The sequence below is a fragment of the Micromonospora halotolerans genome (assembly GCF_032108445.1).
GTDB lineage: Bacteria > Actinomycetota > Actinomycetes > Mycobacteriales > Micromonosporaceae > Micromonospora > Micromonospora halotolerans.
On the sequence record NZ_CP134876.1, the window covers coordinates 1196320 to 2108339 of the forward strand.

The 912020-nt window shown below is 73.0% G+C and carries 861 protein-coding genes, 6 tRNA genes, 1 other RNA gene, 9 pseudogenes and 2 riboswitches (2 of these 879 only partly in view); of the genes and pseudogenes, 366 read left to right on the forward strand and 511 right to left on the reverse strand.

The annotated features are described in order from the left end of the window. The 3 genes from RMN56_RS05525 to RMN56_RS05535 form a co-directional block, all read right to left on the reverse strand. Positions 1-39 carry the 5' portion of a DUF2017 domain-containing protein gene (locus tag RMN56_RS05525; protein ID WP_313722746.1) on the reverse strand. Its footprint begins 465 nt before the window's first position, so the window shows 39 of its 504 coding nt (coding positions 1-39); the start codon lies at positions 37-39; its stop codon lies off the left edge, out of view. After that, positions 36-326, reverse strand: coding sequence for an ATP-dependent Clp protease adapter ClpS (gene clpS, locus RMN56_RS05530; RefSeq protein ID WP_091201734.1), 291 nt, complete (start codon positions 324-326; stop codon positions 36-38). Before clpS ends, RMN56_RS05525 begins: the two co-directional genes overlap by 4 nt. 115 nt (positions 327-441) lie before the next feature. Continuing rightward, entirely contained in the window at positions 442-2007 is a 1566-nt protein-coding gene (locus tag RMN56_RS05535) for a hypothetical protein (protein WP_313722747.1), read from the reverse strand. 198 nt (positions 2008-2205) lie between these two features. Here RMN56_RS05535 and RMN56_RS05540 point away from each other — a divergent pair, with 198 nt between their 5' ends. The 4 genes from RMN56_RS05540 (at position 2206) to RMN56_RS05555 (ending at position 8050) form a co-directional block, all read left to right on the forward strand. Beyond that, positions 2206-4884: a LuxR C-terminal-related transcriptional regulator gene (locus RMN56_RS05540; protein WP_313722748.1), complete on the forward strand. Its 2679-nt coding sequence runs from the start codon at positions 2206-2208 to the stop codon at positions 4882-4884. Between the two features lie 16 nt (positions 4885-4900). Further along, positions 4901-6187 (forward strand): nicotinate phosphoribosyltransferase, encoded by a 1287-nt coding sequence (locus RMN56_RS05545; RefSeq protein ID WP_313722749.1) that lies wholly within the window; start codon positions 4901-4903, stop codon positions 6185-6187. A 10-nt stretch (positions 6188-6197) separates the two neighbouring features. After that, a complete protein-coding gene (locus tag RMN56_RS05550) occupies positions 6198-6779 on the forward strand; it encodes an isochorismatase family protein (protein WP_313722750.1) in 582 nt (193 codons plus the stop codon). A gap of 65 nt (positions 6780-6844) precedes the next feature. Next, the gene (locus RMN56_RS05555) at positions 6845-8050 is read left to right on the forward strand and encodes an MFS transporter (RefSeq protein WP_313722751.1); all 1206 of its coding nucleotides are present in this window, start codon (positions 6845-6847) and stop codon (positions 8048-8050) included. 371 nt (positions 8051-8421) lie between these two features. Here RMN56_RS05555 and ctaD read toward each other — a convergent pair whose 3' ends face one another. Beyond that, positions 8422-10179, reverse strand: a complete 1758-nt coding sequence (ctaD, locus tag RMN56_RS05560) for an aa3-type cytochrome oxidase subunit I (RefSeq protein ID WP_313722752.1) — start codon at positions 10177-10179, stop codon at positions 8422-8424. A gap of 127 nt (positions 10180-10306) precedes the next feature. Continuing rightward, positions 10307-11413 carry an FAD-dependent monooxygenase gene (locus RMN56_RS05565; protein WP_313722753.1) on the reverse strand — a complete coding sequence of 369 codons (1107 nt, stop codon included), beginning with the start codon at positions 11411-11413 and terminating at the stop codon, positions 10307-10309. Positions 11414-11733: 320 nt separating this feature from the next. Here RMN56_RS05565 and RMN56_RS05570 point away from each other — a divergent pair, with 320 nt between their 5' ends. Next, on the forward strand, positions 11734-12882 hold the full coding sequence (locus RMN56_RS05570) for a glycoside hydrolase family 12 protein (protein WP_313722754.1): 1149 nt from the start codon (positions 11734-11736) through the stop codon (positions 12880-12882). 46 nt (positions 12883-12928) lie between these two features. Here RMN56_RS05570 and RMN56_RS05575 read toward each other — a convergent pair whose 3' ends face one another. Beyond that, positions 12929-13714: an aldo/keto reductase gene (locus RMN56_RS05575; RefSeq protein ID WP_313722755.1), complete on the reverse strand. Its 786-nt coding sequence runs from the start codon at positions 13712-13714 to the stop codon at positions 12929-12931. A 118-nt stretch (positions 13715-13832) separates the two neighbouring features. Between RMN56_RS05575 and RMN56_RS05580 the strand changes: the two genes are divergently transcribed. Then, positions 13833-14867, forward strand: a complete 1035-nt coding sequence (locus tag RMN56_RS05580; protein ID WP_313722756.1) for a DNA polymerase ligase N-terminal domain-containing protein — start codon at positions 13833-13835, stop codon at positions 14865-14867. Between the two features lie 8 nt (positions 14868-14875). After that, positions 14876-16063 carry a threonine synthase gene (locus RMN56_RS05585; protein ID WP_313722757.1) on the forward strand — a complete coding sequence of 396 codons (1188 nt, stop codon included), beginning with the start codon at positions 14876-14878 and terminating at the stop codon, positions 16061-16063. 40 nt (positions 16064-16103) lie between these two features. Here the strand turns inward: RMN56_RS05585 and RMN56_RS05590 are convergent, their stop codons facing one another. The 4 genes from RMN56_RS05590 to RMN56_RS05605 all read right to left on the reverse strand — a co-directional run bounded on the left by RMN56_RS05590 (position 16104) and on the right by RMN56_RS05605 (position 19461). Continuing rightward, positions 16104-17471, reverse strand: coding sequence for a pectate lyase (locus RMN56_RS05590; RefSeq protein ID WP_313722758.1), 1368 nt, complete (start codon positions 17469-17471; stop codon positions 16104-16106). Between the two features lie 264 nt (positions 17472-17735). Next, complete coding sequence (locus RMN56_RS05595) at positions 17736-18128, reverse strand: cupin domain-containing protein (RefSeq protein ID WP_151463249.1); 393 nt, start codon at positions 18126-18128, stop codon at positions 17736-17738. A 330-nt stretch (positions 18129-18458) separates the two neighbouring features. Next, positions 18459-18863, reverse strand: coding sequence for a hypothetical protein (locus RMN56_RS05600; protein WP_313722759.1), 405 nt, complete (start codon positions 18861-18863; stop codon positions 18459-18461). 124 nt (positions 18864-18987) lie between these two features. Continuing rightward, on the reverse strand, positions 18988-19461 hold the full coding sequence (locus RMN56_RS05605; RefSeq protein ID WP_313722760.1) for a septum formation initiator: 474 nt from the start codon (positions 19459-19461) through the stop codon (positions 18988-18990). 103 nt (positions 19462-19564) lie between these two features. Between RMN56_RS05605 and RMN56_RS05610 the strand changes: the two genes are divergently transcribed. From RMN56_RS05610 to RMN56_RS05625, 4 genes are all read left to right on the forward strand, one after another. After that, positions 19565-20257 (forward strand): response regulator transcription factor, encoded by a 693-nt coding sequence (locus RMN56_RS05610; protein WP_313722761.1) that lies wholly within the window; start codon positions 19565-19567, stop codon positions 20255-20257. Further along, on the forward strand, positions 20254-21528 hold the full coding sequence (locus tag RMN56_RS05615; protein ID WP_313722762.1) for a HAMP domain-containing sensor histidine kinase: 1275 nt from the start codon (positions 20254-20256) through the stop codon (positions 21526-21528). The genes RMN56_RS05610 and RMN56_RS05615 overlap by 4 nt, the downstream gene beginning before the upstream one ends. Positions 21529-21607: 79 nt before the next feature. Further along, positions 21608-22171, forward strand: coding sequence for a PepSY domain-containing protein (locus RMN56_RS05620; RefSeq protein WP_313722763.1), 564 nt, complete (start codon positions 21608-21610; stop codon positions 22169-22171). A 132-nt stretch (positions 22172-22303) separates the two neighbouring features. Next, positions 22304-23407 (forward strand): beta family protein, encoded by a 1104-nt coding sequence (locus RMN56_RS05625; protein WP_313722764.1) that lies wholly within the window; start codon positions 22304-22306, stop codon positions 23405-23407. Position 23408: 1 nt separating this feature from the next. On the opposite strand, the gene RMN56_RS05630 is transcribed toward RMN56_RS05625, so the two are convergent. Beyond that, on the reverse strand, positions 23409-23690 hold the full coding sequence (locus RMN56_RS05630; RefSeq protein ID WP_313722765.1) for an iron-sulfur cluster biosynthesis family protein: 282 nt from the start codon (positions 23688-23690) through the stop codon (positions 23409-23411). 310 nt (positions 23691-24000) lie between these two features. Here RMN56_RS05630 and dacB point away from each other — a divergent pair, with 310 nt between their 5' ends. After that, the gene (gene dacB / locus RMN56_RS05635; RefSeq protein WP_313722766.1) at positions 24001-25584 is read left to right on the forward strand and encodes a D-alanyl-D-alanine carboxypeptidase/D-alanyl-D-alanine endopeptidase; all 1584 of its coding nucleotides are present in this window, start codon (positions 24001-24003) and stop codon (positions 25582-25584) included. Positions 25585-25589: 5 nt separating this feature from the next. Here the strand turns inward: dacB and RMN56_RS05640 are convergent, their stop codons facing one another. The 6 genes from RMN56_RS05640 to RMN56_RS05665 form a co-directional block, all read right to left on the reverse strand. Beyond that, on the reverse strand, positions 25590-25901 hold the full coding sequence (locus tag RMN56_RS05640; RefSeq protein WP_313722767.1) for a hypothetical protein: 312 nt from the start codon (positions 25899-25901) through the stop codon (positions 25590-25592). A gap of 122 nt (positions 25902-26023) precedes the next feature. Further along, positions 26024-26461, reverse strand: a complete 438-nt coding sequence (locus tag RMN56_RS05645) for a nitroreductase family deazaflavin-dependent oxidoreductase (protein ID WP_313722768.1) — start codon at positions 26459-26461, stop codon at positions 26024-26026. A 79-nt stretch (positions 26462-26540) separates the two neighbouring features. After that, complete coding sequence (locus RMN56_RS05650) at positions 26541-27434, reverse strand: hypothetical protein (protein ID WP_313722769.1); 894 nt, start codon at positions 27432-27434, stop codon at positions 26541-26543. A 105-nt stretch (positions 27435-27539) separates the two neighbouring features. Next, on the reverse strand, positions 27540-28649 hold the full coding sequence (locus RMN56_RS05655; protein WP_313722770.1) for a hypothetical protein: 1110 nt from the start codon (positions 28647-28649) through the stop codon (positions 27540-27542). Positions 28650-28870: 221 nt separating this feature from the next. Next, positions 28871-29224: a pyridoxamine 5'-phosphate oxidase family protein gene (locus RMN56_RS05660; protein WP_313722771.1), complete on the reverse strand. Its 354-nt coding sequence runs from the start codon at positions 29222-29224 to the stop codon at positions 28871-28873. A 52-nt stretch (positions 29225-29276) separates the two neighbouring features. Further along, positions 29277-29870: a pentapeptide repeat-containing protein gene (locus RMN56_RS05665; RefSeq protein WP_313722772.1), complete on the reverse strand. Its 594-nt coding sequence runs from the start codon at positions 29868-29870 to the stop codon at positions 29277-29279. Between the two features lie 66 nt (positions 29871-29936). On the opposite strand from RMN56_RS05665, the gene RMN56_RS05670 reads away from it, so the two are divergent. Then, the gene (locus RMN56_RS05670; protein WP_313722773.1) at positions 29937-31169 is read left to right on the forward strand and encodes a serine hydrolase domain-containing protein; all 1233 of its coding nucleotides are present in this window, start codon (positions 29937-29939) and stop codon (positions 31167-31169) included. Between the two features lie 68 nt (positions 31170-31237). After that, on the forward strand, positions 31238-31879 hold the full coding sequence (locus RMN56_RS05675) for an NAD(P)-dependent oxidoreductase (protein WP_313722774.1): 642 nt from the start codon (positions 31238-31240) through the stop codon (positions 31877-31879). Positions 31880-31881: 2 nt separating this feature from the next. On the opposite strand, the gene RMN56_RS05680 is transcribed toward RMN56_RS05675, so the two are convergent. Then, positions 31882-32346 (reverse strand): PPOX class F420-dependent oxidoreductase, encoded by a 465-nt coding sequence (locus tag RMN56_RS05680; RefSeq protein ID WP_313722775.1) that lies wholly within the window; start codon positions 32344-32346, stop codon positions 31882-31884. A 32-nt stretch (positions 32347-32378) separates the two neighbouring features. Continuing rightward, the gene (locus RMN56_RS05685) at positions 32379-33020 is read right to left on the reverse strand and encodes a DUF6642 family protein (RefSeq protein WP_313722776.1); all 642 of its coding nucleotides are present in this window, start codon (positions 33018-33020) and stop codon (positions 32379-32381) included. A gap of 289 nt (positions 33021-33309) precedes the next feature. Here RMN56_RS05685 and RMN56_RS05690 point away from each other — a divergent pair, with 289 nt between their 5' ends. Then, complete coding sequence (locus tag RMN56_RS05690) at positions 33310-34086, forward strand: D-Ala-D-Ala carboxypeptidase family metallohydrolase (protein ID WP_313722777.1); 777 nt, start codon at positions 33310-33312, stop codon at positions 34084-34086. Positions 34087-34158: 72 nt separating this feature from the next. Here RMN56_RS05690 and RMN56_RS05695 read toward each other — a convergent pair whose 3' ends face one another. From RMN56_RS05695 to RMN56_RS05705, 3 genes are all read right to left on the reverse strand, one after another. Next, a complete protein-coding gene (locus RMN56_RS05695) occupies positions 34159-34611 on the reverse strand; it encodes a hypothetical protein (RefSeq protein WP_313722778.1) in 453 nt (150 codons plus the stop codon). Between the two features lie 104 nt (positions 34612-34715). Further along, the gene (locus RMN56_RS05700; RefSeq protein WP_313722779.1) at positions 34716-35393 is read right to left on the reverse strand and encodes a response regulator; all 678 of its coding nucleotides are present in this window, start codon (positions 35391-35393) and stop codon (positions 34716-34718) included. Continuing rightward, positions 35390-36628 carry a sensor histidine kinase gene (locus RMN56_RS05705; protein ID WP_313722780.1) on the reverse strand — a complete coding sequence of 413 codons (1239 nt, stop codon included), beginning with the start codon at positions 36626-36628 and terminating at the stop codon, positions 35390-35392. Before RMN56_RS05705 ends, RMN56_RS05700 begins: the two co-directional genes overlap by 4 nt. A 133-nt stretch (positions 36629-36761) precedes the next feature. Between RMN56_RS05705 and RMN56_RS05710 the strand changes: the two genes are divergently transcribed. The 5 genes from RMN56_RS05710 (at position 36762) to RMN56_RS05730 (ending at position 40328) form a co-directional block, all read left to right on the forward strand. Continuing rightward, a complete protein-coding gene (locus tag RMN56_RS05710; protein ID WP_313722781.1) occupies positions 36762-37661 on the forward strand; it encodes an ABC transporter ATP-binding protein in 900 nt (299 codons plus the stop codon). Continuing rightward, entirely contained in the window at positions 37658-38440 is a 783-nt protein-coding gene (locus tag RMN56_RS05715) for an ABC transporter permease (protein ID WP_313722782.1), read from the forward strand. The genes RMN56_RS05710 and RMN56_RS05715 overlap by 4 nt, the downstream gene beginning before the upstream one ends. 2 nt (positions 38441-38442) lie before the next feature. Next, entirely contained in the window at positions 38443-39162 is a 720-nt protein-coding gene (locus RMN56_RS05720; protein ID WP_313722783.1) for a YqeB family protein, read from the forward strand. A 36-nt stretch (positions 39163-39198) separates the two neighbouring features. Further along, positions 39199-39762: an SOUL family heme-binding protein gene (locus RMN56_RS05725; RefSeq protein WP_313722784.1), complete on the forward strand. Its 564-nt coding sequence runs from the start codon at positions 39199-39201 to the stop codon at positions 39760-39762. A gap of 71 nt (positions 39763-39833) precedes the next feature. Next, a complete protein-coding gene (locus RMN56_RS05730) occupies positions 39834-40328 on the forward strand; it encodes a hypothetical protein (protein WP_313722785.1) in 495 nt (164 codons plus the stop codon). 96 nt (positions 40329-40424) lie between these two features. On the opposite strand, the gene RMN56_RS05735 is transcribed toward RMN56_RS05730, so the two are convergent. Further along, positions 40425-42554: a hypothetical protein gene (locus RMN56_RS05735; protein ID WP_313722786.1), complete on the reverse strand. Its 2130-nt coding sequence runs from the start codon at positions 42552-42554 to the stop codon at positions 40425-40427. Between the two features lie 322 nt (positions 42555-42876). On the opposite strand from RMN56_RS05735, the gene RMN56_RS05740 reads away from it, so the two are divergent. Genes RMN56_RS05740 through RMN56_RS05750 form a run of 4 tightly spaced genes read left to right on the forward strand, consistent with a single transcriptional unit; the run spans position 42877 to position 44669 of the window. After that, positions 42877-43473 carry a hypothetical protein gene (locus RMN56_RS05740; protein ID WP_313722787.1) on the forward strand — a complete coding sequence of 199 codons (597 nt, stop codon included), beginning with the start codon at positions 42877-42879 and terminating at the stop codon, positions 43471-43473. Between the two features lie 26 nt (positions 43474-43499). Next, on the forward strand, positions 43500-43715 hold the full coding sequence (locus RMN56_RS05745; protein WP_313722788.1) for a hypothetical protein: 216 nt from the start codon (positions 43500-43502) through the stop codon (positions 43713-43715). Then, a complete protein-coding gene (locus tag RMN56_RS32610) occupies positions 43615-44115 on the forward strand; it encodes a zinc ribbon domain-containing protein (protein ID WP_376787278.1) in 501 nt (166 codons plus the stop codon). Before RMN56_RS05745 ends, RMN56_RS32610 begins: the two co-directional genes overlap by 101 nt. Before the next feature lie 14 nt (positions 44116-44129). Further along, a complete protein-coding gene (locus RMN56_RS05750; protein ID WP_313722789.1) occupies positions 44130-44669 on the forward strand; it encodes a DUF1697 domain-containing protein in 540 nt (179 codons plus the stop codon). Between the two features lie 45 nt (positions 44670-44714). Here the strand turns inward: RMN56_RS05750 and RMN56_RS05755 are convergent, their stop codons facing one another. Next, complete coding sequence (locus RMN56_RS05755) at positions 44715-45695, reverse strand: MBL fold metallo-hydrolase (RefSeq protein WP_313722790.1); 981 nt, start codon at positions 45693-45695, stop codon at positions 44715-44717. 155 nt (positions 45696-45850) lie between these two features. Then, positions 45851-46732, reverse strand: coding sequence for a serine hydrolase (locus tag RMN56_RS05760; protein WP_313722791.1), 882 nt, complete (start codon positions 46730-46732; stop codon positions 45851-45853). A 48-nt stretch (positions 46733-46780) separates the two neighbouring features. On the opposite strand from RMN56_RS05760, the gene RMN56_RS05765 reads away from it, so the two are divergent. Together RMN56_RS05765 and RMN56_RS05770 are read left to right on the forward strand one after the other, a co-directional pair. Next, positions 46781-47755 (forward strand): LysR family transcriptional regulator, encoded by a 975-nt coding sequence (locus RMN56_RS05765; RefSeq protein WP_313722792.1) that lies wholly within the window; start codon positions 46781-46783, stop codon positions 47753-47755. 141 nt (positions 47756-47896) lie between these two features. Then, positions 47897-48751: an aldo/keto reductase gene (locus RMN56_RS05770; protein ID WP_313722793.1), complete on the forward strand. Its 855-nt coding sequence runs from the start codon at positions 47897-47899 to the stop codon at positions 48749-48751. Positions 48752-48797: 46 nt separating this feature from the next. Here the strand turns inward: RMN56_RS05770 and RMN56_RS05775 are convergent, their stop codons facing one another. Beyond that, positions 48798-49634, reverse strand: coding sequence for a helix-turn-helix transcriptional regulator (locus tag RMN56_RS05775; RefSeq protein ID WP_313722794.1), 837 nt, complete (start codon positions 49632-49634; stop codon positions 48798-48800). A 103-nt stretch (positions 49635-49737) separates the two neighbouring features. Here RMN56_RS05775 and RMN56_RS05780 point away from each other — a divergent pair, with 103 nt between their 5' ends. Together RMN56_RS05780 and RMN56_RS05785 are read left to right on the forward strand one after the other, a co-directional pair. After that, the gene (locus tag RMN56_RS05780; RefSeq protein ID WP_313722795.1) at positions 49738-50487 is read left to right on the forward strand and encodes an SDR family oxidoreductase; all 750 of its coding nucleotides are present in this window, start codon (positions 49738-49740) and stop codon (positions 50485-50487) included. A 63-nt stretch (positions 50488-50550) separates the two neighbouring features. Continuing rightward, positions 50551-51534, forward strand: a complete 984-nt coding sequence (locus RMN56_RS05785) for an aldo/keto reductase (protein ID WP_313722796.1) — start codon at positions 50551-50553, stop codon at positions 51532-51534. A 52-nt stretch (positions 51535-51586) separates the two neighbouring features. Here the strand turns inward: RMN56_RS05785 and RMN56_RS05790 are convergent, their stop codons facing one another. Together RMN56_RS05790 and RMN56_RS05795 are read right to left on the reverse strand one after the other, a co-directional pair. Further along, complete coding sequence (locus tag RMN56_RS05790; RefSeq protein WP_313722797.1) at positions 51587-53131, reverse strand: hypothetical protein; 1545 nt, start codon at positions 53129-53131, stop codon at positions 51587-51589. Positions 53132-53315: 184 nt separating this feature from the next. Further along, on the reverse strand, positions 53316-53822 hold the full coding sequence (locus RMN56_RS05795; RefSeq protein WP_313722798.1) for a GNAT family N-acetyltransferase: 507 nt from the start codon (positions 53820-53822) through the stop codon (positions 53316-53318). A gap of 131 nt (positions 53823-53953) precedes the next feature. Between RMN56_RS05795 and RMN56_RS05800 the strand changes: the two genes are divergently transcribed. Genes RMN56_RS05800 through RMN56_RS05810 form a run of 3 tightly spaced genes read left to right on the forward strand, consistent with a single transcriptional unit; the run spans position 53954 to position 56396 of the window. Then, a complete protein-coding gene (locus RMN56_RS05800) occupies positions 53954-54508 on the forward strand; it encodes an NADPH-dependent FMN reductase (protein ID WP_313722799.1) in 555 nt (184 codons plus the stop codon). Positions 54509-54531: 23 nt separating this feature from the next. Further along, positions 54532-55545, forward strand: coding sequence for an ATP-binding cassette domain-containing protein (locus RMN56_RS05805; RefSeq protein ID WP_313722800.1), 1014 nt, complete (start codon positions 54532-54534; stop codon positions 55543-55545). Continuing rightward, positions 55542-56396, forward strand: a complete 855-nt coding sequence (locus RMN56_RS05810) for an ABC transporter permease (RefSeq protein WP_313722801.1) — start codon at positions 55542-55544, stop codon at positions 56394-56396. The genes RMN56_RS05805 and RMN56_RS05810 overlap by 4 nt, the downstream gene beginning before the upstream one ends. 56 nt (positions 56397-56452) lie before the next feature. Here the strand turns inward: RMN56_RS05810 and RMN56_RS05815 are convergent, their stop codons facing one another. After that, a complete protein-coding gene (locus RMN56_RS05815) occupies positions 56453-57451 on the reverse strand; it encodes a hypothetical protein (RefSeq protein ID WP_313722802.1) in 999 nt (332 codons plus the stop codon). Positions 57452-57558: 107 nt separating this feature from the next. Next, complete coding sequence (locus RMN56_RS05820; protein ID WP_313722803.1) at positions 57559-60918, reverse strand: ATP-binding protein; 3360 nt, start codon at positions 60916-60918, stop codon at positions 57559-57561. Positions 60919-61156: 238 nt separating this feature from the next. Here RMN56_RS05820 and RMN56_RS05825 point away from each other — a divergent pair, with 238 nt between their 5' ends. Both RMN56_RS05825 and RMN56_RS05830 read left to right on the forward strand, forming a co-directional pair. Beyond that, a complete protein-coding gene (locus tag RMN56_RS05825) occupies positions 61157-61378 on the forward strand; it encodes a hypothetical protein (RefSeq protein ID WP_313722804.1) in 222 nt (73 codons plus the stop codon). A gap of 1 nt (position 61379) precedes the next feature. After that, on the forward strand, positions 61380-61700 hold the full coding sequence (locus tag RMN56_RS05830) for a GYD domain-containing protein (protein ID WP_313722805.1): 321 nt from the start codon (positions 61380-61382) through the stop codon (positions 61698-61700). Between the two features lie 3 nt (positions 61701-61703). Here RMN56_RS05830 and RMN56_RS05835 read toward each other — a convergent pair whose 3' ends face one another. The 5 genes from RMN56_RS05835 to RMN56_RS05855 form a co-directional block, all read right to left on the reverse strand. Beyond that, a complete protein-coding gene (locus RMN56_RS05835; protein WP_313722806.1) occupies positions 61704-62108 on the reverse strand; it encodes a hypothetical protein in 405 nt (134 codons plus the stop codon). Further along, the gene (locus tag RMN56_RS05840; RefSeq protein WP_313722807.1) at positions 62105-62365 is read right to left on the reverse strand and encodes a hypothetical protein; all 261 of its coding nucleotides are present in this window, start codon (positions 62363-62365) and stop codon (positions 62105-62107) included. Before RMN56_RS05840 ends, RMN56_RS05835 begins: the two co-directional genes overlap by 4 nt. Before the next feature lie 13 nt (positions 62366-62378). Then, the gene (locus tag RMN56_RS05845) at positions 62379-63086 is read right to left on the reverse strand and encodes a hypothetical protein (protein WP_313722808.1); all 708 of its coding nucleotides are present in this window, start codon (positions 63084-63086) and stop codon (positions 62379-62381) included. Between the two features lie 168 nt (positions 63087-63254). Beyond that, positions 63255-64505, reverse strand: coding sequence for a sensor histidine kinase (locus RMN56_RS05850; protein ID WP_313722809.1), 1251 nt, complete (start codon positions 64503-64505; stop codon positions 63255-63257). Next, on the reverse strand, positions 64502-65158 hold the full coding sequence (locus RMN56_RS05855) for a response regulator transcription factor (RefSeq protein ID WP_192579705.1): 657 nt from the start codon (positions 65156-65158) through the stop codon (positions 64502-64504). Before RMN56_RS05855 ends, RMN56_RS05850 begins: the two co-directional genes overlap by 4 nt. Before the next feature lie 132 nt (positions 65159-65290). On the opposite strand from RMN56_RS05855, the gene RMN56_RS05860 reads away from it, so the two are divergent. From RMN56_RS05860 to RMN56_RS05875, 4 genes are all read left to right on the forward strand, one after another. Next, complete coding sequence (locus RMN56_RS05860; RefSeq protein WP_313722810.1) at positions 65291-65845, forward strand: hypothetical protein; 555 nt, start codon at positions 65291-65293, stop codon at positions 65843-65845. 263 nt (positions 65846-66108) lie between these two features. Continuing rightward, positions 66109-67161 (forward strand): peptidoglycan-binding protein, encoded by a 1053-nt coding sequence (locus RMN56_RS05865; RefSeq protein WP_376787308.1) that lies wholly within the window; start codon positions 66109-66111, stop codon positions 67159-67161. Continuing rightward, positions 67158-67853 carry an ABC transporter ATP-binding protein gene (locus RMN56_RS05870; protein WP_313722812.1) on the forward strand — a complete coding sequence of 232 codons (696 nt, stop codon included), beginning with the start codon at positions 67158-67160 and terminating at the stop codon, positions 67851-67853. The genes RMN56_RS05865 and RMN56_RS05870 overlap by 4 nt, the downstream gene beginning before the upstream one ends. Next, positions 67850-69058 carry an ABC transporter permease gene (locus tag RMN56_RS05875; protein ID WP_313722813.1) on the forward strand — a complete coding sequence of 403 codons (1209 nt, stop codon included), beginning with the start codon at positions 67850-67852 and terminating at the stop codon, positions 69056-69058. The genes RMN56_RS05870 and RMN56_RS05875 overlap by 4 nt, the downstream gene beginning before the upstream one ends. An 81-nt stretch (positions 69059-69139) precedes the next feature. Here RMN56_RS05875 and RMN56_RS05880 read toward each other — a convergent pair whose 3' ends face one another. Beyond that, positions 69140-69985, reverse strand: coding sequence for a helix-turn-helix transcriptional regulator (locus RMN56_RS05880; RefSeq protein ID WP_313722814.1), 846 nt, complete (start codon positions 69983-69985; stop codon positions 69140-69142). Between the two features lie 100 nt (positions 69986-70085). Here RMN56_RS05880 and RMN56_RS05885 point away from each other — a divergent pair, with 100 nt between their 5' ends. Beyond that, complete coding sequence (locus RMN56_RS05885; protein ID WP_313722815.1) at positions 70086-70850, forward strand: SDR family oxidoreductase; 765 nt, start codon at positions 70086-70088, stop codon at positions 70848-70850. 78 nt (positions 70851-70928) lie between these two features. Here RMN56_RS05885 and RMN56_RS05890 read toward each other — a convergent pair whose 3' ends face one another. Next, positions 70929-73319: a pentapeptide repeat-containing protein gene (locus RMN56_RS05890; protein ID WP_313722816.1), complete on the reverse strand. Its 2391-nt coding sequence runs from the start codon at positions 73317-73319 to the stop codon at positions 70929-70931. Further along, positions 73316-74974, reverse strand: a complete 1659-nt coding sequence (locus RMN56_RS05895) for a nuclease-related domain-containing DEAD/DEAH box helicase (protein WP_313722817.1) — start codon at positions 74972-74974, stop codon at positions 73316-73318. The genes RMN56_RS05890 and RMN56_RS05895 overlap by 4 nt, the downstream gene beginning before the upstream one ends. Before the next feature lie 216 nt (positions 74975-75190). On the opposite strand from RMN56_RS05895, the gene RMN56_RS05900 reads away from it, so the two are divergent. Both RMN56_RS05900 and RMN56_RS05905 read left to right on the forward strand, forming a co-directional pair. Beyond that, a complete protein-coding gene (locus tag RMN56_RS05900; protein ID WP_313722818.1) occupies positions 75191-76648 on the forward strand; it encodes an NYN domain-containing protein in 1458 nt (485 codons plus the stop codon). 8 nt (positions 76649-76656) lie between these two features. After that, a complete protein-coding gene (locus RMN56_RS05905) occupies positions 76657-77451 on the forward strand; it encodes a hypothetical protein (protein WP_313722819.1) in 795 nt (264 codons plus the stop codon). A gap of 246 nt (positions 77452-77697) precedes the next feature. On the opposite strand, the gene RMN56_RS05910 is transcribed toward RMN56_RS05905, so the two are convergent. Both RMN56_RS05910 and RMN56_RS05915 read right to left on the reverse strand, forming a co-directional pair. Continuing rightward, entirely contained in the window at positions 77698-79020 is a 1323-nt protein-coding gene (locus RMN56_RS05910) for an AAA family ATPase (protein WP_313722820.1), read from the reverse strand. A gap of 67 nt (positions 79021-79087) precedes the next feature. Further along, positions 79088-79729, reverse strand: a complete 642-nt coding sequence (locus RMN56_RS05915; RefSeq protein ID WP_313722821.1) for an 8-oxoguanine DNA glycosylase OGG fold protein — start codon at positions 79727-79729, stop codon at positions 79088-79090. A gap of 262 nt (positions 79730-79991) precedes the next feature. On the opposite strand from RMN56_RS05915, the gene RMN56_RS05920 reads away from it, so the two are divergent. The 3 genes from RMN56_RS05920 to RMN56_RS05930 all read left to right on the forward strand — a co-directional run bounded on the left by RMN56_RS05920 (position 79992) and on the right by RMN56_RS05930 (position 82319). Then, positions 79992-80744 carry a hypothetical protein gene (locus RMN56_RS05920; protein ID WP_313722822.1) on the forward strand — a complete coding sequence of 251 codons (753 nt, stop codon included), beginning with the start codon at positions 79992-79994 and terminating at the stop codon, positions 80742-80744. A gap of 98 nt (positions 80745-80842) precedes the next feature. Beyond that, positions 80843-81208, forward strand: a complete 366-nt coding sequence (locus RMN56_RS05925; protein ID WP_313722823.1) for a VOC family protein — start codon at positions 80843-80845, stop codon at positions 81206-81208. 184 nt (positions 81209-81392) lie between these two features. After that, a complete protein-coding gene (locus tag RMN56_RS05930) occupies positions 81393-82319 on the forward strand; it encodes an NAD-dependent epimerase/dehydratase family protein (protein ID WP_313722824.1) in 927 nt (308 codons plus the stop codon). Between the two features lie 44 nt (positions 82320-82363). Here RMN56_RS05930 and RMN56_RS05935 read toward each other — a convergent pair whose 3' ends face one another. Then, the gene (locus tag RMN56_RS05935; protein WP_313722825.1) at positions 82364-83227 is read right to left on the reverse strand and encodes an aldo/keto reductase family oxidoreductase; all 864 of its coding nucleotides are present in this window, start codon (positions 83225-83227) and stop codon (positions 82364-82366) included. A 178-nt stretch (positions 83228-83405) separates the two neighbouring features. On the opposite strand from RMN56_RS05935, the gene RMN56_RS05940 reads away from it, so the two are divergent. Then, positions 83406-83738: a YciI family protein gene (locus RMN56_RS05940; RefSeq protein WP_313722826.1), complete on the forward strand. Its 333-nt coding sequence runs from the start codon at positions 83406-83408 to the stop codon at positions 83736-83738. 7 nt (positions 83739-83745) lie between these two features. Then, positions 83746-83853, forward strand: coding sequence for a VOC family protein (locus RMN56_RS32615; RefSeq protein ID WP_376787279.1), 108 nt, complete (start codon positions 83746-83748; stop codon positions 83851-83853). Positions 83854-83863: 10 nt separating this feature from the next. Here RMN56_RS32615 and RMN56_RS05945 read toward each other — a convergent pair whose 3' ends face one another. From RMN56_RS05945 to RMN56_RS05965, 5 genes are all read right to left on the reverse strand, one after another. Beyond that, positions 83864-84412 carry a TFIIB-type zinc ribbon-containing protein gene (locus tag RMN56_RS05945; protein ID WP_313722827.1) on the reverse strand — a complete coding sequence of 183 codons (549 nt, stop codon included), beginning with the start codon at positions 84410-84412 and terminating at the stop codon, positions 83864-83866. A 127-nt stretch (positions 84413-84539) separates the two neighbouring features. After that, positions 84540-85454: a DMT family transporter gene (locus tag RMN56_RS05950; protein WP_313722828.1), complete on the reverse strand. Its 915-nt coding sequence runs from the start codon at positions 85452-85454 to the stop codon at positions 84540-84542. A 389-nt stretch (positions 85455-85843) separates the two neighbouring features. Beyond that, positions 85844-88186 carry an acylase gene (locus RMN56_RS05955; protein WP_313722829.1) on the reverse strand — a complete coding sequence of 781 codons (2343 nt, stop codon included), beginning with the start codon at positions 88184-88186 and terminating at the stop codon, positions 85844-85846. A gap of 173 nt (positions 88187-88359) precedes the next feature. Next, a complete protein-coding gene (locus tag RMN56_RS05960) occupies positions 88360-89178 on the reverse strand; it encodes a hypothetical protein (protein WP_313722830.1) in 819 nt (272 codons plus the stop codon). Next, positions 89175-90530 (reverse strand): YncE family protein, encoded by a 1356-nt coding sequence (locus tag RMN56_RS05965; RefSeq protein ID WP_313722831.1) that lies wholly within the window; start codon positions 90528-90530, stop codon positions 89175-89177. The genes RMN56_RS05960 and RMN56_RS05965 overlap by 4 nt, the downstream gene beginning before the upstream one ends. Before the next feature lie 836 nt (positions 90531-91366). On the opposite strand from RMN56_RS05965, the gene RMN56_RS05970 reads away from it, so the two are divergent. Both RMN56_RS05970 and RMN56_RS05975 read left to right on the forward strand, forming a co-directional pair. Further along, positions 91367-92233 carry a DUF2637 domain-containing protein gene (locus tag RMN56_RS05970; RefSeq protein ID WP_313722832.1) on the forward strand — a complete coding sequence of 289 codons (867 nt, stop codon included), beginning with the start codon at positions 91367-91369 and terminating at the stop codon, positions 92231-92233. A 453-nt stretch (positions 92234-92686) separates the two neighbouring features. Further along, on the forward strand, positions 92687-93625 hold the full coding sequence (locus RMN56_RS05975; RefSeq protein WP_313722833.1) for a replication-relaxation family protein: 939 nt from the start codon (positions 92687-92689) through the stop codon (positions 93623-93625). Between the two features lie 126 nt (positions 93626-93751). Here RMN56_RS05975 and RMN56_RS05980 read toward each other — a convergent pair whose 3' ends face one another. Genes RMN56_RS05980 through RMN56_RS05990 form a run of 3 tightly spaced genes read right to left on the reverse strand, consistent with a single transcriptional unit; the run spans position 93752 to position 95378 of the window. Further along, positions 93752-94006: a hypothetical protein gene (locus RMN56_RS05980; RefSeq protein WP_313722834.1), complete on the reverse strand. Its 255-nt coding sequence runs from the start codon at positions 94004-94006 to the stop codon at positions 93752-93754. Further along, a complete protein-coding gene (locus RMN56_RS05985; RefSeq protein WP_313722835.1) occupies positions 94003-95160 on the reverse strand; it encodes an FAD-binding oxidoreductase in 1158 nt (385 codons plus the stop codon). Before RMN56_RS05985 ends, RMN56_RS05980 begins: the two co-directional genes overlap by 4 nt. Then, the gene (locus RMN56_RS05990; protein ID WP_313722836.1) at positions 95157-95378 is read right to left on the reverse strand and encodes a hypothetical protein; all 222 of its coding nucleotides are present in this window, start codon (positions 95376-95378) and stop codon (positions 95157-95159) included. Before RMN56_RS05990 ends, RMN56_RS05985 begins: the two co-directional genes overlap by 4 nt. A gap of 249 nt (positions 95379-95627) precedes the next feature. Here RMN56_RS05990 and RMN56_RS05995 point away from each other — a divergent pair, with 249 nt between their 5' ends. From RMN56_RS05995 to dbpB (RMN56_RS06035), 9 genes are all read left to right on the forward strand, one after another. Then, a complete protein-coding gene (locus RMN56_RS05995) occupies positions 95628-96866 on the forward strand; it encodes a helix-turn-helix transcriptional regulator (RefSeq protein WP_313722837.1) in 1239 nt (412 codons plus the stop codon). A gap of 11 nt (positions 96867-96877) precedes the next feature. Then, a complete protein-coding gene (locus tag RMN56_RS06000; protein ID WP_313722838.1) occupies positions 96878-97357 on the forward strand; it encodes a flavoprotein in 480 nt (159 codons plus the stop codon). Positions 97358-97590: 233 nt separating this feature from the next. Then, positions 97591-98292 carry a 7-cyano-7-deazaguanine synthase QueC gene (gene queC / locus RMN56_RS06005; protein ID WP_313722839.1) on the forward strand — a complete coding sequence of 234 codons (702 nt, stop codon included), beginning with the start codon at positions 97591-97593 and terminating at the stop codon, positions 98290-98292. Continuing rightward, on the forward strand, positions 98289-98936 hold the full coding sequence (gene queE, locus RMN56_RS06010) for a 7-carboxy-7-deazaguanine synthase (protein ID WP_313722840.1): 648 nt from the start codon (positions 98289-98291) through the stop codon (positions 98934-98936). Before queC ends, queE begins: the two co-directional genes overlap by 4 nt. Further along, complete coding sequence (queD, locus tag RMN56_RS06015; RefSeq protein ID WP_313722841.1) at positions 98936-99295, forward strand: 6-carboxytetrahydropterin synthase QueD; 360 nt, start codon at positions 98936-98938, stop codon at positions 99293-99295. Before queE ends, queD begins: the two co-directional genes overlap by 1 nt. Then, positions 99292-100296, forward strand: a complete 1005-nt coding sequence (locus tag RMN56_RS06020; protein ID WP_313722842.1) for a hypothetical protein — start codon at positions 99292-99294, stop codon at positions 100294-100296. Before queD ends, RMN56_RS06020 begins: the two co-directional genes overlap by 4 nt. Beyond that, complete coding sequence (gene dbpB, locus RMN56_RS06025; RefSeq protein WP_313722843.1) at positions 100296-101438, forward strand: DGQHR domain-containing protein DpdB; 1143 nt, start codon at positions 100296-100298, stop codon at positions 101436-101438. Before RMN56_RS06020 ends, dbpB (RMN56_RS06025) begins: the two co-directional genes overlap by 1 nt. Then, positions 101435-102676: a tRNA-guanine transglycosylase DpdA gene (gene dpdA / locus RMN56_RS06030; protein WP_313722844.1), complete on the forward strand. Its 1242-nt coding sequence runs from the start codon at positions 101435-101437 to the stop codon at positions 102674-102676. The genes dbpB (RMN56_RS06025) and dpdA overlap by 4 nt, the downstream gene beginning before the upstream one ends. Then, positions 102660-103859, forward strand: a complete 1200-nt coding sequence (dbpB, locus tag RMN56_RS06035) for a DGQHR domain-containing protein DpdB (protein WP_313722845.1) — start codon at positions 102660-102662, stop codon at positions 103857-103859. The genes dpdA and dbpB (RMN56_RS06035) overlap by 17 nt, the downstream gene beginning before the upstream one ends. A 39-nt stretch (positions 103860-103898) precedes the next feature. Here dbpB (RMN56_RS06035) and RMN56_RS32910 read toward each other — a convergent pair. The 10 genes and pseudogenes from RMN56_RS32910 to RMN56_RS06075 all read right to left on the reverse strand — a co-directional run. Then, positions 103899-104189, reverse strand: a pseudogene (locus RMN56_RS32910) (hypothetical protein); the annotation flags it as partial. A 441-nt stretch (positions 104190-104630) separates the two neighbouring features. Beyond that, on the reverse strand, positions 104631-106835 hold the full coding sequence (dpdD, locus tag RMN56_RS06040) for a protein DpdD (protein ID WP_313722846.1): 2205 nt from the start codon (positions 106833-106835) through the stop codon (positions 104631-104633). Continuing rightward, positions 106835-107350: a phospholipase D-like domain-containing protein DpdK gene (gene dpdK, locus RMN56_RS32620; protein WP_376787280.1), complete on the reverse strand. Its 516-nt coding sequence runs from the start codon at positions 107348-107350 to the stop codon at positions 106835-106837. The genes dpdD and dpdK overlap by 1 nt, the downstream gene beginning before the upstream one ends. Then, positions 107347-111849: a protein DpdJ gene (gene dpdJ / locus RMN56_RS06045; protein WP_313722847.1), complete on the reverse strand. Its 4503-nt coding sequence runs from the start codon at positions 111847-111849 to the stop codon at positions 107347-107349. The genes dpdK and dpdJ overlap by 4 nt, the downstream gene beginning before the upstream one ends. 2 nt (positions 111850-111851) lie before the next feature. Further along, complete coding sequence (locus RMN56_RS06050) at positions 111852-112568, reverse strand: hypothetical protein (RefSeq protein ID WP_313722848.1); 717 nt, start codon at positions 112566-112568, stop codon at positions 111852-111854. Beyond that, positions 112565-115594, reverse strand: a complete 3030-nt coding sequence (gene dpdH, locus RMN56_RS06055; RefSeq protein WP_313722849.1) for a protein DpdH — start codon at positions 115592-115594, stop codon at positions 112565-112567. The genes RMN56_RS06050 and dpdH overlap by 4 nt, the downstream gene beginning before the upstream one ends. Further along, positions 115591-116526 carry a protein DpdG gene (dpdG, locus tag RMN56_RS06060; RefSeq protein ID WP_313722850.1) on the reverse strand — a complete coding sequence of 312 codons (936 nt, stop codon included), beginning with the start codon at positions 116524-116526 and terminating at the stop codon, positions 115591-115593. The genes dpdH and dpdG overlap by 4 nt, the downstream gene beginning before the upstream one ends. Further along, positions 116526-119108: a protein DpdF gene (gene dpdF / locus RMN56_RS06065; protein WP_313724656.1), complete on the reverse strand. Its 2583-nt coding sequence runs from the start codon at positions 119106-119108 to the stop codon at positions 116526-116528. Before dpdF ends, dpdG begins: the two co-directional genes overlap by 1 nt. A gap of 29 nt (positions 119109-119137) precedes the next feature. Beyond that, complete coding sequence (dpdE, locus tag RMN56_RS06070; RefSeq protein ID WP_313722851.1) at positions 119138-122851, reverse strand: protein DpdE; 3714 nt, start codon at positions 122849-122851, stop codon at positions 119138-119140. Next, positions 122842-123318, reverse strand: a complete 477-nt coding sequence (locus tag RMN56_RS06075; protein WP_313722852.1) for a hypothetical protein — start codon at positions 123316-123318, stop codon at positions 122842-122844. The genes dpdE and RMN56_RS06075 overlap by 10 nt, the downstream gene beginning before the upstream one ends. A gap of 729 nt (positions 123319-124047) precedes the next feature. Here RMN56_RS06075 and RMN56_RS06080 point away from each other — a divergent pair. Together RMN56_RS06080 and RMN56_RS06085 are read left to right on the forward strand one after the other, a co-directional pair. Continuing rightward, a pseudogene (locus RMN56_RS06080) lies at positions 124048-124239 on the forward strand (phosphorothioated DNA-binding restriction endonuclease); the annotation flags it as partial. A 126-nt stretch (positions 124240-124365) separates the two neighbouring features. Beyond that, entirely contained in the window at positions 124366-124614 is a 249-nt protein-coding gene (locus RMN56_RS06085; protein ID WP_313722854.1) for a YDG/SRA domain-containing protein, read from the forward strand. Here RMN56_RS06085 and RMN56_RS06090 read toward each other — a convergent pair. Next, positions 124567-125565, reverse strand: coding sequence for an IS481 family transposase (locus tag RMN56_RS06090; protein ID WP_313722855.1), 999 nt, complete (start codon positions 125563-125565; stop codon positions 124567-124569). The genes RMN56_RS06085 and RMN56_RS06090 overlap by 48 nt on opposite strands. A 156-nt stretch (positions 125566-125721) precedes the next feature. Here RMN56_RS06090 and RMN56_RS06095 point away from each other — a divergent pair, with 156 nt between their 5' ends. Next, positions 125722-126276 (forward strand): YDG/SRA domain-containing protein, encoded by a 555-nt coding sequence (locus tag RMN56_RS06095; RefSeq protein WP_313722856.1) that lies wholly within the window; start codon positions 125722-125724, stop codon positions 126274-126276. Between the two features lie 238 nt (positions 126277-126514). On the opposite strand, the gene RMN56_RS06100 is transcribed toward RMN56_RS06095, so the two are convergent. From RMN56_RS06100 to RMN56_RS32625, 5 genes and pseudogenes are all read right to left on the reverse strand, one after another. Next, positions 126515-128956: a M14 family zinc carboxypeptidase gene (locus RMN56_RS06100; RefSeq protein ID WP_313722857.1), complete on the reverse strand. Its 2442-nt coding sequence runs from the start codon at positions 128954-128956 to the stop codon at positions 126515-126517. 246 nt (positions 128957-129202) lie between these two features. Further along, positions 129203-130093 carry a hypothetical protein gene (locus tag RMN56_RS06105; protein WP_313722858.1) on the reverse strand — a complete coding sequence of 297 codons (891 nt, stop codon included), beginning with the start codon at positions 130091-130093 and terminating at the stop codon, positions 129203-129205. A gap of 120 nt (positions 130094-130213) precedes the next feature. Then, a complete protein-coding gene (locus RMN56_RS06110) occupies positions 130214-132367 on the reverse strand; it encodes an MMPL family transporter (protein ID WP_313722859.1) in 2154 nt (717 codons plus the stop codon). 154 nt (positions 132368-132521) lie between these two features. Further along, complete coding sequence (locus RMN56_RS06115) at positions 132522-133112, reverse strand: hypothetical protein (protein WP_313722860.1); 591 nt, start codon at positions 133110-133112, stop codon at positions 132522-132524. Between the two features lie 244 nt (positions 133113-133356). Further along, positions 133357-134340, reverse strand: a pseudogene (locus tag RMN56_RS32625) (L-histidine N(alpha)-methyltransferase); the annotation flags it as partial. Between the two features lie 154 nt (positions 134341-134494). Here RMN56_RS32625 and RMN56_RS06125 point away from each other — a divergent pair. Then, positions 134495-134848, forward strand: coding sequence for a nitroreductase/quinone reductase family protein (locus RMN56_RS06125; RefSeq protein WP_313722862.1), 354 nt, complete (start codon positions 134495-134497; stop codon positions 134846-134848). Positions 134849-134930: 82 nt separating this feature from the next. Here the strand turns inward: RMN56_RS06125 and RMN56_RS06130 are convergent, their stop codons facing one another. The 4 genes from RMN56_RS06130 to RMN56_RS06145 form a co-directional block, all read right to left on the reverse strand. Then, the gene (locus tag RMN56_RS06130) at positions 134931-141119 is read right to left on the reverse strand and encodes a S8 family serine peptidase (protein WP_313722863.1); all 6189 of its coding nucleotides are present in this window, start codon (positions 141117-141119) and stop codon (positions 134931-134933) included. 14 nt (positions 141120-141133) lie between these two features. Next, a complete protein-coding gene (locus RMN56_RS06135) occupies positions 141134-141295 on the reverse strand; it encodes a hypothetical protein (RefSeq protein WP_313722864.1) in 162 nt (53 codons plus the stop codon). Between the two features lie 80 nt (positions 141296-141375). After that, entirely contained in the window at positions 141376-144330 is a 2955-nt protein-coding gene (locus tag RMN56_RS06140) for an ATP-binding protein (protein ID WP_313722865.1), read from the reverse strand. Between the two features lie 52 nt (positions 144331-144382). After that, entirely contained in the window at positions 144383-147025 is a 2643-nt protein-coding gene (locus tag RMN56_RS06145) for a helix-turn-helix transcriptional regulator (RefSeq protein ID WP_313722866.1), read from the reverse strand. 292 nt (positions 147026-147317) lie between these two features. On the opposite strand from RMN56_RS06145, the gene RMN56_RS06150 reads away from it, so the two are divergent. From RMN56_RS06150 to RMN56_RS06160, 3 genes are all read left to right on the forward strand, one after another. Continuing rightward, positions 147318-147830 carry a hypothetical protein gene (locus tag RMN56_RS06150; RefSeq protein WP_313722867.1) on the forward strand — a complete coding sequence of 171 codons (513 nt, stop codon included), beginning with the start codon at positions 147318-147320 and terminating at the stop codon, positions 147828-147830. A gap of 34 nt (positions 147831-147864) precedes the next feature. Further along, entirely contained in the window at positions 147865-148419 is a 555-nt protein-coding gene (locus tag RMN56_RS06155) for a DUF3558 family protein (protein ID WP_313722868.1), read from the forward strand. Positions 148420-148498: 79 nt separating this feature from the next. Next, positions 148499-150022, forward strand: a complete 1524-nt coding sequence (locus RMN56_RS06160; RefSeq protein WP_313722869.1) for a hypothetical protein — start codon at positions 148499-148501, stop codon at positions 150020-150022. A 123-nt stretch (positions 150023-150145) separates the two neighbouring features. Here the strand turns inward: RMN56_RS06160 and RMN56_RS06165 are convergent, their stop codons facing one another. From RMN56_RS06165 to RMN56_RS06195, 7 genes are all read right to left on the reverse strand, one after another. Then, positions 150146-152392 carry an FtsX-like permease family protein gene (locus RMN56_RS06165; protein ID WP_313722870.1) on the reverse strand — a complete coding sequence of 749 codons (2247 nt, stop codon included), beginning with the start codon at positions 152390-152392 and terminating at the stop codon, positions 150146-150148. After that, positions 152389-153060 (reverse strand): ABC transporter ATP-binding protein, encoded by a 672-nt coding sequence (locus RMN56_RS06170; protein ID WP_313722871.1) that lies wholly within the window; start codon positions 153058-153060, stop codon positions 152389-152391. Before RMN56_RS06170 ends, RMN56_RS06165 begins: the two co-directional genes overlap by 4 nt. After that, positions 153057-153581, reverse strand: a complete 525-nt coding sequence (locus RMN56_RS06175) for a PadR family transcriptional regulator (protein ID WP_313722872.1) — start codon at positions 153579-153581, stop codon at positions 153057-153059. Before RMN56_RS06175 ends, RMN56_RS06170 begins: the two co-directional genes overlap by 4 nt. A gap of 41 nt (positions 153582-153622) precedes the next feature. Beyond that, positions 153623-154396 carry a PPOX class F420-dependent oxidoreductase gene (locus tag RMN56_RS06180; protein WP_313722873.1) on the reverse strand — a complete coding sequence of 258 codons (774 nt, stop codon included), beginning with the start codon at positions 154394-154396 and terminating at the stop codon, positions 153623-153625. A 56-nt stretch (positions 154397-154452) separates the two neighbouring features. Next, positions 154453-154824, reverse strand: coding sequence for a YciI family protein (locus tag RMN56_RS06185; RefSeq protein WP_262281714.1), 372 nt, complete (start codon positions 154822-154824; stop codon positions 154453-154455). A 1-nt stretch (position 154825) separates the two neighbouring features. Further along, a complete protein-coding gene (locus RMN56_RS06190) occupies positions 154826-155476 on the reverse strand; it encodes a DUF998 domain-containing protein (RefSeq protein ID WP_313722874.1) in 651 nt (216 codons plus the stop codon). 77 nt (positions 155477-155553) lie between these two features. After that, the gene (locus RMN56_RS06195) at positions 155554-156801 is read right to left on the reverse strand and encodes an RNA polymerase sigma factor (protein ID WP_313722875.1); all 1248 of its coding nucleotides are present in this window, start codon (positions 156799-156801) and stop codon (positions 155554-155556) included. Positions 156802-156958: 157 nt separating this feature from the next. Here RMN56_RS06195 and RMN56_RS06200 point away from each other — a divergent pair, with 157 nt between their 5' ends. The 3 genes from RMN56_RS06200 to RMN56_RS06210 are packed head-to-tail and all read left to right on the forward strand — an operon-like array spanning position 156959 to position 159068. Beyond that, a complete protein-coding gene (locus RMN56_RS06200) occupies positions 156959-157327 on the forward strand; it encodes a VOC family protein (protein ID WP_313722876.1) in 369 nt (122 codons plus the stop codon). Between the two features lie 45 nt (positions 157328-157372). Beyond that, positions 157373-158308 (forward strand): alpha/beta fold hydrolase, encoded by a 936-nt coding sequence (locus RMN56_RS06205; protein WP_313722877.1) that lies wholly within the window; start codon positions 157373-157375, stop codon positions 158306-158308. Positions 158309-158333: 25 nt separating this feature from the next. Continuing rightward, on the forward strand, positions 158334-159068 hold the full coding sequence (locus tag RMN56_RS06210) for a YqjF family protein (protein WP_313722878.1): 735 nt from the start codon (positions 158334-158336) through the stop codon (positions 159066-159068). Positions 159069-159072: 4 nt separating this feature from the next. Here RMN56_RS06210 and yidD read toward each other — a convergent pair whose 3' ends face one another. Continuing rightward, positions 159073-159435 (reverse strand): membrane protein insertion efficiency factor YidD, encoded by a 363-nt coding sequence (yidD, locus tag RMN56_RS06215; RefSeq protein ID WP_313722879.1) that lies wholly within the window; start codon positions 159433-159435, stop codon positions 159073-159075. 126 nt (positions 159436-159561) lie between these two features. Between yidD and RMN56_RS06220 the strand changes: the two genes are divergently transcribed. Further along, positions 159562-160443: an AraC family transcriptional regulator gene (locus RMN56_RS06220; RefSeq protein ID WP_313722880.1), complete on the forward strand. Its 882-nt coding sequence runs from the start codon at positions 159562-159564 to the stop codon at positions 160441-160443. Here the strand turns inward: RMN56_RS06220 and RMN56_RS06225 are convergent. Next, positions 160413-161582 carry an aminoglycoside phosphotransferase family protein gene (locus RMN56_RS06225; RefSeq protein WP_313722881.1) on the reverse strand — a complete coding sequence of 390 codons (1170 nt, stop codon included), beginning with the start codon at positions 161580-161582 and terminating at the stop codon, positions 160413-160415. The two genes, RMN56_RS06220 and RMN56_RS06225, sit on opposite strands and share 31 nt — an antisense overlap. Before the next feature lie 109 nt (positions 161583-161691). Between RMN56_RS06225 and RMN56_RS06230 the strand changes: the two genes are divergently transcribed. Beyond that, a complete protein-coding gene (locus tag RMN56_RS06230; RefSeq protein WP_313722882.1) occupies positions 161692-162273 on the forward strand; it encodes a hypothetical protein in 582 nt (193 codons plus the stop codon). Positions 162274-162300: 27 nt separating this feature from the next. On the opposite strand, the gene RMN56_RS06235 is transcribed toward RMN56_RS06230, so the two are convergent. From RMN56_RS06235 to RMN56_RS06245, 3 genes are all read right to left on the reverse strand, one after another. Further along, entirely contained in the window at positions 162301-163470 is a 1170-nt protein-coding gene (locus tag RMN56_RS06235) for a hypothetical protein (RefSeq protein WP_313722883.1), read from the reverse strand. A gap of 148 nt (positions 163471-163618) precedes the next feature. Further along, entirely contained in the window at positions 163619-164719 is a 1101-nt protein-coding gene (locus RMN56_RS06240; RefSeq protein WP_313722884.1) for a hypothetical protein, read from the reverse strand. Positions 164720-164758: 39 nt separating this feature from the next. Continuing rightward, complete coding sequence (locus tag RMN56_RS06245) at positions 164759-169411, reverse strand: DUF6531 domain-containing protein (protein WP_313722885.1); 4653 nt, start codon at positions 169409-169411, stop codon at positions 164759-164761. Between the two features lie 361 nt (positions 169412-169772). Between RMN56_RS06245 and RMN56_RS06250 the strand changes: the two genes are divergently transcribed. Continuing rightward, a complete protein-coding gene (locus RMN56_RS06250; RefSeq protein ID WP_313722886.1) occupies positions 169773-171314 on the forward strand; it encodes a gluconokinase in 1542 nt (513 codons plus the stop codon). A 46-nt stretch (positions 171315-171360) separates the two neighbouring features. Continuing rightward, a complete protein-coding gene (locus tag RMN56_RS06255; RefSeq protein WP_313722887.1) occupies positions 171361-172878 on the forward strand; it encodes a GntT/GntP/DsdX family permease in 1518 nt (505 codons plus the stop codon). A gap of 61 nt (positions 172879-172939) precedes the next feature. Here the strand turns inward: RMN56_RS06255 and RMN56_RS06260 are convergent, their stop codons facing one another. From RMN56_RS06260 to RMN56_RS06280, 5 genes are all read right to left on the reverse strand, one after another. Then, positions 172940-173224: a putative quinol monooxygenase gene (locus RMN56_RS06260; protein ID WP_313722888.1), complete on the reverse strand. Its 285-nt coding sequence runs from the start codon at positions 173222-173224 to the stop codon at positions 172940-172942. Positions 173225-173277: 53 nt separating this feature from the next. After that, positions 173278-174036 carry a MerR family transcriptional regulator gene (locus RMN56_RS06265; protein WP_254332191.1) on the reverse strand — a complete coding sequence of 253 codons (759 nt, stop codon included), beginning with the start codon at positions 174034-174036 and terminating at the stop codon, positions 173278-173280. Positions 174037-174189: 153 nt separating this feature from the next. After that, complete coding sequence (locus RMN56_RS06270; protein ID WP_313722889.1) at positions 174190-174822, reverse strand: hypothetical protein; 633 nt, start codon at positions 174820-174822, stop codon at positions 174190-174192. Between the two features lie 128 nt (positions 174823-174950). Next, entirely contained in the window at positions 174951-177215 is a 2265-nt protein-coding gene (locus tag RMN56_RS06275) for a putative bifunctional diguanylate cyclase/phosphodiesterase (protein ID WP_313722890.1), read from the reverse strand. A 150-nt stretch (positions 177216-177365) separates the two neighbouring features. Continuing rightward, positions 177366-177884, reverse strand: a complete 519-nt coding sequence (locus RMN56_RS06280) for an ArsR/SmtB family transcription factor (RefSeq protein WP_313722891.1) — start codon at positions 177882-177884, stop codon at positions 177366-177368. Between the two features lie 56 nt (positions 177885-177940). Between RMN56_RS06280 and RMN56_RS06285 the strand changes: the two genes are divergently transcribed. Continuing rightward, positions 177941-178894 carry a S41 family peptidase gene (locus tag RMN56_RS06285; protein WP_313722892.1) on the forward strand — a complete coding sequence of 318 codons (954 nt, stop codon included), beginning with the start codon at positions 177941-177943 and terminating at the stop codon, positions 178892-178894. A gap of 13 nt (positions 178895-178907) precedes the next feature. Here RMN56_RS06285 and RMN56_RS06290 read toward each other — a convergent pair whose 3' ends face one another. The 3 genes from RMN56_RS06290 to RMN56_RS06300 form a co-directional block, all read right to left on the reverse strand. After that, complete coding sequence (locus RMN56_RS06290) at positions 178908-180407, reverse strand: hypothetical protein (protein WP_313722893.1); 1500 nt, start codon at positions 180405-180407, stop codon at positions 178908-178910. Between the two features lie 31 nt (positions 180408-180438). Continuing rightward, the gene (locus RMN56_RS06295) at positions 180439-181518 is read right to left on the reverse strand and encodes a hypothetical protein (protein ID WP_313722894.1); all 1080 of its coding nucleotides are present in this window, start codon (positions 181516-181518) and stop codon (positions 180439-180441) included. Positions 181519-181788: 270 nt separating this feature from the next. Next, positions 181789-182022, reverse strand: a complete 234-nt coding sequence (locus RMN56_RS06300; RefSeq protein WP_313722895.1) for a zinc-ribbon domain-containing protein — start codon at positions 182020-182022, stop codon at positions 181789-181791. Positions 182023-182141: 119 nt separating this feature from the next. On the opposite strand from RMN56_RS06300, the gene RMN56_RS06305 reads away from it, so the two are divergent. Together RMN56_RS06305 and RMN56_RS06310 are read left to right on the forward strand one after the other, a co-directional pair. After that, positions 182142-182471 carry a YciI family protein gene (locus tag RMN56_RS06305; RefSeq protein ID WP_313722896.1) on the forward strand — a complete coding sequence of 110 codons (330 nt, stop codon included), beginning with the start codon at positions 182142-182144 and terminating at the stop codon, positions 182469-182471. Between the two features lie 5 nt (positions 182472-182476). After that, complete coding sequence (locus RMN56_RS06310) at positions 182477-183679, forward strand: RNA polymerase sigma factor (protein WP_313722897.1); 1203 nt, start codon at positions 182477-182479, stop codon at positions 183677-183679. Positions 183680-183744: 65 nt separating this feature from the next. Here RMN56_RS06310 and RMN56_RS06315 read toward each other — a convergent pair whose 3' ends face one another. From RMN56_RS06315 to RMN56_RS06340, 6 genes are all read right to left on the reverse strand, one after another. Next, positions 183745-184596 carry an SRPBCC family protein gene (locus tag RMN56_RS06315; RefSeq protein WP_313722898.1) on the reverse strand — a complete coding sequence of 284 codons (852 nt, stop codon included), beginning with the start codon at positions 184594-184596 and terminating at the stop codon, positions 183745-183747. Next, positions 184589-185149 (reverse strand): helix-turn-helix domain-containing protein, encoded by a 561-nt coding sequence (locus RMN56_RS06320; protein WP_313722899.1) that lies wholly within the window; start codon positions 185147-185149, stop codon positions 184589-184591. The genes RMN56_RS06315 and RMN56_RS06320 overlap by 8 nt, the downstream gene beginning before the upstream one ends. Positions 185150-185233: 84 nt before the next feature. Beyond that, a complete protein-coding gene (locus tag RMN56_RS06325) occupies positions 185234-186169 on the reverse strand; it encodes a hypothetical protein (protein WP_313722900.1) in 936 nt (311 codons plus the stop codon). After that, the gene (locus RMN56_RS06330; RefSeq protein WP_313722901.1) at positions 186166-186687 is read right to left on the reverse strand and encodes a SigE family RNA polymerase sigma factor; all 522 of its coding nucleotides are present in this window, start codon (positions 186685-186687) and stop codon (positions 186166-186168) included. Before RMN56_RS06330 ends, RMN56_RS06325 begins: the two co-directional genes overlap by 4 nt. Before the next feature lie 122 nt (positions 186688-186809). Further along, complete coding sequence (locus RMN56_RS06335; RefSeq protein WP_313722902.1) at positions 186810-188153, reverse strand: class I SAM-dependent methyltransferase; 1344 nt, start codon at positions 188151-188153, stop codon at positions 186810-186812. Then, positions 188150-189535, reverse strand: a complete 1386-nt coding sequence (locus tag RMN56_RS06340) for an FAD-binding oxidoreductase (protein WP_313722903.1) — start codon at positions 189533-189535, stop codon at positions 188150-188152. Before RMN56_RS06340 ends, RMN56_RS06335 begins: the two co-directional genes overlap by 4 nt. A gap of 93 nt (positions 189536-189628) precedes the next feature. Here RMN56_RS06340 and RMN56_RS06345 point away from each other — a divergent pair, with 93 nt between their 5' ends. From RMN56_RS06345 to RMN56_RS06355, 3 genes are read left to right on the forward strand one after another with little or no spacing between them, the layout of a single operon-like run. After that, positions 189629-190099 carry an aminoacyl-tRNA deacylase gene (locus RMN56_RS06345; protein WP_313722904.1) on the forward strand — a complete coding sequence of 157 codons (471 nt, stop codon included), beginning with the start codon at positions 189629-189631 and terminating at the stop codon, positions 190097-190099. Positions 190100-190139: 40 nt separating this feature from the next. Beyond that, positions 190140-190424: a DUF427 domain-containing protein gene (locus RMN56_RS06350; RefSeq protein WP_313722905.1), complete on the forward strand. Its 285-nt coding sequence runs from the start codon at positions 190140-190142 to the stop codon at positions 190422-190424. A 58-nt stretch (positions 190425-190482) separates the two neighbouring features. Beyond that, positions 190483-191202, forward strand: a complete 720-nt coding sequence (locus RMN56_RS06355) for an RICIN domain-containing protein (RefSeq protein ID WP_313722906.1) — start codon at positions 190483-190485, stop codon at positions 191200-191202. Positions 191203-191206: 4 nt separating this feature from the next. Here the strand turns inward: RMN56_RS06355 and RMN56_RS06360 are convergent, their stop codons facing one another. Beyond that, entirely contained in the window at positions 191207-192502 is a 1296-nt protein-coding gene (locus RMN56_RS06360) for an MFS transporter (protein WP_313722907.1), read from the reverse strand. Positions 192503-192572: 70 nt separating this feature from the next. Between RMN56_RS06360 and RMN56_RS06365 the strand changes: the two genes are divergently transcribed. Further along, entirely contained in the window at positions 192573-193544 is a 972-nt protein-coding gene (locus RMN56_RS06365; protein ID WP_313722908.1) for a GlxA family transcriptional regulator, read from the forward strand. Between the two features lie 75 nt (positions 193545-193619). Here RMN56_RS06365 and RMN56_RS06370 read toward each other — a convergent pair whose 3' ends face one another. The 9 genes from RMN56_RS06370 to RMN56_RS06410 form a co-directional block, all read right to left on the reverse strand. Continuing rightward, positions 193620-194096, reverse strand: coding sequence for a hypothetical protein (locus RMN56_RS06370; protein WP_313724657.1), 477 nt, complete (start codon positions 194094-194096; stop codon positions 193620-193622). Positions 194097-194275: 179 nt separating this feature from the next. Then, positions 194276-194824, reverse strand: coding sequence for a hypothetical protein (locus tag RMN56_RS06375; protein ID WP_313722909.1), 549 nt, complete (start codon positions 194822-194824; stop codon positions 194276-194278). 878 nt (positions 194825-195702) lie between these two features. After that, entirely contained in the window at positions 195703-197655 is a 1953-nt protein-coding gene (locus RMN56_RS06380; protein ID WP_313722910.1) for a VWA domain-containing protein, read from the reverse strand. Positions 197656-197657: 2 nt separating this feature from the next. Next, complete coding sequence (locus RMN56_RS06385) at positions 197658-199094, reverse strand: magnesium chelatase ATPase subunit I (protein ID WP_313722911.1); 1437 nt, start codon at positions 199092-199094, stop codon at positions 197658-197660. A gap of 58 nt (positions 199095-199152) precedes the next feature. After that, positions 199153-200247 carry a hypothetical protein gene (locus RMN56_RS06390; protein ID WP_313722912.1) on the reverse strand — a complete coding sequence of 365 codons (1095 nt, stop codon included), beginning with the start codon at positions 200245-200247 and terminating at the stop codon, positions 199153-199155. Between the two features lie 75 nt (positions 200248-200322). Further along, entirely contained in the window at positions 200323-200976 is a 654-nt protein-coding gene (locus RMN56_RS06395; protein ID WP_313722913.1) for a response regulator, read from the reverse strand. Then, a complete protein-coding gene (locus tag RMN56_RS06400) occupies positions 200973-202223 on the reverse strand; it encodes a sensor histidine kinase (protein WP_313722914.1) in 1251 nt (416 codons plus the stop codon). Before RMN56_RS06400 ends, RMN56_RS06395 begins: the two co-directional genes overlap by 4 nt. Before the next feature lie 57 nt (positions 202224-202280). After that, positions 202281-202778 (reverse strand): hemerythrin domain-containing protein, encoded by a 498-nt coding sequence (locus tag RMN56_RS06405; RefSeq protein WP_154230147.1) that lies wholly within the window; start codon positions 202776-202778, stop codon positions 202281-202283. Between the two features lie 5 nt (positions 202779-202783). Then, positions 202784-203752 carry an aldo/keto reductase gene (locus tag RMN56_RS06410; RefSeq protein WP_313722915.1) on the reverse strand — a complete coding sequence of 323 codons (969 nt, stop codon included), beginning with the start codon at positions 203750-203752 and terminating at the stop codon, positions 202784-202786. A gap of 97 nt (positions 203753-203849) precedes the next feature. On the opposite strand from RMN56_RS06410, the gene mgrA reads away from it, so the two are divergent. Next, the gene (gene mgrA / locus RMN56_RS06415; RefSeq protein WP_313722916.1) at positions 203850-204839 is read left to right on the forward strand and encodes an L-glyceraldehyde 3-phosphate reductase; all 990 of its coding nucleotides are present in this window, start codon (positions 203850-203852) and stop codon (positions 204837-204839) included. Between the two features lie 10 nt (positions 204840-204849). On the opposite strand, the gene RMN56_RS06420 is transcribed toward mgrA, so the two are convergent. Then, positions 204850-205773, reverse strand: coding sequence for a lytic polysaccharide monooxygenase auxiliary activity family 9 protein (locus RMN56_RS06420; protein ID WP_313722917.1), 924 nt, complete (start codon positions 205771-205773; stop codon positions 204850-204852). Between the two features lie 173 nt (positions 205774-205946). On the opposite strand from RMN56_RS06420, the gene RMN56_RS06425 reads away from it, so the two are divergent. Beyond that, positions 205947-208208 (forward strand): DUF4153 domain-containing protein, encoded by a 2262-nt coding sequence (locus tag RMN56_RS06425; protein ID WP_313722918.1) that lies wholly within the window; start codon positions 205947-205949, stop codon positions 208206-208208. Between the two features lie 18 nt (positions 208209-208226). Here RMN56_RS06425 and RMN56_RS06430 read toward each other — a convergent pair whose 3' ends face one another. From RMN56_RS06430 to RMN56_RS06445, 4 genes are all read right to left on the reverse strand, one after another. Further along, entirely contained in the window at positions 208227-208568 is a 342-nt protein-coding gene (locus RMN56_RS06430) for a VOC family protein (RefSeq protein WP_313722919.1), read from the reverse strand. Positions 208569-208657: 89 nt separating this feature from the next. Then, complete coding sequence (locus tag RMN56_RS06435) at positions 208658-209305, reverse strand: dihydrofolate reductase family protein (protein WP_313722920.1); 648 nt, start codon at positions 209303-209305, stop codon at positions 208658-208660. A 161-nt stretch (positions 209306-209466) separates the two neighbouring features. Next, a tRNA-Ala gene (locus RMN56_RS06440) sits at positions 209467-209539 on the reverse strand. 89 nt (positions 209540-209628) lie between these two features. Continuing rightward, complete coding sequence (locus tag RMN56_RS06445; protein WP_091259972.1) at positions 209629-210219, reverse strand: YqgE/AlgH family protein; 591 nt, start codon at positions 210217-210219, stop codon at positions 209629-209631. A gap of 131 nt (positions 210220-210350) precedes the next feature. On the opposite strand from RMN56_RS06445, the gene RMN56_RS06450 reads away from it, so the two are divergent. Both RMN56_RS06450 and mdlC read left to right on the forward strand, forming a co-directional pair. After that, positions 210351-211154: an S-methyl-5'-thioadenosine phosphorylase gene (locus tag RMN56_RS06450; RefSeq protein WP_313722921.1), complete on the forward strand. Its 804-nt coding sequence runs from the start codon at positions 210351-210353 to the stop codon at positions 211152-211154. A 109-nt stretch (positions 211155-211263) separates the two neighbouring features. Continuing rightward, positions 211264-212859, forward strand: a complete 1596-nt coding sequence (gene mdlC, locus RMN56_RS06455) for a benzoylformate decarboxylase (RefSeq protein WP_313722922.1) — start codon at positions 211264-211266, stop codon at positions 212857-212859. Between the two features lie 3 nt (positions 212860-212862). On the opposite strand, the gene RMN56_RS06460 is transcribed toward mdlC, so the two are convergent. The 10 genes from RMN56_RS06460 to pruA all read right to left on the reverse strand — a co-directional run bounded on the left by RMN56_RS06460 (position 212863) and on the right by pruA (position 221569). Further along, positions 212863-213840 (reverse strand): hypothetical protein, encoded by a 978-nt coding sequence (locus RMN56_RS06460; RefSeq protein WP_313722923.1) that lies wholly within the window; start codon positions 213838-213840, stop codon positions 212863-212865. Between the two features lie 39 nt (positions 213841-213879). Continuing rightward, positions 213880-214332, reverse strand: coding sequence for a hypothetical protein (locus RMN56_RS06465; RefSeq protein WP_313722924.1), 453 nt, complete (start codon positions 214330-214332; stop codon positions 213880-213882). A gap of 117 nt (positions 214333-214449) precedes the next feature. After that, positions 214450-215112 carry a hypothetical protein gene (locus tag RMN56_RS06470; RefSeq protein WP_313722925.1) on the reverse strand — a complete coding sequence of 221 codons (663 nt, stop codon included), beginning with the start codon at positions 215110-215112 and terminating at the stop codon, positions 214450-214452. Between the two features lie 82 nt (positions 215113-215194). Further along, positions 215195-215570: a transfer-messenger RNA gene (gene ssrA, locus RMN56_RS06475) on the reverse strand. A 106-nt stretch (positions 215571-215676) separates the two neighbouring features. After that, positions 215677-216156: an SsrA-binding protein SmpB gene (smpB, locus tag RMN56_RS06480; protein ID WP_154230133.1), complete on the reverse strand. Its 480-nt coding sequence runs from the start codon at positions 216154-216156 to the stop codon at positions 215677-215679. Between the two features lie 130 nt (positions 216157-216286). Then, positions 216287-217162 carry a permease-like cell division protein FtsX gene (ftsX, locus tag RMN56_RS06485; protein ID WP_313722926.1) on the reverse strand — a complete coding sequence of 292 codons (876 nt, stop codon included), beginning with the start codon at positions 217160-217162 and terminating at the stop codon, positions 216287-216289. A gap of 65 nt (positions 217163-217227) precedes the next feature. Next, positions 217228-217908, reverse strand: a complete 681-nt coding sequence (ftsE, locus tag RMN56_RS06490) for a cell division ATP-binding protein FtsE (protein ID WP_262286553.1) — start codon at positions 217906-217908, stop codon at positions 217228-217230. 118 nt (positions 217909-218026) lie between these two features. Then, positions 218027-219148 carry a peptide chain release factor 2 gene (gene prfB, locus RMN56_RS06495; RefSeq protein WP_313722927.1) on the reverse strand — a complete coding sequence of 374 codons (1122 nt, stop codon included), beginning with the start codon at positions 219146-219148 and terminating at the stop codon, positions 218027-218029. 100 nt (positions 219149-219248) lie between these two features. After that, positions 219249-219764 (reverse strand): PadR family transcriptional regulator, encoded by a 516-nt coding sequence (locus tag RMN56_RS06500; protein ID WP_107078404.1) that lies wholly within the window; start codon positions 219762-219764, stop codon positions 219249-219251. A 176-nt stretch (positions 219765-219940) separates the two neighbouring features. After that, positions 219941-221569, reverse strand: coding sequence for an L-glutamate gamma-semialdehyde dehydrogenase (gene pruA / locus RMN56_RS06505; protein WP_313722928.1), 1629 nt, complete (start codon positions 221567-221569; stop codon positions 219941-219943). Positions 221570-221986: 417 nt separating this feature from the next. Between pruA and RMN56_RS06510 the strand changes: the two genes are divergently transcribed. Next, positions 221987-223012 carry a hypothetical protein gene (locus RMN56_RS06510; protein WP_313724658.1) on the forward strand — a complete coding sequence of 342 codons (1026 nt, stop codon included), beginning with the start codon at positions 221987-221989 and terminating at the stop codon, positions 223010-223012. A 12-nt stretch (positions 223013-223024) separates the two neighbouring features. Here RMN56_RS06510 and RMN56_RS06515 read toward each other — a convergent pair whose 3' ends face one another. After that, positions 223025-223534 (reverse strand): DUF6912 family protein, encoded by a 510-nt coding sequence (locus tag RMN56_RS06515; RefSeq protein WP_262286557.1) that lies wholly within the window; start codon positions 223532-223534, stop codon positions 223025-223027. A gap of 208 nt (positions 223535-223742) precedes the next feature. Between RMN56_RS06515 and RMN56_RS06520 the strand changes: the two genes are divergently transcribed. Then, positions 223743-223970, forward strand: coding sequence for a helix-turn-helix transcriptional regulator (locus RMN56_RS06520; protein WP_262286558.1), 228 nt, complete (start codon positions 223743-223745; stop codon positions 223968-223970). Positions 223971-224072: 102 nt separating this feature from the next. Further along, positions 224073-224696 carry an Rv3235 family protein gene (locus tag RMN56_RS06525; protein ID WP_313722929.1) on the forward strand — a complete coding sequence of 208 codons (624 nt, stop codon included), beginning with the start codon at positions 224073-224075 and terminating at the stop codon, positions 224694-224696. Between the two features lie 74 nt (positions 224697-224770). Here the strand turns inward: RMN56_RS06525 and secA are convergent, their stop codons facing one another. Beyond that, positions 224771-227674, reverse strand: coding sequence for a preprotein translocase subunit SecA (gene secA / locus RMN56_RS06530; protein ID WP_313722930.1), 2904 nt, complete (start codon positions 227672-227674; stop codon positions 224771-224773). A 161-nt stretch (positions 227675-227835) separates the two neighbouring features. Between secA and RMN56_RS06535 the strand changes: the two genes are divergently transcribed. Both RMN56_RS06535 and RMN56_RS06540 read left to right on the forward strand, forming a co-directional pair. Beyond that, positions 227836-229002, forward strand: coding sequence for a GNAT family N-acetyltransferase (locus RMN56_RS06535; RefSeq protein ID WP_313722931.1), 1167 nt, complete (start codon positions 227836-227838; stop codon positions 229000-229002). After that, positions 228999-230105: a GNAT family N-acetyltransferase gene (locus tag RMN56_RS06540; protein WP_313722932.1), complete on the forward strand. Its 1107-nt coding sequence runs from the start codon at positions 228999-229001 to the stop codon at positions 230103-230105. Before RMN56_RS06535 ends, RMN56_RS06540 begins: the two co-directional genes overlap by 4 nt. Positions 230106-230166: 61 nt before the next feature. On the opposite strand, the gene hpf is transcribed toward RMN56_RS06540, so the two are convergent. The 5 genes from hpf to mtrA all read right to left on the reverse strand — a co-directional run bounded on the left by hpf (position 230167) and on the right by mtrA (position 236022). Next, positions 230167-230817: a ribosome hibernation-promoting factor, HPF/YfiA family gene (gene hpf, locus RMN56_RS06545; RefSeq protein ID WP_313722933.1), complete on the reverse strand. Its 651-nt coding sequence runs from the start codon at positions 230815-230817 to the stop codon at positions 230167-230169. A 251-nt stretch (positions 230818-231068) separates the two neighbouring features. Next, entirely contained in the window at positions 231069-231764 is a 696-nt protein-coding gene (locus RMN56_RS06550) for a ComF family protein (RefSeq protein ID WP_313722934.1), read from the reverse strand. A 7-nt stretch (positions 231765-231771) separates the two neighbouring features. Continuing rightward, positions 231772-233571 (reverse strand): LpqB family beta-propeller domain-containing protein, encoded by a 1800-nt coding sequence (locus RMN56_RS06555; RefSeq protein ID WP_313722935.1) that lies wholly within the window; start codon positions 233569-233571, stop codon positions 231772-231774. After that, positions 233568-235286 (reverse strand): MtrAB system histidine kinase MtrB, encoded by a 1719-nt coding sequence (mtrB, locus tag RMN56_RS06560; RefSeq protein ID WP_376787309.1) that lies wholly within the window; start codon positions 235284-235286, stop codon positions 233568-233570. The genes RMN56_RS06555 and mtrB overlap by 4 nt, the downstream gene beginning before the upstream one ends. 46 nt (positions 235287-235332) lie before the next feature. After that, positions 235333-236022: an MtrAB system response regulator MtrA gene (gene mtrA / locus RMN56_RS06565; protein WP_046564340.1), complete on the reverse strand. Its 690-nt coding sequence runs from the start codon at positions 236020-236022 to the stop codon at positions 235333-235335. 200 nt (positions 236023-236222) lie between these two features. On the opposite strand from mtrA, the gene RMN56_RS06570 reads away from it, so the two are divergent. From RMN56_RS06570 to RMN56_RS06590, 5 genes are all read left to right on the forward strand, one after another. Further along, positions 236223-237056, forward strand: coding sequence for a hypothetical protein (locus RMN56_RS06570; protein ID WP_313722936.1), 834 nt, complete (start codon positions 236223-236225; stop codon positions 237054-237056). Further along, positions 237053-237685 (forward strand): DUF4129 domain-containing protein, encoded by a 633-nt coding sequence (locus RMN56_RS06575; RefSeq protein WP_313722937.1) that lies wholly within the window; start codon positions 237053-237055, stop codon positions 237683-237685. Before RMN56_RS06570 ends, RMN56_RS06575 begins: the two co-directional genes overlap by 4 nt. Before the next feature lie 62 nt (positions 237686-237747). Continuing rightward, on the forward strand, positions 237748-238971 hold the full coding sequence (locus RMN56_RS06580) for a DUF4350 domain-containing protein (protein WP_313722938.1): 1224 nt from the start codon (positions 237748-237750) through the stop codon (positions 238969-238971). 11 nt (positions 238972-238982) lie between these two features. Further along, complete coding sequence (locus tag RMN56_RS06585; protein WP_376787310.1) at positions 238983-239957, forward strand: AAA family ATPase; 975 nt, start codon at positions 238983-238985, stop codon at positions 239955-239957. Further along, on the forward strand, positions 239954-241264 hold the full coding sequence (locus RMN56_RS06590; protein ID WP_313722940.1) for a DUF58 domain-containing protein: 1311 nt from the start codon (positions 239954-239956) through the stop codon (positions 241262-241264). Before RMN56_RS06585 ends, RMN56_RS06590 begins: the two co-directional genes overlap by 4 nt. On the opposite strand, the gene RMN56_RS06595 is transcribed toward RMN56_RS06590, so the two are convergent. Beyond that, positions 241242-242195: a stage II sporulation protein M gene (locus RMN56_RS06595; protein WP_313722941.1), complete on the reverse strand. Its 954-nt coding sequence runs from the start codon at positions 242193-242195 to the stop codon at positions 241242-241244. The two genes, RMN56_RS06590 and RMN56_RS06595, sit on opposite strands and share 23 nt — an antisense overlap. A gap of 41 nt (positions 242196-242236) precedes the next feature. Between RMN56_RS06595 and RMN56_RS06600 the strand changes: the two genes are divergently transcribed. Then, complete coding sequence (locus RMN56_RS06600) at positions 242237-243205, forward strand: RDD family protein (RefSeq protein WP_313722942.1); 969 nt, start codon at positions 242237-242239, stop codon at positions 243203-243205. Between the two features lie 5 nt (positions 243206-243210). On the opposite strand, the gene efeB is transcribed toward RMN56_RS06600, so the two are convergent. The 15 genes from efeB to RMN56_RS06675 form a co-directional block, all read right to left on the reverse strand. After that, positions 243211-244512, reverse strand: coding sequence for an iron uptake transporter deferrochelatase/peroxidase subunit (gene efeB / locus RMN56_RS06605; protein WP_313722943.1), 1302 nt, complete (start codon positions 244510-244512; stop codon positions 243211-243213). Positions 244513-244535: 23 nt separating this feature from the next. Then, positions 244536-245666 (reverse strand): iron uptake system protein EfeO, encoded by a 1131-nt coding sequence (gene efeO / locus RMN56_RS06610; protein ID WP_313722944.1) that lies wholly within the window; start codon positions 245664-245666, stop codon positions 244536-244538. 28 nt (positions 245667-245694) lie between these two features. Continuing rightward, the gene (gene efeU, locus RMN56_RS06615) at positions 245695-246645 is read right to left on the reverse strand and encodes an iron uptake transporter permease EfeU (protein ID WP_313722945.1); all 951 of its coding nucleotides are present in this window, start codon (positions 246643-246645) and stop codon (positions 245695-245697) included. 211 nt (positions 246646-246856) lie between these two features. Beyond that, a complete protein-coding gene (ahcY, locus tag RMN56_RS06620) occupies positions 246857-248356 on the reverse strand; it encodes an adenosylhomocysteinase (protein ID WP_313722946.1) in 1500 nt (499 codons plus the stop codon). A 297-nt stretch (positions 248357-248653) separates the two neighbouring features. After that, positions 248654-249805 (reverse strand): mannose-6-phosphate isomerase, class I, encoded by a 1152-nt coding sequence (gene manA / locus RMN56_RS06625; protein ID WP_313722947.1) that lies wholly within the window; start codon positions 249803-249805, stop codon positions 248654-248656. 2 nt (positions 249806-249807) lie between these two features. Continuing rightward, positions 249808-250821, reverse strand: a complete 1014-nt coding sequence (locus RMN56_RS06630) for a cation diffusion facilitator family transporter (protein ID WP_313722948.1) — start codon at positions 250819-250821, stop codon at positions 249808-249810. A 28-nt stretch (positions 250822-250849) separates the two neighbouring features. Beyond that, complete coding sequence (locus tag RMN56_RS06635) at positions 250850-252046, reverse strand: SIS domain-containing protein (RefSeq protein WP_313722949.1); 1197 nt, start codon at positions 252044-252046, stop codon at positions 250850-250852. Further along, the gene (locus RMN56_RS06640; RefSeq protein WP_313722950.1) at positions 252043-252252 is read right to left on the reverse strand and encodes a Trm112 family protein; all 210 of its coding nucleotides are present in this window, start codon (positions 252250-252252) and stop codon (positions 252043-252045) included. The genes RMN56_RS06635 and RMN56_RS06640 overlap by 4 nt, the downstream gene beginning before the upstream one ends. A 178-nt stretch (positions 252253-252430) precedes the next feature. After that, the gene (locus RMN56_RS06645) at positions 252431-253408 is read right to left on the reverse strand and encodes a hypothetical protein (protein WP_313722951.1); all 978 of its coding nucleotides are present in this window, start codon (positions 253406-253408) and stop codon (positions 252431-252433) included. Between the two features lie 255 nt (positions 253409-253663). Continuing rightward, positions 253664-254443, reverse strand: coding sequence for a deoxyribonuclease V (gene nfi, locus RMN56_RS06650; protein ID WP_313722952.1), 780 nt, complete (start codon positions 254441-254443; stop codon positions 253664-253666). 144 nt (positions 254444-254587) lie between these two features. Beyond that, complete coding sequence (locus RMN56_RS06655) at positions 254588-255166, reverse strand: DinB family protein (RefSeq protein WP_313722953.1); 579 nt, start codon at positions 255164-255166, stop codon at positions 254588-254590. A 53-nt stretch (positions 255167-255219) separates the two neighbouring features. After that, positions 255220-255606: a hypothetical protein gene (locus RMN56_RS06660; protein ID WP_313722954.1), complete on the reverse strand. Its 387-nt coding sequence runs from the start codon at positions 255604-255606 to the stop codon at positions 255220-255222. Positions 255607-255659: 53 nt separating this feature from the next. Continuing rightward, positions 255660-259952, reverse strand: coding sequence for a toxin glutamine deamidase domain-containing protein (locus RMN56_RS06665; RefSeq protein ID WP_313724660.1), 4293 nt, complete (start codon positions 259950-259952; stop codon positions 255660-255662). A 24-nt stretch (positions 259953-259976) separates the two neighbouring features. Continuing rightward, the gene (locus tag RMN56_RS06670) at positions 259977-260333 is read right to left on the reverse strand and encodes a hypothetical protein (RefSeq protein ID WP_313722955.1); all 357 of its coding nucleotides are present in this window, start codon (positions 260331-260333) and stop codon (positions 259977-259979) included. A 4-nt stretch (positions 260334-260337) separates the two neighbouring features. After that, positions 260338-260751 (reverse strand): YbaB/EbfC family nucleoid-associated protein, encoded by a 414-nt coding sequence (locus tag RMN56_RS06675; protein ID WP_313722956.1) that lies wholly within the window; start codon positions 260749-260751, stop codon positions 260338-260340. Between the two features lie 80 nt (positions 260752-260831). On the opposite strand from RMN56_RS06675, the gene RMN56_RS06680 reads away from it, so the two are divergent. Next, positions 260832-262064 carry an SUKH-3 domain-containing protein gene (locus tag RMN56_RS06680; RefSeq protein ID WP_313722957.1) on the forward strand — a complete coding sequence of 411 codons (1233 nt, stop codon included), beginning with the start codon at positions 260832-260834 and terminating at the stop codon, positions 262062-262064. A 4-nt stretch (positions 262065-262068) separates the two neighbouring features. On the opposite strand, the gene RMN56_RS06685 is transcribed toward RMN56_RS06680, so the two are convergent. After that, positions 262069-263508: an aldehyde dehydrogenase family protein gene (locus tag RMN56_RS06685; RefSeq protein ID WP_313722958.1), complete on the reverse strand. Its 1440-nt coding sequence runs from the start codon at positions 263506-263508 to the stop codon at positions 262069-262071. Between the two features lie 141 nt (positions 263509-263649). On the opposite strand from RMN56_RS06685, the gene RMN56_RS06690 reads away from it, so the two are divergent. Both RMN56_RS06690 and gabT read left to right on the forward strand, forming a co-directional pair. Beyond that, a complete protein-coding gene (locus RMN56_RS06690) occupies positions 263650-265086 on the forward strand; it encodes a gamma-aminobutyraldehyde dehydrogenase (RefSeq protein WP_313722959.1) in 1437 nt (478 codons plus the stop codon). Between the two features lie 3 nt (positions 265087-265089). Next, the gene (gene gabT / locus RMN56_RS06695) at positions 265090-266358 is read left to right on the forward strand and encodes a 4-aminobutyrate--2-oxoglutarate transaminase (protein ID WP_313722960.1); all 1269 of its coding nucleotides are present in this window, start codon (positions 265090-265092) and stop codon (positions 266356-266358) included. A gap of 78 nt (positions 266359-266436) precedes the next feature. Here gabT and RMN56_RS06700 read toward each other — a convergent pair whose 3' ends face one another. Further along, on the reverse strand, positions 266437-266874 hold the full coding sequence (locus tag RMN56_RS06700; protein WP_313722961.1) for a hypothetical protein: 438 nt from the start codon (positions 266872-266874) through the stop codon (positions 266437-266439). A 104-nt stretch (positions 266875-266978) separates the two neighbouring features. Between RMN56_RS06700 and RMN56_RS06705 the strand changes: the two genes are divergently transcribed. Genes RMN56_RS06705 through RMN56_RS06715 form a run of 3 tightly spaced genes read left to right on the forward strand, consistent with a single transcriptional unit; the run spans position 266979 to position 269271 of the window. Beyond that, the gene (locus RMN56_RS06705; protein WP_313722962.1) at positions 266979-267383 is read left to right on the forward strand and encodes a GntR family transcriptional regulator; all 405 of its coding nucleotides are present in this window, start codon (positions 266979-266981) and stop codon (positions 267381-267383) included. A gap of 11 nt (positions 267384-267394) precedes the next feature. Further along, positions 267395-268285 carry an ABC transporter ATP-binding protein gene (locus RMN56_RS06710; protein WP_313724661.1) on the forward strand — a complete coding sequence of 297 codons (891 nt, stop codon included), beginning with the start codon at positions 267395-267397 and terminating at the stop codon, positions 268283-268285. After that, on the forward strand, positions 268282-269271 hold the full coding sequence (locus RMN56_RS06715; protein ID WP_313722963.1) for an ABC transporter permease: 990 nt from the start codon (positions 268282-268284) through the stop codon (positions 269269-269271). Before RMN56_RS06710 ends, RMN56_RS06715 begins: the two co-directional genes overlap by 4 nt. A 70-nt stretch (positions 269272-269341) precedes the next feature. On the opposite strand, the gene RMN56_RS06720 is transcribed toward RMN56_RS06715, so the two are convergent. The 7 genes from RMN56_RS06720 to RMN56_RS06750 all read right to left on the reverse strand — a co-directional run bounded on the left by RMN56_RS06720 (position 269342) and on the right by RMN56_RS06750 (position 276835). Next, entirely contained in the window at positions 269342-270025 is a 684-nt protein-coding gene (locus RMN56_RS06720) for a hypothetical protein (RefSeq protein ID WP_313722964.1), read from the reverse strand. Positions 270026-270106: 81 nt separating this feature from the next. Next, positions 270107-270742 (reverse strand): M15 family metallopeptidase, encoded by a 636-nt coding sequence (locus tag RMN56_RS06725; protein WP_313722965.1) that lies wholly within the window; start codon positions 270740-270742, stop codon positions 270107-270109. Next, complete coding sequence (locus RMN56_RS06730) at positions 270739-271875, reverse strand: D-alanine--D-alanine ligase family protein (protein WP_313722966.1); 1137 nt, start codon at positions 271873-271875, stop codon at positions 270739-270741. The genes RMN56_RS06725 and RMN56_RS06730 overlap by 4 nt, the downstream gene beginning before the upstream one ends. Beyond that, complete coding sequence (locus tag RMN56_RS06735) at positions 271872-273977, reverse strand: pyridoxal-phosphate dependent enzyme (protein ID WP_313722967.1); 2106 nt, start codon at positions 273975-273977, stop codon at positions 271872-271874. Before RMN56_RS06735 ends, RMN56_RS06730 begins: the two co-directional genes overlap by 4 nt. 98 nt (positions 273978-274075) lie before the next feature. Continuing rightward, the gene (locus tag RMN56_RS06740; protein WP_313722968.1) at positions 274076-275128 is read right to left on the reverse strand and encodes a sensor histidine kinase; all 1053 of its coding nucleotides are present in this window, start codon (positions 275126-275128) and stop codon (positions 274076-274078) included. Next, positions 275125-275790, reverse strand: a complete 666-nt coding sequence (locus RMN56_RS06745; RefSeq protein WP_313722969.1) for a response regulator transcription factor — start codon at positions 275788-275790, stop codon at positions 275125-275127. The genes RMN56_RS06740 and RMN56_RS06745 overlap by 4 nt, the downstream gene beginning before the upstream one ends. Positions 275791-275974: 184 nt before the next feature. Next, on the reverse strand, positions 275975-276835 hold the full coding sequence (locus tag RMN56_RS06750; RefSeq protein WP_313722970.1) for an SCO6745 family protein: 861 nt from the start codon (positions 276833-276835) through the stop codon (positions 275975-275977). Between the two features lie 130 nt (positions 276836-276965). Here RMN56_RS06750 and RMN56_RS06755 point away from each other — a divergent pair, with 130 nt between their 5' ends. From RMN56_RS06755 to RMN56_RS06770, 4 genes are all read left to right on the forward strand, one after another. Next, positions 276966-278246, forward strand: a complete 1281-nt coding sequence (locus RMN56_RS06755; protein WP_313722971.1) for a GAF domain-containing protein — start codon at positions 276966-276968, stop codon at positions 278244-278246. A gap of 40 nt (positions 278247-278286) precedes the next feature. After that, positions 278287-279792 carry an aldehyde dehydrogenase gene (gene adh / locus RMN56_RS06760; protein WP_313722972.1) on the forward strand — a complete coding sequence of 502 codons (1506 nt, stop codon included), beginning with the start codon at positions 278287-278289 and terminating at the stop codon, positions 279790-279792. Next, the gene (locus RMN56_RS06765; protein WP_262286605.1) at positions 279792-280139 is read left to right on the forward strand and encodes a DUF779 domain-containing protein; all 348 of its coding nucleotides are present in this window, start codon (positions 279792-279794) and stop codon (positions 280137-280139) included. The genes adh and RMN56_RS06765 overlap by 1 nt, the downstream gene beginning before the upstream one ends. Before the next feature lie 99 nt (positions 280140-280238). Further along, complete coding sequence (locus RMN56_RS06770; protein WP_313722973.1) at positions 280239-280682, forward strand: hypothetical protein; 444 nt, start codon at positions 280239-280241, stop codon at positions 280680-280682. Positions 280683-280685: 3 nt separating this feature from the next. Here RMN56_RS06770 and speB read toward each other — a convergent pair whose 3' ends face one another. The 7 genes from speB to RMN56_RS06805 are packed head-to-tail and all read right to left on the reverse strand — an operon-like array spanning position 280686 to position 288478. Further along, the gene (gene speB / locus RMN56_RS06775) at positions 280686-281699 is read right to left on the reverse strand and encodes an agmatinase (RefSeq protein WP_313722974.1); all 1014 of its coding nucleotides are present in this window, start codon (positions 281697-281699) and stop codon (positions 280686-280688) included. Then, positions 281696-282898 carry a saccharopine dehydrogenase family protein gene (locus RMN56_RS06780; RefSeq protein ID WP_313722975.1) on the reverse strand — a complete coding sequence of 401 codons (1203 nt, stop codon included), beginning with the start codon at positions 282896-282898 and terminating at the stop codon, positions 281696-281698. Before RMN56_RS06780 ends, speB begins: the two co-directional genes overlap by 4 nt. Beyond that, positions 282898-284319 carry an NAD(P)/FAD-dependent oxidoreductase gene (locus RMN56_RS06785; protein WP_313722976.1) on the reverse strand — a complete coding sequence of 474 codons (1422 nt, stop codon included), beginning with the start codon at positions 284317-284319 and terminating at the stop codon, positions 282898-282900. Before RMN56_RS06785 ends, RMN56_RS06780 begins: the two co-directional genes overlap by 1 nt. Next, positions 284316-285152, reverse strand: coding sequence for an ABC transporter permease (locus tag RMN56_RS06790; RefSeq protein ID WP_313722977.1), 837 nt, complete (start codon positions 285150-285152; stop codon positions 284316-284318). The genes RMN56_RS06785 and RMN56_RS06790 overlap by 4 nt, the downstream gene beginning before the upstream one ends. 58 nt (positions 285153-285210) lie before the next feature. After that, positions 285211-286122, reverse strand: coding sequence for an ABC transporter permease (locus tag RMN56_RS06795; RefSeq protein WP_313722978.1), 912 nt, complete (start codon positions 286120-286122; stop codon positions 285211-285213). Then, positions 286119-287288, reverse strand: coding sequence for an ABC transporter ATP-binding protein (locus RMN56_RS06800; RefSeq protein ID WP_313722979.1), 1170 nt, complete (start codon positions 287286-287288; stop codon positions 286119-286121). The genes RMN56_RS06795 and RMN56_RS06800 overlap by 4 nt, the downstream gene beginning before the upstream one ends. 5 nt (positions 287289-287293) lie before the next feature. Continuing rightward, the gene (locus RMN56_RS06805; protein WP_313722980.1) at positions 287294-288478 is read right to left on the reverse strand and encodes an ABC transporter substrate-binding protein; all 1185 of its coding nucleotides are present in this window, start codon (positions 288476-288478) and stop codon (positions 287294-287296) included. A 208-nt stretch (positions 288479-288686) separates the two neighbouring features. Here RMN56_RS06805 and RMN56_RS06810 point away from each other — a divergent pair, with 208 nt between their 5' ends. From RMN56_RS06810 to RMN56_RS06825, 4 genes are all read left to right on the forward strand, one after another. Continuing rightward, entirely contained in the window at positions 288687-289199 is a 513-nt protein-coding gene (locus RMN56_RS06810) for an Lrp/AsnC family transcriptional regulator (RefSeq protein ID WP_151464013.1), read from the forward strand. Positions 289200-289347: 148 nt separating this feature from the next. Next, positions 289348-290694: an aspartate aminotransferase family protein gene (locus RMN56_RS06815; RefSeq protein ID WP_313722981.1), complete on the forward strand. Its 1347-nt coding sequence runs from the start codon at positions 289348-289350 to the stop codon at positions 290692-290694. Then, a complete protein-coding gene (locus RMN56_RS06820; RefSeq protein WP_313722982.1) occupies positions 290679-291416 on the forward strand; it encodes a pyridoxamine 5'-phosphate oxidase family protein in 738 nt (245 codons plus the stop codon). The genes RMN56_RS06815 and RMN56_RS06820 overlap by 16 nt, the downstream gene beginning before the upstream one ends. After that, positions 291416-292792 (forward strand): NAD(P)/FAD-dependent oxidoreductase, encoded by a 1377-nt coding sequence (locus RMN56_RS06825; protein WP_313722983.1) that lies wholly within the window; start codon positions 291416-291418, stop codon positions 292790-292792. The genes RMN56_RS06820 and RMN56_RS06825 overlap by 1 nt, the downstream gene beginning before the upstream one ends. Positions 292793-292918: 126 nt before the next feature. On the opposite strand, the gene RMN56_RS06830 is transcribed toward RMN56_RS06825, so the two are convergent. After that, positions 292919-293290, reverse strand: a complete 372-nt coding sequence (locus RMN56_RS06830) for a DUF3499 domain-containing protein (RefSeq protein ID WP_313722984.1) — start codon at positions 293288-293290, stop codon at positions 292919-292921. 153 nt (positions 293291-293443) lie between these two features. Between RMN56_RS06830 and RMN56_RS06835 the strand changes: the two genes are divergently transcribed. Beyond that, positions 293444-293893: a metallopeptidase family protein gene (locus RMN56_RS06835; protein WP_091260118.1), complete on the forward strand. Its 450-nt coding sequence runs from the start codon at positions 293444-293446 to the stop codon at positions 293891-293893. Positions 293894-293995: 102 nt separating this feature from the next. On the opposite strand, the gene RMN56_RS06840 is transcribed toward RMN56_RS06835, so the two are convergent. From RMN56_RS06840 to RMN56_RS06865, 6 genes are all read right to left on the reverse strand, one after another. Then, positions 293996-294256: a WhiB family transcriptional regulator gene (locus RMN56_RS06840; protein WP_013284161.1), complete on the reverse strand. Its 261-nt coding sequence runs from the start codon at positions 294254-294256 to the stop codon at positions 293996-293998. A 492-nt stretch (positions 294257-294748) separates the two neighbouring features. Then, positions 294749-295090 (reverse strand): phospholipase, encoded by a 342-nt coding sequence (locus RMN56_RS06845; RefSeq protein ID WP_313722985.1) that lies wholly within the window; start codon positions 295088-295090, stop codon positions 294749-294751. Positions 295091-295103: 13 nt separating this feature from the next. Next, positions 295104-296501 (reverse strand): DUF4331 domain-containing protein, encoded by a 1398-nt coding sequence (locus RMN56_RS06850; RefSeq protein WP_313722986.1) that lies wholly within the window; start codon positions 296499-296501, stop codon positions 295104-295106. Positions 296502-296592: 91 nt separating this feature from the next. Then, a complete protein-coding gene (locus RMN56_RS06855) occupies positions 296593-296874 on the reverse strand; it encodes a hypothetical protein (RefSeq protein ID WP_313722987.1) in 282 nt (93 codons plus the stop codon). Between the two features lie 153 nt (positions 296875-297027). Next, positions 297028-299535 carry a bifunctional FO biosynthesis protein CofGH gene (locus tag RMN56_RS06860; RefSeq protein ID WP_313722988.1) on the reverse strand — a complete coding sequence of 836 codons (2508 nt, stop codon included), beginning with the start codon at positions 299533-299535 and terminating at the stop codon, positions 297028-297030. Between the two features lie 77 nt (positions 299536-299612). Next, on the reverse strand, positions 299613-300551 hold the full coding sequence (locus tag RMN56_RS06865; RefSeq protein WP_313722989.1) for a hypothetical protein: 939 nt from the start codon (positions 300549-300551) through the stop codon (positions 299613-299615). 99 nt (positions 300552-300650) lie between these two features. Between RMN56_RS06865 and cofD the strand changes: the two genes are divergently transcribed. Both cofD and RMN56_RS06875 read left to right on the forward strand, forming a co-directional pair. Beyond that, a complete protein-coding gene (cofD, locus tag RMN56_RS06870) occupies positions 300651-301598 on the forward strand; it encodes a 2-phospho-L-lactate transferase (protein WP_313722990.1) in 948 nt (315 codons plus the stop codon). Beyond that, on the forward strand, positions 301595-302680 hold the full coding sequence (locus tag RMN56_RS06875; protein WP_313722991.1) for a coenzyme F420-0:L-glutamate ligase: 1086 nt from the start codon (positions 301595-301597) through the stop codon (positions 302678-302680). Before cofD ends, RMN56_RS06875 begins: the two co-directional genes overlap by 4 nt. 17 nt (positions 302681-302697) lie before the next feature. Here RMN56_RS06875 and RMN56_RS06880 read toward each other — a convergent pair whose 3' ends face one another. Further along, positions 302698-303702: an ArsR/SmtB family transcription factor gene (locus RMN56_RS06880; RefSeq protein WP_313722992.1), complete on the reverse strand. Its 1005-nt coding sequence runs from the start codon at positions 303700-303702 to the stop codon at positions 302698-302700. A gap of 250 nt (positions 303703-303952) precedes the next feature. Then, positions 303953-305026: a hypothetical protein gene (locus RMN56_RS06885; RefSeq protein WP_313722993.1), complete on the reverse strand. Its 1074-nt coding sequence runs from the start codon at positions 305024-305026 to the stop codon at positions 303953-303955. A gap of 39 nt (positions 305027-305065) precedes the next feature. Between RMN56_RS06885 and RMN56_RS06890 the strand changes: the two genes are divergently transcribed. Continuing rightward, the gene (locus RMN56_RS06890) at positions 305066-305638 is read left to right on the forward strand and encodes an NUDIX hydrolase (RefSeq protein ID WP_313722994.1); all 573 of its coding nucleotides are present in this window, start codon (positions 305066-305068) and stop codon (positions 305636-305638) included. 12 nt (positions 305639-305650) lie between these two features. Here RMN56_RS06890 and RMN56_RS06895 read toward each other — a convergent pair whose 3' ends face one another. Continuing rightward, positions 305651-306742 carry a mannose-1-phosphate guanylyltransferase gene (locus RMN56_RS06895; protein ID WP_313722995.1) on the reverse strand — a complete coding sequence of 364 codons (1092 nt, stop codon included), beginning with the start codon at positions 306740-306742 and terminating at the stop codon, positions 305651-305653. A 63-nt stretch (positions 306743-306805) separates the two neighbouring features. Next, on the reverse strand, positions 306806-307951 hold the full coding sequence (locus RMN56_RS06900) for a glycosyltransferase family 4 protein (protein WP_313722996.1): 1146 nt from the start codon (positions 307949-307951) through the stop codon (positions 306806-306808). 151 nt (positions 307952-308102) lie between these two features. On the opposite strand from RMN56_RS06900, the gene RMN56_RS06905 reads away from it, so the two are divergent. Continuing rightward, a complete protein-coding gene (locus RMN56_RS06905; RefSeq protein WP_313722997.1) occupies positions 308103-308792 on the forward strand; it encodes a TIGR03089 family protein in 690 nt (229 codons plus the stop codon). Between the two features lie 6 nt (positions 308793-308798). On the opposite strand, the gene RMN56_RS06910 is transcribed toward RMN56_RS06905, so the two are convergent. Together RMN56_RS06910 and RMN56_RS06915 are read right to left on the reverse strand one after the other, a co-directional pair. Next, a complete protein-coding gene (locus RMN56_RS06910) occupies positions 308799-310787 on the reverse strand; it encodes an acetoacetate--CoA ligase (RefSeq protein ID WP_313722998.1) in 1989 nt (662 codons plus the stop codon). A 202-nt stretch (positions 310788-310989) separates the two neighbouring features. Next, the gene (locus RMN56_RS06915; protein WP_313722999.1) at positions 310990-311505 is read right to left on the reverse strand and encodes an acyl-CoA thioesterase; all 516 of its coding nucleotides are present in this window, start codon (positions 311503-311505) and stop codon (positions 310990-310992) included. Between the two features lie 23 nt (positions 311506-311528). Here RMN56_RS06915 and RMN56_RS06920 point away from each other — a divergent pair, with 23 nt between their 5' ends. Next, a complete protein-coding gene (locus tag RMN56_RS06920) occupies positions 311529-312185 on the forward strand; it encodes a hypothetical protein (protein WP_313723000.1) in 657 nt (218 codons plus the stop codon). Between the two features lie 55 nt (positions 312186-312240). Here the strand turns inward: RMN56_RS06920 and RMN56_RS06925 are convergent, their stop codons facing one another. After that, complete coding sequence (locus RMN56_RS06925; protein WP_313723001.1) at positions 312241-313404, reverse strand: acyl-CoA dehydrogenase family protein; 1164 nt, start codon at positions 313402-313404, stop codon at positions 312241-312243. 249 nt (positions 313405-313653) lie between these two features. Between RMN56_RS06925 and RMN56_RS06930 the strand changes: the two genes are divergently transcribed. Both RMN56_RS06930 and RMN56_RS06935 read left to right on the forward strand, forming a co-directional pair. Then, a complete protein-coding gene (locus RMN56_RS06930) occupies positions 313654-315081 on the forward strand; it encodes a UDP-glucose dehydrogenase family protein (RefSeq protein ID WP_313723002.1) in 1428 nt (475 codons plus the stop codon). A gap of 162 nt (positions 315082-315243) precedes the next feature. After that, positions 315244-320154 carry an SCO7613 C-terminal domain-containing membrane protein gene (locus RMN56_RS06935; protein ID WP_313723003.1) on the forward strand — a complete coding sequence of 1637 codons (4911 nt, stop codon included), beginning with the start codon at positions 315244-315246 and terminating at the stop codon, positions 320152-320154. Between the two features lie 414 nt (positions 320155-320568). Here the strand turns inward: RMN56_RS06935 and purE are convergent, their stop codons facing one another. Beyond that, positions 320569-321060, reverse strand: a complete 492-nt coding sequence (purE, locus tag RMN56_RS06940) for a 5-(carboxyamino)imidazole ribonucleotide mutase (RefSeq protein ID WP_313723004.1) — start codon at positions 321058-321060, stop codon at positions 320569-320571. After that, a complete protein-coding gene (locus RMN56_RS06945; protein ID WP_313723005.1) occupies positions 321057-322217 on the reverse strand; it encodes a 5-(carboxyamino)imidazole ribonucleotide synthase in 1161 nt (386 codons plus the stop codon). The genes purE and RMN56_RS06945 overlap by 4 nt, the downstream gene beginning before the upstream one ends. Before the next feature lie 89 nt (positions 322218-322306). On the opposite strand from RMN56_RS06945, the gene RMN56_RS06950 reads away from it, so the two are divergent. Beyond that, positions 322307-322957 carry a pyridoxine/pyridoxamine 5'-phosphate oxidase gene (locus tag RMN56_RS06950; RefSeq protein WP_313723006.1) on the forward strand — a complete coding sequence of 217 codons (651 nt, stop codon included), beginning with the start codon at positions 322307-322309 and terminating at the stop codon, positions 322955-322957. A 44-nt stretch (positions 322958-323001) separates the two neighbouring features. Here RMN56_RS06950 and RMN56_RS06955 read toward each other — a convergent pair whose 3' ends face one another. Beyond that, the gene (locus RMN56_RS06955) at positions 323002-323478 is read right to left on the reverse strand and encodes a hypothetical protein (protein ID WP_313723007.1); all 477 of its coding nucleotides are present in this window, start codon (positions 323476-323478) and stop codon (positions 323002-323004) included. 102 nt (positions 323479-323580) lie between these two features. Here RMN56_RS06955 and RMN56_RS06960 point away from each other — a divergent pair, with 102 nt between their 5' ends. Next, positions 323581-324141: a PadR family transcriptional regulator gene (locus tag RMN56_RS06960; protein ID WP_313723008.1), complete on the forward strand. Its 561-nt coding sequence runs from the start codon at positions 323581-323583 to the stop codon at positions 324139-324141. Here RMN56_RS06960 and RMN56_RS06965 read toward each other — a convergent pair. Both RMN56_RS06965 and RMN56_RS06970 read right to left on the reverse strand, forming a co-directional pair. Further along, positions 324134-326170: a thioredoxin domain-containing protein gene (locus RMN56_RS06965; RefSeq protein ID WP_313723009.1), complete on the reverse strand. Its 2037-nt coding sequence runs from the start codon at positions 326168-326170 to the stop codon at positions 324134-324136. The genes RMN56_RS06960 and RMN56_RS06965 overlap by 8 nt on opposite strands. A gap of 85 nt (positions 326171-326255) precedes the next feature. After that, the gene (locus RMN56_RS06970; protein WP_313723010.1) at positions 326256-327149 is read right to left on the reverse strand and encodes a hypothetical protein; all 894 of its coding nucleotides are present in this window, start codon (positions 327147-327149) and stop codon (positions 326256-326258) included. A 212-nt stretch (positions 327150-327361) separates the two neighbouring features. Here RMN56_RS06970 and RMN56_RS06975 point away from each other — a divergent pair, with 212 nt between their 5' ends. Next, positions 327362-328387 carry a phosphatidylinositol-specific phospholipase C domain-containing protein gene (locus RMN56_RS06975; RefSeq protein ID WP_313723011.1) on the forward strand — a complete coding sequence of 342 codons (1026 nt, stop codon included), beginning with the start codon at positions 327362-327364 and terminating at the stop codon, positions 328385-328387. A 57-nt stretch (positions 328388-328444) separates the two neighbouring features. On the opposite strand, the gene RMN56_RS06980 is transcribed toward RMN56_RS06975, so the two are convergent. From RMN56_RS06980 to mca, 3 genes are all read right to left on the reverse strand, one after another. Then, entirely contained in the window at positions 328445-330940 is a 2496-nt protein-coding gene (locus RMN56_RS06980; RefSeq protein ID WP_313724662.1) for a putative bifunctional diguanylate cyclase/phosphodiesterase, read from the reverse strand. A 216-nt stretch (positions 330941-331156) separates the two neighbouring features. After that, the gene (locus RMN56_RS06985; protein ID WP_313723012.1) at positions 331157-331450 is read right to left on the reverse strand and encodes a hypothetical protein; all 294 of its coding nucleotides are present in this window, start codon (positions 331448-331450) and stop codon (positions 331157-331159) included. A 48-nt stretch (positions 331451-331498) separates the two neighbouring features. Further along, positions 331499-332380, reverse strand: coding sequence for a mycothiol conjugate amidase Mca (mca, locus tag RMN56_RS06990; RefSeq protein WP_313723013.1), 882 nt, complete (start codon positions 332378-332380; stop codon positions 331499-331501). A 203-nt stretch (positions 332381-332583) separates the two neighbouring features. Here mca and RMN56_RS06995 point away from each other — a divergent pair, with 203 nt between their 5' ends. Then, a complete protein-coding gene (locus tag RMN56_RS06995; protein ID WP_262287043.1) occupies positions 332584-333018 on the forward strand; it encodes a DUF4307 domain-containing protein in 435 nt (144 codons plus the stop codon). Between the two features lie 148 nt (positions 333019-333166). Then, positions 333167-333667 (forward strand): transcription elongation factor GreA, encoded by a 501-nt coding sequence (gene greA, locus RMN56_RS07000; protein WP_313723014.1) that lies wholly within the window; start codon positions 333167-333169, stop codon positions 333665-333667. A 130-nt stretch (positions 333668-333797) separates the two neighbouring features. Here greA and ilvA read toward each other — a convergent pair whose 3' ends face one another. The 4 genes from ilvA to RMN56_RS07020 are packed head-to-tail and all read right to left on the reverse strand — an operon-like array spanning position 333798 to position 338572. Continuing rightward, the gene (gene ilvA, locus RMN56_RS07005) at positions 333798-335018 is read right to left on the reverse strand and encodes a threonine ammonia-lyase (RefSeq protein ID WP_313723015.1); all 1221 of its coding nucleotides are present in this window, start codon (positions 335016-335018) and stop codon (positions 333798-333800) included. After that, positions 335015-335989 carry a DUF4328 domain-containing protein gene (locus RMN56_RS07010; protein WP_313723016.1) on the reverse strand — a complete coding sequence of 325 codons (975 nt, stop codon included), beginning with the start codon at positions 335987-335989 and terminating at the stop codon, positions 335015-335017. The genes ilvA and RMN56_RS07010 overlap by 4 nt, the downstream gene beginning before the upstream one ends. Positions 335990-336000: 11 nt before the next feature. Further along, on the reverse strand, positions 336001-337413 hold the full coding sequence (locus RMN56_RS07015; RefSeq protein WP_313723017.1) for an amidase: 1413 nt from the start codon (positions 337411-337413) through the stop codon (positions 336001-336003). Positions 337414-337429: 16 nt separating this feature from the next. Continuing rightward, positions 337430-338572 carry a cystathionine gamma-synthase gene (locus tag RMN56_RS07020; protein WP_313723018.1) on the reverse strand — a complete coding sequence of 381 codons (1143 nt, stop codon included), beginning with the start codon at positions 338570-338572 and terminating at the stop codon, positions 337430-337432. A gap of 96 nt (positions 338573-338668) precedes the next feature. Here RMN56_RS07020 and RMN56_RS07025 point away from each other — a divergent pair, with 96 nt between their 5' ends. From RMN56_RS07025 to RMN56_RS07075, 11 genes are all read left to right on the forward strand, one after another. Further along, positions 338669-338995 carry a hypothetical protein gene (locus RMN56_RS07025; protein ID WP_313723019.1) on the forward strand — a complete coding sequence of 109 codons (327 nt, stop codon included), beginning with the start codon at positions 338669-338671 and terminating at the stop codon, positions 338993-338995. A gap of 2 nt (positions 338996-338997) precedes the next feature. After that, complete coding sequence (locus tag RMN56_RS07030) at positions 338998-339333, forward strand: nucleotidyl transferase AbiEii/AbiGii toxin family protein (protein ID WP_313723020.1); 336 nt, start codon at positions 338998-339000, stop codon at positions 339331-339333. Next, positions 339264-339692 carry a nucleotidyl transferase AbiEii/AbiGii toxin family protein gene (locus RMN56_RS07035; RefSeq protein ID WP_313723021.1) on the forward strand — a complete coding sequence of 143 codons (429 nt, stop codon included), beginning with the start codon at positions 339264-339266 and terminating at the stop codon, positions 339690-339692. The genes RMN56_RS07030 and RMN56_RS07035 overlap by 70 nt, the downstream gene beginning before the upstream one ends. Before the next feature lie 126 nt (positions 339693-339818). Beyond that, entirely contained in the window at positions 339819-340232 is a 414-nt protein-coding gene (locus RMN56_RS07040; protein WP_313723022.1) for an HIT family protein, read from the forward strand. 76 nt (positions 340233-340308) lie between these two features. After that, entirely contained in the window at positions 340309-340971 is a 663-nt protein-coding gene (gene msrA / locus RMN56_RS07045; RefSeq protein WP_313723023.1) for a peptide-methionine (S)-S-oxide reductase MsrA, read from the forward strand. Positions 340972-341175: 204 nt separating this feature from the next. Beyond that, positions 341176-342960, forward strand: coding sequence for an N-acetylglutaminylglutamine amidotransferase (locus tag RMN56_RS07050; protein WP_313723024.1), 1785 nt, complete (start codon positions 341176-341178; stop codon positions 342958-342960). A 2-nt stretch (positions 342961-342962) separates the two neighbouring features. Beyond that, on the forward strand, positions 342963-344789 hold the full coding sequence (ngg, locus tag RMN56_RS07055) for an N-acetylglutaminylglutamine synthetase (protein WP_313723025.1): 1827 nt from the start codon (positions 342963-342965) through the stop codon (positions 344787-344789). Next, positions 344786-345961 (forward strand): osmoprotectant NAGGN system M42 family peptidase, encoded by a 1176-nt coding sequence (locus tag RMN56_RS07060; protein WP_313723026.1) that lies wholly within the window; start codon positions 344786-344788, stop codon positions 345959-345961. The genes ngg and RMN56_RS07060 overlap by 4 nt, the downstream gene beginning before the upstream one ends. A gap of 339 nt (positions 345962-346300) precedes the next feature. Beyond that, positions 346301-347230 carry a ribonuclease Z gene (locus RMN56_RS07065; protein WP_313723027.1) on the forward strand — a complete coding sequence of 310 codons (930 nt, stop codon included), beginning with the start codon at positions 346301-346303 and terminating at the stop codon, positions 347228-347230. Next, on the forward strand, positions 347227-347736 hold the full coding sequence (locus RMN56_RS07070) for a GNAT family N-acetyltransferase (RefSeq protein WP_313723028.1): 510 nt from the start codon (positions 347227-347229) through the stop codon (positions 347734-347736). The genes RMN56_RS07065 and RMN56_RS07070 overlap by 4 nt, the downstream gene beginning before the upstream one ends. 117 nt (positions 347737-347853) lie before the next feature. Next, the gene (locus tag RMN56_RS07075) at positions 347854-348804 is read left to right on the forward strand and encodes a S1C family serine protease (RefSeq protein WP_313723029.1); all 951 of its coding nucleotides are present in this window, start codon (positions 347854-347856) and stop codon (positions 348802-348804) included. Between the two features lie 70 nt (positions 348805-348874). Here RMN56_RS07075 and RMN56_RS07080 read toward each other — a convergent pair whose 3' ends face one another. Further along, positions 348875-350245, reverse strand: coding sequence for a cystathionine beta-synthase (locus RMN56_RS07080; RefSeq protein WP_313723030.1), 1371 nt, complete (start codon positions 350243-350245; stop codon positions 348875-348877). A 76-nt stretch (positions 350246-350321) separates the two neighbouring features. Beyond that, entirely contained in the window at positions 350322-350678 is a 357-nt protein-coding gene (locus RMN56_RS07085; RefSeq protein WP_262287057.1) for a YkvA family protein, read from the reverse strand. A 140-nt stretch (positions 350679-350818) separates the two neighbouring features. Here RMN56_RS07085 and RMN56_RS07090 point away from each other — a divergent pair, with 140 nt between their 5' ends. From RMN56_RS07090 to RMN56_RS07105, 4 genes are all read left to right on the forward strand, one after another. Then, complete coding sequence (locus RMN56_RS07090) at positions 350819-351865, forward strand: SGNH/GDSL hydrolase family protein (RefSeq protein ID WP_313723031.1); 1047 nt, start codon at positions 350819-350821, stop codon at positions 351863-351865. A 111-nt stretch (positions 351866-351976) separates the two neighbouring features. Then, a complete protein-coding gene (locus tag RMN56_RS07095; protein ID WP_262287059.1) occupies positions 351977-352777 on the forward strand; it encodes an SGNH/GDSL hydrolase family protein in 801 nt (266 codons plus the stop codon). Between the two features lie 71 nt (positions 352778-352848). Then, entirely contained in the window at positions 352849-354111 is a 1263-nt protein-coding gene (locus RMN56_RS07100; RefSeq protein WP_313723032.1) for an acetyl-CoA C-acetyltransferase, read from the forward strand. A gap of 40 nt (positions 354112-354151) precedes the next feature. Beyond that, the gene (locus RMN56_RS07105) at positions 354152-355621 is read left to right on the forward strand and encodes a CYTH and CHAD domain-containing protein (protein ID WP_313723033.1); all 1470 of its coding nucleotides are present in this window, start codon (positions 354152-354154) and stop codon (positions 355619-355621) included. Positions 355622-355628: 7 nt separating this feature from the next. Here RMN56_RS07105 and RMN56_RS07110 read toward each other — a convergent pair whose 3' ends face one another. From RMN56_RS07110 to RMN56_RS07125, 4 genes are all read right to left on the reverse strand, one after another. After that, complete coding sequence (locus RMN56_RS07110) at positions 355629-355949, reverse strand: hypothetical protein (RefSeq protein ID WP_313723034.1); 321 nt, start codon at positions 355947-355949, stop codon at positions 355629-355631. A 128-nt stretch (positions 355950-356077) separates the two neighbouring features. After that, complete coding sequence (locus tag RMN56_RS07115) at positions 356078-356836, reverse strand: Bax inhibitor-1/YccA family protein (RefSeq protein WP_313723035.1); 759 nt, start codon at positions 356834-356836, stop codon at positions 356078-356080. A gap of 127 nt (positions 356837-356963) precedes the next feature. Continuing rightward, positions 356964-357806 (reverse strand): Bax inhibitor-1/YccA family protein, encoded by an 843-nt coding sequence (locus RMN56_RS07120; RefSeq protein WP_313723036.1) that lies wholly within the window; start codon positions 357804-357806, stop codon positions 356964-356966. A gap of 105 nt (positions 357807-357911) precedes the next feature. Next, positions 357912-357995: transfer RNA gene (locus RMN56_RS07125), tRNA-Leu, on the reverse strand. 90 nt (positions 357996-358085) lie between these two features. Between RMN56_RS07125 and RMN56_RS07130 the strand changes: the two genes are divergently transcribed. Further along, positions 358086-359927 (forward strand): hypothetical protein, encoded by a 1842-nt coding sequence (locus RMN56_RS07130; protein WP_376787282.1) that lies wholly within the window; start codon positions 358086-358088, stop codon positions 359925-359927. Between the two features lie 54 nt (positions 359928-359981). Here RMN56_RS07130 and RMN56_RS07135 read toward each other — a convergent pair whose 3' ends face one another. The 10 genes from RMN56_RS07135 to RMN56_RS07180 form a co-directional block, all read right to left on the reverse strand. Continuing rightward, positions 359982-361313, reverse strand: a complete 1332-nt coding sequence (locus tag RMN56_RS07135) for an NAD(P)/FAD-dependent oxidoreductase (RefSeq protein ID WP_313723038.1) — start codon at positions 361311-361313, stop codon at positions 359982-359984. A gap of 102 nt (positions 361314-361415) precedes the next feature. Next, entirely contained in the window at positions 361416-361988 is a 573-nt protein-coding gene (locus tag RMN56_RS07140; RefSeq protein WP_313723039.1) for a hypothetical protein, read from the reverse strand. A 55-nt stretch (positions 361989-362043) separates the two neighbouring features. Continuing rightward, complete coding sequence (locus RMN56_RS07145; protein WP_313723040.1) at positions 362044-363408, reverse strand: DUF58 domain-containing protein; 1365 nt, start codon at positions 363406-363408, stop codon at positions 362044-362046. Next, the gene (locus RMN56_RS07150) at positions 363408-364415 is read right to left on the reverse strand and encodes an AAA family ATPase (RefSeq protein WP_313723041.1); all 1008 of its coding nucleotides are present in this window, start codon (positions 364413-364415) and stop codon (positions 363408-363410) included. The genes RMN56_RS07145 and RMN56_RS07150 overlap by 1 nt, the downstream gene beginning before the upstream one ends. Further along, complete coding sequence (locus RMN56_RS07155; RefSeq protein ID WP_313723042.1) at positions 364415-364996, reverse strand: hypothetical protein; 582 nt, start codon at positions 364994-364996, stop codon at positions 364415-364417. Before RMN56_RS07155 ends, RMN56_RS07150 begins: the two co-directional genes overlap by 1 nt. Next, positions 364993-365730, reverse strand: coding sequence for a DUF4129 domain-containing protein (locus RMN56_RS07160; protein ID WP_313723043.1), 738 nt, complete (start codon positions 365728-365730; stop codon positions 364993-364995). The genes RMN56_RS07155 and RMN56_RS07160 overlap by 4 nt, the downstream gene beginning before the upstream one ends. A 20-nt stretch (positions 365731-365750) precedes the next feature. Continuing rightward, complete coding sequence (locus tag RMN56_RS07165; protein WP_313724663.1) at positions 365751-366464, reverse strand: uracil-DNA glycosylase; 714 nt, start codon at positions 366462-366464, stop codon at positions 365751-365753. Between the two features lie 19 nt (positions 366465-366483). Continuing rightward, complete coding sequence (locus tag RMN56_RS07170) at positions 366484-367170, reverse strand: dienelactone hydrolase family protein (protein WP_313723044.1); 687 nt, start codon at positions 367168-367170, stop codon at positions 366484-366486. A 244-nt stretch (positions 367171-367414) separates the two neighbouring features. Continuing rightward, positions 367415-368455 carry an HAAS signaling domain-containing protein gene (locus tag RMN56_RS07175; RefSeq protein ID WP_313723045.1) on the reverse strand — a complete coding sequence of 347 codons (1041 nt, stop codon included), beginning with the start codon at positions 368453-368455 and terminating at the stop codon, positions 367415-367417. Next, positions 368452-368784 carry a PadR family transcriptional regulator gene (locus RMN56_RS07180; protein ID WP_091313871.1) on the reverse strand — a complete coding sequence of 111 codons (333 nt, stop codon included), beginning with the start codon at positions 368782-368784 and terminating at the stop codon, positions 368452-368454. Before RMN56_RS07180 ends, RMN56_RS07175 begins: the two co-directional genes overlap by 4 nt. A gap of 65 nt (positions 368785-368849) precedes the next feature. On the opposite strand from RMN56_RS07180, the gene RMN56_RS07185 reads away from it, so the two are divergent. Together RMN56_RS07185 and RMN56_RS07190 are read left to right on the forward strand one after the other, a co-directional pair. Beyond that, positions 368850-369479: a LysE family translocator gene (locus tag RMN56_RS07185; protein WP_313723046.1), complete on the forward strand. Its 630-nt coding sequence runs from the start codon at positions 368850-368852 to the stop codon at positions 369477-369479. Between the two features lie 75 nt (positions 369480-369554). Further along, positions 369555-370262 (forward strand): hypothetical protein, encoded by a 708-nt coding sequence (locus RMN56_RS07190; protein WP_313723047.1) that lies wholly within the window; start codon positions 369555-369557, stop codon positions 370260-370262. Between the two features lie 52 nt (positions 370263-370314). Here the strand turns inward: RMN56_RS07190 and RMN56_RS07195 are convergent, their stop codons facing one another. The 7 genes from RMN56_RS07195 to eno all read right to left on the reverse strand — a co-directional run bounded on the left by RMN56_RS07195 (position 370315) and on the right by eno (position 375075). After that, positions 370315-370665, reverse strand: a complete 351-nt coding sequence (locus tag RMN56_RS07195) for a VOC family protein (RefSeq protein WP_313723048.1) — start codon at positions 370663-370665, stop codon at positions 370315-370317. Between the two features lie 54 nt (positions 370666-370719). Further along, complete coding sequence (locus tag RMN56_RS07200; protein ID WP_313723049.1) at positions 370720-370983, reverse strand: hypothetical protein; 264 nt, start codon at positions 370981-370983, stop codon at positions 370720-370722. 11 nt (positions 370984-370994) lie between these two features. Next, positions 370995-371924 (reverse strand): Ppx/GppA phosphatase family protein, encoded by a 930-nt coding sequence (locus RMN56_RS07205; RefSeq protein WP_313724664.1) that lies wholly within the window; start codon positions 371922-371924, stop codon positions 370995-370997. Positions 371925-372031: 107 nt separating this feature from the next. Continuing rightward, entirely contained in the window at positions 372032-372544 is a 513-nt protein-coding gene (locus tag RMN56_RS07210) for an amino-acid N-acetyltransferase (protein ID WP_313723050.1), read from the reverse strand. A 1-nt stretch (position 372545) separates the two neighbouring features. Then, positions 372546-373103, reverse strand: coding sequence for a DUF501 domain-containing protein (locus RMN56_RS07215; protein WP_313723051.1), 558 nt, complete (start codon positions 373101-373103; stop codon positions 372546-372548). Between the two features lie 23 nt (positions 373104-373126). Next, positions 373127-373762: an FtsB family cell division protein gene (locus tag RMN56_RS07220; RefSeq protein ID WP_313723052.1), complete on the reverse strand. Its 636-nt coding sequence runs from the start codon at positions 373760-373762 to the stop codon at positions 373127-373129. Between the two features lie 29 nt (positions 373763-373791). Next, complete coding sequence (eno, locus tag RMN56_RS07225) at positions 373792-375075, reverse strand: phosphopyruvate hydratase (protein ID WP_313723053.1); 1284 nt, start codon at positions 375073-375075, stop codon at positions 373792-373794. A gap of 268 nt (positions 375076-375343) precedes the next feature. Between eno and RMN56_RS07230 the strand changes: the two genes are divergently transcribed. Both RMN56_RS07230 and RMN56_RS07235 read left to right on the forward strand, forming a co-directional pair. Beyond that, complete coding sequence (locus RMN56_RS07230; protein ID WP_313723054.1) at positions 375344-376036, forward strand: hypothetical protein; 693 nt, start codon at positions 375344-375346, stop codon at positions 376034-376036. Beyond that, positions 376033-376965, forward strand: coding sequence for an NAD(+) diphosphatase (locus RMN56_RS07235; RefSeq protein WP_313723055.1), 933 nt, complete (start codon positions 376033-376035; stop codon positions 376963-376965). The genes RMN56_RS07230 and RMN56_RS07235 overlap by 4 nt, the downstream gene beginning before the upstream one ends. A 45-nt stretch (positions 376966-377010) precedes the next feature. Here the strand turns inward: RMN56_RS07235 and RMN56_RS07240 are convergent, their stop codons facing one another. From RMN56_RS07240 to mfd, 4 genes are all read right to left on the reverse strand, one after another. Beyond that, positions 377011-378630 (reverse strand): DUF885 domain-containing protein, encoded by a 1620-nt coding sequence (locus tag RMN56_RS07240; RefSeq protein ID WP_313723056.1) that lies wholly within the window; start codon positions 378628-378630, stop codon positions 377011-377013. A gap of 93 nt (positions 378631-378723) precedes the next feature. Continuing rightward, a complete protein-coding gene (locus RMN56_RS07245; RefSeq protein WP_313723057.1) occupies positions 378724-379719 on the reverse strand; it encodes a nucleoside triphosphate pyrophosphohydrolase in 996 nt (331 codons plus the stop codon). A 2-nt stretch (positions 379720-379721) separates the two neighbouring features. Further along, entirely contained in the window at positions 379722-380522 is an 801-nt protein-coding gene (locus RMN56_RS07250) for a hypothetical protein (protein WP_313723058.1), read from the reverse strand. A 95-nt stretch (positions 380523-380617) separates the two neighbouring features. Continuing rightward, entirely contained in the window at positions 380618-384274 is a 3657-nt protein-coding gene (gene mfd, locus RMN56_RS07255) for a transcription-repair coupling factor (protein ID WP_313723059.1), read from the reverse strand. A gap of 164 nt (positions 384275-384438) precedes the next feature. Here mfd and RMN56_RS07260 point away from each other — a divergent pair, with 164 nt between their 5' ends. Beyond that, complete coding sequence (locus RMN56_RS07260) at positions 384439-385347, forward strand: cyclase family protein (RefSeq protein ID WP_313723060.1); 909 nt, start codon at positions 384439-384441, stop codon at positions 385345-385347. A 129-nt stretch (positions 385348-385476) separates the two neighbouring features. On the opposite strand, the gene RMN56_RS07265 is transcribed toward RMN56_RS07260, so the two are convergent. Then, complete coding sequence (locus RMN56_RS07265) at positions 385477-385983, reverse strand: hypothetical protein (RefSeq protein WP_313723061.1); 507 nt, start codon at positions 385981-385983, stop codon at positions 385477-385479. 62 nt (positions 385984-386045) lie between these two features. Further along, on the reverse strand, positions 386046-387086 hold the full coding sequence (locus tag RMN56_RS07270) for a S66 family peptidase (protein WP_313723062.1): 1041 nt from the start codon (positions 387084-387086) through the stop codon (positions 386046-386048). 84 nt (positions 387087-387170) lie between these two features. Between RMN56_RS07270 and RMN56_RS07275 the strand changes: the two genes are divergently transcribed. Both RMN56_RS07275 and ppc read left to right on the forward strand, forming a co-directional pair. After that, on the forward strand, positions 387171-388220 hold the full coding sequence (locus tag RMN56_RS07275) for a hypothetical protein (RefSeq protein WP_313723063.1): 1050 nt from the start codon (positions 387171-387173) through the stop codon (positions 388218-388220). A 124-nt stretch (positions 388221-388344) separates the two neighbouring features. Next, positions 388345-391131 carry a phosphoenolpyruvate carboxylase gene (gene ppc, locus RMN56_RS07280; RefSeq protein WP_313723064.1) on the forward strand — a complete coding sequence of 929 codons (2787 nt, stop codon included), beginning with the start codon at positions 388345-388347 and terminating at the stop codon, positions 391129-391131. A 60-nt stretch (positions 391132-391191) separates the two neighbouring features. On the opposite strand, the gene RMN56_RS07285 is transcribed toward ppc, so the two are convergent. Further along, positions 391192-392058: a hypothetical protein gene (locus tag RMN56_RS07285; RefSeq protein WP_313723065.1), complete on the reverse strand. Its 867-nt coding sequence runs from the start codon at positions 392056-392058 to the stop codon at positions 391192-391194. Positions 392059-392113: 55 nt separating this feature from the next. Here RMN56_RS07285 and RMN56_RS07290 point away from each other — a divergent pair, with 55 nt between their 5' ends. Further along, a complete protein-coding gene (locus RMN56_RS07290; RefSeq protein ID WP_313724665.1) occupies positions 392114-393292 on the forward strand; it encodes a DNA recombination protein RmuC in 1179 nt (392 codons plus the stop codon). A gap of 147 nt (positions 393293-393439) precedes the next feature. Beyond that, positions 393440-396748: a S8 family serine peptidase gene (locus RMN56_RS07295; protein WP_313723066.1), complete on the forward strand. Its 3309-nt coding sequence runs from the start codon at positions 393440-393442 to the stop codon at positions 396746-396748. 66 nt (positions 396749-396814) lie between these two features. Here RMN56_RS07295 and RMN56_RS07300 read toward each other — a convergent pair whose 3' ends face one another. Next, positions 396815-397288 carry a hypothetical protein gene (locus tag RMN56_RS07300; RefSeq protein ID WP_313723067.1) on the reverse strand — a complete coding sequence of 158 codons (474 nt, stop codon included), beginning with the start codon at positions 397286-397288 and terminating at the stop codon, positions 396815-396817. Between the two features lie 41 nt (positions 397289-397329). Continuing rightward, positions 397330-398316, reverse strand: coding sequence for a 4-hydroxy-3-methylbut-2-enyl diphosphate reductase (locus RMN56_RS07305; RefSeq protein ID WP_313723068.1), 987 nt, complete (start codon positions 398314-398316; stop codon positions 397330-397332). Positions 398317-398447: 131 nt separating this feature from the next. Here RMN56_RS07305 and xseA point away from each other — a divergent pair, with 131 nt between their 5' ends. After that, entirely contained in the window at positions 398448-399662 is a 1215-nt protein-coding gene (gene xseA / locus RMN56_RS07310) for an exodeoxyribonuclease VII large subunit (protein ID WP_313723069.1), read from the forward strand. 14 nt (positions 399663-399676) lie between these two features. Next, entirely contained in the window at positions 399677-399889 is a 213-nt protein-coding gene (locus tag RMN56_RS07315; RefSeq protein ID WP_262287098.1) for an exodeoxyribonuclease VII small subunit, read from the forward strand. A 35-nt stretch (positions 399890-399924) separates the two neighbouring features. On the opposite strand, the gene RMN56_RS07320 is transcribed toward RMN56_RS07315, so the two are convergent. Then, positions 399925-400764, reverse strand: coding sequence for a hypothetical protein (locus RMN56_RS07320; protein WP_313723070.1), 840 nt, complete (start codon positions 400762-400764; stop codon positions 399925-399927). Between the two features lie 204 nt (positions 400765-400968). After that, positions 400969-401664: a DUF4245 domain-containing protein gene (locus tag RMN56_RS07325; protein ID WP_313723071.1), complete on the reverse strand. Its 696-nt coding sequence runs from the start codon at positions 401662-401664 to the stop codon at positions 400969-400971. A 159-nt stretch (positions 401665-401823) separates the two neighbouring features. On the opposite strand from RMN56_RS07325, the gene glpX reads away from it, so the two are divergent. Beyond that, positions 401824-402855 carry a class II fructose-bisphosphatase gene (glpX, locus tag RMN56_RS07330; protein ID WP_189192910.1) on the forward strand — a complete coding sequence of 344 codons (1032 nt, stop codon included), beginning with the start codon at positions 401824-401826 and terminating at the stop codon, positions 402853-402855. Continuing rightward, positions 402852-403853 carry a DMT family transporter gene (locus RMN56_RS07335; RefSeq protein WP_313723072.1) on the forward strand — a complete coding sequence of 334 codons (1002 nt, stop codon included), beginning with the start codon at positions 402852-402854 and terminating at the stop codon, positions 403851-403853. Before glpX ends, RMN56_RS07335 begins: the two co-directional genes overlap by 4 nt. Here the strand turns inward: RMN56_RS07335 and RMN56_RS07340 are convergent. Beyond that, a complete protein-coding gene (locus RMN56_RS07340) occupies positions 403822-404739 on the reverse strand; it encodes an NAD-dependent epimerase/dehydratase family protein (RefSeq protein WP_313723073.1) in 918 nt (305 codons plus the stop codon). The genes RMN56_RS07335 and RMN56_RS07340 overlap by 32 nt on opposite strands. 136 nt (positions 404740-404875) lie before the next feature. Here RMN56_RS07340 and RMN56_RS07345 point away from each other — a divergent pair, with 136 nt between their 5' ends. Further along, positions 404876-405568, forward strand: a complete 693-nt coding sequence (locus RMN56_RS07345) for a TetR/AcrR family transcriptional regulator (protein ID WP_313723074.1) — start codon at positions 404876-404878, stop codon at positions 405566-405568. A gap of 19 nt (positions 405569-405587) precedes the next feature. Here RMN56_RS07345 and RMN56_RS07350 read toward each other — a convergent pair whose 3' ends face one another. The 6 genes from RMN56_RS07350 to RMN56_RS07375 all read right to left on the reverse strand — a co-directional run bounded on the left by RMN56_RS07350 (position 405588) and on the right by RMN56_RS07375 (position 410907). After that, the gene (locus RMN56_RS07350) at positions 405588-406556 is read right to left on the reverse strand and encodes an NAD(P)/FAD-dependent oxidoreductase (RefSeq protein WP_313723075.1); all 969 of its coding nucleotides are present in this window, start codon (positions 406554-406556) and stop codon (positions 405588-405590) included. A gap of 103 nt (positions 406557-406659) precedes the next feature. Next, on the reverse strand, positions 406660-407319 hold the full coding sequence (locus tag RMN56_RS07355) for a rhomboid family intramembrane serine protease (protein WP_262287105.1): 660 nt from the start codon (positions 407317-407319) through the stop codon (positions 406660-406662). 100 nt (positions 407320-407419) lie between these two features. Next, complete coding sequence (locus tag RMN56_RS07360; protein WP_313723076.1) at positions 407420-408100, reverse strand: aggregation-promoting factor C-terminal-like domain-containing protein; 681 nt, start codon at positions 408098-408100, stop codon at positions 407420-407422. 278 nt (positions 408101-408378) lie between these two features. Next, entirely contained in the window at positions 408379-409791 is a 1413-nt protein-coding gene (phoH2, locus tag RMN56_RS07365) for an RNA 5'-3' helicase PhoH2 (RefSeq protein WP_313723077.1), read from the reverse strand. A gap of 343 nt (positions 409792-410134) precedes the next feature. Continuing rightward, the gene (locus RMN56_RS07370) at positions 410135-410569 is read right to left on the reverse strand and encodes a hypothetical protein (protein WP_313723078.1); all 435 of its coding nucleotides are present in this window, start codon (positions 410567-410569) and stop codon (positions 410135-410137) included. After that, the gene (locus RMN56_RS07375) at positions 410566-410907 is read right to left on the reverse strand and encodes a hypothetical protein (protein WP_107078638.1); all 342 of its coding nucleotides are present in this window, start codon (positions 410905-410907) and stop codon (positions 410566-410568) included. The genes RMN56_RS07370 and RMN56_RS07375 overlap by 4 nt, the downstream gene beginning before the upstream one ends. 264 nt (positions 410908-411171) lie before the next feature. On the opposite strand from RMN56_RS07375, the gene RMN56_RS07380 reads away from it, so the two are divergent. From RMN56_RS07380 to otsB, 3 genes are all read left to right on the forward strand, one after another. Continuing rightward, positions 411172-411612 carry an XRE family transcriptional regulator gene (locus RMN56_RS07380; protein ID WP_313723079.1) on the forward strand — a complete coding sequence of 147 codons (441 nt, stop codon included), beginning with the start codon at positions 411172-411174 and terminating at the stop codon, positions 411610-411612. Positions 411613-411775: 163 nt separating this feature from the next. Next, positions 411776-412129 (forward strand): hypothetical protein, encoded by a 354-nt coding sequence (locus RMN56_RS07385; RefSeq protein WP_091314007.1) that lies wholly within the window; start codon positions 411776-411778, stop codon positions 412127-412129. Between the two features lie 70 nt (positions 412130-412199). Then, positions 412200-413024 carry a trehalose-phosphatase gene (gene otsB, locus RMN56_RS07390; protein WP_313723080.1) on the forward strand — a complete coding sequence of 275 codons (825 nt, stop codon included), beginning with the start codon at positions 412200-412202 and terminating at the stop codon, positions 413022-413024. A 59-nt stretch (positions 413025-413083) separates the two neighbouring features. Here otsB and RMN56_RS07395 read toward each other — a convergent pair whose 3' ends face one another. From RMN56_RS07395 to RMN56_RS07410, 4 genes are all read right to left on the reverse strand, one after another. Then, complete coding sequence (locus tag RMN56_RS07395; protein ID WP_313723081.1) at positions 413084-413854, reverse strand: isoprenyl transferase; 771 nt, start codon at positions 413852-413854, stop codon at positions 413084-413086. 111 nt (positions 413855-413965) lie between these two features. After that, entirely contained in the window at positions 413966-415192 is a 1227-nt protein-coding gene (locus tag RMN56_RS07400; protein ID WP_313723082.1) for a geranylgeranyl reductase family protein, read from the reverse strand. Between the two features lie 59 nt (positions 415193-415251). Next, entirely contained in the window at positions 415252-416106 is an 855-nt protein-coding gene (locus RMN56_RS07405; RefSeq protein ID WP_313723083.1) for a hypothetical protein, read from the reverse strand. 39 nt (positions 416107-416145) lie between these two features. Then, positions 416146-417987: a phosphoenolpyruvate carboxykinase (GTP) gene (locus tag RMN56_RS07410; RefSeq protein WP_313723084.1), complete on the reverse strand. Its 1842-nt coding sequence runs from the start codon at positions 417985-417987 to the stop codon at positions 416146-416148. Positions 417988-418492: 505 nt separating this feature from the next. Between RMN56_RS07410 and RMN56_RS07415 the strand changes: the two genes are divergently transcribed. Next, complete coding sequence (locus RMN56_RS07415; protein ID WP_313724666.1) at positions 418493-419029, forward strand: GtrA family protein; 537 nt, start codon at positions 418493-418495, stop codon at positions 419027-419029. Between the two features lie 63 nt (positions 419030-419092). Then, on the forward strand, positions 419093-419797 hold the full coding sequence (locus RMN56_RS07420) for a GtrA family protein (RefSeq protein WP_313723085.1): 705 nt from the start codon (positions 419093-419095) through the stop codon (positions 419795-419797). 52 nt (positions 419798-419849) lie between these two features. On the opposite strand, the gene RMN56_RS07425 is transcribed toward RMN56_RS07420, so the two are convergent. Next, complete coding sequence (locus tag RMN56_RS07425) at positions 419850-420422, reverse strand: PH domain-containing protein (RefSeq protein WP_313723086.1); 573 nt, start codon at positions 420420-420422, stop codon at positions 419850-419852. Between the two features lie 129 nt (positions 420423-420551). Further along, positions 420552-421427, reverse strand: a complete 876-nt coding sequence (locus tag RMN56_RS07430; protein ID WP_313723087.1) for a biotin--[acetyl-CoA-carboxylase] ligase — start codon at positions 421425-421427, stop codon at positions 420552-420554. Between the two features lie 96 nt (positions 421428-421523). Between RMN56_RS07430 and RMN56_RS07435 the strand changes: the two genes are divergently transcribed. Then, positions 421524-423107 carry an acyl-CoA carboxylase subunit beta gene (locus RMN56_RS07435; protein WP_313723088.1) on the forward strand — a complete coding sequence of 528 codons (1584 nt, stop codon included), beginning with the start codon at positions 421524-421526 and terminating at the stop codon, positions 423105-423107. Between the two features lie 52 nt (positions 423108-423159). On the opposite strand, the gene RMN56_RS07440 is transcribed toward RMN56_RS07435, so the two are convergent. From RMN56_RS07440 to RMN56_RS07455, 4 genes are all read right to left on the reverse strand, one after another. Further along, positions 423160-424044, reverse strand: a complete 885-nt coding sequence (locus RMN56_RS07440; protein WP_313723089.1) for a hypothetical protein — start codon at positions 424042-424044, stop codon at positions 423160-423162. Further along, positions 424037-424537 (reverse strand): SigE family RNA polymerase sigma factor, encoded by a 501-nt coding sequence (locus RMN56_RS07445; protein WP_313723090.1) that lies wholly within the window; start codon positions 424535-424537, stop codon positions 424037-424039. Before RMN56_RS07445 ends, RMN56_RS07440 begins: the two co-directional genes overlap by 8 nt. A gap of 63 nt (positions 424538-424600) precedes the next feature. Further along, positions 424601-425584: a ketopantoate reductase family protein gene (locus tag RMN56_RS07450; RefSeq protein ID WP_313723091.1), complete on the reverse strand. Its 984-nt coding sequence runs from the start codon at positions 425582-425584 to the stop codon at positions 424601-424603. A gap of 146 nt (positions 425585-425730) precedes the next feature. Then, the gene (locus tag RMN56_RS07455; protein ID WP_313723092.1) at positions 425731-426474 is read right to left on the reverse strand and encodes a M50 family metallopeptidase; all 744 of its coding nucleotides are present in this window, start codon (positions 426472-426474) and stop codon (positions 425731-425733) included. Positions 426475-426638: 164 nt separating this feature from the next. On the opposite strand from RMN56_RS07455, the gene RMN56_RS07460 reads away from it, so the two are divergent. Next, a complete protein-coding gene (locus RMN56_RS07460) occupies positions 426639-427391 on the forward strand; it encodes a GH25 family lysozyme (RefSeq protein WP_262287336.1) in 753 nt (250 codons plus the stop codon). Positions 427392-427488: 97 nt separating this feature from the next. On the opposite strand, the gene RMN56_RS07465 is transcribed toward RMN56_RS07460, so the two are convergent. After that, positions 427489-427719, reverse strand: coding sequence for a hypothetical protein (locus RMN56_RS07465; RefSeq protein WP_313723093.1), 231 nt, complete (start codon positions 427717-427719; stop codon positions 427489-427491). Positions 427720-427807: 88 nt separating this feature from the next. Beyond that, complete coding sequence (locus RMN56_RS07470) at positions 427808-429802, reverse strand: serine/threonine-protein kinase (protein ID WP_313723094.1); 1995 nt, start codon at positions 429800-429802, stop codon at positions 427808-427810. Between the two features lie 91 nt (positions 429803-429893). On the opposite strand from RMN56_RS07470, the gene RMN56_RS07475 reads away from it, so the two are divergent. The 6 genes from RMN56_RS07475 (at position 429894) to RMN56_RS07495 (ending at position 434501) form a co-directional block, all read left to right on the forward strand. Next, positions 429894-430106 (forward strand): acyl-CoA carboxylase subunit epsilon, encoded by a 213-nt coding sequence (locus RMN56_RS07475; RefSeq protein WP_313723095.1) that lies wholly within the window; start codon positions 429894-429896, stop codon positions 430104-430106. Positions 430107-430206: 100 nt separating this feature from the next. Continuing rightward, positions 430207-430659, forward strand: coding sequence for a hypothetical protein (locus tag RMN56_RS07480; RefSeq protein WP_313723096.1), 453 nt, complete (start codon positions 430207-430209; stop codon positions 430657-430659). Beyond that, positions 430656-432056, forward strand: coding sequence for a hypothetical protein (locus RMN56_RS32630; RefSeq protein WP_376787283.1), 1401 nt, complete (start codon positions 430656-430658; stop codon positions 432054-432056). The genes RMN56_RS07480 and RMN56_RS32630 overlap by 4 nt, the downstream gene beginning before the upstream one ends. 35 nt (positions 432057-432091) lie before the next feature. Further along, the gene (locus RMN56_RS07485) at positions 432092-433171 is read left to right on the forward strand and encodes a S8 family serine peptidase (protein ID WP_376787311.1); all 1080 of its coding nucleotides are present in this window, start codon (positions 432092-432094) and stop codon (positions 433169-433171) included. Between the two features lie 10 nt (positions 433172-433181). Then, complete coding sequence (locus RMN56_RS07490) at positions 433182-433838, forward strand: Maf family protein (protein WP_313723097.1); 657 nt, start codon at positions 433182-433184, stop codon at positions 433836-433838. Between the two features lie 9 nt (positions 433839-433847). Then, positions 433848-434501 (forward strand): O-methyltransferase, encoded by a 654-nt coding sequence (locus RMN56_RS07495; protein WP_313723098.1) that lies wholly within the window; start codon positions 433848-433850, stop codon positions 434499-434501. Positions 434502-434523: 22 nt separating this feature from the next. Here the strand turns inward: RMN56_RS07495 and RMN56_RS07500 are convergent, their stop codons facing one another. From RMN56_RS07500 to RMN56_RS07515, 4 genes are all read right to left on the reverse strand, one after another. Beyond that, positions 434524-435819, reverse strand: coding sequence for an MFS transporter (locus RMN56_RS07500; RefSeq protein WP_313723099.1), 1296 nt, complete (start codon positions 435817-435819; stop codon positions 434524-434526). A gap of 64 nt (positions 435820-435883) precedes the next feature. Further along, positions 435884-436639 (reverse strand): ABC transporter permease, encoded by a 756-nt coding sequence (locus RMN56_RS07505; RefSeq protein ID WP_313723100.1) that lies wholly within the window; start codon positions 436637-436639, stop codon positions 435884-435886. Positions 436640-436656: 17 nt separating this feature from the next. Then, positions 436657-437616: an ATP-binding cassette domain-containing protein gene (locus tag RMN56_RS07510; protein ID WP_313723101.1), complete on the reverse strand. Its 960-nt coding sequence runs from the start codon at positions 437614-437616 to the stop codon at positions 436657-436659. Positions 437617-437737: 121 nt separating this feature from the next. After that, positions 437738-438340, reverse strand: coding sequence for a PadR family transcriptional regulator (locus RMN56_RS07515; RefSeq protein WP_313724668.1), 603 nt, complete (start codon positions 438338-438340; stop codon positions 437738-437740). Between the two features lie 131 nt (positions 438341-438471). On the opposite strand from RMN56_RS07515, the gene RMN56_RS07520 reads away from it, so the two are divergent. Further along, on the forward strand, positions 438472-440223 hold the full coding sequence (locus RMN56_RS07520) for an acetyl/propionyl/methylcrotonyl-CoA carboxylase subunit alpha (protein WP_313723102.1): 1752 nt from the start codon (positions 438472-438474) through the stop codon (positions 440221-440223). An 82-nt stretch (positions 440224-440305) separates the two neighbouring features. Then, positions 440306-441745: a GuaB1 family IMP dehydrogenase-related protein gene (locus tag RMN56_RS07525; RefSeq protein ID WP_313723103.1), complete on the forward strand. Its 1440-nt coding sequence runs from the start codon at positions 440306-440308 to the stop codon at positions 441743-441745. Between the two features lie 45 nt (positions 441746-441790). On the opposite strand, the gene RMN56_RS07530 is transcribed toward RMN56_RS07525, so the two are convergent. Continuing rightward, complete coding sequence (locus tag RMN56_RS07530) at positions 441791-442339, reverse strand: TetR/AcrR family transcriptional regulator (protein WP_313723104.1); 549 nt, start codon at positions 442337-442339, stop codon at positions 441791-441793. Positions 442340-442452: 113 nt separating this feature from the next. On the opposite strand from RMN56_RS07530, the gene RMN56_RS07535 reads away from it, so the two are divergent. From RMN56_RS07535 to RMN56_RS07545, 3 genes are all read left to right on the forward strand, one after another. Continuing rightward, positions 442453-442974, forward strand: coding sequence for a MarR family winged helix-turn-helix transcriptional regulator (locus RMN56_RS07535; RefSeq protein ID WP_313724669.1), 522 nt, complete (start codon positions 442453-442455; stop codon positions 442972-442974). Further along, positions 442968-444701 carry an ABC transporter ATP-binding protein gene (locus RMN56_RS07540; RefSeq protein WP_313723105.1) on the forward strand — a complete coding sequence of 578 codons (1734 nt, stop codon included), beginning with the start codon at positions 442968-442970 and terminating at the stop codon, positions 444699-444701. The genes RMN56_RS07535 and RMN56_RS07540 overlap by 7 nt, the downstream gene beginning before the upstream one ends. Before the next feature lie 104 nt (positions 444702-444805). Continuing rightward, positions 444806-446833, forward strand: coding sequence for an ABC transporter ATP-binding protein (locus RMN56_RS07545; protein WP_313724670.1), 2028 nt, complete (start codon positions 444806-444808; stop codon positions 446831-446833). 46 nt (positions 446834-446879) lie between these two features. Here RMN56_RS07545 and thrS read toward each other — a convergent pair whose 3' ends face one another. Beyond that, entirely contained in the window at positions 446880-448097 is a 1218-nt protein-coding gene (thrS, locus tag RMN56_RS07550) for a threonine--tRNA ligase (protein WP_313723106.1), read from the reverse strand. 523 nt (positions 448098-448620) lie between these two features. Here thrS and RMN56_RS07555 point away from each other — a divergent pair. The 3 genes from RMN56_RS07555 to RMN56_RS07565 all read left to right on the forward strand — a co-directional run bounded on the left by RMN56_RS07555 (position 448621) and on the right by RMN56_RS07565 (position 450403). Beyond that, positions 448621-449292: a DedA family protein gene (locus RMN56_RS07555; RefSeq protein WP_313723107.1), complete on the forward strand. Its 672-nt coding sequence runs from the start codon at positions 448621-448623 to the stop codon at positions 449290-449292. Beyond that, a complete protein-coding gene (locus RMN56_RS07560) occupies positions 449289-449621 on the forward strand; it encodes a helix-turn-helix domain-containing protein (protein WP_313723108.1) in 333 nt (110 codons plus the stop codon). Before RMN56_RS07555 ends, RMN56_RS07560 begins: the two co-directional genes overlap by 4 nt. Before the next feature lie 98 nt (positions 449622-449719). Continuing rightward, positions 449720-450403, forward strand: coding sequence for a DUF998 domain-containing protein (locus tag RMN56_RS07565; RefSeq protein ID WP_313723109.1), 684 nt, complete (start codon positions 449720-449722; stop codon positions 450401-450403). Here the strand turns inward: RMN56_RS07565 and RMN56_RS07570 are convergent. Beyond that, positions 450381-451784, reverse strand: coding sequence for an NAD(P)H-quinone dehydrogenase (locus tag RMN56_RS07570; RefSeq protein WP_313723110.1), 1404 nt, complete (start codon positions 451782-451784; stop codon positions 450381-450383). The genes RMN56_RS07565 and RMN56_RS07570 overlap by 23 nt on opposite strands. Positions 451785-451949: 165 nt before the next feature. Here RMN56_RS07570 and RMN56_RS07575 point away from each other — a divergent pair, with 165 nt between their 5' ends. Further along, complete coding sequence (locus tag RMN56_RS07575; RefSeq protein WP_313723111.1) at positions 451950-452405, forward strand: gamma-glutamylcyclotransferase; 456 nt, start codon at positions 451950-451952, stop codon at positions 452403-452405. Positions 452406-452477: 72 nt separating this feature from the next. On the opposite strand, the gene RMN56_RS07580 is transcribed toward RMN56_RS07575, so the two are convergent. Genes RMN56_RS07580 through RMN56_RS07595 form a run of 4 tightly spaced genes read right to left on the reverse strand, consistent with a single transcriptional unit; the run spans position 452478 to position 455844 of the window. Then, the gene (locus RMN56_RS07580; protein WP_313723112.1) at positions 452478-453440 is read right to left on the reverse strand and encodes a GNAT family N-acetyltransferase; all 963 of its coding nucleotides are present in this window, start codon (positions 453438-453440) and stop codon (positions 452478-452480) included. Between the two features lie 42 nt (positions 453441-453482). Beyond that, positions 453483-454223: an SCO6745 family protein gene (locus tag RMN56_RS07585; protein ID WP_313723113.1), complete on the reverse strand. Its 741-nt coding sequence runs from the start codon at positions 454221-454223 to the stop codon at positions 453483-453485. Between the two features lie 43 nt (positions 454224-454266). After that, positions 454267-455208: a hypothetical protein gene (locus tag RMN56_RS07590; RefSeq protein ID WP_313723114.1), complete on the reverse strand. Its 942-nt coding sequence runs from the start codon at positions 455206-455208 to the stop codon at positions 454267-454269. 6 nt (positions 455209-455214) lie between these two features. After that, the gene (locus RMN56_RS07595) at positions 455215-455844 is read right to left on the reverse strand and encodes an MBL fold metallo-hydrolase (RefSeq protein ID WP_313723115.1); all 630 of its coding nucleotides are present in this window, start codon (positions 455842-455844) and stop codon (positions 455215-455217) included. A gap of 122 nt (positions 455845-455966) precedes the next feature. On the opposite strand from RMN56_RS07595, the gene RMN56_RS07600 reads away from it, so the two are divergent. Next, positions 455967-456929: a DUF4349 domain-containing protein gene (locus tag RMN56_RS07600; protein WP_313723116.1), complete on the forward strand. Its 963-nt coding sequence runs from the start codon at positions 455967-455969 to the stop codon at positions 456927-456929. On the opposite strand, the gene RMN56_RS07605 is transcribed toward RMN56_RS07600, so the two are convergent. Together RMN56_RS07605 and RMN56_RS07610 are read right to left on the reverse strand one after the other, a co-directional pair. Then, positions 456886-458145 (reverse strand): amidohydrolase, encoded by a 1260-nt coding sequence (locus RMN56_RS07605; protein ID WP_313723117.1) that lies wholly within the window; start codon positions 458143-458145, stop codon positions 456886-456888. The two genes, RMN56_RS07600 and RMN56_RS07605, sit on opposite strands and share 44 nt — an antisense overlap. Before the next feature lie 640 nt (positions 458146-458785). Continuing rightward, on the reverse strand, positions 458786-460369 hold the full coding sequence (locus tag RMN56_RS07610; protein WP_313723118.1) for an acyl-CoA mutase large subunit family protein: 1584 nt from the start codon (positions 460367-460369) through the stop codon (positions 458786-458788). Positions 460370-460572: 203 nt separating this feature from the next. Between RMN56_RS07610 and RMN56_RS07615 the strand changes: the two genes are divergently transcribed. Together RMN56_RS07615 and RMN56_RS07620 are read left to right on the forward strand one after the other, a co-directional pair. Then, on the forward strand, positions 460573-462609 hold the full coding sequence (locus RMN56_RS07615) for a serine/threonine-protein kinase (protein WP_313723119.1): 2037 nt from the start codon (positions 460573-460575) through the stop codon (positions 462607-462609). A 49-nt stretch (positions 462610-462658) separates the two neighbouring features. Then, a complete protein-coding gene (locus tag RMN56_RS07620) occupies positions 462659-464323 on the forward strand; it encodes a phospho-sugar mutase (protein ID WP_313723120.1) in 1665 nt (554 codons plus the stop codon). Between the two features lie 85 nt (positions 464324-464408). On the opposite strand, the gene RMN56_RS07625 is transcribed toward RMN56_RS07620, so the two are convergent. Both RMN56_RS07625 and upp read right to left on the reverse strand, forming a co-directional pair. After that, entirely contained in the window at positions 464409-465083 is a 675-nt protein-coding gene (locus RMN56_RS07625; RefSeq protein WP_313723121.1) for a GOLPH3/VPS74 family protein, read from the reverse strand. 98 nt (positions 465084-465181) lie between these two features. After that, on the reverse strand, positions 465182-465814 hold the full coding sequence (gene upp / locus RMN56_RS07630) for a uracil phosphoribosyltransferase (RefSeq protein ID WP_313723122.1): 633 nt from the start codon (positions 465812-465814) through the stop codon (positions 465182-465184). A 136-nt stretch (positions 465815-465950) separates the two neighbouring features. On the opposite strand from upp, the gene deoC reads away from it, so the two are divergent. The 10 genes from deoC to RMN56_RS07680 all read left to right on the forward strand — a co-directional run bounded on the left by deoC (position 465951) and on the right by RMN56_RS07680 (position 477371). Further along, positions 465951-466910 carry a deoxyribose-phosphate aldolase gene (gene deoC, locus RMN56_RS07635; RefSeq protein WP_313723123.1) on the forward strand — a complete coding sequence of 320 codons (960 nt, stop codon included), beginning with the start codon at positions 465951-465953 and terminating at the stop codon, positions 466908-466910. An 8-nt stretch (positions 466911-466918) separates the two neighbouring features. Then, positions 466919-468349, forward strand: a complete 1431-nt coding sequence (locus RMN56_RS07640; protein ID WP_313724671.1) for an aldehyde dehydrogenase family protein — start codon at positions 466919-466921, stop codon at positions 468347-468349. After that, positions 468342-469166: an aldehyde dehydrogenase family protein gene (locus RMN56_RS07645; protein WP_313723124.1), complete on the forward strand. Its 825-nt coding sequence runs from the start codon at positions 468342-468344 to the stop codon at positions 469164-469166. Before RMN56_RS07640 ends, RMN56_RS07645 begins: the two co-directional genes overlap by 8 nt. 32 nt (positions 469167-469198) lie before the next feature. Then, positions 469199-469627, forward strand: coding sequence for a BlaI/MecI/CopY family transcriptional regulator (locus RMN56_RS07650; RefSeq protein ID WP_091260462.1), 429 nt, complete (start codon positions 469199-469201; stop codon positions 469625-469627). 10 nt (positions 469628-469637) lie between these two features. Next, a complete protein-coding gene (locus tag RMN56_RS07655) occupies positions 469638-470543 on the forward strand; it encodes a M56 family metallopeptidase (RefSeq protein ID WP_313723125.1) in 906 nt (301 codons plus the stop codon). A 100-nt stretch (positions 470544-470643) separates the two neighbouring features. Continuing rightward, positions 470644-471891, forward strand: coding sequence for a cytochrome ubiquinol oxidase subunit I (locus tag RMN56_RS07660; protein ID WP_313723126.1), 1248 nt, complete (start codon positions 470644-470646; stop codon positions 471889-471891). Between the two features lie 11 nt (positions 471892-471902). Then, positions 471903-472910: a cytochrome d ubiquinol oxidase subunit II gene (locus tag RMN56_RS07665; RefSeq protein WP_313723127.1), complete on the forward strand. Its 1008-nt coding sequence runs from the start codon at positions 471903-471905 to the stop codon at positions 472908-472910. Next, on the forward strand, positions 472907-474583 hold the full coding sequence (gene cydD, locus RMN56_RS07670) for a thiol reductant ABC exporter subunit CydD (protein WP_313723128.1): 1677 nt from the start codon (positions 472907-472909) through the stop codon (positions 474581-474583). The genes RMN56_RS07665 and cydD overlap by 4 nt, the downstream gene beginning before the upstream one ends. After that, positions 474580-476622 carry a thiol reductant ABC exporter subunit CydC gene (cydC, locus tag RMN56_RS07675; RefSeq protein ID WP_313723129.1) on the forward strand — a complete coding sequence of 681 codons (2043 nt, stop codon included), beginning with the start codon at positions 474580-474582 and terminating at the stop codon, positions 476620-476622. The genes cydD and cydC overlap by 4 nt, the downstream gene beginning before the upstream one ends. A 59-nt stretch (positions 476623-476681) precedes the next feature. Then, on the forward strand, positions 476682-477371 hold the full coding sequence (locus RMN56_RS07680; protein ID WP_313723130.1) for a permease prefix domain 1-containing protein: 690 nt from the start codon (positions 476682-476684) through the stop codon (positions 477369-477371). A gap of 27 nt (positions 477372-477398) precedes the next feature. Here RMN56_RS07680 and RMN56_RS07685 read toward each other — a convergent pair whose 3' ends face one another. Continuing rightward, complete coding sequence (locus tag RMN56_RS07685; protein WP_313723131.1) at positions 477399-477740, reverse strand: PadR family transcriptional regulator; 342 nt, start codon at positions 477738-477740, stop codon at positions 477399-477401. Positions 477741-477887: 147 nt separating this feature from the next. Between RMN56_RS07685 and RMN56_RS07690 the strand changes: the two genes are divergently transcribed. The 3 genes from RMN56_RS07690 to RMN56_RS07700 all read left to right on the forward strand — a co-directional run bounded on the left by RMN56_RS07690 (position 477888) and on the right by RMN56_RS07700 (position 482649). Beyond that, entirely contained in the window at positions 477888-478877 is a 990-nt protein-coding gene (locus tag RMN56_RS07690) for a SatS C-terminal domain-containing protein (RefSeq protein ID WP_313723132.1), read from the forward strand. A gap of 40 nt (positions 478878-478917) precedes the next feature. Next, entirely contained in the window at positions 478918-481290 is a 2373-nt protein-coding gene (locus RMN56_RS07695) for a transposase (protein ID WP_313723133.1), read from the forward strand. 135 nt (positions 481291-481425) lie between these two features. Next, entirely contained in the window at positions 481426-482649 is a 1224-nt protein-coding gene (locus RMN56_RS07700) for an ABC transporter substrate-binding protein (protein WP_313723134.1), read from the forward strand. A gap of 119 nt (positions 482650-482768) precedes the next feature. Here RMN56_RS07700 and RMN56_RS07705 read toward each other — a convergent pair whose 3' ends face one another. The 4 genes from RMN56_RS07705 to RMN56_RS07720 all read right to left on the reverse strand — a co-directional run bounded on the left by RMN56_RS07705 (position 482769) and on the right by RMN56_RS07720 (position 487857). Continuing rightward, positions 482769-483362 carry a GTP-binding protein gene (locus RMN56_RS07705; protein ID WP_091260490.1) on the reverse strand — a complete coding sequence of 198 codons (594 nt, stop codon included), beginning with the start codon at positions 483360-483362 and terminating at the stop codon, positions 482769-482771. A gap of 1 nt (position 483363) precedes the next feature. Next, a complete protein-coding gene (locus tag RMN56_RS07710) occupies positions 483364-483741 on the reverse strand; it encodes a DUF742 domain-containing protein (RefSeq protein WP_091261430.1) in 378 nt (125 codons plus the stop codon). A gap of 100 nt (positions 483742-483841) precedes the next feature. Beyond that, positions 483842-484246 carry a roadblock/LC7 domain-containing protein gene (locus RMN56_RS07715; RefSeq protein WP_089011242.1) on the reverse strand — a complete coding sequence of 135 codons (405 nt, stop codon included), beginning with the start codon at positions 484244-484246 and terminating at the stop codon, positions 483842-483844. Further along, a complete protein-coding gene (locus tag RMN56_RS07720) occupies positions 484243-487857 on the reverse strand; it encodes a sensor histidine kinase (protein ID WP_313723135.1) in 3615 nt (1204 codons plus the stop codon). Before RMN56_RS07720 ends, RMN56_RS07715 begins: the two co-directional genes overlap by 4 nt. 342 nt (positions 487858-488199) lie before the next feature. Between RMN56_RS07720 and RMN56_RS07725 the strand changes: the two genes are divergently transcribed. Then, the gene (locus tag RMN56_RS07725; RefSeq protein ID WP_313723136.1) at positions 488200-488655 is read left to right on the forward strand and encodes an ATP-binding protein; all 456 of its coding nucleotides are present in this window, start codon (positions 488200-488202) and stop codon (positions 488653-488655) included. Here RMN56_RS07725 and RMN56_RS07730 read toward each other — a convergent pair whose 3' ends face one another. From RMN56_RS07730 to yczE, 4 genes are read right to left on the reverse strand one after another with little or no spacing between them, the layout of a single operon-like run. Continuing rightward, positions 488656-489729, reverse strand: a complete 1074-nt coding sequence (locus RMN56_RS07730; protein WP_262287134.1) for an adenosine deaminase — start codon at positions 489727-489729, stop codon at positions 488656-488658. A gap of 51 nt (positions 489730-489780) precedes the next feature. Continuing rightward, complete coding sequence (locus RMN56_RS07735) at positions 489781-490194, reverse strand: PPOX class F420-dependent oxidoreductase (protein ID WP_313723137.1); 414 nt, start codon at positions 490192-490194, stop codon at positions 489781-489783. Further along, complete coding sequence (locus RMN56_RS07740) at positions 490191-490763, reverse strand: NADPH-dependent FMN reductase (RefSeq protein WP_313723138.1); 573 nt, start codon at positions 490761-490763, stop codon at positions 490191-490193. Before RMN56_RS07740 ends, RMN56_RS07735 begins: the two co-directional genes overlap by 4 nt. Further along, positions 490751-491380 (reverse strand): membrane protein YczE, encoded by a 630-nt coding sequence (yczE, locus tag RMN56_RS07745; RefSeq protein WP_313723139.1) that lies wholly within the window; start codon positions 491378-491380, stop codon positions 490751-490753. The genes RMN56_RS07740 and yczE overlap by 13 nt, the downstream gene beginning before the upstream one ends. Before the next feature lie 56 nt (positions 491381-491436). On the opposite strand from yczE, the gene RMN56_RS07750 reads away from it, so the two are divergent. Further along, on the forward strand, positions 491437-491910 hold the full coding sequence (locus RMN56_RS07750) for a MarR family winged helix-turn-helix transcriptional regulator (protein WP_313723140.1): 474 nt from the start codon (positions 491437-491439) through the stop codon (positions 491908-491910). Positions 491911-491912: 2 nt separating this feature from the next. After that, positions 491913-492851 (forward strand): putative RNA methyltransferase, encoded by a 939-nt coding sequence (locus tag RMN56_RS07755; protein ID WP_313723141.1) that lies wholly within the window; start codon positions 491913-491915, stop codon positions 492849-492851. 7 nt (positions 492852-492858) lie between these two features. Here the strand turns inward: RMN56_RS07755 and RMN56_RS07760 are convergent, their stop codons facing one another. The 9 genes from RMN56_RS07760 to RMN56_RS07800 all read right to left on the reverse strand — a co-directional run bounded on the left by RMN56_RS07760 (position 492859) and on the right by RMN56_RS07800 (position 502928). Then, positions 492859-493539, reverse strand: coding sequence for a DUF4272 domain-containing protein (locus tag RMN56_RS07760; protein ID WP_262287139.1), 681 nt, complete (start codon positions 493537-493539; stop codon positions 492859-492861). A gap of 101 nt (positions 493540-493640) precedes the next feature. Further along, positions 493641-494921, reverse strand: coding sequence for a thymidine phosphorylase (locus RMN56_RS07765; protein WP_313723142.1), 1281 nt, complete (start codon positions 494919-494921; stop codon positions 493641-493643). 41 nt (positions 494922-494962) lie between these two features. Further along, positions 494963-495670: a cytidine deaminase gene (locus tag RMN56_RS07770; protein ID WP_313724672.1), complete on the reverse strand. Its 708-nt coding sequence runs from the start codon at positions 495668-495670 to the stop codon at positions 494963-494965. 105 nt (positions 495671-495775) lie between these two features. Then, positions 495776-497053 carry an ABC transporter permease gene (locus tag RMN56_RS07775; RefSeq protein ID WP_313723143.1) on the reverse strand — a complete coding sequence of 426 codons (1278 nt, stop codon included), beginning with the start codon at positions 497051-497053 and terminating at the stop codon, positions 495776-495778. A 4-nt stretch (positions 497054-497057) separates the two neighbouring features. Next, positions 497058-498416, reverse strand: a complete 1359-nt coding sequence (locus RMN56_RS07780; protein WP_313723144.1) for an ABC transporter permease — start codon at positions 498414-498416, stop codon at positions 497058-497060. Further along, entirely contained in the window at positions 498413-499966 is a 1554-nt protein-coding gene (locus RMN56_RS07785; protein ID WP_313724673.1) for an ABC transporter ATP-binding protein, read from the reverse strand. The genes RMN56_RS07780 and RMN56_RS07785 overlap by 4 nt, the downstream gene beginning before the upstream one ends. 207 nt (positions 499967-500173) lie before the next feature. Further along, positions 500174-501244: a BMP family lipoprotein gene (locus RMN56_RS07790; protein WP_313724674.1), complete on the reverse strand. Its 1071-nt coding sequence runs from the start codon at positions 501242-501244 to the stop codon at positions 500174-500176. A 277-nt stretch (positions 501245-501521) separates the two neighbouring features. Beyond that, positions 501522-501863: a hypothetical protein gene (locus tag RMN56_RS07795; protein ID WP_151463159.1), complete on the reverse strand. Its 342-nt coding sequence runs from the start codon at positions 501861-501863 to the stop codon at positions 501522-501524. 57 nt (positions 501864-501920) lie between these two features. Continuing rightward, the gene (locus tag RMN56_RS07800) at positions 501921-502928 is read right to left on the reverse strand and encodes a hypothetical protein (RefSeq protein WP_313723145.1); all 1008 of its coding nucleotides are present in this window, start codon (positions 502926-502928) and stop codon (positions 501921-501923) included. Positions 502929-503026: 98 nt separating this feature from the next. On the opposite strand from RMN56_RS07800, the gene RMN56_RS07805 reads away from it, so the two are divergent. Further along, a complete protein-coding gene (locus tag RMN56_RS07805; RefSeq protein ID WP_313723146.1) occupies positions 503027-503650 on the forward strand; it encodes a TetR/AcrR family transcriptional regulator in 624 nt (207 codons plus the stop codon). 82 nt (positions 503651-503732) lie between these two features. Here the strand turns inward: RMN56_RS07805 and RMN56_RS07810 are convergent, their stop codons facing one another. The 4 genes from RMN56_RS07810 to RMN56_RS07825 form a co-directional block, all read right to left on the reverse strand. Further along, positions 503733-505544 (reverse strand): glycoside hydrolase family 13 protein, encoded by a 1812-nt coding sequence (locus RMN56_RS07810; RefSeq protein WP_313723147.1) that lies wholly within the window; start codon positions 505542-505544, stop codon positions 503733-503735. Positions 505545-505734: 190 nt separating this feature from the next. Then, a complete protein-coding gene (locus tag RMN56_RS07815; RefSeq protein WP_313724675.1) occupies positions 505735-506628 on the reverse strand; it encodes a sugar ABC transporter permease in 894 nt (297 codons plus the stop codon). Positions 506629-506633: 5 nt separating this feature from the next. Further along, complete coding sequence (locus RMN56_RS07820) at positions 506634-508274, reverse strand: ABC transporter permease subunit (protein WP_313723148.1); 1641 nt, start codon at positions 508272-508274, stop codon at positions 506634-506636. Beyond that, on the reverse strand, positions 508274-509524 hold the full coding sequence (locus RMN56_RS07825) for a sugar ABC transporter substrate-binding protein (protein ID WP_313723149.1): 1251 nt from the start codon (positions 509522-509524) through the stop codon (positions 508274-508276). The genes RMN56_RS07820 and RMN56_RS07825 overlap by 1 nt, the downstream gene beginning before the upstream one ends. Before the next feature lie 198 nt (positions 509525-509722). On the opposite strand from RMN56_RS07825, the gene RMN56_RS07830 reads away from it, so the two are divergent. The 3 genes from RMN56_RS07830 (at position 509723) to RMN56_RS07840 (ending at position 513068) form a co-directional block, all read left to right on the forward strand. Further along, positions 509723-510799, forward strand: a complete 1077-nt coding sequence (locus tag RMN56_RS07830; protein WP_313723150.1) for a LacI family DNA-binding transcriptional regulator — start codon at positions 509723-509725, stop codon at positions 510797-510799. Positions 510800-510908: 109 nt separating this feature from the next. Then, complete coding sequence (locus RMN56_RS07835; protein ID WP_313723151.1) at positions 510909-512543, forward strand: glycoside hydrolase family 13 protein; 1635 nt, start codon at positions 510909-510911, stop codon at positions 512541-512543. 162 nt (positions 512544-512705) lie between these two features. Continuing rightward, the gene (locus RMN56_RS07840; RefSeq protein WP_313723152.1) at positions 512706-513068 is read left to right on the forward strand and encodes a VOC family protein; all 363 of its coding nucleotides are present in this window, start codon (positions 512706-512708) and stop codon (positions 513066-513068) included. A gap of 4 nt (positions 513069-513072) precedes the next feature. Here the strand turns inward: RMN56_RS07840 and RMN56_RS07845 are convergent, their stop codons facing one another. From RMN56_RS07845 to RMN56_RS07870, 6 genes are all read right to left on the reverse strand, one after another. Further along, entirely contained in the window at positions 513073-513510 is a 438-nt protein-coding gene (locus RMN56_RS07845) for a hypothetical protein (protein WP_313723153.1), read from the reverse strand. A 74-nt stretch (positions 513511-513584) separates the two neighbouring features. Continuing rightward, on the reverse strand, positions 513585-513959 hold the full coding sequence (locus tag RMN56_RS07850; protein WP_313723154.1) for a GntR family transcriptional regulator: 375 nt from the start codon (positions 513957-513959) through the stop codon (positions 513585-513587). Continuing rightward, complete coding sequence (locus RMN56_RS07855) at positions 513956-514891, reverse strand: YihY/virulence factor BrkB family protein (protein ID WP_313723155.1); 936 nt, start codon at positions 514889-514891, stop codon at positions 513956-513958. Before RMN56_RS07855 ends, RMN56_RS07850 begins: the two co-directional genes overlap by 4 nt. A 57-nt stretch (positions 514892-514948) precedes the next feature. After that, positions 514949-515506, reverse strand: a complete 558-nt coding sequence (locus RMN56_RS07860) for a 2'-5' RNA ligase family protein (protein WP_313723156.1) — start codon at positions 515504-515506, stop codon at positions 514949-514951. Positions 515507-515547: 41 nt separating this feature from the next. Next, the gene (gene trpS, locus RMN56_RS07865; protein WP_313723157.1) at positions 515548-516573 is read right to left on the reverse strand and encodes a tryptophan--tRNA ligase; all 1026 of its coding nucleotides are present in this window, start codon (positions 516571-516573) and stop codon (positions 515548-515550) included. 33 nt (positions 516574-516606) lie between these two features. Then, positions 516607-517632, reverse strand: a complete 1026-nt coding sequence (locus RMN56_RS07870) for a hemolysin family protein (RefSeq protein ID WP_313723158.1) — start codon at positions 517630-517632, stop codon at positions 516607-516609. Between the two features lie 229 nt (positions 517633-517861). On the opposite strand from RMN56_RS07870, the gene galE reads away from it, so the two are divergent. Both galE and galK read left to right on the forward strand, forming a co-directional pair. Beyond that, complete coding sequence (gene galE, locus RMN56_RS07875) at positions 517862-518791, forward strand: UDP-glucose 4-epimerase GalE (protein ID WP_313724676.1); 930 nt, start codon at positions 517862-517864, stop codon at positions 518789-518791. Next, the gene (gene galK, locus RMN56_RS07880) at positions 518788-519948 is read left to right on the forward strand and encodes a galactokinase (protein WP_313723159.1); all 1161 of its coding nucleotides are present in this window, start codon (positions 518788-518790) and stop codon (positions 519946-519948) included. The genes galE and galK overlap by 4 nt, the downstream gene beginning before the upstream one ends. A 64-nt stretch (positions 519949-520012) precedes the next feature. Here the strand turns inward: galK and cysN are convergent, their stop codons facing one another. From cysN to RMN56_RS07925, 9 genes and pseudogenes are all read right to left on the reverse strand, one after another. After that, positions 520013-521314: a sulfate adenylyltransferase subunit CysN gene (gene cysN / locus RMN56_RS07885; RefSeq protein ID WP_313723160.1), complete on the reverse strand. Its 1302-nt coding sequence runs from the start codon at positions 521312-521314 to the stop codon at positions 520013-520015. Then, positions 521314-522225 (reverse strand): sulfate adenylyltransferase subunit CysD, encoded by a 912-nt coding sequence (cysD, locus tag RMN56_RS07890; protein WP_313723161.1) that lies wholly within the window; start codon positions 522223-522225, stop codon positions 521314-521316. The genes cysN and cysD overlap by 1 nt, the downstream gene beginning before the upstream one ends. An 80-nt stretch (positions 522226-522305) precedes the next feature. Next, a complete protein-coding gene (locus RMN56_RS07895) occupies positions 522306-523139 on the reverse strand; it encodes an inositol monophosphatase family protein (protein ID WP_313723162.1) in 834 nt (277 codons plus the stop codon). A 92-nt stretch (positions 523140-523231) separates the two neighbouring features. Beyond that, positions 523232-523822, reverse strand: a complete 591-nt coding sequence (gene pth / locus RMN56_RS07900) for an aminoacyl-tRNA hydrolase (RefSeq protein WP_262287163.1) — start codon at positions 523820-523822, stop codon at positions 523232-523234. A gap of 97 nt (positions 523823-523919) precedes the next feature. Beyond that, positions 523920-524612, reverse strand: coding sequence for a 50S ribosomal protein L25/general stress protein Ctc (locus RMN56_RS07905; RefSeq protein WP_313723163.1), 693 nt, complete (start codon positions 524610-524612; stop codon positions 523920-523922). Positions 524613-524909: 297 nt separating this feature from the next. Beyond that, on the reverse strand, positions 524910-525890 hold the full coding sequence (locus RMN56_RS07910; protein WP_262287165.1) for a ribose-phosphate diphosphokinase: 981 nt from the start codon (positions 525888-525890) through the stop codon (positions 524910-524912). Between the two features lie 52 nt (positions 525891-525942). Next, a pseudogene (gene glmU, locus RMN56_RS07915) lies at positions 525943-527469 on the reverse strand (bifunctional UDP-N-acetylglucosamine diphosphorylase/glucosamine-1-phosphate N-acetyltransferase GlmU). Positions 527470-527572: 103 nt separating this feature from the next. Beyond that, positions 527573-527644: transfer RNA gene (locus RMN56_RS07920), tRNA-Gln, on the reverse strand. A gap of 15 nt (positions 527645-527659) precedes the next feature. Further along, positions 527660-528529, reverse strand: coding sequence for a helix-turn-helix domain-containing protein (locus RMN56_RS07925; RefSeq protein WP_313723164.1), 870 nt, complete (start codon positions 528527-528529; stop codon positions 527660-527662). 121 nt (positions 528530-528650) lie between these two features. Here RMN56_RS07925 and RMN56_RS07930 point away from each other — a divergent pair, with 121 nt between their 5' ends. Together RMN56_RS07930 and RMN56_RS07935 are read left to right on the forward strand one after the other, a co-directional pair. Beyond that, entirely contained in the window at positions 528651-529622 is a 972-nt protein-coding gene (locus tag RMN56_RS07930) for an acyl-CoA desaturase (RefSeq protein ID WP_313723165.1), read from the forward strand. 41 nt (positions 529623-529663) lie between these two features. Then, positions 529664-530347 (forward strand): TetR family transcriptional regulator, encoded by a 684-nt coding sequence (locus RMN56_RS07935; protein WP_313723167.1) that lies wholly within the window; start codon positions 529664-529666, stop codon positions 530345-530347. Between the two features lie 7 nt (positions 530348-530354). Here the strand turns inward: RMN56_RS07935 and RMN56_RS07940 are convergent, their stop codons facing one another. The 6 genes from RMN56_RS07940 to RMN56_RS07965 form a co-directional block, all read right to left on the reverse strand. Beyond that, positions 530355-530828, reverse strand: a complete 474-nt coding sequence (locus tag RMN56_RS07940; protein ID WP_313723168.1) for a DUF4383 domain-containing protein — start codon at positions 530826-530828, stop codon at positions 530355-530357. Between the two features lie 115 nt (positions 530829-530943). Continuing rightward, on the reverse strand, positions 530944-531399 hold the full coding sequence (locus tag RMN56_RS07945) for a DUF4383 domain-containing protein (RefSeq protein WP_313723170.1): 456 nt from the start codon (positions 531397-531399) through the stop codon (positions 530944-530946). Positions 531400-531494: 95 nt separating this feature from the next. After that, positions 531495-533294 (reverse strand): ABC-F family ATP-binding cassette domain-containing protein, encoded by a 1800-nt coding sequence (locus RMN56_RS07950; RefSeq protein ID WP_313723171.1) that lies wholly within the window; start codon positions 533292-533294, stop codon positions 531495-531497. Between the two features lie 80 nt (positions 533295-533374). Then, entirely contained in the window at positions 533375-534328 is a 954-nt protein-coding gene (locus RMN56_RS07955) for a 4-(cytidine 5'-diphospho)-2-C-methyl-D-erythritol kinase (RefSeq protein WP_313723172.1), read from the reverse strand. A gap of 83 nt (positions 534329-534411) precedes the next feature. Beyond that, entirely contained in the window at positions 534412-535281 is an 870-nt protein-coding gene (gene rsmA, locus RMN56_RS07960; RefSeq protein ID WP_313723173.1) for a 16S rRNA (adenine(1518)-N(6)/adenine(1519)-N(6))-dimethyltransferase RsmA, read from the reverse strand. Positions 535282-535294: 13 nt separating this feature from the next. Continuing rightward, positions 535295-536191 carry a TatD family hydrolase gene (locus RMN56_RS07965; RefSeq protein ID WP_313723174.1) on the reverse strand — a complete coding sequence of 299 codons (897 nt, stop codon included), beginning with the start codon at positions 536189-536191 and terminating at the stop codon, positions 535295-535297. Positions 536192-536272: 81 nt separating this feature from the next. Here RMN56_RS07965 and RMN56_RS07970 point away from each other — a divergent pair, with 81 nt between their 5' ends. Both RMN56_RS07970 and RMN56_RS07975 read left to right on the forward strand, forming a co-directional pair. Next, positions 536273-537511 (forward strand): hypothetical protein, encoded by a 1239-nt coding sequence (locus RMN56_RS07970; RefSeq protein WP_313723176.1) that lies wholly within the window; start codon positions 536273-536275, stop codon positions 537509-537511. 60 nt (positions 537512-537571) lie between these two features. After that, on the forward strand, positions 537572-538423 hold the full coding sequence (locus tag RMN56_RS07975) for an alpha/beta fold hydrolase (RefSeq protein ID WP_313723177.1): 852 nt from the start codon (positions 537572-537574) through the stop codon (positions 538421-538423). A 56-nt stretch (positions 538424-538479) separates the two neighbouring features. On the opposite strand, the gene metG is transcribed toward RMN56_RS07975, so the two are convergent. Beyond that, positions 538480-540282: a methionine--tRNA ligase gene (metG, locus tag RMN56_RS07980; RefSeq protein ID WP_313723178.1), complete on the reverse strand. Its 1803-nt coding sequence runs from the start codon at positions 540280-540282 to the stop codon at positions 538480-538482. A 239-nt stretch (positions 540283-540521) separates the two neighbouring features. Between metG and RMN56_RS07985 the strand changes: the two genes are divergently transcribed. After that, positions 540522-541286, forward strand: a complete 765-nt coding sequence (locus tag RMN56_RS07985; RefSeq protein ID WP_313723179.1) for a hypothetical protein — start codon at positions 540522-540524, stop codon at positions 541284-541286. Positions 541287-541331: 45 nt separating this feature from the next. Here the strand turns inward: RMN56_RS07985 and rsmI are convergent, their stop codons facing one another. Next, a complete protein-coding gene (rsmI, locus tag RMN56_RS07990) occupies positions 541332-542171 on the reverse strand; it encodes a 16S rRNA (cytidine(1402)-2'-O)-methyltransferase (RefSeq protein ID WP_376787312.1) in 840 nt (279 codons plus the stop codon). A gap of 92 nt (positions 542172-542263) precedes the next feature. On the opposite strand from rsmI, the gene RMN56_RS07995 reads away from it, so the two are divergent. From RMN56_RS07995 to RMN56_RS08005, 3 genes are all read left to right on the forward strand, one after another. Beyond that, the gene (locus RMN56_RS07995; RefSeq protein ID WP_376787284.1) at positions 542264-543964 is read left to right on the forward strand and encodes a dolichyl-phosphate-mannose--protein mannosyltransferase; all 1701 of its coding nucleotides are present in this window, start codon (positions 542264-542266) and stop codon (positions 543962-543964) included. Positions 543965-544364: 400 nt separating this feature from the next. Further along, complete coding sequence (locus RMN56_RS08000) at positions 544365-545645, forward strand: VWA domain-containing protein (protein ID WP_313723181.1); 1281 nt, start codon at positions 544365-544367, stop codon at positions 545643-545645. 2 nt (positions 545646-545647) lie between these two features. Further along, a complete protein-coding gene (locus RMN56_RS08005; RefSeq protein WP_313723182.1) occupies positions 545648-546424 on the forward strand; it encodes a peptidase in 777 nt (258 codons plus the stop codon). Positions 546425-546478: 54 nt separating this feature from the next. Here the strand turns inward: RMN56_RS08005 and RMN56_RS08010 are convergent, their stop codons facing one another. Continuing rightward, positions 546479-546697, reverse strand: a complete 219-nt coding sequence (locus tag RMN56_RS08010; RefSeq protein WP_313723183.1) for a hypothetical protein — start codon at positions 546695-546697, stop codon at positions 546479-546481. Positions 546698-546896: 199 nt separating this feature from the next. Here RMN56_RS08010 and RMN56_RS08015 point away from each other — a divergent pair. The 5 genes and pseudogenes from RMN56_RS08015 to RMN56_RS08035 all read left to right on the forward strand — a co-directional run. Further along, a pseudogene (locus tag RMN56_RS08015) lies at positions 546897-547082 on the forward strand (4-phosphopantetheinyl transferase); the annotation flags it as partial. A gap of 75 nt (positions 547083-547157) precedes the next feature. After that, entirely contained in the window at positions 547158-548240 is a 1083-nt protein-coding gene (locus RMN56_RS08020; RefSeq protein ID WP_313723184.1) for a DUF4352 domain-containing protein, read from the forward strand. A gap of 70 nt (positions 548241-548310) precedes the next feature. Then, positions 548311-548697: a DUF8817 family protein gene (locus RMN56_RS32915; RefSeq protein WP_512699745.1), complete on the forward strand. Its 387-nt coding sequence runs from the start codon at positions 548311-548313 to the stop codon at positions 548695-548697. Between the two features lie 106 nt (positions 548698-548803). Then, positions 548804-548995 (forward strand): general stress protein CsbD, encoded by a 192-nt coding sequence (locus tag RMN56_RS08030; protein WP_313723186.1) that lies wholly within the window; start codon positions 548804-548806, stop codon positions 548993-548995. A gap of 427 nt (positions 548996-549422) precedes the next feature. Beyond that, complete coding sequence (locus tag RMN56_RS08035; protein ID WP_313723187.1) at positions 549423-550226, forward strand: G5 domain-containing protein; 804 nt, start codon at positions 549423-549425, stop codon at positions 550224-550226. 103 nt (positions 550227-550329) lie between these two features. On the opposite strand, the gene RMN56_RS08040 is transcribed toward RMN56_RS08035, so the two are convergent. Continuing rightward, on the reverse strand, positions 550330-551484 hold the full coding sequence (locus RMN56_RS08040) for a low temperature requirement protein A (protein ID WP_313723188.1): 1155 nt from the start codon (positions 551482-551484) through the stop codon (positions 550330-550332). A 162-nt stretch (positions 551485-551646) separates the two neighbouring features. On the opposite strand from RMN56_RS08040, the gene RMN56_RS08045 reads away from it, so the two are divergent. Continuing rightward, complete coding sequence (locus tag RMN56_RS08045; protein ID WP_313723189.1) at positions 551647-552111, forward strand: DUF1579 family protein; 465 nt, start codon at positions 551647-551649, stop codon at positions 552109-552111. A 17-nt stretch (positions 552112-552128) separates the two neighbouring features. On the opposite strand, the gene RMN56_RS08050 is transcribed toward RMN56_RS08045, so the two are convergent. Further along, a complete protein-coding gene (locus RMN56_RS08050; protein ID WP_313723190.1) occupies positions 552129-552485 on the reverse strand; it encodes a VOC family protein in 357 nt (118 codons plus the stop codon). A 454-nt stretch (positions 552486-552939) separates the two neighbouring features. Here RMN56_RS08050 and RMN56_RS08055 point away from each other — a divergent pair, with 454 nt between their 5' ends. Continuing rightward, positions 552940-554022, forward strand: a complete 1083-nt coding sequence (locus RMN56_RS08055) for an acyltransferase family protein (protein ID WP_313723191.1) — start codon at positions 552940-552942, stop codon at positions 554020-554022. A gap of 281 nt (positions 554023-554303) precedes the next feature. Then, positions 554304-554687 carry a hypothetical protein gene (locus RMN56_RS08060; protein ID WP_313723192.1) on the forward strand — a complete coding sequence of 128 codons (384 nt, stop codon included), beginning with the start codon at positions 554304-554306 and terminating at the stop codon, positions 554685-554687. Here RMN56_RS08060 and RMN56_RS08065 read toward each other — a convergent pair. From RMN56_RS08065 to RMN56_RS08095, 7 genes are all read right to left on the reverse strand, one after another. Next, positions 554669-554742, reverse strand: a tRNA-Ala gene (locus RMN56_RS08065). The two genes, RMN56_RS08060 and RMN56_RS08065, sit on opposite strands and share 19 nt — an antisense overlap. 187 nt (positions 554743-554929) lie before the next feature. Next, on the reverse strand, positions 554930-555481 hold the full coding sequence (locus RMN56_RS08070; protein ID WP_313723193.1) for a dihydrofolate reductase family protein: 552 nt from the start codon (positions 555479-555481) through the stop codon (positions 554930-554932). 95 nt (positions 555482-555576) lie between these two features. Beyond that, on the reverse strand, positions 555577-556359 hold the full coding sequence (sepX, locus tag RMN56_RS08075; protein ID WP_313723194.1) for a divisome protein SepX/GlpR: 783 nt from the start codon (positions 556357-556359) through the stop codon (positions 555577-555579). Between the two features lie 178 nt (positions 556360-556537). Beyond that, positions 556538-557146, reverse strand: a complete 609-nt coding sequence (locus RMN56_RS08080; RefSeq protein ID WP_313724678.1) for a GNAT family N-acetyltransferase — start codon at positions 557144-557146, stop codon at positions 556538-556540. Between the two features lie 88 nt (positions 557147-557234). Beyond that, on the reverse strand, positions 557235-558548 hold the full coding sequence (locus RMN56_RS08085) for a molybdopterin molybdotransferase MoeA (protein WP_313723195.1): 1314 nt from the start codon (positions 558546-558548) through the stop codon (positions 557235-557237). After that, positions 558545-559540: a UTP--glucose-1-phosphate uridylyltransferase gene (locus tag RMN56_RS08090; RefSeq protein WP_313723196.1), complete on the reverse strand. Its 996-nt coding sequence runs from the start codon at positions 559538-559540 to the stop codon at positions 558545-558547. Before RMN56_RS08090 ends, RMN56_RS08085 begins: the two co-directional genes overlap by 4 nt. 9 nt (positions 559541-559549) lie before the next feature. Then, the gene (locus RMN56_RS08095; RefSeq protein ID WP_313723197.1) at positions 559550-561799 is read right to left on the reverse strand and encodes a diguanylate cyclase; all 2250 of its coding nucleotides are present in this window, start codon (positions 561797-561799) and stop codon (positions 559550-559552) included. 83 nt (positions 561800-561882) lie between these two features. On the opposite strand from RMN56_RS08095, the gene RMN56_RS08100 reads away from it, so the two are divergent. The 3 genes from RMN56_RS08100 (at position 561883) to RMN56_RS08110 (ending at position 563707) form a co-directional block, all read left to right on the forward strand. Then, positions 561883-562530, forward strand: a complete 648-nt coding sequence (locus RMN56_RS08100; RefSeq protein WP_313723198.1) for a 5-formyltetrahydrofolate cyclo-ligase — start codon at positions 561883-561885, stop codon at positions 562528-562530. Positions 562531-562592: 62 nt separating this feature from the next. Continuing rightward, positions 562593-562946: an FmdB family zinc ribbon protein gene (locus RMN56_RS08105; RefSeq protein WP_313723199.1), complete on the forward strand. Its 354-nt coding sequence runs from the start codon at positions 562593-562595 to the stop codon at positions 562944-562946. Positions 562947-563152: 206 nt separating this feature from the next. Beyond that, on the forward strand, positions 563153-563707 hold the full coding sequence (locus RMN56_RS08110) for a flagellar biosynthesis protein FlgA (RefSeq protein ID WP_313723200.1): 555 nt from the start codon (positions 563153-563155) through the stop codon (positions 563705-563707). Positions 563708-563716: 9 nt separating this feature from the next. On the opposite strand, the gene RMN56_RS08115 is transcribed toward RMN56_RS08110, so the two are convergent. Beyond that, on the reverse strand, positions 563717-563902 hold the full coding sequence (locus tag RMN56_RS08115) for a hypothetical protein (RefSeq protein WP_262286940.1): 186 nt from the start codon (positions 563900-563902) through the stop codon (positions 563717-563719). A gap of 110 nt (positions 563903-564012) precedes the next feature. On the opposite strand from RMN56_RS08115, the gene RMN56_RS08120 reads away from it, so the two are divergent. After that, entirely contained in the window at positions 564013-564600 is a 588-nt protein-coding gene (locus tag RMN56_RS08120) for a hypothetical protein (protein WP_313723201.1), read from the forward strand. 42 nt (positions 564601-564642) lie between these two features. On the opposite strand, the gene RMN56_RS08125 is transcribed toward RMN56_RS08120, so the two are convergent. Further along, a complete protein-coding gene (locus RMN56_RS08125) occupies positions 564643-565125 on the reverse strand; it encodes a DUF2231 domain-containing protein (protein WP_313723202.1) in 483 nt (160 codons plus the stop codon). Positions 565126-565299: 174 nt separating this feature from the next. Here RMN56_RS08125 and RMN56_RS08130 point away from each other — a divergent pair, with 174 nt between their 5' ends. Both RMN56_RS08130 and RMN56_RS08135 read left to right on the forward strand, forming a co-directional pair. Then, on the forward strand, positions 565300-565728 hold the full coding sequence (locus RMN56_RS08130; RefSeq protein ID WP_313723204.1) for a Fur family transcriptional regulator: 429 nt from the start codon (positions 565300-565302) through the stop codon (positions 565726-565728). 67 nt (positions 565729-565795) lie between these two features. Next, entirely contained in the window at positions 565796-566647 is an 852-nt protein-coding gene (locus tag RMN56_RS08135; RefSeq protein WP_313723205.1) for an oxygenase MpaB family protein, read from the forward strand. A gap of 9 nt (positions 566648-566656) precedes the next feature. On the opposite strand, the gene RMN56_RS08140 is transcribed toward RMN56_RS08135, so the two are convergent. From RMN56_RS08140 to RMN56_RS08190, 11 genes are all read right to left on the reverse strand, one after another. Continuing rightward, positions 566657-567502 (reverse strand): RecB family exonuclease, encoded by an 846-nt coding sequence (locus RMN56_RS08140; RefSeq protein ID WP_313724679.1) that lies wholly within the window; start codon positions 567500-567502, stop codon positions 566657-566659. A gap of 132 nt (positions 567503-567634) precedes the next feature. Beyond that, positions 567635-568249, reverse strand: coding sequence for a MarC family protein (locus RMN56_RS08145; RefSeq protein WP_313723206.1), 615 nt, complete (start codon positions 568247-568249; stop codon positions 567635-567637). Positions 568250-568280: 31 nt separating this feature from the next. Further along, positions 568281-569147: a PHP domain-containing protein gene (locus RMN56_RS08150; protein ID WP_313723207.1), complete on the reverse strand. Its 867-nt coding sequence runs from the start codon at positions 569145-569147 to the stop codon at positions 568281-568283. A gap of 30 nt (positions 569148-569177) precedes the next feature. Next, positions 569178-570386 carry a hypothetical protein gene (locus RMN56_RS08155; protein ID WP_313723208.1) on the reverse strand — a complete coding sequence of 403 codons (1209 nt, stop codon included), beginning with the start codon at positions 570384-570386 and terminating at the stop codon, positions 569178-569180. Positions 570387-570442: 56 nt separating this feature from the next. Further along, positions 570443-571105 carry a SigE family RNA polymerase sigma factor gene (locus RMN56_RS08160; RefSeq protein ID WP_313723209.1) on the reverse strand — a complete coding sequence of 221 codons (663 nt, stop codon included), beginning with the start codon at positions 571103-571105 and terminating at the stop codon, positions 570443-570445. A 102-nt stretch (positions 571106-571207) separates the two neighbouring features. Further along, a complete protein-coding gene (locus tag RMN56_RS08165; RefSeq protein WP_313723210.1) occupies positions 571208-572083 on the reverse strand; it encodes a PH domain-containing protein in 876 nt (291 codons plus the stop codon). A gap of 6 nt (positions 572084-572089) precedes the next feature. Further along, a complete protein-coding gene (locus tag RMN56_RS08170) occupies positions 572090-572248 on the reverse strand; it encodes a hypothetical protein (RefSeq protein ID WP_167544553.1) in 159 nt (52 codons plus the stop codon). A gap of 118 nt (positions 572249-572366) precedes the next feature. After that, positions 572367-573065, reverse strand: a complete 699-nt coding sequence (locus RMN56_RS08175) for a DUF6758 family protein (protein ID WP_313723212.1) — start codon at positions 573063-573065, stop codon at positions 572367-572369. A gap of 53 nt (positions 573066-573118) precedes the next feature. After that, a complete protein-coding gene (locus RMN56_RS08180; RefSeq protein WP_313723213.1) occupies positions 573119-573742 on the reverse strand; it encodes a TrmH family RNA methyltransferase in 624 nt (207 codons plus the stop codon). Positions 573743-573795: 53 nt separating this feature from the next. Continuing rightward, entirely contained in the window at positions 573796-574287 is a 492-nt protein-coding gene (locus tag RMN56_RS08185; RefSeq protein ID WP_313723214.1) for a hypothetical protein, read from the reverse strand. Positions 574288-574381: 94 nt separating this feature from the next. Next, positions 574382-574897, reverse strand: coding sequence for a MaoC family dehydratase (locus RMN56_RS08190; RefSeq protein ID WP_091314480.1), 516 nt, complete (start codon positions 574895-574897; stop codon positions 574382-574384). A 547-nt stretch (positions 574898-575444) separates the two neighbouring features. Here RMN56_RS08190 and trxA (RMN56_RS08195) point away from each other — a divergent pair. From trxA (RMN56_RS08195) to RMN56_RS08205, 3 genes are all read left to right on the forward strand, one after another. After that, positions 575445-575813, forward strand: a complete 369-nt coding sequence (gene trxA, locus RMN56_RS08195; protein ID WP_313723216.1) for a thioredoxin — start codon at positions 575445-575447, stop codon at positions 575811-575813. A 170-nt stretch (positions 575814-575983) separates the two neighbouring features. Then, positions 575984-576424, forward strand: a complete 441-nt coding sequence (locus RMN56_RS08200; protein ID WP_313723217.1) for a hypothetical protein — start codon at positions 575984-575986, stop codon at positions 576422-576424. Beyond that, positions 576421-577323 (forward strand): HTTM domain-containing protein, encoded by a 903-nt coding sequence (locus RMN56_RS08205; RefSeq protein WP_313723218.1) that lies wholly within the window; start codon positions 576421-576423, stop codon positions 577321-577323. The genes RMN56_RS08200 and RMN56_RS08205 overlap by 4 nt, the downstream gene beginning before the upstream one ends. On the opposite strand, the gene RMN56_RS08210 is transcribed toward RMN56_RS08205, so the two are convergent. From RMN56_RS08210 to RMN56_RS08220, 3 genes are all read right to left on the reverse strand, one after another. Further along, positions 577237-578703 carry a dynamin family protein gene (locus RMN56_RS08210; RefSeq protein WP_313723219.1) on the reverse strand — a complete coding sequence of 489 codons (1467 nt, stop codon included), beginning with the start codon at positions 578701-578703 and terminating at the stop codon, positions 577237-577239. The genes RMN56_RS08205 and RMN56_RS08210 overlap by 87 nt on opposite strands. Next, positions 578700-580559, reverse strand: a complete 1860-nt coding sequence (locus RMN56_RS08215; protein ID WP_313723220.1) for a dynamin family protein — start codon at positions 580557-580559, stop codon at positions 578700-578702. The genes RMN56_RS08210 and RMN56_RS08215 overlap by 4 nt, the downstream gene beginning before the upstream one ends. Before the next feature lie 100 nt (positions 580560-580659). Further along, positions 580660-581574, reverse strand: a complete 915-nt coding sequence (locus RMN56_RS08220; RefSeq protein WP_313723221.1) for an IniB N-terminal domain-containing protein — start codon at positions 581572-581574, stop codon at positions 580660-580662. 287 nt (positions 581575-581861) lie between these two features. Here RMN56_RS08220 and RMN56_RS08225 point away from each other — a divergent pair, with 287 nt between their 5' ends. From RMN56_RS08225 to RMN56_RS08250, 6 genes are all read left to right on the forward strand, one after another. Continuing rightward, the gene (locus RMN56_RS08225; protein WP_313723222.1) at positions 581862-583127 is read left to right on the forward strand and encodes an Hsp70 family protein; all 1266 of its coding nucleotides are present in this window, start codon (positions 581862-581864) and stop codon (positions 583125-583127) included. 5 nt (positions 583128-583132) lie between these two features. Continuing rightward, the gene (locus tag RMN56_RS08230; protein ID WP_313723223.1) at positions 583133-585682 is read left to right on the forward strand and encodes a helix-turn-helix transcriptional regulator; all 2550 of its coding nucleotides are present in this window, start codon (positions 583133-583135) and stop codon (positions 585680-585682) included. Further along, complete coding sequence (locus RMN56_RS08235; protein WP_313723224.1) at positions 585679-587604, forward strand: sensor histidine kinase; 1926 nt, start codon at positions 585679-585681, stop codon at positions 587602-587604. Before RMN56_RS08230 ends, RMN56_RS08235 begins: the two co-directional genes overlap by 4 nt. Beyond that, complete coding sequence (locus RMN56_RS08240) at positions 587605-588051, forward strand: roadblock/LC7 domain-containing protein (protein WP_313723225.1); 447 nt, start codon at positions 587605-587607, stop codon at positions 588049-588051. It abuts the gene before it with no gap. Next, complete coding sequence (locus RMN56_RS08245; protein ID WP_313723227.1) at positions 588029-588409, forward strand: DUF742 domain-containing protein; 381 nt, start codon at positions 588029-588031, stop codon at positions 588407-588409. The genes RMN56_RS08240 and RMN56_RS08245 overlap by 23 nt, the downstream gene beginning before the upstream one ends. Before the next feature lie 69 nt (positions 588410-588478). After that, the gene (locus tag RMN56_RS08250; RefSeq protein ID WP_313723228.1) at positions 588479-589225 is read left to right on the forward strand and encodes a cellulose binding domain-containing protein; all 747 of its coding nucleotides are present in this window, start codon (positions 588479-588481) and stop codon (positions 589223-589225) included. A gap of 16 nt (positions 589226-589241) precedes the next feature. Here RMN56_RS08250 and RMN56_RS08255 read toward each other — a convergent pair whose 3' ends face one another. Beyond that, positions 589242-589622, reverse strand: a complete 381-nt coding sequence (locus RMN56_RS08255; protein ID WP_313723230.1) for a thiol-disulfide oxidoreductase DCC family protein — start codon at positions 589620-589622, stop codon at positions 589242-589244. A 92-nt stretch (positions 589623-589714) separates the two neighbouring features. On the opposite strand from RMN56_RS08255, the gene RMN56_RS08260 reads away from it, so the two are divergent. Both RMN56_RS08260 and RMN56_RS08265 read left to right on the forward strand, forming a co-directional pair. Next, entirely contained in the window at positions 589715-591751 is a 2037-nt protein-coding gene (locus RMN56_RS08260) for an intein-containing Rv2578c family radical SAM protein (protein WP_313724680.1), read from the forward strand. Positions 591752-591795: 44 nt separating this feature from the next. Continuing rightward, entirely contained in the window at positions 591796-592203 is a 408-nt protein-coding gene (locus RMN56_RS08265) for a CoA-binding protein (protein ID WP_313723231.1), read from the forward strand. On the opposite strand, the gene RMN56_RS08270 is transcribed toward RMN56_RS08265, so the two are convergent. Continuing rightward, on the reverse strand, positions 592163-592816 hold the full coding sequence (locus RMN56_RS08270) for a TetR/AcrR family transcriptional regulator (protein WP_313723232.1): 654 nt from the start codon (positions 592814-592816) through the stop codon (positions 592163-592165). The two genes, RMN56_RS08265 and RMN56_RS08270, sit on opposite strands and share 41 nt — an antisense overlap. Before the next feature lie 89 nt (positions 592817-592905). Between RMN56_RS08270 and RMN56_RS08275 the strand changes: the two genes are divergently transcribed. Beyond that, positions 592906-593589 carry a hypothetical protein gene (locus tag RMN56_RS08275; RefSeq protein ID WP_313723233.1) on the forward strand — a complete coding sequence of 228 codons (684 nt, stop codon included), beginning with the start codon at positions 592906-592908 and terminating at the stop codon, positions 593587-593589. A 53-nt stretch (positions 593590-593642) separates the two neighbouring features. Here RMN56_RS08275 and RMN56_RS08280 read toward each other — a convergent pair whose 3' ends face one another. Further along, on the reverse strand, positions 593643-594839 hold the full coding sequence (locus RMN56_RS08280; protein WP_154229816.1) for an acyl-CoA dehydrogenase family protein: 1197 nt from the start codon (positions 594837-594839) through the stop codon (positions 593643-593645). 180 nt (positions 594840-595019) lie between these two features. Between RMN56_RS08280 and RMN56_RS08285 the strand changes: the two genes are divergently transcribed. Then, a complete protein-coding gene (locus RMN56_RS08285; protein WP_313723235.1) occupies positions 595020-595454 on the forward strand; it encodes a DUF4190 domain-containing protein in 435 nt (144 codons plus the stop codon). 20 nt (positions 595455-595474) lie between these two features. Here the strand turns inward: RMN56_RS08285 and RMN56_RS08290 are convergent, their stop codons facing one another. Beyond that, positions 595475-596365, reverse strand: a complete 891-nt coding sequence (locus RMN56_RS08290; protein WP_151463936.1) for an SDR family NAD(P)-dependent oxidoreductase — start codon at positions 596363-596365, stop codon at positions 595475-595477. Positions 596366-596479: 114 nt separating this feature from the next. On the opposite strand from RMN56_RS08290, the gene RMN56_RS08295 reads away from it, so the two are divergent. Continuing rightward, positions 596480-597043 carry a DUF4190 domain-containing protein gene (locus RMN56_RS08295; protein ID WP_313723236.1) on the forward strand — a complete coding sequence of 188 codons (564 nt, stop codon included), beginning with the start codon at positions 596480-596482 and terminating at the stop codon, positions 597041-597043. Positions 597044-597099: 56 nt separating this feature from the next. Here the strand turns inward: RMN56_RS08295 and RMN56_RS08300 are convergent, their stop codons facing one another. Next, positions 597100-598056, reverse strand: a complete 957-nt coding sequence (locus RMN56_RS08300) for an HpcH/HpaI aldolase/citrate lyase family protein (protein WP_313723237.1) — start codon at positions 598054-598056, stop codon at positions 597100-597102. A 126-nt stretch (positions 598057-598182) separates the two neighbouring features. Here RMN56_RS08300 and RMN56_RS08305 point away from each other — a divergent pair, with 126 nt between their 5' ends. Both RMN56_RS08305 and RMN56_RS08310 read left to right on the forward strand, forming a co-directional pair. Continuing rightward, the gene (locus RMN56_RS08305) at positions 598183-599007 is read left to right on the forward strand and encodes an SDR family NAD(P)-dependent oxidoreductase (protein ID WP_313723239.1); all 825 of its coding nucleotides are present in this window, start codon (positions 598183-598185) and stop codon (positions 599005-599007) included. 49 nt (positions 599008-599056) lie between these two features. After that, positions 599057-599773 (forward strand): GNAT family N-acetyltransferase, encoded by a 717-nt coding sequence (locus RMN56_RS08310; protein ID WP_313723240.1) that lies wholly within the window; start codon positions 599057-599059, stop codon positions 599771-599773. 3 nt (positions 599774-599776) lie between these two features. Here the strand turns inward: RMN56_RS08310 and RMN56_RS08315 are convergent, their stop codons facing one another. Together RMN56_RS08315 and RMN56_RS08320 are read right to left on the reverse strand one after the other, a co-directional pair. Further along, the gene (locus RMN56_RS08315) at positions 599777-601930 is read right to left on the reverse strand and encodes an APC family permease (protein ID WP_313723242.1); all 2154 of its coding nucleotides are present in this window, start codon (positions 601928-601930) and stop codon (positions 599777-599779) included. A 71-nt stretch (positions 601931-602001) separates the two neighbouring features. Then, positions 602002-602958 carry a DMT family transporter gene (locus RMN56_RS08320; protein ID WP_313723243.1) on the reverse strand — a complete coding sequence of 319 codons (957 nt, stop codon included), beginning with the start codon at positions 602956-602958 and terminating at the stop codon, positions 602002-602004. A 102-nt stretch (positions 602959-603060) separates the two neighbouring features. Here RMN56_RS08320 and RMN56_RS08325 point away from each other — a divergent pair, with 102 nt between their 5' ends. Further along, a complete protein-coding gene (locus tag RMN56_RS08325) occupies positions 603061-603756 on the forward strand; it encodes an HAD family hydrolase (protein ID WP_313723244.1) in 696 nt (231 codons plus the stop codon). 10 nt (positions 603757-603766) lie between these two features. Here RMN56_RS08325 and RMN56_RS08330 read toward each other — a convergent pair whose 3' ends face one another. Together RMN56_RS08330 and RMN56_RS08335 are read right to left on the reverse strand one after the other, a co-directional pair. Further along, positions 603767-604279 (reverse strand): hypothetical protein, encoded by a 513-nt coding sequence (locus RMN56_RS08330; RefSeq protein ID WP_313723245.1) that lies wholly within the window; start codon positions 604277-604279, stop codon positions 603767-603769. A gap of 28 nt (positions 604280-604307) precedes the next feature. Next, on the reverse strand, positions 604308-605177 hold the full coding sequence (locus tag RMN56_RS08335) for a PhzF family protein (RefSeq protein WP_313723246.1): 870 nt from the start codon (positions 605175-605177) through the stop codon (positions 604308-604310). A gap of 33 nt (positions 605178-605210) precedes the next feature. Between RMN56_RS08335 and RMN56_RS08340 the strand changes: the two genes are divergently transcribed. The 3 genes from RMN56_RS08340 (at position 605211) to RMN56_RS08350 (ending at position 608414) form a co-directional block, all read left to right on the forward strand. Next, positions 605211-606497 carry a magnesium transporter MgtE N-terminal domain-containing protein gene (locus RMN56_RS08340; RefSeq protein WP_313723248.1) on the forward strand — a complete coding sequence of 429 codons (1287 nt, stop codon included), beginning with the start codon at positions 605211-605213 and terminating at the stop codon, positions 606495-606497. After that, positions 606490-607095, forward strand: coding sequence for a DUF1003 domain-containing protein (locus RMN56_RS08345; RefSeq protein WP_313723249.1), 606 nt, complete (start codon positions 606490-606492; stop codon positions 607093-607095). The genes RMN56_RS08340 and RMN56_RS08345 overlap by 8 nt, the downstream gene beginning before the upstream one ends. A gap of 170 nt (positions 607096-607265) precedes the next feature. Then, positions 607266-608414: a P-loop NTPase gene (locus RMN56_RS08350; RefSeq protein ID WP_313723250.1), complete on the forward strand. Its 1149-nt coding sequence runs from the start codon at positions 607266-607268 to the stop codon at positions 608412-608414. Between the two features lie 77 nt (positions 608415-608491). Here the strand turns inward: RMN56_RS08350 and RMN56_RS08355 are convergent, their stop codons facing one another. Together RMN56_RS08355 and RMN56_RS08360 are read right to left on the reverse strand one after the other, a co-directional pair. Continuing rightward, positions 608492-608926, reverse strand: coding sequence for a twin-arginine translocase TatA/TatE family subunit (locus RMN56_RS08355; RefSeq protein ID WP_313723251.1), 435 nt, complete (start codon positions 608924-608926; stop codon positions 608492-608494). A 72-nt stretch (positions 608927-608998) separates the two neighbouring features. Next, a complete protein-coding gene (locus RMN56_RS08360) occupies positions 608999-610306 on the reverse strand; it encodes a S1C family serine protease (protein ID WP_313724681.1) in 1308 nt (435 codons plus the stop codon). 247 nt (positions 610307-610553) lie between these two features. Here RMN56_RS08360 and RMN56_RS08365 point away from each other — a divergent pair, with 247 nt between their 5' ends. Next, a complete protein-coding gene (locus RMN56_RS08365; RefSeq protein ID WP_313723252.1) occupies positions 610554-611165 on the forward strand; it encodes an O-methyltransferase in 612 nt (203 codons plus the stop codon). Between the two features lie 13 nt (positions 611166-611178). Here the strand turns inward: RMN56_RS08365 and RMN56_RS08370 are convergent, their stop codons facing one another. Continuing rightward, positions 611179-612639, reverse strand: a complete 1461-nt coding sequence (locus tag RMN56_RS08370) for a leucyl aminopeptidase family protein (protein WP_313723253.1) — start codon at positions 612637-612639, stop codon at positions 611179-611181. Between the two features lie 144 nt (positions 612640-612783). Continuing rightward, positions 612784-612951 (reverse strand): DUF3117 domain-containing protein, encoded by a 168-nt coding sequence (locus RMN56_RS08375; protein WP_013283866.1) that lies wholly within the window; start codon positions 612949-612951, stop codon positions 612784-612786. Between the two features lie 190 nt (positions 612952-613141). Here RMN56_RS08375 and RMN56_RS08380 point away from each other — a divergent pair, with 190 nt between their 5' ends. After that, positions 613142-613960, forward strand: a complete 819-nt coding sequence (locus tag RMN56_RS08380; protein WP_313723255.1) for a PaaX family transcriptional regulator — start codon at positions 613142-613144, stop codon at positions 613958-613960. Positions 613961-613964: 4 nt separating this feature from the next. Continuing rightward, positions 613965-614756: an enoyl-CoA hydratase/isomerase family protein gene (locus RMN56_RS08385; protein WP_313723256.1), complete on the forward strand. Its 792-nt coding sequence runs from the start codon at positions 613965-613967 to the stop codon at positions 614754-614756. A 12-nt stretch (positions 614757-614768) separates the two neighbouring features. On the opposite strand, the gene RMN56_RS08390 is transcribed toward RMN56_RS08385, so the two are convergent. From RMN56_RS08390 to RMN56_RS08405, 4 genes are read right to left on the reverse strand one after another with little or no spacing between them, the layout of a single operon-like run. Continuing rightward, positions 614769-615392, reverse strand: a complete 624-nt coding sequence (locus RMN56_RS08390) for a hypothetical protein (RefSeq protein ID WP_313723257.1) — start codon at positions 615390-615392, stop codon at positions 614769-614771. A 54-nt stretch (positions 615393-615446) separates the two neighbouring features. Next, positions 615447-616031, reverse strand: a complete 585-nt coding sequence (locus RMN56_RS08395) for a DNA-3-methyladenine glycosylase I (RefSeq protein WP_313723258.1) — start codon at positions 616029-616031, stop codon at positions 615447-615449. Positions 616032-616077: 46 nt separating this feature from the next. Further along, on the reverse strand, positions 616078-616575 hold the full coding sequence (locus tag RMN56_RS08400; protein WP_313723259.1) for an SRPBCC family protein: 498 nt from the start codon (positions 616573-616575) through the stop codon (positions 616078-616080). Continuing rightward, complete coding sequence (locus tag RMN56_RS08405; protein ID WP_313723260.1) at positions 616572-617291, reverse strand: DivIVA domain-containing protein; 720 nt, start codon at positions 617289-617291, stop codon at positions 616572-616574. Before RMN56_RS08405 ends, RMN56_RS08400 begins: the two co-directional genes overlap by 4 nt. Before the next feature lie 176 nt (positions 617292-617467). Here RMN56_RS08405 and folP point away from each other — a divergent pair, with 176 nt between their 5' ends. Next, entirely contained in the window at positions 617468-618337 is an 870-nt protein-coding gene (folP, locus tag RMN56_RS08410) for a dihydropteroate synthase (RefSeq protein WP_313723261.1), read from the forward strand. 6 nt (positions 618338-618343) lie between these two features. Here folP and ndhC read toward each other — a convergent pair whose 3' ends face one another. Then, on the reverse strand, positions 618344-618721 hold the full coding sequence (gene ndhC / locus RMN56_RS08415) for an NADH-quinone oxidoreductase subunit A (protein ID WP_151465237.1): 378 nt from the start codon (positions 618719-618721) through the stop codon (positions 618344-618346). A gap of 129 nt (positions 618722-618850) precedes the next feature. On the opposite strand from ndhC, the gene RMN56_RS08420 reads away from it, so the two are divergent. The 3 genes from RMN56_RS08420 to RMN56_RS08430 all read left to right on the forward strand — a co-directional run bounded on the left by RMN56_RS08420 (position 618851) and on the right by RMN56_RS08430 (position 623449). Beyond that, positions 618851-620287: a hypothetical protein gene (locus RMN56_RS08420; protein WP_313723262.1), complete on the forward strand. Its 1437-nt coding sequence runs from the start codon at positions 618851-618853 to the stop codon at positions 620285-620287. Positions 620288-620574: 287 nt separating this feature from the next. After that, entirely contained in the window at positions 620575-622422 is a 1848-nt protein-coding gene (locus RMN56_RS08425; RefSeq protein ID WP_313723263.1) for a 2-oxoacid:acceptor oxidoreductase subunit alpha, read from the forward strand. Further along, positions 622415-623449 (forward strand): 2-oxoacid:ferredoxin oxidoreductase subunit beta, encoded by a 1035-nt coding sequence (locus RMN56_RS08430; protein ID WP_313723264.1) that lies wholly within the window; start codon positions 622415-622417, stop codon positions 623447-623449. The genes RMN56_RS08425 and RMN56_RS08430 overlap by 8 nt, the downstream gene beginning before the upstream one ends. 70 nt (positions 623450-623519) lie before the next feature. Here RMN56_RS08430 and RMN56_RS08435 read toward each other — a convergent pair whose 3' ends face one another. Continuing rightward, a complete protein-coding gene (locus tag RMN56_RS08435) occupies positions 623520-624167 on the reverse strand; it encodes an FMN-dependent NADH-azoreductase (protein ID WP_313723265.1) in 648 nt (215 codons plus the stop codon). Positions 624168-624251: 84 nt separating this feature from the next. On the opposite strand from RMN56_RS08435, the gene RMN56_RS08440 reads away from it, so the two are divergent. Further along, on the forward strand, positions 624252-624734 hold the full coding sequence (locus RMN56_RS08440; RefSeq protein ID WP_313723267.1) for a MarR family winged helix-turn-helix transcriptional regulator: 483 nt from the start codon (positions 624252-624254) through the stop codon (positions 624732-624734). A gap of 24 nt (positions 624735-624758) precedes the next feature. On the opposite strand, the gene RMN56_RS08445 is transcribed toward RMN56_RS08440, so the two are convergent. Next, positions 624759-625769 carry a potassium channel family protein gene (locus tag RMN56_RS08445; protein WP_313723268.1) on the reverse strand — a complete coding sequence of 337 codons (1011 nt, stop codon included), beginning with the start codon at positions 625767-625769 and terminating at the stop codon, positions 624759-624761. A gap of 448 nt (positions 625770-626217) precedes the next feature. On the opposite strand from RMN56_RS08445, the gene RMN56_RS08450 reads away from it, so the two are divergent. The 3 genes from RMN56_RS08450 (at position 626218) to RMN56_RS08460 (ending at position 628563) form a co-directional block, all read left to right on the forward strand. Then, positions 626218-627153 carry a hypothetical protein gene (locus RMN56_RS08450; protein ID WP_313723269.1) on the forward strand — a complete coding sequence of 312 codons (936 nt, stop codon included), beginning with the start codon at positions 626218-626220 and terminating at the stop codon, positions 627151-627153. A gap of 107 nt (positions 627154-627260) precedes the next feature. Beyond that, entirely contained in the window at positions 627261-627833 is a 573-nt protein-coding gene (locus RMN56_RS08455) for a helix-turn-helix domain-containing protein (protein WP_313723271.1), read from the forward strand. A gap of 136 nt (positions 627834-627969) precedes the next feature. After that, the gene (locus tag RMN56_RS08460; protein WP_262287003.1) at positions 627970-628563 is read left to right on the forward strand and encodes a ClpP family protease; all 594 of its coding nucleotides are present in this window, start codon (positions 627970-627972) and stop codon (positions 628561-628563) included. A 66-nt stretch (positions 628564-628629) separates the two neighbouring features. Here the strand turns inward: RMN56_RS08460 and RMN56_RS08465 are convergent, their stop codons facing one another. The 3 genes from RMN56_RS08465 to RMN56_RS08475 all read right to left on the reverse strand — a co-directional run bounded on the left by RMN56_RS08465 (position 628630) and on the right by RMN56_RS08475 (position 632015). Further along, on the reverse strand, positions 628630-629508 hold the full coding sequence (locus RMN56_RS08465; protein ID WP_313723272.1) for a trypsin-like serine protease: 879 nt from the start codon (positions 629506-629508) through the stop codon (positions 628630-628632). Positions 629509-629762: 254 nt separating this feature from the next. Beyond that, entirely contained in the window at positions 629763-631562 is a 1800-nt protein-coding gene (locus RMN56_RS08470) for a pectate lyase-like domain-containing protein (protein WP_313723273.1), read from the reverse strand. A gap of 96 nt (positions 631563-631658) precedes the next feature. Further along, entirely contained in the window at positions 631659-632015 is a 357-nt protein-coding gene (locus RMN56_RS08475) for a winged helix-turn-helix transcriptional regulator (protein ID WP_313723274.1), read from the reverse strand. A 122-nt stretch (positions 632016-632137) separates the two neighbouring features. Here RMN56_RS08475 and RMN56_RS08480 point away from each other — a divergent pair, with 122 nt between their 5' ends. Continuing rightward, the gene (locus tag RMN56_RS08480; protein WP_313723275.1) at positions 632138-632983 is read left to right on the forward strand and encodes an SDR family oxidoreductase; all 846 of its coding nucleotides are present in this window, start codon (positions 632138-632140) and stop codon (positions 632981-632983) included. A 40-nt stretch (positions 632984-633023) separates the two neighbouring features. On the opposite strand, the gene RMN56_RS08485 is transcribed toward RMN56_RS08480, so the two are convergent. After that, entirely contained in the window at positions 633024-633800 is a 777-nt protein-coding gene (locus RMN56_RS08485; RefSeq protein ID WP_313723277.1) for an HAD-IIB family hydrolase, read from the reverse strand. A gap of 242 nt (positions 633801-634042) precedes the next feature. On the opposite strand from RMN56_RS08485, the gene RMN56_RS08490 reads away from it, so the two are divergent. Beyond that, positions 634043-634780 carry a class I SAM-dependent methyltransferase gene (locus tag RMN56_RS08490; RefSeq protein WP_313723278.1) on the forward strand — a complete coding sequence of 246 codons (738 nt, stop codon included), beginning with the start codon at positions 634043-634045 and terminating at the stop codon, positions 634778-634780. Between the two features lie 433 nt (positions 634781-635213). Here the strand turns inward: RMN56_RS08490 and RMN56_RS08495 are convergent, their stop codons facing one another. Continuing rightward, on the reverse strand, positions 635214-635630 hold the full coding sequence (locus RMN56_RS08495; RefSeq protein ID WP_313723279.1) for an ester cyclase: 417 nt from the start codon (positions 635628-635630) through the stop codon (positions 635214-635216). A 353-nt stretch (positions 635631-635983) separates the two neighbouring features. Then, entirely contained in the window at positions 635984-636292 is a 309-nt protein-coding gene (locus RMN56_RS08500) for a hypothetical protein (protein WP_313723280.1), read from the reverse strand. Between the two features lie 118 nt (positions 636293-636410). Here RMN56_RS08500 and RMN56_RS08505 point away from each other — a divergent pair, with 118 nt between their 5' ends. Further along, complete coding sequence (locus tag RMN56_RS08505) at positions 636411-636845, forward strand: site-specific integrase (protein WP_313723281.1); 435 nt, start codon at positions 636411-636413, stop codon at positions 636843-636845. A gap of 21 nt (positions 636846-636866) precedes the next feature. On the opposite strand, the gene RMN56_RS08510 is transcribed toward RMN56_RS08505, so the two are convergent. From RMN56_RS08510 to RMN56_RS08520, 3 genes are all read right to left on the reverse strand, one after another. Then, a tRNA-Arg gene (locus tag RMN56_RS08510) sits at positions 636867-636942 on the reverse strand. 434 nt (positions 636943-637376) lie between these two features. Beyond that, positions 637377-638633, reverse strand: coding sequence for a YbfB/YjiJ family MFS transporter (locus RMN56_RS08515; protein ID WP_313723282.1), 1257 nt, complete (start codon positions 638631-638633; stop codon positions 637377-637379). Then, positions 638630-639475, reverse strand: a complete 846-nt coding sequence (locus RMN56_RS08520; RefSeq protein WP_313723283.1) for an alpha/beta hydrolase family protein — start codon at positions 639473-639475, stop codon at positions 638630-638632. The genes RMN56_RS08515 and RMN56_RS08520 overlap by 4 nt, the downstream gene beginning before the upstream one ends. Before the next feature lie 76 nt (positions 639476-639551). On the opposite strand from RMN56_RS08520, the gene RMN56_RS08525 reads away from it, so the two are divergent. The 7 genes from RMN56_RS08525 to RMN56_RS08555 all read left to right on the forward strand — a co-directional run bounded on the left by RMN56_RS08525 (position 639552) and on the right by RMN56_RS08555 (position 646583). Next, positions 639552-640151 carry a TetR/AcrR family transcriptional regulator gene (locus tag RMN56_RS08525; RefSeq protein WP_313723284.1) on the forward strand — a complete coding sequence of 200 codons (600 nt, stop codon included), beginning with the start codon at positions 639552-639554 and terminating at the stop codon, positions 640149-640151. A 16-nt stretch (positions 640152-640167) separates the two neighbouring features. Further along, on the forward strand, positions 640168-641088 hold the full coding sequence (locus RMN56_RS08530) for an alpha/beta fold hydrolase (RefSeq protein ID WP_313723285.1): 921 nt from the start codon (positions 640168-640170) through the stop codon (positions 641086-641088). Positions 641089-641186: 98 nt separating this feature from the next. Then, positions 641187-642044, forward strand: coding sequence for a hypothetical protein (locus RMN56_RS08535; protein ID WP_313723286.1), 858 nt, complete (start codon positions 641187-641189; stop codon positions 642042-642044). A 156-nt stretch (positions 642045-642200) separates the two neighbouring features. Beyond that, positions 642201-643493, forward strand: coding sequence for a GAF domain-containing protein (locus RMN56_RS08540; protein WP_313723288.1), 1293 nt, complete (start codon positions 642201-642203; stop codon positions 643491-643493). Between the two features lie 207 nt (positions 643494-643700). Beyond that, on the forward strand, positions 643701-644663 hold the full coding sequence (locus RMN56_RS08545) for a hypothetical protein (RefSeq protein ID WP_313723289.1): 963 nt from the start codon (positions 643701-643703) through the stop codon (positions 644661-644663). A 279-nt stretch (positions 644664-644942) separates the two neighbouring features. Then, entirely contained in the window at positions 644943-645593 is a 651-nt protein-coding gene (locus RMN56_RS08550) for a hypothetical protein (protein WP_313723290.1), read from the forward strand. 162 nt (positions 645594-645755) lie between these two features. Then, on the forward strand, positions 645756-646583 hold the full coding sequence (locus RMN56_RS08555; RefSeq protein ID WP_313723291.1) for an HAD family hydrolase: 828 nt from the start codon (positions 645756-645758) through the stop codon (positions 646581-646583). Positions 646584-646619: 36 nt separating this feature from the next. On the opposite strand, the gene RMN56_RS08560 is transcribed toward RMN56_RS08555, so the two are convergent. The 4 genes from RMN56_RS08560 to RMN56_RS08575 all read right to left on the reverse strand — a co-directional run bounded on the left by RMN56_RS08560 (position 646620) and on the right by RMN56_RS08575 (position 649481). Then, complete coding sequence (locus tag RMN56_RS08560; RefSeq protein ID WP_313723293.1) at positions 646620-647339, reverse strand: GAF and ANTAR domain-containing protein; 720 nt, start codon at positions 647337-647339, stop codon at positions 646620-646622. 183 nt (positions 647340-647522) lie between these two features. Then, positions 647523-648188 (reverse strand): hypothetical protein, encoded by a 666-nt coding sequence (locus RMN56_RS08565; RefSeq protein ID WP_313723294.1) that lies wholly within the window; start codon positions 648186-648188, stop codon positions 647523-647525. Between the two features lie 49 nt (positions 648189-648237). Beyond that, on the reverse strand, positions 648238-649311 hold the full coding sequence (locus RMN56_RS08570) for a fatty acid desaturase family protein (RefSeq protein ID WP_313723295.1): 1074 nt from the start codon (positions 649309-649311) through the stop codon (positions 648238-648240). Then, positions 649308-649481 carry a hypothetical protein gene (locus RMN56_RS08575; protein WP_313723296.1) on the reverse strand — a complete coding sequence of 58 codons (174 nt, stop codon included), beginning with the start codon at positions 649479-649481 and terminating at the stop codon, positions 649308-649310. The genes RMN56_RS08570 and RMN56_RS08575 overlap by 4 nt, the downstream gene beginning before the upstream one ends. A gap of 521 nt (positions 649482-650002) precedes the next feature. Here RMN56_RS08575 and RMN56_RS08580 point away from each other — a divergent pair. The 4 genes from RMN56_RS08580 (at position 650003) to RMN56_RS08595 (ending at position 652400) form a co-directional block, all read left to right on the forward strand. Beyond that, positions 650003-650320, forward strand: a complete 318-nt coding sequence (locus tag RMN56_RS08580; RefSeq protein ID WP_313723297.1) for a LapA family protein — start codon at positions 650003-650005, stop codon at positions 650318-650320. A 3-nt stretch (positions 650321-650323) separates the two neighbouring features. After that, positions 650324-650884, forward strand: coding sequence for a DUF5994 family protein (locus tag RMN56_RS08585; protein WP_313723298.1), 561 nt, complete (start codon positions 650324-650326; stop codon positions 650882-650884). A gap of 162 nt (positions 650885-651046) precedes the next feature. Further along, complete coding sequence (locus RMN56_RS08590) at positions 651047-652228, forward strand: low temperature requirement protein A (protein ID WP_313723299.1); 1182 nt, start codon at positions 651047-651049, stop codon at positions 652226-652228. 37 nt (positions 652229-652265) lie between these two features. Beyond that, positions 652266-652400 (forward strand): hypothetical protein, encoded by a 135-nt coding sequence (locus RMN56_RS08595; protein ID WP_313723300.1) that lies wholly within the window; start codon positions 652266-652268, stop codon positions 652398-652400. 34 nt (positions 652401-652434) lie between these two features. Here RMN56_RS08595 and RMN56_RS08600 read toward each other — a convergent pair whose 3' ends face one another. The 4 genes from RMN56_RS08600 to RMN56_RS08615 all read right to left on the reverse strand — a co-directional run bounded on the left by RMN56_RS08600 (position 652435) and on the right by RMN56_RS08615 (position 655608). Beyond that, the gene (locus RMN56_RS08600) at positions 652435-653301 is read right to left on the reverse strand and encodes a MauE/DoxX family redox-associated membrane protein (RefSeq protein ID WP_313723301.1); all 867 of its coding nucleotides are present in this window, start codon (positions 653299-653301) and stop codon (positions 652435-652437) included. Between the two features lie 126 nt (positions 653302-653427). Continuing rightward, positions 653428-654024 carry a cell wall protein gene (locus RMN56_RS08605; protein ID WP_107078617.1) on the reverse strand — a complete coding sequence of 199 codons (597 nt, stop codon included), beginning with the start codon at positions 654022-654024 and terminating at the stop codon, positions 653428-653430. 16 nt (positions 654025-654040) lie between these two features. Further along, entirely contained in the window at positions 654041-654451 is a 411-nt protein-coding gene (locus RMN56_RS08610) for an RlpA-like double-psi beta-barrel domain-containing protein (protein ID WP_262287428.1), read from the reverse strand. A gap of 128 nt (positions 654452-654579) precedes the next feature. Further along, positions 654580-655608: a DUF4331 family protein gene (locus RMN56_RS08615; RefSeq protein WP_313723304.1), complete on the reverse strand. Its 1029-nt coding sequence runs from the start codon at positions 655606-655608 to the stop codon at positions 654580-654582. A gap of 277 nt (positions 655609-655885) precedes the next feature. On the opposite strand from RMN56_RS08615, the gene RMN56_RS08620 reads away from it, so the two are divergent. Together RMN56_RS08620 and RMN56_RS08625 are read left to right on the forward strand one after the other, a co-directional pair. Beyond that, positions 655886-657100, forward strand: a complete 1215-nt coding sequence (locus RMN56_RS08620; protein WP_313723305.1) for an MFS transporter — start codon at positions 655886-655888, stop codon at positions 657098-657100. Next, positions 657097-658257: a low temperature requirement protein A gene (locus RMN56_RS08625; RefSeq protein ID WP_313723306.1), complete on the forward strand. Its 1161-nt coding sequence runs from the start codon at positions 657097-657099 to the stop codon at positions 658255-658257. Before RMN56_RS08620 ends, RMN56_RS08625 begins: the two co-directional genes overlap by 4 nt. Here the strand turns inward: RMN56_RS08625 and RMN56_RS08630 are convergent. After that, the gene (locus RMN56_RS08630; protein WP_313723307.1) at positions 658224-659339 is read right to left on the reverse strand and encodes a magnesium and cobalt transport protein CorA; all 1116 of its coding nucleotides are present in this window, start codon (positions 659337-659339) and stop codon (positions 658224-658226) included. The two genes, RMN56_RS08625 and RMN56_RS08630, sit on opposite strands and share 34 nt — an antisense overlap. A gap of 270 nt (positions 659340-659609) precedes the next feature. Here RMN56_RS08630 and RMN56_RS08635 point away from each other — a divergent pair, with 270 nt between their 5' ends. Together RMN56_RS08635 and RMN56_RS08640 are read left to right on the forward strand one after the other, a co-directional pair. Then, positions 659610-660071: an STAS domain-containing protein gene (locus RMN56_RS08635; RefSeq protein ID WP_313723308.1), complete on the forward strand. Its 462-nt coding sequence runs from the start codon at positions 659610-659612 to the stop codon at positions 660069-660071. Between the two features lie 221 nt (positions 660072-660292). Beyond that, positions 660293-661003 carry a GAF and ANTAR domain-containing protein gene (locus tag RMN56_RS08640; RefSeq protein WP_313723309.1) on the forward strand — a complete coding sequence of 237 codons (711 nt, stop codon included), beginning with the start codon at positions 660293-660295 and terminating at the stop codon, positions 661001-661003. 14 nt (positions 661004-661017) lie between these two features. Here RMN56_RS08640 and RMN56_RS08645 read toward each other — a convergent pair whose 3' ends face one another. After that, entirely contained in the window at positions 661018-661233 is a 216-nt protein-coding gene (locus tag RMN56_RS08645; protein WP_229791389.1) for a hypothetical protein, read from the reverse strand. 113 nt (positions 661234-661346) lie between these two features. On the opposite strand from RMN56_RS08645, the gene RMN56_RS08650 reads away from it, so the two are divergent. The 3 genes from RMN56_RS08650 (at position 661347) to RMN56_RS08660 (ending at position 663490) form a co-directional block, all read left to right on the forward strand. After that, positions 661347-662096 carry an Fpg/Nei family DNA glycosylase gene (locus RMN56_RS08650; RefSeq protein ID WP_313723310.1) on the forward strand — a complete coding sequence of 250 codons (750 nt, stop codon included), beginning with the start codon at positions 661347-661349 and terminating at the stop codon, positions 662094-662096. A 129-nt stretch (positions 662097-662225) separates the two neighbouring features. After that, positions 662226-662981 carry an SAM-dependent methyltransferase gene (locus RMN56_RS08655; protein ID WP_313723311.1) on the forward strand — a complete coding sequence of 252 codons (756 nt, stop codon included), beginning with the start codon at positions 662226-662228 and terminating at the stop codon, positions 662979-662981. 83 nt (positions 662982-663064) lie between these two features. Further along, positions 663065-663490, forward strand: a complete 426-nt coding sequence (locus RMN56_RS08660) for an ATP-binding protein (RefSeq protein ID WP_313723312.1) — start codon at positions 663065-663067, stop codon at positions 663488-663490. Positions 663491-663589: 99 nt separating this feature from the next. Here the strand turns inward: RMN56_RS08660 and RMN56_RS08665 are convergent, their stop codons facing one another. Together RMN56_RS08665 and RMN56_RS08670 are read right to left on the reverse strand one after the other, a co-directional pair. Continuing rightward, positions 663590-664570, reverse strand: a complete 981-nt coding sequence (locus tag RMN56_RS08665; RefSeq protein ID WP_313724682.1) for an aldo/keto reductase — start codon at positions 664568-664570, stop codon at positions 663590-663592. 41 nt (positions 664571-664611) lie between these two features. Further along, positions 664612-665364 (reverse strand): DUF3152 domain-containing protein, encoded by a 753-nt coding sequence (locus tag RMN56_RS08670; protein ID WP_376787313.1) that lies wholly within the window; start codon positions 665362-665364, stop codon positions 664612-664614. A gap of 239 nt (positions 665365-665603) precedes the next feature. Here RMN56_RS08670 and RMN56_RS08675 point away from each other — a divergent pair, with 239 nt between their 5' ends. From RMN56_RS08675 to RMN56_RS08685, 3 genes are all read left to right on the forward strand, one after another. Beyond that, positions 665604-666797 carry a DUF2786 domain-containing protein gene (locus RMN56_RS08675; RefSeq protein WP_313723314.1) on the forward strand — a complete coding sequence of 398 codons (1194 nt, stop codon included), beginning with the start codon at positions 665604-665606 and terminating at the stop codon, positions 666795-666797. Positions 666798-666900: 103 nt separating this feature from the next. Next, positions 666901-667263: a YciI family protein gene (locus RMN56_RS08680; protein ID WP_313724683.1), complete on the forward strand. Its 363-nt coding sequence runs from the start codon at positions 666901-666903 to the stop codon at positions 667261-667263. Next, positions 667260-668504 (forward strand): RNA polymerase sigma factor, encoded by a 1245-nt coding sequence (locus RMN56_RS08685; RefSeq protein ID WP_313723315.1) that lies wholly within the window; start codon positions 667260-667262, stop codon positions 668502-668504. The genes RMN56_RS08680 and RMN56_RS08685 overlap by 4 nt, the downstream gene beginning before the upstream one ends. Before the next feature lie 3 nt (positions 668505-668507). On the opposite strand, the gene RMN56_RS08690 is transcribed toward RMN56_RS08685, so the two are convergent. The 9 genes from RMN56_RS08690 to RMN56_RS08730 form a co-directional block, all read right to left on the reverse strand. Then, the gene (locus RMN56_RS08690; RefSeq protein WP_313723316.1) at positions 668508-668951 is read right to left on the reverse strand and encodes a hypothetical protein; all 444 of its coding nucleotides are present in this window, start codon (positions 668949-668951) and stop codon (positions 668508-668510) included. Positions 668952-668966: 15 nt separating this feature from the next. Continuing rightward, positions 668967-669473, reverse strand: a complete 507-nt coding sequence (locus RMN56_RS08695; protein WP_262287452.1) for an EndoU domain-containing protein — start codon at positions 669471-669473, stop codon at positions 668967-668969. 6 nt (positions 669474-669479) lie between these two features. Next, positions 669480-669974 carry a WXG100-like domain-containing protein gene (locus RMN56_RS08700; protein WP_262287453.1) on the reverse strand — a complete coding sequence of 165 codons (495 nt, stop codon included), beginning with the start codon at positions 669972-669974 and terminating at the stop codon, positions 669480-669482. A 2-nt stretch (positions 669975-669976) separates the two neighbouring features. Further along, complete coding sequence (locus RMN56_RS08705; RefSeq protein ID WP_313723317.1) at positions 669977-670300, reverse strand: hypothetical protein; 324 nt, start codon at positions 670298-670300, stop codon at positions 669977-669979. Continuing rightward, positions 670300-670725 (reverse strand): YbaB/EbfC family nucleoid-associated protein, encoded by a 426-nt coding sequence (locus RMN56_RS08710; RefSeq protein WP_313723318.1) that lies wholly within the window; start codon positions 670723-670725, stop codon positions 670300-670302. The genes RMN56_RS08705 and RMN56_RS08710 overlap by 1 nt, the downstream gene beginning before the upstream one ends. A gap of 162 nt (positions 670726-670887) precedes the next feature. After that, positions 670888-671061, reverse strand: a complete 174-nt coding sequence (locus tag RMN56_RS08715; RefSeq protein ID WP_091260889.1) for a CsbD family protein — start codon at positions 671059-671061, stop codon at positions 670888-670890. Positions 671062-671133: 72 nt separating this feature from the next. Then, positions 671134-673386: a heavy metal translocating P-type ATPase gene (locus tag RMN56_RS08720; RefSeq protein ID WP_313723319.1), complete on the reverse strand. Its 2253-nt coding sequence runs from the start codon at positions 673384-673386 to the stop codon at positions 671134-671136. Between the two features lie 14 nt (positions 673387-673400). Beyond that, positions 673401-674381, reverse strand: coding sequence for a DUF8832 domain-containing protein (locus RMN56_RS08725; RefSeq protein ID WP_313723320.1), 981 nt, complete (start codon positions 674379-674381; stop codon positions 673401-673403). A 35-nt stretch (positions 674382-674416) separates the two neighbouring features. Beyond that, the gene (locus tag RMN56_RS08730) at positions 674417-674626 is read right to left on the reverse strand and encodes a heavy-metal-associated domain-containing protein (RefSeq protein WP_313723321.1); all 210 of its coding nucleotides are present in this window, start codon (positions 674624-674626) and stop codon (positions 674417-674419) included. Positions 674627-674728: 102 nt separating this feature from the next. Between RMN56_RS08730 and RMN56_RS08735 the strand changes: the two genes are divergently transcribed. After that, positions 674729-675028 (forward strand): metal-sensitive transcriptional regulator, encoded by a 300-nt coding sequence (locus RMN56_RS08735; RefSeq protein ID WP_046568942.1) that lies wholly within the window; start codon positions 674729-674731, stop codon positions 675026-675028. Between the two features lie 243 nt (positions 675029-675271). Continuing rightward, positions 675272-675402, forward strand: a riboswitch (cyclic di-AMP (ydaO/yuaA leader). 4 nt (positions 675403-675406) lie between these two features. Further along, entirely contained in the window at positions 675407-676426 is a 1020-nt protein-coding gene (locus RMN56_RS08740; protein ID WP_313723324.1) for a coiled-coil domain-containing protein, read from the forward strand. A 67-nt stretch (positions 676427-676493) separates the two neighbouring features. On the opposite strand, the gene RMN56_RS08745 is transcribed toward RMN56_RS08740, so the two are convergent. Continuing rightward, positions 676494-677162 carry a carbonic anhydrase gene (locus RMN56_RS08745; RefSeq protein WP_313723325.1) on the reverse strand — a complete coding sequence of 223 codons (669 nt, stop codon included), beginning with the start codon at positions 677160-677162 and terminating at the stop codon, positions 676494-676496. Positions 677163-677356: 194 nt separating this feature from the next. Here RMN56_RS08745 and RMN56_RS08750 point away from each other — a divergent pair, with 194 nt between their 5' ends. Further along, positions 677357-677698 (forward strand): helix-turn-helix transcriptional regulator, encoded by a 342-nt coding sequence (locus RMN56_RS08750; RefSeq protein ID WP_313723327.1) that lies wholly within the window; start codon positions 677357-677359, stop codon positions 677696-677698. 58 nt (positions 677699-677756) lie between these two features. Further along, positions 677757-678995 carry a type VII secretion-associated serine protease mycosin gene (gene mycP / locus RMN56_RS08755; RefSeq protein WP_313723329.1) on the forward strand — a complete coding sequence of 413 codons (1239 nt, stop codon included), beginning with the start codon at positions 677757-677759 and terminating at the stop codon, positions 678993-678995. A 96-nt stretch (positions 678996-679091) separates the two neighbouring features. Here mycP (RMN56_RS08755) and RMN56_RS08760 read toward each other — a convergent pair whose 3' ends face one another. The 7 genes from RMN56_RS08760 to eccCa all read right to left on the reverse strand — a co-directional run bounded on the left by RMN56_RS08760 (position 679092) and on the right by eccCa (position 685711). After that, positions 679092-679370: a WXG100 family type VII secretion target gene (locus RMN56_RS08760; RefSeq protein WP_313723330.1), complete on the reverse strand. Its 279-nt coding sequence runs from the start codon at positions 679368-679370 to the stop codon at positions 679092-679094. A gap of 28 nt (positions 679371-679398) precedes the next feature. Continuing rightward, positions 679399-679707: a WXG100 family type VII secretion target gene (locus tag RMN56_RS08765; protein WP_151462501.1), complete on the reverse strand. Its 309-nt coding sequence runs from the start codon at positions 679705-679707 to the stop codon at positions 679399-679401. Positions 679708-679911: 204 nt separating this feature from the next. Beyond that, entirely contained in the window at positions 679912-680172 is a 261-nt protein-coding gene (locus RMN56_RS08770) for a hypothetical protein (protein WP_313723331.1), read from the reverse strand. A gap of 18 nt (positions 680173-680190) precedes the next feature. Beyond that, positions 680191-680916 carry a hypothetical protein gene (locus tag RMN56_RS08775; protein ID WP_262283190.1) on the reverse strand — a complete coding sequence of 242 codons (726 nt, stop codon included), beginning with the start codon at positions 680914-680916 and terminating at the stop codon, positions 680191-680193. Positions 680917-680947: 31 nt separating this feature from the next. Further along, positions 680948-681241 carry a hypothetical protein gene (locus tag RMN56_RS08780; RefSeq protein ID WP_262283191.1) on the reverse strand — a complete coding sequence of 98 codons (294 nt, stop codon included), beginning with the start codon at positions 681239-681241 and terminating at the stop codon, positions 680948-680950. A 16-nt stretch (positions 681242-681257) separates the two neighbouring features. Next, entirely contained in the window at positions 681258-681677 is a 420-nt protein-coding gene (locus RMN56_RS08785; RefSeq protein WP_313723332.1) for a YbaB/EbfC family nucleoid-associated protein, read from the reverse strand. 68 nt (positions 681678-681745) lie between these two features. Next, positions 681746-685711, reverse strand: coding sequence for a type VII secretion protein EccCa (eccCa, locus tag RMN56_RS08790; protein ID WP_313723333.1), 3966 nt, complete (start codon positions 685709-685711; stop codon positions 681746-681748). 171 nt (positions 685712-685882) lie between these two features. On the opposite strand from eccCa, the gene eccD reads away from it, so the two are divergent. Continuing rightward, positions 685883-687280 (forward strand): type VII secretion integral membrane protein EccD, encoded by a 1398-nt coding sequence (gene eccD / locus RMN56_RS08795; RefSeq protein WP_313723334.1) that lies wholly within the window; start codon positions 685883-685885, stop codon positions 687278-687280. Here the strand turns inward: eccD and RMN56_RS08800 are convergent. Beyond that, positions 687264-688436: a type VII secretion protein EccE gene (locus RMN56_RS08800; protein ID WP_313723335.1), complete on the reverse strand. Its 1173-nt coding sequence runs from the start codon at positions 688434-688436 to the stop codon at positions 687264-687266. The two genes, eccD and RMN56_RS08800, sit on opposite strands and share 17 nt — an antisense overlap. Before the next feature lie 164 nt (positions 688437-688600). On the opposite strand from RMN56_RS08800, the gene eccB reads away from it, so the two are divergent. From eccB to RMN56_RS08845, 9 genes are all read left to right on the forward strand, one after another. Beyond that, positions 688601-690067, forward strand: coding sequence for a type VII secretion protein EccB (gene eccB / locus RMN56_RS08805; RefSeq protein ID WP_313723336.1), 1467 nt, complete (start codon positions 688601-688603; stop codon positions 690065-690067). A gap of 117 nt (positions 690068-690184) precedes the next feature. Next, on the forward strand, positions 690185-690556 hold the full coding sequence (locus tag RMN56_RS08810; RefSeq protein ID WP_313723338.1) for a DUF2563 family protein: 372 nt from the start codon (positions 690185-690187) through the stop codon (positions 690554-690556). Further along, positions 690549-691820, forward strand: a complete 1272-nt coding sequence (locus tag RMN56_RS08815) for a WXG100 family type VII secretion target (protein ID WP_313723340.1) — start codon at positions 690549-690551, stop codon at positions 691818-691820. The genes RMN56_RS08810 and RMN56_RS08815 overlap by 8 nt, the downstream gene beginning before the upstream one ends. Positions 691821-691996: 176 nt before the next feature. Beyond that, positions 691997-692410 (forward strand): hypothetical protein, encoded by a 414-nt coding sequence (locus tag RMN56_RS08820; protein WP_313723341.1) that lies wholly within the window; start codon positions 691997-691999, stop codon positions 692408-692410. 132 nt (positions 692411-692542) lie between these two features. After that, on the forward strand, positions 692543-693379 hold the full coding sequence (locus tag RMN56_RS08825; RefSeq protein ID WP_313723342.1) for a hypothetical protein: 837 nt from the start codon (positions 692543-692545) through the stop codon (positions 693377-693379). Between the two features lie 41 nt (positions 693380-693420). Then, positions 693421-693762 carry a YkvA family protein gene (locus RMN56_RS08830; RefSeq protein ID WP_313723343.1) on the forward strand — a complete coding sequence of 114 codons (342 nt, stop codon included), beginning with the start codon at positions 693421-693423 and terminating at the stop codon, positions 693760-693762. Between the two features lie 50 nt (positions 693763-693812). Continuing rightward, positions 693813-694235, forward strand: coding sequence for a pyridoxamine 5'-phosphate oxidase family protein (locus tag RMN56_RS08835; RefSeq protein ID WP_313723344.1), 423 nt, complete (start codon positions 693813-693815; stop codon positions 694233-694235). Positions 694236-694504: 269 nt separating this feature from the next. Next, complete coding sequence (locus RMN56_RS08840) at positions 694505-695125, forward strand: C39 family peptidase (protein WP_313723345.1); 621 nt, start codon at positions 694505-694507, stop codon at positions 695123-695125. A gap of 87 nt (positions 695126-695212) precedes the next feature. Further along, positions 695213-695887 carry an HAD family hydrolase gene (locus tag RMN56_RS08845; RefSeq protein ID WP_313723346.1) on the forward strand — a complete coding sequence of 225 codons (675 nt, stop codon included), beginning with the start codon at positions 695213-695215 and terminating at the stop codon, positions 695885-695887. Positions 695888-695939: 52 nt separating this feature from the next. Here RMN56_RS08845 and RMN56_RS08850 read toward each other — a convergent pair whose 3' ends face one another. Next, entirely contained in the window at positions 695940-697202 is a 1263-nt protein-coding gene (locus RMN56_RS08850; protein WP_313723347.1) for an alkaline phosphatase, read from the reverse strand. A gap of 204 nt (positions 697203-697406) precedes the next feature. Between RMN56_RS08850 and RMN56_RS08855 the strand changes: the two genes are divergently transcribed. Next, complete coding sequence (locus tag RMN56_RS08855) at positions 697407-698000, forward strand: hemerythrin domain-containing protein (protein WP_313723348.1); 594 nt, start codon at positions 697407-697409, stop codon at positions 697998-698000. 131 nt (positions 698001-698131) lie between these two features. Beyond that, entirely contained in the window at positions 698132-699034 is a 903-nt protein-coding gene (locus tag RMN56_RS08860; RefSeq protein WP_313723349.1) for an SMP-30/gluconolactonase/LRE family protein, read from the forward strand. 3 nt (positions 699035-699037) lie between these two features. Here RMN56_RS08860 and RMN56_RS08865 read toward each other — a convergent pair whose 3' ends face one another. The 3 genes from RMN56_RS08865 to RMN56_RS08875 all read right to left on the reverse strand — a co-directional run bounded on the left by RMN56_RS08865 (position 699038) and on the right by RMN56_RS08875 (position 700869). After that, entirely contained in the window at positions 699038-699271 is a 234-nt protein-coding gene (locus tag RMN56_RS08865; protein WP_313723350.1) for a ferredoxin, read from the reverse strand. A 25-nt stretch (positions 699272-699296) separates the two neighbouring features. Beyond that, a complete protein-coding gene (locus tag RMN56_RS08870; RefSeq protein WP_313723352.1) occupies positions 699297-700502 on the reverse strand; it encodes a cytochrome P450 in 1206 nt (401 codons plus the stop codon). 184 nt (positions 700503-700686) lie between these two features. Next, the gene (locus tag RMN56_RS08875; RefSeq protein WP_313723353.1) at positions 700687-700869 is read right to left on the reverse strand and encodes an antitoxin; all 183 of its coding nucleotides are present in this window, start codon (positions 700867-700869) and stop codon (positions 700687-700689) included. Between the two features lie 129 nt (positions 700870-700998). On the opposite strand from RMN56_RS08875, the gene RMN56_RS08880 reads away from it, so the two are divergent. Next, positions 700999-702102, forward strand: a complete 1104-nt coding sequence (locus tag RMN56_RS08880) for an AI-2E family transporter (protein WP_313723354.1) — start codon at positions 700999-701001, stop codon at positions 702100-702102. Between the two features lie 19 nt (positions 702103-702121). Here RMN56_RS08880 and RMN56_RS08885 read toward each other — a convergent pair whose 3' ends face one another. Continuing rightward, complete coding sequence (locus RMN56_RS08885; protein ID WP_313723355.1) at positions 702122-702784, reverse strand: dienelactone hydrolase family protein; 663 nt, start codon at positions 702782-702784, stop codon at positions 702122-702124. 203 nt (positions 702785-702987) lie between these two features. Here RMN56_RS08885 and RMN56_RS08890 point away from each other — a divergent pair, with 203 nt between their 5' ends. From RMN56_RS08890 to RMN56_RS08900, 3 genes are all read left to right on the forward strand, one after another. Next, positions 702988-703380 carry a MerR family transcriptional regulator gene (locus RMN56_RS08890; RefSeq protein WP_313723356.1) on the forward strand — a complete coding sequence of 131 codons (393 nt, stop codon included), beginning with the start codon at positions 702988-702990 and terminating at the stop codon, positions 703378-703380. After that, complete coding sequence (gene trxA, locus RMN56_RS08895; RefSeq protein WP_313723357.1) at positions 703350-703697, forward strand: thioredoxin; 348 nt, start codon at positions 703350-703352, stop codon at positions 703695-703697. Before RMN56_RS08890 ends, trxA (RMN56_RS08895) begins: the two co-directional genes overlap by 31 nt. A gap of 61 nt (positions 703698-703758) precedes the next feature. After that, positions 703759-703938 carry a hypothetical protein gene (locus RMN56_RS08900; protein ID WP_313723358.1) on the forward strand — a complete coding sequence of 60 codons (180 nt, stop codon included), beginning with the start codon at positions 703759-703761 and terminating at the stop codon, positions 703936-703938. A 48-nt stretch (positions 703939-703986) separates the two neighbouring features. On the opposite strand, the gene RMN56_RS08905 is transcribed toward RMN56_RS08900, so the two are convergent. From RMN56_RS08905 to RMN56_RS08925, 5 genes are read right to left on the reverse strand one after another with little or no spacing between them, the layout of a single operon-like run. Then, positions 703987-706359, reverse strand: coding sequence for a glycoside hydrolase family 65 protein (locus tag RMN56_RS08905; RefSeq protein ID WP_313723359.1), 2373 nt, complete (start codon positions 706357-706359; stop codon positions 703987-703989). Then, positions 706356-707105, reverse strand: coding sequence for a beta-phosphoglucomutase family hydrolase (locus tag RMN56_RS08910; RefSeq protein WP_313723360.1), 750 nt, complete (start codon positions 707103-707105; stop codon positions 706356-706358). The genes RMN56_RS08905 and RMN56_RS08910 overlap by 4 nt, the downstream gene beginning before the upstream one ends. 47 nt (positions 707106-707152) lie before the next feature. Continuing rightward, positions 707153-707620 (reverse strand): DUF4442 domain-containing protein, encoded by a 468-nt coding sequence (locus RMN56_RS08915; RefSeq protein ID WP_313723361.1) that lies wholly within the window; start codon positions 707618-707620, stop codon positions 707153-707155. Between the two features lie 9 nt (positions 707621-707629). Further along, complete coding sequence (locus RMN56_RS08920) at positions 707630-707845, reverse strand: DUF397 domain-containing protein (RefSeq protein ID WP_313723362.1); 216 nt, start codon at positions 707843-707845, stop codon at positions 707630-707632. After that, entirely contained in the window at positions 707836-708636 is an 801-nt protein-coding gene (locus RMN56_RS08925) for a helix-turn-helix domain-containing protein (protein WP_313723363.1), read from the reverse strand. The genes RMN56_RS08920 and RMN56_RS08925 overlap by 10 nt, the downstream gene beginning before the upstream one ends. Before the next feature lie 197 nt (positions 708637-708833). On the opposite strand from RMN56_RS08925, the gene RMN56_RS08930 reads away from it, so the two are divergent. Continuing rightward, entirely contained in the window at positions 708834-709202 is a 369-nt protein-coding gene (locus RMN56_RS08930; RefSeq protein WP_376787285.1) for a hypothetical protein, read from the forward strand. A gap of 471 nt (positions 709203-709673) precedes the next feature. Here the strand turns inward: RMN56_RS08930 and RMN56_RS08935 are convergent, their stop codons facing one another. The 6 genes and pseudogenes from RMN56_RS08935 to RMN56_RS08960 form a co-directional block, all read right to left on the reverse strand. After that, the gene (locus tag RMN56_RS08935) at positions 709674-710981 is read right to left on the reverse strand and encodes an ABC transporter ATP-binding protein (RefSeq protein ID WP_313723364.1); all 1308 of its coding nucleotides are present in this window, start codon (positions 710979-710981) and stop codon (positions 709674-709676) included. A gap of 143 nt (positions 710982-711124) precedes the next feature. Continuing rightward, positions 711125-713332: a bifunctional glycosyltransferase/CDP-glycerol:glycerophosphate glycerophosphotransferase gene (locus RMN56_RS08940; RefSeq protein ID WP_313723365.1), complete on the reverse strand. Its 2208-nt coding sequence runs from the start codon at positions 713330-713332 to the stop codon at positions 711125-711127. A 16-nt stretch (positions 713333-713348) separates the two neighbouring features. Then, a complete protein-coding gene (locus RMN56_RS08945) occupies positions 713349-715301 on the reverse strand; it encodes a DUF5941 domain-containing protein (RefSeq protein WP_376787286.1) in 1953 nt (650 codons plus the stop codon). Continuing rightward, positions 715298-715903 (reverse strand): annotated as a pseudogene (locus RMN56_RS08950) (ABC transporter ATP-binding protein); the annotation flags it as partial. The gene RMN56_RS08945 and the pseudogene RMN56_RS08950, both read right to left, overlap by 4 nt. 138 nt (positions 715904-716041) lie before the next feature. Beyond that, complete coding sequence (locus RMN56_RS08955; protein WP_313723367.1) at positions 716042-716869, reverse strand: ABC transporter permease; 828 nt, start codon at positions 716867-716869, stop codon at positions 716042-716044. 65 nt (positions 716870-716934) lie between these two features. After that, complete coding sequence (locus tag RMN56_RS08960) at positions 716935-718305, reverse strand: L-serine ammonia-lyase (protein WP_313723368.1); 1371 nt, start codon at positions 718303-718305, stop codon at positions 716935-716937. Between the two features lie 409 nt (positions 718306-718714). On the opposite strand from RMN56_RS08960, the gene RMN56_RS08965 reads away from it, so the two are divergent. Continuing rightward, positions 718715-718924: a PspC domain-containing protein gene (locus RMN56_RS08965; RefSeq protein WP_262283226.1), complete on the forward strand. Its 210-nt coding sequence runs from the start codon at positions 718715-718717 to the stop codon at positions 718922-718924. 45 nt (positions 718925-718969) lie between these two features. Here RMN56_RS08965 and RMN56_RS08970 read toward each other — a convergent pair whose 3' ends face one another. From RMN56_RS08970 to pdxH, 7 genes are all read right to left on the reverse strand, one after another. Then, a complete protein-coding gene (locus RMN56_RS08970; protein WP_313723369.1) occupies positions 718970-719734 on the reverse strand; it encodes a DUF4230 domain-containing protein in 765 nt (254 codons plus the stop codon). Between the two features lie 100 nt (positions 719735-719834). Next, positions 719835-720995: an acyl-CoA dehydrogenase family protein gene (locus tag RMN56_RS08975; protein WP_313723370.1), complete on the reverse strand. Its 1161-nt coding sequence runs from the start codon at positions 720993-720995 to the stop codon at positions 719835-719837. Between the two features lie 31 nt (positions 720996-721026). Then, on the reverse strand, positions 721027-721332 hold the full coding sequence (locus RMN56_RS08980) for a type II toxin-antitoxin system VapB family antitoxin (RefSeq protein WP_073839113.1): 306 nt from the start codon (positions 721330-721332) through the stop codon (positions 721027-721029). A gap of 131 nt (positions 721333-721463) precedes the next feature. Further along, a complete protein-coding gene (locus tag RMN56_RS08985) occupies positions 721464-722066 on the reverse strand; it encodes a nitroreductase family protein (RefSeq protein ID WP_313723373.1) in 603 nt (200 codons plus the stop codon). Positions 722067-722068: 2 nt separating this feature from the next. Next, complete coding sequence (locus tag RMN56_RS08990) at positions 722069-722998, reverse strand: aldose 1-epimerase family protein (RefSeq protein WP_313723374.1); 930 nt, start codon at positions 722996-722998, stop codon at positions 722069-722071. Positions 722999-723081: 83 nt separating this feature from the next. Next, positions 723082-724380: an MFS transporter gene (locus tag RMN56_RS08995; RefSeq protein WP_313723376.1), complete on the reverse strand. Its 1299-nt coding sequence runs from the start codon at positions 724378-724380 to the stop codon at positions 723082-723084. Further along, positions 724377-725006, reverse strand: a complete 630-nt coding sequence (gene pdxH / locus RMN56_RS09000; RefSeq protein ID WP_313724685.1) for a pyridoxamine 5'-phosphate oxidase — start codon at positions 725004-725006, stop codon at positions 724377-724379. The genes RMN56_RS08995 and pdxH overlap by 4 nt, the downstream gene beginning before the upstream one ends. 274 nt (positions 725007-725280) lie before the next feature. Between pdxH and RMN56_RS09005 the strand changes: the two genes are divergently transcribed. The 4 genes from RMN56_RS09005 (at position 725281) to RMN56_RS09020 (ending at position 730089) form a co-directional block, all read left to right on the forward strand. After that, positions 725281-726387 (forward strand): citrate synthase 2, encoded by a 1107-nt coding sequence (locus RMN56_RS09005; protein ID WP_313723377.1) that lies wholly within the window; start codon positions 725281-725283, stop codon positions 726385-726387. 248 nt (positions 726388-726635) lie between these two features. Next, positions 726636-727763, forward strand: a complete 1128-nt coding sequence (serC, locus tag RMN56_RS09010; RefSeq protein ID WP_313723378.1) for a phosphoserine transaminase — start codon at positions 726636-726638, stop codon at positions 727761-727763. 189 nt (positions 727764-727952) lie between these two features. Further along, entirely contained in the window at positions 727953-729041 is a 1089-nt protein-coding gene (gene sepH, locus RMN56_RS09015; protein WP_313723379.1) for a septation protein SepH, read from the forward strand. 61 nt (positions 729042-729102) lie between these two features. Then, positions 729103-730089 carry an aldo/keto reductase gene (locus RMN56_RS09020; protein ID WP_313723381.1) on the forward strand — a complete coding sequence of 329 codons (987 nt, stop codon included), beginning with the start codon at positions 729103-729105 and terminating at the stop codon, positions 730087-730089. 93 nt (positions 730090-730182) lie between these two features. Here the strand turns inward: RMN56_RS09020 and thpR are convergent, their stop codons facing one another. The 5 genes from thpR to RMN56_RS09045 all read right to left on the reverse strand — a co-directional run bounded on the left by thpR (position 730183) and on the right by RMN56_RS09045 (position 734750). Then, positions 730183-730761 (reverse strand): RNA 2',3'-cyclic phosphodiesterase, encoded by a 579-nt coding sequence (gene thpR / locus RMN56_RS09025; RefSeq protein WP_313723382.1) that lies wholly within the window; start codon positions 730759-730761, stop codon positions 730183-730185. Positions 730762-730764: 3 nt separating this feature from the next. Beyond that, a complete protein-coding gene (locus tag RMN56_RS09030) occupies positions 730765-731274 on the reverse strand; it encodes a hypothetical protein (RefSeq protein WP_313723383.1) in 510 nt (169 codons plus the stop codon). Positions 731275-731393: 119 nt separating this feature from the next. After that, a complete protein-coding gene (locus tag RMN56_RS09035) occupies positions 731394-732680 on the reverse strand; it encodes an MFS transporter (RefSeq protein WP_313723384.1) in 1287 nt (428 codons plus the stop codon). Between the two features lie 76 nt (positions 732681-732756). Beyond that, on the reverse strand, positions 732757-733206 hold the full coding sequence (locus tag RMN56_RS09040; RefSeq protein WP_262283240.1) for a MarR family transcriptional regulator: 450 nt from the start codon (positions 733204-733206) through the stop codon (positions 732757-732759). A gap of 62 nt (positions 733207-733268) precedes the next feature. Further along, a complete protein-coding gene (locus RMN56_RS09045; protein WP_313723385.1) occupies positions 733269-734750 on the reverse strand; it encodes an NCS2 family permease in 1482 nt (493 codons plus the stop codon). An 89-nt stretch (positions 734751-734839) separates the two neighbouring features. On the opposite strand from RMN56_RS09045, the gene RMN56_RS09050 reads away from it, so the two are divergent. After that, positions 734840-735100: a DUF2530 domain-containing protein gene (locus RMN56_RS09050; RefSeq protein ID WP_313723386.1), complete on the forward strand. Its 261-nt coding sequence runs from the start codon at positions 734840-734842 to the stop codon at positions 735098-735100. Between the two features lie 21 nt (positions 735101-735121). Here the strand turns inward: RMN56_RS09050 and RMN56_RS09055 are convergent, their stop codons facing one another. Beyond that, entirely contained in the window at positions 735122-735961 is an 840-nt protein-coding gene (locus RMN56_RS09055) for a DUF3027 domain-containing protein (RefSeq protein ID WP_313723387.1), read from the reverse strand. A gap of 87 nt (positions 735962-736048) precedes the next feature. Between RMN56_RS09055 and RMN56_RS09060 the strand changes: the two genes are divergently transcribed. Continuing rightward, positions 736049-737647: an MFS transporter gene (locus RMN56_RS09060; protein ID WP_313723388.1), complete on the forward strand. Its 1599-nt coding sequence runs from the start codon at positions 736049-736051 to the stop codon at positions 737645-737647. Then, entirely contained in the window at positions 737644-738294 is a 651-nt protein-coding gene (locus RMN56_RS09065; RefSeq protein WP_313723389.1) for a futalosine hydrolase, read from the forward strand. The genes RMN56_RS09060 and RMN56_RS09065 overlap by 4 nt, the downstream gene beginning before the upstream one ends. Here the strand turns inward: RMN56_RS09065 and RMN56_RS09070 are convergent. Further along, positions 738266-739087, reverse strand: a complete 822-nt coding sequence (locus tag RMN56_RS09070; RefSeq protein ID WP_313723390.1) for a GNAT family N-acetyltransferase — start codon at positions 739085-739087, stop codon at positions 738266-738268. The two genes, RMN56_RS09065 and RMN56_RS09070, sit on opposite strands and share 29 nt — an antisense overlap. Before the next feature lie 763 nt (positions 739088-739850). Here RMN56_RS09070 and RMN56_RS09075 point away from each other — a divergent pair. Further along, positions 739851-740681 (forward strand): 1,4-dihydroxy-6-naphtoate synthase, encoded by an 831-nt coding sequence (locus tag RMN56_RS09075; protein ID WP_313723391.1) that lies wholly within the window; start codon positions 739851-739853, stop codon positions 740679-740681. Here the strand turns inward: RMN56_RS09075 and RMN56_RS09080 are convergent. Together RMN56_RS09080 and RMN56_RS09085 are read right to left on the reverse strand one after the other, a co-directional pair. Then, positions 740642-741028 (reverse strand): cold-shock protein, encoded by a 387-nt coding sequence (locus RMN56_RS09080; protein WP_088997128.1) that lies wholly within the window; start codon positions 741026-741028, stop codon positions 740642-740644. The two genes, RMN56_RS09075 and RMN56_RS09080, sit on opposite strands and share 40 nt — an antisense overlap. A gap of 28 nt (positions 741029-741056) precedes the next feature. Further along, the gene (locus RMN56_RS09085; protein ID WP_313723392.1) at positions 741057-741680 is read right to left on the reverse strand and encodes an HAD family hydrolase; all 624 of its coding nucleotides are present in this window, start codon (positions 741678-741680) and stop codon (positions 741057-741059) included. Between the two features lie 61 nt (positions 741681-741741). Here RMN56_RS09085 and RMN56_RS09090 point away from each other — a divergent pair, with 61 nt between their 5' ends. Further along, positions 741742-744213: a helicase-associated domain-containing protein gene (locus tag RMN56_RS09090; protein WP_313723393.1), complete on the forward strand. Its 2472-nt coding sequence runs from the start codon at positions 741742-741744 to the stop codon at positions 744211-744213. On the opposite strand, the gene RMN56_RS09095 is transcribed toward RMN56_RS09090, so the two are convergent. Both RMN56_RS09095 and RMN56_RS09100 read right to left on the reverse strand, forming a co-directional pair. Next, positions 744210-744446 carry a hypothetical protein gene (locus tag RMN56_RS09095; RefSeq protein WP_313723394.1) on the reverse strand — a complete coding sequence of 79 codons (237 nt, stop codon included), beginning with the start codon at positions 744444-744446 and terminating at the stop codon, positions 744210-744212. The genes RMN56_RS09090 and RMN56_RS09095 overlap by 4 nt on opposite strands. Before the next feature lie 116 nt (positions 744447-744562). Continuing rightward, positions 744563-745417 (reverse strand): L,D-transpeptidase family protein, encoded by an 855-nt coding sequence (locus RMN56_RS09100; protein ID WP_313723395.1) that lies wholly within the window; start codon positions 745415-745417, stop codon positions 744563-744565. Positions 745418-745592: 175 nt separating this feature from the next. Between RMN56_RS09100 and RMN56_RS09105 the strand changes: the two genes are divergently transcribed. The 3 genes from RMN56_RS09105 to RMN56_RS09115 all read left to right on the forward strand — a co-directional run bounded on the left by RMN56_RS09105 (position 745593) and on the right by RMN56_RS09115 (position 749111). Beyond that, positions 745593-747272: a DNA repair helicase XPB gene (locus RMN56_RS09105; RefSeq protein WP_313723396.1), complete on the forward strand. Its 1680-nt coding sequence runs from the start codon at positions 745593-745595 to the stop codon at positions 747270-747272. A 128-nt stretch (positions 747273-747400) separates the two neighbouring features. After that, positions 747401-748228, forward strand: coding sequence for an alpha/beta hydrolase (locus RMN56_RS09110; RefSeq protein ID WP_313723397.1), 828 nt, complete (start codon positions 747401-747403; stop codon positions 748226-748228). A gap of 61 nt (positions 748229-748289) precedes the next feature. Beyond that, entirely contained in the window at positions 748290-749111 is an 822-nt protein-coding gene (locus RMN56_RS09115) for an alpha/beta fold hydrolase (RefSeq protein ID WP_313723398.1), read from the forward strand. Between the two features lie 148 nt (positions 749112-749259). On the opposite strand, the gene RMN56_RS09120 is transcribed toward RMN56_RS09115, so the two are convergent. Then, the gene (locus tag RMN56_RS09120) at positions 749260-752166 is read right to left on the reverse strand and encodes an RHS repeat domain-containing protein (RefSeq protein WP_313723399.1); all 2907 of its coding nucleotides are present in this window, start codon (positions 752164-752166) and stop codon (positions 749260-749262) included. A gap of 346 nt (positions 752167-752512) precedes the next feature. Here RMN56_RS09120 and RMN56_RS09125 point away from each other — a divergent pair, with 346 nt between their 5' ends. Then, on the forward strand, positions 752513-752635 hold the full coding sequence (locus tag RMN56_RS09125; RefSeq protein WP_313723400.1) for a hypothetical protein: 123 nt from the start codon (positions 752513-752515) through the stop codon (positions 752633-752635). 91 nt (positions 752636-752726) lie between these two features. Here RMN56_RS09125 and RMN56_RS09130 read toward each other — a convergent pair whose 3' ends face one another. After that, the gene (locus RMN56_RS09130; protein WP_313723401.1) at positions 752727-753590 is read right to left on the reverse strand and encodes a GNAT family N-acetyltransferase; all 864 of its coding nucleotides are present in this window, start codon (positions 753588-753590) and stop codon (positions 752727-752729) included. 403 nt (positions 753591-753993) lie between these two features. Between RMN56_RS09130 and RMN56_RS09135 the strand changes: the two genes are divergently transcribed. Continuing rightward, entirely contained in the window at positions 753994-754170 is a 177-nt protein-coding gene (locus RMN56_RS09135) for a hypothetical protein (RefSeq protein WP_313723402.1), read from the forward strand. Positions 754171-754260: 90 nt separating this feature from the next. On the opposite strand, the gene RMN56_RS09140 is transcribed toward RMN56_RS09135, so the two are convergent. The 4 genes from RMN56_RS09140 to RMN56_RS09155 all read right to left on the reverse strand — a co-directional run bounded on the left by RMN56_RS09140 (position 754261) and on the right by RMN56_RS09155 (position 757618). After that, the gene (locus tag RMN56_RS09140) at positions 754261-755106 is read right to left on the reverse strand and encodes a patatin-like phospholipase family protein (RefSeq protein ID WP_313723403.1); all 846 of its coding nucleotides are present in this window, start codon (positions 755104-755106) and stop codon (positions 754261-754263) included. Positions 755107-755174: 68 nt separating this feature from the next. After that, positions 755175-756092, reverse strand: a complete 918-nt coding sequence (locus RMN56_RS09145) for an alpha/beta fold hydrolase (protein ID WP_313723404.1) — start codon at positions 756090-756092, stop codon at positions 755175-755177. Positions 756093-756275: 183 nt separating this feature from the next. Beyond that, positions 756276-757013, reverse strand: a complete 738-nt coding sequence (locus tag RMN56_RS09150) for a TIGR03089 family protein (RefSeq protein WP_313723405.1) — start codon at positions 757011-757013, stop codon at positions 756276-756278. A 26-nt stretch (positions 757014-757039) separates the two neighbouring features. Then, entirely contained in the window at positions 757040-757618 is a 579-nt protein-coding gene (locus tag RMN56_RS09155; protein ID WP_313723406.1) for a TetR/AcrR family transcriptional regulator, read from the reverse strand. A gap of 86 nt (positions 757619-757704) precedes the next feature. Here RMN56_RS09155 and RMN56_RS09160 point away from each other — a divergent pair, with 86 nt between their 5' ends. The 3 genes from RMN56_RS09160 to RMN56_RS09170 all read left to right on the forward strand — a co-directional run bounded on the left by RMN56_RS09160 (position 757705) and on the right by RMN56_RS09170 (position 759801). After that, complete coding sequence (locus RMN56_RS09160) at positions 757705-758073, forward strand: DUF4267 domain-containing protein (protein WP_313723407.1); 369 nt, start codon at positions 757705-757707, stop codon at positions 758071-758073. A gap of 28 nt (positions 758074-758101) precedes the next feature. Next, positions 758102-758596, forward strand: coding sequence for a cupin domain-containing protein (locus tag RMN56_RS09165; protein ID WP_151464479.1), 495 nt, complete (start codon positions 758102-758104; stop codon positions 758594-758596). 95 nt (positions 758597-758691) lie between these two features. Continuing rightward, the gene (locus RMN56_RS09170) at positions 758692-759801 is read left to right on the forward strand and encodes a hypothetical protein (protein ID WP_313723408.1); all 1110 of its coding nucleotides are present in this window, start codon (positions 758692-758694) and stop codon (positions 759799-759801) included. Between the two features lie 68 nt (positions 759802-759869). Here RMN56_RS09170 and RMN56_RS09175 read toward each other — a convergent pair whose 3' ends face one another. Together RMN56_RS09175 and RMN56_RS09180 are read right to left on the reverse strand one after the other, a co-directional pair. Next, positions 759870-760757, reverse strand: a complete 888-nt coding sequence (locus RMN56_RS09175) for a hypothetical protein (protein WP_313723409.1) — start codon at positions 760755-760757, stop codon at positions 759870-759872. Positions 760758-760763: 6 nt separating this feature from the next. After that, positions 760764-761282: a SigE family RNA polymerase sigma factor gene (locus RMN56_RS09180; protein WP_313723410.1), complete on the reverse strand. Its 519-nt coding sequence runs from the start codon at positions 761280-761282 to the stop codon at positions 760764-760766. A 135-nt stretch (positions 761283-761417) separates the two neighbouring features. Between RMN56_RS09180 and RMN56_RS09185 the strand changes: the two genes are divergently transcribed. Then, a complete protein-coding gene (locus tag RMN56_RS09185) occupies positions 761418-763709 on the forward strand; it encodes an esterase-like activity of phytase family protein (protein WP_313723411.1) in 2292 nt (763 codons plus the stop codon). Positions 763710-763773: 64 nt separating this feature from the next. Here the strand turns inward: RMN56_RS09185 and ligD (RMN56_RS09190) are convergent, their stop codons facing one another. Further along, positions 763774-764688, reverse strand: a complete 915-nt coding sequence (ligD, locus tag RMN56_RS09190) for a non-homologous end-joining DNA ligase (protein ID WP_313723412.1) — start codon at positions 764686-764688, stop codon at positions 763774-763776. Further along, positions 764678-765616 carry a non-homologous end-joining DNA ligase gene (ligD, locus tag RMN56_RS09195; RefSeq protein ID WP_313723413.1) on the reverse strand — a complete coding sequence of 313 codons (939 nt, stop codon included), beginning with the start codon at positions 765614-765616 and terminating at the stop codon, positions 764678-764680. The genes ligD (RMN56_RS09190) and ligD (RMN56_RS09195) overlap by 11 nt, the downstream gene beginning before the upstream one ends. An 85-nt stretch (positions 765617-765701) precedes the next feature. Here ligD (RMN56_RS09195) and ku point away from each other — a divergent pair, with 85 nt between their 5' ends. Then, a complete protein-coding gene (gene ku, locus RMN56_RS09200) occupies positions 765702-766739 on the forward strand; it encodes a non-homologous end joining protein Ku (protein ID WP_313723414.1) in 1038 nt (345 codons plus the stop codon). A gap of 61 nt (positions 766740-766800) precedes the next feature. Here ku and RMN56_RS09205 read toward each other — a convergent pair whose 3' ends face one another. Further along, complete coding sequence (locus RMN56_RS09205) at positions 766801-767193, reverse strand: PPOX class F420-dependent oxidoreductase (RefSeq protein ID WP_313723415.1); 393 nt, start codon at positions 767191-767193, stop codon at positions 766801-766803. A 172-nt stretch (positions 767194-767365) separates the two neighbouring features. Here RMN56_RS09205 and RMN56_RS09210 point away from each other — a divergent pair, with 172 nt between their 5' ends. The 6 genes from RMN56_RS09210 (at position 767366) to RMN56_RS09235 (ending at position 771990) form a co-directional block, all read left to right on the forward strand. Continuing rightward, a complete protein-coding gene (locus RMN56_RS09210) occupies positions 767366-768025 on the forward strand; it encodes an FKBP-type peptidyl-prolyl cis-trans isomerase (RefSeq protein WP_313723416.1) in 660 nt (219 codons plus the stop codon). 139 nt (positions 768026-768164) lie between these two features. Next, positions 768165-769022: an SCO6745 family protein gene (locus RMN56_RS09215; protein WP_313724686.1), complete on the forward strand. Its 858-nt coding sequence runs from the start codon at positions 768165-768167 to the stop codon at positions 769020-769022. Positions 769023-769047: 25 nt separating this feature from the next. After that, complete coding sequence (locus RMN56_RS09220; RefSeq protein WP_313723417.1) at positions 769048-769308, forward strand: YciI family protein; 261 nt, start codon at positions 769048-769050, stop codon at positions 769306-769308. A gap of 26 nt (positions 769309-769334) precedes the next feature. Next, a complete protein-coding gene (locus RMN56_RS09225) occupies positions 769335-769994 on the forward strand; it encodes an HAD family hydrolase (RefSeq protein WP_313723418.1) in 660 nt (219 codons plus the stop codon). 66 nt (positions 769995-770060) lie between these two features. Next, positions 770061-770810, forward strand: coding sequence for a MerR family transcriptional regulator (locus RMN56_RS09230; RefSeq protein WP_313723419.1), 750 nt, complete (start codon positions 770061-770063; stop codon positions 770808-770810). 166 nt (positions 770811-770976) lie between these two features. Further along, the gene (locus tag RMN56_RS09235; protein WP_313723420.1) at positions 770977-771990 is read left to right on the forward strand and encodes an NADPH:quinone reductase; all 1014 of its coding nucleotides are present in this window, start codon (positions 770977-770979) and stop codon (positions 771988-771990) included. A 170-nt stretch (positions 771991-772160) separates the two neighbouring features. Here the strand turns inward: RMN56_RS09235 and RMN56_RS09240 are convergent, their stop codons facing one another. Continuing rightward, positions 772161-773795, reverse strand: a complete 1635-nt coding sequence (locus tag RMN56_RS09240) for a fatty acid--CoA ligase (protein ID WP_313724687.1) — start codon at positions 773793-773795, stop codon at positions 772161-772163. Between the two features lie 99 nt (positions 773796-773894). On the opposite strand from RMN56_RS09240, the gene RMN56_RS09245 reads away from it, so the two are divergent. Then, positions 773895-774386, forward strand: coding sequence for an NUDIX domain-containing protein (locus tag RMN56_RS09245; protein WP_313723421.1), 492 nt, complete (start codon positions 773895-773897; stop codon positions 774384-774386). Between the two features lie 84 nt (positions 774387-774470). Here the strand turns inward: RMN56_RS09245 and RMN56_RS09250 are convergent. Continuing rightward, positions 774471-775352: pseudogene (locus tag RMN56_RS09250) on the reverse strand (EamA family transporter); the annotation flags it as partial. Here RMN56_RS09250 and RMN56_RS09255 point away from each other — a divergent pair. Further along, positions 775351-776250 (forward strand): LysR family transcriptional regulator, encoded by a 900-nt coding sequence (locus tag RMN56_RS09255; RefSeq protein WP_313723422.1) that lies wholly within the window; start codon positions 775351-775353, stop codon positions 776248-776250. The pseudogene RMN56_RS09250 and the gene RMN56_RS09255 sit on opposite strands and share 2 nt — an antisense overlap. Positions 776251-776278: 28 nt before the next feature. Here the strand turns inward: RMN56_RS09255 and RMN56_RS09260 are convergent, their stop codons facing one another. Together RMN56_RS09260 and RMN56_RS09265 are read right to left on the reverse strand one after the other, a co-directional pair. Beyond that, positions 776279-777952 carry an MDR family MFS transporter gene (locus RMN56_RS09260; RefSeq protein ID WP_313723423.1) on the reverse strand — a complete coding sequence of 558 codons (1674 nt, stop codon included), beginning with the start codon at positions 777950-777952 and terminating at the stop codon, positions 776279-776281. A gap of 51 nt (positions 777953-778003) precedes the next feature. Next, positions 778004-778552, reverse strand: a complete 549-nt coding sequence (locus RMN56_RS09265) for a type 1 glutamine amidotransferase domain-containing protein (protein ID WP_313723424.1) — start codon at positions 778550-778552, stop codon at positions 778004-778006. A 121-nt stretch (positions 778553-778673) separates the two neighbouring features. Here RMN56_RS09265 and rfaE2 point away from each other — a divergent pair, with 121 nt between their 5' ends. Beyond that, positions 778674-780518, forward strand: coding sequence for a D-glycero-beta-D-manno-heptose 1-phosphate adenylyltransferase (gene rfaE2 / locus RMN56_RS09270; RefSeq protein ID WP_313723425.1), 1845 nt, complete (start codon positions 778674-778676; stop codon positions 780516-780518). Next, entirely contained in the window at positions 780515-781393 is an 879-nt protein-coding gene (locus tag RMN56_RS09275) for a glycosyltransferase family A protein (RefSeq protein WP_313723426.1), read from the forward strand. Before rfaE2 ends, RMN56_RS09275 begins: the two co-directional genes overlap by 4 nt. 8 nt (positions 781394-781401) lie before the next feature. On the opposite strand, the gene RMN56_RS09280 is transcribed toward RMN56_RS09275, so the two are convergent. From RMN56_RS09280 to RMN56_RS09290, 3 genes are all read right to left on the reverse strand, one after another. After that, entirely contained in the window at positions 781402-782508 is a 1107-nt protein-coding gene (locus RMN56_RS09280) for a glycosyltransferase family 9 protein (RefSeq protein WP_313724688.1), read from the reverse strand. Between the two features lie 103 nt (positions 782509-782611). Then, positions 782612-783151: an Hsp20/alpha crystallin family protein gene (locus tag RMN56_RS09285; RefSeq protein ID WP_313723427.1), complete on the reverse strand. Its 540-nt coding sequence runs from the start codon at positions 783149-783151 to the stop codon at positions 782612-782614. Then, positions 783148-783654 (reverse strand): DUF2231 domain-containing protein, encoded by a 507-nt coding sequence (locus tag RMN56_RS09290; RefSeq protein WP_313723428.1) that lies wholly within the window; start codon positions 783652-783654, stop codon positions 783148-783150. The genes RMN56_RS09285 and RMN56_RS09290 overlap by 4 nt, the downstream gene beginning before the upstream one ends. Positions 783655-783814: 160 nt before the next feature. On the opposite strand from RMN56_RS09290, the gene RMN56_RS09295 reads away from it, so the two are divergent. Continuing rightward, the gene (locus tag RMN56_RS09295) at positions 783815-784435 is read left to right on the forward strand and encodes a pyridoxamine 5'-phosphate oxidase family protein (protein ID WP_313723429.1); all 621 of its coding nucleotides are present in this window, start codon (positions 783815-783817) and stop codon (positions 784433-784435) included. Between the two features lie 39 nt (positions 784436-784474). Here the strand turns inward: RMN56_RS09295 and RMN56_RS09300 are convergent, their stop codons facing one another. Beyond that, entirely contained in the window at positions 784475-786514 is a 2040-nt protein-coding gene (locus RMN56_RS09300) for an acyltransferase family protein (RefSeq protein WP_376787287.1), read from the reverse strand. Between the two features lie 695 nt (positions 786515-787209). Between RMN56_RS09300 and RMN56_RS09305 the strand changes: the two genes are divergently transcribed. Beyond that, positions 787210-787887 carry an SAP domain-containing protein gene (locus RMN56_RS09305; protein ID WP_446685819.1) on the forward strand — a complete coding sequence of 226 codons (678 nt, stop codon included), beginning with the start codon at positions 787210-787212 and terminating at the stop codon, positions 787885-787887. A 118-nt stretch (positions 787888-788005) separates the two neighbouring features. After that, positions 788006-788455, forward strand: a pseudogene (locus RMN56_RS09310) (SRPBCC family protein); the annotation flags it as partial. A gap of 490 nt (positions 788456-788945) precedes the next feature. Here RMN56_RS09310 and RMN56_RS09315 read toward each other — a convergent pair. Then, the gene (locus RMN56_RS09315) at positions 788946-789764 is read right to left on the reverse strand and encodes a hypothetical protein (protein WP_313723432.1); all 819 of its coding nucleotides are present in this window, start codon (positions 789762-789764) and stop codon (positions 788946-788948) included. Between the two features lie 155 nt (positions 789765-789919). Here RMN56_RS09315 and RMN56_RS09320 point away from each other — a divergent pair, with 155 nt between their 5' ends. Beyond that, positions 789920-791143, forward strand: coding sequence for a hypothetical protein (locus tag RMN56_RS09320; protein WP_313723433.1), 1224 nt, complete (start codon positions 789920-789922; stop codon positions 791141-791143). A 33-nt stretch (positions 791144-791176) separates the two neighbouring features. On the opposite strand, the gene RMN56_RS09325 is transcribed toward RMN56_RS09320, so the two are convergent. Continuing rightward, positions 791177-791464 carry a hypothetical protein gene (locus tag RMN56_RS09325; protein ID WP_313723434.1) on the reverse strand — a complete coding sequence of 96 codons (288 nt, stop codon included), beginning with the start codon at positions 791462-791464 and terminating at the stop codon, positions 791177-791179. 508 nt (positions 791465-791972) lie between these two features. Between RMN56_RS09325 and RMN56_RS09330 the strand changes: the two genes are divergently transcribed. The 8 genes from RMN56_RS09330 (at position 791973) to RMN56_RS09365 (ending at position 801086) form a co-directional block, all read left to right on the forward strand. Next, positions 791973-794144 (forward strand): HelD family protein, encoded by a 2172-nt coding sequence (locus RMN56_RS09330; RefSeq protein WP_313723435.1) that lies wholly within the window; start codon positions 791973-791975, stop codon positions 794142-794144. A 258-nt stretch (positions 794145-794402) separates the two neighbouring features. Continuing rightward, entirely contained in the window at positions 794403-795371 is a 969-nt protein-coding gene (locus tag RMN56_RS09335; protein ID WP_313723436.1) for a hypothetical protein, read from the forward strand. Positions 795372-795586: 215 nt separating this feature from the next. After that, positions 795587-795859 carry a hypothetical protein gene (locus RMN56_RS09340; RefSeq protein WP_313723437.1) on the forward strand — a complete coding sequence of 91 codons (273 nt, stop codon included), beginning with the start codon at positions 795587-795589 and terminating at the stop codon, positions 795857-795859. Between the two features lie 606 nt (positions 795860-796465). After that, positions 796466-796894 carry a hypothetical protein gene (locus RMN56_RS09345; RefSeq protein WP_313723438.1) on the forward strand — a complete coding sequence of 143 codons (429 nt, stop codon included), beginning with the start codon at positions 796466-796468 and terminating at the stop codon, positions 796892-796894. Positions 796895-797798: 904 nt separating this feature from the next. Further along, positions 797799-798194, forward strand: coding sequence for a GntR family transcriptional regulator (locus tag RMN56_RS09350; RefSeq protein WP_053656509.1), 396 nt, complete (start codon positions 797799-797801; stop codon positions 798192-798194). After that, positions 798191-799090 carry an ABC transporter ATP-binding protein gene (locus RMN56_RS09355; RefSeq protein WP_313723440.1) on the forward strand — a complete coding sequence of 300 codons (900 nt, stop codon included), beginning with the start codon at positions 798191-798193 and terminating at the stop codon, positions 799088-799090. The genes RMN56_RS09350 and RMN56_RS09355 overlap by 4 nt, the downstream gene beginning before the upstream one ends. Further along, positions 799087-800064, forward strand: coding sequence for an ABC-2 membrane transporter-related protein (locus RMN56_RS09360; RefSeq protein WP_313723441.1), 978 nt, complete (start codon positions 799087-799089; stop codon positions 800062-800064). The genes RMN56_RS09355 and RMN56_RS09360 overlap by 4 nt, the downstream gene beginning before the upstream one ends. 611 nt (positions 800065-800675) lie before the next feature. Continuing rightward, positions 800676-801086, forward strand: a complete 411-nt coding sequence (locus RMN56_RS09365) for a VOC family protein (RefSeq protein WP_313723442.1) — start codon at positions 800676-800678, stop codon at positions 801084-801086. A 487-nt stretch (positions 801087-801573) separates the two neighbouring features. On the opposite strand, the gene RMN56_RS09370 is transcribed toward RMN56_RS09365, so the two are convergent. After that, the gene (locus RMN56_RS09370; RefSeq protein ID WP_313724689.1) at positions 801574-802758 is read right to left on the reverse strand and encodes an IS110 family RNA-guided transposase; all 1185 of its coding nucleotides are present in this window, start codon (positions 802756-802758) and stop codon (positions 801574-801576) included. A 350-nt stretch (positions 802759-803108) separates the two neighbouring features. On the opposite strand from RMN56_RS09370, the gene RMN56_RS09375 reads away from it, so the two are divergent. Genes RMN56_RS09375 through RMN56_RS09390 form a run of 4 tightly spaced genes read left to right on the forward strand, consistent with a single transcriptional unit; the run spans position 803109 to position 805456 of the window. Next, on the forward strand, positions 803109-804137 hold the full coding sequence (locus RMN56_RS09375; RefSeq protein WP_313723443.1) for a replication initiator: 1029 nt from the start codon (positions 803109-803111) through the stop codon (positions 804135-804137). Further along, the gene (locus RMN56_RS09380; RefSeq protein ID WP_313723444.1) at positions 804134-804319 is read left to right on the forward strand and encodes a helix-turn-helix transcriptional regulator; all 186 of its coding nucleotides are present in this window, start codon (positions 804134-804136) and stop codon (positions 804317-804319) included. The genes RMN56_RS09375 and RMN56_RS09380 overlap by 4 nt, the downstream gene beginning before the upstream one ends. A gap of 3 nt (positions 804320-804322) precedes the next feature. After that, on the forward strand, positions 804323-804586 hold the full coding sequence (locus RMN56_RS09385; protein WP_313723445.1) for a hypothetical protein: 264 nt from the start codon (positions 804323-804325) through the stop codon (positions 804584-804586). A 51-nt stretch (positions 804587-804637) separates the two neighbouring features. Next, a complete protein-coding gene (locus RMN56_RS09390) occupies positions 804638-805456 on the forward strand; it encodes a tyrosine-type recombinase/integrase (RefSeq protein WP_313723446.1) in 819 nt (272 codons plus the stop codon). A gap of 17 nt (positions 805457-805473) precedes the next feature. Here the strand turns inward: RMN56_RS09390 and RMN56_RS09395 are convergent. Next, positions 805474-805547: transfer RNA gene (locus tag RMN56_RS09395), tRNA-Thr, on the reverse strand. Between the two features lie 133 nt (positions 805548-805680). Here RMN56_RS09395 and RMN56_RS09400 point away from each other — a divergent pair. Continuing rightward, positions 805681-807417, forward strand: coding sequence for a metallophosphoesterase family protein (locus tag RMN56_RS09400; protein ID WP_376787288.1), 1737 nt, complete (start codon positions 805681-805683; stop codon positions 807415-807417). Positions 807418-807541: 124 nt separating this feature from the next. On the opposite strand, the gene RMN56_RS09405 is transcribed toward RMN56_RS09400, so the two are convergent. The 6 genes from RMN56_RS09405 to tmk form a co-directional block, all read right to left on the reverse strand. Continuing rightward, positions 807542-808402 carry a PSP1 domain-containing protein gene (locus RMN56_RS09405; RefSeq protein WP_313723447.1) on the reverse strand — a complete coding sequence of 287 codons (861 nt, stop codon included), beginning with the start codon at positions 808400-808402 and terminating at the stop codon, positions 807542-807544. A 288-nt stretch (positions 808403-808690) separates the two neighbouring features. Then, positions 808691-809359 (reverse strand): hypothetical protein, encoded by a 669-nt coding sequence (locus RMN56_RS09410; RefSeq protein WP_313723448.1) that lies wholly within the window; start codon positions 809357-809359, stop codon positions 808691-808693. Continuing rightward, complete coding sequence (locus RMN56_RS09415; protein ID WP_313723449.1) at positions 809359-809664, reverse strand: hypothetical protein; 306 nt, start codon at positions 809662-809664, stop codon at positions 809359-809361. Before RMN56_RS09415 ends, RMN56_RS09410 begins: the two co-directional genes overlap by 1 nt. Position 809665: 1 nt before the next feature. Further along, positions 809666-809995 carry a YbaB/EbfC family nucleoid-associated protein gene (locus RMN56_RS09420; RefSeq protein ID WP_262283299.1) on the reverse strand — a complete coding sequence of 110 codons (330 nt, stop codon included), beginning with the start codon at positions 809993-809995 and terminating at the stop codon, positions 809666-809668. 125 nt (positions 809996-810120) lie between these two features. After that, the gene (locus RMN56_RS09425) at positions 810121-811428 is read right to left on the reverse strand and encodes a DNA polymerase III subunit delta' (protein WP_313723450.1); all 1308 of its coding nucleotides are present in this window, start codon (positions 811426-811428) and stop codon (positions 810121-810123) included. Continuing rightward, positions 811425-813641, reverse strand: a complete 2217-nt coding sequence (tmk, locus tag RMN56_RS09430) for a dTMP kinase (protein WP_313723451.1) — start codon at positions 813639-813641, stop codon at positions 811425-811427. The genes RMN56_RS09425 and tmk overlap by 4 nt, the downstream gene beginning before the upstream one ends. Positions 813642-813790: 149 nt before the next feature. Here tmk and RMN56_RS09435 point away from each other — a divergent pair, with 149 nt between their 5' ends. Further along, entirely contained in the window at positions 813791-814999 is a 1209-nt protein-coding gene (locus tag RMN56_RS09435; protein WP_313723452.1) for an amino acid deaminase/aldolase, read from the forward strand. 115 nt (positions 815000-815114) lie between these two features. Here the strand turns inward: RMN56_RS09435 and RMN56_RS09440 are convergent, their stop codons facing one another. Next, positions 815115-815690 (reverse strand): TetR/AcrR family transcriptional regulator, encoded by a 576-nt coding sequence (locus RMN56_RS09440; RefSeq protein WP_313724691.1) that lies wholly within the window; start codon positions 815688-815690, stop codon positions 815115-815117. A 226-nt stretch (positions 815691-815916) separates the two neighbouring features. Between RMN56_RS09440 and RMN56_RS09445 the strand changes: the two genes are divergently transcribed. Continuing rightward, a complete protein-coding gene (locus RMN56_RS09445) occupies positions 815917-817224 on the forward strand; it encodes a D-arabinono-1,4-lactone oxidase (RefSeq protein WP_313723453.1) in 1308 nt (435 codons plus the stop codon). 66 nt (positions 817225-817290) lie between these two features. On the opposite strand, the gene RMN56_RS09450 is transcribed toward RMN56_RS09445, so the two are convergent. The 7 genes from RMN56_RS09450 to RMN56_RS09480 all read right to left on the reverse strand — a co-directional run bounded on the left by RMN56_RS09450 (position 817291) and on the right by RMN56_RS09480 (position 826215). Then, a complete protein-coding gene (locus tag RMN56_RS09450; protein ID WP_313723454.1) occupies positions 817291-818244 on the reverse strand; it encodes an endonuclease domain-containing protein in 954 nt (317 codons plus the stop codon). A gap of 115 nt (positions 818245-818359) precedes the next feature. Then, positions 818360-821182, reverse strand: coding sequence for a type I DNA topoisomerase (topA, locus tag RMN56_RS09455; protein WP_313723456.1), 2823 nt, complete (start codon positions 821180-821182; stop codon positions 818360-818362). A 313-nt stretch (positions 821183-821495) separates the two neighbouring features. Next, positions 821496-822107, reverse strand: a complete 612-nt coding sequence (locus tag RMN56_RS09460; RefSeq protein ID WP_313723457.1) for a hypothetical protein — start codon at positions 822105-822107, stop codon at positions 821496-821498. Further along, a complete protein-coding gene (locus RMN56_RS09465; protein WP_313723458.1) occupies positions 822098-822637 on the reverse strand; it encodes a hypothetical protein in 540 nt (179 codons plus the stop codon). Before RMN56_RS09465 ends, RMN56_RS09460 begins: the two co-directional genes overlap by 10 nt. Before the next feature lie 119 nt (positions 822638-822756). After that, complete coding sequence (locus RMN56_RS09470; protein WP_313723459.1) at positions 822757-825105, reverse strand: sodium-translocating pyrophosphatase; 2349 nt, start codon at positions 825103-825105, stop codon at positions 822757-822759. Between the two features lie 316 nt (positions 825106-825421). After that, a complete protein-coding gene (locus RMN56_RS09475; RefSeq protein WP_313723461.1) occupies positions 825422-825862 on the reverse strand; it encodes an ATP-binding protein in 441 nt (146 codons plus the stop codon). Continuing rightward, positions 825859-826215, reverse strand: a complete 357-nt coding sequence (locus RMN56_RS09480; protein ID WP_151462042.1) for an STAS domain-containing protein — start codon at positions 826213-826215, stop codon at positions 825859-825861. Before RMN56_RS09480 ends, RMN56_RS09475 begins: the two co-directional genes overlap by 4 nt. A gap of 135 nt (positions 826216-826350) precedes the next feature. On the opposite strand from RMN56_RS09480, the gene RMN56_RS09485 reads away from it, so the two are divergent. The 3 genes from RMN56_RS09485 (at position 826351) to RMN56_RS09495 (ending at position 829800) form a co-directional block, all read left to right on the forward strand. After that, positions 826351-828798, forward strand: coding sequence for a DNA 3'-5' helicase SftH (locus tag RMN56_RS09485; RefSeq protein WP_376787289.1), 2448 nt, complete (start codon positions 826351-826353; stop codon positions 828796-828798). 103 nt (positions 828799-828901) lie between these two features. Further along, positions 828902-829108, forward strand: coding sequence for a hypothetical protein (locus RMN56_RS09490; protein ID WP_313723462.1), 207 nt, complete (start codon positions 828902-828904; stop codon positions 829106-829108). A gap of 113 nt (positions 829109-829221) precedes the next feature. Beyond that, complete coding sequence (locus RMN56_RS09495; RefSeq protein ID WP_091315200.1) at positions 829222-829800, forward strand: LURP-one-related family protein; 579 nt, start codon at positions 829222-829224, stop codon at positions 829798-829800. 210 nt (positions 829801-830010) lie between these two features. Here RMN56_RS09495 and RMN56_RS09500 read toward each other — a convergent pair whose 3' ends face one another. The 11 genes from RMN56_RS09500 to RMN56_RS09550 all read right to left on the reverse strand — a co-directional run bounded on the left by RMN56_RS09500 (position 830011) and on the right by RMN56_RS09550 (position 838391). Next, a complete protein-coding gene (locus RMN56_RS09500; RefSeq protein ID WP_313724693.1) occupies positions 830011-830370 on the reverse strand; it encodes an Rv3654c family TadE-like protein in 360 nt (119 codons plus the stop codon). 71 nt (positions 830371-830441) lie between these two features. Then, positions 830442-830759, reverse strand: a complete 318-nt coding sequence (locus RMN56_RS09505) for a TadE family type IV pilus minor pilin (protein WP_313724694.1) — start codon at positions 830757-830759, stop codon at positions 830442-830444. Positions 830760-830896: 137 nt separating this feature from the next. Next, positions 830897-831064, reverse strand: a complete 168-nt coding sequence (locus tag RMN56_RS09510) for a DUF4244 domain-containing protein (protein WP_013283643.1) — start codon at positions 831062-831064, stop codon at positions 830897-830899. A gap of 23 nt (positions 831065-831087) precedes the next feature. Continuing rightward, positions 831088-831822, reverse strand: coding sequence for a type II secretion system F family protein (locus RMN56_RS09515; protein WP_313723463.1), 735 nt, complete (start codon positions 831820-831822; stop codon positions 831088-831090). Further along, positions 831822-832847 carry a type II secretion system F family protein gene (locus RMN56_RS09520; RefSeq protein ID WP_313723465.1) on the reverse strand — a complete coding sequence of 342 codons (1026 nt, stop codon included), beginning with the start codon at positions 832845-832847 and terminating at the stop codon, positions 831822-831824. The genes RMN56_RS09515 and RMN56_RS09520 overlap by 1 nt, the downstream gene beginning before the upstream one ends. After that, positions 832844-834055 (reverse strand): TadA family conjugal transfer-associated ATPase, encoded by a 1212-nt coding sequence (locus tag RMN56_RS09525; protein WP_313723466.1) that lies wholly within the window; start codon positions 834053-834055, stop codon positions 832844-832846. The genes RMN56_RS09520 and RMN56_RS09525 overlap by 4 nt, the downstream gene beginning before the upstream one ends. Further along, positions 834052-835155 (reverse strand): septum site-determining protein Ssd, encoded by a 1104-nt coding sequence (gene ssd, locus RMN56_RS09530; protein ID WP_313723467.1) that lies wholly within the window; start codon positions 835153-835155, stop codon positions 834052-834054. The genes RMN56_RS09525 and ssd overlap by 4 nt, the downstream gene beginning before the upstream one ends. A gap of 257 nt (positions 835156-835412) precedes the next feature. After that, positions 835413-836390 (reverse strand): CU044_5270 family protein, encoded by a 978-nt coding sequence (locus RMN56_RS09535; RefSeq protein ID WP_313723468.1) that lies wholly within the window; start codon positions 836388-836390, stop codon positions 835413-835415. Beyond that, the gene (locus RMN56_RS09540; RefSeq protein ID WP_313723469.1) at positions 836387-837007 is read right to left on the reverse strand and encodes an RNA polymerase sigma factor; all 621 of its coding nucleotides are present in this window, start codon (positions 837005-837007) and stop codon (positions 836387-836389) included. Before RMN56_RS09540 ends, RMN56_RS09535 begins: the two co-directional genes overlap by 4 nt. A 141-nt stretch (positions 837008-837148) precedes the next feature. Then, positions 837149-837532 carry a DoxX family protein gene (locus RMN56_RS09545; protein WP_313723470.1) on the reverse strand — a complete coding sequence of 128 codons (384 nt, stop codon included), beginning with the start codon at positions 837530-837532 and terminating at the stop codon, positions 837149-837151. A gap of 91 nt (positions 837533-837623) precedes the next feature. Next, on the reverse strand, positions 837624-838391 hold the full coding sequence (locus RMN56_RS09550; RefSeq protein ID WP_313723471.1) for an SDR family NAD(P)-dependent oxidoreductase: 768 nt from the start codon (positions 838389-838391) through the stop codon (positions 837624-837626). An 856-nt stretch (positions 838392-839247) separates the two neighbouring features. On the opposite strand from RMN56_RS09550, the gene RMN56_RS09555 reads away from it, so the two are divergent. Further along, a complete protein-coding gene (locus RMN56_RS09555) occupies positions 839248-840054 on the forward strand; it encodes an HAD family hydrolase (RefSeq protein WP_313723472.1) in 807 nt (268 codons plus the stop codon). A gap of 56 nt (positions 840055-840110) precedes the next feature. Here the strand turns inward: RMN56_RS09555 and RMN56_RS09560 are convergent, their stop codons facing one another. After that, positions 840111-840857 (reverse strand): Fic family protein, encoded by a 747-nt coding sequence (locus RMN56_RS09560; protein ID WP_313723473.1) that lies wholly within the window; start codon positions 840855-840857, stop codon positions 840111-840113. 246 nt (positions 840858-841103) lie between these two features. On the opposite strand from RMN56_RS09560, the gene acs reads away from it, so the two are divergent. From acs to RMN56_RS09585, 5 genes are all read left to right on the forward strand, one after another. Continuing rightward, positions 841104-843092, forward strand: a complete 1989-nt coding sequence (gene acs, locus RMN56_RS09565; RefSeq protein WP_313723474.1) for an acetate--CoA ligase — start codon at positions 841104-841106, stop codon at positions 843090-843092. Between the two features lie 243 nt (positions 843093-843335). Next, positions 843336-846149, forward strand: coding sequence for an immune inhibitor A domain-containing protein (locus tag RMN56_RS09570; RefSeq protein ID WP_313723476.1), 2814 nt, complete (start codon positions 843336-843338; stop codon positions 846147-846149). Between the two features lie 375 nt (positions 846150-846524). Next, complete coding sequence (locus RMN56_RS09575) at positions 846525-848828, forward strand: immune inhibitor A domain-containing protein (protein ID WP_313723477.1); 2304 nt, start codon at positions 846525-846527, stop codon at positions 848826-848828. A 285-nt stretch (positions 848829-849113) separates the two neighbouring features. After that, positions 849114-851540: an immune inhibitor A domain-containing protein gene (locus tag RMN56_RS09580; RefSeq protein ID WP_313724695.1), complete on the forward strand. Its 2427-nt coding sequence runs from the start codon at positions 849114-849116 to the stop codon at positions 851538-851540. A 168-nt stretch (positions 851541-851708) separates the two neighbouring features. Then, on the forward strand, positions 851709-852641 hold the full coding sequence (locus RMN56_RS09585; protein ID WP_313723478.1) for an alpha/beta fold hydrolase: 933 nt from the start codon (positions 851709-851711) through the stop codon (positions 852639-852641). 1 nt (position 852642) lies between these two features. On the opposite strand, the gene RMN56_RS09590 is transcribed toward RMN56_RS09585, so the two are convergent. Beyond that, positions 852643-853008 (reverse strand): UCP033725 family protein, encoded by a 366-nt coding sequence (locus RMN56_RS09590; RefSeq protein ID WP_313723479.1) that lies wholly within the window; start codon positions 853006-853008, stop codon positions 852643-852645. Next, a complete protein-coding gene (locus RMN56_RS09595; RefSeq protein WP_313723481.1) occupies positions 853005-856148 on the reverse strand; it encodes an SseB family protein in 3144 nt (1047 codons plus the stop codon). The genes RMN56_RS09590 and RMN56_RS09595 overlap by 4 nt, the downstream gene beginning before the upstream one ends. 153 nt (positions 856149-856301) lie before the next feature. On the opposite strand from RMN56_RS09595, the gene mycP (RMN56_RS09600) reads away from it, so the two are divergent. Continuing rightward, positions 856302-857507, forward strand: coding sequence for a type VII secretion-associated serine protease mycosin (gene mycP / locus RMN56_RS09600; protein WP_313723482.1), 1206 nt, complete (start codon positions 856302-856304; stop codon positions 857505-857507). A gap of 76 nt (positions 857508-857583) precedes the next feature. Here mycP (RMN56_RS09600) and RMN56_RS09605 read toward each other — a convergent pair whose 3' ends face one another. Beyond that, entirely contained in the window at positions 857584-857877 is a 294-nt protein-coding gene (locus tag RMN56_RS09605; RefSeq protein WP_262283331.1) for a WXG100 family type VII secretion target, read from the reverse strand. A 16-nt stretch (positions 857878-857893) separates the two neighbouring features. After that, positions 857894-858211, reverse strand: a complete 318-nt coding sequence (locus tag RMN56_RS09610) for a WXG100 family type VII secretion target (protein WP_313723483.1) — start codon at positions 858209-858211, stop codon at positions 857894-857896. 236 nt (positions 858212-858447) lie between these two features. Between RMN56_RS09610 and eccE the strand changes: the two genes are divergently transcribed. From eccE to rarD, 4 genes are all read left to right on the forward strand, one after another. Continuing rightward, positions 858448-860253: a type VII secretion protein EccE gene (eccE, locus tag RMN56_RS09615; RefSeq protein WP_313723485.1), complete on the forward strand. Its 1806-nt coding sequence runs from the start codon at positions 858448-858450 to the stop codon at positions 860251-860253. Positions 860254-860300: 47 nt separating this feature from the next. Continuing rightward, positions 860301-860687, forward strand: coding sequence for a phage holin family protein (locus tag RMN56_RS09620; RefSeq protein ID WP_151461348.1), 387 nt, complete (start codon positions 860301-860303; stop codon positions 860685-860687). A gap of 96 nt (positions 860688-860783) precedes the next feature. Further along, a complete protein-coding gene (locus tag RMN56_RS09625; protein WP_313723486.1) occupies positions 860784-861272 on the forward strand; it encodes a GNAT family N-acetyltransferase in 489 nt (162 codons plus the stop codon). Beyond that, positions 861269-862192, forward strand: a complete 924-nt coding sequence (rarD, locus tag RMN56_RS09630) for an EamA family transporter RarD (RefSeq protein WP_313723488.1) — start codon at positions 861269-861271, stop codon at positions 862190-862192. Before RMN56_RS09625 ends, rarD begins: the two co-directional genes overlap by 4 nt. Before the next feature lie 7 nt (positions 862193-862199). On the opposite strand, the gene RMN56_RS09635 is transcribed toward rarD, so the two are convergent. From RMN56_RS09635 to RMN56_RS09645, 3 genes are all read right to left on the reverse strand, one after another. Next, complete coding sequence (locus RMN56_RS09635; protein ID WP_313723489.1) at positions 862200-862916, reverse strand: anti-sigma factor family protein; 717 nt, start codon at positions 862914-862916, stop codon at positions 862200-862202. Further along, positions 862913-863428, reverse strand: coding sequence for a sigma-70 family RNA polymerase sigma factor (locus RMN56_RS09640; protein WP_151461344.1), 516 nt, complete (start codon positions 863426-863428; stop codon positions 862913-862915). Before RMN56_RS09640 ends, RMN56_RS09635 begins: the two co-directional genes overlap by 4 nt. 163 nt (positions 863429-863591) lie before the next feature. Continuing rightward, positions 863592-864374: an IclR family transcriptional regulator gene (locus tag RMN56_RS09645; protein WP_313723490.1), complete on the reverse strand. Its 783-nt coding sequence runs from the start codon at positions 864372-864374 to the stop codon at positions 863592-863594. Between the two features lie 154 nt (positions 864375-864528). Here RMN56_RS09645 and RMN56_RS09650 point away from each other — a divergent pair, with 154 nt between their 5' ends. Beyond that, complete coding sequence (locus tag RMN56_RS09650) at positions 864529-865728, forward strand: MFS transporter (RefSeq protein WP_313723491.1); 1200 nt, start codon at positions 864529-864531, stop codon at positions 865726-865728. A 77-nt stretch (positions 865729-865805) separates the two neighbouring features. Here the strand turns inward: RMN56_RS09650 and RMN56_RS09655 are convergent, their stop codons facing one another. From RMN56_RS09655 to RMN56_RS09760, 22 genes are all read right to left on the reverse strand, one after another. Beyond that, complete coding sequence (locus tag RMN56_RS09655; RefSeq protein WP_313723492.1) at positions 865806-866888, reverse strand: polyprenyl synthetase family protein; 1083 nt, start codon at positions 866886-866888, stop codon at positions 865806-865808. An 87-nt stretch (positions 866889-866975) separates the two neighbouring features. Then, complete coding sequence (gene nuoN / locus RMN56_RS09660) at positions 866976-868529, reverse strand: NADH-quinone oxidoreductase subunit NuoN (RefSeq protein ID WP_313723493.1); 1554 nt, start codon at positions 868527-868529, stop codon at positions 866976-866978. Continuing rightward, the gene (locus RMN56_RS09665; RefSeq protein WP_313723494.1) at positions 868526-870058 is read right to left on the reverse strand and encodes an NADH-quinone oxidoreductase subunit M; all 1533 of its coding nucleotides are present in this window, start codon (positions 870056-870058) and stop codon (positions 868526-868528) included. Before RMN56_RS09665 ends, nuoN begins: the two co-directional genes overlap by 4 nt. Positions 870059-870122: 64 nt before the next feature. Continuing rightward, on the reverse strand, positions 870123-872048 hold the full coding sequence (nuoL, locus tag RMN56_RS09670; RefSeq protein ID WP_313723495.1) for an NADH-quinone oxidoreductase subunit L: 1926 nt from the start codon (positions 872046-872048) through the stop codon (positions 870123-870125). 10 nt (positions 872049-872058) lie between these two features. Next, positions 872059-872358, reverse strand: coding sequence for an NADH-quinone oxidoreductase subunit NuoK (gene nuoK, locus RMN56_RS09675; protein WP_088959269.1), 300 nt, complete (start codon positions 872356-872358; stop codon positions 872059-872061). After that, the gene (locus RMN56_RS09680; RefSeq protein ID WP_313723496.1) at positions 872355-873125 is read right to left on the reverse strand and encodes an NADH-quinone oxidoreductase subunit J; all 771 of its coding nucleotides are present in this window, start codon (positions 873123-873125) and stop codon (positions 872355-872357) included. Before RMN56_RS09680 ends, nuoK begins: the two co-directional genes overlap by 4 nt. Next, the gene (gene nuoI, locus RMN56_RS09685) at positions 873122-873763 is read right to left on the reverse strand and encodes an NADH-quinone oxidoreductase subunit NuoI (RefSeq protein ID WP_313723498.1); all 642 of its coding nucleotides are present in this window, start codon (positions 873761-873763) and stop codon (positions 873122-873124) included. Before nuoI ends, RMN56_RS09680 begins: the two co-directional genes overlap by 4 nt. A gap of 1 nt (position 873764) precedes the next feature. Beyond that, positions 873765-875117, reverse strand: a complete 1353-nt coding sequence (gene nuoH, locus RMN56_RS09690) for an NADH-quinone oxidoreductase subunit NuoH (RefSeq protein WP_313723499.1) — start codon at positions 875115-875117, stop codon at positions 873765-873767. 61 nt (positions 875118-875178) lie between these two features. Then, positions 875179-877677 carry an NADH-quinone oxidoreductase subunit G gene (locus RMN56_RS09695; RefSeq protein ID WP_313723500.1) on the reverse strand — a complete coding sequence of 833 codons (2499 nt, stop codon included), beginning with the start codon at positions 877675-877677 and terminating at the stop codon, positions 875179-875181. Further along, positions 877677-878993, reverse strand: a complete 1317-nt coding sequence (nuoF, locus tag RMN56_RS09700) for an NADH-quinone oxidoreductase subunit NuoF (RefSeq protein ID WP_262283345.1) — start codon at positions 878991-878993, stop codon at positions 877677-877679. The genes RMN56_RS09695 and nuoF overlap by 1 nt, the downstream gene beginning before the upstream one ends. Then, positions 878990-880102, reverse strand: a complete 1113-nt coding sequence (gene nuoE / locus RMN56_RS09705) for an NADH-quinone oxidoreductase subunit NuoE (protein ID WP_313723501.1) — start codon at positions 880100-880102, stop codon at positions 878990-878992. The genes nuoF and nuoE overlap by 4 nt, the downstream gene beginning before the upstream one ends. Continuing rightward, the gene (locus tag RMN56_RS09710; protein ID WP_313723502.1) at positions 880099-881424 is read right to left on the reverse strand and encodes an NADH-quinone oxidoreductase subunit D; all 1326 of its coding nucleotides are present in this window, start codon (positions 881422-881424) and stop codon (positions 880099-880101) included. Before RMN56_RS09710 ends, nuoE begins: the two co-directional genes overlap by 4 nt. Continuing rightward, positions 881421-882158, reverse strand: a complete 738-nt coding sequence (locus tag RMN56_RS09715) for an NADH-quinone oxidoreductase subunit C (protein ID WP_313723503.1) — start codon at positions 882156-882158, stop codon at positions 881421-881423. Before RMN56_RS09715 ends, RMN56_RS09710 begins: the two co-directional genes overlap by 4 nt. A gap of 55 nt (positions 882159-882213) precedes the next feature. Then, positions 882214-882891, reverse strand: a complete 678-nt coding sequence (locus RMN56_RS09720; protein ID WP_091261240.1) for a NuoB/complex I 20 kDa subunit family protein — start codon at positions 882889-882891, stop codon at positions 882214-882216. Between the two features lie 14 nt (positions 882892-882905). Beyond that, positions 882906-883271 (reverse strand): NADH-quinone oxidoreductase subunit A, encoded by a 366-nt coding sequence (locus RMN56_RS09725; protein WP_073834101.1) that lies wholly within the window; start codon positions 883269-883271, stop codon positions 882906-882908. Between the two features lie 122 nt (positions 883272-883393). Continuing rightward, entirely contained in the window at positions 883394-884668 is a 1275-nt protein-coding gene (locus tag RMN56_RS09730; RefSeq protein WP_313723504.1) for a geranylgeranyl reductase family protein, read from the reverse strand. A 133-nt stretch (positions 884669-884801) separates the two neighbouring features. Next, positions 884802-885020, reverse strand: a complete 219-nt coding sequence (locus RMN56_RS09735; RefSeq protein WP_313723505.1) for a hypothetical protein — start codon at positions 885018-885020, stop codon at positions 884802-884804. Positions 885021-885096: 76 nt separating this feature from the next. Then, positions 885097-885807, reverse strand: a complete 711-nt coding sequence (locus RMN56_RS09740; RefSeq protein ID WP_313723506.1) for a demethylmenaquinone methyltransferase — start codon at positions 885805-885807, stop codon at positions 885097-885099. Between the two features lie 95 nt (positions 885808-885902). Continuing rightward, on the reverse strand, positions 885903-887147 hold the full coding sequence (locus tag RMN56_RS09745) for a cell wall anchor protein (RefSeq protein ID WP_313723507.1): 1245 nt from the start codon (positions 887145-887147) through the stop codon (positions 885903-885905). A gap of 322 nt (positions 887148-887469) precedes the next feature. Further along, complete coding sequence (gene mqnC / locus RMN56_RS09750; protein WP_313723508.1) at positions 887470-888660, reverse strand: cyclic dehypoxanthinyl futalosine synthase; 1191 nt, start codon at positions 888658-888660, stop codon at positions 887470-887472. Positions 888661-888730: 70 nt separating this feature from the next. After that, on the reverse strand, positions 888731-889141 hold the full coding sequence (locus RMN56_RS09755) for a type II toxin-antitoxin system VapC family toxin (RefSeq protein WP_313723509.1): 411 nt from the start codon (positions 889139-889141) through the stop codon (positions 888731-888733). Beyond that, positions 889138-889416: a type II toxin-antitoxin system Phd/YefM family antitoxin gene (locus RMN56_RS09760; protein WP_091261257.1), complete on the reverse strand. Its 279-nt coding sequence runs from the start codon at positions 889414-889416 to the stop codon at positions 889138-889140. The genes RMN56_RS09755 and RMN56_RS09760 overlap by 4 nt, the downstream gene beginning before the upstream one ends. A 107-nt stretch (positions 889417-889523) precedes the next feature. Here RMN56_RS09760 and RMN56_RS09765 point away from each other — a divergent pair, with 107 nt between their 5' ends. Further along, entirely contained in the window at positions 889524-890192 is a 669-nt protein-coding gene (locus RMN56_RS09765; protein ID WP_313723510.1) for an LppU/SCO3897 family protein, read from the forward strand. A 78-nt stretch (positions 890193-890270) separates the two neighbouring features. On the opposite strand, the gene paaE is transcribed toward RMN56_RS09765, so the two are convergent. Genes paaE through paaA form a run of 5 tightly spaced genes read right to left on the reverse strand, consistent with a single transcriptional unit; the run spans position 890271 to position 893983 of the window. Then, a complete protein-coding gene (gene paaE / locus RMN56_RS09770) occupies positions 890271-891407 on the reverse strand; it encodes a 1,2-phenylacetyl-CoA epoxidase subunit PaaE (protein WP_313723511.1) in 1137 nt (378 codons plus the stop codon). Then, positions 891404-891883: a 1,2-phenylacetyl-CoA epoxidase subunit PaaD gene (gene paaD, locus RMN56_RS09775; RefSeq protein ID WP_313723512.1), complete on the reverse strand. Its 480-nt coding sequence runs from the start codon at positions 891881-891883 to the stop codon at positions 891404-891406. Before paaD ends, paaE begins: the two co-directional genes overlap by 4 nt. Next, positions 891880-892605: a 1,2-phenylacetyl-CoA epoxidase subunit PaaC gene (gene paaC / locus RMN56_RS09780; protein WP_313723513.1), complete on the reverse strand. Its 726-nt coding sequence runs from the start codon at positions 892603-892605 to the stop codon at positions 891880-891882. Before paaC ends, paaD begins: the two co-directional genes overlap by 4 nt. Beyond that, positions 892602-892922 carry a 1,2-phenylacetyl-CoA epoxidase subunit PaaB gene (gene paaB / locus RMN56_RS09785; protein ID WP_313723514.1) on the reverse strand — a complete coding sequence of 107 codons (321 nt, stop codon included), beginning with the start codon at positions 892920-892922 and terminating at the stop codon, positions 892602-892604. The genes paaC and paaB overlap by 4 nt, the downstream gene beginning before the upstream one ends. Then, positions 892919-893983, reverse strand: coding sequence for a 1,2-phenylacetyl-CoA epoxidase subunit PaaA (gene paaA / locus RMN56_RS09790; RefSeq protein WP_313723515.1), 1065 nt, complete (start codon positions 893981-893983; stop codon positions 892919-892921). Before paaA ends, paaB begins: the two co-directional genes overlap by 4 nt. Positions 893984-894353: 370 nt before the next feature. Here paaA and RMN56_RS09795 point away from each other — a divergent pair, with 370 nt between their 5' ends. Continuing rightward, complete coding sequence (locus RMN56_RS09795) at positions 894354-895310, forward strand: hypothetical protein (protein WP_313723516.1); 957 nt, start codon at positions 894354-894356, stop codon at positions 895308-895310. Further along, the gene (locus tag RMN56_RS09800) at positions 895310-896242 is read left to right on the forward strand and encodes a serine hydrolase (protein ID WP_313723517.1); all 933 of its coding nucleotides are present in this window, start codon (positions 895310-895312) and stop codon (positions 896240-896242) included. The genes RMN56_RS09795 and RMN56_RS09800 overlap by 1 nt, the downstream gene beginning before the upstream one ends. A gap of 73 nt (positions 896243-896315) precedes the next feature. Here RMN56_RS09800 and RMN56_RS09805 read toward each other — a convergent pair whose 3' ends face one another. The 3 genes from RMN56_RS09805 to RMN56_RS09815 are packed head-to-tail and all read right to left on the reverse strand — an operon-like array spanning position 896316 to position 899103. Next, entirely contained in the window at positions 896316-897167 is an 852-nt protein-coding gene (locus RMN56_RS09805; RefSeq protein ID WP_313723518.1) for a menaquinone biosynthetic enzyme MqnA/MqnD family protein, read from the reverse strand. A gap of 33 nt (positions 897168-897200) precedes the next feature. Continuing rightward, a complete protein-coding gene (locus RMN56_RS09810) occupies positions 897201-898478 on the reverse strand; it encodes an MFS transporter (RefSeq protein WP_313723519.1) in 1278 nt (425 codons plus the stop codon). 43 nt (positions 898479-898521) lie between these two features. Then, positions 898522-899103, reverse strand: a complete 582-nt coding sequence (locus RMN56_RS09815; protein ID WP_313723520.1) for a helix-turn-helix domain-containing protein — start codon at positions 899101-899103, stop codon at positions 898522-898524. 182 nt (positions 899104-899285) lie between these two features. Between RMN56_RS09815 and RMN56_RS09820 the strand changes: the two genes are divergently transcribed. After that, positions 899286-901325: a HelD family protein gene (locus RMN56_RS09820; protein ID WP_313723521.1), complete on the forward strand. Its 2040-nt coding sequence runs from the start codon at positions 899286-899288 to the stop codon at positions 901323-901325. Positions 901326-901406: 81 nt separating this feature from the next. Here RMN56_RS09820 and RMN56_RS09825 read toward each other — a convergent pair whose 3' ends face one another. From RMN56_RS09825 to RMN56_RS09840, 4 genes are read right to left on the reverse strand one after another with little or no spacing between them, the layout of a single operon-like run. Then, entirely contained in the window at positions 901407-902009 is a 603-nt protein-coding gene (locus RMN56_RS09825) for a hypothetical protein (protein ID WP_313723522.1), read from the reverse strand. Positions 902010-902013: 4 nt separating this feature from the next. Next, positions 902014-902367 carry a YbaB/EbfC family nucleoid-associated protein gene (locus tag RMN56_RS09830; protein WP_313723523.1) on the reverse strand — a complete coding sequence of 118 codons (354 nt, stop codon included), beginning with the start codon at positions 902365-902367 and terminating at the stop codon, positions 902014-902016. A gap of 9 nt (positions 902368-902376) precedes the next feature. Further along, a complete protein-coding gene (locus tag RMN56_RS09835; protein ID WP_313723524.1) occupies positions 902377-903303 on the reverse strand; it encodes a WXG100 family type VII secretion target in 927 nt (308 codons plus the stop codon). Positions 903304-903313: 10 nt separating this feature from the next. Beyond that, entirely contained in the window at positions 903314-903634 is a 321-nt protein-coding gene (locus tag RMN56_RS09840; protein ID WP_313723525.1) for a type VII secretion target, read from the reverse strand. Between the two features lie 173 nt (positions 903635-903807). Between RMN56_RS09840 and RMN56_RS09845 the strand changes: the two genes are divergently transcribed. From RMN56_RS09845 to RMN56_RS09855, 3 genes are all read left to right on the forward strand, one after another. Next, positions 903808-904695: an ABC transporter ATP-binding protein gene (locus RMN56_RS09845; protein WP_313723526.1), complete on the forward strand. Its 888-nt coding sequence runs from the start codon at positions 903808-903810 to the stop codon at positions 904693-904695. Positions 904696-904704: 9 nt separating this feature from the next. After that, complete coding sequence (locus RMN56_RS09850) at positions 904705-905442, forward strand: ABC transporter permease (protein WP_313723527.1); 738 nt, start codon at positions 904705-904707, stop codon at positions 905440-905442. 94 nt (positions 905443-905536) lie between these two features. Next, positions 905537-906295 carry a VOC family protein gene (locus RMN56_RS09855; protein WP_313723528.1) on the forward strand — a complete coding sequence of 253 codons (759 nt, stop codon included), beginning with the start codon at positions 905537-905539 and terminating at the stop codon, positions 906293-906295. A 58-nt stretch (positions 906296-906353) separates the two neighbouring features. Here RMN56_RS09855 and RMN56_RS09860 read toward each other — a convergent pair whose 3' ends face one another. The 4 genes and pseudogenes from RMN56_RS09860 to RMN56_RS09875 form a co-directional block, all read right to left on the reverse strand. Beyond that, positions 906354-907133 (reverse strand): ABC transporter ATP-binding protein, encoded by a 780-nt coding sequence (locus tag RMN56_RS09860; protein WP_313723529.1) that lies wholly within the window; start codon positions 907131-907133, stop codon positions 906354-906356. Beyond that, on the reverse strand, positions 907130-908218 hold the full coding sequence (locus RMN56_RS09865) for a FecCD family ABC transporter permease (protein WP_313724696.1): 1089 nt from the start codon (positions 908216-908218) through the stop codon (positions 907130-907132). The genes RMN56_RS09860 and RMN56_RS09865 overlap by 4 nt, the downstream gene beginning before the upstream one ends. Positions 908219-908319: 101 nt before the next feature. Further along, entirely contained in the window at positions 908320-909258 is a 939-nt protein-coding gene (locus tag RMN56_RS09870) for an ABC transporter substrate-binding protein (protein WP_313723530.1), read from the reverse strand. 111 nt (positions 909259-909369) lie between these two features. Beyond that, positions 909370-909462, reverse strand: a riboswitch (cobalamin riboswitch). A gap of 109 nt (positions 909463-909571) precedes the next feature. After that, positions 909572-910882 (reverse strand): annotated as a pseudogene (locus RMN56_RS09875) (M14 family metallopeptidase); the annotation flags it as partial. 206 nt (positions 910883-911088) lie between these two features. Between RMN56_RS09875 and RMN56_RS09880 the strand changes: the two are divergent. Beyond that, a protein-coding gene (locus tag RMN56_RS09880) for a C39 family peptidase (RefSeq protein ID WP_313723531.1) crosses the window boundary here: on the forward strand, positions 911089-912020 show its 5' portion. The gene runs 388 nt beyond the window's last position; the window shows 932 of its 1320 coding nt (coding positions 1-932); it begins with the start codon at positions 911089-911091; its stop codon lies off the right edge, out of view.

Below are 912020 nucleotides of genomic sequence, written 5' to 3' on the forward strand. Positions count from 1 at the left end.
GGCCGCGTAGCGGTCGCCCTGCCGGCGGAACATGCTCATGACCGGTCCACCGTCGCCCAGAGGCCGTACGCGTGCAGTTGCGACGCGTCGTGCTCCATCCGCTCCCGGGCGCCGCTCGAGACGACCGCCTTGCCCTTGTGGTGCACGTCCAGCATGAGCTGCTCGGCCTTCTCCCGGCTGTATCCGAAAAGCTTCTGGAACACCCAGGTCACGTACGTCATGAGGTTGACCGGATCGTCCCAGACGATGGTCACCCATGGCCGGTCGGAGACCGGCACCTCGTCAGTGTCCGGCGTCTCGACCGGCGCAACCTGTGGAGCCGCCATGCCCCCCATCGTGCCACCGGATCCGGGGAACCGATGAACCGGAACGGCGCGGCGGTCGGGATCACCCGCCCGGGCCGCGTACGCCGACCGCGACGGCGGCGCGGCGGCCCCGACCTCAGGCGAGGAGGATGCCGTGGTCGACAGCATCGGCGAGGACCGCGGCGAGCGAGAGGCGGATCACCTCGAAGCGACGGGACACCTGGCGGGAGAGCTCCAGCTCGACCTCGCGCAGCGCCCGCTGGGCCCAGGAGCGGGCCACGTTGGGGTCGGCGTTGCCGGGCGCCCTCCAGTGCTGCCAGCACCCGCCGTTGAGGGCCACCCCGACGGGCGGGAGCGCCTCGTCGCGCTCGGCGCCCGGATAGCCGGCCAGCGCGTCGAGGGCGCCGGCGCCGGCCAGCCCGGCCACCCCGGCGGTGCTCGTGACGAGGAGCACGCGGTCCAGCTCGCGGCCGTCCGGGTGGTCGGCCAGGCCCCAGCGGACGGCGTGCACGATCCGCCGGCGCACGCCCTCGGCGAGCGGTGCGCCGAAGACCAGGGCGGCCGCGTCGTCGACGATGCCGCGGACCGCCTCGTCGCACTGCGCGGTGGCGAGCAGCGACAGCGCCTCCATCTCGCGGTCGAGCAGCTGCGGCAGGCCGGCGCAGCCGACCCCGAAGACGATCTCCTGCACCACGCGGAGGTGGATGTTGGCCAGCTCCAGGGCGAGGTGCTGGCGGATCCGCTGGGCGCAGGAGCGGGCCTGGCGGTCGATGCGCTCGGTGAGGTCGGCCGGCTCGGCGCCGGCCACCACGGGGACCCGGCCGTGGGCGCCGGGCGGCTCCGGCGGGCGGGAGCTGGCCCGGCGCAGTCCCTCGTCGGCGGCCCAGCCGACCAGCGCGCGGCGCAGCACCGAGTGCTCGCCCTGGCGGGCCGGGAACCAGCGGGCCTGGGCGAGCGCGGGCACCGCGGCCAGCAGCGCGGCCCGGTGTGCCGCGACGGAGACCTCCACGGCGTCGTACCGGCGGGCGGCGGGGCCGGGCGGGCCGGACCGGCCGACCGACGACCCGGACGCCCCCGTGTCCTCCGTCGTCGTGCCGTCCGCCGGCGCCGCCCAGCCGGCCACGCCGGGGGTGACGGCGAAGAACACCTCGACCCGGGTGCGCGCCACCTCGGCCAGCAGGTGCAGCTCGGCCGCGCTGAACGCCTGGTCGGCGGAGATCACGAAGAGCAGCGCCCCGGCCCGGCCCGCCGCGTCGAGCAGCACCCGGCCGCCGGCCACCCCGAGGGCGCCGGTGTCCGGCGTGTCGAGCACGGTGAAGTGGCGCAGCAGCGGGTCCGGCAGGCTCAGCTCCACCCGGCGCGGCGGGCGCGCGAGGGCCGGGCCGGCGGCGAGCGGGTCGGCCCCGTAGGAGTGCGGCTGGCGGTAGCCCGGCACGTACGCGGCGCGGGTGGGCACCTTCGCGTGGTGGACGAGGAGGTGACTGCCGGCGGGCACGGCGAGCATGCCGGGATCCAGGTCGAGCAGGCCGGCGAGCAGCTCGCGGCGGCCGGCGCCGGCCGGCCCGGTGACCACGACGCCCAGCGGCTCGTCCGGCCCCGGCTCGGTCACCCCGAGCCGGGTCGGCAGCGGGGCGCAGCGGGACGGCTCGGAATGGCCGCCAGGTTCGGGCACGTCGATCGAGGGGAGTGGACCTGGTTTCATCAGGTGGCCTCCGGTCAGGCGACCGGGTTGCGGTCCGGTCGCATGGATTCTCCCTGGCCACAGGGCGCTATCGGAAGCCTACGGCTGTCGCCGATCCGACACCGAACACATTCGATACTCACGAGTAATCGACAGATTACTCAACTTCGCTGCGTGACGGTGTACGTGCGGACGGAACACCATCGATATGCTGCACCGATGAGTCGCTGGGACTTCGTCGGCCGAACGGATGAGCTCAACCGTCTGTTGTCGGCGGTCGGCGGTCCGGAAGGCCGCGGGCTGCTCTTCAGCGGCACCGCCGGGGTGGGCAAGAGCCGGCTGCTGCGCGAGGGGGTGGCCGCGCTCTCACCCGACCGTTACGCGATCTGGTCCGTCGCGGCCAGCGCCACGACCGCCGCGCTGCCGTTCGGCGGGCTGGTCCAGGTGCTGCCGGCCGCGCAGCCGCAGGGCCTCTCCCCCGCCGGCATCCTGCGCTGGGCGGTCGACATCCTCCAGGAGCAGGCCGCCGGCCGGCCGATCGTGCTGGCGATCGACGACGCGCACCTGCTCGACCCGCCGTCGGCGGCGCTGGTCCACCTCATCGCCCGCTCCGAGAACGCCACGGTGCTCGGCACGCTGCGCAACGGCGAGCAGATCCCGCTGCCGATCCGCGCCCTGTGGACCGACGACCTGGTCGACCTGGTCGAGCTGGGGCCGCTCGGCCCGACCGAGACCACCGGGCTGCTCGCCGCGATCCTCGGCGGGCCGGTCGACGCCGGCTCCTCGGAGCGGCTGCACCGGCTCTCCGCCGGCAACCCGCTGCTGCTGCGCGAGCTGGTGCTGGCCGCCTCCGGCGGCGACGAGCTGAACAAGACGTACGGGATCTGGAAGTGGACCGGCCGGCTGGAGCTGGCGCCCAGTCTCACCGACCTGATCGGCACCCGGATCGGCCAGCTCACGCCCGGCGTGCGCGCGGTGGTCGAGCTGGTCGCGTTCGGCGAGCCGCTCGGCCTGCACCTGCTGGAGCAGGCGGTCGACCCGGCCGACGTGGAGGTCGCCGAGGAGCGCGGCCTGATCTCCATGGTGCGCGACGACCGGCGGCTCAACGTGCGCCTCGCCCACCCGCTCTACGGCGAGGTGATGCGCCGGCAGTGCCCGGTCAGCCGCACCCGGCGGCTGCAGGCCACCCTGGCCGGGCTGCTCGAACGGGTCGGCAAGCGCCGCCGCGACGACCTACTGCGGGTCGCCGTGTGGCGGCTCGACTCGGGCACGGCGCAGGACCCGGCCCTGCTGCTCGACGCGGCCGCCCAGGCCTTCGGCCGGTACGACGTGCCGCTGGCCACCCGGCTGGCCCGGGCGGCGCTGGACGCCGAGGGCGGCTCGGACGCGGCGGAGCTGCTCGCCACGATCCTCATGTTCGCCGACCGGCCGGACGAGGCGATCGCGGTGCTCGACCAGGTGGCCGAGGCGATCCAGGACGACCGGCGGCGCGGCCGGTGGCTGACCGCCCGGGGCATGGTGAGCTACTGGGGGCTGAGCCGGGAATCCACGGTGGAGGAGATCGCCGCGCGCGGCGCCGAGCTGACCGACGCCGCCGACCAGGCCCGGGTCCGCGCCTTCGAGGCGATCATGCGGCTGCACCGGCTGGACACCGACACCGCGGTCCGGCTGGCCCAGACCGTGCTGGACCGGCCGGCGGCCCCCATGGCCGCGCGCGAGCTGGCCCGGTGCACCCTCGCGCACCTTCAAGCCGCGCAGGGGCAGTACCGGCGCAGCGCCACCGCGATCGCCCGGGTGCAGGCCGAGGCGGCGTGCTGGCGGGGCGACATGCCCTACCTCCAGCTCGCCATGGAGCTGGCCCGGGGCACCCGGCTCGCGCTCTCCGGCGACCTGGCCGGCATCGACGCGATCGTCGCCGACGAGTTCGCCGACCTGGCCGGCGCCGGGGACTTCCGGCTCGGCACCGGCTACCTGGCCATCCTCCAGGCGTACGCGGCGCGGCTGCGCGGGCGCGGCGACGAGGCGCTGAAGACCAGCCTCGGCGCCTGCGCCGTGCTCGCCACGAGCCGGGTCTACGCCGGCCTGGCGCACGCCGAGCGCGCCCAGGCGGCGGCGCTGCGCGGCGACGCCACGCACGCGGCGGAGGCGATGGCCGAGGCGGACCGCACCCACGCGCCCGGGATGGCGGTCCTCTATCCCTGGCTGGAGCAGGCCCGGGGTGCGGTGCACGCGGCGGTCGGCGACCTGCCGGCGGCCACCAAGCACCTCACCGCGCTCGCCGACCGGCTGCGGGAGGACGGCCTGGCCGGGCACGAGCTGCTGGTCCTGCTCGACCTGGTCCGGTTCGACCAGGCCACCGCGTCGATCGGGCCGACCTGCACCGACGGCGACCGGCGGACCGTGGCGCAGCGCCTGACGGAGCTCTCCGAGCAGGTCGACGGGGTGCTGCCGCCGCTGGTCGCCCGGTACGCGCGCGCCGCCGTCGACGGCTGCCCCGACGACCTGCTCGCCGTGGCCGAGGGCTTCGCCGCCCGGGAGCTGACCGTCTACGCCGCGGAGGCGACCGCCATGGCGCTGCACCGGATGCGCGGCGGCCGGCCCGGGGCGACCGGTCCGGCCCGGGAGCGCCTCGCCGACCTGCTCCGCCGCTGCGACGAGGTGTCCACCCCGGCGCTGCGGCTGCTCCGCCCGACGCTGAGCGACCGGGAGCGGGAGATCGCGCGGCTCGCCGCCGACGGCGTCACGAGCCGCACCATCGCGGAGCGGCTGTTCCTCTCCACCCGCACGGTCGAGAACCACCTCCAGCGGGTCTACAGCAAGCTCGGGGTGGCCGGCCGCGCCGAGCTGCGGGCCGCGCTGCGGTCGATGCCGGGCCACGACGGCGCCGATCCGGCCTGAACTCTAGGCTGGAGCGGTGAGCACCCTTCGCCCCGCGCTGCTGACCGACCACTACGAGCTGACCATGGTCAGCGCCGCCCTGCGGGACGGCACGGCCGACCGTCGCTGCGTCTTCGAGGTGTTCAGCCGCCGGCTGCCGGCCGGCCGCCGCTACGGCGTGGTCGCCGGGACGGGCCGGCTGGTCGACCTGATCCGCGACTTCCGGTTCGACCCCGACGAGGTCGACTTCCTGCGCCGCACCGGCGTGGTGGACGACCGGGCCGCCCAGTGGCTGGCCGACTACCGCTTCACCGGCGACGTCGACGGGTACGCCGAGGGCGAGCTGTTCTTCCCGGGCTCCCCGATCCTCACCGTCTCCGGCACCTTCGCCGAGTGCGTGGTGCTGGAGACGCTGGTGCTGTCGGTGCTCAACCACGACTGCGCGGTGGCCGCCGCGGCGGCCCGGATGGTCACGGCCGCCCGGGGCCGGGCGCTGATCGAGATGGGCTCCCGCCGGGCGCACGAGGAGGCCGCGGTGGCCGCCGCCCGGGCCGCGTACCTGGCCGGGTTCCGGTTCACCTCCAACCTGGCCGCCGGCCAGCGTTACGGCATCCCCACCGCCGGCACCGCCGCGCACGCGTTCACCCTGCTGCACGACGACGAGCAGGCGGCGTTCGCCTCGCAGGTGGCGACGCTGGGCAAGGACACCACGCTGCTGGTCGACACCTACGACATCAGCCAGGGCATCCGCAACGCCATCGCGGTGGCCGGCCCGGAGCTGCGCGCGGTCCGGATCGACTCGGGTGACCTGGCGGTCATCGCCCAGCAGTCCCGGGAACTGCTCGACTCGCTCGGCGCCACCGAGACGAAGATCATCGTCTCCGGCGACCTCGACGAGTACGCCATCGCCTCCCTGGCCGCCGAGCCCGTCGACATGTACGGCGCGGGCACCGCCGTGGTGACCGGCTCGGGCGCACCGACCGCCGGCCTGGTCTACAAGCTGGTCGAGGTGGAGGGGCGCCCGGTGGTCAAGCGCTCCGAGCACAAGGCCACCATCGGCGGCCGGAAGGTGGCCGTCCGCCGGCACAAGCCGACCGGCACGGCCACCGAGGAGGTCATCGTGCCGCAGGGCGTGCCGGACCGGCAGCCCAACGACCGGCTGCTCCAGCGCTCGTTCGTCGTCGAGGGCGAGCCGGTGGCGCTGCCCACCCTCGACGAGTCACGGGAGCACCTGCGGGAGTGCCTGATCTCCATCCCGTGGGAGGGGCTCAAGCTCTCCGGCGGCGACCCGGCCGTTCCGGTGACCGTCGTACCCGCGAGTTGAGAGGACCGACATGGCCAACGCCTTGATCATCGTGGACGTGCAGAACGACTTCTGCGAGGGCGGCTCCCTGGCCGTGACCGGCGGGGCGGGGGTCGCCGCCGGCATCACCCGGCTGCTCACCGCCGAGCCCGGGCGCTGGGACCACGTGGTCGCGACCAAGGACTTCCACATCGACCCGGGCGCGCACTTCGGCGACCCGCCGGACTACGTCGACTCCTGGCCCCGGCACTGTGTGGTGGGCACCGCCGGCTCCGAGTTCCACCCGGACCTGGCGACCGACCGGGTGGAGGCGATCTTCCACAAGGGCGAGCACGCGGCCGCGTACTCCGGTTTCGAGGGGCACGCCGACGACGGCGAGTGCCTGGCCGACTGGCTGCGCCGGCACGACGTCGACCGGGTCGACGTGGTCGGCATCGCCACCGACCACTGCGTCCGCGCCACGGCGCTCGACGCGGCCCGGGAGGGCTTCGCGACGACCGTGCTGCTGGACCTGACCGCCGCCGTCGCGCCCGACACGCTGGACGTGGCGCTGCGGGCCCTCGACGGCGCCGGGGTCACCACGGTCGGCGAGCCTGTGATCAGGGCCGCTTGAGCAGGTAATTGGTTGCGGCTGTCGTACCCCCGGTCGAGGATTGGCGGCCGGAGGTACGGACCGTCGTGAACTTGAAGCCTTACCGGGAGGCGCTCGCCCTGCCCGGTCTCCGGTCGTTGCTGCTGATCTCGGTGCTGGCGCGCATTCCGCTCACCGCGACCGGCGTGACGCTCACCTTCCACGTCGTGCTCGACCTCGGTCGCGGCTACGGCGCGGCCGGGCTGGTCGGCGCCGCCTCCACCGTCGGGGCCGCGCTCGGCTCCCCGCTGCTCGGCCGGCTGGTCGACCGGCGCGGCCTGCGCCCGGTGCTGCTGCTCACCACGATCGCCGAGGGCCTCTTCTGGGCCAGCGCGCCGACCCTGTCGTACCCGGTGCTGCTGCCCACCGCGTTCCTGGCCGGGCTGTTCGCGCTGCCGGTGTTCTCGGTGGTCCGCCAGTCGGTCGCCGCGCTGGTGCCCGCCGAGCGGCGCCGCCCCGCGTACGCCCTCGACTCGATGTCGGTGGAGCTCTCGTTCATGGTCGGGCCGGCGCTGGCCGTGGCCATGGCCGCCGCCGTGTCGCCCCGGCTCACCATGTGGGCGGTCGGCGCCGGGATCGTCGCCTCCGGAATCTGCTTCTGGCTGCTCGACCCGCCGACCCGGGCCGCCGACGAGCCGGCCGGCCCGGCCCGCAAGGTGCCCCGCCGGGAATGGGTCACCCCCCGGCTGCTCGCCGTTCTGGCGGTCAGCCTGGCCGCCACGCTGGTGCTCGGTGGCACCGACGTCGCGGTGGTCGCCGTGCTGCGCGAGGGCGGCGAGGTCGGCTGGACGGGCGCCGTCCTGGCCATGTGGGCGGTCGCCTCGCTGGTGGGCGGCTTCGCGTACGGAGCGGTCACCCGCTCGCTCTCCCCGCTGGCCCTGGTGGCGGCGCTGAGCCTGACCACCATCCCGGTCGGGCTGGGCGGGTCGCACTGGTGGCTGCTCTGCCTGGCGCTCGTCCCGGCCGGCGCGCTCTGCGCACCCTCCATCGCCTCGACCTCGGACGCGGTGAGCCGGCTCGCTCCGGCCGGCGTCCGCGGCGAGGCCATGGGCCTGCACGGCTCGGCCGTCACGGTCGGCATCGCGCTCGGCGCGCCGCTGGCCGGCGCGGTGATCGACGCCTCGGCCCCGGCCTGGGGGTTCGCGGTCACCGGGGCGATCGGCGTGCTGGTCGCCCTGGCCGTCCTGCCGATCGAACTCCGCCACCGCCGCGAAACAACCACCACCCCCGAACTGGCCACCGCAACCCCCTGACCCCCGGCCCGGCCCCCGGCCCTCCCGCCCCCCGCCGCGTTGATCAAGAGGTTTGCGTCAGATCCAGGCCGATCCGTGACGCGAACCTCTTGATCAACGCGGCCAGGTTCGAGGGGGCGTGCGCCAGCCCAGCGCGAGGGGTGTCCGGCGAGCGGGTTGGGCCACGCCCTCCCCACCTCCTGTCGCCCGACAGCCCAACGGCGTTGATCAAGAGGTTTGCGTCGGTACCGGGCCGATTCCCGACGCAAACTTCTTGATCAACGCGGCGGGGGGCGGGGAGGGCGTGGGGGGACGCGGGCGGGGGTTCGTGGGGAACGCGGCGGGCGCCGCACCCCGGTGGGGTGCGGCGCCCGTCGTTGGTTCCGGCTGGGTCAGCTCTTGTTGAGCCGGCCCTCGGTGTCCTCCTGGTAGCTGGCGCCACCGTCGGACTCGCTGGTGAGCGGCTTGGCGCCGCCCTCGGGCGGGCCGGCCAGGGAGTGGCCGGCGGCCAGCTCGGGGAACTTGTGGTCGAACGCCGGCCGCTCGGAGCGGATCCGCGGCATCCGGTCGAAGTTCCGCAGCGGCGGCGGGGAGCTGGTGGCCCACTCGAGCGAGTTGCCGTGGCCCCACGGGTCGTCGACCTCGACCACCGGACCGGTCTTGTACGACTTCCAGCAGTTCCAGATGAACGGCAGGGTCGAGATACCGGTGATGAAAGCGCCGATGGTGGACAGCGTGTTCAGGAACGTGAAGCCGTCACCGGGCAGGTAGTCGGCGTAGCGGCGGGGCATGCCCTCGGCGCCGAGCCAGTGCTGCACCAGGAACGTGGTGTGGAAGCCGATCATGGTCAGCCAGAAGTGGATCTTGCCGAGCCGCTCGTCGAGCATCCGGCCGAACATCTTCGGGAACCAGAAGTAGATGCCGCCGAACACGGCGAACACGATGGTGCCGAAGAGCACGTAGTGGAAGTGCGCGACCACGAAGTACGAGTCGTGCAGGTGGAAGTCGAGCGGCGGGCTGGCCAGCAGCACACCGGTGAGGCCACCGAAGAGGAAGGTCACCAGGAAGCCGATGGCGAACAGCATCGGCGTCTCGAAGGTGACCTGGCCCCGCCACATGGTGCCGATCCAGTTGAAGAACTTCATGCCGGTCGGCACGGCGATCAGGTAGCTCAGGAAGCTGAAGAACGGCAGCAGCACCTGGCCGGTGGCGAACATGTGGTGCGCCCACACGCTCATCGACAGGGCGGCGATGGCGATGGTCGCGGCGACCAGGCCCTTGTAACCGAAGATCGGCTTCCGGGAGAAGACCGGGATGATCTCGGTGATGATGCCGAAGAACGGCAGCGCGATGATGTAGACCTCGGGGTGCCCGAAGAACCAGAACAGGTGCTGCCAGAGCATCGGGCCGCCGGTGGCGGGGTCGTACACGTGCGCGCCGATCAGGCGGTCCGCGGCGAGCGCGAAGAGCGCGGCGGCCAGCAGCGGGAAGACGAGGATCGCCAGCAGGCTGGTGACCAGCATGTTCCAGGTGAAGATCGGCATCCGGAACATGGTCATGCCGGGGGCGCGCAGGGTCAGGATCGTGGTGATCAGGTTGACCGCGCCGAGGATGGTGCCCAGACCGGAGATGGCCAGGCCCACCACCCACATGTTCGCGCCGACGCCCGGCGAGTGCTCGGCCGTGCTCAGCGGCGTGTAGGCCGTCCAGCCGAAGTCGGCCGCGCCACCCGGGGCGATGAAACCGGCGGTGGCCATGGTGCCACCGAACAGGTACAGCCAGTAGGCGAAGGCGTTCAGGCGGGGGAACGACACGTCGGGCGCGCCGATCTGCAGCGGCACCACGTAGTTCGCGAAGGCGAACACGATCGGCGTCGCGAAGAACAGCAGCATGATCGTGCCGTGCATGGTGAAGAGCTGGTTGTACTGCTCGGGCGACAGGAACTGCAGGCCCGGCCGCGCCAGCTCGGCGCGCATGATCAGGGCCATCAGGCCACCGATCATGAAGAACGCGAACGCGGTGACCATGTACATGATCCCGATCTGCTTCGCGTCCGTGGTGCGCAGCAGCCGCGCGATTGCCGACCCCTTGACCGGCTCGCGGACCGGCCAGGGCCGGGTCACGACCGGCTTGGGTGCGACGGTGGTCACGAGTGGCCTCCGGTTCTGGGTTGTCCCGCTCGGCGCGCTCTTGATCTGCGCAGCCGTCATCCGCAAGGAGGATAGTCCCCGGTAGGTGGCCCCGCTTCGTGGGGTGGCGGCTACGATCACCGCCGCTCTAGAGCGGGCCGGTCAGCAGCCGGTAGTGCTCCTGGAAGATCCGTCCGCCGCGTCCGCGCAGCAAGGGGTCGCGCAGCGCCGGCGGCACGTCGCGGGTGCGGTTGCGGTCCCGGGTCCGGTCCCGCACCCAGCGGGTACGCGGGCGGCGGCGACTCTCGTACGCGAGCAGGGCGGCGTCGACGCTGCCGGCGGCCCTCAGCGACTCGGCGAGCACCACGGCGTCCTCCAGGGCCATGGCGGCGCCCTGGGAGAGCGTCGGCGCGGTGGCGTGAGCCGCGTCACCGACGAGCAGCACCCGGCCGTGGAACCAGCGCCCCAGCTCGACCTCCTCGGTGAGTTCCACGTCCACGGTCTCCAGGGCCGCGAGCACCTCGGGCACCGGGCCGCCGTAGTCGTCGAACAGCTCGTGCAGCCGGGCGCGCGGGTCGGCCGGCAGGCTGGTGCCGGCCTCGTCGGCGTAGCAGTGCAGCCGGCCGGCGCCGAGCGGCACCACCAGGAAGCCGGCGCGCTGGCCGAGCAGGGCGGTCCAGTCGACGACCCGGGGGCCGCCGCGCACCACGCTGCGGTAGACCACCTGGCCGGCGGGGCGGGGCGGGCCGCCGAGCGCGGCCAGGGTGCGCACCGCCGAGCGGGGCCCGTCGGCGCCGATGACCAGGTCGTACTCGCCGCTGGTGCCGTCGGTGAACCCGACCGCGACGCCGCCGGGCAGCGGGTCGACGGTGCTGACCTCGGCCCCGTGCCGGACGGCGCCGCCGGCGCCGGTGAGCAGCACCCGGTGCAGCTCGGCGCGGGGCAGCGCGCGGCACTCCCCCACGCCGGCCCAGAGCGCGTCGAGGTCGACCTCGCAGAGCGGCGCGCCGGTGGCGTCCAGGAAGCGCTGCCGGTGGATGACCTCGCCGAGGGGGCGTACCGGGCCGTCGAGGTCGAGTCGGCGCAGCGCCCGGGCCGCGTTGCCCGGGAGGTAGAGACCGATGTCGGCGCGCTCGCTCGGCGGGAGCTTCTCGGTCACGTCGGGGCGGAATCCCGCGAGGCGCAGTGCACGGGCCACGGCGAGACCGGCGATGCCCGCGCCGACGACGAGGATGCGCAGGGGGGAACCACCCATCGTGGGGTACGCCTCCGGAGGGGTTCGGAACGCGTTGGAGGCAAGACATTACTCGCCGCAACCAAGCGGCGGAAGTGCCCATCGGCCCTGGCGTGGACGCCCGGTCAGCGGCCGGGAGCCCTCCCACCGGCGGGAATCCCGCCCCGACCGGGGGACCCGACCGCCGGCCCCCACTGCAGGCAGCTACGGCCGGATCACGCACCGTGGTCGGAGGGAGCAACTCGGTCCGAACGGTTGCGCCGGAGTTTCAGACATGTAAATGTGTTGGCGTAAACGTGGGAGCGCTCCCGGCACCGCCCACCGACACGAATCGGAGCATCATGAAGCGTCCACTGAGGGCCCTCGCCGCGGCCGGCCTGCTGGCCGCCGGCTCGATCGTCGCCGTCGCGCTCGGCGGCACCGCCTCCGCCGACACCCAGATCTGCGAGCAGTACGGGTCGACCACCATCGGCGGAAAGTACGTCGTGCAGAACAACCGCTGGGGCACCAGCGCGCAGCAGTGCATCAACGTGACCTCCACCGGCTTCTCCATCACCCGGCAGGACGGGACGGGGAACACCAGCGGCGCTCCGGTGTCGTACCCGTCGATCTTCGTGGGCTGCCACTACACCAACTGCTCGCCCGGCACCAACCTGCCGGTGCAGGTGAAGAACATCAGCAGCGCGCCGAGCAGCATCAGCTACAACTACGTCAGCGGCGCGGTCTACGACGCCGCCTACGACATCTGGCTCGACCCGACGCCGAAGAAGGACGGGGTCAGCCAGATGGAGATCATGGTCTGGTTCAACCGGCAGGGCCCGATCCAGCCGATCGGCTCCGTGGTCGGCACCGCCAGCGTCGCGGGCCGCACCTGGGAGGTCTGGCGGGGCAGCAACGGCTCGAACAACGTCATCTCGTACGTGGCGCCGTCCCCCATCACGAGCCTGAGCTTCGACGCCATGGCGTTCATCAACGACACGAAGAACCGCGGCGCGATCACCAGCGACTGGTACCTGACCAGCATCCAGGCCGGCTTCGAGCCGTGGCAGGGCGGCGTCGGCCTGGCGGTCAACTCCTTCTCGCAGAGCGTCAACACCGGCGGCGGCACGCCGACCACGCCGCCGGCCACCACCCCGCCGCCGCAGACGAGCACCCCGCCGCCGCCCGGCAACGTCGCCTGCTCGGTGCGGTACGCCACCAACGTGTGGAACAACGGCTTCACGGCCGACGTGACGGTCACCAACACCGGCTCGAGCACCGTCAACGGCTGGACGTTGAACTACAACCTGCCCTCGGGGCAGACCATCACCGGCTCGTGGAACGCCACCGTGACGCAGAGCGGGTCCGCGGTGACCGCGCGGAACCTGAGCTACAACGGCACGCTGGCACCCGGAGCCTCGACCAGCTTCGGCTACCAGGCGACGCTGAGCGGCGGGTTCTCCACGCCGAGCAGCTTCACCCTCAACGGCAGCACCTGCACCAGAGCGTGACACCCACCTGATCCCGGGGCGCGGTCCGCACGGGCCGCGCCCCGCCTCACGCCGAGCCGAGGGCGTCGATGTCGCGCATCTCCTCGGCGGTGAGCGCGAACCGGAACACGTCGGCGTTGACCCGGATCCGCTCCGGGGTGACCGACTTCGGGATGACCACGATCTCGTGGTCGATGTGCCAGCGCAGCACCACCTGGGCCGGCGAGACGTCGTGCGCCTGGGCGATCCGGACCAGCACCGGGTCGGAGAGGTCACTGGTCTTGAACGGGCTGTACCCCTCCAGCACCACCCCGCGGTCCCGGTGGGCGGCGTGCACCTGCCGGTCGTACAGGGACGGGCTCCAGCGGATCTGGTTGACCGCCGGGGTCTCCTCGGTGGCCTGGATGAGCTCGTCGATCTGGCTGATGCTGTAGTTGCTCACCCCGACGGCCCGGGCCAGGTTCGCGTCCCGGGCCGCGAGCATCTCGCGCCACACCGGGATGCTGTCGCCGGGCGAGGACGGCGGCCAGTGGATCAGCCACAGGTCGACGTGGTCGGTGTCCAGGGCGGCCAGGCTCGCCTCGATGGTCTGCCGCTCCCGGCCCACCCGGTCGGGCGGCAGCTTCGTGGTGATGAAGAGATCCTCGCGGCGCAGCCCGCTCTCCGCGATGGCCCGGCCGACCTCCTTCTCGTTGCCGTACATCGTGGCGGTGTCGATGTGCCGGTAGCCGGCGTCGAGAGCGGCGAGCACGGCGTCGTAACCGGCGTTGCCGGTGGCCTGCCAGGTGCCGAAGCCGAGCAGCGGCATCCGGACGTCGCCGGTGAGCGGGACGGTGGGCTGGTCGAGGTCCATACGGACGCTTCTACCCGTGATCGCCGCCGCCATGCCGGCGACGCGCCGCGCGGCGGCCGAACGGGACGGAAGAGGCCGGAACCGGGCGATGAGGCCGAACCTGCCGGAGAATGCGGGGGTGGCTGACCGGCTGGAGGAGTACCGGCGGAAACGGGACGCGGCGCGTACCCCGGAGCCGGTGCCGGAAGAGACCCCGGAGCGGAAGCGGGCCGCGCGGCGCAAGCCCCGGTTCGTCATCCAGCAGCACCACGCCCGGAGCCTGCACTGGGACCTGCGGCTGGAGCACGACGGCGTGCTGGCCTCGTGGGCGGTGCCGCGGGGGCTGCCCCGCGACCCGGGCCGCAACCACCTGGCCGTGCACACCGAGGACCACCCGATGGAGTACCTCACCTTCCACGGCGAGATCCCGGCCGGCGAGTACGGCGGCGGGAGGATGACCGTCCACGACACCGGCACCTACCGCGTGGAGAAGTGGCGCGACGACGAGGTGATCGTGGTCCTCGACGGCCGGCGGACGAAGGGGCGGTACGTGCTCTTCGCCACCGGTGGCCGGGGGCGGGACTGGATGGTCCGCCGCACCGACCCGCCGCCGGAGGGCTGGACGCCGATGCCCGAGCTGGTCCGGCCGATGCACACCACCCCGGGCAAGGGGCTGCCGAAGGACGAGGCCGCCTGGGGGTACGAGCTGCGCTGGGACGGGGTGCGGGCGATGGCGTACGTCTCCGGCGGCCGGCTCCGGCTGCTCGACCCCTCGGACGAGGAGGTCACCGGGGCGTACCCGTGGCTGCGGGCGATGGCCGAGGAGCTGGCCCCGGTCGAGGCGGTGCTGGACGGCGTGCTGGTCCGGATCGACCCGGGCGGGCGGGTGAAGCCACCGACGAAGCGCGACGGGCAGTTCCTCGCCGTCGACCTGCTCTGGCTGGAGGGCGTGACCAGCCTCGACGTGCCGTACGCGCAGCGCCGGGAACTGCTCGACGGTCTGGCGCTGACCGGCCCGCACTGGCAGACTCCGCCGTGGTTCCCGGGGGTCGGCGCCGACGCCCTGCGGACCGCCCGCGAACAGGGGCTCCCGGGGGTGGTGGCCAAGCGCCTCGACTCCCCCTACGAGCCGGGTCGGCGCAGCCGGCACTGGCTGAGCCTCGACCCGAGCTGAGGAGCCTCGTGCACCTGACGCACCTGGAGTGCCCGCGCTGCGGCGAGCGGCATCCGGCCGACAAGCTGCAGAACCTGTGCGGGTGCGGTTCCCCGCTGCTGGCCCGCTACGACCTGGCCGCCGTGGCCGCGGCGGTCACCCCCGAGCAGTTCGGGCTGCGCCCGGCCGACCTGTGGCGCTACCGGGAGCTGCTGCCGGTGGCCGATCCCCGCTTCGTCACCACGCTGGGCGAGGGCTGGACGCCGCTGCTGCGCGCGCCGGCGTACGGGCACGAGATCGGGATTCCGGACCTGATCGTGAAGGACGAGGGACTGACCCCGACCGGGTCGTTCAAGGCCCGGGGCGCGGCGGTCGGGGTGAGCCGGGCCCGGGAGCTGGGCGTCGAGCGGATCGCCATGCCGACCAACGGCAACGCCGGGGCGGCGTGGGCGACGTACGCGGCCCGGGCCGGGATGGGCGCGACCATCGCCATGCCGCTCGACGCGCCCACCATCTGCCGTCGGGAGTGCGTCGCCGCCGGGGCGGACCTGCGGCTCGTGGACGGCCTGATCAGCGACGCCGGCCGGTGGGTGGCGAGGCTGGTCGCCGAGTCGGGCGGGCGGATCTTCGACGCCGGCACGCTGCGCGAGCCGTACCGCCTCGAGGGCAAGAAGACCATGGGGTACGAGATCGTCGAGCAGCTCGGCTGGCAGGTGCCCGACGTGATCATCTATCCGACCGGGGGCGGCGTCGGGCTGATCGGCATCCACAAGGCGCTGCACGAGCTGCGCGAGCTGGGGTGGGTGGAGGACCGCCTGCCCCGCCTGGTCGCCGTGCAGTCCACCGGCTGCGCGCCGATCGTCCGGGCGTTCGCGGCCGGTGAGCCCCGGGCGACCCCGTGGGCGGACGCGCAGACCCTGGCGTTCGGCATCACCGTGCCGGCCCCGCTCGGCGACGAGCTGATCCTGGCCGCGCTGCGGGAGAGCAGCGGCACCGCGATCGCCGTGGACGACGCGGAGATCCTCGCCGACCTGCGTGACTTCGCCGCCCGGGAGGGGCTGTTGCTCTGCCCCGAGGGCGCGGCCTGCCTGACCGCCGCCCGGCAGCTGCGGGCCGGTGGCTGGATCCGCCCCGGCGAGCGGGTGGTGGTGTTGAACACCGGCGCCGGCATCAAGTACCCGGAGACGGTGGACGTCTCGGACGTGCCGACGGTGTGACGCGGGCGCCCCGGCGGCGGGGCGCCCGCGCCGGACCGGCCTACCGGTAGGTGATGTCGCCGGCGGAGTAGAGGCAGTTCACCCCGTCGGCGCCCTCGCCGATCTCCTTCGGCTCGCTGCCCTTCGGCACGCCCTGGTACTTGACGCAGATCCGGGTGGAGCGGTTCGGGTCGTTGAGGATGGTGATGCGGCTGAACCGGGCCGTGTCGCCCCAGTTGGTGTTGATGCCGGCCAGCACCTTGGTGCCGGTGGCGGTGACGTTGTCCATCACCACGTGGCGCTGGTAGGAGGTGGAGCAGTTGCCGCACGCCCGGTAGAGCTTGCCGGAGCTCTCCACCCGGAAGTTGCGGATGTGGACGGTGCCGGGGCCGTTGTGCTGGAACACCTTGTCGCTGGCCGACCGGGCGCCCCCGCCGTCGACGGTGTAGGTGGTGCCGCCGCGGAAGGTGGCCGCGTCCTCGCCGACGTCCTCCCACCAGACGTTGAGCAGCGTGCAGTCGCCCTCACAGTGCACGCCGTCGCCGGCCGGCGCACCGATGATCACGTTGCGCAGGGTGGCGCCGGCGGCCAGCTCGAACATCGGGTCCTGGCTCTCCGACTGCCCGCCGTCGCCGATGCCGTAGTAGCGCTTCATCCCGCCGTCGAAGGTGCCGGAGACCGGGATGGTGGCGTCCACCTTGACGCTGGCGGTGGGCGTGGGCCACGAGGCCGGCGGCGGCGCCGTGCCGGTGGGGGTCGGGGTGGGCGAGCCGGGCGGGGTGCTGGTCGGCGGCGTGGTCGGGGTGCTGACCGAGGAGTCCACCGCGACGTCGTCGAAGCTGCCGGCCGCGTACGCGGTGACCAGGCCGATCCGGCCGGCGCCCACGAGGCTGTTGCTGCCGCCGCCGACCTGGGCGCCGTTGACGTAGCCGCGGATGGTGCTGCCGCTGGCCTCGATCCTCAGGGTGTACCAGGTGCCGGTGGCCGCGCCGACCGCCGCCGAGCCGAGCGAGGTGATCTGGCTGCCGTTGACCGCCTGGAGTTCGGCCCGGCCCGAGCCGAGCAGCGCGAGCCGGTACATCTTCGTGCTGCTGCTGGCCCGGGCCGCGATCCCGACCAGGGCGCCGGACGAACCGAATCCGGTGGGCCGCACCCGGGCCTGCACCTGGTAGTCGGTCCAGGCGGTCTGGCCGGCGAACTGGCGGGCCAGCTCGCTGGACGTGCTGGACTGGGTGAACGCGCCGTCGGCGACGGCCCAGGTCCCGCCGGACTTGGACCAGCCGGCGGCGTCGCCGTCGGAGAAGGTTTCGGAGAAGACGGCGGCGGCGAAGGCCGACGTCATCGTCCCGGCGGCGAGCGCCGCCACGGTGGCTCCGGCGCACGCCGCGAGCAGCAGCGGGCGTCGGAGCCTGGCACGTGAGGTCTGCACGGTGGTCCTCCTTGAGGCACGTGGTGGTGGACCGCCACGGCTGGAGGGCCGACGCCTGGCCGCGGTCGCGACGGTCGGTGCGCCCCGCCGGAGGCCCGGACTCCGGTAGCGGGGTGACGAGGCCCAGGAAAGGGCTTTCCCGTACCAGCAGGCTAGGCCCGCGCAGAGATCAGCGTCAATGGCTGCGATGTGCAGGAATGTTGCAGCTCACGCCGCTCGCGCTCCACCACGACGCGGTGGTGGAGCGCGGGGAGCGGGGCGGCGTCAGGAGGTGGGCGGCTCGTCCTCGCCGGCCTCCTCGGCCGCGTCGGCCTCCTCCTTGGTCCGGTGCACCGCCCCGTCGGCGTGCTCCGGCGGCCCGTACACCGTGTACAGCACGAGCGGGTTGGGGCCGGTGTTGACGAAGTTGTGCTTCGTGCCGGCCGGCACGACCACGAGGTCGCCCGCCACGACCTCCTTCTTCTCCCCGGCCACCCGCGCCTCCCCCGTGCCGCTCACGAAGGTCAGGATCTGGTCGATGTCCTCGTGGACCTCCTCGCCGATCTCCCCACCCGCCGGGATCGTCATGATCACCAACTGGGTGTGCTGGCCGGTCCACAGCACGCGGCGGAAGTCGGGGCTCTTCTCGGCGACGGTCGCGATCGTGAAATGCTCCATGGCCCGCTCATACCCGGTCCCCGCGCCGCTCACGCCGGGACTCGCAAATGGTGGAATTCCCCACCCGCGCGGGGTTTGGATCCCCTCTGGACGGGCATCTGCGCTCACGAGACCGGTGCACGACTTGCCGGTCGAGCCAGGTCCCCGCTTTCGTACCGCCGTACGGCTGCGGTGGTGGGAGACGGCCAGAGCGCGGCGACGTTACGACCCAGGTCGGGCGGCGCCGTGCGCTCGTCTGCGCGTCAGTTCCGTCCAGCAGCACCCGGCCAGCATCAGCCCCGCCGAGTTCGGGCCGCAGGCGGTGGGAACGCACCGCGATGCTGCGACAGGTCAGGCGAGAACGGCCAGGTGGAACGGGCGGTCGGTGTGGCCGCTCGCGGCGTACGTCTCGACGAAGACCGCGTTGGGGATGCCGGTTCGGGGCGCCACGGTGATCGCACCCTGCGGGGCCAGCCCGCCCGGGGCGATCAGGCCCACCGTGCCGATGTACGCGGCGCCGACGATGTCCTGGTCGAAGCCGACCTGGTACATCCCGGTGGCCAGCCGGGTGGCCGACGTGGCGCCGAGCCCCCGGATCAGGGTGCCGTTCGCGTCGACCACGGCGAACAGCACGCGGGCGGTGGCCGGCAGGCCGACCGGCGTGCAGGAGTTGATCTCGCTGTCGGCACGGGCGATCTCCGCCATGTCGGCGGCGGGTTGGCCGGCCGCGCCCCGCCTCGATCTGGAGCTGGACATGGGGGTCCTTCCTGCCGCCGGTGCGGAGGCGACATGCTCCCGAAGCTATGTCGGCCCACCGTCCACCAACCAGCGACGGCACTGTCCGATCAAGGACAGTTAACCCCTCTGAGCTGGGAAAACATCAGTCGTCCGGGGTGACGACCGGCTCGGAGCCACGGCAGCGCAGGCGCAGTTCGTGCTCCCCCTCGGGGCCGACGAAGCGCACCTCGACGCGGTCGTCCGGCCCCCGGTCGACGTCCTTCACCCGGTAGCCCTGCGCCGGGGACCACGACACCAGCCGCACCCCGTCCGGCACGCACTCGGCGAGCGCCGTCCCTCCGGTCGTGCGGAAGGTGCGCGCGGTTCCGCTCGTTGCCGGCGGGCGGTCCGCCGCGGTGGCCGTCGGCGTCGGGCCCGCCGCAGGGCCCGTGCCCGGCGTCGTGGCCACCGGCGCGGGCGAGGCGAGCGCACGGGCCACCTCCCGCGGGTCGCGTACGCCTCCCGGGGTGCCGGTGATGCCGCTGCCGACCAGTTGGACCGCGGCCAGCCCGACGAGGGTGGCGGCGGCGGTGGTGGCCAGCCACCCGGCGGCGGCGAGGATCGGACGACGGCCCATGCCCCGAGTCTCCCCGATCCCGGGTTGTGCGGGGCTTCGGGGAACGCTAAGGCCGGGTTAACGAGGGCGGATCCGGGCGGCCCGAGCGACTAGCCTGCCAAGCGTGGCCCGGCTGCTGCTCATCGAGGACGACCTGACCATCCGCGCCACGCTGCTCCGGGCCCTGCGCGAGCGCGGGCACGCGGTCGCCGCCGCCTCGACCGCGCTGGACGGGCTGCGCGACGCGCTGGACGACCGGCCCGACCTCGTCGTGCTCGATCTGGGACTGCCCGATCTGGACGGCGGCGAGCTGCTGCGGATGCTGCGCGCGGTCAGCTCAGTGCCGGTCATCGTGGCGACCGCCCGCGACGACGAGGCCGAGATCGTCCGGATGCTCGACGCGGGCGCCGACGACTACCTGGTGAAGCCCTTCACCGCGGCCCAGCTCGACGCCCGGGTGCGGGCCGTGCTGCGCCGCTCGACCGCCGACGCCGGGACGGACCCGGTGCTCGTGGTCGGTGGGCTGCGGATCGACCCGCGGTCCCGGCAGGTCACGCTGGACGGGGCGCCGGTCGAGCTGACGCCCCGCGAGTTCGACCTGCTGCACCACCTCGCCGGCCGGCCCGGGCAGGTGGTCACCAAGCGCGAGCTGCTCACCGAGGTCTGGCGGATCCCGTACGGCGGGGCCGACAAGACCGTCGACGTGCACCTGTCCTGGCTGCGGCGCAAGCTCGGCGAGAGCGCCCAGGAACCGCGCTACCTGCACACCGTCCGGGGCGTCGGGGTGCGGCTGGACCCGCCGGGTAGCAGCCGGTGAGGGGCCGGCTCGCGCTGCTGGTCGCCGCCGTCGGGGTGCTCGTCATGGTCGCGTTCCTGGTGCCGCTGGCCGTGCTGGTGCGCACCGTCGCCGCGGACCGGGCGACGGTCCGGGCCGCCGCCGACGCGCAGGGCCTGGTGGCGGTGGTCGGCACGGCCGACCCGGGCACCGTCCGGCTGACCGTCGACCATCTTGCCGCCGACTCGGGGCGCGAGGTGAGCGTGTTCCTGCCGGACGGCACCGTGCTCGGCGTGCGGGTGCCGCGTACCCCGGCGGTGGCCCTCGCCGCGCGGGGGCAGAGCCTGACCGTCGAGTCCGCCGCCGGCCGGGAGGTGGTCATCGCGGTCCAGGGCCGGCCGGACGGGACCGCGGTGATCCGCACGGTGGTCCCCCGCGCCGAGCTGACCGCCGGGGTGACCCGGGCCTGGCTCGTGCTGGCGCTGCTCGGCGTGCTCCTGGTGCTGGTGGGGCTGGCCGTCGCCGACCGGCTGGCCCGCACCCTGGTCCGGCCGATCGCCGACCTGGGCGCGGTCTCCCACCGGCTCGCCAACGCCGAGCTGGACGCCCGGGTCGAGCCGGCCGGGCCGGCCGAGCTGCGGGAGGTCGCGGGCGCCCTGAACCACCTGGCCGAGCGGATCCAGGTGCTGCTGCGCGAGGAGCGCGAGCAGGTGGCCGACCTGTCGCACCGGCTGCGCACCCCGCTGACCGTGCTGCGCCTGGAGGCCGAGTCGCTGCGCGACCCGGACGACGCGGCCCGGTTGACCAGCGCCGCGGACGGCCTGGAACGGGCGGTGACCGGCGTGATCCGGCAGGCGCGCTGGCGCAGTACGCCGGCCGAGGGCGGCGGCTGCGACGCCGCCGCGGTGGTCGCCGAGCGGGTGGCGTTCTGGTCGGTGCTCGCGGAGGACACCGGGCGGACCCTGACGCTCGACCTCGCACCCGGGCCGTTGCCGGTACGGGTGGCCGGTGACGAGCTGGCCGCCGCCGTGGACGCGCTGCTCGGCAACGTGTTCGCGCATACGCCGGACGGCACGCCGTTCACCGTCCGGCTCGGCCGGGACGCCGGGCGGGTGGCGCTGACCGTGGCGGACGCCGGCCCGGGCCTGCCGGCCGGGTCGGCCCGGCGGGGCGCCAGCCGGGCCGGGTCGACCGGGCTGGGCCTGGACATCGCCGACCGGGCCGCCCGGACCAGCGGCGGCCGGCTGGAGCTGGGCGGCGGACCCGGCGGCGGAGCCGTGGTGACGCTCCAGCTCGGGCCGGCGCGGCCTTAACCGGGCGTTGGACCTCCGGTAGCGCGGCGCTAGCCGTCCCGGACCGATCCTCGGCAGACAACGAGGAGAGGTGGAGACGATGCGACGAACTTCCCTGGTCCTGGCGGCGGTCGGCGGGGCGGCGGTGCTGGCGGTCACGGGCGCGGCGATCGGCGTGACCACGGCCGACGGGTCGGATCCGGCCACCGCGCCGGCCGCCGTGACCGCCGACGTCACCGACCCGGTCGGCGGCACCGCCGACGACAACCCCAAGACCGTCGACGACAACCCCGGCCGGGCCGACGACAACCCCGGAGCGGACGACTCCGCGACCGCCGGCACCGCCCCCACGCGCGGTGCCCCGGACCCGTCGCCGCGTGGCGCGGTCGACCGGCAGCAGGCCGGCAGGGTGGCGCTGGATCTGGTCGGCGGGGGCCGGATCGTGGAAATCGAGGCGGAGACCGAGCACGCCCGTCCGGTGTGGAGTGTGAAGGTCGTCCGCGGCGGGACGACCCACGAGATCAAGGTCGACCGCGCTGACGGCACCGTGGTCGAGATCGAGCGGCGGACGGCCGACGGGAGCCGGACGCGCGACCGGGACGACGACCACGGCGGCGACCGGTCCGACGACCACGGCGGCGACCGGTCGGACGGCGACGACTGAGTGCCGGACGGCGGGCCGGGCGTATGTACGCCCGGCCCGACCCGGGCTGCCCGGCCGTCACCCGGACGGATGGATTGTCGACGAGGTCCGGAAAGCCTGTGGCGGAACGCGATCGGGTCGCTACATTGAAGTATGGTGCCCGCCCACGGCGGTCGGGCGGCGGAACCGGTCTACCGCCCTGTGCTGGCCGGTCGCCGGGGTGAGCTGGAGGCGCTGGCCCATCTCGACGACGCCACCGCTCCGCTGCTCGCCCCGGTCATCGACGTCCACGCGGTGGATCCGTGCACCGTGGACCTGCTCGGCCGGCTGCCGGCCGGGCTCCTTCCCGCCGTCGACGTCTCGGTGCTGCCGGAGTCGGCGGAGTGCGAGCTGGCCCGCTGGGGCGTACCGCTGGTGCCGGTGATCGGGCTCGCGGAGGGCGACCGGCGGTTGGTGGCGCACGGCGCGGCCGCCCGGGAGTACGCGCGGCGGGCCGTGGTCCGGCTGCGGACCGGGCAGGACCGGGCCGGGCCGGACGCGACCACCGCCGCCCTGGAACGCGTGTGGCGGCTGGCGCGGCTGGTGCCGGAGCAGTGCGACCTGCTCGTCGACGCGGGGGACGTGTGCTGCCCGGCCGACGTCCGGGTGGCCGAGCCCCGGCTCGGGCGGCTCGTGGAGTGGGCCCGGCGGCACGCCTGGCGCTCGGTGACGGTGGCGGCCGGCGGGATGCCGCCGACGCTCGCCCGGCTCCCGACCGACGAGCCGGTACGCCTGGACCGCTTCGACTGGCAGCTCTGGCAGCGCCTGGCCGACCTCGGGGTGGGCTACGGCGACTACGGCGTGGGCTGCGCGGTGCCCGGGGCGGACGGGCCCGGCGACCGGCTGCCGACACTGCGCTACACCACGAGCGGGGCGTGGTGGGTCTACCGGTGGTCGCGCCGGGGCGGCCGGGGCGACGACCGTTTTGCCGACCTGTGCCGCACGCTCGTGGCGGCCCCGCACTGGCCGGCCGCGGGCGCGAGCTTCTCGTGGGGCGACCACGAGATCGTGCGCCGGGCCCGGCGCGGCGCGGGCGCCGGCTCGCCCGCGAACTGGATCGCCTGGAGCACCTCACACCACCTGGCGCACGTGCTGGCCACGCTGCTCCGCCCGGAGCGGGAGCAGCGGGGCGTGCCGTGGCGGGCCGACCAGGACGTCCCCGAGCGGGGGCGCGCCGGCCGGCCGCAGCGCGGTGGTGAGACCCGCCGCGCCGGCTGAGTCACTCCTTGTCGGTGAAGCCGAACTGCACGACGCCCTCGTCGTCGACGGTGGCGTCCACGGAGGTGTCGTTGAGCAGCTCGGCGGCGTCGGCGTCGAGGAAGATGCGGGCCCCCTGGTCGTCGATCACCTTGTCGCCCTGGGCCGGCTGCTCGACCAGCTCGATGGAGAGCGAGCCCGCGTCGGTGTCGGCGGCGATCCGCAGGCCGCCCTCCTCGGCGACGTCCTGCTGGTTGGCCAGGTCGCGGATCACCATTACGGCGTTGTCGGTCATGGTCAGCATGGCGGAACTCCTCGTGTCTGCTTCGGGAATCGTGGGCGGCCTCGATGCGGCGCCCGCGTGGCCGGTCGGGACCCCGGGAAGGCGAATCAGGCTTCGCCGTGCAAACCAGGGCAGGTCGAACGCCCCTCACGGCCTACGGTGCCCCCTGCCCGGGCATCCGTCAAATAGAGCCCGGTCAGTCGACACCGGGCGGGCGGGGACGGCGGCCGGGAATGTTTCTTCGCCCGTCCGGCGGGTAACCAACCGGGTTCGTCAATAACTTTCGCCGTGGAGTCTTCTCTGGAGGACAGCTCCTTGGCAGCATCGACACATGCATCGTCGTCTCTTCCCCCGGGCGCTCGCGGTGCTGGCGCTGGTCGCCACCGCGGCCACCGCCGGTGCGTCCACCGCCACGGCCGAAGCGCCCACCCCCGCGCAGACCCGGCTGCACGCGACCATCGACGCGATCCTCGCCGACTCCCGGCTGGCCGGGGCCCAGGCGGGCGTGGTCGTCGTCGACACCACCACCGGGGAGACCCTCTACGACCGCAACGGGGACCGGCGGCTGGTCCCCGCCTCGAACACCAAGCTGCTCACCTCGACGGCGGCCATGGAACTGCTCGGCCCCGGGCACCGCTTCAGCACCGACGTGGCCGGCGACGGGGTCCGCCGGGCCGGACTGCTCTCCGGCAACCTCTACCTGCGCGGCGGGGGCGACCCGACCATGCTGGCCGAGGACTACGACCGGCTCGCCGCCCAGGTGGCCGCGGCGGGCGTACGGGTGGTGACCGGCAACCTGGTCGCGGACGACACCCGCTACGACCGGACCCGCCTCGGCCCGGACTGGACCTGGGACGACGAGTCCTACTACTACGCGGCACAGGTCTCCGCGCTGACCGTCGCCCCGGACACCGACTACGACGCCGGCACGGTGATCGTGCACGCGGCGCCGGGCGCCCAGGCCGGCGCCCGGCCGAAGGTCACCATGACGCCGGCCAACGACTGGCTGCGCATCGACAACCGGGCCCAGACGGTCGCCACCGGCGAGACGACGATCTCCTTCGAGCGCGAGCACGGTGGGAACACCATCGTGGTGACCGGCCAGATCGCGGTCGGCCAGGCCGAGGAGAGCGACTGGATGACGGTCTGGGAACCCACCGGGTACGCCGCGGACGTCTTCCGGTCGGCGCTGCGCCGGCACGGGGTGCGGGTCCTCGGCCGGACCGTCCTCGGCCAGGCCACCCCGGACGACGCCACACCGGTCGCCCGGCACGACTCGATGCCGCTGGCCGACCTCATGGTGCCGTTCCTCAAGCTCTCCAACAACGGCCACGCCGAGGTGCTCACCAAGGAACTAGGCCGGGTGCTCTCCGGCTCCGGCACCTGGGCCGCCGGGTTGACCGCGATCAGCGAGTACGTCGGTGACTCCGGGATGGACACCGGGACGCTGCGCCAGCGCGACGGCTCCGGGCTGTCCCGGCGCAACATGATCCCGCCCGCCCAGTTCGTCGGGCTGCTCTCGGCGGTCCGCGCCGAACCCTGGTTCGACACCTGGTACGCGGCCCTGCCGGTGGCGGGCAACCCGGAGCGGTTCGTCGGCGGCACGCTGCGCAGCCGGATGGCCGGCACCGCGGCCGCCAACAACGTGCACGCCAAGACCGGCAGCCTGACCGGGGCGTCGAGCCTGTCCGGCTACGCCACCGACGCCGACGGGCACGTGCTGGCCTTCTCCGTCGTGCTCAACAACTACCTGACCTCGTCGGTCAAGGGGTTGGAGGACCAGATCGCCATCGCGCTGGCCTCGTACACCGCGAAGGCGACCACCACGGCGCGGGTGGCGGTGCCGACGGCGCCGGAGTCGCCCCGGGTGCCCGAGGGCCTGGAGTGCTCCTGGGTGAAGCCGGCGGTCTGCTGACCCGCTCAGGCGCCGGGCCGGGGCGGACCCGGCTCGGCGCCGGGGTCGCCGCGCTCGATGAGCGCGTCGATCTCGGCGGGCGGCAGGCCGCGCAGCGTGAGCACCTGTCGACCCCAGCGGTGCAGCCGGCACGGGTGCGGGCTGGCGTCGTTACGGCAGATCGTCCCGCCGGACCACCGCCGTGGCGCGTGCACCACCACCGCCCGCACCGCGAACTGGGCGTCCTCGCCGGTCACGTACGGCGGCAGCGGGATCTCCCGCAACACGTCGCCGTCGGACGGCGCAAGGGAACGGACGACGCGGGCACTGCTGCTCATCGGTCGAGCCTCCACAGCGGATGGTCGGACGGGAACAGCGGAAACCTACGGCGTCCCACGCCGGCCGCGACGGACAAACTGTCCCCGCGTCCGGGTCGCTCCCGCACCTCCCCGCGTGGGCGTCAGAGGCGTTCCAGCACCACCACCGGGATCTCCCGGTCGGTCTTCGTCTGGTACTCGTCGTACGCCGGCCAGACGGCCGTCATGGTGCGCCACATCCGCGGCTTCTCCTCCGCCGTCGCGGTGCGCGCCCGGACCGCGAAGGTGTCCGGCCCGACCTGCACCTGCGCCTCGGGATCGGCGAGCAGGTTGAGGTACCAGGCGGGGTGCTGCGGCGCGCCGCCCTGCGAGCCCACCACCAGGTAGGCGTCGCCGTCCCGGCCGTAGATCAGCGCGGTGCGGCGCAGCTTGCCGGAGCGCCGGCCACGCGTGGTCAGCAGCAGGGTGAAGACGCCGGGACGCCACTCGTGGCCCTCCGCGCCGCCGGTCTCCACGTATCGCCGGATGTGCTCGGCCACCCAGCCCTCGGGGCTGTCCAGCACCTGCTCGCTCGTGGGCATCGGTGTCCCTCCCGGATCGTCGGTCGGCCCGCCGGGCCCACGCTACTCCCGGCCGGCCCCGGGCACCGGACGATCGCGGTCAGCGCAGCGCGACCGCCTGGAGGCTGACGTTGCCGCAGTCCCCCAGGGACTCCTCGACCGTCCAGCTCATCAGCAGCTTCGCGCCCGCCGGGGCGCGGAACCGGATGGTGAAGTCGGCGGTCCGCACGGTGTGCGGGTCCTCCAGGCGGACCGTGCTGGCCGGCCCGCCGCCGGAGATCCGCAGGTCGAGGCGGGCGCGGGCCATCCACAGCCCGGCGTAGAGGTGCACGGTGCGGGGCTGGCCGTCGGCGGCCACGGCCAGCGTGAAGCCGCTGCCCCGGTCGCAGGTGTACACGCCGGACATGGTGCCGTCCACCGAGCCGACCGGGGCGCCGTCGCGCCAGGCGTACGCCTCGGGGTTGTTGCTGTAGCTCTGCCGGCGGCCCCGGCCGCCCTCGTCGCGGATGTCGCCGGAGCCGTGCCGCTTGCGCACCGGCGTCCGGGCGCCGAGGTGTCCCCACTGGACCCAGTCGACCGCGCCCACCGCGCTGAGGTCGACCCGCGCGGGCACGTCGGACTGGCTCACGGTCAGCGTGGGCGGCACCGCGGGTGTGGACGACGACGGGCTGGGCGAGGGTGGGCGCTGGCGGGGGCGCAGCCCGGGCGTGACGGCCCCGGGCTGCGTGCCGCCCGGAGGCGGCAGCACGGGTCGGCCGGTCGGCGCGACGGGCAGCACGGCGCTCTCCTCGCGGGGCGTGTCGTGCCGCTCGGTGCCGAGGTAGGCCACCAGTGCGGCCAGGCAGGCGAACGCGGCCAGCGCCTCCAGCAGCCAGCGCCGCCGTTGCCGGGCCCGGGCGAGCCGGCGGAGCGCCGACCGCGTCTGCCCGTGCGGGTACGACGTCCGGTCACCGACCCGACCGTGGTCCTGCTGCCCCACCGAACCTCCGCTCACCGCCGCGCTCCGGCCGCCGGTTCACGTTTCCATCATGGGCGGCGGTGCGCCATATGTCGGCGGGGGGCAGTTTCCACTTCGTTACCAATCGGTAGCGACGGCGGCTCAACTCACCGTGACGGCCTCCACCGTCACCCCGTCGTTCTCCCCGCCCACCACGGTGAGCGCCCGCCAGGTGATCAGCAGCCGCTGGCCGCGTGGCGCGCGGAAGTGGACGACGTACTGGAAGAAGCGGTCGCCGGCCGCGAGGGCGACCTCACGGACGGCCGGGTCGCCGCCGCCGGAGAGCCGCACATCGAGCCGGGCACCGGCCGAGAACGCGCCGACGAAGAGCCGGACGGTCCGCAGGTCGCCGCTGCCGGCCACGCTCAGCGCGAAGCTCTTTCCCGCGCCACGTTGGAAGACTCCGGACCGGGTCCCGTCCTGCCGGGCCGTCGGCGTGCCGTCCGTCCAGGTGAGAGCGGCGGCGCCGGCGTTGTGCTCCAGGCGGTCGCCGCCGAGCTCGCCGATCTCACCGGTGCCGCGCTGCTTGCGCTGGACGCTCGCCGCGCCGGTGCCGCCCCAGTGCAGCCAGTCCCGGCTGCCGAGCACGGTCAGCGACACCGACGGCGGCACCGGCTCCTGGTCGAGGTTCAGCAGCGGCCCGCCGGGCAGGGCCGGGTTCCCGGTCACCGGCACCACGGTGGGCGGCGCGGCGGTCGGAGCCGGGGCGGTGGGCGCGGCCGCCGGCACGGTCGGGCGGACGTCCGGTTCCGCGCCTCGACCGGCGTACGCCAGCACCAGCACCAGCGCGGTCAGCGCCGCCCCCGCGAGGATCATCCGCCGCCGGCGCCGCCGGGCGCGGGCCACCCCGACCCGGGTGGGCCGGTCGGGCGCGACGCCAACGGCGGCGCGGACCTTGGCGGCGGCCGGGCCGACCAGCCCGGCGAGCCGGACCGTGACGCCCTCCGGGGCAGAGTGCCGCACCGGCGCGGCGGGTCTGGACTCCACCGGCGGCGGCGCGTCCGGTTCGCCGAGGGCCGGCCGCTCGGCGACCGGCGGGGCGTCGGGTCCGGCCAGCGGGTCGGCGGGCCCGGCCAGCGGGGCGTCGGGGTCGCCGGGCAGCCGGCGTGGCGCGGGCGGCGGCTGCGCCGCGCGGGCCCGCTCGGCCGGTACGGCAGGCAGCCAGCCCCCGACCCGGATACCGGTCTGCGTGAGTTCGTCGTCCTCAGCCACCGACCCCTCCCTCGGCCACCGGCGTCGGCGGCCGTCCTCGTGGCCCGCCGCAGGGAGGATGGCACAGACCTCGATCTTCGAGAAGCCGTCGACCGGAGGAGGCACCTTCCCGACAGCGCTGGGTCAGCGCCGCTCGCGCCGCCGCAGGCCGAGGTCGGGGTGCCAGCTCTCGATCACCAGATGGTCCGGCGGAACACCGACCCGGGTGAGCACCACCTCGGTCACCTCGATGCGGAACAGGTGGGAGCCGTCCTCGCCCGCCGGCTCCTCGTGCGCCCGCCCGGCGATCTTCGCGTCCCCGCCCCAGGCGGTCGGGTCGTCCTCCGGGTGTCCTCGGTCGGGCTGTGCAGCGCCACCCGCGGGTCGCGGCGCAGGTCGAGGGCCTTCAGCGCGCCGGCCATGCTGCCGAGGCGGAGCTGCCCGTCGTCGGCGAAGTCGAACTCCGTGCCGCTGATGCGCGGCGAGCCGTCCCGCCGCAGGGTTGCCATCGTGCCGTGCTTGCGGACCGCGAAGCGGGCGCGCACCCGCGCCGCGAAGTCGGGTTCGGACGCCACCAGGTCGGACCACCATGTCATGCGGCCAGCCTGCCCGGAATACCTGACAACCCGCGGCGCCTTTCCGCGCCGATCAGCGGATCTCGAAACCCAGCGCCTGCGCCAGCACGAGGGCCTGCTCGGCGTCGACGATCGCGCCGGCCCGCTCGACCGCCGTCGGGTCGAGCGCGGTCAGGTCGCTGCCACGCAGGTCGGCCCGGATCAGCTTGGCGGCGTGCAACTGGGCGCCGGACAGGTCGAGGCCGGTGAGCACCGCGCCGGTCAGGTCGGCGCCGGTCAGGTCGGCCTCGCGCAGGCGGGCGTCGGTGATGCGTACGCCGCGCAGGTCGGCGCCGGGCAGGGCGACGAAGGACCAGTCGCCGCCGTCGACCCGCAGCGGCCGCAGGTCGCACTGCTCGAAGCTGCTGCCGACCAGCTTGCAGCCGGTGAACTCGGCCTCGAAGAGGTTGCACCGCTTGAAGGTGCAGCGGGTGAAGGCCGAGTCGGTGTGCCGGGAGGAGTTGAGGGCCACGTTGCCGAAGACGCACTCGGTGAAGGTGGCGCCCTGGCTGACCGCCTCGGTGAGGTCGACGTGGAAGAACTCGCACCGGACGAAGTGCCGGTCGACCAGTTCCTCGGCGTACCAGTCCTGGTGGCGGTAGGTGACGTCCTCGGCGGCTTCCGGCATGCGCCCGAGACTAGTGTGTCGGGCCGACACTTCCCGCTCGCCGTACCGGCCGGTAGGTTCGGCGTCGTGAGCGTCGCAGTGAGCACCGACCCGGACCGCATCGGCTTCGACCCCGCCCGGCTGGCGCGGATCGACGAGCACTTCGGCAGGTACGTCGACGACGGCCGGCTCGCCGGCTGGCAGATCGTGGTGACCCGCCGGGGCGAGATCGCCCACTCCGCCACCTACGGGCTGCGGGACCGGGAGGCCGGCGCGCCGGTCGAGCCGGACACCCTCTGGCGCATCTACTCGATGACCAAGCCGATCACCTCGGTCGCCGCCATGATGCTCTGGGAGGAGGGCCGGTTCGAGCTGAACGACCCGATCAGCCGCTGGCTGCCGGAGTTCGCCGACGTGCGGGTCTACGACCGGGGCTCGGTGCTCAAGCCGTACACGGTGCCGGCGGTCGAGCCGGTCCGGGTGTGGCACCTGCTCACCCACACCGCCGGCCTGACCTACGGCTTCGCCCAGGTCAACGTGGTCGACGGCCTCTACCGGGCGGCGGGCTTCGACCTGGGCGTGCCGGCCGGGGCCGACCTGGCCGAGGCGACCCGCGGGATGGCCCGGCTGCCGCTGCTCTTCCAGCCGGGCACCAGCTGGAACTACGGGGTCTCCACCGACGTGCTGGGCCGGCTGGTCGAGGTGGTCTCCGGGCAGTCGCTGGACGCGTTCTTCACCGAGCGGATCTTCCGTCCGCTGGGCATGACCGACACCCGCTGGTGGGTCGACGAGCCGGACGCCAAGCGCCTCGCCGCGCTCTACGCGCCGCACCCGGCCACCGGTCAGGCGGTCCGCGCCGAGGCGATCGGCCGCTACGCGCTCCGCGCGCCGGAGTGCCTCTCCGGCGGCGGCGGGCTCGTCTCCACGGCCGCCGACTACCACCGGTTCACCCAGTTCCTGCTGCGCGGCGGCGAACTGGACGGGGTCCGCCTGCTCGGCCCCCGCACGGTGCGCTTCATGACCCGCAACCACCTCCCCGGCAACCGGGACCTGGCCTCGTTCTCGCCGGAGGGCTTCGCCGAGACGATCCTCGACGGAGTCGGCTTCGGGCTCGGCTTCGCCGTGGTGCTCGACCCGGTGCCGTCGCGGGTGCCGAGCAGCGTGGGCGAGTACTACTGGGGCGGCCTGGCCAGCACCGCCTTCTGGGTGGACCCGGTGGAGGAGGTCACGGCGCTGCTCTTCACCCAGCTCATGCCGTCGAGCACCTATCCGCTCCGCCCCCAGCTGCGCCAGCTCGTCTACTCGGCCCTGGTCGACTGACCGCCCGGCGCCCGGCCGGTTCCTCGGAACGGCACCGGTCGGGCGGCCCGCTCCCTAGCCTGGGGAGCATGAGCGACATCGTCGTGTTCGGCGCCGGCGGCACCGCGGGCTCCCGGATCGCCGCCGAGGCGGTCGAGCGGGGGCACCGGGTCACCGCGGCGGTGCGCCGCCCGGAGGCGACCAGCTACCTGCCGCCCGGGGTCCGCACGGTGACCGGTGACGCGACCTCGGCCCGGAGCGTGCGGGAACTGGCCGGGGACGCCGACGTGTTCGTGGTGGCCATCGGCGGCGGGGAGCGGGAGCTGTGGTGCGACGCGGCCCGGACCCTGGTCGACACGCTGCGCGAGCTGCCCGACCCGCCCCGGGTGATCCACGTGGGGGGCGGGGCGACGTTGCTGACCCCGAAGGGCACCCGGTACCTGGACGAGCCGGACTTCCCGGAGGAGTACCGGGACTCGGCCCAGGGCCAGGCCGACGCCCTGGACTTCTACCGCTCCTCGGCCGACGGCGTGACCTGGACGTACGTCTCGCCGCCGCCGCTGGAGTTCCACCCGGGCGAGCGGACCGGCCACTACCGGACCGGCACCGACCAGCCGGTCACCGACGCACAGGGCCGGTCGGTGCTCACCTACGAGGACCTGGCGGTGGCGATCGTCGACGAGATCGAGAACCCGCGGTTCGGCAACGCCCGGTTCACCGCCGCGTACTGAGATCAGTCGGCCAGCCGGGCGGGGAAGCCGCCGGTGGCGATCGGCCCCCAGCTGTCGATGGTCACCCGGATCAGCGACTTGCCCTGCCTGACCATCGCCGCGCGGTACTCGTCCCAGTCGGGGTGCTCACCGGAGATGCTGCGAAAGTAGTCGACCAGCGGGTCGAGCGCCTCCGGCAGGTCGAGCACCTCGGCGGTGCCGTCGACCTGCACCCACGGCCCGTTCCAGTCGTCGGAGAGCACGCACGCGGAGACCCGGGGGTCGCGGCGGATGTTGGTCACCTTGGCCCGCTCGGGGTAGGTGGAGATCACCAGCCGCCCCTCGGCGTCGACCCCGCAGGAAACCGGGGAGGACTGCGGGCGGCCGTCGGCGCGGGTCGTCATGAGCACGACCCGGTGCCGGGGGCGGAGGAACTCGATGAGGGCGTCCCGGTCGACCCGGGTGTTGCTCGCGATGCTGCGTGCCATGCCTCGGTTCTACCAGTCGGGCCGGGCGCGCCTCACCGCGGACGGCCGGCGCTGCGGCGCGGCGAGACCTGCGCCGGCACGCGCGGCCCCGCGCTGGCCCGCCACGCGCGGCCGTTCGCGTAGATCACCCGGAAGCCGAGGTACGAGGCGAGCGGCGCCCAGTGGGCCGAGCCCATCCGCAGCTCGGCGGCGTTGTGCCGCTGCCCGTTGGCCAGCACGTCGAGCAGCACCGTCTCGAAGGCGGCCGACTCGACCCAGTCCACCTCGCGGGTGAAGCCGCAGACCAGCGCGGCCCCGGTGACGTCGAGGAAGTCACGCAGCGCGGCGTCGGAGGCGCGCAGCACCGAGCAGCTGCCGAAGTAGAGGCGGCGCCCCTCGCAGCGGCCGGCCATCCGCTCGGCGACGTCGGCCAGCTCGACGGAGTCCCAGTCGGTGAGGCAGAGCCGGCTCGGCTCGCCGTGCATGGCGAAGAACCCGACCCGGAAGTCGGCGTACTGCTTGAGCAGCCAGCGGTCGAGGAAGTAGAAGAGCTCGTCGCGGGTGGCGGCGTCCTTGTGGATGAAACGGATCCGGCCCAGCCGTTCGAGCAGTTCGAGGGTGGGCAGGACGGAACCGCGCTCGTTGAGGTCCCGGTGCCACTGCCCCTCGACGCAGAAGACGCCACCACGCGCCAACGCCCACCTCCCCGCCTCGGAGGCAGACGTTACCGGGCGGCGCGGGCGAGGGGACATCACCCTCGGTGTGGCTGCTTGCCGGGTTCCGTCACGGACACGCGGTTCCGGGCGGGAATGGGTGTTTCGCAATCGTCCCAATCCACCGCTAATACCCAGTCACGGGCTAATGCGAGAGCAATTCCGGTTAACCGCCCCGAACCATCAGGAGTGCTGCCACGGTGGAAGTACAGGACTTACCGGTCGATGCCCCCGGCACAACCTCACATCACTCTCCACTCGGAGGAACGCAGTGCGCATCAACATGCTCAAGCGGGCCATCGTCGCGGCCGCGCTGGCCCTGCCCGGGGCCGCGGTCGCCACAGTCGTCGCCGCGCCGGCGGCCCACGCCGACGGCTGCTACACCTGGCCCCGGAACCTCTACCAGGGGCGGTCCGGGGAGGACGTCCGGCAACTCCAGATCCGCGTGGCGGGCTGGGCCGCGTACCGGGACATCGTCCGGGTCGACGGCATCTACGGGCCCGAGACGGCCGCCGCGGTCCGCCGCTTCCAGTCCGCGTACGGGCTGGCCGCCGACGGCGTCGCCGGCCCGCGGACCTTCGCCAAGATCTACGACCTCCAGGACAACGACTGCACGCCGAAGCACTTCAGCTACACCGAACTCGACAACGGCTGCGGCAAGGGCGGGTGGAGCGGGGGCCCGCTCTCGTCGACCGCGACCCGGGAGAACGCGGTACGCACCATGTGGAAGCTGGAGGCGCTGCGGCGCAGCCTCGGCGACACGCCGCTCTACGTCACCAGCGGCTTCCGCAGCATCGCCTGCAACCAGCAGGTCGGCGGGGCCTCGGACAGCCAGCACCTCTACGGCACCGCGGCCGACGTGCTCTCCCGCAGCAGGACGCTCTGCCAGGTCGCCCAGTCGGCCCGCAGCCACGGCTTCAGCGGCCTCTTCGGCCCGGGCTACCCCGGTCACAGCAACCACGTCCACGTGGACTCGCGCCGGGAGAACAACCGCGACAAGACGGCGAACAGCACCGCCTGGTCCGCCCCGAACTGCGGGGTGAGCTGAGCCGACGGCGGCCCGACGCGGGGGTGGGGGCTCCCCGCGCCCGGGCCGCCGTCAGCGGCCCCGGAGCGGTCGTCAGCTCGCCCGGGGCCAGCGCGGCCGGGTGGCGGGGGGCGCCACGGGCCGGCCGGTACCGCCGGGCCGGAGAGCGGGCCGCACCGGAGGTGCGGCGACCCGGCCGGCCGGGCCGCGCGGGGACTGGGGCGCCGTCGGCCGGCCGGCCGACGGCCCGGACAGCACGAACGGGAAGGGCACGTGCACGAACGGGTTCCCGTGGCGCACCAGCGCGTCGATCTGACGCTCGTTGAGGCCGTGGATCTCCAGCACGCGCCGCCCCCACCGGTGCAGCCGGCAGGGGTACGCGGACCCGTCGTTGCGGCACTTCGGTCCGGCGGGCCACTCCTCGGCGGCGTGCACCACCACCGCCCGGACCGCGAGGCGGACGTCCTCGGGGGTCAGCGGCGCCGGCACCGGCACCTCACCCAGGATCTGATCGATGGGATCCGTCGACTGCTCACCAACTCGCACGGCAGGCCTCCCGCAGCTCGGCAGCGGTGCGGCGGACCGGCCGCACCACATCCTCGACCACTGGTACGGCCCCACGCCGGCAGGAGTTCAATCCCGCCCGGCGGTCACACCAACCCGGCGTCCTGCACCAGCAGCGCCACCTGCACCCGGTTGTTCAGATCGAGCTTCGTGAGCAGGCGCGACACGTACGCCTTCACGGTCGCCACGCTCATGAACAGCTCCGCGGAGATCTCCGCGTTGCTCCGGCCCTGCCCGAGCGCCACGGCGACCTCCCGTTCCCGCTCGGTCAGGTCGTCGAGCAGCCGCAGCGCCCGCTCCCGCCGGGTGTCCGGCGACCGGGCGGGCGCCGGCGCGGTCACGTGCGCGATGAGCTTGCGGGTGACCGCCGGGGACAGGGTCGCCTCGCCGGCCGCGACCCGGCGCACCGCCGCGACGATCTCGGCGGGCGGGGTGTCCTTGAGCAGGAAGCCGCTCGCCCCGGCGCGCAGCGCCCGCAGCACCTGCTCGTCGGCGTCGAAGGTGGTCAGCACCAGCACCTCGGGCGGGTCCGGCGCGGCCCGCAGCGCCTCGGTGGCGGCCAGCCCGTCGACGCGGGGCATCCGGATGTCCATGAGCACCACGTCCGGGGCGTACGCGGCGACCGCTGCGGGCACCTCGGCGCCGTCGGTGGCCTCGCCGACCACCCGCACGTCCGGCATCCCACCCAGGATCATCGACAGCGCGGCCCGGACCAGCGCGTCGTCGTCGACGATCAGCACCCGGACGGGCGGCTCGGCGGTCACGCGGGAGCCCAGGGCAGCCAGGCGGTGAGCCGGAAGTCGCCGCCGGCGTCCCGCCCGTGGTCGAGCCGGCCGCCGGCCAGGCTGACCCGTTCCGCGACACCCACCAGCCCGGTCCCGGTGCCGGGGATCGGCGAGCGGGCCTCGCCGACCGGCCACGGGTTGCGGATCTCCACGGCCAGGCCGTCGCCGGGGCCGCCGGCCAGCCGGACGGTCACCACCGCCCCGGGTGCGTGCTTGCGGGCGTTGGTGAGCCCCTCCTGCACGATCCGGTACGCGCTGCGCCCGACCGCCGCCGGCACCGCCGCCCGGTCGGCGACCTCGTCCACCACGCTGACCCGTACGCCGGCGGTCCGGGACTCGGCGACCAGGGCGGGGACGTCGCCCAGGGTGGGCTGCGGGCGCTCGGGGGTGGCCTCGGCGGACGGCTCGGCGCGGAGCACGCCGATCACCTCGCGCAGGTCCTGCAGCGCGGCGTGGGCGCTGGCCCGGATCACGCCGGCCGCGCGGGCGACCTCCTCCGGGGGCGCGTCCGGGCGGAACTCCAGGGCGCCGGCGTGCAGGCTGAGCAGGGAGATCCGGTGCGCGAGCACGTCGTGCATCTCCCGGGCGATCCGGGTGCGTTCGAGCTGGCGGGCCTGGTCCAGCCGGAGCTGCTGCTCGGCCTCGGCCCGCTCGGCCCGGTCACGCAGCGACAGCACGAGCTGGCGGCGGGCCCGGACGAACAGCGCCCAGGCCACCGTCCCGCCGATGAAGAGCAGGGTCCAGGCCACGGCCGCCCAGAACGGCAGCACCGGGTCGGGGCGGATCGCCAGGTAGAGCGGCGTCGTCACGAGGTGCCAGCCGACCAGTGCCAGGGCCACCGCGAGCCGCTGGTGCACCACGAGCGTGAACAGGATGATCAGCAGGGCGATCCCGGAGGTGACCGAGAAGAGGGCCAGCGGCGCGGCGGCCACGGCCAGCCCGACCGGCCAGCGCCGGCGCAGCCAGAGTGCCACGCTGACCAGCAACCCGATCGCCAGGTCGAGCTGGTTCAGCCACGCCGGCCCGAGGTTCATCGCGAATTCCGGCTCGGGCCGCATCGAGTCGCCGTAGGAGAGCAGCACCCAGGCCACCGAGAACAGGAAGGCCAGGCTGTCGACCAGCCAGTCCCGGGGCGTGCGCCGGGGCACCCGGGCGGTGGGCGCCAGGGATCCCGGCAGCAGCCAGGGGTGATCGGGTACGACGGCGCTGCTCATCCACCCATGCTAGGAAGCCCGCCGCGGCCCCGACCAGCTACCAAAGTCGACGCCTGCGGGTAGACCGAGGTATCGGCGGTTCCCGACCGCCGGCCGCAGCGGGCGACCGGGTGGCCCCGGCAGGCTCGACGGCATGATCGAAGTCGACCACCTCACCAAGCGGTACGGCCCGCACACCGCCGTCGAGGATGTCTCGTTCCGCTGCGAACCGGGCACGGTGACCGGTTTCCTCGGCCCGAACGGCGCGGGCAAGTCCACCACCATGCGGATGATCTGCGGGATGACCCTGCCCAGCGCGGGCGGCGCCACGGTCGCCGGGCGGCCCTACCGGGAGCTGCCCAACCCGGGGCGGGAGATCGGGGTGCTGCTCGACGCCTCCGCGCAGCACGCCGGGCGGACCGGTCGGGAGGCGCTGACCCTGGCCGCCCGGACCATGGGCGTGGAGCGCGGGCAGGTCGCCGCGAAGCTGGACCTGGTCGGGCTGAACGAGACGGCGGCGCGGCGGCGGGTCGGGGCGTACTCCCTGGGCATGCGGCAGCGGCTCGGCCTGGCGCTGGCGCTGCTGGGTGACCCCCGGGTGCTGATCCTCGACGAGCCGGCCAACGGTCTGGACCCGGAGGGCATCTTCTGGATGCGCGGCCTGCTGCGCGACTTCGCCGACCGGGGCGGCACCGTGCTGCTCTCCTCGCACCTGCTGCGGGAGGTGGAGGCGGTGGCCGACCGGCTCGTGGTGATCGGCGCCGGCCGGGTCGTCGCCCAGGGCGGCAAGGACGAGCTGCTGGCCGGCGCCGGCACCCTGGTCCGCGCCCGGGACCAGCACGCCCTGCGGCTCACCCTGGACCGGGCCGGCCTGCCGGCGACCGCCGGCACCGACGGCGGCTACGTCGTCCGGGCCGAGCCGGAGGCGGTCGGCCAGGCCGCCGCGGACGCCGGGCTGGTCCTCACCGAGCTGCGCCCGGCCGGCAGCGGCGGCCTCGAACAGCTCTTCCTCACCCTCACCGCCGGCGCGTCCACGAAGGAGGCCGTCCGATGACCGCCGTCACCGCCCCCGCCCCCACCCTGCGGGGCGCCACCGCCGCTGGTCCCTCGCTGGCCCGGCTGACCGCGGTGGAGCTGCGCAAGCTCGCCGACACCCGGGCCGGACGCTGGCTCCTGATCACCATCGGGCTGGTCGCGGCCGTCATCGTGACGGTGCAGATCTTCGTGCTGAAAGACGCGGAGCAGACCTTCACCGCCTTCTTCACCCCGTCGCTGTTCCCGGTCGGGCTGCTCCTGCCGGTGCTCGGCATCCTCTCCATCACGGCGGAGTGGTCCCAGCGCACCGCGCTGACCACCTTCGCGCTGGTGCCCCGCCGGGAGCGGGTGGTCACCGCGAAGCTCGCCGCGGTGGTGCTGGCCGCGCTGGCCTCGGTGCTGGTCAGCCTGGCCGTCGCGGCCGCCGGCACGCTGGCCGCCCGGGCCACCGGCGGAGCCGGCACCTGGACCTTCGACTGGCACCTGCTGCCGTACGCGGCGGTGTTCCAGGTGGCGAACGTGCTGATGGGCGCGGGCTTCGGTCTGCTGCTGCTGAACACCCCGCTGGCGATCGTCACCTACCTGCTGCTGCCGACCGTGTGGAGCGTCCTCGCCGCGATGATCCGGGCGCTGCGCGAGCCGGCGCGGTGGCTGGACACCTCGGTGACCATGGAACCCCTGCTCACTCCCGACATGACCGCCGGGCAGTGGGGCCGGCTCGGGGTGTCGCTGGCCGTCTGGCTGCTCGTCCCGCTGGTCGCCGGGCTGGCCCGCACGCTGCGGCGGGAGGTGTCCTGACCGTGGCGGCGCGGGGGTCCGGCGAGGCCGTCGTGGTCAGCGGCGGCGCCGGCGAGCTGGTGCTCATGTGGGCCGGGTTCCCGCTGCTGGGGGCGGGGCTGGGCGCGGCGCTGACCGCCGCGTCCGGCTGGGTGGCCGACCTGCCCTGGTTCCCCTTCCAGGGCTGGTTCGCGCTGCTGCACCGGTGGCCGGCGGAGCGGTCGTACCCGGTGGGGGCGGGGGTGCTCGCGCTGGCCGGCCTGGTGCTCGCGTTGCTCGGCACCCGGGAGCGGCTGACCGTGACGGTCGGGCGCGCCTCGGTCCGGCTGCACCGGGACGGCCACGGCCGCGACGTCGCCCGGGCCGGGGTCACCGGGGTGTTCCACGACGGGAAGGCGCTGGTGCTGCTGGACGCCGACGGCGGCGAGCTGGCCCGGGAGCCGTCCGACCTGAGCGCGGAACGGCTGCGCGCGGCGTTCACCGGGCAAGGCTGGCCCTGGGTCGAGCAGGACCCGTACGGGACGGCGTACCGGCGGTGGGTCGAGGGCCTGCCGGGGCTGCCGCCCGGGGCGGACGCGCTGCTGCGGGCCCGGCAGCGGGCGATCGACGCCGGACGGGCCGGCGAGGCGGGTGAGCTGCGCGACGAGCTGGCCCGGCTCGGCGTGGTGGTCCGGGACGAGCGGAAGCGGCAGTACTGGCGGCTGGTACCCGGTCCGCCGGACCGGGACGGCGTGCGGCGGTAGCGTCGGCGGTGGGACCACCGAGGGCGGGAGGGCGCGATGACCGAGCGGCAGCCGTACCGCGTGGTGGCCCGTCACCCGGGGTTCGAGCTGCGCCGCTACCCGCCCCACCTGGTCGCCGAGGTCCGCGTCGCCGGGTCGTTCGAGTCCGCCGGCAGCGCGGCGTTCCGGCCGCTGGCCCGGTACCTCTCCGGGGCGAACCGGTCGCGCCGGGCCGTCCCGGTGGCCGCTCCCGCCGGGCCGGGGCCGGCCGGCTCGGAGCGGATCGCCATGACGGTCCCCGTGCTGCAGATCGAGGGCGACCGGCCGGGGAGCTGGCTGGTGCAGTTCGTGATGCCGGCCGCCTTCACCCCGGCCACGCTGCCCGAACCGGCGGACCCGCTGGTCGCCACCCGGGAGATCCCGGGGCAGCTCGCGGCGGCGATGCGGTTCTCCGGGCGCTGGACCGCGCGGGCGTTCGAGCGGCGGGCCACCGCGCTCGGTCGCGCGGTCACCGCCGCCGGCCTGAGCCCGACCGGCGCCGTCCGGTACGCCCGCTTCGACCCGCCGTGGAAGCCCTGGTTCCTGCGGCGTAACGAGGTCGTGCTCCCGGTCGCCGAATAGGCGGCGGCCGGCACGGCCGCCGGGCCACCCCTAGACTCGGTGACCCCGCTGCCCGCCGGATGGGAGACCCCGTGCGCCGCTGCTCCGCCGCCCTGGTCCTGGTGCTGCTGCTCGCCGGTTGCGGCGGCGGCGCCGAGACGACCGTCCTGCCCGCCTGGGAGAGCCCCTCGCCGACCGCGCCCGCCCCGCTCACCGCCAAGGAGGCGAAGGGCCGGTACCTGGCCGTCGTGGCGCCGTACAACACGGCGCTGGAGGAGCTGGAGGCGGCGCTGAAGGCCGGCCGGCCGTGGCGGACCGTGCGGGGCCTGGCCCGGACCGTCGCCAGCACCAACGCCGCCCACGCCGAGCAACTCCGCACCACCGTCTGGCCGGCGAAGGCGCAGGCCCCGGTCGCCGCGCTGCTCAAGGAGAACGAGGTGGCGCTGCGGCACTGGCAGCTCGCGGCCGAGGCCGACAGCGCCGCGGTGCTGATGCGCGAGATCCGCGCCGCCGCCGCGCACGACGGCGGCGCGCAGGCCGACAAGGTACGCGTCGCCCTCGGCCTGCCGCTCTACCGGGACTCCTGAACCCGGGGCGATGATCTGTGCGGGCTCGCCGGTCACCGCGGCCGGACGACGTCGGGCCCGCGCCGAGGTGCGGCGCGGGCCCGACGGGGTGGAGAGCTACTTGCTGTTGCCCGTGTTCTTCACCCGGAAGGTGTAGTCCGCGTCCAGGTAGGTGAGGTCACCGGTCGGCAGGTTGGAGATCAGGACGGCGAAGTCGTCCTGGTTGCCGTTGGCGCACTTCGTCTTCAGGCCGCTGGCGGTGAACTGGTCGCCGGTGGACCGGTAGACCCAGTTGCCCGCGCCGTCGGTGGTCTCCCCCGCCGAGGTGACGCCCGGCGTGAGGTCGCAGTGGCTGACCACCTGGACCGTCCAGTTGTTGTCCTGCACGCCGTCGGTGCTGATCCAGTTGCCCGCCGCCGAGGTGAGGTTCGCCGCGGCGCCGTTGACCCGGACGTCATCGACGAACCAGCCGGTGTCCATGTACGCGGCGTCCGTGGAGTAGCGGAACCGCACGTCCGTGGTGCCGGCCGGCAGGTCGGCGGTGAGGTGCTGGTAGACCGGGTCGTCGACGAAGTACTCGCCGCCGGAGGTGCCGGTCAGGCCGTTGCCCTCCTCGTTGTTGCCGTGCGGGTCGTCGTCGGTGGTGACGACCTGGCCGGCGTCGGTGCGCACCGGCACCGTCACCCAGTTGCCGCCGACGAGCGCCTCGACGAAGCCGTAGTCCCAGCCCTCCTCGATGAAGTACCAGCTCCAGAAGTCCAGCGAGGTGACCGCGCCGGAGGTGGTGACATCGAGGATGTTGTCGTCCTGGCTCTCGTAGCCGGCGTACCAGTGCGTCGTGCCGGTGTGCGGCGCGATCACCGTCTCGTCGTCGCCGTCGAAGGCCAGCGACACGGTCGGGCCGGGGTTGCGGAACCGCTCGACCGACATGCCGAACGGCACGGCCGTGGTGTCCGGGCGGTTCTTCAGCCGCGCCCACTTGGCCTCGGGGGTGGCGCCGTGGTAGCTGCCCCGGCCGCCCCAGAAGACGTCGTCGGCGATGTCGATCGTCCACGAGGTGTCGGCCGGGTCGCCGAAGTTGAACGCCTTGATGTCGTAGATCGGCGAGTCCTCGTCGTCCAGGTAGACCGCCACCGACCAGTCGCGGAACAGGTCGGCCGCGCTGCGCAGGTGCGCGCCGGTCGCCGCGTTGAAGTCGTCGATGGCGTTCTGCACGCCGGTCATGCCGTCGGCCTGCTCCTCGAAGATCGTCTTGATGAGCAGGTCACCGGCCGTGCCGTCGTACTGCTTGTCCGGGGTGTAGGTACCGTCGCCGTTGCCGCCCGCCTGCTCCCAGAGGTACTGGAAGTAGGTGAACGCCGCCCCGTAGTTCGCGAGGCTGCCGCCCCACCGGGTCAGCGAGGTCTCCTCGTACAGGACCTGGTGGTTGGTCAGGTGCGAGCCGCCGGCGTCCAGGCCGTTGAGGAAGATGGCGAAGTCGGCCAGGCCCTCGTCGACCCAGGACAGCTCGCCGGGGTCGCTGTAGTTGTGCAGCAGGTGCTCCAGCTCGTGGGCGACCGTGCCCTCGTACAGCTCCGGGCGGTCGTTGGCCGGGTTGGCGTCCCGCCACGGCGAGTCGTTCGGGCCGACCCGGTTGGCCCAGTCGAGACCGTCGACCGAGATGACGTTCATGCCGACGCTGCCGATGAAGTCCGGCGCGAAGTAGCCGGCGGTGTACGAGGTGACCGCGCAGTCGTAGTAGGCGTCGTCCTGGATGTTGTAGACCAGCATGACCAGCGAGTCGCTGGCCGGCTCGTCCGGGTCCGCCGCGTCCATCGGGCCGTAGTGTTCCTCGTCCACGGCGACGATCTGGTCGGCGAGCTTGTCGCCGACGTAGTTGATCTGCGCCTGGGTGAGGGTGAACTGCGCGGCTGTGGCGGTGGCGCAGGGAACGAACTCGTCGCCCGGGTTGTGGTCGAACTGCGGGTCGAGGCTGGCCACGCCGGCCGGCGCGGTGCCGTCGAGCGGGGTGCCCTTCGGGACGTAGATGTAGACCGGGGTGCCGTCCGGGGTGGTGTTGGCGTAGACCCGGGTGAAGTCCTGGTTGTAGGTGCCGCCCGCCGCGCTGTCGTTGATCGGCACCGTGATGGTCGGCTCGCCGGGAAGGTTCTCGTGATCGTTGGCCTGGGCCGGGGCCGAGACCGTGAAGGCGAGCGCCGTCACGCCCGCCACCACAGCCGCGATCCGGCTCGGTCGTCTCATTCGCACGCGGATGCCTCCTGCTGTGAGGCGGTGATCAGCTCCGGCCACCGCCGTCGGGAATCGCGTTGCCCCCGTCGCGCCGCCCGAATAAGCAGCTGAGCAGGGGAATGTTGACTTCAGGCAACCACTCTCGACGGTGGGTTGCGAAGCAGCAACAGGTCACAAGTACGACACGAACGGGCCTCGCGCTCCGCCGTACGGACGACCGCCCCGCGCCGCCCGGCGGACCTCCGGCGAGATTCCCGGACCGGTCGGGAGGCTGCACCCGGGTCACCCGGGAAGCCGGTCCCGCACTCTTCCGAACAAGACAGCTCGGAAGGAGAACGCGATGCGTACGTTGATCGAACGGCTGGCCCGGGTACCGCTGGGCGCGGTCGGGCTGGCCATCGCCCTGTGCGCGGCGATGGCCGCCGGACATGTGCTGCTGGTGCGGCACATCCACGACACCGGCGGCGAGGAATGGCCACAGTGGGTTGGCCGGTCGACCATCGAGTCGTACTGGGGCCTGCTGCCGCTGGCGTTCCTGGCCCTGTGGGCGCGGCGGCAGCAGCGCACCGGCCGGCTCGGCCGGGTCGGGGCGGCGCTGCTGGCCGCCGGGCCGGTCGCGGCGCTGCTCATCGCCGTCGCCGCCGTGGTCTGGGGCGGGATCCTCGCCCGCGGCGACCTGCCTGCCTCGGTGATGTCGCTCGAACTGCTCTTCTACGTCATGATGCTCGGCGTGCTGGTCACCGGGATCGCCTTCCTGCTGGACGCGGGGGTCCGCTGGTGGGGTGCGGCGATGATCGTCGGCCTGCTGGCCGATTTCGTCATGCCGCTGGCCCTGTCCGCCGTCTACGTGGTGTTCGGGATCCTGCTGACGGTCGCGGCGCTGCGCTCGGGCCGCGAGGACGTCTCCGTCGAGCCCGCCGTCGAACCGGCTCACTGAGGGGGTGGGGGATGAGCGGAGCCGCGGTGACGGCAGGGGTGGACGGCGCGCGGGACGGCCTGCGTGCGGCCACCGTCACCGCGGTCTCCGCCGCCGTGGCGGCGGTCGCCGGTGGCGCACTGGTCACCGTCGCCGGGCCGGGTGCGAGCTGGACCCTGGCCAGCAACCTCACCCACAGCCTCCTGCTGCTGGCGGCGGGCTGGTGGCTGCTGCGCATTCACCGGCCGCAAGAAGCTTCCTAAGAACATCAACCGGCGTCTCGCCGCGTGGACCAAAGGGGTCACCGCCGAGGCCCTGAAGAACGTGTCGGAGCGCAGAGGTTCTGCGCTCGTGCACGTCAACGCCGCCTACACCTCACAAGCCTGTCACCGCTGCGGCTGGCTCGGCCGACGTAGTGGGGACCGGTTTCACTGCGCCTCGTGCGGGGTGGTGTGGCAGGCCGACGTGAACGCCGCGATCAACATCCTGCACCGAGCCGGCGACCCCGACATTGCCCTGCACACCCCACACCACAAGGTGAAGCAGATCCTGCAGGATAGGACCGATCGCCACCGGACCAGACTGCCGGTCCAGGACTCCAACCCAGCCACCGCCGGGCGGAGAGCGAATCATCCGAACCGCTCAACTATGAGCAATAAGTAGGAAGCAGGATCCCGATGAACCGCTACGTCGCCCTGCTGCGTGGGGTCAACGTCGGCGCCACCCGGCTCGCCATGGCCGACCTGCGCCGCATCGTCAGCGACCTCGGGCACGAGGACGTCAAGACCTACCTGCAGAGCGGCAACGTGGTGTTCAGCAGCCCGCCGACGAAGGACGACCTCCTGGCCGAGGGCATCGCCCGCCGGCTCGCCGACGAGCTGGACCTGCGCGTGCCGGTGCTGGTGCGCAGCGGCGACGAACTGGCGGCGGTCGCCGCGGCCAGCCCGTACGCCGGGAAGCAGGACGACCCGACCCGGGTGCTGGTGGCCTTCCTCTCGGCCGCGCCGAGCAAGGCCCGGGTCAAGGAGCTGGCCGCGCCGGCCGGGGAGAACCTGGAGTTCACGGTCGACGGCCGCGAGATCCACCTGCACTTCCCCGACGGCGGCTACGGGCGGACCAAGTTCACCAACGCCCACCTGGAGAAGAAGCTGGGCGTGGTGGCGACCACCCGCAACTGGAAGTCGGTGCTGGCCCTGCGCGACCTGACCGCCGGCTGAACGGAGGGGCCGGCCCCCGTGACCCGGCCCCTCCGCCACCGGTTCCTAGAAGTGGTACGCCGTGTGGTACTCCGGCACCAGCACGCGGCTGCGCGGCGACACCCTGCGCACCGCGGCGATCAGGTCGTCGAGGCGCTTGCGGTCGTTCGGCGCGACCGTCGGCGGGTTGGTCAGCGGCGTCTCGAAGTTGTCCCAGTGCACCGGCACCACGACCCTCGGATAGTCGAGGGCGGCCATCAGCCGGGGCACGTAGTCGGCGGTCGAGGTGGTCGCGGCGGAGGCCACCATCGCCACGTCGGGAGCCAGCCCGGCCAGGTTGCGCTCGGCGAAGTCGCTGGCCCCCATGAAGAACACCGACGGGCCGCCGTCGACGCGGATCTGGTACGCCAGGGTGTCGCCCTCGGGCAGGTCGGAGATCTTCTCCGGCCTCGGCGGCCGGCTGACCCGCACCCCCGGGAAGGCCATCGACCAGGAGCCGTTGCGGCTGTGCAGCGAGCTGACCACCTCGACCGTGTACGCGCCGAAGTCGAGCACCTCGCCGCCCCGGACCGGCGCGAGCTGCCCGCTCGGCAGCCCGTACGCCAACCCGAGGTGGTAGGCGCTCAGCGTGCCGACGACCCGGGCGCCGGTGCGGCCCGCGATGTGGGGGACGTCGTTGAAGTGGTCCCAGTGGGTGTGCGTGACCAGGATGTTCTCGGCCCGCTCCACCAGCCGGTCCACGACGGCGGTGTCCACCGTCAGCGGGGTGTTCTCGTTGAACCCGCCCGTGAACAGGCCGGTGTCGTAGCGGCTCAGGTACGGGTCGACCAGCACGGTGCGGTCGCCGATGTCGATCCGCCAGCCGGAGGTACCCCACCAGCGGAAGCTGACCGCGCCGGAGCGCCGGGGCCCGGCGGCGGCGACCGGGGCGGCCTGGGCCGGCGCGGCGGATGCGCCGGCGACCAGGCCGGCGGTGGACACGGCGGCGGTGCCGACGGCGGCATCGCGCAGGAAGCGGCGGCGGTCGTAGGGCCGTTTGTCGAGCATGAAGCGTCCTCCCCGTGCGGGACAGGTTGATCGGTCCGCCCACCCCACCACCGGTCGCCCGCCGGTGTCCAAGATCAGCGGGCGGAAGGCGCGATACGCGTTCCGATATCACCGCAGGTCACGACCGGCGGCGCGGGCCGTTCCCGGCCGGGAGATCAGCCGGCGCGCAACGCCTCGACGGCGGCCCGCGCGGCCTCGCCCATGGCCAGGTCCACGTCGATCCGGCGGGTGCTGAGCCGCTCGGTGCGGGCGAGGACCGCGACCGCGTACCGGCCGCCGTCGGGATATTCGACGACCCCGGCCTCCAGGTGCAGGCCGGGCAGGGTGCCGGTCTTCCCGGCGACCCGGACGCCGGGCGGGAAGCCGGCGGCGAGCCGGGTCCAGAAGAGCTGCCGGGCCATCAGCTCGCGGACCATCGCGCAGGCGGCCGGCGGCCCCGCCTCGTCCCGCCAGATGAGGCCGAGCAACCGGGTCAGCTCCCGGGCCGTGCTGGAGGTGGTGTGCTCCGGGTCGAACACCCGCATGGCCCGGACCCGCTCCGGCGGCAGGGTGGGGAAGATCCGCGCGAAGTCGGCCTCGGTGCGGGCCCCCACGTCGGCGAGCATCGTCTCGACCAGCTGACGCGGGCCGCCGACGATCCGGGTACGCGGCAGGCCCAGCTCGGCGGCGAGCATCGGCAGCACGTCCGGGCCGACCCGGCGCAGCAGCAGGTCAGCGGCGGTGTTGTCGCTGACCGACATGGCGAAGTAGGCCAGGTCGCGCAGGGACACCTCGACGTCGTCGGCGCAGCCGGCGACGCCCCAGCCGCCGAGCCGGTCGGCCGCGCCGACCAGCACCCGCTCGACGGGGTCGAGCTGGCCGGCGACGGCCTGCCGGGCGAACTCCAGCACCAGCAGGATCTTGAACACGGAGGCGATCACCACCTGCTCGTCGGCCCGCAGCGCCACCTCCCGCCCCGGCGCGTCGACGTCCTCGACGTGCAGGCAGCCGCTGATCCCGGCCCGCCCGAAGATCTCCTCGATCCGCTCCCCGCTCACCCCGACACGCTAACCAGCGGCGACCGGGGCGGGCGTAGGGTGCCCGTCGTGGACCTGCTGCGACACCTGCGGCACTTCGTGGTGGTGGCCCGGGAGCTGCACTTCGGGCGGGCGGCCGAGGTGCTGGGCATGGCGCAGCCGCCGCTGAGCCAGTCGATCCAGCGGCTGGAACGCGAGCTGGGCGCCACCCTGTTCGACCGGTCGCAGCGCCAGGTCCGGCTCACCACGGCCGGCCAGCTCCTGCTCGGCGAGGCCGACGAGCTGCTCGCCGTGGAACGCCGGCTGCGCAACCTGGTCGACCAGGTCCGCCGGGGCGCGCTCGGCGTGCTGCGTGCCGGCGTACCCCCGGAGACCCCGGCCGTGACGCTGCGCGCGCTGCTCGACGGGCTCGCCGCGCGGGCCCCCGGTCTCGACCTGGACCTGCACGAGCTGACCAGCGCCGAGCAGCGGCGGATGCTGGCCGAGGGGCGGCTCGACGTGGGCCTGCTGCACCACCCGGTGGAGGAGGCCGGGCTGCGCTTCGGCCCCGCCGTGGACGCGCCGGTCGGGGTGCTGCTGCCCCGGGCCGCCCCGGCGGCCCGGGCCCGCGAGGTTCGACTGGCCGACCTGGCCGGCCTGGACCTGGTCACCGCGCCGCCGGCCACCGCGCCCGGCTGGCACGGGCACCTGCTGGCGGTCTGCCGCCGGCACGGCTTCGCGCCGGCCCGGGTCCGGCCCGCCCGCAACCCGGAGTTCCTGTTCGGGTTGCTGCTGGCCGGTGGCGCGGTCGCGCTGGAACCGGAGCCGGTGGCCCGCCGCGAGCCGCGGATCGCCTGGCGGCCGCTGGTCGACGCGCCGCTGGTCAAGCGGACCTCGGCGGCCTGGCCGGCGCGGGCCGGGCACCCCGCGGCCCCGATGTTCGGGCAGCTCGCGGCCCAGGTGCTGGCGGCCGCGGAGCCGCCACCGGCGACCGCGGCGCTCGCGTCGGCCGCCCGGCCCTGGCCGGTGCTCTTCGAGGCCGGTGAGCAGCCACAGGTGGGCTGAACGCGCCTCAGGGCGGCACAGATCACCCCGACGGCGGCCGTGACGAGCCGGGTCGAGCGGGTAGAGAAGCCTGGTGGCAAGGCCCGGCGCCGCGCGTGGAAGCGTTCCCCCGGGCACCCGGACGATCGGAGATGAGGCTTCATGGCCCCGAACAGCGTTCCCGACATCTCGCTCAACGACGGCAACACCATCCCGCAGCTCGGCTTCGGGGTCTTCCAGATCGACCCGAAGGACACCGTGCAGGCCGTCCGCACTGCGCTGGAGGTCGGCTACCGGCACATCGACACGGCCGAGATGTACGGCAACGAGGCCGAGGTCGGGCAGGCCGTGCGCACCTCCGGGCTGGACCGCAGCGAGGTCTTCGTCACCAGCAAACTGAGCAACGCGTTCCACCGCCCGGACGACGCCCGCAAGGCGTTCGAGTCGACCCTCGCCGAGTTGAAGTTCGACTACCTCGACCTGTTCCTGATCCACTGGCCGCTGCCCACCCGCTACGACGGTGACTTCGTGTCCACCTGGCGGGTGCTGGAGGAGCTGCAGCGCGACGGCCGGATCAGGTCGATCGGCGTCTCCAACTTCCAGGTGGCGCACCTGGAGCGGCTGGCCGCCGAGACGGAGATCGCGCCCGCGGTGAACCAGATCGAGGTGCACCCCTACTTCGCCAACGAGGAGGTGCGTGCCTACGGCAAGGCCCACAACATCCTCACCGAGGCCTGGTCGCCGATCGCGCAGGGCAAGGTGCTGGACGACCCGACCGTCGTCGACATCGCCGAGGAGGTCGGGCGGACCCCGGCCCAGGTGGTGCTGCGCTGGCACGTGCAGCGCGGCGACATCGTCTTCCCGAAGTCGACCACGCCGAGCCGGATCGAGGAGAACTTCCGGATCTTCGACTTCGAGCTGGACGGCGCGACCGTGGACCGGCTCAACGGCCTGGACATGGGCGAGGCGGGCCGGCAGGGGCCCAACCCGGACACCTTCGACTACATCCCGGACTGAGCCGCCACCGCGACCGGGGGCCGGGCGGCCGGCCCCGGTCGCGGGCTCAGGAGCCGACGCGTTCGGCGGCCCGGCGGAACGCGGCCTGCGTCGGCGACCCCGGCTCGGGGACGTAGACGATCAGCCTCTGGTCGGTCTCCGGCACGTGCAGCACCCGGCACTCGAACTCCAGCGGGCCCAGCTCCGGGTGGGCGACCCGCTTGACGGTCGGGCGCTGCTCCCCCACCTCGTGCTCGGCCCACAGCGCGGCGAACCGCGGGGAGAGCCCGAGCAGCTCGGTCACCAGCCCGGCCAGCGCCGGATCGGCCGGGTAGCGGCCGTACGCGGCCCGCAGGTCGGCCACCGTGGTCCGGGCGAAGCGCAGCACCTCCGGGTCGGCCCAGTGCGACTCGGGCACCGTGCGGCCGAACATCCAGCGGACCATGCTGCGCTCGCCGGCCGGCACCGCCGACAGGTCGCCCACGAACCAGGCGGCCAGCCGGTTCCAGGCCAGCACCTCGTACGCGGCGTCGACCAGGTAGGCGGGCGTCTCCGTCATGGCGTCGAGCAGGTGCCGCAGCCCGGCCGGCACCTCCCGGGACGGGCCGACCGCGTCCGGTGGGCTCTCCCCCGCGACCCGGAACAGGTACGCCCGCTCGTCGCGGCTGAGCAGCAGCGCCCGGGCCAGCGCGGCGAGCACCTGCCGGGACGGGTGCGGCCCGCGCCCCTGCTCCAGCCGGATGTAGTAGTCGATGGACATCCCCGCGAGCTGGGCCACCTCCTGGCGGCGCAGGCCCGGCGTGCGGCGGCGTACCCCCTCGGGGAGGCCGACCTCGGCGGGGCGCAACCGGGCGCGGCGGGTGCGCAGGAACCCCGCCAGCTCGTCGCGGCGCAGTGTGCTCATGCCCCCCAGCCTGCCGCACGGCCGGCTCCCGAGGCTGGTACCGCCGGTACCAGCCTCGGCGGGCCTCTCCCACCGCCGGGCGCCGGGCGGCAGCCTCGACGGCATGACGACGACGATCGCCCTGATCACCGGGGCCAACAAGGGAATCGGGCTGGCCACCGCCCGGCAGCTCGGCGCGCGCGGGATGACCGTGCTGGTCGGCGCGCGGGACGCCGTGCGGGGCCGCGAGGCGGCGGACAAGCTGCGCGCCGAGGGGGCGGACGCCCACTTCGTGCCGCTGGAGGTCACCGACGCGGCGTCGGTCGCCGCCGCGGCCGAGCTGGTCGAGCGGGAGTACGGCCACCTGGACGTGCTGGTCAACAACGCCGGCATCATCCGCGCCGACGGCGCCGGGCTGCCCAGCGAGACGACGCTCGACACGCTGCGCGAGGTGTACGAGACGAACGTGTTCGGCGTGGTCGCGGTGACCAACGCGCTGCTGCCGCTGCTGCGCCGGGCGCCGGCCGCCCGGATCGTCAACGTCTCCAGCGAGGTCGGCTCGATCGCGGTGATGACCGACCCGGGGGGCGCCCTGTTCGCGCTGACCTCGATCCCCTACCCGTCCTCGAAGACCGCGCTGAACATGGTCACCGCCATGTACGCCAAGGAGCTGCGGGACACCCCGATCAAGGTGAACGCGGCCAACCCCGGCTACTGCGCCACGGACCTCAACCACCACAGCGGCTTCCGCACCGCGGAGGAGGGCGCCGAGGTGAGCGTGCACCTGGCCACCCTGCCGGCGGACGGGCCCAGCGGCCTGCTCTGGGGCTACCAGATGGACGCCGGCGGCGGCTACGGGGTGCTCCCCTGGTGAGGTTTGACTTCGCGCGCACTCGAAGGTGGAGGGTGAGGGCAACGTTCTGACGGGGAGGAACCCATGCGTTACCGCACCATCGGCACCGACCCGGCCACCCGGCGCGAGGTCAGCGTGCTCAGCCTCGGCGCGATGCTCTTCGGCACCGCCACCGACGAGGCCACCTCGTACGCGATCCTCGACCGGTACGTCGAGGCCGGCGGCACGTTCATCGACACCTCGGACAACTACGCGTTCTGGCAGAACGGCGGCCAGGGCGGGGAGAGCGAGGAGCTGCTCGGCCGCTGGCGGCGCAGCCGCGGGATCGGCGGCGAGGTGGTCATCGCCACCAAGCTCGGCGCCCGTCCCCTCGCCCCGGGCACCAGTTACCTGGACAACGCCGAGGGCCTGTCCGCCAAGGTGATCCGCGAGTCGGCCGAGCGCAGCCGGGAACGGCTCGGCGTGGAGAAGCTCGACCTGCTCTACGCGCACATCGAGGACCGGACCGTGCCGCTGGAGGAGACGGTCCAGGGCTTCGCCGAGCTGGTGGCCGAGGGCACGGTCGGGCTGCTCGGCGGCAGCAACCACCGCGCCTGGCGGGTCGAGCGGGCCCGGTCGCTCGCCGCCGCGGCCGGCCTGCCCGGGTACGAGGTGCTCCAGTACCACCGCAGCTACCTGGCCCGGCGACCGGACGTGCCGAGCGACCTGGACCCGGACGGCGACGTCGGCTGGGTCGGCCCCGACCTGGCCAGCTACCTGCGAGCCGAGCCGCAGCTCACCCTGGTGGCGTACTCGCCGCTGCTCAAGGGCGCCTACGCGAAGCCGGAACGGCTCGCCGAGGATTACGCCCTGCCGAGCACCCCGGCCCGGCTCGCCGCGCTGCGGGAGGTCGCCGACGAGATCGGGGCGACCGTCAACCAGGTGGTGCTCGCCTGGTTGCTGGGCGGGGACGTGCCGGCGATCCCGCTGGTCGGGTTCTCCTCCGTGGCGCAGCTGGAGGAGAGCCTCGCGGCGGTCGACCTGGAGCTGACCGCGGAGCAGCGGACCCGGCTGGACACCGCCCGCTGACGCGCGCTGGCCGGGCGTGCCTCGGCACGCCCGGCCAGGACGGTCCCCCTGCTCAGCCCGCCGGGAACGGGCGCAGCCCGATGTCGACCGTCAGCGTGCCGCTGGCGGGAACGGTGACCCGCTTCGCGCCGCCGGCGTCGGCGACGCCGTCGTACCAGCCGGCGTAGTGGGCGAACCCGCCCCACTGCCAGTCGACCGTGACGGTCTGCCGGCCGAGCACCCGCGTCTCGTACCGCCCGTCGTAGTCCCACGTCGACCCGACCACCTCACCGGTGGCGGCGTTGTGGAACGTCAGCACGGCGCTGACCGGGCGCCCCGCGGGGTTGGTCAGCCCGCCGGTCACCAGCGTGCCGCGCTTCAGCGCCGGGCTGTAGGAGGTGCTGCCACCGGCCCGGACGGTGACCGGCTTCGCCTGGCCCCGGACCGGGACCCCGCCCGACCACTGGAGGGCGTGGTCGGTGGTGGTGAACAGGAGCGGCCAGCGGTAGGGGCCGAGCCAGTCGATCCGGTAGGTGCCCTGACCGTCCAGGTAGGTGCCCCAGCTGAGGTAGGACAGGCCCGAGGAGTGGGCGAGCGAGACCTCACCCGAGGTCACCGGCGCGCCGGTGGCGGCGCTGGTCACGGTGCCGGTGATGGTCCCGGCCCGGTCGAGGCGGACCGGCGGGACCGTGACGGTCCGTCCGGCGGCCACGGTGACGGTACGGGCCCTTGTCGGGTCACCCGTGCCGCCGGTGGAGCCGACCCACTGCGCCCCGTACGGCGAGTCGCCCGTCGGACGCACGAACAGGTTCCAGGCGCCGGCCTCGACGGAGTCGAGGCGGAGGCGCCCGGTCCCGTCGGAGCAGGCCAGCGGGCCGACGCTCGGCAGCTCGCCGGTGCCGGCCGGCGCCACCGTCGCGCAGGCGCCCGCGACCGGCGCGCCGGTGGCGGCGTCGACCACCGTCGTCTCCAGGTGGGCGGCGGGCGTCAGGTCGACCAGCGCGGTGGCGGTGCCGCCCTCGACCACGGTCACCTCGGCGTCGGTGGCCAGGTGGTTGCCGTCCTCGGTGTAGACGCGGATCGTCTGCGGGCCCGGCACGAGCCGGGGAATGGTCAGCTCGGTGTCGTCGCAGGTGCCGCCACGGCCGTCGGCGTACGCGCAGACCCGGGTGATCGGCGCACCCGTGATCGCGTCCCGCGCCCGCACGGTGAGCGGGCTCGGCGGGAGCAGCCGCTCGGTGACGTCCGTCGTGCCCCCCGCGGTCACGCGGAACGCCTGGGCCTGGGCGTAACCGGTCTTCCCGGGCACCCACTGCCGCAGCCCGTCGTCCGGCTGGTCGGGGTCGACGTACGCCGGAGTGATCCTGATCTTGTAGTCGTTGGCGGGCACCTCCACGCTGAGCTGCCCGGACTCGTCGAGTTGCAGGAATTCGGAGTGGCTGTCGTCGGTGGCGGCGAGGTCGACGCTGCCCCGGGCGGCGGTGCCGTCGGGCTGGGTGACGGTGAGCCGGAGCAGCCCGACGTCCTGCTCCGGTGCGGCGGAGGCGGCGGTGGCCGGTAGGGCGGCGGCCAGAACCGCGACGGTGAACGCGGCGAGACTTCGACGTGCGACGGACACAGGAGGTCCCCTCTCCGGTCGGTGTGCGCACGGGGACCCGCGGGGCAGCCGACGAGACACGCCCCCGTGCGTCATGTGCCGTCGGCAGCGTAGGGCGACCAGGTCGTCGCGCACTGTCCGCGATCCGGCATCCGGCGGCGGTGCCGCACCTCCCGCGCGAAGAGGCATATCGGTCGTGCCCGCCTCATCCCTCTCGCGTCAGCTCGATGCGCCAGTCGTTGGAGCGCATGAGGTGCCCCGGCGGGTATTCGAACTCCGTCTCGCCCAGCAGCGTGAACCCGGCCTTGCGGCACACCGCGTTCGACGCCGGGTGCTCCACCGACGGGTAGGCGTGCGCGAAACACCGGTCGCCGTGCGCCGCGGCCTCCGCGATCAGGGCGCGCACCGCCGCGCTCGCCAGCCCCCGCCCCTGGTACGCCGGCAGCACCGCCCAGCCCATCTCGTAGACCGGCTCGCCGCGCCACTCCCGCGCCCAGTAACCGACACTGCCCACCTTCGTCCCGTCGGGCAGCCCGACGGTGAACATGTGTCCGCTGCGCGGGCCGGGGCCGCGCAGGTAGCGCTCGTGCCGGGCGAGCACCTGCTCGTCGGTCTCCGGGCCGCCGGTGTGCGCCCGCACCTCCGGCGCGTTGAGCTGCCGCAGCAGCGCCAGGTCGTCGGCGCTCCACCGCGCGAGGCGTACCTCGGTCATGCCCTCCCCCTCTTCTCCGACGCCGATTGAAGCAGCCGACCCCGACACCGGTCCGCCAGATCGGATCTGGCGGGTCGCCGGTCCGCGTCTGGCGCCTGCGGGGTGAGGCCCGACACCAGCGGGAGGGGAGCATGACGCCGTTGCGGCTCGCTGTGATCATCGGCAGCACCCGGGAGGGACGGATCGGCGACCGGATCGGTCGCTGGTTCGTCGCGCAGGCACGCCGTCGCGACGGGCTCGCGGTGACCGTGCTCGACCTCGCCGGGTACAACTTCCCGGCCAGCCTGCCGGCCGAGCCCACGGCGGCCATGCGGTCGTTCGCGGGGGAGGTGAACCGGGCGGACGCGTTCGTGGTGGTCACCCCGGAGTACAACCACAGCTTCCCGGCGTCGTTGAAACAGGCGATCGACTACGCGTACGACGAGTGGCAGGCCAAGCCGGTCGGCTTCGTGTCGTACGGCTGCCGGTCGGTCGGCCTGCACGCGGTCGACCAGCTCCGGACCGTGTTCACCGCCCTGCACGCGACGACCGTGCGCGACACCGTCGGCGTCGACCTGCTCGACGGCGAGCCGACGGGGCGGGCCGAGGAGCGGCTCCGGCAGGACGCCCGGGTGCTCCTCGACGAGCTCTGCTGGTGGGGCCTGGCGCTGCGCGAGGGCCGCGCGGCGCGCCCGTACGTCTCCTGAGAACACGAAGAGAGGTAGTGATCATGAGTAACCGGAACACCGGCCTGGCCGTCGAGGCCGACGGCCTGGTCCGGTCGTTCGGCTCGACCCGCGCGCTGGACGGCCTGGACCTCCAGGTCCCCGCCGGCACCGTCTACGGCCTGCTCGGGCCGAACGGCGCCGGCAAGACCACCGCGGTGCGGGTGCTGGCCACGCTCCTGCGCCCGGACGGCGGGCGGGCCCGCGTCTTCGGCCACGACGTCGTCGCCGAGGCGGACGCGGTCCGCGCCCGGGTCAGCCTGACCGGCCAGTATGCCTCGCTCGACGAGGACCTGACCGGCGCGGAGAACCTGGTCCTGCTGGGCCGGCTGCTCGGCCTGGGCCGGCCGGCGGCCCGGCAGCGGGCCGACCGCCTGCTCGCCGCGTTCGGGCTGACCGAGGCGGCCGGGCGGCAGGTGAAGAAGTACTCGGGCGGGATGCGGCGGCGGATCGACATCGCGGCGAGCATCCTCAACACCCCGGACCTGCTCTTCCTCGACGAGCCGACGACCGGGCTGGACCCGCGCAGCCGCAACCAGGTGTGGGAGATCATCCGGGCGGTGGTCGCCCACGGCACCACCGTGCTGCTGACGACGCAATACCTGGACGAGGCCGACCAGCTCGCCGGCCGGATCGCGGTGGTCGACCACGGCCGGGTGATCGCGGAGGGCACCCCGGGCGAGCTGAAGTCGTCGGTCGGCTCGGGCACCGTCCACGTGCGACTGCGCGACGCCGGGGATCGGCCCCGGGCCGAGCAGGTGCTGCGGACGGCGCTGGGCGTGCCGGTGCAGCTGGCGGCGGACCCGGTGGCGCTCACCGCCCGGGTCGGCGAGGACGGCACCGATCTGGAGGCCGGCGAGCAGGCCGCGCGCGCCCTCGGCGAGCTGGCCCGGGCCGGCATCGTGGTGGACGACTTCTCCCTCGGCCAGCCGAGCCTGGACGAGGTGTTCCTGGCCCTGACCGACCACCCCGCCGTCGGGACCGACGAGCGGGACGACGAACTGGAGGCGGCCCGATGAGCGACACCGCGACCACGACCGGGCGGCCGCCGTCCGTCTACGTGCCGTCCGCCGAGGCGCTGGCCACGGTCCTCGCCCCGGGCGAGCGGCCGCCGAGGCCGGGCGCGCTGGCCGCGTCGCTGACCTTCGGCTGGCGGGCCATGCTGAAGATCAAGCACGTGCCCGAGCAGCTGTTCGACGTGACCGCGTTCCCGATCATCATGGTGCTGATGTTCACGTACCTGTTCGGCGGCGCCCTCGCCGACAGCCCGCGGGACTACCTGCAGTTCTTCCTGCCCGGCATCATGGTGACCAGCGTCGTGATGATCACCATGTACACCGGTGTCGGGCTGAACAACGACATCGAGAAGGGCGTCTTCGACCGCATCCGCACCCTGCCGGTCTGGCGGCCCGCCGCGCTGGTCGGCATGATCTTCGGCGACGTGCTGCGCTACGTGCTCGCCGCGGTGGTCATCCTCGGCGTGGGGCTGGCGCTCGGGTTCCGGCCCGCCGGCGGGCCCGTCGGCGTCGTGGCCGGCATCGGCCTGCTGGTGATCTTCTCGTTCGCGTTCTCCTGGGTGTGGACGTTCTTCGGCCTGGTGCTGCGCAGCGAGAAGTCGGTGATGGGGGTCAGCATGATGGTGCTGTTCCCGCTGACCTTCCTGAGCAACGTCTTCGTCGACCCGGCCACCATGCCGGGCTGGCTGCAGGCCTTCGTCAAGGCCAACCCGGTCACCCACCTGGTCGCGGCCGTACGCGCCGCCATGGCCGGGTCGTCGGACGCGACGAACACCATGTGGCTGCTGTTGTGGAGCGCCGGGTTCGTGGCCGTCTTCGGCACGCTGACCATGTACCGCTACAACCGCCGCTGACCCGACTGGCCGACGGGGGTATCGCCACGGGCGATACCCCCGTCGTCGTCCCGCCCCTATCGGACGCGGTTCGCCCACCGCCAGTTGTGCACGAAGCCGTGCTTGACACCGCCGAAGAAGTACGCCCACACGGGGCTCGTGGCGTACGGGCCGATCTCGTCGAACATGGCCTTCGCCTCGTCGCGGCGGTCGGACAGCGAGTAGGCGAGGGCGAGCCAGTTGCGGCACACCATCGCGTCGCCGTGCCGGGGCGGGCCGGCCGCTCGCCACTTCGCCGCGCAGGCGTCGTACTCCTGCCGCACCTCGGGGCGCTGGAAGTACCGGCGGCAGGCCAGCACCCCTTCCGGAGTGGGGGTGCCCCAGTTGAACTCGCGCATGGCGTACTCGAAGTGCGCGAACAGGGGAAGCAGGGTGACCGCCGTCCCGGGCGGGGCGGCGGCCGCGGTGGCCCGGGCCAGGCCGAACATCTCCTCGTGCGAGCCGTACCACTTCTCGCAGAGGAAGCTCACCGCCGCCAGGTGGATCCCCAGGTTGAACGGGTCACGGCGCCGCGCCTCGGTGAACGCCTGGTGGAACTCCGCCTGCCGCGAGCGGCCGTCAGAGAACATCGCCCACAGCACGTCGATCCACGGCACGGGATCGTGGGGCGCGAGGGCGATGGCCCGGCGCGCGGCGAGCGCGGCCTGGGCCGACAGCTCGGCGAACCCCTGGAACTGCTCCTGGGTCGTCTGGTCGGCCGGGGCCGAACCCCGCGCCCGGCCCGCTCGTTCCGCGAGCGTCGCGGCGAGGAGGACGGCGGCGGTCGGATCGTCGGGAGCGGACACCAGCCAGGCGTCCAGCCACGTGTCCTCCGCGGCGGCGTCGCTGAGGACGGAGACCCGGCGGGCCCGGCGCTCCCAGTCGGAGCCGGCAGCCTCGATCATGTCGCGGGCGGCACGCCAGTCCGCGGACGCCTTGTCCCGCGCGGCACGCAGCTCCAGGTCGTCGAGGGCTCGGTCCAGGTCGACGGCCGGCTCGGCCGGCCGCTGACCACGGCTGAAGAGGTTCCGGAACATCGGGGGAGCATAGGCCCCTCGGCCCGGTCGTGGTGGCCGGCCGGTCCGGCAGTTGATCATCCGTCGATCCCGGGCCGTGGCCTCAGCGGCCAGCTGCCTCACCAGGCTCAGAGGCGCCAGGGCACCGGCTCGGTGGGGAGGTAGCGGCAGGAGCTGCCGGTGGAGACGGCGGCACGCAGATGTTCGGCGAGCGCCGGATGCCGATCGTCCAGCCGGCGCAGCGTGTCACGGATCCGGGCTGTCACCGCCTTGCGGGCCCGCTCGGCCTCGTCGCCGAGCCGGCGGGTGCGCCCCGCCAACCCCGCCGCGGCGCGCAGCTCGGCCAGCAACGCGGTGCGTTCAACGTCCAGGGCGGCCACCTTCCGGTCGTCGCCGCGGGCGGCGGCCCGGTCGATCTCGTCGTCGAGCCGTTGCAGGTGGCGCCGGTAGCGGGCCTTGGCCTCGTCGTCGAGGACCGGGTCACCACCGAGCCGCCGGGCGGCGACCAGCTCCGGCCCGGCGGCCGGGTCGAGCAGCTCGACCGCGGGCACGTCGACGCCGGGCCGGCTCAGCAGCAGGCGCAGGTCGTGCAGGCCCTTGGCGTCGGGCAGGTGCGCCACCGTGCCCCCGTACGCGAGCCGCCACACGGCCCCGTCCCGCCGGAACTCAGGCTCGGCGTCGGCCTCCGTCTCACCGGCCCGGTCACCGCCCACGACGCCCGAACCGGCCGCGGCCAGGTGACCCGCTCCAGCCGGCACCGCGACGACGTGACCCGCTCCGGCCGGTGCCGGCAGCAGGGCGGCGTGGCCCGCTGCGACCGGTGCCGGCGGCGGGACGGTGAGGTCCGCGTCCGGTGGTCGTGCCACGGTTGCGGGGGCGACGGGAACCGGCGCGTCCACCTCGCCCAGGCGGTGCAGCACCTGGGTCATGCCGAGTGCCCGCGCCTCGGCCGCCGTGTCGGCGCGCAGCCGGGCCGCGCCGGCCGCGTCGCCGGGCCGCCCGCGTGCGGTCAGGGCGGCCACCAGCCCGGCCCGGCTGAGCAGCGACCACGGCCGGGCACCCATCCGGTCGGCGGCGTCGCGGGCGGCCTCGTAGCCGGCCACGGCGTCGTCCCAGCGCTGCTCGGCGGCGTCCACGGCGGCCAGCCAGAGGTCGACCGGGCCGCTGATGTCGCAGCCGAAGAACGCCGCCATCCACCGGCCCCGGTGCGGCTCCAGCGCCACCCGCACCTCGGCGCAGCGGCCGGGGTCGGCGCTCGCGGCCGCCGACTGCGCCCGCAGCCGCAGCCACAGCGGCGACACCGGCCGCGGGTACGTGGTGCCGGCCGCCTCGATCCCGGCCGTGAGCCGCACGGCGGTGTCCGCGTCGCCCCGCTCGGCGGCCGTGATGGCCCGGAGCAGCTCCCGCTGCGGGTGACCTGCCGCCACCGGCTCGTCGAGCAGGGCGTCCGCCTCGGCGAGGCGACCCCGCAGCAGCAGCAGGCACCAGCGCAGGTGCTGACCCATGAAGGCGTGGTCGGAGTGCTCCCACTCCCCGTACCCGTCCATCTCGGCGAAGTGCGCCTCGGCGGCGGCGAAGTCGCCGCGGAAGCCGGCGATGATGCCGCTGTCGATGGCCGCCGCCATCCGCTGGCGGGCGACCTCGCCCTGCCGGCAGCCGGTGACGAAGGCGGTCAGCTCGTCGTGGAAGCGCGGGTCGCCGAGCTCCAGCAGCGCGACCCAGCGCAACGAGGTGGCCCACAGCTCGGTCTCCCGGTCGCCGGTGCGGCGGGCCACCTCCCGGATCTCCGCGGTGACCACCGCCCGGTCCTCGGCGGTGCCGAGCCCCCAGGTGGTGTCGTGCCGGGCCCACAGGCTGAAGGTGAGCGCCTCGTCGTCGCGGCCGTGTCGGGCCAGCGTCTCGGTGGCGGTGATCAGGTCGGTGACCAGCGCGCTCGTCGTCCGGCCGGGCTCGGGCTCACCGATCAGCCGCCCGTACGCCTCGCGCACCAGCTCGGCGGCGCCCGTGCGGCGGTGGGCCGCCACGTCCTGCCGGTGGGCGGTGAGCGCGACGCGGGCCAGCACGGCCGGCTCGTCCAGCGGGCGGGCCAGCGCCGCGGCGTCCACGAGCAGGCGTTCGGCCTCGTCCGGCGTGCCGACGTGCTGCAGCTGCTGGGCCAGCTCCAGCATGAGCTTGACCCGGCGGGCCGGCTCCTCGGCGACCTCCAGCGCGCGGCGGAAGTGCTGCACCGACTCCTCCACGGCCAGCCGCCCGCCGGCGTCCCGGGCGGCGGCGACCAGCAGCTCGACGGTGCGCGCCGGGCCCAGGTCGGCGCCGGCGAGCCAGGCGTGGCGGGCCAGGTCGGCCGGGATGAGCCGCTCGGCCAGCGCCGCCGACCGGTCGACGGCGCGGACCACGGCGGCATGGCGGGCACGCCGCTCGGCGTCGGTCAACCCGTCGTAGAGGGTCTCCCGGACCAGGTCGTGGGCGAAGGCGAACCGGCCGCCGCCCCGCGCCAGCACGAGCCGGGCGGAGGCGGCGCGGTCGAGCAGCCGGTCCACCTGCGCGACGGGACCGGGTACGCAGGCCGCGAGGACCTGCCGGTGGAAGTCCCGGCCGAGCACGGCGGCCACGGTGAGCGCCTCGACCACCGGGGCGGGCAACTGGTCGAGCCGGCGGCGCACCGCCGCGCGCACGCCGGGCGCGATGGTGGTGGCCAGGCCGTCGGTGTGCCAGAGCCGGGCGGTCTGCTCGACGAAGAACGGGTTGCCGCCGGTGCGCCGGTGCACCTCGTCGACGAGGTCGTCGGCCGGGTCCCGGCCTGCGGTGCGGCGGATCAGCGCGGCCACCTCGTCGCGGGCCAGGCCGGTCAGCGTGATGGTGGTGGCCTTGGCGGTCAGCGGCAGCAGCAGCGGCCGGAGCCGGTGCTCGCCGGACTCGACCTCGGCGTCGCGGTAGGTGCCGACCAGCAGCAGCCGTTCGAACCAGGTGTGCTGGGTGGCGAACTGGAGCAGCCGCATCGAGGCCGGATCGGCCCAGTGCAGGTCGTCGAGGACGACCACGACCGGCCGGTGCTGGGCGACGGCCACCAGCGCGGTGGTCACGGCGTCGTGCAGGGCGAACTCGGCCCGGCCGCCGTCGTCGCCCGGCTCCTCCCCGACCGGCTCGGCGCGGGTGCCCTCGCCGAGCAGCGCCGCGAGCCCGGGCCCGGCGGCGTCCTGCGCCCGGGCCCACTCGTCGGGATGGCGGCCCAGGCGGCGCAACACCTGCACCCAGGGCCAGTAGCCGGGAGCGCTGTCGGAGTCCCAGCAGGCCGCGCCGAGCACCAGCGCCCCGCGCCGCCGGGCCTCGTCGGCGGCCGCGCTCACCAGCGTGGTCTTGCCGATGCCCGGCTCGCCCGTGACGAGGACGAGGCCACCGTGGCTGGTGGTCACCCGGTCCACTTCGGCGCGCAGCAGGGCCGCGGGGTGCTCCCGCCCGATGATCGCCTCGCCGAACCGCGGCTCCATGATTTCCCGACGGTAGTCGACCGGTCCGACAACGGTGGGAACTCCGCTCGTGGGCTTCGGCGGCCCCAGCGCGGTGCGCCGCTCAGTCGCGCTGGGAGGGCGGAACCGCGCTCACCCTCGTACCTGAGGGGCGCGACGATCCGGCGCCGGCGCTGGACACCGCACCACGCCCGTGCCACGGACCGAGCCCAGGTCCGGGGCCAGGACTAGCGGTGGGGGCAGCGGGTAACCGCGGCCCATGGGTAGCCACAAGCAGAACAAGCACGATCCGGGCGGCGAGTCGGCGCGGGCGGGGCGGAATTCAGGCACCGGTGCGCCGGGCCGCCAGGGCTCGGGGATGGAACGCACGGGTAAGCGGCACCAGTTGCACACCGCGACGGGCGCCGGCGGCAGCGAGCGGGATCACGGCCGGGCCAAGGTCGAGGGCGCGCAACGCGTGCAGCGGCAGGGCAACAGCTGAGATGCCCGCGTTCCTGCTGCGCTCCGTCTACACCGTGGAGGGCATCGACGGGCTGACCCGGGACGGCGGCACCAAGCGCGCCGAGGTGGTCCGGAAGCTGGTCGAGGAGGCCGGCGGGCGGTTGCTGTCGATGCACTTCGCCTTTACGGACGACGACACCTACGTGCTGTGCGACCTGCCCGACCACCGCACGGCCGCCGCCCTGGCGATCCGCATCGGCGCCGCGGGCGGGCTGCGGACCCGGGTCACCCCGCTGCTGACCCCGGCCGAGGTCGACGAGGCGACCCGGACGCAGACCGACTACACGCCCCCGGGCGACTGAGCCTCAGCGCGCGTCGGTGACCACGTGCGAGCAGGCCGGGCAGGCCGCCGGGCCCTGCTCGGCGAACCACCGGCAGGTACGCCGGATCGCACACTTCGGCAACTGCTCCTCGCCCGGTTCGGCCGTCTCCGCGTAGGAGGCGGCCATCCGTGCGCCCAGGCCGCAGTGCTCGCCGGTCCAGAAGCCGCAGGACGACGTGACGCACGGGCCGGCCAGCCGGAAGCGGGACTCCACCGGGGCGCCGGAGTCGCCGGCCGCGGCGAGCGCCACCTCGGCCGGCACGGCCGGCGTGACGTAGGCGACCCGACCCGCCGGAGTGATCATGCCGAGGAACACCGTGGCGTTCGCCGCCGGCGTGCTCGGACACATCCGCTGCGGCGGGTCGGTACGCCCGGCGGCGTCGGTCACCGCTGCATCCAGAAGCCGATGTCGTTGATCTTCTGGCCGAGGTCCTGGGCGAACGGGCCGTCGAGCACCCAGAGGCCGTACCACTCGGGGCGCAGCTTGAGGTTGCCGTGACCGACGGTGAGCGGGTTGGTGAGCCGGGCGTTGGCGGTGCCGAGGGCGGCCAGGCCGGCCTTCTGGATCTCGCCGGCGATGAGGGTCTGCTGCTCGGGGGTCAGGTCGACGCCGTCGACCACGAACCGGAACTCGTTGCGGGACATGTACTACCTCCGGTCACTCGTACGATTCGGTGCCCAGCCCGCGGCGCAGGCTGATCCGGGTGAAGGCCGCCCAGCCGGCGTGCGAGGCGGCGTCGGCCGGCTGTCCGGCCCGGGCGAGCGCCCGACCGGCGTGCTCCGCCCAGCGGGCGGCGGTGGCGTCGCCGTCGCCCCACAGCTCCCGGCAGGCGGCGACCGCGAAGGCGACCTGCCCGGACGCGCCGGTGAACCCGGCGGGCCCGTCGCCGACCCGGACCGCCCCGTCCGGCCGGACGCGCACGCTCGGGAAGTGGTGGTGCAGGCTGGCCACCGTCGCCGCGTGGCTGGCGTCCCGCCGAGCCGCCGCGAAGCCCGCGCGCAGCTCGTCGTCGCAGCGGTAGCGGATGGCGTACAGGCTGAGGGCGCCGCCGGCCGGGGCGACCCGGCCGACGACCTGGACCGGGGCGCTCCAGGCGCGGGGCGAGTTCGCCGACCAGAAGGCCAGCCAGGCGGCCAGCCGGGCGTGGAAGTCCGCCTGGAAGGCGACCGCCGCCGCGGTGCCGTCGGGCGCGCGCAGCGCCGCGGTGGCGATCCGGTCCCGGGTGACCAGCGGCGTGGTGGCGCGGACGGGGGTCGCCGTGGCGGCGGTCGGGGCGGCGGCCACGCCGGTCACGGTGACCGCCGAGGCCGCCGCCGCGCCGGCGAGCAGGCGCCGGCGCGAGAACGGGTACGGGTTGTCGTTCATCGTCGGCCTTTCGTCGACGGCCAGTGCACTGACGCTATCGACGGAGACGGATCAGATGAACACTCTGAGTGACGGTAGGCCGACAGGAAAGCCGGGAATCCCCGGCGGCGTGAACCACCATTCGTGTGCCGCCCGGAATCCATTCACGGCGGCCTCGGTGGCGGTTCCTCAGCCGCGCGCCGCGGCGGGCAGCGTCCGCGCCGGTTGGGCCGGGACCGCCGCACCCAGGGGTGGCAGGGTCACCGTCACGACCAGTCCCCCGCCGTCGCGGGGGTGGGCGTGCACGGCGCCGCCGTGCGCCTGGGCCACCGCCCGCACGATCGACAGGCCCAGCCCGAAGCCCCGCCCGGCACCGGCCCGGTCCTGCGCGCCGCTCCGCCCGGGAGCGGCCACCCGGTCGTGGTGAAGCCGCCGGAACGGCTGGAAGATCGCCTCGATCTCGTAGCCGGGCACCACGGGCCCGGTGTTGACCACCACCAGGGTGGCGCGGCCGTCGACGGTTCCGGTGCTCACGTCGATCTCGCCGCCGGCCGGCAGGTTGTGCCGGACCGCGTTCTCCACCAGGTTCTGGGTCAGCCGCTCCAGCAGCACCGGGTCACCGGCCGTGGCGGCGGGCGCGAGCCGCCGGCGTACGGTCAGCCCCGGTGTGCCGGCCACCTGGTCGAGGAGGTGGCCGGCGATCTCGGCGAGGTCGACCGGGGTCCGTTCGACCACCCGCTGCTCCGAGTCGGCCAGGGTGAGCAGGCCGTCGATGAGCCGTTCATGCCGTTCGTTGACCGCCATCAGCGTCTCCCCGAGCTGCCGCAGTTCGGCGGAGGCACCCGGCCGGGACATCGCCACCTCCAGCAGCGACCGGTTGAGCGCGAGCGGCGTACGCAGCTCGTGGGACGCGTTCGCCACGAACCGCCGCTGCCCGTCGAAGGACCGGTCCAGCCGCTCCAGCATCAGGTCGAAGGTGTCGGCCAGCTCCTTCACCTCGTCCCGCGGCCCCCGCAGCGCGATCCGCTCGTGCAGGCCCCGCCCGCCCGCGTCGGCGGCGGCGATCCGCCGGGCGGTGCCGGTGATCTGGTGCAGCGGCTGCAACGCCCGCCCCGCGATCAGCCAGCCGAAGCCGAGGGCCACCATCGAGATCAGCAGCAGCGCCACCCCGCCCTGGGTCAGCAGCGACTCCAGCGCGTTCCGCTTCGCCTCGTCCTGGGCCTCCTGCAGCAGGAACCGCACCTGTTCGGCCGCACCGGGGGTGGGGAGCTTGCCGAACGGTGCCTTGACGATGTCGGCCTTGGCGATCACGCCCGTCAACGGCTCCCGCATCCGCTGGTCGACCAGCACGTACGTGACGGCGAGCAGGACCACGCCGGCGAGCAGCAGGAGCCCGCCGTGCACCAGGGTCAGCCGCGCCCGGATGGTCAGTCGTTTCACGGAATTTGATACCCCACTCCCGGCACCGTCTCGACCACCTGCGGGTCGCCGAGCTTGCGGCGCAGCTTCATCACGGTCACCCGCACCACGTTGGTGAACGGGTCGATGTGCTCGTCCCAGACCCGGTCCAGCAACTCCTCGGCGGAGACCACCGCCCCGCCGGCCCGGACCAGCTCCGCCAGTACCGCGAACTCCTTGCGGGACAGCGCGACGTACCGGCCGTCGCGGTAGACCTCCCGGCGGGCCGGGTCGACCACCACACCGGCCCGGCTCAGCCTGGGCGGTGCCGCCGGCCGGGCGCGCCGGGCCAGCGCGTGCACCCGGGCGGAGAGTTCGACCAACGCGAACGGTTTGACCAGGTAGTCGTCGGCGCCGAGGGCCAGTCCGGCCACCCGTTCCCGCACGGCCGCAGCGGCGGTCAGCATCAGCACCCGCGTCTCGGCGCCGCTGTCCACCACCGCCCGGCAGACGTCGTCGCCGTGCACCACCGGCAGGTCCCGGTCGAGCACCACGACGTCGTAGTCGGTGACGCCGAGCCGTTCCAGCGCCGCGTCCCCGTCGTACGCCACGTCCACGGCGAACGCCTCCCGGCGCAGCCACTCCGCGATGGAGTCGGCCAGCAGCGTCTCGTCCTCGACCACCAGTACTCGCACGTCCCCCATGGTGCCGCGCCAGTGGATAACGGCGGCGTTAACGCCGGTGGTTACGCCCGGGATACCGCCGCTGCGGTCGACTCGTCCGTATCGGCTGGCGATCGGCGCCGGCCGGGAGGAAGGAGTTGTGCCATGCGCCGACGAATGTCGGGCACACTGCTCGTCCTGCCCCTGCTCCTGGGTCTGGCGGTCACCGGCTGCGCGGGTGCCGACCGGGACGCGGAGCGGGTGGCCACGGCCGGCGGCGGGGCGGGCGGCGCGTCGCCCAGCGCCGGCGTCGCCCCGGTCAGCGACGAGGACCGGCAGCGCGAGTTCGCCCAGTGCATGCGGGAGAACGGGGTGCCGGACTTCCCGGACCCGGAACCCGGCGAGGGCGGCGGGTTCCGCATCCGGATGCCCGCGGGCACCGACAAGGCGAAGGTCCAGGCGGCCATGGAGCAGTGCCGCAGCCTGATGCCGGGCGGCGGCAAGGCGCTCAAGCTCGACCCCGAGCAGGTGGAGAAGGTACGGAAGCTGGCCCGGTGCATGCGGGAGAACGGGGTGCCGGACTTCCCGGACCCGGGTCCCGACGGTTCCATCGAGCTCAAGGGCGGCGCCGGCATCGACCCGGAGAACCCGACCACCCGGGCCGCGCTGGAGAAGTGCCGTGAGGGCGACGCGCCGCTGCTGATGAAGAGGGCGTCGTGAGCGCGAGGAGCGAGCCGGGGTTCGCGAGCCCCGCAGTCGCTAACAATGGCGACCCCGTGAGCGCGAGGAGCGAGCCGGGGTTCGCGAGCCCCGCAGTCGCGAGCAATGGCGACCCCGTGAGCGCGAGGAGCGAGCCGGGTCTGGCGAGCCCCGCAGGCGCGGACAACGGTGGCCCGGTGAGCGCGGGCACGGCACCGGTCGCGGCGGCCACCACGCCGCCGCCGGGCGCCGGGCGCGGCCGTCGCCGCCGGGCGCGTACCCCGCTGGTGGTGGCCTCGGCGGTGGTGGTCGCCGCCGCGGCCGGCATCACGGCCGCGGTGGCGGCCGGTGGCCGCGACGGGGGTACGGCGGCCGGCGGCAGCCTGCCTCCGGCGACCACCCAGGTCACCCGGCAGACCCTGGTCGACGCGGAGAGCTTCGACGGGACACTCGGCTACGGCGCCAGCCACCGCGCGGCGCCGCGCGGTGGCGGCACGGTCACCTGGCTGGCCGCCACCGGCGCCCAGGTCACCCGGGGCAGGCCGCTGTACGCGGTCGACGACGGCGAGGTCGTGCTGCTGTACGGGAAGCTGCCGGCGTACCGGACCCTGGGTCCCGGCACGTCCGGCGACGACGTGCGGCAGTTCGAGCGGAACCTGGCCGCGCTCGGCTATTCGGGGTTCACCGTCGACGACGAGTACACCTCGGCCACCGCGGACGCGGTGCGGGACTGGCAGGAGGACCTCGGCCTGCCCCAGACCGGCCGGGTGGAGCCGGACCGGGTGGTCTACGCCGACGGCGCGGTCCGGGTGGAGAGCCACGACGCGGAACCCGGCGATCCGGCGCAGCCCGGGCAGGCGGTGCTGACCTGGACCGGCACCACCCGGGTGGTGACCGTGTCCCTCGACGTCGACGACGAGCGGCTGGCGAAGAAGGGTGCCAAGGTGACCGTCTCGCTGCCCGACGGCAAGGAGGTCCCCGGCACCGTCGCCGACACGGAAACGGTGATCGAGACCGGCACCGACGGCGGGGCGGGCGCTCAGGGCAACCCGGAGACGAAGATCGAGGTCACCGTGACGGCGGCCGACCCCAAGGCGCTGACCGGGTTCGACCAGGCCTCGGCCAAGGTGGCGTTCACCGCCGCCGAGCGCCGCGACGTGCTGACCGTGCCGGTCGCCGCGCTGCTGGCGCTGGCCGAGGGCGGATACGGGGTGCAGCTCGTCGAGGGCGCCGCCACCCGGATCGTCGCCGTGCAGACCGGCTTGTTCGCCTCCGGCCGGGTGGAGATCTCCGGCGCGGGGCTCACCGAGGGAGCGACCGTGGGGATGCCGACATGACCGGCGACACGGTGGTCGAGCTGACCGACGTGACAAGGGTCTACCCGGGTGGCGTACGGGCCCTGGACGGGGTGTCGCTGACCGTCCGGTCCGGCGAACTGGTCGCCATCGTCGGCCCCTCCGGGTCGGGCAAGTCCACGATGCTGCACCTCATCGGCACCCTGGACCGTCCGTCCACCGGCCGGGTACGCATCGACGGGCACGACGTGGCCGCGCTCGGCGACCGGCAGCTCTCCGCGCTGCGGTCCAGCCGGATCGGCTTCGTCTTCCAGCAGTTCCACCTCGCTCCCAACGTGCCGGTGCGCGACAACGTCGCCGACGGGCTGCTCTACGCGGGCGTACCCCTGCGGGAGCGGCGGCGGCGGGCGGAGGCCGCGCTGGCCCGGGTCGGGCTGGGGCACCGCCTCGACCACCGGCCGCACGAGCTGTCCGGCGGCGAGCGGCAGCGGGTGGCGATCGCCCGCGCCGTGGTGGGGGCGCCCGCGCTGCTGCTGGCCGACGAGCCGACCGGCAACCTGGACTCGGCGTCCGGCGCCGGGGTGCTGGCGCTGCTGCGCGACCTGCACGCCGCCGGGACCACCATCGTGGTGATCACCCACGACCTGGAGGTCGCGGCGGGCCTGCCCCGCCGGGTCCAGATGCGCGACGGCCGGATCACGGCCGACCACCGGCCCGTGGGGGTGCCGGCATGAGGGGGCCGGTCCGGCTGGCGCCCGCCCGGCTCCGCCCCCGGGACGTCGTGCGGGTCGGCGGCGTCGGGCTGCGCACCCGGCCGCTGCGGGCCTTCCTGTCGGCGCTGGGCATCGCGATCGGGATCGCCGCCATGGTGTCGGTGGTCGGGATCTCCGCGTCGTCCCGGGCGGAGCTGGACCGCACGCTCGCCGAACTCGGCACCAACCTGCTCACCGTGGGTCCGGGCAACACGCTCTTCGGCGACGACGCCCAACTGCCGGCGGAGTCGGTGGCGATGATCGGGCGGATCGGGCCGGTACGGGAGGTCGCCGCCACCGGGCTGCTGTCGGACGCGCGGGTGTACCGCTCCGACCTGATCTCGCGGGGCGAGAGCGGAGGGATCGCCGCCCGTGCCGCCGGCCTGGAACTGCGCGACACGGTCGGGCTGGAGGTGGTCAGCGGCACCTGGCTGAACGCCGCCACGGCCCGTTACCCGGCGGTGGTGCTCGGCGCCACCACGGCCCGGCGGCTCGGCATCGGCGCCGCCGGACCGGACGTCCGGGTCCAGGTCGGCGGGCGCTGGTTCACCGTGGTGGGCATCCTGGCGCCGGCGCCGCTCGCGCCGGAGCTGGACCTGTCCGCGCTGGTCGGCTGGGACGCCGCGAGGTCGTACCTCGACTTCGACGGGCACCCGACCACGGTCTACACCCGGACGTCGGAGACCGCGGTCGAGGCGGTCCGCGCGGTGCTCGCCGCCACGGCGAACCCGGAGGCGCCGAACGAGGTCAAGGTGGCGCGCCCCTCGGACGCGCTCGCCGCGAAGCAGGCCACCGACGAGGCGTTCACCGGGCTGCTGCTCGGCCTCGGCGCGGTCGCCCTGCTGGTGGGGGGCGTGGGGGTGGCGAACACCATGGTGATCTCGGTGCTGGAGCGGCGTCCGGAGATCGGCCTGCGCCGGTCGCTCGGGGCCACCCGCGGGCAGATCCGCACCCAGTTCCTGGCCGAGTCGCTGCTGCTGTCCGCCCTCGGCGGGCTCGGTGGGGTGCTGCTGGGCAGCGGGGTCACGGCCGGCTACGCGTTCTCCCGGTCCTGGCCGGCGGTGGTGCCGACCTGGGCGCTGGGCGGCGGGGTGGGCGTGACCCTGCTGATCGGTGCTCTGGCCGGGCTCTACCCGGCGATCCGCGCGGCGCGGCTCGCGCCGACCGAGGCGCTCGCCACGCCGTGAGCGTCGGCCGGCGGATGGTGACCGGTCACCGGCCACCACCCGCCGGCCGTTTCCGCGACCCGCGCCGGGTATCAGCCTTGATCAGGTGCTGGCCGGGAAGCGCTCGTTTCCCAGCACGGCGAGCAGCCGCAGCTTCTCGTAGCCCTCGCTGCGCGGCGGCGCGGTGAGCACGAGCAGGGCCTGGGACTGGTCCTCGGTGAACAGCACCTGGCAGTCCAGCTCGATCGGGCCGAGCTCGGGATGGATCAGCGTCTTGTGGTCGGCGAAGCGCTGGGCGACCTCGTGCCGCTCCCACAGCTCGGCGAACTCGGGGCTGATCTTCTGCAGCGCCCGCACCAGCTCGCCGGCCCGCGACCGGGGGCCCATCGACCCGTACGCGGCGCGCAGGTTGGCGACCTGGGCGCGGCTCTGCCGCTCGCGGTCCTCCTCGGGGTAGCGGGACCGCTCGGCCGGGTCGGTGAACCACCGGTAGATCTCGCTGCGGGCCAGCCCCGTGTGGCCGGATCGGTCCCCGAACAGGGCCTCGGCCATCCGGTTCTGCACGAGGATCTCGCCGAGGTTGGACAGGATGAGCGCGGGTGTGTCCGCCAGCCGGTCCAGCACCCGCAGCAGCGCCGGCGCGACATGCGTCGCCGCGGACACCGGGGATGGCGGGTTGTGCCCCGCCACCCGGAAGAGGTAGTCGCGCTCGTCGCCGGTCAGCCGCAGCGCCCGGGCCAGCGCGGCCAGCAGCTGCGGGCTCGGCTGCGGGCCGCGCTGCTGTTCGAGGCGGGTGTAGTAGTCGGTCGACATGGTGGCGAGGGCGGCCACCTCCTCGCGCCGCAGCCCGGGCGCGCGCCGCCGGGCGCCCGTGGCCAGCCCGACGTCCGCGGGCTGCAGCGCCTCACGGCGGCGGCGGAGGAAGTCGGCCAGGGCTGCGCGGTCCATGATCCCAGTATCCGCCCGCCGTCCGGCCCAACCAGGGATTGCCGATCCCCCGATAACCGGTCTCTGCCCCCGAACCGCGACGGTGGGCCAGTCTCAAGGCATGAACATCTCCGGAAACACCATCTTCGTCCCCGGCTCCACCAGCGGGATCGGCCTGGCCCTCGCCCTCGAGCTCAAGGCCCGGGGCAACACCGTCATCATCGGCGGCCGGCGCACCGACCTGCTCGAGAAGGTCGCCGCGGAGCACCCCGACATCGACACCGTGGCGATCGACACGGCGGACCCGGCGAGCATCGCCTCGGCCGCCGCGCAGGTGCTGGCCAAGCACCCGGACCTCAACGTCCTCGTCACCATGGCGGGCATCATGCGCGTCGAGGACTGGCACCAGCCCGAGTCGTTCCTCGACTCGGCCGAGGCGACCGTGACGACCAACCTGCTCGGCCCGATCCGCCTGATCGCCGCGTTCATCGAGCACCTGCGGGCGCAGCCGGACGCCACGATCATGACGGTCTCCTCGGGCCTCGCGTTCGCGCCGCTCAGGGTCACCCCGAGCTACAACGCGTCGAAGGCCGCCATCCACATGCTCAGCGAGTCGCTGCGGCTGCAGCTCGCCGACACGAGCGTGAAGGTCGTGGAGCTGGAGCCGCCGTCGGTGCGTACGGCGCTGATGCCCGGGCAGGAGAGCAGCGAGATCGCCATGCCGCTCGACGAGTTCGTGAGCGAGGTCGTCGCGCTGATCGAGGCGCAGCCCGACGCCACGGAGATCCAGGTCGAGCGGGTGAAATTCCTCCGGTACGGCGAGGCGCGCGGCGACTACGACCAGGTGGTCGCGACCCTCAACGCGCACGACCCGCACGGCAAGTAGCCGTCATCGGCCCGGGACCGGTTCCGGCCGCCGACCGGCGTCGGCGGGCCGGGCCGCTCGGCGCGGACCGGTGGGCACTCAGTCGAAGGTCGCGGTCGTCGGGTTCTCCTGAACGACGTGCGCACACCCCTCCACCCGGCAGGTGTCCTCCAGGAGCGAGCGGATGGCCGGGGTCACCCGCAGGTTCTGGGCGAACCCCACCATGTCCGCGTAGAGCTGGCTGTGCGTGCGTTCGTACCGGCGGCGCTTCGGGATGGCGGTGAGGAAGCCGGCTCGCACCGCGCCGCTGAGCACGGAGGCCGGATCGACGATGCGCCGTCCCGACAGCAGGCCCTTCTCGTCGAGGGAGTCACGACGGTAGTGGCCGTCCGGCCGGACGAACTTCAGGAACAGGAACCGCAGTTGAAGGGCGGTGGGGCACGGGCCGACGAAGGGGTGCTCCCGGCGTCCGTCCGCGCCCAGCAGCTTGACGAAGTCCGCGACGTCCTCGATCGGGGTGCGCGAGTCGATCTCCACGGAGACGAAGCCGGTGAGGTGCCCGAAGTCGGCCTCGGCCAGGGTGGGCAGGCAGGCGTCGAACCGGGTGCCGTGCAACGTCGCGTCGGACAGGTCGCAGCCGGTCATGACGCAGTTGTGGAAGCGGGTCGACTCCAGGTTCGCGCCGCGAAAGCTCACGCCGGCCAGCGACAGGCCCGAGAAGGTGAGCCCGGAGAGGTCCTGGCGTTCCAGCGGAGCGTGGATCAGCAGCCGGGCGCAGTCGGGAAGCCCGAGGAGCACCTGGAGGATGTTGCGGAACGCCGTGGGGGTCGCGGTGGCGCTGGACAGCCGGGTGAGCAGCTCCTCGCCGGCGGCGAGTTCCCTGATCCGGGCGCACAGCACCCGCAGGGCGAAGGAGTCGGGCGGGAACGGGCGGCAGTCCAGCAGCTGCGCGAACCGCACCGGATTGACGGCGAAGTACTGGGCGGCGCGGATGCCGATCTGGTGCTCGAAGATCACATCCTGCGCGAAGCGCACCCGCTGCCGCTCCGACGCGGCCCGGAAGACCGGCAGGCGGCAGATGGCCGCGGTGCACCGCTCGCGCTCGGGGTCGGACAGGTCCGAGGGAATCACGAACTCGGCGAGCTGGCCGATCTCGTCGATCGGCACGCCGCGGTTGTCGTTCTCCAGCTCGGCGACGGCGACGTGACTGATGACGTCGAGCAGGTCGTGCCGGGAGACGACGTGCTCCTGCAACTGCTCCTTCTTGTACTCGCGATCCATGATCGCGTCGACGGCGTCGTGGACCAGATCCATCTCGGAGTAGTCGTTCGGTATGCCGTCGGTCTTGCCCTCGTCGACGCGCTCGGCGAGCAGCTCGGCGTAGTACGGGGTGCCGCAGAGCTTCATCAGCTGCGGCTTCGCGTCGAGGATCGAGAGCAGCTCGCGGTCCTTGTCCTGCAGGCGGATACGCGCGAAGGTGGTGATCGACTCGGGTCGCCAGGGCAGCAGGCGGAACTCCTCGACGTACTCGTGGGCCACCGTGAGGAAGTCCCGCAGCGCCTGGTTGGAGCTGAGCAGCGAATCCCGTACGCAGAGCAGGATGCGCGGGGTCGTCGGGTTGTCCGGCCGCGCGACGATCTCGTGGATGTACTCGAAGAAGCCGGGGTCCTGGGCGATGACCTCGTCCAGCCCGTCCAGCAGCCAGCTCGCGAACCCCCGCGTGAGCATCCACTGGAAGGTCGGCTGCTTGACCGGCCGCGCGACCTCGGTCTGCAGCAGCGCGTCGACCATGGGGCCCAGCGCGGGCGCGCTCGCCAGCGCGGCATAGTCCGGCAGGAGCGGCAGCGGCCGGTAGGCCCGCCGTAGCTGCTTCTTCGCCTTCTGGAAGTTGGTGTACAGCGTCGCGAACAGCGACTCGAACAGGACGCTCTTGCCGTACCCCGCCGGCGCGGTCACCAGCACGATCGGTCGGTCCCAGCCGGCCGGGCTGTCGAAGCGGCGAGCCAGCTCGGTGAGCAGGTCGGTGCCCACCACTCCGGTGCCCACCGCCTCGAACGGCTGCGGGGTACGCCGGCGCGCCGCCGTCTCCCCGTCGCGACGGAGCTGCTGCGCGGCCGTGCCCGCCAGGGCCGACACCAGCGTGTCGTCCCACTTGAACCGGGCGTCGAAGAACTGGATCGGGACCCGGATGTCGACGTTGTACTCGTGCTTGGCGACTCGCCGGAACTCCGTCGACAGCCCCTGGGTGGACTCGACCAGCAGGAACTTCGCGCCCGGAGTGCGCGCTTCCTCCGCGAACCGCTGCAGGAGGGTCGCCTCGCGGCGCTGCAGCTCCTCGGCGTCCGGCGCGGCCGGGCACCACACCGTCATGTGCTCGCTGTTGTCCGCGTACGCCGCCCGCCTCGCCCGGACGACCTCGCCCCGCAGTTCGCCCGGAACCGACCAGCCTTCCGACTCCAGGAAAGTGACAGCCTCGTCGTACAGCGTCATGAGCCATCCTCCATCAGGAATCGAAAGGGTTCCCACCGGTCCGGGCGGCCGACGACGTGCAGGAAGGCGCAGGCCCGGCTGACCGCGATGTAGCTGGTCGTCCAGTCCTCCTCGCCGTCGTCGGCGTAGACCACGGCCGGCGCCTCGCAGCCGTGGAACTGCCGCACCGTGCAGACCGCCAGCTCGTCGCCGCGGAGCCCGTTCATCGTCCGCACGCCCCGGTCGGCCAGGGTCCGGCGGATCGCGGCCTGGTTGGCCGTCGTCGACGTCAGCAGGACCAGCTGGGAGGCCGGCAGGTCCTTGAGGATCTTCAGGACGGCGTCGGCGCACGCCGCCGCGAGGTCCGCGGCGCCGCCGCTGAGGCGTGGCGGCCGCCCGGCCGGCCCGGTGACGGGCGTGTGCGCTCCCGAGATCCGTGCGACGAGCTTCGCGATCGGCAGGACGTTGCGGCAGTTCTCGGTCAGCCAGAACTCGTTGAACGACCCGTCGGGGCGTGGGCGCCACGTCCCCGAGGAGTCACGCTGGTACGGGTCGGCGAACAGCACCACCGAGCCGTCGGGGCGGACGAGTTCCCGGAGGGCGTCCAGCAGGTCCTCGTCGTGACTCTGCGCCTCGTCGACGATGAGGCAGTCCAGCGGCTTGCCGTACGCCTCGGCGAGGGCCAGCACGGTGACCCACAGCTGCTCGCCCTCGTACTCGCGCAGGCGATCGGCGCCGTACAGGTCGCACAGCACGTCCTCCGGTTCACCCGAGCTGACGCCCTCCACGCGTAACCTGCGCCGGATCTCCAGGCGGAGGTTGCGCTGTTGTCCGATCACGGCGACCCGCAGCCCCCGGGCCGCCAACTCGCGGGCCCGCTCCTGAGCGAGGACCGTCTTGCCCGTGCCGGCCGCACCGAGGACCAGCGAGGCGCGCTTCTTGGAGGTCCCCTCCAGCACCTCCAGCTGGCGATTCGTCAGGCGGATCTGCCGCTGGGTCAGGCGGGCGAGGTCGTCGGATGCCAGATCGACGTCGTAGCGGAGGGTGCGGGCGACGACGGCGGTCGGCGCGAACGCCTCCAGGGCCTTCCCGAAATCCGACTGGCTGGCCCAGCCGTGCTGGTCCCAGTGCGCCATGACGCGCTCCACGACCATCGGCGCGTGCTCCAACGCCGCCGCGGTCAACACGATCGTGTCCGGCGCGTGCGGACCGAGATTGCCCGAGGGCCGGCCGTCGGCGAAGACGACGCAGTGCCCGGCCGGGACGTGCCGGATGCCGGCGGTATCGCGCAGCCACCCGGTCAGGGCGTACTTGTTCCGAACGGCCTGGTCGAACGGGTCGGCGTTCAGCGGCACGTCACCGCTGCGGCGCTGGGCGAACCACTGCCGGCCCTCGACCCGGTAGGAACCGTCCTTGACCTCCATGATCAGCAGGCCGCGCCCGGGGTGAAGCAGGACGAAGTCGGCCTCGCCCATCCGCCACCTCGGCCGGCCCGCGTCGAAGAACGAGAGGCTGTGCAGCACGAACCACGAGTCGTTCAGGGACCGGAGCTTGTCGAACACGACCCGTTCCCCGCGAGTGGCGTTCGCTCGCAGGTGCTTGGGATAGAAGCGCGCCACAGTCCGCCTCCCCGACACGGGCCGTGCGAGGACTGCGGTGACGGCCCAGGAATCCACATTGTCCGCTCGCTCGCGCCTTGTCGCGCTCCACCGGACTTGTGGTCTTCTGTGGACGATCGGTCATCTGCAGGTCACGCACAGCAAGCCGAACGCCCCGGCGACCCCACGCAAGCGATGAACATCGTGGCCGAACGGATGACGAAGCAGGGTGGGGACACGGAGGCAGAATTCGGATATCAACCGCGCCTCGATGAGCTCACAGAGGAGCCGCAGATGGCCGTCGGAAACAAAGGTGTCCTGCTGGTCGACTGGGACAACCTGGCCGGCGCGATCATCGGTCGCGGCCACCTGGTGGAGCGAGGCATCGTCGACGCCCTCTGGAGCGACGCGACGAACCGGTGCGGCGGCCACCTCCAGTACAAGCACATGGCGGCGACGAAGTTCGACGGCAGCATCTCGACGGCGATGGCGGAGCACCTCATCGACGACGATGTGGTGGGCAGCGCCAAGGAGCAGGCCGACATCCATCTGACCGTGCTGGCGATGGACTACCTCCACCAGGACTGCGGCCAGTTCGTCCTGGTGACCGGCGACCAGGATTTCATCCCGCTGATCCGCCGCCTGCTGCGCGACGGCTGCCGGGTCACCGTCGTGTACGGCGACAGGGGCCGGCTCTCCCCCCAGTTCCGTGGCATTCTCACGCTGCCCGGTCTGGACTCCCTCTGCATCGACGACATCTACACCCTGCAGAAGCCTCCGCCGGCCACCTGCCGGGCGCTGCTCGGCCTGCTCGAACTGCAGCGTCGCGGCGTCATCCTGGGCGGCAAGGAACAGGCCGAGCGCACCACCACCCTGGCCCGCTGGGGCATCCTGGAGAACGAGGACGAGAGCCGATACTGGGCGCTCATCGAGTCCCTCGGGCACAAGGTCGCCCGCACCGACGCGGCGGTACGGGTCAAGGAGCAGTTCCTGCCGGTCAACCGCACCCGCACCTACGTCGACGTCGGCTCCGGCCGGTTCGCCGACGTGCTGGCCATCGACTACGTGGTCCGCCGGCTCGCCGCCCGATCCAAGGGCCTGACGGTCACGGAACTGCGCGCCGGCCCCCTCCAGGCGGACAACGGCTCCCGCCTGCTGCGCGCGCTCGACGCGCTGACCGCCGTGCAGCTCGTCCGCAGGGGTGCGGACGACGCGTACGCGGTGACCGTGGACGACCTCGCTCAGGGATACCTCGAACCGCTGTGGCGGGTGCACGCCGGCCTCACCATGGAGTGCTTCCGCACCCAGAGCCGGACCATCCCGTACCGCCGCCTTCCCGGTCTGCTCAGCGCGACCGGCGTCGGGCAGGGCCCGGAAAAGTTCAACGCCGGGCTGGTCAACCGGGTCCTCAAGTACGCGAGCTCGGCAGGCGTCGTGGACGCGGTCGCGGTCGACGGCGCCCGCCACGCGCTCGCCACGAACTCGCCGTTCGCCCGTCCCATCGAAGACGCCTATCACGAGCTCTACCGCGCCTTCGTCGGGCGGGCTCCGAGCCCGATACCGGAGAGCGAGATCCTCGAGTACATGGCGGTCAAGGACCGCACGCGGGCCGAGCCGGTCTTCGGTTACGACCAGCGTGACCGGCACCGCATCCTGCGCGTCCTGGCCCAGTCCCGCGCCATCACCTGGCGGAGCGAGAAGGTCACCATCCCGCAGACCCGGTGGGGCGACGCCGGCTCGTCGTTCGCCTAGGAACGCGCGTGCTGCGCCGGACCTGGACCGGGCTGCGCGGCGCCGGCAGGTACGGGCTGGCGGTGCTGCGCCGGACCTGGACCTGGCTGCGCGGCGCCGGTAAGTACGGGCTGGTGCTCGCTGGGGCGCTGGCGGTCTGCGCCGCCGGCGCGGCCCTCGTGGTGGCCTTCACCTGGCGGGCCCAGCGGGCGGCCGCGGTCGCCGGCTCCTTCGCCGCCATCGCGTCCACCATCGGCGTGCTGGCGGCGATCTACCTCTCCCGGCAGGCGCTGTCCCGGACCGACCGGCAGCTCACCGAAACCCGCCGCGCCCTGGTGCTGAGCCGGTACCCGCTCCTGCTGCCGGTCCACCAGTCCGTGGCGTTCCCGGACTCCGGCGGCATGCTGGCCCAGCACCCACCCGCCCAGGAGCGCTTCGCGCTGACCTCCGCACCCGCCCCGGCGTACGCGTTCCTCGCGGTCGCCAAGGACCGGTTCCTCATCCCGGTGGAGAACGTCGGTGAGGGGCCGGCGCTGCGCGTTCGCGGGACGTTGTGGTGCTCGGACGGGCGTAACGGCGCGGTCGACGGCGTGGCGGCCCTGGGAGCGGGGCGGACCGGCGTGATGGCGGCCGTGATCCGGGCGGACGGACGGCCGCTGCCGGAGGCGTTCCGCTCGTTTTCCGAGCACGACGGCGTCACCTACTGGCTCGACCTCGAATACGCCGACGTCTTCGCGTACCCGCGCCGGACGGTGGCGTTGTTCGACCCCCGCGGGATCGGCGCCTGGCACTACGTGCGGGGACACGAGCCGGGCACGCTCTGACCGCGCCGGCCGTCCCTGCGGGCAAAATGAAAGCCCCAGCACGAAGGCTGGGGCCGGGTATTGAGACAGATCGAACGATGACTACGTTTCAGCTCATCATCGCCAGCCACCATCTCCCCTATGAGTAGAGGCTACGGACACGCTCCGCGAGCGTCAACTCGGCCACCCGTCCGTGTCTGCACACCGATCAGCCATCGAAGACCGCGATTCGACGCCGGCCACCGGCCATGAGTCGAGCCGCGTACCTCACGGGGCGCGGTGCGCGGCGAGGTGGGCGAGAATCGTGTGATTGGCCTCCCAGCCGTCCGGGAACTTCACCGGCACGTCCAGGTGCACCCGCTCGGTCGACGGGTGCGCGTCGAGCAGCTCGGTGATCCCCGCCCGCGCCACCACCACACACGCGTGCCGGTGCCGGGACGCCAGCACGCAGAGCCGCCCCGACTCCAGGTGGAACGCGGTCGCGTCCCGCCGGCCGGAGAGCGGGTGCAGGACGATCGTCACGTCGTACTCCCGGCCCTGGAGCCGGTTGGCGGTGTCGACGGTGATGCCCGCGCCGGCCGCGCCCAGGTGCGACCGGATGGCCGCCACCTGGTCGCGGTGCGCGGCCCCGACGGCGATCCGGTCCGCGGTCACCGGCACGCCGCCGGGCGCCTGCTCGGAGAACCCGACCGGTCCACGGTCCAGGAATCGCCGGGCGAGGGCGGCGCAGGCCGCCGCGGCCTCGGAGTCGGTACGCGGCGTGTGCCGGGCGGGCAGCTCGTGCAGCGCCCAGCCGGCCGCAGCGGCCACCTCGACCGTCGCGTCGAAGCGGTCGCCCGGCCCCGGCTCGGTGAGGGCCAGCGCCCGATCGGCCGGCCCGGTGCCGGCGCGGAACCCGGTGAACGGGTAGAACGCGGCGGCCACCACCGGCGCGGCGGTGACCGGCAGCCGCCAGGACACCGGCAGCCGGTGCACCGGCAGCTCGGGGTTGTGCCGCAGCAGGGTGGCCACCGCCGACTGCATCGGATCCCAGGTCAACCCGGTCCACCGCGCGGTCTCGACGGTGGAGAACGGGTCGAGCTGCCCCGGGTCGCCCACGAACAGCGCCCGCTCGAACCGCCCGGCCACGCGCAGCAGGGCGTCCGACCGCATCTGGTACGCCTCGTCCACGATCGCCCAGGGCCAGACGCCCTCGGCCACGGTGGCCCACTTCGCCGCCGTACCGACGATGACGGCCGCGCCGCCGAGGTCGGCGACCTTGGCGGCGACCCGGACCGTCGCATGGCCCTTCACCCGGCCGGTGGGCTGGTAGTCGGTGGCGGAGAGCCGGCCGATGGGCAGCTCGGGGGCCTTGCGGGCGAGCCGGTCGATGAGGTCGTCGACCTGCTCGTTGGTCTGCGCCACGACGATCAGCGGCTCGCCGGCGGCGGCGAGCTCGACGGCGGCGCGGACCACGAGGGTGGACTTGCCGGCGCCCGGCGGCGAGTCGACCACCACGCCCCGGTGATCGCCGGAGCGCAGGTCGGCCAGCACGGCGGTGATCACCCGCTCGGCCTCGACGGCCGGCGGTGCTGCCAGTTCCGCGAGCATGGATCTCCCTCCCGAGCCGACTGCCGCGCCCCCGACACCATACGAGCCGGGTCCGTCAGCTCCCCGGTCAGCTCCAGCGGTCGTGGAACAGCGCCATCTCCACCTCGTCGGGCTCGATGCCCCGGCGGTGCGCCTGATCGGCCGCCCAGCCCAGGTAGGCCAGCCACTCCTCCGGCACCCAGCCGGACTCGCGTCGCACGCCGGCCTCGACGGGCAGCCGGCGCCGGACGACGCTGTCGAGGATCAGCGGTTGGAGGCCGCCCGCGTCGCGCCGGTAGCCGGCGAAGTAGAGAAGCTTGGTGAAGAACGCGGGGCCGAGCCGGGGCAGCCGCGACTCCTTCGGGTCACGCAGGCGCTGGTAGGCGGTGCGCAGGGCGTCCTCGTCCGGCGCGGGCGCGCGCAGGCCGTCGAGCGCGTGTGCCAGCCGCTTGCCGTCCGGGTCACCCTCCAGGGACCGCGCGGTGCGCCACGGGCCGTAGCCGATCGGGCCGTAACCCCACATGAGCACCGCGCTCAGCAGTTGCCGCGGCGTGGCCTCGCCGTCGCGCCAGGCGCCGGCGACGGCGAAGACGTCGCGCCGCCACACCTCGCCGGTCTCGGGGAACGCCTCGGGCCAGGCATCTGGCGGGAGCGCCGCGCGCCACCGGTCCGGGTGAATGGTGACGGGCTTCAACTCGCCGGGCAGTGCGGGGCTGGGCGGCTGGCTCACGGCGTCCTCCTCGCTGTGGTCGGATGCCCGAACGCTATTGGCGGTGCCAGGGCTCCGGCCGCCCCGAACCCGGCAGGTGGCGGTATCCCGTCGCGTCTTGGTTCGGCGCTCCGGTCTGGGTGGGCGGTTGAGGTGCCGGTCACCCGTCCACCCGAAAGGTGACTTGTTTTCCGATTTGACCGACGGTCGGGTTAGCCGCCATACGCTCGCCGGAGCGCCCCACGCTGTCGTGCGTCGGCCTGATGGAGCTGCGGAGGGGGACATGGCACCGAGCCGTACACTTCGGACACTGGCGGCGGCCGTCGGCGGCTTGATCGCCATCGCCGTGACCGGGCCGGCCATGGCGATGGTCCCATCACTTGCCCGCACGACACCGGCCGCGGCCCCCTCGCTTCCCGGCGCGGCCCTGGCGGGCGGCTTCACACCCGCCCCACCGGAAGAGCCACGGCCCCCGCTGCTCCCAGCGGACTTCCAGGGGGCGGGCCGGTACATCGTCCGCGACCTCGGCATCGATGTCCCCTTCACCTGGCAGGGACGCAACGGCAACAGCCAGATGATCGCCGGAGGCCCGGAGTACCCGATCTGGTTCACCAACCTGATCTACGACAACACGCTCTACACGCTCACCTACAAGTGGCCGGGCATTCCGCCAGACCCGCCGCAGCCCTGCCATCAGGTCGGGTTCTTCAACCGGCAGATGTTCAACGACCTGCTGAAGACCGCACGATTCGTCGGACCGGAGATCCTGCAGGGGAACAACAGTCGGTACGTCGACCACTGGCGCGTCGGCGTGGTTGCGGGCTTCACGCAGCCGGGAGAGTTTCCCCGGCTTCCGCTCGCGCTCGGCGACGTCTACGTCGACCAGAGGGATCCGAGCCGGTGGGCGCAGGTGCTGCATTTCGGCATCCAGAACCTCTACGACCCCGCGCTGGATGGGTGGTTCACGTTGAACACGTTCTGGCACCAGCCGGGGCAGGTGATCCTCCCCGACAGCTGCCTCCCTTCATCAATCTGATTTCTCAGGTAGCCCTTGGCGCTTGTCGACCCTGTCGACGTCCGCGCTGGTGGACGGCGTCGAGTTGCTCCGGCACCCACCGGACTAGGGTCGGGCGCATGAGTGTGCACGCCCGGGTCGTCGCCGGCGACTTCCCCGCCACCCTGCGCTTCTACTCCGACCTGCTCGGTGAGCCGGAAACGGTTGTCCGCGACGTCGAGTACGCCAGCTTCGACCAGGAGGGCGAGACGGTCCTCGCGATCCTCGGCCGCCGCGCGGCGGAGGCGGTGCTGCCGGTGGGTCGGGGAGACGGCGGGGTGCTCGTGGTGATTCCCGTACCCGATGTGGACGCCACCATCGCCGCCCTTGATGCCGAGCTGGTGGTGGCCGAGGCCGCCGACCGCCCCGGGTGGGGCGTGCGCTCGGCCTACCTACGCGACCCGGAGGGCAACCTGGTCGAGGTGCAGACCTGGACGGCCCGCTGAGGGTACGGCCACCGTGCCGGCCGGGGAGGCCAGCCGGGCAACCTGCGGGTCGGTCCGGTCGGGCCGCGCGGGTAGCAGTCCGGCAGGGGTGGGCTAGCTGTGCGGACGACACACCGGCAGGCCATCACATGCCGGTCCGGTCGCTCGTCTACCGGGGTGACACCTGACGAAGGGAACCCCAGCCATGAGAGTTCTGCTCGCGGGCGCCTCGGGCGCCGTCGGTCGGCCCCTCACCCGCCAACTCATCGCCGCCGGCCACCAGGTGGTCGGGATCAGCCGTAGCCCGAGCAACGCCGAGCGGCTGCGTGACGCCGGGGCCGAGGCCGTGGTGGCCGACGTGATGAATCGAGAGAACCTGCTCGCCGCCGTAAGGGACGTGCGGGCCGACGCGGTCGTCCACGAGTTGACGGCGCTGGGCACCACGAAGATGGGCGAGGCGCTCCAGGGTACGAACGCCCTGCGTACCACCGGGACGGCCAACCTGCTCGCGGCGGCCCGGGCGGTCGGCGCGCACCGCTTCGTCACCCAGTCGATCGTGCTGGGCTACGGCTACCGCGATCACGGCCCGCGCGTGATCACGGAGGACGACCCGTTCGCCGAGCCGGTGGGCGGCAAGCTCGGCGAGGCGGTGGCGGCGATCCGCGCCACCGAGGAGCAGGTGTACACGGCCGACGAGATGGAAGGCGTCGCGCTGCGCTACGGCTTCTTCTACGGACAGGACCGCATGACCGACATGATCGTCAACCTGCTGCGCAAGCGCCGGCTGCCCGTGCCCTCCGGGGGCGGCTTCGCCAACTTCATCTACCTGGAGGACGCCGCCGCGGCGACCGTGGCCGCCCTGGAGAAGGGGCGGGCCGGGCAGGCGTACAACATCGTCGATGACGAGCCGGTGCGCTGGGCCGACTACCTGGACACCCTCGCCGCCGCGATCGGGGCGCGCCGGCCGTGGCGGGTCCCGAGCTGGATGCTGCGGCCCATCCCGTACGCCCACGCCATGATGACCACCTCGATGTGCGTCTCCAACGCCAAGGCCAAGCGCGAACTGGGCTGGGCTCCGGCAGTGCCGACCTACCGCGAGGGCATCCCGCTGATCGCGAGAGCGGCCCGCTGAGCCCCGTGCCATCGTTGAGGCGGCGGCGCACCTGGTGTGGCCCGTCAGGCGAGGACGTTCAGTTCGGTCAGCGCGTCGTCGGGGAGGGCCAGCGCGGCGGCGGCGACGTTCTCGCGCAGGTGCGCCACCGACGAGGTGCCGGGGATGAGCAGGATGTTCGGGGACCGGTGCAGCAGCCACGCCAGCGCGACCGCCAGCGGGGTGGTCTCCAGGCGGGCGGCGACGGCCTGCAGTTCCTCGGACTGCAGCGGGGTGAAGCCGCCGAGCGGGAAGTAGGGCACGAAGGCGATGCCCTGCGCCGCGAGGGAGTCGATGAGCGGGTCGTCGTCGCGGTTGGCGATGTTGTAGAAGTTCTGCACACACACCACCGGCGCGATGGACTGCGCCTCGGCGACCTGCTCGGCGTTGACGGTGCTGAGCCCGAGGTGCTTGATCAGGCCCTGCTGTTGCAGCTCCGCGAGGACCGTGAACGGCTCCTCGATCGAGCCGGGGGTGGGCCGGTCGAACCCGCCGACGCGCAGGTTGACCACGTCGAGCACGTCGAGGCCGAGGCGGCGCAGGTTGTCGTGTACGGCCTGCCGAAGCTGCTCCGGGGCGAGGGCCTGCGGCCAGTTGCCCTCGGCGTCGCGCAGCGCCCCGACCTTGGTGACGATGTGCAGGTCGTCGGGGTACGGGTGCAGGGCCTCCCGGATGATCTCGTTGGTGACGTACGGGCCGTAGTAGTCGGACGTGTCGATGTGATTGATGCCGAGATTGACGACCTCGCGCAGCACGGCGACGGCCGCGTCGCGGTCGGCCGGTGGCCCGAAGACGTGCGGGCCGGCCAACTGCATCGCGCCGTACCCCATCCGGGTGACCGTCAGATTCCCCATGCGGAACGTGCCGCCGGGCAGGCTGGTCGACGTCATGCGGCTTCCTCTCGCTGTGGTGGCAAACCCGCGGGTTTCCCGCCGGCCCGGCCACCAAACTACGGGGGTCCGGCCGGTGAGGCGGGCGTCCTCGTCAACCACGTCGTCCTGGTTCACGGTGGCCACGATGGGCACTGAGGTGTGAGGATTTTCCGTGGCAACCAGAAGGGAGCCTGTGGTGGCGAGATTCGTGACGATCGGATACGGGGACCGGGAAGGCTACGACAGTACCGACGCTGCGGTACTCGACGAGGCGCACGCCCATGACATGCGCCTGCGCGAGGCCGGGACCGTGATGGGTATGGCCGACTCCCCCGTACAGGTGCGGAACCTCAACGGCGCCGGCATGACCGTGCAGAGCGGCTCGTTCCTGTCCTCGGCGCTGCCGGTGGCTGGATTCGCGGTCATCGAGGCGGAGACGCTGGAGGAAGCCATCCAGATAGCGTCGAGGACGCCATGTGCCGTCGCGCAGGGAGTCGTCGAGGTGTGGCCGCTGCGGGAGGCACCGTAGGGCCGAGGTGGTGGTGGCCGCGGCCGCCGACCGCCCCGGGTGGGGCGTGCGCTCGGCCTACCTGCGCGACCCGGAGGGCCACCTCGTCGAGGTGCAAACCTGGACGGCCCGCTGAGGGTCAGGCGTCAGCGGGGATGCTGGTCGGTCGACGGCTGTGCCGCCAGCCGGGGTTCCACATCCTCCGGCAGCTCGGCACCGCAGAGCGCGCAGACGTAGTCGTCGTCCCGGATCAGGTTGCGCTCGCCGCAGTCGAGGCAGCGCCGGAAGACGACGGCCACGGTGAAGCCGTCCGGGCGGTCGATGCCCGCGCGGTCGAGGGCGCCCGCCACCGCCGTCCATGAGGTGGGATCGGGGCAGTATCCGGTGGAGTGGTTGCTCACCTCCGTGACGACCCAGCCGCCCCGCTCACCGGCGAAGCCGATCTCCCCGGCACCGAGGACCTCCCCGCCGCCGGCGCAGGCGACGTGCTCGCTGCGTCTCGGCGCGAGCCGTAACGTACCGCCGGTGTCGACGACGTAGGTGAACGGCTCGTCACGGTCGCGCGGATCCGCGGCCGCCAGGTAGGTGTCGAGATCGCCCGGTGATCGGACGGGCCAGCCCTCGGGCGCGCCGGCGACGGACGCCCGCACGTCCGCCCGGCCGACGTAGCGGTATCGACGCTCCGCCCCTACCACGCTGCAGACCCTACGCCGGTGCGGCCACCGTCGTGGACGAGCACGGCGCAGCGCCGCGGTCCAGCGGGTGAGAGTCGCGAGGAAGGGGCCGGGCAGGACCCGGTGGTCCTGCCCGGACGCCCGGTTGTCAATGGTGCGTGCCGCGGGTGTCAAGCACGATGGCGGCGGTGATCAGCCCGGCGCCGACCAGCCCGGTCGAGCTGAGACGGTCGCCGAAGAGCAGCGCCGCCAGGAGCGTGGCGACGAGGGGTTCCAGCAGCGCGATCAGTGCTGCCGTACCGGCTGCGGTGGTGCGCAGGCCCCGGAAGTACAGGGCGTAGGCCACTGCGGTGGGTGCGGTGCCCAGCAGCAACAGCAACCCCACGGACGCCGGGGTCGGGACGAAGTCCATCCCGGACGTCACGATGGCCGCGGGGGCGAGCACGGCGCCGCCGATCGCGAAGCTCACGCCGGTGGCGGTGACATCGTTGAGGCCGGCGACGGGCCGGGTTCCGACGAATGTCATGGTGGCGAAGCCGGCTGCCGACAGCAGCGCGAATCCAGCTCCGGCGAGCGCGTTCGTGGTCGCGATGCCCCCGGCTGGCGTGCCGACGAGCAGGACCAGACCGCTGACGGCCAGCGCCACGGTGGCGAGCATTACCGCGCTGACCCGCCGCCGTCCGGCGATCGCTTCAGCGGACAGGACGAGGGCTGGTGACGCGCCGATGGTGACCAGGGTGGCGAGGCTGACGCCGGTCCGTGCCACCGCGGCGAAGAAGCAGGCCTGGAAGACCGCGGCGAGCAGCCCGTTCACGACCATCCGGGCCCAGGCGCGCCGGCTGCGTGGCAGTGGTTGCCGGATCAGGCAGAGCCAGACGATGACGAGCATGCCGCCGGCGGCGAGCCGGTAGGCGGCCACAGCCAGCGGTGCCAGCCCCGTTTCGTGGGCGAGGAGGCTGCCGGTGGGGCCACCGGTGCCCCACAGCACGCCGGCGAGGACAAGTGACCACAGGCCGGTGGTGGGGCGCCGGGCGGCGGCCACCGGGTGTTGGGTGACAAGCATAAGGAATCGCTCCTGCGACGAGGGAAGTGAGGGTCGCGGAAGCGGGGCGTGCCGGACTCAGCGCTGGGTGAACCGCGTGTCCGCCCGAGGCAGGCTGGACACGATGAGCGGAGGCGCCCCGCTCAGGAGCGCGGCGGGGTGATGATGTCGAAGGTCCGGTCCATGAGCCGATCCTATTCGCGGGTGCTGGACGACACGAACCGCATTTCGCGGCAAGCCGTGTGCCACGCACAGCTACCGCGAGGGTGTCCCGCTGATGGCGGAGGCCAGCCGCTGAGCGACCGCCTCCTGTGCAGGGCTTCGATCCTCGCCCTGCACAGCGGGTCCGGAATCGGCCCGGCGGCCGGCCGGTTGGCCGGCCGCCGGGCTCGGAGTCTCCGCCGGGGCGGTCAGTGGCGCCGCTCCCCCACCCGGTAGGTGACCAGGTTGGGGTCGGCCCGCAGCTGCTTCTCGGTGAACTTGATGGTGTCCCAGCCCTTGCCCGAGTACAGCCGGGTCTGGTCGGCGTACCAGGGTGAGTTCGGGTTGGCTGACTGGGAGTAGGTGAGGATCTGCCTGCCCGACGGCCCGTTGCGGCCCAGCTCGACGGCCATCACGAACGACGAGCCGTGTTGCACCTTCGAGTAGCCGACGCCGGGCTGCAGCACCCCGATGATCATGTTGAAGACGCCGGCTTCCGCGCGCCCGCCGTGGATCGGGATGCGCTCGGCGCCGCGCGGCTCGGTCTGGATGTCGCCGAGGCGGGCGTCGAGCGGGATGCCGTTCAGCTTGCGGACGGCATTGGCGAGGGCGGTGCGTACCCTCGGGTCGTCGACGGCGAGCCGGCTCGGCGTGGTGAGCGGGGCGGCCGGGTCGAACGCGTCGGCGAAGCGCAGGCCGCCGGCCAGGGCGAACTCGGTGAACAGGTGCGCGCCCCGGCTGTCGAGGTTGACCTTCAGGTCCCAGCCGCGCAGGGCGGCGCAGGCTGCGGTCAGGTCGACGGTGGTGCCGTCGGAGGCGGTGGCGGTCGGCTGCGCCTCGCAGACCCGGACCAGGTCGTCGCGGACCAGCTCGCCCCCGTACGCCCGGTCACCGAACGTCACGTCCCACAGCTTGCCGGTGGTGAAGCCCTTGCCGGGAAGCCCGTCGGTGCCCGCGATCCGCTGCTGCACCTGGTGCACGCCGAGCCGGGTCCGCAGGCTGCGCGGGGTCCGCTCGTCGCCGATGATGCGCGAATACCCCTCCAGCGGGCGGGCCGGGTTGGCCAGCCAGTAGCTGTCGTTGGAGTTGGTCACGTAGTCGCCGCGGACCAGCGCGGGCAGGTTGCCCGGGCCGAGGATGCCGGGCACCGCGGCGTCCGGGTCCCGGCCCAGCTCACAGGCGGAGCGGGAGCCGTCGAGGACGGCCTGGCCGCTGCTGGCGTACAGGGGCTGGAAGGGCGCCGGGATACAGGCGGCCGCGAGGGAGCCGGTGACCCGGGGCACGACGGAGTGGTCGGCGTAGAGGGCGTTGCCGTCGCGGTCGGCGGCGATGACGTTGACCCAGGGCAGGAACTGCCGCCGGTCCAGCACCGCCCGCAGGTCACCCACCGACGTCGCCCGTCCCATAGCGAGCCAGCCGTCGAGGGCGCGGTTGTTGGCGGCGTTGACGTCGGTGATCGCGTACGCGGCCTGCGCCGTCCAGTCGAAGGTGCCCGGCACCACGACGACCGGGCCGAAGTGGGTGTCGTAGAAGGTACGGGTGACCGGGCCGTCCGGCGTCTGGACGGTGACGGTGCGGGCGGTCATCTTCCGGGGCTGGCCGTCGTAGAGGTAGCTGGTCGGGTCACCGGGCACCAGAGCCAGCCGGTGCCAGACGAAGCGGCGGGCGGTGGAGACGGTGTGCGACCAGGCGATCCGGTCGTTGTGGCCGATCTCCACGATCGGATCGCCGACCAGGGTCGCGCCCTCCACGTCGTACCGGCCGGGCACCTTCAGGTGCATCCGGTAGAAGCGCTCGCCGCCGTCCCACGGGAAGTGCGGGTTGGCCAGCAGCATGCCGGCGCCGCTGGCGGTGGCGTCGCGGCCCAGGCCGTACGCGTTGCTGCCCACCCCGGCCGGTGCGCCGTCCCGGGCGGCGACGATGGCCTCCGCCTGCGGGGCGCTCGCCGGCACGCTGGTCCCGTCGGCGCGGGGCGGCGCGGCGGCGACGATGCCGTCGGCGAGCGCGCCGGAGCTGGCCCGGACCATCCGCGTCCAGTTCGCCCGCCACACGTCCAGCTCGGTGATCGGGCGTACCCAGTCCTTCCCCTTGCAGGCCGGGTCGGTGATCTTGTTCTTGGCGCCGCGGAGGTACGCGTTGTAGCCGGCGACGAAGCCGCGGATCTGGTCGCGTACCTCGTTGGAGGGTGCGTGGATGCCGTCGTGCGGGCCCGCCAGCCAGCGCTCGGCGGCGCGGGCGTCGATGGCCTTCTGGTGGAACAGGTCGCTGGTGACGTTGCTGGCTTGCGCGCCGAACCAGCGGGACCGTTCGGCCCGGACGGTCACCATCTGCTCCGCGATCAGGCAGATGTTGTCCTCGGCCTGGGCGTAGCCGACGCCGTAGCCGAGGCTGGCGAAGTTGCGGGCGGTGATGTGCGGTACGCCGTACGAGGCGCGCTGGATCAGGGCGGAGTAGCCGGGGCCCTGAGCGACGGCGGTGCCGCCGTTGATGGTGAGGCCGGCGGCGACCAGGACGGTGGCCGTCGCCGCGGCGGCAAGTGGGCGCGCCCTCATCGGGCGCTCTGGTGGTGGCGTGGACGGAACATTGGACGTCCTCCCCGAGTAGTGACTGTCCAGGTCCGACCGACGCTAGTAGTGAATGTTGCTCAAGTCACCTGTCGATCACCGCCGACGATGCGGGGCGGTTGAGTAAGCACCGCACGGGTCGCGGTCGTGGTACGTCCGCGTCAGCGCGGTACGGTCACCTGCTGCTCCGGGGTCGGCTTGCCGGCGCCCGGGAAGTGCACCTCGGTGTCGAAGGCGAGCACGCCGTAGTAACCGCCTGAGGTGTATCCGCTGAACCGGATCGTGTAGGCGTCGCCGCCTGTCGTCGGGGTGACGGCGTGCGGCACCTGCCGGCCGCAGGACGCGGTGTGCCCGGGCCCGTTCCCGCTCGGTGAGGTGGCGGTGAGGGAGTAGTCCTGCTCGCCCGCGTGGATGACCCGGCAGGTGATGGTCAGGCTCAGCGGCTCACGCGAGTCCGGGAGCCATCGGCCGCCGTCGAGGAAGAACGGCTCGACGAAGACGTACGGGTTGAGGTAGTAGTCGCCCGTGTCGTTCTTGCGCAGCCGTTGGGTGCAGAAGCGGAAATTGCCCTTCGTCTTGCCGCTGCGCGAGACGTACACCTGCTGGCCGACCTGCAGGGTGCAGGTCTGCGACAGCAGGGTGTAGCCGCGGGGAAATTCCGGGGCCGGGGTGGCCCGGGCCGCCGGGGCCGGCGGCGGGATGGCGGCCGAGCCGCCCCGCGCTGCCCCCGTCGGGCGCGGTTTCGGCTTGGGGGAGGCGCTCGCAGACACCTTGCTCGGCGTTGGTGTCGCCGCCGCACCCGTCGTCGGCGCTGCGGCACTCGCCGTCGCTGCGGCGGTGGGCGCCGAGGTGTCCCAGACGGCGCCGCCGGCTCCGGCGGCACCGGGTCGGGCGCAACTCGCAACGCCGGTGGTGAGCAGCAGCAACGTCAGTACGCCGCGACGGACGAGCGGCCAGCGCCGCCAGGTCGGCGCGCTCACCGCTGCAGCACCGCGGTTGCGTAGCCGTCCGGGTAGAACTGCCAGTAGTCGCGGTACCGGACCGTGAAGGTGCTGGTGCCGCGGGGCAGCGAGTAGGTGAGGGCGTACCTGCCGCTGGCGTCCATCTTGCCGCGCCAGAACTCCCGCTCGGCCCCGCCGTTGGTCAACGCGGTGATCCACCAGTAGTTGTCGTCGCCGATCGGCGAGCTCCAGGTCACGGTGAGCTGCGCGGTGCCCTTGTCCTTGCCGGTCCCCACCTGGGCGGCGACGGCCAGGTCGGTGACCGGCGGCTGCGGCGGGTGCGCCGGCCCGAAGGAGTGCAGCAGCTGCGTTTCCTGGTAGGGGTCGGTCGAGCTGACCGCCCAGGCCCGGGTGCCGTCCCGGTTGACCAGCAGCGTGCCCTCCCAGAGGCTGTCGCCGTTGCGGAAGTCGACGGCGTACGTCGGGACCGTGCTGCCCTTGGCGTAGAGGTAGACGTCGGCGTCACCGGTGGCGGTCGAGGCGCGGCCGATGGCGACGGTGGAGCCGTCCCCGGACCAGGCGGCGTCCTGCGGGTAGACGCCGCTGGGGTAGACGGTGGCGTCGGCGAGATCCGGCAGCCGGTAGGAGTGATGCTCGTACGGGTGGCCGACCGTCTCCACCACCTCGGTGCCGTCCGGGCTCACGGCGTAGTCGATGAGGTTGCTGCCGGTGTTGTCCCGCCGGGCGGCGATCCTCGGGCTGTCCCCGGAGACGTCGATGACGTACGTGGTGACGGGCGAATACCCGGTGTCGCCGGCGACGAGGAGACCGGGCGCGCCAGGGCTGGCGTCGATGATCGGGTGGTAGTTGGGGCCCTCGGTGTAGACCACCGGCGGCACGCCGGGCGCCGACCAGATCAGCAGACCACCGGAGCCGATGCCGGCGTCGATGAACCCGCCGACGACCTTCTCGCCGGTCGGTTCGACGGTGTACAGGTGGGCGCCGGGGGGCGCGGGGTAGCTGGCGATGATGGTGAGCGTGGCGGCGTCCAGCGCGATGACCCGGTTGAAGCCCTGCGCTGCGTACAGGGTGCGCCCGTCGTCGCTGAGGACGAGGTCGGAGATGTCGGCGACGGCCGTTACTCGGTTCAGCAGCCGGCCGTCGAGGTCGGTCACCACCAGCGGCAGCCCGCCACCGACCCCCTGGGCGATGTAGAGGCGGCCGCGCGCCTCATCGAGCTCGATCGCCCGCAGGTCGTCCACCGGCAGCTGGGTGCCGACGCTCTTCAGCGGGGCTGCCTCGGCGGCGGCCGGCGCTGCTCTCAGTAGGTCACCGGCGGTGAGCCCGATCGCCGTGAACATCCCGGACGCCAGCAGTTGACGACGCCGCATGACACCTCCCCGTGTCGGCCAGCCGCCGTACCGACGGCCAGGCGAAACCCTAGTACCGGGCTCGCGGGGTTTGGAAGCAGCGCGATGACGTGATCTGGCGAAAGGACCAGGGCACCTGTCGCCGGTCTGCCGGCGGGTGCCCTGCCGGATTGCACTCCACCGGACTGGCGTCACGGCTCGTGACTGAGCTGCCCGGAAATCGGGGTTGACTCGGCGGGTGTTCCCGGGGCGTACTCGATATACGCACCCGCACCGCCGGCTGGCGCGGTCGCCAGAAAGAGGCCGCAGGCATCTCAGGACGGGTGCCGGCTGTTGCTCGCGCGGGCGTTGGGGGACGTCGAGAGATGGGAGGTCCCACATGAAGGATCACTCGTCGGCAAGTTGAGCTGCACCACTGTGGCGCTTGTCGAGCGCTGCCGGTGGCGAGCGTTGCGACCGCTTGTGGCTCGGCTTGGCCGCCCCGTGTCCGCTCGTTGACCTCAGCCTGCAGTACGGGTTGTGGCGGCACCTGCTGCCCGGCTGCCCACCCCTGCGCGGGGCCTGGATTGTTCGTTGGCTCGATCACAGTGAGGTAATGGCCGACCTCTGCACGCACAAGGGGTGCGCCTTGCCGGGCAACCCCGGCAGGGTCGCGCCCGCCCGCGAACTGGCCCTGTGTGGTTAGGGCGCGACCTGGACGGCATCCCCCTTGAATCCCTACAAACGAAGCTGGAGCACGAACATGACCTCGGCTTTCATCAATACGAATAGGCTGGCGGCTGCCTTCTCGGTTCGCCGGCCAAGGATGACGCCATTCGAGGCTCTACCCGGACGACGTGTCGGCAGGTGGTGGGCCGTTGGCACCACTTGAGCAGCGGCCGCCTGACCTGCCCAACGAGATGCGGTCGGGGCGGGAGCGGCTGGAGAACCTCATCCAGGTGCTGATCATGCTGTTGATCGGCGGCGCGGCCGGCGCAGCCTCGTTCCGTCACGTCCACGACGTCGCGGCGGCGCACGGCCAGCCGGGCTGGCTCGCCTGGGCCGACGCGGTGGTCCTGGAACTGGCCTCAATCGCCGCCGGTCTGGAACTGCGCCGCAACCGGCGCCTAGGAAAGAGCGTCGCGTTCCCGGCGACCGTGCTGACAGTGGCGGTGTTCCTGTCCCTGTCGGCCCAGGTCGTGGAGGCGGAAGCGTCGGTGATCGGCTGGGTCGCCGCCGCGTTGCCGGCGCTCGGCTTCCTGACGATGGTGAAGATCGCCCTCGGCCGCGCCGACCCCGCCCCACCCGACCAGACCGCCCGACCCACACCGGGCGAGCCAGGACCGCCGCTGATCGTGGACGCCGCGGTCCCGGACACCCACGAGCCGGTCCCCGGACCGCCGCTGCCGGTCCCCACGCTCACTGTCCCGGTCCGGGACTGCACCACCGCGGTCCCGGCTGCGGCGGGCCAGGACCCGGCGGTCCCGGACCGCCGCGACAGCGGCCCACCGGTCCGGGACCGCGGCCCGGAGATCAGCGCGCTGGTCCCGGCCGCCCGGACCGCCGCCCACACGCTCGCCACCCACGGGACACCCCTGTCCCGCAAGGAACTCGCCCGGCAACTGCGCGCAGACGGGCATCACCTGTCCAACGCCACCGCCTCAGCACTCGTGCGCGTCCTCCGCTCCGAGGCCACCCCACCGGCCCCGGCCACGCCGGACCTGTCACGTCAGGAGGCCGCGTGACAGAACCACAACCGGCGACTTCTGACAGAGCACACCGCCCCTGTCGGACCAGCGCCTGTCAGGAAGCCCGCCTCCTGACAGAACCTGACCCGACCTGTCAGAGCGAACACCGCCCCGCGCGCCACGGCGCTCGCCGCCAGTGCATCCACTGCCCCTCCACCCGCACTCCGGTCTTTGAGCGAGCGACGAGCATGCTGATCCAGCTCAACGGCCCCCACCAGCGCCACCAGCGCTGTCACCGACCCGCAACACCCGCCCTCTCACACCACGATTGCAGCGGTGCGACCGGCCATGCCGGTGTCGGTGTCGATCCCCGTCCCACTGTCCGCCTTGAGACCGACCCCCAAACTGACCCCCGATACTCGCTGACAGCCCAGGTCAGGTCGGCTCTCACCGACCCCGAGTGGTTCCAGACACACCCTCATGCGTGGGGTGTCCCCCCAGGGGCCGCCCATGCGTAAACCGCTACCCGCGCCGGATCCGCTGCTGCGCCTGCAGGCCAGCATCACCGCCCGCGACGACCGCCTCCTCGGCTGGCTCTACGACCACGGACTGCTGACCACCGACCAGATCGCCACCGCCCTGTTCCCATCCCTCGATTTCGCTCAGCGCCGGCTACGCCGCCTCACCGTCCTTCGGGCGGTGGACCGGTTCCGGCCCAACAAACCCGACGGTGGCTCCTACCCGTACCACTACGTCTTGGACCAGCTCGGCTACAGCCACGTCCACGCCCAACGCGGACTCGGCCCGCCACGTCGGGACCAGGCCCGCCGTCGCAAACAGTCCCTCACGTCGCGCCCGGACCTGCCCCATCTGCTTGGCGGCAACCAGGTCTTCATCGACCTGGCCGCCCACGCCCGCAGCCACCCCAACAGCCGTCTGGACCGCTGGCAGCCCGCGTCCGCCTTCCACGACCCGGGCGTGTTCTACCGCAAAGGCGGAGACCCGCAGATCATGGCCCGCGGACCGAGCGGCCTGCCCCGCCCGGACGGCGCCGGGGTGTGGACCGAGCAGGACCGTGCGGTGCCGTTCTTCCTCGAATACGACACCGGCCGCGAGCGCCTCGACATCCTCACCGAGAAGATCGCCAAGTACGAACGCTTGTACGCGATGAGCACCTGGGCATGGCCGGTCCTGTTCCACCTACCGTCGGCGCGACGGGAGGCGAACCTGCACCACCGCCTCACCGGCACCACGCCACGAGCGTTCATCGCCACCACCACCGCCGACCTACGCGCCGCCACCAGCGCGAGCCCCGCCGACCAGGTGTGGCACCTGGTTGGTCTCGGCGCCGGCCGTCGCCGCCTCATCGACCTGCCCTACAACGACACCCGCCACGACCAGGAGTTCCCTAGCCGCAGCGCGGCCCGGCCGCACGGGCGAGCATCCTGATGGCCTTGACGGTGTGAGCAGCCCCGGTTGACCGGGCTGCTCACACCGTCTGTTCCGTAGCGGCGGGTGCGGGAGGACCGGAAGCCGGGCAGGCACCTTCGACCAAGCGGCGAGCCAGCCGTGAGGTCACGGAGCTTGGTACGTCCGCTGCTGCGACTGCCACGCCCGTAGGGCACACTTGATGCGCTGGTTCTCCGCCCGCACGTCGTCCCGCTCGCGAGTACGCCGCTGCAGCTCGAAGGCAAGGCGGTGCAGCAGAGCATCGACTTCGTCGACCCGATAGCCGCGCCGCCCTCGTCGGGTCAACGGCAAAGGCAGCGCGGCGATCCGATCCGGGGTGAGCGGGCCGCGCAGGGCGTGCCGGCTGCGGTAGACGGTCATCGCCACGGGATCCGTTCCGGCAGGTGGATCCGTGCTGCGGGCACGCCGGCGGCGAGCAGCCGCAACCGCGCGCCGGCCAGCATCGCCGGCGGACCGCAGACGTACACCTGCTGGCCGGGACGATGGTGGTCGAGGGCGACGGTCAGCGCATCGCCCCGCTCCCCCGGCTCGGCCAGCGGATCATGGGAGAACGCCGGCACGACGGTCAGCCAGTCGTGGGCCTGCTGAAGCTTGTCGAGAGTGATCGCGTCGTACAGGCTCGCCACGTCACGGCTTCCGGCGATCAGCGTCACCTGTCGGCCGTCCGGGGCGGCGGCGACCTGCTCGACGATCGCGCACAGCGGCGCCAGCCCGGTGCCGCCGGCGATCAGCAGCAGGTCCCCGCAGTGCAGGCTCAGCCCGGTGTCCGTCGGCGGGCCGAGGTAGAGCAGCTCGCCGGGGCATACCTGATGGACCAGGCTGGTGGAGACGGCGCCGCCGCAGACCGCGCGGACGTGCAGCTCGACGGTGCCGTCCGGGCGCGACGCGTTCGCCGGGCACAGCCAACGCCACCGGCCGGGCCGGCGCGGCGTGCAGACCGGCACCGCCTGGCCCGGCCGGTAGGGCAGCCGCCGCCACGGCCGTACCGTGAGGATCGCGACCCCGTCGCAGGCCAGGTCGTGGTCGAGCACCTCCACCGGCCACCAGGCCGGGCCGTCCCCTGCTCTTGTGGCTGCCCGCTCGACCTCATGCCAGGGCACGGTGGTCCGCAGCGCGTCGTCGATGACCGTCTGATGCTCTGGTCGCAGGCCGAAGCGCCGGTACGCGCGGCCCAGGACGCTCAGCAGCGCCAGCTTCTCGGGGCGGTCCGGCCGGTCGGCGAGCCGGCGCACAGCGGCCTCGACCAGCGGGGCCTCCCGCTCCGGCAGCAGACCCGGGCAGCGGTCCTCGACCTCCTCCCAGAACGAGCGCCGCCGCAGGTAGCTCTCCGCGCGCCGGCGCTCGGCCTCCGACCAGCCCAGGTACGGCAGATCGGTGCCGGCGGCCAACGCTCTTGCCACCTGCTCCGTCAGCCGGTCCCGGTCCACCCCGATCAGGTACGGGGACAGTTCCACGTCCGCCGCGACGAGGCTGAGCCAGCGGGCGACCGCCTCGGGCGTCGCCTGTTCCGTCACGCCGGCTCCCCGAGCTGCTCCTCTGTGAGGCCGGCGGCGTAGATCGTGGCGTGGGCCCAGCGGGCCGGGCGGCACGGGTTCGGTACGCGTTCGCTCCGGCACAGCTGGCCCCACGGCCACGGCCCGGGAGCGTGGACGCGCACCGCGTGGACGGCGAGCGCCAGGTCCTCGTCGGTGACCGGGGTGAGCACGGGACTCTCGGCGAGTACGGCGGACATCGGTGGGCGCCTCCGGCGGTGGGGTGCGTGGAGTGGCGCCGGGGCGGGCGGGGACGACCGCCGCCGTACGGGGGAACGACGCGGCCGGAGCCCAGCACCCGCCCCGGGCCATGCGTCTAGCCTCGGGCTCAGCCTGAGCAGGAACTACAGCGCCGGAGGAGCCTCCGTGACGCAGAAATGAGGCGTCTGCGTACCCGCCGGATCGACGGGGTGTTACTACAGTGGCGGCAGAACGGAGGGAGATCGGGCGTGGCCCTGAAGCGGCACCGACTCTGTCAGCGACGCAAGGCCCTCGGGTTCAGCCAGGAGCGCCTGGCCGAGCTTCTCGGCGTGGAACGGTCGACCGTGGTGCGCTGGGAGAACGTCGAAACAGATCCTCAGCCGTGGCATCGAACTCGGATTGCCTTCGCGTTGGGAGTTACGCTCGAACAGCTCGACGACATGCTTGTTGACGTGTCGGTGGCAGCACATCGAGGGCAGGCCATGGGAGATGACGCTCGTAGTGCCGCCCCCAGCGCCGCACGGCTGGAGCTACTGAGCGGACTACGCACGTTCCTCACCAGCTACCTGACGGCGTCCGAGGGGCCGATGCCATCGCTTGTCGAGGTGCGGCGGGGCGTTGGCCGGGTACACAACCTCTACCAACGGGCGAGCTACACGTCGGCCGCTCGCCTGCTGCCGGACGTGCTCAGCCAGGCTACAGCCCTAACTGGCCACGCCAGCGGACTGCATCGCAGCAGCGCCTTTCGGCTGCTCGCTGCCGCCTACATCGCGGCATCGAAGCTGGCAGCCAAGGTCGGTGACGGTGACACCGCCCTGCTGACCGCCGACCGGGCTTCCACCGCCGCCCGGCTGGCGGACGACCAGGCCTTGGCAGCCGTGGCCGCCTATCAGGCGGCATGCGGGCTCATGTTGCTGCCCGGGAGAGCGGGCGACGCCGAACAGATCGCGCTCACCAGCGTCAACCGCCTCGGTGCCGTTGACAACCCAGACCTGCTGTCTGCGCAGGGAGCGCTGGTACTGCTGGCTGCCGTGATGGCCGCTGGACAGCGCAGCTCTAAGGAAACGGGCCAGTTCCTTGCGCAGGCCGGAGACCTGGCGGCGGTGCTCGGCTCAGATCGCAACCGGCTCTGGACCGGATTTGGTCCGACGAATGTCGTCATCCACGCGGTCTCCGCTGCGGTTCGAGCCGGCAATGCGGATCAGGCGCTGGAGATCGGGTCGCGGCTCGACACGTCGCGGTTGCCGGCGGTGCTGGTCGGTCGACGGGCCCAGGTACACGTCGACTTGGCGGCAGCGGCGTTCATGTCCGCCGGCGATCGATCGGTCTCCGTGCTGCACCTTCTTGAGGCAGAGCGGGTGGGCGCCGAGGTGGTTTACGCCAACGTGCAGGCGCAAGCGCTGCTGCTGGACCTGCTGGCCAAGGAACGACGGGCGCCTACGCCAGGGCTGCGGCCGCTGGCGGAGCGGGCTGGGCTGCTGGCATGACTCAACGGGGTGTGCTGGCTCTGGTGGTCTGTGCCGCTCCTCCGGTGCTGCGGATCGGTGAGCTGATTGAACTGCTGCTCGCAGACGGGTGGGCCGTCTGCGTGACCGCTACGCCGACAGCAGCGACGTGGATTGATCGGGAGGCCTTGGCGCGCCAGACGAGGTATCCGGTGCGGGTGGAGTGGCGAATGCCCGGCGAGCCGGAACCGCACCCGTCGGCGGATGTCGTCGCCGTGGTGCCGGCGACCTTCAACGTGATCAACAAGTGGGCTGTCGGAATCAATGACACGCCTGCGCTCGGCGTCCTGCACGAGGCGCTCGGCGTTGGGATCCGGGTGTACGCATTTCCGAACGTCAAGGCGCAGCTTGCCGCCCATCCGAGCTACGACCAGCACCTACGCCTACTTCAGGATTCGGCCGTCATCGTGTCGCCGCTGCCTGCCGAGTTGGACTGGCCGATGGTCGCGGAGCAACTCAGGACGCCCGTGTAACCCCTCCCGCAGCCGGCTCCGGCGGGCAGACTTCCCACCGGCTGAGCCAGACGGCCAGCCTGAGCCACTGCGACCGAACCGGTCACGACCGAGTGCGAAGGACACGCCCAGGTCACCTTTCGACAACGCGCAGTACTCGGGTAACGTGACGCAACCTGCGAGCAGTAACTACGCATCACTGGCGGAGCAAGCTACTGCAGTTTCTCGACCATCGACGAAGCGAGGAGCCTCAGATGTCGGCAGCCAAGCCCCAAGCGGTAGTACTGCTAAGCGGCGGTCTGGACTCGGCCACGGCCCTTGCAGTGGCCGTCAAGAAGGGGTTCGAGGCCAACGCCCTGAGCTTCCGCTACGGCCAGCGGCACACGGTAGAACTCGAAGCCGCCGCCCGGGTCGCTAAGGCCCTGGGGGCGACGCGGCACGTTGTTGCGGACATCGACCTTAGGGTGTTTGGCGGATCTGCCCTGACCGACGACGAACTCGCTGTGCCCCACCATGAGAGCGCCGAGGAGATCGGGAGCGAGATCCCCATCACCTACGTGCCCGCTCGAAACACCATCTTTTTGTCGTTCGCGCTTGCCTGGGCGGAGACCTTGGGGGCGTCCGATGTCTTTATCGGCGTAAGCGCCCTTGACTACAGCGGCTACCCGGACTGCCGACCGGAGTACATCGAGGCATACGAGCGGATGGCAAACCTCGCCACCAAGGCAGGCGTCGAGGGCACCCAGCGCATGAAGATTCACACACCTCTCATCGACCTAACGAAGGCAGACACCATCCGGCTGGGCCTCAGCCTTGGCGTCGACTACTCGCTCACCCACAGTTGCTACGACCCCGTCGAAGGCCGCCCCTGTGGCACATGCGACTCCTGCCTGCTCCGCACCCGAGGCTTCGCCGAACTCGGTATGTCAGACCCTGCCGTCGGCAGCACGGCATGAGATCCGCGTACCGCATTAAAGAGATCTTCTACACCCTGCAGGGCGAAGGTACCCATGCTGGGCGGCCCGCGGTCTTCTGTCGGTTCACAAGCTGCAACCTCTGGACAGGCCGCGAGGCCGACCGTCATCGCGCCATATGCCAGTTCTGCGACACAGACTTCGTAGGTACTGATGGGCCAGGAGGGGGCCGCTTCCGGTCAGCTCAAGATCTGGCGGCAGCGGTGGCGAAGGCGTGGGCCGGTGCAGCCCACCCGAGGAGCAGACCATACGTTGTCTGCACTGGCGGAGAGCCGCTACTGCAACTCGATGCTGCTGCTGTCGACGCCCTTCATGACGAAGGCTTCGAGGTGGCTATCGAGACGAACGGGACGCGGCCCGCACCCGCTGGCATCGATTGGATCTGCGTCAGCCCGAAGGCCGGCAGTGAACTGATTCTCACCGAGGGCGATGATCTCAAGCTTGTCTACCCCCAACCGGGGGCGGAACCTGAACGATTCGAAGGCCTGAACTTCGCCAACTTCCTCCTTCAGCCCATGGATGGGCCCGACCAGGCGGCGAACACTCGGGCAGCCATCAGTTATTGCCTCGCCCATCCTCAATGGTCCTTGAGCCTGCAGACACACAAGTACATCGGGATTGCTTGATGGAAATCTTCCGTGAGTTCACCTTCGAAGCTGCTCATCGCTTGCCGCACGTGCCCGAGGGGCACAAGTGCGCTCGCCTCCACGGGCACTCCTATCGCGTTGAGGTACACGTGCGCGGCGAGGTCGGAGCGTCATCCGGATGGGTCATGGACTTCGGCGACATCAAGGCAGCATTCCGGCCCCTCCTCGACCAACTAGACCACTACTACCTGAACGAGGTGCCGGGCCTCGAGAACCCGACCAGCGAAGTGCTGGCGCAATGGATCTGGGCGAGACTTGTCGATCAGCTGCCGCTGTCGGCCATCATGGTCAGGGAGACCTGCACCTCGGGCGCCGTCTACCGGGGCGATGCCTCGTGACGGAGGCGACGGCCGACGAGCGTTCGCCAGGTGTCCCTGCAGATAGCAACAGCCCGCCGCAGGCGCCAGCCCGCGTTCATATCGTCGTCACCTGCGCAAACCGCAAAAACCTGACAGTGCCTGCGGCGCTGCAGGTCAGAGCCCTGTCGAACTACCCACCCAGGCAAAAGCTCGCAGAGTGGACCCGCCGACTGTCCGAACCTAGCCAGCCTTCCACTGCCGCAACGTCGCTCTATGCTGGCGAGCACTGGGCCGTGGCACGTCAGCTGGTCAACCCGAGAAGCGTGGAGACGCAACTCTGGATCTGCTCCGCGGGGTACGGACTGGTCCCCGCCACCGCGCAGCTTCGCCCCTACGCCGCGACCTTCGCGTTGCGCGAAGCAGACTCGGTCGGACAAGGTTCGACCGAGAACCGCGACTGGTGGCGGGGACTAAGCGAGTGGGTTGGCCCGGAACCCGGTACGCCCCGATCGTTCTACCACCTGGCCCGAACGAATCCCAACGACACGATCATCGCCGTCCTATCGGATACCTACCTTCGGGCGTGCAGTGATGACCTCCTGAGGGCGGCAGCGCGGCTACGCGACCCGCAACGGCTGACAATCGTTGGGCCGGCTCAGGCGGACCCCGACTTGGACGAGCTGGTCGTCGGCGTGACCGCTCGCATGAGACCGGCAGTCGGCGGCAGTCTGCTCGCCCTTAACGTCCGCGTTGCGCAGCACCTCATGGGCCGAGTCACCGCCGAGCCTCGCACCCACCGCCGCTCGTACTTCCGGGCGCTCGCCCACGAACTGGCAGCCGCCGCGCCCCCGCCGCCGCCTCCGACTCACCGTGAGCGCATGACCGACGACGAGGTTAAGGCCTTCATCCGGCCACTGGCGGAGGCCGGGCCAACCTCGGCAACCCGCCTGCTCAGACAACTACGGAACTCCGGCAAGTCATGTGAGCAGGCACGTTTTAAGCAGCTGTTCGATGAGATCTCGCTGGAAGTGCACTGCTGATGGCGCCCTCACATGACTCGAAGAACATCGCACGCCGTGCGCTGCGAATCGCTCAGCCGGGCACTCCGGCCCTCTACCTCTTCGCACTGCAGGCAGAAGAGGTACTCCAAATCGCAGACATCTCCCGCGTCAGCCGAGACGACGCCGGGAAGCTGATCGGCTACCAACGCCCCCAGGTACGGAAGCACATACAAGAAATCGTCGAGTACCTCGACACCGAGGCTGCCGTCTTCCCCAACCCCATCATCTTGGCCCTGTCGTCCAGCGTCCGGTTTCAGTCGAGCAGAGGGCCAGGTGCCGCGGATGGACTCGCGACCTCCGGGCTACTTAGCATTCCCCTGCCGCAATCCGGCAAGCCGAAGCCCGCATGGATCGTCGACGGACAGCAGCGAGCCCTAGCGCTTTCCCGTACCCAACGGCAGCAGTTTCCGGTACCAGTGACGGCGTTCGTGGCGGACAGCGTCGTTTTCCAGCGCGACCAGTTCCTACGCATCAACAACACGCGCCCACTGCCGCGGGGCCTCGTGACCGAACTTCTGCCGGAGGTCGACAGCCCGCTACCTCCTCGACTCGCAATCCGGAAGGCGCCCTCGGCGCTGTGCGACGTACTGAATGCCGACAAGGCGTCGCCGTTCTACGGGCTGATTAAGCGGGCGTCGACCAACCGGCAGCAGGCACCGAACGCTGTGATCACGGACACCGTCGTTGTCGAGATGATCCAAGAGAGCCTCACCTCGCCGGCGGGCTGCCTCTTCCCCTACCGCGACGTCACCCGCAACGAGACTGACTTCGACGGGATCCTCCAGGCACTCTGCACCTATTGGTCAGTAGTGCGTGACACGTTCCCCGAGGCCTGGGGCAAGCCGCCCACCAAGAGCCGCCTCATGCATGGTGCCGGAATACGGGCTATGGGACGGCTGATGGATCGCGTGCTGGGCACGATTGATCCACGCCTCCCCGAGGCGCCCGAATTGATCAGCAAACACCTCTCCGTGATCGCGCCGCATTGCCAATGGACGGGAGGAAGGTGGGACGAACTCAACCTTGGTTGGAACGAGATTGAGAACGTGTCCCGCCATGTGCAGGAATTGTCCAATTACCTCATCCGCGTCTACCTGAACGAACGGGCGGGAATTCGATGAAGTTCTTCTTCCCCGACAGCCAGGACCAGGTAGACCCCACCTTCGACTTTCAAACCGAGGAACGCGACCCGTTCCGAGTGCGTCAACGCGATGACCTGTACGCCCACGAAGTGTTGAAGCCGCCGCCGTTCAACGGTCTCTTGGTCTCCAAGGCAATCGTAGACGGGACTGCCGGCTCCAGCACCGGCAAGTACACCCTGCCCCAGCGCCACAGGCTCTACCGACAAGGGGCCCGTGAGTTCTTCCGCCTCGACAATGGCAGCGCGCCGTTAAAGATCATGGGTGACTGCGGAGCCTTCTCGTACGTCGGCGAGGAGTACCCCCCCTACACCGTCGAAGAGGTCGTCAGCTTCTACGAGGGGTGCGGGTTCGACTACGGCATCTCCGTCGACCACGTTATCTTCCAGTACGAGCCGAAGGTCCTTCGTACCGACGAGGCGGCCAAGGAGTGGGTCCGACGGCAACAGATCACCCTCGATCTCGCCGCAGAATTCTGGCAACGTTGTTCAGCCAGCGACGTTCACTTCACGCCTCTGGGAGTAACTCAGGGTTGGAGCCCGGAGTCATACGCCTATGCAGTGGTGGAACTACAACGGATCGGGTACCGACGGATCGCGGTCGGTGGCATGGTGCCGCTGAAGACGAAGGAGATCCTCGCCTGCCTCCGCGCCATCGACGATGTACGTGCGCCCGACACCCAGTTGCACCTCCTAGGTATCAGCCGCGTCGACGAAATTCCGACGTTCGCTGGCCACGGCGTAACGAGCTTCGATAGCACGTCGCCCTTCCGCCAGGCGTTCAAGGATGACCGGGACAACTACTACGCGCTCGACCGGACCTACGTGGCGCTTCGCGTCCCTCAGGTCGACGGGAACGCGAAGCTCAAGGCGCGGATTCGCTCCGGTGAGATCAGCCAAGGGCAGGCCATGCAGTTGGAGCGGGCCGCGCTGGCCCGCCTTCGCGAATTCGATAGGGGCGAGATCGCCCTTGACGCCGCCCTGGAGGCGTTGGACGCCTACAGCGCGGTGTGGGACGGTAAGGCAAACAGGAGCAGCCAGTACCGCGACACGCTCGAAAATCGGCCTTGGCAGGCCTGTGACTGCTCGATCTGCAAGAAGGTCGGCATCGAAACAATCATCTTCCGTGGGGCGGAGCGCAATAAGCGCCGCGGCTTCCACAACCTACACGTATTCGGGCAGCGACTGCGCCGGCAGCTTGGAGATGACGACCGTGACTAAGCAGGGAGACGAGAGCGCCGTGGCCGCGAGCTCTGGGAAGGTCCTACATCTTCCGGCTCTTGAGATCAGGCAGGGACCCAACCGCCGTCTGTACACGTTCGCGGTGGACGGCAAGCAAGTCCCATCGTTCGCCGCCGTCTCGCGCGTCCGCCGCGACAGTCAGCAGCAACTGCACGGCTACCAACGGCCTGAGGTCCTGGCGCACGTGGCGGCCATCCGCCGGTACGTAGAATCCGACGACAGGCCTCTACTGCCGAACGCAATCGTCGTGGCCTTCGACGACCGGGTTCGCTTCCTCCCTGCCGACACCGCCAGCGACGGACCTGGCTATGTCCGGATGGGAACCCTCGTGGTACCCGTGAGCGAGGACTGGGAGGACGCCGACAAGCCCGGCTTCATCGTGGACGGCCAGCAGCGTTGCGCGGCCATCCGGGACGCGGAAGTTCCGGCCTTCCCTATCTGCGTCACCGCCTTCATCACCGCCGACCAAGCCGACCACCGGTCGCAGTTCATCCTCGTCAACTCCACCAAGCCACTACCCAAGGGCCTGATCCACGAGTTGCTCCCGGCCGCGTCTGGGCCGCTGCCGAATCAGCTACGCGTGCGGCAGCTCCCCGCGACGGTCCTTGAGCGGCTGAACTTCGAGGAGCGTTCGCCGCTACGTCACATGATCCAGACGCCAACCAATCCCGCGGGCGTCATCAAGGACAACTCCATGCTGCGCATGCTCGAGAACAGCATCTCGAATGGTGTCCTGTACCGGTTCCGCGGAAGCGACGGAACCCTGCCCAATATCGGACTGATGGTGACCGTATTGAGCGACTTCTGGACGGCGGTGCGGGAGGTCTTCGGTGAGAATGCGTGGGGCAAGCCTCCTCGCAAGTCGCGGCTAATGCACGGGGCCGGTATCATCAGCATGGGATACCTGATGGACGCCATCGCCGATACGAACAGCAGCGGCGAGGAGTTCCCGGACGTGCAGGGATTCGCCGCGGGGCTGAAGACGGTGAAGGACTACTGCCGCTGGACCGAAGGCACCTGGGATCTGGGCGACGGCATTCCTCGGCGCTGGAACGACGTCCAGAACACTCCCCGCGACATCCAGCGGATCACCGACTTCCTGGTATCGACGTACTACGCCAAGCAGGGAAAGCGGCACGAGCGGTCGAGTAGGCTCTTCTAGCAGTAACGCCTGCTCTGGGCGAGCGCTGGGCCTGACACCTCAGGCGCACCCCCCGTCCCTCGGCGACCGGGCGTGGGACTGCGACGGGCCGCCCGCCGTCGCGGAGGCCGTAGAGCTCGCACGGAAACTCCTCAGGCAGTGCCGCTCTGTGCCAGGGCGGCGGTTGCGGCAGGGACCAGCGAAGTCGGGGCCACTGCCGTCCGCCTCCCGGACGACAGTCATCGGCCTGCTCCTGGATCGGATGAAGCTTATGGCCGCGTGAGTCGCACAACGCGTCGCGATAACGACGACATCAGCGGGCCGTACCCACTGCTTGAGCTGACGGCCCGCGACGTGGTCGTGGCCGGCTCGTGACGACGTTGACCTGTGATGCGAGGGTCGCCAGTGCGAGGGCTACGCCGTCGAGAGCCTTTCGTGGGAGTAGGGGAGCACTCCCTGCGCCGGCACGTGTGACCATGCCGAGTCGGCTGCTTCCTCGGCCCGAGTAGGCCACGGAGTTCGACGCCGATCTCCGTGCTCAGTTGGGCTGCAAGCATCTTCGATCTGTCGCCCTCACGGACAGCCGCTGGGTTACGAGACGTCCCTAGGCTAAGGCCTTGCTCGGCCGGGCGGAGCCGGTCGCGGCAGAACTGCTGGACTGCCCGCAGATTTGGCGGACCAGTGCAGTAGGCCGCCGGCCGTACCGCGTGCGGCAACGTTTGATCGTTGCTAGATTACGAGTCGTCGGCAACCAGACAGAGCCTAAGCCCGTTCCATCACGATCGCTCAATATCACTCGCAAAACCGCCCCAACTCGCGCAGCATTGCAGACGACCCTTTTGAGTGTACGTAAATGATGGGGCGCCCATTCCGTTTTTGCTCTATGAATTCGGTAGCCGCATGCTTAGCCGACGCTGTGGCGATCACGACGACATCCGCGTTCGTACTCATGTCTGCGAGGCGTTCGCTTCCCACGTGATCGGCCGTCGTGACGACATCGATCGAGGGAACGATTCGTCGCAGCGTCTCGGCGGCACGACGCGCGGCCGACTCCATTAGGGAATACAGCACGACGCGCCGGCCTGCCAAGCACCCGTACAACTCCGGCTCGGGAAGCAGGCCGGCTGCCCGGATCTGCTCTAGGTCGGCAGGGAGCGACAGGTCGAGAGATTCGCACACGGCCGCGACCGACTCGAGCGCGACAGAGTCGAGGGCCGTTCGTAGGCGCCGGAGATCATCAAGGGAACTGTACAAGTACCGCTGGCGGGCAGCATGCGCCTGCTTGGGAATGACGTGAAATGCGACCGTTTGCAAAAGATCGGTTTGCCAGTCAATGGAGCTACTCGCAGCCATCGAGCCCCGGATTACATCGAGCCATTCGAGGGCCGCCTCGACCTGTTCACCTGATGGACCAGCCGCCAGCAACGTATCGATCAAGCTGAGCACCTGCACCTGAACACCTGCAGATGTCCTGCCGCTCAGCGCGAGTGCAGCAATCATCCGCTCCGCCACCGCTGCCTTTGCAGGACCGTCAAGGACGCCCGCATGAAGTGCCAAGAACCTACCTGCTACCAACCCCAAGACCTCGAGCGTAGCGTCAGAGGAGCTCCACATGCGCGCCTGGACCTCAGCTTGGGGTAGAGGCGTCCACTGGTCGGCGAGGTCGCTGATCCAACCGACTGCCTCGTCCTGCGCGACACCTGTCGCCACGCGATCGAACCACGAAGCCCAACCGTTCGGCCCGCCTGTCTCGATTAGTCCCTCAAGAACCGCAACCGCCGTCCTCCCCACGACGCCTGAGGCGAGTACTGCTGCGCGCAAAGCTTCTTCACCGGCAAGCATATTTAGCGCGACGCGAGCGGCGTCGGGTGTACCGATGTCGGCTGCCGCGCTAACGGCTAAGCGGGCGGCAGCGAGACTTCCAGTCATCGTCACGGCGACTTCGAGGGCGCCGAGTGCGTCGCCACCGACGTAACGAGCCGTGGCTTCAGTCATCGGATCACGTGGAGGCCGTAATGGCACTACCGGCTCGGCCTCAGCCGCCGAGCGCAAACGCTTGAGGCGGCTTCGGAGCCCAATTTGAACGGCGTCAGCGTTGTCAAGGAGCCGTTCGATGAGGGCCGCTCGAGTGGACTCATCAGCTGCGATAGCAAACAAAAACTGGACCAGAAGTTCGGACCGGGACGCGGCTGGAGGACTCCCTGTTGTCAAGCCGGCGTATTGCTCGCTCACGTCCTCGAAGGCAGCGAGAAGAGCCCCGTCGCGCTCCTCGGCGTCGAGACTGGCCAGATGAACGCCATAAACGGCCTGCTGGATGGCGCGAGTGACCCCTGGGGGACGCCTCATGCCTAGAACGTCGGGGAGCGCGGGATCCTTGAGGACGTCTTGCCACTGTTCTAGTCCGGCGTGCACGCGGAAACGGACGAACGCCATGTTCGTCTCGTCCAGATCCCCACCCGAGCGCAACTCGACGAGCAAGGTCTGCGCGAGCCCACGATCTCCGGTGGACATCGCGTGCCCGAGATCCTCTAGCACCTCTCCTGAGGATCTAGTAGCTCGGAACTCAGAAGGGGGGCGACCGTCAAGGAGACGCACCATGCGCTTAAGGGCACTCCGCACCTCGAGTTTCGCTGGAGTGGCACCGGCGCCAGTTCTAGGCAGAACTTCGAAGCGTAGAATCGACGAAGGTCGTTCGGCGGCGAGAGTAGCGTCAAACGGATCCGACCTGTCGAGGCGCCCGCGGGAAGATGCCAAGTCGCTGGCGGTCGGCCCAACCCACGCGTCGAGTAGAGCCAGTAACTCCCGTCTAGACCTACTGTCCGGAGCCAAGCCGTACCACCAGAGGCGCCCCTGCCAGAGACGAGGCAGAAAGGCAATACCGGCACCCTCATCGGCCGCTCGCAGCCAAGGTTCGATGACATCCCGCAGTGATGCGGGAAGTTCCGAGACGTCAAGTTCGTTGCCCTGCCCAAAGAAGCGAGCGAGAAGACTGGTCATCAAGGCAACATCCCAAACCGCGCATGGTAGTCAAGGCGTGCACGAGACAGGTCGTCCGCGTCTCCAGTCACCGTGATGCCCTCCTCGTTGACAGCGCGCCCATGGTGCGTGAAGTTCATGGAACCTTGGACATGGATTCGCGACGTTAGGAGGCCCTTGTCGTGGAGTTGATCGATGATCTGAACATCGACGGAGTCGGCCGCGCCTGGCGTTCCACGCAATCGATCCAGCACCGACTGGTGGCGGGGATCGTTTCGTGCAAGAACGTGGACATGCGATCCGCGCTTGGCTAACTCGAGCAGAACTTCAGTCAAACGCAAATGTCGCGCCGGCGCACCGGGGATGAGACTTATGACCTCTCCTCCCCGATTGTCCACGACGGGTATATCCGAGATCCAAGGCGACAACAGCCAGACGTCCGGCGACGGCGCAATAAGTTCCGAAACAAACACTGTTTCGATGAGATTATCGAGAGTGCGAGTTGCACCGCCCCCCCGCGTTGTTAGCCGCCTCAAGATACGATCTCCGCCAGTTCCAAGCGCACGAGCGTGGCCCCATCCGCAGTATGCGTAACCTCAGCTATGTACGGATATATGTGAAGGAATTCAGTCTCGATTGGTTCCGTCATCAGGCCAACGAGCACGTCACTGACTTCCGCCTCCTGACCTGGTCCGCCCCGCAAGCGGGCAGCGCCATCCGTTGAAAGCACGTGCCGCAGCCGCCCGGCAGCATCAGGGTCGCTGATGTCGACGGTGACGGTCCCATCGATAAGAATTGCCCTCAGCACCTCGGGTGCAGGGTCAGGGAGAACTGTGTACGGATTCCAAGACTGGAGGGCAGCCGAGCGCATCCGCCATCCACGTGGCCAGAGAAGACTGCGAAGGGCATCCAACCGGCGCTGGCGCAAGTCTCCCCCTCCTGCCAAGGGCAATCCGTGGTCGAGATCCTTCCTGCCACTGGAGAGGAACGCCCATGTCCGTGCGTCGATTTCGACCCCGAGACGGCGTTCTTCGGCGTCCCATGCACCCACCACCTGACCCATCGCCCGGTCAGTCGCTGAGGTCGAACCTGGCCGAAGTAGCCGATTCGCTAGCGCGGATACCACCCCATGATCCGGAGCCACGCCCGCGTCGCGCAGTGCATGGCGTACACAGTTGAGGGCTTCCACCCTCGCGGCCTGGCTATGCGCCCCGCGGTAGGCAGCCATGGCATCTGCGAGAGGCCCGTCTTTCGCCGACAGATGGATAATCCGCCGCATCTGGTTATCGATCACCTCCATGGCTGATGGCCGTATGGCATGACGCATTAGCCGCAGGAATCGACGGGGATCTTTCTGAAGACGTGAGGCTAGCGCCTCAAGGAAGCCGCCGCCGCCGATTGAACTTTCGCTTAGCCACACCTGGCCGTTTCGCGGCCGGCCCTCAGCATCCAGGCCCGGCTGGACGTCTACGAGCAGGCCCTCTGGGTCATGGTCCGGACAAAGCAATCTTCCCGCTGCGAGGGCAGCCTGACCTACTGTTGCCAGAAGACGCGTCCGAAGCCAGGGTTGTAGCAGTTCATCGGTGGGTCGCCACATCTCGGGAGCGAGGGCGGCAAGGCGCTTGGCGAAACCATCCCGCTGAAGCAGACTCTGAAGCCGGGCCCGGAGCCGGCCTGGCCCGGCGGATACGTCATCATCGTCGATCACCAGGCCGACACGTTGGAAGAGGATTTCCATCGTGGCGTTCAACTGTCCCTGTAGATCCCGATCAAGGTGAGCGAACGCCTGGTCCAAAGTCATGCCTTGCTCAACCGCCGCACGGATCAGGGTGATCTCGAGCGCCTCATGCACCCAACCAAGCTGAAAGACATTTGCGTGCTCGAGCAGTTGGGAGTCGGTCGTCACGACGTGCCGGAGCCACGCGCTTCGCACTCCATGCGAGACATCCTGCGGTAACGAATAGTCCGGTGGCAGAACCACATCTAGTCGGAGCGCGTCTACGTCATAGACCGCTCCGACGCCTACAGGCACACCTTCTCCCCTGGCGAATGTAGGTCGCCCACGGAGTTCCGTGCCGTCTTCCATCTGCAATGTAGCGTCGGCTCCTACGGCCAGGCGTCGCGCTTCGATGTGGGCGTGCTCGGCATGAAGATGGAAACAAACTCCGCTCAGCAGTCGCCCAATCGGATCCTCCTGAGGAATCCGTATAGGTGCGGCCCCTCCTCGTTCAACGAACTGGCTCTCCCAGATCAAATAGGCGTTAGAGCTGTCGCGAACCTCTTTTGGGGCAATGTCGACAACGATGTTGTGAGGGCGCACCAACTCAAGGGTCTGCCGACGGCCGTCCACGACAACGTCCACCTCAACCTCGATATCGTGCTCGGGAAACACCCCATCGACGTAGATCCTTCCGTTCACGTCTGCGGGAAGCGGCAACCAGTGGCGGTGGCGCATACTCCGAGTCGCAAAGCGGCGCGACACTCGCCCAGGTGCAAACTCCCGCAGAGCCTGCGCAACGCCCATGGCGTGCCAGTCGCCCTCCTCCTCCCACTCAAGTTGCGCCGGCACCTTGATCAGCGCCTCCGGCAGTGCGAGGTCGCTGAACAGGTTGCTCGGGAAGAAGTCGGGCAACGGCGTTCCACCTAACAGGTCCTTGCCCAGGCTCCGCCCGTCCACCTGCGCTGTCGCCCACCCCGATCGGAGCCGACGCAGCAGGGCGGGCACTGCCGCAAGCAGCACAGGGCGCGGTGGATGCCAGAGGAGTTCGTTCGTCTCGGAAGGCGGGATTTGGAGGGCCTGTCCGATCCAACGAGTCAAGTCGGACTGGAGGGTCACGTCCTCCAGCAGGTTCTCGAGTAATGCGGCCACCCGATCCTGCACGACGCCGCGCGCCTGTCCCCACGAACTCTTGTCGCGTGGCTTCGTCAAGTCCCGCCAGATGGAAGCATCCGGCATCTGAGGCCGAAGCCGTTCCGCGAGCCAGTCAAGCATCGCTTGGACAGCGTGCATTCGAAGGACAGCGCGGTTGCGGACCGGCAGCGAACGGGCAGGCAGGACAGGGTCGAATAGCAAGTCCCAGGCCTCGTAGCTGTCGCGGTCCCTACCGTAGTGAGACAGTACGACAACGGTCCACGGCCGCATGCCACGCGGGCGCCCGGCTCGTCCCTTTCGCTGCAGGAACTGGGCGACGTCACGAGGCGCCTTGTGCTGTAGCACCGCACCGACATCCGGGTCGTCGAAGCCCACCTCGAGAGAGGCGGTGGCCACCGTGATCTGGGAAGCTTTGTCCACTCCTGCGTCCTGGGAAGAGGTCCGCCCCAGACGGAGCCTGGAGCCCGGCCGCATCGGATGGCCAAGCGCCTCGGGGAGATCCCACGACTGCCCCGCAGCGCGCCGGGCTGGCCCCCCACCCTGCGTCGGGTCTCGCAGACTTGCCAACGCGTCTTTAAAGCCGATAGCTCGGCCTTTTCCGTCCAGGCGCTGACCTTCCGCGTCCAGAAGGTCGTAGTACAGCCTGTTGGTCACGTCCAGATCGTCAGTGAAAACGAAGAGCTTGCTGCCGTAAAGACCCGCAGATTTCCCGCTTCCCGGCGGGTCAAGTGTCCGAGGAAGCAGCATGCTGGTTTGGATTGTCGTGGACAGAACACTGACCCCTGTTGTGGGATCACTGCGCAGGGCGAGCAAGTGCTCCGCGCCCTCATACTCCAACTCCTCCGGCTTCGGTTCCACGCTTGCCACTATGTCTGCTGATAGGCCCGTCAAATCGGAGAAGTACTTTGCAGCATCTACGAGTGTTGCTGAGAGGCCGACAAAGGTGACCTGGCTTCGAAGACGGTGGCGCCATCGACGAAGCACCATCCCTGCCTGCGCGCCGCTGGTGCCGCTATAGGTATGGATCTCGTCAAGCAGCATCATCAGTGGCGCTCTTCGAGTGCCGACGCCGAAGACTGCGCTCGCCTGCAAGTCCGACAGACTCCGGTTGAGCATCTCTGTCGTCGTGAAGAGCATGTCAGGGGGTTGCTGCACCATGCGCTGGCGGGTTAGCACAACAACGTCCTCGTCGAAGGAGGTGCAACACTTCGCGCAGACGAGTCGCTCACGTCCGCGACTGCGGTCCTGGTGCTGCCAAACAAGATCACCGCCGCAGCCCGCGCCCGCCGCGCCTGGACAGCTCAAGTAGGGACAGCGGTGTCCACCCCCGACCTTGTCCCATGAGGCGTATTGCCCCTCAACACTCCGGGCAGAGTGCGGCGTAGGTCCGTAGAACGCCGCAACCCTGAGCGGGCGGCCGGAAGTCCTGGAGAAGACCTCGTCGATCCGCCGAGCGCTGGCGAAGGCGCTGGACAACTGGTCTCTCAGAAGCTCATTGCGCGGGTAGACGGCAACCACGCGCGTCCAGTGCTTGCTGTCCTGCAGGGACGCTAGGTGTGCGAACGCCGGGAGGTAAAAGGCGAGGGTTTTTCCACTGCCCGTCCCGGCTCCTACTACTATGCCGCCCGATCTTCCGCTCGTCGCGGAAGCCAGCACCTGACGGGTTGCTCGAACCTGGAAGCCGCTGAGATTTCTCGGGCCCGAGGAATCCCGCGTGAGCAGCGTCAATACCTCGCGTTGCGCCGCCGTGAGGCTAGGAACTGCCGCCATCAGTGAGGCAAGTGTCTGATCTCTACGTGGGTAGGCTCGAGGTCGACGGACATAACGCAAGTCTGCGACCAACGGGGCTCCACGGCGCCAACTGTCCTCTTGGTTTCCCTGTGTAGGGAACAACTGGCGCAAGCGAGCCAACAGCCGAAGCGCCTCCGCGGACCGGGTCCGCCACCTTGGCGGGTCAGTGGTCAGATCGCGGTGAAGAAGGCCACTGTCGCGCATGCTGTCCACGAGCGCCCAGGCATCGCTCGTCGGATCGTGCTCAAGGAGCCACGCGTCGACCAGGGCGATGAGTTCATCCTCCTCGAACCCCCCGTCAACGACGCCCCACGAGAGCAGGGCGTCCTCACGCTGCTCGAGAAGGTCAAGAATGCTTTCGTGAATGCGCATATTCAGCCCCCTTGACGAATGCGATAGCGGGCTGCAAGGTCGGTATTCGTGAGGAACTCGCGCACCTCGTCTGTCAACAGATGGAGTGGTGCTCCCGCAGTTCCAGATGCCGCAACGATGAAATCGCGGACCCCGGATGGCACGAGCCCACCGAGTTCCTCCACCGCACTTTGCAGACTCGTCACGGCCTGCGATAAGGCGGCGACGTCTCCCGCCCTAGGGAGGCTCAGCTGCGCGAGGATGCTAAGCCTCGCGAGCGCATTCTCAACCGTCGCCCAGAGATAGGCGACATCGAGGCCCGCGCGATCGAGCACATGCAGAAAGTCCTCGTCGACTTTGGGAATCTCGACGCCTGCCCGGTAGCTACGCCAGACGTCGACAAGGGCCGCTGAAGCGCTTGTAGCGACGTCTGTCGCCTTGCGCACCGCCTTGTTGAAGTTGTCATCGGCGCCCACCAGGGGCGCACCACTGATTGCCTCCCGCGCATTTGACAGATCCGCATGGAGCGCGACAAGAACGGCGCGGATGCCCGCCGGGAGTTTCCTCTCTACGATTCGAAGTTCCTCGGACGCAATCCGAGCGCGCTCAAGAATATCTGCGGCGTCTTCCACGACCCGGGCGCGATCAGTGAGCCTTCCAATCTTGAGACGAAGTTGATCTTCGTCTACAGCAGCGCGGAGTGTAAAGTCCAGATTTCGGACGCGCTCGACCAGTGTCATGCGAGCACGTCCGCATCGCCGGCCAGGAGGCCGTCCAACTCAAAGCAGGCGCGCTGCAGTGCTGCGTCCAGGCGCTGCCCAGCCCGTTCCAGTTCCGGTTGTAGCCGCCCACCGACATCAGCAACGAGGGCTGCTTCGGTCTTGGTAAGCGCGTGGTCCGCGGCGGCACTCCAGGCGAGGACACGTGAAGCAGGTGCGTGCCAATCCATCGTTAGAACCCGCAGTTTCTCGCGTTGGCTCAAGTTCGCCCAGTCGATTAATCTCTGGCGCACCCTCGCGACCGCCGCAATATCACCATCCTTGATCTCGCGTCCTACCTGGCGGACCACGGCGGGCGACACACCCGAAGGAAGCAGGTTTGCCGATGCAGCTCGATCAAGCAGATCGTTCACTACCGCGGTGGCCTCTCGGATATCTGCACCGATGGCGTCCAGGTCCGGAAGCGCCTCCTGAGCGGAGTTTGCAAAGTCGTCCAGCTTCGCGAGTTGTGCTGCGAGAACAGCGAGATGCCGCTCCACCTCCTCGGTTAAGTCCCCAGGGATCCCGCTGAACTGCTCAGCCTGCTTGAGCGCTCGTGCGATGCGTGGAATATCAAGGGCCAGCGGCTTGCCGCCTTGCGAGAAGCTCGCGAGACGGAGGAGCCGATTGCGTAACTGCTCTCGATCCGCCGCTGCGGCCACGCCGCCGGTTCGCGCGGAGTTGACAAGTGGCGCGAAAGCGGGCCAAGTTTCACCACCCTTGCCACCCGTCTCTCCCATGTCGACAATAGCGGCCACACGGTCGACTAGGTCGTCACGATACGCCCCGGGAACACCCAGGATTTGCGCGCCAGCGTCCAACGCGTATACGACCGCCACTAGTTCTGGAGATTCGCTTTCACGGCCAGGCAGGAGTCTTTGCGAAACGGACGTGCTCCACTCCTCCAACTTCTCGTACGCCAGGCGTTGCAGAGCTGCCCCGTTCGGCACGAGCCGCCACGATCCACTCTTGCTGTACCAGGCAAGGGCGCGAAGTGCTCGGGCATCCCGGCTGGTCCCACCTTCGATCGTGAGCCCCACTAGCCGACCCTCGGCACCCTTCGGTGACTCACCTAGGTGGATCGCTGTTTGAGGGAAGGCGGGCATCGCCCTGGAAGGATCCGTCCAGGGCGCACGCCCCCAGCAGCCGTCGTCGAAGTCGATCCGCTCTACGACCAGGGCGTGGACGATTCTTCGGAGTTCGTTCCGCACTACCTGCTGGATCTCCCCAGTCTCAATCCAGCGATCGACCGCCGCGACCAACATGGGGATCTCCGGAGCGGGTTCCGAATTGACGATGTCCGCGTCTTCTAGACGCAAACGCGGAGGCTTGGCGACCTTTCGTTCGGTCGTCAGGCCCCCAACGGCGGGCACATTAAAGGCCTGGTGAATTGTCCCGGCGAGATTCTGCGCCCCGCCCTCACTGCCCCAGAATCGGACCAGTCGCTTGCGTCGCTCGTTAGTAGAAGGTGGATCTTCTGATCGCTCGAGTCGCGCTTCGTCCTCGATATCAAGCAGACCCTCTGCTCCAGTGGCGAACTCTCGTGCGAAAAACTCCGTCGGAAAGTCCCCTGCCGCGATGGCCTCCCGGTCCCTGTGGAGGACTGGACGCAGCACGCGAGTCAGCACGTCACGTGCGACAAAACCCCCGTCCACCCCGGATTTGCTGCGGATTGCCCGGACCAGTGACTCTCGGTTGAATGGGAAAATACCAACCCCGTCGACGGCCCCGAAAGCGCTGTGGCACCGATCTGTGACAGGACACTCTACGCAGGCATTAGGGACGTCATCGCCCACACGCCGAGCCGCCTCTAGCGCCGCCGCACCTACCCTCACCGCGTTGAGGTAGGGTGCCGCGAAGGCAGCGGCGTCGACCTGACGGTCGGTACCGACGGGCAGATCGAGGTCGAACGCCACGTATGTCCGGGTCTTCACTGTGTCCGGCAGGTGGTTGGTGAAATAGCCGGTGGTAACTGCCATGACGACCCGCATGGGACACACGGCGAGATCCGCCGATGGCACCAGTGTGATGGCGTCGATTAGTCCGCCCTGGATTCCCTGGAAGATAGAGAAGTCCTCGATCAGAAGCAGCAGTTCGGCTCCCTCGCGCGCGAGTTCGAGTCGCAACTCGACCAAGAGGTTCTTGAGGTCGTCACCTCCGAGACCGAACACCGCGCTAACCGCCTGAGATAGTTGCTCGTTCAACATATCTGCTGCGAGTCTGGGAAGCTCATCATCCGAGGCCAGCGCGCCCGCTATGTCCTGCGCTTCGCGACTGGCGTGCCGTACGTCGTCAACGGAGAGACGGACATCATCGGCCGTGAATCCGAACGCGTCCTCCTTGTTGGTCTCATCCTTTCCGCGCAACTTCTCTTTTACTAGGCGAGCGATGGCGCCGTTGTCTGCAAGCAGACTGCTTCTGAACCAAGGGTCGAGTAGTAACGCCGGGAGCGACGACGCGAGATATTGACGGAGCTCCGCCTCCTCCGATGAGTGCACGCCGGGTTGCGCCCCACGAGTTTCGATCAAGGTCGCAAGTTCGCTCCTGAGCCGAAGTCTCGCCTCCTGTTCATTACCGAGCGAGTCGACCGCCGCGTCAACACGCCTCCGCAGTTCCGCTGCGCGGGCCTGCGGGGCATGCTTCAACACCAACTCGAGGATGCCGCGGAGGGACGTCCGATGCTTTGGAACAAAGACCAGGCGTGTGCCGGGCTTAAGTTCCAGATTCATCCGCAGCCAGCGCACGAGGTGAGACTTTCCGGCGCCCGAACGACCAAGGATCGGCAACACCGGATAATCTGCTGGTTGCTGATTCACGGCATCGAGAAGGACATTCTCGTCGACCACCGCGCCGGCATGGCGATCGATTTTTTCGCGCCGCAGAATCGGCAGCGCGCTGTGAGTGGCGTTGAACACGGAGTCCGAGGGCGTCTCCGCCTCGACCGGAATAATCGAGAAAACGGCCTCCGCATTCCAACACGCCGCCGGTAACGGCTCGCGCCAACTCATCGCCGAACCCCCAGCAAGACCTCGACATTGCTCACTTTTCGGCCCTCGGGATCGCCCAGTACACGGGCATCTGCATCAGAGCCGTACGTTAGTTCCAGAACCCGCTCGTCCTCGAGCATGAGAATAGATTGGGATACCGACGTATCCACGCTCTCGTTCCGGATTCCCGGATCAGGGTCTTCATCCAAGAGCGCGCGGAGGCCCGCCCTCGCCACACCGCCCTCCAAGACTGGCAACTCGGTGGCGAGTTCAGTCAGGAACACCCCGATCGGCCGCTTGCCTGGCTGCATCCGTAACACCACGTCCCTGACGGCGCGCAGTGGGAGAGGTACGAGTCCCCCGCCAGCGTCGGCGACCGCTGGCTCAGCTAAGCCCAGCGCCAACGCCCATCGTCCGAAGGCTCCCCAACGGGTGTCGTTAGCGAAGGGTCTCTCCTCGTCGGCCAGATGGCGTAGCTGCTGTGACTGGAGCAGTTCAACGCTATGTCTACCTTTGCCACGCCAACTCAGCGCAGGGCCCAGGGCGTCTTGTGCCAAGAACCACGAGAGAGCCCGGGAAAGATCGCGAGCCCCGGCAGTGCGTGCTTCTATGTCCCCCGCCCAAGGGTTGCCGTCGCGCCTTAGGTTGAGCGCCGCGCGTCGAAGGACCTGGCGGAACTCCTCCCGTGTGAGGCCTCCGCCGCTCGAACGAGCGGCCACATCCTCCGGAACCGTCAACGTTCCGCTCGAGTCTTGCTTAATCACCCCGATGGCCCGTGCCGCTCGCAACGTGTTGTCAACCCCACGAGTACGATCCGGACTGTCGCTGATGCCTGGCGGCGCGAAAAGTGCTGTAAGCCTCTCCACGTCATATGAGGCACGGGATCTAATAAGGTGGTTTGTAATTGATCTGGCCAGCCCGGGCAACGCGCTGGGTGGATTTAACACTGCCATTAGATCCTCCGCAATAGATCGTCGACAGCCAGCACAGGACTCCGCCAGTCGGCCACCCTGGCCGTGGGCCTCTCTGGATCCAGGGTGTCGACTGGCATGAGTACGATCCGAGGCGGCCCATGGGCGATGGGCGGGAGCCACCCAGGATCCACGAGTTCTCCAGGTGTGAGCACAATTAGTGCAGGCACAGCGAACGGCCGCGGCCCACTGACCTTCCCATCGATCATTACGAAACCTTCGCCGGCGTGACGATGCGCCTGTTGCACCGCTGGATGCGTTCGTAGCGTTGGGGGAACGAAGACCGCCCTAATGCCATTGGCGACGCAGCGCCTGATGAGGTCCTCAAGCCAGGGTACGGGGCCAACACGGCGGCCCGTCTCTTCATAGGTGACGACAAGCCCTCCCTGACCATGCAGTTCGTTCATCAATGGCCGACGGAGAGAGAAATTTAGAAGAGGCATGGACGGCAATGGTATGACGGGCGTCGGTGCACGCCCGTGGGCCGGTCCGTGGTGCCCCCTCGCCGGGCATCCCGAACAGGAAGCGGAAACGCGCTGGACGGCAGTCGCAGCGCCGCTACCATATCGAAAGGAGTACTCTTCTGCGAAGACATCCGCCCAGCACCGCTCCTCCTCAAGCAGGTCGCGGACATGCGCGAGCGACTCCCTCTGAGTGTTCAACACATCCGAACGGACGCGCGCAATTGCGCCTTCGAGTACACCGCGGTCGAAGTTGCCTACGTCTCGCGCGCTACGCACAGCGACAGCGTCGCGGAATCGTCTCCAAGCGGCGTCGCGTCTGAGAACCCAGTCCGCCTCGGGTTCGTCCGGATCTCTCTTTATGGCCGGCGGGGGAAGTGGGCTAATCTCAATCACGCCGGCTTGAGCCAGCAGCGTCAGTGTGACCCTGTTCCACAGTCGGTTCGCGTCACTGCCGGCGGCTGTATGTTCCGGTACGGCCGAGGTATCAAACACCAGCGAGCCTTTTGGCTGGTCGCCGATACGAGCATCGGACGATCTCATCGCGCGCCAACGTGCCCAGGCCTTGTCATCACCGATGACGGTAGCGCCTTCTATTCGGCTTGCTTCTGCTAGGTCCGAACCTTTGACCGGAAGCCAGACTGCGACCGCCGCGTGTCCGTCGCGGCCAGCCCTTCCAACCTCCTGGTAATAGCGATCTACCGACCCAGGAACGCATGCGTGTACTACCGTCCGAACATCGGGCTGGTCCACACCCAGGCCGAACGCCGACGTGCCGACCACCACGTCGATCGACGTCGGACCGTCTGTCCCTGACCAGCCCCTCAGGATCTGCAGGCGGTCGCTCGGCGCCGTGTCACCGTGAAAAGCAGCAACCCTGCGAAACCCCGCCCCTTGCATGTGGGCGACAATCTCCTCTGCGGCCGCCTTTCGTGTCGTGTAGACGATGGCCGGGCGAGGCAACCGATAGATGGCTTGAGTTAACCGCTCGAGCCTCTCCCCCTCTGAGGCGCACGGAGCCAGCAGGTAGCGGAGTTCGGTACGCAGAAAACTCGAGCCAACGAAAAGGGATGGCTCTCCCTTAAAGAGCGTTTCATTCAGCCGAAGACCCTCGAGGGACAAAGTCGCGGTCATGAGGACCGTCGTCAGCGGTTGCTGGCCGGCCGCCTTCGCAACCTGTTTCAATTCCGAGATGAGTGCGGCAGCGAGTTGAAACTCCGGTCTGAAGTCCAGGCCCCAACTACGGACGAGGTGCGCCTCGTCGACGACGATGTACCGAAGTCCGCCATTACGGGCCAGTTCATGAAGCGAGGGAGCTAAGCTCGCTACTAGCGACTCGGGCGAAGTGAACAAAAGCCGCTGCTCACCGTCAGCGAGGCGGCGACGTATGAGAAGTTGGCGCTCTCGATCTAGCGAGCCATAATACGCAAGTTCATTTGGAAGACCTACCCCCGGAAAACGGCCATGTGCCTGGCGCTCCTGATCAAGCGCCAGTGCGACGGTTGGCACGACTACAACGGTGGTAGCGGCAGGTTGCAGAAGTCCGGGTATCAGGCCCACCAGCGACTTGCCGGATCCGGTCGGCAGCACGACATGGACGGTAGACCCGGGATCGGACAATGCGACGGTGCGCAGGGCGACCGCCTGCGCACGAGACCGGTACGTCGTCGCAGTGCTGACGGACGCGACCGCAGGGTCCAACTCGTCGGTTCGTTCCGGTCGGGACAACGACGGCACTCGCATGCCATCTTCCAGAATCCCCTCGGGGGAGCTTATGGCGAGGTCAACCCATGAAGTTTCACCGTGCAGCCAACCCGGAGACCAACGGGAGCCACTTGAGACCCTCAACTGGTCTGAGCCGAGCGACAAGACTTCCAGACCCGCCAGCGCCAGGTGCTGACGAGAAGGCCCGGCCGCCTTCACCGGCAGGTCCAACTTTGCAACTGCTCCCGTAGAAAGGCCCTCGTGGCGGAGAACCTGGTTTAGCAGGGCGGCGAGGTCAGCCGGGCCGACCCCGCTCGCCGAAGGGGTGGTCCACGCATCAACGAAGCGCCGGTGTGGTCCGCTGAGACCGGCGACGTCTACATCTGACCCCCTAAGCACCGCTTGGACCGCCGTCAACTGTTGCCCGCTCAAAGTTCCACCGCATCGCTGGGCACAGCACCCGACACGAGAACGAAGCCGGTCGAGTCAAGCCGCAACTGCGGCTGCCTTATCGCCTCGTGTATGACCTCAGCGATGGCCTCCTCGAGAGCGACCTCGTGTTCCAGGACCGCGCGCTCTTCGTCTGGTACGCGGAGCGCCCGAAGCCGAATCTGCCGGATGCGTCCCTCGAGCATCGGGCCGGCCTGTGCCGTTCCTTTGGCCACCGCGTCCATCACTGCAGGATGACTACGCACCAACTGCTCCGCTTCGGCCTGCGCCTCCCGCCACGCTCCCGGCCACCGTTGCTCTGGGATGAAGTCATACGCCCAGGCGATCCTATTCTTGTTAAGACTGAAGTCGCCGCCATGCGGATCGTTGGGTCCTTGCGGCTTCCGGTAGGGCCTCTCCAGAGCTGCCAGGAAGTCGCAATCCGTAATTAGCTGCCCGCGCTCATCGAGCCAAAGGGAGACGATCACGGGCGGGAACAGAGCGTCCGCCCGTCGCTGTACCGCTCTGGCATCAAGTTTTCCGGTGGCATGTTCGGAGGCCACTCTCCCAAACTCTGGTGCGGCCTCAATGTGGTAGTCGAAGCGGTACGCGGGCCGCTCTGGGCGATCCCATCCCGGTAGCCACCGCCACATGCCGTAACTACGCCCGCGATCGTCGTGCCACAGGAAGTCGGCTACGGCATCGATCAGCGGCGCACCTTGTCGATAGATCTGCAGGGCGGGCGTACGCACGGCGACTGAGCGACGGAACGTGCCCGTATGCCCTTCAATGGGGACAAAGTCGCGAAGGATACGCCACGTCGGAAGAAGGGGGAAGAGTGGCTTCCCAGCGCGGTCCTGGCCCCGAACGCGATACGTACCGCTCGCCTCCCGGGCGTTGCCCACCTTTTGAAAGCGAAGGTTACCCGGTTCCCCTCGGTCTGCCAGCAACTCGTCCGCCGCCCCTGCGAACTGCTCTTCGTCCCGCTCTACTTGTGCGAGTTTCTCGAACACGGATCGTTCATCCTGGACGGCTTCAATGGCGTCGAGGGCGTCCTGTTCACGAATCCTCTCCACCTCTTGTTGTAGCGCTTGCCTGACTCGAGCCTGCGCATCTGCAACGCCATCCCACCCATGGAGAAGCAACGCTTGCCAAGCAATGGCGGATGCGGCATCCACTGCATGCTGCAAACTCGCTACTGACCGGTCGAAGATCTCAAACCCTCCAGCAAGGATGCGCCTCCAAGCGTCCGGCAGGCTTCGTGAGCTCTCCGGATCTCCAATGATGAGCGAACGCCAGAGCGGACCGGGCGCCACGTGCGACCATCGGTCGAACCGGCCGATCCGCTGTTCGAGCCGGTTGGCGTCGGAAGGAAGGCCGAGGTGAACTAAGACGTCCGCGAATTGAAAGTTCCGCCCCTCCTCTGCGGAGGCGTCACAGACCAGCAGCCGTGCACTTCCTTCCGCCCGTTCAAAATCGAGGACTGCCTCCTCCACATCGGACGCCTCCTCGCCCGACAGGTGAGTAACGATGAGACGATCACCGAGCAAGTCGCGCAGCTCAGCAGCTAGGTCGCGAGCGAGACCGGTGGTCGGGCAAAAGACGACCATCCGCTCGCTCTCGGCCAACTCGTACGACAGCGCATCGGCGATAGGACGCGCGATCTCCTCCCTACGGCTAATCCTCGTGACACCGCGTGCCAAACGCTCCAGTGCTTCCCGCTCGGTGGCCGTAATCGCACCTCTCGCTCGGCCCACTGCCCACTCACGTAGACCATCCGGATCAGACGCGAGCTCGCAAGCAGCAGCAAGGGAATGTGCCGCCTCGTCAAGTGAGCCCGCGGCCTCGGCCGCAGCCAGTAGTTCCTGCCGCCAGCTATCGAGGAGCAGGTCTATGCGTGCCGCCATTTCCGAGTTCCGAGGGCTTAAGGTGGGCGGGCGACGTCCGGTGACGCGGTAGGTTGTCGATAGCGCCTGGGTCCGTCTAGTGCGCAACATTCGCCGGTGCAGGCGATAGACCTCCGACACGTGAACCCGAATACTTCGAAGCGCTTGGCCGAGCCCTTCTCGATCCCCGCCCTCCAACCGCTTACCGGCCTCCACAAGGATGTCCGTTAGGTCCCTGTCCTGTGAAAAAAGAGTGCCGAGTTCGGCTAATCGGTTTCGCAGCAGGACGGCCGGCAGTCCGGCATGCAAGCCAAGAAGAATCCGACCGAGGCTCGACCTCGCCTCCACGCGCACTCGAAGCGCCTCGACACTGCTGTCTCCGTATACGTTCGGGTCGAGGAGTTTGAGCATCGCGAGGAGAATTTCTTCGTTGTGCAAGACAGGCGTCGCAGAGAGCAACAGCACTCGCGGACTACTTAACGCCACCTCGCGAAGACGCTCGAAGCGAGACGCGAGTTCGCGGCTCCGACTGGCACTAAGACGCGCCAGGTTATGAGCCTCATCGACTACGAGGAGGTCCGCCGGCTGCCATTCCGCTGGCCGGTCATCTCTTGCGAAACGGAGATCGGCCCGCCGAAAGCTTTGTATGTGGAATTTGCCTTCGAGTTCGCGAACCCATTGGTCAAGAAGAAATGGCGGAAGGACGAACTGAACTCTCAGCGCGGGCTGGTCAAGGAGCATCTGGCGAATAACCATGCCCGCCTCAATCGTCTTCCCCAACCCCACCTCGTCTGCCAGGAGGTAGCGCTGGACGGGATCTTCGAGAACTCGGCGCACAATCTCTACCTGGTGAGAGTGCAATTCAACGGAGCTAGAAAGGACGCCGGTCATGCCATGGGCCGCTGCGCGCTGACGGAGAAGCGCTTGCAGAAAGGGACGCCTACGATCAGCCAGCATAGGCGATTCTAGAAGCCCGGCGCATCCGAAGCCGACGGGATCCCTCAGCGGTCGCATCCAGCGAACGAAAAGTTCCTTCTCCGGAACGAATCCCTCCCACTCGTGCCCTTTGACGTAGATGTCTCGCTGCTCGGTGCTATATAGAACCCGACCCGACCTCCAAACCCCATCGCTCTTCCAGAACACCCTCGTCTCGTTGTTGATCACCAATCGCTTCAGGCTCGCACGTGACACGACTTCTCGGTGACGCTGCGGAGGCGTCTCCCCTGGGTGGTCAAAGTACTGAACAACGATGGCGTCGTTGGCCTCTTTCCCAATGGCCTTGCCAGGTCCCAGGTCATTGTCGGTGGATACAACGAGGTCACCGACTTGCATTTTTTTGCCACGGCCGGCAGTCGCGGAAATCTTAGGCGCCCTGTCGATGCCATCCTTAGGGGGCACGACTCGCATAGAGGCGGGCGCCGATTGGTTACCTTCGGCGCCGGCGAGGGAGAGCGAGCCGCGACATTGGGGGAACCGCGTGCAGCCTAGAAATTTCTGGCCCGCTCTTCGGCCCCGGGTAACCATTCGCTCCGTCATCGCAGAACCACAGAGAGGACATGCCGTAGATGAGACCGTCGTGCCATCGGACCGATTGGCTCCGCCAGATCGTGGCTTCGGAATGCCGCGACGGATTGACCATCGGGGCGTCCCAGCGCCAACCGCCTGGAAGAGGTCCGGACGGCCGTAAAGCGTCTCAGCTACTTCGTCGACCCCGACCCGTCGACCCATCTTTCCAGACACAACGTCGGCGATCTCCCAGGTAGACATTCCCGCCCACGCTTCGAGGAGTTCGCGGATCTTGTCTTCCAACATTGGCGCTATGCCCATCTCGCAACGGAATGTTTTATTCCGAACATCCGCCGCTTCGCGCGTTCCTTTGCAGCGTCCAAAGCAGGCGCCGGAAAACAAGCGCGCTTGGCGGCCGTACCGATGATGACCGCCGGACCGCCGAGGTCGGCGACGTTGGCGCCGAACCGGACCGTCTCGTGGCCCTTGACCCGCTCGGACGGCGTGTAGACGGCGGCGGAGAACCGGCCGGTGCCCGGGTCGGACGCCTTCTGCGCCAGGCGGTCGATCAGGTCGTTGACGTGCTCGCCGGTCTGCCCGATGATGATCAGCGGCTCGCCTGCGGCAGCCATCTCGACGGCGACCCGCACCACTTGGGTCGACTTGCCGGCCCTGGGAGGCGAGTCGAACACTACGCCGCTATGGCTGCCGCTGTGCAGGCCAGCCAGCACGGCAGTGATCACGCGTCCCGCTTCGACCGCGGGCGGTACTTCCAGCCCAGCAAGCATTGACCTCACCTCCCCACAAGGTGTCCCCGGACACTACAGCCAGGTGTCCTACCAGCGGGACCCCCGAGTATTCACCCGTTCGGCCGGTGTGATCTGGCTTTGTTGCGGTGTCAATGACCTTCAAAGTTGATATTGCTGCAGGGCAAGCACTTGCCGCAAGAAGACGTGTATGCGCTGGTGAGCCGCCCTGGCGGGCAAACTCCTGGTCACTTCTCACCGTTCGCGCACCCGGGACATCGACGGCTGAGCTCAGCATCGATGCAAGGCGCGTCTGTCAGGGATGCGACAGAGGACTGGCCCCGACAAGCTCCGGGGGCGTAGGGGCTTACTAATGTTCGCTCCGTCGAAGACGATCCCAGCCGCGGCTTGAGGGTCGCGGTGCCGGGCGGCGACATCCGACCATGGCTGCAACTGGAACTCCTCGATCAGAGCCCGGAGGAGTGCCTCATCCTCCCGAAGAATCAGGCACGCCTTGGGTCTGCAGCGAGCCGATCCGCTCGTCGCGGCCGGTGTCGTAGGCAAACTGCCCAGGGAGAAGTAGCCGGTTACGCAACCCTACGCGAGGAGTTCGGGCAGGCTTTCGCCGAGGATGCGATTCGGACCATCAAGCTACACACGCACCGTCCCCACCACCGGCGCGACGGCAGGTGCTTGGCTGCCAAGGTGCAGGGGTTGAGGGTGGACCCGTCGCCGGCGGCCGAGGCGAGCATCGTCGCGTTGACCGGACTGGCGCTCGGCCTCGATGCAAATCTCCGCATTCACGTATCGGCCGCCTTCACGGCGCGAACGAGCGTCGGACGCAGTGTGTACGACCTGCATGGCCGGATGCTGCGGCCACGTCCGGGCACGCCTGTCCCGGCAGCCGACCACGCCTCCTGCCACCTGCGAGAGGTGTTCAACGGCGAGCCGATGAATACATAGAGGCGATGCGTCCCTGCCGCCTATCGATCTTAATGGCCAAATGGTTTACGGTGCCGGCATGAGTGGGCGGACATACGGAGAGATCTCAGGCTATCCCGTTGGGTCGACGTTTCCAGCCGAGCACACATGGCCGCCTCAAAGGTTCACCGACCGCTTCAGGGTGGGATCTGCGGCGGCAAGGACGGCGCAGAGTCCATCGTGGTGTCAGGGGGCTACGTCGACGATGAAGACTACGGCGATGAGATCGTGTACACAGGTCAAGGAGGCAACGATCCCTCCACCAAGCGGCAAGTCGCTCACCAGGAACTCACCCTCGGCAACGCCGGCCTAGCTGTGCTGTCCAGGGACGTTGGTCAACCTGGTGATGGGTGGTAGGCCGCCGATGGCTGAGTGAGGCCGGTGGTAATTGTAATGATGCAGGAAGGCCGGTAGGGCTTTCCTGCGGGCTTGTTCGCTGTTGTAGAAGCGGGCGATGGCCCAGCCGTCGGTCAGGGTGCGGTGGAAGCGCTCGACTTTTCCGTTGGTCTGGGGCCGGTAGGGGCGGGTCTTCTTCGGCCGGATGCCGAGCTCGGTGCAGGCATCACGCCAGGCGAAGGATTTGTAGGCCGAGCCGTTGTCCGACAGCACGCGTTCGACGGTGATGCCCCGGGCGGCGAACCAGGCGACGGCGTTGCGCAGCACGTCGATCGCGGTCGCGGCTTTCTCGTCATCGCGGATCTCGGCGTAGGCGACGCGGGAGTGGTCGTCGATGACGGTATGCACGAACGCAGTACCGATCTGTGGTTCGTAGGTTTTGCTGCGGGCTCCGGTGCGTCCGGCCGTGGCCTCACGGTTGCGGCGGCCTTGGACCCGGCCGACGTAGCGCCAGCCGCCGCCGTCAGGAATGCTGCCGTACTTGGTGACGTCGACGTGCAGCATCGCCCCGGGCCGGTCGTGTTCGTAACGCCGGACGGGTTCGCCGGTGATCCGGTCGAGATGGCTGAGCCGGCTGAGCCGGCAGCGGGTCAGCACCGCATGCACGGTCGAGGCCGGGATACCGAGCCGCCCGCCGATCTGCACTGGACCCAGCCGCTGTCTCCACCGCAGATGCACAATCTTGCGGACCACCGGCCGTGGTGTCCGGGCCGGGCTGTGATGCGGGCGTGACGAGCGGTCCTGCATCCCCGCCTCGCCCTGCTCGGCGTAACGCTGGGCCCATCGTTTCGCCGTGCGCCAGGACACGTCATAGCGTTCGGCGGCCCGCGCGACCGGCCAGCGTTCCTCGATGATCAAACGCGCCAGCCGCAGACGCGCGCGTGGAGTCAAAGCAGCATTACGGTGGAGCACGAAGGCCTCCTGTTGCCGGAGCGGTTCCTAGACAGCTCCACTCCACAACCGGAGGCCTTCACCCGTCCAGGATCTAGATCAGGTCGTCACACAACCTCGACCAACCTGCCTGGACAGCACACCTAGCCCGCGACCAGCTCGAGGGCAACCCCGTACGTGTCATCCGGGGCTGCCGGCGGGGACCCATCCTTCTCGCCATCAACCGGCTTCCGCTATGACGGACTCTTCCGAGTAGTCGATCACTGGCGCGCCGATGGCAAAGACGGCTTCCGCATCTGGAGATTTCGACTCGTCAGCCTCGACAACGTCGACCGACCACCGGCCAGAGAAGAGACCGGCACGGCACCCCGTATCCCTGCGGTGATCCAGCGTCTGGTGCGCAGTTCCGCACTCGCGCTCGAGGTCAAGCGGCTCTATGAATACCGCTGCCAGATCTGCGACATTAGACTGGAAACTCCAGCCGGCCCCTACGCTGAGGCTGTGTACGTCCGTCCCCTGGGCCGCCCTCACAACGGTCCCGATTCTTTCAACAACATCCTCTGTCTCTGCCCCAACCACAACGTCCTCTTCGACGCAGGGGGCATCTGGATCGGCGAGTATCTTGAAGTGTTCGATACAGCCACAGGCCGGCAGGTAGGCACGGTGCGAATGGCGGCGGAACACGGAATCGCCTGGGGCCACCTTGCTTACCGTGCGTCGCTGCTTACCTAGCTCTACGTAGGCATCTCGCCGAAGGTGTCCTTGGCCATGCGCACTCTGGGCAGTCGCGCCCGGCATGAAGCACCAGCGAGGTGGGCGCGGCCCAACGGACGTCCTCCGAGTCGGCAGACCGATCCGCACTTTCACTACGCGACATCAGCCACGCAGTGCGGGCCGGACTTCCACATGCTGGTGGCCGCGTGGCCGCCGACCGGGAGGTCGGCGGCCACCAGTTCAAGCGGTGCATTGGCTATTGGACGGCTACCGCCTGCTTGTTGTAGTTCTTGCCCGCACCGTCCGGCTTGTAGTTGCCCTCCACATTCCCGGCGATGTCGATCGAGAACCAGTTCACCGTCGTGTCGCTGTTCACCGTGATGCTCTGGATCCCCTCGCGCATCCCAGCCAGCGCCAGCTTCGGCGAGCTGTACGTCGGTCGGCTCCCATCAAGCGTGTAGTACACGTTCGCCGGCTCACTGGTGCTGAACGTAAAGGCCGTAGCCCCCGGCTCCCGCTTGACGATCTCCAGCTGAGTCTTCGGCTGGACCTTGTCCGTCGCGTACGCCCGGGCCACCTCGAGAATCGCGATGTTGCCGTTGGCGAACTCCATCGCCTCCTCGTGTCCCTCGGCGAACGGCGGCTGGAAGCCGACCGCGTTGAACCGCCCGGTCGCCGGGTTGTAGATGTCCGCGCCGACCTCGAAGTCCCAGCCGATGATGCCCCGGTTGTACCAGTGCTCGTCGGCGCTGTTGCCGGCCGCCGAGTACAGCACGTCGGTCACCGGCCCGGTGCGGCCCGGCCAGATCGCCGTGCCCCGGTATTCCTGGACGCGGGAGAGGATGTAGTCCGAGGAGGTCCAGAAGTACGCCTCGGTGCCCTGGTCCACCCGCGGCAGCACCTCGCGCCCCTCGGCCTTGTACGCCCCCGGCGGCCACATGAAGTACCCGCCGTAGGAGTGGGTGTTCATCGACAGCTTGATGTTCGGGAAGTGGTCGACCAGCCAGACCTCGTTGCGCGCTTCCGGCTCGGACAGCTCGTTCGGCCCGGCGAAGGTGTCGCTGGTGCAGTTGGTCGCGGACGCGCCGACGTAGCCGTCGAAGACGGAGCCGACCGAGAAGTTCCGGTTGACGTCGACGCCCCAGGCGTTGCGGCGGCCCGGGTCCGCGTTGGACGCCGGGCAGTAGTTGGTCATGTTCCGCCGCTGCATGTTGTAGTCGTACATGCTGTAGTGCGCCCCGTCGGGGTTGACGACCGGCAGGATGAAGATGTCCAGGCCGTCGACGATCTTGCGGGTGTTCGGGTCCTTGGCGTAGTTGCGCAGCAGCCGTTCGGCGGACTCCACGCAGACCAGCGGGGTCACCCATTCCCGGGCGTGCTCCTGGCAGTAGAGGAAGACGCCGACTTTCGAGCCGTCGCGGTGCTTGCCGATGCGCAGCACCTTCATCTGGAACGGTTCGCGGGACACGCTCGCCGGCGCCTTCAGGTTGTCGGTCAGCCCCGTCACCGGAGCGGCGGCGACCACGCCCGTGCCGGTGTTGCCCCGGTACGTGCTGGCGGTGAGCAGCTTGGCCGCGTCGGGGTTGCCGTTGATCGCGGCGACGACCTGCGCCGCCGTGCTGGTGATGGCGCCGGAGCCGTCGGTGGCGAGGCGCACCGTGACGGCCTTGCCGGACACGCTCACGCTCAGCGGGGCGTTCGCCGTGCCCGGGTTGACCAGCGACATGGTGATGTCGTTGCCGCCCTCGGAGCCGTACGCCGTGGAGGTGACGTAGAGGGTGCTGGCCGCGGCGGTGCCGAACTGGGCCTGCGCGTTGCGCCGGTAGCCGTTCGTCTTGTACGGCAGGTCGATCAGCTCGGTCAGCCCCGGGAACTCCGCGGCCAGGCCGGTGAACCGCGCGGTGACCTCGGTCGGGTCCATGTAGTGGTCGACGAAGTCCGACACGTACGGGTGTTTGCCGGGGTTCTTGCGCGGGTTGCCCAGCCACTTCGCGACGTCGACGGTGGCCGAGCCGCCCTTGTTGCTGGTGATGGTGGCCCTGGCCGGTTTGGCGGTGATGGGGACCGGGTTGCTGAAGCGGTGGTACATGTACTGGCCGGCGTCGGTGAACCGGGACATGGTGGCGGTGCCGCCGGAGCCGATCTCCGTGCCGGGTCCGCTGTCCCAGCTGGCCGTCAGCACCGTCGTCGAGTCGGTGCCGGCGCTCGACTTCACCTCGACGTTGAGGAAGAGCTGGTTGTCGAGGCTGGAGAACCATTCGGCCCGTAGCACGGTCAGGGTGTCGGTGGTGGCGGTCGTGGCCGTCGCGGCCCGGATGGCGGCGGACCGTTCGGCCATGTTCTGCGCGTAGTCGCTCTGGTCGGAGATGGCGTCCTGGACGTCGAAGCCCTTGTCCCGCAGCGCCTGGCTCTCCTGCGGGCTGAGGATGGCGTGCACCTCGATGCCGTTGTCGACGGGCTTGACGTACTCGGCGAGGTCGACGCCGAGGTGGTTGAGGCGGTCGATGCCCGACTTGTCGGCGACGACGATGCGCATCAGGCCGACGCCGTTCTGTTCACCGGTCGACGACCGGTCGGGGGCCACGGCGGTGTCCGTGCTCGGACTGGCGAGGCCGGGTGTGCTGACGGCGAGCGCCAGCGGTAGGGCGATCAGGGCCAGGAATCGGCGCGGGCGGTTGGATCTTCCTGTACTCCTCATGAGAGTCCTTCCGGCGAGGCGATCCAGAAGGCCGCGCAGTCGAGGCGTCGGGGTAGGTCACCCCCGGCTGCCGCAGCTACACACAGCGTCGTCGCCGTCTCACCATCAGTCAAGATCTATGGCGGCCCGCGCCCGCCCGGATTTCGTTTATCCCGGGGCGGTAGCGGCACCCGCCGGCGGCCAGCCCGTGAACGAGGTCGCCGCTGGGCGGGGCCGTTCCGGCGCCGGGCCGGGACAGCATGACGGTCAGCCAGTGATGGTCAGCTCCACCGGCAGGCCCTGCGTCACCTCCAGGACCGCCCGCTCCCCCAATGGTCGCGACAGCTCGAGGGTGGCGCTGCGCGGCGCTCCGATGGCCAGGCATGCCTCGTCCTTGGCGTGCCGGTACTCGATGACGATCACGACGACCGCCAGGTCCGACTCGACCGCTTCGGCGCTGTAGTCGACCCCGCAGGGCCTGCTGCTGGGGCCGGGCGCGCCGGTGAAGGTGACGGTCAGTTCGCTGCTCGCGGTCGTGATGGTCGCTGACTCGATCGCCAGCCCCTCGTGTGGGTGATCCGCGTCCCAGGGCGGCGGGGTCACCCGGACGATGGCCGACGAATCCACCGCCACCCGCGCCAGCCGCACGGCCGTTCCAGCGAGGGTGTACTCCCACGCCGGGGCGGCCGCCAGGCCGCGGGTGGTCGGGACCGTCATCGTGCTCAGGCGAGCCCCGGTGAGCTTGAGCGGCGCGCAGCCGGAACAGTCGCCCGTCCCCGCGGCGCGCAGCTGCGCCACCGCCCCGTCCGCCGAGATCAACGGCACGTCCTGGCGGGTGCCGTTGGCCCATACGATGGCGCCGACCCGCTCCGGCGCCGCGGGCAGCGCCGTGGCGGCCTCGACGCGCCCGGCGGACAGGGTCTCCTTGTAGGACCCGTTCGCCGGCTCCCAGTCGCCGAGTTGGCGGGTCAGCTCCCCCACCGGAACGAAGGGCGCGCCTCCCGCAGCGCGAACCGCCTGGTCGTACCGGTCCAAGGCGCCGCCTGCCTGCTGGCGCAGCCCGTCGAGCGGGTCGACGGCCGGGCTGTTCCCGGCGGACCCACAGCCGCCGAGCAGGGCCGCGACGGTGATCCATGGCAGTACCCGACGCCGATGCATGGTCGCTTTCTCCACCTCCTTGAGACGCCCGCACGCCGGTCCGGGTTGCGCCTCACCGGCGTACCGGCGTCGGCTCGATGGGAACCCGTACGGCCGGTCCTGCGCCGCCCGAGCCGACCGCTACGCCTCCGCCGTGGCCGCGGGTTCCGGCGCGGCGTGCCGTCCCCTGGTCGGTCTCTCGTCCCCATGCCCCGGCCACCACGCCTTGTGCCCGATCAGCGCTGTCAACGCCGGCACGAAGAACATCGACATGACGAACGCCGACAACACGATCCCGATCGCCACCGCGAACCCCATCTGCTGCAGGAACGAGATCGGCGCCAGCATCAGCACCCCGAAGGTCCCGGCAAGGATCAACCCGGCCGCGGCCACGGTCGGCCCGGCATGCTCGACCCCGATGGCCGCCGCCTCATGCGGCTCGTTCCCTTCCCGAGCTTCTTCCCGCAGCCGCGCGATCATCAGGATGTTGTAGTCCGTCCCGATCGCCACCACGAACAGGTAGAGGATGATCGGCAACTGGAAGGTCACGCCGGGGTTGCCCTGCAAGCCCTGGAACACGTAGACCGTCGCGCCCAGGGTCGCCGCGAAGTTGAGCAGCACCGCGATCACCAGGTAGATGGGCGCGACGAGGCTCCGCAGCAGCAGCGCGAGGATGAGCGCGATCAGCGCCGCCGCCACCGGCAGGATGACCGACAGGTCGCGGTTGTTCGCCGAGTTGATGTCCGCGAAGATCGCCGTGGTCCCGCCGACCAGCGCCTTGGTGCCAGGCGGGGCTGCCTCGTGCAGGGCGCCTCGCAGGTCGTCGCGGACGAGCGTGATCGCCTCGTTGGAGACCGGGTTCTCGTTCAGCAGCAGGTTGACCCGGGCCACGCTCGGGTCGGTGCTCCGCTCCGGCGGCTGCGCCTGGCCCACTCCCGGGGCCTTCGCGGCGGCCGCCGCGAAGTCGGTGACCTGCTGCTCGGTCAGGGGCGTCCCGCTGCCGGTGGTCAGGTAGACCTCGGTGGGCGCGAGGGCGCCGGCGGCGAACCCGCGCTGCAGGTCCTTGGCGGCCTTCGCCGACTCGGTGTCCTGCGGGAAGCCGGCGCTGAAGTCGTAGTCGGCCTTGTAGCCGAGCACCCCCGCGGCGAGCGCCACCAGCAGGGCGCCGGATGCCGCCGCGACGAGCGCGGGGCGGCGGCCGACGGCGGTGCCGAGCCGCCGCGACAGGGTGGCCTTGGGGGTGCGCTGCCAGGCCTTGGACGGCCAGAAGACGTACCGGCCGAGCAGTGAGACGACGGCCGGGATGAGGGTGAGCGAGGTGATCAGCATGACGGCGACGGCGATGGCGAGCGCCGGGCCGAGCGAGCCGAAGAAGCCCAGGGACGCGAGGAGCAGCACGAGGAACGCGACGATGACGGCTCCGGCGGCCGAGGTGATGACCTCGCCGACCCGCTGGACGGAGACGATCATCGCGGTGCGCTTGTCGTCGCCGGCGCGCAGCCGTTCGCGGTAGCGGAAGAGCAGGAACAGGATGTAGTCGGTGCCGATGCCGAACAGCACGATCAGCAGGATCGTCTGCAGGTCCTGGCTGACGTTCAGGTCGAACGCCTTGCCTGCGGCGGCAACGAGGCCGGTCGTGATGGTCAGGACCGCGCTGACGACCACGACGGGCAGCAGCGCGGCGATGGGGCTGCGGAAGATGATCAAGATCAGTCCGATGATCAGGATGATCGTCGCGACGCCGACCACGGCGAAGGCGCTGTTGAAGGTGTCCTCGTTGTCGACGAAGCTCGCCACGTCGCCGGCCACGCCGGCGGTCAGCCCGCTGCCGGCCAGGTCGGGGCCGATGGCGGCCCGCAGGTCGCGTACGGCGTCGAGCAGCGCCGGGTCGTCGGGGGTGGTGGCGTCGAGCCCGACGTTGATCACCTGCACGGACCTGTCCGGCGCCACGGCCGGCGGGCCGGTCAGGTAGCCGGACGTCCGGGGGATGTTCCTGGCCTTGAGCGACTGGGCGAGCTGACCCACTTTCGCTTCGTCGGCTGGGGTGAGTTTCTGCCCGTCGGCGCGCTTGACCACGATGGTGGCCGTGGCGGTGGCCTGCTGCGGGAACGCCTTCTGCCCCAGCTCCGTGGCCTGCACGGACTCGTAGGAGCGGGGCAGGAAGCTCTCCTGGTCGGCGGAGGTGATGTCGCTCAGCGACGGCGTGGTGAGGATGATGGCGGCGGCCGCGAGCACCCAGCCGCCGATGACCCACCACGCCTTGCCCACGACGAATCTGCCCAGCCGCTCGAACATGGTTTCCCCCGGATGTGTTCGGCTCACCTGTTTGTCGGGAGCCCAGAGCGTCCGTGGGCCTGCCCGTCACCGTGACGGCAGCCTTCGCTACCCGCTGTGCATCGTACCGTCGGGGGGCAATCCTTTTCGGACGCCGCTCCGCCGCACCGGGCCCCTATCGAGGGGCAGGCCGCGCGGTCCGGGGCAGCGTGGCCAGCAGGCCGGTGAGATGTTCCTGCATGCGTTCCAGTGGACCGTCGGCGCTGTGCAGCCCCTGGTAGAGGTCACGGAGCACGTCGTCGGAGCCGTTGGTGAAGGCCAGTATCTCGGCGAGGGAGAGCTGGTGGTTGAAGATCTCCGCCTCGTTCCGCCAGTCGTGGAGCATGCTGGACAGCCCTTCGTCGCGCCGGGGGGACAGCACGGCCGACGACAGCGCGGCGTTCACCGCCGACAGGCTCATCCGGGGGTAGACCTGCCGGCGGGCCGGCTGCGCGGCGTCCCCGGCGAAGGGCGGCGAGGCCAGGATCTTCCGGTTGTCGTGCAACTCGTCGCCGATGGCCTGAAGGGCCTCGGCGCGCCGCTCCCGGCCGGCCGCCCATCGTTCGGCCACGATGCCGGTGATGCCGCCGAGCAGGCCCAGGACCTGCACGGTCGGCTCGAAGCTCGACGTGCCGGAGGACCGGCTCCACCAGACGGCGCTGACGACGAAGGCCACCGCCAGGCTGCCGGCGGTGACCAGCATGATCCAGGTGCGGGGTGCGGTCACCCACGACGGCAGGGGCGCCGGGCGCGGTCGCCGCCCCGGTGCGCTCGTCATGTGCCGGGGCGGCGGAAGACGTCCCGGGCGGCCGTGTCGTGGCCGTTGCCGGCGTCCGTGCTCGACAGGAGCATGAGGTCCATGCCGAACCGGCGGGCCCTCTCGTAGCCTGGAACTGCGTGAACGCCTCGCTCTCCACGAAGAGACCGGCCTTGGCCAGCGCGGCCGCGAGGGCCTTGAGTTGGTATTTCCGGGTGATCAGGAGGCGGATGGTGTCGCCGCTCGGGAAGTGGACCTCGCTGCGGTTCGGGAGCACGATCTTCAGGTCTTCGGCGGACTGGTTGCAGTAGATCACCTTGATGACCAGGGACCGCCCCTCCTCGACCACCCCCTCGAAGCGGACGTGGTTCATGTTCACCGAGAGGTCGGTGTTCTGGCGCAGGGCGCTGATGACGAACTCCCGGAACACCCAGCTGGTCTCGTATTCCCGGGCGGCCTGCTGCGCCATGCGGTCGTCGAGGTGCGACGCGGTGGCGACCTCCACGAGCAGCCGGTCCTGCGGGCGGAGGAGTTGCTTGCTCAGCCGCTCGACCAGGTCGACGTCCTCGTCGAAGTTGGCCATCGTGTTGCCGAGCAGGGAAAACAGCACCGGCTCGTCCCCGATGAGGCGGTCGCGCAGCTCGTTCAGCTCGGCCACGTTCTCCTCGACCGAGAAGTCGAGTTGCACCGGCAGCAGTTGGTTGCGGAACTGCCGGAAGAAGGGCAGGGCCTTTATCGGCTTCAGGCCCAGGCGCAGCATCTCCGCGCTCATGTCGACGGGCACGTAGTACATCTCCGGGTTCGCCCGCTGGAGGTCGGCCAGCACCACGGCGTCCTTCTCCCCCGTGCCGGGGCCGAGGCTGACGTAGTGGTAGGGCCGGCCGTGGTGCCGGGAGTGCAGGCTCCGCCAGCGCCGGGCGAAGGTCTCGATCCCGTCCCTCATGACCGGGTAGTTGGGGTCCGTGCAGGCTCGCTGCCAGTTGACCGCTGGTTCGATTCCCCAGTACGAGTACCCGGACACGATCCGTTTCTCGTCACCGGTGGACGAGAAGGGGCGCTGCAGTTCGGCGGCCAGTTCGTTGAGCTTGCGGGACTGGTCCTCGCCCACCAGGCACAGCGACCAGGAGAACTCGGTTTCCGAGATGACCTTTTCGAGTCTGCGCAGAAGCTTCAACTGTTCCCTGGCCGGCTGATCCATGTGCCATCCCCGTCCCCATGCTCCGCCCGCCAACCTTAACAGCGGCAAAGTCTCCTCAGTGGACCGCGAACCGGGCGGTGACGAGGTCGTGGAAACCGCGGCGGCCGGGCGCGGGAGCGCCTAGCCTGGCGAAGAGGGCGCAAGGGGGGAAATCGTGGCGAACGCGGTCTGGGACGCGCTGGACGGGATGCGCGAGGTCGAGATCACCGTGACCGGCCGGCGGACCGGCCGGCAGATCACCCACCCGGTGTGGTTCGTGCTGGACGAGGACAGCGTGTTCCTCGTCCCGGTGACCGGCTCGGACAGCCAGTGGTACAAGAACGTCCGGCAGACCCCGATGATCGAGGTGTCGGCGAACGGGACGGCGTTGAGTTCGAGTGCCACCCCGATCACCGAGGGCGACCGGGTCAATCACGTGGTGGAGCTGTTCAAGGCCAAGTACGGCGCCGACACGGTGGAGAGCTACTACCCGAAACATGATGTGGCGGTGCAGGTGCCGCTCGGGTAGCCGGCCTGGTCGCGGTCAGAGCCTCCCCGGCGATCCTTTCCGAGGAGGCTCTGACCACTGCTGGCGGACCGGTTCGGCTATCTCACAGGCGCGGGTCCTGCTGGACCTTCAGGGCGTTGAGGATCGGGTCGCGCTCGCCGATCTCGCCGCGGAGCTCGACCTTCAGATCGCCACCGGCGTGCTCGACGATGACCGCGTTCACGTCCGCGGTCAGCGCACCCGCCTTCGCCTGCACGTCGTGGTCGTGGAGCACGGCCTTGCCGTCGACCAGAACATCGAAGGTACGCACGCCGGCCTTGACCTTCTCGATCTCCGCGAAGTCGAGGCCGAGCCGGTACGTCCCGGCGGGCGCGTCCTTGAACACGTAGGTGAACGTCTTGCCGGTCCGCTGGGTGCGGAACAGGTCGTCGTCCTCCGTGCCGCCGATGTCGGCCTTGGTGGCACGCGCCGTGCCGCCGACGTAGCCCCACGGCCGCGAGCCGATCTCCTGGTCGGGCGACCAGACGAAGCCGTCGGTGCCGACGTACCCGGATCCGCCGACGTCGACGCCCTGCCAGTAGGCCGAGGTCGCCAGGCGGACCGGCTTGAGCTGGGCCTCGCCCTTGGCGGCGTTCGACGCTACGAGCACGTCCCCGACGAGCACGCCGGGCTCGACGCCGGCGTTGTCGGCCGTCGCCGTGACCGTGGTGGACTCCCCGGCCGCCAGCGTGACCGTGCCGGTTGCGGCCGCGCCCGTGAGGGTCAGCCACGGAAGGTCGGCGGCCTCGTGCCCGCCGTCGCTGGTGCGCTTCTGCTCGCTGAGCCGCACCTCGAGCGGGGCGGAGCCGGTGTTGGTCACGGTCACGCCGGCCGTCGCCTTCTGGCCCTTGTCGAGGAGCCAGTCGAGGTCACCTCCGGTGACGGTGGCGATGCCCGTGGTCAACGCCGTGTCGACCACCTCGGCCTGGTCCTTCTTGGCGATGGTCAGCCGGTGGCTGGCGGTGACGTAGTTCGGCGACGACACCTCCACGGTGTTCTCGCCGACCAGCGCCTGGGCCTTCCACCGGCCCTTCGCGTCGGCCGTGATGACCCGCTCACCGTTCGGCCCCTTGAGCGTGACGATCGCGCCCTCGATCGGCTTGCCGTCGTTCTTGTCGGTGACGGTGCCCTCGATCGTGCCCGCGGCCGGGAGGGTGTACTCCAGCCCCAGGCCGGCCTTCAGGACGGGCTGGTCGAAGGAGTACTGGCCCGCGGGGTTGCGCGTCAGGCTCTCCACACCGACCGTCGCCGACGACCCCCGGGTGAGGGGGTTGTCGCCGCCGACACCGTCGCCGTACCCGATCTGGATGCGTCCGTCCGCGATCAGGGTGACCGAGAAGCTCACGCGAGCCGTCTGGTCGTTGTAGAAGGTGGCGTTGCGCCACTCGATGACCTCAGCGGCCAGGCCGTCCACCTCGGTTCTGCCGAAGTAGATGCCCGCCTCGTCGTCGACGACCAGGTCGTCCCAGAGCGGATAGATCGCGTCGAACGCGTATGGCGACGGCAGCTCCGTGTTGTTCCCCACGGCGCTGGCCTGGTCGAAGATCAGCTGGCCGTTCGTCGTCACGCACACGCCGTCCCAGGCCGTGTCGTAGAACGGGAACAGGAAGCTGGAGTCGAACCACAGCACGCCGCAGACGTCGTCGCCGTGCCACCCGGACTCCTCCGTACCCTGGCGGTAGAGCCCGTCGGTCACCTTCATCGAGTACGAGCGACCGGCGGGGGCCACCGGCACGGGACCCGGCTCCGGCTGTTCGGGCTGGGGCTCCGGCTCCGCGGTGTCTGCGCGCGGGTCGAGCGTCACACGCAGCGCGGCGATGGTCGGGGCCCGAAGTCCCTTCGAACCCCGCAGCTCCACGGTCAGCGGACCGCCCTCGTGCTTCACGACGGCGGTGCGCCAGTCGGCGGCGTTCGGCCCCACGACCGCGGCCGCGTCGTACGCGTAGTCCGTCAGCGTTCCGTTCACGAGGACGTCGAACACCCGCTTGCCCTTGGCCACGTTGTCGATCTCGGCGAAACCGAGGTCGATCGCGTAGGTGCCCTTGGGCGCGTCGGGGAAGCGGTAGAACAACTGCTTGTCCGGCGTGGTGCGCTGCGACTGGAACAGGGCGTCGTCCGTCGTGCCCGCGATGTCGGCCGGCGTGGAGGTGACCTTCGTCTTCCCGTCGTAGCCCCACGCCGCCTTGCCGGCTGCCTGATCGCCGGACCAGGTGTAGCCGGAGCCGTCGGTGAACGATGGCCCGCCGGCGTTGACGCCCACCTGGTACTTCGTGGTCGTGAGCGTCACCGGGACGTACGTCTTGGACTGGCGTCCGGAGTCGGACCTCACGACGATGTTCGCGCCGAGGACTCCGGGCTTGGCGTCCTTGGAGGAGATGGAGACCTTGACGGTCGTCGACTGACCCGGGGCGAGGGTGCCGCCGGTCGAGGAGAGCGACAGCCACGGCAGGTCGGTGAGCAGGTCGTCCTCGACGTCGACCAGTACCACGTCATCGGCGACCTGGTCGGCCGCCCACAGCGCGCCGGTCGAGTCGGTCTCGAGGCCGCCGCCCTGCGTCGCCTTCTGGCCCGGGAACCACCACGCGTTGACCAGCGAGCAGTCGTCGGGGTCGACCTGCAGCAGGCGGGTGGGCCTGTTGAAGGTGAGGTCGGTGTACCAGATGGTGTCGGACGCCTGGTTGTAGGCCAGTCCCATCACCTCGGGCAGCGGCGGGGCGCAGAACGACAGCAGCGCACCGGCGTTGTCGTGCGACGTGCCGGCGACGGTGCCGATCATGCCGTTCGCCCGGCCGCCGACGTAGAACACGTCCTCCGCCGGGTTGTAGGCGAGGCCGGTCAGCTGCAGCGTGGACCAGTCACCCTTGATCTGCCGGGTCTCCTTCCCGGTCTCCCGGTCGAAGCAGTGGATGTAGCTGGCCGGGCTGTCCTCCATCTGGCACATGTCACCGGTCTTGGTGTCGAGCGCCATGTCGAACGCCCGGTACGCGGGGTTCCACGACGCGTCGAAGACCTTGCCGGTCGGCTTACCGGTCACCGTGTAGGCGGTGTTGGTCCGCTCGATGTAGTCGTGGACCCAGACGTCACCGTCGTACCCGATGCCGGAGGGCTCCTTCTCCGCGATGGTGCCCGGGATCTCGATGCGGGTGATGACGTCGCCGCCGGAGGTCGGGCCGACCTTGGCGGCCGCCTGTGCTTCCGCCTTGGTCGCCGTCGTAGCCTTGCCGTCGGCGTTCGACGGCTTCATGCCGCTCGCACCGGCCTTCCACGCGGTGAGGTCGATCGTGCTGTCCGCACCCGTCCCGGTGCGCGCGGTGGCGCCGGTGGCGTCAAGCTCGGGGTGGCGCGCGGCCTCGCCCAGGTCGTACGAGAGCGGGGCAGAACCGGTGTTGGTCAGCGTCAGCGAGCCCACACCGTTCTGGTCGGTGCCCATCACGGCGTCGAGGCCGTCGGCCTTCAGGCCGGCGACTCCCGTGGTGAGACGCGCGTCGACCGTCGCCTTCGCGTAGAGCTTGTCGAGGGTGAAGTTGTACGACCCCGTCACGTAGTTCGGCGCCTCGACCGTCATCGTGTAGTCGGCGACCGGCAGCTGCCGATGCACGATGCCCGTTCCGTTGGTCGTGACCGCCTCGACGAGCCCGAACTTGTTCGTGAAGGAGACCTTGGCCCCGGACACCGGCAGCCCGTCGTTCTTGTCGACGACTGTCGCGTCGAGGTAGCCCCAGTCCGGCAGGTCGTAGGTGACGATCATCCCGTCGTGCAGCACCGGGACGTTTTCGGAGAACCGGATGCCGTCCACGCCGGCCCAGCCCTGGATGCCGGTTGTGGTTTTGGCGCCGCCGGTCACCGGATCGTCGGTGCCGATGCCGTCGCCGTACCCGAAGATCACCTTGCCCGAGCGGGTGAGCGTGGCCGAGTAGTTGACCGGCTCCGAGTACTCAGACCGGATCGGATAGGCCCAGATCTTGGCGTTGCGGAATTCGACGACGAACGCGTCCTCGCCGTCGACCTTGGTGGCCGCCGTGAAGACGCCGCCGCCGGGGGCGAACTCGACGGGGGTCTGGACGTAGAACGGGAAGACGCCCGCACCGCCGCTGCCGGGTCCGGTGCCCTCCTCCGGGGTGATCACGCCGCGCAGGCTGATGCCGAGGGTGTCGTGGCTGCCGTTGTAGAGCGCGATCGGGAACGGCAGGTTCACCGTCGCCCACACCCCGCTGGTGAACGCGACCGGGTCGGTGCCGCGCAGGTACTCGCCTTCGGAGACGGCGCAGCTGTAGCCGCCCTTGTCGACGACGCGCCCGACCGGGATCTCCAGCGACGTGTTCTCGGTGCCGACGGTCAGCGGGAGGGACGTCGGGGAGAGGCAGGCGTTGGGCGTGATGGCGAGCCCGTACTGGCCCTCCGGCACACCGGCGATCGTGAACGCGCCGTTGGAGTCCGTACGTATCGGCTTCAGCGGCGTGTCCTTGACGGAGACGTCGGCGTTCGGTACCGGCTGCTTCTTGTCGTCGACGACCTTGCCGCTGATGTCGTGGCGCGCGGCGGCCGTGAGCGGAAGCTTGACGGAGGTGTCCTGGCCGAGGGAGATCGTGACGTTGGCGGTCGCGGTCAGGTAGCCGAAGACCTTGGTGCTGATCTGGTAGTCACCGGCCGGGAGGTTGATCGTGAACTGGCCGTCCTTGTCGGTGCCGATGGACCGGCTGAACGGTCCGCTGATCGTCACGTCGGCGGCGGGGACCGGGGCGCCGTCGGCGGTGACGACACCCGTGAGGGTGCCGCCCTGCCGGGGCGCGAGCTCGAGCAGGCGGACGAGGTCGAGCCGGCCTTCGCCGTACTTGTTGTTGACGTCGGCGGTGCCGCCGCACTCGGTGTCGTCGACATCGACGGCCGAGTCGGCGAGCAGGCGGCGGGTCTGCTCAACCTGCCCGATCAGCGTCGGGTCGTAGCTCCACAGGTCGGCGACGGCGCCGGCGACGTGGGGAGCCGCCATCGACGTACCGGCCATCTCGACGTAACTGTTGTTCGGGTAGGACGATCGGACGGCTACGCCCGGAGCGGAGATCTCGGGCTTGATCCGGCCACCCTCACCCTCACCCTTGCGGGAGAACGACGCGAGCGTGCCGTCCGAGTCGTACGCGCCGACGGAGTAGGCGCTCTCGGCGGAGCCGGGCGAGGAGACGGTGTCGCAGGCCGCGTACGGGCTGGTGTTGCCCGATGACCAGACGCTGAAGATGCCGGCGGCGCTCCAGGCCTCGTCGATGACCTGGAAGAAGTCGTCGAAGTTGTGTTCGAGCGTCTGGCCCCACGAGTTGTTGATGACGTGGGGGCGCTTGGACGGGTCAGGGTTGTTCCCGTTGAGGTCGGTCGGGGCGAGCAGCCACCAGCCGGACTTGAGCAGCGACTCGACGCCGCTGCTGTCGCAGCAGCCGTTCGTCGCGATCCACTGCGCGTCCGGGGCGACGCCGACGTGCTCGGTGCCGTCGTCGCCGACCATGGTGCCCATGGTGTGCGTGCCGTGTCCGTTGTCGTCGCACGGTGCGCCCGTGCACGTGCCGCGGGTGGCCATCCAGTTGTAGTTGTGGTCGACGGTGCCGTCGGGCTTCGTGCCGCGGTACTGGTGCATCAGGGCGGGGTGGTCGAACTGGACGCCCGAGTCGAGGTTGGACACGGTGATGCCCGCGCCGGTGGCGCCCATGGCCCACGCCTGGGGGGCATGGATGGCGTCCAGACCCCACGTGACGGTGCCTGCCTCGGCGGCGGCCTTCGGGGCGGCGGGGCGGGCAGCCTTGTCGGCCGGCGTCTTCTCGTCCACGGGCTCGACCAGCGCGACCTGCGGCGTCGCGTGGATCTCGGCGACCTGCCCGACCGAGGCGACGTCGAGCGCGAGCTTCTGCGTGCCGCCCTTGACGAGCACGGCGTTGACGAGCGGGTAGGACGTGTACTTCACGCCCGCCGCGTCGAGCTCGGCGGAGACGGACGCCGCGGAGTTCTTCGCTGCCGCTTTCAGCGCGTCGTAGACGAACTGACCGCGGGCGGTCCAGTTCGCCATCTTCTTGGCGGGAGCGAGATCGGCCTTGGTGTCGAACGTGATCCAGAAGTCGGAGGCCGGCTGCGTGCGGAAGCGATCCTTCAGGTCCGACGCGATCTTGTTGGCGGCCGCGCCGGGATCAGGCTCAGCGGCGGACGCCGGTGTTGGCTGGATCATGCTCAGGCCGACCGCTACGGCCAGCGAAGCCGCGAGGGCTTTGAGTCTCATGCGGGGTCCTTCGCCTACAGGGGTTGGTAGGGGTCGTGGCGCTCGTGCTCGTCGGCACCGTCGGCGTCGCGGGCGTCGGAGGCGCCGGGGGCGCTGACGCGCGGCTCGCGCGACAGCTCGAGAGGTGGCTGGTGCTCGCCGGCGGAGTCGTCACGCGAGACAGGTCGCTCAGCCATGCATTGGCCTACGGCTATGGATCATGCAGTCATGCTCGACGGACGAGTGACCGCTCGCTATCCAGCGGATACGTCAATTTTCACGACGCGTCGCCGAGGGTTTCCTCTTCTGCGAACACTCCGGCCTCCACCGCCTTGACCGCGAGAGCGGTCCGGGAGGTCACCTTCAGCTTGCGCATCGCCGCACGGAGCTGTTGATCCACCGTGGCCGGCGACTTGGCCAGGATCCGGCTTATCTCCCGGTTCGTCTTGCCGGCGACGACGAGTTGGACCACGTCGAGCTCGCGAGGTGAGAGCTGGTCGCCGTACCCTCGCCGGCCGCCGCGCCACAGTCGCGGAACCTCGGCGCCGTGTTCGCGAAGCCGCTGTGCGACACGGTCCGCGTCGCCGCGGGCTCCGAGCCTGAACAGGTGCTCGTACTGCGTGGCCAGCAGCTCTCGGCCCTGCTCGATCTGGCCCTGCACGATGAGCGCCTCGGCTTGACGCTCGCGGGCGAGCATGACGTCGTAGGGGCGCGGCAACGCGCTCCAGGCGCGCGCCGCCCGATCGAATGCCGTCGCCGCGCGGGCGTGGTCTCCGGCTGCGGCGAGCAGCAGGGCGCGGCATACGGTGAGCGCGGCGCGAGGCGCAGGCGCCGTACGGCCACGCAGTCCTCTGGCGAACTGGTCGCCCAGGCGTGTCGCGGCCTTCAGGTCGCCCGCGGCGAGGTGCGCCTCGATCCGGGCGGGAACGAGGTCCGTCGCCCAGACCCAGATGCCCTTCCTCCGGACCGTGTCGATCGGCTCGTTCGTGATCTGCAGCGCCCGGCCGCTGTTTCCGTCCGTCAGCCACAGTCTGGCCAGCGCTGCGGCGGCCTCCATCGTGTCGTCGGCTGCGCCGAGACGGGCGGACTCCTCGAGGACCCGCCGGAACTGCTCCTCCGCGGCGCGCCGCCGTCCGGCCGCGGCTGCCAGCCGGGCCGCGAGGCGAATGCTGCCGAGGTAGTGCGCCGGCCGGTCCCGGTCGGCATCGGCGAGTGCCGCGCTTCGCTCCGCGAGACCCTCCCACCGGCCGGTCAGCCACGCCAGGTTGGCCTGTTCGAGTCGGACGTTGTGCTGCAACCGGGACGCCTGCTCGGCCTCGGCGAGGCGCATGGCCACCGTGAGGTGTTTGTCCGCGTCGGCGTACCGGCCCCAGATCAGCGCGCCGGTTCCGACATTCGCGTGGATGCGGGCCACGTCGAGACGCTCCGTCGAGCTCGCGCCGTCGGTCGGCAGGTCGGCGACGACGTCCCAGGCCTCCTCTTCGCCGAGCATGAGCAACGCCGCGGCCCGGTTGCCGGCCAGGTTCAGCCGCTCCGCGGGAGAATCGATTTCGGCGGTGAGCTCGGCGGCGCGATCGAGCCAACGTCGGTGGGTCGACGCCGGCCACGGGCCCGCGTAGGCCCAGCCCAGGTAGGTCATTGCCCGAGCCGCCTCGACCGGGTCATGGTCGAGGTTGGCCACCGCCTGCTCCAGCTCGCTGAGTGCGGCCTGGGCCTCTCCCCCGGTGATCAGGAGTCGGCCCAGGGGGTTGCGGATCTCGGCCTGCTGGCGGGCGGACAGACCGGGGGTGTCCAGGACCGAGCGCAAGGTGCGGATCACGCGGTGGTGGACCTCGTCGACCGGTTCACGCCGGCCCAGTGCGGCAACTCCGGCGATGCGCGCGACTCGTGCCCGATCCTCCGGCGGCAACACCGCCCATGACAACAGATCGACCAGCAGGTCGACGGCCTTGGTGTGGTCACCCGAGGCCATGGCCAGCTCGGCACCCTGCTCGGCGTACCGCGCCCAGGACCGCGTCTCGCCCGCCTCACGGAAGTGGTGGGCAAGGCGTGCGACCGGCGGCGGATGGATGTCCTCCAGGGCGCGACCGGCCAGCAGGTGGAGGTGTCTGCGGTCGGTCAACGGGATCGCTTCGTAGACAGCCGTGGCGGCCAGCACGTGCCGGAATCGCCACCGGCCGCGGTCGTCTCCGTCCAGGACGCCGGCGTCGGCAGCTTCCGCGACAGCGCCTCGACACGCATCCGGTGACAGACCGGCGGTCAACGCGATCGTGGCCAGCGACGACCGTTCAGCCAACGTGGCCGCGGCGCGCAGCACCTGCTGCGCCGTCGGCGACAGACGGCCCACCCGCTCCCGGGTGGAGTCGCGCACCGTTGGCGGCACCTGCAGCTCGCGCAGCTTCAGCCGGACCCACTGCCCGTCGCGAAAGACGAGGTCGGCACGGTCGCACATGAGGCGAACCGACTCCTCCAGCGCCAGCGGAACGCCACCGGTCCGCTCGTGCATGAACGTCGTGAACTCCTGCGATATCGGGTTGCCGTCCAGCATCGAGGACACCAGCGCTGCCGTGTCGTCGGGTCGCATCGGCGCCAGGGCGATCCTCAGCTGGGTCACGCCGGCGGGCAACCGGGACGTCAGCCGCAGCAACAGTGACCCGATGTCCACCTCCTCCGGCCGATAGGAGATCACCAGGCTCGGCCCGTCGGATTGCTGTCGGGAGGTGACGAACAGCAGGAACTCCAAGGTCACCTCGTCGGCCCAGTGAGCGTCCTCGAGCACGAGAACGTCGACACGCAGAGCCCGCAGCAGCTCGTCCAGGGCGCGGAACAGGCGGTGCCGTGCCGCCTTCGCGTCGTCCAAGGGCGGCAGTGCGGGCGGCAGGTCCGAGGACCATTCAGGGAACAGGGGCCGTAACGCACCCGCCAGCTCGCTGAGCCGCAATCGCGACACCGGGCGGTCGATCCCACGGAACGCGTCGACGATCGGCCCCAACGTCAGCGACTCGCGAAGCGGTGGGCACACCGAGACCAGGGCGGTGTGCTGGTCCGGCGCGGCCAGCCACTCCCGCAGCAGTCGGCTCTTCCCGATCCCCGCCTCGCCCTCCACCAGCACGATCGCCGGTGGCCGGGCCAGGGCGCCCCGAAGCGCCGTCATCTCCCGATCACGACCGACGAAATGCGGCGTGGAAAGCATCGGTGACGTCCGGTCGTCCTCGGGCGAGGGGTCGAGCATGCGTGATGATCTCTCTTTTCGCTGCTCGGGCACAAGTAGCGATCGCGCGACTCTACTGGGACCTGCGCACCCGAGCCCGCGGAGGTGGAATCACGGCTCGGTCGTGGTGGATCAGAGTGCCGAGCTCGGCGCGGCTGCTGGTGCCGAGTTTGGTGGCCGCCCGGTAGAGATGGCCCTCCACGGTCCTGACGGAGACCACCAGTCGATCGGCGATCTCTCGGTTGGACAGGCCGTGGGCCGCCATCGTGACGATCTCGCGTTCCCGGGCGGTGAGCGGCAATGGCCGGGTCGCGACGGCCAGCGCGGGAGTGCGAGCGCCGTCGCACAGCTGCGCGAGCCGGTGGGCGCGGGCGGCGGCGGCCTTGGCCGGGCCGCTCCGGTGGTGTCGGGTGTAGGCCACCGCCGCCTGCGCGGCGCTGTCGGCGGCGGCCAGCAGATCGCCGAGTTGTTCGAGGTGGGCAGAGGCGGCGAGGAGAGCGTCACCGTCGTGGGCGGCGAGCGCGGCGGCCTGCGCCGCAGCGGCCGACGCCCGGGGGCCGCCCACGCGGGTGGCCAGGTCGGCGAGGCGGTCGGCGACCGAGCCGTCACCGAGGCAGACCGCGGCGTGCAAGGCCAGGACCTCGTGTGCGAGCTGCCCCCGGGACGCGGCGACCTCGGCCGCCTCCTGCGCGAGGGCGACCGCCTCGCTCACCGCGCCCTCGGCGGCGGCAACCCATGCTCGGGTCAGCAGCATCTCCGGTTGCAGAATCAGCAGTGCGGGATGCTGCTGTGCCTCCAACTCTTCGAGGGACCGCCGGGCAGCGACGCGGTCACCGGAAACCGCCAACCCCCGGGTGGTCGACAGCAGGCAGAAATAGAGGAACCCCGCGGCGTTACCGGCCCCTTCCAGGCCGGCGCGGGCCTCGCGCAGCAACCGCAGAGCCGTGGCCACCTGCCCCCGGGCGAGTTCCGCCTCTGCCAGGAGGATGTTGGTGAGCTCGACGGCGAACGCGACGCCCTTGGTCGTCTCCCGACACTCCGTTGCGACAGCGAGCGCCTCGTGCACACAACCTGCCAAGCGCAGCCCGTGCACCTGCCACCCCATCAGTGGGACATGGAGGAACGCCAGCTCGGGCGATCGGGCAGCGGCCATCCGGCCGTTCGCGGCAGCCGGGCCGAGCTCGTCGACGCCCCCAAGTGCGGCGAGCGCGGCAACGAGCCCGCAGCTCGCGAGCGTTACCGACTCGTCGGGAAGCCCCGGCCAGGCGAGCGCCATGGCCCCGGCCTGTGCTGCGCGTGCCGGGTGGCCCAGGCCGGCCTCGAGGTACGCCCGTATCGCGATCAGTTGCAGCCGGGCGGCATCCTCGCGGACCCGGTCCTCGGCCGCGTCAAGGACGGCTGCTGCCTCCGCCGGCCGCTCCGCCAGCCACATCAGGTAATGAACCTGCGCCACGGTTGCCCGGACCCGCTCGGTGTCGGTACCGGCCAGCGCGGTGAGCGCCGCCCACTCGACCTCGACCTCCGAGTAGCGGCACAGCCCGTTCAGGGCCGCGACGACCGTCATCTGCGCCTGGAAACCACCACCCGCCGCCACCGCGGCCCGGCCGATCCGCTCGGCCAGCGGCAGGTCGAACAGCTGGACGGCGTACCCCGCGGCCGCGGTGAGCAGCGCTGGGTCGGGTTCGAGGTCGGAGTCGAGGCTGAGCACGGCACGGCGCAACATGTCGTCCGAGCTTCCCCCGCCGGTACGGGCCAACGCGGTCGCGATCCGACCACGCAGTCGGCGGCCCCGCAGCGTGCCGATGCCCGCGCGGCGTACCTCGCCGTAGAGCGGGTGCGCCAGCCGCGTCCGCAGCCCGCGGCCATCCCGTTCCACGCTCACCAACCCGCGTGCCTCGGCCTCCTCCACGGCTGCCGCAGCGGTGAGCTGGGCCAACAGGCCGGCGTCCAGGGGCTCGCCGAGGGCGAGCACGTCCACCACGTCCCGCACCCGCTTGGACAGCCGGCCCATCCGGGCCTCCACCAGCTCCGCCAGCCCCGGGGTGAGCGCGACGTCCCCCGACCAGCGCCACATCCCGCCGACCGCGTGCAGCCGCCCGGCTTCGAGCTCTCCGCCGACCAGGTGTCGTAGGAAGAGTGTGTTACCTCTGGTCAGCGCCGACATGCGTGCCACGCTGGCGCTGTCCACCGGGCCGCCCAGCACCGCGTGCAGCAACGCCCCGGTGTCCGGCTCCGACAACGCCGGGACATCCAGCCGTGTCAGGTATCCGTCCTTCCACAGGGCGCTCACCGCGTCCGCGACCGGCTCGCCGGTGCGCACCGTGGCGACCAGGATGACCGCCTTGTGCAGCGCCAGCTGCTGCACCAGCAGCGCCGACAGCTCGTCAAGGAGGTGTGCGTCATCCACTCCCACCACGACGTCGCCGCCACCTGCCCCGGCGAGCACAGCGTCGACGCCCTGGCGCAGTACCTGGGCGGGGTCCTCACCGACGGTGGCGAGCAGTCCCGCGAACGCGCCCAACGGCAAGCCCCGCGCCGACGCGCTGGCGACCACCCATCGGGTCGCCATTCCCTGCTCGGCCGCCCTGGCCAGTGCCCCCCGAGCCAACCGGGTCTTGCCCACCCCGGACGCCCCGGCCAACACCACGCCCTTCACCCCGCCGGACCGCCGGATCGCCTGGTCGATCGACCGGAGCTCCTCGACGCGGCCGGTCAACGGCCAACTCTGGCCGGCGCCCGGACCGTACAAGCCACACCTTGACCTTCCCCCGAGCCGTGCGGCGTGATCGGGCGGCTCGCCCGCACGCTGTGGCCCCCGGAATCGACCGGAGCATCTTTCCACCAGGAAATATGGAGCCTCCTGAGGACCGCCGCAAGCACCCTGAGACGCGTGCCTCCGCGCCGCTGCTCGCGGAACAACAGGTAGTCGACTACTCGTGACCGCGCGCCTTGATCATGGTGAAGTCCAGCCATGGGCTGCCAGGGAGCCCGTGGCGAAGGGATGACCGATGAAGATTCTCAGGCTCGGACAGGTCGCGATCGTCGGCGGTGCGCTCGCCATGGTCGTGGCGTGCGGAAGTGACGGCGGTTCGGGTTCTTCCACCTCGGCGGAGACGCCGGGTACGGACGACTCTGTCAGTGCCGTGACCCAGGCGAAGGGCGACGAATGCGGACGCCTCACCAAGAGCGAGGTCAGCGAGGTGATCGGCCCGAATGACGGCGGCCAGCACGACTACGAGCTCGGCGGATGCGTCTGGACGGCGACCTCAGGCGCCAAGGACGGTCTCGTCGAGGCGATCCACGCGACCGTGCTGCCCAAGGCCCAGTACGAGGCCGTAGCCGAGATCGGTGAGCCGGTGAGCGGATTCGGCGACGGCGCCACCTACGACAACGGCTACGGCGAGCTGTGGTTCCCGTGCCGAAGCGGCGACTTCTGCGGGATCAAGGCGAGCATCAGCGACCCGGACAAACGCAAGGACGTCGCACTGCGGCTGGGCAAGGCCCTGCAGGGCCAGGTGTAGGCCCGTGCCCGGTCGTACCGAGGAGTTGGTACCCATGAGGTGCACCCGGCCCCGCCCGTACCTGGCCGTCCTCGCCCTGCCTCTGGTCGCGCTCGTTGGCCTGGCCGCCTGCTCGCGGCCGGAAACCGGCCCCGCCGCTCCAACTGGGGCGCGACCCGCTACGCCGGCGAGCGAGGTGGCAGTCGCAGCGCCGACCGAGCAGGCCACCGCGGCGCCGAGCCGGACGATGACCGACCCCTGTTCCCTCGTGTCCAAACAGGAGGCGGAGAAGCTGGCCGGCACGGCGCTGCAGGACGGGGTGGCCGCGCCGGTGTCATGCACCTACACCGGGCCGGTCACCGGACCGACCGCACAGGTGGAGGTCTACGTCGGCGATGGCGCGAAAAAGCAGCTGGACATCGATCGGCAGCTCGGTCACAAGCTGGACCCGGTGTCCGGCCTCGGTGATGAAGCCTTCGTCGAAGACGGTTGGGTCTTTTTCAGCAAGTCCGGTGTCTGGGTGTCGATTCACCTGGTGCGGCTCGACGATCCGGCGAAGTACCGCAAGCCGATGCAAGAGCTGGCGCGAACCGTGGCCACCCGAGTCTGATCCAGCGCTGTGGCGTACGCGGGCGGAAAGGGCTTGTGGGCAGATGCGTAGATGGATTGCGGCTGGTCTGGTCGCGGTGATGCTCGCCGGTTCCGGTTGCAGTGCCGGCCGAACCGGTGGCTCCGGCCCGGCCCCGGGCAGGACTTCCGGCTACGCCGTGGCCGGTACCGAACTCACCGAGAACGAGTTCCGCTACGGGCTCGCTCCGCGGCCGCACAGGGATGTCACCTACCAGCCGGACGTTGTCCTGATCGGGGGTGGGGCGGATGCCGTCCGCTCGGTCACCGCCGACGGCCTGACCTGGACGATCGACGCCAAGGCGACAGGGGCGTCGAAGCTCTCCCCGGGCAAGGTCATGTTCGTGACCTCCCGTGGTGTCGGCCGGGTCGTCGACGCCCAGCGCGCCGGCGACGCGATCGCCGTCACCATCGCGCCGGTCGAGTTCACCGAGGTCATCCGCGACGGGACCTTCGTCGGCGAGCAGCCCGTCGAGCTGGACAACGCCATTTCGTACAGCTCGGAGGGGGCGCCCTGGACCGATGAGGCCGCCGTCGCCGCGGCGGCTCCGGCTACCGCGGCACCCGCCGCCGCGCCGGTCTCCGCCGGTGCGGTGGTGCGCCCCGCGGCATTCACCGAGGGTGCTCTCGGTGAGGCTCCAGCCCCCGGGCCGGGGGACAAGGAACGGGTGGAGATGCCTCGCCCGGCCACCGGCGCACCGAAGAACACCCGGTCCAACGGCTTCACCGTGGTGCCGAAGTGTTGCCGCGGTGGGGTGGGGGCCGACCTGACGTACGACGACAGCGAGATCCGGATCTTCGGGTCCTTCATGGTGCTCATGGACAAGCCACGGGCCAGGTTCCACCTGGCAGTCTCCGACGGCCGGGTGACCGTGGCCGAACTGCAGGTGCTCGGGGGTAGCGGGCTCAGGATTGACCTTGAGGGTGCCAGCAAGGTCGGCACCGCCCGACAGATCGACCGGCAGTTCACGGTCCCGGTTGACTTCAGCGTCCCGGTGGGACTTGTGCTGGGGGTTCCCTTCTCGTTCACGGTCACCCAGACCGTGCTCGTCAAGACCGCCTTCAGCGCCAAGGACGGCAACGTCAAGGCGGCCGGCGAGTACGCGATCAACGGTGCCGTCGGCTTCGGATACCGCAACGGATCGTGGGGCCTGCACAAGGTCCAAGGGCCGTTCATCAGAAGCAGCCTCATCGACTCGATCAGGGGCCCGTCGGTCGGTGCCAACGGCATGCTGCTTGCCTTCAAGACTCAATTCAGCATCGGATTCGGCGCGGCCGGCTTCTCCGCCGGGCTCAACGTCGCGCTGACCGTCTCGACCGGAGTCGCGCGGGGGTCGGCACTGGACCAGTTCTTCCCAGCCGCGCCGGGGACCAGGGACATCGGCTGTCGCGGTGCCAGCCTGACGATCGACATGAGCTACAACGTGGGCTATACGATCCCGGCGATCATCGCCAATGTGATCAATTTCTTCCTACGGGTGTTCGGCGCCGAACCGATCCCACGCACAGGCGGTATCCCCAACCCTCCCGAGACCGAGAAGCTTTTCGAGGCGACCCAGTACGACCCACCCTCCTGCACATCCTGAGCGCCGCGGTGGGGCCGGGCTTGTCGGCCAGCTGCCGGCTGCACGCAGTGGCACATGTCGGTAACCCGGGCCGCGGTTGCACCTCATCGGTCGCGTGAGGTGCAACCGCCGCCCGGGGTGGGCTTACTCGTTGCGGGCCGTCTCCGGGCCGGTGATCCGGCGCAGCAGCGGCAGCGTCGAGGCGACGATCGCCAGCGACACCGCCAGCCCACCGGCGACCATCAGGTAGAACGACCCGTCCGGCGCGAGCAGCGTGTAGCCGAGCTGCGCCCGCAGGAACAGGTGCGCCGCCAGGAACCCCATCCCGATGGCCACGGCCGCGACGAGCAGCAGCGGCACGACGGTCTCCAGCGCCACCACCCCCCGCAGCGTGCGTAGCTGCACCCCGGTGAGCCGCAGCATGCTGAACGGCCGCTTCCGGTCGCTCAGCCCGCCGGCCACGCTCACCGCCAGGCTGCAACCCGCGATCGGCAGGCTGGCCAGCATGATCACGTTGGCCAGCTGCTGGAACTGGATCATCAGCCGTGCCGAGTCCGACTCCCACTCGGCGATGCTGTTCGGGAACCGCATCGCCGGGAACGCGTTGATCAGCATGGTCCGGGCCTGCTCGAACGCGGCGCGGCTGGTGGTGTTGACGACCACCGAGCGGATCGGTTGCCGCTCGACCTGCGCCGGGTCCAGGTCGGCGGCCGCCCAGACGTAGCTGTCGTTGGTCAGGTCCCACGCGCGCTCGCCGATCAGGTCGTCGGCCACGGCCACGACCCGCGCGCCGGCGGGGCAGCTGCCGAACACCGCCAGCCGGTCCAGCTCGGCGCAGGTGATGACGCCCGGCCACCACCATCGATAGGCGGGCGATTCCGTCCCGTTCACCTTGAGCGGGGGTGGTGTGTCGACGGGATTGGCGCGGACCAGGGTCACGCTGCGTACCCCCGGGATCGTCGCGAGCCCGGCCGGGATCTGGTCCGCGGTCGGTGCGGGGCCGTCCTCGTGCGGGAACGAGAGAGACAGGGACGTGGCGGCCACCGAGTCGGTGCGCGGCTCGCCCCGGTTGGCCACGTAGGTGGTGATGATGCCGGTGGCGACGCTGGTCACGAAGAGCGCCACGATCAGCCCGCTGACCGACCGGAAGCCGGCCCGGGGGTTGTCGGCGAGGCGCCGCCCGGCGATGAGCGCCGCCGGCCGGCTCGCCCGCCCGGCCAGCACCCGCGCGCCGGCCATGGTCAGCCACGGACCGGCCAGCACCAGCCCGACCAGGATCAGCAGGAACCCCGAGAGGTACGCGGTGAGCTGCCCGTTGGTCGTGTGCGGGCGCCGGCCGACGAAGTACGCCAGCTCGACGAGCCCGGCGACCAGCGGGATCAGCCGCCAGGCGCGCGGGGGTTTCGGGGTGACCCGGCGCGCGACGCCCAGCGGGGAGATCTGCACCCGGCGCAGCGCCAGCCAGGAGGCCACGACGGCGCCGAGCGGGATGCCGAGCGCGACGGCCAGCACGTCGACGGCGGTGAGCGACAGGTCGCTGGTGAAGAACGGCTCGCCGGTGAACGGGATCGCGGCGATGCCGGGCCGGGCCGCGAGGAACAGGCCGAACCCGGCGAGGGTGCCGGCCACGGCGGCGAGGGTCGACTCGACGGCCGAGATGAGGGAGATCTGTCGCGGGGTGGCGCCGATCAGCCGCATGGCGGCGAAGCGCTGTTCCCGCCGGGTCGCGGCCAGCCGGGTCGCGGTGCCGATGAAGATGAGCACCGGGAAGAGCAGCGCGGCGGCGACGATGGACAGCACGAGGGCCATGCCGTCGTGGTTGATGCCGACGTAGCAGCCGCGGCTGCACACGCTCGGTGACGTGGTCATGATCTGGGTGACCTTGCGGGCTCCGAGCTGCTCCAGGTCGGCCGGCGTGCGGCCGATGACGATCAGCAGCGAGTCCGGCGAGGGCAGCGCCTCCCGGCCGATGGTGCCGACGTCCCGGCCGGGGAAGCGGTCGCCGAGTTCCGCGGCCGGGGTGGCGCGCAGCAGCTCACCGAGGGCGGGCGAGACGTAGAACTGGCCCGGCCCGGGCAACTCCGGGATGCCCGGCGGGACGGGCGCGTCCGGCCCGGTCGCCGCGACCTCGACCCGGCCGATGGACCGGCCGTGGAAGTAGTCCTCCCGGACGAGCCACCACATCGGCTCCGCCGACGGGTCGGCCGACGCCGGGGCGACGGCGGTGTTGAGCCAGGCGTACCGCTGGTTCTGCGCGTCGACCGCGTTCATGCCGGCCAGCGTGGTGAGCAGCATGCCGACGCCGAGCGCCACGGCGGCGGCGATGACGACGAGCCGGGTGGCGGCCTCGCGCCCGCCGGCCAGGGACAGCCGGATCGCGAACCGGATCATGCGGACACCAGCGCGTTCACCTTGCCGTCGCGCACGATGACCTGCCGGTCGGCGTACGCGGCGACCCGAGCGTCGTGGGTGACGAGCACGACCGTCGTGCCCTCGTCGCGGGCCGAGGAGACCAGGAGGTCCATGACCTGCTCGCCGGTCAGCGAATCGAGGGCGCCGGTCGGCTCGTCGGCGAACAGCGCGCCGGGCCGGGCGACCAGGCCGCGGGCCAGTGCGACCCGTTGCGCCTGGCCGCCGGACAGCTCCCCGGAGCGGCGCCGCTCCAGCCCGGTCAGGTCGAGCCGCTCGAACCAGGGCCGCGCCTCCTTCAGCGCGGCGGCCCGCTTCATGCCGTTGAGCAGCAGCGGCAGCGCGACGTTCTCCTCGGCGGTCAGCTCCGGCACGAGCTGCCCGGACTGGAACACGAAGCCGAACCGGTCCCGGCGCAGGATGCTGCGCTGGTTCTCGTTGAGGGTGTCGATGCGACGGCCGTCGAAGTGGATCTCGCCGGTGTCCGGCACCAGGATCCCGGCCAGGCAGTGCAGCAGGGTGGACTTCCCGGAGCCGCTCGGGCCCATGATGGCGACGATCTCGCCCGGCGCCACCGCGACGGTCGCCCCGCGCAGCGCCGGAGTCTCTCCGAAGGACAGCACCACGTCCCGTGCCTCGACGGCCGTCATCCCCGTACCTCCTTGGCGAGCGCGTCCAGCCGGGCGGCCGTGGTGTCGATCCAGTGCAGGTCGGCTTCGAGGTGGAACAGGCCGTGGTCGGCGAGCATGGCGTCGACCAGCGAGCCGGAGCGCTTGATGTCGGTGAGTTCCTTCATCCGGCCCAGGTGGGCGGCGCGCTGGCGGTCGAGGTACTCCTCGGCGGGCCGGCCGAGCATGAGCGCCAGCACGACCTTGGTGAACAGGACCGTCTGCAGGTTCGGCTCGGCCGGGACCGGCTCGGTCAGCCACGACTCGACCTCGGTGGCGCCCCGCTCGGTGATCACGTAGCGCTTGCGCTCCGGGCCGACGCCCGGCTCGACCTCGCCGATCACGATCTTGCCGTCGCGGGCGAGCCGGCTCAGGGTCGCGTAGACCTGCCCGAACGGCAGTGGCTTCCCCCGGCTGAAGAAGGCGTCGTAGTCGCGCTTGAGGTCGTAGCCGTGGCTGGGCTCCCGTTCGAGCAGGCCAAGGAGGGTCATGGGAACGCTCATGGCGTCACCATACCCTGAGCGTATACCTCGCGTATATACCTTCAGCGTGCAGTCAGCTCGAAGTGCACGGTGCGGCCGGTCCGCGCCCGCCCGAACCGGTGCGTCAGCGGCACGAGCACGCCGTGCAGCAGCGGGTGCTTGCGGACCAGCGCACGGCTCGCCGCCCGGTACTCGGTCCCGCTCAACCGCCGCGCCACCGCCTCGACCGCCGCCCCGGTCGGCTTGCCCAGGGCCGTCGACGGTGCCAGCGTCACGTGCGGGTTGTTGCGGATCCGCCGGGTCTTCCACGCCTTCTCGAAGCTGCGCACGTACGCCCGCTCCCCCGCCACCGCCACGCTCACGGCCGTCGGCACGGCGGTCCCGTCCCGCTTGAACGTCGTGAGCACCACGGTCTTCTGCCGCACCAGCGGCGCCCAGCCGGGCGCCGGCGCGGGATCGACGTACCCGACCACCCAGCCGAGCTGCCGCAGCCGGGCGACCAGCGCGGCCAGCGCGAGGAGTGCCGACAGCAGGACCAGCCAGGTCTGGGCCGCGCTGCCGCCCAGGTCGGCGTCGACGATGTGCGACACGGTGTGTGCCGCCGCGCCGACGACGTAGCCGGCCAGCGCGACCGCCACGGCGTCGGCCCAGATGAGCGCCAGCAGCAGGGTCGCCCCGATGCCCAGCTGGAACGCCCCGACGTCGTGCACGAAGTGCTCGTGCGGCGGGAAATTCACCGCCGAGCTGAACGAATCCGCCCGGGTCAGCGCCCACACCCCGACGACCAGTGACGCCGCGCCGAGCAGGGCGGCCGTGCCACGTACCCATGCAGTCATGCCCGGGAGACGGCCGGGCGCCCGGCGGTGTGACCGCCGGGCGCCCGGATTCGCCGTCAGCCCTCGTGAGGTCCCTCACTGACCCGCCGCACGTCCACCTCGACGTCGATGCCGTGCTCGGTGAAGACGTCGACGAACCGCTTCGCCCACTCGACCGCCTCCTCCTTGGACCGGACCTCGACCAGCCCGAAGCCGGCGATCAGCTCCTTGGTCTCGGTGAACGGCCCGTCGGTGACGGTCTTCTTCCCCTTGGTCGCGGTGATCCGCGCGGACTCCTCGCTGCTCTTGCACAGCCCCTCGGCGGCCACCAGGATGCCGGCCTTCGCGACCTCCTCCATGTAGGCGCCCATCGACTTCATGAACTCCGGGGTCGGCTCGAAGTTGCCGGGGACGGCCTCGTCCAGCTTGTGCATCATCATGAATCGCATCTCAGTGCTTCCTCTCGGTGATCATGTGCAGGGAAACCGCGGTGAGCCAACCGAAGACCAGGGCCGAGCCGAGCACCATCCGGACGCTCATGCTGCTCTGATCGGGCCAGGCCATGACGGCGACCGTCGCCACGGCGACGAGGATCGACGACAGCGCGCCCACCCGCCCGAAGCGGCGGGCGAAGACCAGGCAGGCGACGGTGAGCGAGCCGAACGAGAGCATCGCCCCGACCCCGTGGCCGTAGGAGTGCCAGCTCATCGTCTCGGGGTTGCCCTCCGGCGCGCCGGCCGGCCAGCCCATGCTCGGGTCGGCGCGGAGCAACCCGGCGACGATCAGCCCGACGCCGAGCACCGCGACCAGCGCCGGCCCCCACGTCCCGGCGGGCCCGCCGCGCAGCGCCCGGCGGAAGCCGGCCGCCCCGGCGAGGGCCAGCAGCCCGGAGACGACGAAGTTGGCGATCTGGAGCCAGCCGTGCTCACCGAGGGCGAGCAGGCTGAGCGGCTGCCGGCTCAGGTCGAAGCCGTCGCGGGTGAACGCCTGGGCGAGGCCCAGGCCGAGGAACAGCGGCCCGGCCGCGGCGCCCGCGGCCAGCAGGGTGGTGGTCGAGACCCCCCGTGCGGTCCCGGCCCGGGTGAGCGTCGTACTGGTCATCTCGATCTCCTCGTCATCGGTTCTCACTGACGCGTCGATCGGGGCGACCGGGATCCGACATGAGCTTTCAAGATTTTTTACGAGCCGCAGGCGGCGGCCCGGTCGAGCAACAGAGCCCGCTCGCGGGCGTTGCCGGTGAGCGCGGCCGCCCGCTCGAACTCGGCCCGCGCCTCCGCGTGCCGGCCCAGCTTGAACAGCAGGTCGCCGACCACGCTGGGCAGCAGGTGGTAGCCGGCCAGCGCCGGCTCGGACTCCAGCTCCCGGGCCAGTTCCAGGCCGGCCGCGGGCCCGTCGGCCTGGGCGACGGCGACGGCCCGGTTCAGCTCCACCACGGGCGAGGGCACGAGCCGGGCCAGCTCCGCGTAGAGGGTGGCGATCCGCGCCCAGTCGGTCTCCTCCGGGGTACGCGCCCGCGCGTGGCAGGCGGCGATCTCGGCCTGGAGGGCGTACGGGCCGGGGTGGTCGGTGCGGGCCCGGTCGAGGGCGGCGAGGCCGCGCCGGATGAGCCACTGATCCCAGCGGCTGCGGTCCTGGTCGTTGAGGAGGATCGGCGTGCCGTCGGGGCCGGTGCGGGCGCGGGTGCGGGACGCCTGGATCTCCAGCAGCGCGGCGAGCCCGTGCACCTCGGGGTCGTCCGGCATGAGCCCCTGGAGCAGCCGGACCAGGCGCAGCGCCTCCTGGCAGAGGGTGGGGCGCATCCAGTCGTCGCCGGCGGTGGCCGAGTAGCCCTCGTTGAAGATGAGGTAGACGACCTCGAGGACCGAGTCGAGGCGGTCGGCCCGCTCGGCCGGGCCGGGCACCTCGAACGGGATCTTCGCGGCGGCGAGGGTCTGCTTGGCGCGGGTGATCCGCTGCCCGACGGTGGGTTCGGTGGTGAGGAAGGCGCGGGCGATCTCGCCGGTGGTGAGGCCGCCGACCAGCCGCAGGGTGAGCGCGGCGCGGGCGATCGGCGACAGGATCGGGTGGCAGGCCACGAAGATCAGCCGCAGCAGGTCGTCCTCGATGTGCTCGTCGAGGGCGGCGTCGAAGTCGGGGGTGACCTGCTCGTCGAGGTCGCGACCGAGTTCGGCGAGCGTGCGCTGCTGGGTCTGGGTGCGGCGCAGCATGTCGATGGCCCGGCGTTTGCCGACGGTGGTCAGCCAGGCTCCCGGGTTGGCCGGGACGCCGTCTCGTGGCCACTGCTCCAGCGCGGCGACGAGGGCGTCCTGGGCGAGCTCCTCGGCCAGGCCGACGTCGCGGACCAGGGCCGCGATGCCGGCCACGACCCGGGCGGACTCCATCCGCCACACCGCCTCGACGGTGCGCCGCGCGTCGGACTCCCCCATGGGCACATCACAGCAGGTCAGCCTGACGTTCCGCCAGCACCTGTGAGGCCAGGCACGATGGCCCGGTCGGGCCGCCGCCACCCTGGGTCCGGCCGGCGGGAAGTGTCATAGGCGGCTCGTAGCCTGGCGCGGTCATCGACGATCGCTGGGAGGCGACGTGCTCGACCATTTCTCCGTCATGGTGCGTGACCTGCTGGCCAGCGCGGCCTTCTACGACGCGGTGCTCGCCCCGCTGGGCGGTCGCCGGATCATGGAGCCGGGCCCGATCGGCTACGGGGTCGACAGTCCCGACTTCTGGCTGGTGCCCGCGCCCCCCGAGGCGGGCGCGCCGCTGGAGGCGCACATCGCCTTCACGGCCCCGGACCGGGCCGTCGTGCAGGCGTTCCACGACGCCGCGGTGGCGGCCGGCGCCGAGGTGCTGCACGCCCCGCGGGTGTGGCCGGAATACCACCCGACCTACTTCGGGGCGTTCGTCCGGGACCCGGACGGCAACAACGTCGAGGCGGTCTGCCACCGGCCGGAGTAGAGCCGACGCGACCGGGCGCCTCGGGTCGTTGCACCGGTGGGGTTCATGGCGGACCTGACCGGTGCGGTCCGGGCCGGGCCACCTGTGGGGCGCGAGGAGGCGGTTGCGGTGTTCGAGGGCTTCGCGGACCTGGACATCACCACCACCGGCACGACCATCCACGGACGCAAAGGTGGTGCTGGTCCGCCGGTGCTGCTGCTGCACGGCATGCCCGAGACGCACCTCATGTGGCACCGGGTGGCGCCGCGGCTCGCGGAGCGGTTCACCGTGGTCGCCACCGACCTGCGGGGCTTCGGCGACAGCGGCGCGCCGCCCAGCGCGCCGGACCACGCCCCGTACAGCATGCGGTCGGTGGCCGCCGAGCAGGTCGAGGTCATGCGCCTGCTGGGCTACGACCGGTTCGCCGTGGTGGGCCACGATCGGGGCGGGCGGTGCGCGTACCGGATGGCGCTGGACCATCCGGACGCGGTGAGCCGCCTCGCGGTGCTCGACATCGTGCCCACCGGCGACGCGTTCGACCGCGCCGACAGGGCCTTCAGCCTGGGCTTCTGGCTGTGGTCGTTCCTGGCCGCGCCCGAGCCGGTGCCGGAGCGGCTGGTCGCGCGGGCCCCGGAGGTCATCGTCGACCACATGCTCGACGACCTGTCGGAGGTGCCCGACGCCTTCCCCGCGGCGGTGCGGGCGGAATACGTGGCGAAGCTCGGCAGGCCGGAGGCGATCCACGCGATCTGCGAGCAGTACCGGGCCGCGGCGACCCTGGACTACGAGCACGACCGGGCCGACCGGGGCCGGCGGCGGATCGGCTGCCCGGTGCTGGCGCTCTGGGGGCACGCCGGCCCGGTGGCGACCTGGTACCAGCCCCTCGAGGTGTGGCGGGCCTGGGCGGATCAGGTCGAGGGCGGGCCGGTGGCGGCCGGGCACTTCCTGCCCGAGGAGGCGCCCGACGAGACACTGCGACACCTGCTGGCGTTCCTCGCCTGACGGTCGAAGACGGCACGATGGGTGGGTGGATATCGAGCCGGTCGACTGCGCGCCCGTCCGGGCGTTCCCGCGCGCCTGGCTGCGGCAGCGCTGGCGGGATCTCACCTTCCTGCACTGGGCGGTCGCGCCGGAGGTCGTCGCGCCGCTGCTGCCGGCCGGCACCCGCCCGGACACGCTCGACGGGGTCAGCTACGTCGGGCTGATCGGGTTCCGGATGGTCGGGCTCGGTCTCGGGCGGGGACCGGGCGTGCCGTACTTCGGCACGTTCTGGGAGACCAACGTCCGGCTGTATTCCGTCGACGGCACGGGGCGGCGCGCGGTCGTGTTCCGCTCGCTCGACGCGTCCCGGCTGGTGCCGGTGCTGGTCGCGCAGCTGAGCCTGCGGCTGCCGTACAAGTGGTCGGCCATGCGGCTGGAGCGGGACGGGGACCGCCTCACCTACCGCTGCCGGCGCCGCTGGCCCGGCCCGGCCGGGGCGTCGAGCCGGATGGCGGTCCGGGTCGGTGAGCCCATCGCCGACCCGACGCCGCTGGAGCACTTCCTCACCGCCCGCTGGGGCCTGCACACCCGGGCGTACGGGCGCACCGTGCACCTGCCGAACTGGCATCCCCGGTGGCCGTTGCACCGGGCCGAGCTGCTGCACCTGGACGACGAGCTGGTCACCGCCGCCGGGTTGCCGCCGCCGGCCGGGCCGCCGGTGAGCGTCCTCTACTCCCCCGGCATCCCGGTCGTGTTCGGCGGCCCGGCGCGACTGGGCTGAGGCGTCAGCGCAACGGGTCGTGGGTGCCGTGCGGGACGTCGGGCCGGCACCGGCGCACCCGCTCGGCGGCCAGTCGCCCACCCACCGCGAGGCCGTACCTCTCCACCGCCGCCAGGCCGTAGGCGCTGCACGTGGGGGTATAGCGGCACTGGGCGGGCCAGCGGTGCGACAGCCAACGCCGGTAGCCGAGGATGGCGGCGCGGCCGGCGCGGTCCACGGCGGGCCGGCGCACGACACCGGCGGCGACCGAGCCGAGGGTCAGCAGCAGCGAGAAGAGGCCGAGGTCGCAGCAGCCGGGGCCGTCACAGTCGGGCAGGTCGCAGTTGCACCAGTCCCGGTCCTTCTTCTTGTGGCGTCGCTTCCGCATGATCACGAGGCCATGATGCGACACCCGCGCCACCGGACGGCCAACCGATCGGATCGGGTTCGGTGGGGTCGGGTGGGGTGGATCGTGGATGCCTAGCGTCGATGGCGTCAACGGAAGGAGCACCGGGTGCTGGAGCGGCTGAACCAGGCCATGGACCATCTCGAACGCCACCTCGACCAACCGCTCGACGTGGCCGGGCTGGCCCGGATCGCCTGCACGTCGGAGCACCACTTCCGGCGGCTGTTCTCGGTCCTGGCCGGGATGCCGCTGTCGGAGTACGTGCGCCGTCGCCGGCTCACCGTGGCCGGGGCCGAGGTCCTCGCGGGCGAGACCTCGCTGCTCGACGTGGCGGTCCGCTGGGGGTACGGCTCGAACGAGGCGTTCGCCCGGGCGTTCCGCGCGGTGCACGGGGTCGGCCCGGCCGAGGCCCGGCGCACCGGGGCGGTGCTGCGGTCGCAGCCCCGGATGTCCTTCCGGCTCGTCATCGAAGGGAGCACCAGCATGGACTACCGGATCGTGACCAAGGACGCCTTCACCCTCGCCGGGGTGAAGGCCCGGGTGCCACTGGTCCACGAGGGGATGAACCCGCACATCGTGGCGTTCATCAAGGGCCTCGACCCGGCGGTGGTACGCCGCATCGAGGCGCTGTCCGACCAGGAGCCGGGCGGCATCGTCAACGTCAGCGACGACCTGGCCGGCTCCCGGGCCGAGGGCACCGAGTTGGACTACTGGCACGCGGTGGTGACCGGCGGGGACGTGCCGGCGGACCTCGACCGGCTGCCGGTGGCGGCGGGCTCGTGGGCGGTGTTCACCGTGTCGGGGGCGTTCCCGCAGGCGGTGCAGTACCTGTGGCGGGACGTGTTCACCCAGTGGTTCCCGTCCAACCCGTATGAGAGCCGCCCCGGGCCGGAGATCTCGAAGGTGCGGGTGTCGGCGGACGGGAAGACCGCCGACGCCGAGCTGTGGATCTCGGTGCGTCAGATCGCTGCGGCGGCCCGGGACAGGTAGGCCGGCACGTCGCCGCGGTGGTAGGGGTGCTCGCCCGGCTCGATGCCGGCGAGGAACATCGCGTACACGGCGGCCAGCCGCAGCTCGGCGACCGGGCGGAGCAGCTCGACGGCGCGCTCGGGGGCGCTGCCCGGCACGTCGGCCCGCCAGCGCGCCGCCCAGGCGTCGCGCAGCCGGCCGGCGACGGGCGGGTCGAGCGTCTCGGTGAGGCGCAGGATGTCGAAGGCGGGGTGGCCGACGAACGCGTCGCCCCAGTCGATGACGGTCCGCCGGAGGCCGTCGCCGCGCACGTTGCCGGGGTGCAGGTCGCCGTGGACGAGGGTGTCGGGCAGGCCGCAGTCGCGGACCTGGTCGAGCCGGTCGTCGAGGCCCGCCAGCAGGTCGGCGGCCACGGTCGGGTCGTGCGGGGCCAGCCGGTCGCGGATCCAGCGGGCCAGGGCCGGTCCGCGTCGATCGGGTACGCCGGCCGCGACCAGCGCGGCGGCCTCGCCGGCGGCGCGGAGCTGGACGGCGTGGTGCTCGGCGGCGACGGCGGCGCGTTCGGCCTCGTCGGCGCCGTAGCGGTCCTCGCCGGGCACGTGGTCGAGCAGCATCCGGCCCGTGCCGTCGGCGGCGAGCAGGGTGGGGGCGGTCGTGGGCGCGGCGGTGGCCAGCCAGCGCAGCACGGCCGCCTCGTGCCGGAAGAACGCGGGCACCTGCTTGAGCCAGGCGGTGCCGGCCGGCCCGTCGAGGCGCCAGATGGCCGACAGGTTCCAGGTGCGCTGCTGCGCCACGGCGGTCACCGGCCGGCCGAGCCGGCGCAGCTCCCTCGTGGCCCAGGCGACGCTGCGGGCCGGGCCGCCAGGCTCCGCGTACGGGGCGCGCAGCGGGTGCGGTGTGAGGTCCACCGGCGCCGGGGTCAGGGGTACGGCGGGCGGCTCGGTGACCTGGCCGAGGTAGGTGACGTGGCCGCCGGGCGGTGCGGGTCGGTCGCCGGTGAGCAGCCGCAGCACGGCCACGTCGACGCCGTACCGGCGGCGGGCCCCGTCGACGACCGAGCCGACCTCCTGCCACCACGGCTCCGGCACCTCGTACGGGGGCAGGGCGCCGAGCGGGCGGCCGTCGGCGTCGACCAGGACCAGGGTCACGGTGCGGGACACCCGCCGGACGCTAGCCGCGCACCCCTGAGGGGCGCGAACGGTTAATCCGGGGGCCGGGTGGGGGGTCAGCCCGGATGTCTCCGGCCGGACCCGGGACGAGGCTGAGGCCATGACCCTCACCGATTCCCGGACGCGTCCCGCGTACCCCTGGTTGCGGCCGGTGGCCGTGACCGCCTCGCTGCTGCTGCTCGCCTACGGTCTGCTCCGCCTGATCGACCGCCTGGACGGTCACAGCGACAAGGGCGCCTGGGCGTGGAACACCGGGCACACCCTGTTCCTGCTCGGCATCCTCGGGTTCGCCACGCTGATGGTCGGGCTGCACGGGGCGCTGCGTACCCGCTCGACCCGGCTGCGGGCGGTGGACGACGTGGCGGCGCTGGCCGGCCTGGTCGGGGCGGCCGCGTTCGTCTGGGTGATCCTCGGCGACCTGTTCCCGCGCTTCGCCGACGCGGTGGAGACGCCTGACCTGGTACTGCTGGGCGGGCCGGCGCTGTTCGAGGTGGGCATGCTGGTGCTGCTGTACCGGGCCGCCGCGGCGCGGCTGCTGCCGGTGTGGGCGCCGGTGCTGGTGCTGGTCGGGTTCATAGCGCTCTCCGTGAACCTGGACCTGCTGCCGGTCGGCGCGGCCCTGGTCCTCGCCGGTCTGCTCCCGCTGCGTCCGACGGCCCGCTCGCCGCGCCTGGCCGGATAGGGCCGGGTCGGCCGGACCCGCCGGCGGTCAGGTCCAGAAGGTCCGGTGGTAGCCCTCGTTGTCGACGCACGAGTCGCGCCGCCCCCCGGTCAGGCTGACGGTGCCGTCGCGGCACTGCACCAGCCAGCCGCGGCCGGACCAGAAGCCGGGCACGCAGTCGAACCAGTCGCAGACGCCCCGGGCCGGCTTGCGGATCCGCGTTCCGCCGCAGAAGTCGTACCCGTAGGGGTTCGCCGGGGCGCCGCAGCGGCGCTCGGCGGCCCCTTGCGACGGGGTGCTCCGGGACGGCGCGGAGGCCGGCGCGGGCCGGGTGCGCTGCGGCCTCGGGTCGGGCTTGACCTGCACGGCGGGGGCGACCGGCGGGGGCGCGGCGGTGGCGGTGGCGGTGGACTCCGGGGTGGCCGCGGCGGCCACGTCGGACCCGGGGCGCACCGGCGGGTCGGACTCGAACAGCATCGCCGGCACGATCAGGGCGACGGCCGCGCCGACCGCGACGGTCCGCCGGCCGCCGGGGAGCAGCGTGGAGACGCGGGCCTGGGCCGGGGTGAGCACGGCCGGCCGGGCCGGCCGCAGCGCCTCGTGCTCCGCGATCAGCTCGTCGAGTTGGGCGACGACCGCGGCGCGCTGCTCGATCGCGTCGGCGAAGGCCAGGGTGAGCTTGAACCGGAAGTCGGCCACCGCGCCGGTGGGCAGCAGCAGACCGGAGGTACGCCGCCGGTCGAGCACCTGGATCAGCGTGACCGGCGCCCCCGGGTCGTGGGACAGCCCGGTCATCCGCCCGTACGTCCAGTCGCGCCGGCCCCGACCGCCGAGCAGGACGAGGCGCCGGTTGGTGAGCACGGCGAGGCCGGCGTCGGTGACCTTGACCCCTTCGGGGCGGCGCGGGCGCAGCACCGGCGGTTCCGGGTCGACGGTCAGCTCGGGGGCCGGCAGCACGGCGGTGTGTCGCACCTCGACGAGTTGCGCGGCCGGCAGCGTCCAGAAGACCACCTCGCCGGGGCCCAGCTCCATGGGCAGGCCGGCGCCGGCCTCGGCCGAGCCGTGGAAGGACCCGGCGAGGGTACGCAGCCGGCGCAGCTCGTCGTCGCGGCGCCGCCACGCCTCGTCGGCCAGGCGGAAGGTCCGCTGCCGCCGCTCGTTCTGCCGGTGCGCCCACCGGTAGCGCCATGTGGAACCCGTCGAATCAGTCATCGCCACGCCGACTCCTCCGCCGCGCGAGCCCACCAATCGGGGTGTCATTCATGTCAACGGCGGCGCGGGGGTGGCAAGACACGCGCAAGTTGCGAATCCAACCGATCGGGTGATTGACCCATACCATCGGCGGAGGTGAGGCGTCGATCCCCGCTCAGCGACGCATCCGGGCGGCCATCATGCCGCCTGCCTGGCCCTGGTCGACCAGGCAGGCGGCCAGCAGGTCGCGCGCACGGCGGCGGACCGCGGCGGCGTCCGGATGCCCGGGCAGCCACTGCTCCGGCTCACCGACCGTCAGCTCGACACGAGCGCCAGGCAGCGGCACCGCCCCAGGCGGCGGGCCGCCGAGGCGTTCCAGGTGGCCGGCCGAGAGAATCTGGTACCACATCGCCTCCGGCACCAGCACGTCGGCGAGCACCGCCACGTCGGGTGGCGGCGCCTGGCCGGGCTCCACCTGCGGGGCCCAGCCGTGGGCGAGCAGCCGACGCGCGTCGGGTTCGGCCGCCACCCCGGCCCAGACGACCGCGTCGGCGTGTGCCCTCAGCAGTGTCCGCAGCTCGCGCATGTTCTCCGGGGTGGCCGGCGCCAGCGTGAGCGCCGCAGCACGCGCCGCGTCACGCATGGACGTTCCGACGCTCGCCGCCGCGACCGGAGCACCGTCGGCGATCAGGCTCACGGTGGTGGCCTGGCCGGGGGTGGCGAGCGCGCTGCGGGCCACTCCCGACGCCGTCTCGGCCGGTAGGGCGGTCTCCACCCCGAACACGACGAGGCTGAGCTGGCCGACGCCGCGCCCGACGACCCAGTCGGCGGCGATGTCGAGCAACGCCACCGGCGGCCCGGCCGGCGCGTCGCCGAACGGTGCCGCCACCGGCCCGCGCAGGTAGGCCCGGACGGCCGGGGCGAGCCCTGGACGGTTGTCCAGGTCGCCGGGGTGGGCGACGCCGACCTCGGCGTCACCCACCCCGGCGCGTCGCAGTTCGGCGACGAGCAGGTCGGGTACGGCCAGCACCTGCTCGTCGGGCAGTGAACCGAAGTCCACCGCGAGGAGTTGCCGGCCCGGCAGGGGCACCGGTGGGGGGAGGAAGGCGACGCGCTCCGCGCCACCGTCCACCCCCGGCGCCTCCAGCCTCAGCAGGGCGTCCCGGACGGCGGCCATCGCGGCGGGGAGCCGGCCGTCGCCGGACCGCACCTCGAGCAGCAGGCTCTGCGACACGCGCAACTCCTGGTGCACCTCGGGTAGGACGACGACGGCCATCACGTGCTCCCTTGTCTTGCCTGCTGTCTCAACCGGTGGTCACGGGACCACGGGCACCCGCGGGATGATCGGGATGATCGGGATGCAGAGGGTACAGGTGTTGTGGGCCTCATCCTCCATGTCCCGGTTGCGCTGTGCCCGTGTCCGGGCGGCCACGGGAGCCTTGTCCTCCTTGGCGAAGTAGACGTGCCCGGGCATGTCCCCCCAGACGATGACCTCGTCGCCACCGAAGATGTCGTCCCAGAAGCTCTCCTGGACCAGGAAGGAGTTCGCCCAGCCTTGCAACTCGGTGCCCTTCACGAAAGCCACCTGGTAGTGGAAGATGGCCGCGAAGATGTAGCCGTCGAGCTGCCCCTCCACCTGGCTACGGTGGGCGTAGTCCTTGACCTCGAAGATGTTGGTCTCGTCGGTCACGATGTCGACCTTCAGGCGGTCACCGTCGAACGAGGGAGAGAACAGCGGCGGGTAGTCGTCGTTCAGCCGCGGTGGCTTGACCTCCCAGTCGACGTCGTAGCTGACCGTCGTGCCGAAGCCGAACTGGTCGTCCCACAACCGCTGGAAGAAGCCCTCCCGGCGCTTGTTCAGCTCGTTGATGGTGAACGCCTGCGCCGCCTTCTCCCGCTCAGCCCGGGGCTCCTTGTTCCACAGCATGTTCAAGCAGTGTTGCCGGGCGTCCAGACAGTCCTGGGTGATGTTGCCCCGGGTGCTGAGCATGTGGCCCTGGAAGCACTTGTTGTGCGCCTGGATCGAGTCGTTGGGCGGCGGGCAGTTCTCCCCGATGGCTTGAAGCACGGCGTTGAAGACCGCGCCGAACCCGGTCCAGATGGAGAACTGGCCGCTCGGGTCGGCGAAGTCCAGCGGGCCGTTGTTGGCGTAGGCGTACGGGCTGGTGGTGTCGGTCTGGCCGACCATGGTGGTCAGCGGGTCCCGGCTCGTGAACCGACCGATGCTGGCGTCGTAGACCCGGGCCCGCAGGTGCACCAGGGAACCGATGCCCGTCTCACCGCGGTAGGCCAGCTCACCCCGGTAACCGAACGCCGGGTTCGACAGGTTCGGCAGGCCCGCGGTGATCGGGGCGCCGAACACGTCGTAGCTCTGCGCCTGTGCCCACTGGTCGGTCGCCGAGGTGCGGATCGTCGACCCGTAGGCGTCCCGGGCGAAGGTCGCCGAGCCGCTCGCGGTGTCGGCGAACACGCGGCCGTAGCCGTACACGAAGTTCGCGGCCCCCTCCCCTGACTGGGTGAGCAGCTGCGGCAGCAGACCGTCACCTCCGCTCCACCGGTAGGAGACGGTGCTGGTCTGCGGCGGGTTGCCCGTCGGCTGGCGGCTGGTCACCACCTGCGTCGGCAGGCCGTCTCCGTCGTAGCCGACCGTGTTGGTCTGCGTCACGCCGCCACCGGACTCAGTGAACGTCTTCGGCAGGCCGAACGAGTCGTAAGCGATGGTCAGAAGGTCGTTCGGGTCGTTGCGCTCCAGGAGCCGGCCGGCCCCGTCGTAGCGGTACGCGACGTGCTTGTCGCCGGTGTCGGCCGCGGTGAGCTGGTCGGCGGCGTCGTAGGTGAGCTGGGTGGCCACCCCGCCCCGGGTGATGCTGGTGCGGTTGCCCACCGCGTCGTAGGTGGACGAGATCGTGCCACCAGGCTCGCCGGTGGCCGACAGCAGTTGCCCCGCCGCGTCATAGGTGTAGTTGGCCCGCTTGCCGGGCGTGGGCTCGATGTGCTGCACGACCCGGCCGTCCGCGTTGCGGTTGAGTGTGGTGTCGAAGGCTGGCGCCCCGTTACGGACCTCCGTGTAGCCGGCCAGGAGACCGCCGTCGTAGCGGTAGGTACGCGACCACGAGCCCGGCAGCTTCTCGGCCACCGGCCGCCCGTCGGCGTCGAGCTGGTAAGACACGTCCCCGGCCCGCGGATCCGACACGCCGGTCAGCCAGCCGTTCGCGTTGTAGCCGTAGGAGACCGTCAGCCCGTCCGGGTAGGTCAGAGCGGTGCGCCGTCCCGCGGCATCGTACTTAGCGGACACCACCGAGTCGTCCGGTCGGGTGGTGGTGAGCAGGCGGCCCACCTTGTCATAGGCGTAGCGGGTGGTGCCGGCGCTGTCGGTCATGGCGGTCCGGCGGCCGACGGCGTCGTAGCCGAAGGTGATCGTCGAACCGTCCGCCGCGGTCCGCTTGGTCAGCCGGCCGCCCTTGTCGTACTCCATCCGCAGCGTGCGCCCGGAGGGGTCGGTGAGCGAGGTGCGGTTGCCGGCCGCGTCCCAGGTCTGCTTCGTGACCCGCCCCAGCGGGTCGGTGACCTCGGTCTGCCGGCCGCCGGCGTCGTACGCGTAGCGCGTGACCGCCTTCTTGGCGTCGGTCATGGTCACCAGGTTGCCGGCCTTGTCGTACGTGTAGCGGGTGACACCGCCATTGGGGTCGGTGACCGCCGTGAGCTGCCCGGCGGCGTCGTACTCCATCAGGCGTACCCCACCGCCCGGGCTGGTCCGCTTGGTTTCCCGGCCCTGCGCGTCGTACTCGTGCCGGGTGATGCCGCCGCGCGGGTCGATGACCCGGACCGGCTGGTTGCCGGTGGCGTACTCGTAGCGGGTCACCAGGCCCGCCGGGGTGGTCTCGGAAACCTTGCGGCCGTCGGAGTCGTAGGCGTACACGAAAGCGCCGCCCGCGGGCAGGATCTTCTTCACCATCCGCCCGGCGGCGTCGTACTCATAACGGATGGCGTTGCCGAGCGGGTCGATGACGGCGACCAAGCGGCCGGCGCCGTCGTACTCGTACTTGGTGACCGCGCCCATCGCGTCCTTCGTGGACACGACGCGACCGGTCGGGTCGTAACTGGTGCTGGTCTCCGCCTCAGTCGCGTCCACCGTCGAGATCGGTCGATCCAGCAGGTCGTAGCCGTACCGCGTGACGTTGCCCGCCGCGTCGGTCATGCTGGTCACGTTGCCCCGCTCGTCGTAGCCGGTCACCTCGGACCCGGCGCCGTCGACGACCTCCGTCGGCCGCCCGTCGGAGTCGTACGTGTAGCGCACCACGGTGCCGTTGGGATCAGTGATCGTGCTGGTCCGACCGAGCCCGTCGTAGGTGTAGCGGCTGATCCCGCCGAGCGCGTCGGTGATCGTGCTGATCTGCCCGTCGCCACCGTAGGCGTAGGTGAGGACACGGCCGAGCGGGTCGGTGACGGTGGTCAGTCGGCCGGAGCTGTCGTATCCGTTTGTCGTTGTCGCGCCGTTCGGGGCGACGGTGGCCAGCAGCAGGCCGGAGGCGGTGTACCGGTAGCGGGTGACCGCCCCGGCGGCGTCGGTGCTGCTGGACAGCCGGCCGGCGTCGTCGTAGCCGTACTGCTGGACCTTCCCCGAGGGGCTTGTCACCGACGCACGTCGGCCCGCCGCGTCGTAGCCGTAGGTGAGCTTCCGGTTGGTCGGGTCGGTGATGCTGACCAGCCGCCGACCCGCGTCGTACCCGTAGGCGGTCTTCGCACCTGCCGGGTCGACGACCTCCGTCACCAGCCCATCGACCACGGTGCGGCGGGTGATCCGGTCGGCGGCGTCGGTCACCGTCGACGGCACCCGGCTGTCGCCGGTGTAGCCGTAGCGGGTGACGGCGCCCGCGGCGTCGGTCACGTTGGTCAGGCGGTCCTGTGCGTCGTACCCGTACGCGGTGGTGGCGGTGCCGAGCGCACGGCTGGTGAGGTTGCCGTGGGCGTCGTAGGCGAAGGTCGTCCGGGTCCCGCCCCGGGCGCTGTTCTCGACGAGGCGTCCGTTGGAGTCGAACGTTTGGCTGATCGACTTGCCGGCCGGGTCCGTGGCGCCGACCAGCCGGCCGGCGCGGTCGTGCCGGTAGGTGGCCGCGGCCCCGCCCGGCTGCAGGGTGGCCGTGGTCACCCCGGTGGCCTCATCGTAGGCGACGTCCTCGGCGCCACCTGACGCGAACTTCTGATGCACGACCCGCCCGTCCGGGTCGTAGGTGTTCTCGAGGACGGTGCGACCCTCCGGGTCCACGATGGCGGCCAGCAGGCCCCCACCGGTGCTGGTGTAGCGGGTGACGGCGCCACCCGGCACGGTCACCGCGGACAGCGCGCCATCGGTGTACGCGTAGGTGACCACCCGCCCGTCGCCGGCTTCCGCCCGGGTGACGTGGCCGGACGCGTCGTATCCGAGGGCGAGGACGGCGCCGGCCGAGTGCGTGGCTCGACTCAGCCGGCCGGCATCGTCGTAGCTGAGGTTGACCCGCTCCCCCTCCCCGGTGAGGCTGGTGGCACGACCTGACGCGTCGAAGGTGATCGCTGCGCCAGCCCGGTACCGCAGGGTGAAGGTGCCGTCGTCGGCACGGGTGAGCTCGGCTTCGATGTCCTGGGGGCGCTGGTAGCCGCCGGCGTCGCCGGGCGGGAAGGTCAGCACCCGGCCGTCGGCGTCGTGGAAGGCGACCGCGCCATCGTCGCCGACCACGAGCCGGGTGGTCAGCGTGGTGGTCCAGCCCTTGCCGAACGGCCCGTCGTGGGGATTCTGCGAGTTGTAGCTCCGCGCCCAGCTCAGCAGCCCGGCGGAGAAATCCAGGTCGACCGCGGCGTGGGTGAAGTTGCCCGTGGCCGTGTTCACGCCCTGGCCGGTGAAGCCGTAGCCCGAGTGCTGTCCGAGCAGCTCCGACATCGGCCGCGTGACGTAGTCGTCTTCCGCGGCGATCGCCGGCAGCGCGGACGCCACAAGCGTGACGGCCGTCGCCGCTGCCAGAACTGGCAGCCGCCACCGGCCGATTCCTGTTTCGTGTCTCATCGGCACCCCCGTTTCGATGTAGATCGATCGAGGGAACGATATTGTCCGACGTCTCTGCCCTACCGTCCCATTCAATCAATCAGGCTCGATATATTGGCCTGGCCTGCGGGAACGGTTTGACGAGTGGAGAATCACACGGCCGTCGCGTAACGTTCACCGACTCCGGAGCGCTTTTTGCCAATCCACCGTCGGCGATGGCCAACCTTCCGCCCCGCTTCGCCATGCGGCGGAATCAGCCCCTCGGTAACGTGAGCCGCAGGGGGTACGCCGTCGACGCCGAGGAGGTGGGCCGGTGGTCGAGCCGACCGTCGTCGTGGGGGTGGACATCGGCACCACCAGCACCAAGGCGGTCGCGTACGACACCGGTGGCCGGCAGCTCGCCACCCACTCGATCGGCTACCCCCTGGAGGAGCCGCGACCCGGGTACGCCGAGCAGGACCCGGTACGGATCTTCGACGCGGTGGTCGGGGCGATCCGCGCCGTGGCCGAAGAGCTGCGCCGGCCGGTCGCCGGCCTGTCGTTCAGCACCGCGATGCACAGCCTGATCGGGCTCGACGCCGACGGCACCCCGCTCACCCCGTCGGTGACCTGGGCCGACTCCCGGGCCAGCGCGCAGGCCGAGCGGCTGCGCGCCGTGCCGTCCGGGCTGGCCATCCACCGGCGTACCGGCACCCCGGTGCACCCGATGGCGCCGCTGCCCAAGCTGGTCTGGTTCGCCGAGCAGCAACCGACGCTGCACGCGCGGGTGGCGCACTGGGTGGGCATCAAGGACTACGTGCTGCTGCGGCTGACCGGGGCGCTGGTCACCGACCACTCGGTGGCCTCCGCCACCGGGCTGATGGACATCTACCGGCTGGCCTGGGACGCCGAGGCGCTCCGCATCGCCAGCATCACCGAGGAGCAGCTTCCGCAGCTCGTTCCCACCACCCACGTGCTGCCCGGCCTGGCCGCCGGCGCGGCCCGGGCCACCGGCCTGCCCGCGGACACCCCGCTCGTGGTGGGCGCCGGCGACGGGCCGCTGGCGAACCTGGGGCTCGGCGCGGTGCACCCCGGCGAGGTGGCCTGCTCGATCGGCACCAGCGGGGCCATGCGGGTGATGGTGGAGCGCCCCGGGGTCGACCCGCTCGGCGGCGTCTTCTGCTACGCCCTGACCGAGCACCGCTGGGTGGTCGGCGGCGCGATCAACAACGGCGGGATCGTCCTCCAGTGGGCCAACGAGGCGCTCGCCCCCGAGCTGGGCGAGCACGCCGAGGAGGAACTGCTCGACCTGGCCGCCCAGGCGCCGGTCGGCTCCGGTGGGCTGATCATGCTGCCGTACCTGCTCAGTGAGCGGGCGCCGCACTGGAGCGCGCTGCCCCGCGGCGCGTACGTCGGGCTGACCCACGGGCACGGCCGGGCGCACCTCGTGCGGGCCGCGCTGGAGGGGGTTTGCCAGCAGCTCGCCCTGGTGCTCGCCTCGGTGCGGGCGGCCGGCAACGAGGTACGCGAGATCCGCGCCAGCGGCGGTTTCGCCCGCAGCCCGCTGTGGCGGCAGATCCTCGCCGACGCGCTCGGCATGCCGGTGCGCTTCCCGGTCGGGCACGAGGGCTCCAGCTTCGGCGCCGCCCTGCTCGGCATGCAGGCGCTCGGCCTGATCGAGTCGATCGAGGTCGCCGCCGACCTGGTCCGGATCGAGGAGACGGTCCGCCCGAATCCCGCCTCCGCCGCCACGTACGCGGCCCTGCTACCGCTCTTCTCCGAGCTCTACGACGCGCTCGTCCCGACGTTCGCGTCGCTGCGGCGGCTGGCCCCGAGCCTGCCGCCGGAGCCACCACCCACCGCTCCTCCCCAGTGATCGCCCGTCCCGGAGGCACGGACGACTACCGAAGGTCGTGATTGCCGTGGTCACACTGCTCGCCGCACCGGCGGAACCCCTCACGAACGCCGGTGACACCCAGCTCGTCATCGCCGCCCTGCTCGGCATCGCCGCGGTGGTGGTGCTCATCGCCTGGGGCAAGGTGCACCCGTTCCTGGCGCTGATCCTCGGCGCGGCCGTGCTCGGCGTGGTCGCCGGGGTCAGCGCCGACAAGATCGTCACCTCGTTCAGCGGCGGGGTGGGCTCCACGGTCGGCGGCGTCGGCCTGCTCATCGCGCTCGGCGCGATGATCGGCGGGATGCTCGCCGAGTCCGGCGGCGCGGACAGCATCGTCGAACGGGTGGTCGGCCGGGTCTCCGGCGGCGCGCTGCCGTGGGCCATGGCCGGGGTGGCCGCGCTGATCGGGCTCCCGCTCTTCTTCGAGGTCGGCGTGGTGCTGCTCGTGCCGATCGTGCTGCTGGTCTCCCGCCGGGTCGACGTGCCACTGATCAAGATCGGCATTCCGGCGCTGGCCGGCCTGTCGGTGCTGCACGGCCTCGTGCCGCCGCACCCGGGCCCGCTGGTCGCGATCGACGCGCTCGGCGCCAACCTCGGCCAGACCCTGGCCCTGGGCCTGCTGGTGGCGATCCCCACCGTGATCATCGCCGGGCCGGTCTTCGGCAACTTCATCGCCCGCTACGTGCCGGCCACCGCCCCGGAGGCGCTGCTGCCCACCCGGCAGCCGCTCGCCGCCGGCGGGGACCGGCGGCCGACCCGCCCCGGCGAGGGCCGGCTCGACGCCGACGGCGACCTGGTCACCGAGGACGACCTGGTCAACCCGGGCACCGGCCGCCCCGGCGCGCCGATCGACGAGCCGGTGGGCCGGCGCTCCCGCCGCGAGCCGGCGCTCTGGGCCGCCGTGGTCACCGTGCTGCTGCCCGTGGTGCTGATGCTGCTGCGGGCGATCGGCGAACTGACCCTCGACGAGGACACCGGCGGCCGGAAGGCGCTGGACATCATCGGCACCCCGATCGTCGCGCTGCTGGCCGGCGTCATCTTCGCGATGATCTTCCTGGGCTACCGGACCGGGTTCAGTCGCGGGCAGGTCTCCGGATTCCTCGGCGGCTCGCTGCCGGCGATCGCCGGCATCCTGCTGATCGTCGCCGCCGGCGGCGGGTTCAAGCAGGTCCTGGTCGACGCCGGGGTGGGCAACCTGGTCGCGGACGCCGCCAAGGGCGCGAACATCTCCCCGCTGCTGCTCGGCTGGCTGGTCGCGGTCGGCATCCGGATCGCCACCGGCTCGGCGACCGTCGCCACGATCACCGCCGCCGGCATCGTCGCGCCGCTCGCGGCGACCCTGAACCAGCCGGAGGTTGCGCTGCTGGCCCTGGCCATCGGCTGCGGGTCGCTGTTCTTCTCACACGTCAACGACGCCGGCTTCTGGCTGGTGAAGGAGTACTTCGGGTTGACCGTCGGCCAGACCATCAAGACCTGGTCGGTGATGGAGACGATCATCTCGGTGGTCGGCTTCGCCGGTGTGCTCCTGCTCGACCTGGTGCTCTAGCGGGCGTCGCGCGGGCGCCCGGCCGGACCGGTCGGGCGCCGGTCCGTCCGAGCCGAGCGGGTCACGGCGCCTCGACGCCGGAGATGCGGAACTTGTGCACCTCCGCGCCGAGGATCATCGCCGCCTGCTCCCCGTCCGGGCCGGAGCCGCGGAAGTCGAGCAATTGCTCGTCGGACTCCCACCGCTCGTAGACGTTGATCCGGCCCGGCTCGACCAGGTCCGCGCTGACCGCGAAGTCCACGCAACCCGGCGCCGAGCGGGCCGCCCGGACGGCCTCCGCGCAGGAGGCCAGGTAGGCGTCCCGCTGGGCCGGGTCGACGTAGAGGGTGCCGGCAACGATGAGCACGCGTGACCTCCTGGAGGGTGAACCGTCCGGCCCATCCTGGCACCCGCAGCGGATCAGGCCCGGCTGATCGCGTTGGCGTGGATCGCCTCGTTCAGGTACGCGGCCATCCCGGGCCGGATCGTCTCGAAGTACTCCGTGAACCGCGGGTCGGCCACGTACATGTCGGCCAGCCCGGTGTGGATCTCGTAGGAGCAGTCGTACCACCAGTGGGTGATGAGCTGGCGGTGTTCCTCGGCCAGTGCCATCGCCTCCGGGCCGTCGGCCGGCGCGCCCGAGTCCATGAGCGCGGCGAACCGCCGCCCCCAGTCCTCGTTCTGGGCCTTGTTGCGCAGCCAGTCCTCCTTCGAGTAGCGGCTGGCCCGCTCCTGCGACTGCCGGTACGCCTCGGTGTCCCCCCAGCGCCGCTCGACCTCGTCGGCGTGCTCGTCCGGGTCGAAGTCCCCGAACACCTCGAACCGCTCCTCCGGCGTCAATCGGATCTCCAACTTCCTCGCCTCCATCGCGCGTTCGATCGCCGCGACCATCTCCTGGAGCTTGCCGATCCGCCCGGACAGCAGCTCGTGCTGCCGGCGCAGGTGCGCCGCCGGGTCGGCCGCCGGGTCGTCCAGAATCTCGGCGATCTCGTCCAGCGGGAACCCCAGCTCCCGGTAGTAGCGGATGAGCTGCAGGCGGTCCAGGTCGCGGTCGTCGTAGCGGCGGTAGCCCGCCGACGTGCGCCCGCTCGGCCGCAGCAGCCCGATCTCGTCGTAGTGGTGCAGCGTCCGGACCGTCACCCGGGCGGCCCGCGCCACCTGACCCACCGTGTACGCCATGGGTTCCCTCCCTTCCGCGACCAAGGCTCCCGCCTCCCGTTGCGTGAGGGTCAAGCCCGATTCTGCGGCCCGCGCGGCCCGCCCGGCTGGAAACGGCGATCGCCCCCGGCCTCCCCGGGGGGTACGGGAGGCCGGGGGCGATCGTGGACCGGGTCAGGTGGTGATCCGCTCCCGCTCCGGGGCGGCGAAGGTCTCGCTGACCGGGGTGCGGAAGGCGTGCACCAGGCCGGCGATCGAGAGCAGCAGGAGCAGCGCCGCGCCGAGGTACATGGCCAGGGCGCCCTGCCCGGCCTTGCGGCCGAACTCGCTGAACCCGTACGAGGTGAGCAGCAGGCCGCGCAGCGTCTCGCCCTTGAACACGGTCTCCCGCTGGGCGGTGACGTCGGCGAGCTGCTTCTGCAGGTCGGGCAGGTTGGCGGCCTTGGCCTGCTCGGCCTGGGTAACCTGCTCGCGCAGCGCGGTCTGCGGCGCGCCCAGGTCGGCGTACGTCTTCCCGCCGCCGATCGACTGCAGGTGCAGGCCGATGTACTCGTTGGCGTAGCACTCGGCCTGCTTGCCGCTGGTGAGCGCCTGGCCGGCGTACTCGCGCAGGCACCCCGACTTCTTCTCCTCGTCGCTCAGCTTGTCGGCCGGCGTGAAACTGATGTGCTGGGCGGCGAGCTGGTCGTGCACGTAGTGGTTGGCGAAGTTGGCGTTCGTCGTCAGGACGACGCCGACGACGAGCAGCAGGACCGCGAGGCCCAGCCCACCGATGCTGAACAACAGGTCGAGCGTCCGTCGCTTCATGTCTGGCTCCCGTATGGATGGTGTCTCTTCGTTGTGTGCGACACCATCGTGGCGGTGGGCGGGGCACCGCCGGCAGGGCCGAACCCCCCGTCCGGCCCGGGACCTTCGACCCGGTGCCGCCGGGCCGATCAGCGGGCCGCGTCGACCGGGGTGAGCGTCTGGAGCAGCTCGGGCAGGGCGACCGGGCGGCCGTAGCGCCAGCCCTGGCCGTGCACGCAGCCGATCGCGGTCACGGCGGCGTGCTGGCCGCCGGTCTCCACGCCCTCGGCCACCACGGTCAGGTCGAACGCGCCGGCCAGCCGGTTGACCATCTCCACCGTGGCGTACGCCCGCGCGTCGTCGGCGTCGAGACGGGCCACGAAGGACTGGTCGATCTTCAGCTCGGTGGCCGGGATCCGGTGCAGGTAGCTCAGCGAGGAGTAGCCGGTGCCGAAGTCGTCGATGGCGATGCCGACCCCGAGGTCACGGAGCTGCGTCAGCCGGTCGAGCACCGCCTCGCTTCCCTCGATGAGCGCCGACTCGGTGAGTTCGAGGGTGAGCGCGCGGAGCGGCAGGCCGACCGCGCCGACCGCTCCGGTGACCGTGGCGATCAGGTCGGGCCGGCGCAGGTGGGCGGCGGCGATGTTGACGGCCACGGTGACCTCGGGGGACCGCTCGCGCCAGATGGCCGCCGCCCGGCACGCCTCGTGGATGACCCACCGGTCGATCGCCAGGATGAGCCCGGTCTCCTCGGCCAGCGGCAGGAACCGCGCCGGGGGGAGCACGCCGAGCCGGGGGTGCCGCCAGCGCAGCAGCGCCTCGGCGCTGCGTACTGCGCCGGTGGACAGGTCGACGATGGGCTGGAACTCCATGAGCAGCTGGTCCTCGTCGACCGCGCGGCGCAGGTCGGCGATCAGCTCGGCCCGGGTCACCGCCGACTCGCGCAGCTGCGGCGTGCAGGTCCGGTACGCGGACTTGCCGGCCGCCTTCGCCGCGTACATAGCGATGTCGGCGTCGCGGAGCAGGTCGGTGTGGGAGGTGTGCTGCGGGCCGTACTCGGCGATGCCGATGCTGGCCGAGGGGTGCACGCCCAGGTCCTCCTCGCCGGGCAGCGGTTCGAGGGCGGCGAGCAGCCGCAGCGCGAGCCGCTCCGGCGGCACCGGCCGGTCACCGGCGACCAGCACGGCGAACTCGTCGCCGCCGAGCCGCGCGATCATCCCGTCGCGGCCGGTCGCGTCCGTCATTCGCTCGGCGATGGTGCGCAGCAACCGGTCGCCGGCGGCGTGCCCGAAGCGGTCGTTGACCTGCTTGAAGCCGTCCAGGTCGAGGAGCAGGACGGCCACCGGGCCGTCGTCGCGCAGGGCGCGGCGCAGCCGCCGCGTGAAGGTGAGCCGGTTGGGCAGGCCGGTGAGCTGGTCGGAGTACGCGAGCCGGCGCAGCCGGGCGACCAGCCGCAGGTTCTCGTTGGCGGCCAGCCCCTGGCGCAGCGCGAGCACCCCGAGCAGCGCCATCATGCCCAGGAAGATCAGGTGCGGGGTCTGCCCGGTGGGCCGGCGGGCGAGCACCACGGCGACGATCGCGCCGCCCACCGGCAGGTAGGGCAGGGCGACCCGCCACCACGGCGGCAGCGGCGACTCGCCGGTCTCCTCCTCCTCGGCGCAGGAGGGCGGTGGCGGGTACCGGGTGGCGAGGCCCATGAGCAGGTAGCTCAGCGGCCAGCAGACGTCGATCGGGTGGCCGGGGGCGTAGCTGTCGTGCGCGACGAGGGAGACGTAGCCGGCGTCGGCGACGGCCCGGGTGGCCAGGCCGATCCCGATCACGGTGAGCGCCCGCCACACCGGACGGGGTGGCGCGGCGATCGCCACCAGGATGGTGAGCTGCATCAGGTCGAGCATCGGGTAGAGCAGCCCGAAGGTGCGCAGCGGATCGGCCAGGTCGGCGGCGGCGAGGTTGCGGAACACCACCACCCAGCCGATCGGGATGAGGGCCAGCCCGACGATCACTCCGTCGAGCAGGGTGCGTGCCTGCCCGACCAGGCTGCGCGGGGCGGCCACGGAGCAGAGCAGCGCGGCGGTGCCGGTGACGATCCCGGCGGTGAACAGCGCGCCGACCAGCGGGGTGTGCGGCAGGCCGTGCCCGCCGAGCCGCTCGACCGTCCAGACCGTCCGGCCGAGCGCCGCGAGGATCATGGTGGCCGCGAGCAGCGCCCAGAAGCGGCGCAGCGGGGCCGGGTGCCGCCGGGCCACGCCCGCGCAGGCCACCGCCGCCCAGCCCGACACCGCCACCGCGCCGACGTCGCTGACCAGGGCCCCGCCCGGCAGGCCGGCGACCAGCCACACCGCTTCCCCGAGTACGACGAGGGCGGCCGCGACGAGCCCGACACGGCCGGAGAGCGGGCGACGGGCCGGCGCCACGGCGGCGAGGCTCACGTGCTGCTGGGGGACAACGATTCGCTCCGGCTCTCTCTCGGGCGTGCACCCTCGTCGATGACGACCGGTTGCGGACGGCGAACGGCGCAAGCCTAGTCAGCGCCCGGTGCCGCCGCCAGAGCCGATCGGCGGCGGTCAGCGGCCCGGCGGGCCGAGGTGTTCCGGGCCGCTGCGACGGTAGAGGGAGACCAGGACGCCGTAGCGGGCCTGCTCCGGCCCGGCTTCCTCGGCCTCGCCGACGAGCGCGTCCAGCGTGGACCGGAGCCGCTCGGCCTGGGCCGGGGTGAGCCGCAGGTGGCGCAGGTGCAGCAGCGGGTCGGGGTCGCCGGCCAGTTCCTCGGCGACCGCGCCGAACAGTGCGCCGGTGGCGCCGGCGTCGGTGGTCTCGCCGACCAGGCGGCGGAACGCCCGCTCGTGGTACTGCTCGGTGCCGCCGCGGACCTGGCGGGTGTGCCCGACCCGGACCATGCCGGCCTCGGTGAGCACCTTGAGGTGGTGGGCGACCGTGCCCTTGGCCGCGCCGAGCCCGGCGGCGAGCTGGCTGATGGTGGCCGGCCCGGACCCGAGCGCGAAGAGCAGCCGGTGCCGGAACGGGTGGGCCAGCGCCTTGAAGTGGGCCGGGGTGCGGACCTCCAGCTCGGTGTCGTGGTTCACCGCTAAAGCGTCTAATTCTCTTGACGCTTTGTCAACCGGCCTGCTCTACTCGGGACATGCGTCAGGATGAGATCACCGACATCGTCGAGCGGGCCGCGAAGCTGGTGGCCGAGCACTACGTCTTTCCCGAGGTGGCCGGCCGGATCGCCGCCCACCTCGGCGACCGGCTCCGGGAGGGGGCGTACGCGGGAGCGGCCGACCCGGCGGCCCTCGGCGCGCTGGTCACCAGCGACCTCCAGGCTGCCAACGGGGACCTGCACCTGCGGCTCAAGCACCACGAGACGCCGCTGGCCGACGTCGCCGACGACCCGGCCGAGGCCCAGTTCGTCCAGCTCGCCGCGCTCACCATGGGTGGCGTGGCCCGGGTGGAGCGGCTGCCCGGCAACGTCGGGCTGCTGGAGATCGCGCCCTACCTCTTCCCGCCGCAGCTCGCCGGCGACCTCATGATCGCCGCGCTGCGGCTGCTCGCCGGCACCGACGCGCTCCTGCTCGACCTGCGCGGCAACCGGGGCGGCAGCCCCGACATGGTGGCCCTGGTCTGCGGCTGGTTCTTCGCCGAGCCGACCCACCTGCACACCATGCACGAGCGGGCCGGGACCACCCACCAGTACTGGAGCGCCGCCTGGCTGCCCGTGCCGCGCTACGCGCCCGACAAGCCGGTGCTCGTGCTGACCGGTCCGGAGACGTTCTCCGGCGGCGAGGAGCTGGCGTACGACCTCCAGCAGTTCGGCCGGGCCACCGTGGTCGGCGAGCGGACCCGGGGCGGGGCGCACCCGCGGGTCGGGCACCGGCTGCACCCGCACCTGGAGCTGACCGTGCCGGTGGCCCGGCCGGTCAACGCGGCGAGCGGCACCAACTGGGAGGGCTGCGGGGTCGCCCCCGACGTCGAGACGCCGGCCGGGGTGGCGCGCGACGTCGCGTACCGGAAGGCCCTGGAGGCCCTGCTGGCGGCGGACCCGCGGCGGCCGACGGCGGCCGAGGCGCGCGAGACCCTGGCCGCGCTCGGCTGACACCGCACCGGCGTCAGGACCAGTCCTCGGCCGGGGCGTCGGGGGCGGGTGTCGTGGAGGGAGGGCCGCCGTGGGTCCACGGCGTCTCCTCCGGGGCCGGGAAGGCGCCGGCCGGCAGGAAGCCGTCCGACAGGGTGGTGAGGCAGAGCCGCTCCCCCACCTCCGGCACGCTGCCCGGCGCGGCGGTCAGCCCCCGGCCCATCCCGCCGGAGAGCTCCAGCACCACTTCGGTCTTGCCGTCGGCGGCCGGGGTCACGAAGACCACCTTCGCCTTCTGGCCCGGCCGGGCCGGCGAGTACAGCGTCGCGCCGACCGGCACGAGCACCGGCTCGGTGGTGACCACCTGGATCCGCGGGCGCAGCACCGGCCGCTTGCCGGTGTCGTCGACCCGCTTCGGGTCGGCCAGCGTCACGTCACCGACGAACGCCTCCCCGAGCAGCCGGTGCTCGGCCATGACCAGCGGGTCGTCGTAGGCGCGCTGGACGGCGTAGGAGGCGAGCGCCCGCTCCAGGCGGTGCAGGCGCAGCGCCGCGGCCACCGCACCGTCCCGGCGCGGCTGCGGGCCGCCACCGGCGTCGACGTGCTCGGCGTGCGCCGTGAAGGCGTCCTTGTCGCCGTCCCAGCGGCCGGCCACCCGCGCCCCGGCCGGCAGCGCGCGGAGCAGCCCGACGCCGCGCCACATCAGCTCCCAGGTGGGTGCCAGCTGGTCGCGCAGCAGCCGTTCCAGCTCCGCGTACGCGGTCGCGCGGGCGACCGGATCGTCCCCGGCCCGGGTGTACGCCTCGATGGCCGGCGCGAGCCGGTGGTTGTCGAAGTCCGGGTCGGTGGCCGGGCCGGCCGGCGGGCAGCGTGCCGGGTCCTCGGCACGGGCGGCGGCCTCGGCGCCGGTCCGCCCCGGCGGCGGGTCGAGCCAGCCCAGCAGCGCCGGCAGGTGCAGGTCCTCCACGGCGCTCTGGCCCGTCGCCCAGTGCAGGGTCAGCGCGTCGGTCAGCGCCACCAGCGCCGCCGACCCGGGATGCTCGGCGCGCTCGGCGAAGAAGGTCAGCCAGCGGCCGAGCAGCGGCACCGACGGGTGCACCGGGTGTTCGCCGTCGGGCCGGCGGAACCGGGTGGAGCGGCCGAACAGCCGCAGGAAGGTGATCCCGGCCGGGTTCGGCACCAGCAGCTGCGGGGCGTCGACGTAGCGGTGCCGGACGTCCCGGCCCCGGTCGACCGGCACCGCCTCGGTGCGGTCGCGGAACTCGTCGAGGTAGGGCAGCACGATCCCGGCCAGGTCGGCCGCGAACGCGAAGCGCTGGTCCCGGTTGCGGGGCTGCGGCACGATCAGCAGCCGGGCCTCGTCGGGCGCGGCGCCGACCAGGGCCGCGAGCGGGGCGTTCGCCTCGCCGGCCAGCGCGAGCGGCACCAGCACGAGCGGGCGGTCGGACAGGTGCAGGTGCCGGACGGTGGCCACCGGCTGGGCCACCCCGGCGGCGACCGCCTGCGCCTGGGCCAGCCCGCGCAGGGTGCTCACCGGGTGCTCCGCTCGGGGCGTCGGGCCGTCCTCATGCGGGGTGCCCGGCCAGGGCGTCGGCGCGCAGGCGCGCGGCGGCGCGCAGCAGGGCGGCGGCCTCCGCCTGCTCCGGCTCGGGGGCGCGAACGCCCTCGGCGAGCGCCAGCACGTCGGCCACCTCGGCGACGCCGCCCAGCGCCTCGCGGACCGGCCGGCCCAGCGCGCCGGTGTGGCCGCGCGCCTCGTGCCGACAGAAGTAGGCCAGCTCGCACGCGGCCAGGCAGTCCGGCGCGTAGTTGGCCGGCACACCGGTGAGCGCGCCGGCCAGCGCGGCCGGGTCGGCGGTCAGGTCGGCGGTGAACCCGGCCGGCACGGCGGCGAGCAGGTCGTCGAGCCGCGCCATCCGGTCGAGCTGGCGGCGCAGCACCAGCAACTGCTTGCGCACGTCGAGCAGGCTGGCCACCGGCCGGTTCGCGAAGTCGCGCGGGCAGACCAGCACCACCTCGTGCGAGACGAGGTCCGGGGCCCGGCCCTCGGCGGCGAGCAGATCACGCAGCGCCAGCACGTAGACGGCGGACTGGATGGCGGCGGCCGCGACCTTGGCGGGGTCGGCCTGACCGTCGATGATCGGGAAGGACTTGATCTCCACGACGTGGAAGCGGCCGGCGAGCCGGGCGGCCACCAGGTCCGGCTCCAGGTTCACCCGGCGACCGGCGACGTCCAGGCCCAGCAGCGGATGGTCGAAGAGCGCCGGCCCGTCCCCGCCCGCGGTGAGCGCGGCGCGGGAGCGCTCCGGCCGGTCCTCGTCGCCGCCCAGGTCGGTCCAGGTGGCGCCGTCCGGCACCGGCACGCCCAGCCGCTCCGCGACCAGCCGCAGCAGCTCCGCGCCGCCGTCGGCCTTCACCTGGGCCTCGAACGCGTTGCCCCGGGTGATGGCGAAGCGGGACTGGCCGAACCGGGCCGGGAAGCCGATCCGCTCGGCCAGCTTCGGCTTGTCGACCCCGGCGCCGTCCAGCACGGCGCGGCGGGTGCAGCCGGGGTTGCCGGTGAGCGCGGCGATGGTGCGGGCGTTGTGCCGCCGGGGCGGCACGCCGCCCCGGATCTCGGCCAGGCGCTGCGCGGTGTCCGTCATGATCCGCCCAGGATAGTGGTGGAAGGAAGGGCCCCTTCTTAACGCCTGCGGTAGAGAAGGGTCCCCTTCTCACCGTCGGAGCGGACCGGGGTCAGCGGCCGGCGGAGCGGTTCCAGGGGGAGCGGGGTGACTGGGCGCCGGCCGTGGGTCGGGTGCGGCGGCGGTGGCGGCGGCCGGGCGTGCAGGGCGGCCGGGAGACGGTGTGCACCGGCGCGGCCGGCGGGATGACCGGCTGGCGGCCGATCAGCCAGCAGAGGAAGCGCGCCACGGTCAGCCGACCGGGAGGCGCTCGGCCTCGGCCCGGGAGACGTCGTACTGCGCGCCGCAGAACGTGCACTGCTGCGTGTAGCGGGTGCGCACCGGGATCAACGGGATGAAGAAGAGGGTGAATTTCGTGGCCCGCCGGGTGATGACCTGGGCGGCCCGGTTGCCGCAGTTGCGACAGACCTGGGTGATCACGCCGGACCGGTCGACCTTGGTCCGGAGCCCGAAGATGAAGAACATCGCCCGGCATTACCCCGTCGGGCCCTGAAAATCACCCACAAATAATCTGGCGCCACTGTCCGGATGCGCGCCCGGTGTTCGTCAGGGTGGATGAAGGCACGACCGACAGGAGTGAAGCGATGAAGTACATGATGCTCGTCTGCACCGACACCCAGCCCGACCGGAACCCGGACGCGGCGCCCGACATCGAGAAGTGGGTGGCCGAGCGGGACGCCAACGGCCAGCGGCTGACCGGCAGCCGGTTCGCGCCCCCGTCGGCCGCCACCACCGTCCGGGTACGCGACGGTGAACTGCTGCTGAGCGACGGCCCGTTCGCCGAGACCAAGGAGGTGATCGTGGGCTTCGACCTGCTGGAGTGCGCCGACCTGGACGAGGCGATCGAGGTGGCCCGCGCCCACCCGATGGCGTACGCCGGGCGCATCGAACTGCGCCCGCTGGTCGAGGACTGATCCCGATGACCGACGCGGCCAGGGCGGTCGCCGACGCGGGCGCCGAGGCGTACCCGCGGATCGTGGCCGCCCTGATCCGCGTCACCGGCGACTGGACCCTCGCCGAGGACTGCGCCCAGGAGGCCCTCGCGGCGGCGCTGGAGCGCTGGCCCCACCAGGGCGTACCGGACAACCCGGGCGGGTGGCTCATGACCACCGCTCGCAACCGGGCCGTGGACGTGCTGCGGCGGGCCACCGTGGAACGCCGCAAGCTGCGCGACCTGGCGCTTCTCACCGACCCCGCACCCGCGCGACCGGAGGGAGATGTGGTGGACGACCGGCTCCGGCTCATCTTCACCTGCTGCCACCCGGCGCTGGCGCTGGAGGCCCGGGTGGCGCTGACCCTGCGCACGGTGGCCGGCGTGCCGACCGCCGACATCGCCCGCGCCTTCCTGGTCACCGAGTCGACCATGACCCGCCGGCTCACCCGGGCCAAGGCCCGGATCGCCGCGGCCGGCGTCCCGTACCGGGTGCCGACCGGGCCCGCGCTGGTCGAGCGGCTGCCGGGAGTGCTGGGCGTGCTCTACCTGCTCTTCACCCGGGGGTACGACGCCGACGGCGAGCCGGCGTTCGCCGCCGAGGCGATCCGGCTGGCCCGGCTGCTGCACACGCTGCTGCCGGACCAGCCCGAAGCGGCCGGGCTGCTCGCCCTGTTCCTGCTGCACCACTCCCGCCGGGCGACCCGCCGCGACCCGTCCGGCGACCTGCTCACCCTCGACCAGCAGGACCGCACCCGGTGGGACCGGGCCGCCATCGCCGAGGGCGTCGCGCTGCTGGACCGGGCCGGCGACGGCCCGTACGCCCTCCAGGCTCGGATCGCCGCCGCGCACGCCACCGCCCCGACCGCCGCCGAGACCGACTGGCCGGCCATCGCCCGCTGCTACGACGCGCTGGCCCTGGTGCACCCGACCCCGGTGGTGCGGCTCAACCGGGCGGTGGCCCACGGGTACGCGTACGGCCCCGCCGCCGGGCTGGCCCTGCTCGCCGAGGCCCGGGAGGGCGGGGCGCTGGACGGCTACCCGCCGGCAATGGCCGCCGAGGCCGAGTTGACCGCCCGCCGCGGCGACCCGGTACGCGCCGCCGCGCTGTTCCGGGCCACCGCCGACGCGGTCCGCTCCGACCCGGAACGGCGGGCGCTGCTCCGCCGGGCCGCCGAACTGTCGCCGTAAAGCGTTAGGAGGGGGCCCCTCCTATGCCTGAGGCGTTAAGAAGGGGCCCTTCCTTACACCGGGGCTCAGGCGTTGCTCGGCATCTCCTCGGCCAGCCAGATCGGCTGCCAGTTGGCCTCCTCGTGGAAGCGGCGCAGCTCGGCGAGCCCGGCCACGCTCCCGCTCCATGCCGCGTACGGCGGGTTGCTCTCGTCGAAGCCGGACTGCACGAAGGTCAGCTTCGTCCGGCCGCCGGACTCGGCCAGCTCCCAGGTGCTGACGCCGGTCGGGCCCCAGTCGACGGAGAGCGCCCGGCCCGGCGTGAGGTCGACCACCTTGGCCGCGTAGCCGGCGTCGAAGCCGCCCATGGCGTAGCGGCCGCCCACCCAGGGCTCGATGCCGATGGGGAAGCCGAACCAGGCGCTGGCCTGCTCCGAGTCGGTCAGCGAGGTCCACACCTTGTCCATCGGCGCGTCGATCAGCACCTCACCGCGCAGGTCGGCGGAGGTGAAGTCGGTGCGCGGCAGCAGCGGGCGCCCCTCCAGGTGGGCGTTGAGGTTGGCGATCGCGAGCGCCCAGAAGGTCTGCAGGACGCCCCGTATGCTGCTGCCGCTCATCGCCTCCTCGAAGCTGAAGTGGCTCTGCCGCAGGGTCAGCACGGTGCTGCCGTCCTCGGGCGTCAGCTCGAACTCGGTGGTGGTCTCCACCCCGTCGAGCGTCCAGGCGAAGCGCAGCGTCCGCTCGTCGGCGTGCAGCAGGCGCTGGCGCGGGGCGTCGCCCTCGGGCGTGTAGCGGCCCCAGAACTCGTAGCGCCGGGGCAGGTCGACCTCGGCGTGCTCGGCGAGCCACACGCGCAGCTCGGCCGGGTCGGTCAGCGCGCGGCGCACGGTCTCGACGGGTGCGGCGAGGCGGGCCCGGACGGTCAGCAGGTCACTCATGGTTTTCGTCCTTCGGGTAGCAGGCCACGGCGAGTTTGAAGGCGTCTCCCTCGGCGCCGCCGTAGCGGGTGAACAGGTCCTGCAGCGTCGACTGCAGGTCGTGCAGGAACTCCTGCCGCCGCTCGGCGGGGACCCGGATCTCCCCGGAGACTCCGATCGACGGCAGTTCGGGTGCGGTGCGGTCCAGCGCGGCGATGTCGGCCTGGACCTCCTCCATGAGGTCGAGCAGGTAGCCCAGGCTCAGCTCGTCCTGCGCCCGGCGCGCCCCGCCGATCCGGCCGACCAGCCGGGGCGAGAGCCAGTAGGACCGGGCGACGGCCTGGTAGATGCCCTCGCTGATGCCGCGCACCCGCCGCTCGGCGACCTGCTCGGCCAGCCCGGCGGCGACCAGTTGCTTGACGTGGTAGTAGACGCGCTGCGGCGTCTGCCCCAGCCGGGTGGCGATCTCGGTGCAGGTGCGGGGCTCGGCGAGCTGCCGCAGCACCTCGATGCGCTGCGGCTTGAGCAGGGCTTCGGCCTGCTCGCGCTGTTCCAGGTACAGGACGTCTCTCATGGCAAAATCAGTTTGTACGTACAAAACTTCTTTGTCAATAGGTTCGACGAAAGGCCGCGCGAGTCGCGCGGCCTCTCGTGCGGCCTACTTGCCCAGGACGATGACGTGGGCCGGTGGCCCCACCTTCACCGGCAGGCCGTAGCCCGAGAACTCGATGACCACCGCCAGGTGCCAGGTGTGGTCGTCCCGCGCCGGCCTGCTGGTCCGGTCGTAGGAGACCCGGGCGATCCGGTCGTCCGCCCCGATCCGCACCTCACCCTCGAACCTGTCGGCCAGGACCTCCGAGGACGGTTTCGTCAGCGCGAGTTCGAAGTGGTAGACCCCGGATGACTTCTCCGTCACCGTGGCACCGGCCTGGCCCAGCACCCGGAACAGCTCCTCGGGGCTCGCCGAGGCGCCCAGGCTGCCGCCCATCGCCGTGTCGAGGTCGAGGTGGTCGTACCGGCCCTCCTCCCGCGACCAGGCGAGCTTCCGGCCGCTCCGGTCGCTGCCGTCGATCGCGGCGCGGTACCGGACCCCGCCGACCAGCTTCTCCCCCGACCAGCCCGACACCACGGAGGGACGCGACTTTCCCTCCCACGGCGAGTTCCAGTAGCCGGTGTCGGTCGCCGGGTCGAAGGCACCCTCGGTGACCCACGTGTCGGCCACCCACGCCGACAGCTTCCCCGGCTTGGCGGACCCGTCCCTGGTGGTGATCTTCACCCGGTAGCTCACGTTCTGGCTGGCTGCGGCCGCGGCCGCGAGCCGCATCCGCGGCGCGTCGCCGGCCGCCGTCACGGGACCGGCCACGACCGGTGCTGGCGCGCCGCCGTTGCCAGCCGGCGTCCCGCCGCCCACGGTCACCACCGCGGTCACCGCCCCGGCCACCCCGACCACCCCGGCCGCGTACGCGGTGCGGTGCAGGGCGGTGCGCCGCCGGTGCCGGCGGGTGGCCGCGCCGAGCACGTCACGGGTGGGCGTCAGGCCGGTCACCCGGTCCCGCATCCCGGCGATGAGCTGGTCCTCGAGGTCGGTGGTCATCTGCGTGCTCCGTTCATCCCGGCGCCTTCGAGCGCCCAGTCGGCGGTGAGTTCACGTAGCCGGGTGAGCCCCCGGGAGGCGGTCGACTTGACCGTGCCGACCGAGCAACCGAGCAGCTCGGCGGCCTCCGCCTCGCTCAACTGCTCCCAGTAGCGGAGCACGAGCACGGCGCGCTGTCGGGGCGGCAGCAGGCCCAGCGCCTGGACGAGCGCCTGCCGCAGGTGCAGCACGTCGGTGCCGTCCGGCTGGCCCGGCGGTTCGACCTCCGCCAGCACCTCCGGCCGGCGCCGGCGCAGCCGCCACCGGTCCACCGCCAGGTGGTACAGGGTGCGGCGCAGGTAGCCCTCCGGGTCGCCGTGCACCCGGTGCCAGTTCCGCATCAGCCGTTCCAGCGCCGCCTGCACCAGGTCCTCCCCGGCGACCCGGCTACCGGTCAGCAGCACCGCCGTCGCGAGCAGGGCACCGCCCCGCTCGGCGACGAGGACCTCCAGCCCGTCGAAGCGTTTCTTCCGCCACACCGGCTCTCCTCTCGTCGTCACCAAGGACGACGGGACACGCCCGGAGGTTGACCGGCCGGACCGACCGGTTTCACGACGAAAGGCCGCGCGGACCGCGCGGCCTTTCGTGGGATCGGAACCCGTCAGGGCGTCCAGTCGGGACGCAGCGGGTAACCGTTCACCCCCTGCGGACCGTTGTGCGTGGCGAGCACCTGGTGCAGCTGGATGCCGTTGCGCTCGAACGCCATCCGCGAGCCGGCCATGTAGAGCCCCCAGACCCGGGCGGTGCCCGCACCGACCTCGCCCACGCAGAAGTCCCAGTGCTCGACGAGGTTGCGGCACCAGCCGGCCAGGGTCAGCGCGTAGTGCTGCCGCAGGTTCTCCTCGTGGTGCACCTCCAGCCCGGCGTCGTGGATCTCACTGATCAGCCGGCCCGGGCCGGCCAGCTCGCCGTCCGGGAAGACGTACCGGTCGATGAACGCGCCGGAGCGGTGCGGGGCCCGGTTGTCGGCCCGGGTGATGCAGTGGTTGAGCAGCCGGCCGCCCGGCTTGAGCCGGCTGCGCAGCGCCCCGAAGTACGCCGGGTAGTTGCGCACCCCGATGTGCTCGGTCAGCCCGATCGAGGAGATCGCGTCGAACTGCTCGCGCGGGGCGTCCCGGTAGTCCAGGTGGCGCACCTCGGCCAGGTCACCCAGGCCCTCCCGCTCGATCGCGGCCTGCGCCCACTCGGCCTGCGCCCGCGACAGCGTGACGCCGAGCGCCTTGACGCCGTACTCGCGGGCCGCGTGGCGGACCATGCCGCCCCACCCGCAGCCGACGTCGAGCAGCCGCATCCCCGGCTTCAGCGCCAGCTTGCCGGCGACCAGGTCGTACTTGGCCCGCTGCGCCTCCTCCAGCGTGTCGGACGGGCTGCGGAAGACCGCGCAGGTGTACGTCATCGACGGGCCGAGCACCTTCTCGTAGAAGGCGTTCGAGACGTCGTAGTGGTGCGAGATCGCGTTGCTGTCCCGGGTGCGGGAGTGGCGCAGCCCGTTCACCACCCGCTTCCAGCGCGGCGCGGCCTCCTGCGGCGGGGGCGGCGGGGGCAGCAGCCGCTCCCAGCCGAGCCCCTTGACCAGAGCGAGCGCCTCGGCCACCGGCGGCATCCGCAGCGGCATCTCGTCCTTGAGCACCCGCAACGCCTCGTACGGGTCGCCCGGGTGGACGCCCTCCAGCCCGAGGTCGCCGCTCACGTAGGCCCGGGCCATGCCCAGGTCACCCGGGGCGGTGAGCAGGTAGGACAGCCCGCGTTCGGAGCGGATCGCCAGGGTCATCCCGGCGTCGGCCGGGCCGACCGCGCTGCCGTCGTATCCGGTGATGCGCACGGGCAGGTCGCCCGTGGTGACCGCGCGGATCACGTCCGCCACGGTCGGTCCGCCACGCCGGCCCCCCGCCGGCGGGCCGGCCGGGGCACTCGCCGCCCCGGGTGTTCGGTCGGTCAGACTCATGCTCGCGCTACCGCCTTTTCGTACAGTCCGGTCAGCCGGTGGTCCGGGTCGTAGCGTTCCTTCACGGCGCGCCAGGTCTCCCCGCCGTAGAGCCGGTCGAACGCCGCCCGGTCGTAGTACGCGTCGGAGTAGAGCGACTTGTGGCCGCCCGCCTCCGACACCGCGCGCTCGATCTCCCGGTTGACGTCACCGTCGGCGGCGCCCTCGGCGATCGGCACGCTCCCCCAGAAACCGATGTTCACATAGGTTTCGCCCGGTTGGAGGGGATACAGCGGCCAGGCCCGGGCGGATCCCGGACCGGCCGGCTCCCGGAGCCGCAGCGGGCAGAGCCACACCGGGTCCATCCGCACGCTCCGGGCGAACCAGCGCAGGAATTCGGCGGTCCCGGCGAGCGGGATCTCCACGTCCTGCACCACCCGCTCCCGGGCCGGCCGGCCCCGCCAGCGGTCGATCCGGGCGGCCACCTGGTGCCGGTGCTCCAGGCGCACCAGCCGGTGGTAGAAGTCGCTGCGCCGGTAGCGCTGGGGCCAGAGCCGGCGGATCACCGGGTTCTGCACCCCGAACGCCGCCGAGCACCAGAACCAGTCGGTGTCCCAGCGCCACAGGTAGTCGTACGTGGTGAGCACGTCCCGGGTGCGCCGGCGCAGCGAGCGGTAGTAGATGTCCTGGCCGGTGTAGTCGCTCGGCGGGCCGTCTGCCTCGTCGGTGAACGTGGCGAGCACCAGGTACGCCTCGCCGGGGCTGAACATCACCCCGTCCATCCCGTCGACCGGCTCGCCCTCCCAGGAGCCCTTGGCGACCACCTCGGCGATCGCGTCGGTCAGCTCCTCCAGCCGGCTGAACCGGATGTTGCGCAGCGCCACGTACCGGCGGACCGGTTGCAGCTCGATGCGCAGCCGGGTCGAGTAGCCGAGGCTGCCCAGCGAGTTGGGAAAGGATCGGAAGAGATCGGCGTGCTCGCCCACCGGCCGGGCGGTGACGAGGTCGCCGGACCCGGTGAGGATGTCCAGCTCGGTCACCGACTCGTGCGGCAGGCCGTTGCGGAACGAGGTGGACTCGATGCCCAGCCCGGTCACCGCGCCGCCCAGGGTGATCGTGCGCAGCTGCGGCACGACCAGTGGCATGAGGCTGTGCGGCAGCGTGGCGTCGACCAGGTCCTCGTAGGTGCACATGCCCTGCACGTCCGCAGTCCGGGCGTCCGGATCGACGGAGAGCACCCCGGTCAGCCCACTCACGTCCAGGCCGGGGGTGCGCGGCGCGGATCGGGGTCGGAAGAGGTTGGAGGTCTGCTTGGCCAGCCGTACGGGTTCTCCGGCGGGCACCGCGGCGTATGACCGCCGCAGCGCGTCCACCGCCCGCTCATGATCACGGACAGCGTGCATGAGATCACCTTACGCCTGAGCACGACAATTCGTGGGATGTCCACGGTGGCCTTTTCGAGGCCGCCCGGCGATCCACGGGTTACCGTGGCGGGCATGCCCTCCCCCGCGCTCGCCGCCCTGGACGCCGCCGGCCTGCCCTACCGGGTGATCCGGCACGGCCCGGTGCGCAGCCTCGCCGAGGCGGCCGCGGCGCGCGGCGTCGAGGTCCCCGACGTGGTCAAGACGATCGTGGTCCGGCGCGGCGAGGACGACCACCTGTTCGTGCTCACCCCCGGCGATCGGGTCGTCTCCTGGCCGAAGCTGCGCCACCTGCTCGGGGTGAGCCGCATGTCCATGCCGGACGCGGCGGCCGCCCGGGCGGTCACCGGCTACGAGCGGGGCACCATCACCCCGTTCGGCGCCAGCACCGCCTGGCCCGTGGTCGCCGACGAGCGGCTGCGCGGCCGGGAGATCACCCTCGGCGCGGGCGAGCACGGGGTGGCCGTCGCGGTCGACGCCGACGCCGCTCTCACCGCGCTCGACGCGACCGTCGCCGACGTCACCGATCCGGAGCCGGCCCGCTGAACGGTGGCCGCCGCCCGGCCGCCGGCATAGCGTGGACGGCATGCCGAAAGCCGTCTGGAACGACCTGGTCGTCGCCGAGAGCGACGACACCGTGCTGGTCGAGGGCAACCACTACTTCCCCCGTTCGGCCCTGCGCGACGACCTGATCCGCGACTCCGACACCCACACGGTCTGCCCCTGGAAGGGCACCGCCTCCTACTACACGCTCGAACACGCGGGCGCCACCAGCCCGGACGCCGTCTGGTACTACCCGGACCCGAAGCCCGACGCGGAGATGGTGCGCGACCGGGTGGCGTTCTGGAAGGACGTACGGGTCGTCGACTGAGTCACCCCGCCGCCGGGGCGACTGGCTCCTGACCGTGCCGGTGGGCCAGGATGCCCCCATGGCAGACCCACGCCCCGATCCGTCCGGCACCGTCTACGGCGGCCACCGTCCGGCCCGCCGCCGGCTGCCGCAGGACCCGCTGATGCGGATCGCGCTGGGCGTCGCCCTGGTCGGCGTACTCCTGGGGGTGTTCTTCGCCACCGGCGTGCTCGGCGGCGGCGGCGACCAGCCGGTGGTGCCGGCGGCGGCCGAGCCGACCCCGGCGGCGAGCGAGTCGAGCGCGGCCGCGGCCACGACGGCGGCCGCCCCCACCACGGCGGCGCCCTCGCCGAGCACCGCGCCGACCACGCCGGCCGCCCCCGCGGCCACCCCGAAGGTGATCCGTGGCATCCCCTCCGGCCTCTGCGTCGGGGTGACCGGCGACGACCCCGAGGGCGCGAACGCCGCGCTGGCCGACTGCACCGGCGGGCCGGAGCAGCAGTGGGTGGTCACCCCGGTGGCGGCCGACACCTACGTCCTGGTCAACGCGGCCAGCGGCAAGTGCCTGGACGTGTACGGGCAGAGCACCGACGACGGCACGGACCTGGTGCAGTGGTCCTGCAACGGGCAGGCCAACCAGCAGTGGAAGCTCCAGCCGACCGGGTCCGGCCCGGTGCTGCTGGTCGCCGTGCACAGCGGCAAGTGCGCGCAGGTCGACGACGCGGCCACCGAGGCCGGAAGCGAACTCGAACAGGCGCCCTGCAACGGCGCCCCCGAGCAGCAGTGGGCGGCCGGCTGACCGCTCAGCCCCGGTAGCTCCACGCCCGGCGGCCCACCGCCACGGGGAGGGCGAACGCGGGCTCGTCGCCCCGGCGGCGCAGCAGCAGGGAGAGGCCGGCCGCGCCGATCGACAGGGCGCCGGCCACGTACCAGGCCGCGGCGTAGTCGCCGAGCCGGTCGCGGACCAGGCCGGCCCCGGTCGCGGCGAGCGCCGCGCCGACCTGGTGGGCGGCGAACACCCAACCGAAGACCACCGCCCCCGACGCGCCGAACCACTCCCGGCACAGCGCCACGGTCGGCGGCACGGTGGCCACCCAGTCCAGGCCGTAGAAGACGATGAAGACCAGCATGCTCGGCCGGGCGGAGCCGGCGAAGAGGCTCGGCAGCACCAGCAGCGAGGCGCCGCGCAGCGCGTAGTAGGCGCCGAGCAGCAGCCGGCTGTCCACCCGGTCGGTGAGCCAGCCGGAGGCGACCGTGCCGGCGATGTCGAAGAGCCCGACCAGGGCGAGCAGGCCGGCCGCGGTGGTCTCCGGCATGCCGTGGTCGTGCGCGGCCGGCACGAAGTGGGTGCCGACCAGGCCGTTGGTGGTCGCGCCGCAGATCGCGAAGCCGCCGGCCAGCAGCCAGAACGGCCGGGTCCGCGCGGCGGCGGCCAGCGCGCCGATCGCCCGGGCCGCCGCGCCGCCCGCCGGCGGCGCCGGGGGCACCACCCCGGTCGCGCCGTAGGCGGGCAGGTCGAGATCCGCCGGGTGCTCGCGGAGCAGCCACACCACCAGGGGTACGACCGCCAGCGCGGCCCCGGCCACGACCAGCGCCGCCACCCGCCAGCCGTGGTCGCGCACCAGCACGGCGACCAGCGGGAGGAAGACGAGTTGGCCGGCCGCCCCGCCCGCCGTGAGCACGCCGGTGACCAGGCCCCGGCGTTTGACGAACCAGCGCCCGGTGACCGTCGCCACGAAGGCCAGCGCCATCGAGCCGGTGCCCAGCCCGACCAGCACGCCCCAGCAGAGGATCAGCTGCCAGCTCGCGGTCATCCCCACGGTCAGCGCGCTGCCCAGCGCCACCAGCACCAGCGCCCCGGCGACCACCCGGCGGATGCCGAACCGGTCCATCAGCGCGGCGGCGAACGGTGCGGTGAGCCCGTAGAGCATGAGGTTGACCGAGACGGCGGCGGAGATGGTGGCCAGCGGCCAGCCGAACTCGGCGTGCAGCGGGTGCAGCAGCACCCCCGGGGTGGCGCGGAAGCCGGCCGCGCCGACCAGGGCGACGAACGAGACGCCGGCCACGAGCCAGGCCGGATGCAGACGGTGTCGGGTCACCCTCCGAGTCTCGGCGGGGCCGGTCGGCCCGACGAGTGGCCGGAAAGCCATCCTGCGCAATAATCGGGCCATGGCTCCGCACCGCATCGCCGTCCTCGCCCTCGACGGGGTGGTCGGCCTCGACCTCGGCGCTCCGGCCCAGGTCTTCGGCACCGCCCGCACCGCCGACCACGCGCCACCGCTCTACACCGTCGAGACCTGCACTCCCGGCGGGCGACCCGTGCGCAGCACGGCCGGCTTCCAGGTCCTCCCCGACCACGGCCTGGACCTGCTGGACTCCGCCGACACGGTGATCGTCCCCGGCGTCCACGACGGCACGCCGCTGACCGACGGGACGCTGGACCCGGAGGTGGCGGCGGCGCTCCGCACCGCCCACGACCGGGGCGCCCGGATCATGTCGATCTGCACGGGCGCGTTCGTGCTGGCCGCCGCCGGCCTGCTCGACGGCCGCCCGGCCACCACCCACTGGGCGTACGCGGACCGGTTCCGACGCCTGCACCCCGACGTGGCCCTCGACCCGGACGTGCTCTTCGTCGACGGCGGCGGGGTGCTCACCTCGGCCGGGGTGGCCGCCGGCATCGACCTCTGCCTGCACGTCATCCGCACCGACCACGGCAGCGCCGTGGCCAACCGGTCGGCCCGGCGCTGCGTGGTCCCGCCCTGGCGCGACGGCGGCCAGGCCCAGTACATCGAGCGCCCGGTCCCCCGGACCACCGGGGTCGGTACCGCGGCCACCCGGGAATGGGCCCGGCAGCGGCTGCACGAACCGGTCGCCCTGCGCGAGCTGGCCGCCCACGCCCGGATGAGCGTCCGCACCTTCACCCGGCACTTCCGCTCGGAGACCGGGCTCAGCCCGGCGCAGTGGCTGCTCCAGCAGCGCACCGAGCACGCCCGGGTGCTGCTGGAGACCACGGACCTGACGGTCGACCAGATCGCGCGGCACGCCGGGTTCGGCACCACGGCCGCCCTGCGCCAGCACTTCCACTCCCGGGTCGGGGTCGCCCCGACCGCCTACCGCCGCACCTTCCGCCCCACACCCTGAGTCGCCTGTCCGCCGACGTGGTGCTGGCGCGGCTCGGTCCGGGCGCCGGCTCCGTCCTGTCGTGGCTCCGTGCGCTCAGGCGAGGTGGGGTTGCCGGCGGAGGGCGCGGAGCTGGGCCAGGTGCATGGGAAGGTGGACGCGGGTGTGCAGGTCGAGCGCCCGGCCCCAGGGCAGGGACTCGTCCACGTCCAGGTCGAAGCCCTCCCGTAGCACGGTGTCCACCGGGGTCTCGGCGGCCGGGCCCAGCCGGTCGGCGAGGGCGCAGAGCTTCTGGCTGGTGGCCCGGAGCAACGCGGACAGCCCGTCCAGCCCGCCGCACTCCGAGACCAGCGCGTCGAGCTGCGGCCGGTGGATGGTCTCCAGGTCGTAGTAGGCGAACGGCGAGCCGACCAGCACCGCCTCGGTCGCCTCGCTCATCAACTCGTCGTTGGCGGCGAGGTGCGCCACGATCTGCTCGGCGCTCAACTCCCCGTCCGGGGGCGGCCCGAACCCGCCGCCGTCCACCTCCGTCAACACCGCCTCGTACGCCCGCCGCAACGCCGCGGCGTCCACCTCGTCCATGCCCGCATCCAACCCCCGCCCCCGCCGACCGCACCGCGATTACCCCGTCCGCGTCACCCGGACGGGGCTTCCAACCTGCCGCGATCTTGGCAAGTTGCCGTTAACTACCTCGGAGACGCCGCTGGCCGGCACCCCGTTGGGGGTGCCGGCCAGTGGTCGTGTTGTTCGGGTCAGCTGTTCCAGTGCTGGTGAACGATGTCGGTGGCCTGCTGCTCCCACTGGGCGTAGGCGTCCGGGTAGGCCGAGACCTGCACGGTCTGCGCGGCCTCGGTCAGCGGCATGGTCTCCCAGCCGTCGACCTGCTTCAGACCCTTCTCGAAGGCCAGGGTCGCGTACTCGGGGTTGGTGATCTGCTCCGGCGTACCCCAACCACTGGAGGGGCGCTGCTGGAACAGGCCCAGCGAGTCGTGGTCGTTGGCGTCGCCGAGGTGGCCGAGGTTCTCCAGCTTCGACTCCTGCAGGCTCGTGGCGATCGAGATCACCGCGGCCCGCTCGGGCAGACCGGCCTTCTTCGTCGCCGCGATGATCGCCTTAGCGTTCGCGATCTGCTCGTCGTTCAGATCGATGTGCGACTGGGCGCCCTGCACGGTCGCCACGGCGGCCGGCTTGGTGTCCACGGGGCGGGCGTCGGCGTGGGCGGCGACCGGACCGGCGAACACACCACCGGTGAAGGCCAGACCAGCAATACCCAGCACGCTCTTACGCAGCATCGTGTTCATGGGGGATGGCTCCATTCGGGGGTTGGCGCACACGCACCGACCGGGGGGTCGGCTGGGGGGTGTGCGCAAGCACCGTCAGGCGCTCAAGAAAGTCTCAAGGGGGATCATCGGCGGACGGGGCGGGGGCCTCTTCGTCGCGCCGGGACCATGTCCAACGACCGACCAGCCACCATCATTCCCGGGAGCCGGGCACCCGCCTCGGCGGGCAGTCCCGCTCGGGGGTCCGCCTCGGCGGGCGGGTAGCGGGACCGGTCACCCCGTCGGGCGGGGCGTGGTCCTCGGTCGTGCACCAGGTATAACGACCCCCACCCACCCGGCATTCCACCGCCGGGATGCCGCCGGTCACCCGCCGAACCGGACATCCCGCCCACATCCGGACGGTCGGTGGAACGGTATGGGTGTATCCCGGCCCCGGAGACACCCACAGCGTTCCACTCACCGCCCGCGCCAGCGCCCGAAACGGACATCCACCCCAGGCTGGAACTGCCCGTGTCGGCGCAGCGTGATGACGTGGATGGATCGACGCGCTGGCCCCAGACCCACCCACGGGCCACCCAGCCACCCGCCCACCCAGCCCGGCCCGCTTTGCTCTGCAGCCATCCACGCACCACCTCCGCTCCGCGCCCGCTGCGTCGATGGCTGCAGAGCAAAGGCGGACACGGAGCAACCCGCCCACGCCGCGCCGGCACCTGCCGTGTCGCGTGGATGGGTGCAGAGCAAAGGTGGACATGGAGCAACCCGCCCACCCGTCGCCACCTGCCGTGTCGCTGGAAGGCGGCAGAGCAAAGGCGGGCAGGGGGCACCCGCCCACCCGTGCCGGGACGACGACCCGACCCCGGTCCTCGACCTGGCCTCACGGGCGCACAGCGGCAGGACGCTCAGTGGCGGCCGTGGCGTGCGCGGAGGTAGTCGGAGACGACGTACTCGCCGAGGTCGTCGAGGTCGGGGGTGAACATCCGGCCCTTGGAGCGCCGAGCCACCGCGTCCACGAACCGCCGCAGGCCCGGGTCGTCGCCGAGCATGAACAGGTTCAGCGTGGCGCCGTACCGGGTCAGCTTGTCCACCTCGCGGATGGTCGCCTGGATGGTCTCCGGCAGCGGCGGCCAGTGGAAGTACGCCTCGCCGTCGGACGGGTCGAGGTGGGCGGTGGGCTCACCGTCGGTGACCACGAGCACGACCGGCTCGGCGCCCGGGTGCCGGCGCAGGTGCCGCCCGGCCAGCCGCAGCGCGTGCTGGAGGTTGGTGCCCTGCTCCATGTCGGGCTCCACCGCGGCCAGCTCCTGCTGGGTCAGCGGCATGGCCTCCCGGCCGAATCCGATGATCTGCAGGGCGTCCTGCGGGAAGCGGGTCGCCATGAGGTGCGAGAGGGCCAGCGCAGTCTGCTTCATCGGCCCCCAGCGCCCCTGGGAGATCATCGAGTACGACAGGTCGACGCAGAGCGCCACTGCCGCCGAGGCGCGCCGCTCGGTCTCCACGACCTCGAAGTCCTCGACGGCGAGCTGCACGGGCACCCGGGGGCCGGCCCGGCGGACGGCGCGGGTGAGGGTGCGCACCACGTCGAGGGGCTGCTCGTCGCCGTACTCCCACTGGCGGGAGGCGCCGCTCACCTCGCCGGCGGCGCCCGCGGAGCGCAGGTCGTGCTGGCCGCGGGGGCCGGCGGTCAGGTCGGCGAAGACCCGCCGCAGTGCGGTGCCGGCGAGCCGGCGCAGCGCCTTCGGGCTGAGCGTCAGCCCCTCGGCGTCCCGGGTCACCCAGCCCTGCCGGCGCAGCTCACGCTCCAGCTCCTGCAGCCGGCGTACGTCGTCGGCGGCGTCCCGGCCCAGCGTCCGGGCGACCGCCTCGACGTCGACGTCGTCCAGGGTGGCGCCGGGGTGGTCCTGGTCGAGGGAGTCGAGCAGCTCGTCCAGCTCGGCGATCTCGCCGAGCGCGCCGGTGGCCTCGCCGTAGCCGAGCTGCTGGTCGCCCCGGACCCGCTCGCCGCGGCGCCAGTTCAGGTCGGGGCGCAGCGACCGCAGGTGGTCGTCGAGCTGGGACAGTTCCCCGGCCAGCTGCTCGCCGAGGGACTGGCGCATGAGCCCGGCCAGTTCCTCGCGCTGGCGGTCGGACAGCGACCGCATGAGCCGCTCCCCCGCCGCCGACCGGCGGGCCAGCACGTCGATCAGCTCGTCGACGTCCTTCGGCTGCTCCGGGAAGAACTCGCCGTGCCGGCGCATGAACTCGGCGAACGCGTCGGTGGTGTCCTCGGACCGGGCGTGCCGGGCGAGCAGGTCGTTGAGGTCGCGCATCATCTCGGCGAGCTGCCGCTGGGTGGCCGGGTCGCCGGCGGCCCGTGCCGCGTCGCGCAGCCCGGCGAAGCGCTGCTCCAGCACCTCGCCGCGCAGCCCGTCGAGGATCCGCTGGTAGCTGGCGCGTGCCTCGTCGCTGGCCCAGTCGTACCCGGACAGCTCCTCGACGGCGCGGGCCGTCGAGCGGGGCAGGTTGTCCAGCACCGCCTCGGCGAAGCGGGCGTCGTCGCCGTCCCGCCCGCGCAGCTCCTCCCGCTCGGCGGCGAGGGCCTGGTCGAGCAGCGCCTGAGCGCGGGTCACCGCGCCGTCCAGGTCGCCGCGGCGCAGCGCCTCCCGGCGCAGCCGGCGGGCCCGGGCGGCCAGGTCGTCCAGGCCGCCGCGCCCCTTCGGGCCGCGCCGCAGCAGGTCGCGCAGCGCCTCCCGCAGGCTGCCGCCGGCGAGGACCTCCGAGCCGACCGCGTCCACGGCGGCGCGTACGTCGTACGGCGGGGCGAGCGGGTCGGGCCCGCCGCGCCACTGCCCGTACCGGAACCGGTTGCCGGCCACGGTCAGCCCCGGCCGCCGTAGACGGTGCGCCCGGACTCGGTGACGTCCTTGCCCAGCCGGCGGGTGAGGTGCAGCCCTTCCAGGACGAACTCGATCCCGGCGGCGGCCTCCTCGGGGGTGGGCGCGTCGCCGAGGCCGAGCCGGTCGAGCACCTTGGCCAGCCCGGGAACGGTGCCGACCTGGCCGAGCAGCTCCGCCGAGGAGACCAGCTCGCCGGTCTCGATCTCGGTGCCCTCGGCGACCAGCGCGGTGAACCCGGAGAGGTCCAGCCCGGCCAGGCGGGCCCGGAACGTCTCGGCGGTGGCGGTCCGCAGCAGGTGAGCGAGGACCTCGATCTCCCGGCCCTCCTCGCCGCTCTCGAACTCGACCTTGCCGCGCAGCGTGGAGGTCACCGAGACGGCGTCGCCGACCCGGGCGACCGGGGCCTCGTGGGCGGCGGCGCCCAGCAGGCCGGCGCGGCGCAGCGCGGCGGCGGCGACGGTCTCGGCGGCGGCGATGGCGAACCGGGCGGAGACGCCGGAGCGCGGGTCCACCGACGGTGATTCCCGGACGGCGCGGGCGAAGCGGGCGAGCACCTCCAGCACGTGCTCCGGGACGGTGGCGACCAGGTCGGCCTCCTGCCGGATCAGGGCCAGTTCCAGCTCCAGGTCGAGCGGGTAGTGGGTGCGGATCTCCGCGCCGAAGCGGTCCTTGAGCGGGGTGATGATCCGGCCACGGTTGGTGTAGTCCTCCGGGTTGGCGCTGGCCACCAGCAGCAGGTCCAGCGGGAGCCGGAGCTGGTAGCCACGGACCTGGATGTCCCGTTCCTCCAGCACGTTGAGCAGCGCCACCTGGATGCGTTCGGCCAGGTCGGGCAGCTCGTTGACGGCGAAGACGCCCCGGTTGGTGCGCGGCACGAGTCCGAAGTGGATGGTCTCCGGGTCGCCGAGGGTTCGCCCCTGGGCGAGCCGGATCGGGTCGACGTCGCCGATCAGGTCGCCGACGCTGGTGTCCGGGGTGGCGAGCTTCTCGCCGTAGCGCATCGAGCGGTGCAGCCAGCCGATCGGCAGGTCGTCGCCGCGCTCGGCGACCAGGGCGCGGGACGCCGGGGTGAGCGGGTGCATCGGGTGCTCGTTGAGCACCGAGCCGGGGATCACCGGGGTCCACTCGTCGAGCAGCGCGCCGAGCGAGCGGATGAGCCGGGTCTTGCCCTGGCCGCGCTCGCCGAGCAGCACCATGTCGTGGCCGGCGAGCAGGGCCCGCTCGACCTCGGGCAGCACCGTGTCCTCGTAGCCGACGATGCCGGGGAAGCGCTCCTCGCCGGCGCGCATCCGGGCCAGGAGGTTGTCGCGGAGTTCCTGCTTGACCGTGCGGTGGCGATGGCCGGAGGCCCGCAGCTCGCCGAGCGTGCCGGGCAGGTCGGCGGGCGGGGCCGGGGGAACCTGGTTGGGCGCAGTCACCCGACCTACGCTATCTCGGTCGGGTGACCGCGCGCCGCCTTCGGAGACGGTCGGACCGTCACGGACGGGGAACGGGCCGCCCGCAGCGGGTGCAGGCGCCCCGCCGCCGCAGGTGGTACGCGAGGGTGGCCGCTCCGAGCGCGCCGCCCCAGAGGGGCCAGAGCAGCATCGGCGCGGAGGCCAGACTGAACCCGCCGGTGAGGTGCCAGAACTCGGCGTTGCTCATCAGGCCGAGGGTGGCCGCCGTCACCGACAGCGCCACCAGCGTCGCGGGGACGACCGCCAGCTTGATCGGCACCCGCCGGCCGGCCAGCCTGGGCATCCAGCGGGGGAACCGCTCGCCCCAGGGGCGGACCAGCCCGAGGGTGAGGATCGCCCCGACGGTGGCGAATCCGCCCAGCCCGGCGCCGGCCCAGACCAGCCCGGTCTCCCGCATCTCGGCGAGAAAATCCCGGGAGATGCCGAGCGGGATGCCGGCCGCCCAGGCGAACCGGGTGACCGCGTAGGCGAACGGGATGACGGCGGCGGTGTACGCGGCCCAGCGCCCCCAGCGGGCGGCCGCGGCGGGCGTGGTCCAGCCCCGCTCGTGGTCGTCCCGGCCGCAGGCCGGGCAGGCGCCGGCGGTCCGGCGCTGCCAGAGCAGCAGCGCGCCGGCCAGCAGGACGCCCCCGACGAGGGCGGCGCACCGGGCGGCCAGCGGCCAGTCGAAGATCTGCCCGTAGTCGACGGGCGGCCAGTCGAAGGGCGCGCCGATGAGCAGGATCGGCAGGTAGCCGAGCACGATCAGCACCCGGGCGTCGGGGACGACCACGGTCAGCGCAAACGCGACCGTCCAGCCGTAGCCGAGCAGCAGCGCGCGGGGCAGGCCGGGCCGGCGTACCGTCACCGGGCCGCTCATGGCCAGGGCCGCGACGGCCGCGAGCAGCAGCACCCCGGCGAAGAGCGGGGCGCCGACGTCCACCGGCAGCAGCCGGAGCAGGCTGACGTCGGCACCGTGCGGGTCGTTGGCGCCGAACGGGTAGCCGGCGCCGGTCAGGGTCGAGAGCAGGGCGAGCACGCCCCAGCCGCCGAGCCAGGCGGCGGCGAGCGGTGCGGCCAGGTCGAGCCGCGTCCGGGTGGCCGGACGGGGTGGGGAATCGGTCGTTGTCGTCATGCTCTCAGCGTCGGCCGGCCGGCCCCCGGATCCCTCCCGCGCCGGGGTGGACCGCCTCCCCCGCCGGAGGGACGGTCAGCCGGTCGGCACCACGAAGCCCGACTCGTACGCGGCGATCACCGCCTGGGTCCGGTCCCGGACCCCGAGCTTGGCCAGCACGTTGCCGACGTGCGTCTTGACCGTCTCCACGCCGACCACCAGCCGCTCGGCGATCTCCGGGTTGGACAGCCCGGCGGCCATCAGCCGCAGCACCTCGCCCTCCCGTTCGGTGAGCCGGGCCGCGCGCAGCCCGTCGCCGCCCCGGCCGCCGTACGCGCCGGCGAGCCGGCGGATCGCCGCCGGGAACAGCAGCGACTCGCCGGCGGCCACCACCCGGATGGCCTCCACCACCTCGGCCGGGCGGGCCCGCTTGAGCAGGAAGCCGCTCGCGCCGGCGCGCAGCGCCTCGTAGACGTACTCGTCGTTGGCGAAGGTGGTGACGACCAGGACCCGGGGCGGATCGGCGGAGGCGGCGAGCAGCCGCCGGGTGGCCTGAATGCCGTCGATGGACGGCATCCGGACGTCCATGAGCACCACCCGGGGTCGCAGCCGGGCCACCAGCGGCGGCACCTCGGCGCCGTCCGCGGCCTCGCCTACCACCCGCAGGTCCGGCTGGGCGTCCACGATCGCCCGCAGGCCGACCCGGATCAGCTCGTCGTCGTCGACGATCAGCACGTCGATGGTCGTCACCCGGTCTCCCCTCTCGGCGCCGGCAGGGTGACCCGGACCCGCCAGCGGTCGCCCTCCGGGCCCGCGGTGAGCTGCCCGCCGAGCAGCAGCACCCGTTCCCGCATGCCGTCCAGCCCGCGCCCGCCGCCACCCGGCCCGGTGGTGCCGCGCAGCCCGTTGACCAGCTCGATCTCCAGCCGACCATCGGGTACGGCCACCCGCAGGCGCACCGGCCCCCGGCCGTGCCGGGCCGCGTTGGTCAGGCCCTCCTGCACGATCCGGTACCCCTCCCGGGACACCACGGCGGGCAGGCCACCGAGCGTCCCGCTGACCCGGGAGTCCACGGCCAGGCCGGTGGCCCGGGTGTCGGCGACCAGCCGGTCCAGCCCGTCCAGGGTGGCCTGCGGCGCGGTCGACGCGGGCACCCGCCCGTCGGCCGTCTCCCGGAGCAGCCCGAGCACGTGGTCCAGGTCGTCCATCGCGCGGCGGCTCGTCTCCTCGATGGCGCGCAGCGCCCGCCGGGTGAACTCCGGGTCGCTGTCGAGCAGCTCCCGGGCGGCCCCGGCCTGGAGGGTCGCCACGGTCAGTGCGTGCCCCACCGAGTCGTGCAGCTCGCGGGCCAGCCGGTTGCGCTCGGCCAGCCGGGCGGACCGGGCCTCCAGGGCGGCGATCCGCTCGGCCTGCGCCGGGCCGAGCAGCACGGGCGCCATCGAGGCGGCGAGCGCGCCCAGCCCGGCGACCGCGTACCCGAGGGCGACCAGCAGGGCCAGCCCGGCCAGTCCCGCCACGACCGGGCGGCCCGGGTCGAGCGGGCCGAAGCCGTCCCCCGCCGTGGCGCCGGTGTCCACGCCGGTCAGCCCGGCGACGAAGACCAGCGCCATGGGAAACGCGCTGATCGCCGCGAACAGCACCAGCGCGCCGGTGAGCAGGTGCAGGGCGATCCAGAGCGCGGCGCGCAGCCGGGTCTCCCGGTCGATCCGGTGGCCCGGGGCGGGCTCGGGGAGGTCGACGGCGAGCAGCGCCCGGGCGGCGGCGATCTCGAGCGCCCGGCTGCCGGCGAGGAACACCGGCACGGCGGCGAGCCCGGCGGCGACCAGCAGCAGCCCGCCACCCATCGGGCGGGGCACGTCGGCGCTGCCGAGCAGTTGCGCGAACGCCGCCGCGAGCAGCGCGTACGGCAGGGCGAGCACCCCGCCGAGGAGCAGGAACACGGCGCGCCGCCAGGTGCTCCCGCGCACCAGCGGCGCCAGTACGCCCGGGACCGTCACCCGGTCATTCTGCGCCCGGGGGCGGCCCGCCGACTCCCCCGCGACGGGGAGATCCGGTCAGCGGTGGTCCTGGACGTACCGCTCCGGGTCCTTGTCGCGGAACGGCAGGTTGCGCCCGTTCTTGTGCTCGCCGTAGAACGTCAGCCAGCGCTGCCCCAGCTCGGCCCGCAGCTCGACGCTCGCGTGCCGGCGGAAGTCCGGCAGCGCCTCGTCCTCCTCCTCGGCCAGGTGCTCGCTGTTCTCCCGGCGGGCCCGCCACACGGCCGCCCACCAGGCGTCCGAACCGACCTCGTGGAGCTTGGACTCGGCGACGGCGTCACGGATCTTGTTGTGGTCGCCGATGGCGTCCTCGGTCTCCTCGGCGCCGTCGTCGCCGTGCTTGACCAGGTGCGGATAGAGGATGGCCTCCTCCGCCTCGGCGTGGATGTCCAGGTGCAGGGCCAGCGCCTCCCAGACGGCCAGCAGCTCGGCCGGGTCCCGGGCGTCGTCCAGCCGGGCGAAGCCACGGCGGAAGGCGGCGTGGTCGTCGAGGATCAGTGCGGTGATGTCGTCCATGGTGGTCACTTCCGGGTCCGGGCGCGGATGAGTTTGGGTACGGCGGCCAGCCCGGTGACCGGGCGGAACGCGTGGGCGGCGGTGGTCAGCGCGGCGTACTCGTCGTCGGCCAGGTCGATCTCGGCGGCGGCCGCGTTGCGTTCCACCTGCTCCACGCTCGACGCGCCGGGGATGGCCACCACGGTGGGGTGGCGGAGCACGTACGCCAGGGCGATCTGGCTGGGCGTGGCGTCGCGCGCGTCGGCCACCTCGCGCAGGGTGGCGATCAGCTCCGTGCCCCGCTCCAGGTTCTCCGGCAGGAAGTACGGGTTGGCCCGCCGGACCGCCCCGGCGGGCGGGTTCCGGGCGTCGTAGCGGCCGGAGAGGAAGCCCTGCCCCAGCGGGCTGTACGCGATGACGATCCGGCCGGCCTGCTCCGCGTACGGGATCAGGTCCTCCTCGGGGCCGCGGTCGACCATGCTGTAGCGGACCTGGTTGCTCAACACCCGGCGGCCCAGCGCGGCCTCGGCGAACCGCCAGCGGCGCAGCGTGTAGTTGCTGACCCCGACCTCGCCGACCAGCCCGACGTCCTGGAGCGCGCGCATGCCGCGCATCGTGGTGGTGTCGGCGACCACCGGGTTGGGCTGGTGCACCTGGTAGAGGTCGATGCCGGCGACGCCGAGCCGGGCGGCGGAGGCGACCGCCCGCTGCTGCACCACCGGGGCGAGCGGCAGCACCGGGAAGATCTTGCTGGCGACCACGACCTTGGCCCGGTCGTCGCCGAGGGCCGCGCCGAGGATGCGCTCGCTGCGGCCGAAGCCGTAGATCTCGGCGGTGTCGAAGAGGGTGACGCCCAGGTCGAGCGCCCGCCGGACGATCTGCGCCGCCCGGCGTTCGTAGTCGGGGCCGTAGCCCCACTCGCGCGAGCCGAACTGCCACGTGCCGAGGCCGATCTTCGAGATGGGCTTGGGGGTGTCGAGCGGGACGTAGCGCATGGACTCGAAGCTACCCAAGCGGGCGGGACCGCACGCCGGTTCCGCCGGCCCACCTCCGCGCCGACCTGGGCACCGGCCCCCGACTAGGGTCGGAAGGGTGACCTACCTTGCCAGCGAAGACCGTTATGACTCGATGATCTACCGGCGCAGTGGCCGGAGCGGCCTGCGCCTGCCCGCCATCTCGCTCGGGCTGTGGCACAACTTCGGGCCGGACCGCCCGTACGAGCGGCAGCGGGACATCGTCCGGCGCGCCTTCGATCTCGGGATCACCCACTTCGACCTGGCCAACAACTACGGCCCGCCGCCCGGCACGGCCGAGGAGAACTTCGGCCGGATGCTCGCCACCGACCTGAAGCCGTACCGGGACGAGCTGGTCATCTCCAGCAAGGCCGGCTATCTGATGTGGCCCGGCCCGTACGGCGAGTGGGGCTCGCGCAAGTACCTGATCTCCTCGCTGGACCAGTCGCTGCGCCGGATGGGCCTCGACTACGTCGACATCTTCTACTCCCACCGGTTCGACCCGGACACGCCGCTGGAGGAGACGATGGGCGCGCTGGACGCGATCGTGCGCTCCGGCAAGGCGCTCTACGTGGGCATCTCCAACTACAACTCGGAGCAGACCGCCCGGGCCGCCGGGATCCTCCGCGAGCTGGGCACCCCACTGCTGATCAACCAGCCGTCGTACTCGATGCTCAACCGCTGGACCGAGGCCGACGGGCTGCTGGACACGCTGGAGCAGGCCGGCGCCGGCTGCATCGCCTACAGCCCGCTCGCGCAGGGACTGCTCACCGACCGCTACCTGGGCGGCATCCCCGCCGACTCCCGGGTGCGCACCAGCGTCTTCCTCAACGAGAGCGACCTCAGCGAGGAGCGGATGGCCACCATCCGCGGGCTCGCCGCGGTCGCCGAGCGGCGCGGCCAGAGCCTGGCTCAGCTCGCGCTGGCCTGGGCGCTGCGCGACCCCCGCATGACCAGCCTGATCATCGGGGCGAGCAGCGTGGCCCAGCTGGAGGGGAACGTGGCCGCGCTGGACAACCTCGACCTCGGCGCCGAGGACCTGGCCGAGATCGACCGCCACCTGGGCTGACGGCGGGCGCTCACCAGATCCGGCGGCGGCCGGCGCGGTGGCTGCGGACCCCGCACGGCCGGCCCACCGGCACGCTGCCGGCCCGCCGCAACCGCATCGCCACCACGACGACGAGCAGCACGGTGACCCCGGCCGCCGCGCCGAGCACGAGCGGCCGGGGGAACCGTCCGGTGTCGGTCACGGCCGCGACCGGCACCCCCGCCGCCGGGTCGCCGGCCGGGTTGCCGGTCGCGGTCCTCGGCACGGTACGCGGGGCGGCCGCGCTCGCTGACGGTGCCGGCTTGGTCCGCGGCGTGGCGGCCGCCCCACCGGACGGCGACCGGAACACCACGTCGGAGCAGGAGTAGTAGGTGTCCTGGGTGTTCGAGTTCTGCCAGATCGTGTAGATGATGTGCCGTCCGGTGCGCCCCGCCGGCAGCCGCCCCGGCATCTGGTAGGCGCCGTCCCGGATCGGCGGGTCGGTGACCGTGAGGAACGGCTTCTCCGCCAGGTCCGCCCAGGTCAGCCGCCGGGTCGGCGCGTACGAGGCGGTGGTGACGTAGAACCGGAACGTGCCCTTGTGCGGGATCGTGGTGCGGTAGCGGAAGGTGTACCGGGCGCCGGCGGTGAGCGTGGTGGCCGGCCAGTCGGTCCGGGGCAGGTCCAGCCCCCGGTACGCCGACAGCCCGCCGCTGCACAGCTCCCCGTCGGGGATGCGCTCGCGGTCCCGCCCGTCGATCCGGGCCACCCGGATGTTGTCCCACTCCCGCACGGCCGCCCCCTCGGCGATCGCGGCCCGGCAGGCCGGCGTGTCCGCCCGGCCACCCTCCGGACCGCAGGCGGCGGCCCGGCTCAGCGGGCTGGTGGGGGCGCCGTGCGCGCTCGCCGGCAGGCCGGTGAGCAGCAGGGTCGCGGCGACGGCGGCGAGCCCGGCGAGCGTGCGGCGTACGGCCATGTCATCGACCTCCCGCGCACTGGTACGGGCGGAGGGCGGCAAAGGTTCGATCCGCGCGTCGGCATGCCGGACCCCACGGCCGGCTCGGGTGTGCTGACCGAACGGCCGGACGGGGCGGCGGCCGAGCCACGCGGGCCCTAGAGTGACGAAACCCCGCGATCAAGGAGCGAGCCGTGTCCGAGCCGCCACAGACGCCAGAGGCGCCCCGACCCGCTCCGGCGGCCGGGTCCGACGTCACGCCGCACCTGCTCGTCGTGCCCGACGTGGCGGGCGCGCCGCCCGCGGTGCCGTGGCCCGGCCCGGAGGGGCAGCCCGCCTGGGCGATCCCGGTGGTCGTCCCGCCCGGCACCCGCGGCTACGCGCTGTTCGTGCCGCTGGTGCCCGTGGCGGAGGGCCAGCCGGCCGCGTCCGCCGAGCAACCGGCCGCCCCGCGGCTGCTGGTCCCCGCCCCCGGCGTGCCCACCCAGGCCACCCCGCCGGCCGTCGAGACCCCGAGCGGCGCGGTCCCGGCCGATCCCGCCGCCGGCTCGACTTCGACGACCCCGGCGACCGGCCCGGTGCCGAGCCACCCGGCGGCAGCCGGTGCGTCCCCGGCCGGTGCCCGCGGCGCCGGCACGGCGACCGACGAAGCGGCCACGCCGGCCCCCGCCCCCGCCGGGCAGCCCAGCGCGGACGCCGAGCCCGCACCGGCCACAAAGGTCGCGCCGGAGCCGGAGCCGGAGACCGAGCCGGAACCGGAGGCCGGCCGCGCCCCGGCGACCTCGACGGCCCCTGCTCCGCCCGCCGCCTCGCCGGCGACGCCGCCCGCCGCCGGGGCCCAGCCCGCCGCCGTGCCGGCGCCGCCCGCCGCCCCGCCGTACCCCGGGCACGGGGCGCAGCCCTGGGGCGTCTACCCGCCCGCGCCCGGCTGGACGCCCCGGCCTCGTACCCCCCGCACCTCGTTCCTCGGCGCGCGCTGGCCGGGCCCGAAGCAGGCCACCGGCCGGGCCGTTCCCCTCGCCGTGCTGGCCGGGGCGCTCGGTGCCGCGTTCTTCGTGCCGCTGAGCCGGGTCGGCATCGGCTGGTTCCTGGGCTGGCTCACGCTGACCCTCGGCGTGCTGGTCGCGGTGCGCCGGCGCACCGCCGACCTGCCCCGCGCCGAGCGGCTGATCCGTGGCGGGTGGGCGGCGGCGGCGCTGGTCCTGCTCGCCGTGCTGGCGTTCCGCAACGCCTGGTGGCTGGTGACGTTCTGCGTGCTCGGCGCGCTGGGCTGCGCCACGCTGGCGATCGTCGGCGGCCGGCTGGTCCGCTCGATCCTGTTCGGCCTGGTCGCCGCGCCGTTCGCGGCGTTCCGTGGCCTGCCCTGGGTGCGGCGGCACGTCACCGCGTCACCGGAGGCCGGGACGGTCCGCAAGATCACCGGCTCGGTGGTCGCCACCGTGCTGGTGCTGCTGGTCTTCGGCAGCCTGCTCGCCTCGGCCGACGCGGCCTTCTCCGAGGTGCTCAACGCGATCGTCCCCGAGATCAACATCGGTACGGTGTTCCGCTGGATCTTCCTGGCCGCGGTCGGTGGCCTGATCGCCGTCGCGGCGGTCTACACGCTGGCCGCCCCGCCCGACCTGTCCACCGTGGACCGGCCGAGCAGCCGCCGGCTGGGCGCGCTGGAGTGGGCGCCGGCCATCGGCGCGCTGACGCTGCTCTTCGCCGGTTTCGTGATCGTGCAGTTCACCGTGCTCTTCGGCGGCCAGCGGCACGTGCAGAAGGTCGCCGGGCTGAGCTACTCCGAGTACGCCCGCAGCGGCTTCTGGCAGCTCCTCTTCGTCACCCTGCTGACCCTGGCCGTGCTGGGCGGGGTGAGCCGCTGGGCCAGCCGCGAGCGGCCGGTCGAGCGTCACCTGCTGCGCGTCCTGCTGGGCCTGCTCAGCGCCCTCAGCGTGGTCATCGTGGTGTCGGCGCTGTCCCGGATGTGGACGTACCAGAAGGTCTACAGCTTCACCGGCGAGCGGATCTTCGTGATGGCGTTCGAACTGCTGCTCGGCGCGGTCTTCCTGATGATCCTGGCGGCCGGCGTGCGGTGGCAGGGCCGGTGGATCCCGGGCACGACCGTCGCGCTGGCCGTGGCGATGCTGCTCGGGCTGGCCGTCCTGAACCCCGAGGACTACGCGGCGAAGCGCAACATCCTCCGCTACGAGCAGACCGGCAAGATCGACGCGTGGTACCTGCGGGCGCTCTCGGCCGACGCGACGCCCGCGCTGACCCGGCTCCCCGACCCGGTGCGCCGCTGCACGCTGAGCTGGATCGCCGACGACCTGGAGGAGTCCGACCCCTGGTACGCCTGGAACCTGGGCCGGCACCGGGCCCGCCAGGCCCTCGACCGGGTCGGGCCGGGCGCCATCGGCGGCCCGAAGGACTGCCGCCGGGCCGACCAGTTCGACCTGCCCAAGTCCCGCCGGTGAGGCCGGTGGCGGCCCCGCTCAGTCGGGGCCGCCGCCGAAGCCGATCTCGTTGCCGTCCGGGTCACGGAAGATGGCCTTGCGGACCCCGTTGTCGTAGGTCTCGCGCTCGGCCGGCGTCAGGCCACGGTCGGCGATCTGCGCGAGACGGGCGTCGAGGTCGGTGACGAAGACGGTGTGCATGGCGTGCCCGGCGTGCTCGGGACGCACCTCGATGTACACGTAGCGGTGCTCGGCGAGCTCCCACACCGCCTCGGTGTCGTTGGGCAGGAACGACGGCGGGGCGCCGAGGAGTCGCTCGTACCAGGCCGCCGCCGCACGGCGGTCGCGGACGGGGACGCCCGCGAACAGATCTACGGTCATGAGGCCATGTTAGGGATGGGAGGGCGTCTCCTCCGGGACTCAGTCGTGCCAGCGGGCGCGCGCCGGTGGCACCCAGCCGGGGAGCGGGGTCATCGCCTCCAGAACAGGAGGTGGGTGACTCCGCTGGGGCTCGGCACCGACTCGAGGTGGAAGCGGTCGAGAAGCTCGTGGTGGCTCTCCCACAGCCGCTCACCGCGACCGAGGTCGACGGGCGCGACGGCGATGTGCATCTCGTCGACCAGGTCGGCCTCGAGGAATTCGCGGATGGTGGCGACTCCCCCACCGAGGCGTACGTCCCGGCCGTCGGCGGCCTGCTTCGCTCGCTTCAGTGCCTCGGCCGGGCTCGCGTCGAGGAAGTGGAATGTGGTGTCCGCCAGGGTGAACGACGGGCGCTCGTGGTGGGTGAGCACGAAGACCGGCACGTGGAACGGTGGGTTGTCCCCCCACCACCCCTGCCAGTCGTGGTTCTCCCAGGGGCCGCGCTGCGGGCCGAACTTGTTACGGCCCATGATCTCCGCGCCGATGTTGCGGTCGTAGTCGCGGGTCAGGTAGTCGTCCAGGCCACGGGTGCCACCGGGCTCGGTGCGGTACACGAAGCTGGCGGTGGCGGCACGCCAGGCGAACAGGGCGGCGGGGTCCGCGTGACCGAAGGGCCGCTCCAGGCTCTGCCCCTCGCCGGCGCCGAACCCGTCCCGCGACACGGCGAAGCTCTGCACCCTCAACAGCTGCTGTGGCACGAATCCCCCTCCGACGAGCGTCTTGTGGTGGCACCGTACGCCCCACCTGCGACGGGCCGAATGCCCTCACCGGCTCGGGCCTTGCATCCGGTACCTCGGAGCGGTGTCCGGAATGACGAAGGGCGTCCGTCATGTCTGACGAACGCCCTGATCGCGAAGGGTGGAGCCGAGGGGACTCGAACCCCTGACCCCCACACTGCCAGTGTGGTGCGCTACCAGCTGCGCCACGGCCCCTTGCGGTCGTCCCCGGTCGCCCGGGCACGGAGAGAACTATACACACGCCGGTTGGCATGGTCATCTCGCGGGGGTCCCCGGCCGGTCGCTCAGTTCAGGGCCACATCCGGGGGGAAGTGGGCGACCGCCGCCATCATGCCGCCCTGCCGGCGCAGCACCATCGGCCAGAGGTCGTCCGGGCGGTCGACGAAGGCATCGCCGGGGAGGGCGTCGAGCACGAACCAGGACCCGTCCTCGATCTCCCGCTCCAGCTGCCCGGCGCCCCAGCCGGAGTAGCCGGCGAAGACCCGGATCCCGCCGACGGCGTCGCGCAGCTTCTCCGGGTCGACCGAGAGGTCGATGGTGCCCACCGCGCCGGACACCCGGTGGAAGCCCTTGACCGGCTTGATCGGGTGGCGCATCCGGGCCAGGCAGATCGCCGAGTCGGGCTGCACCGGGCCGCCCTCGAAGAGCACCGCGGGGTGCCGGGCCAGGTCGCTCCAGTCGCCTAGGACGTCGGCCACCGGCACCTCGGTGGCGCGGTTCAGCACCACGCCGAGGGCGCCGCCGGGTTCGTGGGCGACCAGCAGCACGACGGTGCGGTCGAAGTTCGGGTCCTTCAGCGCAGGCGTCGCGACCAGCAGACGCCCGGTCATGGAATCCATGGCTCGGCCACCGATCGCCTGTCCCTCACCCTGCATGTCCGACACCCGTCAGCCGTACGCCGCGACCAGCCGCGCTGTCAACGCCATGCAAGGCACCATAGCCTGCGGTCCGCCCGCTGGCTAAGGTCTGACCGGCGGGTGATCGTGCGGGATCGAGGGAGGGTCGGATGGCGGCTACGGCCGAACTGGCGGTGATCGGCGGGTCGGGCCTCTACGCCCTCCTCGACGGCGCCACCGAGCACGTGCTGGAGACGCCGTACGGGGCGCCGTCGGATCCGATCACCATCGCCGAGGTGGCCGGCCGGCGGGTGGCGTTCCTGCCCCGGCACGGGCGCGACCACCGCTACCCGCCGCACCTGATCCCCTACCGGGCCAACCTGTGGGCCCTGCGGTCCCTGGGCGTACGCCAGGTGCTGGCGCCCTGCGCGGTCGGCGGGCTCCGGCCGGAGCTGGGCCCGGGCACGTTCGTGGTGCCGGACCAGCTCGTCGACCGCACCAGCGGGCGCGTCCAGACCTACTACGACCAGGGCGCCGTGCACGTGTCCTTCGCCGACCCGTACTGCCCGGCCGGGCGGCGGACGCTGCTCGACGCGGCGGCCGGGCGTGGCGTGCCCACCGTGGACGGCGGGACGGTGGTGGTGGTCGAGGGGCCGCGCTTCTCGACCCGGGCGGAGTCGCGCTGGTTCGCCTCGATCGGCGGCACGGTGGTCAACATGACCGGTCACCCGGAGGCGGTGCTCGCCCGCGAGCTGGCCCTCTGCTACACCTCGATCGCCCTGGTCACCGACCTGGACGCGGGTGTCGAGGCGGGCGAGTCGGTCACCCAGGAGGAGGTCTTCCGGGTCTTCGCGGAGAACACCGACCGGCTGCGCGGGGTGCTGCTGGACGCGGTCGCCGCGCTGCCCGCCGAGCGGGACTGCCCCTGCGGGCGGGCCCTGGACGGGATCAAGCTCCCGTTCCCGCTGCCCTGAGCGCTGGGAAGCGCCCGAAAAATCACGCTCGGCCCGATAGATTCGGCTGGTCGGGGAGCTGATCACCGGGCCGTCCCCGGCACGCGCGGGGGACGGGAGGCAGCCGGCGATGGCAACGGTCCGCGACACGACCTACGACCTGCTCCGCGCCCTGGGCCTGACGACCGTCTTCGGCAACCCCGGCTCCACCGAGGAACCCTTCCTGAAGGACTTCCCGGCCGACTTCCGCTACGTGCACGCGCTGCAGGAGGCGTCGGCCATGGCCATGGCCGACGGCTACGCCCAGGCCACCGGCCGGCCCGCGCACGTCAACCTGCACACCGCCCCGGGCTTCGGCAACGGCATGGGCAACCTGGTCACCGCCTGGCACAACCGGACGCCGCTGATCGTCACCGCCGGCCAGCAGACCCGGGAGATGCTGCTCATCGAACCCCGCCTGGCCAACCCCCGGGCGGTCGAGCTGGCCCACCCGTACGTCAAGTGGGCCCACGAGCCGGCGCGCGCGCAGGACATCCCGGCGGCCTTCATGCGGGCGTACGCCTCGGCGGTGCAGCCACCGACCGGTCCGGTCTTCCTCTCCCTGCCGATGGACGACTGGGACCGGCCGGCCGACCCGCCGCCGCAGGTGCGGACGGTGGCGACCCGGATCGCCCCGGACCCGGACCGGCTGCGCGGCTTCGCCGCCACGCTGGCCGCCTCCCGCGCTCCGGCGCTGGTGCTCGGCGCGGCGGTCGACCGGGCCGACGCCTGGCCGGTCGCCGTGGCGCTGGCCGAGCGGCTGGCCGCGCCGGTCTGGGCCGCCCCGGCGCCGGAGCGGGCCGTCTTCCCCGAGGACCATCCGCACTTCCGGGGCGTCCTGCCGTACGCCATCGGCCCGCTGGCCGAGGCGTTGCGCGGCCACGACACGGTGCTGGTGGTCGGCGCTCCGGTTTTCCGCTACTACCCGCACGTGCCGGGCGACTACCTGCCCGACGACGCCCGGCTGCTGCACGTCACCGACGACCCGGACGAGGCGGCCCGGGCCCCGGTCGGGGAGAGCCTGCTCGGCGACGCCGGGCTGACCATGGCCGGGCTGGTGGAGCTGCTGCCGCCGACGGACCGGTCCCCGCCGCCGGCCCGGGAGGCCCCGGCGCCGGCCGGGTCGGCCGACCCGCCGAGCGCCGACGCCCTCTTCACCGCGCTGGCCGGGCAGTGGCCGGCCGACGGGGTGCTCGTGCAGGAGTCGCCGTCCAACCTGGCGGCGCTGCGCCGCCGGCTGCGGATCGGCCGGCCCCGGTCGTATTTCACCATGGCCAGCGGCGGCCTCGGGTTCGGCCTGCCGGCGGCCGTGGGCATCGCGCTGGCCGAGCGGGACAGCGGGCGCGGCCGGCCGGTGGTCACGGTGATCGGCGACGGCTCGTTCCACTACTCGGTGCAGGCGTTGTGGACCGCCGCGCAACTCGGCCTGCCGCTCGCCGTCGTGGTGCCCGTCAACCGGCAGTACGCGATCCTCAAGGCGTTCGCCGAGCTGAAGCACACGCCCGGGGTGCCGGCGCTGGACCTGCCGGGGCTGGACGTGACCGCGGTGGCGCGCGGCTACGGCTGCGCCGCGGAGGTGGTGGAGTCGCTGGACGGGCTCGGCCCGGCGCTGGCCACCGCGCTCGCCGCCGACCGGCCGACCGTGCTGCCCGTGCCGATCAGCACCGACGTGCCACGGATCCTGTAGGGGTCAGCGGCGTACGACGAGCGGGGTGCCGCTGGCCACGTCGAGCACCGCCCGGTCGCCGAGGGGCGCCTTCAGCGTGACGGTCAGCGGCTTCATGACCAACTGCATGGTGCACGCCCCGGTCGAGCGGACCACCCCGGCCCCGAGCACCACGACGTCCTCCCGCTCCAGCACCAGCGGGGTCGGCGGACCGTCGCAGGCGCCCGTGCCGACCCGGTAGTCGATCCGGTTCCCGTTCACCGCCCGCAGGTCGGTCGCCGCCACGACACCGTCGTCCGCCGGGCGGCTCGGCGCGATCCCCTCCGGCGCGGTCCCGACCGCGCTGGGCGCCACGGCGAGGCGCGCCACCGGCACCCGGAGGCCCTCCACGGTGAACAGCCAGGCGGGCACGTCGGCCTCGCCCCGGCTGGTCCGCACCGACGCGCTGCCCAGTGTCACCGCGGTGACCGTCAACGGCACGCACGGGCTGGGCGCCTGGGTGGCCACCCAGCCGTCCGGGCCGGGCTCGATGGTCGGACCGCCCTTGGGCCGCCCCGGCCCGGGCGTGCTCGGACGGCCCTCGCAGGGAGGTGGGTCGCCCTGGTCGAGCTGGGCGTACGCCTCGGCGGCGCTGACCAGCGGGACGCGCAGCGTGCCGTCCGGGAAGCGGATCGTCCCCTCGGCGGGCCGGGCGGTCGGGACAGCGATCTGGTCCCGGTACCAGCCGTTGAGGAAGGCCTGCTTCGTCTCGTCGTCGAATCCGGGGTCGCCGGTCAGCACGGTGGCCTCGTCGAGCGGGACGTACCCGCTGTGCCACGCGGGCCCGGGGCGCCACGCGTCGGCCACCTCGGTGGCCCGCTGGTCGAAGGCCTCCCACCGGTGGTCGGGGCCGGAGACCGACGGACCGCCGGCGGCCGGCGGGCCGGCCGGGTCGGCGCCGGGCGCGGCGCAGCCGGCCAGGACCAGGAGCGGTAGCCCGAGCAGGGCGAGAGAGCGACGCATGCCGGTTGGACGCGGGCCTCCCCCGGCCGGTTCCCCCGGTCAGTCCTCCCCGCCCAGGTCGGCCTGGTACGCCTCCCAGAGCAGGTCCGCGCCGCGCTGCCGGTGCCGGTCGAGCGCCCGCAGCAGGTTCCGGGCCTGCTCCCGCAGTTCCTCGGCGGGCACCGAGGGCAGGCGCACCGCGTGCTGGAGCGCGGCGATGGCCGCCGCGATGGCGGTGTGCTCGCCGGCCAGCAGGCGTACGCCCCGGTCCAGCCGGGGCGCCTGGTAGAGCAGTTCGGCGTAGAGGCCGGCCGGGCCCTCGGTGAGCCGGACGTGCTCGGCGAAGCCGCGCCGGACCGGGCCGAGCCGGCCGACCATGTGCTCCCGCCAGCGCGGCTCGGCCGGCGCCGAGGCGAGCGCACGGGCGAGGCTCCGCAGGTCGCCGGGGAGCGGGGGCCGGGGATGGGGCACGGCGGTGACGGTGGACGGCTGCTGGATCGGATTGGTGGCCATGGCACCTCCCGCGCTGCTGCGCTACCGCGTACAGCGATGGTGAACCCGGGTTCCCGAGCTGTCCAGGAGGGGTGGAAGCCTCATCTGCCCCATCCGCCCCGGCGGCCACAGGGGCCTCTACAGCCCCAGCGGATTCGCCGCCATGTCCCGCAGCCGACCGGCGAGGGCGTGCACGTCGGCGTCCCGGCCCTGGTCCGGCCGGCCCGCCGTGATCGCCTCGGCGAGCGCCCGCAGCTCGTACGCCGGGAGGTTGCCCAGCCCCGGGCCCTGCAACGGGATGGTGACCCGCCGGCCGCTGTCCCGGTCCCGGGCGATCAGGCTGGGCACCCGCACCACGCCGTCGTCACCGACCCGGTGGGCGATCGTGCCGCCGTGCACCTCGGCGGTGGCCAGGTCGACGGTACGGATACCGAGCGCGCCCCGGACCGACGCCCGGGTCCCGTCCAGCCAGGCGGCCGTGCGCAGCACCCGCAGCACCAGGTAGAGCCCGAGCAGCAGGAACGGGAGCCCGCAGAGCCCGGCGTAGCGCAGCGGCGTGGGCGTGGCGGCGGCGCCGTCGTGCAGGTCGGGCGGGAGCAGCTCGGGCGGCAGGTCCCGGACGTCGTCGTACGAGGGGACCGGGTCGCCGAAGCCGGTGACCCGGCGCAGCAGGTCCTCGGCGACCAGCGGCAGCAGCACGAAGGCCGCGCCGAAGGCGGTGAACAGCACACCCACCACGACGGCCATCGCGCGTTGGCCGGATGCCGCGCCGACGGAGAGTCGGATCCGCTCGTTCGTCACAGGCGGAGCCTAGAGCGCCGGCTCAATCGGGCCCGGACACGACTGTGCGCCCCGGTCCGTGGACCGGGGCGCACAGGTCAGGTGGTGGAGGTGCCGGGAATCGAACCCGGGTCCTTCGCCGCCTTGTCAGGGCTTCTCCGAGCGCAGCTCGCTATGCCTCTACTCGGCCCCTCCGATCACGCGAGCGAGTCGGTGTGACGGGCCCAGTCGCTGATTAATCTCGCCGCACGGACCCCGCGACCGGGTCCGGTTGGCCAGCCTTCTAGCTGATGCCGGCTAACTGGGTCGAAGGCGCTCCCAGGCCGACAGACTTGCTACTCGCCTCAGGCGGCGAGAGCGAAGTCAGCGCGATTGTTCTTGGCGCTTATTGGTTTCCGACGAACGATTCTCGAGACGACGTCGGCTTCCTCGGCTCGCTTCCCCTGCCGCAACGTACGAAGTCGAAACCAGTCACCCCCTCGACGGGCTGCCCCTGTCGGCAGCATCACCAAGCCTAACGCCTGGCGCAACCGGATTCATTCCGAGGCCGGCCCGAAGCCCGGCATCCGGACAAACCCGGACATCCTACTCAGCCATGCCCTTGCCGCGCCGGCCCACCACCCGGGCGATCTCCCGGTCGGCGTCCCGCTTGGCCAGGTCCTGGCGCTTGTCGTACGACTTCTTACCCCGGGCGAGGCCGATCTCCACCTTCGCCCAGCCGTCGGAGAAGTAGACCTGCAGCGGCACCATGGTGAGGCCGCTCTCCCTGGTCTTGCCGATCAGCCGGTCGATCTCCAGCCGCTTGAGCAGCAGCTTCCGGGTCCGCCGGGGCTCGTGGTTGGTCCAGGTGCCCTGGGTGTACTCCGGGATGTGCATGCCGTGCAGGTAGAGCTCGCCGTCGCGTTCCTGGGCGAACGCGTCGACCAGCGACGCCCGCCCGGCCCGCAGCGACTTGACCTCGGTGCCGGTCAGCGACATGCCCGCCTCGTACGTGTCGAGGATGGCGTAGTCGTGCCGCGCCTTCTTGTTGGAGGCGACCACCTTGCGACCCTTTTCCCGTGGCATCGGCGCCACCTCCTTCCCGGTCCGTCCGCGGCAACCGGCCGCGGAGCGAGATCATGCTACCCAATGACAAGGACCCTCCCCCGCCGAATATTTCCGGCGCGGGAGGGCCCTCGGAGAGCCGTACCGGTAACTAGACCCGCAGGTAGAAGCGGAGCGTGACCCAGGCGGTAACCGCGCTGACCAGACCACCGACGGCGGCCATCAGCGGGAACGTCAGGAAGATCTCGGACCAGGAGATCGGGGTGATCAGGCCCTCCAGGGCCGCCATCGAACTCCCCGCCGCGAGTGTCTTCAACACGATCAACGCGATGAGGCCGAGGATCGAGCCGATCAGACCGGCGACCACCGCCTCCAGCACGAACGGCGCCTGGATGAACCAGTTGGAGGCGCCGACCAGCTTCATGACCGCGACCTCACGCCGCTTGCTGTACGCGGCCACCTGGATGGTGTTCGCGACCAGCAGCAGGGCGGCGATCGCCATGACGATCGCGATGGCCAGCGCGCCGTTCTGGAAGCCGGTGAGCACGCCGAAGACCTTGTCGAGCAGCTTGCTCTGGTCGACGATCGTGTCGATGCCCTCGGAGGCCTTGTACTCGTCGTAGATGTTCTTGTACTGCTCCGGGTTGTTCAGCGTGAGCCGGAACGACTCGGGCAGCTGGTCCGGCTTGACCGCGTTGACCAGGTCCGGCGCGTCCGCGTACATCTGCTGGAAGCGCTTGTACGCCTCCGTCTTGTCGACGTACGTGACCTCCTTGATCAGCGGGTCGGCCTTGAGCTTGGTCTCCAGGTCGGTGCGCTGCTGCTCGTTGACGTCGGTCTTCAGGAAGATCGAGACCTCGACGTTCTCGTAGTAGAGGTCCTTCATGTCACCGACCTTCTGGTACAGAAGGCCGCTGCCGCCCAGCATGAACAGCGACACCGCCATGGTGATGATCATGGCGAGGGTCATGGTGACGTTTCGCCACAGTCCGACCAGTACCTCGGACAGGACGTACTTCATCCGCATCGGGATATTCCTCCGGCTCTCCGGCGTGAGGTGTTCGTCGTCAGGGGCTGCGGGTCGTCAGCCGCTCAGCCGTAGACGCCGCGGGCCTGGTCGCGCACGATGCGGCCGCTCTCGATCTCAACGACGCGGCGCCGCATCTGGTTCACGATGTTGGAGTCGTGCGTGACCATCACGACGGTCGTGCCGGTGCGGTTGATCCGGTCCAGCAGGCGCATGATCTCGATCGAGGTGTCCGGGTCCAGGTTTCCGGTGGGCTCGTCCGCCAGCAGGATCAGCGGCCGGTTCACGAACGCCCGGGCCACCGCGACACGCTGCTGCTCACCACCGGAGAGCTCGTGGGGGTAGCGGTGCTCCTTCCCACCGAGACCGACCAGCTCCAGCACCTCCGGCACGACCCGGCGGGCGACCGCCTTGGTCTTGCCGATCACCTCCAACGCGAACGCCACGTTCTCGTAGGCGGTGCGGTTCGGCAGGAGACGGAAGTCCTGGAAGACGCAGCCGATGGAACGCCGGAAGTGGGGTCGCTTCCAGGAACGCATCGACGTGACGTCCTTGCCGTTGACCACGACCCGCCCCTTGTTGGGGGTGACCTCGTGCAGCAGCAACTTGATGATCGTGGACTTGCCGGAGCCGGATGGACCGATGAAGAAGACGAACTCGCCCTTCTCGATCGAGACGGACACGTTGTCGAGCGAAGGCCGGGACGCCTTCGGGTACGTCTTCGTCACTTGCTCAAGCTGAATCACGGGTCGAGAGTCTACGCGGTGTAACCGGGGAGCCAAGCCCCCCGCCCCTCCGAAGCGAGTCGCGTCATCGATTCAGCCGGTCAGACAGAGATCGATGACGCGCTGCGTCGGAGATCGATCACGCACCGTCAGCGGTGAGCTGCTGCTGCTTCCGCCAGCGAATACCCGCCTCGATGAAGCTGTCCAGCTCGCCGTCGAAGACCGCGGACGGATTGCCCGTCTCCTGCTCGGTACGCAGATCCTTCACCATCTGATAAGGGTGCAGAACGTACGAGCGCATCTGGTCGCCCCAGGAGCCGGCGGCGTCGGTCTTCAGGCCCGCCATCTTGGCCTGCTCCTCCTGCCGCTTGCGCTCCAGCAGCCGGGCCTGGAGCACCCGCAGCGCCGACGCCTTGTTCTGCAGCTGGGACTTCTCGTTCTGGCAGGTCACCACGATGCCGGTCGGGATGTGGGTGATCCGGACCGCCGAGTCGGTGGTGTTGACGCTCTGGCCGCCCGGGCCGGAGGAGCGGTAGACGTCGATCCGCATCTCGTTCTCGGGGATCTCGATGTGGTCGGTCTGCTCCACCACGGGCAGCACCTCGACACCGGCGAAGCTGGTCTGCCGGCGGCCCTGGTTGTCGAACGGGCTGATCCGGACCAGCCGGTGGGTGCCGGACTCGACGCTCAGCGTGCCGAACGCGTAGGGCACCTTGACCGTGAAGGTGGCCGACTTGAGGCCCGCCTCCTCGGCGTACGAGGTCTCGTAGACCTCGGTCGGGTAGCCGTGCCGCTCGGCCCAGCGCAGGTACATCCGGAGCAGCATCTCGGCGAAGTCCGCCGCGTCCACGCCGCCGGCGCCCGCCCGGATGGCGACCAGCGCCTCCCGGGAGTCGTACTCGCCGGAGAGCAGGGTGCGGACCTCCATCTCCTGGATGGCCTTGGTCAGCCCGGTGATCTCCGACTCGACCTCGGTGAGGGTGCCGGAATCGGACTCGGCCTGGGCCAGCTCCAGCAGGACCCCGGCGTCGTCGAGCCGGGAGCGGAGGCTGCCGAGCTTGGAGATCTCGCCGTTGACGTACGACAGCTGCGACGTCACCTGCTGCGCCTTGGCCTGGTCGTCCCACAGGTCCGGCGCGGAGGCCTCCTGCTCCAGGCGGGCCTTCTGCTCGCGAAGCTTGTCGAGGTCGAGCACGGCCTCGATGTTGCGTAGGGTGGCGTCGAGTTCCTTGAGCTGTTCGGCGTAATCGGCAGCGGTCACGACAGACAAGACTACTGCGCGTGCGAGCAGTGAGCTTGCGAGCCCCGCAGTCACGCGCGAAAAGTCGCACCGCCCAGGTCGCCCTGGCTGCGGCAGGTGGTCAGCCGACCGGGGCGCTCTTGAGCCAGGACAGCGCCGCGCGGTGGTAGGCGACGGCGAACTCCAGCGCGCTGGCGTCGTAGTCGTCGCCTTCCTTCTTGGCGTTCTTGACCTGCTCGCGCACCGCCGCCAGGGCCTCGGTGTGGTACTCGTTCGCCGAGGCGTAGAGGTTCTTGAGCTGGCTCGCCGAGTGCAGGTTGCCGAAGGCGATCCGTAGCGCTATCGGGTTACGGATGGTGTCCCGGCCCGGGTTCTCCGCGAGCCAGCGGGAGAATGTCCGTTTTCCGGCCGCCGTGATCGCGTACGGCTGGCTCAACCGCGGCCCGGGCTTGCCGAGCCGCACGAGACCCTTCTCGGCCAGGACCGGAAGCTCGCGGTAGACCTGGCTGCGGGTCATCGACCAGTACGGCGCCAGCCGGCGCTCGGCGGCGGCCATCAGTTGACCGCCTGTCATCGGGCCGTCGTGCAGCAGGCCCAGCAGGGCCGCCGCCGTCGGGTTGACTCCGGATTCCGCCATGCCCTCTAAGCTGCCACTTTGTCGGACCTGGCGTCCAGGATTTGCCGTTTTCGCCGCCCTTCGGGTCGTCCGATGTGCACTGTCGGCCGACGACAGTCCGCCGGGGACGTCCGGCACCTCCCCCGCCCGGCCGGTCGCCGGTGACGCTGAGTGCGCCACCGGCGACCGCACGCAGGTCAGCCCATGTGCGGGTAGCCGTGCTCGGTCGGCGGGACGAAGGTCTCCTTGATCGTCCGCGGCGACATCCAGCGGACCAGGTTGTGCCACGAGCCGGCCTTGTCGTTGGTGCCGCTGGCCCGGGCGCCGCCGAACGGCTGCTGCCCGACCACCGCGCCGGTCGGCTTGTCGTTGATGTAGAAGTTGCCGGCCGCGTACCGCATCTTCTCCGCCACCTGGTCGACCACCCGGCGGTCGGTCGCGAAGATCGACCCGGTCAGCGCGTACGGCGCGATCGACTCGGCCTGGTGGACCACCTCGTCGAAGCGGGCGTCGTCGAAGACGTGCACGCCGAGGATCGGGCCGAAGTACTCGGTGGTGAAGGTCTCGTGCGCGGCGTCCGAGCACTCGAAGAGGGTCGGCCGGACGAAGTAGCCGACCGAGTCGTCGGCGGTGCCGCCGGCCAGGACCCGGCAGCTGTCGTCGCCCTTGATCAGCTCCAGCGCGGCGGTGTGCCGGCCGAACGCCTTGTCGTCGATCACGGCGCCGCCGAAGTTGCTGAAGTCGGTGACGTCGCCGTAGGTGAGCGAGTCGGCGGTGGCGGCCAGCCGGTCGCGCAGCCCGCCCTCCCAGATGGACCGGGGGATGTACGCCCGCGAGGCGGCCGAGCACTTCTGGCCCTGGTACTCGTAGGCGCCCCGGATCAGCGCGGTGTGCAGGGCGTCCACGTCGGCGCTGGTGTGCGCGACCACGAAGTCCTTGCCGCCGGTCTCGCCGACCAGCCGGGGGTAGCCCCGGTAACGGGCGATGTTGTCGCCGACCGTCTTCCAGAGGTGCTGGAAGACCTTGGTGGAGCCGGTGAAGTGGATGCCGGCCAGGTCCGGGTCGGCGAGTACGACGTCGGAGACCTCCTCGCCGCGCCCCGTCACCATGTTGATCACGCCGGGCGGCAGGCCGGCGGCCTCGAACAGCCGCATGGTGAAGTGGGCGGCGAACTGCTGGGTCGGGCCCGGCTTCCAGACCACGGTGTTGCCGAGCAGGGCCGGCGCCGAGGGCAGGTTGCCGGCGATCGCGGTGAAGTTGAACGGGGTGACCGCGTAGACGAAGCCCTCCAGGGGCCGGTGGTCGAAGCGGTTCCACACGCCCGGCGAGGACAGCGGCTGCTCGGCCAGGAGCTTGCGGGCGAAGTAGACGTTGAACCGGAGGAAGTCGATCAGCTCGCAGGCCGAGTCGATCTCGGCCTGGACCACGGTCTTGGACTGGCCCAGCATGGTGGCCGCGTTGAGCGTGTCCCGCCAGGGACCGGAGAGCAGGTCGGCGGCGCGCAGGAAGATCGCGGCGCGCTCCTCGAACGGCAGCGCCCGCCACATCGGCGCGGCGTCCTTGGCGGCCTTGACCGCGGCACGGGCGTCGTCGTGGGTGGCGTGGCCCGTGACGCCGAGCACGTGGGCGTGCTTGTGCGGCTGGACCACGTTGATCGGGGCACCGGCGGCCATCCGCTGCTCGCCGGCGATGGTCATCGGCAGGTCGATCCGCTCGGCGGCCAGGTCGGCCAGCCGCCGCTGGAGCCGCTCCCGCTCGGCGCTGCCGGGCTCGTAGGTGTGGACCGGCTCGTTGCGCGGCTCGGGTACGGAGAACACGGCGTCCATCACAGGCTCCTGTGCGATCTCGACGGCGGTGGCGAAATCGGACCCGCGGGCGCCGGCCGGGTGGCCGGGTCGCCGGGCGCCGCTCGCGGGGTACCGGTCGCGGCGGCGGGACCTCGGCCAATTCTTCCATGCGAGGGGGCCGGGCCCACCTCCACCGCCCCGGTTCGGGTCGCCTCGGCCGCCGCACCCGGACGCCACGCCCCACACCGGACCGTAGGCGACAAGCCGCTCTCTCCCGACGAATCCTCGGTCGGCCCGATCGCTCGCCTGTGATCCGTCACCGCCCGGCCCGGCCAGCCAGGATCGACGACACCGACGGGCCGGGCCCGGATCAGGGCCCGCCGGGCCGCGTACGCTGGATGACCGGTGACCTGCCCGGCCGTCGCGGCCGACCCGGCGTCCGTCGAGAGGGAGACGATGAGCAAGCAGCCCGGCAGCTCCACGGCCGCGGAGCCGGACCAGCCCGCCACCGAGCGGACGGTCCCCACGCCGGCCGGATCCCCCTCGGACGGGAGCGCCGGGGCCGCGCCCGCCGCCGCTGGGCGCCTCGCCCACGCGCCCGGCGCCCTGGTGCTGGCCGTGCTGTCGCTCGGCTGGCTGGCCGCCATGCTCTGGTCCACCCGGGCGGCGATCGCCTCGGCCGCGGCCGGGGTCACCGCGCTCAGCCTCTCCGCGTACGCCCTGCCCGGCGTGATCACCGCCGCGCTGGTCGCCGGCGCCGCGGTCGCCCTGGCGGCGACCAACCGGCTGGACCGGGCCACCCTGCGCTTCCTCGTCGCCGTCGGCGCCGGCCTGCTGGTCGGGCTCGCCGCCGCGATCGCGGTGAACCTGACGTACGCCGACAACGCGACCACCAACACCATCGCCGGCACCACCGCCGCCGCGGCGATCATCGGCGGGGCGGCGGCCGGTGTGCGCACCGCCCGGGTGGTCGGCGGGCTCGCCGCCGCCACGCTGGCCGCGCAGGTCTTCGTGGTGGCGTTCAGCCGCGCCCGGGACCCGCTCTCCGACCTGTTCGGCGCCGGCGACACCCAGCAGTCGGTGCTCGACGCCGCGAAGTGGGTGTCCCGGACCGAGTCCCTGCTCGCCGGGCTGATCGCCGGTCTCGTGGCCTATCTCTACCTGGCCTGGGCCCGCCGCCGCGCCGAGCGACGGGGCGCCGCCGACGCGGAGCCGCGCTGGCCGGCGTACCTCGTGGCCGGGGCCGGCGCGGGCCTGCTCCTGCTGCTCACCGAGGTGATCATCCGGGTCGGCGGGCGCGGGTTGCTCGACCTGGCGGCCGCGCTCAGCGAGGCGGACCAGGTGGCGCAGACGGCGCTCGGCACCTCGCGGGTGGACAACGGCATCTGGGTGCTCTTCGTGGGGGCGCTCACCACGCTCATCCTGTTCGGCCGCACCCTGGGCCCGCGCGCCGTGGAGGACGAGGACGAGTCCGACTCCTGAGGCGCCGCGGCGTCAGGAGACGTCGCGCAGCAGCAGGTCCAGCTCGGTCACGTCGTACCACTCCAGCTCGTGGTCCTCGGCCCCGTCGACGGTGAACTGGGCGTCCGGGTCACCGGCCTGCGCCTCGGCCACCACCTCGGCGGCGGCGGCCACGTCGTCGACCGCGTCCCCGCCGTCCACGTGGATCGCGGCGACGGACTTCACCGGCACCGGACCGGAGAGCCGGACCACGCTGGAGCCCAGCTCGCCGCCGACCCGGCCGACCGCGCGGGCCGGCAGGTCCACCGAGACGACGACCCGCCGGCGGGGCGCGCCCGGATCGGCCCGGAGCAGCAGCAGGGCCTCCTGGGCCGCCCGGGTGAAGGCGACGTACTCCAGCTCCTCCTCGTCACCCTCGGCGTACCACTCCCGCAGCTCCGGGGTGACGGCGTGCGCCTCCTCGCCGGCCAGGCCCTCCTCGCGCAGCCGGGCCAGCATGGGGACGGTCGCCGGCACGTACACCCGGACAAGCTCGTCGGTCACGGTGTCTCCCCGCCCTCAGGCCGCCGGCCGGCGGACGCCGGCTCCGGGCGCCGATCATGCCGTACGCCGTGACCGTCATACACCCCGCACCCGTCGCGGAGAAGTTCCACGCCGGTGTGTCCCCCGGCCGGATTCGCCGCGCCGGGCCTGGGGCGATCCGGCTCCTGATGGCAAACTGAAGCAAACGTAGCCAACCCCGGGAGTCACCGTGGAGCCGAGGTTCCTGCTGCTGTCCGACGTGGCCGCCGAGCTGAACGTCTCGGACTCGCAGGTCTACCACATGGTGCGCAGCGGAGAGCTGCCCGCCATCAAGATCGGCGGCCGGGGCCAGTGGCGCGTCGAGCGCGCTCAACTGGAGCAGTACATCCAGCGGAAGTACGCCGAGACGGCCGAGTGGGTACGCGGCAACCCGCTCACCGACCGCGACGTGGAGTGACCACGCGATGGCGTACCGGCATTGACGGTGAGCGTCGCCCTGCCCGAGAATGAGGAAGAAGCGAAGGCAAACGAAGGCAAACGCAATGAACAGGGGTTGAGGATGGCCGACACCCGCCGCCCGCTGGCACCGCGTCCCCCCGTCCGGCTCCGGCCCGCCCCGCCGCTCGACCCGCCCTGCACCGACCAGGATCCGACCTGGGGCGACACCTGGGGCAACGTGGACCAGCTCGCCCTCGACCTCTTCGACCCGCGTCGCCGGGACCCCGACCGTCCCGCCGGCCGCGCCGCCGACCGGTCGACCGGCCGGGGCGCCGACGTCCGGCCGGTGCCGGCCGGGCCGGGGCGCTCGGCCGGCCCTCCGCCCGCCGCCCTGGTGACCGCGACCCCCGAGGCGGCCCGGGCGGCCCACCGGTTCGTCCGCACCTTCCTGGAGATCGCCAACGGCTACCGCCCACCCGGGCAGCTCCGGCCGCTGTGCCTCCCCGAGGCCGCCGCGCGGGTGACCGCCGAGCTGACCCGCGCCGCCCGCCGGGTGGGCCCGGCACGCCGCCGCGCCGCCCGGCCGGTCCTCCACCTCCGCCGGCTACGGGTGTGCGAGCCCCGGACCGGCGCGGTCGAGGCCGCCGCCGTGCTCGCGGGCGCCGGCGGCGCGAGCTGGGCGATCGCCCTGCGCCTGGAACACCGCCGCGGCGCCTGGCTCTGCACCGTCCTCGACGCCCTCTGATCCCGGCCCGGACCACGGCTGGAGACGGCGACGGGCCCCGGCCGGTGGCCGGGGCCCGTCGGGGCTGACGCTGGTCAGTTGCCGCCGTTGGGGGCGCCGTGGCAGCGCTTGTACTTGCGGCCGGAGCCGCACGGGCACGGCGCGTTCCGGGACGGGCCCTCGCCCGCGCCGTCGACCTGGCCGGGCGCGGCCCGCCGGGCCGTGCTCGCCGCGACCGCCTGGCCGCTCGCCCCGGCCGTCCGGCGCGGGGTGGAGGCGGCGGGGCGCTCCGAGGTCTCGGGGCGGCCGATGCCGAGCGCCGGCGCCTGCTCCTCGGCGCGCTCGAGCACCGGCGCGCCACGGCCGGCCTCGCCGTCGACCGACGGCGCCGAATACTGCAGGCCCTGCTGCTGCGGGGTGCGGTTGAGACCCTTGGCCCGGACCTCCACCGGCTTCTCCAGCAGCTGCACCTCCTCGGCCTCCGGCTCGGGCTCCTCGACCTGCACCTCCAGGTTGTAGAGGAAGCCGACCGTCTCCTCCTTGATGCCGTCCATCATGGTGGCGAACATGTCGAAGCCCTCGCGCTGGTACTCGATGACCGGGTCGCGCTGGGCGTAGGCCCGCAGGCTGATGCCCTCCTGGAGGTAGTCCATCTCGTAGAGGTGCTCGCGCCACTTGCGGTCGATCACCTGGAGCAGGACCATCCGCTCGAGCTGGCGGACGGCTTCCTCGCCGAGCTGCTCCTCGCGCCGGTCGTACGCGGCGTGCGCGTCCTCCTTGAGGCGGGCGAGCAGGAAGTCCTGGTCGAGGCCGGCCCGGGAGCCCACCTCCTCCTCCAGCTCGTCGATGGTGATGCCCACCGGGTAGAGCTGCTTGAGGTTGGACCAGAGCTGCTCGAGGTCCCAGTCCTCGGCGTAGCCGTCGCTCGTGGCGCCCACCACGTACGCACCGACCACGTCGTCGATCATGTTGCGGACCTGCTCGGAGAGGTCCTCGCCGTTGAGCACCCGGAGGCGCTCGGCGTAGATCACCTGGCGCTGCTTGTTGAGCACCTCGTCGTACTTGAGGACGTTCTTGCGGATCTCGGCGTTCTGGCCCTCGATCTGGGCCTGGGCGCTCTTGATCTGGCGGGTGACCATCTTCGACTCGATGGGCACGTCCTCGGGGATGTTGAAGCGGTCCATCACCGCCTCGACGGCACCGGCCCGGAAGCGCTTCATCAGGTCGTCCTGCAGCGACAGGTAGAAGCGGGACTCGCCCGGGTCACCCTGCCGACCGGCGCGACCGCGCAGCTGGTTGTCGATCCGGCGGGACTCGTGCCGCTCGGTGCCCAGCACGTAGAGGCCACCGGCGGCGGCGACCTCCTCCGCCTCGGTGTCGCAGGCCTGCTTCCAGGTGGGCAGGACCTCCTCCATCGCCTTGGCGTACTCCTCCGGCTGCTCGACCGGGTCGAGGCCGCGCTGGCGGAGTTCGTTGGCGGCGAGGAACTCGGGGTTGCCGCCGAGCAGGATGTCCGTGCCGCGGCCGGCCATGTTGGTGGCGACGGTGACCGCGCCCTTGCGCCCGGCCTGGGCGACGATCTCCGCCTCCTTGGCGTGGAACTTCGCGTTGAGTACCGAGTGCGGGATGCCCCGGCGGCGCAGCATGTGGGAGAGGATCTCCGAGTTCTCCACCGAGACCGTGCCGACCAGCACCGGCTGGCCGTGCTCGTGCCGCTCGGCGATGTCCTCGACCACGGCGTTGAACTTGGCCTTCTCGGTCTTGTAGATGACGTCCGCCCGGTCGAGCCGGACCATCGGCCGGTGCGTCGGGATCGTCACGACGCCGACCTTGTAGACCTTGTTGAACTCGCTCGCCTCGGTCTGGGCCGTGCCGGTCATGCCGGAGAGCTTCTCGTAGAGGCGGAAGTAGTTCTGGAGGGTGATGGTGGCCAGGGTCTGGTTCTCCTGCTTGATCTCCACCCCCTCCTTGGCCTCGATCGCCTGGTGCATGCCCTCGTTGTAGCGACGGCCGTGCAGGATGCGGCCGGTGAACTCGTCGACGATGAGGACCTCGCCGTCGCTGACGATGTAGTCCTTGTCGCGCTTGTAGAGCTCCTTGGCCTTGATCGCGTTGTTCATGTAGCCGACGAGCGGGGTGTTGACCGACTCGTAGAGGTTGTCGATGCCGAGCCGGTCCTCGATCTTGGCGACACCGCGCTCGGTGATGGCGATGGTGCGCTTCGCGTGGTCGACCTCGTAGTCGCCCTCGCCGTCGGTGCCGGGCTGGAGGCGGGCCACCACGGAGGCGAACTCCTGGTACCAGCGGGCGGAGTGCTCGGCCGGGCCAGAGATGATCAGCGGGGTCCGGGCCTCGTCGATGAGGATCGAGTCGACCTCGTCGACCACGGCGAAGAAGTGCCCGCGCTGGACCAGCTCCTCCTTCGACCACGCCATGTTGTCGCGCAGGTAGTCGAAGCCGAACTCGTTGTTGGTGCCGTAGGTGATGTCGCACTCGTAGGCCGCACGGTGCTCGGAGGCCGGCCGGTTGGGCAGCACCACGCCCACGGTGAGGCCGAGGAACTCGTGCACCCGGCCCATCCAGGCGGCGTCGCGCTCGGCCAGGTAGTCGTTGACGGTGATCACGTGCACGCCCTTGCCGGCGAGCGCGTTCAGGTAGACCGGCATGACCGAGGTCAGGGTCTTGCCCTCACCGGTCTTCATCTCGGCGATGTTGCCGAAGTGCAGCGCCGCGCCACCCATCACCTGGACGTCGTAGGGCCGCTGGCCGAGCACGCGGGCGGCGGCCTCCCGGCACACCGCGAACGCCTCGGGCAGCAGGTCGTCGAGGGTCTCACCGTCGGCGAGCCGCTCCCTGAACTGGTCGGTCATGTCCCGCAGCTCGTCGTCGCTGAGGTTGACGTAGTCGTCCTCGATCGAGTTGACGGCGGCGGCGATGGCCTTGAGCCGACGCACCATACGGCCCGCGCCAGCGCTAAGGACCTTTTCCAGAATCGACACGGATCAACGCTCCCCTAGACAGTCTCGAACCATCGTAGGCGCTCCGACGCGGCGATGGTCACTGGTGGCGGCGGTCCGGGCCGGCGAACCCGACATAACGCCAGGCGGGGGCGCCGAGCGGGCGAGAATCGGGTTACGCCGTACGCGAACGATCCGGCACGATGGCTCGGGTGGAGCCTGTGGAGATCACCGAGGACGGCCTGCTGCTGCGACCCTGGCGGGCGGAGGACGCCGACGCGGTGCACCGCGCCTGCCAGGATCCGGACATCCAGCGCTGGACCACCGTACCTCGCCCGTACCTGCCCGAACACGCCCTCGCCTTCGTGACCACGATCAGCGGGGCGGCCTGGGCGGACGGCACCGGTGGGCCGTTCGCGGTCTGCGACGCGGCGACCGGCGAGCTGCTCGCCTCCTGCGGGCTCGTCTCCGTCGACCGCGGCCTGGACTCCGCCGAGGTGGGCTACTGGACCGCGCCCTGGGCCCGGGGCCGGGGCGTGGCCGTGCGCGCCACCCGGGCGGTCGCCCGCTGGGCGTTCGACGCGCTCAAGCTGCGCCGGCTGATCTGGCAGGCCGAGGTCGGCAACCACGCCTCCCGGCTGGTCGCGCTCCGGGCCGGCTTCCGGGTCGAGGGCGAGCTGCGGTTGGCCCATCCGGCGGTCGACGGCCGCCCGGAGGGCTGGATCGGTTCCCTCTTCCCGGCCGATCTGGCCGCGCCCGGCGAGCCCGCCCCGTACGGCCCCGACACCCTCCAGGCGCGCCGGGCGGCGGTCTACCGCCGGCCCCAGCCGGTCCTGTTCGCCACCGCCGGCACCACCGAGCTGCGCCTGCGCGCGTTCGAGGAGCGTGACATCGACGCGCTCGTGACCACCTGCCGGGACGAGGACACCATCCGCTGGACCACCGTGCCGCACCCCTACCGCCGGGAGCACGCCGAGGGCTTCCTGCGGGACATCGCCGAGGCGGCCTGGGCCCGGGGCACCGGCGCCTCCTACGCCGTCGCCGACGCCGAGGACCGCTACGTCGCCTCGATCGACCTGCGCGTCTCTCCCGGCGACCCGCTCGTCGCCGACGTGGGCTTCATGACCGCGCCACACGCCCGGGGCCGGGGCTACCTGCCGGCCGCGCTGGCCGCGCTCTGCGCCTGGGGCTTCACCACGCTCGGCCTGGCCCGGATCGAGTGGCGGGCCAACGTCGGCAACACCGCGTCCCGCCGGGTCGCCGAGAAGGCCGGCTTCACCGTCGAGGGCACCCTCCGCGGCGGCGTCCAGCACCGCGGGGAACGGCAGGACGTCTGGGTCGGCGGGCTGCTCCCGGAGGACCTGCGGTGACGCCGGAGACCATCGAGGCGCACGGGGTGCGGCTGCGGCCGGACCGGCTCACCGACGTGACGGACCTGGCCGCGGCCTGCGCCGACCCGGCCATCCGGCGGTTCCTGCCCGGCCTGCCGGACCCGTACACCGAGGAGAGCGCCCGGTGGTGGATCACCGAGGGCGCGCCGGCGGTCCGGGCCACCGGCGGCGCGACGTACGCGATCGCCGACCCGGCCACCGACCGGCTGCTCGGCGCGGCCGGCCTCAGCCACCCGGTGGCGGAACGCCGGCAGGCGGAGATCGGCTTCTGGGTCGCGCCGTGGGCGCGCGGCCGCGGCGTCGCCACGGCCGCCACCCGCGCGCTGGCCGAGGCGGCCTTCGCCGCCGGCACCGTCCGGCTCGAACTGCTCGCCCACGAGGAGAACACGGCCAGCCAGCGGGTGGCGCTGGCCGCTGGATTCCGGCACGAGGGGGTACGCCGGTCGGCCGGCCAGGGTCGGGGCGGTCGGCACGACCTGGCCGTCTGGGTACGCCTCGCCGGCGACCCGCCCGGCCCGACCGCGCGGCTGCTGCCGGACCTGCCCGGCGGCCGGCTCACCGACGGCGTGGTGACGCTGCGGCGGCTCGGGCCGGAGGACGCCGACCCGTGGTACCGGCTGCACACCCGGCCCGAGGTGGTGGCGAGCCGGGTCCCGCCGGTGCCGCCGGCCCGGGAGGCGATCGAGCGGCGCTGCCGGCTGGCGGAGAGCCACTGGCTGGCCGGCCGCTCGGCCGACCTGGCGATCGTCGACGCGGCGACCGGCGCGGTGGCCGGCGGCTGCGCCCTCGTGTATGACGAGCCCGCCACCGGCCAGGCCATGCTCGGCTACAGCATGCTGCCCGAGGCGCGCGGCCGGGGGCTGGCCACCCGGGCGGTGGGCCTGGTGGCCGGTTGGGCGTTCGACGTCGGGCTGGCCCGGCTCTGGGCCGGCACCCGGCCGGAGAACATCGCCTCGCAGCGGGTGCTGGGGAAGGCCGGCTTCGGCCGGGAGGGACTGCTGCGCGGCCGGCTTCCCGGCCCGGACGGCACGCGGGTCGACTCGCTCATCTTCGGCCGGCTGGCGGGCGACCGCGCCGGATGACGGCGGAAGCCGCGGTGGTCGCCCACCACGGCTTCCGGCCGGTGTTGTCCCCGCGGGGTGGTCAGGGTCCGGTGTCGAGCGAGATGATCCCGTAGTCGTAGGCGTGCCGGCGGTAGACCACGCTCGGTCGGCCCGACTCCTTGTCCTGGAACAGGTAGAAGTCGTGGCCGACCAGTTCCATCTGGAACAGCGCGTCGTCGACCGTCATCGGCTCGGCGGGGTGCACCTTCGCCCGCGCGATGTGCCACGGCTGGTCGTCGTGTTCCTCGTAGCCGCCCTCGTCGGGCCGTTCCGCGACGGCGGTGGCCGTCGCGTGCCCGTTCAGGGTCGCCAGGCCGGGCCCCTCCAGGTCGGCCACCGGCAGGTCCGCGGTGGCGGCGGCCACGGAGAGCGGCGCGTGCCGGCCCCGGTGTACGCGGCGGCGGTCGGCCGCCCGGCGGAAGCGGGTGTCCAGCTTGGCGATGGCGGCATCCAGCGCGCTGTAGAAATCATTCGTGCAGGCCTCGGCCCGGATCACCGGACCGCGCGTCACGCAGGTGATTTCCACCCGCTGGCAATGATCGGCCTGGCGCGGATTGCGCTCGTGGAACAACTCGACGTCCACGCGAATGAGCTTGTGGTCGTAGCGTTCGATCTTTGCGAGCTTTTCGGCTACGTGTACCCGGTAATGGTCCGGCACTTCGACGTTACGGCCCTTGACCACGATGTCCACGTGACCTCCCTTGTTCGGACGGTCGTTCGGTCCGGATCTTCCGGTCGACGCGCCCTGGGAGAACCCCGTTCGGCGTCGACCGATGATGTACGGCTCCGCCTCCTTCCAATGCCGGGGGAAGGTTGGCAACCCTCCTACCCCCGACACGAAAACGCTAACGCCTGTTCGGCCACCAGTCACCCCCAGTTGCCGGGAGAGGCCGCGAAATTTAACAGCTCATACACCATGGGGTGAAACGGAAACACGAAGCGTCACTGATGGTGCCGCTTTTGCGTTGCGGCGAGCACGGCCGCGGCCTTTGGCGTCATTCCCGCTTCGCGCAGGACGCGGCTCACCGCGGCCAGCGTGGCCCCCGTGGTGACGATGTCGTCCAGCAGCACCACCGGACCGGCCACCCCGCGGGTCCGGCGCAGCCGGAACGCCGCCTCGGCCGCGGCGGCCCGACCGGCGCTGTCCAGCGCCACCGAGTCGGGCCGGGGCAGCGCGCGCAGCGGCCGGAGCACGCGTACCGGCCAGCCGGCCGCGCCCAGCCGGGCCGCCGCGTGGCGGGTCAGCCGGTCCAGGTGGTCGCCGTACCGGGCCCGGGCCGCCCGCGCGGTGTCCGGCACCGCCACCAGGGTCACCGGGCCTCGCCCGCCGGCCGCGGCGGCGACCACCTCGGCCAGCAACGCGCCCAGCGGCCGGGCCAGCCCGTGCCGGCCCCGCTCCTTGTACGCCAGCAGCCCGTTCCGCAGCGCGCCCGCGTACGGGCCGAGGGCGACGCAGGGCGGCAGGCCGGCCGGGGCCGGATCGGGCCGGGTCGGCGCGGGGACCAGCGCCTCCAGGTCACGCGCACAGCCCGGGCAGAAGCCCTGCCGCAGGCCGGGTACGTGCTCCCCGCAACCGGCGCACCCGGCCGGCAGCACCAGGTCGGTCAGATCCGACCAGAGTCCGCCCAGGCCCGGCACCGGCGCCTCAGTAGAGGAAGAAGGGTGCGGTCGGGTTGGTCGCCCGGCTGCCCGCCGGCACGTCCAGCACCTGTTCGCGCTTGATGATGTCGGGAGGATTGTTCCGGAAGGCCGCCCGGTTCGCCTCGTACATGTACGACAGCGACGGCAGCCCGCCGACCGCACCGCCCGGGTACGCGGCCAGCTGGGTCACCTCGGCGCCGATGTCCCGCTCGAGCGCGGTCTCCTCGCCGCCGTCGACGCTGACCTGGTGGATCGCCGGCCGGCGGTCCGGCTCGTTGCCGGCGAGGACCAGCTCGTTCTCGGTCAGCCAGTCGACGGCGCTGATGCCGGTGAGCAGGGTGACCACTCGGCGCGGCTGGCCCACGCTCACCACACCGCCGTCGACGCTGACCGCGGCCACGTAGAGGACGCCCCCACTGACCAGCGCGATCCGGTGCCCGTCGAGGGACCCGGCCACCGCCACGACCGGGCCCGGGACGGCCAGCCGGACGACGCTCATCGCCGCAGCATCGTCGAACCGGTAGAGCTTGCCGTCGGCCGCCACGAGACCGGCCGGGTGGTCCTTGTCCATCGAGCGCAGCCAGGTGGGCCGGCCGATCGCGCCGAATGCTCGGGCACCGCTGTTGAACACGGTGACCGGGTCCGGGCCGGATCCGACCCGCAGGCGCTGCCGGCGGGCCGTGTCTGTGACCACCAGCGCGGCCAGCACCTGATCACCGGCGTGCGCGAGCGCCGCGGAGACCACGTTCCGGTTGTCGGCGGGCGAGAGCGGGACGGCGGCCCGCGGCTCGTTGCCGATGGCCAGCGGACGGATCGCGCCGTCGTAGACGCTGAACCGCGCCGGGACTCCTCCGGTCGGGTACGCGGCGTGCCCCGCCCGCTCCTGCTGGAGGTCGACGGTGCGCCGCTTCTGGTTCTGGATCTTCAGATCGAGCTGGCCGTTCAACTCGGGCAGCGACCAGGCCAGCTGGGTGGCGAGCAGGCCGAGTCGCTCGTTGTTGGCCCCGGGCATGGTGAGGTTGACCTCCCAGTGCCCGTCCGCGCCGGTGGCGTTGTTGATCGGCCGGGTGCCGTCGGGCAGCCCGGTCACGCCGGAGGCCAGCCAGTCGGACGGGCGGCCGGTCAACCACTTCACCACCTCGGTGACCCGACGCTCGGCCGGCACCGACGAGGGCAGGTAGCGCAGATCGGGCACCAGACGCGACCGGTCCGGGTTCCAGAAGTAGATGGTGCGCGACCGGTAGTACTCCCGCAGCGCGGTGTCGCTGACCAGCAGCACGTTCGGCACGGCGGTGAGGAGCAGCCCCGGGCCGACCGGGTCGGCCCGGCGCAACTGGAACACGTACTCGGTGTCGAGGGCCTCCGGCGGCGCCAGCGTGCCGTCCGCGCGCAGCACGCCGACCTGCTGCACCTTGACAGTCACCCGGCTGGTGCCCTGGTTGTTCGGCGGGGTGACCTCGGGCTTCTCCCGGAGCCGGACCACGGTCAGCTCGATCTCGCTGCTCTGCTGCTTCTCCGGGAGCAGGCTCTTCGACTCCTGCGCGATGAACTCCTTGGCCCGGGCGTACGCCTGCTCGCGCTCACCGGCGGCCGCCGCCCGCAGGTAGTTCTCGATGAACGGGCCGGGCTCGACGCTGTCGCTCCGGGTCGGCGGCCGTGCGGGGCTGCCGTTGACCGCGCCGGATTCGGCGGCCGGACCCGAGCCGTCGACCTGCACCTCGCTCTCGTTCGGGATCCCGCAACCGACCAGCCCGGCCGGGAGCAACGCACCGGCCAGCAGCGCGGCCAGCGCCCGCCGCCTCATGACGTCACCTCCGCCCGGTCGCCCGACTCCGCCGGCCCGACGGCCAGCGCGCCCGCGCCGCTACCCGGACCGATGGCGAGCGGGCCGCCGTCGCGCGGACCGCCGAACGGCAAGGTGGCGTCGGCCGGCACGAGCCGCAGCGGCGAGGTGGTCAGCCGGTCCCCGGCGCGGGCCGGCAGGGTCAGCCGGAACTGGGCGCCCTGCCCCGGCGCCCCCCACGCCTCCAGCCAGCCGCCGTGCAGTCGGGCGTCCTCCAGGCTGATGGAGAGGCCCAGCCCGGTGCCGCCGGTCTGCCGGGCCCGGGACGGGTCGGCCCGCCAGAACCGGTTGAAGACCAGCTTCTCCTCGCCGGGCTTGAGCCCGACGCCGTGGTCCCGCACGGTGATCGCCACCGCGCTCTGGTCGACGCCGAGGGTGATCCGCACGGGCTTGGCCTCCCCGTGCTCGACGGCGTTGCCGACCAGGTTGCGCAGCACCCGCTCGACCCGGCGCGGGTCGACCTCGGCGATCACCGGGCTGTCCGGCAGGTCCAGCTCGATGGCCACCCCGACCCGCTCGGCCAGCCCGGCCAGCCGCTCGGTCACCCGGTGCACCACCGGCACCAGGTCGGTCGGCTCGCTGTCGAGCATGGCGAAGCCGGCGTCGAAGCGGCTGATCTCCAGCAGGTCGGTGAGCAGCTCCTCGAACCGGTCCAGCTCGGCCTGGAGCAGCTCGGCGCTGCGCGCCACCGCCGGGTCGAACTCGTCGCGCTCGGCGAAGATCAGGTCGGCGGCCATCCGGACCGTGGTCAGCGGCGTCCGCAGCTCGTGCGAGACGTCGGAGGTGAAGCGGCGTTGCAGCCGGGACATCTCCTCCAGCCGGAGGATCTGCCGTTGCAGGTTGGTCGCCATCTGGTTGAACGACGCGGCGAGCAGGGCCAGGTCGTCCTCGCCGTTGACCACCATCCGCTGGTCGAGCAGGCCGGCGGAGAGCCGCTGGGCGGTCCGGGCCGCCACCCGCACCGGCGTCACCACGAGGCGGGTGACCAGGGCGGCCAGCAGGCCGAGCAGCAGCACCAGGGCCGCGCCGGTGGCGACCACGGTGGCCCGGGCGTCGGCCGCGGTGGCGTCCTGGCGGGACAGGGGCACGAGGTAGTAGAGCTCCAGTTGGCCGAACCGGGTGGGCACCGGGGAGCCGTAGACCAGGTATTTCGTGCGCTGGCCGCCGAGCGAGCCGGTGCGGATCTGGTGGGCGACTTTGCCGGCCGCCACCGAGGAACGCAGCTCCTGGCTGATCATCGGGCGCACCTGCACGTCCGGGGAGGTGCGCGGCGCGATGTTGGTGAAGTTGTCGGCGGTGATCGCCACCACCACGCCGCTGGTCTGCGCCGGGTCACCGCCGGCCAGGTAGTTGACCGTGCCGTCGATGGTGTCCTGGAGCTGGGCCTCCTGCGGCTGGCTGTAGAGGTTGAACTGCTTCGAGGCGTAGTCGCTGCCGTTCTGCAGCCGCAGCAGCACGTCGGTCTCGGCGTTCTCCAGCAGGATGTTGGTGAGCTTGTCGGCGATCAGGAACGCGAAACCGCCCACCAGCAGGCTGGACGCCACCAGTGTGATGGTCACCACACGGAGCTGGAGCGACCTCCGCCAGGTCTGGTGCGCCCCGGCGGCGAGCCGGGCCGTGCGACCCGCCAGGAGGCGCCACAACGCCCGCGCGGCACGGAGCCGGCGGGGCGCGATGGTCGGCGAGTCGCGGGGCGGGGAGGTCACCACAGTGCTGACCAGGCTATCCGGTGCCCGCCTTGTAACCCACGCCCCGAACGGTGAGGATGATTTCGGGTCGCTCCGGATCCGGCTCGATCTTGGCGCGCAGCCGCTGCACGTGCACGTTGACCAGGCGGGTGTCGGCGGCGTGCCGGTAACCCCAGACCTGCTCCAGCAACACCTCGCGGGTGAAGACCTGGCGCGGCTTGCGGGCGAGCGCGACCAGCAGGTCGAACTCCAGCGGGGTCAGCTTCACCTCCTCGCCGTCCCGGCTGACCGTGTGTGCCGGCACGTCGATGGTGATCTGGTTGCCGGGCGGCCCGATGGTGAGCAGCTCCGGCGCCACGTCCTCGCCCCGGCGCAGCCGGGCCCGCATCCGGGCCACCAGCTCCTTGGGCTTGAACGGCTTGACCACGTAGTCGTCGGCGCCGGACTCCAGCCCGAGCACCACGTCGACCGTGTCGCTCTTGGCGGTCAGCATGACGATGGGCACCCCGGACTCGCCCCGGATGGCCCGGGCCACGTCGATGCCGCTCATGCCGGGAAGCATCAGGTCGAGCAGGACGATGTCGGGCCGGCTGTCGCGGAACGCGGCCAGCGCCCGTTCCCCGTCCGCCACGAAGGACGGCACGAAGCCCTCGCTGCGCAGGACGATGCCGAGCATCTCGGCGAGTGCGGGGTCGTCGTCGACCACCAGTACCCGGGCTCTCATGGGGTTTATCGTTCCATCCCCGTTCGTTGAAGAGGGTTCGGCGTCTTCACGGCACCGTAGCGCCGAGGGCGGCCCGGCACCACAGCTGACCGCGTGGCGCGCCCGGACGGACGGGTCCACCGGACGCGGACGTGCCGTGCAACCATGATCCCTCGGGCGTGTCGCCGCCCGCCACCTCCGCCCGCCCGCCAGGAGTACCCGTGCCCGACGTCGGCTCGACCGCGGTGCTCCCGCGCCGCCCGCTGACCGTCGGCGAACTGCTCGACTCGGCCGTCCTGCTGCTGCGCGACCAGGCCCGGGTGCTCGTCCCGCTCGCCGTCCTGCTGGCCCTCGGCGAGCAGGCCCTGCTGCACCCGCTGCGGGTGCTGGCCGGTGCCCGGCCGCCCGAGTGGTGGCCCGACCCGGACCGGCTCGGGTGGTACTGGCTGCTGCTCGCCCTCGGCGCCGGCACCGAGGCGATGATCATCGCGCTGCTCGGCAACCCGGCCGCCCGGGCCGCCGGGGCCGCGCTGCTGGGCCGCCGCAGCGGGCCACGCGAGCTGCTCCGCGACGCCCGCTGGGTCGCCACCCTGCTGGCCGGAGCCGCGGTCGGGTGCATGGTCCTGCTCGCCGGGCTGGCCGGGCCCGCCTGGTTCGTCGCGTACGGGCTGCTCGGCGCGCTGGTGCCGGTGCTCGTGGTGGACCGGGTGCCGGCGTACCGGGCGCCGGGGCGGGCACTGCGGCTGGCGGTCCGGGTCGGGGGGCGGGCCGCCGCCATCCGGCTGCTCGGCTACCTGGGCTGGTGGCTCATCCGGCTCGGCATCGGGCTGGGTGTCTACCACGGGCTCGGGCTGCTGCGCCTCTTCGACGTCTCCGCCTGGGCGCTGCCGGTCGCCACCGTCGCCTGGGTGGCGGTGAACGCGGTCGCGTACCCGGCGCTGGCCTGCCTGGACGCGGTGCTGCACCTGGAGACCCGGATGCGCACCGAGGGGCTGGACATCCGGCTCTCCCGGGCCCCGGCCCCGGAACCCGTCCTGCTGGCGGTGCCCCGGTGAGCCGGTGGTGGACCGAGACGGCCGCCGCGCTGGGCGACGCCGTGCCACTGCCGCTGGCCGCCCTGCTCCTGCTGGCCGGGGCGCTGCTGGTCGCGCTGGCCTGGTACTCGTTCCCGATCTGGGTGCCCCGCCGGCTGCCCCGGATCGGCCGGCCCCGGCTGCCCCGGCTCCGACTGCGCCTGCCCCGGCTGCGCCTGCCGCGGCTGCGGCTGCCGAAGCTGCGACTGCGGAAGCTGCGGCGCCGCCGGGCCCGGCCGGACGTCGCGGTGGTGCCGGTGCCCGCGCCCCGGGCGGCCGAGCCGGCGACGGCCACCCAGGCGGGCCTCGCCGACCGGCTCGCCGCCGAGGGCCGGTACGCCGAGGCGGTCCGGGAACGGCTGCGCGAGATGGTCCGTCTCCTGGTGGCACGGCAACTGGTGGAGCCCCGCCCCGGGCTGACCGTCACCGAGCTGACCGCGGCCGTGGCCCGGGTCCGGCCCGAGGTGCGGCCCACCCTGCACACCGCCGGGGCGATCTTCTCCGACCTCTGGTACGCCCAGCGCCCGGCCACCGCCGCGCATGATCACCGGATGCGGGACCTCGCGGCCGACCTGCGGCGCGAACTGGCCGCCGAGGGGGAACTCCGGTGACCGCCACCCTCGACCCGGCCCGGCCGGCGGCTCCGCCCACGCCTCGCCGTCGGTGGCATCGGATGCTGGTCCCGATCGGGCTGGCCGTGCTGCTGATCGTGACCACGCTGGTCCTGCACGCCGTGGACCAGCCCGACCCGGACGACCCGGGTTTCCTCGCGCCGGCCGCCGCCGGCGACGACGGGGGCAGCCGGCTCGCCGAGGCGCTGCGCGGGCAGGGGGTGCCGATCCGCCGGGAGACCGACACGCTGGAGGCCCTGCGGGCCGCCGGAGCAGGCCCCACCACCCTCTTCGTGCCCGCTCCGGACCTGGTGCACCCGGACACCCTGGCCGCCCTGACGGTGCTGCCGCCCGGCAGCCGGCTGGTGCTGGTCGAGCCGTCCCGCCGGGTGCTGACCGGGTTGGGTCTGCCGCTCGAACCGACCGACCGCCGGTGGGCGACCCGGGCCGTGCCGCCCGACGCCGACGGCGGGCCCTGCCGGCTGCCCGAGGCGCTCCGGGCCGGCACCGCCGCCGTGGACCACCAGCGCTACGCCGGGCCGTCCGGCGCCGACCGGTGCTACGCGGGCGCGCTGCGGCGGATCTCCTGGGGCACCGACGTGGTGGTGGTCGGGGCCAGCGACCCGTTCCGCAACGACCGGATCGACGAGTGGGGCAACCGTGCCCTCGCCACCGGCCTGCTCGGCGGCGACCGCCCGCTGGTCTGGCTCGACCTGCCCGGCCCCGCGCCCGCGCCGACCGGCACCAGCTGGTCGCCGAGCCCGGACGACGGCGGGACGCCCCGGCCCCGGGACACCGGCGACCGCGACGACCGGGCGGACCCGCCGCCGAGCTGGCACAACCCGCTCTGGGACGCGTTCCCGCCCTGGTTCTGGGCGATACTGGCCCAGCTCGCCGTGGCCGGACTGCTGCTGGTGCTGTGGCGGGCCCGCCGGCTCGGCCCGCCCGTGCCGGAGCCGCTGCCGGTGACGGTCCGCGCCGCCGAGACGGTGCTCGGCCGGGCCCGCCTCTACCGCCGGGCCGGCGCCCGGGACACCACCGCCGCCACGCTGCGCGCCGCCGCGCTGGACCGGCTGCTGCCCCGGCTCAACCTGCCCCCGGACACGCCGCCCGACGAGGTGGCCGCCCGGGTCGCCGCGCACGCCGGGGCCGACCCGGAGCGGGTGGCCGAGCTGCTGCACGGCGCCGCCCCGGAGGACGACCGGGAGCTGCTGGAGCTGGCCCGCGACCTGGACGCCCTGACCCGTACCCTGGCCCCCCACCCGACCGAAGGAGACCCCCGGTGACCGGACCCGTCATCGCCGCCGCGTCGCCCACCGCGCAGCCCGACGCCCGCGCCGCCCTGCACCGGCTGCGGGCCGAGGTGGCCAAGGCCGTCGTCGGCCAGGACGCCGTCGTCACCGGCCTGGTCATCGCGCTGCTCTGCCGGGGGCACGTGCTGCTGGAGGGCGTGCCCGGGGTCGCCAAGACCCTGCTGGTACGCACGGTGGCCGGCGCGCTGGACCTGGAGTCCAAGCGGGTGCAGTTCACCCCCGACCTGATGCCCGGCGACGTCACCGGGTCGCTGATCTTCGACCCGCGCACCGCCGCCTTCACCTTCCGGGAGGGGCCGGTCTTCACCAACCTCCTCCTCGCCGACGAGATCAACCGCACCCCGCCGAAGACCCAGTCAGCGCTGCTGGAGGTCATGGAGGAGCGGCAGGTCTCCGTCGAGGGCGAGCGCCGCCCGCTGCCCGACCCGTTCATCGTGGCGGCCACCCAGAACCCCGTCGAGTACGAGGGCACCTACCCGCTGCCCGAGGCGCAGCTCGACCGGTTCCTGCTCAAGCTGACCGTCCCGCTGCCCGGGCGGGACGAGGAGCTGGGTGTGCTCCGCGCTCACCACGCCGGGTTCGACCCGCGCGACCTGCGCGCCGCCGGCGTACGCCCGGTGGCCACCGCGGCCGACCTGGCCGCCGCCCGGGCGGGCGTGCACGCGGTGCACGTGGCCGAGCCGGTGCTCGGCTACATCGTGGACCTGTGCCGGGGCACCCGGGCCGCCCCGGCGCTGGAGCTGGGCGCCTCGCCCCGCGGCGCCACCGCCCTGCTCGCGACCGCCAAGGCATGGTCCTGGCTGGCCGGCCGGGACCACGTCACCCCGGACGACGTGAAGGCGGTCGCCCGGCCCACCCTGCGGCACCGGCTCCGGCTGCGCCCGGAGGTGGAGCTGGAGGGCGTGACCGTGGACGCCGTGCTGGACGCGGTGCTGGCCACCGTGCCGACACCGCGATGACCTGGCGGGCGGGTCTGCTGCTCGCGGTGAGCGCGGCCACCCTGCCGGCCTGGCCGGCGCCGTTCCTCGGCGTCGCCGTCCTGACCGCGGGAGTCCTGCTGCTGGTCGCCCTCGACTGGGCCCTCGCGGCGCCGCTGCACGGGGTCACCGCCACCCGCGCCGGTGACCGCGCGGTCCGGCTGGGCGGCACCGCGACGGTCACCCTGCACCTGGCCAACACCTCCACCCGCACCCTGCACGCCCAGGTACGCGACGCCTGGGTGCCCTCGGCCGGGGCGCGGCCCGACGTCCCCGCCGGGCAGGTGCGCACCGTCGCACCGGGCGGCACGGCCACGCTGCCGGTCCGGCTCACCCCGACCCGGCGCGGCGACCGGCCCGCGGTGGCGCTGACCGTCCGCTCGCTCGGGCCGCTGCGGCTGGCCTTCCGGCAGCGCACCGGCCACCCGGCCACACCACCGTGGACGCTGCGGGCGCTGCCCCGCTTCGACTCGCGGCGGCACCTGCCCGAGAAGCTGGCCCGGCTCCGGATCATCGACGGCGTCCAGGTCACCCGGGGGCGCGGCCACGGCACCGAGTTCGACACCCTCCGCGAGTACGTGGTCGGCGACGACGTGCGCTCGATCGACTGGCGGGCCAGCGCCCGCCGCTCCGACGTGCTGGTCCGCACCTGGCGGCCGGAGCGGGACCGGCGGCTCGTGTGCGTGCTGGACACCGGCCGCACCTCGGCGGTCCGGCTCGGCGACGAACCCCGGCTGGACACCGCGATCGACGCGGCGCTGCTGCTCACCGCGCTGGCCGCCCGGGCCGGCGACCGGGTCGACCTGCTCGCCGCCGACACCGCGATCCGGGCGCGGGTGACCGGCAGCGGCCGGCCCGCCCTGCTCGCCCGGCTGGTGGACGCGGTCGCCCCGCTCCAGCCGGCACTCGTGGAGACCGACTTCGAGCTGATCGCCGGGGAGGTGCTGCGCCGGGAACGGCAGCGCAGCCTCGTGGTGCTGTTCACCGCCCTGGAGGCCGGCGCGCTCGGCGAGGGCCTGCTGCCGGTGCTGCCCCGGCTGGCCGCCCGGCACCGGGTGGTGCTCGCGGCCACCCACGACCCGGTGCTGGCCGGGCTCACCACCACCCCGCCCGCGAGCCCCGACGACGCGTACGCCGCCGCGGCCGCCTGGCGGGCCCTCGCCGAGCGGGACCGGGTCCGGGCCGCCCTGTCCCGGCACGGGGTGACCGTGGTGGACGCCCCCGCCGACCGGCTCGCCCCGGCGGTCGCCGACACCTACCTGCGGCTCAAGTCCCTCGGCCAGCTCTGACGGCCCGCCCGCCGAGCAGCAGCGCGTACGCCAGGAAGGCCAGCCAGGCCGTGGCGCCGATCGCCACCCGGACGGCGACCGGCAGCGGCGCCGGGGTCACGAACGCCTCCAGCAGCGCGGAGACCGCGAAGAGCCCGACCAGGCCGGCGGCGACCACGATGGCCGAGCGGCCCGCCTCGGCGACCGCCCGGCCCCGGGTCAGCTGGGCCGGCGGCGCGATCCAGGCCCAGGCGGTCCGCAGCCCGACCCCGGCGGCAACGTAGATGCCGGTGAGCTCCAGCAGCCCGTGCGGGGTGATCATGCCGAAGAACACGTCGGCCCGGCCGTAGGAGACCATCACCCCGCCGACCACGCCGACGTTCAGCGCGTTCTGCCAGAGCAGCCAGAACACCGGCACCACGAGCACCCCGGCGGCCAGGCACTGCGCGGCCAGCCAGGCGTTGTGCGTCCACAGGTGGAACGCGAACGTCGGCGCGTGGAACTCGGTGTAGTAGCCGGCGAAGCCGGAGTCGACGAGCTGCCGGGCCGCCTCGGCCCCGATGAACGCGGCGGCGGTGTCCGGGTGGCCGGCGACGAACCAGATGAGGAAGCCGGTGAGCGCGCTAAACCCGGTGGCCACCGCGCACCACCAGGGCCAGGCCCGGTAGAGGGCGGCCGGCAGGTCGGCCACGAGGAACCGGCCCACCGCCGCCCAGGAGGCCCGGGGGCGGCCGGTGATCCGGGCCCGCGCCCCGAGCACCAGGTGGGAGAGGCGGCCGACCAGCGCCGGTTCCGGGGCCCGGCTGCGCAGCGCGGAGAGGTGGGTGGCGGCCCGCTGGTAGAGCGCCACCAGCTCGTCCACCTCCGCCGCGTCCAGCCTGCGCCGGCCGGTCAGCTGCTCCAGCCGCCGCCACTCGGCGCCGTGCTCGGCCACGTACGCGTCCAGATCCACTCGTCCTCCCCCGTCCGGCGCCCATAGTGTTCACTGTGCGAGTGCGCGCGCAACCTCCCCCACCGGCACCGTGGGCCGACGCCGGTCTGGTCAGCGGCGAGGCGGTGGAGCTGGACGTCCGGGCGGCCCGGCTCGGCTCCCGGGTGCTCGCCCTGCTGATCGACCTGGTGGCGCAGCTCGCGGTGGCGCTGCTGCTCAGCGCGGCGTTGTCTGTGCTGGTGCTCAGCCTGCCGGGGGACATCATGGACGCCGCGCTGGCCGGCGGGATGCAGCTCGTGCTGCTGGTGCTGGTGCTGGTCGGCTACCCGGTGCTCATGGAGCGCTTCGCGGGCGGCCGGACGCTGGGCAAGCTGGCCGTGGGGCTGCGGGTGGTCCGCGCCGACGGCGGTCCGGTCGGGGTCGGCCAGTCGCTGACCCGCGCGCTGGTCGGCGTGGCGGTGGAGTGGCCGGGGCTGGTGCTTCCGCTGCTGAGCTGGGCGGCGAGCGTGACCGTGATGCTGAGCGACCCGCGCGGGCGGCGGCTGGGCGATCTGGTGGCCGGGACGCTGGTGGTGCACACCCGGGGCGCCGGCGGGTGGCGGCCGGCCCCGCCACCCGTGCCGCCGCTGCTCGGCTGGGCGGGCACCCTCGACCTGACCCGGGTGGACGACGGGCTGGCGCTGGCCGTCCGGCAGTACCTGGGCCGGGTGCACCAGCTCGCCCGGCCGGACCGGGTCCGGCTGGGCCGGGAGCTGTGGGCGGAGGTCGCGGCGGTCACCTCGCCGCCCCCGCCGTGGTCCGCGCCCGAGCCGGCCTACCTGGCCGCCGTGCTGGCCGAGCGGGGGCGCCGGGCCGCGTACCGGCTGGGGCGGTCCCGGGCGGTCACCGCCACGCTCTGGCCCGAGCTGATGCCCGCGCCGGCCACCGCGCCGGCGCCGGCCGTGCTGCGGCCCGCCGCGCCGTCGCGCGCGGTCCCCCACCAACCCGATCCGGTACGCGGACAGCCCACCTCGGTCGACGCCCGGCGCTGACCCGGTCAGGAGAAGAGCGCCCGGCCCCACCAGTCGGCGGCGTCGCGGACGCCGGGCGGGCAGGCGAACAGGCCGCTGGAGACGTGCCGCAGGTATTCGTTCATCGCGTCGTTGCGGGCGAGCCGGGTCTGGATCGGCACGAACTGCCGGCGCGGGTCCCGCTGGTAGGCGATGAAGAAGAGCCCGGCGTCGAGCCGGCCCAGCCCGTCCGAGCCGTCCACGAAGTTGTAGCCGCGGCGCAGCAGGCGGGCGCCGTCGTTCTGGTCGGGGTGGGCGAGCCGGACGTGCGCGGTCTCGGCGATCACCGGCTCGCCGTCGTCGCCCTTGGCGGCGAAGTCCGGCTCGTCGAACTCGGCGCGCTTGCCGAGCGGCGCGCCGCTGCCCTTGGTCCGCCCGACGATCATCTCCTGCTCGGCCAGCGGGCTGCGGTCCCACGTCTCGACCAGCATCCGGATCTTGCGGGTGACCAGGTAGGACCCGCCGGTCATCCAGTCGGCGCCGTCCCCCGGCTGGGCCCACAGCTGCTCGCGGAGCAGGTCGGCGTCCTCGGCCTTGAGGTTGGCGGTGCCGTCCTTGAAGCCGAACAGGTTGCGCGCGGTGGCCTGTCCCCGCGACGTCGAGGAGGTACGCCCGAAGCCGAGCTGGGACCAGCGGACGCTCACCACGCCCATGCCGATCCGGGCCAGGTTGCGGATGGCGTGCACCGCCACCTGCGGGTCGTTGGCGCAGGCCTGGACGCAGATGTCGCCGCCGGAGAGTTCCGGCTTGAGCGCGTCACCGGCGAAGTGCGGCAGGTCGGCCAGGGCGGCGGGCCGCTTGTCGGCGATGCCGAACCGGTCCCGGCCCTGGGCGTCGCGGAAAAGCGTCGGGCCGAAGCCGACGGTGATGGTGAGCTGCGACGGGGGCAGCCCGAGCGCCTCGCCCGTGTCGTCCGGCGGGGCCTCCGGCACGCCGTCGACCGCGCCGATCACCCCGGCGTCCTTGCCGGCGGTCATCCGGGCGGCGGCGGCGGTCCACTCCTGGAGCAGCGCGACCAGCCGCGCCCGGTCCTTGGTGATGACGTCGAACGCGACGAAGTGCAGCCGGTCCTGGGCCGGGGTGGTGATGCCGGCCTGGTGCTCGCCGTGGAACGGGACCGCGCCGGCCGCCGTCTCGGTGGCGGACGCCTGGTCGCCGCCGCCGAGCAGGGCGCCCGCGCCGACCGCCACCCCGGCGACGCCGGCCACGCCGGCTCCGGCCAGGGTGATGGCCCGGCGCCGGGACACCCCGGTCCCGCGGGTCGGCTCGTCGGTGCTCGGTTCGCTCATCACGTCACCTCCGGACCCGGTCGTCATCGGGCGACGACCGCGGCCACCTTGCTGATCGGCTCGGCCAGGGCGTTGATGCTGTCGGACAGTTCCTTGAGCTCGGCCTTGCTGAGCTGGGTGTGCAGCTTCCAGCCGTCGCCGGCCCGGTGCTTGCCGAGGGCGGCCTCGACGGCGGCGAACTCGGTGTCGAGCTGCTTGACCAGGTCGGGAGAGCGCTGCTCCAGGGCGGGGCGCAGCGCCGCGATGGCGGCCTTCGAGCCCTCCAGGTTGGCGTTGAAGTCCCAGAGGTCGGTGTGGGAGTACCGCTCCTCCTCGCCGGTGATCTTGCCGCTGGCGACCTCGTCGAGGAGGGCCTTGGCGCCGTTGGCGAGCTGGAGCGGGGTGAGCTTCTCGGCGTTGGCCTTCGCCACGATCGCCTTGACGTCGACGAGCAGCTGGTCGGCGATGGCGCCGTCCTTGCTGATGTCGCCGGTGGTCCACAGGTCCTTCTCGATCCGGTGGAAGCCGGTGAACTGCATCCCCTCCTCGACGACCTCCTCGCGGCCGTCGATCTTCGGGTCGAGGTCGCCGAAGCTCTCCGCGACCGGCTCGATCCGCTCCCAGTAGGTGCGGGCCACCGGGTACAGGTCCTTGGCCCGGGCCACGTCGTTGGCCTTGACCGCGGCCACGAACTCCTCGGTCCTGGTGAGCAGGGCGGCGGTCTGGCTCTGCACGTAGCGCTGGTAGCTGGCGGTGGCCTGGCCGAGGGCGGCGTCGGGGGCGACGGTCGCGACGGTGCCGCTGACCTTCAGCGCGCCCCGGATGCCGCGGCCGCTCATGCCGGGCTTGCAGGCGGTCTCGTACGTGCCGGCGGGCAGTTCGACGCGCAGCTCGCGGCTCAGGCCGGGGGCGATGTTCTCCACCTCGCCCATCACCCGGTCACCGGCGGCGTAGACGTAGAACTCGTTGACCTTGGACCCGGAGTTGGTCACCTTGAAGGTCACCTGCCCGGCCTCGATCTCGGTGCTGTCGACCTCGCAGGCGCTGTCGGTGGCCTTGACGGCGATCGGACCGCCCGCCTTGGCGTCGGAGTCGTCACCGCCCCCGCATCCGGTCAGTCCGGCGACGACGAGCACCCCGGCGGCGGCGGGCACGACGAATCGAGTGGTACGCATCGGTGGTGTCTCCTCGGAAACGGGCAGGTCAGGCGCGCTGGGGCGCGGTGTCGGTGGAAGCCTCGGTGGCGGCCGGCTCGGCCGGCGTGGTCGCGGCGTCGCCGGCCGGGGTCGGCTCGGGCGCGGCGGCGCTGGCCGGCGGGGCGGCGGGCGCGGCGGGCCGGGCCGGGGCGGCCGGCTTGCGCAGGAAGAGGACGAGCACCGGGACCGCGAAGGCCACCCAGGCGATCGTCTCCAGCACGGTCGGCGCGGCGGTGATGTTGAACATGCCCGCGAGCAGCGCGCCGTACCAGGCGTTCGGGTCGAGCGTCGAGGAGATGTCGAAGGCCTGGTTGTTGAGGCCGGGCAGCACGCCGGCCTCCTGGAAGTCGTGCACGCCGTACTTGAGGATGCCGGCAGCGACCAGGATGAGCAGCGCGCCCGTCCAGGTGAAGAACTTGCTCAGGTTGATCTTCAGGGCGCTGCGGTAGAGCAGGAAGCCGATCACCACGGCGGTGGCCACGCCGCCGGCCAGGGAGAGCAGCGCACCGGCGCCGGTGCCGCCGGCCGCGCTCTGCGCGGCGGAGTAGAAGATGAGCGCGGTCTCCAGGCCCTCCCGGATCACCGCGAGGAAGGCCATGCCGGCGACCGCGAGGGAGCCGACGGCGAGCGCCTCGGTGAGCTTGCCGCGCAACTCGCCGGCGATCGTCCGGGCGGCCTTGCGCATCCAGAAGATCATCCAGGTCACGAAGACCACGGCGGCCACCGAGGTGACGGCCTCGAACAGCTCGCGGTCCTCGGAGCGGGCCAGCAGCGAGGTCGAGGTGTACTCGATCAGCCAGCCGAAGACGACGGAGAGCACCACGGCCAGGCCGACGCCGGCCCACACCTGCGGCAGCCGGTCACGCCGTTGCGACTTCACGAGGAAGGCGACCAGGATGCTGACCACCAGGGTCGCCTCCAGGCCCTCCCGCAGGCCGATCAGGTACGTGGCGAACATCGGTACTCCGTAGTCAGTAAGGCACGCCTCAGTTAACTTAGGGCAGCCATACCTTCCTCCTGATCCGGCCGGCCGTCAAGTCGTTCATGGCCATGTCACCCGGACCGTCCGCAGCCCGACACGCGCAGATCACCGCGGCTTTCCCCGGCGTACGCGAAGGGGACCGGGACGGCCGCGTGGCGGCCGGCCCCGGTCCCCTCCGGGCGTGAACTCAGTAGCGGTAGTGCTCCGGCTTGAACGGGCCCTCCGGGGACACGCCCAGGTAGGCGGCCTGCTCCTTGGTGAGGGTGCTCAGCTTGGCGCCGAGCGCGCCCAGGTGCAGCCGGGCGACCTTCTCGTCCAGGTGCTTGGGGAGCACGTACACCCCGACCGGGTACTCGTCGGTCTTGGTGAAGAGCTCGATCTGGGCGATGGTCTGGTTGGCGAACGAGTTCGACATCACGAAGCTCGGGTGACCGGTGGCGTTGCCCAGGTTCAGCAGGCGGCCCTCGGAGAGCACGATGATGGCGTGGCCGTCCTCGAAGCGCCACACGTCGACCTGCGGCTTGATGTTCTCCCGCGTCACGTCGGCGCGCTTCGACAGGCCGGCCATGTCGATCTCGTTGTCGAAGTGGCCGATGTTGCCGACGATGGCCTGGTGCTTCATCCGGGCCATGTGCTCGTGAGTGATGACGTTGAAGCAGCCGGTCGCCGTGATGAAGATGTCGGCCTGCTCGACCACGTCGTCCAGGGTGGCCACCTGGTAACCGTCCATCGCCGCCTGGAGGGCGCAGATCGGGTCGACCTCGGTCACCACGACCCGGGCACCCTGGCCGCGCAGCGACTCGGCGCAGCCCTTGCCCACGTCGCCGTAGCCCATGACGACGGCCATCTTGCCGCCGATCAGCACATCGGTGGCGCGGTTGATGCCGTCGATGAGCGAGTGGCGGCAGCCGTACTTGTTGTCGAACTTGCTCTTGGTCACCGAGTCGTTGACGTTGATGGCCGGGAAGAGCAGCGTGCCGGCCCGGTGCATCTCGTAGAGCCGGTGCACGCCGGTGGTGGTCTCCTCGGTCACGCCCTTGATGCCGGCGGCGATCCGGGTCCAGCGCTGGCCGTCCTCGGCGAGCGAGCGGTGCAGCAGCTGGAGGATGACCGCGTATTCCTCGGAGTCGGCCGACTCGACCGGCGGCACGACGCCGGCCTTCTCGAACTCGGCGCCCTTGTGCACGAGCAGGGTGGCGTCGCCGCCGTCGTCGAGGATCATGTTCGGGCCGTGCCCGTCGGGCCAGGTGAGCACCTGCTCGGTGCACCACCAGTATTCCTCCAGGCTCTCGCCCTTCCAGGCGTAGACCGGGACACCGGCCGGGGCCTCGGGGGTGCCCTCCGGGCCGACGACGATCGCGGCGGCGGCGTGGTCCTGGGTGGAGAAGATGTTGCAGGACGCCCAGCGGACCTGCGCGCCGAGCGCGACCAGGGTCTCGATCAGGACGGCGGTCTGGATGGTCATGTGCAGCGAGCCGGTGATGCGGGCGTCGGCGAGCGGCTGGGCGTCGGCGAACTCGCGACGGATCGCCATCAGGCCGGGCATCTCGTGCTCGGCGAGCCGGATCTCCTTACGCCCGAACGCGGCGAGCGACAGATCCGCCACCTTGTAGTCGCCCTCGGCGAGGGTGCTCGGCCGGGCTCCGGACGACGCGCCACGGGGGGCCGCCGGGAGGGTGCTGGTCATGGAAGCTCCTGTCGAACGATGACTGCGCAGCCTTCCACCTTACGCGCGTGGACTTCTTCTCCCCGGCCCGGTTGGCCGACGGCGCGGTGACCGGTCGGCGGACAGCGCACGGGGCGGTCGGTCGTGAACGGACTTTCCGCTCACGGCCCGGCCGCCCCGTGCATCCCCCCGGTTTGGTTCCCCCGCGCGCCGCCGAGACCTTCGTCGCGACAACGCTGCGTACCCATAGAGTCACACCGCGTCATGACCCCGTCAAGCCATTTCGGGAAAGTCGGACTTGATGGGCGGGCCGATCGCTCAGCGGACGCCGGCGGTGGCGACGAACCCCTCGCCGTCGCCGCCGAGCACCAGCGGGCCGCCCGCCGCGGCGCCGATCGCCGCCTGGCCGGCCGTCAGGGTGACGCGACCCACCCCGTCGTCCACGACGAGCTCGCCGGCGCGGCAGAGCACCACCCGCGGGCCGGGCAGCGCCAGCCGCGCCTCCGGGCCGCCGGGCGTCACCTCGACCCGGTGCAGCGCGAAGTCGTCCACCGGCACCGGCCAGGTCACCACCCCGGGCGCCACCGGCTCCGGCCGGACCACCGGCTCGTCGAGCACCTCGAAGCGCAGCACCCGCAGCAACTCGTCCACGTCCACCCGCTTCGGGGTGAGGCCACCGCGCAGCACGTTGTCGCTGGCCGCCATGATCTCGACGCCCGTGCCCCGCAGGTAGGCGTGCAGGTTGCCGGCCGGCATCCAGATCGCCTCGCCGGGCGCCAGCCGGACGTGGTGCAGCAGCAGCGCCACCACCACGCCCGGGTCGGCCGGGTAGTCGGCCGCCAGGGCCCGGGCCAGGTCGGCGTCCGGCCCGGCGACGTCCGCCGCCAGCACGTCCGCCACCAGCCCGGCCCGCTCCGCCGCCGGCCAGTTCAACAGCAGGCGTACGGCCTCCCGCAGCCCTGCCGGCCCGGTGCGCAGCGCCGCCACCACCGGTTCCAGCCCGGGTACGCCGAACGCCGAGATCGCCGCGGCCGACTCGGCCGGGTCGCGGAAACCGCACAACGCCTCGAACTCCGACAGCGCGACCAGCAGCTCCGGCTTGTGGTACGGGTCGACGTAGTTCACCCGGTCCGCGTCCGCGGCGTAGCCGGCCCGGGCCTGCGCGGCGTCCGGATGGGCCTGGAGGCTCAGCGGGGCATCCGCGGCCAGCACCTTCAACAGGAACGGCAGCCGGGTGCCGAACCGGCCGACCAGGTGCTCGCCCAGCCAGTGCGCCGGCTCGGCGTCCAGCAGGTCGGTGAGGCTGACGCGGCTGCCGTCCCGGTCCACGGTGGCCGGGGCGCCCGGGTGGGCGCCCAGCCACAGCTCGGCCTCCGGCCCGGCGCTCGGCACCGGACGCCCCTGCAACTCCGCGATCGCGGTGCGGGAGCCCCAGGCGTAGTCCCGGATCCGGCCCTGCAGCAGTTCCACGGTCAGCTCCCGGGCCGTCCGGCGACCTCGTCGCCCCCCGCGTCGCCGTCCGGCTGCGGGACGGCGGTGTGCGCCGCCTGCCCGGTGCCCGCCCGGTCCGCCGCCACGCTGTAGATGTCCGGCTCCAGGTAGATGACCCGGGCGATCGGCACGGCCGCGCGGATCCGCGCCTCGACGGCGTTGATGCCCCGGGCGAGATCCTCGGCGGTCTCGCAGGCCGGCACCCCGATCTTCGCGGCCACCATCAGCTCCTCCGGGCCCAGGTAGAGCGTCTTCATGTGGATGATCCGCTCGACCTCCGGCCCCTCGGTGACCGCCCGCTCGATCTTCGCCAGATCGTGGCGCTCCGCGCCCTCGCCGAGCAGCAGACTCTTGGTCTCGATGGCCAGGGTGATCGCGATGATCACCAGCAGTACGCCGATCATCGCAGTGCCGGCCGCGTCCCACATGCCGTTCCCGGTGATCAGGGTCATCCCCACGCCGAACAGCGCGAACACCAGACCGATCAGCGCGCCGAAGTCCTCCAGCAGCACCACCGGCAGCTCCGGGGCCTTGGCCCGGCGGATGAACCGCACCCAGGACTGGTTGCCGCGGATGTGGTTGGACTCCTGGATGGCGGTCCGGAACGAGAAGCTCTCCATGCCGATCGCGATCACCAGGACGGCCACCGGAACCCACTGCCACTCGGTGATCGGCTCCGGATGCTGCGCCTTGTGGTACGCCTCATACAGCGCGAAGAGGCCACCGACGCTGAACAGCACGATCGCCACGATGAACGCGTAGATGTAGCGCTCCCGGCCGTAACCGAACGGGTGTTCCGGGGTGGCCTCCCGCTTGGCCCGCCGGCCGCCGAGCAGCAGCAGGCCCTGGTTGCCCGAGTCGGCCACCGAGTGGATCGACTCGGCCAGCATCGACGAGGAGCCGGTCAGCAGGAACGCGATGAACTTCGTGACGGCGATGCCGATGTTGGCCGCCAGGGCGGCGACGATCGCCCGAGTCCCACCGTTGGCGCTCACGCCGCTCCCCGCCCGATGCCGCACGTGCTCACTGGTTCGCCAGCTCCTTCATCTCGGTGATGGCCGGCACGGCCATCGGGTCCAGTCCGTGTGCCAGGGCGAGGTAGACCGAGGCGAAGTCCGGGACCGCCATCAGCGAGGCGAGCCGCTCCAGCGCGGACCCGCCCTCCGCGGTGACCACGTCGCAGCGCACCCCGCGCCGCTCGGCGAGGGTCTGCACCGCGTCCGCCCGGCGCTCCTCCACGGCCAACGGCTCGTCGGTGTCGTCCTCGGCGTTGAGGCCCCCGTCGCGCAGCAGCACCAGCCGCAGCCGGGTGGCGTCGCCGTCGGTCTCGTCGGGGTCGGCGAAGATGTCCCGCTCCCCCTCCACCAGGCCGCCGAAGACGCCGTCGAGCAGGCCGACCCGGCCCCGGCCCGCCTCGCCCAACGCCCCGGTGACCACCGGGTAGCGGGCGTTGGCGGAGAGCGTGTCACCGAACCGGCGGGCCGCCACGGTCGCCAGCGGCGACGAGCCCCAGACGATCGGGATCGACCCGGACAGGCCCAGGGCCAGCGACTTCGCCGGGTTGACGAAGGACTCGGCGGTGGGCCGGCACCGGTCGGCGTCGGCGTCCAGCCGGGCCGCGGTCTCGGCCAGGTCCGCCTCGTTGACCTTCACGAGCCCGAGCGTACGGGCGGCGAGCAGGACCGGCACGGTGAGCGCCCAGAGGCTGGCCCGGGCCGGGGCACGCCGGGGCACCGGGATGAACGGCGCGCGGGCCCGCTCGGCCACCGACTGGAGCTGCGAGTCCGGCGCGCCGACGGCGACCAGGCGGGCGCCCCGCCGGTGGGCGGCCTCGGCGGCGCCCAGCGCCTCGGGGCTGCGGCCGGAGGCGCTCACCGCGATGACCACGTCCGCCGCGCCCACCCAGCCGGGCACGCCGGCGCTGCGGTGCGGGATCACCGGCACCGGGCAGCGCGGCCCGGCCACCGTGGCCAGCAGGTCGCCGGTACGCCCGGCCGTGCCGATGCCCGCGATCACCACCGCCCGGGGGCGGCCCTCGTCGGCGAGGACGGTCAGGTTCGCCTCGGCGGCCAGCGCCGCCGACTCACGGACCTGCGCGCCGGCGGAGGCGGTGAACCGGAGCATGCCGCCCGGATCGTGCTCGGCCAGCCGGTCCGGATTGTCCAGCAATGACTCGTCCGCGTGCCGGTGCCCGCTGACCCCGGCCGTACCCTCCATCATCGCGGCGACCCGGCGCCGCGCGTGTCGTCCGCCGCGGGGCCGCCGCGGGCCTCGTCGAGGAGCAGCACTGGTACGTCGTCCCGGACCTCGAAGATCCGACCGCACTCGGTGCAGGTCAGCGTCTGGGCCTGCGGGTCGTAGTCGAGCGGTGCGTGGTGCGTGTCCGGGCAGGCGAGGATCTCGAGCAACTGCGGGTCCAGGGCCACGGCGCGGCTCCTTCCACGTATGCGGTCTCACCGGTCGGCGGTGCCGTCCGGCGCACGCGATCTTATCGGCGAACCAGCCCGGGTACCGCGTCACATCTCGGCACCGGGTGCGCGGCGACCCGGTCGGGTCGCCGTCACCCACCGTCACCGTAACCCCGGCGGCCGGCCGGGTTCCGGTTCAGCGGGGCACGCGGGGCAGCACGGTGGTGGCGTCACCACCCGCGGCGGCCGGCGGTTCGCCGTCCGGCCGGTCGGTCGTGGCCGAGGGGGCGCCGTAGACGCTTCCCGACGGGCGGGGCGCCGGGGCGGGCGGCTCCTGCCCGTACACCTGACCCGCGGGCGCGCCGGAACGGTAGGTCGTGCTGCCGCGCGGGAGCGGGACCGGCGGGAGACCGGCGTCCGGCTGCCCGTCCGTCTTCTCCGCGCGGTTGCGGCGGACCAGCAGCACGATCAGCGCGACGCCGACGAGCACCAGTGCGATGCCGAACCACATGATCGGGGAACCTCCGGAGGACGAGTCGTCGGCCTCGGCGCCGGCGGCCGGGTCGAGCGCGGCGGCCACCGCCGAGGTGGTGCCGGACTCGGCCGGCGTGGTCGCGACGGCGCTCGGGGTGGGGGTCGGCGAGGGCTTGCGGGACGGCGTCGGGCTGGCGGTGGGCGCCGTACCCACCACGCGCGCCGCGGCGGCGGACCGGCCGAGGACCCGCCCGTTCGCGGCGCTCGCCTCGCCGACCACGTCCAGCCGCCCGCCGGTCACACCGGCCAGGAAGGCCACCCGGTAGCGGACCGTGATCCCCTTGCCCTTGCAGAGGGCCGCGTTGGCGGGCGACGTCTGCCCCGTGGCGACCGCGCCGCCACCGCCGGACACCGGCACCGGCACCCACCGGCCACCGCTGGCCACCTGCACGTGGACCTGGTCCGCCCGCAGGCCGTCGAGCCGCAGCCCCAGCGCGGTGCGGAGCAGTACGCAGCCGTCGGTGCGCTTGCGCACCTCGATCGCCACCGTGCCCGCCGAGCCACCGGCCGTGAAGCGGCTCGCCGAGCGCACCTCCACCCGGTCGTCGGCGGCCAGCGCCGGGGACGCCGCGCCGGCCACCAGGCCGCCCAGCATCACACCGACCGTGGCCCACCGCGCCGCGTGTCGCCTCACCGACATCTCCACCTCACCGCTTCCGCCCCGGACGGGATCCGCCGGTCAGGTTACTACCGGCCCCGAAGGGTGCCTGCCCATCGAGCACCCCGCATGTGTGCCGCGACACCCCGCGACACCCGCTCCATCCTCGACGCGACCCGGCCCGCCCGCATGATCAAATCCGGCCGTTCGCCGCCGGGGCCGCCGTCGCCGACGGCCGGCGACGCGGCGTGAATCTTGGACACCTACCGTTCGGCACGAACGACAACTGTCCAAGATTCACATTCGGCGCGTGCGAGTTCGGCGCCGGCCGGGTGCGGCGGCCCGTTGTGAGGCGCTCGCGGCCGGATCGCCCTCGTCGGTCGGCGCGGCGGCCGGGCGGTCTTCGGTAAGGGCCATGCGGCAGAGCCGGTCGGCCGTGCGGGTCGTCTCCGGCAGCCGGTACCGGGGTGTCGACGCCAGCACCCGGTCGACCGCGTTCTCCAGACTCATCCGGTGCCCGACACTGACGAACACCGGCTTCACCCCGTCGCGGGTCCGCAGCACCCGGCCCACCACCTCACCGCCGTCGCGCAGCGGCGTCCAGGCGCCCCGCTCCGGCGCCGGCTCGTCCCAGACCCCGATCAGCGGCGTCTTCCCCACCCCGATCGACGGCAGCCCGGTCACCAGCCCGAGATGGCAGGCCAGCCCGAACCGGCGCGGATGCGCCAACCCGTGCCCGTCGCAGATCAACAGGTCCGGCCGGACGGTCAACCGGTCCAGGGCCGCCAGCAACGCCGGCAGCTCACGGAAGGCGAACAGCCCCGGCACGTAGTCGAACGCCGGCCGACCCACACTCACCGCCTCGTCCACCACGGCGAGCGTGGCCGCGTCCAGCACCGTGACGGCCGCCGCGAGCCGGTCACCGCTCTCCGCGTAGGCGACGTCCAGCCCGGCGACCGTCGCGGGCGCCGTCGGCCCCGGCCCCACCAGGTCGACCCGCGACCGCAACTCCTCCTGTACGCGCAGCGCCTCCGCCACGTCGGCCGGCGGGCGGTACGGCACTCCACCGCCCGTCACAGCCGGCCGTCCCCACGATCGGCGTCGCGGCGGCCGGCCGCCCCGGCGCCCCGACCCGGATCCGGCCGGCCGGACCAGCGGGAAGGCCGATCGGCGTAGGCCTCGGCGCCCGTCATCGCCCCACCGTAGCCAACCCTGCCCGGGTCACTGGCCCACGCGGCCGTCGATCAGCTCGCGCAGCAGATCCGCGTGGCCGTTGTGCCGGGCGTACTCCTCGATCATGTGCACCAGCAGCTCCCGCAGCGAGATCTCCCCGTCACCGTGCCGCCCCTTGACGTCCAGGTTCAGGGCCGAGGCGACGAACCGCTCCGCGTACGCGACCTCCTCCCGCCAGGCCGCCCAGGCCTCCTCGACCACGGCCGGGTCACCCACCGCGCCGTGGAAGTCGGCGTCCCGGTCCGCCTCGTGCCGCCAGATCCGCGGCGCGTCCTCGCCCGCCATGGTGCGGCGGAACCAGCCCCGCTCCACCTCCGCCATGTGCCGGACCAACCCCAGCAGCGACATGGGCGACGGGGGGACCGACCGCCGGGCCAACTGCTCGGCGTCGAGACCCGCGCACTTGAGTTCCAGGGTGAGGCGCTGGTCCCGCAGGTAGTTGACCAGGACGCTCAACTCGTCGTCGAACCCGCCTTCCGAACGGGGGTCGTCCTCCGGCGTGACGAACATGTTCGACCAGGCGAAGTGGGAGGTGGGTCGATCGGTATCGACACTCTCGTCAGACATGCCCGGACCTTCTCGCCCTGCATGGCGGCCGGCAAGGCATTTTGCCGGCGGGGTCAGGATGTGGCGGTGGCGATGGTGGGGTCGGCGCCGGGATCGCCGGCCTGCTGAAGCTGCTCCTCGAACATCACAAACGTCCGCCGCCGAATCCCCCTGATCAGGGCCTGCTCCTCCACCGTCGGGTAGCGGCGCTCACGGCCCAGGGTTTCCTCAATGGCCCTCACCGTCTCGTATAGAGCAAACACAGCTCCCTCGCCGCGGAGATAGTAGCCACGGTCATGCTCTGTGAGCTGCACGAACTCGTCCCGCGAAATCTGGTTGACCTCGTCGCCGCCAACGAAAAGCACTCTGTCGATGAGGTTGTTCGCGCGGTTCCAGCCTCCTGTGTCTTTGGACAGCCGCCACGCTGCAACGCCGCCCTCAGGAGTCTCGACCAGCTTCAAAGGCGAATCGTAGTAGTTGAAGAATTTGGGCAGGACCAAACCTCTCGCCTGACTCATCGTGGTGGTGCCTCCCCGAGCGTTTCACTCAATGCTTGCCAGTAGATGTCCTGCGCCCGCCGTAACAGTCCGTCCCGGATAGCTCGCTCACCTTCTGTCAATGGACGGTCGCCCGCCTCGGGCAGCACTTCAAGATCTCGCCGAACCTCGTACAGGGCATGTTCCCACTCCGCCACATCGTCGAGCGCAGCCAGGTGCAGCCGAAGCTCCGCAAGGTGGCCGTTCGACATGCGGAGGTTCAACAGCACATCGCGATAGCCACTCTCCTGCGGCTTGAGGAATCGGTCCTTGATGTGGAGAATCACCACCTCCGGGTCGTCGGCCAGTTGCGCCAGGGCTCGGTAGACGTCATCGAGTCTGTGAAACTGCACCTTGGCGCCAGCCAGGTCCTTGAGCCGGGATGCGTCGTTGGCGTACTCCACAAGCTTGTCCTGCACCCGTTCCCGACTTTTGGGCTCCGTTCTCCAATCGGGTTGCCCATCGTCCCCGGCAACGGCGATGGCGATCTCATTCAGTTCGCGCTGCGCCACAGCGGCGTCGGCATAGAGCTGATCGACGTAGGCAAACAGGTAGGCCTCGTCATCACGCCGGGAAATGTCGAAACTCAACTGCACGTTCGCCTGCCCACGAGCCGCGATCGCAACAGAAATCTGGCGTTGTTGTTCGGTGACGGGCGTGGGTAGCGGATCCGGCGGTTCCGGCGTGATCACCGCCCTGGGCCCTTGTGCTGCGATGTCTTTCAGCACTCCGCCTAGAACGTCGATCGCCTCTTGGTGGCTGGCCAGGTGGTGGAGGGTGATCGGGCGGGCGGTCAGCGAGTTGGCGAGTTCCGGTGTCGAGAGGATCATCCGGACCAGGTCGGGGCGCTGCGCGAGCTGCCGGACCAGGGTCTCGGCCAGCAGTTCCTCGTGTCGGGGTGGCGCCTCCCACGTGTGGTCGAGCATCTGCTGGACGCGCGGGTCGGCGAGCAGCCGCGTCAGGTCACCGGCCGCCGCCGGGTCCAGCTCCGGCACCAGCCGTTGCAGCGTCGGCCCGTCGACGTGTTGCGCCAGCTCGACCGGCGTCACCCCGTCGGCGAAGACCTCGTCCAGGCTGCCGCTCGCGGCCAGCGCATCCCGCACGTACCGCCCGGCGGCGATCCGGTCGGCGTGCGCCTTACGGTGCGCGTTCCGCGTCCGGACCGTTTCCGGCTCGGTGTCCGGAGCGCTGCCGGGGAACGAGGTGCCGTCCGGCCGGTGGTGGAAGGTGGTGGTTTCGCCGAGCAGGTGGACGTGGTTGAAGTCCGGCGAATCGCCATCATCGGGCGTGGGCGGTGGTGGTGGTTCGACTGGTCGCGGCGGCAGCGATGGTTCCACCGGGTCGGGCAGGACGTTGTAATCACCCGGCGGCCGGCCCGCGAGCGGCATCGGACGACCGTCGGGACCGAGCACCAGCGCGTCGACGCCCACCACGTTGTGCGGATCGCGGACACCACTGTGGGTGTAGAGCGGACGTCCGCTCATCCGGCCGGTCTGCGGGTCCAGGTAGAGGACGGTGCCGTCCTGGTTCAGCGCCACCCAGGCGTGTGAGCCCCCGCCCTCGTAGCTGGTCATGAGGAACGCGTAGCTCCCGTGTCCGCCCGCCAGGAGCTGCCCGTGCAGGTCGCGGTAACCGCCCTCGATCACCCCACGCGTCTCGTGGTCGGGAACGCCCGGCAGTGCGGCGGGACAGAGATTCTGGAACCGACCGCCGGTGGTCTCCTCGACCCGACGCGGTCCGTCCGCCTCGCCGCCCAGCGGCCGATGGACGTCCCCGAGCAGGTAGCCGTCGAAGGTGCGCGGCGCGGAGACCCGCGGCCGGCCGTGCATCCAGGTCTCGAAGAGCGACAACGTGCAGTCCAGGCAGTTGATGCCCCGGGTGGCGTCCGCCGCCGGTCCACCATCGTTCGCCAGCCGGAACCACCCGCCCCGGCGGGGGTCGGCAGTCCGCACCACCCTGCCGTCGGGATGCCGCGGCATCTGGCGCTCCAGGTCGGTCTGATGCAGCGCGAGCGGTGGCCGGAGGCCGCCCCGCATGCCGTACCGACGCGAGCGGTCGATGGGCGGTGGATGGCCGTCGCCGGTGAGCGCCGAGTGGTCCGCCGTCTCGACGGCACCCAGCGCGAGGTCGGCCACATCGTCATTGATCCGGTAGAAGTCGACGTCGTCCTCGACCATCACCTCAGCCGGCACGACCGATCCGGCGAGGACACGCTGCGCTTCCTCACGCAGTTCGAGGGCCTCGAGGCTGGCTTCGCGCGCCTCCCGATGCCACCGGGCGGCGGCCAGGTCCCGGCCGGCGCGATCGAACTGGGTGGCCTGTGCTCCCCAGTCGCTTGCCCGCTCCTCGTGGTAGTCGGCGCGCTCGCGAAGCCAGTCCGCCCGCTGCTGGCGGCGGCTCTCCTCGTACCACTCCCGCTGCGACCGGAGATAGCCGTGATAGCGACGCCTGTCGAGGGCCTCCCGGTCGGCGGTGAGCCGCGCCGCCCGTTCCTTGGAGGGCATCCGGCGCGGTGGCGGCGGGTCAGAGGGGCCGGGCGGTGTCCACGGAGGGTCGGACGCGGGACGCTGTGGTGCCAGCGTCTCCAGCAGAGGGAAGCGGGGGTTCGGCGCGGGCCGGGGGTCGGGCACGCTGACCGGTGCCCCCGGCCCTGGGCCAGCGGCCGGTGCGGCGTTCGGGTGCGCCGACGGGGCGGCCAGCGGCCCGGCCTGCCCGGTCACGGTGCCCACCGGTGTCTGGTCCGCTGGCGCCGGTATCGGCCCGTGCGCGGGTGGGGCCACGGCGGCAGGCGGGCCGACCATGGTCGGCGGGGCCGCCGCCTGCATCGGCGCCGTCTGGGCCGGCGTGCCGACGCCGGGCAGCCCGGAGGCCTTGACCGGACCGGACGTCGGCTCGGCGGTGTCGGAACTGGGCGCCCGGGCAACGGGCGCTTCGACGGCCACGGCCGAGAGCGTCGGGCTAGCTGAGGCCCGCGCTGGGCTCGTCGTCGCGTCCGCTGTCGGAAGATCGGTCGTCACCGCCACGTCCACCCGGTGAGCCGGTGTAGCGCCGACGCCCGCCGCAACGTCGACGGACGGGAGGTGCGCCGGAGGCCCGTCGCCGACGAGCGACGACGGAGGGTTCGCTGCCGAGGCGGAATGGGCCGTCCCGGGATGAGGCACCGGGCCGGGATCCCCGGGGAGCGGGACCGGGTCCGGCATCCGCTGGGAGGGGATGACGCCGGCGGACGGCGGGAGCCCCAGGTCCACCGGCTGCGCGGGAAGACCGGCCAGCTTCTCGTCGAGCCGGTGGTGCAGCGCGCTGTCGGCCTGCCCGGTGGCGGAGCCGCTGGCGCCGGAGGCCGCGGCCCGGGCGATGTCCTCCAGCGACAGGTCCTGACCGGTGGCGAGCCCTGCCGCGCTCTCGGCCAGGGTCTCGCCGGCCATCTCCCGCCCGAAGTGCTCCCCGATCCGGGCGAACCGTCCGTGCGCGTGCCGCCCGAGGCCGGCCAGCGGTGCCGCCGCCCCGCCGGCGAAGCCACCGAGCCCCGACATGCCCACGTCGGTCAGGTCCAGGCCGGCACGCCGGCCCGTGGAGTTCTGGTGCGCCTGCGTCGCCAGAGTGGTGCCGGCCTCCTGCCCCGCCTCGACCAGTCCGGCCAGCACGGCCCGGCGGGCGAGCCCGCGGGCGCCGCTCTTGACGACCTCCTTGGCGGCCCGCTCGCCGGCCTCCTTCAGCCCCTCCTTGACGGCCTTACGGGCCAACTGGGCCACCAGCCGCTTGAAGATCTGCTGCACGGCGACGCGGCTGGCCGTGATCGCGGCGCCGGCCGCCGGCGAGGCGGCGCCCATGGTCAGCACGGTGGCCACCGCGAGCGAGAGCAACTCGACGACCAGGATGCCGAGCTCGATCCAGGCTTCGAGCTTGGCGCCCTCGATGTCGCAGCCGCACGAGTCGACCAGCTTGCCCAGCTCGCCGGTCGCCGCGACGAGGACGTGCAGCGGCGCGTCCTCCCCCTCGGCGACCTTGCCCCAGGCGATGTCGAACGCCTGCGCCACCAGGCCGCTGCCGCCGTATCCGCTGCGGACCTCGCCAGCAGCGGTGGTGGCATCGTTCCGCGGGCCGGCCAGGACGCCGGCGACGCCGTACCACTGGTCGGCCAGGTCCCAGACGGCCCGTTCGTCACCCTCCGGCCACTCGACGCCGACGACCCAGTCCAGCGCCTCGTAGATCCAGCCGGGCACGTCCCAGGGGCAGTAATCGAGCGGGTGCGGGATCGGGCTGGGCAGCATGCTCACGCGCGGATCCTCCGGTGGTCAGCGCCAGGGCCGGTGCGGGTTGTGCTGCTGGTGCGGGACCTCGCCGATCTGGCGGGCATTGGTCAGGTCGGTCTCGACCGTGGCGACGACGGAACGCACCACGTCGGCGCCCAGCCCTTCGAGCGACCGGCCGAGAATCTCCCAGGCGCGCAGCAGGGTCTCCGCGTAGCCCTGGTAGTGCTTGTCGAAGGCGGCGCCGATGTCGTCCCGACCCCACGGGCGGCGCGCGCTGGCCGCCGCTATCGGGTCGCCCGCCTCGCGCCGGGAGGCGGTGACCGCCTCGCCGGCCAGGGCCAGGTCGGCACCGCCGCGCCGGGCCCGGTCCGGATCCAGCCAGATCTCCCCGTCGGACATGCGATCACTCGCCGCGGGACAGGACGGCGTCGGCCCGGCCCAGCAATGCTCCGAAGTCATGGGTGCGCAGGAACTCCACCGATGGCGAGCCCGGCGGCAGGTAGCCGGCGACCAGCTCGCGGGTGGCGGTGACCGCGGCGCGGGACGCCCGCAGCACGGTGTCGGTGATCTTCCGGCTCAGCGCGCCGGCGTCCCGGTCGCGGAACACCGAGGGAGCGACCTCGACGCTGATCAGCTCGCCCCGGGCGCCCACGACCGCCGTCACCTGCCCGTCGTCGGAGCGCTCGGTCACCCTCAGCTCCGCGAGCCTGATCTGCAGTTCGTCCAAACCGGACCGAAGTCGCTGGTACTGGCCATACACCTCGTCGAACCGCGCACGCAGCGCGCGGTTCGCATCCCGGTCCGCGCTCTCGGCCACGCCACTCCCCTTCCGTCACCGTCAGTAGGGCCGACCATACCGGGCGCCACGGAATCCGTGGGGTCCGGTAACTTCAGGCTGTGATCGAACGACAGCAGGTCGAGGAACTCGCCGCCGTCTGGGCTCGACGGGATTCCGAGCGCCTGGGATTCCCGTGCACTCCGTTCGTCGAGGAGTTCGACCTGGGTTACCTGGTCACGTCCACGGTGGCGCCCGAGGCCCGGGCTCTCCCCGGTGACCTGCCGGCCACGGTCATCGACAAGGAGACCGGCGAGCTGTCGACCTGGCCACGCGTGCCGGCCGCCGCTGTCGAGCAGATGTTCCGGCAGCGCCGAACGGCCGCGCCGCGGGCGCCGCGCACCGTCGACCCGGCCGGCCAACTGCTCCGCGAGATCACCCGGTTGCCCACACCCGGCGCCGCGGCCCACCTCACCGTCGACGGCCGCACGCACGTCGCGCAGGGCGCCAAGGGCGACGTCGAGCTGCACCACCATCCGCTGGTCGCGTCCTATCTGGACGAGCTGCCCGCCGGCCACCTGGTCCGCGGCGGCGAGCGGCACGCCGAGATGATCGTCGTCTCCGACGTTCTGCATGAGCAGGATCACGCACTGACGTCCGCCGGTCGCACCCCGCTCGGCCTGGACGAGGCCAGATCGCTACTCGGCAAGGCCCGGATGGAGTTCTTCCGCATCCGGGAACCGGGCGACCCGGCCGGCGGCCCGTGTGAACTCCGCTGCGAGTCCTGCATCAGATTCCTGGTGCACTTCAACGTCCTCCCGTGGCCCGAACTGGCCTACGCCGAGGAGTGGCACGCTGACCCGCAGAACGACCCCGAACCCGGCCGGTTTCCGGCCGAGGTGGCGAACGCCCTCGTGGTCGCCGGCTGGCAGCCGCACTTTGGCGACGAGGTGTCAGCCGCCGCCTCCATTCGGAAGGTCACGGAGGTCAGCGGGAGCCGGCACGCACATCACCCCTTTCCGGCCGCGCTGGAAGCCATCACCGCCTTTCCCGGCCTGGTCGGTGCGCGACAAGGGCCGGGCGAAGAGGTCTGGATCTCCCGGTTCGACATCCGACCCCGCAAGATGGCCCACACCGCCGACACCCTCGCCGATTTCGGGGCGGTGCTCGGTGTCCGGCTGTTCCCGCTCGGCAGCGAGCGGCAGGAGAGCATCATCGCCGTCGACGAGCACGGCCGGATCTTCGCGCTCGATCAGGCCGGCGAGTGGTTCCTCGGCCCGGACATCGACGCCGCCCTCACCACCCTGCTGCTCGGTCGCGCTCCCGCCCGGGTCCGCGACGACGGCACCTGGTGACGCGTCAGAGCTTCACCCCGGTCAGCACCATGACCCGCGGCTCGGTGTAGTCGTCCATGGCGCTGCGCAGCCCCTCCCGCCCCACGCCCGAGCCCTTCACCCCGCCGTACGGCATCTGGTCGGCCCGGTAGGACGGCACGTCCCCGACGATCACCCCGCCGACCTCGAGCGTCCGGGCCGCGAGGAACGCGGTCTGCAGGTCGTGGGTGAACACGCCGGCCTGCAGCCCGTACGCCGAGTCGTTGACCGCGGTGAACGCGGCCTGGGCGTCGGTGACCGGGGCGACCACCAGCACCGGCCCGAACACCTCCTCGGTGCAGACCTTGGCCGACGACGGCACACCGCTGAGCACGGTGGGCGGGTAGGTGGCGCCGTCCCGGCGCCCACCGACCTCGATGGTGGCCCCGGCGGCGACCGCCTCGTCGACCCACGCCTCGACGCGTTCGGCGGCTTCGACGGACACCAGCGGCCCCACGTCGGTCAGTTCGGAGGTCGGGTCGCCGGTGCGCAACTCCTCGACGGCCGCGACGAGCCGGGGCAGGAAGCCGTCGTAGAGCCATTCGTGCACGTACACGCGCTGGACGGCGATGCAGGACTGTCCGGCCTGGTAGTTGGAGAAGGTGGCGATGCGGTGCGCGGCGAAGGTCAGGTCCCCGTCGGACGACCAGTCCTCGCAGATCACCGCCGCGGCGTTGCCGCCGAGTTCGAGGGTGACGTGCTTGTCGGGGGCGGCCCGGCGGATGGCCGCGCCGACCGGCCCGGAGCCGGTGAACGACACGACGGGCAGCCGGGGGTCGGCGACCAGTTCGGCGGCGCGCTCGTTGGGCAGCGGCAGCACCGAGAACATGCCCTCGGGCAGGTCGGTCTCGGCCAGGATCTCGCCGAGCAGCAGCGCGGAGAGCGGGGTGGCGGGGGCCGGCTTGACGACGATGGGGGCCCCGACGGCGATGGCCGGGGCGACCTTGTGCGCGACGAGGTTGAGCGGGAAGTTGAACGGCGCGATCCCCAGGACGGGGCCGCGGGGCACCCGCCGGACCAGCGCGATCCGGCCGGTGGCCGCCGGGTCGGTGTCGAGGCGTTGCAGCTCACCGGAGAAGCGCCGGGCCTCCTCGGCCGCCCAGCGGAAGGTGGAGACCGCGCGGCCCACCTCGGCCTTCGCCCACTTCACCGGCTTGCCGTTCTCGGCGGTGATCAGCGCGGCGACCTCGTCGGCCCGGTCGGCCAGCCGCCGGGAGACGTGGTCGAGAGCGGCCGCGCGGGCGTGCGCGGGCAGGGCCGCGGCCGCCGCCGCCACGTCGGCGGCTGCCGCGACGGCGGCTTCGACCTGGTCGGGCGTGGCGAGGGTGGTACGCCCCACCGTGCGGCCGTCGTACGGGTGGGTGACGGTGAGTTCGCCCTCGCCGTGGGCGGGGCGGCCGGCGACATAGAAGGCTCTCGGCTCCACGCTGCGCAGCCTAGACCACGCGAGGCCGCGCGGAAACAGTTGCTCAAACCCTTGTCTGCCTCGGATTTAGTAGCCAAGATGGCAGTCAGATTGCGATAACCTCCGCTGACCTTCGCCCCGGCCACCCCTCGGAGACACCTGATGAGCGATCAGCAGCAGCTGCGCAACTTCGTCAACGGCGAGTACGTCGACCCGGTGGACGGCGGGTACGCCGACCTGATCGACCCGTGCACCGGCGAGGTCTTCGCCCAGGCGCCGGTCTCCGGGGCCGCGGACGTGGACGCGGCCATGAAGGCGGCCGCCGCCGCGTTCGAGGGCTGGCGGGACGCCACCCCGGGCGAGCGGCAGAAGGCCCTGCTGAAGCTCGCCGACGCCGTGGAGTCCCGGGCGGCCGAGCTGGTCGACGCCGAGGTCCGCAACACCGGCAAGCCGCGGCAGCTCACCGCCGACGAGGAGCTGCCGCCGGCGGTGGACCAGTTCCGGTTCTTCGCGGGCGCCGCCCGTCTGCTGGAGGGGCGCTCGGCCGGCGAGTACATGGCCGGGCACACCTCGTACGTGCGGCGGGAGCCGATCGGCGTCTGCGCCCAGGTGACGCCCTGGAACTACCCGCTCATGATGGCGGTCTGGAAGATCGCCCCGGCCCTGGCGGCGGGCAACACGGTGGTGCTGAAGCCCTCCGACACCACGCCGGTGTCGACGCTGCTGCTGGCCGAGATCGCGTCCGAGTTCCTCCCGCCGGGCGTGTTCAACGTGGTGTGCGGCGACCGGGACACCGGCCGGGCGCTGGTGTCGCACCCGACCCCGCAGTTCGTCTCGATCACGGGGTCGACCCGGGCCGGCATGGAGGTCGCCGCGGCGGCCGCCCCGGACCTCAAGCGGACCCACCTGGAGCTGGGCGGCAAGGCCCCGGTGGTGATCTTCGACGACGCGGACGTGGCGGCGGCGGCCGAGGCCATCGCGGTGGGCGGCTACTTCAACGCCGGCCAGGACTGCACGGCCGCCACCCGGGTGCTGGCCGGGCCGGGCATCCACGACGACTTCGTGGCCGCCCTGGCCGAGCAGGCCCGCAACACGAAGACCGGCGCGCCGGACGACGAGGACGTGCTCTACGGCCCGCTGAACAACGCCAACCAGCTCGGCCGGGTACGCGGGTTCGTGGACCGGCTGCCGGACCACGCGAACGTCGAGACCGGCGGCTCCCAGCTCGGCGAGCGCGGCTACTTCTACGCGCCGACCGTGGTCTCCGGGGTTCGCCAGGCCGACGAGATCATCCAGGACGAGGTGTTCGGGCCGGTCATCACCGTGCAGCGCTTCTCCGACGAGGACGAGGCGGTGCGCTGGGCCAACGGCGTGGACTACGGCCTCTCCGCCTCGGTGTGGACGAAGGACCACGGCCGGGCCATGCGGATGACGCGCCGGCTGGACTTCGGCTGCGTCTGGGTGAACACGCACATCCCGTTCGTCTCGGAGATGCCGCACGGCGGCTTCAAGCACTCCGGGCACGGCAAGGACCTCTCGGTCTACAGCCTGGAGGACTACACCCGGATCAAGCACGTCATGCACAACATCGAGGGCTGAGCCTTGTCGAGCGGGGAACTGCACAAGCGGCGCGGGGCGGCGGTGGCCCGCGGTGTGGGCAGCACGATCGCCTCCTACGTCGACCGCGCGGGCGGCGGGACGATCACCGACGTCGACGGGCGGGAGTGGATCGACTTCGCGGCCGGCATCGCGGTGGCCAACGTGGGCAACTCGGCGCCGCGGGTGGTCGAGGCGGTCCGGGCGCAGGTCGAGCGCTTCACGCACACCTGTTTCATGGTCGCGCCCTACGAGTCGTACGTGGCAGTGTGCGAGCAGCTCAACGCGCTGACCCCGGGCGACTTCGAGAAGCGCTCGGCGCTGTTCAACTCCGGCGCCGAGGCGGTGGAGAACGCCGTGAAGATCGCCCGGCACGCCACCGGGCGGCCGGCGGTGGTGGTCTTCGACCACGCGTACCACGGCCGGACCAACCTGACCATGGCGCTGACCGCGAAGAACATGCCGTACAAGCACCGGTTCGGGCCGTTCGCCGGTGAGGTCTACCGGGTGCCCATGTCGTACCCGCTGCGCGACGGCGGCCTCGACGGGGCGACCGCGGCGGCCCGGGCGATCGAGATGGTGGAGAAGCAGGTCGGCGGGGAGAACGTGGCGGCGCTGCTGATCGAGCCGATCCAGGGCGAGGGCGGTTTCGTGGTGCCGGCCCAGGGGTTCCTGCCGGCGCTGCGGGAGTGGGCGACCGCCGCCGGCGTGGTGTTCGTGGCTGACGAGATCCAGACGGGGTTCTGCCGGACCGGCGACTGGTTCGCCTGCCAGCACGAGGGCGTGGAGCCGGACCTGATCACCCTGGCCAAGGGCATCGCGGGTGGGCTGCCGCTCGCCGCGGTCACGGGCCGGGCGGAGCTGATGGACGCGGTGCACGTGGGCGGCCTCGGCGGGACGTACGGGGGCAACCCGATCGCCTGCGCGGCCGCGCTGGCGGCCATCGAGACGATGCACGAGCTGGACCTGGCCGCCGCCGCCCGGCGGATCGGCACGGTCATGGTCGACCGGCTGCGCGCCATCGCCGCCCGCGACCCGCGCGTCGCCGAGGTGCGTGGCCGTGGCGCGATGCTCGCCGTGGAGATCGTCCAGCCCGGCACGTTGACCCCGGACCCGGCCGCCACGGCGGCGATCTCGGCGGCCTGCCACGCGGCCGGGCTGCTCACCCTCACCTGCGGCACGTACGGCAACGTGCTGCGCTTCCTGCCCCCGCTCGTCATCTCCGACGACGAGCTGGCCCGGGGCCTGGACATCCTGGACGCCGCCTTCGGCTGACCGTCAGCCCTCGATCGTGGAACACCACGGGCGTCGATCCCCCCAGGTGCCGCCCGTGGTGCTCCACCCGTCCCCGGCCTACAGGCACATCCAGCAGTAGGCGTCGAGCCCCTCCGCGCCGGCCGCCCGCGCCACCCGGCGCAGCTCGGCGACCAGCTCGACAAGCGGGTCGACCGCCGGCTCGCCCGGCCACTCCTCGGCCGTGCCCCACTGCGCGGCGACCGGCTGCAGGCGCTCGTCGGGCAGGGCCGCCAGCTCGGCGACGAAGTCCGGCACCAGCCGGATGAGGTACGGCCCCTCGTCGTCGTGGCCGTCGATCCGCTCCCCGCCGGCGTGCAGCCCGGCGCGCGGCGACCCGAGCCGGCCCGCGCGGACCACCTCCCACAGCGCGCCGCCCAGCACGAACGGTTCGACGTTCTTGCACCGCAGCGGATCCAGGTCGTCGTCCGGTCCGGTCGCGGCGGCGGCCCGCGCCCGTTCCGGGGTGGCCGCGAAGTATTCGGTCAGGATGCCCACGCCCGGCACGCTAGGCCCCGCCCCCGACACTCCCGTCGAGAGACCCCACGACGGCGGATCCTGTTCTATAGTCCTACTGTCGTAGGACAATAGAAGGGCGTCGCGTGATCGAGTTCGTACTGGACGGCCGGTCCAAGGTGAACACCTATGTGCAGCTGATCCAGCAGGTCAAACAGGCCCTGCGGGTGGGGCTGCTGACGGCTGGCGACCAGTTGCCGAAGGTCCGCGACGTCGCGCAGTCGCTGGCCATCAACCCGAACACGGTGCTGAAGGCGTACCGCGAACTGGAGATCGAAGGTCTGGTCGAGGGACGCCCCGGCGTCGGCACCTTCGTCCGCCGGACCATCGCCGGCTCGTCGCTGGCCGATCAGGCCGAGCTCCGCGAGGAGCTGGTGGCCTGGCTGCACCGCGCCCGCGCCGCCGGGCTCACCCCGGAAGACGTCACCGCCCTGGTCGAGACCACCATGCGGGCCGGCACGACGCGCGCCGAACCCGCCTCAGCAGGATGAGAGGACAGCTGATGGAGATCGCGCTGGAGGCCGAGCAGCTCGGCAAACGGTACGGGAGAACCTGGGCGCTGCGGGACTGCTCGCTGCGCCTGCCCGCCGGGCGGATCGCCGCCCTCGTCGGCCCCAACGGTGCCGGCAAGAGCACCCTGCTGCACCTCGCGGTCGGCCTGCTGCGGCCCGACGCCGGCGCGGTGCGGATCTTCGGCGAAACGCCGTACGCCAACCCGTCGGTGCTGCCCGAGATCGGCTTCGTCGCCCAGGACACCCCGCTCTACCGGGACTTCACCGCGGCCGAGCTGGTGGAGGTGGGCCGCCGGATGAACAAGCGCTGGGACGGGGCGCTCGCCCGCAACCGGCTGGCCCAGCTCGGCATCCCGCCGAAGCTGCCCGTCGGCAAGCTGTCCGGCGGCCAGCGGGCGCAGGTCGCGCTGGCCCTCGCACTCGCGAAGCGGCCCCGGCTGCTGCTTCTCGACGAACCGGTCGCCAGCCTCGATCCGCTGGCGCGCCGGGAGTTCCTGCAGTCGCTGATGGGCAGCGTCGCCGACTCCGAGACGACAGTGCTGCTCTCCTCGCACCTGCTGGCCGACCTGGAGCGGGTCTGCGACTACCTGGTCGTGCTGCAGGCCGCCCGGGTGCACCTGGTGGGCGCGGTCGACGACCTGGTCGCCGCACATCGGCGGCTGGTCGGGCCCCGGCACGGCGGCGAACCGATCGAGGGGGTCGACGCCGTGGTCCGGGCGAGTCACACCGCCCGGCAGTCGACCCTGCTGGTCCGTACGAGCGGTGCTGCCCTTTCTCCGGAGTGGACGGTGCACGACGTGACGTTGGAAGACCTCGTGCTGGCGCACCTCGCCGAGGGCGAGACCACCACGAGCCACGCGGCCTGGGAGGTGCCGGCATGATCTGGCTGGCCTGGCGGCAGCACCGCAAGCAGCTGCTCTTCACCCTCCTCGGGTTCGCCGCGCTGGCGGCCCTGATGATCCCGATCGGGCTGTCCATGCGGCACAGCTTCACCGAGCTCGGGCTGCCGGACTGCGTCAGCCAGCTGGCGCGTCCGGGGGCCGACCAGGCCACTGCGGACGGCTGCGAGGCGGGGTTCCGCCGGTTCACCAACCAGTACCAGAGCTTGAACCTGGTGGCGGTCCTGCTCGTGGTCCTGCCGGTGCTCGTCGGTCTGTTCTGGGGCGCCCCGCTGGTCGCCCGGGAGGTGGAGCACGGCACGCACCGGTTCGCCTGGACGCAGGGTGTCGGCCGGACGCGATGGGCCCTGGTGAAGTTCGGCCTGGTCGTCGTCGTCACGCTGACCCTGGCCATCGGCTACGGACTGGGCATGGCCTGGTGGGTCAGCCCGCTGACCCAGGCCGCGCACGAGGGCCGCCTCGGCTTCATCGTCTTCGACCTGCAGGGCATCGCCCCGATCGGCTACACCCTCTTCGCGGTGGCGCTCGGCATCTTCGCCGGCACCCTCTGGCGCCGGATGCTGCCCGCCATGGGCGTCACCCTGGCCGCGTTCATCGGGGTCCGGGCGGCGGTGGCGATCCTGGCCAGACCGCACTACCAGCCCGCCCTCACCCGCACCTTCCCGATCGAGGGGGCCGACCCGCTGCCGGAGGACCGGGGCAACTGGGTCCTCGCCAACGGTGTGCGCAACGCCGACGGGAAGATGGTGGCGGCCGACACCCGGATCATGTGCCCGCCGGGCGGCCAGGGACCGGACGGCCGCCGCTGCGGGGCAGAACTCGGCGTCGGACCCGGTGCCTACAACTGGGAGCTCTACCAGCCGGCCGGCCGGTTCTGGTTGTTCCAGTGGATCGAGACCGGCATCTTCGTCGCTCTCGCCGCCCTCCTGCTCTACCTCGCCGTACGCCGGCTCCGCCGCATCGCCTGAGCGGCCCGGCCGGGTGGAACGCCCCGGGGCAGCCGCCCCGGCGTTCCACCCGGCGCCGGGCCGGGCGCGGTCAGCGCAGCAGCTCCACCACGTTGCGGCGGACCAGGTTCTTGCCCGGCTCCCGGATCAGGTCCATGGCCGCGGCGTTGAGCAGCACGCAACTGCCGGACGGCCCGGTGACGGTCACGGTCGCCGCCCTGCCGTTGTCCAGGTTCGTCACCCGCAGCCGCGTGCCCACCGGGAACTGGCCGCTGGTGGCGGCCGGCGCCCCGCCCTCGGCGGAGAACGTGATCGCCCCGCTGCAGGCGCTGGCGAGAGCGCCGCCGGGCCGGGCGTTGCCGGGCCGGGCCTCGCCGGCCGGGGCACCGCGGCCCGGCCGGGCCGCAGCGGTCGCCGGAGCGCCGCCGTCGAGGCGTTCGACCAGGTTGCGACGGATCACGTTCTTGCCCGGCTCGCGGACCAGGTCCATGGCCGCCGCGTTGAGCAGGACGCAGCTGCCCGACGGGCCGGTCACCGTGACGGTCGCGACCTTGCGGTTGTCCAGGTTGGTCACCCGCAGCCGGGTGCCCACCGGGAAGCGGTCGCTGGTGGCCGCCGGCGCCCCGCCCTCCGCCGAGAAGGTCACCGACCCCGCACAGGCCGACTGCCCGGTCGGGGTGGTCTCGGCGAACCCCATCCCCGTGCCCACCGCGACGACCGCCGAGGCGGCCAGTGCCACGGTCGCCGCCAGCACGTGCTTGCGCTGCACCCTCACGTTGTCTCTCCCGTCGTCCGGTGGTCTCGTTCGACGCCTGGTACGGACGGGAGGGCCGTACCGTTCAGTCGGGGCGGCGGATCACAGCGGACCGTAACGGGTGTGTGGCGCTCCGGTGAGCAGCGCCCAGTAGCGGTCGCCGTAGGACCAGTGCCACCACTCGGTCGGGTAGTTCACCAGCCCCGCCCCGCTGAGCGCCGCCACCAGGACCTGCCGGTTGCGCCACGCGCTCACCGGGATGTGCCGGGCCGCCGTGAAGCAGGCGTCGGCGCTCTCCTCCGGGGTGGCGTCGAGGGCCGTGCCCATGTCCAGCTCGATCCCGTCGGCGTCGCACAGGGTGAGGTCGACCGCCCCACCGGTGCTGTGCGGCGCCACCTCGACCGGCGACACGAACTTGGTGGTCTCCCGGTGCAGCCGGTCCGCCGGCCAGTCCGGGTAGCGCCGGCGCAGCTCGTCCCGGTAGCCGGTGAAGATGTCGAGCTGCGCCCGGTACGGCCGGTACCCCTCGACGACCAGGAGGCGCAGGCCGGCCGGCAGCGCGCGCTGCGCGGCCACCAACCGGTCCGCGACCCCGCGCCGCACCCGGGCGTACGCCCCGGCGGGGTCGGCGGCCCGGGTGTCCAGCCGCAGCTCCGGCAGGTCCCGCAGGTCGACGAGCGGATCGCCGTCGTCCCGGCTGGACACGGCGGCGACCCGGGGATCGGAGAGCAGGATCATGCCGCACCGCCCCCGGGGTGTACACCCGCCGGCCGGGCCTCGTGCCGGGTGAAGGCGAGCGCGACCAGCCGGTCCACCACCTCGGGGTAGTCGACGCCGGACTCGGCCCACACCTTCGGGTACATCGAGTGCGCCGTGAAGCCGGGCAGGGTGTTGAGTTCGTTGACGAACAGCTCCCCGGTCGTCTCGTCGTAGAGGAAGTCGACCCGGGCCAGGCCCCAGCCGCCGATCGCCGTGAACGCCCGCACGGACAGCTCCCGGATCCGCTCGGTGACCTCGTCGGGCAGCGGCGCCGGCACGGTCATGGGGTCGGCGTCGCCGAAGTACTTCTGCCGGTAGTCGAACCAGCCGCCCTCGACCCGCACCTCGCCGACCGCCGACGCCTCCGGGTGCCAGCCGCCGAGCACCCCGCACTCCAGCTCCCGGCCGGTCACGCCCTGCTCGACCAGCACCACGTGGTCGTGCCGGAGCGCCTCCTCGACCGCCGCCGTCAGGTCGTCGCCCTCGGCCACCCGGGAGATCCCGATGGAGGAGCCCATCCGGGCCGGCTTGACGAACAGCGGCCGGCGCAGACCGACGACCAGCTTCTCCGGGTCCTCCGCGGCCCGCCAGGTCGGCGCGTCGAACCAGACGTGCGGGGTGGTTGGCACTCCCTCGGCCCGCAGCGCCCGCTTCATCGCCACCTTGTCCATCCCGACGGCGGAGGCGAGGATCCCGCACCCGACGTACGGCACCCCGAGCGATTCGAGCAGCCCCTGCACCACGCCGTCCTCGCCGTACGGGCCGTGCAGCACCGGGAAGACGACGTCCAGCTCGGCGTGCACCGTACCCGGCGCGTCGGCCGCGGTGACCGCCACCGTTCCGGCGCGCGTCCCGGCCCGCAGTTCCACGGCCGGGCCGGTCACCGGCAGCCGGTCGTCGATGGCCAGGCCGGTGCCCACGCTGGCGCAGCGCTCGGCCAGCACCGGCTCGGGCACCAGCCGCAGCCCGCCGGCACGGGTGATCCCCAGCGCCACCACGTGGTGACCTCGCTCGACCAGTGCACGGGTCACGCCGAGCGCCGAGGCGCAGGAGACCTCGTGCTCCGCCGACGGGCCACCGAACAGGACTCCGATCCGAATCGCAGCGCTCACGCCGCCACCCCTTCCATCCGAGCCGGGTCGGCGACGGGTGCACCCGCCAGCCGGGCCACCAGCTCCGCCTCGACATTGCCTCCGGTCAGCACCACGCCGACCGTCCGGTACCGCCCGCCCTCGGGGCCGCCCGCGAGCCGCAGCGCGCCGGCCAGCCCGGCCGCTCCGGACGGCTCGACGAGCACCTTCAGCTCCAGCAGGAGCAGCCGGAACGCGTCGGCGATCGCGTCGTCGTCGACCCGGACGACGCCCCGGACGGCGTCCCGCGCCACCGCGAACGGCAGGTCGCCCACGCAGCTCGGGCGGAGGCCGTCGGCGATGGTGGGGGCCGGCACGACCGGGGTGGGCCGGCCGGCGGCCAGGCTGCGGGCCAGCGAGTCGCAGCCGACCGGCTCGACGCCGTACACCTCGATGGGGGTGCCGGCGGCGGCCAGGCAGGCTCCCGCGACGCCGCCGCCACCGCCCACCGGCACCACGAGCGCGTCCAGCGGGGTGCCGGCGCGCTCCGCCTCCTCGATCAGCTCCAGGCTGGCGCTGCCCTGCCCGGCCACCACGTCCGGGTGGTCGTACGCGTCGACCAGCGGGTGACCGTCGGCGTCGGCGACCTGCCGGGCGACGGCCAGCCGCTCCTCGACGGTGGTGCCGGCGAGGACGACGCGCGCCCCGGCCGCCCGGGCCCGGGCCACCTTGACCGGCGCCGCGTCGACGGGCAGCACCACGGTCGCGGCCAGCCCGTGCCGGCGGGCGGCGAGGGCCACCGCCACCGCGTGGTTGCCGGTGCTCTGCGCGACCACCCCGGTGTGGCCGTCCGCGGCGAGCCGGCCGACCGCCAGCATCGCGCCGCGCATCTTGTAGGAGCCTCCGGTCTGGAGGTTCTCCGCCTTGAGCAGGATCCGGGCGCCGGCCAGCCGGTCGATCGCCGGGCAGTTAAGCACGGGGGTACGCACCACCCGGCCGGACAGCCACCAGGCTGCCTCCTCGACGCGGGCCCGGTCCGGCAGGGCCGGAGCGTGGCTGGTGGACATGGTCTCTCCTTCTCGGTTGTGGTCGGTGCCGGCGAAGCGCGGCAGGTCGAACAGCCAGCGCGCGCCGGCCGCCGTGAGTCCGCGGTGGACGGCCAGGCTGAGCGCCAGCACCAGCGCGGTGAGCAGGACCGGGTAGCCGGCCACGAGCAGCGCCCGCCCCGGCCGGTTCAGCTCGGCGACCGGGCCGGCGAGGAGCCGGTGCAGCAGCGCGAGCACCGGCATGTGGATCACGTAGATCGGCAGCGTGCGGCGGCCGAGCCGGGCGAGCGCCCCGCCGACCACCCGGAGCCGGGCCGCCCGGGCCGCGGCCGTGACGCCGAACGCCACGGCGACGACCGACACGAGCAGCCGGACACCGGGCCAGCCCTCGGCCCCGGCCAGCGCCATGGCGGCCAGAGCCACGGCGTACACCGCGCCGGTCGCGGCCAGGCGGCGGGCGCTCGCGCCGGCGGCCCAGCTCTGGAGGTACGGCCGCAGGTGCACGCCGGCCAGGAAGAACACCAGGTTCTGGTAGACCTGCCCCCGGTTGCCCGGGCTGTCCAGCAGGCCGGTCGCCGCCACGGCGGACAACGCGCCGGAGGCCGCGAGCAGCACCGCCGGGCGGACCCGGCGCAGCGCCTTGGCCAGGGCGAAGTAGAGCGCCAGCGCGTACAGGTACCAGAGGTTCGAGGGCGTGACGGTGAGCTGGGCCAGCAGGCCACCGAGGTTGGTGGCCCGGTCGGTCGGGAAGTCCGGCACGAGCGCCAGCAGGGCGGTGTGGATCAGCAGCCAGGTGGCGTAGAGGTAGAGGTTCCGGGCGATCCGGGGGCGGGCGGCGACCCGCCACGGCCGGGCCACGGCGTTCGCCGCGAAGATCCCGGAGAGGGTGAAGAAGAGCGGCATCCGCAGCGGGAGCAGTTGCTCGCCGAGCAGCCCCCAGGCACCCGGCACGGGCAGGTCGATCCGCCAGTCGATCCGCAGGTAGTGCTTGACGATGACGTGCCAGAGCACCACGAGGATGATGCAGGCGCCCTTGGCCACGTCGGCCCAGACCACCCGGTCGGCCGGCGTCGCGGCCGGATCGGTACGGGTCGGCACGCGGTCTCCTCTCCCGGCGTCGCACGCCGTCGGTCGTTTTCGGGTAGGGGGCATCGCGGGACGCCGCGAGGGCGGCTCCCGGAGGTCGGAAGGGGTGGTCAGCGCACGGCGGGTAGCTGGACGTCGACCCGCAGGCCGCCGTCCTCGCCGGGCCGCGCGGCGATGATGCCGTCGTGCGCCTGGGTGATCGAGCGGGCGATGGCCAGGCCGAGCCCGGCGCCGCCGCCCTGGTTGGTCCGGTCCCGGGCCAGGCGCCGGAAGGGTTCGAACAGGCCGGCGACCGCCTCGCCCGGCACGGCCTGGCCGGAGTTGGTGACGGTCAGCGCCGGGTCACCGCCGACGGTGACGGTGAGCCGGCCGCCCGGCCGGTTGTACTTGATGCCGTTCTCCACGAGGTTGGTGACCAGGCGCTCCAGCAGCACCCGCTCGCCCGGCACGACCCGGGGCACCAGCCGGCTCTCCACCGTCACCCCGGCCTCGGCCGCCCGGTCCACGTACGCGGCCAGCACGGTGGTGACGATCTCGTCGAGGCGCTGCGGGGTGGAGGAGCGCAGCCCCTGGTCGCTCTCGCTGAGCGCGAGCAGGCCCTCGATGAGCCGCTCGTTGCGCTCGTTGGTGGCCAGCAGCTGGGCGGTGAGCAGGTCGAGCTGCTCACCGGTGAGGGTCTGCGCCATGCCGACCTCGATGAGCGTCCGCTGCACCGCCAGCGGCGTCCGCAGCTCGTGCGAGGCGTTCGCGGCGAACCGCCGCTGCCCCTCGTAGCCGGCCGTGACCCGGTCCATCATGTCGTCGATGGCGCGGGCCAGCCGGGCCAGCTCGTCGCGGCCGCCGCGGCGGATCCGGTGACCGAGGTTCTGCGGCCCGAGGTCGGCGATCGGGTCGGCGAGGTCGCGCACCGGGCGCAGGCACCAGCGGGCCGCGGCCCAGACGGCGACCGCACCGGCCAGCAGCACCAGGAGCTCGGCCAGCCCGGGCAGCAGTGGGACGAACGGGCGGGCCGGCTCGCACACCACACCGATTGTCGGCACGTCGCAGAACTCGTGGGCCCGCCACCACACCTGGCCCAGCAGCCACTTGCCGAAGCCGGGCAGCCAGTAGCCGACGAGCAGGGCGAGCACCCCGACCAGCAGGACGCGACGGCGGGGGCTCACGCCGGCTCGCCGATCCGGTAGCCGGCCTTCGGCACGGTGTGGATGACCGACGGCTGGCCGAGCTTCTTGCGCAGCGTCATCACGGTGACCCGGACCGCGTTGGTGAACGGGTCGGCGAACTCGTCCCAGGCCTGCTCCAGCAGCTCCTCGGCGCTGACCACGCCGCCGCCGGCCCGCATGAGCACGTGCAGGACGGCGAACTCCTTGGGGCTCAGGCCGAGCGGCCGCCCGTCCCGGGTGACCGTGTGCCGGGCCACGTCGAGCACCACCCCGTGCCGCTCCAGCACCGGCGGGACCGCCGGGGCGGACCGCCGGCCGAGCGCCTGCACCCGGGCCACCAGCTCGGCGAAGGCGAACGGCTTGGTCAAGTAGTCGTCGGCGCCCAGCCCGAGGCCCGCCACCCGGTCGCGGATGCCGGCGGCGGCGGTGAGCAGCAGCACCCGGGTGCCGGCCGCGGACCCGGCGAGCTCCCGGCACACCTCGTCGCCGGTGGCGCCGGGCATGTCCCGGTCCAGCACGGCCACGTCGTACCGGTTGACCCCGATCCGCTCCAGCGCGCCGTCCCCGTCGTAGCAGACGTCGACCGCCATCGAGAACCGGCGCAGCCCCTCGGCGACCGTGTCCGCCAGCAACCGCTCGTCGTCCGCCACCAACACCCGCACCGCTGTCCGCTCCCCCGTGCTCCGGTCATCCGTCCCGCATACGGTCCCAGGCAGGAGATAAGGGTTCCGTAAGCGCCGCCGGAGCAATCCTCCACGCCGGCGGGCAGGCGCCGGCGCCCGTCGTGCCGTCTGGGGCGTTCGTCCCGGCCGGAGGGGCCACGGGTGGCCGAGGAGGTGACCCGGATCACTGCGGGCGCGTGATCCCGAGGGTGCTCTGCGCGGGGAGCAGGCCGGTGGCCACGACCGCCTGGGTGACCGGGGCGACGAGCTGGGCGAACCGGCCGGCCGCCGGCCCGAGCGCCCGCCACGGGGCGGCGGCCAGCTCGTCGGTCCGCCGCTCCACCTCGTCGCGGAGCCGGCGGCCGGCGTCGGTGGCCACCCCGTCGCCGTCGACCAGGCCCCGGGCGGCGAGCCGGTCCCGGGCGGCCGCCCACTCGTCGGCGCTCCACCGGCGGCTGGCGAAGACCGCCACCGGGGCGGCGCCGACCGCGGCGAAGGAGACCAGCGACTCGGCCGGGTCCAGCCCGGCGGTCCGCAGCGCGGCGATGTGGCCGTCGCCCCGGTGCTCGCGCAGGATCGTGACCGCCTGCCAGAGCGCGAGGTGCGGCGCGTCCGGCCAGGGCAGGTCGGCGTTGGCGGCGGCCAGCGGACGGCCGCCCAGGTCGGCGGCGCGCACCGCGCGGCGGGCCAGGGTGGCGGCCTCGGCCAGCTCGGCCGACTCGACCCGGTCACCGAGCAGGGAGCGCAGCGCCCGGTCCACGCCGGACAGCCGGGCGGCGAGCACCTTCGCGGGGTCGGCGGTGGCCCAGACGGGCGGCACGTACTCGGCGACCATCCGAGGGCTGAAGCTGTAGTAGGTGGCGGCGACCAGGTTCGGGCCGGCCGCCCCGAGCGGGGCGCTGCGCAGCGCGAAGTAGCCGGGCCAGCGCTCGTCGGTGGCCAGGCCGAGCCCGGCGGCCTCCTCGGTCAGCTCGGGCGCGTAGTAGACCAGCGCGTGCACGGGCTCGATGAGCTGCCACATCCTGCGGACCATCGCGAGTTCCATCCCGACCTCCCCGATCGCATCTTGTCATCGACAAGTTTGGGAGTCCGCCCGGAACTTGTCAACGACAAGTTCAGCGGCGGCTTGGCGATCGGCGGTGAGCTGGGTCACCATGGGCGCGAGGAGGTCGCCGATGGCTGACCCGTGGCTCGCCCTGGAATTCGGCGCCGATCCGGCCGAGCGGATCGCTCAGGTCGGCGCCGCCCACGAAGCGTTCCTCACCGCCGGCACCACCACGGGCCGGGTCCGCGACGTGGTCCGCCGGTCGTGGGAGCGGTCCGCGCTGCTCGACCCGGAGGCCACCGCCCCGGTGGACCTCACCGACGACGCGCTGGCGGACTACCGCGCCGCCCACCCCCTGAACCGTGTGCTGCCCCTCTTCCGCGACCTGCTCGGCGGCATCGCGCTGGACGGCGCGCACCTCATGGCGGTCTGCGACGCGGACGGACGGCTGCTCTGGGTGGAGGGGCATCCCGGCGTGCTCCGGCACGCCGAGCGGATGAACTTCGTGCCCGGCGCCCGCTGGGACGAGGCCCACGCCGGCACGAACGCGCCCGGCACCGCCCTGGCCGTCGACCACAGTGTGCAGATCTTCGCCACCGAGCACTTCGTCCGGCCGGTGCAGCGCTGGACCTGCGCCGCCGCCCCGATCCACGACCCGGCCACCGGCCGGCTGCTCGGCGCCATCGACATCACCGGCGGAGACCACCTGGCCACCCCGCAGAGCCTGGCCCTGGTCCGGGCCACCGCCCGGGCCGCCGAGGCGTTCCTGGCCGGCGCCCCCACCGAACCCGACGTGCTGCACGTGGCCGCCCTGGGCCGGGACGAGGCGGAGCTGCGCGTGGCCGGCCGGCGGATCCGGCTCGGCCGCCGGCACAGCGAGCTGCTGGTGCTGCTCCTGGACCACCCCGAGGGGCGCACCGGGGAACAGCTCGGCCTCGACCTCTACGGCGACGACCGGCTGCACCCGGTCACCCTGCGCGCCGAACTGTCACGGCTGCGCCGGGCCCTCGGCGACGAGCTGCTCGACTCCCGCCCGTACCGGCTGCGGCCGGCGGTGCGCGCCGACTTCCGTACCGTCACCGAACTGCTCGAGGGTGGCGACGCGGCGGGGGCGCTGCGGGCGTACCCCGGGCCCCTGCTGCCCGGGTCGGACGCGCCCGGAGTGACGCGACTGCGCCGGCTGGTCGACGGCCAGCTCCGCGCGGCCGTGCTGGCCGCCGCGGACCCGGCGCTGCTCACGGCCTGGACCGCGACGCCCACCGGCGCCGACGACCTCGCCGCCTGGCAGGCCCTGGCGCGGGCGTTGCCGCCGGGCGCGCCGCGCCGGCCGCTCGCCCTGGCCCGGGCCCGCCAGCTCGCCGAGGAGTACGACCTGCCGCGCGCAACGTTCCTGCAACGTCGCGGAAGCTAACGTCCCCGCCGTCCACCCCTGACGGACGGCGGAGGTACCCATGACGCGCTACGACGCCCCCACCCACTGGCAGTCCCGCTACGACCACTTCATCGGCGGCGAGTACGTGAAGCCGCACGGCGGCCGGTACTTCGAGAACCCGACCCCGGTGACCGGGCAGACCTTCTGCGAGGTGGCCCGGGGCACCGCCGAGGACGTGGAGAAGGCCCTCGACGCCGCACACGGCGCCGCCGACTCCTGGGGCCGCACCTCGGTCGCCGAACGGTCGCTGATCCTCAACCGGATCGCCGACCGCATGGAGGAGAACCTGGAATCCCTCGCCATTGCCGAGACCTGGGAGAACGGCAAGCCGGTACGCGAGACCCTGGCCGCCGACATCCCGCTGGCCATCGACCACTTCCGCTACTTCGCCGGGGCGGTCCGGGCCCAGGAGGGCTCGCTCGGTGAGATCGACGACGACACGGTGGCGTACCACTTCCACGAGCCGCTCGGCGTGGTCGGGCAGATCATCCCGTGGAACTTCCCGATCCTCATGGCGGTCTGGAAGCTCGCCCCGGCGCTCGCCGCCGGCAACGCCGTGGTGCTCAAGCCGGCCGAGCAGACCCCGGCGTCGATCCACTACCTGCTGTCGCTGGTCGCCGACCTGCTCCCGCCCGGCGTGGTCAACGTGGTCAACGGCTTCGGCGTCGAGGCGGGCAAGCCGCTCGCCTCCTCGCCCCGGGTGGCGAAGGTGGCGTTCACCGGCGAGACCACCACCGGGCGGCTGATCATGCAGTACGCCAGCGAGAACATCAAACCCGTCACCCTGGAGCTGGGCGGCAAGAGCCCGAACATCTTCTTCGACGACGTCAGCGCTGCTTCTGACGACTTCCGGGACAAGGCCCTCGAAGGCTTCACCATGTTCGCGCTCAACCAGGGCGAGGTCTGCACCTGCCCGTCGCGGGCGCTGATCCAGCAGGGCCACTACTCGGACTTCCTGGCCGCGGCGGTCGACCGGACGCAGCAGGTCACCCAGGGCCACCCGCTGGACACCGACACGATGATCGGGGCGCAGGCGTCCAACGACCAGTTGGAGAAGATTCTGTCCTACCTGGACATCGGCCGGCAGGAGGGCGCCAAGGTGCTGACCGGCGGTGCGCGCGCAGACCTCGGCGGCGAGTTGTCCGGCGGCTACTACGTCGAGCCGACGATCTTCGAGGGCGACAACTCGATGCGGATCTTCCAGGAGGAGATCTTCGGTCCGGTCGTCTCGGTGGCCTCCTTCGCCGACCTCGACGACGCCGTGAAGATCGCCAACGACACCCTCTACGGCCTGGGCGCCGGCGTCTGGACCCGGGACATCAACACCGCGTATCGGGCCGGGCGGGCGATCCAGGCCGGCCGGGTCTGGACCAACTGCTACCACGCGTACCCGGCGCACGCCGCGTTCGGCGGGTACAAGCAGTCCGGCATCGGCCGGGAGAACCACAAGATGATGCTGGAGCACTACCAGCAGACCAAGAACCTGCTGGTCAGCTACTCCCCCAAGAAGCTGGGCTTCTTCTGATGGGCGACCCCGTCACCCTGACGCCCGCGGCGGCCGGTCTCATCCGGTCGCTGCGGGCGGCCCACGGGCCGATCATGTTCCACCAGTCCGGCGGCTGCTGCGACGGCAGCGCCCCGATGTGCTACCCGGCCGGCGAGTTCCGCACCGGCGGCTCCGACGTGCTGCTCGCCTCGCTGGAGGTCGACGGGGTGCCCGAGCCGGTCGAGTTCTGGATGTCCACCGCCCAGTGGGAGCTGTGGAAACACACCCGGCTCACGGTCGACGTGGTGCCCGGCAGGGGCAGCGGCTTCTCCCTGGAGGCACCGGAGGGCGTCCGCTTCCTCATCCGCTCCCACCTGGCCCGCTGACTGTCCGAGATCTTCCAGCTCGCCGGCACCGCGCCGGTGGGATTCTGACGCCGGTCCACATCGGATCAGCCCTCACCACCGCCAGACAGGAGCCCGCGCATGCGCCCGGTCCGACAGTCCCTGCTCGCCGGCGGCCTCGCCACGCTTGCCACCGCCACCACGCTCGGCCTCGCACCCGGCGCCGCCGTGGCTTCGCCGGCCCCGAGGATCTCCGTGAACTGGTTCGGCACGGCCGACGTTCCCGCGCACGCCGCCACGATCGGCGGCCGGTACGCCTGCGGCGCCGAGCGGGGCCTGGCGTACATCGAGGTCCACCTCGGCCAGCGGGTCCGCCGGGGCTCGATCACCGGCTTCGGCTTCGGCGTGATCGGGGCGTGCACCGACGACCGGACCGCCGGCGCCTGGACGGCGACGATCCCCGCCGACCGGGGCGCCTTCCGCGGCGGGCCCACCACCGCCATCGCCCGCCTCGTCGTCGAGCCCAACTCGCTCACCGAGACCACCGAACCACTCCGCCTCGTCCGACACTGCGCCCGACACTGACGATCAGCGGGCGTCCAGGAGGGGCTGTCGCGGGTTCCAGGGGTCGCCGCCGGCGGCGTCGCGGCGGCGGCGGGCGATGGCCGACAGGGCCTCCAGCACCACCCGGTTGCCGAGGTACGCGGTGATGTCGGCGTGGTCGTAGGGCGGGGCGACCTCGACCACGTCCACGCCGACCACCGGCAGCTCGTAGCAGACCCGGCGGACGGCGTCGAGGAGCTGCCGGGAGGTGAACCCGCCCGGCTCGGGCGTGCCGGTGCCGGGGGCCATGCCCGGGTCGACCACGTCCACGTCGACGGAGAGGAAGACGCCCTCGCACTCGTCGGTGGCGATCGCGAACGCCTCGGTGAGGCACTCGTCCAGGCCGCGCGCCACCACCTCGGTCATCTCGTACGAGCGCATCCGCTGGTCGGCCATCCAGGACAGGGTCTCCGGTCCCGGCCAGTAGCCGCGCAGGCCGATCTGGAGGAAGCGGTCGCCGCGGACCGCGCCGGACTCGATGAGCCGGCGCATCGGCTGGCCGTGCCCGTGCAGCGAGCCGAACTCGATGTCCCCGGTGTCGGCGTGCGCGTCGAAGTGCACCAGGGACACCCGGCCGAGCCCGTGGTGCCGGGCCACCCCGGTGGCGTCCGGCAACGCGATCGAATGGTCGCCGCCGAGCACGATCGGGATCGCCCCGGCGGCGGCGACCGCGTGCACGGCGGTCTCCAGCGCGCCCAGCGAGCGCTCGATGTCGCCGGAGAACATCTCGACGTCGCCGGCGTCGTAGACGCACAGGTCCCGCAACGCGTCCACGCGCAGGGCCAGGGAGGGTCGGGAGCCGTCGTGCGGCAGATAGCAGGCCTGCCGGATGGCGGACGGGCCGAACCGGGTGCCCGGCCGGTGCGAGGTGCCGCCGTCGAAGGGCGCGCCGACGATCACCACGTCGGCGTCGGCGTACGTCACCGGCTCCTCGAGCGTGCACGGCGGCACGCCGAGGAACGTCACGTCGGGGCCGAACATCGGGCCGTAGCGGGTCACCGCTCCTCCATTCCCCACGGCGAGCCGTAGCCGGTGAGCAGGTCGAGGAAGGGTACCGGGGGCAGCGCCTCGGGGCCGAGCACGCCGGTGCCGGACCAGGCGCCGGTGGCCAGCAGCTCCAGGGCGACGACCGGGTTCACGGCGGTCTGCCAGACCACCGCCTGGTGGCCGTACTCGGCCATCGACCACTCGTTGTCGACCACGTGGTAGAGGTAGACCCGCCGTGGCCGGCCGTCGACACCGGTGCCGGTGACGTATGTGCCCGCGCAGGTCTTGCCGCGCATCCGGTCGCCCAGGGTGGCCGGGTCGGGCAGGCAGGCGGCCACCACGTCCCGTGGCGACACCTCGACGCCGCGGACGCGCACCGGGGAGACTGCGTCGAGGCCGAGCTTGTGCAGGGTCTTCAGCACCTCGATGAACTCGTCGCCGAGGCCGTACTTGAAGGTGACCCGCCTGGCCTTCACCCAGCGCGGGATGAGCAGCACCTCCTCGTGCTCCACGTTGACGCACTCGACCGGGCCGATGCCCTCGGGGAACTCGAACACCTCGGGCTCGGAGAACGGCGGGGTCGTGAACCAGCCCCGGTCGGCCTCCCACACGACCGGCGGGTTCAGGCACTCCTCGATGGTGGTCCAGATGGAGAACGAGGGGGCGAAGTCGTAGCCGTCGACGGTGAGGTTGGCGCCGTCGCGTACCCCGATCTCGTCGATCTCGGTGAACAGTTCGTCGGCGGCGTAGCGCGCGAAGACGTCGGAGAGTCCGGGTTCGACGCCGATGCCGCAGAGCGCCAGCCGGCCGGCCTCCGTCCAGGCGGCGGCCGCCGCGAACTGCTCGTCGCCGAGCTTCACGCCGGTCTCGGCGTGCGGCGCGTCCGGGTGCGGCCGGGACAGCGACATCGCCATGTCCAGGTAGTCGGCCCCGGCGGCGAACGCGCCGTCGAAGATCGGCATGACGAAGCGCGGGTCGACCGCGTTCAGCACGTGGGTGATCCGGTGCTCCCGGCAGAGCGCGGCGACCGCCTCGGCCGAGGAGGCGTCGACGGTCGCGGCGACGAACCGGTCGCCGTGGCCGGCCACTGCCCGCGCGGCGCGGGCGGGGTCGTGGTCGGCGACCACCATGGTCTCGAAGAAGGAGCGGCGGGCGGCGATGGATACGGCGGCGGAGCCGACGCCACCGGCGCCGACGAGGAGGATACGCATCAGGAGTCGAACCCCAGTCCAAGACGATCGAGAGTACGGAGCCAGAGGTTGCGCCGCCCCTCCCGCGCGTCGGCGCGGGCGAGCGACCAGCGGGTGAGGTGGATGCCAGTGGCCCGGATCGGCTCCGGCGGGAACGGCAGCGGCTTGCGGCGGACCAGGTCGAGCCGGGTCAGCGGGGTCTCCTCCCCGCCGAGCAGGTCGAGCATCACCCGGGCGCCGAACCGGGTCGCCCCGACGCCGAGCCCGGTGTACCCGGCCGCGTACGCCAGCCGCCCCTCGTAGGCGGTGCCGAAGAACGCGCAGAACCGGGTGCAGGTGTCGATGACTCCGCCCCAGCGGTGGCTGAAGCGGAGCCCCTCCAACTGGGGGAAGGTCGTGAAGAAGTGCGACGCCAGGGCCGTGAAGGTGGCCTCGCGCTGCTCCAGCTCGGGCGCCATCCGGTTGCCGTAGTGGTAGACCGCGTCGTAGCCGCCGAACAGGATCCGGCCGTCGGCGGTGATCCGGTAGTAGTGGAACTGGTTGCCGGTGTCGGCCAGCCCCTGCCGGTTGCGCCAGCCGATGGCGTCCCGCTGGGCGGGCGTCAGCGGCTCGGTCATCAGCGCGTAGTCGTAGACCGGCACCAGCCAGGCGCGCAGCCGGCGCAGCAGCGGCGGGAACGCGTTGGTGGCCAGCACCACCTGCCGGGCCCGCACCGCGCCGGGTGCGGCGTCCGGGCCGCCGGCCGTGGCCGCGCGCAGCGCGCCGCCGTCGCGGGCCAGCCCGGTGACCCGGGTGTGCTCGTGGATGCGGACGCCCAGGTCGAGCGCGGCGCGGCGCAGCCCCCAGGCCAGTCGGGCCGGGTCGAGCAGGGCCACCCGGTCCCGGTCCCACATCCCGCCCAGGTACGTCGGCGAGGCCACCTCGGCGCGCACCTCGTCCCGGTCGAGCAGCCGGACGTCGTGGCCGTACCGGCGGGCCAGCTCGGCGTCCTCGGCGAGGCCGGCGAGCTGGTACGGCTCGACGGCGACCGCCAGCTCCCCGGTGCGTTCGAGGTCGCAGTCGATGCCGTGCTTCGCCACGGTGGCGGCGATGGCGTCCAGGTTCTCCCGGCCGAGCCGCTCCAGCTCGTCGATCTCGGCGGGCCACCGCTCGGCCCCGTTGGCGAGGCCGTGGGTGAGCGAGGCGGCGCAGAACCCGCCGTTGCGTCCGGACGCCGCCCAGCCGCAGGTGCCCGCGTCGACCAGGAGCACGTCCCGGCCGGGGTCGGCCTCCTTGGCCAGCAGGGCGGTCCAGAGTCCGGAGTACCCGCCGCCGACCACCAGCAGGTCGGTGTCGTGGGCGCCGGTCAGCGGCGGCAGCGCGTCCGGGCGGTCCGGCCGGTCGAGCCAGTACGGGACGGGCGCGGCGTCGGCCAGCGCCCGGCCGGTATGCGGGAGTGTCATGACGCGCTCTTCGAGGCCCCGACGGCGGCGACGGGAGCCGCGAGAGCGGCGCGGCGAGCCCGGCGGCCCCGCAGCGAGCTGGCCCCGACCAGCAGCAGCGCGATCGCGAACATCGCCGTGCCGATGACGTTGACCTGCGGCGGGATGCCCCGCTGGGCGGCGCCCCAGACGTACATCGGGAAGGTGACCGTGGTGCCGGCGTTGAAGTTCGTGATGATGAAGTCGTCGAAGCTGAGCGAGAAGGCGAGCAGCGCCGCGGCCACGATGCCGGGCAGCACCAGGGGCAGGGTGATCCGCCGGAACGTCTGCCACTCGCTGGCGTAGAGGTCCATGGCGGCCTCCTCCAGCCGCCGGTCCATGCCGGCGAGCCGGGCCTTCACGGTGACCACCACGAACGACACGCAGAACATCACGTGCGCGATGACGATGGTCCAGAAGCCCTGGGGCACGCCGGCGGCCACGAAGAGGGCGAGCAGCGAGGTCCCCATCACCAGCTCGGGGGTGGCCATCGGCAGGAAGATCAGGCCGTTGATCCCGGACCGCCCGCGGAAGCCGTGCCGGACCAGGGCGAACGCCATGAGCGTGCCGAGGATGGTGGAGACGACGGTGGCGATCAGGCCGATCTCCATGCTGCGGACCACCGCGTCGCACATGTCGGAGGTGGCGCAGGGGTGGGTCCAGTTGTCGAGGGTGAACTCGTTGAAGTCGTAGGACAGCCGGCTGGACGGCCGGTTGAAGGAGAGGCCGGCGACCACCACGATCGGCAGCGACAGGTAGCCGAGGACGAGCAGGGCCACGCCCATCACCCACCGGTCGGCGAGCCACCGCCGCATCACAGAGCCGGCCTTTCGTTCGCGACTGCGGGGCTCCGCTTCGCTGCACTCCTCGCGCTCACAGGACCTCCTCCGTGCCGGCCTTGCGCAGGTAGACGAAGACGATCGCGAGGATCGCCGCCATCAGCAGGAACGACAGCGCCGCGCCCTGCGGGTAGTCCAGCCGGACCAGGAACGCGGAGTCGATGACGTTGCCGATCATGTATTCGTTCGGGGTGCCGAGCAGCTCGGCGTTGATGTAGTCGCCGGTGGCCGGGATGAAGAAGAGCAGGGTGCCGGCGATCAGCCCGGGCATCGACAGCGGCAGGGTGACCCGCCGGAAGGCGCGCAGCGGGCTCGCGTACAGGTCGCTCGCCGCCTCCAGCAGCCGGGGGTCGAGCCGCTCCAGGCTCGCGTACAGCGGCAGCACCAGGAACGGCAGGAAGTTGTACGTCAGGCCGAGCACCACCGCGAACGGGGTGGCCAGCAGCCGGCCGTCGGCCCCGAGCAGGTGCACGTCCCGCAGCAGGCCGACCAGAGCGCCGTTGTCGGACAGGATGGTCTTCCAGGCCAGGGTGCGGACCAGGAAGCTGGTGAACATCGGCGCGACCACGGCGACCAGCAGCAGGTTCTTCCACCGGCCGGCCTTCTGCGCGATCGCGTACGCCAGCGGGTAGCCCATGAGCAGCGCCAGCACCAGCGCGATGGCCGAGTAGGCGAACGACCGGGCGAACTGCGGCCAGTACGCGCTCAGCGCGTCCCAGTAGTTGCCGACCTCCCCGGTCATGGCGTAGCCGGTGGCCAGGGATCCGCTCGGGTCGTAGAGGCTGGCCGCGGCGAGCTGGAGCAGGGGCAGGACGAAGAAGATCAGCAGCCAGGCGGCGCCCGGCAGCAGCAGCAGGTACGGCAGCAGCCTGCTCCGCCCCCGGCGGGGCCCCGGCGCCGCGGCCGGTTGCCCCGCCGAGGTCGGTACATGGGCCAGGGCGCTCATGACAGCGCACCCACCGGCGGCTCGTCGAGCACCGGGCTGGTCTGGTCGTCCTCGCCGGCCGCCCGGGGCAGCAGGAAGGCGTGCCGCGGGTCCCAGTGCGCGGTCACCGGGGCGCCGACGGCCAGCCGTCCGCCGTCCCCGGTGTTCGCGGCGAACGCGGACAGCTCGCTGCCCCACGCCGTGCGCACGAGGTACTGGGTGCTCACCCCGACGTACGAGGCGTCGGTGACCACCCCGCCGACGTGCTGGTGGCCGGCGGGCACCTCGTCGGGGCCGCCCACCAGGTGCAGCTTCTCGGGACGTACCCCGAGGAAGACCGTCCCCTGGTCGGTCCGGGCCCGCCCGGCGGGCACCGAGAAGCGGGCGCCGTGCGCGGTGACCGCCACGTCCTCGCCGCTGCGGCCGGCGGCCTCGCCGGCCAGCAGGTTGGACTGGCCGAGGAAGTTCGCCACGAACGCGGTGGCCGGGTACTCGTAAAGGTCGGCGGGGGCGCCGAGCTGCTCGATCCGGCCGGCGTTCATCACCGCGACGGTGTCGGCCATGGTCATGGCCTCCTCCTGGTCGTGGGTGACGTGCACGAAGGTGATGCCGACCTCGGTCTGGATCCGCTTCAGCTCGATCTGCATCTGCCGACGCAGCTTGAGGTCGAGCGCGCCGAGCGGCTCGTCCAGCAGCAGCACCTGCGGGTGGTTGATGAGCGCCCGGGCCAGCGCCACGCGCTGCTGCTGGCCGCCGGAGAGCTGGGCCGGCTTGCGCCGGCCGTACCCTTCGAGCTGCACCAGGGCGAGCATCCGCTCGACCTGGTCGGTCACCGCGCGGATGCCGCGCCGCCGCAGCCCGAAGGCCACATTCTCGTGGATGTCGAGGTGCGGGAAGAGCGCGTAGCTCTGGAACACCGTGTTCACCGGCCGCTTGTACGGCCGCAGCCCGGCGATGTCCCGGTCACCGAGCAGCACCTGCCCGCTGGTCGGTTCCTCCAGCCCGGCGATCATCCGCAGGGTGGTGGTCTTACCGCAGCCGGACGCCCCGAGCAGGGCGAAGAACGAGCCCTGCGGGATGGTGAGGCTGAGGTCGTCCACCGCGGTGAAGATGCCGAAGCGCTTGGTCAGGTTGGCCAGCCGCAGGTCGCCGGCCGGTGTCTCGCGCTCCCGCGTTTTCGTGCCCATGTCTCTCACGCCCCGATGACCTGCTGGAACTTGGTCTCGTACTCCTTCTCCTGTTTCTCGTCCAGGGCCATGAAGACCTTGGACTTCGACAGCATCGCGTCGTCCGGGAAGATGAGCGGGTTGGCGGCCAGATCCGGGTCGATCTTCTCCATCTCGGCCTGCGCGCCCTGCACCGGGCAGATGTAGTTGACGTAGGCGGCGAGCTTCGCCGCGACCGCCGGGTCGTAGTAGTAGTTGATCAGCTCTTCGGCGTTGGCCCGGTGGCTGGCCTTGTTCGGCACGAGCATGTTGTCCGACCAGAGCATCACGCCGGACTCGGGCACCACGAACTTGATCTTCTCGTCCTCGAAGCCGAGCTGGACCACGTCGCCGGACCAGCCGATGCAGGCGGCGATGTCGCCCTTGGCCAGGTCGGGGGCGTAGTCGTTGCCGGTGAACTTGCGGATCTGCTTGGAGTCCACGGCCTTCTTCAGCTTGTTGAGCGCGTCGTCGAACTGCGCCGGGGTGAAGTTCGACGGGTCGTGACCGCCGGCCTGGAGCAGCAGGCCCATGGTGTCGCGCATCTCCGACAGCGCGGTCACCTTGCCCTTCAGGTCCGGGCGGGTGAGCAGCTCGTCGACCGTGCGGATCTCCTTGGCCACCTTGGCGTTGTACGCGAGCCCGGCCAGGCCCGACTGCCAGGGGATGGCGAGCTGGTTGTCCTTGTCGAAGGAGCGGCCGCGCAGCGAGGGCAGCAGGTTCGCCTCGACGTTGGGCAGCTTCGCCTTGTCCAGCTTCTGGATCCAGCCGAGCCGGATCATCCGGGCCGCCATCCAGTCGGTGAGGACCATGATGTCGCGGCCGGTCGTCTGACAACCGGCGAGCTGGTTCTGCACCTTGCCGAAGAACTCGTTGTTGTCGTTGACGTCCTCGGTGTACGTCACCTGGATCCCGGACTTCGCGATGAACGCGTCCAGGGTGGGGCGCTTGGACTCGTCCTTCTCGTCCACGTCCATGTACTGCGGCCAGTTCGAGAAGGCCAGCTTCTTCTCCGTGGCGGAAAGGTCGTCGCTCTTGCAACCGGCCTCGGTCTGCTGTGCGCCCTTGGTGCCGCAGCCAGCCAGGGTGCCCGCCGTGGCGAGCAACGCGGCCGAGCCCAGGGTCCCGGTGAGCAGACCGCGCCGGGTGAGGTGCCGGAGGGGACTACGCATGTGACGACTCCTCGGGGGGTCATCGTCGGCGGCGGGACGGGGGTGGCGCGCCGGCGGGAGGGTCAGTGGCGATGGACGACTGATCCTGACATGAGGTGACCTCCCTTACAAGGGATTCCGTTGCCGGAATAGCGAAGGACCACGAAATACGCCAGACTGCGCCGGGGCACTACGCTCAGCACGAGGATTCGGACATGGGGAGCGGACGATGGCCAACCGGCAACTGGAGAACGGCAACGGCAGCCGTCGCGTGACCGTGCGTGAAGGCGCGAGTCACGCTCTGCTCGACGACGTGGCCAAGCAGATCATCGAGCAGCTCCAGGAGGATGGGCGGCGCCCGTACGCGACCATCGGCAAGGCGGTGGGCCTCTCCGAGGCGGCCGTGCGGCAGCGGGTGCAGCGCCTGCTCGACGCCGGGGTCATGCAGATCGTGGCGGTGACCGATCCGCTCCAGCTCGGCTTTCCCCGCCAGGCCATGATCGGCCTGCGGACCGACGGCGACCTGGAGAGCGTCGCCGACCGGCTGGCCGAGTTCGAGGAGATCGACTACGTGGTGATCACCGCGGGGTCGTTCGACCTGCTGGCCGAGGTGGTCTGCCGCAACGACGAGCACCTGCTGGAGATCCTCCAGAAGCTGCGCGGCGTGCCGGGCGTCGTCTCCACGGAGGCGTTCGTCTACCTCAAGCTGCGCAAGCAGACCTACAGCTGGGGAACGGCCTGATACGGATTCCGTTGCCGTGACAAACGCCGCACGCTGAATCCGTTGCCGTTCGCCCCTGACGCTTGCGTTATCGGCATTGGCTGTGGGATAACCGTGGGCAGAGCGGCCGGTGTCCCCCCTGACCGGCCCGAGACCCGATGGGGCTGACATGGCCAACGCCACCGACCACCTCTGGATGCACTTCACCCGGATGGCCAGCTACTCCGACGGCGAGGTCCCGACCATCGTGCGCGGCGAGGGCGCGTACGTCTGGGACTCGCAGGGCCGCCGCTACCTGGACGGACTCGCCGGGCTCTTCGTCGTCAACGCCGGCCACGGCCGGACCGAGCTGGCCGAGGCGGCCGCCAAGCAGGCCGGCGAACTGGCCTACTTCCCACTGTGGTCGTACGCCCACCCCAAGGCCGTCGAGCTGGCCGAGAAGGTCGCCGCGCTGGCCCCCGGCGACCTGAACCGGGTCTTCTTCACCACCGGCGGCTCGGAGGCCGTCGAGGCGGCGTGGAAGCTGGCCCGGGCCTACTTCAAGCGCACCGGCCAGCCGAACAAGTACAAGGTGGTCAGTCGCTACATCGCCTACCACGGCACCTCGATGGGCGCCCTGTCGATCACCGGCCTGCCCGGCATCAAGAGCGACTTCGAGCCGCTGGTGCCCGGCGGCATCAAGGTGCCGAACACCAACTTCTACCGGGCGCCCGAGCACGGCGACGACCCCGAGGCGTTCGGCCGCTGGGCCGCCGAGGAGATCGGCCGGGCCATCGAGCGGGAGGGGCCGGACACCGTCGCCGCCGTCTTCCTGGAGCCGGTGCAGAACTCCGGCGGCTGCTTCCCGCCGCCGCCCGGCTACTTCGAGCGGGTCCGGGAGATCTGCGACGCGTACGACGTGCTGCTGGTCAGCGACGAGGTGATCTGCTCCTGGGGCCGGCTCGGCGAGTACTTCGGCGCCGTCCGGTACGGCTACCAGCCGGACATCATCACCACCGCCAAGGGCATCACCTCGGGCTACGCCCCACTCGGCGCGATGATCGCCAGCGAGCGGCTGATGGAGCCGTTCCTCACCGAGACCGGCATGTTCGCGCACGGGGTGACCTTCGGTGGCCACCCGGTCTCCTGCGCGGTGGCCCTGGCCAACCTGGAGGTCTTCGCCCGCGAGGACCTCATCGGCCACGTCCGGGCCAACGAGGGCGCCTTCCGGTCCACCCTGGAGAAGCTCAACGACCTGCCGATCGTCGGCGACGTCCGGGGCGACGGCTACTTCTACGGCATCGAGCTGGTCAAGGACAAGACCACCCGGGAGACGTTCGACGAGGCCGAGTCCGAGCGGTTGCTGCGCGGCTTCCTCTCCACCGCGCTCTTCCGGGCCGGGCTCTACTGCCGCGCCGACGACCGGGGCGACCCCGTGGTGCAGCTCGCCCCGCCGCTGATCGCCCAGCAGCAGCAGTTCGACGAGATCGAGCAGATCCTGCGCGCCGTGCTGACCGAGGCATGGTCGCGCCTCTGACCGGCGGCCCGGACGGGGCCGGTTCCCGGGACACCGGGAGCCGGCCCCGTCCCGTCGGGCCTCCCGCCGGCGACACCGGGGACCGGACCGCGCCGACCGGCGTCGGTGCCACCGACCGGACCCGGGTACGCCGGCTGCCCGACCTGGCCGTCCACGACCGGGCCGCGCTGCACGCCGTCCTCGACGCCGGCCGGGTCGCGCACGTGGCCGTCGCCGACGGCGGCCAGCCGTACGCCCTGCCGGTGGCGTACGCGCGGGACGGGGAGCGGGTGCTCGTGCACGGCTCCACCGGCAGCCGGCTGTTCCGGCACCTCGCCGGCGGCGCGCCGGCCTGCCTCACGGTCACCCTGCTCGACGGCCTGGTGCTGGCCCGCAGCGCCTTCGAGTCCTCGATGAACTACCGCTGTGCCATGGTGCTCGGCACCCTCACCCCGCTGCACGGCGAGGCGAAGGCGGCCGCGCTGCACCGCCTCTCCGAGCACCTGCTCCCCGGCCGCTGGTCCGAGATCCGGCCGCCCTCGGCGAAGGAACTGGCCGCCACGCTGGTGCTCGCCCTGCCGCTGGACGAGTGCTCGGTGAAGGTCAGCTCCGGCCCGCCCGACGACCCCGAGGACGACCTCGACCGGCCGGTCTGGGCCGGGGTGGTGCCGGTCGTCGAGACGTACGGCACCCCGCAGCCCGACCCGCGGCTGCGCCACGACCTCCCCCCACCGGAGTGGTGATGCGCTACCAGGAGCTGTCGTACTGGCTGTCCAGCGTGACCGAGCCGCTGACGCCGCGCCCCGGCCTGCCCGGCGACACCGACGCCGACGTGGTGATCGTGGGCGCCGGATACACCGGGCTGTGGACCGCGTACTACCTCGCCGCGGCCGACCCGACGCTGCGGATCGTGGTGCTGGAGAAGGAGATCGCCGGGTACGGCGCCTCCGGCCGCAACGGCGGCTGGTGCTCCGCCCTGTTCCCCACCTCCCTGCCGGCGCTGGCCCGGCGGCACGGCCGCGACCGGGCGCTCGCCATGCAGCGGGCCATGCACTCCACGGTCCGCGAGGTCGGCCGGGTGGTCGCCGCCGAGGGCATCGACTGCGACTGGACGGCCGGCGGCACCGTGGTGCTGGCCCGCACCGACGTGCAGCTCGGCCGGGCCCGGGCCGCCGTCGCGGAAGCCCGCGAGCACGGGCTCGACGACGCCGACCTGGTGCTGCTCGACGCCGCCGAGGCCGCCGCCCGCTGCCACGCCGACGGGGTACGCGGCGGCACGTACACGCCGCACTGCGCCGCCGTGCACCCGGCGAAGCTGGTCCGGGGCCTGGCCGCGGCGGTGGAACGCCGAGGCGTACGCGTCTTCGAGCGGACCCCGGTGACCGCGCTGCGGCCCGGGGCGGCGGTGACCCCGGCCGGCGTGGTCCGCGCACCGGTGGTGGTCCGGGCGACCGAGGGCTTCACGCCGGCCCTGCCCGGCCAGCGGCGGGCCGTCGCGCCGGTCTACTCGCTCATGGTGGCCACCGAACCGCTGCCCGCGGCGACCTGGGCGGAGATCGGGCTGGCCGAGCGGGAGACGTTCTCCGACTACCGGCACGTCATCATCTACGGCCAGCGCACCGCCGACGGCCGGCTCGCCTTCGGTGGGCGGGGCGCCCCCTACCACTACGGCTCCCGGGTCCGCCCCGACTTCGACCGCGAGCCGCGGGTCTTCGCGGCGCTGCGCCGCGTGCTCGGCGAACTCTTCCCGGTGCTGGGCCCGGACGTGCCGGTGACGCACACCTGGGGCGGGCCGCTCGGCGTGGCCCGGGACTGGGCCGCCTCGGTGGGGCTGGACCGGTCGACCGGGCTCGGCTGGGCGGGCGGCTACGTCGGCGACGGCGTCGGCACGAGCAACCTGGCCGGCCGTACCCTGGCCGACCTGATCCGCGGCGAGCAGACCGACCTGACCGCCCTCCCCTGGGTCAACCACCGCTCCCCGCGATGGGAACCGGAACCCCTGCGCTGGCTCGCGGTCAACGCCGGCCTGAAGGTCATGTTCTCGGCGGACGAAGCGGAACGACGCACCAACCGCCCCTCCCGCCGAGCGAAGGCCTTCTCCCACCTCCTGGGCCACTAACCACCCCACCACCTCCACCTCGCGGCGGCCGTCGGGGTGGTTGATCAAGGGGTTTTGGTCAGGTGCGGGGCGGATTTTGACGCAAACTTCTTGATCAACGCCGGGAGGCGCGGTCGGTGCGGGCCGTCAGTGGTTCGGGGGGATTACGCGGAGGTGGCCGCGGCGGCCCTGTTGGTGGGGCTGGGGGGTCTGGTGGTTGTCGTCCGACGGTGGGCGTGGGGGTGCCGGGCGGGCGGCCTCGCGGACGGCCTCGGCCAGGGCGACCAGGTCGTCCGTGGTGGGCGGCGGGGGCTCGAACTCGCCCTCGTGACGCACCACGTCCCAGCCACGCGGGGCGGTCAGGTTGCGGGCGTGCGGCTCGCACAGGTCGTACGTGTGCGGCTCGGCGAACGCGGCGAGGGGGCCCACCACGGCCGTGGACTCGTTGTAGACATAGGTCAATGTGGCGACCGCTTGCCGGGGGCAGCCGTTACGGGAGCAGCGCCGTGGTGACCTCACGGCGGCAGGGTATCTCCATTACCGGGTGCGGCGCACCGCTTCGCGTTGCGACACGCCCGTCATGGTGATCACATTCGTCCGATCGGCCGCTCGGCGCGCCGGGCCGGCGGCGCGACGGCGGGCGGCCCGGGTGCGCGGGCTACCCTGTGCGTCATGACGAGCCCGGAAAACCGCCGCCCCGGCTCCGGCCGGCGCACCCACCGCGACCGCCACGGGCGGGGCCTGCGGGGGCGGCTGGTGCCGGCCACCGTGCCGCTGGCCCGGACCAAGGCCGAGGTCTTCGACGACCTGGTGCTGGACACGGTGGAGACGCTCGAACGCCGCTTCGCCAAGGAGCTGGCCGGGGTCGAGTTCGCCGTCGAGGACGTCCCGCCGGACCTGAACGTCTACGACTCGGACGTGCTGGAGGACGGCGAGGTGCCGCTCGCCCGCCTGCTGCCCGGTCGCCCGGGCCGCCAGGAGGTGCCGCCGCGGATCGTGCTCTACCGGCGGCCGCTGGAGTTCCGCGCCATGGACCGCGAGGACCTCGCGGACCTCGTGCACGACGTGATCATCGAGCAGGTGGCGAACCTGCTCGGCGTCGACCCCGACGAACTGGCCTGAGCCGGCACCCGCCGACCGTCGCCGCGTCCCGGCCGGCCCCCGCCGGCCGGGTCGTCGACCCCGGACCCCGGGCGGCCCCCACCACCCGGTCCGGTACGCGCGTCAGGCGGCTACCCGCCGCTTGAGCTTGCGCCGCTCCCGCTCGGAGAGCCCACCCCAGATCCCGAACCGCTCGTCGTGGCCGAGCGCGTATTCGAGACACTCCGTCTTCACTTCACACCGCGAGCAGATGCGCTTCGCCTCGCGGGTCGAGCCGCCCTTCTCGGGAAAAAACGCCTCCGGGTCGGTCTGCGAGCACAGCGCCCGCTCCTGCCACTCCGGCGCGTTTCCGAGCAGGTCGGCCACCTCGAGCTGGCCGTCCATCCATTGCCTCCTTGTCGCGCACCGGCGTCATCGCCGCTGCAACCCCCCACGCGAAAGGCGTGCTTGTTCGTCCGGTCACAATTTGTTGCGTTCCGCGCGAACAACCCCATTCAAATTACACGCGTGTAATGCGTGCGCCGTCAAGCCAAACTTGATAATGGAGTCGCCCTCCCGACACGTTCCGGACGGCGTGGTGGCCGCCCGACCCTCGCAACCTGCCCTATCGATTCAGACCCCGGACGAGTAACGCCCTCCCCGGCGAGTTGCCCCAAGTTTTCTGCCGTGGCGCACCCGTGTGGACACCCCCGGCGGCCCCCGGTGGAGGCTTCCGGCGGGCCGCGCCCGGGCGGTCGTCGTGACACCGTCCAAGATCAGCATTTGTGGGGCACAAGGTTAACCCGACCCGAACGGTACCGCCCGTTGAGGCCGCAGACGCCGACCGCGCCCCGTCCACCATGTGGACGGGGCGCGGCCGTGCGGCAGCGTGGATGGTCAGTCCACTCCCGGCGGTGAGCTGGCCGGCCAGACGAATTCGGCGATCACGCCGCCGGTGACCGAGATCGCGCCGGCGGGGGTGGTGTCGTCCCACCAGACGGTATAGAGACCGGCCGGCAGGTCCGGGTAGACGGCGCTGTGGAACAGCCCGTCGCGGACGTGCCGCTCCCGTACGGCCGAGTGCGTGCGCGGCTCGTCCCGGTCGGCGCGGCTGATCTCGATCTCGCGGCCGTGCAGCTCCCGTCCGGTGTGGATGATCAGTGCGCCGGAGTCGCCGCCCAGGTCGAGCACGACGCTGCCGCTCTCCGAGGGGCCGAGGATGTGCTGCTGGCCGTGCACGTGCCCTCCCCGCTCAGGACTTCTTCGCCGGCGGGTTGTTGAACCCGTCGTACGGCGTGCCGAGGAACGGGAAATCGCCCAGGAACGGCGCGGTCACGTCGGCGGCGCTCAGGCCCGGGGTCACGGCGGTCGCCGCCGCGTCCGGCTTGAACGTCTTGTCGACCAGCGGCACGGTCAGCCCGGCGATGGCCCGCAGCGCGATGGTCACCACGTCGTCACCCACCCGCCGGCCGTTCGGGAAGCCCGCCAGGTCACCGCCGAGCACCCCGAACCGGTCCGGCTTGGGGCTCGGCCGGATCGCCGTGTTCAGCCGCAGCATGTCGGCCTGCAGGTCCCCGGTCGTGTTGGCGAAACCGTCGATCAGCCCGGCCGGCACGCCGGTGAGCAGGATCGCCACCAGGTCGGCACGCGGCTTCTTCGACTTGTTCAGCGCGTCCAGGCTGGGGAAGACGCCCGGGTAGAGCGCGGGCAGGAGCGCGGCCAGCTCGGGATGCTCGACGAACTGGGCGAACCGCTTGTCCTCGGCGGGCGGCAGCGTGTTCCACAGGTCCTTCTTGGACATCGGCACGACGACCTCGTTGAACAGTGGGTTGCCCAGCCGGGAGACCTGAGTGAAGGGGCCGGCGGCCGTGTCCGCGGCGGCCCGGTCGCCGAGGACACGGACCTGCTGGCGGGAGGCCGTCGTCCAGACGCCGATGGTCGAGGCGCGGTCGGCGTAGCCGTACCGGCTGGCCTTGCGCCGGACCTTGGCGAGCGGGACCTGCACGGCGATGCTGTGCACGTTCAACCGGTCCAGCGCGTTGACCGGCTCACCCTCGGTCTTGAACAGCTTCTTGCCGGCCACGTGCAGCTGCTGAAAGGGGCGCAGCGTGCCGAGGTCGAAGATGGCGCCCAGGTCGACGAAGAAGCCGTCGGCCCGCTGGCCGGCGAAGACCTTCTCCCCCGTCGACAGCCGGAACGTCGCCTGCCGCACCAGGTCCTGGTATCCGGGCGTGGACAGCGGTCCCACGTTGCACGGCGGGCAGGGCAACTTGTGCGCCAGCACGCGCTCCCGGCCGTCGGCGATCCGGGTCAACCGGTAGAACTGGCGCCGGTTCCAGTTCTTGCTGTCCAGCGACTCGATCGGCCCGGTGTTGTAAAGAAAGCTGTTCGGATTCGTGATCTCCGTCGTGAATTCGAAACGATAGGTGACGTCGGGATTTCCGTCGCCGTCGTTGTCGACGTGAATCTCGTACCGGACGTCGTCGCCGAACTCGAAGAAGTTGGGGCCGCCGGAGGGGAGCTGCACCGGCACGTAGTTGGCGATCAACGTGACCGTGTCGGGCTGGCTCGGGCTGACGAACGCGTACAGGTCGGAGCTGTCGGCGACCGGATCCTTGGCTATCTCCGGGGCCTCACGGTGAGAGGACATGGCGGACCACACCTTCGTCGGGGGTAACGGAAGTCGGTACCGGCGCCGGGAGCCCGCGCCGGGAGGGCCGCGCCGGGGGCGCGGGGGGCGGTCAGCGCCGGGCGGCGGCGCGGACCAGGCGGTCGGCCAGGCCGCGGTCGCGTACCTGGATCCGGGTCGTGCCGACGAAGACGTCCAGCGCGCCGGTGGCCGCGTCGCGGAGGTGGACCACGATCGGCTCGTCACGCCGGCCCGCGGAGGGCGCGTTCTGCGCGGCGGACAGGCCCGGCACGGTGAGTGCGGCGGCGCCCAGGGTGGCGCTCGCGGCGGCGGTCAACGTCTGCCGGCGGGTCAGTCGCGGCCAGGGCCGCCGCTTCGGCTCATCAGTGGTCATGGGCAACCTTTCCGGGCCGGCGCCGTAGCGCCCACGCTGGACCGGGGCCCGGACGCCGCCGGGTGCCCCGGGCTCGGGGATGCCGGCGGCGGTCCTCGCCGCAACCGCCGCCGGCATCCACTGGTACGGCCGGCGGCGGGGAAAGGTTCGACGCTACGCGCCGACGTGACCGTACGCGGTCGTCCGCTTGCGGACCGGTCGGCCCGCCGCCGCCGCGATCCCCCGGAGCTGCTCCTCGGTGCGGGCCGAGCCGTTGCCCGAGCCGGCCATCCGGGAGATGGTCTCCTCCATGAGGGTGCCGCCCAGGTCGTTGCAGCCACCCTGGAGCATGGCGACCGTGCCGGCGTCGCCGAGTTTCACCCAGGAGCACTGGATGTTGGCGATGCGGCCGTGCAGCAGCAGCCGCGCCATCGCGTGCACGACCCGGTTCTCCCGCCAGGTCGGGCCGGGCCGGGCGATGCCGGCCAGGTAGATCGGCGCGTTGGTGTGCACGAACGGCAGCGCCACGAACTCGGTGAAGCCGCCCGTGCGGTCCTGCAGGCCGGCCAGCACCCGGAAGTGGGCCAGCCACTGGCCCGGGTGGTCGACGTGGCCGTACATCATGGTGGAGCTGGACCGGATGCCCAGCTCGTGGGCCGTGCCGACCACCTCGACCCAGGCGGCGGCCGGCAGTTTGCCCTTCGTGAGCACCCAGCGCACCTCGTCGTCGAGGATCTCGGCGGCGGTGCCCGGGATGGTGTCCAGGCCGGCCTCGCGGAGCTGAAGCAGCCACTCCTTCACGGGCACGCCGGCCTTGGCGGCGGCGGTGACGATCTCCATCGGGGAGAACGCGTGGACGTGCATCCCCGGCACCCGTGCCTTGATCGCCCGGACGATGTCGGCGTAGCCGGTGACCGGCAGCTTCGGGTCGATGCCGCCCTGGAGGCAGACCTCGGTGGCGCCGGCCGCCCACGCCTCCTCGGCCCGGTCGGCGACCTGCGCCACGGAGAGCCGGAACGCGTCGGCGTCGCTCTCCCGCTGCGCGAAGGCGCAGAACCGGCAGCCCACGTAGCAGACGTTGGTGAAGTTGATGTTGCGGTTGACCACGTAGGTGACGTCGTCGCCGACCGCGGCCCGCCGCACGTCGTCGGCGATCCGGCACAGCTCGTCCAGCGCCGGCCCGTCCGCGCCGAACAGCGCCAGCGCCTTCGCCTCGTGCGCCGGTTCCAACAGCGCGGCCGGATCGTCGGCGGCCAGCCGCAGACCGGCACGCAGGTCGGGGTCGCTCGCCACGGCGACCGGCACGGCCACCCTCGCGGCCACCTCCGACCAGTCGCCGTAGACGTCGTCGAAGTCGCCGCGCCGGTCCCCGGTCCGCCCGGTGGTGTCGATGGTGACGTGCAGGTCGGTCCGGCCGCCGAACACCTCCTCCGGCTCCTGCCACGGCCGGCCCACCGGCAGGGCCGCCTCGACGGCCAGCCCGGTCTCCGGGTCGGCCAGGGCGGTGACGTGCGGCAGCAGGCGCGGGTCGAGCCACGGATCGCCGGCCCGGACGTACTCCGGGTAGACGGTCAGGCGCTCGCGCAGGGTGAAGCCGGCCTGCCCGGTGCGCCGGGCCAACTCGTCCAGGTGCGGCCAGGGGCGCTCGGGGTTGACGTGGTCCGGGGTGACCGGCGAGACGCCGCCCCAGTCGTCGATGCCGGCGCGCAGCAGCAGGTCGTACTCGCCCTCGATGAGGTTGGGCGGGGCCTGGATCCGGGCCTTCGGGCCGAGCAGCACCCGCGCCACCGCCACCGTGGCCGCGAGGTCGTGCAGCTCCGCGTCGGGCATCCCGCGCATGGCGGTGTCCGGCTTGGCGCGGAAGTTCTGCACGATCACCTCCTGGAGGTGGCCGTACTCCCGGTGCGCCCGGCGGATGGCGAAGAGCGCGTCGACCCGCTCGGCCCGGGTCTCCCCGATGCCGATCAGCAGGCCGGTGGTGAACGGCACGCCGACCCGGCCGGCGTCGTCGAGCACCCGCAGCCGCACCGCCGGCTCCTTGTCCGGCGAGCCGTAGTGCGGGCCGCCGGGCTCCGACCAGAGCCGGGTGGCGGTGGTCTCCAGCATCATGCCCATGCTCGGCGCGACCGGCTTGAGCCGCTGCAACTCCGACCAGGACAGCACGCCCGGGTTGAGGTGCGGCAGCAGCCCGGTCTCCTCCAGCACCGCCACGGCGCAGGCGCGCAGGTAGTCGAGGGTGGAGTCGTAGCCCCGCTCGTCCAGCCACCGGCGGGCCGCCGGCCAGCGCTCCTCGGGGCGGTCGCCCAGGGTGAACAGGGCCTCCTTGCAGCCCTGGGCGGCGCCCTCCCGGGCGATGGCGAGGACCTCGTCCTTCTCCAGGTACGCGGCGGGCAGCCGGTGCGGCACCGTGGCGAAGGTGCAGTAGTGGCAGCGGTCCCGGCACAGCCGGGTCAGCGGGATGAAGACCTTCTTGGAGAAGGTGACGACGCCCGGGCGGCCGGCCTCCCGCAGCCCGGCGTCGCGGATCTCCCCGGCGATCCGGAGCAGCTCGTCCAGGGCCGTGCCGCGCGCCGTGAGCAGCGGGCTCGCCTCGGCCACGTCCAGCGCCCGGCCGGTGGCGGCCCGGCCCAGGGCCCGCCGGACGCTCGCCTCGGTCGGCACGGGCTCGGTGCGATCATCCATCCGCTCAGCCTATGCGCTGGCCGGTCCGGACCCGCCCGCCCCCGACGAGGAGGCGGGCGGGTGGCCGGGAAAGCGGCTCAGCGCGGGAAGTTCGGGTCCTCCCGGTCGAAGCGCTGCGTGCGGTCACCGTCCGGCGGGGCCGGCTGGCCGGGGTCGGCCGGCTGGCGCGGGATCGCCTGGGTCGGGTCGGCCGACGGCGGCTGGCCGAAGGGCGGCGCCGTGTGCGGGGCACCGCCGTACGGAGGCGCGGACTGCGGGCCGCCGAACGGCGGACCCGACTGCGGAGCGCCGAACGGCGGGCTCGACTGCGGGGCCCCGGGCGGCGGGCTCGACTGTGGCGCGTGCGGCGGGGCGGTGTTGAACGGCGGCGCGGGCTGCGCCGGGCCGTACGGGCCGGGCTGCGGGTAGCCGCCCGGCTGCTGCGGCCCGCCGGGGTACCCGCCCGGGGCGGGGTAGCCGCCGGGGTGGCCGGGCTGCTGCGGCCAGCCGGGCTGCGCCTGGCCGTAGACACCGGGCTGCGGTTTCGGCTTCGGGACGTAGTAGAGGGTCCGCCAGATCTTGAAGACCACGAACGCGGCGATCGCGAACACGGCCAGCCAGGCCAGCCGGGTGAGCAGGCCGAGGAAGGCGTCCAGCACCTCGCCGTCGGCGAGCCGGCCGACCAGCCAGATCAGGAGGGTCAGCGCGCCGAACACCGCGGCGACCGCGTACTCGACCAGCGCGACCTGGGTGATCAGCTTCGCCTTCGGCAGCACCGGGCGGACGTGGGTGGCGAGCAGCACGGCCAGCACCGGCAGGACCGTCGACTCCAGGCCGATGAAGGCGAAGAAGGTGCTCCCGGCCCGGCCGCTGAACGTGCTGTAGTCGTCGACCGGCACCAGGAGGCGCAGCAGGCCGACGAAGAGCAGCACGGCGTTCGCGCCGAGCAGGACGAGCGCGGCCAGTTCGCGCAGCGGCTTGGTCAACTGGCTGGCCTGCGTGGTGTCGCCGGACACGGGCTCGGCGGGGCTGGTCACGGACTCCCCCAGGGGACGAAAACGGACAGTTGCCGACGTGAGCCTAGTCGCTCCGGCCACCGGGCGATCGACGGCGGCGCGTGCGCAAGGATGGACGTCATGCGCATCGTGGTTTTGACCGGCGGCATCGGGGGCGCCCGGTTCCTGCTCGGCGTCCGGGCGTACGCCCGGGAGGTGGGGGCCGAGGTGACCGCCGTGGTCAACGTCGGCGACGATCTGCTGCTGCACGGGCTGAAGGTCTGCCCCGACCTGGACAGCGTCATGTACACGCTGGGCGGGGGCGCCGACCCGGAACGGGGCTGGGGCCGCGTGGGCGAGACCTGGACGGTCAAGTCCGAGCTGGCCGCGTACGGCGCCGAGCCGGCCTGGTTCGGGCTGGGCGACAAGGATCTCGCCACCCACCTGGTGCGCACCACCATGCTCAACGCCGGCTACCCGCTGTCCCAGGTCACCGAGGCGCTGTCCGCGCGCTGGCAGCCCGGCGTACGCCTGCTGCCGGCCACCGACGACCGGCTGGAGACCCATGTCGTGGTCGACCTGGACGGCGGCCAGCGGGCGATCCACTTCCAGGAGTGGTGGGTCCGCCACCGGGCGGACGTGCCGACGCACCGGTTCGTCTTCGTCGGCGCGGAGACCGCGAAGCCGGCGCCCGGCGTGCTGGAGGCGATCCGGGCCGCCGACGTGGTGCTCGTCGCGCCCAGCAACCCGGTGGTGAGCATCGCGCCGATCCTGGCCGTGCCGGGGCTGCGCGACGCGATCGCCGACGGGCCCGCCCCGGTCGTCGGGGTGTCCCCGATCATCGGCGGCGCACCGGTCCGCGGCATGGCCGACCGCTGCCTGTCCGTGCTCGGCGTCGAGTGCAGCGCGGCCGGGGTGGGCGGCCTCTACGGTGGCCGCGCGGCCGGCGGCCTGCTCGACGGCTGGCTGGTCGCGACGGAGGACGAGGGCACCGCGGTGCCGGAGGTGACCGTGCGCGCCGCGCCGCTGCGGATGACCGACGAGGCGGCGACGGCGGCGATGGTCCGAGCCGCGTTGGAGCTGATGTGAGGCTGGAGATCCTGCCGGTGCCCGGCATCGGCGACGTGACCGAGGGCGACGACCTGGCGGCGCTGATCGCCACCGCGGCGCCCTGGCTGCGCGACGGCGACGTGCTGGTGGTGACCAGCAAGGTCGTGTCGAAGGCGGAGGGCCGGCTGGTCGACGTGCCGGCCGACGGGCCCGAGCGGCTGGCCGCCCGGGACGAGGTGCTGGCCGGGGAGACCGCCCGCGTGGTGGCCACCCGCGGCACCACCCGGATCGTGCAGACGCACCACGGGTTCGTGATGGCCTCCGCCGGCATCGACGCGTCCAACGTGGACAAGACCCGGCTGGTGCTGCTGCCCAAGGACCCGGACGCCTCCGCCCGCGCGCTGCGCGCCACCCTGCGCGAGCGGTACGACCTCGACGTCGCGGTCATCGTGAGCGACACCATGGGCCGGCCGTGGCGCAACGGGCTCACCGACGTGGCGCTCGGGGTGGCGGGCATGCCGGCGATCCGCGACCACCGGGGCGAGATCGACCCCTACGGCAACGAACTCCAGCTCACCCAGATGGCCGTGGTCGACGAGCTGGCCGCGGCCGGTGAGCTGATCAAGGGCAAGTGCGACCAGGTGCCGGTCGCGGTGATCCGTGGCTACCTGGGCGAGACCCGGGACGACGACGAGGGCGCCGCCGCCCTGGTCCGGGACGCGTCGCTGGACCTGTTCTCCCTCGGCACCGCCGAGGCGCGCGCCGCCGGCCTGCGGGAGGCCGCCACCCTGGCCGACGGCCCCGGCCCGACCCCGGCCGACCCGGCCGCCGTGGACCGGGCGATCGCCGCCGTCGCCGGCGTGGTCGCGCCCGGCACCGTCTTCACCCACGTCACCGACGACGAGGTACGCGCCGGACTGGTCGCCACCGTGCCCGGCTGGCCGGCGGAGGCCACCGGCCTGGTCCTCGGCGCGCCACCGGCCCCGGTCGACGCGGCGGACCTGGTCCGTTTCGGCGCCGACCTGCAGCGCCTGCGTACCGCGCTGGCCGCCGAGGCCGTCCCGTCGGCGCTGCTCCCCCCGCCGCCGGGAAGCACCGCCAGCGCGGCCCTCGCCGTCTGACCTCGCGCCCGGCGACCTCAGGCGTCGAGGACGGCCCGGCCCAGCGGGGTCAGGGTGTGCAGCACGGTGTTGCGGTCGCGGTGGCTGACCAGCAGGCCGGCGTTGCGCAGCACGCTGGTGTGCTGGCTGGCCGCGGCCGCGGAGATGCGCAGCCGGCGGGCGACCTCGCCGGTGGTGCAACCCTCGTCGGCGGCTTCCAGCACGGCCGCCCGGGTCCGGCCGAGCAGGGCGGCCAGCGCCTCCCGCTGCGCGGCGTCGGCGTCCCGGCCGGCGCCGCCGCCCGCCTCGGGCATGAGGCCGCCGAGCCGGTCGACGGGATAGACCAGCACCGGCGGCAGGCTCGGGTCGAGGAGCGCGACCGGGGTGCGGGCGCAGAAGAACGAGGGGACGAGCAGCAAGCCCCGGCCGTCGAGGTGCAGCTCCCGGCTGTCCGGATAGTCGAGGACCTCCAACACCCCGTCGGCCCAGCGCATGCTCGGCCGCAGGCTGGCCAGCAGCCCCTCGGCGCCGCCGTCGAGCATGGCCCGGGCGCGGCGCGCGCGGTCCGCCTCCACGGCGGCCTGGATCCGCGACCAGTATGGGGTGACCGCGAGCGACTGGTACCGGACCATCGAGTCGGTCAGGTGGCTGAGCACCTCGGGCTCGCCGCGGGCCAGGGCGCTCGCCGACGCCGGCAGTGCGTTCTCCTCGGCGAGCCGGGTGAGGTCGCGGCGGAGCAGGTCGACCGGGGTGCCGCGAACCGCCTCCAGCCCGGCGTCCAGACCGTCCTTGCTGGCGTAGGGGGTGAGGAAGTCGGGGAAGTAGCCGCGGGGCGGGTTGAGCGCGAGCAGCAGGCGGTAGCCCTCGGCGGTGGTGTCCGTCCGCAGCCCGCGGGCCACGGTGCGTCGCCACGCGGTCAGCAGCGGGTCACGCCCGCGACCCTGAAGCAGGTGCAGGCTGAGGACCAGTTCCCAGACCGGGTCCGCGACAGGGGCCACCCTGGTCCGCAGGATGTCCTCGCGGGAGAAAATGACCTTCAGCATGGAGCTCTCCCGGGCGGACAGAGGGAGTGCCCGCCACGTTGAGCACTGTACCTGCCGGTACTTATCTTCATCTTTAAGCGTGGGATGAAAAACCTCGACGGTGCCCCGCCGGGTTCGGCAGACTTCCCCTTGCCCGCCGCGCCGGGATCGGTGTCACCGAACCGGCTGTCGACCAGCGGGCGCGCCGGTCGGCCGGACGGCACCACGAGGGTCTGCGGCTTTCTCCGTAGGGGTGTCGTCCGGCGACCGCTCAGCCGAGCCAGAGCGCCACCCGGTGATCCTCGTCGGTGACGTAGTAGCAGCGCCCGTCCAGCTCGGCCAGCCCCTCCACGTGGTGGAACGGCGCCAGCTCGGCCACCAGCTTCCCCGCCACCCGGGCGTCCGGGCCCACGTCGTGCCGGAACCGGACGTGCCGCGAGGTCACCGGGCCGCCGTGCGGGTGGTCGTCCAGCAGCACCGAGCCCTTGCCGACCGCGTCGATCGAGCCGATCACCGCCGCGTATCCGCCGTCGGGCGTCGGCGCCACGGCCCGGAAGCCGGTCAGGGCGCCCGCCGGGGTCACCCCGGTCAGGGCGTACGCCCCGACGGCGCGCGGCCAGCCCGGCGACGACTCCGCCCCGGCGTCCCGCCGCGACCCGGAGCCCTCGCCGAACATGTCGGCCACACCGGCCAGCTCGACCAGGATGGGCTCGCCCTCGGCGGTCACCGGGAAGCGCAGCCCGAGCAGCACCGTCCCGGCCGGGGTGAAGGCCGCCGCCTCGACGTTGACGGGCAGGTCGTCCTCGGCCAGCCGGCTCACCCAGCTCTTGGCCCGGGCCGTGCCGCGGTCCCGCGTCTCCACGATGAACCGCTGCCGGACCCGCTCCCCCGCCGGCAGCGGAGTCAGCGGCGCGGCGGCGAGGGCGTCGTTGATCGCCCGGTGCAGCCGGAACCGGTTGCGCACCACGTGCAGCGGCAGCGTCCCGCCGGCCGCGTCGTCCTCGCGGAACCGGGCCACGAACGCCCGCCGGGGGCGCAGCGGGCCGGCCTTCGAGCCGAAGTGCGAGCCGAAGACGTACACCCAGCCGTCGTGGTGGGCGAGCGCCTCACCGTCCTCGGTGCGGCCGTTCTCCCGGCCGGCGTCGGCGGCCACGTGGTGCGCCACCCACTCGCCGTCGGCGCGCTCCAGCAGCAGCGCCAGGCACTGGTCCACCGGGCCCTCGTCGAGGACGGTCCAGAATCCTCGGCGGGCGCCGTGGGCGCGCAGCAGCGCCGGGGAGCGCACGGGCAGCAGGTCGCTGGCCTCGTTGCCGGCCACGACGAACTCGACGAGTCGGAGGGTCACCGGGCCAGGGTACGGAGGGCGCGCCCGTACAGTGGCGGGGTGCCGGACACCGAGACGTACGCCGACCTGCATGCCGACGCCACGGCGGTGCTGAGCCGCTGGACGGCGACCAGCCCGGCGGCCGCCGCGAACCGGGACCGGACGCTGGCGCTGCTGGCGGCCGGACCGGTGGCGATGAGCCGGACGCACCGGCCCGGGCACCTCACCGCGAGCGCGCTGGTGCTGGACGCGACGGGCGCCCGGGTGCTGCTCTGCCTGCACGGCAGGTTCCGCAAGTGGGTGCAGCTCGGCGGGCACTGCGAGCCCGGCGACCGGACCCTGGCGGCGGCCGCGCTGCGCGAGGCCACCGAGGAGTCCGGTATCGCCGGCCTGGTGATCGATCCGGAACCGATCGACGTGGACGTCCACCCCGTGGCCTGCCAGGGCGGCTCGCTGCACTACGACGTCCGGTTCGCCGTGCTGGCCCCCGCCGGGGCGACCGAGCGGGTCAGCGCCGAGTCCGAGGCGCTGGGCTGGTTCCCGCCGGACCGGCTGCCCGGGCCGCTGGCCGACGGGACCGTCCAGCTGGTGAAGCCGGGGTTGGCCGCGCTGGCCCGGAGGGCCGCCGGCTGACCCGGCGCCCGGTCAGACCAGCCCCTCCTCGCCGCGCTCCTTGAGCTCGTCGACCACCCTCTTCACGTCCTGCGCCCGGTCGCGCGGGCAGACCAGCAGGGCGTCCGGGGTGTCCACCACGATCAGGTCGTGGACGCCGATCGCGGCCACCAGCCGGCCGGACTGCGGCACCACCACGAGGCCGCTGGTGTCCCGCAGCAGCACGCCGGGCTTCGCGTCGGCGCCCAGGACCACGTTGCCGGCGGCGTCCGCGGGGAGCACCTCGCCGAGGGTGTGGAAGTCGCCGACGTCGTTCCAGCCGAAGTCGCCCGGGACGGTCGCCACCCGGCCGGCGGTCGCCGCGCCCTCCATCACCGCGTAGTCGACCGAGATTTTCGGCAGCGTCGGCCAGACCGTGCCGAGGACGTCGTCCTGCTCCGGGGTGCCCCACGCCGCCGCGATCGCGGTGATCCCCGCGTGCAGGGCCGGCTGCTGCCGGGCCAGCTCGGCCAGGAAGACGTCCACCCGCCAGACGAACATGCTGGCGTTCCAGAGGTGCCGGCCGGAACGCACGTAGCCCTCGGCCACGTCGGCGGCCGGCTTCTCCTTGAACTCGATGACCGGGCGCAGGGTGCCGTCGCCCACCGGCTCGCCGGTCTCCAGGTAGCCGTAGCCCGTCTCGGGCCGGGTCGGGGTGATGCCCACCGTCATCAGCGAACCCTGCTCGGCGCCGCGGATCGCCTGCCGGACCACCTCGGCCCAGCGCGCCGGGTCACCGATGAGGTGGTCGGCGGCGAAGGAGCCCATCACCGCCTCCGGGTCACGCTCGGCGATCACCGCGGCGGCCAGCGCGATCGCGGCGCAGGAATCCCGCGGCGACGGCTCGACCAGGATGTTCTCCTCCGGCACGCCGGCCAGTTGCCGCGCCACCGCCGCGACGTGCGCGGCCCCCGTGACCACCAGCGTGCGGTCCGGCGTGGTCAGCGGCGACAGCCGGTCGACCGTCGCCTGGAGCAGCGAGGCCGGGGTGCCGGTCAGCGGGTGGAGGAACTTGGGGTGGCCGGCACGGGACAGCGGCCACAACCTCGTGCCGCTGCCACCCGCCGGGATGACGGCGTAGAACATCAGCACATCATGCCCGAACCGCCGTGCTACGGGCCCCCGGTCGGGCGTACCCGCAGGTGACACTCAGGAACGCGCCCGGCTCCACGCGGCGATGTGCACCTCGGCGCTGGACTCCCAGGTGAACTCCTTGGCCCGGTCGAAACCGGCCTTGGCCAGGGACAGCCGGCGCTGCTCGTCGTCGAGCAGGGCGGTCAGGTCGGTGGCGATCTGATCCGGGTCCTCGCTGGTGTACGCCACGGCGTCGCCGCCCACCTCGGGCAGGGAGAGCCGCGGCGTGGTGAGCACCGGCGCGGCGCACGCCATCGCCTCCAGGATGGGCAGGCCGAAGCCCTCCCCGTAGGACGGGTAGGCGGCGACCAGCGCCCCACCGAGGAAGCCGGGCAGGTCCGCGTAGCGCAGGTAACCCGGGCGCAGCAGCCGCAGGTGCGACGGCACCTCGGCCACCGCCCGGTCGATGTCGTCGTCGTGCCCCTGGCCGCCCGCGATGACCAGCGCGGGCGGGTCCGCCCGGTCGCCCACCGCGCGGGCCCAGCCGCGGATCAGGTTGGGCACGTTCTTGCGCGGCTCCTTGGCCCCGAGGAACGCCACGTAGCTGCTGCTGCCCAACCCGAGGCGGGCCCGCACCCGGGCCTTCTCCTCCTCGCTCGGCGCGTGGAAGGCGGCCTGGTCGACACCGTGGTAGGCCACGTCGATCCGGGTCGGGTCGGCGTCCAGCAGGCGGATCAGCTCGTCGCGGGTGGCCTTGCTCGGCACGATCACCCGGTCGGCGCGGCGCAGCGAGGTCTTGATCGCGCTGCGGAAGAAGGTGCGGCGCGACTTGTCGTAGTGCTCCGGCTCGGTGAAGAAGGTCGCGTCGTGCACGGTGACCGTGACCGGGCAGCCGGCCCGCAGCGGGCACGTGTAGAAGGGCGAGTGCAGCACCTCCGCGCCGACCTGCTGGGCCAGCAGCGGCAGGCCGGTCTGCTCCCAGGCGAGCCGGGCCGGGCGGTGGGCGACGGCCGCCGGGGCGGGGATCACCTCGGCGCCGGGCAGCATGCGGGTGTAGCGCTCCAGGTCGGTGCGGAGGCTCACCACGACCAGGTCGACGCCGGAGCCGCAGACCCGGCCGAGGGCACCGAGCAGGCCGTCGACGTATCTACCGACGCCGCCGCGATCGGCGGGGACACTCGTGGCGTCGATGAGCACGCGGGGCGGGCGACCGGCGGTCACGGGGCGACTCCTCAGGCTGGCGCGTCTGTGGGGAACAACACTGTCGGCAAGCCTACGCCGGGCCGGGTGCCCGACGCTGACTGCGACCCGACGGTACGCCGACTTGTCGTTGTCATCGAGTACGCGTACCGGGCGCGTATCGTTCGCGCCGATGGCCGACAACATTGCCCGGGTGTTCGCCGACGCGATCGCGACCGACCCCGCCCGACCGCTGCTGACCTGGTACGACGACGCCACCGGCGAGCGCACCGAACTCTCCGGCGCGACGCTGGCGAACTGGGTGGCCAAGACGGCCAACCTGCTCGTCGACGAGAACGCCCTCGCCCCCGGCGACACGGCCGCGGTGCTGCTGCCACCGCACTGGCAGACCGCCGCCGTGCTGCTCGGCTGCTGGTCGGCGAAGCTGACCGTGGCCGACACGCCGGGTGACGTGGACGTGCTCTTCGCCGCCGCCGGCCGGATCGACGAGGCGGGCGACTGGTCGGCCGGGGAGCGCTACGCGCTGGCCCTGGACCCGTTCGCGCTGCCGATGCGGGAGGTGCCGGCCGGCTTCGCCGACTTCGTCTCGGCGGTACGCGGGCACGGCGACCACTTCACCCCGTACCCGGGCGGTGGCGAGGGGGACGCGGCGCTGCTGGCCCGCGCGGACGTCCGGGCCACGGAGCTCTGCCTCACCCCCGGCGACCGGCTCCTGGTCGACGTGACCCGGCACCCCGACCCGGTCGACTGGCTGCTGGCGCCGCTCACCGCCGGCGCCAGCCTGGTGGCCTGCGCCAACCTGGACCCGGCCCGTTTGGACCCGCGCACCGCGACGGAGAAGGTCACCCGGGTCCTGACCTGACCGGGGTCAGGCCGGGGCCGGGTGGTCCGACTCGGCGCGGCGCTGGGCGAAGGCGGCGAACGCGGTCAGCGACTCCGGGTTGGCCAGGGCGCCCCTGGCCGCGGCGTGGTCCACCGGGGTGCCGGTGAGGATCTTTTTGACCGGCACCTCCAGCTTCTTCGCCGACAGGGTGCGCGGCACCGCCCGCACCTGGTGGATCTCGTCGGGGACGTGCCGCGGCGACAGCGCGGTCCGCAGCTCCCGGCAGATCTTCTTCCGCAGCGCGTCGTCCAGCTCCAGGCCCTCGGCGAGCACCACGAAGAGCAGCAGCTCGCCGGCGCCGCCCTCGTCGTCCTCCAGGTGCACCACGACCGAGTCGACCACCTCGTCGAGGCCCTCGACCACGGAGTAGAACTCGGCCGTGCCGAGCCGGACGCCGCCCCGGTTGAGGGTGGCGTCGGAGCGGCCGGTGATCACGCAGCCGCCGCGCTCGTTGACGGTGATCCAGTCGCCGTGCCGCCAGACGCCCGGGTAGACCTCGAAGTAGGCCTCCCGGTAGCGGGAGCCGTCGGTGTCGTTCCAGAAACCCACCGGCATGCTCGGCATCGGCTCGGTGATCACCAGCTCGCCGAGCTGGCCGATCACCGGTGTGCCGTCGGCCGAGCGGGCCTCCACCTTGGCGCCGAGCGCCCGGCAGGTGATCTCGCCGGCGTGCACGGGCAGCAGCGGCACGCCGCCGACGAAGCCGGTGCAGACGTCGGTGCCACCGGAGAGCGACTGGAGCTGGAGGCGGTCGCCCACGGTCTCGTAGACCCAGGTGAAGCCCTCAGCGGGCAGCGGGGCGCCGGTCGAGCCGACCCCGCGCAGCGCGGACAGGTCGGCGATCTCCTTCGGGACCAGCCCGGCCTTGCGGCAGGCCAGCAGGAACGGCGCCGAGGTGCCGAAGTAGGTGGTGCCGGTCTCCGCCGCCAGCCGCCAGAGCGCGCCGAGGTCCGGGTGGCCCGGGTTGCCGTCGAACAGCACGATGGTCGCGCCCACCGCCGGCCCGGAGACCAGGAAGTTCCACATCATCCAACCGGTGGTGGTGAACCAGAAGAACCGGTCGGCCGCGCCCAGGTCGTGGTGCAGGGCCAGCATCTTCAGGTGCTCCAGCAGGATGCCGCCGTGACCGTGCACGATCGGCTTGGGCAGGCCGGTGGTGCCGGAGGAGTAGAGCACGTAGAGCGGGTGGTCGACGGGCACCGGCGTGAAGGCCAGCGGCTCGTCGGTCTCCGCCGCCAGCTCCGCCCAGGAGAGCGCGCCCTCCGGGGGCGCGCCGGCCGGGTCGAGGTAGGCGATGCCGACGGTGTGCCGCAGGGACGGCAGGGCGGCCCGGATCGCGGCCACCTCGGCGCGCCGGTCGACCGGCTTGTCGCCGTAGCGGTAGCCGTCGACCGCCACGAGCACCGTGGGCTCGATCTGCTGCCAGCGGTCGGTGACGCTGCGGGTGCCGAACTCGGGCGCGCAGGAGGAGAAGATCGCGCCGAGGCTGGCGGTGGCGAGCAGCAGGACGTAGGTCTCCGGGATGTTCGGCGCGTACGCCGCCACCCGGTCGCCCTGCCCCACGCCGAGCCGGCGCAGGCCGGCCGCCACCCGGCGGACCTGGTCGCGCAGTTGCGCGGCGGTCAGCGTCTCCGGGGCGCGGGTCTGCCCGTGCGCGATCACCACCGGGTCGTCGTCGGCCCGGCCGGGCATCCGCAGCACGTTCTCGGCGTAGTTGAGGGTGGCGCCGGGGAACCACCGGGTGCCCGGCATGGTCCGGTCGGTGAGCGTGGCGGTCGGCGGGGTGTGCGCGACCACCTCGAAGTAGTCCCAGATCGACTGCCAGAAGGCGTCCAGGTCGGTCACCGACCACTGCCACAGCGCGTCGTAGTCGGCGAACTCCAGCCCCCGGTGCTCGGCCAGCCAGCGCAGGTAGTCGCCGATCCGGGACCGCTCACGCACGTCGGCCGGCGGCGTCCACAGCACGTCACCCACTGTTCCACCCTCCCTGAGGCCCGTCACGACACTGTGCATGGGCCGTGGCGCCATCTTGCCCTACCTCGCCAGGCCATTCTCCGTACCGGGTGCCGGTGACGGGGCGTGCCCAACCCACACCCCCAACCCACCACCAATGTGGGTCCGGCAAGGAAGGGCCCCTTGTTAACGCCTGGCGTTGTACAGGGGGCCCCTCCTAACCTCAGCCGGCCCGGTGGGCCTGGATCGCCCGGCGGCGGGCCAGCCGGTGGGCCCGGCGGATCTCCGCCTCCCGGTAGCGCCGCTCGTCCTCCGGCGTCTCCGGCAGCACCGGCCGGACCGGCCGCGGCGCGCCGCCCACGTCCACCCCCACGAAGACCAGGTACGCCGTGGCGACCCGGACCGGCTCGTCCTCGGCCGAGTCCCAGCGCTCGGCGACCACCCTCACCCCCACCTCCATCGAGGTGTTGCCGGTCCAGTTCACCTGGGCGTGCGCGTGCACCAGGTCACCGACCCGGACCGGCTCGGAGAAGACGATCTCGTCGATCGAGGCGGTCACCGCGGTGCCGCCGCTGTGCCGGGCGGCCGCCGCGCCGGCCACGTCGTCGACGAACTTCATCAGTACCCCACCGTGAACGGTCCCGTACAGATTGACATCGACAGCGGTCATGATGCGACTCAGCGTGACGCGCGAGTACGAAGTCGGCTTGCCCGGAGGGGCGGCGGGGTGATCTGTCATGCCGGAAACGGTACGGTGCGCGGATGCGACATCTCTGGAGCTTCCTCGCCGGGTTGGTGGTGGCGCCCGTCACCTGGGTGCTCGTCACGCTCGGTCAGGACGGATCTGGGCGCACCGTGCACCGCTGGGTGGAGATCGGTACGTACAGCACGCCCAACCTGATCGAGCCGGCCGTGTACCTGGGCGTCGCCGGCATCCTGCTCGGCCTGCTCGGCACGCTGCGCTTCTCGCCGCTCGGCCCGGCCGTGGCCGGGCTGCTGCTCGTGGTCCCGTACCTCGGGCTGTTCGCGGCGCCGTTCAACGTCCGGGACCGGATCCCCGAGGACTGGAAGATGCTCGGGGACCCGCTGCCGCTGCGCCAGCCGCTGGAGAACGGCACGCTGTTCCTCATCGGCGTGCTGCTGCTGATGGCCGTGTTCAGCGGCCACCGGTGGCGACAGCGGCCGGCCGAGCCGGCCGAGGCGGAGCTGACCCCGGCCGAGCACAACCCCTCGCTCGGCGACTGGCCTCCGGCGGACCCGAAGAAGGACCCGACGAAGGACGGCGACACGGCCCCGCTCACGCTGGCCTATCCCGACACCCCCACCGAACCCCTGCCCCGCCGCACCGGCGGCGAGTCGCCGTGGTCCGCGCCCCCGCGCGCGACCACCCGACCGGAGGGCAGCACCGAGATCCGTTGACGACCGCGGGCGGGCCGGTCATCCGGCCCGCCCGCCCGATCGTCGCCCGTACGGGTCAGCCCTTGAGCAGCTGGCGCGCCATGACGATGCGCTGCACCTGGTTGGTGCCCTCGTAGATCTGGGTGATCTTGGCGTCCCGCATCATCCGCTCGACCGGGTAGTCCCGGGTGTAGCCGTAGCCGCCGAGCAGCTGCACCGCGTCGGTGGTGATCTCCATGGCGGCGTCCGAGGCGAAGCACTTGGCCGCCGCGCCGAAGTAGGTCAGGTCGGCGTCGCCCCGCTCCGACTTGCCGGCGGCCGTGTAGGTGAGCTGCCGGGCCGCCTCCAGCTTCATGCCCATGTCGGCGACCATGAACTGGATGCCCTGGAAGTCGGCGACCGGCTTGCCGAACTGCTTGCGCTCCTGGATGTAGCCCTTGGCGTAGTCCAGCGCGCCCTGCGCGATGCCGACCGCCTGGGCGGCGATGGTGACCCGGGTGTGGTCCAGGGTCCGCATCGCGGTGGCGAAACCGGTGCCCTCGGCGCCGATCATGCGGTCGGCCGGGATCCGGACGTTGTCGAAGTAGACCTCGCGGGTCGGCGAGCCCTTGATGCCGAGCTTCTTCTCCGGCGCGCCGAAGCTCACCCCGGCGTCGGCCTTCTCCACCACGAAGGCCGAGATACCCCTCGAGCGGGCTGTGGGATCCGTCACAGCGAAGACCGTGTAGTACTCCGAGACGCCCGCGTTGGTGATCCACCGCTTCACGCCGTTGAGCACCCAGTGGTCGCCGTCCCGGACCGCCTTGGTGGTCATCGAGGCGGCGTCGCTGCCCGCCTCCGGCTCGGAGAGGCAGTAGGAGAACATCGCGTCGCCGGCCGCCACCGGGGTCAGGTACTTCCGCTTCAGCTCCTCGGAGCCGGCCAGGATCAGCGGCATGGTGCCCAGCTTGTTCACCGCCGGGATCAGCGAGGACGAGGCGCAGGCGCGGGCCACCTCCTCGATCACGATGGCCGTGGCCAGGGCGTCCGCGCCGGCGCCGCCGTACTCGACCGGGATGTGCGGGGCGTGGAAGTCGGCGGCCCGCAGCGCGTCGTAGGACGCCTTCGGGAACTCACCCGTCTCATCCGCCTCGGCGGCGTGCGGAGCGACCTTCGCCGCACAGACCTCCCGGACCGCCTCCCGGATCGCCTCGTGCTCCTCCGGCAACCGGTAGACGTCGAACGACTGCTCTGCGGGCATGTCGGCCCTCCCCTTTCACCGCTATCATGCGCAGTCTGTGGCGCCCGGAAGGCTGCCGACTGCCGCAGACTGAAGGATAGCCACCAGGGTTCAGCCGGACCTTACCGGCGGGTAGGCTCGCGCACGAGCGACGGCGACAGGCCACAACTACCCTCACACATGACGAGAGAGTTCCCTCGGTGCCGGCCCTGGCGCCCCAGCCGAACGCGACGCGAGGAAGCGCCGCCAGTGCGAGCGGAGAAAACAGGCGTGACGATCCCGTACCCGAACACCCAGCCGATGCCCGCCATCGCCGCGGTGACGCCGCCCTCCGGCGCGGCCCGACCCCGGGTGACCTTCCTGGGCACCGGCTACCTCGGCGCGACGTACGCCATCTGCTACGCCGAGCTCGGCTACGAGGTCCTCGGCTTCGACGTCGACGCGGACAAGATCGCGAAGCTGAACGCCGGCGAGGTGCCGATCCACGAGCCCGGCCTGGACGAGCTGCTCCGGCGCAACCTGGCCGCCGGCCGGCTCCGCTTCAGCACCGACATCCAGGAGACCGCCGACTTCGGCGACGTGCACTTCATCTGCGTCGGCACCCCGCAGCGGGCCGACGGGATGGGCGCCGACCTGTCGTACGTCGAGGCGTCGGTCACCAGCCTCGCCCAGCACCTGACCCGCAAGGCGCTGATCGTCGGCAAGTCCACCGTGCCGGTGGGCACCGCCGAGTGGGTGGAGCAGCTCGTCGGCAAGCACACCCCGGTCGACCTGGGCGTCGAGGTGGCCTGGAGCCCCGAGTTCCTCCAGGAGGGCTTCGCCGTCGACGACGTGCTGCGGCCCAACCGGATCGTCGTCGGGGTCAAGAGCGAGTGGGCCAACGGCATGCTCTACGCCGCCCACAAGGGCGTCTTCGACCTGGCCGCCACCGAGGACCGCGAGGTGCCGCTGGTGGTCACCGACTTCGCCACGGCGGAGCTGGTCAAGGTCGCCGCGAACGCCTTCCTGGCCACCAAGATCTCCTTCATCAACGCGATGGCCGAGGTCTGCGAGGCCGCCGGCGGCGACGTCACCCAGCTCGCCCGCTCGATCGGCTACGACCCCCGGATCGGCAACCGCTTCCTCCAGGCCGGCCTCGGCTTCGGCGGCGCCTGCCTGCCCAAGGACATCCGGGCCTTCCAGGCCCGCGCCCAGGAGCTCGGCGCCGGCGAGGCACTCCGCTTCCTGCACGAGGTGGACCTGATCAACCTGCGCCGGCGGACCCGGGTGATCCAGCTCGCCGCCGACCTGCTCGGCCGCCGCTCCGGCCCGGCCGGCCCGGACCTCTCCGGCACCCGGATCGCCGTGCTCGGCGCCACCTTCAAGCCGAACACCGACGACGTCCGGGACGCCCCGGCCCTCGCCGTCGCCGCGCTGCTCGGCAAGGCCGGCGCCGACGTGCACGTGTTCGACCCGCAGGGCGTGGAGAACGCCCGCCGGGCCGTGCCCGAGCTGACGTACGAGGCGACCATGAACGACGCCGTCCAGGGCGCCGACCTGGTCTGCGTCCTCACCGAGTGGGCCGAGTTCCGCAACGCCGACCCGGTCGCCCTGGGCGAGCTGGCCAACGGCCGCAAGGTGGTCGACGGCCGCAACTGCCTGGACTCCACACTGTGGACGCAGGCCGGCTGGGAGTACCGCGGCATGGGCCGCCCCTGACACCCTGCAAGCGTCGGCCGGCCGGCCGGGGACCTGTTCCCCGGCCGGCCGGCTCTTTTTGTTGTCCGGAACGCGCCGGCAACGGTCGAAATCCGGGCCCGCTCAAGGCATGCTGCGACTGGGAGGTTCACCGCGCGGGGGCCGACCGGACGGGAGAGTGTCGTGCAGACCTTCAGGTGCGCCTCGTGCGGGCGGGAGATCAAGCCCGCCGTCGCCTGCCCGCACTGCGGCGCCGACCAGCCACAGTGGGCCGAGCACCTGGCCGAGATCGAGCGCTCGATCGCCGAGATGAAGGCCCGCGACGCCGAGATCGCCCGCGAGCAACGGCAGATCGCCGCCAAGATGCAGGCCGCCCTCTTCCAGCGGGACATCCTGGCGCACGCCGGCGAGGAGCGGATCAAGCAGGCCACCCGGCCGCGCCGCGTGCTGCGCCGCCGGCCCGGCCGCCGCCCGCCGACCGCCACCACCGGCGCCCCGCCGCGGGTACCCCGCCAGGGCACCCCGCCGACCGGCCCGGACGACCTCCCCCCGTCGCCGCCGCGCGGCCGCCCACAGTGGCTCGACGCGGACAACCCGGAGCACCCGCCCGAGGCGTCCTCCCGGGAGGTGCAGAACATCCCCCTCGGGCTCGGCGCGCTGCTGCTCGGCATCGCGGCGGTGGTCTTCGCCGCCGTGGCCACCAGCTCGATGGACGCGCTGGCCCGGCTCGGCGTGCTGCTGGTCGCCACGGTGCTGATGCTGCTCGCCCCGCCGGTGGTGGCCCGGCGCGGGCTCACCTCGACCGCCGAGACGATCGCCGCGGTGGGCCTGCTGCTGCTGCCGCTGGCCGGGTACGCGCTCTGGGCCGTCGACCGGGTCGGCGGCGGCACCTCCGGCCCCGCCTTCTCCGGGTCGATCTTCCTGGTCACCACCGTGGTCTCGTTCGGGTACGCGTACTGGACCGGGCTGCGGGCTCCCCGCTTCGCCACCGTGCTGGCCGCCCAGCCGGTGCTGCCGCTGCTGGCGTACGAGCGGATCACCGGGCCGGCCGGCTGGGCGCTGGTGCTCACCGTGGTGGCGGTGGCCGACCTCGCGCTGGCCCGCTCGGCGGTGGTGGTCGAACGTCCCGTCCGGCGTGACCTGCCGAGCCCGCCGCCGGAGGCCGCCCCGCCCCGGCAGCGCGCCGCCGACAGCCGGCCCGAGTCGGACCCGGAGGAGTCCGGCGAGGTGCTCGGCGCGGAGCCGCCCGCCGGCGCGGAACGGGTCCCGCCGGCCCGGCCGGTGCCCTGGCTGCGCGAGCTGACCTGGCTGCTGCACGGGGCGGCGGTCGCCGTCGCCCTGGCGTACGCGGTCACCGCCCTGCTGCGCGCCACCACCGTGCCGACCGCCGCCGGGGCGGGGGCCGTCCTGCTGCTCGCCGCGCTGGTCGGGCTCGCCGGGACGCTGGTGCTGCGCCGGCCGCCGCTGCCGGACGTGGGCGCCGGCATCGTCACCCTCGCGGTGATCGGCGCGCTGGGCCGGGTCGCTTCGGTCGCCTTCCCCGGCCGGTCGCTGCTGCTCATCGCCGCGGTCATCGCGCTCACCGGGTTCGCCGTCCGGGGCGTACCGGAGGCGGCCCGGCGGGGTCCGCAGCTCGCCTCGGCGGTGGCGCTCACGGTCAGCGGCCTGGTCGTGGCCGGCGGCGCGCTGCGCGCCGGGCTGGCGCCGGTCCGCGCCGCGCTGCCCGCCTGGTCGGCGGACCTGAGCGACTGGCACGCCGAGCTGGCCGCGGCGGTCGGCCCCACCGGCTGGCAGCTCGCCGCCAGCGCCCTGCTGCTCACCGTCGCCGCGGTGGTGGCCCTGCCGGCGGAGATCCGGCGCGAGTTCGCGGTGGTCGGCGCCGGGCTGACCGCGCTCGCCGTGCCGGCCTCGCTCGGGCTCGGCTGGGCCACCGCCTGCTGGCCCATGCTGCTGACCGCGGTGGCCATCGGCGTGCTCGGGCTCACCGCGGGCACCGAGCGCGCCGCGATGGCCCACTCGGTGACCGCCGCCGGGCTGGGGCTGATCGGGGCCGGGGCCGCGCTCGCCCGGCCCGCGCTGAGCGCCGCCGCGCTGACCCTGCTGTTCCTGGCCGGCGCGCTGGTCTCGCTGGCGCCCCGGGTCCGGATCGCCGCCGCCGCGGCGGACACCGTCTGCGCCTGGGCGGCCGGCGGGGCCGCGTTCGCGCTGCCCGGCGCGGTGGCCGCGTTCGTCGCCGCCACGGTGCCCACCGTGCCGGCCCCCACCACGGCGAACCTGCGCGAGGTCACCGTCCCGATCCTCGCGGCGAGCTTCCTCGGCGTGTGCGTCACGCTCGGCTACGCCGCCCTCGTCCAGGTCGCCCAGCGGCACCTCACCATGCCGCACGCGCTCGGCACCGTGCTGGGCGCGGTGGCCGTCGCGGCGGCCGCGTTCGGCGCGCCCGGCGCCACCACCGCCGACGCCTGGTTGGGTGGGCTGCTGCTGGTCGCCGCCGCGTTGCTGGCGCTGGCCCCCCGGATCGACGCCGGCCGTCGCGCCGACCTGTCCCTCGACGGGTCCGACCTGGCCCTCGCCGCCACCACGGTGGCGCTCATCGCCACCCTGGTCCGGATCGCGGCCGTGCTGGCCCCCGGCGGCCAGCTCGTGGTGGCCGCCGCACTGGTCACGGTGGTCGCCGTCGCCGCACGGGCGATGCCGGAGGAGTGGCGGCGCGGCCCGGTCCTCGGCATCGCGGCCGGCGGGGCGCTGATCGGCCTCATCGCGGCGTGGAGCGCGCTGCGCGGCGGGGTCGGCGTGCTGGCCACGCCGGGCCCGATCTGGGCGGGTGACCTGAGCGGCTGGCCGGCCGCACCGACCGGCGGGTCCACCTGGCAGGCGCCGGTCGCGCTGGCGCTGCTGGCCGTGGCCGCCGGCATCCTGCTGCCGGCGCCCTGGCGGTACGACGTCTCCGGCGCGGCCGCCGTGCTGGCCACCATCGGCGCGCCGGCCGCGTTCGACCTGCCCTGGTGGTCGCCGGTGCTGGTGGGCGCCATGGTCGCCACGGTGTTCGGGATGGCGGCGGTGGCCGCGGCCGATCCGCGCGCGGCGCTGTCCCGCGCCACGGTGGCCGGGGTCGTCGCCCTGCACGCCGCCGGCGCCGGGCTGGTGCGCCCGTGGACCACCGCGCTGGCACTCGGCAGCATCGCGCTGATCGGGGTGACGGTGGCCGCCCTGGCCCGGTCCCTCGCGCCGGCGCTCGTGGAGGACGTCCGCACCGAGGGGATGCCGCCACACCTCGTGCAGGTGGGCGGCGCGGCGGCCGGCGCCGCCCTGCTCGCGCTGCCCGGGGCGGTGGCCGCCCTGGCCGCCGAGTACGAGCGCCCCCCGCAGGTGGTGCTCACCGCCGCGCTGGCCGCGTCCAGCATCGGCCTGGCCGCGGTGGCGGCGGTCCGCCGGCAGGTCCCGCAGTACCTGCCGTACGCCAGCGTGGCCGTGGTGGGCGGCGCGACGGTCAGCGCGGCCGCCGCCGTGATCACCCACCTAAACGCCGGGGTGTACGCCGCCGCCGCGGCGCTGCTCGGCGTGCTCGCCGAGCTGATCCGGGCCGCCACCGTGCCACCGGTCGGTTCGGCGCAGCCGATCCGCCGCTGGTCGGTGCTGCTGACCGGTGCGTTGCGCCCCGCGCCCGATGACCCGACCGAGCGGCGCTGGCGGGTGAGCCCGGCGGCCGGTGCGCTCGCCGCGGCCGCGCTGCCCACCGCCCTGGCCCTGGCCACGCTGGCGCCGGCGCTGGTGGTGGCGCTGGTCGAGCCGCTCCAGGTGGTGTCCCGGGTCTGGCAGGGCCCCCCGCCGGGGCTGCTCACCCCGCCACCCGAGGCGGTGGACCCGACGCACGTGCTCACCGCGCTCCTGCTCACCGCGACGGCGGCGCTGGCCGCTGTCGGGTTCAGCGGCGGCCGGCGGTCCCGGGCCGTGCCGGTGATCCTGCCCGGGGCGGCGCTCACGTTGCTGATCACCCCGGTGGCGCTCGGCCGCGGCTGGCCGGTGACCGCGATGGCCGGGCTGGCCGTCTTCACCGTCTCGATGCTGGGGCTGGCGCTCACCCCGCCGCCCGCGCTCGCCGAACCGGCCCGCTCGATCCGGGTCGCCCGGGTGCTGGTGTTCGCCATCGGCCTGGCCGCCGGGAACGCCGGGCTCTCCGGAAGCCTCGCCACCCGGGAGCTGACCCTGTTCACGCTGGGCGGCGCGGTCGGCGTGGGCACGGTCGCCGCCCTCTTCGGCACCACCCAGCGGGCCCGCATCCTCGGCTGGCTGTTCGCCTCGCTGATGGCCCAGCTCTTCGTGCTCACGCTCGGCCTAGTGGCCGGGCTCGCCGCGGTCTGGTCCGCGTTCGGGGTGCTGGCCGTCGGGGCGGCGCTCCAGGTCTTCGCCGCCGCCCTGCCCCGGCTGCGCCGGCCCGAGGCGTACCGGGAGGCGGCCACCGTGGAGTGGAGCGGCCACGCCGCCGCGCTCATCGCGCTGGCCCTGGCCTACGACTCGCCCCGGCACATCGCCGCGCTGCTGGCCGCCTGGGGCGCCGTACTCGGGATGGCGGCCAGCCGCCCGGGCCGGCGGCCGGCGGAACGGAACGTGCTCATCTGGGGTGTGGTGATCTGCGAGATCAGCGCCTGGTGGATCCTCATGCGGACGGCCGACGTGGCGCTGCCCGAGGCCTACACCCTGCCGTTCGCGCTGCTCGCCCTGCTGGTCGGGGTGCTGCAACTGCGGCACCGGCCCGACCTGTCGAGCTGGGTGGCGTACGGGCCGGCGCTGGTCGCCGCGTTCCTGCCGACGCTGGCCATCGTGCTGGCCACCGAGTCCAGCATGCTGCGCCAGGTGCTGCTGCTGCTCGGTGCCGTCGCGGTGCTGATCTTCGGTTCGACGAGCCAGCAGCAGGCGCCGGTGATCGTGGGTGCCACGGTCACCGCGATCGCCGCGGTGCACGCGCTGGTCAGCCTCGGCCCGTGGCTCGTGCTGATCCCGGTCGGCTTCGTCCTGCTGGTGCTCGGCGCGAGCAACGAGCGGCGCCGCCGCGCCCAGGAGCGCCTCCAGACCGCCCTCCGCGGGATGAGGTAACGGCTCTCCATCGAGGCCGGGTTCCAGCGCGCCGGGGTTACGCCGCGCCGGCGGCCTCCCCTGTCGGACCAGCCGACCGCTGGCGCCAGCCCGCCGCCTGCCGCCCACCACCAGCCAAGAATCAGTCACGTTCAGTGATACGCCGACCGGGCGGCGGCAGGGTCGGCAGCGCTTTTGCTCTGCAGCCATCGGCGCAGCGGTGACGGGTTGTTACGGCGTCCGGGTCGGCGCTCGCCGCCCGCCCCTCACTTCCTCCAGGTCAGGGTGCCGGTGCGTCCATGGCTGCAAAGCAAAGGCGGCGAACCGCCGGATCGGTTCGAGGAAAGAACGTCACGCGGGGCAACCACAGGCCTGCCGTAACGCTACGTAGCCACCAACCATCGGCGTCCCTCGGACGGGGGGTGGCGAGGAGGCTCAGGTGAGCGAGGCGCGGAGGGCCTTCTCCTTCTCGGCGACCAGCTCTTCCAGGCTCGCCTGGTAGGCGGCCATCCGGTCCCGCAGCGCGGGGTCGGACGCGCCCAGGATGCGCACGGCGAGCAGCCCGGCGTTGCGGGCGTTGCCGATCGACACCGTGGCCACCGGCACCCCGGCGGGCATCTGCACGATGGAGAGCAGCGAGTCCATGCCGTCGAGGTACTTCAGCGGCACCGGCACGCCGATCACCGGCAGCGGGGTGACCGAGGCGACCATGCCGGGCAGGTGCGCCGCGCCACCCGCCCCGGCGATGATCACCTTGACGCCCCGGTCCGCGGCGGACCGACCGTACTCGATCATCTTGACCGGGGTGCGGTGCGCCGACACCACGCTGACCTCGTAGGGCACGCCGAACTCGTCCAGCGCCTCGGCGGCGGCCCTCATGGTCGGCCAGTCCGAGTCACTGCCCATGATCAGCCCGACGGTGCTCATTCGCGCCCCTCCCGCAGCCAGCGGGCGGCTCGCGCGGCCCGGGCCCGTACGTCGTCCAGGTCGGTGCCGAGCACGGTGACGTGCCCGATCTTGCGGCCCGGGCGCACCTGCTTGCCGTACAGGTGGACCTTGGCCCCGGGTTCGGCGGCGAAGAGGTGGTGCAGCCGCTCGTCGATGGAGATGCCGCCCGGCTCGCCGCCGAGCACGTTCGCCATCACCACGACCGGCGCGGTGAGCGAGGTGTCCCCCATCGGGTAGTCGAGCACGGCCCGCAGGTGCTGCTCGAACTGGGAGGTCCGGGCCCCCTCGATGGTCCAGTGCCCGGAGTTGTGCGGCCGCATGGCCAGCTCGTTCACCACCAGCCCGGTGGGCGTCTCGAACAGCTCCACGGCGAGCAGGCCGACCACGCCGAGCGCGGTGGCCAGGTCGATGGCGAGCTGCTGTGCGGCGACGGCCCGCTCCTCCGGCAGGTCGGGCGCCGGGGCGAGCACCTCGACGCAGATGCCGTCCCGCTGCACCGTCTCCACCACGGGATAGGCGGCGACCTGCCCGAACGGCGAGCGGGCCACCTGCACGGCCAGCTCCCGGCGCAGCGCCACCCGCTCCTCGACGATCAGCGGAGTGCCCCCGGCCAGCAGGGTGGTGGCCAGTTCGGCGGCCTGGGTGGCGTCGTCCACCATCCAGACGCCCCGGCCGTCGTAGCCGCCGCGGGCCGCCTTCAGCACCACCGGCCAGCCGATCTCCGCGCCGAACGCGAGCAGGTCGGCCGGGGTCTCGACGGGGCGCCAGACGGGGTTCGGGGCGCCCAGCTCACCGAGCCGCTCGCGCATCACCCGCTTGTCCTGCGCGTGCAGCAGCGCCTCGGCCGGCGGGAAGAGCTTCACGCCCTCCTCGGTCAGGGTGCGGATGTGCGCGTTGGGCACGTGCTCGTGGTCGAAGGTGACCACGTCGCACGCCTTGGCGAAGGTGCGCAGGGCGGCGAGGTCGGTGTGGTCGCCGTACTGGACGTCGGCGGCGACCAGGGCGGCGCCGTCGTCCGGGGCGAGCGCGAGCACGCGCAGCGACTGGCCGAGGGCGATGGCGGCCTGGTGGGTCATGCGGGCCAGTTGGCCACCGCCCACCATGCCGACGACAGGCAGTCCGGTACGGGAATCCATAGCGCCGCCAGCCTATCGGGGCGGCGACGGGCGCCGGTCCCGAGGGCCGGACCTGGGCGGACCGGGGCCCGGTTGACAGGATCACCGTCATGACGACCCGCGATCTGCTCCGCGCCCTGCCGGTGCTGGCCCACGACATGCCGTCCTTCGACCCGACCGGCGCGCCGGCGGAGCCCACCGCCCTCTTCGCCGAATGGCTCGCGGAAGCGGTCGCCGCCGGCGTGGACGAGCCGCACGCCATGACGGTCGCGACGGTCGACGCCGACGGCGCGCCCGACACGCGGGTGCTGATCCTGAAGGACCTGGACGCCGCCGGCTGGCACTTCGCCACCACCTCCACCAGCGCCAAGGGCAGGCAGATCGCCGGCAATCCCCGCGTCGCGCTCGGCTTCCACTGGCGGGAGCAGGGCCGGCAGGTCCGGGTACGCGGCACCGCCCGGCCCGCCGACCCCGCCGTCTCCCGCCGTGACTTCCTGGCCCGGCCGGAGGGCTCCCGGATCGCGACCCTGGCCGGCCGGCAGAGCGCCGTTCTCGCCGACCCCGCCGAGCTGGATCGGGAGCTGGCCGAGGTACGCGCCCGGCTGGCCGCCGATCCCGGGCTGGTCGCCGAGGGCCACACGGTCTACTCGGTGACCCCGGCGAGCGTCGAGTTCTGGCAGGCCGACCGGGAGCGCCGGCATGTCCGGCTGCGGTACCGGCGGGCCGCCGACGGGTGGAGCCGGGAACTGCTCTGGCCGTGACCGTCAGCGGAGCGGCGCCTGCCTCGGCAGCCGGGAGCAGCGGGTCAGGTCGCAGTCGAGAGGGCGATCCGGCGCGGGGCGCGGGCGATCTCGCGGGCGGTCGTCCGGGCGATCAGCAGCGAACCGATCACGGTCGGGGCGAGCCAGGCGACCAGGTGCCCGCCGGTCATCTGCACGGCGAACCCGGTGACGAAGGCGATCACCGTGCTGCCCATCAGGTTGAGGTGCCAGATCCGCCAGCCCCGGGCACCGAGGCCGCGCGGCCGGCGCCGGGCGATCCAGAGGCCGCCGACCAGCCAGCCGAGGGTGAGCGCGCCGAGCACGGCCAGCCCCCACAGGCGGCCCGGGTCGTAGGCGAAGAGCCCGAAGGCGCTGAGGCTGAGGCCGAGGGCGGCCCCCGCGTAGACGCGGCCGAGCAGGGTGTGCCGGCCACGACGCTTCGGCGCGAGCAGCACGGGCAGCGCCAGCAGCAGCCCGGTGATGCCACTGGCGGCGTGGAGCACGACGAGAACGGTGTGCACGGGTCCCCCTCCCGCGACATCCCAATGTGGGAGGTCGATAGGGTCCAGCATCAGACCTGACACAATGGGATGTCAAGGAGATTCGCAAAGGAGAACCGACCGATGCCGGACCGGCCGTTGAACGCCACCGCCGCCTCGCTGCTCGGCTTCCTGCACGACGGCCCGATGACCGGCTGGGACCTGGTCACCGTCGCCCAGCAGCGGATCGGGGCGTTCTGGTCGCTGACCCAGAGCCAGGTCTACCGGGAGCTGACCGCGATGGCGGCCGCCGGGCTGGTCCGGGCCGGTGAGCGGGGCCGACGCGACCGGCAGCCCTACGAGATCACCGAGGCGGGGCGCCGGGCCTTCACCGAGTGGACGGCCCGACCCCCGGCCGACGAGACGATCCGGTTCCCGCTGCTGCTCACGGTGCTCTTCGGTCGGCACCTCCCGCCGGAGCGGCTCGCCGGCTACCTCGGCGCGCACCGGGCCGCCCACGCCGCGCGGCTCGCCGACTACCAGGCGGCCGCGGCGGCGCTCCCTCCGGAGGCGGACGAGATCGAACCGTACGCGGTGGCCACGCTGCGCTTCGGGCTGGCGTACGAGCGGGCGGTGCTGGAGTGGTTCGACGCGCTGCCCCAGCCGCTGCGGCCGGCCGCCGGGGGCGAGGAGCCGGTCACGTGAGCTGGGCGACGAGATCCTCGGCCGTGGTCACCGGCCGGTCGCAGACAAACCCCCGGCACACGTACGCGGTGGGCCGCCCGCCCAGCGCGGGCCGGTCGGCCAGCAGCGGCACGCCGGGCTGGTCGGTGCGGCCCGCCACCACCACGGCCCCGGGCGGGGCGTGCCGGAGCGCGGCGGCCAGCAGCGGGTCGCCCACCGGGTCGTCGGTCACCACCGCGATCTCGTACGGCCCGGAGAGCAGCGCCTCGCCGACCATGGCCGCGTAGCCGGTGAACCGGGCGTGCCGGGCGACGATCGGCGCGACCGTCGACAGGGCGGCGTCCGCCGCCTCCCCGTACCGGGTCTCCCCCGTCAACGCCGCGTACGCGACCAGCGCCGCGACGATCGCCGAGCGGCCGGCCGGGGTGGCGTTGTCGGTCGGGTCGGCCGGCCGGGTGACCAGGCGCTCGGCGTCGTCGGCGGTGTCGTAGAAGCCGCCGTCCGGCGCGGCGAACCGGGCCAGCGCCACGTCGAGCAACTGCCCGGCCAGGACGAGCCAGCGCCCCTCGCCGGTCAGCTGGTGCATGGCGCAGAACGCCTCGGCCACGCAGCCGTAGTCCTCCAGCACGCCGGCCGGCTCGCCGACGACCTTGTCGCGGGAGACCCGGCGCAGCCGGCCGTCCACGACGTGCACGGCCGCCAGGTGCTCGGCGGCGTCCCGCATCGCGCCGTCGGCCACGATGGTGACGCCCTCCATGAGGTTGGCATCCTCGTCCTCCGGTGCCGCGTAGAGCGCTGCGACCTGCTGGAACTCGGCGATCGCCGTGATCGCCAGCCCGTTCCAGGCGGCCACCACCTTGTCGTCGCGGGCCGGCTGGGGCCGGGTGTCCCGGGCGGCGAGCAGCCGGCCCACCACCTCCTGCCAGCGCCGGCGCACCGCGGGGTCGGCGTCGTCGATGTCCCGCGCCAGCCTCAGCACGCTGGCGCCGTGCTCGAAGGTGCCCGGCTCGGTCACCTCGAACAGGTCGGCGGCGAAGCGGCCGTCCTCCTCCCCCAGCACCTCGACCAGCTGCTGCGGGGTCCAGACGTAGGTGAGGCCCTCGACGCCCTCGGTGTCGGCGTCCAGCGCCGAGGCGAAACCCTCGCCGGCCCGGTGCAGCTCGTCGGCGAGGAACCGGGCCGTGTCGCGGGCCACCCGGCGGGCCAGCCGGTCCCCGGTGAGCCGCCAGAGCTGGGTGTAGACCCGCAGCAGCAGGGCGTTGTCGTAGAGCATCTTCTCGAAGTGCGGCACCGTCCAGTGCCCGTCCACCGAGTAGCGGGCGAAGCCGCCGGCAAGCTGGTCGTGCAGGCCGCCGCGGGCCATGGCCTCGCAGGTGTGCCGGACGATCTCCAGGCTCCGGGGCGAGCCGGTGCGCTGGTGGTGCCGGAGCAGGAAGAGCAGGTTCATGTGCGGCGGGAACTTCGGCGCGCCGCCGAAGCCGCCGTTCGTCTCGTCGTACTCGGAGGCGAGCTGGTCGGCGGCGGCGTCCAGCAGCTCGGCGGTGAGCGGCGCGGTCAGGCCGCCCACGGCCTGCGCGCCGCCGATCGCCTCGACCACGGCGGCGCCCTGCCGGAGCACCGCGTCCCGCTGGTCGCGCCAGGCGGTGGCGACCGAGCCGAGCAGCCGGACGAAGTTCGCCCGCGGGAAGTAGGTGCCGCAGAAGAACGGGGTGCCGTCCGGCGTGGCGAAGACCGTCATCGGCCAGCCCCCCTGGCCGGTCATGGCCTGGGTGGCGGTCATGTAGACGGCGTCGACGTCGGGCCGCTCCTCCCGGTCCACCTTGACGCAGACGAAGTCGTCGTTCATGAGCTGGGCGACGCCCTCGTTCTCGAACGACTCGTGCGCCATGACGTGGCACCAGTGGCAGGCCGCGTAGCCGACCGAGATGAGCACCGGCACGTCGCGCCGTTTCGCCTCGGCGAACGCCTCGTCGCACCAGGGCCACCAGTCGACCGGGTTGTCGGCGTGCTGGAGCAGGTAGGGCGAGGTGGCGTCGGCGAGTCGGTTCACCTGACGACCATATCGAGCGCACTGCGACCGCGCGGCGCGAGCGGGACGGCCGGGCCGGAGACGTTGCCCCGGCCCGGCCGTCCCGTCAGCGGGTGAGGGTGATCGTCGAGGTGTCGGTCACCGTGAACTCACGCCAGTAGACGAAGTCCCGGATGGGCACCTCGGTGACCGCCTCGGCCGTGCCGCGCTCCAAATGGACGTCGGCCGGGTAGGTGCTCGCCGACCACGCGACCTCCTGCCCCGGGGTGCAGGGGACCGAGGCGGAGTACAGGGCTGTGACCAGGCCCGCCTTCTTCTGCTGCTGGCGCAGCTCGCCGGACACGCTCAGAGTGTCCTCCCGGGTGCAGGTCAGCGTGCCGCGCACCGTGGCGATGCCCTTGCTGTTGACCGTGGCGGTGGGGTTCACCGAGACGGTCGCGTCGAGCGCGGGCACCGGCGGCGGGTTCCCGATGTGGATCTCCCCGTGGGAGCCTCCGGTCGCGCCCTCGCAGCGGTACTCGAACGTCGCGTCGAACCGCTCCAGGTAGCCGAACGGCCCCCAGGAGACATCGAGAATGGTGAACGAGCCGGTGCTCTGTGAGCAGGACCGTCCCCAGCCGGCGTTGTCCAGGCCGATGCCCGCCTCGTCACTGTACGGCTGGCCGACGTTCTGGTAGGTGTCGCCCGGCTTCAGCTTCTCCCCCGTCGGGGCCGAGAGCGTCAGGTGCCAGAAGTTGTCGGCGTCGCTCCAGAACTCCATCCCGAAGAACCTCTGGTTCTCGTCGCCCCAGGCGTTCATCTCGTCGCCAGGCGTGGGGTTGCCGGAGCTGTACGAATAGGAGTTGCCGGCGGTGACCGGATCGCCCGGCTCGCCCACCACGCTGAACGACCAGGTCTGCGGCGTGCCTGCCTGGGCCGGCGTGGAGACGACCAGACCGGCGGCGCCGGCGGTCAGGGACAGGGCTGCGGCGAGCAGGGATCGGTGCCAGGAACGGGTCATGCTGTCCTCCCCCGTAGTTGGACATGAAGCGCGACGCAGGTCGTGCGCCGTCACGCCAAAGGCTAGGGAACGACCGTCGATTGCGGTGTCCCGTTCGGGCCCGGTGTCGGCGACGCGACCGCGGGACACTATCCGTCCTTCCGATATTCATCTTTGTTGATTTAAATCAGCGCATGCCCGGCGGCCGCCGGGCCGTCCGAAGGAGACGGTTCATGCGCAGACTCCCCGCCCTGCTCGCCCTCGCCGCCCTCGCTGGACCGGTGCTGGCTCCCGGCACCGCGACCGCCGCGGTCCCGCCGGAGACCCGGTTCTCCGCCACCACCGGCGTCGGGGTCCACAACGCGTACGAGCGCGGCACCTACCCCTACCTGGCGCAGGCGCTCGACGCCCGGCCCGGGCTGATCGAGCTGGACGTCTGGCCGGACGTGCTGACCCGGCAGTGGCGGGTCAGCCACTCCAACCCGCTCGGCAACGACAACAACTGCGTGGCCGCCACGAGCGCCGCCCAGCTCTACACCGGCACCCGGAACCGGAGCCTGGAGCACTGCCTGGACGACATCCGGCTCTGGCTGGGCGCCCACCCCGACGCCGGCCCGCTCGTCCTCAAACTGGAGCTGAAGACCGGCTTCAGCGGCCGTACCGGGCAGGGGCCGGCCCAGCTTGACGCCGTGCTCGCCGCGCGGCTCGGCGACCGGGTGTTCCGCCCGGCCGACCTGCTCGGCGGCCGCGCGAGCCTGGACGCCGCCGCGCGCGCCGACGCCTGGCCCAGCCGGGCACAGCTCGCCGGCCGGGTGATCGTCGAGCTGATCCCCGGCACCGTCGAGGAGGGCAACCCGACCGACACCCTCTGGACCGACGTCGAGTACGCCCGCCACCTGGCCGGCCTCGCGGCGGCCGGCACGCTGGGCGCGGCCCGCGCGTTCCCGGCCGTGCACCGGGCGCAGGCCGGCGACCCGCGCACCCGGTACGCCGACGCGAGCCTGCGGCCCTGGTTCGTGCTCTTCGACGGCGACGCCACGGCGTACGTCACCGGGGGCGTCGACACCGCCTGGTACGACGCCAACCACTACCTGCTGGTGATGACCGACGCGCAGAACGTCCCGCCGGCCGTGGGCGCCGGCGACGCCGACGCGGCGGCGGCCCGGGTGGCCGAGCTGGCCCGCGCGCACGCCAGCATCGCCTCCGCCGACTGGGCGGCCCTGCCCACCGTGCTCGACGACGTGCTGCCCCGCGGCTGACCACGCGATCGACCGGTCCGCGCCGCCGGGGCGAGCGGCCCCGGCGGGGCGGGACGGTCAGGAGGCGCCGTCGGCGCGGAGCGGGAAGACGTTGCCGCGCGCCGTGTCCGTGAGCGACCCGAGCACCGCCCCGATCTTGTCCGCGGGCATCGGCTTGAAGAAGTGGTAGCCCTGGGCGGCGGTGCAGCCCAGCTCGGCCAGGGCGGCCCGCTGCTCGGCGGTCTCGACGCCCTCCGCGACCACCCGCAGCCCCAGCTCGTGGGCGAGCCCGACCGTGGTCCGCACGATGGCGGCCGCCTCCGGCGAGTCGGCCATCCGGAGCACGAAGGAGCGGTCCACCTTCAACTCGTCGACGGCGATCCGGGTCAGGAAGGTCAGCGACGAGAACCCGGTGCCGAAGTCGTCGACGGCGAGCTGCACGCCCATCGCGCGGAGGGTGGCCAGCACCTCGTCGATGACCTCCAGCTCGCTCATCACCACCGTCTCGGTGATCTCCAGGACCAGCCGGTGCGGCGGAACCTGGTGCCGGCGCAGCGCCTCGCCGATCTCGGCCGGCAGCCGCGGGTCGAGCAGGCTGCGCGCCGACAGGTTCACCGAGATCGGGATGTCCAGCCCCTCGCGCGCCCAGTCGGCCGCCACCGCGAGGGCCTTGTCGAGCACGTAACGGGTGAAGGTGCCGAGCTGCTCACTGTACTCCACCGGCCGGATGAAGTCCGCCGGGCCGAGCCAGCCCCGGCGCGGGTGCCGCCAGCGGATCAGCGCCTCCACCCCGGTCGGCGCGCCGGTGGCCAGGTCCACCGCCGGCTGCAACGCCAGCACCAGCTGGTCGTCGGCCGCCAGGGCCTCCCGCAGCTCCGCGAGCAGCGCCAGGTGATCGGTGCTCGCCGCGTCGCGGGAGCTGTCGTACGCGGCGACGCTGCCGCCGCCCTCCTTCGCCTGGTACATGGCGATGTCGGCCCGGCGCAGCAGCTCGGTCAGGTCGGCGGTGCCCGCGTCGGCGACCACCACGCCGACCGCCACCTCGACCGACATGCGCACCCCGGCCACCTCGGTCGGCGCGGCGAGCCGCTCGGCGATCTCCCGGGCCTGGCGCAGCGCGTACGCCAGCGGGGCGGCCCGGTCGTCGACCACCGGAACGGTGGTGAGCAGCAGGGCGAACTCGTCGCCGCCGAGCCGCCCGAGCAGGTCGCCCGGACGGGCCAGGGTGGTCAGCCGGCTCGCGGCGAGCCGCAGCAGCTGGTCGCCGGCCGCGTGGCCGAGCGTGTCGTTGACCTCTTTGAACTGGTTGATGTCGAGCAGCAGCAGCGCCACCGGGTGGTCGTGGGCGCGCTGCCGCAACGCCTGGTCGCCCTTGGCCAGCAGGGCGGCCCGGTTGAGCAGCCCGGTGAGCTGGTCGTGCACCGCCTCGTACGACGAGCGGGCGGTGACCAGCCGCAGCTCGCGGTGGGTCGCGGCGTCGTGCAGGGCGGCGGCCAGCGCGTCGCCGAACGCCGCGACGCCGTCGTGTTCCCGGGCGGTGGGCGGGGCGGACCGGGCGAACCGGACCCGGAGCTGGCCGACCTCGGCGCTGCCCACGGTGAGCCGACGGACCAGCTCGTGCTCGCCCGCCCCGGTGGCCGACGGTGGTTCGACCTCGCGGTCGCGCACCTGCGCGCCGGTGTCCGCCCGGTAGCGGTGCCAGCGGGCGTCGCCCCGCGCCACGTCCACCTCGACCAGCTCGGCGCCGAACAGGGTGAGCACCCCGGTCACCGCGGCGGTCGCCACGCCCCGCTCGTCGAGCTGGTTGAGCGCGGCCGTGGCCTCGGCGAAGGCCCGCCAGGTGCGCCGCTCCTGGTCGGCCCGGAGCCGGTGCCGGTAGGTCTGCTGGAGCAGCCAGAGCGGCGGCGGCAGGAGCAGCAGCCAGCGGGGGTCGACCTCCAGCAGGGTGACGACCACGAGGCCGACCGCCACGTTGCCGACGAACATGAGCAGCTTGCCGCGGAGCGCGGCGAGCAGCGGCGGCCCGATCGGGATGCCGTGGAGCAGGGCGAGGCTGGCGCCGCCCAGCCAGGCGGTGGTGAACAGGTAGACCACCGCGGCGGCGCTCAGCGCCAGGGCCAGCTCGGGGGTGGATGCGGCCAGCAGCGGCCGGCCGAGCGCACTGGCGACCGCGGCGGCGAGCGCGGTGGCGGCGGTGAGCGAGCCGGCGATCCGGATCAGCTCCAGCACGGGCCGGCGGTCGGCGACCAGCGACATCGTCGTCCAGGCGGCACCGGCGCCGAGCAGGGCGGCGGCCGGCAGCCAGCCGGCCGGCACCAGGTAGAGGCAGACGACGAGGGCCGCCTCGCCCCAGGTGATGCTGACCATGCCCGAGGCGGTGCGGAAGCGCAGCCGGGCGAACTGGGCGACGCCGAACGCCACGACGGCCACGCCGAACCGGACGAAGCCGGGCAGCGGGTCGTCCGGCGGCAGGTGCGCCGGGACGGTGAGACCGACCACGGCGGCCACCACGGCGGTGACCGCGACGGCGGAGGTCAGCAGCAGCACGCCGACCGGTGTGCCGCGCAGGCCCAGCCGATCGGAGGGATCGCCGGCCCGGCCGGAGGTCACCGACCCACCCCGTCAGGCGGCGGCCCCGGGGCACGGTCGGGGGCCGTAGCTGCCATCGACATCGGCGCCCCCCTTCCGCGCACGGCTCAGGGCCTTTCGGTCCCCCCGGCGGAAGGCTAAGCCAAACCCGGTGGTCGCAACAGGGGTTGACGACCGGCTTCGGCGTGATTCACGCGCTGTTCAGCCGTTCCGGCGCTGCTGGGAGCCGTTGGGGCCGTCTGTCGGTGAATCCTGCGCGGCGGTCCCGTCTGTCGGATCAGCGACTGACGCGTCGGTCCGGCCCGGCTCGGCCGGGCCGCCCTGCTGGGGAAACCGGTCGGGCAGCCGGCGCAGCCGGGCGTTCATGTTGCGGATCAACAGGACGGTGACGATGGCCAGCAGCACGATGAGGAAGAGGCCCATCGGGCCGGCCAGACCACCCGTGCGGGTGTCACCGAAGTTGTTCTCCGCGAGCACCTGGGCGGTGGTCAGCATGGTGTTCCTCCGATGTGCGGCTGACCACCAGCGTAGCCCGCCGGGGAATCAACGGGCATGGCACGTCTCGCGCACCCCGGCGAAGAGGTCGGACTCGGGCAGCGGGCTGTCCACCATCGAGCGGGCGAGCTGGAAGTCCTCGGTCGGCCAGGCGCGCTGCTGGAGGTCCATGGGCACCTGGAACCAGAAGCCGTCCGGGTCGATCTGAGTGGCGTGGGCGCGCAGCGCGTCGTCGCGGACCGGGAAGTATTCGGCGCAGTCGACGCGGGTGGTGATCCGCTCGCCCTTGTCGGGACGATCCTCCCAGCGCTTCATCCACTCCCCGTAGGGCGACTCCAGGCCGGCGGCGAGCATCGCCTCGTGCAGGGCCATGATCTTGGCCCGCGAGAAGCCCACGTCGTAGTAGAGCTTGAGCGGCTGCCACGGCTCGCCCAGCTCGGGGTGGCGGTCCGGGTCACCGGCGGCCTCGAAGGCGGCCACCGTCACCTTGTGGGTCATGATGTGGTCGGGGTGCGGGTAGCCGCCCTCCTCGTCGTACGTGGTGACGACGTGCGGGCGGAACTGGCGCATGAGCCGCACCAGCGGGGCGGCCGCGACCTCGACGTCCTCCAGGGCGAAGCAGCCCCCCGGCAGCGGCGGCAGCGGGTCGCCCTCGGGCAGCCCCGAGTCGACGAAGCCGAGCCAGGCCTGCTCGACGCCCAGGATGGCCCGGGCCGCGTCCATCTCGGCGCGGCGGATGTCGCCGATGTTGGCCCACACGTCGGGCCGGTCCATCTTGGGGTTGAGCACGCTGCCCCGCTCGCCACCCGTGCAGGTGACGACCAGAACATCCACCCCCTCGGCGACGTATTTCGCCATGGTGGCGGCGCCCTTGCTCGACTCGTCGTCGGGATGGGCGTGCACCGCCATGAGCCGCAGTTGTTCTGCCACCTTCGGCGCTCCTCGTCTGTGCCCACCGGGCCCGGCCCGCCCGGCTGACCTGCCGGAATCTCCCCCCGCGCCCGCGAAAGCCCCCGTGGTGGCCGATCGGCGGCGGGGCCGACCTGCCATTCTTGACTCAGCGCCGGGCTGGGAAGATGGACTTTGCCATTCTTGCCGATGCCGCCGACAACAACGCCAGGAGATACCCGCCGGTGAGCGAGACGCACGCCACAGTCCCATCGGGCGCACCGGTGTTCCCGCCCGGCCGCTACGGCCGCCGCCGGGAGCCGGGGCGCCGCCGTCCCCTCCTGCTCGTGCTGGTGGCGGCCGTCCTGCTGGCGCTCCTCGGGCTGGTCGCCGCCCGGCTCTACAGCCAGTACGGCGACCCCGACTACCGCGCCGAGCTGATCACCTACACCGACATCACCGACTCCCGGGTGGTGGTCGACTTCCGGGTGACGGTGCCGGAGGGCGGCTCGGCGACCTGCCTGCTGCGGGCCCGCTCCCACGACGGCGCCGAGGTGGGCCACGTCGAGGCCACGGTGACCGCCCCACCCGGCGAACGCCACGTCCGGGCCCGGCAGGAGGTGCCCACCACCGCCCGGCCCTTCATCGGCGAGGTGCTGCGCTGCCGACCGGCCGGCTGAGCCGGGAGCCCGGCGAGCCGCCGGGACACACACGCACCCCGGGTCCCACCGCCGGCACCCGGGGTGATCGGCGACACCCCGGCCCGGCCCGCACTGGTAAATTGGTAGTTCACCTGTCAGCCAGTCCGCACCAACGAGGAGATCGCCTGTGTCCACCAATGACAACGAGGCGCCCGCCACCTGGCTGTCCCAGGACGCGTACGACCGCCTGCAGGCCGAGCTCGACGAGCACATCGCCAACCGGCCGGTGATCGCCGCCGAGATCAACGCCCGGCGGGAGGAGGGCGACCTGCGGGAGAACGGCGGCTACCACGCCGCGCGCGAGGAGCAGGGCAAGGCGGAGGGCCGCATCCTCTACCTGAAGGAGCTGCTCCGCACGGCCAAGGTCGGCGAGGCGCCGACCGCCGACGTGGTGTCGCCCGGCATGGTCGTGACGATCTACTTCGACGACGACGCCGACGACACGGAGACCTTCCTGCTCGGCTCCCGCGAGATCGCCTCCACGACCGACCTCACCGTCTACAGCCCCGAGTCCGCGCTCGGCAAGGCGATCCTGGGCGGCAAGGCGGGCCAGACCTGCACCTACACGGCGCCCAGCGGCGCCGCCATCAAGGTGACGGTGGTCAAGTTCGAGCCGTTCTCCGGCTAGCCGCCATCCGGACCCGCGCCGGACGGCTCGGGTCCGACCCGACCGAGGCTGACAGGCTCCTCGGCCCCGAGCCACACCCGACCGCCCCGACCGGCACCGTCCGGCCGGGGCGGTCGCGTTCGCGGCGCGCTCACCCCTCGCCGGCGAAGACCACCTGGTAACCGCTGGCCCGCAGGGCGCTGATCAAGGTGTCCGAGTGCTCCACGCCGCGGGTCTCCACCGAGAGCGCCACCTCCACCTCGCCGAGCCGCAGGTGCGGGTTGGCGCGCTGGTGCACCACGTCGACCACGTTGGCCCGGTGCTCGGCGATCTCACCGAGCAGGGAGGCGAGCTGGCCCGGCCGGTCCGTGCAGCGGACGGTGACCCGCAGGTAGCGGCCGGCGGCCGCCAGGCCGTGCTCGATCACGCGCAGCATCAGCAGCGGGTCGATGTTGCCGCCGGACAGCACGGCCACCACCGGCGCCTGGACCTCCACCACCCCGGCCAGCAGCGCCGCCACGCCGACCGCGCCGGCCGGCTCCACCACCTGCTTGCCCCGCTCCAGCAACATCAGCAGCGCCCGGGAGATGTCCTCCTCGGAGACCGTGACGATCTCGTCGACCAGCTTGCGGACGTGGGTGAAGGTCAGCTCGCCGGGGCGGCCGACCGCGATACCGTCGGCGATCGTCGAGAAGGAGGGCAGCCGGACCGGCTCGCCGGCCTTCAGCGAGGGCGGGAAGGCGGCGGCGCTCGCCGCCTGCACCCCGATCACGCGTACGTCGGGACGCAGCGCCTTGGCCACCACCGCCAGTCCGGAGATCAGCCCGCCGCCGCCCACCCCGGTCACGATGGTCTTCACGTCCGGGCACTGTTCGAGGATCTCCAGGGCCACGGTGCCCTGACCCGCGATGACGTCGCGGTGGTCGAACGGGTGGATGAAGACCGCCCCGGTCCGCTCGGCGAAGGTCTGCGCCGCCACCAGCGACTCGTCCACCGTGTTGCCGACCAGCTCGACCTGGGCCCCGTACCCCTTGGTGGCGGCCACCTTCGGCAGCGGCGCGTTGACCGGCATGAATACGGTGGCGTGCGTGCCGACCAGGCCGGCGGCGAGCGCGACCCCCTGGGCGTGGTTGCCGGCGCTCGCCGCGACCACCCCGCGTTGCCGCTCCTCGGCCGAGAGCCGGGAGATCCGCACATACGCGCCGCGCACCTTGTACGACCCGGCGCGCTGCACGTTCTCGCACTTCAACCAGGTCGGCCCGCCGAGCGCGGCGCTGAGCGGCCGGGACGGCTCCAGCGGGGTGGTACGGGTGACGCCGGCGAGCAGTTCCCGCGCGGCCTGTACGTCGGCGAGACCGACCAGTTCCGTCATGCCCCGATCGTGCCACCCGCACCCGGGGGAACCTGCGGCGACGTCACCGACGGAGCCGTCGCCACCTGGGGCGGCACGCCGGTGACGGGCTGCGCCGGGTGGCCCGGGGCGGCTCCGGGCGCCGGGACGACCGCGCCGGGGTGCGGCCAGCCGGGGTGAGCGGGCCAGACCGGGACCGCCCGCGCGATGCGGTCCTGCTGGGCGGCGGAGATTCGCCGGATCAGCACCACGAAGGAGAAACCCGCCACCAGCACGGCGACGACGGGGATCAGCCGCGGACCCAGCGCGTCCTGGTAGTAGTGGACGTAGGTGCCGAACTCCACGTCGTTGCGGGGCCACTCGGTCAGCCGGGCGTACCGCTGCTCCTCGTTCCGGCTGACGATGCGGTCGCCGACGGTGAACACCAGCCACGCCGCCCACCAGACGCCGACCAGCAGGGGTGTGCTCCGCCGCCACGTGCTGTTCCGGGCCACGCTCGCCATCACCCGGGCCGGCACGACGAAGTTGGCGATCGGGACCAGCCAGCCGGCGATCGCCCAACCGGCCCCCAGCGGCGGCTGGGCGCCCGGGAACGCCTCGATGTTCTTCCGCGCCCGCCAGGTCCAGACGATGACCAGGACCGCGGCGACCAGCAGAGCGATCAGGTACGGCAGGACGAGCAGCACCTCGGCCACGGCGGCGCCCATCAGCAGGTCGCGGTCGGCCTGCTCGGCCGCCGCCCGGGCGATGCGCAACCCGACCAGGGAGAACAGCGCGCCGGGCAGGTAGAGCACGGTCGCCGCGCCGACCGCGATGGCGGCCGCCGTGCCGAGGCCGCGGACGGCGTACGTGGACACGCCGGGCAGCACCGCGGGCTGACCGGGGAGCGTGCCGCAACGAGGGCACTCGTTGTCGGCGGGGGACAGGGCGTCCCCGCAGGTCTGGCAGTGCATGTCGACCGTCCGGAGGGTGTGCGCGGTAAAGGTGCGCACACGCTAGACGATCATGCGCGGGCCGGCGACCCCGTCCCGACCCGGGGGTAGCCGGGGGCGTGCCGCTGCCACGGCGCCTGCATCTCGAACTGGCCGGCCACGCCGAGCAGCAGCAGCTCCGAGCCGGGCGGGCCGACGAACTGCACGGCGACCGGCAGGCCGTCCGGGCGGCGGCCGACCGGCACCACGATCGCCGGCAGCCCGGCGATGTTCCAGGGCGCGGCGTACGGGGCGTACCGGATGTTGGCCCGCATGTTGGCCAGCCAGGACCGGCCGGACCAGCCGGCGGCCTCCGGCGGCGGGCCGGCCAGCGCCGGGGTGAGCAGCAGGTCGACCGAGTGGTCGGCGAAGAAGTTCACCGACCGCTCGCGCCAGGCGGCCCGGTCGGCCTCGCGCACGTACCCCCGGCGCTGCGCCCACTCGCCGAGCGCGACGTGCCGGCGGCTGCGCCGCTGCAGGCCCCGCCGCTCCACGCCCGCGGCCTGCACCTCGGTGGCGGCCGCGGCGAACCAGGTGGCGATGCCCTGCAGGCCGAGCCGGGTCGGGTAGACCGGGTCGGCCGGGACGGTGTCGTGCCCGGCGGCGGCGAGCAGCCGGCCGGCGGCGGCGACCGCGTCGCGGTTCGGCGCGTCCGGCGAGACGCCGCGCACCGGGGACCGCAGCGAGACGCCGACCCGCAGCCGCGGCGGCGGGACCAGCTTGTCCGGGCGGCGCCCGGCCAGCACCGAGAAGCCGACCACCGCGTCGGCCACCGTGCCGGTCAGCACGCCGTGCTCGGTGAGGCCGAACCAGTCGTCCGCGCCGAGCTGGCAGGGCACCACGCCCCGGCCGGGCTTCAGCCCCACGAGGCCGCAGCAGGCCGCCGGGATGCGGATCGAGCCGAGGCCGTCGTTGGCGTGCGCCATCGGCACCAGCCCGGCGGCCACCGCGGCGGCCGCCCCACCGGAAGAGCCGCCGGGGGTCCGGGCCGGGTCCCAGGGATTGCGGGTCACCCCGGTCTCGTCGTCGGTGAGGGCCCAGAGGCCCAGCTCGGGCATCCGGGTCACCCCGAGGATCACCGCGCCCGCGCCGCGCAGCCGGCGGACCACCTCGTGGTCGGCCTCCGCCACGGGGGTGCGCACCGCGGCCGACCCGTTCCACGTCGGCAGGCCGGCCACCGCGGTGTTCTCCTTGACCGCCACCGGCACGCCGGCCAGGGGGAGGTTGGCCAGGTCCTCCTGCTCGTCGACCTTCTCCGCCTCGGTGATCGCCTCGCCGCCGCGGACCGCGCGGAACGCGGCCAGCTCGGCGTCGGCCCGGGCGATGTGGTCGAGGTGGTCGGCCACGACCTGGGTGGCGGAGACGTCACCCCGGCGCACGCCGCGGGCGATCTGCTTGGCGGTCGCCCCCACCCAGGTCGTCGGCATGATGTCCTGCACGGCCATCCTCCCCAGCCAGCGGTCAGCCCAGCGCCTGCTCCAGATCGGCGAGCAGGTCGTCGACCGTCTCGATGCCGACAGACAGTCGCACGAGATCGCCGGGAACTTCAAGCGGCGAGCCGGCAGCGCTCGCGTGTGTCATCCGTCCCGGGTGCTCGATCAGGGATTCGACCCCGCCGAGCGACTCGGCGAGCACGAAGAGCTTCGCCCGGTTGCAGATCTCCACGGCGTGCTCCTCGCCGCCCGCCGCCCGGAAGGAGATCATCCCGCCGAACCGCCGCATCTGCTTGGCGGCCACCTCGTGACCCGGGTGCGCCGGCAGGCCGGGGTAGAGGACCTGCGCGACCCTGGCGTGACCGTCCAGGTAGGCGGCGATCCGCTCGGCGTTGTCGCAGTGCCGGTCCATGCGTACGCCGAGGGTCTTGATGCCGCGCAGGGTGAGCCAGGCGTCGAACGGGCCGTTCACGGCGCCCATCGCGTTCTGGTGGTAGCGCAGCTCCTCGCCGAGCGCCCGGTCGGCCGCGACGAGGGCGCCACCGACCACGTCGGAGTGTCCGCCGATGTACTTGGTGGTGGAGTGCACCACGACGTCCGCGCCGAACGCGATCGGCTGCTGGAGGTACGGCGAGGCGAAGGTGTTGTCGACCACCAGGAGCGCGTCGGCCTCGTGCGCGACGGCGGCCAGCGCGGCGATGTCCGCGATGCCGAGCAGCGGGTTGGTCGGCGTCTCGACCCAGATGATGCGGGTGGCGCCGGGACGGATGGCGGCCCGCACCGCGTCCGGGTCGGAGACCTTCGCCGGGGTGTACTCCAGCCCCCAGCGCTCGGCCACCTTGGCGAACAGCCGGTAGGTGCCGCCGTACGCGTCGTCCGGGATCACCACGTGGTCGCCTGGCTTGCAGACGGTCCGCAGCAGGGCGTCCTCGGCGGCCAGGCCGCTGGCGAAGGCCAACCCCACCGGCCCGCCCTCCAGCGCCGCCAGGCACTCCTGGAGCGCGTCCCGGGTCGGGTTGCCGGAGCGGCTGTACTCGTAGCCCTGCCGGGGCGCGCCGACGGCGTCCTGGGCGTAGGTGCTGGTCTGATAGATCGGCGGGATCACCGCGCCGGTGCGGGCCTCCGGGTCCTGACCGGCGTGGATGGCGAGCGTCTCGAAGCCGTGACTCATTCCCGAGACGTTAGTCCGCCCGCCGCGTCCCACCGCGTGGAACCCGCCCGACACCACAACCCGGAGGTTGTCCGAGGGGTCGGCCATACTGGCTCGGTGACCTCGACCGAATCAATGCCGTCCCGTCTCCTCGGCGTGGTCGACCGGATTCCCGCCTCGCTGGGGCACCTGGCCGGCCCCGACCAGGGCCGGGTCAGTCTGCCGGTCCGCCTCGCCTGGTCCGGCCCGACCCAGTTCGACGTCGCCGACCCCCGGCAGCGGCTGACGCTCTACCGGACGCTGATGGACTGCGGACAACGTGACGACATCATCCGCTACGTCAACGCCACTCTCCTTCGTCGCGACTGGCCACGCATCCGGCGTCTGACCGCTCGGCGGGTGATCGCTCTGTGGGAGCGCCGCCTTCCGGAACTCGCCGTCTGACCGTGGACGAGCTGCACCGGCGGCTCCTGCGAGTCGGCTTCGCCGCCGGCGACGACCTCGGGTTGGCGCTCGCGGGCGGCTACGCGCTGTCGGCACACAACCTGCTGAGCCGGCCCTCACGGGACATCGACTTCGCCACCGCCACCGCAGTGCCCCTGCCGGCCGTGGCGGCGCGGCTGGCCGAGGCGTATGCGGCCGAGGGGTTCGGCTGCCGGATCATCGAGGCGGGAGACCGGATGGCGCGTCTGCTGGTGTCGGGGGCGCGGCGGTGGAGTGCGAGGTCGACCTGCTCAAGGAAGCGATCGGCCCACCCGCGACCCTCAGCATCGGGCCGGTAGTCGCGTTCGAGGACGCGGTCGGCTTGAAGGTCAGGGCGCTGCACGACCGGGCCGCCCACCGGGACTACATCGACATCAGGGCCGCCAGCCAGCACCTGAGCTGGCCAGAGCTGGAGACCCTGGGCGCGCGGCACACAGTCGGGTTCTCCCTGGCGGAACTGGCCGATCGACTCGGGGCGATCGACGAACTCGACGATGAGACCTTCGCGTCCTACGGACTCGCAGACGCGCAGATCAGGGAGCTGATCGCGTGGTCCGCGCGCTGGGAGGCGGACATCCGGCGCCGGTTGGCGAACGGGGAGACCGGGCCGACCGGCATCCTCGACGACGGGTGGGACACCTACCTCGACCAGCCCTGACCGACGCCCCACCTCGCCGGCCTTCGATGTCAATCTTGACGAGTTGCCGTTTCGGGCGGACGACAAGTCGCCAAGATCGGGCGCCGGGAATCGGCGTCGTCGCGGGTGAGCGCCTAGCCTGGGCGGGTGAGCGGGTGCGTGTTCTGCGGGATCGTGGCGGGTGAGGTGCCGGCGTTCCGGGTCGCCGACGAGGCGGACGGCGTGGCCTTCCTGGACACCCGGCCGGTGTTCAAGGGCCACGTGCTGGTGGTGCCGCGCACGCACCTGGTCACCCTGGCCGACCTGCCGGCCGACGCGCTGCCCGGCTACTTCCGGCTGGTGCAGCGGCTCGCCGTGGCCGTGGAGGCCGGCCTGGGGTCCGGTGGGACGTTCGTGGCCATGAACAACAAGGTGTCCCAGTCGGTCCCGCACCTGCACACCCACGTGGTGCCGCGGACCAAGGGCGACGGGCTGCGCGGCTTCTTCTGGCCGCGGACCCGCTACGCCGACGACGCCGAGGCCGAGGACTTTGCGGGCCGGATCGCCGCCGCGCTCGCCTGAGGGCCGGGACCGCGGGTAAGGAACCGGGGGCCGGCGCTGTTGAACCCGCTGGGAAAGCCAAGAGAGGAGTCCCACCGTGTTCCTTCGCCGCATCAAGGCCGAGATGATCTCTCCCGACCAGGCCCTGCCAGGCCGTCCGATCGCGATGCCGATCGCCGACCGGCACGAGGTGCTGCAGTCCTCGTTGAAGGGTCCCTTCCCCGAGGGCGCGCAGGTCGCCGTATTCGGGATGGGCTGTTTCTGGGGTGCCGAGCGGCTGTTCTGGACCCTCCCGGGCGTCATCACCACGTCGGCCGGTTACGCGGGTGGCTACACCACGAACCCGACGTACGAGGAGGTCTGCTCGGGGATGACGGGGCACGCCGAGGTGGTCCAGGTGGTCTACGACCCGTCGCAGATCAGCTACGAGGACCTGCTCAAGGTCTTCTGGGAGAACCACGACCCGACCCAGGGCATGCGCCAGGGCAACGACGTCGGCACGCAGTACCGGTCGGCCATCTACGCGACCACCGACGAGCAGTTGGCGACCGCGCAGGCCTCGCGGGACGCGTTCGCGCCGATCGTGGCCCGGGCCGGCAAGGGTGAGATCACCACGGAGATCGCCCGGCTCGGCGACTACTACTTCGCCGAGGACTACCACCAGCAGTACCTGGCGCCGACCAAGAACCCGAACGGGTACTGCAACCACGGCCCCAACGGGCTGAGCTGCCCGGTGGGCGTGGCCCGCACCGCCGGCTGACCGACCCGACGAGCGTTTCCCGGGTCTGCGGTGTTTGTCACACCGCGGGCCCGGTCCGATTCGGGCACCCGGACCGCCGGGCAACCGGATCTTCGCCCAGGCCAGCTGCCGATTCGGCGAGGTCGCGCATCCTAGCAAAGACGCAACGTCTCCGACATCAGCTCAACAGGCGAGCTGCAACGACCTCTGGCAGCATTGCCTCGCATGTGCGGACTGGCAGGAGAGTTCCGGCGGGACGGATCGCGGGCCGACGTCGCGGCGGTGGAGCGGATGGCGGCCACCATGAGCGACCGGGGCCCCGACGACAGCGGGGTCTGGTCCCAGGGGCCGATCGCCCTCGGGCACCGCCGCCTGAAGATCATCGACCTCTCGGCCGCCAGCGGTCAGCCCCTGGTCGACCCGGCCGCCGGGCTCACCGGCGTCTTCAACGGCTGCATCTACAACTACCGCGAGCTGCGCGAGGAGTTGCAGGCCAAGGGCCACCGCTTCTTCTCGGCCGGCGACAGCGAGGTCGTCGTCAAGGCGTACGCCGAGTGGGGGCTCGACTTCGTCGACCACCTGGTCGGCATGTTCGCGGTCGCGATCAGCGAGCGGGACACCGGCCGGCTCGTGCTGGCCCGGGACCGGCTCGGCATCAAGCCGCTCTACCTGGCCGAGGGCCCCGGCGTGGTGCGCTTCGCCTCCACCCTGCCGGCGCTGCTCGCCGGCGGCGGTGTCGACACCGGCATCGACCCGGTGGCGCTCGCCCACTACCTGAGCTTCCACAGCATCGTGCCGCCGCCGCGGACCATCCTGCGCGGCGTCGCCAAGCTCCCCCCGGCCACGGTCCGGGTGTACGAGCCGGACGGCACCGCCCACGACCGGGTCTACTGGGACCCGGCCTTCACCCGCGCCGCCGAGCGGGCCGGCTGGTCCGAGCGGGACTGGCAGGACGCCCTGCTGGAGTCGCTGACCACCGCCGTCCGCCGCCGGATGGTGGCCGACGTGCCGGTGGGCGTGCTGCTCTCCGGCGGGCTCGACTCCAGCCTCGTGGTCGCGCTGCTGGCGGGCGAGGGGCAGTCCGGGCTGGCCACCTTCTCCATCGGCTTCGACGCGGTCGGCGGCCGGGAGGGCGACGAGTTCGTCTACTCCGACCTGGTCGCGAAGACCTTCGGCACCGACCACCACCAGATCCGGGTGCCCACCGGCGACCTGCTGCCGCCGCTGGAGGCCGCTGTCGCCGCGATGAGCGAACCGATGGTCAGCCACGACTGCGTGGCGTTCCGGCTGCTCAGCCAGGAGGTCGCCCGGCACGTGAAGGTGGTCCAGTCCGGCCAGGGCGCGGACGAGATCCTGGGCGGCTACCACTGGTACCCGCCGTTGGCCGGCGTCGACCGGGAGCGGGCGCTGGAGACGTACGCGAAGGCGTTCTTCGACCGCGACGCGGCCGGCCTGGCCTGGGTGCTCAACCCGGCGTGGCTGGCCGACGGCGACCCGGCGCGGGAGTTCGTGGCCGCGCACCTCGGCCGGCCCGGGGCGCAGACCGCGGTGGACGCCGGCCTGCGCATCGACACGCAGGTCATGCTCACCGACGACCCGGTCAAGCGGGTCGACAACATGACCATGGCGCACGGGCTGGAGGCCCGGGTGCCGTTCCTCGACCACGAGTTCGTCGAGCTGGCCGCGAGCTGCCCGCCGGAGCTGAAGCTGGCCCAGGGCGGCAAGGGCGTGCTCAAGGAGATCGGCCGGCGGGTCCTGCCGCACGAGGTCATCGACCGGCCGAAGGGCTACTTCCCCGTTCCGGGCCTCACCCACCTGGAGGACAAGCTCCTCGACCGGGTACGCGACGCGCTCACCGCACCCGAGGCCCGCCGCCGCGACCTGTTCCGCGCCGACTACGTCGACGCGCTGCTGGCCGACCCGAACGCCGAACTGACCCCGTTGAACGGAAACAAGCTGTGGCAGCTGGGACTCCTGGAAATGTGGCTCCAGAGCCACGGAATCGACTGACCGTGACGGACACTCTCGCCACCGGCGCGGCACGTAGCGACCGGGAACGGGTGCTGGGCCGGCGCCGGGAACGGGTCGGCCCGGGCGGCGACCCGGTCGCACCCGGGGCTTCCGAGCCCCGGCGGCAGCCCGAGGACGGGTCCGGCGTGGTGCTGGACTGCGGCTGGGGCCGGCTGGTCTTCGGGCAGACCTTCGCCGAGCAGGTCGAGGTAGCCGACGTGCTGCGCTCCGAGGCGGTCGGCGCCCGGGACATCTGCGTCTACCTGCGCGACCCGCACGTGCTGGTCTCCCGCCTCCCCGACGAGCTGTTCATCGACCCGTCGCTGACCTACCGGCTGCCGCTGGGCGAGCACCGGCCGGCGGCCACCGAGAGCGGCGAGATCCCTGGGCTGGCCGTCCGGCCGCTGCGCGACGCCGGCGACGCGGACGCGGTGAACCGGATCTACGCCCGCAACGGCATGGTCACCGCGCCGGTGGACGTGCTGGTCGACAACGCCGGCACCGACCGGTTCCTGCACCTGGTCGCCGAGGACGCGACCGGCGAGGTGGTCGGCACGATCACCGGAGTGGACCACGTGGCGGTCTTCGGCGACCCGGAGAACGGCGCCAGCCTCTGGTGCCTGACCGTGGACTTCAACACCGCGCCGCCCGGCACCGGCCAGGCGCTGCTCACCGCGCTGGCCGACCGGCTCGACGCACGCGGGCGGGCGTACGTGGACCTGTCGGTGCTGGCCGAGAACTCGGGGGCGATCCGGCTCTACGAGCGGCTCGGCTTCCACCGCACCGGGGCGCTCTGCGTGAAGCGGAAGAACCCCATCAACGAGCGGCTGTTCCTGCCGGCCATGCCGGCGGGCTATGACGAGCTGAACCCGTACGCGAAGATCGTCGCGGACGAGGCGATGCGGCGCGGAATCCGGGTGGAGGTGACCGATCCGCGCTGGGGCGAGCTGCGGTTGAGCATCGGCGGCCGGACGGTCCATACCCGCGAGTCGCTCTCCGAGCTGACCTCGGCGGTGGCGATGAGCCGCTGCGACGACAAGCGCGTCACCCGGCGCATCCTCACCGAGGCGGGCCTGTCGGTGCCGCGCGGCCGGACGGCCACCGGCGACGCCGACGACCTGGCGTTCCTGGCCGACGTCGGCCCGGTGGTGGTGAAGCCGGCTCGGGGCGAGCAGGGCAACGGCATCACGGTCGGGGTACGCACGCCGGAGGCGCTGACCGCCGCCGTCGAGCTGGCCCGCCGGTTCTGCCCGGACGTGCTGATCGAGGAGCTGCGGGAGGGCGAGGACCTGCGGGTGGTCGTCATCGACCACGAGGTGGTGGCCGCGGCGGTCCGCCGGCCCGCGCAGATCACCGGGGACGGTGTGCACGACGTCACCGAGCTGATCGAGCGGCAGAGCCGCCGCCGCGAGGCCGCCACCGGCGGCGAGTCCCGGATCCCGATCGACGACATGACCCGCGAGGTGGTGGCCGAGGCCGGTCACCGGATGCACGACGTGCTCCCCGAGGGGCAGGTGCTGGCGGTCCGCCGCACGGCGAACCTGCACACCGGGGGCACCATCCACGACGTGACCGCCGCGCTGCACCCGGCCATCGCCGAGGCGTGCGTGACGGCCAGCCGGGCGCTGGACATCCCGGTCACCGGGCTGGACCTGCTGGTCCCCGCCGCCGACCGGCCGGAGCACGTGTTCATCGAGGCGAACGAGCGGCCCGGCCTGGCCAACCACGAGCCGCAGCCGACCGCCGAACGCTTCGTCGACCTGCTCTTCCCCGGCACCCGGGCGCCGCGGCGGCTCTGGTCGCCGGCCGGGGCGGGAGGGGCCGCGTGAGCGCGAAGCCCCTCGAACTCGACCTCGACTACCTGCGCCAGGTGCTGGTGGAGCTGCTGGAGATCCCCAGCCCGTCGGGGCGTACCGACCACGTGCAGCAGTACGTGGGCGAACGGCTCTCGGCACTCGGCATCGGCTCGACGCTGACCCGGCGCGGTGCGCTGAGCGCGTCCCTGCCCGGACCGCGGTCGACCGGCGCCGACCGGGCGATCGTGGTGCACACCGACACCATCGGCGGCATGGTGAAGCGGCTCAAGGAGAACGGCCGGCTGGAGGTCAACCCGGTCGGCACGCACAGCGCCCGCTTCGCCGAGGGCGCCCACGTACGGATCTTCACCGACGACCTGGACCGGGTGGTCACCGGCCAGGTGCTGCCGCTCAAGGCCAGCGGGCACCGCTACAACGAGGGCGTCGACCTCCAGGGGGTCGGCTGGGAACTGGTCGAGGTCCGGGTCGACGAGCCGGTCACCGACGAGGCCGGTCTCCGGGCGCTCGGCGTCGACGCCGGGGACTTCGTCGCGCTGCTCGCCAACCCGATGATCACCCCGAGCGGGTACGTCAAGTCCCGGCACCTGGACGACAAGGCCGGGGTGGCCGCCGTGCTGACCGCGTTCAAGGCGATGGTCGACGCGGGCGTCACCCCGGCGGTCACAGCGCACCTGCTGGTCACGGTCACCGAGGAGATCGGGCACGGGGCCAGCCACGGCCTCGACCCCGACGTCGCGGAGATCGTCTCGGTGGACGCCGCGGTGGTCGCGCCGGGCCAGCAGTCCCGGGAGGACGCCGCCACCCTGGCCATGGGCGACGGGGTGGGCCCGTTCGACTACCACCTCACCCGGCACCTCGCCGCGATCGCCCGGGAACACGGTGTCCACCTGGTCCGGGACGTCTTCGACTACTACCGCTCGGACGTGGCGGCGGCGGTCGAGGCGGGCGCGCACGCCCGGGTGGCGCTGCTCGGCTTCGGCGTGGACGCCACCCACGGGCACGAGCGCACCCACCTGGACGGGCTGCGGCACCTCGCCCAACTGCTCTGCCTCTATCTCCAGAAGCCGCTGGTCTTCCCCGAGTGGGACGCCGAACCCGAGGGCGACCTGGCCGACTTCCCGTCGCTGGCCGTCCAGCCCGCCTCCGAGGAGGGCCCCCGGGAGGGCCCGATCGGCGTGGAGTGATCGGGCCGGCGCTCCGGATTCCGGCTCGGGCCTGTGATCCAAATCCGTTGCCGAGCCCGACGGGAAGTCGATAGCGTGGCAGTACACGGGAAAGGAGGTGGTCCAGACTTGTATAGCAATCGGACTCGTGAGGTGGCTGTCCGCTAGCCGCTGTCCTCGACAGTGAAACACCGTCCGCCGCGAGGCGGGCATCATGCACCATCGTCGAGACCGTGTGGCAGCGGTGCGGCGAAACCACGACAGCCACCCGACCCCCGGGGTGCCGGCCCAGTCCAGCCGGCCCGCGCGCGAGCGCGGAAGCCCCGGGGGTCGCTTCATGTCTGCGGCAGGAGGCACCGCGTGTCGATGCGCGAGCTGGCGATCCTCGGTACGGCGAGCCAGGCGCCCACCCGCCAGCGCAACCACAACGGCTACCTGCTGCGCTGGGACGACGAGGTGTTCCTCTTCGACCCGGGCGAGGGCAGCCAGCGGCAGATGCTGCACACCGGCATCTCCGCCACCGACCTGACCCGGATCTGCGTCACCCACTTCCACGGCGACCACTGCCTGGGCCTGCCCGGCATGATCCAGCGGTTCTCCCTGGACCGGGTCCCGCACCCGGTGGCCGTGCACTTCCCCGCCGGGGGCGCCGAATACTTCGCCCGGCTGCGCCACGCGACGAGCTTCTACGAGACCGCCGAGCTGGCCGTCGAGCCGATCGAGGCGGACGGGCAGCGGATCACGCTGGGCGTCGGCACGCTGGAGGCCCGCCGGCTGCGGCACCCCATCGAGACGTACGGTTACCGGCTCGTCGAGCCGGACGGCTGCCGGATCCTGCCGGAGAAGCTGTCCGCGTACGGCATCGCCGGCCCGGCGGTCGGGCAGCTCCTCCGCGACGGCCACCTGGACCTGGACGGACGCCGCGTCACCCGGGACGAGGTGAGCGTGACCCGACCGGGGCAGCGGTTCGCCTTCGTCATGGACACCGGGCTCTGCGACGGCGTGTGGGCGCTGGCCGAGCACGCCGACCTGCTGGTCATCGAGTCGACCTTCCTGGAGTCGGAGGCCGCCCTCGCCGCCGAGGTCGGCCACCTCACGGCCGGCCAGGCCGCCCGGGTGGCGGCCGAGTCGGGGGTACGCACGCTCGTGCTCACCCACTTCTCCCAGCGGTACGCGGACCTGCGCCGCTTCGCCGACGAGGCCCGCGAGCACTTCGCCGGGGAGCTGGTGATCGCCGAGGACCTGATGACCGTGCCGGTGCCGCCCCGGCGGGTAGCCTCGGCCGGGTGACGGTCTCCCTGCGCCCCGCCACCAAGGCCGACCTCATGGCGGTGGGCGCCCTGCACCAGCGGTCCCGGGTCGCGGCGTACTCGTCGTTTCTGCCCCCGGAGGCACTGGCCGACCCGACCGCCGAGGCGATGGGCCAATACTGGACCGAGCGGCTGACCTGGGAGGGCGCGGACCACCGGATGACCGTGGCCGAGCGGGACGGCCGGCTCGTCGGCTTCAGCTACCTGGGGCCGGACGACGAGGGCGACCCGGCCACCGGCCTGCTCAACGCCATCCACCTCGAGCCGGCCGAGCGGGGCCGGGGCACCGGGCGGGCGCTCATGGTGGACGCTCTCGACGCCATGCGGGCCCGGGGATGGTCCCGTGCGGTGCTCTGGGTGCTCGAGGAGAATGCGCCCGCCCGGCGCTTCTACGAGCGCGGCGGCTGGACCGCCACCGGCGAGCAGCGCGAGGACGCCATCGGCACCGCCCTCGTCGCGCAGATCCGCTACGCCCGCCCGGTCTAAGGAAGGGCCCCCTCTTAACGCATCCGGTAGAGCAGGGGCCCCCTGTTAACCGGTGGGCCGCCGTTCGCTGTCAGCGGATCGGGGCATGGGTTTCGATGCCGGCGCGTTGGCACGGGCATGGACATCGAGCACAGCGGGCGGGCGGAGGACGCCGCGCTCGACGCGTACTCCCGGGTGGTGACCGGCGTGGCCGCCCGGGTGCTGCCCAGCGTGGCCGCCCTGTCGGTGCGGACCCCGCGCGGCGCCGGCGCGGGTTCGGCCGTGGTGATCGGCCCGGACGGGCTGCTGCTCACCAGCGCCCACGTGGTGCAGGGCGCCGCTGACGGGTCGGCCGCCTTCGGCGACGGCACCGAGACCGGGTTCCGGGTGGTCGGCGCCGACCCGCTCTCCGACCTGGCCGTGCTGCGGGCGGAACGGGCCCCCGTGCCGCCGGTGGAGCTGGGCGACGCCGACCGGCTGCGGATCGGGCAGCTGGTGGTCGCGGTCGGCAACCCGCTGGGGCTGGCCGGATCGGTCACCGCCGGGGTGGTCTCGGGGCTGGGCCGGTCGCTGCCGGCCCGCGACGGGCGGGTCACCCGGCTCATCGAGGACGTCATCCAGACCGACGCGGCGCTGAACCCGGGCAACTCCGGGGGCGCGCTGGCCGACTCGGCCGGCCGGGTGATCGGGGTCAACACCGCGGTCGCCGGGTACGGCCTCGGGCTGGCCGTGCCGGTCAATGCCACCACCCGGCAGATCATCGCGGACCTCACCACCGACGGCCGGGTCCGCCGGGCCTGGCTGGGTGTGGCCGGGGTGCCGGTGCCGCTGCCACCGGAGGTCACCGCCCGCACCGGGCAGCGCCGCGGGCTGCGGGTGGTCGAGGTGGTGCCGGGCAGCCCGGCCGGGACGGCCGGGCTCTACCTCGGCGACGTGATCGTGGCGGCCGGCGGCCGGCCCGTGCAGGACGGCCAGGGCCTGCAGAAGCTGATGCTCGGACGGGCGATCGGCGCCCGCCTGCCCGTCACCGTGCTGCGCAAGGGCGCGTACGTCGACGTGGTCGCCGTGCCCACCGAGCTCGGCCGCTGACGGGGACGAGGGCGTTAAGAAGGGCCCCTTCCTATACGCGAGGCGTTAAGAAGGGGCCCTTCCTTACTTCTCAGCGGGCGCCGAGGTGGGCGAGCAGGTCCTGCCGGGTCAGCACGCCCTTGGGCTTGCCGTCGACCAGCACCAGGGCGGCGTCGGCCTTCTCCAGCAGCCCGACCGCTTCGCTCACCGGCTGGCCGCCACCGATCATGGGCAGCGGGTCGGCCATGTGCCGCTCGATCGTGTCGTGCAGGTGGGCCTGACCGGTGAAGAGCGCATCGAGCAGGTCCTTCTCGGCGATCGAGCCGGCCACCTCGCCGGTCACCACGGGCGGCTCGGCCTTGAGCACCGGGAGCTGGGAGACGCCGTACTCCCGCATGTAGTCGATCGCGTCGCGGACCGTCTCGGTCGGGTGGACGTGCACCAGCTCGGGCAGGCCGCCCGGCTTGCCGCCGAGCGCGTCGGCCACGGTCGGCTCGGCGCCCGAGTTGTCCAGGAAGCCGTACCGCGCCATCCACTGGTCGTTGAAGATCTTGGACAGGTAGCCCTTGCCGCTGTCCGGCAGCAGCACCACGACCACGTCGTCCGGGCCGGCCTTGCGGGCCACCTCCAGGGCAGCCACCACGGCCATGCCGCAGGAGCCGCCGACCAGCAGGCCCTCCTCGCGGGCCAGTCGCCGGGTCATCTCGAAGGACTGCTTGTCCGACACCTCGACGATCTCGTCGGCCACGGTGCGGTCGTAGGTCTCCGGCCAGAAGTCCTCGCCGACGCCCTCGACCAGGTAGGGCCGGCCGGTGCCGCCGGAGTAGACCGAGCCCTCCGGGTCCGCGCCGATCACCCGGACCCGCCCCTCGGACGCCTCCTTCAGGTAGCGGCCGATGCCGGAAATGGTGCCGCCGGTGCCGACGCCCGCCACGAAGTGGGTGAGCCGCCCCTCGGTCTGCTGCCAGAGCTCCGGCCCGGTGGTCTCGTAGTGCGAGCGCGGGTTGGCCGGGTTGCTGTACTGGTTGGGCTTCCAGGCGCCGGGGATCTCGCGGGCCAGCCGGTCGGAGACGTTGTAGTAGGAGCGCGGGTCCTCCGGCGCCACGGCGGTCGGGCAGACCACGACCTCGGCGCCGTACGCCCGCAGCACGTCCTGCTTGTCCTGGCTGACCTTGTCCGGGCAGACGAAGACGCACTTGTAGCCCTTGAGCTGGGCGACGAGGGCCAGCCCGACGCCGGTGTTGCCGCTGGTCGGCTCGACGATCGTGCCGCCCGGCTGGAGCAGGCCGGCCTTCTCGGCGTCCTCGACCATCCGCAGCGCGATCCGGTCCTTGACCGAACCGCCCGGGTTGACGTACTCCACCTTCGCCAGCACGGTCGCCTGGATGCCCTCGGTGACGTTGCGCAGGCGTACCAGCGGGGTGTTGCCGATCAGCTCGACCACGTTGTCGTAGTACTGCACCTCGTTGTGCCCTTCGTTGCGCCGCCGTCGTGGGGCGGCCGGAAAGTCGTCAGTTCGTCGCCCAGGGTACGTGCCGTCAGGGCGCCACATGCCCCGGGATGACGGACCTGCGACGTGCCTCCCACTCCAGGAAGCGGTCGGTCTCGGCGAGCACGCTGCCGGCCAGCCAGGCGACCATCATGGCGTCGTCGGCCAGCCCGAAGATCGCCAGCGGGATCTCCGGCAGCAGGTCGATCGGCGAGACGATGTACGCCGTGGCACCGGCCATCAGGGCCAGCCGGAGGCCGCCGTCGTACTCGCCCCGGGCGGTGGCCCGGATCATCCGGGGCAGCGCCGCCAGCCGGACGCCCAGCGACGGGCCACCCCGCGCTCCGGCCGCCAGCGCCCGCGCCAACGCGGTGAAGGCCGCGCTCCGTTTCAACGTCTTCCCCATCTCCTCGCCCCTCTCCGCTCGACCAGGGTGCGGTCCCGGCGCAAGCCCGCCCCACCCCTACCGGTACCCGGAACGGTCGCGTCCCAGCCGTGACGATCACGAGGAGAGCGGGTGTCGTGGCGGCGCGATAATGTCGGTTCATGGGGGACGCTGGTTCCGTCGCGCATGGCGGCTGGCAGCGCGCCCGGCAGATCGCCCGCGTGACGGCGATCGGCACGGGCGCCACGGTGGCGGCCACCGTCGTCACGGGCGGGGTGCTGCTCGGTCAGGCCCGCCAGGCCCGACGCACCATTCCCATGGCCGAGGCGCCCCCGCCGCGCTGCGACGGCGTCTACGGCGCGAAGCTCCCCGGCCCGCCGGTCACCATGGTGATCCTCGGTGACTCGTCGGCCGCCGGCTACGGCGTGCACCGCCGGCGCGAGACGCCGGGCGCGCTGCTCGCCACCGGGCTGTCCCGCCGGCTGCACCGCCCGGTCCGGCTGCACCGGTTCGCCGTGGTGGGTGCCCTGTCGGCGGGGCTGCGGCCGCAGGTCGAGTCGGCCCTGGAAGTCGAACCGGACATCGCGGTCGTCCTGGTCGGCGGCAACGACGTCACCAACCGCACCCCGCTCTCGGTGGCCGTGCGCTACCTGGTCGACGCGGTCCGCACGCTGCGGGCCGCCGGCTGCGAGGTGGTCGTCGGCACCTGCCCCGACCTGGGCGCGATCCGGCCGATCCAGCCGCCGCTGCGCTGGCTGGCCCGGCGCTGGAGCCGCCAGCTCGCCGCCGCCCAGACGATGGCCGTGGTGGAGGCGGGCGGCTGGACGGTCTCCCTGGGCGACCTGCTCGGCCCGCGGTTCGCCGCCGAGCCGACCCGGATGTTCGCCTGGGACCGGTTCCACCCGTCCGCGGAGGGGTACGCGGTCGCCGCGGCGGCGCTGCTGCCCACCGTGCTCTCCGCGTTAGGCGCCGGCCAGGAACGCCGGCCCTCGCTCGCCGGCGCGGAGGGCGTACGGTCGCTCCCGGAGGCGGCCCAGGAGGCGGCCCGGCACGCCGGCACCGAGGTCAGCGGCGCCCAGGTCCGGGGCCGCGAGCGCGGGCCCGGCGGGCGCTGGGCGCAGCTTCGGCGGCGGGCCTTCTTCGGCGTCGGCGCGGTGCCGCAACCGGGTGCCGCCGCCGACCCGGCCCAGGTGGAGGGGCTGGCATGAGCGGGGCTGCGGAGGCATCATCAGCAGGCACAACGTGTGCCATGCTCATGTCGACGCCGTTCGCCACGAGCGGACCCGCCCGCGGGTCATCGGAGCTGGGGAGGTGTCGTCGTGACTGAGCGTAACGAGCTTGTGGTCCGGCTTGGTCGGGCTGCCGCGCTCTCCCTGCTCGCCGGCACGGTGGGCGGGGCGGTGGTCCTCGCCGGCCAGGCCATCGCCGCCCGGAGCCGGGAGTACGCCCAGCCCGAGCTGGGTCTCGCGCTGCGCGCCACGGTCGGCCGGGCGGACGCCCCGCCGCTGCGGCTGGTGCTGCTCGGCGACTCGTCGGCGCTCGGCGTCGGCGTCGAACACTTCGAGGAGACCATCGGCGGGCAGCTCGCCCAGTTGCTGAGCGAGGCACCCACCGGCCGGCGGGTGCACCTGTCCAGCGTCGGGGTGTCCGGCTCCCGCTCCACCGACCTGGCCACCCAGGTGGCCCGGGCACTGCTCGGCGAGCGGCCCGACGTGGCGGTGATCCTGATCGGGGCGAACGACGCCACCGGTCTGGCCCGCCCGGCCGACGCGGCGGCCTACCTCGGTTCGGCCGTGCGCCGGCTGCGCGAGGCGCACGTCGAGGTGGTCGTGGGCACCTGCCCCGACCTCGGCGCGGTCCGCGCGGTCGCCTCCCCGCTGCGGCAGGTGCTCGGCTGGGCGGGGCGGCGGGTGGCCCGCGCCCAGACGACCGCCGTGCTCGACGCCGGAGGCAGCGTCGTCGACCTGGGCACGGAGACGGGCCCGGTGTTCCGGGCGGACGCCGGCACCCTCTGCCACGACGGCTTCCACCCCTCCGCCGACGGCTACCGGGTGTGGGCGCACGCCCTGCTCCCGGCGGTCGAGGCGGCCGCCGCGGTCGCGTACCGGCACCACCACTGAGCCCGGCGGGTGACATTTCCCGCCCGCCGCGCGGCTTCCGCCACAAGTTACCGGCGGGTTAACGTTGGTTCATGCCGATTGAGTCGCCCCGCGACGCCGTCATCGTCGCCACCGCCCGGTCCCCCATCGGCCGCGCGTTCAAGGGTTCCCTGCGGGAGGTCCGTCCGGACGACCTCGCCGCCACGATCGTCCAGGCCGCCCTCGACAAGGTCCCGGCGCTCGATCCCACCACCATCGACGACCTCTACCTGGGCTGCGGCCTGCCCGGCGGCGAGCAGGGCTTCAACATGGCCCGGGTGGTCGCCACCCTGCTGGGCCTGGACGGCCTGCCCGGCGCCACGCTGACCCGCTACTGCGCCTCGTCGCTGCAGACCACCCGGATGGCCATGCACGCCATCCGGGCGGGCGAGGGCGACGTCTTCATCTCCGCCGGCGTCGAGACCGTCTCCCGGTACGCGCGGGGCAACTCGGACGCCCTCCCGCCCGAGGCGCAGGCGCTGGTCGGCGGCGGGTGGGAGAACCCGCGCTTCGCGGCGGCGCGGGAGCGCTCCGCGGCCCGGGCCAAGGGTGGCGCCGAGGTGTGGACCGACCCGCGCGAGGACGGCCAGCTCCCCGACATCTACCTGACCATGGGCCAGACGGCGGAGAACCTCGCCCAGGTCCACGACGTCACCCGCGCGGACATGGACGCGTTCGGCGTCCGCAGCCAGAACCTCGCCGAGAAGGCGATCGCGGACGGGTTCTGGGCCCGCGAGATCACCCCGGTCACCACGCCGGACGGCACCGTCGTGAGCACCGACGACGGCCCGCGCCCCGGGGTGACCCTGGAGGCCGTGGCCGGCCTGAAGCCGGTCTTCCGCCCGGATGGCCGGATCACCGCCGGCAACTGCTGCCCGCTCAACGACGGCGCGGCCGCCGTGGTGATCATGAGCGCCCAGCGGGCGCAGGAGCTGGGGCTCACCCCGCTGGCCCGGATCATCTCCACCGGCGTCACCGCGCTCTCCCCGGAGATCATGGGCCTGGGCCCGGTCGAGGCGTCCCGCCAGGCGCTCAAGCGGGCCGGCATGACCATCGACGACGTCGACCTGGTCGAGATCAACGAGGCGTTCGCCGCCCAGGTGATCCCGTCCTACCGGCAGCTCGGCATCCCCGAGGAGAAGTTGAACGTGATGGGCGGCGCCATCGCCGTCGGCCACCCGTTCGGCATGAGCGGCGCCCGGATCACCGGCACCCTGCTCAACGCGCTGGAGTGGCATGACAAGACCATCGGTCTGGAGACCATGTGCGTCGGCGGCGGCCAGGGCATGGCCATGGTGCTCGAACGCCTGAACTGAGGCCGGTTCCCCGACGCCGGGGCCGGGTACGGGAGGCGCCATGGCGACCGTCGTGGAACGCGAACGCAAGTACTCCGGCGACGAGGGATTCCGGCTGCCCGACCTGACCGGGTGCGGTGGCGTCGCGACGACGTCCGACGCCACCGCCCTCGACCTGGACGCGGTCTACTGGGACACCGCCGACCTCCGGCTGGCCCGCAGCGGCTACGCGCTGCGGCGGCGGACCGGCGGGCACGACGCGGGCTGGCACCTCAAGGTGGGTGCGGTCGGCGGCGCGCGCACCGAGCACCAGTTCCCGGCCGGGCCGGAGGACGCCGGGCCGCCGCCCGAGCTGGTGGCGCTCTTCCGTGGCGCGTCCCGTGGCCGCCCGGTCGCGCCGGCCGCGCGGGTCGTCACCCGCCGCCGGGAACGCCGCCTGCTCGACGCGGCGGGCCGCCCGCTGGCCGAGGTGGCCGAGGACGACGTCCACGCCGAGGACCTGGTGAGCGGCGAGCGGCAGGCCTGGCACGAGTTGGAGGTCGAGCTGGTCGAGGGCGACGAGGCGCTGCTCGACGCGGTGGACGGGCGGCTGCGCGCCGCGGGCGCCCGGACGGTGCCGGTCTCGAAGTCGCACCGCGCCGTGGGCGGCCGACTCGCCGCCATCCGGCCGGCGCCCGCCGACCCGGCGGCCGCGCCGGTGGTCGACTACCTCACCGCCCAGCGCGACACGCTGATCGGCCACCACGCCGGCGCGCTCGGCGGCGACGAGGACGCCGTGCACGACATGCGGGTGGCCGTCCGCCGGCTCCGCTCCACGCTGCGCACCTTCCGTGGGCTGTGGGACCGGGCGGAGAGCGAGCAGGTACGGGCGGAGCTGCGCTGGCTGGGCGCGCGGCTCGGGCCGGTCCGGGACGTCCAGGTGATGGCCGCCCGGCTGGCCGGCGCGGTGCACGCGGAACCCGCGGAGCTGGTGCTCGGCCCGGTGCCGGCGCGATTCGCCGAGCGGTTCGCCGCCGACATGGCCACCGCCCTCGACGGGCTGCGCGCCGCGCTCGGCTCCGACCGCTACACCGACCTGCTGCGCCGCCTGGACGCGCTGGTGGAGGGACCGACCGCGCGTGAGGTGCGGCGCCGCTGGGTGACCCGGCGGGTGCGCCGGGCGGTGACCCGCTTCGACGAGCGGCTGGACCGGGCGCTGGCCGACGGCGGGAGCGACGACACCGCGCTGCACGAGGCGCGCAAGGCGGGCAAGCGGGCCCGGTACGCCGTCGAGGTGCGCAAACCCGCCGCGAAGCTGGTGGACCGGTTCAAGGACCTCCAGGAGGCGCTCGGCGCGCACCAGGACTCGGTGGTGACCCGGGAGGTGCTGCGCGAGCAGGCGCTGCGGGCGTACGCCGACGGCGAGAACACGTTCACCTACGGCCTGCTGCACGCCCGGCAGGCCGCGCTGGCCGACCGGGCCGGGCCGGCGCTGGCGAAGGCGCGCGACCGGGCCCGCCGCCGGAAGGTGCGGCGCTGGCTGACGGGGTGACCGCCGGCTAGAGCGCGGACCGGGTCCGGGCGACCGCGGTGGCCGCCTCGGCCAGCACGGGCTCCGGCGCGCCGGCCGCCAGCAGGTCGGCGGCGACCACCCGGAGCTGATCGGGCAGGGCCAGGTCGCTGGGCAGGCGGGGCACCTCGCGCCGCGGCTCCCCCTCGGCGTCGGCCGCCAGGTTGGCGATCTCCTGGACCAGCTTGTGCACCAGGTCGGCGCGGGACACGTTGCCGCCCTCGGCCGCCGCCGACCAGCGCGGCTGCTCCCAGTGCCCGACCTGTCGGACCAGCAGTGTCACGGCCCGGTCCAGTTCCGCTGCGCTCATCGCGGCCGAGTCTACGACGGCTCCAGGTCGCGGTGCGGCGGCAGACCGGCCTTCATCCGGACCGGAGCGCCGCCTGGCGGCGCGGAGGCCGAATGATGGCCGCCAGCCGAGCTGGCGTTGTCGTACGGTCAGCGGCGGACATAGCTGAGCAGGCGCAGGATCTGCCAGTACAGGAAGATCAACCCGACCAGCAGGCCGAAGGCGCAGAACCAGGCGTACCGGCGGGGCAGGCCGTTGCGGGCGGACCGCTCGACCAGGTCGAAGTCGAGCACGAAGCTGAGCGCCCCGGCGATGATCGCGACCACCGAGAAGAGGTACGGCAGCCAGCCGACCCGCGCGCTGAGGCTGTAGACCTCGACGCCCTGCCGCCCGGTGAACAGGTAGGTGACCAGGTTGACGAGGCCGATCGCCACGATGCCGATGAGCGTGCCGACGACCAGGCGGGCCAGCCGCGGGGTGGCCCGGATCAGCCGGGCCCGGTAGAGCAGCGCCATGCCGAGGAAAACCCCGAAGGTGCCGATCACCGCCTGCGCCACGATGCCCGGGTAGACGAGTTCGAAGGCGCGGCTGGCCACGCCGAGCAGCAGCCCCTGGAGCACCGCGTACCCGACGATCAGCGGCGGGTTGGTGAGCTGCTTCAGCGAGATGACCAGCACGAGCGCCAGGCTGGCCAGGGCGCTGCCGGCGAGCGCCGCGGAGATCCACGCGGCCTGCGGCACGAGCACCCACGCCACCGCCGCGGTGACGCCGGTGAGCAGCAGCAGGCCGACCGTCCGGCTGACCACGTCGGCCACCGTCATGGTGTCGGCGGCGCCCGCGCCGAGCACCTGCCGCTCGGTCCGGCCGACGTCGTCCAGCCGGTCCAGCACCGGGTTGGCACTGCGCACCGCGACCTCCTCGCGCCGACGTACCCCGGCTCCCACTCTGCCCCGGGCGGCCCGGCGGCGGCGGGCAAACGACGACGCCCGCCGCCGCGGGAGCGGCTGGCGGGCGTCGCAGGTCGGGCGGGGTTGGTCAGTCGTCGCCCTGGAAGTAGCTGAGCAGCCGGAGGATCTCCAGGTAGAGCCAGACCAGGCCGACCACGATGCCGAACGCGGCGGTCCAGGAGTAGCGCTGCGGGAGCCCCATCCGGACGCCCTCCTCGATCTCCGCGAAGTTGAGCACGAAGCTCAGCGCGGCGACCACGATGCAGACCAGGCTGAAGCCGATGGCGAGCGGGCTGCCGTCCCGGAGGTGGGTGTTGACGCCGAAGAGCGCGAGCACCAGGTTGATCAGCATGACGCCGAAGAGACCCGCGATGATCGCCACCATGATCCGGGCGAACTTCGGCGTGGCCCGGATGATCCGCGCCTTGTAGATCACGGCCATCAGGAAGAAGACGCCGAAGGTGGCGACGACGGCCTGGAGCACGATGCCGTCGTAGAGCGTGTCGAACGTCTTGCTCACCATGCCGACGAAGACGCCCTCGACGATCGAGTACGCCACCACGAGCGCCGGGTTGGCCATCCGGGAGAACGAGATGACCAGGCCGAGGACCAGACCGACCACCGCGGCGCCGATCCAGGCGACGCCGGTCAGGGCGTCCGGCACGAGCACCCAGGCCGCGGCGGCGGAGGCGCCGAGGATGCCGAGCATCAGCACCGTCTTGACGACCACGTCGTCGAGGGTCATCGGGGTCACGGTGGGCGGGGCCGCCGGGAAGCCGTGCCCGGTGGGGTACGGCTGCTGCTGCGGGTACTGCGGGTACTGCTGGGGGTATCCGGGCTGACCGTACGGCCCGGGCTGGGCGTACCCGGCCGCCCGCTCCCGCTCAGCCGCCTGGCCGAGCCGGGCGAGCACCGGGTTCGAGGTCTTCACTTCTCAGGCCTCCCTCAGGGGGTCGATGCACGTGAACGTGCCTCTCCAGGGTAAACGGGGGGGCAACGCCGCGCGCCGCGCGAAGCTGTGGGAAAGCTGAGAGTGTGGTGCCCGGGGCGGGGGTCGAACCCGCACGCCTCTCGGCAGCCGCTTTTAAGGCGGCCGTGTCTGCCGTTCCACCACCCGGGCGGGTGACACCGGCGCGTCGACACGCGGCGGTGCAGATCTCACCGTAGCGGCTGCGTCGCGGCCTGGCGTACCCCGCTGGGCCCGGCCGATATGGTCGAGGCCGTGACCAGCGCCGCCCGCACGGCCCCCGGGCCCGACCGCGACCAGGCAGTTCGCCTCGACCCGGCGACCCGCCCGGGCCGGGCGGCCCGGCTGCTGGCCGCCGGCCGCCGGCATCGCGCGGACCTGCTGGTCGGCCTGCTCTTCGCCGCGCTCGCCGGCTGGCTCACCCACGGGCTGTGGCCGGCGCCCGGGCAGCGGATGCTCGCCCTCAACCCGGCCGACCAGACCCTCTACGAGTGGTTCCTGGCCGTCGACTCGCGTGCCCTGCTCGGCGACTTCGGTCTGATCACCGACCGGCTCAACGCGCCGGACGGGCTGAACCTCATGACCAACACCACGGTCATCGCGCTCGGCGTGCTGCTCGCCCCGGTCACCCTCGCCCTCGGGGCGCCTGTCACCTTCGCCCTGCTGGCCGCGGCCAACCTGGCCGGCACGGCGCTGGCCTGGTACCTGCTCCTGAACCGGACGCTGCGGGCCCGCCGGCTCGCCGCCGGGCTCGGCGCGGCGCTCTGCGGCTTCGGCCCGGGCATGGTCTCGCAGAGCAACGCGCACCTGCACATGACCGCCCAGTGGCTGGTCCCCGTGATCGTCTGGCTGGTGGTCCGGCTGCTCCGGGCCGCCGACCCGGCCGGCCGCCCGGACGGCCCGGACCGCCGCCGGCTGGCCACCTCGGCGCTCGGGCTGGCCACGGCCGTCACCTTCCAGGTCTTCGTCGGCGAGGAGGTGCTCTTCCTCACGGCGCTCACCCTGCTCGTCATGGCCGTCGCGTACGGGCTGGCCGACCAGGCGCTGCTGCGCCGGGCGCTGCGCGGCTTCGCGGGCGGGCTGATGTGCGCCGCCGGGCTGGCCCTGCTCGTGCTGGCGTACCCGCTGTGGCTGCAGTTCGCCGGGCCGCAGGGTGTCTCGGACGGGATGTTCAGCCCGCACTACTTCTCGGCCGACCTGACCAGCTGGACCCGGCTCTCCCCGTTGTCGGTGCTGGGCGGGGCCGGCGCGTTCCGGCTGACCACCGGCCCGGCCGAGTTCAACGGCTTCCTGGGCTGGCCGCTGGTGCTGGTGGCCGCCGGCTGCGCGGTCTGGCTGGGCCGGCGCGCCCTGGTCGTCGCCTGCCTCGCCGGGGCGCTGGTCATGGCGGCGCTCTCGCTCGGCCCCGAGGTGGTCGTCGGCGGGGAGCGGACCGGGGTGCCCGGCCCGTACGCCCTGCTGGCCGGCCTGCCGGTGGTGGACAGCGCGCTGCCGATGCGGTTCGGCCTGGCGGTGCTGCCGCTGGTGGGGACGGTGCTCACGCTGGCCGTGCACCGGGCGCTGGGCGAGCCGGGGCCGGCCCGCCGGCTGGTCCCCGTCGCGGTCGGCGCGGCCCTGCTCAGCGTCTTCCCCGCGCCGCTGCCCACCACCGACCGGCCGCCGCTGCCGGAGTTCGTCACCGGCGGGCACTGGCGGCAGTGCGTACGCCCGGGCGGGGTGCTGGTGCCGGTGCCCACGGCCACCCCGAAGGACCCCTGGCCGATGCGCTGGGGCACCGCCGCCGACGCCGCCTTCGGCATGCCGGAGGGCTTCTTCATCGGCCCGTACGGCCGCAACGGCTCGGCCACCATGGGCACGTACCAGCGCCCCACCTCCGCCCTGCTGGCCGACGCGGCCAGACGGGGGGTGGGGCCGGCGGTCGGCGACCGGCAGCGCCGGCAGGCCGCCCGGGACATCGAGTTCTGGGGCGCCTCCTGCGTGGCGCTCACCGACGACGCGCCGCACGCCGAGACCCTGCGCCGGACCCTGGAGCAGCTCTTCGGCCCCGGCACCCGGATCGCCGACGCCTGGACCTGGCGGTTCTGACCCCGGACACGGCGAAGGGCCCCTCCCGTGCGGGAAGGGCCCTTTCCGGTCGTCTCAGACGCGCGCGCCGACCGGCGGCGCGGACGCCTCGGCGAACTCCTCGCGCGGGTCGTGCAGCTGGCCGAGGGCGACCACCTCGCGCTTGAGGAAGAACGCCAGCGTCCAGTCGACCACGACCCGGACCTTGCGGTTGAACGACGGGATCCGCGACATGTGGTACGTGCGGTGCATGAACCAGGCCGGCCAGCCGGTCATCTTCACGCCGTAGACCTGGGCCACGCCCTTGTGCAGGCCGAGGCTGGCGACGCTGCCCGCGTGCTTGTGCTTGTAGTCGACCGGCTCGCGCCCGCGGATCACGTTCACGATGTTGTCGGCCATCCGGGCGGCCTGCCGGACCGCGTGCTGCGCGCTGGGCGAGCAGAAGTTGCCCGGCTCCTTGGTCAGGTCCGGCACCGCGGCGCAGTCGCCGGCGCTCCACGCGCCCTCGACCACCCGGTCGCCGTCCACGATCTGGAGGGTGGGCAGGCAGGTGACGCGGCGCCGCTCGTCCCGCGGGAAGTCCGTCGCGTCCAGCATCGGCGACGGCTTGACGCCCGCCGTCCAGACGATCGTGTCGGACGGGAAGGTCGACCCGTCGGAGAGCTTCGCGACCCCGTCGACGCAGGACTCCAGCCGGGTGTCCAGGCGGATGTCCATGTTCCGCTTGAGCAGCTCCTGCACCGTGTAGGCGCCCATGTCGCGGTCGACCTCGGGCAGCACCCGCTGGGTGGCTTCGACCAGCACCCAGCGCATGTCCTCCGGCTTCAGCTCCGGGTAGTAGCGCAGCGCGTCCCGGGCCATGTCCTCCATCTCGGCGAGCGCCTCGATGCCGGCGTAACCACCGCCGACGAAGACGAAGGTCAGCGCGCGGCTGCGCACGTCCGGGTCCGTCGTCGCGGCCGCCACGTCGAGCCGGTCCAGCACGTGGTTGCGCAGGAAGATGGCCTCACCGATGGTCTTGAACCCGATACCGTGCTCGTGCAGGCCGGGAATCGGCAGGGTGCGGGAGACCGAGCCGGGGGCGACCACCACGTGGTCGTACCGGATCTCCCGGGTCGGGCCGCTGATCGGCTGCACGACCGCGGTCTTCCGGTCGTGGTCGATCCGGGTGACCGTGCCGGCCACGACCGTGCACTTGCGCAACTCCCGCCGCAGCGGCACCACAGCGTGCCGCGGGGAGATGTTGCCCGCCGAAGCCTCCGGGAGGAACGGCTGGTAGGTCATGTGCGGCTGCGGGTCGACGACGATGACCTCGGCCTCACGGGAGCTCAGCTTCTTGGACAGGCGCAGAGCGGCGTACAGGCCCACGTGCCCGGCACCCACGACAAGGATCCGCTTCGGATTCACGTCATCTATCTTTCCCCGGGCGGCTCGGGTAATCCCGATCGAGACCCCCTTCTGTGACGGAGCACAACCCCTGTGACCTGCGCAACTTCCCGGGAAGTCCCGCTATCTGCGACGCAGGAGCCAGGCCAGCAGGCCGCTGAGACCCACCGCCACCAGCAGCCCGACCACCGTGGCCACCTGGGAACCACGGTCCCCACCGACCCCACCGAGCCAGGCCAGCACGATGCCGAGCACGGCGGCGGCCAGCACCACCCCGCCGGCGCGGGCCAACCAGCGCAACACCAGATCCGGGTCGACCACCGCGTCGTAGGGCAGCAGCGCGGCCAGCGCGGCCAGCGTGTGCGCCAGGTAGAGCAGGGTGGCCACCGCGAGCAGCCGCCACAGCGCCGGCGGCCGGTCGAAGCCGAGCGTGGCGAGCAGCCAGCCGCCGACCGTGACCAGCGCCGCGAACGTCGGCCAGAGCCGGCGCGGAGCGACCGCCGGCAGCACCGCCACCACCGTGAAGGCCAGCAGCGACCGCGAGGTGAACGCCTGTGCCGGGTACGCGACCAGGAGGCCGACCAGCACGCTGAGGAAGATGCCGGCCCGCACCAGCAGCGGCGTCGGGCTGACCCGCCGGACCCCGTACCGCAGGGCACGCACCCGCTCGGTCAGCCCCTCGACAAGATCGTTCATCTGCGCCACTCTTCGTTCGCGACTGCGGGACTCCGCTGCGCTGCGTTCCTCGCGCTCACCGCATTCCCGCCCGGGGGGCGGTAGCCAGGCGGGCCACGTCGCGCAGCACCTGGTCGAGGCTGCCGGCGCCGGCCCAGCGCACCACCGGCACGCCGTGCTCGCGGAGCTGGCCGATCATCGTGTCCCGGTCCAGCCGCCACAGCCGGTACGCCACCTCGGCCCAGCCCCGGTCCGTCGGCACCGGCAGCTCGGCCGGCAGCGTGTCCACCGCGACCACGAACCGCCCGCCCCGGGCCATCCGGGCCAGCATCTGCGCCGACCGCTCGTCGAGCAGCGGGGTGAGCACCACCACGAGCGCGTCCGAGGAGAGCAGCTGCGGGCCGAAGACCTGGTCGTACGGCTCGTGCGGGGAGGACTCGGCCGTGACGTCGAGCAGCCACTCCAGCACGGTCAGGTACTGCCGGCGACCGGTGGCCGGGCGCAGCCGGCGGGCGGCCGGGCCGTACTCCAGCAGCGCCACCCGGTCGCCCCGGTGCAGGTAGTGCTCGGCGATCGCGGCGGCCGCCCGGACGGTGGTGTCCAGCACGGACGCCGCCCCGTGCACGCCGCCGGAGCGGCCCGCCTCGGCCAGCACGTCGAGCAGCACCACCACCTCGGCGTCCCGGTCCGAGAGGGTGGCCGCCACATGCAACTGCCGGGCCCGCAGCGAGACCCGCCAGTCGATCCGGCGCAGCCGGTCCCCGGGCGCGAAGACACGGACCCCGGCCAGCTCGCCGCCCTCCCCCGGCCGGCGTGAGTGGTGCGCGCCGACCAGCCCGGCGGCCCGGGGCATCGCCTCGACGGCCTCGAACGGCTCGGTCATCGGGTAGACCCGCATCCGCACCGCCCCGGTGACCACGGCCCGCGACACGAGCAGCCCGTCCGCCGCGGCGACCCGGGCGCCGGCCGGCCCGATCGGGTGCCGCCCCCAGCGCAGCGCCGTCCCGGTCAGCTCCAGGTCGACGGCGGCGCCGGACGGCACCGAGGTGACGAAGGGCCGGTCGGCGCCGCCGGAGTGGCTCACGTCCACGCCCGCCCCGCCGAAGCCGGCCTTCTCCACCCGCAGCCAGTGCGACATCCGCGTCCGCACCACGGCCACGTCGTAGGAGACGGTGTCCGGGTTGGCGACCGCCACCGTGGCAGTCATCGGGGTGCCCTCGACCAGGTGCGCGTCCGCGGCGCCGAGCTCCAGGTCGGGCAGCGCCGTGGGCCGGCGGCGCAGCGCGTACGCGGTGCCCAGCGCGAACGGGGTGGCCAGCACGACCAGGTCGATCCGGCCGAGCAGCACCGCCGCGACCAGCAGCAGGCCGGTGAGCAGCACGGCCCGGCCGAGCGCCCGGGTGGGCGCCCAGCCGCTCGCCGGTTCCTGACGGTCGGCCATCAGCGTCCGGACGGTCCGGCCGCGTAGCTGGGCAGCGCGCCGCTGGCCGGGGCGGGCGTCGACTCCAGCACCTCACCAACCACGAAGGACGGATCCACCCGGCGCAGCCACATCTCCGGCCGCAGGGTGATCCGGTGGGCCAGCGCGGGCGCCGCCACGGCCTTGACGTCCTCCGGCACCACGTAGTCCCGGTTGTCGAGCACCGCGCGCACCCGGGACAGCAGCAGCAGCGCCAGCGAGCCACGCGGCGAGGCGCCGACCAGAACGGACGGGTGCTCCCGAGTGGCCGCGGTCAGCGCCACGATGTACCGGCCGATGGAGTCCTCGACGACCACGTCCTCCAGCGCCGCCTGCATGGCGCGCAGCGTGCCGGAGTCCACGACCGGCTTGATCTCGGCCTCCTCGCGGCGGCGGGCGATCCGCCGGCGCAGCACCTCCCACTCCTCGTCGTGGTTCGGGTAGCCGAACGAGACCCGGAGCAAAAACCGGTCGAGCTGCGCCTCGGGCAGCGGGTAGGTGCCCTCGTACTCGATCGGGTTGGCGGTGGCGAGCACGTGGAACGGCTCGTCCAACCGGTAGGTGACGCCCTCCACCGAGACCTGCTTCTCCTGCATGGCCTCCAGCAGCGCCGACTGGGTCTTCGGCGGGGTCCGGTTGATCTCGTCGGCGAGCAGCAGGTTGGTGAAGACCGGGCCGGCCCGGAACGAGAAGTCGCCGCTGCGCTGGTCGTAGAGGAAGGAGCCGGTGACGTCGGCGGGGAGCAGGTCCGGAGTGAACTGCAGGCGGCGGAAGTCCAGCCCGAGGGCCTGCGCGAACGACCGCGCGGTCAGTGTCTTGCCCAGGCCGGGCAGATCCTCCAGCAGCACATGGCCGCCGGCCAGGATGCCGGCGAGGACCAGCTCCAGCGCCTCCCGTTTGCCGACCACCACCGTGCCGACCGCGTCCAGCACGGCGCGGGCCAGCCGGCCGACCTCGGCGGGGGGCACGCTCCGGTCCACGTCGTTCATCACAGCTTCTCCAGTTCGGCGACGATCGCCGCGAGGTCGCGCGGCGACGGGGGGCGGCGGGCGGGGGTGGCGAGGAAGGTCCACAGCGGCTCGCCCAGCAGGGCGCGGGCGCGGGCCGGGTCGGACTCGCGGGTTACGCCGTGCTTCTGGCGCAGCCGCTCGTCGGCCAGCTCGCCGAGGCGGGGAAGCACCCGCTCGGTGAACCGCTCGCGGTTGCCGGAGCACCAGTCCAGCGGGCGTTCCCACTTGTTGATGGCGGCGCGCAGCGCGTCCCGGGCGGACCAGTTCCAGGTGCCGGGCTCCTCGCCGGCCGGGGCGCGGGCACCGGTCTGCGGCGGCGGCGGGGGCGACAGCGCGGCGGTCACCCGGCGGACGGCCAGCACAGCCAGCACGCCCGCCACGACGATCCAGAGGGAGACCTGGAGGCCGACCGCGCGCAGCCCGACGACGACCACCACCACGATCGCGGCGGTGACCGCGAGGGTCCGCACCACCCAGCGCGCCCGATCGCCGCCCGACCGCCGCGCCTCCTCGGTGGGCTCCTCGGCGGACGAGAGCAGGTCGTCGATGCTCGTGCTCATGCCGTCACCTCACCGGTGGCCACCGTCGTCAGCTCGCCGCGCAGCCGGCGCAGGGCGGCCCGGGCCTGGTCGCGCATCCGCTCGTCGACGGTGTGGGTGGCGTAGCGGGCCTCGCGGTAGACGCGCGCGAAGCCGTCGAGCACGTCGGCGCTGGCGATCGCCGGGACTCCGGCCGCCGGGTCGCCGCGCAGCAACCGGCTGACCAGGTCGGTGGGGGTGTCCCCCGCGCGCCGGGGCACCCCGGCCTCCTCGGCGGCCTCCTCCAGCCGGACCCAGCAGGCGATCACCGCCGTGCGCGGATCGGTGGACCGGTCGTCCAGCTCCACCAGGCCGGCGTCCAGTGCGGCCACCACCTCGCGGGCGGTGCCCTCGGCGGTACGCCGGGCCCGCTGCCGGGGCACGGCGCGGGTCGTCCGGCGCAGCGCCCCGCCGACCACGGTCCAGAGCACGTACCCGACCGCGGCCAGGATGGCCGCCCCGAGCAGCACGATGGCGGCGGTGACGAGCCAGCCGGGGATGCCGCCGGAGGTGGGCGGGCCGAACTCGCGGGGCTCGACGGTGATCGAGGGCGCGGGCTCGGCCGAGGGGTACTCGGGCACGTAAGGGATGTTGTCGGCGGCGGGCGGGATCCGGCTCGCCCCGATGGCGGAGTGCCCGGCCGCGAACGCGCCGACGGCGAGCAGCAGGGTCACCGCAGCGACCGGCCACCACCTGCGCAGCACGCCGAGGTCCATCCCACCGCCCCACGCATTCCTCAGTCCACCCCGGCCAGGTCCTTCGCCCGGGCGAACACGTCGTCCAACATCGCTGGTGTCAGCCGTCCGGTGAAGGTGTTCTGCTGGCTGACGTGGTAGCAGCCGAGCAGCGCCGGCGCGGACGTGCCGGACCAGTGTGCCCCATGGCCGAATGCGGGGCGCGGCGTGGGCGGGCGCTGCCCGTACACGTGGCGCAGCACCGGCCACCACGCCGCCCACGCGAACGCGCCCAGCGCGACCACGACGCGCAGGGTGGGCCGGATGAGCGTGACCTCCCGGTGCAGCCACGGTGCGCAGGTGTCCCGCTCGGCCGGGGTGGGCTTGTTGTCCGGCGGCGCGCACCGCACGGCGGCGAAGATGCGGGTGTCCCGCAGGGTGAGGCCGTCGTCGGCGGACACGCTGGTCGCCTGGTTGGCCAGCCCGGCCCGGTGCAGCGCCGCGAACAGCACGTCGCCGGAGCGGTCCCCGGTGAAGATCCGGCCGGTGCGGTTGCCACCGTGCGCGGCGGGCGCCAGGCCGAGGATGCCGATCCGTGCGTCGGCCGGGCCGAGGCCGGGCACCGGCCGCCCCCAGTAGTCCTGGTCGCGGAACGCCGCCCGCTTGACCCGGGCCACCTCCTCCCGCCAGACCACCAGGCGAGGGCAGGCGAAACAGTCGCTCACCGCGCCGTCGAGATCGGCCAGGTCGGTCGCCCGCGCGGCGCGGGCGACCACCTCGTCGGGGGTACGCGACTCAGCCAAGCTTGGCCCGGAAGAGTTCCAGCGTGCGGGCCCAGGCGGTGGCGGCGGCCCGCTGGTCGAAGTGCTCGGGCCGGTCCTCGTTGAAGAACGCGTGCGCGGTGCCCGGGTAGTCGTAGGTCTGGCAGGTGCCGCCGGCGGACTCGATGGCCCGGCGGACGCTCTGCACCCCGTCGGCGGCGGAGAGGCCGTCCGCCTCCGAGCAGTGGACGAGCGCGGCCTTGCCCGCGTAGTCGGACCAGTCGGCGCTCATGCCCTCCCACGGCAGCCGCGGGTAGAAGCCGGCGGTGGCGACGATCCGCTCGGAGAACGTGCCGGACCAGAGCGCCAGGCTGGCGCCGGCGCAGAACCCCGCGCAGCCCACCTTGCCGGCGACCTCGGGCCGGTCGGCGAGGTATTCCGCCGCGGCCGCGATGTCGCTCGCCGCCTCGTCCATCTGGGTGCTGTTCAACATCTGCCGGGGCTCACTCGGCTTGCTCGCGGGGCCGCCGTGCCGGAAGTCGGGCGCGAGCGCGACGAAACCGGCCTCGGCGAAGCGGTCCACCACCGCCCGGACGTGGGGCACCAGGCCCCACCAGTCCTGGATGACGATGACCGCCGGGCTGGCCGCACCGCCGGAGGGTATCGCGAGATACCCCTCGCTCGTCCCCCCGTTACCGGTGAAGCTCACCATCTCGCCCATGGGCCCGTCCTCCTAGCGGTCAGTCATCGTTGGCTGGTCGCACAGTGGGTGTTACGTGCCGGTAGCGTGCCACGCGCTCACCGGCCCGGGGAAGACGGAAGAACAGTGGCATTCACCTCCTGTTCGCCCACTGGACGGGACGGCGCGGGTAGCCACCGGCGACGGTCGCCCGCCGCCCCGGGTTCCTCCACGGTGGACGCGCCGAGGGGCGCCCACCGGTCGGTGGGCGCCCTCGGTATCGGCGTCAGCGGGTCGGCGCCGGCGTGGGCGTGCTCTCGGCGGGCGCGGCCGGCGTGCTTCCGCCGGGCGCGGCCGACGGGCTCACGGTCGGCGCGGGGGTGGCACCTTCGCCCGGCGTCGGGGTGGCGCTCGCGCCCGGCGCGGGCGGGGCGCCGACGGTCGGTGTGGCCGGGGCCGGGGCCGGTGCGGCCGGGGCCGGCGGCCCGAAGGGCGCCCGGTCCGGGCAGTAGGGGTAGGCGTTGCGCGGCGGGGGCATGGTGCCGTCCGCGCTCAGGCAGGTCGGCCAGCCGAGCCGGATCGGCACGCCGTTCTGGTCGAACAGCTGGGCGTTGCGGATCAGCCGCCCCTCCTGGTCGTAGACGAAGACATCCTCGATGGAGTCGTACCGGTCGCCGACCGAGACCTCCTGGTAGCTGCCGAGCTGGTCGGAGCTGGCGTGCTGGTCGACGTTGACCAGCAGGGCGAAGGAGAGGATCAGCAGGGCCGCGGTGCCCAGCTGCAGCAACTGCCGGGGCCAGCCCCGGAAGCCGGCCGAGCGGCGCCCCAGCCAGACCGAGACGAGCACGGCACCGCCGAGCAGGAAGAGCCCGGCCAGCACGCTGCCGTCGAGCCGGGGCAGCAGCCCGGACGGCTCGCCGAACAGCGCGGAGATCAGCAGCGCCGCGAGCCAGCCGCGCAGCAGCCACCAGGCGGGGCGCAGCGGGCGGAGGAACTCGCTCACCGAGGACTGCCCGAGCAGCGGGCCGAGCTGGGTGTCGAGGGCGCGCAGCTGGGTGCCGGCGCGCGCCTGCGCGGCGGCCAGTCGCCGGCGCCGGCGACCCGGACCGGCTCCCGCCTCGGCACCGGCGGCGGCGCGCAGCTCCGCCGCGTACGCCTCCGGCGTGCCGAGCCGGTCGACGAGGGCGCCCTCGGCCTCGGCGGCCACCTCGGCGAGGTGCTCCGGCAGGTCCTCGGTGAGCTCGTCGCGGACGGCGGGCGGCAGGGCGGCCAGGGCGGCCCGTACCCGGTCGACGTAGTCCGCGATCTCCTGCCCAGTGACGGTCATGCCGCCATCCCCCGATCGTCGAGCAGTGCGTCCATGGTGGTGGCGAAGGAGCGCCAGGTCTTGCCGGAGCGGGTGAGTTGGTCCCGGCCGGCGGCGTTGAGTGAGTAGTACTTGCGGTGCGGCCCGGACTCGCTCGGCACCACGTAGGTGGTCAGCAGCCCGGCCGCGAAGAGCCGGCGCAGGGTGCCGTAGACCGAGGCGTCGCCGACCTCCTCCAGGCCGGCCTCGCGCAGCCGGCGGAGAATGTCGTAACCGTAGCCGTCCTCCTCCTTGAGCACGGCGAGAACGGCCAGGTCGAGCACGCCCTTGAGGAGCTGCGTCGTATCCACGCTCCGCACACTAGTGCGGATTGCGTAGTACCGTCAAGAACACGGTACCTGGGTAGGCTCGTGGTGTGTCGTGGAGCAGCTACGCGTCCTTCCTGGTCTTCGCCACCGTGCTGATCCTCATCCCGGGGCCGGACTTCGCCGTGGTCACCCGCAACACCCTGGCCGCCGGCCGGGGCCGGGGCAGGTGGAGCGCCATCGGCGTGACCGCCTCGAACGCGGTGCAGGGGGTGGCCGCCGCCGCCGGGCTCGGCGCGCTCATCGTCCGCTCCCAACCGCTCTTCCAGGCGATCCGCTGGGCCGGCGTGGCGTACCTGGCGTACCTCGGGGTGCAGGCCTGGCAGTCGGCCTGGCGCGGCGCCTACCCGCCGCTGGCCGGCGACGCCGCTCCCGCTCCCGGGCAGGCCCTGGCCGGGTTTCGGCAGGGCTTCCTGTCCAACGTCACCAACCCGAAGGTGCTGGCGTTCTACCTGGCCGTGCTGCCGCAGTTCGTCGGCGGCGAAGCACCGGTCGGTGTGCTGCTCGCCTTCGCCCTCAGCCACGCCGTGCTCGGCCTCGCGTACCTGCTCGTGCTGGTCGCGGCGCTGGACCGGGCCCGGGAGCTGCTGTCCCGGCGGCGGGTCCGGCGCTGGCTCGACGGGCTCACCGGGGTGGCGCTGCTCGGCTTCGGCGCCCGCCTCGCCACCGAACGCACCTGACCGCGGCGCGCGGATCGACTTAATTTTCCCTTATGGGGCCTGCTCATCCTCGCGGTACGTCGGTACGTTGCCCGGATGCGACACCTCGGAACCGTGCTCGCCGCTGCCGTCGTCGGTCCGCTCGCCTGGATTCTCTTCGCCCTCGGCCAGGACCGGTCGGAGCGGGCTTTCGCCGCCGCGCAGAACGGCGGTGCACTGGACAGCGGTGATTTCGTCCGTCCCGCGCTGGTGCTGGCCGCCGCCGGGCTCGTGCTCGGACTCATCGCCACGCTCCGCTTCTCCCCGCTGGGCGCGGCGCTGACCGGACTGGTCTACTCGGCCAGCTACCTGGGCCTACTGGTCAGCCCGACCACGGTGACCAAACTGTTCGACCACCACCTCACCCTGAGCGGCCACCAGGTCGACCTGGCGGCCCCGCTCCGGACCGGAACGACACTGCTGGTCGGCTCGCTGCTCCTCGTCGGGGTCGTGAGCATCCGCCGCTGGCAGCGGTGGCCGCGGCCCGCCGGCGACACCCCCGCGCCGCTGCAGGCGGACGAGATCATCCCGCCCGCCGACGAGCGGGACCGCCCACTGGGGGTGGACGGTCTGGGCCTGGGCACGCCACAGCGCACGCCCGAGCCGGAGCTGGTGCGAGCCGGGGGTGCCGCCGGGGCAGGCGGTTCGGACTGGGCCGGTCGTTCGGACTGGGCCGGTCGTTCGGACTGGGCCGGGCTGTTGTCGGGCGGCTCCGCGGTCAGGTCCGGACAGTCGTCGGAGTGGCCTCCCCAGCGTCCGCGGTGAGCGCCGGCGGTTCACCGCGCCGACCGGCCACCGAACGTCCTGACCCGCCCGGCTACTCGTGGTGCTGGGTCACGTTGACGATCGTGCCGTTCGGATCCCGGACGAAGAACCGGCGCAGCCCCCACGGCTCGTCGGTCAACGGGTAGACGATCTCGGCCCCGGCGGCGACACAGCGGGCATGCACGTCATCGAGGTCGTCCACCTCGATCGACACGTCGGCGTGGACGCCGGCCCTGACGTCCAGCTTCATCACGGAGAGCTGGACCTCACGGACCTCGCCGCCGAAGAACAGGATCCAGTCGAGCCCGTGACCGCCGTCGAGCCCGATCAGGTCCCGGTAGAAGCGACTGCTGGCCTCGAAGTCGTTGGAGAGGATGTTCGGTTTGATCCGCCTGACCGCCATCCACCGACCCTAGGCGCCCCGACCACGTCGCCACGGCCCGCACCCTGACCGCGGTCAAGAGCGAGGAAGGCCGCGGTACGCGTCCAGCCAGGCCCAGTCACCCGGGCAGGCAGCCAGCTCGGCGAGGCAGTGGTCGAGGGCGTCCGGCAGTGTCCTCGTGTCGACACGGATCACCTGCCGACCACCGAGACCGGGCCCGGAGAGCGGCATCGTCCACGGTCGGCCGTTGAACTGCGCCATCCGCTCCCGGTCGACGCGGATCAGGACGTCGATCTGCCGCCGTCCCAACTCGTCCATGAGCAGCTCGACGTCGATCACGCCGAGTCGCTTCAGGCCAGGGACCAGGCGATGCCGTCGAGGATGTCGTGTTCGGAGGCGACCACCGAGGGCATCCCGGCGCGCTCCATGATGACCCGGAGCACCAGCGCGCCCGCGCCGATCACGTCGGCCCGGCCCGGGTGCATCACCGGGATGGCCAGCCGTTGCTCGCGGGTCTTTCCCAGCAGGTCGGCGGTGACCTCGGCGACCTGGTCGTACGACACGCGGGCGTGGTGGATGCGCTCCGGGTCGTACTCCTGGAGCCCCTGGGCGATGGCCACCACGGTGGTGACCGACCCGGCGAGCCCGACCAGGGTGGCGGCCTGCCGGCCCGGGACGGCCGTCAGCGCCCGGTCCACGGCGACCGCGATGTCGGCCCGCGCCGCGGCGATCTCGTCCAGGCCGGGCGGGTCGCCGTGCAGGTGGCGCTCGGTCATCCGGACGCAACCGATGTCCATCGAGATGGCCGCCTGGACGCCGCCCTCCCGGGTGCCGACCACGAACTCGGTCGAGCCGCCGCCGATGTCGACCACCAGGTAGGGCGGCTCGGCGTCGCCGGGCAGGCCGCGGACCGCGCCGGTGAAGGAGAGCCGGGCCTCCTCGTCGCCGGTGACCACCTCGGGCGCGACGCCGAGGGTCTGCTCGACCATGGCCCGGAAGTCGGCGGCGTTGGAGGCGTCGCGCGAGGCGGAGGTGGCGCACATCCGCACCCGCTCGGCGCCCAGCTTCTCGATCTCGGACGCGTAGTCGGCGAGCGCCACGCGGGTCCGCTCGATCGCCTCGGGCGCGAGCCGGCCGGTGCGGTCGACGCCCTGGCCGAGCCGGACGATCTCCATCCGGCGGCTCCGGTCGACCAGCGGCGCCTGCGGCCCGGCGGACGGGTCGGGCAGGTCGGCGACCAGGAGTCGGATGGAGTTGGTCCCGCAGTCGATGGCGGCCACACGCGTCGTCACGGCTGCCACCCTACGGCAGCCGCCCCGACGGACCGGCCCGGTCGCCGACCCGCGCCGGAGTTCTCCCCGGCCACCCGGGTCGCGCCCGACGCGGGTCAGAGGCGCAGCAGCATGCGGCTGTTGCCGAGGGTGTTCGGCTTGACCCGCTCCAGGTCGAGGAACTCGGCGACACCCTCGTCGTAGGAGCGGAGGAGCTGCTCGTAGACCGGCTGCGGCACCGGGGCGCCGTCGATCTCGCGGAAGCCGAACGAGCCGAAGAACCCGGTCTCGAAGGTGAGCACGAAAATCCGGGCGACGCCCAGCTCGCGGGCCGCGTCGATGAGCTCGCCGACGATCCGGTGCCCGATCTTGTGCCCCCGGCAGGACGGGTCGACGGCCACCGTGCGGATCTCGGCGAGGTCTTCCCACATCACGTGCAGGGCGCCGCAGCCGACCACCGTGCCGTCGGGCGTCACGGCCACCCGGAACTCCTGCACGTCCTCGTAGAGGGTGACGGTGGCCTTGCTGAGCAGCCGCCGGTCGTCGGTGTAGGTGTCCACGAGCCGCCGGATGCCGCGTACATCGCCGGTGCGGGCGCGGCGGACCACGATCTCGTCGGCGGCGGTCATCTCACTCCGCCGCGGGCACGTCCACGCAGGGGCCGGCCGCCCACCACTTCTCCACCAGGGCGAGGGTCTCGTCGCCGAACGGGTTGACCCCCGGCCCGGCGGCGAGCGCGTGCCCGAGGTGCACGTGCAGGCACTTGACCCGGCCCGGCATGCCGCCGGCCGAGATGCCGGCGATCTCCGGCACCTGCCCGATCGCCTCCCGGCGGGCCAGGTAGTCCTCGTGCGCGGCCCGGTAGCGGGCGGCCAGCTCCGGGTCCTCGGCGAGCCGCTCGGCCATCTCCTTCATGAGCCCGGCCGACTCCAGGCGGCTGCACGCCGCGGTGGCCCGCGGGCAGGTCAGGTAGTACAGCGTCGGGAAGGGCGTGCCGTCGGCCAGCCGGGGCGTCGTCTCCACCACGTCGGGCAGGCCGCACGGGCACCGGTGGGCCACCGCCCGGGTGCCGCGGGGCGGGCGGCCGAGCTGCGCGGCCACCGCGGCCAGGTCGGCCTCGGTGGCCGGCTGGCGCTCCGGCGGGGGTACGGATTCCGCCGCCGGATCCCGCGGTGGTACGACGCTCAAGGGTGCCTCTCTCGTTCCGGTGCTCACTTGTCGGGGCGCTCGGCGTTGGCCGCCTGCACGCTCGACCACAGGGTGTCGTACCAGGGGTCGGGCGGCTTCGGCGGCCCCGGCTTCGCGCCCTTGCCGGCGTCCTTGGCGGCCCCCTCCGGGTCGGAGAGCACCACCAGCAGGGTCTCGCCGGGCCGGCCCATGAAGAACCGCTCCCGGGCCTGCGTCTCGATGTACGCCGGGTCGTGCCACTTCTCCGCCTGGGCGGAGAGTTCCTGGATGAGCTCGCGCTGCCGCTGCTGGGACGCTTCCATCCGCTCGATGTCGGCCTGCTGGTCCAGGTAGACCCGGACCGGATAGGTGTAGGCCAGGGCGAGCGCGATCAGCACCGCGAACAGCACGGTGGCGCGCCCGGTGAAGCGCCGGGGTTGGGGTGCGGTGAGCCGCTTGACCGTGCCACCGGCCGCGGTACGGCGGGCCGCCGCGGGACGGCTCGCGGAGCGTACCCCCTCGGTGGCGCGGGTAGCGCCGGGTGACCGGCCGGCGGCGCGCGGCTCGGCGCGGACGCCGGCGTCGCGGACCGACGACCGGACCCGGGCCGCGCCCGGCCGGCCGGCCTGACCCGGCCGACGGGCGGGCCGCTGGCCACCCGGTGTGCGGCGCTGCTGCATCGTCACACCCCTCCCCCGGAGCTCTCGGCTCAGGCCGAACGGTAACGCGGGAACGCGCCGGCGCCGGCGTACCGCGCCGCGTCGGCCAGCTCCTCCTCGATCCGCAGAAGCTGGTTGTACTTCGCGACCCGGTCGGAGCGGGCCGGGGCGCCGGTCTTGATCTGGCCGCAGCCGGTGGCGACCGCCAGGTCGGCGATGGTGGTGTCCTCGGTCTCGCCCGAGCGGTGGCTCATCATGCACATGAAGCCGGCCCGGTGGGCCAGGTCGACCGCGTCCAGGGTCTCGGTGAGCGAACCGATCTGGTTGACCTTCACGAGCACCGCGTTGGCGGCGCGCTCGGTGATGCCCCGGGCGATGCGCTGCGGGTTGGTGACGAACAGGTCGTCGCCGACGATCTGGATCCGGTCGCCCAGCGCCGCCGTGAGGGTGGCCCAGCCGCTCCAGTCGTCCTCGGACAGCGGGTCCTCGATGGACACGATCGGGTAGTCGCCGACGAGCTTGGTGTAGTAGTTGCTCATCTCCTCGGCGGTCTTCGCGGTGCCCTCGAAGGTGTAGCTGCCGTTGTCGAAGAACTCGGTGGCGGCCACGTCGAGGGCGAAGACGATGTCGGTGCCGAGCCGGTAGCCGGCCTTCTCGACGGCCTCGGCGATCAGGTCGAGCGCGGCCGCGTTCGTCGGCAGGTTCGGGGCGAAACCGCCCTCGTCGCCGAGGCCGGTCGACAGGTCCTTCTTCTTCAGCACCGACTTCAGCGCGTGGTAGACCTCGGCGCCGGAACGGAGCGCGTCCCGGAAGGTGGGCGCGCCGATGGGCGCGATCATGAACTCCTGGATGTCGACGTTCGAGTCGGCGTGCGCGCCACCGTTGAGGATGTTCATCATCGGCACCGGGAGCAGGTGCGCGTTCGGGCCGCCCAGGTAGCGGAAGAGGCTCAGCTCGGCGCTGCCGGCGGCGGCCTTCGCCACGGCCAGCGAGACGCCGAGGATGGCGTTGGCGCCCAGCTCGGCCTTGTTGTCCGTGCCGTCGATGTCGAGCATCTTCTGGTCGATCAGCCGCTGCTCGCTGGCCTCGTAGCCGATGAGCTGGTCGACGATCCTGTCCTCGATGTTGGCGACGGCCTTCTCGACACCCTTGCCCAGGTAGCGGTCCTTGTCACCGTCGCGCAGCTCGATCGCCTCGAAGGCGCCGGTGGAGGCGCCGGACGGCACCGCGGCGCGGGCGATCGTGCCGTCGTCGAGCCCGACCTCGACCTCGACCGTCGGGTTGCCCCGCGAGTCCAGGATCTCCCGGGCGACGATTCCCTCGATGGTTGCCACTGAGTCGCTCCTCGTTTGTGTGTTCCGGTCCGGTATGGGCCGCGACGGTGCGGCTGAGGCAGGTGTTGAACGCAGCGTATCGGTCCCCGCCCTCGCGTACCTGCGTCGGGGCGGCAGCTCGGTGACTGAACGCGAGGAACCCGGCCCCGCGCGGTCCCCTCACGTGAACCCGCCCCCGACACAGGGTGACACGGACATTCCCGGATTCTCCGGCCTCAACCGACAACGGGTTTGCGAGAGGTTGCGTCGATCGACAAGGCTGGGCGGCATGCCCGCCGCCTCGACGACTCTCCGCGTGCTCGCCGCCTCGGCCCTCGCGTCGCTCTCGGTCACCGGCTGCCAGGCCCTCGACGACACCGGGGTCGCCCTCGGACGGGCCGATCTGGTCAACGACCTGACCGCCCGCATGGACCGGGCGCTCGAGCAGACCTGGGCCGCCGACTACCAGCTCAGCGGCGGGCGCACCGCGTCGATCGCGCAGACCAAGGAGCCGCTGCGCTCCTCGTACACCTGGCCCGACGGCAAGATCACGGTCACCCAGGAGGCGGTCACCCGGTGCGCGAACGCGGCCGGGCGCACCTCGTGCACGGTGTCGCCGCCGGTGCTGACCGCCGGCAAGCCCTCGGTGGTCGTCTACGGCGAGGTGGGCAAGCTCGGGCTGGTCACCCCGCCGGCGGTGATCCGGCTGCTCACCGACGCGGCGCTCGACCCCGAGGCGACCATCGAACAGAGCGACACCACGCTGGCCGGGCACCACGCCACCTGCGTCGACGTCACCCGGGCCGGCAACCGCTTCGACGCCTGCGTGACCACCGAGGGGGTGCTGGGCAGCTTCACCGGCACCCTCGACGGCAAGCCGGCGGAGGTCACCCTGAGCCGCTACACCGACACGGTCGAGTCGGCCGCCTTCGACGTGCCGGCCGGGGCGGGCGTGGTCGACCGCCGCCCAGCCACGTCGTGAGTCCCGGCGGCACCGGAAGCCGCCCGCCGCGCGACGCCGGCGAGCCGACCCCGACGGGCGACGCCCGCGAGCCGACCCGGACGGGCGGAACGACCCCCGGCCGGGCCGGCTTCCTTCCCGCCGCCGACCACGGCCGGGCGCCGGACCCGGACGACCTGGCCCTGGCGGTGGCCGGGCGCAAGCTGCTGACCGGTCCCGGCGGGCGGTTTCCCCGGGTCGGCGAGCTGCCCGTCGGGATCGACTGGAAGCCGGTCGGCACGCTGGACGGGGTGCCGGCCTGGGCGGCCGAGGCCGCCGACCCGGAGGCGCTGCCGGGCCGCTGGCGCGGCTGGCGGGGCCTCGCCGCCGAGCTGCCCGCGGCCTGGGCGGACCTGGCCGGGCGGGCGCTCGCCGTGATCACCTGGCGGCGTACGCACCGCTGGTGCGGGGCGTGCCGGGCCGAGCTGACCGACGTGCCGGGCGAGACCGCCCGGCGCTGCCCCGCCTGCGGGCTCACCTCGTTCCTGCCGCTCTCGGTCGCGGTGCTGGTGGCGATCACCCGCCCCGGCCCGGCCGGCGGCCCCGGCGAGCTGCTGCTGGTCCGGCACGCGTACGGGCCGACGGAGCTGTGGGCGCTGGTCGCCGGGTTCGTCGAGGCGGGCGAGTCGCTGGAGGCGGCCGCCCACCGGGAGGTCGCCGAGGAGGTCGGCCTGACCATCGGCCGGCCCACCTACGTGGACAGCCAGCCCTGGGCGATGTCCGGCCCGGGCACCCTGCTGGCCGGCTTCACCGCCACCGTGGCCGACCAGGCCGCCGAGCCGGTGGTGGACCCGAAGGAGCTGACTGAGGCCCGCTGGTTCCCGGCGAACGCGCTACCTGCGGAACTGCCCCCGGCGTACTCCCTGTCCCGCTGGCTGGTCGACGCGGTCGCCGCCCGACGCCGAGAGTGAGACGGGCTCCCTTCTCTACCGCCGGCGTTAATAAGGGGCCCTTCCTTACACGCCCAGCAGGGTGCGGAGGTGCCGGGGCGGCGGGCAGTCGTGCGCCAGCATGGCGTCGTGCCAGTCGCGCGTCGACACCCCGTCGGGCCGGGCGCGGGCGATGTCGGCCATCTCGCTGTAGCCGACGAAGTAGGTGGAGAGCTGGGTCGAAGTGAGCAGCGCCCGCCGCCACTTGCCGGCCGCCTCGCCCTCCTCCTGGAAGCCGCGCCCGGTCATCAGCGCCATGGCCTCGGCCTCGGGCAGGTCCTCGCAGTGCACGAGCTGGTCGAGCAGCGCGTTGATGGTCATCCGGAGCTGCATCTTGAGCTGCTGGAGCCGGACCGGCAGGCCGCCGAAGCCCAGCCCGGCCATCAGCTCCTCGGTGTAGACCGCCCAACCCTCGATGAACACCCCGGACTCGGTGAGCGCGCGGACCCGGGTCGGCCCGGCGTAGCGGCGGGCGTGGGCGAGCTGGAGGAAATGGCCGGGCATCGCCTCGTGCACGGTCAGGTTGCGGATCATGTGGTCGTTGTACTCGCGGTAGAACGACTCGACCCGCTGCGCCGGCCAGTCCGCCGGGGTGGGCGCGATGCAGTAGAAGGTCGGCACGTCCGCCGTCTCCAGCGGGCCGGGCGAGTCGCAGTAGGCCACCGCCACGCCCCGGGCGAACTCCGGCATCTCCTGGATCACGCACGGGTCGTCGACCAGGCTGACCAGGTCGTGGGCCCGGACGAAGTCGCTCGCCTCGTCGAGCGTGACCGAGGCGAGGTCGACGATGGTGGCGTCGTCCGGGTGCTCGGCGGCGAGCAGGTCCAGCGCCCGGCGGACCGTCTCGTCGTCGGCCGGGCCGCCGACCAGCTCGACGGCCGCCGCGCGGATCTCGGCGGTGACCCGGTCGAGGTTGGCCCAGGCGCGGCGCTGTACCTCGGCGGCGCTCAACTCGGTGTCGAGGGTGTGCCAGAGCCGCGCCTCCCAGCGGCGCCGGCCGAGCCGGGGGTCCCGCCCCGGGCCGGCGTCGGTGGCCAGGCCGATGCGCAGCCACGCCACGAACTCCTCCAGCGCGGCGATCGCCGCGGTGGCGGCCGGCTCGACCCGGTCGTGCAGCGCCGGCGCCTCGGCGAGCAGCCCGGGCACCTCGTCGCGGATCAGCGCCGCCGTGCCGGTGAACTGCCCGACCGCCGTCTCGGCGTGGATCCGCGGCATGTCGCGCAGCGTCGCGCGCGCGGTCGCCAGGGCGTCCGGTACGGCCGCCAGCCGTCCGGCCAGGTGGGTCAGGCGCTCCTCGACCGGGGCGTACGGGCGGGCCATGAGGGCGTGCAGCAGCGGGCCGGGGTTGTGCCGCAGCGGGTCCCACTCGTGGCCGCGGATCTCGGTCGCCTCGAACAGGCCCCGGTCGACCAGGCTGCTGAGCAACGCGTGGTCGACCCGCTCCTCGACGTCGAGCGAGTCGGGGTCGATCTCGGAGAGCGCGTCGGCCGCGTCCTTGAGCATCGCCTGGTCGGCGGCGAGGGCGTCGGCGGACAGGTCGGGCAGCCGGTCGTCGTACCGGTGGTCCCCGGCCGAGGTGGCCAGCCCGGGCCGGCTCTCCAGCAACGCCTCCACGATCCGCTCGGCGAGCGGCACGAACGACTCCATGCCGACGACCTTACCGATCTCCCCGCGCCGGCCTTCCGTTGATCATGAGGTTAGCCGTGCCGGAACGCGCCTTCCGCACCGCTAACCTCATGATCAATGCTCGGGGACGTCGGGCGAAGCGGCGCGTTCGGCGGCGCGGACGGCGTCGGCGTACGCCAGGGTGGCGCGGCGCAGGGCCGCCTCGGGGTCGATGCCGGCCTGCCGGGCGGCGGCGACCGTGGCGAGCAGGCCGGCGCCGAGTCGCGCCTCGGGGTCGACCTGGGATTCCGCCAGCGGCGGGGGGACGGCCAGGCCGACGCGGCCGGCGCGGTCCAGGACCTTCGCGGCCAGGGCGAGCGCGGGCTGGCTCAGCGCGATGCCGTCCAGCACCGACTCGCGGGTCTTCTCGGCCCGCTTGATCCGCTCCCAGTTCGCCTCGATCTCCTCGATCGAGCCGGCCTGCTCACCGGAGAAGACGTGCGGGTTGCGGCGGACCATCTTGTCGACCAGGACGCCGGCCACGTCGTCGACCGTCCAGCGCTTCCCCTCCGGCAGGTCCTCGGCCAGCCGGGCGTGCAGCAGCACCTGGAGCAGCACGTCGCCCAGCTCCTCGCGGAGCGCGTCGGTGTCGTCGGCGCTGATCGCGTCGTACGCCTCGTAGCACTCCTCCAGCAGGAACCCGGCCAGGCTGCGGTGCGTCTGCGCCCGCTTCCACGGGTCACCGCCCGGTGAGGCGAGCCGGTCCATCACCTCGACGGCGTCGAGCAGCCGGGCCCCCGGCGGGTCCCACGAGCCGTACATCAGCTCCAGCTCGGCGAGCCCGGGCTGGCGGGCCAGCCGCAGCCCCAGCTCACGGGCGAGCGCCTCGTCGCCGGCCGGCCCGGCCAGCCACACCGCGCTGCCGTGCGCGGCGGCCGCGTCGAGCAACGCCTGGGTGGCGCCCTCGGTGACCACCGTGACCTCGGCGCCCGTCGACCGGACCGCCGTGGCCAGCTCGCTCTCGGCGCCGGCCAGCACCGGCGCGGAGCGGACGACATCCCAGGCGGGCGCGGTCAGCAGGCCGGCGGGCAGCCGCGGCGAGGTGACGAGCAGGACGATGCGCGCGGTCATGCTCAGGGTGCCACCGACGCGCTCGGCTCGGCCGAACCCGGCTCGGTCGACTCCGGCTCCGGGGTCGAGATGTCGGTCACCTGGTCCGCGCCGTCCACGTACGGCAGGTCGTAGAGGTTGACGTTCTGCGACTGGATCTGGAGCAGGGCGGGCACGGCCAGGGTCGGGTAGCGGGGGTTGACCCGGACGTCCTCCCGGTCGACCTGCTCCTTGAGCGCCTCGCTCAGGCCCACCACCGCCGAGACCTGGGGCGCGATGGAAGGGTCGGAGAACGCCTGGCGCTGCTGCTCGGTCGACCAGCCGGGACGCGCCACGTTCGCCTTAACCAGCGCGTCGTAGACGGCGGCGGTGTCGGCGTCGGAGAGCTCCGCCTTCGGCAGCCCCTGGCCCAGCGCGTTGAAGACGTCGTACCACTCGGCGGCGAGCTTCGCGTACTCGGTGTCCGGGACGCGCAGCGCCTGGCCGATGTCGGCCGCGCTGATCTGGTCGGGCACCTGGAGCTGCTTGTCGGCGACGATCCGCTTGCCCAGGTCGAGGCCGACCAGCAGGTTGACCACGTCCTGGCCGTCCAGGTCGAGCTGGCGCAGCTCGGCCGGGACGGTCTGGCCCTGCTCCTCGGCGGCCCTGACGACCCCGGCGTACGCCTGCGCGGCCTCGTCGCGGATGGCGTTGACCCGGTCGATCGAGTAGCTCGTGTCCCCGACGTACGCGGCGACGCTCGGGGCGGACCGCCCGCAGGCGGCGAGGGAGAGCACAGCGAGGGCCGCGACGCTGGCGGCGGCGATGAGACGGCGAGCACGCATGACGGCCACTCTCTCACGCCCCGGGGCCGGCTGTGACGCCGCCCACCTCACCGCGCCCCCGCCCCCGCCGGCTGCGCCGCGACCGGCTCGCCGGGTCACCGTCCGCTCGCCAATGCGGCGCTGGCAGTACCGGCCAGCTCCGCGGGCTCGCCGAGGACATCGGAGAGGAGCTGGGCGCACCACTCCAGCAGCGCCTGGTCGCGCAGCGGCTCGCCGCCGACCCGGCGGGTGCTCGGCCGGGGCACGCTGACCTGGTCGAGGGCCTGCTTGTAGACCGAGTCCGGGTGGTAGCGCTTGAGCCGCAGCTGCTTCGAGTCGGGCAGCGGCAGCGGCCCGAACCGGATGTGCTTGCCCTGCATCGACACGTCGGTGAGGCCGTACCGCCGGGCCAGCAGCCGGAACCGGGCCACCGCGACCAGGTTCTGCACCGGCGTGGGCGGCTCGCCGTAGCGGTCGGTCATCTCGGCGACCACCTCGCGTAGCCGCTCCTCGTCGCGGGCCTCGGCCAGCTTGCGGTACATCTCCAGGCGCAGCCGCTCCACACTCACGTAGTCCTGCGGCAGGTGGGCGTCGATCGGCAGGTCGACCTTGACCTCGGTCTCCTCCTCCGCGTGCTCACCCTTGAACGCGGAGACCGCCTCGCCGACCATCCGGACGTAGAGGTCGAAGCCGACCCCCTCGATGTGGCCGGACTGCTCGCCGCCGAGCAGGTTGCCGGCGCCCCGGATCTCCAGGTCCTTCATGGCCACGTACATGCCGGCGCCCAGCTCGGTGTGCTGGGCGATGGTGGCCAGCCGCTCGTGCGCGTTCTCGGTGAGCGGCTTGTCGGACGGGTAGAGGAAGTACGCGTACGCCCGCTCCCGGCCTCGGCCCACCCGGCCGCGGATCTGGTGCAGCTGGGCCAGGCCGAGCAGGTCGGCCCGCTCGACGATGAGGGTGTTGGCGTTCGGGATGTCGATGCCGGACTCCACGATCGTGGTGCAGACCAGGACGTCGAACTCCTTCTCCCAGAAGCCGACCATCACCTTCTCGAGCGCTTCCTCGCCCATCTGGCCGTGCGCCACCGCGACCCGGGCCTCGGGTACCAGCTCGCGGATCCGGCGGGCCGCCCGGTCGATCGACTCGACCCGGTTGTGCAGGTAGAAGACCTGCCCGTCGCGGAGCAGTTCCCGGTGGATCGAGGCGGCCACCTGCCGGTCGTCGTACGCCCCGACGAAGGTGAGCACCGGGTGCCGCTCCTCCGGCGGGGTGGCGATCGTGGACATCTCCCGAATGCCGGTGATCGCCATCTCCAGGGTGCGCGGGATCGGGGTGGCCGACATGGCCAGCACGTCGACCGAGGCGCGCAGCGTCTTCAGGTGCTCCTTGTGCTCGACGCCGAAGCGCTGCTCCTCGTCGATGATGACCAGCCCGAGAGACTTGAACCGGGTGGCCGCCTGGAGCAGCCGGTGGGTGCCGATGACGATGTCGACGGTGCCGTCGGCGACCATCTCCAGCGTCCGCTCGCTCTCCTTCGGGGTCTGGAACCGGGAGAGCTGCCGGATGGTGATCGGGAACTGGCTCATCCGCTCGGCGAAGGTGTTGTAGTGCTGCTGCACCAGCAGGGTGGTGGGCACCAGCACGGCGACCTGCTTGCCGTCCTGCACGGCCTTGAACGCCGCCCGGACCGCGATCTCGGTCTTGCCGTAGCCGACGTCGCCGCAGATCAGCCGGTCCATCGGGACGGTCTGCTCCATGTCCCGCTTGACCTCCTCGATGGCGGCCAGCTGGTCGGGCGTCTCCTGCCAGGGGAAGGCGTCCTCCAGCTCCCGCTGCCAGGGGGTGTCCGGGCCGAACGAGTGCCCCTTGGACGCCTTGCGGGCGGCGTAGAGCTGGATCAGCTGCGCGGCGATCTCGCGGACCGCCTTGCGGGCCCGGGCCTTGGACTTCTGCCAGTCCGAGCCGCCCATCTTGTGCAGCGTGGGCTGCTCGCCGCCGACGTAGCGGGAGAGCTGGTCGAGCTGGTCGGTGGGGACGAAGAGGCGGTCGCCGGGCTGGCCGCGCTTGCTCGGCGCGTACTCGATGACCAGGTATTCCCGGCTCGCGCCATTGACGGTCCGCTGGACCAGCTCGACGTAGCGGCCGATGCCGTGCTGTTCGTGCACCACGTGGTCGCCGGCCTTGAGCTCCAGCGGGTCGATGGTGTTGCGCCGCCGGCTCGGCATCCTGCGCATGTCGCGGGTGGAGGTGCCCCGGCCGCCGGTGACGTCGTTGCCGGTGAGCAGCACGAACCGGGACGCCTCGTCGACGAAGCCGGCGGTCAGGCAGCCGCAGGAGACCAGCACGTCGCCGGGGGTGGGCGCGGCCGGCACCTCCTCGGTGAGCCGGGCGCCGAGGCCGGCGTCGCGGAGCACCTCGACGGCCCGCTGGGCGGGGCCGTGGCCCTCGAAGACGAGCGCGATCGACCAGCCCTCGCCGGCCCAGCGCTTGAGGTCGTCGACCACCCGGGCGGTCTCGCCGTGGTAGAGCGGGGCGGGCTGGGCGGCCAGGGTCACCGCGATGGCGTCGTCGGGGGTCACGTCGACCTCGGTCGGCTCGTCCTCCCACGGCTGCCGGGCGGGCGCGGCCTCGGCCTCGACGAGGCCGAACGGCGCGAGGGTCCACCAGGGCTGGCGCAGGGCGCGGGCCGCCGTGCGCACGTCGGCCAGGGTCCGGAAGGCGGCGGCGCCGAGGTCGACCGGGGCCTGGCCGCCGACCGCGGCCGCGGCCCAGCTCGCCTGGAGGAACTCCTCGGAGGTACGCACCAGGTCGTGGGCCCGGGTGCGGATCCGCTCCGGGTCGCAGAGCAGCACGTGGGTGCCGGCCGGCATGGTCTCCACCAGGAGCTCCAGGCTGTCGTTTCCGAGCAGCGCCGGCACCAGCGACTCCATCCCCTCGACCGGGATGCCCTCGGCCAGCTTGTCGAGGATCTCGGCCAGCTCCGGGTGCTCCTGCGCGAGCGCGGCGGCCCGCTCCCGCACGTCGGGGGTGAGGAGCAGTTCGCGGCAGGGCGGCGCCCAGAGCTGCGGGACGCCCTCGATGGTGCGCTGGTCGGCGACGGCGAAGGTGCGGATCTCCTCGACCTCGTCGCCCCAGAACTCGACCCGGGACGGGTGCTCGTCGGTGGGCGGGAAGACGTCCAGGATGCCGCCGCGCACGGCGAACTCACCGCGCTTGGTGACCAGGTCGACCCGGGCGTAGGCCATGTCGATGAGCCGGCGGGCGACCTCCTCCAGATCCGCCTCGTCGCCGGCGGCGAGCTGCACGGGCTCCAAGTCGCCGAGCCCCTTGAGCTGCGGCTGGAGCAGGGAGCGGACGGGCGCCACGACCACCCGCAGCGGGCCGGTGCGCCCGTGCGCGTCGGCCGAGCCGGGGTGGGCCAGCCGGCGCAGCACGGCCAGCCGCCGCCCGACGGTGTCGGAGCGGGGCGAGAGCCGCTCGTGCGGCAGCGTCTCCCAGGAGGGGAAGACCGCCACCTGCTCCGGGGGCAGCAGGCTGCCCAGCGCGGAGGCCAGATCGTCGGCCTCGCGGGTGGTGGCCGTCACGGCCAGCACGGGACGGCCCGCGCCGCCGGCCGGCTCGTCGGCCGCGACGGCGGCGACGGCGAACGGCCGCAACGCGGCGGGGGCGGTCAGGTCGAGGCCGTCGACCTGGGCGGCACCGGAGCGCGCCAGGTCACGCGCCCGGGCCAGCCCCGGGTCGGCCAGGGCGGCGGAGAAGAGTCCGGTGAGCATCTGCGATCACTTCCAGGAGGTCGACGCACGGCGACGACCCCTCGTCCAGCCGGACGGGGGGTGCACGGTTCGAGACTATCCCGCTGCCCGGACATTCCGGGCCGCAGCCGGGCCGCCGACATCGATCTTGACGACGTCCGGACCGGCATGGTGCGGTGGGGCGCATGACGGGTGAGTACCGGGCGGTCTTCGACGCCGAGGTGATCTTCGCGAACGGCGGCGGGCTGCGGACCGACGGGTTCCGGCTGGACGTCCCGGGCCCGGAGGTCACCGACGACCAGCTGGCCGCGCTCCTCGTGCGGCACCTCGGGCTGCTCATGGTCGGTGAGGTGCGGATCACCAACCGGACCGTCGTGGCGGAGCCGCACAAGGGCGGTCGCGGGGTGGCCGCCCCGGCGGCCGGCGGGCGGCGGCTGGTCGAGCTCAGCCACGTGATCACCGACGGCATGGTCACCCTGCCCGGCTGGCAGCCGCCCCGGATCACCGACTGGCTGACCCGCGAGGCGTCCCGCGAGCGCTACGCGCCGGGCGTCGAGTTCCACGTCGCCCGGATCGACATGATCGCCAACACCGGCACGTACGTGGACGCGCCGGCGCACCGCTGGGCGGACGGCGCGGACCTGACCGGCGTTCCACTGGACCGCCTCGCCGACCTGCCCGGGGTGGTGGTGCGGGTGCCGGCCGGCACCCGGGCGGTGGACCGGCTGATGCTCGCCCCGTACGAGGTGGCCGGCCGGGCGGTGCTGCTGCACACCGGCTGGGACGCGCACTTCGGCACCGACCGGTACGCCGGCCCCGACGCGCCCTACCTGACCGCCGACGGCGCGGACTGGCTGGTCGAGGCGGGGGCGGCGCTGGTCGGCATCGACTCGATCAACATCGACGACATGACCCCGGCGGCGGCCGGCGAGCGCCCCGCCCACAGCGCCCTGCTGGCCGCCGGGGTGCCGATCGCCGAGCACCTGACCAACCTGGCCGCCCTGCCCCCGGAGGGGTTCCGGTTCACGGCCGCCCCGCCCCGGGTCGCCGGCATGGGCACCTTCCCGGTCCGCGCCTTCGCCGTCGTCGACTGAAGTGCGGTCACCGTTGGAGATCTTGGAACGGAATGGCCCCTAGAGGGGCCGGTTTCTACCAAGATCTCCAAGCCCGGCCGAGCGCTCACGCTGCTTGCGCCGACCCCCACGGCGAACGGTCAGGGACAGTCAGATGCCCATCGCGCCGGGGCCGACGACGGTGAGACCGACGCGCCCGGCGAGCCACTCGACCCTCCGGGGCTCGTGCCTGCGGGCGTGCAGGAAGACGGTGTGCACATCCGCAGGCTGATCGCCCCACAGGTCCGTGGCGTTGAGCGTCAGCCCCACGTATCCGTGCTTGACGTCCGGCCCCAGGCCAAGTTCGGGCACCTCCGGCCAGCCCCAGATGTTCCAGGTGAGGCAGGCGGGATCGGATCCGGCGACGCGTACCAATTCCGCGACCGGGCCGAGGCCGTTGACGTGGAGGACCACGTCGACCAGCGGGTCGGCCGGATCGCGAGGCGCAACCTCGGCGAGCGGGGAGAGAGCGTGGACCGCCATCTCCCCCGGGCCCCCGGCGCCGGTCCAGTGGCCGAATGCATCGAGATAGCGCGGCATCCCGGAAACGCGACCGACCCGCGCACAGGCCCGCAGGAAGACGTCCCGCAGGTCTGCGATCGCCAGCAGTCGGTCCACCGCTCCCAGCGCCCGGTCGACATCGGTGGTGTGCAGGACCGGGTACGCCCAGGAGTTGCCCATCAGTAGCGGACAGCGATTCGGCGCTCGATCGCGTCGATCTGGATCTCCCCGCCGTACGGAATGATCAACTGCGGGTCGGTGTGGCCCAGGTCGACGTCGAAGACCACCACCGGGTCGTCGGCGTACGGCGCGAGGGCCGCCAGGATCGCCTCCCGCTGCGCCTCGCCCCAGGCCCGCCGCTCGTCCAGGGTGTGCGGCCGGTCGAAGTCCCACGCCTTGGGCCGGCCCACCACGATCGCCGGGAAGGCGGCGAGCAGCCCGCGCTCGCCCAGGTTGCGCACGATCCGGAAGACCTCCTGCGCGCCGGGCAGCTCGTTGGAGGTCTCGAAGACCAGCACCGACCCGGCCAGCTCGGCCGCCGACGGCACCCGGTCGGTCGCCATCAGCCAGTGAATGATCTCCAGGCAGCCGCCCCACGTCCGCCCCTGCACCACCCGGGCCGGCCCGTGCCAGCGCCAGCCCTCGCCGGGGAACATCACCGGCTCGTCGGCGAGGGTCGCCGGGTCCCGCCAGTCGCGCGGCTCGTCGCCCCACTCCGGCGCCGGGGTCAGCTCGTACCAGCCGGAGGTGAACAGCGCCGCCCGCAGCGATTCGAAGGTCAGCGGGTGCGGCGCGCCGGACCGGCCGAGGTGCACGAGCACCGACCCGCCGTGGTAGGCGACGATCCCCAGCCGGTGGAGGTGGTTGAGGATGTTGGTGTTGTCCGAGTAGCCGAAGTAGGGCTTCGGGTTGGCCCGCAGCACCGCGTCGTCCAGGAACGGCGTGACCGTGATCAGGTCGTCGCCGCCGACCGTGGCGAGCACGGCGGTGATGCTCGGGTCGGCGAAGGCGGCGGTCAGGTCGCGTGCGCGGTCCCGCGGGTCGGCGCCCATCTGCCGGGTGGTCGGATACTCCACCGGTTCCAGCCCGAACTCCTCGCGGAGCCGGCGCAGGCCCAGCTCGTGCACGTGCGGGAAGAGGCCCGGCAGGCCGGCGGAGGGCGAGACGACCGCGACCCGGTCGCCGGGCTTCGGTTTCGGGGGGTAGCTGGGCAGCACCATGATCCGAAACTATCGGGCGGGGCCAGCGAATTTCGCCCGGAGAAAGTGCCCGAGCCGGGCATATGCGGGCAATAGGCTGAGCGCGTGAACGAGGCGCAGCGGGACCCTCCGGTACGCGACTGGCTGCCCGGCACGGCGGCGCTGCTGCTCGGCACGCTGGCGCTGGCCACCGCGTTCATCGCCGCCTACGTGGGCGCACTGCACCAACCCCGACCCCACGACGTGCCCGTCGGGGTCGTCCTCGGCGACCAGCGCGCCCAGGCCGTGCTGGCCGCCGTCCGCCAGCGCACCGACAAGATCGAACCCATGGAGTACGACGACCCGGGCGCCGCCCACGACGGCCTGACGACCCGCGAGGTGTACGGGGTGCTCACCTCCGGCCCGGACAACGGCCTGCACCTCGCCACCGCCAGCGCCTCCGCACCGGCCGCCACCGAGCTGGTGACCCAGGTGCTCGGCGGGGCCGCCCAGCAGGCGAACCTGCCGATCCAGGTCACCGACGAGGTGCCGGTGGAGTCGACCGACCCGCGCGGGCTGGTCCCGTTCTACCTGGCGGTCGGCCTCGTGCTCGGCGGCTACCTGGCCTCCACGGCGCTGGGCCTGCGCACCGGCACCGCGCCGGTGAGCCTGCCCCGGGCCGGGCTGCGGATCGCCGCCCTGGCGGTCTACTCGGCCGTGTTGGGCGTCGTCGGCGCCGCCGTCGTCGGCCCGGTGCTCGACGTCTGGCACCACGACATCGCGGCCGTCGCGGCGGTCGGCGCGCTGGCCGTCTTCGCCGCCGCCATGGTGGCGAGCGCCGTACAGGCGTGGCTCGGGCTGCTCGGCACCGGTCTCGTCATCCTGCTGCTCGTGGTGCTCGGCAACCCCGGCTCCGGCGGCATCTACGCCCCCGAGTTCCTGCCGGCCTGGCTGCGCGGGATGCACCGGTGGAACATTCCCGGCCTGACCACCGACCTGATCAAGTCGGCGGTCTACTTCGACCGCCGTTCGATGGGCTGGGCGCTCTCCGGGCTCGCCCTGTGGGCACTGCTCGGGCTCCTCGGGCTGGTCACCGCGACGATCTTCCGGGCGCACCGGCGCGCGGTCCGGGCCGCCCGCCCCGCCACCGCCGGCGGGCCGCCCGCCGATGGCTGAACCGGCCGGCCGGTCCCAGAGTGCAGATCGTCACGCGATCCCCCTCCTTCCGCCGGGGCCCGCGCGGATACCATCCAGGGAGTCGGACAGCGCTGTCCTTCGTACTCGCGTAAGGAGCGCACCCGTGACCGACCAGCACGACCACGACGGCCCCGACGCCGCTCTCCGGGCCGACATCCGCCGCCTCGGCACGCTGCTCGGGCAGACCCTCGCCCGGCAGGAGGGCCGCCCCCTGCTCGACCTGGTCGAGGAGATCCGGGCCCAGGTCCGCTCCGACCCGCCGGCCGCCGCCCAGCGCCTCACCGGGCTCGACGTCACCACCGGCACGAAGCTCGCCCGGGCCTTCTCCACCTACTTCCATCTGGCCAACATCACCGAGCAGGTGCACCGGGCCCGCGACCTGCGCCGGCGGCGGGCCACGCACGGCGGCTGGCTCGACCAGGCGGCCAAGATGATCGCCGAGCGCGGGGTGCCGGCCGAGGAGATCGCGGCCGCGGCCCGCCGGCTGGCGGTACGCCCGGTCTTCACCGCCCACCCCACCGAGGCGGCCCGCCGGTCCATCCTGTCCAAGCTGCGCGCGGTCGCCGACGAGCTCGACGCCGAGACCGCGAACGCGATCCTCTACGGCGCCAGCGACGAGGGGCCGGCCAACCGGCGCCTGGCCGAGCTGCTCGACCTGATGTGGCAGACCGACGAGCTGCGGCTGGACCGGCCGGACCCGACCGACGAGGCCCGCAACGCCATCTACTACCTGCGCGACCTGCACGCCGAGGCCGCCCCGCAGGTCCTCGACGACCTCGCCGACACGCTGCGCACCCTCGGCGTGGAGACCTCGCCGACCGCCCGGCCGCTGACCTTCGGCACCTGGATCGGCGGCGACCGGGACGGCAACCCGTTCGTCACCCCGGCGGTCACCCGCGAGGTGCTGCGCATCCAGCACGAGCACGGCATCGAGGCCACCGAGAAGGCGATGGACGCGCTGATCAGCGAGGTCAGCGTCTCCCGCCGGCTGCGCGCGGTCTCCCTCGACCTCTCCGCCAGCCTGGCCGCCGACCTGGACGCGCTGCCCGAGGTGGCGCCCCGGTTCCGCCGGGTCAACGCCGAGGAGCCCTACCGGCTCAAGGCGCGCTGCGTGAAGGCGAAGCTGGCCAACACCCGGGAGCGGCTGCGCGCCGCCACCCCGCACGTGCCGGGGCGGGACTACCGGGGCTCGGCCGAGCTGATCGCCGACCTGGAGCTGCTGCGTGCCTCGCTGGCCCGCAATTCCGGGCAGCTCACCGCCGTGGGCCGGCTCGCCTCGACCATCCGTACGGTCTCCGCGTTCGGGCTGCACCTGGCGACCATGGACGTTCGCGAGCACGCCGAGGCGCACCACGCGGTCCTCGCCCAGCTCTACGCGGCGGTCGGCGAGGTGTCCGACTACCCGTCGCTGACCCGCCTGGAGCGCACCAAGCTGCTCGCCGACGAGCTGGCCGGCCGCCGGCCGCTCTCCACGGTGGATAGCCCGCTGACCGAGGCGGCGCAGAAGACGTTCGACGTGTTCGGGGCGATCCGCGAGGCGCAGGACCGGTTCGGCGCCGAGGTGATCGAGTCGTACATCATCTCGATGACCATGGGCGTCGACGACGTGCTCGCCGCGGTCGTGCTGGCCCGCGAGGCCGGCCTGGTCGACGCGCACAGCGGCCGGGCGCGGATCGGCTTCGTGCCCCTGCTGGAGACCCCGACCGAGCTGAACGCCGGCGGCGAGCTGCTGGACGAGCTGCTGTCCCTGCCGGCCTACCGGGCGCTGGTGACGGCCCGCGGCGACGTGCAGGAGGTGATGCTGGGCTACTCCGACTCCAACAAGGAGGCCGGCATCACCACCAGCCAGTGGTCCATCCACCGGGCCCAGCGGGCACTGCGGGACGTGGCCGCCCGGCACGGCGTGCACCTGCGGCTCTTCCACGGCCGGGGCGGCACGGTCGGCCGGGGCGGCGGCCCCACCCACGAGGCCATCCTGGCCCAGCCCTACGGCACGCTCGACGGCGCCATCAAGGTGACCGAGCAGGGCGAGGTCATCTCCGACAAGTACACGCTGCCCGCGCTGGCGCGGGAGAACCTGGAGCTGACCGTGGCGGCGGTGCTCCAGGCGACGCTGCTGCACACCGCGCCCCGGCAGCCGGCCGAGATGCTGGAGCGCTGGGACGCGACCATGGACGTGGTCTCCGAGTCGGCCTTCCGGTCCTACCGGTCGCTGGTCGAGGACCCGGACCTGCCCGCCTACTTCTGGGCCTCCACACCGACCGAGCTGCTCGGCGCGCTCAACATCGGCTCCCGGCCGGCGAAGCGGCCGAACACCGGCGCCGGCCTGTCCGGCCTGCGGGCCATCCCGTGGGTGTTCGGCTGGACGCAGACCCGGCAGATCGTGCCCGGCTGGTTCGGCGTGGGCTCCGGGCTGGCCGCGGCCCGCGCGGCCGGGCTGGAGGACGTGCTGGCCGAGATGAACCGGAACTGGCACTTCTTCCGCACGTTCCTGTCGAACGTCGAGATGATGCTGACCAAGACCGACCTGACCATCGCCCGGCGCTACGTGGAGACCCTGGTCCCGAAGAAGCTGCACCCGATCTTCTCCAAGATCGAGCAGGAGTACGAGCTGACCAAGCAGGAGGTGCTGGCGGTCACCGCCTCACCGGCCCTGCTGGACAACTCACCCGTGCTCCAGCGCACCCTCGCCGTGCGGGACACCTACCTGGAGCCGCTGCACCACCTGCAGGTGGCCCTGCTGCGGCAGTACCGGGACTCCGGCGCCGCGGGCCGCGCGGTGGCCACCGCCCCGGGTGGGCGCCGCGCCCCGAACGACGGCACGGCCCTGGAGCGGGCGCTGCTCACCACGGTCAACGGCATCGCCGCCGGCATGCGCAACACCGGCTGACCCCGGTCGACGACGAAGGCCCCGGTCGCCGACCGGGGCCTTCGTCATCCGCGCGGCGGGCTACCAGTCGCCGCCGCCGAAGTCCCCGCCGCCGAAGTCGCCCCCACCGAAGTCGCCGCCGAAGTCCCCGCCGCCGTAGCCGCCGCCGAAGTCCTGGCCGGCGAAGTCCTGCCCCTGGTCGCCGAAGTCCTGCCCCTGGTCGCCGAAGTCCTGGCCCTGGTCGCCGCCCTGGTCGCCGCCCTGGTCGCCGCCCTGGTCCTGGCCGTCGTCGAAGCCGTCGTTGAAGCCCTCCTGGTAGCCGGCCTCGTAGCCGTAGCCCGGGTCGGCGAAGGCGGGCGAGAAGAGCGCGTCGGCGATCAGGATGCCGCCGAGCACACCGGCGCCGGTGCCCAGCGCGGTCTTCCACCACGGCGTCGAGTACCAGCCGGCCGGCACCGGGCGGCCCTGCCAGTTTCCGCCCGGATAGTAGTAGGGAGTCTGGTTTCCCGGCTGCGGGCCGGCCCGGTAGGTCTGCCCCTGCACGTTGACCTCGCGCTCCTTGGTGAGCATGCCCGCGCCGCGCGCGGCGGCCAGCGGCGGCAGCTCCGGGCCCGGGTCGATGCCCATGGCGGTGCGCGCCGCCCGGATGTACGCCAGCCCCTCCAGCGCGGTCTCCCGCGCCAGGGCGAACTGGTGCGGGGTGCCCGCCTGCTCCAGCTGGGAACCGGCCGCGTTGTAGCGCTCACCGGCGTCGGCGAGCGCCTGGCGGACCGCCGGGGCGTCTCCGTGCAGGTTCAGCAACTGCCCGCCGAGCCGCTCGTACCAGCGCTGCGCCTCAGCGCGGGCGTCGGCCAGCTCGGTGGCCCGCCGGGACCTGCTCCCCCACCGCCAGAACACCAGGGCACCTCCGAGCATCAGTATCAAGACCACCCACAGGGCAACCTCCATGACCTCGAACGTACCCAGCGGGCGCACGTCGTACCCGTTTGGCAAGCTCTTCGGCATGAGCTTCTCGACGCTGGCCGTGGTGGTGCTCTGCCTCGCCGCGGGCGGCGCGGTGGGCTGGCTGGCCGCCCGGTCCCGCTCGGCGACGGAGATCGCCCGACTGGAGGCGACCCTGGCCGCCACCCGGGAGGGCGAGGGGCGGCTGGAGCAGTCCATGCGGGCGCTCAGCTACGAGGCGACCGCGCAGTCGCAGGAGGCGGTGGCCCGGGCGGTGGCCCCGCTGCACGACACCCTCCGCCGCTACGAGCAGCGGGTCGCCGAGCTGGAGCGCGACCGGGTCGATGCCTACGCCGAGCTGCGCGAACAGGTGCGGTCGATGAGCGCGGTCTCCGGCGAGCTGCGCACCGAGACCAAGCAGCTCGTCGCGGCGCTGCGCGCCCCGCAGGTGCGCGGCCGCTGGGGTGAGCACCAGCTCCGCCGCATCGTGGAGGCTGCGGGCATGCTGGAGCACTGCGACTTCAACGAGCAGGTCACCGCCGCGACCGACCACCAGGGGGTCCGTCCCGACCTGGTGGTCCGGCTGCACGGCGGCCGCACGGTGGTGGTCGACGCCAAGGCGCCCTTCGACGCCTACCTGACCGCCATGGAGGCGCGCGACGAGCGGGGGCGCGACACCCACCTCGACGCCCACGCGCGGCACCTGCGGGCGCACGTCGACGGGCTGGCCGCCAAGAACTACTGGGCGGCGTTCGACCAGACCCCGGATTTCGTGGTGCTGTTCGTGCCGGCCGACCCGTTCCTGGACGTGGCGTTGCAGCGCGACCCGTCGCTGCTGGAGCACGCCTTCGCGCGCAACGTGGTGCTGGCCACGCCGGCCACCCTGGTGGCGCTGCTGCGCACGGTGGCCTACTCGTGGCGGCAGGAGGCGCTGGCCCGCAACGCGGCCACCGTGCACTCGCTGGCCCGCGAGCTCTACGGCCGGCTGTCCACCCTGGGCGACCACGTCGGCAAGCTCGGCGGCGCGCTGGGCGGGGCGGTGACCGCCTACAACCGGGCCGTCGGCTCGCTGGAGGCGCGGGTGCTGGTCAGCGCCCGCAAGCTGGCCGAGCTGGGCGTCTCCGACCAGGAGCTGGCCGCCCCGGCACAGGTCGAGCTGGCACCCCGCCAGCCACAGGCGCCGGAGCTGGTGGAGGGGATGTCCACATCGGCCGAACGACCGGCGGGCGTCGACGGTTGACACGCGCAACGTGACGATGACGACCGATCCGCGTCACGGAGTGGTCACAACCTACTTCGGAGTAGTGACACCGACAGGGCCAGACCGAAGGATCACGGTCACGTGTGCCCTGTTTCTGTAGGGCCCTGTTCTCTGGAGGAAGAGAACGTGAGTCAACCCCGCAACCGGAGCCGGCGTACCTCCGCCGCGCTCTTCGCCTCGGTCCTGGCGGCCGGCGCCATGACCGTCGGGGGTGGTGCCGCGACCGCGAGCGCAGCCCCCGCCGCCACCCCCGACGCCCCGCAGGCAACCGCCGCGGAGGCGCTGGGCGCCCACGACGCCAAGCTGCTGGACGAGGCGGAGGCGAAGCACGCCCCGACCGTCACGCTGATCATCGCGGCCAAGAAGGGTTCGGCGAAGAAGGTCGCCGACGGGCTGGCCGGCCTGGGTGCCACGGTCAGCCAGCGCTACGACCAGGTCGGCTACCTGCTGGCCAAGGTCCCCACCGCGAAGGTCCTCAAGGCCGCGACGCTCCCCGGCGTCTCCGCCGTCGACCTCGACGAGACCATCAAGCTCCCCGACCCGGCCCCCGAGGCCGCCCCGGCCGGCGCGAAGACCGCCAAGCAGGCCCAGACGCTGGCCGGCCCGGGCGCCGACACCGGCGCGGTCAACCCGTACATGCCCACCAACGAGACCGGCGCGGAGGCCTTCAAGGCCGCGCACCCGGAGTGGGACGGCCGCGGCGTCACCATCGGCATCATGGACTCCGGCATCGACCTGGACCAGCCGGCGCTGCAGACGACCACCACGGGCGAGCGCAAGATCGTCGACTGGGTGACCGCGACGGATCCGCTGGAGGACGCCACCTGGCGTTCGATGATCACCGAGGTGGCGGGCCCCTCCTTCACCACCGGCACGGGCGCCTCCGCCGTCACCTGGACCGCTCCCGCCGGCAGCTACCGCTTCAACACCTTCCGCGAGTCGATCACGGCCGGTAGCGACCCGGCGGGTGACGTCAACCGGGACGGCGACACCACCGACTCCTGGGGCATCCTCTACAACCCGGTGAACCACGACATCCGGGTCGACGTCAACCAGAACCGCGACTTCACCGATGACGAGGTGATGCGGCCGTACAAGGAGAAGTTCCAGGTCGGCCACTTCGGCACCGACAACCCGGCCACCGCGGTGCGGGACCAGATGCCGTTCGTCGTCGAGTACCGCGAGGACGTCGACACCACCCCGGCCGGCGGCCCCGGCCTGGTCGACTACGTGAACATCGGCATCATCGAGGCCACCCACGGCACCCACGTCGCCGGCATCACCGCCGCCAACGACATGCTGGGCAACAGCGCCTTCGACGGCGCCGCCCCGGGCGCCAAGCTGGTCTCCGCCCGGGCCTGCTCGTGGGGCGGCGGCTGCACCGCCGCGGCGCTCACCACCGGCATGGTGGACCTCGTCGTCAACCGCAAGGTCGACGTGGTCAACATGTCGATCGGCGGCCTGCCGGCGCTCAACGACGGCTCCAACGCGCGCGCCAACCTCTACGACGAGCTGATCAGCACCTACGGCGTGCAGATGTTCATCTCGGCCGGCAACTCCGGCCCGGGCCTGAACACCGTCGGCGACCCCTCCGTCGCCAGCAACGTGGTCAGCGTGGCCGCGAACATCAGCAAGGACACCTGGCTGGCCAACTACGGCTCGGTGGTCCGCAAGGGCAACTGGCTGTTCAACTTCTCCTCCCGCGGCCCGCGTGAGGACGGCGGCTTCAAGCCGAACGTGACCGCCCCCGGCTCGGCCATCTCCACCGCGCCGACCTGGCAGCCCGGCAACCCGGTCCCCGAGGCAGGCTACCCGCTGCCCCCGGGCTACCAGATGCTGAACGGCACCTCGATGGCCTCCCCGCAGGCCACCGGCGCCGCCGCGCTGCTGCTCTCGGCGGCCAAGGCCACCGACAAGGGCGTCACCCCGGCCGCGCTGCGCCGGGCCATCTACACCTCCGCCAAGCCGATCGCGGGCGTCCCGACGTACGCCCAGGGCTACGGCATGTTCAACGTGCCGGGCGCGTGGAGCCTGCTCGCCGCCGGCGTGCAGACCAGGACGTACACCTCCGAGGCGCCGGTCTGCACCGAGCTGTCGGGCAACCTCACGAAGTACAACAAGGACTCCGGCCAGTTCGAGCCGAACCCGAACGTGGGCACCGGCATCTACAACCGCTGCGCGGTCGGCAAGGGCGGGCAGAAGGTCAAGGAGAGCCGCTACTACGAGGTCAAGCTGACCCGCACGAGCGGCCCGAACAAGGGCCTCAAGCACACCGTCGCGTTCCGCGGCAACGACGGCACCTTCTCGGCCCCGCAGGTCGTGTGGCTGCCGCTGAACAAGACCGTCACCGTCAAGGTGAAGGCCAAGCCGCTGACCGCCGGCGCGCACGGCGCGATCATGACCGTCGACGACGCGTCCACCTCGGTGGTCGATTTCGAGGTCGCCACCGTCGTGGTCGCCTCGAACACGGTCTCCGCCCCGGCCTACTCGTTCTCCACCGGCGGCTCGGTCGAGCGGAACGGCTTCACCTCGTACTTCGTGACGGTCCCGGAGGGCGCGGGCGCGCTCCAGGTCAACCTCTCCGGCATCGCCACCGGCTCGCAGACCCGGTTCATCGCCATCAACCCGTACGGCGTGCCGGTCGAGAGCACCGCGAGCACCGCCTGCTACACCAACTTCTCCGACGCCGCCGCCTGCAAGCCGCAGGAGCGGGACTACCAGAACCCGATCCCGGGTGTCTGGGAGATCGAGGTCGAGGCCCGGCGCACGTCGCCGGCGCTGGACAACCCGTTCCAGCTGCAGGCGCGGGTGCAGGGCGTCACGGTCGAGCCGGCCGTGGTCGAGCTGCCGTCGGTGACCGCCGGCGAGCCGACCGAGGTGAGCTGGGGCCTGACCAACGCCTTCGGCCCGGTCCAGGTGACCGGCGTCGGTGGCCCGCTGGCCAGCGTGCACGCCGAGCGTCCGAGCATCGCCACGGGCGGTCGCCAGGAATACACGGTGGACGTCCCGGCGGGCGCCACCTCGTTCACCGCGCGAATCGGCAACCCGTCCGACCTGAGCGCCGACCTGGACCTGTCGGTCTTCCTCGGCGCGACCCGGGTGGGCCAGTCGGCCGACGGTGACTCGGAGGAGGCGGTCACCCTGTCCAACCCGGCCGCCGGCACCTACCGGGTGGTCGTGGACGGCTACGCGGTGAGCGACCCGACCACCGCGTACGACTACCGCGACTCGTTCGCCGCCCCGGCGCTGGGTTCGCTCTCCGCCCCCAGCACCCCGCTGGCCCTGGCCAACGGCGCCACCACCACCCTGACCGGCACGGTGACCGCCAAGGCCACCCCGGCCGCCGGCCGGGAGCTCTACGGTGACCTGGCCGTCACCACCGTCGAGGGCGCGGTCGTCGGCCGCGGCTCGGTGGAGGTCGGTGCGGTCAGCTGACCCGCTGAACCCAGGAGCCCCGTCCCCCAATCCGGGGGGCGGGGCTCCGCCGTTTGCGGGCTCGGGTCAGGCGCGGCGGGCGGACTCGACGACGAAGGGAGTGCCCTGCTGGCAGGTGGTCATCATGCCGGGCTCCGAGCGCCCGGTGACCTCCACGCGGGTGCCGGGCTTGAGCAGGTCGCGCGGGCCGCCGATCAGCAGGTTGTCGTCGATCAGCACACAGTTCGGCTCGACACCGGCGCGGATCGTCCCGCTGAGCGTGGTGGCGCCGGGGCCGGGCGGCTTCGACGGGCCGCCCTTCCAGGTGGGGTTCGGGAGTCTCGGGCTGACGCTGGGGTCGGGCTGGCTGGTCACCGGGGGGGCTCCTGTCGGGCCGGGATTGGGCTGGCAGGCGGGCCATGTTTCGCACGGCCCGGTGCTGCTGGTCACCGGGGTGGCCCCCGACGGGCTGGGGCCGCCGGGCTCGCTGCCGGGGCCGGCGCAGGCGGTCAGCGCCGCGCCGGCGAGCAGGGCGACGAGCACCGTCCGAGGAGTCTTCATGACCGGTTGGACGTGGTCGGCGGCGGTTTCGTTCCGGCCGGTCAGCCGCGGGCCGCCGCGGCCTTCAGGTCGCGCTTGAGCTCCTGCGGCAGCGAGAAGGTCAGCCGCTCGTTGGCGGTCGTGATCTCCTCGACGTCGGCGAAGCCGCGCTCGGCCAGATGCGCGAGCACCTGCTGGACCAGCTCGTCGGGCACGCTGGCGCCCGAGGTCAGGCCGACGGTGCGGGCCCCCTCCAGCCAGGCGTCGTCGATCTCGTGCGCGAAGTCGACCAGGTGCCCGGCCCGGGCGCCGGCGTCCACCGCCACCTCGACGAGGCGCACGGAGTTGGAGGAGTTCCGCGAGCCGACCACGATCACCACGTCGCAGTCCGGGGCGATCTCCTTCACCACGTGCTGCCGGTTGGAGGTGGCGTAGCAGATGTCGTCGCTGGGGGGCGACTGGAGCAGCGGCAGCCGCTGCTTGAGCCGGGCCACGGTCTCCAGGGTCTCGTCGACCGAGAGGGTGGTCTGGGAGAGCCAGACGACCTTCTCCGGGTCGCGCACGGTCACCTTGTCGGCGCCGTCCGGGCCGTCCACCAGCTGGATGTGCGCGGGCGCCTCACCGGCGGTGCCGACGACCTCCTCGTGCCCCTCGTGGCCGATGAGCAGGATGTCGTAGTCCTCGGCGGCGAACCGCCGGGCCTCCTGGTGCACCTTGGTGACCAGCGGGCAGGTCGCGTCGATCGCCTTGAGCGAGCGCGCCTTGGCCTGCTCGTAGACCTCGGGGGCCACGCCGTGCGCGGAGAAGATGACGGTGGCGCCCTCCGGCACCTCCTCGTTCTCCTCCACGAAGATCGCGCCCTTCGCCTCCAGCGTCCGCACCACGTGCTTGTTGTGGACGATCTGCTTGCGGACGTAGATCGGCGCGCCGTAGAGCTTCAGCGCCTCCTCGACGGTCTGCACCGCCCGGTCCACGCCCGCGCAGTAGCCGCGGGGCTTCGCCAGGAGCACGCGCTTGCCGGTCCGGGGAGTCGTCTCAGCATCAGTCACCCGACCATCGTACGTGCCGGCTTCCGGCCGGGCTGTCGATCATGAGGTTGGCGGCGGTTCCGGAGATCGACATCGCCGTCAACCTCATGATCGACGCGGGCCTCGTCGGGGGTGGGCCTTAGGGTGGGCGGGTGAGCGAAGCGGATCGGAGCACGTCCGAGGAGCCGTGGCCGGTCCGGGTGGTCAGCCAGAAGATCGGGGCCTGGATCGCCCGGCTGGGGTGGGTGTGGGTCGACGGTCAGATCGCGCAGATCAGCCGGCGGCCCGGCGCGAGCACGGTCTTCCTGACGCTGCGTGACCCGTCGGCGGATCTCAGCCTGACCGTCACCACCAACCGCGACGTGCTCGACGCGGGCGCACCGGAGCTGAGCGAGGGCGCCCGGGTGGTGCTGCACGCCAAGCCGGAGTTCTACGCCGCCCGGGGCACGCTGAGCCTGCGCGCCGACGAGATCCGCCAGGTCGGGCTGGGCGAGCTGCTGGCGCGGCTGGAGAAGCTCAAGAAACTGCTGGCCGCCGAGGGGCTGTTCGACCGGGCCCGCAAGCGCCGGCCGCCGTTCCTGCCCGGCCGGATCGGGCTGATCACCGGCCGCGCCTCGGCCGCCGAGCGGGACGTGCTCACGAACGCCCGCCGCCGCTGGCCGGCCGTGGAGTTCCGCACGGTCAACGTGGCCGTGCAGGGGCCGAGCGCCGTGCCCGACATCGTCGGCGCGCTCAAGGTGCTCGACGCCGACCCGACGGTCGACGTGATCATCATCGCCCGGGGCGGCGGCGGCATCGAGGACCTGCTGCCCTTCTCCGACGAGGCGCTCTGCCGGGCGGTCTTCGCGTGCCGCACGCCGGTGGTCAGCGCGATCGGCCACGAGACCGACACGCCGCTGCTCGACTACGTCGCCGACGTGCGCGCCTCCACGCCGACCGACGCGGCCAAGCGCATCGTGCCCGACCTGGCGGAGGAGGTCCGTCTCATCGGCCAGGCCCGGTCCCGGCTGGAGCGGGCGGTGCGCAACCTGGTCGACCGGGAACAGCACCGGCTCGACCTGCTGCGCTCCCGGCCGGTGCTGGCCCGCCCGCAGGTGATGGTCGACCAGCGGGCCACCGACGTCACCGCGCTGCGCGACCGGGCCGGCCGCTGCCTGGACCACCGGCTCGGCGCCGCCGGCGACGACCTGCGGCACACCCTGGCGCGGCTGCGCGCCCTCTCTCCCGCGGCCACCCTCGACCGGGGCTACGCCATCGTCCAGCGCGGCGACGGGCACGTGGTGCGCGCCGCGTCCGAGGTGGCCAAGGGCGACCCGCTGCGGGTACGCCTCGCCGAGGGCGAGCTGACCGCGACCGTGGACGGCTGATGGAATGGGACCCGATGACTGACACGACGAAGGACGAGCGGCTCAGCTACGAGCAGGCCCGGGCCGAGCTGGCCTCGGTGGTCGAGCGGCTGGAGGCGGGGGGCACCTCGCTGGAGGAGTCGCTGGCGCTCTGGGAGCGCGGCGAGCAGCTCGCCGGGATCTGCCAGCGCTGGCTGGACGGCGCGCGGGCCCGCATCGACGCCGCCCGGCAGCGCGCGGAGGACTGAGCGGCGGGACGGCCGGAGCCGTCCCGCCGGCACGGTCAGTTGAACAGGTTGTAGAGCTCGGCGGGCGCCTCGGCGACCTGGTCGGCCGGGGGCTTCTGCGCGGCGGCGGCGTTGCCGTAGTCGGTGTAGGTGATCTTCACGTCCTGCGCGGCGCTCTGCCCGGCGGCCGGGATCTGGAGCACCAGCTCGCTGAGCCGGCCCTGCGGGTCGACCTTGGCGGTGAACGGCACCGACTGCGCCTGCGCGCCGAGCGCGGTGATCACGGCCGGGTCGAGCGAGCCCGCCTCGGCCGCCTTCGACACGTCGACGGTGCCCGCGTACGTGCCCTCGCCGGTCTTCCGGACCTCGGTGACGCCCTGGGTCAGCACCGCACTGCCGGCCGGGTCGACCTTGTCGAAGTCGAAGCCGAGCGCCCGGTTGCCCTTGATCCGGGTCTGGTCGAGGTGCTGGTACTTGCTCAGGTTGAGGTTCTTCAGCCCGGGCACGCTGGCGGCGGCCTTGCCGCCCAGCTCCAGCTTCACCCAGCTGTCCGGCTTGTAGTGGATCAGGTCGAGCTTCATCATCAGGTCCGACGACGGGTCACCGATCGTCATCCGCATCTCGGCGCTCTGGCTGGGCTCGTGCACCTGCCCCTCGGCCGTGGAGCCGGCGCCGGACATGGTGAACCGGAAGTTCCCGTCGCGGATCGCGTTGGTGGAGTCGAGCAGGGCCTGCTTGGCCTCGCTGGCGGGCGTGCCGCTCGGGGCGATGCTGCCGGAGGCGGCCGGGGTCGCGGAGGCGCCCGCGCCGGCGGTCCCGGTGTCGTTGCACGCGGCCAGGCCGGGAATGAGCAGCGCCGCGGCGAACGCGGTGGCGCTGAAGCGTCGAATCGTCACGTCAACCTCTCCAGGTGGGTCGTCCGGCCCACGGAGGTGCCGGAGTCGGGACGCCGCAGCCCGGACGCCGGCTCCGGCGCACGAGCCCGGTCCGGCCGGTGTGGTCGGCTCCGGCGGGCTCGTGCCCTCTTCTGTTCCCTGAAGCGGTGTTCCGCAATCCCTGTCCGGTGCGGGAGAAACGACCTCGCCCGGCGGCGGGGCGGGTCAGCGCAGCGCGGTGACGAGTTCGCGCAGCTCCGCCTCGCCTGCGTCGCCGACCACGAGCACGGTGCGGTTGGGTTCCAGCAGGACGAGGGCCTGCTCGTTGCCCCGGGCGGTGTACCGCTGCCAGCTCGCGCCGCCGGGCAGGTCGGCCGGGCCTTGCGGCTGGCCCCCGCTCAGCTCGGCCGGCAGCAGCTTCTCCGCCGGCACGTTGCTCTCCACCAGCTGCGCGCCCCGGCCCTCCGGGGTCACGTAGCCGATGCGCAGGGTGCCGCCACCGGACTCGGTCTGGTAGCGGGCGCTGACCGTACGCCAGTCGGAGCCCAGCCCGCGCGGCTCGGCGACCGGGAAGGCGTTGGCGGCGCGGGCCTGCTCGATGGCCGGCGCGGGGTCGACGGTGACCGGCTCGTCTCCGCCGAGGAAGCCCCGGTAGAAGGCGAGCAGCAGGGCGATCGGGACCAGCAGCACCAGCAACGACAGGGCCATGTCCTTCGGTGACCGCTCGGACCGGGCCTTCTCCTTCCGGGCGGGCGGCGCGGGCTGCTCCCCGGCGTCGGCCAGTGGCGCGGGCCCGGTCGACTCGACCAGGGCCGGTTCCCCGGCCGGCGGGGTCGCCCCGGCGGTCGGCAGCACCGGCGGCTGGCCGTCGGGCGGGGTGGCGTCGGTCGGTACGCGGTCGGCAGGCTGTGCGGGTTCCACCCGCCCATTCTGGCAGCCGTCCGGATGACGTGATCCTGGCCTCCTCCGCCCCGCTCCGGCGGCGAACCTGAGATCGTGTGAGGATCAGCGACAAAACCGGCGGCGGCGACGGCCGCATCCCGCCGGTCCACCCCGCAACGTCGCGAGGAGGAAGCCGTCATGACAACCACCAGGACGCGGACGCCCCAGGATCTCGACCGTAACCTTGCCCTCGACCTGGTCCGGGTGACCGAGGCCGCGGCCATGGCCGCCGGCCGCTGGGTCGGCCGGGGCGACAAGGAGGGCGGCGACGGCGCGGCCGTCGACGCCATGCGCAAGCTGATCAACTCGATCCCGATGCGCGGTGTCGTGGTGATCGGCGAGGGCGAGAAGGACAACGCCCCGATGCTCTTCAACGGCGAGGAGGTCGGCGACGGGACCGGTCCCGAGGTGGACGTGGCGGTCGACCCGATCGACGGCACCACGCTGATGAGCAAGGGCATGCCGAACGCGCTGGCCGTGCTCGCGGTGGCCGAGCGGGGCGCGATGTTCGACCCGAGCGCCGTCTTCTACATGGAGAAGCTCGCCGTCGGCCCGATGTACGCCGACGTGGTCGACATCAACGCCGGGGTGGCCGAGAACATCCGCCGGATCGCCAAGGTCAAGGGCACCGACCCCGCCGAGGTGACGGTCTGCGTGCTGGACCGGTCGCGCCACGACGACCTGGTGAAGCAGATCCGGCGGACCGGGGCGGGCATCCGGTTCATCTCCGACGGCGACATCGCCGGCGCCATCGCGGCGGCCCGGGGCGAGTCCGACGTCGACGTGCTGATGGGCATCGGCGGCACCCCGGAGGGCATCACGGCGGCCTGCGCGCTGAAGTGCATGGGCGGCATGATGCAGGCCAAGCTGTGGCCCAAGGACGCGCAGGAGCGGGAGAAGGCGCTGGCCGCCGGGCACGACCTGGACCGGGTGCTCTTCACCGACGATCTGGTCACCGGCGACAACTGCTTCTTCGTGGCCACCGGCGTCACCTCCGGCGACCTGCTGCGCGGCGTGCGCTACCGGGCGGGCGGGGCGTACACCCAGTCGATCGTGATGCGCTCGAAGAGCGGCACGATCCGGGTGATCGACTCCTACCACCGCCTGGAGAAGCTGGCCCTCTACTCGGCGGTCGACTTCGACGGGCGCCCCCTGGCCGAGCAGGAGTGACCGAGACCGGGACGGCGGCGCCCCCGACGCTGCCGGCCTCGCGGCGGATCGCCGGCACCGGGCTGGCCACCGCCTCGGGGCTCGCGGTGGCCGTCCAGTCCCGGATCAACGGCGAACTCGGGGTACGGCTGGCCGACGGGATCGCCGCTGCGGTGGTCTCGTTCGGCCTCGGCCTGCTGGTGCTGCTGGTGCTGGTCCCCGCCACCGCCGGTGGCCGGCGGGGGCTGGCCGCACTGCGGGCCGCGCTCCGGGACGGCTCGCTGCGGCCGTGGCAGTGCCTCGGCGGGGTCTTCGGCGCCTTCCTGGTCGCCTCCCAGGGGCTGACCATCGGCACCCTCGGCGTGGCGGTGTTCACCGTCGCCGTGGTGGCCGGCCAGTCCGGCAGCAGCCTGCTCGTCGACCGGGCCGGGATCGGCCCCACCGGTCGGCAGGCGGTCACCCCGAACCGGCTGGTCGGCGCGGCGCTCACCGTGCTGGCCGTGCTGCTGGCGGTGGGCGACCGGCTCGGCGATCCGGGCGCCCTGGTGCTGGCCCTGCTGCCGCTGGCCGCCGGGGTGGGCATCGCCTGGCAGCAGGCGGTGAACGGCCGGGTCCGTGGCGCCACCGGCAGCGCGATGACCGCCACGCTTGTCAACTTCACCGTCGGCACGGTGGCGCTGCTCGCCACCTTCGCGGTGGAGGTGGCGGTCCGGGGGCGTCCGACCGGCGGTTTCCCGAGCGAGCCGTGGCTCTACCTGGGCGGCCCCATCGGCATCGTGTTCATCGCGCTGGCCGCCGCCATCGTCCGGTTCACCGGTGTGCTGCTGCTCGGCCTGGCCACCATCGCCGGGCAGATCGTCGGCGCCGTCCTGCTGGATCTGCTGCTGCCCACCGCCGCCTCGCACCCCACGCCGACCACCCTGCTGGGGGCGGCGCTGACCCTGGTCGCGGTGCTGGTCGCCGCGGTCGGGCCGCCCCCGCGGCTGGTCAGGCGCGCAGCGCCGCCACCGTCTCCTTGACCGCCCGGTCCAGCGGAGTCGCCTCGACGCCGAGGGTGGCGGTGGCGGGGGCGGAGTCCATCAGGAAGGGCCGGTCGAACTGGTAGGCGGTCTCGCGCAGCTCCCGCGCCATCGGGTTGGCCAGCCCGCCGAGCCAGAGCACCGGGTACGGCATCCGGGTCAGTCGCGGCGCGGGTGCCCCGACCAGGGCCGCCGCGCGGGTGGCCAGGTCCCGCATCGAGACGGCGGGCGCGCTGGGCACGTGCCAGGCCCGCCCCCAGGCCCGCTCGTCGGTCGCGGCGGCGACCAGGGTGCGGGCGACGTCGGGGATGTACGTCCAGGTGTGCGGGGCGTCCCAGTCGACCGGCAGGAACACCCGCTGCCCGGCGAGCGCCCGGGGCAGCACCATCATGGCCAGCGAGGTGCCGCCGGCGCCGAGGTAGTCGGAGCCGCGTACCTCGGTGATCCGGGCCCGGCCGGCCCGGTGCGCGGCCAGCGCGTCGGCCCACATCCGGTTGCGCACCCGCCCCTTGGTGCCGGTCGAGGCGAGCGGGGTCGCCTCGGTCATCGGGCCGTCGACCGGGCCGTAGCCGTAGAGGTTGCCGACGGTGGCGAGGACCGCGCCGTTCCGCCCGGCGGCGGTGAGCAGCGCGGCGGCCAGCGGCGGCCAGTCGAGCGGCCACCGGTGGTACGCCGGGTTGGCGCAGTTGTACAGCGCCGCCGCGCCGTCGGTCAGTGTGGTCAGCCGCTCCGCGTCGGCGGCGTCGGCGGCGATCCGCTCGATCGCGGGGTGCGTGGGCCCGGTGCCGCGGCGGGTCACCACCCGCACCCGGTCGCCGCGCTCGGCGAGGAGGCGGGCCGTGGCGGTGCCGACGGGTCCGGCGCCGACGATCACGTGCAGGGCCATGAGGGCCACCCTTCGAAGCAGTAATCCGATCCGAGAGCACCGCTCTCGCAGCAGAGCATGCCCGACATCGCCCCCGTCCGTCAAGAGCGGTGCTCTCGGTTTTGATTGGCGCTCTCATCCGTGGCAGGGTGGAGGCATGGTCGCTCACTCGCTCCGCGCCCGGGTCCGCGCCGGCATGATCGACGAGATCAAGGCGGTCGCCCGCCGCCACCTGGCCACCGACGGCGCGAACCTGTCGCTCCGCGCGGTCGCCCGCGACATGGGCATGGTCTCCTCGGCGATCTACCGCTACTTCCCCAGCCGCGACGACCTGCTAACCGCGCTGATCCTGGAGGCGTACGAGGCGCTCGGCGACGCGGTGGAGGCGGCCGACGCCGGTGCCGACCAGGCCGACCTGCGCGGGCGCTGGCACGCCGCGTGCCGGGCCGCCCGGGCCTGGGCGCTGGCCCACCCCGCCGAGTACGCCCTGCTCTACGGCAGCCCCGTCCCCGGCTACGCGGCCCCGGACGACACGGTGGCGCCGGCCCAGCGTCCGCCGGAGACCCTGGTCGGCATCCTCCGCGACGGGGTGGCCACCGGCCGGCTCCACCCGTCCGGCGAGGAGCTGCCCGAGCCGCTGCGGTCCGACGTGGCCGAGCTGGCGGCACTGCTCCCCGTGGACCTGCCGCCCGCACTGCTGGCCCGGGGCATGGCCGGCTGGACCCAGCTCTTCGGGTTGATCAGCTTCGAGCTGTTCGGCCGGATCAACCGGGCGCTGCCGCACCGCGACGAGTACTTCGACCACCAGATCGGGCTGATGGCCGACCTGGTCGGGCTGCCCGCCTCCTGAGCCCGGCGGCGGCCCCCGGTCAGGTGCCGTCGGAGGAGTGGCCGGGGAAGAGGTGCGCGCTCGGGTCGATGACGACCGCAGCGTTGTTGACGGCGGTGGCCGCCTCGCCGAAGCCGGTGGCGATCAGGCGCACCTTGCCCGGGTAGTCGGTGATGTCGCCGGCCGCGAACACCCGGGGCAGGTTGGTGGCCATGGCGCTGTCGACCACGATGTGCCGCCGGTCGAGGGTCAGGCCCCACTCGGCGAGCGGGCCCAGGTCGGCGGTGAAGCCGAGCGCGGCCACCACGGTGTCCACCGGCAGGGTCTCCACGGCGCCGCCGCGCACGGTCAGCTCGGCGCCGATGACCCGGTCCTCCCCGTGCAGCCGGCTCACCTCGGCGTTGACCACCACCCGCACCGGCAGGGCGCGCACCCGGTCGACGGTCGAGGCGTGCGCGCGGAACCGGTCCCGCCGGTGGACCAGGGTCACCGAGCGGGCGATCGGGGCCAGCGTCACCGCCCAGTCGAACGCCGAGTCGCCGCCGCCCACGATGAGCACGTCCCGCCCGGTCAGCTCGGTCGGCTGCGGGACGAAGTAGACGATCCCGGCGCCCACGAAACTGTCCGCCACCGGGAGCGGCCGGGGCGTGAAGCTGCCCAGCCCGCCGGTGACCAGCACCGCGCCGCAGTGCAGCTGGTCGCCGCCGGCCAGCCCGAGCACCGGCCGCCCGTCCAGGTACGACAGTTTCTCCGCGCGGACCCCCAGCAGGTATTCCGGGCGGAAGGGCGCGGCCTGCGCGACCAGGTTGGCGACCAGCTCCCGCCCCTTGATGGCGGGGAACCCGGCGACGTCGAGGATGAGCTTCTCCGGGTACATGGCGGTGACCTGGCCGCCCGGCTCGGGCAGCGCGTCGATCACGGCCACGGAGAGCCCGCGGAACCCGGCGTAGTAGGCGGCGAACAGCCCGGCGGGGCCCGCCCCGATCACGGCGACATCGACCTCGCGCATGGCGTACCGTCACTTTCGCCAAGGGATCAACGCGTGCTGATCCCGACGGTAGGCGGGGCGGTGGCCGCGGGCAAGCACGTCCCGCCGGCGGGTGGACGTGCCGTCAGGGCAGCGTGACCGGGGGTGACCCGAGGGAGTCCCGCGTCCCGCCCTCGACCCGGCGGCGGAACAGCACCGCCGCGACGACCCCGCCGAGCAGCCCGAACAGGTGCCCCTGCCAGGAGATGCGCTCGTCGGTGGGCAGGATGCCGAGCAGTTGCCAGCCGTAGAGCAGGCCCACGAGGAGCACCACGGCGAAGTTCCACCAGCTGCGCTCGACGATGCCGCGGGTGAGCAGGATGCCGAGGTAGCCGAAGATCACGCCGCTCGCGCCGACCACCACCGAGTTGGGTGAGCCGGTGAACCACACACCCAGGCCGCTGACCAGGATGATCACCAGCGTGGACCAGAGGAACCGGCGGGTGCCGGCGGCCAGCACGAAGGTGCCGAGCAGGATCAGCGGGATGCTGTTGCTGTAGAGGTGGTTCCAGCCGGCGTGCAGGAACGGCGAGAAGAACACGCCGTCGAGCCCTTGGATGCGGTGCGGGATGATGCCGGCGGTGACGTCGAGGTCGGCGCGCAGGCCGACGTCGACGGCCTCGATGAGGAACAGCACCGGCACGACCGCGCACATGGCGACGAAGGCCCGGCCGAGCGAGGCGTAGAACGCCTCGGTGCCGAACCGGTGAGGGTCGCCGCCCGTGCGGCCGTCCTGCCAGGTCACCCGTCAAGTGCTATCAGTAATCGAGGCGCACCGCCACTCGGGGGCGACACGACGACGGCGGGGCGTGCGAATCTCCGCACGCCCCGCCGTCGATGTCCGATCAGTACCAGCCGGAGTTCTGCGAGTGCCGCCAGGCGCCGCACGGGTCGTCGTACCGGCCCTCGATGTAGCCCAGGCCCCACTTGATCTGGGTGGCCGGGTTGGTCTTCCAGTCGTCCGCCACCGAGCCCATCTTGCTGCCCGGCAGGGCCTGCGGGATGCCGTACGCGCCGGACCCCTCGTTGTAGGCCTTGTGGTTCCAGCCGCTCTCCTTGGTCCAGAGCTTGTCCAGACAGGGGAACTGGTCGATGCCGAAGCCCTCGTCGAGCATGATCGCGCAACCGATCTTGCGGTTGCCGCTGAACTCCTCGCAGGACGCCGGGATCGGCCCGTCGTAGGGCTTGGCCGCCGCCTTCTCCGCGGCCTCCCGCTCCTTCTTGCGGGACGCGGCCGCCGCCTCGGCCTCCTTGGCCCGCTCGGCGGCCTCCTTGGCCGCCGCCGCGGCCCGCAGCTTCGCCTGGTACTCGGCGGCCCGCTGCTTGGCCGACGCCACGCGGTGGTCGGCCTGGCGCTCGCGCTGGTACGCGTACTCCGTCCGGTCGACCTCCAGGCCGACCTGCGCGGTCAGGCCCTGTTGCTGGGTCTGTCGGTCTTCGCCCAGATAGAAGCCGCCGGCAACGCCCACGGAGAGCAGTGCGACGGCGGCCGTACGGGCGCCGAACCGGCTCCACAGCCGACTCACGAAGTGTCCCTTCGTCGGGGGCAAGGACACGGCGCGACGCGTGGCCCGGGAGCGGCCGTGGCGGCGCCGTGAGCGCCCCCGACCCTCGCGGTCGCAGCCCACGCACCGGTGTTCGTGGCTCTTCCGCCGGCTCGCGGCGAACGATGCTCAACGATCTTGGTGGTGCTGAGGCGCTCGTTGGACACCATTGCGCACAGTGAGGCGGTTGGGAAACCAAGGACGCCGATTGTGATCTGCGCCACAAGGCGAATGCCGCCAAAGCCGGGCAAAAAGCTAACTCAGAGCGGGATGTCCTCCAGCAGATCGGTGACCATCGCGGCGATGGGCGAACGCTCCGAACGGCTGAGAGTGACGTGCGCGAAGAGCTGATGGCCCTTCAGCGCCTCGATCACGGCGGTCACCCCGTCGTGCCGGCCGACCCGGAGATTGTCCCGCTGGGCCACGTCGTGGGTCAGCACCACCCGTGACCCCTGGCCGATGCGGGACAGGACGGTGAGCAGGACGCCGCGCTCCAGCGACTGCGCCTCGTCCACGATGACGAAGGCGTCGTGGAGGCTCCGGCCGCGGATGTGGGTGAGCGGCAGGACCTCCAGCAGGCCCCGCGAGGTGACCTCCTCCAGCACGTTCTCGTGCACGACGGAGCCGAGCGTGTCGAAGACGGCCTGCGCCCAGGGCGACATCTTCTCCGACTCCGAGCCGGGCAGGTAGCCCAGCTCCTGGCCGCCGACCGCGTACAACGGGCGGAACACGACCACCTTCTTGTGCCGCCGGCGCTCCATCACCGCCTCCAGGCCGGCGCAGAGGGCCAGCGCGGACTTGCCGGTGCCGGCCCGGCCGCCCAGCGAGACGATGCCGATCGACTCGTCCAGCAGCAGGTCGAGCGCCACCCGCTGTTCCGCCGAGCGCCCGTGCACGCCGAACGCCTCACGGTCGCCACGCACCAGCCGGACGGTCTTGTCCGGCAGCACCCGGCCGAGCGCCGAGCCCCGCGCCGAGTGCAGCACCAGGCCGGTGTGGCAGGGCAGGCCGGCGCCGGAGTCGAGGTCGAGCGTCTCGCCCGCGTACAGCCGGCCGATCTCCTCCTCGGCCAGCTCCAGCTCGGCCATGCCGGTCCAGGTCGGGTCGCTGGCCTGGCCGTGCCGGTACTCGTCGGCCCGCAGGCCGACCGAGGCCGCCTTCACCCGCAGCGGCATGTCCTTGCTGACGAGCGTGACCTCGCGCCCCTCGGCGGCCAGGTTCAGCGCCACGGAGAGGATCCGGGCGTCGTTCGACTCGTTCCGGAACCCGGGCGGCAGCACCCCGTCGTCGGTGTGGTTCAGCTCCACCCGGAGGGTGCCGCCCTGGTCGTTGGCGGGCACCGGCCGGTCCAGCCGGCCGTGCCGCACCCGCAGCTCGTCCAGCATGCGCAGCGACTGCCGGGCGAACCAGCCCAGCTCGGGGTGGTGGCGTTTGCCCTCCAGCTCGGAGATCACCACCAGCGGCAGCACCACCTCGTGCTCGGCGAAGCGGTGGAACGCCGCCGGGTCGGAGAGGAGGACCGAGGTGTCGAGGACGAAGGCCGGGCCGGCTGGTCGGGGCTCCTCGGTGCCGGCGGCCGGTGCGGCCGCGCGGCGGCTGCGGGTGGTCCGGCGGGTCGGGGCGGTCGCGGCCGGGGTCTGGTCGGCACCGGCGGGGGTACGGCGAGTGGTCACAGGCCTGCTCCGCGGATGGGCACCCGGCCACCCGAGTTCCGCCTCTTCCGGTGCCCGGTGGGACACGGGGTCGGATGCGGGCCCCGTGCGCGAGGTCGCAGGTCCGGGCTGTCCGGCTGGCCCGGGAAAGCCCCGTGCCATGCCTAGACGCTAATGGCCGCGGGCCCGGTCGGCTAGTGGTGCGAGTCGATCACCCGTACGGGGGATGACCGGCGCGGCGGAACCGGCCGGGATGCATGCCCCCTGCGCGCATCCCGGCCGGCGGGGCCGCCGTCACCGGTCTGACTGCGGCTCCGACGGTGCGCGTCCGCCGCGGACGGCACACCGTGCCCTGGGCGGGCTCTCAGCCCTGCCGCCGGACCAGGGTCCCGGTCCGCGGCCCACCGCCGGCCGTGCCGAACGACGAGCCGGTGTACGTGGTGCCCTGCCGGGTGGCCAGGCCGCCGAGCTGGGCGGTGGCCGTGGCGGTGGTCCGCCGGGCCGGGCCGGTGGCGGTGCGGGCGGTGACCGCGGCGGGGACGGCGGTGCCGGCGAACGGCGCGGTACGCCCGGCCGGTGCGGTCACCACGGCCGGGGCCGGGCCGGCCAGTGCCGAGGCGATCGCGGCCTGGGCGTCCCGGCGGCGCCGGTTCCAGGCGCCCCGGTCGCCGTCGAAGTAGCCCTGGCGGTAGCCGAACCGGTAGCCGATCCGGTAGCTGAGCTGGCCGTGCAGCCGGCCGGCCGCGTAGCAGGTCGAGCCGAGCACGAGGACCAGCACGACGGCGAGAAACGGGCTCATCGCTCGTCCGCCCCGGGCAGCGGGTCGACGACCAGCAGCCGCTCCAGGTCGGCGGTGCTGACCTCCTCGACCAGCTCGACGCTGATCCGGCAGCCGTCGACGATCACCTCGGCCACCGAGGCCCGGCGGATCTCACCGCCCGCGTCGTAGACCCGGACGCTCAGCTCGGGACAACCGAGGTGGGTCCGCCAGGCGTCCCACTCGTCGCGGTCGCCGACACTGAGGGAGAGATAGCGGCAGCCCCGGGCCAGGTAGAGGCGCCAGGGGGCGCTCAGGCCTGCGGTCACCCCCTCCGCGATCAGGCCGAAGGCCTGCGCACGGGTCGCGAGCTCGGTCACGAGACCCCCTCGACACCCGCGGAGTGACGCATGTGAGCACTCGTCGTCTCATGCACGTGACACACCGTAAGTTGTCTCATGAGCGTGACAGTATCAGCTTTTCGTCTGTTTACCGCCGTACTGGCGTCGATCTATTCTGCCCGGGTGACACCCCTCAGAAAGAGCTCTGGATCGTTTACCGGAAACGGTGGATCATCGTCACGTGGGCGTGACAGCAGCGTGCCGGGCGGTGCCCCGGAGACCGACTGGCCGTACCGTCACGGGGTGACCGAGACCGCGAACGCACGGAAGATCGCCTTCGCCACCTTCGTCCGCCGCGCCCTGGAGGACGCCCGCGCCATGCGGGCCTGGAGCGGCACGGAGGTCTCCCGGCGCACCGGCGTCTCCCGCCAGACCATCAACCGCTGGGTTCGCGGCGACTGGGCCAGCGACCCCGAGGCCGAGCGGGTGGTCGCCTTCTGCGAGGGGCTGGGGCTCAACCCGGCGGCCGCGTTCGTCGCCCTCGGCTGGGACCGCGCGGCCGCCCCCCGCGCCACCCCGACCCCGCCGGCCATGGACCCCGACGTCGAGGCGCTGCTGCGCCGGCTTGTCGACCCGGACGTCTCCGACGCGGAGAAGTTCCACATTCGGGAAACCATTCGTTATCTCGCTTATCGCCCGACCCTCCCGGTCGAAGTCCGAAATAAAGGTAAACAAGCCGGGTAGTTCCTCAGATGGCGAAAGAACGGAAGGTCAGACCCGATCGTTTCGCCTCGGGGCCGGATCGGACACGCTAGCGTCCACGTTTGTACTGCTAAGGGCTCGTCGTCGGCGGGGGGACGGGACACAGCCGAACCCAGCCCTGCGGGACAGAAGGAGGGGTCTGTCCATGACCCTGAAATGGTTGGCAGTCGTGGTCGCGGTGGTGTCGGTGACATCGTGCGTGACCGGCAACGTGGTGGTCGGCGTACTGGACGGCGGGCAGCTTCCCCTGGTCGTCAACCTGTTCGCGCTCATCACGGCCGGCACCGCGGTGGTCCTCGCCGTCGTCGCCGAGCTGCACGACCGGCTCAACGACCGGGTCAGCGCGCTCACCGAGTTCCTGGTGGCGCGGCTCAACGAGATCGAGGCGCACACCGGCGACCGGAACACCGGCTTCGTGGAGGGCTACCTGCTGAGCCACGGGCAGGAAGCGGCCGTGGTGCCGTTCGGGCGCCGGGGACGGGGAGCCGCCGAACGCTGATCATCCGCGTCGTCCGGACGTCACATCTCGGCCACGAATACGCCGCTGCGACCGGGGTACGCTGTCGCGCGTGCCGCCGTTGAATCTGGGCAACCAGCAGCCGAAAACCCCGTTGGACGCCGCGCACGCGTGGCGCGCCACCGCCGCCCGCGCGGGCGACGTGGTGCTCTTCTTCGACTTCGACGGCACCCTCGCCCCGGTCGACGACGACCCGACCGCGGTCCAGCCCGCGCCGAAGGTGCTCGCCGCGCTGGAAGCCCTCGCCTCTCGGGTACGCCGGATCGCCATCGTCTCCGCGCGCCCGGTGGAATTCCTCCGCGACCACCTCGGCGGCCTCGCCGGCATCGACCTGTACGGCCTCTACGGCCTGGAGCACAGCCACTCGGGCGGCGAGACCGTCACCGAGCCGGCCGCCCTGCCCTGGGTGCCCACCATGGCGGAGCTGGCCGAGCAGGCCCGTGCCGAGCTGCCGCCCGGCGCCCTGGTGGAGTTCAAGCGGCTCTCCGTCGCCCTGCACTGGCGCACCGCGCCGCAGCTCGGCGACCTCGTGCAGGAGTGGGGCCGGGCCCAGGCCGAGCGGCTGGGCCTGCGCTGCCAGGCCGGGCGCATGGTGCTGGAGCTGAAGCCCCCGGTCGACCGGGACAAGGGCATGGTCATCGGGGAGGCGGTCCGGGACGCCGGCGGCGCCTGGTACTTCGGCGACGACGTCTCCGACATCAAGGCCTTCTCGGCGCTGCGCGCCCGAGCCGCCGCCGACCCGCAGTTCATGGGTGTCTGCGTCGCGGTGGCGAACCCGGAGACCGGTCACGAGGTCGCCGACGCCGCCGACCTCACCCTGGACTCCCCTGCCGCGCTCGGCGACTTCCTCACCGACGCGCTCCCCCACCTGCGCTGAGCCCGCGCCCGCCGCGGGCGCGCCCGCTGTCGGCGTGCCCGCCTGCGAGGGGGCGCGCCTCAGACGCCGTAGCGGCGTTGCCGGGTGGCGTAGGAGCGCAGGGCGCGGAGGAAGTCGACCCGGCGGAAGTCGGGCCAGTTGAGCTCGCAGAAGTAGAACTCCGAGTGCGCGCTCTGCCAGAGCATGAAGCCGGAGAGCCGCTGCTCGCCGCTGGTCCGGATGATCAGATCCGGGTCGGGCAGGCCCTTGGTGTAGAGGTGCTCGGAGATGTGGTCGACGTCGATCGAGTTGGCCAGCTCCTCGACCGTGCCGCCGGTGGCGGCGTGCTCCAGCAGCAGCGAGCGGACCGCGTCGGCGATCTCCCGCCGGCCGCCGTAGCCGACCGCGATGTTGACCTGCGCGCCGCCGCTGCGCTGCCGGGTGCGCTCCTCGGCCGCCTTGAGCGCGGCGGCGTGGTGCGCGGGCAGCACGTCGAGGGCGCCGACCATCCGCAGCCGCCAGGGGTTGCCCTCCTCGGCCAGCTCGGTGGTGAGGTCCTCGATGATCTGGAGCAGCGGGTCCAGCTCGGCGGCCGGCCGGGAGAGGTTGTCCGTGGAGAGCAGCCAGAGCGTGACGTGCCCGACACCGGCGGCATCGCACCAGCGCAGCAGCTCCTTGATCCGCTCGGCGCCCATCCGGTGGCCGTCGTTCGGGTCGACGAAGCCCATCTCCCGGGCCCATCTGCGGTTGCCGTCGCACATCACGCCGACGTGCCGGGGCACCGGTTTGCCCGCGAGCTTCGCGGTGAGCCGGCGCTCGTACACGGAGTAGAGGAGTTTCCGCAGAGTCATCACCTTGCAGGGTAGCGACCCGCGCGGAAGATCAGTGTCTCGGTGGCGCATGGCACGGCTTCGGGTCGCGGCGCGGCGTCGGACCGGCCCTCATGCGGTCCGGAGCGCCGCCTAGCGGCGCGGAGTCCGAATGACGGCCGCCAGCCGAGCTGACGCTGTCGTAGCGGGCAGGCCCGCACCGATCATGGCGAGGGTGCGGGCGTCGAGGCGTCCGTCACCCAGCCCCAGCTCGACCACGGTCCGGTAGACCCGCTCGTCGCGGCGGGCGGCGCGCACCGCCGCGTCCACCACCCACCGTCGCCGGGCCAGCCAGGCCGCCACCGAGCTGTGCCGCAGGTGGGTGCCGAGCCGGCGGCGCAGCGCGTCGGCGTACCGGCGGGCCGCGGCGGCCGGGGCGCCGGCCGCGGCGGCGCCGGCCAGGGCGCCGGAGCGCAGCGCGTAGAAGATGCCCTCACCGGTGAACGGGTTGATCAGCGAGAGCGCGTCGCCGGCCAGCACCACCCGACCCCGCCCGGGTGCCGGGCGGTGCGTGGAGAGCGGCAGGTGGTGGGCGCGCAGGTCGGTCACCGCCGCCGGGTCGGTGCCGGGGAGCAGGGCGGCCAGCCGGTCGAGCAGGTGCGCGCGGGTCAGGGGCTCGCCCCGCAGCACCTCCCCGTACCCGACGTTCGCCCGGCCGTCACCGATCGGGAACGACCAGGCGTACGCCGGCCAGCGCGGCGACGAGGTGACGATGAGCTGCTCGGGCGGGCCGGGTCGGGCCGGCGCGTAGCCCCGGATGGCGAGCGCGAGGTGCCGGTCCGGGTTCACCGGGTGGCCGAGCGTCCGGCGCAGCACCGAGCCGGCCCCGTCCGCCCCGACCACCGCCCGGGCGGCCAGTTCCCCGTCGAGCACCACCCGGTCCTCGCGCACCTCCACGGTGCGTACGGTGTGTCGCCGCAGCTCCGCCCCGGCCGCGGTCGCCGCCGCCACGAGCCGGGCGTCGAACACCTGCCGGGGCACCGTGTACGCGGGCCGGGGCAGCGACTTGGCCACCGTCTCGCCGCCGGGGCCGACGAGGCGCAGCGCGGGCAGCGGGGCGTACCCGTCGACCGCCCCGGTCACGCCCAGCTCGGCGAGGACGTCCAGCGCGTGCGCGGCGATGCCGTCCCCGCACGCCTTGTCCCGCGGGAAGTCGTACCGGTCGAGCAGCAGGACCCGTTCCGCGCCCGCGCGCCGCGCGCCGAGCGCGGCGGCCGCCCCGGCGGGCCCGGCCCCGACGACGATCACGTCGTACTCGTCCCCCACCCCACCATCCTCCCCCGCCCCAGCCCGGATCCGGTCCCGCCGCGCCCCGTCCATCGGCGTTGATCAAGAGGTTTGCGTCAGGAATCGGCCCTTCCCCGACGCAAACTTCTTGATCAACCCGGCGAGGTGGGTGGGGTGGCTCGGTGGAGGGAGTACAGCGTCAGCAGGGCTGCTGTTGCCAGGGGGGCGCCGTCGCGGATGAGGCCGTCGGTGCCCAGGAGCCACCAGCAGAGGGGCAGGTCCACGGCGAGGGTGGTGAGGGTGATGACGACCAGGAGCTTGCGGGCCCACCGGCGGTCGCGCAGCAGGAACGCGGTGCAGAAGAGCACCGCGTAGCTGACCGCGATGCCGGCGGCGAACCAGAACAGCACGGCCGGCACGGCGCTGATCCGCCCGTCCAGGATGGAGCCGGTCGCCACCAGGGCCGGTACCAGCATCAGCGGGCTGTAGGTGAACGCGGCGACCCGCGCGGTGAGCAGCCAGCCGGTGACCGGCGGGCGCTTCGGGACGACCTCCCGCCAGGAGATCACACCGCCCTCGACGACCAGGCCCTTGCGGTGCCGGACCAGGTGCCCACCGACCGCCTCGGAGCGGTAGAGCAGCACCACCACCGCGACGCAGAGCGCGGTGAGCACCGCGAAGCCGAGCAGGCCGGGCAGCGGCGGAACACCCGCCCGGGGTACGACCAGCCGCCCCACCGCGAAGACCGTGGTCACCGACAGGATGAGCCCGAACGGCTTCGCCAATACCCGGCCCCGCTTGACGTGCCCGATCAGCAGCAGGAAGCCCAGCGAGCGCAGCATGGCCCAGCCGGTGCGGACCGCGAGCCCGAACTCCTGCTCCGGGGCGTACCAGTAGTTGAGCAGCTCGACCACGACGGTGGCCGCCGCCGTGACGGCGAGCAGGACGGTCAGCGCCCGGACGGCGGACGGCCGCCGGACCTCGACAGGTTCGGCGGCCGTCCTCATGGCATCCCGTGTTGCCCGGTGCGGGCTTCCGTCACACCTCTACTTCTGCGGCGCCGCGTCGAGCCGGGCGCGCAGCGCGTCCAGCTCGGCCCAGAGGACACCGGGGAGCTTGTCGCCGAACTTCTCGAACCACTCGGTGACCAGCGGCAGCTCGTTGCGCCACTCCTCCGGGTCGACCTTGAGGGCGATCCGCACGTCCTCCGGGGTCATGTCCAGGCCGTCGACGTCGAGCGCGTCCTGGGCCGGAACCATGCCGATCGGGGTCTCGACCGCCTCGGCGCGACCCTCCAGGCGCTCGATGACCCACTTGAGCACCCGGGAGTTCTCGCCGAAGCCCGGCCAGAGGAAGTTGCCCTCGGCGTCCTTGCGGAACCAGTTGACGTAGTAGATCTTCGGCAGCTTGGCCTCGTCGCCGTCGGCGCCCTTGCCCATCTCGATCCAGTGCCGGAAGTAGTCGCCGGCGTGGTAGCCGATGAACGGCAGCATGGCCATCGGGTCGCGGCGGACCACGCCGACGGCGCCGGAGGCGGCGGCGGTGGTCTCCGAGGAGAGCGTCGCGCCCATGTAGACGCCGTGCACCCAGTCGCGGGCCTCGGTGACCAGCGGGACGGTGTCCCGGCGCCGGCCGCCGAACAGGATCGCGTCGATCGGCACGCCGTTCGGGTCGTAGTAGTCCTCGGCGAGGATCGGGCACTGCGTGATCGGGGTGCAGAATCGGCTGTTCGCGTGCGAGGAGAGGCTGTCGCTCTCCGGCGTCCAGTCGTTGCCCTTCCAGTCGATCAGGTGCGCGGGCGGCTCACCCATGCCCTCCCACCAGATGTCGCCGTCGTCGGTGAGCGCCACGTTGGTGAAGACGGAGTTGCCGCGGTCCAGCGTCCGCATGGCGTTGGCGTTGGTCTTCCAGTCGGTGCCCGGCGCGACGCCGAAGAGGCCGTACTCCGGGTTGATCGCGTAGAGCCGGCCGTCCGGGCCGAACCGCATCCAGGCGATGTCGTCGCCGATGGTCTCGACCTTCCAGCCCGGGATGGTCGGCTCCAGCATGGCCAGGTTGGTCTTGCCGCAGGCGGACGGGAAGGCGCCCGCGATGTGGTAGACCCGGCCCTCCGGCGAGGTGATCTTGAGGATCAGCATGTGCTCGGCGAGCCAGCCCTCGTCGCGGCCCATGACGCTGGCGATCCGCAGCGAGTAGCACTTCTTGCCGAGCAGCGAGTTGCCGCCGTAGCCGGAGCCGAAGGACCAGATCTCCCGGGTCTCCGGGAAGTGCGAGATGTACTTGGTGTCGTTGCACGGCCAGGCCACGTCCTGCTGGCCGGGCTCGAGCGGGGCGCCGATCGAGTGCAGCGCGTGCACGAAGTCGGCGTCGTCGCCCATCGCGTCAAGGATCTTCTGGCCCATCCGGGTCATGATGCGCATCGAGGCGACCACGTACGGGCTGTCGGTGATCTCGACGCCGAACATCGGGCTCTTCGCCTCGACCGGGCCCATGCAGAACGGGATGACGTACATGGTGCGCCCGCGCATGCTCCCGCGGTACAGCTCCGTCATCGTCCGCTTCATCTCGGCCGGCGCCATCCAGTTGTTGGTGGGGCCGGCGTCCGCCTCGTCGACGGAGCAGATGAAGGTGCGCTCCTCGACCCGCGCGACGTCCGTCGGGTCCGTCCGCGCGTAGAACGAGTTGGGCTTCTTCTCGGGGTTCAGCCGGATCAGGGTGCCCTTGTCGACGAGCTCGTCGGTGAGGCGGCGCCACTCCTCGTCGGACCCGTCCACCCAGACCACCCGGTCGGGGGTGGTCAGTTCCGCGACCTCACGTACCCAGGCGAGCAGTTTGGGGTGGGACGTCGGGGCCTGATCGATACCCCGAACAGTAGCCGGAGCAACCATGTCACATCTCCTTGTGGTCGACGCTGACCGATGTATGGGATGCACGAGTTCTGGCGAGCCGGTGCGTCGCCTTCGTGGAAACCTGGGATTGGGCTCAGCGTAAACCGGGCTGCCTCCCCAGTCAGTGGGACTGGTTGTGAAGAACTGCACAAGGTACGGCCACGCTGCGGCATCGCGATCTCTTACCCGCTTTCGCGCGCAGTTTCACGCAAATCTTGCGGAGAACCTTCGACGGGCCGGTTCGCCGCGGGCTCCGCCGAGACGCCCGACGGGTGGAAGTCGACCACGATGACCCGAACGACGATTCCGTGATCCGCTCCACAATTCCGCCACTCGTGGTTACGCTGCGCTCACGGATACCGGAAACGGGCGGCGGCCGCCGGAAGGGGCGCGGGACGCGTCGGGCCGCCCGGGGGCGACCGCGCCGGGGCGGCGGACCGCCGACTCGCCGTTGCGGCCCGTCCCCGCAGCGCGCACCCGGTACTCTCGGCGGGTGGCCGCGACGATGACCGGGGACCAACCGGGGGCTCCGCAGACCCGTCGAGGTCTGATCGGGACCCTGATCGACCGCTTCGGTCACCTGGTCCGGGAGATGAGCAAGTTCGCCACGGTGGGTGGCTTCGCCTTCCTCGTCGACCTCGCGCTCTTCAACTACCTGGCGAGCGTGCGGCACATGCCGCCGGTGGCGGCCAAGACCGTCTCCACCGTGATCGCGGCCACCCTGGCGTTCCTCGGCAACCGGTTCTGGACCTGGCGGCACCGCCAGCGCTCCCACCCGGCCCGGGAGTACGCGCTGTTCTTCTTCTTCAACGGGGTGGGCCTCGGCATCGCGGTGGGCTGCCTCGCGATCAGCCGCTACGGCCTCGGCGCGGTGTGGCCCGAGGTGTTCCAGACCCCGCTGGCCGACAACATCGCCAGCTTCATCGTCGGCACCGGCCTGGGGACGCTGTTCCGGTTCTGGTCGTACCGACGGTTCGTTTTCGTCGAGGCGGGAAATCCGCCCGTTCCGGCGACGAGCCGCGACCGAGAGTCCGGGGCGTGACCCACCGCCCATCCCGTCCTGCCGGGCCCAGCCGGCCCTGCCCACTGCCCTAAGGTGTTCCGCATGCCTCTTGTCCGTCTGCTGCCCGAGCGCTGGCAGAAGTTCATCCACGAGGCGCTCAAATTCGGCATCGTCGGCGGCATCAACACCGTCATCAATTACGCGGTGTTCAATGCGCTGGCACTCACGGTTTTCCGCAACGGCCAGCTGAAGGCGACCGTCATCGCGACCATCGTCGCGACGATCACGTCATATCTGATGAACCGGCACTGGACGTACCGGGATCGGCCGAAATCGGCGCTTCGCCGCGAATACGTCCTGTTCTTCCTCTTCAACGGGGCCGGTCTCGTCATCGAGCTGGGCATCCTGGCGCTGGCCAAGTACGGCCTCGGCGTGCACAGCCTGCTCGCGTTGAACGTGGCGAAGACCGGCGGCGTCCTGCTGGCCACCCTGTTCCGCTTCTGGTCCTACCGGACGTTCGTGTTCCAGCCGGTGCCCAAGCACGCCGACGAGACCTGGCACGCCATCCCGCGCGACGAGTGGGACACCATGGCGGAGATGGACCCGGTGGCCGAGCTTGCCGAGTCGGTCAGCGAGCTGGAGGAGACCGAGCGGCCGCTCGGCGAGCGCCCCGTGGGCGACTACCCGCCACAGCAGGTCCGCCCGGCACCGGCCGACGCCGGCCTGGGCCGCGCCCTCGGCGCCGACCTGGACGCGGAGCTGGCCGCCGAACTCCAGCCCACCCCGCGCCGGGCCCCGCGCCGCTGACTCCGACCCGGCGTTCCGGCGCCCGCTCAGCGGGCGCCGGAACGCGCCGGGGTCAGGCGGAGGGGTCACGAAGCGGCTTGCCCTCGGTCATGTCGGCCAGGATCTCGCGCATCTCGCCGTCGCCCAGGCTGTGCCGGTCGTGGTGGGCCTCGACCAGCTCGTAGAGCCTGGTCTGGACCTTGTCGACGTGCGGCACGTCGGTGAGCACCGACTGGCCGCGCTCACCGGCGGACTCGATGGTCAGCGTGCCGCAGCCGAGCATCCGCTCCACGAACTTCTGGTGCATGGCGTGGTCGTTGATCCGGGTCAGCGGCAGGTCCCGCCGGTTGCGGGAGAACACCCCCTCCTGGAGCAGCACCCGCTCGTTGGTGAACAGGTAGTGGGTGGTGCGCCAGATCAGGAACGGCCACAGCCCCAGCCAGAACACCAGCACCAGGCCGAGCGCGGCGATCACGTAGAGCGCGATGGTGCCGCCGTCGCCGTCGGGCAGGAGGACCCAGCCCGCGACCACCGCCGCGACGGCGAGCACCAGCACCAGGATCGGCCGGATCAGGGCCTTCCAGTGCGGGTGGAGATGCAGCACGACGTGCTCGTCCTCGGTGAGCACGTCTTCGGGGAACGCCACGGGAACCTCCTCGGCAGAACAGGACGCGCTGACCGTAACCGGTCGGCGCACGTCCCCGGATCAGCCGCGCGGCGGGTGTTAGGAGGGGGCCCCTGCTATACCGCAAGCGTTAACAGGGGGCCCTTCCTTTCAGCGCAGGTGCAGCACGTCGCCGGCGGCCAGGCGGAGCTCCCCCTCCGGGCCGGTGACCAGCAGCTGCCCGTCCGGGTCCACGCCCGTGGCGGTGCCGCGCACCTCCCGGCCGTCTGGGAGCAGCACCCGGACCTCCCGGCCGACCGTGGCGCAGCCCGCCAGGTACGCGTCCCGCAGGCCGCTGGCGACCGCGTCGCCCCCGGCGTCGCGCCAGCGCTCGTACCAGTCGGCGAGCGAGCGCAGCAGGGCGCGCAGCAGCGGGTCCCGGTCGGTGGCGGCGGCACCGGCGAGCTGGAGCGAGGTGGCCGGCAGCCCGGTCGGGTTCTCCGGCAGCTCGTCGGCGCGCAGGGTCACGTTGAGGCCGATGCCCACCACAATGGCGGGCGGCTGGTCCGGCCCCGCGCCGGGCACCGCCTCGGCGAGCACCCCCGCGCACTTCGCGCTGTCCAGCAGCAGGTCGTTCGGCCACTTGAGCCGGGCGTCGAGCTCGGCCAGCAGGGCCACCGCCTCGACCAGCGCGACGCCGGCCAGCAGCGGCAGCCAGCCGTACCCCTGCGGTGGCACGGGCGACCAGCCGCGCTCCGCGACGGCCTCACCGGGCCGGAGCAGGACGCTGGTCGCGATGCCGGCGCGCGGCGGCGACTGCCACACGCGGCCGCGCCGGCCCCGGCCGGCGGTCTGCCGCTCGGCGACCACCACGAGGCCCTCCGGTTCGCCGGCCCGGGCGGCCTCGGCCACGTCGGCGTTGGTCGAGCCGGTCTCGGCGCGCAGCTCCAGCCGGCGCCAGGGCCCGTTCGGGGCGACCAGCGCGCGTTGCAGCCGGGCCGCGGACAGCGGCGGGCGGTCCAGATCGGTGTACGGCGAGCCGGGCATCCCGCCAGCCTACGGCCCGCGCGCCGGCCGGTCGTCCGGAAGCGGTGAGGCGCACTGCACAGCGTCACCCACCTGAACCATCGTTATATTCCCTGGGTGACTACCGAGACCGGGATCAACATCCACACGACCGCCGGCAAGCTGGCGGACCTGGAGCGACGGCTCGACGAGGCGGTGCACGCCGGGTCGGCGCGCGCGGTCGAGAAGCAGCACGCGCGGGGCAAGAAGACCGCTCGGGAGCGGATCGAGATGCTCCTCGACGAGGGCTCCTTCGTCGAGATGGACGAATTCGCCCGGCACCGCTCGACCAACTTCGGGCTGGAGAAGACCCGCCCGTACGGGGACGGGGTGGTGACCGGCTACGGCACGGTGGACGGCCGGCAGGTCTGCGTCTTCGCGCAGGACTTCACCGTCTTCGGCGGCTCCCTGGGCGAGGTCTTCGGCGAGAAGATCGTCAAGCTCATGGACCTCGCCATGAAGATCGGCTGCCCGGTCGTCGGCATCAACGACTCGGGCGGCGCGCGGATCCAGGAGGGCGTCGCCTCGCTCGGCCTCTACGGCGAGATCTTCTTCCGCAACGTGCGGGCCAGCGGCGTCATCCCGCAGATCTCGCTGATCATGGGCCCGTGCGCGGGTGGCGCGGTCTACTCCCCGGCGGTCACCGACTTCACCGTGATGGTCGACCAGACCTCGCACATGTTCATCACCGGCCCCGACGTCATCAAGACGGTCACCGGCGAGGACGTGGGCATGGAGGAGCTGGGCGGCGCCCGCACCCACAACGCGCGCAGCGGCAACGCGCACTACCTCGGCACCGACGAGGAGGACGCAATCGAGTACGTCAAGGCGCTGCTGTCGTACCTGCCGTCGAACAACCTGGACGAGCCGCCGGTCTTCGACGCGCCGGCGATCCTCGACGTGACCGACGAGGACCGGGAGCTGGACACGCTGATCCCGGACTCGGCCAACCAGCCGTACGACATGCACCGGGTCATCGAGCACGTCCTCGACGACGGCGAGTTCCTGGAGGTCCAGCCGCTCTACGCGCAGAACATCGTGGTCGGCTTCGGCCGGGTCGAGGGGCGCCCGGTCGGCGTGGTGGCCAACCAGCCGATGCAGTTCGCCGGCACCCTGGACATCGCCGCCTCGGAGAAGGCGGCCCGGTTCGTGCGCACCTGCGACGCGTTCAACGTCCCGGTGCTGACCTTCGTGGACGTTCCCGGCTTCCTCCCCGGCACCGGGCAGGAGTGGGACGGCATCATCCGGCGCGGCGCGAAGCTCATCTACGCGTACGCCGAGGCCACCGTCCCGAAGGTCACCGTCATCACCCGCAAGGCGTACGGCGGCGCGTACGACGTCATGGGCTCCAAGCACCTGGGTGCGGACCTGAACTTCGCCTGGCCGACCGCGCAGATCGCGGTGATGGGCGCGCAGGGCGCGGTGAACATCCTCTACCGCTCGGACCTGGCCAACGCCGAGGACCCGGCCGCCGTCCGGGCCGAGAAGATCGCCGAGTACGAGGACACCCTGGCCAACCCGTACATCGCCGCCGAGCGCGGGTACGTCGACGGGGTGATCCCGCCGCACGAGACGCGTACCCAGATCGTGCGGGCGCTGCGGGTGCTGCGCACGAAGCGTGAGACGCTGCCGCCGAAGAAGCACGGCAACATCCCGCTCTGACGCGGACGCCACGGCGGCCCCCCACCTCGTCAACCGGTGGGGGGCCGTCGCGTCAGCAGCGCGGGTGGGCGGCGGAACACATCCGGCCGGCCGCCACCACGGCCAGTTTCCGCAGGTCGGCCTCGGTGCCGTCCCGGCCGACCTGGATCACGCTGACGAGGTCGCCGACCCGGAGCACCACCCGGCTGTTCGGCTTGCTCAGATCGCCCAACGGCTTCCCGGTGTCCAGGTTGCGGGCCGGGCCGACCGTGTGTCGCAGCAGCACCGAGTCGTCCCCGGCGAAGTCGTGGTCGACCTCCTGCCAGGACTGGACGACCTGGGCGTTGACCGTCTTTCCCTGCCACTGGGTGGGGCCGCTGAACTGCCACCGGCGGCACGGCGCGAGCAGCTCGCCCATCCCGGCGAAGACCCGGTCGGCCACGTCCGGCGCGACCCGGTAGACGTCCTGCATGGCCAGCACCTGGTCCGGCCGCTGCTCGTCGGCCGCCGGACGTTCGCGCAGGATGGTCACCGAGCGGGAGTATCGGGACTCCGCCCACTCCGTCGACAGGCTCTGGTGCTTCCGGCAGTACAGCAGCAGGTCGTCGAGCCGGATGTCCTCGCGGACGCCGGCCTCGGTCAACGGGACCCCGGTCCTCGTCCGCAGGTCCGCCGGCGCCAGCAGCACCTCCGCGGGCACCTCGGTGGCGGTCCAGGCGGTCGCGGTGGGCCGCGCCGACGCCGGCGCGGCGGCCGGCGGCGCGGCGTGCGGAGCGGCCCGCCCGGCCTCCACCAGCGCGGTCCCCGAGGCGACCGCCAGCACGGCGAGCGCCGCCGCCAGCGCCGTGCGCCGGCTGCGGCGTCGGGCTCGCGCCCGCAGCTCCGCCGGCTCCGGCCAGCGGACGGCGTGCAGCTCCCGCTGCATGAGCTCGACGAAGGTCGGGTCATCGTCACGCATCGGCGGCCTCCTCCAGATCCACGACAGCCAGCAGCCCGGCGAGGGCGGCCCGCCCCCGGGAGAGCCGCGCCTTCACCGTGCCGACCGGCGCCTCGGTCTCCCGGGCCACCTCGGCCACCGGCATGCCGCACAGGTAGTAGAGCGCGATGGCGATGCGCTGCTCCTCGGGGAGCCGGCGCAGCGCGGCCACCACCTCGACCGTGTCGGTGCTCGGCCCCGGGATGCTCTCCTCCGCACCGTGCCGCAGGTAGGCCCGAGCCCGGCTGCGCAGGCTGCGCCAGCGGCTCACCGCGATCCGGCTGGCCACCACCCGCACCCACGCCTCCGGGTCGTCGTACCCGCGCACGGTCGACCAGCGCTGCCAGGCCCGGATGTACGCCTCCTGCACGGCGTCCTGGGCCTCGGCGAGGTTGCCGGTGAGCACGTAGACGAAGCCGAGCAGCCGTTGTCGGCTGCCCCGGTAGAACTCGTCGAACCCGTCGACGTCCGGCACCCTGCTACCTCCCCCGTGGCGGTCGCAGGGGAGACGCCTGGCACCCGGGCCGCGGTTGCCCGGTCAGCCGACCAATTTCTCCAGCTCGGCGAGGGGGAAGCCGCCGGCCGGGATGCGCTCCCGGACCGCCCGGCGGACGGCGGTCTGGACGGCCGCGTTGGCCGGGGTGGGCACCCCGTGCAGCCGGCCGAGCAGCACGATCTCGCCGTTGAGGTGGTCGGCCTCGGCGGAGCCGGCGCCCCGGGCCAGGCTCTGCCAGGTGGAGCCGCCGGCCCGCTCCTCGCCGTCGACCGGCCGGTGCCCCACCCGGTCGCCCCGCTCGGCGTCCTCCTCGGCGCGGGTGGTGTGCGCGATGCCGGCGGCGGCCAGCGCTTCCTCCCCCTCGGCGCGTACCCGGGCGGCCAGCGGCTCGGGCACCTCCGGGCCGAGCAGCGCCTGGAGGCCGTTGCCGAGGTTGGCCAGGAGCTTGCCGTACTTCCAGCGCATCACGTCGTCGCGGACCGGCGCCACGAACCCGGCGGCGGTCAGATCCGCGGCGACCGCGCGGCTGGTGTCGTCCGCGCCGGACGGGTAGCGGCCCAGGTGCAGCATCCCCGGGTGCGGGTACCCGTTTGCCACCACCACGCCGGGTTCCAGGTGGGTGGCGGGCAGCCAGACGCAGACCGGGTGCACCCGGGCGAACAGCCGCAGTGCGGCCGGCTCGTTGGCGACGCCGTTCTGCGCCAGCACGACGGGCAGCCGTTCGCCCGCCGTGCCGCCGCCCTCGACCGGGGTGTCGACCCAGGTCGCCAGGGCCGCCCTGGTGTCCTGGGACTTGACCGTGAGCACCAGCACGGTGTCCGCCGGCAGGGGGCGACCGTCCGGCCCGGCCACCGCGGGCAGCCGGCTGGTCACCGTGCCGTCGGGTGTCCGCAGGGTCAGACCCCGCTCCCGGAGCGCGTCCAGGTGCGCGCCGCGGGCCACCAGCGTCACGTCGCGGCCGGCCTCCCCCAGCCGTACGCCGATGGTGCCGCCGACCGCGCCCGCCCCGATGATCACGTATCGCACGTGTCCGATTCTGCCGCTCCCCGCCCCATGCCGCTGGGTGATCCACTGCACAACGGCAGGGCGGCCCGGTCCGTGGCCCTTCTCGCGGGGCGGCTCGGCCCTCGCGCGGCGAACTCGGCGGCGTTCCGAGGCGGGCGTGGCGCCGCTCAGATGGTCAGGCCGGCGTCGGTGAGGATCGGGCCGGCGAGCAGCAGCGCGCCGGCGCCCAGCGCGGCCAGGCTGACCAGCAGGAACACGGTCACCCAGAACAGCGGCGGGAACGGGGTGAGCCGGGCGAGCTGGTCCGCGTCCGACTCGGGCATCCGCCCCCGGCTGCGCAGGCGTTGCAGCTCGATCACCGGGCGGACGCCACCGAAGAGCAGGAACCAGACCGACGTCCAGGCGAATGCCGCCTGCACCTGCGGCGAGGCGTACCAGGAGACGGCCAGGACCACGCCGCCGGTCACCAGCAGCGACAGCACGCCGAAGACGTTGCGGATCATCACGAGCATGGCCAGCAGCAGCACCACCGCGACCCAGAGCAGCAGGGTGATCCGGTTGCCGGCGAGCAGCCACGCCCCGGCCAGACCGATCAGGGACGGGGCCAGGTATCCGGCGAGCAGGGTGAGGATCATCCCCGGACCGGAGGGGCGGCCGGCGGAGAGGGTGAGGCCCGAGGTGTCCGAGTGCAGCCGGATGCCGCGCAGCTTCCGTCCGGTCAGCAGGGCCACCAGCGCGTGGCCGCCCTCATGCGCGATGGTCACTGCGTTGCGGGCGATCCGCCAGGGCAGCCGGGTGGCGACCACCACCAGCGCGACGACGGCGGTGAGCAGCACCAGCAGCGGCGGCGGGTCCGGCTGGGCGCCGAGCAGCTTGTCCCAGAGGGTGGTGAGGCCGTCGATCAGAGGCATGGGCGGGGAGCCTACCGGCCGGAGCTGTCCCGTTCGAGGCCCCGTGTCGTGCGGACCGGGCAGGCGACGACGATCGTCTATGAAAAATTCTTTAAGCCCCCTTGCGATCTAGGGCACTTACCTCCAAAGATTGGCGTCAATCATTGACGTACTTGGAGGCATCGATGGCTCGTACCAGACTCTCCATGCGCCGGTTGCTCGCCGCCGGCCTGACCGTCGCCGCCACCGCGGCAGCGGCCCTGTTCGCGACCGCCGGACCGGCCGCCGCGGCGACCACCCCCGGCATCGACGTCTCGCGCTACCAGGGCAGCATCAACTGGACCAGCGTGCGGAACGCCGGGATCCAGTTCGCCTTCATCAAGGCCACCGAGGGCACGAGCTACAAGGACCCGAACTTCAACGCGAACTACGTCAACGCCTACAACGCCGGGGTCATCCGCGGGGCGTACCACTTCGCCCGGCCGAACATCTCCGCCGGCTCGACCCAGGCCAACTACCTGGCCTCCAACGGCGGCGCCTGGTCGGCCGACAGCCGCACGCTGCCCGCCGCGCTCGACCTCGAGGGCAACCCGTACGCGGGCGGCTACTGCTACGGCCTGACCACCACCGGCATGCGCAACTGGGTGCAGGACTTCCTCAACACCTACCGGTCCCGCACCGGCCGGTACGCGGTCATCTACACCACCACCAGCTGGTGGAACCAGTGCACCGGCAGCTGGACCGCCCCGTGGGCCAACCACCCGCTGTGGGTCGCCCGCTGGTCCAGCACGGTGGGCACCCTGCCGGCCGGCGCCCCGTTCTGGAGCTTCTGGCAGTACACCAGCAGCGGCGCCGTCTCCGGGATCAGCGGCAACGTCGACCGCAACTACTGGAACGGTGACCGGACCCGGCTGATCGCCCTGGCCAACAACACCTGACCAACCCCCACGGTCGCCAGTCGGCGGCAGCGGGATCGGCTACGACCGAGGTCGATAGCCGGTCCGGCTGCCGCCACTGCCGTCCTGACCGCGCGGGTCACACCCTGCGTCGCGGGCCGACCGGCACGGGGACCGCGCCCCGACCGGCCAGGGTGGTCCGGCGGGCCAGCCGCCACGCCGCCACCCCCGCGACGGTGAGGGCGACGACACCGAGCACCGCGACCGGCGCGGAGAGACCGGCGCTGATCAGCAGCAGCACCACGTCCCCGAGCGCGACGAGCATCCACAGTGCCAGCCGGGGACCCGTGTCCTTGCGTCGGTAACCCATGTCGTACCTCCTTCCGTCGTCGCGGTCTCAATACCCCCGAGGACGGAAGGCCATGCGAGTCAGTTTCGCAACGGCGGGATTTGCCGGATCAATTCATCCGATCGGGCTTGAAGCCCTTGGTGATGATCTCCCAGTTGGCCAGGTTCGCGTCCCAGGCGTTCGCCGGGACCTCCCAGCGCAGCGCGTAGCCCCGGTTGCTGGCCGTGGCCACGCCCCGGTTGCGCACGTGGAAGCGGGTGCCGCCGTTGCGCGTCTCCAGCCAGTCCCAGTCGGCGCAGGTGCGGTAGTAGCCGTCGCAGCGGGTGATCCCGACCAGCTTGTAGTTGTCGACGTAGTTCCGGCGGCTCGACTCCTGCGACTGCCAGTCGGCGTACGCGTCCTTCTTGGGCGTGGGGGTCCACTGGATGAACAGCACCCGCCGCGCCCCGCCGACCTCGTAGAGCACGACGTTGTCGGAGCGGACCCGGGCCTGCCAGCCGTCGGGGACCGGCACCTGGAAGCCGTTCGAGCCCTTGTAGTAGTGCCAGCCGGCGGGGAGAGCGCCGGCAGATGCCGAGGGAGTCGCCGACGCCGACGGGGTCACACTGGGTGCGGCACTGGTCGGCGCGGTCGAGGAGGGCGTGTCGCTCGTCCCCGGACCGGGCGGGGCCGGCGCCGGGACCGTCGAGGTGGCGGTGGCCTGCCCCCCGCCCTGGTCGTCGTCGCCGTTGTTCAGCAGCGGCACGGCCACCGCGAGGCCGACCAGCAGCACTGCGACCAACGCGCCGATCAGCAGGTTGCGGCGGTTGCGCTCCGGCTTCTCCCCCGGGATCACCGCGGCCCGGCCCGTCGACGGCGCCGGGCTCAGCGGCTCGGCCAGCACGGAGGTCGGGTTCTTCGGCGGCGCCGGCGGCTCCACCACCACCGGCCCGCCGTCCAGCCGCGTCTCGTCAAGCGCCGGATCGGCACCGTCCACCCGGGTCTCGTCGACCGCCGGCGCGGCGTCGAGCTTGGTGGTCGGCTCGGCGACCGGCGGGGTCACCTTGGCGGTCGGCGCGGCGTCCGAGCCGGCCGACACCTTCGCCGTCTCACTGGCGACCGCCGCGCCACCGGCGACGGCGGCCGCGGACGTACCCGCGTCGGGCTTGCGCGGCGCCGGGGGCACCGGCGGCTCGGCCTGGTCGTCGGCGGGTCGCGGCGCCGGCACCAGCGGCGGCCGCGGCACGCGCGGACCGTTCGGCCCCGGCCGGCGTACGCCGTCGAGCAGCGAGATGCCCTTGGCCCGCCGCCCCGCGGCCTTGCGCAGCAGGCGCTCCGCGATCTCGGCGGTGATCCGCTCCTCCGGGTCCTTGCGGAGCAGGCCCTGGAGCACCGGCTTCAGCGGCCCGGCGTTCTTCGGCGGCGGCAGCGGCTCGGTGGCGAGCGCGGCCAGGGTCGCGATCGCCGACGGCCGCGCGTAGGGCGACTTGCCCTCGACGGCGGCGTAGAGCGTGGCACCCAGCGACCAGAGGTCGGCCTCCGGCCCGGCCGTGCCGTCCTTCGCCCGCTCCGGCGCGATGTACGCGGGCGAGCCCAGCACCATGCCGGTGCGGGTGACGTTCGGGTCGCCCGGGATGGTGGCCAGGCCGAAGTCGGTGAGCACCACGCGCCCGTCGTCGCCGAGCAACACGTTGCCCGGCTTCACGTCGCGGTGCATGATGCCGGCCTTGTGCGCGGCCTTCAGCGCGCCCAGCACGCCCAGACCGATCTCCACGGCCTTCGCCGGCGTGACCGGGCCGTCCTCGGCGATGGTGTCCTGCAACGACTTCGACGGCACGTATTCCATGACGATCCACGGATCGCCGTCGGTGCGCAGCACGTCGAAGATGCGGACCACGTTGACGTTGTTGAGCCGGGCGATGGCCCGGGCCTCCCGCAACGAGCGTTCCCGCATCTCGCGGCGCTCCTCCGGAGTGAGGCTGGGCGGCGGGACGAGTTCCTTGATCGCCACGTCGCGGTGCAGCACCTCGTCGCGCGCCTTCCACACCCGACCCATGCCGCCCTGGCCGAGCGGCGAGATGAGCCGGTACCGGTCGGCGACGAGTTGGGGAAGCGCGCTAGACATCGCAGAAACCGTACCCGGCAGCCCTGACGGCTACACCGGCGGCACGCCACTGTGCGGTGAAGGTCAAGTTCTGGACGCGTACCCTGTCGGCATGTCTGCCGAAGAGCCGCTGTTCCGGATCGTCCGCGGCGTGCCCACCGCCGACGAGCTGGCCGCCCTGGTCGGCGCCATCGTGGTGCGGACCCGACCGGCCGCGACCACGCCGCCGGCCGCCGTGTCGCACTGGGCGCGCAGCGCCCGTCCGGCCGGCGCGGCCCCGGCCGCCGGCCCCGGCGCTTGGCGCGCCTCCGGCCTCCCCCGCTGACCCTTCCCGGGTACGCACCCCCGCATCAGGACTGCCGGGATCCGCGCCGAGCCATTAACCTCACTCAGGGAAACCGTGCGGTGACGGGCAGGGAGGGTCGATGATCCCGGAGGACAACCAGCCGGCCGGCTGGCTGCGTGACTACGGCGGCATCGAGGCCGACATCCGACGGATGCGCGAGTTCGCCGACCGGCTCCAGGACGAGGTCAGCCGCAACTACGCCCCCCACCTGTCGTACATCGCCGACGACATGAAGGCCCCGGTCCCCAACCCGGCCGACGCGTTCATCGAGCTGGTGCAGTTCCTCCAGGCCCACCACGAGACCCAGAAGGCCACCGTCACCATGGTCTGGGACCTGGCCCCGGCCACCGGCCGCCTCGCCGGCGCCGCCGGCCAGATCGCGACGACCTACGGCGACTCCGACGCCTTCTCCTCGGCCCGGGTCGCCGATGTCGAACGGGCGTTGGCCGCGCCGTCCACCGCGACCGCCCGCCCGGTGCCGCCACTGACCGATCCCACGGCACCCGAACAGGAACGGGTGGTCCTGCCGTGATCGAACGGGGCAGCGGGCGCACCTCCGGGCTCACCGACTGGCGCCTCATGGACGTGCTCAGCATGTGGGCGTGCCTCCAGGACCAGGACACCACCGGCCAGTGGAAGCAGGTCGCCGGCTGGCGCAAGATCTGCGACCTCGCCCTGGCCCACGTCAGCCGGTTGCGCGAATACCGGCGCGGGCTCGCCGAGGCGTGGCCCCCGGAGACCAACGCCGCCGCGCGCGCATACCTCGGCGAACTCGACCAGCTCATCGACCAGGTGCAGCGCACCCACGACGCCGCCGCCGCGAACTACGACGCGCTCGCCGCCGCCACCCGCGCCATCGGCAGCACCCGGGCCGAACTCGAACCGCTCTTCGACGAGTACGCGGAGAAGGTGCGGCAGAAGCAGGCGTACGAGGCCATCCTCGCCGACCCGAAGGCGGTGGCGGGAAGCCGGCTGCCGGAGAAGCCGCCGGTGACGGACGCGGACCTTGAGCAGCTGAACGTGCGGGCGCGGGGGTTGATGACGGGACTGAGCGGCGAACTCCAACAAGCCCAAGTCATGCTCCGCCAACCTCCACCACCAGCTCGACCAGTCCGAGACTCGCCCGACGTGGACGCCGCGAGTAGCGCTGCCGGTCCCGCGCCCATCATCCCGCCGGTCGTGCCAATTCCGGCAGGCCCAGTCACTGCACACCCCGTTTCCGGAGGCACCAAGCCCTCGAAACCACTCTCCGGCGGCGGCACAGGTGTCCGCCCTGTTATCGGGGGTGGACCCGTTCTAGGGGGGGTCTCGTCAGGACTAGCGCCCAGCCCCGCTGGCCCTAGCCCTAGCCCTAGCGGCACGTTGCCGAACACCCTTGTACCCCCTACGCCTCCGAACTTTGGACAGCCTTCGGCGTTGCCACCGCTTACAACACCAGGCAGAGGCAGCAGCCCCAGATCTCCCTTGGGCGGAACAGGCGATGGCCAGTTCAGGCCGGCCAGCCCGAGAGAACTACCAAACAACTTGGCGCAGCCTTCGCGGCCGATGCAACCCGGGGGCCTGATCGGCGGTGTGCCGGGGGCGGGCATGGGCCAATCGGGCGCGCCGGTGTCGCCTCGCAGGACTAATCCAGTTGGTGGGGTCATCGGCGGGGGCGCTGCTGGCACGTCGCCTACAGGCGCGGCAGGGTCTCGGCCGGGGGGTGCACGGGCGTCCGCCGCCCACGCGATGCCGCCCTTCGGCAACTCATCCAGCTCAGGATATCCGTCTAAGGGGCCGGCCACTTGGCGAGAAACAGACCACGGCGGAAAACGGGGATGGGATCCGGATGACCCGTGGGAGACAGATCAGGGCGTTGACCCGGTTATGCGGCCACCCGGAGACGAAGGCCCCATTGATCCTGGGCCTGCAATTGGTTTTGATAGGTGAGCAAGGCGATTGCGTCATTACTGGCAGCTGCGCTTATCACCGCATCGGCTCCGCACGTAAGTCAGGTTGAATCACTCGCTCATGGGTCGAGGCGCGAGCCCACTCACGCAAAGCAGTGGCACTTGAAATTCCTTCACGCGGTCGAGGCTCACCGCTCGAGCCTCGGGGAAGGAGTGACCGTAGCGGTACTGGACACGGGTGTTGACGCTCACCGCGATCTGTCACCGAACCTCCTCGACGGCACCGACGTCATACCGGGAGGAGCCGGCGACGGTCGCCGTGATTTGAACGGGCATGGCACGGCAATGGCCGGCTTGATCGCTGCATCGGGTCAAGGTGGGGGAGCTATGGGCGTGGCGCCTCGGTCGAAGATCCTTCCGGTGCTAGTAACACCAGCCAGTGGCTCCGGTGAGGCAGATGCCTTGGCGGACGGCATCGAATACGCCCTTTCGAATGGCGCGGAGATCATCAACATTTCAAGCGTGGGTGGGACAAGCCAACGACTGATCAGGGCGATCAACATGGCCCTCGCAGCGAATGTTGTCATCGTTGCGTCCGGTGGCAATCGACCTGAGGATAGCTACGTTGGCTATCCCGCAAGCGAGCCGGGCGTCATTGCCGTCGGTGGTGTCGACAAGCACGGAAACCATGCCGCGATCTCTGTCACCGGCCCGCAGATCGACGTGGTGGCACCGGCGGTGGAGATCTACAGCACTGGGGTCAACGGCGGTTATCGCGTCGGCACAGGCACCTCCGATGCCACGGCGATCGTGGCCGGTGCCGCAGCGCTGATCCGGTCCAAGTACCCCAACCTCCCCGCCGAGGAGGTCGCTCACCGCCTGACCGCCACCGCGATCGACAAGGGCCCACCCGGCCGCGACGACGAGTACGGCTACGGCGTCATCGATCTTGTCGCCGCCCTCACGGCCGACGTCCCCCCGCTCGGCTTCGAAACACCGTCGGTCACGACGCCTCCCGCGAGCGCGGCCGAGAAGGACAACGACACCGCGCGTGGCCTGGCGACGCTGGGTGTGCTGCTGGCAGCGGGCGGCGGCTACCTGGTCTGGCGGCGACGTCGACGCGCCGACGACCCGCCGCCGCGGATCAGCCGGTAGCGTCGGTGGGATGTCGACCTCCGTGCCGCTGCGCCTCGTGCTCGCCTCGCAGAGTCCCGCCCGCCGCAAGCTGCTTCAGGCCGCCGGGATCGAACCCGACGTGCTGGTGAGCGGCGTCGACGAGTCGCAGGTGGTCACCGACCGCGCCGAGGAGCTGTGCCTGGAGTTGGCCCGGCTGAAGGCGGAGGCGGTGCGGGGCCGGCTGCGTCCCCACCCGGACGAGCGGACGCTGGTGCTCGGCTGCGACTCGGTGCTGGCGTTCGACGGGGAGATTCTGGGCAAGCCGGCGGACGCGGCGGACGCGACCCGGCGCTGGCAGCGGATGCGCGGGCGCAGCGGGGTGCTGCACACGGGCCACTGCCTGCTGGACGCGACGCACGAGTCCCGGGCGGAGGCGGTGGCCTCGACCACCGTGCACTTCGCCGACATCAGCGACGCGGAGATCGCCGCGTACGTGGCGACAGGTGAGCCGCTGGCGGTGGCCGGGGCGTTCACCATCGACGGGCTGGGCGGGGCGTTCCTGACCGGCATCGAGGGCGACCCGGGCACCGTGGTGGGGCTGTCCCTGCCTCTGCTGCGCGGTCTCCTCGGCGAGTTGGGGCTGAACATCACCGACCTGTGGACGAAGGTCGCGCCCGGGGGCCAGGACATCGAACATCTCGGCTAACGTCCGGTCATGAGCACGAAGCCGTTGCCGCTGACCCCGGAACTGCACGCGTACCTCGTGGCGCACGGATCCGCCCCCGACGAGATCGTCCGGGAGCTGGCCGAGGAGACCCGCGCCGCCCTTCCCGCCCAGGCGGACATGCAGGTCGCGCCGGAGCAGGCCGCGTTCCTGACCTTCCTGACCCGGCTGCTCGGCGTCCGGCAGGCGGTGGAGGTGGGCACGTTCACCGGCCTCTCGTCGCTGGCCATCGCCCGGGGCCTCGCCGAGGGCGGTCGCCTGACCTGCTTCGACATCTCCGAGGAGTACACGGGCGTGGCCCGGCGGTACTGGGCCCGCGCGGGCGTCGAGGACCGGATCGAGCTGCGCATCGGCCCCGCGAAGGACACCCTCCGCGAGTTGCCGCAGGAGCGTTACCTGGACTTCGCGTTCATCGACGCCGACAAGGTCGGCTACCCGGTCTACTGGGACGAGCTGGTGCCCAGGATGCGTCCGGGCTCGGTGATCGCGGTGGACAACACGCTGCGTGCCGGGCGGGTGCTCGCCCCGCAGAACGCGGACGACCGGGCGATCGCCGCCTTCAACGACGAGATCCTCGCCGACGTCCGCGTCGAGGTTGTCATGCTCCCCATCGCCGACGGGGTGACCCTGGCCCGGGTGCTCTGACCGAGCAGCGCCGGTCCGGCGGTCACGCGGCGGCGGAGACCGGGGTGCGGTCGTCGCCGGGTGCGGGCAGGCGCAACGCGCGGCCGAGGCGCACGGTGAGCAGGATGGCCGCGGCGATGAAGCCGGGCAGGAGCAGGAAGGCCAGGTGCGGGCCGACGCCGTCGGCCACCCAGCCGAGCGCGACCGGCGCGATCCCGAAACCCACCCCCATCGAGTACGACGCCCAGCCGGCCGCCTTGTCCGCGGCCGGCCCGGCGGCGGCGAGGGCGATGGAGATCGCCAGGGGGTAGTGCAGGGCGTTGCCGAGCCCGAGCACGACCAGGCCGGCGACGGCCAGCCAGCCCACCGGGGCGGACCAGAACAGCGCGAACCCGGCCAGGGAGACGGTCAGCGCGCCGAGCAGCAGCGGCACGGGCGGCCAGCGCAGCGCGAGCCGGCCGCCGGCCAGCCGGCCGGCGAACATGCCGCAGACGATCGCCGCGACGGCCGCCGACGCCCCGCCGGCGCTGAGGCCGGCGTGGGTACGGAGCACGTCCGCGGTCCAGAGCGACAGGCAGACCTCGATCGACCCGGTGACCGACATGAGCACCCAGGCGATCCAGTAGGCCCGCGGCAGCTGCCCCGGCACCGCTCGCTGCCCGAGATCTTGGACAGTTTCCGTTCGGGACGAACGGTAAGTCTCCAAGATTGGCCGCGGGGCGGCGGCGGTGGAAGCGGGAGCCGGGGTGGCGGCAGCCGCGGTAGCGGGGGCGGTCTTCGGCAGGCGTACCCGGAAGGTCACGGCGGCGAGGGCGACCAGGGTGATCAGCCCGACCTCGGCGGCCATCGCGGGCCGCCAGCCGAGGCCGGCGTCCACGGTCGCGCCGATGACCAGCGGCGCGAGGATGCCCATGCCGGCGCAGGCGGCGTTGGCCTCGGTGAGCGCGGCCGGTGCGGCGGGCCCGTGGTGGGCGGTGAGCACGACGCTGACTCCGCTGATCACCATCATGCCGAAGGTGGCGATCACCGCGATGGCGGCGAGGGTGGCGGGCAGCGGGTGGAGCAGACCGAGCGCGGTGACGCCGGCCGCCACGCCGGCGAGGCCGAGCCAGATGGCCGGGCCGCGGCCGAGGCGGCGGGCCGCGGGCGCGAAGAGCGCGCCGCCGGCCAGCGCGCCGACCGCGATGCCGGTGCTGTGCAGGCCGGCCACGGCGGCGCTGGTGCCCTGCTCGTCGCGGAGCAGCGGGACGACGGGGCCGAACCCGTAGAGAAAGAAGCCCCACATCCCCAGCTGGGCGTAGGTCAGCCAGGTCGTCCGGTCACGGGTGAGGCGGGGCACCGGCCTTACGCTACGCGCGCGCGGCCGGCACCCCGCCCTGGTTGAGAGGCAGCTCTCGTCCCCCTCAGCGGACGCTGCGGGCGAACTGCCGGGCGGCCCAGACCACCCCGGCGACGGCGAGCACCGCGATGATCGTCAACCCCTGCCAGACCTTGTCGTTGGCCAGGTCACCGGCGAAGAGCGCCCGCGTGCCGTCGACCGCCCAGGAGAACGGGTTCCAGTCGGCGACGCCCTGGAGCCAGCCGGGGGCGTACATGAGCGGCAGCAGGATGCCGGAGAGCAGCAGCACCGGCTGGGCGACGGTGTTCATCAGCGGGGCGAGCGCGTCCTCACTCTTGACCTTGAGCGCGACGCCGTAGGAGACGGCCGAGGTCATCAGCGCGATGAGGGCCAGCATCAGGTACGCGAGCAGCAGGTAGCCGATGAAGACGCGCAGGTCGAACAGGAGCGCGAGCAGGGTGATGATGACCGCCTGCGCGATCAGCGAGACCACGTCCCGCAGCGAGCGGCCGAGGAGCAGGGCCAGCCGGCTCACCGGGGTGACCCGGGACCGCTCGATCACGCCGGCGCGCAGCTCGGCGATCAGGCCGAAGCCCTGGAACAGGCCGCCGAAGATGGCCAGCAGCACGAGCAGGCCGGGCACGAAGATCTTGTACGCCTCGGCCTGGGTCGACACCCGCAGCGCGGGCTTGAGCAGCGGGGCGAAGAGGAGCAGGTACATCACCGGCTGGAAGACGCCGACGAAGACCCACACGGGGTTGCGCAGCAGCAGCTGGATCTGGCGCTGGAAGATCAGCCAGGTGTCGCGGGCGAGTTTCATGACAGTGCTCCCGATGCTCAGGACTCGCGCAGCGAGCGGCCGGTCTTGGTGAGGAAGACGTCGTCGAGGCTGGGGCGGTGCAGCTCGATCGAGCGCAGCTCCAGCCCGGCGTGGTCGAGGCGGCGCAGCACCTGCGGGATGGCGGTGGCGCCCTCGTCGACGTAGAGGCGCAGGCCGCCCTCGTCGGCGGTCTCCAGCTTGCTGACGTACGCCTCGGTGTCGAGCAGTTCGGCGGCCTGTGGGGTGGTGGCGGCGTCGAGGCCGACCAGCACCACCTCGCCGGAGATCTCGCGCTTCAGCTCGGCCGGGGTGCCCTCCGCGACCACCTCGCCGTGATCCATGATCGCGATCCGGTCGCAGAGCGCGTCGGCCTCGTCGAGGTAGTGCGTGGTGATGAAGACCGTCATGCCCTCGGTGCGCAGCCGGCGGATCTCGTCCCACATGTGCGCCCGGCTCTGCGGGTCGAGGCCGGTGGTCGGCTCGTCCAGGAAGACGATCTTCGGCTCGTGGATGATGCCGAGCGCGATCTCGACCCGCCGGCGCTGGCCGCCGGAGTAGGTCTTGCACTTGCGGTCGGCGTACTCGCTGAGCTGGAAGGCGTCCAGGGCGCGGGTGGCGCGGCGGTTCGCCTCGGCCTTGGAGATGCCGTAGAGCCGGGCGTGCAGCACCAGCTCCTCGCGGGCGGTGGACTCGTCCCACGTGCTGCCGCCCTGGGCCACGTAGCCGATGCGCCGGCGCACCTCGGCCGGGTCCTTCCGCAGGTCGGCGCCGGCGATGGTGGCCTCGCCGCCGTCCGGCTCGATGAGGGTGGCGAGCATCCGCAGGGTGGTCGTCTTGCCGGCGCCGTTGGGGCCGAGGAAGCCGAAGATCTCCCCCTCGGCCACCTCGAGGTTGACGCCCCGGACCGCGTCCACGGTCTTCGTCTCGCGACCCGCGCGGGAGCGGAACGACTTCCGCAGCCCCCTGGTCTCGATCATGTCTGCTCCTGGTCCTCCGGGCCGGACGCGACCGGCCGCCGATGGTCCGCGAGGAGGACGCACGGCTTCCCCACGGCTCGCGCAGAGACTAACGCGATATAACTCTTGTAGTCAACGTTGATTATTCCGCGTCGGGAGCGGCGCCGTGCGTCCAGCCCGACCATCCCTCGGCCTGCTCCAGCCCAGCAGGCAGGTACGACACTCCGGACTCGATCCGCTCGGCGATCCGCTCGCACCAGGCCATGTCGGCCTCGGCCCGCGCCAGCCAGAGCTCGAACATCCAGCCGACGTGCACCGGCTTGCGGGTGCGCACCCAGTCCGAGTCCAACGAGGCGCGCATCGACTCGACGCCGGCGCGGATCAGGTTCGCCCGGTTGCGCAGCGCCGCCGCGGCCTCGTCGCGCGGCATGGCCGGCAGGAACGAGAAGGCCGCCACGAACGGGTCCGACGGCTCGTTGAGCTGCCACCACTGCGCCCGCAGCAGGGTCTCGAACTCCTCGTCCCCCTTCGGCGTCACCTCGTAGGTGGTGCGGGCGGGGCGGGCGCCGACCTGCTCGACGGAGACGGTCCGGAGCAGGCCCTCGTCGGTGAGCTTGCGCAGGGCGTGGTAGATCGAACCGGGCTGCACGTTGGCCCACTTGTCCGCGCTCCAGCTGAGCAGCTCACGGCGTACGTCGTAGCCGTGCACCGGCTGCATCCACCGCACCAGGCCCAGAATCATCATCCGTGTTGCCGACACCGGACAAGCGTAATAGCCAAATTTGACTACAGTGCGGCATCCCACACTGAGCGATCGTTAGGGCCGAATCCCCGGCCGATACACTCCCGGCAACGACCTCGGGAGGAGCCACCAAGGTGCGCAAGGTACTCATCGCCAACCGCGGCGAGATCGCCGTCCGCGTCATCCGCGCCTGCCGCGACGCCGGCCTGGCGAGCGTCGCCGTCTACGCGGACTCCGATCGGGACGCCCTGCACGCCACCCTCGCCGACGAGGCGTACGCCCTGGGCGGCGACACGGCGGCCGACAGCTACCTGCGCATCGACAAGCTCATCGACGTGGCCGCCAAGGCGGGCGCCGACGCGGTGCACCCCGGCTACGGCTTCCTCTCCGAGAACGCCGACTTCGCCCAGGCCGTCATCGACGCCGGGCTGACCTGGATCGGCCCCACCCCGCAGGCGATCCGCGACCTCGGCGACAAGGTGACCGCCCGGCACATCGCCCAGCGGGCCGGCGCGCCCCTGGTCCCCGGCACCCCGGACCCGGTGGGCAACGCCGACGAGGTGATGGCCTTCGCCGTCGACCACGGCCTGCCGGTCGCCATCAAGGCGGCCTTCGGCGGCGGCGGGCGCGGCCTCAAGGTGGCCCGCACCATGGAGGAGATCCCGCACCTGTTCGAGTCGGCCACCCGCGAGGCGGTCGCCGCGTTCGGCCGGGGCGAGTGCTTCGTCGAGCGCTACCTGGACCAGCCCCGCCACGTCGAGGCGCAGGTCCTGGCCGACCAGCACGGCAACGTGATCGTGGTGGGCACCCGCGACTGCTCGCTGCAGCGCCGGCACCAGAAGCTGGTCGAGGAGGCCCCGGCGCCGTTCCTCACCGAGGCCCAGCGCCGGCAGATCCACGACAGCGCCAAGGCAATCTGCCGGGAGGCCGGCTACCACGGCGCCGGCACGGTGGAATACCTGGTCGGCGCGGACGGCACCATCTCCTTCCTGGAGGTCAACACCCGGCTCCAGGTGGAGCACCCGGTGACCGAGGAGACGGCCGGCATCGACCTGGTCCGCGAGCAGTTCCGCATCGCCGACGGCGAGAAGCTGCGGTTCACCGAGGACCCGACCCCGCGCGGGCACGCGATCGAGTTCCGGATCAACGGTGAGGACCCGGGCCGCAACTTCCTGCCCGCCCCGGGCACCATCACGGCCCTGCGGCTGCCCACCGGCCCGGGCGTCCGGGTGGACACCGGCATCTCGGCCGGCGACGTGATCGGCGGCAACTTCGACTCGCTGCTGGCCAAGGTGATCATCGTCGGCGAGACCCGCACCGAGGCGCTGGAGCGGGCCCGCCGCGCCCTGGACGAGATGGTCGTCGAGGGCATGGCCACTGCGCTGCCCTTCCACCGCCTGGTGGTCCGCGACGAGGCGTTCACCGCCGAGCCGTTCACCGTGCACACCCGGTGGATCGAGACCGGGTGGAACAACACGGTCCCGGCCTTCACCGCCCCCGCCGGCGCCGTCGAGGGCCCGGCCGAGCGCGAGACCGTCGTGGTCGAGGTGGGCGGCAAGCGGCTGGAGGTCACCCTCCCGGCCGGTCTCGGCGCGGGTACGGCGGTCGCCGCGCCCGCCGGCAAGAAGCCGGCCCGCCGGGGCGGCGGCGCCAAGGCCGGCGCGGCGGTCGGCGGCGACGCGCTCACCTCGCCCATGCAGGGCACCATCGTCAAGATCGCCGTGGCGGACGGGGACACCGTCGCCGAGGGGGACCTCGTGGTGGTCCTGGAGGCGATGAAGATGGAGCAGCCGCTGCACGCCCACAAGGCCGGCACGATCAGCGGGCTGTCCGCCGAGGTCGGCGCGGTGATCACCGCCGGCGCCGCCATCTGCACCATCTCCTGACGTCCGCGGCGGTCCTGTCGGCCGGGGGTGGTTTGGGCCACCAGCGGCGGCAGGACCGGCCGCGACCAGGAATGATGGCCGGGTGCGGTTCCTTCATGGCGCGGTTCCCGCGCACGACCTGACCTACAACGACGTCTTCATGGCGCCCAACCGATCCGAGGTGGGCTCCCGGCTGGACGTCGACCTTGCCTCGGCCGACGGCACCGGCACCACCATCCCGCTGGTCGTGTCGAACATGACCGCGGTGGCCGGCCGGCGGATGGCCGAGACGGTGGCCCGGCGCGGGGCCGTCGCGGTGATCCCGCAGGACATCCCGATCGAGGTGGTGGCGAACGTCGTCGCCTGGGTCAAGCAGCGGCACCTGGTGCACGACACCGCCATCACGCTCGGCCCCACGGACACCGTGGGCGACGCCATCCACCTGCTGCCCAAGCGGTCGCACGGCGCGGTGATCGTGGTGGACGAGGCCGGTCGCCCGCTCGGCGTGGTCACCGAGGCGGACACGGTCGGGGTGGACCGCTTCGCCCAGCTCCGGCACGTCATGTCCACCGAGCTGCACACCGTGCCGGCGGACGCGGACCCGCGTACCGGCTTCGACCGGCTCTCGGCGGGCCGGCGGCGGCTCGCCCCGGTGGTGGACGCCGAGGGCCGCCTGGTCGGGGTGCTGACCCGGTCGGGCGCGCTGCGCGCCACGCTGTACAAGCCGGCGGTGGACGACCGGGGCCGGCTGCGCGTCGCCGCCGCGGTGGGCATCAACGGCGACGTGACCGGCAAGGCGGCCGCCCTGCTGGAGGCCGGGGTGGACACCCTCGTGGTGGACACCGCGCACGGGCACCAGGAGCGGATGATCGCGGCGCTGCGGGCGGTCCGCAAGCTCGACCCCGGGGTTCCGGTGGCGGCGGGCAACGTGGTCACCGCGGACGGCGTACGCGACCTCGTCGAGGCGGGCGCCGACATCATCAAGGTCGGCGTCGGGCCGGGCGCCATGTGCACCACCCGGATGATGACCGGCGTGGGCCGCCCGCAGTTCTCCGCGGTGCTCGACTGCGCCGCGGCGGCCCGCTCGCTGGGCCGGCACGTGTGGGCCGACGGCGGCGTACGCCACCCGCGGGACGTGGCGCTGGCGCTCGCGGCGGGCGCCTCGAACGTCATGATCGGCTCCTGGTTCGCCGGCACCTACGAGTCCCCCGGGGACCTCTACACCGATGCCGACGGCCGGCGCTACAAGGAGAGCTTCGGCATGGCCTCGGCCCGCGCGGTGAGCGCCCGGACCGCCGAGGACAGCGCGTTCGACCGGGCCCGCAAGGCGATCTTCGAGGAGGGCATCTCCTCGGCCCGGATGTATCTGGACCCGACCCGGCCCGGCGTCGAGGACCTGATCGACGAGATCATCTCCGGGGTGCGCAGCGCGTTCACCTACGCGGGCGCGCGCAACCTGGAGGAGTTCCACGAGCGGGCGCTGGTCGGCGTGCAGAGCACCGCCGGCTACACCGAGGGCATGCCGCTGCCGACGAGCTGGTGACGCGGCGGCCGGGTCCCTCGCCCCAGGGCGCGGGGGACCCGGCCGTCAGGGGAAGAGCCGGCTGATCACGGTGCGGGCGGCGGCCTCCGGGTCGGGGCCGACGCGGGACGGCAGGGCGCCGGAGAGCCAGAGCGTGGCGAAGCCGTGCACGATCGACCAGGCCGCGAGCGCGTCGACGTCCGGCCCTCGCCCGGTGCGCCGGGCCACGCCGGTGCGCAGCAGCTCGCCGGCCCGGGTCCGCGCGGCCACCACCGCCGGGTCGTCGGGGCGGTAGAGGTCGGGGCGGAACATCACCTCGAAGTGCGCCCGGTGCCGGACCGCGAACCCCACGTACGCCACCCCGGTGTCGACGAGGTCGTCGCCGGCGTCGCGCAGCGCCTCGGCCAGCAGCTCGAAGCCCTGCGCGGCGAGCGCGGTGAGCAGCCCGGCCTTGTCGCCGAAGTGGTGGGCGGGGGCGGCGTGCGAGACGTCGGCCCGCCGGGCCAGGTCGCGGAGGCTCAGCGCGGCCGGGCCGGACTCGGCCATCACCTCCACCGCCGCGTCGAGCAGGGCGCGGCGCAGGTCGCCGTGGTGGTACGCGCGGGACTGGGTCATGCGAGGCACTCTAACTTGCCATTGACAAGATGGCCGACCACAACCCCTGTTCGGCTGACCGCGTAAATAGTTTGGGGCCTTACCGTCCGGGAGCTAACCTAACGCCCGTGAACATGGGACCGCTCGTCCGCTTCCCCGACGCCCTCCAGCACGCGCCGCTCGGCCGGCTCATCTCGATCGCCGGGCACATCGTGGAGCAGCACTGGGGTCGCTACCTCGCCGAACACCACGGGCTCACCTCCGCCGGCATGCGGGTGCTGCTCGTCCTGCTGCGGGCCGGCGACAGCACCCACCGGGAGATGGCCGAGCGGTGCTTCGTCCGGCCGGCCACCCTCACCGGCATCGTCGACACCCTGGAGCGCGACGGCTTCGTGGCCCGGCGGCGGGAGCCCCACGACCGGCGCAGCGTCCAGCTCAGCCTGACCGACAAGGGCCGGGAACACGCCCTCGCCATCATCGACCTGATCCACAGCAACCGACCCCTGACCTCGGTCGACGCGGACCCGGCGAAGCAGGCCGTGATCCGGGAGTTCCTCACGGAAATCATCACGAGCATGTCCGACGGGGACCTTCGCCGGTTGAACCGGAACAGCGAGTCCCACACCGAAGACCCATCCGGGAGCCGTCCGTGCTGATCCGCCTGCTCCGTACCCACCTGCGCCCGTACCGGCGGTTGCTGGCCGCGGTGGTGGCCTTCCAGTTCGTCGGCACGATGGCGTCGCTCTACCTGCCGAGCCTCAACGCCGACATCATCGACCGGGGCGTGGCCGTCGGCGACACCGACCAGATCATGCGTACGGGCGGCTGGATGCTGCTCGTCAGCCTGCTCCAGATCTCCTGCTCGATCATCGCCGTCTACCTGGGCGCGAAGACCGCGATGGGCTTCGGCCGGGACGTCCGGGCCGGCATCTTCGCGCACGTCAACAGCTTCTCGGCCCGCGAGGTGGCTCGGTTCGGGGCGCCCTCGCTGATCACCCGGAACACCAACGACGTCCAGCAGGTGCAGATGCTGGTGTTGATGAGCTGCACCATGCTGGTCGCCGCGCCGATCATGAGCGTCGGCGGCGTGGTGATGGCGCTCCAGGAGGATGTGGGGCTCTCCTGGCTGATGCTGGTCTGCGTGCCGGTCCTGGCGATCATGCTCGGCCTGATCACCCGGCGCATGGTCCCCGGCTTCCGGCTCATGCAGACCCGGATCGACACGGTCAACCGGGTGCTGCGCGAACAGATCACCGGCATCCGGGTGGTCCGGGCCTTCGTCCGCGAGCCGTACGAGACCGAGCGCTTCCGGGTGGCGAACACCGACCTGACCGCGACCGCCCTGCGGATCGGCCGGCTCCAGGCGCTGATCTTCCCGGTGGTCATGCTGGTCCTCAACGTCTCCAGCGTCGCGGTGCTCTGGTTCGGCGCGGAACGGGTGGACTCCGGTCAGATCCAGGTCGGCGCGCTCACCGCCTTCCTGCAGTACCTGATGCAGATCCTCATGGCGGTCATGATGGCCACCTTCATGCTGATGATGGTGCCCCGGGCGGCGGTCTGCGCCGAGCGGATCGTCGAGGTGCTGGACACCGACTCGTCGGTGGTGCCGCCGGTCGAGCCGATGATCGCGATGACCCGCCGCGCGGAGCTGGAGTTCCGCCGGGTCTCCTTCCAGTACCCCGGGGCGAGCGCGCCGGTGCTGCACGACATCTCGTTCCGGGCCAGCCCCGGCCGGACCACGGCCATCATCGGCTCCACGGGCGCCGGCAAGACGACCCTGCTCACCCTGATCCCCCGGCTGGTCGACCCGACCGCCGGCGCCGTGCTGGTCGACGGGGTGGACGTGCGGCTGCTGGAACCCGACGAGGTGTGGCGCCGGATCGGGCTGGTGCCGCAGCGGCCGTACCTGTTCAGCGGCACCGTCGCCAGCAACCTCCGCTACGGCAACCCGGACGCGACCGACGCCGAACTGTGGGCGGCGCTGGAGATCGCCCAGGCCCGGGACTTCGTCGCGGAGATGCCGGGCGGCCTGGAGGCGCCGATCGCGCAGGGCGGCACGAACGTCTCCGGCGGCCAGCGGCAACGGCTCGCGATCGCCCGCGCGCTGGTCCGCCAGCCGGAGATCTACCTGTTCGACGATTCCTTCTCCGCGCTCGACCTCGGCACGGACGCCCGCCTGCGGGCCGCGCTGAAGCCGGTCACCGCGGACGCGGTGGTGGTGATCGTGGCGCAGCGGGTCTCCACGATCATCGACGCCGATCAGATCATCGTGCTCGAGGACGGGGGCGTCGTCGGAATGGGACGACATGACGACCTGCTGGTGACCTGCCCGACGTACGCCGAGATCGTGGCGTCCCAGCAGACCGCGGAGGTGACCGCGTGAGCGGCGTACCGGGGCAGAAGCCGTCGCCGGGGGCGAAAGCCGACGGGGCGCCGCCGCAGCGGCTGCCCGCGGCCGGGCGGCGCGGCGGCGGTGGGCCGCCGTGGATGGGCGCCGCCATGCCGGCGGAGAAGTCGATGAACTTCGGGCCGTCCGCCCGCCGGCTGCTGGGCCGCCTCCGGCCGCACCGGTTCTCGCTGGCCGCCATCATCACCCTGGCGGTGGCCAGCGTCGGGGCGAGCGTGATCGGGCCGAAGATCCTCGGGCACGCCACCGACCTGATCTTCGCGGGAGTGGTGGGCCGGCAGATTCCCGCCGGCACCACCCAGGAGCAGGCGGTGGCGGCGGCCCGGGCCGCCGGCAACGACAACTTCGCCGACATGCTGGCCCGGATGGACATCGTGCCCGGCGCGGGCATCGACTTCACGGCGCTGGGCCGCACCATCACTCTGGCGCTCGCCCTCTACCTGGGCGCCAGCCTGCTGATGTGGTGGCAGGGCTGGCTGCTCAACGGGGTGGTGCAGCGCACCGTCCTGCGGCTGCGCGCCGATGTGGAGGAGAAGCTCAACCGGCTGCCGCTGCCCTACTTCGACAAGCAGCCCCGGGGCGAGCTGCTCAGCCGGGTCACCAACGACATCGACAACATCTCGCAGACCCTGTCGCAGACGCTCAGCCAACTGCTCAGCGCGCTGCTCACTGTGGTCGGCGTGCTGGCCATGATGGTGTGGATCTCGCCGCTGCTGGCCCTCGTCGCCCTGGTGGCGGTGCCGCTGTCGGTGGTCGTCACCCAGCAGATCGCCAAGCGGTCGCAGCGCCGGTTCATCGCGCAGTGGCGGCACACCGGTGAGCTGAACGGCCTCATCGAGGAGACGTACACCGGCCACGAGCTGGTCAAGGTCTTCGGCCGGCAGCGCGAGGCGCAGGCCGCCTTCGCGGCCAAGAACGAGGAACTGTTCCAGGCCAGCTTCGGGGCCCAGTTCATCTCCGGGATCATCATGCCGGCGATGATGTTCGTGGGGAACCTCAGCTACGTCGCGATCGCCGTGGTCGGCGGGCTCCGGGTGGCCTCCGGCTCGATGAGCCTGGGCGACGTGCAGGCGTTCATCCAGTACTCGCGGCAGTTCACCCAGCCGCTCACCCAGATCGCCTCGATGGCCAACCTGCTCCAGTCCGGGGTGGCCTCGGCCGAGCGGGTGTTCGAGGTGCTCGACGCCGAGGAGCAGGCCCCGGACCGGCCCGCGCCGCCCCGGGTCACCGGCCGGGTCGAGTTCGAGCACGTCAGCTTCCGCTACGACCCGGACAAGCCGCTGATCGACGACCTCTCGCTGGTGGCCGAGCCCGGTCACACGGTGGCCATCGTCGGCCCGACCGGCGCCGGCAAGACCACCCTGGTCAACCTGATCATGCGGTTCTACGAGCTGGACGCCGGCCGGATCACCCTGGACGGGGTGGACATCAGCTCGCTGCGCCGCGACGAGCTGCGCGGCCGGATCGGCATGGTGCTCCAGGACACGTGGCTCTTCGGCGGCACCATCCGGGACAACATCGCGTACGGGCGGCCGACCGCCACCGAGGAGGAGATCCTGGCCGCGGCCCGGGCCACCTTCGTGGACCGGTTCGTGCGCAGCCTCCCCGACGGCTACGACACCGTGATCGACGAGGAGGGCAGCAACGTCAGCGCCGGTGAGAAGCAGCTCATCACCATCGCCCGGGCGTTCCTCGCCGAACCGTCGCTGCTCATCCTCGACGAGGCGACCAGCTCGGTCGACACCCGCACCGAGGTGCTGCTCCAGCGGGCCATGGCGGCGCTGCGCACCGAGCGGACCAGCTTCGTCATCGCGCACCGGCTCTCCACCATCCGCGACGCCGACCTGATCCTCATGATGGACCAGGGCCGGATCGTCGAGCAGGGCACGCACGACGAACTGGTCGCCGCGAACGGCGCCTACGCCGAGCTCTACCGGTCGCAGTTCACCGCGGCGGTGGTCGAGGAGGACGCCGCCGCGCCGCTGCCGGTCGGCGGGCCGCCCGGACGGCCCGGCGGACCGCCCGGAGGGCCCGGCGGACCGCCCGGAGGGCCTGGAGGGCCCGGCGGGCCGCCCGGGAAGCCGGCGGCCGCGCCGGCCGGGCGCTGACGTGGACGCCACGAGGGGCGACCCGGCCGGGGCGGGCCGCGTGCGGTCAGGCCGGCGGGAGCAGGTCGGCCGAGCGGGCGGCCACCACGCCGGCGACCAGCGCCAGCGCGTCGGCCACCGGCATCGGGTCGAGCCCGCGCCCGTCGCGCAGGCGCAGCGAGACCGCGCCCTCGGCCGCCTCCCGGGGGCCGATCACCCCGAGGTACGGGACCCGGCGGCGGGCCGCGTCGCGGATCCGGGACCCCAGCGAGCCGGCCAGGTCGACCTCGGCCCGCAGCCCGGCGGCCTCGGCCCGGCGGGCCAGCTCGACGGCCTCGCCGGCCTGCCCGTCGTCGACCGGGAGCAGCACCAGCTGCACCGGGGCGTACCAGGCCGGGAAGGCGCCCGCGTGCACCTCGATGAGGTACGCGAACAGCCGCTCCATGCTGCCGACCAGGCTCCGGTGCACCATGACCGGTCGCTTCCGGCGCCCGTCCGCGTCGGTGTACGACAGGTCGAACCGCTCCGGCTTGTCGAAGTCGAGCTGGATGGTGGAGATGGTCGACTCCCGGCCGGCCGCGTCGACGATCTGAATGTCGATCTTCGGGCCGTAGAAGGCGGCCTCGCCGGGGCCCTCGTGGTAGTCCACCCCGTCGAGCGCGACGCGGAGCAGCTCCTCGGCCCGCGCCCAGTCGGCGTCGTCGCCCACGTACTTCTCTCCCGGCCCGCGCAGCGACAGCCGGAACCCCGCCGGCCGGACGCCGAGCGCGGCGTGCGCCTCGCGGATCAGCCGCAGGATCTCCCGCACCTCGTCGCCGACCTGCTCCAGCGCGCAGAAGTTGTGCGCGTCGTTGAGCGAGATGGCGCGCACCCGGGACAGCCCGCCGAGCACCCCCGAGCGTTCCGCCCGGTACATCCCGCCGATCTCGGCGACCCGCAGCGGCAGCTCCCGGTAGGAGCGGCCCCGGGCGCGGAAGACCAGCGCGTGGTGCGGGCAGAGTGCGGGGCGCAGCACGAACTCGTCGTCGGCGCTCAGCCGCATGGGCGGGAACATGTCGTCGGCGAAGTAGCCGAGATGGCCCGAGAGCTCGAACAGCTCCCGTTTGCCCAGTGGGGGCGAGTAGACGTGCCGGTAGCCGGCCCGGCGCTCCAGCTCCCGCACGTACTCCTCGACGGCGTGCCGGGCGGCGGCGCCCGCCGGCAGCCAGATCGGCAGCCCGGCGCCGGCCAGCGGGTCGGAGACGAACAGCTCCAGGTCCCGGCCGAGCCTGCGGTGGTCGATCATGTCGCTCTCCTTGATCGGGTACGACCCGGAGGCGAACTGACCCGGAACGCCGCGAGGCCCCGGAGCGGATCGCCCCGGGGCCTCGTCGACGGAAACGTCAGTGCGGCGCGCCGGGGATACCCGGCGTCGTGGTCAGCACCGCGCTACGCATGCGGCGACGGTACGCGCGGCGACGCGGCGGACGCACCTCGATTTCGCGACGCACCCGGATCCGGTGCGGTGGGGGCGGGTCGCCGGCACGGGACCTGCCGGCGACCCGCGGCGGCCCGGCCGTCGGGAACGGGGGACCCGACGTCTCCGGAGCCGCGCGCCGCCAACGGTACGCCGCGGATCGGCGATCTGCCGCCCGCCCCGGCACTCGGCGACGCCCCGGCTGCCGGTCACGTTCGGCGGCGCCGCATCGTTGAACACCAGTGGCCTGCGGGTGTCGGCCGTCACCGCCGGGCAGGGCTCCTCGCGGTGACGCGGGACACGCCGTCAGGCTCGGTCCGGTCTGACGGGGAACTCCGGCGAGGTGGCGGTCGTGGCCGAACTCATCTCTGACGTCGCGTCGCCCACCTGGGCGTACGCGCTGCTGCTCACCCTGCTGGTCGCCGACGCCTTCGTGCCGGTGGTGCCGACCCAGGTCGTCATGATCACCAGCGGGGCGCTGACCGTGTACGGCGGGCTCAGCCTGCCGCTGACCATCGCGGTCGGCGCGCTCGGCGTCTTCGCCGGCGACCTCGCCTGCTACCTGCTGGGGCGGACCGCCCCGACCCGCCGCGCGCCGCGACACGCGACCCCGGGACGGGCCCGGCGGGCCGCCGCCCGGGTCACCCGCGGGCTGCGCGAACCGGGGCCACTGGTGATCCTGCTCTGCCGGTTCGTGCCCGGGGGCCGGATGGCGGCCTGCTTCTCGGCCGGCCGCAGCCGGTACCCCTACCGCCTCTTCGTCCTCTACGAGGCCGCCGCGGCCATCTGCTGGGCCGCGTACGGGACGCTGGTCGGTCACCTCGGCGGGGCCGCGCTGACCGAGTCGGCGTGGCGGCTGCTGCTGATCGGCGGTGCCGCGGCGGCCGGGTTCGCGGGGGCGGGCTGGGCCATGACGGTGATCAGCGCCCGCCACTCCCGCACGGCGGGCGAGGCGACGGCCATGCCGCTGGCGGACGCACGATTTCCGGAACACCTCATCGGCCTGAAGGAAGACCAGCCATGACCCACGAAGTGAACCCGCGCGACGTCCGAGCCAGGGCCACGAAGGTCGACCCGACCTGGGACGAGCCCGACCGCGTGGCTCGGCGCGCCCATCTGCGGGAGCAGATGCTCGCCTCGGTCAGCGGTGTGCAGCTCGCCGAGATCCGCGAGCAGTTGGGCATGACCCAGACTCAGCTGGCCGAGGCCGCGGGGCTGCCGCCCGCGCGAATCAGCCAGATCGAGAACGGGGAGAGCAGCAACCTGGAGACGCTGAAGGCCTACGTGACGGGCCTCGGCGGGCATCTCGACGTCGTCGCCCGGGTCGGAGACATCCAGTTCGACGTGGCCTGAGTCCCGGCCACCCGGACAACCGGTAGGGGGCGACCCCCGGATCGAAGTGGGTGGTGGTCCCGGATCCGTTTCGGGCGGTTCCGGCGACAGGCTGAGGCATGCCTGGAACCCGGAGCAGTGGTCTGCTGGCCCTCGGCGGGATCGCCCTGGCGGCGGTGCTCACCGTCGTCGGTCACCTCGAGGTGAACGACAACCTGAATCCCTGGTCGCTGACCGTCAGCGACTTCGCCGTCTCCGACCGGGGCGGCGTGATCGACACGGCCATGGCGGTGCTCGCGGCGGCCACGCTCGTCCTCCTGCCGGCGCTGCGCCGGGCCGGCGCGGGCCGCCTCGCGGGGGCGCTGCTGGTGGCCTGGTCGGCCGGCCTGATGGCCGCCGCCGTGGTGCCCACCAACGAGCCCGGCCTGCCCATGGACGCCGCCGCCTACGTGCACCGGTACGCCTCGGTGGTGGCCTTCCTGGCCCTGCCCGTCGCCGGCTGGCTGCTCGCCCGGCGGCTCGGCGGGCGGGCCGCCGGGTGGGTGCGCGGCCTCGTCCTGACCAGTCTCGTGCTGGCCGCGGCGATGGTCTGGTCCGCCTACCCCGGCGACCGCCTGCTGATCGGCCTCGCCGAGCGCCTGCTCATCCTCGCCGAGGTCGCCCTGCTCGCGGTCGTCGCCGGCATCCTGGTCCGCCGCGAGATCGGCGAGGTGGCCGTTCCCCGGCTCCGGGACCACCCCCACCTCACCGAGCTGGCGGTGCCGGCCCGGCAGCGCGAGGTCACTCCAGCTCGTGGAGCATGAGCTGGCGGGCGGCCTCGGTGATCGAGCCGGACAGGCTCGGGTAGATCGTGATGGTCTGGGCCAGCTCGTTGACGGTGAGGTTGTTCTCCACCGCCATGGTGATCGGCAGGATCAGCTCGCTGGCCTTGGGGGCCACCACCACGCCGCCGATCACCTGGCCGCTGGCCGGCCGGCAGAAGAGCTTCACGAAGCCGTCGGCCAGGTCGGCCATCTTCGCCCGGGCGTTGCCGGAGAGCGGCAGCATCACCTGGCGGGCCGGGACCTTGCCGGCGTCGACCTCGTCCTGCGAGACGCCGACGGTGGCCAGCTCCGGGTCGGTGAAGACGTTCGCCGCGACGGTACGCAGCCGCAGCGGCCGGACCGCCTCGCCGAGCGCGTGCCACATGGCGATCCGGCCCTGCATGGCGGCGACGCTGGCCAGCGGCAGCACCCCGGTGCAGTCGCCGGCCGCGTAGATGCCGGGCACGTTGGTCCGGGAGACCCGGTCGACCGTGACGTAACCGCCCCGGGCCAGCTCCACGCCGTACTCGGCGAGGCCCAGGTCGCCGGTGTTGGGGATCGAGCCGACCGCGATCAGCGCGTGCGAACCGGCGACCACCCGGCCGTCGGCGAGCACCACCTCGACGCCGTCGCCGATCCGGCGGACCGCCTCGGCCCGCGAGTTGTTGAGGATGGTCATGCCCCGGTTGCGGAACACCCGCTCGATCGCGGAGGCGGCGTCGGCGTCCTCGTGCGGCATGACCCGGTCCCGGCTGGACACCAGGGTGACGTCGACCCCCATGGCCAGGTAGGCGCTGGCGAACTCGGCGCCGGTCACGCCGGAACCGACCACGATCAGGTGCTCGGGCAGTTCGGGCAGGTCGTAGACCTGGCGCCAGGTCAGGATGCGCTCGCCGTCGGGCAGCGCGGTGGGGAGCTGGCGCGGGGTGGCGCCGGTGGCGATCAGCACGGTGGTGGCGGCGATCGAGTACTCCTCGCCACCCCCGGCCGGCGTGACGATCACCCGGTGGGTGTGACCGAGGGTGTCCTCGCCGAGCCGGGCGGAGCCGGCGACGAACTCGACACCGGCCTTGACCAGCTTGGTGTGGATGTCGGCGGACTGGGCCAGGGCGAGCCGCTTGACCCGCTCGTGCACGGTCCGGGCGTCGACCGTGACGGCCTCCAGCCCGTCGGAGTGCACCCCGAACTCCTCGGTGTCGCGGTAGCCGGTGACCACCTCCGAGCTGGCGATGAAGGTCTTGGACGGCACGCAGTCGGAGAGCACGCAGGCGCCGCCGGCCCCCTCCGCCTCGACCACGGTGACATCAGCGTCCAGCTGGGCGGCGACCAGTGCCGCCTCGTAGCCGGCCGGCCCCCCGCCGATGATCACGATCTGGCTCACAGGGCCATCCTTTCGTTCGCGACTGCGGGGCTCCGCTCCGCTGCACTCCTCGCGCTCACCGCGCTCGCCCCCGACCAATGCTCACAGTGACTTTCTTCTCCCCGTCGCGCTCGACACGCACCGTCGTATTCTCCCCCACCCGTCGGCCGGGCTATCGTCATCGCCGTGCGTCTTTACGCCGCTTACGGCTCAAACCTGGACCCCGCCCGCATGCGTGCCTACTGCCCGCATTCGCCGATGGTGGGCACCGGTTGGCTGGAGGGGTGGCGGCTCACCTTCGCGGGCGAGGACGTCATCGGCTGGGAGGGCTCGGTCAGCACCGTCGTCGAGTCGCCGGGCGACCGGGTCTTCGTGGCGCTCTACGACATCCACCCGTACGACGCGGCCCAGCTCGACGAGATCGAGGGTGTGACCTCCGCGACGTACCGGAAGCTGACCGTGCGCGTCTCGACGCTCGACGGGGACGTGACCGCGTGGGTCTACGTCTTCGACGGGTACGAGGGCGGCCTGCCGACGTCGTGGTACCTGTCGGAGATCGCGAACGCGGCGGAGAAGGCGGGTGCGCCGGACGACTACGTCACCGAGCTGCGGTCCCGCCCCACCGGCACCGCGTCCGCGTAGCGCGTCTCCCACCTCTCCAGTGTGCTCCGGGCGGTTCCCCGGGCGAGCGGCGCCCCCGGGACGGGTCGCGTATCACACACCCGCGGCGGGAACGCTCCGCTCGTACATGTCGGTCCAGCGCCCCTCGGCCAGCCCGACCGAGCGGTAGAGGGTGACCGGCGCGGTCGGGTTGGCCAGGTCGACGCCGAGACCGGCGCCCGCCCGGCCCTTGGCCGCGTAGACGGCGAAGGCCCGGCGCAGCAGCGCCGCCCCCACCCCGCGCCGCCGGTACGCAGGCAGCACGGACAGCGTCCGCACCCAGCCCATGCCCTGGTCGAGCGCCTGGTCGGAGGACTGGAGAGCGGCGGCCGGCTCCCCGTCGACCTCGGCCAGGAACCACTCGTCCCACACCTTGCCGTACGACGGGAGCTGCTCGCGCCACTGGTCGAAGTCGACCGGCTCGTAGTCGGGGGTGTCGCGGAACGCCGTGTCGAAGATCCGGTGGAACAGCCGCAGGTCGGCCTCGTCATCGGCGCGCAGCGGCCGGACGGTCACCCCGGCCGGGGGCGCCGGCTCGGCGGGAAGGTCGGCCAGCGACCGGGTCATCCGGATGTACCGCTTGATCCGGGTGAAGCCGGCCTCGACCAGCTCGCCGGCCCAGCGAGTCTCGGACGCGGAAACGCCGGTCCGGGCGGTCAGGGCGGCCAGGCCTCGCTCGGCAGCCCGCTCGGCGACGCGGTCGAGCAGCCGGGCCAGCAGCGGGGCGCGCAGGTCGGCGGCGCGGTCCGGGTCCACCGACACGTCCACCCACTCCCGGCCCACCCCGGTGGGGTTGCTCAGGATCGCCCAGGCCACCGCGGTGCCGTCCGGGTCGGTGACCAGCCAGGAGTCCCGGGCCGGGTCGACGAAGGGCGCGGTCAGCGCGTCCCGGACGTCCTCGGCGTCGAAGTCGGGGTAGCCGACGGCGAAGGTGTCGGCGGCGTGCACCACCGCCAGGATCGCGGGCACGTCGTCGAGGGTGGGGCGGCGGGCGGTCCAGCCGGCGGGGAGCGTCACGTGGCAGATCCTGACAGCCGCCCCGGCGGGCGCGCTTCCCATTTATCCGCCGCGCACGTGCAGTCGCGCGGCGGTGAGCAGGTTGAGCAGTTCCGCGCCCTCGCCGGGGCCGAGGGCCCGGAACGCCGGGGACACGAGCCGGTCGGTCACCGCCTCGGCCCAGAGCCGCCGCCGCACCAGCGGCCCCACCGGCGGGTACGGCGGCGACCAGCCGCACGCCGCGGCCCCGGCGTCCCCCTCGGGCCCGGCCAGCACCGCCTCCAGCGGTGTCATCCCGGCGGCCCGCACCGCCAGCAGGTACGCCCCGGCGAAGTGCTCGCGGAGCAGCAGCAGCGCGACCGCCGCCCGGGCGCCGGGTGTGGGGTCGTCGACCGGCATGGCCCGCCAGGCGGCGAACAGCGGCATGCCGCTGCCGTCCGCCGCGTCGACCACCCGGCACAGCAGCGCGCCGAGACGGGCGGCCTCCGGTGCGTCGCCCAGGTTGGTGGCGCCCCAGCGGCAGCACTCGGCCAGGTTCGCGCCCGCCACCTCGATCGGTGGGACGGTCCGCACGGCCGCATCCCAGCCGTCGGCGACCGCCTCCGGGGCGATGAAGCCGAGCGCGGCGGCGACCGTCTCGGCGCGCACGTCGCCGAGCGCTCCGGCCCGCCCGGTGATGTAGAAGGCCCAGCCGGAGATGCCCAGCAGCCGGGCCCGGCGCAGCGTCGACGGGCAGCGGGAGAACGCCTCCCCGAGCTCCAGCACCAGCGGCTTGCTGGCGGCGGCGACCTGCTCCGGGGTCATCGGCGGCACCCCACCGGCCGTCCACCGTGGTCATCCATCACGATCAGTCTGCCTCGTGGCCACCCTCCGCGGCATCCCCCTCTTCGGCGTCCAGCGCCTCCAACGCGGCCTCCACCTCACCGGTGCGCCGGCGGGCGGCCGTCAGCGAGCGTTCCGCGCCGCGGCGGGCCAGCTTGGCCCGGCTCAGCTCCTGCTCGGCCACCGCCCGGCGGCGTTCCAGCTCGGCCAGTTCGGTCTCGATCCGGTCCAGCGTCGCCACGCCGTCCCGTTCGGCGTCGGTGGCCCCGGTCAGCTCCGCCTCGGCCCGGTCCTGGTCGTCGCGAGCCTTGGCCAGCTCGCGTTCCACGGCCCGGCGGCGCTTCGCCCGCTCGGCCCGGGCCGCCCGCTCGGCGGCCCGCTGGTCGCGCGTTCGCCGCGTCTCGGTCCGCTCGGCCGCCCGGTCGGGTACGGCGGGTTCCTCCTCGCCACCCCCGGTGACCAGCCGCAGCTGCGGCCGGGGCACCTCGCCGAACCCGGCGTAGTGGCTGGGCCGCAGCAGCCGGCCGGCGCGTACCTGCTCGGCCACCTCGGTGTCGGAGAGCGCCGCGTTCAGCGTCGCCTCGACCTCGCCGAGCGGCAGCTTCCCGGCCGGCGGTGCGCCCGGCTCGGCGGCGGCCAGCTTGCGTACCTCGGCGACGAGCGCGCCCACGACGGCCCGGCGCTGCGCGGAGAGTTCGCGGAGCTTGCCGCCGCGCAGGTCCCGCTGCGCCGAGCGGAGCGACTCGGCGAGCTGCGCCAGGTCAGCCACCAGCTCCGGGCGGCGGATGGCCAGCAGGTTGACCAGCCAGGCGGCGACGGTGGGACGGCGCAGCTTGGCGATCTCCCGGGCGGCCTTCGGGTCGCCGGCGCGGCGTGCCTCGGCGACGGCCGCGTCACGGGCCGCGACGAAGCGGTCCGGCGGCGTCGCGTAGAGCCGCTGGACCAGGTCGGGGGGTGGACCGGCCATGCTCGCTCAGGCGTCGATCCGGGTGCCCGGTTCCAGCCGCCGGTACTCGGTCTTCGACAGCGCGGTGTACTGCCGGTCGAGCACACCGAAGCCGTTGTCGTTGAGCAGCGCGTCGTGCAGCGCGAAAGCCCGGCGCGGGGCGACCGCCCGGATGAAGTCGACCACCTCGGAGAACTTCGACCAGGGCGCGTGGATCGGCGCGAAGAGGGTGTCAACCTGGACCTCGTCGGGGACGACGAGCGCGTCGCCCGGGTGGTAGACGACGTCGTTGATGAGGTAGCCCACGTTCGGGACGACGGGGATGTCCGGGTGGATGATCGCGTGCTGACCGCCGTACGCGCGGACCGCCACCCCGGCCGCGGTGAACGACTCGCCGGGCGTGACCACGGTCAGCGCCTCGGCGGCATCGCCGAGCAGCGCGGTGAGGGAGGCCGGGCCGTAGATCCGGGCGGGCCGCCGGTCCAGCTCCCGGGTCAGCGCCTCGACGTTCACGTGGTCCGGGTGCTCGTGGGTGATCAGCACCGCGTCCACCCCGTCCAGCGCCTCGGGCTCGCTGAAGACTCCGGGGTCCACGACCAGCACTCCCCCGTCGTGCTCCAGCCGTAGGCAGGAGTGGGCGTACTTGGTGACCTGCATCGTGACTCCTCGATTATCGAATCGTGACGTCCTCAGCGCAGTCTGCCGGAACCGGCGCGGTGTCGCGTCGCGTCCGACGTATCGGTCCCGCAGCGGGGCCGTCGAAGGATCGGAGCGCGGACATGAGGATACGGGACAGCCGCTGTCGGGGCCGGGCGCTCGCGGCGGCCGGGCTGCTGCTGGTGCTGGCCGCCGGGGCGTGCAGCTCGGGCGGTGACTCGGGTGACAACGCGGGCTCGGCCGCGCAGCCGCCGGCGCTGGCGGGCGGCGACACGGCGGCGCGGGACCAGGCCGCGCCGGAGAAGGCGCAGTCCGGTGCCGGTGGCGCGGACCTGCGGGTCGACCAGCGGGCGATCATCTACACCGGAACGCTCCAGGTGCGGGTGGACGACGTGGAGCGGGCCGCCCGCGAGGCGAGCACGGCGGTGACGGCGGCCGGCGGCTTCGTGGGCGGCGACCAGCGCAACAGCGACGCGGCGGACGCCCGGGCCGAGCTGACCCTGCGGGTGCCGGCGGACCGGTTCACGACCGTGCTGGAGGCGCTGGTCAAGCTCGGCGAGCAGGAGCGGCGCGAGGTGCGGACCGAGGACGTCACCGAGGAGACCGTGGACCTGGACGCCCGGATCGCCACCCAGCGCGCCCGGGTGGACAGCGCCCGGCGGCTGCTGGCCCGGGCCACCTCGATCAACGACCTCGTCACGCTGGAGAACGAGGTGGGCCGCCGGGAGGCGGACCTGGCCTCGCTGGAGGCGAAGAAGCGGCGGCTGGCCGACCTGACGGCGCTCTCCACCATCACGGTGACCTTCGTCGGCCCGGAGGCCGCGGCCGTCGAGGATGAGGAGGACCTCGGCTTCCTGGCCGGGCTGCGCGGCGGCTGGTCGGCGTTCCTGGGCTCGCTGCGGGTGGCGCTCACCGTGCTGGGCGCGGTGCTGCCGTTCGCGGTGGCGATCGGCGTGCCGGTGGCGCTCGTGCTGGCCCTGGCCCGTCGGCGCGCTCGCCGTACGCCCCCGGGCGGACCGGCGCTGCCGGACGGTCCGGTGCCTAGCGGGCCGCCGCCAGTGCCCGCAGCGCGGTCTGGACCATGAGACGTACGCCGACCGGGATGGCGCGCTCGTCGACGTCGAACGACGCCCGGTGCAGGTCCACGTTGGGCCCGTTCCGGCCGACGCCGAGGCGGGCGAGCGCGCCGGGCACGTGCTCCAGGTACCACGAGAAGTCCTCGCCGCCCATGCTCTGCGGCGTCTCTGCGATGCCCTCCGGCCCGAGCGCGGCCGCGGTCGCGGCGGTGAACACGCCGATGGCCCGGGCGTCGTTGGTGACCGGCGGCCGGCCACGCAGGTACTCCAGGTCGACGGTGGCGCCGGTGGGGGCGAGGACGTCGCGCACCACCTGAGCCACGATCTTCGGGGCCTGGTCCCAGGTGTCCCGGTCCATCACCCGCAGGGTGCCGGCGGCGCAGGCCTCGGAGGGGATGACGTTGTAGCGGGTGCCGGCCGAGGCGTGGCCGAACACCAGCAGCAGCCCGCTGTTGGCCGGCACCCGGCGGCTGACCAGGGTCGGCACCTCGGTGACCAGCCGGCCGAGCGCGTCGACCAGGTCGACGGTCAGGTGCGGGCGGGCGGTGTGCCCGCCCGGGCCCGTGAGCCGGACGGTGACGTTGTCGGCGGCGGCGGTGATCGGGCCGACCCGCAGGCCGACCTTGCCGACCGGCAGGTTCGGGTCGCAGTGCACGGCGAAGATCTGCACCACGTCGTCCAGGCCGCCGGCCTCGATGACCTCCAGCGAGCCGCAGGGCAGGATCTCCTCGGCCGGCTGGAAGATGAGCCGCACCCGGCCGTCGAGCTGGCCGAGGTCGGCGAGCTGGGCGAGCAGCATGCCCACGCCGAGCATCACGGTGGTGTGCACGTCGTGGCCGCAGGCGTGGCAGACGCCGTCCACGGTGGACCGGTACGGCACGTCCTTCGGGTCGGTCAGCGGCAGCGCGTCGATGTCGGCGCGGAGCGCGATCACCGGGCCGTCGGGGCGCCCGTCGATGTCGCAGATGACGCCGTTGCCCTTCGGCAGCAGGCGCGGCTTCAGCCCGGCGAGGGAGAGCTCCCGGTGCACGAGGGCGGCCGTCTCGAACTCCTCGCCCGACAGCTCCGGGTGGGAGTGGATGTGACGTCGGGTGGCGATGAGGCCCGGTACGCGCAGCGCGAGCAGATGGTCGAGCTCCAGGGGCAGGGGCTGGGAGCCGGTCGGCGCCTCCGGCCAGGACGACGCCAGCGGGCTGCCGGAGGGCAGCGTCAACGCACTCGTCACGTCGAATTCTCGATCACTAGAGATGGAAGGATCATCGGGGAGAACAGCAGACAGCCTAGACCTCCGGCGGTGACGCTGCGCAACATCTTTCGCGTAGCGGTCGGACCGCGCAGCGTCACGAATGCCCTGGTGGGAGGGCTCGAATATCTGCGGGACAGCAGGTAGATCGCGGTCGAACGCCGTCATCTGCCCCACACCTCCTACAACGCGTAACCGATTCAACGGTCACCAAAACACTGGCCGTCGTTCCGAATTGTCGCATTAGTCGAGACAATTAACTGCCGCTCGGGCAATTGCGCGACAACGGTCGGCTGTCGGACGACTCCTCACCGTGACATGTCGACCCCGAGTGCGACCGCACAGGCTGTCCGTCCCGTTCACCCGACCGGGTTACCCGCAATCCCGATCCGCACACGCGGGCCGCCTCCGGCCACGCTGCCCGGCGGCTCCGGGAGCGGCGCCCGGGCGGCGACGCCCGGGGAGGATCCGCACCGAGCCGTCACCGCCCCCGCCGCATGCGGGGAGACCACCGACTCTACGCCGCCGCACCGGCGTTCGCCCAGGTCAGGGCGGTCGGGAACACGACGGCGGCCCGCGCCGGACACCGCGTCGGGTGCCGGCCGGGCCGCCGTCGTCGTCGTCAGAACCGGTCGCTCGGCCGGTGGATCCCCCACACGTCGCGCAGCGTCCCGCACACCTCACCGACGGTGGCCCGGGCGCGCAGCGCGTCCTTCATCGGGTAGAGCACGTTCGCGTCGCCCTCGGCCGCGGCCCGCAGCTCGGCCAGCGCCCGCTCGACCGCACCGGAGTCGCGCTGGGCGCGGAGCTTGGCCAGCCGCTCCGCCTGGCCGACCTCGATCGTCGGATCCACCCGCAACGGCTCGTACGGCTCCTCCTCGTCGATCTGGAACCGGTTGAGCCCGACCACCACCCGCTCACCCGAGTCGATCTCCTGGGCGATCCGGTACGCGGACTGCTCGATCTCCCGCTTCTGGAAGCCCGCCTCGATGGCGTCCACCGCCGAACCGTGGTCGAAGACCCGCTGCATCAGCTCGTCGGCGGCCGTCTCCAGCTCCGCGGTCATCGCCTCCACCACGTACGACCCGGCGAACGGGTCGACGGTGGCGGTCAGGTCGGTCTCGTACGCCAGCACCTGCTGGGTGCGCAGCGCCAGCCGGGCCGCCTTCTCGGTGGGCAGCGCGATCGCCTCGTCGAAGCTGTTGGTGTGCAGCGACTGGGTGCCGCCGAGCACCGCACCGAGGCCCTGGACCGCCACCCGGACCAGGTTCACCTCCGGCTGCTGGGCGGTGAGCTGCACGCCGGCGGTCTGGGTGTGGAACCGCAGCATCAGGGACTTCGGGTTCTTCGCCCCGAACTCGTCGCGCATGAGCCGGGCCCAGATGCGCCGGGCCGCCCGGAACTTGGCGACCTCCTCCAGCAGGGTGGTGCGCGCCACGAAGAAGAACGACAGCCGGGGCGCGAAGTCGTCCACGGCCAGCCCGGCGGCGAGCGCCGCCCGGACGTACTCCACGCCGTTGGCCAGGGTGAACGCGATCTCCTGCGCGGGCGACGCGCCGGCCTCGGCCATGTGGTAGCCGGAGATGGAGATGGTGTTCCACTTCGGCACCTCGGCCCGGCAGTAGGCGAAGGTGTCGGCGACCAGCCGCAGCGAGGGCTTCGGCGGGAAGATGTACGTCCCCCGGGCGATGTACTCCTTGAGGATGTCGTTCTGGATGGTGCCGTTGAGCGCCGAGCCCGGCACCCCGGACTCCTCCGCCACGAGCTGGTAGAGCAGGAGCAGCACCGAGCCGGGCGCGTTGATGGTCATCGAGGTGGAGACCTTGTCCAGCGGGATGCCGTCGAAGAGCGTCCGCATGTCCTCGATGGAGTCGATGGCGACGCCGACCTTGCCGACCTCGCCGTGCGCGATCGGGTCGTCGGAGTCGTATCCCATCTGGGTGGGCAGGTCGAAGGCGACGGAGAGGCCCATGGTGCCGGCGCGCAGCAGCTGGTGGTAGCGGGCGTTGCTCTCCGTGGCGGTGCCGAAGCCGGCGTACTGCCGCATGGTCCACGGCCGCGACGTGTACATCGTCGGGTAGACGCCACGGGTGTACGGGAACTCGCCCGGGCCGCCCAGCCGGGAGTCCAGGTCCTCCGGAAGGTCCGCCGCCGTGTAGACGTCCTTGATCGGGAAACCCGACTCGCTTGACCGCGCTTCGCTCATTACCGGATGGTAGGACGCGGTCGCCGTTCGTTGGGTGAGGGATACCGCACACCCGGCGACGCGCGGCGACCGGAGGTGAGTACCTGGCCACATACCGTCGAGTAGGTAAACGTCCGCCGCGTCGGGTTTCGCATCGGGCGTCGGAACCAGCAAGATAGTGGGGTTGTGTCCCAGCCCCCTCGATATCCCCCGGTGGCTTTTCTGTGACTCAGATCCCGACGTGGAGCGGCGGACCCGCCAGTCCCCCCACTGGACGCGCAGCACCCGGCACCACCATCGGTGGCCGCTACTCGCTGCGCTCGCCGGTGGGCAACGGCGGCATGGGCACGGTCTGGCGCGCGACAGACACCCTGCTGCGCCGCGACGTGGCGGTGAAGGAGGTCGTCCTCCCGCCGGGGCTCGCCCCCAGCGACCGCGACGCACTGTACGAGCGGACCCTCCGCGAGGCCCGCGCGGCCGCCGCGATCCAGCACCCCGCCGTGGTCCAGGTCTACGACGTGGTCACCGAGGGCGGCCGCCCGTGGATCGTGATGGAGCTGCTGGACGCCCGCAGCCTGGCCGACATGGTGATCGAGGACGGGCCGGTCGCGCCCCGCGCGGTCGCCAAGATCGGCATCGCCCTGCTCGGCGCGCTGGAGGTCGCGCACGCGATCGGCGTGCTGCACCGCGACGTCAAGCCGGCCAACGTGCTGATCTGCACCGACGGCCGGTGCGTGCTGACCGACTTCGGCGTGGCCCGGATGCCCACCGACGTGCAGCTCACCACGCCCGGCATGGTGCTCGGCTCGCCGCATTTCATCTCGCCCGAGCGGGCCATGGGCCAGGAGTTCGGCCCGCCCAGCGACCTCTTCTCGCTCGGTGTGACGCTCTACACCGCCGTGGAGGGGCGTCCCCCGTTCGACAAGGGCGACCCGATCGAGACCATGCACGCGGTGGTCGAGGACCCGCCGGCCACGCCGCAGCGCAGCGGCCCGCTGACCCGCGTGCTGATGGGCCTGCTGGAGAAGGACCCGGCCCGCCGGCTGGACGTGCACACCGCGCGGGGCATGCTGCGCGAGCTGCTCGCCGGCCCGCTGACCAGCACCGCCACGGCGGTCAACTCGGTCACCGACCCGTACGCCGTGGTGCCGGTGCAGCGGCCGTCGACCCCGCCGGCGATCATCACGCCCGAGCCGAAGCCGGGCGGCCAGATCGGCGGCCGGGCGATGATCGGGCCCGGCGAGTCGCTGACCGACCGGCTCACCGCCCTGCGCCGGGGTGAGCGCCCGGACTCCACGCCGGCCGGCGCCGCCGCGCTCGACGAGACCAGCGCCGACGCGCTGGCCGGCCCGCTGCACACCCCGACCGGGGCGATGTCCGCGTCCGGCGCGGCCCCGGAGGCCACCCAGCGCATCTCACCCGACGCCACCCAGCGGCTCGGCCACACCGCCGGCCCGGACGCCACCCAGCGGGTGTCCGGCCACCCGGACGCCACCCAGCCGGTCTACGGCCGGAGCGCCGACGCCACCCAACCGGTGTACGGCGGCAACCAGTGGTCGGTGCCGGGCACCGGCCAGCCGTGGGCGACGTCCCCGGGCGGCGCGCCGGCCGACGGAGGCGCGCTCGGCCGGGCCAAGGGTGCCGGCGGCCAGCTCCTCGGCCGGGTCCGGAGCTGGCCGCGCAAGGTCCAGCTCGCCGCCGCCGGCGGCGTGGCCGTCCTGCTGCTGGTCGGCGTGATCGCGCTGACCAGCGGCGGCGACGACGCGCCCCCGCCGATCGTGGGCGCGCTGCCCAGCGCGACGGCGGAGGCTCCCCCGGTGGAGATGCAGGCGCAGTCGGTCAAGGGCATCAACGTGCAGGTGCCGAAGGGCTGGGACCGCAAGACCGGCGGCGTCTTCGTCGACTTCGTCGATCCGGGTACCGCGGGCCGCAAGGTGCGCGTCCTCGCCGAGGACTGGAGCGGCACCTCGGTCAGCTGGGCCGAGTTCGCCTCCCGCAACCTGCGCGACAAGAGCAAGTCGTGTGCCAAGCCCTACGAGCAGCTGGAGATGAGCGAGTCGACGCTCGCCGGCAAGCCGGCCGCCGGTTTCGAGTACACCTGCGGCGACGGCGACACGAAGCGACACGGCATGTGGCGCGGCGTGGTGCAGGACGGCAAGGTCTACTCGTTCTACCTGACCGCCAACGAGGCCGACTTCGCCGCGAGCAAGCCGATCTTCGAGGCGATGGCGCGGTCGTTCCAGCTCACCGGAGCCAACTGAGTCGAGGCCGACGGCCGACGGTGATCCGCCGCCATGCTTTCATGAGGCAATGGCGGCGGACACCACTGACCTTGACGACCTTCGCGCCCGGGCCGAGCGCTGGCTCGACGACGACCCCGACCCGGCCGACCGGGACGAGCTGCGCGCCGTCCTCGACGCGCTGCCGGGCAGCGCGCCCGAGCTGGCCGACCGGTTCGCCGGCCCGCTGACCTTCGGCACCGCCGGGCTGCGCGGCCCGCTGCGGGCCGGCCCGAACGGGATGAACCTCGCGGTGGTCACCCAGGCCGCCGCCGGGCTGGTCGGCTGGCTCGCCGCCCAGGGCGGCGAGGGCCCGCTGGTGATCGGGTACGACGCCCGGCGCGGCTCGCGGGCCTTCGCCGAGCGCACCGCCCAGGTGGCCACCGGCGCGGGTCGCCCCGCGCTGCTGCTGCCCCGACCGCTGCCCACCCCGGTGCTGGCCTTCGCAGTGCGGCACCTCGGCGCGGTGGCCGGCGTGATGGTCACGGCCAGCCACAACCCGCCGCAGGACAACGGCTACAAGGTCTACCTGGGCGCGCAGCTCGGCGGGGAGCTGGGCGCCGGCGCGCAGATCGTGCCGCCGGCCGACGCCGGCATCGAGGCGGCCATCCGGGCGGTCGGCCCGCTGGCCGGGGTGCCGCTCGGCCCGGCCGGCCAGGTGCTCGGCGACGACCTGGTCGCCGCGTACGTGGAGCGGGCCGCCGCGGTGGTCGATCCGGCCGGCCCAAGGGACCTCAAGGTGGCGTACACGCCGCTGCACGGGGTGGGCGCCGCCGTGCTGACCGCCGCCTTCGCGCGCGCCGGTTTCGCGACGCCCGGCGTGGTGCCCGAGCAGGCCGAGCCCGATCCGGCCTTCCCGACGGTCAACTTCCCGAACCCCGAGGAGCCGGGCGCGGTGGACAAGCTGGTCGCGCTGGCCGGCAGCACCGGCGCGGACATCGCCATCGCCAACGACCCGGACGCGGACCGGTGCGCGGTGTCCGTGCCGGCGGACGGGTCGTGGCGGATGCTGCGCGGCGACGAGGTGGGCGCGCTGCTCGCCGACCACCTGATGCGGCGCGGCGTGACCGGCCTGTACGCCACCACGATCGTCTCCTCGACCCTGCTCCGGGCCATGGCCGCAGCGCGGGGCCTGCCCTACGACGAGACGCTGACCGGGTTCAAGTGGATCGTCCGGGCCGGGGGCGGCCGGGAGCCGCTGGTCTTCGGCTACGAGGAGGCGCTCGGCTACTGCGTCGCGCCGGAGCACGTCCGGGACAAGGACGGCATCACGGCCGCGCTGACCGTCGCCGAGCTGGCCGCCGGTCTCAAGGCCGCGGGCCGGACGCTGACCGACCGGCTGGACGAGCTGGCCGCCGAGTTCGGCGTGCACCACACCGACCAGCTCTCGGCCCGGGTGGAGGACCTGCGGCTGATCGCCGAGATGATGACCCGCCTCCGGGCGGCCACCCCGGCTTCGCTGCTCGGGCACCCGGTCACCGAGGCGCTCGACCTGCTCCCCGAGGCGGATGTGGTCATCCTGCGCACCGACGCCGCCCGGGTGGTGATCCGCCCCTCCGGCACCGAGCCGAAGCTCAAGGCGTACCTGGAGGTGGTGGAGCCGGTGACGGACGGCGACGTGGCGTCGGCCCGCCACCGCGCCCAGGCCGCGGTGACCGAACTCCGCAGCGAGATCGCCGCGGCCCTCGGCCTCTGACCAGCCGCAAGCAGGGGCCCCTTCTTAACGCTCGGCGTTAAAAGGGGCCCCTGCTCTACCGGAGGCGTTAAGAAGGGGCCCTTCCTTAGCGCTTGCCCAGGGCGGCGTCGATCGCTTGCGCCAGGGCGGCGATGACCAGGCTCACCGAGGGGCGGACGACGCTGTCGTCGAGGCTCACCGTGCCGGAGAAGCCGGCGCCCGTGGCGATCTCCTCCAGGCGCTTGCCGGCCTCCTCGGCGGCCGTGCCGGTCAGGCCCAGCGCCGGCTCCATCCGCAGCACCGCGACCAGGGTGGCGAGCGCGGCGGTCCGCTCGTCGGGGAGCTGCCCGGCAATGAGCGCCTCGGCCAGCCGCTGCCGGATGTCGGCCTCCACCGAGGCGTCCGCGACCGGGTAGCGGTGCACGTGGATGAAGCCCAGCTCGGTCTCGTCGATGTCCCGCACCACGCCCCGGCCGCAGAGGTCACCGAGGATCCGGTCGCGGAGGCCGTGCCGCAGCCGCTGCACCCACGAGGACGGGGTGTGCGGGGTGTCGGCGGCGATCCGGGCGAGGACCTCGTCGGCGATCGGCTCCCCGGTCGGCGCCGGGTCGAGCAGCGCCAGGTTCCCGTCGGCGTACGCGATCCGGCCGGCCAGGGCCAGCTCGACCAGCACCGCGGCGGCCATGCCGAGGTCCAGGCTGATCCGCGGCATGGTGGCCTTGCCGGTTTCGTCGTCATAGGCGAGGAGCAGCAGCTCTTCGGCGAGCGCAACACCAGTCATGGCCCGAGACGGTAGCGGCTGGGCGCACCCCGCGCACGGACTCGCCGGGTCCGGTGTCGGGGCGGCCCGCCGGCGCTGCCGGCGGGCCGGTCCGTGGGTCAGAAGCGGGGCATGCCGCCGAACTGGCGGTCCCCGGCGTCGCCGAGGCCCGGGACGATGAACATCCGGTCGTTGAGGCCCTCGTCGATCGACGCGGTGACCAGGCGCAACGGCAGCCCGGACCGCTCCAGCCGCTCGATGCCGGCCGGCGCGGCCAGCACGCAGAGCACGGTGATGTCGGTGCAGCCGCGGTCGGCGAGCAGCCGGCAGCCGTGCTCCAGCGAGCCGCCGGTGGCCAGCATCGGGTCGAGCACCAGCACCGGCAGGCCGGCGAGGTCCCGGGGCAGCGACTCCATGTACGCGCGCGGCTCGTACGTCTTCTCGTCGCGGGCCAGGCCGACGAAGCCCATCGACGACTCGGGCAGCAGGCCGAGCGCGGCGTCGGCCATGCCGAGACCGGCCCGCAGCACCGGCACGAGCAGCGGCGGGTTCGCCAGCCGGGTGCCCTCGGTGCCGGTGACCGGGGTCTGGATCGAGTACTTCTCGACGGGGAACGAGCGCGCGGCCTCGTACACCAGCATGGTGGTGAGTTCGTGCAGCGCGGCCCGGAACGACGCGGAGTCGGTCCGGGAGTCCCGCATGGCGGTCAGCCGGGCCTGGGCGAGCGGGTGGTCAATGACGTGTACGTCCACGATCGCTCAACCTACCGGTCCCCGCGCGGGCGCATCGCGGGTGCGGGCGGACCAGCGACGCCGCTCACGTGCAGCACCGCTGATCGGCGTGACGTGACCAAGATCACCCGACGCGCGGGTGCGTAGTATTTGGGGCATGACGGCGACAGCGACGTCGGCCCGGTCGGAGCTCTCCGAGCTGGGACGATCCGAGACCGCTCTGCGGACCTTCCTGCACGGCCTGCCCGGCGTGGACCAGGTCGGCGCGGAGCAGCGGGCGGCACAGCTCGGCACCCGCTCCATCAAGACCACCGCCAAGGCCCAGGCCATCGACCTGGCGATCCGGATGGTCGACCTGACCACGCTCGAAGGGGCCGACACCCCCGGCAAGGTGCGGGCGCTCGCCGCGAAGGCGCTGCGCCCCGACCCGGCCGACCCGTCCTGCCCGCACGTCGGCGCGGTCTGTGTCTACCCCGCCATGGTCCCGTACGTGGCCGAGGTGCTGGCCGGCAGCGGCGTGCACCTGGCCAGCGTGGCGACCGCCTTCCCGTCCGGCCAGGCCCCCCTGGAGGTCAAGCTCGCCGACACCCGGGCGGCCGTCGCGGCCGGCGCGGACGAGATCGACATGGTGATCAACCGGGGCGCCTTCCTGTCCGGCCGCTACAAGGAGGTCTACGACGAGATCGTGGCCACCAAGGAGGCCTGCGGGGACGCGCACCTCAAGGTGATCCTGGAGACCGGCGAGCTGGCCACCTACGACAACGTGCGCCGCGCCTCCTGGCTGGCCATGCTGGCCGGCGGCGACTTCATCAAGACCTCCACCGGCAAGGTCCCGGTCGCGGCGACGCTGCCGGTGAGCCTGGTGATGCTGGAGGCGGTCCGCGACTTCCGCGCCGCCACCGGGCGGCAGGTCGGCGTGAAGCCGGCCGGCGGCATCAAGACCACCAAGGACGCGATCAAGTACCTGGTCATGGTCAACGAGACCGTCGGCCCGGACTGGCTGGACCCGGACTGGTTCCGGTTCGGCGCGTCCAGCCTGCTGAACGACCTGCTCATGCAGCGCACCAAGCTGACGACCGGCGTCTACGCCGGCCCCGACTACTTCACCCTGGACTGATGAGCGCGATGTTCGAATACGCACCCGCCCCCGAGTCGCGCTCGGTGGTGGACATCAAGCCCTCGTACGGGCTCTTCGTCGACGGCAAGTTCGTCGACCCGACCGACGGCGGCAGCTTCAAGTCGATCAACCCGGCCTCCGAGGAGGTGCTGGCCGAGATCGCCGAGGCCGGCAGCCAGGACGTGGACCTCGCCGTCCGCGCCGCCCGGGAGGCGTACGAGCGGGTCTGGGGTCCGATGCCGGGCCGGGACCGGGCCAAGTACCTGTTCCGGATCGCGCGGATCATCCAGGAGCGGTCCCGCGAGCTGGCCGTGCTGGAGTCGCTGGACAACGGCAAGCCGATCAAGGAGTCGCGGGACGTCGACGTGCCCCTGGTCGCCGCCCACTTCTTCTACTACGCGGGCTGGGCCGACAAGCTGGAGCACGCCGGCTTCGGCGCGAGCCCCCGGCCTCTCGGCGTGGCTGCGCAGGTCATCCCGTGGAACTTCCCGCTGCTCATGCTGGCCTGGAAGATCGCCCCGGCCCTCGCGGCCGGCAACACGGTGGTGCTCAAGCCGGCCGAGACCACGCCGCTGACCGCGCTGCTCTTCGCCGAGATCTGCCAGCAGGCCGACCTGCCGGCCGGCGTGGTCAACATCGTCACCGGCGCCGGCGAGACCGGCCGGGCCCTGGTGGAGCACCCGGGCGTGGACAAGGTCGCCTTCACCGGCTCCACCGAGGTCGGCAAGGCCATCGCCCGCGCGGTCGCCGGCACCCGCAAGAAGCTCACCCTGGAGCTGGGCGGCAAGGCCGCCAACATCGTCTTCGACGACGCCCCGGTCGACCAGGCCGTCGAGGGCATCGTCAACGGCATCTTCTTCAACCAGGGGCACGTCTGCTGCGCCGGCTCCCGGCTCCTCGTCCAGGAGTCGGTCGCCGACCGGGTGCTGGAATCGCTGAAGCGGCGGATGGCCCAGCTCCGGGTCGGCGACCCGCTGGACAAGAACACCGACATCGGCGCCATCAACTCGGCCGCCCAGCTGGCCCGCATCCGGGAGCTGTCCGAGGCCGGCGCCGCCGAGGGCGCCGAGCGCTGGTCGCCGCCGTGCGAGCTGCCGGAGCGCGGCTTCTGGTTCGCGCCGACCATCTTCACCGGCGTCACCCAGGCGCACCGGATCGCCCGCGAGGAGATCTTCGGCCCGGTGCTGTCCGTGCTGACCTTCCGCACCCCGGCCGAGGCCGTGGAGAAGGCCAACAACACGCCGTACGGGCTGTCGGCCGGGATCTGGACCGACAAGGGGTCCCGGATCCTCTGGATGGCCGACCGGCTGCGGGCCGGCGTGGTCTGGGCCAACACGTTCAACAAGTTCGACCCCACCTCGCCGTTCGGCGGCTACAAGGAGTCGGGCTACGGTCGCGAGGGCGGCCGGCACGGGCTGGAGGCGTACCTCAATGTCTGAGCGGGTCGCGGTACGCAAGACGTACAAGCTCTTCATCGGCGGGAAGTTCCCGCGCAGCGAGTCGGGACGGTCGTATCTCGTGCAGGACTCCAACGTGTCGCTGGCCTCCCGCAAGGACGCGCGGGACGCCGTGGTGGCCGCCCGGGCCGCCGTGAAGGGCTGGGCCGGGGCGACCGCGTACAACCGCGGCCAGATCCTCTACCGGGTCGCCGAGATGCTGGAGGGCCGGCGCGACCAGTTCGTCGCCCTCGGCGCGTCCGCCGACGAGGTCGACGCGGCCATCGACCGCTGGGTCTGGTACGCCGGCTGGTCCGACAAGCTGCCCCAGGTCTACGGCGGCGCGAACCCGGTGGCCGGTCCGTACTTCAACCTCTCGGCGCCCGAGCCGACCGGCGTGGTGGCCGTGGTGGCCCCGGAGTCCCCGGCGCTGCTCGGCCTGGTCAGCGTGATCGCCCCGGCGATCGTGACCGGCAACACCGTGGTGGTGGCCGCCTCCCCGTCGGCGCCGCTGGCGGCCGTGACCCTGGCCGAGGTGCTGGCCACCTCGGACCTGCCGGGCGGGGTGGTGAACATCCTCACCGGCCGGCTGTCGGAGACCGTGCCGACGCTGGCCTCGCACATGGACGTCAACGCCATCGACCTGACCGGGGTCGCCGACGCCGACCTGGCCGCCGAGCTGGAGGTCAAGGCCGCGGAGAACCTCAAGCGGGTGCTCCGGCCGGCCCCGGCCGACAACGACTGGTACGCCGACCCGGGCATCACCCGGATGACCACGCTCCTGGAGACGAAGACCGTCTGGCACCCGAAGGGCGTGTGAACCCCTTCTACTACGCGAGGTAGGATTACGGGGTGACTCGGCTCGGTGATCTGGAACGTGCGGTGATGGACGTGCTGTGGGACTCGGTCCCCGCCACGTCGGACGGCGTGACCGTGCGCGAGGTCGCCGACGCCCTCGACGGGCGGGAGCTGGCCTACACGACGGTGATGACCGTGCTCGACCGGCTCGCCGGCAAGGGCATGGTGCAGCGCGAGCGGGAGGGGCGGGCCTGGCGTTACCGGCCCGCCGCCACCCGCGAGGCGCACATCGCCCAGCTCATGCTCGACGCCCTCGACCTCGGCGGCAGCCGGGACGCCGCGCTGGTGCGCTTCGCCCGCTCGGTGACCGGCACCGAGGCCGAGGTGCTCCGCGCGGCGCTCAGCGCCGAGGCCGGGCTGACCGACCGGGTCGAGGACCCGCGGGCCGGCGGCCCGGCGCTCGACGAGGCGACGGACCGGTAGGGCGGCCGCCGTGGCGTACGCCCTGCACTTCGCCGCGACCATCCTGGCCTGCTGGCTGACCGCGCAGGTCCTGGCCGCCGCGCGGTGGACCTGGCAGGCCCCGCGGGTGGCGATCGTCTGCTGGCAGGCGGTCGGGCTGGCGCTCGGCCTCTCCGCCATGGGGCTGCCCATGGCGCTCGGCCTGAGCGCGTACGAGCTGCCGACCGGGAGCGCGCTGCTGACCCTCGTCGACGACCTGGCCCACGGCACGTTGCCGGCCGGGCTGGGGGCGCTGCACCTCGGCCTGGTCGGGGTCGGTTTCGGCATCGGGGCGGTGCTGCTCACCACGACCGTGCGCAGCATCCACGGCACCGTGCGCGCCCAGCGCCGGCACCGGGAGCTGCTCAGCCTGGTGGCCCGGCGGGACCCGACGGTGCCCGGGGCGCTGGTGCTCGACCACCCGAGCGCCGCGGCGTACTGCCTGCCCGGGGTGAAGCCCCGGGTGGTGGTCAGCGCCGGCACGCTCAGCCTGCTCGACCGCGCCGAGCTGGCGGCGGTGCTCACCCACGAGCGGGCGCACGCCCAGGAGCGGCACGACCTGGTGCTGCTGCCGTTCACCGCGCTCTGCCGGGCGCTGCCCTGGTTCGGCTGGGTGCGGGACGCGCACGAGCGGGTGGCGCTGCTGGTGGAGATGCGCGCCGACGACAAGGCCCGGGAGCTGCACGCCGGAGCGCCCCTGGCGGGGGCGCTGCGCCGGTTCGCCGCCGCCGGGCACCGGATCACCCCGGCCGGCACGCTGGGCCTGGGCGACCGTGACCTCGACGTACGCGTGCAGCGGCTCATGGTCGCCGACCGGCCGCCGCGGGTGCTCGGCGCCACCGCGCTGTCCGTCGCGACCCTGCTGGTCGCCCTGCCGATCTCCCTCTTCCTGAGCTGACCGACGGGAACCCGACGCGGAGCTGCCACCGGAGCCCATAGGTAGGGAGGCTACGTGTAGGCTCGCTATGACAAGCGAGTCAACTAGTGGGAGGACGGCCATGGACCCCCTGCTCCTCGCCCGCCTGCAGTTCGCCACGACCACCTCGATCCACTTCCTCTTCGTGGTGGTCACCCTCGGCCTGGTCACCCTGCTGGTCGGCCTGCAGACCGCCGGCTTCATCACCGGCAAGCCGGTGTACGAGCGGCTGACCCGTTTCTGGGGCCAGCTCTACGTGATCAACTACGTGCTCGGGATCGCCACCGGCATCGTCATGGAGTTCCAGTTCGGGCTGAACTGGAGCGGCCTCTCGCGCTACGTGGGCAACGTGTTCGGCGCGCCGCTGGCCATCGAGACGCTGGTCGCCTTCTTCCTGGAGTCCACGTTCCTCGGCATGTGGATCTTCGGCTGGCACCGGCTGCGGCGCGGCGTCCACCTGGCGCTGCTCTGGGGCGTCGCGCTCACCGCGTACGCCTCGGCGTTCTGGATCATGGTGGCCAACGCGTGGCTCCAGCACCCGGTCGGCTACGAGGTGCGCGACGGCGTCGCCCACCTCACCGACTTCGGCGCGCTGCTCACCAACCCCACCCTCGGCTTCGCCTTCGGTCACGTGGTCTCGGCCGGCCTGGTCACCGGCGGGGTGCTGATGGCCGCGGTCAGCGCTTGGCACCTGCTCCGGCGCACCCCGGACTATCTGCTCTTCCGGAAGTCGCTGCGGCTCGGCCTGATCACCGCGGCGCTCGCGGTGACCACGCTGCAGGGCTTCGGCTTCGCGCAGTTCGGTCCGGTCGGGGAACTCCAGCCGACCAAGTTCGGCGGCGGGGCCGACCGCGACGCGCTGGTCGCCGAGTGGACGGCGCGGTTCGGCCCGGGCGACTACACCCCGCCGGTGCTGTCCAACGTCGGCCTCGGCTTCATGATCCTCATCGGCTTCACGCTGGGCTGCGTCTGGCTCCTGCTGCCGCTGCTCTGGCGCGACTGGATCATCCGGCTGAAGTTCCCGCTCTGGCTGGTGCTGCTCGGCGTGCCGCTGCCGTTCGTCGCGGTGATCCTCGGCTGGATCGCCCGCGAGGTGGGGCGCCAGCCCTGGGTGGCGTACGGGCTGCTGCCGACCGGGCAGGCCGTCTCGCCGGTGAGCGCCGGCCTGATGCTCACCTCGCTCATCGGGTTCACCCTGCTGCTCGGCACCCTCGCCGTCACCAACTGGGTGCTGCTGGCCCGGCACGCCGCCCGGGGCGCGCACGACCCCGCGCTCGGCCGGCCGCCCGCGCCGGACACCGACCACCACCCCCACCCCGTGTTCGCCTGAGGGAGCCCGCCGTGGAACTCGTCTGGTACGCCCTGCTCGGCCTCTTCTTCGCCGCCTACCTCGTGCTCGGCGGCTACGACTACGGCGTCGGGCTGCTGCTGGCCCGGGGCGCCACGCCCGAGGCCCGGCGGGCCGCCCTGAACGCGGTCGGGCCGTTCTTCCTCGGCAACGAGGTCTGGCTGGTGGCCGCGGTCGGCATCCTGTTCGGCGCCTTCCCCACCCTGGAGGGCGAGTTGCTCTCCGGCCTCTATCCGGCCGTGCTCGGCGCGCTCGCCGGAGTGGTGCTCGTGACGGCCGGGGTCCAGCTCCGCAGCCGGCCGCGCGGCCGGGCGGCCCGCACCTTCTGGGACCGGGTGGTGGTGGCCGGCAGCGTGCTCGCCGCGCTCGGCTGGGGCGCGCTGCTCGGCGCGCTGCTCCAGGGCGTGCCGCCGGCCGACCACGGGCACCCCGCCGGGGTCGGCCACCTGTTCACCCCGTTCGTGGCCGCCGCCGCGCTGGCGCTGCTCGCGCTGGTCGCCGTGCACGGTGCGACCTTCCTCACGCTGCGGCTGCCGGCCGCCGACCTGCCGTCGGTCGCCCGGCTGGCCCGGGGCCTGGTGCCGGCCGCGCTCACCGCGGTCGCCGCCGCCACCGTCCTGGGCCTGCTCTCCGACCGGGTACGCGCCGCGGTGGCCCGCCCGGCGGTCGCCATACTCCTGCCGTTGGTGCTGGTGGCGGCGCTGCTGGCGGCCCGCGCCGCGCTGCGCCGGGGCCGGGCCGGGCTGGCCTTCGCGGCGACCAGCGCGGCGCTGGCCCTGCCGGTGCCGCTGGTCGGCGCGGCGCTCTGGCCCCGGGTGCTGGTCGCCACGGTCGGCCCGGAGTCCTCGCTGACCGTGGCGGACGCGGCCGCGAGCGGGCCGACGCTGGCGCTGCTGGACTGGCTGGCGCTGCCGCTCGTGCCGGTCCTACTAGGCTTTCAGGCGATGAGCTGGTGGGTGTTCCGGGGACGGACCGACGGCAGGGCACCGGTGTACTGGTGAACCGCCGCCCGTTCGACCCGCGGCTGCTGCGCCGGGTCCCCGCGGCCCGGCGCGACCTCGCCGTGCTCGCGGTGCTCGGCGGGCTGACCGCGCTGCTGGTGGTCGCGCAGGCCACCGCGCTGGCCACCCTGCTGGCCACCGCGATCGACGGGCGGCTGCACCGGCCCGCGCTGGCCGGTTTCGTGGCGGCGGTCGCGGCCCGGGCGCTGGTGAGCTGGGCGCAGGGCACGGTGGCGGCCCGGGCGGCGGCGACGGTCAAGGCGGCCCTCCGGGCCGACCTGCTGCGCGCGGTCGGCCGGCACGGCCCCACCTGGGTGGCCGGCCGGCGGGCCGGACAGCTCGCCACCCTGGCCGGGCGCGGCCTGGACGCGCTCGACCCGTACTTCACCGGCTACCTGCCGCAGCTCGTCCTGAGCGTCACCGTGCCGCTGGCCGTGCTGGCCCGGATCGTGCTCGCCGACTGGAGCTCGGCGCTGATCATCGCGCTGACCATCCCGCTCATCCCGGTCTTCGGGGCGCTGCTCGGCTGGCAGGCGCAGGCCGCCACCGAGCGGCAGTGGCGGCGGCTGTCGCTGCTCGGCGGGCACTTCCTCGACATGGTGGCCGGGCTGCCCACGCTGCGCGCGTTCGGCCGGGCCCGGGCCCAGGTCGGCGTCGTACGCCGGATGGCCGACGGGCACCGCCAGGCCACCATGAGGACCCTGCGGATCGCCTTCCTGTCGGCGCTGGTCCTCGAACTGGTCGCCACCCTCTCGGTGGCGCTGGTCGCCGTGCCGGTCGGCATCCGCCTGCTCGGCGGCGGGATCACCCTCTCCACCGCGCTGCTGGTGCTGCTGCTCACCCCGGAGGCGTACCTGCCGCTGCGGGCCGCGGGCAGCCGGTTCCACGCCAGCATGGAGGGGCTGACCGCGCTGGACGAGGCGCTCACCCTCTCCGGGACACCGGAGGCGGCCGCACCGGAAGCCGCGCGGCCGGCACCGGACGGCCGGGGCGAGATCCGCTTCGAGGGCGTGACCGTCGCGTACGAGCGCACCACCGCCCTGCGGGACGTCACGCTCACCATCCGCCCCGGCGAGCGGATCGCCGTCATCGGACCCAGCGGGGCGGGCAAGACCACACTGCTCAACCTGCTGCTCGGCTTCGTCGCCCCGACCGCCGGCCGGGTCACCGTCGACGGCGTGGACCTCGCCGGGGTCGACCTCGACGCCTGGCGGCGCGAGCTGGCCTGGGTTCCGCAGCGGGCCCACCTCTTCGCCGGCTCGCTGGCCGACAACATCCGCCTGGGCGCCCCCGACACCCCGGACGCGAGGCTGGCCGGCGCCGTCACCGACGCCGCGCTGGACGAGGTGGTCGCCGCCCTGCCCGACGGGCTCGGCACCACGCTGGGCGAGCGCGGGCACGGCCTGTCCAGCGGGCAGCGGCAGCGGGTCGCGCTGGCCCGGGCGTTCCTCCGGGACGCCCCGCTCGTGCTCCTCGACGAACCGACCGCCCGGCTGGACAGCGCCAGCGAGGCCGTCGTGCTCGCGGCCACCCGGCGGCTGGTCGCCGGGCGAACCGCGCTGCTGGTCGCGCACCGGCCCGCGCTGCTGGAGGACGCCGACCGGATCCTGCGCGTCGAGGACGGCCGGGTCACCGAGCTGAGCCGCGTACCGGCCGGGAAGGTGACGCCATGACCGACGGACCGGCCGTCCCGGAGCGTCCCGACGGCATCGGGCGGGGCAATCCGCTCCCCGGTGCGGCCGCAGACGGCGCGGGCCGGGGCGACCCGGTGTCCGGTGCAGCCGCGGGCGGCGTGGTGCCGGGGCGGCCCGACCAGCCGGTGCGGGCTGTGCCGGGCGGGGTCGCCCGGGACGGGATCACCCCCGCCGGCCGCGATCCGGGCGCGCCGGCCGCCGCCGAGGTGAACCCGGCGGAACTGCTGCCGGGCGGCCCGGCCCCAACCGTCGCCGCCGCGACGCCCGGCACCGGGGGCGGCGCGAGCGCCGAGCGGGCGGTGCTGCGGCTGGCCCGGCCCTACCTGGGCCGCCTGCTGGGCGCCGGGCTGCTCGCCGCGGCCACCGAGTTCGCCGGGCTGGCCCTGATGGCCACCGCCACCTGGCTGCTCATGAGCGCCGCCGGCCGGCCGCCGCTGGACCGGCTGACCGTGGCGATCGTCGCCGTGCGCGCCCTCGCGGTCAGCCGGGGCGTGCTCCGCTACACCGAGCGGCTGGCCGGGCACGACGCGGTGCTGCGCATGATCACCGACGTCCGGGCCCGGGTCTTCGCCACCCTGGTGGCCCGGCGCGACGCCACCGCCCAGCGCACCGGCGACGCGTTGAGCCGGCTGGTCTCCGACGTGGAGGCGGTGCAGGACCTGCTGCTGCGGGTGCTGGTACCGGGTGCGGCGGCCGCGCTGGTGAGCGTGCTGGCCGTCGGGAGCGCCGCGCTGATCTCGCTGCCGGCCGCGGGCGTGCTCGCCGTCGGGCTGCTGGTGGCCGGGGTGGCGCTGCCCGTGCTGGCCGCCGGGCTGACCCGGCGCGCCGCCGACGAGGTGGCCCCGCTGCGCGGCGCGCTCGCGGTGGACGCGGTCGACCTGACCCACGGCGCCGCCGACCTGGCCGCCTTCGGCGCGACCGGCACGGCGCTGGCCGCCGCCGAGACCCGGGCCGGCCGCCTGGCCCGGCTGGAACGCCGGCTCGCCGCGACCGGCTTCGCGGTGGACGCGGCCGGGGTGCTGGTCGGCGGGCTCACCGCCGCCGCCGTGGTGGTCGTGGCGCTGCGCGCGGGCGTCGGCGGGGTGCTGGTCGGTGTCCTGGCGGTGGGCACGCTGGCCGCCGTCGAGGTGTCCCTCGCGCTGGTCGGGGCGGCCCGGCAGCGCACCCAGCTCCGCGCCGGCCTGGCCCGGCTGGCCGACCTGCTCACCGGGGCCGGGGAGCCGGCGCCGACCGCACCCGCCGGCCCGGCGACCGGCGGGCACGACGTCCGGTTCGCCGGCGTGACCGTCCGCTACCGGGAGGGGGCCGCGCCCGCCCTGGCCGGGGTCGACCTGGACCTGCCCGCCGGCCGCCGGGTGGCCGTGGTGGGGCCGAGCGGCGCCGGCAAGAGCACCCTGGCCGCCGCGCTCACCGGCGCGGTACGCCCCGACGCCGGCCGGGTCACCGTGGACGGCGTGGACGTGTCCGACCTGGCGGACGAGGAACTCCCCCGCGTGGTCGGCGGCCTGCTCGCCGAGGCGTACGTCTTCCACGCCACGGTCCGGGAGAACCTGCTGCTCGGGCGCCCCCGCGCCGACGAGGCGGAGCTGACCGCCGCCACCCGGGCCGCCGGACTGCTGGACTGGGTACGCGCCCAGCCGGAGGGCTGGGAGACCGTGGTCGGCGAGCAGGGCGGGCAGCTCTCCGGTGGGCAGCGGCAACGGCTCGCGCTGGCCCGGGCGCTGCTGGCCACCCCGCCGGTGCTGGTGCTCGACGAGCCGACCGAGGGGCTCGACCCGGCCGCCGCGGACGCGGTGCTCGCCTCGACGCTGGCCGCCACCCCGGCCGGGCACTCCGTGCTGCTGATCAGCCACCGGCTCAGCGGCCTCGCCGGCCTGGACGAGATCGTGGTGCTCGACGCGGGCCGGGTGGTGCAGCGCGGCCGGCACGAGGAGCTGGTGGCCCGGCCGGGCTGGTACCGGGAGCAGTGGCTGCTCCAGGAGGCGGCCGAGCGCGGCTACCTGGCCCTGGCCCCCTGAGCCCGCTTTCCGGGGTTTTCCCCGACGCGGCCGGCCCGGCGCGGTGGCAGGGTGGTGCCATGCGGGGGTACGAGGACATCCGCGTCGACGAGCGGCTGCGCGAGCTGGCCGGGCAGCTGCACGGGCCGGCCCGGCTCAAGGCGGACCTGTTGACCGAGGCGCGGCACGCGCTGGAGGACGCCGTCGAGGCGTACCGGGAGAGGGGCCTGCCGGTCGCGGAGGCCGAGCGGCGGGCGGTGGCCGAGTTCGGCGCTCCGGCTCAGCTGGCTCCCGGCTACCAGGCCGAGCTGGCCGCCGGCGCGCTGCGCGGGCTGGCGCTGCGGGCGCTGGTGGTGGCCACGGTGCTCATGGCCGGCGGCGACCTGACGTGGCGGGGGGCGAGCTGGAGCGACGGCCCGCGCCCGCCGGAGGGCTACCTGTTCCTCTCCGCCTCGGTCAACGACATCTGGGCGGTGGTCGCCGGGCTGGCGCTGACCGGGCTGCTGCTCGACCTGCTCGCCGCCCGGTACGCCACACCCCGGCTGCCCCGGCTGGCCCGCGCGGTGGGCTTCGGGCTGACCGGCGGGCTGGCGGTCGGCGCGGGGGCCGGAGTGGCGCTGTTCGGCTGGTCGGTCCACCTCTGGGACGCGGCGCTCACCTGGCCCCCGATGATCATCGGAGCGGTGCTCGTCAGCGCCGCCTGGTTCGCGCTGGCCCGGGCCGCCCGCTACTGGCTGCTGAGCGCCCGCGGGCCACGGGTCGCCGGCTGACCTCCCGGCACGCCGGCTGGCCCTGGCTCAGGCCGGGGTGGCGGGCGGTTCGTCGGTGCCGAGGAAGCGGCCGACCGTGGCGCTGAACTCGCGCCATCCGGCGCGCTCCCCGGCGAGCGCCCGGCGGCCGGCGTCGGTGAGCTCGTAGGTGCGCCGCTCCCGGCCGTTGACGGTGCTCCAGGCGCTGGCCACGTAGCCGGCCCGCTCCAGGCGGCGCAGCGCCGGGTAGATGGTGCCGGTGGGCAGGTCCAGGGTGCCGCCGCTGCGGGCCCGGAGCGCCTCGATGATCGCGTAGCCGTGCAGGGCGCCCTGCTCCAGCACCGCGAGCAGCAGCGCATCCAGGTGTCCGTGCAGCGCCTGGGCCTTCATGCGTAGTAAGCCTACTTGTCTGCGGGTCGGGACGCCACCGGGGTGCGGCTCCCGGCGACGGCGGGACGCCCACTAGGGTATGTGCGCAGAGTCACTCGGCGGCCGACCGCCGCCGGGTGGGCAACCCGAAAGCACACGGAGGTCAGCGTGGCCCGCCAGTCGCCCCAACGGCCCGACGCCGACGAGCCCGAGCTCGACGACACCACCGCGTCGACCGCAGCAGACGAGGTCGAGGTCGACCGCCCGGCGGCGGACCGCGCGCTCTGGGACGAGCTGCGGATCGACCCGGTGGAGATCGCCCTGCCCGCCGGCACCGGCTTCACGCTGCGGGCGTACCGGCCGGCGCGCGAGCTGACCCCGACCGACGTCGCCGAGCGCGACGAGGACGACCCCTTCCTGGCCCGTCGCCAGGTCGTCGTGTCCGAGGACGACGAGGAGGTGGTGATCCTCGACGAGGAGTTCGCCGCCCTCGCCGCCGAGGAGGACGAGGAAGCCGACGACGAGAAGCGGCCCGGGCGCCGCCGGCGCGGCAAGGCCGAGGCGGCCGAGGACCAGGCCGACGAGGACGCCGCCGAAGACGAGGCCGAGGACGAGGCCGAGGACGAGGCCGACGAGGACGAGTCGGACGAGGACGAGGACGCCGCGGGCGACGAGGAGGTGCCCGTCTTCCTCACCCACCGCGGCAAGCTGCTGCTGTTCAAGACCCCGGAGTCGCTGGTCAGTTTCATCCGTTCCGGGGCGCCCAACGACCTGTCCCAACTGGACAGCTGGAATGAACTGTCCGAACGGGTGGAACCCGCCGACATCGCCCCGCTGGACGAGGACACCTACGAGCTCGACCTGGTAGTGGAGAATCTCCGCGGCGGCCACGACGCGTGGGACCCGACGCTGCTGATCGAGGCCGGCGAGGTCGCCCGTGACCTGGCGTACGCCCTGCGGCTACCGGCGGTGCTCGACATGCTCTCCGCGGGCTCCAGCCTGGACGACCTGGACGAGGCGCTGCGCGCTTCTGTCAACGGCGGAATCGGTGGATTCCTCGGCCGGCGCCGGCTGAAGAAAATCGGGGCACAAACCGCAAGTTTGGGTTGGCGCACCATTGTCGGCAAGATCTCTGCTGTTGTGGACTGGCGCGACTGACCCGGAGCGGGGAGCATCAGTCTCTGGCAGAGCAAGACCTGTGTCCCGGGAGGAGGACGACGCCGTGGCGCTCGTGCGCGTGTACTGCGGTCTGGCCTCGGCGGATTCCGCCGACCGGTCGGCTTCGGTCGAATCGACGCTGACGTCCGCTGTGGTCGACGACGCAGGCCGTCTGCTGCATGTCTGCGAGATCGGTGACGACCCGGCTGGCTACGCCCAGCTGGTCGCGCTGCTCGTGGAGCGGTCGGGTGGGCCGAGTGGTGCGGCCATCGCGGCCGACAGCGACGACCACACGGTCACCTCGCTGCTCAGCGCGGCGGGTCGGCCACTGGCGATCGCGGACGACGACTCGGTCGACGACTTCGCCGAGCGCTTCGCCGACGACGACTCGCTGGAGGAAATGCAGTCCCCGCCGGCCGAGCGCCGTGCGGTCGGGCTGGCCCGCGCACTCCAGGCCGGCGCGCTCTCCGCGGTGACCCTCCCGGCGCCGCGCGACCTCGCCAACTACAAGCAGGTTCTCGCCGCGCACGCGGCACTCGCCAGCGGCCGGCACTCCGCCGCGGTGGCGCTGCGGGAGGTGCTCCGCGAGCTCTACCCGGCCGCGTTGCGCGCGTACCCCGACCCGGCCGAGCCGGTCTCGCTGGCCATCCTCGACGCGCTGCCCGAGCCGGGCATGCTCGCCGGCACGGTGGCCCGGGGCCGTGAGGTCACGGTGGCGGCGGACGCCGTCGCCGCCCACCTGGCCGCCGAGGGTGTCGCGGACGCGGACACCATCAACGACGCGGTGACCGCGCTGCGGGTCGCCATCTCCGAGACGCCCCGGCGGGCCTCCGTCAACCGGGCGCTCACCGCCGCCGTCGCCGAGACCGTGCGGCAGGCGGTCGCCTCCGTCCGGGCCTGCGACGCCGGCTGCGACGCGCTGGTCGGCGCCCTCAGCGCCCGGGTCACCACGCCCGCTCCGGCGCCGGGCCGCCGGGCCGCCGCCCGCCGCGGCGAGCAGGTCGAGGAGCTGGTTCCGTCGGCCGCCGCCGGGCTGCGCCCGGTGCGCCCGGCCGAGCCCGAGCCGGTCGCCGAGCAGGCCGCGCGCCGCGGCCGTCCCGAGCCGGTCTCCGGGCTGGTGGGTCGGCGCAGCCGTCCCGAGCCGGCCGGTCCGGCCGCCCCGCCCTCGCCGCGCCCGCTCGGCCCGCCGCCGGTGGCCCCGCCGCCGGTCGCGCCGCCGCCCGTCGCCCCGGCGCCGGTCGCCCCGGCCGCCTCCCTGGGCCGGCCGGCCTCCGCGCCCGCCCGCCCCGAACCGACCGCCCCGCTGCCGTCGCGTGTGGACGGGCCGACCAACCGGCCGATCTCCGCCCCGCCCCCGCCGCCGCCCGGGATCACCCCCATCGCCCCGGCGCAGCGCGGCGCAGTGCCGCCGGCCGAGGCCGGGGAGCCGTTCCGCCCGACGCTGACCACCGCGGCGATCAACAAGGCGCGGGCCGAGCGGCAGCGCACGGTCATCCCGCCGCGGCCCAAGACCAACCAGGAGCCGCCGACCGGCGGTTTCAGCGCCACCGACCTGACCATCCCGGTGCCGACGCCCCGCCCGGACCAGGAGACCGCTCCCCCGGGATCCCGGGCCAACTGGCCGCTGGTCAACACCGGCGAGGACCAGGACGACCGGGCCAAGGAGGCGCCGGCCTACCCCTACGGGCGGGGTGTGGACGCGCCGAGCGACCCGGGACGGGTCACCCCGCCGTGGCTCGCCGACGACCTCCCGCAGGAACCGCCGATGCTGCGGCTCGTGGAGCCGCCGCCGCTGGCCGACCGCGCGCTGCGTGACCAGCTGAACCCGCCGACCGACCCCGGCTTGGACACTCCGCCGCTGCGGCTGGTCGACCGGCCGGAGGCCGACCGGCCGGGCCGCCCGGTGCCCCGCGCCGAGGCGCCCGCCCCGCTGGAGCGGCGTCCCGCGCCGAAGGAGCACCGGCCGCCGCCCGTCTCCGACGAGGGCGACGGTGACCTGCTGATCTTCGCGCAGGCGAAGTCGGCCTGGTTCGTCGGTCACGGCGACGAGGCCGACCTGGACTGGGCGACCACCGCGGACACCGGCTGGCAGGCGGCCGAGCAGGCGGCCCGCCCGTCGGTGGGCGCCGAGACCAAGGCCGGCCTGCCCAAGCGGGTCCCGCAGGCCAACCTGGTGCCGGGCTCCCCGCTGCGCGAGGAGCGTCCACTCCGGATCGTCCGCAACGCGGCCAGCCTCGCCGAGAACACCACCGGCTACTTCCGGGGGTGGCGGCGCGGCCAGGAGATCGGCGGCTTCGCCGTGGGCGGTCGCCCCGGCCGGGAGGCGGCCGGCGGCTGGGACTTCAGCCGGGACACCGGCGACCGCGACGACGACCGGGAGTACGAGTACCGGTCCGCGGGCTACCGGTCCTGATCGGAGTCCCGTCCCGCCCCACCCGCGTGTTCCTGCCCACACCCGGATAATTTGACGCCGGACGCGGCCGGCCGGGAGCATACCCGGCGGACCAGCCGGCGGCGGGTGTTCGCCGGGGGTGGGAAGGCGACTCCAATGGCGACACCGGCATTCGACTCCTCCGTGCTCACCCGTCGGGGCGTTCTCGCCGCGGCAGCCGGCAGCCTGCTGCTCGCCGGCTGCGGGCAGCAGGGCGAGCGGCCGGAGGAGGAGCCCTCGGCCAGCAGCGCCCCCAGCAGCCAGGACCTGGTCGTCGGGGCCAGCCTGGAGCTGACCGGCCGGGGCGCCGCGCTCGGCGTGCCCCAGCAGCGGGCCCTCGAGATCGGCGCCGACGCGCTGAACAGGTCCGGCATCCCGGTGGGCAGCCTGCGGCGGTCCATCCGCCTGGAGATCCGGGACAACCGCAGCAGCCCCCGGGAGGCGGCCCGGCAGGCGGCCGAGCTGACCCGTGCGGGCGTACAGGCCCTGGTCGGCGGCACCCTGGCGGAGACCTCGGTGGCCCTCGCGGAGGCGGCCCAGAAGGTCAAGACCCCCTTCCTGTCGCTGGGCCTCGGTGACGGCGTCGTGCTGCCGCTCGCCGAGCGGACCTTCAGCTTCCAGCTCACCCCGGACGCCGTCGACGTGGCCCGCCGGCTGGCCGACCTGGTCGAGACGCAGCGCCTCCGGCGGGTGGCCCTGCTGGCCGCCGACGGGCTGCACGGCGACTCCGGCGTGCGGGCGGTACGCGCCGCGCTGCGGGGCAGCGACGCCGACCTGGTCCGCACGGTCCGGCTGCCCGACACCGGGCGGAGCTTCGCCGGCGCCGCCGAGCGGATCGCCGCCGCCGACCCGGACGGGGTGATCGTCTGGGGTGCCGCACCGGACTCCGGCGTGGCCGCCCGGGAGCTGCGCCGGGCCGACTACCGCGGCCCGCTCTTCTTCGACGCCGGCGCGGTCGCCGAGGCCACCCTCAGCGCCCACAACGCCGCGGCGGTCGAGGGGGCGTACGCCGTGCACCCGGGCTGCCTGTCCACCTCCACGCTGACCGCCACCACGAGGGCCGAGCTGGAGCGCCGGGACTTCAACTACCGCTACACCCAGCGGTACGGCACCTCCAACACCTTCGCCCCGTACGCCTCGGACGCGCTCCAGCTCCTCGCCGCGTCGGCGCGGATGGCCACGAGCCTCGACCGTGGACGGATCCGGGCGTTCCTGCAGAGCCAGGTGGCCGAGGGCATCGCCGGCGGGTATGCCTTCACGCCCACCCGGCACGGCGGCATGGAGTCCGACTCGCTCGCCGTCTACGTGGTCACGCAGGGCGCCTGGCGCCTGTACGCCTGACCGTCCGAGGCCGGTGACCGTCCCGCCGGGACGGTCACCGGCCGGCTGCGCAGTGTGCCGGACGGCGGACAGCGAGAAGCGCCCGGTGGCCGATGGCCGCCGGGCGCTTCGTCACCGGGTCAGGCGGGGGCGACGGCCCGCGAGCGCCGCATGGTGAGCACGTACTCGACCAGCGAGATCAGCACGTGCTTCGTCGACTCCCGGTTACGGGCGTCGCAGGCCACCACCGGCACGTCCGAGGAGATCGCGAGCGCGTCCCGGACGTCCTGCGGGTCGTGGTACTGCATCCCGTCGAAGCAGTTGATGGCCACCAGGTACGGCAGCCGCCGGTGCTCGAAGAAGTCGATGGCGGCGAAGCAGTCGGCCAGCCGACGGGTGTCGACCAGTACGACGGCGCCGATCGCACCCCGGACCAGTTCATCCCACATGAACCAGAACCGCGTCTGACCCGGCGTACCGAACAGGTACAGGATCAGATCCCGGTCGATCGAGATACGACCGAAGTCCATGGCCACCGTGGTCGTCGTCTTGCCCGGCACCTGCCGGGTGTCGTCGACGCCCACGCCGGCGGAGGTCATGATCGCCTCGGTGGTCAGCGGCGTGATCTCCGAGACCGAGCCGACCAGCGTCGTCTTGCCGACGCCGAATCCACCGGCGATAACGATCTTCGCCGACGTCACGCGCCCGCTCGGGGCAGGCGGCCGGTGCGACATGTCAGAGCCTGCGAAGTCCACTCAGCACCCTCTCCAGCAGTTCAGTGCCCACCGCGTCGTCGGAGTCGTCCAAAATGGTCGGCTCGTGGACCGCGACCAGGCCGTCCGTCGCCATGTCGGCGATGAGCACCCGGGCCACGCCGAGCGGAAGTTGCATGCGCGCCGCGATTTCGGCGAGCGACTGCACACGTCCGTCACACAGCGCGGCGATGTACTGGTGCTCCCGGCCCTGGCCACCGTTGCCAGTGGCAACCGACCGGCCGCGCACCGTCGTCTCGACGAGCGCCTCCAGGGCGATCTCGAGCCGGGGGCGGGTACGACCGCGGGTCACGGCGTACGGACGGACCAACGCTCCGGTCGGTTCGTCACGATCAACCATGTCGCCGCTCACCTCCTTCGTACCCGGCACCGGCTCGCCCCGGTGGCATTCGTCCTTGTCGTAGTTGTTGCCGCCTCTGACCCACCGGTCAGCGCGTCGTTCAGCCCATCATCCCGACAGCCGTGCGCGGCTGCGGGGTCAGGGCGTCGCCCACCCGGTCGACGAGCAGGGCCATCTCGTAACCGACCTGCCCGACGTCGCAGCTGCGCGCGGCGAGCACGGCGAAGGACGAGCCGTCCGAGATGGACATCAGGAACAGGAAGCCGTTGTCCATCTCGACGACGGTCTGCAGCACCGCCCCGCCCTCGAAGCAGCGGGCCGCGCCCTGGGTCAGGCTGACCAGCCCGGACGAGATCGCCGCCAACTGGTCCGCGCGGTCCCGCGGAAGGTCACGGGACGAAGCGAGGAGCAGGCCGTCGGCGGAGACGGCGACCGCGTGCGCCACACCGGGCACTCGGTCGGCGAAGTTGGCCAGCAGCCATCCGAGATCCTGCGTAGTTGTCATCCTTGTTGCTCCTTCTGCCCGCTCCCGGCCACTGGGCCTGAGCCAGACTGCGAGGACTGCTGCCCGCCCGGAGTCCCCTCCGGGCCGGTGGAGTTGCTGTCAGTCGGGTTGTTGCGCCCCCGCTGCACGCCCCGATGGTAGGCCGAGAGCAGACCCCGTACGCCTTCCGGCGTGCGGCGCTGCACCGAGGTGGACGGCTTCTCGACGCCACCGGGAACGAGTTGGGCCATCGGCGTCCGCTTCGGCAGGCCCTTCTGGGTGGTCTCCTCGACCGGGACCTCGGTGGCCTTCGAGGCGGCCCGCCAACCGTCGTCGGCCGCGGTCTGCCAACCGGGCTGCGGCGGGGCGGCGGGCTGCCGGGTCGGCAGCGCACCGGCGTAACCGGGACGGGCCCCCCCGTTCGTCGCGCCGTTGTCCTGCGGCGCTCCGCCGGCCGTCGGAGTCTGTGCCATCGGTGTGTTACCTGTCGTCCCGGGTGGTGTCTGCCGCACGGCCCGACCGGCGGCGTCGACCTTGGCGAACTGCTGGGTCGCGGCGCCGTTGGCCGCCGCCGGCTGCGCCGCGGCCGGCTGGGCCGCGGCCTGCGCTGCCGCCGCCTCCTCGTTGGGCCCCGGCCGTCGGGTGCGGAACCAGGCCGACTCGAGCTCCCGGAAGATCGGCAGCTCCATCGTCTCGTCCGCGTACCGCTGGCGGTTGCCCGGCTGCTGCGGGGTCGCCGGCCGCGGCGCGGGTGCCGGTGCCGGTGCCGGTGCCGGCCGGTTGGCGGCCGGTGGCGTCTCCGGACGGGTGACCCGGGGCAGCTCGGTGGTCATGTCCAGGCCGGCGGCGAGCCGTTCCGGCACCGCCGGAGCCGCGGCCTGCTCGGGCGTGGCGACCGGCGGCCACACCGGCGGGGCGCCGACGTGCGGCGCCGGAGCCGGCGGGGCGGGGCGCTGCGGCAGCTGGTTCGCCGGAGGCACCGAGACGGGGTGGCCGGCGGCCGGCGTGGCCGACACGGGCTGACCGGAGACCGGCGACGCCGACACGGGGTAACCGGAGACCGGCGACGCCGACACGGGGTAACCGGAGGTCGGGTAGCCGGAGGTCGGGTGACCCGAGACCGGGACACCGGAGACCGGTGGCAGCGGCGGCGCCGACACCGGCGGGACCGGCGGGGCGGAGACCGGCGGCGGGTTGTAGGGCCGGGCCTCCGGGCTGCTCGGCAGCTGCCGCGGGATGGCCGGCTGCTGACCGGTGGAGGCCGGGTCGGCCTCGGCCGGGTTGCGCCGCTGGGGCAGCGGGTCGATCGGCTGGCCGTTCGGGTTCCGCGGCGTGAAGCCGTCACCGCCGGCCAGGGGGCCGGCGCCGGTCAGGTCGGACCAGGCCGGCATGGACCGGGCCCCACCCGCGTTGGCCGGGGCGCCCGAGCCGTTGCGCGACGCCGGGTCGAAGGACCGCCCGCCCAGGGTGACCTGGTTGCCGGACGTGCCGGGGTGCGGGACCGGCGGCGGGGTGTGCGGGCCGTTGCCCAGGGCGGCCAGGGCGCCGAAGGCCGGCGCGGGTCCGCTCTGGCCGAACGCCGGGACGGGACCGCCGAGCTGCGGGCCGCCGGCCGGGAGGGCCGGCGCGGGCTGGCCGCGGCCGGCGAGGGCCCGCGGCACCAGGACCGAGGTGGGCAGCGTGACGTCGGCGACGGTGCCCCGGTCGGCGCCGGGCCGCAGCTCGACCTTCACGCCGTGCCGGGAGGCCAGCCGGGCGACCACGACCAGGCCCATCATCCGGGAGACCGCCACGTCCACCTGCGGCGGCGTGGCCAGCCGCTCGTTCAGGTCGCGGAGCTGCTCGTGGCTGATGCCGATGCCCCGGTCCTCGACGTAGAGGGAGGCGCGGTCACCCACGCGGCGGGCCTCCACCATGACCTGCGAGTCCGGCGGGGAGAAGGCGGTGGCGTTGTCGAACAGCTCGGCGACCAGGTGCACCAGGTCGTTGACCGCGTGCGCGGCGACCTCGATGTCCCGGTCGATCACGCCGAACTCGATACGGGTGTAGTGCTCGACCTCGGACTGCGCGGCGCGGAGCACGTCGATCAGTGCGGCCGGCTCGCGCTGCACGCGAGTGGAGTCCGCGCCGGCGAGGACCAGCAGGTTCTCGTCGTTGCGCCGCATCCGGGTGGCCAGGTGGTCGAGCTGGAACAGCTCGGCCAGCCGGTCCGGGTCCTCCTCGCCGCGTTCCAGCCGGTCGAGGTGGCCGATCAGCCGGTCGACCAGGATCTGCGACCGGCGGGCCAGGTTGACGAACATGGTCGCGACGGAGGCCCGCAGGGCGGCCTGCTCGGCGGCGGTGCGGACGGCCTCCAGGTGGACGGCGTTGAACGCCTCGGTCACCTGACCGAACTCGTCCTTGCTGCGCACCGGCAGCGGCTCGGCGATCTGGTTGGCCAGCTGCACCGGGGAGAGCTGGCCGGTGACCTGCGGGTCACGCAGCCGGGCCACCGCCTGCGGCAGGCCGTACTGGGCCACCGAGAGGGCGCCCTGGCGCAGGTCGCGCAGGGAGCGGGCCATGGAGCGGGCGACCAGGTACGCGAAGAGGATGGCCAGCAGCAGCATGCTGAGCAGCAGGCCGGTCTCCAGGAACACCTGGCGCTGGGTGTCCGACCGCACCTCGCCGGCCTGGCGTACCACGTTGCCGTCCAGCCGGTCCTCGACCGTGCGGATGAGCTTGGCGTTGGCCACCATGGTGGCGTCCCACTCGTCCGTGCTGAAGGGCGGCTTCGACAGGTCACCGGAGCTGTTCGCCCGGATGAGGCTGGTGTAGCGGTCCGCCTTGCGCAGGTCGGAGCCGGAGACGGTCTGGTCGAAGAACTCGGAGTCGGCCTGGTTGGCGACCGCCTTGAAGCTCTCCAGGGCCTGCGTCTGGCCGGTGCCGCTGGCGGTGAACTGCTCGCGCAGGTTCGGGGTGAGGCGCTTCCCGTTCAGCGCCTCGTGGACGACCACCCGGCGCTGGGCGAGGTATTCCTTCTGCCGCGCGACCGCGGCCGCGGCGCGCATCCGGTCGCTCAGGTCGTTGTCGCCGGCGAGCTGGATGGCCGAGTCGCGGATCGTGAGCAGGTCGCTGATCAGGGCCTCGTACGACCGCTGCGCGTCGGCGCTGGTGAGCTTGCCGTTGGAGACCTGGCTGCGGGTGCCCGGCAGATCGGCCAGCCCCTGGTCGACGTCCTTCAGCCGGTTCTCGAACGTGCGCGGCAGGTCGTCGATCTCCAAGCGCTGCCGGGAGTAGGGGCCCTTCGCCTGGTCGACCCGCTGGTTGGCCCGGTTGTAGGCCTCCTGGTACTGCGCCCGCGTCTGCACTTCCGTCGAGCCGAGGAAGAGCACCGAGGCGACCCGCTCGTCCTGGAGGGTGTCGGCCAGGTCACCCGAGTAGGAGATCAGGTTGGCCAGGTCACCGGCTCGATTGGCATTGTTGAGCGTCTCCAGGTGGTCGACCAGACCGCTGGTGCCGACCACGACTGTCGCGATGGTCGGCACGATCATGATCAGGCCGAGCTTGGACCAGATCGGCATGTCGCGGAGCCGGCTGGCCGGCCGGCTCAGACGCGACAGGAAGGAGCCCGCCGTCGTTGGCCGTTTGCTCACGTCACCGCCCTCGCATTACCGCGTCCGGCGTTGCCTGTGGGCAACGCCGAGCGACCGACCCGGCGGGTCGGACCTCCGAGATTCCATCACGCCGCCCCCCAAGAAGAAAGCCCAGGTTGTCCCTCGCCGGAGGTGTGATGAGATGTTGATGCAATTTGATAGCAATCCGTCTGGCCGGAGTCACTGAAGGTAATGGAACACCCGCACCGCGTCGTCCTGCTCGCCGGCCCTTCCGGCTCCGGAAAGTCGTATATAGCCCAACGAACCGGACTTCCCGTCCTCTGTCTCGACGACTTCTACAAGGACGGCGATGACCCTACGTTGCCGCGTCGGAACGGAGAGGTGGACTGGGAGTCCCCGCTGTCCTGGGATGCGGACACGGCGGTGGAAACAATCGCCCGACTGGCCCGGGACGGCAAGGCCGAAGTGCCGGTTTATGCGATCGGCGCGGACCGTCGGGTAGCCACCCGGCCATTCGACGTCGACGGATCGCCACTTTTCGTCGCCGAAGGGATCTTCGCCGCCGAGATCGTGGCGGAGTGCCGCCGCCGGGGGCTGCTCGCCGGGGCGTACGCGCTGCGCCGTCCCCGCGGCGCGACCTTCGTGCGCCGGCTCACCCGCGACCTGGCCGAGCAGCGCAAGGCGCCCCGCGTGCTGATCCGGCGCGGGGTGGCGCTGCTGCGGGCGGAGCCGGCGGTGCTGCGCCGGCAGACCGGGCTGGGCGCCGAGGCGGCCCGGGCCGGGCAGGTGCTGCGCCGGGTGGCCGCCCTGCTCGCCGGCCACCCGCGGCAGCCCTGATCAGCCGATCAGCTTGGCGTACGCCGGCTTGATCACCTCGTCGATGATCTTCAACCGCTCGTCGAACGGGATGAAGGCGCTCTTCATCGCGTTGATGGTGAACCACTGGAGTTCCTTCCAGCCGTAGCCGAAGGCGTCCACCAGCAGGGCCATCTCGCGGGACATCGAGGTGCCGCTCATCAGCCGGTTGTCGGTGTTGACCGTCACCCGGAAGCGCAGGTCGCGCAGCAGCCCGATCGGGTGGTCGGCGATCGACGCGGCCGCCCCGGTCTGCACGTTGGACGAGGGGCACAGCTCCAGCGGGATCCGCTTGTCCCGGACGTACGCGGCCAGCCGGCCCAGCACCGGCGGGTTCCCGGGCGTGATGTCGTCGACGATCCGGACGCCGTGCCCGAGCCGGTCCGCGCCGCACCACTGGATCGCCTGCCAGATCGACGGCAGCCCGAACGCCTCGCCGGCGTGGATGGTGAAGTGGAAGTTCTCCCGCTGGAGGTACTCGAAGGCGTCCAGGTGCCGGGTGGGCGGGAAGCCCGCCTCCGCGCCGGCGATGTCGAAGCCGACCACCCCGGTGTCCCGGTGCCGCACGGCCAGTTCGGCGATCTCCTGCGACCGGGCGGCGTGCCGCATCGCGGTGAGCAGCGTGCCGACCCGGATCGGGGTGCCCGCCTCGGCGGCCAGGGCGCTGCCCTCCCGGAAGCCGGTGACCACCGCGTCGACCACCTCGTCCAGGGTGAGGTTCTGCTCCAGGTGCTGCTCGGGGGCGAACCGGACCTCGGCGTAGACCACCCCGTCGGCGGCCAGGTCGAGCGCGCACTCGCGGGCCACCCGGCGCAGCGCGGGCCCGGTCTGCATGACCGCCACGGTGTGCGCGAACGTCTCCAGGTAGCGCTCCAGCGAACCCGAGTTCGCCGCCTCGGCGAACCAGCGGCCCAGCGCCTCCGGGTCGGTGGTGGGCAGCTCGTGGCCGGCGTCGGCGGCCAGCTCGACGATCGTCGCGGGCCGCAGACCGCCGTCGAGGTGGTCGTGCAGCAGCGCCTTCGGGACCTTGACGATGTCCTCGTACGAGATTGCCATGCACCGACCCTAGTCACCGACCGTCGCGGAGCGGCACCGGACCGGGCCGGCTCACGGCCGCCAGCCGTACACCCGCTCGACCGTGAGGCGGAGCACCAGCCGGCCGTCGGCCACCATGGCCGCCCGGTAGTCCGCCCAGTCCGGGTGCTCGCCCCGGATCCGCCGGTAGACCTCGACCAGTTCCTCGACCGTGGCGTCGTCGGTCGCCGCGGCCGGCGGGGTGAGCGTAACCCGCCCCTCGGCCACCGCGTACGCCCCGCCGTCCGGGGTGCTGACGTGGAAGCTGGCCCGGGGGTCGCGCCGCAGGTTGCGCACCTTGGCCCGGTCACCCACGGTGGAGCAGCGGATGAGTCCCGGCTCGGCCAGGTAGTCGAGGTTGGAGAGCTGCGGCCGGCCGTCCCGGCGCAGGGTGACCAGCACCCCGCGCCCCCGCTCGCCGAACAGCTCCCAGAGCCGGGCGGTCACGCCGCCACCGCCCGCAGCGGGGCGAGCGCCGCGGCCAGCCGGGCGATCTGGTCGAGCATCAGGTCCGCCGCCTCATCCCGCCCGGGATCGGGCAGCAGTTCGCCGGCGTCGTCCAGCGCCTGCTGCAGGAAAATGGTCACCGCCTCGTTGACCGGCACCATGTTCAACGTGGTCACCACCTGCTTGACCATCTGGACCGCACGCAGGCCGCCGGACGTCATGCCGTAGCTCACGAAGCCCACCGGCTTGTGCCGCCACTCGTGGTAGAGGTAGTCGATCGCGTTCTTCAGCGGCGCGCTGAACCCGTAGTTGTACTCCGGCATCACCAGCACGAAGGCGTCGGCGGCAGCGGTGGTCGCGCTCCACGACCGGGTGTGCTCGCGCAGGTAGATCCCCTCCGCGGGGTGGTGCGGCTCGTCGTGGAACGGCAGCCCGACCTCGGCGAGGTCGATCAGGCGTACCTCGTCGAAGCCGGCGTGGCGAACGGCGGCGGCGGTGAACCAGTCACCGATCCGCCGGCCCACCCGGCCGGGTCGGGTGCTGGCGACGATCACGTTCAGGCGGGGCATGGCGGGGTCACTCCTGTGGGGGCGGGCCGGACCGGGGCCGGCGCGGTGAATCGGGGGGCGAGGTACTGGACGAGCGGCCCGATGGCCAGTGCGAAGAGCAGGGTGCCGGGACCGACCGTGCCGCCGAGCAGCCAGCCGATAGCGAGCACCACCAGCTCGATGAGGGTGCGGACCCGCCCGATCGGCAGGCCGCGGGCGGCCAGGCCGGTCATGAGCCCGTCACGGGGACCGGGGCCGAGCCGGGCTCCGAGGTAGAGGGCCGTAGCGACGCCGTTGAGCAGGATGCCGGCGAGCAAAAGGGGAACGCGGCCGACGAGTGCCCCGACCGGCGGCAGCAGCGCCAGCGTGGCGTCCAGCGCCAGGCCGACCAGCGCGACGTTGGCGACGGTGCCGACGCCGGGCCGCTGCCGCAGCGGGATCCAGAGCAGCAGCACCACCAGCGCGACGCCGTTGACCAGCAGGCCCATGGGCAGCCCGGTACGCGCGGCCAGGCCCTGGTGCAGCACGTCCCACGACGCGAGTCCCAGGTCGGCCCGGACCAGGAGCCCGACGCTGACGCCGAAGAGCGCCAGGCCGGCGAGGAGCCGGACCGCACGGGCCGGCATGCTTGTTGACATGTCATCAACCTAGGGCCTCGTTGATGACATGTCAACCATTGGGCTAGGCTCGGCGCATGGACGAACCACGGTGGTTGGACGAGCGGGAGGACCGGGCCTGGCGCGGCTACCGCCGGATGCGCCGCCTGCTCGACCTGGAGCTGGCCCGGGAGCTGACGCAGGGCGCCGGCCTCTCCGAGCCCGACTACGACGTCCTCTCCGACCTCTCCGAGACACCCGACCAACGGCTGCGGCTCAGCGAACTGGCCGACCGGATGCTCTGGTCGCGCAGCCGGCTCTCCCACCACATCTCCCGGATGCAGCAACGAGGCCTGGTCACCCGGGAGGAGTGCGCCACCGACGGCCGGGGATCGATCGTCGTCCTCACCCCGGCCGGTCGACGGGCCATCGAGGCGGCCGCCCCGGGGCACGTGGCCGCCGTCCGCCGGCACCTCATCGACCTGCTCACCGCCGAGGAGATCGCGGCGCTGGGCGCGCTGACCCACCGGGTGGTCGACCACCTCACCGACCGCGCGGCCACGGAGGCGTGACCGTGGACGCCCGCATCCTGACCCGGCTGCGCTGCCCGGTCTGCGGCGAACCGCTGGCCGAGACCACCGCCGGCACGGCCCGGGCGCTGCGCTGCCCGCGCCGGCACAGCTTCGACGTCGCCCGCCAGGGGTACGTCAACCTGCTCGCCGGCCGCGCCCCGCACACCGGGGACAGCGCCGAGATGGTCGCGGCCCGCGCCGAGTTCCTGGCCGCCGGCCACTACGCCGCCGTCGCCGCCGCGCTCGCCGACGCGGCCCGGCGGATCGTGCACGGCGGGGACCCGCCCGCCGCGCTCGCCGACGCGGCCCGGCGGATCGTGCACGACGGGGTCGCGCCCGCCGCGAACCCGGCCGGCGGCGACGGGGCGTACCCCCTGGTGGTGGACGCCGGCGCCGGCACGGGCTGGTACCTCGCGGCGGTGCTGGCGGCGCTGCCGGACGCGGTCGGCCTGGCCCTCGACGTCGCCAAGCCGGCGCTGCGCCGGGCGGCCCGCGCCCACCCGCGCGCCGCCGCCGCGCTCGCCGACACCTGGCAGCGGCTGCCCCTGGCCGACCACGCCGCGACGGTGCTGCTGAACGTCTTCGCGCCGCGCAACGGCGCCGAGTTCCACCGGGTGCTCGACCCGGCCGGCGCCTTGCTGGTGGTCACCCCGGCCGCGGACCACCTCGCCGAGCTGGTCGACGCGCTCGACCTGCTCCGGGTGGACCCGGCGAAGGCCGACCGGGTGGCCGGCAGCCTGGGCGCCCACTTCACCGAGGAGTCGGCCACCGAGCACCGGGCCCCGCTGAGGCTCAGCCGCACCGAGGTGGCCACCCTCGTCGGGATGGGCCCGAGCGCCTGGCACGCCGACCGGGCCCGGCTCGCCGAGCGGATCGCGGCGCTGCCCGAGCCGGTGCCGGTCACCCTCGCCGTGCGGCTCGGCGTGCACCGGCCGCGCTGACCACCGCTCAGGTGGACAGGTCCACCTCTTCCCAGCCGGGCGGCTCGTCGTGGTACGGCCCGCGCAGCATCACGGCCCACTCCAGCGCCCAGCGCCGCTGCCCGATGGCGTTGGCGTCCACCAGCCCGGGCAGCGCCAGGCCGGCCTCCTCCGCCTCCAGGTACGCCCAGTCCAGGCAGTAGTGCAGGTCCAGCAGGGCGGCCGCGTCGGCCGGGTGCTGCGGGGCGGCCAGGATCCGGGCGCGCCACTGGCCGAAGTTCTCCCCGGTGACCAGGTTGGGCATCCGCTCGACCAGCCGCTCGTCCACCGGCACGGTGGGGTCCAGCTCCTTGGCCAGCCCGAGCACCCAGGCCAGCGAGAAGAGCGCGTCGTGGTGCAGCACGAACGACCGGTGGTCGCCCTTGCCCCCCATCACGAACTGCCACTCCGGCGGGGTCACCATCTCGACGAGGTGCGACTCCAGCAGCCAGCTCATGGCCGCCTGCGCCGGCATCCCGAAGCAGCGGGCCAGGATCACGTGCAGCACCGCGATCCGCGCCTCGATCTCCGGGGTGGGGCGCAGCTCGATCTCGTCTCCCGGCTCCCAGACCAGCGGGAACTGCGGGGGCGGCAGCGGGAGGCCCAGCCGGGACAGCTCGTCGAGGCTCGCCTCACGAACGGCCCGGGGATCGGGGGCGGGTACGCGCACGGCTCAGGTCCCTGTCTGCTCGCAACGGCTCATCGCCGGTCGGTCCCCCCTTGGCCTGCGACAATAGCGGCTCGGTCGCCACCGCACCATGACCGAAAAGATCAGCCGATCCGCTCGATCACCAGCGGGGTCGCGGCGGGTGCCTCGGGCGCGATCCGGACCGCCCGCTCCGCCTCCGCCAGCGCCGCCGGGATCCGCTCGGCGTGCTCGGCGCGCAGCTCGTACAGGGGCTCGCCGGCACGTACCGGGTCGCCCGGGCGCTTGTGCAGCACCACACCGGCCGGGATGCTCACCGGGTCCTCCTTGCGGGCCCGGCCGGCGCCGAGCCGCCAGGCGGCCACGCCCATCGCGTACGCGTCGATGCCGGCCACGTAGCCGTCCCCGGTCGCGGTGACCACCTCGACCTCGGGGGCCTTCGGCATGGGGGCGTCCGGGTCGCCGCCCTGTGCCCGGATCATCGCGCGCCAGGCGTCCATGGCCCGGCCGTCCCGCAGCGCCGCCTCGGGGTCGGCGTCCGGCAGGCCCGCCGCGACCAGCATCTCCCGGGCCAGCGCCAGGGTCAGTTCCACCACGTCGGCCGGGCCGCCGCCGGCCAGCACCTCGACCGACTCGGTCACCTCGACCGCGTTGCCGATGGTGCGGCCCAGCGGGGTGGACATGTCGGTGAGCAGGGCGACCGTGCGCACCCCGTGCGCCCCGCCCAGCTCCACCATGGTCCGGGCCAGCTCGCGGGCGTCGTCGACGTTCTTCATGAAGGCGCCGGAGCCCACCTTCACGTCGAGCACCAGGGCCCCGGTCCCCTCGGCGATCTTCTTGCTCATGATGGAGCTGGCGATCAGCGGGATGGCCTCGACGGTGCCGGTGACGTCGCGCAGCGCGTACAGCTTGCGGTCGGCCGGGGCCAGCCCCTCGCCGGCCGCGCAGATCACCGCGCCGACGTCGCGCAGCTGGGCGATGAACTCGTCGTTGCTCAGCGCGGCCCGCCAGCCGGGGATGGACTCCAGCTTGTCCAGGGTGCCGCCGGTGTGGCCGAGACCCCGGCCGCTGAGCTGCGGCACGGCCGCGCCGCAGGCCGCGACCAGCGGGGTCAGCGGCAGGGTGATCTTGTCGCCGACGCCGCCGGTGGAGTGCTTGTCGACGGTCGGGCGCGCCACCGGCGACAGGTCCAGCCGCTCGCCGCTGGCGATCATCGCGGCGGTCCACCGGGCGATCTCCGGCGCGGTCATGCCGCGCAGCAGGATCGCCATGGCCAGCGCCGACATCTGCTCGTCGGCCACCAACCCCCTGGTGTACGCGTCGACCACCCAGTCGATCTGGCCGTCGCTCAGCACGCCCCCGTCCCGCTTGGCCCGGATGACGTCAACCGCCGTGAATGCACTCATCAGATGATCTTTCCTCGTCGTTCCGGAACCGGTGCCCCAGCTCAGGCCGGGGACCAGCGGATCGGGATCTCCAGCGGCGGATCGCCCTCGCCGGCCCAGAAAATGGTGCCCGACGCGTCCACCACGACGACGCGCGGCGTCCGGGCCAGCCCCCAGGTGATCGCCTCCGCCGGGTCGTCCCAGGTCGGGCCCTCCTCCAGCACACCGGTCTCGGCGGCCTCGGTGTCACCGGCCGACCGCTCCCAGTACGCCGTCCACACCTGCTGCCCGGCCGAGAGGTCCGGGTGCACGAAGACCGTGCCCCGGCCCCGCCAGGCGGCCAGCCGCTCCGGCACCACCGGCAGCGGGGTCTCGCCGACCACGGCCTCCAGGTCCTCCACGCCGAACGCGTGCGGCAGCAGCTCGGCCATCCGCAGCGGCCGGCCCTTCGTCTCGATCAGGCACTCCGGGCCGCCGTTCTCCCACAGCAGCTGCCGGCACCGGCCGCACGGCATGAGCGGCTCGCCGGTGGCGTCGACGCAGGACAGCGCCACGAGCCGGCCACCGCCGGTGGCGTGCAGCGAGGAGACCACCCCGCACTCGGCGCAGAGGACCACGCCGTACGCGGCGTTCTCCACGTTGCAGCCGACCACCACCCGGCCGTCGTCGACCAGTGCGGCCGCCCCGACGGGGAACTTCGAGTAGGGCGCGTACGCGTGCCGCATGACCTCGGTGGCGGCGGCCCGCAGCCGCTCCCAGTCGATCTCCATCACGACTCCCATTCTGCCCAATTCACGCTGATCGGTCGCGGCGGCGGCCGGAGACGACCGTGCCCGGCGGGTACAACCCCGCCGGGCACGCTGCGTCGCGGGCGGTCAGCCCTTGATGTACGGCTTGCCGTCGGCGGCCGGCGCCCGGACCTTGCCGACCAGCCCGGCCACCGCCAGGATCGTCGCCAGGTAGGGCAGCATGGCGAGGAACTGGCTCGGGATGCTGCTGCCGATCGCGCCCAGGTAGGTGGCGAGCTGGTCGGCGAACCCGAAGAAGAGCGCCGCGAGCAGCGCGCCGGTCGGGCTCCACCGGCCGAAGATCAGCGCGGCCAGGGCGATGAAGCCCTTACCGCCGATCATGTTCTTGGTGAACGAGTAGAGCGCCAGGGTGTACGAGGCGCCACCGATGCCGGCCACCACACCGGCCATGAGCACGTTGCGGTAGCGCAGCCGCAGCACCTTCACACCGAGCGTGTCGGCGGCCGTCGGGTGCTCGCCCACCGACCGGGTCCGCAGACCCCACCGGGTACGGAACAGCGCGAGGTGGATGACCAGCACCAGCAGCAGACCGAGGTAGAGGAAGATGTTGCCCCGGAACAGCGCCGGGCCGATCAGCGGGATGTCCTTGAGCAGCGGGATCTCCCAGTTGCCGAACCGGGGCGCGCTGTTGTACTTCGTCGCGTCGGTCTGCATCAACCGCTCGTAGAGGAAGCCGGTGACCCCGACCGCGAACAGGTTGAGCACGGTGCCCATGACCACCTGGTCGACCAGGTAGCGGATCGCGAAGACGGCGAGCAGCAGCGAGATGAGCGCGCCGCCGACCGCCGCGGCCACCAGGCCGACCCAGACGCTCTGGTAGATGCTGCCGAAGAGCGCACCGCTGAACGCTCCCATGAGCAGCTGGCCCTCAATCGCCACGTTGACCACGCCGGTCCGCTCGCAGAGCACGCCGGACAACGCACCGAAGATCAGCGGCAGGGCCAGGATGAACGTGCCCCGGACGATGTTGACCAGCGGCATGAAGTTGCGCCCCTCGGGGGCGGCCGAGACCTGCCAGCACAGGAAGCTCAGCACGAAGGCGACCAGCCCGATGCCGAGCAGCACGGTGAGCCAGCGCTTCGGCACGCCGGCGAGCAGGGCGCCGCCGGCCGCCGCGGCGACGACGCCGAAGAGGATCGCACCGACGGTGCCGGTGATCTCCAGGGCGGCGCCGCCCTCGGTCTCGCTGAGGGTGAACCGCGCCTGCTGGTCGGTCGCGAGCGCGCCGAAGAGCACGGCGGCGAGCACGCCCAGCGCCAGCAGGACGACACCGACCTTGCGGGTCCGCGTCCAGAAGCCCTCGTCGACGGTGACGGCGACATCGGGGACAGCCATGGTCGACATTGCCTTACCAGCCCTTCGCCAGGCTCGTCTGCAAGCGGGCCGCGCGAGCGGCCCGCAGCTGGAAGATCGCCTTTACCAGGGCCGGCGCGGCGACGAAGATGACGATCAGCGCCTGAAGCACGGTGACCAGCTCCAGCGAGATCCCGGAGTACGACTGCATCCGGTTGCCGCCGGCCTGGAGCGCGCCGAAGAGCAGCGCGGCGAGCAGCACCCCCCAGGGCTTCAGGCGCCCGAGCAGCGCGACCAGGATGCCGTCGAAACCGATCTGCGCGATCACCAGCGGGGTGAGCGCGTTCGCGGTCGAGCCGAGCACCATGTTCGACCCGCCGAGGCCGGCCAGCAGACCCGCGATCGCCATGACCAGCACGTAGGTCTTGGTGACGCTGATGCCGGCGGTCCGGGCGGCGTCCGGGTTCTCGCCGACCGCGCGCAGCTCGAAGCCGAGCGTCGAGCGGTTCAGCAGCCAGGCGATGAACCAGGTGATCAACACCGCGAGCAGGATGCCGGCGTGCACCCGCAGGTTGTCGCCGAGCAGCCGGGGCAGCTGGGCGGAGGACTCGACCGGCTTGCTGATCGCGTCCGACCGGTTCGGGTTCTGCACCCCGCTCTGGACGATGATCCAGGACAGGAAGTAGACCGCCACGTAGTTGAGCATGATCGTGGTGATCACCTCGTGGGCGCCGGTGCGCGCCTTGAGGATGCCCGGGATGAAGCCCCAGAGCGCGCCGCCGAGCGCGCCGGCGATCAGCGCGATGAGCAGGTGCACCCCGGGCGGCAGCGGCAGCGCGAAGCCGGTGACGGCGGCCAGGACGACGCCGATGGTGGCCTGCCCCTGTGCGCCGATGTTGAACAGGCCGCCCCGGAAGGCGAGCGCCACCGACAGGCCGGTGAAGACCAGCGGCGCGGTGTAGGTGAGCGTCTCCGAGATCGGACCCATCGCGGCGCTGAAGCCGACCGCGTCCGGGTCGAAGATGGCGCCCTTGAACAGGTTCGCGTACGCCTCGCTCACCACGGTCCAGCTGGCGTTGAGCGCGTCCGCCGGTCGGGCCGTGATGTAGCCGTAGGTGGCCAGCACCTCCGGGTCGGAGACGATGATCAGCACCGCGCCGACCAGCATGGCCAGCAGCACCGCGAGCACGGTCACGGTGACCGTGTTGGCCGCCCAGAGGTTGTCCAGGAAGAGCCGGCCCAGCGTGGGGCGGGGCTCCCCGGCCGGGGGCTGCTTCGTCGCGGTGGCGGGCACCGCCCGCTCGGTGTCGCCGGCGGGCGCGGTCGGTGTCGCGCGGGCCTCGCTCCGCGCCTCCTGCCCCTCGGTCGCCGGCTCCTTGTCGGGGGAGCCCGACACCGGGTCTGGGTTGGTCATGCCTCGTCCTCGTTGCCAGGGCGGTCAGCGGTCGTGGTGGCGGTGTCCGGCGTGATGCCGGCCATCAGCAGGCCGATCTCCTCGCGGGGGGTGTCCGGGCCGACGATGCCGATGATCCGGCCGCGGTACATGACCGCGATCCGGTCGGCCAGGCCGATCACCTCGTCCAGTTCGCTGGAGACCACCATGACGGCGGTGCCGATGTCCCGTTCGCGGATGACCCGGCTGTGGATGAACTCGATCGAGCCGACGTCCACGCCCCGGGTGGGCTGGGCGGCGATGAAGAGCTTCAGCGGCCGGGACAGCTCCCGGGCCACGATCACCTTCTGCTGGTTGCCGCCGGACAGGGTGCCGACCGCCGCGTCGGCCGAGGAGGTGCGGACGTCGAACTGCTCGATCCGCTCCTTCGCCGACTTCGCGATGGCGTCCGGCTTGAGCGAGAGGCCCTTGCCGAACGGCGGCCGGTCGTAGATGTCCAGCACCAGGTTCTCCGCGACGGAGAACTCCTTGACCAGGCCGTCGACGCTGCGGTCCTCCGGGACGTACCCGACGCCGGCGCGGAGCACCTTCTTGGTGGTCCAGCCGTGCACGGCCTGGCCGTCCAGGGTGATCGAGCCGGCGAGCACCGGGCGCAGGCCCATGATCGCCTCGATCAGCTCGGTCTGCCCGTTGCCCTGCACGCCCGCGATGCCGAGCACCTCACCGGCGCGCACGGTCAGGTCGACGCCGTCGACCGCGCGCACCTGCCGGTCGTCGTCGACGACCAGGCCGGCGATCTCGAGGATCGGCTTGCCCGGCTGGGCCGGCTTCTTGTCCACGGTCAGCCGGACGTTGCGGCCCACCATGAGCGCGGCCAGCTCGTCGCGGCTGGCGCTCGGCTCGGCGGTGCCGACCGTCTTCCCGCGCCGGATCACCGTGATCCGGTCGGCGACCGCCTTGACCTCGCCCAGCTTGTGGGTGATGAACACGATCGACTTGCCGGCCTCCTTGAGCGACCGCATGACCGCGAGCAGTTCCTCGGTCTCCTGCGGGGTCAGCACGGCGGTCGGCTCGTCGAGGATGAGCAGGTCGACGTCGCGGGTGAGCGCCTTGACGATCTCCACCCGCTGCTGGATGCCGACCGGCAGGTCCTCGATCACCGCGTCCGGGTCGACCCGGAGGTTGTACCGCTCGGAGACCTCGGCGACCTCGCGCCGGGCCCGCCGCCGGTCGAGGAAGCCGGTGAAGCTCCCCCTGGTCTGTTCCGCGCCGAGCATCACGTTCTCGGCCACGGTGAAGACCGGCACCAGCATGAAGTGCTGGTGCACCATGCCGATCCCGGCGGCGATCGCGTCGGACGGGCCCTTCAGCTTCAGCGGCTTGCCGTCGACCAGGATCTCGCCCTCGTCGGGCTGGTACAGCCCGTAGAGCACGTTCATCAGGGTCGACTTGCCGGCGCCGTTCTCGCCGAGCAGGGCGTGGATCTCTCCAGGCTCCACCGTAAGGTCGATGTGGTCGTTGGCGACCAGATCACCGAACCGCTTGGTGATGCCGCGCAGTTCGAGTCTCAGCGCAACCTCCTGGAGTGCGAGCGATGGTGCAGCGTAGCGGCTGCCGCGCCGCCACCGCGCCGGGTGGGGGTCAGTGGGGGATCAAGGTGATCGGCCGCCCCGACGTCGCGCGGGGTTTCCCGCGTACGCCGAGGCGGCCGGATCGTCAAACCTGGTGCCCGCCGCCCCCCGCTGCCGATGATCTCACCGCGGGGGTCGGCGGAGCGGTCACTTGGTCGGCTGGGCCCTCGAGGTGACCGTGATGGTGCCGGCGGCGATGTCCGCCTTGATCTTGTCGACCTCGGCCTTCAGGTCCGCCGGGACCTTGCTGTCGAAGTCGTGGTACGGGGCGATCGAGACACCGTTGTTGGCCAGGGTGCCGACGAAGCCCGGCTTGGCCTGGAGCTTCTCGCCGTTGGCGGCCTTCAGCACGGCGTCCTTGACGGCGTCCGGGATGTTCTTGACGACCGTGGTGACGAGCGCCGGGCAGTTCGGGGTGCTCTCGCAGCCGTCGACATCCACCCAGACGACCGAGTACTTGCCGTTGGAGGCCTGCGCCGCGGCGGTGGTGCCGAGGCCGGCGCCGCCGGCGACCGGCATGATGATGTCCGCGCCCTGGGCGACCAGCGCGTCGGAGACCTTCTTGCCCTCGTCCTGCTTGACGAAGTCGTTGGTGAAGGAGCCCTTCTGGGTGGCCTTGTCCCAACCGATGACCTGAACGTTCTTGTTCTTGGCCTTGTTGTAGTACGCCACGCCGTCGGCGAAGCCGTCCATGAAGATGGTGACCGGCGGGATCGGCAGACCACCGTAGGTGCCGACCTTGCCCGACTTGCTCAGCCCGGCGGCCAGGTAACCGGCCTGGAAGGCGGCCTGCGCGGTGTCGAACTGCATCGGGTAGACGTTGTCCACGCCCGGGTTCGCGTCCACGATGCCGAACTGCTGGTTCGGGTTCGCCGCCGCGGCCTTCTTGGTGGCGTCCTGCATCAGGCCACCGACGGCCAGGATGAAGTCGCACTTCTGGTTGACGAACCCGGTCAGGTTGACCTCGTAGTCCGCCTCGGCCTTCGACTGGACGTTCTTGATGTCGATGTTGTCGTTCTCCTTCTTCGCCTCCTGAAGGCCCTTCCAGGCCGAGGTGTTGAAGGACTTGTCATCGATGCCGCCGACGTCCGTCACCATGCAGGCGCTGAACTTCTTGCCGCCGTTGCCCCCGGCGTTGTTGTCGTCCTTGGGAGCCTCACCACAAGCGGCGGCGCCCAGCACGAGGCCACCCGCCACGATGGCGGAGGCGATCCGCATCCCACGCACAGCGCGCAAGACGTCTCCTTCCCATTGCACACCGCGTCGTGCGCGGTGGCAGCCCTTGCGCCGGCCTGCGGTGTGCCGCCGGCGTCCCACGTTACGGACGGGAGCGTACGCCCGCGCCCACCCACCGGCCGACAATCGTGCACGACTGTTGAACGGTCGTTACCCCTACGTAACCCGCGCGTGGGGCACATCACCTTTCGTGCCGGCGGCCCTCCGGAGAGGTGTCGCGAACGTCCGTTTCCCGAGGTCTTCCCGCTGTGCCGCCGGGCTAACGCCAGAAGACCGCCACCGCCGCGTTGACCAGCGTCAACCCGATGATCGCCAGGAAGTGCCCGCGGTTCACGGACTCTCGCTTACGGGAGAAGAAGACCATGACAAAGATCAGCAGCGCGAGCACCAGCTTGGTGACAAGCTTCGCCGGTGCCGGCTCGTCGCCGTCCCGCAGCGGGGCGGACAGACCGATTCCGGTCAGCAGCCCGATCACCGAGCCCCAGAGCATGGCCGCGTTGATCCGGAGCCGGCCGTTGACGTACTGGGCGATGGCGCCGCCGAGCAGCATCGCGAACCCGATCAGATGGACGTAGAGAAGGATCAGTCGAAGAGCTTCCACGCCGGCCATCCTCCCCCATCAACGACGCCTTGTAGTAGCCGGCCCGCCGAGGTGCTGTCATACCGTGACCTCCTCCGGCCGTCCGGCCGGCTCCGGGCTGCCCGCGCCCACGCGGACGGACCGGCGGCCGACGAGGACCAGGGCCAGGCCGACGAGCGCGTACCCGGCCAGCACGGCCACCGGCCGGCCGGCGCCCGCCCCGTCGAAGAAGGCCGCCGAGCGCAGCAGCGTGCCGCCCGCACCGACCGGCAGGAACTGCCCCACCGTCCCCCAGGGTTGCGGCAGCAGCTCGGGCGCGGCGCCCACCGCGGAGAGCGGGTTGCCGACCAGGAAGACGAGCAGCGCGCCGAGCCCGATCCCGGGAGCGCCGAGGAGCGCGCCGAGGCCCGCCACGGTGCCCGCCGCGGCCAGCGCGAACAGCCCGATGGCGCCCGTCTCGCGCCACAGGTCGCCGTCGAGCACACCGAGCCAGCCGTGCAGCACCGCGGTCCCCACGAGGCCGGCCAGGACGGCATAGCCGATCAGGCCGGCCAGCCGCGCCGCGCGCCGGGCGACCAGCACGGTGAGCAGCGCCCCGGCCAGCATGCCGGCCAGCGCCAGCGGCAGGAACCCGGCGGCGAAGCCGGCCCCCCGCGGATCGTCCGCGTCGGCCGGTACGACCTGCACCACCGGCACCGGACGGCCGGCGGAGAGCTGCGTGGCGGCCTCGGTGAGCAGCGCCGCGACGGTCGGGCTCGCGGCCGGGGCGGTGTGCAGGGCGACGCCGTCCGGGCCGACCACGAAGGCGGCGTACGCCTCCCGCTCGCGCAGCGCCCGGTCGGCGGCCGCCGCGTCGGGCAGCGTGGTGACGGTGAAGCCGCCGGGGCGGGCCGCCGTGAGCCGGGCGGCCAGCTCGGTGGCCGCGGGCGCGGGCCCGGCGACGGCGATCGGAAGGTCGCGCGGCGCCAGGTGGGCGGCCGGCGCCGCGAAGAGGGGTACGAGCAGCGCCTGCACCACCACCGCGAGGCTGGCGAGCAGGGCGGCGAGCAGCCACGGCGAGCGGGTCCGGTACGGGTGAGCGGGCATCGCCGCCTCCTTAAAACGAACGTTCGTTCTCTTGGACTGAGAGTGCGCCGTCGCACGGTTCACCGTCAAGAACGAACGTTCGCTTTATACTGTGGGTCGTGCCACGCGTATCGGACGAACACCTCGCGGCCCGCCGCCAGCAGATCCTCGACGCGGCCCGGCGCTGCTTCCGGCGCGACGGCTTCCACAACACCTCCATGCAGGACGTGATCAGGGAGGCCCGGCTCTCGGTCGGCGCGGTCTACCGCTACTTCCCGAGCAAGAACGACCTGATCACCGCGATCGCCCAGTCGGTGATCGGCGGCGCCGACGGACTCTTCACCGAACTGGCCGCGGCCGATCCGCCGCTGCCGCTGGTCGACGCGCTGGACCGGGCCCTCACCTACGTCGACGCGCAGACCGGCCCGGACGGCGTGCTGCCGCTGGCCATCCAGGTGTGGGGCGAGGCGCAGCGGGACCCGGTGCTGGCCGAGTTCGTCGGCCGCACGTACGCCGGTTTCCGCACCCACTTCGCCACCCTGGCCCGGCGTGCCCGCGCGGCCGGCGAGCTGCCCGCCGACGCGGACCCGGAGGCGGTCGGCGCGGCCCTGTTCGCCCTGATCCCCGGATATCTCCTGCAGCGGATCCTGACCGGCTCCCCGGACCGGCACACCTACCTGACCGGCGTCCGCGCCCTCCTCGCCGCCACGGCGGTTAGCCCTCCTCGCCGCCACGGCGGTTAGCCCTCCTCGCCCTCCACGCCTGCGGTGGAGGAGAGGCCCCCTCCTCCACCGCAGGCGTGGAGAGGGGGCCCTTCCTCCGGCTTCAGGCGAGGCGCCACACCTGGAAGGTGGGGCCGTCCGCCGGGAGGGTGACGGCGCCGTCCGCGCCGGGGCGCAGCGCCGGGGCGCCGCCGTACACGTTCTCGCCGGCCGGCAGGCCGGTCAGCCGGACCGGGGTGCCGGCCGCGCGGCGGGCCAGCACCAGCACCGCGCCGGCCGACGCCTCGCGGAGGAAGACCAGCGTGTCCGCGTCGGCGTGCACCCAGCGCAGGCCGCCGTGCCGCAGCGCCGGCTCGCCGCGGCGCAGCGCCAGCAGCGACCGGTACGCGTCGAAGGTGCGCCCGTCCCAGCTCTCCGGCCGGTGCCACGGCATCGGGGTACGCGAGCCCTCCCCGTTGGCGCCGGTCAGGCCCAGCTCGTCGCCCGCGAAGACCACCGGCGTGCCGGGCATGGTGGCGAGCAGGCCGGCGGCGACCTCCTGCCGGGCCGCGTCGCCGACCACGGTCCGGATCCGGGCCGAGTCGTGCGAGCCGAGCAGCTGCCACGAGTGCGCGTACGACCGCCACGAGATCAGCGACCGGTAGGTGTTCATGGTGGCCAGCACCGCGCCCCCGTCCCGCCGCCGCACCCCGCCCGGGGTGCCGAGGAAGTTCGGCAGCGTGCCGTCGCCCCGGCGCAGCCAGGACCACACCGGGTCGGTGAAGCCGACATAGTTCATGGTGCCGTGCCAGCCGTCGCGGTCCAGGTCACCGGTGTGGTCGTGGCCGTGCTCCGCGAGCAGCAGCGCGTCGGCCCGGGTGTCGGCGACCACCTCCCGCAGCAGCCGCGCCACCTCGTGCGTGTACGCGTCCGCGCCCCGCCGGCCGGTCATGTTCGCCACGTCCACCCGCCAGCCGTCCAGCGCGTACGGCGGGCGCAGCCAGCGGCGCAGCAGGGAGTCCTCGGCGGTCGCGAAGCGGCCGCGCAGCTCGGCGCTGCCCCAGTTGAGCTTCGGCAGCGACTTGACCCCGTTCCAGGACTCGTAATCCCCGGTCACCTCGTCGAAGTAGTACAGCTCCCGCTCGGGCGCGTGCACGTCGGAGACGGCGGTCGTGAACCAGTGGTGGGCGTCGCCGGTGTGGTTGCTCGTGATGTCGCCGAGCAGCCGCCAGCCTCGGCCGTGCACGGCGTCGGCCAGGCGGGCCAGGGCGGCGTCCCCGCCAAGCAGCGGGTCGACGGTGTCGAAGCTGGCCGCGTCGTAGCGGTGGTTGGAGCGGGCCGGGAAGATCGGCGTGAGGTAGACGGTGTTCACGCCGAGCCGGTCCAGGTGGTCCAGCCGCTCGGTGATCCCGTCGAGGTCGCCGCCGTAGAACTGGCGGGGCGTCTCCGGGCCGCGCCCGATCACCGGCGTGTCCCAGTCGCACGGGATCGCCCAGTCCGGCGCCGAGCGGCCCGCCGCGGCGGCCGAGCGGGCGAACCGGTCCGGGAAGATCTGGTAGATCACCGCGTCCCGGGCCCAGGCCGGCGGCGGCGCGTAGCTGACCAGCTTGAAGTCGGCGTTGTCCGGCACGTCGTGGCCGACGAGGCCGGCCGCGTTCAGCCAGCGGGCGCCCGCCGCGCCGTCGAGCAGGAAGCGGTAGTTGCTGACCGGGTTGCGGACCTCGACGTCGGCCCGCCACCACACGTCACCGCCCTCGGTGCGGTCGACCACCGCCTCGGCGAAGCGCGGCTCGCCGTCACCGGTGGTCCGCACGTGCACCTGGCGGACGTCGGCGCCGGCCGGCACCCGGACGAAGACGGGGACGGTCTGCCCGAGGGCGGGCTCCTGCTCGGGGACGTAGGTGGCGGATCCGTCGTGGTGCGGCTGGAGGGACATGGGCGTGCCTTTCGCGTCGTCGAGGACAGGGAGTGGGGCGGGCACCCGCCGCGGCCGGTCACCCGACCGCGGCGGTCCGCCCGGAAACCGCTCCGGTGTACGTCCCAGACGCCCTTGCCGCAGCGTGCGTAATGAGTACGGAGTGGCACCGCTCGCCTCGCCCACGACGGCGAGCGACGACCCCTCCGGCTTATCCTTTGACGGCTCCGGCGGTGAGGCCGGAGACGATGTAGCGCTGGAGCAGTTGGAACACCAGCACCGTCGGGATGGCGGTGAGCAGGGTGCCCGCCGCGAACATCCCGAAGTTGTTGTTGCGCTCGCCCGCCACCATGCCGAACATCCCGACCGCGAGGGTCTTCGAGTTCGGCTCGGTGAGGAACACGTTGGCGATGATGAACTCGTTGATCGAGCCGATGAAGGCGAGCAGCCCGGTCACCGCCAGGATCGGCGCCACCAGCGGCAGCATGATCCGGAAGAAGACCTGGGCGTGCGAGGCGCCGTCCATGGTCGCCGACTCGTCCAGCTCCTTCGGCAGGGTGTCGAAGAAGCCCTTCATGAGCCAGGTGTTCGCGCCGAGCGCGGTGCCCATGTAGAGCAGGAACAGCCCCCACGGGGTGTTGAAGCCGATCACCGGCCACAGGTCGGTGACCGTCGTGAAGATCAGGAAGATCGCCACGATGGCCAGGAACTGCGGGAACATCTGGATCAGCAGCAGCGCGAGCAGCCCGACCCGGCGACCGGCGAACCGCATCCGGGAGAACGCGTACGCCGCCAGCGCGGACAGGAAGATCGACGCGAAGCTGGCCACGCCGGCGAGCAGCAGCGAGTTGAGGAACCAGTGGGCGAACGGCGTCTTCTGGAACAGGTTGGTGAAGTTCTCCAGGGACGCCCCGGTCGGCAGCAGCTCCGTCGACGAGAGCGTGCCGAGCGGGTTGAGCGCCGCGGAGATCACGAACAGGATCGGGAAGAGGCTGAACGCCACGGCCAGCACCCCGACCACGTGCCGCCAGCCCACCTGGGCGAACCAGCGGCCCTTCGACCGTCCCGTCCTGGCCCGGTTGGCGACGGCAGCAGCGTCGGACAAGGTGGTCACGAGTAGACCTCCTCCTGCTTGCGGGTCCGCGAGAAGCTGATCGCCGCCACGATCGCCACGATCGCGAAGATGAAGATCGAGACCGTGGTGGCCAGTCCGTACTCGGCGCCCTGCGCGCCGAAGGCCAGCCGGTAGGTGTAGGTGATGAGCAGGTCGGTGGCGCCGTTGGTCGGGTTGTCCGGCGCGAACGGTCCGCCCTCGGTGGTGAACAGGATCGCGTTGACGTTGTTGAAGTTGTAGGCGAACGACGCGATCAGCAGCGGCGAGAGCGCGACCAGCAGCAGCGGCAGGGTGACGGCCCGGAAGGACTGCCACGGGCTGGCGCCGTCGACCGAGGTGGCCTCGGTCAGCTCGCGCGGGATCGCCTGGAGCGCGCCGGTGGCCACCAGGAACATGTACGGGTAGCCCAGCCAGAGTTGCACGAGCAGCACCGCGATCCGAGCCGACCACGTGCCGCCGAACCAGTCGATGTCCAGCCCGAACAGGTCGTTGACCAGGCCGAAGTCGGTGTTGAACATGTCCCGCCAGACCAGCAGCATGGCGAACGACGGCATGGCGTACGGGAGGATCAGCAGCACCCGGTAGAGGTTGGTGCCCCGCATCCGGGGTGAGTGCAGCGCGAGCGCGATGGCCATGCCGAGCAGGAACGTGAAGCCGGTCGAGCCGATCGCGAAGGCGAAGTTCCACAGCAGGGTGCCGAAGAACGGGCCAGAGATGTCCGGGTCGGTGAGCACGCGGGTGAAGTTCTTCAGCCCGACGTTGACCTTCCAGCCCTGGGCGAGCCGCTCGCCGTCGGCGGCGACGAAGGAGCCGTTCGCCGGGTCGGCGGTCCAGGTCTTGCCCGTCTCGCTGTCCTTGACGCAGTCGCAGCCCGCGTCGTACGCCCGCACGGCCTTGCCCTCGTAGGCGCGGGACAGGCCGTTGGAGCGGACCGCGCCACCGGCGGTCGGCACCACCAGGTCGGTGATGTCCTTGCTGCGGCCGCTGGCCTGACCGAAGTTGAGCACGGTGTAGCCGGCGGCGTCGGTGATCTTGCCGGTCGGGCTGACGGTGACGTCCCCGGCGTCGAGCTTGCGCAGCCCGCCCGCGTCACCGGCGAAGACCTCCCTGGTCTTCGGGTCGCTGAGCAGGAACACCAGCGCGCCGGTGGCCGGGTCGCCCTTCGTGGCGATGGAGAGGGAGTACTCGGTGGAGCCGGGGACCTGCTGCACCGAGGAGGTCTGGATGGCGACGATCGCGTCGTCCTTGCTGCCGCGGTGGCCGTCGCCGAAGTTCGTGAACGCGGTGCTCGCCGTGTAGAGCACCGGGAAGACCTGGAAGGCGATCAGGAAGATCGTGCCGGGGACCAGGTACTTGGCCGGGATGTGCCGCCGGCTCAGGTAGAGGTAGAACAGGCCCGCCGTGGTGGCGGCGAGGATCGCCAGTCCGACCCAGTGCTCGGCCTCGACGAGCGGGAACGCCGCCCAGATCGCGATCCCGGCCACCAGGCCGAGCAGGACCACCTTGACGACGAGGCCGGTCGCGGTGATCGGCGCGTGGTTCCGCGCGGTACGGGGCGTGCGCGGGAGCCCGCGGCGAACGGGCTTTCGGCCCGGGGCCTCCTCAGCAGACCCCGGGCCGGACAGCGACGTGCTCATTACTTGATCTGACCCGCGATGGTCTTGCCCGCGGCGGTGATCGTCCTGGCCGGGTCGGCGCCGCCGATGATGGCGGCCTCCGCCTTGCCGAACGGGTCCCAGATCGCGGCCATGGCCGGGATCGCCGGGAGCACCTGGCCGTTCTTGCCGGCCTCGGAGAACTTGGCCAGGTCCGCGTCCTCGCCCTTGACCTGGTCGAAGGCGGCGGTCAGCGCCGGCGGGCGCGGCTCGGCCTTGTACAGCGCGACGGCCAGCTCGGGCTTGGTCACGTAGTTGGTGACGAACTCCTGCGCCAGGGCCTTGTTCTTGCCCTTGGCGGCCACGTAGAACGCCTGGACGCCCACGAACGGCTGAGCCTCCTTGCCACCGGCGAAGCCCGGGACCGGGGAGATGTCGTAGGAGATGTTGGCCTTCTTCGCGTCCGCGATGGCCCACGGTCCGGAGACCAGGAAGGCGCACTTCTTGCCGGTGAAGGTGGCGATGGAGTTCTCGCCGGTGATGGAGCGCTTCAGCGCGCCGTCGCCCTTCTCACCCAGCTTCGCGATCTTCTGGAAGGCCGCGATCGACTCCGGCTTGCCCACGCCCAGGTCCTTCGGGTCGTAGTCGCCGTTGGCCGTGGTGCCGAACAGGTAACCGCCGCCCGAGGTGTACAGCGGGTAGATGTGGTAGGCGTCGCCGTTCTGGCCGGACTGGAGGCAGAGGATCTCGCTGGCCTTCTTCTCGGCCTTGAGCTTCTTGCCGGCGGCGACCAGGTCCTCGATCGTCTTCGGCGCCTCGGGGGCCAGCTCGGTGTTGCGGATCAGCGCGATGTTCTCCGTGGCGTAGGGGACGCCGTAGAGCTGGCCGTTGAAGGTGACCGCCTTGATCGCGGTCTCGTTGAACGCGCTCTTCTGCTCGGCGCCGAGCTGCACCGGGTCGATGGCGCCGTTCTGGACCATGTTGCCGATCCAGTCGTGCGCGCCGACCACGACGTCCGGGCCGCTGCCCTGCTGCGAGGCGGTGACGAAGTTGGTCTGCAGGTCCTTGGAGACGGCCTGGACCTCGACGGTCACGCCGTTCTCCTTGCCGAACTCCTCGGCGAACGGCTTCAGGGCCGCGGTCCGCTTGTCGTCGGCCCAGATGACCAGCTTGCCGCCGGTGGCCTTGGCGGACTCCTTGGCGGCCGGCTTGTCGCTGTCACTGCCGCCGCACCCGGACGCGGCGAGCGCCAGGCCGAGGACAGCGACCACACCCGCGGTACGGATGCGCATCGGTACTCCTGTCGTCATGGCGGACCGCCGGGGGAAGGGCGGCTCGCCAGTGGAAACCTCGGAAAGTTCTTGCTGACCGGCGCGGGGATGCTGCGCCGCTGCTCTCGCATGTTGCGGGGACGTTAGCAAGAGGTTGCAGAGAATGGAAGGGCTTGCAGGAGCGTACGCAAGAACTTGCTCGTGAGCTAAAGTGCCGCCATGCGCGCTCGACTGTCCGACATCGCCCAACAGGCCGAAGTCAGCGAGGCCACGGTGTCGCGGGTGCTCAACGACCGCCCCGGAGTGGCCCCGGAGACCCGGCAGGCCGTCCTCACCGCCCTCGACGTGCTCGGCTACGAGCGCCCCGCCCGGCTGCGCAAGCGCAGCGCCGGGCTGGTCGGCCTCGTCGTACCCGAGCTGGACAACCCGATCTTCCCGGCCTTCGCCCAGGTCATCGAGTCGACGCTGGCCCAGAGCGGCTTCACCCCGGTGCTCTGCACGCAGACCCCCGGCGGAGTCACCGAGGACGAGTACGTCGAGATGCTGCTCGACCGGCAGGTCTCCGGGATCGTCTTCGTGTCCGGCCTGCACGCCGACACCGCCGCCAACCACGACCGGTACCGCGCGCTGATCGCCCGTCCGCTGCCGATCGTCATGATCAACGGGTACGCGCCGGGCATCTCGGCGCCCTTCGTCTCGTGCGACGACGGCGAGGCCACCGAGCTGGCCGTCGCGCACCTGGTGGCGCTCGGCCACCGGCGGATCGGCCTGATCACCGGCCCGGACCGCTTCGTGCCGGTGCAGCGCCGGGTGGCCGGCTTCCGCGCCGCGATGACCCGGCTCGTCGGCACGACCGAGGCGGAGGTCGGCGAGCTGGCCGAGCTCTCCCTGTTCGGTGTCGAGGGCGGCGAGGCCGCCGCGGGCCGGCTCATCGAGCGGGGCGTCACCGGCCTGGTCTGCGGCTCGGACCTGATGGCGCTGGGCGCGATCCGGGCCGCCCGGCAGCGCGGCCTCGGCGTCCCCGACGACGTCTCGGTGGTCGGCTACGACGACTCACCGCTGATGGCCTTCACCGACCCGCCGCTGACCACCATGCGGCAGCCGGTCGCGGCCATGGCGGTGGCCGCCGTCCGCGCCCTGGTCGACGAGATCAACGGGCACGCCGCCCCGAACTCCGAGTACCTGTTCCGCCCCGAGCTGGTGGTGCGCGGCTCGACCGCGGTGGCCCGCCCGGCCGGTGGACCGAAGCGCCGGCGCCCCTCCTCCGTCGACCCCACCCTGGCGATCCCCGCTTGACCCCTTGCCGTCAGTTCTTGCGCAAGGAATGCTTGACTCTTGCAGCGACTGAGCGGCATTCTGCTCAGACGCCCTGCCGTCCCGCGCCAGAGAACGGGGATCCACACCGATGACCTCCGCCCCCCACCCCACGCCGCTGACCGCCGACGACGACTGGTGGCGGTCCGCGGTCGTCTACCAGGTGTACGTCCGCAGCTTCGCGGACGCGAACGGGGACGGCGTCGGGGATCTCCAGGGCATCCGGCAGCGCCTGCCGTACCTGCGCGAACTCGGGGTGGACGCGCTCTGGCTGACCCCCTTCTACACCTCGCCCCAGGTCGACGCCGGCTACGACGTGTCCGACTACCGGGACGTGGACCCGCTCTTCGGCAACCTGACCGACTTCGACGCGATGATCACCGACGCGCACACCCTGGGCCTGCGGATCATCGTGGACCTGGTCCCCAACCACACCTCCAGCGCGCACCCCTGGTTCACCGCGGCCCTCGCCGCCGACCCCGGTTCCCCCGAGCGCGAGCGCTACCTCTTCGCCGAGGGCCGGGGCGAGCGGGGCGAGCTGCCGCCGAACGACTGGGAGAGCATCTTCGGCGGTCCCGCCTGGACCCGGGTGGCCGACGGCCAGTGGTACCTGCACCTGTTCGACCCGGCCCAGCCCGACCTCAACTGGCGCCACCCCGAGGTGCGCGCCGAGTTCGAGGACATCCTGCGGTTCTGGCTCGACCGGGGCGTGGACGGCTTCCGGATCGACGTGGCGCACGGGATGATCAAGGCCGAGGGGCTGCCGGACGTCGGCTTCAACTCGATGACCACCGGCCAGCGCCAGTCCGAACTGCTGGGCAAGGGCCGGCTGCCCTACTTCGACCAGGACGAGGTGCACGACATCTACCGCGCCTGGCGGCCGATCCTGGACAGCTACCCGGGCGGCCGGATGGCGGTGGCCGAGGCGTGGGCGGAGACCCCGCAGCGGCTGGCCCGCTACATCGGCCCGGACGAGCTGCACCAGGCGTTCAGCTTCGACTTCCTCGACGCCACCTGGTCGGCCGACTCGTTCCGCAAGGTGATCGACACGGCGCTCGCCGAGTCGACCATCGTGGGCGCCCCGACCACCTGGGTGCTCTCCAACCACGACCGGCAGCGGCACGTCACCCGCTACGGCGACGGCGAGGTCGGCCTGCGCCGCGCCCGGGCCGCCGCCCTGCTGATGTTCTCCCTGCCCGGCTGCGCCTACGTCTACCAGGGCGAGGAGCTGGGCCTGCCCGAGGTGCTGGACCTCCCCGACGAGCTGCGGCAGGACCCCGCGTTCCTGCGCACCGGGGAGAGCCGGGACGGCTGCCGGGTGCCGATCCCGTGGAGCGGCGAGCTGGCCCCGTACGGCTTCGGCCCGGCGGGCAGCGAGCTGAGCTGGCTGCCGGCACCGGCGACCTGGCGGGCCCTCTCGGTGGCCGCCCAGGCCGGGGTGACCGGCTCGACGCTGGAGCTCTACCGGGCCGCGCTGCGGATCCGGCACGAGCACCCGGCCCTGGCCGGCACCGGCGGCATCACCTGGCTGGAGACCGAGCCCGGGGTGCTCGCGTTCCGCCGCTCCGCCGGGAACGCCGAGCTGACCTGCCTGGTCAACCTCAGCGGCGCGGAGGTGACGGTCGCCGGTCACGGCCGGCCGGTCGTCGCCAGCGCCGATCTCACCGAGCGGGGCGACGGCCACGTTCTGCCGGTGGACGCGGCTGCGTGGTTCGAACGGCGCTGAGCCGGGTAACCCGCCATTGACCTGGTCGTCCGTTGTGCCCCGCGCCGACGGGCGGCTGGGCTACCGACCCCTTGTGGTGGGGGGTGAGGTGGCGCCGGCCCCTCGGGGACTCGTTCCCGGGGGGCCGGTGTCCATCTGGGACCGTCGGGGTACCACGGGGCGATGACCGCACACGTGGCGCAGTACACCCTCGACATCGGCGACCTCGACCGGATGGTCGACTTCTGGTCGGCCGCCCTCGGCTACACCGTCCGCCGGGGCGACGACGGCAACGCGAAGCTCTATCCGCCGCCCGGCCGGCCCGGCCCGACCGTCTGGATGCAGGGCAGCGGCACCCCGAAGCACGGCAAGAACCGGCTGCATCTGGACCTCGTCTCCGACGGGGACGCGGCGGCCGAGGTCGACCGGCTGATCGGGCTCGGCGCCCGGCGCGTCGACGTCGGGCAGACCGGCACGGAGGGCTTCGTGGTGCTCGCCGACCCGGAGGACAACGAGTTCTGCGTGCTCGACGGGCCGCCGAGCTGAGCCCTCAGGCTCCCCGGCTGGTCAGCAGCTCGGCGATCCGGGCGAGCCCGGCCCGGACCTCGTCCCGGCTGGGCGGGGCCGTCGGCTCCGGCTCCCGCTCGGCGGCCAGCTCCAGCTCCTCGTCGATCACGTCCTCGAAGTCGCCGTAGAGGTCGGCCTGGTCCACCTGGGCCGCCTCGTCCTCGGCGGCGATCTGCGCCGCGGCGATCTCGCTGCGGATCTCCTCGGGCGTGAGCGCCGGCAGCAGCGGCTCCACCACCGCCACGAGCTGCTCCTCGGCCACCACCGCCTCGGCCAGGGCGAGCGCGTGCGGCCGCTCGTACGGGCCGCAGACCACCGGCTCCCACTCGTCGTCGTCGCCGAGCGGGCCGAAGGTGATGATCCACGGCAGGCCCAGCATCGGCGAGTCGTCCGGCAGGTCCAGTGTCACGAGTGCGCCCACCGGCCCATCATGGTCGGTGGCGGCGCGGACGTGCGCCTCATTCACCCCAACTCCCCCCTCTCCGGCGGTCGCTCTCACCCGTGCGTACCGGCGTCCAGAGCCGCACGGACCAGGGCGACGGCGCGGTCCGGCGGGACGCCCAGGCGGAGCGCCTCGGCGGCGTACGCCGTGGCGGCGCGGTGCAGGCGGTCGGTGGCGTCGTCGCGGCCGGGGGCCACCACGGTGCCGTGCCGCCCGCGGGTCTGCACCAGCCCGGCCGACTCCAGCTCCCGGTACGCCCGCGCCACGGTGTTCACGGCCAGGCCCAGGTCGGCGGCGAGCTGCCGGACCGCGGGCAGGCGGGTGCCGACCGGCAGCCGGCCGTCGCCGATCATGGCGGCGAACTGCCCGCGCACCTGCTCGTACGGGGGCACCGCCGAGTCCTGCTCGATCCGGATCCGAGTGCTCATCCCGCCCCTCCCGGCGTCCCCGGGTCGGTGTCCTCGTCGACCTCCACGTCCACGTACCGCCCGCCGCCGCCCTCGGCCAGGTCGACCACTCGCCCGTAGCGGCTCGTGGCGGCCAACGCCGCGCCGAAGAGCACCATCTGGTTGAGCAGGTAGAGGTAGAGCAGCAACCCCACCGCCGTGGCCACCACGGTGTAGGCCGGGTTCCGCTCGGTGCGCACCACGTAGTAGCGCCCCACGGTGTTGAGCAGCGTGATGCCGACGGCGACCGTCAGCACGGCGGGACGCAGCCGGCGGCGGCTCATCCGCAGGCGGGGCACCGCCACCAGCAGCGCGGTGGCCAGCACCGCGTTGATCACCACGCTGAGCACCGCGCTGACCGTGGTCAACCCGACCGAGCCGGTGCTGCGCAACAGGAAGCGCAGCAGCGACTCCAGCGCGTCCACGGCGGCCACCGAGACGCCGAGCAGCACGAAGACCGCGACCAGCACCCCCAGGTCGACCAGGCGGCGGATCACCAGGTTGCCGGGCTGCTGGTTGAAGCCGTACATGAGCCGCTGCGAGGAGCGGATCGCCTCGACCCAGCCGATCCCGGTGAACACCAGGATGACCAGGCCGATCACCCCGACGGTGTTGCTGCTCTCGGCGATCTGCTTGGCGTCGAGGAAGGGCAGGTTCTCGTCCAGGAAGTCGGCGGCCGCCCGACTCACCTCGCGGTTGTCCTGGAGGATCGTGCCGAAGATCCAGTAGCCGACCAGGGCCAGCGCGAACACGGCGAAGAAGCCGTAGTAGGCGATCGCGGCGGCCAGCCGGCCGGCGAGCAGGTTGGCGTAGAGCGTGCCGGCGCGCCACACGTGGTCGAAGGCCGACGACCGGACCCGGGCCGCGTCGACGCGGCGGCCGAGCGCCGCCTCGATCCGGCCGATGACGTTCACCCCGACATCCTCGCCGATCCGCCCGCCCGCTGGAGGCAGGCCGGCCGCGCGCTCAGCTCAGCCGCCGAGGCGGAAGTCGCGGCGGGGCTGCCACCGGGTGGACCCGCTGTGCGAGAACAGGGTGAACGCCTCGACCTCGAACAGGGCGGAGAAGTCGGCCAGATCCTCGTACGCCTTGTCGAGCACCTCGGGCGGCACGTCCTGGGCCACCGTGACGTGCGGGTGGTACGGGAAGCGCGCCTCGCGGTGCAGCTCGGGGGCCGCCCTGATGGCGGCGGCGAGCAGCTCGCACTCGCTGATCCCCGCGGCCACCGCCACGAAGACCACCTGGGTGACCGGCCGGAACGTGCCGGTGCCCCGCAGGTGCAGGGTGAACGGCAGGTGGGTGGCCGCCACCCGGGCCAGGTGCTCCTCGACGGCCGGCAGCGCGCGCACCGGGATCTCGGTGGGCCCGAGCAGGGTGACGTGCGCCGGGACGGCCTGCGGGTCACCGGCCTCGATCCGCCGGCGGGTGAGCATCCCGCCCCACGGCTCCGGGATGTCGACCGCGATCCCGATCTGGATCGTGTCACCGGCGTCCGGCGACCCGTCCCTGCCATCCACGCTGCGCGCCATCCCTCCGGCCACCGACTGCGACACCCGTTCCCGCCGGGCCGCTACTCGAACCGGACCGGCGGGAAGAAGCCGATCCGCTCGTACGCCGTGCGCAGTGTCTCGGCGGCGACCGCGCGGGCCTTCTCCGCGCCCTGCGCGAGCAGCTTGTCGAGCTGCGCCGGGTCGTCGAGGTAGGCGCGGGTGCGCTCCTGGATCGGGGTGACGAACTCCCGGACCACCTCGGCGAGGTCCTTCTTCAGGTCGCCGTAGCCCTTGCCGTCGTACGCGGCGACGAGGTCGTCGATGCCGCGCCCGGAGAGCGCCGAGTAGATGGTGAGCAGGTTGGAGATGCCGGGCTTGCCCTCGGCGTCGAAGACGATCTCGCGGCCGGTGTCGGTGACCGCCGAGCGGATCTTCTTGGCCGAGCGGGCCGGATCCTCCAGCAGGTCGATGATGCCGGCCGGGGAGGAGGACGACTTCGACATCTTGGCCGTCGGGTCCTGCAGGTCGGTGATCTTCGCGGTGTCCTTGACGATGTGCGGGGCGGGCACCGTGAAGGTCGGGCCGAACAGCGAGTTGAACCGCTGGGCCAGGTCGCGGGAGAGCTCCAGGTGCTGCCGCTGGTCCTCGCCGACCGGCACCGCGTGCGCCTGGTAGAGCAGGATGTCGGCGGCCTGGAGGATCGGGTAGGTGAACAGGCCGACGCTGGCCCGCTCGCTGCCCTGCTTCTGGGACTTGTCCTTGAACTGGGTCATCCGGCTCGCCTCGCCGAAGCCGGTGATGCAGCCGAGCACCCAGGCCAGCTGCGGGTGCTCGGGCACCTGCGACTGGACGAAGAGGGTGCTGCGCTCGGGGTCGAGGCCGACCGCGAAGAGCTGCGCGGCGGCGACCCGGGTGCGCTGCTTGAGCACCTTCGGGTCGTGCCCGGCGGTGATCGCGTGCAGGTCCACCACGCAGTAGAACGCGTCGTGGCTGTCCTGCAGGGCCACCCAGTGCCGTACCGCGCCCAGGTAGTTGCCGAGGTGGAACGAGTCGGCCGTCGGCTGGATGCCGGAGAAGACGCGCGGGCGGGCGGGTACGTCGGACATGGCGGCAATTCTGTCAGCAAGCCCCGGCGTCCGTCATGACGGGCCGGTGGGTCGGGTGGGCACGGGCGGGTGCGGGGCCGTGACCTCGCGCCGGGGCTCGGGCAGGCGGACCGGGGAGACCGCGAGGCGGGACACCCGCCGACCGTCGACCCGGACGACCCGCAGCAGCCAGCCGCCGGGAGGGTCGTCCGGGTCGGGTCCGCCGGTGTCGTCCGGGTCGACGGCCACCGGCACCTCGTCGCCGGTGACCGGCAGCCGGCCCAGGGCGGCCATCACGAAGCCGCCGACCGTCTCGTACGGCCCGGCGGGCAGCGGCACCCCGGTGCGTTCGGCGAAGTCGGCCAGGTTGAGCCGGCCGTCGACCACGGCCGGCAGGCCGGCGTGGGCCGGCTCGGGCGGGGCGTCGTCCTCGTCGTGGATCTCCCCGACCAGCTCCTCGACCAGGTCCTCGCAGGTGACGATGCCGGCGGTGCCGCCGTACTCGTCGACCACCACGGCGAGGTGGTGGCCCTCGCGGCGCATCTCGGTCAGCGCGGCCAGCACGCGTTTGCTGCCCGGGAGCCGCTTCACCTCGCGGGTCAGCTCGGCGACCGTGGCGCGCGGGTCCCGCTCCGGGCGGAGCAGCACGTCCCGCAGGTGGACGACGCCGACCACGTCGTCGTGGGTGCCGTCGACCACCGGGTAGCGGGTGTGCGGTTCGGCGCGGACCAGCGGCTCGGCCTCGCCCACGGTGAGCCCGGCGGCGAGGAAGACCACCTCGGTGCGCGGCACCATCACCTCGCGGATCAGCCGCGCGCCGGCGACCAGCACCTCGTCGATGATCCGCCGCTCGTCGGGGTCGAGCACCGTGTTGGCCGCGACCAGGTCACGCAGCTCGGCCTCGCTGATCCGTTCCCGGCCGGCGGTCGGGCTGGCCCCGAGCAGGTCGGTGACCAGGCGGGTGGCGCCGTCGGCGGCGCGCACCACGAGCCGGGCCACCGTGCGGGCCACGGGTCCGGGTTCGCGTCTCGGCCGCCCCGGCGGGCGTCGCCGGGGCCCGGGACCAGCTCCCTCCCGCATGACAAGGATGGTAGACAGCGGGCGCCGGACACCCGGGGCGATGTTCGGATCTGTTCAATCATGAAGGATTGTGGTGGAATAGGGGACGCCCCCACTCACCGCCGCGGCACAGCCCGCGGCCGTAGGGTGATCACGGACGGCCGCCGCGGCGCGCGGCCCAGGCAGGAGGAGCGACGTGAAACTGCTCGTCACCGGCGGCGCCGGTTACATCGGCAGCGTGGTGACCCGGATGCTGCTCGACCACGGTCACCAGGTGACCGTCCTGGACGACCTGCGCACCGGCCACCGGGAGGCCCTCGCCCCCGAGGCGACCCACGTCGACCTGCCGATCCACGAGGCCGCCCGGGTGCTCACCCCCGACGCCGGCTTCGACGGCGTGCTGCACTTCGCCGCCCTGATCGCCGCGGGCGAGTCGATGGTCAAGCCGGAGCTCTACTGGCAGAACAATACGGTCGGTTCGCTCGCCCTGATCGACGCGGTCCGCGCCGCCCGGGTGCCCCGGCTGGTCTTCTCCTCCACGGCCGCCGTCTACGGCAACCCCACCGAGCTGCCCATCCCGGAGACCGCCGTCAAGGCCCCCACCAACACCTACGGTGCGACCAAGCTGGCCGTCGACATGGCGCTCACCTCCGAGGCGGTCGCCCACGACCTGGCCGCCGTCTCGCTGCGCTACTTCAACGTGGCCGGGGCCTACCGGCACGACGGGCGGACCATCGGCGAACGGCACGACCCCGAGACCCACCTCATCCCGCTCGCCCTCGAGGTGGCCGCGGGCCGGCGCGACAAGTTCCAGCTCTTCGGCGACGACTACCCGACCGTCGACGGCACCTGCGTCCGCGACTACATCCACGTCGAGGACCTGGCCCGCGCGCACCTGCTGGCTCTCGACGCCGCCACCGGGGGCCGGCACCGGATCTACAACCTGGGCAACGGCAACGGCTTCAGCAACCGGCAGGTGATCGAGGTGGTCCGCGAGGTCACCGGGCACCCCGTGCCGGTGGAGGTGGCCCCGCGCCGCGAGGGCGACCCCGCCGAGCTGGTCGCCTCCTCCGCGCTGGCCCGCGCCGAGCTGGGCTGGGTGCCGGAGAAGCCCACCCTCCAGGACATGGTCGGCGACGCCTGGGAGTTCTACCGCACGCACATCCTGGGACAGCAATGAGCGGCGACGTCGCGGCCCGCGCCACCGCCGGCTTCCGGCAGCGGTACGGCGCGGAGCCGGCGGGCCGCTGGGCTGCTCCCGGCCGGGTCAACCTGATCGGCGAGCACACCGACTACAACGACGGGTTCGTGCTGCCCTTCGCGCTGCCGCTGCGTACCGTCGTGGCCGCGGCGCTCGCCGACGACGGGCGCTGGTCCGTCTGGTCGGAGCTGGACGACGAGCCCGTGGAGTTCGGGCCGGCCGAGGCCGACGAGCCCGGCCGCGTCGACGGCTGGGCCGCCTACGTGGCCGGGGTAATCTGGGCGCTGCGCGCCGCCGGCCACGACGTCCCGGGGGCCCGCCTGGCCGTCGCCTCCGACGTGCCGGTCGGTTCCGGGCTCTCCTCGTCGGCGGCCATCGAGGCGGCGGTGCTCGCCGCCCTGGTCGACCTCGGCGGGCTGGACCTCCCCGCCGACCGCTGGCCGCGGCTCGCCCAGCGGGCCGAGAACGACTACGTCGGCGCACCCACCGGCATCATGGACCAGTCCGCGGTGATCCGCGGCCGGTCCGGGCACGCCCTCTTCCTCGACTGCCGCACCGAGGAGGTCGAGCAGATCCCGTTCGACCTGGACGCCGCCGGGCTGGCCGTGCTGGTGGTCGACAGCCGCGCCCCGCACCGGCATGCCGACGGCGAGTACGCCGCCCGCCGCAAGTCCTGCGAGCGGGCCGCCAAGGCGCTCGGGGTGGCCGCCCTGCGCGACGTCGCCACCGCCGACCTGGACGCCGCGCTGGCCCGCCTCGACGACCCCGAGACCCGCCGCCGGGTCCGGCACGTCGTCACCGAGGACCAGCGGGTGCTCGACACGGTCGAGTTGCTGCGCGCCGGGCGGATCCGCGACATCGGCCCGCTGCTGACCGCCTCGCACGCCTCGATGCGGGACGACTTCGAGATCACCGTGCCGGAGATCGACACCGCGGTCGAGGCGGCCCTGGCCGCCGGGGCGTACGGGGCGCGGATGACCGGCGGCGGCTTCGGCGGCTGCGTGCTCGCCCTGGTCGACGCGGACGCCGCCGACGCGGTGACGGCCGCCGTGGCCGCCGCGTACGCCGACCGCGGCTTCACGGCGCCCCACACGCTCCCCGTTCTCCCCTCCCCCGGCGCCACCCGCCTTGCGTGAAAGGAAGGGCCCCCTGTTAACGCCTGGCGTATAACAGGAGGCCCTTCCTAACACCGTGCGCCGGTCAGCCGGCCTCGACGATCATGCCGGCGCCGACCGTGCGGTTGGTGGCCTCGTCGATGATGACGAAACCGCCCGTGGTGCGGTTGCGCCGGTACTCGTCGGCCAGCAGCGGGACCGTCGTCCGCAGCCGCACCCGGCCGATCTCGTTGAGCTTCAGCTCACCGGCCGTCTCGTCGCGGTGCAGCGAGTTGATGTCCAGCCGGTAGTGCAGCCCGCGCACGATGGCCCGGGCCGAGCGGGTGGTGTGCTTGATGGCGTACCGGGCGCCGACCTGGAGCGGGCGCGTCTCGTCCATCCAGCAGATCATCGCCTCGATGTCCTGCGCGACGGCCGGCGCGTTGTTCGGCCGGCAGATCATGTCGCCACGCGAGATGTCGATCTCGTCGGCCAGCCGGACGGTCACCGACATCGGCGGGAACGCCTCGTCCACCGGGCCGTCGGCGGTCTCCACGGCGGCGATCCGGCTGGTGAAGCCCGACGGCAGCACCATCACCTCGTCGCCGGCCTTGAGCACACCCGAGGCCACCTGGCCCGCGTAGCCCCGGTAGTCGGTGACCGTGGTGGACTGCGGCCGGATCACGTACTGCACCGGGAAGCGGACGTCGACCAGGTTGCGGTCGGACGCGATGTGCACCCGCTCCAGGTGGTGCAGCAGCGACGGGCCCTCGTACCAGGGCATGTTCTCCGAGCGGGTGACGATGTTGTCGCCCTGCAGCGCGGAGATCGGCACCACGGTCAGGTCCGGCACGTCGAGCTTCGCGGCGAACGCGGTGAACTCGTCGGCGATCTGCTCGAACACCTCCTGCGACCAGTCGACCAGGTCCATCTTGTTCACGCAGAGGACCAGGTGCGGCACCCGCAGCAGCGAGCAGAGGAACGCGTGCCGGCGGGACTGCTCCACCAGCCCCTTGCGCGCGTCCACCAGGATCAGCGCCAGGTCGGCCGTGGAGGCGCCGGTGACCATGTTCCGGGTGTACTGGATGTGCCCCGGGGTGTCGGCGATGATGAACTTCCGCCGCGGCGTGGCGAAGTAGCGGTACGCCACGTCGATGGTGATGCCCTGCTCCCGCTCGGCGCGCAGGCCGTCGGTGAGCAGCGCCAGGTTGGTGTACTCGTCGCCCCGGGCCGCGCTGACCGCCTCGACCGCGGCGAGCTGGTCGGTGAAGAGCGACTTCGTGTCGTACAGCAGCCGGCCGATCAGGGTCGACTTGCCGTCGTCGACGCTGCCCGCGGTGGCGAACCGCAGCAGGTCCATGGGGCGTGCCGAATCGCTCTCGGCCGGCGCCAGCGTCTCCACGCTCATCAGAAGTAGCCCTCCCGCTTGCGGTCCTCCATGGCGGCCTCGCTGACCCGGTCGTCGCCGCGGGTCGCGCCGCGCTCGGTGATCCGGGTGGCGGCCACCTCCTCGATCACCTTCTCCACCGTGTCGGCGTCCGAGCGGACCGCCGCGGTGCAGGAGGCGTCACCCACGGTCCGGTACCGCACCTGGGCCTTGAACGGCTGCTCGCCGGCGCGGGCGCGGAAGAACTCGTTGACCGCGTAGTACATGCCGTCGCGTTCGATCACCTCGCGCTCGTGCGCGTAGTAGATCGACGGCAGCGGGATCCGCTCCCGGGCGATGTAGTGCCAGACGTCCAGCTCGGTCCAGTTGGAGAGCGGGAACACCCGAATCGACTCGCCCGGGTGGTGCCGGCCGTTGTAGAGCGCCCACAGCTCGGGGCGCTGGTTCTTCGGGTCCCACTGGCCGAACTCGTCGCGGAAGCTGAACACCCGCTCCTTGGCCCGGGCCTTCTCCTCGTCCCGGCGCGCACCGCCGAACAGCGCGTCGAAGCGGTGCTTCTCCACCGCGTCGAGCAGCACCGGGGTCTGGATCCGGTTGCGCATGCCGTCGGCCGACTCGCGCACCAGCCCCTTGGTGAGGGCCTCCGGCACGCTGGCCACGATGAGCTGGAGACCCAGCTCGGCGACGCGCTGGTCCCGGTATTCGAGAACCTCGGGGAAGTTGTGGCCGGTGTCGACGTGCATCACCGGGAAGGGAATGTTGGCCGGGGCGAAGGCCTTCTGGGCCAACCGGAGCATCACGATCGAGTCCTTGCCGCCGGAGAAGAGCAGCACGGGGCGCTCCATCTCGGCGACGACCTCACGCATCACGAAGATGCTCTCCGCCTCGAGAGCGTCCAGGTGGGACACCTGGTACGCGGCGGTGGCCGTCATGACACGAACTCGATTCGCTCGGATCCGCACATCGGGATTCCAGACCTTTCCGGTCGGACTCGTGAAGAAGAACGCTCAGGCTACCCGGAATGCCTCTGCAGCGCTGCAAGCAACCGGCTGGCGAGATCCTTGCGGCAGACCAGCAGGTCGGGCAGGCGTGGGTCGGCCTCGTTGTATTTCAGCGCAGATCCGTCGATCCGGGAAGCGTGCAGTCCGGTGGCCGTCGCCACAGCGACCGGAGCGGCCGAGTCCCACTCGTACTGACCGCCCGCGTGGATGTACGCGTCGACCTCGCCGGTGACCACAGCGGCGATCTTCGCGCCCGCCGAGCCCATCGGGACCAGATGCGCGCCGATGTCCTCTGCCAGATCGGTCAGGAAAACCGGCGGACGGCTACGGCTGGCCGCCAACCGGATGGTCCTGCCGCCGCCCGCCGTGGCGGCCTCCAGGGTCATCGGCGGGTACGCCGGCGGGTAGTCCGTGCCCAGCACCCGGTGCTGCGCCGGCAACCCCACCGCGCCCGCGACCAGACCGTGCGGCGTCGGCGCGCTGCGCGCCCAGAGCGCCACGTGCACCGCCCAGTCCGAGCGGCCCTCCTCGGCGAACTCCCGGGTGCCGTCGAGCGGATCGATGATCCACACCCGGTCCGCGTTCAGCCGGGACACCGCGTCGCTGCTCACCTCGGCCGTCCAGGCCAGCCGCGAACCCTCGTCCTCCTCCGACAGCACCGAGTCCGCCGGCCGCCACTTCGCCAGCTCGGTGCGGATCAGATCGTGCGAGACCTTGTCCCCGGCCGACTTCAGCGCCCCCGCGTCGGCGAAGCCCAGCTCCGCGCGCAGGCCCATCAGCGCCTGCCCGGCCCGGGCCGCCAACCACCGGGCGAACGCGCCGTCGATCATCGGAGGACTGCCCATGGTGTTCCCGCTCCCGTCGCCCACCGTCGCACGTCAGAAGGCGCAGACTACCGGCACCGGACCGACCCGCCCGGGACGCCCCGCCCGGCGCCTCAGGCCCCGTGGTACAGGTTCTGCGTCGGCTCCACGCCCTTGGTCACCACCGACTCCACCACGTCCGCCGCCCGGTCCACCAGGAACTCCAGCTCCTTGCGCTCGGCAGCGGAGAAGTCCGACAGCACGTAGTCGGCCGGGTCCTGCCGGCCCGGCGGCCGGCCGATGCCGAACCGCACCCGCACGTAGTCCTTCGTGCCCAGCGACTTCGACATCGAGCGCAGGCCGTTGTGACCGCCCTCGCCGCCACCGCACTTCACCCGCAACTGGCCGTAGGGGATGTCCAGCTCGTCGTGCACCGCGATCACGCGCCCCGGCGGGATCTTGTGGAACTGCGCCAGCCCGACCACCGGGCCGCCGGAAAGATTCATGTACGTCAGCGGCTTCACCAGCACCAGCTTCGGGCCGCCGAAACCCAGCCTTCCCTCGGCCACCTCGGCCACCGCGCGCTTGTGCCGGCCGAACTTCCCGCCCACCCGGGCGGCCAGCAGCTCCGCCACCATGAAGCCGACGTTGTGCCGGTTGCCCGCGTACTCCCGACCGGGGTTGCCCAGGCCGACCACCAGCCACGGCCCCGCCTCGTCCGTCACGCCACGTCCCTTCCGCTCAGCCCGCCGACCCGTCTCCGATACGCCGACAGGCGCCCCCGGGAACCGGGGACGCCTGTCGCACAGCCTGCGAAACCGATCAGGCCTCGGTCTTCGGCTCCTCGGCAGCCGGCTCGCCCTCGGCCGGAGCGCCCTCCGGAGCCTCGGCGGTCTCCTCGCCGACCTCGGCCTCGGCCTCCTCCTCGGCGACCTCGACCTCGGGGAGGGTGGCCTCGAGCTGCTCGGCGGTCGGGGCGGCGGTCACCGAGGCGACCTGCAGCTCCCCGTCCGCGGCCAGCTCGACACCGGCCGGCAGCGTCACGTCGGCGGCGGTGATCTGGGTGCCGGCCTCGGCGCCCTCGATCGACGCCTCCAGGTGGTCCGGCACCTTCGTGGCGTCGGCGGTCACCGTGAGCGTGTCGTGGTCGTGCACGATCAGGGTGTCCTTGGCGGCCTCGCCGGTCAGCTGGATCGGAACCTCGACGGTGACCTTCTCGCCCCGGCGGACCAGCAGCAGGTCCACGTGCTCGAAGGTGTCCTTGATCGGGTCACGCTGGATCGCCTTCGGCAGCGCCAGCACCTGGGTGCCGTCGCTGACCTCGATCGCGAAGAGCTGGTTCGCACCGCCCTTGCGGATCGCGGCGGCGAACTCACGCGCCGGGAGCGCGATGTGCTTGGGCTTCTCGCCGTGGCCGTACAGCACGGCGGGCACCTTGCCGGCCCGGCGGGTACGACGGGCACCACCCTTGCCGAACTCGGTACGGGGCTCGGCGCTGATCTTTACCTCGGACACGGGGAAACTCCTGATGCTTCGCTGCGGCGGCTTGTCGTCTGGCGGTGCTGGGCGAGGGGCTCGCTGGGGCTCAACGTCGTGAACGACCGCCCGGAGCACCGCGTCGATGACGGCGCCTCCGTGCGGTGCTTTTCAGCGGCCCGCCGGGCACCCTCGCCGTGGCAACCGCACCAGTCTACCCGAGCGATTTCCGAGCTTTCCGGCAGTCCCCATATCACCGCCGGTGGTACCGTGCCGGCCACTTTCCCGACCGGCGGCGACCCACGCGGAGGGCCGCCGCCGGGCGGGGCGCGGAACTCAGCTCAGGCCACCGAACAGGGTGGTCACCGAGCCGTCGTCGAAGACCTCCCGGATCGCCCGGGCCAGCAGCGGGGCGATCGACAGCACGGTCAGCTTGTCGAGCTGCTTCTCCGGCGGCAACGGCAGCGTGTTGGTCACCACGACCTCGCTGATCGGGCTGTTCTTCAGCCGCTCGGTCGCCGGGTCGGACAGCAGCGCGTGGGTGGAGGCCACCACGATCTCCGCCGCGCCCGACTCCTTCAGGATGTCGGCGGCCTTGCTGATCGTGCCACCGGTGTCGATCATGTCGTCGACGATCAGGCAGACCCGGCCCTCGACCTCGCCGACCACCCGGTTCGCCACCACCTGGTTCGGCTTCAGCGGATCCCGCGTCTTGTGGATGAACGCCAGCGGGCAGCCACCCAGCCGGTCCGTCCAACGCTCGGCCACCCGCACCCGACCCGAGTCCGGCGCCACCACGGTCATCGGCCGGCCCGCGTACTTGTGCTCCACGTACTCGGCCAGCACGTCCATGGCGAACAGGTGGTCCACCGGGCCGTCGAAGAAGCCCTGGATCTGCGCGGTGTGCAGGTCGACCGTCAGGATCCGGTTCGCGCCCGCCGTCTTCAGCAGGTCGGCCACCAGCCGCGCCGAGATCGGCTCCCGGCCGCGGTGCTTCTTGTCCTGCCGCGAGTAGGGGTAGAACGGCAGGACCACCGTGATCCGCTTGGCCGACCCGCGCTTCAGCGCGTCGACCATGATCAGGGTTTCCATCACCCAGGTGTTGACCCCGTGCGTCACGGACTGCACCACGAAGGCGTCCGAACCGCGTACCGAGTCCTTGAAGCGCACGAAGATCTCACCGTTGGCGAAATCGTACGAGTCGGAGGGCGTCGGCGCGACGCCGAGCACCTCACCGATCTCCTTGGCCAGCTCCGGAAAACCCCGTCCGGAGAAGAGCATCAGGCTCTTGCGGTTTTCGGCGACGATGCTGCCCATGGGCCCGTCTGCTCCCGTATGTCGGTGGTTCCCGGCGGCGGTGAGCCGGGGACTATTCGGTTGCAGTATCCCCCGCGTTCACCGGTCCTCCCACGGTCTCCGGTCCCCCGTGGATTCAGTCACCTTCGCTTGCGGCACCGGCCGGGTCCGACGCACCCTCGCGGGCCCGCTGCGCCGCCTCCGCGGCCGCCGTGCCGGACCGCTTGCGCAGCACCCAGCCCTCGACGTTGCGCTGCTGACCCCGGGCCACCGCCATGGCGCCCGCCGGCACATCCGAGATGATCACCGAGCCCGCCGCCGTGTACGCGCCGTCCCCCACCCGCACCGGCGCCACGAACATGTTGTCCGCCCCGGTCCGCGCGTGACTGCCGATGGTGGTGTGGTGCTTGCGCACCCCGTCGTAGTTGACGAACACCGTCGCCGCGCCGATGTTGCTGTGCTCGCCGATCGTCGCGTCACCCACGTACGACAGGTGCGGCACCTTCGACCCCTCGCCGATGGCGGCCTTCTTCGTCTCCACGAACGTGCCGACCTTCGCCTTCCGGCCCAGCCGCGACTCCGGCCGCAGGTACGCGTACGGCCCGACGCTGGCCTCCGGGCCCACCTCGGCGCCCACCGCGTGGCTGCGCACCACGCTCGCACCCGCGCCCACCGTGGTGTCCACCAGGGTGGTGTCCGGACCCACCAGCGCGCCCGCGCCGACCACCGTCGCGCCCTGCAACTGGGTGTTCTGGTCGATCACCGCGTCCCGCTCGACGGTCACCGTCACGTCGATCCAGGTGGTGTGCGGGTCCAGGATGCTCACCCCGGTCCGCATCCAGCCCTCGTTCACCCGGTCGCGCAGCAGCCGCCGCAGCGCGGCCAGCTCGACCCGGTCGTTGCAGCCCAGCGTCTCCACGTGATCGGCCGCGCAGTGCACCGCGACCGGCTCCCCCGCGTCCCGGAGCAGGCCGAACACGTCGGTCAGGTACTCCTCGCCCTGCTCGTTGTCCGTCGAGAGCTTGCCCAGCGCATCCCGCAGCCGCGCCACGTCGAACGCGTAGATGCCCGCGTTGATCTCCCGCAGCGCGCGCTGCTCCGGGGTGGCGTCCCGCTCCTCGACGATCTGCGCCAGCCGCCCCTGCGCGTCGCGCACGATCCGGCCCAGGCCGGTCGGGTCGGGCACCTCGGCGGCCAGCACGGTCGCCGCCGCGGCGGCGCCCTCGTGCGCCTCGACCAGGGCCACCACGGTGTCGGGCCGCAGCAGCGGCACATCCCCGTTGATCACCACGACCGTGCCGGCGGCCTCCGAGACCGCGTCCAGCGCGATCCGCACCGCGTGCCCGGTGCCGAGCTGCCGCTCCTGGAGCACGGGGGTGGCCGCCGGGGCGATCTCGGCCAGGTGCGCGCGCACCTGGTCGGCGCCGTGGCCGACCACGACCACCTGGCGGTCCGCGCCGAGCGGCGCGGCCGCGGCCAGCACGTGACCGAGCAGGGTACGACCGAGCAGCGGGTGCAGCACCTTGGGCAGGGCCGACTTCATCCGCTTGCCCTCACCGGCGGCGAGCACGACAACGGTGCGGAGGTGGGGCTGGGACACGACGTGGCTCCAGTCGGGACGGCGACAGTCTCGCGGCCATGCTAACCAGACCGCCGGGCAGGTCGCCGCATACCCCAAGAAGGGCACCGATACCAGAGAATTGCTCGGCCGCCAGGATTCGAACCTGAAACACAAGAACCAAAATCTTGGGTGTTGCCAGTTACACCACGGCCGAAGGATCGCCAACAGCTTAGCGCCTGTCGTCCACCTTCCGATGGCTCGGATCGGTGCCACGTTCGGCGGCCAAGCCCTCCACCACGCCCGCTATCCAGAGGTAGAGCTCACGCGATCGGGGAACACGTACCACGAGACAACCCCGGTAGTTCGCCCCGACGTTGGTCCGCGTCGTCCGCGGATTGTGCCGCCTCAGGGTCGGCCGTTGAAACGAGCCGGGATCCACCCCCAGCTGAGCGGCCCACCAGCAACCGGCGGCCTCTGCGTCCGCATTTTCGTGAATGCTCACCCGGTAGCGAAGGTCATGGCGGGATCTTCCCGTTGCATCGACGAACCGGACGAACAGCTCCACCAACCGGATGTCGCTGTTGGTGAAGGTGAGGTCGTAGCGGGAGTTGTCCGGCTTGCTCTTCGAGTCCTCGCACCAGTAGATCGCCGCCCCGAGCACCAGCAGGTCACGGTCGTCGAGCGCGCCGACCACACCGGCCGCCCGCTCGTGTTCCGCCGCCCGGGCCCCGTCCCGTGCCTCCCGGTACGCGCTCCAGCGGGCGTCCGTCATCGCTTTCGAATGCGCCCGCCGCCGCTGCGCCGTCGCCTCGTCCGGGCTCAACGGCAGGTGCCGCACCCACTGGTAGGCGGTCGACTTGGCGACGCCGAGCTGCGCCGCGATCTCGCCGACCGACCGGCCCTCGCCCCGGAGTCGCTCGGCCTCGGCACGCTCCGCGTCACGGGCCCGGGGTCGCCGGGTCCACTCGGGTGGCGGGACGCCGCGCAGCAGCGCGTATACCCGGTCGCGGCCGATGCCCAGGCGGGCCCGGATCTGCGCGACGGAGAGCTGTTCCTCGACGCGCAGGCGGCGCGCCTCGGCGGCGAGCGGGTCGGTCACTCCGGCAGGTTAGGACACCCGTACGACAGGTCGGCCATCGACGAAGCGACGTGTCCGCTGCGATCTAGCGCGCTCCTGGTTACGGTGACGTAGGCGTAGTCCCGTTCCACTGGGAGGTGCCATGTCGACCACAGTGACCGGCCCGGACAGCGGCCCGAAGCCACTCACCCAGGGCCACCAGTCACCCGGCATCCTGATCGCACTGTGGGCCTTCGTGGTCGTACCGTTCCTCGCCCTGCTGGCCGCCGTGCCGGTGGCCTGGGGCGGCTGGCTGGGCTGGACCGACGTGCTGGTGGCCGCGTTCTGGTACGTGCTGTCCGGCCTGGGCATCACGGTCGGCTACCACCGCTATTTCACCCACGGCTCGTTCAAGGCGAAACCGTGGCTGCGGGCGGTCCTGGCGGTGGCGGGCTCGTTCGCCGTGCAGGGCGAGATCGTCCAGTGGGTGGCCGACCACCGGCGGCATCACGCGTTCTCCGACCAGGAGGGCGATCCGCACTCGCCGTGGCGGTTCGGGGAGAGCATCGGCGGGCTGACGAAGGGGCTGTTCCACGCGCACGTCGGCTGGCTGTTCAACCGGGAGTTGTCGAACCGGGAGCGGTTCGCGCCGGACCTGCTCGCCGATCCGATCACGCGCCGCGTCGACCGGTTGTTCCCGGTGCTGGTGGTGGTCTCGATGCTCGGGCCGGCGGCGATGGGCGGGCTGCTCACCGGGTCGTGGCAGGGCGCGCTGACGGCGTTCTTCTGGGGTGGGCTGGTCCGGATCGCGCTGCTGCACCACGTCACCTGGTCGATCAACTCGGTGTGCCACGTCTACGGTGAGCGCCCGTTCGCGGTACGGCAGGGCGACCGGGCGTCGAACTTCTGGCCGTTGGCGTTGCTGTCGTTCGGGGAGAGCTGGCACAACCTGCACCACGCCGAGCCGACGAGCGCGCGCCACGGGGTGCTGCGCGGGCAGGTCGATCCGTCGGCGCGGGTGATCTGGCTGCTGGAGAAGGTCGGCGCGGCCTGGTCGGTGCGGTGGCCGAAACCGGAGCGGATCACGGCGAAGCTGGTGGAGCCGGGGCGGGTGCGCGGCCGACCGGCGCGGTAACCGGTCGTTCGGGGCGGGTGGGGTTTGGCAGGATGGGCCGGGTGACCGACGTTCCCGGCAGCGACGCCAGCTCCGCCCGCAGGCGGGCCGTCCCGGCGGCGAAGCCTTCCCGGGTTCGGATGTCCGCGACCCAACGACGCGAGCAGTTGATCTCGATTGCGCGGCAGATCTTCGCCGAGCGCGGGTTCGACGCCACCTCGATCGAGGAGGTGTCGGCCCGGGCCAAGGTGTCCAAGCCGGTGGTCTACGAGCATTTCGGCGGCAAGGAGGGGCTCTACGCGGTGGTGGTGGACCGGGAGGTCCGCTCGTTGCTGGACCGGATCACCACGGCGTTGACGGCGGGGCATCCGCGGGAGTTGCTGGAGCAGGCGGCGTTGACGCTGCTGACGTACATCGAGGAGGAGACCAGCGGGTTCCGGGTGCTGGTCCGGGAGTCGCCGTTGATGTCGGCGACGGGCAACTTCAGCAGCGTGATGAACGATGTGGCGCACCAGGTGGAGCACATCCTGGGTGCGGAGTTCTCCAGTCGGGGCTACGACCCGAAGCTGGCGGAGCTGTACTCGCAGGCGCTGGTGGGCATGGTCGCGTTGACGGGGCGCTGGTGGTTGGAGGTGCGCAAGCCGCGGAAGGAGACGGTGGCGGCGCACCTGGTGAACCTGGCCTGGAACGGCCTGTCGCACCTGGAGGCGAAGCCGGGTCTGATCACCGTCCGCAAGCGGGCCTGAGCCGCGCTCAGCGGTTGGCCTCGGCGATGGGGTGCTCGCGGCGGCGCCGTTCCTCGGCGGCGTGCTCGTCGGTGCCGACCTTGTCGTAGAGGCCGGTGGCGAGCAGGACCAGCCCGAACACCAGCGAGATGAGGACGGTGGACATCGAGAAGTTGAGGAAGTTCGCCGAGGTCTGCAGCACGGCCATCATGAGGATGCCGGTGATCAGGAAGACCGCACCGGCGGTCAGGTTCATGTAGTGGCCGAGGTTGCCGCGGCGGGACGCGCCGATGATGAGGAAGGCGCCGAAGATCACGGAGACCAGGGCGAACGCCAGGTTGGTGCGGAGGCCGAGGGCCGTGGTGTCCTCCCGGCTGAAGAGCCCGTCGCCCCAGGTCTCGAAGACCCCGTAGACGCCGAACACCAGGATGTAGAGGCCGATGAGCCCGGACAGGACCCGGTAGAGCGGCCGTGCGGGGTGGTTCACCGGGAAGTGCGCCATGGGAACCTCCGGTCGGCTGACTGGTTTGGCCCAATTGTCCCCCGAGTCACCCGCTCCCGTCCCCGGAAAACGCCGAAGGCCCGGCGGGCGCCGGGCCTTCGGGGGTGGCTGCGGGTCAGAGCACCAGGCGGGCCTTCTGCCAGGCCTCGTGCTCGTCGTCGGTGCCGACCTTGCCGTACATGCCGACCATGAGGAGCACCAGGGACAGGGTGAGCACCACGATGTCGGTCATGATCGAGAAGTTGAAGATGTTGGCGTCGGTGTGCAGGAACGCCAGCTCGGCCAGGCCGAGGACCATGAGGGCGTAGGCCAGCCACTGGTTGATCGCCACGTCGAGGTTGCGGCCGATCACCGTGCCGACCAGGATCGCGGCGCCGAGCAGGATGGCGAGCATCGAGAAGCCGAGGTTGGTGCCCTGGCCGAGGACCTTCGTGTCGTCCTGCGCGAGGACGTCGTCGCCGGCGCTGGCGATGATGCCGAGCACGCCGAAGACGACGAAGTACAGACCAACGAGCCCGCCGATCGCCCGGTAGACAGGCCGCGCGGGGTGGTTGACGGGGGTGTGGGCCATCTGTGCGTCTCCAAGACCGAACGGAAGAGGGGTCGCCTGCGATTGTCCCGCACGCCCGTCAGTGACGCCGCACACCCCCCACCGGCGGGTCGGTGTCAGCCGGCCGGCAGTTCCTCGGCGAGGGCCAGCCAGGCCTCCTCGGTGCGGTCGCGCTCGGCGCGGACCTCCTTGAGCTGGGCGTCCAGCTCGGCGACCCTGGCGTAGTCGGTGGCATTGGCGGCGAGCTGCTCGTGCAGCGTCGCCTCCTTCTGTTCGAGCTTGGCGATCTGCCGTTCCAGCCGGCTGAGCTCCTTCTTGGCGGTGCGTACCTCGGCGGCGGACATGCCCTCCCGGGCCGGGGCGGCCGCGGCCGGGGTGAGGTCCGCGGGCGCGGGGCCGCCGCGCGCGGCGGCGCGCGCCAGGTACTCGTCGACGCCGCCGGGGAGGTGCACCAGCCGGCCGTCGCCGAACATCCCGTACGCGACGTCGGTGACCCGCTCGATCAGGTAGCGGTCGTGGCTGGCCACGACGATCGTGCCGGGCCAGGAGTCGAGCAGGTCCTCCAGGGCGGCGAGGGTGTCGGTGTCCAGGTCGTTGGTGGGCTCGTCGAGGAGGAGCACGTTGGGTTCGCCGGCGAGCAGCCGCAGCATCTGGAGCCGGCGGCGCTCGCCGCCGGAGAGGTCGCTGACCGGGGTCCAGAGCCGCCGGTCGTCGAAGCCGAAGACCTCGGCGAGCTGGGCGGCGCTGATCTCCCGGTCGCCGAACTGGACCCGCCGGGCCACCTCCTCGACGGCTTCGAGGACGCGCAGGTTGCCGGGGAGTTCGGCGAGTTCCTGGGAGAGGAACGCGGGGCGTACGGTCTGCCCGGCGGCGAACCGCCCGCCGTCGGGGCGGGTCACTCCGGCGAGCATCCGCAGCAGGGTGGTCTTGCCGGCGCCGTTGCGGCCGAGGATCGCGACGCGGTCGCCGGGGCCGACCTGCCAGGTGGTGTCGTGCAGGATCTCCTTCGGGCCGGCGTGCAGGGTGACCTGGTCGAGGTCGTACACCTGCTTGCCGAGCCGGGCGGTGGCGAGCCGTTGCAGCGACGTGGTGTCGCGCGGTTCCGGCACGTCGGCGATGAGCGCGTTGGCGGCGTCGATCCGGAACTTCGGCTTGGAGGTGCGGGCCGGCGCGCCGCGGCGCAGCCAGGCGATCTCCTTGCGGAGCAGGTTCTGCCGGCGGGCCTCGGTGGCGGCGGCGACGCGCTGCCGCTCGACGCGGGCCAGGGTCCAGGCGGCGAAGCCGCCCTCGTAGGCCCGGACGGTCTGGTCGGCGACCTCCCAGGTGGTGGTGCAGACGGCGTCGAGGAACCAGCGGTCGTGGGTGACCACCACGAGCGCGCCCTTGCGGGTGACGAGGTGCCGGGCCAGCCAGTCGACGCCGCCGACGTCGAGGTGGTTGGTGGGCTCGTCGAGGATGAGCAGGTCGGCGTCGCGGACCAGCAGGGCGGCGAGGGCGACGCGGCGGCGCTCACCGCCGGACATCGTCCCGACCGGCGCGTCGAGGCCGAGGTGGGGCATGCCGAGGCCGTCGAGGATGGCCCGGACGCCGGCGTCGCCGGCCCACTCGTGCTCGGCGCCCATGCTCTGGCCGAGCCAGGCGGTGCCGAGCACCACGTCCCGCACGGTGGCCTCGGGGGCCAGGTCGAGGCTCTGCGGCAGCCAGGAGACCCGCAGGTCGCGGCGGTGGGTGACGCGGCCGTCGTCGGGCTCCTCCTGCTTGGTGAGCAGGCGCAGCAGGGTGGACTTGCCGGCGCCGTTGAGGCCGACGACGCCGACCCGGTCGGCGTCGTCGAGGCCGAGCGAGACGTCGGTGAGCAGCGGCCCGGCGGCGCCGTACCCCTTGGACACCCGGTCCAGGTTGACGATGTTGGCCACGAACCCACCTTTCATGATCAAAGGCGCCCCGGTGCCCGGGACGCCCACGTCAAGGGTACGCGGACCGGGCGGGGCGGGGTTCAGACGATGCGGGCGCCGGGGACCGGGCCGTGCGCGACCCGCGCCTCCCGGCAGACGCCGGCGGCGGACAGGTCGGCGGCGATCCGGGCGGCGTGCGCCTCGTCGGTGGCGAGGAAGACGCAGGTCGGGCCGGAGCCGGAGACGAGGCCGGCGAGCGCCCCGGCCGCCTCCCCCGCCTTGAGCGTCTCGGCCAGCGACGGGCGCATGGCGAGCGCGGCGGCCTGGAGGTCGTTGCCGAGCGTGGCGGCGAGCACCCGCGGGTCGCGCTGGCGCAGCGCGCCCAGCAGCCCGTCGGTGCTGCCCAGCGGCTGCCCCGCGGTGCCGGCGTCGCGGAGCCGGTCCAGCTCCCGGTAGGCGGCCGGGGTGGAGAGGCCGCCGTCGGCGAGGGCCACCACCCAGTGCCAGGAGGTGGGGCGGGCCAGCACCGGGCTGACCGCCTCGCCGCGCCCGGTGCCCAGCGCGGTGCCGCCGTGGATGAGGAACGGCACGTCGGAGCCGAGGTCGGCGGCGATCCCGGCCAGTTCGTCGCGGGACAGCCCGGTGCCCCAGAGCGCGTCGCAGGCGACCAGCGCGGCGGCCGCGTCGGCGCTGCCCCCGGCCAGCCCGCCGGCGAGCGGGATCTGCTTGCGCAGGTGCAGCCGGGCGTGCGGCAGGACGCCCGCGTAGCCGGCGAGGGCGTGGGCGGCCCGGATGACCAGGTTGGAGTCGTCCAGGGCCAGCTCGCCGGCGCCCTCACCCTCCATGGTGAGGGTCAGCGTGTCGCCCCGGCGGGCGGTCAGCTCGTCGTAGATGGAGATCGCGTGGTAGACGGTGTTCAGCTCGTGGTAGCCGTCCCGGCGCAGCGGGCCCACCCCGAGGTGCAGGTTGACCTTGGCCGGCACCCGCACCTTCACCGGGCCGCTCGCCCCGCGCCGCTGCCCGTCCTCGTCGTCCGGTCGCCAGGCCTCGGTCACGGGACGATGTCCCGCGGGCGCAGGCGGATGTCGAACGGCTTCTGCACGGTCAGCTCCTCGGCGGGGTCGGTAACGGCGCCAGCCTACTGGGCGGCCGCGGAAGCGGCCGGGGCCGACGCGGCGATGGCGGCGAACTGCTCGACGGTCAGTGACTCGCCCCGCGCGCCGGGGTCGACGCCGGCGGCCGTGAGCGCCGCGGCGGCCCGGTCCGCGCCGCCGGCCCAGCCCGCGAGGGCGGCGCGGAGGGTCTTGCGGCGCTGCGCGAACGCCGCGTCGACCACCGCGAAGACGGCCTCCCGGGGTACGTCGGCGCGGGGCGGCTCGCGTCGGGTGAAGGCGACCAGTCCGGAGTCGACGTTCGGCACCGGCCAGAAGACGTTCGGCGGGACCTTGCCGGCGGCCCGGGAGCGGGCGTACCAGGCGAGCTTGACCGACGGGATGCCGTACACCTTGGAGCCGGGACCGGCGACGAGCCGGTCGGCGACCTCCTTCTGGACCATCACGAGGCCGTGGCGCAGGGTGGGCAGCTCGGCGAGCAGGTGCAGCACCACCGGCACGGCCACGTTGTACGGCAGGTTCGCCACCAGCGCGGTCGGCGCCGGGTCGGCCAGCTCGGCGGCGGTGACCCGCAGCGCGTCGGCGGGGTGCACGGTGAGCCGGGCGGCGTCCGGGCCGGCGAACCGCTCGGCGGTCTCCGGCAGCGCGGCGGCCAGCGCCGGGTCGAGTTCGACGGCGTGCACGTGCGCGGCCACCGGCAGCAGGGCCAGGGTGAGCGAGCCGAGGCCGGGGCCGACCTCCAGCGCCACGTCGTCCGGGGTGAGCCCGGCCGTGGTGACGATCCGGCGGACCGTGTTGGGGTCGTGCACGAAGTTCTGGCCGAGCTTCTTGGTCGGCGTGACGCCGAGCCGCGCGGCGAGTTCCCGGATCTCCGCCGGGCCGAGGAGTCCGGTCACGCCGGGCATCCTTTCACCACGGCCCGAAGGCGCGCTCGCCGGTCGCGGAGATCGCCGCGCAGAGTTCGTCGAGGTCCGCCCCGGTGGTCTCGGCCAAAAACCGGACGGTCAGCGGGATGAGGTACGAGGCGTTCGGCCGCCCCCGGTGCGGCATCGGGGTGAGGTACGGCGCGTCGGTCTCCACGAGCAGCTGCCCGGGCGGGGTGACGGCGGCCGCCTCGCGCAGGGCTGTGGCGCTGCCGAAGGTGACCGTGCCGGCGAAGCTGAGCAGGTAGCCCCGGCGGACGCACTCGCGGGCGAAGTCGGCGTCGCCGGAGAAGCAGTGCAGCACCACGGTGTCCGGGGCGCCCTCGTCGTCGAGGATCCGCAGCACGTCGGCGTGCGCGTCCCGGTCGTGGATGACCAGCGCCTTGCCGTGCCGCTTGGCGATGGCGATGTGCGCCCGGAAGCTCTCCTCCTGCGCGGCCCGCCCCTCGTCGCCGGTGCGGAAGAAGTCCATCCCGGTCTCGCCGATGCCGCGGACCCGGCTCCGGCCGGCGAGGGCCTCGATCTCGCGCAGCGCCTCGTCCAGGTCGGCGAGGCGGGGCGCCTCGTTCGGGTGCAGCGCCGCGGTGGCCAGCACGGCGGCGTAGCGCTCGGCGACGTCGGCGCCCCACCGGGACGACTCGACGTCCACGCCGACCTGCACGAGCCGGTCCACGCCGACGCCGGCGGCCACCGCGACGGCCGCCCCCACCGGATCGTCGGCCGGCCCGCCGGGAACGCCGGCCTCGCTGACGGTGATGTCCAGGTGGGTGTGGCTGTCCAGCACGGGCACCGCCAGCGGCTCCGGGGCGGGCGGGAACTCACCGGCCCGGCGGGCGGCGCGCTGCTTGCGGGTTTCGGTCTGCTCGCTCATCGCGGCCAGCATCACACACCGCCGGGGGCCGGCGTTTCCGGACCGCCACCGACTGTTCACGTGCACCACATCTGTCGCGCCTACGGTCCGTGGGTGACCGCCACTCCCCAGGCCGGCGAGGCCGCCCCCGAGCGGACCGGGCTGCGCGTGACGTACGGCGGCCGCGTCCACCCGGCGGAGGAGATCGCCCGGGGCGCGGCGTACGAGTTGTTCAGCGCCGAGGAGGCGCCCGGGTTCGAGTGGGCGCCCCGGCCCGGGGTGGCGTACCCGTGGCGGAAGTTCGTGCACGTCACCGAGGTGAGCGCGGTGCACGGGGCGGCCGAGCCGACGGAGGACGTCGACCCGCCGCTGCTCATGCCGCTGCACCGGGAGCACGGCTGGGCGTACCTGCACCAGCTCAGCCAGCAGCCCGGCGCGGCGGGCGACCCGCATCTCGCGGCGGTGCGCGGCTCGGCGGTGATCCGCCCGGGCACCCGGATGGTGAAGGTGCTCTCCGCCCGCCAGCTCGCCGGCTATGTGCGGGGCTGGCTGCCGCACGGCTTCTGCCACCGGGAGCACGACGTGGCGCACCTGCGCACCCCGGCCGGGATGGCGGTGCTGCGGGGCGACTCGGAGGGCGGCGACGTGGCGTACGCGCTGCGCTGGCGCGCCACCGACCCGGCGGACTACGACGTGCCGGTCGGGCCGGCGCACCGGGGGCTGACGGCGCTGCCGCCGCGCGACCGGCTCGGGCCGCCGGTGCTGGGCACCGGGTTCGTGCCGAGCAACGCCCAGCTCATCCCGGAGTTCGTCACGCGCGACTTCGCGGACCTGCCGATGCCGGCGAACGCCACCCTGCTCGCCTACCCGGCGGAGGGGCTGGAGGTGGTGCTCTACACCTACCAGGCGGAGCAGCGGGGCTGGCTGCGCATGGTCGGCCCGCAGTGGCGGCACCTGCTCGCCGCGGTGCCCGGCCTCTCCCCCGACCAGGAGTACGTGCCGACCGGCGACGCGCCCCGCTCCACCCAGCTCGTCGGCGGGTACGGCGGCGTCGAGTACGAGGCGGTGGCCGACCAGCCCGGCGGGTTCCGGCTGCTGGCGATGACCCGGGCGGCCCGCTACCCGGTGGAGTCGGCGGCCCGCCGGCTGCGCCACGCGACCTGGCGCGGGGTGCCCTGCCTGGTGCTGCGGGAGGAGGCGGGCTGGCTGCGGCTGCGGCTGTGCCGGCCGGATCCGGACGCGGTGGCCACGACCGGGGCGCAGTGCCACGAGCGGGGCGTCTACGAGACGTGGGCGCCGGGAGCGGAGCTGACCGACGACCGGGTGGTGGATCTGCCGTACCGGACGGCATAACGGGGAGCGGACCGGGAAAGCGCGGGCGTCCGAGTCGCACGCAAGGGGAGAGAACCCGACATGCCTTTCGTCACCGTCGGTACGGAGAATTCCGCACCCATCGACCTCTACTACGAGGATCACGGTTCCGGCCAGCCGATCGTCCTGATCCACGGCTTCCCCTTCAACGGGGCGACCTGGGAGAAGATGGCCAACCCACTGCTGGCGGCCGGCTACCGGGTGATCACCTACGACCGGCGCGGGTTCGGCAACTCCGCCCAACCGGCGTTCGGCTACGACTACAACACCTTCGCCGCCGACCTCGACGTGCTGATGACCGAGCTGGATCTGCGCAACGCGATCCTGGTCGGGCACTCGATGGGCACCGGCGAGGTGACCCGCTACCTGGGCGCGTACGGGTCGGACCGGGTGGAGCGCGCGGTGCTGATGGCCCCGTTGGCGCCGTTCCTGCTGAAGACGGCCGACAATCCGGAAGGCGTCGACAAGAGCCTGTTCGACGGGTTCCAGGCGGCGATCATCCAGGACCGGTTCGCCTACCTCACCCAGTTCTGCGACGCGTTCTTCAACTACAGCGAGAACAAGGGCAAGTGGGTGAGCGAGGAGGCGTACCGGGCGCACTGGCAGATCGGCGCGCAGGCGTCGGCGAAGGCCACCTACGACTCCGTGGACGCCTGGCTGACCGACTTCCGGGGCGACCTGCCGAACATCACCATCCCGGTGCTGATCATCCAGGGCGACAAGGACAACGTGCTGCCGTTCCCGGCCACCGGCCAGCGGTTGCAGCACATGCTGTCGGACTGCCGGCTGGTCATGCTCAAGGGGGCGCCGCACGGCACCCCGTGGACGCACCCGACCGAGGTCAACCAGGCGATCATGGAGTTCATCGGCGCGCCGAAGATGGCCCGCGCCTGATCCACCGACGGCGGCGGCCCCGGGGACACCCCGGGGCCGCGTCGCGCGTCGGGCCGTCAGCCGGCCAGCCGGGCCAGCTCCTCGTCGACGATCGACGGGTCGAGCTTGCGGAACACCGGCTTCGGCGCCGCGAGCGGCCGGCCCACCTCCAGGGGTACGGACTCCCACCGCGCACCGACCGTGTAGTCGCCGGTCAGCACCGGGTACGCCGGCCCGCCGTCGAGGTCCTCGACCTCCTCGATCACCGGCATCGGGGCGTGCACCCCGGTGCCGCCGAGCAGCTCGTGGATCTTCTGCGCGGAGTGCGGCAGGAACGGGGTGAGCAGCGTGTTGGCGTCGCTGACCACCTGGAGGGCGACGTGCAGGATGGTGCCCATCCGGGGCTTGTCGTCCTCGCCCTTGAGCTTCCAGGGCGCCTGCTCGGACAGGTACTTGTTGGCCTCGGCGACCACCTTCATGGCCTCGCCGATGGCCTGCTTCTGCCGGTGCCGGGCGATCAGGTCACCGACGGTGGCGAAGCCGGCCTTCGCGGTGTCCAGCAGGGCCCGGTCCGCCTTGGTGAGGCCGGCGGCGTCGACCGGCGGGATCGCGCCGAAGTTCTTCGCCGCCATCGAGACGGACCGGTTGACCAGGTTGCCCCAGCCGGCGACCAGCTCGTCGTTGTTGCGGCGGAGGAACTCGGCCCAGGTGAAGTCGGTGTCGTTGCTCTCCGGGCCGGCCACCGCGATGAAGTAGCGCAGCGCGTCGGCGTCGTAGCGCGCCAGGAAGTCCCGGACGTAGATGACGACCTTGCGGGAGGAGGAGAACTTGCGCCCTTCCATGGTCAGGTATTCGCTGGAGACCACCTCGGTGGGCAGGTTGAGCCGGCCCAGCCGGCCGGGCTCGCCGTCGCGGGAGCCCTCGCCGGAGTAGCCGCCGAGCAGCGCGGGCCAGATCACCGAGTGGAAGACGATGTTGTCCTTGCCCATGAAGTAGTAGCCGCGGGCGTCCTTGCCCTCGCCGTCGGCGGACCACCACTTCCGCCAGGCCTCCGGGTCGCCGGTGCGGCGGGCCCACTCGATGGAGGCGGACAGGTAGCCGATGACCGCGTCGAACCAGACGTAGATCCGCTTGTCGGGCCGGTCGCGCCAGCCGTCGAGCGGGATCGGCACCCCCCACTCCAGGTCCCGGGTGATGGCCCGGGGCTGGAGGTCGTCGAGCAGGTTGCGGGAGAACCGGAGCACGTTGGGGCGCCAGCCCTCCCGGCTGTCCAGCCACTGCCGCAGCGCGTCGGCCAGGGCCGGCAGGTCCAGGAAGAAGTGCTCGGTCTCCACGAACTCCGGCGTCTCGCCGTTGATCTTCGACTTCGGGTTGATCAGGTCGATCGGGTCGAGCTGGTTGCCGCAGTTGTCGCACTGGTCGCCGCGGGCGCTGTCGTAGCCGCAGATCGGGCAGGTGCCCTCGATGTAGCGGTCGGGCAGGGTCCGGCCGGTGGACGGGGAGATCGCCCCGGTGGTGACCTTGGGGACGATGTAGCCGTTGCGGTGCAGCCCCTCGAACAGCTCCTGCACCACGGCGTAGTGGTTGCGGGTCGTGGTCCGGGTGAACAGGTCGTACGACAGGCCCAGCGCCCGCAGGTCCTCGGCGATCACCCGGTTGTAGCGGTCGGCCAGCTCGCGCGGGGTGACCCCCTCGGCGTCGGCCTGCACCTGGATCGGGGTGCCGTGCTCGTCGGTGCCGGAGACCATGAGCACGTCGTGACCGGCCATCCGCATGTACCGGGCGAAGACGTCGGAGGGAACGCCGAATCCGGATACGTGGCCGATGTGGCGCGGGCCGTTGGCGTAGGGCCAGGCGACCGCGGCGAGAACGTGACTCATGAGCGCCAAGCCTAGTGATTGCCGCGGGACACCGGCGAACCAATAGGGCGCGTACCACGCGCCGACCCCGGCCGTACGCCCGATTTGTCGCCGACACGCGGCCTGAGCTGCCCGGCGGGCCCGTCCCGCCGGTGTGAAATGAACGGCGTGACCAGCAGACCAGCGGCACCCGGGCCGGGCGGGCCCTCCTCCGCGCCCCCGGCCGGGGTGCCGCGCGCCGGACTCCGGCGCGCGGCACGGTGGCTCCCCAGCCCCGGCTGGAACCGGCGGACCCGCCCGTCGAGGTGGAACCGACGACCGGGGCGCCGGTGGACGCCGTCCCGCGCCGGGTGCCGGTCCGGCAGCCACGCTGGCACCGGCGTTCCGCCGCGGTCGACGGCGGGACCGCCTGGGCGCCGATCGAGGAGGTGCACTGGGACGGCACCCCGCTGCGGGAGGAGCCGCACCGCCGGTCCCGCCGGTGGCCGCTCCGCCGGTCGGCGTCCGGGCGCGACGGGACCCGTCCGGCCCGTCCCCCGGACCCGGTCACCGGCCTGTCCGTGCTGCTGTCGCTGAGCCTGCTGGCCGCGTTCTTCGCCTGGGTGAGCGCCGGGCCGCTCTGGCTGGCCGTGGGGCACGGCACGAGCGGCACGGCGGTGATCACCGGCTGCAGCGGCGGCGGGCTGACCCAGCGCTGCCGGGGGCTCTTCCTGGCCGACGGCGAGCGCTTCCTGGCCCACGGCGTGCGGGTCAGCGGGGTGCCGGCCGACCGCACCGCCACCGGCTCGATGCTGCCCGCCCGGATGACCGGGCCGGCCGCCGGCACCGCCTACGCGGACGCCGGCGCCGGCCGGCACCTGCGCTGGTTGCTCGGGCTGCTGCTGGTGGCCGGCTGCGCCGCCGGGATCGCCCGCGGGACCGGCGCCACCCGGCTGCCGGAGCGCCGGCACCGCCGCTGGGCGGTGGGCGTGGCGCTGGCCGGCCCGCTGCTGATCACCCTCGGGTTCCTGGCCGCGGCCTGGTAGCCGCTCCCCTGCCGTGCCGGGGGCGTTGACCGGGGGCCCTCCCGGTCAGCTGTGCACGACCGTGTAGACCTCGCGGCGGCGCAGCCCGTACTCGGTGGCCACCTCCGTGACGGCGTCCCGCCGGGACAGCCCGGCCGCCTCCCGGGCGGCCACCGCGGCGCGCAGCGTGTCGTCGTCCGGCCGGACGGCCGCGGCCGGCGGCGCCCCGGCCACGACCAGGGTGATCTCGCCGCGCGGCTCGCCCGCCGCGGCCCACTCGGCCAGCTCGCCGAGCGGCCGGCGGACCACCTCCTCGTACGTCTTTGTCAGCTCGCGGCAGAGCGCGGCGGGCCGGTCCGGGCCGAACGCCTCGGCCAGGTCGGCCAGCGCCCCGGCGATCCGGTGCGGCGCCTCGAAGAGCACCAGGGTGCGTTCCTCGGCGGCCAGCGCGCGCAGCCGGGACCGGCGGGCGCCGGGCGTGCGGGGCAGGAAACCCTCGAAGCAGAACCGGTCGCACGGCAGCCCGGACAGTGCCAGGGCGGTGGTCACGGCGCTCGGCCCGGGGGCCGCGGTCACCGGGACGCCGGCGTCCAGGGCGGCCCGGACCAGCCGGTAGCCGGGGTCGGACACGCTCGGCATCCCGCCGTCGGTGACCAGCGCGACGGTGTAGCCGGCGGCGAGGACGTCGACCAGTTCCGGGGTGCGCCGCTCCTCGTTGCCCTCGAAGTAGGAGACGATCCGGCCCGGCACGCTGACCGCCAGGTCGCGGGCCAGCCGGGTGAGCCGGCGGGTGTCCTCGGCGGCGACCACGTCGGCGGCGGCGAGCACCTCGCGGAACCGGGCGGACGCGTCGGCCGGGTTGCCCAGCGGCGCACCGAGCAGCACCAGGCGGCCAACCTCGGACATTTCACCCACGGCGTGCGCTCCTTCATCGACGGCCGTACCAATCTCGGAGACGACGGGCGCCACCGGGCACCTCCGCAGCCTACGATCGCCGGGTGACGAGTGCGTCGACAGCACAGAGCGCGAACGCGAGCGGGTCCGCCGCCGGGCCGACCAACGCCGACCAGGCCACGAACCCCGCGGCGAGCGGCGGCGGCGGCCGGATCCCGGCCGTCGTCCGGCGACGGCTCGACACCGTCGACGCCCGCCTCGACCGGGGGCGCGCCTGGCTGGCCACCGGGGTCGTGGTGGCGATCGCGGCCATCCTGCGCTTCGTCGGGCTGAGCGGCCCCAACGGGAAGATCTTCGACGAGATCTACTACGCCCGCGACGCGTACGGGCTGATCGACCGCGGCGTCGAGTGGAACTACAAGGACAACGGCCCGTCGTACGTGGTGCACCCGCCGCTGGGCAAGTGGCTCATCGGCCTCGGCGAGTGGGCCTTCGGCTACCAGGACGCCGAGACCAAGATCTCCGTGCCCGGGCACCTGATGACCACCGCCCCCGAGTTCGGCTGGCGGTTCGCGGCGGCCGTCGCCGGCACCCTGTCGGTGCTGCTGCTGGTGCGGATCGGCCGGCGGATGTTCCGGTCCACCACGCTGGGCTGCGCGGCCGGGCTGCTGCTCGCCCTGGACGGCTTCCACTTCGTGCTCTCCCGCACCGCGCTGCTCGACATCTTCCTGCTGCTGTTCGTGCTGGCCGCGTTCGGCGCGCTGGTGCTCGACCGGGACGCCCGGCGGCGGCGCTGGGCCCGGGCGCTGGAGGCGGGGCTCGACCCGACGCTGCCGGGGCGGGCGGGCCGGCCGCCGTCGACCTGGCGGGACTGGCCGTGGTGGCGGCTGGCCGCCGGCGTGCTGCTCGGCTGCGCCTGCGCGGTGAAGTGGAGCGGCCTCTACTTCGTCCCGGCCTTCGCGCTGCTCGTGCTGCTCTGGGAGGTCGGCGTGCGCCGCTCGGCCGGAGCCCGCCGCCCGTGGCGGGACGCCCTGCTGGACGAGCTGCCGTGGCTGCTGGCGGCGGGCGCGCTGATGGTCGTGACCTACGTGCTCACCTGGTCGGGCTGGCTGCTCGGCGACGAGGGCTACTACCGCCTGGCCGAGCGCTACCCGAACACCCCGGGGCTGAGCGACACCCCGGTGATCGGGCCGCTGATCAACCTGTGGGAATACCACAAGGCCGCGTACGGCTTCCACACCCAGCTCGACGACCCGCACAAGTACCAGTCCTGGCCGTGGCAGTGGCTGCTGCTCGGCCGGCCGGTCGCCTTCTACTGGTCCGGTGACGGCAACTGCGGCGCGCCGAGCTGCGCCTCGGAGATCCTGCTGCTGGGCACCCCGCTGCTGTGGTGGTCGTTCCTGCCGGCGCTGGTGGCGACGGTCTGGCTCGGGCTGGCCCGGCGCGACTGGCGGGCCGGCGCCATCGTGCTCAGCGTGGCCGCCGGCCTGCTGCCCTGGTTCTGGTTCGCCCTCGACGGGCGCACGATGTTCTCGTTCTACGCCGCGCCGGCGGTGCCGTTCCTCGTGCTGGCGGTGGTCTACGTGCTCGGCGCGATCGTCTCGCCCGCCCCGGTCGCCGGCACGGCGCCGCCACCGAGCACCGAGGCCACGGCCGACCGCCGCCTGGTCGGCGGGATCATCGCGGGCGCGTACGTGCTGCTGGTCGCCCTCTGCTTCGGCTACTTCTACCCGATCTTCGTGGGCCGGCTGATGGCCTACGCGGACTGGTCCGCCCGGATGTGGTTGGACGGTCGCTGGATCTGACCGGCGCGGCCCGGCGGGGGCACCCGCTGGGCCGGAAAACCGGTTGCGATCACGGGCCCGCCCGTCGGCGGCGGCTTCGGGTGCGAAAAAGCGCGCCCCGATCGCCTGCCACGGGGGAAGCGGGCGATTGGGGCGCGCAAGACAGAGCTTAACCACAGTGCGGCAGTGGCACAACGGGTCGGCCCTGGTCAGATTTCCGACGAATGCGCCACCCCACAAAAGGTTTACATCGGGCACCTCACGTTGGGTCACCCTGCGGAAACGTCACGAATTCCTTACCATTCGCGGCGCGCGGGCGGCCCGGCCCCGCAACTCCTGATCATGCCGCCGATCGCATCGACCCACCTTGATCGAGCGACCCGGATGATCTTCCATAGTGGATCTCACTACACTTCGCCCGATGATCAACAAGAGACGACCGGCGGCCGTCCTGATCGGACTGCTGGCGGCGACCGCGCTGCTCGGCGCGCCGCCCGCCGCGGCCGACGACGAGACCGCCGAACCCCCCGCCGAGCCGCCCAAGGTCGAACTGGTCCTGGACGTCAGCGGCTCGATGCGGGCCCGGGACATCGACGGGCGCAGCCGGATCTCCGTGGCCCAACAGGCGTTCAACGAGGTGGTCGACGCGCTGCCGGACGAGACCCAGCTCGGCATCCGCGTGCTCGGCGCCACCTACCGGGGCGAGGACAAGAAGCAGGGCTGCCGGGACACCCAGCAGATCGTGCCGGTCGGCCCCGTGGACCGTACACAGGCCAAGGCGGCCGTCGCCACGCTGCGCCCCACCGGCTTCACCCCGGTGGGGCTCGCGCTCCGCTCCGCCGCGCAGGACCTGGGCACCGGCAGCACGGCGCGCCGGATCGTGCTGATCACCGACGGCGAGGACACCTGCGCGCCGCCCGACCCCTGCCAGGTGGCCCGCGAGCTGGCCGCCCAGGGCACCCGGCTGGTCGTCGACACGCTCGGCCTGGCCCCCGACGAGAAGGTCCGCCGGCAGCTGCTCTGCATCGCCGCGGCCACCGGCGGCACGTACACGGCGGCGCAGAGCGCCGAGGAGCTGACCGGGCGGATCAAGCAACTGGTGGACCGCGCCCGGGACACGTACACCGCCACCCCGACGGTCGTCGGCGGGTCGGCCGGGTGCGACGGTGCCCCGCTGCTCGCCCCGGGCGTCTACACCGACCGGGAGGCGTTCGCCGAGCACCGCTGGTACCGGGTGCCGGTGCGCCCGGGGCAGGAACTGCGCGCCTCTGTGAGCGTCGCGCTGGACCGGCCGGTGAACCCGGACTACGGCGTGCTGCTGCGGGCCACCGCCGCGGACGGGCGGGAACTGGTCCGGGGGGTCGACGCCGGCAGCGGGCGTACCGACGTGGTCTCGGCCGGGCTGCGCTGGTCGGCCGCCGAGGAGGAGAGCCCCGAACCCACCCCGAGCGGCGTGCAGGCGGCGCGGACCGTCTGCCTGGTGGTCAGCAACTCGTTCGCGCCGCGCTCCGGCACCCAGGTCACCCCGGGCATGCCGGTGGAGCTGACCGTGGACGTGGTCGCCGCGTCCCCCGCCCCGGACGGGCCGGACCTCGGCCGCGGCTGGGCGCTGCTGCTCCTGCTCACCCTGGCCGGGCTGGTCACCGGGCTGGTCGCCGGGCTGCTCACCCGCTGGTGGGTGGCCACGTGGAGGGAGAACTGAGGATGCGTACCCTGATCCGCTCCGCGGCGGCGCTGGCCGCCGCCGGGCTGGCCCTCACCCCCACGGCCGCCGCTGCGGCGCCCACCCCGTCGCCCGGCGCGGCCACCGTCACCAAGGCCGGCACCTCGTTCCTGACCGCCACGACCATCACCCCCGGCCAGCCGGTCCGGGTGGGCGCCTCGACCGGCGACCACCTCTACTGGTCGTTCCGGGCCGAGGCCGGCGACGTCCACGAGGTCAGCGCGACGGTCTCGTTCGGCGGCAGGGCGCGCACCGGCCCGTCCACCTGGACCATCGACGTCTTCGACGGGCTGCGCCGCCGGCAGGCGTGCACGGCCGGCGCGCAGACCCCGACCGTCGCGGCGACCGCGACCAGCGTGACCCTCGGGTGCACGCTGCGCCGGGTCCGGCCGTGGGCGGAGCCGTGGTCCGGCGACCCGCTGCCCGGCACCTACTACCTCCGGCTCTCGGTCACCGACCTGCCCGAGCCCGACCTCGGCCTGCCGGTCGAGGTGGACCTGCTGGTCGGCGCGGCCACCGGGGGCGGCGGGTCCGGCGACGACGGGGAGCTGGCGGCGCCCCTGGTGGCGAACACCAGGGCGGGCACGGTGCTCACCGCGGAGCCGGCACCCGAGCCGGTCGCCGAGGAGGAGGCCGGCCTCACCGGCTGGCTCCCGGAGGCCGGCTCGCGCTGGGTGTGGACCAGCGCGGGCGGGGTGCTCGCCGCCGTGGCGGGCGTGGTGGGCTTCGCGCTCACCCGGCGTCCCCGCCGGCCCTGAGCCCGCGACCGGTGGCCGCCGCGTCGGGTGCGGGGCGGCCACCGGAAGCGGGGGTCAGTGGGTGCGCGGGCCGCGCGGCACCCAGCCGATGAAACGGTCCTGGAGCGAGGAGTCCGGATCGGCGCGGAGGTCCTGCGTGGCGGCCGCCAGGCAGGAGCCCAGATAGACGCTCAACGAGGCACGGTCCACCTGGTACTCGTCCAGCAGTTGCCGGCGTTTGGTGGCACAGGGCCAGTCCTCGCCGCAGGAACCGCAGGTCCAGTCGGGGGTCACGGGGGCGTGCTCGCCCGGTCGTGATTCCGACGCCTTAGCACCAGGCGTCATCGGCCGTTCCTCTCGTCAATGAACACGTGTGTGTGGACGGTGCTTCCCCCGCAACGACCTGACAGCGCTCCGAAACGCTTCGGCGTTACACGGTTGCGCTACGTTTCGGCGTCACGCGGGACCTGCTGCCGCCCGAGGTCGCCGTGGCGGGACCTGGCTGGACTTCTCCGACGCCCGGGTCACGCTCGATCCGGAGGCGGGCGCCTTCACCGCCCGGATCGCGCCGGCCCGGCTCGCCGCCACCCCGCTGGCCGATTCGCCATCATCGATAGCCGGTCGGTTCGCGGTGGACGCCGAACTGATGCGCACCGCCGCCGTTCCGGTACCCGGGTGAGGGCCTGACGGTCGCGTTGCGGGCGGCTTGTACCGTCGTCCCGACTGACGATCCCGAAGGTGCCCAAGGAGTACGGTGAGCCACCCTCAGCCTCCGTTCGGACCGCAGGACCCGAACCAGCAGCCTCAGGAACCGCCGACCCAGGCGTTCCCCACCGCGCCGATGCCGCCGGTGCCGGGCAGCCCGCAGGCGCCGCAGCCGCCGGTCTCGGGCGCGCCGCAGCCGCCGACCTCGGGCGCCCCGTACCCGCCGCAGCCGCCGACCTCCGGTGCGCCGTACCCGCCCGTCCCCGGTGGCGGATACCCGCCCGCCCCGGAATCGCCGTACGCGCCGCCGCCCACCTCCGGCACGCCCTACGCGCCGCAGCCGCCGACGTCGGGTGCGCCGTACCCGCCGCCGGGCGGGGCACAGCCGCCGTACCCGCCCGCGGGGGCCGGGTTCCCCCCGCCACCCGGGCAGTACCCGCCGCCTCCCGGTGAGGCCTACCCGCCGACCGGGCCGTACCCGCCCGCGCCGGGGCAGTTCGGCCCGCCGGCGAAGAAGTCCAACAAGAACGTCTGGATCACCGTCGGCATCGTGGCGGCGGTCATGCTGCTGCTCTGCTGCGGCGGCGGCATCTTCGCCATCTACAGCGGGGCGCAGAAGACCAAGGACGCGATCGACAGCCTGCCCACCCCGGGCGTCACCTTCAGCAACCCGGTCGACGACACCCCGACCGGCGGCACCTCGGCGACGCCGGAGCCGGGCCGGACCGACAGCGAGACCTTCAACATGCCGTCCGGCGACACGCTGATCGTCAACGACGACGACGGCACCGTCGAGATCACGGTCGGCAACTTCCGGACCAAGGACAAGTCCTGCCAGGAGTTCATGCCGGGGCCGAAGAACGGTATGTACCTGATCGCCGACGTGACCGCCGAGGTCACCAAGGGCACCGGCTCGATCAACCCGTTCTTCTTCAAGTGGGTCGGCACCGACGGCACCGAGGAGAGCGGCGTCGGCGGCGCCTTCTCCGGCTGCGGCAAGCTGATGGGCTCGGGCAACAACCTGCCCACCGGCAGCAAGCGCAGCGGCCAGCTCATCTTCGACGTGAAGAACAAGAACGGCACGCTGGAGTACGAGCACCACCTGCGTACCGCGGGCTCCTGGAAGCCGTAACGACGTCCACCGTGTGAGCGAGGGGTCGGTCCGGAAGGGACCGGCCCCTCGTCTGTTCGGACACTTCCATGTGCGAGCGCCGTCGGGGCACCGCCCAACCCGTACCTCGCCCTGCACCGCGAGGATCTCCACCTGCACCTCTTCGGCATGCCCGAGTTCGACCCGGCAACCTCGTAGGGCCCCTGCCTGGTCCCGGTGGACGACATCGCGCGGCGACCACCGGCAGGCCGCCCGGATCCTCGACGCGGCGCTGTCCCGGCCGGACGCCGCCGATGATCCACTCGTCCACGTCGAGGCGCTCGTCTGCCGGGCCGAGCTGGCCCTCGTGCTGGACGAGCCGGCGGTCGCCCGGGAGCTGCTGGAGCGGGCGGAAGCCGTGCCGCTGAGCGACGACGGCCGGGAGCGGCTGGCCGCCACCCTGTGGCACGCGGCGGACCTCGCCGCGGCCGGCGACTGACCACCCCCGTGCCCACCCCGGCGGACCACCGGGGTTTCAGTGCGCGACGGCCGGGGACGCGTCGGCGGAGGGGTGCCACGGCGCCCACGACGACAGGGGAGGCGGCATGAGCGTCGAACGGGCGAAGGACGACCTTGAAGACCTGGCCGGCCCGGCCCGGGCGCGGTTGGGCGACATGAACCGGGACGAACGGTCCGAGGCGGACGAGGTGCGGCGTCAGGACGAGATCCAGGGCAAGCGGCCCGGTGAGCATGTCCAGCAGGACGCCCGGGACGCGCGGGACGACTTCACCGCCTGAGGTGCCCCGGTCCCGGCCGGTGCCCGTGACCGGGTCGCACCGGGCCACCACCTTCGAGATCTTCTTCGACCTCGTCCTGGTCTTCGCGCTGACCCGGTTCATCGGCTTCATGGCCGAGACCCGACCGCGCTCGGCCTGTACCAAGGGCCTGCTGCTCCCTGGCGCTGCCCGCACTGGTGGGGCTCGGCCTGCTGACGGCGGTGCTGATCGCGCTGGCCTGCGCCGAGCGGCTGACGTCCCGCGGCCGGTCGTCGGTCGGACCGGAACCCGCTGACCAGCGCCTCCCGCCAGCCGGGTAGCTGATCACCACTCGTCGCTCCGGGCAACCAGTCGGAGCCTTCCGACGTGACGGGCCGTCGAGGTGTCAGGACCCGGGGTGCCCAATCGGACGCTAGCAATTGTTGAGGCCGCAAGCACACTGAGAGGCGTGACGTACCCACCCCCGCAGGACCCGTGGCACGGGCAGGCGCCGCCGCCCCCGCCGCCACCCCAGCAGCCGACCGCCCAGTTCGGCACGGTCCCCTATCCGACGGGGCAGTACCCGGCCACGTTGCCGCAGCAGTCCTGGTGGCGCCGGCTCTCCCGCGGGGCGCAGATCGCCATCGTGACGGCGGGCGTCCTGATGCTCTGCTGCTGCGGCGGCGTCGCCATCGGCGCGGTGACCGACCCGCCGGCGAACACCGGCAAGAAGGACGCCGCCCCGGCCACCTCTGCGCCGAACGGCGACGAGGCCGCCGCTCCCGCTCCGGCCGTGGCCGATGTCGCCAGTCCGACGGCAGCGGCGAGCCCCAGCGAGGTGGCGCCGAGCGAGTCGCCGTCCCCCCAGGTGGAGACCAGGACCGTCACGGCCACCGAGAAGATCGCCTACTCGACCAGGACGGTCAAGGACTCCTCCCTGCCGGAAGGCACGAAGAAGATCCGCACCCGGGGGGTCGCCGGCGTCCGGACGCTCACCTACCAGGTGACCGTCACCGACGGCGTGCAGACCGGGAAGAAGCTGGTGCGGTCGGTGGTCACGAAGGCGCCGGTCACGCAGGTGGTCGCCGTCGGGACCAAGCAGACGCGACAGTGCGACCCGAACTACAGCGGCGCCTGCGTGCCGATCGCCAGCGACGTCGACTGCGCGGGCGGCAGCGGCAACGGTCCCGCGTACGTCCGCGGTCCGGTGCGGGTGGTGGGAAGCGACATCTACGACCTGGATCGCGACGGCGACGGGATCGCCTGCGACTGACGGCGCAACCGCCGGGCGCGCCACAGCGCGCCCGGCGGCCGTACCCCGGAACCGGCCGTCCGTGTGACGCCTCCGCGCCTCCACCGGGCTGCTCGCGGCTCCGCTAGGCCGGCGGTGACGGCGCCTCCGCGGGGTTCCGGCGCTCGCGCATCGCGTCCCACACCGCCACCCCGGCGAGGACGACCGTGGCGGCAGCGGCGGCGAGCACCGGCGAGCGGTGCAGCAGCGCCGGTGTCGCGGCGGCGAGCGCAACCAGTCCGATCACCCGGGACGGGGACAGCCGGGAGAACACCTCGTACTCCATGCGGGACCGCCCGGCGAGGAAGAGCCCCGGCCCGCCGAGGATGACCGCGAGCCAGAGCGGATCCTGGCGCCCGCGCGGCTCCCGGATGACCAGCGCGTTGCCGACTCCGGCGGCCAGGATGCCCGTCACGATGACGAGCTGGGTGTAGTACCCGGACTTGCCGAGCTTGTCCGGGCGAGCGGCGACCTCGATGGCGGCGGCGAACAGCGCGCCCGCCCGGTGGAAGTAGATCCGCCACATCAGCACCGCGGTGGCGAAGGACAACACGGCCGGCGCCACCCGGTCCGGCGTGAACGCGTCGGCGAACGTCGCGCCGGTGAGCAGGATCGTCTCGCCGATCGTGATGACGATGAGCTGCTGGTAGCGCTCCGCGAGGTGCTCGCCCGCGTATCGCCAGTCCTCCGCCCCGGTCCGGCCGAGCCTCGGAACGGGCCAGCCGAGCACGAGCCCCGCGTAGTCCAGGGCGACCGCCAGCGTCCAGAGCGCTCCGCGCGCGGGACTCTGGGGGAACAGGGCCGCTCCGGCGATCCACGGCACAGCGGAGAACGTGGCCCACCACAGGTGTCGCGCGGGACTGTGCCGCGCGACGTCCCGGCGCGCGAACAGGAGGATGAGGGGCTTTCCGACCTGGATGGCGACGTACGTGATCGCGAAGAGCAGCCCCCGCGCGCCGAACGCGTGCGGCAGGGTGACCGCGATGATCATGCTGCCGAACATGGTCCAGACGATCAGCAGCTGGGTCACCGGTTGCCGGGGTTCCACCCTGCTGGTCACCCACGCCGCGTGGACCCAGACCATCCACAGGGCCAGCAGCAGGAGCACCGTCTGACCCACCTCGGGCAGGACGACCTGACGGTCGGTGGTGAAGTCCTCGATCAGGCGCTGCGAGAAGCGGGTCAGCACGAAGACGAAGACCAGGTCGAGGAGCAGCTCCCCCTCCCGGCCCTGCAGCATTCCGCGCCAGCCACCGATCGACACCTACCGCCAACGCCCCCTGTCCGCTTCGCACCGGTTTCCCGCAGTCGTACCACGGTGATCGGACCGCTGGCAGTCAGACGGAGACGGAGCAGTGCGTCCGCGGCCGGGAGTCTCCCACCTCGCCCCTAGGGTGGGCGGATGATCCTCGCCGACTTCGCCGGACCCTGGGCCGGCACCAACGGGTTCCGGTTGATGCCCTCCGACCCGCTCGTCGAGTCGCCGGCCACGCTCACCGTGACGACCGCCGCCGGGGGTCATCTCACCTCGGTCGCCTACTCCTGGACCCATCCCGACGACGGGCCGCAGGACGGCCTGGTGGTCATCGGGGCCGGCGACCGGGAGGGCTCGCTGGTCGCCGTCTGGGGCGACTCGTGGCACCAGCAGCCGGCGCCCATGTCATTGACCGGGAGCCCGGGGCCGGATGCGACGTTCGAGCTGACGGCCGAGTACGGCGGCGGTTGGGCGTGGCGGATCGTCTTCGACGCCACCGACGCGGAGAACCTGCGGATGCGGATGGACAACGTCATCCCGGCCGACCGGGCCACGGCCGAGAAGTCCGCCGGGCCCTATCCGGTCATGGTCACCGACGTGCGCCGGGTGTGACGACCCAACCCGTCGTCTTATTCGGCGCGTCGAATGGCGACCGGGTGGCGCGGTTCGTAGAGACCGAGTTCGCCCCCGCCGGGCAGCCGCAGCGCGGTGCGCAGCCCCCACCGCTCCTCGGTGACCGGGGTCGTGAACTCGACGCCCTTCGCGCCCAGGTCGGCCATGGTCGCCGCGAGGTCGTCGCACATGAGGTAGAGCTCGTGGGCCGGCGCGCCCTCGGTCGGGTGCAGGGCGAGCTCGGCCGGCGGGAGCGTGAAGATGAGCCAGCCATGGCCGGCGTCCACGTGGCCGTAGTTGAGCGTGTCCCGGAAGAAGGCGCGGTCCGCCTCGGGGTCGCGGCTGTAGATGATCAGATGAGCACCATTGATCATTGTTCGACCATAGTGTCGAGGTCGACGGGCCGCCGCCGATCCCGCCAGAAAGCGGAAAAGGCCGTCTCCGGCGAGCGGAAACGGCCTTCGAACTGGGTGGAGCTGAGGGGATTTGAACCCCTGGCCCCCTCGATGATCTTCCGCGCTGACGGCTCCCGGGAGACGTACCCCGCCGATCGCATTCGCGTCGGCCGCTGACCGACGCATTACGAGTCGGTCGCGGCCTGCTGCTCCTCCTGGCTTGGCCCTCGTCGACCTGCCCCTGATGTTCGCTGTGGTCCGCCACTGTCCGCCGGCTTGGCTGCTTGGTCGGCTGCTTCTAGGCGTAACTATCGCCAGAGCAGGGAGTGGGGTCCTGCCGGCCTGCCTGCACGTCCAGCGCTTCGCGGGCGGTTTTTGGTGACCCTGCTCACTCCAGCTAGATCGGGTATCGGCCGACCGGCAGCCTGGCCGGATGACAACCACGGTGATGCCTGAGAGCCCTGGCGTCGCTGTCGCGCCCACCAGGCGCGACCCGTACATCGACAACGTCAAAGGGCTGTTGATCGTCTTGGTCGTGCTCGGCCACATGGTGGGTCAGACGGTCGGCTCCGCGCCAGCCGGCAGGACGATCTACACGTTCATCTACCTGTGCCACATGCCGGCCTTCGTCATGCTTTCGGGGATGCTCTCGGCAACCGAGCTCACCGGCCGTCGTGCGGCGTCGCTGATCCGGGATCTGCTCGCGCCGTACGTGGTGTTCCAGCTGCTTTACATGAGCTTCTACACGGCGATGGACAAGCCGATGCCCTGGACGGCCAACATGTTCCTCTCCCCGATTTATCACCTGTGGTTCCTGCCCGCTCTGTTCATCTGGCGGATGCTCGCTCCGCTCTTCGTCCAACTTCGCGGAGCGGTCGTCATCGCGATCATCGTGTCCCTCTCCGCCGGAACCGCCAGTTTGCTCGGCCACGCCCTGTCGTTGGACCGGGTGGCAGGAATGCTGCCCTTCTTCGTCCTCGGCGTCTGGCTCGGTCGCGGCAGGCTCGCGTACCGCCCATCTCCGCCCGTGCGGCTGACCGCGATCGCCGTCCTCATCGCTGCCGCGCCGATCGCCTACCTGGTCGCCTCGCGCCTGTCGGACCTTTGGGTGTACTGGAACCGCATTTACCAGCGGCTCGGGGTGGAGGTGACCGAGGGCGTCCTGATCCGGCTTGGACTGATGGCCGTCGGGTTGGCGATGACATGGGCGATCATGACGCTCGCTCCCCGTCGCCACACGTTCATCACGGGCTGGGGAGCCAACTCCATGTACCCGTATCTGCTGCACGGGTTCGTCGTCCTGGCCTTCAAGTGGTCACCCCTCGACAAGCAGGTCGACAACATCCCAGCCTTGCTGGTGCTCACCGCCGCGGTCGTTACGCTGGTCTGGATCACCGCCAGCCGGCCCGTGGTGTGGGCGTTGCGTCCGCTGGTCAGCCCTCCGGTCGGCTGGCTGCTCAAGGACGTCGCCCCAGCGAAGAAACGTCAGTCCACGGCGGTGACCAGCCAGAGCTGAGCTCAGCCCGATTCCCCCCGATCCAGCCGGCAGGTGGTCGAGCCGATGGCGCTGGACGTACGAGGGCTGTTCGGTGAGGACCTGCGCCGCCATGCTGGGCGTCACGTCCACGAGCTGACCGCCGTCGACCCTCGGCCCCACCAGGCGCCGAACCACTTCGGTTCGGCACCGCTGCCGCCCTCGGCGAGATCGAACGGGTCGCGCGTCGGGTGCGCCTGGGCCTCTGGCGGGAAGTTCTTCAATGGGTTGCGTTTGCCGCGCTGGCCCCTACCGGCCTACTCATGCAGCACTTGCATCCCCGGCATGCCAAGCGGATCGTGATTTTCGCGGTAGCGGTGATGGTGTTTGTAGCAGGGCTGGACCAGCAAGAGATCACCGGCATCTTCGGCGAGCCGACCGGCACAGAGAGATTCGTGCAGGATCGAGTCACCCTCGTCTTCCGCATCGGCGCTGCGGAGCCCTACGAACTGAGCTGCACCGTTCACGAGGAGCAGGGGGCTGATCTACCTCACGATGCATCCCACGCCGCTGCCGGATCAGCTCGCGGCCAGCCCCATCGCCGTGCAGTCGACGTCTGCTGTACTTCGCTGCTGTACAAGATCGAAAAAGGCCGTTCCCCAGAACGGGAAACGGCCTTTGAACTGGGTGGAGCTGAGGGGATTTGAACCCCTGACCCCCTCGATGCGAACGAGGTGCGCTACCGGTCTGCGCCACAGCCCCTCCGCTGGCGTACCAGCGTCGGTCCCACCCGGCTTGCACCGGGCGGGCCGGCGACAAGGCTAACAGGTTCCGCGGCGCCGAAGCGAACCGCCCCACCGGGCACGCAGATCTTGGAGGGAAAAGGCCTCCAGAGGGGCCGAAACCCTCCAAGATCCGCGAAGCGGCCGGGGTCGGGACCGCGCGGGCGTCAGGCGGGCGCGTACGTCAGGTTCAGCACGCCGCTCTTGAGGGTCGAGCTGTCCAGCAGCCGCAGCGGGTACGTCGGCGTGCCCTCGAAGAGGCGCTGGCCGTGCCCGACGGCGATCGGGTGGACCAGCAGGCGCAGTTCGTCCAGCAGGCCGTTGGCGAGCAGCCACCGGACCGTGGTGGCGCCGCCCGACATGGAGATGTCCCCGTCGGCCTGCTCCTTGATCTCCCGCAGCCGCGCCGCGACCCGGTCCGAGTCGCCGGAGATCAGGTGCGAGTTCTGCCAGGGCGTCTCGGTGAGCGTGTTGGACAGCACATACTTCGGCACCGAGTTGATGAACGACGCGAACTCGAGGTCGTCCCCGGACTGGTTGGGCCAGAACTCGGACCACTCCTGGTACTGCGTGCGCCCCATGAGGAACGCCGTGGTCCCCTCCACCCCGCGGCCCACGACGGCGCCCATCTCGTCGTCGAAGTAGGGGAAGTGCCACTGGTCGGGCCGCTCCACGACCCCGTCCAGCGAGATGAAGAAGTTCGACACGATCTTGGCCATCACAAGCTCCCCTGTCCGCGGCCGGCTTCCGCACCGGCCTTCATCAACCCGTCGGATGAGAGCAGCCGGATTCGACATCACCGCGGAAAAAACTTCTAAGCGCCCCGCCCGCTCTGGTACGGCCGCCCCCGCAGGCCACCCGCCCGGCGGTAGGAGACCGAGCCGCCGCTCGCCGCGGGCGGCAGGTCCGCGGGCCGGTCCAGCCCCATGGCGGTGCGCCGGACGGCCTCCCGCTGGGCGGCCAGCCGGCGCTGCGCCTCCCGCCGGGCCGCGGCGCGCCGCGCCTGCTCGCGGCGTACCTCGGCCTGGCGGGCGGCCAGCCACGCCGCCTCCCGGGCCTCCGCGCGCCGCCGCCGGCGCTCGGCGAGGGCCCGCTGCCGCAGGTGCACGACGTACGCCACGAGCAGGGCGCCGGTGACCGAGACGCTGATCCAGAATCCGGGGCTCACCAGCACCACGCCGATCAGTTCGACGAAGTTGAGCAGCAGCAGCGCGGCGAGCACCCGGCGTCGGCGGTAGACGGCCGGGGTGTGCCGGCGCTTCGGAGGGTGCCGTCGGCGGGACTTGGCAGGGGCGGGCGGCACCGAGCGGAGCCGGCCCGACCGGCGGCGTGCGGGTGGCGCCGACACCGGACGGGCGAGACCGCCCGTGTCGGAATCTTCACTCAGGGTGACGACGAGGGAGCGGGGCGGGTGCACCGGCCGCCGTCCGGGCACGGTGCGACGTCGACGGCGGCGCTGGAGCACCCGGGCCGTCGACTGCGCCCGCTCCGCCACCAGCCGCTCGGTGGCGTCGTACCGGCGGACCAGCGCCGGCGCGAGGGCGAGCAGACCGGCGGCGGCGAGGACGGCGAGGAGCACCGAGGTCGGCACCCTCACCCCTCCCGTCACCAAGTTCGGGGCGAGCGCCACACAACCGCAACTTCTTCCGTCGCCCGTCGTTGATGGCGCAGATCGTGCGGGCAGGCAGCGCTTGCCACAGCTTGCAGTTACTTGAGGTTACGGGCCGCCGACCCACTTCACCGTGCGCCGCGCCGGGCGTGGCGGGTGGGAGCCTTCAACCGCGGTTGTCACGTACGCGGTGCCAGCGGGCCAGCAGCCCGCCCTCGGCGACCACTTCCTCACTGGTCATCGCGTATCCGATGTGGTCCCGCCACGCACCGTCGATGTGCATGTAGCGCACGTGGTAGGCCTCCTCGCGGAAGCCGAGCTTCTCCACCACCCGGCGGGACGGCTGGTTCTCCGGCCGGATGTTCACCTCGATGCGGTGCAGCCCGCCGGGGCCGAACGCGTGGTCCACGGCGAGGGCCACCGCGGTGGGCATGACGCCGCGGCCGGCGACCCGGGAGTCCACCCAGTAGCCCACGTAGCCGGAGCAGAAGGCGCGCCGCACGATGCTGCCCACGTTGAGATGGCCGACGAGTCGTTCCTCGCCGTTCTCGCGAAGGCAGACCGCGAACGGCATGCCGTCGCCGGTCCGCGCCGACCGGCGCTGGTCGGCGTGGACGTAGCGGAACGCGGCCGGCGAGTTCATCTCGTCCCAGCTGCCGGGCAGGTGGGACTCCCAGGGGGACAGCCAGGCCCGGTTGGCCCGCCGGATCTCCGACCAGCCGGTCGCGTCGGAACGCCGGTACGGCCGCAGCACCACCGGACCGTCTACCAGCACCGCCGGCCATCCCGGCTGCCGCCGGAACCAACTCACCGAGTCAGCCTTCCGTTCGCTCCCGCGCGGCTCGCATGCCCACTCCTCGCGCTCACCGGCGCCGGTCCAGCAGGAGGACGTCCACAGTCGACCCGGCCGCCGCGGTGGTGACCCGCTCGCCGAGGACGAGCAGGCCGTTCGCCTCGGCCAGGCCGGAGAGGGTGAACGGCCCACCGGCGAGCGGCTGCACGGTGTAGCCGCCGCCGCGCCGCTCGGCCACGTGCGCCGGGCGGAACTCGCGCAGCCCCACCGGGGACGAGACCGTCTCCAGCAGGTGCGCCCGGACGCTGGGCCGGAACACGGGCTCGGCGCCGGCCAGCAACTGGATGGCCGGGCGGGCCAGCACCTCGAAGCCGATCAGCGCCGCGCCGGGTTCACCGGGAAGACACACCACCGGCACCTCCTCGGCGCCGACCGTACCGAATCCGAGGGCCGTTCCGGGATAGAGGGCGACCTCGGTGAAGGTGACCGGCCCGGCCCGGCCGCCCTCCCGGCGGGACAGGATCCGGCGGACCATGTCGCCCGGGCCGGTGCCGGTGCCACCGGTGGTGATGATCAGGTCGGCCCGCAGGGTCTGGTCCTCCAGCAGGCCGCGCAGCGCCTCCGGGTCGTCGTCGCAGATCCCGACCCGGTACGCCAGCGCGCCCGCCTCGGCCGCGGCGGCGGTCAGGGCGTGCGAGTTCGTGTCCACCACCTGCCCGGGCTGGCTGCCCCGGCCCACGTCGACCAGCTCGTCGCCGGTGGCCACGATGACCACCCGCGGGCTGGGCCGGACCACGACGTGACCGATGCCGGTGGCGGCGCAGACCGCGACCAGGGCGGGCGAGACGTACGTGCCGGCGGGGGCGAGCAGGGTGCCGGCAGGCAGTTCCTCACCGGCGCGCCGGACGCCGTAGCCCCGCTTGGGGGCGCGGAAGATCTCCACGGCGGCCATGCCCTGGTCGGTCCACTCCACGGGGACCACCACGTCGGCGCCGACGGGCAGCGGCGCGCCCGCCGCCACGGAGAAGCAGGAGCCGGGGGTGAGCCGGACCGGCCGCCAGCTCGCCGCGCCCAGGTCGCCGACCACGTTCAGCCGGATGCTGCGGCCACCGGGGATACCGGAGGGGGCCGGGACGTAGCCCGGCCCCCGGCTCCCTCCGGAGATGTCCTCCCAGCGCGCGGCGTACCCGTCCACCGCCGCCTGGTCGAAGGCGGGAAACGAGTGCGGCGCGACCACGTCCTCGGCGAGGACGTTGCCGTACGCCTGGGTGAGGTCGAGGTCGAGCGGAGGCAGCGCGCGTAACCTGCGCAGCACGCTGCCCAGGTAGTCGGCGAGCGGCGTCAACTCGTTCGCGGCCGCCTCGGCGTCGGCCGTCGCGGTCATGTACCGGCACCGCCGGACGTGTCGCGCATCCCGTTCAGAATCGCCGCGGTGACCGTCTCGTCGCCGGCGTTGACGAACTCGGTCAGCCACTTGCGGAACTCGGCGCCCAGGTCCTCGCGCTCGACGGCGATCTGCACCACGGTCTGGAGGTAGCCGAGCGGCTGGCCGGTGTCGTAGCGGGTGCCCCGGTAGACGATGGCGTGCACCGGCACGCCCTCGTTGCGCAGGATCTCCATGGCGTCGGTCAGCTGGATCTCGCCACCGCTGCCCGGCTCGGTGCGCCGGATCGCGTCGAAGATCCGGCCGGGGAGCACGTAGCGGCCGAGGACGGCGAGGTTGCTCGGCGCGTCCTCCGGCTTCGGCTTCTCCACCATGCCGGTGACCCGCACGACCTCGGCGAGGTCGCCGAACTCGGGCCCGGCCGGCTCGACGGAGGCGATCCCGTAGCGGGAGGTCTCGGCCGGGTCGACCTCGAAGAAGGCGAGCACGATGCCGCCGGTGCGGGCCTGCAGCTCCAGCATGGCCGGCAGCAGCGGCTCGGACGGCTTGACGAACTCGTCGCCGAGCAGCACCGCGAAGGGCGCGTCGCCGACGTGGGATTCGGCGTAGCCCACGGCGTGGCCGAGGCCGAGCTGCTCGGGCTGACGGCAGGTGTAGATCTCGGCCAGGTCCTCGGTGCGCTTGACGGCGGCCAGCAGCTCGGGCTTCTTCTCCAGCCGCTCCTCCAGGTCGGGCCGGCGGTCGAAGTGGTCCACCATGGCCGTCTTGCCGCGCCCGGTGATCAGCAGCACGTCGTTGAGCCCGGCCTGGGTGGCCTCCTCGACGATGTACTGGAGCACCGGCCGGTCGACGACCGGCAGCAACTCCTTGGGGACCGCCTTCGTGGCCGGCAGGAACCGGGTGGCCAGGCCGGCGGCCGGGATGACGGCCTTGACGGCGCGGGAGCGACCGGTCGCGGCGGTCGCTGAGGGGTTCGCTGAGTGCTCCGACATGTCGCGAGACTATCGGCCACGGCTCTGCCGCGGCGGGTGAGGACCGGAAGACGCGCCGCCCTGTGCCGCCGTCGCGCCGTCCCCGGCGCCGGCCCGGGGCAGTCCGTCGGGCGGACTGACCGCGGCGACCACCACCGGGATCTCCTGGGTGGGGACCGGATCGGGGGGCCGGGCCAGCCGGTAGCCGTCGCGGCCGGCGGCCTTGGCCGCGTAGAGCGCCTCGTCGGCGGCGTCGAGAACCTGCTGCCCGCCGGCCGCGTGGTCGGGGTAGACGGCGATGCCGATGGAGACGGTCACCGGCACCCGGACGACCTCCCCCGCGTGCACCTCGACCGGCACCGGCTGGCCCCGGATCACCGCGCCGAGCCGCTCGGCGACGATCGTGGCGCCCCGGGCGTCGGTCTCCGGCAGCAGCACCACGAACTCCTCACCGCCGTGCCGGAACGCCAGGTCGACCTCGCGGATCTCGCCGCGTACCCGGCGGGCGAACTCGACCAGCACCGCGTCCCCGGCGGCGTGGCCCCAGGTGTCGTTGACGTGCTTGAACCGGTCCAGGTCGAGGGCCAGCACGCTGAGCATCCGGCCGAACCGGTTGGCCCGCTCCACCTCGCGCCGGATCGACTCGCGCAGGTAGCGGTAGTTCCACAGCCCGGTGAGCGGGTCGGTGAGGGAGAGCCGCTGTGCCTCCTCGTGCACCCGGACGTTCTCCACCGCCACCGCCGCGTGCCCGGCGAAGGTCCGCAGGGTGACCAGGTCGTCGTCGTCGAACTCGTCCGCGCCGAGCCGGTCGTAGAGGGCGAGCACACCGAGCGCGCACGAGTCGTCGGACGACGGCTCCAGGTCGCGGCGCGACTCCAGGTCGCGGCGCGGCGCCGGACGCGCCGAGCTGGAGCCGTCAGAGTCGGCCGGCGGGTGGCCGGGCCGCTCCGGGCGCGGTTCCGTGCCGCGGGGGGCGGCGAAGGGCACCGCCACGTACGTCTCGCAGGACGGCTCCCCGGTCGGCGTGTCCGTCGCCTCCCACCGGCCGCGCAGCGGCTCCCCGGTGGCGGCCACCCTGCCGAGCACCCCGGCGCCGACCGGCACCCGCAGCGTCGCCGGATCGGCCGGGTCCTCGGTCGGCCAACGGCCGTCCAGCCCCTCGACGCACTGGCCGACCAGCGCGCCGTCGCCGTCGACCAGCAGCACGGCGCCGGCCCGGGCGCCGGTGGCGGCGATCGCGCTGTGCAGGATCACCCGCAGGATGCGTTGCAGGTCGTGGGTGCTGGCCAGGGTGTCGCCGAGGACGGCCAGGTGGCCGCGGAGCTGGTCCCGGCTGCTGGTCAGGGCGGCCACGTAGCTGCCGGTCTCCCGGGTCATCCGGTTGAACGCGCCGGCCAGCCGCCCGATCTCGTCGCGGCTGCGGACCGGCACCCGGGTGCTCAGGTCGCCGTGCGCCACCCGGTCCACGGCGCCCGCCAGCTCGACCAGGGGCCGGGTGGTCACCCGGGCCAGCCGCCAGGCGGCCACCACGGCCAGCAGGGCGGCCAGCACCACCGCGCCGACCAGGGCGGCGTAGAGCCCGGGCGGGCGCTCACCCGGCACCGAGAGCACCAGCGGCAGCGGCTGGCCGGGGGCGGGGCCGACCCGGCGCACGTACCGGCCGTCGGTGGTGCCGGTCACCCGGTCCCCGTCCGCCTGGCGGGCGGCGGCCAGCACCGCTGCGCGTACCTCCCGGGTCTCGGTCGTGTGGGTGATCCGGCCCGGGTCGTCGAGGAGGGTGACCCCGGCACCGGTCACCGCGGCGAGCCGCGCCACGAACGCCGGGTCGACGGGCTGCGCGGCGGCGACCGTGCCCAGGTCGGCGCCGGCCGGGTCGCGGAGCCGGACCTGGGCGGCGAGGGCACGCACCGGGCCGGTCGTCGCGTCGGCGGCGCAGTCCTGCCAGGGCCCGGCCGGGCCGCCGGCGGTGGCGTAGCTGGTGCGGCCGGCCGGGTCGACGATCAGCACGGCGGCGGCCAGGCCCCGGCCCACGACCTGGTCGGCCGCGCGGGACCGGGCGGCCGGGTCGGCGACCAGCGCGACCGCGTCCGCCGCCGCGCGGAGCTGCTGGCAGAGGGCGTCGACGGAGGTACGCACCCCGGCCGCGGCCACACCCAGCCGCTCGGTGGCCCGGCCACGGTCGACGGCGCTCAGGGTGGACCCGACGAAGAAGGCGCCGAGCAGGACGGGGCCGAGCACCACCGTGAGGAAGGCCGCCGTCAACCGCCCGCGTAGCGTCAAGCTGCCCCCCGGAAGTCCTGCGCCCCTTCCTGCGATGCTGACACAGAGCGACCGGGAGGCAAGCGTTGCGTCAGGAGTGTTGCGTGCCGGAATTTTCTGATGGAGCGGATGTGACCAAGCGGGACCTGCGGGTCGCGCTGCTCGCCCACCGCCGGACGCTGCCGCCGCCGCGCCGGGCCGAGGCGGCGGCGTCCGTCCGGGCCGAGCTGGTCGATCTGGTACGTCGGCTGCGGCCGACCCGGATGACCGCGTACGTGCCGGTCGGCTCCGAGCCGGGCGGGAGCGACCTGCCCGCCGTGCTGCGGGCGGCGCTGGCGCCGGAGGCCGAGCTGCTGCTGCCGGTGCTCCTCGACGACCTCGACCTGGACTGGGCCGCCTACACCGGGCCGGAGTCGCTGCGGGCGGCCGGCCGGGGCCTGCGCGAGCCGACCGGGCCGCGCCTGGGGAGCGCGGCGGTCGCCGGGGCCGACCTCGTGGTGGTGCCGGCGCTGGCGGTGGACCGCCGGGGGTTCCGGCTGGGCCGGGGCGGTGGCTCGTACGACCGGGCGCTGGCCCGGGTGCCCGCCACGGTCCCCACGGTGGCGCTGCTGCACGACGGGGAGCTGGTCGAGGCGGTTCCGGCGCAGCCGCACGACCGGCCGGTGCGCTTCGTGATCACACCGGCGGAGGGTCTGGTGGGGGTGCCCGGTGTGGCCCAAGGCGCTTCCGCTGGACGAACCCGGGTTCCATGACGCACCATTGGCACTCGAATCCGTCGAGTGCCAAGCGGCCGAGCCAAGATCCGGAGGAGAACGTGCCCACGTACCAGTACGCCTGCACCGCGTGCGGCCACCAGCTCGAGGCGGTGCAGTCCTTCTCCGACGCGCCGCTGACCGAGTGCCCGGCGTGTGAGGGGCGGCTGCGCAAGGTCTTCAACTCGGTCGGCATCGTGTTCAAGGGCTCGGGCTTCTACCGCACGGACTCCCGTTCGTCCGGTTCCGACAGCACCACGAGCGCCACGAGCAAGCCGGCCAAGTCCGAGTCGTCGACCGGCGGCTCGTCCGACAGCTCGTCGTCGGGCTCGGGCAGCGGCTCGTCCGCCGCGTCGTCCAGCTCGTCCTCCGGTTCGTCGACCAGCAAGGCGCCGGCGGCCAGCAGCTCCTCCTGACGCCTCTTCGTCCCCGGAAAGTGGTCATCCCGCGCGGATGGCCACTTTTCGCGTTTCCCGGGGTTTCCCTCCGGTTGGCCGTCACCGGGCGCCTGTCCACAGGCCGGCGGGTTATCCACAGGTGAGCCGGCGCGGGCGGCGGGGGCCGCCGCCCGCCGCCTAACCTGCCCGCGTACCGGTCGGGTCGGGTGCGCGGGAGGGTGCTGGTGGCGGGTGAGGAGGCATCGCTGCGGCCGGTGCGCTGGCAGGGGCTGCCCCGGGGGCGCACGCTGCTCCGGGTGGCGCTGGTCGCGGTGCTGCTCGGGCTGGCCGCGGCCGTCCTGCAGACCCCGGACGGCTGCCCGCCGGGCACGGTCCCGGCCGTGGCTCCCAGTCCCACCGGCGAGGTCCCGGCCGGTGGAGGCCTCCCGGCCGGTGGAGGCCTTCCGGCCGGTGGGGGCGCCCCGGCCGGTGGTGATCGTCGCGCCGCCGCCCTGCCGCTGCCGGCCGGGGCGGTCGGAGTGCCGGTCCGGCTCGCCGAGCCGGCCGCGCTCGCGGTGCTCCGCCCCGGCGCCCGGGTGGACCTGCTGGTCGTGCCGGCCGGCGGGACGGCGGGCGCGGCCACCCTGCTCGCTCCGCGGGCGCTGGTCCTCGACGTGGTCGGTGCGGCCGGGGCGGTCGACGGCTCCTCGGCGCTCTACCTGGCGCTCCGCCCGGAGCAGGCGCAGCGCGCGGTCGGCCTGCCCGAGGGCAGCCGCTTCGCCGTCGTGGTGCGCGGATGACCTGTCGGGTCAGTCCCAGTGCGGCGGGCGCTCGGCGAGCAGCCAGTCGTCGTTGCCGGCGGAGCGCTCGCCCCAGCCGCGGTCGGTGTCGTCGGTGGTCTGCTCGGGCAGCACCACGAAGTCTTCGCTGAGGTCGACCACGCGGTCGTCGTCGCCGCGCGGGACACGGATGCCGGGATCGCTCACGAGCGGCAAGGATACCGGGGCGAGGGCGACGGATCGACCGGTCGGGCGGGAACGCCGGGACGCCGTGGCCCGTCGCGTCGGGCGGCCGACCGGCCGGCGCGTTGGTAGCGTCGGACGGCGTGACGACGCCGAGCGGTGGCAGCCCCGAGGACGAGATCTGGCAACGCCCGGACGAGCCGGCCGGCGCGGTCCCGACGCCCGGCGAGGACGAGCCCCGCTCGGCGGCCGGCCGGGACCCGGCTCCCGGCCCGGAGGCCGGGAGCGACCAGCCCGACAGCTCGACCGGCGACGCTCCGACGGCGCAGGCCAGCCCCTGGTCGCGCGCCGGCCACACCGACAGCCCGTGGGCGAGGCCCGGCCAGAGCGCCGCACCGGCCGGCGGCTGGCCAGGGCAGGCCGGCGGCTGGCCCGCGCAGACCGGCCCGGCCGGTGGTGGGCCGCAGCAGCCGGCCTCGGCCGGTGGTTGGGGGCCGGGGGGCGCGCCGGCCGGTTATGCGGGCCCGCCGCCGACCGTCCCGCCGCCGCCCGGCTGGCGGCCGCCGGTGCATGTGCAGCCGACGCCGCCGCGCCGGCTCCCGCCGCAGGACATGGCCGCCATGGACCAGGCCGAGGGGCAGGCCCAGCGGGTCACCTACGGCATCGGCGCCGTCGTCGGCGTCGTGCTGGTGCTGCTCACCTGCCTGCTCTGCTCGCGCCTGCTCTTCTGAGCCGGCCGGGACGCCTCGGCTGGGCGGCCCGGCCGGTCCGGGTCAGACGATGCCGCTCCACACCATCTTCGCGCCGCTGTCACCGGTCAGGTAGACGTAGACCAGCGCGAACACGGCGAGCACGAGCACGATGGCGGTGAGCACCAGGGGCAGCCAGCGGGGCAGGTTGCGGGTGCGGGCGAGCCCGCTGGTCACCAGCAGCAGCAGGAGCGCCGCCACGGCCAGCCCGACGGTGAACCAGAACAGGTTCTCGCCGTACTCGGAGTGCTCGTGGATCTTCTGGAGGCCCTCGGGCGGGTAGCCCCGCTGCCGGAGCACCTCTTCCAGCGCCTCACCGGACTCGGTCGCCACCCAGGTGACGATCGGGGTGAGGACGGCGAGGACCGCCACCGCCCAGTCCAGCCGGGGCCGCCAGCGGGGCAGCACCCCGTACGCGACGGAGAGCAACGCCAGCAGCGGCACCAGCACCACCGCGGCGTGTACGACCAGGACGTGGCCCGGTAGGCCGTTGACTTCCCTGAACACCGACACCTCCGGCGAGTGGACGGGATCGCGCGGTCAGCGTACGGCGTGGTGATCCGCCGTCCCGCCTTCGTACACCGACACACGCACGGGGCGTCGGCCCGGTTCACCTGTGGCCCGAACCACCCGGGGTGACGCTCGCTTGTCGGCCCCGGGGCGCCGTGCTGTCATGGACGCATGTCCACGGGTGAGGAGCTGCTCCGGTCGAGGGGCCTACGGGTCACCCGGCCGCGTCTCGCCGTGCTGGACGTGCTCGCCGCCGGCGGTCACCTGGAGGTCGACGAGATCACCCGCCGGGTCCGTGAGCGCCTCGACTCGGTCTCCACCCAGGCCGTCTACGACGTGCTCGGGGCGCTCTCCCGGGCCGGGCTGTCCCGCCGGATCGAGCCGGCCGGCAGCCCCGCCCGCTACGAGGCCCGCGTCGGGGACAATCACCACCACGTGGTGTGCCGGGGCTGCGGCGAGATCGCCGACGTGGACTGCGCCACCGGCAACGCCCCCTGCCTGGACCCGAACGTCGCGCACGGCTTCGAGGTCGACGAGGCGGAAGTGACCTTCTGGGGCCTCTGCCCGGCCTGCCAGGCCCGGCGCTCCGTCGACGACTGACCGGCCGCCCGCCGACCTCGACGAGCTGGCGGCACGAAGGCCGACGCCGGCGTGGCACTCTTGGTCGGTGGACACCGATGACCTCGGCCTGTTCGGTCCGGGATCGGTCACGTGGAAGGTGCACGAGGAGCCGATCCTGATCGTCGCCGGCCTGCGTTCGCTCTACCTCCAGGCGCTGCACCCCCGCGCCATGGCGGGCGTCGCCCAGAACAGCAACTACCGCACGGACGCCTGGGGCCGTCTGGTCCGCACGGCCACCTACGTGGCCACGACGATCTACGGCACGACCGCCGAGGCGGAGGCGGCCGGCCGGCGGCTGCGTACGCTGCACGCCCGGATGCGGGCCACCGACCCGTTCACCGGCGAGCGCTTCCGGATCGACGACCCCGACCTGCTGCGCTGGGTGCACGTCACCGAGGTCGAGTCGTTCGTGAGCACCGCGCGGCGGGCCGGGCTCGCGCTGACCGACGACGAGGTGGACGGCTACTACACCGAGCAGCGCCGCGCGGCGGCCCTGGTCGGGTTGGACCCGGCCGACGTGCCGGGCACCGCCGCCGAGGTGGCCGACTACTACCGCCGGATCCGGCCCGAGCTGCGGATGACCAGGGAGGCGGCGGAGACGGCACTATTCCTGACCGCCCCGCCGATCCCGTGGAAGCTCAGCCTGCCGCTGAAGCTCGGCCTGCACCTCGGCCCGCCGCGCTGGGCGTACCTGGGGATCGCCGGCACGGCGCTGGCGCTGCTGCCGGCCTGGGCCCAGCGGCTGTACGGCGGCCTCGGCCTGCCGACCACCGCGCTGTCGGCGGACCTGAGCGTGCGCGCGCTGCGGCTCGCCCTGGCGGCGGTGCCGCGGCGTTACCGCGAGGGCCCGTTGTTGCAGGCCGCCAAGGAGCGCGCCGCCCGCGCCGCGGCGGCCTGAGAAGCGCTGTCAGCCCTGGTCGGCGACCGGCTCGGCGGGGCGGTCCACGGCCGCCCACGGGTCCTTGCCCGGTGCCCGAGCGCCGGCCGGGCAGGTGCGCCGGTAGTCGCACCAGCCGCAGCGGGGCCCCGGCTCGGTGGGGAACGCCTCGTCGGGGTCGGCGCCGTCGGCGACGGCCCGCTCGGCGGCCATGATGTCCCGTGCGGTGTCCTCGGCGCGGGTGAGCTGCCGCTGCAACGACTCGGGGCTGTGCTCGTGCGCGGCGACCGTGCCGGTGGGCAGGTGGTGCAGCTCGACCCGGCGGCACGGGCGGCGGAACACCCGCTCGGCCGCGTAGGCGTAGAGCGCGAGGGCCTGTGAGCCGCGCGCGTCGTCGCCGTCGAGCCCGGTGCGGCCGGTCTTGTAGTCGACGATGACCAGCTCGGGCCGGCCGTCCGGGCCGGGGCGGGAGTCGATCCGGTCGGTGCGGCCATTGAAGGCGAGCACCGCGGTCTTCACGGCGACCACGCGCTCCACCCCGACCGGCTCGTCGGCCGGGTCGAGCCCCGCCACGTAGGACTCCAGCCAGGACAGCGCCCGGCGGAACGCGTCCCGCTCCTGCTCGTCGTCGCGGTAGCCCTCACGGACCCAGGTGCCCTTCAGCAGGGTGGCCAGCACCTCGGGGCGGCGGCGGTCGGGGGCCAGCGCGTACCAGTTCTTCAGGGCCGTGTGGACGCTGGCGCCGAGCGAGTTGTGCGCCCACGGCGGGCCCTTGGGCGGCGCGGGGCGGTCCACGTACGAGTAGCGGTAGCGCCGGGGGCAGTCGGTGTAGGCGCCGAGCTTGCTGGGGGTGCAGACGAAGAGCCGTTCCGGCATGCCCTCGAAGCCGAGCTGCTCGGCCTGCTCGGCGCGGGGCCGGGGTGGCCGGCCGCCGGTGGGTCGCCCGGTCGGGGAGGGTCGTCGCACGCCTCAGATCCTGCCATCCGGGTGCGACAGCGCCGCGACGGCTCAGCCCATGGTGAGGTACTGCGTGACGAACGCGGCGATGGCGTCGGCGATGAGCTGCACGGCGATGGCGGCCAGCAGCAGGCCGGCGATCCGGGTCAGCACCTCGATGCCGCCCGGCCGGAGGACCTTGACGATGCCGCCGGAGAAGCGCAGCACCACCCAGACGGCGACCATGACCGCGACGATCGCGGCGGCGATGGCGAGGTAGTCGGTGAAGCCACCGGCCCGCTGCACGAAGAGCATGGTGGCGACGATGGCGCCGGGGCCGGCCAGCAGCGGGGTGCCCAGCGGCACCAGCGCGATGTTGCTGGTGGCCTGCTGGTTCGGGTCGTCGGACTTGCCGGTGAGCAGTTCCAGCGCGACGAGGATCAGCAGCAGCCCGCCGGCGGCCTGCAGCGCGGGCAGGTCGACGTGCAGGTAGGCCAGGATGGTCTGGCCGGCGACGGCGAACACCACGATCACCCCGAGCGCCAGCGCGACGGCCTGCCAGGCGGCCCGGTTCCGGTCGCGGGCGGCCATCGGGCCGGTCAGCGCCAGGAAGATCGGCATCATGCCGGGCGGGTCGACGATCACCAGCAGGGTCACGAAGACCTCGCCGAAGAGCTTGAGATCCACTCGGACACGGTAGCCGCGTGGCCGGATCGCTTCAGCTCGAAGCGACCGGGGTCACCCCCCGGGCCAGCTCGACGATCCGCTCGTACGCCCCGGCGCCGGTGGTGAACGCGCCGAGCCGGACGGTCTTGTGGGTGCCGTGGAAGTCGGACGACCCGGTGACGAGCAGGCCCAGGTCGGCGGCGAGCGCGTGGACGTGCTCCCGCTCGGCGGGGCTGTGGTCCTCGTGGTCGGCCTCCAGGCCGGCCAGCCCGGCGGCCGCCAGGTCCACGATCAGCTCGTCCGGCACGATCCGGCCGCGCCGGCTGGCGCGGGGGTGGGCGAAGACCGGCACCCCGCCGGCCGCCCGGACCAGCGCCACCGCCCGGAACACGTCGATGTCCTCCTTGGGCAGCCGGTACCGCTCCCCCAGCCACCGCGGCCCGAACGCCTCGGTGGTGGTGGCGACCAGCCCGGCCCGGATCAGCGCCTGCGCGATGTGCGGCCGGCCGACCGCCCCGCCGGCGGCCCCGGCCAGGATCTCCGACCAGCTCACCGGGATCCCGTCGGCCTGGAGCAGCCGCACGATGCGCTCACCCCGCTCCTCCCGGGCGCGCCGGACCCGGGCCAGTTCGGCGGCCAGCTCCGGTTCGGCCGGGTCGAAGAGGTACGCGAGCAGGTGCAGCGGGATCGCCGGCTCGACACCGAACCAGCGGCAGGACAGCTCGGCTCCCCGGACCAGGGTGAGCCCGGGCGGCAGGGCCGCGACGGCCGGCTCCCAGCCGGCCGTGGTGTCGTGGTCGGTGAGCGCCACCACGTCGAGGCCGGCCGCGGCGGCGGCCCGGACCAGCTCGGCGGGGCCGAGGGTGCCGTCGCTGGCGGTGGAGTGGGTGTGCAGGTCGATCCGGGCGGCGGCGCTCACCCCGCCGACGCTACGCCCACCCCGCACCGGTCAGGAGCGGGCGTCGGCCACCACCACGAGGCGCTCGCCCGGGGGCACCCCGTCGAGCGCCGAGGCGGTGGGACGCTCGCCGGCCAGCACCCGGTCGGGGTGGACCCGGACCAGGCCGCCGGAGGCGTCGGCGTGCAACGCCGCTCCGCTGCGGGTCCAGGCCACCGCCCCGGTGATCGCCGGGCCGGCCGGGCGGGTCGCGGCGGCGGCGCCGTCGAGGCTGGCCAGGTCGACCAGCAGGGCGTCCCGGCGCGCGGCGTTGAGGAGCAGCCAGCGCCCGTCGGCGGAGACCCCGCCGAGACCGTCGGTGGCCACCGCGGTGCCGCAGGCGGTGCGGACGCGGACGAGTTCGCGGGCCGGGTCGAGCAGTGCCACACAGGGCTGCCGGGGCGTGCCGGCGGAGACCAGACCGACCACCCGGCCGTCGGGCAGCGTGCCGTAGACCGTGAGCACGTCCGGGTTCGCCGGACCCGGCACCCCACCCACCGGCCGCCGCCAGACGCTGACCCCACCGCGGTCGGGCTGCCGGACCAGCACGGCGTCGCCGGCGAAGCCGATCGGGACCGCCCCCGCGGGGGCCGGCGTCCGGCTGCTGGCCAGGAGCTGCCCGCCGACCACGCCGGCGGCGGCCAGGTAGGCGCCGTCGCGCCAGGCCACCTGCCGCCCGTCGGCGGCCACCACGACGGCGTCCGCACCGGCGAGCAGCACCTGCGGGTCGCTGCCGTTGGGCGGCACCCACCAGAGGGTACGGCCGGCCGCGGTGGCCGCCGAGGTGACGAGCCAGCCGCCGTAGTCCGGGACCCGCTGGGCCCGCTCGACGCCGCTCAACCCGATCAGTTCGCGGCGCTCGCCCCCGCTGGTCTCCAGCCGCGAGCCGACGATCAGATCCAGCTCGGCGCGGACCGGCCCCGTCCCGGGGGCCGGGCTGCTGGCGGTGGGCAGCGGCACGGGCGAGAACCCGTCCGGGTCACCGAGCACCACGGTGGGCGTGCCGCTGTGCCCGGTCGGCCCGCCGAGCTGGGCCATGCCGGTGGTGACCAGCACGGTCGCCACCCCGGCCAGGGCGAGCCCGGTCAGCGTACGGCGCCGTGCGGCGCCCCGGGCCCGCCGGAGCACGGCGCCGGCCGGGTCGGCGGCGAGGGGCCGGGGCGTGGCGACGCGGCCGGCCAGCGTCTGCCGCAGCGCCCGTTCCAGCTCGTCCTCGGTCACGGGTAATGGACGCTCCGGGCGGCCCGTCCGGTTGTCGCAGGAGTCCGGCGTGCGGCTCATCGGGATTCCACCGGCACGGACGCGGCGGGTCGCACGGCCGGCCGGACCGCCGGGGCGGCCGGCGGGGCGGGCGGCGGCGGGGCGGGCTGCCGGACCACCCGCGGCGGGGTACGCGGCGCGGGCGGCGCGACCGTCTCCGCCGGCGCGGCGGGCAGGCCGAGGGCGGCCTCGGAGCCGAGCCGGCGGCGCAGGGTGTTCAGCGCCCGGGAGGTCTGGCTCTTCACGGTGCCCGGGGAGATCTCCAGCAGGGCGGCGGTCTGCGCCTCGGACATGTCCTCGTAGAAGCGGAGCACGAGCACGGCCCGCTGCCGGGCGGGGAGCGCCTGGAGGTGCCGCCACAGCGCGTCCCGGTCGAGCTGCTGCTCGATCTCGTCGACCCCGGCCCGCTCGGGCAGCACCTCGGTCGGACGTTCCCCGTGCCAGCGCCGGCGCCACCAGCTCGTCGAGGTGTTGACCAGGACCCGGCGGGCGTACGGCTCGAGGGCGTCGATCCCGCCGAGCCGCTTCCACGCCAGGTAGGTCTTGGTCAACGCGGTCTGGAGCAGGTCCTCGGCCGTCGCCCAGTCGCCGGCCAGGAGGTAGGCGGTGCGCAGCAGGGCACCGGAGCGGGCCGCGACGAAGTCGCGGAACTCCTCCTCCAGCGGATCCCTGCTCGCCACGCCCACCTCCACACCCCGTCCTGCCTGGCAGGCTTTCACGGTAGGGCGGAATGGGTCGACGGCAAAAGGTGCGCAGTTCCTCCGATGTTCGGACAGAAACCTTCAGGCGCCGTCGTCGGCCTTCGCCTCGTCCTGCTCCTTGCCGATCCGCGCCTCGACGGCCTGCGGCTCGTACATCTCCTCCACGACGCGCAGGTAGAGCTCGTTCGGGTTGGGCAGGTTCTTGATCTCCCGGAGCGCCTGCTCCTGGCCGGCCGACTCCAGCACGAAGGTGCCGTAGTTGAGCGCACGCCCGGTCGGGGTCTGCTCGTACTTCATGTCGGTGACCCGGACCAGCGGCATCATCGCCACCCGGCGGGTGATGATCCCGTTGACCACCATGACCCGCTTGTTGGTGAGGATGAAGCGGTCGTACCACCAGTCGGCAACCCGCCAGGCGACCCAGCCCATCACGCCGAACCAGAGCAGCACCGCGACGGTGGTCAGCGCACCGACGTCGCGCCCGGCGAGGAAACCGGAGAGGTAGCCGAGCACGAAGGTCGCCGCGATGCCCACGATGATCGGCGTGGAGAGGTGGACCCAGTGCCGCTTCCACTCGCCCCGGAAACGCTCGGTCGGGAAGAGGTAGCGGGCCGCCAGCGCGCTCGGCTCGTCCTCCATGGGCAGCACCCGGCGCGGGGCCATGCCGGCGGCGTCGGCGCGCAGCCCGGCCAGCTCCTCCTCGGAGATCTGCGGGTCCTGGTAGCCGGCCTCGGGGTCGCGGATCCAGGCGCGGCCGGACCGCCCCTCCCCGGCGTACCCGGGGCCGTCACCGAAGGCGGCGTCGTCCGAAAGGGACGGGCCGCCGCCGTAGCCGGAACCGGAGCCGAAGCCCGGGCCGTCGTCGGGGTCGATCCGCGGGATCGGCTCGGTGTCGCGCTCCCGGCGCTCCCGATCGGGGTCGTCCGGGTCGAAGGGCGGACCGGAGGGGCTTCCCATGGGCGGTTAGGCGACCAGGTTGGTGAAGAAGTCGCCGAAGCCCTGCGCGATGTCCATGATGCCGCCGCCCAGGGACTTGAACACGTCGGCGGCGGAGTTCGGCCGGTAGGCGATGAAGAAGATCAAGAATGCGAGGCCGGCCCAGGTGAGGACCTTCTTGACCATAGCGGGCCATCCTCTCGCGCGGAGCCGGGTCCGTTTACCGCAGCGGCACCCAGAGTATCAGTATGGTGTCGTAGAGTGAATATCTGCGTCTGTTGTCCGCCTCGCCGGTGCCGGCCGGTCAGGCCCGCCCCTGCAGGTACGGAGATGGTGCGCCGTACACGAGTTCGGGCGGTGTCCACTCGGTGAGGTCGTGCAGCACGACTTCTTCCGCGAGGAGGTGACCCGCACTCGCCGGCCAGGCTATCGCATGGAGCCACATTCCCCGAGCCTCGCCGGCGTACGCGCTTCGATCGGTCGGGGAATTCACGAGCCACAGTGGAGTGGGATGGCCGCCCACCCGGATCTTGGCGTGCGGCACCCGCTCCGGGTGACCAGGGCCGGGATCGGTCAGCGCCTCCGCCATCTCGGGCCCCGGGTCGGGGCCGGGCAGGCCGGCGAGTCGGGAGCCCAGGCCGACGCCCGGCTCCTCGGCGACGAAGAGCAGGTCCGCCGGTCCACCGTCGAGCGGGGCCGGGCCGGCGCAGGCCACCGCCGTGGCGCGGATCCCGGACCGCTCGTCCCCCGCCCAGGCGACCCCGGTCAGCGTCCACCCGGTCGGCAGCGGCCACGGGCACCACAGCGGCATCCCCGGCCCCTCCGCCGGACCGGTGTCGGCGGCCACCCGCTCCACCACGCTGGCCATGATCTCGGCACCGATGTGTTCGGGGACGTGCAGCGGCGGCACGGGACCGCAGCGCAGGCACCGGTATTCGCCGTGCATCAGGTCCGGCTCCCGGACCGGGCCCGCGCACCTGGGGCAACTCACCGCGACACTCACGCCTTCACCGTCGCCCCCGACCGGCGGGGCGTCAAGCGGAGCGGCCGGATCGGTCACTCCGGTGGCGGCCCGGCGTACGCCCGGATCCAGGCGTGCATGGCGATCCCGCTGGCCACCCCGGCGTTGATGGAGCGGGTCGAGCCGTACTGGGCGATCGAGAAGAGCTGGTCGCAGGCGGCCCGGGCCACCTCGGAGAGCCCCGGCCCCTCCTGACCGAAGAGCAGCACGCAGCGGCGGGGAAGTGTGCTGCTCTCCAGCGGCTTCGAGCCGGGGAGGTTGTCGATGCCGACCACCGGCAGCCCCTCCCCCGCCGCCCAGGCCACGAACTCCTCGATCGTCGGGTGATGCCGGACGTGCTGGTAGCGGTCGGTCACCATGGCGCCCCGCCGGTTCCAGCGCCGCCGCCCGACGATGTGCACCTCGGCGGCGAGGAAGGCGTTGGCGTTGCGGACCACCGTGCCGATGTTGAAGTCGTGCTGCCAGTTCTCGACGGCCACATGGAAGTCGTGCCGGCGGCGGTCCAGGTCGGCCACCACGGCCTCGCGCCGCCAGTAGCGGTACCGGTCCACGACGTTGCGCCGGTCGCCCTGGGCGAGCAGCTCCGGGTCGTAGCGCGGGTCGTCCGGCGGGTCGCCGGGCCACGGCCCCACGCCCACGTCGAGCTGGTCGTCGGTCACGGTCTGCAGAGGGTACGGCCCGACCGGCGGAACGGCCGTCACGGGCCGGCGGATCAGCGCAGGTCCAGCGCCCCGGCGAGCCGGTCGAGGAAGCGCCGGTCGGCGGGGCTCGGGACGGCCTCGCCGGCCCGGCACACGCGGGCCGCCACCGACTCCACCCACTGCCGGTACGCGGCCGAGTCGGCGGGGTCCGCGCGCCGGCGCAGCACCCGCACAGTGGCCCGGGCGGCGGCGAGCAGGTCGACCAGGTCGGTGAGGCGCTCGTCCCGGTCGGCGGCGCCGTCGTGGCGGGCGTAGATCGCGGCGACCACGGCCCGGATGAGGTCGCTGTCGAAGGCCCGGCCGGCGGCCACTGCGTCCAGCCCGGCGAGCCCGGCGGCGACACCGCGCGGCGGACGGCCCGGACCGGGCGCGGCGGCGGCGACGAGGACCCGGCCCGGCAGGTCGGTCAGCAGGTCCCACTCGGCCGCGGAGTAGACGGCGGTGGTCAGCGGTGCGGCACGGCGGCCGGCAGAGGGCGGCTCTCCGGCGACGGAGTGGCTCATGGTGACCTCCGGCGTCAGCATATGCCCCGGAACGGGAAGAGGGCCCCTTCCCCACGGATCGGCGAAGGGGCCCTTCCGGGCGTACGGGGAGGGGTCAGCGCGGCTCGGGGAAGCTGGGCCGCTCGGGGTCGACGCCCTCGGGCAGGGCGGCGGCCGCGTACTCCTTCTTGGGGACCATGACCTTGCGGCGGAACACGCAGACCAGCGTGCCGTCCTGGTTGTAGCCCCGGGTCTCCACCGCGACCACGCCGCGGTCCGGCTTGGAGGAGGACTCCCGCTTGTCCAGCACCGTGGTCTCGCCGTAGATGGTGTCGCCGTGGAAGGTCGGTGCGACGTGCCGCAGCGACTCGATCTCCAGGTTGGCGATCGCCTTGCCGCTGACGTCGGGCACCGACATGCCGAGCAGCAGCGAGTAGATGTAGTTGCCGACCACCACGTTGCGCTTGAACTGGCTCGCCGACTCGGCGTAGTGGGCGTCCATGTGGAGCGGGTGGTGGTTCATGGTGAGCAGGCAGAAGAGGTGGTCGTCGTACTCGGTGACCGTCTTGCCCGGCCAGTGCCGGTAGACGGCGCCGACCTCGAACTCCTCGTAGTAGCGGCCGAACTGCATCCTTGTCCCCTTCGACGGGCGGCGATGGAGTTCGGCACAGCATGCCTTACCGCTTGTTAAGGCGGTGGGCGGGGCGCGGGCGGTGCGGAAAAGTCACACCCGGACCAACCCGGGGGGAGACGCAATGAGCGGCGGGGCCCTCCCCGGCACCCGCCGCCCACGCTCTGATGCGACAGATTCTGCCGTACGTCGGTACGGTGATGATAGAGACGGACCTCACATTTATCTTTTCGTAACACTACGCTCAGTGACACGTGATCACTCCACAAGCGATCTCCGCGGTCCGGATCCCCGCTTGTCAAGCGTCAAGTTACCGATTCGTAGCGCGAAGCGGTCGCGATCGCCATGGAAACGCTCCCATCACGTCCCGTCACGCAAATGCGTCGTGCATTTGCGTTCGGCAGGGCGGAGGGAGACAGACCTCGCTCGATGCATCCCTCCGTCACCGGAGCGCTGCGCAGTGTTTCGTCGCGCACGTCACGGGAATGCCGAGCCATCCGCCCTGGTTCCACCGGACGTAGGCAATCCGCGCTGATCGGAGAGTGCAATGGCAACGGTTGAGCTGACCACGGCCAACTTCGACGAGGTGACCGAACGCGACGGCATCGTGCTGCTCGACTTCTGGGCGGACTGGTGCGGCCCGTGCAAGCGCTTCGCCCCGGTCTACGAGCGCTCGTCCGAGAAGCACCCGGACATCGTCTTCGGCAAGGTCGACACCGAGGCGGAGCAGGAGCTGGGCGCCAAGTTCAACATCAGCTCCATCCCGACTGTGATGGCGATCCGCGACGGCGTCATCGTCTACGCCCAGCCGGGTGCCCTGCCCGAGTCGGCCCTGGAGAACCTGATCGAGCAGGTCGAGCAGCTCGACATGGAGGACGTCCGCAAGAAGCTCGCCGAGCACGGCCACCAGCACTGAGCCGACTCGCTGAGCACCGAGCCGACCGGCTCCGACACCACCGGCCGGGCCCCCACGCGGGGGCCCGGCCGGTGTCGTCCGGGCCGGCCGGAAAGAGCGACACGGGCAGCCAGGAATGGACGACGGACCGACGCCTTCCGGCCGTGTTCATCCCGTATCGTCACCAGCCGATGGAGACCTTGACCACCCGCGGGCGTGCCGTCCGGCTGGGCGCCACCCTGCTCGGGCTGGCGCTGCTCCTCCTCGGCACCGTGCGCGGCACCGACGACGACTTCCCGTTCGGGCCGTTCCGGATGTACTCGACCTCCGACCCGCCCGACGCGCCCGCCCCCGACACCCGCGTCGAGGGCGTCGACCGCAGTGGGGCCGTGGTGCCGCTCGGCCAGGACGCCACCGGCATCCGGCGGGCCGAGATCGAGGGCCAGCAGGGCCGATACGCCGCCGACCCGAGCCTGCTGCGCCAGGTCGCCGAGGCGTACGCCGAGCGCCACCCGGCCGCCCCCGCGCTGGTCGAGGTCCGCATCGTGGTCCGCTGGTACGACATCCAGGGCGGCCGGCCGACCGGCCGCTGGACCGACCGCACCGCCGTACGCTGGGAGACCGCCCCGTGACCGGCTGGCTGACCGAGGCGGTCCCGCGCGGCCGGGTGGCCGCCTTCCGCACCCTCGTCTACCTCTTCGTCGCCGCCGACCTGGTGGTCTTCACCCCCTGGGTACGCACCCGGGTCGACGTGCCCGGCGACCTCTACCAGCCGCTGCTCATCGGCCGGCTGCTCCCGCTGCCCACCCCCACCCCGGCCCTGGTCGGCGTGGTCTTCTGGGTCCTGCTGGCGGTCTCCCTGCTCGCCGCCACCGGCCGCGCGCCCCGGCTGCTCGGCTGGACGGTCTTCGCCCTCTACTTCGAGTGGATGATCGTCGCGATGAGCTACGGCAAGGTCGACCACGACCGGGTCGGGCTGCTCGTCGCGCTGGCCGTGCTGCCCACCGCCGGGCGGGCCCGGCACGGCGACCCCACCCGCACCGAGGCGGGTGGCTGGGCGCTGCGGGTCACGCAGATCGCGGTCATCTGCACCTACTTCCTGGCCGCCTGGGCCAAGTTCCGCTTCGGCGGCCTGGACTGGGCCACCGGCTCGGTGCTGGCCCGCGCGATCATCCGGCGCGGCACCGACCTGGCCGACGTGATCGCCCAGGTGCCGCACCTGCTGATCGTCGCCCAGTTCGGCATCCTGGCGTTCGAGCTGCTCAGCCCGCTGGTCTTCCTGCTGCCCGAGCGGTGGCGGCTGGCCATGGTCGGCTTCTTCTACTCGTTCCACCTGGTGACCATCGCGACGATCACCATCTCGTTCGCGCCGCACCTGGTGGCCATGACCAGCTTCCTGCCCCTGGAGAAGGTCCGCCCGATCGCCTGGCTCCGCCGGCGCCGGTCACCGGCCCCCCTCGGCCAGCTCGGCCAGCATCCCCTCACAACTGCGCACGACGACCTGGGCGCCGCGCCGCTGGGCCAGGCGTAGCAGCGGATCCTCCGCGCGGTTCCGCCACCGCCACTGGGCCTCCGAGGCGACGTCCCAGAGCCGGTGCACCGTCGCGTCGTGCTCCACGCCGAGCCGGGCCGCCAGGCCGACCCCGTCGCCGCCGACCAGCCGCGCCGCCTCCGCGGCCAGCTCGGCGTCGAAGCCGAGCCGGCTGGTCCGTAGCGCGGCGAGCAGGCGCAGCTCGCGGAACTCGTGCGCCCCGACGAGGATCTGCTCGACCCGGGCCAGCAGCTCGTCCGTCCCCCGGCCGGGCTCGGCCCGCAGCAGCGCCTCGACGGCCGCCAGGGCCGAGCGCGCCTTGAGCGTGTCCCGCCGGTCGACGAGGAAGCGGGCCATCGACTCGCGCAGCTCGGTCAGGCCGCTGCGCCGGATCAGCTCGGCGGACAGCTTCGCCCGGCTGTCGCAGCCGGTGCGGATCAGCGTCGTCGCCAGCCGGATCCCGAAGAGCCCGAGCCGGTCCAGCAGTCCGGCGCGTACGCCGGTGTCGAGCCGGACGGGCAGGTCGCCGCGGAGGAACCGGTCGGCCGACAGCAGGTGCGTCTCCAGCTCCGGCCGGGGCACCCGGGCCAGCGCCGCGAGGTCGGCGTAGTCCGACTCGCTGAGGATCCGGCCGGCCAGGCCGAGCAGGCCGCTGCACGGGACGACGTGCACGCTGAGCTCGTTCACCCGCGGGTCCCGGTGCTGGCGCCGGGCGAGCCGGCGGGCGGTGAGCAGGCCGTCGATCCGTCCACCGCCGGTCTCGTCCACCCGCGACAGCACCATGATCACGTGCACCGCGGCGGCCTGCCCGACCGCGCTCTCCCGGCTGGTCTCCAACACCCGCAGGTCGCTGTCGCGGCCGTCCCGGGTCAGGTACAGGACCGCGTCCGCGTCCCTCAGCACCCGCTCCATCACCGGCGCCCGGCCCTGCTCGTCGCGGCCGGTGGCCGGGGTGTCGATGAGGGTGACCTGGCGCAGCGTCCGGGTCGGCCACTGCACCACGATGTCGCGCAGCTCGCCCGCCCGCCAGCCGACGAGATCCACCCGCATCCCGGTCGCCGACTTGGCGATCGCCAGCTCCTGCGGCGGCTGGCCGTTCACGTACGCGGTGGCGCTCGGCTGGGGCCCGTCCTCGTACCAGGTGAAGACCGTGCTGCCGTCCACCCCGTCGACCGGCGCGACCTCCTCGCCCATGATCGCGTTCAGCAGGGTCGACTTGCCGGACCGCCACGGGCCGGCGATCGCGATCCGCAGCGGCTGTTCCAGCCGGGCCAGCTGGTGCCGCAGGTGGTCCGTCGCCCGGGGGTTGTCCCGGTAGTGCTGGAGCGCCTGGTGCAGCAGCCCCCAGACCGCCTCGTCCAGCCGCAGCCCGACCGTCACGGCCGGGGCTCCAGCGGCGCCGGGGCGGTGCGGGCGCCGGTCAACTGCTGGGCCTGCTCGAAGAGCCCGGCCAGCCGCGTCATCTTCACCCGGATCTCCCGCTGCCGCTGGTCGCGGACGGCAGCGTCGGTGTCGGCGGCCTGCTTGGCGCTGCGGAACGACCGGATGATGGCCTCCTGGAGTTCCTCGGTCAGCGCCGTGAAGTGGTCCCGCAGCATCCGCTGCACCTGCCGGACGGCGTCCCGGCGCTCCTTGGTGACCCGGACGAAGAAGTCGTCGACGTGCCGCTGGATCGCCGTCTTGACCACCGCCTGGCGGCGGCGGAGCAGCTGCTTGCTCTCGTCGCGGATGCTCTTCCCGCCGAACAGCGCGCCGACCCCCACCGACAGCGGGTTGATCATGGGCATGCCGGCCAGCGTCGTCGCCAGGCCGACCATCAACAGGCCCCCGTACGAGCCCCGCATGCCGCTGATCAGCTTCTGGCTCGTGGTGAACCGGTCGACCGCGGGCCGTTCCAGCTCGGGCAGGCCGTCGCCGGGGTCCGGGGGCGCCGTCATCGACCAGGGCGGCAGCACGTCGCCGCCGTACCGGGCGAAGTTGTCGGCCACCCGCCGCGCGGCCCAGTCGCAGCGCCGGACCAGCCACTCGTGGTTGGCCTCCGCCGCCTCGGACAGGCTGCGCTCCAGCCATTCCTGGAACTCGTCCCAGCTGACCAGCGGGTCGGCGCTGTCGAACGCGTCGTCGACCTCGCGCAGGATCTGCCGGGTCCGGTCGCGCAGGTCGTACTCGATGTCGGAGAGCAGGTCGGCCATCTCGTCGGCGAGCGAGTTCTGCCACCTCGTGGAGCAGCGCCGCAGCTCGTCGACCTCGCGCTGCGCCGCGTGCAGCCGGGAGATGGGGCCGGACTGCTCCTCGACCGCCTGACTCTCCAGCTCGGCGCGCAGCGGCGCGGCCAGCTGTTCCACCACGGTCCGGGCGATGACCCCGACCGCGGCCCGGGCCAGGCGGTCGGACTTGCCGGCGAGGTCCCGCTGCAACCGGCCGATCAGCACGGGGAAGCCGGACTCGGCGTTCAGCTCCCGGTCGTCGCCGGCGGCCGCGCGCAGCCGCAGGGCCGCCGAGACCGGGATGACCGGCGCCGGCACGCCGGCCTCGGCGAGGTGCTGCCGGTTGCGCTCGGCGACCGCGCGCCAGTCCGGCACGAGATCCGTCTTGGTCTGCACCAGCACGACGTTCGGGTGCGACCGCGCGACGTGCAGCAGCATGGTCAGCTCACCGGCCGAGAGTTCCCGGGTGGAGTCGGAGACCAGCAGCACGGTGTCCGCCCACGCGGGCGCGGCGGTCGGACCGGCAGCGCCCAGTGCGGCCGCCTCCTCCGTGCCCGGGGTGTCCACCAGCACCAGCCCGGAGCCGAGCAGCGCGCGTGGCAGTCCGATCTCGACGTACGCGGGGCCGCCGCCCGGCCGGCGGCCGAACGTGCCGGCGACCCCGGCGGCGACCTGGTCCAGCGGCACCGGGGTCCGCTCGCCGGCCACCGGGAGCACCGCGCCGGCGGGCCGGCCCGGGGTGGGCGGCGGCGCCTGGACCACGGCGGCCGACGGGACCTCGGCGTGCTGCACCACGGTCGGCAGCGCGGTGGTGCGGCCGTCGCCGACCGGGCAGGCGGGCGCGTTGACGATGGCGTTGATCAGCTGGCTCTTGCCCTGCTGCGACTCACCGATGACCAGCACCCGCAGCCGGGGGTCGAGCAGTTGCACCCGCTTCTGCCGCACCGTCTGGAGCAGGTCGCCTCGCCCGTGTGCGCCGCACGTACGGGCGATCTCGTCGAGCACATCCAGCCAGATCCCCGCGATCACGCACCAAGTGTGCGCATTTCGGCTCAATTATCAAGAGGGTCGTGAACGGAAGAGGAGCGGGAGACCGGATCGTGCCTCCCGCTCCTGCCGGAACCGTCCGTCAGAGCAGCCCGCCCAGCAGGCCGCCGTCGGACGAGGCGTGCGCGTCGCCGTGGACCGCCGCGTCGTGCGACCCGGTGTCGCCGGTGATCCCGCCGGTCAGGCCGCCGACGGTGCCCGTCACGCCGCTGACCGTGCCGGTCACGCCGGAGAGCGTGCTGTCCACCTGGTGCGTCACGCCGTCCACGGTGGCCGGCACGTGCACCGGCGGGACCACGCCGGCGCCGTCGCCCAGGCCGAGCCCGCCGAGGGTCTGGTCGACGCCGAGCGAACCGACGATCCCGTGGACCTGGGCCTGCGTGCCGGAGAGGACGCCCAGGTCGCCGCCGAGCACCCCGCCGTCGTGCAGCAGGTCGGTGCCGGCCGTGGTGCCGAGCGGGTCGCCGACCGCCCCGGTGACGTCCCCGACGACCGGGTCGACGGCGGTGTCCACCGTGCCCACCACGTCCGAGTCGAGGGTGTCCGCCACGTCGTGCACCGCGGTCAGGTCGGTGCCGAGCCCGCCCGGCCCGACGCCCAGGCCGATGCCCGGGACCAGGGCCGCGCCGGCGTACAGGCCGGCCGGGTCGACCGCGATGGCGCCCAGCGCGCCGGCCGACACGTCCACACCGCTGTGGGAACTGCTCACGCCGATCTGGTGCGGCACCGCCTGGACCTGGCCGACCACGTCGGTGACGTCGCTCGTGAGCGGGTCGAGCCCGAGCTGCCCGACCACCGGGGCCACCGGGGCGAGCCCCGCCGCGCCGGGGGCGTAGTCGACCACCAGCGGGACGACGTCCTGCACGTCGGCGGCGGTGACGTCGGTGAGCCCCGCCGCCTGCAGCGCGCCCTCCGGGTCGAGGTCGAAGGCCGACCGCGCGTCAGGGTCGGTGAGCAGGTTGAGCACGAAGTCGTGCAGGGTCTGGTGCGAATCCATGGGGGCTTCTCCTCGAACGTAGCGTCAGCACCGTCGTGCCGCGACAGTGACGCTAGGACCGGGGGTCGCCGGTCGTCATCGGGGCGCGACCCGCAACCCGCCCCCGCCGATTAGGGCCCTCGCCCCCTCGTGCGTTAGGGGGACAGGGGGAGCCGGGCCGGCCGGAGTTAGGGTACCGGGTCGGAGGCGATCTCTGGTACGAACGTAGGAGCCCACGGGGTTCGCCGGGGGTGGGTCGCCACGGTGCCGACACCGTCCCCAGGCCACTCGCCGTGGAGGAAGAACTCATGCCGTACGTCCTGGGGTTGGACATCGGGAACACCGGCACGGCCGCCACCGTCGCGAGGCGGCGGGGCGACGCCTGGGCCCGCCCCGAAGTCGTCACGCTGGGTGGCCGGTCGGCCGTCGTACCGTCGGTGCTGCACCTGGCGCCCGACGGGTCGCTGCGGGTGGGCGAGCCGGCGACCGACGACCGCGGCGGCACCACCCGGGACTTCGTCCGCCGGGTCGGCGACGACGTGCCCCTCCTGCTCGGCGGCGAGCCGTGTCCACCGGAGACGCTGGTCGCCGAGCTGGCGGCGTGGGTGATACACCGGGTCTCCGCCCACGAGGGAGCGTTCGCCGAGGCCGTCGTGCTGAGCCATCCGGCCGGGTGGGGCCCGCACCGGCGTGACCTGCTGCACCGCGCGCTCTGGGCCCTCGACCTGCGCAACGTCACCCTGCTTCCGCGCACGGTCACGGTGGCCGAGAGCCATGCGGCACGGGGCTTCCCGGGCACCACGGCCGCGGTCTACGCCCTGGGCGGCAACACGTTCGAGGCGGCGCTGGTCCGCCGCAACGCGCGGGGCAGGTACGAGACGTTCGGCCTGCCGCAGGGTCTGGAGTGGCTCGGCGGCACCGACTTCGACGAGGCGCTCGCCGAGCACGTACGCGCCGCGCTCGGCCGTGAGTTCGCCGGCGGGGAGGCACACCCGGCCCTGCACGGGTTACTGGCGGAGTGCGACCGCGTCAAGCGGGAGCTGACCATCGCCACGGAGACCGACGTCCTGCTCACCCTGCCGAGCGGCCCGGTCCGGGTGCCGGTGACCCGGGCGCAGTTCGAGGACCTGATCCGCCCCGCGGTGCGCGCCACTGTCGACCTGCTGGCGCAGACCGTGCACTCCGCCGGCCTGACGCCGGCCCAGCTCGACGGCGTCCTCCTGACCGGCGGCTCGGCCCGGATCCCGCTGGTCACCGAGCTGCTCGCCGCGGCGTTTCCCGTCCCCGTCGAGGTGGAGCCGGACCCGCAGCTGACCGCCGCCACCGGGGCGGCGCTGGCCGCCTGCCAGGTGGTGTCACCGCGGCCGCGCCGCCCCGCGCCGGCCCCCGCCACCGCCACCGCCTCGGTCGGTGCCGCCGCGCCGGCCGTTCCGGCGAGGCGGCACGCCGAACCCGACCACCCCCGCCATGGCGAGCCCCCGGCCCGCCCCCCGGTCCGGATCACGCCGCTGAACCTGCCGAAGGCGTCCCGCCTGGCGCTGGCCCGCGGCCGGGTCCGGGACCGCGAAGGATGACCGACATGATCATGAGTACCGTCTCCGACGCCCGGCTCGTGCTGGGCACCGCGCCGACCGCGCTGCTCGGAGCGGTCGTGGCGGATCCCGGGCGCCCCCTCGCCGTCGGCGTGACGGGTCCCGGCGGCCACGGCAAGACCGCCCTGCTCCGGGCACTGGCGCGGGCCCACCTCGACGCGGGCGGCACGGTGCGGGACGGCGCTCCGGGCCCGGACCGCCCGGTCGACCCCGAGGCCGTGCTGCTCGTCGACGACGCGCACCTGCTGGACGACGCGCGCCTCGAGACGCTGCGCCGGCTGGTGGTCGGCGGCCGGCACCGGCTGCTGATCGGTTACCGCCCGTGGCCCCGGCCGGCGGGGCTGGCCGGGCTGGCCGAGGCGCTGAAACGGAGCGGGCAGCAGGTCGTGCTCGACCCGTTCACCGTCGAACAGACCCGCGACTACCTCGCCGGCGTACCCGACCTCGGCGGGGAGGGCCAGCTGGCCCCGTTCGTGCACGCGCAGACCGGTGGAGTGCCACGGGACGTCGAGCGGCTGGCCCGTGGGCTGCGCGGGTCGGAGAGCCCGCCCGGCCTTCCGGCCGAGCCGCCGCGGGCGGCGATCCTCGCGTTCGGGCCGGACCTGGAGGAGCTGCCGCCGGACGTCCGGCGGCTGCTGCTGGCCGTCGCCGCGGGCGTCCCGCTGCCCGTGGACCTGCTCGGCCCGCTGCTCGACCGGGAGCCGGCCTCGGTGGACGAGCTGGTGGCGTACACCAGGGCGGCGGGCCTGCTCGGCGCGGACGGCCGGCTCGCGCCGATCGTGCGGCGGGCGGTGGTCGCGCTGAGCCCGGCCACCGAACGCACCGCGATCTGGCGCCGCCTCACCGAGGTGCAGCTCGGTCGTGGTGCGGCGGTGCTGCCGCTGGTCCGGTCGTTGCGCGCGGCCGGCGCCCTCGACGACTGCCCGGCCGCGGCGCTGGAGGCCGCGGCCGAGGAGGCGCTGGGCGGTGAGCCGGCGCTCTCCGCCGAGCTGTTCGCGGCGGCCACCGCCGGAGGGCTGCCGGCCGGCGCCCGCCAGGCCGTCGCCGTGGCGCTCGCCGGCGACCTGGAGGTCGCGCTGCGGCTGGCGAACCGGCTGCTCGCGACGGCCCCGCCGGCCGTGCGGGCGGAGGCGGCCACAGTGGCCGCGACGGCGTTGGCGCACCGGGGCCAGGTGGAGCGCAGCGTCGAGCTGTACCGGTGGTCCGGCCTCGCACCGTCGGCGGCGTTCGCCACCGTCGGAGCGCTCGCTCTCGGCCGCCCGGTCGCGGGCGCGGACCTGCCCGACGACCCGGCCGGCGGGCCGCCAACCCTGCACGCCAGCGCCGCGCGGCTCATGGCCCAGGGGGTACGCGAGAGCATCACCGCGGCCCCGACCAGCGCCCTGTCCCGGCTGGTGCAGGCCACCGCGCTGCTGGAGCCGGACGGGCGCCGGGTGCTCCTGCCGGACAGTCCGGCCGCGCTCGCCGCGTTGACCGCGATCCACTGTGCCGAGTTGGACATCGCCGAGGGCGTGCTGGAGCGGGCCGTGACGACCGGCATCGGTGGGCCGCTGATGGCCCACCGGCACCGGTTGCTGCAGGCCTGGATCCTGATGGTGCGCGGCCAGACGGCCGCGGCGGCCGACCGCCTCGCCGCGGTGACCGCCGGCGACCGGCCGCTGGAGTCGCGTGACCTGCTCCTGGCCAGTGCGCTCCGACTCGGCATCGCCCGGCGCAACAGCGACGTCGCGGGGCTGCAACGCGGGTGGGGCCCGGCGCTGGAGGCCGTGGTCCGGCACCCGGTGGACCTGTTCACGCTGCTGCCGCTGGGCGAGCTGGCGGTCGCCGGCGCCCGGCTGGGCGACCTGGCCCGGTTGGAGCCCTACCTGCGGGAGGGGTGGCTGCTGCTGGACCGGCTCGGCGGCCCGGCGCTGTGGAGCGCGCCGCTGCACTGGACCGGGCTGCACGCCGCCATCCTCACCGAGGAGCCGGTGGTCGCCGACGCGCACGTCGCCGCCCTGCTCGCCGCCGCCGACCACAGCCGGTACGCCGCCGTGGCCGCCGGAGCCGCCACCGTCTGGGTCGAGGTGCTCCGCGGCGTCGTGGACCCGGTCCGGGTGGAGGCCGCCGCCCGTGGGCTGCACGACGCCGGGCTGTGCTGGGACGCCGCCCGCCTCGCCGGGCAGGCCGCGATCCGCACCTCGGACCGGCGTGCCATGACCACCCTCCTGGAGTGCGCCCGGGTGCTCCAGGCCCGGTCGCCCGCCCGCGCGGACGGCGCGGATGACGGCGCGGCGCCGGTGGCCGCCGGCCCCACCCGGTACCGGCTCAGCGACCGGGAGCACGAGGTGGCCGAACTGGTGCTGGCCGGCCTGACCTACCGGGAGATCGGCGACCGGCTCTTCATCTCGGCGAAGACGGTGGAGCACCACGTGGCACGGATGCGGTCCCGGCTCAACTGCGCCAACCGGGCGGAGCTGCTGGCCCTGCTGCGCACCGTCGTGGCGGACCGGTCGAGCGCCGGCCGGCAGCCGTGGCCGGAACGGGACCCGCGGTGAGCCGGCCGGCCGGGCCGCACCGGGCCGGTGACCGGCGGACCCGCCTGAAGCTCGGCGCGCTGGCCGCCGTGCTGCTGACCCTCTGGGCGTACGCGGCCGTGCTGACCGGCCGCGACGCCGCCGGCCTCGTGCGGGTCCGGGCCCTGGCGGACACCCTCGGCCAGCCCACCGACCTGCTGATCCTCGACCTTCAGCTCGAACGCCGGCTGACCGCCGAGACGATCGCGGGCGCCGGGCGGACGCGGGCCGCGCTCGCCGAGGCGCGGGACCGGACGGACGGCGCCGTCGCCCCGGTGCGCGCGTTCACCGAGGACCACGACCCGCGCCTGCTCACAGCAGGCGCGGTGCGGGACCGGGCCGCCGAGCTGGTCCGGCAGTTGACCGGGCTGCCCACCCTGCGGTCCGAGGTGGACGGCGGGCGACTCGACCGGCCCAGCGCGGTCGCCGCGTACGACCGGCTGGTCGACGCCGCCTTCGCGGTGTACGGCCCGGAGTGGGGCGGCCGCGAGGACGAACTGGCCGCCGAAACCCGGGCCGTCGTCGCGCTGGCCCGGGCCCGCGAGCTGCTCGCCCGCGAGGACACCCTGGTGACCTTCGCCCTGACCGGCGGCGGGATCGGCGACGACGACCGGCGCCGCCTGGCCGAGCTGGTGACCATTGCGCGGTACGCCCGGACGTCGGCCGCCGCCGCGCTGCCGGCCGGCGGACGGGACCAGCACCGGCGGTTGGTGGAGGGACCCCGGTTCGCCGGCCTGCTGAGGCTGGAGGACCGGCTGCTGCGGGCCGCGGACGCCGGTGGCACGACCGGGATCAGCACGCGGAGCTGGCGGGAGGCCGCCGACCCGGCCCTGAGCGGGCTGCGGGACCTGGTGACCACCACGGCCCGCGGCAGCGTCGAGCGGGCCGCGCCCGGCGCCGCACTGGTGGTCATCCGGACCGGCCTGGTGGTGGGGCTCGGCCTCATCGCCGTGCTCGTCGTGCTGGTCGGCTCGGCCCGCACCGTCCGCCGCCCGGCCGACGGGCCGGACCGCTCGGTAACCGTCCCCCCGGCGGGCACCCGGGGTGGCGCCGGTTCCGCACCGGGCACGGGCGAGCTGTTCCTGCGGCTGACGCGGCGCAACCAGGCCCTCCTGCGCGAGCAGCTCGACCTCCTCGGCGCGATGGAACGGCGGGACCGGACGGCGGAGGAGACGGCCGAGCTGTTCCGGCTCGACCACCTCGCCACCCGGATCCGGCGCAACGTGGAGAAGCTGGTGATCCTCGCCGGCGCGGCGCCGGCCCGCCGCTGGCGGCGGCCGGTGCCGCTGCTCGACGTGGTACGCGGGGCGGTCGCCGAGGTGCCGGACTACCACCGGGTCCTGGTCGCGCCGCACTGGCCGTGGACGCTCGCCGGTTCCGGCGTCACCGACGTCGTCCACCTGCTGGCCGAGCTGATCGAGAACGGGTTGGCCTGCTCCCCGGAGCACACCACCGTCCGGGTCGCCGGCGAGCCGGGGCCGCAGGGCTGCGCCGTGGTGATCCTCGACGACGGACCCGGCCTGGACGCCGCCGCGCTGGCCGAGGCGAACCGGATCCTGGGCGCTCCACCGCCGGACGGCCCGCCCGCCGGCCGCGCCGGGCTGCACGTCGCCGCCCTCCTCGCCGCCCGGTGCGGCGCCCGGGTGTCGCTGCGGCCCGGCCCGCGCGGCGGCACCGCAGCCGTGGTCCTGCTGCCGCCCGGTCTCGTCGCCGCGACCCCACCCTCCGGCCCGATGGCCGGCGGCGGTGCGGCCGGGCCGGCGCCGGCCCCGCCCCCGCCGGCCGCGACGGTCCCCGGCGGCGCGCTGCCCACCCGGATCCGCCGGTCCGGGGCGGCCCGGCCCGCACCCACCGACCCCGACACCCTCCGAGACAACGCTCCGCAACAGCGGGAGAGGACCTAGATGACGCATTCAGCGGTCGCCACCGACAGCCTGGCCGCCGCCCTGGACGGCCTGGTCGACCGGGTTCCGGGAGCCGAGGTCGCCGTGGTGCTCTCCCCCGACGGGTTGCTGCTCGGCCGGTCCCGGCACGTCGAGGACCAGCTCGCCGAGCAGGTCGCCAGCCTGGTCAGCGGGCTGTACGCGTTGGGACAGGCCGCCGGCCGGGTCTGCGTGGCCGGCGGGCTTCGGCAGGTCGTCGTGCAGATGGCACGCTCGTTCGTGTTCGTCGCCACCACCCGGGGCGGAGCGATCCTCACCGTCCGCATGGGCGGTGACGCCGACGTCGGCGACATGGCGTACGAGGTGGCGCTGTTCGCGGCGCAGGCCGAGCGGGCCCTGCCCGTCTACCTCGAACCGGCCCCGACGGTGACAGGCGGGATCAGCGGTGCACACCACTGGAGACGATGACGAGGCCTGGTACGACGCGGACGCCGGGCCGGTGGCCCGGCCGTACACGGTGACGCGCGGACGTCTCAGGTCCGACCACGGTCAGCTCGATCTGATCTCCCTCGTGGTGGCCCGGCGGACGGCCCCTGCCTCCGCACAGCTGTTTCCCGAGCAGGCCCGCATAATCGAGCGGTGCCACCGTCCACTGTCGGTGGCGGAGGTCGCCGCCGGACTGGAGCTGCCGTTGGGTACCGTCCGGGTGCTGCTCGGCGATCTGCTGGAGGCGGGCCTGATCGAGACGCACGAGCCACCGTCACTGTCCGGGGCGCCGTCCAGGAAACTGCTCGAGGCGCTGCTCGACGGCCTCCGCACGCTGTGACGGCGGAGACCGGCGGGCCCGGAGACCGCGGCCTCCGACCCGATGGACGACCTGAAGGGGGAAGGCCCAGTGCCGGCACCACCGTCCCCGCCACGGCGGACCCTGCCGCTCATCCTGTTGGACGGGCTCGTCGCCGCGGTCGGGGCCGTGCGTCGCGCCGTCGTCGGCCGGCGTGACGGCTCGCGGCTCGCGTTCGTGGCGATCGCCGCCTCGCTGGGGGTGCTGCTGGCGACGGCGTACTCGATCGTCGCGGTGCTGCGCACGCCGGAGCGGCTGAGCCCGGTGGCCGTCGGGCCGGCCGGCACCGTGCCGGCGACCGGCCCGGTGGCGACCGAGACACCGGAGGAGCGGCCCGAGTCGAGCGACGCCACCCCGCGGACGTCCACACCGCCGGTGACCATGGGGGCGCCCGGGGCCCCCGTCCCGCCGGCCGCGCGGTCGTCGACCGGTGCGCGGCCGGCGACCACCCCGTCGCCACCGCCACCCGTCCCGCTGGGGGCCGCCTTCGCGGTCGAGGACAACGCCCTGCTCAGCTACGGCGCCGCGGTGACGATCGACAACCCGGGAACGGCGCCGGCGCCGACCTGGACCCTGGTGGTCGTGCTGCCCCGCGAGTCGCTCCGGGTCACCTCGGTCACCGGGGCGCGGGCCAGCCGGGACGGCGCGACGTGGACGTTCGTGCCGGAGGGTGACACCGGCCGGGTGCCGGGCGGCGGCACGGTGCGCGTGACGTTCCGGGTGAACGGCGCGGCGACCAGCGCCACGCCCACGGCGTGCACCATCGACGGCGCCGCCTGCACGGGTCTGCGGGACTGACCGGCAGGTCGGCGCCTCAGTCGCGCGCGGCGGACGGGACCGCGCAGGCCGCGGTGCCGCCGGGCAGGCGGTGGCGGTTGCGGGCCACCCAGCGGTACGCCGGCCAGGCGGCGGCGCGGACCGGGGGGAACCGGAGACCGGCCCCGGCGGCCCGCCAGAGCGGGTTGCTGTCGCCGAGCAGCCGGGCGATGGCGTCCGGGCCCGCGGCGCGTACGCCGTCCGCGCCGACCCACTGCACCGCCTCGTCGCACTCGGCGACGGTCAGGCCGAGCGCGTCGAGGTCGGCGAACTGCCAGGGCAGCACCCGGGCGCGGGTCGGGATCCACCGTTCGATGATCCGCGCGCATTTGCTGCAGAACGCGCAGTCGCCGTCGTAGACGAAGGTCGACGTCTCCATGTCCCCATCCTGCACCCCGCCGCACCCACTCCGGTGGCCGGTGTCCGGCGGGTCACTTGCGCTTCGTTCGTACGCGTGTTCGAATGAAGCACATGCGCTGGGACAACCTCTCCGCTCCCCCGGACGAGGGGACTCCCGACGGGGCAGCGCCGGCGGCTCCACCCCTGCCGCTGGCGCTCCCCGGCGCGATCGCCCGCACCTTCGACACCCCCGGCTTCGCCGGCATGACCTTCTACGAGGTGCGGGCCAAGTCGATCATCAATCGGGTGCCGGGCCAGTCCCGCGTCCCGTTCGAGTGGACGATCAACCCCTACCGCGGTTGCTCCCACGCGTGTGTGTACTGCCTCGCGGGCGACACGCCGATCCTGATGGCCGACGGCCGCACCAGGCTGATCAGCGAGCTGGAGGTCGGCGACCGGATCTACGGCACCGAGCGGCGGGGCGCCTACCGGCACTACGTGGTCACCACCGTGCGTGCCAAGTGGTCGACGGTGAAGCGGGCCCACCGGGTGACGCTGGAGGACGGCACCACGCTGGTCGCCAGCGGCGACCACCGGTTCCTCACCGAGCGCGGCTGGAAACACGTGACCGGCAGCATGCGGGGTGGCGGCCGGCGGCCCTACCTGACCACCCACAACCGCCTGCTCGGCACGGGCGGGTTCGCCTCCGCCCCGAAGCGCTCGGCCGACTACCGGCGGGGCTACCTCTGCGCGCTGGTGCGCGACGCCGACCACCCGGGCAGCCGCTTCCGGCTGGCCACGGCCGACGAGGAGGCGCTGGAGCGCGCGGAGCGGTTCCTCGCCGACGCCGGGATCGGCGCGGAGCGGCTGGCCGGCCCGCCGGTCCGCGGCGCCCGCCGGTCGACGACCCCGATCCGCACCGCCCGCCCCGGCGACGCCGACGCGGTCGCCGGGCTGATCCGTCCCGACGACGAGCCGACCGACGACTGGTGGCTGGGCTTCCTGGCCGGCGCCTTTGACGCGGCCGGCAGTTGCCGGCGGGGCGTGTTCCGGATCACCGTGGGCGACGACGGGGGCCTGCGCCGGGCGGCCACCGCCCTGGACCGGTTCGGCTTCCGGTGGGTGCTCGACGACCCGGGCAACCTCAACCGGGCCCGCCAGCTCCGGCTGACCGGCGGCCTGCCGGAGCGGTTGCGCTTCTTCCACCTGACCGACCCGGCGGTCACCCGCAAGCGTTCGATCGAGGGCATGGCGCTCAAGTGCCGGGCCCGGCTGCGGGTGGCGAGCATCGAGGATCTCGGGCTGGAGCTCCCGCTGTGGGACATCACCACGGGCACCGGTGACTTCATCGCCAACGGGGTGGTCAGCCACAACTGCTTCGCCCGCAACACGCACACCTACCTCGACCTCGACGCCGGCGCGGACTTCGACCGGAAGGTGATCGTCAAGGTCAACGCCGGTGAGCTGGTACGCCGTGAGCTGGCCGCGCCGAAGTGGCGCGGCGCGCACATCGCCATGGGCACCAACGTGGACTGCTACCAGCGGGCCGAGGGGCGCTACGAGCTGATGCCGCAGATCCTCGCGGCGCTGCGCGACTTCGCCAACCCGTTCTCGATCCTGACCAAGGGCACCCTGCTGCTGCGGGACCTGCCGCTGCTGCGCCAGGCCGCCGAGGTGACCCGGGTCGGGTTGTCCTACTCGGTGGGTTTCGTGGACGAGGCGCTGTGGCGGGCCGTCGAGCCGGGCACGCCGAGCCCGCGTCGCCGCCTCGACGCCGTCCGCCGGCTCACCGACGCCGGCTTCTCGGTCGGGGTGCTCATGGCGCCGGTCCTGCCGGGCCTCAGCGACGACGACGAGTCGATCGACGCGACGGTCGCCGCGGTCGCCGCGTCCGGGGCCACCAGCGTCACCCCGCTGCCGCTGCACCTGCGCCCCGGCGCCCGCGAGTGGTACGCGCGCTGGCTGGCCCGTGAGTTCCCGCACCTGGTCCCCCGCTACCGGCAGCTCTACCAGGCCGGGGCGTACGCGCCGCAGGCCTACCAGCGGGAGGTGACCGCGCGGGTGCGGATGGCGGCCCGCCGGCACGGGCTGCACCGGGGCGAGGTCGGCGACAACCGGCAGCTGCCCGAGCCGCCCGCACCGGCGGCCGAGCAGCTGTCCCTGCTGTGACCGGGAGCGCGGCCGTCCGCCGCCGGCGGGGTTAGGCTCGGCGAATGCGTTCCGCCCAGCAGATCCTCGCCGACTCCGCCGTGATCGCCGTCGTGGGCGCGTCCCGCGACCCGGGCAAGGCCGCGCACCGCGTGCCGCTGGAGATGCAGCGGCACGGTTGGCGGATCATCCCGGTGAACCCGACCGTGGACGAGCTGTTCGGCGAGAAGGCGTACCCGTCGCTGGCCGACATCCCGCACCCGGTCGACCTGGTCGACGTGTTCCGCCCGGCCCGCGACGCCGTCGAGGTGGTGCGGCAGGCCGTGGCGATCGGCGCGCCGGCGGTCTGGTTGCAGCTCGGGATCTTCTCGGCCGAGGCGCGGCGGATCGCCGAGGAGGCGGGGATCGACTACGTCGAGGACCGCTGCCTCATCATCGAGCGGGCCGCCGGGGGCCTGTCGCGGCGCGGCTGACGTCGGCCCCGGCCGGAGGACGATCAGCCTCTGGGCCGAAGAGCAGGTCGAGCTGGGTGTCGAGGGCGGCCAGCGCGGTTTCCGGCGGGTAGTGCCCGCCGAGCAGGTAGATGCCGAGGCCCTCCATCACGGCGAGCAACCCGACCGCGGCCCGCTCCGGGTCCACCCCGGGGTGGGCTCCGGCCCGGATCTGGCCGGCGACGAACCCGAGCAGGGCGGCCGTCTCGTCGTGCAGCGCGGCGGCGACGGCGGGGCGTACGGCGGTGTAGGCCAGGAACGCGAGCGCGACCCGGCCGTCGGCGCGGCGCTCCTCGTCCAGCGGCAGCAGCTCGGCCAGCATGGTCCGCAGCAGGGCCCGGGGTGCCGGCGTCGCGCCGAGCGCCCCGATGGCGCGGGTCACCCGGCTCTCGTTGCGCTCCCGGACCACGGCGAGCGCGAAGGTCATCATCTCGTCCCGGGTGCGGAAGTAGTGCTGCACCATCCCGGCGCTGACCCCGGCCGCGGCGGCCACGTGCCGGAGGCTGACGGCCTCCAGACCCTGTTCGGCCGCGACCCGCATGAGCGCGTCCGCGATCAGCGCCCGGCGCTCCCGGTGGTCGACCCGCTTCGGCATCCCCCCATGCTTTCACAGTACGACTGCATTGACACGCCGCCCGCGAGCGTTTACGTTGCAACTGCAATGTAAACGGAAGGTGGCGGGGGATGGCACAGATCGACGTGGTCCGGCTGGCCCGCCGGGCGGTCGCGTACGAGTGGGGCATGTGGCGCAGCCTGGCCCGGTGGGTCCTGCGGCGGCCCCACCCGGTGGCGCCGGGCGGGGAGACGTTCGCCTACGTCGGCGTGGTGCAGCCGATCCTCGGCGTGTTCATCGCGCTGTCGGCCCTCGAGATCCCGGTCCTCGACCTGATCCTCCGGCACACCGTCGGCTGGCCGACGGTCCGGCAGGCGTTCATCGTGCTCGGCGTCTGGGGCGTGCTGTGGATGGTCGGCCTGCTCGCCAGCCTCCGGATCCACCCGCACGTCGTCGATGACACCGGCCTGCGGATCCGCAACGGCATCTCCCTCGACGTGCTGGTCCCGTGGGCCGCCGTCGACCGGGTGGAGGCGCGCTACCGGTCGCTGCCGTCCAGCCGCGGGGTGCAGTACGACCCGGAGGACCCGGCGGTGCTGAACCTTGGCGTCGGCAGCCAGACCGCGATCGACGTGGTGCTGCGGGAGCCGCTGTCGGTGCGCCTGCCGAAGGGACCGAGCGAGCCGGTCCGGGAGATCCGGCTGTACGCCGACGACCCGAAGGCCCTGGTCGCCCGGGCCCGCCGGCACCTGCCCGCCACGGGCACGACGGCGCCTCAATCCCCCGGTAGCTCCGGCTCCCGCCTGCCGCGTTAAAAAGGGTCCCTTTCTCTACGCCAGGCGTTAAGAAGGGGCCCCTCCTTAACGGCTCAGAGCTTGTACTCCTTCAGCAGGCCGCGGCTGATGATCGTCTTCTGGATCTCCGAGGTGCCCTCGCCGATCAGCAGGAAGGGCGCTTCCCGCATGAGCCGCTCGATCTCGTACTCCTTGGAGTAGCCGTAGCCGCCGTGGATGCGGAACGCCTCCTGGACGACCTCGGCGCAGTACTCCGAGGCGAGCAGCTTGGCCATCCCGGCCTCGACGTCGTTGCGCTGGCCGGCGTCCTTGAGCCGGGCCGCGTTGACCATGAGGGCGTGGGCGGCCTCGATCTTCGTGCCCATCTCGGCGAGCTTGAACGCGACGGCCTGGTGCTTGGCCAGGGGCTGGCCGAAGGTGCGGCGCTGCTGGGCGTACGCGACGGCCAGCTCGAAGGCGCGGATGGAGATGCCGCAGGCGCGGGCCGCCACGTTGACCCGGCCGACCTCGATGCCGTCCATCATCTGGTAGAAGCCGCGGCCGACCTTCTCCTCGCCGCCGAGCACCGCCGAGGCGGGGACGGTGACGCCGTCGAGCACCATCTCGGTGGTCTCGACGCCCTTGTAACCCATCTTGTCGATCTTGCCGGGGATGGTCAGCCCGGGGGCGGTCTCGCCGAAGCCGGGCTCCTTCTCCAGCAGGAAGGTGCTCATGTTGCCGTAGACCGAGTCGGCCCCGGTGTCGGTCTTGACCAGGGTGGCGACCACCGAGGAGTACGCGCCGTTGGTCAGCCACATCTTCTGGCCGTTGAGCACGTAGTTGTCGCCGTCGCGGACCGCCTTCGACTTGATCGCCGAGACGTCGGAGCCGCACTCGGGCTCAGACATCGAGAAGGCGCCGCGCACCTCGCCGGTGGCCATCCGGGGCAGCAGCCGGGCCTTCTGGTCGGCCGAACCGTGCTGGGAGATCAGGTACGCCACGATGAAGTGGGTGTTGACGATGCCGGAGATGGACATCCAGCCCCGGGACAGCTCCTCGACCACGAGGGCGTAGGTCAGCAGGGACTCGCCGAGACCCCCGTACTCCTCGTCGATGGTCAGGCCGAACAGCCCCATCTCGCGCATCCCGTCGAGGATGTCGGTGGGGTACTCGTCGGCGTGCTCCAGCCGCTGGGCGTGCGGGATGATCTCCTTGTCGGCGAACTCCCGGACGGTTTCCAGGATCGACCGCTGCACGTCGGTCAGGCCGGGCGTCTGGGCGAGTCGGGCCATCTCAGCCTCCGGGGGATCGGCGCATTACTCGTGGGTAACTGAACGCTGGGTCAGTATCGGCCCCGGGACCGGCGGAGCCAAGGTGACCAGTCCACACAACCGCTGTGAAAAGGTTCACCGCTGCGGGTAGCGTCCGCAAGAGAGAAGGCCGTCGACCTGCGACGAAGGGCGAGGAGGGACGTGAGCCAACCACCTGGTGAGCCCGACCAGCCACCGTCGCCGTACGAGCCGCCGGCCTACGGCCAGCCGTACGGGGACCCGCAGCAGCAGCCGCACTGGGGGCATCAGCCACCCGGGGGTGGCCAGCCGCCCTATGCCCCGCAACCCCCGTACGGCCAGTACGGGCCACCCGGCCCCGGCCCGCAGCCGCGCGGCGGCGGGCCGAACGTGCTCGCCATCCTGTCGCTGGTCTTTGCCTTCGTCTTCGCCCCGGCCGGCATCGTCTGCGGCCACCTGGCCAAGCGGCAGATCCGGCGGACCGGCGAGGAGGGCGACCAGCTCGCCACCTGGGGGCTGATCCTCAGCTACATCTTCACCGCGATCGGCCTGCTGGTCTGCTGCGGCTGGATCGGCCTGGCCATCTGGGCCAACTCGGACAACGGCAACACCTACTGACCCTCAGCACCCGCTGACGGTCAGCGGAACTCGGCCTCCCGGACGCTGTTGCCGCCGTCGACCACCAGCATCTGCCCGGTGATGTAGGAGGCGGCCGGCGAGCAGAGGAAGGCGATGGCCGCCGCCACCTCGTCCGGCGTGCCGGGACGCCCGACCGGGGTGCCGAGGCCCTGCTTGATCTCGACCATGGTGGACGCCGCGGTGTGGATGATGCCCGGCGCCACCGCGTTCACGGTCACCCCGTCGGCGATCATCTCCATGGCCAGCGCCCGGGTCAGCCCGACCACGCCGGCCTTCGCCGCCGCGTAGGCGGCCTCGGTGGGCAGCGCGTTGACCGGCCCGGCGGTGGCCGCCAGGTTGACGATCCGCCCCCAGCCCCGCTCGGCCATCCCGCTGATGAACGCGCGGCTGCACAGGAACGCCGTGGTCAGGTTGCGGTCGATCTCGCCGCGCCACTCGTCGTAGGTCAGCTGGGCCACCGGCCGCAGCACCTCCGGGCTGGCCCGGCTGGCCAGGCCGGCGTTGTTGACCAGCACCTCGACGTCGCCGAGCTGCTCGGCCACCGCGTCGGCGAGCGCGCCCACCTCGGACTCGTCGGTGAGGTCCGCGACGAAGCCGGTGACACCCAGCTCGCCGGCCCGGTCGTGGATCCGTCGGGTGGTGGAGACGATCGCCACCCGCGCGCCCAGGTCGGCGAGGCGGCGCGCCGTCGCGTACCCGATGCCGTCCGGACTGCCCGCGCCGGTGACCAGCGCGACGCGGCCGTCCAGGCGCATGGTGGCCGGTTCCTCCAGCGGTGCCGGCTGGTCCTGGTCGGCGGAGCCCGCCGGGGCGCCGCCGCGGGGCCGGCGCACCAGGCCCGGCCGGCTGACGTCCCGTCGAGACCGACCACCGCGCGCGTCAAGTGCCATGCCGCGATCCTGCCCGCTGTGGACGTTCCGGGCAACGCGGCACCCGGAAAGGGGTCCCTGCGACTTGCCCGCCGGTGGCTACCCTGACCGCACCACGTCCATGGAGATGATCTGATGACCTATTCCCCACCGCCCGGTGGCTGGCACGACCCGTCGGCGGCCGGGCCACAGTCGAGCCCGCCGGTCGACCCGACACTGCCGATGGCCGGCAACCCCATCCCGACCCAGCCGACCTCGGCGGACCCGTACGCGCCCGCCGACCCGTACGCCGGCATGAAGTCCGGTGACCCGTACGCCGCGCCCGGCTACCCGCCGCCCGGCAACCCGTACGCCGCGCCCGGCTACCCGCCGCCCGGCGACCCGTACGCGGCGGCCGGTTACCCGCCGCCGGCCTACCCCGGCTACGCGCCCCCGTCCAGCAAGACGAACACCCTGGCCATCGTGGCGCTGGTGCTCTCGCTGGTCGGCTTCACCTCCTGCATCACCGCCCCGGTCGGCGCCATCATGGGCCACGTGGCCCGGAAGCAGATCCGGCAGACCGGCGAGCAGGGCGAGGGCATGGCGAAGGCCGCCATCATCGTGGGCTGGATCCTCACCGCCCTGCTGGTGCTGCTGATCATCTTCTACGTCGTAATGATCATCATCGCCATCAACTCGGACAACTCCGGCAGCTACTGACGCGGACGGGCCGCCCCGGTCGTCCGGGGCGGCCCGTCGCGGTCAACGGCTCGCGGTCACTCGACGGGCGGGGTGAACGACGAGGTGCGGCTCATCCCGGCGGCCCGGCCCTTGGCGGCGACGACCAGCGCCATCTTGCGGGACGCCTCGTCGATCATCTCGTCGCCGAGCATCACGGCGCCGAGCTTCCCGCCCGCCTCCGAGGTGTACCAGTCGTACGCGTCGAGGATCAGCTCGGCGTGGTCGTAGTCGGCCTGGGCCGGGGAGTAGACCTCGTTGGCCGCGTCGATCTGGCCCGGGTGCAGCACCCACTTGCCGTCGAAGCCCAGCGCGGCCGAGCGCTTCGCCACCTCGCGGAACGCGTCCACGTCCCGGATCTGCAGGAACGGGCCGTCGATGGCCTGCTTGTCGTGCATCCGGGCCGCCATCAGGATCCGCATGAGGATGTAGTGGTAGGGGTCGCCCGGGTAGTCCGGGATCAGCGCGCCGACCACCAGCGACTTCATGTTGATCGAGGCCATGAAGTCGGCCGGACCGAAGATGATCGTCTCGACCCGGGGCGAGGCGGCCGCGATCGCGTCGACGTTGACCAGGCCGGCGGCGTTCTCGATCTGCGCCTCGATGCCGATCCGGCCGACCTCCAGGCCGAGCGTCTTCTCGATCTGGGTGAGCAGCAGGTCCAGCCAGTGCACCTGCTCGGCGTTCTGCACCTTCGGCAGCATGATGCAGTCCAGGTTGGCCCCGGCGCCCTCGACCACCTCGATGACGTCCCGGTAGGTCCACGGCGTGGTCAGGTCGTTCACCCGCACCACCCGGGTCTTGCCGGCCCAGTCGCCCTCGTTCAGCGCGGCGACGATGTTCTTGCGGGCGTCCGGCTTGGCCAGCGGGGCGACCGCGTCCTCCAGGTCGAGGAAGACCTGGTCGGCGGGGAGACCCTGGGCCTTGCCGAGCATCTTGACGCTGGAACCGGGTACCGCGAGGCAGGACCGGCGGGGGCGACCGACTGCGGCCATGGATGCGCTCCTTCCAGCGTCCGCGGGCACGCCGACGCCACCAGGTGAAAGACGAGGAACTTAACGATCCCAAAGGGCGTTGTGACGCCACGGTAACCTCGTGCCGTGACCGGGGTGAATGGACCTGTGGAAGATCTCACTGAGCGCCGGACCGTCGTGGTGACCGGCGCCAGCTCGGGCATCGGCCTCGCCGCCGCGGTCGACCTGGCGCGACGCGGCGACCGCGTGGTACTGGTCGGCCGGGATCCGGCCCGGCTGCGCGCCGCCGGGGAACGGCTCCGCGAGTGCTGCGGCGAGCAACCCGAGCTGTTCCGCGCCGACTTCGCCGTGCTGGACGACGTACGCGGGCTCGCCGAGCGGCTGCGCGCCGCGTACGACCGGATCGACGTGCTGGCCAACAACGCCGGGGCGATCGTGCTCCAGCCGGTCACCACGGTCGACGGCTTCGAGCTGAGCATGCAGGCCAACCACCTGGCGCCGTTCCTGCTCAGCAACCTGTTGCGGGACCGGGTCGGCCGGATGGTGGTGACCGCCTCGGGCGCGCACCGCAGCGGTGTGCTCGACCCCGACGACCTCAACGCCGCGCTGCGCCGCTACCGGCCCATGCGCGCGTACGGGACCAGCAAGCAGGCGAACATCCTGTTCGCCGCCGAGGTGGCCCGGCGCTGGCCGGAGATGCCGGCGCACTCGTTCCACCCGGGCGTCGTGCGGACCCGGTTCGGCAACGAGAGCCGGCTGGTCGCCCTCGGCATGCGGCTGCTGCCGTTCCGCAGCCCGGAGCGGGGCGCGGAGACCCTGGTCTGGCTGGCCAACCAGGACCCGGCCCGGCTGGTCGACGGTGGCTACTACGCCGACCGCCGGCTCCGCCGGCCACTGCCCAAGGCGGCCGACCCGGCCCTTGCCGCCCGGCTCTGGACGGCCAGCGCCACGGCCGTCGGCATCGATGCCTGAGCCGTTTCCAGTTCTCCATGCCCGCCCGGCCGCTGCCATACTCCGCGGCATGACCGAGCACGAGGGAGCGACCCTGCACGTCGGGGGCGCGGACGCCGAGCTGGCCGCCCGGATCGACCGGGAGCTGACCGCCTTCAACAACGCCGCCACCGGCGCCACCGACGAGGCCGACCTGACGGTGCGCGTGGCCGACCCCGACGGCGAGCTGGTGGCCGGGCTGACCGGCTGGACCTGGGGTGGCCGGGCCGGGATCAACACCGTCTGGGTGCGGGCGGACCGCCGCCGCGACGGCTGGGGCGGCCGGCTGCTGCGCGCCGCCGAGGAGGAGGCCCGGCGGCGCGGCTGCACCGAGATCTCGGTGGCCTCGTTCTCCTTCCAGGCGCCGGGCTTCTACCGCCGGCACGGCTACACCGACACCGGCATCCGGGACGGCATCCCGGGCGGTCACGTCGACCACCAGTTCTGGAAGCCGCTCGTCGACGATCCGGCGGGGGTGCTCCGGGTGGTCGCCCTGGTCGACCTGAGCGCCGACCCCGACGCCGGCCGGGAGTACGAGGACGCCGTGCTCGCTCTGCTCACGCGGCACGGCGGGCGGCTGGAGCGGCGGCTGCGTACCGGGGACGGGACGACCGAGGTGCACGTGATCCGGTTCGCCGCGCGGGCCGGCTACGACGCGTTCCTGGTGGACCCGGAGCGGGTGGCGCTGCGGGCCGCGCTGGGCGACGCCGCCCCCACCACCCAGGTCCTCGACGTCCACGACGTCTGAGGCTCATTCGGCCGGGTGGACCGGGACGCTGGTGACCACCACGCCGGGCAGCGCGCGCAGGGCGGCGCGGAGCCGCTGCTCGGTGCGGCTGTGCAGCGGGCGGTGCCAGCGGCGGCGGAGCACCACCTCCGGCACGATCACGGTCAGCGTCAACTCGGGCCGGGTGGTGTGCAGCGCCTCCAGATAGTGCGCGAGCGGCCCGATCACCGCCCGGTACGGCGACACGATCGTCTCCAGCCGCAGGTGGTCGCCCCAGGCCCGCCACTGCTCCCGGAACCGGTCCGCCTCGCTCTCCTCGGGGGCGATGTGCACGGCCAGCGTCGGCTGGCCCAGCGACGCCGCGTACGCCAGGGCGCGCAGCGACGCCCGGTTCAGCCGGGCCACCGGCACGACGACCAGGTGGCGTACCTCCTGGGGCAGTTCCTCGCCCTCGGCGGACCCGGCGGGTCCGGGCGGCGCGGTCGCGGGCGGGTGCAGCGCCAGCGCCCGGTTCAGCGTGGCGTAGTGGCGGTGGATCCGCAGGAACAGCAGGACCAGCAGCGGCACCGCGACCACGACCACCCAGGCGCCCTCGGTGAACTTGGACACGGCGGCGGTCAGCAGCACCAGCCCGGAGAGGGTGGCGCCGACCGCGTTGACCGCGAGGCGCCGGCGCCAGCCCCGCCCCCGGTGGCGCCGCCAGTGCACCACCATGCCGGCCTGGGACAGGGTGAAGGCGAGGAAGACGCCGACGGCGTAGAGCGGGATGAGCGACTGGGTGTGCCCGCCGAACGCGACGAAGACCACCCCCGCCCCGACCGCCAGGGCGGCCATCCCGTTGCTGAACGCCAACCGGTCGCCCATGTGCAGGAACCGGCGCGGCGCGTGGCCGGCCCGGGCCATGAAGAACAGCAGCCGGGGAAAGCCGTTGAACGCGGTGTTCGCGGCCAGGAGCAGGATCAGCGTGGTCGCCACCTGGAGCAGCGGGTACCAGGGTCCGGTCGGGAAGGTGACCCGGCCCAGCTGGGAGAGCATCGTCTCGCCGGGCACCGGGGCCAGGCCCTCCAGCCGGATCAGCCCGGTCAGCCCGGCGAAGAGCAGCACCAGCAGGAACACCATCCAGCCGAGCGTCGCCCGGGCGTTGCGCCACTCCGGCGGCCGGAACGCCGGCACGGCGTTCGACACCGCCTCGATGCCGGTCATCGACACCGCCCCGGAGGAGAACGCGCGGAGCACCAGGAGCAGGCCCAGCCCCTCGGCGGCCGGCAGTTCCGGCGGCGGCACCGGCGCGAAGCCCCGGCCCGCCGCCCGCGCGTAGCCGACCACCAGCAACGCCAGCACGGCCACCACGAAGGCGTACGTGGGCAGCACGAAGATGTTCCCGGCGGTGCGTACGCCGCGCAGGTTGGCCGCCAGCAGCACGGCGATCACCAGCACCCCGAGCGGCACCGTGGCCGCGGCGAACCCGGGCAGCGCCGAGGTCACCGCGTTCACGCCGGCCGCCACCGACACCGACACGGTGAGCACGTAGTCGACCATCAGCCCGGCCGCCGCCGCGAGTCCCGCGAGGCTGCCGAGGTTGTCGCCCGCCACCACGTACGAGCCGGCGCCGTGCGGGTACGCCTGGATCGTCTGCCGGTACGACGCGCCGACCGCGACCATCAGCACCACCAGCACGGCGGCCAGGGGCAGCGAGACCCCCAGCGCCCCGGTGCCGGCCAGCACCAGCACGGTGAGCATCGCCTCCGGCCCGTACGCCACCGAGCTGAGCAGGTCGGAGGAGAGGACGGGCAGGGCGATCACCTTGCGCATCCGCTCGTAGAGCACGGCGGCGCTGGACAGCGGCGGCCCGAACAGGGCCCGGCGCAGCCGGGTCGACGCCCGGCCGAGCCGCGAGCCCGGCAGGTTGGCCCGCTCGGTGGCGACCAGCTCGTCCGGCTTCTCCACGGTGAACATCTCGAACGGCGCCAGCCGGCCGAACCGGGTCGGGACCGGCCGGCGGTCGCTGCGGACCAGGGTCGGGTCGGCGGGCAGGTCACCGTCGCGCGGCGCGCGCCACCGCTCCCCGATCCGGCCGAGCGCCACCCGCTCGGGCGGGCTGAGCGGCGGGAACTCGGCGGAGGGCGTGACGAGGCTCCCGTGCTCGACGTCGTCGTGCCGTTCGCGTCCCGCCTCCACGTTCCGCACTCTGCTGGACGAGCCGGCCACGCGAGGCGGAATGGCCACGATCGGCGGCCGGGACGACCGCCTCAGTCGGCCAGCGGGGCGGGGTCGGCGGGCACCGCGACCGGCACGGCGCGGCGGCCGGCCCGGGCCCCGCCGAGGATGACCACGGCCACGCCGGCCAGCAGCAGGGCCAGCCCCGGCAGGGCGAGCGGGCGGGGCAGCTGGCCCAGCCAGACCCCGGCGATCAGCGCCGCGCCCGGCGCCTCCAGCAGGATCAGCACGCTGATCGTGGTGGCGGAGACCCGGTGCAGGGCGTAGTTGAACATCGAGTGGCCGAGGAGTTGGGCGCCAGCCACCAGGCCGAGGATCGCCAGCCAGGTGCCGCCGTCGTAGCCGTGCAGGCGCACCCCGCCGACCAGGCAGACCACGAGCAGGATCGCCGCGCAGACCCCGTAGCAGATGGTGGTGTAGGTGGTGGTGCTGATGCTGGCCCGGGCCCGCTCGCCGAAGGCGGTGTAGACGGCGGCGAACATGCCGCCCGCGACGGCCAGCAGGTCGCCGGCGAAGGCCCGGCCGGAGACACCGAAGTCGGCCCCGGTGGCCAGCACCGCGCCGAGCACGGCGACTGCGATGCCGGCCCAGACCGCCGCGGGCAGCCGCCGCCCCTGCCAGCGGGCGATCAGTCCCTGCCAGACCGGCTGGGTGGCGCCCAGCGCGGTGGCCGCGGCCACGGAGGTGAGCTGCGCGCTCGGCATCCAGGTGGCGAAGTGTGCGGCCAGCGCCACCCCGGAGAGTACGCAGTAGAGCCCCTCCCGCCGGCCCGCGCCGGCGGTCAGCGCCCGGAACTCGGCCCGCCGCCGGGTCACCGAGACCGGGCCGAGCACGGCCAGCGACAGCACGTTGCGCCAGAAGGCGATGGCGAGGGCCGGCGCGGCGGCGAACGCGACCAGCGGCGCGGAGGACGAGACGGCGGTGACGGCCAGCGCGAGCGCGCCGACGGTCAGCGCGTCGAGCGGCGGGCGGTGCGGAGCGTGGGACACGGAGAGCAATACTCACACGCCGCCCGGCACCACGGACGGTCAGCACTCCGTTACGATCATGCCCGTCCCGGCGATCCCCCTCGACGTCCGGAGCCGTTCCCCATGCCCAGATACCAGGCGGTGCTGTTCGACTTCTTCGGCACGCTGACCTGCTGCGTCCAGCGCGGGTCCGCCCACCGAACCATCGCCGAGCTGCTCGGCTGCTCGGCCGACACCCTCGTCGAGGTCCTCGACCGCAGCTACTACCAGCGCGCCAGCGGCCGGTTCGGCAACGCCGAGGCGACCCTGCGCTGGGTCTGCGGGCAGGCCGGCGTGGATCCCTCCGACGAGGCGGTACGCGCCGCCGTCGCCTCCCGGCACCGGGCCGTGCGCGCCGACACCCGGCTCCGCGCCGAGGCGGTGCCGGTGCTGGCCGAGCTGCGCGGGCGGGGCGTCCGCACCGGCCTGATCAGCGACTGCACGCACGAGCTGCCGGCGTTCCTGCCCCAGCTGGCGGTCGCCCCGCTGCTCGACGTGCGGGTCTTCTCGGTGCAGGTCGGGCGCTGCAAACCCGACGCGGCGCTCTACCTGGACGCCTGCCACCGGCTCGACCTCGCACCGACCGACTGTCTCTACGTGGGCGACGGCGGCAGCCAGGAACTCACCGGCGCCGAGCGGGCCGGCCTGACCGCCGTCCGGCTGGCCGCTCCGGACCTGAGCGGCCACATGGTGTTCAACGCCGACCACGGCTGGGACGGCCGGGTGCTGACCTCGCTCACCGAGGTGCTCGACCTGCTCGACCCGATCACCGTCGGCTGACGGAGGCGGCTCAGCGCCGGCGGACCTTGTGCAGCCGGAATGGCTTGCGGGTGGCCCGCACCGCCGTGGTCTCCCGGGGCTGCTCGGCGAGCGAGTCGGCCGGCAGGTCCGCCCCGGCCACGGCGGTGCCCGCCGGGCTCAGCCGGTTCACCGCACAGCCCTCGGCCGCCCAGCGGGCCACCAGGTCGGCGGAGGGGCCCGGCGCGTTCAGCCGCTTGGCGGCGACCAGGGGCGCGGCGGTCTCCCACTCCTCGCTGCCCGGCCGCAGCCGGGTCACCCGGGCCGGCCAGGTCACGATCCGGCCGCCGTGGTCACCGCGCAGGGTCACCTCGGCCGCGTCCGCGTCGGCCAGCCCGGGGGCGGACTGCTCGCCCGGGCCGCTCACGACCAGCAGCGCGCCGTCGAGCGGAAGGCACCAGAGGCCGTACGCCGGGCCGCCGCCGACGCTGACCCAGCAGACCGCTGCCTTCTTCACGGCCTCGTCCACCAGCGGTATGACGGTCCGCTCGACCTCGTCGCTCACTCCGGCATCCTCCCGCATCCGGCCCGGCTCAGCCCACGAAGGGCGGGACGGCGATCTCGCCGCGGGCGACCGGCATGACGTGGCCGGCGACCGTCGCGCCCACCGCCACCCCGCCGGCCGCGGTCACCGTGCAGGCCAGCGCGGACGGCCGGTTGATCTCGATGCCCTGGCGGACCGCGTACTCGGAGCGACCCTCGCCGGGCAGCAGCCCGCTGGCCACCAGCCAGACGCCCAGACCCAGGGCGGCCGAGCCGGTCGCCGGGTCCTCCGGCACGCCGAGACCCGGCACGAAGACGCGGGCGTGCGCGGTTTGCGAGTCGGCGTCCCAGGAGAAGACGCTGACGTGCTCCACGCCAATGCGCTCCGCCGCCGCCGCGTTCACCCTGGCGCGGGCCACCGCGTCCGGGCGTACCGGAAGGTAGGGGAATTCGAGCCCGCAGCCGGCGACCCGGGGCGCCGGGCCGGCGTGGTCGGCGGCGGTGAGGCCGGCCATCTCCAGCAGCGGCTCCGGGTCGAGTTCGGGCCCGAGGGTCGGTGCGCCCCCGGTGAGGGTGGCGCCGGTGGGGGTGACCTCGATGGGCAGCACCCCGGCGCCGCACTCCTGGGTGATCCTGCCCACATCGAACATGCCGCGGCGGCTCGCGGTCACCGCGGCGCCCACGCTGGGGTGACCGGCGAACGGCAGCTCCTCGGCCGGGGTGAAGATCCGCGCCCGGTATGTCGCACCGACCTGCGTGGGCGGCAGCACGAACACCGTCTCCGACAGGTTGAACTCCAGCGCGAGCGCCTGCATCTGCTCGGTGGCGAGCCCTTCCGCGCCGAACACCACGGCCAGCGGGTTGCCGGCGAACGGGCGATCGGTGAAGACGTCCACGATCTCGTAGGCCAAGGTCGACATGTTGATAAACACTAGGCCCTTAGGCTGGTGCCCGTGAGCACGCCGAACCGGGTCTACATCGCTCGACTCGCCGGAGTCGCCGTCTTCGACCCGAACGGCGACCAGGTGGGTCGGATCCGGGACGCCGTCGCCCGGATGCGGCCGACCCAGCGCCCGCCCGAGGTGGTGGGGCTGGTCGCCGAGATGCCGATGCGGCGGCGCATCTTCCTCTCCATCAACCGGATCACCTCCATCGACGCGGACGCCGTGGTGCTCGGCAGCGGCACCCTCAACCTGCGCCGGTTCGAGAAGCGCCCGAACGAGCTGCTCGTGCTCCAGGAGCTGCTGGACCGGCGGGTCCAGCTGGACACCGGGCAGGCCGGCTCGGTGGTCGACGTGGCCATGGAGTGCAGCCGCGGCGGCGAGTGGGCGCTCACCCGGGTCGCCGTCCGCGAGCAGACCAGCCGACTCGCCCGCCGCGGCCACCTGCACCAGGTGGAGTGGGACCGGGTGCGCGGTCTCGGCACCCTCGGCGAGAACCGGGGCACGGCCAACCTGCTCGCCGTGCTGGAGGACATGCGCCCGGCCGACCTGGCCAACGCCCTCCAGGACCTGCCCGACGCCCGGCGCAACGAGGTCGCCGCCGCGCTGGACGACGAGCGCCTCGCCGACGTGCTCGGGGAACTGCCCGAGCACGACCAGGTGGAGATCCTGGCCGCGCTGGACCGGGAACGCGCCGCGGACGTGCTGGAGGAGATGGACCCGGACGACGCTGCCGACCTGCTCAACGAGCTGCCCCCGCCGGAGCAGGACGTGCTGCTCGACCTCATGGAGCCGGACGAGGCCACGCCGGTCCGCCAGCTCCTGCGCTACGCCTCCGGCACGGCCGGCAGCGTGATGACCTCCGAGCCGGTGATCCTGCCGCCGGACGCCACGGTGGCCGAGGCGCTGGCCCGGATCCGCGAGCCGCAGCTCTCCCCCGCCGTGGCCGCGCAGGTCTTCGTGACCCGCGCCCCGCTCACCACGCCCACCGGGCGCTACCTGGGCATGGTCCACTTCCAGGCGCTGCTCCGGGAGCCACCGGCCGACCTGCTCGGCGGGGTCGTCGTCAACGACATCGACCCGCTGCGGCCGACCACCCCGCTGCCCGAGATCACCCGCCGGATGGCCACGTACGACCTGGTCGCCATGCCGGTCGTGGACCGGACCATGCGGCTGGTCGGCGCGGTGACCGTCGACGACGTGCTGGACCACTCGCTGCCGCGGGACTGGCGGGACCGGGACGCCATGTCGGCCGCGCCCGCCACCGACGAGCCGCCCCAGGACGGCGGCAATGGCTGACCAGCGACGAGAGCGGCTGGACCAGCCCCGGTCGCCCCGGGGCCTGCAGCTGCCCCGGATCGACGCGGAGACCTTCGGCCGCTGGTCGGAGGGGATCGCGCGGGGCATGGGCACCGCGAACTTCATCGTCTACATGACGCTGGTGATCGCCGCCTGGTTCGCGTGGAACACCCTGGCCCCGGAGAACCTGCGCTTCGACCCGTACACCTTCACCTTCCTGACCCTGGTGCTCTCCCTCCAGGCCTCGTACGCGGCCCCGCTGATCCTGCTCGCGCAGAACCGGCAGGCCGACCGGGACCGGATCGCGCTGGAGGAGGACCGGCGGCGGGCCACCATGCAGAAGGCCGACACGGAATACCTGGCCCGGGAGATCGCCGCGCTGCGCATCGCCCTGGGCGAGGTGGCGACCCGGGACTTCCTCCGCTCGGAGCTGACCCGGCTGGCCGAGGAACTGGACGAGGCGGCCGAGCGGCGGCGGAAGCTGGAGCGCCGGCAGCACGAGCGGGAGGCCCGGCGGCAGGCGGGCGGGGAGCCGCTCGACGAGCCCCGCGACGACCTCGACGGCGACTTCGCCCGCGACGGGCGTTTCGAGGGCTGAGCCCGGAACGTATTGAACGCCGCGCGCCTCAAGGGGCCAGGCGAGCGGCGTTCGGTGCGATCGTCCCACTTCGCGGCACGGCCCGTCCACCCCTCGGGCGGCCATCGATTCGCTCACACCGCCCCCCGCCAACGGCGGACGCCGATGACCACCGACGTAGCATTGCGGACATGTCAGCACCCGTCAGCACCGTCTCCGACGCGATCCAGGCCGCCCTGGCCACCGTCAACGACCCGGAGATCCGTCGGCCGATCACCGAGCTGGGCATGGTCCGTTCCGCCGAGATCGGCGACGACGGCGTGGTCCGGGTCGAGCTGCTGCTCACCGTGGCCGGCTGCCCGCTGAAGGACAAGCTGCGTACCGACATCACGGCCGCCGTCGGGGCGGTGCCCGGCGTGGCCGGCGTCCAGATCGAGTTCGGCGTGATGAGCCCGGAGCAGCGCCAGGAGCTCCAGTCGAAGCTGCGCGGCGGCACGGCCACCGCCGAGCCGGTCATCCCGTTCGCCCAGCCCGGCTCCCGCACCCGCGTCTACGCGGTCGCCAGCGGCAAGGGCGGCGTCGGCAAGTCCAGCGTCACGGTCAACCTGGCCGCCGCGCTGGCCGCCCGCGGCCTCTCGGTCGGCGTGGTGGACGCCGACATCTACGGGCACTCGGTGCCCCGGATGCTCGGTGCCGACGGCGCGCCCACCCGGGTCGAGGACATGATCATGCCGCCGCAGGCGCACGGCGTGAAGGTCATCTCGATCGGCATGTTCACCCCGGGCAACGCGGCCGTCGTCTGGCGCGGCCCGATGCTGCACCGGGCGCTGCAGCAGTTCCTCGCCGACGTCTACTGGGGTGACCTGGACGTCCTCCTGCTCGACCTGCCCCCGGGCACCGGCGACATCGCGATCTCGGTGGCCCAGCTCCTGCCGAACGCCGAGATCCTGGTCGTTACCACCCCGCAGGCGGCCGCCGCCGAGGTGGCCGAGCGGGCCGGCGCCATCGCGCTGCAGACCCACCAGCGGGTGGTCGGCGTGATCGAGAACATGTCCTGGCTGGAGCTGCCGGACGGCTCCCGGATGGAGGTCTTCGGGGCCGGTGGCGGCGCGGCCGTCGCCGAGTCGCTGACCCGGACCATCGGCGCGCAGGTGCCGGTGCTGGGGCAGATCCCGATGGACACCCGGGTGCGCGAGGGCGGCGACGCCGGCAACCCGATCGTGCTGGCCCAGCCGGACGCCCCGGCCGCCCGGGCGCTCGTCGAGGTCGCCGACCGCCTCGCGGTGCGGCGCGAGTCGCTGCTCGGCAAGCCCCTGGGTCTCAAGCCCGCCGGTCGCTGACCCCGGACAGCTGTCCACCGACCCTCCCCGGTTGCGGCCGGCGGAGGGTCGGTCCCGTTACGGGGTGGTGCGCGGGGTCAGGTGGCGTCGTCGTAGGAGGGGCGCTGCGCGGGCGCCGGGGCGCCGCCGGTGGCGGTGGCCGGGCGGGAGCCGTTGCCGTTGCCGTTGGTGCGCAGGTCGGCCGCCTTGGCGACGTCCTTCAGGTTGTCGTGCACGCCGGTGACGTCCGAGCGGAGGTTGTCGTACATGCTCTGCAGCGGCTTGCGGAGGGCCTGCTCGTCCTCCTCGCTGAGCAGGTGCTTCCGGATGAACGCCTTCGGGTGCAGGTCCTCCAGCTGGATGTCCGTGCCCAGCTCGCGGCTCAGGTCACCGGTGGCGTTCCGCGCCATGTTGCGCAGGTTGCGGACCATCCGGAGGCCGTCGTTGATCACCGTGGGCAGCCGGTCCCCGAAGATCAACAGTGCCAGGAGCAGCAGGGCGCCGATCTCCCACCAGTTCAGGTTCTCGAACACTCGGCCTCCTCGTGGCGTGTCAAGGCAAGACTACGCACGTCAGGTGGCCGGCCGGGAGGGGGTGAGGGGACCTCACTTGGCGTCTGCGGCGAGTGTCACCGACGCGTTCTGCCGGTTGGACCCGCGCCGGTACTCCACCGTCACCACCGAACCGGGTGCGTACTTGCGGACCAGCGCCACCAGGTCGGTCGGATCGTTCATCGGGTGCCGGTCGAGCCGGAGCACCACGTCACCGGTACGCAGCCCGGCGGCCGCCGCCGGCCCGGCCGGCTCGACGTTGTTGAGGCGTACGCCGCCGCCGCTCACGCCGGTGCCGCCGACCTGGGCGCCGATCACCGTACGGCGGGCCTTCCCGGTGCCGATGATGTCCTCGGTGACCCGCTTCGCCTGGTTGATCGGGATGGCGAAGGCGAGCCCGATGTTGCCGGCCTCCTGCCCGTCGGCGACCAGGGACTTGATCGTCGAGTTCACCCCGACCACCCGGCCGGCCCCGTCGACCAGCGGGCCGCCGGAGTTGCCGTGGTTGACCGCCGCGTCGGTCTGGATCGCCGCGTAGTAGCGGGTCGGCCCGCCCGGCTCGCCGGCCATCATGGTGCGGTCCAGGGCGCTCACGATGCCGGCGGTGACCGTGTTGGCCAGGGACAGCGGCGAGCCGATGGCGAGCACCGGGTCGCCGACGGCGAGCGCGTCCGAGTCGCCGAACTCCACCGGCTTCAGCCCGGTCCGCGTCACCTTGATCACGGCGATGTCCGATTCCGGGTCCTGCCCGACCACGGTGCCCGGTGCGGTGCTGCCGTCGTTGAAGACCACCGTGGCCTTGCCGGGCCCGCCCGCGACCACGTGGTCGTTGGTGACGATGTGGCCGTCGGCGCTCACCACGAAGCCCGAGCCCTCGCTGGTGCCGCCGAGGCTGGCCACTCGGACGGTGACCACGCTGGGCAGCACCTTCTCGGCGACCCCGGCCAGTGACTCGGGCTTGCGCTGGGCGAGCGCCGGGGCCTGCCCGGTCTGCGCCCCCAGCGTCGGCACGGCCCCGCCGGTGCGCAGGAACGCGTAGGTCAGGGCGCTGCCGAGCGAGCCGGCGAGCAGGGCGGTGATCAGCGAGACCAGCACGACCTGGCGCAGGCCCGGCCGCCTCGGCGCGTCCGGGTCGGTCACCGGTTCCGGCTCGCCGCTCCCGGCGACCGGGGCGGCCGGGACCACCACGGCAGCGGGCGCGTACGGGTCGCGCCAGGGGTCGGCGAGCGCGTCGGACCACCAGGGCGAGGTGCCGCCCCCGGCGCCCTGCGGCGGCTGCCCCGGTGCCGGCCCTCCCGCCGGTGCCGGGCCCCCGCCGGGCTGGCGCCAGTCCCAGCCGTCGGTCACGTCGGTGCCTCCCAGTCCGTCCCCCGCGTCCCGCGCCGGGCGGTCGGTGGAGCCGGCCGTGCCGCGCGGGACTCCGTCCAGGATTGCACGGATGCCCCGAGTGGAGTCAGGGGTTGCCGCGCGTGATCGTCTCAGGGCCGACTCGCGGCTGCGAGTGTCGAGGCGCGCCTCTAGGCTCTCAGTGCCAACCGACCCCTCGCACCAGTCCGCCCGGAGGTGTCCCATCGCCACGGTCGCCGGCTCCGGCAACTCGACCGCCCAGGTGCTCCAGTTCGCCGAGTCGTACGTCACCGAGGATCTCGTGCTGCGGACCGCCCGCGCTCTCGCCCACGAGGTGGGTGTGGACGCGGTGACGCCGGGCGCCGGGGCCGCGCTGCGCCTGCTCGCCGCCGCCGGGAACGCCCGGGCGGTGGTGGAGATCGGCACCGGCACCGGGGTGAGCGGTGTCTGGCTGCTCCGCGGCATGCGCCCCGACGGGGTGCTCACCACCATCGACGTGGAGGTCGAGCACCAGCGCATCGCCCGGCGGCTGTTCCAGGAGGCGGGTTTCGCGTCGGGACGTACCCGGATCATCACCGGCCGCGCCCTCGACGTGCTGCCGCGGCTCGCGGACGGCGCCTACGACTTGGTCTTCGTCGACGCCGAGGCGACCGGCTTCGCCGCCTGCGTCGACGCCGCCCTGCGGCTGCTGCGCCCCGGCGGGGTGCTCGCGCTCAACGGCGCCCTCGCCGGCGGCCGGATCGGTGACCCGGCCGCCCGCGACGTGGAGACCGTGACCGTGCGGGAGACCATCAAGGCGATCCGCGAGTCGGAGCACTGGGTGCCGGCACTGCTGCCCGTCGGGGACGGCCTGCTCGCCGCCGTGAAGGGCTGACCGGCCCGCCCGGTCAGCCCAGCGTGGCCAGCCAGCGCAGCAGCCCGCGGACGCCCCAGCCGGTGGCGCCCTTGACCAGCTCGCCGTGCACGTCGTCCGACCAGGAGGGTGCGGACATGTCCACGTGCACCCAGCGGTCGCGCAGGTCGCCGGTGAACTCGCGGAGGAAGAGCGCGGCCACCACGGAGCCGGCGCCCCGGGCCGGGGAGCTGTGCAGGTCGGCGATGTCGCTGCCCAGGTACTCGACGTAGTCGTCGGCCAGCGGCATCCGCCAGGCCCGCTCGCCCGCCGCCGTGATGGCGGCCAGCAGGTCGGCGGCGAGGTCGTCGTTCTCGCTGTAGAGGGCGGCGTGCCGCTTGCCCAGCGCCACCGCGTTCGCGCCGGTCAGGGTGGCCAAGTCGACCATCAGGTCGGGCTTCAGCTCCCGGACGGCGTACGCCATGGCGTCGGCGAGCACCAGCCGGCCCTCGGCGTCGGAGTTGGTGCTCTCGCTGGTCATGCCGCCGTAGTGGCGGATGACGTCGCCGGGCCGGAACGCCGAGCCGCTGACACTGTTCTCGGCGAGCGGGGCCAGCGTGGTGACCCGCACCGGCAGGTCCAGCGCGGCGGCGCCCAGGGTGGCGGCGACCACCGCGGCGGCGCCGGCCATGTCCTTGCGCATCAGCTTCATGGCCGGCACCGGCTTGATCGAGATGCCGCCGGTGTCGAAGGTGATCCCCTTGCCCACCAGCACCACGTGGGTACGCGCGCCGGCCGGCCGCCAGTCCAGCTCGACCAGGCGGGGGCCGCTGGCCGAGCCGCCGCCGACGGCCAGGATGCCGCCGAAGCCCTCGGCGTCCAGTTCCTCCGGCCCGCGCACCCGCAGGTGCAGGTCGGCACGGCCGGACACGGCGGAGGCCACCTGGGCGGCGAACCACTCCGGGTTCTTGGTGGACGAGGGGGTGTTGGTCAGGTCCCGGGCCAGCCGGGTCATCTCGGCGGTGGTCCGGGCGGCGGCCAGGGTCGGCGCGAGCGCCTCCGGGTCGCCGACCACGACGTCCACCTCGGCCAGCGCGGGCGTGCCGCCGGCCTCGGTCAGCCGGTAGCGGTAGGAGCCGAGCAGCAACCCCTCGGCCAGGCCGCGCAGGGCGTCCGTGGCCTCGTCCGGCACCGTGATCGTGATGTGCGTCTCATCCTTGGCGGCCCGGGCCAGCGCCGCGCCGGCTACCCGCCAGCCGTGCTCGTCCCCGTCGCCGACGCCGAGCAGCCAGAGCCGGGCCGGGGTGCCGCCGGGACGCAGGTGCTCCCGCACCTCACCGGCGGCGCCGGTGAGCCGGGCGGCGGGCAGCAGCGCCGCCGCCTCGGCCCGGACGTCGTCGCCGGGCGGAACGGCGGTGGAAACCAGCGCGGCCGGGCCGTCCGGCCCTTCGGGACGAACGGGCAGGACAAGGTTGTCGGGCCGCGCGGGCCCGCTCACCAGACGAATGGCCAGCACGCTGGACCGTACCTCCGAAACTGCTCGAAGCGGGACACTTTGCCGCTCACTGGACGAGGAAGGCCCTGAGCCACCGGCATGGCCGGTGGCTCAGGGTAGGGCGAACCGTTCGCACGACGGACGTCGCGCGAACCGTTCCCCGCATCAGCCGGCAGCCGCCTTCAGCGCGTCACCCAGCGCGGTGGCCTCGTCGGGAGTCATCTCGACGACGAGCCGGCCACCACCCTCCAGCGGGACCCGCATGACGATGCCCCGGCCCTCCTTGGTGACCTCCAGCGGACCGTCGCCCGTCCGCGGCTTCATCGCCGCCATGTTGTCTCCCCTCAGACCTACACCAGGGTCGGTGGGTTGCCCCACAGCCACTTCGTCATGACCACCCGCAACCGTCGCGGGGGCGTCGACCAACGATTTTCCCTGATGAACACCGCCGGACCCAAACCGAAGCAGCATTGATGTAACAGCATCTAGCTTATCTTGGATAGGCCTGTCACAATGTGCGGTCATGCAGGCACGGTCGGCACTCTTCGACCTGTACGGCGACCACCTCCGGGCGAGGGGTGGCCGCGCACCGGTCGCCGCCCTGGTCAAGCTGCTGGCACCGCTCGGGATCGCCCCGCCGGCGGTCCGCACCGCGGTCTCCCGGATGGTCCGACAGGGCTGGCTCGAACCGCTCCGGCTCGCCTCCGGGCCCGGATATTCGATCACAACAAAGGCGGCCCGCAGACTCGATGAGGCGGGCGCCCGGATCTACCGCACGGGGCGGCACGCCTGGGACGGGCGGTTCGACCTCCTGGTGCTGGACGCGCCCGCGTCCCGCCGGGACCGGCAGCGGCTCGCCGCCAACCTGTCCTTCCTCGGCTACGGCACGCTGGACGACTGCACCTGGGTGGCGACCCGCCCGGGCGAGGACGTCGACGTCCTGCTCGCCGAGGCCGGGGTGCGTTTCGAACGGTTCACCGCCGCGCACACCTCCGGCACCCCCGGCGCCATGGGCGTGGTCCGGCGCGCCTGGGACCTGGCCGAGATCGGCCGCGCGTACGAGCGGTTCGTCGCCGAGCAGAAGCCGTTGCTCAGCGGCGTGACCGTGCGCAGCAGCGACGAGGAGGCGTACGCGGCCCGGTTCCGGCTCGTGCACGCGTGGCGTACCTTCCTGTTCCGGGACCCGCAGCTGCCACCGGCGCTGCTCCCCGAGCGCTGGCCGGGCAGCAGCGCCGCCAGTTTCTTCGACCGGCACGCGGCCCGGCTCCGGCCGGCCGCCGACCGGTACGTCGAGCAGTGCCTCGACGCCAGCAATCGCCTCGCCCGACAGAAGGGTCGTTAGAAACGTGACCGAGCCGCTGCTCGTCGACCGCACCGACGCCGTCGTCACCCTGACGTTGAACCGCCCGACGGCGATGAACTCGCTCGACGTGGCGCTCAAGGAGGCGCTGCGGGAGACCCTGGCCGAGCTGGAGGCCGACCGGTCCTGCCGGGCGGTCGTGCTGGCCGGCGCGGGCGGCTCGTTCAGCGCCGGGCAGGACCTGCGGGAGCACGTGCAGACGCTGGAGGCCGCCGACGCCGACCCGCTCGGCACCGTGCGGGCCCACTACAACCCGATCGCCGCCCGGCTGGCCAACCTGCCCAAGCCGGTGATCGCCGCGGTCCGGGGCATGGCCGCCGGGGCCGGCGCCTCGCTGGCGTTCCTCGCCGACTTCCGCATCGGCGGCCCGAAGACCCGGTTCCTGATGGCCTTCGCCGGGGTCGGGCTGGCCGCCGACACCGGCGCCTCCTGGACGCTGCCCCGGCTGGTCGGCCACGCCAAGGCGGTCGAGCTGCTGATGCTCGCCGAGCCGGTGGGGGCCGAGGACGCCTGCCGGCTGGGCCTGCTCACCCGGCTCGTCGACGACGACGAGCAGGTGCTCCCGGCCGCGCAGGAGCTGGCCGCCCGGCTCGCCGCCGGCCCGACCGTCGCGTACGGGGCGATCAAGCGCCAGCTCTCCATCGCCGACGCCGGCACCCTGGCCGACGCGCTGGCCGCCGAGGCCCAGGCCCAGGCGATCTGCGGCGCCACCGCCGACCACCGGTCCGCCACCATGGCGTTCGTGAACAAGCAGAAGCCGGTCTTCGAGGGCCGCTGACCCCGTCGCGGGTCAGTCGTCCTCCTCGGGATCCTGGTTGGCCTCGGCGCCGAGCACGAACGCCTGCATGGCCAGCTCGTCACCGGCCGGCGAGACGAAGGCCGGCAGTTCGCGCGGGCCTAGCTCCTGCACGTAGGCCCAGAAGAGCCGGACGGCCTCGGCGGGTGAGGCCGCCTCGATCGGCAGGTCGAGGCTGACCAGCCAGGAGCGGCGGGCCGGCGGCGGGCCGATCCGGTCGGCCAGCTCCCGGAAACGGCCCGGGTCGAGCTCGGTGACCGGCCCGTCGAGGGCCAGGCCGGCGACCGGCACCGGCTCGTCCAGGACCCGCCGGGTGTACGTCACCGCAAGCACCCCCGGCCCGGCCTCGGACTGCGGGTCGTCCGGGTCCTCCCGGGTCTCCCCGGTGGCCGCTGCGACCCGGCCGAGCGCCACCAGCCGCAGCGGTTCGTCGACCAGCACCGCCACCGGGTCACCGGGCCGGGGCCCGGCGGCCTGGTCGAGCCCGGTCAGCTCCAGCGTGTCGTGGTGCACGAGCCGCTCGGCCTCGTAGCGCTCGGCGGGCAGCAGCACCGCCCAGGCGCCCGGGGCCGTGCCGCCCTCGATCGTCCCGCTCGTCCGCGGCTGGGTGTCGGTCATGTCCCCATACCATCACGCCGGGCCGCGGCCGGTCCGGCCGCGTCCGCCGCCGGGTCAGGCCCCCGGTCGGTCGCCGGCCACGTGGCAGTTGGCCAGGTGGTCGTCGACCATGCCGGTGGCCTGCATCAGCGCGTAGGCCGTGGTCGGGCCGACGAAGCGGAAGCCGCTCTTCTTGAGCGCCTTGGCCATCGCGGTCGACTCCGGGGTGAGCGCCGGCACCTCGGCGAACGACCGCGGCCGGGCCGCCCGGGGCGGCGGCGCGTAGGACCAGAGCAGCGCGGAGAGCCCGTCGGGCAGGGCCAGGGCGGCCCGGGCGTTGGCGATGGCCGCCTCGACCTTGGCCCGGTTGCGCACGATCCCCGCGTCGGCCAGCAGCCGGGCCACGTCGGCCTCGCCGTAGCCGGCCACCTTCTCGATGCGGAACTCGTCGAAGGCCAGGCGGAACGCGGGCCGCTTGCGCAGGATGGTCAGCCAGGACAGACCGGACTGGAACGCCTCCAGCGTCAGGCGCTCGTAGAGCGCGTCGTCGCCGCGCAGCGGCCGGCCCCACTCCTCGTCGTGGTAGACGGCGTAGTCCGGGGTGCTCGCCCCCCAGGCGCAGCGGGGCAGCCCGTCGGCGCCGGTCACCAGGTCAGTCACGCCCTACACGGTAGGTCAGCCCACCGACAACGGCGACGACCGGCGGTCAGGGCAGCCGGCCCTGCTCCACCAGGCGGGCGAACTTCTTCAACGCCTGCGTCAGGCTGAACTTCGAGCCGGGCCAGAGCACCGGCCAGGCCACCCGGCCGGCCGTCCCGCCCGGCAGGTGGAACCACTCGTGCCAGACCACCTGGGTCCGGTCCCGCTCCATCGGGGTGCAGCGCAGCACACCGGGCCCGCGCAGCAGCTTGCCGCAGTGCACCACGCCGACCTCGTACGGCGCGTCCACCCGCACCACCCGCATCTCGTCGCGGAGCACGGCCGGACCGATCGTGGTGACCGCCTCGACCAGGCTTCCCTCGCCGCCGTCCCCCTCGACCACCCGCACGGTGGTGAGCGGGATCCAGTCGGACTGCCGCTCCCAGGCGGTCAACGCGGCGAAGACGCGCTCGGCCGGCGCCTCGACGATCACCGACGCGGTGACCTCGGCGGCCCCGGGCTGCGCCGCCTCGGCGAAGCCGGCGCCACCGTCCGCGCCGGTCACGCGGACTCCGAGCGGACCACGGGCCCACGTTCCCGGTCCGAGTCGGTGTCGGCGGTCGGGTCATCGTCGCGGGCCGTGGGGTCGGGGTCGGTCGGGTCGGTGGGCGGCCGGAGGCCCACCTCGGGCGGGGTCTGGTCGACGGGGGTCGCCACCGGGGCGACGGGGGCGGGCCCTCCGGTGGCCGCCGCGGGGGCGGCGGACGGCAGCGTGGCCATGTCCTCCACGGCGGCGGCGGCCGGGGCCTCGGCCACGCCGGCCTCGGCGGTCGGCGGCTCGGCGCCGGCGGCGGGCGGGGTGGTGGCCGGCGGCGGGGCGGTGGCCAGCGGCGGGGTGGGGGCCTCGGCCTCCGAACCGGTCGCGGCGGCCTCCGCGCGGGCCCGGCGCAGCGCGTCGGCCTCCTCGGTCCGGCCCTCGCGGAGGGCGGCGTTCTCGGCCTCCAGCACACCGATCAGCTCGGTCTTGTAGCCGATGTCGTAGGCGGCGCGGCGCATCGCCGCGTCGACCTGCGCCATCCGGTAGCCGCGCAGCGCGGTGTCGAAGCGCACCTCGGCGACGTCCGACTCGTCCAGGGGGCGGCTGCCCGGCAGGGGCACGGCCCGGCCGTCCGGCTCGGCCGGCGCCAGGCCCGGATCCCGCCCGGAGACCAGCACCGTCACCCCGAACACCACCGCCGCCACGGTCAGCGCGACGACCAAGAGGAGCAGAACCTCACCCATGGGGAGATCGTGGCATGCGGGCGGGGATCGGGCGAGCCCTCCGCCGCCTCCGATCGGAATCGCCGCCGCCGGCCCGCCGGGGCGGGCAGGGCACGGCGACGCCGCGCGGCCCGGGCCGGGCGGGACCGGATAGCGTCGGGGTCGACCGGTGGAAGATCGGCGCGGAGGAGGCGGGCATGACCGGGGCGCTGCGGCTCGGCGGGCGGACCTTCTCCCCCGGCGACCTCGTCGTGATGGCGATCGTCAACCGCACGCCGGACTCCTTCTTCGACCGGGGCGCCACGTTCGCGCAGGACAGCGCGCTGCGCGCCGTCGAGCGGGCGGTGACCGAGGGCGCGGAGATCATCGACATCGGCGGGGTGAAGGCCGGGCCGGGCGACGAGGTCGACGTGGCCGAGGAGATCCGCCGCACGGTGGACACCATCGCCGCGGTCCGGGCCGCCTTCCCGGACGTGGTCATCTCGATCGACACCTGGCGCGCCGAGGTGGCCGTGGAGGCGGTGGCGGCCGGCGCCGACCTGCTCAACGACACCTGGTCGGGGGCGGATCCGGCGCTGGCCCGGGTCGCCGCGGCGACCGGCGCCGGGCTGGTCTGCTCGCACGCCGGCGGGCTCGCCCCGCGAACCCGGCCGCACCGGGCCGCGTTCGACGACGTGGTGGCCGACGTGGTCGCGACGGTCACCGGCCTCGCCGAGCGCGCGGTCGGCCTCGGCGTCCGGCGGGACGGCATCCTGATCGACCCGGCGCACGACTTCGGCAAGAACACCCGGCACTCGTTGGAGATCACCCGGCGGCTGGGCGAGCTGGCCGGCACCGGCTGGCCGCTGCTGGTGGCCCTGTCGAACAAGGACTTCATCGGCGAGACGCTGGACCTGCCGGTGCCCGAGCGGCTGGAGGGCACCCTGGCGGCCACCGCCGTCTCGGCCTGGCTCGGCGCCCGGGTGTTCCGCGCCCACCAGGTCCGCGAGACCCGCCGGGTGCTGGACATGGTGGCGTCGATCCGGGGGGACCGGCCACCGGCCGTGACCCGGCGCGGGCTGGCCTGAGCCGGGTCAGGTCCAGCGGAGGATGTTTCGGCGCCAGGCGTAGAGGATGCCGAGCGCCACCACGGCGACGAACACGCCCATCTCCACCACGGTGGTCACGCCGAACCCGGGCCGGTCGAAGACCAGCGCCCAGGGGAAGAGGAAGACCGCCTCCACGGCGAAGAGGACGTAGAGGTAGGCGTAGACGTAGTAGCGGATCTGCATCTGCGCCCAGTCACCGCCGACCGGATCGAGACCGCACTCATAGCTGGCCCGCTTGCCCCAGGGATCAGCCGGACGGCCGGGACGTAACACCCGATTGGCCGAGAACGCCGTAACGAAGAAGAGCACGGCGGCGAGGAGCAGGAGACCGAGCGTGGCGTACGAGCCGAGGTAACCGGTCACGGTCGGCAGCCTACCGGTCAGGCGGTCGGGCCGCCGCGAACACGTTACGGATTTGTTTCCTGGCTGGACTAGTGCACGAAGGCAACTGTTGCCAAATAATGAGACCTCACTGAGCGTCACGGAGGACAGATGGCCCGCCCCCGCGTACGGCCTGCTCGGCGCGCCGCGCTCCGCGGCACCCCCGCGCTGCTCGCGCCCGCGCTGCTCGCCGGGATCGTGGCGGCCGTCGCGGTGGGGCCGGCCTGGGCGGCGGCCTCGCCGACCGTGACCGCCGTGGTCCGGCCGGCCGATCCGGGTGACCCGGTCGAGCCCGGAGGCGACCCCGGCACCGACCCGACCGAGGCGACACCGACCGTCGACCCGACGACGACGGAGCCGACGCCCACCAGCCCGCCGCCGACCGAGGAGGTGCCGCCGACCACGCCGGCGACACCGACCACCACCCCGCCGGCGCCGACGACCACGGTCGCCGAACCGGCGCCCACCACCACGGCGCCCACCACCGCGCCGCCGCCCTCTTCCGCCGGGCCGCCGCCCGTGGTGTCCCCGCCCCGGCCGGGTCAGCCAGCGGGCAGCCCGCTCGGTGTGCGGGTCACCACCGACGACGTCGTGCTGACCCCCGCCTACTGGAACGCGGACAGCACGCTGACCACGCTGCGGGTGACGGTGACCAACACCGGGGGCCGGCCCGAGCTGATCCGCCTCGGCTACACCCTGCCGCCCGGCCTGACCGACGCCGGCACTCCGGGCTGCGCCGCCGCCGGCGGGAGCAGCTACCGCTGCGGCGGATGGACCACCGCCCCGGGCGCCCAGTTCCGCGCCTCGATCCGCGTGCGGGTCGGCGGCACCGCCTGGCGGTCCATGCCGCTGAGCGGGTCGGTCCAGGTCACCGCCACCGCGCCCGGTGTGGCCGACCCGGCCGGCGACGACGAGGGATTCGCGGTCCTCTTCCCGCCCGGGCCGCCGGTGCCCGGCATCTCGCTCCGCGCCGACGAGGTCCTCTTCGACATCAGCGGCGCGCCGAGCACCCTGGGCGTGCGCCTCGGCAACACCGGCGAGGTCGACGCCACCGGCCGGGTCGACGTGGTCCTCCCCGCGGGGGTGAGCGTCACCGATCCGCCGGCCGGCTGCGCCCCGGCGGGCCCCGACCGGACCCGGTGCGAGCTGGGCACCGTCCCGGCCGGCCGCACCGTCAGCCTGAGCCTGCCGGTGACCGCCTCGGCGGAGGCCCAGCGCCGGGCCCCGCTGGCCGGCGCCGTCGTCGCGCGGCTGGACCCGCGCAGCGGGCGCGACCGGCAGGTGCAGATGAGCTTCCGGATCACCGCGGCGGCCGCGCTGGCCACCCCGCCCGTCGCGGCGCCCGCCCCGACCGGGTCGCAGGGCGTGGTGGCCGCCGCCGCGCCGGCCACCGACGACGACGTCACCTCGGCGCACCGGACCGCGGTGACCCTGATCGCGGTCTCCGGCCTGCTGGTGGTTCTCGCGCTGGCCCTGGCGACCACCTCGCTGCGTCGCCGCACGGGGGCCGCGGCCGCGGAGCCGATCGCCCGCCCCGCTGAGGACTGAGTGACGGATGTGTCCGGCCGGTTGCGGTGATCTGAATTACGGGCCGCGGTACTAAAGGCCGCAAAGCCGGGCATACAGCGGCCCGATCAGGTCCCATACGTCGGACCTCCACCAAGGTGGCCCTAAGGGACCGACGTAGGCTCTGACGTGAGAGATGAAGCGGGCCGATCCATCGACGGACGGCCGGCGGCAGCAGCGCGTCTAGGAGGGCACGTGGCCGGGCAAGGCGGAGTCACCATCACGTTCAGCCGCCCGTGCGACGGCGCTCAGCGAAGCGAGGTGCGGGCGTGACCAAGCAGATCCGTCAACTGGACCGGGTGGTCATCCGGTTCGCCGGCGACTCGGGCGACGGCATGCAGCTCACCGGTGACCGGTTCACGTCGGAGACGGCGCAGCTGGGCAACGACATCTCCACGCTGCCCAACTTCCCGGCCGAGATCCGCGCTCCCGCCGGCACCCTGCCGGGCGTGTCGAGCTTCCAGGTGCACTTCGCGGACTACGACATCCTCACCCCCGGCGACGCGCCGAACGTGCTGGTGGCGATGAACCCGGCCGCGCTCAAGGCCAACCTGACCGACCTGCCCCGCGGGGCGGACATCATCGTCAACACCGACGAGTTCACCCGGCGCAACCTGGCCAAGGTGGGCTACGCGACCAGCCCTCTCGACGACGACTCCCTCGCCGGCTACGTGGTGCACCCGGTCGCCCTGACCTCGATGACCATCGGCGCGCTGGCCGAGCACGACGTGTCCAAGAAGGACGCCGAGCGGGCCAAGAACATGTTCGCGCTCGGCCTGCTGAGCTGGATGTACTCGCGCCCGTACGAGTCGACGCTGCGCTTCCTGGAGCGCAAGTTCGCGGCCCGCCCCGAGCTGGTCGCGGCGAACGTGGCCGCCTTCCGGGCCGGCTGGAACTTCGGCGAGACCACCGAGGACTTCTCCGTCCGCTACGAGGTCAAGCCGGCGAAGATGCTGCCGGGCACCTACCGGAACATCACCGGCAACGCGGCGCTGTCGCTGGGCCTGGTGGCCGCCGGCGTCCGCTCCGGGCTGCCGGTCTTCCTGGGGGCGTACCCGATCACCCCGGCCTCGGACATCCTGCACGAGCTGAGCAAGCACAAGAAGCTCGGCGTGGTCACCATGCAGGCCGAGGACGAGATCGCGGCGGTCGGCGCGGCGCTGGGCGCCTCGTACGGCGGCTCGCTCGGTGTCACCACCACGAGCGGCCCGGGCGTCGCGCTGAAGAGCGAGACGATCTCGCTGGCCGTGGCGCTGGAGCTGCCGCTGGTCATCGTCGACGTGCAGCGCGCCGGGCCGTCCACCGGCATGCCCACCAAGACCGAGCAGGCCGACCTCAACATGGCCCTGTACGGGCGCCATGGCGAGGCCCCGGTCGCGGTGATCGCGCCGAAGTCGCCCGCGGACTGCTTCCACGCGGCCCTGGAGGCCGCCCGGATCGCGCTGACCTACCGCACCCCGGTGCTCCTGCTGTCCGACAACTACGTGGCCAACGGCTCCGAGCCGTGGCTGCTGCCGGACGTGGAGAGCCTGCCCGACCTGCGGGTCGAGTTCGCCAGCCGGCCCAACGGCGAGGACGGCACCACCTTCCTGCCGTACCTGCGGGACCCGGAGACCCTCGCCCGGCCGTGGGCCATCCCGGGCACCCCGGGGCTGGAGCACCGGATCGGCGGCCTGGAGAAGGCCGACAAGACCGGCGACATCTCGTACGACCCGGCGAACCACGACTTCATGGTGCGCACCCGGGCGGCCCGGATCGAGACCATCCCGGTGCCGGACGTGGAGGTGGAGGACCCGGACGGCGACGCCCGGGTGCTGGTGCTCGGCTGGGGTTCGACGTACGGCCCGATCGGGGCGGCCTGCCGGGGCCTCCGGCAGCGCGGGCTCTCCATCGCCCAGGCGCACCTGCGCCACCTGGCCCCGATGCCGGCCAACCTCGGCGAGGTGCTGCGCGCGTACGACCGGGTGGTCATCCCCGAGATGAACCTCGGCCAGCTCGCCCACGTGATCCGGGCGAAGTACCTGGTCGACGCGATCGGCTACAACCAGGTCCGCGGCCTGCCGTTCACCGCCGCCGAGCTGGAGACGATGCTGGAAGAGGTCCTGAAGAATGTCTGAGCCCGTCGCCCTCAAGCTCACCGCGAAGGACTTCAAGTCCGACCAGGAGGTGCGCTGGTGCCCCGGCTGCGGTGACTACGCCATCCTGGCGGCTGTGCAGGGCTTCATGCCGGAGCTGAACATCCCCCGGGAGAACGTCGTCTTCATCTCGGGCATCGGCTGCTCGTCCCGCTTCCCGTACTACATGAACACCTACGGGATGCACTCCATCCACGGCCGGGCCCCGGCGATCGCCACCGGCCTGTCGGTGAGCCGGCCGGACCTGTCGGTCTGGGTGGTCACCGGTGACGGCGACGCCCTCTCCATCGGCGGCAACCACCTGATCCACGCGCTGCGCCGCAACGTCAACATGAAGATCCTGCTGTTCAACAACCGGATCTACGGCCTGACCAAGGGGCAGTACTCGCCGACCTCTGAGATCGGCAAGATCACCAAGTCGACGCCCGTCGGCTCGGCGGACGCCCCGTTCAACCCGCTGTCGCTGGCGCTCGGCGCGGAGGCGACCTTCGTGGCCCGGACCATCGACTCGGACCGCAAGCACCTCCAGTCGGTGCTGCGCGCCGCCGCCGAGCACGAGGGCTCCGCGTTCGTGGAGATCTACCAGAACTGCAACATCTTCAACGACGGCGCGTTCGACACGCTCAAGGAGCCGGCCACCCGGGACGACTTCCTCATCCGGCTGGAGCACGGGCAGCCGATCACCTTCGGCAAGGACGGCCAGTTCTGCGTCGTCCACCCGCCGGGTGGCTTCGGGCTGGAGGTCCGGGAAACCGCGGCCACACCGGCCGAGGAGATCGTGGTGCACGACGCGGGGGTCGCCGATCCGGCGTACGCCTTCGCGCTGTCCCGCCTGCCCGGTCTGGACCTGCGGAACACCCCGATCGGCGTGTTCCGCTCGGTGACCCGCTCCTCCTACGACCGGGTGGTGCAGGAGCAGGTCGCGGCGGCGAAGGCCGACGTCGACCAGACCCCGGAGCAGCAGCTCGCCGGGCTGCTGTCCGCCGGCGACACCTGGACGATCCTCTGACGCGTCCCTGACGACGACCGAAAAGGGCGGGCCGTTCCCCGAGGGGACGGCCCGCCCTTTCGTCGTCGGGTCAGGCCACGGCGGCGGCTGGCACCCACAGCTCGTCGATGGCCCGCTCGGCCGCCGCGAGGCTCTGCTCGTGCAGCGGGATCAGCTCGGCCATGGCCGGGGTGACCGGCGCCAGGGTCAGCTCGGCCGAGATGAAGCGCGGCTCCAGGCCGGTCATCGACAGGCCGTGCGGCAGCCAGGGCTCGGCGTGGTCCCAGCCCTCGCGCGGGGTGCCCGGGCCGTAGCCGCCACCCCGGGTGCCCAGCACGATGAACTCGCGCCCGCCGAGCAGGCCGGCCCCGGTGGCCGGGTCGTACGCGATGCCGGGCGCGATGAGGTGGTCGACCCAGGTCTTCACGCTGCTCGGCGCGCCGTAGTTGTAGAGCGGCAGGCCGAGCAGGATCGTGTCGGCCCGCTTCACCTCGTCCACCAGCTGCTCGCTCAGCTGCCAGGACGCGCGCTGCGCCGGGGTGTGCTGGTCCGCCGGCACCATCCGCGCCAGGCCACTGGCCTCGTCGAGGTGGGGCACCGGCTCCCGGCCGAGGTCGCGGTGGGTGACCGTGCCGCCCGGGTGGGCGGCGCGCCACGCGTTGGCGGCCCGCGCGGTGAGCCGCCGGCTGACCGAGTGCTCGCCCCGGATGCTGGAGTCGATGTACAACAGGTGTGCCATGCGATTAACCCTCCACAGATCGTTTGTGTAGCGCCAACCATTTATAGCAGGCCGATGTTCCACGCCGTGCGTAAACTGGGTCACATGCCAGCCATGCCGGTCGAGGAGTCGGAGCACCGCTCCGGACCGCTGCTCGACCATCTGGCCCGGCGGATGCGGCTGCGCTCCGAGTCGGTGCTGGCGCCCCTCGGCCTGCGCCCTCGGCACCTCGTCGCGCTCACCGTGCTGCGGGAGTCGGGCGGCATCGGCCAGCAGGCGCTGGCCGGCACGCTGCAGATCGACGGCACGAACGTGGTCGGGCTGCTCAACGACCTGGAGGCGGAGGGCCTGGTCGAGCGGCGACGGTCACCCGAGGACCGCCGGCGTCACGTGGTGAGTCTCACCGCGGCGGGCACGAAGCGGCTCCGCGAGGCCGAGTGCGCCCTGGCCGGGGTCGAGGACGAGGTGCTGGGCGCGCTGCAGCCGGCCGAACGGGACACCCTCTACGAGCTGCTCCGCCGGGCGACCAGCGGCCGCACGGTGATCTGCGCCGGGGAGTCCGACGACGAGCCGGACATCACCTGCTGACCGCCGGCCGGGGGCCGGGAAAGGTCAGACGGTCGCGGACTGCGGCCGGTCGTCGCGCACGTGGACCAGCATGTCGCCGGTCTCGATCACCGCGCCGGCCTTGTCGTTCAGCGCGACCACCTTGCCCCGGCGGACCAGGGCGATGACGAGTGACTCCAGCTCACGGGGCGACCGGCCCACCTCGCTGCGCTCGGCGGAGCGCATGGCCAGCGCCATGCCCTGGCCGGGGGTGAGCAGGTCCTCCACCACGTCGATCAGCGGCGGGGCGGAGGTGGACAGGCCGAGCAGGCGGCCGGCCGTCGCCGAGGAGACGATCACGTGGTGCGCCCCGCTCTGCTTGAGCAGCGGCGCGTTCTCCGCCTCCCGGACCGCCGCGATGATCCGCACCTGGCCGGCGGTGAGCTGCCGGACGGTCAGCGCCACCAGCACCGAGGCGTCATCGCTGTCGGTCGCGATGATGACCGACTTGGCGGTCCGGACGTGCGCCTCCTCCAGCACCGACGAGCGGGTCGCCGAGCCCTCGATGGCGACCAGCCCGGCCGAGGTGGCCTGCCGCAGCGCGGCGCCGCTCCGTTCGACCACCACGATCTTGGACTTGTCCAGACCGTTCTCCAGCAGCGCGGAGACGGCGCTACGGCCCTTGGTGCCGTAGCCGCAGATGATCACGTGGTCCTTCACGACTCTCCTCCACCGCGTCAGGCGACGGCCGGTCCGGTACTGCTCGGTCAGGACTTCCAGGGTGGTGCCGACCAGGATGATCAGGAAGAGCACCCGGGCGGGGGTGACGAACAGGACGTTCACGAGGCGCGCCGAGGAGGCGGCCGGGGTGATGTCGCCGTAGCCCGTGGTGGAGAGCGAAACCACCGCGTAGTAGAAGCAGTCGAGGAGGGTGAGGCCGTCCTCGTTGACGTCGCGGTAGCCGTCGCGGTCGATCCAGACCGCCGCCACCACGGCGAGGACCAGGCCCAGGGCGGCGAGCAGGCGCAGGCTCAGCGCGCTCAGCGGCCCCCGCCGTTGCGCGGGAAAATGGATCACCGTCGGCCCTGCTCCGCCACCGTCGCCTGCACGCCCACAACATAGCGGGTATGCCGGGATCCGGCCTGCCCGGGCGACGATCACCCGAGCGGCTGCACCACCGGTAAGGATCTCGTCACATTTATCGCTGTCGTGGCGGGTGAGACTCGGGGGACGACCGTCCTGACGAGGGAGAACCCGGATGCGGACACGTACGGCACTGGCCACGGGGGGCGTGGCCCTCGGGATGCTGCTGGCCGGCGCGACACCGGCGGTGGCGAGCCGCCCGGATGACCGGCCGCGGCCACGACCGACCGAGGCGACCCGGCCACCGCGGCCCAAGCCCACCGCCTCACCATCGCCGACCAGCACACCCCCACCGACCGCCGCCCCGTCGCCGACCGGTACGCCATCGCCGACCGGTACGCCATCGCCGACCGGTTCACCGACGCCGTCCACACCGGCCTCGATGCCGACGGCGGACCGGACGGCCGTCGTGCTGCCGTCGCTCGACGGCCTCAGCACCTTGGCGTCGGACGTCAACGGGCCGGGGGTGGTGACCGGGTCGGCCAGGCTGGCCAGCGGCTACTGGCACGCGGTGCGCTGGGTGGACGGCCGGATCGAGGACCTGGGCACCCTGGGCGGGCTGAACAGCCAGGCCGAGGCCATCGACGAGCAGGGCCGGATCGTGGGTACCAGCCAGGACTCCGAGGGCCGGCGTCACGCCGTCGCGTGGGTGGACGGGAGGATCCAGGACCTCGGCCTGACCGGCGGCATCTTCTCCATCGCGTACGACACGGCCGGCGATCGGGTGGTCGGCGTCTACCACGTCACCGACAGCTTCTCGGGCCGCCGGGCCTTCGTCCGGACCGGGGCCACGGAGATCACCATCGACGTGCCGCCCGGAGCGAGCGCGACCGCGGTCAACGAGGCGGGCACGGTCGCGGGCACCTACGGCTGGCAGGACTGGGACGACCCGGCGCCCGACGACTACCAGGCGTTCGTCTGGCGCGACGGGGTGACCCGGCCGCTCGGCACCCTGGGCGGGGCCACCAGCACGGCGAACGGCATCAACGACCTCGGCCACGTGGTCGGCACCAGTTGGACCACCGACGGGGTGTTCGCCGCCTTCTACTGGGACGGCTCGACCATGCGCCGGCTGGCCACCACCGCCGACTCCCCCACCGCCCAGGCCGTCAACGACTCGGGCCTGGTGATCGGCACCGACGGCCACGGCGGCCGGGCGATGATCTGGCCGAACCCGTCGGCGACGTCGCAACTGCTGCCGCTGCCCAGCGGTGCGGTGGGCAGCCGGGCCATCAACGTCAACGACCAGGGTCTGATCGTCGGCCAGGCGGACTATCTTTCGCCGAGCTGGCACGGCCGGGCGGTGGTCTGGCGCTGAACCCGGGTGGTCCCGGTCGGCAGCACGGGCCCGGCCGGGCCGGTCTCCGTCGCCGGGACGGGGCATGATGGGGACGTCCGGGGGACGACGACCGCGAGGAGGCCCGCATGTCGTTGCTGCGACGGGTGATCGGTGGGGTGCTCCGCCGGGTGCGCCTGCGTCAGGGCCGCACGCTGCGCGAGGTGGCGCTGGCGGCCGGCGTCTCCCTGCCCTACCTCTCCGAGGTCGAACGGGGCCGCAAGGAGGCCTCCTCCGAGGTGCTGGCGGCGATCTGCCGCGCCCTCGGCATCCACCTCTCCGACCTGTTGGAGGAGGCCCGCGACGAGCTGCGCCGGGTCGAGCGGCGGGCGCCGGTGGCCTCCGGGGTGACCCTGGCCCGGCTCGACCGGGTGCCGGCCACCCGGACCGGCCCGCAGCTGCGGGTCGGCGGGCCGCGGCTGCACGCCACCCGCCGGCCGGTCGCGCCGGCCCCCCTGCTCGGCGGTGCGCTGGCGCCGGCGGGCGCCGCACCCGCGCCGGTCGGCCCGGACCTCGGGTACGCCTCCCCCACCGTGTTCGGCACCGGCACCCGGATCTGGCTGATCCCCTCCGCGCCGGCCGCCCGCCACCGTCCGCGTACCTCGATCACGCTGGCCCGGCGGCGGGCCCGGGCGGGCCGGCGGCGGCTGGCCGCCGCCTAGGCCCGGCCGGTTCTGCCCACGGCGGATCTGCCCCGGGCAGAAACCCTGGGCCGCTGGGCACCGGCCGCCGGAGGCTGGAGACCGCCGGTTGCCGGGCGGTCCCTCGCCCACCGGCGGCACGGAGGGTGGTCAGGTCATGGGATACGGCATCTGGATGCTGGACGAGGGGCAACCGACCCTCGGCGACCGGGTCTTCGAGAAGCTCCTCAAGGAGCGGATCATCTTCCTCGGCACCGAGGTCACCGATGCCTCGGCCAACCAGATCTGCGCGCAGATCCTGCTGCTGGCCGCCGAGGACCCGGAGCGGGACATCTTCCTCTACATCAACTCCCCGGGCGGCTCGGTCAGCGCCGGGATGGCTGTCTACGACACCATGCGCTACGTCAAGAACGACGTGGCCACGCTGGCCCTCGGGATGGCCGGCTCGATGGGGCAGTTCCTGCTCTGCGCCGGCGCGGCCGGGAAGCGGTTCGCGCTGCCGCACTCGCGGGTGATGATGCACCAGCCGTCCGGCGGGATGGGCGGCACGGCCGCCGACATCACCATCCAGGCGGAGAACATGCTGCACGTGAAGCGGACCATGCAGGAGCTCATCGCCCAGCACAGTGGGCACACGCTGGACGAGATCCAGCGCGACTGGGACCGGGACCGCTGGTTCACGGCCGAGGAGGCCCGCGAGTACGGCCTGATCGACCAGGTGGTCACCCGCGCCGAGCAGCTCCCCGCCTGAGCGGGACGGCCGACGAACGGGGGCGGCCGGCGGGGTGCTCCCGCCGGCCGCCGGTCGTGCGTCAGCTCAGGGCAGGTCGACGAAGTCGTCGAGGAAGTCCCGCGCGGTCGGCGCGTCCAGCCGGTACGCCACGTTGGTCGCGTAGCAGGGGCCGTCGCCGGTGATGGTGGTGGCGGCCAGCACCCGCTGCCCGCCGATGGTGACGAAGTTCGGGCCGCCGGAGTCGCCGTAGCAGGCGCCGCCGTAGTCGCGGCTCTCGTTCATCGCCAGCCGTACCCAGGTCTTGTTCAGGGCGTTGAAGCCGACCTCGGCCTTGTTCCGGACGCCGCCGCCGGGGTGGGTCTGCCCGCCCGGCCCCCGAGCGGCCTCCTCGGTGCCGTAGCCGGCGACCACCCACGTCGCGGCGTCCAGCGCGCGGGAGCCCAGCGCGTCGAGCTGGCCGGCGGCGGGCAGCGTCGCCGGGGTGAACGGCCACCGCTCCGCCAGCTCGGCGGCCTGGCCGTCGGGGAACTCGATGACCGCGATGTCGTGCGCGTCGGCGGAGTTGCCGGGGTAGCCGGGGCTGGTGTGCTCGGTGCCCTCGACCCCGACCTTCGCGGCGGTCTGCGCCGGGGTCAGCCCCTCGGCCTTCGCCGCGTCGAGCGCGCCCTGCACGTCCTGGGCCAGCGAGACGTAGAAGCGCACGCCGGGCGACCAGTCGGTGGTGCAGTGCGCGGCGGTGAGGAAGGTGTTCCGGTCGACCATGGTGCCGGAGCAGTACCAGTCGATGGTCTCCGAGACACCGTCGCCGTCGCGGTCCCAGAGGGCCAGCATGGCGCCGACCTCGGTGCGCTCCGGCGCGGGCTGGGCGTGGTAGGTGTTGATGGCCGACGCGGGGCCGGCGCCGGCCAGGACCGCCGCCAGCGTGGCGGCGCTCAGGCAGGTGAGAAATGCGGAACGACGCAAAGAGTCCTCCGGTGCGAGCTGGTGTCCGGGACGGCGACGGCGGCCGGCGGCGGACACGCCCCCTCAGTCGCGTCCGACACCCCGTCCGGGGTGGCCGCGAGCGCCGGTCCTCGATGTACGCGAGCCTATGACCGGCACACCGCGCCCGCACGATGTGCGGGCCGCAGCGTGTTCCGACGAATTCTCGTTACATCGCCCCCGAGCACACCACCGGCCGGCCGCGTCCGCGGCCGGCCGGTGTCCTGAATGGCGGATCAGGGGTAGCTGACCACCGCGCTGGTGCCGTACGAGCCGACCACCGGGGTGCCGGCCTCGTTGACGGTGCGCTCGATGCCGCCGCTGCCGTCCAGGAACACGGTGATCGCGTCGTGGAACCGCACGCCGGCCCGCCGCGGCGCCTCGATGGCGCGGTCGCAGCGGATGTCCACGCCCTGGTTGAAGTACGAGTAGACGCCCAGCCCCCACGCCTCGTGCTCGCGCACGTGGTCGGCGACCTTGTAGGAGGCCCAGCCGTTGCCGGTCGGGCTGCGCCAGGCCGCCTGGCTCGGCGGGTCGTAGGGCAGTTCGCTCTGGTAGAAGACGGTCCGGCCGCGCTCGCCGTTCCAGATGGTCTGCCAGCGCTGGTAGTGCTCGACGAAGAGCCCGTACGCGGTCACGTCGTCGCCGTTGACCACGACTCCGGTGTCGGCCGTGTTCACGGTCCACCCGATGGTGCCCGGCTTGCCGTGGTCGCCGCGCCAGGCCCAGATGTTGTCGATCAGGGTGTGCCGGCTGTTCACCACGAGGCTGGTCACCGCCCGGCCTGCGTACGGGCCGCCGATGCGGAAGAAGACGTCCTGGAGCGAGATCGGGTTGCCGGCGTGCGACCGGTGGCTGTGCCGGTCGCCGACCTCGACGAGCACGTCCGACTCGACCGGCCCGGCGTCGACCAGCACACCGGCGATCCGGACGCCGTCCACGTCCTCGACGCGCAGGGCGGCGTCGCCGGTGGTCGGGGCGAGACTCGGCATGCCGAGGCCGAGCACGACCGTGTCCGGACGCTTGACCCGCAACGCCCGGTCCAGCTGGTAGACGCCCGGGGTGAGCAGCAGGTGCCGCCCCCGCGAGAGTTCCTGGTTGATTCGCTTGGCCGAGTCGGTGGGCCTGGCGATGAAGAAGTCGGACAGCGGCAGCGACGGCACCGGCGGAGCGCCGGCGGCCCAGGTGGTGCCCGCGGTGTCGCGGCGCAGCCGGGGAACGGCCACCCGCCAGCGGCCCGCGCCGTCCACGAAGAGGTACGGCTTCTCCCGGGTCACCGGGCTGGTCGGCAGCGTCGTGTACGGCGGGTTCGGGAAGCCCTGCGCGGGCGCGCCGACGACGCCGGAGAAGACCTGGTTCCAGACCCCGTTGGTCCAGTCGCCGCCGAGTTCGCTGTCCCTGGTCAGCCACTGCTGCTGGGACCCGTTGATGGTGATGCCGTCCACTTTGGAGTCGGCGATGTAGCCGCCGCTGGAGAAGCCGCCGTTGCCGGGCTCCAGCCAGAGGATGCCCTTGATGTGCACCCGGCGCATCGGGGACGCCTGGGAGACCGCCCACTGGTTCGACCAGTCGGTCGGGCTGACGGCGAGGTTCTCCACCGAGCGCCAGAAGTTGGTCAGCGCGGAGATGCCGGCCTCCGAGTTCGGGTCGGGTTGGCCGATCACCCGCACCGCGCCGTGGATCTCCACGTCGTCGGGGTGCGCGCCCAGGCCGGCCACGGTGGTGTAGTAGCCGAGCCGGGCGTTCACCTCGTACCGGCCGGGCTTGAACAGCACGGCGTAGCGGTCGAGGCCCATCTCGTTGTGCTCCTGGCCGGCGAAGATCCGGTCCAGGTTGGACTGGATCTCCTCGACCGGGGTGGCCGGGTCGTACACGAAGACGTTGGGGCCGAAGTCCGGCTCGGCGCCCTCGCCGTGGCCGTGACCGGCCGGCGACGCGGCGGCGGATGCGGCCGGGAGCCCGAGGGCGGTGACCGACGCCGCCGAGGCGGCGGTGAGGGCGAGGAAGCGGCGGCGGGAGGGGTCTACTGGTCTCATCTGCCTGCCTGTTCGGTGATGGGGAACGGAGAGCGCTCTCTGCGCGTTCCTACCGCATCGCCATCGATCCCGCCAGACTCGACTCCGGTTCCGGAACTAGCTCCGGGCGTCGTACCGGGCCCGGGCGGCCTCCACCTCGGTCAGGTGGGTGGTGGCCCACGCCTCCAGGCCGGCGACCAGGTCGAGCAGGCTCCGGCCCAGGTCGGTGAGCGCGTAGTCGACCCGCGGCGGCACGCTGGCGTGCACGGTCCGGGTGACGATGCCGTCGCGCTCCAGGCCGCGCAGGGTCTGGGTGAGCATCTTCTGGCTGATCCCGTCGATCCGCTCGGCCAGCTCGCCGTAGCGCTTGTCGCCGCCGGCGAGGGTGAGCACGACCAGCACACTCCAGCGGTCGCCGATCCGGTCCAGGACCTTCCGGCTGCCGCAGTTCCGGTTGAACGGGTCCGCCTGCACGTGGCCACTCTCCTTCAGTGCGTACCGAACTTGAAGGTGCCTACTCTCCAACGGGAAGTAAGGCGACGGTGTTCCCGTTGGCGTGGGAAGACAGTTGATGTCGCAACCAACAGGGAGTGCTCATGTCCATCGTCGTCACCGGCGCCACCGGTCACCTCGGCCGCCTGATCGTCGAAGCGCTGCTCGACCGGGGCGTACCCGCCGACCGGATCGTGGCGCTCGGCCGGGACACCGACCGGCTCGCCGGCCTCGCCGCGCGGGGCGTGGCGACCCGGCGGGGCGACTACGACGACCCCGAATCGCTGCGGGCCGCCTTCGCGGGCGCCGAGAAGCTGATGTTCGTCTCCGGCAGCGAGGTCGGGCGGCGGGTGGTGCAGCACGGCAACGTGGTCACCGCCGCCCGGGAGGCCGGCGTCGGGCTGATCGTCTACACCAGCATCGCGAACGCGGACACCTCCAGTCTTGCGCTCGCCGCCGAACACCAGGCGACCGAGCAGCTGATCCGCGACTCGGGCCCGCCGCACGTGTTCCTGCGCAACAGCTGGTACCTGGAGAACTACACCGGCCAGCTCCCCACGTACCTCCGGCACGGGGTCGCGGGCGCGGCCGGTGACGGCCGGGTCAGCGCCGCCACCCGCGCCGACTACGCCGCGGCCGCCGCGTCGGTGCTCACGGCCGCGGACCAGGCCGGAGCGGTGTACGAGCTGGGCGGCGTCCCGTTCACCATGACCGAGCTGGCCGCCGAGGTCTCCCGGCAGGCCGGCGCCACGGTCTCCTACCTCGACCTGCCGGTGGACAAGTACACCGAGCTGCTGGTCGCGGCCGGCGTGCCCGAGGCGTACGCGGCCGTGCTCGCCGACGCCGACCGGGGCATCACCCAAGGCGAGCTGGAGGTCGGCGACGACCTGGCCCGGCTGCTCGGCCGCACCCCGACCACGCTCGCCGAGGCGATCCGCGCCGCCCTCTGACACCCGCCCCTGGCCGCCGTCCCTCGACCCGGGACGGCGGTCAGGCCGGCTCGGTCCGCAGCTTCACCAGGTCGTCGACGAGGCTCTCCACGTAGTCGGCCGTCTCCTCCCAGCGGGTGACGGCGACGCAGCGGCAGCCCATGGCCTTGACCGGGTAGTCGTTGCCGCCCACGTCGAGCCGGTCACCGACGAAGAGCACGTTGTCGATCTTCAGGTCCAGGCACTCCAGCAGCTTCCGCATGCCGTACGCCTTGTCCACACCCTTGCGGGTGACGTCGATCGAGGTCGAGCCGCCGCCGCGGACCTCCAGGTCGGGCAGCTTCGCGGCGACCGCGTCCCGGAGCCGCTTCTTCTTGCTGCCGTCCGGGTCCCAGCCGTACTTCTCGGCCGGCGGGGCGGACTGGCCCAGCGCCGAGAAGGTGATCTGACTGCCCCGGTCCTCGATGATGTCGCCCCAGGTCCTCGGCTCCCAGAGGTCGAGCGCCTGCGCCGACTCGGTGAGCGCCGCGATGACCCGGGCCTTGTCCGCCTCGCTCAGGTCCTCGGCGTAGACCAGCCGCCAGTCGCCGTCCATCCAGCGGTAGTAGCGGGTGCCGCAGGTCGGCATCAGGTGCAGCCGCCCGCGCTGCTCCTCGGTCAGGTCGAGGTGCGCCAGCACCTGCGCCTCGAACTGCTCGAACCGGCCACCGGAGATGATCAGCACATCCACCTCGGTGAGCAGGTGGCCGAGGAGCTCCGCCATCCGACGATCGATCTGGGACTTGGAAACCGCCAGCGTGTCGTCCAGGTCGAACGCCACCACTCGAAGATCGTTCACGAAGTACCACCATGTCGTCGCGGGCAAGGCCAGGACTAGCAGGGTACCGACGTGACCCACCGGCACCCCGATGGCCCGGGGCTGGCGCCCGGTCGAGGCCGCCGACCACGGCGCAGCCCCTCGCACGCAGGTTAACAGCGCCGGCGGAGGCAACCGGCCGGTTCCGGAGGCCCGTCACGCCGGCGGGGCTGCACCCTAAAAACCCGTTGGACAGGGCCGGCATCGGCGGCGATCGTGGCGCCATGCGCCAGGACGAGATCTGGGACGCCGAGACGGCCCAGCACTACGACACACCGGGCACCGGGATGTTCGCGCCGGAGGTGCTCGGACCCACGGTGGACCGCCTCGCCGCGCTCGCCGGGGGCGGACGCGCCCTCGAGTTCGCCGTCGGCACCGGCCGGGTGGCCGTCCCGCTGGCGGAACGCGGCGTGCCGGTCACCGGGATCGAGCTGTCCGTACCGATGATCGAGCAGCTGCGGACGAAGGCCGACGAGAACACGATCCCGGTGGTCGTCGGCGACATGACGACGGCCACGGCGCCCGGCGACCACAGCCTCGTCTACCTGGTCTACAACACCATCTCCAACCTGCTCGACCAGGCGGAACAGGTTGCCTGCTTCCGCAACGCGGCCCGCCACCTCGGCCCCGGCGGGCGGTTCGTCATCGAGCTGTGGGTGCCCGAGCTGCGCAAACTGCCCCCCGGTCAGCAGGCGACGGTGTGGTGCGCCGAGCCCGGCTACATCGGCCTGGACACCTACGACGTGCTGCACCAGCAGGTCGTATCGCACCACTTCCGGTTCGGCGAGGGCCGCGAGGCGCGGCTGTCCCGCAGCCCGCACCGCTACATCTGGCCCGCCGAGCTGGACCTGATGGGCCAGCTGGCCGGGTTCGAGCTGGAGTCCCGGCACGCGGACTGGTCCGGGGCCGAGTTCACCGAGGAGTCCCGCTCCCACGTGTCCGTGTACCGCCTGCCCGGCTGACCGGCGACTCCGCCCGGCACGGTCGGTCGACCGCCGGGCTGCGGCGCTCCAGGAGGCAACCGGCGGACGAGGAACCGGTGCACCAGCAGCGACATCGCCAGGCCGACGAGAAGGGGCGGCACCCAGACCTGAAGCAGGTCCCAGACGTCCGGACCCGGTCCCGCGCACGCCAGCGTCTTCTTCGTGCACAGCCTCACCGGGCCGGGCCGCTCCGGGCCCAGACCCAGGAACTCGCGGCCGAGGACCAGGGTCGCCGTCACGACCGGCACGAGGACGGCCAGGGCGTACCAGCCCGGCGAAACTCCGTCGCCGCACGGCCCCGTCCATGGATCGGGATCGTAGCAACGATCTTGCGCAGGACGGGCGACCGTGCATGTCCCCTGGTCACCGTCCGAGGCACGTTGCCGCCACCGGTGGCGTGCGGCCCGCCGCGTCAGGCAGCGAGTTGCGCCCGCAGCCCCCACCGGTCGATCTGGATCCAGTACTCCGCGATCCTGCCGTCGGCGACCCGGTATACACAGCTGGTCACCTGGATGACCGGCTGGCCGGTGGGCGCCAGCCCGTCGACGGTCCCGACGTGGACCCCGTGCTGGGTCCACCGCGCGTACACCTTGTCGCCGGAGCCGAACAACTCGTCGATCTCCAACCGGAACGGCCCGTAGGCCGCGAGCATCTCCTCGACGTGCTCGGCGTACTCCCGCGGGGTGCGGGTGATGGTCGCGGGGTCCTCGGCCTGCACCTGGTGGGCGATCACCGCGGTCGCCATCAGCCGGTCGGCCTGCCGGGGATCGGCTCCCGAGCGGACGACCTCAAGAAACTCCCGGACCACCGAGACTGGATCATGGCTCACGGATCAATCTTGTCCCACGGGATCGTTTCCGCATGGCGGGGCGTGCGCCCTGTGCGTGCCGTCACCGGGTGACGAGCACGACGATCGGTGATCAAGATGCTCACCTGGTGCCCCGGCAGGATTCGAACCTGCGACACAGGGTTTAGGAAGTGTGGACACGGGCGGAAGTCGCTCGGCAATGACCCGGCTTAACCTGCGTCGCCATGCTGACCGTCACGCCCGGGAGCTGACCCGCAGTTGACCGTCGTCGCCCACCTCTACGGGCACGCAACGGGCATGCGGACCGGTTCCAGGTCGTTCCGCTCGGCTGACCAGCCCGGCACGACCACCGCAGGCTGGTCGCACCGATGCGGCTACCAGTACGTCAGGCGGAACACGTCCCGGGCAACCAGGCCGCCCGGCGGCCGCAACGGGTCGTAGCCGTCACGGACGTACTCCGCTCGCTGATGGGAGCGGAGAACAAGACGATGGCCGGCGAACACCAGGATGAAGCCAACGGCAGCCATCGGCGCCGCCGCCTGTGGGGGCATCAGCCGTACACCCGCCGCCCGGAACGGCCACGGTAGAACAGCCAAGAGGATCGCCAAACGGTATACCCAGATGCCGGCGCGGTAGGTGATAAGCCGCCGGCACGCCGCGAACTCGTTGCTGTCGATTGACACCGCGCTAGGTTAGTCCGTGCTCGACTCTCATCGCCGGCCCTGCCGTCGCCGCTGCCCTTGTCGGGCATCCGTCGGCGCTGCCGGTTAACCGCGCCTCTCCCCGAAGCCCATCTCCGCGGTGAGTCCGCACATCGAGCTGCGGATCGGGGAAGCGCTCGCGCTGCGGCGTCGTCACCTGGACGTCAGCTCGGGTCGGGTGGCCGTCGCCCAGGCGGTGGCGCAGGTGCCCGGCGGTCCGGTCATCGACACTCCTAAGAACGACCAGCGGCGGGAGCTGGCCGTGCCGGCGTTCGTGGTGCAGCTGCTCCGGGAGCACCTGACGCCCCACGACCTGCGGGCCACGCACGCGAGCTGGGTCGCGGACTCGCACGGCGTCCTGGTGGCAGCTCGCCGGCTGGGGCACGCCAATGCCAGCGTGACGACCCGCCACTACGTCCGGGCTGTCGACGGTGGGGACGCTGAGGTCGCTCAGCACCTGGACGCGAGCGGGACGAAGGTAGCGAGGCGATCGGGCACGCAGCGGGCACGGAAGCCCCGGAAGGCGGAGCAGTGATCGTTGATCAAGGGTGTGACCTGGTGCCCCCGGCAGGATTCGAACCTGCGACACACGGTTTAGGAAACCGATGCTCTATCCCCTGAGCTACGAGGGCGCGAGGGCCTAGTTTAGCGACCTGGGCGTTCGCCCGAGGTGGCAGGGAGTGGCCCACGTCCGCCCACGTTTCCCGCGCCCCCGTTCGCCCAGCCCAGGAGCACGCGCGAGTCTCCAGGTGACTCCGGGTGATCTTGCCGGGCAGGGTGGAGCGGCCGGGCAGTCAGTCCGGGAAATCCGACGACGCACCCCTCTTTTTGCTCGCCCAGCAGGTCACCCGGGTTCTCACCCTCGGATGCGGCCATCACGTCCTTCCTTCTGCGGTGGCCGTCTCTCCTCCACCCAACCAGGCGCTCGAAGTCGGCTTCCTCGTCGCCGTCGTCGCCGCCGAAGGTGAACTCTTCGAGCAGGCGCTGGAACCGGAGGGTCGGCGCGGTGGGAACACCACCACGATGCCGGCGGGCGGGGCCGCTGCCATTGCACCTGACTACCGGATCACCCTGCATCCAGGTCCACCCGTGCGCGCTTTCCGAGGGGACGTACGCCTGCTGACCCTCGACTGTTCACCTGAGGTCTCCGGGTTGCGGCGACGAGTGTGGCTGCGGCGCACAGCGCGGCCGCCCAGACAAGCGTGGCGTCGGCCGAGGTGTGATCAGCGATGGTTCCGGCCGCCCACGGGCCGACGGTCTGGCCGGCGGCGAAGACCGTGGTGAAGGCGGCGAGGGTGGGAGCCCAGTCTTCGGGGCGGGTCGCGCCACGGATCGTCGCGGTGACAGCGGCCGGAACGGTCATGAACGTGCCGCCGTAGACCACGGCCGAGACGGCGAGGACGACGTATGACGAACTGACGAGGGGCAGCGCGCTCGCGCCGGCGAGGAGGGCCAGCAGAGTGGTGAGGACACGGGCCGGCGGCCATGCGCCGATGAGAGGGCTCCACAGGGGCGGCGCCACCATGGCACTGCTCCCCAGGAACGCCCACAGCGTGCTGACCTGCCAGGTGGGCACGGCTTCCTGGAACAGGGCGGCCGACAGGAAGGTGACGTAGGCGATGTATCCGCCTGCGAAGAGCAGGTAGGCGACGGCGGTGCGCCACAGGTGCCGGATCGCCCGTCGTCCTGTCGCGAGCTGCGGCTCGGGTTCGTCGACCCGAGCGGCGGCCCAGCTGACGGCGGTGGCGAGGAGGGCGCAGACGGCCAGTCCGGTCCAGGCCATCCGCCAGTCGTGCGGGGCGTGCGTCGCCAGGCTCGGAAGCCAGGCCGCGCTGACGGCGATGCCCAGCCCGGCTCCGGAGAAGTAGATCGTGATGGGTGCGGGTGAACGCGCGGCGGCGGCGCTGCGCGACGCGATCACGCCCCCGGCGACAAAGACCAGAGCGCCGCCGGCACCCGCCGCCAGGCGCGCGGTGAGCAGCGCCGGGTATGCGCTGCTCACCGCGGTGGCAGCCAGGGCGACGGCCGTGATCAGCATGCCCAGCCGGAAGGTCGCGGTGGAACCCCAGCGCCGTGCCGCGACGCCGGCAACCGCGGCGCCCAGCAGGTATCCGACACTGTTGGCGGTGGTCAGGGCACCGGCTTGGGCAAGGCTCCACCCGAGATCGGTCCGCATGGCCGGCAGGAGCAGACCGTAGGCGAATCGGGAGATCCCCAGGGCCGACGCGGTGCCCAGGGCGAGTCGCGCGGCGGTCCAGTAGACCCTCGGTGGCCGGCGGGAGAGTGAGCGTAGGGCCCCGGCAGCGGTGCGGATCAGGTTCACCGGATGGCGTCCTTCAGGTGCCGGTCGAGGAAGGCGATCACCGTACGGGCGAGAGCGACTCGATGGTCGGACAGGGCGTGGTCGGTGGGGAAGACGTGGTGTTCGAGCCCGGGGACGGGGTGGGCGAGGTAGGCGTCCACCAGCGGCCCGTGGTGGACGCCGGCGGGGGTGACCACGTCCCGGTCGGTGCCGATCAGCAGCACAGGGCGGGTGGCCAGCCGTGGCGCGAGGTGAGCCAGGCTCCACGCGTCCCCGGCCTCCTCCATCTCCGCGACCAGCGCCGGCGCGCTCGTGCCGCGCAGGGGCAGTAGTTCGCTCGCCCAGTCGGCGAGGTAGGCGGCTCGCGCCGCCGGGTCGCTCCGGCAGGCGGCGGCGGCCGTTCCGAGATCGAACCCGGCCACCGAACCGACTGCGGCCACGCCGGGATCGGCGGCCGCGGTCATCAGCGCGGCGAAGCCGCCCAGGCTGTGGCCGATGACGGCCAGCCGGCCCGGGTCGAGAGCGTGGGCCGTGGCAACGTCGGGCTCACGCAGGCGGGCGACCACGCGGGCGGAGTCCTCCAGCACGTGGGCCCACGACCAGGAGCCGTCCATCCCCCACGAGCCGCGGTAGTGGAACACCAGCGTCGCGTATCCGGCTCGGCGCAACGCCTGCGCGAGATCGAAGTTCCGCTCATGCCCGAGGAAGCCGTGCAGCAGGACCACGACGGGGTGCTGGCCGGCCCCGGCCGGCAGGTGCAGGACGCCCAGCAGCGTGGCGCCCGCGCTCGGGAAGGTGACGGGCACGGTGCGCGCCGCGGGTCCCTGGGCGTCGATGGGGTCGGTGACGAGGGGATCTGACACGGCCTGCTCCCTAGATGGTTCCGATCGGTTCGATGTGACGCTAGCAGCACATCGGACCGACTGGTACCATCTCTCCGTGCCCGTTCCCAAAGGCAGCAGCCTCGACCCTGGCCGCACTCGGGCGGCGATCCTCCGCTCGGCGGAAGGCATGCTCTACGAGCACGGGCTCGACGGCGTGGGCATCGCCGAACTGTGCGCCGAGGCGGGCATCTCCAAGGAGACGCTGTACCGCCACTTCGGGTCCAAGGACGGGCTCATCCGCTCCGTCCTCGAAGCCCGCAGTGACCGCGTCACGCGCTGGCTGACGCAGGCGGCCACCGACGCGGGCGACGAGCCGGCGGCCCAGCTCGCCGCGGTCTTCGACGCCCTCGGCGTCTGGTTCAGCGAGCCGGGCTTCCGCGGCTGCGCCATTGTCAACGCCGCCACCCAGCACCATGCGACTCCGGCCAGCACCATCGCCGCCCGCCATCTCGGCCGCTACCTGGACCTCTTCACCGCGATCGCCGACCGGGCCGGAGCCGCGCGTCCCGCCGCGCTGGGACGGCAGCTTCTCCTGCTCCTGGAAGGCGCGACCGTGGTCGCCGACCATCTCGAAGGCCCCGGCGCCGCGGACGACGCCCGCGAGGCGGCACTCGCCCTCCTGAACAGCGCGGCCAAACGGCCCGCCGGCAGCTAGACATACCGGAGGACAGATGTCGGACACCCCGTCGGACGCCGAACTCGCACGCTCCCTGAAGGGCGGCTTCGTCAGCAGCCACGCCGAGGTCAACGGCGTCCGCCTGCACTACGTGGCGGGTGGCCGAGGTGAGCCGCTGATCCTGCTGCCGGGCTGGCCCCAGACGTGGTGGGAGTTCCACAAGATCATGCCCGCCCTCGCGGCAGGCCGTCGGGTGATCGCCGTCGACCTGCGGGGCATGGGCGGCTCGGACAAGCCCGCGGACGGGTACGACAAGAAGACCATGGCCGCCGACATCCTCGCGCTCACGCGCCACCTCGGCCACGACGCGGTGGACATCGCCGGACACGACATCGGCGGGATGGTCGCCTTCGCCTTCGCGGCCAACCACCCGGCAAGCACACGCCGGATAGCGCTCCTGGACATCGCCCACCCCGACGAGCGGTTCTACAACTACTCACTCCTGCCCGTGCCCGGGCGCCAGCAGGTGGGCGGCGACATCCACGCCGGGCCGGGACGGTTCCTGTGGTGGTTCGCGTTCAATCAGGTCCCCGACCTGCCTGAACGCCTGCTCGTCGGCCGCTCCCGCCTGCTGGTCGACTGGATGATCGACTACCTGGTCGAGGACCCGAGCGCCATCGGCGACCGCGACCGGGACATCTATGCGCACGCCTACTCCACCGTGGAGGCGATCCGCGCCGGCAACGCCTGGTACCGGGCGTTCGGCCAGGACATCGCCGATGGGAAAACCTACGGCCCCGTACGCGCACCGTTGCTGGGCCTCGGCGGCGGCGAAGGCGGTTACCAACTCCTCAAGGCGTTGCTGCCGGACAAGGGCACCGACGTCGAGGTCGCCGCCGTGGTGGGCAGCGGCCACTACATCCCCGAAGAACGACCCGAGGCCGTCGTCCAGCACCTCACTCGCTTCTTCGCCTGACGCACCGCAAGCGCCCGTTCGGAGGCTCGCCCCGATCGGTGGCCCCGCGTTGCCGAACCGTGACCGCGACGGGAAAGGCTTGTCGGATGCTTCGGGGGATGGCGGGCGTCGGCCTGCCCGCGCTGCGGCGCACGGTGACGCATCCGGCCGCCTGGTCGTTGCCGGCCATGGCACTGCTGGTGCTCGTGGCCATGCCGTTCAACGACGGCTTCTACGATTTCTGGGTCAACTACGACGCGCAGGGCGACGCGCAGCAGTACGAGCGGATCAACACCACGCGGATCTTCCGGCACACCTCGGGATTCCTCTGCGGACAGTTGTTGGCGCTGCTGGCCGGGGCCGCCCTCGCCCGCCGGAATTCCCAGGCCAGGGCGCTCGCGGTGGCGGTTCCGCTCGCGGTGTTCCTGGCCGGCGTGAGCTTCGCCGTCGCGTACCCCCTCGCCCGGGCCCGCGCGGGTTCCTTCTTGACGACACCGCCGCTCGACGACCCGGTCCTGTTCCGGGTCCTCCTGTGTGAGCTGGCTGCCTACCCGCTCTACGCCGCCGCTGGCGTCGGCCTCGGCGCGCTGCTCGGACGCCTGCGGCGACGCGCAACGCGCTGGCCGCTCGTGGTCCTGCTCCTGCTGGGCTGGTTCGTCTCCACCATGACCGGGCTGCTGCAGGACGACCGGTTCAACGCGCCAGCCGGGCTGCTGTGGGCCGTCCCACCGATCGCGGCCGGCACGGCGGTCGCACTGGCCGGGCTGTCGATGGATGTCTGGGCCGGACCGGCCGCCGTGCTGGTGGGCGACTGGGGACGCAACGCCAGTACCGCCCTGCTGGTGAGCGCCGCGGCGTACGCCCTGGGGTTGAATCTGCTCGCCGGCTGGGCCGGGCGTCGCCCTCGACCCGGCGTCGAGCGGCCGCACGGCGGGCCGGCGCGACGGGCGGGAAGGCCCACCCGACCCGGCCGGTGACGTGTCGCCCTTCGCTGCCGGCGGCTCCGGCTGCCCGGGCCGTGCTGCCGGTACGCCGCACGGCGGCCTCGTGGCCTTCCCCGTACTCTGACGACGGTCACCGAACGGCGGATCATCAGCCATCCGACGAAGCCGTGCGGGAGAGGGGGACCAAGCATGACGGCGGTACCGGGCCAGCGGTCGACGACGGTGAGTTCGTCCGTTGCCGGGCAGGCGGCGGAGGAGGATCTGCGCGCGCTGTTCGGGCAGTCCATCGCCGTTTTCGCGTCGCTCGCGGGGCCGACGCATGTGGTGGAGTCGGCGAACCCGGCGTTCTTCGCCGCCATCGGAAACGAACGGGCGCGCACCGGGGTCCCGATCCCCGAGTTGATGCCCGAGCTGGCGGATCAGGGGTTCATCGCCCTGCTGGATGAGGTCTACCGCACGGGTGAGCCCTACACCGGCCGTGACGCCCGGGTCGTGCTGGGCGCCGGCCCGCACGCGCGGGAGGCGTTCTTCGACTTCACCTACGAGCCGCGCCGCGACGCCAGTGGCACGGTGGCCGGGATCCTCGTGATCGGCGTGGAGACCACCCAGGTCAAGCAAGCTCAACGGCTGATGGTCGAACACCGCGCCATGCTGGAGCAGATCGCCCGTCAGGCGCCCCTGACCGAGGTGCTCGGCGGGATGGCGCGCTGCATCGAGAACCTGGCACCGCAGCAGATGCTCGTCTCCGTGCTGCTCGCCGATCCCGACGGCCGGCACCTGCGCCACGGCGCCGCACCGAGCCTGCCCGACTTCTACAACGAGGCCATCGACGGGATCGCCACCGGTGAGGGTGTCGGCTCGTGCGGCACCGCCGCGCACCGGCGGGAACCGGTCATCGTCACCGACATCGCCACCGACCCGTTCTGGGACGACTTCCGGGACCTGGCCGAGCGGGCCGGGCTCGCCGCCTGCTGGTCGACACCGATCCTGGCCCGCGACGGCGGCCTGTTGGGCACCTTCGCCATGTATCACCGCACCCCCCGCGTCCCGCAGGACACCGACCTCGCTCTGGCCCGGGTCTTCGCCGGCACCGCGGCCCTGGCCATCGAGCGCCACCACGTCGAGCAGGCGAAGGCGGCCGCGGAAGCACGCGCCAGAACGGCGCATGAGGAGCTGGCCAAGGCGGTAAACGCGGAGCGGCACCTGCGCGCCGAGGCCGAGCAGCGCGCCGCCGCCGCCGCGGACCTGGCGGACCGGATGCGCGCCGCCGCGGCCGCTCAGGCCGCCCGACCGCATCCCGAGCACTGCCAGCTCGGCGGCGTCCAGGGGTGCACCGCACCGGCCAGGATCAAGGTCGCCGATTCGTGGGGCGACGCGGCGTGGGGCTGTGAGGCTCACGTCGAGGAGGCGATCCTCAACGTGCGGTCGGTGTTCATCGCCAGCGAGGAGCTCGGCGGCCTGGCCGCCTACCTCAACCGCTGAGTCGCCGGTCCACCCAGGTGCCCGCGCCGGCTGGCAGTGACGGGCGTTGGGGCTCGGACGCGGTGCCTCCTGTTCCGGTCAGTGTCCGCTCCGGTGTGTTGGCGGCGCCGGACCGGTCACGCCGGGCACAATCACGGGCATCGACGTGAAGAGGTGCTCCTGCGGAGGTGCCCGTTGACGCGGTGTCCAGGCCGACTGGCTCGGTGGATGCTGCGGGGCGCCCTCCTGTGCGGCGGCTTCGTCGGTGCGTGGGGCCTGCACGACGCGGTGGCGCCCGACGCGGCTCAGGCGGCCGAGCCGGCTCGGCCCTGCGTCCTGGCGGACCTGCTCGACGACACCCGGGCACTCGTCGGGCAGTCCGTGGTGGCTCCGCTGCGCCTGCCGGCGCCGTCGTCGACCGGGAGCGGTGGAGTCGACACCGGGAGCGGTGGAGTCGACACCGGGGGCGGCCCGGCAGCGGCGGACCCGGGCCGGCCGACGGCGGACGGCCGACGGGTGCGTCCGGCGACGGTCGCGCCGTCCCCCGTGGAGCGGGCGGGTGTCGCCGAGGTGATCGCCCCGGTGACCCGGTCGGTCGTGGACCTGGCGTCTCCCGTCGTGGAGGCGGTCGCACCGGCGCGGCTGCTGGAGCCGGTCACCGACGTCGTCCGCCCCGTGACCGAGCCGATCGCCGACCTGCTGCCGCCCGTCCTGGCCCCGGTGCTCGACCTGACCGAGCCCATCCTCGGGCCACCCGGCGCGCCGCCCACCCCTCCCGAGGATCCGATCGCTCCCACGCCCGCGCCGGCCGGTCAGACACCGGCGGCGGGCACGCCCGCAGTGTCCACCCGCCCCGCTACGCCGGCCGTCGTGCGCCCGGCGAAGGCCGCGTCACCTCGACCGGCGTCCCGGTCCGCGGGCCGCCACGAGGTGTCGCCCGGGCCTGCGGAGGTGCGGATGCCGCCGCCCGGGAAGTCCGCTCCCGCCCCCGGCGAGACGCCCCTCACCCCCACCGCACCCACCCCGCCGGCCACCACGGCCGGCTCGGGTGCCGGCACCGGTGGGCCTGGCATCCCCGCCGAGGGCTCCGCTCGGGCGTGGGATCCCGAGCTGCGGCTGCTGGGGTACGACCGCGGTCGCGGTGACGCACTCGTGAACCGGGCGAATCCGCCGGATCCCAGACCCGCCTGAAGCACCTGCCGGTGGACGACCCGGACCACGCCGGAAACGGCGGGCTGCCCGGCAGCGCCGGGCACCAGCGCCGGCGGGCGGATGAGCCCAGCCGGCCGGCTGACCGGTCGTCGCCGCCGTCCGCCTGACGTCGCGACCCATCCGTGACGACGCCCGCCCTCGGCCGGCGTCACCGCCCACCGCCAGGCCCGCCCGACCCGGAACCGCGGGACGGCCCCGCCCGGCGCACCTCGGCAACCGCCGTCCATGAACCGTCCACATCCGTCACCGGGAGAACTCGTGAACCGCACCCTGCCTGTCTGCCGCGCGAGATGGCGCGACGTCCACGACATCGTCGAACTCGTCGCCGGCCCCTTCGCCGACAGCGCCACCGGCGCCTGGCTGGTGCCCGACGACCGCCGCCGCCGGGACGTGCTCACCGCCGTCGTCCGCGTCTGGACCGAACACGCTCTCCTCTCCGGCGAGGCGTACCTCTTGCAGGATCATTCCGCTGCCGCGGTCTGGCTCCACCAGTACGGGCCCACCCCCGCGCCCACCGGGTACGGCGAGCGCCTCGCCGTCGCGTGCGCCGACCACCTGGACCGCTTCCTCCAGCTCGACGACGTCCTGCGCGCGCACCGGCCCGCCGAGCCTCACAACCACCTGGCGTTCTTCGCGGTCACCGCACAGCCGCACCGGATCAGGCGCGCCACCGCCCTGCTGGCCGCCAGCAACGCCCGGATGGGTCAGGCCCGGCTCCCCACCTACACGGAGGCGAACACCCCGCCGGAGCGGGACCTGTACGCCCGCCACGGCTACGTCGCCCACCAGCCCTTCACGCTCCCCGACGGCACCACCACCTACCCGATGTGGCGGAGTCCGGGGCTGCGGCAGCCCGGGCGCAACCCCGCCAGGCCGGCGATCTGCCCGTACGCGGCCATGTCGGCATAGGCGGGCGGCGCGACCTCGGGACGCACTGCGGGCAGGGTGCGCTCCGGAGCATCATGGGGCGGGCGCGCCGCCACCAGCGGCCACGGCCGGCCCACCAGCTCCTGCCGCGGCGGGCACCGCGCCCGCCGGCCGGGACCCGTCCCCGCTCCCGAGGAGCCCCTCGTGATCCAGTTCTCCGACGTCGACCTGTCCGCGGTGCGGGTGCTGCTGTGCGACGCCGACGGCAACCTCTTCCCGTCCGAGGAGCCCGCCTTCGCCGCCTCGGTCGAGGTGGCCAACGCGTTCCTGGCCGCGTACGGGATGCCCGGCACCCTCACCGCCGAGCAGCTGCGTCTCGGCTCCACCGGCAGGAACTTCCGCACCACGGCCGTGGACCTCTGCCTCGCCTCCGGCGTACCCGTCGAGGCCGCCGTCGCCGGCGGGCGCCCGGAGGCGGTCGTCGCGCCGGGCCCGACCCTGGCCGGCCGCCCGGTGCTGACCGCCGCCGCGCTGGAGCACTGGGTGGCCGAGGAGAAGGCCCGGGTCAGCGCCCACCTCGGCGACGTGCTGCGGCCGGACCCGGAGGTGCGGGACGTGCTCGGCACGCTCGCCCCGCACCTCACGCTCGCCGCGGTGAGCAGCAGCGCGGGCAGCCGGTTGGCGGCCTGCTTCCGCGCCACCGGGCTGGCCGGGCTCATCCCGGTGGAGCGGCGCTACAGCGCCGAGGACTCGCTGCCCGTACCCATCGGCAAGCCGGACCCGGCGATCTACCTGCACGCCGGGCGGGAGCTGGGCTGCGGTGGCGCCGAGGGCCTGGCCGTGGAGGACTCGGTGCCCGGCGTGCGGTCCGCCGTGGCCGCCGGCTTCCCCACCGTCGGCAACGTGATGTTCGTACGCGAGGCGGAACGTGCCGACCGGATCGAGGCACTGCGCCGGGCCGGCGTCGTCGCCGTGGTCGCCTCGTGGCGCGAGCTCGCCGAGCTGCTGTTGCCGGCGGTCGGCGCCCCCTGACCGGCCCGCCACCCCCGCGCGGGGACGTGACGCGGGTCAGGCTCGCCGGTCGGGATTGCGTGCGGCGCTCGCCACCAGCGCCTCGGCGACCTCGCGGACCTTGCGGTTGCTGTCCTGGGACAGCCGCGACAGCAGCGCGAACGCCTCGTCCGGTGAACAGCGCCGTTCGGCCATGATGATCCCCTTGGCCTGCTCTATGACCGCCCGGCTCCGCGTCGCCGCGCGCATCTGCTCGGACAGGGCGGCGGCGCTGTCGTACAGGTGGGCGTTGGCCAGCGCCACGGCGGCGTACGCGGCGAAGCCCTCCGCCGTCGCGATGGCGTCCTGGTCGAAGGCGTGCGCCTCGCCGCCGTAGACGTTGAGAGCTCCGACGACCGCCTCCTGGAGCGGCAGCCCGATGGACAGTGAGCTGCCGACGCCGGCGGAGCGGGCCCGGCCCGCCCATTCGGGCCACCGCGGCTCGGCCGACATGTCCGGGACGGAGATCGAGGAAGCGCCGACCGAGGCGTCCACGCAGGGGCCCCGGCCGTGGTCGTACTGCCACTGGTCGAGGTTGCGGGCGATCTCGTCGGTGGCCACGAGGGACCGGCCGTCGGCGCCGCGGAACAGGCTCACCGTCAGCCTTCTGGCTCCCGGGATGCTCCGGGTGGCCAGCTCCGCGATCCGGCCCAGCATGTCGTCGAGGCTCGTCTCGTCCAGCCTGATCCGGCCCAGTTCGGCGAAGGCGTCCTCGGGGTCCTCGCTCGGCTGTGTCATGGGAGATCCTTGTCGGCCGGCGTACGCCGGCGGCTCGGGAGTTTCGGTTGGGGGGTGCCGCCCGGGGCGTGCGACTGACGTCCCCCGGCGGGACGGCCGGAAAACCCTTCGCGCGAGACAGTTCATCGACCCGCGGGCCGGCCGCGACGGATCCGGCGGCGGGAGGTGTAGCGCCGGTTGCGGTCAGGCGGGACCGCCACCCCCGCCCCGCCGTCGCAGTCTCCGCCTCACCCGGAACCCGACGGCGCGGGCGCCGGACACGGTCCGGGCGAGATGGCGCCTGTTCTCGTGGACGTACGCCGAGATCAACGCGACCAGGAAGCCCAGTCCCGTGAGCCAGGCGAGCCACTCCCCGACCGAGGCCAGCAGCGGCAGGGTCACGAACAGGCAGACGAACCCGGACAGCGGGAAGACCAGTTGCAACCCGAACTCGTACAGCAGGGACCGGGCGTCCCTCTGCTGCGCGTAGAAGTCGTCCCACCGGAAGACCCGGTCGTCCCCGGAGCACTGCACGGCGATGGGCCGCAGCACGTCGCGGGTGTACCGGTTCGCCGCCTCGCGGTCACGCCGGCGCCGCAGGATGGTGATCCCCGAGGTCGCCGCCAACACCGGAACCGCGAGCAGCAGGCGCGGATCGGCCCGGTTCGCCACCACGAACCCGAGGATCACGGCCACCACGGTCAGGTACGCGCCGACCAGGGCGTGCGACGCGGCGGATTTCTGCGCCATGACGGCCCGGATCGCGGTGTACTCCGCGACGACCAGGTTGGTGCGGTTGTCGACGCGAGCAGCGGTCGTTTCGTCGCCCGGTGGAGCACCTCTCGGACGGGCCAGGTCATTCCACCTCACGCGTCGATGATGGCAACCCTCCACAAGGGCCCGACCGACCGGCCGCCGGTCACCGGCCGCGGGCGGGTCGCTCGCGGGAGCCGACGTCGTCCAGGTGGCGCAGCGCTTCCGCCCAGGAGCGGCCCAGGGTGGTCTCGTGGTAGTCGAGGTCGTGCTCGGCGCAGAACCGCCGGATCAACGGCTGGGCATGACGCAGGCTGGGACACGGCATGCTCGGGAACAGGTGGTGTTCGATCTGGTAGTTCAGCCCGCCCAGCGCGATGTCGACGAACCTCCCGCCCCGCACGTTGCGGGAGGTGAGCACCTGCCGCCGCAGGTAGCCGAGGTTGTCGTCGGCACCGAGGATCGGCATGCCCTTGTGGTTGGGAGCGAACGAGCAACCGAGGTAGAGGCCGAGCACACCCTGGTTGATCAGGATGAACGCGACGGCCTGCGCCGGGCTCAGGACCAGGAACACGGTGGTGAGGTAGCCGCCCAGGTGCAGGACCAGCAGCCCGGCCTCGACGGGCCGGCGCGCGAGTGGGCGCCGGCGGAGGACGGCTCGCACGCTGTTGCCGTGCAGGTGCAGGCCCTCCAGGAGGAGCAGCGGGAAGAACAGGTACGCCTGGTGACGCACGAACAGCGCGGCGAGGCCACGCCGTCGCCGGGCCTGGTCGGCCGTGAAGGACAGGGGCGCCACCCCGATGTCCGGGTCCCTGCCCTCGGTGTTCGGATGGGCGTGGTGTCGGTTGTGCTTGTCCACCCACCAGCCGTAGCTGATCCCGGTCAACAGGTTGGCGTGCAGGAGGCCGATCAGGTCGTTGGCCCGTCTCGAGCCGGCGATCTGCCGGTGACCGGCGTCGTGGCCGATGAAGCCGGCCTGCGCGAAGACCACCGCGAGGGCCACCGCGACCAGGAGCTGCCACCACGACTCGCCCCACCGGACGAACAGGGCCCACAGTCCGGCATAGCAGCCGACGACGAGGCCGATCCGCACCGCGTAGTGGCCGCGCCGCCGTTCGAGCAGGCCCGCCGCGCGGATCTGCCGGGACAGGTCGGCGTAGTCGCTGCCGCGGTCGGGGTCTCGCGGCCGCGCCGCGGCAGGTGCCCGCCGGGCCACCGGTGCGGGCGGGGGGACCGTCACGGGGACTGCGTGTCGGCCAGGTCGGCCGGATCGAGCCGCAGCGTGGCGAACAATCCGGTGTGCTCGTCGGGGTTCACCCGTTCCGGTAGCTCGCGCTCGACCCAGTCGGCCCTGACCTGCTGGCCGCGTTCGCGAAGAAGACTGACGATCCTGTGCCGGGCGATCCGCATCGGGTGCTCCCTGGTAGCGCCGCCCGGAAGGGTCATGCTCGGTGGTGGCAGTGGCCACCGGGGACCCGGGCGACATCCTCACCGTACGCCTCCGGGGAGCGCATCCGCACCTGGTCGAGGGCGACTGCCAGCGGCTCCCGTGGATCGGCACACCGGGAGAGGCGTACGCTGAGGGTATCGCTCGGGACTCCGGTGACGGACGGTCCGCTGACGGCGGACGTCCCACCGATCGGGGCCACTGCGTCACCCCCCGCCGCCCATTTAGCAGCCCGGTCGCCGACTCCACGTCGCGTCCCCGGCCGGCAGCTCCCCCGCACCGGCTCGCCGGGCAGCGACAGTCCGTCGCAGGCCCGCCCTCACCCGACCGCCCGCGCCGGCCCACGCCGGCACCGGGTACGTCGGGCACCATCGGAAGGCGGCGGTTCGTGATGACCGCACCCCGGAACAGGCCCGTCCCACTCTTCACCGCCAACGGCCACGACGGCCCGGCGGCTGCTCGTCCGACCTTCCGTCGTCCCCCGGTGAAGCGATCGCGGATCGGGGAGCTGTGGGTCGTCGCCGTGGTGTTCGCGATCGTGCTCCTGCTGCTCATGATCTTCGTGTTGCAGAACGGGCAGCGCGCCGAGGTGACGTTCCTCGGCGCACACGCCGCCCTGCCGGTCGGTGTGGCGCTGCTGTTGGCCGCGATCATCGGGGTGCTGCTCGTCGCCCTTCCCGGCACCGCCCGGATCGTGCAGCTGAGGATGCGTCAACGCCGGCGCGCCACGGCGGTCCCCGGGTCGCCCGCTCCCGGCCCGACCGGTTCGCCGACGACCGGCGCCGTCCACCGGGAGGGCTGACCCATGTCCGTCACCCGGCAACGCGGCACCGCGAGCCCCCCGTCCGTGCCCACCGCGCCCCGGCTCGTCCTCGCCACCGATCGGGCGGGGTCGGTCCTCGACGGCGCCTGGTGGCCCCGGTCCTGGGACCCGGTCACCGAACTTCCGGGTCTCGTCCTCGCCTTGGCGGAACGCCACGGTCGGATCCGGCACATCATGCTCAACATCGACGCCTGGGACAGCCGGTTCCGCCGGTTGGCCGTCGGACCGGACCTGGTCCGGCTCGGCTGGTTCGACACCCTCGATCCCGCCGTGCTGGTTGCCACCACCGGCGGGGACATCCAGGTCGACCTGCTCATCGTGCCGCCCGCCACGGCAGCGGCCGCAGCCCAGCAGGCGATGGCGGCCGCCGCCGACCCGACCAACGTCAGGCGCGCGCCGGACATCCTGGCCGCCCTGCGGGTGCCACCGGCCCCGAGGGCCAGCGGCGGCGCCGACGCGCGCGCGGTGTGGGACAACGAGGGCGGTGGCGGCGGGGTCGCCGCGACGGGCGGCGGGGCACGGGGTGGCCCGGACCGCGACTGACCGGCGCGGGCCGGGTGCACGGCCCGCGTTCCCGGCCCGCTGAGGCCGACGCTCGCCTAGTGTCGACCTGGGCAGCCGGCCGCGTCCGACGCGCCCGGTTCCGGCCGGTCGCGCACCGCCGCCGAGTCCCGCACGACGCCGGAGTCAGCAGACGGGCCCCTGATGACGATCGACCGAGCGGTGGGGTTGTCCCGCGCAGACGGTGGACCCCAGCGGGCGACCCTGCTGGAGCTGTTCCTCGATCTGGTGTTCGTCGCCGCGCTCGCCCTGACGTCACGATCGTTGGCCCAGCGTCTCGACGCGGTCGGGGTCTTCCAGACCGTCGTGCTGCTCATGGCGATCTGGTGGGTCTGGTCCGTCACCGCGCTGACCACCGACCTCTACAACAGGCAGCAGCCGCCCATCTTCGCCATGACGCTCTGGGTCATGCTCGGGACCATCCTGATGGCCGGCACGCTGCCCGAGGCCTTTGCCGACCACGCCCTGACCTTCGCGGGCGCCTACGTGGCGATTCACCTGGGCCGAGGCATCTTCCTGGTCGCCGCGCTGCAGGGCCGGACGGCGCGGATGCACGCCAGCCGGTTCATCTTCTGGTTCGTCCTGTCCGCCGTACCGTGGCTCGCCGGCGGTCTCGTGGCCGGCTGGGCGCGAGGTGTGCTGTGGACCGCCGCACTCGCCGTCGACTACGGGTCGGCCGCGCTCCGTTATCCCACCCCTCGGATCGGGAAGGTGCCCGCGTCCCAGTACCGGGTGGCGGCCGACCATCTGGCGGAGCGCTACCAGCAGTTCTTCACTCTGGCCCTCGGTGACCTCATCCTCGTCACCACCCTGACCTACGCCGACCACGACGTGACAGCCGGCCGGACGGCGGCGCTCCTGGTCGCGTTCGCCGCCACCGTGCTGCTGTGGCAGATCTACGTCCACCGCGCCGGATCCCTGCTGCAGGCCACCATCGAGTCGGCCCGGGACCCGGGCGGGTTCGTCCGGTCCGCACCCAACACCCACCTGGTCATGGTGGCCGGCGTGGTCGCCGCCTCCGCCGGTTTCGAGGTGGCCATCGCCCACCCCGCCGAGCCCACCGTGCCCTGGCTGGCCGGCGTCATCTTCGGCGGGCCCGCGTTGTTCCTGACCGGCCGGGCCCGGTTCGAGTACGAGGTGTTCAGCCGGGTGTCGCCGTCCCGGCCGGTCGCTTTCCTCGTGCTGGCGGTCGCGGCACCGGTCCTCCTGGGTGAGCCCGCGCTGGTGGCCGGCCTCGCCGCCACCGTCGTGCTGGCCGGGGTCGCCGTCGCCGACGCCGTCCGGGCCTCCGGGAACCCACCCGAGTCACCAGCGCCCTCCATGTAGCGGGGAGCTGCCACCGCGTGACCTCGCGCTGCGGCGGGTGGACGGGCGGGAGGCCGACGTCACCACGGTGGTGGACGACTCGGCCAGCACCTACCGGTGCGAGCTGGTGATCCGCTTCGACGGGGACGACGGGTCGTGGGGCGAGGAGTCCTTCGTCCGCAGTCCGGCGTGACGGGACCACCGGGGCCGGTGGTCCCGTCCGCCCGTCACGCGGGCACCACGTCGAGCCGCGGGCCCGCGGGTCGCCCGGCCCCGGCCAGGGCCAGCAGGGTCTGCCCGGTGGCGTCGTCGACGACGGCGACCCGTACCGCGTCGGGCCCGCCGTCGACCAGCGGGACGGCGAAGACCGCGGTGGCCGGCCGGCCCTGGTAGCGCGCGGCGTGGCCGACGAAGCGCCACTCGCCGTCGTCCCAGTGCTCGCGGACGTCGGAGCGGAGCAGCGGCGCGATCCGCCGGTAGGGGTCGCTGAGCTGGACCTGCTGCACGGTGGCGAGCAGCGGCAGCCCGGTGCCGCCGCGCAGCGGGTTGGTCAGCCGGGCGCGCAGCCGGCGCAGCGGCAGCAGCCAGCCGGCGTCCAGTTCGGGGGACAGCGCCACCATGGCCGCCGCCTCGGCGAGCAGCACCACGCCGCCGGCCAGGGGACGGTCGGTGAGCGCGGCCAGCCACGCGCCGGTGGCCACGGTGGCCAGCCCGGCCGCCGCCACGAGCAGCGCGGCCCGGCCGAGGCTGCGGCCGGAGACCGGGGTCGGGCGGCTGCTCAGGCAGCCGCACGAGGAGGTCGGGGCGGTTCGGCGGGCGTACGTCAGGTAGCCGAGGAAGCCGACGGCCACGGCGGTCGCGGCGGCGGTCTCCAGCCGCAGGGCGGGCGGCAGCAGGAGGAGCGCGCCGAGGATCAGCTCGACGGCCCCGAGCAGCCGGTACGCGGGCAGCAAGCGGTGTTCCCCGACCAGGCGGACGAGCGCGGACCGCCGGGCGACCGTGGCGGCGTGCCGGTTCAGGAGCTTCACGCGGGCGGACCAGATCAGCACCGCGCCGACGACCAGCGGTTGCAGCGCCGCGATCATGTCGATCATGGGTTCTCCCCTCGGGTGGGCCGACGGGTGACGCCGGGGCGGCCGGCTGGGGCGGGCCGCCCTGCGACGGCTCCAGTTCGCCGCGGCCGACGTGGCGCCGCGATCTGGAGCCGTCGGGCGTACCGGTCAGGCGGCGGCGTAGACGGTGGCGATGTCGATCTCGTTGGTGTCCGGGTGCCAGGCGCCGAGCACCTGGACGTGCCGGCCCACGCGGAGCAGGGACAGGTCGCTGATGGCCGGTGTGCCGTTGTAGACCGCGGCGGAGCGGCCGGGCACGACGTGGGCGACGATTCGTTGACCCTTGTGGTCGAGGTGGAGCAGGTTGCGGCCGACGGCGGCGATGTGCGCGTGCAGGTTGACGATGTTCACCCACACCGAGTCGGCGGCCAGTGTGCCGTCGGGCAGGCGGACGCCGCGGGCGTAGAGCCCATCGCCGATGGCCACCTGGTCGAACGTGGTCGGGTGCAGTTTCCAGATGCTCGTGCCGTCGGTGATCCGGATCGAGTGCAGCACGGTGTCGGATCCGGTGACCAGCAGCAGGTGGCCGGAGATCTTGCTGATCCGGCCCTCGACGAAGTTCGGGTCGGGGGCGCCGGGCTCGACGGTCGCCGGCTCGGCGGCGAAGGCCGCCTCGGGGGCGAGCGAGCCGAGTCCGGTGGCGCCCACCACGCCGCCGAGCGCGGCGGTGGCGAGGAGGCGACGGCGGTCCAGGGTCTGCGGCATGACGGTTCCCTCCCGTTCAGACGGTGTCGACCGAGCAGGGCCGCAGCCCCACGGAGAGACTGCCGATCGCGCTGAACGCCGCGGGCGTCAGGTCGATGATCCGGTTGCTGCCGCAGGCCGAGCCGCAGCAGGTGCGCTCGCCGCAGAACAGGTCCGTCTGCGGGCCGCAGTCGGCGATGGTGGTGCCGACCCGGGCGCCGTTGCAGCGGTTGGTGGTGTAGTGGCGGAAGCCGCAGGTCCGCCGGCTCATGCTGAGGCCGCAGGTGTCCGGGTGGGTGATGGCCCAGCACGCGTCCGAGGTGTTCGGCCAGGCGTGCTGGTAGTTGCCCGACCTGCAGGTGCCGCAGGCACCGCCCCCGGCGGTGCCGCACGGTCCCCAGGCGGTGCCGCAGCAGAACCAGGACACCTCGCCTTGGATGGCCGCCATGGATACCTCCTTCCCGATCGTTGATCGACAACGATGGATGTCGATATAGATGGCGATTGTTATGACAGAAACCATCTACGTCAACAGGGAGGGCGAAGATTTCCTACAGGCGGGAACCGCTCAGCGGGTCACTTGCCGGCGGGCACCACGTACGGGAAGGAGGCGGCGCGGGCGTCCTTGGCGACCTCGGGGGTGAGGCCGGAGGTCATGCCGGTGTTCAGCACCAGGGAGAACATCACCTCGGGCACGTTGTCGGCCATGGTCCGCCCGTTGCGGCCCGCGAACCCGTAGTTCGCCGGGGTGCCGACCTGGTAGGACAGCAGGTCCGGGTAGAGCTCCCGGGCCACGCTCCAGCCGTACGCGCCCGGGTCCGGCGCGGTGCCGTTGGCCGCCACCACCCGGGCGACGGTCGACGCGATCTCCTCGCCGTCGGCCCGCAGGTCCTCGCAGGGGTGGCGGGTGTTGGCGGGGTTCGAGAAGTCGGTGTCGGTGGGCCAGAAGATCGGCCACATCATCGGGTGGCCGGCACGGTTGATCTGGCGCCATCCGCCCGCGTCGGTGGCCAGCTTGGTGGCCGCCCAGACGCCGATGCGGGTGCCGGCGGCGAACATCGGCTCGTCCCGGGACACCTCCAGCACGATCGAGTCGACGGTGGTGCCGGCGAAGGTGTTCTTCGCGTTCTCCGGCCGCCAGGCGGAGCGGTCCAGCCGGGCGCCGTTCTTGAAGGCGTCGTTGACCGTGGCGAGCTGGTCCAGGTCGATGTAGAAGGGGTCGGTGATCCGCCCGGCCCAGACCCGCAGGTTGCCGCCGGTGACCTCCTCCCCGGTGCGGCCCTGGGCGACCACCGTGCCGGTGGCGCCGTCGTCGTAAGCCTCGGCGCCGGTGAGGGCGTGCACGGTGAGATCCTGCCGGCCCTGGCCGTCGAGCTCACCGAAGGCCACCCGGTAGGTCAGCTGCTCCATCTCGCTGCCGTCGACGTGCACCTTGAACTCGTACCGCGCCTCATGGTGGAAGCCGGGCTTGATGTCGGCGCGGGTCACCGAGCTGTTGACGTCCATCGCCAGGACGGTTCCGCGCTCGCCGTCGAAGACGAAGAGGTCGTCGAGGTAGAGCTGGCCGCTCTGGGCGGCGAGCGGGGTGTCGAGGTGGTGCGACATGACTGTCTCCCGGGTCAGCGGCTGGGCACGGCAGGCCCGAGCGTATCCGGGCATAAAGGCGCAAAGGCTACGAATGGCAACTTTCCGCCGGACGCCCGGGTGGGTTACCGTCGGCGGGTGATCCCGGTGGAGGCCACGGCGGCCGCGTACGCCCAGTGGCTCACCCCTGCCCTGCCGCTCTACGGCAACGACCACGAGCGGGCCGACTTCGCTCCCTGAGGCGCCCGGCACCGGACGCCCCCACTTCCCTCTCACGTCGCACCGGGAGCGATGCCCCATGTCCGTCGACAGTTCCGGGATCCGGGCGGTGCTGCGCGCACCCCAGGTCCTCCGGGTCCTCCTCAGCAGCCAGGTCGGCCGGCTGCCCACCGCCAGCGGGCCGCTGGCCCTGCTCCTCTTCGCCCGCCAGTCGCTGAGCCTGGCCGCCGCCGGCCTGCTGGTGGCCGCGTACACCGCCGGGATGGCCGTGGGCACGCCGCTGCTCGCCCGGGCGGTGGACCGCTGGCGGCAGCCGCCCGTGCTGTGGGCCGCCGCGGTCCTCTCCGGCCTCGGGTTCGGCGCCGTGGCGCTGACCGGCGGGCACCTCACCGGCGCCGTGGTCGGGGCGGCGGTGGCCGGGCTCGGCACGCCGCCGCTGGAGGCGTGCCTGCGTACCCTCTGGCCCGCCCTGCTCCCGCCCGGCACGGTGCCCACGGCGTACACGCTGGACATCGCCGTGCAGGAGGTGATCTTCGTGGTCGGCCCGCTGGTCACCCTCCTCGCGGTGACCCTGGCCGGCCCGCCCGCCGGCCTGGTCTCCGCCGGGGTGCTGCAGCTCGCCGGCACCGCGGCGTACGCGCTCAGCCCCGCCGTCCGCGCCTGGCGCGGCGTGCCGGCGGCGCGGCACTGGGCCGGCCCGCTGCGCGTACCCCGGTTCAGCGTGCTGATGGCCGGCGTGGTCGGCGTCGGTGCGGCGGTCGGCAGCATCGCGGTGGCGGTGACCGGCTACGCCGAAGCGGCCGGCGACCGTCGGCTCAGCGGCTGGCTGCTCGCGGCGCAGGCGGCCGGCGCCCTGGCCGGTGGCCTGCTCTACACCCGGGCCCGCCCGGGTGGGCCCGGGCGGCTGCCACTGCTGGCCGCCGCGCTCACGGTCGGCTTCCTGCCGTTGCTGATCGCCCCCGGCCCGGTCCCGATGGCCGGCCTGCTCATGGTCAGCGGGCTCGCGCTGCCACCGCTGCTGACCGCCATCTTCCTCACCGCCGAGCGGCTCGCCGAGCCCGGCACCGTGGCCGAGGCGTTCGCCTGGGTGAGCACGGCGTTCGTGGTGGGCAGCGCCGCCGGCTCCGCGCTCGCCGGCCCGCTCGTGTCGACCGACCTCCGGTACGGCCTGGCGGTGGCCCCGGCCGCCGCGCTGCTCGGCACGGTGGTGCTCGGGGCCGCCTCGCGCGGAGACGGGCGGCGGCCCGAGAAGGGCCCCGAGCCCGGGGCGGAGGTCTACGCTCGGTCCTCATGACACCCGCGCGTCCGGGGTCCGGCAACCCGGCGCCGGCCGACCGGGTGACCGCCGTGGAGGTCTTCTTCGACCTCGTCTTCGTCTTCACCTTGACCCAGCTCACTCAGGTGCTGGAGGAGGAGCTGACGCCGGCCGGGCTGGCCCGGGTGCTGCTGCTCTTCGGCATCCTGTGGTGGATGTTCGACGGCTACGTGTGGCTGGCCAACGCCGTGCCGCCCCGGCTGCCCGCCCAGAAGCTGCTGCTCTTCGTGGGGATGGTCGGCTTCCTGCTGGCCGCGGTCGCGGTGCCGGAGGCCTTCGACCACGCCGGGCTCCTGTTCGGCGTGGGTTACCTCGTGGTGATCGCCGTGCACCTGGCGCTGTTCAGCCAGGCCGGCATCGGTTCGGCGGTGCCCCGGCTCGCCGCGTACAACCTGGGGTCGGCCCTGCTGGTGCTGCTGGGCGGCCTCGTCGGCGGCACGGCCCGGTACGCGTGCTGGCTCGCGGCGCTCGCGCTCCAGTCGGTCGTCCCCTACCTGGTGCCCCGCTTCTCCTGGGTGCGCGTGCTACCCATGTTCCGGCTCGAGCCGGCGCACTTCGTCGAGCGGCACGGGCTCCTGGTGATCATCGCGTTGGGCGAGTCCGTGGTGGCGATCGGGATGGGTGTGGACACCGACCACCTCGGGGTCGGCACGGGGGCCGTCATCGCCCTGGCGCTGGCGCTGCCGGCGGCACTGTGGTGGACGTACTACACCGACACGCCGGCGGCGGAGGAGCGGCTGGCGGCGACCGGCCCGGAGCGGGCCCGGCTGTCCCTCCGGGTGGGCTTCGCCCACATCCCGCTGCTGCTGGGCATCGTGGTGACGGCGGCCGGCATCCACGCCACGGTGGCGCACCCGGGGGACCCGGCCGGCTGGCGCTCGGGCCTGGCGCTGGCCGGCGGCGTGGCGCTGTACCTGGCCGGGATCGTGAGCCTGCGCCGCACGCTGCACTCCGCCCCGGTGCTCAGCCGCCTGGTCACCGGCGTGGCCGTGCTCGCCACCGTCCCGGTCGGCACCCGGCTGAACGCCCGGGCCCAGCTCATCGCGGCGGTGCTGGTGCTGGTCGTCATGCTGCTGCTCGACCGGCGGCGGCCGAACCGGCCTCACAGCCAGCCGCGGCGCTTGAACAGCAGGTAGAGGGCGCCGCAGACGGCGGCCATCAGCGCGATGGCGAACAGGTAGCCGTACCGCCAGCCGAGTTCCGGCATGTGCGCGAAGTTCATTCCGTAGACCGTGCCGATCAGGGTGGGTGCGAACAGGATCGCCGCCCAGGCCGACACCCGCTTGATCTCCTCGTTCTGCTCGAAGCTGGCGGCGGTCAGGCTGCGCATCTCCTCGTTCTGCGCCTGCGAGACGAGCGTCGCGTTGACGGTGAGGATGTTCTGCAGCAGGTGCCGGAAGCCGTCCACCCGCTCGACGACCTGGGTGAGGTGGTCCGCCACGTCGCGCAGCCGGCGGCGCAGTTCCTCGCCGGTGCCGTACCGGTCGAAGCCGACGATGAGCGCGTCGACGACCTTCAGCAGCGGGCGGGCCGCCCGCTGGAACTGGATGACCTCCCGGCTCAGCGCGTAGATCCGGCGGCTGGCGTTGGGGTCGCCGCCGAACACCTCGGTCTCGATCTCGTCGATGTCGTTCTCCAGCCCGGCGACCACCGGGGCGTAGCCGTCGACCACCCGATCGAGCACCGCGTACAGGACGGCCTCGGGACCGAGCGCGAGGACGGCCGGATCCGCCTCCAGCCGCCGCCGGACGCCGGCCAGGTCGGGCGCGCCGCCGTGCCGGACGGTGATCACGAAACCCGGCCCGAGGAACAGGTGCACCTCGGCGAACTCGACCTCCTCGCGCGCGTCGACGTAGCGGGCGGCGCGCAGCACCACGAACAGGGTCTCGCCGTACCGCTCCAGCTTCGGCCGCTGGTGGGCGTTGATGGCGTCCTCGACGGCCAGCTCCGGGAGCTGGAACTCGGCGGCCAGCGAGTCGATCTGCTCCGCGCTCGGCCGGCACAACCCGATCCAGGCCATGGCCCGGTCGAGTTCCTGAAGGCAGGAGAAGGTGTCGGCGAGACTGATCGGTGAGGCGCGCCGCACCCCGTCGACGTAGACGCCGCTGTCGACCAGCCCGGCGGGCCGCTCCGGCTCCGCCGCGCCCCCGTGGGCGGCGTGCTCGTCGAGGCGGCGGCCGAACCCCTCCGACGGCGCCGGGAACCGGTTGTCCGCCATGCCCTCCCCCGCTCCTCGGCCGGCTCGCCGAGTCCCCCGCGACGACCGGGGCAAACCCGGGCGAAACGCCGCGCAGGTCGAGCGCGCCCGACCGGTCGCCGCGCGGCTGACCGCCGGCTCCGGCCTACCCCGCCGCCCCGGCTGGGGAATTGCCTCCGTGCGAGGTCGGGCGGGTGGGCGTAATCTTGCGACGGGTCAAGACATGCGCCCTTCGCCCGCTCACGGCCCTGGCCGCCGTGAGCGTCGCCGATCGCCACCATCGGAGGCGCCATGTCGGAGCACCCTCTGGAGCTGGGTCTCCACCGCCTGCCCGCAGTGTCCGGATCGTCGCGCGTGGACGAGGCCGCCATGTGGCTGACCTGCACGGCGCCGGGCGCCGTCACACGGATCAGCGTCGCCGGTGAGATCGACATGAGCAACGCCCACCTGCTCGTCGAATTCGTGGCGTCCCTCGCCCTCCCGCCGCCGGTCACGGTGGAGGTGGACCTCTCGGAGGTCACCTTCTTCTGCGCCCACGGCATCAGCGCGCTGCTACGGGCTCGGCGGCTGCTGGCCGACCTGGGTGGGCGGCTGACGCTGCGGGATCCGTCGCCGATCGTCCGCCGCGTCCTCGACATCACCGACGCGCAGGTCGAGTTGGAGATCGTCCCGGCGCCCTCCCGGCCCGGGCCGCCGGCGCGGCAACCGGTGCGCCCGCCGCCCGCCCGGCCATCGGCAACGGCGGCTCGGTGAGGGCACGCCGTGTCGCCGCCGGCCGCGCCGCGACGTAAAGTGTCTGTCCTGTAGGTGGCGTCCCGGGCCGGGGCGTCACGAGCGAGCGTCAAGAAGCGGCGCCGGCTCCCGATCCGTCCCGGATCGGTACAGCGGTCCGTGACCCGCGGGCCGCACCGCCACCTGCCGTCCCACTCGTTCCCGAGTCGACGGCGTCGCTTCGCACAAGGACGTCAGAGCTCATGCCGCAGGCCCACCTCGACCTCGCCGCAGCCTTGATCAGACTCGGGAGAATCAAGCACGACGAAGCCGACCTCGACGGGGTGTTGGCCAACATCGCCCAGGTCGCCAAGGAGGCGATCCCCGGCGCCGCGGAGGTCTCGGTCACCCTCATCCAGGGCACCGAGGCGTGCACGGCCGCCCACACGGGCGAGCTGGCGTTGACGCTGGACGAGTGGCAGTACGCGCAGGGTCGCGGCCCGTGCCTGGACGCCGCGACGACCGGCACCGCCATGCTCGTGCCGGACATGACGGCGGAGAGCCGCTGGCCGGAGTGGGCGGCCCGGGCACGCGAGGCGGGCGCGGCCAGTTCCCTGTCGATCGGCCTGCCGATCCAGGAGGCGATGGTCGGCGCGTTGAACCTCTACGGCGCCGTGCCGCGGGCGTTCGACGAGCAGATCGGGCTGGCGCAGACCCTTGCCGGCCACGCCGCCGTCGCGCTGGCCAACGTGCACCTCTACGAGAGCACCGCCACCCTGGCACAGCAGATGCGGGAGGCGATGCAGAGCCGCGCGGTGATCGAGCAGGCCAAGGGCATCATCATGGGCCAGCGCCGGTGCTCGGCGGAGGAGGCGTTCGCCATCCTGGCCCAGGTGTCGCAGGACTCCAACCGGAAGTTACGGGAGGTCGCCGAGTCGCTGGTCGACCGCGCGGTGAACGGGCCGCGGGACTGACCGGCCCGTCAGCGTCAGCGCCGCACCTCGCGCCAGCCGGCGCCGCTGCCGCGCCACGCCCCGGCCAGGATGCTCGCCGAGCCCCGGCTCGGGCACTCCTGAATCTTCGACCGGCCGGCGGCGCCGCCGATCTGGGCCTGCACCTCCCAGCGCTGCCCGTCGGTGCGGATGTAGACGTCGCGGCGCCCACGAGGGGCGCTCACCCCGTTCCACCAGTGCTCCTCGACCATCACGTGGTGACGGTATCTCAGCACCCGACCGGCCCGCACCTGCCGGTACGGCCGGATCCCCGGCTCAGCGGCCCCGGTCGTTTCCGTCCCGGTGCGCCGGGTACGCGCCGAACATGCCCGAGGGCCACCTCATCCACCGGTACGCGCGGGAGCAGCAGGATGCGCTCGCCGGGCGTGACGTCACCCTCTCCAGCCCGCAGGGCCGCTTCGACCCGGCCCCGTACCTCGATCGGCCGCTGCGGGCCGTCGAGGCGGACGGCAAGCACCTGCTCTACCACTTCCCCGACGCGCCCGCCCTGCACGTCCACCTCGGCATGCGGGGGCTGTTCCTGCGCTACGACGACCCGGCCGTGCCGCCCCGCCCCGGCACCCGGCTGCGGCTGGCCGGCCCGGCGGTGGCGTACGACCTCATCGCGCCCATCCGCTGCGAGCCGCTGCCGGCGGACGCGGAGCGCGCCCTGCGGGCCTCGCTCGGGCCGGACCCGCTGCGCGCCGACGCCGATCCGGCCGAGGCGGTCCGCCGGCTCACCGCGACCGGCGCGCCCGTGGGCGCGGCGCTGCTCGACCAGGCCGTCTGGGCCGGCATCGGCAACGCGTGGCGGGCCGAACTGCTCTTCCTGGCCGGGCTGGACCCGGACGCCCGGTCGGTCGGCGCCCCGGCGGCGGAGCGGCTGTGGCGCCTCGCCGTCGCCCACCTCGCGCTCGGCCGGGACCTGGGCCAGGTGGTCAGCGACCCGACCGCGCCGGACGAGCGGTGGGTCTACAAGCGGGAGCACTGCCGCCGCTGCGGCAGCCCGGTGCGGACCTGGCAGGTGGGCGGCCGGACCGCGTACGCCTGCCCGGTGGACCAGCCGGCCGGGTAATTCGGTTGGCGGCCGGCGGGCCGGTGGCTAGCCTCCCGCCAACGTCACTCCGACTGCCTGAAGAGGGTGTTTTGGTGCCCGTGCCGAGCGCTTCCCGTCTCGTTCCGACCTCCGCACCCTTCCCCTGGAGTGACCGCTTTGGATCTGCCACGTAGCTTCACCATCCGCGAGGGCGACCTCCGGATCCTCAACCCGTTCGACGACGCCAAGCTCGCCACCCTCGGCCGGGCCATCAAGCTCCGGCCCGGCGCGTCGATCCTCGACCTGTGCAGCGGCAAGGGCGAGCTGCTCTGCACCTGGGCCCGGGACCACGGCGTGACCGGCACCGGGGTGGACATCAGCACCGCCTTCACCGCCGCCGCCCGGGCGCGCGCCGCCGAACTGGGCGTCGCCGACCGGGTCCGGTTCGTGCACGGCGACGCCGCGACCCACGTACCGGAGCAGCGCGTCGACCTGGCCGCCTGCGTCGGGGCGACCTGGATCGGCGGGGGTGTGCCCGGCACCCTGGAGATCCTGGAACGCGCCCTGCGCCCCGGCGGCATGGTCCTGGTGGGCGTGCCGTACTGGCGGCGCGACCCGCCCGACGAGGAGACGGTGACCGGGTGCCACGCCCGGTCCCGGGACGAGTTCCGGGACCTGCCCGGGCTGGTCGGGCTCTTCGGCGAATGCGGCTGGGACCTGGTCGAGATGGTTCTCGCCGACCAGGACAGCTGGGACCGGTACGCCGCCGCGCACTGGCTCAACCTGCGCCGCTGGCTGGACGCGAACCCCGGCGACGAACTGGCTGGGGAGCTGCGCCGGGAGCTGACCGAGGACCCGCTGCGGCACGTCCGCTACCGGCGGGACCACCTGGGCTGGGGCGTCTTCGCCCTGCTCCGCCGCTGAGCGGCCGGGCCGGCTCCCGGCGTCGACCCGGGAGCCGGCCCGCACCGGCTTAGCGGCCGGCTACGCAGGGTAAGGCGCTGTTCATGGGACAGCTGCGCACGTCGCCACCGCCGCCACAGGCCACCGAGCTGGAGCAGTGGGTGCTCGACACGGCCGAAGGGCTGCGGGGCCTGCGGGCCTCGCTGCGCGAGGCGCTGACCCGGCACGGCCTGGTCCAGGGCGAGGACCTCGACGAGGTGCCCCACCTGGTGGTGCTCGTCGCCACCGAGCTGGCGACGAACGCGCTGCGGCACGGCCGGCCGCCGACGATCGTCACGCTGCTCGCGGCCGACGACTGCTTCCTGCTCGACGTGGCGGACCACGACCTCGGCACCGTCCCGGGTCTGGGGGACATCCACCCGCTCGACTCGGGCGGCCGCGGGCTGATGCTGGCCGAGTCGGTCTCGCTCGCGGTCGGGTGGTACGCCACCGACGAGACCAAGAACATCTGGGCCTCGTTCCCGCGTTGACCCGTCACGAATTGCTGAACACGTTGTTCTCCACTTGATGGAGCTGCTTACACCGTCCGCAGTGGACGACTCGGACGACACCTCGGGCGGCCGCCGCCGCTACCGGAACCCCGCGACCGGATGCGGGACGTAGGGCGCCTCCAGGGCGGCCACCTCCTCGTCGGTCAGCTGCAGCTCCAACGCGGCCACCGCGTCGGTCAGGTGGTGCGGCTTGGTCGCGCCCACGATCGGCGCGGTCACCGCCGGGTTGCGGGCCACCCAGGCCAACGCCACCTGCGCCCGCGGCACGTCGCGCGCCCGCGCGATCCGGGTCACCGCGTCGACCACGGCGCGGTCGTTCTCCTCGGTACGCGCGTACAGCGCGCGGCCGAACTCGTCCGTCTCCGCCCGCGCGGTGTGCTCCCCCCAGTCCCGGGTCAGCCGACCCCGGGCCAGCGGGCTCCACGGGATCACCGCGACGCCCTGGTCGAGGCAGAGCGGCAGCATCTCCCGCTCCTCCTCCCGGTAGAGCAGGTTGTAGTGGTTCTGCATCGAGACGAACCGGGTCCAGCCGTGCCGCTCGGCGGCCCAGAGAGCCTTGGCGAACTGCCATGCGTACATCGACGAGGCGCCGAGGTAGCGGACCTTGCCGGCACGGACCAGGTCGTGCAGGGCCTCCAGGGTCTCCTCGATCGGCGTGGTCGGGTCGAGCCGGTGGATCTGATAGAGGTCGACGTAGTCGGTGCCCAGCCGGCGCAGGCTCGCGTCGATCTCACTCATGATGTGCTTGCGGGACAACCCGCCCCGGTTCGGTCCGGGACCCATCCGGCCGTGCACCTTGGTGGCGATCACCACTTCGTCGCGGCGCGCGAAGTCCCTCAGCGCCCGACCGACGATCTCCTCGCTGGTGCCGTCGGAGTAGACATTGGCGGTGTCGAAGAAGGTGACCCCCAGCTCCAGCGCCTGCTGAATGAAGGGGCGGCTCTCCTGCTCCGGCAGCGACCAGGGATGCCCGCCGCGGCTCGGCTCGCCGTAGCTCATGCAGCCCAGGCAGAGCCGGGACACCTCGAGGCCGGTGGACCCGAACTTCACGTACTCCATGCGGTCCATCTCACCACCGGCGGGCGCGCGCCGCAGGCCGGTCAGTCCTCCGCCGGGATCGGGTCGTCGTACTGGCCCGAGGGGCCGCTGTGCACGGCGCCGCCGACGCGGGGCCAGGCGTTCGGGAGGCACCCGTGCAGGCCGAGCGTCTGCTGTTCCATCACCGGCGCCGGGCCGCCGGCCCGGGGGCACAGTTCGTGGCCCCGGCCGAGCCGGTGCCCCACCTCGTGGTTGAGCAGGTACTGCCGGTAGAGGGCGAGGTCGGAGAACTGCGGCACGCCGTGCACCCAGCGGGCCACGTTGATCACCACCTGGTCGCCGTTGCGGCAGGAGGTGTAGTGGTCGGTGGTGTCGGCGCAGAGCCGGCCCCGGGTCACCGGCGTGGTCAGCAGCACGGTGAAGTCGGCGGGATCGTCGCGCCCCACCCGTTGCAGCCGCCACCGGCCGCCACCGGTCCAGCCGCGCGGATCGGCAAGCGTCACGGCCACCTCCCGGGCGAACCGCTCCACGTCCACGTTGTCGATGCCGCCCTCCACGGCGACCCGGTAGCGGAGCAGCTCACCGCCGCGGCCGGCCACCGCCCCGACGCCGGTGGCGGTGCGGAACCGGCCCGTACCCCGGTCCGGATAGCCGATGCCCGGCGGCACCCGGCCGGCGGCCGGCACCGGCGGCGCGGCGGGCGTGGTCACCGCCGGGCGGGCGGGCCCGGCGGGCCGCACGCCGGCCGCGACCAGCAGGTCCGGGTGACGCCGGGCCGCGTACCCGGCGAGGCCGGCCGCGGCCAGCAGCACCACCAGCGCCAGGATGCCGGCGCGGGACGGCCGCCGCCGGTGCAGACCCCGGTCCCGCCTGCCCCGCCCGCCCACGTCGTTCTCCGTTCGTCGCGCCCGCCCCCGATCCGGTCAGGAGTACGGACGCCGGGCCCGGACGGATGAACGGTGAGCGCGGTCACCGGTCGGGGCGGTGCCCGCGCCGGTACCGTTCGTTCCCGGGTGCGCCACCCCGCCACCTGCCGCCAGAGAGGGAGCCACCCGTGCCGGATGCCGACCAGGTGCTCGCCGACGCCCTCGCGGCGGCCCGCGGCACCGACGTGCGCGCGGCCGAGCGGGCCCTGGACCGGCTGATCGTCGGCGACCCGCCGGCCGTGGACGCGGCGCTCCTCACCCGGCTGACCCGCGGCGTGGCGCGGCTCTGGCCGCGCGGCTGGCAGCCGGTGGACCTGGAACGGATCGCCACCCGCCGGCTGACCCCGCGCGGCGCCCGGCTGCTCCGGGACGTGCTGGCCGCCCAGCGGCGCGCGATGCCCGACCCGGTCCCCTCCTGGTTCGACGACCAGCTCGCCGAGCTGGGCGCGCGGTGGGACGGCGACCGGGGCTGGCTGGACCGGCGCGCCGAGGGCGACCGGATCAGCGCGCTGCGGGACGCGGTCGACGCGCTCGCGCTGGTGGCGGGGCTGCCGCCGATCGCGGTGCTCCGCCCGCCGCCCGGCGGACCGGCCGCCGCCGGGCGCCCGACCGCCCCGGCCGGCGGCTCGCGGATGCTGGACCGGGTACGCGCGCTGCTGGCCAAGGCCGAGTCGACCACCTTCCCCGCCGAGGCGGAGGCGCTCACCGGCAAGGCGCAGGAGCTGATGGCCCGGCACAGCATCGACGCCGCCCTGCTCGACGCCGCCGCCGAGCGACCCGACCGGCCCGGTGGCGTGCGGCTCGGCACCGACGCCCCGTACGCCGCGGCGAAGGCGCTGCTCATCCAGGAGGTGGCGGCGGCCAACCGCTGCGAGTCGATCTGGTCCGACGACCTCGGCTTCGCCACCGTGCTCGGCTTCCCGGCCGACCTGGCCGCCGTCGAACTGCTGCACACCTCGCTGCTGGTGCAGGCCACCGCCGCGATGCTGCGCGGCCGGGGCGAACGCCGCACGGGCCGCGGCCGGCGCACCAAGGGCTACGACGAGTCGTTCCTCAACGCGTTCGCGCTACGGATCGGGGAGCGCCTGCGGGCGGCCACCGCGACGGCGGCCGAGGAGCGGGCCGACGACCGGCTGCTCCCGGTGCTCGCCGCCCGCTCGGACGCCGTCAAGGAACGGGTCGACCAGCTCTTCCCCGGCGTGACGCGGCACCGGCTCCAGGTCCGCGACGCAGAGGGCTGGACCTCGGGCACCACGGCCGCCGACCGTGCCTCCCTCGACGCCGGCGCCCCGACGCGCCGCCCGTTGCGCGGGGGCCGCTGACTTTTCCTCCGGGAAGATGTCGGATCAGGCGAGCCGGCTCCGACCCGTCTGCGAGAGGCGCCACCGCCGGTGGCCCCGACCCGAGGAGTACACCGTGAAGTACATGCTGCTGATCTGGAACCGGCCCGGCTTCGTCGAGGAGCTGTCCGAGGAGGAGCGGAACGCGATCTTCGGCGAGGTCGACGTGATCATGAAGGAGCTGACCGAGTCCGGCGAGCTGGTCGGCGGTGAGGCGCTGGCCCACCCGGCGCAGACCCGTACCGTCCGGCCCGCCGCCGGGGGCGGCACCGAGGTCACCGACGGGCCGTTCCTGGAGAGCAAGGAGCAGTTCGCCGGCTACCTGACGGTCGACTGCGAGACCCCGGAACGGGCCGCCGAGATCGCCGCGCGCTGGCCGGACGTCGCGCACGGCGTCGGCGTGCTGGAGGTGCGGCCGGTGATGGAGCAGTCCGGGACGGAGATGTGACCGACCGGGCGGTCGAGGACCTGCTGCGCGCCCTCGCGCCGCAGGTCCTCGGCGTGCTCGTCCGCCGGCACGGCCAGTTCTACGCCTGCGAGGACGCCGTCCAGGAGGCGCTGCTCGCCGCCGCGACCCAGTGGCCGGCGCAGGGCGTGCCGGACCATCCCCGTTCCTGGCTGGTCACCGTGGCGACCCGCCGGCTCACCGACGAGTGGCGCAGCGAACGGGCCCGCCGGGACCGCGAGGTCGCCGTGGCGGTCCGGGAACCGGCGTACGCGGCGGTCGCCCCGGCCGCCGACGAGGAGCCGCCGAGCGGGGACGACACGCTCAAGCTGCTCTTCCTCTGCTGCCATACGGCGCTCACGGTCAGCGCCCAGGTGGCGCTCACCCTGCGGGCGGTCGGCGGGTTGAGCACCGCCGAGATCGCCCGGGCGTACCTGGTGCCCGAGGCCACGATGAGCCAGCGGATCCGTCGGGCCAAGCAGCGGATCGAGGCGGCCGGAGCGCGGTTCGCCATGCCCTCGGCAGCCGACCGCGACGCCCGGCTGGGCGCCGTGCTGCACGTCCTCTACCTGATCTTCAACGAGGGTTACACCGCCTCCAGCGGAGCCGAGCTGCACCGGGCCGAGCTGACCGGCGAGGCGATCCGGCTGGCCCGGGAGCTGCGCCGGCTGCTGCCCGACGACGGCGAGGTGGCGGGGTTGCTGGCCCTCATGCTGCTCACCGACGCGCACCGGGGCGCGCGTACCGGCCCGGGCGGTGAGCTGGTGCCGCTGGCCGAGCAGGACCGCGGCCGCTGGGACCGGGCCGGGATCGAGGAGGGCGTCGCGCTGGTGACCGAGGCGCTGACCTGGTCGGCCCCCGGCCCCTACCAGGTGCAGGCCGCCATCGCGGCGGTGCACGCCGAGGCGCCCGCCGCGGCCGACACCGACTGGCCGCAGATCGTCGCGCTCTACCGGGTGCTGGCCCGGCTCGCGCCGAACCCGATGGTCACCCTCAACCAGGCCGCCGCGGTGGCCATGGTCGACGGCCCGCGGGCCGGGCTCGCCCTGCTGGCGCCGCTGGACGCCGACGAGCGGACCGCCGGCCACCACCGGCTCGCCGCCGTCCGCGCCCACCTCCTCGAACTGGCCGGCGACCGGGACGCCGCCCGGGCCGCCTACCTGGCCGCCGCCCGCGCCACCATCAGCCTGCCCGAGCGGCACTACCTGGAGGTACGCGCCGCCCGGCTGACCGGCGACCGGTGACGCTCAGAAGAGCCGCCCGCGGTACGGGTGCGGCCGCCCCCACCGCTCCTCCCACTGCACCAGCTCGGCCTGCCAGCCGGGCAGGTCGGGCCGGTACTCACGGATGAGATCGGGGTTCTCCGGGCGGCTCACCAGGAACCGCCAGTACGCCTCGACCGCCTCGCGCACCTCGTCGAGCGAGTACCGGCCGCCCTCGCCCGGGACCCACTCGTTCCGGAACTCGACGCCGCCGGCGGTGAAGTTGACCTCGTATTTGTCGCTGTCCCACTCGTCCTCGAGCGGCCGGCCGTGCGACACGTCGTCGACCATCGCGAGGGCGTCGAGACAGACCGACTGGTAGACCGAGATGTCGGTGATCAGCCAGGCGCCGAGCGCCCGGTAGCGCTGATCCGTCACCTCGAACAGCGGCAGGCGAAATTCGTCGAGCGAGAAGGTGATGAACGCCAACAGAGGTCCTTCGGATCAGGGGACGACCGGCCATCCGTGCGTGAAGCCGCCCGAGCCATTGTAGAAACCCTCGATCACGAGGTCCTTGTACTTACCACGCCACATCTGGGTGCCCGGCACCGGCCGTGCGCCCTGGAAGGCGCCGCTGATGGCGTTGTCCACCTGAGCGGGCGTCCAGTCGTCCGGGAAGAAGGAGCTCTCCCCGCCGTTGCCCTTCTTCGGCTTCCAGGCGCCGTGCGGCGGGTTCATCGTCGGGTCGAAGAACTCGGGTTTGGCCCGGTACGCCCCGGTCTTCGGATCCCGGACGACGGTGCCCGGCTGCAGCCTGCGGCCCGGGAAGTCCTCGCCCCCGGGCCGGTAGTGGTAGCCGGACCCCTTGGGCATGCCCGGCTTCACATGACCACCGAAGACATGTTCGGTGAAGTGCGGGTTCATCCGGTCGGGCCGGTTGCGCGTCTTGGTGCGCTTGAGAAAACGCAACGCGGCCCTCATCAACCGGCCGCCGGCCTTGCCTCCGCTCATGCCACGTCACCCGTCGAGGAGTTTCCAGAGCACCTCTTGGACGAGGTTGCCGACGATGGTCCGGGCCAACTGCTGGAAGATCGGGATCTCCAGGAGCGAGGCGCCGAAGGTGACCGCCGCCGTGGCGATCGCCTGGGCGATCTGGATGGCGAGGATGACCAGTTGCACGATCACGGCGATCTTCAGGGCGAGCACGATGGCCCCGCAGATGATCAGCCCGGTGCCGGTGAGCACGGCCGCGGTCACCCCGTCGCGGAGGCTGTCGGCCGGGCTGTCCTCCCGGTTCCACCAGGACTGGAAGGCCGTGATGTCCTGGCCGGTGTGGCTGGACCAGACGGCGGTGGCCCCCGTGTTCGCCTCGGCCACGACACCGGACAGGGTGCCGGAGAAGCCGATCCAGGCGTTGCCCATCTCGAAGAGCTTGACCTCGTCCGCCTCGGGCCAGGTGTAGCCGAGGATGCCGAGCAGCGAGCGCAGCTCGCCGGGAAGTTCCAGACCCACCGTCAGCCTCCCAGCGCCTGACGCAGCCCGTCGAAGCCCTGCGTGATGGAGGCTTCGATCTCGGCGTAGCGGGTGGCCATGCCGGTGAGGTCGGTGCCGGCGGCGGCGATCTCCTGGAGCGCGGTGTCGAAGCACTCGAAGGCGAACGCGGAGACCTCGTCGTGGGCGGCGCCGATCAGCGAACCGATGTCGTCGGAGCCCCAGGGCCGGCCGAAGGCCGCCAGTTCGGCCTGGAACGCCGTCAGGGCCTCGCTGAAGCGGGTGGCCACGTCGCCCAGCGCGCGACCGGAGCTGCCCAGCCCGTCCGGGTCGACCTCGATCGCCATCAGCGGCCGCCCTGGCCGGACAGCCGGTCCTGGGCCTGGACCAGCGCGTCGGTGAAGGTGGTGAGCTGCCGGCCGGCGTCCTCCTGGATCCGGCGCAGTTGCTCGCCGAGGGAGGTCAGGTCGACCTGGCCGGGAACGGCTGCGATGGCCTTCTCCTGGAGGTCGACGAGCGCGGCGTTGACCGCCGTGGCGATCTCCTCGGCCAGGGACTCGCTCGGCAGCCGCATCGCCCGGGGGTCGAGGGTCAACGCGGTGATCCGCCCGGGCGGGCCGGCGGTCACCCGGACCAGGCCGTCGGCCGCCTCGCCGACTCCCTCGGGCGGCGGGGGCGCCTCGCCGTCGGCGCCGGCGGTGAACCGCCCCAGCGCGGACATGGTCTCGGACAGCACCCGGCCGAGGCCGGATGGATCGACGGGTTGGGCCATGGGCGTAGCTCCTCCGGGGTCGAGGTCCCCCCGCATGCTACGCAGTTGGCGCCAACCAGGGTGACCCCCGGTGAGCGACTGTGGACTATCCGATGTGGAGCCGTCACACGCGTCGTGGGCCGGGCCGGCAGCGCTGCCGGCCCGGCCCACGAGAACTGGTGGTCAGCTCTTGAAGGCGTCCTTGATCTTCTCGCCCGCCTGCTTGAGGTTGGCGGCCGCCTGGTCGTTGCGGCCCTCGGCCTCGAGGCGCTCGTCGTCCGTGGCCCGGCCGACGCCTTCCTTGACCTTGCCGGCGGTGTTCTCGGTCGCGTTGTCGATCTTGTCGTCGATGCCCATAAGAACCTCCACTCAGCGGTTTCCGTACCGTCAGAGGAGTACCCCGACGCCCGCCGTCCGAATCCCCGGTCCTCAGCCGACCGGGCGGAAGCGCCGCAGCCGGAGACTGTTCGCCACCACGAAGACCGACGAGAAAGCCATCGCGGCGCCGGCGATCATCGGGTTGAGCAAGCCCGCGGCGGCCAGCGGCAGGGCGGCCACGTTGTAGGCGAAGGCCCAGAACAGGTTGCCCTTGATGATCGCGAGGGTCCGGCGGGAGAGCCGGATGGCGTCGACGGCGGCCGTCAGGTCGCCCCGCACCAGGGTCAGGTCGGACGCCTCGATGGCCACGTCGGTGCCGGTGCCCATAGCCAGCCCCAGGTCGGCCTGGGCGAGCGCGGCGGCGTCGTTGATCCCGTCGCCGACCATGGCCACGGTCCGCCCCTCACCCTGGAGCCGCTCGACCACCGCCACCTTGTCGGCCGGCAGCACCTCGGCGATCACCTCGTCGATGCCGACCTCGGCGGCCACCGCCTTCGCCACGGTGGCGTTGTCGCCGGTGAGCAGCACCGGGGTGAGCCCCAGCTCGCGCAGCCGGGCGACGGCCGCCCGGCTGGTCGGCTTCACCACGTCGGCCACGGCGAGGACACCGCGGGCCCGGCCGTCCCAGCCGGCCACGACCGCCGTCCGGCCGGCCACCTCCGCGCCGGTCACCGCCCGCACGACCTCCTCGGGTACGTCGAGACCGCGCTCGCGCAGCAGCCGGAGCCGCCCGACCACCACCTCCCGGCCGTCGATCGTGCCGGTCACGCCGAGGCCCTCGGCGTTGGCGAAGCCGGTCACCGCGGGCAGCGGCCCCGCCTCGGCGGCGCCGTCGGCGACGGCGCGGGCGATCGGGTGCTCGGAGGCCCCCTCCAGCGCGCCCGCGAGCCGGAGCAGTTCGGCGGCGTCCTCGCCCCCGGCCGGCAGCACGTCGACCAGCGTCATCTTCCCGGTGGTGACGGTGCCGGTCTTGTCCAGCACCACGGTGTCGACCTGGCGGGTGGACTCCAGCACCTCCGGGCCCTTGATCAGGATGCCGAGCTGGGCGCCCCGCCCGGTGCCGACCAGCAGCGCGGTCGGCGTGGCGAGCCCCAGCGCGCACGGGCAGGCGATGATCAGCACCGCCACCGCGGCGGTGAACGCGGCGGTCGTGCCGCCCCCGGTGCCCAGCCACCAGCCCAGCGTGCCGGCGGCCAGGGCGATCACGATCGGCACGAAGACGCCGGAGATCCGGTCGGCGAGCCGCTGCACGGCCGCCTTGCCGGTCTGCGCCTGCTCCACCAGCCTCGCCATCTGTGCGAGCTGGGTGTCGCCGCCGACCCGGGTGGCGCGGACGACCAGCCGGCCGCCGGCGTTGACGGTGGCACCGACCACGGTGTCGCCCGGCGCGACCTCGACCGGCACGGACTCGCCGGTGAGCATGCTGGCGTCGACCGCCGAGGTCCCCTCGACGACCACGCCGTCCGTGGCGACCTTCTCGCCGGGGCGGACCACGAACCGGTCGCCGACGACGAGCTGGTCCGCCGGGATCCGGGTCTCCTGCCCGCCGCGCAGCACCGCGACGTCCTTGGCGCCCAGCTCCAGCAGGGCGCGCAGGGCAGCGCCCGCGGTCCGCTTCGAGCGGGCCTCGAAGTACCGGCCGGCCAGGATGAACACGGTCACCCCGGCGGCGGCCTCCAGGTAGATGTTGCCGGCCCCGTCGGTGCGGGTGATGTCGAAGCGGAACGCGTGGGTCATGCCGGGCATCCCGGCATCGCCGAGGAAGAGGGCCCAGAGCGACCAGCCGAACGCGGCGAGGGTGCCGAGCGAGACCAGCGTGTCCATGGTCGCCGCGCCGTGCCGCAGGTTGATCCAGGCGGCCCGGTGGAACGGCAGCCCGCCGTAGACCACGACCGGGGCGGCCAGGGTCAGCGACAGCCACTGCCAGTAGTCGAACTGCCAGGCCGGCACCATGGCCAGCACGATCACCGGCACGGTCAGCACGGCCGACACCCACAACCGGGTACGCAGCCCGCGCAGCTCGTCCACCGGCTCGGCGGGCGCCCCGGCGGCGACCTGCGCGGGCGGCGGCGGGACGACGGCCGTGTAGCCGGTCTTCTCCACGGTGGCGATCAGCTCGGCCGGGGTGACCTCGTCGGCGTACCGGACGGTGGCCTTCTCGGTGGCGTAGTTGACCGTGGCCTCCACGCCGTCCATCCGGTTGAGCTTCTTCTCGATCCGGGCGGCGCAGGAGGCGCAGGTCATGCCCCCGATCGCGAGTTCGATCAGGTGCGGCGCGACCGGCAGGGACCTGGCGGATGTCATCTCGTCACCTCCGGTCAGCTGTGCCCGTGCCCGGGAGCGCCGTGGTCGGCGTCCGGGGTCGGTGCGGTCGTGGGGGCCGGCGCGGCGGGCGCCGGCGTGGCCTGGTCCCCGGCCAGCACGGTGAACTCGGCGGTGTGCACCGCGTCGCCGTGCCGGAAGTCCAGGTAGAGACGGTACGCGCCGGACGAGGGCACCTCGGCGGCGAAGGTGACCGCCGGTCCGGCCGGGGTCCGCCCGTCGCCGGGCGCGCCCTCCGGGTGCACGTGCAGGTACGCCAGGTCGCCCTGGCGCAGCGCCACCAGGTGCCCGTACGCCCCGAGGTAGGGCTGGAGGTCGGTGACGGGCCGGCCGTCCCGGCTGACGGTCAGGGTGAGCCGGCTGGTCCGACCGGGCTGTGGGGCGCCGGTGAGGGTGACCGTGTAGCCGTCGACCGTGGTGCGGGTCACCGGCGCGGGCAGCGGCCGGTGCTCCAGGGCGCCGGGGACGGTGACGTCGACCCCGAGGGTGAGCGGCTCGCCGCCGGTCGGGGTGAAGTCGGCGAACGCCCGCCAGACGCCGGCTCCGGCGAGCGGCGAGGCGACCCGCCAGGTGCCGTCGGCGGCCAGCTCCGGGTGGACGTGCCGGAAGCCGGAGAGGTCGCGGCGGGCCACGATCAGGTGCATGCGCTTGTCGTGGGCCACGTCGTAGCGGGTGACGGGCCGTCCGTCCGGGCCGGTGATCCGGAAGGCGAACTCGCCCGCGGGGGCGGTCACCGGCTGGAGCGTGTAGCCGTGGTCGGAGACGAGCAGCCCGCCGGGCAGGTGGGCGGTGGCGGTGGCCGCGTGGCCCCCGTCACCGTGGTCGGTTCCGCCGGAGTCGTGGCCGGCGTCGGTGGCGTCGTGGCGGGTCTCGACGGCCGGGGTGACGGGGCCGGCCAGGTGGCCGACCCCGTACGCCGTGCCGAACACCGCCGCGAGCCCGAGGGCGAAGCCGCTCAGCTTCGTCGCCGTGTTCATCGGGGTACCTCGGTTCCTTCGGGTCCGCGGACCCGTCACGCCCCGACGAGGTCGTAACCGGCCTCGTCGACGGCGGCGCGGACGGTGTCCGTGTCCAGCGGGCTCTGACTGGTGACGGTGACCCGGCCGGAGGCCAGGTCGACCTGGACGTCGGTGACGCCCGGCAGTGCGCTCACCTCGGCGCTGACCGAGTTGACGCAGTGCCCGCAGGTCATGCCCTGCACCTGGTACGTGGTGGTGACCATCGCGCTTCTTCCCTTCCGCCGCTGTCGTTACCGTTACCCGGTGGGGGTATCGGCCACGAGACGACCGTACCATACCCCCGAGGGGTACGCTATCCTTGCGTCATGACCGCACCGACGACCCCGACCCGGGGCTACACCGCCAGCAAGGACCAGCTCCTCGCGCGGCTCCGCCGTATCGAGGGCCAGGTTCGCGGCATCGAGAAGATGGTCGAGGACGACCGTTACTGCATCGACGTGCTGACCCAGATCTCCGCCATCCAGGCCGCGCTGGACAAGGTGGGCCTCGGCCTGCTCGACGGGCACGCCCGGCACTGCATGCACGAGGGCGCCGCCGAGGGCCGCGCCGACGAGATGGCCACCGAGATGATGGCCGCCGTGGGCCGCCTCATGAAGCGAGGCTGACCGGCCGGTCGGACGGCCTCGGCGGTCGCCGGACCGGCGCGCCGGCGGGCGGGTCCGGCGCCGCGGGGAGCACGCAGGCCGCATGGTGACACTCCGCAGCGTGACGGCGGATCTGAAACGCGATCCTGGTCACGCAGGGCGAGGACGAATTCTCGCTATTGGTCGGCTTCCGGACGTAGAACACCGGGAGGACTCTCGGGTAACCTCGCTGCCGGTCACCGCCGAAGGCGCGCACCGGCGCCAGCGGTGCCGCCGCCCAATCGCCCGCGGGCGAGCCGGGGAACCAGGTACATGGGGTGAATCCGCGCGAGCGGTAGGGGCCACTTCCGTCCCGAACCCGTCAGCTAACCCGGTCGGCGGCCGACGGAAGGGAACACTGTGACGGCACCCCTGCGCCGCTGGCTGACCCCCGTGGTGGCCGTGCTGGGCGCGCTCACCGTGCTGGTGGGGCCGACCCCGGCGACGGCCGCTCCGAGCACCCCCACCCCCTCGGGGCATTCCGAGGAGGAGGACGACCCCCTCATCACCGAGGCCATCGACGCCGCCAACCGGGCCTACCTCCAGGCCAAGGCGAAGCTCGACACGTCCCGTAAGCGCCAGCTCCAACTCGCCCTCGAGGTGAAGGCGGCACAGAGCGAGCTCGACGCGCTGAGCCCGCAGGTGGCCCAGATCGCCGCGCAGTCCTACCGGACCGGCCGGATGGGCGCCATGGCCATGCTGATGGAGAGCAACACGCCGGACTCGTTCGTCCGGCGGGCGGCCGCCCTCGACGAGCTGAACCTGCTGAACTCGCAGAAGCTCGCCGCCATCAACGCCGCGAAGAACCGCGCCGAGCAGGCCAAGATCGCGCTCGACATCGAGGTCCGCGAGCAGGAGAAGCAGAAGAACGCGATGGCCCGCGAGAAGGCCGAGACGGAGAAGGCGCTGAAGCTGGTCGGTGGGATCGGCTTCACCGGCGGCCTGGTCTCGGCCACCTCGCCGGTCGCCCGCGTCGGCCCCGGCCGCACCTCGGACGGCGACTGGAAGCCGGAGTCGTGCAGCGAGAACGACCCGACCACCTCGGGCTGCGTCACCCCGCGCACGCTGCACGCGTACAAGGAGGTCAAGCGGGCCGGCTTCAACCGCTTCGTGGGCTGCCACCGGAACGGCGGGCCGTTCGAGCACCCGAAGGGCCGCGCCTGCGACTGGTCGTTGCAGAAGAGCGGCTTCTCCTCGTGGCGCACGAAGGACCAGCGGATGTACGGCAACAACGTCGCCGCCTTCCTCATCCGCAACGCGGACCGGCTCGGCATCTATTACGTGATCTGGAACCGGCAGATCTGGTTCCCGGCCACCGGCTGGAAGTCCTACAGCGGGCCCTCCGACCACACCGACCACGTGCACATGTCGCTGCTCTGACGACGTACGCCGAAAGGGGCCGGCCCGCGACGCGCGGGCCGGCCCCTTCGACGTTTCCTGACCGCCGTCAGTTGGCGAGCGCCGGGTCCGCGGGCGCGGCCGGGGCGGGCACCGCACCGGCCGGGGCCGGGGCCGGGGCCTGGGCCACCGTGCGCACCTCGCCCGCGCTGAGCCGGTACGACAGGCCGGCCACCAGGCACCGCCCGGCGGCCACCTCGTCGGCGAGGACGGTGGACCGGGCGAGCAGCGCCTCCACGGTCTGCGCGATGTGGATGTCGATTATCCCGTCGAGGTCCTCGACGCCCTCCCGGCCGGCCCGGAGCAGGCTGGGCGCGACGGCGTCCACCACCGCGCCGAGGTGCCCGGACGGCGACGTGCCGGTGCGGACCGCCTCGCGGGCGGCCTGGACCGCGCCGCACGAGTCGTGGCCGAGGACCACCACGAGCGGGGTGCCCAGCACGGTCACCGCGTACTCGACGCTGCCGAGCACCTCGGGGCCGGCGGTGTGGCCGGCGGTGCGGACCACGAAGAGGTCACCGAGGCCCCGGTCGAAGATGATCTCGGCGGCGAGCCGCGAGTCGGAGCACCCGACGATCACGGCGAACGGGTGCTGGCCGTCGGCGACCGCCGCCCGGTGCCCGGCGTCCTGGTTGGGATGGCGCGGGGCGCCGGTGACGAACCGGTGGTTACCGGCGTAGAGCTCGGCGAGCGCCTGCTCGGGAGTGGTCGGCGGCACTGATCCTCACCTCGTCCTCGCGCAAAAACGCCCTGGTCAGCCGGCCGGCGACGGAGGCGGCCTCGGCACCCACGGTCACACGCAGTCCAAGGTACGTCAAGATTTACGTGATACGGATTTCATACGTCCGTCCGATCTTGACGGCGCCCCCGGGCGGCCGCCTCGACAGGACCGGGACACGCGGGGGCCATACCATGACCATCATGGCGACGACACCAGGTGAGAAAGGCAGCGGCCGGAACTGGACCTTCCTCACCAACCACGGGCACGTGCTCCTGGCCATCGCCCGTAACCCCACCGCCCGGCTGCGGGACGTGGCCGACGAGGTGGGGGTCACCGAGCGGGCCGCCCAGGCGATCGTCGCCGACCTGGAGGCCGGCGGCTACCTCCGCCGCACCCGGGTGGGCCGCCGCAACGAGTACACGGTCAACCCGAACGGGCACTTCCGGCACCCGGCCGAGGCCGACCAGCAGGTGGGTGCCCTCCTCGCCCTCTTCACCGCCGAGCCGCTCGCGGAGCCGGCGACCGGAAGCTGACCGCGTCCCGCGTACGCCCGTCACCGCACGGACGGCACGACGACGGTAATCTCACCGCGTGCGCGACAGCTTGCGGCCGGACGGGACGACAGAGCGCGTCCGGACCGGACACCGGACCCGATCCGTCCTCTCCGGAGCGGCGGTGGCCGCGCTGCTCGGCGGCGTGCTGGCGGTGCCCGCGCCCGCCGTGGCGGCCCCCAAGTGCGGCCCGCCCGGCGGCCCCGCCCCGACCGAGCCGCCCTGGGCGCTCAACCGGCTCGACCCGGCCGGGGCCTGGCGGGTCACCAAGGGGCAGGGGGTCACCGTCGCGGTCATCGACTCCGGCGTCTCCCCCACCCACCCGCTGCTGCGCGGCCGGGTGCTCCCCGGTGAGGACTTCAACCATCTCGAGAAGTTCGACGGCCAGTGCGACCAGGTCGGCCACGGCACCCTGATCGCGGGCATCATCGCCGGCCGGGAGGGCACCGGCGCGCCGTACACCGGGATCGCGCCGGAGGCGAAGATCCTGCCGGTCCGGGTGCTGGCCGACAACCAGAAGGCCTTCGACGAGTCCATCCCGGCCGAGATCGGCAAGGCCATCCGATGGGCGGTCGACCACGGGGCCGACGTGATCAACCTGTCTCTGGTGACGCTCGACGACCCGGCGCTGCGGCAGGCCGTCGACTACGCGCTCGGCAAGAACGTGATCCTGGTGGCCGCCGCCGGCAACCGGCAGGAGAACCAGCAGGACCAGCCGGCGTACCCGGCCTCGTACCCGGGGGTCGTCGCGGTCGCCGGCGTGGACGAGAGCGGCGGGCACGTCGGCAGCTCGGTCACCGGCAACTATGTGGACATCGCCGCGCCCGGGCTGAACATCGTCGGCCCGGCCCCGGACGGCACCGGCTACCGCGCCGAACCGCAGGGCGGCACCAGCTTCGCCACCGGGTACGTCTCCGGCGTCGCCGCACTGGTGCGGGCCGCCCACCCGGACCTCAGCCCGAAGGACGTGGCGTTCCGGCTCACCTGCACCGCCGACAACCCGCCCGACGGCCACAACGCCCTGGTCGGTTACGGGGTGGTCAACCCGTACCGGGCTGTGACGAGCCTGCTGGGCACCCGCAGCGACCCGCCGCTGGGCGCGATGTCGGCGCCCGCGCCGCACGACGACCCGCTGGCGTGGCAGCGCACCGTGGCGATCTGGGCGGCCGTGATCGGCGCGGTGCTGGCCGGGGTCCTGCTGGCGCTGCGGCCGATCCTCGTGCGAGGCCGCCGGCGCGGCTGGCGCCCCGGCCGGCGCAGCGCACCGCAGGACGCCTGAACACCCGGGTCCGGCTCACGCCGGACCCGGGCCGGAAAAGCACCACGGCCCCGACCCCGGCGTGAGCCGGAGCGGAGCCGCAGCGGATCGGTCGGGTCAGCCCCAGACCTTCGAGTTGCTCATCTCGGTGGTCATGTAGTTCTCGCGTGCGATGCCCACCGCACCGCCGATGTCGTTCAGGACCTTGTTGATGTCCCGCACGGCGGCGTCCCACTGAGCCTGGTGCTGCTCGTAGGCCACGCGGTCCTGGCCCTCCCACTCGAGCTTCGTCAGCATCGAGCGCAGCGTGTCCAGCTTCTCGTCGATGGTCCGCGAGATGGCCTGCATCTGCTGGTTGCTGCTCTCGAGGACAGCGTAGTCAACCTTGATGCTCATCGATTCCTCCTCTGCCTGTCTTCGCGGATCACGGGTTGAGAGCAGAGTGGAACTTGTCCAGCATCTGCTGCTGCTCTTCGTCGTTGACCTGGTGCGTCGTGCCGGACTTGTCAAGCAGGTCGGCGATGTTGTCCATCGCCGTCAGCAGCTTGTTCGTGTCCTCGTTCCAACGCAGCATCAGGTTCTGGAAACCCGTGGACGCCCCGCCCTTCCAGGCCATGGCCAGGTCGTCGACGACGTTCCACAGTTTCTTCAGCTCACCGTCGACGTCGCTGCGCGTGGACCGCACGTCACTCGCGGCGGTGTGCAGGCTCGCTGCACTGACCTCGAACGCCATGCTTCACACCCTTCCGTCATCTCTGTGGCGGCGGATCCGCCGCGCCCCTCCCCCGCGGCAAGGCGTACACACCCCACCGACGGACACTTCAATCGAACCGTAGCGGACGACGTCCAATCCGCGCAGCCCTGCTTCCCCATGGCGCACAACGCCGTCCGGCGAACAGACCGTACGACGTGGACGGTCGCGCCCGCCAGCGGCCGGTCAGGACGGCCGTCGATACGTCCGGACGTGCATCACCACGCCGAAGACCAGCACCACCGCAAGCAGCGCCACGAACAGCCACAGCACCGGCTTGTCGACCGCCCGGTCGAGCACCACCGGGATCAGCGCCGCGACGCCGGTGAGCAACACCACTTCGCCGGCCCGCTTCGCCCACGCGGCGCGGGACAGCTGGGCGACCAGCGCCAGCCCGAGGAAGACCGGCACGGTCACCAGGAAGTACACGAAGAGCACCAAGGTCACCCCGGACCCCTTCCGCCGTCACTGGTAGAACTTGGAGTCCTGCACCCAGTCGATCTTGATGTCCTTGATGTCCGGGTCCTGACCCGTGGCCGCCCAGCCGGGACGGGAATCCGACACGAAGGCGAACCGGTCGTTGCCCTGGAAGCCGCCGACGACCGCGGAGAACAGCGCGCTGATGTCGCCGAAGACCAGCGCCAGGATCGCCGCGCTCGCCGCCATCCCGGCCACGCCGATCGCCTCGGCGATGGGCGCGGTCGGTGGGAACGCCTGGAGGGCGACCGAGGCGATCACCGCGATCAGGATCGGGATGAGCGCGTCGACCAGCGCGTTCACCGCGTCGTTGAAGGCGTCCCGGGCGGCGGTGAGGGTGTCCCTGTTGGCGTTGAACGCCTCCGCCAGCGAGTTGATCTCGGCCCCGAGCTTGCGGAGGAAGAGGTCGAACGCGTCCCGGTCGTCGAAGTCCCACTCGGCGTCCGACGGCGGGACCTGCTCCAGCGCCGCCCCGAACTGGTCGCCGCCGAGCAGCCGCGCCGCGTCGCCCCACTCCTTGATGGACTTGTTGACCTCGTCGTTGTCGAACGTCTCCAGGTAGGCGATGGCGGCACCCAGCGCCCCGGCGAAGACCAGCCACATCCAGTTGGCCCGGGCGGCCGGCAGCAGGCCGCGCACCGGCGCCGTCGCGGCGGCGACCGTGTGCGTGCCGGTCACCGTGCCGGCCGCGTTGGCGATCAGGATCTCCGACATCAGCAGCTCCTCCCGTCGCGCGCCCGGCCGGTCACTTGACCACCCACGGCTGGTCGGACTTCTCCCAGTTCTTGGCGGTCTGCTCCAACTGCTCGGCCGCCTTGTGCAGGTGCTCGATGCCGGTCCTGACGTTCTTCAGGTGACCGTCCACCGAGGCGTTGTGCGCCTGCACGGTGCCGCCCCCGAAGAGGGTCAGCGCGCCGTCCGGCAGTTTCACGCTCTCCAGCAGCGTCTGCACGTTGCGCAGGTACTGGATCGGGCCGTCCGGAGCGTCGAGTTTCTTGCTCGCCTTGCGGATCGCGTCGACGTCGACCTTGTTCGCCACCGCGTCTCCTCCCTGGTCAGCGGCGCAGGCCGCGGGTCGGGTCGGTCAGATCCACGCCGAACTCCCGGAACCAGTCCTCCGGGGTGAGGTTGCCCGCCTGCGCCCGGCGGACCAGCTCCGAGCCGCCGAGCACCTCGGTCATCAGCTCCTGCTGCCGCTCGGCGAAGGCCGCGTACGCCGCGTCGATCGCGGCCTGGAGCGACTCGGCCAGGGTGAAGCTGTCCAGCCGCATCGCCCGGGCGTTGACGTCGATGCCACCGACCTTCATGTCGCCGTCGACCGTCACGCGGACCAGGCCGTCCGGGCTCTCCCCGGTCACCCGCAGCTCGGCGCGCTGCTGCTGGAACTCCACCAGCCGGCGCTGCTGCTCCTGCGCCTGGCGCAGCAGGTTCTCCACCGCGCCACCGGCGCCGCCGTAACCCCACGGGCTGCTCACGACTGTCTTCTCCTCAGCTCGACGGTCGGGCCGACGCTACCGGACCCGCTCCTTTGACGTCCGCCCCGTCAGACGGGCTCCGTCCAGGCGGTCTGGATGAGCTGCTGGCCGTCCCGGCGGCGGACCAGGGTGCCCCGGCCCGGCGGTTGCGGACTCGGCCGCAGGTTGCCGAACACGGCACCCTCCTCGCGGCTGCCGGACATCAGCAGGCCCGGCGAGTCCAGCTCGCGCAGGCGTTGCAGCACCGGCTCGTAGAGGGCGCGGGCCACACCACCCACCCGGCGGGTGATGATCAGGTGCAGGCCGATGTCCCGCGCCTGCGGCAGCAGCTCGTGCAGGGCGCTGAGCGGGTTGTTGCCGCCGGAGGCGACCAGGTCGTAGTCGTCCACCAGGATGTAGAGCTCCGGCCCCTTCCACCAGCTCCGGTCGCGCAGCTGCGCGGTGGTCACGTCCGGACCCGGCAGGCGGTTCTGCAGTGCGCTGCGGATCGAACCGAGACCCTGGCTGAACACCTGGTTGGACGGCGCGTAGTCGAGCAGGTGGTCGCCCTCCACCGCACCCAGCAGGCCACGCCGGTAGTCGGCGATGACCAGCCGGGCCTGCGCCGGGGTGTACCGCTCGGCGACGCCCCGGGCGATCAGCCGCAGCAGGTTGGTCTTGCCGCACTCGGCGTCGCCGAACACGGTCAGGTGCGGCTCGGTCGTCAGGTCCAGGTAGACCGGGGCGAGCGCCGACTCGTTGACGCCGATCGGGATGCCCGGTGCCGACCGGTCGACCACCTTCGCCAGCTCGGTGACGGCCAGCTTGCGCGGCAGCAGCCGCACCTTCGGCGCCGGGCGGCCCGGCCAATTGGCCGCGACGTGCCCGGCCAGGGCCACCGACGCCTCGGTCAGGTCCTCGATGTCGCGCTTGCCGTCGATCCGCGAGACGCCGGTGAGGAAGTGCAGCTTGTCGCGGGTCAGGCCGCGACCGGGCGTCCCGCCCGGCACGTTCTGCGCGGCCCGCCGGTCGATCTCCGACTCCGCCGGGTCGCCGAGCCGCAGCTCCAGCTTGGTGCCGAGCAGGTCCCGCATGTTGATCCGGATCTCCGCCCACCGCACGGCGGTGATCACCACGTGTACGCCGAAACCGAGCCCGCGGTTGGCCAGGTTGGTGATGGTCTGCTCCAGCTCCTCGTACTCCTGGCGCAGCGTGTTCCAGCCGTCGACCACGAGGAAGACGTCGCCGAACGGGTCGTCGGCGAACTCCCCGGCCGCCCGGCGCCGGCGGTAGCTGGCCACCGAGTCGATGCCGTGCTGGGTGAACCGGTTCTCCCGCTCGTCGATGACAGCGACCACCTCGGCCACGGTCCGGCGGACCGCCTCGATGTCCCGCCGCCCGGCCACCCCGGAGGTGTGCGGCAGCCCGTCCAGGCTGCGCAGCGCGCCACCGCCGAAGTCGAGGCAGAAGAACTGCACCTCGCGCGGGGTGTGGGTGAGCGCCAGCGAGGCCAGCATCGTGCGCAGCATCGTGCTCTTGCCGCTCAGCGAGGCGCCCACGATCACCACGTTGCCGCCGGCGCCGGCCAGGTCCACCATCATCGGGTCGCGGCGCTGCTCGTACGGGCGGTCGACGATGCCGACAGGCACGGTGAGCCGGCCCCGCCCCGGCCAGTTCGCGGTGGTCAACCCGAACGTCGGGTGCACGGCCAGCGGGGGCAGCAGCTCGGCCAGGCTCGGCGGCTCGGCCAGCGGCGGCAGCCAGACCTGGTGCGCCGGGCGGCCCCGCCCCTGGAGCCGGTCGATCAGCACGTCGAGCATGGCCACGGCCTTGCCGTCGCCGGTCTGCTCCGGCTCGGGCGCGGTCTCGGCCGGGCTCGGCAGGGCCGGCGCCGGCACGTAGTCGATGCCGTACGGGACGATCCGGCGCTGCACCTGCGCCCGGGTGGACCGCTGCACCTGCCCCGGCGCCCGGTACGGGCCGGACACGTAGGCGGCCCGGAACCGGAGCATCGTCGTGGTGTCGGTCTTCAGGTAGCCGTGGCCCGGCGCGTTGGGCAGCTCGTACGCGTCCGGCACGCCCAGCACGATCCGGCTCTCCACCGCCGAGAAGGTCCGCAGACCGATCCGGTACGACAGGTGGGTGTCGAGTCCCCGGAGTTTCCCCTCTTCCAGCCGCTGGCTCGCCAGCAGCAGGTGCACGCCGAGCGACCGGCCGAGCCGGCCGATCATCACGAAGAGGTCGATGAAGTCCGGCTTCGCGGCGAGCAGCTCGGAGAACTCGTCACAGATGATGAGCAGGCTGGGCATCGGCTCCAGCGGCTCGCCCGCGGCCCGGGCCTTCTCGTAGTCGTAGCGCGAGACGTAGTTGCCGGCCGCGCGCAGCACCTCCTGGCGGCGGTTCATCTCGCCGGCCAGCGCGTCCCGCATCCGGTCGACCAGCGGCAGCTCGTCGGACAGGTTGGTGATGACCGCGCTGGTGTGCGGCAGCGCGTCCAGCGAGGCGAAGGTGGCGCCACCCTTGAAGTCGACCAGGACGAAGTTGAGCTCCTCGGACGAGTGCGTCACGGCCAGCGCCGCGACGACCGTACGCAGGAGTTCGCTCTTGCCGGAACCGGTCGCGCCGATGACCAGGCCGTGCGGGCCCATGCCCTCGTGCGCGGACTCCTTGAAGTCCAGCTCGACCACGTTGCCGTCCGGCCCCACGCCGAGCGGGATGCGCAGCCGGTCCCGGTGGCTGCGCGGCCGCCAGGTCTGCTGGGTGTCCACGGTGGCCGCGTCGCCCACGCCGAGCAGGTCCGGCAGCTCCATGCTGCGGGCCAGCGGCTCCTCGGTGCTGGCGCCCTGCTGCTGGGAGAGCCGGTAGGGGGCGATCTGCCGGGCCAGCCCCTCGGCGGCCGCCATGGTGAGCCGGTCCGGCCGGCCCAGCCGGGAGGTGGCCGTGCCGCGGACCAGGTCCAGCCCGCTGCCGTTGCCGGTGTCCAGGCAGAGCAGCCAGCGGCCCGCGTCGCGCGGCACCGTGCCGGAGAGGTCGATCACCGTGGCGCCGAGCAGGCCCGGCCCCATCAGCGCGCAGGTCGGCGAGACCTCGCCGCCGTCGAGCACCACCACGAGGTGCGGCGCCGTGGTGAGCGGCTTCGCCTCCGGGGCGAACCGGGGCCGGCCGCCCAGCTCGTTGGCGAGCGCCGCCTCCGCCTCGGCCAGGCTGGCGAAGACCATCCGCCGCGCGCCGGCCGCGTCCGTACGCCCCGGGTGCTGGGCGTGCGGCAGCCACTTCACCCAGTCCCACGCCGGCTGCCGGTCGGGCGCGGCCACCACGGCCACCAGGAGGTCGTCCGGCGCGTGGAAGGTGACCAGCTGGGCCAGCGCGGCCCGGGTCAGGTCCAGCACCGGCTCCCGGTCGCCGCGCAACGCGATCCGGCTGAACGCGCGCAGCGACAGCGCGGTGGGCAGGTCGGGCACGCTGGAATGGGCCCGCACGAACCGGCGCAGCGCGATCGCGCTCATCGGCTCCAGGTCCTCCACCGGCTTGGTCTCCGGCGGCACGATCTCCACGGCCAGCCGCTGCGGGCCGAGCGCGATCCGCACCTCGCCGAAGTCGTCCTCGGTGATCCGCCGTTCCCACAGCCGGCGCGAGGCGGCGACCGACCAGAGCGCGTCCGGCTCCGGGTGCCGCCACGTCATCGCGGCGCGCTGCTGCTCGGCGGCACGCCGGGTGCGCTTGCGCATCTGGGCCAGGTAGCGCATGTAGTCGCGCCGCTGGGCGTTCAGCTCGGCCTTGTCGTTGCCGCCGTTGCCGAGCGTGCCGACCGCCATGCCCAGCATCGACACGCCGAACAGGCCGCCGGCCACGTACGTCATCATGCCGCCGCCGCGGCCGGCGTAGAGGAAGGCCATCGCGCCGACGCCGCAGAGCATCGGCAGGATCATCAGCACCTGACCCATGCCCTTGGCCTGCGGCTCCGGCAGCTCGGGCGGGGACTCCAGCAGCACCTCCCCGCGCGGCAGCGCGGGCCCCGGTTGACGCGGAAGCCGGCGGAACACCACCGTGCTCACGGCTGTCTCCTCCCCAGAAGCGGCCCTGCTCGTCATCGGCCGACGCACCCGAGTCGTCGGGTGGGCAACCTGTGCGACCGCCATCGTAGGTAATCTCCCGGAGGCGCCGTGGACCCACGGGGGCGGCGCGGGCGGCCGAGGTGGATCGTAGGCGAGCACGAGGAGGCCACTGTGGCGACGAAAACGGCGACCGGCGGACTGAGCCGGATCACCATCGTGGCGCCGCGGACCAGGATGGATCTGGCGTTGCCGTCCGACGTGCCGCTGGCCGACCTGCTGCCGACGCTGCTGCGTTACGCCGGCGAGGATCTCGCCGACGAGGGCGTGCGGCACGGCGGCTGGAGCCTGTCCCGGCTCGGCGGTCAGCCGCTCGACGGCGGCCGCACCGCCGCGCAGCTCGGCGTCCGCGACGGCGAGGTCCTCTACTTCAACCCGCGGGCCGCCGCCGCGCCCGAGATCGTCTTCGACGACGTGGTGGACGCGGTCGCCACGTCGACCAACCAGCGGGCCGGCGCCTGGCAGGTCGGCACCACCCGGGCGTTCTCGGTGCTCTTCGCCGGTGCGGCGCTGGCGGCCGGCGCGGCGTTCACGCTGTTCGCCGGGCCGCCCCAGCTGCCCGGTGCGCTCGCCGCGCTGGTGGTCGCGGTCGCATTGCTGATCAGCGCCGCGGTGCTGTCCCGGGCGGCCGGCGACAGCCGCACCGGCGCCGTGCTGGCCACGGGCGGCCTCGGCTACGCCGCGATCGGCGGCCTGCTGGTGCTCGCCGGCGACCGGCGGCTCTCCGAGCTGGCCAGCCCGCACGTGCTGCTCGCCGCGACCGCGGTCGTGCTCTTCGGCGCGGTCGCCGCGCTGGCCGTCGGGGACCGCCTGCCGCTCTTCCTCGGCGCGGTCGGGGTGGGCGTGGCGGTCGGCTTCGGCGCGGCGCTCTGCCTGGCGTTCGACATCGGGGCGGCGGCCGCCGCCGCGGTGGTGGCGACGGTGGCGTTCGGCGCCCTGCCGGCGCTGCCCATGATCTCCTACCGGCTGGCCCGGTTGCCGGTGCCGTCGATCCCGACGGGTCCGGACGACCTGAAGAGCGACACCGAGTCGGTGGACGGCCCGCAGGTGCTGCGCAACAGCGAGCGCGCCGACGCGTACCTCACCGGCCTGCTGTGGACGGTGTCGGTGCTGGTGCTCGGCGGCGAGGTGGTGCTCGCCGACAACGGCCGGTTGCCGGCCGTGCTGCTCTGCCTGGTGCTGGCCCTGCTGGCGCTGCTGCGGGCCCGCCCGTTCCTGGGCCGCGGCCAGCGCACCCCGGTGCTCCTCGCCGGCACCCTCGGTCTGGGGCTGGCGGCCGCGGCCACCTTCGGCGCGAACCCGCTGCCGGTCCGGCTCGGGCTGATCCTGGGCGGCCTGCTGGTGGTCGCCGTGATCAGCCTGATCTACGGGCTCACCGTGGCGGGCAAGCGGATCTCGCCGGTCTGGGGCCGCACCCTCGACATCGTCGAGATCCTGCTGATCGTCGCCCTGGTGCCGCTGGCCGTCTGGGTGTGCGGCCTCTACGGCTGGATCGTCAACCTTCGGCCGTGACCGTGCCCATCGCGGTGCCCACCGGCGCGGTCGCGTAGACCGCCGGGCCGTGCTGGCCGTCCAGCGGGCGGGCCGGCACGCCGGAGCGGCGGGCCACCTCCCGGACCGCCTTCACGAGCGCCTCGGCGTGACCGTCCATGGCCGCCACCCGCAGCAGCGGCGGGAGCTGCCGGCCGCCGGGGAGCACCACGGCCGCGACGGTGTGCGAGGGGGCGGAGGTGGCGGTCACCGCGTCCACCAGCGCGCCCAGCGAGCCGTTGGGGCGGACCCGCAGCGCCAGGCAGCGCTGGGTCCAGCCGCCGCCGCGCAGGCTCTCCCAACTCTCCACCGGGGACTCGGGGGCCAGGTCGAGGCCGGCGCCGGAGACCACCGCGGCGTGCAGCTCGTCCCGGCCGAGCACCCGGTGACCGAGACCGGCGGCGTTGAGCGCCTTGCCGAGCCGGCCGATGCCGGCTGCGACCGTGCGGTGCACGCCGTGCATGCCGCCGCCCCGGCTCACCGTCTCGGCGCGCGCGTCGGCGACCGACAGGCGCAGCGCCACCCAGACCGTCCGGTGCGCCGCCGGGGGCGCGCCCGGAGCCGGGTACCAGACCAGGGTGTGCGAGACGACCTGGGTCTGGGTGACCGGCCCGGAGAAGTCGGCGAGCACCGCGAGCGCCCGGTCCACCACGCCCGCCTCGATCGACCCGGCCGGTGAGCCGGGCCGGCCGGTGAGCGCGACGGCGGCGAACCAGCCCCGGTCGTCCTGCCCGATGCCGAGCCGGGTGCCGCGCTCGGTCAGCTCGACGACGGACAGGTCCGGGGCGAGCGCGGCCAGCCGCGCGTCGCCGGCCGGCGCGGCGCCGCGGGCCCGGTCACGGCGGCGGCGCAGCCGGCGGCGGAGCATGAGGTCCTCGTACCACCAGCGGCCACCGCGCCGGGCGAAGGCGGCCACCACGGCCAGCAGCGCCAGCGCGCCGACGGTGGCGAGCAGCCAGGTCGGGCCGCCGGTGGCGAACCAGACGGCGAGCGCGGCGCACTCCAGCACCACGAGCTGGCCGACGACGACCGGGCCGAGCCGGCCGCGCCGGCGCCGGTCGGCCGGGGTGACCGGTCGGTCCGCCGGCACGGCGGGGACGGTGGCCGTACGACCGGGTGGCGCCTGGACCTGGGTCATCGGTGAGGGTCCCTTCTGGACATCCTGGGCATCCGCCGGTGCGGTGCGTCGCCGGGTGGCGGGCGGGGTCCCGGTGAACCGTCGACGGCCCCTTATCGTAGGGAAGCCCGCGGCGGAGTTCGGACCTGATCGCCGCGCGGACCCACCCCTGCCGGAGGTTAGTCATGCGGACCCGCCGCGATCAGGTGCAGGCGTACCGCTTCGTCACCCGCCGGATCGTCTCGGCGCTGCTCTCCGGCGACCCGGAGACCAACGACCTGCCGATGCGGCGGCTCGGCATGGCGGTATTCGGCAGCGTCATCGCGGCCGCCGTCGTGCTGGGCGGCGCGGGGGCGTACGGGCAGTTCACCAGCAACTCCGCCCCGCTGGAGCCGAACACGCTGGTGATCGAGCGGGAGACCGGGGCGACCTACGTCTTCACCGACGACAAGGTGCTGCACCCGACGCTCAACTACGCCTCGGCCCGGCTCATCCTCAACGACGCCGGCGCGCCGGTCCGCACCATGTCCCAGGCCTCGATCAAGGATCGGCCACGGGGCCGGGCGGTCGGCATCGTGGGCGCCCCGGACGCCGTGCCGGACCGGAAGTCGCTGGTCGGCCTCCCCTGGTCGGTGTGCGACGTGCCCGACGCGAACGACCCGCAGCGCTCCACCACCCGGCTGGTGATCGACCGGCCGCTGCCCGGCGGCACCCCGCTCACCGACCGGGCGGTCCTGGTCAAGCTGAACGACGCGCGCTACCTGCTGACCGGCGGCGCGCGGCTGCGGGTGGTCGGCGACGAGCAGGCGCTGGTGGCGTTGAAGATGGCGGGGGCGACCACCCTCACGGTCGGGCAGCAGTTGCTCAACGCCGTGCCGGTCGGCCCGGCGCTGCGCAAGCCGACCATCGACGGGGAGGGCAACCCCAGCGGGCTGACCGTCGGCGACCGTCCGGCCCGGGTCGGCCAGGTCTACCGGGCCGCCGGCCAGTACTACGTGCTGGCCAAGCAGGGCCTGGTGGCGATCCGCGAGGTGACGGCCCTGCTGCTGCTCGGCGGCGGCGGCCAGGTCACCGACATCACGCCGGACCAGGCCGGCCAGCTTCTCACCGACCAGCGGCTGGAGGCCGAGGGCCTGCCGGACCGGCTGCCCACCCTGCACGAGGTCCGCGCCGGGCGGACGGTGCTCTGTGCCACGTACCGCCCCGGGCCGGCCGGCCAGCCGACCACCACCCTGGAGGTCTTCGACCAGCCGCCGGCCGAGCTGACGGTGTCGACCGGGGTGGCGGCGCGGCAGAGCGACCGGGACGCGGTGCGGACCGCCGAGAGCGTGCTGCTGCCCGGCGGCAAGGGCGTGCTGGTGCAGGCCACCGCCGGGGAGACCGGCAAGGCCGCGGCCGGCACGACCGTCTACCTGATCACCCCGCAGGGCGTCCGTTACCCGCTCGGCACCGCCTCCGGCGACGCGAAGAGCGCCCTGGGGTACGGCGACGTGACGCCGCTCGCGGTGCCCGCGTCCCTGCTGGCCCTGGTGCCGACCGGGCCGACCCTGGAGCGCGAGGACGCGATGAACCAGTTCGATCCGGGCGCGGTGTCGAGCGGCGGCGCGACCTCCGGGCCGGACGACGACGTGGCCCCTGCGCAGGGCGGATGACCGCGACGGACACGGTCCGAAGTGGATAGGGCCGGACGACGGGTCGCCCCGGCTGGCCCGGGTCGACTAACCTGAACGTGGCCAACGGTTCTCGACGATGACTACGGGGATGCAGCCATGACCGGGCGCACGACAGTGGACGTACTGTCCTTGGAGGACTTCCACCAGCGGCTCGAGCGCCGGCTGAGCGAGGCGGAGTCGGTGTTGAAGAAGCTCAACACCGAGATGCAGTGCCGGCCGCCGGCACTCGGCACGTTCACCGACGCCACCGACAACTCCCGTCGCTACTCCGAGACGCACCAGAGCTACGCCAACCACGTCGAGCGGTTGCGACGGGCGATCGTGGCCGCCCAGAAGGCCACCAGGACCATCATGACCAACTACCGGACGGCCGAGGCACGCAACGCCGCCGCCGCGGCCGACATCGTCGCCGCTCTCTCCGGGCTGACCGAGGCGATGAAGCCGAAGGGAGAGGATCCGCGTGTCTGAATACACCCAGCGCTACGAGCACGTCAGCCACAAGGAGCTCTACCAGGGCGTCAACGCCGGTGACCCGAAGCAGATCGACGGGCTCAGCGCCCAGTGGACGTCGATGAAGGGCACCCTCGACGACCTCAGCCGGGATCTGACCGCCGACCTGGACGCGCTGCTGAAGACCTGGACGGGCGACGCCGCCCGCGAGTTCCACCGCCGGCTCAACCTGGTCGCCGACTACTCCGGCAACCTGGCCGAGGGCATGACGGGCATCCGACAGGGGCTCGACATGATGGCCAGCGAGCTGCGCACCGCCCAGGCGAAGGCGGAGAGCCCCGAGGAGACCGACGACAACGACAAGCTGCTCTCCGGCGCCGGCAAGGGCTTCCTGGTCGGCGGTGTGCCGGGCGCGCTGGTCGGCGGCATCGTCGGCCACGAGCAGGACAAGGCCGAGCAGGAGAAGGCGCACCAGCGGATGGTGCAGGTGGTCGCCAAGCTTGCCGAGGGCTACGACTTCTCGGCCTACGGCCGGATCGTCGTGCCGGAGCCGCCGGATTCGGGGCTCCCGGGTCACGGCGACCCGACGGACCCGACGCTGAAGAGCGGCCCCTCGGTCGGCACGCCGTCGGCCGGGCCGGGCGTGGGAAGCTTCGGTCCCGCCGCGAACGGCACCGCCACCACCTCGGGCGTGCACCACACCGCCCCGGGCAGCGGCACGGTCGGCGGCACGACGGGCGGCGGTGACACGACGGGCGGCCAGCCCGGCGCGGGCACGCCGGGCACCATCGGCGCGGGCAGCACGGTCGAGCCGACCGGCACCTCGCTCGCCGGTGCGGCCCCGCTGACCGCGACCGGCCCGACCACCGGCCTGGCGGCGGGCCCCGGGCTCGGCGGCACCAACGCGACCCTGCCGACCGCCGGGGGCGGCGGCTCGCTCTACGGCATGCCGGGCGTGCTGGGCGGCACCGGGTCGCTGGCCGGCTCGGGCGGCGGCTCGGCGGGCTCCGGCCGGATGGGCGGGATCGGCGCCGAGAGCCGGTCGGCCGCGGGCACCGGCCGCCTCGCCTCCGGACGGGGCCTGACGGTCGAGACGGAGGGCCGGTCCACCGGCAAGGGCGGCACGACCGGGCGTCCCGCCATGGCCGGCCGCAACGGTGTGCTGGGCGCGCGTGGCGGCGAGGACGACGAGGCCGAGGGCCGGCTGACCTGGCTGACCGAGGACGAGATGGTCTGGTCCGACGGCGAGGCGGCCCCGCCGCCGGTGCTCGGCGGCAACTGACCGCAGGCTCACGACGGCGCGGCGTCCCCCACCGGGGCGCCGCGCCGTTTCGCGTCCGGCGAGGCGCCGAGCCGCCGGCGGGACCGGGTTCGTCCACACCGAATGGTGGGACGGGTCACGTCGACCGGGAAGATCGTCGAGCTGCACGAGGCGGAGCTGACCGATAGGTTGAAACGGTGCTGCCCGTAGCGTTCGCCCCGTCCCTCTGGACGGCCACGCTGCGCAGGATCGCCCGCACGGCGGTGACCGCGCTCGCGCTCATCGCCGGCCTCACCGGCCCGGCAGCCATGCCGGCCGCCGACCACCTCCACCCGGCCGCGGCGGCCCGCCCGGCCGCCGACCTCCGGGTCGACGCTCCGGTCGCCGTTCCGGTCGACGTGGGTCCGGCCGTCCGTCCGGCCAGGACGGCGTCCGGCAGCCGTTCCGCCGCCGACTCGCCCGTCCGGCACCCGCTCGCCGCGCCGGCCCCGGCGGGACCGGCGCACCAGGCCGTCGCCGACGCCCCCGCACCGGTGGCGGGCCCCGGCGTCGTGGTCGCCGCCGACCCCGGCCGGGCCGCCATCGCCCGCCGCGGTCCGCCGCGCGCCTGACCGCGCCGACCCGGGAACGCCCCGGGCGCCCCTCGACCGCGCCCCGACGCTCCCCGTCGCGCGCCGCCGCGCCCCCGCCCGCATCCGGGCCCCGACCGTTGACTCCGACCGTTCCACCACGAGGTGCTGGTGATGCAGACCGTCTTCTCCACCGTCCTGCCCGACGTTCCCCGAGCCGCCGTGATCTGGCTGGCCCTGCTCGCCGTGGCGGCGCTCGTGGTCGCCGCCCTGATCGTCCGCCCGGACCGGTTCCGGTCGGTGTTCGGCGACCGGATCAGCGAGGCCGCCCGGCCGAGCAGCATCGAGCTGGCCGAGCAGGCCCGCGAGCACGCCCGGGAGCAGTCCCGGTACGCGCAGGAGGTGGCGGTTGCCGCGTCGCGGGCGGCGGCGACCGCCGAGCGGCGCCGGACCGAGTGGCTGGCCGCGCAGGAGGAGGTCGAGGAGGCGTGGCGGGCGTACGAGGCGGCGGAGGAGGACGTCCGCCGGCTGGCCGCCGCCGCGGCGCTGCCCCTGCCCCGGACCGCCCGGACGCCCGCGGAGTACGTGGACCGGGAGCGCTGGCTGCACCGGGCCGCCCTGGACGCCCAGTGGCGCAAGGAGATCACCGTGCAGCAGCTCAGCGACATCCTCGGCCACCGGGGCTGGGATCCCAGCCGGCACCCGGTCGAGCAGGAGCTGCTGCTGCGCCGGCTGGTCCGGGACAACCTCCGGGCCCGGCAGGAGGCCGCGCGGGAGCGGGAGCAGGCCGCCTGGCGGGCCGCCGAGCTGGCCGCCGCCGCCGCGCGGAGCCTGCGCGACGAGGCGTACGCGGCCACCCGACCGGTCACCGAGCCGCGGCCGGCGCTGTCCATCGTGGACCTGACCGGGCCGGGAGCCACCCGTGAGCTGCCGACCGCCACCCGGGCGGCCGAGACCACCCGCGAGCTGACCCCGGTGGCCCGGGGCCGGGCGGCCGTGCCCGCATACTGACGCGCCGGGCGGAGCTGGCCCGGCTCGGTTAGCGTGACCTCGTGTCCCGTGAAGCCTGGGTACTTGTCGTGCTCGCCGCCGTCGCCGCGCTGGCGACGCTGGTCGGGGCGGTGCTGCTCGCCGTCCGGGTGGTCCGCACCCGCCGCATGCTGGGCGCGCTCGGGGTCGGTGGCAAGGTCGCCTTCTACGGCGCGCTGATCTACACGATCCTGCCAGTGGATGTGCTTCCCGACCCGATCTACCTGGACGACATGGGTGTGCTGGCCGGGGCGCTGCTCTACCTGGGCCGGCTGGCCGCGAAGCACCGGGCCGCGCAGCGCGAGCTGCCCGACCGGTCAGAATCCCCGCCGGGCACGGGCCGGCAGCACCGCCCCGTGCCATGATCGGCGCGGGGCCGGCGGTCGGCCCCGCACCAGGGCAGCGAGGACGGCACATGGCGGGCGACCACCGGCTGGACCCCCACGACGAGCGGGTCGCCCGGTTCTTCCGGGACCGGCATCTCGCCACGCTGACCACCCTGCGCGCGGACGGCACCCCGCACGTCGTACCGGTGGGGGTCACCTTCGACGCGGACGCCGGCCTGGCCCGCGTGATCACCTCGGGCGCCTCGGCCAAGGCGCGGCACGTCGCCGCGGCGGGCGCGGCGGGCACGCCCGTGGCGGTCTGCCACCTGGACGGCCGCTGGTGGCTCACCGTGGAGGGCCGGGCGGTGCTGCGCCGCGACCCGGAGTCGGTGGCGGAGGCCGAGCGGCGGTACGCCGCCCGCTACCGCACCCCGCGTCCGAATCCGCAGCGGGTGGTCATCGAGATCGCCGTGACCCGCCTCCTCGGCAGCCTTCCCACCGGCACCACCTGACCCGGCTGTCACCGCCCCGGCGACCCGCTCGGGCCGGATGTCCAGTTAAACCGTGACGGCCGCCACCTGCGGAAATCGGAGCCGGCAGCGGTCCGTTGCACCTCTCGTACGAGCGATACGAGTGAGCGGGCAGCCGGCCCGCCGCCCCCGGTGAGCGAGTGGGGCAGCGCCTCCAGTGCGCACCGAGATCCCCGAGAGCACGCCGAGCGCCACTTCCGGTGCCACGCCTCCGCACCCCGGAGACGTCAACCCCCGAATGGAGCTTCGACATGAACTCGATCTTCCGTAAGAGCATGCTGTCCGTCGCCGGTCTGGTGATGTGCGGCGGGACCGTCGTGGGCCCGGCCGTCGCGGCGCAGGCCGCCCCGTCGACCGCCCTCAAGGGCAAGGGCGAGCGCAGCGCCGGCTACGAGTACGAGGCGCAGCCGAACTTCTTCTACTGCGGCCCGGCCTCGACCCGGATCGCGCTCTCGGCCGAGGGCAAGAAGATCAGCCAGGACGAGCTGGCCGCCAAGCTGGGCACCACCGAGAACGGCACCGACTCGGCCATCGACATCACCCGGGTGCTCAACGAGTACACGGGCGGCAAGTACAAGACCACCGAGATCCGGGACGACGTGGCCACCAGGGAGCAGGTCGAGCGCCTGCGCGCCGACGTGAGGGCCGCCGTCGACCAGGACCGGCCGGTCGTCGCGAACATCCTGGGCGGCGCCCTGGACATCGACGGTGTGGAGCACAGCTACCCCGGCCACTACGTGACCGTGGTGGAGTACAAGGACGACGGCAACACGGTGCTGATCGCCGACCCGGCCAGCCCGAACGAGCCGACGTACTGGATGGACGTGACCGAGCTGGCCAACTGGATCGCCGGCCGCGGTTACAGCTCCTGACCGAACCGAGCGAGGGCCGGTCTCCCCGAGCGGGAGGCCGGCCCTTTTGCGTCCCCGAACCCCGGACGGCCCCGCTAGAGTCTGACCGTGCCGCGACCGGTGATCTTCGACCTGTTCCACACCCTGGTGCCCGGTGGTGACCCCGAGCGGGACCGGGTGGTCGGTGAGATGGCGCTGATGGTGGGGGTGGAGCCGGCCGCGCTGGTCGACGCGTACCACGCCACCTGGCGGGACCGGATGACCGGTTGGGACGCCGCGGAGACCGTACGCGTCCTGGCCCGGCAGCTCGGCGGCGCGCCCACCGAGGAGCAGGTGGCCCGGGCGGCGGCGCACCGCCGCGCACTGGCCCGGCGGCTGCTGGCCGGCGTCCCGCCGTCGACCGTCGCGGTGCTGGACGCGCTGCGCGCCGACGGCCACCCGGTCGGGCTGGTCAGCAACGCCACCGCGGAGACCGCCGAGGCGTGGCCGTCGACCGAGGTGGCCCGCCGGTTCGACGTGGCGGTCTTCTCCTGCGACGTGGGCCTGGCGAAGCCCGACCCGGCGATCTACCGGCTGGCGGCCGAACGCCTCGGCGTCGGGCCGGCCGACTGCGTCTTCGTCGGTGACGGCGCCGACGGCGAGCTGGCCGGAGCGGCGGCGGTCGGCATGACGGTGGTCCGGACCACCGAGCACAACGACAGCGACCCGAGCTGGGCCGGCCCGGCGCTCACCGCGCTCGGCGAGCTGCCCGACCTGCTGCGCGAGCCGGCCCGGGGGCACTGACCCGGCGACGCCCTCCCGCCACGGGGACGGGAGGGCGCCGGGAGCCGGCGGGTCAGTGGGTGAGGACCTGCGACAGCACGTCGTGCACGTGGGTGTTCGGGTGCTTGCCGGTGAACTGCTCGGCCAGCGGCCCGTACGCGGTCACCGGCACGTCGGCGCCGGTGTGGCCGCTGGTCGTCCAGTCCAGGTTGAAGCTCTGGCTGCTGCCCTTGATCGGGAACGGGCCGTCCTCGGCCGAGATGTCGTCACCGGACTCGTCGGAGGTGGCGGTGTCCTCGACGGTCAGGCCGCCGCACTCGTGGTCGCCGGTCACCACGACCAGGGTGTCCGGGTGGGTGGCCGCGAAGTTGCGGGCGACCGCCACGGCCTTCTCCAGCTCGCCGAGCGCCTGGAGCATCCGGGTGCCGTTGTTGTTGTGGGCGAACTCGTCGATGCCCTCCTCCTCGACGAGGAGGAAGAAGCCCTTCTTGTTCGTCGACAACGTCGAGAGCGCCTTCTCGGTCATCGTGGCCAGGCTGGCCGGCGGGGCGTAGACGTCGCCCTGGCCCTCGGGTCGCTGCTGGAACAGCTCCTCGTTGCCGAAGAGGCCGAGAAGCTTGTCGCCCTTGGCGGCCTGGAGCTCCGCGGGCGTGGAGACGTAGCGGTAGCCCTTGGCCTTCGCCTTGGCAATCAGGTCGCCCTTGGTGCCCCGGCTGGCCTCGGACGTGTCCTCGGCCGGCTTGTCCGGGTACGCGCCGGCGGTGCCGGCGGGCAGCCACCAGTCCTCGCCACCGCCCAGGATCACGTCGGGGCGGGTGACGTCCAGGTACTGCCGGGCGATCTCGTCCTGCGCGCCGCGGTCGGCGGTGTTGGCGAAGAACGCCGCCGGGCTGGCGTCGGTGACCTGGGCCGTGGTGACCAGGCCGGTGGACTTGCCGGCCGCCTTGGCCTGGGCGCCGAGGGTGGGCAGTGGGTTGCCGTCCACGTCGACGCTGATCGCGCCGTTGTAGGTCTTCTCGCCGGTGGCCCAGGCGGTGGCCGCCGCGGCCGAGTCGGTGATCGGCGTCTTCGGGTCGTGCGGGCTGGTGGTGAGCTGGCCGGAGTACGGCAGCTTGTCCATGGCGAGCTGGCCGTCGAGGCCGGCCAGGTAGAGGCGGGCCGCCTCGCGCTGGGCGGCGGACATGCCGTCACCGTTGATGAAGATGACGTTGCGGGCCTTGCCCTTCGCCGCGCCGGCGTCGGCGTCGGTGATCGGGTTGGCCAGGCTCAGTCCGGCGGCGGCCACCACCCCCGCGACGACGGGGGCGAGCAGCCAGCGGCTGGAACGGAAATTCACGGGTGTCCTCCTGGCGGATGGATCGCTGGGCAGGCACCACGCAACCGCAGCCACCGGCCGGACAGTTGGCCGTCAGATTAACGGAGGGCGGCCGTTGCCGGGACTCTTGTCGCCCGGGGCAACGGAGCCGCCTGGTTGGACCGCTCGTCCGGGGGTAGTGGCGAGACCAAGCCGTTCCGCAACCCACCGGTAAGGGGCTTTGAGATGAACGACGTACGGACGGAGCGGGACGTCGTCGACGTCCTGACGACGGACCACCACGAGGTCGAGGCGATCTTTGTCGAGCTGGAGAGCCGGCAGGGCAGCCCGGAGCACCGCCGGCAGCTCGCCGACGTGATGATCGCGGAGCTGGTCCGGCACGCGGTGGCCGAGGAGGCCTATGTCTACCCGGCCGCCCGCAAGGCGCTGCCCGACGGCGACCAGCTCGCCGAGCACGAGATCTCCGAGCACGCCGACGCCGAGCGGACCATGAAGGAGCTGGAGTCGGTGGATCCCTCCGACCCCCGCTTCGACGAGCTGCTGACCCACCTGACGGCGACCATCCGGCATCACGTGCAGGACGAGGAGAGCGACCTCTTCCCCCGGCTGCGCGCGGCCTGCGCCCGCGAGGAGCTGGTCGAGCTGGCCGGGAAGGTGGAGGCGGCGAAGAAGTCGGCGCCGACCCGGCCGCACCCGGCCGCGCCGGACCACCCGCCGGCGAACAGGCTGCTGGCCCCGGGCGCCGGCCTGGTCGACCGGATGCGCGACGCGCTCAGCGGCCGGCCCACCTCATTGAAGGAGCTGCGCGAGAAGTCCTGACCACCGGACGAGGCGGCCACGCTCCCGGCACGGGGGGCGTGGCCGCCGCCGTGTGCCGGCAGCACCACCCCGGGCCCGCGCCGCTTGTTAGCGTCAGGCCGGATGTCAGTCACGGGCGGAGGCGGGTCGGCGTGGATCGGTTCAGGACACGTTTCGAGGTACGGGACGAGCGGTTCCGCCGGGTCAACGGCGACGAGTGGACGGAGTGCCTGTGGACCGGGGGCCGCTGGCTGGAGGGTCCGGCCTGGTTCCCCGCCGGGCGTCACCTGGTCTTCAGCGACATCCCGAACGACCGGCTGCTGCGCTGGGACGAGACCACCGGCGCGGTCGGGGTGTTCCGCCAGCCGGCCGGCTACGCCAACGGGCACACCGTCGACCGGCGGGGACGGCTGGTGAGCTGCGAGCAGGGCAACCGGCGGGTCACCCGGACCGAGGCCGACGGCACCGACACGGTGCTCGCCGAGCGCTGGCGCGGCAAGCGGCTGAACAGCCCCAACGACGTGGTCGAGCACTCCGACGGGTCGATCTGGTTCACCGACCCGAGCTACGGCATCGACAGCGACTACGAGGGCCACCGGGCCGAGAGTGAGATCGGCGGCAACCACGTCTACCGGGTCGACCCGCACGACGGTGAGGTGCGCCTGGTCGCCGACGACTTCGGGCAGCCGAACGGGCTGGCGTTCAACCTCGACGAGTCCCTGCTCTACGTGGTCGACACCCGGGCGAAGCACCTGCGCCGGTTCGCGGTGACCGAGGGCGGCACGCTGCGCGGCGGCGAGGTCTTCGCCACCTGCGACGCCGGCTCCTTCGACGGCGTACGCCTCGACGACGCCGGCCGGGTCTGGGCGGCGGCGCACGACGGGCTGCACTGCTTCGACCCGGACGGCACGCTGCTCGGCAAGCTGCACCTGCCGGAGGTGGTCGCCAACTTCACCTTCGGCGGCCCGAAGCGCAACCAGCTTTACATCTGCGCCTCCAGCTCGCTGTTCAGCCTCCGGGTCAACGTCAACGGCGCGCGCTACCCGGGCTGGTGACGGTCAGCCCTCCGGAGCGATCCGCCGGAGGCTGTCCACCTCGGACACGACGATCGCCTCCAGCGGGCAGGACTCGGCCGCGTCCAGCACCGACTCGTCGGCGGCGATCCGCTCGGCCACCGGCCGGGACAGCCCGTCGACCAGCACGAAGTGCGCCGGCGCGACCCCGGCGCAGATCCCCGACCCGATGCACCGGGTCGCGTCGACGTGCAGCCGCCATTCGCTCGCTCCGCTCACGCGCCCTCCTCCGCCCCGGCCCGGCTCACCAGGCCACCGGCATGGCCACCAGGCCCCGCACCAGCAGGCCGCTCTTCCAGGTCAGCTCCTCCACGGGCACGGCCAGCCGGAGCCCGGGGGCCCGGTCGAGCAGGGTCTCCAGCACCACCCGCAGCTCCATCCGGGCCAGCTGCGCGCCGACGCAATGGTGCACGCCGTGCCCGAAACCGAGGTGCGGATTGACCGCACGGGTCAGGTCGAGCCGGTCGGCGTCGGCGAAGACGCTGTCGTCCCGGTTGGCCGCCGCGATGTTGACCACCACCGGCTCGCCGGCCCGGACCAGCACCCCGCCCAGCTCGACGTCCTCCGTGGCGTAGCGGGGGAAGGCCGCCGTGGCGCCGAGCGGGATGAACCGCATCAGCTCCTCGACGGCGACCGGCACCAGCTCCGGCCGGTCCCGCAGGGTCTCCCAGGCGCCGGGGGTGGTGAGCAGGACGTACACCATGTTGGGGATCTGGGTCACGGTGGTCTCGTGGCCGGCGGCGAGCAGCCCGGCGGCGAGGGTGACCAACTCCTGCTCGGTGAGCCGGTCGGCGTTCTCGTCGCGGGCCCGCACCATGGCGCTGAGCAGGTCGTCGGCGGGTTCGACCCGGCGCCGGGCGACCAGCTCGCCCATGTAGGCCAGCAGCCTGTCGAGGTAGTGCTGGGCCCGCTCCGGCTCCAGCGAGGTGGTCGAGACGATCGCCTCGGACCAGGTGTGGAACTGGTCCTGGTCGGACACCGGCACGCCGAGCAGGTCGCAGATCACCCGGATGGGCAGCGGCGTGGCCAGGTGCGCCACCAGGTCGGCGGGCGGCCCGGCGGCCAGCAGCCCGTCGATCAGCTCGTCGGCCACCGCCCGGGTACGCGGCCGCAGCTCCTCGACCCGGCGCGCGGTGAACGCCTTCGCCACGAGCCGGCGCAGCCGGGTGTGCTCCGGCGGGTCCATCGAGAGGATCCCGGTCTCCTGCTGGCGCGGGGTGTTCCGGGGTTCGTCGCGCCCGATCGACGCGGCCCGGCTGAACCGGGGGTCGCCGAGCACCGTCTTGACGTCGGCGTGCCGGGTGGCCAGCCAGGCGGGCTCGCCGTAGGGCAGTTGGACCCGGACCAGCGGCTGCTCGCGCAGCTCGGCGTAGCGGGCGTCCAGGTCGAGCCGGACAGGGGCGTTGAACGGGTAGCGCTGTGGGATGGTCGCCTGGGAAGTGTCGGTCACCGGCTGGCTCGCTCTCGTCCACGGCACCGCGGGCGGTGCGGGTCGACTCCGCACGACTCGACGCTGAGTCATGCCCCGACTGCGGATGGTAGCGAGAACGGTCGATGGAGACCAGAGGGTCGTTCCGGTTCCGACACGACGATCCCGGGCCGCCCGCGCGGGACGACCCGGGATCAGAACCCGGTCAGCGGCCGGTGTCGCCCTCGCCGGTTCGCTGCTGCGCCATGTCGACGCCCTTGTCGATCTTCTCGTCGTACTTGCCCTGGGTCCGCTTGTCGGCCATGTCGCCGCCCTTTTCGATCCCCTGGTCGACCTGCTTGTCGTGCTTGTCGGCGAAGTCCTTGGCCTTGTCCATGAAGTCGCTCATGTCGGTTCTCCCTTCGATACCGTGAATGCCTTCCCTGGGACCGGCGGCACAAACGCTCCCTGTCCGGAGGTCGCCCGGGTGTCGGATTCACGTGCGTCGGGTACCAACGGCCACGATCGAGGAGGCGACGTGGACGAGGACGCGGGGACGCCGGAACCGGCGGCACGGAACCGGGCCGCAGGCCCACGGCAGGCCTGGGCCGGGCTGCCCTGGCCGGTACGGACAGCGGTCACCTGGGGCGCCTGTCTCGTGGTGGTGATCGCCGCGCTCTGGCTGCTCGGGAAGATCGCGGTGCTGCTCGCCCCGCTGGCCGTGGCGCTGGCCGGCACGCTCTTCCTCACCGCGCTGCTCGACCCGGTGCTGCTCGGGCTGCGCCGGCTCCGGGTGCCGGCGGCGCTGGCCGCGCTGCTCAGCGTCCTGCTGCTGCTCGGCGTCCTGGTCGGCGTCGGGGCGCTGGTGTGGAACCTGACGGCGAGCCAGTTCGGCGAGCTGAGCCAGCAGCTCGACCAGGGCCTGGAGCGCAGCCGGGACTTCGTCACCTCCAGCCTGCCGGTCACCGACGAACAACTCGACCAGCAGGTCGAGCAGATCCGGAAGGGGCTCAGCGGCAGCGCGCCCGACCCGGTCGCCGGGGCACGGACGGCCGCCGAGGTGGCCGGTTCGATCCTGCTCGGCCTGGTACTGCTCTTCTTCCTGCTCAAGGACGGCCGGACCATGTGGCACTGGGTGCTGCGCCGGATGGCCGGACCGCGCCGCGACCTGACCGCCGAGGCGGGCCGGGCCGGCTGGCGGACGCTGGGCGCGTACAGCCGCGGCACGATGGTCATCGCGGCGATCGACGCGATCGGCATCGGGCTGGCGCTGGTGGTGCTGCGCGTCCCGCTGGCCCTGCCCCTCGCGCTGATCACCTTCCTCGGCGGGTTCGTGCCGATCATCGGCGCCACCGTGGCCGGCGCGATCGCGGTGCTGGTCGCCCTGGCCGCCAACGGCCCCACCACCGCCCTGCTCACCCTGGCCGCGGTGATCGCCGTGCAGCAGATCGAGGGCAACCTGCTGGAGCCGCTGGTGATGAAGCGGCAGGTCCAGCTCCACCCGGCGGTCATCCTCGTGGTGGTCACCGCCGGCACGCTGATCGCCGGCATCGCGGGCGCGTTCGTCTCGGTGCCGATCGCCGCGGTCACCTGGCGGGTGCTGGACACCGTGCAACGCCACCGCGCCGCCCTACCCGACTGACCCGCCCGGCTCCGCGCGGTCAGGCCGGATGCGGCTGGCGCAGGTGGGTGGTGAACCAGGTCCCGGCCTGGTCGGCCACCTGTTCCAGGGTGCCCGGCTCCTCGAAGAGGTGCGTGGCGCCGGGCACGATCCGCAGCTCGGCGACGTCGCCCAGCTCCGCCCGGGCGTGCTCGTTGAGCACGATCACCTCCTCGTCCAGCCCACCGACGATCAGCAGCGTCGGGGCGCGTACCGCCGAGAGCGAGCTGCCGGCCAGGTCCGGACGGCCGCCACGGGAGACCACCGCGCCCACCTGGTCGGGCCGGGCGGCCGCGGCGACCAGGGCGGCGGCCGCGCCGGTGCTCGCGCCGAACAGCCCGATCGGCAGCCGGCCCAGGGTCGACTCGCCGGCCATCCAGTCCACGATCGCGGCCAGCCGCTCGGCGAGCATCCCGATGTCGAAGCGCAGCTCGGCGGTGACCGCGTCCCGCTCGTCCTCCTCCGGGGTCAACAGGTCGACCAGCACGGTGCCCAGCGCCCGCCCGTTGAACTCCTGCGCCACCGCGACATTGCGCGGGCTGTGCCGCGAACTGCCACTCCCGTGCGCGAACAACACCACCCCGACAGCCCCCGACGGCACCGTCACATCGGCAGCCAACCCACCATCGACAACAGGAACACTGACCTCACGAACATCCCCCATACCCGGACACCTCCTCCCCCCGCGCATACCCCGGCCCGGCGTGATCATGAAGTTGGCGGCGAGGAGAGCGATTTCCGCCGCCGCCAACTTCATGATCACTGGGGCGGGGGGCGGCGGCCGGGGGTTGAGGGTTGCCTTGACGTTGGCGGCAAGGTTTAGCGTTTGGGCGGTCAGGGGGCGAGCGCCAGGTGGGGGTGGGTGGGATGCGGATCGGTGAGTTGGCGGAGCGGGCCGGGACCAGCACCCGGACCCTGCGCTACTACGAGTCCCAGGGGCTGGTGTGCCCGCGCCGGTCGGCGAACGGCTACCGGGTCTACGACGAGGCGGAGCTGCGCGTCGTGCACGAGATCCGGGCGCTGCTGGCGGTCGGCTTCGGGCTGGACGACATCCGGCCGTTCGTGGCCTGCCTGCGGGCCGGCAACAGCTCCGGCGACGTCTGCCCCGACTCGGTGGCGGTCCTGCGGCGCAAGCTCGCCGAGGTGGACGACTACCTGGACCGGCTCGGCGCGGTCCGCCACCAGCTGCACGACCAGCTCGCCCGCGCGATCGCCCATCGGGAGGAAACATGCCTCAGGACACGCACCAGGGCCGACTGACCCCGGTCACCGACGAGACCTTCGCGGCCACCGTGCTGGCGGCCGACCGGCCGGTGGTGGTCGACTTCTGGGCGGAGTGGTGCCCGCCCTGCCGCCCGGTCTCGCGCCATCTGGCGGAGCTGGCCGAGGAGTTCGGCGACGCGCTGCGCTTCGTCACCGTCAATTCGGACGAGAACCCGCAGAGCACGCGGGCGTACCAGATCATGTCGATGCCGACGATGCTGGTGTTCCGGGACGGCCAGGTGGTCGGCTCGATCGTCGGCGCCCGGCCGAAGAACCACCTGCGGCTGAGCTTCGCCCGGCACCTGGACGGTTGAGCCCGCCGGGAGCGGGAAGGCGCGGGGTGACCACGGACCCCGACGGATCGCGAGGCTCGTCATGGCGAAGCAGGACAGGTCCCGAGAGCAGGAACTCACCGACCAGGAAAACCGCAAACAGGAGCTGAAGGACTCGCCGGACTGGGCGGACCGCGCCGCCGTGGCACGCACCGCCGACGACGCGCGGGCGACGGCTCCGCGCGACACGGGCGGCCGGCCGTCCAACGGCCGCCAGTTCTGAGGTACGCCGACGAAGCCCCGGCCCGCACCACGCGGGCCGGGGCTTCGCTCAGCTCACGTTCTCGGGCAGGTGCAGCAGGGGCGCCCGCCCCGGCGGCTGCTCCAGCTGCGGCCCGGAGGGGTGCGCCGGCGGCACCGGCACGGTGACCGGCTGGGCGGCGGTGACCCGGAGCGGCTCGCCGTGGTGCCGCAGCTCCAGCACGGTGTCCGGCCCCCCGTTGCGCAGCGAGTACGTCGTCTGGTGCGGCCGGACGTCGACCCGCAGCCGCATGGAGTGCCACTGGAGGGAGAACTCCAGTCGGCTGAGCCGGCTGGAGAGCCGCGGCGAGAAGGAGAGCGTCCCGTCGTGGTCACGCAGGCCGCCGAAGCCGGCGACGAGAGCGATCCAGGCCCCGGCGAGCGAGGCCATGTGCACGCCGTCCCGGGTGTTCTCGTTCAGGTCGTGCAGGTCCATGAGCGCGGCCTCACGCAGATAGCGGTGGGCCAGCTCGGGGTGACCCACCTCGGCCGCCATCACCGCCTGGGTGCAGGCGCTCAGTGAGGAGTCCCGCACGGTGCGCCGCTCGTAGTAACTGAAGTTCCGCACCTTCTCCGCGCCGCTGAACGCGTCGCCCCGCCAGTGCATGGCGAGCACCAGGTCCGCCTGCTTGACGACCTGCTTCCGGTACAGGTCGAAGTACGGGTAGTGCAGCAGCAGCGGGTACTTCTCCGGCGGCGTGTGCTCGAAGTCCCACTCCTGCAACCGGGTGAAGCCCTCCACCTGCCCGTGCACCTGGAACTCCGCGTCGTACGGAACGTGCATGGCGTTCGCCGCGTCCCGCCAGGCGGCGGCCTCCTCCTCGGTGACGCCGAGGTCCTGGGCCTGGTCCCGGTGGCGCATGGCGCAGTCGGCGGCGGTGAGCAGGTTCCGCTGCGCCATCAGGTTGGTGTAGACGTTGTCGTTCTTCACGGCGGTGTACTCGTCCGGGCCGGTCACCCCGTCGATGTGGAACCGGCCGGTGCGGTCGTGGTGGCCGAGCGAGCGCCACAGCCGGGCCGTCTCGACCAGCAGTTCCAGCCCGATCTCCTCTTCGAGCCCCCGGTCGCCGGTGACCAGCACGTAGCGGCGCAGCGCGTCGGCGATGTCGGCGGCGATGTGGAACGCCGCCGTCCCGGCCGGCCAGTACGCCGACGACTCCGGCCCCTCGATCGTCCGCCAGGGGAAGGCGGCCCCGGCCAGGTTCAACGTCCGGGCCCGCTCCTGCGCCTGGCCGAGGGTGGAGTAGCGCCAGTACAGCGCGTCGCGCACCGCGCCCGGCTGGGTGTAGGTGAGCACCGGCAGCACGAACATCTCGGTGTCCCAGAACGCGTGCCCGTCGTACCCGGGGCCGGTGAGGCCCTTGGCGGCGATGGGCCGGCGTTCCGCGCGGGCGCCGGCCTGGAGCACGTGGAAGAGGCCGAACCGGACCGCCTGCTGCACCTCCGGGTCGCCCTCCACCCGCACGTCGGCGGCGTCCCAGAACTCGTCGAGGTATTCCCGCTGCTCCCGGCGCAGCCCGTCCCAGCCGTCCAGCCGGGCCGCGGCCAGCGCCGCACCGACCTGGTCGCGCAGCGCCGGCAGCGACCGCCGGCTGGACCAGCCGTACGTCAGGTACTTGACCACCCGCAGCTTCTGGCCGGGCTTGAGCACGCAGCCGATGGTGGTGCGGACCCAGTCCTCGTAGCCCTCGGACTCGATGGTGACGCGCTCCGGGGCGTCCACGTCGTGCGCCATGGCGGCGGCGACCCGCAGCCCGCTGACCTTGGTCCGGTGGATGAGCAGGCCGCCGTCGTCGGTGGTCAACTGCTCCTCCGCCTGCAACGGCGATTCGAGTACGGCGGCGACGCGGGGATCCTTGCTCTGCGGCGGCAGGGTCTCGTTGGCCACCAGCTCGGACTGGACGATGAGCCGCAGCGGCCCCTCCAGCGCCTCGACCTCGTAGAGGATGGCGGCCACCGCCCGCTGGGTGAACGACACCAGCCGGGTGCTGCGGACCTTCACGTCCCGGCCGGCGGGCGAGCGCCAGTGCAGCTCGCGGTGCAGGGTGCCGGCGCGCAGGTCGAGGACCCGCTCGTGGGAGATCAGTTCGCCGTACCGGACGTCGAGCGGCTCGTCGTCGACCAGCAGCCGGAGCAGCTTGCCGTTGGTGACGTTGACGACGGTCTGCCCGGACTCGGGGAAGCCGAAGCCGGCCTCCGCGTAGGGCAGGGGGCGCAGCTCGTAGAAGGAGTTCAGGTAGGTGCCGGGCAGGCCGTGCGGCTCACCCTCGTCGAGGTTGCCGCGCAGCCCGACGTGGCCGTTGGAGAGGGCGAAGACCGACTCGGACTGGGCCAGCACGTCCATGTCGAGCCGCGTCTCCCGGATGTGCCACGGCTCGACCGGGTACGCCCGTTCCCGGATCACGCGTGCGCCCCGGTCAGCAGCTCCGACAGGTCGGTGACGACCACGTCGGCGCCGTGCGCGCGAAGGTCGTCGGCCTGGCCGACCCGGTCGATGCCGACCACGTACCCGAAGCCGCCGGCCTTCCCGGCGGCGACGCCGGCCAGCGCGTCCTCGAAGACGGCCGCGTTCGCCGGGTCCACGCCGAGCAGCTGCGCGCCGGCGAGGAAGGTGTCGGGGTACGGCTTGCCGCGCAGCCCGCGCTCGCGGGCGACCAGCCCGTCCACCCGGGCCTCCAGCAGCGGGTCCAGCCCCGCGGCGGCGACCACGTCCCGGCAGTTGGCGCTGGCCGAGACCACCGCGCGGCGCAGCCCGGCCTCCGCCGCCGCCTCCAGGTAGCGCACCGAGCCCTCGTAGACCTCGACGCCGTCGGTGTGGATCCGCTTGAGCAGGATGACGTTCTTCCGGTTGCCCACCCCGTTGACGGTGTCCGCCTCGGGCGGATCGTCGGGCGACCCCTCGGGCAGGGTGATCCCGCGCGAGGCCAGGAAGGAGCGCACCCCGTCGGCCCGCGGCTTTCCGTCCACGTACCGGTTGTAGTCCGGGCCGGGGTCGAACGGACGGAACGGCTCGCCGGTGGCCGCCGCCCGCGCCGTGAGGAACGCGTTGAACGTCTCGGTCCAGGCGGCGTTGTGCACCTTGGCGGTCTGCGTCAGCACACCGTCCAGATCGAAGAGACAGGCGGTCACCTGCGCGGGTAGGCCCAGCATTGTCTGAATCTATCCAGGGCACCGGCCGGACAAACCCCATTCGGACCTCAGCGGTTCGGGCGGAGTGTCCAGATCACGGTGAGCGCCGACGTCACGGTGCCGTCCTCGGTGCCGATCTCCACCTCGACCGGGAACTCCGGCCGCTGCCCGGCGTCCAGCTCGGAGAGCACCTCGGCCGGGGGGCGCCCGAGCCGCGCGGTGGCCAGCACCGGCCCGAGGGCGACCTTCTGGTAGCGGATGGTGGCGGTCACGGCCAGCGGTACGGCCCGGTCGAGCACCTGCCCGAACGCGGCCAGCACCACCGCCCCGGAGGCGGTCTCGCCGAGGGTGAACATGGCCCCGGCGTGCGGGCCGCCGACGTGGTTGTGGTGCTCCGGGATGTCGGGGAGCCGGACCACGGCCCGGACGCCGCCCTCGGCCTCGGGGGCGACCTCGACGAATTCGATACCGAGCGTGCGGGCGAACGGCACGGCCTCCAGCAGACCGGCCGCCACCTGGCGAGAGTCGATGGACATGCCCAGACGCTACTCGTCGGTAACTTGCCCGGCAAGGGCCGATCGGCGGGCTTGCTCGACGAAAACGGCCCAGCTCAGCGGGGTGAAGGTCAGCACGGGTCCCGGCCGGTCCTTGCTGTCCCGCACGGCCACCACGCCGGGCAGGTTGTCGGCCACCTCCACGCAGTTGCCGCCGTTGCCGCTACTGCGGATGCTCTTGCGCCAGATCGCGCCGGTCAGGTCCATTGCTCTGCCGCCTTCGAGATCGCCGCCAGGGTGGCTCCGTGCGGCATGGCCTCCGCGCGCACGGACTCCCAGATCTGCCGCAGGGAGTTTACGTCCACGGTCCGCTCGACGATGGTGCCGTGCAACTGGTTATCCAGATAGCCCACGTCGTCGCCATCCGGTGGGGTGGCGAGCACGAACGCGCCGTTCAACCCCGGGTAGGCGCCCGTCCCTCGCGGTACCAGGTGCAGGTGGACGCGAGGCCGGCGGCCCGCCTCGACCAGTTGCCGCAACTGCTCGCGCATGACCTTGGGGCCGCCGACCGGGCGCTCCAGCACGGTGTAGTCGAACACCGCCACGAGCTGCGGCGGGCCGGGCCGGTTCAGCACCGCCTGCCGAGCCAGCCGGGCGACGACCTGCTGCTCCACCTCGTCGCCCAGGAGCTGACCCGCCCCGTCGTAGAGCGCCCGGGCGTACTCCTCGGTTTGCAGCAGGCCGGGCACGACCAGCGGCTCGAAGCTGCGGAGCGCGGTCGCCTCCTGCTCGATGGTCACCCATTCCCGGAACCACGGCATGAGGCTCTCCCGGATCAGAGCGTCCCGGATCCGGACCAGCAGGCCACCTGCCCGCAGCGCCTCGTCGCAGCGCTGGGCGAACTCCTCCCGAGGTGGGCGGCGGCACTGCTCCACGGCCGCCACCAGCGAGGCCGAGTAGTTGACCCGTTCGCCCAGTGCCTCCTGGGACAACCCGGCGTCGCCGCGCAGCCGGCGCAGCTCCCCGGCGAACAGTTCCAGCATCGGCATCCGGCTCATCTGCACACCTCTGCACAACGGGGGACGGCCGATCGCACGGCCGGGCTGGTGGGGAGGGAACGGCTTCCGACCCTAGCCCCACGGTAACCAGACTGTCACCCAGCGGAGCCGCCCCGACCCGTCAAGGGCCGCTCCCGGGCCCGCCCCACCCAACCCCCCGAACCGAGGCGGGCCCACCCCCACCCGAAGGAGGCCGCATGAACGATCGAGCAGATCTTGGTAGGAAAGCGCCCTCGGAGGGGCCACTCCGTACCAAGATCTCACCGGGAGCGACCACAGGGGAGCCGTCGAGGGTCGGTTCGGCGCACACGGCGCTCCGGCCCATGTGGTGCTGCCGGGCGTGCGGGCAGCCGTGGCCCTGCGCGCAGGCCCGGCTGTTGCTCAAGGCCGAGTACGCGGACGACCAGATCGGGCTCTCGCTCTACCTGTGCGGGCTGCTGCACGAGGCGGCCCGGGACCTCTACCGCCTGAACCCGGACGCGGGCCCGTCCCCCGCCGACCTGTTCCGGCGCTTCGTGGCGTGGGGCCCCTACCGCCGGCCGGTCGTGGACCCGCCGCAGCACTGACCGGCCTCCCTCACTAGGCGTGCAGGACCGCCGGGTTCACTGGGAGTGACGTCCCCGACGGACCACCAGGAAGGCCCTGCCCGCCTTTGCTCTGCAGCCATCCACGCATCACCCGTTGAGCTGCGGTCCCTCACCCGCGTCCGCCGCGTCCCCGAACCAGCGCGCTCACTCAGCGCAACCAGCGCGTCCGTGGCTGCAGAGCAAAGGCGCGGAAGGGTTCCCCTCGGGTCGGCGCGGTCCGTGACACCGCGTGTTCCGGCCACAGGACGACCAGCGCGGAAGAGCGGCAGCGGGACGGCCGCCCGAAGCCCACCGGCAGGGAGGCACCCGACGCATGACGGCGCTCGCCGAGGGGCAAGGCCCTCGCCGAGGGCAAGGCACCGAGGCACGAGGGCAAGGCACCGAGGCACGAGGGCCCGCCGGAACGAAGGCGGCGCCGCCGGCAGGAGAAGGCCGCCCGGGGGAAGTTCCTCAGCGCCAGCCGACGTCGATCCGGTCGCCGCGCTCGTCGAAGAAGTGCAGCGCGTCCATCCGCACCTGGACGGCGAGCGGGTGCCCCGCCGACACCTGCGGGTACGGCGCCAGCCGCACGGCCAGCTCCGCCGGGCGGCGATGGTGCCGGCCCGGGTCGGGGAGCACGCTGGTCCGGTTCCCGCCGCCGCTCGGCGCGGCGGAGACGGGCGCGTCCGCCGGCCGCCCGGCGAGCCGCTGCATGACCTGCCCGAACCGGCGCAGGCCGCGCTGGCCGGGGGCGCTGTTCTCGGCCCGGCTGCCCATCTCGTCCACCACGATGGCCGTGGCGCCGATGTCGAGGAAGGCCAGCGACTCGTGGCCGTGGTGCTCGAGGTAGCGGATCCGGCCGTGCAGCACGTCGCCTGCGGTGTCGGGCGCGACCGGGGTGAGCGCCTCGGCCCGCATGCCCACCACGATCCGCTCGCCGTGGTAGTGGGCCACGGCCCGGCTGCGGATGTCGTCCCACGGCAGGTACAGCGACTGCTCGCCGAGGTTCAGCGTGACGTACCGGTCGAGGTGGACGTAGACCGACGCCTCCAGCAGGTTCATCCGCGGGCTGCCGAGGAACGCGGCGACGTAGAGGGTGGCGGGGCGCCCGTACACCTGGGTGGGTGTGCCCACGTCTTGGAGCACACCCTTACGCATGATGGCGACCCGGTCGGCCATGGTCAGGGCCTCGGCCTGGTCGTGCGTGACGTAGATGGTGGTGACCCCCAGCTCGCGGGTCAGCCCGGAGATCTCGGCGCGCAGCTCGGCGCGGAGGCCGCTGTCCAGGTTGGAGAGGGGCTCGTCCATGAGGAACAGGCCGGGCCGGCGCACTATGGCCCGGCCCATCGCCACCCGCTGCCGCTGGCCGCCGGAGAGTTGGCTGGGCTTGCGGGCGAGCACGTCGCCGATGCCCAGCGCGCTCGCCACGTCCTGGATCCGCTCACCGCGCGGCCCGGGCTCGATGCCGGAGAGCCGGAGGGGGAAACCGATGTTGTCGCCGACGGTCATGTGCGGGTAGAGCGCGAAGTCCTGGAAGACCATGGCGATCTTCCGGTCCCGGGGTGGCAGGTCGTTGGCCACCTCGCCGCCGAGCATCACCGCGCCCGAGGTGGGATCCTCCAGCCCGGCGACCATCCGCAACACCGTGGACTTGCCGCAGCCCGAGGGGCCGAGCAGCACCATGAACTCGCCGTCGTTGACGTCCAGATTGATGGTGTCGACCGCGACTGTCCCGTCCTGGAACACCTTGGTGACATCCTTGAGCGCGACGGTGGTCACCGTCTGCCTCCCCAGCTCTCGGCCGAACCCGGGAATGACTGTGACCAGGATCATGGCCCTCGCACATCGGGTAAACGTGCCATGTTCGGCTCGTGAAAGAACCATTAACGAGATTGGCGGCCTTCCATCAGTAAAGCGACCGCTCAGTAACCGGTTTTCCCGGCCGATTCGCCCAGAAAGACCCGGCGGACCACCCGCTCGGCGGCGTGCCCGTCGTCCAGCGCGCAGAACCGGGCCCGGAACCGCTGCCGGGCCTGCTCGGCCGCCGCCCCGCGCACCGCGCCGCTGTGGAAGACGTCGAGCAGCCCGGGGAAGTCGACGGCGACGGCGCCCGGCGGCTCGGCCAGCAGGTCGAAGTAGACGCCCCGGGCCACCCGGTACGCGTCCCAGTCGGGCGCGTAGACCACGATCGGCCGGTCGAGCACCCCGTAGTCGAACATCGCCGAGGAATAGTCCGTGACCAGCACGTCCGCGGCCAGGTACAGGTCCTCAACCGGGTCGTACGCGCTCACGTCCAGCACCCCGTCGGCCGAGGGCCCCTGCGGGCGGCGCTCCCGGTCGTGGAAGTAGTGGCTGCGTATCAGCAGCCGCCCGGACGGGCCGAGCGCCGCACGCAGCCGGTCCGGGTCGAACGGCGGCCGCCAGCCCGGCAGGTGCTCCCGGTGGGTCGGCGCGTAGAGCACCACGTACTCGTCGGGGCCGATGCCCAGCCCCGCGCGGGCCTGGCGGCACTCCTCGGCGGTGGCCAGCGCCAGCCGGTCGTTGCGCGGATAGCCGACCTCCAGCGTGGTGTAGTCGGCCGGGTAGGCCCGCTCCCACATCTGCGTGGAGAAGCTGTTCGAGCTGACGCTGTAGTCCCAGCGGTCCACCCGGCGCAGCAGGTTCGCGAAGTTCATGCCCGCCGCGCCGACCGGGTAGCGCTGCTGATCCAGCCCCATCACCTTCACCGGGGTGCCGTGGTGGGTCTGGACGTGCACGGAGCCGGGCCGCTTGCGGACGAAGTCCGGGAAGTTGACGTTGTTGACCAGCCACCGGGCCCGGGCCAGCACCCGGTAGTAGTCCGGGGTGCCGGCCACCACGTACTCGACGCCCGGCGGCAGCCCGGCCATCCGGTCCCGCCGGACGATCCAGACGCCGCGCACCTGCGGGGCGAGCCGGCGGGCGGCCGCGTAGATGGCGGCCGGGTTGCACGAGTAGCCCCGGTACCAGTACGAGGCGTAGACGGCGAGCGTCGGGTCGAGGGGGCGGTGCAGCTCGGCCCGGTAGTACTCGTGCAGCACCGCGTCCCGGGCCCGACGGGCGTTGAGCCGGGCGACCGGCAGCACCCGCCGCTTGACCCGCCGGGCCGAGCGGCGAGCCCGCTCCTCGGCCTGGTGGGCGGCCCGGAGCGCGCTGAACGTCCGCCACCGCCCGGCCGCCACGAGCCGGTGCTTCACCCCCTCCAGCCCGGACGGGACCGGGTAGCCCTCGGGCGGCAGGAAGCGGGCGTAGTCGGCGTGGATCTGCGCGAAGAACGGCGGCCGCAGCTCGGCGGCGATCCGCTCGCCGTTGCCGAGCACGGTCAGGTAGTGCCAGATCATCCGCTCGAAGACGGCCGGCCGCAGCCCGTTGACCACCGCCGGCCCCCACTGGTCCAGGAGCCGGAACACCCGGTGCCACTGGGCGAAGACCTCGAAGTGCCGGTCGCCCCGGGTCCGGGTGATCGCACCGGTGCGGCGCTGCCGGTAGTTGAGGCAGACCCGGTCCAGCACGCCGATCCGCTCGGCGGCCATCAGCACCGGATAGCTGAACGAGACGTCCTCGTACCAGCCGGGCGCGAAGCGCAGTCCCTGCTCGACCAGGAACTCCCGGCGGACCAGCCGGTTCCACGCGGTGTGCAGCAGCCGCAGGGTCTCCGGCCGCTCCGGCAGCCGGAAGGTCGCCTCGCCGGGCGACTCGGGGAACACGTCCCGCATGGCGCTGCGCGTGCCGACGTTGTTCCAGTGCGCCCGGACGTGGTCGACGAGCAGCACGTCCGGGCGGGTGGCGTGAAGCCGGTCGGCCACGTGCGGCAGGCAGCCGGGGACCAGCCAGTCGTCGCCGTCGACGAACCAGACGTAGTCGCCGACGGCCCGGTCCAGCCCGATGTTGCGGGCCGGGCCGAGCCCGACGTTCTCGGTGAGCCGGACCGGGTGGACCCGGGGGTCACGGGCCGCGTACTCGTCGAGGATCTCGCCGCTGTCGTCCGGGGAGGCGTCGTCGATCCCGATCACCTCGACGTCCTCGAACGGCTGGTCGAGGATCGAGTCGAGACACTCCCGGAGGTAGCCCTGCACCTTGAAGGCCGGTACGACGAAGCTGATCAGGGTCATCCCGGCCGGCCCTCCGTCAGCCCGGCGAGCGGTCACCCCCACGGGCGCGGGCCGGCAGGACCACCCAGGCGAGGACCACGCTCGCGACAAAAACCACGAGAAGGTACGCACCGAGTGTAGCGAGAGCGATGCTCGCAATTCCGGCGATTGACCCGATGGTCAGCAGCGCCGAACGCCCCTCCCAGCCCAGCGAGGCGGGGTGCAGCGGCGGTGCGGCCTGCCGCTTCTCCAGCCGGGCGGTCAGGTCGTAGTGGTGCAGGGTCAGCACGAAGACGTACCCGAAGATGAGCCACGGCGGCACCCGCCCGGCCACCCCGACGGCGATCGCGAACAGGTACTCCCCGGCGCGCAGCGCGGCCGGGACCAGCCAGTCCAGCGGCCCACCGTGCGCCGCCCGCGCGCCCAGCGCGCCACCCAGCAGCACCAGCAGGCCGAGGGGCACGACCCAGGCGCTCAGGTCGGCGCCCGCGTGCACCACCCGCAGCGCGACGACCAGCAGCGCCGCCGCGCCCAGCGCGCCCAGCGCCGCCAGCGCCAGCGGCTGCCGGGCGGCCGGCAGCGTCCGGGCCAGCGGCCCGTCGTCGCGGTGCAGGCCGGTGTCGACCGTGCCCATCACCGGCACCCGCATCCACCGCGCCCGCAGGGTGCGCAGCGCCCCCGTGTACGCGAACGCCAGCACCCCCCACACCAGCACCGCGCAGAGCGCCACCAGCGGCCCGAACAGCGCGGCGGCCACCGCCATGAGCGCCCACCGCTCGCCGATCGGGAAGACCACCGTCCGCTTCAGCCAGTAGGAGACCGAGCCGGTGTCCGCCTGCACCTTGGTCGAGGCGGCGTTCAGCTTCCCGCCGATGCCGCCCGCGTCGCCGGTCGCCGCGCGCGGGCGGCGGGCCGCCTCGTCGTGCAGCACCCCGTACCAGGTGTCGGTCATGTGGCGCACCGTCTGGAGGGTCATGGCGGCGATCGCCAGGGCCCAGCCGTAGCGGAAGCCGGCGTGCGTGGCGCCGTAGCCGAGACCGGCATACACCAGGTATTCCTTGGCCCGGTCGGCCATCGTGTCGAGCCAGCCGCCCCAGGCGCTGAAGTGCCGGGTGTAGCGGGCCAGCTGGCCGTCCACGCAGTCCAGCACGAAGCCCAGGTAGAGCAGGATCCCACCGGCCACCAGCGCGGGCCGCCCGCCGACGCCGAAGAGCACGGCCGCGGCCACCGCGAACGCCACCGAGATCATGGTGACCCCGCTCGGGCCCAGGCCGATCCGGGCGGCGGCCTTCGCCACGTGCGGGGACCAGGTGCTGACGAAGAACGTGCTGAAGAAGTCGTCCCGCTCCTTCACCGACAGCCTCAGCTCGGCCCGGTCCTCGTCGACGGCGGCCACGGCCGCCTGCGCCGCGGCCAGCTCCGCCGGGTCGCCGATCCGGTGCGCCACGAGCAGGCGTACCCGGTGGGCGAAGATCAGGGTGCCGCAGCCGACGAGGCCGGCGACGACCCGGTCCAGGGCGGACGCCGGGCCGTCCGGGGCCGGCGCCGCGCCGGTCGCGGGCCCGCCCACGGCGCGGGCGGCGGCGGCGAGGGCCGGCAGGTCCGCCGGGCCGACGCGCAGCGCACCGCCGAACACGCCGGTGGCGCCCGCCGAGTCGTCCACGGCGACCACCTGGCCGCGCTCCTCGCGGACGGTCACCTGTCCGGCGGCCGGCGGATCGGTCAGCACCAGGGCCACCGTCGGCCCGACCGGGCTGGTCGCCAGGTGCTTGAGTACGGCGGTGTGCGCCACCAGGTCGGCCCCACTGACCAGCACGGGCCCCGTGGCGGCGGCCACCAGGTCGGCCAGTTCGGACAGGCCGGCGGCCACCCGCACCTCGTCCGCCCCGGCCCGGCGCCACTGCCCGGCGAGCCGGTCGGCCAGGCGCTCCCCGGCGTCGGTGCTCAGGCCCGCCGCCGGCCCGGCGGCGAGCACGATCGCGAGCGTCACCGCTGCGTCGCGCCGGCGTACGCCTGCAGCGCCTCGTCGATCGTCCCGTCGACGGTCAGCCGCCCGGCGTCGAGGTAGAGCCCCCGACGACAGAACCGGGTGAGGTCCTTTTCGTTGTGTGACACCAGCACCAGCGTGCGCCCTTCCGCGAGAAGTCGCTCGATGGTCGCATAGCACTTCGCGCGGAACTCGGCGTCCCCGACCGCGGTCACCTCGTCCACCAGCAGCACGGGGTGCGGCAGGTGGGCGATCACCGCGAAACCCAGCCGCACCTTCATGCCCGACGAGTAGTGCCGGACCGAGGTGTCGATGGCGCGTTCCACCTGCTCACCGGCGAACGAGACGATCTCGTCGAAGTGCCGCCGCAGGTACGCCGACGACAGCCCGTGCAGCCCGCCCACCAGGTAGAGGTTCTCCCGGCCGGTCAGGTCGCCGGAGAAACCGGCGGAGAGTTCGAGCAGCGGGGCCACCCGGCCGTGCACCCGGATCGCGCCCTCGTCGGGGATCAGCACGCCGGCGATCAGCCGCAGCAGCGTGCTCTTGCCGGTGCCGTTGCGCCCGACCACGCCGACCGTCTCGCCCGGCTCGATCCGGAACGACACGTCCCGCAGCGGCCAGAACCGGCCGGCGTCCGGGTCCCGGGAGCCCCGGTGGATGAGCAGTTCCCGCAGTCGGAGCTGCCGGCGGCGGTTGCGGACGAACCGGATGCCGAGCCCGTCCGCCTCGATGATCGCCGCCATTCACAGTTCCTTGAGCACGGCCGGTTCGAGGCGGCGGAACGCCCACCAGCCGACCGCGAACACCAGCAGGCTGCCCGCCACGGTGACGGTGAGCAGCCGGGCGTCGGGGAACTCGTCCGGATACCAGATGGCGTGGTGCAGCTGGAAGATCCCGACCAGCGGGTTCAGCTCGTACGCGATCTTCAGCCAGCCCGGCATGCCCGAGTCCCGGACCAGGTTCAGCGGATAGATGATCGGGGTGGCGTAGAAGAGCACCCGGATGATCAGCCGCATGATGCGCTCGATGTCGCGCATCAGCACGTTGCCCGCCGACAGCAGCAGCGCGAGCCCCATCAGCAGGACGAACTGCACCGCCACGGCCAGCGGCAGGGCGAGCAGCGTCCAGCCGAGGTGGATCCGGCCGTGGGCGACGTAGAGGATCGCGATGGCGGCCAGGATAGGCAGGCCGGCCAGGTATTCGGCGAACCGGCCGGTGACCCGGCCGATCGGGAAGACCTGCCGGGGCAGGTTCATCGTGGTGATCAGCCGCGCCTGCCCGGTCAGGGCGTTGGCCGCCTCGGTCAGCGCCGAGCTGGCCCACATCCAGGCGAAGATCCCGGTGATCAGGAACAGCGGGTACGACCCGGCCGCGTCGCCCAGGTGCCGCCGGGTGGCGCCGGAGTAGAGCACGCCGAAGACGAACCAGTAGATGAGACCCATGCCGAGGGGCTCGATGAGCGACCAGAGATAGCCCAGCACGGACTGCTGGTATTTCACCGCGAGATCACGCCGGACCAGGATGCGCAGCGAGGTGCGGGCGGACCAGAGCGCGGCGACGCCGGACGTCACCGTCCCATCCTGGCCCAGGAGCGTCCCGGCCCGTCGTACGGACGCGCCGGGTCACCCCTTCGGGTTCAACACTCGATGACGTTGACCGCGAGGCCGCCGCGCGCCGTCTCCTTGTACTTGATCTTCATGTCGGCGCCGGTCTCCCGCATGGTCTTGATGACCTTGTCGAGCGACACGGCGTGCACCCCGTCGCCGCGCAGCGCCAGCCGGGCCGCGGTGATCGCCTTGATGCTGGCCACCGCGTTCCGCTCGATGCACGGGATCTGCACCAGGCCGCCGACCGGGTCGCAGGTGAGCCCGAGGTTGTGCTCCATGCCGATCTCGGCCGCGTTCTCCACCTGCTCGGGCGTGCCGCCCAGCGCCTCGGCCAGCCCGGCGGCCGCCATCGAGCAGGCCGAACCGACCTCGCCCTGGCAGCCGACCTCGGCACCGGAGATCGAGGCGTTCTCCTTGAACAGCACCCCGATGGCGCCGGCTGCCAGCAGGAAGCGGATCACGCCCTCCTCGGAGGCGCCGGGCACGAACCGGGTGTAGTAGTGCAGCACGGCCGGGATGATCCCGGCGGCGCCGTTGGTCGGGGCGGTCACCACCCGGCCGCCGGCGGCGTTCTCCTCGTTGACCGCGAGCGCGAAGAGGGTGACCCAGTCCATGGCGTGCAGCGGGTCGGCGGCGTCGCCCTCCGCCTCCAGGCTGCGGCGCAGCTCGGCCGCCCGGCGGCGCACCTTCAGCCCGCCCGGCAGCACGCCGTCGCGGGCGCAGCCGCTCTCGACGCACTCCCGCATCACCCGCCAGATCTCCAGCAGCCCGGCCCGGACGTCCGCCTCGCTGCGCCAGGACAGCTCGTTGGCGAGCATCACCTCGCTGATCGACAGGCCGGTGGCGGTGGTCACCGACAGCAGCTCCGCGCCGGTGAGGAAGGGGTGGCGGACCCGGGTGCTGTCCGGCTTGATCCGGTCCGCGCCGGCCGCGGCCTCGTCGACCACGAACCCGCCGCCGACGGAGTAGTAGGTGCGGGACCGGACCTGCTGCCCGGCCGCGTCGAAGGCCGCGAAGGTCATGCCGTTCGGGTGGTACGGCAGGGAGCGGCGGCGGTGCAGCACCAGGTCCCGGTCCGGGTCGAAGTCGATCTCCTGGCTGCCCATGAGGCTGAGCCGCCGCTGCGCGCGGATCCGCTCCACCCGCGGCCCGACCGAGTCGGTGTCGACGGTCTCCGGGACCTCCCCCTCCAGCCCGAGCAGTACGGCGCGGTCGCTGCCGTGCCCGTGGCCGGTGGCGCCCAGCGAGCCGAACAGCTCGGCCTGCACGCGCACGACGTCGGCGAGCTGGCCGTCGGCCTTGAGCCCGGCCACGAACGTCCGGGCGGCCCGCATCGGCCCCACGGTGTGCGAGCTGGACGGCCCGATGCCGACGCTGAAGAGGTCGAAAACACTGATCATGGCTGCACTTTCCTCGCCGTCGTCCCCGTCGTGCGGGTTCGGCCCGGTGTGTGCCGCCTCCCGGTGCGGGAGGCGGCGGGCGGCACCCGGGGTGTGGGCGCCCGACCGGCGAGCCTACCCGCCCCCGCCACCTCCCGCCCGCGCCCCGGCACGCCCCCAGCCTGCGCCTCCGCCCGTCTCCCCGCCGTCACCGCCACGTGCCGCCGTCACCGCCGCCTGCCGTCACCGCCGCCTGCCGGCGGGACCGGCGGGCCCGGCCGACCCGGACGAGGGTCGGGCGGGGGCCGCCGGGGTAAAGCACCTACGGGTTCCCGGGTCGCCGATCCTCCTCGGGACCGAGGGCGGGAGGCGCGTCCGTTCCTACCGTGGAATCAGCGCGGCGGATCGCCGCAGAAGTGGGAGTTCGACGATGAGTCGCAAACTGGTCCGGCCCCGCCAGGGGCGCGTGTTCGCCGGCGTCTGCGCCGGCCTGGCCCAGCGGTTCGGCATGTCGGCCGGCATGGTCCGGCTGCTGTTCCTGCTGTCGCTGCTGCTGCCCGGCACGCAGGTGATCGTCTACCTGATCCTCTGGGTCCTCATGCCGAACGAGGACCGCTACCTCGCCGCCGGCCGACACTGACCCGCGCCGCCCGCCCCGGGACCACCCGGGGCGGGCGCGCCGGCGTCAGGGCGCCGTGTAGGTGACGGTCACCTTCTGGTAGCCGAGGGAGCGGAGCAGCCCCTCCAGCATCTTGCGGGTGTTCTCCTGGGCCCGGGCGGTGAGCCCGCTGTCGCGGGCCGCGGCGGTGATCCGGTCCTCGGCGAGCTGGTAGACCTGCTGCTGCCGGTTGGGATCGCCGCCGACCAGGTCGTTCAGCCGGTTGATCAGACCGCGCTGCTCGGCGAAGACGTAGCTCTTGTCCATGTCCAGGTCGGTCTCGCCGAGCTGCGGCGCGGGCAGCTTGATCTCCACGGACTTGCCGTCGTCGGAGACCACCACGGCCCCGTCGGCGATCTTCGAGAAGTCGACGTACGCCTCGATCCGGCCCGCCCCGACGAACAGCGTGCGCTCGTTGAGCAGGAAGTCCGGCACGTTGCGCCGGTCCTTCTGCACGTCGACGACCACCTGGAAGTTGCCCTCGGCGGCCACGTAGCGGCTCAGGTCACGGATCGACTTGAGCAGCGGCGGCTGGCTCCGGTCGGTCTGCTCCTTGGCGAACGGGTTGCGGAAGTCCGGCAGCAGGCCGGTCGCCTGCACGCCGAGCAGCACCACCACGGCCAGCGCGGCCGCGCCGAGCACCCAGAGCAGGCCGCGCACCGGGCCGCCGGACGACGCCGGGGCGCCGGGCCGGGCCTCGGACGGACCGTCGGACCGCGCCCGGAGGGACTCGCCGGTCGGGTATTCCGGGAACTCCCTGGTGGGCTGGTTGCTGTCACCGTCGCGGGCCATCGCCCCTCACCGTCCTCGCCAGACACATCGACTGAGAATGACGGTACGGCCACCGTGCGACAGTCGCTCGCCGAGCGACCCGATCGGGTGAATCCGCAGCTCAGGCGAACGCGGACAGCCCGGTCAGCCGCTGCCCGATGACCAGCTGGTGAATCTCCGAGGTGCCCTCGTAGGTCAGCACGCTCTCCAGGTTGTTGGCGTGCCGCATCACCGGGTACTCACCGGAGACGCCGTTCGCGCCCAGGATGGTCCGGCACTCCCGGGCGATGGCCAGGGCCTCCCGCACGTTGTTCAGCTTGCCCACGCTGACCTGGTCGGGACGCAGCTTCCCGGCATCGGCCAGCCGGCCCAGGTGCAGGGCCAGCAGCAGCCCCTTGTTCCACTCGACGGCCATGTCGGCGAGCTTGGCCTGGGTGAGCTGGAAGCCGGCCAGCGGCCGGCCGAACTGGGTCCGGGTGGTCGCGTAGGACAGTGCGGTCTCCAGGCAGTCCCGGGCCGCGCCGAGCGCGCCCCAGACGATGCCGTGCCTGGCCTCGGTGAGGCAGCTCAGCGGCGCCTTGAGCCCGATGGCCTCGGGCAGCCGGGCGTCCGCCGGCAGCCGCACGTCGTCGAGGGCGATCTCGCCGGTCAGCGACGCGCGCAGCGACATCTTGTGCCGGATCTCCCGCGCCGTCACGCCAGGCGTGTCCATGGGTACGGCGAAACCGCGCACACCCTCGTCGGTGCGCGCCCAGACCACCCCGACGTCGGCGATCGGCGCGTTGGTGATCCACAGCTTGCTGCCGTTGAGGATCCAGTCGTCGCCGTCGCGGCGGGCGCGGGTGGCCATCGAGGCCGGGTCGGAGCCGTGGTCCGGCTCGGTCAGCCCGAAGCAGCCGATCGCCTCGCCGGCCGCCATGGCGGGCAGCCAGCGCTGCTTCTGCTCCTCGCTGCCGTAGCGCCAGATCGCGTACATGGCCAGCGAACCCTGCACCGACACCAGCGAGCGGAGGCCGGAGTCGCCCGCCTCCAGCTCCAGGCAGGCCAGCCCGTAGGCGACGGCCGACGCGCCGGCGCAGCCGTAGCCGGTGAGGTGCATGCCGAGCAGGCCGAGCTTGCCGAACTCGCGGGCCAGCTCCTTGGCCGGGACGTGGCCGTCCTCGTACCAGCCGGCGACGTGCGGGCGGACCCGGTCGTCGACGAGCTGGCGTACGACGGCGCGGATCTGCCGCTCCTCCTCGCCCAGCGACGCGTCGATGTCCAGCAGGTCGAGAGGGGTCATGGCGTCACCTTAACGAAGACTCAGGGGCGCGTCACTCGGGCTGACCGCTGAGCACCAGCACCCGGGCGTGGATCTGGTTGCGCTGCTGGAGCGCCGCGCGCAGCGCCCGGTGCAGGCCGTCCTCCAGATAGAGACCGCCGTTCCACTGCACCACGTGCGGGAAGAGGTCGCCGTAGAAGGTGGAGTCCTCCGCGAGGAGCTTGTCGAGCGCCAGCTCCCGCTTGGTCGTGATGAGCTGGTCCAGCCGCAGCGGGCGCGGCGGGATCTCGGCCCACTGCTTGAGCGTGAGGTTGTGCTCCGGGTAGGGACGCCCGTCCCGGACCGCCCTGAAGATCACGGCACGCTCCCCTCCCCCCGGCCGGGCTGATGATGTCGGTGCCAGCCTAGCCGCACCCGCCACCCGGCGTTTTACTCCCTCATGTCGGTTTCGCTACCGCCGATACCCGGGCCGGACGCGCCGAACCACCCTCAATTCCAGCGGCCCCGCCGGACCACCTCGTCCACCGGCCGGCGACCGCGCCGCAGCGACGGTGACCGGTGGTCGGGCACCCGGTAACCCACGGTGACCGCGCCGATCGGGTGGTACTCCGCCGGCACGCCGAACGCCTCCCGGTACGCCCCGATCCGCTGCGGCGGGATGCCGAAGAAGCAGGCCCCCAGCCCCTCGTCCACGGCGGTGAGCAGCATCAGCAGGGCGGCGAACCCGGTGTCCACATACCAGTAGGGCACCGGCCAGCGGTCCTCCGAGCGGTCCGCCCAGCCCTTGTCCGGCTCGGCGTACCGGTCCAGGTACGCGGAGCGGTTGGCGTGCGGCACCACGATCAGCGGAGCCTTGCGCATCCCGGCCAGCCAGCGCTCCCGGCCGCCGCCGCCCGGGGTGGCCGCCGCCCAGAACCGCTCCCGGTCCGCCGGCTCCTCCAGCACCAGGAAGCCCCAGCCCTGGGCGAACCCGGCCGACGGGGCCCGGACGGCGTGGTCGAGCAGCCGGTCCACCACGTCGGGCGGGACCGGGCGGTCCGGGTCGTAGTTGCGCACCATCCGGCGACGCCGGACGACCTCGGCGAACTCCACGCTCAGGCCCCGGGCCGGATGCCCCAGGTGCCCCGCCAGGTCTGCCCGGGGGCCAGGGTGATCAGGTCCTTGCCGGAGCGGAACGCGTCGGGCGGGCAGGTCATCGGCTCGACCGCCACCGAGCGCCGGTGCCGCTCCCCGGTGAGGGTGTCCCCGGTGAAGACCTGCCACCAGCCGAACTCGCCATCCGCCCAGATGTGCACCGCGGCCGAGCCGTCCGGGGCGGCCAGGGTCACCGACGAGCCGCCGTCGGCGTCCCGCGCCACGTCACCGAAGGCCAGGTCGAGCACCGCGTCGCCGATGGCCCGGGGCTCGGTGTAGTCGAATTCCGAGCCGGCCACCTCGGTCGCGGCCACCGGCAGCAGCCGGTTGTCCAGCAGCACCCGGGTCCGCCCCGGCACCCGAAGGGTCAGCTCGTTCACGCCGACCTTCGGCAGTTGCAGGTAGGGGTGCACGGAGAAGCCGAACGGGGCCGGCTCCTCGGACAAGTTCGTCACCTCGTGGTCGGCGCGCAACCCGTCCGCGCCGACGCTCCACCGGCTCCGCAGCCGCAGCGCCCACGGGTAGCCGGGGCTGGGCGGCAGCTCGTAGCCGATCGTCACGCTCTCCGGCGACTGCTCGACGAGCTGCCACCGCACCCAGTTGACCAGGCCGTGGATGGCGTTGTGCCGGGCCGGCTCGGTCAGGTCGAGCTGGAACGACCGGTCGCCGAAGGTGTAGACGCCGTCGCGGATCCGGTTCGGCCAGGGCGCCAGCACGTGGCCGGCCGACCCGGGGGCCAGCTCGTCCGCCGCGTACCCGTCGAGGTAGTCGATCCCGTCGTGGCGGTAGGTCCGCAGGCCGCCGCCGACCTCGACCACGACGGCCTCGTGGCCGCCGGCCGCGATGGTCCACTGTGCCCCAGACGGTGACAGCCGCTCATCCCTGGTCATGCCCGGCACCCTAGCGGATGAAAGGAGGGGCCCCCTGTTAACGCCTGCGGTATAGCAGGGGGCCCCGCCTAACGCCGGGGAGCTCAGTGGCGCTCGGTGGGCTCGGTGGCTGAGCGGTAGCGGAGCAGGGCCGGGAAGACCGCCACGAGCAGCACCGCGAGCACGGCCGACGCGAGACCGCCGCCCACCATGGCGATGGTCGTGCCGGACGCGGCGGCCATCGCACCCGCCCGCAGGTCACCCAGGCGCGGGCCACCGGCGACCACCACCGTGTTGACGCCCTGGAGCCGGCCGCGCATCCGGTCCGGCGCGTAGATCAGCAGCATCGACTGGCGCAGGGTCGCGCTCACCAGGTCGGCGGCACCGGCCAGGCCGAGCAGCGCCACCACCAGCCAGAGCTGGCGGGCCAGCCCGGCGGCGGCGATCGCCACGCCCCAGCCGACCACGGCCACCACCAGCACGACGCCCTGCCGGCGGACCCGGCCGATCCAGCCGGAGGTGAGGCCGCCCAGCATCGCGCCGATGGCGATCGCGCTGTAGAGCCAGCCGACCGCCGCCCCGCCGCCGAAGCGCTCGTGCGCCAGCTCGGGAAAGAGCGCCCGGGGCATGGCCAGGATCATGGCGATCAGGTCGATGGCGAAGGAGAGCAGCAGCACCGGCGTGGTGGCCAGGTAGCGAAGCCCGTCGACGATGCTGGCCAGCCCCGCCCTGCGCGGCGTCCCGTCGCCGTCCGGGTCCGGCTCGGGGGGCATGGCCGGCAGCCGCAGGGTGGCCCAGAGCGACACGGTGAACAGCAGCCCGTCGACCCCGTACGCGATCGGCAGCCCCACGTCGGTGCGCCAGGTGGCGAAGATCAGGCCGGCGGCGAGCGGCCCGAAGACCGAGGTCGCGGTGAACGTGGTGAAGTTCAGCGTGCTGGCCGCCGGCACCAGCTCGGCCGGCACCAGGCGGGGCAGGATCGCGCTCCGGGTCGGCGACGTGATCGCGAACGCGATCGACTGCACCGCGACCAGGGCCAGCAGCAGCACCGGGCTGCCCACCCGCAGCAGCGACTGCACCAGCAGCGCGAGCGTCGACGCCCAGAGCAGGGCGCCCCCGCCCAGCAGCACCCGCCGCCGGTCCCGGGCGTCGGCGACCGCCCCGCCCCACAGCCCGAAGACCAGCAGCGGCAGGAAGCCGGCGATCCCGAGCAGGCCGACCCAGAACGAGCCGCCGGTCAGGTCGAACATCTCCACCGGCACCGCCACGGCGGTGAACTGGAAGCCGAACATCGCCACGGCGTTGCCGAGCCACACCCGGCGGTACGCGGGCACACCCAGCGGACGTAGGTCGATGGCCCAGCGGCGCGCTCCGCGCGGCCGGGCCTCCTGCACCCCCGTCACGGGGCCAGCCGCTCGGTGACCCAGGTGCCGTCCCCGGTACGCCGGAACCGCAGCCGGTCGTGCAGCCGGCTGGCCCGGCCCTGCCAGAACTCCACCGTCTCCGGCCGCACCCGGAACCCACCCCAGTGCGGCGGCGCGGGGATCTCGTCCACGCCGGCGAAGCGCTCGGCGGCCGCCCGGTACGCCGCGTCCAGCGCCGCCCGGTCGGGCACCACCCGGGACTGGGTGCTGGCCCAGGCGCCGAGCTGGGAGCCGCGCGGCCGGGCGGCGAAGTACGCCTCGGTCTCGGCCCGGTCGACCCGGCTCACCCGACCGGTGACCGTCACCTGCCGGTGCATCGGGAACCAGGGGAAGACCAGACTGGCCCACGGGTTCGCGGTGGCCTCGCCGCCCTTGCGGGAGCCGTAGTTGGTGTAGAAGACGAACCCGTCCGGGTCGTACCCCTTGAGCAGAACGGTGCGGCCGCTCGGCCGCCCGTCGGCGTCGGCGGTGCCGACGACCATGGCGTTCGGTTCGGGCAGCGGATACGCCACCGCGTCGGCGAACCAGCGGGCGAACTGGGTGTGCCAGTCCGGCGCGAGATCCGATTCGGAAAGGCCCAGGTCGGCGGCGTACTCGTTACGCATGCCGGCCGGGGCAGGTGTGTCGCCCGTCACTCTCGTCGTCCCTCTCCCGGGGATGCCGGCGTCCCCCGACGCTGGCCAGGCCCCAGCGTCCAGTCTTCTCCAGCCCGTGAGCTTGTGCACCGGCGGGGATGTCATGTGGCGCACACTCGCCGCGGGTCGCGGAGCCGGTTGCCGAGCAGGCAAGATGTTCCGAACACACCCCCTGAGGGTCGCCCAAAGCCGCGGGTCCGTCAGCCCGCGCGGCAACCACCACCGCCGGAAGCCAGGAGACGACATGGCCGACTTCAAACCGGGCCTGGAGGGCGTCGTAGCCTTCGAGACCCAGATCGCCGAACCGGACCGCGAGGGTGGCGCGCTGCGCTACCGGGGCGTGGACATCGAGGATCTGATCGGTCAGGTCTCCTTCGGCAACGTCTGGGCGCTGCTGGTCGACGGGCGCTTCGGCCCGGGCCTGCCGCCGGCCGAGCCGTTCCCGGTGCCGGTGCACTCCGGCGACATCCGCGTCGACGTGCAGTCCGCGGTCGCCATGCTCGCCCCGTACTGGGGGCTCGACCAGCTCCTCGACATCTCCGACGAGCAGGCCCGCGAGGACCTGGCCCGGGTGTCGGTGACCGCCCTGTCCTTCGTCGCCCAGTCCGCCCGCGGCCTCGGCCTGCCGGCCGTGCCGCAGAAGGAGATCGACAAGGCGGAGACCATCGTCGAGCGGTTCATGAAGCGCTGGCGGGGTGAGCCCGACCCGCGGCACGTCAAGGCCGTCGACGCCTACTTCATCTCGGCCGCCGAGCACGGCCTGAACGCCTCCACCTTCACGGCCCGGATCGTCGCCTCGACCGGCGCCGACGCCGCCGCCTGCATCTCGTCGGGCATCGGCGCGCTCTCCGGCCCGCTGCACGGCGGCGCGCCGTCGCGGGTGCTCAGCATGCTGGAGGCCGTCGAGCGCAGCGGCGACGCCGAGGGCTACGTCAAGGGCGTCCTCGACCGGGGTGAGCGGCTGATGGGCTTCGGCCACCGGGTCTACCGGGCCGAGGACCCGCGCGCCCGGGTGCTCCGCCGCACCGCCAAGGAGCTGGGCGCGCCGCGCTTCGAGATCGCCGAGGCGCTGGAGAAGGCCGCCCTGGCCGAGCTCCAGGCCCGCCGCCCGGACCGGGTGCTCGCCACCAACGTCGAGTTCTGGTCGGCCGTGGTGCTGGACTTCGCCGAGGTGCCGGCGCACATGTTCACCTCGATGTTCACCTGCGCCCGGATGGGCGGTTGGTCCGCGCACATCCTGGAGCAGAAGAAGCTCCAGCGGCTGGTCCGCCCGTCGGCCCGCTACGTCGGGCCGGGCAGCCGCAAGCCGCAGCAGGTCGAGGGCTGGGACGCCATCCCGCACGGCGTCTGATCCCGCCCCGCGTACCCCGCACCAGGGCCCGGTCCGCGACGGACCGGGCCCTGGTTCGTGTGGCGCATCCCTCAGCCCCGGGAGTGGGACCAGCCGTCGGGACGGGCGGCGCGGGTGCGAGGATGAAGGCCGGCAGCGCCGCCGGACCGGGCTCGGACCCGGCTCCGCCGCGCGCCCGCGCGTGGCCGCCGTCGCTCCGCGCCCGCTGAAGGGCCCGCCCTCGCCCACGCGGAAGGATCGAGAAGACCGTGGCTGACGCACCGACCATCCGGATTCCCGACGACATCAGGCCCGCCGACGGCCGCTTCGGCTGCGGCCCGTCCAAGGTCCGTCCCGCGGCGGTCTCCGCACTCGCCGACGTCGCCACCAGCTACCTGGGCACCTCCCACCGGCAGAAGACGGTCCGGGACCAGGTGGCCCGGCTGCGTCGCGGCATCGCCGAGTTCTTCTCCGTCCCGGAGGGCTACGAGGTGGTGCTCGGCAACGGCGGCACCACGGCCTTCTGGGAGGTCGCCACCTTCGGCCTGGTCCGCGACCGGGCCCAGTTCGCCAGCTTCGGCGAGTTCGGCGCCAAGTTCGCCAAGTCGGTCAAGGACGCGCCGTTCCTGGGCGAGCCGACCGTGCGCAAGTCCGAGGCGGGCAGCGCGCCGACCCTGGTCGCCGAGGCGGGCGTGGACGTCTACGCCACCCCGCACAACGAGACCTCCACCGGCGTGGCGGTGCCGATCAGCCGGGTGCCGGGCGCCGACGAGGGCTCGCTGCTGCTGGTCGACGCCACCTCCGGCGCCGGGGGCCTGGAGGTCAACGTCGGCGAGACCGACGTCTACTACTTCGCCCCGCAGAAGTGCTTCGGCTCCGACGGCGGTCTCTGGCTGGCGCTCATGTCGCCGGCCGCGCTCGCCCGGGCCACCGAGATCAAGGAATCGGGCCGCTACATCCCGGCCTTCCTCGACCTGGTCACCGCGATCGACAACTCGCGGCTGGAGCAGACCTACAACACGCCCGCGCTGGCCACCATCTTCCTGGCAGCCGAGCAGACCGACTGGATGAACTCGCAGGGTGGGCTGGCCTGGGCGGCCAAGCGCACCGCCGAGAGCGCGGGCATCGTCTACGGCTGGGCCGAGCGCTCGTCGTTCGCCAGCCCGTTCGTGACCGACCCGGCGCTGCGCTCCAACGTGGTCGCCACCGTCGACTTCGCCGACGGGGTGGACGCCTCGGCGATCGCCAAGGTGCTGCGCGCCAACGGCATCGTGGACACCGAGCCCTACCGGAAGCTCGGCCGCAACCAGCTCCGCGTCGCGCTCTTCCCGGCGGTCGAGCCGTCCGACGTGGAGGCGCTCACCGCGTCCATCGACTACGTGGTCGAGCGACTCTGATCGTCTGGTGACGGTGAGTGGTCGCCGGGGCTCCGGCGACCACCCACCGTGATCATCGCCGCAGCTCAGTCGCAACATGCCGGGTGTCGCATCCCCCACCTTCGGGTAGAGGAGCGTACGGTGGTCCGAGGACGCCCGGGTGGCCGGCTCGTGGCGTGACGGCCAGCGAAGCGGGACGGAGGCAAGCCCATGCGCCCAGTACGCTTCGTCGCCCTCTCGGAGGACGGCCAGGCTCTGGTGCTCGCCGACGAGGTCGGGCGCCTGCTCGCCCTGCCCATCGACGAGCGCATCGCCTCGGCGCTGCACGCCGAGCCGGGCGCGGCCCCGCTCGCGGTCGTGCCGAGCGCCGCCGACCCGACCCCGTCGCTCTCTCCGCGGGACATCCAGGCCCGGATCCGCTCCGGCGAGTCCGCCGAGGACGTCGCCCGGATCGCCGGCGTCCCGGTCGACCGCGTCCTGCGCTACGCGGGCCCGGTGCTCCAGGAGCGGGCCATGCTCGCCCAGCACGCCCGGCGCACCCGGCTCAAGGGCGCCGAGAAGCCGACGCCGCTGGCCGAGGTGGTCAACGGCCGGCTGGCCCAGCACGGGATCGACACCGAGAAGATCTCCTGGGACGCCTACCGCCGCGACGACGGCACCTGGCGGATCATCGCCACCTGGCCGTCCGGCAAGGCCACCGCGCAGGCGGTCTGGGATCTCGACAAGACCCGGCAGAACGTCGCGCCGCACGACGACATGGCGCAGTACCTGTGCGCCGAGCGTCCCACGCCGATTCTCGGCCAGGAGCCGGCGCCCGAGCGGGGCGGCCACGCGCTGCCCGGCCCGTCGCGCGGCGAGCCGAGCCGGGGTGGGCACGGCCTGCCGTCGCCCTCCGAGCACGCCCGTCCGGGTCGGGACCCGATCCGCGCCGGCCGGGACGCGCTGCTCGCCTCGCTGGACCGGCCGCTCGGCGGCACGTCCGGTCGCGGTCTGGACACCCGTTCCCCGGCCGCGCTGGCCGGGTCCGACGCCCCCCGCCAGCGGGCGGTCACCGGAGGCGCGGCCGCGCTGCTCGGCGGCGGCCAGGGCTCCGCGTTCGACGACGACTCGGACGCGCCGAAGGAGATCCCCGCCGTGCCGTCGCTGGCCGTGCTGCGGCCCCGTCGCACCGGTCCCGCGGCGGCGACCGGCGGCACCGGCAGTGAGTCCACCGAGGCCGGTGGCAAGCCGCGCAAGCGCCTGCCCAGCTGGGACGACGTCCTCTTCGGCACCGGCCCGGCGGCCCGCGAGTCCTCCTGAGCGACGGTCCACCCTGGGATTGCGTGAGGCACTCTAAGTGCCCGCGTGCCAGGGTGGACCCATGGAGTACACGAACCTGGGACGCACCGGTCTGTCGGTGAGCCGGCTCTGCCTCGGCACCATGAACTTCGGTCCGCAGACCGACGAGCCGGACAGCTTCGCCATCATGGACCGGGCACTCGAACACGGGATCAACTTCTTCGACACCGCCAACGTCTACGGCTGGAAGACCGGCGAGGGCGTCACCGAACAGATCATCGGCCGGTGGTTCGCCCAGGGCGGCGGGCGCCGGGACAAGGTCGTCCTGGCCACCAAGGTCTACGGCAAGATGGGCGAGTGGCCCAACGATCAGGGCCTGAGCGCCCGGCACATCATCCGGGCCTGCGAGGACTCGCTGCGCCGCCTGCAGACCGACACCATCGACCTCTACCAGATGCACCACATCTCCCGGACCACGCCGTGGGAGGAGATCTGGCAGGCCATGGAGACCCTGGTCGCCCAGGGGAAGGTCCTCTACGTCGGCTCGTCCAACTTCGCCGGCTGGCACATCGCGCAGGCGCAGGCGGCGGCCGGCCGCCGCAACTTCCTCGGCCTCGTCTCCGAGCAGTGCATCTACAACCTGATGACCCGCCACGTCGAGCTGGAGGTGGTCCCGGCCGCGCAGCACTACGGGCTGGGCATCATCCCCTGGTCGCCGCTGCACGGCGGGCTGCTCGCCGGGGTCATCCGCAAGATGGCCGAGGGCGGCGCGGCCCGCGGCGCCAGCGGCCGGTCGGCCGACGCGCTCGCCGAGCACCGGGCCACCATCGAGGCGTACGAGAAGCTCTGCGCGGACCTGGGCCACGACCCGGCGGACGTGGCGCTGGCCTGGCTGCTCTCCCGCCCGGGCGTGACCGCCCCGATCGTCGGCCCGCGCACCATGGACCAGCTCGACCGCAACCTGGGCGCGCTGGCCGTGCGGCTCGACGAGACCACGCTGGAGAAGCTCGATGAGCTCTTCCCGCCGGTCGGCAACGGCGGCCCCGGCCCCGAAGCCTGGGCCTGGTAGTCCCCGCGCCGGGGCGGGCCCCGCGCCTGCCCGCCGGTTCTTCGCCGGGGCGGGCCCCGCGCCCGCCCCGGCGGACCCGGGCGCCCCTGCGACTCAGACGGGCCAGGCCGCGAGGCGGTCGTAGGTGGGGCGCGGGCCCGGATGGCTGCGCACCAGGACCAGCTCGTCGGCGCTCCACTCCGGGCCGAGGTAGTCGTGCAGGGTCACCCGGTCGGCGAGCACGTCCGCGCGGTCGATCCGGTCGCCGGGGCGGGCGATGGTGAGGTGGGCCCGGAACGGCTTCTCGTCGTGCGGCAGCCGGGCCCGGCGCAGCCCCGACCGGATGAGCCGGGCGAGCACGGTCAGCCCGTCGACCTCGCCGCGTACGTCCACCCAGAGCACCGTGAACCGGCCGCGCCCGAAGCTGCCCCCGCCGCCGAGCCGCAGCCGCGGGGAGCTGCCCCGGGCGTCCCGGAACGTCTGCGCGGCGAGGCCGAGCGCGCTCTCCACGTCGACCAGCCGGTCGTCGGGAGTGTCGCCGAGGAAGGCCAGGGTGAGGTGCGCGTTGGCCGGGTCGGCCAGCCGGACGTTGGTGCCGGCGGCCGCGGCGGCGCCGGTGTGCAGCCGGGCCACCTGGGCGCTCAGGTCGTCGACCGCCGGCTTCGGCGGGTAGATCGCGACGAAGAGCCGCACCGCTCAGCGGTGCCGCTGGTGATGGCCGGGGCGGGCGGCGGGCAGGGTGAGCCCGGCGGCGTGCAGGAGGCCCTCGACGCGGACCCGTTCGATCTCCCGGTCGACGCCCTCCAGCTCGGCCAGGTGCTCGGCGATGCCCAGCGCCCCGCAGGCGGCCCGCAGCCGCTCGTCGTACGCGTCGATGACCGCGCCGTGCCAGACCACCGAGCGGTCGGCGGCGGCGAGCCGGTGGCCGCCGAGGCGGCGCAGGTCGATGGCGAGCTGTTCCAGCGGGCGGCGGCCTTCCCGGTCGAACTCGGTCAGGTCGATGTCCCTGGTGAGCGACTCGGCCTCGATGGCCCGGTCCAGCCGCGCGATGGTGCGGCGCTCCCGCCGCTGCTCGCGCCACTCGGCCCACCCGCAGGCCACCCGGTCGAGGATCTCGTCGGCGCAGAAGACCAGCGCGAAGAGGGCCGGCAGGCAGCAGACGGCGAGAATCGCCAGCACCAGCAGCAGACCCCGTCCCACTCCCACATATCGACGCTAAGCCGCGTCGTCCCCGCCCGCCACCCGTTTGGCGACATCCGGACGCGAATGAATGAGGAAGGACCGGTCCCCTCGGTCGGGAACCGGTCCTTCGGGCGGTCGACGGGTCACTCCGCTCCGGGCGACACCACGTAGAAGCGCGGCATGGGCAGCACCCGCATCCGCAGCCGGGCGCCGGAGCGGCGCAGCTGCCAGGTGAGCGCCAGCAGCGCGGCGGCCAGCGAGATCAGGCCACCGGTCCAGATGCTCGCGCCGGCCCCGAAGGTCTCGGCCACCCAGCCGATGATCGGCGCGCCGACCGGGTTGGTGCCCAGGAAGACGAGCACCCACAGCGCCATCACCCGGCCACGGAAGGCGGCGTCGACGCCGAGCTGGACCCGCTGGTTGGCGGCCTGGGCGAAGAAGACCATGAAGAACCCGGTGGGCAGCAGCAGCGCCACCACCAGCCAGTACGACCCGGCGAGCCCGACCAGCGTGCCGAAACTGGCACAGCCGACCGCCGCGCCGAGCACCAGCCACACGCTGGGCCGGCTGCGCCGCCCGGTACCGGACAGGGCGCCGGCCAGCGCGCCGACCGCCAGCGCGGTGGTGAACAGGCCGAACGAGGCGGCACCGGTGTGGAACACGGTCTTGGCCAGCGCGGCGAGGGTGAGCTGGAAGTTGAACAGGGTCATCCCGACCACCGACATGAGCGCCATCGGCAGCAGGATGTCGGGGCGCCGCGCGACGTACCGCAGGCCGTCGACCACCTTGGCCTGATCGCGCTGGCCGGCCGGCGGCAGGTCCTTGCGGTACAGCTCGTCGGTGCGCATCCGGACCACGTTGATCAGCGGGGCGATCGAGCTGAACGCGGTGATCAGGAAGACCGGGCCGACGTCGAAGGCGGCGATGGCCAGGCCGGCGACGGCCGGGCCGAGGATCCGGGCCGAGTTGAAGGTGGCCGCGTTGAGCGAGAGCGCGTTCGGGAGCAGCGGCATGCCGACCAGCTCGGAGACGAACGCCTGCCGGACCGGGGTCTCCACCGCGTTGAACACCCCGAGCAGGGCGGCGAACGCGAAGACGTGCCAGAGCTGCACCAGCCCGGTGACCACCAGGAGGCTCATCGCCAGCGCCAGCACGGTCCAGAAGATGTTGGCGATGAAGAGCAGCATCCGCTTGTCATAGCGGTCGGCGAGGCGACCGGAGATTAGCGTCAGCAGCAGCACGGGGGTGAACTGGAGCGCGGTGACCACGCCGAGCGCGGTCGCCGAGTTGCCACTGAGGTCGAGGACGAGCCAGTCCTGGGCGATGTACATCATCCAGACGCCGATCAACTTGATCAGCTGTCCGGTGGCGAAGAGTCGGTAGTTGCGGACCCGTAGGGACTGGAACATCGTGCTCAACTTGGCCTGCACTCTTGGTGCGCCTCCTCGCGATCATGTACGCCTCATCCACAACGGACGAAGCGGACCGCAGGACGCGGGTACCCGCTCAGGCGCGAGCGATGCCCTGGAGGATGTCGGCGGCGCGCCGCAGCGTGTCGCGTTCCTCCTCGGTCAGGGCGGCCAGCCGGCTGGCCAGCCACTCGTTGCGGGCCCGCTCGAACTGCTCGAGTACGGCCCGTCCTCCTTCGGTTGCCGCCAGGATGACCTGCCGTCCGTCGGTCGGGTGGGGGGTCCGCTGCACGAGGCCGCGGTCCTCCAGCTTTGCGACGATCTTGGTCATCGTGGGCGGCTGCACCCGCTCGACATCGGCCAGCTCCCGGGGTGTCAGGGCGCCCGCCAGGTTGAGGCTGGTGAGCGCCGAGAGCTGGGTGACCGTGAGGTCGCCGACCGGTCGGGCCTGTCGGACCCGCCGGTTGAGTCGGGTGATCGCATCACGCAGCTGAGGGGCCAGCTGCGCCGGTGGCACGCGTTTCGCCGTCACCGTCCGCTCCGTCACGTTAGTTAGCTTAACTAATGAGCCTGGCTAACGACATGCGATATGACCAGGCTCACCAGGGGTCAGAGGACCACGGACTCGATCGGCCCGCGCAGGAAGTAGAGGACGAACAGCGCCGCCACCCCGTACAGCAGGGGGTGGACGTCCCGGAAGCGGCCCTTCGCCAGCTTCAGCAGCACGAAGGTGATCACCCCGGCGCCGATGCCGTTCGAGATCGAGTAGGTGAAGGGCATCAGCACGATCGTGAGGAACGCCGGGATGGCGATCTCGTAGTCGGTCCAGTCGATCGTGCGGACCGCCGTCATCATCAGGAAGCCGACCACCACGAGGGCCGTCGACGCGGCCTCGAAGGGCACCACCACCGCCAGCGGCGCGAGGAACATGGCCAGCAGGAACAGGCTGCCCGTGACCAGGTTGGCCACCCCGGTCCGGGCGCCCTCCGCGACACCGGCGGCACTCTCGATGTACGACGTGTTGCTCGACACCGAGGCCGCGCCACCCGCCGCGGCGGCGATCGAGTCGACCAGCAGGATCTCCCGGGCCCGTGGCGGGGTGCCCCGGTCGTCCAGCATGTCGCCCTCCTGGCCGATGGCGACCATCGTGCCCATGGTGTCGAAGAAGTCCGTGATCAGCAGGGTGAAGACGAACATCAGCGGGACCAGCCAGCCGACCCGGGTCCACGAGTCCAGCACGTTGAAGTTGCCGAGCAGCGAGAGGTCCGGAACGTCCACCACCTTCGCCGGCAGCTCGGGCACGTTCAACGCCCAGCCCTTCGGGTTCGGCTTCCCGTCGACGAACGACGGCCCGATGTTGCCGATCGCCTCCACCACGATCGCCAGCACGGTGGAGGCCAGGATGCCGATCAGGATCGCGCCGCGCACCCGGCGTACCACCAGCACCAGGGTGAGCAGCAGACCCACCACGAAGACCAGCAGGGGCCAGCTGACGATCCGGCCGCTGATGCCCAGCCCGACCGGGACCGTGGTGTTCGCCGCGTCCGGAACCCGCCGGACGAACCCGGCGTCGACCAGGCCGATGATCGTGAGGAAGAGGCCGATGCCGACGCCGATCGCCGTCTTGAGCTGGGTCGGCACCGAGCGGAACACCGCCGTACGCAGCCCGGTGAGCACGAGGATGCCGATCAGCACCCCCTCGATCACCACGAGGCCCATGGCGTCCGCCCAGGTCATCTGCGGTGCGATCTCGAACGCGACCAGCGCGTTCACGCCCAGCCCGGCGGCCAGCGCGATCGGGAACCGGGCCACGACCCCCATCAGGATCGTCATCACGCCGGCAACCAGCGCCGTGGCCGCCGCCAGCGCCGGGATGGCGAGCTTGCGCCCGTCCCCGTCGACCGCGCCGCCCAGGATCAGCGGGTTCAACACCACGATGTACGCCATCGTGAAGAACGTGGCCAGCCCGCCCCGGACCTCCCGGCCCGGCGTCGACCGGCGGGCGGAGATCTCGAAGAAGCGGTCGAAGGCGTTGCGCGGGTGCGCGGGATCGGGTGGGGTGCCGTGGTCCGGCGGCGGCGCGATGGCCATCGGGTCCTCACATGTCGATCGACCGGTTGTCGCGCGCATCGTCCCAGATCACTCGCGGGCAGGGAAGAACGATCGCGTACGCTGGGCGGGTGCCCCAGGAGCAACCGCCGCGGCCCGAGCCGCTCGACCCGCCGATGGTGCCGTTCGCCCTCGCCGGGCTGGTCGCCTGGGCGGTGGTCGGGCTCGTGCTGCTGCTCTTCTTCCGCGACTGGCTCACCGCGCACGGGCATGAGAACTGGCTCTGGACCTGCCTGGCCGGTTTCCTGTGGGGCTTCCCCGGGCTGGCCGTGATGATGCGGCACGACGCCAACCGGCGCCGCCGCCGGGGAGCCACCGCCCGTCAGGGCTGACCGCCCGTCAGAGCTGACCGGTCAGGGGTGGCCGTACGGCTCCGCCGGCTCGGCCGCCTCCACCGAACCCGGGGCCCGGCTCACCGACATCGCCTCGACCGCGCTGTCGTCGTAGACCGTGGGCAGCTCGTCCACCGGGCTCTCCGCCGCCTCGATCAGCGTCTCCGAGTGGGCGCCGCAGCCGTGGTCGGCGCTGACCACCCGGCCGTCGTCGGGGGCGTAGAAGTTGCCGCAGGCGCCGAAGGACTGCCGCAGCGCCCCGGCGAGCGGCAGGTAGAAGCCGCAGGTGCCACAGCGGGCGGCGGCCGGCGCGGCCACCGAGATCGCGGCGTTGGGGCCGTGGTCGCCGTCGTACCAGCGCTGGGCCGCGTCGGTGCGGCCCTCGCGGGACATCACCCGGGCCCGGCCGAGGCCCAGCTCCCAGGCGGTCTCCTCCACGGCCGGGTCGTCGGAGAGCAGGTAGCCGGGGGCGAGCCGCTCGTCGTCCGTCGGGGTGGGCAGCAGGTCACCGGGGCCCAGGTCGCCCGGCTTGAGCCGCTCCTGCCAGGGCAGCCAGCCCGGGGCGAGCAGCGCGTCGGCGCCCGGCAGCAGCACCGTCTCGCAGATGGTGACCGTGCGGCTGCGTGGCACCCGGGTCACCGTGACGGCCCAGCGCCAGCCCCGGTAGCCGGCCAGGCGGCATTCGAAGTAGTGGGTGACGAGCCGGTCGCCCTCGGCGACGGCCTGGAGGTGATCGCCGACGTCGGCGGGGTCCACCTCCGTGATGGCGGCGCGCGCCACATCGACGGCGGCGGCGCACACCTGGTCGAGCCGGGGAGCGCGGGCGGAGGCGGGCCTGGTCACCGGACCATTGTTCCCCATGCCTGCCGTCGGGTGACAGGCACTCCCCGGAGTCGTTCTCTCCGGGTGATGCGGCACGCGTGGATCAGATGGGCGAGGATGGGACACATGCCGCTGTCCTCCCGCTCCGGCCGGTCCGTCCTCGGGCGGACCGTCGGCACCGGCATCCGCGCCACCCGCGTCCTGCTCCGGGGCTCGCTGCACGGCGGGCGGTGGATGACCCGCCGGGCCGGCACGGCCCGGGCCCGCAGCGCCGGCAACGAGGTCGGCATGGTCCGCCTCTTCGACCTGCACGCCCTGTCCTGCGCCGGGGACACGCTGATCGCCATCGGCCTGGCCGGCACGATCTTCTTCGACGTCCCGCTCGGCGAGGCGCGCAACAAGGTGGCGCTCTACCTGCTGGTGACCATGGTCCCGTTCGCCATGCTCGCCCCCGTGGTCGGCCCGCTGCTGGACCACTTCCGGCACGGCCGCCGCTACGCGCTCGCCGCCACCATGCTGGGCCGGGCCTTCCTGGCCTGGCTGATCTCCGACTACATCGGCGGCTTCGGGCTCTATCCCGCCGCGTTCGGTGTCCTCGCCCTCTCCCGGGCGTACGGGGTGGCCCGCTCGGCCGCGGTGCCCCGGCTGCTGCCCGAGGGGCTCGGGCTGTCGCAGGTGGGTGCCCGGGCCAGCGTCTACGGCACGGTGGCCGGCGCGCTGGTCGCCCCGATCGGGCTGGCCGCGTTCTGGTTCGGGCCGCAGTGGCCGCTGCGGGTCGCCTCGCTCATCTTCCTGATCGGCATGATCATCTCGCTGCGGCTGCCGCCGCGGGCCGACTCGGAGCCGCCGGAGCGGGTGCCCAGGCCGCTGCGGGCGCTGCGCCGCCGGGACGGGGAACGCCCGCTGGGCCGGGGCCGGCCCGCCGGCCGGCTGGTGATCGCCACCCTGATCGGCGCGGCGGCGCTGCGCGGGCTCTACGGCTTCCTGCTGCTCTTCCTGGCCTTCGCGATCAAGGCCGGCGACCTGACCACCGACTTCTTCGGGCGGGACCTGGGCGCCCAGGGCGCGCTGGGCCTGGCCGGCGGGGCGCTCGCGGTGGGTACCTTCCTGGCCACCGCCATCGGCACCCGGCTGCGCATCCACCGCCCGGCGGCCATCCAGTCCAGCGGCACGATCGTCGTGGCCGGGGTGGCGGTGCTCGCCGCCCTGAAGTTCTCGCTGCCCATGGTGGCGCTGCTCTGCGTGGTCACCTCGCTGATGAGCGGGATCGCCAAGCTCGCGGTGGACGCCTCCATCCAGGAGCGGATCCCGGAGCGGCTCCGGGCCAGCTCGTTCGCCCACTCGGAGACCGCGCTGATGTTGGCCTTCGTGGCCGGCGGCGGGCTCGGGCTGGTCCCGTTCACCGGCCCGATCGGCGTGGCGATCGCCGCCTGCGTGGCCGCCCTGGTGGCCGCCCGCGGGGTGCTGGTGGCCACTCGGCTGCGCGGCGAGCGCCTGGTCGGCCGCCCGCTCGGCGACGACGAACTGGCCACCGGGGCGGGTACGGAGTTCGACGACCCCGCCCCCACCTCGCCGGCACCGCCCCGGACCGACCCGCCGCGTCCCACCGACGACGACGAGCTGTCACCGCCCGGGTTCCACATCTACCGCCCCTCGTCCTCCGTCGGCGGGCCGGGCGGCAGCGACGAGGAGAACCGGCGGGAGCCCCGGGGACCGGTGGCGTGACCGGGTTGCTGGTGGTGACGGCGGTCCCCGCCGAGGCCGACGCGATCCGGGCGGGCCTCACCGACCCCACGGTCACCGTCGCGCCGGTCGGGGTCGGCCCCGCCGTGGCCGGCGCCGCCACCGCACGGCTGCTGGCGCTCGCCGAGGCGGCCGGCAAGCCGTACCGGGCGGTGGTCAGCGCGGGCATCGCCGGCGGCTTCGTCGGCCGGGCCCCGGTCGGCGGCACCGTCCTGGCAAACCGCAGCGTGGCAGCCGACCTGGGCGCCGAGTCCCCCGCCGGATTCATCCCGCTGGAGGAGCTGGGCATGCCCCCGGAGCTGCTCGGCGGCGGCAGCGCCGTACCCGCCGACCCGGGCCTGCTGGCCGCCCTGCGCACCGCCCTCCCGGAGGCCACGGTCGGCGCGGTGCTCACGGTCAGCACGGTGACCGGCACCGCCGCGAGCACGGCGGCCCTCGCCGATCGGCATCCGGACGCCGTGGCCGAGGCCATGGAGGGGTACGGCGTCGCCGTCGCCGCCACCCACGCCGGCCTCCCCTTCGCCGAGCTGCGCACGGTGTCCAACCCGATCGGCCCCCGCGACCGCGGCTCGTGGCGGATGCGCGAGGCCTTCGCCGCGCTCACCGCGGCGGCGGCCGCCCTCCGCTGACCGGCCGGTCGAACCGCAACGCCGCCGGCCGGCTCGCCTCCAGCTCGAAGCCGCACGCGAGGAGGAATCTGGCGCCAGCGCTCTCAGCGATCGCATGCGCCGACCGCACGCCGGCCCCGTCCATCTCCCCCAGGAGCGCGGCGACCAGCCGCCGTCCGATGCCCAGCAACCGGTACGCCGACGCGACGAGCACCCCGTCCAGCACCACCTGCCGCTGGCCCGGCTCGGGATGCCCGATGAGCAGGTCGCTGATGCGTTCGTGCGCGCGCAGCTCACCGACGAGATCACCGTCGGGCAGCTCGGCGACAAACCGCCAGGAGGTCGACGGCAGCGCCGGATCGACGTAGCGGCGCACCACATAGTCGCGGCGCACTGCCTCGCGCAGCCGCTCCCGGTCGCGCACGGTGCGATCGAGCCGGAACGTCACGGCGGGCAACGGCGGCCAGCGGTTGGATGGCACCTTGAACCAGTGCGCCCACCAGGCGCCGGGCCAGTCCTTCGGCTCCCGCACCTCGCGGGCGTCCACGTGCGCGGGGCAGTGCCGGCCCGCCGCGTCCCGCAACCCTTCGTGCGGCACCGGCGCCAGCTCACCGGTCACCGGCCCCTGGAGCACGATCCGGCCGGCCACGGCCCCGACGAGGCGTTCGACGGTGCGGAAGCTCGGATCCGCCGACCGCCCCGACTCGATGCGGGCGATCGTGGGCTGCGGCACTCCGGACTTCCCGGCCAGCTCCCGCTGGCTCAGATCAGCCGCGCGGCGCAGCGACCGCAGGGTCGCAGCCAGGTCGGTCACGGACTCTCCACCGGTCACCGAGCCATGTTCTTGCGATGCCGCGCCGCTCTTCAACCCGGGCCTGTCCACCTGTGGATAACCATGTGGAAAACCCCGCCGCCTGGGGACGGACGAGGTCGCTGGCGACTACAAGCTTGATGACGTGGGTGAGTCAGGACCTCGGACAGGTGATCCCGCTGGACCTCGCGGACGGCTACAAACTTGATGACGTGGATGAATCAGGACCTACGGCAGGTGATCCCGCTGGACCTCGCGGACGACTACAAACTTGATGACGTGGATGAGTCGGGTCCCCGGGCTTGACTGCTACGGAGGCCATAGATCGGTCCGGCGTGACGGGCCGCCCGACGGTCGAGCAGCGACACCGGAGAGCCGGACCTCAGCGCCGATGCCCCGCATCCGGCACACAGGTTGTCACGGACTGCCGCGATCCGTCCACGTCATCAAGTTCCTAGCCACTGAACAACAGTCGCCAAGTCGAACCGGCGAGCCCTACTCCGAACGCCAGCACCCGCACCCCCGTACCCTGCACCGTCGCCCGTCGCCCGTCGCCCGTCGCCCGTCGCCCGTCGCCCGGCGCAAGGCGTCCGGCGCACGGCGGCTGGCGCACGGCGTCAACCGGCCGCCGCGATCCGTCCACGTCATCAAGTTCGTAGCGGCTGGACCGGCGGCGCCGGGGGTCACCGGCGCGCGCGACAGGTCGCCCGTCACAGCGGCGGGCCGGGGTGGTGGGCACCGGAGCGGGCGGGGTTACGGTGGGGGCGTGGCGCTCTCCCTCGCGATCTCGCCCTGCCCCAACGACACGTTCGTCTTCGACGCCCTCGTGCACGGCCGGGTCCCCGGCGCACCGGCGGTCGAGGTGACCTACGCCGACGTCGACGTCACCAACACCGCGGCCGAGCGCGGGGCGTTCGACCTGGTGAAGGTGAGCTACGCGGCGCTGCCGTGGCTGCTCGACGACTACCACCTGCTGCCCTGCGGGGGCGCGCTGGGCCGGGGCTGCGGCCCGCTGGTGCTCACCCGGGGCGACCGGACCGACCTGTCGGGCGCGACGGTGGCGGTGCCGGGTGAGCGGACCACGGCGTACCTGCTGTTCCGGCTCTGGGCGGCGGAGCGGCCGCCGGCGCGGATCGAGGTGGTGCCGTTCCACGAGATCATGCCGGGGGTGGCGGCCGGGCGGTACGACGCCGGGCTGGTGATCCACGAGGCGCGCTTCACCTACCCGCGGCACGGGCTGACCGCCCTGGTCGACCTGGGCGAGTGGTGGGAGGGCGACACCGGCCTGCCGATCCCGCTCGGCGCGATCCTGGCCCGCAAGGGCGCGGTCGACCCGGTCGAGGCGGCCGCCTGGATCCGCGAGTCGGTCCGGCAGGCGTGGGCCGACCCGGAGGCCAGCCGGGAGTACGTGCTGGCGCACGCGCAGGAGATGGAGCCCGACGTGGTAGACCGGCACATCGGCCTCTACGTCAACGAGTTCACCGCCGACCTCGGAGAGGCCGGCTTCGCCGCCGTGGAAGCGCTGCTGGGCCGGGCCGCCGACGCCGGGCTCGTCCCTCAGACCTCCAGCTCGCGCGCCACCGCGTGGACCAGCTGAGCGATCTTCTGCGCGGTCTTCCGGTCCGGGAAGCGGCCCCGGCGCAGGTCCGGCTGGACCTTCGCCTCCAGCACCTTGATCATGTCTTCGACCAGGCCGTGCAGCTCCTCGGCCGGCCGGCGGCGCAGCTCCGCCACCGACGGCGGCGCCTCCAGCAGCTTGACCCCCATCGCCTGAGCGCCCCGCCGGCTGTCCACCACGCTGAAATCGACCCGCTGGCCGCCCTTCAGGTCGGTGACACCCGCCGGTAGCGCGCCCTTCGGCAGGAACACGTCGCCACCCTCGTCACTGGTGACGAACCCGTATCCCTTGGCCGCGTCATACCACTTCACTCGACCCGTCGGCACCTGAAAACCCCTGCTTCGCTCGGAACCTCTACCCCTCCAAGGCTAGCCGGATGATCCGGTCGAGCGCCGCCGGGAATCCGGTGAGGTCATCCAGCACCACGTGGGCCCCGGCCGCGCTCAGCTCCTCCCTCGTGCACGGGCCGGTCGCTACTCCCACGCCCGGGATTCCCGCAGCTTCTGCGGCGGCCATGTCGGCCACGTGGTCGCCGACGTAGAGGGTGGCGCCGTGCTCCCGCAGCGCGGTCGCCTTCTGCTCCGCGAACAGGTCGCCGGCCAGTTCGTCGACGGCCAGGCCGAGGTGGTCCAGGTGCAGCTTCGCCAGCCGGCCCATCTTGGCGGTGACCACCATGACCCGGCCGCCGTGCGCGTGCACGGCCGCGATCGCCGCCTCCGCGCCGGGCATCGGGAGGGCCGGGGTGATCGCGTACGCCGGGTAGAGCTCCCGGTACGCGATCACCGCCTCCTCGACCTGCTCCGGCGGGAACCAGTGGGCGATCTCGGTGCGCAGCGGCGGCCCGAGGCGGGAAACCGCCAGGTCGGCGTCGACGGGCACGCCGGTGCGCGCGGTCAGCGCCCGGAAGGCGGCCGCGATGCCGGGGCGCGAGTCGACCAGGGTCATGTCGAGGTCGAATCCGACCATGAGCGGGGGCATGTCGAGAACGTACCCGTCCGAGGGGCGCGACCGGCCCCGGCCGGGCTAGCGTGGAACGACGATGACCACCTCATTCGCCGACCACCTGCGGACCCTTCCCGACGAGTCCCTGGCCGCCCTCCTCCAGCTGCGGCCGGACCTCGTCGTGCCCGTGCCGGCAGACGTCTCCGCCCTCGCCATCCGCGCCCAGTCGCGGGTCTCCGTGGCGCGGGCGCTCGACGGGCTGGACCAGTTCACCCTCCAGATCCTGGACGCCGCCCGGCTCACCCGAGACCCGGAGGGCGGCGGCACCGCCACCGAGGCCATCCTGGCCCTGGCCACCTCCGGCCCGCACCCGCCCGCCCCGACCGCGGTCCGCGGCGCGGTGGACCGGCTCCGCGCGCTCTTCCTGTTGTACGGGCCGGAGCACGACCTGCACGTGGTGGGCGGCGTCGACGAGGTGTCCCCGTACCTGGCGGGCCTGGGCCGGCCGGCCGCGGAGCTGGACCCGCGGGCGGCGGCCGTGTGCACGGACCCGGCGAAGCTGCGGCGGACGCTGCTGGCCGCGCCGCCCTCGGCCCGGGCGATCCTGGACCGGCTCGCCGCCGGCCCGCCGGTCGGCAGCGTGCCACCGGGCGCGCTGGAGGCCCCCGCCACCGGCGAGGAGGACATCCTTCCCCCGGACCTGGTCAACGGCGGGGCGGCCACCGGTTCCCCGATCCGCTGGCTGGTGGAGCACCGGCTGCTCGTCCGGATGTCGGCCGTCAAGGGCGGCGGCACCGTCGAGCTGCCCCGCGAGGTGGGGCTGCTGCTGCGCCGGGACACCGGCCCGCTCGGCCCGCTGCGCACCAGCCCGCCCGAGGTGTCGAGCCCGCCGCGGGAGGCCAAGTCCGTCGACTCGGCCGGCGCCGGGCAGACCATGGAGGTGGTCCGGCACACCGAGGCGCTCCTGGAGGCCCTGGCCGCCGAGCCGGCCCCGGTGCTGCGCTCCGGTGGCGTGGGCGTCCGCGACCTGCGCCGGCTGGCTCGCGGCCTCGGGCTGGACGACCCGACCACCGCCCTGATCTTCGAGGTGGCGTACGCGGCCGGGCTGGTCGGGGAGCTGGACCTGACCGGGTCGGCCACCAGCCGGTACGGGGGCGACCAGCAGATCCTGCCCACCGGCGGGTACGAGGTGTGGCGGGCCGCCTCGCTGGCCCAGCGCTGGGAGCAACTGGCCCGGGCCTGGCTGACGATGACCCGCCAGGTGGGCCTGGTCGGCCAGCGCGACGACCGGGACCGGCCGATCGCGGTGCTCTCCGCCGAGGCGGAACGGGCCGGCGCGCCGGCCGCCCGGCGCTCGGTGCTCGCCGTGCTGGCCGACCTGCCCCCGGCGACCGCCCCGACCCCCGACGAGGTGCTGGAGCTGCTGGACTGGCGGGCGCCGCGGCGCGCCCGGGGCCGGGAGGGAACGCACCGCGAGGTGCTGGCCGAGGCGGCCCAGCTCGGGGTGACCGGGCTGGGGGCGCTGACCTCGTACGGGCGGCTGCTGCTCGCCGAGCTGAACGACGCCGACGAGCGGGCCGACGACCCGCTCGGGCTGTACTCCGAGACCGAGTCGGGCGAGCCGTCCACCGCCGTCCGGGCGCTGGACGCGCTGCTCCCCGCCCCGGTCGACCACTTCCTCGTGCAGGCCGACCTGACCGTCGTGGTGCCCGGCCCGCCCGACCCGGCGCTCGCTGCCGAGCTGGACGTGGTGGCGGAGCACGAGTCCGCCGGCGGGGCGAGCGTCTACCGGGTCACCACGGCCAGCGTGCGGCGGGCCCTGGACGCCGGCTACTCGGCCGACGACCTGCACGCGCTGTTCCGCCGCCGGTCGCGTACCCCGGTGCCGCAGGGCATGAGCTACCTGGTGGACGACGTGGCGCGCAAGCACGGCGGGCTGCGGCTCGGGTCGGCGGGCGGCTACGTGCGCAGCGACGACGAGGCGCTGCTCACCGAGGTGCTGTCCGACAGGCGGCTGGAGTCGCTGGCGTTGCGCCGGCTGGCCCCGACGGTGCTCGTCACCCCGTACCAGGTGAACCGGATGCTGACCGCGCTGCGCGACGCCGGTTACGCGCCGGTGGCCGAGGACGCCGGCGGCGCGGCTGTGCTGGCCCGACCGAAGACCCGGCGGGCGCCGGCCCGGGTGCCGGCGGCCAGCCGCAGCCTCGATCCGCTGGCGGCGCCGCGGCTGCCGATGCCCCGGCTGCTCGGGGTGGTCGAGCAGATCCGCCGGGGCGACGCGGCGGCCCGGGCGGCGCGGCGGGCCCCGGCGGTGGTCCGCGGCGGGACGGCGCGTACCGGCCCGGGGCCGGCGCACACCCACAGCGACGCGCTCGCCGTGCTCCAGCAGGCGGTACGGGACAAGGCGCTGGTCTGGGTCGGCTACGTCGACGCGCACGGGGCGACCGCGTCCCGGCTGGTCCGGCCGGTCTCGATCGGGGCCGGCTACCTGCGCGCCGAGGACGATCGCACGGAGATGCTGCACACGTTCGCGCTGCACCGGATCACCGCTGCGGTGCTGGAGGACTAGTCCCCGTTGCGGCGCAGGGTGCCGACCACCGAGACGGCGAGCAGCAGGGCGAACGCGGCGCCGGCCGACTCGCCGACGGAGTCGACGAAGCCCTGCCGCTGCACGAGCAGCCCGAACAGGAACCAGCCGAAGATGCCGGTGGCGGCGGCCGCGTAGCCGACCAGGGCCGCCGGTGAGACCTCCTGCTGGCGCGCCCGGTCGTCGTCGGGAAGCACGTCATGATCGACGGTCATCTCCAGCCCCTCCCCCGCACCGTGGTGGACCCGACCTCCAGCGTGGCACCGGAGAGGGTCACCCGGACAGGGGATAAAACCCCGATCCAGGCGCGGGGGTCACGCCCGGTCGGGTATCAGGTGCCGGGCCGGCGGCCGAAGACGACCACCCGGGTGCCGACCGAGCCCAGCTCCCAGAGCCGCACGGCGTCGCGGTGCAGCAGGTTCACGCAGCCGTGCGAGCCGATCGAGGAGTTGTGCAGGTAGGTCGTGGTCTCGTGGAACCCGATCCCGCCGTTGAACCGCTGCCAGTAGGGCAGCCACACCTCGTACGGGTTGGACCACTCGCGCATGTTCTTCCCGCCGACCGAGTAGGTGCCGGACGGGGTGGCGTAGCCGGACATGCCCGTGCGGGTCACCGTCGGGCCCATGACCACCTTGCCGCCGCGCATCGCCCAGACGGTCTGCCGGGTGAGGTCGACGCAGAAGGTGGTGCCGGAGCCGGCGCGGCAGCGCGCCGTGTCGGTGCTGGCCAGCCGCTTCGCCACGTCGTAGGTGGTGGGGCCGGCGCGGCCGGAGGCCGGGCTGATCCCGTACCGGAGCTGGAACTTCTTGATCGCGGTGCAGTCGGCGGCCGACTGCTTACCGTCCACGGTCAGCGTCCCGAAGCCGCCCAGCCGGCTCAGGTACGTCTCCACGGCCCGCTGCTGCTCCCCCTGCGGGCAGCCGGTCGAGCGGGACGGGGCCGGCTTCGGCGTGGTGCGGCTGGGCTTCGGCGTGGCCGTCCGGCTCGGCTGCGCCGTCGGGGACACGGCCGGCTGCTCCGGCGTGGGCGGCGCGCTCGCCCCCGATGCCTCCTCCGTCACGCCGACGGGCTGCGGGGCGGCGGCCCCGGACCCGTCGCCCTGCGGATCGTGCGCGCACGCACCGACGCCGACCAGCACGACCACCGCCAGGCCGATGGCCCGGGCTGCGAAACGGACACGCTTCATGGGCCCTCCCCCTGGACGGTTGTCCCGCTTGCTAGACGTCCGGAAGGAGTGTGACGTTGCGTGTCCAGCGAGACTTTTTCCGGACACCCGCCGGCGTGCAACACTGGATGGTCCGCCTTCGGCAGGTCAGCCGCCGTGCGGGCGATAATTTCCGGCACAAGGAGAGGACGCTGGCGTGAGCGGTGGACCACTGATCGTGCAGTCGGACAAGACCCTGCTGCTGGAGATCGACCACCCCGACGCCCAGGCGTGCCGGATGGCCATCGCGCCCTTCGCCGAACTGGAGCGCTCCCCCGAGCACGTGCACACCTACCGGCTCACCCCGCTGGGCCTGTGGAACGCCCGCGCCGCCGGCCACGACGCCGAGGCCGTGGTGGACGCGTTGATCAAGTACTCCCGCTACCCGGTGCCGCACGCGCTGCTGGTCGACGTGGCCGAGACGATGGACCGGTACGGCCGGCTCCAGCTCGCCAACGACCCGGCCCACGGTCTGGTGCTCCGCGCGCTGGACCGGCTGGTGCTCATCGAGGTCGCCAAGAGCAAGAAGCTCGCCGGCATGCTCGGCCCGAAGCTGGACGACGACACCATCCAGGTGCATCCCTCCGAGCGGGGCCGGCTCAAGCAGGCGCTGCTCAAGCTCGGCTGGCCGGCCGAGGACCTGGCCGGCTACGTGGACGGCGAGGCGCACCCCATCGAGCTGGCCGAGGCCGGCAAGGACGGCGGCAAGCCGTGGACCCTGCGGTCGTACCAGCGGGAGGCCGTCGAGGCGTTCTGGGCGGGCGGCTCCGGCGTGGTCGTGCTCCCCTGCGGCGCCGGCAAGACCCTCGTCGGGGCGGCGGCCATGGCCGAGGCCAAGGCGACCACGCTCATCCTGGTCACCAACACGGTGGCCGGCCGGCAGTGGAAGCGCGAGCTGATCGCGCGCACGTCGCTCACCGAGGACGAGATCGGCGAGTACTCGGGCGAGCGCAAGGAGATCCGCCCGGTCACCATCGCCACGTACCAGGTGCTCACCTCGCGGCGCGGCGGCGCGTTCACCCACCTCGACCTGTTCGGCGCCCGCGACTGGGGCCTGGTCGTCTACGACGAGGTGCACCTGCTGCCCGCGCCGATCTTCCGGTTCACCGCGGACCTCCAGGCCCGCCGCCGGCTCGGCCTCACGGCGACCCTGGTACGCGAGGACGGCCGCGAGGGTGACGTGTTCAGCCTGATCGGCCCGAAGCGGTACGACGCGCCGTGGAAGGACATCGAGCAGCAGGGCTGGATCGCCCCCGCCGAGTGCACCGAGGTACGGGTCACCCTGACCGACGCCGAGCGGATGGCGTACGCGACGGCCGAGGCCGAGGAGCGCTACCGGATGGCGGCCACCGCCCGGACGAAGCTGCCGGTGGTACGCGCGCTCGTGGACCGGCACCCGGACGAGCAGGTGCTCGTCATCGGCGGCTACATCGACCAACTGCACCAGCTCGGGGAATACCTGGACGCGCCGATCGTGCAGGGGTCCACGACCAACCGCGAACGGGAGCGGCTCTTCGACGCCTTCCGGTCCGGTGAGGTGAAGACGCTGGTCATCTCCAAGGTCGGGAACTTCTCCATCGACCTGCCGGAGGCCGCTGTCGCCATTCAGGTGTCCGGGACCTTCGGGTCACGGCAGGAGGAGGCGCAGCGGCTGGGGCGGGTGCTCCGACCGAAGGCGGACGGGCGGCAGGCGCACTTCTACACCGTGGTGTCCCGGGACACGATCGACACCGAGTACGCGGCGCACCGGCAGCGTTTCCTGGCCGAGCAGGGGTACGCGTACACCATCGTGGACGCGGACGACGTACTCGGCCCGAAACTGCCGACGATCGACTGACTGGCTCACGCAAGTCCGCTCGGCGTGCTGCCGTTCATCAGCGCCGCCTGATCCGTTCCGGCCACATCCCGGCGAGCAATTCGGTGTAACTCAGCCGATCGAAGACCTCGCCGAAAGGCCGCCCGCGCATGAAGACGATCGTTCTCGTCCACGGCTTCTGGGTGACCCCGCGCAGCTGGGAACACTGGATCGACCGCTACCAACGGGCCGGCTACCACGTCATCGCGCCCGCCTATCCAGGGTTCGAGGTGGAGGTCGAGGCGCTCAACGCCGACCCGACGCCCATCGCGGAGGTGACGACCCCGGCGATCATCTCGCACCTGGAGTCGGTGGTCGGCGCCCTCGATGAGCCGCCGATCATCATCGGCCACTCTGCGGGCGGTGCGTTCACGCAGGTCCTGCTGGACCATGGATTCGGCGCCGCTGGCGTGGCGATCAACTCCGCGGCGACGGAGGGCGTGCTCGTCACCCCGCCGACCCAGATCAAGTCGACGTTCCCCGTGCTGAAGAACCCTGCGAACCGGCACAAGGCAGTCGGCCTGACGCCCGAGCAGTGGAAGTACACGTTTGGCAACACCTTCACCGAAGAAGAGTCCCTCGATCTCTACCAGCGGTATCACGTCCCGGCATCCGGGCGGATCCTGTGGGACAGCGTGCTGGCCAACTTTCAGCCCGGCCCGCAGGACATCCACGTCGACTACCACAACGACAACCGGGCACCGCTGCTGTTCGTCTCCGGCGGCGAGGACCACCTCATGCCCCCGAGCGTGCAGCGGTCCAACGCCAAGCACTACAAGTCCTCGAAGACCATCACCGAGATCAAGGAATACGAAGGCATGGGACACCTGCTGCCCGCGCAGAAGGGGTGGGAGAAGGTCGCCGACGACGTCCTGGCCTGGGCCGTGGAGCACGCCGGCTGGCCGGCCGCGACCCACGGTCCACGCACTGCCATCTAATATCGGGTGAAACCGACATCACGGGCACGCGCTGCTGCCCCCGAAGCGGAAGGACAGCGGCATGAGCTACATCACCGCCAAGGACGGCACCGAGATCTACTACAAGGACTGGGGTGCGGGTCCGGTTGTCACCTTCTCCCACGGCTGGCCGCTGAACGCTGACGCGTGGGACGGGCAGATGCTCTTCCTCGTGCAGAAAGGCTTCCGGGTCGTCGCGCACGACCGCCGTGGTCACGGCCGGTCCAGCCAGCCCTCCGCCGGCAACGACATGAACGGCTACGCCGACGACCTCGCGGCGGTCATCGAGGCGCTCGACCTGACCGACGCCACGCTGATCGGGCACTCGACCGGCGGTGGTGAGGTCGCGCGCTACATCGGCCGCCACGGGACGGGGCGGGTCGCCAAAGCCGTCCTCATCTCCGCCGTGCCGCCGATCATGGTGCAGACGCCGGACAATCCCGAGGGCCTGCCCATCGCCGTCTTCGACGAGATGCGCGCCAACCTGCTGAAGGACCGGTCGCAGTTCTACCAGGACCTGGCGCAGATGTTCTACGGCGCCAACCGGCAGGGGGCGAAGGTCTCGAAGGGAATCCTCGACCAGTTCTGGCTGTGGAGCATGCAGGCCGGCCTGTGGAACGCGTACGAGAGCATCAAGGCGTTCTCCGAGACGGACTTCCGCGACGACCTCGCCAAGTTCGACATCCCCACCCTGGTGCTGCACGGCGAGGACGACCAGATCGTCCCGGTCAAGGACTCGGCGAAGAAGACCGCCCAGCTCATCGCGAACGCCAAGGACATCTACTACCCGGGCGCGCCACACGGCATCACGTCCACACTCCAGGACCAGGTCAACAATGATCTTCTCGCGTTCCTGAAGAGCTGATACCCCGAACAGGTCGCAGGGCAGAGCGGCCTCCGCCAACGGCGGTCTTCCGATTCACCGCGGACCTCCAGGCCATGACTCTTCTGGGCCAGGCACCGACACCGGTGGGCCGCCCCGTTCGGGGACGGCCCACCGCGTCGGCTCCGTGTCAGGAGAAGTCGACCAGGAAGTAGTAGCTCGTGGTGTCGGTCCACACCCCGTCGGCGGTCCGCCCGCGCACCGTCATGGTGTGCGAATTGACCGAGGTCGGCGTGTAGGTCACCGTGGCGACGCCGGCGGCGTTCGCCGCCACCGTCACCGGCGGCCCGTCGTCAACGGTGTACTCGAACTCCACCACGCCCGGGCTGCCCTGGGTGAAGGTGAAGTTCCCCGCCACGCCCACCCCACCGGACCACTGGCCGGCCGGGTAGGTGTCCGACGTGACCTGCGGCGCCGTGCCGACCAGGAACGGGTAGTCGGTCTGCGGCGTGTACTCGCCCGCCGCCGTGCGGCCGCGGACCGAGAAGACGTTCGCGCCGTTGCGGTCCATGGTCACCGAGATGTCGGTGACCAGCGCGTCGGGCGTCTTCGGCACGCTCTGCCAGGCGCCACCGTTGAGCTGGTACTCGAAGGTGGTCACCTCGCTGATCTCGGTGTAGACCCCGAACCTGCCGACCGCGCCGATCCCGCCCCGCGGGCTGTACTCGTCGTACGCGCTGCTCACGTTCACCCGCGGGTCGCGGACCCGGAAGTAGTACCGGCGCTCGGGGCTGACCGTGCCGTCGGCCGACCGGCTGGTGACCGTCAACAGGGTGTACCCGGAGTGCGTCGGCGTGATCTCGACCGTGGCCTTGCCGTCCGAGCCCGCGGCCACGACCTGCTCCTCGCCGCTGTACTCCAGCACGTAGCGGTACTCCGTCACGTCGGAGCGGCCCGGGTTGAAGGTGAACCGGCCCGCCTGGCCGGGCTGGCCCGCGGCGTCGTTCTCCGGGTAGTCGCTGGACGTCACCACCGGCGCGTCGCTGACCTCGAAGGTGTAGGTCCGCGTCGGCGAGAAGGACCCGTCCAGGAACCGGGTACGCACCGTCAGCGTGTTGCTGCCGGAGTGGTCCGGGGCGAGCGTCACCCGAGCCCAGCTGTACTCCGGGTCCACGGTCTGCTCGGGCCCGTCGTTGAGGCGGTAGAGGTAGACGTCCACGTCCGGCATCGCGGTGTCGAAGTTGAACTCACCGGGGATGCCCACGCCGCCCCAGGCGCCGTACTCGTAGTACGTGCTGGAGTAGACGGTCGGCTTGGTGTCGATGACGTTGAACTCGTACTGCTCGACCTCGGAGACCGTGCCGTCGCCGCTGACGCTGCGAACGCGAAGCGTGGTCCAGCCCGGCTCCGTCGGCGTCCAGCGCAACACCGCGGTGCCGTCCGCCGCCGCGTCGATGCGCCGCATCTCGTCACTGTTGATGGCGTACTCGTACGCCACCACCCCGGTGCGGCCGGGCCGGAAGGTGAAGCTGCCCGGGCGGTCCACCACCCCGTCGTGGTCCGGGAAGGCGAAGTCGGCCGACTCCACGGTCGGGGTGTCGCGGACCGACACGTCCTCGGTGTACCCGCCGACGAACTCGCTGCCGACGTAGCTGCGTACCTGGACCTTCACGGTGCCCGCCTGGGTGAACACCACCGGGACGTCGGTCGTGCCGTCGGCGTCCGCCGGCACCCGGACCTCGTCGCCGTCACCGATCCGGTAGCCGTACTCGGTGACCCCCTCGACGTTTGTCGAGATGGCCAGCTTGCTCGGCAACCCGACACCACCCACCGTCACCCGCACCTGCGGGGCGGTCGACTTCACGTAGAACCGGTACTCGGTCGTCTCGGAGGAGTTCGACGCGGCGTCCACGGTGCGTACGCTCAGCGACTCGCTGAACGAGGTCGGCGTGTACTCCAGCGTGACGTCCGCCCCGGGCGCGGGCGCCGGGATGTAGTTGTACGTCTCGCCGAAGCGCCCCCAGTAGTAGCCGACCACGTCCGACGACCCGTTCGCCTTGAAGGTGAACGTGCCCGGGACTCCCGAGCCGCCGTGCGGCTGGCCGTCACTCGGGTACTTCGTCGAGGTGACCACGGGCGTGGCCGGTCGCTGCGCGTCCACCTTGACGTAACACGGCTCGGCCCAGGCCGAGAAGTCGTGGTCGTCGTAGGCGCGGCCGGTCCAGGCCACCACGGTGCCGTCCGGGTACTGCGACATGTCCCAGTCGACCTTGGAGAAGGCGCTCCCGTAGCTCGATCCGAACTGCTCGGCACGCTGGTCCTCGTGGCCGACCGGCCAGGCGGCGAACTGCCCGTAGTAACTCGCGTCGTTGCTGTCCGCGTCCGCGCCCTTGACCATCAGGCTGTAGTAGCGCGGCCCCACGGGCTGCGGCTTCTCCATGGTCCCGCAGGCCCAGGAGGGGAACTCGAGACCGATCTGCCCCACCGTCGGCGCGTGGTTCGTCTCGGTGTGGATGACCGGGAACGGGCGGAGCTTGCGGCCGTGGGAGAGCTTGCTCTCGTAGCCGTGCGGCACCCGGATCTCGACGGTCAGCGTCTGGTCGTTCTGATCCGCCAGCTTCTGCAGGGCGGGCATGATGTCCCAGACCAGATAGCCGGGGCAGGTGGCCTCCCCGCCGGCCTGGACGGTGCCGAGCAGCTCGCGACGGCGTGGTGCCGAATCCCAGCTCGTGGTCGCCTTGATCGGATCGGTGCGCCACAGCTCGACCGGCTGGGCCGTCGCGCAGTCCGCCGCCGACCGCTCCGCGATGACCAGGTCCGCCTTGTGGATGATGGCCTTACGGAAGCGCGAAACGTCGAAGGTGAAGTAGGACCGCGACTTGTGCTTGGTGCCGGCCGCATCCGTCCACGCGCCGATCGGCGCATCCCCCGAGGGGTTGACGAACGACTTGCTCGGCTGCTGAGAATCCGTGTAGGCCCAGCCGGACTTGCTCACGTCCCGCCACTCGTAAGCCTGTGCCGGGCTGGCGTTGACGCTGACCAGGCCGGCACCGAGCACTATGCCCAGTGACGCGGCAAGCAATCTTCGTGCGCGCACGACGGTGCCCCTCTCCCCCGTGGATGATGGCGCGCGTTGCCATCGAGTTGCCCGAGCGTATCGAGGCACGACAACGTGGCGCGTACGCGATTCGGCTCATCTGAGACCCGCCGACCGGCCCACGCTCCACAAGCCGGCACCAGGACGTACGTGACACTCCGCCGAGCCATCGGCCAGGTGGAGGAGACGGCGACCCGCCGGCGGATCCGGTGAGCACGACCGATGCCGCGGCCGGCGCGGCGCATGGCGGCTGTCCCACCGGGTACGCGGACTGGAGGCACGGCGGGTAGGCGCCATGCCGGCGGAAGCGCCTCCGATCTGACGCACGAGAGAAGAGAGGCACGCGATGAAGGATAGAATTCTCACCCCGATCAAAAGGGCGACAAAGACCATCCAGGTGCGCCGTAAACGGGGAGACGCCCTGATCACCAAGGGCAAGGCCACCCGGCCCGGCCGCCTCTTCCAGTAAGCCCGACAGACCGGGCTTACCGGGCGATCGGCCCATCCGGTGAGACAAGCTGCCAGCGCGCTCGGCCTCCACGAAGGCCGAGCGCGCCACGCTACGAACGGCGGCGCAGGTAGCGGGCCCGCCGGCCGGCGTCCTGGAACCCGAGCTGCCGGTACAGCCCAGCCGCCGGGTTGTTGTCGTTGACGCAGAGACACACCTCCCGCGCCCCGTCGGCCGCCAGGCCCCGCAGCGCACGAGCCATCAGATACGCGCCGACCCGCCGCCCCCGCCACTCGGGCACCACACCGACCTGGTCGACCCAGTTGTCGATGACGTTGACGAAGCCGACGGCGGCACCGTCGGGACCGCGCGCGATGAGCGACAGGTCCGGCCGGTACTCGTCGTCCTCCCCCAGCTCACCCAGCCACTCCTCGGCGGTGGGCGAGGCGAAGCCGGGCCGGTCGGCGAACGACGCCCGGTAGGCCTCGAACAGCTCGGGCCCGAGCGTCACCGGCTCGGTGGTCACGTCGACGGGCCGGGCGACCTCCGGGAGCGCGCCGAGGTCGTGCCGCTGCACCCACTCGGTGAAGGTCCGTTCGAAGCCGCGCGCCGTGAACAGGGCGTCCGCGCCCGGGCTCCACGACTCGGTGGTCACCAGCAGGTCGGCGTCGCCCGCCTGCTCCTCCGCCCAGCTCAGCAGCCGGCCGCCGAGGCCCCGCCCGCGCCAGTCCGGACGCACCAGGCCGGTGCTGGTGGCAGTCCGCCCGCCGAGGCCGACCCCCACGGCCGCGACCAGGCCGCCGTCGTGCCAGGCGCCGAGGGTACGGGTCTGGAGCAGCCGCGCCCGCACCAACGGGGCACGGGCGAACAGCGGCAGCCCACCGTCGACGGCCAGGCACGCCTCGGCCAGCCGGGTCAGCTCCGGGAGGTGCTCCTCGCCGAACTCCGTCCAGGTCGGCGCGTCCGTCCCGTCCATCCCCGCCCCCGTCGTCAGTTGCCCACCAACCTCGTGCCAGCCGGTGAGAAGGCCCGGCAGGCAGTAGGCACCGCACCGGCGACGGGTGTCAACCAGGTTCAGTCCGGCACACTGTCGTACCTGCCTGGGAGCATCGGCTGATGGCGACCTCGAAGCAGCCGGTGACCGCGCCGACCGGCGCCAGCGTCGACGATTTCCTGGCGGCCGTGCCGGACGACCGCCGGCGGGCCGACGCCGAGCGCCTCTGCACGCTGTTGCGCGAGGTCACCGGCGAGCCCCCGGTCATGTGGGGCCCGAGCATCGTGGGTTTCGGCAGCTATCGCTACACCTATGCGAACGGGCGCACGGGCGACTGGCCGCTGGTCGGCTTCTCGCCCCGCAAGCACAGCTCGTCGTCTACCTGGTGGGTGGGTTCGAGGAGCGCTACCCGGCGGTGCTGGCCCGGCTCGGCCCACACAAGACCGGCAAGGGCTGCCTCTACGTGAAGCGGCTCGACGACGTCGACGAGACCGCCCTGCGCGAGTTGGTCGACCGCACGGTCCGGGTGCACAAGGGCGTCGACCGGGCCAGCCAACGCTGACCGGAGGCGGGGGTCAGCTCGCGACCTGCAACAGCGCTCGGCGAACGCCTGCGGCACGTTACGGCCCGCCTCCGGCGGCGTCGGGGCGCGTCAGTTCCAGACTGACGCGACGGCGGCCGCGTGTGCCGCGCCGACGGCCCGGCCGGCGCGGGCGGACGCCGCCCGGGTCGCGGGTGACAGTGCGTTGGTGCCGAACGCGTCGACGGACGCCTGGTCGGCGTTGATCACGTGGACGGTGGCCGGGGCGAGCGCGGCGATCTCGGCGTCGAGGTCGCCCCACGGCTGCGGCGTGTCCGCGAGAGCCGGCTGGATGACCAGCACGCGGTCAGCGCCGGCGGCCAGGTCGGCGTTGGTCATGGAGCGCACTCCGCCGTCGATGTAGCGGCGGTCGCCGATCGCGACCGGCGGCCAGATGCCGGGCACCGCGCAGCTGGCGGCGACGGCGTCGAGCAGGGTCACGCCGGACTCGCGGGTGAAGATCGCCTCGTCCCCGGTCTCGGCGTCGACCGCGGGCAGCAGCAGGCGCCGGTCGGGCCACTGCTTCGCGGGGAGCCGGGCGTCGATCGCGGCGAGCCGGAGGGCCGGGTCGACGGTCCGCGCGGCGAGGGCGACCTCGCCGAACCGGCGGCGGGCTTCCTGCGGCCCGGACACGCCGGTCAGCACGGCGGCGTAGTCGGCGAAGAGCTTCTCCGTGTCGACGTCGACCTCGATCTCGGCGGTCTCGGGGCGCAGCTGGGCCGCGTACAGGTCGTCGAGCGCGACGCCGCTGGTGATCTGCGCGGCGACCGCGGAGCCGGCGGAGGTGCCCACGATCAGGTCGGCGGCGAGGATCCGGTCGGCGAGGGTGGGATCGGCGTCGGCCAGGCCGCGCAGGACGCCCAACTCCCAGGCGATCCCGGCCACGCCACCACCGGCGAGTACGAGCGCGTTCGTCATGATCACCAGCCTTGCACAGCAGGCGGGCGCGGTGGTTCCCCGTGCTCCGTGACGGACGCCTCAGGGGGTCAGGTCGCGACCTGCAGCACCGCGTCGGCGAACGCCTGCGGCGCCTCCTGCGGCAGGTTGTGCCCGACGCCGCCACTCACGGTCCGGTGTTCGTACCGGCCGGAGAAGCGTCCGGCGTAGACGGACGGGTCGAGGTGGGGTGCGCCGTTCGCATCGCCTTCGAGGGTGATGGTGGGCACCTCGATGCTCGGGTTGGCGGCCAGCTTCTCCTCCACCTCGTCGTACTGCGGCTCGCCGGCGGCGAGGCCGAGGCGCCAGCGGTAGTTGTGGATGACGACGTCGACGTGGTCGGGGTTGTGCAGCGAGGCGGCGCTCCGGTTGAACGTCGCGTCGTCGAAGGCCCACTTCGGGGACGCCGTCCGCCAGATCAGCCTGGCGAAGCTGTCGAGGTTCGTCTCGTAGCCGTCCCGGCCGCGGTCCGTGGCGAAGTAGAACTGGTACCACCAGGAGAGCTCGGCCTGCGGCGGGAGCGGCGTGCGCCCCGACGCCTGACCGGCGATCAGGTAGCCGCTCACCGAGACGAGGCCCTGGCAGCGCTCCGGCCACAGGGCGGCGATGATGTCGGCCGTGCGGGCGCCCCAGTCGAACCCGGCCAGGGTCGCCCTCGGCACCCCGAGGGCGTCCATGAACGCCACGGCGTCGAGGGCCAGGGCCGCCGGCTGGCCGTTGCGCATGGTGTCGGCCGACCGGAACCGTGTCGTGCCGTACCCCCGCAGGTGCGGCACGAGCACCCGGTGGCCGGCCGCCGTCAACCGGGGGACGACCTCGGCGAAGCTGTGGATGTCGTACGGCCATCCGTGCAGCAGGAGCACGACCGGACCGTCCGGGGGGCCGGCGTCGACGTACCCGACGGTCAGCACACCGGCGTCGACCTGCCGCAGGTCGGTGAACAACGTTGACGATCCGCTGGCGTTCATACCGGTCGCTCCTCGTGCTCACCCCGCCGACGTCTGCACGGTAGAGCCCGGCGAGGCCCGCCGGCGGCGGTCCCGGAGAAGGCGATCCCTGGCGACCCGGGATGGCTAGGATCGCCCTTCCCGCTGGTCAGCGACGACGCGACGCGCTCCGCCGGACGATCGCCTGCGGGATCCGGCCGAGGTTCACAGCACCCGGGTGACCCGCTCCCCGGTGATGCGGGCGTCGCGGTCGGCCGGGTCGAGGTTGGCGCAGAGCACCACCGACGCTCCGGCGGCGAGCGGGGCGAGCAGCCACTTCAGCGGCTGGTCGTGCTCGGCCACGTCGACCAGGAGCCGGTCGCCGGCGCGCAGGTCGAGCTGTTCGGCGTACGCCCGGGCCACCGCGCCCCACTCGCCGTAGCTGGTGCCGTCCGGGCTGGCCGGGTCGGTGGGGCGGAGAGCGCCCAGGTCGGGAGCTATCTCGGGATGCCGGAGCACCTCCGGGGACCAGTCCAACCAGCCCGGCGGCACCTCGTCCAGCGGGCCGGGGCCGGTGCCGACGAGGTAGCGGTGCGTTCCCTCGGGCACGTCCTCCAGCCAGTCGTCGAGGCGCTCCGGAGTGACGAACACGGCGTCGTACGGCAGGTCGGCGCCGGGTTCGAGGACGGCCAGCCCGGCCAGGGCCCGGGGCCGGAACGAGACCGCCAGCCCGACCGACCAGGCCCCGATGAGCACGGCCGCGGTGCGCCAGTGCGGCGGCAGCAGCACGGCTACCCGGTCACCGGGGCGCAGCCCGCAGCCGTCCCGGAGCAGCCCGGCGCTGCGGGCCGCCCACGCGCCCAACTGCTGCGCGGTGAGGTCGGTGCGCTCGCCGGTGGCACCGTCGAGGTAGCTGAGCAGCGGCTCGTCGGTCGCGACGGCGACGGGTGCGTGGTCGGCCATCGGTGCACTCCTCCCTGGCGGTCTGCTCACCCTAACCGGGTGAACCGGTCGACCAGGATGGCCAGCCGCCGCTCGTGCTGCTCCCGCCGCAGCCGGCCGGTGCGCATCAGGGTGACCAGCCCGTGCATCCCGCTCCAGAAGGTCTCGGTGAACGTCTCCAGGTCGTCGTCACCGGCGAAGGGGCGCAGCGTCTCGGCCAGCTCGGCGAAGGCCCGGGCCAGCTCGACCGGCACGTCCTGACTGGCGAAGGGCAGGCTCGTGGGGAGGATGAATATCGCGTCATAGAGCGCCGGCCGGCGCTCGGCGAACTCGGTGTACGCCGTGGCGATGCCGGCCACCGCCTGCCGCGGGTCGGTGGCGGCGGCCCGGGCGGCGGCGAGCTCGACGGCCAGCTCACCGCTGCCCTCCACGGCGACCGCCGCCATGATGGCGTCCTTGCCCTTGAAGTGGCTGTAGAGGACGGGCTGGCTGTACTCGATCTCGGCGGCGAGCCGGCGGGTGGTGACCGCGTCCCAGCCCTCCGACTCGGCCAGTTCCCGGGCCGCGGCGATGATCGCCCGCTCCCGTTCGGCCCGCTCCCGTTCCCGCCGCGCCTGAATTGACATGACCGAACTCTAGCATCGCTAGCCAACCTGTCACGGCTATGCTAGCTTCGCTCTCATACCTAGCAGCGCTAGCAACGGAGTCGGACATGCTCAGCACCATCGCCTACGGGCTCGCCATCGTCCTCAGCCTCTTCTGTGTCCTCATCGGCGCCCGGTTCCTCCTGCAGCCCCAGGCCTCGGCCGCCGGCTACGGCGTTCCGGTCAAGCCGGACGAGGACCCCGCCTACCTCACGATCAAGGGCCTGCGCGACCTCAGCTACGGCCTGCTCGGCCTCGCGCTCATCGCCTTCACCAGCGCCGAGGCGGTCGCCTGGTACATGCTGATCGTCGCGATCAACCCGCTGGGCGACACCCTCATCGTGCTGCGCCACGGCAGGAAGGCCGTCGCCTTCGGCGTCCACTTCGCCACCGCCGTGGTCGTCCTGCTCAACGCCGTCCTGCTGTTCGCCCTCTGACCCACACCACCACGACAGGAGTAGCGCGATGTCCCTGATCACGCCCGACTTCGACCGGTCCGTCATCGTCCGCGACGCCGACGCCGAGGTGGTGGGGCGGGCCCCCACCACGATCCGGCTGCTCGCCGACAGCAGCGCCACCGGCGGGGCGCTCTCCACCCAGCGGGTCACCCTGACCGACGGCGCGGACGGCGCCCGGCCGCACCACCACGGCAACTCCGCCGAGCTGTTCTATCTCCTCGACGGCACCGCACAGCTGCTCTCCGGCGAGCAGGTCGTCACCGCCGAGCGCGGCGACCTGGTGATCGTGCCGCCGGGCGTGGCGCACGCGTTCGCCGCCGCCCCGGGCGAGAACGCCGACATCCTCATCGTCATCACCCCGGGCGTCGAACGGTTCGAGTACTTCCGCCACCTGGAGCGGATCGCCTACGGCAAGGTGCCGCCGGAGAGCCTGCTGGAGGTGCAGGAGCTCTACGACACGTACTTCCGGAGCAGTGACGCCTGGGACGCCGCCCGTCGCTGACACCGACGACCGGACCCGCGACCGTCGACTTCGGTCGCGGGTCCGTCGGCCGATGGCCGTTTCGGTGGTCCGGGCCAGCCAGGCACGGTACGGCCATGACAGCCAAGCGCCGCCGCCTTCCGCCCGCCATCGCGCTCCTGCTGCTCGCCCCCTGGGCCGCCGAGTGCTCCTGGGGCGGCTTCACGCTCGCCGGCATGCCGTTCGTGGTGCTCGTGCTCGCACCGATGTACGGGGGCGCCGCCCTGCTGATCCGCGAGACGGCCCGGCGCCTCTGCCTCGGCTGGCCGGGGATCGTGGCGCTCGCCGCCGCGTTCGGCGTGGTCCAGGCCGGCCTGGTCGACCAGTCGCTGTTCAACCCGGGTTTCCTCGCCGACACCGAGTTCGCCGACACCCAGCGCGTCGCCGAGGCGACGATGGTGCCCGGCCTCGGGTTCAGCGCCCGGCAGGCGGCCGACTACGTGGGCAACCACGTGGCGTTGAGCATCTGCGGGCCGATCGCGCTCGTCGAGTCGTACCTGGGTGCGGGCCGGCGGCTGCGGCCGTGGCTAAGCCGGCCGGGCCTGGTCGTGGTCGCCCTGCTCTGGCTGGGCGGCAGCCTGCTGGTCTTCGCCGACGACGGCGGCCGGAAGAACTTCCTGGCCGCTCCAGGACAGCTGGCGTTCGCCGCCGCGGTGGCCCTGGCGCTGATCGCCGCCGCCCTGCGCCACCGCCCGCGACCGGCCGCCTACGCCACCCCGCCGGCACCACACCGGCCGGCACCCGCCACGACCGTCGCCCCGCACCCGCCGCGCCCCCTCACCCCGAACAACCCGACCGCGCCAGACCAGCCGCAACCCGTCAGCTCGGCCGCACCGCGCCCGGTCTGGATCGGGCTCGTCGTGGCCGTCGCGTATGCCGGCGCGGGGCTGGTGCCGGCCTGGCCGGGCATCGCGCTCGCGCTGGCGCTGGCGGCCACCGCCGCCGTGCTGCTCGTGCGCTGGTCCCGCCGACCCGGCTGGGGACAGCGGCACGTGCTCGCCGCCGGCTCGGCCAGCCTGCTCGTCGCGGCCGCGTACGCGTACGGCGTGCCCACCTACGGCCCGGCGACGCCGGCGGCGGCCATGGTGGGTGACGTGGCGATCAGCGTGATCCTCCTTGCCCTGGTCGGCGGCGCCGGGTGGCGGCTACGCGCGCCTGGGTCACGTGCTCACGCGCCCGCACGCTGACGGGGACCAGAAGCAGAGCTGCCCGCGACCGTCGGGTCGCGGGCAACTCTGCGCCGGCGGCAGGCCGGCTACTTCTTGACCTTGACGACGTCGGTCGGGCGCTTCACCGTCACCGTGACGCCGTAGTCGAAGAGTTCGAGCGTCGAGCTGAACGTGCCCTTGTCGAGCCGGCCCTTCTCCGTCGTCTGCCACGTGCCGGTGAGCGCCACCTTCGCGATCCGACCGTCGCCGTCCAACGTGACGTCACCCGAGGTGGTGGTCGACCCGATCCTGTCCGACGTCGTGTAGCCGAAGTGCAACGTGCCGTCGGGGTTCTCCGCGATGGTCGCTTTCGCGCTCTTGAGCGCCGTGAACAGGGCCGCCGGGTCGGGTGCCGCGGCGCCCAGGACGCTGTTCCCGTCGCCGTACAGGGACAGCCGGTCATATTTGCCCGGGTACTGGCCGTAGCGGCCGTACGTCTCGCCCGGCCCCTCCTTGTCGGCCGGCAGCTTGCCCCGCGGCGGTTCCGCGCCCTCGTACCGGGTGCCGTTGATCAGCAGCTCGGTCATGACCGAGTCGTCCTGCGCCACGCGGACGTACCCGGTGGCCGTCCTCGGGTCGAACGCCCCCTCGTACGTCAGCCCCTGCGGCCCCGAGTTGGTCAGCCGCAGCCGGTAGCTGATGTTCTCGCTGGCGGTGACGGCCCCGACCAGCTTGATCGCCGGCGAGGCCGGCTCCGGCGGCGGCGCCTCGGCGGTGACGCCGGGACGGTCCGGCGCCGGCGCCGTCGCCACGGTCGCCGCGGTGGCGACGCCCAGCGCCAGCAGCGCGCACGTCGCACCGACCATCGTGGTCGTCCGGCGGCGGCGTGCCCGCCGGCCGCGTTCCAGCAGCGCACCCACCGGGGGTACGGAGCCCGACTCGCCGTCGACGATGTCGTGCAGCCGGTTGGCGAGCCGCTCATCGAGCGTGTTCATGACTGATCACCTGCTTACCGTGTGGGAGGGTTCGTCGAGAAAATGGCGAAGCTTGTCCAGCGCCCGGGCGTTCTGGCTCTTGACGGTGCCCACCGAGCAACCCAGCAGCCGGGCGACCTCGCGCTCGGTCAGGTCCTCGTAGTGGCGGAGCACCACCACGGCGCGCTGCTTCGCGGGTAGCGACATCAGCGCCCGGCGCAGGACGACGGCGTCGGGGCCGACGTCGCCGGACGGGGCGGCCCGCTCGGGGACGTCCGCGACGAGGCTCTCGCGGCGGCGCCGTCGCCAACCGGACGTGTGGTTGTTGACCAGGGCGCGGCGCAGATAGGCGTGCGGGTCGTCGAGCCGGGACAGCCGCCGCCACCGCTCGTACACCTTGACCAGGCTGTCCTGGAGCAGTTCCTCGGCCCGCCACCGGTCGCCGGCCAGCAGCATGGCCAGCCGGATATGGCGCTGCCAGGCCACCTCGACGAAGGCGACGTACGACCGGTCCGCCGCGGACAGTGGTTGCGTTTGGTCGGTCACGCCCCTAACACGTGGCGGTGGCCCAGAAGGTTGTCACGGGCGCCCTTCGTCGGTTGTTCACGTCTGCGCAAGCTGCTGCTCCCCCCGGGGTGCCAGCCTCCGTCGGGGCACGACCTACGGAGGAAGTCCTTGACAGTGAGAAGAGCACTCATCGCCGCCGGCGTGGCGGTCGCCGGCCTGGCCGTCGTCACCCCGGCGTCGGCCGGCGGGCACCACCCGGGCGGGCCGGTCGCCTTCGACCGGGTCGCCGCGTACCCGGTCTTCCAGAACCGGCCGGCCGGCGAGGACCCCGCGTCCCCGACCGTCGCCGAGATCTCGGCGGTCAGCCCGGACGGCCGCACCCTGGTCTACACCGACGCGCTGGCGCGCCGGATCGGCTTCCTCGACATCTCGCGGGCCGACCAGCCCCGCGGCCTCGGCACCCTCTCGCTGGCCCAGCTCGGCGACGCCGAGGACGAGCCCACCTCGGTGGCCGTGGTCGGCCGGTACGTGCTGGTCGTGGTCAACACCAGCCGCGGCTACACCGAGCCGTCCGGCCGGCTGGACGTGATCGAGCTGGCCACCCGTACCCGGGTCCGCAGCCTCGACCTCGGCGGACAGCCCGACTCGATCGCCATCAGCAAGGACCAGCGCTACGCCGCCATCGCCATCGAGAATGAGCGCGACGAGGAGGCCACCCCGCCCGGCGGCGAGGCGGGCGACCTGCCCCAGCTCCCCGGCGGTTTCGTGCAGATCGTCGACCTGGCCGGCGCCGCGCCGGCCGGCTGGCGGCTGCGGCCGGTGCCGCTGACCGGCCCGGGCGGCACCGCGCTGCCCGCCCTGGTCCAGGCCGGGCTCGCCGCGCCGACCGACCCCGAGCCGGAGTACGTCTCGATCAACGGCCGCAACCAGCTGGCCGTGACCCTCCAGGAGAACAACGGCGTCGCCCTCGTCGACCTGCCCACCGGACGGATCACCAAGGTCTTCTCGGCGGGTACCGCGACGGTGCGCGGGATCGACACGGTCAAGGACGGCACCATCGACCTGACCGGCGGCATCACCGACGTGCCGCGCGAGCCGGACGCGGTGGCCTGGACCGACGACCGGTACCTGGCGACGGCCAACGAGGGCGACTGGCGGGGCGGCACCCGCGGCTGGTCGGTCTTCGACAGCCGCACGGGCGCGGTCGCCTGGGACGCCGGCAACACCTTCGAGCGGCTCGCCGTCACCTACGGGCTGCACAACGAGGACCGGGCCGGCAAGAAGGGCACCGAGCCGGAGGGCGTGGCCGTCGCCGAGTACGACGATGTCCGCTACGCGTTCGTCGGGTCGGAGCGGAGCAACTTCGTCGCCGTCTACGACCTGAGCAACCCCACGAAGCCGGTGTTCCGGCAGGTGCTGCCCACCACCAACGGGCCGGAGGGGCTGCTGCCCATCCCGTCCCGCGGGCTGCTCGCCGTCTCCAGCGAGGAGGACGAAGCCTCGGTGGGCGTGCGCGCCTCGGTCTCGCTCTTCCGGCTCGGCCAGGGCACGCCCGGCTTCCCGAGCATCGTCTCCGCCACCGGGGCGGGCGGCGCGCCGATCGGCTGGGGCGCGCTCGGCGCGCTGAGCGCGGTGCCCGGCGAGCCGCACCAGCTCTACAGCGTCACCGACGCGGCGTACGCGCAGACCCGGATCCTGACCGTCGACGCGCAGCGCGCCCCGGCCGTGGTCACCGCCGCGCTGCCCGTACGGGACGCCGCCGGCCAGCCGGTCGGCTACGACGCCGAGGGCATCTTCGCCCGCCCGCAGGGCGGTTTCTGGCTCGCCGTCGAGGGCGCCAAGGGACCGGAGAACAAGCTGATCCGGCTGGACGCCGCCGGGGTGACCCGGCAGGTCGTACCGCTGCCCGCCGAGGTGGCCGCCGGCCTGGGCAAGCAGGGCCTGGAAGGCGTCACGGCCAGCACCGACCGGCACGGCCGGGAGGTCGTCTGGGTGGCCGTGCAGCGCGAGCTGTCCACCGACCCGGCCGGGACCGTCCGGCTGGGCCGGTACGACGTCGCGGCCGGCACCTGGAGCTGGTTCGGCTACCGGCTGAACGGCACCACCGTTCCGGGTGACTGGATCGGCCTCTCCGAGATCACCGTGGTCGGTGACCGGCTCGCCGTGATCGAGCGGGACAAGCTGAACGGCCCGGCCGCCGCCCTGAAGCGGGTCTACACCGTGCCGCTGCCCGACGCGGCCGCCGCGCCCGGCACGCTCCCCGTGCTGCCGAAGACCCTCGCCGTCGACGTGCTGCCGGCGCTGCTCGCCACGCACGGCTGGACCCAGGAGAAGCTGGAGGGCCTGACCGTGGCCGGCGACGGCCAGGTGTACGCGATCACCGACAACGACGCGGTTCAGGACGCCACCGGCGAGACGGTGTTCCTGCGGCTCGGCACCAGCCGGCAGGTCTTCGGCCGCCGCTGAGGTGAAGGAGGGGCCCCTTGTTAACACCCGTCTGTTAACAGGGGGCCCCTCCTTACACACCGGGTCAGCGCAGCGGCAGCTCGGGGCCGCCCTCCAGGAGGGGAGCCAGCAGGTCGCCCTGCTTCTCCACCCGCTTCAGCACCTCGGTGGCCGTGTACGGCTTCGTCGACGGCCGCTTGCCGGCCGCGCCCGCCTCGACCTCGTCCCAGGTCAGCGGGGTGGACGCCGAGGGCACGTCCTGGGCGCGCAGCGAGTACGGCGCCACCGTCGTCTTGGCCGCGTTGTTCTGGCTCCAGTCGATGAAGACCTTCCCGGGGCGCAGGTTCTTCGCCATCTTCGAGACGATCTGCTTCGGCTGCTCCTTCTCCAGCTCCTGCGCGATCCGCTTCGCATACGCCGACACGTCGTCGGCATCCTGCGTGCCCGCGATCGGGCAGCAGAGCTGCATGCCCTTCTTCCCCGACGTCTTCGGGTACGACTCGATGCCGTCGGCGGCCAGCCGGTCCCGCATGAGCAGCGCCACCTGGCAGCACTGCCGCAGCGCGGCCGGGGCGCCCGGGTCCAGGTCGACCACCATCATGTCCGGGTGCTCGCCGACCTTCCACTGCGGCGTGTGCAGCTCCAGGGCGGCGAGGTTGGCCAGCCAGACCAGCGTGGGCAGATCGTCGGCCACCACGTAGTCGATGGTCTCCCGCCCCTTGCTCGATCCCGGGGCCGGCAGGTTCTCGGTGCGTACCCAGTCGGGGGTGGCGGCGGGCGCGTTCTTCTCGAAGAACGAGCCGCCGTCGACGCCGTTGGGGTAGCGGATCCGGGTCAGCGCCCGGTCGCGCAGGTGCGGCAGCAGCACCGGGGCGATCCGGGTGTAGTAGTCGATCACCTCGCCCTTGGTGAAGCCGGCCTTCGGGTAGAGCACCTTGTCCAGGTTGGACAGCTCCAGCGCGCGGCCCTCCACGTCCACCTTGAAGCGGTCAGCTGGCATCGTCGACCTCCTCGGCAGGCTTGTCCGGGCGCAGGCGCAGGATCCGAGGGAAGCGCAGCCGGCCGTCCGGCGTGCGCTGGCCGTACTTGACCTCCACCACGACCTGGGGACTTACCCAGATGGCGCCGCGGGCATCCTCGCGGGGCACGTCCCCGCTGAACGGGGATCCGGCGGCGCGCAGCGGTTCCAGCTCGCGCAGCAGCTCACGCTCGATCGCCGCGCCGATCCCGCCGCCCACCCGGCCCCGGTAGACGAGCCGCCCGTCCGGGCCGGGCACCCCGACCAGCAGGCCGCCGATCTTCCGCGCGCCGGGCCGCCAGCCGCCGACCACGAAGTCGCCGGTGACCTCCAGCTTGACCTTCACCCAGTCCGGCGAGCGCACCCCCGGCCGGTAGACCGCGTCGACCCGCTTGGCCATCACCCCCTCCAGGCCGTGCTCGCCGGCCGCCGCGTAGGTGGCCGGCCCGTCGGCGAAGACCGGCGGCACCGCCCACCGGGTGGCCCCGAGCCCCAGGGACTCCAGGGCGGCGCGCCGCTCCCGGTAGGGCCGGCCGGTCAGGTCCGCGCCGCGCAGCCGGAGCACGTCGAAGATCATGTACGTGACGGGGACGGTCGCCGCGAGCCGCGCGGCCTTGACCGCGTTGCGGACGTGCATCCGCTCGGCGAGCGCGGTGAACGAGGGCTGGCCGTCGGTGAACAGCACCACCTCGCCGTCCAGCAGTGCGTCGTCGACCTGCTCGGCCAGGGGGATCAGCTCCGGGTACGCCGTGGTGATCTCGACGCCGGAGCGGGCGTACAGGTGCTGGTGGCCGCGGCTGATGTCGGCGAGCGCGCGGACCCCGTCCCACTTGAACTCGTACGCCCAGCCGTCACCGGCCGGGAGCTGCCCGGTCATCGCGAGCATCGGCTTCAACGGCGCGCCGGGCACCTCATGACTGTAGTTGCGTGCGGAAGCGCGTGCGTCCCGTTCGATCATTTGCGATTCTGGTCAGAACCGGGGAGAGGAGCGCGTCATGCGGGCGATCTGGAAAGGAGCGGTGTCGTTCGGCCTGGTGTCGATCGGAGTGAAGGTCTACTCGGCCACCGAGGAGAAGGACATCCGCTTCCATCAGGTGCACCGCGAGGACGGCGGCCGCATCCGGTACAAGCGCACCTGCTCGGTCTGCGGCGAGGAGGTGACCTACGACGACATCGCCAAGGGCTACGACATCGGCGGCGGCGAGATGGTCATCCTCACCGACGAGGACTTCGCCGAGCTGCCGCTGACCACCTCGCACGCCATCGACGTGCTGGAGTTCGTGCCGGCCGAGCAGGTCGACCCGATCCTCTACAACAAGGCGTACTTCCTGGAGCCCGAGGGCTCGGCCACCAAGCCGTACGTGCTGCTGCGCGACGCGCTCGCCGACTCGGAGCGGGTGGCGATCGTCAAGGTGGCGCTGCGCCAGCGCGAGCAGCTCGCCACCCTGCGGGTCCGCGAGGGCGTGCTGCTGCTCAACACCATGCTGTGGCCGGACGAGGTGCGTCAGCCCGACTTCGGTTTCCTCGACGAGGACCTCAAGGTACGGCCGCCGGAGCTGGCGATGGCCAGTTCGCTGATCGACTCGATGGCCGGCGAGTTCGAGCCGGACGCCTTCACCGACGACTACCGGGCGGCGCTGCAGGAGGTCATCGACGCGAAGGTCGAGGGCCGCGAGGTGGTCCAGCCGGAGGAGGAAGAGGCCGCGCCGGCCGCCGCCGTGGACCTGATGGCCGCCCTGAAGGCGTCGGTCGAGCGGGCCCGGGCGGCCCGGGGCGAGGCCCCGGAGGGCGGGGCGGGCGAGCCGACGCCGATCTCGGCGGCGCGCTCGGCGCAGAAGGCGGCCAAGGCCACGAAGGCGCCGGCGAAGAAGGCGGCCGAGAAGAAGGCCACGGCGAAGAAGGCGCCCACCAAGAAGGCGGCCGAGAAGAAGGCCGAGCCGGCCAAGAAGACCGCCGCCAAGAAGACCCCGGCGAAGAAGGCACCCGCCAAGAAGGCGGCCGAAAAGAAGGCCGCCCCCCGCAAAACCGCCTGACCCGGTTAGGAGGGGCCCCCTCCTCTACCGGAGGCGTTAAGAAGGGGCCCTTCCTTGCACGTCAGCCTCGGCCGAGGCGCTCGGTCGGGGTTATGCGGACGATCACCCGCTCCTCGCCGGGGCGGCGGAACGGGTAGGTGTCCTGCCCCAGGTACTTCTGCGCCATCCGGTCGATGTGCGCGTCCGCCCCCTCGGTGACGAACTCCGCGGTGCCCTTCACCCAGAGGGTGCGGAAGTCGTCCGCCTTGTCCACCACCGACACCGCGACCACCGGGTTGCGGGCGATGTTGACGTACTTCTGCCGGCCCTTGGCCGTGTTGAAGACGATGTGCTCGCCGTCGGTGTCCACCCACACCGGGGTGACGTGCGGGGTGCCGTCGACCTCGATGGTCGCCACGTGGGCGAGCTGCGGTTCGGCGAGCAGGGCCAGGTCTTCTTCGGTGAGGATCGCCATGGTCGAGAACCTACCCCCGCGGGCCGGGTCGTCACCCTTGTTCCCTGCGCGGTCGGCTTGCCGGGATCCACCCGGCCGAGGGAGCACCGCGGGCGTCCGGGCGGGTACCGTGTGCGCTGGCCTCGGCGGCGGCCCGTCGGAGGCGCACCCACCCACCCAGCAGGGAGTCGACGTGAGCGAGCGCGTGGAGAACCGGTCGGCGGGCCAGAGCCCGGGCACCAAGGCGGAGCGGCGACTGGCCGCCCAGCTGGCGGCCAAGAAGGCCGCCGAGGCGAGGCGCCGCCGGCAGTCGATGCTGGGCGCCGCCGCCGGTGTGATCGCCGTCGCGGCCCTGATCGCCGGCATCGTCTGGCTGAACAACGGCGACGACGACAAGGCGGCGAGCACGGCCGCCGCGCCCAGCGCGACCGTCCCGGCCGAGCCCACCGCCGCCCCGGAGCCGCAGCTCCCCGCCGACCTCGACCCGGCGCTGAAGACCAAGCCGACCGTCGAGGCGGGCAAGGGCGAGCTGACCAAGCTCGGCGTCACCACGCTGGTCAAGGGCAAGGGCCCGGCGGTCAAGGCGGGCCAGCAGATCACCACGAACTACGTCGGCGTGTTCTACAAGGACGGCAAGCAGTTCGACTCCTCCTGGGACCGGGGCGAGCCGGCCACCTTCCCGATCGGCGTCGGCCAGGTCATCCCGGGCTGGGATCAGGGTCTCGTGGGCGTGCCGGTGGGCAGCCGGGTGCAGCTCGACCTCCCGGCGGAGCTGGCGTACGGCAAGGACGCCTCGGGCGGGCGTCCGGCCGGGCCGCTGCGCTTCGTCGTGGACGTGCTCGCCGCGCAGTAGCTCACAGAAGGCTTCCGCCCGGTCACCCAGCGGCAGTAGGTTCATGGTCACCGCGGGCGGTCCAGCCGCCCGCGGCGACCCGCCCGACGACGCGGAGGTGCACGTGGCGGCGCTGGACGACACCGGGCTGGCCCGGCTGATGTGGACGCACTTCGAGCCGGTCCACGCGGTGACCTACTTCCACCCCCGGGCCCGCTCGGCGTACGAGGCGGTCGGGTTGCGCGGCTACTGGCGGGGCTACTTCGCGGGGCGGGCCGCCCCGCTCGGGCCGGTCGGCGCGCCGACCGTGGTGGCCGCGTTCTTCAGCTTCGCGCCGTCGATGGTGGCCCGGGCGCTGCCCTCGGTGTGGCGGCTGGCCACCCCGGAGGAGGCGCTGCGCGCCCGGCTCACCGGCGCCGTGCAGGCGCTCGCCGAGTTCACCTACGAGCTGCCCGAGTCGCACCTGGTCGAGGCGGCCGACCTCCTGGAGGAGGCGGCCGGGCGGGTGGAGACGGCGGGCCGAATGCTCGGCGCGGTCAACGCGGCGCTGCCCCGGGGCGAGTACCCGCTGGCCCGGCTCTGGCAGGCCGCCACCACGCTGCGCGAGCACCGGGGCGACGGGCACGTGGCGGCGTTGGTCGGCACCGGCCTGGCGCCGGTGGAGGTGGTGGCCTGGCGGTGCCGGGTCGACCAGTCCCGCGAGTTCCACCAGCCGGCCCGGGGCTGGACCGACGAGGAGTGGGCCGCCGCCGAGGAGCGGCTGGTCGAGGCGGGCTGGCTGACGGCTGACCGGGGGCCGACCGAGCACGGCACCGCGACCTTCCGGGCCGTCGAGGAGGCCACCGACCGGGCGGCCCTGGGGCCGTGGCGGGCGTTGGGCGCGGAGCGGACCGCCCGGCTGCGCGAGCTGCTCGAACCGATCGCCACCCGGTGCCGCACGATCATTCCGCCGCAGGCCCCGATCGGCCTGCCGGCGCAGCGCAGCGTCCGCACGGACGCGACGAGCCCCGCCCGCTGAGCGAGGGCGGCGTAGCCTTCCGGGCATGTGGATCGTGGAACTTGCGTTCACCGAGGCTCCGGAGCGGCTCGCCGCCCGCCCCGCCCACCGCGCGCTCCTCACCGAGCTGCACGGGAAGGGCATCGTCCGGATGGCCGGCCCGCTGGCCGGCGACTCCGGCGCCGTGCTGGTCTTCGACGTGCAGGACCGGCCGGAGCTGGACCGCCTGCTCGCGGCCGACGCCTACTTCACCACCCCCGGTGTGGAGGTCACCCGGGTCCGGGAGTGGGCGCCGTTCCTGACCTGACGCCGGGCGTCCGGCAGGATGGGTACGTGATGGACGCGGTGCTCTTCGACCTGGACGGCGTGATCGTGGACTCCGAGCCCGTCTGGGAGGAGGTCCGGCGGGCGTACGTGGCCGAGCACGGGGGCACCTGGCAGCCGGACACCCAGCGCCGGCTCATGGGGATGAGCACCGGCGAGTGGGCCGCGTACCTCAGCGGTGAGCTGGGCGTCGACCGCACCGCCGAGCAGGTCGCCGCCGAGGTGGTGGCGGAGATGACCCGGCGGTACGCGCAGCGCGTACCCCTGATCGACGACGCCGACGCGGTGGTGCGGCGCACGGCCGCGCGGTGGCCGCTCGGGCTGGCCAGTTCCTCCCCCACCCGGCTGATCGCGGCGGCGCTGGACGCGACCGGCCTGACCGGCGCGTTCGGCGCGACCCTGTCGACCGAGGAGACCGCTCGGGGCAAGCCCGCGCCGGACGTGTGGCTGGCGGTGGCGGCGCGGCTCGGCGTCGACCCGTCCCGGTGCGTGGCGGTGGAGGACTCCTCGAACGGGGTCCGCTCGGCGGCCGCCGCCGGCTGCCGGGTGGTGGCCGTGCCGCACGGCTCCTACCCTCTCGATCCGGATGCCGAGGCCCTGGCGGCGGTGCTGCTGCCCTCGATCGACGCGCTGACCCCCGAGGTGGTGGAACGCGCGGCTTGCACCTGACGCGACGTCAGGTCATAGCGTCGCCCAGGTCGCCGCAGGGCGCGGTGACGCGAGAGGGAGTGGGACGTGGCGTCCACCTGGCGGATCGGTGAGCTGTGCCGGCGTACCGGGCTGACGGTCCGGACCCTGCACCACTGGGACCACGTGGGGCTGCTGCGGCCGTCCGGCCGGACCTCGTCCGGGCACCGGCTCTACGACGAGCGGGACGTGGGCCGGCTGTACCGGATCGTCGCGCTGCGCGAGCTGGGCCTGCCGCTGGAGACCATCGGCACGCTGCTGGACGGCGGCGGGGGCGGCGGGCCGGAGCTGGCCGAGCTGCTCGGCGAGCACCTGGCCCATGTGGAACGGCAGCTCGCCGCGCTGGGCGGGCTGCGGGACCGGCTGGGCGCGCTGGTGCCGGCCGTCCGCGCCGCCGGGGACGCCCCGTCCGTAGACCTGCTCGCACTGATCGAGGAGGTGACCAGGGTGGACGACACCGTGCGGAACTACTTCAGCGAGGAGCAGCTGGCCGCGTTGGCGCAGCGCCGGGAGCGGCTCGGCGAGGACGCGATCCGCGGCGTGGAGGCGGAGTGGCCCGAGCTGATCGCCCGGGTCCGTGCCGAGCTGGACGCCGGGACGGACCCGGCGGACCCGCGGGTGCGGGCGCTGGCGGCGCGCTGGATGGAGCTGCTGGAAGCGTTCCACGGCGGGGACCCGGGGCTGCGCGACTCGCTCTACCGGATGCAGGCGGAGAACAGCGCGGAGATCGCCCAGCAGCACGGCGGCCCCACCCCCGAGCTGATCGAGTACGTGAAGCGCGCGGCGGCCGCCGGCTGACGGGAACGCCATGGGGTGTCAGCGGCGAGGGGTGGCACCCATGGCGTTCCACCAACAGGGCCGTTGTCCGCCGACCGCCCGGTTGTACGGTTTCCGGGGCGCTCCCGATCGGAATGATCGCGAGGCGTCCGGGTAGCGCAGCCGGCAGGACGGCGGAGGGACGGCGATGAGGGCGATCGTGTACGAGAGCAACGGGGACCCCTCGGTGCTCCAGGTGGTGGACCGGCCGGTGCCCGAGCCGGGCCCCGGCGAGGTGCTGGTGCGGATGGCGGTGGCCGGGGTGAACCCGACCGACTGGAAGGCCCGCCGCGCCTGGCCGCTGCCGCAGGGCTGGCAGATACCGGGGCAGGACGGCGCCGGGGTGATCGAGGCGGTCGGTGAGGGCGTCGACCAGATCCTCGTGGGCGAGCGGGTGTGGCTCTGGGAGGCGGCCTGGCAGCGGCCCTGGGGCACCGCGAGCGAGTACACGGTGGTGCCGGTCCGGCACGCCGTGAGCCTCGGCTCGGCCTCGTTCGACCTGGGTGCGGCGCTGGGCATCCCGTTCATGACCGCGCACCGCTGCCTGACGGCCGGCGAGTTCATGCCGGACAAGCTGCACGCCGGCGCGTTGAGCGACCACGTGGTGCTGGTGCAGGGCGGGGCGGGCGCGGTCGGGAACGCGGCGATCCAGCTGGCCCGCTGGGCCGACGCGTGCGTGATCGCCACGGTGAGCAGCCCGGAGAAGGCGCAGCTCGCCGCGGCGGCCGGGGCCAGCTTCGTCATCAACTACCGCGAGCAGGACGTGGTCGAGGAGGTCCGCAAGATCGCGCCCGACGGGGTGCACACGATCGTCGAGGTGTCGGCCGCCCGCAACGCGGCCGCCGACGTGCAGGTGCTGCGCACCGGGGGCGCGGTCTGCGTCTACGCGGACGACGGCGGCGAGCAGGTGACCCTGCCGATCCGGCCGCTCATGATGCCGAACGCCCGGTGGCAGTTCGTGCTGATCTACACGGCGCCGAAGGCGGCCAAGGCGCAGGCGGTGACGGACATCGCGGCGGCGGTGGCCCAGGGCGCGGTGCGGGTGGGCCAGGAGGCCGGCCTGCCGCTGCACCACCACACGCTGGACGCGGCCCGGGCGGCCCACGAGGCGGTGGAGAACTCGGTGGTCGGCAAGGTTCTCATCACGACCAGCGACACCTGAGAACGCGAAACGTATTTCGCCATCATCGGGACAGAGGCGAACAAGTTTCGCGAGAATGACATTGCGGGTCGCCCCGCATGGACGGGCGGCCCCGGCGCGGTGCGAACGCCGGGGCCGCCCTCTGGGGAGGAATGCTCCTACCCGTGCTGGCGACGGTACGCCGGAAAGTGTTACGGCGCGGTCAGTTCACGCACGTCCAGACCACCGTCCCCGTACCGGGAACGCACCACCTTCTTGTCGAACTTGCCCACGCTCGTCTTCGGCACCGAATCGATGAACGCCCACCGCTCCGGCAGCTGCCAGCGCGCCACCGACTTCGCCAGGAACTCCCGCAACTCCTCGGCGGTGGCCGAGGCGCCCTCCCGGACCACCACGGTCGCGAGGGGCCGCTCGTCCCAGCGCTCGTCCGGCACACCCACCACGCACGCCTCCAGCACCGCCGGGTGCGCCATCAGCGCGTTCTCCAGCTCGACCGAGGAAATCCACTCCCCGCCCGACTTGATCACGTCCTTGGCGCGGTCGGTGAGGGTGATGTAGCCGTCCGGCGAGAGCGTGCCGACGTCCCCGGTCCGCAGCCAGCCGTCGCGGAACTTCTCCTCGTCCGGGGTCTCGTCGCCCACGTACCGGGCGGTCACCCACGGCCCGCGGACCTCCAGCTCGCCCACGGACGTGCCGTCGGCGGGCAGCGGCTCGCCGAGCGGGCCGACGATGCGCGCGGCCACGCCGGCCGGCACCCGGCCCTGCGTGTAGCGGTAGCGCCACGCCTCCTCGCCGGTCGCGCCGGCCGGCGGCCGGGAGACCGAGCCCAGCGGCGACATCTCGGTCATGCCCCAGGCGTGGATGACCTCGATCCCGTGCCGCTCCTGGAAGGCGTGCATGAGCGACGGCGGGCAGGCCGAGCCGCCGACGATCACCTCCGTCAGCGAGGAGGTGTCCACGTCGTGGCTGTCCAGGTAGGCCAGCAGGTCGGTCCAGATGGTCGGTACCGCGCCGGCCAGGGTGGGGCGTTCGGCGGCGATCATGGCGGCGATCGGCTCGGCCTGGAGGAACCGGTCCGGCATGATCAGCGACGCGCCGGAGAGGAACGCCGCGAAGGGCAGGCCCCAGGACATCGCGTGGAACATCGGGACGATGGCCAGCTCGCGGTCCTTCGGGCCGAGGCCGAAGCCCTCCGGCATGCAGACCTGGAGCGAGTGCAGGTAGATCGAGCGGTGCGAGTAGGCGACCCCCTTGGGGTTGCCGGTGGTCCCGGAGGTGTAGCAGAGCGCGGCGGCGTCGCGCTCGTCCACCTCGGGCCAGTCGTAGGTGTCCGGCCGGTCGGCCAGCAGGGCGTCCCAGTGGTGGACGGCGATCCGGTCGCCGGCCGCGGCCACCAGCGGGGCCGGGTCGCCGCCGCCGACCACCACGACGTGCCGCACCGTGGTCATCTCGCCGATCACCCGGGCCAGCAGCGGGATGAGCGTGGTGTCGACCAGCACCACCCGGTCCTCGGCGTGGTTGGCGATGTAGGCGACCTGGTCCGGGAAGAGCCGGATGTTGAGGGTGTGCAGCACCGCGCCCATGCTCGGCACGGCGAAGTAGGCCACCAGGTGCTCATTGTTGTTCCACATGAAGGTGGCGACCCGCTCGTCGCCGGTCACCCCGCACTCGTCGCGCAGCGCGTGGGCCAGCCGGGCGGCCGTCCTGCCGACCTCGGCGTACGTCATCCGGCGGGGCTCGGCGCCGGTCCAGGTGACGACCTCCGCCGTGCCGTGCACGGTGGTGCCGTGTTCGAGGATCCGGGCGACCTGCAGGGGGGCGTCCATCATCGTGCTACGCATGGGTAACAAGGTAGTGTCGCCGGTCACATCAGCGGAACCCCCGGAACGGCCGAGCCGGTCGGGGAAGGTGCGTAGATTGTCCGGGTGAGCATCTCGTGGGCCGACTCGTACGTGGGGCAGCTCCGGGCCCTGGCCGGTGACCGCACCCTGATGTTCGTCGGCGCCCGCGCCGTGGTGCGCGACAACGCCGCCCGGGTGCTGCTGATCCGCCGCTCGGACAACGGCCAGTGGGCGCTGCCGGCCGGCGCCATGGAGCTGGGCGAGTCGATCGCCGACTGCGCCGTCCGGGAGGTCCGCGAGGAGACCGGCCTGCGCGCCCTAAGGGTGTGCGCGTTCGCCCTCTACACCGGCCCCGACTTCACCAGCACCAACATGTACGGGCACACCTACCAGGTCTTCACCACGGCGTTCCGGGTCGAGGAGTGGGACGGCGAGCTGGCCCGGATGACCGACGAGACGACCGACGCGGGCTTCTTCCCCCCGCAGGAGCTGCCCACCCCGCTCTCCGGCAGCGTCGTCGAGACCCTCGCCGACCTGGACGTCTTCGAGCAGACGAACCGCCTCATCCTCAAGTGACGGCGCGGGGCGCCCGTCGGGGGCCGTCCCGGCCGGACCGGTCCGGGCGCCGGTCCGTTCCGCGCCGATCCCCGCCACCACCACGAAGGCGATGCCGGCCACCGCGCCGAGGCCGGGCACCTGACCCAGCGCGACCAGGCCGACCACCAGGGCGATGGCGGGCTCCAGGCTCATCAGCGTGCCGAACGCGGCGGTGGTGAGCCGGCGCAGCGCCAGCAGCTCCAGCACGAACGGGACGACGGGCAGCAGCACGGCCAGCCCCAGGCCGGCCAGGAGCACCGGCCAGGTCAGGTCGCCGAACACCGACGGGCCGACCACCACGGTGGCGATCAGGGCGGCCACCGGCATGGAGACCGCCAGGCCGCGGATGCCCGAGACCTCGTCGCCCACCCGCTGGGTGAGCAGGATGTACGCGGCCCAGCAGGCCCCCGCCCCCAGCGCGTACGCCACCCCGACCGGGTCCGCGCCGCCGTGCCACGGCTCGGTGAGCAGCAGCACCCCGACCGCCGCGAGCGCCGGCCAGAGCTTGGCGCCGCCCCGACCCCGCGCCACGGCCACGCCCAGCGGCCCGAGGAACTCCAGGGCGCTGGCCGTGCCCAGCGGCAGCCGGGCCACCGCCGCCATGAACAGCATGGTGACGCCGGCGGTCACCACACCGAGCGCCACGCAGGCCCACAGGGCGGAGCGGGTGAACGCCGACGGGCGGGGCCGGACCACGACCGCCAGCAGCACCCCGGCCCAGGCCAGCCGCAGCCAGGCGGCGCCCTCCGGACCGACCCGGTCGAAGAGCCCCACCGAGGCGGCCAGCCCGAGCTGGACGCAGGTCATGGAGGCGACGGCCATGGCGGTGCCGGCGCGGGCCGGAGTCGCGGTGCTCATGCCGTTCAGTAGAACCGGTCCGAACCGCTCACGTCCACGTGCCATTCCTGGACGAACCATTCGGCAATCGTGAACAATCTGCGGCATGGACCTGCGTCGCCTGCGCCTGCTGCGGGAACTGGCCCGGCTCGGCTCGATGCGCCAGGTCGCCGACGAGCTGCACGTCACCACGTCGACGGTGTCGCAGCAGCTCGCCGTGCTGGCCCGGGAGGTGGGCACCGAGCTGGTCGAGCCGCACGGCCGCCGCGTCCGGCTCACCCCGGCCGGGCGCCGGCTGGCCGCACACGCCGTGACGATCCTCGCCGCGGTCGACGCGGCCCGGCTCGACCTGGACCCGCGGGCCGAGCCCGCCGGCACCGTCCGCGTCGCCGGCTTCGCCACCGCCGTCCGGCGCTCGCTGCTGCCGCTCACCGCCCGGCTCGCGGCGGACCACCCGGGGGTACGCCTCCGCATCCACGAGCACGAGCCGGCCGAGGCGTACGCGGCGCTCGCGGCCGACGACGTCGACCTCGCGCTGACCTACGACTACAACCTGGCCCCGCTCTCGCCGGACCCGGCGCTGGACGCCACGCCGCTGTGGTCGGCGGCCTGGCACCTCGGGGTGCCGGCCGGCGCGCCCCCCGGTCCGGCGGCCGACGCCCCGGCCGTCTTCGGCCGGTTCCGCGACGCCGACTGGATCGTCAACTCGCGCAACACGGCCGACGAGGTCGTGGTCCGGACCATCGCCTCGATGGCGGGCTTCGAGCCCCGGATCACGCACCGTGCGGACAGCCTCGACCTGGTCCAGGACCTCGTCGTCGCGGGGCTCGGCGTCGGTCTGCTCCCCGGCGACCAGCCCACCGCGCCCGGCGTACGCCTGCTGCCGCTGGCCGGACCGCCGGCCCTGCTGCGCGCCCACGCGGTGACCCGCCGCGGCCGGGCGGCGTGGCCGCCGCTGGCGCTGATCCTCGACCTGCTCACCGCCCCGCCGCGCGACGCCGGGTGACCCACCGCCGCGCCCGCGGGGCCGCCGGTCAGAGCATCGTCTGCGACTTCGACTCCATGTCGGCGGCGGCCTCCTCCTTCGACTCCTTGGTGAGGGGCTTGCCGCCGGGAGCGGCCGCCTGGCCGCCGAGCGGGTCGGCGCCGCCCGTCGAGCCCTGCGGGCCGGCGCCACGCAGCTGCTCGTTCGGCATCAGCAGGGTGACCAGCACCGCGAGGATGGCGATCAGCCCGGTGGTCAGGAAGACGAGGTGCAGCGACTCCACGAACGAGGCCTGGATGGCGGCCCGCACCGGCCCGGGCAGCGCCAGGACGGTCGCCGGGTCGTTGATCGAGACGTTGGCGCCACCGCTCGCCGCCACGGCCGCCCGCTGGTCCGGCGGGAGCTGGGCGATCGCCCCCGGGAGCCGGCCGGCCAGCTCGCTGGTGAGCCGGGAGGACAGCACCGCGCCCAGGATGGCCACGCCGAACGAGCCGCCCAGCGAACGGAAGAACGTCGCCGAGGAGGTGCCCGCGCCCAGGTCGCGCGGGTCGACCGAGTTCTGCACGCCCAGGATCAGCGACTGCATGCACAGGCCCAACCCGACGCCGATCACCACCATGTAGCCGAAGGCCGCCCAGAGCGACGTGGCCACCTGAAGCTGCCGGAACAGCAGCATGCCGACGACCAGCACGGTCGCCCCGGCCACCGGGAACCACTTGTACCGGCCGATCCGGCTCATCGCCCGCCCGGTGATGATCGAGGTGACGATGATGCCGGCCATCATCGGCAGCATGAGCAGGCCGCTGCGGGTCGGCGAGGCGCCCTTGACGATCTGCAGGTAGAGCGGGATGAAGATGATCGACCCGAACATCACCAGACCGAGCACGAAGCCCGCCGAGTTGGCCAGCGCGAAGGTGGGGCTGCGGAACAGCCGCAGCGGCAGGATCGGCTCGCGTACCCGGGCCTCCTGGAGCACGAACAGCACGCCGAGCACCGCCCCGGCCACGAACAGACCGATGATCACCCCGGAGCCCCACGCGTACTCGTTGCCGCCCCAGCTCAACGCGAGCAGCAGGCAGCTCACCCCGGCCACCAGCAGCCCGGCGCCGATCCAGTCGACGGTGTGCTCCCGGCGCTGGAACGGGACCAGCCGCATGACGTGGTAGCAGACCACGATGGCGAGGATGGCCAGCGGCACGTTGATGTAGAAGATCCACCGCCAGTTGGTCTCCGCGAAGTAGCCGCCGACCAGCGGGCCGGCGACCGAGGATATGCCGAAGACCGCGCCGAACAGGCCCTGGTAGCGGCCCCGCTCCCGAGGTGACACCACGTCCGAGATGATGGTGAACGCCAGCGTCAGCAGGCCGCCCGCGCCGATGCCCTGCACACCGCGGGTGATGATCAGCTGGGTCATGTTCTGCGAGAGGCCGGCCAGCAGCGAACCGAGCAGGAACGTGCCGATCGAGAAGAGGAAGACCGGGCGGCGCCCGTACAGGTCGGCCATCTTGCCGTACAGCGGCGTCGAGGCCGTGGAGGCGAGCAGGTACGCGGTGACCACCCACGAGTAGTGGTTGATCCCGCCCAGCTCCCCGACGATGGTGGGCAACGCGGTGCCGACGATGGTCTGGTCGAGCGCCGCCAGCAGCATGCCGGTCATCAGGCCGAGCATCAGCAGGCGGATCTGGCGGGCGTGCAGCACGGGACGAGCGGCCTGGGCTGTCATCCCGCTTCCTTTCCCACCGGGGGCGGATCATGCCCCCGGTGGGAGAAGAAGTCAGTGCTTACCCTCGGCGAACTCCTCGACGATCTTGTCGCAGAAGGCCGGCAGGTCATCCGGCTTGCGGCTGCTCACCAGGCCGTTGTCGGTGACGACCTCCTGGTCGACCCAGTTCGCGCCGGCGTTGGTCAGGTCGGTACGCAGGCTCGGCCAGGAGGTGATCGTGCGGCCGCGCACCACGTCCGCCTCGACCAGCGTCCACGGGCCGTGGCAGATCACGCCGACCGGCTTGCCCGCCTCGAAGAACGACTTCACGAACCGCACCGCGTCCGCGTCGGTCCGCAGGAAGTCCGGGTTCGCCACGCCGCCGGGCAGCACCAGCGCGTCGTACGCCCCCGCGTCCGCCTCCTTGGTCGTCACGTCGACCGGGTACTGCTTGCCGTGGTCGAGGTGGTTGAAGGCCTGGATCGAGCCGGACTCGATCGAGACCAGCTCCACCCGGGCGCCGGCGTTCTCCACCGCCTCGCGGGGCTTGACGTACTCGACCTCCTCGACGCCGTCGGCGGCCAGGAACGCGATCCGCTTGCCCTGCAATGTCACTGCCATGGTGGTTCTCCTCTCCGGGGTGTGTCTGCACCCCTTCCCGGGAGTGACCGGCCGAAACCGGACGCCGTGGGTGGCCCGCACCGCAGGTTTGGCCGGTCCCGCTCGGGGGACCCGAAGGGGCATGGCAGCAGCAGCGGAAGAGCGCCGGCTCGCCACCGTCGTGGCCGGCTGGCAGGGGCGTCCCGTGCTGGTCGTCGGCGACGCCATGCTGGACGAGTGGCGGTTCGCGGAGTCGGAGCGGCTCTGCCGCGAGGCGCCCGCGCCGGTCCTCAGCCTGCGCCGGCGGATCTCCGCCGCCGGCGGGGCGGCGAACACCGCGGTCAACGTGGCCGCGCTCGGCGGCCGGGCCGCCCTGGTCGCCCCGGTCGGCGCCGACGTGGCCGGCGACGAGCTGCACGACTGCCTCGACCGGGCCAGCGTCTGGGACCGCACGGTCAACCAGCCCGGCCGGCCAACGCCGGTGAAGCGGCGGATGCTCGCCGGCAACCAGATCCTGCTCCGCGAGGACTCCGGCGACCCGGACGACGCGTTCGACGACGACGGCGTGGCCCGCCTGCTGACCGCGCTGCACTGCGCCACCGAGGAGCTGCGCGCGGCGGCCGCCGGGCAGCCGCCCACCCTGGTCGTCTGCGACTACGGCCTGGGGGCGCTGCCCTCGGGCGTGCGCGCCTGGCTGGTCGCCAACCGGGACCGGTACGCCACCGTGGCGCTCGACGCGCACGACCTGGCCGACTGGCGCGGGCTCAACCCGACCGTGGTGACCCCGAGCTTCGCCGAGGCGACCCGGCTGCTTGCCCGGGCGGCCGCCGGATTCGGCGGCGGGCACCGGAGCGCCCCGCGCGGCGCGACCGCCGCCGACCTGCACCTGGACCACCTGGCCGACCCGGCCGACGGGCCCTCTGAACTGGTCGTCGGCGCGGCGCCGGGCGGGGCCGGTGAACGGGAGCCGGGCAGCCCGCACCCGACCTCCGGCGCTCCCGCGGCCGAGCACGGCGGCGGGATCGCCGGCCCGACCGGCGAGCCGACGCCCGGCGAGGAACGGGTGGCGCTGACCGGGGACGGGCTCACCGTCACCGGCACCGGCGTGACCGTGAACGCGGCGGCCGGCGCCGGCGTGGACCGGGCCGTGCTGGCCGAGTCCCGCCTGGACGAGCTGCGCGAGCACACCGGCGCCGACGTCGTGGCGGTGACCCTGGACACCGAGGGCGCCGTGGTCGGCGGGGCCGACGGCGAACCCCGGCGCAGCCACAGCACGCCGGTCCCGGCCAGTCACGCCGTGGGTGCCGGGGACGCGTACCTGGCGGCCATGACCCTGGCGCTGGCGGCGGAGGCGAGCCTGCCGACCGCCGCGCAGCTCGCCCAGCTCGCCGCGACCATCACCGTCTCCGACACCGGCACCTGCGTGTGCCGCCGCGAGGACCTGCTCGACGCCCTGGGCACCGGGCCGGAGGAGGTAGGGCGCCCGACCCAGGTGGGCGCCGAGGAGCTGACCGCGATCGTCGCGGAGCACCGCCGGGCCGGCCGGTCGATCGTCTTCACCAACGGCTGTTTCGACGTGCTGCACCCCGGGCACGTCCGCTACCTGACCCAGGCCCGCGCGCTCGGCGACCTGCTGATCGTGGCCGTCAACTCCGACGGCAGCGTACGGCGGCTCAAGGGCCCGGACCGGCCGGTCAACCCGGTCGAGGACCGCACCGCCCTGCTCGCCGCGCTGGAGTGCGTCGACCACGTGGTGGTCTTCGAGGAGGACTCCCCGGCGAAGCTGATCGAGGCGGTCCGCCCGGACGTCTACGTCAAGGGCGGCGACTACCCGCCCGAGATGGTCCCGGAGGCGCCGCTGGTCCGCCGGCTGGGCGGCCAGGTGCGCACCCTCGGGTACGTGCCGGACCGCTCCACCTCGGCGATCATCGACCGGATCCGGTCCCATCCGGTGGTCCCGCCGGTCGGCGAGGGCAGGCCGGCGTGAACCGACCGCTCGACCTCGGCGCGCCCGACGGGTTCCGCCGCCCCCGGCAGCTCGACGTGCTGATCCCCACCCGCAACCGCCCCGCCGAACTGGCCGTCACCCTCTCGGGGCTGGCCGCGCAGGAGGGCGTACCCGACTTCGGGGTGGTGGTGAGCGACCAGTCCGACGGCGACCCCGCGTACGCACACCCGGCGGCGGCCACCATGGTCCGGGCGCTGCGCCACCGGGGTCACCCGGTGCTGCTGACCCGCCGGCTGCCCCGGCGCGGGCTGGCCGAGCACCGGGCCTACCTGCTGGACCGGTCGGCGGCCCGGTACGTGCTCTGCCTCGACGACGACGTCTGGCTGGAGCCCGGCACGCTGTCCCGGCTGGTCACCGCCATCCGCGAGCTGGGTTGCGGGTTCGTCGGCAACGCCGTGCACGGCCTCTCCTACGCCGACGACGTGCGCCCGGAGACGCACGGGCACTACGAAGAGTGGCAGGGCCAGCCGGTGCCCGAGCGGGTCCGCCCCGGCAGCCCGGAGTGGCAGCGGGCGTCCATCCACCCGGCGGCGAACCTGCTGCACGTCACCGAGAAGCTGCGGCTGCCGGCCGGGGCGTGGCGGGCGTACAAGGTCTCCTGGATCGGCGGGTGCGTGCTCTACGACCGGGCCAAGCTCGTCGACGCCGGCGGCTTCGACTTCTGGCGCCGGCTGCCCGAGCAGCACCAGGGCGAGGACGTGGCCGCGCAGCTCGCGGTGCTGGAGCGGCACGGCGGCGCCGGCGTGCTGCCCAGCGGGGCCTACCACCTGGAGTCGCCCACCACGGTGACCGAGCGCGAGGTGGAGGCGTGGGAGGTCGTGGTGGCCGCGTCCGACACCCCGCAGCCGGCCTGAGCCCCTCGTTACTCCGCCAGCAGCTCGCGGGCCGCCTCGACCACCTCGGCCACCGGCACGTCGGCCACGAACGAGTCGCGGTGCGGGCACTCCCCGCCGCCCGGCCGGTGCGGGTAGATGTCCCGTGTGCAGTCGATGCCGCAGACCGGGCAGTGGGTGGTCCACGAGGCGATCGGCCGGTGCCGGACGCGCAGCGGGGTCGCCCCGTTGATCAGGTTGCCGATCCAGTAGATGCCGACCGTCGGTGCGCCCACCGCGGCGGCCAGGTGCAGCGGGCCGGTGTCGTTGGAGACCACCAGCGCGCAGCCGGAGTACGCGGCGGCCAGCCCGCCCAGGCTCAGCGTGCCGACCTGCGGGCGGACCGGCACGCCCGCCGCGGCGACCACCTCGTCCACCGTCTCCCGCTCGGCCGGGGTGCCGGTGACCAGCACCTCGTACCCGTCGCCGGCCAGCGCCCGGGCCACCGCGCCGAAGCGCTCCGGCGGCCAGCGCCGGCGGCTGTCGGTGGCTCCCGGGTGCAGCGCCACCCGGGGCCGGGTGGGCGCGCCGAGCACCTCGCGGGCCTCGGCCCGGTCGGCGTCGGTCACCGCCAGCGCCGGGGTGATCGTCACGGCCGCCGCCCCGACCAGGGCCACCGCCTCCAGATAGCGGATCACCTCGTGCTGGTAGTAGACGTAGCGGATCCAGCGGTCCAGCGGCGGCGCGTCCTCGGCCCGCAGGCCGGCGGTGACCCGCGCGCCCAGCCCGGCGATGACCGGGTTGGAGTTGGCGCCCCCGCCGTGCAGTTGCAGGGCCAGATCGAACTGCTCCTTGCGGGCCGACGCCAGGAAGTCCGCCAGCTCGGCGGGCGCCTCGTCCGGGCCGGGCTCCCGGATGCCGGGCGCCGGCGGGACCACCAGGACCCGGTCCACCGGGCCGGGGCGGTCGCGCCAGAGCTTCGCGTGCCACGGCGCGCCGAGCAGCACGATCTCCGCCGACGGGTACGCGGCGCGCAGCGCCTCCAGCGCCGGCAGCACGAAGATGAAGTCGCCGAGCGCGTTCGCCCGCAGCACGGCGATCCGCTCGACGTCCGGGACGCGCTCGCCGACCGGGCCGAGCACCGACGACGGCTCCAGGTCGCGGTGCGGCGAGCTGGAGTCGTCGGACGACGGCTCCAGGTCGCGGCGCGGCGACAGACGCGCCGAGCTGGAGTCGTCGGACAGGGTGGTCACGCGACCCCTACGGCCGGTCGATCTCGTCGGCCGTGGTGTCCGGGTGGTGCAGCTCCCGGTCGGCGGCCGGGTCGACGAAGCCCCGGCTACCCCCGGAGGTCGCCCTCGGGCCGGTGCGGCCGACCGTGATGGTGCGCGGCGCGGGCCGGGCCGCCCGGGGCAGCCGCACCCGGAGCAGGCCGTGGTCCATCACCGCGTCGATCCCGTCCGGGTCCACCCGGGACGGCAGGTCCACCCGGTATTCGAAGCCCCGGGTGGTGAAGCCGCCCGGGATGCCCTGGTCGGCGTTGACCTCGGCCTCCGACCGCGCCCGCACGCACAGCTCCCGGTCGTCCAGCTCGACGGCCACCTCCTCGGGCGCCACACCGGGCAGCCGGACGACCACCTCCCAGCCGTCACTGACCTCGGTGAGCTCGACGTCCGGGTTGCCGGCGCGGCCACCGACCAGGCGGCTCAGCTCGGCGCGCAGCGACTGCAGCTCACCCATCGGGTCCCAGCCCTGCTGGCGGCCCCGCCAGCCCCGGCCGCCGCCACTCTGTTCCGTCATCGCACGTCTCCGATCCGCTGGGTCGCCGAAGGGGGTCGCAGCGAGCTGGGGGCGTTCAGGTCGTGCTCCGGGTCGACGCCCACACCCAGCCGGTCCACCAGCTCGCCGCCGAGCCAGGCGCTCACGCCGAGGATGGCCACGGCGACCACCTCGATGGCGATCAGCGCGCCGCCGGCGGCCCGGGAGTCGGCGTTGAGCCGGACCGCCCAGACCGCGGCGAAGAGCAGGATCACCGCGACGTTGGCGGCGGCGTGCGTCAGCCCGACCCGCTTGGCGCGGGTGCCGGTGGGCAGGGCGAGCAGGTCGAAGGCGCCGGCCGCCGCGGCCAGCAGGCCGCCGATCAGGCCGACCGTGATGTTCCAGTACGCGACCTCGCCGAGGAAGTCCGGCCCACCCACGGTGTCGATCACATCGAAGATCACCGCGGTCACCAGGAGGCCCACCGGGAACATCACCAGCATCGGGTGCACGGGATGGCCGAGCACCTTCAGTCGGCTCTCCATCTCCGCCTCCATCGCTCGCGGCGCGCTGCGGCTCAGTCCGTACCCCCGGGCTCCGGGGGCAAACCTCGCCGTCGACGCGCTCTCCTAGGCTGACCATGGCGGAAACCTGCCGTTCGCGGGCCGGAACCGCCGTCAAGGTCAACGGACGGGGGAGGCAGACGTGACGACACGGGAGATCACCAGCCCGGAGGAACTGGCGGAACTGCTCGGCGCGCCGACGCAGCGGGCGCGGGACAAGGAGCGCACGGTGCTGCACCAGCGGGACCGGGAGTGGCTGGCCGCCTCGCCGTTCTGCCTGATCGCCACGGCCGGCGCGGACGGCAGCTGCGACGTCTCCCCGAAGGGCGACCCGGCCGGCTTCACCCTGGTGCTGGACGAGACCACCATCGCCATCCCCGAGCGGCCCGGCAACCGGCGGGCCGACGGTTACCGCAACATCCTGGCCAACCCCCACGTCGGGCTCATCTTCCTGATCCCCGGCCGCACCGACACGCTGCGGATCAACGGCCGGGCGCGGCTGGTGACCGACGCGCCGTACTTCGCCGACATGGTGGTCAAGGGACACCGGCCGGTGCTCGCCGTCGAGGTGGCCATCGAGCAGATCTTCTACCACTGCGCGAAGGCGTTCCTCCGCTCCGAACTGTGGCGGCCGGAGACCTGGCAGCCCGACGCGCTGCCCACCCGCGCCCGCCTGGTCAAGGAGGTCGAGGCGTCGACCGAGAACCTCGCCGACCTGGAACGCCACTACGGCCCGGACTACGTCACCACCATCTACGCCTGATCGCGCCCGCCGCCACGGCCCGGCCGGTGGCGGCGGCGATCAGTTCGACGGGGAGAAGCGTGCGGGCACGCCGATGTCCGACAGCGCCCGAGCCAGGTGCGGGGCCGTGGTCCGGACGTAGGCCGCGCCGATGTGCGAACCCCCGCGGTAGATGAGGACGTTGCCGAACGCCACCGGGCACCGGTCGGTGGGGCAGACGGCGTCGAACAGGTCGATCATCTTGACCTGGGGCATCCCGACGACCGCTTTCCGCTGCGTCACGAGGCCCGGGTCCCGGTCGTGGAGCTTGCGGTCGAACGCGCAGGCCGACAGGTGCTTCCGGTTCTTGTCGGCGCACGCCACGATCGCCGGGCCGGGATGGGGGTTGTTGGCGAGGACGACCACCTGCACGCCCGCGGAGTCAAGCGTCTTCCACGAGGACCGCATGCCCGCGACCATCGCGTCGACCGACACCTTGCCCGCGGCGTCGAGGGCGCTCCCCGCTGACTGCGAGGTGACGACGTAGTCGGGACGTTGCTCGGCCAGTCGGCGCAGCAGCGTCCTGTTCCACTCGATGCAGTCGGTGTAGGGCTTGTTGGAACCATCGCCCTTGAGGACCTTTGCGCTGGTGAACGCGCACCCGGCCTTGGCGGTGATCACCAGCTTCCAGTCGTTCTGCGCGGCGAGCACCTGGAACGCCGGCAGCCACTGGTCCATCTTGGAGTCGCCCACCAGGGCGACGGTCGTGGCTCCGTCCGGGTTGCCGTAGGTGCACGACAGGACCTCGGACCCCACGACCTGCTGGAAGCACTTGTCCCGGTTGGTGTCGGGCACATCCATGAATCCCTGCCGGATCTTCAGGGGGTCCGGCGAGATGAAGTCGAACCGCTCGGGGACCGGGCCGATCGGGGCGGTCCCCGGGGCGGTCGACAGCAGCGCCGCGCCAGGCGCGTACTGGCTGCCCCGGCTCGGCGTGGCGGCGGCCGCCCACGCGGCCATCAGGACCAGGGCGAGGCCGGCGCAGATCCCGGCCATCGTGAAGTTGCCACCGAGGCTCAGCGCGAGACGCGGCGACGTCGAGATCGCCCGCGAGTAGCGCAGCGGGTTCTCCACGAGCCGGAAGGTGAGCCAGGCGGGGACCACCGAGGCGAGCGCCACCACCAGGCCGCGCTTCACCGACAGGCCGTCCCAGTACGCGCCGGCCACGATGAGCATCGGCCAGTGCCACAGGTACAGCGAGTAGGACAGGTCACCGACCCAGCGGAACGGGCGCGTGCCGAGCACCAGGACCGGACCGCGGGAACCCGCCGCGACGCCGGCCGCGATCACCGCGGCGGCGCCGACCGTGGGCAGCGCGGCGGCGTACCCGGGCCATGCCGTCCCCTTCGTCACCAGCAGCGCCGCCGCCACGATCGCGGCGAGGCCCAGCCAGCCGAGGAGGACGGCCAGCGCCCGGGGCATGCGCGCGACGCCGGTCGCGGCCAGCGCGATGCCCGCCCCGACCGCCAGCTCCCACAACCGGGTCGTGGAGACGAAGAAGGCCCGCTCCGGGGAGTGCGCCGTCTCGACGATCGACCAGACGAACGACGGCACCGCCAGGACCGCGAGACCGACCCACAGGACGGGCCGCACGTTCGTCCGCCGGAGCCGCCGCGCCGCGAGGAGCGCGAGGATGATCAGCAGGGGCCAGAGCAGGTAGAACTGCTCCTCGACGGCGAGCGACCAGAAGTGCTGGACCGGCGAGGTCGCGGCGTTGTCGGCGGCGAGGTAGTCGACCGCGCGGTCGGCGAACCGCCAGTTCACCACGTAGATCGCCGCGGCGGCGATGTCGCCGCCGATCTCCTGCCACTGACCCCGGGGGACGAACAGCCGGACCGCCACGGCGGTGGCCGCCAGCACCACCGTCGCGGCGGGCAGGATCCTCTTGGCCCGCCGTGCGTAGAACCCGAGCAACGAGATGCGGCCGGTGCGCTCGATCTCCGTCATGAGCTGCCCGGTGATGAGGAAACCGGAGATCACGAAGAAGACGTCGACCCCGACGAAGCCACCCGGGAGGAACGGCAGCCCGGCGTGGTACAGCAGCACGAGCCCGACGGCCACGGCGCGAAGCCCCGCGACATCACCCCGGAAGCGGCTCGAGGAGGGCTCCCTGCGCGGCCCACTCGTGGTTGCCGTTCCCGGCAGGGTGCCCGGGTCCGCCGGGGAGGCGGAAACGACTGGTTTCTCGATGTGGGAGCTTCCCCGGGCGGGAACTGTCGTCAACTCCGGGGAAGTCATCACGATCCTCAAGCTTGGCGGGCTCCGGCTCCGGAACGATAGCGGCTCGTCAGGCGGGTGGGCAATCGTGACCGCCCAGGTCAGCCTTGCCCCCGGGCAGGTCCGGCGGGCCGAGGATTCCAGGACCCGCAGGGCCGCCGAACCGACCGAGTCAGGGGCCGTCGCCGGACTCAACGACACCCTGCTGCTCGTCCACGCCGCACCCGCCGAGCGTTTGGGCCGTCGACTGAGGGTACAGGTCTGCAGACGGCCCACCGCGTCACGAGGCGCTGGAAACCCCCTGGAACCGGGTCGAGGAAGGATGATGTGCGATGCCGACGACGAGCAGCTCGGGCCGCGGCAGCGGCTCGACCGCGACGAACCCGCCGGGCAACCAGACCCCGAACACCCCCGACATCAACGAGAGCGAGATCGCCCGGCTGAAGGTCGACCAGCTCCGCGACCGGCTGCGTCGGCGCGGCGTGACCGGCACCGCCGACATGCGCAAGGACGACCTGGTCGAGGCCCTGGTGAAGAGCATGCGGGACGGCGCCAAGAAGAGCACGTCCGCCGGGGCCGGCGGCTCGTCCCGGGGCTCGTCGTCGGCGAAGAAGAGCACCTCCTCGTCGGCCAACCCGCCGGGCAACCAGACTCCGAACACCCCCGACATCGACGAGAGCGAGATCGCCCGGCTGAAGGTCGACGAGCTGCGCAGCCGGCTCCGCGCCCGGGGCGTCACCGGCACCTCCGACATGCACAAGCCGGACCTGGTCAAGGCCCTGGTGAAGAGCCTGCGTGATGACTCCGGGTCCGGGTCGGGCTCGCGCTCCGGCTCCTCCGGTGGGGGCGTCCGCACGGGCTCGCAGACCTCCAAGTCGATCAAGTACTCCCAGGAGGTCACCTCCGTCGACGACGAGCCGGAGCGGCCCGGCCGCAGCCTGGTCACCACCGACCACGAGGTGATCCGGCAGTGGGCGGAGGCCCGCAAGGGCGTGCCCTGCACGGTGGACGGCACCGAGCACGACGGGCACGCCGGGGTGCTGCGCTTCGACTTCCCGAGCAACGGGCGCGAGGAGCGGCTGCGCGAACTCAGCTGGGAGGAGTGGTTCCGCGCCTTCGACGAGCGGCGGCTCAACTTCATCTACCAGGAGGAACGCTCCGACGGGAGGCAGAGCAACTTCTTCCGGCTGGAGAGCCCGGACCGCGAGGACGGCTGACCCCACAAAACTCCGAAAGGCCCGGGTCGGCGCGTCGACCCGGGCCTTTCGGCTCGATTGGGCCGCGCCACCCGGGGTACGGATTTCGGTGCAGACCACTGAACGACAAGGAGTGCTCATGGCGACGAAGGTCGAGAAGTCCATCGAAGTCGACGTGCCGGTCAGCACCGCGTACAACCAGTGGACCCAGTTCGAGGAGTTCCCCCGGTTCATGGGTGGCGTGCAGGAAGTGCGCCAGCTCGACGACCGGCGGATGCACTGGGTCGCCGAGATCGCCGGCGTGAAGCGCGAGTGGGAAGCCAAAATCCTGGAGCAGGTCCCGGACCGCACGGTCGCCTGGGCCGCCACCAGCGGCGCCACCAACGCCGGCGCCGTCCACTTCCAGCCGCTCGGCACCGACCGCACCCAGGTCCGGCTCTCCCTGGAGTACGAGCCGGAGGGGCTGGTCGAGAAGGCCGGCGACAAGCTGCACCTGGTGGAGAAGCGGGCCGAGGCCGACCTGGAGAAGTTCAAGTCGTACATCGAGGGCCGGGGCGCCGAGACGGGCGCCTGGCGCGGCACCATCGACGAGGGCCGCACCCTCGGCACCCCCGGCGTCGAGCACGCCGTGTCCTCGCGCGGCGACGACGGCAAGGCCGGCGTCTCGGCCACAGCGGTCGCGGCCGGCGCGGTCGCCGCGGGCGCGGCAGCGGCAGCGGCTGCCGCGGCGGCCAAGCACCGCGCGGAGACCGACGAGGAGCCCACCCCGGAACCCGAGACGGAGTACGTGGTGACCGACGTCCCCGCCCAGCGGAGCGCCGCCTTCCCGCCCGACCCGGCGGACCCGCGGCGCGCCCTCTAGACCTTCCACCTCCCTGCCGGAGCGAGCCCGGTGGACCGGCCCCGTGCCGTGTCCGCCGGGCTCGCTTCGTGTGGCGCGTATCGTTGCCGGCCGCGACCGACCTCGGACCACGCCAGCCGGAGATCACCGTTGCCACCCCGGCGGACCGCGGGTGGGTGGTCCGCCGGGTCGCCGAACCTCTGCCGAGCTGGATCATGGACAGCCGGGCTGACCGCGCTCAACGCCAGGTGAACCGGCTGATCTCCCGCTGGAACTCCCGCAGGCTGACGGTGGCCCCCTCGGCCGGCGTCAGCCGCAGCGAATAGGTGACCTCCCCCGCCGCCCACCACACGGTCCACGAGCGCTCCGCCGCGCCGGTGACGACGCCGTCGCGCGCGCCGATCGTGACCGGCGTGCCGCCGGCGGGTCGCCGCACCTCGGCCGTGCGGCCCGCCGTCACGACGAGATGCAAGCCTTCCGGGCCGTTGTAGCCCTGGTACCAGCCCTCGTCGGTGGCGGCCCACTGCCCTGGGTGCGGGCTCCACCGCTGGCCCAGGTCCGGCAGGTCACGTGCGAAGTAGGTCGGCCGCACCTCCCCGGAGGCGCCGTCGCGGAGCACCCGGTCGCCGAGGGGCTCCGGCAGCGACAGCAAGACGGGAACGGCCACGCCGCTCGTGGCGCAGTCGGCCGCACCCAGGACACGGGCCCGCACGGCCACGACCACCTGGGCGCCGTCCTGCCCGGCGACCGCCGCCCGGGGCTGCACGAGTTCCTTGCACTGGGCGCTCGTCCCGGCGTACACGGTCACGGACGTGCCGTCCCGGGCGACCATCGCCGACAGCCACGGCAGGGCCGATGGCGCGTCCGCCAGCGCCGACGGCCGGGGCGCCACCTCATCGGTCGCGCGTTGCTGCCTCACGAAGAAGCTGCCGACGAGCGCCACGCCGATGGCGGCCGCCGCGACCACGAGGGTGATCCACCGGTTACGGGGTGCCCGGCCGGCCGCCGGTGTCTCGCCGCTGACCGTCAGCTCGGGCCGTCCGGACCTGGTTTCCATCAGCCGCCTTCACATCGGGTGCCGGAGCGGATCGTATGCGAGCTTCCGGCTGGTGATCCACCCGCTTCGCGGGATCAAATGCGCAGGTCGTGCAGCGCAGACACGGGTGGGAATCGGGGTCGACGGCCTGCCCCGGCGCTGCCATGATGTGCGCCGTGAAGATCATTTCCGGGCCGGGGCGGACGCCGTCGGGCCAGTCGGCTCCGGCCGCGCTCGGCCGACGTCATGCCCGGGCCGCGGCGACGGCGATCGTCGGCCTGATCGTCCTGGCGGCCGCCCACTCCATGCCGTGGGTGGCGGTACGACCCGGGCAGAGCACCGACGACCTGCTGCTGGGCCGGCCGCCCTCCGGCGAGGTGCGGACGTACGCGTTGACCGACTTCCCCGGCTCCCGGGCGTCCCTGTACGTCGGGTGGGTGCTGCTGCTGGTGATGCTGGTCGCAGCCTGGGTGAGGCCCCGGTGGCGACCCGGCGCGCGGTTGGGCGCCGGGGTGCTGGGCGTGGCGCTGACGCTTTTCGCCTTCCTGTCCGGCGGCGACGCCGTGGACGCCAGCGGCTTCCCCCGGGCCGACCATCCCCAGAGCGAGTTCCTCGCCGGCATCTGGCTCGCGGTGGCCGGGACGCTGTTGCTGGCCGCCGCCGTCCCGACCCTGGCGGCGGCGCCGAAGGCTCCGGTGGAAGCCCGCCCGACCCCGGCCGAACCGGCACCGCTCAGCGAGACCGCCCCAGCCACTCCGCCGGCCCCGGCCTTCGCACCTGGCCCACATCGGACCGCCACCCGCCCTGCGCAGGCTTCCTGGTGGCGGCGTCCCGGGCCGGTGATCGGCGTGGCGGCTGCCGTCGCCGCGGCGGCCATCGTCGGAACGGTGGTCTGGTACGCCGTCCACGCGCGCGCCGGACAGGACCGCGACCTCGGCGCGCTGGTGGTGGCGATTCCCGCCGACTCGACGCCCACCACGCCGGCCGCGGTCGACGATCAGGTCAACATCACCCGAATCCTGCCGCTCGGCGAGGACTTCCGGTCCCTGATGCTCGTCGCGGCGGTGCGCAACACCGTGCAACACGCCGCCGGCGCGGCCTGGACCCGACCGGACTCCGCCTCGGTGACGGTCACCCTGCTCCAGTTCGACTCGGTGTCGGCAGCGGACCAGTTCCAGCAGTCCTACGTCGATCTTCAGCCGCCGGCCGGCGGCCTCGGCAACCTGGTGGAGATCCCCGACGTACCGGGGGCGCTGACCTTCACCGACGAAGACAGGACCGAGGTACGCGGGGTCGCGCGCCGGAACGAGATCATCGTGCTGGTCAGCGTGGGCGGCGGGCCACCGGACGCCGTCACCACCGTCGAGTCCCTGGTCCGGGAGCAGTACGGCCGGCTCTGAACCGCTCCCGACCACCTAGCGGGGGCGCGATGATCATCGTGGCAGCTCGATCGGTTGCGGTGGCGCGTCGTACTCGCCCAGCGCGTAGCGCAACCGGTGGTTCATGTCGTTCAGGGCCTGTCTCAGTTCGTAGTCTCCTGCGCCCTGCGTCAGGTGGCCCGCACGCACGAACCGGGCCCGCACCTTGTCGACGAACTCTCGCGGCAGGATGTCGGCCCAGACGCATCCTTCAAGCTCGGCCAGCAATCCGACGAGCACCGCGGCGTCAGACCGCAGCACCGGGTTGGGGCAGGTCACCTCTTGAGTCACGTCCACCAGCATGCGCCCGGCTGAAGGCTCTAACATCCCAGGTCGTGCGTGGGTTCTTCACGGTGGGAAGTCGAAGGCTTTCGCCGAGGATCTCTGAGGAGGGCTGGGGGTTCGGGGGGAGCCCCGAGGTCTTTACGCCGTCGGCCGACGGCGGGCACCTCTGCCCCGGCTGCGCCGGTCGCCGGCGCCCGGAACGATGCGGCGGCCGCGGAGCAGACAAGGTGGTGGTCGCTCGCGCGGAAGACGGCAGGACCCAGTGCCACCGCTGCCGGGTAGCCAACCACCTCGCGCCCTGTTCGGACCGCGGCCGGACGAGCAGGCCCGCCGCCCGACGCGACACTCTCAATAGGCGAATCAAGATGGGTTGAGGCCACACGCGGCACCGAACTGCAAGGCATTGAGATTCCCATCTCCGCCGACTGGATTCCTGGCCGGCGAGGAGAAACCAACTCTAAGCTTGCCGCCGGCATACCTGCGGCTCGTTCGGGCCGAGGGAAAGCACCAGTACAAGGATTTGCGAATGCGCCAGGATTCTGCTCTGAACAACGGCACTGCTGGCGTCAGCGAAACAACACCGAACGGCGAAGCGCCAACCTCTACCGCGGAGGGCGTCGCGCGCCGATCCGCGGTTGCCGAGGAACAAGAGTTTCTCGACTTGGCCACGGCCCGGCGCGACAGGCTTGCCGACCATCTACAGGCCGAGCTTTCGTCGGACGCCCTGAACGCGTTGGAACGGGCGCGGCGGCGCATGCTCCGCCAGCAGTACGAGGAGCTACGGCGAGCACGGGAAGGGCTGGTCTTCGGCCGCCTCGACGGCCTTGACGGCACCGTGCGACACATCGGCCGTGTCGGTCTCCGTAACGACCGCGAGGACAGTGAGCCGCTCCTGGTGGACTGGCGCGCTCCCGCAGCTCGGCCGTTCTACACCGCGACGGCTGTCGACCCGCAAGGTCAGGCACGGCGGCGTCACATACGCACGACGGGATCGACCGTCGTCGGCGTGGACGACGAGCCACTGGACGGGACCATAACGGCCGAACTCGTCGGTGAAGGCGCTCTACTGGCCGCCCTGGACCAACGGCGAACCGGCCGCATGTCGACGGCGATCTCCACGCTGCAACGCGAACAGGATGACATCATCCGGGCCGAGGCGACCGGCCCGTTGATCGTTCAGGGCGGTCCCGGCACCGGCAAGACCGTCGTTGCCCTGCACCGCGTCGCCTACCTGCTGTTCGCCCACCCGAAGATGGCCGACCAAGCGGTCCTGGTCCTCGGCCCCTCGCCGCGGTTCCTCCGGTACATCGCCCAGGTGCTGCCCGCGCTCGGTGAGACCGCCGTCGTCTCGGCGACCTGCGACACTCTGCTGCCCGAGATCCGCGTGGGCCGCGACGAGAGCCGGCTTCTCGCCGAGATCAAGGGTCGCGCCCTCTGGCAACCCGCGCTCGAAAACTACGTCGCGTCGCTGCTCCCCCGGCCCCGTGAGCTGAAGCTGCGCTGGGAGGGCGAGTTCTACGTCATCCCGGCCGCAACAGTGGCACAGGCACTCGCCTCGGCGGTGCAGGGACGCCCGTACCACCGCGCCCGTGCGGCGTTCGCCGAGCAGCTGCACCACATCCTGGCCGAAGCCGTCGTCGAACAGCGCGAGGCGCTGATGAACGAGATGGAGGAGGGCTTCGAGGACATCCTCGCCCGCGTCGACAGGGGAATGCAGCATGACCACCAGCTCGGCAGGAGGTCCACCGGCAGTGACGTCGACGGATTGCTCTCCGAGGACGAGGTAGAAAGTCTTCGTCATCGTATCGGCGCGAGCGCCACCATCGCCCGGTTCATCGAGGCATGGTGGCCCACTCTCAACGCCGAAACCCTGCTGTGTGGCCTCATGGCCGACCGCACCCTGCTAGCCCGGTTTGCCCCGCAGTTGTCCGTGGAGGAGATCACCGCCGTCCAGGCCGAGCCCGCACTGTGGGCATCGAGCGACATCCCCCTTCTCGACGCCCTCGCCGACCTGCTGGGCGAGGTCGAAGCCCCGCAACCACAGGGCGAGTTCGTCGCCGACCACGCTCGCCGGCAGCGCGACTGGGTGTACGGCCACGTCGTCATCGACGAGGCGCAAGAGCTGTCCGAGATGCAGTGGCAGATGGTCCTACGGCGCTGTCCCAGTCGCTCCATCACCGCGGTCGGCGACATCGACCAGGCGGAGGCAGCACACCGGCACACCAGCTGGGCACAAGCGGTGCAGGCTGTTTTCAGAGACCGCTGGACCGCTGCGGAACTGACCATCTGCTACCGGACCCCGCGTGAGGTTATGGACCTCACCGAACCCGTCTTGAAGAAGGCTGGCAGCCACAATGCGCCGCCACGGGCGGTACGCTCCTCCGGCATCGCCCCCTGGGTGCTCACGATCACGCCTGCCGAGCTTGCCGGCGCCGCCGCCCAAGCCGTGCGGCAGCTGCAGCAACGGTGGCCTGGCGGCACGGTTGGCGTCATCGCCCCCGTCGACCGCATCGCCGAACTCCTCGCCGTGCTGAGCGATGTGCCGGTGCTCACCGCGACCCAGTCCAAGGGACTGGAATGGGATGCGACGCTACTCATCGACCCCCAGGGCATCGCCGCTGAACCGCGCGGCTGGAACGGCCTCTACGTCGCGCTCACCCGATGCACCCAGGAACTCGGACAGCTGGTGCTCACGTAGCAATCGCCACACCACATGGAAAGACCCTGACCCCTTGATCCGTAGCCTCGGCCGGGTCGTCCGGCGTGATCAGTCTCCGGCCCTTGCCTCAGGGACTACGCCTGCCGCCGTCCGAACCCGTCCTCGCCAGTGCGGCGGCGTTACTGCCAACCGCTGCTGTGACACTGATCGGCCAGCCGAGGGAGGCCGCCAACCGGCCCTTGTACGGAGATCCAGCACCGACTTGCAACGCTGGTAGCTCCAAGTCAGGAGTAGAGCATGACGGTGTGGCGACGATTCGAGCGCACCCAGGACGGCGCGACGGAGTACTTCGAGATTCGCCGTGAGGGCATTCGATGCTTTGTCCGCTGGGGTTCGACCAGTCGCCGTCGTGAGTCCACCACCGTCGTCCTGCTGGATGAGGACCACGCCCGACGCCACCTAGACAAAAAGATCAAAGAATGGCTTCGCAAGGGCTTCACGGAGGTTGCGGCACCCGCCGAAGCAGAGGATGAACCTGAGACCCTGGTGGTGCCCACCATCCTCAAGATGCAGACCAAGCCGTGGTTCACCCCCGAGGACTACCTGCCGGTGGGTGGCTTCATCGACGTGGTCTGCCAAGCCATCCTCCCTCCGAATGGCACAGGTGGTTTCTACCGCTACCTGGTGCTGCGCGAGGCAGGACGCAGCGCCATCAGCTTCAACATCAAGCAGACCAGCCATGACCCGGCGAGGGTGGCAGCCTTCCTCGACCTCGTGACCGAGAACCGGGATCTGCCCTTCGACGGCAAGTCGCACCACAAGATTCCCTTGCCGCAGCCCGTTGGTCAGTTCAGCCACGCACTCTTCTGCTCCGCCGCGCTCGGTCGGCCCATGTCTGCGTACCCCGCCATTGCCGCCAGTGTTGCCAGCGCAGCGCCGATCTACGACTGCGAGATCGGCGACGCTGATCCAGAAGTCGTGGTTGATGCCCGCATCCACGGCCACGGTTCATTGAATCGGGTTGACTGGGACCGATCACCGCAGCCAGCCTTTGATGCACGCTTCGATATCTCATCGCGGCGCAGGGAGCGGACCTTCAAGGTCTACACCCTGGGAGATCTACCAGGCATGCTGAGTGACCTGCACAGCGCGACGCCCGACAGCTGGCTGGAAATCAGACGCTTCCGCGGGGATCTCAAACGGCTGGGCCCAGCCGATGTCATGCCCGGCACCGCACGAGAGGCGAACGTTTTCTGCTCGCCCTGAGCGGGTGACAGCCTTGGGTCTCAGGTGGCGTCAGCGTCGACCGGTGGTCTTGGTTGTACGACCGGCGGTACGGCGCACGGGTCAGGAGCTGAGCCTCGGATTCGTGTCGATGGGCAAGGACGCGCAGGACAATGTGCGCGTAAGTGAGGTGTCGCCCGGCATCGTGACCACCGACGGTGGCGCGCCCCCATGGGTAGCCGTGGAAAGGACCGTGCATGTCGACCGAACCGGAGCCAGGGCTCGCACCCGAGCACATGGGACCTCGATATACCGAGGATGACCCGATCATGATCACGGTCGACGGCCAGGACTTTCGCGTCCGTGAGCGTGCCGAGAGGCCCGTCGCTTACGACTTCGACTGGCTCAGCGGGCCGCACGACTACGGCTTCACCAGTTCCGGCTCGGCAATGACCCTGCCTGAGATGGAGGAGGCTGTCCGCAACTTCCTCCGTGACATCGACCCCGCTACCGGGTACCTGCAGGAGTAGCAGCGGGGCCCAAGGGTGACGGGGTCACCAGGAAGAGCAAGCATGCGACGCCACCCGTCGACCTCTTGCGGCTAGATACGGACTGCTCGGTCAAGGGCCCGCTGACGGCTACCCCTTCACCGGCAGGTAGTCCCATTCCGCGTAGTGGATGATGGCCGCCGCACGCCTCCGCCGGGCTTGGTGTTCGGCCACCGCGCCACGCCGACCAGACCTCAAGCACCTCACGCGCCAGGCTGACTCATACCGCCAATTTCGAAGGACGAAGGTCACAGCCGGGAAGCATGTGGTGGACCAGGTCCGCGCATGAACGCATGACCGTTCGTGCCCCCCGATGACCGCCCGGTGCACCGGCTGCTGGCACGTGGATGGCACGGGCAGCGCGATGCACGTGCGCGTTGTAGCGTGCGCTGCCATGACCTTGACGCCGGTGCACGTCTCCACGCGGAGGCCTCTGTGATGCGCCGTCGGCGGCTCCTGGCCGCCACGCTAGCTGTCGCACTGTGTGCCGGGTATCTGGCGGCCACCCTCGGCCATCGCCTCGATCACGGCAGCTCGTGGTGGCACGGAGCTGATGCGGAGTCCCGCACGGAAGGGCCGAGGACGGAGGTGCGGTTCACGTTCAATCCCGGAGGGCAGATCACGTTCGGCGCGTCCATCCGCAATCCCGGTCCTTGGCCGGTCACGATCACCGACATCGCGGTCGATGACGGTCCTGTCGATCAGCACGTGTTCAAGGTCGCGCGCTTGGCAGCAAACCATGCCGTCGATGAGGCCACTGCCGTCGCGTTCGACCCGGCCACGGCGGCGCCCTTGCGGTCGATCAGGGTGGGAGCGGGCAGGGATCTGCCGGTCCTCATAACGATCACGATTCCGGACGTGGAGCAGGCTCCCGGAGCCGGGCTCTTCTTCGATGACCTCGCGGTCGACTTCGAAGTTCTCGGCCTGCCTCGCCACCAGCGGGTCCAGATGGGGTTCCGCCTGTTCGTCCACTCTCCAACCGGCTATGTTCCCGCCGAAGGGCGGCCTGGGGATTAGAAAAACATCGCGGTGCCTGATCGGGCGGCTTCGCTCCTGGTCAGCCCGTCCGTCGTTGTCGGGCAGCGTCGGCCTCGGCGGGCGGGCTTGGTTGTACGAATGGCTGTACAGCCGTCCGTACACGCGGTCGGCGTTGGCGTACTCGTCTCGCTCGCGGAGCCGCCTCAGCGCCTAACGACCTCGTGCGTGATGGGCGTGGAGGGTGAAGTCCTGATCAGGATGCAGCTGACCCGCAACGCGCTCCTGAGCGCCGACTCGCGTCAAGGGGTTCAGGACCGCGAAGCCGGTCTGCCCAACCAGCTTGGCGACAATCTGCGCACTCGGGCTGAGTAGGTTGGCTGCGCAGTCAGGCGTGGCGGTCGCGAGGCGGAATGTTGTGCTGAATGGCCTATGCGTGGCTCCCGACGGTGACCGTGCCGATGGTCAACCGCGGTTCTCCTTCCAGGATCTCGCCGATGCGCTCCGCTTGGTCGTCGAGTTCCCGACGTTGGGAGGGGGTGAGCGGGGTCAACGGCTCGACGGTGATTCGTCAGGGCCCGGCCAGCAGCGCCCGAAGCGGGTGAGTAACACGATGCGAGCGCGCCTGCTCCGCGCGGCGGGCGTTGGCGCCACTGGCGCCCTTCCCCGACGGCCCCGTAGCGCGGGGGATAGAGCACCGCTCTCCGCCACCGAGGACGGCCATACCGATACGTGCCCCAGCCGCAGTGCACGCGGCCAGCCGCCTCATCGCGTCCATCGCCGGTCCGTTGTCGCTGTCGCCACCGCGCCCCGACGCGCGGGTTCCCGCCGACGGTCGGGGCAGGCGTGCGCCCGGATCCGGTACCGCGGTCGTGCGGGCGCGTCGGCTCTCTTGACCGCCAACTTCCTGCTTTACTACGGTACTAGTAAAGCAGGAAGGGCTACCGTGTTCGTCTTCCGGCTCGACACCCACTCCGGCGTGCCGCCGTACCTGCAACTCGTCCAGCAGGTCCGCCAGGCGGTGCTGCTGGGCTTTCTCCAACCCGGTGACCGCCTCCCGCTCATCCGGGAGGTGGTCGAGGACCTGGCGATCAATCCGAACACCGTCGCCAAGGCGTACCGGCAGATGGAGCAGGAGAACCTGGTCACCGGCCGGCCCGGCCAGGGCACGTTCGTCAATGAACAGCAGTCGGCCGCGATGTCGGCATCGACGTACACGTCGCTGCGCCGCGGCCTGGCGACCTGGTTGCGCCGCGCCTACGCGGCCGGCCTCGACGAGCAGGCGGTCAACGCGCTCTTTACTTCCGTCCACCAGCAGACGAGGAATGAGGACGTGGCGTGACAGGGAACGAGTTCGCGCTGCGCACCGACGGTGTGGGCAAGCGGTACCGGAGGGGCTGGGCGCTGCGCGACTGCACCCTGGCCCTGCCGGCGGGCGGCGTGATCGCCCTCGTCGGGCCGAACGGCGCGGGAAAGACCACGCTGCTGCGCCTGGTCGTCGGGTTGCTGGCACCGAGCACCGGCACGGTGGAGGTCCTCGGCCACGACGTCACCGCCAGCACCCCGCAAACTCTGTCCCGGGTCGGGTTCCTGGCCCAGGACCACCCGCTGTACAAGCGCTTCACCGTCGCCGAGATGCTCCGCTTCGGCCGGGCCTGCAACCTGCGGTTCGACCAGGGGCTGGCCGAGCGCCGCCTGGCGAAGCTGGGCATCCCGCTCGACCGCAGGGCCGGTACGCTCTCCGGCGGTCAGCAGGCCCAGGTCGCGCTGGCTCTGGCCCTGGCGAAGCGGCCGGACCTGCTTGTCCTCGACGAGCCGGTGGCCAGCCTCGACCCGCTGGCCCGGCACGAGTTCCTGCAGGTCCTCATGGGCGCGGTGGCCGAAGGCGGGGTGACCGTCCTGTTCTCCTCCCACGTCGTGCACGAGCTGGAGCGCGTCTGCGACCACCTGGTCGTGCTCAACCACGGCCGGGTCACGCTCACCGGTGACATCGACACCCTCCTCGCCGAGCACCGGCTGCTCGTCGGCCCGCGCACGGCCACCGACCTCGACCGGGCCGGCGCCGTCGTGGAGGCCGTCCACAGCGACCGGCACACGACCCTGCTGGTACGCGACGGCGCGATCCCGGCCGCGCCTGGGTGGCAGGCCCAGCCGGTCGCGCTGGAGGACCTGGTGCTGGCGTACCTGCGCCGGCCGTCCGAGCCGAGCGCCGCGGTCACGTCGGGGGTGGCGGCATGACGTGGTTGATCTGGCGCCAGCACCGGACCGAGGTCTGCGTCCTGGGTTTGCTTGTCGGCATGTTCGGCATTGCCCTGCTCGTGCTCGGGACGCAGGCCCACGACCTGTTCCCCGGCGGTCCCGCCCGGTGTGCGGGAGAGGCCGGTATCAACGAGGCCTGCGCGGCCTCCTTCCGCCGGCTCGACGAAGAGTACGGGTACGTCGAGAACCTCCTGGCGGGCTTCTATCTGGTCCCCGTCGTCATCGGTGCGTTCCTCGGTGCGCCGCTGCTCGCGCGCGAACTGGAGGACGGCACCTGGCAGCTCGCCTGGACGCAGGCCGTGCCGCGGATGCGCTGGCTGGCGGCCAAGCTCGCGGCACTCGCCGGCGTCACCGTCACGCTCACCGGGATGTTCACCGCGGTGCTCACCTGGTTCCGTCAGCCATTCGACGCGTGGGAAGGACGGTTCCAGTACGACGCCTTCGACCTGGAGGGACTTGTTCCGGTGGCGTACGCGCTGTTCGCATTCGGCGTCGCCACCGCCGCGGGGGCGATCCTGCGGCGCAGCCTGCCCGCGTTCGGCGTCGCGTTCGGGGCGTTCCTCGCCGCCCGGATGTCGGTGGCACTGTTGGCCCGTCCCGCGTACGCCACGCCGCTCACCACCATGGAGCCGGTCCCCGTCGGCGGCTCGAAGGACCAGGCGGGGCACGGGTCCGTGCCCAGCTTCGCTGACTGGATGATCGACCACGGCTACGCAGACGCCACCGGGCGCAGGCTGAGCTGGACCGAGTACTACGAGCTGGAGGGCGCCGCCAACCGGGCCGGCACCAACCTCAACCAGTTCCTGCACGCGAGGGGCATCCAGCAGTTCGGGGTCTACCACCCGGCCGACCGGTTCTGGACGTTCCAGCTCATCGAGGCGGCCCTGTTCATCGCCGTCGCGGCGGTCCTGATCAGTGTGGTGGTGTGGCGGGTACGGCGCCGTGTGATCTAGTGCCCTGACCACAAACGTTCACGGTGTTGGTTGACACGCTGTTCGGCTTGTCGGCCGGGCGGCGTGTCGACGTTCACGCTAGGTTGGCTGCTCGCTTGGCTGCTCGGCCTCAAAACGGCAAGCAAAAGGCCCAGGTCATGGTCGGCGATCAAGCCGGTGACCTGGGCCCTTCTATGGAGCCGTCTGACGGAATCGAACCGTCGACCTACGCATTACGAGATCAAGTTGCCCACGGCGGTCTACCTGCCCTAATCCCACCTGGCCTGCGGAAATCCCTCTCGGCATCTCTCGGTGTCGGTGGTCGCGGTCCGGCCTCTTGAGGACTAAATGAGGACTGATGCAGTGCGGTGCCGCCATCTGATCCGTAGATTCCCAAGACCATGCCCAGCCGTCCGGTGCCGTCCGCCTGGTCCTGGTCCTCAAGCGCTCGGCAACGCGATCGGTCCCGTCCCGTCCGATCCCGTCCGCCCCGGTGGCTCCCATCCTTTGCTCCCACGTCGACTAGCCCGCCCCGCGGATCCTCCTCGGCGACCTCGGCGTCGCCGTCGCGCCAGGGCCGCAGCAGCCTGTCTCAAAGTCCGGCTCATTTGATCTTGTGGCAAGATCGCGGGATGCTACGACTAACCGACTTCATCATCGATTGCCCGGACACGATGAAGCTGGCAGCCTTCTACTCTGGGGTGATGGGGCTCCCGGTCAAGGAGGGCAGTAACGAGAACTGGGCCGGTATCCAGTTCGGCGAGATCGAACTGGCCTTCATCCAGGTGGAGGACTACCGCGCCCCGCAGTGGCCCGACAGCGAGCACCCCAAGCAGTTCCACCTCGACTTCGAAGTCGACGACATCGAGGCCGAACAGCGCCGCGTCCTGGCCCTCGACGCGACCCTGCAGCAGGACTGCATCGGCCCCGACGGCTACGGCTTCCGCGTCTACGCCGACCCCATTGGCCACCCCTTCTGCCTCTGCCGTAACAAGGGTGTCATTTGGACCGATCAGGGCCCCATCTGGCCCAAGCGCGACTAGTAGTGCCTCTGGCCTGCGTGGCTTGTCTGCTGCTGCCGCCCGCCGGCAACCCTGGGCAGCTGGCTTGGCTGTACGAATGGTTGTACAGCCAAGCCAGATCATCCGGAAGTCCTCGGAACGTCATAGGGATGACGCGGAGAAGGCGGCCGACTACCGTCCCCAACGGGGCGTTGAGCCCGACATGACTTGGGGTGATGTTCAGTTCGTCCGCACCCTGATCACGTATGCCATCAGTCGCTCGGCTGCTCGCAGCGCGCTGGCTACCGTCTTCTTCTTGACCGTCGGCGTCGTTCTGAGCACTGCTGCCAGCCTCGTCACCACCGATCCACAGCCTTGATGAGCGGTGGAGGCGCTACCTAGCGGTTTGAGCGGATCTCCTCGTCGGGCAGTCGCCAGACCGTCCAGCCTCCCCGGACGGGGACAAGGTGGAGCGCCCTACCGGACGAGTCTCAATGGCGGTTGTCAAGGCGCGGGGCGGTTGGTGGTGTCAGGCGGGCGTCGTTGATGGTGGTTGGAGCTGGAAGCAGCGGTTGTCGCGGAGCAGTGCCCAGAGGACGTCGACGCGGCGGCGGGCGAGGGCTATCAGCGCCTGCTGGTGTTTGCGTCCCTCAGCCCGTTTGCGCTGGTAGTAGTCCCGGCTTGGGCCGTTCATTCGCAGGGTGCTGAGCGAGGACATGTAGAACACGTGGCGCAGCCGTCGGTTGTAACGCTGCGGCCGGCGCAGGTTGGCGACGCGCTTGCCAGAGTCCCGTGCCACCGGCGCGAGGCCTGCGTAGGCGGCCAGGTGATCGGGGCTGGCGAAGGTCGACAGGTCCCCGACCGCGACGATGAACTCCGCCGCCGCCAGTGCCCCCATGCCGGGCAGGCTGCGAATGATGCCGGCCTGTGGGTGGTCGCTGAAGGCGGCCTCGATTGCCTTGTCGATGTTCCGCATCCGTCGGTGCAGTTGCAGCAGGTGGGTGGCCAGCTCGGCGGCGAGGTTAGCAGCGGTGTCCTGTCCCGGCAGGGTGAGATCCTGCTCAGCCGCGGCGGCCAACGCCTGATCGGCGACCTTGACGGCGTTCACTGCCCGATGCCGGCGCAGATGCGCCACGAGCTGCTCTCGACCGGCGGCGCGGATCTGCTCGGGCGTCTGAAAGGCGCTGATCAGAATCAACGTCGCGACGTTGGTGAAGGTTAACGCGCGTTCCAATACCGGGGAGATCCCGAGCATCAAGCGGCGCAGCCGATTCACGGTGCGGACCCAGTCTTCGACCAGGTCGGCGCGGTGCGCGACCAGCAGCGCGAGTTTGGCGATCAGCTCCGTCGGTGTCTCGACCGGCAGGAAGTCATGCCGCATCCGAGCGGTATTCGCGATCACCACCGCGTCACGCGCGTCGGTCTTGGCCTCTCCAGCGAACCCGTCGGCCATCGTCTTGACCGTGCGACCTGGGATATACAGCGTCTGCTGCCCTGCCAGCGCCAACATTGCCCGCAGCAGGGCGGTCTCGCAGCCGACCAGGTCGACTGCCCACACCACCTCGTCACCGGCGCCGACCCGCCTGATCAGGTCCGCAATCGCCTGCTGATCGTTGGCCACTCGCGTCGACCACAGCACCCGCCCGCCCACGTCCACCGCCGCAGCGTGGTGAGCCTGCTTGCCCGCGTCCACGCCTACCCATACCTGCGCCAAGCCGTCCTCCCGAAGCACCCAGATCCAGGTCACCTCGGACGACCCCGCCGGCAGTTCCTTAGCAAGCGACGATTCGCAGATCTCAATCAGCGGTCAAGGCGCCCTGGGCTGGCTGGGCGGCCGCTCGTCCATGGCCACCTGACGGCAAACAACCTTGAGCCACACCCAGCCAACCCGGCGGCCCGGAACACCATCCAGACGCAGAAACCCTAAGGAACGACCTTGGCCCCGTCCGGGGAGGCTGGTAGCCCTTGTGGTGCCCGATGAGGTGATCCGCGGCGGCATCTCTGAGGAGGGCCGGGGTTCGGGGCAGAGCCCCGAGGTCTTCGTGGTCCTGGTCGTCCTCAAGCGTGGCCGGCCGGCCCGGCCGATGCCGGCCGGAGGTCGCCAGCAGGCCGGGGCCGGGCCGGCGCGGCCGCTTTGCGGGCCGCCTTGACAGGTTCTGGCAGAACCTGCGCCGCGCCGTGGGCTGGAACGTCCAATACGCGGGCGCAGTCGAGCCGCAACGCCGCCTTGCCCCGCACGCGCACTTCGCCATGCGCGGCACCATCCCCCGCGCCCTCGTCCGGCAAGTAGCCGCCGCCACCTACCACCAAGTCTGGTGGCCCCCGGCGCACGAGCTGGTCTACGAACCGGGAAGGGCGCCGCAGTGGAACGCCCACGCCGCCGGCTACACCGACCCCGAGACCGGCGAGTTGCTGCCGTCGTGGGATGACGCCCTGGACCTGGTCGACGCCGACCCCGACGCCGAGCCGGTGCACGTGGTCCGCTTCGGCAGCCAGGTCGACGCGAAGGGTGTGCTCGCCGGCACCAAGGACGCCGATCGGTGCGTCGGGTACATCACCAAGTACCTCACCAAACAGGCCGCCGACTGCCACGACGTCACCACGGCCAGGCAGCGGGCGCACCTAGAACGGCTGTGGCAAGAGCTGCGGCACACCCCGTGCTCGGAGCGGTGCGCCAACTGGCTGCTCTACGGCATCCAACCCAAGAAGGCCCGCCCCGGGCTGAAGCCGGGCAACTGCAAGAACAAGGTCCACAAGCGGGAAACCCTCGGTATCGGCGGCCGACGCGTCCTGATCTCTCGGCAGTGGTCCGGCAAGACCCTGGCCGATCACCGGGCCGACCGGCGCGAATGGGTCAAGGCGCTGCTCGGCGTCACCACCGACGCCGACACCGCCCCGACCGACTCCGACGCGGTGCGGCACGCCTGGGAACTCGCCAAACCCACCGACCCCGACGTGCCACCCCTGGGCCATCGGGTCCTGCGGGCCATCTCGGAGCGCATCCAATGGCGGGCACAGCTCGACGCCGCGAGACGGGCCGCCGACCCGTCCAATGTTTCGGCAACTGCCACAACTCAGGAGGGAACAGCATGAAGACCCGGACGATCGAACCGCTCTGGACGGCTGAGGACGTGTCGACCTTCCTCGGCGTCCCGGTCAGCACCCTCTACCAGTGGCGCTACCGCCGGATCGGGCCGCGGGCGTCTCGGGTCGGTCGGCACCTGCGCTACGACCCGGCCGACGTGCGGGCCTGGCTTGCCAAGCAGGCGGGGTAGCCGGTGAGCGTCGAGAAGCGGCCGAATCGGAAGTGGCGGGCGCGCGTCTATGACGCGTCGGGTAAGCAGATCGCTCGGCACTTCGATCGGAAGTCGGATGCGGAGCGCTGGGAGGCATCAGCCAAGGCAGCCATCACGCGGGGCGACTGGATCGACCCGGCTCGGGCGCGGGTGACGGTGGGAACCTGGGCGTCGCAGTGGATGGCGGCTCAGGTGCAACTCAAGCCGTCGACTCGCGCCCGGTATGAGCTGGCGCTACGGCGGTAGATCCTTCCGACGTGGGAGGAGATCCCTCTTTCAGCAGTCTCATACGCGGAGGTGGCAGCCTGGGTCCAACGGCTCACCGCGTCCGGCCTCGCCCCGGCAACGGTCCGGTACGCGCACCGGGTACTGTCGCTGGCCTTGTCGCACGCCGTGCGGGATGGCCGCCTGTCCCGGAATCCGGCGGAGGGCGTACGGCTGCCTCGGGTGGTGCGGGAGGAGCCGGTGTTCCTCGACCACGACCAGGTGGCGAGGCTCGCGGAGGCGTGCGGACGCTACGGGCTGCTGGTCCGCTTCCTCGCGTATACCGGGCTGCGGTGGGGCGAGGCGTCGGCGTTGCGCGTGTCCCGTCTGGATCTGCTGCGGCGTCGGGTCACCGTGGCGGTGGCGTTCGCGGAGGTCGGCGGGGAGCTGGTCGAGGGCACCCCGAAGAATCACCAGCGGCGATCGGTGCCGATTCCGCGGTTCCTCGTCGACGAGCTGGCCGCGCAAGTCGCCGGGAAGTCGCGGGACGCCTTGGTGTTCACTGCCCCAAACGGCGGGCCGCTGCGCAACACCAACTTCCGCTCCCGGGTGTTCGCGCCGGCGGCGGCATCGGTCGGGCTGGCCGGGTTGACTCCGCACGACTTGCGGCATACGGCGGCGAGTCTGGCTGTGGCGGCGGGTGCCAACGTCAAGGCCGTGCAGCGGATGCTCGGGCACGCCTCGGCGTCGATGACGCTGGACGTGTACGCGGGCCTGTTCGGTGACGACCTGGACGCGGTCGCCAACCGGCTGGACGAGGCGTTCGCTGCCCGGGACAAGGACTATCCAAGGACCGGGACCGCCAGCGGCGATGTGATCGACCTCGGAAAACGGCGAAGCCCAGGTCTATGACCTGGGCTTCTGTGCCGAGCCGCCTGACGGAATCGAACCGTCGACCTACGCATTACGAGTGCGTCGCTCTAGCCGACTGAGCTAAGGCGGCAACGATCGTCAAGTGTACGGCACACCCCGCCGGACGCCGAACGGGATCCCCCCGCCTACTGAACCGGACATCCGGGAGTTTCGGCACGTGCGCGGGAGAGACTTCGCGCCCGGTCGGGACTACCCTGCGGCGGGTGAGTGACGATCACGTGCCGCCGCAGCAGCCGATCCCCGAGGCGCACCCGGGCGAGCGGGCCAGCCGACGCCCGCGGAGCCTGGACCCGCTGGAGCTGGGTTTCACCCCGCGTAAGCCGGTGCCGTGGCTCGCGCCGATGCTGCTCATCAGCACCGGGCTGCGGACCCTGCTGGCGATGCTGTTCGGGGCGTACCTGGACAAGCGCGAGTTGCAGAACGCGTTCGGCGACGACACGTTCCGGCAGGTGGGGCCGGACGGCGGGCTCTGGCTGGACTACGTGGCCGACCTGGGCGACGGCTTCGACGCCACGTACTCGGTGGCGTACCTGCTGGCTCGGCCGGAGCTGGAGGTGGACGGGCACCGGCTGCCCCGGGCGCAGACTCTGGTGATGGGAGGCGACCAGGTCTATCCGTCGGCGGCGTACGAGGCGTACGAGGACCGGTGCAAGGGGCCGTACCAGGCCGCGCTGCCGATCGCGCCGCCGCAGCGGCCGACGCTCTTCGCGGTGCCGGGCAACCATGACTGGTACGACGGCCTGACCGCGTTCCTGCGTTTGTTCGTCCGCTCCCGGGACCGGCACTTCGCGGGCTGGGGCACCGGCCAGTCGCGCTCGTACTTCGCGGTGGAGTTGCCCGCCGACTGGTGGCTGCTCGGTCTCGACGACCAGTCCGGGTCGTACCTGGACGACCCGCAGCTCACCTACTTCGACGAGGTGGCCCGGAAGCTCACGCCACGGTCGAAGGTGATCCTGGCGGTGCCGGCGCCGACCTGGGTCAAGGCCCACGACCATCCCACGGCCTACGACTCGATCGACTACTTCATCCGTACGATCGTGGCGCCCACCGGCGCGCAGGTGCGGCTGCTGGTCTCCGGCGACCTGCACCACTACGCCCGCTACACGGGCCCGGAGCGGCAGCTCATCACCTGCGGGGGTGGCGGCGCCTACCTCTACCCCACGCACCAGCTGCCCGAGCGGTTGGAGGTGCCGCCGCGGGACACGCTGGCCCGCCGGTCCAGCCGCACCCGCGAGTACGAGCTGGCCGCCCGCTACCCCGACAAGGCCCGCTCCCGGCGGTACGGCTGGGGGATCTTCGGCCGGCTGCCGTTCCGCAACCCGGGTTTCGCCACCCTGCTGGGCACCCTGCACACGCTGCTGATGCTGGCCATGGCCGGGGTGGCGGGCAACCACGTCGGCACCACGGAGCAGCGGCTGTTCAGCGTGCCGCTGGTGATCATGCTGGCGGTGACGCTGCTGGGCGCGGCCTTCTTCGCCAAGCCGCCCAGCGCCGGCGGGAAGCGGCACGCCCGGCACTGGATTCTCGGCGTGACGCACGGGGTGGCCCATGTGGCGCTGGCCGCCGGCGGCACCTGGCTCTGGCTGCAGCTGCCGTTCTACGACTGGCCGTGGCCGCTGCCGGCGGTCGCCGCCGCCGTCCTGTACGGGCCGGTGAGCGGGCTGGTCGCCAGCCAGCTGGTGGCGCTCTACCTGCTGGTCGCGGGATCGTTCGGGGTGAACGTCAACGAGCTCTTCGCCGGCCAGGGCATCGAGGACTCGAAGTCGTTCCTCCGCCTCCGCATCGACCCGGACGGCACACTGACGATCTACCCGATCGCCGTCGACAAGGTCTCCCACTCCTGGCAGCTGAACCCCGACCAGTCCCCCACCTCAAGCTGGATCCTCCCGAAGAACCCCCTGACCCCCCGCCTGGCCGAGCCCCCCATCGTCCTCCGCTGACCCGAGCGTTGATCATGAGGTTAGCGGCACGAAAGGAGATCGAATTCGCCGCTAACCTCATGATCGCCGGCGGAGGCCGAGGGAGCCCGGCGGGAGCGCGGCGGGAGCCTGCCCGGCCTGGCAGTTATCGGGCTGTGGCCTCCGGGCCTGACTGGTCGCGGCTCTCGTAGGCCTGGCGGGAGCCGCACACGTCGGCGCGGGAGCACATGGAGCGCGAGCCGTCGGCGTCCAGGCGGACGGTCACCGCGTCCCGGGGAACGCTGTGGCCGACCACGCGGCCCTCCCCCTCGGGCGTGGTGACGCGGGCGCCGATCGACGGGGCGGACTCCTGGAACCTGGCGTACAGAGGATGTTCGTACTTCAGGCAGCACATGAGCCGGCCGCACGCGCCGGAGATCCGCAGCGGGTTCAGCGGCAGGTCCTGATCCTTGGCCATCCGGATGGTCACCGGCTCGAAATCGGTGAGGAAGGTGGCGCAGCACAGGTCCCGCCCGCAGGAGCCGATCCCGCCCTGCACGCGCGCCGAGTCCCGGGCGGAGAGCTGCCGCAGCTCGACCCGGCAGTGCAGGGTCGCGCCCAGGTCGCGGACGAGGGAGCGGAAGTCGACCCGGTGCGGCGCGGTGAAGTAGACGGTCGTGCGGTCGCTGCCGGTCTCCGGGGTGGCGAAGACGTGGTCGATCGCCACCACCTTCATGGGCAGCCCGTGCTCCCGGATCAGCCGCTTGGCGGCCACCTTGGCGTCGGCCTTGCGCCGGCGCAGCAGCTCGTCGCGGCGCAGGTCGTCGTCGCCGGCCAGGCCGGCGAGGCGGGGGAAGCCCTCGGTGTCCTCGCTGACCCACTGCGCGGCCCAGACGCACTCGGCCACCTCGGGCCCGTCGTCGGTGGGCACCAGCACCTTGTCACCCACCTGGGGGCGCAGCTCACCCGGGTCGAGGTAGAAGAGGCGCCCGTACCGGTTGAAACTGACCGCGCAGAGCATGCCCATGTCCACCACCCTACGACCTCCGGACGGACCCGGGTCGGCCGCCCGTCGCCGTCCGGTCACCCGCCGCAGCGATCCATGATTGTCGACTCGACCGAACCGATCCCGACCCCTCGTGTCGTTGGTCCTCGCCCGGACGGCTGAAACATGAGTCAGCTACGGGACAAACGGCGGCCGACCGCGTTGAGTGAAGCCATACCTGCGGGGGGTGCAGGGGAAGCCACGGCGTCGCCGCCGGAGCCCGGTCACGGCCGGTTCGGCGTGCGACGCCGTGGGCTTGTGCGGCTCCGGTCAGTGCCCGATCCGGGTGGTGCCGCCGTAGCGGGGCACGCTCGTGGGCCGGTCCCGCCAGGTCGTCTCGGCGAGGCTCGGCGCCCACTGCCGCAGCAGCGTCTCCGCGCCGTCGTAGGCCACGCCGAGCACACCCAGCACCCGGGTGGCGATCTCGGCGGCCGCGAGGGCCCCGGACCGGCCGGGCTCGGCCCCCGGGCGGGTGGCGGCGTGCACCGTGACCGCCTCGGCGGAGCGCAGCGCCTCGGCCAGCGCCCGGGCCAGCGCGGCCCGGCTCCCCTCCACCCAGTCGGCCAGGGCGTCGGCGTAGCCGGCGGTCGACTCCAGCCGCCCGACCAGGCTCTCCGGCCCCTCGTCGAGGTGCCGGAGCAGGGCGGTGCGGGCCTCGTCGTAGGCCGCGGCGGCCGGCCCGGACCAGGCGACCGGGTCGGCGAGGACGGCGCCGGTGTCGTCGTACCCCCGGACGAGCCGGCGCACGGCGTGGCCGGCGCCGGTCAGCGGCGCCGGGTGCAGGTCGAGGAACTCGCGCACCGCCGCGCCGGGAAGCACCCGCATCCGGCGCAGCAGCGGCCAGAGCCGGTGCCCCTCGGGCGCGCCGGCGGCGAGCAGCGCGTCGACCCGGACGAGCAGGTCGAGACCCGGCTCGGCGAGGCGGTCGAGGGCGTCCATCACGCCTCCCGGGCCAGCCGCCGCGCGACGGCCTCGTCGGTCGCCGGGTAGCGGTCGGCGGCGCTGCGCAGGGCGGCCGCGGCGGCGGCCAGCCGGTTGGCGGCGGCCTGCGCCTCGCGGGCCCGGTCGCCGGTGGCCTCGGTCCACTGGCGGTGCAGGGCGCGGCCGACCTCGCCGGGCCGGCCGGTGGCGTGGGCGCCGAACGCGGGGTGCGGCGGGTCGGTGGCGGTGACCGTGTGGGCCAGCGTGGCGAGGGTCGCGCCGGCCTCGTCCAGGCGGGCGGCCAGCGCGCGCAGCGTCTCCATGTCAGGCTCCCGCCAGCGGCCGGTAGGCCGCGAAGGTCTCGTTGTGCAGCTTCTCCCGGGCCCACTGCGCCGCGTCGGCGGCTGCGGTCACGGCGGCCTGCACCGAGCCGGCGACGTCGCGGGGGTTGCGCTGGTGCAGCGGGCCGAGGAAACGCACGTCGGTGATCCGACCGCCGGCGGTCACCACCACCTCGACGAGGCCGTCCGGCGAGCGGACGGTGACCTCGACCGTCGCCACCGCCTGGTCGAACTCGGCCTGGAGGGTCTCGATGCGCCGGTAGCGCCGCACCGCCTCCTCGATCCAGGCCTCGTCGATCTCCCCCCGTGACATCGGCGGACTCCTCCCGGCTGACCCCGTCACTGAGCGTGCCGCCACCGTCACCGCGTGGCCACACCGGACCGTACCGCAGTCAACAAAGCCTGTCGATGCCCTGTGGACAAACCTCGGCCGGCGTCTCAGCCCTTCCACAGGGCGAGCATCATGGCCTCCACCGCGATCCGCGGCTTGACGTTCGCCTCGATCGCCGCCCGGCACTCCAGCACGGCCTCCAGCCGGCGCAGCGCCCCCTCGGCGTCCCACTTCTGCGCGCCGGCCGCGGCCAGCGCCGCCGTGTCGGTGTGCACGGGAGCGACCGGCGCCCGCAGCGCCATGGTGAGCGCGTCCCGGTAGAAGCCGGCCAGGTCGACCAGTGCCCGGTCGAGCGCGTCCCGCTGGGCCCGGGTGGCCCGCGACTTCTGTCGCCGCTCCAGGTCCTTGAGCTGCCCGGCGGCGCCCCGCATGGCTCCGGCCGCACCCCGGCCGGTGCCGCCCGCGCCGAGCGCGGTCTGGAGCGCGGCCCGCTCCGACTCGTCCATCTCGGCGACCGCCGCGGCGGCCTCCGCCTCGGCGGCCTCGATCAGCGCGGAGGCGGCGTCGAACGCGGCGCCGACCCCGGTCAGCCGGCGCGGCACGGCGAGCACGGCGTCACGGCGCTGCCGGGCCTCCGGGTCGCGGGCCAGCCGCCGAGCCCGGCCCACGTGTCCCTGCGCCGCCGCGGCAGCCCACTCGGCCACGTCGGGGGCGATGCCATCCCGGCGTACGAGCACCTCGGCCACCGCGCCGGCCGGCGGCTGCCGCAGCGGCACGACCCGGCACCGCGACCGGATGGTCACCGAGATGTCGTCCGGGTGGGTGGAGGGGGCGCAGAGCAGGAAGACGGTACGCGGTGGCGGCTCCTCGATGGCCTTGAGCAGCGCGTTGCCGGCGGCCTCGGTGAGGCGGTCGGCGTCCTCGATGATGACGACCTGCCAGCGGCCGCCGGACGGCGTGCTGGCCGCCCGCAGCACCAGCGCGCGCATCTCGTTCACGCCGATGGAGAGCCCCTCGGGCACCACCAGCCGCACGTCGGCGTGGGTGCCGGTGAGGGTGGTGTGGCAGCCGGGGCAGTGGCCGCAGCCGGTGCCGTGCACGCACTGCAGGGCGGCGGCGAAGGCGCGCGCGGCCACCGACCGGCCGGAGCCGGGCGGCCCCGTGAAGATCCAGGCGTGGGTCATCCCGGCGCCGGGGGCGGCGCCGTCCGCGTCGACGGGGGTGGCGCCGCCGGGCCCGTCGAACTCCTCGGCGAGCGCGTCGAGGTCGTCGCCGCCGGTCGGGCCTGCTCCGCCGCCCGCCCGCGCCACCGCCGGGGCGTCGGCGCGCAGCAGGGCGGCGGCCGAGGCGGCGGCCCGCCGGAGCGTGGCCACCGCCTCGTCCTGCCCGACCAGGTCGGCGAAGACGTCCGTCATCGTCGGGGACGCTCCATCGTCACCAGCTCCGCGTCGGATAACTCGGGCTGGACCGTGGTGTCGGGGCCCTGGGCCGGGCGCGGATGCACGATGCCGGCCGGGTCGACGAGGAACTCGTCCACCCGCCGGGCGACCGCCGCGGCGATCTCCTCGACCGGGCGGGACGCGTCGAGCACCAGGTAGCGCTTGGGGTCGGCGGCGGCCAGGTCGAGGAAGGCGTACCGGACCCGCTCGTGGAACGGGAGCGACTCGGCCTCCAGCCGGTCGGTGCCCCGGCTGCGGGAGTCGACGCGGGAGCGGCCGGTGTGCGGGTCGACGTCGAGGAGCACCACGAGGTCGGGCTTGAGCCCTCCGGTGGCCCACGACGAGAGCCAGGAGACCTCCTGGACCGGCAGCGTCCGCCCGGCCCCCTGGTACGCCAGCGACGAGTCGACGTACCGGTCGCTGATCACGACCGCGCCGCGGGTCAGCGCCGGCCGGACCACGGTGGCCACGTGGTGCGCCCGGTCGGCGGCGTAGAGCAGCGCCTCGGCGCGCGGCGACGGGGCCTCGTCGCCGGAGGTCTCCAGGACCAGCGAGCGGATCCGCTCCCCGATGCCGGTGGCCCCGGGCTCGCGGGTGACCACGACGTCCCGGCCCTGCTCGCGCAGCCGGTCGGCGAGCGCGGCGAGCTGGGTGGACTTGCCGGCGCCCTCGCCGCCCTCGAAGACCACGAAGAGGCCGCTGGAGACGAAGGGCTCGGACGGCATCAGCGGGCGGCCCCGGATCGAGCCCCAGAGGTCGGCCAGGACCGGCACGCCCTTCTTGTCGTCCATCTGGCCGAAGGCGCTGATCCCGGCGAAGATGCCGGCGGCACCCGCGGCGAGCAGCAGCAGGCGGGTCGAGGAGACCGAGATGCCCAGGTCGGCGATGGTCAGCTGGCGGGAGCCGCCGACGCCGACCAGGAGGCTGCTCAGCGCGATGGCCAGGATCAGTACCAGCCGGGTGCCGATCTGCACCACCGCGAAGACCCGACCGCGCACCTCGTCGGCGACCTCGCCGCCGAGCAGCGTGGTGCCGGCCAGGAAGGCCATGCCGGCGCCCGCGCCGACCAGGATCGCGCCGAGCATCGCCATGGACAGGTGGATGGCGAAGGCGAGCACCAGCACCGAGGCGCTGGCCAGCACGATGCTCATGCCGAACCAGCGGCGCCGGGACATGTCCCGGACGATCATCGGCCCGAGCCCGATGCCCAGCGCCAGGCCGACGAAGATCGCGCCGAAGAGCAGCGAGAACGCGGCGTCACCGGCGCCGAGCGAGTTGGCGAAGAACTTGGCCGTGCCGACCACGATGCCGCCGCCCGCGAAGGCGCCGAAGATGCCCAGCACCAGGCCGCGTACCAGCCGGGTCTGGCCGATGTATTTCCAGCCGTCGGCGAACTGGCGGAACATGCTCTGCTCGACGCGCTCCGTCTCGCCGCGCTGGGCCTCGCTGATCTCCTTGATCCCGAAGGCCACCACCAGTGCGGTGGCCAGCCGGGAGAAGGCGTTGAACCAGAGGGCGAGCTGGGCCGGCTCGGCCCAGTCGGGCAGGTCGCCGCCGACCGCCCCGCGTACCCCGCGGTCGAGCACGGCCAGGGCGATGGCCGCGGCCACCGGGGTCAGGCCGTACGTGGTGATCAGGGTGAGCTGGTTGGCCGTCTCCAGCCGGGTGCGCGGGATCAGGTTGGGGACCGCGGCCTCCTTGGCCGGGATCCACAGCAGGGTGACCGACTCGATCAGGAACGTGGCGATCAGCGCCCAGCCGACCACCAGCCCTCCCGCGGCGCCGGTGAGCGCGTAGAGCGGGATCGAGGCGAAGAGCACGAAGCGCAGCAGGTCGCAGATGACCATCGTCCACCGCCGGTCGAACCGGTCGGCGAAGACGCCCGCCACCGGACCGAGCACCAGCGCCGGGAGCAGCCGGATCGCGGTCACGCCGCCGAAGGCGGCACCCTGGGCGGTGCTGCCGGAGACCTGGGCGGCGGCGAAGAGGGCGGTGGCGAGCAGGCCGAGCCAGTCGCCGAAGGAGGCGACGCCGAGCACGACCCACAGCCGGCGGAACGGCCGGATGCGCAGCACCGACCGGATGGCGGCCGCACCGGAGCGGTCGGCGGGCGACGACACGCCGGGCGACTCGCCGTTGTTCTGGCTTTCGATGGCCGTACCTCCACGTGCCGGCCCAGAGCTGGGCATCCCCGGTGCAACACTCTAGTCGCGGCGAGATGCGACCCCCTCTGCGACATTCGCCTGCTCGCCGAGCCTAGGCCGCCGGGACCACCGGCCGCAGCCCGGACAGACGCGAGGGTATTTCGCATTGGCGTCCAGACAGTTAGCGTGCACACGTGGCCATCGACCGTGACAAACTTCGCGATCGCCTCGATCGGGCGACCGCCCACCTCGACCCGCCGTACGCGGTGGTCGACCTCTCCGCCTTCGACGCGAACGCCGGCGCGCTGGTCGACCGGGCCGCCGGCAAGCCGGTCCGGATCGCCAGCAAGTCGGTCCGGGTCCGGGAGCTGCTGACCCGGGCGCTGGCCCGGCCCGGCTGGCGCGGCGTGATGGCGTTCACCCTCCCCGAGGCGCTCTGGCTCGCCCGCAGCGGCGTCAGCGACGACGTCCTGGTCGCCTACCCGACCGCCGACCGCGGGGCGCTTGCCGAACTGGCCGCCGACCCGGCGCTCGCCGAGGCGGTGACCCTGATGGTCGACGACGCCGGGCAGCTCGACCTGATCGACCAGGTCAGCCCGCCCGGTAGCCGGCCGGCGCTGCGGATCTGCCTCGAACTGGACGCCTCCTGGCGGCCGCTCGGCGGCCGGGTGCACGTCGGCGTGCGGCGCTCGCCCGTGCACAGCGCCGGGGCGGCCGGCACGCTCGCCGCCGCCGTCGCCGGCCGGCCGGGCTTCCGGCTGGTCGGGCTCATGTCGTACGAGGCGCAGATCGCCGGCCTCGGGGACGCCCCGCCCGGGAAGGCGGTGCTCGGCACGGCCATCCGGGTCACCCAGCGCGGGTCGTACCGGGAACTGCTGGCCCGGCGGGCGGCCGCGGTCGCCGCGGTACGCGAACACGCCGACCTGGAGTTCGTCAACGGCGGCGGCACCGGCAGCGTGGCGGCCACCAGCGCCGACCCCGCGGTCACCGAGGTCACCGCCGGTTCCGGCCTGTACGGGCCGACGCTCTTCGACGCGTACCGCGCCTGGCGCCCCACCCCGGCGGCGTTCTTCGCCTGCGCGGTGGTCCGCCGCCCGGGGCCCGGGCTGGCCACCGTGCTCGGCGGCGGCTGGATCGCGTCGGGCCCGCCCGCGGACAGCCGGGTCCCGCGGCCGTGGCTGCCGGCCGGGCTGAAGCTGCTGGGCGCGGAGGGGGCGGGCGAAGTGCAGACCCCGCTGGCCGGCGACGCCGCCACCGCCCTGCGGATCGGCGACCGGGTGTGGTTCCGCCACGCGAAGGCCGGCGAGCTGTGCGAGCACGTCAACGAGGTGCATCTGGTCGACGGCGACAGCGTGGTGGGCACCGTGCCGACCTACCGGGGCGAGGGCCACGCGTTCCTGTAGACGGTCACGGCGGGTCCCGGCGCACCTCGGGAACCCGCCGCTCGTCTCCTGCCCGGTCGCACCCGGGCGGGCACCTTCAACCGTCACCGCCGGCACCAGAGCGGTGACGTCCTGCTCAACCCTGCTGCACGGCCTCCGTCCGGGCGTCGACCTGCCGGTGCAGGTACTCCCGGATGAGCGCCTTCGCCTCGATCAGCACCCGCTCGTCGCCCTCGGTCGTCCGCCGGAACGCCAGCTTGATCAGCGAGTCCGCGGCCTCCACCGCGACCTCTAGGTGGAAGCGGAGGTCGGGCACACCGGCCAGACCGAACCGTTCCGTGAGCACCCGGGCGAGCTGATCCGCGATCACCCCGTTGTTGTCCCGCTGCTCGTCGAGCAGGTGCAGGTCGACCACGTCGCCGAAGTGCAGGGTACGAAAGCCCGGGACCGTGCGGTGCATCGAGATGTACTCGTCGATGGCCGCGTCGACGCCGTCCCACCAGTGGGTCAGGTCGGCGGAGGAGAACCGCTCGTCGAGCCGCTGGAGATAGGACTCCATCGTGCGCAGCGTCAGCGCCTGCACGATGGCCCGCTTGTCCGGAAAGAACTGGTAGACCGACCCGATCGCCACCTCGGCACGCTCGGCGAGAAGGGTCGTGGTCAAACCCTCGTACCCCACCTCGTCGACGAGCTCGGCGCAGGCGTCCAGCATCCGCTGGACTCGCGCGACACTTCGACCCTGCACCGGTACCCGACGCAGCGGCCCGGTCGTGGCGGCTGGTGTGGACACTCGGCGCCACCCCCCTTCGACGGATGAACATATCTGCACGTCACGAGTCTGTGACTACCGGTACAACGAGCCGGGCTCGATTGCGGTATTTACCAGGTACAACGTTCCTGATATGAAGTCAGTTCATATTCACATCGAGGAGCGTTCGATGGCCGGCACGGCAGCCGCCTGGTCCAACTGGGCCGGCAACCAGCGCAGCACCGCCGCCCTGACGGTGCGCCCACGCACCGTCGAGGAGGTCGCCGAGGCGGTGCGCCACGCCGCCGACACCGGCCGGACGATCCGGGCGGTGGGCAGCGGACACTCCTTCACCGGCACCGCCGTCGCCGACGGGCACCGGCTCGACCTCGCCGACCTGGCCACCGGGGTCACCGTCGACACCGCTCGCCGCCTGGTCACCGTACCGGCCGGAATGACCCTGCACACGCTCAACGACCTGCTCGCCGCCCACGGCCTGGCACTGCCCAACCTCGGCGACATCGACGCGCAGACGGTCGCCGGGGCGCTCTCCACCGGCACCCACGGCACCGGCGCGAAACTCGGCTGCCTGTCCACCTTCGTCACGGCACTGACCCTGGTCACCGGCACCGGCGAGGTGCTGCGCTGCTCCGCCGACGAGCACCGCGACGTGTTCGCCGCCGCCCGGGTCGGGCTCGGCGCCGTCGGAGTGCTGGTCGAGCTCACGCTCCGCTGCGTCGACGCGTTCGTGCTCCGCGCGCACGAGCGCCCGGCGGCGCTCGCCGCCGTGCTCGACGACCTGCCCGGCCTCGTCGAGCAGCACGACCACGCCGAGTTCTACTGGTTCCCCTACACGGACCGGGTGCAGGTCAAGACCAACGACCGGGTACCCGCCGACGACCAGCCGCTGCCCCGCTGGCGCGGCTGGTTGGACGACGAGTTCCTCTCCAACACCGTCTTCTCCGGCGCCTGCCGGCTGGGCCGTGCCGTGCCCTCGCTCGCCCCCGGGATCAGCGCGATCTCCGCCCGCGCGCTCACCGAACGCACGTACACCGGCCGCTCCGACCGGGTCTTCTGCACCCCGCGCCGGGTCCGCTTCCTGGAGATGGAGTACGGCCTCCCGCGCGCCGCCCTGCCCACCGCGCTGGCGGAACTGCAGCGGATCGTGGACGGGCTGCCGTTCAAGGTGCTGTTCCCCGTCGAGGTGCGGTTCACCGCGGCCGACGACATCTGGCTCTCCCACGGGTACGGGCGGGACTCCGCGTACGTGGCCATCCACCAGTACGTGGGGATGCCGTACGAGCCGTACTTCCGGGCCTTCGAGAAGGTCGCGACCGACCTGGGCGGCCGCCCCCACTGGGGCAAGCTGCACTGGCGGACCGCGGAGTCCCTGGCCACGGCATACCCGAAGTTCAGCGACTTCCTGACGGTCCGCAAGCACCTCGACCCCGACAACCGCTTTCTCAACCCATACCTCCAGCAGGTGCTGGGCGCCTGACCTAGGGGATCTTGGAAGGAAGGGGCCCTCATGGGGGCCGGTTCCTTCCAAGATCTCGGGGAGCCGTCAGCCGCGCCAGCCGCCGGCATGGAGGGCGGCGCGGAGTTGGGTGACGACCGCCTCGGGGTCCGCGCGCAGGGCCCACGAGGGGAACCGGAGGACACGGTCACCCTCCACCCAGAGGTCGTTCTGCCGGCGCATGTCCGCCCAGGCGTGGGCCGGGTCGAGATGCTGGCCACCGTCCACCTCGACATGCACCCGCCACTCCTCGAAGTACGCGTCCAGGTAGCGGCGTCGGCCAGCCGCATCCCGCCGGACCTGCTGGCGTGTCGGTTCCGGCAGTCCGGCGCGGCGGACCAGACCCAACAGGTCCAGCTCGCCCAGCGAATGTGCGCCACCGGCGGCGTCCGTCGCGGTGGTCAGGATCAGTTGGCGCCGGCGGAGGCGCGGCATTCGGTCGATGACCTCGTGCAGGTCGTCACCGCCCACCAACCGCTGCTGGAATGCCGCCGCGACGACGGCCCGAGCCTGCCCGTCGTTGAGCGCCCACTGGGCCGCGTCGACGATCGACCGGGCAGCCGCCGTCCGCGGTGGCTGTCCCAGCGGGAGCACGTCCCGGTCCGGCAGGTGACTGGTCCGGTGCGCCCGAACACCCGTTGGCAGCGGGGCACGACGACGGGCAGCCGGTAGCAGCAGGTGCACGACCCGATCGGGGAACCCGCGCAGCCCGCCCGCCTGGGCGGCGGTGAGCCCGCCGAGCAGTGCGGTGGGACCGGCGGCCAGCACGGCGATCCACCGGAGCTGGGCCGCAGCGATCGGGCCGTTGTGCGCGACGAGGACCGCGCGGTGCGCCTGGCGCCACCGACCGGTCGCCACCCGGTGCCGGATCGCCTTGCTGGTCAGGTGCTTCCGCGCCTGCGCCAGGGAGATCACATCCTCCTGCCGGAAGAGCAACCAGGTCAGTTCGTCCGCGTCGTCGCCCGGCACCGCCCGCCGCAACCCCGCCCAGGAACTCCCCACGTACCAACCCTGCCCAGCGCCCACCTCTCCCCGCCGCCCCTGTGGACAAAGAAAAGATCTTGGAAGGAAATGGCCCCCATGAGGGCCAGTTCCTTCCAAGATCTCGAAGGCGCGGTTACTCCGGCGAGGTGGTCGCCTTTTTTGGTGTTGCCTTTTTGGCTGGGGTTTTCTTGGCTGTGGTGGCCTTCGCCGTTGTGGTCTTCTTGGCGGTCGTGGACTTCGCCGCGGCGGTCTTCTTCGCCGCCGCCTTCTTGGCCGGGGCGGCCTTCTTCGCCGCCTTCTTCTTCGGCGCCGGACCCTTCGCCCGCTTCTCGGCGAGCATCTCGGAGGCCTCCTCGAGGGTCAGCGCCTCCGGGGTCTGGCCGCGCCGCAGCGAGGCGTTGGTCTCCCCGTCCGTGACGTACGGGCCGAACCGGCCGTCCTTGATGACCAGCGGCTTCTCGGTCGCCGGGTCGTTGCCCATCTCCCGCAGCGGCGGGGCGGCGGCCCGACGCTGCCGGGTCTTCGGGGCGGCCAGCAGGGCGAGCGCCTCGTCCAGCGTGACGGTGAACATCTTGTCTTCCGAGTCCAGCGAGCGGAACTCGTCACCGCGCTTGACGTACGGGCCGTAGCGGCCGTTGTTGGCCACCACCTCGGCGCCCTCGGGGTCGGTGCCGATCACCCGGGGCAGGCTGAGCAGCTGCAACGCCTGCTCGAGGGTGAGGCTGTCCGGCGACTGCGAGCGCAGCAGCGAGGACTTCCGCTCGCCGCTGGCCACGTAGGGGCCGAAGCGGCCGGACTTGAGCAGGATCGGCTCGCCGGTGGCCGGGTCGTCGCCGAGCTTGCGCTCGCCCCCGCCGCCGAGGAACAGCTCGTGCACCTTCTCCGGGGTCAGCTCGTCGGGGGCCAGCCCCTCGGGGATCGGCGCCCGGTCGCCCTGGCTGCCGCCCTCCTCGCCCTCCGCGGCGGGCGTGGGCTGCTCGCCCGGCAGCGCCCGCTGGAGGTACGGCCCGTAGCGGCCGACCCGGACGACGACCTCGCGCCCGTCGTCCTCGGTGAACAGCGGGATCGAGTTGACGCTGCGCGCGTCGATGTCGCTGAGGTTCTCGGTGACCAGCTTCTTCAGCCCGCCCGCGTGGGCGATGGCCTGGTCGCCGGTGCCGTTGGCGCTGCCGAAGTAGAAGGAGGTGAGGAAGTCGACGGCCGCGTGGTCGCCGCCGGCGATCTCGTCCAGCTCGTTCTCCATGCTGGCCGTGAAGTCGTAGTCGATGAGGCGCGGGTAGTGCCGCTCCAGCAGCCCGATCACCGCGAACGCCAGGAACGACGGGATCATGGCCTGGCCGCGCTTGAAGACGTACCCGCGGTCCTGGATCGTCTGCATGATCGACGCGTAGGTCGACGGGCGGCCGATGCCCAGCTCCTCCAGGGCCTTGACCAGCGACGCCTCGGTGTAGCGGGCGGGCGGCTGGGTGTGGTGACCCTGGGGGGACAGTTCGTCGGCGGTGAGCGGCTGGTCCTTGGTCAGGGTGGGCAGCCGCCGCTCGGCGTCCTCGGCCTCGGCGTTCTCGTCGTCGCTGGACTCGACGTAGGCGCGCAGGAAGCCGGGGTCGGTGATGGTCTTGCCGGTGGCGCCGAAGTCGGCCTCCTCGCCGGCGGAGGAGAGCGCCCGGATGCGCACCGAGACGCTGGAGCCGACCGCGTCGGTCATCTGCGAGGCGATGGTGCGCCGCCAGATCAGCTCGTAGAGCTTGAACTCCTCGGCGGACAGCTCCTTGGCCACCTCGCCCGGGGTGCGGAAGTTGTCGCCCGCCGGGCGGATCGCCTCGTGCGCCTCCTGCGCGTTCTTCACCTTGCCGGTGTAGCGGCGCGGCTCCGGCGGCACGCTGCGCTCGCCGTAGAGCTCGGCGATCTGCCGGCGGGCCGCCGCGATGGCGGTCTCCGACAGGTTCACCGAGTCGGTACGCATGTAGGTGATGTAGCCGTTCTCGTAGAGCCGCTGCGCGGTGCGCATCGTCTGCTGCGACGAGAGCCGGAGCTTGCGGGCCGCCTCCTGCTGGAGGGTGGAGGTGATGAACGGCGCGTACGGGCGGCGGCGGTAGGGCTTCTCCTCGACCCGGGTGACCGTGAACGGCCGCCCGTCCAGCCGCGCGGCCAGCCCCCGGGCGCCGCTCTCGTCCAGGTGCATCACGCCGGCGCCGGCCCGGACCCGGCCCGTGGTGGGCTCGAAATCCTTGCCGGTGGCGATCCGGTCGCCGCCCAGCGCGATGAGGGTGGCGTTGAAGGTGCGCGGCCCCTCGCCGGGGTTCGCGACCGCCAGGGTGGCCAGGATGTCCCAGTACTCGGCGGTGCGGAACGCCATCCGCTGCCGCTCCCGCTCGACCACGATGCGGGTCGCCACGGACTGCACCCGGCCGGCGGAGAGGCCGCTGCGGACCTTGCGCCAGAGCACCGGGGAGACCTCGTAGCCGTAGAGCCGGTCGAGGATGCGCCGGGCCTCCTGGGCGTCGACCAGGTCCCGGTCGATCTCCCGGGGGTTGGCCACGGCGGCCTGGATGGCCGGCTTGGTGATCTCGTGGAAGACCATCCGCTTGACCGGCACCTTGGGCTTCAACGTCTCCACGAGGTGCCAGGCGATCGCCTCGCCCTCGCGGTCCTCGTCGGTGGCGAGGAAGATCTCGTCGACTTCCTTGGCCAGCGACTTCAGCTTGGTGATCTGCTTCTTCCGGTCGGCGGAGACCACGTAGAGCGCGGCGAAGCCGTTGTCCACGTCCACGCCGAGCCGGGCCCAGGGCTTGTCCTCGTAGGCGGCCGGGATCTCGGCGGCGTTGCGGGGCAGGTCCCGGACGTGGCCGAAGCTGGCCTCCACGACGTACCCCGGGCCGAGGTAGCCCGAGATCGTCTTGGCCTTCGCCGGTGACTCGACGATGACCAGACGGGTGGTTCCAGCTTTGCTCGGCACGTCTCTCCCCGACCTCACTCCTACGCAATGCCCGCTTCGGGGCGTGTTGCACACCGCCGGACCATCGGCGGTCCGGATGTCCAACGTAACGCGCCGTCCGCGTTCCGGGTTTCGTGGGCGGCAAATGATCAGGTGGCGTCGACCATCGGCCGGCACCCCGCCGGACGGCGCCACCGTACACCGTGGGTAGGGCGCCGAGCGGGTCACTGTGACGATCACGCACCCGTGGCGGAGGGGACACCGGTCGTTTTCCTGCGCAAACCCCCGCACGGTGCGTCCGGGATCGGACACGCGCCGGGCTTGCGCCAGAGGATCAGCCGCGCGTCTCCGGCCACTCGGCCGCCGGCACGGCCCGCGGCCGGTCCCCCACCAGCTCCGCCAGCCGGTTCACCCGCCGTCGACCGGTGATCCGGTACGCCGGCCCGCCCTCGTCCGCCTCCACGAACGCGGCCGGCAGCCCCACGGCGGCCAGCGCGGCGCGCACCGGCGGCCAACACTCCGCGTCGGCCGGGCCGAGCCGGAGCCGGAACCCGGCCGGGTCGGCCGCCCCGGCGGCGGCGAGCCACAGCCGCAACCGCCGCCCGTTGAGGTGGAACGCCGCCGGGGGCCGCTTCACCGTGCCACGCAGCCAGGCCAGGGCGAGGGGGGACAGCGTGGTGGCGTACGCGGTGCGCACGACGTGCCGCCCGTCCCCGGTCGGCTCCCAGCTCGCCGGTATCCCCCGGGCGCCCAGCTCGGCCACCAGCACGTGCACCCGCCAGGCGGCGTCCACCACCACGGAGATTCGGGCCGTCCCGCCCATCCGGACCACCTCCCCGGGCCCGGCGAGCAGGCCGGCGAGGTCCGCCAGCGACGGATCGGCCGCCTCGGTGGAGAACAGCGAGGGCTGGCGGGCCGGGCTCGGGGAGGGTGGGGTCAGCGACACTCCGGGACCTCGTCGAAGGCCTTTTTCAGCTCGGGCGAGTTGAGCCGGCTGGTGTCCAGCGCGCTCGCGTCGTACTCCGTGTTGAGCGTGTCCACGGCGGCCCGCACGCCGTCGTAGAACGGGCCGGCCTGGGCGGTGTCCAGCCGGTCGATGGTGTCCCGGGCCCGCCCGTACGCGTCCCGCACCTTGCTGAGCGAGGCGCGGAACCCGAGGGAGATCTCGTCGCCGTGGTCGGTCTCCGGCACGCCCGCCTCCTCGACCTTGCGCCGGGCGGTCTCGCTGGCCTCCTCGGCACCGGCGAAGAGCCGGACCAGGTTCTCCTTCGCCTGCGCCGGGGTGGTCCGCGCGGTCATCTGCTGCTGAGTGCTGCTGGTCAGCTTGTTGATCTCGGCGCGCCACGGGCTGAGCGCCTGGCAGACCGAGGCGGCCCAGGCCTGCGGGCTGGGGCCACCGCAGCCGGCGACGACGAGGACCAGCGTGGCCAGGACCACCGTGAGCTTTCCGGCGGTTGCCGCCCGGCGCGTACGCATGCGAAGCAGCGTACGACCTTGCGGTCGAAGTGCCACCGGTCAGGTTTCGTGGACGGGACCGCCGGACGGCACGGTTCCCGGCCGGCCGAGGCCGACCGGGAACCGTCGCGTCGTCCGGGTCAGGCGTTGACCGTCTCCACCTGCTGGTCCGGGGTGCCGGCACCGCTGTCGGAGTCGTCCATCGCGATGCCCTTGCGCTTGCTGAACACCACCGCGGCCACGATGATCAGCGCGGCCACCACGGCGACCGTGATGCGCAGTGCCGGGTTCTTGTCGTCGCCCACGCTCCAGGCCACCACGGCCGGGGCGATCAGCAGCGAGACCAGGTTCATCACCTTGATCAGCGGGTTGATCGCCGGGCCGGCGGTGTCCTTGAACGGGTCGCCGACGGTGTCGCCGATGACGGTCGCGGCATGCGACTCGGAGCCCTTGCCGCCGTACGCGCCGTCCTCCACCAGCTTCTTGGCGTTGTCCCAGGCGCCACCGGAGTTGGCCAGGAAGACGGCCATCAGGGTGCCCGCGCCGATCGCACCGGCCAGGTACGAGGCCAGCGCGCCCGGGCCGAGACCGAAGCCCACGGCGATCGGGGCCAGGATGGCCAGCAGGCCGGGGGTCATCAGCTCGCGCTGCGCGTCCCGGGTGCAGATGTCGACGACCTTGCCGTACTCGGGGCGCTGGGTGCGGTCCATGATGCCGGGCAGCTCGCGGAACTGCCGGCGGACCTCCATCACCACGGCGCCGGCCGAGCGGGAGACCGCGTTGATGGCCAGGCCGGAGAAGAGGAAGACCACCGCGGCGCCGATGATGAGGCCGACCAGGTTGCGCGGGTTGGCCACGTTCAGCGAGTTGAGGATCTCGGCGCCGACGTCGCCCACGCCCGCGTCCTCGTACGAGGAGCGCAGCGTGTCGGTGTAGGAGCCGAACAGCGCGGTCGCGGCCAGCACCGCGGTGGCGATCGCGATGCCCTTGGTGATCGCCTTGGTGGTGTTGCCGACGGCGTCCAGCTCGGTCAGCGTCCGCGCGCCGTGCTCGTCGATGTCGCCGGACATCTCGGCGACGCCCTGGGCGTTGTCGGAGATCGGGCCGAAGGTGTCCATGGCGACGATGACGCCGACGGTGGTGAGCAGGCCGGTGCCGGCCAGCGCCACCGCGAACAGCGACAGCGTGATGGAGCTGCCGCCGAGCAGGAACGCGCCGAAGACGCCGGCGCCGATCAGCAGCGCCGAGTAGACCGCCGACTCCAGGCCGACGCTGATGCCGGCGAGGATGACGGTGGCCGCGCCGGTCTGCGAGCTCTTGCCGATGTCCTGCACCGGGCGCCGGTTGGTCTCGGTGAAGTAGCCGGTGAGCGCCTGGATCGCGGCGGCCAGCACGATGCCGATGACCACCGCGCCGATGGCCACGAGCCGCGGGTTGCGGTCCACGTCGGTCAGCCCGCCCTCCAGCTCACCGAAGGTGGCCGGCAGGTACGCGAACGCGGCGATCGCCACCAGCACGGCGGAGATCACGGCGGAGAGGTAGAAGGCCCGGTTGATCGCGGTCAGGCCGTTGCGGTCGCTCGTGCGCAGCCGGGTGATGAAGACGCCGACGATGGCGACCAGCACGCCGATGGTGGAGATGATCAGCGGGAAGACCAGGCCGTCCTCGCCGAACGCGGCGCGCCCGAGGATCAGCGCGGCGACCAGGGTGACCGCGTACGACTCGAAGAGGTCGGCGGCCATGCCGGCGCAGTCACCCACGTTGTCGCCCACGTTGTCGGCGATGGTCGCGGCGTTGCGCGGGTCGTCCTCCGGGATGCCCTGCTCGACCTTGCCGACCAGGTCGGCGCCCACGTCGGCGGCCTTGGTGAAGATGCCGCCGCCGACCCGCATGAACATGGCGAGCAGCGCGGCGCCGAAGCCGAAGCCCTCCAGCACGGTCGGCGCGTCACCCTTGAACAGGATGACGACCAGCGCCGCACCGAACAGGCCGAGACCGACGGTGAGGAAGCCGACCACGCCACCCGTACGGAAGGCGATCTTCATGGCGCCCTCGCGCCCGCCTTCCCGCTCCCGGGCGGCCGCGGCGACCCGCAGGTTGGCGCGGGTGGCCAGCCACATGCCGGCCCCGCCGATGAACGCGCTGAACAGCGCGCCCACCACGAAGAACGCCGACCGGCCGATCTTCACGAGGATCTCGCTGCCGTCGGTGTCGTGCACCGGCAGCAGGAACAGCAGCACGACGGCGATCACCACGAAGATCGCCAGGGTGCGGAACTGCCGCAGCAGGTACGCGGACGCGCCCTCCTGCACCGCCCCGGAGATCTCCTGCATGTTGGTGGTTCCCGTACCGGCCGCCAGGACCGCCCTGGTGAGGGCGGCCGCGAAGACGAGCGCCACCAGCGCGATGACCGCGGCGATGACGACGTACGTCACGTTGGCTCCGGTAAGGGACAGTGCGCCGCCGTCGGCGGCCAAGGTCCCGGACATCTATGTCCTCCTGTACCGAACACTCGCGCCGGCCAGTGGAGACGCACGGACCGACGCCTGGATTGCGGACTCGCAAGCGCGCGCCAACCCACCCCGGCGGACCAGCGATGAACACCCATTCCCGCTGGCTGCGAGTCGGGTCACTTGCTGACAACCCGGGTACTGTAGCCCTCCGGCGTGGTGAGGGTCACACCGAGGGGCCACGGTGTCTCGATGATCTTCGTAACTGTGCTATGTGAAGAAATCTGATATAAGCGCCGGGCAGCACGACGAGGCCGCGCTCCCCGAGGGGAACGCGGCCTGCGGACGGACAGGATCAGGCGCGGCCGACCGGCCAGACCATCCGGACCTCGGTGCCGACGCCCTCGTCGACCGGGCGGACCTGGAGGTCCTCGACGAAACCGGCGAGCAGGGCGAACCCCACCCCGGTGGTCAGCGCGTCCTCGCTGAGCGACTCCTTGGCCAGCTCGTCCGGGGGCAGCGCGGCGAGACCGATGCTCGCCTCGATCGGGGCGCGGTCCACCACCCGCACCGTGTACGACCCGCTGTCGGACATCTCCACGTAGACCGGGTCGGGCAGCCCGTACTGCCGGTGCAGCGCGACCGCCCGGGTGCACGCCTCGCCGATGGCCAGGCGCACCTCGTCGAGCAGGTCCTCGCGGACCCCGGCGCGGCGCGCCACCGCGACGCCGACCAGGCGGGCGGTGCGGACGTGCACCGGAGCCGGGGAGAACGAGAGCTTGACGGTCGCCATCACGCGCCGGCGCCGGTCGGGTCGGCGTTGATCGCCGCGTCGACCGTGGGATGCAACGGGAAGACCTGATCCAGGGCCGTGATCCGGAAGATCTTGAGCAGCGGCTCCTTGTCGCAGACCAGCGCGAACGACCCGCCGGCCGAGCGGAGCCGCTTGAGCGCGCCGACCAGCACGCCGAGGCCGGTCGAGTCGAGGAAGTCCACCCGGCCCAGGTCCACCACGACCCGGCGGGCGCCGCCGTCGATCAACTCCAGGAGCCGTTCCCGCAGGCGCGGCGCGGTGTAGACATCCACCTCACCGCCGACCTCGAGCACCGTGTGCTCCCCCACGGTGCGGGTCGCCAGCGACAGCTCCATCGGTCCCTCCTCGGTAAGCTCTTCAGGGCATCTAACCATCCCCCCGCGCGGCCCCTTCCAGGTCACCGGCGAAGGCTTCCCCGTACCCAGCCCCCCGGGTTTTCAATTCCGAACACCAGTGCGAGAGTGCAGGACGTGACCTCTGACAGCTTCAGCTCGGCGCGCCTGGCGCCGCGCCGCGACCTGAAGCAGTCATCAGCGGCCACCGCATCGGCGGGCGGCGGCCCCGGCCGGGCGCCGGGCGAACTGCTGCGCCGGCTGCGCCTGCGGCACGCCACCGACCCGGTCACCCACGTCGAGCGGGTGCCGGCCCGGGCCGGCGAGCCGGCGCCGTGGCCGGACTGGGCGCCCGACGAGCTGCGGGCGGCGTTCGCGCGGCGCGGCGTGGTCGCCCCGTGGCGGCACCAGGCCGAGGCCGCCGAGCTGGCGTACGCGGGGAAGCACGTCGTGGTGGCCACCGGGACGGCGTCCGGCAAGTCGCTGGCCTACCAGTTGCCGGCGCTGGGCACCCTGCTCGCCGACCCGCGCGCCACGGTGCTCTACCTCGCTCCCACCAAGGCGCTCGCCGCCGACCAGCTCCGCGCCGTCGCCGGCCTGGAGCTGGAGGGGGTACGCCCCGCCACCTACGACGGGGACACCCCGCGCACCGAGCGGGAGTGGATCCGCCGGCACTCCCGGTTCGTGCTGACCAACCCCGACATGCTGCACCACGGCATCCTGCCCGGGCACGCGCACTGGTCGGGCTTCCTGCGCCGGCTCGCGTACGTGGTGGTCGACGAGTGTCACACCTACCGGGGCGTGTTCGGCTCGCACGTGGCACACGTGCTGCGGCGGCTGCGCCGGCAGTGCGCGCGCTACGGGCGTACGCCGGTCTTCGTGCTGGCCTCGGCCACGTCGGGCGACCCGGCGACGGCGGCCGGACGCCTCACCGGCCTGCCCGTCACGGCCGTCACCGAGGACGCCTCGCCGCGCGGCGGGGTGACCTTCGCGCTCTGGGAACCGCCGCTGCTGCCTCCTCCCTCTGCGGACGAGGAGCTTGCCGACCTGGTGTCGGTCCGCCGCTCGGCGCTGCGGGAGACCGCCGATCTGCTGACCGACAGCGTGATCGAGGGGGTACGCACGCTCGCCTTCGTGCGGTCCCGGCGCGGCGCCGAGGTGGTCGCCGCGAACGCCCGGCGGGCGCTCGACGAGGCGGTGCCCGGGCTCGGCGACCGGGTGGCCGCCTACCGGGCCGGCTACCTGCGCGAGGAGCGCCGGGAGCTGGAACGCGCGCTGCTCACCGGAGACCTGCTCGGGCTGGCCTCCACCAACGCCCTGGAACTCGGCGTCGACCTGGTCGGGCTGGACGCCGTGCTGATCTGCGGCTGGCCGGGCACCCGGGCGTCGCTCTGGCAGCAGGCCGGCCGGGCGGGCCGCTCCGGCGACGAGGCGCTCGCCGTGCTGGTGGCCCGGGACGACCCGCTCGACACCTACCTGGTGCACCACCCCGAGGCGCTGTTCGGGCGCCCCGTCGAGGCGACCGTGCTCGACCCGGCCAACCCGTACGTGCTCGCGCCGCAGCTCGCCTGCGCCGCGCACGAGGCCCCGCTCACCCCGGCCGACCTGGAACTCTTCGGTGAGGGCGCGAAGGAGGCGGTCGACTCGCTGGTCGAGGCGGGTGCGCTGCGGCAGCGGCCCACCGGCTGGTACTGGCGGCACCGGGAACGCCCCGAGGTCGACCTGCGCGGCGAGGGCGGGGCCCCGGTCTGCGTGGTGGAGGAGTCCACCGGCCGGCTGCTCGGCACCGTCGACGGCGGCTCCTCGCACTTCCTGCTGCACTCCGGCGCGGTCTACCTGCACCAGGGCGTCTCGTACGTGGTCGACTCGCTCGACCTGGCCGACGGGTGCGCGCTGGTGCACGCCGAGGAGCCGGACTGGTCCACCCACGCCCGGGACGTCACCTCGCTGTCCGTGGTCTCCGTCCGGTCGTACGTGGACGCCGGACCGGTTGGGCTCTTCCTCGGCGAGGTGGACGTGACCAGCCAGGTGGTGTCCTACCAGCGGCGGCGGATCGCCACCGGCGAGGTGATCGACGCCCGACCGCTGGACCTGCCGGCGCGGGAGCTGCGCACCGTCGCGGTCTGGTTCACGCTCTCGCCGGAGTCGCTGGCCCTCGCCGGAGTCGAGGCGGCGGACATCCCGGGGGCGCTGCACGCCGCCGAGCACGCCGCGATCGGCCTGCTGCCGCTCATGGCGACCTGCGACCGGTGGGACATCGGCGGGCTCTCCACCGCGCTGCACCCGGACACCGAGGCGCCCACCGTCTTCGTCTACGACGGCCACCCGGGCGGGGCGGGGTTCGCCGAGCGGGCGTACGGGACGGCCGCCGCCTGGCTGCGCGCCACCCGGGACGCGATCGCCGAGTGCGGCTGCGAGTCGGGGTGCCCGTCCTGCGTGCAGTCCCCGAAGTGCGGCAACGGCAACAACCCGCTCTCCAAGCCGGACGCGGTCAAGGTCCTCGACGTGGTCCTCGCCAACCTGGCGGCGGCCGAGGGCGGGCGAGGGGCGGGGCTGCCCCGGCAGGAGGGGCGAGCCGCGGACTGACCTCCTGGTTCGTGGGACGGGCGCATGAGTGGGTCGGCATCGGGGCATTGATGCATGGGAGCGCTTCCATATCCCCGAGATTCTTCGCGCCGGAGGTACCGCCGTGGCCGACACGATCGCCGAGACCGTCGACCTGCTCTACACGATCGACCAGGAGAACCTCACCCCCGACCAGCAGATCGCGCTGGGCGTCGCGCTGGCCAACCTGGCTCAGGCGGAGCGCCTGGAGCAGATCAACGAGCGCCTGCGCGGCATTCACCAGGTGCTCAACGCCTGGGCCATGAAGGCGACGGTCGACGGCGGCCGATGACCGCCGGCCGGCCGCCGGCGAGCGGGTCACCCGTCGGAACGCGCCGGTCGCGGGCACGCGGTGACGGCGGAGCTGTGCGAGACTCCGGCGTTCACCTCTTCAAGGAGAATTTGATGCAGCTCGACAGCTTGCAGGCCCAGCAGCGGTTCATCGTCCGGCAGCGGATCCGGATGATGGTCAACCAGTACGAGGTCCACTCGGTGGCGCCGGACGGCTCGGAGGGTGGGCTGCTCGCGTTCGCGCAGCAGAAGCGGCTCGCGTTCAAGGAGCAGGTGACCATCTACACCGATGACTCCAAGCAGTACCCCCTGCTCGGCTTCAAGGCCCGCCAGCGCCTCGACCTCGGCGCCACGTACGACGTGACCGACCACGCCGGCACCCCGATCGGCCTGTTCCGCAAGGACTTCGCCCAGTCGCTGCTGCGCTCCACCTGGCACGTCGAGCAGGCCGGCCTGCCGCAGATCACCGGGCAGGAGCGGAGCCTGCCGGTGGCCCTGCTGCGCCGCTTCGTCGACTCGCTCTCCTGGCTGCCCTACCACTTCGACTTCGTGGCCAACGGCCAGCCGGTGTTCTCGGTCGACAAGAAGTGGGGCCTGCGCGACCGCTACGTGGTCGACATCCACCACCCGCAGATCGACCGGCGGCTCGTGATCGCCATGGCGGTCGGCCTGGACGCCCTCCAGTCCCGCTGACGTTGACGGCGCGGCCGGTGTCGGGGCGGTGGGTTTCTCCGCTCCGACACCGGCCCCACCCGTGCGGGGAGCGCTTCGGCTCGGACACCAGCCACGCTGCCGACGCCGCGCTTGCGCCCCCAACATGGGCCATGGTCGTCAGACGCCGCGTTTCCGCTCCGGCGCCGGCCACGGTCGTCAGACGCCGCGTTTCCGCTCCGGCCACGGTCGTCAGCCTCGGGTCGGGCCCGCCCGGGAGCTGGCGGTCGCCGCGCGGGCGAGCCAGGGCAGCGGGGCGACGCTCACCTCCGTCGTGACGACGAGGTCGAGACCGTCGAGCCGGCAGGCCGCCAGCCGGCCGCCGTTGGCCGTGACCAGGTCGGCGGCCCGTCCACACGCCGCCTCGGCGCCCTCCAGGGCCCGGCCGGCACCGGCGAGTGCCCCGAAGTCGGCGGCGTTCCGGGCCTGGTGGCGCGCGCATCGGGCCGCGCCGAGCCCGGCGCCGAAGAGCCCGACCAGCACGAGCACCAACCCCACGGCGAGCAGGCACACGGTCGCCCCACCCCGCTCGGCGTCGCGGTGTTGCCGCAGGTCAGTCACCCTCGCGGCCCGGTGTGCCCGCCGGCGCCCCGGGCCCGCCGGACCAGTCCCGTCCCGCGCGGTCATGGTCGTGGTCCGGGGGCACCGGGTTCGACGGCCGCCACCGCCGTGCCGGCCACGGTGAGGCGGGGCAGCCGGGCGCCGAAGCTCCGGACCGGTGCCCGGACGGTCACGGTGACACGGTCGTCGGCCACGGTCACCGAGATGTCCGCTCCGGCCGGGGCGTACCGCGAGCCGGCCGTCGACCCCGGTTCGCCCCGGGCGGCGGCCAGTGCCGCTTCCCGAGCCGCGTCGAGGCAGCCGGCCCGCGTGGTGACGGCGCCGACCGCGGTGAGGCCGGCGAAGAGGAGCAGCATCAGCGCCGGCAGGCCGGCCGCCAACTCGGCCGTGAACGAGCCCCGCTCCCGCGCACCCCACGGCCGCCGCGAGCCGACCCGCCCCGGGCGCCCGGTGCCTGCCGTGCCGGGCGGAGAGCCCGGGTGGGAACCGAAGTGGCAGCCGGCCCGCCGGCGGCCGGTCACTTCAAGGCCCGGTCGATGACGGCGGTGAGCGCGGACTGCACGTTGCCGGAGGTGAGCACCTTCAGCAGGATCCCGGCGAAGGCGACCGCCGCGAGGGTGCCGACGGCGTACTCGGCCGTGTTCATCCCGGCGTCGCCGCGCAGGCGGGTGAGGAGTTTGCGCATGTCGTGCTTCCTTTCTCGGAGGGTCACAGCACGTCGCCGAGGACGGCGACGATCACCGGCACCAGGCCGGCGAGAATGAAGGCGGGCAGGAAACAGAGCCCCAGCGGCAGCACGATGAGCACGCCGGCCCGTCGGGCGGCCGCCTCGGCCGCGGTCGAGCGGTCGGACCGCAGGTCGTCGGCGAGCCGGGTGAGCGCGCCGGCCAGCGCGGCGCCGCTGCTCGACGAGCGGATGGCGCCGGTGACCAGACGGTCCGCCCCGGGCACGGGCCGCAGGTGGTCCCACGCCTCCGCCGCCGTGCCACCGAGTTCGAGCGTCCGCCCGACCCGGCCGAGCCGGTCGGCGAGCGGCCCACCGAGCGCCTCGGCCACCGCCAGCACCGAGCGGTCCACCGGTGCGCCGGCCCGGAGCACGGCGGCCAGCAGGTCGGCGGCCAGCGGTAGGTCGGCGGTCTCCCGGAGCCGGCGGTCCCGGACGGCCCGCGGCTCGACCCGGCGCAGCAGGCGATCGGCGGCCGTCCCGGCCAGCGCACCGACGAGCAGACCGGGCCACCCGCCCACCACGACCAGCGCCGCCACACCCGCCAGGCCGGCGCCGAACCTGATCCGATCCGGCCACCAGGCCGGGCGGCTCCGCTGCGCCCGCCGGGTGAGCGCGAGACGGCGCAGCCGCCGGGCCGGACGGACGGCGGAGCGGGACGCGACCACGAGCAACGCCGCCGCGCCCAGGCAGGCCGCGGCCACCACCTGCCGCGACATCAGGCGGCCCGCCCGGGTGCCGCGCCGAGGCGCTCCGCCCAGAGCAGCCCGCCGATCTGCAGTGCCACCGCCGCCAGGGCGCAGCCGCCGCCGACCGGGGTGTGCAGGAGCACGGCCACCGGGTCGACGCCGATGGCGTACCCCAACCCGATCCCGCCGAGGGGTAGCGCGGCGAGCAGCCAGGCGGTCGCCCGGGCACCGGCCGCCTGCGCCGAGGCCGCGGCCATGCCCCGGTCCGCCGTCCGGGCGTCGGCCTCGACCCGTTCCAGCAGCTCGGCCAGGGGCGCTCCGGTGCGGTCGGCCAACCGCACGGCGGCTCGCGCCAACCGGGCGGTACGCCGCGGTCCGTCGCCGATCGCGTCGCCGGCGGGCAGCCCGGCCCGCAGGTCGGCGGCGAGCGCGCCGATCTGGTCCAGGTCGCGGCGGTGGGCCAGGTCGGTAGCCTGGCGGGCCCGCCGGCGCAGCACCGCCCGGGCGGCGAGCGCACCGTAGGCGGCCAGGGCCAGCGCGGCCACCGGGCCGCCGAGCAGCGCCCCGGCCCCGGCGCCGAGCACGGCCGCCGCCGGCAGGGCGGTCCGCCCGGACAGCGGGGCACGCGCGGCAGGGCCGGTCGCCGTCGAGGCGACATCCGATCGCCGGAGCGGGAGCGCGGCGACCAGCCGGAGGCGGTGTGCGCGACCGGTGGGGATCGGAGCGTCACCCAGTCTTGGCCGGTGCGCACGATCGGTCGGGACCGGCCCGGTGGTCGGGCGCGTCGGGTCGCGTCGCCCGGGCGGGCGCCCCGGAAGGGCGCGGTCAGCGGGATGTCCGAGCAGCGTGCCGGGCAGCTGGGTGCCGGACGCCCGTACCACCGGCCCGGGCCCCGCACCCGGGCCGACGCACCGCAGCCGGGGACCGCCCGGACCGGTGCGACTGCCCAGGTCGAGGACGGCGTGCTGCCGGATCCGGTTGGCGCGTACCGGCCAGGCGACCGTGACCGCGGCGCCGGCCAGCAGCACGACCACCAGCCACACCTGACCGGTCACGACGGCCCCCCAGAGCCGGGCCACGCCACGCAGAGGATCGGCGGCACGGTCACGCCCCGCTCGCGGAGCAGGGCGCCGAGCGGCCGGGCGGCCAGCCCGAGCCCGCGACCGCGTGTCCAGGCGGGGACCACGGTGACCACCCGCTCGGATCCCTCGGGCAGGAGCAGACCGATCGACTCCAGCACGCGACCCTCCGTGGTCCGTCGGACCTGCAAAAGGACCTGGAGCGCGGCGGCGACCTGGGCGTGCAGGGCGGCCCGGGGCAGACCACCGAGCATCCCGAGCGCCTCCAGCCGGGCCGGCACGTCCGCCGGGGCGTTGGCGTGCAGGGTGCCGGCCCCGCCGTCGTGGCCGGTGTTCAACGCGGCGAGCAGGTCGACCACCTCGGCGCCCCGGCACTCGCCCACCACCAGCCGGTCCGGTCGCATCCGCAGCGCCTGCCGGACCAGGTCGCTCAGCCCGACCGCCCCGGCACCCTCCACGTTCGACGTCCGCGCCTGGAGGCCGATCACGTGCGGGTGCACGGGCCGCAGCTCGGCCGCGTCCTCCACCAGCACGATCCGCTCGGTCCCGGGCACCAGCCCGAGCAGCGTGTTGAGCAGGGTGGTCTTGCCGGAGCCGGTGCCGCCGGTCACCAGGTACGCCAGCCGGGCGGCCACCACGGCGGCGAGCAGCGGGGCGACCGGCCGGGGCACGGTGCCCTGCCGGACCAGCTCGTCGAGGGTGAACGGCCGTTGCCGGAAGGTGCGCAGCGACAGGTAGGGCCCGTCGGTCGCCACCGGTGGCAGCACCGCGTGCAGGCGGGTGCCGTCGGGCAGCCGGGCGTCGGCGTACGGGGAGGCGTCGTCGAGCCGGCGTCCCGCGGCCGCGGTGAGGCGCTGGGCCAGCCGGCGCACGTCGTCGACGGTGCCCAGCGGCACGGCCACCTGGTGCAGCCCCCGCCCGCGGTCGACCCAGACCCGGGTGCCGTTCACCAAGACGTCGGTGACCTGCGGGTCGGCGAGCAGCGGTGCGAGTGGGCCGGCGCCGACGAGGTCGTCGTGGACCCGGTCGGCGATGCGGAGCAGGGCGGTGTCGCCGAGCACGGCGGCGTCCGGCTCGGCGCGTACGGCGGAGACGATGGCCGCGGGCGTGACCGGCGTGGCGTCGGCGGCGAACCGGTGCCGGACGCGGACGGCCAGGTCCTCGGAGTCGGCCGGGCCGCTCACGCCGCACCCGCGGCGGGCACGTCGGTCAGCTCGTCGAGGAGTCGCTGGCAGAGCGCGGCGAGCGGGCCCTTGCCGCTGGCGGCCGGCGCCTCGCCCCGTTCCAGCCCGCGGCACAGCCCCGGCTCGGGCCGGAGCGTGCCGGCGAGCGGCAGCCCGAGCGCGCGAGCCACCTCGCCGGCCTTGAGCCGCCCCGGGGCGGGGCCTCGCACGATCACCGCCAGGTCGGCGCAGTGCGGTGCGGCCACGGCGACCACCCGGGCCGCGGCGGCGGTGGCCCGCAGCTCGGCCGGCACGACGATCAGCGCCCGGTCGGCCGCCTGGAGGGCGACCACGGCCGCGTCGTCCAGGTGCCGGGGCAGGTCGAGGACGACCATGTCGCGGCCCCGGCGGGCGGCGTCGACGGTGGCGGCCATCGCCTCGGCGGGCAGGTGCCGCAGTGCGCCCCGGTCCCACGAGAGCACGACCAGGTCGCCACGGCTGGGCAGGGCCCGGACCAGCGACGGCGGGTCCACCCGGCCGTCGGTGCCGGTGAGCCCGGGCCAGCGGAGCCCTTCGAGCTGCTCCCAGCCGAGCACGAGGTCGAGGCCGCCGCCGAGCGGGTCGGCGTCCACCAGGAGGGTGCGCAGTCGGGCCCGGGCCGCGGTGACGGCGAGGCCACCGGCCAGCACGCTCGCCCCGGCGCCGCCCCGCCCGCCGAGCACCGCCACGACCCGCGACGGGCCGCCGCCCGGGGGCTCGCCCGCGCATTCGGCGAACCGGTCGACCAGCCACGGCTCGGCCGCGGGCAGGGTGGCGACGTGCTCGGCGCCGATCAGCTCGGCGATCCGCGTACCCGGATCGAGCTGGCCGGAGCGGCCGACCAGCACCGTCCGGGGCCGGCGCGGCAGCCGGGCCCGCAGGCAGGCCTGCGCCTGGTCGGCGCCGACGAGCACCAGCGGCGCCGGCGTCCAGCGGGCCCGCGCGGCGGCGGGATCGGCGGCCAGCTCGACCTCGGTTCCGCCGGCCGCGGCGAGCCGCAGCAGCTCGTCGAGGAGGTCGCCGTCGGCGGTGACGAGCAGGGGCAGCCGGCGGTACGGCGGCAGCGGGGTACGGGGCGGCATGGCGGCCTCCAGCGGTCGGACTCGGACGTGCCGCGAAGCAGCCTGCCGCCGAAAGCCGCGAGTCCTCGCCCGGATCCGCCTCCCCTGTGGACAACCTCGCTGGTTGTGGACAAACCTCGGCCACCGGATTGATCTGTTATGGCGCGGCCGGTACGCGCCGCCGGACCGGTCGCCTGCCACCGCGGCGAGACCAACCCGGCTCGGAGCGGTGGCAGGCGACCCGACCAGGGCGGAACCTGGTCCCCGTACCCGATGGGTCAGCCGGTCTGGCCCGGCGCGTCCACGATCCTGCCGGCAACGCGGATCAGCTCGACCTCGACGTCACCCTCCTTCAGGCGGACCCCCTCGGGGGTCGTGTGGTCCTCGACCACGACGGTCCGGCCGCCGAGGAACTCGTGGGTGGTCGGGTCGAGCAGGATGTCCTCCTGCCGCCAGCCGTCCTGCACCATCCCGAGCGCGATCGCCGGGCGCCCGTCGAAGTCAACCGGCCCGCTGGACCGGGTGACACCGGGGATCAGGGCCAGTGCCCGCAGCAGGGTCGCCTTCACGCCGGGTGGCAGCACGTTGTCCCGCAGCATCGAGTCGATCAGGTTGTACGCGACCTCGTCGCCGTCCCTGCCGGACGGGCTCCGGTCGCGGAGCCACTCGAGCAGCGCCCGCGGATCGGTGGGCAGCCCGGCCAGCGTCGGGTAGTCCTGCGGCGGCGTGACCTGCGGCAGGTCCGTGCTCTCCGTGCTGACTTCGAGCTTGCCGTCGAGCATGACGGCACTCTGCCGCCCGTCGGCGCGCTGCCACGACCGCGTGGTCTCGCGGGTGTCCTGACCCTTGTCCTGGGCGATCTTGCCGCGGACGATCCGCAGCTCGACGTAGGTCCACTGGTCGGGGCGCGGTGGCGTGAACGGTTCGGTCTCGGCGTGCACGGCGGCCAGTTCGAAGGTCTGCGCCACCGGCCCACTCGCCACGTACGGCGCCGGGCGTGCCGGCGGGGTCGCCGGGTCGGGGCCGCCGGCCGCGACCACCCCGGCGACCAGGGCGGCCGCCCCGAGAGCGGCGAGCCCGGACCGCCAGGCCCAGCCCGGCAGGCGCCGGCCGTGCCGTTCCGGCCGGCTCGGCACGGCGGCCCCGTGCTCGGCGATCCGGGCCCGCAGCGCCGCCCGGGCCCGGTCCCGTGCCTCCGGCGAGGGCGGCTCGGCCTCGCTCCAGCTCTCCCGCAGCGCGGTGATGTCGTCGATCACTCGAAGTCCTCTCCGGTTGCCGTCGGGTCGGCGCCACCCAGCGCTGCCCGCAATCTGGTGCGCGCCCGGTGCAGCCGGGACCGGACGGTGCCGGCGGGGATCTCCAGCGCGCGGGCCACCTCTTCGCAGGTCAGGTCGGCCCAGGCGACCAGCAGCACCACTTCCCGGTCGGCCGGGGCGATCTCCTCCAGCGCCGCCGCGAGCCGTCCGCGCACGGCCTGGGCGTCCAGCCGTACGGCCACCTGTTCGGCCGGCCCGTCGTGGCTGTCCCGGTCGGCCGTGTTGGTGTGCTCGGCCCGGGCCAGCGCCCGGTACCGCCGCGCTTCGGCCCGCTGGTGCCCGGCGATGAGGTTGGACGCGATGCCGAACAGCCACGGCCGGGCGCTCTGTCGCGTGGTGTCGTACCGCCGCCAGTGGTCGAACGCGACCAGGAACGTCTCCGCCGCCACGTCGTCGGCCAGGTCCCGGCCCAGTCGCCGCGTGGCATAGCCGTGGATCGCCAGGTAGTAGCGGTCGAAGATGGCGTCGAACACGGCCGGATCCCCGTGCATCCGGCTGATGATCTCCGCGTCGGTCTCCTCGGCGGCGGTGCACACGTCTCGTGTCACCACACCCATGAATTCTCCTTCTGGTCCCGCATCCCTCCTGCACGGCCGAGGGCTCACCCCTACTTCGCCGATGGCGGTGTGCGTGTTCGCGGCGGGAGTCGGCCACGACCGCGCGGAGCCATCACAGGGCATACTGAGCGCCGCGCTCGGTCAGCCGGTGAAGGACTCGGGGCCGAAGCGGCCCCAGGCCAGGAAGGCGGCCAGGGCGAGATAGATCAGGTCGGGCACGATCGTCAGTGTCTCGCCACGGCGCAGGCGCATAGCCGCCGCACCGACGAACAGCAACGCCACACAGACAGCGGTCACCGGCACCAGGACCGGCGCGATGTCGAGTACGGCGGGCACGATCAGGCCCACCGCGGCGAGGATTTCGAGGGTGCCGATGGCCCTGAGGGCGCCCGGGCTGAAGTCCAGGACCCATTCCCCGGCGTGGCCCACGGCGGCGATCTTCTCCCTGGGTACGAACATCTTGGCGGTGCTGACCAGGAGGACGGCGGACAGCAGTCCGGCGACGATCCACAGTGTGAGGTTCATGGGATGCTCCTTGCCGGTTGGTCGGCGATGCAGGTCTGGTCGGGTGTCCGGGCTCGTTCGCCCCCGGGTGGTCGATCCGCTCACCGGGCCGCTACCAGGGGATCGGGCCGTCCTCGCTGAAGAACCCGCCGGTCGGTCCGTCCGCGCCGAGCGTGGCCAGACGCACCACGACCGCGGCGCCCTGGGCGGCGGTGCGGTGCCCGGTGTGCTGGTTGATGTCCGTGGCGCAGAAGCCGGGGGCGGCGGCGTTGACGAGGATGCCGTCCTTGCGCAGCTCGTTGGCGTATTGCAGGGTCAGCGCGTTCAGCGCGGTCTTGGACGGCGTGTACCCAGCGACCGGGGGCAGTCCCGCGAACGGGCCGTCCGGGTCGCTGGTGATGGTCAGCGAGGCGGCGTCGCTGCTCAGGTTGACGATGCGCGGCGCCGGTGACCGCCGCAGCAGCGGGAGCATGCCGTTGGTCACCGTGATGACCCCGAAGACGTTGGTCTCGAACACCGCCCGGACGATGTTCAGGTCGGCGACGCTCGGGATCTGCCCGCGGACGTCCAAGGGAGCGACGTTGCCGGCGCCGGAGACGCCGGCGTTGTTGACCAGCGCATCGAGGTGGCCGAAACGCTCCTCGACCTGCCTCGCGGCCGCCAGGACGGTGGCCGGGTCGGTGACGTCCAGGGTGATCGCGTGCGCCTCGCCGCCTGCCGCGCGTACCGCCGCGGCGGCCTCGTCGCCGTGCCGGGCGTTCCTGGCGCCGATCAGGACCGTCATGCCCAGGGCGGCGAGCTGCTCGGCGGTCGCGCGGCCGATCCCCTTGTTCGCCCCCGTGATCAGCGCGACCTGCCGATGGGTGGTCTGCTCGTTCACAATCACGCTCCTGCTCGTGGAGTTGCGGGCCGCGCGGACGGGCGCGCGGCGTGCCTACGGACATGGAGATGCCGGTGTACCCGGGCCGTGTGACAGCCCGGTCGCGTGATGCGGGCCACAGATCGCGGGTGTCACACGCTGGTGGGACCGGTGCCTCGTGGGCGGCCCGCTGGCGAGCGGACCGGCAGGAGCAGTGGGTGGGCGTCGACCTCGACATCACCTGCCGGTCGTCGACACCGCGCAGGTAATGCCCACTTGTTGTATAGGAGATCCACATGCGGCGAGCTCGCCGGTGACGCTCAGCGGCAGGCGTCTGCCCGGACGTGCACACCGCACCACGGCGGCAGGTCGGCTGCCCACACCCGCCAGCCGCCGGCGTCTCGCCGAGTCTCGAACCGCCGGGGGTGGTCTGTGCCGGTGAGGTTGATCTGTTCGTTCCACCAGATCGCGTGGACATGAGCGCGTCACTGTTGCGCGGTCGTCGCCCTTGAACGAGGACGTGGAGGGGCTGTGACCTGCTGCGGATCGCTCCCGAATAGGGACGACCCCCGTCGGGGGGAGACGGGGGTCGTCGTGAGGTTCGGCTCCGGGGGGGTCGAGCCGAACCCACTCAGCGGTCACGGGGGGTGCAACCGCCGAGAGCCTTCATGTTCGACGGGACGTGAACTCTCGTCGCGAGCACAAGCATGCCGCAATGGACCCTTATACGTCGAGTGGTGTCCACTCCACGCACCGCTAATTCATGGTACGAGTGTGTGATGGCCGTCACTCTGAGGAGTGGTGCACCCCGATCGATCCCTCCCCGGAGGCCCCGGGGACCCGACGAGCGTGCCCCCTCCGGCTAGACTTTCGCGCCGTGGGCCGAAGTGCCGCTTTCTTCGATCTCGACAAGACCGTCATCGCCAAGTCGAGCGCACTCGCGTTCGGTCGGCCGTTCTACCGGGACGGGCTGATCACGCGCCGTGACGTGGTCAAGTCGGCGTACGCGCAGCTGATGTTCCGGCTGGGCGGCACCGACGAGCAGACCATGGCCCGCACCCGGGACTACCTCGCCACGCTCTGCAAGGGTTGGCCGGTGGAGCAGGTCCGCCAGATCGTCGCGGAGACGCTGCACGACCTGATCAACCCCTACGTGTACGCCGAGGCCGCCGCCCTCATCGAGGAGCACCAGGCCGCCGGGCGGGACGTGGTGCTGGTCTCCGCCTCCGGCGAGGAGATGGTCCGCCCCATCGGCGAGCTGCTGGGAGTGACCGACGTGATCGCCACCCGGATGGCGGTCGCGGACGGCCGTTACAGCGGCGAGGTCGAGTTCTACGCGGCCGGCCCGCGCAAGGTCGACGCCGTCGGCGAGCTGGCCCTGGCACGCGGCTACGACCTCGCCGACTCGTACGCCTACTCCGACTCGTACAGCGACCGGCCGCTGCTGGAGTGCGTGGGGCACCCGAGCGTGGTCAACCCGGACCGGGCGTTGCGCAAGCTGGCCGTGGAGAACTCCTGGCCGGTGCTGGAGTTCCGGCATCCCATTCCGCTGGGCCGGCGGCTGCGGGAGCGGCCGGCCGTGCCGGTCGCCGCGGCGGCCCTCGGCGTGGGCGTGGGCGTCGCCATCGGCATCGCCTGGTACGGGCGGCACCGCCGCACCCGCGCCGCCACCCCGACCGCCTGACCGTCCCGGGCGACCCGCCCGTCGCGACCGTGGCAGCCCGGGTGACGCCGAAAGGATCAGGACGCGGCGAGGATCTCGTCGCCGATGAGCGTGATCTGGTCCGCGCCGAGCTCCACGGCCGCCATGTAGTGGCGCAGCCAGGAGCGCAGCCCGTCCGGGGTGCCGGTGGCGAAGGCGCCGGCCGCGCCGACGTACTCGGGTTCCCGCTCGCGGTGGCCGACGTCGACGGCGACCAGCCCTCGCGGGTCAAAGCCGGTGGAGATCAGCACGAGCCGGGCGGCGGCGCGTGCCACCACCCCGGACGGCCCGGCGAACGGGCGCAGGTTGAGCAGTTCGCCGTGCACCACGGCGGCCAGCACCAGCGGCGGCACCTTCGTGCCTCCGGCCACCAGCCCGGCCAGCCCGTCGAGGCGGGCCGCCACCACCGGGTCGGCCACCGGGCGGCCCAGTTCCGCCTCGGCCACGACGTCGCGGGCCGCGAGCACGTGCAGCCGGGCCAGGGCCTGGCGCGGCGCCTTCGGCCACAGTTCGCTCAGCCCGGGCAGCGCCCCGGCCACCCGCAGCGCGCCCTGGAGCAGCGGATCGGTGACCGTGCCGGCGCGTACCTCCTCGCGGTCGTGCACCCGGCCCTCCAGCGCGGCGCTGGCCACGGCCGAGCGGAGGCTGACCTCGGCGGCGACCTGGCCGCCCTGGCGGCGCAGCGCGCGGTGCCGGTGGGCCTCGTCGACCCGGTCGCGGGCGCGTTCAACGGCGGGCACGATGTCGGCGAGCGCGAGCAGCGGGGCGAGCGGGTCGGTGGTCACCCCGCCACGCTAGCGATCCCCGCACCCCGCCGGAGCGCGAGCCGCCCGGAACGCGACCGGCACCACGCCTACCGCCCGCCGGCCACCCCGTGGTGCGCGGGCAGCGCGGGGCCCGTCCTGACAGCTCGGCGCGTGCGGAGGGCTACTGGGCGCGTGGTCGGTGGACGGGCGGTCGCGGCGGGGGGCGCGCCGGGACTAACCTCTCCCGGGTAGGAGACGCAGGTCACGCGATGAAGGAGTCACCGCATGAGCGAGGCATTGGCCAACTTGCTGAACGAGACGCGCCAGTTCCCGCCGCCGGCCGAACTCGCCGCGAACGCCAACGTGACCGCGGACGCGTACGCCGAGGCGGCCGAGGACCGGCTCGCCTTCTGGGAGCGTCAGGCCGGGCGGCTGCACTGGACGCGGCAGTGGGACCAGGTGCTCGACTGGTCCAACGCGCCGTTCGCGAAGTGGTTCGTGGGCGGTCAGCTCAACGTGGCGTACAACTGCCTGGACCGGCACGTGGAGGCCGGCCGCGGCGACAAGGTGGCGATCCACTGGGAGGGCGAGCCGGGTGACACTCGCACCGTCACCTACGCGGACCTGCACAAGCTCACCTGCCAGGCGGCGAACGCGCTGACCGAGCTGGGCGTCACGGCCGGCGACCGGGTCGCGATCTACCTGCCGATGATTCCCGAGGCCGCGGTGGCGATGCTCGCCTGCGCGCGGATCGGCGCCACGCACAGCGTGGTCTTCGGCGGCTTCTCGGCCGACGCGCTGACCAACCGGATCCAGGACGCCAGCGCCAAGGTGGTGATCACCGCGGACGGCGGCTTCCGGCGGGGCAAGCCGTCGGCGCTCAAGCCGACCGTCGACGAGGCCGTGGCGAACTGCCCGTCGGTGGAGCACGTGCTGGTGGTCCGCCGCACCGGTGAGGAGGTCGCCTGGTCGGCGAAGGACCACTGGTGGCACGAGACGGTGGAGACGGCGTCGCCGGAGCACACCGCGCAGCCGTTCGACGCCGAGCACCCGCTGTACATCCTCTACACCAGCGGCACCACGGCCCGGCCGAAGGGCATCCTGCACACGACCGGCGGCTACCTCACCCAGACGTCGTACACCACGCACGCGATCTTCGACCTCAAGCCGGAGACCGACGTCTACTGGTGCACCGCCGACATCGGCTGGGTCACCGGGCACTCCTACATCGTCTACGGACCGCTCTCCAACGGCGCCACCCAGGTCATGTACGAGGGCACCCCGGACACCCCGCACAAGGGCCGGTTCTGGGAGATCGTCGACAAGTACAAGGTGACCCTCCTGTACACCGCGCCCACCCTGATCCGCACCATGATGAAGTGGGGCGAGGACATCCCCGCCGGTTATGACCTGTCCTCGCTGCGCCTGCTCGGCAGCGTCGGGGAGCCGATCAACCCGGAGGCGTGGATCTGGTACCGGCAGCACGTCGGCCGGGGCGAGCTGCCCATCGTGGACACCTGGTGGCAGACCGAGACCGGGGCGATCATGATCTCCCCGCTGCCGGGCGTCACCGAGGCCAAGCCCGGCTCGGCGATGACCGCGCTGCCCGGCATCGTGGCCGACGTGGTGGACGACCAGGGCCAGTCGGTGCCCAACGGCGGTGGCGGCTACCTGGTGCTCCGGGAGCCGTGGCCGTCGATGCTGCGCACCATCTGGGGCGACGACAACCGCTTCATCGAGACCTACTGGTCGCGCTTCGGCGCCGGGGCCAACAACGGCGACGACTGGGTCTACTTCGCCGGCGACGGCGCGAAGAAGGACGACGACGGGCACATCTGGCTGCTCGGCCGGGTCGACGACGTCATGCTGGTGTCCGGCCACAACATCTCCACCACGGAGGTGGAGTCGGCGCTGGTCAGCCACCCGTCGGTGGCCGAGGCGGCGGTGGTCGGCGCCACCGACCCGACCACCGGCCAGGCGATCGTGGCGTTCGCCATCCCGCGCGGCAGCACCGACATCTCCGGCGAGGCCGGTGAGCAGCTCATCGCCGACCTGCGCAACCACGTGGCGAAGACGCTCGGCCCGATCGCCAAGCCGCGGCAGATCATGCTGGTGCCCGAGCTGCCGAAGACCCGCTCCGGCAAGATCATGCGCCGGCTGCTGCGCGACGTCGCGGAGAACCGTTCGCTCGGCGACGTCACCACGCTCCAGGACTCCTCGGTGATGGACCTGATCTCCTCCGGCATGGGTGGCGGCAAGTCCGACGAGGACTGAGCGCAGACGTACCCCTGACGGTGGGTGGCGGTCCGGACGGGCCGCCACCCACCGTCGTTCTGTTGAGACACCTGTCGGAAGTTCGGTGGAGGCTCGGCAGGCTGATCGGCCAGAGGCTATGTCGCCCCCTGTCGATGGAGGCTCTCTTCGGTTAGGTTCAGCCGCATCGGACCGGTTCGACGAGCGTCACTGCGACGCGCGACCGGCCGGTTCCCTCCTCCCATGCCCCACGAACGGAGTGGCATGCACACATTTCCACGGTCCGGGTCACGCCGACGCCTACTCGTCGCGCTGCCCGCCATCGCCCTCGCCGCCACGTCACTGACCGTGACGGGCAGCGCGGCCGCCCAGACGTCCGGCGCCGCCCGGGCCACCATCGGGGCGGACGACTACTACATCAACTACGCCGAACCCGAGGTCCAGCCGGACACGCCGGGCAAGGAGGTCAAGGGCAAGGACGGCGTCTACACCAGCCCGGTCGACGCGGCGCGCGCATACGACCGCAAGTTCGCCGGCGGCAACCCGAAGGCCGCGCGGGAGCTGGCCAAGCTGGAGGCCAAGGCGATCAAGACGGGGAAGAGCCCCCGCCAGATCAAGCAGGCCGAGGGCACCCAGACCGCCAAGCTGCTCACCCTGCTGGTGGAGTTCAACGACAAGGCGAACGACGACTTCACCGACGTGTACGTGCCGAAGACGGTTTTCGAGGACCGGAGCTGTGTCCTCGGCACCGTGCAGAACGGCCCGAAGCACAACACGATCGCCAACCCGGCCACCCTGCCGCACGAGGACAACAACTCGATGTGGGTGCCGGACTTTTCCCCCGAGCACTACGACAAGATGCTCTACACCAAGGAGGGCATCACCGAGCGGGTCCGCAAGGACCTGACCGGGCCGGACGGGAAGCCGGGGATCGACATTTCCGGGCGCACGATGCACAACATGTACCTGGAGATGTCCAAGGGCGCGTACACGGTCGACGGGCAGGCCAGCCCCTGGATCACCGTGCCGCACTCCGAGGGCTGGTACGCGGCCTCCCGCTGCTTCCAGGACGAGAAGGGCAACTGGGTCGCGGGTCGCGAGCAGTCGATGAACGGCCACCCGGACAACCCGCAGGGCGCTGGCCGGCTCGCCACCGACGCCATCGATGCGTTGGCCAAGATGGACCCGAACTTCCCGTGGGCCGACTACGACATCGAGGACCAGAACGACGCCGACGGCGACGGCAACGTCAACGAGCCGGACGGCGTGATCGACCACCTGGTGCTGGTGCACGCCAACCAGGGCAAGTCCCGCGGCGGCGGCGACGTCGGCGTCTACTCGGTCTGGGCGCACTCCTCGACGGTCACCAACGACGCTTACCGGATCCCCGGCACCAACCTCAAGGTGGCGAACTACATCGTGCAGCCGGAGGACGCCGGCGTCGGCGTCTTCGCCCACGAGTTCGGCCACGACCTCGGCCTGCCGGACCTCTACGACACCTCCGGCAACGCAGACTCGGACGTCGACTTCTGGGACCTGATGGCCTCGGGCTCGCACACCGGTGAGATCTTCCAGGCGCTGCCCACCCACATGGGCCTCTGGGACAAGTGGGTGCTCGGCTGGGCCGACCCGGTGACCCTGAACCCGGGTGACGACCCGCGCTCGGTGCAGTTGGGCCAGACCTCGAACACGCCCGTCGGCACCAAGGACGGCATCAAGATCAACCTGCCGGACAAGGTGATCACCCTGGCGCAGCCGCACAGCGGCGCCAACATGTGGTACTCCGGCGCCGACCAGGACTGGGCGGACGCCAAGCTGAGCCGGACGGTGACCGTCCCGAACGCCGCGGACGCGAAGTTCTGGATGTGGAACAACTACGTCATCGAGGCGGACTGGGACTACGGCTTCCTCGAGGTCTCCACCAACGGCGGCGCCACCTGGTCCGAGCAGAAGGTCTACGACGCCACCGGCAAGCTCGTCACCACCAACGACGGGTACGCCGACCCGAACGGCCGGATGGTCGACTTCGGCGAACTGAGCGGCACTGCCACCAAGAAGTACGGCCTGACCGGCAGCACTAACGGCTGGCGGCACGACTACGTCGACCTGTCGGCGTACGCCGGGCAGACCGTCCAGGTCCGGCTGCGGTACGCCACGGACGAGGCGTTCGTGGAGCGCGGCTGGTTCGCCGACGACTTCTCGGTCACCGGCGGCGGGGCCACCACCTGGAGCGACGACGTCGAGGGCGGCGCCAACGGCTGGACCCAGGCCGCGGACAGCTTCACCGACACCACCGGCGCGGGCTGGCACACCGACGGCGGCACCCAGGTCAAGGCGCACTACTACCTGGCCGAGTGGCGCAACTTCGACGGCTTCGACAAGGGCCTGAAGTACGCCTACGACACGGTCTACTCGCACGAGGCGTGGAAGGTCGACAAGCTCTCCTACAACGCCCCGGGCATGCTGGTCTGGTACCGGGACACCGTGCTCGGCGACGTCAACCACGTCACCGGGCAGCTCACCGCGCTGCCCAGCTACGGGGCCAAGGGCGGGCTGCTGATCGTCGACTCGCACAACGACCCGCTGCGCCGGCAGGGCGAGGCGGCCGTCAAGGACCCGTCGGCGCTGGACAACCTGCCCAGCCGCCCGCAGTCGTCCAACGCGGCCTTCTCGCTGAACCCGACGTTCCCGTTCAAGGAGTGCCTGGAGGCGGCGGACGAGCCGTACAGCGAGTACTGCACCGACTTCGGTGCCCAGGCCCCGGTGTCGGCGTTCACCGACGCCAAGGGCTGGTACCCGGGCATCGAGATCCGCAACGGCTCCGCGTTCGCCCGGGACAGCGATGCCTCCGTCGTCATCCCGTCGCGGGGCAACGCGAAGTACACCACCCGGGTGACCAACCCCGACGGCACGCCGGCCACGGCGTACTACGGGGCCACGCTGAGCGGTGGGGCGATCGTGCTCGGCACCGGCAACCCGGGCGACGCGGGCGTCGCGTACGGCGTCTCGATCACCATCAAGCGGGCCGCCGGCGACAACTCGTACGCCACGGTGTACGTGACCCCGGCGACCCCGTGACCTGACACGCCGAGGGCGCGTCGGAATCACACGGCGGGGCCCGTCTGGAGCACACTGCTCCGGACGGGCCCCGCCCTTCTTACGCGCGGACAGTTTTTCGCTGCGCTCGTGTGACATTTTCCAGTGCCGTTGCGCTCCCCTTTGGGGACCTCATAATCGCCGTCACGCTAGGTGATCGTGGCCGAAACGTAATGTGAACCGGCGGCGAATCGCTGGGCGCTTTCGCCCCGATTTGGCCGGGAAAAAAAGCCGAATCATCGGGTGATTGACCGGTGACAACGATGCAAACACCTGCCATTGTGAGTGACGCATGACATGACAGTGATGGCTTTTGCTGTCTCTGCCATGTAACAGATCCACAAAGGAGGAGGACCTTTGAGGAGACGAGTCACAGTGGGCCTGGCCTCGGCCGCGGCCGCGCTGCTGGCAGCCGGTGTCGTCACGACCCCGGCGTCCGCCGCCCCGGCTGCGGAGCCCACCCCCGGCGTCGAGAAGGCGAAGCACGGCAAGGACAACCTCCCGGACGCGAAGGCGGACCAGAACCGGGAGCTCCGGAAGCAGGCGATCTCCGACCTGCTGACCGGCAAGGCCAAGCTTCAGACGCGCAACGGCTCGAAGGTCATCCAGGTCAAGGACGACCTCTTCGTCGAGTACCAGCAGGCCCCGAAGACCGACCCGATCTTCACCATGCTGGTCAACTTCGGCGACAAGACCGACCCCCGTACCGGTGGAAGTGCCGGCCCGGTGGTCAACCAGATCCCCGAGCCGGACCGCAACTGGGACGGCAGCTCCACCGACGACAACAGCACCCTGTGGCGCTCCGACTTCCACCGCGAGCACTACATGGACATGTTCTACGGTGAGGGCGAGTCGTTCCGGGACTTCTACCTCAAGCAGTCGGGTGGCCGGTACACCGTTGGCGGCGACGTCAGCGACTGGATCACCGTCCCGTTCAACGAGGCGCGGTACGGCAGCAACAAGATCTCCGAGGCCGACGGCTACTGGAACTTCATCAAGGACACCGCCACGTCCTGGTATGAGACCCAGGCGAAGGCCGGCAAGACGCCGCAGGAGATCAAGGACTACCTGAAGCAGTTCGACGTCTGGGACCGGTACGACTTCGACGGCGACGGCAACTTCAACGAGCCCGACGGCTACATCGACCACTTCCAGGCGGTGCACGCCGGTGAGGGCGAGGAGGCCGGCGGCGGCGCCGAGGGCGAGGATGCCATCTGGTCGCACCGCTGGGCGGCGTTCCCGAACCTCGAGGGCAAGGCCGGCCCCGCCGGCAACCTGGCCGGTGGCGTCCAGATCGGCGACACCGGGCTCTGGATCCGTGACTACACCACGGAGCCGGAGAACGGCGGCCTCGGCGTCTTCGCCCACGAGTACGGTCACGACCTCGGTCTGCCGGACCTGTACGACACCGCGGGTGGCGACAACGGCGTCGGCTTCTGGAGCCTGATGTCCTCGGGTTCGTGGCTGAGCCACGGCACCGACGACATCGGCTCGACCCCGGGCTACATGGACCCGTGGTCGAAGCTCTTCCTCGGCTGGCTGAACCACTCGACCGTCGACTACGGCTCGGGCACCACCCAGGTGACCCTCGGCCCGGCGGGCGACAGCGACGGGCCGAAGGCCCAGGCGGTCGTGGTGAACCTGCCCGCGCAGACCCAGACCACGAACTACAACACGCCGTTCGGCGGGTCGTACGAGTGGTGGGGCGGCAGCGCGGACGACCTGAACTCCTCGCTGACTCGCACCCTGGACCTGACCGGCGCGACGTCCGCGTCGATCACCGCGAAGGCCCAGTGGGACATCGAGGAGGACTACGACTACCTCTACGCCGAGGTGTCGACCGACGGCGGCGCCACCTGGGCCGCCCTGTCCAACTCGCTGATCGACGCCGGTGAGACCGGTGTCGACGGCTCCACCAGCGGCAACTGGGTCGACCTGACCTACGACCTGTCGGCGTACGCCGGCAAGAGCGTGACGTTCCGCTACCGCTACGCCACCGACGGCGGCGTGCACCTGGCCGGCCCGTTCCTGGACAACGTCTCGCTGACCAAGAACGGCTCGGTCGCCTGGACCGACGACGCGGAGACCCTGGCCGCGGAGTGGACCGCCAAGGGCTGGACCCGGATGGGCGGCTCGGTGACCGACTCCTACCCCCGCTTCTACATCGCCGAGAACCGGACCTACTTCGGTTACGACGACACGCTGCGGACCGGTGGGTACAACTACGGGTTCGCCAGCCGTCCGAACTGGGTGGAGCGGTTCTCCGTCCAGCCGGGCATGCTGGTCTGGTACGTGAACTACGCGTACGGCGACAACAACACGTCGGAGCACCCGGGCTACGGGCTGAACCTGCCGGTCGACGTTCGGCCGGGCAAGATCCAGGTCGGGGGCGTCGGCACCATCACCAACCGGCGCAACGGCTACGACGGCACCTTCAGCCTGTACGCCAAGCCGGCGCAGACCTTCCACCTGAACGACGTGGCGGTCACGGTGCCGAAGCTCGACCCGACGCCGGTGTTCACCGACAGCGGGGTCAACAAGTACTGGAACAGCAACAACCCCTGGAACTCGGTGAAGGTCGCCGGCACCGGCACCAAGATCGAGGTCCTGAAGCAGGGCACCACCCCGACCAGCGACATGGTCGTCAAGGTCACCAACTGATCGGGTAGCACCACACGGCAGGGGCCGTCGGCGGCGACGCCGGCGGCCCCTTTCGCGTACCCCGAAGCCTTTCGCCCCAGCTCATGGTGGACGATCGACCGATTTTGATGTGACGGTGCGGAGCGTTCCCGTCAAAAAGTTGCTACAAATCGACGCGTCTGTCTTCCCACGCGTCACGGGAGTGTTTATCTTCACCAGTGGTCCCACTTGTGGGACGTTCCACCGGCCCGTACCCCCGTTGGGCCGGTTCCCTCACACCGGAGGTACCACGTGCGCAAAGTCGCAGTGGGTCTGCTCGGGCTTTCGCTGACGGCGACGGGATTGGTGGCCGGCACTGCCGCCAGCGCCGCGCCGACGCCGAAGCTGCCGACTGCCGCTCCGGCGGCCGCCGAGCCGCAGGCCCCTCACGATCTGCCGGACAAGCTCGAGGACAAGCGGCGGGCACTCCGCCAGGAGGGCCTCAGCGAGGTCCTGTCCGGCCGGGCCAAGGCCCAGAAGATCAACGGCAGCACCGTCGTCAAGGTCGGCGAGACCGCCGGCGGCGCGGCGTCGGCGGCCGGCGCCCGGACCGCCAAGGCGGGCAAGAAGGACCAGTACGTCGAGCTGGCCCGGGAGCGGACCGACAAGATCTTCGTGATCCTCGCCGAGTTCGGCGACGAGCGCGACCCGGCCTACCCGGACAAGGACATCAACCCGGACATCGCGGGTCCGACCACGTACGACGGTCCGCGGCACAACGAGATCCCGGCGCCCAACCGGGCGGTGGACAACTCCACCGTCTGGCAGCCCGACTACAGCCCGGAGCACTTCCGCCAGCTGTACTTCGGCACCAACCCGGGCGACGAGTCGCTCAAGCAGTACTACGAGGCCCAGTCGTCCGGCCGCTACACCGTCGACGGCATGGTCACCGACTGGGTGAAGGTCAAGTACAACGCCGCCCGCTACGGCCGCTCGGACGACCCGATCGCCGACGACTCGGACGACCCGGCCAACGACCCGGCCGTCTGCGACAGCAACGTCTGCCAGAACACCTGGGACCTGGTCCGCGACGCCGCCAACCAGTGGGTCGCCGACCAGAAGGCCAAGGGCCGCACGGACGCCCAGATCAAGGCCGACATGCAGTCGTTCGACCAGTGGGACCGGTTCGACTACGACGGCGACGGCAACTTCAACGAGCCGGACGGCTACATCGACCACTTCCAGATCGTCCACTCCGGCGGCGACCAGGCCGACGGTGACCCGCACCAGGGTGAGGACGCCATCTGGAGCCACCGCTGGTCGGCGTACAACACCTCCCGCGTGGGTCCGCCGAACCTTCCGATCGGCGGCACCCAGATCGGCAACACCGGCGTCTGGATCCGCGACTACACGATCCAGCCGGAGAACGGTGGCCGCAGCGTCTTCTACCACGAGTACGGCCACGACCTCGGCCTGCCGGACGACTACAACAACATCAACGGCGGCGACAACAACAACGAGCACTGGACCCTGATGGCCCAGAGCCGGCTCGGCGGCAAGAACGACCAGGGTATCGGCGAGCGCGGTGGCGACCTCGGCGCCTGGAACAAGCTCCAGCTCGGCTGGCTCGACTACGAGGTGATCAAGGCCGGGCAGAAGCGCGACCTGGACCTGGGCCCGGAGGAGTACAACTCCAAGAAGGCGCAGGCCGCGGTCGTGGTGCTGCCACAGCGGGAGTACACGTTCCAGTACGGCGCTCCGTTCGAGGGCACCAAGCAGTACTTCTCCGGTAACGACGACGACCTGGACAACACCATGACCAGGACGATCGACCTCACCGGGAAGACCTCGGCGGCGCTGTCCATGAAGGGGCGCTTCAACATCGAGTCCGGCTTCGACTATCTCTTCTTCGAGGCGTCGCTGGACGGCGGCAAGACCTGGGCGGCGCTGCCCGGCACGGTCGACGGCAAGCCGATCCCGCCGGTGTCCCAGACCGACCCGACGCCGGGTCTGACCGGCAGCAGCGCGGGCAAGTGGGCGGACATCAACATCCCGCTGAACGCGGCGGCCGGCAAGGTTGTCCAGTTCCGGTTCCACTACATCACCGACGGTGGCCTCTCTGCGGGCGGCTTCTTCGGTGACGCGATCACGGTGACCGCCGACGGCCAGACGCTGTTCAGCGACGGCGCCGAGAACGGTGCCGGCGACTGGGCGCTCGCCGGCTGGAGCATCACCGGTGAGAGCTACACCCGGCTCTTCGACAACTACTACATCGCGGGCAACCGGTCGTACGTCTCGTACGACAAGTACCTGAAGACCGGCCCGTACTACTTCGGCTACGCGAACACCCGCCCGGACTGGGTGGACCACTACGCGTACCAGGAGGGTCTGCTGATCTCGTACTGGAACCTCCGGTACGCGGACAACGACACCTTCGAGCACCCGGGTGAGGGTCGTAACCTCTACATCGACGCCCACCCGCGGCCGATCTACAACCTGACCGGCGCCCCGTGGCGGGCCCGCGTCCAGGTTTACGACGCGCCGTTCAGCCTCAAGAAGGCCGACTCGTTCACGCTGCACATCAACAGCCAGCCGCAGTACATCCGTGGCCAGGCCGCGCAGCCGCTGTTCGACGACACCAAGCAGTACTGGTACCCGGAGCTGCCGAACCACGGCGTCAAGCTCCCGGCCACCGGCGTCAAGATCAAGGTTCTCACGCAGAACGGCACCTCGATGAAGGTCCGCTTCTCCTGAGCCGCTGATCACCGCTACACCCCGCGATGCCCGGGCAGGTCACCTGCCCGGGCATCGCCCTCTCCGGCGCCGGGCCGCCCACGGCCGGTCCGGCGATGTCCCGGAGAATCCCCTGATCCTCCGCACCTGCGGGGCCGCTTGCGCGATGCCGGCCCTAGGCTGTGCCCCATGACCGACCAGCGTGGCGGACCCGCCGACGAGTCCTGCGTGCTCCCCGAGGGGCCGTGGACCCACCGGTTCGTCGGTGCCAACGGCAGCCGGTTCCACGTCGTCGAGGCCGGCACCGGCCCCATGGTGCTCTTCCTGCACGGCTTCCCCGAATACTGGTACGCCTGGCGCGAGATGCTGCCGGCCGTCGCCGACGCCGGCTTCCGCGCGGTCGCGGTCGACCTGCGCGGCTACGGCGCAAGCGACAAGCCGCCCCGGGGGTACGACGGCTACACCCTCGCCGCCGACGTGGCCGGGCTGATCCGCGCCCTCGGTGAACGGTCGGCCACTCTGGTCGGCAGCGGCGCCGGCGGCCTCGTCGCCTGGACCGCCGCCTCCTTCCACCCCACCCTGGTCCGGCGGCTCGTGGTGCTCGCCGCACCGCACCCGCTCCGGCTGCGGGCCGCCCTCTTCGCCGACCCGCGCGGCCAGTTCGCCGCGTCCACCCCCACGCTGAAGTTCCAGCTCCCCCGCTACGAGCACGTGCTGACCCGCGACGACGCCGCCGAGGTGGAGGCGATGCTGCGCCGCTGGGGCGGGCCGCGCTGGGTGAACGGGCCCGACTTCGACGCGTACGCCCGGTGCTGCCGAGTGGCCATGCAGATCCCGCAGGCGGCGTTCTGCGCCATGGAGGGCTACCGCTGGGCGTTCCGGTCGGTGCTGCGCCTGCACGGCTACCGGTTCGTCCGGCTCATGCAGAAACCGCTGGTCACCCCGACCCTGCAGCTGCACGGCGCGCTCGACCGGGCCTCGCTGCCCCGCACCGCCCAGGGCTCCGGCCGCTACGTCACCGCACCCTACGAGTGGCGGCTCCTCGACGGCGTCGGCCACTTCCCCCATGTGGAGGCCCGGGACCTGGTGCTCGGCGAGATCCTGCGCTGGACGAAATCCTGACTCAGACCCGCTGCTCGCGCAGGTCGGTCACCTCGCCCGCGGGCGCCCAGCCCTGGTAGACACCGAAGTCGAAGGCCTCCAGCCCCATCTTCTGGGCCATTGGCCAGCGACCGCCCGTGTACTCCACCCGCAGCCACCCGTCGTGCTCGGCGAGCACGATGAACGGCTGCCCCTGCCAGGTGCAGGTGGTCCGCACGTACGCCAGGTCCTCGACCTCGGCCGCCGGCACCACCCGGACGTGCCGGCCGGGGCGTACCTCGGTGAAGCCCTCGCCCGGTTCCGGCTGGTACAGGCGGACGTCGCCGCCGTCCGGGCTGGCCTGGTACTCCCGGCCCCGCCAGCGGGCCACGTAGCCGTCGCGGGTCACGCGTCACCCGCCCGGCGCCACAGCAGCTCGTCGGTGTCCAGGACCGCGACCACCCGCTCGCTGCCGTCCGCGCCGATCCGCCACAGCTCGGCGCCGTGCGGGAGCCGCGCGCTGTCCACCTTGAACTCGGCGACCACGTCGCTGCTCTCCCCCGGCGCGAAGCCGTTGCCGCGGAACGGCGGCCGCTCGATGACCCAGCCCTCCATGGCCCGCATCGCGGCCTCGTTCTGCCCGCCGTACGGGATGCGGTAGAGGCTCGGCCGGTAGGCCGGCCAGCGGAGCACGTAGATCTCCTCGGCGTCCCGGGAGAACGGCGAGCCGGGGTGGCCGAGGCCCAGCGCGTCGTACAGCTCGGCCGGGGTGCCGAGGTGGGCCAGCTCGCTGGCCCGGTGCACGAAGCCCGAGACCCGGTCGTAGCCCCGCTCCAGGTAGTAGGCCAGCTGGCTCGGTGCGATCGCCTTCTGCATGGCCACCGGCCGGGTCGGGTCCACCGGCGGCGGGGCCGGCCGGGGTTCGGTGGCCGGCGCCGGTGCGGTGGCGGGCGGCTCCGGCTCGGTCTCGGGGTCGTCGCCCAACCCCACCTCGGCGGCCCAGTTGGCGAGCGCGAGAACCTGCTCCCCCGGGTACGTCGCCCCGACCGGCGTGCCCGGGTTCACGGCGAACGACCAGCTCACGTCCGGCCAGCGGCGGATGAGCTGGACGAACTTCACCCGTACCGTCTCGACCGGACCGCCGGCCCGATCCGCCAGGCGCTCGGCGGAGGTGTGCACGACCACGTAGGTCCCGCCGTCGATCTGCTCCGTACGCCAGACGAAGCCGGCGTCCCCCGGGCGGCTGCCCGCCGCCGATTCGGGTGCGACCGGCAGCAGCACCCGGGCCAGCAGCAGCGTGGTGAGGAAGCCGTCGGTGCTGCCGCTGCCGGCCGCGGTCAGCAGTTCCTCCTCCACCTGGTTCGCCGGCACGAAGTCGACCTCCGCGGTGCTGCCCGTGACGCCCGCCGGGGACGGGGTGCCGGTGGCCGCCCTCTCCGTCGACACGGGCTCGGCGGCAGCCGCCGGCGCGAACACCGACGCGGTCGGCTCCCCCGCCGCGGCCGGCGCGAACACCGAGGTCGTCGCGTCGTCGGCGGTGGTCGGCGCGAACGCCGGCGGCGCCGGCTCGTCGGTGGCGGCCGGCGCGGTCGGCTCGAACAGCGAGGCGGCCGGCTCGGCCGGCGGGAGCACCGACGTGGTCGGCTCGGCCGGGGGTGAGGTCGGCGCGAACAGCGCGGTGGTCGGCTCGGGCGCCGGCGAGGTCGGCGCGAACAGCGTGGTGGTCGGCTCGGGCGCCGGCGAGGTCGGCGCGAACAGCGACGTGGCCGCCTCGTCCGCCGGCGCGACCCGGTCCGGCGAGGACACCGCCGGAGCGATCGGCGGCTCCCCCAGCGGCACGGTCCGCTCGTCCGGCGGCGCGCCGGCATCGTCGCCCGGGCCGGCAGGTGTGAACAGTGACGGGCGCGGGTCGTCCGCCGGTCCCGGCCCGGCCGGGCCGAACATCGGCACGGTCGGCTCGCCCGACGCTCCGAAGGGCCGCTCCCCCAGATCGGAGGGCGCGGTGGCGACACGGCCGGGGGCGGGCGAGGCGGGCGGATCGACCGTCAGCGGCAGGGTGGGGTCCGTGGGCCCGGCCCAGGGCGCCGTCCGGTCACCGTCGGCCCCGGAGGCGGCCGGCGCCGCAGCCGCCGCCATCGCGGACGCGGCCGCGGGCACCGTCGGCACCTGGTAGGGCTCGGGCGGCGCGCCGACGGTGGGGGGCGGGGACGGCTCGGTCAGGTCGCGGGACTCGATGACGGTGCCCTCGATGACGATCGGGGTGAAGCCCCGACGCGGCGCGGGCGGGCTGGACACCGGCTCGGCGATGGACGGCGGAAGCTCCTCGGCCTCCGCGAGGTCGCCCGGGCCGGGGATCGGTGGGGTCCGCTCGTCCGGGCCCGGTCCGTCGCCGGCGCCCGCGTGCCGGCGGGGCAGCTCCTGGGTGGTCTCGGCGGGCGGGGCGGCGGGGCGGAACGGCCGTACCGGTTCCGCCGGGCGGTGGGCCGGCGCCGGTTCGGCGGAGTCCACCCGGAACGCCTGCGCCGGCTCCCCCGGCACCGGCTCGTTCAACGGCCGCCGGCGCGGGAACGGCTGGCCGCCGCCGGCGAACCGGGAGGGCGGCACGGCCCGGTCCCCGTCGCGGCGCGGTGTGTCGAGCGGCGAGGGCCGCCGGGGCGAGCGGCCCGGGGTGGGCTCGAAGAAGGACCGGGCGGGCGGCGGCGCGGGCTCGGCCGGCCGACCGTTGGCCGTCCCGAAGCGGCCGGTGTCGGCGAACGGGTCCGACTCGTCGGGGCGCCGGCGCAGATCGGTGAGCCAGCCGGCGAGGTTGTCCAGGCCCGGATCGGCGCCGGCCGGACCCGCGGGCCGCGCGTCGTCGGGCGTACGGCGGCCGAGCGGCCGGGCCGACCGGCCGTTCGCCGGCTCGGGGCGGAGGGACGGCGGCGGGGTGGCCGGCTCGGGGACGGCGGGGCGAGTGCTCGGGGCGGGAACGGTGGGGATCGGGACGGTCGACGGCTCGGGGACGGCCGGGCCGCGTCCGGTGCGGACCGGCTCGGGCGGGATCCGCCCGCCGGGCACCGGCGGCGGCACGTCCCGGCCGGGCGCGGACGGGCCACCCCGGGCGGCCCGGGTGGCGTTCTCCACCCGCTCCAAGCGGGCCCGGGCGCCCATGGTCCGCCCCGGCAGCCGGACGTCACCCCGGGCGAGTTGCGCCACGAACCAGGCCGGCAGGTAGCCCTCGATCGGCAGCCCGGGATTGACCGCGAGCCACCACTCGTGGTTGGGCCAGTCGGCGGCCAGGTCGGCGTAGGGGAGACGGCGGGTGGCACCGGCGTTCTCGCCCAGGCAGGCGCGCAGCGCGGCGGCCGACGTGAAGGCCAGCACGTGCGTGCGGCCCCCCGTGGTCCAGGTGCCCCAGCCCGCCGGGCCCTGCCCGGGGAGCGCCTCCGCAGCGACCGGCAGGAGCAGCTCCAAGCGGGTCAGAATGCGGAAGTAGAGCTGCTGGTCCTGCGCGCGCAGCGCATCGCGCATCGCCACCTCGGCCTCGGTGGCCGGTTCCCATCCGGTCACGGCCACCTCTCCTTCCGTGAACAGGCCACAGGCATCGCCTACAACCTACAAGGTGGTAACAAGATCACAAATGCCTGGTTGGCGGCGGTCGGCCGGGGCACCGGCGAGGCGCTAACATCCCGTTCCGGAGTCGACACGATACGGAGGCCGTCGATGTCCCGGCCCACCGCGCGCCCGGCCCTGGCCGTCCTGGCGGCCCTGCTCGTCGCCGGGTTGCCGGCCGCCCCCGCCTCGGCCCGCGCGCCCTCGGCCTGCGCCGCACCGCCCGCGCCGGCCCGTCCCGTCGCGGAGCAGCCGTGGCCGCAGCAACGGTACGCTCCGGACCGGCTCGCCCCGCTCGCCACCGGCGCCGGGGTGGTGGTCGCGGTGGTCGACTCGGGGGTGGACCGGTCCCACCCGCAGCTTGCCGGCCGGGTCCTCGACGGCGCCGACTTCCTCGACCCGGGCGGCGACGGCACCCGCGACTGCGCCGGGCACGGCACCGGCGTGGCCAGCCTGATCGCGGCCGCGCCCCGGCCGGGCGTGGCCTTCCGGGGGCTCGCCCCGGGCGCCCGCATCCTGCCCGTACGCGTCAGCGAACAGCAGGTCGTCGACGGGCGGGAGTCGGGGCGTACGGTCGGGGCCGCCGACTTCGCCCGGGCCATCCGGTGGGCGGTGGACCACGACGCCGACGTGGTCAACCTCTCCGTCGTGCTGTACGCGGACAACCCCGCCGTCCGCGCGGCCGTCGCCTACGCGGTGCGGCGGGACGTGGTGGTGGTGGCCGCCGCCGGCAACCTGCACGACGGCGGTGACCCCCGGCCGTACCCGGCCGCGTACGACGGGGTGCTCGGGGTGGGTGCGATCGGGGCGGACGGCACCCGCGCCGCGTTCTCCCAGACCGGCCCGTACGTCGACCTGGTCGCCCCGGGCAGCGACGTGCTGATGGCGGCGCCCCGGCAGGGCCACCACCGGGCGGAGGGGACGAGCTACGCGGCGCCTTTCGTGGCCGCCACGGCGGCGCTGCTCCGGCAGTATCACCCCGAGCTGGGCGCGGCGGAGATCGCCCGGCGGATCGTGGCCAGCGCCGACCCGGCCCCGGGACGGGAGGACGGCTACGGCGCGGGGGTGCTCAACCCGTACCGCGCGGTGACCGAGTCGCCGGTCGTCGCGGCGGCCCGCCCCCGGGCCGGGGCCGCGTTGCCGGTCGACCGGCCGGACCCGGCGGAGCTGGCCCGGGAGGCCCGCCGCACGTCGGCCCGGCACCGGGCGCTGCTGGTGGCCGCCTCGACCGGTGCCACGGCCCTGGCGGTGGTGCTGTTCGCCGTCGTGCTGCCCCGGGGGGCGCGCCGCCGCTGGCGCCCGGCCGGCCCGGCCTGACCCGCACCGCCGCTACACGCCTGCCGGCGGAAAGCGACGGGCGGCACGGGCCGAAGCCCGTGCCGCCCCGCGGTGGTCACTGGAACAGGTTGACGTTGCGCTTCTCGGTGTCGAGGTAGTCGGCCGCGGAGTCCTCCACGGCCAGCTTGATGTCGCGCAGCATGGCCTGGAGGTCCTGCGAGGCGGCCCGCCAGCGGGCCTGCCGCTGCTCGTACGCCTCGCGGGCCTCACCGGACCAGCTCCCGACCAGCGGGGCGGCGTCGCGTTCGAGCTGCCCGAGCTGGCTTTCGAGGGTGGTCAGCGCCCGCTGGATGTCGGCGCCGGCCTGTTGCAGAGCGGCGAAGTTGACGACCAGCACACCGTGGTCCATCGATCGGTCCTTCCCGTCAGAGGGGCAGCTGGATGCCGCGGTTGGTGCCGGCCACGCGGCCCGCGGCCTCGGTGTCGGACGCGTCGTAGTGCCGGCCGGCGGTGCGGATCGCCGTCGCGGTCTCCCGCAGCGCCCGCTGCAGGGCCTTCTGGTCCTGCGCCCACTGCTGCTTGACCTGCTCGAAGGAGCGCCCGCCGGCACCCCGCCAGGCCTGCTGCAACACCTCCAGTTCGGCCATGAGGCCGCTGAGCATGGTCTGCAACGACTGGTCTACCTGCTCGAACTTCGCGGCGGTGTGCTGCATCACCGCGGCTTCTGCCTGAGTCTGGGACACCCCGGACGTCACCTCGTCTCCTCGGTCGTGGCTGGCCGCCGGAACGACCACCGTGGACTCGCCGGAGCGCGCCGCCGGAGAAGGGGGGAAGGGGACGGCGGGCGCGCTCGACGGAACTCGTCGCTGACGGTAGCCGTCCGACTCCGGTTCTGCTACCCCCTCGGGCTCCCCTGTGGACGGCGAAGCTCTACGATGAGCCACGGCGGCGTCACTCGGCGAACGGGGGAGGAGGTGCGGTGACCGCGACCACCACCGTCCGGCCGGCGCCCGCCGACCCTCCACACCGGACCAGCCGCAGGGCGTCGACCGTCCGGGCCGGGCAGGTGGTGACGGCGCAGGTGGCGGTGGCCGCAGTGGTCGCAGCCGTGGGCCGGGGCGTGCTGGTGACCGCGGCCGCCCTGCTGCTGGCGGCGGTGCTGCTGCCCGCCGCCTGGCTGCGGCTCCGGGGCCGCTGGCTGTTCGAGTGGCTCGCCGTCGGCGCGGCCCACCTGACCCGGCGGCGCGCCCTCCCGGCCACCGCCGGGCCGGCGGCGCTGCTGGAGCTGGCCCGCCCCGGAGCGGTGGTGCACGCGGCCGAGCTGGCCGGCGGCCCGGCGGCGGTGCTGGAGGACGCCGCCGGGATGACCGCGCTGCTGGAGATCGGCGACCCGGACGACCTGCTCGGCGACGGCACGCCCGAGCTGCCGCCGCCGCTCGGCCTGCTGCCCCTGGCGGGTCCGGAGAGCCCGCCGGTCCGGATCCAGCTGCTGTTCTCCACGTCGCCCGCGCCGGCGCCCGCCGCCGCAGCGGGCACGGCCGGCACCTCGTACCGGCAGCTCACCGACGGGCGGCTGGCGGCCCGGGCCCGGGTGGTGCTGGCCGTCCGGGCGCTCCGGGCCGACGGTTGGTCCGACGACGAGCTGCGCCGGGCGCTCTCCGGGACGGTCCGGCGGATCGTGCGCCGGCTCGGCCCGCTCACCGGTCGCCCCCTCGGTGGTCCGGCGGCGCTGCGCGTGGTGGCCGAACTGGCACACCACGACGCCGGGGCGCCGGTCCGGGAGAGCTGGCCGGCCGTGACCGTGGGTGGGCTGGCGCAGACCACCTGGCGGCTGCGCCGCTGGCCGGACCCGCGCACCGACGCGGCACGGCGGCTGGTGCCCCGGCTGCTGGCGCTGCCGGCGACCGCCACCACCGTCTCGCTCTGCGTGGGTCCGCGGTCCGGCGCCGACCCGGTTCCCACACCGGCCGAGCTGACCGTACGCCTGGCCGCACGCACCACCGCGGAGCTGTCGGTGGCCGAACGGGCGCTGCGCCGGCTCGCCGGGGACCTCGGCGCCGAGCTGTGCCGGCTGGACGGCGAGCACCTGGGCGGGCTGGCCGCCACCCTGCCGCTGGCGGTGGCCCGGCCGGACGCACCCCCGGTCGGGCCCGAGCTGGCCTCCCTCGAATTCGCCCTCGGCGAGTCCGGGTTGATGGTGGGGGCCAACCGGCACGGCGGCGCGGTGACGGTACGCCTGTTCCGCCCCACGACGACCCGGCTGTTGCTGGTGGGTGGGGTGCGCGCCGCCCAGCTGCTGACCCTGCGGGCGCTGGCGCTCGGCGCGCGGGTGGCGGTGCAGACGGCGCGGCCCCGGGTCTGGGAGCCCTTCGTCCGCGGGGTCGGCGTGCCCGGCGGCGCGGTGCCGCTGGTCCCGCCGGGGCGGCCGGTCGGCGGCGCGCCCGGTTCCCCGCTGCGTCCCCTGCTGCTGGTGGTCGACGCCGGCCCGGTGCCGCCGGAGGTCGGCCCGGCGGTGCCCTGGCAGTCCGTCCTCGTGGTCCGCGACGAGCTGACGCCGGCCGACACGGCCGCGCTGGCCCGCGCCGACCTGGCGATCCTGCAACCGCTCGACGCCGGCGAGGCGGCGCTGGCCGGCGCGGCGCTCGGCCTGGGCGGCTCGGCGGAGTGGCTGACCCGGATCCGGGACGACATGGTGGCGGTGGTGAACCGGCGGGCGCTGCGCTGGGCGCTGCTCTCGCCGACGCCCATCGAGTCGCAACTGGTCGGTCGCCCGGCCCGCCACTGAGCCGGCACGGGTTCCGCGAGTCGACGCGGCGTGGCACGATCCCGGCCATGGATTTTCTGAAGGGTCTTCTGATCCGGCTGGGCACGACGGCCGTGGCGTTCTGGTTGGCCACGCTGCTCATTCCGGGCATCACGCTGGACTCGGATTCGGCCACCGAGACGGTGACCACGCTGGTGCTCGTCGCGGTGATCTTCGGGGTGGTCAACGCGGTGCTCCAGCCGATCATCAAGACCGTCGGCTGCGGTTTCTACCTGCTGACCCTCGGCCTGATCGCGCTGGTGGTCAACGGTCTGCTGTTCCTGCTCACCAGCTGGATCGCCGGTGAGGCCGGGCTGCCGTTCCATGTGGACGGCTTCTGGCCGGCCGCGGTGCTGGGCGCGCTCTTCGTCGGCATCGTGACCTGGATCCTGGGGGCCGTCCTCGACCGCGACTGAGCCCGGATCACCCGTCGATTCCCGCCCACCGGCCCAAGTCCAGTGGGCGGGAATTGGCCGGTGAGGGCGGTCGGGGCCGCAACTAGGGTCGGAGGGGTGTTCACTCTGACCCACCCCGACGGCTACCTGCTCAGCACCGATCCGGATCGGCTCGACCTGGACCGGGTGCACCACTGGCTCTCCACCGACGCGTACTGGGCGCTCGGGCGGGACCGGGACACCGTCGCGCGGGCCTTCGCCGGGTCGATCGGCTTCGGCGTCTACCGCCCCGGGGACGGGCGCCAGGTGGCGGTGGCCCGGGTGGTCACCGACCGCGCGACCTTCGCCTGGCTCTGCGACGTCTACGTCGACCGTGCCGAGCGCGGCCGGGGGCTGGGCACCTGGCTGGCCGGAGCGGCCCGCGACCACCTGGCCGAGTGGGGCGTACGCCGGATCGTGCTGGCCACCGCCGACGCGCACGGGGTCTACGCGAAGGTCGGCTTCACGCCGGTCGAGCCGGACCGCTGGATGGCGTACGACCAGCGCGTGACCCGGCTCACCGGAAATGACCAAAGCGCCATTTCACCACTTACGGTGGAGGCGTGAACCAGACCCGTCTCGGCTACCTCTACGGCTTTGGCGCATACCTGATCTGGGGTTTCTTCCCGATCTACCTGAAGCTGCTCCGCCCGGCCGGCCCGGTGGAGATCCTCGCGCACCGGATCGTCTGGTCGGTGGTCTTCGTGGCGCTGCTGCTGGCCGCGATGCGCAACATCGGCTTCCTGCGGGCGCTGGCCCGGCGACCCCGCGCGCTGGCCGCCATCGCGGCCGCCGCCGCGCTCATCGCGGTCAACTGGGGCACCTACATCTACGGGGTGAACTCCGACCGGGTGGTCGAGACGGCCCTCGGCTATTTCATCAACCCCCTGGTCGTGGTGCTCATCGGCGTCTTCGTGCTGCGCGAGCGGCTGCGCCCGGCGCAGTGGGCGGCGCTCGGCGTGGGTGGCCTCGCGGTGGCGGTGCTGACCGTCGACTACGGCCGGCTGCCGTGGCTGGCCCTCGTGCTGGCCTTCAGCTTCGCCGGGTACGGGCTGGTCAAGAAGCGGCTCGGGCTGCCCGCCGCAGAAGGGCTGTTCGTCGAGTCGGCGGTGCTGGCCCTGCCCGCGCTGGCGTACCTCGGCTGGCTGGGCCGGCAGGGCGAGGCGACCTTCGGGCACGGCTCGGCCGGGCACACCGCGCTGCTGGTGCTGGCCGGCGCGGCCACCGCGATCCCGCTGCTGCTCTTCGCCGGGGCGGCCAACCGGCTGCCGCTGACCGGGTTGGGCATGCTGCAGTACCTGGCGCCGATCCTCCAGCTCGCCTGCGGCGTGCTGGTCTTCCACGAGCCGATGCCGCCGGCCCGGCTGGCCGGGTTCGGCCTGGTCTGGGTCGCCCTCGTGGTGTTCACCGTGGACGCCGTCCGCCACACCCGCCGGACCCGCGCGCAGGCGCGGGCCGCCGCCCTGGTGCCCGCCGAGGCCCGCTGACCGCGCCTCAGCGGGCGTCGAAGGCGAGGACCGGGGTGCCGTCGGCGCGCACCAGTTCGAGCCGCACCAGCTCTCCGTGGGTGAAGTGGGTGGCGCCCACCACGCGGACGTTGTCGCCGGGCGCGGCCAGCCAGGTGCCGACCTGCTCCGTCGCACCGTCCGGGCCGTGCGCCACCAGCCGGAAGGTGTACGCCTCCCGGTGACCGGCGCCCTGGTCGTACCCGCAGCGCATGGTGACCTCGGTGCCCCACCTCTTGTCGGTCAGGCCGACCTCGGCGTGCAGCGGCACCGCCCCGGCGACCGGCCGCATGGCCGTCATGGCCACCGGCGCCGGAGCGGTGGCCGTGGCCCTCGCCGTGGGCAGCGGGGCGGCCGGCGGGCGGACCAGGGACACCCCGACGCCGGCCAGCACCGCGAGCGCGGCCGCGGCGAGCGCGGTCAGCGCGTACCGGCGGCGGGACCGGGACCGCTCGCGGCGCCGGCGGTCCCGCGCGGCGTCGAGCAGGGCAGGCACCCGGGACGTCTCGGTGGCGGACGGCAGGAACTGCTCCAGCCCCGCCGGGTCGAGGCGGCCCAGCAGGCCGGGCAGCACCGCGATCTCGGCCACCGCCTCCCGGCAGGACGCGCAGCCGCCGAGGTGCCGCTCGTAGGCGGCCCGGTCGGCGGGGGCGAGGGCGCCCAGGACGTACGCGCCGTCGTCGTGCTCGAACTCGCAGCGGGTCATCCGGTCACCCCCATTTCGGCCAGCACCAACCGTAGTGAGCGCAGCGCGTAGTGGGTCCGCGACTTCACCGTGCCCGGCGGCACCCCGAGCCGGGCGGCCGCCTCCGCCACCGACCGTCCCTGGTAGAAGCACTCGACCAGCACCTCGCGATGGGTCGTGCTCAGCCGGTTCAGCGCCTCGGCCACGGTCCACGCCTCCACCGCGCGCTCCGTCTCGTCAACCGTCTCGGCGGGTTCGGGCAGCTCGTCGGTGTAGACCTCACCGACCCGGGTGGACCGTCGGCGCCAGGCGTCGATGGCCAGGTTCCGGGCGGTGGTGAAGAGCCAGGCACGGACGGAGCCACGCCGCGGGTCCAGTGACTCGGGGTGCCGCCAGGCCCGGAGCAGCGTCTCCTGCACCAGGTCCTCGGCGCGCGACCGGTCGCCGTTGACCAGCCGGAGGGCGTGCGCGAAGAGCGCGTCGGCATGCTCGTCGTGCAGCGCGCGCAGCAGTTGGGCGTCGTGGTCACTGATGGCGGTACCTCGCTTCCGGCGGCGGGGAGACCGGCGATGCGTTCGCCCCTTGATACGTGCCGTGACGCCGAACGGTTCAGCCCCAGCTCACACCGCACGTGTGCACGTGCGGCCGCAACGGTCCCCGCCCGGTCGGGAAGGGACCCTCATGCCGTGCCGGATGTCAGGTGTCCGCGGCGATGCCGTCGGCGACCGCGCGGGCGACCGTGAGCAGCTTGGCCCGGACCACCCGGGCGGAGGTCATCATCTCGCTGGCCGGCAGCGCGCAGGCCAGCACGACCCGACGCTCGATGTCCTTGTCCGGGGTGACCAGCACCGCCGCGCAGGCCACTCCCTGCCGGAACTGCCCCAGCTCCAACTGCATGCCGCGCCGGTCGCCGGCCGCCAGGTCGGCCTCGAAGGCCTCGATCGTGGTGAGGGTGGCGCTGGTGAACGGGCGCATGCCGTATTCGCGCAGGTAGCGGAAGCGCTGTTCGGCCGTGAGGGTGGCGAGCAGGCTCTTGCCGAGCGCCGTGGCGTGCGCCCCCTCGTCGAAGCCCGGCACCAGGTCCTCCAGGTACGGCGAGCGCGGCCCCTCGGACACCGCCGTGATCGCCACCTGGCCGCCCACGAACCGGCCCAGGTAGTGACTCCAGCCGGTGTCCGCGGCGGCCCGCCGCAGCGCCTCTCCGACGGGCGGCGGCCCGCGGAACGCGGTGACCAGCTCCCGGTAGCGGTCGGCGACCTCCAGCCCGACGATGTACGTGCCGTCCTCCCGGCGGATCACGTAACCCTCGTACGCCAGCGTGCGCACCAGGTGGTAGGTGGTGGCCACGGTCAGCTCGCAGCGGCGGGCGATCTGCTTGACGGTGAGCCCCTTCGGCGCACGGCCGACCGACTCGAGCACTCGTAGCGCGCGGGAGACACTTCGGATCAGGTCCGAAGGTTCCGCCAAGGGGTCACGCACAACCACCTCCGCCGCCGGGGACTTACACCATATGAAAAACATGCCCTGTGCGAAATGCCTGTTCGTATCGAGGATGCCAGATCACCGGGCACAGACAGTGCACCGACAGACACGATCAGCTGCCGAAACGTGGCGGGCGTAGGTTTGCCGGATCATGACCGAAACAACGCTGCACCCCGCTCCGCCCGCGTCCCGGCGTACCCTCCGGGTCAACGCGGGCGCGATCGCCACCACGATCGCCTGCGTCCTGCCCGTCTTCCTGGTCGGCGGCCTCGCCGTGCAGATGGGCGACGACCTCGGTTTCACTCCCGCCGGGCTGGGCCTGGCCGTCTCGGTCTACTTCGGCGTCAGCGCCCTCGCCTCGGTGCCCTCCGGCGCCCTGGTCGAGCGGTACGGGCCGGCCGTGGTGGCCCGCGCCGGCATTCTGCTCTCCGCCGGCTCGCTGCTGGCCGTGGCGGGGCTGGCCCGGTCGTACCCGGCGCTGGTGGCACTGCTCGCGCTCAGCGCCGCTGCCAACGCCCTCGGCCAGCTCGCCAGCAACGCCGCGCTGGCCCGCCACGTGCCCGCCCACCGGCAGGGTCTCTCCTTCGGGGTGAAGCAGGCCGCCATCCCGGTCTCCACCCTGCTGGCCGGCGCGGCGGTGCCGACCGTCGCGCTGACGGCCGGGTGGCGCTGGGCGTTCGTGGTGGCCGCCGGCGCGGCGCTGGCCGCGCTGCCGGCCGTACCCCCCGCCGAGCGGGGCCGGGTCCGGCCCGCCGCCGCCGGCCCGGCGGGCCGGGCCACGACGGCGCTCGTGGTGGTCGGCGTGGCGGCGACCCTGGCGGCCGCCGCGGCGAACGCGCTGGGCACCTTCGTGGTCGACTCGGCGGCCGGTCGGGGGCTGTCCCCGGCGCTGGCCGGGCTCACCCTCACCCTGGGCAGCGTGGTCTGCGTGGCGGCCCGGGTGGGCGCCGGCTGGCTGGCCGACCGCCGGGAGACCGGGCACGTCGCGCTGATCGCCGGGATGCTCGTGGTGGGCGCCGTGGGGCTGGTCCTGCTCGCGGTGGCCGGCGCGGTGCCGCTGGTCGCCGGCGTGGTGCTCGGCTTCGGCCTCGGCTGGGCCTGGCCCGGGCTGATGAACTTCGCGGTGGTCCGGCTCCACCCGCAGGCCCCGGCCGCCGCCACCTCGATCACCCAGACCGGGGTGTACGCGGGCGGCTGTCTCGGCCCGCTCGGCCTCGGCACGATCGCCGAGGCGGCCGGCTACCCGGCGATGTGGGGCACCGCGGCGGCCGCCATGCTGCTCGCCGCCGCCTTCATGCTGCTGGGCGCCCGCCTCCTGCCACGCCCGCCCGCGGAGGCCCCGTCCCGGTGATCATGAAGTTGGCGGCACTTCGGGAGATCGACTCCGCCGCTAACCTCATGATCAACCAGCGGGGCCGCCGGGCGGGGTCAGCTGGTGCGGTCGGCGATGTAGTCGCAGAGGGATTCGAGGGCGCGGCGGGCCGGGCTCTCGGGGAGCGGGGCGAGGTGGGCGCGCGCGTCCTCGGCGTAGCTGCGGACGGTCTCCCGGGCGCGCTTGAGCGCCGGGGACTCGCGGAGCAGGCCGAGGGCCTCGGCGTGCAGCGCGTCGTCGACCAGCGGCCCGGTGGCCAGGATCTCCCGCAGGCGGACGCTGGCCGCGTCGGCGTCGTCGGAGGCGAGCGCGTAGAGCACCGGCAGGGTGGGCACGCCCTCGCGCAGGTCGGTGCCGGGCGTCTTGCCCGACTGCATCGACTCGCTGGCGATGTCCAGCAGGTCGTCGGAGAGCTGGAAGGCCACCCCGATGACCTCGCCGTAGCCGGCCAGCGCCTCGATGTGCTCGGCGGACGCCCCGCCGAACATGCCGCCGAAGCGGGCCGAGGTGGCGATCAGCGAGCCGGTCTTCTCGGCGATCACGTGCAGGTAGTGCGCGACCGGGTCGGTGCCGCGCGGGCCGACCGTCTCGGCGATCTGCCCGTGCACCAGCCGGGCGAAGGTGCGCGCCTGCAGGCGGACGGCCTCCGGGCCCAGGTTGGCCGCGATGTCGGCGGCCCGGGCGAAGAGGTAGTCGCCCACCAGGATGGCCACCGAGTTGGTCCAGCGGGAGTTGGCGCTCGGGGCGCCCCGGCGCACGGCCGCCTCGTCCATGACGTCGTCGTGGTAGAGCGTCGCCAGGTGGGTGAGCTCCATCACCACGGCGGCGGGGACGACGTTCGCGGCGTCCGGGTCGCCGAACTGGGCGCCGAGCGCCACGAGCAGCGGGCGGAACCGCTTGCCGCCGGCCTCGACCAGGTGCCGGGCCGCCTCGGTGACGAGCGGGTCGGCGCTGGCCACGCTGGCGCGCAGGTCGGTCTCGACCCGATCCAGGAGGCTCAGCACGGACGCCTCGACGCGTGGATCGGCGAGGTGCAGTCCGAGCGCGCCGAACTGACCCGTGCTCTCCGGGCCCGGACGACCGCCCGGCCCGGTGGCACCTGAACGCTCGCCAGCCGGAATCACCACGCCATCAACCATGCCACACCGGTTCGACCTGCCCAGCGAGGGGGATACGGACCGGGGGCCGGTACGCCACGGCGTACCGGCCCCCGGGGGGAACCAGGGTCATCGCACGAATTCGGCGGCGCCGTTGGCCAGGTCGAGCAGGGGCGCCGGGGCGACACCCAGGACCAGCGTGGCGAGCACGCCGATCACCAGGGCGGCCGAGGTGAGCGCCCCCGGCACGGTGACCGTCGGGGTGGCGTCGCCCGGCTCGGAGAGCCACATCATCACCACGACCCGCAGGTACGGGAAGGCCAGCACCATGCTGGTCAGCACGCCGGCGATGACCAGCCAGGCCTGGTTCGCGTCCAGCGCCGGGGCGAAGACGGCGAACTTGCTGGTGAACCCGCTGGTGAGCGGGATACCGGCGAAGGCCAGCAGGATGAACGTGAAGATGGCCGCGAAGAACGGCGACCGGCGGCCCAGCCCGGCCCAGCGGGACAGGTGGGTGGCCTCCCCGTCGGCGTCCCGGACCAGGGTCACCACGGCGAACGCGGCGAGCACCGAGAAGCCGTACGCGACCAGGTAGAACATCGTGCCGGAGAGACCGTCCTTGCTGGGCGCCAGCACACCCACCAGCAGGTAGCCGGCGTTCGCGATCGACGAGTACGCCAGCAGCCGCTTGATGTCCGTCTGGGTGACCGCCAGCACCGCGCCGACCAGCATGGTCAGCACGGCCACCGCGCCGAGCACCGGGGTGAAGTCCCAGGAGGCGCCGGCGAAGGCCACGTGGAAGACCCGCAGCAGGGCGCCGAACGCGGCGACCTTGGTGCAGGCGGCCATGAAGCCGGTCACCGGCGTCGGGGCGCCCTGGTAGACGTCCGGGGTCCAGACGTGGAACGGGGCGGCGGCGGCCTTGAAGAGCAGGCCGATGGCGAGCAGCGCCATGCCGGCGAAGAGCAGCACCGGGCTGGACGAGGACTCGGCCACCGCGGCGTGCACGGTGGCGAAGTCGACGCCGGCGCCGCGGTTCGGGATCCCGGAGGTGAAGCCGTAGATGAGGGCCACGCCGAAGAGGAAGAACGCCGAGGCGTACGCGCCGAGCATGAAGTACTTCAGCGAGGCCTCCTGGCTCAGCAGCCGCCGGCGACGGGCCAGCGCGCAGAGCAGGTACAGCGGCAGCGAGAAGACCTCGAGCGCGATGAACATGGTCAGCAGGTCGTTCGCCGCCACGAAGATCAGCATGCCGCCGATCGCGAAGGTGACCAGCGGGTACACCTCGGTGGTGCCGCCCGCCCCCTCGGCCTGCCGCCGGTCGTCGTCGGACTCGGCGGTGACCGCGGCATGGGCCACGAAGGCCCCGCCCCGCTCCACCGCGCGCTCGCCGACGAGCAGCAGCGCCATGGCGGCCAGGATCAGGATGGCGCCCTGGAGAAAGAGCGTCGGCCCGTCCACGGCGATGGCCTGACCGGCGGTGATCAGCCGGTCGTCGGAGTTCAGGATCACCATGGTCAGCGCGGCGAGCACCGCCAGCAGGGCGAGCGTGAGCTGCACCGCGTTGCGCAGGCGGCGCGGCACGAACGCCTCGACCAGGACGCCGACCAGGGCGGCGCCCAGCATGATCAGGATGGGAGCGAGCGCCGCGTAGTCGATCGACGGCAGCTTCAGTTCACTCACTTCGCGGCCTCCTGGACACTGCCGATCTCAGGGGCGGGATCGGTCTTGCCGACGTCCTGCATGGTCGCCTGGACGGCGGGGTTGATGACATCGGTGACCGGCTTGGGGTAGAAGCCGAGCAGCACGATCAGCGCGATCAGCGGGGCGACCACGATCTTCTCGCGCAGGCTGAGGTCCCGGCGCATGCCGTCGACCTCGGTCAGGGCCGGGTTGAGGGTGCCCTGGGTGGTGCGCTGCACCATCCACAGCACGTAGGCCGCGGCCAGGATGATGCCGAGCGTGGCGATCACCGCGACCGGCTTGTTCGTGGTGAACGTGCCGATCAGCACCAGGAACTCGGAGACGAACGGCGCGGTGCCGGGCAGCGCCAGCGAGGCGAGACCCGCGAAGAAGAGCACCCCGGCGAGCAGCGGCACGAGCTTGCCGGCGCCACCGAAGTCGCTGATCAGCGCCGAGCCCCGGCGGGCGATCAGCATGCCCACCACGAGGAAGAGCAGGCCGGTGGCCAGGCCGTGGTTGAGCATGTAGAGCACCGCGCCGGTGCCGGCCTGGGTGGTGAAGGCGAAGATGCCGACCCCGATGAACCCGAAGTGCGCGATCGAGGTGTACGACACCAGCCGCTTGAGGTCGTTCTGCCCGACCGCCAGCAGCGCGGCGTAGATGATGCCGATCACGCCGAGCGCCAGCGCCCAGGGGGCGAACCACCTCGACGCCTCGGGGAAGAGCGGCAGGCAGTACCGCAGGATCCCGAAGGTGCCGACCTTGTCCAGCACGCCGACGAGCAGTGCCGCCGCGCCGGCCGGGGCCGCGCCACCGGCGTCCGGCAGCCAGGTGTGGAACGGGAAGAACGGCGCCTTGATGGCGAACGCGAGGAAGAAGCCGAGGAACAGCCAGCGGGCCGTGTCGGTGGCGAACTCGGCCTGGCTGAGCGCCTGCCAGTCGAAGGTCTTCCCGCCGACCACCCAGAGGCCGATCACCGCGGCCAGCATGAACAGGCCGCCGACCAGGGAGTAGAGGAAGAACTTGACCGCCGCGTACTGCCGCTGGTGGCCGCCGTAGCTGCCGATGAGGAAGTACATCGGCACCAGCATGACCTCGAAGAACACGTAGAACAGGAAGACGTCGGCGGCGGCGAAGACGCCGATCATCGTGCACTCGAGGACGAGCAGCAGCGCGAAGTAGACCGGCACCGAGCGCTTGGACGACTCGGCGTCGTGCCACGACGCCAGGATCACCAGCGGCACCAGGATCGCGATGAGCATCAGCATGACCAGCGCGATGCCGTCCACCTCGAAGGTGAAGTTGACGCCCCAGTTCGGAATCCACGCGTACGACTCGCGGAACTGGAACCGGTCACCGTCGGCCTGGAAGGCGATCCACATGGCCACCGAGAGCACCAGCACCAGCAGCGACCAGCCGAACGCCACCAGCTTGGCCAGGTCCGGGTTGCGCCGTGGCAGCAGGGCCACCAGCAGGGCACCGACCAGCGGTGCCACGGTCAGCACCGAGAGGAACGGGAAGTTGGACATTATTCGGCCTTACCTCCGTCGTGACTGCGTGGCCCGCCGGCGGGGGCGGCCGCGTTGAGGTCGATCACGCCAGCCACCCCGCCTGCACCGCCAGGAAGGCCGCCACCACGAGCAGCGCGCCGGTCAGGATCGAGGTCGCGTACGACCGCACGAAACCGGTCTGCAGCCGCCGGAGCCGGCCCGAGCCCCCGCCCACCGCGGCGGCGAGGCCGTTGACCAGCCCGTCGACGCCCCGGTTGTCGAGGAAGACCAGCGCCCGGGTGAGGAAGATGCCCGGCTTCTCGAAGACCGCCTCGTTGACGGCGTCCGTGTAGAGGTTCCGGCGGGCGGCGGTGACCAGCACGCCGGCCGGCTGCGGCTCGGTGGCCGTGCCGTTGCGGAACAGGAACCAGGCCAGCCCGGCGCCGAGCACGGTCACCAGCAGGGAGAGCGTGGTGATCAGCCAGTGCGCGAGGACGGCCTCGTGGCCCTCCTCCTGGCCGCCCAGGCCGGCGGTCGCCTCCAGCCAGTCCGGCACCGACGTCGCGAGCAGGAAGCCCGCCCCGACCGAGCCGATGGCCAGCAGGACCAGCGGGATGGTCATCAGCTTCGGCGACTCGTGCGGGTGCTCGATGTCCTCGGTCCACCGCTTTGGGCCGTGGAAGGTGAGCACGAAGAGCCGGGTCATGTAGAACGCGGTGAGCCCGGCGCCGAGCAGCGCGGCCAGCCCGAAGAGCCAGGCCGTCCAGCCCTCCCGCTCGAACGCGGCCGCGATGATCGGCTCCTTCGAGAAGTAGCCGGAGAGCGGCGGGATGCCGATGATTGCCAGCCAGCCCATCATGAAGGTCAGCCAGGTGACCTTCATGTACTTCGACAGGTTGCCGAAGCGCCGGATGTCCACCTGGTCGTTCATGCCGTGCATGACCGAGCCGGCCCCGAGGAACATGTTGGCCTTGAAGAACCCGTGCGCCAGCAGGTGCACGATGGCCAGCGCGTACGCCGCGCCGCCCAGGCCGACGCCCAGGAACATGTAGCCGATCTGGCTCACCGTGGACCAGGCCAGCACCCGCTTGATGTCGTCCTTGGCCGCGCCGATGACGCAGCCCATCAGCAGGGTGATCGCGCCTACGCTGACCACCACGAGCTGGAGGGTGTGGTCGGCCGAGAAGATCGGGTTGGAGCGGGCGATCAGGTACACGCCCGCGGTGACCATGGTCGCCGCGTGGATGAGCGCGGAGACCGGGGTCGGGCCCTCCATGGCGTCCGGCAGCCACGCCTGGAGCGGGAACTGGCCGGACTTGCCCGTCGCGCCGAGCAGGAGCAGCAGGCCGAGCACCAGGACGGTGGTGCTGCCCAGCGCGCCGACGCCGTTGAAGACCTCGTCGTACTGGGTGGTGCCCAGCATGGCGAACATGACGAAGATGCCGATGGCCAGGCCGGCGTCGCCGACCCGGTTCATGAGGAACGCCTTCTTGCCGGCGGTGGCCGCGCTCGGCCGCCCGTACCAGAAGGAGATCAGCAGGTACGACGCCAGACCGACGCCCTCCCAGCCGAAGTAGAGCATCACGTAGTTGTTGCCGAGCACCAGCAGCAGCATGGCGGCGACGAACAGGTTGAAGTACCCGAAGAACCGCCGTCGGCCCTCGTCGTGCGCCATGTACTCGACCGCGTAGAGGTGGATCAGGAAACCCACCCCGGTGATCAGCAGTACGAAGACGGCGGCCAGCGGGTCGAAGAGCAGACCGAAGTCCACCTTGAGGTCGCCGACCGTGATGAACTGCCAGAGGCTCTGCTCGACCTGCTTGTTCTCCAGGCCACGGAGCTGGAAGAAGTAGGTCAGGCCGAGCACGAAGGCGGCGCCGATGGCCGCCACGCCCAGCCAGTGACCCCAGCGGTCCGCCCGCTTGCCGAGCAGCAGCAGGATCGCCGCGCTCACCAGCGGGATGGCCACCAGCAGCCAGACACTGCCCAGAAGCCCGCTGGCCTGGGCGAATTCCACAGTCTCTTCCACCACGAGCCCCTCAGTACTTCAGCAGGTTGGCGTCGTCGACGCTCGCCGAGCGCCGGGTCCGGAAGATCGACATGATGATGGCGAGCCCGACCACGACCTCGGCCGCGGCCACCACCATCACGAAGAACGCCATGATCTGGCCGTTCAGGTCGCCGTTGATGCGGCTGAACGTGACCAGCGTCAGGTTGGCCGCGTTGAGCATCAGCTCGACGCACATGAACAGCACGATCGCGTTGCGCCGGACCAGCACGCCGACGGCGCCGATGGTGAACAGCACCGCCGCGAGGATCAGGTAGTAGTCCGGGGTCATTTGTCGGTCCCCTTCAACGAGGTCTCCTCGGCCGTCAGCTCGCGCACCGGCAGGATCTCCGGGATGCTGCGGTCGGTCAGCCGGCCGTCGGGCAGGCGGGCCGGGGTGGCCACCGAGGACGACGTGGCGAAGACGCCCGGACCGGGCTTCGGGCCGGGGTAGTTGCCGGGGCGGAACCGGGCCTTCATGGTGGCGACCTGGTCCATCCGGTCCTCCTTGCGCCGCTCCACGTGCGCCAGCACCATCGCGCCCACCGCCGCCGTGATGAGCAGCGCGGAGGTCAGCTCGAAGGCGAAGACGTACCTGGTGAAGAGCAGCCGGGCGATGCCCTGCACGTTGCCCTCGGCGTTCGGCTGGTCCAGGCCGACGGCCTGCACGCCCTCCAGCGCCCGGTAGAGCCCGGAGCCGATCAGGCCGGCGAAGCCGAGCCCGAGCACCACCGCGGCGACCCGCTGGCCGCGCAGCGTCTCGATCAGCGAGTCGGAGGCGTCCCGGCCGACCAGCATCAGCACGAACAGGAACAGCATCATGATCGCGCCGGTGTAGACGATGATCTGCACCATGCCGATGAACGGCCCCGCCTGGAGCACGTAGAACACGCCCAGGCAGAGCATGGTCAGCACCAGCCAGAGCGCCGAGTGCACCGCGTTGCGCGCCCACACCATGCCAATCGCACCGAGGAGGGCCAGCGGGGCGAGGATCCAGAAGGTGACCTCCTCACCCCCGGACACCTGGCCCGCCGCGGCGAGCACCGTCTGACTGGTCATGCTCCTGCTCCCTTGCCCGCCTCGGCCCGCTGAGCGGCCTGCTCGGCGCCGGGGAAGGTCACGCCGGGGTGCTCCTCCACCTGGTACCGGCCCGGGCCCATCGGCGAGTGCTCGGCGCCGGCCGAGGTGCCCGGGTTGGTCAGTGCGCCGACGTAGTAGTCCTTCTCGCTGTCGCCCAGCCGCATCGGGTGCGGCGGCTGCTCCATGCCCGGCAGCAGCGGCGCGAGCAGCTGCTCCTTCGTGAAGATCAGGTCCTGCCGGTTGTCCCGGGCGAGCTCGTACTCGTTGCTCATGGTGAGCGAACGGGTCGGGCAGGCCTCGATGCAGAGCCCACAGAAGATGCACCGCGCGTAGTTGATCTGGTAGACGCTGGCGTACCGCTCACCCGGGGAGAAGCGCTGCTCCTCGGTGTTGTCGCCACCCTCCACGTAGATCGCGTCCGCCGGGCAGGCCCAGGCGCACAGCTCGCAGCCGATGCACTTCTCCAGCCCGTCCGGGTGCCGGTTGAGGATGTGCCGCCCGTGGTAGCGCGGCGCCGAGACCGGCGGCTTGAACGGGTAGTCGGTGGTGACGACCTTCCTGAACATGTGCGAGAAGGTGACCCCGAAGCCCTTGAACGTTCCGGTGATCGCGCCCACGTCACACCTCCCCTGACTCCGAGCCGGCGACCACGTTGGCCGGCTCCCGCTCGGCGACCACGCGCTTGGTACGCGGGCTCGGCGGAACTTGAAGATCCATCGGCGGCAGCGGGAAGCTGCCGTGCGGACGGCTGTTCACCTGCTCCTGCAGCGGCGGCTTCGGCGTCTTCTTGCGGCTCGGCCAGAAGAGCGTGGCCAGCAGCAGCACGCCCGCGCCGATGCCGGTGGCGACCAGCCGGTCCTTGGTCTGCCAGTCCTCGATCGAGCGGAGCCCGCTCAGCACCAGGATCCAGACCAGGTTGATCGGCAGCAGGACCTTCCAGCCGAAGCGCATGAACTGGTCGTAGCGGAGCCGGGGCAGGGTGCCCCGCAGCCAGACGAAGACGAAGACCAGGGCGATGACCTTGCCGAAGAACCAGAGCATCGGCCACCAACCCGAGTTGGCGCCCGCCCAGAGCGTGATCGGCCAGGGTGCCCGCCAGCCACCGAGGAAGAGCGTGGTGGTGACCGCGGACATGGTCACCATCGAGACGTACTCGGAGAGCATGAACAGCGCGAACTTGAGCGAGCTGTACTCGGTCATGAAGCCCGCGACCAGCTCCGACTCCGCCTCGGGCAGGTCGAACGGCGCCCGGTTGGTCTCACCGACCATGGCGATGAAGAAGATGATGAAGCTGGGCAGCAGCAGGATCGCGTACCAGCCCGGGGCCGGGATCTGCTGGCCGGCGATGGTCAGCTCGGTGGCGTCCCCCTGCGCGGCGACGATCCCGCTGGTCGACATCGTGCCGGCGGTCATGAACACCGCCACGATGCTCAGGCCCATGGCGACCTCGTACGAGATCATCTGGGCGCTGGACCGGAGACCGCCGAGCAGCGGGTACGTCGAGCCGGAGGCCCAACCGCCGAGCACGATGCCGTAGATGCCCATCGAGGAGCAGGCGAGGATCACCAGCACCGCCACCGACACGTCGGTGACCTGCAGCGGCGTGTGGTGGCCGAAGATGCTCACCTTCGGGCCGAACGGCACCACCGACAGCGAGGTGACCGCGCAGATCACCGAGATGGTCGGCGCGAAGAAGAACACCACCTTGTCGGCCGTCCGCGGGAGGATGTCCTCCTTGAAGGCCATCTTCAGACCGTCGGCGAGGGTCTGCAGCAGGCCGAACGGGCCGACCTGGTTCGGGCCGGGCCGGACCGCCATGCGGCCGACCACACGGCGCTCGAACCAGACGCCGAGCAGCGTGGCCAGCAGGCCGAAGACGAACGCGAAGACGATCTTCCCGAGGACCAGCCACCACGGGTCCTTGCCGAAGTCGGCCAGCGTCGGGTCCTGCGCCGCGAGGTAGAGGTTCACTGCGCCCGCCTTTCGTTCGCGACTGCGAGGCTCACTCGCTCCGCTCGTGCACTCCTCGCGCTCACTGGACACTCCCGGTGTTGAGGAGCGGGCCCGGACGGCCGGCCACGTCCGCGGCGACCGCCGCGGCCGAGACCTTGACGACCTGGCCGGACGTCGCGCCGAGGCTGCGCCGGACGGTCGAGCCGGGCGAGTTGGTCGGCAGCCAGACGACGCCGTCCGGCATCTCGGTGATCGCCGCCGGCAGGGTGACCGCGCCGCGGTCGGTGCCGACGGTCACCGGGTCGCCGTCCGCGACGCCGAGCGCCTCGGCGGTGCCCTTCCCCAGCCGGACCACCGGCGGGCGGGCCGTGCCGGCGAGGTGCTCGTCGCCGTCGGTGAGGCTGCCCAGGTCGAGCAGCTGGTGCCAGGTGGCCAGCACGGCCTCGCCGGCGCCGGGCTCCGGCACGGCGACCGGCTCGACGGACGGGGCGGACGGTCGGTCCACCCGGGTCGGCGCCAGCGCGCCCAGCTCCCGGCGGACGCTCTGCACGTCGCCGGTGCCCAGCCGCACGTCGAGCTGCGCGGCGATCGCGTCGAGCACCCGGCCGTCGGTCATCGCCGCGGTGTCCAGCACCTTCTCGAAGGGACGCAGCCGGCCCTCCCAGTCCAGGAAGCTGCCGGCCTTCTCGACCACCGGAGCGACCGGCAGGACCACGTCGGCCCGGCGGGCCACCGCGCTCATCCGCAGCTCCAGGCTGACCAGGAACGGCACCGCGCCCAGGGCCTGCTCGGCCAGGCGCGGGTCGGCCAGGTCGGCCGGGTCGACGCCGGCCACCACGAGGGCGCCGATCTGGCCGTTGGCCGTGGCCGTGAGGATGCCGTCGGTGTCCCGGCCGGCCTGGCTCGGGATCACCCCGGCCGGGATGTCCCACGCCTCGCCCAGCTCGGCGCGGGCGGCCGGCTCGGTGACCACGCGGCCGCCGGGGAGCAGGTTGGGCAGGCAGCCCGCGTCGACCGCGCCGCGGTCACCCGCGCGCCGCGGCACCCAGGCCAGCTTGGCCCCGGTCCGCCGGGCCACGTCCGCCGCGGCGGAGAGGCCGCCGGGCACCGCGCCCAGCCGCTCGCCGACGATCAGGACGGCACCCGGCTGGCTCAGCGCCTCGGCCACCGTGGCGTGCTCGGCCAGCACGCTGGCCTCCTCGCCCGGCACCACCCGGGCCAGCTTGGCCCCGAGCTTCTCCAGGCCGCGGGTCGCGAACGGCGCGAGCGCGTACACGGTGAGCTTCTTCTTCAGGTACGCCTTGCGCAGCCGCAGGAAGAGGATGGGGCACTCCTCCTCCGGCTCCAGGCCGACCAGCACCACGGCGGGCGCGTTCTCCACGTCCGCGTAGGTCACGTCGGTGACCCCGGCGACGCTGCTGGCCAGGAAGTCGGCCTCCTCGCGGGAGACCGGGCGGGCCCGGAAGTCGATGTCGTTGGTGTGCAGCGCGACCCGCGCGAACTTCGCGTACGCGTAGGCGTCCTCGACGGTGAGCCGGCCGCCGGTCAGCACCGCGGTGCCCCGCTCGCCGTCCCGGGCGGCGCGCAGCCCTTCGGCGGCCCGGGTCAGCGCCTCGCTCCAGGACGCCTCGCGCAGCTCACCGGTCTTCTCGTCCCGCACCAGCGGGGTGGTGAGCCGGTCGAACGCGCGGGTGTACTGGAAGCCCCAGCGGCCCTTGTCGCAGTTCCACTCCTCGTTCACCGCCGGGTCGTCACCGGCCAGCCGGCGCAGCACCTTGCCGCGCCGCCAGTCGGTGCGCTGGGCGCAGCCGGCCGCGCAGTGCTCGCAGGCGCTGGGGGTGGAGACCAGGTCGAACGGGCGGGCCCGGAACCGGTACTGCGCGCCGGTCAGCGCGCCCACCGGGCAGATCTGCACGGTGTTGCCGGAGAAGTAGGAGTTGAACGGGACATCGCCGGCGCCATCAGCACCACCCGCGTCAACCTCTGCTCCATAAGCCTCGTCCCGGTAGATGTTGATCTCCTCGGCGGACGACCGGCCCATCAGGTCGATGAACTTGTCGCCGGCGATCTCCTCGGAGAACCGGGTGCAGCGCTGGCAGAGCACGCAGCGCTCGCGGTCGAGCAGCACCTGGGTGCTGATCGGCAGCGGCTTCGGGTACTCCCGCTTGTGCTCGTGGAACCGCGAGTCGGTGCGGCCGGTGGACATGGCCTGGTTCTGCAGCGGGCACTCGCCGCCCTTGTCGCACATCGGGCAGTCGAGGGGGTGGTTGAGGAGCAGCAGCTCCATCACCCCCTCCTGGGCCTTCTTGGCGACCGGGGAGGTGAGCTGGGTCCGCACCACCATGCCGTCGGCCACGGTCTGGGTGCAGGAAGCGACCGGCTTGCGCTGGCCCTCCACCTCCACCAGGCACTGCCGGCAGGCGCCGGCCGGGGCCAGCAGCGGGTGGTCGCAGAACCGCGGGATCTCGGTGCCCAGCTGCTCGGCGACCCGGATCAGCAGCGCCCCCTTCGGGGCGGTGACCTGGACGCCGTCGATGGTCAGGGTGACGGTCTCGGTCTGCTTGGCTACGTCGGTCATCAGTGGGCTCCCACCAGCTGCTTCTCGGAGAGCTTCGGCGCGGTACGTCCCTCGATGTAGTCGAGGTAGTCCTGCTTGAAGTACTTCAGCGACGAGGTCACCGGACTGGTCGCACCGTCACCCAGACCGCAGAACGAACGGCCGAGGATGTTGTCGCAGGTGTCGAGCAGGGTGTCCAGGTCCTCGTGGGTGCCCTGGCCGGCGAGGATCCGCCGGTAGACCCGGACCATCCAGTAGTTGCCCTCGCGGCACGGGGTGCACTTGCCGCACGACTCGTGGTGGTAGAACTCCAGCCACCGGTAGGTCGCGTACACCGGGCAGTCCTGGTCGGAGAAGATCTGCGTGGCCGTGGTGCCCAGGATCGAGCCGGCCGCCGCCACCCCCTCGAAGTCCAGCGGCACGTCCAGGTGCTCGGCGGTGAGCAGCGGCGTCGACGAGCCGCCCGGGGTCCAGAACTTCAGGTTGTGCCCGGGCTGCATGCCGCCGGCCAGCTCGATCAGCTCGCGCAGGGTGATGCCCATCGAGCACTCGAACTGGCCCGGGTTGGCGATGCGACCGGAGAGCGAGTAGATCATCGGACCGGACGACTTCTCCGTGCCCATGGTCTTCCACCAGTCGGCGCCGCCCAGCACGATGTACGGCACGCTGGCGATGGTGCCGACGTTGTTCACCACGGTCGGGCTCGCGTACAGGCCGTGGGTCGCCGGGAACGGCGGGCGCAGCCGGGGCTGGCCCCGGAAGCCCTCCAGCGAGTCCAGCAGCGCGGTCTCCTCGCCGCAGATGTACGCCCCGGCGCCGGAGTGCACCACCAGGTCGAGGTCGAAGCCGCTGCCCTGGATGTTCCGGCCGAGGTAGCCCTTGGCGTACGCCTCCCGCACGGCGTTGCGCAGCCGGCGGGCGGCGTGCACGGCCTCGCCGCGGATGTAGATGTACGCCCGGTTGGCGCGGATCGCGTACGAGGCGATGATGACGCCCTCGACCAGCGAGTGCGGGTCGTGGGTCATCAGCGGCAGGTCCTTGCAGGTGCCCGGCTCGCCCTCGTCGGCGTTCACCACCAGGTAGTGCGGCTTGCCGTCGCCCTGCGGGATGAAGCCCCACTTGAGACCGGTCGGGAAGCCCGCGCCACCACGGCCGCGCAGCCCGGAGTCCTTGATCAGCTGGATCAGGTCGTCCGGGTGCGCCTTGAGCGCCTTGCGCAGGGCGGCGTAGCCGTCCAGCTTCTCGTAGGTGCCGATCCGCCAGGCGTCCGGCGACAGCCAGCGCTTGGTGAGCACCGGCGTCAGCTTGGCCAGCGTCTCCGGCCGAGGAGCGGTCACTTCTGGACCCCCGTTCCGCTCGCGTCCGCCGGGGTCGTGCCGTTGCCACCCGAGGACGCTTCGTTGAGGTTGCGCTGCTGCGCCCCGGCCTCGTCGCCGGCGGGCTTGCCGTCACCGGCCGGCGGGTTGGCCGCCGCTCCGGCGGCCTCCGCCGCCTGCGCGTCGCGGGGCGCCGGCGCCGTGGTGTCCGTCGGGACCCTGGTGCCGGGGGCGTCCGGCACCGCGGTGCCCGCGTCCGGCTGCCGGGTCTCGGCGGTACGCACCTGCGGCGACTTGTCGTCCGGCGCCTTGACGTCCGGCGCGGTGCTGCCGGTGGGGGCGGACGCCCCGTCGCCACCCTTGACCGGAGCGGCGGCAGCCTCGGCCGGGGCCGGCTTGGCGGCCTCCGCCTTCGCCTTCGCCTCGGCGGCGGCCTTGTCGGCCTCGGCCTTGCTGCGGATCGGGGTGTTCGGGTCGAAGCCCGGGACCGAGATGCCGTGCTGCTCGGCCAGGCGCAGGCCGCGCAGGGTGGGCTCACCCGGCCCGCCGTCAGCCACCGCGCCGTCCCGCTCGTCGGCGAAGCCGGCGAGCTGGACGGCCATCTCCTTGAGGGTGCACAGCCGGGCGCCCCGGGTCGGCATCGGCCGCCCGCCGGCCCGCAGCTCCTCCACCACGCCGAGCGCGCCCTGCGGGTCGACGTTGTCGAAGAAGTCGTAGTTGACCGTCATGACCGGGCCGTAGTCGCACGCCGCCAGGCACTCGGCGTGCTCCAGCGTGATCGTGCCGTCCGCGGTGGTCTCGTCGTGCCCGACGCCCAGGTGCTCGGCGAGGGTGTCGTAGACCTCCTGGCCGCCGAGCACGTTGCACATGGTGTTGGTGCAGACGCTGACCAGGTAGTCACCGGTCGGCTTGCGCTTGTACATCGTGTAGAAGGTGGCGACCGCGCCGACCTGGGCCTTGTTCAGGCCGAGCACCTCGGCGCAGAACTCGACCCCGGCCGGGGAGACGTAACCCTCCTCGGACTGGACCAGGTGCAGCAGCGGCAGCAGCGCCGAGCGGGACCGGTCCGCCGGGTACCGGGCGATGATCTCCCGCGCCCGCTCCCGGGTCTCTTCAGTGAAAGTCGTCATCGGTCACAACCACCCATCACGGGGTCCAGCGAGGCGCCACCGGCGATAACGTCGGCGATCAGGCCGCCCTCGGCCATCGCCGGGAGGGCCTGGAGGTTCACGAAGCTCGGCTCCCGGTAGTGCACCCGGTAGGGCCGGGTGCCGCCGTCCGAGACCGCGTGCACGCCGAGCTCGCCGCGGGGCGACTCGACGGCGACGTACACCTGGCCCGGCGGGACCCGGAAGCCCTCGGTGACGAGCTTGAAGTGGTGGATCAGCGACTCCATCGACTGACCCATGATCTTGGCGACGTGCTCCAGCGAGTTGCCCATGCCGTCGACGCCGATGGCGAGCTGCGCCGGCCAGGCGATCTTGCGGTCGGCCACCATGATCGGGCCCGGCTTGAGCCGGTCGAGGGCCTGCTCGACCAGCTTCAGCGACTCCCGGATCTCGGCCAGCCGGACCAGGTAGCGGCCCCACACGTCGCCGTCGGTGTGCGTCGGCACGTCGAACTCGTACGTCTCGTAGCCGCAGTACGGCATGGTCTTGCGCAGGTCCCAGGCGAGACCGGCGGAGCGCAGCACCGGGCCGGTGACGCCGAGCGCGAGGCAGCCGGTCACGTCGAGCACCGCGACGTTCTTCGTGCGCTCGATCCAGATCGGCTGGCCGGAGAGGAGGTCCTCGTACTCCTTGAGCTTCTTCGGCATCAGCTTGAGGAAGTCCCGGATCTTGACGATCGCGTCGTCCGGCACGTCCTGCGCCACCCCGCCCGGCCGCACGTACGCGTGGTTCATGCGCAGGCCGGTGATGGTCTCGAAGATGTCGAGGATGTACTCCCGCTCGCGGAAGCCGTACAACATCATGTTGATCGCGCCCAACTCCATGCCGGTGGTGGCCAGCCAGACCAGGTGCGACGAGATCCGGTTGAGCTCCATCATCAGCACCCGGATGGTGGTGGCCCGCTCGGTCACCTCGTCGGTGATGCCGAGCAGCTTCTCCACCGCGAGCGCGTACGCCGTCTCGTTGAACAGCGGGGAGAGGTAGTCCATCCGGGTCACGAAGGTCGAGCCCTGCACCCAGTTGCGGTATTCGAGGTTCTTCTCGATGCCGGTGTGCAGGTAGCCGACGACCGAGCGGGCCTCGCGGACCGTCTCGCCCTCCAGCTCCAGGATCAGGCGGAGCACGCCGTGCGTGGACGGGTGCTGCGGACCCATGTTGACGACGATCCGCTCGTCGTTGATCGGGTCCGTGCCGGAGACGACCTGATCCCAGTCCCCACCGGTGACGGTGAAGACCTTGCCCTCGGTGGTCTCGCGCTCGGTCGCGTAGTTCGACGTGGTCACTGGTAGGACCTCCTACGGTCCGGCGGCGGGATTTCCGCACCCTTGTACTCGACGGGGACGCCGCCGAGGGGGTAGTCCTTGCGCTGCGGGTGCCCCTCCCAGTCGTCCGGCATGAGGATCCGGGTCAGGTTGGGGTGGCCGTCGAAGACGATGCCGAACATGTCGTACGCCTCCCGCTCCTGCCAGTCGGCGGTCGGGTAGACGGCGGTGACGCTCGGCAGGTGCGGGTCCTCGGCGGAGACCGCGGCCTCCAGCCGGACCCGGCGCCGATAGGTCATCGAGGTGAGCTGGTAGACCACGTGCAGCCGGCGTCCGTCCGCGCCCAGGTAGTCCACGCCGGACACCGAGCTGCAGAGCTCGAAGCGGAGCGCCAGGTCGTCGCGCATCACCTGGCAGACCTCGGCGATCCGCTCCGGGCGGACGTGCAGGGTCAGCTCGCCCCTGTCGACCACGACCTTCTCGATCGCGTCGCCGAACTGGGGGTACGCCTCCTCCAGCGCGTCGCGGACCTCGTCGAAGTAGCTCCCGTACGGCCGGGCGGCCTCCTCGATCGGCTTGCGCTGGCGGACCAGGCCGCCGTAGCCGGAGACGTCGCCGGTGCCCTGGTTGCCGAACATGCCGCGCCCGGCCGGGCTGGCCGGCGGGTACTCCGCCGGGGCGGTGCTGCTGGCGCCGGCCGGGGTCGTCGGCACCGGCACGCCGCCGTCGTTGTTCTTGTCGTTCGGTGCCGTCACTGGGCCTGCCCTCCGTTCGCGACTGCGGGGCTCCGCTCCGCTGCACTCCTCGCGCTCACTTGGGGCCCCCCTGCGACTGGAGGTGGTTCTGCGCCTTCATCCAGTTCTCGATCCGCAACTGCTCCTCGCGCCCCTCGCGGACCGCCTTCGTCCACTCGGCGCGCCGGGCCTTGTCGTTGCGGTACGACGACGGCATCGAGCCGTAGGGCACGACGGGCACGTCACCGCGCTCCTTGCGGGCCTCCAGCATCTTGCGGCCGTTCGCGCCCAGCGGCTCGTACATGATCTTCTCGCGGAGCTTGAGCACCGCGTCGATGAGCATCTCGGGCCGGGGCGGGCAGCCCGGGAGGTACATGTCGACCGGCACGATGTGGTCCACGCCCTGCACGATGGCGTAGTTGTTGAACATGCCGCCGCTGCTGGCGCAGACGCCCATCGAGATGACCCAGCGGGGCTCGGCCATCTGGTCGTAGATCTGCCGCAGCACCGGAGCCATCTTCTGGCTCACCCGGCCGGCCACGATCATCAGGTCCGCCTGCCGCGGCGAGGCCCGGAAGACCTCCATGCCCCAGCGGCCCATGTCGTAGTGCGGACCACCGGCGGCCATCATCTCGATGGCACAGCAGGCCAGGCCGAAGGTGGCGCCCCAGACGGACGACTTCCGCGACCAGTTGACCAGCTTCTCCACGGAGGTGAGCAGGACGCCGGCCGGGAGCTTCTCCTCGATGCCCATCTGACGTACCTCCCTCAGTCCCAGTCCAGGCCGCCGCGCCGCCAGACGTAGGCGTAGGCGACGAAGACCGCGACGATGAACAGGACCATCTCCACGAAGCCGAAGATCGGCAGGGCGTCGAAGGAGACCGCCCAGGGGTACAGGAAGATGATCTCGATGTCGAAGACGATGAAGAGCATCGCCGTCAGGTAGAACTTGATCGGGAACCGGCCGCCGCCGACCGGCTGCGGGCTCGGTTCGATGCCGCACTCGTACGCCTCGAGCTTGGCCTTGTTCAGACGCCGGGGGCCGGCGAATCGGGCGGCGGCCACGGAGAACAGCGCGAACCCCGCGGCGAGGGCGAACAGCCCGATGATCGGTGCGTAAGGAGAGAGCGTCATCGTTGTCCCCTGCTCATCCTTCCCTGACCTCGGTGGTTAGCGAAAATCACACTATTCACGTCCCTCACGACCTCGACGGCGGGGGTCGATCTTTGTCGGTCCCGGGGGCCGGGACCGGTGGTCTACACGGCGGGTGCCACCCTCGTCATCGCGTTGATGACCCGGTCCATGGCGTCGCCGCCCCGCGGATCGGTGAGGTTGGCCAGCAGCTTGAGCACGAAGCGCATGAGCATCGGGTGCGGCATGCCGTGCTTGGTGGCCATCCGCATGACCTCGGGACGGCCGATGAGCTTCACGAAGATCCCGCCGAGCCGGTAGTAGCCGCCGAAGCGGGCCTTCAGCTCCTGCGGGTACGCGAGCAGCGCCCGCTCCCGCTCCGCGCCGGCCGGACGGGCCAGCGCCTGCACCGCCACCTCGGCGGCCAGCTCGCCGGACTCCATGGCGTACGCGATGCCCTCGCCGTTGAACGGGTTGACCATGCCGCCGGAGTCGCCGACCAGCAGGACCCCGCGGGTGTAGTGCGGGACCCGGTTGAAGCCCATGGGCAGCGCCGCGCCGAGGATCGGCCCCTCCGCGTTGGTCTCGTCGGTCATCCCCCAGTCCTCGGGGGTGTTGGCCAGCCAGTCGGTGAGCAGCCGCCGGTAGTTCGTCTTGCCGAACGCCGAGGAGGAGTTGAGCACGCCCAGGCCGACGTTCACCCGGCCGTCGCCGAGGCCGAAGATCCAGCCGTAGCCGGGCAGCAGCGCGTCGCTGCCCTTGGCCCGCAGCTCCAGCCAGGACTCCAGGTAGTCGTCGTCGTGCTTCGCCGCGGAGCGGTAGTAGCGGCGGACCGCCACGCCGATCGGCCGGTCCTCCCGCTTGGCCAGCCCCAGGGCGAGGGGGAAGCGGCCGGAGACGCCGTCGGCGGCGACCACCAGCGGCGCGTGGAAGGTGGCCGGCTCCTTGTCCGGGCCCACCTCGGCCTGCACCCCGATCACACGGTCGTCCGCGTCGAGCACCGGAGTCAGCACGTTGACGCTGGTGCGCAGCTTCGCCCCGGCGGCGACGGCCCGCTGCGCGAGCAGGTCGTCGAAGTCGAGCCGGGTCCGCACCAGGCCGTAGTTGGGGAAGCTGGCCAGGTCGGGCCAGTCCAGTTCCAGGCGTACCCCGCCGCCGATCACCCGCAGGCCCTTGTTGCGCAGCCAGCCGGCCTCGGGCGAGGTGTCCACGCCCATCCGGATGAGCTGCCGCACGGCCCGGGGCGTGAGCCCGTCGCCGCAGACCTTCTCCCGGGGAAATTCGGTCTTCTCCAGCAGCAGCACGCGTACGCCGTGCCGCGCCAGGTGGTACGCCGTCGCCGATCCTCCGGGACCGGCGCCCACGACGATGACGTCGGCGTCGTTCTCCACCGCGGTCATCCGCGCCTCCTCCCGCATGCTCGTGAAATGCTTCACAAGCCGATCGGGTTGGAGTCTATGACCGGCGTTACACCTGTATGCGCTGAGGGGGGCCTAACTCGCGGAAACAGGTCGGCACGGGTGTGTCCGGCGGTCAGGAGCGGGCGGCGGTGGCCGGCCCCAGGCCGGCGTCGAGCCGGATCGCCTCCGGCAGGTGATCGCGCAGCGCACCGCCGGCCGCGCGGTCGAGTGCGGCCAGCACCTCGGCGACCACCTGGCGGACGTCGGCGGGATCCGCGCCGGCCAGCTCCCGGAGCTGCGCGATCAGTTCCGCCGCGTCGTCGTCGGTGGTCGCTCGGTCGGGTCCCGTCATGGGGGCGAGCTTACGGGACAAAGTAGACCTAAAACGGATATTCACGAAAAGGTCCGGTTTGCCACCGGCCCGGACGTCATTCCCGGGTCGCGCGGTGCAGCGCCACGACGCCGCCGGTCAGGTTCCGCCAGGCCACCCGCCCCCAGCCGGCCGCGCCGACCCGCGCGGCCAGCGCCGCCTGGTCCGGCCACGCCCGGATGGACTCGGCCAGGTAGACGTAGGCGTCGGGGTTGCTCGACACCGTGCGCGCCACCGCCGGCAGCGACCGCATCAGGTACGACAGGTAGACGGTGCGGAACGCCGGGTTGACCGGCGTGCTGAACTCGCAGACCACCAGCCGGCCGCCCGGCCTGGTGACCCGGGCCAGCTCACGCAGCGCCGCGTCGGTGTCGTTGACGTTGCGCAGCGCGAAGGAGATGGTGACCGCGTCGAAGCTGGCGTCGGCGAAGGGCAGCCGCAGGGCGTCCCCGGCCAACAGCGGCACCTCCGGCCGGGTGCGCTTGCCGGCGTGCAGCATGCCGAGCGACAGGTCCGCGCCCACCGCGTACGCCCCGGAATGCGCCAGCTCCTCGGTCGAGACGCCGGTGCCGGCGCCCACGTCCAGCACCCGCTCGCCGGGGCGCAGCCCCAGCGCCGCCCGGGTGGCCCGCCGCCAGAACCGGTCCTGCCCGAAGGACAGCACCGTGTTGGTCAGGTCGTAGCGGGCGGCCACGCCGTCGAACATGGCGGCGACCTCGTGCGGCTGCTTGTCCAGGCTGGCGCGCTGGCCCTGGGGGGTACGGCTCACGCCTCCACTCTGCCAGCCGGCCCGTGCCCGACTCCTCCCGGGTACGCGAAGGGGCGGGGTGGTCACCCACCCCGCCCCTTCGGTGTCCAGGTTGGTCAGTCCTCGGCCCGCTCGTCGGTCGGGGTGACGAGGACCACCTTCCGGCGGCGGGAGAGCATCAGCAGCACCCCGCCGGCCAGCAGGACGGCCGCGCCGATCCCACCGATGAGCCCGACCTGCACACCGGTCACCGGCAGGCCGCCGCCGGCACCGCCACCCTCGGTCGGCGCGGGACTCGCCGTCGCGCCGCCGGTCGGGGTCGGCTCGGCGGTCGGCGTCGGCTCGACCGTCGGAGTCGGGGTCGGCGTGGGCTGCGTGGCCTGGTCGACGAAGACGTCGAACTGGGCGGTGTTGTCGCCGTCGTCGGTCTCGGTGAAGCTGCGGCGCTGCGTCGAGCTGGCCACCCGGGGCTCCTCCTCCGGCGCGCCGGAGGCGGCGTCGAGCCCGGCGGCGAACACGAAGCCGGGGCGGAGCACCGGCTCGGTGACGTCCGCGTCGACCTTCACCCGGACGTCGGCGCTGTAGTACTCGCCCGGCGCCAGCACCGCGCCACCGTCCTCGCAGTACGCCGTGGCCAGCCCGCCCAGCTCCTGCTCCTCGCAGCCCTCGGGCAGCTCGGCGAAGGTGACGCCGGCCGGCAGCGTGATCCCGTAAGCGACGCCCGTGGCGCGGCGGCTGCCGTCGTTGTAGACGGCCCAGTCCAGCGGGGCCGTCTCACCCGGCTTGACCGGCTTCAGGCCGGACTCCCCGGCCTCGTCGCCGTCGACCTGCACGTCCGCGTACACGTCCTGCACCCACGTGGTCAGGTCGTAGCCGGGGGCCGCGACGGTGATGTCGTGCTCGACGGTGTTGTTCTCCGGATCGGGGTCGGCGGTGGCCGCGCTGATGGTCACCACCAGCGTGCCCGCGGCGCCCTTGCCGCCCGTGGAGAAGAGCGGGATGCCGAAGTCCTCGGTGGTGCCGGCGGCGAGGTCACCGAGCAGGCAGGAGAACCGGGTGCCGTCGACCTCGCAGCCCTCCGGGACCACCACGCCGACCTTCCGGGGCTTGAGGCCCTCGGTCTCCACCGTGACCCGGACGCCCTCGGCGTCGACGGCGCCGGTCGTGTTGTCCACCTGGAACTTGAACGGCTTGGCCTTGGCCTCCTCGACGCCCTTGGCCAGCTGGTAGCTGAGTGGAATGAGCTGGAGGTCGGCCTGGTCGGCGGCCTGCGCGGGACCGGCGACGACACCGAGACCACCAGCGGCGAGCAGGGTGACGACGCCGGCACGGGCCAGCATCGATCGATGCAGGAAGGTCATGGATCCCCCGAGGGATGGGACGCGTCGATGTTTGCGGAACGAAGGGACGCTACCGGAGCGACGTCGGGACACGCCAGAACCTGATCGATGATTTCGTCCGTCCTCTGCGGAGACAGAGACAGCAGGGGCGGGATGGTGACCCATCCCGCCCCTGCTGCTGTGCGTTATGTGAACGACCCTCGCGGGCCGATGGAGGACGCCGTCAGGCGGACGACGACAGCGTAACCGGCAGCCTCGTCGCGCGGGCCGAGGTCGCGCTGGTCGCCGCCGTCCTGTTATCTCCGAGGCCGGCGAGCCGGTCGTCCGGCCGATGGAACCGGCGTCAGTTGGCCTCGACCAGCGGGAGGGACTTCCCGACACCGCCGCCCGGCAGGGCGATGGAGGAGAAGTGCGAGACCACCCGGTCGTCGCTCGGGTCGTCGGCCGGGGTGCGGTGCACCGCGAGCCGGTTGTAGAGGGTGTCCCGCTGGGCGGGGATGCGGTCCGCGGTGCGGATCATCGAGATCAGCTCGTGCAGGTTCGAGCGGTGCCGGGCGCCGGCCGAGGAGATGACGTTCTCCTCCAGCATGATCGAGCCGAGGTCGTCCACCCCCATGTGCAGGGCGAGCTGTCCGACGTCCTTGCCGGTGGTCAGCCACGACGCCTGCAGGTGCGGCACCGTCTCGAAGAAGAGCCGGGCCACCGCGACCAGCCGCAGGTACTCCAGCGTGGTCGCCTGGGTGCGGCCCTTCAGGTGGTTGTTCTCCGGCTGGTACGTCCACGGGATGAACGCGCGGAAGCCGCCGGTGCGGTCCTGCACGTCGCGGATCATCCGCAGGTGCTCGATCCGCTCGGCATGGGTCTCGCCGGTGCCCATCATCATGGTCGCCGTCGATTCGAGGCCCTGCCGGTGCGCCAGCTCCATGACCTCCAGCCAGCGCGCGCCCGACTCCTTCAGCGGCGCGATCGCCTTCCGCGGCCGGTCCGGCAGCATCTCGGCGCCCGCGCCGGCGATCGAGTCCAGCCCGGCGGCCTTGATCCGGGCGATCGCCTCGTCCAGGCTCACCCCGGAGACCTTGGCCATGTGCAGGATCTCGCTCGGGCCGATCGAGTGGATGGCGAGCTGCGGGTACGCCTGCTTGACCGCTGAGAACAGCTCCTCGTAGTACTCCACGCCGTAGTCCGGGTGGTGGCCGCCCTGGAGCATCACCTGGGTGGCGCCCAGCTCGACCGCCTCGCCGCAGCGGCGCAGGATCTCCTCGGTCGGGTGGGTCCAGCCCTCCTTGTGCTTGGGGGCCCGGTAGAAGGCGCAGAACTTGCACGCCGTCACGCAGACGTTCGTGTAGTTGATGTTGCGGTCGATCAGGTAGGTGACGATGTTGTCCGGGTAGCGCCGCCGGCGCACCGCGTCCGCCGCCTCGCCCAGCGGGTGGAAGGGCGCCTCGGTGTAGAGCAGCAGGGCCTCCTCGGGCGTGATCCGCCCGCCGTCGGCGCTGCGCTGCAGGATGTCGTCGATCTCCCGGCTCACCGTCACGTACCCGAGGGTACGCCGCTGTGACGCCGAGGCCGTGCGGGGTGCTCCGCGATGTGACGCCTCCGCCGGCTCAGTTCATCCCGGGGCTGGCCACCACGAGGCCGACGGCCTTCGCGGCGCCTAACAGTCGCCGGTCGTAGGTGACGAACGCGACGAAGTCGGCGCCCGCCTGGCGAGCCAGATTCTCCGCCGTGGCGAGGTGGATGGCGTCGAGGCTGCGCAGCATGGGTTCGGCATACGCACCGGCCGCCGCCCGGACCGCCGCGTCAATCTCGACCCGGTAGAGCCGTCCCAGGACGGACGGAACACCCACCAGCGCCTGTGGCGCGGCACGACGCAACGCTCGCGGCACCTCGACCTCGACCAGGGCCGACGAGACAAGCGGCGCCCCTGCGTGGTCGTTGAGCCAGGCGATCAGATCCGGCGTCTCCTCCTCACGCCGGAGCATCTTGATGACCGCCGCCGAGTCGAGGTAGATCACCAACGCTCCTCGTCCCGCGCGTCCGCCAGGACCGCTGCGACGTCCACGGCAGGGTCGCCGAGCACCGGAGGCATCGGGATCGGCCCTGCCGCGGTCGGTGCGGTCGCCCGCCCCTCGGCAACCAGGCGACCGAGAAGCGCGTCGCCGGCCAGCACCGGGACGAGACGGGCGATCGGCTCTCCGCGATCGGTCACCTCGACGGTCTCACCCGCACGGACCCGCGCCAGCACCCGGCTCGTGTGCTGGTTCAGTTCCCGGACCGCGATCTGCTCCATGCTCCGAGTGTAGAACGGTTTGTTCTACGAGCCGCGTCGACGGGACAACGAATTTGCCGATCCTGGCTTATCGTGCGGTGCTCTCAGACTTCGATCAAGGAACGGCCATGACCGCACCCTCCGCGAACCCACCCCACATCGCGCCCGTGTTCCCGCCCACCAGCACCGAGCTCACCTGCCGCTGCTGCGGCTCGGTGCCCGCCATCAAGGCGACCGTGCGCGGGCACCAGGGTTTCGTCCTCCTCTGGCGCATGCTGAGCCGGCGTGGCCCGTTCTGCCGGTCCTGCGGCATCGCGGTCTGCCGTGACATGACCGCGGACACCCTCTATCAGGGCTGGTGGGGTGCCGCCTCGATGATCCTCACTCCGCTGGTTCTGCTCGGGAACCTCGTCACCCGGGTCCGCCTCGGCCGCCTGGCGGAACCGCAACCTGGGGCCCCGGGCACGCCGGCGGTGCCAGGCAAGCCCGTGTTCCGGCGGGCCGCCGCGCTCGGCCTCCTCATACCCGTGGCCCTCGTCGCCGTCATCGGCTGGTCGATCGCCGACGATCCCGCGTACGCCGCCGTCGGCGACTGCGTCAAGGTGACCGATCTGGTCACCCATTCGAGGGTCAGCGTCGTCGACTGCGGCGATCCGGCCGCCGGCTACGTCATCGTCGGCCGGATCGACGGTGCCACCACCGACGCGCCGTGCGGGCGGTTCTCCGGCGTCGTCGCGAGCTACACCGAGCGGCAGAGGTCGGACAAGTATCTGCTCTGCCTCGGTCCCAACCGCTGACCCCGTCCGTCCGTCCGCCGATCGTCCCGAGCCCGGGGTGCCCGGCGGGCGGTGGGCGCGGCACCGCCCGTGGCGCCCTCAGGCGTCGTAGTCGACCGTGAGCTTGTCGGTCACCGGGCTCGACTGGCAGGTGAGGACGTAGCCGGCGGCCACCTCGTCCGGCTCCAGTGCGTAGTTGCGCGCCATGGTCACCTCGCCGGCGACCACCTTGGCCTTGCAGGTCGAGCAGACCCCGCCCTTGCAGGCGTACGGGAGTTCGCCGCGGACCTTGAGCGCGGCGTCCAGCACCCGCTCGTCGCGGCCCATCGTGAAGCTCGACGAGCGGCCGTCCAGCACGATGGTCACCTCGGCGCCGGCACCGGGCTCGTCACTCGGGCGCCGGATCGGCTCCGGCGGGGCGTCGACGTGGAACAGCTCGGTGTGCACGGCCGAGTCGGGCACGCCCCGGTCGGCGAACACCGCCTTGGCGTCCACCACCATCCCGTACGGGCCGCAGAGGAACCACTCCTCGATCGCCTCGCCGGGGACGACGGTGTCGAGCAGCCGGGTCAGCCGGTCGGCGTCGATCCGCCCGGAGAGCAGCGCGGACTCGCCCATCTCCCGGGAGAGCACGTGCACGAGGTGCAGCCGGGTCGGCCACCGGTCCTTCAGGTCGGCCAGCTCCTCGGCGAACATCACGGTGTTCGCCGTGCGGTTGCCGTACACCAGGGTGAAGGTGCTGGCCGGTTCGACGGACAGCGCGGTCGCGACCAGCGAGAGCACCGGGGTGATGCCGGAGCCGGCGACCACCGCGCCGTAGTGGCGGACCCGGTCCGGGGCGAACCCCGAGGTGAAGTGCCCGAGCGGGGGCAGCACCTCGACGGTGTCGCCGCCGCGCAGGGCCCCACAGGCGTACGCGGAGAAGGCACCGCCGGGAACCTCCCGCACCCCGATCCGCAGCCGGCCGTGCCGGGCCAGCTCGTCGGGGGTCGAGCAGATCGAGTACGACCGCCGCACCTCGGCGCCGCCCTCCCCGGTGGCGCCGGTGAGCCCGCTTCCGGCGGCGAGCCGCACCGTCAGGTGCTGCCCGGCGGAGAACGCGAACGTCTCCCGCAGCTCCTCGGGCACGGCGAAGGTGATCGCCACGGCGTCGTCGGTGAGCCGGTCGACGGCGGCGACGGGCAGCGGGTGGAAGGCCGGCCGGCGACGGACCGGTCGGGTGATCGTGACAGTCACAGCGCCTTCAGGTGGTCGAAGGGTTCGGAGCAGGAGCGGCAGCGCCACAGGGCCTTGCACGCGGTGGACCCGAACCGGCTGACCTGCTCGGTCTCCGGGGAGCCGCAGCGCGGGCAGCGGACGGCCAGGGTCAGCGGGACGACGCCACCGCTCCGGGCGGCCGGGGCGGGCGGGGCGATGCCGGCGGCGGCCAGCTTGGCCCGGCCGCCCTCGGAGATCCAGTCGGTGCTCCACGCCGGGGCGTAGACGGTGCGGACCTCGGCGTCCGGGTGACCGGCGGCGGCGAGCGCGCGGCGGATGTCGGCCCGGATGACGTCCATGGCCGGGCAGCCGGTGTAGGTGGGGGTGATCGTGACGACCACCCGGCCGCTGCCGGGATCCTCGTCGACCGACCGCAGGATGCCCAGCTCGTCGATGGTGACGACCCGGATCTCGGGGTCCACCACCGCCGCCACGGCCTCCCTCGGACTGCTCACCAGCGGGCCCCCGGGTGGGCGCGGTGCAGCACCTGCATCTCGGCCAGCAGGTAGGAGAGGTGTTCGGTGTGGACGCCGTCCCGCCCGCCGCCCGGTGCCCAGCCGCCGGTGGGCCGGGTCAGCGTCGCCTCGTCGAGCACCGCGGACACGACGGCGTCGAAGTCGGCCCGCAGGGTGGCCGGGTCGACCGGCGCCGCCGGGTCCGCGGTGAACAGCTCGTGGGTGTACGGCCAGACCTGGTCGACCGCGTCCTGCATGCGCCGGTGCGACTCCTCGGTGCCGTCGCCGAGCCGCTTCACCCAGAGCGAGGCGTGGTCCAGGTGGTACGCCGACTCCTTGCGCGCCTTCGCCCCGATCGCGGCCAGCCGCTCGTCGGCGCACCCGCTCAGCGCGGTGTAGAGCGGGAGCTGGTAGGCGGCCAGGAAGAACAGCTTCGCCATGGTCACGCCGAAGTCGCCGTTGGGCAGCTCGACCAGGAGGCGGTTGCGGAACTCCCGGTCGCCGCGCAGGTAGGCAAACGCGTCCTCGTCCCGGCCGGCGCCTTCCAGCTCGCCCGCGTAGGTGAGCAGGAGGCGGGCCGCGCCGAGCTGGTCGAGGGCGATGTTGGCCAGCGCGACGTCCTCCTCCATCTCCGGTGCGCGGGAGGTCCACTCGCCGAGCCGCTGCGCCGCGATCAGCGCGTCGTCGCCCAGGCCGAGGGTGAAGTCGAACAGCTCGCTCACAGGTGCGCCACCCCGTCCGGCACCTCGTAGAAGGTGGGGTGGCGGTAGACCTTGTCGGCCGCCGGGTCGAAGAAGGCGTCCTTCTCGTCCGGGCTGGACGCGGTGATCGCGCTCGCCGGCACCACCCAGATCGAGACGCCCTCCTGGCGCCGGGTGTACAGATCGCGGGCGTTGCGCAGGGCCAGCTCCGCGTCGGGGGCGTGCAGGCTGCCGACGTGGGTGTGCGACAGCCCGCGCCGGGCCCGCACGAAGACCTCCCACAGCGGTGAGTGATCCTTCGCGCCGGGCTGATCGGTTCGCTCGCTGCGCTCGCTCACGCCGCCACCTTCTCCTTGTTCCGCTGCTTCGCCGCGTACGCCGCGGCGGCCTCCCGCACCCAGGCGCCGTCGGAGTGGGCCCGCCGCCGGTGCTCCATCCGCTGCCGGTTGCACGGCCCGTTGCCCTTGATCACCTGCATCAGCTCGTCGTAGTCGGGCTGGGTGTAGTCGTAGGACTGCCGCTGCTCGTTCCAGCGCAGGTCCGGGTCGGGGATGGCGAGGCCGAGGATCTCCGCCTGCTGCACGCACATGTCGACGAAGCGCTGGCGCAGCTCGTCGTTGGAGAAGCGCTTGATCTTCCAGGCCATCGACTGTGCGCTGTGCGTCGAGTCTCCGTCCGGCGGGCCGAACATGGCCAGTGACGGGTACCACCAGCGGTCCACCGCGTCCTGGGCCATGGCCTTCTGCTCGGGGGTGCCGTGGGCCAGGGTGTGCAGGATCTCGTAGCCCTGGCGCTGGTGGAACGACTCCTCCTTGCAGACCCGGATCATCGCCCGGGCGTAGGGGCCGTAGGAGCAGCGGCACAGCGGCACCTGGTTGACGATCGCCGCGCCGTCCACGAGCCAGCCGATCGCGCCCACGTCGGCCCAGGTCAGGGTCGGGTAGTTGAAGATCGAGCTGTACTTCTGCCGGCCGTCGATCAGCAGCTCGACCAGCTCGTCCCGGCTGACGCCGAGCGTCTCCGCCGCGGCGTAGAGGTAGAGACCGTGTCCGGCCTCGTCCTGCACCTTGGCCAGCAGGATCGCCTTGCGCTTGAGCGAGGGGGCCCGGCTGATCCAGTTCCCCTCCGGCTGCATGCCGATGATCTCGGAGTGCGCGTGCTGGGCGATCTGCCGGATCAGCGTCTTCCGGTACGCCTCCGGCATCCAGTCGCGCGGCTCGATCTTCTGGTCGGCGTCGATCACGTCCGTGAAGTACGCCGCGAAGTCCTCGTCGGGCGCCGGTCCGCCGCGCCGGGCGCGTGCCGCCGCCTCGCGCAGCGCGGCCTCCGCCGCCTCCACCTCGCCGAGCAGGCCGCCGCCCGGGCCGTCCTCGGGCGGGGCGAAGTCGTTGCCATACATGAGGCCAGTGTTACAGCTCGCGCCCAATGACACCAGAGGGTGTAACAGGTTTCCCGACCCACCTTCTGTCACCGACCGACCGCTTCCAGTGACGGCGCCTGACCTGCGCAAACGTTGTGACCTCGGCCACGCGCCGAAGATGAATCCCCACAAGAGCGGCATAGCGGTCCAATATCCCGCCTTCACGGCGAGTTGCCGGGCCTGGGGATCTGGCATCCGGCCTGTCCGGAAGTAGACTTCGCCCGGCACACCGATCGGCTGCTGACGATCGCCACGGCTCCAGGCCCTCTCCCCCGGCCTCGGCGATCAGGCCGAAACACCTTCGGAAGCGCCGGTCCCCCCGGCCAGACAACCTGGAGTTCACCCACTCATGCGACCTCGCGTGACCATGGTGCTCGCCATCGTGGCGGTCCTCATCGGCGGCGGCATGCTGGTCCCCGCCGCGTACGCCAAGCTCTCCGCTGGCGAAAGCCTGGGCGGCATCGGCGGTGGTGTGGCGCAGGTTCCCACGCCCGCTCCCAGCCCGCCCCCGGAGCCGACCCTGGCCGCCGGGCCGGTCTCGGTGAACTTCAAGGGCAAGTTCTTCTCCTGGGCGCTGATGGACCGGAAGACCGGCAAGATCAGCGGTGCGCCGAACATGGCGTCGACCAACTCGACCGAGTCGATGATCAAGGCCTGGATCGTCTCCGACTACCTGCGCCAGCTCGGCGACAAGGCGCCCAGCGCGGCGCGCAAGAAGCAGGCCGAGACCGCGATCCGGGACAGCAACGACATCTCGGCCGAGGCGCTCTACAACGCCGGCGGCCGCAAGCCGGTGCTGATCCGGCTGATCAAGATGTGCAAGCTGACCGACACGAGGATTGAACCCACCAAGGCCAAGTGGGCGTACACCCAGATGTCGCCGCGCGACGCGGTGCGCATGGGCGACTGCATCGGCGACGGCACCGCCGCCGGGCCGAAGTGGACGAAGTGGGTGTTGAACGAGATGGCCAACGTGCGCGGCGGCGTCAAGGACCAGAAGTCCGAGGCCGTCCAGGGCGGTCACTGGGGCATCGTCGACGGCCTGCCCGCGTCGATCACCTCGCAGGGGCCGGTCAGCATCAAGAACGGCTTCACCATGCTCTGGGCCGACGGCCAGTGGCACGTCAACTGCCTCGCGGTGGCCAAAGACTGGACCCTGGCCGTGATGATGCGTTACCCCGGCGCGGGCGACCCGAAGACCCCCTCGTACGGCGCGAAGGTCTGCGCCAGCGTCGCCACCCAGCTGGTGACCCCACAGCCGGGCGCCGCTCTCAAGGTGCCGCAGCAGCCGGTCGGGAAGCTCTGATGGCGGGCAGCCGGCGCCGGCCGGGCAGTGACCACCGCACACTGACCTACAGCGCGGTCGCCGTGATCCTGGTCGGCCTGGTGCTCGTCTCGCTCAGGTTCGTGCCCGGCTCTCCGCTCCGCCCCACGGCCACCTCGCAGTCGCCCGCGGCGGCCGCCCGGTCCACGGGCCCGTCCACCGATCGCAACACCCGCCCCTCGCCGTCTCCGTCGCCGTCGTTGGAGCCGCTGCCGTTCGCCGCCCAGGACCTCAGCGACCTGAACATCAAGGGCTGGTACTCCTGGAGCGTCCTGGACAAGCGGACCGGCGCGATCATCGGCTCGAAGAACATGGGCGAGACCAGCACCACCGCCTCGATGATCAAGTCCTGGATCGTCGCCGACTACCTGCGGCGCACAGCCGACGCCGGGCAGACGCCGAGCGAGGCGAAGCTGGACGACGCCACGCAGATCATCCGGGACAGCGACAACACCCGCGCCGAGCAGTTCTACAACAGCGTGGGCCGGTCGGCGTCGATCAAGCGGCTGATCCAGATGTGCGGCCTGACCGACAGCAAGGTCGCCCCGGACGGCGGCTGGAGCCGGACCGCTCTGTCCCCGCGGGACACCGCGCGGCTCGGCCTCTGCATCGACGACGGCCGGGCGGCCGGCCCGAAGTGGACCAAGTGGCTGCTGAACGAGATGCGGCTGGTCCGCGGGGTGGGCGACTTCGGCATCCGCAAGGCGTTCCCCGCCAAGGTGCAGAAGACCATCGCCATCAAGAACGGCTGGATCGACCGGCAGAAGGAGCAGGAGATGCACATCAACTGCCTGGCGATCGGCGACACCTGGACGATGGGCGTGATGGTCCGCTACCCCATCGGCATGGGATACGACTACGGCATGGACAACTGCGAGAAGATCACCGAGGCGCTGCTCCGCGACGCCACCTGATCCCACCCGCTGCGTGAAGCGGCGGTGTTCCCGGTCCGCCGGGGCACCGCCGCTTCGTCGTCGGGGGAGGGCGTCAGCCCTGGAAGAACTCCGGCCCGCCCTCCGGCAGGGCCGGGGCCTCGCCGACGGCGGCCGCGCGACGCGCGAACTCCCGCAGGCCGGCCACCTGCCGCTCGCCCAGCGAGAAGTCGAGGGTACGGAAGTAGGTCGCCAGGGTCGCCGCGTCGAACGGCTCCCAGCGGGCTCCGGCCTCGGCCACCTGGTCCAGCTCAACCAGGCTCAGGTCGCGCGAGCGCAGGAACGCCTCGTGCACCTCCTTGACCAGGCCGGGGTGGGCGGCGGCGAACTCGCGGCGGACCGCCCAGACGGCGAACACCATCGGCAGGCCGGTCCACTCGCGCCAGGCCTGCCCGAGGTCGGTCACCGCGAGGCCCTTGCGCGGCGCCTCGTAGAGCGCGCGCAGCGCCACGTCGCCGATGAGCACGCCGGCGTCGGCCTCCAGCAGCATCTGGGTCAGGTCGGGCGGGCAGCGGAAGTACTCGGGGCGCACCCCGTAGCGCTCGCCGAGCAGCAGCTGGGCCAGGAGCACCCCGGTACGCGACGTGGAGCCGAGCGCCACCCGGGCGCCGTCCAGCTCGGTGAGGGGTCGGGTGGAGACCACGTTGACCGAGAGCACCGGGCCGTCGCTGCCGACCGCCAGGTCCGGCAGGAGCAGCAGCTCGTCGGCGTGCCGCAGGTATTCCACGAGAGAGATCGGGCCGATGTCCAGGTCACCGGCGACCAACCCGGCGTTCAACCGGTCCGGCGAGTCCTTGTGCAGGTCGACGTCGATCAGCGCGCCGGACCGCATGAGCCCCCAGTAGATCGGCAGGCAGTTCAGGAACTGGATGTGCCCCACCCGGGGGCGGGCGATTCGCTCGGCCATAGCCCGACCGTATCCCTGCCCGGTCGGGCCGGCTCAGCGGGAGGGGAAGGAAGTGGCCAACTCCCCACGCGGCTCGCTCCCGGACCCGGCGACGGGCCGGGCGGAGCGCTCGGCACGGACCGCCCGCCACACCGGCCAGGCCGCCGCGACGACCACGAGCATCCCGGCCACCCCGCAGCCGGCGACCAGCGGCCGGGGTGCGGCCACCTCCAGCAGGAGGCCGCCGATGAGGTAGCCGGCCATCCCGGCCCCCTGGGCCGCGGCGCCGAAGACCGCGTAGGCCCGGCCCCGGGCCGCCTCGGGCACCCGCCGGGCCAGCAGCAGGTTGTTGAAGACGTTGTCGCCGCCGTTGCCCACCCCGCCGACCAACCAGATCGGCACGAGCAGCCAGGCCGACGGCACCGCGGCCGAGGCCAGCACCGCCAGGCAGCAGCCGCCGAGCAGGACCAGCCCGGCGCCGAGCAGCGCCCCGTCGTCGCTGAGCCGGCGGGCGAGCCGGGCGAACAGCCAGCCGCCGAGGACGATGCCCAGCGGCCAGGCGCCGGTGACCAGGCCGTAGACCGTGGTGGTGCTGTGCAGGGTCTCGCGGATGAAGAAGACCTCGATGACGTTGATGGCGCCGACTGCGGCGATCACCGCGGCGAGGCTGCCCACCATCACCATCAGCAGGGGGTCGGCCCGGAACCGCCACGCGGGAGCTCGGGTCGCGCCGCCGGCCGCCGGGGCCGTCGACCGCCGGCCACCGCGCCGGGTACGGATGAGCAGGCCGGCCGCCACCAGCGCGAGGTAGCTGACGGCGTCGACGAGCAGCGGTACCCGCGTGCCGAACTGGCCGACGAGCAGCCCGGCCAGAGCCGGCCCGGCCAGCGCGCCCAGCGTGCCGGCCGTCTGGTTCAGCGCGCCGGCCCGGGGCAGGTCCTCGGCCCGGACCATGACCGGCACCAGCGCGGAGAGCACCGGTTGGGTGACCGCGAGCCCGGCCGCGAGCAGCGCCACCAGCGCGATGACCAGGGCCGGGTGCCCGGCGTACGCGAGCGCCAGGCAGATCGCGGCCTGGGCGAGCCCGGCGACCACCAGCAGCACCCGGCTGTCCACCCGGTCGGCGAGCCGGCCGGTCAGCGGGGCGAGCGCGACCAGCGGCAGCGTGGCGGCGAGCAGCAGCCCGGAGACGGCGAGACCGCCGGCCCCGGCGGACTGGAGCGCCAGCGTCAGTGCGCTGGCGGCGAGGAAGTCCCCGCAGCTGGAGACGCCGCGGGCGGCGGTGGCGAGCCAGACGTCGGGCCAGCGCGACCGGCCAGATGCGAAGGACATATTTCGAAAATAATCCTTCACACCTGTTGGCGCAACCCCCGGGTCAGTCGATGGGCAGCGCCCGGTACTGCACGGCGACCGTGCGGGAGCCCTCCGGCGGCTCCTTCCGCAGCCGGCGGCGGTAGGGGTCCAGCAGCGACTGGATCGCCTGATTCAGCTCGGCCAGTTCCTCGGCGGTGACCTGGAGCAGGCTGTCGCTGAACCACGCCGCCCGGTACCAGTCGCTCGGCTCGTCGGGCGCGCGCCGGATCCAGTCCCGGGCGCGCTGGCTGTCGCGAGCCAGGTGCGCGTCGACCAGGGCCAGCTCGGCGGCGCGGGCCTCGGAGTCGGCGTCCTGCCCGGACTCGACGTAGTAGGAGGGGCTGAACGCCCGCCAGACCCGCTCCCGGGCGTCCCCCCGGCTCGGGGCCTCCTCGATCAGGCCGAACTTCGCCAGCTCCCGGAGGTGGTAGCTCGTCGCGCTCGGCGACAGCCCGGCGATCTCGGCACACTCCGTGGCGGTCGCACCGCCCTCGACCGTGCTGAGATGCTCCATGATCGCCATACGGGCCGGGTGGGCCAGGGCCCGCATCACCTGCGGGTCGCTGATCGTCACCCGGCGCTGCTCCGGACGCGCCTCGGTCATGCACCCATGATCCCGCCCCGACCGGCGCCGGGGAAATTCGGTTGCCCACCGACCCGGGGGGAGTAGGCTGCTCTGTCCCGCCTGACGGCCGTGGTGAGTAGCACCGCACAGGACGTCCCCGCGCCGACCCGAGGTCGGAAACGCGAGCGGCAGCGTTGTTCCCCGTGACGAGGAGTACGTGGATGACCCTGCACGCCCAAGAACAGACCCTGGACGCCGAGCTCGCCGCCGAGCGCGCCCACCTGGACACCTCCCGCGCGGCGCTGCGCCGGATGCGCGAGCGCGCCGAGTCCCTCTTCGCCACCGGCGACAAGGTGGCCGGGGACGCGTACACCGCCGAGCAGCTCGGCCGGCACATGGCCCGGCGGGTCAAGGAACTCGCCGACGACCCGACCACTCCGCTCTTCTTCGGCCGGCTCGACTTCGGTGACGTCGATCCGGACCATGCCGGACGCGAATACCACGTCGGGCGCCGGCACGTCACCGACGAACTGGGCGAGCCGCTCGTGCTGGACTGGCGGGCGCCGGTCTCCCGATCGTTCTACCGGGCCAGCGCCCGGGACCCGCAGGGCGTCGCGATCCGGCGCCGGTTCGGGTTCAGCTCCGGGGTGCTGACCAGCTTCGAGGACGAGCGCCTCGACCGCGGCGAGGAGCTGGGCACCGCCAGCCGCATCCTCACCGCCGAGATCGAGCGTCCCCGCGTCGGCCCCATGCGGGACATCGTCGCCACCATCCAGCCCGAGCAGGACGAGCTGGTCCGGGCCGACCTCGCCGACTCGATCTGCGTCCAGGGCGCGCCGGGCACCGGTAAGACGGCGGTCGGGCTGCACCGCGCCGCGTACCTGCTCTATCTGCACCGCGAACGGCTGCGCCGGTCGGGCGTGCTGATCGTCGGGCCGAACCGGGCGTTCCTGTCCTACATCGCGGCGGTGCTGCCGGCGCTCGGCGAGGTCGAGGTCGAGCAGGCCACGGTGGAGGACCTGGTCGCCCGGGTGCCGGTCCGCGCGGTCGATGACCCCGCCGTGGCCGCCCTCAAGCACGACGTCCGGATGGCCGAGGTGCTGCGCCGCGCGGTCGACGCGCACATCGGCGTGCCCACCGAGCCGATCATGGTCTCGGACGGCTCGTTCCGCTGGCGGATCGGCGTCGACCCGCTGCACCGGCTGGTCGAGGAGACCCGCCGCGAGGACCTGCCGTACGCGACCGGCCGGGACCGGGTACGCGCCCGCGTGGTGGGGCTGCTGCAACGCCAGTCCGAGGCCCGCCGGGCCGAGTCGCCCAGCGACGCCTGGCTGCGTCGGATGAGCAGGGCGAAGCCGGTCACCGAGTTCCTCGACGCGGTCTGGCCGGCGCTCACCCCCGACGGGCTGCTGCACCGGCTGCGGACCGACCCCGACGCGCTCGCCGCCGCCGCCGACGGTCTGCTCACGGCCGAGGAGCAGGAACTGTTCCGGTCGGGCCCGGTCGGGCGCACCCCGAAGGCGACCCGGTGGACCGCCGCCGACGCGGTGCTCATCGACGAGGCCGCCGGGCTGCTGGAACGGCCCGCCGGCTTCGGGCACGTGGTGGTCGACGAGGCGCAGGACCTCTCCCCGATGCAGTGCCGGGCCATCGCCCGGCGCAGCGAGCACGGCTCCATCACGCTTCTCGGCGACCTGGCCCAGGGCACCGCGCCCTGGGCGGCCACCGACTGGCGGGAGTCCCTGGCCCACCTGGGCAAGCCGGACGCGGCCGTGGTGCCGCTGAGCATCGGTTTCCGGGTGCCGGCCGCCGTGGTCGCCTTCGCCAACCGGCTGCTGCCGGCGCTCGCCGTCGACGTGCCCCCGGCGGAGTCGCTGCGCCGCGACGGGTCGCTCGACGTGCGTACCGTCGAGGACCTGACGGCCGCGACGGTGGCCGAGGTGCGGGCCGCGCTGGCGCACGACGGCTCGGTCGGCGTGATCGCCGCCGACGGCACGGTGGACCGGCTCCGCGCGGCCCTCGCCGACGCGGGCGTCGAGACCGCGACCGCCGACGACGTGGAGGCCGCGGCGCGGGTCACCGTCGTCCCGGCGACCCTGGTCAAGGGCCTGGAGTACGACCACGTGGTGGTGGTCGAGCCGGCCGCGATCGTGGCCGCCGAGCCGCGCGGCCTGCACCGCCTCTACGTGGTGCTGACCCGGGCGGTGTCCCGCCTGGCGGTGCTGCACCGCGAGCCGCTGCCCGCCCCGTTGGGCGGCTGACCGGCGGCCGCCGGACGCGCCGGCGGCCGGTTGACCGGTCGTGCGCGCGGCTGGCGGCCGCTGGCGGCCAACCGCGGCGGCTCAGGCGGACAGGGCGGCCGCGACGTCCCGCAGCGGGCGGCCGGACTCGGCGATCGGCACGGTGAAGGCGAGCCAGGAGCCGTCGGCGAAGTCGAGACGCAGGCGCTTCGGGTTGAGCCGGTGCCAACCCACCCGGGCCGACGCCACCTCCGCCCGCGACGCCGACCAGGCGATCCCGGTCTCCGCCGCAGACCGCTCGTCGTCCGCCCGGCTGGACAACAGCTTCATCGGCCCACTCACACAGACCAGCAGCCGCCGGTCGGTGGCCACCAGCAGGGTGTCCCGCACCGCCAGATCCGGCCCGGGCGGGCTCAGCGCGTGGCGCAGGCGGGAGGCCGCGGAGCCGGGGGCGCCGCGCCCGGCGATGCCCCAGACCACCCGGTCCACCAGCCGGTCGCCCCACGCCCAACTGACCAGCGGCGAGATCAGGTTGAGCAGCACGGCCCCGACGCTCACCCGGCCGGCGGGCGCCTCCGGCTTCGCCGCGTCCGGCGGCGGAGGTGGGGTCGCCCCGTTCGCCGCCCCCGCCTTCGCGTACGCCAGCACCCGCTCGCCCGGCTCGACGAGCTGGCCGATCCGGTCCCGGTATGCGGTCTGGTCCATCGGTTCAGTATCGGTCGTAGCCGTAGCCGTCGTCGGTGCGGCGCTCCGCGGCCGGCGCGTTGCCCATCACCTCGCCGACGATCTCCCGGACCCGGGCGGCGGCGGCCTCCTGGGCCCGGTTCGCCGCGGCGGTGAACTCCTCGGCGAGGGTGTAGGAGTCGAGGCGCATGGCGCGCGCGTTGATCTCGGTGGAGAGGATTCTGCCGTCGGCGGCCGCCGTGACGGTGACCAGGCCGGAGTCGCTCACCCCCTCGGCGCTGCTCTGCTCCAGCTCGGCCATCCGCGCGCCGAGTTCGCGCTGCCACCCGTCCAGGTTGCGGGCCAGCGCCTCGATCCGGTCCAGGGCCGGGAAGGTCATGGCTGCCTCTCAGTTCACGATCGAGTCGAAGACGTTCTGCACGCCCTTGGTGTACGGCCCCAGGTCCTCCGAGTAGGTGCCGTCCACCAGGTAGTTGCGGTCCTTGTGGCCGTCCGAGACATCGTGCAGGCCGACCCCGGTGTCGAGCAGGGCGCCGCCGATGCCGGGGATGTTCACCGGAGACGTGTGGTTGATGGCGAACTTGCCGGGGAACAGGATGGCGGACCGCTGGATCTTGAACGCGAACGCCTCCTTGGTGTAGCCGGACTTGTTCCACGCCCGGTACGCCTTCTTGGCCTTGCGCAGCTCCATCACGACCTTGCGGTAGCGGGTCAGCAGCTCGGCGACCTTCTCCAGCTTGGTGACCAGCTTGGTGAGGATCTCCGCGAACCGGGCCACGATCTTGACCATGCGGCCGACCGTGGTGGCCAGCCGGGCCAGCACCCGCACCACCGTGGCGGCCAGCGTCACGCCCGCGCTGAGCACGGCGGCCACCGCGGCGATGATCACCTCGGTCAGGAACCAGAGCAGGAACTCCAGGATCAGCTCGACCAGCAGGTTGAACGCGTCGACCGCCGCGTTCGCGGCGTCGACCAGCACCTCCTTGGTGCCGTCCAGCCCCTTGGCCAGCTCCTCGATCGCCTCCTCGACGGACTCCATCGAGGCGTGGAACTTCTCGGCCGCGTCACCGTCCCAGGCGCCGCGCAGCCGGGCCCGGTCGGCGATCTGCTCGCCGGCGATCTGCCGCACCGCCTCGCCGGTGCTGAGGGCCAGCTGGGCCGCCTTCATGAGGTCGTCGGGCTCGCCGGCGACCAACTCCAGCAACTGCTCGAACGGCCAGAGCACCGCGTTGGAGAGCGGCTTGAACGGGTCGGGCGTGCCCGACACGATCTGCTCGAAGTAGGTCTTGTTGCGCTGCAACGCCTCGGTGCTCATCGGTCGGCCCTCACGTGCCCGGGGTGAACATGTCGGTGGTCGCCACGTCGGTGCCGGTGTAGGCGTCGGCGGTGTCGCTGATCCCCTCGGCGATGTCGGCCATCACCTCGGCGCCGTCCTCCAGACCCTGCAGGCACGCCTCGAACTGCTCGGCGTACGCGGCGGCGAGGCCGAACGACGCGGGCATGATGCCGAAGGCGTGCCGGGGCACGTGCCCGTCGTGGAAGATCCGGCGCAGCTCGCGGAAACGGCCGGCCCGGTCCCGGGACGCGGCGGCGAAGGCGGTCAGCGCCTCCGGCTGGACCTCGAGGTTCCTGCTCGGACTCGTCACGGACCCTCCCCAGTGTCCAGTCGACAGACACCCGTCGCCGGCGCGGCCGGACAACGGGATTACCACAGTAGGCGATCCGCGCCCCTCCGCGTGGGGCAGTACGACTCGCGCCGGCACGGTACACAGGTGTAGGCACGCCCCGCCCGGTGCCCCAACCCCTGAGGAGCCCGACCATGATCCTGGCCCGCGCCGACCAGGTCAGCCGCCGCTACGGCGAGGTGCTGGCACTGGACCGGGTCGACCTGACCGTCCGCGCCGGGGAGCTGGTGGGCCTGCTCGGGCCGAACGGGGCCGGCAAGAGCACCCTGCTCAACCTGCTGGTCGGGCTGCGCCGCCCCACCTCCGGCCGGGTCGAGCTGCTCGGCGGCGACCCGCGCGACCCGGCGAGCCGGCGGCAACTCGGGGTGACCCCGCAGGAGACCGGCCTGCCCGGCACGCTGCGGGTCGGCGAGGTGGTCGACTTCGTCTCCGCGCACTTCCCCGACCCGGTGCCCCGGGGCGAGCTGCTCGACCGGTTCGGCCTCAGCGACCAGGTGCGCCGGCAGACCGGCGGCCTGTCGGGCGGCCAGCGCCGCCGGCTGGCCGTGGCGCTCGCCTTCGTCGGCCGGCCCCGCCTCGTGATCCTCGACGAGCCCACCACCGGGCTGGACGTGGAGGCCCGGCGCACCCTGTGGGAGGCGGTCCGGGCCTTCCACGCCGAGGGCGGCACGGTCCTGCTGAGCAGCCACTACCTGGAGGAGGTGGAGGCGCTGGCGGAGCGGGTGGTGGTGATCGGGCACGGGCGCGTCCTCGCCGACGACTCGGTGGCGGCGATCCGTGACATCGTCGGCGTACGCCGGGTCAGCCTGGTCGCCGACGACCTGCCGCCGCTGCCCGGCGTGGTGGCCACCGAGCACACCGAGGGGCGCACCCACCTGCTCACCACCGACGCCGACCAGCTCGTCCGGGACCTGGTCACCGCCGGCGTGGCGTTCCGCGACCTCGAGGTCCGACCCACCTCCCTGGAGGAGGCGTTCCTCACCCTGACCGCCGGCGACCGGCCCGCACCCACCCCCGCCTAGGAGACCTCCGTGCCGCTCGCCCTGGTCCACGCCCGCTACCAGCTCCTGGAGATCATCCGGATCCCGGTGGCGGTGGTCGGCAGCGCCTTCTTCCCCGCCGCCGCCATGCTCTTCTTCGTGGTGCCGTTCGCCGGTGACGACGCCGCCGGCGCCACCTACGCCACCGCCGCCATGGTCACCTTCGCGGTGATGAGCGCCAACATCTTCCAGTACGGCATCGGCGTGGCCGAGGACCGCGACCAGCCCTGGAACCCGTACACGCGGACCCTCCCGGCCGGTCCCGGGCCGCGCCTGGCCGGACGGATCCTGGCCGGCCTGGTGCTGACCTACTTCTCGATGATCCCGGTGGTGGTGATCGCCGCGGTCGCCACCGCGGCGCGGGTGACGCCGGCGCAGTTCCTGCTCGGCCTCGCCGCCGTCGCGGTGATCTCGGTGCCGTTCACCCTGCTCGGGTTGTCCATCGGCTACTCGCTGCCGAGCAAGGCGGCCATCGTCGTGGCCCAGGTGATCTTCTTCCCGCTGGCGTTCGGCGGCGGCCTGCTCTCCGGCCCGGACGACGCGCCCGGATTCATCCAGGCGATCGCCCCCTACCTGCCGACCCGGGGCGCGGTCGAGCTGATGTGGGCGGCCGTCACCGACTGGCGGCCCGACCCCCGGGCCCTGGTGATGCTGGTCGTCTGGGTGGTGGCGCTCGCGGCGGTCGCCGGGTGGGCGTACCGGCGGGATGAGGGACGCCGCTTCACCTGACCTTTTGTCCCAATCCGGCCCGGTGGCCGGTGGGACGGTGCCACGATGCCGGCAGGGCGTGCCAGCGGGGCCGCTCTCGGCGAGAGGGGTCAGCGTGGACGGCGTGGAGCCCGGCACGCCCTGCTGGGCCGACCTGGCCACGCCCGGGTTGGACGACGCCAAGCGGTTCTACCCGGAGCTGTTCGGCTGGACCGGCCGGGTGTCGGCGGAGCCGGGCGCGGGTGGCTACACCATGTTCCTCAAGGACGGCCGGGCCGTCGCCGGAGCCGGGCCGCCCGCCGCACCGGACCAGGTGCCGGTCTGGTCGACGTACGTGGCCACCGACGACGCGGACCTGGTCGCCACCCGGGTGGAGGCGGCCGGCGGCCAGGTGGTGGTCTCTCCGTTCGACGTCTTCGAGCAGGGCCGGATGGCGGTCCTCGCCGACCCCGCCGGTGCGGTGTTCAGCGTGTGGCAGCCGATGGCGATGCGCGGGGCGGAGCTGTTCAACGCCCCCGGCTCGATGTGCTGGAACGAGCTGGTCACGCCCGATCCCGAACGGGCGAAGGACTTCTACGCGCTGGTCTTCGGCTGGCACCCCGAGGAGCAGTCGTCCGGCCCGGTCACCTACACGGGGTGGCGGTGCGGCGCCCGGATCGTCGCCGGCATGATGCCGCAGCTGGAACCGCTGCCCGAGGACCTGCCGGCGTACTGGACGGTCTACTTCGCGGTCGAGGACGCGGATGCCACGGCGGCCCGCGCCGCCGAGCTGGGCGGCACCATCCTCGTCCCGCCCCGGGACAACCCGGCCGGCCGCGGCGCCGCGCTCCGCGACCCCCAGGGGGCGCTCTTCTCGGTCACGGCGCTCCGCTGACCCGGTGTTAGGAGGGGGCCCCTCCTCTACCGGAGGCGTTAAGAGGGGGCCCTTCCTTTCAGCGGGGGCGGACGGGGACCACCAGGGGGCCGTGGTCGCCGGGGATTACCCGGATGTTGGCGCGGTAGTGGCGGGCCAGCAGGGCCTCGGTGAGGACCTCCTGCGGCGGGCCGGCCGCGGCGACCCGGCCGTCGGCGAGCAGGACGAGGCGGTCGGCGTACTCGCCGGCGATGGAGAGGTCGTGCATGGTGGCGAGCACGGTCAGGTCGTGCTCCTGGCGGAGCTGGTCGACCAGTTCCAGCACCTCCTGCTGGTGGCCGATGTCCAGCGCGCTGGTCGGCTCGTCGAGCAGCAGCAGGGTGGCGCCCTGGGCCAGCGCCCGGGCCAGGAAGACCCGCTGCCGCTCGCCACCGGAGAGGGTGGCCAGCTCGCGGCGCCCGAACGCGCCCAGGTCGAGCCGGTCCAGCACCTCGTGCACGGCCGCCAGGTCGGCGGCGGACTCCCGACCCAGCGCCGGGATGTACGGGGTGCGCCCCAGCAGCACGTAGTCGAGGACCGACATGCCGGCCGGCACCACCGGGGACTGCGCCACGGTGGCCACCACCCGGGCCCGGTCGCGGCGGCGGAGGGAGTTGATCGGCGTACCGAAGAGGGAGACCGCGCCCGGCGCGGGCAGCAGGCCGCCGACGGCGCGCAGCAGGGTCGACTTCCCGGCGCCGTTCGGGCCGATCACGGTGACCCACTCGCCCACCGCGACCGTGAGGTCCACGCCGGCCAGGATCGGCGTGCCCCCCAGGGCGACCCGCAGGTCGCGCAGCTCCACGGCGGGCGCGCTCATGTCAGCACCCGGCGGGCGGTGCGCAGGACGAGCACGAAGAACGGGCCGCCGAGCAGCGCGGTGACCACGCCGATCGGGACCTCGGCGGGCGCGGCGGCGGTCCGGGCGACCACGTCGGTCAGCGCCAGGAACGCCCCGCCGAACAGCATCGACAGCGGCAGGATCACCCGGTAGCTCGACCCGGCGAGCAGCCGTACGGTGTGCGGCACGATGATGCCGACGAAGCCGATCAGGCCGGAGGCGGACACGGCGGCGGCGGTGCCCAGCGAGGCGGCGGCGATCAGCAGGTAGCGGGAGCGCTGCGGGTGCAGCCCGAGGCTGGCGGCCTCGTCGTCGCCGACGGAGAGCACGTCCAGCTCGCGGCGGTGCAGCAGCACCACCACGGCGGTGAGCACGAAGTAGGGCAGGACCAGCCGGACGTCGTGCCAGCCGGCGGTGGCCAGCCTGCCGAGCAGCCAGGAGTAGACCTGCTGGATGCTCTCGGAATGCCGTTGCAGCAGGTACGTCTGCCCGGCGGAGAGGAACGCCGAGACCGCCACCCCGGCCAGGATCAGCGTGGCCGGTGACCGGGACCGGCCGCCCGCCGCACCGAGCCCGTACGTCATGGCGACCGCGCCGAGCGACCCGACGAACGCGGCGAGCGGGATGGTGACCGGCATCCCGGTGATCGCCCCGCCCGCTCCGGCGCCCAGCGTGATGACCGCGGTCACCGCGAGCCCGGCGCCGGCCGCCACGCCCAGCAGGTACGGGTCCGCGAGGGGATTGCGGAAGACACCCTGGTAGCAGCCGCCGGCCAGGGCGAGCAGGGCGCCGACGAGGAGGCCGAGCACGACCCGGGGCAGCCGCAGCTCGGTGATGATGGCGACCTCCCGCTCGGTGAGCCCGCTGTCCAGGTGCACCCCGGGCAGCAGGTTGAGCAGTTCGGCGGCGACGCTGCCCGGCGGCAGGCTGACCGGGCCGAGCGAGACGCCGGCCACGAGCGCCACCAGCACCGCGGCGAGGCCGACGAGCAGCCAGCGGGTGCGCAGCCCGGCCGGCCGGACGGTCGCACCCGCTGCGGCCGCCCGCCTCCCGTCCCGGGTCACGGGGGTACCCGGGTCGTCCCTGCCGGGCGCCCCGGCGGGCCGGGGCGCCTGGGGCGTCCTGGCCGGCCGGGACGCGTTGTCCGCCGGTCGCACGGTCACCGTCAGGCCGGAACCTTGGCGGTGGCGTCGACGATCACCTTGAGCAGGTCGACCACGCGCGGGCCCCACCGGGAGGCGATGTCGTCGTCCAGCGCCACGATCTGGTTGTTCTTCACCGCGGTGACGCCGGCCCAGCCGCTGCGGGCCTTGACGGTCTCCGCAGTCTGCTTGCAGCACTTGGTGTCGGCCAGGAAGACGAAGTCGGGGTTCGCCTTGACGATGACCTCCTGGGAGAGCTGCGGGTAGCCGCCGTTCTTTCCGTCGGCGTCCGCCGGGTCGGCGATGTTCTGCAGCCCGGCGAGGGCGTAGATCGAGCCGATGAAGGTCTTGCTGGTCGCGCTGTACAGCTCCGGGCCCAGCTCGTGGTAGTAGGTGAGCTTCTTCGCCCGCTGCGGCAGGTCCTTGGTGATGGCGGCGACGTCGTCCTTCATCTTCTTCGTGACGGCGTCCGCCTCGGCCGGGTGGCCGGTGAGCTTCCCCAGGTCGGTGATCTGCTGGTAGGTGTCGTCCAGGGTGGTCGCGGCCGGGGTGAGCAGCACCGGGATCTTCAGCGCGGTGAGCTGGTCGACGATCTTGTTGGTGTCGTTGGCGAGCACCACCAGGTCGGGGCTCCGGCCGACGATCGCCTCGGCGTTCGGCTGGTAGCCGGAGAGGTCGCTCTTCGGCGCCTCCGGCGGGTAGTTCGACTGGTCGTCGACGGCGGTGACCTGCTTGCCGGCGCCGACGGCGAAGAGCATCTCGGTCGCCGAGGGCGACAGCGAGACGATCTTCTCGGGGCGCTTCTCCAGGGTCAGCTTGCCGACGGTGACCGGGAAGGCGGCCGCCGCCGAGCTGCCGCCGGCCGCGGGGGTGTCGTTCGAGGTCTTCTCGGCGCAGCCGCCGAGGAGCAGCGCGCCGACCGCGAGGGCGGCGGCGAAGAGCCGGGGGGTACGTCTGGACATCGGTCCTCCTGTCGGTCGAGGATTGTGGTGCTTCGCCGACAGGGACCTGGGCGGGCCCGTCCGCGAGGCGCCCTTCCTCGAGAGCGCGTGTCGCGACCGTGCCGCAGGCGACCTGGCTCGTCCCCCCACAGGTGTCGGCGCCGGCCGGGCCGACGCCGTGTGCGGGGCATCACAGTTGCGGGACAGCGCCGGTTTCGCACCGACTTCGCTGCGGGGTGGTCGGTGCCACCGTAGCGCATGACCAGCGGAGATCGTCCGGACGGGAGGCGCGGTGGGACGCCGGCAACTCGGGCCCCACCGCGCCTCGTGGTCAGCAGTACTGGCTCTGTTTCCCGATCGCCCGGTACGGGCAGTCGGCGTACTCGGAGAGCAGCAGCACGGCCTCCCGGTTGCGCGAGGTCTGGGCGGGGATCACCTCGTCGGGCGGGTAGAAGCCGCCCCCGGAGGCCGACCCGGGATACATCTCGAAGGTGTACGCCCAGATCTTGTGGGTCCCCCACATCCAGTCGATGCTGGTGCCGTCGGCGATGTAGAGGTCGCTGGACTGTTCCGGGGTGTAGCCGTTGCTGGACGCCATCTGCCGCCCGATGGCGGCGAAGGTGTTGTACTGGTCGGCGTTCATCCCCGTGGCGGTGTTGCTGTACGTGTAGCCGTACGGCCAGAGCACCAGCTGCGAGTAGGTGTGGAAGTCGATGTTCGCTTTGATCTGCTGGACCCCGCCGACGACCCGGCTGTTGACGAAGCTGCGCAGCGCGGTGGTCTCCGGGGCGGAGAAGGCGGATGGGCCACGGTAGGTCTCCGACGAGGTCGAGCCGGACGAGCCGCCGCAGCAGCCCCACTGGTAGGACCAGTTCCGGTTCAGGTCGGTGCCGACGGCCGTCGAGCCGCTGTTCGGCTGCCTGTTCTTCCGCCAGGAGCGGTAGGAGCCGGTGGCGATGTCGTACTCGCTGCCGTCCGGGTTGACGGTGGGGACGATCCAGATCTCGCGGGAGTTGACGAGGTTGGTGATCCGGGAGTCGCTGCCGTAGTTGTCGGTGAAGAGGTTGAGCAGGTAGATCGCCATCTCGACGGTCAGGTGCTCGCGGGCGTGCTGCTGGGCGTTGAAGAGGAGCTCCGGTTCGCTCTCGTCGGTGCCGACGTTGTCGGAGATCTTCACGGCCATGAGGTCCCGGCCCTGGTAGGACCGCCCGATGCTGAGCTTGCGGGCGATGGCCGGGTGGTCGGCGACCACCGTGTTCACCACCGCGGTCAACTCGGCGTAGTCGTGGTAGTTGGAGTCCGCGGGTGGGAAGGCGTACGCGACGGCGCCGGCGGCCGGGGCCGGGGCCGGGGCGACGTCCTTCTCCAGCCGGAAGCCGAGCCGGGTGATCGCGGCGGCCTCCGCGGCGGTGGCCGTGACGTGCAGCACCCCGTGTTCGGAGTGGTCGATCGCCGCGCCGGTGCGGGCGACGGCGCTCCGGTCGGCGAGCGTGCGCGGGCCGAGCACCCGGTAGGCGACGGCGGCCGGTTCGCCGTCCGGTGCGGGCCGGGCGGCGGCCGGGCCGCTGAGCGCGGCCACGAGGGTCAGGCCGACGGCGGCGGCGAGGGCCAGCCGGCGGCGGAGCGGGGACGTGCGGAGGGCCATGGACAACCTCCTCGGGGTACGGGCGATCCCGTTGTCCGCACACTTCACCAGGAGTCACATGGTCATATCAACATTCATCACTATCCCCCTCCATCCCGACCGCATCCTTCCGCCGGCAATGATTTTCCATGCCTGAACCTCTGGCGAAACTTCCCTCCAGGCGCGACAGTGAACGGCAACGATGCGGTTCACCTGGAGGAGCTGCCATGGACCGGACATCCCTGCGCACGGCCACCCTGGCCGGCGCCACCACACTCGCCCTCCTCGGCACCACCGCGCCGGCCGGCGCGACCACGACCGTCGCCCACGACGAGCAGATCACCTGGCAGGGCTGGTCCGGCCCGGCGTGGTCGACCGGGACCGCGGCCGGCACCGCCGGCACCGCCGCCGGCCTGACCCTGACCACCCCGGTCGGCACCATCCTCTACAAGGACCCGCACAGCAACACCCGGCGCACCTGGGCGTACGGGACGTGGACCTCGCCGCTCACCCAGGTCGGGTTCTCCGCCACCGAGCTGGTCACCTCGTGGAACGCGGACACCCCGGCCGGCACGTGGGTCCAGGTCGAACTCCAGGGCACCTACACGAGCGGCACCCGCACCCCCTGGTACGTCATGGGTCGCTGGGCCTCCGGCGACGGCGACATCCGGCGGACGAGCGTCGACCGGCAGGGCGACAAGACCTCCAGCGTCCTCACCGACACGTTCAGCGTCACCAACCCGGCCGCCGGCGTGCTGCTGCGGGCGTACCAGCTTCGGGTGACGCTCTACCGGGACCCGGCGTCGACCGTCACGCCGGTGCTGCGGTCCGTCGGCGCCATGAGCTCGAACGTGCCGGACCGGTTCACCGTCACACCGAGCGCCGGGCACATCGCCTGGGGCACCGAGCTGGCCGTGCCGCGCTACTCCCAGAACATCCACGCCGGCCAGTACCCGGAGTACGGCGGCGGCGGCGAGGCGTGGTGCTCGCCCACCTCCACCGAGATGGTCGTCGAGTACTGGGGCCGCGAGCCCTCCCCGGCCGACACGTCCTGGGTGGACCCCGGCTACGCCGATCCGACGGTCGACCACGCAGCTCGGATGGCCTACGACTGGCAGTACGGCGGCACCGGCAACTGGCCGTTCAACACCGCGTACGC

Bases quoted from the DNA above. Each gene is read 5' to 3' on its own strand.
- clpS (WP_091201734.1), bottom strand. From the start codon at position 326: ATGGCGGCTCCACAGGTTGCGCCGGTCGAGACGCCGGACACTGACGAG.
- RMN56_RS05535 (WP_313722747.1), bottom strand. From the start codon at position 2,007: ATGAAACCAGGTCCACTCCCCTCGATCGACGTGCCCGAACCTGGCGGC.
- RMN56_RS05540 (WP_313722748.1), top strand. From the start codon at position 2,206: ATGAGTCGCTGGGACTTCGTCGGCCGAACGGATGAGCTCAACCGTCTG.
- RMN56_RS05550 (WP_313722750.1), top strand. From the start codon at position 6,198: ATGGCCAACGCCTTGATCATCGTGGACGTGCAGAACGACTTCTGCGAG.
- RMN56_RS05565 (WP_313722753.1), bottom strand. From the start codon at position 11,413: ATGGGTGGTTCCCCCCTGCGCATCCTCGTCGTCGGCGCGGGCATCGCC.
- RMN56_RS05570 (WP_313722754.1), top strand. From the start codon at position 11,734: ATGAAGCGTCCACTGAGGGCCCTCGCCGCGGCCGGCCTGCTGGCCGCC.
- RMN56_RS05575 (WP_313722755.1), bottom strand. From the start codon at position 13,714: ATGGACCTCGACCAGCCCACCGTCCCGCTCACCGGCGACGTCCGGATG.
- RMN56_RS05595 (WP_151463249.1), bottom strand. From the start codon at position 18,128: ATGGAGCATTTCACGATCGCGACCGTCGCCGAGAAGAGCCCCGACTTC.
- RMN56_RS05600 (WP_313722759.1), bottom strand. From the start codon at position 18,863: ATGTCCAGCTCCAGATCGAGGCGGGGCGCGGCCGGCCAACCCGCCGCC.
- RMN56_RS05605 (WP_313722760.1), bottom strand. From the start codon at position 19,461: ATGGGCCGTCGTCCGATCCTCGCCGCCGCCGGGTGGCTGGCCACCACC.
- RMN56_RS05620 (WP_313722763.1), top strand. From the start codon at position 21,608: ATGCGACGAACTTCCCTGGTCCTGGCGGCGGTCGGCGGGGCGGCGGTG.
- RMN56_RS05625 (WP_313722764.1), top strand. From the start codon at position 22,304: ATGGTGCCCGCCCACGGCGGTCGGGCGGCGGAACCGGTCTACCGCCCT.
- RMN56_RS05630 (WP_313722765.1), bottom strand. From the start codon at position 23,690: ATGCTGACCATGACCGACAACGCCGTAATGGTGATCCGCGACCTGGCC.
- dacB (WP_313722766.1), top strand. From the start codon at position 24,001: ATGCATCGTCGTCTCTTCCCCCGGGCGCTCGCGGTGCTGGCGCTGGTC.
- RMN56_RS05640 (WP_313722767.1), bottom strand. From the start codon at position 25,901: ATGAGCAGCAGTGCCCGCGTCGTCCGTTCCCTTGCGCCGTCCGACGGC.
- RMN56_RS05645 (WP_313722768.1), bottom strand. From the start codon at position 26,461: ATGCCCACGAGCGAGCAGGTGCTGGACAGCCCCGAGGGCTGGGTGGCC.
- RMN56_RS05660 (WP_313722771.1), bottom strand. From the start codon at position 29,224: ATGACATGGTGGTCCGACCTGGTGGCGTCCGAACCCGACTTCGCGGCG.
- RMN56_RS05665 (WP_313722772.1), bottom strand. From the start codon at position 29,870: ATGCCGGAAGCCGCCGAGGACGTCACCTACCGCCACCAGGACTGGTAC.
- RMN56_RS05675 (WP_313722774.1), top strand. From the start codon at position 31,238: ATGAGCGACATCGTCGTGTTCGGCGCCGGCGGCACCGCGGGCTCCCGG.
- RMN56_RS05680 (WP_313722775.1), bottom strand. From the start codon at position 32,346: ATGGCACGCAGCATCGCGAGCAACACCCGGGTCGACCGGGACGCCCTC.
- RMN56_RS05705 (WP_313722780.1), bottom strand. From the start codon at position 36,628: ATGAGCAGCGCCGTCGTACCCGATCACCCCTGGCTGCTGCCGGGATCC.
- RMN56_RS05710 (WP_313722781.1), top strand. From the start codon at position 36,762: ATGATCGAAGTCGACCACCTCACCAAGCGGTACGGCCCGCACACCGCC.
- RMN56_RS05715 (WP_313722782.1), top strand. From the start codon at position 37,658: ATGACCGCCGTCACCGCCCCCGCCCCCACCCTGCGGGGCGCCACCGCC.
- RMN56_RS05725 (WP_313722784.1), top strand. From the start codon at position 39,199: ATGACCGAGCGGCAGCCGTACCGCGTGGTGGCCCGTCACCCGGGGTTC.
- RMN56_RS05740 (WP_313722787.1), top strand. From the start codon at position 42,877: ATGCGTACGTTGATCGAACGGCTGGCCCGGGTACCGCTGGGCGCGGTC.
- RMN56_RS05750 (WP_313722789.1), top strand. From the start codon at position 44,130: ATGAACCGCTACGTCGCCCTGCTGCGTGGGGTCAACGTCGGCGCCACC.
- RMN56_RS05755 (WP_313722790.1), bottom strand. From the start codon at position 45,695: ATGCTCGACAAACGGCCCTACGACCGCCGCCGCTTCCTGCGCGATGCC.
- RMN56_RS05770 (WP_313722793.1), top strand. From the start codon at position 47,897: ATGGCCCCGAACAGCGTTCCCGACATCTCGCTCAACGACGGCAACACC.
- RMN56_RS05775 (WP_313722794.1), bottom strand. From the start codon at position 49,634: ATGAGCACACTGCGCCGCGACGAGCTGGCGGGGTTCCTGCGCACCCGC.
- RMN56_RS05780 (WP_313722795.1), top strand. From the start codon at position 49,738: ATGACGACGACGATCGCCCTGATCACCGGGGCCAACAAGGGAATCGGG.
- RMN56_RS05785 (WP_313722796.1), top strand. From the start codon at position 50,551: ATGCGTTACCGCACCATCGGCACCGACCCGGCCACCCGGCGCGAGGTC.
- RMN56_RS05795 (WP_313722798.1), bottom strand. From the start codon at position 53,822: ATGACCGAGGTACGCCTCGCGCGGTGGAGCGCCGACGACCTGGCGCTG.
- RMN56_RS05800 (WP_313722799.1), top strand. From the start codon at position 53,954: ATGACGCCGTTGCGGCTCGCTGTGATCATCGGCAGCACCCGGGAGGGA.
- RMN56_RS05805 (WP_313722800.1), top strand. From the start codon at position 54,532: ATGAGTAACCGGAACACCGGCCTGGCCGTCGAGGCCGACGGCCTGGTC.
- RMN56_RS05810 (WP_313722801.1), top strand. From the start codon at position 55,542: ATGAGCGACACCGCGACCACGACCGGGCGGCCGCCGTCCGTCTACGTG.
- RMN56_RS05815 (WP_313722802.1), bottom strand. From the start codon at position 57,451: ATGTTCCGGAACCTCTTCAGCCGTGGTCAGCGGCCGGCCGAGCCGGCC.
- RMN56_RS05820 (WP_313722803.1), bottom strand. From the start codon at position 60,918: ATGGAGCCGCGGTTCGGCGAGGCGATCATCGGGCGGGAGCACCCCGCG.
- RMN56_RS05825 (WP_313722804.1), top strand. From the start codon at position 61,157: ATGGGTAGCCACAAGCAGAACAAGCACGATCCGGGCGGCGAGTCGGCG.
- RMN56_RS05830 (WP_313722805.1), top strand. From the start codon at position 61,380: ATGCCCGCGTTCCTGCTGCGCTCCGTCTACACCGTGGAGGGCATCGAC.
- RMN56_RS05840 (WP_313722807.1), bottom strand. From the start codon at position 62,365: ATGTCCCGCAACGAGTTCCGGTTCGTGGTCGACGGCGTCGACCTGACC.
- RMN56_RS05845 (WP_313722808.1), bottom strand. From the start codon at position 63,086: ATGAACGACAACCCGTACCCGTTCTCGCGCCGGCGCCTGCTCGCCGGC.
- RMN56_RS05860 (WP_313722810.1), top strand. From the start codon at position 65,291: ATGCGCCGACGAATGTCGGGCACACTGCTCGTCCTGCCCCTGCTCCTG.
- RMN56_RS05870 (WP_313722812.1), top strand. From the start codon at position 67,158: ATGACCGGCGACACGGTGGTCGAGCTGACCGACGTGACAAGGGTCTAC.
- RMN56_RS05875 (WP_313722813.1), top strand. From the start codon at position 67,850: ATGAGGGGGCCGGTCCGGCTGGCGCCCGCCCGGCTCCGCCCCCGGGAC.
- RMN56_RS05880 (WP_313722814.1), bottom strand. From the start codon at position 69,985: ATGGACCGCGCAGCCCTGGCCGACTTCCTCCGCCGCCGCCGTGAGGCG.
- RMN56_RS05885 (WP_313722815.1), top strand. From the start codon at position 70,086: ATGAACATCTCCGGAAACACCATCTTCGTCCCCGGCTCCACCAGCGGG.
- RMN56_RS05890 (WP_313722816.1), bottom strand. From the start codon at position 73,319: ATGACGCTGTACGACGAGGCTGTCACTTTCCTGGAGTCGGAAGGCTGG.
- RMN56_RS05900 (WP_313722818.1), top strand. From the start codon at position 75,191: ATGGCCGTCGGAAACAAAGGTGTCCTGCTGGTCGACTGGGACAACCTG.
- RMN56_RS05910 (WP_313722820.1), bottom strand. From the start codon at position 79,020: ATGCTCGCGGAACTGGCAGCACCGCCGGCCGTCGAGGCCGAGCGGGTG.
- RMN56_RS05920 (WP_313722822.1), top strand. From the start codon at position 79,992: ATGGCACCGAGCCGTACACTTCGGACACTGGCGGCGGCCGTCGGCGGC.
- RMN56_RS05925 (WP_313722823.1), top strand. From the start codon at position 80,843: ATGAGTGTGCACGCCCGGGTCGTCGCCGGCGACTTCCCCGCCACCCTG.
- RMN56_RS05930 (WP_313722824.1), top strand. From the start codon at position 81,393: ATGAGAGTTCTGCTCGCGGGCGCCTCGGGCGCCGTCGGTCGGCCCCTC.
- RMN56_RS05935 (WP_313722825.1), bottom strand. From the start codon at position 83,227: ATGACGTCGACCAGCCTGCCCGGCGGCACGTTCCGCATGGGGAATCTG.
- RMN56_RS05950 (WP_313722828.1), bottom strand. From the start codon at position 85,454: ATGCTTGTCACCCAACACCCGGTGGCCGCCGCCCGGCGCCCCACCACC.
- RMN56_RS05955 (WP_313722829.1), bottom strand. From the start codon at position 88,186: ATGAGGGCGCGCCCACTTGCCGCCGCGGCGACGGCCACCGTCCTGGTC.
- RMN56_RS05965 (WP_313722831.1), bottom strand. From the start codon at position 90,530: ATGCGGCGTCGTCAACTGCTGGCGTCCGGGATGTTCACGGCGATCGGG.
- RMN56_RS05975 (WP_313722833.1), top strand. From the start codon at position 92,687: ATGCGTAAACCGCTACCCGCGCCGGATCCGCTGCTGCGCCTGCAGGCC.
- RMN56_RS05980 (WP_313722834.1), bottom strand. From the start codon at position 94,006: ATGACCGTCTACCGCAGCCGGCACGCCCTGCGCGGCCCGCTCACCCCG.
- RMN56_RS05990 (WP_313722836.1), bottom strand. From the start codon at position 95,378: ATGTCCGCCGTACTCGCCGAGAGTCCCGTGCTCACCCCGGTCACCGAC.
- queC (WP_313722839.1), top strand. From the start codon at position 97,591: ATGTCGGCAGCCAAGCCCCAAGCGGTAGTACTGCTAAGCGGCGGTCTG.
- queE (WP_313722840.1), top strand. From the start codon at position 98,289: ATGAGATCCGCGTACCGCATTAAAGAGATCTTCTACACCCTGCAGGGC.
- queD (WP_313722841.1), top strand. From the start codon at position 98,936: ATGGAAATCTTCCGTGAGTTCACCTTCGAAGCTGCTCATCGCTTGCCG.
- dbpB (WP_313722843.1), top strand. From the start codon at position 100,296: ATGGCGCCCTCACATGACTCGAAGAACATCGCACGCCGTGCGCTGCGA.
- dpdA (WP_313722844.1), top strand. From the start codon at position 101,435: ATGAAGTTCTTCTTCCCCGACAGCCAGGACCAGGTAGACCCCACCTTC.
- dbpB (WP_313722845.1), top strand. From the start codon at position 102,660: ATGACGACCGTGACTAAGCAGGGAGACGAGAGCGCCGTGGCCGCGAGC.
- dpdD (WP_313722846.1), bottom strand. From the start codon at position 106,835: ATGACCAGTCTTCTCGCTCGCTTCTTTGGGCAGGGCAACGAACTTGAC.
- dpdJ (WP_313722847.1), bottom strand. From the start codon at position 111,849: ATGCGCATTCACGAAAGCATTCTTGACCTTCTCGAGCAGCGTGAGGAC.
- RMN56_RS06050 (WP_313722848.1), bottom strand. From the start codon at position 112,568: ATGACACTGGTCGAGCGCGTCCGAAATCTGGACTTTACACTCCGCGCT.
- dpdH (WP_313722849.1), bottom strand. From the start codon at position 115,594: ATGAGTTGGCGCGAGCCGTTACCGGCGGCGTGTTGGAATGCGGAGGCC.
- dpdG (WP_313722850.1), bottom strand. From the start codon at position 116,526: ATGGCAGTGTTAAATCCACCCAGCGCGTTGCCCGGGCTGGCCAGATCA.
- dpdE (WP_313722851.1), bottom strand. From the start codon at position 122,851: ATGGGCATAGCGCCAATGTTGGAAGACAAGATCCGCGAACTCCTCGAA.
- RMN56_RS06075 (WP_313722852.1), bottom strand. From the start codon at position 123,318: ATGCTTGCTGGGCTGGAAGTACCGCCCGCGGTCGAAGCGGGACGCGTG.
- RMN56_RS06085 (WP_313722854.1), top strand. From the start codon at position 124,366: ATGGCCGCCTCAAAGGTTCACCGACCGCTTCAGGGTGGGATCTGCGGC.
- RMN56_RS06100 (WP_313722857.1), bottom strand. From the start codon at position 128,956: ATGAGGAGTACAGGAAGATCCAACCGCCCGCGCCGATTCCTGGCCCTG.
- RMN56_RS06105 (WP_313722858.1), bottom strand. From the start codon at position 130,093: ATGCATCGGCGTCGGGTACTGCCATGGATCACCGTCGCGGCCCTGCTC.
- RMN56_RS06110 (WP_313722859.1), bottom strand. From the start codon at position 132,367: ATGTTCGAGCGGCTGGGCAGATTCGTCGTGGGCAAGGCGTGGTGGGTC.
- RMN56_RS06130 (WP_313722863.1), bottom strand. From the start codon at position 141,119: ATGAGACTCAAAGCCCTCGCGGCTTCGCTGGCCGTAGCGGTCGGCCTG.
- RMN56_RS06135 (WP_313722864.1), bottom strand. From the start codon at position 141,295: ATGGCTGAGCGACCTGTCTCGCGTGACGACTCCGCCGGCGAGCACCAG.
- RMN56_RS06140 (WP_313722865.1), bottom strand. From the start codon at position 144,330: ATGCTCGACCCCTCGCCCGAGGACGACCGGACGTCACCGATGCTTTCC.
- RMN56_RS06150 (WP_313722867.1), top strand. From the start codon at position 147,318: ATGAAGATTCTCAGGCTCGGACAGGTCGCGATCGTCGGCGGTGCGCTC.
- RMN56_RS06155 (WP_313722868.1), top strand. From the start codon at position 147,865: ATGAGGTGCACCCGGCCCCGCCCGTACCTGGCCGTCCTCGCCCTGCCT.
- RMN56_RS06160 (WP_313722869.1), top strand. From the start codon at position 148,499: ATGCTCGCCGGTTCCGGTTGCAGTGCCGGCCGAACCGGTGGCTCCGGC.
- RMN56_RS06165 (WP_313722870.1), bottom strand. From the start codon at position 152,392: ATGATCCGGTTCGCGATCCGGCTGTCCCTGGCCGGCGGGCGCGAGGCC.
- RMN56_RS06170 (WP_313722871.1), bottom strand. From the start codon at position 153,060: ATGACGGCCGTCGAGGCACGGGACGTGGTGCTGTCCTTCGGAGAGACT.
- RMN56_RS06175 (WP_313722872.1), bottom strand. From the start codon at position 153,581: ATGAGCGTTCCCATGACCCTCCTTGGCCTGCTCGAACGGGAGCCCAGC.
- RMN56_RS06180 (WP_313722873.1), bottom strand. From the start codon at position 154,396: ATGACTGCATGGGTACGTGGCACGGCCGCCCTGCTCGGCGCGGCGTCA.
- RMN56_RS06185 (WP_262281714.1), bottom strand. From the start codon at position 154,824: ATGCGATTCATGATGATGCACAAGCTGGACGAGGCCGTCCCCGGCAAC.
- RMN56_RS06190 (WP_313722874.1), bottom strand. From the start codon at position 155,476: ATGACCAGTACGACGCTCACCCGGGCCGGGACCGCACGGGGGGTCTCG.
- RMN56_RS06195 (WP_313722875.1), bottom strand. From the start codon at position 156,801: ATGGGGGAGTCCGACGCGCGGCGCACCGTCGAGGCGGTGTGGCGGATG.
- RMN56_RS06205 (WP_313722877.1), top strand. From the start codon at position 157,373: ATGGCGGACCTGACCGGTGCGGTCCGGGCCGGGCCACCTGTGGGGCGC.
- yidD (WP_313722879.1), bottom strand. From the start codon at position 159,435: ATGCGGAAGCGACGCCACAAGAAGAAGGACCGGGACTGGTGCAACTGC.
- RMN56_RS06230 (WP_313722882.1), top strand. From the start codon at position 161,692: ATGACCCTCACCGATTCCCGGACGCGTCCCGCGTACCCCTGGTTGCGG.
- RMN56_RS06240 (WP_313722884.1), bottom strand. From the start codon at position 164,719: ATGGCCGTCGTCGTCCTACCCGAGGTGCACCAGGAGTTGCGCGTGTCG.
- RMN56_RS06265 (WP_254332191.1), bottom strand. From the start codon at position 174,036: ATGGCGTACACGGTGGGTCAGGTGGCGCGGGCCGCCCGGGTGACGGTC.
- RMN56_RS06270 (WP_313722889.1), bottom strand. From the start codon at position 174,822: ATGAAGCGACGGACGCTCGACCTGTTGTTCAGCATCGGTGGGCTGGGC.
- RMN56_RS06285 (WP_313722892.1), top strand. From the start codon at position 177,941: ATGCGTCAGGATGAGATCACCGACATCGTCGAGCGGGCCGCGAAGCTG.
- RMN56_RS06295 (WP_313722894.1), bottom strand. From the start codon at position 181,518: ATGACGGACACCGCGCAGCGCCTGGCCGAGATCCGGGGCGGCGTGCCG.
- RMN56_RS06300 (WP_313722895.1), bottom strand. From the start codon at position 182,022: ATGTTCTTCATCTTCGGGCTCCGGACCAAGGTCGACCGGTCCGGCGTG.
- RMN56_RS06305 (WP_313722896.1), top strand. From the start codon at position 182,142: ATGAAGTACATGATGCTCGTCTGCACCGACACCCAGCCCGACCGGAAC.
- RMN56_RS06310 (WP_313722897.1), top strand. From the start codon at position 182,477: ATGACCGACGCGGCCAGGGCGGTCGCCGACGCGGGCGCCGAGGCGTAC.
- RMN56_RS06315 (WP_313722898.1), bottom strand. From the start codon at position 184,596: ATGAGTGACCTGCTGACCGTCCGGGCCCGCCTCGCCGCACCCGTCGAG.
- RMN56_RS06320 (WP_313722899.1), bottom strand. From the start codon at position 185,149: ATGAGAGACGTCCTGTACCTGGAACAGCGCGAGCAGGCCGAAGCCCTG.
- RMN56_RS06325 (WP_313722900.1), bottom strand. From the start codon at position 186,169: ATGACCACCGACCTCGAGGACCAGCTCATCGCCGGGATGCGGGACCGG.
- RMN56_RS06335 (WP_313722902.1), bottom strand. From the start codon at position 188,153: ATGAGTCTGACCGACCGAACACCCGGGGCGGCGAGTGCCCCGGCCGGC.
- RMN56_RS06340 (WP_313722903.1), bottom strand. From the start codon at position 189,535: ATGCACGCTGTCCGTGATCATGAGCGGGCGGTGGACGCGCTGCGGCGG.
- RMN56_RS06345 (WP_313722904.1), top strand. From the start codon at position 189,629: ATGCCCTCCCCCGCGCTCGCCGCCCTGGACGCCGCCGGCCTGCCCTAC.
- RMN56_RS06350 (WP_313722905.1), top strand. From the start codon at position 190,140: ATGCCGAAAGCCGTCTGGAACGACCTGGTCGTCGCCGAGAGCGACGAC.
- RMN56_RS06355 (WP_313722906.1), top strand. From the start codon at position 190,483: ATGGCAGACCCACGCCCCGATCCGTCCGGCACCGTCTACGGCGGCCAC.
- RMN56_RS06365 (WP_313722908.1), top strand. From the start codon at position 192,573: ATGGCTCCGCACCGCATCGCCGTCCTCGCCCTCGACGGGGTGGTCGGC.
- RMN56_RS06375 (WP_313722909.1), bottom strand. From the start codon at position 194,824: ATGAACACGATGCTGCGTAAGAGCGTGCTGGGTATTGCTGGTCTGGCC.
- RMN56_RS06390 (WP_313722912.1), bottom strand. From the start codon at position 200,247: ATGACGACAACGACCGATTCCCCACCCCGTCCGGCCACCCGGACGCGG.
- RMN56_RS06405 (WP_154230147.1), bottom strand. From the start codon at position 202,778: ATGGACGACATCACCGCACTGATCCTCGACGACCACGCCGCCTTCCGC.
- RMN56_RS06410 (WP_313722915.1), bottom strand. From the start codon at position 203,752: ATGCGCTACGTCCCGCTCGACACCCCCAAGCCCATCTCGAAGATCGGC.
- RMN56_RS06420 (WP_313722917.1), bottom strand. From the start codon at position 205,773: ATGGCCGTACGCCGCACGCTCGCCGGGCTCGCCGCCGTCGCCGCGACC.
- RMN56_RS06430 (WP_313722919.1), bottom strand. From the start codon at position 208,568: ATGACCGTAGATCTGTTCGCGGGCGTCCCCGTCCGCGACCGCCGTGCG.
- RMN56_RS06445 (WP_091259972.1), bottom strand. From the start codon at position 210,219: ATGCAGGGTGAGGGACAGGCGATCGGTGGCCGAGCCATGGATTCCATG.
- RMN56_RS06450 (WP_313722921.1), top strand. From the start codon at position 210,351: ATGGCGGCTACGGCCGAACTGGCGGTGATCGGCGGGTCGGGCCTCTAC.
- mdlC (WP_313722922.1), top strand. From the start codon at position 211,264: ATGGCAACGGTCCGCGACACGACCTACGACCTGCTCCGCGCCCTGGGC.
- RMN56_RS06460 (WP_313722923.1), bottom strand. From the start codon at position 213,840: ATGCGTCGCTCTCTCGCCCTGCTCGGGCTACCGCTCCTGGTCCTGGCC.
- RMN56_RS06465 (WP_313722924.1), bottom strand. From the start codon at position 214,332: ATGGCCACCAATCCGATCCAGCAGCCGTCCACCGTCACCGCCGTGCCC.
- smpB (WP_154230133.1), bottom strand. From the start codon at position 216,156: ATGCCACGGGAAAAGGGTCGCAAGGTGGTCGCCTCCAACAAGAAGGCG.
- ftsX (WP_313722926.1), bottom strand. From the start codon at position 217,162: ATGCGGATGAAGTACGTCCTGTCCGAGGTACTGGTCGGACTGTGGCGA.
- RMN56_RS06500 (WP_107078404.1), bottom strand. From the start codon at position 219,764: ATGGCGGAATCCGGAGTCAACCCGACGGCGGCGGCCCTGCTGGGCCTG.
- pruA (WP_313722928.1), bottom strand. From the start codon at position 221,569: ATGGACGCCGTGTTCTCCGTACCCGAGCCGCGCAACGAGCCGGTCCAC.
- RMN56_RS06510 (WP_313724658.1), top strand. From the start codon at position 221,987: ATGAGCAAGCAGCCCGGCAGCTCCACGGCCGCGGAGCCGGACCAGCCC.
- RMN56_RS06525 (WP_313722929.1), top strand. From the start codon at position 224,073: ATGGCCGACACCCGCCGCCCGCTGGCACCGCGTCCCCCCGTCCGGCTC.
- RMN56_RS06535 (WP_313722931.1), top strand. From the start codon at position 227,836: ATGGCTCGGGTGGAGCCTGTGGAGATCACCGAGGACGGCCTGCTGCTG.
- RMN56_RS06555 (WP_313722935.1), bottom strand. From the start codon at position 233,571: ATGAGGCGGCGGGCGCTGGCCGCGCTGCTGGCCGGTGCGTTGCTCCCG.
- mtrA (WP_046564340.1), bottom strand. From the start codon at position 236,022: ATGAGAGCCCGGGTACTGGTGGTCGACGACGACCCCGCACTCGCCGAG.
- RMN56_RS06580 (WP_313722938.1), top strand. From the start codon at position 237,748: ATGCTGGTCCCGATCGGGCTGGCCGTGCTGCTGATCGTGACCACGCTG.
- RMN56_RS06590 (WP_313722940.1), top strand. From the start codon at position 239,954: ATGACCTGGCGGGCGGGTCTGCTGCTCGCGGTGAGCGCGGCCACCCTG.
- efeB (WP_313722943.1), bottom strand. From the start codon at position 244,512: ATGAGCGAACCGAGCACCGACGAGCCGACCCGCGGGACCGGGGTGTCC.
- efeO (WP_313722944.1), bottom strand. From the start codon at position 245,666: ATGCGTACCACTCGATTCGTCGTGCCCGCCGCCGCCGGGGTGCTCGTC.
- efeU (WP_313722945.1), bottom strand. From the start codon at position 246,645: ATGTTCGCCACGTACCTGATCGGCCTGCGGGAGGGCCTGGAGGCGACC.
- ahcY (WP_313722946.1), bottom strand. From the start codon at position 248,356: ATGACCAGCACCCTCCCGGCGGCCCCCCGTGGCGCGTCGTCCGGAGCC.
- RMN56_RS06635 (WP_313722949.1), bottom strand. From the start codon at position 252,046: ATGATGGAGGGTACGGCCGGGGTCAGCGGGCACCGGCACGCGGACGAG.
- RMN56_RS06645 (WP_313722951.1), bottom strand. From the start codon at position 253,408: ATGTCGGTGAGGCGACACGCGGCGCGGTGGGCCACGGTCGGTGTGATG.
- RMN56_RS06655 (WP_313722953.1), bottom strand. From the start codon at position 255,166: ATGTCTGACGAGAGTGTCGATACCGATCGACCCACCTCCCACTTCGCC.
- RMN56_RS06665 (WP_313724660.1), bottom strand. From the start codon at position 259,952: ATGCTGCCCAGCCCGATCCCGCACCCGCTCGATTACTGCCCCTGGGAC.
- RMN56_RS06670 (WP_313722955.1), bottom strand. From the start codon at position 260,333: ATGTCCGACGGGGAGATCTGGCTGGATCCGGACCGGGCCCGGCGCGGC.
- RMN56_RS06690 (WP_313722959.1), top strand. From the start codon at position 263,650: ATGAGCGATCAGCAGCAGCTGCGCAACTTCGTCAACGGCGAGTACGTC.
- RMN56_RS06710 (WP_313724661.1), top strand. From the start codon at position 267,395: ATGGAGATCGCGCTGGAGGCCGAGCAGCTCGGCAAACGGTACGGGAGA.
- RMN56_RS06715 (WP_313722963.1), top strand. From the start codon at position 268,282: ATGATCTGGCTGGCCTGGCGGCAGCACCGCAAGCAGCTGCTCTTCACC.
- RMN56_RS06725 (WP_313722965.1), bottom strand. From the start codon at position 270,742: ATGATCCTGCTCTCCGATCCCCGGGTCGCCGCCGTGTCCAGCCGGGAC.
- RMN56_RS06750 (WP_313722970.1), bottom strand. From the start codon at position 276,835: ATGGAACTCGCGATGGTCCGCAGGATGTGGCAGCTCATCGAGCCCGTG.
- RMN56_RS06755 (WP_313722971.1), top strand. From the start codon at position 276,966: ATGGCTGACCCGTGGCTCGCCCTGGAATTCGGCGCCGATCCGGCCGAG.
- adh (WP_313722972.1), top strand. From the start codon at position 278,287: ATGACGCGCTACGACGCCCCCACCCACTGGCAGTCCCGCTACGACCAC.
- RMN56_RS06765 (WP_262286605.1), top strand. From the start codon at position 279,792: ATGGGCGACCCCGTCACCCTGACGCCCGCGGCGGCCGGTCTCATCCGG.
- RMN56_RS06770 (WP_313722973.1), top strand. From the start codon at position 280,239: ATGCGCCCGGTCCGACAGTCCCTGCTCGCCGGCGGCCTCGCCACGCTT.
- RMN56_RS06780 (WP_313722975.1), bottom strand. From the start codon at position 282,898: ATGCGTATCCTCCTCGTCGGCGCCGGTGGCGTCGGCTCCGCCGCCGTA.
- RMN56_RS06785 (WP_313722976.1), bottom strand. From the start codon at position 284,319: ATGACACTCCCGCATACCGGCCGGGCGCTGGCCGACGCCGCGCCCGTC.
- RMN56_RS06790 (WP_313722977.1), bottom strand. From the start codon at position 285,152: ATGCGGCGGTGGCTCGCCGACCGGTGGGTGATGGGCGTGGCCCTGCTC.
- RMN56_RS06795 (WP_313722978.1), bottom strand. From the start codon at position 286,122: ATGAGCGCCCTGGCCCATGTACCGACCTCGGCGGGGCAACCGGCCGCG.
- RMN56_RS06800 (WP_313722979.1), bottom strand. From the start codon at position 287,288: ATGGGCACGAAAACGCGGGAGCGCGAGACACCGGCCGGCGACCTGCGG.
- RMN56_RS06805 (WP_313722980.1), bottom strand. From the start codon at position 288,478: ATGCGTAGTCCCCTCCGGCACCTCACCCGGCGCGGTCTGCTCACCGGG.
- RMN56_RS06810 (WP_151464013.1), top strand. From the start codon at position 288,687: ATGGCCAACCGGCAACTGGAGAACGGCAACGGCAGCCGTCGCGTGACC.
- RMN56_RS06815 (WP_313722981.1), top strand. From the start codon at position 289,348: ATGGCCAACGCCACCGACCACCTCTGGATGCACTTCACCCGGATGGCC.
- RMN56_RS06820 (WP_313722982.1), top strand. From the start codon at position 290,679: ATGGTCGCGCCTCTGACCGGCGGCCCGGACGGGGCCGGTTCCCGGGAC.
- RMN56_RS06825 (WP_313722983.1), top strand. From the start codon at position 291,416: ATGCGCTACCAGGAGCTGTCGTACTGGCTGTCCAGCGTGACCGAGCCG.
- RMN56_RS06835 (WP_091260118.1), top strand. From the start codon at position 293,444: ATGACGAGCCCGGAAAACCGCCGCCCCGGCTCCGGCCGGCGCACCCAC.
- RMN56_RS06840 (WP_013284161.1), bottom strand. From the start codon at position 294,256: ATGGACGGCCAGCTCGAGGTGGCCGACCTGCTCGGAAACGCGCCGGAG.
- RMN56_RS06850 (WP_313722986.1), bottom strand. From the start codon at position 296,501: ATGTCCTCTCACCGTGAGGCCCCGGAGATAGCCAAGGATCCGGTCGCC.
- RMN56_RS06855 (WP_313722987.1), bottom strand. From the start codon at position 296,874: ATGACCACTGATGAGCCGAAGCGGCGGCCCTGGCCGCGACTGACCCGC.
- RMN56_RS06860 (WP_313722988.1), bottom strand. From the start codon at position 299,535: ATGGATGATCGCACCGAGCCCGTGCCGACCGAGGCGAGCGTCCGGCGG.
- cofD (WP_313722990.1), top strand. From the start codon at position 300,651: ATGCGCATCGTGGTTTTGACCGGCGGCATCGGGGGCGCCCGGTTCCTG.
- RMN56_RS06880 (WP_313722992.1), bottom strand. From the start codon at position 303,702: ATGCTGAAGGTCATTTTCTCCCGCGAGGACATCCTGCGGACCAGGGTG.
- RMN56_RS06895 (WP_313722995.1), bottom strand. From the start codon at position 306,742: ATGTTCTACGCCGTCATCCCGGCGGGTGGCAGCGGCACGAGGTTGTGG.
- RMN56_RS06905 (WP_313722997.1), top strand. From the start codon at position 308,103: ATGGCCGACAACATTGCCCGGGTGTTCGCCGACGCGATCGCGACCGAC.
- RMN56_RS06915 (WP_313722999.1), bottom strand. From the start codon at position 311,505: ATGACAGATCACCCCGCCGCCCCTCCGGGCAAGCCGACTTCGTACTCG.
- RMN56_RS06920 (WP_313723000.1), top strand. From the start codon at position 311,529: ATGCGACATCTCTGGAGCTTCCTCGCCGGGTTGGTGGTGGCGCCCGTC.
- RMN56_RS06925 (WP_313723001.1), bottom strand. From the start codon at position 313,404: ATGCCCGCAGAGCAGTCGTTCGACGTCTACCGGTTGCCGGAGGAGCAC.
- purE (WP_313723004.1), bottom strand. From the start codon at position 321,060: ATGAGCACCGTCGGGCTGATCATGGGCAGTGACTCGGACTGGCCGACC.
- RMN56_RS06945 (WP_313723005.1), bottom strand. From the start codon at position 322,217: ATGGATTCCCGTACCGGACTGCCTGTCGTCGGCATGGTGGGCGGTGGC.
- RMN56_RS06950 (WP_313723006.1), top strand. From the start codon at position 322,307: ATGACGACCCGCGATCTGCTCCGCGCCCTGCCGGTGCTGGCCCACGAC.
- RMN56_RS06960 (WP_313723008.1), top strand. From the start codon at position 323,581: ATGCCGGACCGGCCGTTGAACGCCACCGCCGCCTCGCTGCTCGGCTTC.
- RMN56_RS06970 (WP_313723010.1), bottom strand. From the start codon at position 327,149: ATGACCCGTTCCTGGCACCGATCCCTGCTCGCCGCAGCCCTGTCCCTG.
- RMN56_RS06975 (WP_313723011.1), top strand. From the start codon at position 327,362: ATGCGCAGACTCCCCGCCCTGCTCGCCCTCGCCGCCCTCGCTGGACCG.
- RMN56_RS06985 (WP_313723012.1), bottom strand. From the start codon at position 331,450: ATGCTGACCACCGCCCAGGTGCTCGCGGAGAACAACTTCGGTGACACC.
- ilvA (WP_313723015.1), bottom strand. From the start codon at position 335,018: ATGACGGAACTGGTCGGTCTCGCCGACGTACAGGCCGCGCGGGAACTG.
- RMN56_RS07015 (WP_313723017.1), bottom strand. From the start codon at position 337,413: ATGGCCGTGCAGGACATCATGCCGACGACCTGGGTGGGGGCGACCGCC.
- RMN56_RS07020 (WP_313723018.1), bottom strand. From the start codon at position 338,572: ATGAGTCACGGCTTCGAGACGCTCGCCATCCACGCCGGTCAGGACCCG.
- RMN56_RS07050 (WP_313723024.1), top strand. From the start codon at position 341,176: ATGTGCGGACTGGCAGGAGAGTTCCGGCGGGACGGATCGCGGGCCGAC.
- RMN56_RS07075 (WP_313723029.1), top strand. From the start codon at position 347,854: ATGGACATCGAGCACAGCGGGCGGGCGGAGGACGCCGCGCTCGACGCG.
- RMN56_RS07085 (WP_262287057.1), bottom strand. From the start codon at position 350,678: ATGGGGAAGACGTTGAAACGGAGCGCGGCCTTCACCGCGTTGGCGCGG.
- RMN56_RS07090 (WP_313723031.1), top strand. From the start codon at position 350,819: ATGGGGGACGCTGGTTCCGTCGCGCATGGCGGCTGGCAGCGCGCCCGG.
- RMN56_RS07100 (WP_313723032.1), top strand. From the start codon at position 352,849: ATGCCGATTGAGTCGCCCCGCGACGCCGTCATCGTCGCCACCGCCCGG.
- RMN56_RS07105 (WP_313723033.1), top strand. From the start codon at position 354,152: ATGGCGACCGTCGTGGAACGCGAACGCAAGTACTCCGGCGACGAGGGA.
- RMN56_RS07110 (WP_313723034.1), bottom strand. From the start codon at position 355,949: ATGAGCGCAGCGGAACTGGACCGGGCCGTGACACTGCTGGTCCGACAG.
- RMN56_RS07130 (WP_376787282.1), top strand. From the start codon at position 358,086: ATGGTCGAGGCCGTGACCAGCGCCGCCCGCACGGCCCCCGGGCCCGAC.
- RMN56_RS07140 (WP_313723039.1), bottom strand. From the start codon at position 361,988: ATGAACGATCTTGTCGAGGGGCTGACCGAGCGGGTGCGTGCCCTGCGG.
- RMN56_RS07145 (WP_313723040.1), bottom strand. From the start codon at position 363,408: ATGGCCGACCGTCAGGAACCGGCGAGCGGCTGGGCGCCCACCCGGGCG.
- RMN56_RS07150 (WP_313723041.1), bottom strand. From the start codon at position 364,415: ATGAACGACGTGGACCGGAGCGTGCCCCCCGCCGAGGTCGGCCGGCTG.
- RMN56_RS07155 (WP_313723042.1), bottom strand. From the start codon at position 364,996: ATGAGCACGAGCATCGACGACCTGCTCTCGTCCGCCGAGGAGCCCACC.
- RMN56_RS07160 (WP_313723043.1), bottom strand. From the start codon at position 365,730: ATGGACCTCGGCGTGCTGCGCAGGTGGTGGCCGGTCGCTGCGGTGACC.
- RMN56_RS07170 (WP_313723044.1), bottom strand. From the start codon at position 367,170: ATGGGCGAGATGGTGAGCTTCACCGGTAACGGGGGGACGAGCGAGGGG.
- RMN56_RS07175 (WP_313723045.1), bottom strand. From the start codon at position 368,455: ATGACCGTCACTGGGCAGGAGATCGCGGACTACGTCGACCGGGTACGG.
- RMN56_RS07190 (WP_313723047.1), top strand. From the start codon at position 369,555: ATGCGACACCTCGGAACCGTGCTCGCCGCTGCCGTCGTCGGTCCGCTC.
- RMN56_RS07195 (WP_313723048.1), bottom strand. From the start codon at position 370,665: ATGGCGGTCAGGCGGATCAAACCGAACATCCTCTCCAACGACTTCGAG.
- RMN56_RS07210 (WP_313723050.1), bottom strand. From the start codon at position 372,544: ATGACCGCCGCCGACGAGATCGTGGTCCGCCGCGCCCGCACCGGCGAT.
- RMN56_RS07220 (WP_313723052.1), bottom strand. From the start codon at position 373,762: ATGCAGCAGCGCCGCACACCGGGTGGCCAGCGGCCCGCCCGTCGGCCG.
- RMN56_RS07230 (WP_313723054.1), top strand. From the start codon at position 375,344: ATGCCCGCCGCCTCGACGACTCTCCGCGTGCTCGCCGCCTCGGCCCTC.
- RMN56_RS07240 (WP_313723056.1), bottom strand. From the start codon at position 378,630: ATGGAGTCGTTCGTGCCGCTCGCCGAGCGGATCGTGGAGGCGTTGCTG.
- RMN56_RS07245 (WP_313723057.1), bottom strand. From the start codon at position 379,719: ATGACCGCGCGCATCGTCCTGCTCGTCACCTCGCCGCGGCTGCCCGCC.
- RMN56_RS07250 (WP_313723058.1), bottom strand. From the start codon at position 380,522: ATGCGTGCTCGCCGTCTCATCGCCGCCGCCAGCGTCGCGGCCCTCGCT.
- mfd (WP_313723059.1), bottom strand. From the start codon at position 384,274: ATGCTCACCGGACTCTTCTCCGCCGCCCTGGCCGACCCGGGGCTGGCC.
- RMN56_RS07260 (WP_313723060.1), top strand. From the start codon at position 384,439: ATGACGGGTGAGTACCGGGCGGTCTTCGACGCCGAGGTGATCTTCGCG.
- RMN56_RS07270 (WP_313723062.1), bottom strand. From the start codon at position 387,086: ATGGTGCTGCCCAGCTACCCCCCGAAACCGAAGCCCGGCGACCGGGTC.
- RMN56_RS07285 (WP_313723065.1), bottom strand. From the start codon at position 392,058: ATGGAGGTTGCCCTGTGGGTGGTCTTGATACTGATGCTCGGAGGTGCC.
- RMN56_RS07290 (WP_313724665.1), top strand. From the start codon at position 392,114: ATGAGCTTCTCGACGCTGGCCGTGGTGGTGCTCTGCCTCGCCGCGGGC.
- RMN56_RS07300 (WP_313723067.1), bottom strand. From the start codon at position 397,288: ATGAAGACTCCTCGGACGGTGCTCGTCGCCCTGCTCGCCGGCGCGGCG.
- RMN56_RS07315 (WP_262287098.1), top strand. From the start codon at position 399,677: ATGACTGACACGACGAAGGACGAGCGGCTCAGCTACGAGCAGGCCCGG.
- glpX (WP_189192910.1), top strand. From the start codon at position 401,824: ATGACAACCACCAGGACGCGGACGCCCCAGGATCTCGACCGTAACCTT.
- RMN56_RS07340 (WP_313723073.1), bottom strand. From the start codon at position 404,739: ATGGCCCTGCACGTGATCGTCGGCGCCGGACCCGTCGGCACCGCCACG.
- RMN56_RS07345 (WP_313723074.1), top strand. From the start codon at position 404,876: ATGGTCGCTCACTCGCTCCGCGCCCGGGTCCGCGCCGGCATGATCGAC.
- RMN56_RS07350 (WP_313723075.1), bottom strand. From the start codon at position 406,556: ATGCGCGAGGTCGATGTCGCCGTGATCGGGGCGGGCCCCGCCGGGCTG.
- RMN56_RS07370 (WP_313723078.1), bottom strand. From the start codon at position 410,569: ATGAGCCCGTTTCTCGCCGTCGTGCTGGTCCTCGTGCTCGGCTCGACC.
- RMN56_RS07385 (WP_091314007.1), top strand. From the start codon at position 411,776: ATGACCCTGAAATGGTTGGCAGTCGTGGTCGCGGTGGTGTCGGTGACA.
- RMN56_RS07395 (WP_313723081.1), bottom strand. From the start codon at position 413,854: ATGACTCTGCGGAAACTCCTCTACTCCGTGTACGAGCGCCGGCTCACC.
- RMN56_RS07400 (WP_313723082.1), bottom strand. From the start codon at position 415,192: ATGGACGGGGCGCGGCGGGACCGGATCCGGGCTGGGGCGGGGGAGGAT.
- RMN56_RS07405 (WP_313723083.1), bottom strand. From the start codon at position 416,106: ATGAGGACGGCCGCCGAACCTGTCGAGGTCCGGCGGCCGTCCGCCGTC.
- RMN56_RS07410 (WP_313723084.1), bottom strand. From the start codon at position 417,987: ATGGTTGCTCCGGCTACTGTTCGGGGTATCGATCAGGCCCCGACGTCC.
- RMN56_RS07415 (WP_313724666.1), top strand. From the start codon at position 418,493: ATGACCGGGGACCAACCGGGGGCTCCGCAGACCCGTCGAGGTCTGATC.
- RMN56_RS07420 (WP_313723085.1), top strand. From the start codon at position 419,093: ATGCCTCTTGTCCGTCTGCTGCCCGAGCGCTGGCAGAAGTTCATCCAC.
- RMN56_RS07430 (WP_313723087.1), bottom strand. From the start codon at position 421,427: ATGCCCGGCTCGCCGTACACCGATCTGGACCGCCCGCCGCTGTCCGCG.
- RMN56_RS07440 (WP_313723089.1), bottom strand. From the start codon at position 424,044: ATGCGTGACGATGACCCGACCTTCGTCGAGCTCATGCAGCGGGAGCTG.
- RMN56_RS07455 (WP_313723092.1), bottom strand. From the start codon at position 426,474: ATGCCTCTGATCGACGGCCTCACCACCCTCTGGGACAAGCTGCTCGGC.
- RMN56_RS07460 (WP_262287336.1), top strand. From the start codon at position 426,639: ATGGCTCGTACCAGACTCTCCATGCGCCGGTTGCTCGCCGCCGGCCTG.
- RMN56_RS07465 (WP_313723093.1), bottom strand. From the start codon at position 427,719: ATGGGTTACCGACGCAAGGACACGGGTCCCCGGCTGGCACTGTGGATG.
- RMN56_RS07470 (WP_313723094.1), bottom strand. From the start codon at position 429,802: ATGTCTAGCGCGCTTCCCCAACTCGTCGCCGACCGGTACCGGCTCATC.
- RMN56_RS07475 (WP_313723095.1), top strand. From the start codon at position 429,894: ATGTCTGCCGAAGAGCCGCTGTTCCGGATCGTCCGCGGCGTGCCCACC.
- RMN56_RS07480 (WP_313723096.1), top strand. From the start codon at position 430,207: ATGATCCCGGAGGACAACCAGCCGGCCGGCTGGCTGCGTGACTACGGC.
- RMN56_RS07490 (WP_313723097.1), top strand. From the start codon at position 433,182: ATGTCGACCTCCGTGCCGCTGCGCCTCGTGCTCGCCTCGCAGAGTCCC.
- RMN56_RS07495 (WP_313723098.1), top strand. From the start codon at position 433,848: ATGAGCACGAAGCCGTTGCCGCTGACCCCGGAACTGCACGCGTACCTC.
- RMN56_RS07505 (WP_313723100.1), bottom strand. From the start codon at position 436,639: ATGAAACTCGCCCGCGACACCTGGCTGATCTTCCAGCGCCAGATCCAG.
- RMN56_RS07510 (WP_313723101.1), bottom strand. From the start codon at position 437,616: ATGATCGAGACCAGGGGGCTGCGGAAGTCGTTCCGCTCCCGCGCGGGT.
- RMN56_RS07515 (WP_313724668.1), bottom strand. From the start codon at position 438,340: ATGATGATTCTGGGCCTGGTGCGGTGGATGCAGCCGGTGCACGGCTAC.
- RMN56_RS07530 (WP_313723104.1), bottom strand. From the start codon at position 442,339: ATGACCCAGTCCCGCGCGTACCACCACGGCGACCTGCGCCGCGCCCTG.
- RMN56_RS07535 (WP_313724669.1), top strand. From the start codon at position 442,453: ATGGGACCGCTCGTCCGCTTCCCCGACGCCCTCCAGCACGCGCCGCTC.
- RMN56_RS07545 (WP_313724670.1), top strand. From the start codon at position 444,806: ATGGGCGCCGCCATGCCGGCGGAGAAGTCGATGAACTTCGGGCCGTCC.
- thrS (WP_313723106.1), bottom strand. From the start codon at position 448,097: ATGATCGACCACCGCAGGCTCGGCCGGGACCTGGAGCTGTTCGTCTCC.
- RMN56_RS07560 (WP_313723108.1), top strand. From the start codon at position 449,289: ATGACCCACGAAGTGAACCCGCGCGACGTCCGAGCCAGGGCCACGAAG.
- RMN56_RS07565 (WP_313723109.1), top strand. From the start codon at position 449,720: ATGCCTGGAACCCGGAGCAGTGGTCTGCTGGCCCTCGGCGGGATCGCC.
- RMN56_RS07585 (WP_313723113.1), bottom strand. From the start codon at position 454,223: ATGACCCCGGAGCAGGTCGCCGCCGCCAGCAAGCCGCTGGTGCTGGAG.
- RMN56_RS07590 (WP_313723114.1), bottom strand. From the start codon at position 455,208: ATGGCCGGTCCACCCCCCGACCTGGTCCAGCGGCTCTACGCGACGCCG.
- RMN56_RS07595 (WP_313723115.1), bottom strand. From the start codon at position 455,844: ATGCAGGTCACCAAGTACGCCCACTCCTGCCTACGGCTGGAGCACGAC.
- RMN56_RS07600 (WP_313723116.1), top strand. From the start codon at position 455,967: ATGAGGATACGGGACAGCCGCTGTCGGGGCCGGGCGCTCGCGGCGGCC.
- RMN56_RS07610 (WP_313723118.1), bottom strand. From the start codon at position 460,369: ATGAGCGAAGCGCGGTCAAGCGAGTCGGGTTTCCCGATCAAGGACGTC.
- RMN56_RS07620 (WP_313723120.1), top strand. From the start codon at position 462,659: ATGGCGGCGGACACCACTGACCTTGACGACCTTCGCGCCCGGGCCGAG.
- RMN56_RS07625 (WP_313723121.1), bottom strand. From the start codon at position 465,083: ATGACTGGTGTTGCGCTCGCCGAAGAGCTGCTGCTCCTCGCCTATGAC.
- deoC (WP_313723123.1), top strand. From the start codon at position 465,951: ATGACGGCGACAGCGACGTCGGCCCGGTCGGAGCTCTCCGAGCTGGGA.
- RMN56_RS07640 (WP_313724671.1), top strand. From the start codon at position 466,919: ATGTTCGAATACGCACCCGCCCCCGAGTCGCGCTCGGTGGTGGACATC.
- RMN56_RS07645 (WP_313723124.1), top strand. From the start codon at position 468,342: ATGTCTGAGCGGGTCGCGGTACGCAAGACGTACAAGCTCTTCATCGGC.
- RMN56_RS07660 (WP_313723126.1), top strand. From the start codon at position 470,644: ATGGACCCCCTGCTCCTCGCCCGCCTGCAGTTCGCCACGACCACCTCG.
- cydC (WP_313723129.1), top strand. From the start codon at position 474,580: ATGACCGACGGACCGGCCGTCCCGGAGCGTCCCGACGGCATCGGGCGG.
- RMN56_RS07680 (WP_313723130.1), top strand. From the start codon at position 476,682: ATGCGGGGGTACGAGGACATCCGCGTCGACGAGCGGCTGCGCGAGCTG.
- RMN56_RS07685 (WP_313723131.1), bottom strand. From the start codon at position 477,740: ATGAAGGCCCAGGCGCTGCACGGACACCTGGATGCGCTGCTGCTCGCG.
- RMN56_RS07700 (WP_313723134.1), top strand. From the start codon at position 481,426: ATGGCGACACCGGCATTCGACTCCTCCGTGCTCACCCGTCGGGGCGTT.
- RMN56_RS07705 (WP_091260490.1), bottom strand. From the start codon at position 483,362: ATGTCGCACCGGCCGCCTGCCCCGAGCGGGCGCGTGACGTCGGCGAAG.
- RMN56_RS07710 (WP_091261430.1), bottom strand. From the start codon at position 483,741: ATGGTTGATCGTGACGAACCGACCGGAGCGTTGGTCCGTCCGTACGCC.
- RMN56_RS07715 (WP_089011242.1), bottom strand. From the start codon at position 484,246: ATGACAACTACGCAGGATCTCGGATGGCTGCTGGCCAACTTCGCCGAC.
- RMN56_RS07730 (WP_262287134.1), bottom strand. From the start codon at position 489,729: ATGGCAATCTCGTACGAGGACATCGTCAAGGTCCCGAAGGCGCTGCTG.
- RMN56_RS07740 (WP_313723138.1), bottom strand. From the start codon at position 490,763: ATGCCCCGCCTGAACGTGATCGTCGCCAGCACCCGACCCGGCCGGGTG.
- yczE (WP_313723139.1), bottom strand. From the start codon at position 491,380: ATGTCAACAAGCATGCCGGCCCGTGCGGTCCGGCTCCTCGCCGGCCTG.
- RMN56_RS07750 (WP_313723140.1), top strand. From the start codon at position 491,437: ATGGACGAACCACGGTGGTTGGACGAGCGGGAGGACCGGGCCTGGCGC.
- RMN56_RS07765 (WP_313723142.1), bottom strand. From the start codon at position 494,921: ATGAGTGCATTCACGGCGGTTGACGTCATCCGGGCCAAGCGGGACGGG.
- RMN56_RS07770 (WP_313724672.1), bottom strand. From the start codon at position 495,670: ATGGAGATCGACTGGGAGCGGCTGCGGGCCGCCGCCACCGAGGTCATG.
- RMN56_RS07775 (WP_313723143.1), bottom strand. From the start codon at position 497,053: ATGTCGACCATGGCTGTCCCCGATGTCGCCGTCACCGTCGACGAGGGC.
- RMN56_RS07780 (WP_313723144.1), bottom strand. From the start codon at position 498,416: ATGACCAACCCAGACCCGGTGTCGGGCTCCCCCGACAAGGAGCCGGCG.
- RMN56_RS07790 (WP_313724674.1), bottom strand. From the start codon at position 501,244: ATGCGGATCGCCTCCGCCATCGTGGCGGGTGGCCTCGTGCTGGGCGCC.
- RMN56_RS07800 (WP_313723145.1), bottom strand. From the start codon at position 502,928: ATGCCCGCTCACCCGTACCGGACCCGCTCGCCGTGGCTGCTCGCCGCC.
- RMN56_RS07810 (WP_313723147.1), bottom strand. From the start codon at position 505,544: ATGTCCCTCCAGCCGCACCACGACGGATCCGCCACCTACGTCCCCGAG.
- RMN56_RS07820 (WP_313723148.1), bottom strand. From the start codon at position 508,274: ATGAGCACGTCGCTGTCCGGCCCGGGGTCTGCTGAGGAGGCCCCGGGC.
- RMN56_RS07825 (WP_313723149.1), bottom strand. From the start codon at position 509,524: ATGCGCATCCGTACCGCGGGTGTGGTCGCTGTCCTCGGCCTGGCGCTC.
- RMN56_RS07830 (WP_313723150.1), top strand. From the start codon at position 509,723: ATGCGCGCTCGACTGTCCGACATCGCCCAACAGGCCGAAGTCAGCGAG.
- RMN56_RS07835 (WP_313723151.1), top strand. From the start codon at position 510,909: ATGACCTCCGCCCCCCACCCCACGCCGCTGACCGCCGACGACGACTGG.
- RMN56_RS07840 (WP_313723152.1), top strand. From the start codon at position 512,706: ATGACCGCACACGTGGCGCAGTACACCCTCGACATCGGCGACCTCGAC.
- RMN56_RS07850 (WP_313723154.1), bottom strand. From the start codon at position 513,959: ATGAGCACTCGGATCCGGATCGAGCAGGACTCGGCGGTGCCCCCGTAC.
- RMN56_RS07860 (WP_313723156.1), bottom strand. From the start codon at position 515,506: ATGGCGCGCAGCGTGGATGGCAGGGACGGGTCGCCGGACGCCGGTGAC.
- trpS (WP_313723157.1), bottom strand. From the start codon at position 516,573: ATGTCCGACGTACCCGCCCGCCCGCGCGTCTTCTCCGGCATCCAGCCG.
- RMN56_RS07870 (WP_313723158.1), bottom strand. From the start codon at position 517,632: ATGCGGGAGGGAGCTGGTCCCGGGCCCCGGCGACGCCCGCCGGGGCGG.
- galE (WP_313724676.1), top strand. From the start codon at position 517,862: ATGCTGCTCGACCACGGTCACCAGGTGACCGTCCTGGACGACCTGCGC.
- galK (WP_313723159.1), top strand. From the start codon at position 518,788: ATGAGCGGCGACGTCGCGGCCCGCGCCACCGCCGGCTTCCGGCAGCGG.
- cysN (WP_313723160.1), bottom strand. From the start codon at position 521,314: ATGAGCGTGGAGACGCTGGCGCCGGCCGAGAGCGATTCGGCACGCCCC.
- cysD (WP_313723161.1), bottom strand. From the start codon at position 522,225: ATGACGGCCACCGCCGCGTACCAGGTGTCCCACCTGGACGCTCTCGAG.
- RMN56_RS07895 (WP_313723162.1), bottom strand. From the start codon at position 523,139: ATGGGCAGTCCTCCGATGATCGACGGCGCGTTCGCCCGGTGGTTGGCG.
- RMN56_RS07910 (WP_262287165.1), bottom strand. From the start codon at position 525,890: ATGGGCAGCATCGTCGCCGAAAACCGCAAGAGCCTGATGCTCTTCTCC.
- RMN56_RS07930 (WP_313723165.1), top strand. From the start codon at position 528,651: ATGTCGACCACAGTGACCGGCCCGGACAGCGGCCCGAAGCCACTCACC.
- RMN56_RS07940 (WP_313723168.1), bottom strand. From the start codon at position 530,828: ATGGCGCACTTCCCGGTGAACCACCCCGCACGGCCGCTCTACCGGGTC.
- RMN56_RS07945 (WP_313723170.1), bottom strand. From the start codon at position 531,399: ATGGCCCACACCCCCGTCAACCACCCCGCGCGGCCTGTCTACCGGGCG.
- RMN56_RS07965 (WP_313723174.1), bottom strand. From the start codon at position 536,191: ATGCTGGCCGCGATGAGCGAGCAGACCGAAACCCGCAAGCAGCGCGCC.
- RMN56_RS07975 (WP_313723177.1), top strand. From the start codon at position 537,572: ATGCCTTTCGTCACCGTCGGTACGGAGAATTCCGCACCCATCGACCTC.
- metG (WP_313723178.1), bottom strand. From the start codon at position 540,282: ATGAGTCACGTTCTCGCCGCGGTCGCCTGGCCCTACGCCAACGGCCCG.
- rsmI (WP_376787312.1), bottom strand. From the start codon at position 542,171: ATGTCCGAGGTTGGCCGCCTGGTGCTGCTCGGTGCGCCGCTGGGCAAC.
- RMN56_RS08000 (WP_313723181.1), top strand. From the start codon at position 544,365: ATGATCAACAAGAGACGACCGGCGGCCGTCCTGATCGGACTGCTGGCG.
- RMN56_RS08005 (WP_313723182.1), top strand. From the start codon at position 545,648: ATGCGTACCCTGATCCGCTCCGCGGCGGCGCTGGCCGCCGCCGGGCTG.
- RMN56_RS08030 (WP_313723186.1), top strand. From the start codon at position 548,804: ATGAGCGTCGAACGGGCGAAGGACGACCTTGAAGACCTGGCCGGCCCG.
- RMN56_RS08040 (WP_313723188.1), bottom strand. From the start codon at position 551,484: ATGCTGCAGGGCCGGGAGGGGGAGCTGCTCCTCGACCTGGTCTTCGTC.
- RMN56_RS08045 (WP_313723189.1), top strand. From the start codon at position 551,647: ATGATCCTCGCCGACTTCGCCGGACCCTGGGCCGGCACCAACGGGTTC.
- RMN56_RS08050 (WP_313723190.1), bottom strand. From the start codon at position 552,485: ATGATCAATGGTGCTCATCTGATCATCTACAGCCGCGACCCCGAGGCG.
- RMN56_RS08055 (WP_313723191.1), top strand. From the start codon at position 552,940: ATGACAACCACGGTGATGCCTGAGAGCCCTGGCGTCGCTGTCGCGCCC.
- RMN56_RS08060 (WP_313723192.1), top strand. From the start codon at position 554,304: ATGCAGCACTTGCATCCCCGGCATGCCAAGCGGATCGTGATTTTCGCG.
- RMN56_RS08070 (WP_313723193.1), bottom strand. From the start codon at position 555,481: ATGGCCAAGATCGTGTCGAACTTCTTCATCTCGCTGGACGGGGTCGTG.
- RMN56_RS08085 (WP_313723195.1), bottom strand. From the start codon at position 558,548: ATGACCGCGACGGCCGACGCCGAGGCGGCCGCGAACGAGTTGACGCCG.
- RMN56_RS08090 (WP_313723196.1), bottom strand. From the start codon at position 559,540: ATGTCGGAGCACTCAGCGAACCCCTCAGCGACCGCCGCGACCGGTCGC.
- RMN56_RS08130 (WP_313723204.1), top strand. From the start codon at position 565,300: ATGTCCACGGGTGAGGAGCTGCTCCGGTCGAGGGGCCTACGGGTCACC.
- RMN56_RS08140 (WP_313724679.1), bottom strand. From the start codon at position 567,502: ATGCCGGAACGGCTCTTCGTCTGCACCCCCAGCAAGCTCGGCGCCTAC.
- RMN56_RS08165 (WP_313723210.1), bottom strand. From the start codon at position 572,083: ATGGGAAGCCCCTCCGGTCCGCCCTTCGACCCGGACGACCCCGATCGG.
- RMN56_RS08170 (WP_167544553.1), bottom strand. From the start codon at position 572,248: ATGGTCAAGAAGGTCCTCACCTGGGCCGGCCTCGCATTCTTGATCTTC.
- RMN56_RS08185 (WP_313723214.1), bottom strand. From the start codon at position 574,287: ATGAGCCACTCCGTCGCCGGAGAGCCGCCCTCTGCCGGCCGCCGTGCC.
- RMN56_RS08190 (WP_091314480.1), bottom strand. From the start codon at position 574,897: ATGCAGTTCGGCCGCTACTACGAGGAGTTCGAGGTCGGCGCCGTCTAC.
- trxA (WP_313723216.1), top strand. From the start codon at position 575,445: ATGGCAACGGTTGAGCTGACCACGGCCAACTTCGACGAGGTGACCGAA.
- RMN56_RS08200 (WP_313723217.1), top strand. From the start codon at position 575,984: ATGGAGACCTTGACCACCCGCGGGCGTGCCGTCCGGCTGGGCGCCACC.
- RMN56_RS08220 (WP_313723221.1), bottom strand. From the start codon at position 581,574: ATGGATTCGCACCAGACCCTGCACGACTTCGTGCTCAACCTGCTCACC.
- RMN56_RS08225 (WP_313723222.1), top strand. From the start codon at position 581,862: ATGCCGTACGTCCTGGGGTTGGACATCGGGAACACCGGCACGGCCGCC.
- RMN56_RS08230 (WP_313723223.1), top strand. From the start codon at position 583,133: ATGATCATGAGTACCGTCTCCGACGCCCGGCTCGTGCTGGGCACCGCG.
- RMN56_RS08240 (WP_313723225.1), top strand. From the start codon at position 587,605: ATGACGCATTCAGCGGTCGCCACCGACAGCCTGGCCGCCGCCCTGGAC.
- RMN56_RS08255 (WP_313723230.1), bottom strand. From the start codon at position 589,622: ATGGAGACGTCGACCTTCGTCTACGACGGCGACTGCGCGTTCTGCAGC.
- RMN56_RS08260 (WP_313724680.1), top strand. From the start codon at position 589,715: ATGCGCTGGGACAACCTCTCCGCTCCCCCGGACGAGGGGACTCCCGAC.
- RMN56_RS08265 (WP_313723231.1), top strand. From the start codon at position 591,796: ATGCGTTCCGCCCAGCAGATCCTCGCCGACTCCGCCGTGATCGCCGTC.
- RMN56_RS08270 (WP_313723232.1), bottom strand. From the start codon at position 592,816: ATGCCGAAGCGGGTCGACCACCGGGAGCGCCGGGCGCTGATCGCGGAC.
- RMN56_RS08275 (WP_313723233.1), top strand. From the start codon at position 592,906: ATGGCACAGATCGACGTGGTCCGGCTGGCCCGCCGGGCGGTCGCGTAC.
- RMN56_RS08280 (WP_154229816.1), bottom strand. From the start codon at position 594,839: ATGGCCCGACTCGCCCAGACGCCCGGCCTGACCGACGTGCAGCGGTCG.
- RMN56_RS08290 (WP_151463936.1), bottom strand. From the start codon at position 596,365: ATGGCACTTGACGCGCGCGGTGGTCGGTCTCGACGGGACGTCAGCCGG.
- RMN56_RS08295 (WP_313723236.1), top strand. From the start codon at position 596,480: ATGACCTATTCCCCACCGCCCGGTGGCTGGCACGACCCGTCGGCGGCC.
- RMN56_RS08300 (WP_313723237.1), bottom strand. From the start codon at position 598,056: ATGGCCGCAGTCGGTCGCCCCCGCCGGTCCTGCCTCGCGGTACCCGGT.
- RMN56_RS08310 (WP_313723240.1), top strand. From the start codon at position 599,057: ATGACCGAGCACGAGGGAGCGACCCTGCACGTCGGGGGCGCGGACGCC.
- RMN56_RS08325 (WP_313723244.1), top strand. From the start codon at position 603,061: ATGCCCAGATACCAGGCGGTGCTGTTCGACTTCTTCGGCACGCTGACC.
- RMN56_RS08335 (WP_313723246.1), bottom strand. From the start codon at position 605,177: ATGTCGACCTTGGCCTACGAGATCGTGGACGTCTTCACCGATCGCCCG.
- RMN56_RS08345 (WP_313723249.1), top strand. From the start codon at position 606,490: ATGGCTGACCAGCGACGAGAGCGGCTGGACCAGCCCCGGTCGCCCCGG.
- RMN56_RS08350 (WP_313723250.1), top strand. From the start codon at position 607,266: ATGTCAGCACCCGTCAGCACCGTCTCCGACGCGATCCAGGCCGCCCTG.
- RMN56_RS08375 (WP_013283866.1), bottom strand. From the start codon at position 612,951: ATGGCGGCGATGAAGCCGCGGACGGGCGACGGTCCGCTGGAGGTCACC.
- RMN56_RS08380 (WP_313723255.1), top strand. From the start codon at position 613,142: ATGCAGGCACGGTCGGCACTCTTCGACCTGTACGGCGACCACCTCCGG.
- RMN56_RS08390 (WP_313723257.1), bottom strand. From the start codon at position 615,392: ATGACCGACACCCAGCCGCGGACGAGCGGGACGATCGAGGGCGGCACG.
- RMN56_RS08405 (WP_313723260.1), bottom strand. From the start codon at position 617,291: ATGGGTGAGGTTCTGCTCCTCTTGGTCGTCGCGCTGACCGTGGCGGCG.
- folP (WP_313723261.1), top strand. From the start codon at position 617,468: ATGACCGGGGCGCTGCGGCTCGGCGGGCGGACCTTCTCCCCCGGCGAC.
- RMN56_RS08420 (WP_313723262.1), top strand. From the start codon at position 618,851: ATGGCCCGCCCCCGCGTACGGCCTGCTCGGCGCGCCGCGCTCCGCGGC.
- RMN56_RS08430 (WP_313723264.1), top strand. From the start codon at position 622,415: ATGTCTGAGCCCGTCGCCCTCAAGCTCACCGCGAAGGACTTCAAGTCC.
- RMN56_RS08435 (WP_313723265.1), bottom strand. From the start codon at position 624,167: ATGGCACACCTGTTGTACATCGACTCCAGCATCCGGGGCGAGCACTCG.
- RMN56_RS08440 (WP_313723267.1), top strand. From the start codon at position 624,252: ATGCCAGCCATGCCGGTCGAGGAGTCGGAGCACCGCTCCGGACCGCTG.
- RMN56_RS08450 (WP_313723269.1), top strand. From the start codon at position 626,218: ATGCCGACGGCGGACCGGACGGCCGTCGTGCTGCCGTCGCTCGACGGC.
- RMN56_RS08455 (WP_313723271.1), top strand. From the start codon at position 627,261: ATGTCGTTGCTGCGACGGGTGATCGGTGGGGTGCTCCGCCGGGTGCGC.
- RMN56_RS08460 (WP_262287003.1), top strand. From the start codon at position 627,970: ATGGGATACGGCATCTGGATGCTGGACGAGGGGCAACCGACCCTCGGC.
- RMN56_RS08470 (WP_313723273.1), bottom strand. From the start codon at position 631,562: ATGAGACCAGTAGACCCCTCCCGCCGCCGCTTCCTCGCCCTCACCGCC.
- RMN56_RS08480 (WP_313723275.1), top strand. From the start codon at position 632,138: ATGTCCATCGTCGTCACCGGCGCCACCGGTCACCTCGGCCGCCTGATC.
- RMN56_RS08490 (WP_313723278.1), top strand. From the start codon at position 634,043: ATGCGCCAGGACGAGATCTGGGACGCCGAGACGGCCCAGCACTACGAC.
- RMN56_RS08530 (WP_313723285.1), top strand. From the start codon at position 640,168: ATGTCGGACACCCCGTCGGACGCCGAACTCGCACGCTCCCTGAAGGGC.
- RMN56_RS08535 (WP_313723286.1), top strand. From the start codon at position 641,187: ATGGCGGGCGTCGGCCTGCCCGCGCTGCGGCGCACGGTGACGCATCCG.
- RMN56_RS08540 (WP_313723288.1), top strand. From the start codon at position 642,201: ATGACGGCGGTACCGGGCCAGCGGTCGACGACGGTGAGTTCGTCCGTT.
- RMN56_RS08545 (WP_313723289.1), top strand. From the start codon at position 643,701: ATGCTGCGGGGCGCCCTCCTGTGCGGCGGCTTCGTCGGTGCGTGGGGC.
- RMN56_RS08560 (WP_313723293.1), bottom strand. From the start codon at position 647,339: ATGACACAGCCGAGCGAGGACCCCGAGGACGCCTTCGCCGAACTGGGC.
- RMN56_RS08575 (WP_313723296.1), bottom strand. From the start codon at position 649,481: ATGCGGATCGCCCGGCACAGGATCGTCAGTCTTCTTCGCGAACGCGGC.
- RMN56_RS08585 (WP_313723298.1), top strand. From the start codon at position 650,324: ATGTCCGTCACCCGGCAACGCGGCACCGCGAGCCCCCCGTCCGTGCCC.
- RMN56_RS08590 (WP_313723299.1), top strand. From the start codon at position 651,047: ATGACGATCGACCGAGCGGTGGGGTTGTCCCGCGCAGACGGTGGACCC.
- RMN56_RS08600 (WP_313723301.1), bottom strand. From the start codon at position 653,301: ATGATCGACATGATCGCGGCGCTGCAACCGCTGGTCGTCGGCGCGGTG.
- RMN56_RS08605 (WP_107078617.1), bottom strand. From the start codon at position 654,024: ATGCCGCAGACCCTGGACCGCCGTCGCCTCCTCGCCACCGCCGCGCTC.
- RMN56_RS08610 (WP_262287428.1), bottom strand. From the start codon at position 654,451: ATGGCGGCCATCCAAGGCGAGGTGTCCTGGTTCTGCTGCGGCACCGCC.
- RMN56_RS08615 (WP_313723304.1), bottom strand. From the start codon at position 655,608: ATGTCGCACCACCTCGACACCCCGCTCGCCGCCCAGAGCGGCCAGCTC.
- RMN56_RS08620 (WP_313723305.1), top strand. From the start codon at position 655,886: ATGTCCGTCGACAGTTCCGGGATCCGGGCGGTGCTGCGCGCACCCCAG.
- RMN56_RS08625 (WP_313723306.1), top strand. From the start codon at position 657,097: ATGACACCCGCGCGTCCGGGGTCCGGCAACCCGGCGCCGGCCGACCGG.
- RMN56_RS08630 (WP_313723307.1), bottom strand. From the start codon at position 659,339: ATGGCGGACAACCGGTTCCCGGCGCCGTCGGAGGGGTTCGGCCGCCGC.
- RMN56_RS08635 (WP_313723308.1), top strand. From the start codon at position 659,610: ATGTCGGAGCACCCTCTGGAGCTGGGTCTCCACCGCCTGCCCGCAGTG.
- RMN56_RS08640 (WP_313723309.1), top strand. From the start codon at position 660,293: ATGCCGCAGGCCCACCTCGACCTCGCCGCAGCCTTGATCAGACTCGGG.
- RMN56_RS08645 (WP_229791389.1), bottom strand. From the start codon at position 661,233: ATGGTCGAGGAGCACTGGTGGAACGGGGTGAGCGCCCCTCGTGGGCGC.
- RMN56_RS08650 (WP_313723310.1), top strand. From the start codon at position 661,347: ATGCCCGAGGGCCACCTCATCCACCGGTACGCGCGGGAGCAGCAGGAT.
- RMN56_RS08660 (WP_313723312.1), top strand. From the start codon at position 663,065: ATGGGACAGCTGCGCACGTCGCCACCGCCGCCACAGGCCACCGAGCTG.
- RMN56_RS08665 (WP_313724682.1), bottom strand. From the start codon at position 664,570: ATGGAGTACGTGAAGTTCGGGTCCACCGGCCTCGAGGTGTCCCGGCTC.
- RMN56_RS08680 (WP_313724683.1), top strand. From the start codon at position 666,901: ATGCTGCTGATCTGGAACCGGCCCGGCTTCGTCGAGGAGCTGTCCGAG.
- RMN56_RS08695 (WP_262287452.1), bottom strand. From the start codon at position 669,473: ATGAGCGGAGGCAAGGCCGGCGGCCGGTTGATGAGGGCCGCGTTGCGT.
- RMN56_RS08705 (WP_313723317.1), bottom strand. From the start codon at position 670,300: ATGGCGATCGAGGTCGACCCGGACGGGCTGGGCAGCTCCGGTCGCGCG.
- RMN56_RS08710 (WP_313723318.1), bottom strand. From the start codon at position 670,725: ATGGCCCAACCCGTCGATCCATCCGGCCTCGGCCGGGTGCTGTCCGAG.
- RMN56_RS08715 (WP_091260889.1), bottom strand. From the start codon at position 671,061: ATGGGCATCGACGACAAGATCGACAACGCGACCGAGAACACCGCCGGC.
- RMN56_RS08720 (WP_313723319.1), bottom strand. From the start codon at position 673,386: ATGACATCCGCCAGGTCCCTGCCGGTCGCGCCGCACCTGATCGAACTC.
- RMN56_RS08725 (WP_313723320.1), bottom strand. From the start codon at position 674,381: ATGAACACGGCGACGAAGCTGAGCGGCTTCGCCCTCGGGCTCGCGGCG.
- RMN56_RS08730 (WP_313723321.1), bottom strand. From the start codon at position 674,626: ATGGTCACCACCACGTACCAGGTGCAGGGCATGACCTGCGGGCACTGC.
- RMN56_RS08735 (WP_046568942.1), top strand. From the start codon at position 674,729: ATGACCGCACCGACGACCCCGACCCGGGGCTACACCGCCAGCAAGGAC.
- RMN56_RS08750 (WP_313723327.1), top strand. From the start codon at position 677,357: ATGACCATCATGGCGACGACACCAGGTGAGAAAGGCAGCGGCCGGAAC.
- RMN56_RS08760 (WP_313723330.1), bottom strand. From the start codon at position 679,370: ATGAGCATCAAGGTTGACTACGCTGTCCTCGAGAGCAGCAACCAGCAG.
- RMN56_RS08765 (WP_151462501.1), bottom strand. From the start codon at position 679,707: ATGGCGTTCGAGGTCAGTGCAGCGAGCCTGCACACCGCCGCGAGTGAC.
- RMN56_RS08775 (WP_262283190.1), bottom strand. From the start codon at position 680,916: ATGTCGGAGATCCTGATCGCCAACGCGGCCGGCACGGTGACCGGCACG.
- RMN56_RS08800 (WP_313723335.1), bottom strand. From the start codon at position 688,436: ATGACCCAGGTCCAGGCGCCACCCGGTCGTACGGCCACCGTCCCCGCC.
- eccB (WP_313723336.1), top strand. From the start codon at position 688,601: ATGCGGACCCGCCGCGATCAGGTGCAGGCGTACCGCTTCGTCACCCGC.
- RMN56_RS08810 (WP_313723338.1), top strand. From the start codon at position 690,185: ATGACCGGGCGCACGACAGTGGACGTACTGTCCTTGGAGGACTTCCAC.
- RMN56_RS08825 (WP_313723342.1), top strand. From the start codon at position 692,543: ATGCAGACCGTCTTCTCCACCGTCCTGCCCGACGTTCCCCGAGCCGCC.
- RMN56_RS08835 (WP_313723344.1), top strand. From the start codon at position 693,813: ATGGCGGGCGACCACCGGCTGGACCCCCACGACGAGCGGGTCGCCCGG.
- RMN56_RS08840 (WP_313723345.1), top strand. From the start codon at position 694,505: ATGAACTCGATCTTCCGTAAGAGCATGCTGTCCGTCGCCGGTCTGGTG.
- RMN56_RS08855 (WP_313723348.1), top strand. From the start codon at position 697,407: ATGAACGACGTACGGACGGAGCGGGACGTCGTCGACGTCCTGACGACG.
- RMN56_RS08875 (WP_313723353.1), bottom strand. From the start codon at position 700,869: ATGAGCGACTTCATGGACAAGGCCAAGGACTTCGCCGACAAGCACGAC.
- RMN56_RS08885 (WP_313723355.1), bottom strand. From the start codon at position 702,784: ATGGGGGATGTTCGTGAGGTCAGTGTTCCTGTTGTCGATGGTGGGTTG.
- RMN56_RS08890 (WP_313723356.1), top strand. From the start codon at position 702,988: ATGCGGATCGGTGAGTTGGCGGAGCGGGCCGGGACCAGCACCCGGACC.
- trxA (WP_313723357.1), top strand. From the start codon at position 703,350: ATGCCTCAGGACACGCACCAGGGCCGACTGACCCCGGTCACCGACGAG.
- RMN56_RS08900 (WP_313723358.1), top strand. From the start codon at position 703,759: ATGGCGAAGCAGGACAGGTCCCGAGAGCAGGAACTCACCGACCAGGAA.
- RMN56_RS08910 (WP_313723360.1), bottom strand. From the start codon at position 707,105: ATGCTGGGCCTACCCGCGCAGGTGACCGCCTGTCTCTTCGATCTGGAC.
- RMN56_RS08915 (WP_313723361.1), bottom strand. From the start codon at position 707,620: ATGTCCATCGACTCTCGCCAGGTGGCGGCCGGTCTGCTGGAGGCCGTG.
- RMN56_RS08920 (WP_313723362.1), bottom strand. From the start codon at position 707,845: ATGGACCTGACCGGCGCGATCTGGCGCAAGAGCATCCGCAGTAGCGGC.
- RMN56_RS08925 (WP_313723363.1), bottom strand. From the start codon at position 708,636: ATGAGCCGGATGCCGATGCTGGAACTGTTCGCCGGGGAGCTGCGCCGG.
- RMN56_RS08930 (WP_376787285.1), top strand. From the start codon at position 708,834: ATGAACGATCGAGCAGATCTTGGTAGGAAAGCGCCCTCGGAGGGGCCA.
- RMN56_RS08940 (WP_313723365.1), bottom strand. From the start codon at position 713,332: ATGACCCTGATCAGCTTCGTCGTACCGGCCTTCAAGGTGCAGGGCTAC.
- RMN56_RS08960 (WP_313723368.1), bottom strand. From the start codon at position 718,305: ATGATCAGTGTTTTCGACCTCTTCAGCGTCGGCATCGGGCCGTCCAGC.
- RMN56_RS08965 (WP_262283226.1), top strand. From the start codon at position 718,715: ATGAGTCGCAAACTGGTCCGGCCCCGCCAGGGGCGCGTGTTCGCCGGC.
- RMN56_RS08970 (WP_313723369.1), bottom strand. From the start codon at position 719,734: ATGGCCCGCGACGGTGACAGCAACCAGCCCACCAGGGAGTTCCCGGAA.
- RMN56_RS08975 (WP_313723370.1), bottom strand. From the start codon at position 720,995: ATGACCCCTCTCGACCTGCTGGACATCGACGCGTCGCTGGGCGAGGAG.
- RMN56_RS08990 (WP_313723374.1), bottom strand. From the start codon at position 722,998: ATGACCAGGGATGAGCGGCTGTCACCGTCTGGGGCACAGTGGACCATC.
- pdxH (WP_313724685.1), bottom strand. From the start codon at position 725,006: ATGCGTAACGAGTACGCCGCCGACCTGGGCCTTTCCGAATCGGATCTC.
- RMN56_RS09005 (WP_313723377.1), top strand. From the start codon at position 725,281: ATGGCCGACTTCAAACCGGGCCTGGAGGGCGTCGTAGCCTTCGAGACC.
- sepH (WP_313723379.1), top strand. From the start codon at position 727,953: ATGCGCCCAGTACGCTTCGTCGCCCTCTCGGAGGACGGCCAGGCTCTG.
- RMN56_RS09020 (WP_313723381.1), top strand. From the start codon at position 729,103: ATGGAGTACACGAACCTGGGACGCACCGGTCTGTCGGTGAGCCGGCTC.
- RMN56_RS09045 (WP_313723385.1), bottom strand. From the start codon at position 734,750: ATGGCCATCGCGCCGCCGCCGGACCACGGCACCCCACCCGATCCCGCG.
- RMN56_RS09055 (WP_313723387.1), bottom strand. From the start codon at position 735,961: ATGGGGAACAATGGTCCGGTGACCAGGCCCGCCTCCGCCCGCGCTCCC.
- RMN56_RS09060 (WP_313723388.1), top strand. From the start codon at position 736,049: ATGCCGCTGTCCTCCCGCTCCGGCCGGTCCGTCCTCGGGCGGACCGTC.
- RMN56_RS09085 (WP_313723392.1), bottom strand. From the start codon at position 741,680: ATGCCCCCGCTCATGGTCGGATTCGACCTCGACATGACCCTGGTCGAC.
- RMN56_RS09090 (WP_313723393.1), top strand. From the start codon at position 741,742: ATGACCACCTCATTCGCCGACCACCTGCGGACCCTTCCCGACGAGTCC.
- RMN56_RS09095 (WP_313723394.1), bottom strand. From the start codon at position 744,446: ATGACCGTCGATCATGACGTGCTTCCCGACGACGACCGGGCGCGCCAG.
- RMN56_RS09100 (WP_313723395.1), bottom strand. From the start codon at position 745,417: ATGAAGCGTGTCCGTTTCGCAGCCCGGGCCATCGGCCTGGCGGTGGTC.
- RMN56_RS09110 (WP_313723397.1), top strand. From the start codon at position 747,401: ATGAAGACGATCGTTCTCGTCCACGGCTTCTGGGTGACCCCGCGCAGC.
- RMN56_RS09115 (WP_313723398.1), top strand. From the start codon at position 748,290: ATGAGCTACATCACCGCCAAGGACGGCACCGAGATCTACTACAAGGAC.
- RMN56_RS09125 (WP_313723400.1), top strand. From the start codon at position 752,513: ATGAAGGATAGAATTCTCACCCCGATCAAAAGGGCGACAAAGACCATC.
- RMN56_RS09130 (WP_313723401.1), bottom strand. From the start codon at position 753,590: ATGGACGGGACGGACGCGCCGACCTGGACGGAGTTCGGCGAGGAGCAC.
- RMN56_RS09140 (WP_313723403.1), bottom strand. From the start codon at position 755,106: ATGACGAACGCGCTCGTACTCGCCGGTGGTGGCGTGGCCGGGATCGCC.
- RMN56_RS09145 (WP_313723404.1), bottom strand. From the start codon at position 756,092: ATGAACGCCAGCGGATCGTCAACGTTGTTCACCGACCTGCGGCAGGTC.
- RMN56_RS09150 (WP_313723405.1), bottom strand. From the start codon at position 757,013: ATGGCCGACCACGCACCCGTCGCCGTCGCGACCGACGAGCCGCTGCTC.
- RMN56_RS09155 (WP_313723406.1), bottom strand. From the start codon at position 757,618: ATGTCAATTCAGGCGCGGCGGGAACGGGAGCGGGCCGAACGGGAGCGG.
- RMN56_RS09160 (WP_313723407.1), top strand. From the start codon at position 757,705: ATGCTCAGCACCATCGCCTACGGGCTCGCCATCGTCCTCAGCCTCTTC.
- RMN56_RS09165 (WP_151464479.1), top strand. From the start codon at position 758,102: ATGTCCCTGATCACGCCCGACTTCGACCGGTCCGTCATCGTCCGCGAC.
- RMN56_RS09170 (WP_313723408.1), top strand. From the start codon at position 758,692: ATGACAGCCAAGCGCCGCCGCCTTCCGCCCGCCATCGCGCTCCTGCTG.
- RMN56_RS09175 (WP_313723409.1), bottom strand. From the start codon at position 760,757: ATGAACACGCTCGATGAGCGGCTCGCCAACCGGCTGCACGACATCGTC.
- ligD (WP_313723412.1), bottom strand. From the start codon at position 764,688: ATGCCAGCTGACCGCTTCAAGGTGGACGTGGAGGGCCGCGCGCTGGAG.
- ku (WP_313723414.1), top strand. From the start codon at position 765,702: ATGCGGGCGATCTGGAAAGGAGCGGTGTCGTTCGGCCTGGTGTCGATC.
- RMN56_RS09205 (WP_313723415.1), bottom strand. From the start codon at position 767,193: ATGGCGATCCTCACCGAAGAAGACCTGGCCCTGCTCGCCGAACCGCAG.
- RMN56_RS09215 (WP_313724686.1), top strand. From the start codon at position 768,165: ATGTGGACGCACTTCGAGCCGGTCCACGCGGTGACCTACTTCCACCCC.
- RMN56_RS09220 (WP_313723417.1), top strand. From the start codon at position 769,048: ATGTGGATCGTGGAACTTGCGTTCACCGAGGCTCCGGAGCGGCTCGCC.
- RMN56_RS09235 (WP_313723420.1), top strand. From the start codon at position 770,977: ATGAGGGCGATCGTGTACGAGAGCAACGGGGACCCCTCGGTGCTCCAG.
- RMN56_RS09240 (WP_313724687.1), bottom strand. From the start codon at position 773,795: ATGGACGCCCCCCTGCAGGTCGCCCGGATCCTCGAACACGGCACCACC.
- RMN56_RS09255 (WP_313723422.1), top strand. From the start codon at position 775,351: ATGGACCTGCGTCGCCTGCGCCTGCTGCGGGAACTGGCCCGGCTCGGC.
- RMN56_RS09260 (WP_313723423.1), bottom strand. From the start codon at position 777,952: ATGACAGCCCAGGCCGCTCGTCCCGTGCTGCACGCCCGCCAGATCCGC.
- RMN56_RS09265 (WP_313723424.1), bottom strand. From the start codon at position 778,552: ATGGCAGTGACATTGCAGGGCAAGCGGATCGCGTTCCTGGCCGCCGAC.
- rfaE2 (WP_313723425.1), top strand. From the start codon at position 778,674: ATGGCAGCAGCAGCGGAAGAGCGCCGGCTCGCCACCGTCGTGGCCGGC.
- RMN56_RS09285 (WP_313723427.1), bottom strand. From the start codon at position 783,151: ATGACGGAACAGAGTGGCGGCGGCCGGGGCTGGCGGGGCCGCCAGCAG.
- RMN56_RS09290 (WP_313723428.1), bottom strand. From the start codon at position 783,654: ATGGAGAGCCGACTGAAGGTGCTCGGCCATCCCGTGCACCCGATGCTG.
- RMN56_RS09305 (WP_446685819.1), top strand. From the start codon at position 787,210: ATGCGGGACGGCGCCAAGAAGAGCACGTCCGCCGGGGCCGGCGGCTCG.
- RMN56_RS09315 (WP_313723432.1), bottom strand. From the start codon at position 789,764: ATGGAAACCAGGTCCGGACGGCCCGAGCTGACGGTCAGCGGCGAGACA.
- RMN56_RS09325 (WP_313723434.1), bottom strand. From the start codon at position 791,464: ATGCTGGTGGACGTGACTCAAGAGGTGACCTGCCCCAACCCGGTGCTG.
- RMN56_RS09330 (WP_313723435.1), top strand. From the start codon at position 791,973: ATGCGCCAGGATTCTGCTCTGAACAACGGCACTGCTGGCGTCAGCGAA.
- RMN56_RS09335 (WP_313723436.1), top strand. From the start codon at position 794,403: ATGACGGTGTGGCGACGATTCGAGCGCACCCAGGACGGCGCGACGGAG.
- RMN56_RS09340 (WP_313723437.1), top strand. From the start codon at position 795,587: ATGTCGACCGAACCGGAGCCAGGGCTCGCACCCGAGCACATGGGACCT.
- RMN56_RS09360 (WP_313723441.1), top strand. From the start codon at position 799,087: ATGACGTGGTTGATCTGGCGCCAGCACCGGACCGAGGTCTGCGTCCTG.
- RMN56_RS09365 (WP_313723442.1), top strand. From the start codon at position 800,676: ATGCTACGACTAACCGACTTCATCATCGATTGCCCGGACACGATGAAG.
- RMN56_RS09380 (WP_313723444.1), top strand. From the start codon at position 804,134: ATGAAGACCCGGACGATCGAACCGCTCTGGACGGCTGAGGACGTGTCG.
- RMN56_RS09405 (WP_313723447.1), bottom strand. From the start codon at position 808,402: ATGGGCATGCTCTGCGCGGTCAGTTTCAACCGGTACGGGCGCCTCTTC.
- RMN56_RS09410 (WP_313723448.1), bottom strand. From the start codon at position 809,359: ATGGACGCCCTCGACCGCCTCGCCGAGCCGGGTCTCGACCTGCTCGTC.
- RMN56_RS09415 (WP_313723449.1), bottom strand. From the start codon at position 809,664: ATGGAGACGCTGCGCGCGCTGGCCGCCCGCCTGGACGAGGCCGGCGCG.
- RMN56_RS09420 (WP_262283299.1), bottom strand. From the start codon at position 809,995: ATGTCACGGGGGGAGATCGACGAGGCCTGGATCGAGGAGGCGGTGCGG.
- RMN56_RS09425 (WP_313723450.1), bottom strand. From the start codon at position 811,428: ATGACGGACGTCTTCGCCGACCTGGTCGGGCAGGACGAGGCGGTGGCC.
- tmk (WP_313723451.1), bottom strand. From the start codon at position 813,641: ATGCCCAGCTCTGGGCCGGCACGTGGAGGTACGGCCATCGAAAGCCAG.
- RMN56_RS09440 (WP_313724691.1), bottom strand. From the start codon at position 815,690: ATGCTGGACGCCTGCGCCGAGCTCGTCGACGAGGTGGGGTACGAGGGT.
- RMN56_RS09445 (WP_313723453.1), top strand. From the start codon at position 815,917: ATGGCCGGCACGGCAGCCGCCTGGTCCAACTGGGCCGGCAACCAGCGC.
- RMN56_RS09465 (WP_313723458.1), bottom strand. From the start codon at position 822,637: ATGCGTACGCGCCGGGCGGCAACCGCCGGAAAGCTCACGGTGGTCCTG.
- RMN56_RS09470 (WP_313723459.1), bottom strand. From the start codon at position 825,105: ATGTCCGGGACCTTGGCCGCCGACGGCGGCGCACTGTCCCTTACCGGA.
- RMN56_RS09480 (WP_151462042.1), bottom strand. From the start codon at position 826,215: ATGGAGCTGTCGCTGGCGACCCGCACCGTGGGGGAGCACACGGTGCTC.
- RMN56_RS09495 (WP_091315200.1), top strand. From the start codon at position 829,222: ATGCAGCTCGACAGCTTGCAGGCCCAGCAGCGGTTCATCGTCCGGCAG.
- RMN56_RS09510 (WP_013283643.1), bottom strand. From the start codon at position 831,064: ATGCGCAAACTCCTCACCCGCCTGCGCGGCGACGCCGGGATGAACACG.
- RMN56_RS09515 (WP_313723463.1), bottom strand. From the start codon at position 831,822: ATGTCGCGGCAGGTGGTGGCCGCGGCCTGCCTGGGCGCGGCGGCGTTG.
- ssd (WP_313723467.1), bottom strand. From the start codon at position 835,155: ATGCCGCCCCGTACCCCGCTGCCGCCGTACCGCCGGCTGCCCCTGCTC.
- RMN56_RS09540 (WP_313723469.1), bottom strand. From the start codon at position 837,007: ATGGGTGTGGTGACACGAGACGTGTGCACCGCCGCCGAGGAGACCGAC.
- RMN56_RS09545 (WP_313723470.1), bottom strand. From the start codon at position 837,532: ATGAACCTCACACTGTGGATCGTCGCCGGACTGCTGTCCGCCGTCCTC.
- acs (WP_313723474.1), top strand. From the start codon at position 841,104: ATGAGCGAGGCATTGGCCAACTTGCTGAACGAGACGCGCCAGTTCCCG.
- RMN56_RS09570 (WP_313723476.1), top strand. From the start codon at position 843,336: ATGCACACATTTCCACGGTCCGGGTCACGCCGACGCCTACTCGTCGCG.
- RMN56_RS09585 (WP_313723478.1), top strand. From the start codon at position 851,709: ATGACCGACCAGCGTGGCGGACCCGCCGACGAGTCCTGCGTGCTCCCC.
- mycP (WP_313723482.1), top strand. From the start codon at position 856,302: ATGTCCCGGCCCACCGCGCGCCCGGCCCTGGCCGTCCTGGCGGCCCTG.
- RMN56_RS09605 (WP_262283331.1), bottom strand. From the start codon at position 857,877: ATGGACCACGGTGTGCTGGTCGTCAACTTCGCCGCTCTGCAACAGGCC.
- RMN56_RS09620 (WP_151461348.1), top strand. From the start codon at position 860,301: ATGGATTTTCTGAAGGGTCTTCTGATCCGGCTGGGCACGACGGCCGTG.
- RMN56_RS09635 (WP_313723489.1), bottom strand. From the start codon at position 862,916: ATGACCCGCTGCGAGTTCGAGCACGACGACGGCGCGTACGTCCTGGGC.
- RMN56_RS09650 (WP_313723491.1), top strand. From the start codon at position 864,529: ATGACCGAAACAACGCTGCACCCCGCTCCGCCCGCGTCCCGGCGTACC.
- RMN56_RS09655 (WP_313723492.1), bottom strand. From the start codon at position 866,888: ATGGTTGATGGCGTGGTGATTCCGGCTGGCGAGCGTTCAGGTGCCACC.
- RMN56_RS09665 (WP_313723494.1), bottom strand. From the start codon at position 870,058: ATGTCCAACTTCCCGTTCCTCTCGGTGCTGACCGTGGCACCGCTGGTC.
- nuoK (WP_088959269.1), bottom strand. From the start codon at position 872,358: ATGACCCCGGACTACTACCTGATCCTCGCGGCGGTGCTGTTCACCATC.
- RMN56_RS09680 (WP_313723496.1), bottom strand. From the start codon at position 873,125: ATGACCAGTCAGACGGTGCTCGCCGCGGCGGGCCAGGTGTCCGGGGGT.
- RMN56_RS09695 (WP_313723500.1), bottom strand. From the start codon at position 877,677: ATGACCGACGTAGCCAAGCAGACCGAGACCGTCACCCTGACCATCGAC.
- nuoE (WP_313723501.1), bottom strand. From the start codon at position 880,102: ATGACGACTTTCACTGAAGAGACCCGGGAGCGGGCGCGGGAGATCATC.
- RMN56_RS09720 (WP_091261240.1), bottom strand. From the start codon at position 882,891: ATGGGCATCGAGGAGAAGCTCCCGGCCGGCGTCCTGCTCACCTCCGTG.
- RMN56_RS09725 (WP_073834101.1), bottom strand. From the start codon at position 883,271: ATGACGCTCTCTCCTTACGCACCGATCATCGGGCTGTTCGCCCTCGCC.
- RMN56_RS09730 (WP_313723504.1), bottom strand. From the start codon at position 884,668: ATGACCGCGGTGGAGAACGACGCCGACGTCATCGTCGTGGGCGCCGGT.
- RMN56_RS09735 (WP_313723505.1), bottom strand. From the start codon at position 885,020: ATGACGGGACCCGACCGAGCGACCACCGACGACGACGCGGCGGAACTG.
- RMN56_RS09745 (WP_313723507.1), bottom strand. From the start codon at position 887,147: ATGACCTTCCTGCATCGATCGATGCTGGCCCGTGCCGGCGTCGTCACC.
- RMN56_RS09760 (WP_091261257.1), bottom strand. From the start codon at position 889,416: ATGGAGCAGATCGCGGTCCGGGAACTGAACCAGCACACGAGCCGGGTG.
- RMN56_RS09765 (WP_313723510.1), top strand. From the start codon at position 889,524: ATGACCGCACCCTCCGCGAACCCACCCCACATCGCGCCCGTGTTCCCG.
- paaA (WP_313723515.1), bottom strand. From the start codon at position 893,983: ATGTATGGCAACGACTTCGCCCCGCCCGAGGACGGCCCGGGCGGCGGC.
- RMN56_RS09795 (WP_313723516.1), top strand. From the start codon at position 894,354: ATGCGACCTCGCGTGACCATGGTGCTCGCCATCGTGGCGGTCCTCATC.
- RMN56_RS09800 (WP_313723517.1), top strand. From the start codon at position 895,310: ATGGCGGGCAGCCGGCGCCGGCCGGGCAGTGACCACCGCACACTGACC.
- RMN56_RS09805 (WP_313723518.1), bottom strand. From the start codon at position 897,167: ATGGCCGAGCGAATCGCCCGCCCCCGGGTGGGGCACATCCAGTTCCTG.
- RMN56_RS09810 (WP_313723519.1), bottom strand. From the start codon at position 898,478: ATGTCCTTCGCATCTGGCCGGTCGCGCTGGCCCGACGTCTGGCTCGCC.
- RMN56_RS09815 (WP_313723520.1), bottom strand. From the start codon at position 899,103: ATGACCGAGGCGCGTCCGGAGCAGCGCCGGGTGACGATCAGCGACCCG.
- RMN56_RS09820 (WP_313723521.1), top strand. From the start codon at position 899,286: ATGACCCTGCACGCCCAAGAACAGACCCTGGACGCCGAGCTCGCCGCC.
- RMN56_RS09825 (WP_313723522.1), bottom strand. From the start codon at position 902,009: ATGGACCAGACCGCATACCGGGACCGGATCGGCCAGCTCGTCGAGCCG.
- RMN56_RS09830 (WP_313723523.1), bottom strand. From the start codon at position 902,367: ATGACCTTCCCGGCCCTGGACCGGATCGAGGCGCTGGCCCGCAACCTG.
- RMN56_RS09835 (WP_313723524.1), bottom strand. From the start codon at position 903,303: ATGAGCACCGAGGCGTTGCAGCGCAACAAGACCTACTTCGAGCAGATC.
- RMN56_RS09845 (WP_313723526.1), top strand. From the start codon at position 903,808: ATGATCCTGGCCCGCGCCGACCAGGTCAGCCGCCGCTACGGCGAGGTG.
- RMN56_RS09860 (WP_313723529.1), bottom strand. From the start codon at position 907,133: ATGAGCGCGCCCGCCGTGGAGCTGCGCGACCTGCGGGTCGCCCTGGGG.
- RMN56_RS09870 (WP_313723530.1), bottom strand. From the start codon at position 909,258: ATGTCCAGACGTACCCCCCGGCTCTTCGCCGCCGCCCTCGCGGTCGGC.